This is a genomic window from Helicobacter pylori, from assembly GCF_900120335.1.
Lineage (GTDB): Bacteria > Campylobacterota > Campylobacteria > Campylobacterales > Helicobacteraceae > Helicobacter > Helicobacter pylori_BU.
The window spans coordinates 634,387-1,557,132 of sequence record NZ_LT635477.1 but is presented as its reverse complement, the minus strand read 5'-3'; the positions used below and the strand labels follow the sequence as shown (position 1 = coordinate 1,557,132).

General features: G+C 39.4%; 796 protein-coding genes, 20 tRNA genes, 4 rRNA genes, 1 other RNA gene, 58 pseudogenes and 1 riboswitch (2 of these 880 cut by a window edge). Of the genes and pseudogenes, 472 read left to right on the top strand and 407 right to left on the bottom strand.

The annotated features are described in order from the left end of the window. The 9 genes in view from CS889_RS07690 to cheW are tightly spaced (at most 57 nt apart) and all read left to right on the top strand, a layout consistent with a single transcriptional unit that may run on beyond the window. Positions 1–38 carry the final stretch of a 30S ribosomal protein S1 gene (locus CS889_RS07690; RefSeq protein WP_089087312.1) on the top strand. The gene continues 1,621 nt to the left of window position 1, outside the view, so 38 of the gene's 1,659 nt are visible here — the last part of the coding sequence; the start codon falls outside the window, past its left edge; the stop codon is at positions 36–38. A gap of 28 nt (positions 39–66) precedes the next feature. Next, positions 67–600: a hypothetical protein gene (locus CS889_RS07685; protein ID WP_089087311.1), complete on the top strand. Its 534-nt coding sequence runs from the start codon at positions 67–69 to the stop codon at positions 598–600. A gap of 15 nt (positions 601–615) precedes the next feature. Further along, positions 616–2,190: a phosphoglycerate dehydrogenase gene (gene serA, locus CS889_RS07680; protein WP_000285083.1), complete on the top strand. Its 1,575-nt coding sequence runs from the start codon at positions 616–618 to the stop codon at positions 2,188–2,190. Between the two features lie 9 nt (positions 2,191–2,199). Then, on the top strand, positions 2,200–4,050 hold the full coding sequence (locus tag CS889_RS07675; protein ID WP_089087310.1) for a menaquinone biosynthesis decarboxylase: 1,851 nt from the start codon (positions 2,200–2,202) through the stop codon (positions 4,048–4,050). Positions 4,051–4,072: 22 nt separating this feature from the next. Beyond that, positions 4,073–4,741: a YggS family pyridoxal phosphate-dependent enzyme gene (locus CS889_RS07670; RefSeq protein ID WP_000133247.1), complete on the top strand. Its 669-nt coding sequence runs from the start codon at positions 4,073–4,075 to the stop codon at positions 4,739–4,741. 1 nt (position 4,742) lies between these two features. Beyond that, the gene (locus tag CS889_RS07665) at positions 4,743–5,501 is read left to right on the top strand and encodes a UDP-2,3-diacylglucosamine diphosphatase (RefSeq protein ID WP_089087309.1); all 759 of its coding nucleotides are present in this window, start codon (positions 4,743–4,745) and stop codon (positions 5,499–5,501) included. 1 nt (position 5,502) lies between these two features. Continuing rightward, on the top strand, positions 5,503–6,441 hold the full coding sequence (gene cheV3 / locus CS889_RS07660) for a chemotaxis protein CheV3 (protein WP_089087308.1): 939 nt from the start codon (positions 5,503–5,505) through the stop codon (positions 6,439–6,441). A gap of 57 nt (positions 6,442–6,498) precedes the next feature. Further along, positions 6,499–8,961, top strand: a complete 2,463-nt coding sequence (gene cheAY2 / locus CS889_RS07655) for a chemotaxis histidine kinase/response regulator CheAY2 (protein WP_089087307.1) — start codon at positions 6,499–6,501, stop codon at positions 8,959–8,961. Continuing rightward, positions 8,958–9,455: a chemotaxis protein CheW gene (cheW, locus tag CS889_RS07650; protein ID WP_000070766.1), complete on the top strand. Its 498-nt coding sequence runs from the start codon at positions 8,958–8,960 to the stop codon at positions 9,453–9,455. Before cheAY2 ends, cheW begins: the two co-directional genes overlap by 4 nt. Positions 9,456–9,713: 258 nt before the next feature. On the opposite strand, the gene tpx is transcribed toward cheW, so the two are convergent. Further along, positions 9,714–10,214, bottom strand: coding sequence for a thiol peroxidase (gene tpx / locus CS889_RS07645; protein WP_001174640.1), 501 nt, complete (start codon positions 10,212–10,214; stop codon positions 9,714–9,716). Between the two features lie 222 nt (positions 10,215–10,436). On the opposite strand from tpx, the gene sodB reads away from it, so the two are divergent. Beyond that, on the top strand, positions 10,437–11,078 hold the full coding sequence (gene sodB / locus CS889_RS07640; RefSeq protein ID WP_000494604.1) for a superoxide dismutase [Fe]: 642 nt from the start codon (positions 10,437–10,439) through the stop codon (positions 11,076–11,078). Positions 11,079–11,129: 51 nt separating this feature from the next. Next, complete coding sequence (gene cmoA / locus CS889_RS07635) at positions 11,130–11,861, top strand: carboxy-S-adenosyl-L-methionine synthase CmoA (RefSeq protein WP_089087306.1); 732 nt, start codon at positions 11,130–11,132, stop codon at positions 11,859–11,861. A gap of 33 nt (positions 11,862–11,894) precedes the next feature. Here the strand turns inward: cmoA and CS889_RS07630 are convergent, their stop codons facing one another. The 3 genes from CS889_RS07630 to CS889_RS07620 are packed head-to-tail and all read right to left on the bottom strand — an operon-like array spanning position 11,895 to position 14,215. After that, on the bottom strand, positions 11,895–13,754 hold the full coding sequence (locus CS889_RS07630; protein ID WP_089087305.1) for a primosomal protein N': 1,860 nt from the start codon (positions 13,752–13,754) through the stop codon (positions 11,895–11,897). After that, positions 13,739–13,975, bottom strand: coding sequence for a hypothetical protein (locus CS889_RS07625; RefSeq protein ID WP_000051172.1), 237 nt, complete (start codon positions 13,973–13,975; stop codon positions 13,739–13,741). The genes CS889_RS07630 and CS889_RS07625 overlap by 16 nt, the downstream gene beginning before the upstream one ends. Before the next feature lie 12 nt (positions 13,976–13,987). After that, positions 13,988–14,215, bottom strand: a complete 228-nt coding sequence (locus CS889_RS07620; protein ID WP_001191194.1) for a hypothetical protein — start codon at positions 14,213–14,215, stop codon at positions 13,988–13,990. Positions 14,216–14,414: 199 nt separating this feature from the next. Here CS889_RS07620 and CS889_RS07615 point away from each other — a divergent pair, with 199 nt between their 5' ends. Further along, positions 14,415–15,161: an SPOR domain-containing protein gene (locus CS889_RS07615; RefSeq protein WP_089087304.1), complete on the top strand. Its 747-nt coding sequence runs from the start codon at positions 14,415–14,417 to the stop codon at positions 15,159–15,161. A 277-nt stretch (positions 15,162–15,438) separates the two neighbouring features. Here the strand turns inward: CS889_RS07615 and CS889_RS07610 are convergent, their stop codons facing one another. Continuing rightward, on the bottom strand, positions 15,439–15,963 hold the full coding sequence (locus CS889_RS07610; RefSeq protein WP_089087399.1) for a hypothetical protein: 525 nt from the start codon (positions 15,961–15,963) through the stop codon (positions 15,439–15,441). 175 nt (positions 15,964–16,138) lie between these two features. On the opposite strand from CS889_RS07610, the gene CS889_RS07605 reads away from it, so the two are divergent. From CS889_RS07605 to gdhA, 3 genes are all read left to right on the top strand, one after another. Further along, positions 16,139–17,362, top strand: a complete 1,224-nt coding sequence (locus CS889_RS07605; protein ID WP_089087303.1) for a M48 family metallopeptidase — start codon at positions 16,139–16,141, stop codon at positions 17,360–17,362. After that, complete coding sequence (locus CS889_RS07600) at positions 17,359–18,189, top strand: peptide chain release factor N(5)-glutamine methyltransferase (RefSeq protein ID WP_089087302.1); 831 nt, start codon at positions 17,359–17,361, stop codon at positions 18,187–18,189. The genes CS889_RS07605 and CS889_RS07600 overlap by 4 nt, the downstream gene beginning before the upstream one ends. Before the next feature lie 66 nt (positions 18,190–18,255). After that, complete coding sequence (gene gdhA / locus CS889_RS07595) at positions 18,256–19,602, top strand: NADP-specific glutamate dehydrogenase (RefSeq protein ID WP_000289193.1); 1,347 nt, start codon at positions 18,256–18,258, stop codon at positions 19,600–19,602. 12 nt (positions 19,603–19,614) lie between these two features. On the opposite strand, the gene CS889_RS07590 is transcribed toward gdhA, so the two are convergent. The 4 genes from CS889_RS07590 to hemH form a co-directional block, all read right to left on the bottom strand. Beyond that, complete coding sequence (locus tag CS889_RS07590) at positions 19,615–20,919, bottom strand: glycosyltransferase family 10 domain-containing protein (RefSeq protein ID WP_089087301.1); 1,305 nt, start codon at positions 20,917–20,919, stop codon at positions 19,615–19,617. Between the two features lie 9 nt (positions 20,920–20,928). Further along, on the bottom strand, positions 20,929–23,739 hold the full coding sequence (locus tag CS889_RS07585) for a cytochrome c biogenesis protein (protein WP_089087300.1): 2,811 nt from the start codon (positions 23,737–23,739) through the stop codon (positions 20,929–20,931). 9 nt (positions 23,740–23,748) lie between these two features. Next, positions 23,749–24,420: a SoxW family protein gene (locus CS889_RS07580; protein WP_000492189.1), complete on the bottom strand. Its 672-nt coding sequence runs from the start codon at positions 24,418–24,420 to the stop codon at positions 23,749–23,751. Between the two features lie 73 nt (positions 24,421–24,493). After that, positions 24,494–25,501: a ferrochelatase gene (gene hemH, locus CS889_RS07575; RefSeq protein ID WP_089087299.1), complete on the bottom strand. Its 1,008-nt coding sequence runs from the start codon at positions 25,499–25,501 to the stop codon at positions 24,494–24,496. Between the two features lie 55 nt (positions 25,502–25,556). Here hemH and CS889_RS07570 point away from each other — a divergent pair, with 55 nt between their 5' ends. Continuing rightward, complete coding sequence (locus tag CS889_RS07570; protein ID WP_000892115.1) at positions 25,557–25,988, top strand: hypothetical protein; 432 nt, start codon at positions 25,557–25,559, stop codon at positions 25,986–25,988. Continuing rightward, the gene (locus CS889_RS07565) at positions 25,989–26,669 is read left to right on the top strand and encodes a 16S rRNA (uracil(1498)-N(3))-methyltransferase (protein WP_089087298.1); all 681 of its coding nucleotides are present in this window, start codon (positions 25,989–25,991) and stop codon (positions 26,667–26,669) included. An 83-nt stretch (positions 26,670–26,752) separates the two neighbouring features. On the opposite strand, the gene CS889_RS07560 is transcribed toward CS889_RS07565, so the two are convergent. Both CS889_RS07560 and dcd read right to left on the bottom strand, forming a co-directional pair. Further along, positions 26,753–28,870 carry a porin family protein gene (locus tag CS889_RS07560; protein ID WP_089087297.1) on the bottom strand — a complete coding sequence of 706 codons (2,118 nt, stop codon included), beginning with the start codon at positions 28,868–28,870 and terminating at the stop codon, positions 26,753–26,755. Between the two features lie 168 nt (positions 28,871–29,038). Continuing rightward, a complete protein-coding gene (gene dcd, locus CS889_RS07555) occupies positions 29,039–29,605 on the bottom strand; it encodes a dCTP deaminase (protein ID WP_000523105.1) in 567 nt (188 codons plus the stop codon). 129 nt (positions 29,606–29,734) lie between these two features. Here dcd and accB point away from each other — a divergent pair, with 129 nt between their 5' ends. The 6 genes and pseudogenes from accB (at position 29,735) to pseC (ending at position 35,003) form a co-directional block, all read left to right on the top strand. Next, positions 29,735–30,217, top strand: coding sequence for an acetyl-CoA carboxylase biotin carboxyl carrier protein (gene accB, locus CS889_RS07550; protein ID WP_001053775.1), 483 nt, complete (start codon positions 29,735–29,737; stop codon positions 30,215–30,217). Positions 30,218–30,222: 5 nt separating this feature from the next. Then, complete coding sequence (locus CS889_RS07545; RefSeq protein WP_089087296.1) at positions 30,223–31,590, top strand: acetyl-CoA carboxylase biotin carboxylase subunit; 1,368 nt, start codon at positions 30,223–30,225, stop codon at positions 31,588–31,590. 92 nt (positions 31,591–31,682) lie between these two features. Further along, positions 31,683–32,645: an SAM-dependent methyltransferase gene (locus CS889_RS07540; RefSeq protein WP_089087295.1), complete on the top strand. Its 963-nt coding sequence runs from the start codon at positions 31,683–31,685 to the stop codon at positions 32,643–32,645. After that, positions 32,645–33,178, top strand: a pseudogene (locus CS889_RS08570) (restriction endonuclease). The gene CS889_RS07540 and the pseudogene CS889_RS08570 overlap by 1 nt, the downstream one beginning before the upstream one ends. Before the next feature lie 92 nt (positions 33,179–33,270). Further along, positions 33,271–33,870, top strand: a complete 600-nt coding sequence (locus CS889_RS07530; protein WP_078244912.1) for a Laminin subunit alpha-2 precursor — start codon at positions 33,271–33,273, stop codon at positions 33,868–33,870. Next, the gene (gene pseC / locus CS889_RS07525) at positions 33,867–35,003 is read left to right on the top strand and encodes a UDP-4-amino-4,6-dideoxy-N-acetyl-beta-L-altrosamine transaminase (RefSeq protein ID WP_089087294.1); all 1,137 of its coding nucleotides are present in this window, start codon (positions 33,867–33,869) and stop codon (positions 35,001–35,003) included. The genes CS889_RS07530 and pseC overlap by 4 nt, the downstream gene beginning before the upstream one ends. A gap of 108 nt (positions 35,004–35,111) precedes the next feature. Here the strand turns inward: pseC and CS889_RS07520 are convergent. Continuing rightward, positions 35,112–35,196, bottom strand: a tRNA-Leu gene (locus CS889_RS07520). Positions 35,197–35,389: 193 nt separating this feature from the next. Between CS889_RS07520 and CS889_RS07515 the strand changes: the two genes are divergently transcribed. From CS889_RS07515 to truA, 4 genes are read left to right on the top strand one after another with little or no spacing between them, the layout of a single operon-like run. Further along, positions 35,390–36,415, top strand: coding sequence for a ribonucleotide-diphosphate reductase subunit beta (locus CS889_RS07515; protein ID WP_000453998.1), 1,026 nt, complete (start codon positions 35,390–35,392; stop codon positions 36,413–36,415). A gap of 9 nt (positions 36,416–36,424) precedes the next feature. Continuing rightward, positions 36,425–37,054: a protein-L-isoaspartate O-methyltransferase gene (gene pcm / locus CS889_RS07510; RefSeq protein ID WP_001084556.1), complete on the top strand. Its 630-nt coding sequence runs from the start codon at positions 36,425–36,427 to the stop codon at positions 37,052–37,054. A gap of 21 nt (positions 37,055–37,075) precedes the next feature. Continuing rightward, complete coding sequence (locus CS889_RS07505; protein ID WP_089087293.1) at positions 37,076–38,113, top strand: LptF/LptG family permease; 1,038 nt, start codon at positions 37,076–37,078, stop codon at positions 38,111–38,113. Next, on the top strand, positions 38,114–38,842 hold the full coding sequence (truA, locus tag CS889_RS07500; RefSeq protein WP_089087292.1) for a tRNA pseudouridine(38-40) synthase TruA: 729 nt from the start codon (positions 38,114–38,116) through the stop codon (positions 38,840–38,842). It abuts the gene before it with no gap. On the opposite strand, the gene galE is transcribed toward truA, so the two are convergent. After that, entirely contained in the window at positions 38,836–39,870 is a 1,035-nt protein-coding gene (gene galE, locus CS889_RS07495) for a UDP-glucose 4-epimerase GalE (protein ID WP_089087291.1), read from the bottom strand. The genes truA and galE overlap by 7 nt on opposite strands. 114 nt (positions 39,871–39,984) lie before the next feature. Here galE and CS889_RS07490 point away from each other — a divergent pair. Continuing rightward, positions 39,985–40,061, top strand: a tRNA-Ile gene (locus CS889_RS07490). A gap of 17 nt (positions 40,062–40,078) precedes the next feature. Beyond that, positions 40,079–40,154 (top strand) — tRNA-Ala (locus tag CS889_RS07485). A gap of 169 nt (positions 40,155–40,323) precedes the next feature. On the opposite strand, the gene CS889_RS07480 is transcribed toward CS889_RS07485, so the two are convergent. Beyond that, positions 40,324–40,527, bottom strand: coding sequence for a DUF3519 domain-containing protein (locus CS889_RS07480; protein WP_231899379.1), 204 nt, complete (start codon positions 40,525–40,527; stop codon positions 40,324–40,326). 254 nt (positions 40,528–40,781) lie between these two features. Between CS889_RS07480 and CS889_RS07475 the strand changes: the two genes are divergently transcribed. After that, a complete protein-coding gene (locus CS889_RS07475; RefSeq protein WP_089087290.1) occupies positions 40,782–42,317 on the top strand; it encodes a hypothetical protein in 1,536 nt (511 codons plus the stop codon). A gap of 17 nt (positions 42,318–42,334) precedes the next feature. Next, complete coding sequence (locus CS889_RS07470) at positions 42,335–43,087, top strand: SDR family oxidoreductase (RefSeq protein WP_089087289.1); 753 nt, start codon at positions 42,335–42,337, stop codon at positions 43,085–43,087. Positions 43,088–43,402: 315 nt separating this feature from the next. Here the strand turns inward: CS889_RS07470 and CS889_RS07465 are convergent. The 4 genes and pseudogenes from CS889_RS07465 to edd all read right to left on the bottom strand — a co-directional run bounded on the left by CS889_RS07465 (position 43,403) and on the right by edd (position 47,477). After that, positions 43,403–43,943: pseudogene (locus CS889_RS07465) on the bottom strand (tetratricopeptide repeat protein). Between the two features lie 128 nt (positions 43,944–44,071). Then, positions 44,072–44,944 (bottom strand): Sel1-like repeat protein HcpC, encoded by an 873-nt coding sequence (hcpC, locus tag CS889_RS07460; RefSeq protein WP_089087287.1) that lies wholly within the window; start codon positions 44,942–44,944, stop codon positions 44,072–44,074. Between the two features lie 69 nt (positions 44,945–45,013). Then, a complete protein-coding gene (locus CS889_RS07455; protein ID WP_089087286.1) occupies positions 45,014–45,640 on the bottom strand; it encodes a bifunctional 4-hydroxy-2-oxoglutarate aldolase/2-dehydro-3-deoxy-phosphogluconate aldolase in 627 nt (208 codons plus the stop codon). Positions 45,641–45,650: 10 nt separating this feature from the next. Then, positions 45,651–47,477, bottom strand: coding sequence for a phosphogluconate dehydratase (gene edd / locus CS889_RS07450; protein WP_089087285.1), 1,827 nt, complete (start codon positions 47,475–47,477; stop codon positions 45,651–45,653). A gap of 65 nt (positions 47,478–47,542) precedes the next feature. Here edd and CS889_RS07445 point away from each other — a divergent pair, with 65 nt between their 5' ends. From CS889_RS07445 to CS889_RS07430, 4 genes are all read left to right on the top strand, one after another. After that, positions 47,543–48,820: a glucose-6-phosphate dehydrogenase gene (locus CS889_RS07445; protein ID WP_089087284.1), complete on the top strand. Its 1,278-nt coding sequence runs from the start codon at positions 47,543–47,545 to the stop codon at positions 48,818–48,820. A 9-nt stretch (positions 48,821–48,829) separates the two neighbouring features. Next, complete coding sequence (pgl, locus tag CS889_RS07440; protein ID WP_089087283.1) at positions 48,830–49,513, top strand: 6-phosphogluconolactonase; 684 nt, start codon at positions 48,830–48,832, stop codon at positions 49,511–49,513. After that, positions 49,500–50,510: a glucokinase gene (locus CS889_RS07435; protein WP_001126928.1), complete on the top strand. Its 1,011-nt coding sequence runs from the start codon at positions 49,500–49,502 to the stop codon at positions 50,508–50,510. Before pgl ends, CS889_RS07435 begins: the two co-directional genes overlap by 14 nt. A gap of 169 nt (positions 50,511–50,679) precedes the next feature. Then, positions 50,680–51,732 carry an NAD(P)-dependent alcohol dehydrogenase gene (locus tag CS889_RS07430; protein WP_077645091.1) on the top strand — a complete coding sequence of 351 codons (1,053 nt, stop codon included), beginning with the start codon at positions 50,680–50,682 and terminating at the stop codon, positions 51,730–51,732. 12 nt (positions 51,733–51,744) lie between these two features. On the opposite strand, the gene CS889_RS07425 is transcribed toward CS889_RS07430, so the two are convergent. After that, positions 51,745–52,911 carry a glycosyltransferase gene (locus CS889_RS07425; protein WP_089087282.1) on the bottom strand — a complete coding sequence of 389 codons (1,167 nt, stop codon included), beginning with the start codon at positions 52,909–52,911 and terminating at the stop codon, positions 51,745–51,747. Between the two features lie 132 nt (positions 52,912–53,043). Beyond that, positions 53,044–54,240 carry a glycosyltransferase family 8 protein gene (locus tag CS889_RS07420; RefSeq protein WP_089087281.1) on the bottom strand — a complete coding sequence of 399 codons (1,197 nt, stop codon included), beginning with the start codon at positions 54,238–54,240 and terminating at the stop codon, positions 53,044–53,046. A 183-nt stretch (positions 54,241–54,423) separates the two neighbouring features. On the opposite strand from CS889_RS07420, the gene CS889_RS07415 reads away from it, so the two are divergent. Continuing rightward, positions 54,424–55,731, top strand: a complete 1,308-nt coding sequence (locus CS889_RS07415; protein WP_089087280.1) for a hypothetical protein — start codon at positions 54,424–54,426, stop codon at positions 55,729–55,731. A 6-nt stretch (positions 55,732–55,737) separates the two neighbouring features. Here the strand turns inward: CS889_RS07415 and CS889_RS07410 are convergent, their stop codons facing one another. Further along, complete coding sequence (locus CS889_RS07410; protein ID WP_079339650.1) at positions 55,738–56,400, bottom strand: outer membrane protein; 663 nt, start codon at positions 56,398–56,400, stop codon at positions 55,738–55,740. 289 nt (positions 56,401–56,689) lie between these two features. Between CS889_RS07410 and CS889_RS07405 the strand changes: the two genes are divergently transcribed. The 6 genes from CS889_RS07405 to CS889_RS07380 all read left to right on the top strand — a co-directional run bounded on the left by CS889_RS07405 (position 56,690) and on the right by CS889_RS07380 (position 62,413). Continuing rightward, complete coding sequence (locus tag CS889_RS07405) at positions 56,690–57,250, top strand: pyruvate flavodoxin oxidoreductase subunit gamma (protein WP_000486466.1); 561 nt, start codon at positions 56,690–56,692, stop codon at positions 57,248–57,250. 15 nt (positions 57,251–57,265) lie between these two features. Next, positions 57,266–57,658 carry a 4Fe-4S dicluster-binding protein gene (locus CS889_RS07400; protein ID WP_000656179.1) on the top strand — a complete coding sequence of 131 codons (393 nt, stop codon included), beginning with the start codon at positions 57,266–57,268 and terminating at the stop codon, positions 57,656–57,658. A gap of 9 nt (positions 57,659–57,667) precedes the next feature. Further along, positions 57,668–58,891 (top strand): 2-oxoacid:ferredoxin oxidoreductase subunit alpha, encoded by a 1,224-nt coding sequence (locus CS889_RS07395; protein WP_000124341.1) that lies wholly within the window; start codon positions 57,668–57,670, stop codon positions 58,889–58,891. A gap of 12 nt (positions 58,892–58,903) precedes the next feature. Beyond that, positions 58,904–59,848, top strand: coding sequence for a thiamine pyrophosphate-dependent enzyme (locus CS889_RS07390; protein ID WP_000238175.1), 945 nt, complete (start codon positions 58,904–58,906; stop codon positions 59,846–59,848). Positions 59,849–59,959: 111 nt separating this feature from the next. Continuing rightward, positions 59,960–61,282 (top strand): adenylosuccinate lyase, encoded by a 1,323-nt coding sequence (gene purB, locus CS889_RS07385; protein WP_089087279.1) that lies wholly within the window; start codon positions 59,960–59,962, stop codon positions 61,280–61,282. 297 nt (positions 61,283–61,579) lie between these two features. Beyond that, positions 61,580–62,413 carry an outer membrane protein gene (locus CS889_RS07380; RefSeq protein WP_089087278.1) on the top strand — a complete coding sequence of 278 codons (834 nt, stop codon included), beginning with the start codon at positions 61,580–61,582 and terminating at the stop codon, positions 62,411–62,413. 24 nt (positions 62,414–62,437) lie between these two features. Here the strand turns inward: CS889_RS07380 and uvrB are convergent, their stop codons facing one another. The 4 genes and pseudogenes from uvrB to CS889_RS07360 form a co-directional block, all read right to left on the bottom strand. Next, complete coding sequence (gene uvrB / locus CS889_RS07375) at positions 62,438–64,414, bottom strand: excinuclease ABC subunit UvrB (RefSeq protein ID WP_089087398.1); 1,977 nt, start codon at positions 64,412–64,414, stop codon at positions 62,438–62,440. Positions 64,415–64,507: 93 nt separating this feature from the next. Further along, positions 64,508–65,101 (bottom strand): annotated as a pseudogene (locus CS889_RS07370) (ATP synthase subunit B family protein); the annotation flags it as partial. After that, positions 65,098–65,519, bottom strand: a pseudogene (locus CS889_RS07365) (RipA family octameric membrane protein). The pseudogenes CS889_RS07365 and CS889_RS07370, both read right to left, overlap by 4 nt. Positions 65,520–65,528: 9 nt before the next feature. Continuing rightward, on the bottom strand, positions 65,529–67,907 hold the full coding sequence (locus CS889_RS07360) for a DUF3519 domain-containing protein (RefSeq protein WP_231899382.1): 2,379 nt from the start codon (positions 67,905–67,907) through the stop codon (positions 65,529–65,531). Here CS889_RS07360 and CS889_RS08355 point away from each other — a divergent pair. Then, entirely contained in the window at positions 67,876–68,076 is a 201-nt protein-coding gene (locus CS889_RS08355; RefSeq protein WP_089086754.1) for a hypothetical protein, read from the top strand. The genes CS889_RS07360 and CS889_RS08355 overlap by 32 nt on opposite strands. A 241-nt stretch (positions 68,077–68,317) precedes the next feature. Here CS889_RS08355 and CS889_RS07345 read toward each other — a convergent pair. The 27 genes and pseudogenes from CS889_RS07345 to CS889_RS07210 all read right to left on the bottom strand — a co-directional run bounded on the left by CS889_RS07345 (position 68,318) and on the right by CS889_RS07210 (position 93,506). Beyond that, positions 68,318–69,088: pseudogene (locus CS889_RS07345) on the bottom strand (tetratricopeptide repeat protein). Between the two features lie 241 nt (positions 69,089–69,329). Continuing rightward, a complete protein-coding gene (gene ggt, locus CS889_RS07335) occupies positions 69,330–71,033 on the bottom strand; it encodes a gamma-glutamyltransferase (RefSeq protein WP_001254566.1) in 1,704 nt (567 codons plus the stop codon). Between the two features lie 187 nt (positions 71,034–71,220). Next, a complete protein-coding gene (flgK, locus tag CS889_RS07330; RefSeq protein ID WP_089087275.1) occupies positions 71,221–73,041 on the bottom strand; it encodes a flagellar hook-associated protein FlgK in 1,821 nt (606 codons plus the stop codon). A 1-nt stretch (position 73,042) separates the two neighbouring features. Beyond that, positions 73,043–73,477: a hypothetical protein gene (locus tag CS889_RS07325; RefSeq protein ID WP_000260916.1), complete on the bottom strand. Its 435-nt coding sequence runs from the start codon at positions 73,475–73,477 to the stop codon at positions 73,043–73,045. Positions 73,478–73,620: 143 nt separating this feature from the next. Then, positions 73,621–74,559: a DNA cytosine methyltransferase gene (gene dcm / locus CS889_RS07320; RefSeq protein ID WP_089087397.1), complete on the bottom strand. Its 939-nt coding sequence runs from the start codon at positions 74,557–74,559 to the stop codon at positions 73,621–73,623. A 162-nt stretch (positions 74,560–74,721) separates the two neighbouring features. Next, the gene (locus tag CS889_RS07315) at positions 74,722–74,925 is read right to left on the bottom strand and encodes a flagellar biosynthesis anti-sigma factor FlgM (protein ID WP_172825139.1); all 204 of its coding nucleotides are present in this window, start codon (positions 74,923–74,925) and stop codon (positions 74,722–74,724) included. A 68-nt stretch (positions 74,926–74,993) separates the two neighbouring features. Beyond that, entirely contained in the window at positions 74,994–75,200 is a 207-nt protein-coding gene (locus CS889_RS07310) for a hypothetical protein (RefSeq protein ID WP_001088953.1), read from the bottom strand. Between the two features lie 31 nt (positions 75,201–75,231). After that, positions 75,232–75,789, bottom strand: a complete 558-nt coding sequence (locus CS889_RS07305) for an FKBP-type peptidyl-prolyl cis-trans isomerase (RefSeq protein ID WP_001179343.1) — start codon at positions 75,787–75,789, stop codon at positions 75,232–75,234. Beyond that, positions 75,776–76,771: a tetratricopeptide repeat protein gene (locus tag CS889_RS07300; protein ID WP_000825219.1), complete on the bottom strand. Its 996-nt coding sequence runs from the start codon at positions 76,769–76,771 to the stop codon at positions 75,776–75,778. The genes CS889_RS07305 and CS889_RS07300 overlap by 14 nt, the downstream gene beginning before the upstream one ends. Before the next feature lie 7 nt (positions 76,772–76,778). After that, entirely contained in the window at positions 76,779–77,318 is a 540-nt protein-coding gene (locus CS889_RS07295) for an outer membrane protein Omp18 (protein ID WP_000831151.1), read from the bottom strand. A 66-nt stretch (positions 77,319–77,384) separates the two neighbouring features. Next, positions 77,385–78,638 carry a Tol-Pal system protein TolB gene (gene tolB / locus CS889_RS07290; RefSeq protein ID WP_089087273.1) on the bottom strand — a complete coding sequence of 418 codons (1,254 nt, stop codon included), beginning with the start codon at positions 78,636–78,638 and terminating at the stop codon, positions 77,385–77,387. Next, on the bottom strand, positions 78,635–79,429 hold the full coding sequence (locus tag CS889_RS07285) for an energy transducer TonB (protein WP_089087272.1): 795 nt from the start codon (positions 79,427–79,429) through the stop codon (positions 78,635–78,637). Before CS889_RS07285 ends, tolB begins: the two co-directional genes overlap by 4 nt. A gap of 18 nt (positions 79,430–79,447) precedes the next feature. Beyond that, on the bottom strand, positions 79,448–79,849 hold the full coding sequence (locus CS889_RS07280) for an ExbD/TolR family protein (protein WP_001105112.1): 402 nt from the start codon (positions 79,847–79,849) through the stop codon (positions 79,448–79,450). 43 nt (positions 79,850–79,892) lie between these two features. Then, complete coding sequence (locus CS889_RS07275; protein WP_089087271.1) at positions 79,893–80,471, bottom strand: MotA/TolQ/ExbB proton channel family protein; 579 nt, start codon at positions 80,469–80,471, stop codon at positions 79,893–79,895. Between the two features lie 10 nt (positions 80,472–80,481). Further along, entirely contained in the window at positions 80,482–80,853 is a 372-nt protein-coding gene (gene atpC, locus CS889_RS07270) for an ATP synthase F1 subunit epsilon (RefSeq protein ID WP_001196331.1), read from the bottom strand. Positions 80,854–80,863: 10 nt separating this feature from the next. Further along, positions 80,864–82,264, bottom strand: a complete 1,401-nt coding sequence (atpD, locus tag CS889_RS07265) for a F0F1 ATP synthase subunit beta (protein WP_001881791.1) — start codon at positions 82,262–82,264, stop codon at positions 80,864–80,866. Positions 82,265–82,294: 30 nt separating this feature from the next. Continuing rightward, complete coding sequence (gene atpG, locus CS889_RS07260; protein WP_089087270.1) at positions 82,295–83,200, bottom strand: ATP synthase F1 subunit gamma; 906 nt, start codon at positions 83,198–83,200, stop codon at positions 82,295–82,297. Between the two features lie 14 nt (positions 83,201–83,214). Continuing rightward, positions 83,215–84,726, bottom strand: coding sequence for a F0F1 ATP synthase subunit alpha (gene atpA / locus CS889_RS07255; RefSeq protein WP_089087269.1), 1,512 nt, complete (start codon positions 84,724–84,726; stop codon positions 83,215–83,217). A 22-nt stretch (positions 84,727–84,748) separates the two neighbouring features. Next, the gene (locus CS889_RS07250; RefSeq protein WP_089087268.1) at positions 84,749–85,291 is read right to left on the bottom strand and encodes a F0F1 ATP synthase subunit delta; all 543 of its coding nucleotides are present in this window, start codon (positions 85,289–85,291) and stop codon (positions 84,749–84,751) included. Then, the gene (locus tag CS889_RS07245) at positions 85,292–85,807 is read right to left on the bottom strand and encodes a F0F1 ATP synthase subunit B (protein WP_000480458.1); all 516 of its coding nucleotides are present in this window, start codon (positions 85,805–85,807) and stop codon (positions 85,292–85,294) included. It abuts the gene before it with no gap. 3 nt (positions 85,808–85,810) lie between these two features. Beyond that, positions 85,811–86,245, bottom strand: coding sequence for a FoF1 ATP synthase subunit B' (locus tag CS889_RS07240; protein ID WP_001027631.1), 435 nt, complete (start codon positions 86,243–86,245; stop codon positions 85,811–85,813). 104 nt (positions 86,246–86,349) lie between these two features. Next, positions 86,350–87,222 (bottom strand): ParB/RepB/Spo0J family partition protein, encoded by an 873-nt coding sequence (locus CS889_RS07235; protein ID WP_089087267.1) that lies wholly within the window; start codon positions 87,220–87,222, stop codon positions 86,350–86,352. 3 nt (positions 87,223–87,225) lie between these two features. Continuing rightward, on the bottom strand, positions 87,226–88,017 hold the full coding sequence (gene soj, locus CS889_RS07230) for a chromosome partitioning ATPase Soj (RefSeq protein WP_231899389.1): 792 nt from the start codon (positions 88,015–88,017) through the stop codon (positions 87,226–87,228). A 5-nt stretch (positions 88,018–88,022) separates the two neighbouring features. Next, positions 88,023–88,661, bottom strand: a complete 639-nt coding sequence (locus CS889_RS07225; RefSeq protein ID WP_089087265.1) for a biotin--[acetyl-CoA-carboxylase] ligase — start codon at positions 88,659–88,661, stop codon at positions 88,023–88,025. Then, positions 88,658–89,575 carry a methionyl-tRNA formyltransferase gene (gene fmt, locus CS889_RS07220; protein WP_089087264.1) on the bottom strand — a complete coding sequence of 306 codons (918 nt, stop codon included), beginning with the start codon at positions 89,573–89,575 and terminating at the stop codon, positions 88,658–88,660. Before fmt ends, CS889_RS07225 begins: the two co-directional genes overlap by 4 nt. 11 nt (positions 89,576–89,586) lie before the next feature. Continuing rightward, positions 89,587–92,170: pseudogene (locus CS889_RS07215) on the bottom strand (TrlF family AAA-like ATPase). A 43-nt stretch (positions 92,171–92,213) separates the two neighbouring features. Then, positions 92,214–93,506 (bottom strand): DUF2130 domain-containing protein, encoded by a 1,293-nt coding sequence (locus CS889_RS07210; protein ID WP_089087263.1) that lies wholly within the window; start codon positions 93,504–93,506, stop codon positions 92,214–92,216. 200 nt (positions 93,507–93,706) lie between these two features. On the opposite strand from CS889_RS07210, the gene CS889_RS07205 reads away from it, so the two are divergent. After that, a complete protein-coding gene (locus CS889_RS07205; protein WP_089087262.1) occupies positions 93,707–93,997 on the top strand; it encodes a hypothetical protein in 291 nt (96 codons plus the stop codon). Between the two features lie 633 nt (positions 93,998–94,630). Here the strand turns inward: CS889_RS07205 and CS889_RS07200 are convergent. Beyond that, positions 94,631–96,133, bottom strand: a 16S ribosomal RNA gene (locus CS889_RS07200). A 492-nt stretch (positions 96,134–96,625) separates the two neighbouring features. Further along, positions 96,626–97,405, bottom strand: coding sequence for a hypothetical protein (locus tag CS889_RS07190; protein WP_089087261.1), 780 nt, complete (start codon positions 97,403–97,405; stop codon positions 96,626–96,628). Between the two features lie 123 nt (positions 97,406–97,528). Between CS889_RS07190 and CS889_RS07185 the strand changes: the two genes are divergently transcribed. The 13 genes from CS889_RS07185 to CS889_RS07125 all read left to right on the top strand — a co-directional run bounded on the left by CS889_RS07185 (position 97,529) and on the right by CS889_RS07125 (position 107,612). Further along, on the top strand, positions 97,529–98,017 hold the full coding sequence (locus CS889_RS07185) for a peptidylprolyl isomerase (protein ID WP_172825138.1): 489 nt from the start codon (positions 97,529–97,531) through the stop codon (positions 98,015–98,017). A gap of 18 nt (positions 98,018–98,035) precedes the next feature. Then, entirely contained in the window at positions 98,036–98,266 is a 231-nt protein-coding gene (locus CS889_RS07180) for a carbon storage regulator (RefSeq protein WP_089087259.1), read from the top strand. After that, positions 98,263–99,087 (top strand): 4-(cytidine 5'-diphospho)-2-C-methyl-D-erythritol kinase, encoded by an 825-nt coding sequence (locus CS889_RS07175; protein ID WP_089087258.1) that lies wholly within the window; start codon positions 98,263–98,265, stop codon positions 99,085–99,087. The genes CS889_RS07180 and CS889_RS07175 overlap by 4 nt, the downstream gene beginning before the upstream one ends. Next, positions 99,065–99,523: an SsrA-binding protein gene (gene smpB, locus CS889_RS07170; protein ID WP_000766484.1), complete on the top strand. Its 459-nt coding sequence runs from the start codon at positions 99,065–99,067 to the stop codon at positions 99,521–99,523. The genes CS889_RS07175 and smpB overlap by 23 nt, the downstream gene beginning before the upstream one ends. A gap of 2 nt (positions 99,524–99,525) precedes the next feature. Next, positions 99,526–99,978 (top strand): TonB-system energizer ExbB, encoded by a 453-nt coding sequence (gene exbB / locus CS889_RS07165; RefSeq protein ID WP_000661842.1) that lies wholly within the window; start codon positions 99,526–99,528, stop codon positions 99,976–99,978. A 10-nt stretch (positions 99,979–99,988) separates the two neighbouring features. Continuing rightward, positions 99,989–100,390 (top strand): ExbD/TolR family protein, encoded by a 402-nt coding sequence (locus tag CS889_RS07160; protein ID WP_000755082.1) that lies wholly within the window; start codon positions 99,989–99,991, stop codon positions 100,388–100,390. A 71-nt stretch (positions 100,391–100,461) separates the two neighbouring features. Continuing rightward, complete coding sequence (gene rpmH, locus CS889_RS07155) at positions 100,462–100,596, top strand: 50S ribosomal protein L34 (RefSeq protein ID WP_001847286.1); 135 nt, start codon at positions 100,462–100,464, stop codon at positions 100,594–100,596. Further along, positions 100,556–101,041: a ribonuclease P protein component gene (gene rnpA, locus CS889_RS07150; protein WP_001112495.1), complete on the top strand. Its 486-nt coding sequence runs from the start codon at positions 100,556–100,558 to the stop codon at positions 101,039–101,041. The genes rpmH and rnpA overlap by 41 nt, the downstream gene beginning before the upstream one ends. Continuing rightward, positions 101,028–101,381, top strand: a complete 354-nt coding sequence (yidD, locus tag CS889_RS07145) for a membrane protein insertion efficiency factor YidD (RefSeq protein ID WP_001245534.1) — start codon at positions 101,028–101,030, stop codon at positions 101,379–101,381. The genes rnpA and yidD overlap by 14 nt, the downstream gene beginning before the upstream one ends. 5 nt (positions 101,382–101,386) lie before the next feature. Next, positions 101,387–103,024: a membrane protein insertase YidC gene (gene yidC, locus CS889_RS07140; RefSeq protein WP_089087257.1), complete on the top strand. Its 1,638-nt coding sequence runs from the start codon at positions 101,387–101,389 to the stop codon at positions 103,022–103,024. 13 nt (positions 103,025–103,037) lie between these two features. Beyond that, on the top strand, positions 103,038–103,832 hold the full coding sequence (locus CS889_RS07135) for a Jag N-terminal domain-containing protein (RefSeq protein WP_089087256.1): 795 nt from the start codon (positions 103,038–103,040) through the stop codon (positions 103,830–103,832). Beyond that, positions 103,825–105,177, top strand: coding sequence for a tRNA uridine-5-carboxymethylaminomethyl(34) synthesis GTPase MnmE (gene mnmE, locus CS889_RS07130; protein WP_172825137.1), 1,353 nt, complete (start codon positions 103,825–103,827; stop codon positions 105,175–105,177). The genes CS889_RS07135 and mnmE overlap by 8 nt, the downstream gene beginning before the upstream one ends. A 200-nt stretch (positions 105,178–105,377) precedes the next feature. Beyond that, positions 105,378–107,612, top strand: coding sequence for an outer membrane beta-barrel protein (locus tag CS889_RS07125; RefSeq protein WP_089087254.1), 2,235 nt, complete (start codon positions 105,378–105,380; stop codon positions 107,610–107,612). 24 nt (positions 107,613–107,636) lie between these two features. Here the strand turns inward: CS889_RS07125 and CS889_RS08260 are convergent, their stop codons facing one another. The 8 genes from CS889_RS08260 to dnaE form a co-directional block, all read right to left on the bottom strand. Continuing rightward, the gene (locus tag CS889_RS08260; protein WP_157694402.1) at positions 107,637–107,774 is read right to left on the bottom strand and encodes a hypothetical protein; all 138 of its coding nucleotides are present in this window, start codon (positions 107,772–107,774) and stop codon (positions 107,637–107,639) included. 401 nt (positions 107,775–108,175) lie between these two features. After that, positions 108,176–109,087: an LPP20 family lipoprotein gene (locus CS889_RS07115; RefSeq protein WP_000720444.1), complete on the bottom strand. Its 912-nt coding sequence runs from the start codon at positions 109,085–109,087 to the stop codon at positions 108,176–108,178. 9 nt (positions 109,088–109,096) lie between these two features. Continuing rightward, entirely contained in the window at positions 109,097–109,438 is a 342-nt protein-coding gene (locus CS889_RS07110) for a hypothetical protein (RefSeq protein WP_089087252.1), read from the bottom strand. A 7-nt stretch (positions 109,439–109,445) separates the two neighbouring features. Then, positions 109,446–109,973 carry an LPP20 family lipoprotein gene (locus CS889_RS07105; RefSeq protein ID WP_000795968.1) on the bottom strand — a complete coding sequence of 176 codons (528 nt, stop codon included), beginning with the start codon at positions 109,971–109,973 and terminating at the stop codon, positions 109,446–109,448. Between the two features lie 23 nt (positions 109,974–109,996). Next, on the bottom strand, positions 109,997–110,629 hold the full coding sequence (lpoB, locus tag CS889_RS07100; RefSeq protein ID WP_000243404.1) for a penicillin-binding protein activator LpoB: 633 nt from the start codon (positions 110,627–110,629) through the stop codon (positions 109,997–109,999). A 359-nt stretch (positions 110,630–110,988) separates the two neighbouring features. Beyond that, positions 110,989–111,303: a thioredoxin family protein gene (locus CS889_RS07095; protein ID WP_000895155.1), complete on the bottom strand. Its 315-nt coding sequence runs from the start codon at positions 111,301–111,303 to the stop codon at positions 110,989–110,991. A gap of 55 nt (positions 111,304–111,358) precedes the next feature. Beyond that, positions 111,359–112,147 (bottom strand): pseudouridine synthase, encoded by a 789-nt coding sequence (locus CS889_RS07090; protein ID WP_089087251.1) that lies wholly within the window; start codon positions 112,145–112,147, stop codon positions 111,359–111,361. Then, positions 112,129–115,764 carry a DNA polymerase III subunit alpha gene (dnaE, locus tag CS889_RS07085; protein ID WP_089087250.1) on the bottom strand — a complete coding sequence of 1,212 codons (3,636 nt, stop codon included), beginning with the start codon at positions 115,762–115,764 and terminating at the stop codon, positions 112,129–112,131. The genes CS889_RS07090 and dnaE overlap by 19 nt, the downstream gene beginning before the upstream one ends. Before the next feature lie 148 nt (positions 115,765–115,912). On the opposite strand from dnaE, the gene CS889_RS07080 reads away from it, so the two are divergent. Next, positions 115,913–116,965 carry a cytochrome-c peroxidase gene (locus CS889_RS07080; protein ID WP_000748352.1) on the top strand — a complete coding sequence of 351 codons (1,053 nt, stop codon included), beginning with the start codon at positions 115,913–115,915 and terminating at the stop codon, positions 116,963–116,965. Between the two features lie 277 nt (positions 116,966–117,242). On the opposite strand, the gene CS889_RS07075 is transcribed toward CS889_RS07080, so the two are convergent. Genes CS889_RS07075 through CS889_RS07055 form a run of 5 tightly spaced genes read right to left on the bottom strand, consistent with a single transcriptional unit; the run spans position 117,243 to position 121,245 of the window. Next, positions 117,243–117,830, bottom strand: a complete 588-nt coding sequence (locus CS889_RS07075; RefSeq protein ID WP_172825136.1) for an META domain-containing protein — start codon at positions 117,828–117,830, stop codon at positions 117,243–117,245. A 16-nt stretch (positions 117,831–117,846) separates the two neighbouring features. Then, positions 117,847–118,524, bottom strand: coding sequence for a hypothetical protein (locus tag CS889_RS07070; protein ID WP_089087249.1), 678 nt, complete (start codon positions 118,522–118,524; stop codon positions 117,847–117,849). A gap of 2 nt (positions 118,525–118,526) precedes the next feature. Then, complete coding sequence (locus CS889_RS07065) at positions 118,527–119,342, bottom strand: MlaD family protein (RefSeq protein ID WP_000439510.1); 816 nt, start codon at positions 119,340–119,342, stop codon at positions 118,527–118,529. Then, entirely contained in the window at positions 119,327–120,112 is a 786-nt protein-coding gene (locus CS889_RS07060) for an ABC transporter ATP-binding protein (protein ID WP_000994580.1), read from the bottom strand. Before CS889_RS07060 ends, CS889_RS07065 begins: the two co-directional genes overlap by 16 nt. Continuing rightward, positions 120,112–121,245, bottom strand: a complete 1,134-nt coding sequence (locus tag CS889_RS07055) for an ABC transporter permease (RefSeq protein ID WP_000845800.1) — start codon at positions 121,243–121,245, stop codon at positions 120,112–120,114. The genes CS889_RS07060 and CS889_RS07055 overlap by 1 nt, the downstream gene beginning before the upstream one ends. 133 nt (positions 121,246–121,378) lie before the next feature. Here CS889_RS07055 and CS889_RS07050 point away from each other — a divergent pair, with 133 nt between their 5' ends. Next, complete coding sequence (locus CS889_RS07050) at positions 121,379–122,074, top strand: outer membrane protein (protein WP_000473453.1); 696 nt, start codon at positions 121,379–121,381, stop codon at positions 122,072–122,074. Between the two features lie 4 nt (positions 122,075–122,078). Here the strand turns inward: CS889_RS07050 and ilvE are convergent, their stop codons facing one another. From ilvE to CS889_RS06930, 24 genes and pseudogenes are all read right to left on the bottom strand, one after another. After that, the gene (gene ilvE, locus CS889_RS07045) at positions 122,079–123,101 is read right to left on the bottom strand and encodes a branched-chain-amino-acid transaminase (protein ID WP_089087248.1); all 1,023 of its coding nucleotides are present in this window, start codon (positions 123,099–123,101) and stop codon (positions 122,079–122,081) included. 53 nt (positions 123,102–123,154) lie between these two features. Further along, positions 123,155–123,901 (bottom strand): outer membrane protein, encoded by a 747-nt coding sequence (locus CS889_RS07040; protein WP_089087247.1) that lies wholly within the window; start codon positions 123,899–123,901, stop codon positions 123,155–123,157. 113 nt (positions 123,902–124,014) lie between these two features. Continuing rightward, entirely contained in the window at positions 124,015–126,690 is a 2,676-nt protein-coding gene (gene polA, locus CS889_RS07035; protein ID WP_172825135.1) for a DNA polymerase I, read from the bottom strand. Between the two features lie 70 nt (positions 126,691–126,760). Further along, the gene (locus CS889_RS07030; protein WP_089087245.1) at positions 126,761–127,942 is read right to left on the bottom strand and encodes a restriction endonuclease subunit S; all 1,182 of its coding nucleotides are present in this window, start codon (positions 127,940–127,942) and stop codon (positions 126,761–126,763) included. Further along, positions 127,939–129,975 (bottom strand): N-6 DNA methylase, encoded by a 2,037-nt coding sequence (locus CS889_RS07025; protein ID WP_089087244.1) that lies wholly within the window; start codon positions 129,973–129,975, stop codon positions 127,939–127,941. Before CS889_RS07025 ends, CS889_RS07030 begins: the two co-directional genes overlap by 4 nt. Positions 129,976–130,009: 34 nt before the next feature. Next, positions 130,010–130,585, bottom strand: a complete 576-nt coding sequence (locus CS889_RS07020; RefSeq protein ID WP_001203585.1) for a ComF family protein — start codon at positions 130,583–130,585, stop codon at positions 130,010–130,012. Further along, positions 130,573–131,148 (bottom strand): dTMP kinase, encoded by a 576-nt coding sequence (gene tmk / locus CS889_RS07015; protein ID WP_000289021.1) that lies wholly within the window; start codon positions 131,146–131,148, stop codon positions 130,573–130,575. The genes CS889_RS07020 and tmk overlap by 13 nt, the downstream gene beginning before the upstream one ends. 1 nt (position 131,149) lies before the next feature. Further along, positions 131,150–131,623 carry a pantetheine-phosphate adenylyltransferase gene (coaD, locus tag CS889_RS07010; RefSeq protein ID WP_042636077.1) on the bottom strand — a complete coding sequence of 158 codons (474 nt, stop codon included), beginning with the start codon at positions 131,621–131,623 and terminating at the stop codon, positions 131,150–131,152. Beyond that, positions 131,623–132,186, bottom strand: a complete 564-nt coding sequence (locus CS889_RS07005) for a UbiX family flavin prenyltransferase (protein ID WP_000780111.1) — start codon at positions 132,184–132,186, stop codon at positions 131,623–131,625. Before CS889_RS07005 ends, coaD begins: the two co-directional genes overlap by 1 nt. Before the next feature lie 9 nt (positions 132,187–132,195). Continuing rightward, the gene (gene flgA, locus CS889_RS07000) at positions 132,196–132,852 is read right to left on the bottom strand and encodes a flagellar basal body P-ring formation chaperone FlgA (protein ID WP_089087243.1); all 657 of its coding nucleotides are present in this window, start codon (positions 132,850–132,852) and stop codon (positions 132,196–132,198) included. Further along, complete coding sequence (gene uvrD / locus CS889_RS06995) at positions 132,849–134,894, bottom strand: DNA helicase UvrD (protein WP_172825134.1); 2,046 nt, start codon at positions 134,892–134,894, stop codon at positions 132,849–132,851. Before uvrD ends, flgA begins: the two co-directional genes overlap by 4 nt. After that, entirely contained in the window at positions 134,894–137,428 is a 2,535-nt protein-coding gene (locus CS889_RS06990; RefSeq protein ID WP_089087241.1) for a tetratricopeptide repeat protein, read from the bottom strand. Before CS889_RS06990 ends, uvrD begins: the two co-directional genes overlap by 1 nt. Positions 137,429–137,437: 9 nt before the next feature. After that, positions 137,438–138,685, bottom strand: coding sequence for a serine--tRNA ligase (gene serS / locus CS889_RS06985; RefSeq protein ID WP_089087240.1), 1,248 nt, complete (start codon positions 138,683–138,685; stop codon positions 137,438–137,440). Next, positions 138,686–139,483 (bottom strand): carbon-nitrogen hydrolase family protein, encoded by a 798-nt coding sequence (locus tag CS889_RS06980; RefSeq protein WP_089087239.1) that lies wholly within the window; start codon positions 139,481–139,483, stop codon positions 138,686–138,688. It abuts the gene before it with no gap. A 3-nt stretch (positions 139,484–139,486) separates the two neighbouring features. Continuing rightward, positions 139,487–139,747 carry an exodeoxyribonuclease VII small subunit gene (locus tag CS889_RS06975; protein ID WP_089087238.1) on the bottom strand — a complete coding sequence of 87 codons (261 nt, stop codon included), beginning with the start codon at positions 139,745–139,747 and terminating at the stop codon, positions 139,487–139,489. A 9-nt stretch (positions 139,748–139,756) separates the two neighbouring features. Beyond that, positions 139,757–140,497 carry a bifunctional demethylmenaquinone methyltransferase/2-methoxy-6-polyprenyl-1,4-benzoquinol methylase UbiE gene (ubiE, locus tag CS889_RS06970; RefSeq protein WP_089087237.1) on the bottom strand — a complete coding sequence of 247 codons (741 nt, stop codon included), beginning with the start codon at positions 140,495–140,497 and terminating at the stop codon, positions 139,757–139,759. A 9-nt stretch (positions 140,498–140,506) separates the two neighbouring features. Next, positions 140,507–140,953: a protoporphyrinogen oxidase HemJ gene (gene hemJ / locus CS889_RS06965; RefSeq protein WP_000395098.1), complete on the bottom strand. Its 447-nt coding sequence runs from the start codon at positions 140,951–140,953 to the stop codon at positions 140,507–140,509. A gap of 9 nt (positions 140,954–140,962) precedes the next feature. Then, positions 140,963–141,535, bottom strand: coding sequence for a YigZ family protein (locus CS889_RS06960; protein ID WP_089087236.1), 573 nt, complete (start codon positions 141,533–141,535; stop codon positions 140,963–140,965). Next, positions 141,522–142,652 (bottom strand): ABC transporter permease, encoded by a 1,131-nt coding sequence (locus CS889_RS06955; RefSeq protein ID WP_089087235.1) that lies wholly within the window; start codon positions 142,650–142,652, stop codon positions 141,522–141,524. The genes CS889_RS06960 and CS889_RS06955 overlap by 14 nt, the downstream gene beginning before the upstream one ends. After that, a complete protein-coding gene (locus CS889_RS06950; RefSeq protein WP_172825159.1) occupies positions 142,649–143,737 on the bottom strand; it encodes an ABC transporter permease in 1,089 nt (362 codons plus the stop codon). The genes CS889_RS06955 and CS889_RS06950 overlap by 4 nt, the downstream gene beginning before the upstream one ends. Positions 143,738–143,757: 20 nt before the next feature. Then, positions 143,758–144,747, bottom strand: coding sequence for an HlyD family secretion protein (locus CS889_RS06945; protein ID WP_000071798.1), 990 nt, complete (start codon positions 144,745–144,747; stop codon positions 143,758–143,760). 11 nt (positions 144,748–144,758) lie between these two features. Continuing rightward, a complete protein-coding gene (locus CS889_RS06940; protein WP_089087233.1) occupies positions 144,759–146,291 on the bottom strand; it encodes a TolC family protein in 1,533 nt (510 codons plus the stop codon). Next, positions 146,288–147,637, bottom strand: coding sequence for a hemolysin family protein (locus CS889_RS06935; protein ID WP_001981016.1), 1,350 nt, complete (start codon positions 147,635–147,637; stop codon positions 146,288–146,290). The genes CS889_RS06940 and CS889_RS06935 overlap by 4 nt, the downstream gene beginning before the upstream one ends. A 103-nt stretch (positions 147,638–147,740) precedes the next feature. Beyond that, positions 147,741–149,339 (bottom strand): annotated as a pseudogene (locus CS889_RS06930) (inorganic phosphate transporter). A gap of 140 nt (positions 149,340–149,479) precedes the next feature. Here CS889_RS06930 and CS889_RS06925 point away from each other — a divergent pair. The 10 genes from CS889_RS06925 to CS889_RS06880 are packed head-to-tail and all read left to right on the top strand — an operon-like array spanning position 149,480 to position 158,488. Continuing rightward, positions 149,480–149,749, top strand: coding sequence for a NifU family protein (locus CS889_RS06925; RefSeq protein ID WP_000569296.1), 270 nt, complete (start codon positions 149,480–149,482; stop codon positions 149,747–149,749). Positions 149,750–149,761: 12 nt separating this feature from the next. Beyond that, on the top strand, positions 149,762–150,373 hold the full coding sequence (locus CS889_RS06920; RefSeq protein WP_002207876.1) for a hypothetical protein: 612 nt from the start codon (positions 149,762–149,764) through the stop codon (positions 150,371–150,373). 3 nt (positions 150,374–150,376) lie between these two features. Beyond that, a complete protein-coding gene (locus CS889_RS06915; protein WP_089087232.1) occupies positions 150,377–151,720 on the top strand; it encodes a UDP-N-acetylmuramoyl-L-alanyl-D-glutamate--2,6-diaminopimelate ligase in 1,344 nt (447 codons plus the stop codon). A 2-nt stretch (positions 151,721–151,722) separates the two neighbouring features. After that, the gene (tal, locus tag CS889_RS06910) at positions 151,723–152,673 is read left to right on the top strand and encodes a transaldolase (protein ID WP_089087231.1); all 951 of its coding nucleotides are present in this window, start codon (positions 151,723–151,725) and stop codon (positions 152,671–152,673) included. A gap of 54 nt (positions 152,674–152,727) precedes the next feature. Then, entirely contained in the window at positions 152,728–153,264 is a 537-nt protein-coding gene (locus CS889_RS06905; protein ID WP_000889317.1) for a 50S ribosomal protein L25/general stress protein Ctc, read from the top strand. Positions 153,265–153,273: 9 nt separating this feature from the next. After that, positions 153,274–153,834, top strand: a complete 561-nt coding sequence (gene pth / locus CS889_RS06900; RefSeq protein ID WP_089087230.1) for an aminoacyl-tRNA hydrolase — start codon at positions 153,274–153,276, stop codon at positions 153,832–153,834. Between the two features lie 9 nt (positions 153,835–153,843). Continuing rightward, positions 153,844–154,911: an LptF/LptG family permease gene (locus tag CS889_RS06895; RefSeq protein ID WP_089087229.1), complete on the top strand. Its 1,068-nt coding sequence runs from the start codon at positions 153,844–153,846 to the stop codon at positions 154,909–154,911. A gap of 57 nt (positions 154,912–154,968) precedes the next feature. Next, the gene (locus CS889_RS06890) at positions 154,969–155,970 is read left to right on the top strand and encodes a DNA adenine methylase (RefSeq protein WP_000439378.1); all 1,002 of its coding nucleotides are present in this window, start codon (positions 154,969–154,971) and stop codon (positions 155,968–155,970) included. A 50-nt stretch (positions 155,971–156,020) separates the two neighbouring features. Continuing rightward, positions 156,021–156,875 carry a Dam family site-specific DNA-(adenine-N6)-methyltransferase gene (locus tag CS889_RS06885; protein WP_001894910.1) on the top strand — a complete coding sequence of 285 codons (855 nt, stop codon included), beginning with the start codon at positions 156,021–156,023 and terminating at the stop codon, positions 156,873–156,875. Next, positions 156,872–158,488, top strand: coding sequence for an AlwI family type II restriction endonuclease (locus CS889_RS06880; RefSeq protein ID WP_089087228.1), 1,617 nt, complete (start codon positions 156,872–156,874; stop codon positions 158,486–158,488). Before CS889_RS06885 ends, CS889_RS06880 begins: the two co-directional genes overlap by 4 nt. A 60-nt stretch (positions 158,489–158,548) precedes the next feature. Here CS889_RS06880 and CS889_RS06875 read toward each other — a convergent pair whose 3' ends face one another. Beyond that, positions 158,549–159,712 (bottom strand): outer membrane protein, encoded by a 1,164-nt coding sequence (locus CS889_RS06875; protein WP_172825158.1) that lies wholly within the window; start codon positions 159,710–159,712, stop codon positions 158,549–158,551. Between the two features lie 181 nt (positions 159,713–159,893). Here CS889_RS06875 and CS889_RS06870 point away from each other — a divergent pair, with 181 nt between their 5' ends. After that, positions 159,894–160,331: a CopD family copper resistance protein gene (locus tag CS889_RS06870; protein ID WP_000338919.1), complete on the top strand. Its 438-nt coding sequence runs from the start codon at positions 159,894–159,896 to the stop codon at positions 160,329–160,331. Here the strand turns inward: CS889_RS06870 and CS889_RS06865 are convergent. Genes CS889_RS06865 through gltS form a run of 4 tightly spaced genes read right to left on the bottom strand, consistent with a single transcriptional unit; the run spans position 160,328 to position 165,658 of the window. Further along, a complete protein-coding gene (locus CS889_RS06865; RefSeq protein WP_089087226.1) occupies positions 160,328–162,679 on the bottom strand; it encodes a heavy metal translocating P-type ATPase in 2,352 nt (783 codons plus the stop codon). The genes CS889_RS06870 and CS889_RS06865 overlap by 4 nt on opposite strands. Before the next feature lie 23 nt (positions 162,680–162,702). After that, on the bottom strand, positions 162,703–163,419 hold the full coding sequence (locus tag CS889_RS06860; RefSeq protein WP_089087225.1) for a tRNA1(Val) (adenine(37)-N6)-methyltransferase: 717 nt from the start codon (positions 163,417–163,419) through the stop codon (positions 162,703–162,705). Continuing rightward, the gene (locus CS889_RS06855; protein ID WP_089087224.1) at positions 163,401–164,435 is read right to left on the bottom strand and encodes a dihydrofolate reductase family protein; all 1,035 of its coding nucleotides are present in this window, start codon (positions 164,433–164,435) and stop codon (positions 163,401–163,403) included. Before CS889_RS06855 ends, CS889_RS06860 begins: the two co-directional genes overlap by 19 nt. Beyond that, positions 164,432–165,658, bottom strand: coding sequence for a sodium/glutamate symporter (gltS, locus tag CS889_RS06850; protein WP_001156021.1), 1,227 nt, complete (start codon positions 165,656–165,658; stop codon positions 164,432–164,434). The genes CS889_RS06855 and gltS overlap by 4 nt, the downstream gene beginning before the upstream one ends. An 86-nt stretch (positions 165,659–165,744) precedes the next feature. On the opposite strand from gltS, the gene CS889_RS06845 reads away from it, so the two are divergent. Then, positions 165,745–166,944, top strand: a complete 1,200-nt coding sequence (locus CS889_RS06845; protein WP_025445597.1) for a saccharopine dehydrogenase family protein — start codon at positions 165,745–165,747, stop codon at positions 166,942–166,944. Positions 166,945–166,953: 9 nt separating this feature from the next. Here CS889_RS06845 and ccoG read toward each other — a convergent pair whose 3' ends face one another. Continuing rightward, on the bottom strand, positions 166,954–168,330 hold the full coding sequence (gene ccoG, locus CS889_RS06840; RefSeq protein WP_089087223.1) for a cytochrome c oxidase accessory protein CcoG: 1,377 nt from the start codon (positions 168,328–168,330) through the stop codon (positions 166,954–166,956). Between the two features lie 105 nt (positions 168,331–168,435). On the opposite strand from ccoG, the gene plsY reads away from it, so the two are divergent. From plsY to CS889_RS08565, 7 genes and pseudogenes are all read left to right on the top strand, one after another. Next, positions 168,436–169,098, top strand: a complete 663-nt coding sequence (gene plsY / locus CS889_RS06835) for a glycerol-3-phosphate 1-O-acyltransferase PlsY (protein WP_025451121.1) — start codon at positions 168,436–168,438, stop codon at positions 169,096–169,098. Continuing rightward, entirely contained in the window at positions 169,095–169,448 is a 354-nt protein-coding gene (locus CS889_RS06830; RefSeq protein WP_000850909.1) for a FolB domain-containing protein, read from the top strand. Before plsY ends, CS889_RS06830 begins: the two co-directional genes overlap by 4 nt. Beyond that, positions 169,432–169,758, top strand: coding sequence for an iron-regulated protein (locus tag CS889_RS06825; protein WP_089087221.1), 327 nt, complete (start codon positions 169,432–169,434; stop codon positions 169,756–169,758). The genes CS889_RS06830 and CS889_RS06825 overlap by 17 nt, the downstream gene beginning before the upstream one ends. Positions 169,759–169,927: 169 nt before the next feature. Beyond that, a complete protein-coding gene (locus tag CS889_RS06820; RefSeq protein ID WP_089087220.1) occupies positions 169,928–172,567 on the top strand; it encodes a TonB-dependent receptor in 2,640 nt (879 codons plus the stop codon). 224 nt (positions 172,568–172,791) lie between these two features. Further along, entirely contained in the window at positions 172,792–173,952 is a 1,161-nt protein-coding gene (locus CS889_RS06815) for an aminotransferase class V-fold PLP-dependent enzyme (protein ID WP_089087219.1), read from the top strand. A 95-nt stretch (positions 173,953–174,047) separates the two neighbouring features. Then, positions 174,048–175,235, top strand: a complete 1,188-nt coding sequence (gene nusA / locus CS889_RS06810; RefSeq protein ID WP_089087218.1) for a transcription termination factor NusA — start codon at positions 174,048–174,050, stop codon at positions 175,233–175,235. 56 nt (positions 175,236–175,291) lie between these two features. Then, a pseudogene (locus tag CS889_RS08565) lies at positions 175,292–175,983 on the top strand (CAAX protease). A gap of 849 nt (positions 175,984–176,832) precedes the next feature. On the opposite strand, the gene CS889_RS06800 reads toward CS889_RS08565, so the two are convergent. The 7 genes from CS889_RS06800 to recG form a co-directional block, all read right to left on the bottom strand. Next, positions 176,833–180,372 (bottom strand): type IIG restriction enzyme/methyltransferase, encoded by a 3,540-nt coding sequence (locus CS889_RS06800; RefSeq protein WP_089087216.1) that lies wholly within the window; start codon positions 180,370–180,372, stop codon positions 176,833–176,835. Between the two features lies 1 nt (position 180,373). Next, on the bottom strand, positions 180,374–180,661 hold the full coding sequence (locus tag CS889_RS06795) for a DUF7149 domain-containing protein (protein ID WP_000617889.1): 288 nt from the start codon (positions 180,659–180,661) through the stop codon (positions 180,374–180,376). Positions 180,662–180,786: 125 nt separating this feature from the next. Then, the gene (locus CS889_RS06790) at positions 180,787–182,952 is read right to left on the bottom strand and encodes an ATP-binding protein (protein WP_089087215.1); all 2,166 of its coding nucleotides are present in this window, start codon (positions 182,950–182,952) and stop codon (positions 180,787–180,789) included. Positions 182,953–183,085: 133 nt separating this feature from the next. Further along, the gene (locus CS889_RS06785) at positions 183,086–185,995 is read right to left on the bottom strand and encodes a type III restriction-modification system endonuclease (RefSeq protein ID WP_089087214.1); all 2,910 of its coding nucleotides are present in this window, start codon (positions 185,993–185,995) and stop codon (positions 183,086–183,088) included. 2 nt (positions 185,996–185,997) lie between these two features. Then, entirely contained in the window at positions 185,998–186,585 is a 588-nt protein-coding gene (locus CS889_RS08755; RefSeq protein ID WP_414842588.1) for a site-specific DNA-methyltransferase, read from the bottom strand. Next, complete coding sequence (locus tag CS889_RS06780; RefSeq protein WP_414842587.1) at positions 186,582–188,066, bottom strand: site-specific DNA-methyltransferase; 1,485 nt, start codon at positions 188,064–188,066, stop codon at positions 186,582–186,584. The genes CS889_RS08755 and CS889_RS06780 overlap by 4 nt, the downstream gene beginning before the upstream one ends. Positions 188,067–188,119: 53 nt before the next feature. Next, entirely contained in the window at positions 188,120–189,991 is a 1,872-nt protein-coding gene (gene recG / locus CS889_RS06775; RefSeq protein WP_089087395.1) for an ATP-dependent DNA helicase RecG, read from the bottom strand. Between the two features lie 76 nt (positions 189,992–190,067). Here recG and CS889_RS06770 point away from each other — a divergent pair, with 76 nt between their 5' ends. Together CS889_RS06770 and CS889_RS06765 are read left to right on the top strand one after the other, a co-directional pair. Next, positions 190,068–190,415 carry a hypothetical protein gene (locus tag CS889_RS06770; protein ID WP_000837062.1) on the top strand — a complete coding sequence of 116 codons (348 nt, stop codon included), beginning with the start codon at positions 190,068–190,070 and terminating at the stop codon, positions 190,413–190,415. A 3-nt stretch (positions 190,416–190,418) separates the two neighbouring features. Continuing rightward, entirely contained in the window at positions 190,419–191,054 is a 636-nt protein-coding gene (locus CS889_RS06765) for an outer membrane protein (protein WP_000668058.1), read from the top strand. Here CS889_RS06765 and CS889_RS06760 read toward each other — a convergent pair. Beyond that, positions 191,051–191,803, bottom strand: coding sequence for an exodeoxyribonuclease III (locus tag CS889_RS06760; protein WP_078295316.1), 753 nt, complete (start codon positions 191,801–191,803; stop codon positions 191,051–191,053). The two genes, CS889_RS06765 and CS889_RS06760, sit on opposite strands and share 4 nt — an antisense overlap. 101 nt (positions 191,804–191,904) lie before the next feature. On the opposite strand from CS889_RS06760, the gene CS889_RS06755 reads away from it, so the two are divergent. Next, a tRNA-Phe gene (locus CS889_RS06755) sits at positions 191,905–191,980 on the top strand. A gap of 2 nt (positions 191,981–191,982) precedes the next feature. Here CS889_RS06755 and CS889_RS06750 read toward each other — a convergent pair. Together CS889_RS06750 and dnaA are read right to left on the bottom strand one after the other, a co-directional pair. Continuing rightward, positions 191,983–193,434 (bottom strand): competence protein, encoded by a 1,452-nt coding sequence (locus CS889_RS06750; RefSeq protein WP_089087212.1) that lies wholly within the window; start codon positions 193,432–193,434, stop codon positions 191,983–191,985. A 228-nt stretch (positions 193,435–193,662) separates the two neighbouring features. Beyond that, positions 193,663–195,036: a chromosomal replication initiator protein DnaA gene (gene dnaA / locus CS889_RS06745; RefSeq protein ID WP_089087211.1), complete on the bottom strand. Its 1,374-nt coding sequence runs from the start codon at positions 195,034–195,036 to the stop codon at positions 193,663–193,665. A gap of 152 nt (positions 195,037–195,188) precedes the next feature. Here dnaA and CS889_RS06740 point away from each other — a divergent pair, with 152 nt between their 5' ends. Genes CS889_RS06740 through thyX form a run of 4 tightly spaced genes read left to right on the top strand, consistent with a single transcriptional unit; the run spans position 195,189 to position 198,449 of the window. Continuing rightward, positions 195,189–195,731 carry a nucleoside phosphorylase-I family protein gene (locus tag CS889_RS06740; protein WP_089087210.1) on the top strand — a complete coding sequence of 181 codons (543 nt, stop codon included), beginning with the start codon at positions 195,189–195,191 and terminating at the stop codon, positions 195,729–195,731. Positions 195,732–195,765: 34 nt separating this feature from the next. Continuing rightward, the gene (locus CS889_RS06735; RefSeq protein WP_000461837.1) at positions 195,766–196,005 is read left to right on the top strand and encodes a DUF2443 domain-containing protein; all 240 of its coding nucleotides are present in this window, start codon (positions 195,766–195,768) and stop codon (positions 196,003–196,005) included. Next, positions 196,006–197,799, top strand: a complete 1,794-nt coding sequence (gene glmS, locus CS889_RS06730) for a glutamine--fructose-6-phosphate transaminase (isomerizing) (protein WP_089087209.1) — start codon at positions 196,006–196,008, stop codon at positions 197,797–197,799. 23 nt (positions 197,800–197,822) lie between these two features. Continuing rightward, a complete protein-coding gene (thyX, locus tag CS889_RS06725) occupies positions 197,823–198,449 on the top strand; it encodes an FAD-dependent thymidylate synthase (protein ID WP_000451962.1) in 627 nt (208 codons plus the stop codon). A 955-nt stretch (positions 198,450–199,404) separates the two neighbouring features. Here the strand turns inward: thyX and CS889_RS06705 are convergent. Then, positions 199,405–200,592 (bottom strand): restriction endonuclease subunit S, encoded by a 1,188-nt coding sequence (locus CS889_RS06705; RefSeq protein WP_089087207.1) that lies wholly within the window; start codon positions 200,590–200,592, stop codon positions 199,405–199,407. 7 nt (positions 200,593–200,599) lie between these two features. Continuing rightward, a pseudogene (locus CS889_RS06700) lies at positions 200,600–203,054 on the bottom strand (type I restriction-modification system subunit M). A gap of 69 nt (positions 203,055–203,123) precedes the next feature. Between CS889_RS06700 and CS889_RS06695 the strand changes: the two are divergent. Together CS889_RS06695 and CS889_RS06690 are read left to right on the top strand one after the other, a co-directional pair. Then, on the top strand, positions 203,124–206,099 hold the full coding sequence (locus CS889_RS06695) for a type I restriction endonuclease subunit R (protein WP_172825133.1): 2,976 nt from the start codon (positions 203,124–203,126) through the stop codon (positions 206,097–206,099). Further along, positions 206,099–206,806: a YgjP family zinc-dependent metalloprotease gene (locus tag CS889_RS06690; RefSeq protein WP_089087205.1), complete on the top strand. Its 708-nt coding sequence runs from the start codon at positions 206,099–206,101 to the stop codon at positions 206,804–206,806. The genes CS889_RS06695 and CS889_RS06690 overlap by 1 nt, the downstream gene beginning before the upstream one ends. An 85-nt stretch (positions 206,807–206,891) precedes the next feature. Here CS889_RS06690 and CS889_RS06685 read toward each other — a convergent pair whose 3' ends face one another. Both CS889_RS06685 and rocF read right to left on the bottom strand, forming a co-directional pair. Then, entirely contained in the window at positions 206,892–209,417 is a 2,526-nt protein-coding gene (locus CS889_RS06685) for a TonB-dependent receptor family protein (RefSeq protein WP_089087204.1), read from the bottom strand. A 535-nt stretch (positions 209,418–209,952) separates the two neighbouring features. Beyond that, positions 209,953–210,921, bottom strand: a complete 969-nt coding sequence (gene rocF, locus CS889_RS06680) for an arginase (RefSeq protein ID WP_089087203.1) — start codon at positions 210,919–210,921, stop codon at positions 209,953–209,955. Between the two features lie 206 nt (positions 210,922–211,127). Between rocF and CS889_RS06675 the strand changes: the two genes are divergently transcribed. The 3 genes from CS889_RS06675 (at position 211,128) to CS889_RS06665 (ending at position 215,487) form a co-directional block, all read left to right on the top strand. After that, positions 211,128–212,270 carry an alanine dehydrogenase gene (locus CS889_RS06675; RefSeq protein WP_089087202.1) on the top strand — a complete coding sequence of 381 codons (1,143 nt, stop codon included), beginning with the start codon at positions 211,128–211,130 and terminating at the stop codon, positions 212,268–212,270. 269 nt (positions 212,271–212,539) lie between these two features. Next, complete coding sequence (locus tag CS889_RS06670; RefSeq protein ID WP_089087201.1) at positions 212,540–213,637, top strand: NAD(P)-dependent alcohol dehydrogenase; 1,098 nt, start codon at positions 212,540–212,542, stop codon at positions 213,635–213,637. A 137-nt stretch (positions 213,638–213,774) separates the two neighbouring features. Further along, on the top strand, positions 213,775–215,487 hold the full coding sequence (locus CS889_RS06665) for a DUF262 domain-containing protein (protein WP_089087200.1): 1,713 nt from the start codon (positions 213,775–213,777) through the stop codon (positions 215,485–215,487). A 10-nt stretch (positions 215,488–215,497) separates the two neighbouring features. Here CS889_RS06665 and CS889_RS06660 read toward each other — a convergent pair whose 3' ends face one another. Further along, positions 215,498–216,226 (bottom strand): outer membrane protein, encoded by a 729-nt coding sequence (locus CS889_RS06660; RefSeq protein WP_089087199.1) that lies wholly within the window; start codon positions 216,224–216,226, stop codon positions 215,498–215,500. 153 nt (positions 216,227–216,379) lie between these two features. Here CS889_RS06660 and CS889_RS06655 point away from each other — a divergent pair, with 153 nt between their 5' ends. The 5 genes from CS889_RS06655 (at position 216,380) to CS889_RS06635 (ending at position 221,266) form a co-directional block, all read left to right on the top strand. Next, the gene (locus tag CS889_RS06655) at positions 216,380–217,264 is read left to right on the top strand and encodes an NAD(+)/NADH kinase (protein WP_172825132.1); all 885 of its coding nucleotides are present in this window, start codon (positions 216,380–216,382) and stop codon (positions 217,262–217,264) included. 15 nt (positions 217,265–217,279) lie between these two features. Then, the gene (locus CS889_RS06650; RefSeq protein ID WP_089087198.1) at positions 217,280–218,848 is read left to right on the top strand and encodes a DNA repair protein RecN; all 1,569 of its coding nucleotides are present in this window, start codon (positions 217,280–217,282) and stop codon (positions 218,846–218,848) included. A gap of 2 nt (positions 218,849–218,850) precedes the next feature. Next, the gene (locus CS889_RS06645) at positions 218,851–220,158 is read left to right on the top strand and encodes an NFACT family protein (RefSeq protein WP_089087197.1); all 1,308 of its coding nucleotides are present in this window, start codon (positions 218,851–218,853) and stop codon (positions 220,156–220,158) included. A 19-nt stretch (positions 220,159–220,177) separates the two neighbouring features. Further along, the gene (locus CS889_RS06640) at positions 220,178–220,474 is read left to right on the top strand and encodes a hypothetical protein (RefSeq protein ID WP_089087196.1); all 297 of its coding nucleotides are present in this window, start codon (positions 220,178–220,180) and stop codon (positions 220,472–220,474) included. A 153-nt stretch (positions 220,475–220,627) separates the two neighbouring features. Beyond that, positions 220,628–221,266 carry a tetratricopeptide repeat protein gene (locus CS889_RS06635; RefSeq protein ID WP_089087195.1) on the top strand — a complete coding sequence of 213 codons (639 nt, stop codon included), beginning with the start codon at positions 220,628–220,630 and terminating at the stop codon, positions 221,264–221,266. A 46-nt stretch (positions 221,267–221,312) separates the two neighbouring features. Here CS889_RS06635 and CS889_RS06630 read toward each other — a convergent pair whose 3' ends face one another. Together CS889_RS06630 and rpe are read right to left on the bottom strand one after the other, a co-directional pair. Then, positions 221,313–222,176: a 3'-5' exonuclease gene (locus CS889_RS06630; protein WP_089087194.1), complete on the bottom strand. Its 864-nt coding sequence runs from the start codon at positions 222,174–222,176 to the stop codon at positions 221,313–221,315. After that, complete coding sequence (gene rpe / locus CS889_RS06625; protein ID WP_000861422.1) at positions 222,154–222,807, bottom strand: ribulose-phosphate 3-epimerase; 654 nt, start codon at positions 222,805–222,807, stop codon at positions 222,154–222,156. The genes CS889_RS06630 and rpe overlap by 23 nt, the downstream gene beginning before the upstream one ends. A gap of 70 nt (positions 222,808–222,877) precedes the next feature. On the opposite strand from rpe, the gene CS889_RS06620 reads away from it, so the two are divergent. From CS889_RS06620 to CS889_RS06470, 31 genes and pseudogenes are all read left to right on the top strand, one after another. Continuing rightward, a complete protein-coding gene (locus tag CS889_RS06620; protein ID WP_089087193.1) occupies positions 222,878–223,750 on the top strand; it encodes a class 1 fructose-bisphosphatase in 873 nt (290 codons plus the stop codon). Beyond that, positions 223,750–223,953, top strand: coding sequence for a hypothetical protein (locus tag CS889_RS06615; RefSeq protein ID WP_001877116.1), 204 nt, complete (start codon positions 223,750–223,752; stop codon positions 223,951–223,953). The genes CS889_RS06620 and CS889_RS06615 overlap by 1 nt, the downstream gene beginning before the upstream one ends. A gap of 12 nt (positions 223,954–223,965) precedes the next feature. After that, entirely contained in the window at positions 223,966–224,862 is an 897-nt protein-coding gene (locus CS889_RS08345; protein WP_089087192.1) for an SAM-dependent methyltransferase, read from the top strand. Then, entirely contained in the window at positions 224,855–225,586 is a 732-nt protein-coding gene (locus CS889_RS06600) for a type II restriction endonuclease (RefSeq protein ID WP_099167491.1), read from the top strand. Before CS889_RS08345 ends, CS889_RS06600 begins: the two co-directional genes overlap by 8 nt. Before the next feature lie 52 nt (positions 225,587–225,638). Continuing rightward, positions 225,639–225,740, top strand: a pseudogene (locus CS889_RS06595) (anthranilate synthase component I); the annotation flags it as partial. A 135-nt stretch (positions 225,741–225,875) separates the two neighbouring features. After that, entirely contained in the window at positions 225,876–226,517 is a 642-nt protein-coding gene (gene crdR, locus CS889_RS06590) for a copper response regulator transcription factor CrdR (protein WP_089087191.1), read from the top strand. Then, on the top strand, positions 226,483–227,685 hold the full coding sequence (crdS, locus tag CS889_RS06585; RefSeq protein ID WP_089087190.1) for a copper-sensing histidine kinase CrdS: 1,203 nt from the start codon (positions 226,483–226,485) through the stop codon (positions 227,683–227,685). Before crdR ends, crdS begins: the two co-directional genes overlap by 35 nt. A gap of 2 nt (positions 227,686–227,687) precedes the next feature. Continuing rightward, on the top strand, positions 227,688–229,082 hold the full coding sequence (locus tag CS889_RS06580) for an NAD(P)H-hydrate dehydratase (protein ID WP_089087189.1): 1,395 nt from the start codon (positions 227,688–227,690) through the stop codon (positions 229,080–229,082). A gap of 10 nt (positions 229,083–229,092) precedes the next feature. Beyond that, positions 229,093–230,553: a replicative DNA helicase gene (locus tag CS889_RS06575; protein ID WP_089087188.1), complete on the top strand. Its 1,461-nt coding sequence runs from the start codon at positions 229,093–229,095 to the stop codon at positions 230,551–230,553. Continuing rightward, positions 230,550–231,863 carry a ComEC/Rec2 family competence protein gene (locus tag CS889_RS06570; protein ID WP_172825131.1) on the top strand — a complete coding sequence of 438 codons (1,314 nt, stop codon included), beginning with the start codon at positions 230,550–230,552 and terminating at the stop codon, positions 231,861–231,863. The genes CS889_RS06575 and CS889_RS06570 overlap by 4 nt, the downstream gene beginning before the upstream one ends. Positions 231,864–231,933: 70 nt before the next feature. Further along, positions 231,934–232,776, top strand: a complete 843-nt coding sequence (gene mqnP, locus CS889_RS06565; RefSeq protein ID WP_231899378.1) for a menaquinone biosynthesis prenyltransferase MqnP — start codon at positions 231,934–231,936, stop codon at positions 232,774–232,776. Then, positions 232,769–233,263 (top strand): hypothetical protein, encoded by a 495-nt coding sequence (locus CS889_RS06560; RefSeq protein WP_172825130.1) that lies wholly within the window; start codon positions 232,769–232,771, stop codon positions 233,261–233,263. Before mqnP ends, CS889_RS06560 begins: the two co-directional genes overlap by 8 nt. Positions 233,264–233,275: 12 nt before the next feature. Beyond that, positions 233,276–233,782, top strand: coding sequence for a DUF6115 domain-containing protein (locus CS889_RS06555; protein ID WP_000953090.1), 507 nt, complete (start codon positions 233,276–233,278; stop codon positions 233,780–233,782). Further along, on the top strand, positions 233,776–234,579 hold the full coding sequence (locus tag CS889_RS06550) for a phosphatidylserine decarboxylase (RefSeq protein WP_089087185.1): 804 nt from the start codon (positions 233,776–233,778) through the stop codon (positions 234,577–234,579). Before CS889_RS06555 ends, CS889_RS06550 begins: the two co-directional genes overlap by 7 nt. After that, positions 234,569–235,579: a quinolinate synthase NadA gene (gene nadA, locus CS889_RS06545; protein WP_001141844.1), complete on the top strand. Its 1,011-nt coding sequence runs from the start codon at positions 234,569–234,571 to the stop codon at positions 235,577–235,579. Before CS889_RS06550 ends, nadA begins: the two co-directional genes overlap by 11 nt. Then, a complete protein-coding gene (gene nadC, locus CS889_RS06540) occupies positions 235,579–236,400 on the top strand; it encodes a carboxylating nicotinate-nucleotide diphosphorylase (protein ID WP_001918844.1) in 822 nt (273 codons plus the stop codon). Before nadA ends, nadC begins: the two co-directional genes overlap by 1 nt. Before the next feature lie 23 nt (positions 236,401–236,423). After that, positions 236,424–238,925, top strand: a complete 2,502-nt coding sequence (locus tag CS889_RS06535) for a type ISP restriction/modification enzyme (protein ID WP_099169095.1) — start codon at positions 236,424–236,426, stop codon at positions 238,923–238,925. Beyond that, positions 238,903–239,885 (top strand): annotated as a pseudogene (locus CS889_RS08555) (type ISP restriction/modification enzyme); the annotation flags it as partial. The gene CS889_RS06535 and the pseudogene CS889_RS08555, both read left to right, overlap by 23 nt. A gap of 257 nt (positions 239,886–240,142) precedes the next feature. Beyond that, positions 240,143–240,595, top strand: a pseudogene (locus CS889_RS06525) (DNA-methyltransferase); the annotation flags it as partial. A gap of 1 nt (position 240,596) precedes the next feature. Further along, complete coding sequence (locus tag CS889_RS08335; RefSeq protein ID WP_001892495.1) at positions 240,597–240,767, top strand: hypothetical protein; 171 nt, start codon at positions 240,597–240,599, stop codon at positions 240,765–240,767. Continuing rightward, positions 240,768–241,505, top strand: coding sequence for a hypothetical protein (locus CS889_RS06520; protein ID WP_000169633.1), 738 nt, complete (start codon positions 240,768–240,770; stop codon positions 241,503–241,505). It abuts the gene before it with no gap. 8 nt (positions 241,506–241,513) lie between these two features. Further along, positions 241,514–241,956: pseudogene (locus CS889_RS06515) on the top strand (HpyAIV family type II restriction enzyme); the annotation flags it as partial. Further along, positions 241,946–242,071 (top strand): annotated as a pseudogene (locus CS889_RS08685) (DNA methyltransferase); the annotation flags it as partial. The pseudogenes CS889_RS06515 and CS889_RS08685, both read left to right, overlap by 11 nt. Positions 242,072–242,180: 109 nt before the next feature. Next, positions 242,181–243,545 (top strand): S41 family peptidase, encoded by a 1,365-nt coding sequence (locus CS889_RS06510; RefSeq protein WP_001889330.1) that lies wholly within the window; start codon positions 242,181–242,183, stop codon positions 243,543–243,545. Between the two features lie 6 nt (positions 243,546–243,551). Further along, positions 243,552–244,715 carry an SH3 domain-containing protein gene (locus CS889_RS06505; protein WP_089087182.1) on the top strand — a complete coding sequence of 388 codons (1,164 nt, stop codon included), beginning with the start codon at positions 243,552–243,554 and terminating at the stop codon, positions 244,713–244,715. Beyond that, positions 244,702–245,415, top strand: a complete 714-nt coding sequence (locus tag CS889_RS06500) for a 1-acyl-sn-glycerol-3-phosphate acyltransferase (protein ID WP_089087181.1) — start codon at positions 244,702–244,704, stop codon at positions 245,413–245,415. The genes CS889_RS06505 and CS889_RS06500 overlap by 14 nt, the downstream gene beginning before the upstream one ends. Continuing rightward, positions 245,412–246,113, top strand: a complete 702-nt coding sequence (gene ung, locus CS889_RS06495; protein ID WP_089087180.1) for a uracil-DNA glycosylase — start codon at positions 245,412–245,414, stop codon at positions 246,111–246,113. The genes CS889_RS06500 and ung overlap by 4 nt, the downstream gene beginning before the upstream one ends. 88 nt (positions 246,114–246,201) lie before the next feature. Further along, complete coding sequence (gene gap, locus CS889_RS06485) at positions 246,202–247,194, top strand: type I glyceraldehyde-3-phosphate dehydrogenase (RefSeq protein WP_089087179.1); 993 nt, start codon at positions 246,202–246,204, stop codon at positions 247,192–247,194. 15 nt (positions 247,195–247,209) lie between these two features. Then, a complete protein-coding gene (locus CS889_RS06480; RefSeq protein WP_000879972.1) occupies positions 247,210–248,418 on the top strand; it encodes a phosphoglycerate kinase in 1,209 nt (402 codons plus the stop codon). A gap of 15 nt (positions 248,419–248,433) precedes the next feature. Further along, a complete protein-coding gene (gene corA, locus CS889_RS06475) occupies positions 248,434–249,390 on the top strand; it encodes a magnesium/cobalt transporter CorA (protein ID WP_000248510.1) in 957 nt (318 codons plus the stop codon). Between the two features lie 6 nt (positions 249,391–249,396). Next, a complete protein-coding gene (locus CS889_RS06470; protein ID WP_089087178.1) occupies positions 249,397–250,125 on the top strand; it encodes a TerC family protein in 729 nt (242 codons plus the stop codon). 118 nt (positions 250,126–250,243) lie between these two features. Here CS889_RS06470 and CS889_RS06465 read toward each other — a convergent pair whose 3' ends face one another. The 4 genes from CS889_RS06465 to exbB (CS889_RS06450) all read right to left on the bottom strand — a co-directional run bounded on the left by CS889_RS06465 (position 250,244) and on the right by exbB (CS889_RS06450) (position 254,152). Next, a complete protein-coding gene (locus tag CS889_RS06465) occupies positions 250,244–252,331 on the bottom strand; it encodes an outer membrane protein (protein ID WP_089087177.1) in 2,088 nt (695 codons plus the stop codon). Positions 252,332–252,520: 189 nt separating this feature from the next. Continuing rightward, positions 252,521–253,363 (bottom strand): energy transducer TonB family protein, encoded by an 843-nt coding sequence (locus CS889_RS06460; protein ID WP_089087176.1) that lies wholly within the window; start codon positions 253,361–253,363, stop codon positions 252,521–252,523. Further along, the gene (exbD, locus tag CS889_RS06455) at positions 253,329–253,718 is read right to left on the bottom strand and encodes a TonB system transport protein ExbD (protein WP_000836356.1); all 390 of its coding nucleotides are present in this window, start codon (positions 253,716–253,718) and stop codon (positions 253,329–253,331) included. The genes CS889_RS06460 and exbD overlap by 35 nt, the downstream gene beginning before the upstream one ends. Beyond that, the gene (gene exbB / locus CS889_RS06450) at positions 253,715–254,152 is read right to left on the bottom strand and encodes a TonB-system energizer ExbB (RefSeq protein ID WP_000508552.1); all 438 of its coding nucleotides are present in this window, start codon (positions 254,150–254,152) and stop codon (positions 253,715–253,717) included. The genes exbD and exbB (CS889_RS06450) overlap by 4 nt, the downstream gene beginning before the upstream one ends. Positions 254,153–254,474: 322 nt before the next feature. Here exbB (CS889_RS06450) and nikR point away from each other — a divergent pair, with 322 nt between their 5' ends. Both nikR and nadD read left to right on the top strand, forming a co-directional pair. After that, positions 254,475–254,921: a nickel-responsive transcriptional regulator NikR gene (gene nikR, locus CS889_RS06445; RefSeq protein WP_089087175.1), complete on the top strand. Its 447-nt coding sequence runs from the start codon at positions 254,475–254,477 to the stop codon at positions 254,919–254,921. Continuing rightward, positions 254,914–255,429 (top strand): nicotinate (nicotinamide) nucleotide adenylyltransferase, encoded by a 516-nt coding sequence (gene nadD / locus CS889_RS06440; protein WP_172825157.1) that lies wholly within the window; start codon positions 254,914–254,916, stop codon positions 255,427–255,429. The genes nikR and nadD overlap by 8 nt, the downstream gene beginning before the upstream one ends. Here nadD and CS889_RS06435 read toward each other — a convergent pair. Further along, on the bottom strand, positions 255,426–256,187 hold the full coding sequence (locus CS889_RS06435) for a J domain-containing protein (protein ID WP_089087173.1): 762 nt from the start codon (positions 256,185–256,187) through the stop codon (positions 255,426–255,428). The two genes, nadD and CS889_RS06435, sit on opposite strands and share 4 nt — an antisense overlap. Positions 256,188–256,327: 140 nt before the next feature. Between CS889_RS06435 and mnmA the strand changes: the two genes are divergently transcribed. After that, a complete protein-coding gene (gene mnmA, locus CS889_RS06430) occupies positions 256,328–257,356 on the top strand; it encodes a tRNA 2-thiouridine(34) synthase MnmA (protein WP_089087172.1) in 1,029 nt (342 codons plus the stop codon). 40 nt (positions 257,357–257,396) lie between these two features. Here mnmA and CS889_RS06425 read toward each other — a convergent pair whose 3' ends face one another. Then, positions 257,397–258,479, bottom strand: coding sequence for a hypothetical protein (locus CS889_RS06425; protein ID WP_172825129.1), 1,083 nt, complete (start codon positions 258,477–258,479; stop codon positions 257,397–257,399). A gap of 178 nt (positions 258,480–258,657) precedes the next feature. On the opposite strand from CS889_RS06425, the gene dnaJ reads away from it, so the two are divergent. Genes dnaJ through CS889_RS06410 form a run of 3 tightly spaced genes read left to right on the top strand, consistent with a single transcriptional unit; the run spans position 258,658 to position 260,814 of the window. After that, on the top strand, positions 258,658–259,767 hold the full coding sequence (dnaJ, locus tag CS889_RS06420) for a molecular chaperone DnaJ (RefSeq protein WP_089087170.1): 1,110 nt from the start codon (positions 258,658–258,660) through the stop codon (positions 259,765–259,767). A gap of 10 nt (positions 259,768–259,777) precedes the next feature. Beyond that, positions 259,778–260,464: an azaleucine resistance protein AzlC gene (gene azlC, locus CS889_RS06415; protein WP_089087169.1), complete on the top strand. Its 687-nt coding sequence runs from the start codon at positions 259,778–259,780 to the stop codon at positions 260,462–260,464. Then, on the top strand, positions 260,458–260,814 hold the full coding sequence (locus CS889_RS06410) for a branched-chain amino acid transporter permease (protein WP_000928589.1): 357 nt from the start codon (positions 260,458–260,460) through the stop codon (positions 260,812–260,814). Before azlC ends, CS889_RS06410 begins: the two co-directional genes overlap by 7 nt. Here CS889_RS06410 and CS889_RS06405 read toward each other — a convergent pair. Genes CS889_RS06405 through crdA form a run of 4 tightly spaced genes read right to left on the bottom strand, consistent with a single transcriptional unit; the run spans position 260,795 to position 266,545 of the window. Further along, complete coding sequence (locus CS889_RS06405; RefSeq protein WP_089087168.1) at positions 260,795–263,902, bottom strand: efflux RND transporter permease subunit; 3,108 nt, start codon at positions 263,900–263,902, stop codon at positions 260,795–260,797. The genes CS889_RS06410 and CS889_RS06405 overlap by 20 nt on opposite strands. Then, positions 263,903–264,928 (bottom strand): efflux RND transporter periplasmic adaptor subunit, encoded by a 1,026-nt coding sequence (locus CS889_RS06400; RefSeq protein ID WP_089087167.1) that lies wholly within the window; start codon positions 264,926–264,928, stop codon positions 263,903–263,905. Next, positions 264,925–266,163 (bottom strand): copper resistance outer membrane protein CrdB, encoded by a 1,239-nt coding sequence (gene crdB / locus CS889_RS06395; protein ID WP_089087166.1) that lies wholly within the window; start codon positions 266,161–266,163, stop codon positions 264,925–264,927. Before crdB ends, CS889_RS06400 begins: the two co-directional genes overlap by 4 nt. 4 nt (positions 266,164–266,167) lie before the next feature. Beyond that, positions 266,168–266,545, bottom strand: a complete 378-nt coding sequence (crdA, locus tag CS889_RS06390) for a copper resistance determinant CrdA (RefSeq protein WP_089087165.1) — start codon at positions 266,543–266,545, stop codon at positions 266,168–266,170. Between the two features lie 174 nt (positions 266,546–266,719). Between crdA and fumC the strand changes: the two genes are divergently transcribed. From fumC to CS889_RS06370, 3 genes are read left to right on the top strand one after another with little or no spacing between them, the layout of a single operon-like run. After that, complete coding sequence (fumC, locus tag CS889_RS06380) at positions 266,720–268,111, top strand: class II fumarate hydratase (RefSeq protein ID WP_089087164.1); 1,392 nt, start codon at positions 266,720–266,722, stop codon at positions 268,109–268,111. 21 nt (positions 268,112–268,132) lie between these two features. Beyond that, positions 268,133–268,384 (top strand): hypothetical protein, encoded by a 252-nt coding sequence (locus CS889_RS06375; protein ID WP_089087163.1) that lies wholly within the window; start codon positions 268,133–268,135, stop codon positions 268,382–268,384. Between the two features lie 30 nt (positions 268,385–268,414). Further along, complete coding sequence (locus tag CS889_RS06370; protein WP_089087162.1) at positions 268,415–269,020, top strand: ribonuclease HII; 606 nt, start codon at positions 268,415–268,417, stop codon at positions 269,018–269,020. Here the strand turns inward: CS889_RS06370 and CS889_RS06365 are convergent. Both CS889_RS06365 and CS889_RS06360 read right to left on the bottom strand, forming a co-directional pair. Further along, positions 269,006–269,584 (bottom strand): hypothetical protein, encoded by a 579-nt coding sequence (locus CS889_RS06365; protein ID WP_089087161.1) that lies wholly within the window; start codon positions 269,582–269,584, stop codon positions 269,006–269,008. The two genes, CS889_RS06370 and CS889_RS06365, sit on opposite strands and share 15 nt — an antisense overlap. A gap of 213 nt (positions 269,585–269,797) precedes the next feature. Next, the gene (locus CS889_RS06360) at positions 269,798–270,886 is read right to left on the bottom strand and encodes an AAA family ATPase (RefSeq protein ID WP_089087160.1); all 1,089 of its coding nucleotides are present in this window, start codon (positions 270,884–270,886) and stop codon (positions 269,798–269,800) included. Positions 270,887–271,090: 204 nt separating this feature from the next. Between CS889_RS06360 and rpsJ the strand changes: the two genes are divergently transcribed. From rpsJ to rplQ, 29 genes are all read left to right on the top strand, one after another. Next, entirely contained in the window at positions 271,091–271,405 is a 315-nt protein-coding gene (gene rpsJ / locus CS889_RS06355; protein WP_000411561.1) for a 30S ribosomal protein S10, read from the top strand. 37 nt (positions 271,406–271,442) lie between these two features. After that, the gene (gene rplC / locus CS889_RS06350; RefSeq protein ID WP_000395323.1) at positions 271,443–272,018 is read left to right on the top strand and encodes a 50S ribosomal protein L3; all 576 of its coding nucleotides are present in this window, start codon (positions 271,443–271,445) and stop codon (positions 272,016–272,018) included. 34 nt (positions 272,019–272,052) lie between these two features. After that, a complete protein-coding gene (gene rplD, locus CS889_RS06345) occupies positions 272,053–272,700 on the top strand; it encodes a 50S ribosomal protein L4 (protein ID WP_000030144.1) in 648 nt (215 codons plus the stop codon). A 3-nt stretch (positions 272,701–272,703) separates the two neighbouring features. Next, on the top strand, positions 272,704–272,985 hold the full coding sequence (locus tag CS889_RS06340; RefSeq protein WP_000763613.1) for a 50S ribosomal protein L23: 282 nt from the start codon (positions 272,704–272,706) through the stop codon (positions 272,983–272,985). 15 nt (positions 272,986–273,000) lie between these two features. Next, complete coding sequence (rplB, locus tag CS889_RS06335; protein ID WP_000985811.1) at positions 273,001–273,831, top strand: 50S ribosomal protein L2; 831 nt, start codon at positions 273,001–273,003, stop codon at positions 273,829–273,831. Positions 273,832–273,842: 11 nt separating this feature from the next. Beyond that, on the top strand, positions 273,843–274,124 hold the full coding sequence (gene rpsS, locus CS889_RS06330) for a 30S ribosomal protein S19 (protein WP_000091385.1): 282 nt from the start codon (positions 273,843–273,845) through the stop codon (positions 274,122–274,124). A 9-nt stretch (positions 274,125–274,133) separates the two neighbouring features. Beyond that, positions 274,134–274,502 carry a 50S ribosomal protein L22 gene (gene rplV / locus CS889_RS06325; RefSeq protein ID WP_000030375.1) on the top strand — a complete coding sequence of 123 codons (369 nt, stop codon included), beginning with the start codon at positions 274,134–274,136 and terminating at the stop codon, positions 274,500–274,502. Positions 274,503–274,505: 3 nt separating this feature from the next. Continuing rightward, entirely contained in the window at positions 274,506–275,210 is a 705-nt protein-coding gene (rpsC, locus tag CS889_RS06320) for a 30S ribosomal protein S3 (RefSeq protein WP_000529997.1), read from the top strand. A gap of 2 nt (positions 275,211–275,212) precedes the next feature. Next, on the top strand, positions 275,213–275,638 hold the full coding sequence (gene rplP / locus CS889_RS06315) for a 50S ribosomal protein L16 (RefSeq protein WP_000928961.1): 426 nt from the start codon (positions 275,213–275,215) through the stop codon (positions 275,636–275,638). Further along, positions 275,625–275,825, top strand: coding sequence for a 50S ribosomal protein L29 (gene rpmC / locus CS889_RS06310; RefSeq protein ID WP_000877895.1), 201 nt, complete (start codon positions 275,625–275,627; stop codon positions 275,823–275,825). Before rplP ends, rpmC begins: the two co-directional genes overlap by 14 nt. A 14-nt stretch (positions 275,826–275,839) precedes the next feature. Further along, positions 275,840–276,100 carry a 30S ribosomal protein S17 gene (gene rpsQ / locus CS889_RS06305; protein ID WP_001092746.1) on the top strand — a complete coding sequence of 87 codons (261 nt, stop codon included), beginning with the start codon at positions 275,840–275,842 and terminating at the stop codon, positions 276,098–276,100. 2 nt (positions 276,101–276,102) lie between these two features. Continuing rightward, positions 276,103–276,471 carry a 50S ribosomal protein L14 gene (gene rplN / locus CS889_RS06300; protein WP_000616110.1) on the top strand — a complete coding sequence of 123 codons (369 nt, stop codon included), beginning with the start codon at positions 276,103–276,105 and terminating at the stop codon, positions 276,469–276,471. After that, positions 276,471–276,692: a 50S ribosomal protein L24 gene (rplX, locus tag CS889_RS06295; protein WP_000834240.1), complete on the top strand. Its 222-nt coding sequence runs from the start codon at positions 276,471–276,473 to the stop codon at positions 276,690–276,692. The genes rplN and rplX overlap by 1 nt, the downstream gene beginning before the upstream one ends. Before the next feature lie 13 nt (positions 276,693–276,705). Further along, positions 276,706–277,251, top strand: coding sequence for a 50S ribosomal protein L5 (gene rplE, locus CS889_RS06290; RefSeq protein WP_089087159.1), 546 nt, complete (start codon positions 276,706–276,708; stop codon positions 277,249–277,251). A gap of 9 nt (positions 277,252–277,260) precedes the next feature. Beyond that, positions 277,261–277,446: a type Z 30S ribosomal protein S14 gene (locus CS889_RS06285; RefSeq protein WP_001085694.1), complete on the top strand. Its 186-nt coding sequence runs from the start codon at positions 277,261–277,263 to the stop codon at positions 277,444–277,446. Positions 277,447–277,455: 9 nt separating this feature from the next. Then, positions 277,456–277,851, top strand: a complete 396-nt coding sequence (rpsH, locus tag CS889_RS06280; RefSeq protein ID WP_000245805.1) for a 30S ribosomal protein S8 — start codon at positions 277,456–277,458, stop codon at positions 277,849–277,851. Positions 277,852–277,861: 10 nt separating this feature from the next. Beyond that, positions 277,862–278,398: a 50S ribosomal protein L6 gene (rplF, locus tag CS889_RS06275; RefSeq protein ID WP_000086582.1), complete on the top strand. Its 537-nt coding sequence runs from the start codon at positions 277,862–277,864 to the stop codon at positions 278,396–278,398. Positions 278,399–278,411: 13 nt separating this feature from the next. Continuing rightward, a complete protein-coding gene (gene rplR / locus CS889_RS06270; RefSeq protein ID WP_000991853.1) occupies positions 278,412–278,768 on the top strand; it encodes a 50S ribosomal protein L18 in 357 nt (118 codons plus the stop codon). 14 nt (positions 278,769–278,782) lie between these two features. Beyond that, positions 278,783–279,226, top strand: a complete 444-nt coding sequence (rpsE, locus tag CS889_RS06265; protein WP_001860543.1) for a 30S ribosomal protein S5 — start codon at positions 278,783–278,785, stop codon at positions 279,224–279,226. A 17-nt stretch (positions 279,227–279,243) separates the two neighbouring features. Next, complete coding sequence (rplO, locus tag CS889_RS06260; RefSeq protein WP_000522167.1) at positions 279,244–279,645, top strand: 50S ribosomal protein L15; 402 nt, start codon at positions 279,244–279,246, stop codon at positions 279,643–279,645. A 39-nt stretch (positions 279,646–279,684) separates the two neighbouring features. After that, entirely contained in the window at positions 279,685–280,947 is a 1,263-nt protein-coding gene (gene secY, locus CS889_RS06255; protein WP_001030180.1) for a preprotein translocase subunit SecY, read from the top strand. Continuing rightward, positions 280,947–281,708: a type I methionyl aminopeptidase gene (gene map / locus CS889_RS06250; RefSeq protein ID WP_001924638.1), complete on the top strand. Its 762-nt coding sequence runs from the start codon at positions 280,947–280,949 to the stop codon at positions 281,706–281,708. Before secY ends, map begins: the two co-directional genes overlap by 1 nt. Then, positions 281,708–281,926: a translation initiation factor IF-1 gene (gene infA, locus CS889_RS06245; protein ID WP_000090248.1), complete on the top strand. Its 219-nt coding sequence runs from the start codon at positions 281,708–281,710 to the stop codon at positions 281,924–281,926. Before map ends, infA begins: the two co-directional genes overlap by 1 nt. Positions 281,927–282,004: 78 nt before the next feature. Next, positions 282,005–282,118 carry a 50S ribosomal protein L36 gene (gene rpmJ, locus CS889_RS06240; protein WP_000868339.1) on the top strand — a complete coding sequence of 38 codons (114 nt, stop codon included), beginning with the start codon at positions 282,005–282,007 and terminating at the stop codon, positions 282,116–282,118. 3 nt (positions 282,119–282,121) lie between these two features. Further along, positions 282,122–282,484 (top strand): 30S ribosomal protein S13, encoded by a 363-nt coding sequence (gene rpsM / locus CS889_RS06235; RefSeq protein ID WP_000090809.1) that lies wholly within the window; start codon positions 282,122–282,124, stop codon positions 282,482–282,484. Positions 282,485–282,506: 22 nt separating this feature from the next. Further along, the gene (rpsK, locus tag CS889_RS06230) at positions 282,507–282,902 is read left to right on the top strand and encodes a 30S ribosomal protein S11 (RefSeq protein ID WP_001129297.1); all 396 of its coding nucleotides are present in this window, start codon (positions 282,507–282,509) and stop codon (positions 282,900–282,902) included. A 9-nt stretch (positions 282,903–282,911) separates the two neighbouring features. After that, positions 282,912–283,538, top strand: coding sequence for a 30S ribosomal protein S4 (rpsD, locus tag CS889_RS06225; protein WP_089087158.1), 627 nt, complete (start codon positions 282,912–282,914; stop codon positions 283,536–283,538). An 11-nt stretch (positions 283,539–283,549) separates the two neighbouring features. After that, on the top strand, positions 283,550–284,584 hold the full coding sequence (locus CS889_RS06220; protein WP_089087157.1) for a DNA-directed RNA polymerase subunit alpha: 1,035 nt from the start codon (positions 283,550–283,552) through the stop codon (positions 284,582–284,584). Continuing rightward, positions 284,584–284,934, top strand: coding sequence for a 50S ribosomal protein L17 (rplQ, locus tag CS889_RS06215; RefSeq protein ID WP_001216119.1), 351 nt, complete (start codon positions 284,584–284,586; stop codon positions 284,932–284,934). The genes CS889_RS06220 and rplQ overlap by 1 nt, the downstream gene beginning before the upstream one ends. 747 nt (positions 284,935–285,681) lie before the next feature. Here rplQ and CS889_RS06205 read toward each other — a convergent pair. The 4 genes and pseudogenes from CS889_RS06205 to CS889_RS08550 all read right to left on the bottom strand — a co-directional run bounded on the left by CS889_RS06205 (position 285,682) and on the right by CS889_RS08550 (position 288,055). Then, positions 285,682–286,296 carry a thiamine diphosphokinase gene (locus CS889_RS06205; RefSeq protein ID WP_001149217.1) on the bottom strand — a complete coding sequence of 205 codons (615 nt, stop codon included), beginning with the start codon at positions 286,294–286,296 and terminating at the stop codon, positions 285,682–285,684. After that, positions 286,284–286,946 (bottom strand): nicotinamide riboside transporter PnuC, encoded by a 663-nt coding sequence (pnuC, locus tag CS889_RS06200; protein ID WP_001964614.1) that lies wholly within the window; start codon positions 286,944–286,946, stop codon positions 286,284–286,286. Before pnuC ends, CS889_RS06205 begins: the two co-directional genes overlap by 13 nt. Continuing rightward, a riboswitch (TPP riboswitch) is annotated at positions 286,934–287,044 on the bottom strand. It overlaps the preceding gene by 13 nt. 76 nt (positions 287,045–287,120) lie before the next feature. After that, positions 287,121–287,624 (bottom strand): hypothetical protein, encoded by a 504-nt coding sequence (locus CS889_RS06195; protein ID WP_025448326.1) that lies wholly within the window; start codon positions 287,622–287,624, stop codon positions 287,121–287,123. 36 nt (positions 287,625–287,660) lie between these two features. Next, positions 287,661–288,055, bottom strand: a pseudogene (locus tag CS889_RS08550) (pantothenate kinase). Positions 288,056–288,776: 721 nt separating this feature from the next. Here CS889_RS08550 and tenA point away from each other — a divergent pair. Then, positions 288,777–289,430, top strand: a complete 654-nt coding sequence (gene tenA / locus CS889_RS06185; protein ID WP_089087156.1) for a thiaminase II — start codon at positions 288,777–288,779, stop codon at positions 289,428–289,430. A gap of 63 nt (positions 289,431–289,493) precedes the next feature. Here tenA and CS889_RS06180 read toward each other — a convergent pair whose 3' ends face one another. Further along, positions 289,494–290,042: a YceI family protein gene (locus CS889_RS06180; protein WP_089087155.1), complete on the bottom strand. Its 549-nt coding sequence runs from the start codon at positions 290,040–290,042 to the stop codon at positions 289,494–289,496. A 123-nt stretch (positions 290,043–290,165) separates the two neighbouring features. On the opposite strand from CS889_RS06180, the gene CS889_RS06175 reads away from it, so the two are divergent. From CS889_RS06175 to CS889_RS08750, 9 genes and pseudogenes are all read left to right on the top strand, one after another. Next, complete coding sequence (locus tag CS889_RS06175; protein ID WP_001964620.1) at positions 290,166–290,903, top strand: 5'-nucleotidase, lipoprotein e(P4) family; 738 nt, start codon at positions 290,166–290,168, stop codon at positions 290,901–290,903. Positions 290,904–290,970: 67 nt separating this feature from the next. Beyond that, positions 290,971–292,029, top strand: coding sequence for a glycosyltransferase family 9 protein (locus tag CS889_RS06170; protein ID WP_089087154.1), 1,059 nt, complete (start codon positions 290,971–290,973; stop codon positions 292,027–292,029). A 231-nt stretch (positions 292,030–292,260) separates the two neighbouring features. Then, positions 292,261–293,763, top strand: coding sequence for an anthranilate synthase component I (gene trpE / locus CS889_RS06165; protein ID WP_089087153.1), 1,503 nt, complete (start codon positions 292,261–292,263; stop codon positions 293,761–293,763). Next, positions 293,760–294,341, top strand: coding sequence for an aminodeoxychorismate/anthranilate synthase component II (locus tag CS889_RS06160; protein WP_089087152.1), 582 nt, complete (start codon positions 293,760–293,762; stop codon positions 294,339–294,341). The genes trpE and CS889_RS06160 overlap by 4 nt, the downstream gene beginning before the upstream one ends. Next, positions 294,341–295,348: an anthranilate phosphoribosyltransferase gene (trpD, locus tag CS889_RS06155; RefSeq protein WP_089087151.1), complete on the top strand. Its 1,008-nt coding sequence runs from the start codon at positions 294,341–294,343 to the stop codon at positions 295,346–295,348. Before CS889_RS06160 ends, trpD begins: the two co-directional genes overlap by 1 nt. Further along, entirely contained in the window at positions 295,341–296,699 is a 1,359-nt protein-coding gene (gene trpCF, locus CS889_RS06150; protein ID WP_089087150.1) for a bifunctional indole-3-glycerol-phosphate synthase TrpC/phosphoribosylanthranilate isomerase TrpF, read from the top strand. Before trpD ends, trpCF begins: the two co-directional genes overlap by 8 nt. Position 296,700: 1 nt before the next feature. Continuing rightward, positions 296,701–297,882, top strand: a complete 1,182-nt coding sequence (trpB, locus tag CS889_RS06145) for a tryptophan synthase subunit beta (protein WP_089087149.1) — start codon at positions 296,701–296,703, stop codon at positions 297,880–297,882. Further along, positions 297,879–298,667 carry a tryptophan synthase subunit alpha gene (gene trpA / locus CS889_RS06140; protein ID WP_089087148.1) on the top strand — a complete coding sequence of 263 codons (789 nt, stop codon included), beginning with the start codon at positions 297,879–297,881 and terminating at the stop codon, positions 298,665–298,667. Before trpB ends, trpA begins: the two co-directional genes overlap by 4 nt. Positions 298,668–298,903: 236 nt before the next feature. Next, a pseudogene (locus tag CS889_RS08750) lies at positions 298,904–298,987 on the top strand (thiamine pyrophosphokinase); the annotation flags it as partial. A 49-nt stretch (positions 298,988–299,036) separates the two neighbouring features. On the opposite strand, the gene CS889_RS06135 reads toward CS889_RS08750, so the two are convergent. The 23 genes from CS889_RS06135 to secG all read right to left on the bottom strand — a co-directional run bounded on the left by CS889_RS06135 (position 299,037) and on the right by secG (position 321,161). Further along, a complete protein-coding gene (locus CS889_RS06135; protein ID WP_089087147.1) occupies positions 299,037–299,723 on the bottom strand; it encodes a hypothetical protein in 687 nt (228 codons plus the stop codon). Beyond that, positions 299,698–299,850 carry a hypothetical protein gene (locus CS889_RS08540; protein WP_164501606.1) on the bottom strand — a complete coding sequence of 51 codons (153 nt, stop codon included), beginning with the start codon at positions 299,848–299,850 and terminating at the stop codon, positions 299,698–299,700. Before CS889_RS08540 ends, CS889_RS06135 begins: the two co-directional genes overlap by 26 nt. 496 nt (positions 299,851–300,346) lie before the next feature. Then, on the bottom strand, positions 300,347–301,726 hold the full coding sequence (locus CS889_RS06130; RefSeq protein WP_089087146.1) for a phosphomannomutase/phosphoglucomutase: 1,380 nt from the start codon (positions 301,724–301,726) through the stop codon (positions 300,347–300,349). After that, complete coding sequence (locus tag CS889_RS06125) at positions 301,727–304,132, bottom strand: DUF7494 domain-containing protein (protein ID WP_089087145.1); 2,406 nt, start codon at positions 304,130–304,132, stop codon at positions 301,727–301,729. Next, positions 304,122–305,600 carry an NADH-quinone oxidoreductase subunit NuoN gene (nuoN, locus tag CS889_RS06120; protein WP_089087144.1) on the bottom strand — a complete coding sequence of 493 codons (1,479 nt, stop codon included), beginning with the start codon at positions 305,598–305,600 and terminating at the stop codon, positions 304,122–304,124. Before nuoN ends, CS889_RS06125 begins: the two co-directional genes overlap by 11 nt. Continuing rightward, positions 305,587–307,125, bottom strand: a complete 1,539-nt coding sequence (locus CS889_RS06115) for an NADH-quinone oxidoreductase subunit M (RefSeq protein WP_089087143.1) — start codon at positions 307,123–307,125, stop codon at positions 305,587–305,589. Before CS889_RS06115 ends, nuoN begins: the two co-directional genes overlap by 14 nt. A 3-nt stretch (positions 307,126–307,128) precedes the next feature. Beyond that, positions 307,129–308,967 carry an NADH-quinone oxidoreductase subunit L gene (nuoL, locus tag CS889_RS06110; protein ID WP_089087142.1) on the bottom strand — a complete coding sequence of 613 codons (1,839 nt, stop codon included), beginning with the start codon at positions 308,965–308,967 and terminating at the stop codon, positions 307,129–307,131. A gap of 2 nt (positions 308,968–308,969) precedes the next feature. Then, positions 308,970–309,272: an NADH-quinone oxidoreductase subunit NuoK gene (gene nuoK / locus CS889_RS06105; protein WP_000579769.1), complete on the bottom strand. Its 303-nt coding sequence runs from the start codon at positions 309,270–309,272 to the stop codon at positions 308,970–308,972. After that, positions 309,269–309,817: an NADH-quinone oxidoreductase subunit J gene (locus tag CS889_RS06100; RefSeq protein WP_000464225.1), complete on the bottom strand. Its 549-nt coding sequence runs from the start codon at positions 309,815–309,817 to the stop codon at positions 309,269–309,271. Before CS889_RS06100 ends, nuoK begins: the two co-directional genes overlap by 4 nt. Beyond that, the gene (gene nuoI, locus CS889_RS06095; protein WP_001118513.1) at positions 309,810–310,472 is read right to left on the bottom strand and encodes an NADH-quinone oxidoreductase subunit NuoI; all 663 of its coding nucleotides are present in this window, start codon (positions 310,470–310,472) and stop codon (positions 309,810–309,812) included. Before nuoI ends, CS889_RS06100 begins: the two co-directional genes overlap by 8 nt. A 10-nt stretch (positions 310,473–310,482) precedes the next feature. Then, the gene (nuoH, locus tag CS889_RS06090) at positions 310,483–311,472 is read right to left on the bottom strand and encodes an NADH-quinone oxidoreductase subunit NuoH (RefSeq protein ID WP_001277309.1); all 990 of its coding nucleotides are present in this window, start codon (positions 311,470–311,472) and stop codon (positions 310,483–310,485) included. Then, positions 311,469–314,000: an NADH-quinone oxidoreductase subunit G gene (locus CS889_RS06085; protein ID WP_089087141.1), complete on the bottom strand. Its 2,532-nt coding sequence runs from the start codon at positions 313,998–314,000 to the stop codon at positions 311,469–311,471. Before CS889_RS06085 ends, nuoH begins: the two co-directional genes overlap by 4 nt. Beyond that, positions 313,997–314,977 (bottom strand): hypothetical protein, encoded by a 981-nt coding sequence (locus CS889_RS06080; protein ID WP_089087140.1) that lies wholly within the window; start codon positions 314,975–314,977, stop codon positions 313,997–313,999. The genes CS889_RS06085 and CS889_RS06080 overlap by 4 nt, the downstream gene beginning before the upstream one ends. 2 nt (positions 314,978–314,979) lie before the next feature. Beyond that, positions 314,980–315,210, bottom strand: coding sequence for an NADH-ubiquinone oxidoreductase subunit E family protein (locus CS889_RS06075; RefSeq protein WP_000819164.1), 231 nt, complete (start codon positions 315,208–315,210; stop codon positions 314,980–314,982). Then, entirely contained in the window at positions 315,207–316,436 is a 1,230-nt protein-coding gene (gene nuoD, locus CS889_RS06070) for an NADH dehydrogenase (quinone) subunit D (RefSeq protein ID WP_000068229.1), read from the bottom strand. The genes CS889_RS06075 and nuoD overlap by 4 nt, the downstream gene beginning before the upstream one ends. 1 nt (position 316,437) lies before the next feature. Next, positions 316,438–317,235, bottom strand: a complete 798-nt coding sequence (locus CS889_RS06065; protein ID WP_001873976.1) for an NADH-quinone oxidoreductase subunit C — start codon at positions 317,233–317,235, stop codon at positions 316,438–316,440. Beyond that, positions 317,235–317,714: a NuoB/complex I 20 kDa subunit family protein gene (locus CS889_RS06060; RefSeq protein WP_001183502.1), complete on the bottom strand. Its 480-nt coding sequence runs from the start codon at positions 317,712–317,714 to the stop codon at positions 317,235–317,237. The genes CS889_RS06065 and CS889_RS06060 overlap by 1 nt, the downstream gene beginning before the upstream one ends. Next, positions 317,714–318,115, bottom strand: a complete 402-nt coding sequence (locus CS889_RS06055) for an NAD(P)H-quinone oxidoreductase subunit 3 (protein WP_001183385.1) — start codon at positions 318,113–318,115, stop codon at positions 317,714–317,716. The genes CS889_RS06060 and CS889_RS06055 overlap by 1 nt, the downstream gene beginning before the upstream one ends. 107 nt (positions 318,116–318,222) lie before the next feature. After that, positions 318,223–318,912: an SIR2 family NAD-dependent protein deacylase gene (locus CS889_RS06050; RefSeq protein ID WP_089087139.1), complete on the bottom strand. Its 690-nt coding sequence runs from the start codon at positions 318,910–318,912 to the stop codon at positions 318,223–318,225. Next, the gene (locus tag CS889_RS06045; RefSeq protein ID WP_089087138.1) at positions 318,909–319,373 is read right to left on the bottom strand and encodes an RDD family protein; all 465 of its coding nucleotides are present in this window, start codon (positions 319,371–319,373) and stop codon (positions 318,909–318,911) included. The genes CS889_RS06050 and CS889_RS06045 overlap by 4 nt, the downstream gene beginning before the upstream one ends. Beyond that, entirely contained in the window at positions 319,363–319,968 is a 606-nt protein-coding gene (gene pyrE, locus CS889_RS06040; protein ID WP_089087137.1) for an orotate phosphoribosyltransferase, read from the bottom strand. Before pyrE ends, CS889_RS06045 begins: the two co-directional genes overlap by 11 nt. Before the next feature lie 3 nt (positions 319,969–319,971). Continuing rightward, positions 319,972–320,529: a ribosome recycling factor gene (gene frr / locus CS889_RS06035; RefSeq protein ID WP_000938386.1), complete on the bottom strand. Its 558-nt coding sequence runs from the start codon at positions 320,527–320,529 to the stop codon at positions 319,972–319,974. After that, the gene (gene secG / locus CS889_RS06030; RefSeq protein WP_172825128.1) at positions 320,529–321,161 is read right to left on the bottom strand and encodes a preprotein translocase subunit SecG; all 633 of its coding nucleotides are present in this window, start codon (positions 321,159–321,161) and stop codon (positions 320,529–320,531) included. The genes frr and secG overlap by 1 nt, the downstream gene beginning before the upstream one ends. Positions 321,162–321,277: 116 nt before the next feature. Here secG and CS889_RS06025 point away from each other — a divergent pair, with 116 nt between their 5' ends. From CS889_RS06025 to babB, 12 genes and pseudogenes are all read left to right on the top strand, one after another. Then, the gene (locus tag CS889_RS06025) at positions 321,278–322,006 is read left to right on the top strand and encodes a methyltransferase domain-containing protein (protein ID WP_172825127.1); all 729 of its coding nucleotides are present in this window, start codon (positions 321,278–321,280) and stop codon (positions 322,004–322,006) included. Between the two features lie 71 nt (positions 322,007–322,077). Next, positions 322,078–323,058, top strand: coding sequence for a tryptophan--tRNA ligase (gene trpS / locus CS889_RS06020; protein ID WP_089087134.1), 981 nt, complete (start codon positions 322,078–322,080; stop codon positions 323,056–323,058). After that, positions 323,059–324,846: an extracellular solute-binding protein gene (locus tag CS889_RS06015; RefSeq protein WP_089087133.1), complete on the top strand. Its 1,788-nt coding sequence runs from the start codon at positions 323,059–323,061 to the stop codon at positions 324,844–324,846. Then, on the top strand, positions 324,843–325,889 hold the full coding sequence (locus CS889_RS06010) for a microcin C ABC transporter permease YejB (RefSeq protein WP_078287021.1): 1,047 nt from the start codon (positions 324,843–324,845) through the stop codon (positions 325,887–325,889). Before CS889_RS06015 ends, CS889_RS06010 begins: the two co-directional genes overlap by 4 nt. 8 nt (positions 325,890–325,897) lie before the next feature. Next, complete coding sequence (locus CS889_RS06005) at positions 325,898–326,485, top strand: SH3 domain-containing protein (protein WP_089087132.1); 588 nt, start codon at positions 325,898–325,900, stop codon at positions 326,483–326,485. Positions 326,486–326,492: 7 nt separating this feature from the next. After that, positions 326,493–327,284: a shikimate dehydrogenase gene (locus CS889_RS06000; RefSeq protein WP_089087131.1), complete on the top strand. Its 792-nt coding sequence runs from the start codon at positions 326,493–326,495 to the stop codon at positions 327,282–327,284. Continuing rightward, positions 327,284–329,218 (top strand): RNB domain-containing ribonuclease, encoded by a 1,935-nt coding sequence (locus tag CS889_RS05995; protein WP_089087130.1) that lies wholly within the window; start codon positions 327,284–327,286, stop codon positions 329,216–329,218. The genes CS889_RS06000 and CS889_RS05995 overlap by 1 nt, the downstream gene beginning before the upstream one ends. Then, entirely contained in the window at positions 329,208–330,230 is a 1,023-nt protein-coding gene (gene holA / locus CS889_RS05990) for a DNA polymerase III subunit delta (RefSeq protein WP_089087129.1), read from the top strand. The genes CS889_RS05995 and holA overlap by 11 nt, the downstream gene beginning before the upstream one ends. A 346-nt stretch (positions 330,231–330,576) precedes the next feature. After that, positions 330,577–331,005, top strand: a complete 429-nt coding sequence (gene rpsF, locus CS889_RS05980) for a 30S ribosomal protein S6 (protein ID WP_001216729.1) — start codon at positions 330,577–330,579, stop codon at positions 331,003–331,005. A 9-nt stretch (positions 331,006–331,014) separates the two neighbouring features. Next, a complete protein-coding gene (locus tag CS889_RS05975) occupies positions 331,015–331,560 on the top strand; it encodes a single-stranded DNA-binding protein (protein WP_089087127.1) in 546 nt (181 codons plus the stop codon). Between the two features lie 22 nt (positions 331,561–331,582). Beyond that, positions 331,583–331,840, top strand: a complete 258-nt coding sequence (rpsR, locus tag CS889_RS05970; RefSeq protein ID WP_000440196.1) for a 30S ribosomal protein S18 — start codon at positions 331,583–331,585, stop codon at positions 331,838–331,840. Between the two features lie 391 nt (positions 331,841–332,231). Next, positions 332,232–334,354 (top strand): annotated as a pseudogene (babB, locus tag CS889_RS05965) (Hop family adhesin BabB). A 1,190-nt stretch (positions 334,355–335,544) separates the two neighbouring features. On the opposite strand, the gene CS889_RS05950 reads toward babB, so the two are convergent. Continuing rightward, complete coding sequence (locus CS889_RS05950; protein ID WP_000468328.1) at positions 335,545–335,775, bottom strand: YdcH family protein; 231 nt, start codon at positions 335,773–335,775, stop codon at positions 335,545–335,547. 118 nt (positions 335,776–335,893) lie between these two features. On the opposite strand from CS889_RS05950, the gene alaS reads away from it, so the two are divergent. The 4 genes from alaS to CS889_RS05930 all read left to right on the top strand — a co-directional run bounded on the left by alaS (position 335,894) and on the right by CS889_RS05930 (position 340,007). Then, on the top strand, positions 335,894–338,437 hold the full coding sequence (gene alaS / locus CS889_RS05945; RefSeq protein ID WP_089087123.1) for an alanine--tRNA ligase: 2,544 nt from the start codon (positions 335,894–335,896) through the stop codon (positions 338,435–338,437). A gap of 1 nt (position 338,438) precedes the next feature. Next, positions 338,439–339,011, top strand: a complete 573-nt coding sequence (gene maf, locus CS889_RS05940; protein ID WP_089087122.1) for a septum formation inhibitor Maf — start codon at positions 338,439–338,441, stop codon at positions 339,009–339,011. A 115-nt stretch (positions 339,012–339,126) separates the two neighbouring features. Next, complete coding sequence (locus CS889_RS05935; protein WP_089087121.1) at positions 339,127–339,603, top strand: hypothetical protein; 477 nt, start codon at positions 339,127–339,129, stop codon at positions 339,601–339,603. A gap of 146 nt (positions 339,604–339,749) precedes the next feature. Continuing rightward, positions 339,750–340,007, top strand: a complete 258-nt coding sequence (locus tag CS889_RS05930) for a hypothetical protein (RefSeq protein WP_089087120.1) — start codon at positions 339,750–339,752, stop codon at positions 340,005–340,007. Positions 340,008–340,086: 79 nt separating this feature from the next. Here CS889_RS05930 and CS889_RS05925 read toward each other — a convergent pair. The 6 genes and pseudogenes from CS889_RS05925 to CS889_RS08680 form a co-directional block, all read right to left on the bottom strand. After that, a pseudogene (locus CS889_RS05925) lies at positions 340,087–341,089 on the bottom strand (formamidase). Positions 341,090–341,254: 165 nt separating this feature from the next. Beyond that, positions 341,255–342,382: a glutamine-hydrolyzing carbamoyl-phosphate synthase small subunit gene (gene carA, locus CS889_RS05920; RefSeq protein ID WP_089087119.1), complete on the bottom strand. Its 1,128-nt coding sequence runs from the start codon at positions 342,380–342,382 to the stop codon at positions 341,255–341,257. Then, on the bottom strand, positions 342,382–342,933 hold the full coding sequence (locus CS889_RS05915) for a DUF507 family protein (protein WP_001237418.1): 552 nt from the start codon (positions 342,931–342,933) through the stop codon (positions 342,382–342,384). Before CS889_RS05915 ends, carA begins: the two co-directional genes overlap by 1 nt. 78 nt (positions 342,934–343,011) lie before the next feature. After that, complete coding sequence (locus tag CS889_RS05910; RefSeq protein WP_089087118.1) at positions 343,012–344,259, bottom strand: glycosyltransferase family 39 protein; 1,248 nt, start codon at positions 344,257–344,259, stop codon at positions 343,012–343,014. A gap of 3 nt (positions 344,260–344,262) precedes the next feature. Next, positions 344,263–345,159 (bottom strand): DMT family transporter, encoded by an 897-nt coding sequence (locus CS889_RS05905; RefSeq protein ID WP_089087117.1) that lies wholly within the window; start codon positions 345,157–345,159, stop codon positions 344,263–344,265. 54 nt (positions 345,160–345,213) lie between these two features. After that, positions 345,214–345,410, bottom strand: a pseudogene (locus tag CS889_RS08680) (hypothetical protein). Between the two features lie 99 nt (positions 345,411–345,509). Here CS889_RS08680 and CS889_RS05895 point away from each other — a divergent pair. Further along, positions 345,510–345,971 carry a hypothetical protein gene (locus CS889_RS05895; RefSeq protein WP_000301300.1) on the top strand — a complete coding sequence of 154 codons (462 nt, stop codon included), beginning with the start codon at positions 345,510–345,512 and terminating at the stop codon, positions 345,969–345,971. Between the two features lie 87 nt (positions 345,972–346,058). Here the strand turns inward: CS889_RS05895 and folP are convergent, their stop codons facing one another. The 6 genes from folP to CS889_RS05865 form a co-directional block, all read right to left on the bottom strand. Beyond that, positions 346,059–347,201 (bottom strand): dihydropteroate synthase, encoded by a 1,143-nt coding sequence (gene folP / locus CS889_RS05890; protein ID WP_089087116.1) that lies wholly within the window; start codon positions 347,199–347,201, stop codon positions 346,059–346,061. Continuing rightward, entirely contained in the window at positions 347,198–347,854 is a 657-nt protein-coding gene (locus tag CS889_RS05885; RefSeq protein WP_089087115.1) for a DNA polymerase III subunit delta', read from the bottom strand. The genes folP and CS889_RS05885 overlap by 4 nt, the downstream gene beginning before the upstream one ends. Beyond that, positions 347,851–348,393 (bottom strand): HobA family DNA replication regulator, encoded by a 543-nt coding sequence (locus CS889_RS05880; RefSeq protein WP_089087114.1) that lies wholly within the window; start codon positions 348,391–348,393, stop codon positions 347,851–347,853. Before CS889_RS05880 ends, CS889_RS05885 begins: the two co-directional genes overlap by 4 nt. Continuing rightward, complete coding sequence (locus CS889_RS05875) at positions 348,390–349,607, bottom strand: aspartate kinase (RefSeq protein ID WP_089087113.1); 1,218 nt, start codon at positions 349,605–349,607, stop codon at positions 348,390–348,392. The genes CS889_RS05880 and CS889_RS05875 overlap by 4 nt, the downstream gene beginning before the upstream one ends. Beyond that, complete coding sequence (locus CS889_RS05870; RefSeq protein ID WP_000902603.1) at positions 349,601–350,074, bottom strand: RNA pyrophosphohydrolase; 474 nt, start codon at positions 350,072–350,074, stop codon at positions 349,601–349,603. The genes CS889_RS05875 and CS889_RS05870 overlap by 7 nt, the downstream gene beginning before the upstream one ends. Before the next feature lie 161 nt (positions 350,075–350,235). Next, a complete protein-coding gene (locus CS889_RS05865; protein WP_000756028.1) occupies positions 350,236–350,526 on the bottom strand; it encodes a c-type cytochrome in 291 nt (96 codons plus the stop codon). Positions 350,527–350,621: 95 nt separating this feature from the next. On the opposite strand from CS889_RS05865, the gene hemW reads away from it, so the two are divergent. Next, on the top strand, positions 350,622–351,659 hold the full coding sequence (hemW, locus tag CS889_RS05860) for a radical SAM family heme chaperone HemW (RefSeq protein ID WP_172825126.1): 1,038 nt from the start codon (positions 350,622–350,624) through the stop codon (positions 351,657–351,659). A gap of 50 nt (positions 351,660–351,709) precedes the next feature. Here hemW and crcB read toward each other — a convergent pair whose 3' ends face one another. Genes crcB through CS889_RS05845 form a run of 3 tightly spaced genes read right to left on the bottom strand, consistent with a single transcriptional unit; the run spans position 351,710 to position 353,165 of the window. Further along, a complete protein-coding gene (gene crcB / locus CS889_RS05855; RefSeq protein ID WP_001054940.1) occupies positions 351,710–352,102 on the bottom strand; it encodes a fluoride efflux transporter CrcB in 393 nt (130 codons plus the stop codon). A 56-nt stretch (positions 352,103–352,158) separates the two neighbouring features. After that, positions 352,159–352,830: a uroporphyrinogen-III synthase gene (locus tag CS889_RS05850; protein ID WP_089087111.1), complete on the bottom strand. Its 672-nt coding sequence runs from the start codon at positions 352,828–352,830 to the stop codon at positions 352,159–352,161. 2 nt (positions 352,831–352,832) lie between these two features. After that, the gene (locus CS889_RS05845; RefSeq protein ID WP_000888794.1) at positions 352,833–353,165 is read right to left on the bottom strand and encodes a rhodanese-like domain-containing protein; all 333 of its coding nucleotides are present in this window, start codon (positions 353,163–353,165) and stop codon (positions 352,833–352,835) included. 71 nt (positions 353,166–353,236) lie between these two features. On the opposite strand from CS889_RS05845, the gene CS889_RS05840 reads away from it, so the two are divergent. The 15 genes and pseudogenes from CS889_RS05840 (at position 353,237) to CS889_RS05765 (ending at position 368,795) form a co-directional block, all read left to right on the top strand. Continuing rightward, a complete protein-coding gene (locus tag CS889_RS05840) occupies positions 353,237–356,077 on the top strand; it encodes an FAD-binding and (Fe-S)-binding domain-containing protein (RefSeq protein ID WP_172825125.1) in 2,841 nt (946 codons plus the stop codon). Positions 356,078–356,116: 39 nt separating this feature from the next. Then, positions 356,117–356,821 carry a di-trans,poly-cis-decaprenylcistransferase gene (locus tag CS889_RS05835; protein WP_089087109.1) on the top strand — a complete coding sequence of 235 codons (705 nt, stop codon included), beginning with the start codon at positions 356,117–356,119 and terminating at the stop codon, positions 356,819–356,821. Further along, positions 356,815–357,501 (top strand): ABC transporter ATP-binding protein, encoded by a 687-nt coding sequence (locus tag CS889_RS05830; RefSeq protein ID WP_000959635.1) that lies wholly within the window; start codon positions 356,815–356,817, stop codon positions 357,499–357,501. The genes CS889_RS05835 and CS889_RS05830 overlap by 7 nt, the downstream gene beginning before the upstream one ends. Positions 357,502–357,814: 313 nt before the next feature. Then, positions 357,815–359,088 (top strand): annotated as a pseudogene (gene purD / locus CS889_RS05820) (phosphoribosylamine--glycine ligase). 49 nt (positions 359,089–359,137) lie between these two features. Beyond that, on the top strand, positions 359,138–359,617 hold the full coding sequence (locus CS889_RS05815) for an RDD family protein (protein ID WP_001257455.1): 480 nt from the start codon (positions 359,138–359,140) through the stop codon (positions 359,615–359,617). A gap of 2 nt (positions 359,618–359,619) precedes the next feature. Beyond that, a complete protein-coding gene (locus tag CS889_RS05810; protein WP_000641087.1) occupies positions 359,620–361,881 on the top strand; it encodes an LPS-assembly protein LptD in 2,262 nt (753 codons plus the stop codon). 13 nt (positions 361,882–361,894) lie between these two features. Further along, a complete protein-coding gene (locus tag CS889_RS05805) occupies positions 361,895–362,599 on the top strand; it encodes a phosphoribosyltransferase (protein ID WP_172825124.1) in 705 nt (234 codons plus the stop codon). Between the two features lie 2 nt (positions 362,600–362,601). Then, positions 362,602–364,668, top strand: a complete 2,067-nt coding sequence (locus CS889_RS05800) for a polyribonucleotide nucleotidyltransferase (protein ID WP_089087107.1) — start codon at positions 362,602–362,604, stop codon at positions 364,666–364,668. 131 nt (positions 364,669–364,799) lie between these two features. After that, positions 364,800–365,117, top strand: a complete 318-nt coding sequence (locus tag CS889_RS05795; RefSeq protein ID WP_000669961.1) for a F0F1 ATP synthase subunit C — start codon at positions 364,800–364,802, stop codon at positions 365,115–365,117. A gap of 74 nt (positions 365,118–365,191) precedes the next feature. Continuing rightward, positions 365,192–365,278, top strand: a tRNA-Leu gene (locus CS889_RS05790). A 53-nt stretch (positions 365,279–365,331) separates the two neighbouring features. Continuing rightward, a tRNA-Leu gene (locus tag CS889_RS05785) sits at positions 365,332–365,418 on the top strand. A gap of 282 nt (positions 365,419–365,700) precedes the next feature. Beyond that, on the top strand, positions 365,701–366,216 hold the full coding sequence (cysE, locus tag CS889_RS05780) for a serine O-acetyltransferase (protein WP_000886348.1): 516 nt from the start codon (positions 365,701–365,703) through the stop codon (positions 366,214–366,216). Positions 366,217–366,443: 227 nt separating this feature from the next. Then, a pseudogene (locus CS889_RS05775) lies at positions 366,444–366,620 on the top strand (IceA2 protein); the annotation flags it as partial. 329 nt (positions 366,621–366,949) lie between these two features. Continuing rightward, positions 366,950–367,939 (top strand): DNA adenine methylase, encoded by a 990-nt coding sequence (locus tag CS889_RS05770; protein WP_089087106.1) that lies wholly within the window; start codon positions 366,950–366,952, stop codon positions 367,937–367,939. 187 nt (positions 367,940–368,126) lie between these two features. Then, the gene (locus CS889_RS05765) at positions 368,127–368,795 is read left to right on the top strand and encodes an HAD family hydrolase (RefSeq protein WP_089087105.1); all 669 of its coding nucleotides are present in this window, start codon (positions 368,127–368,129) and stop codon (positions 368,793–368,795) included. A gap of 8 nt (positions 368,796–368,803) precedes the next feature. Here CS889_RS05765 and CS889_RS05760 read toward each other — a convergent pair whose 3' ends face one another. Further along, entirely contained in the window at positions 368,804–370,540 is a 1,737-nt protein-coding gene (locus CS889_RS05760; RefSeq protein WP_089087104.1) for an ABC transporter ATP-binding protein/permease, read from the bottom strand. Between the two features lie 190 nt (positions 370,541–370,730). On the opposite strand from CS889_RS05760, the gene CS889_RS05755 reads away from it, so the two are divergent. The 18 genes from CS889_RS05755 (at position 370,731) to CS889_RS08530 (ending at position 388,922) form a co-directional block, all read left to right on the top strand. Then, positions 370,731–370,806 (top strand) — tRNA-Thr (locus CS889_RS05755). A gap of 27 nt (positions 370,807–370,833) precedes the next feature. Continuing rightward, positions 370,834–370,918 (top strand) — tRNA-Tyr (locus CS889_RS05750). A 16-nt stretch (positions 370,919–370,934) separates the two neighbouring features. Continuing rightward, positions 370,935–371,011 (top strand) — tRNA-Gly (locus CS889_RS05745). Between the two features lie 30 nt (positions 371,012–371,041). Then, positions 371,042–371,116: transfer RNA gene (locus CS889_RS05740), tRNA-Thr, on the top strand. Positions 371,117–371,242: 126 nt separating this feature from the next. Next, the gene (tuf, locus tag CS889_RS05735; RefSeq protein WP_001040582.1) at positions 371,243–372,442 is read left to right on the top strand and encodes an elongation factor Tu; all 1,200 of its coding nucleotides are present in this window, start codon (positions 371,243–371,245) and stop codon (positions 372,440–372,442) included. A gap of 55 nt (positions 372,443–372,497) precedes the next feature. Continuing rightward, positions 372,498–372,656 (top strand): 50S ribosomal protein L33, encoded by a 159-nt coding sequence (gene rpmG, locus CS889_RS05730; RefSeq protein ID WP_000865159.1) that lies wholly within the window; start codon positions 372,498–372,500, stop codon positions 372,654–372,656. 39 nt (positions 372,657–372,695) lie between these two features. Continuing rightward, positions 372,696–372,771 (top strand) — tRNA-Trp (locus CS889_RS05725). 138 nt (positions 372,772–372,909) lie between these two features. Beyond that, on the top strand, positions 372,910–373,089 hold the full coding sequence (gene secE, locus CS889_RS05720) for a preprotein translocase subunit SecE (RefSeq protein WP_001045903.1): 180 nt from the start codon (positions 372,910–372,912) through the stop codon (positions 373,087–373,089). Positions 373,090–373,118: 29 nt separating this feature from the next. Further along, a complete protein-coding gene (gene nusG, locus CS889_RS05715; protein WP_000384125.1) occupies positions 373,119–373,646 on the top strand; it encodes a transcription termination/antitermination protein NusG in 528 nt (175 codons plus the stop codon). Between the two features lie 17 nt (positions 373,647–373,663). Next, entirely contained in the window at positions 373,664–374,089 is a 426-nt protein-coding gene (gene rplK / locus CS889_RS05710; protein ID WP_024422275.1) for a 50S ribosomal protein L11, read from the top strand. Between the two features lie 51 nt (positions 374,090–374,140). Beyond that, positions 374,141–374,845, top strand: a complete 705-nt coding sequence (rplA, locus tag CS889_RS05705) for a 50S ribosomal protein L1 (protein ID WP_001085846.1) — start codon at positions 374,141–374,143, stop codon at positions 374,843–374,845. Positions 374,846–374,953: 108 nt separating this feature from the next. Next, positions 374,954–375,448, top strand: a complete 495-nt coding sequence (gene rplJ, locus CS889_RS05700) for a 50S ribosomal protein L10 (RefSeq protein ID WP_001171746.1) — start codon at positions 374,954–374,956, stop codon at positions 375,446–375,448. 42 nt (positions 375,449–375,490) lie between these two features. Beyond that, positions 375,491–375,868 (top strand): 50S ribosomal protein L7/L12, encoded by a 378-nt coding sequence (gene rplL / locus CS889_RS05695; RefSeq protein ID WP_001018233.1) that lies wholly within the window; start codon positions 375,491–375,493, stop codon positions 375,866–375,868. A 220-nt stretch (positions 375,869–376,088) separates the two neighbouring features. Continuing rightward, positions 376,089–384,761 carry a DNA-directed RNA polymerase subunit beta/beta' gene (locus CS889_RS05685; protein ID WP_089087103.1) on the top strand — a complete coding sequence of 2,891 codons (8,673 nt, stop codon included), beginning with the start codon at positions 376,089–376,091 and terminating at the stop codon, positions 384,759–384,761. Positions 384,762–384,849: 88 nt separating this feature from the next. Further along, positions 384,850–385,257 (top strand): 30S ribosomal protein S12, encoded by a 408-nt coding sequence (gene rpsL / locus CS889_RS05680; protein ID WP_001142321.1) that lies wholly within the window; start codon positions 384,850–384,852, stop codon positions 385,255–385,257. 15 nt (positions 385,258–385,272) lie between these two features. Next, positions 385,273–385,740 carry a 30S ribosomal protein S7 gene (gene rpsG, locus CS889_RS05675; RefSeq protein ID WP_001254355.1) on the top strand — a complete coding sequence of 156 codons (468 nt, stop codon included), beginning with the start codon at positions 385,273–385,275 and terminating at the stop codon, positions 385,738–385,740. Between the two features lie 11 nt (positions 385,741–385,751). Further along, the gene (gene fusA, locus CS889_RS05670) at positions 385,752–387,830 is read left to right on the top strand and encodes an elongation factor G (RefSeq protein WP_089087102.1); all 2,079 of its coding nucleotides are present in this window, start codon (positions 385,752–385,754) and stop codon (positions 387,828–387,830) included. An 822-nt stretch (positions 387,831–388,652) separates the two neighbouring features. Further along, the gene (locus tag CS889_RS08530; protein WP_000940560.1) at positions 388,653–388,922 is read left to right on the top strand and encodes a hypothetical protein; all 270 of its coding nucleotides are present in this window, start codon (positions 388,653–388,655) and stop codon (positions 388,920–388,922) included. A 132-nt stretch (positions 388,923–389,054) separates the two neighbouring features. On the opposite strand, the gene waaF is transcribed toward CS889_RS08530, so the two are convergent. Further along, positions 389,055–390,104, bottom strand: a complete 1,050-nt coding sequence (gene waaF / locus CS889_RS05655; protein ID WP_089087100.1) for a lipopolysaccharide heptosyltransferase II — start codon at positions 390,102–390,104, stop codon at positions 389,055–389,057. Between the two features lie 61 nt (positions 390,105–390,165). Between waaF and hisS the strand changes: the two genes are divergently transcribed. The 3 genes from hisS to CS889_RS05640 all read left to right on the top strand — a co-directional run bounded on the left by hisS (position 390,166) and on the right by CS889_RS05640 (position 393,962). Next, the gene (gene hisS, locus CS889_RS05650) at positions 390,166–391,494 is read left to right on the top strand and encodes a histidine--tRNA ligase (RefSeq protein WP_089087099.1); all 1,329 of its coding nucleotides are present in this window, start codon (positions 390,166–390,168) and stop codon (positions 391,492–391,494) included. Continuing rightward, positions 391,481–392,521, top strand: a complete 1,041-nt coding sequence (gene asd / locus CS889_RS05645; protein WP_089087098.1) for an aspartate-semialdehyde dehydrogenase — start codon at positions 391,481–391,483, stop codon at positions 392,519–392,521. Before hisS ends, asd begins: the two co-directional genes overlap by 14 nt. Positions 392,522–392,933: 412 nt before the next feature. Beyond that, the gene (locus CS889_RS05640; protein ID WP_089087097.1) at positions 392,934–393,962 is read left to right on the top strand and encodes a DUF874 family protein; all 1,029 of its coding nucleotides are present in this window, start codon (positions 392,934–392,936) and stop codon (positions 393,960–393,962) included. Between the two features lie 237 nt (positions 393,963–394,199). Here CS889_RS05640 and CS889_RS05635 read toward each other — a convergent pair whose 3' ends face one another. Beyond that, on the bottom strand, positions 394,200–394,943 hold the full coding sequence (locus CS889_RS05635) for a carbonic anhydrase (RefSeq protein WP_001948800.1): 744 nt from the start codon (positions 394,941–394,943) through the stop codon (positions 394,200–394,202). Positions 394,944–395,223: 280 nt separating this feature from the next. Here CS889_RS05635 and CS889_RS05630 point away from each other — a divergent pair, with 280 nt between their 5' ends. The 3 genes from CS889_RS05630 (at position 395,224) to CS889_RS05620 (ending at position 399,124) form a co-directional block, all read left to right on the top strand. Further along, positions 395,224–396,399 (top strand): sugar transporter, encoded by a 1,176-nt coding sequence (locus tag CS889_RS05630; protein ID WP_089087096.1) that lies wholly within the window; start codon positions 395,224–395,226, stop codon positions 396,397–396,399. A 168-nt stretch (positions 396,400–396,567) separates the two neighbouring features. Beyond that, positions 396,568–397,947 carry an HP1184 family multidrug efflux MATE transporter gene (locus CS889_RS05625; RefSeq protein WP_089087095.1) on the top strand — a complete coding sequence of 460 codons (1,380 nt, stop codon included), beginning with the start codon at positions 396,568–396,570 and terminating at the stop codon, positions 397,945–397,947. Positions 397,948–397,972: 25 nt separating this feature from the next. After that, positions 397,973–399,124 carry a cation:proton antiporter gene (locus tag CS889_RS05620; RefSeq protein WP_000542846.1) on the top strand — a complete coding sequence of 384 codons (1,152 nt, stop codon included), beginning with the start codon at positions 397,973–397,975 and terminating at the stop codon, positions 399,122–399,124. A 9-nt stretch (positions 399,125–399,133) separates the two neighbouring features. Here CS889_RS05620 and CS889_RS05615 read toward each other — a convergent pair whose 3' ends face one another. Both CS889_RS05615 and CS889_RS05610 read right to left on the bottom strand, forming a co-directional pair. After that, positions 399,134–399,895, bottom strand: coding sequence for a tRNA 2-thiocytidine biosynthesis TtcA family protein (locus CS889_RS05615; RefSeq protein WP_089087094.1), 762 nt, complete (start codon positions 399,893–399,895; stop codon positions 399,134–399,136). 15 nt (positions 399,896–399,910) lie between these two features. Then, positions 399,911–401,203 carry an MFS transporter gene (locus tag CS889_RS05610; RefSeq protein WP_331712909.1) on the bottom strand — a complete coding sequence of 431 codons (1,293 nt, stop codon included), beginning with the start codon at positions 401,201–401,203 and terminating at the stop codon, positions 399,911–399,913. Positions 401,204–401,385: 182 nt separating this feature from the next. Between CS889_RS05610 and CS889_RS05605 the strand changes: the two genes are divergently transcribed. The 8 genes from CS889_RS05605 (at position 401,386) to CS889_RS05570 (ending at position 410,273) form a co-directional block, all read left to right on the top strand. Then, positions 401,386–401,463, top strand: a tRNA-Met gene (locus CS889_RS05605). Positions 401,464–401,568: 105 nt separating this feature from the next. Next, a complete protein-coding gene (locus tag CS889_RS05600; RefSeq protein ID WP_001935541.1) occupies positions 401,569–402,825 on the top strand; it encodes a NupC/NupG family nucleoside CNT transporter in 1,257 nt (418 codons plus the stop codon). Between the two features lie 11 nt (positions 402,826–402,836). Next, positions 402,837–404,078, top strand: coding sequence for a phosphopentomutase (locus tag CS889_RS05595; RefSeq protein ID WP_089087092.1), 1,242 nt, complete (start codon positions 402,837–402,839; stop codon positions 404,076–404,078). Beyond that, on the top strand, positions 404,075–404,776 hold the full coding sequence (gene deoD / locus CS889_RS05590) for a purine-nucleoside phosphorylase (RefSeq protein WP_089087091.1): 702 nt from the start codon (positions 404,075–404,077) through the stop codon (positions 404,774–404,776). The genes CS889_RS05595 and deoD overlap by 4 nt, the downstream gene beginning before the upstream one ends. 76 nt (positions 404,777–404,852) lie before the next feature. Continuing rightward, complete coding sequence (locus tag CS889_RS08670) at positions 404,853–405,065, top strand: hypothetical protein (RefSeq protein WP_089087090.1); 213 nt, start codon at positions 404,853–404,855, stop codon at positions 405,063–405,065. Positions 405,066–405,247: 182 nt separating this feature from the next. Then, a complete protein-coding gene (hopQ, locus tag CS889_RS05580) occupies positions 405,248–407,170 on the top strand; it encodes a Hop family adhesin HopQ (RefSeq protein ID WP_089087089.1) in 1,923 nt (640 codons plus the stop codon). 443 nt (positions 407,171–407,613) lie between these two features. Further along, entirely contained in the window at positions 407,614–408,921 is a 1,308-nt protein-coding gene (locus CS889_RS05575; protein WP_000505467.1) for an NCS2 family permease, read from the top strand. Between the two features lie 128 nt (positions 408,922–409,049). Then, the gene (locus tag CS889_RS05570) at positions 409,050–410,273 is read left to right on the top strand and encodes a sugar MFS transporter (RefSeq protein ID WP_089087088.1); all 1,224 of its coding nucleotides are present in this window, start codon (positions 409,050–409,052) and stop codon (positions 410,271–410,273) included. Between the two features lie 266 nt (positions 410,274–410,539). On the opposite strand, the gene CS889_RS05565 is transcribed toward CS889_RS05570, so the two are convergent. The 5 genes from CS889_RS05565 to CS889_RS05545 all read right to left on the bottom strand — a co-directional run bounded on the left by CS889_RS05565 (position 410,540) and on the right by CS889_RS05545 (position 414,175). Further along, on the bottom strand, positions 410,540–411,097 hold the full coding sequence (locus CS889_RS05565; protein ID WP_089087087.1) for a hypothetical protein: 558 nt from the start codon (positions 411,095–411,097) through the stop codon (positions 410,540–410,542). Between the two features lie 122 nt (positions 411,098–411,219). Continuing rightward, the gene (locus CS889_RS05560) at positions 411,220–412,053 is read right to left on the bottom strand and encodes a transporter substrate-binding domain-containing protein (RefSeq protein ID WP_089087086.1); all 834 of its coding nucleotides are present in this window, start codon (positions 412,051–412,053) and stop codon (positions 411,220–411,222) included. Between the two features lie 47 nt (positions 412,054–412,100). Continuing rightward, a complete protein-coding gene (locus CS889_RS05555; RefSeq protein WP_089087085.1) occupies positions 412,101–412,847 on the bottom strand; it encodes an amino acid ABC transporter ATP-binding protein in 747 nt (248 codons plus the stop codon). Between the two features lies 1 nt (position 412,848). Beyond that, the gene (locus CS889_RS05550) at positions 412,849–413,520 is read right to left on the bottom strand and encodes an amino acid ABC transporter permease (RefSeq protein WP_000538532.1); all 672 of its coding nucleotides are present in this window, start codon (positions 413,518–413,520) and stop codon (positions 412,849–412,851) included. Position 413,521: 1 nt separating this feature from the next. Continuing rightward, positions 413,522–414,175, bottom strand: a complete 654-nt coding sequence (locus tag CS889_RS05545) for an amino acid ABC transporter permease (RefSeq protein ID WP_089087084.1) — start codon at positions 414,173–414,175, stop codon at positions 413,522–413,524. Positions 414,176–414,353: 178 nt separating this feature from the next. Here CS889_RS05545 and CS889_RS05540 point away from each other — a divergent pair, with 178 nt between their 5' ends. After that, positions 414,354–416,447: a carbon starvation CstA family protein gene (locus tag CS889_RS05540; RefSeq protein WP_172825123.1), complete on the top strand. Its 2,094-nt coding sequence runs from the start codon at positions 414,354–414,356 to the stop codon at positions 416,445–416,447. Positions 416,448–416,773: 326 nt separating this feature from the next. Here the strand turns inward: CS889_RS05540 and hofH are convergent, their stop codons facing one another. Both hofH and pgi read right to left on the bottom strand, forming a co-directional pair. Then, a complete protein-coding gene (hofH, locus tag CS889_RS05535) occupies positions 416,774–418,189 on the bottom strand; it encodes an outer membrane beta-barrel protein HofH (protein WP_089087082.1) in 1,416 nt (471 codons plus the stop codon). Between the two features lie 303 nt (positions 418,190–418,492). Next, complete coding sequence (pgi, locus tag CS889_RS05530) at positions 418,493–420,130, bottom strand: glucose-6-phosphate isomerase (protein WP_000957620.1); 1,638 nt, start codon at positions 420,128–420,130, stop codon at positions 418,493–418,495. 64 nt (positions 420,131–420,194) lie between these two features. On the opposite strand from pgi, the gene CS889_RS05525 reads away from it, so the two are divergent. After that, positions 420,195–421,355, top strand: coding sequence for an HP1165 family MFS efflux transporter (locus CS889_RS05525; RefSeq protein WP_089087081.1), 1,161 nt, complete (start codon positions 420,195–420,197; stop codon positions 421,353–421,355). Positions 421,356–421,361: 6 nt separating this feature from the next. Here CS889_RS05525 and CS889_RS05520 read toward each other — a convergent pair whose 3' ends face one another. Together CS889_RS05520 and ccoS are read right to left on the bottom strand one after the other, a co-directional pair. Then, positions 421,362–422,336: an NAD(P)-binding domain-containing protein gene (locus CS889_RS05520; protein WP_089087080.1), complete on the bottom strand. Its 975-nt coding sequence runs from the start codon at positions 422,334–422,336 to the stop codon at positions 421,362–421,364. 27 nt (positions 422,337–422,363) lie between these two features. Next, complete coding sequence (gene ccoS / locus CS889_RS05515) at positions 422,364–422,561, bottom strand: cbb3-type cytochrome oxidase assembly protein CcoS (RefSeq protein WP_001090947.1); 198 nt, start codon at positions 422,559–422,561, stop codon at positions 422,364–422,366. A 122-nt stretch (positions 422,562–422,683) separates the two neighbouring features. Between ccoS and CS889_RS05510 the strand changes: the two genes are divergently transcribed. The 3 genes from CS889_RS05510 to ybeY all read left to right on the top strand — a co-directional run bounded on the left by CS889_RS05510 (position 422,684) and on the right by ybeY (position 424,330). Continuing rightward, positions 422,684–423,265, top strand: a complete 582-nt coding sequence (locus CS889_RS05510) for a DedA family protein (protein WP_089087079.1) — start codon at positions 422,684–422,686, stop codon at positions 423,263–423,265. Positions 423,266–423,356: 91 nt separating this feature from the next. Then, positions 423,357–423,851 (top strand): flavodoxin, encoded by a 495-nt coding sequence (locus tag CS889_RS05505; protein ID WP_000516060.1) that lies wholly within the window; start codon positions 423,357–423,359, stop codon positions 423,849–423,851. 53 nt (positions 423,852–423,904) lie between these two features. Next, positions 423,905–424,330: an rRNA maturation RNase YbeY gene (gene ybeY / locus CS889_RS05500; RefSeq protein ID WP_000889513.1), complete on the top strand. Its 426-nt coding sequence runs from the start codon at positions 423,905–423,907 to the stop codon at positions 424,328–424,330. A 238-nt stretch (positions 424,331–424,568) separates the two neighbouring features. Here the strand turns inward: ybeY and fic are convergent, their stop codons facing one another. The 6 genes from fic to fliW form a co-directional block, all read right to left on the bottom strand. Further along, positions 424,569–425,102, bottom strand: coding sequence for a protein adenylyltransferase Fic (gene fic, locus CS889_RS05495; RefSeq protein ID WP_000549910.1), 534 nt, complete (start codon positions 425,100–425,102; stop codon positions 424,569–424,571). A 5-nt stretch (positions 425,103–425,107) separates the two neighbouring features. Then, a complete protein-coding gene (gene proC / locus CS889_RS05490) occupies positions 425,108–425,905 on the bottom strand; it encodes a pyrroline-5-carboxylate reductase (protein WP_089087078.1) in 798 nt (265 codons plus the stop codon). 12 nt (positions 425,906–425,917) lie between these two features. After that, positions 425,918–429,643: a Hop family outer membrane protein HopL gene (gene hopL / locus CS889_RS05485; protein WP_089087077.1), complete on the bottom strand. Its 3,726-nt coding sequence runs from the start codon at positions 429,641–429,643 to the stop codon at positions 425,918–425,920. Between the two features lie 22 nt (positions 429,644–429,665). Next, positions 429,666–431,771 (bottom strand): Hop family outer membrane protein HopI, encoded by a 2,106-nt coding sequence (hopI, locus tag CS889_RS05480; protein ID WP_089087076.1) that lies wholly within the window; start codon positions 431,769–431,771, stop codon positions 429,666–429,668. 108 nt (positions 431,772–431,879) lie between these two features. After that, positions 431,880–432,941 (bottom strand): undecaprenyldiphospho-muramoylpentapeptide beta-N-acetylglucosaminyltransferase, encoded by a 1,062-nt coding sequence (gene murG / locus CS889_RS05475; protein WP_089087075.1) that lies wholly within the window; start codon positions 432,939–432,941, stop codon positions 431,880–431,882. A gap of 10 nt (positions 432,942–432,951) precedes the next feature. After that, positions 432,952–433,359: a flagellar assembly protein FliW gene (gene fliW, locus CS889_RS05470; RefSeq protein WP_001105859.1), complete on the bottom strand. Its 408-nt coding sequence runs from the start codon at positions 433,357–433,359 to the stop codon at positions 432,952–432,954. A gap of 137 nt (positions 433,360–433,496) precedes the next feature. Between fliW and valS the strand changes: the two genes are divergently transcribed. The 9 genes from valS (at position 433,497) to CS889_RS05420 (ending at position 443,433) form a co-directional block, all read left to right on the top strand. Beyond that, a complete protein-coding gene (gene valS / locus CS889_RS05465) occupies positions 433,497–436,115 on the top strand; it encodes a valine--tRNA ligase (protein WP_172825122.1) in 2,619 nt (872 codons plus the stop codon). A gap of 14 nt (positions 436,116–436,129) precedes the next feature. Continuing rightward, positions 436,130–437,476, top strand: coding sequence for a signal recognition particle protein (gene ffh / locus CS889_RS05460; protein WP_089087073.1), 1,347 nt, complete (start codon positions 436,130–436,132; stop codon positions 437,474–437,476). 73 nt (positions 437,477–437,549) lie between these two features. After that, positions 437,550–437,780 carry a 30S ribosomal protein S16 gene (rpsP, locus tag CS889_RS05455; protein ID WP_000216134.1) on the top strand — a complete coding sequence of 77 codons (231 nt, stop codon included), beginning with the start codon at positions 437,550–437,552 and terminating at the stop codon, positions 437,778–437,780. Between the two features lie 16 nt (positions 437,781–437,796). Continuing rightward, on the top strand, positions 437,797–438,150 hold the full coding sequence (locus CS889_RS05450; RefSeq protein WP_089087072.1) for a KH domain-containing protein: 354 nt from the start codon (positions 437,797–437,799) through the stop codon (positions 438,148–438,150). Positions 438,151–438,159: 9 nt separating this feature from the next. Beyond that, positions 438,160–438,705 (top strand): ribosome maturation factor RimM, encoded by a 546-nt coding sequence (rimM, locus tag CS889_RS05445; protein ID WP_172825121.1) that lies wholly within the window; start codon positions 438,160–438,162, stop codon positions 438,703–438,705. Continuing rightward, positions 438,706–439,395 (top strand): tRNA (guanosine(37)-N1)-methyltransferase TrmD, encoded by a 690-nt coding sequence (gene trmD / locus CS889_RS05440; protein WP_089087070.1) that lies wholly within the window; start codon positions 438,706–438,708, stop codon positions 439,393–439,395. It begins immediately after the preceding gene. Positions 439,396–439,416: 21 nt separating this feature from the next. After that, the gene (rplS, locus tag CS889_RS05435; protein ID WP_089087069.1) at positions 439,417–439,773 is read left to right on the top strand and encodes a 50S ribosomal protein L19; all 357 of its coding nucleotides are present in this window, start codon (positions 439,417–439,419) and stop codon (positions 439,771–439,773) included. A 765-nt stretch (positions 439,774–440,538) separates the two neighbouring features. Next, complete coding sequence (locus CS889_RS05430; RefSeq protein WP_231899386.1) at positions 440,539–441,195, top strand: NYN domain-containing protein; 657 nt, start codon at positions 440,539–440,541, stop codon at positions 441,193–441,195. A gap of 735 nt (positions 441,196–441,930) precedes the next feature. Then, positions 441,931–443,433, top strand: a 16S ribosomal RNA gene (locus CS889_RS05420). A gap of 981 nt (positions 443,434–444,414) precedes the next feature. Here the strand turns inward: CS889_RS05420 and CS889_RS05415 are convergent. From CS889_RS05415 to CS889_RS05400, 4 genes are all read right to left on the bottom strand, one after another. Then, positions 444,415–444,840, bottom strand: coding sequence for a hypothetical protein (locus CS889_RS05415; RefSeq protein ID WP_000432302.1), 426 nt, complete (start codon positions 444,838–444,840; stop codon positions 444,415–444,417). Between the two features lie 9 nt (positions 444,841–444,849). Further along, positions 444,850–445,344, bottom strand: a complete 495-nt coding sequence (locus CS889_RS05410; protein WP_000465620.1) for a hypothetical protein — start codon at positions 445,342–445,344, stop codon at positions 444,850–444,852. Between the two features lie 8 nt (positions 445,345–445,352). Next, positions 445,353–446,033, bottom strand: coding sequence for a toll/interleukin-1 receptor domain-containing protein (locus CS889_RS05405; protein ID WP_000387187.1), 681 nt, complete (start codon positions 446,031–446,033; stop codon positions 445,353–445,355). A 241-nt stretch (positions 446,034–446,274) separates the two neighbouring features. Then, the gene (locus CS889_RS05400; protein ID WP_089087068.1) at positions 446,275–446,535 is read right to left on the bottom strand and encodes a hypothetical protein; all 261 of its coding nucleotides are present in this window, start codon (positions 446,533–446,535) and stop codon (positions 446,275–446,277) included. Between the two features lie 70 nt (positions 446,536–446,605). Here CS889_RS05400 and sppA point away from each other — a divergent pair, with 70 nt between their 5' ends. The 3 genes from sppA to CS889_RS05385 are packed head-to-tail and all read left to right on the top strand — an operon-like array spanning position 446,606 to position 450,832. Next, a complete protein-coding gene (gene sppA / locus CS889_RS05395) occupies positions 446,606–447,484 on the top strand; it encodes a signal peptide peptidase SppA (protein ID WP_089087067.1) in 879 nt (292 codons plus the stop codon). Positions 447,485–447,486: 2 nt separating this feature from the next. After that, on the top strand, positions 447,487–448,368 hold the full coding sequence (purU, locus tag CS889_RS05390) for a formyltetrahydrofolate deformylase (protein WP_089087066.1): 882 nt from the start codon (positions 447,487–447,489) through the stop codon (positions 448,366–448,368). A gap of 1 nt (position 448,369) precedes the next feature. Next, positions 448,370–450,832 (top strand): hypothetical protein, encoded by a 2,463-nt coding sequence (locus CS889_RS05385; protein WP_089087391.1) that lies wholly within the window; start codon positions 448,370–448,372, stop codon positions 450,830–450,832. Positions 450,833–451,624: 792 nt separating this feature from the next. On the opposite strand, the gene rlmN is transcribed toward CS889_RS05385, so the two are convergent. The 4 genes from rlmN to rsmA are packed head-to-tail and all read right to left on the bottom strand — an operon-like array spanning position 451,625 to position 456,612. Further along, positions 451,625–452,698, bottom strand: coding sequence for a dual-specificity RNA methyltransferase RlmN (rlmN, locus tag CS889_RS05370; RefSeq protein WP_089087064.1), 1,074 nt, complete (start codon positions 452,696–452,698; stop codon positions 451,625–451,627). Next, positions 452,695–453,684 (bottom strand): KpsF/GutQ family sugar-phosphate isomerase, encoded by a 990-nt coding sequence (locus tag CS889_RS05365; protein WP_089087063.1) that lies wholly within the window; start codon positions 453,682–453,684, stop codon positions 452,695–452,697. Before CS889_RS05365 ends, rlmN begins: the two co-directional genes overlap by 4 nt. Then, positions 453,668–455,746: a ribonuclease J gene (locus CS889_RS05360; RefSeq protein WP_089087062.1), complete on the bottom strand. Its 2,079-nt coding sequence runs from the start codon at positions 455,744–455,746 to the stop codon at positions 453,668–453,670. The genes CS889_RS05365 and CS889_RS05360 overlap by 17 nt, the downstream gene beginning before the upstream one ends. 50 nt (positions 455,747–455,796) lie before the next feature. Further along, positions 455,797–456,612 (bottom strand): 16S rRNA (adenine(1518)-N(6)/adenine(1519)-N(6))-dimethyltransferase RsmA, encoded by an 816-nt coding sequence (rsmA, locus tag CS889_RS05355; protein ID WP_089087061.1) that lies wholly within the window; start codon positions 456,610–456,612, stop codon positions 455,797–455,799. A 601-nt stretch (positions 456,613–457,213) separates the two neighbouring features. Between rsmA and CS889_RS08745 the strand changes: the two are divergent. After that, positions 457,214–457,333: pseudogene (locus tag CS889_RS08745) on the top strand (hypothetical protein); the annotation flags it as partial. 317 nt (positions 457,334–457,650) lie between these two features. Here the strand turns inward: CS889_RS08745 and CS889_RS05345 are convergent. Continuing rightward, entirely contained in the window at positions 457,651–458,271 is a 621-nt protein-coding gene (locus tag CS889_RS05345; RefSeq protein WP_089087060.1) for a hypothetical protein, read from the bottom strand. A gap of 101 nt (positions 458,272–458,372) precedes the next feature. Here CS889_RS05345 and CS889_RS05340 point away from each other — a divergent pair, with 101 nt between their 5' ends. The 8 genes and pseudogenes from CS889_RS05340 (at position 458,373) to CS889_RS05305 (ending at position 466,505) form a co-directional block, all read left to right on the top strand. Further along, positions 458,373–458,627: an RNA-binding S4 domain-containing protein gene (locus tag CS889_RS05340; protein ID WP_001217177.1), complete on the top strand. Its 255-nt coding sequence runs from the start codon at positions 458,373–458,375 to the stop codon at positions 458,625–458,627. A gap of 19 nt (positions 458,628–458,646) precedes the next feature. Next, positions 458,647–461,409, top strand: a complete 2,763-nt coding sequence (gene ileS, locus CS889_RS05335) for an isoleucine--tRNA ligase (protein ID WP_089087059.1) — start codon at positions 458,647–458,649, stop codon at positions 461,407–461,409. A gap of 16 nt (positions 461,410–461,425) precedes the next feature. Then, on the top strand, positions 461,426–462,340 hold the full coding sequence (locus CS889_RS05330) for a CpaF/VirB11 family protein (RefSeq protein ID WP_089087058.1): 915 nt from the start codon (positions 461,426–461,428) through the stop codon (positions 462,338–462,340). Further along, positions 462,341–463,645 (top strand): flagellar protein export ATPase FliI, encoded by a 1,305-nt coding sequence (fliI, locus tag CS889_RS05325; RefSeq protein ID WP_089087057.1) that lies wholly within the window; start codon positions 462,341–462,343, stop codon positions 463,643–463,645. Positions 463,646–463,655: 10 nt separating this feature from the next. Then, a complete protein-coding gene (fliQ, locus tag CS889_RS05320; RefSeq protein WP_000445741.1) occupies positions 463,656–463,922 on the top strand; it encodes a flagellar biosynthesis protein FliQ in 267 nt (88 codons plus the stop codon). Positions 463,923–463,924: 2 nt separating this feature from the next. Further along, entirely contained in the window at positions 463,925–464,704 is a 780-nt protein-coding gene (locus CS889_RS05315) for a UDP-N-acetylmuramate dehydrogenase (RefSeq protein ID WP_089087056.1), read from the top strand. A gap of 3 nt (positions 464,705–464,707) precedes the next feature. Beyond that, positions 464,708–465,562 (top strand): annotated as a pseudogene (locus CS889_RS05310) (EcoRI family type II restriction endonuclease). Then, positions 465,543–466,505 (top strand): adenine-specific methyltransferase EcoRI family protein, encoded by a 963-nt coding sequence (locus CS889_RS05305; protein ID WP_000087152.1) that lies wholly within the window; start codon positions 465,543–465,545, stop codon positions 466,503–466,505. Before CS889_RS05310 ends, CS889_RS05305 begins: the two are co-directional and overlap by 20 nt. Positions 466,506–466,515: 10 nt before the next feature. Here CS889_RS05305 and CS889_RS05300 read toward each other — a convergent pair whose 3' ends face one another. From CS889_RS05300 to rsfS, 3 genes are read right to left on the bottom strand one after another with little or no spacing between them, the layout of a single operon-like run. Continuing rightward, entirely contained in the window at positions 466,516–467,622 is a 1,107-nt protein-coding gene (locus CS889_RS05300; protein WP_089087055.1) for a glycosyltransferase family 8 protein, read from the bottom strand. Beyond that, on the bottom strand, positions 467,623–468,519 hold the full coding sequence (gene miaA / locus CS889_RS05295) for a tRNA (adenosine(37)-N6)-dimethylallyltransferase MiaA (RefSeq protein WP_089087054.1): 897 nt from the start codon (positions 468,517–468,519) through the stop codon (positions 467,623–467,625). It lies immediately after the preceding gene. Positions 468,520–468,526: 7 nt separating this feature from the next. Beyond that, entirely contained in the window at positions 468,527–468,868 is a 342-nt protein-coding gene (gene rsfS / locus CS889_RS05290) for a ribosome silencing factor (RefSeq protein WP_001076144.1), read from the bottom strand. Positions 468,869–468,926: 58 nt separating this feature from the next. Here rsfS and queF point away from each other — a divergent pair, with 58 nt between their 5' ends. After that, positions 468,927–469,373: a preQ(1) synthase gene (gene queF, locus CS889_RS05285; RefSeq protein ID WP_000187329.1), complete on the top strand. Its 447-nt coding sequence runs from the start codon at positions 468,927–468,929 to the stop codon at positions 469,371–469,373. Between the two features lie 130 nt (positions 469,374–469,503). On the opposite strand, the gene CS889_RS05280 is transcribed toward queF, so the two are convergent. The 5 genes and pseudogenes from CS889_RS05280 to CS889_RS05260 all read right to left on the bottom strand — a co-directional run bounded on the left by CS889_RS05280 (position 469,504) and on the right by CS889_RS05260 (position 476,027). Next, positions 469,504–470,409, bottom strand: a complete 906-nt coding sequence (locus tag CS889_RS05280; RefSeq protein ID WP_089087053.1) for a hypothetical protein — start codon at positions 470,407–470,409, stop codon at positions 469,504–469,506. A 71-nt stretch (positions 470,410–470,480) separates the two neighbouring features. Then, positions 470,481–472,393: pseudogene (locus CS889_RS08660) on the bottom strand (hypothetical protein). Positions 472,394–472,437: 44 nt separating this feature from the next. Beyond that, a pseudogene (locus tag CS889_RS05270) lies at positions 472,438–473,690 on the bottom strand (DHH family phosphoesterase). Between the two features lie 45 nt (positions 473,691–473,735). Next, positions 473,736–475,468, bottom strand: a pseudogene (locus CS889_RS05265) (DUF262 domain-containing protein). Further along, entirely contained in the window at positions 475,413–476,027 is a 615-nt protein-coding gene (locus CS889_RS05260) for a hypothetical protein (protein WP_099169093.1), read from the bottom strand. Before CS889_RS05260 ends, CS889_RS05265 begins: the two are co-directional and overlap by 56 nt. A 716-nt stretch (positions 476,028–476,743) precedes the next feature. Here CS889_RS05260 and CS889_RS05255 point away from each other — a divergent pair. The 7 genes from CS889_RS05255 to CS889_RS05225 all read left to right on the top strand — a co-directional run bounded on the left by CS889_RS05255 (position 476,744) and on the right by CS889_RS05225 (position 483,592). Then, positions 476,744–479,632 (top strand): 23S ribosomal RNA (locus tag CS889_RS05255). Between the two features lie 237 nt (positions 479,633–479,869). Beyond that, positions 479,870–479,987, top strand: a 5S ribosomal RNA gene (gene rrf, locus CS889_RS05250). Positions 479,988–480,246: 259 nt separating this feature from the next. Beyond that, positions 480,247–480,465: a type II toxin-antitoxin system HicB family antitoxin gene (locus CS889_RS05245; protein ID WP_000906664.1), complete on the top strand. Its 219-nt coding sequence runs from the start codon at positions 480,247–480,249 to the stop codon at positions 480,463–480,465. Then, positions 480,458–480,652 (top strand): type II toxin-antitoxin system HicA family toxin, encoded by a 195-nt coding sequence (locus tag CS889_RS05240; protein WP_001114660.1) that lies wholly within the window; start codon positions 480,458–480,460, stop codon positions 480,650–480,652. Before CS889_RS05245 ends, CS889_RS05240 begins: the two co-directional genes overlap by 8 nt. After that, complete coding sequence (locus tag CS889_RS05235) at positions 480,649–481,281, top strand: IS607 family transposase (protein WP_089086659.1); 633 nt, start codon at positions 480,649–480,651, stop codon at positions 481,279–481,281. The genes CS889_RS05240 and CS889_RS05235 overlap by 4 nt, the downstream gene beginning before the upstream one ends. After that, complete coding sequence (locus tag CS889_RS05230) at positions 481,268–482,497, top strand: RNA-guided endonuclease InsQ/TnpB family protein (RefSeq protein WP_024117745.1); 1,230 nt, start codon at positions 481,268–481,270, stop codon at positions 482,495–482,497. The genes CS889_RS05235 and CS889_RS05230 overlap by 14 nt, the downstream gene beginning before the upstream one ends. Before the next feature lie 36 nt (positions 482,498–482,533). Further along, positions 482,534–483,592 carry a tyrosine-type recombinase/integrase gene (locus CS889_RS05225; protein WP_089087050.1) on the top strand — a complete coding sequence of 353 codons (1,059 nt, stop codon included), beginning with the start codon at positions 482,534–482,536 and terminating at the stop codon, positions 483,590–483,592. Between the two features lie 80 nt (positions 483,593–483,672). On the opposite strand, the gene CS889_RS05220 is transcribed toward CS889_RS05225, so the two are convergent. The 9 genes and pseudogenes from CS889_RS05220 to CS889_RS05165 all read right to left on the bottom strand — a co-directional run. Then, complete coding sequence (locus CS889_RS05220) at positions 483,673–484,356, bottom strand: CAAX protease (protein WP_089087049.1); 684 nt, start codon at positions 484,354–484,356, stop codon at positions 483,673–483,675. A 72-nt stretch (positions 484,357–484,428) separates the two neighbouring features. After that, positions 484,429–485,691: a type IV secretion system protein gene (locus CS889_RS05215; protein ID WP_089087048.1), complete on the bottom strand. Its 1,263-nt coding sequence runs from the start codon at positions 485,689–485,691 to the stop codon at positions 484,429–484,431. 1 nt (position 485,692) lies between these two features. Then, on the bottom strand, positions 485,693–485,971 hold the full coding sequence (locus CS889_RS05210; protein WP_000477200.1) for a hypothetical protein: 279 nt from the start codon (positions 485,969–485,971) through the stop codon (positions 485,693–485,695). 51 nt (positions 485,972–486,022) lie between these two features. After that, positions 486,023–487,422: pseudogene (locus tag CS889_RS05205) on the bottom strand (hypothetical protein). Positions 487,423–487,425: 3 nt separating this feature from the next. Continuing rightward, positions 487,426–488,583, bottom strand: a pseudogene (locus tag CS889_RS05200) (hypothetical protein); the annotation flags it as partial. A 282-nt stretch (positions 488,584–488,865) separates the two neighbouring features. Continuing rightward, a pseudogene (locus CS889_RS05185) lies at positions 488,866–489,060 on the bottom strand (TrbG/VirB9 family P-type conjugative transfer protein); the annotation flags it as partial. Then, the gene (locus CS889_RS05180; RefSeq protein WP_089087044.1) at positions 489,060–490,046 is read right to left on the bottom strand and encodes a VirB8 family type IV secretion system protein; all 987 of its coding nucleotides are present in this window, start codon (positions 490,044–490,046) and stop codon (positions 489,060–489,062) included. The pseudogene CS889_RS05185 and the gene CS889_RS05180, both read right to left, overlap by 1 nt. A 129-nt stretch (positions 490,047–490,175) precedes the next feature. Next, positions 490,176–492,108: pseudogene (locus tag CS889_RS08375) on the bottom strand (type IA DNA topoisomerase). Continuing rightward, a pseudogene (locus CS889_RS05165) lies at positions 492,101–494,045 on the bottom strand (VirB4 family type IV secretion/conjugal transfer ATPase); the annotation flags it as partial. The pseudogenes CS889_RS08375 and CS889_RS05165, both read right to left, overlap by 8 nt. Before the next feature lie 145 nt (positions 494,046–494,190). Here CS889_RS05165 and CS889_RS08320 point away from each other — a divergent pair. The 3 genes and pseudogenes from CS889_RS08320 to CS889_RS05145 all read left to right on the top strand — a co-directional run bounded on the left by CS889_RS08320 (position 494,191) and on the right by CS889_RS05145 (position 496,947). Continuing rightward, positions 494,191–494,385: a hypothetical protein gene (locus CS889_RS08320; protein WP_172825156.1), complete on the top strand. Its 195-nt coding sequence runs from the start codon at positions 494,191–494,193 to the stop codon at positions 494,383–494,385. A gap of 139 nt (positions 494,386–494,524) precedes the next feature. Beyond that, positions 494,525–495,349 (top strand): small-conductance mechanosensitive channel MscS, encoded by an 825-nt coding sequence (mscS, locus tag CS889_RS05155; protein WP_000343420.1) that lies wholly within the window; start codon positions 494,525–494,527, stop codon positions 495,347–495,349. Between the two features lie 349 nt (positions 495,350–495,698). Continuing rightward, a pseudogene (locus CS889_RS05145) lies at positions 495,699–496,947 on the top strand (hypothetical protein). A gap of 268 nt (positions 496,948–497,215) precedes the next feature. On the opposite strand, the gene ftsZ reads toward CS889_RS05145, so the two are convergent. From ftsZ to CS889_RS05130, 3 genes are all read right to left on the bottom strand, one after another. Beyond that, positions 497,216–498,373 (bottom strand): cell division protein FtsZ, encoded by a 1,158-nt coding sequence (ftsZ, locus tag CS889_RS05140; protein WP_000233657.1) that lies wholly within the window; start codon positions 498,371–498,373, stop codon positions 497,216–497,218. Positions 498,374–498,500: 127 nt separating this feature from the next. Then, positions 498,501–499,982, bottom strand: a complete 1,482-nt coding sequence (gene ftsA / locus CS889_RS05135) for a cell division protein FtsA (protein WP_089087042.1) — start codon at positions 499,980–499,982, stop codon at positions 498,501–498,503. Between the two features lie 14 nt (positions 499,983–499,996). After that, positions 499,997–501,460, bottom strand: coding sequence for a peptidylprolyl isomerase (locus CS889_RS05130; RefSeq protein ID WP_089087389.1), 1,464 nt, complete (start codon positions 501,458–501,460; stop codon positions 499,997–499,999). Positions 501,461–501,589: 129 nt separating this feature from the next. Here CS889_RS05130 and CS889_RS05125 point away from each other — a divergent pair, with 129 nt between their 5' ends. Continuing rightward, entirely contained in the window at positions 501,590–502,918 is a 1,329-nt protein-coding gene (locus tag CS889_RS05125) for an adenosylmethionine--8-amino-7-oxononanoate transaminase (RefSeq protein WP_089087041.1), read from the top strand. Between the two features lie 183 nt (positions 502,919–503,101). On the opposite strand, the gene gatC is transcribed toward CS889_RS05125, so the two are convergent. Genes gatC through CS889_RS05110 form a run of 3 tightly spaced genes read right to left on the bottom strand, consistent with a single transcriptional unit; the run spans position 503,102 to position 505,962 of the window. After that, the gene (gene gatC / locus CS889_RS05120; RefSeq protein ID WP_089087040.1) at positions 503,102–503,383 is read right to left on the bottom strand and encodes an Asp-tRNA(Asn)/Glu-tRNA(Gln) amidotransferase subunit GatC; all 282 of its coding nucleotides are present in this window, start codon (positions 503,381–503,383) and stop codon (positions 503,102–503,104) included. Positions 503,384–503,397: 14 nt separating this feature from the next. Next, the gene (gene gpmI, locus CS889_RS05115; RefSeq protein WP_089087039.1) at positions 503,398–504,873 is read right to left on the bottom strand and encodes a 2,3-bisphosphoglycerate-independent phosphoglycerate mutase; all 1,476 of its coding nucleotides are present in this window, start codon (positions 504,871–504,873) and stop codon (positions 503,398–503,400) included. 12 nt (positions 504,874–504,885) lie between these two features. Continuing rightward, entirely contained in the window at positions 504,886–505,962 is a 1,077-nt protein-coding gene (locus CS889_RS05110; protein ID WP_089087038.1) for a hypothetical protein, read from the bottom strand. 116 nt (positions 505,963–506,078) lie between these two features. Here CS889_RS05110 and glyS point away from each other — a divergent pair, with 116 nt between their 5' ends. The 18 genes and pseudogenes from glyS (at position 506,079) to CS889_RS05015 (ending at position 528,145) form a co-directional block, all read left to right on the top strand. Further along, entirely contained in the window at positions 506,079–508,184 is a 2,106-nt protein-coding gene (gene glyS, locus CS889_RS05105; protein WP_089087037.1) for a glycine--tRNA ligase subunit beta, read from the top strand. Next, positions 508,174–509,457: a TolC family protein gene (locus CS889_RS05100; RefSeq protein ID WP_172825120.1), complete on the top strand. Its 1,284-nt coding sequence runs from the start codon at positions 508,174–508,176 to the stop codon at positions 509,455–509,457. The genes glyS and CS889_RS05100 overlap by 11 nt, the downstream gene beginning before the upstream one ends. Before the next feature lie 20 nt (positions 509,458–509,477). Continuing rightward, a complete protein-coding gene (locus CS889_RS05095) occupies positions 509,478–510,527 on the top strand; it encodes an efflux RND transporter periplasmic adaptor subunit (protein WP_172825155.1) in 1,050 nt (349 codons plus the stop codon). Next, on the top strand, positions 510,527–513,586 hold the full coding sequence (locus tag CS889_RS05090) for an efflux RND transporter permease subunit (protein WP_172825154.1): 3,060 nt from the start codon (positions 510,527–510,529) through the stop codon (positions 513,584–513,586). The genes CS889_RS05095 and CS889_RS05090 overlap by 1 nt, the downstream gene beginning before the upstream one ends. Before the next feature lie 15 nt (positions 513,587–513,601). Then, positions 513,602–513,883: a DUF3240 family protein gene (locus CS889_RS05085; RefSeq protein WP_000880326.1), complete on the top strand. Its 282-nt coding sequence runs from the start codon at positions 513,602–513,604 to the stop codon at positions 513,881–513,883. A 66-nt stretch (positions 513,884–513,949) separates the two neighbouring features. Next, entirely contained in the window at positions 513,950–514,237 is a 288-nt protein-coding gene (locus tag CS889_RS05080; RefSeq protein ID WP_000271461.1) for a virulence factor, read from the top strand. A gap of 320 nt (positions 514,238–514,557) precedes the next feature. After that, positions 514,558–516,134: pseudogene (locus CS889_RS08655) on the top strand (dynamin family protein). A gap of 1 nt (position 516,135) precedes the next feature. Continuing rightward, a pseudogene (locus CS889_RS08650) lies at positions 516,136–518,476 on the top strand (dynamin family protein). Between the two features lie 64 nt (positions 518,477–518,540). Then, positions 518,541–520,577, top strand: a pseudogene (gene acpP, locus CS889_RS05065) (acyl carrier protein). 131 nt (positions 520,578–520,708) lie between these two features. Further along, positions 520,709–521,647, top strand: a complete 939-nt coding sequence (locus CS889_RS05055) for an NAD(P)H-dependent glycerol-3-phosphate dehydrogenase (protein WP_000401685.1) — start codon at positions 520,709–520,711, stop codon at positions 521,645–521,647. A gap of 13 nt (positions 521,648–521,660) precedes the next feature. Beyond that, positions 521,661–522,557: a glycine--tRNA ligase subunit alpha gene (gene glyQ, locus CS889_RS05050; protein WP_001955134.1), complete on the top strand. Its 897-nt coding sequence runs from the start codon at positions 521,661–521,663 to the stop codon at positions 522,555–522,557. 1 nt (position 522,558) lies between these two features. Continuing rightward, positions 522,559–523,290, top strand: coding sequence for a GTP cyclohydrolase I (locus CS889_RS05045; protein WP_089087034.1), 732 nt, complete (start codon positions 522,559–522,561; stop codon positions 523,288–523,290). A 9-nt stretch (positions 523,291–523,299) separates the two neighbouring features. Next, entirely contained in the window at positions 523,300–524,094 is a 795-nt protein-coding gene (locus CS889_RS05040; protein ID WP_089087033.1) for a zinc ribbon domain-containing protein, read from the top strand. Beyond that, on the top strand, positions 524,095–525,276 hold the full coding sequence (waaA, locus tag CS889_RS05035) for a lipid IV(A) 3-deoxy-D-manno-octulosonic acid transferase (protein WP_089087032.1): 1,182 nt from the start codon (positions 524,095–524,097) through the stop codon (positions 525,274–525,276). Between the two features lie 17 nt (positions 525,277–525,293). Further along, complete coding sequence (locus CS889_RS05030) at positions 525,294–526,022, top strand: RluA family pseudouridine synthase (RefSeq protein ID WP_089087031.1); 729 nt, start codon at positions 525,294–525,296, stop codon at positions 526,020–526,022. 8 nt (positions 526,023–526,030) lie between these two features. Beyond that, positions 526,031–526,885, top strand: coding sequence for a prolipoprotein diacylglyceryl transferase (gene lgt, locus CS889_RS05025; RefSeq protein ID WP_089087030.1), 855 nt, complete (start codon positions 526,031–526,033; stop codon positions 526,883–526,885). After that, positions 526,882–527,514: an oxygen-insensitive NAD(P)H-dependent oxidoreductase RdxA gene (gene rdxA / locus CS889_RS05020; protein ID WP_000669987.1), complete on the top strand. Its 633-nt coding sequence runs from the start codon at positions 526,882–526,884 to the stop codon at positions 527,512–527,514. Before lgt ends, rdxA begins: the two co-directional genes overlap by 4 nt. A gap of 64 nt (positions 527,515–527,578) precedes the next feature. Next, positions 527,579–528,145, top strand: a complete 567-nt coding sequence (locus CS889_RS05015; protein ID WP_089087029.1) for a hypothetical protein — start codon at positions 527,579–527,581, stop codon at positions 528,143–528,145. 2 nt (positions 528,146–528,147) lie between these two features. Here the strand turns inward: CS889_RS05015 and CS889_RS05010 are convergent, their stop codons facing one another. Then, positions 528,148–528,804 (bottom strand): CinA family protein, encoded by a 657-nt coding sequence (locus CS889_RS05010; protein WP_089087028.1) that lies wholly within the window; start codon positions 528,802–528,804, stop codon positions 528,148–528,150. 10 nt (positions 528,805–528,814) lie between these two features. Further along, the gene (recO, locus tag CS889_RS05005) at positions 528,815–529,429 is read right to left on the bottom strand and encodes a recombination protein RecO (protein WP_172825119.1); all 615 of its coding nucleotides are present in this window, start codon (positions 529,427–529,429) and stop codon (positions 528,815–528,817) included. 80 nt (positions 529,430–529,509) lie between these two features. Between recO and accD the strand changes: the two genes are divergently transcribed. Genes accD through CS889_RS04990 form a run of 3 tightly spaced genes read left to right on the top strand, consistent with a single transcriptional unit; the run spans position 529,510 to position 531,868 of the window. Next, the gene (gene accD / locus CS889_RS05000; protein WP_000505081.1) at positions 529,510–530,379 is read left to right on the top strand and encodes an acetyl-CoA carboxylase, carboxyltransferase subunit beta; all 870 of its coding nucleotides are present in this window, start codon (positions 529,510–529,512) and stop codon (positions 530,377–530,379) included. A 13-nt stretch (positions 530,380–530,392) separates the two neighbouring features. After that, positions 530,393–530,845: a 23S rRNA (pseudouridine(1915)-N(3))-methyltransferase RlmH gene (gene rlmH / locus CS889_RS04995; protein WP_089087026.1), complete on the top strand. Its 453-nt coding sequence runs from the start codon at positions 530,393–530,395 to the stop codon at positions 530,843–530,845. A gap of 9 nt (positions 530,846–530,854) precedes the next feature. Continuing rightward, positions 530,855–531,868 (top strand): LapA family protein, encoded by a 1,014-nt coding sequence (locus tag CS889_RS04990; RefSeq protein ID WP_001213506.1) that lies wholly within the window; start codon positions 530,855–530,857, stop codon positions 531,866–531,868. A gap of 405 nt (positions 531,869–532,273) precedes the next feature. Here the strand turns inward: CS889_RS04990 and CS889_RS04985 are convergent, their stop codons facing one another. From CS889_RS04985 to CS889_RS04960, 6 genes are all read right to left on the bottom strand, one after another. After that, positions 532,274–532,636 carry a hypothetical protein gene (locus CS889_RS04985; RefSeq protein WP_001884970.1) on the bottom strand — a complete coding sequence of 121 codons (363 nt, stop codon included), beginning with the start codon at positions 532,634–532,636 and terminating at the stop codon, positions 532,274–532,276. 323 nt (positions 532,637–532,959) lie between these two features. Next, entirely contained in the window at positions 532,960–534,441 is a 1,482-nt protein-coding gene (locus CS889_RS04980) for a Na+/H+ antiporter NhaC family protein (RefSeq protein WP_089087025.1), read from the bottom strand. Between the two features lie 125 nt (positions 534,442–534,566). Continuing rightward, positions 534,567–534,654, bottom strand: a tRNA-Ser gene (locus CS889_RS04975). Positions 534,655–534,703: 49 nt separating this feature from the next. Beyond that, a tRNA-Cys gene (locus CS889_RS04970) sits at positions 534,704–534,778 on the bottom strand. Positions 534,779–534,831: 53 nt separating this feature from the next. Next, a tRNA-Leu gene (locus CS889_RS04965) sits at positions 534,832–534,918 on the bottom strand. A 41-nt stretch (positions 534,919–534,959) separates the two neighbouring features. After that, positions 534,960–535,034: transfer RNA gene (locus tag CS889_RS04960), tRNA-Gly, on the bottom strand. A 314-nt stretch (positions 535,035–535,348) separates the two neighbouring features. Here CS889_RS04960 and CS889_RS04955 point away from each other — a divergent pair. The 8 genes from CS889_RS04955 (at position 535,349) to CS889_RS04920 (ending at position 544,468) form a co-directional block, all read left to right on the top strand. After that, a complete protein-coding gene (locus CS889_RS04955; RefSeq protein WP_017282048.1) occupies positions 535,349–535,726 on the top strand; it encodes a RidA family protein in 378 nt (125 codons plus the stop codon). 22 nt (positions 535,727–535,748) lie between these two features. Continuing rightward, on the top strand, positions 535,749–536,981 hold the full coding sequence (locus CS889_RS04950; protein ID WP_089087024.1) for an NAD(P)/FAD-dependent oxidoreductase: 1,233 nt from the start codon (positions 535,749–535,751) through the stop codon (positions 536,979–536,981). 40 nt (positions 536,982–537,021) lie between these two features. Further along, positions 537,022–538,374: an alanine/glycine:cation symporter family protein gene (locus tag CS889_RS04945; RefSeq protein WP_089087023.1), complete on the top strand. Its 1,353-nt coding sequence runs from the start codon at positions 537,022–537,024 to the stop codon at positions 538,372–538,374. 6 nt (positions 538,375–538,380) lie between these two features. After that, positions 538,381–539,514, top strand: coding sequence for an alanine racemase (gene alr / locus CS889_RS04940; protein ID WP_089087022.1), 1,134 nt, complete (start codon positions 538,381–538,383; stop codon positions 539,512–539,514). A 65-nt stretch (positions 539,515–539,579) separates the two neighbouring features. Beyond that, positions 539,580–540,353: an amino acid ABC transporter substrate-binding protein gene (locus tag CS889_RS04935; RefSeq protein ID WP_089087021.1), complete on the top strand. Its 774-nt coding sequence runs from the start codon at positions 539,580–539,582 to the stop codon at positions 540,351–540,353. Continuing rightward, positions 540,337–541,050 (top strand): amino acid ABC transporter permease, encoded by a 714-nt coding sequence (locus tag CS889_RS04930; protein ID WP_001883365.1) that lies wholly within the window; start codon positions 540,337–540,339, stop codon positions 541,048–541,050. The genes CS889_RS04935 and CS889_RS04930 overlap by 17 nt, the downstream gene beginning before the upstream one ends. A 73-nt stretch (positions 541,051–541,123) precedes the next feature. Further along, positions 541,124–542,827, top strand: a complete 1,704-nt coding sequence (locus tag CS889_RS04925) for a DUF262 domain-containing protein (protein ID WP_089087020.1) — start codon at positions 541,124–541,126, stop codon at positions 542,825–542,827. Positions 542,828–543,088: 261 nt separating this feature from the next. Further along, the gene (locus CS889_RS04920) at positions 543,089–544,468 is read left to right on the top strand and encodes an MFS transporter (RefSeq protein WP_089087019.1); all 1,380 of its coding nucleotides are present in this window, start codon (positions 543,089–543,091) and stop codon (positions 544,466–544,468) included. Between the two features lie 389 nt (positions 544,469–544,857). On the opposite strand, the gene CS889_RS04915 is transcribed toward CS889_RS04920, so the two are convergent. From CS889_RS04915 to recR, 11 genes are all read right to left on the bottom strand, one after another. Next, positions 544,858–546,846 (bottom strand): porin family protein, encoded by a 1,989-nt coding sequence (locus tag CS889_RS04915; RefSeq protein WP_089087018.1) that lies wholly within the window; start codon positions 546,844–546,846, stop codon positions 544,858–544,860. 225 nt (positions 546,847–547,071) lie between these two features. Then, positions 547,072–547,557 (bottom strand): GNAT family N-acetyltransferase, encoded by a 486-nt coding sequence (locus tag CS889_RS04910; RefSeq protein ID WP_089087017.1) that lies wholly within the window; start codon positions 547,555–547,557, stop codon positions 547,072–547,074. 84 nt (positions 547,558–547,641) lie between these two features. Then, positions 547,642–548,397, bottom strand: coding sequence for a 7-carboxy-7-deazaguanine synthase QueE (locus CS889_RS04905; RefSeq protein WP_089087016.1), 756 nt, complete (start codon positions 548,395–548,397; stop codon positions 547,642–547,644). Further along, positions 548,394–548,996 carry a 6-pyruvoyl trahydropterin synthase family protein gene (locus CS889_RS04900; RefSeq protein ID WP_089087015.1) on the bottom strand — a complete coding sequence of 201 codons (603 nt, stop codon included), beginning with the start codon at positions 548,994–548,996 and terminating at the stop codon, positions 548,394–548,396. The genes CS889_RS04905 and CS889_RS04900 overlap by 4 nt, the downstream gene beginning before the upstream one ends. Before the next feature lies 1 nt (position 548,997). Beyond that, entirely contained in the window at positions 548,998–549,657 is a 660-nt protein-coding gene (locus CS889_RS04895; protein ID WP_089087014.1) for a hypothetical protein, read from the bottom strand. Then, on the bottom strand, positions 549,654–550,457 hold the full coding sequence (gene surE / locus CS889_RS04890) for a 5'/3'-nucleotidase SurE (RefSeq protein ID WP_079357891.1): 804 nt from the start codon (positions 550,455–550,457) through the stop codon (positions 549,654–549,656). Before surE ends, CS889_RS04895 begins: the two co-directional genes overlap by 4 nt. After that, positions 550,454–551,365, bottom strand: a complete 912-nt coding sequence (locus CS889_RS04885) for a polyprenyl synthetase family protein (protein WP_089087013.1) — start codon at positions 551,363–551,365, stop codon at positions 550,454–550,456. Before CS889_RS04885 ends, surE begins: the two co-directional genes overlap by 4 nt. A gap of 15 nt (positions 551,366–551,380) precedes the next feature. Further along, positions 551,381–551,923 carry a GTP cyclohydrolase I FolE gene (gene folE, locus CS889_RS04880; RefSeq protein WP_089087012.1) on the bottom strand — a complete coding sequence of 181 codons (543 nt, stop codon included), beginning with the start codon at positions 551,921–551,923 and terminating at the stop codon, positions 551,381–551,383. After that, positions 551,924–552,856 carry a zinc metalloprotease HtpX gene (gene htpX / locus CS889_RS04875; RefSeq protein ID WP_231899369.1) on the bottom strand — a complete coding sequence of 311 codons (933 nt, stop codon included), beginning with the start codon at positions 552,854–552,856 and terminating at the stop codon, positions 551,924–551,926. It abuts the gene before it with no gap. Beyond that, entirely contained in the window at positions 552,843–553,988 is a 1,146-nt protein-coding gene (gene truD / locus CS889_RS04870) for a tRNA pseudouridine(13) synthase TruD (protein WP_089087010.1), read from the bottom strand. Before truD ends, htpX begins: the two co-directional genes overlap by 14 nt. Then, the gene (recR, locus tag CS889_RS04865) at positions 553,985–554,566 is read right to left on the bottom strand and encodes a recombination mediator RecR (protein WP_001099597.1); all 582 of its coding nucleotides are present in this window, start codon (positions 554,564–554,566) and stop codon (positions 553,985–553,987) included. The genes truD and recR overlap by 4 nt, the downstream gene beginning before the upstream one ends. Before the next feature lie 161 nt (positions 554,567–554,727). Between recR and CS889_RS04860 the strand changes: the two genes are divergently transcribed. Next, on the top strand, positions 554,728–554,934 hold the full coding sequence (locus CS889_RS04860) for a 2-hydroxymuconate tautomerase family protein (RefSeq protein ID WP_001115881.1): 207 nt from the start codon (positions 554,728–554,730) through the stop codon (positions 554,932–554,934). A gap of 67 nt (positions 554,935–555,001) precedes the next feature. On the opposite strand, the gene hopJ is transcribed toward CS889_RS04860, so the two are convergent. The 3 genes from hopJ to gap (CS889_RS04845) all read right to left on the bottom strand — a co-directional run bounded on the left by hopJ (position 555,002) and on the right by gap (CS889_RS04845) (position 564,429). Beyond that, positions 555,002–556,102, bottom strand: coding sequence for a Hop family outer membrane protein HopJ/HopK (gene hopJ / locus CS889_RS04855; RefSeq protein ID WP_089087009.1), 1,101 nt, complete (start codon positions 556,100–556,102; stop codon positions 555,002–555,004). 51 nt (positions 556,103–556,153) lie between these two features. Next, positions 556,154–563,350 (bottom strand): vacuolating cytotoxin domain-containing protein, encoded by a 7,197-nt coding sequence (locus CS889_RS04850; protein WP_089087008.1) that lies wholly within the window; start codon positions 563,348–563,350, stop codon positions 556,154–556,156. 80 nt (positions 563,351–563,430) lie between these two features. Continuing rightward, positions 563,431–564,429, bottom strand: a complete 999-nt coding sequence (gene gap, locus CS889_RS04845) for a type I glyceraldehyde-3-phosphate dehydrogenase (protein ID WP_089087007.1) — start codon at positions 564,427–564,429, stop codon at positions 563,431–563,433. A 145-nt stretch (positions 564,430–564,574) separates the two neighbouring features. On the opposite strand from gap (CS889_RS04845), the gene CS889_RS04840 reads away from it, so the two are divergent. From CS889_RS04840 to hofG, 5 genes are all read left to right on the top strand, one after another. After that, positions 564,575–565,267 carry a Bax inhibitor-1/YccA family protein gene (locus tag CS889_RS04840; RefSeq protein ID WP_001240294.1) on the top strand — a complete coding sequence of 231 codons (693 nt, stop codon included), beginning with the start codon at positions 564,575–564,577 and terminating at the stop codon, positions 565,265–565,267. A 97-nt stretch (positions 565,268–565,364) separates the two neighbouring features. Further along, complete coding sequence (gene carB, locus CS889_RS04835; protein ID WP_089087006.1) at positions 565,365–568,622, top strand: carbamoyl-phosphate synthase large subunit; 3,258 nt, start codon at positions 565,365–565,367, stop codon at positions 568,620–568,622. 4 nt (positions 568,623–568,626) lie between these two features. Then, positions 568,627–569,058, top strand: coding sequence for a Sua5 YciO YrdC YwlC family protein (locus tag CS889_RS04830; RefSeq protein WP_089087005.1), 432 nt, complete (start codon positions 568,627–568,629; stop codon positions 569,056–569,058). 257 nt (positions 569,059–569,315) lie between these two features. Beyond that, positions 569,316–571,763, top strand: coding sequence for a TonB-dependent receptor domain-containing protein (locus CS889_RS04825; RefSeq protein WP_089087004.1), 2,448 nt, complete (start codon positions 569,316–569,318; stop codon positions 571,761–571,763). 328 nt (positions 571,764–572,091) lie between these two features. After that, positions 572,092–573,636, top strand: a complete 1,545-nt coding sequence (gene hofG / locus CS889_RS04820) for an outer membrane beta-barrel protein HofG (protein WP_000806979.1) — start codon at positions 572,092–572,094, stop codon at positions 573,634–573,636. 787 nt (positions 573,637–574,423) lie between these two features. Here hofG and alpB read toward each other — a convergent pair. From alpB to fliK, 8 genes are all read right to left on the bottom strand, one after another. Then, on the bottom strand, positions 574,424–576,007 hold the full coding sequence (gene alpB / locus CS889_RS04815; protein WP_089087003.1) for a Hop family adhesin AlpB: 1,584 nt from the start codon (positions 576,005–576,007) through the stop codon (positions 574,424–574,426). 21 nt (positions 576,008–576,028) lie between these two features. Next, positions 576,029–577,579: a Hop family adhesin AlpA gene (gene alpA / locus CS889_RS04810; RefSeq protein ID WP_089087002.1), complete on the bottom strand. Its 1,551-nt coding sequence runs from the start codon at positions 577,577–577,579 to the stop codon at positions 576,029–576,031. A gap of 856 nt (positions 577,580–578,435) precedes the next feature. Next, complete coding sequence (locus tag CS889_RS04805) at positions 578,436–580,472, bottom strand: ATP-dependent helicase (protein WP_089087001.1); 2,037 nt, start codon at positions 580,470–580,472, stop codon at positions 578,436–578,438. Positions 580,473–580,480: 8 nt separating this feature from the next. Beyond that, entirely contained in the window at positions 580,481–581,626 is a 1,146-nt protein-coding gene (locus CS889_RS04800) for an Eco57I restriction-modification methylase domain-containing protein (protein ID WP_172825117.1), read from the bottom strand. Beyond that, entirely contained in the window at positions 581,595–582,224 is a 630-nt protein-coding gene (locus tag CS889_RS04795; RefSeq protein WP_089087000.1) for a restriction endonuclease, read from the bottom strand. Before CS889_RS04795 ends, CS889_RS04800 begins: the two co-directional genes overlap by 32 nt. 51 nt (positions 582,225–582,275) lie before the next feature. Beyond that, positions 582,276–584,093 (bottom strand): flagellar hook protein FlgE, encoded by a 1,818-nt coding sequence (locus CS889_RS04790; RefSeq protein ID WP_089086999.1) that lies wholly within the window; start codon positions 584,091–584,093, stop codon positions 582,276–582,278. Continuing rightward, complete coding sequence (gene flgD, locus CS889_RS04785) at positions 584,090–585,127, bottom strand: flagellar hook assembly protein FlgD (RefSeq protein WP_089086998.1); 1,038 nt, start codon at positions 585,125–585,127, stop codon at positions 584,090–584,092. Before flgD ends, CS889_RS04790 begins: the two co-directional genes overlap by 4 nt. Positions 585,128–585,177: 50 nt before the next feature. After that, the gene (fliK, locus tag CS889_RS04780; RefSeq protein WP_089086997.1) at positions 585,178–586,725 is read right to left on the bottom strand and encodes a flagellar hook-length control protein FliK; all 1,548 of its coding nucleotides are present in this window, start codon (positions 586,723–586,725) and stop codon (positions 585,178–585,180) included. A 181-nt stretch (positions 586,726–586,906) separates the two neighbouring features. Here fliK and pta point away from each other — a divergent pair, with 181 nt between their 5' ends. The 7 genes from pta (at position 586,907) to hypD (ending at position 592,325) form a co-directional block, all read left to right on the top strand. Further along, positions 586,907–588,466, top strand: a complete 1,560-nt coding sequence (gene pta / locus CS889_RS04775) for a phosphate acetyltransferase (RefSeq protein ID WP_089086996.1) — start codon at positions 586,907–586,909, stop codon at positions 588,464–588,466. Further along, positions 588,463–589,683 (top strand): acetate kinase, encoded by a 1,221-nt coding sequence (locus CS889_RS04770; protein ID WP_172825116.1) that lies wholly within the window; start codon positions 588,463–588,465, stop codon positions 589,681–589,683. The genes pta and CS889_RS04770 overlap by 4 nt, the downstream gene beginning before the upstream one ends. A gap of 10 nt (positions 589,684–589,693) precedes the next feature. Further along, on the top strand, positions 589,694–589,993 hold the full coding sequence (locus CS889_RS04765; RefSeq protein ID WP_001243100.1) for a cupin domain-containing protein: 300 nt from the start codon (positions 589,694–589,696) through the stop codon (positions 589,991–589,993). 10 nt (positions 589,994–590,003) lie between these two features. Further along, a complete protein-coding gene (locus CS889_RS08620) occupies positions 590,004–590,132 on the top strand; it encodes a hypothetical protein (protein WP_000973855.1) in 129 nt (42 codons plus the stop codon). 113 nt (positions 590,133–590,245) lie between these two features. Beyond that, positions 590,246–590,974, top strand: coding sequence for a hydrogenase nickel incorporation protein HypB (hypB, locus tag CS889_RS04755; RefSeq protein ID WP_000003589.1), 729 nt, complete (start codon positions 590,246–590,248; stop codon positions 590,972–590,974). Continuing rightward, positions 590,974–591,207 (top strand): HypC/HybG/HupF family hydrogenase formation chaperone, encoded by a 234-nt coding sequence (locus CS889_RS04750; RefSeq protein WP_000335445.1) that lies wholly within the window; start codon positions 590,974–590,976, stop codon positions 591,205–591,207. Before hypB ends, CS889_RS04750 begins: the two co-directional genes overlap by 1 nt. Before the next feature lie 5 nt (positions 591,208–591,212). Further along, on the top strand, positions 591,213–592,325 hold the full coding sequence (gene hypD, locus CS889_RS04745) for a hydrogenase formation protein HypD (protein WP_089086994.1): 1,113 nt from the start codon (positions 591,213–591,215) through the stop codon (positions 592,323–592,325). A gap of 84 nt (positions 592,326–592,409) precedes the next feature. On the opposite strand, the gene CS889_RS08475 is transcribed toward hypD, so the two are convergent. Next, complete coding sequence (locus CS889_RS08475; protein ID WP_089086993.1) at positions 592,410–592,940, bottom strand: hypothetical protein; 531 nt, start codon at positions 592,938–592,940, stop codon at positions 592,410–592,412. Positions 592,941–593,008: 68 nt separating this feature from the next. Between CS889_RS08475 and CS889_RS04735 the strand changes: the two genes are divergently transcribed. The 5 genes and pseudogenes from CS889_RS04735 to CS889_RS04705 form a co-directional block, all read left to right on the top strand. Next, positions 593,009–593,083 (top strand) — tRNA-Gln (locus CS889_RS04735). 32 nt (positions 593,084–593,115) lie between these two features. Further along, positions 593,116–593,192, top strand: a tRNA-Met gene (locus CS889_RS04730). Positions 593,193–594,029: 837 nt separating this feature from the next. Then, a complete protein-coding gene (gene babA / locus CS889_RS04720; protein ID WP_089086992.1) occupies positions 594,030–596,255 on the top strand; it encodes a Hop family adhesin BabA in 2,226 nt (741 codons plus the stop codon). A gap of 930 nt (positions 596,256–597,185) precedes the next feature. Beyond that, positions 597,186–597,545: a hypothetical protein gene (locus CS889_RS04715; protein WP_089086991.1), complete on the top strand. Its 360-nt coding sequence runs from the start codon at positions 597,186–597,188 to the stop codon at positions 597,543–597,545. A gap of 579 nt (positions 597,546–598,124) precedes the next feature. Then, positions 598,125–598,322, top strand: a pseudogene (locus tag CS889_RS04705) (jhp0828 family protein); the annotation flags it as partial. A gap of 131 nt (positions 598,323–598,453) precedes the next feature. Here the strand turns inward: CS889_RS04705 and tnpA are convergent. Continuing rightward, the gene (gene tnpA / locus CS889_RS04700) at positions 598,454–598,870 is read right to left on the bottom strand and encodes an IS200/IS605 family transposase (protein ID WP_089086989.1); all 417 of its coding nucleotides are present in this window, start codon (positions 598,868–598,870) and stop codon (positions 598,454–598,456) included. Positions 598,871–598,906: 36 nt separating this feature from the next. Here tnpA and CS889_RS04695 point away from each other — a divergent pair, with 36 nt between their 5' ends. The 3 genes and pseudogenes from CS889_RS04695 to CS889_RS04685 all read left to right on the top strand — a co-directional run bounded on the left by CS889_RS04695 (position 598,907) and on the right by CS889_RS04685 (position 600,641). Further along, complete coding sequence (locus tag CS889_RS04695) at positions 598,907–600,235, top strand: RNA-guided endonuclease InsQ/TnpB family protein (protein WP_089086988.1); 1,329 nt, start codon at positions 598,907–598,909, stop codon at positions 600,233–600,235. 56 nt (positions 600,236–600,291) lie between these two features. Continuing rightward, a pseudogene (locus CS889_RS08770) lies at positions 600,292–600,375 on the top strand (jhp0828 family protein); the annotation flags it as partial. Between the two features lie 8 nt (positions 600,376–600,383). Continuing rightward, a complete protein-coding gene (locus CS889_RS04685) occupies positions 600,384–600,641 on the top strand; it encodes a type II toxin-antitoxin system YafQ family toxin (protein WP_089086986.1) in 258 nt (85 codons plus the stop codon). Between the two features lie 116 nt (positions 600,642–600,757). Here the strand turns inward: CS889_RS04685 and CS889_RS04680 are convergent, their stop codons facing one another. After that, entirely contained in the window at positions 600,758–601,282 is a 525-nt protein-coding gene (locus CS889_RS04680) for an acyl-CoA thioesterase (RefSeq protein WP_001135603.1), read from the bottom strand. A 139-nt stretch (positions 601,283–601,421) separates the two neighbouring features. On the opposite strand from CS889_RS04680, the gene CS889_RS04675 reads away from it, so the two are divergent. The 4 genes from CS889_RS04675 (at position 601,422) to CS889_RS04660 (ending at position 605,201) form a co-directional block, all read left to right on the top strand. After that, entirely contained in the window at positions 601,422–602,279 is an 858-nt protein-coding gene (locus tag CS889_RS04675; protein ID WP_099167480.1) for an SDR family oxidoreductase, read from the top strand. Continuing rightward, complete coding sequence (locus tag CS889_RS04670; protein WP_000921470.1) at positions 602,272–603,252, top strand: FecCD family ABC transporter permease; 981 nt, start codon at positions 602,272–602,274, stop codon at positions 603,250–603,252. The genes CS889_RS04675 and CS889_RS04670 overlap by 8 nt, the downstream gene beginning before the upstream one ends. Then, positions 603,252–604,019, top strand: coding sequence for an ABC transporter ATP-binding protein (locus CS889_RS04665; protein ID WP_000242348.1), 768 nt, complete (start codon positions 603,252–603,254; stop codon positions 604,017–604,019). Before CS889_RS04670 ends, CS889_RS04665 begins: the two co-directional genes overlap by 1 nt. A 63-nt stretch (positions 604,020–604,082) precedes the next feature. Beyond that, positions 604,083–605,201, top strand: a complete 1,119-nt coding sequence (locus CS889_RS04660; protein ID WP_172951935.1) for a glycosyltransferase family 8 protein — start codon at positions 604,083–604,085, stop codon at positions 605,199–605,201. A 127-nt stretch (positions 605,202–605,328) separates the two neighbouring features. On the opposite strand, the gene CS889_RS04655 is transcribed toward CS889_RS04660, so the two are convergent. The 3 genes from CS889_RS04655 to murJ form a co-directional block, all read right to left on the bottom strand. Beyond that, positions 605,329–609,195, bottom strand: coding sequence for a vacuolating cyotoxin family protein (locus CS889_RS04655; RefSeq protein ID WP_089086984.1), 3,867 nt, complete (start codon positions 609,193–609,195; stop codon positions 605,329–605,331). Between the two features lie 286 nt (positions 609,196–609,481). After that, positions 609,482–610,879 carry a cysteine--tRNA ligase gene (gene cysS, locus CS889_RS04650; protein ID WP_089086983.1) on the bottom strand — a complete coding sequence of 466 codons (1,398 nt, stop codon included), beginning with the start codon at positions 610,877–610,879 and terminating at the stop codon, positions 609,482–609,484. Beyond that, entirely contained in the window at positions 610,880–612,340 is a 1,461-nt protein-coding gene (murJ, locus tag CS889_RS04645) for a murein biosynthesis integral membrane protein MurJ (RefSeq protein WP_089086982.1), read from the bottom strand. 92 nt (positions 612,341–612,432) lie between these two features. Here murJ and CS889_RS04640 point away from each other — a divergent pair, with 92 nt between their 5' ends. The 4 genes and pseudogenes from CS889_RS04640 (at position 612,433) to CS889_RS08470 (ending at position 615,730) form a co-directional block, all read left to right on the top strand. Then, on the top strand, positions 612,433–614,277 hold the full coding sequence (locus CS889_RS04640) for a hypothetical protein (protein WP_089086981.1): 1,845 nt from the start codon (positions 612,433–612,435) through the stop codon (positions 614,275–614,277). Positions 614,278–614,301: 24 nt separating this feature from the next. After that, the gene (gene ruvA / locus CS889_RS04635; protein ID WP_089086980.1) at positions 614,302–614,853 is read left to right on the top strand and encodes a Holliday junction branch migration protein RuvA; all 552 of its coding nucleotides are present in this window, start codon (positions 614,302–614,304) and stop codon (positions 614,851–614,853) included. Positions 614,854–614,880: 27 nt separating this feature from the next. Continuing rightward, positions 614,881–615,324: pseudogene (locus tag CS889_RS04630) on the top strand (DUF3519 domain-containing protein); the annotation flags it as partial. A gap of 201 nt (positions 615,325–615,525) precedes the next feature. Continuing rightward, positions 615,526–615,730: pseudogene (locus CS889_RS08470) on the top strand (hypothetical protein). A 688-nt stretch (positions 615,731–616,418) separates the two neighbouring features. On the opposite strand, the gene CS889_RS04620 reads toward CS889_RS08470, so the two are convergent. Continuing rightward, positions 616,419–617,147: an NYN domain-containing protein gene (locus CS889_RS04620; RefSeq protein ID WP_099167478.1), complete on the bottom strand. Its 729-nt coding sequence runs from the start codon at positions 617,145–617,147 to the stop codon at positions 616,419–616,421. A 130-nt stretch (positions 617,148–617,277) separates the two neighbouring features. Here CS889_RS04620 and ruvC point away from each other — a divergent pair, with 130 nt between their 5' ends. Next, positions 617,278–617,751: a crossover junction endodeoxyribonuclease RuvC gene (ruvC, locus tag CS889_RS04615; RefSeq protein ID WP_001221155.1), complete on the top strand. Its 474-nt coding sequence runs from the start codon at positions 617,278–617,280 to the stop codon at positions 617,749–617,751. Here the strand turns inward: ruvC and CS889_RS04610 are convergent, their stop codons facing one another. Beyond that, the gene (locus CS889_RS04610; protein ID WP_089086979.1) at positions 617,752–620,127 is read right to left on the bottom strand and encodes a TonB-dependent receptor; all 2,376 of its coding nucleotides are present in this window, start codon (positions 620,125–620,127) and stop codon (positions 617,752–617,754) included. 321 nt (positions 620,128–620,448) lie between these two features. Between CS889_RS04610 and CS889_RS04605 the strand changes: the two genes are divergently transcribed. From CS889_RS04605 to CS889_RS04595, 3 genes are all read left to right on the top strand, one after another. After that, on the top strand, positions 620,449–621,966 hold the full coding sequence (locus CS889_RS04605) for a catalase (RefSeq protein ID WP_089086978.1): 1,518 nt from the start codon (positions 620,449–620,451) through the stop codon (positions 621,964–621,966). Between the two features lie 150 nt (positions 621,967–622,116). Then, positions 622,117–622,995, top strand: a complete 879-nt coding sequence (locus CS889_RS04600) for a twin-arginine translocation signal domain-containing protein (protein WP_089086977.1) — start codon at positions 622,117–622,119, stop codon at positions 622,993–622,995. Positions 622,996–623,078: 83 nt separating this feature from the next. Continuing rightward, on the top strand, positions 623,079–623,294 hold the full coding sequence (locus tag CS889_RS04595) for a hypothetical protein (protein ID WP_001206520.1): 216 nt from the start codon (positions 623,079–623,081) through the stop codon (positions 623,292–623,294). Positions 623,295–623,346: 52 nt separating this feature from the next. On the opposite strand, the gene CS889_RS04590 is transcribed toward CS889_RS04595, so the two are convergent. After that, positions 623,347–623,676 (bottom strand): zinc ribbon domain-containing protein YjdM, encoded by a 330-nt coding sequence (locus CS889_RS04590; protein ID WP_001153379.1) that lies wholly within the window; start codon positions 623,674–623,676, stop codon positions 623,347–623,349. Between the two features lie 114 nt (positions 623,677–623,790). Between CS889_RS04590 and cdh the strand changes: the two genes are divergently transcribed. The 15 genes from cdh (at position 623,791) to gmhA (ending at position 637,137) form a co-directional block, all read left to right on the top strand. Next, positions 623,791–624,687: a CDP-diacylglycerol diphosphatase gene (gene cdh, locus CS889_RS04580; protein WP_172825115.1), complete on the top strand. Its 897-nt coding sequence runs from the start codon at positions 623,791–623,793 to the stop codon at positions 624,685–624,687. 210 nt (positions 624,688–624,897) lie between these two features. Then, positions 624,898–627,054, top strand: a complete 2,157-nt coding sequence (gene flgE, locus CS889_RS04575) for a flagellar hook protein FlgE (RefSeq protein ID WP_000946429.1) — start codon at positions 624,898–624,900, stop codon at positions 627,052–627,054. A gap of 58 nt (positions 627,055–627,112) precedes the next feature. After that, positions 627,113–627,466: a hydrogenase/urease nickel incorporation protein HypA gene (gene hypA, locus CS889_RS04570; protein ID WP_000545269.1), complete on the top strand. Its 354-nt coding sequence runs from the start codon at positions 627,113–627,115 to the stop codon at positions 627,464–627,466. Positions 627,467–627,472: 6 nt separating this feature from the next. Beyond that, positions 627,473–627,934 (top strand): nickel-binding protein Mua, encoded by a 462-nt coding sequence (gene mua, locus CS889_RS04565; protein ID WP_089086975.1) that lies wholly within the window; start codon positions 627,473–627,475, stop codon positions 627,932–627,934. Beyond that, positions 627,934–629,016: a lipid-A-disaccharide synthase gene (gene lpxB, locus CS889_RS04560; protein ID WP_089086974.1), complete on the top strand. Its 1,083-nt coding sequence runs from the start codon at positions 627,934–627,936 to the stop codon at positions 629,014–629,016. The genes mua and lpxB overlap by 1 nt, the downstream gene beginning before the upstream one ends. Positions 629,017–629,056: 40 nt before the next feature. Next, positions 629,057–629,551 carry a transcription elongation factor GreA gene (gene greA, locus CS889_RS04555; RefSeq protein WP_001031332.1) on the top strand — a complete coding sequence of 165 codons (495 nt, stop codon included), beginning with the start codon at positions 629,057–629,059 and terminating at the stop codon, positions 629,549–629,551. Next, positions 629,541–629,978, top strand: a complete 438-nt coding sequence (dut, locus tag CS889_RS04550) for a dUTP diphosphatase (protein WP_089086973.1) — start codon at positions 629,541–629,543, stop codon at positions 629,976–629,978. The genes greA and dut overlap by 11 nt, the downstream gene beginning before the upstream one ends. Then, entirely contained in the window at positions 629,975–630,631 is a 657-nt protein-coding gene (locus CS889_RS04545; RefSeq protein ID WP_089086972.1) for a hypothetical protein, read from the top strand. Before dut ends, CS889_RS04545 begins: the two co-directional genes overlap by 4 nt. Before the next feature lie 4 nt (positions 630,632–630,635). Beyond that, positions 630,636–632,261 carry a plasminogen-binding protein PgbB gene (pgbB, locus tag CS889_RS04540; RefSeq protein WP_089086971.1) on the top strand — a complete coding sequence of 542 codons (1,626 nt, stop codon included), beginning with the start codon at positions 630,636–630,638 and terminating at the stop codon, positions 632,259–632,261. A gap of 4 nt (positions 632,262–632,265) precedes the next feature. After that, complete coding sequence (locus CS889_RS04535) at positions 632,266–632,937, top strand: type III pantothenate kinase (RefSeq protein WP_089086970.1); 672 nt, start codon at positions 632,266–632,268, stop codon at positions 632,935–632,937. Further along, entirely contained in the window at positions 632,928–633,668 is a 741-nt protein-coding gene (locus tag CS889_RS04530) for a sulfite exporter TauE/SafE family protein (protein ID WP_089086969.1), read from the top strand. The genes CS889_RS04535 and CS889_RS04530 overlap by 10 nt, the downstream gene beginning before the upstream one ends. Then, the gene (gene gmhB, locus CS889_RS04525; protein ID WP_089086968.1) at positions 633,658–634,179 is read left to right on the top strand and encodes a D-glycero-beta-D-manno-heptose 1,7-bisphosphate 7-phosphatase; all 522 of its coding nucleotides are present in this window, start codon (positions 633,658–633,660) and stop codon (positions 634,177–634,179) included. The genes CS889_RS04530 and gmhB overlap by 11 nt, the downstream gene beginning before the upstream one ends. Before the next feature lie 9 nt (positions 634,180–634,188). Continuing rightward, the gene (rfaD, locus tag CS889_RS04520; protein ID WP_089086967.1) at positions 634,189–635,178 is read left to right on the top strand and encodes an ADP-glyceromanno-heptose 6-epimerase; all 990 of its coding nucleotides are present in this window, start codon (positions 634,189–634,191) and stop codon (positions 635,176–635,178) included. Then, positions 635,175–636,566 (top strand): D-glycero-beta-D-manno-heptose-7-phosphate kinase, encoded by a 1,392-nt coding sequence (rfaE1, locus tag CS889_RS04515; RefSeq protein ID WP_089086966.1) that lies wholly within the window; start codon positions 635,175–635,177, stop codon positions 636,564–636,566. The genes rfaD and rfaE1 overlap by 4 nt, the downstream gene beginning before the upstream one ends. Continuing rightward, complete coding sequence (gene gmhA / locus CS889_RS04510) at positions 636,559–637,137, top strand: D-sedoheptulose 7-phosphate isomerase (protein WP_089086965.1); 579 nt, start codon at positions 636,559–636,561, stop codon at positions 637,135–637,137. The genes rfaE1 and gmhA overlap by 8 nt, the downstream gene beginning before the upstream one ends. Before the next feature lie 23 nt (positions 637,138–637,160). Here gmhA and CS889_RS04505 read toward each other — a convergent pair whose 3' ends face one another. Then, complete coding sequence (locus CS889_RS04505; protein WP_172825114.1) at positions 637,161–638,138, bottom strand: GMP reductase; 978 nt, start codon at positions 638,136–638,138, stop codon at positions 637,161–637,163. Between the two features lie 201 nt (positions 638,139–638,339). Here CS889_RS04505 and CS889_RS04500 point away from each other — a divergent pair, with 201 nt between their 5' ends. Both CS889_RS04500 and CS889_RS04495 read left to right on the top strand, forming a co-directional pair. After that, a complete protein-coding gene (locus tag CS889_RS04500; protein WP_089086963.1) occupies positions 638,340–639,941 on the top strand; it encodes an ABC-F family ATP-binding cassette domain-containing protein in 1,602 nt (533 codons plus the stop codon). Next, positions 639,938–640,880: pseudogene (locus CS889_RS04495) on the top strand (HrgA protein). Before CS889_RS04500 ends, CS889_RS04495 begins: the two are co-directional and overlap by 4 nt. Before the next feature lie 8 nt (positions 640,881–640,888). Here CS889_RS04495 and CS889_RS04490 read toward each other — a convergent pair. Next, entirely contained in the window at positions 640,889–641,575 is a 687-nt protein-coding gene (locus tag CS889_RS04490) for a phosphatase PAP2 family protein (protein ID WP_089086961.1), read from the bottom strand. A gap of 183 nt (positions 641,576–641,758) precedes the next feature. On the opposite strand from CS889_RS04490, the pseudogene CS889_RS04480 reads away from it, so the two are divergent. The 6 genes and pseudogenes from CS889_RS04480 (at position 641,759) to thiE (ending at position 649,773) form a co-directional block, all read left to right on the top strand. Further along, a pseudogene (locus CS889_RS04480) lies at positions 641,759–643,113 on the top strand (type I restriction-modification system subunit M). A 10-nt stretch (positions 643,114–643,123) separates the two neighbouring features. Continuing rightward, positions 643,124–644,323: a restriction endonuclease subunit S gene (locus CS889_RS04475; protein ID WP_089086960.1), complete on the top strand. Its 1,200-nt coding sequence runs from the start codon at positions 643,124–643,126 to the stop codon at positions 644,321–644,323. Positions 644,324–644,458: 135 nt separating this feature from the next. Further along, a complete protein-coding gene (locus tag CS889_RS04470; protein ID WP_089086958.1) occupies positions 644,459–647,449 on the top strand; it encodes an HsdR family type I site-specific deoxyribonuclease in 2,991 nt (996 codons plus the stop codon). Between the two features lie 92 nt (positions 647,450–647,541). Then, positions 647,542–648,321: a hydroxyethylthiazole kinase gene (gene thiM / locus CS889_RS04465; RefSeq protein ID WP_089086957.1), complete on the top strand. Its 780-nt coding sequence runs from the start codon at positions 647,542–647,544 to the stop codon at positions 648,319–648,321. Further along, positions 648,318–649,127, top strand: coding sequence for a bifunctional hydroxymethylpyrimidine kinase/phosphomethylpyrimidine kinase (gene thiD, locus CS889_RS04460; protein WP_172825113.1), 810 nt, complete (start codon positions 648,318–648,320; stop codon positions 649,125–649,127). Before thiM ends, thiD begins: the two co-directional genes overlap by 4 nt. Next, the gene (gene thiE, locus CS889_RS04455) at positions 649,120–649,773 is read left to right on the top strand and encodes a thiamine phosphate synthase (RefSeq protein ID WP_089086955.1); all 654 of its coding nucleotides are present in this window, start codon (positions 649,120–649,122) and stop codon (positions 649,771–649,773) included. Before thiD ends, thiE begins: the two co-directional genes overlap by 8 nt. Positions 649,774–649,880: 107 nt before the next feature. Here thiE and CS889_RS04450 read toward each other — a convergent pair whose 3' ends face one another. The 9 genes from CS889_RS04450 to der form a co-directional block, all read right to left on the bottom strand. Then, the gene (locus tag CS889_RS04450) at positions 649,881–650,618 is read right to left on the bottom strand and encodes a hypothetical protein (protein ID WP_089086954.1); all 738 of its coding nucleotides are present in this window, start codon (positions 650,616–650,618) and stop codon (positions 649,881–649,883) included. Then, on the bottom strand, positions 650,618–651,895 hold the full coding sequence (coaBC, locus tag CS889_RS04445) for a bifunctional phosphopantothenoylcysteine decarboxylase/phosphopantothenate--cysteine ligase CoaBC (RefSeq protein ID WP_089086953.1): 1,278 nt from the start codon (positions 651,893–651,895) through the stop codon (positions 650,618–650,620). The genes CS889_RS04450 and coaBC overlap by 1 nt, the downstream gene beginning before the upstream one ends. After that, positions 651,892–652,875, bottom strand: a complete 984-nt coding sequence (gene pseB, locus CS889_RS04440) for a UDP-N-acetylglucosamine 4,6-dehydratase (inverting) (RefSeq protein ID WP_172825152.1) — start codon at positions 652,873–652,875, stop codon at positions 651,892–651,894. The genes coaBC and pseB overlap by 4 nt, the downstream gene beginning before the upstream one ends. Positions 652,876–652,896: 21 nt before the next feature. Further along, a complete protein-coding gene (locus tag CS889_RS04435; protein ID WP_089086951.1) occupies positions 652,897–654,660 on the bottom strand; it encodes an OmpP1/FadL family transporter in 1,764 nt (587 codons plus the stop codon). After that, positions 654,657–655,274, bottom strand: a complete 618-nt coding sequence (locus tag CS889_RS04430) for an HP0838 family lipoprotein (RefSeq protein WP_001268721.1) — start codon at positions 655,272–655,274, stop codon at positions 654,657–654,659. The genes CS889_RS04435 and CS889_RS04430 overlap by 4 nt, the downstream gene beginning before the upstream one ends. A gap of 19 nt (positions 655,275–655,293) precedes the next feature. Then, entirely contained in the window at positions 655,294–655,899 is a 606-nt protein-coding gene (locus CS889_RS04425; RefSeq protein WP_001236611.1) for an LPP20 family lipoprotein, read from the bottom strand. A gap of 571 nt (positions 655,900–656,470) precedes the next feature. Further along, positions 656,471–656,547, bottom strand: a tRNA-Arg gene (locus tag CS889_RS04420). Positions 656,548–656,607: 60 nt separating this feature from the next. Next, positions 656,608–656,892 carry an HU family DNA-binding protein gene (locus tag CS889_RS04415; protein ID WP_001029066.1) on the bottom strand — a complete coding sequence of 95 codons (285 nt, stop codon included), beginning with the start codon at positions 656,890–656,892 and terminating at the stop codon, positions 656,608–656,610. Between the two features lie 141 nt (positions 656,893–657,033). Next, the gene (gene der / locus CS889_RS04410) at positions 657,034–658,425 is read right to left on the bottom strand and encodes a ribosome biogenesis GTPase Der (protein WP_089086950.1); all 1,392 of its coding nucleotides are present in this window, start codon (positions 658,423–658,425) and stop codon (positions 657,034–657,036) included. A gap of 76 nt (positions 658,426–658,501) precedes the next feature. Here der and CS889_RS04405 point away from each other — a divergent pair, with 76 nt between their 5' ends. From CS889_RS04405 to CS889_RS04375, 7 genes are all read left to right on the top strand, one after another. After that, positions 658,502–659,392 (top strand): hypothetical protein, encoded by an 891-nt coding sequence (locus CS889_RS04405; protein WP_089086949.1) that lies wholly within the window; start codon positions 658,502–658,504, stop codon positions 659,390–659,392. 92 nt (positions 659,393–659,484) lie between these two features. Then, positions 659,485–660,273 carry a spermidine synthase gene (locus CS889_RS04400; RefSeq protein WP_025452258.1) on the top strand — a complete coding sequence of 263 codons (789 nt, stop codon included), beginning with the start codon at positions 659,485–659,487 and terminating at the stop codon, positions 660,271–660,273. 1 nt (position 660,274) lies between these two features. Beyond that, positions 660,275–660,865, top strand: coding sequence for a dephospho-CoA kinase (gene coaE / locus CS889_RS04395; RefSeq protein WP_089086948.1), 591 nt, complete (start codon positions 660,275–660,277; stop codon positions 660,863–660,865). A gap of 58 nt (positions 660,866–660,923) precedes the next feature. Further along, positions 660,924–662,285 (top strand): Asp-tRNA(Asn)/Glu-tRNA(Gln) amidotransferase subunit GatA, encoded by a 1,362-nt coding sequence (gene gatA / locus CS889_RS04390; protein ID WP_089086947.1) that lies wholly within the window; start codon positions 660,924–660,926, stop codon positions 662,283–662,285. Positions 662,286–662,294: 9 nt separating this feature from the next. Continuing rightward, positions 662,295–663,740, top strand: a complete 1,446-nt coding sequence (gene guaB, locus CS889_RS04385) for an IMP dehydrogenase (protein ID WP_001221693.1) — start codon at positions 662,295–662,297, stop codon at positions 663,738–663,740. A gap of 121 nt (positions 663,741–663,861) precedes the next feature. Beyond that, positions 663,862–664,542 (top strand): F0F1 ATP synthase subunit A, encoded by a 681-nt coding sequence (locus tag CS889_RS04380; protein WP_000401208.1) that lies wholly within the window; start codon positions 663,862–663,864, stop codon positions 664,540–664,542. 326 nt (positions 664,543–664,868) lie between these two features. Next, entirely contained in the window at positions 664,869–665,117 is a 249-nt protein-coding gene (locus CS889_RS04375) for an RNA-binding protein (protein WP_000790555.1), read from the top strand. 217 nt (positions 665,118–665,334) lie between these two features. On the opposite strand, the gene CS889_RS04370 is transcribed toward CS889_RS04375, so the two are convergent. From CS889_RS04370 to CS889_RS04340, 7 genes are all read right to left on the bottom strand, one after another. Further along, positions 665,335–666,156 (bottom strand): glycosyltransferase family 25 protein, encoded by an 822-nt coding sequence (locus CS889_RS04370; protein WP_089086946.1) that lies wholly within the window; start codon positions 666,154–666,156, stop codon positions 665,335–665,337. 375 nt (positions 666,157–666,531) lie between these two features. Next, on the bottom strand, positions 666,532–667,467 hold the full coding sequence (trxB, locus tag CS889_RS04365; protein WP_089086945.1) for a thioredoxin-disulfide reductase: 936 nt from the start codon (positions 667,465–667,467) through the stop codon (positions 666,532–666,534). A 5-nt stretch (positions 667,468–667,472) separates the two neighbouring features. Beyond that, positions 667,473–667,793: a thioredoxin gene (gene trxA, locus CS889_RS04360; RefSeq protein WP_000020199.1), complete on the bottom strand. Its 321-nt coding sequence runs from the start codon at positions 667,791–667,793 to the stop codon at positions 667,473–667,475. Positions 667,794–667,881: 88 nt separating this feature from the next. Then, positions 667,882–668,226, bottom strand: coding sequence for a YraN family protein (locus tag CS889_RS04355; protein ID WP_001974044.1), 345 nt, complete (start codon positions 668,224–668,226; stop codon positions 667,882–667,884). Next, the gene (locus tag CS889_RS04350) at positions 668,227–669,492 is read right to left on the bottom strand and encodes a homoserine dehydrogenase (protein WP_079359326.1); all 1,266 of its coding nucleotides are present in this window, start codon (positions 669,490–669,492) and stop codon (positions 668,227–668,229) included. A gap of 10 nt (positions 669,493–669,502) precedes the next feature. Then, positions 669,503–671,287, bottom strand: a complete 1,785-nt coding sequence (uvrC, locus tag CS889_RS04345; RefSeq protein ID WP_089086944.1) for an excinuclease ABC subunit UvrC — start codon at positions 671,285–671,287, stop codon at positions 669,503–669,505. Further along, the gene (locus tag CS889_RS04340) at positions 671,288–671,749 is read right to left on the bottom strand and encodes a hypothetical protein (RefSeq protein WP_000437205.1); all 462 of its coding nucleotides are present in this window, start codon (positions 671,747–671,749) and stop codon (positions 671,288–671,290) included. Between CS889_RS04340 and CS889_RS04335 the strand changes: the two genes are divergently transcribed. Then, positions 671,741–671,920: a hypothetical protein gene (locus CS889_RS04335; protein WP_001872805.1), complete on the top strand. Its 180-nt coding sequence runs from the start codon at positions 671,741–671,743 to the stop codon at positions 671,918–671,920. The genes CS889_RS04340 and CS889_RS04335 overlap by 9 nt on opposite strands. 3 nt (positions 671,921–671,923) lie before the next feature. Here the strand turns inward: CS889_RS04335 and egtV are convergent, their stop codons facing one another. From egtV to CS889_RS04300, 7 genes are all read right to left on the bottom strand, one after another. Continuing rightward, positions 671,924–672,574 (bottom strand): ergothioneine transport ATP-binding protein EgtV, encoded by a 651-nt coding sequence (gene egtV, locus CS889_RS04330; RefSeq protein ID WP_089086943.1) that lies wholly within the window; start codon positions 672,572–672,574, stop codon positions 671,924–671,926. A 3-nt stretch (positions 672,575–672,577) separates the two neighbouring features. Next, positions 672,578–674,239: an ergothioneine transport permease/ergothioneine binding protein EgtU gene (egtU, locus tag CS889_RS04325; RefSeq protein ID WP_089086942.1), complete on the bottom strand. Its 1,662-nt coding sequence runs from the start codon at positions 674,237–674,239 to the stop codon at positions 672,578–672,580. A 113-nt stretch (positions 674,240–674,352) separates the two neighbouring features. After that, positions 674,353–674,799, bottom strand: a complete 447-nt coding sequence (locus CS889_RS04320; RefSeq protein ID WP_001081239.1) for a hypothetical protein — start codon at positions 674,797–674,799, stop codon at positions 674,353–674,355. After that, positions 674,796–675,569, bottom strand: a complete 774-nt coding sequence (gene motB / locus CS889_RS04315) for a flagellar motor protein MotB (RefSeq protein ID WP_001085350.1) — start codon at positions 675,567–675,569, stop codon at positions 674,796–674,798. The genes CS889_RS04320 and motB overlap by 4 nt, the downstream gene beginning before the upstream one ends. A 2-nt stretch (positions 675,570–675,571) precedes the next feature. Further along, positions 675,572–676,345 carry a flagellar motor stator protein MotA gene (gene motA / locus CS889_RS04310; protein ID WP_000366185.1) on the bottom strand — a complete coding sequence of 258 codons (774 nt, stop codon included), beginning with the start codon at positions 676,343–676,345 and terminating at the stop codon, positions 675,572–675,574. A 15-nt stretch (positions 676,346–676,360) separates the two neighbouring features. Next, positions 676,361–677,128 (bottom strand): HesA/MoeB/ThiF family protein, encoded by a 768-nt coding sequence (locus CS889_RS04305; protein ID WP_089086941.1) that lies wholly within the window; start codon positions 677,126–677,128, stop codon positions 676,361–676,363. Next, complete coding sequence (locus CS889_RS04300) at positions 677,129–677,746, bottom strand: MBL fold metallo-hydrolase (protein ID WP_089086940.1); 618 nt, start codon at positions 677,744–677,746, stop codon at positions 677,129–677,131. Between the two features lie 130 nt (positions 677,747–677,876). Here CS889_RS04300 and CS889_RS04295 point away from each other — a divergent pair, with 130 nt between their 5' ends. The 6 genes and pseudogenes from CS889_RS04295 to CS889_RS04270 all read left to right on the top strand — a co-directional run bounded on the left by CS889_RS04295 (position 677,877) and on the right by CS889_RS04270 (position 683,758). Next, complete coding sequence (locus tag CS889_RS04295; protein ID WP_089086939.1) at positions 677,877–678,878, top strand: SAM-dependent methyltransferase; 1,002 nt, start codon at positions 677,877–677,879, stop codon at positions 678,876–678,878. A gap of 461 nt (positions 678,879–679,339) precedes the next feature. Continuing rightward, positions 679,340–679,675 carry a dihydroneopterin aldolase gene (locus tag CS889_RS04290; protein WP_089086938.1) on the top strand — a complete coding sequence of 112 codons (336 nt, stop codon included), beginning with the start codon at positions 679,340–679,342 and terminating at the stop codon, positions 679,673–679,675. Further along, positions 679,654–680,256, top strand: a complete 603-nt coding sequence (rsmD, locus tag CS889_RS04285; protein ID WP_089086937.1) for a 16S rRNA (guanine(966)-N(2))-methyltransferase RsmD — start codon at positions 679,654–679,656, stop codon at positions 680,254–680,256. Before CS889_RS04290 ends, rsmD begins: the two co-directional genes overlap by 22 nt. A gap of 8 nt (positions 680,257–680,264) precedes the next feature. Then, positions 680,265–680,816 (top strand): flagellar basal body-associated protein FliL, encoded by a 552-nt coding sequence (fliL, locus tag CS889_RS04280; RefSeq protein WP_089086936.1) that lies wholly within the window; start codon positions 680,265–680,267, stop codon positions 680,814–680,816. A gap of 6 nt (positions 680,817–680,822) precedes the next feature. After that, on the top strand, positions 680,823–681,182 hold the full coding sequence (gene acpS, locus CS889_RS04275) for a holo-ACP synthase (RefSeq protein ID WP_089086935.1): 360 nt from the start codon (positions 680,823–680,825) through the stop codon (positions 681,180–681,182). Positions 681,183–681,380: 198 nt separating this feature from the next. Next, positions 681,381–683,758: pseudogene (locus CS889_RS04270) on the top strand (TonB-dependent receptor family protein). A 10-nt stretch (positions 683,759–683,768) separates the two neighbouring features. Here the strand turns inward: CS889_RS04270 and CS889_RS04265 are convergent. Continuing rightward, on the bottom strand, positions 683,769–684,389 hold the full coding sequence (locus CS889_RS04265; RefSeq protein WP_089086934.1) for a M48 family metallopeptidase: 621 nt from the start codon (positions 684,387–684,389) through the stop codon (positions 683,769–683,771). Between the two features lie 81 nt (positions 684,390–684,470). On the opposite strand from CS889_RS04265, the gene CS889_RS04260 reads away from it, so the two are divergent. The 22 genes and pseudogenes from CS889_RS04260 to CS889_RS08240 all read left to right on the top strand — a co-directional run bounded on the left by CS889_RS04260 (position 684,471) and on the right by CS889_RS08240 (position 702,645). After that, positions 684,471–685,322 carry a glycosyltransferase family 25 protein gene (locus CS889_RS04260; RefSeq protein WP_089086933.1) on the top strand — a complete coding sequence of 284 codons (852 nt, stop codon included), beginning with the start codon at positions 684,471–684,473 and terminating at the stop codon, positions 685,320–685,322. 209 nt (positions 685,323–685,531) lie between these two features. Next, positions 685,532–686,566: a bifunctional 3,4-dihydroxy-2-butanone 4-phosphate synthase/GTP cyclohydrolase II gene (locus CS889_RS04255; RefSeq protein ID WP_000603442.1), complete on the top strand. Its 1,035-nt coding sequence runs from the start codon at positions 685,532–685,534 to the stop codon at positions 686,564–686,566. A 179-nt stretch (positions 686,567–686,745) separates the two neighbouring features. Beyond that, positions 686,746–687,492 carry a DUF3943 domain-containing protein gene (locus CS889_RS04250; RefSeq protein WP_000227165.1) on the top strand — a complete coding sequence of 249 codons (747 nt, stop codon included), beginning with the start codon at positions 686,746–686,748 and terminating at the stop codon, positions 687,490–687,492. Between the two features lie 88 nt (positions 687,493–687,580). Next, positions 687,581–688,159, top strand: a complete 579-nt coding sequence (gene ribA / locus CS889_RS04245) for a GTP cyclohydrolase II (RefSeq protein WP_000825030.1) — start codon at positions 687,581–687,583, stop codon at positions 688,157–688,159. Positions 688,160–688,234: 75 nt separating this feature from the next. Continuing rightward, positions 688,235–688,456 carry a MoaD/ThiS family protein gene (locus tag CS889_RS04240; RefSeq protein ID WP_041051518.1) on the top strand — a complete coding sequence of 74 codons (222 nt, stop codon included), beginning with the start codon at positions 688,235–688,237 and terminating at the stop codon, positions 688,454–688,456. Then, the gene (locus CS889_RS04235) at positions 688,457–688,894 is read left to right on the top strand and encodes a molybdopterin synthase catalytic subunit (RefSeq protein WP_089086932.1); all 438 of its coding nucleotides are present in this window, start codon (positions 688,457–688,459) and stop codon (positions 688,892–688,894) included. A 12-nt stretch (positions 688,895–688,906) separates the two neighbouring features. Next, positions 688,907–689,437 (top strand): molybdopterin adenylyltransferase, encoded by a 531-nt coding sequence (gene mog, locus CS889_RS04230; protein ID WP_001193337.1) that lies wholly within the window; start codon positions 688,907–688,909, stop codon positions 689,435–689,437. A 9-nt stretch (positions 689,438–689,446) separates the two neighbouring features. Further along, positions 689,447–689,923: a cyclic pyranopterin monophosphate synthase MoaC gene (gene moaC, locus CS889_RS04225; RefSeq protein WP_089086931.1), complete on the top strand. Its 477-nt coding sequence runs from the start codon at positions 689,447–689,449 to the stop codon at positions 689,921–689,923. Between the two features lie 118 nt (positions 689,924–690,041). Continuing rightward, entirely contained in the window at positions 690,042–690,824 is a 783-nt protein-coding gene (gene hpaA, locus CS889_RS04220; RefSeq protein WP_000855942.1) for a flagellar sheath lipoprotein HpaA, read from the top strand. 21 nt (positions 690,825–690,845) lie between these two features. Further along, complete coding sequence (locus CS889_RS04215) at positions 690,846–691,682, top strand: outer membrane protein (RefSeq protein ID WP_089086930.1); 837 nt, start codon at positions 690,846–690,848, stop codon at positions 691,680–691,682. A 112-nt stretch (positions 691,683–691,794) separates the two neighbouring features. Beyond that, entirely contained in the window at positions 691,795–693,150 is a 1,356-nt protein-coding gene (gene tig, locus CS889_RS04210) for a trigger factor (RefSeq protein ID WP_099167471.1), read from the top strand. 20 nt (positions 693,151–693,170) lie between these two features. After that, positions 693,171–693,758: an ATP-dependent Clp endopeptidase proteolytic subunit ClpP gene (gene clpP, locus CS889_RS04205; protein ID WP_000540576.1), complete on the top strand. Its 588-nt coding sequence runs from the start codon at positions 693,171–693,173 to the stop codon at positions 693,756–693,758. Positions 693,759–693,762: 4 nt separating this feature from the next. After that, positions 693,763–694,287 (top strand): peptide deformylase, encoded by a 525-nt coding sequence (gene def, locus CS889_RS04200; RefSeq protein ID WP_001185851.1) that lies wholly within the window; start codon positions 693,763–693,765, stop codon positions 694,285–694,287. A 5-nt stretch (positions 694,288–694,292) separates the two neighbouring features. After that, positions 694,293–695,813, top strand: coding sequence for a YifB family Mg chelatase-like AAA ATPase (locus tag CS889_RS04195; protein ID WP_099167469.1), 1,521 nt, complete (start codon positions 694,293–694,295; stop codon positions 695,811–695,813). Between the two features lie 24 nt (positions 695,814–695,837). Next, entirely contained in the window at positions 695,838–697,898 is a 2,061-nt protein-coding gene (locus tag CS889_RS04190; RefSeq protein WP_089086929.1) for a heavy metal translocating P-type ATPase, read from the top strand. 51 nt (positions 697,899–697,949) lie between these two features. After that, positions 697,950–699,236, top strand: a complete 1,287-nt coding sequence (locus CS889_RS04185; RefSeq protein ID WP_089086928.1) for a restriction endonuclease subunit S — start codon at positions 697,950–697,952, stop codon at positions 699,234–699,236. A 174-nt stretch (positions 699,237–699,410) separates the two neighbouring features. Further along, a pseudogene (locus tag CS889_RS04180) lies at positions 699,411–699,713 on the top strand (hypothetical protein); the annotation flags it as partial. Positions 699,714–699,839: 126 nt separating this feature from the next. Then, positions 699,840–700,058: a type II toxin-antitoxin system HicB family antitoxin gene (locus tag CS889_RS04175; protein WP_000906664.1), complete on the top strand. Its 219-nt coding sequence runs from the start codon at positions 699,840–699,842 to the stop codon at positions 700,056–700,058. Further along, positions 700,051–700,245 (top strand): type II toxin-antitoxin system HicA family toxin, encoded by a 195-nt coding sequence (locus tag CS889_RS04170; RefSeq protein ID WP_001114660.1) that lies wholly within the window; start codon positions 700,051–700,053, stop codon positions 700,243–700,245. The genes CS889_RS04175 and CS889_RS04170 overlap by 8 nt, the downstream gene beginning before the upstream one ends. Then, positions 700,242–700,874 carry an IS607 family transposase gene (locus CS889_RS04165; protein WP_089086659.1) on the top strand — a complete coding sequence of 211 codons (633 nt, stop codon included), beginning with the start codon at positions 700,242–700,244 and terminating at the stop codon, positions 700,872–700,874. The genes CS889_RS04170 and CS889_RS04165 overlap by 4 nt, the downstream gene beginning before the upstream one ends. Continuing rightward, on the top strand, positions 700,861–702,090 hold the full coding sequence (locus CS889_RS04160) for an RNA-guided endonuclease InsQ/TnpB family protein (protein ID WP_024117745.1): 1,230 nt from the start codon (positions 700,861–700,863) through the stop codon (positions 702,088–702,090). Before CS889_RS04165 ends, CS889_RS04160 begins: the two co-directional genes overlap by 14 nt. 102 nt (positions 702,091–702,192) lie before the next feature. Beyond that, complete coding sequence (locus CS889_RS08240) at positions 702,193–702,645, top strand: hypothetical protein (RefSeq protein ID WP_157694394.1); 453 nt, start codon at positions 702,193–702,195, stop codon at positions 702,643–702,645. Between the two features lie 32 nt (positions 702,646–702,677). On the opposite strand, the gene CS889_RS04155 is transcribed toward CS889_RS08240, so the two are convergent. From CS889_RS04155 to secA, 7 genes are all read right to left on the bottom strand, one after another. After that, positions 702,678–703,907, bottom strand: a complete 1,230-nt coding sequence (locus tag CS889_RS04155) for an RNA-guided endonuclease InsQ/TnpB family protein (protein WP_024117745.1) — start codon at positions 703,905–703,907, stop codon at positions 702,678–702,680. Further along, complete coding sequence (locus CS889_RS04150) at positions 703,894–704,526, bottom strand: IS607 family transposase (protein WP_089086659.1); 633 nt, start codon at positions 704,524–704,526, stop codon at positions 703,894–703,896. Before CS889_RS04150 ends, CS889_RS04155 begins: the two co-directional genes overlap by 14 nt. Further along, positions 704,523–704,717 carry a type II toxin-antitoxin system HicA family toxin gene (locus tag CS889_RS04145; protein ID WP_001114660.1) on the bottom strand — a complete coding sequence of 65 codons (195 nt, stop codon included), beginning with the start codon at positions 704,715–704,717 and terminating at the stop codon, positions 704,523–704,525. Before CS889_RS04145 ends, CS889_RS04150 begins: the two co-directional genes overlap by 4 nt. Further along, on the bottom strand, positions 704,710–704,928 hold the full coding sequence (locus CS889_RS04140) for a type II toxin-antitoxin system HicB family antitoxin (RefSeq protein WP_000906664.1): 219 nt from the start codon (positions 704,926–704,928) through the stop codon (positions 704,710–704,712). The genes CS889_RS04145 and CS889_RS04140 overlap by 8 nt, the downstream gene beginning before the upstream one ends. A gap of 448 nt (positions 704,929–705,376) precedes the next feature. Continuing rightward, positions 705,377–706,876: an outer membrane beta-barrel protein HofF gene (hofF, locus tag CS889_RS04135; RefSeq protein WP_089086926.1), complete on the bottom strand. Its 1,500-nt coding sequence runs from the start codon at positions 706,874–706,876 to the stop codon at positions 705,377–705,379. A gap of 278 nt (positions 706,877–707,154) precedes the next feature. Then, positions 707,155–708,387 carry an ABC transporter permease gene (locus CS889_RS04130; protein WP_001133751.1) on the bottom strand — a complete coding sequence of 411 codons (1,233 nt, stop codon included), beginning with the start codon at positions 708,385–708,387 and terminating at the stop codon, positions 707,155–707,157. Continuing rightward, a complete protein-coding gene (gene secA / locus CS889_RS04125) occupies positions 708,377–710,974 on the bottom strand; it encodes a preprotein translocase subunit SecA (RefSeq protein WP_089086925.1) in 2,598 nt (865 codons plus the stop codon). Before secA ends, CS889_RS04130 begins: the two co-directional genes overlap by 11 nt. 146 nt (positions 710,975–711,120) lie before the next feature. Between secA and lolA the strand changes: the two genes are divergently transcribed. The 3 genes from lolA (at position 711,121) to CS889_RS04110 (ending at position 712,696) form a co-directional block, all read left to right on the top strand. Then, complete coding sequence (gene lolA / locus CS889_RS04120; RefSeq protein WP_089086924.1) at positions 711,121–711,675, top strand: LolA-like outer membrane lipoprotein chaperone; 555 nt, start codon at positions 711,121–711,123, stop codon at positions 711,673–711,675. A 65-nt stretch (positions 711,676–711,740) separates the two neighbouring features. Beyond that, positions 711,741–712,126, top strand: a transfer-messenger RNA (tmRNA) gene (ssrA, locus tag CS889_RS04115). 42 nt (positions 712,127–712,168) lie between these two features. After that, positions 712,169–712,696: a hypothetical protein gene (locus CS889_RS04110; RefSeq protein WP_089086923.1), complete on the top strand. Its 528-nt coding sequence runs from the start codon at positions 712,169–712,171 to the stop codon at positions 712,694–712,696. 6 nt (positions 712,697–712,702) lie between these two features. On the opposite strand, the gene CS889_RS04105 is transcribed toward CS889_RS04110, so the two are convergent. The 4 genes from CS889_RS04105 to acnB all read right to left on the bottom strand — a co-directional run bounded on the left by CS889_RS04105 (position 712,703) and on the right by acnB (position 718,624). Next, on the bottom strand, positions 712,703–714,070 hold the full coding sequence (locus CS889_RS04105; protein WP_089086922.1) for an outer membrane family protein: 1,368 nt from the start codon (positions 714,068–714,070) through the stop codon (positions 712,703–712,705). A gap of 86 nt (positions 714,071–714,156) precedes the next feature. Further along, entirely contained in the window at positions 714,157–715,452 is a 1,296-nt protein-coding gene (locus CS889_RS04100) for a hypothetical protein (protein WP_089086921.1), read from the bottom strand. 266 nt (positions 715,453–715,718) lie between these two features. Continuing rightward, positions 715,719–716,024: a hypothetical protein gene (locus CS889_RS04095; protein WP_172825112.1), complete on the bottom strand. Its 306-nt coding sequence runs from the start codon at positions 716,022–716,024 to the stop codon at positions 715,719–715,721. 41 nt (positions 716,025–716,065) lie between these two features. Further along, the gene (gene acnB / locus CS889_RS04090; protein ID WP_172825111.1) at positions 716,066–718,624 is read right to left on the bottom strand and encodes a bifunctional aconitate hydratase 2/2-methylisocitrate dehydratase; all 2,559 of its coding nucleotides are present in this window, start codon (positions 718,622–718,624) and stop codon (positions 716,066–716,068) included. Positions 718,625–718,754: 130 nt separating this feature from the next. Here acnB and CS889_RS04085 point away from each other — a divergent pair, with 130 nt between their 5' ends. The 8 genes from CS889_RS04085 to CS889_RS04050 all read left to right on the top strand — a co-directional run bounded on the left by CS889_RS04085 (position 718,755) and on the right by CS889_RS04050 (position 727,264). Beyond that, entirely contained in the window at positions 718,755–719,438 is a 684-nt protein-coding gene (locus CS889_RS04085) for an MqnA/MqnD/SBP family protein (RefSeq protein WP_089086919.1), read from the top strand. Positions 719,439–719,528: 90 nt separating this feature from the next. Then, entirely contained in the window at positions 719,529–720,251 is a 723-nt protein-coding gene (gene pyrH, locus CS889_RS04080; RefSeq protein WP_001148063.1) for a UMP kinase, read from the top strand. 41 nt (positions 720,252–720,292) lie between these two features. Beyond that, positions 720,293–720,517 carry a DNA-directed RNA polymerase subunit omega gene (locus CS889_RS04075; RefSeq protein ID WP_000712202.1) on the top strand — a complete coding sequence of 75 codons (225 nt, stop codon included), beginning with the start codon at positions 720,293–720,295 and terminating at the stop codon, positions 720,515–720,517. After that, entirely contained in the window at positions 720,504–722,834 is a 2,331-nt protein-coding gene (locus tag CS889_RS04070; RefSeq protein WP_089086918.1) for a RelA/SpoT family protein, read from the top strand. Before CS889_RS04075 ends, CS889_RS04070 begins: the two co-directional genes overlap by 14 nt. Positions 722,835–722,853: 19 nt before the next feature. After that, the gene (gene tyrS, locus CS889_RS04065) at positions 722,854–724,062 is read left to right on the top strand and encodes a tyrosine--tRNA ligase (RefSeq protein ID WP_089086917.1); all 1,209 of its coding nucleotides are present in this window, start codon (positions 722,854–722,856) and stop codon (positions 724,060–724,062) included. Between the two features lie 16 nt (positions 724,063–724,078). Continuing rightward, a complete protein-coding gene (gene fabX / locus CS889_RS04060) occupies positions 724,079–725,170 on the top strand; it encodes a decanoate oxidase/trans-2-decenoyl-[acyl-carrier protein] isomerase FabX (RefSeq protein WP_000255243.1) in 1,092 nt (363 codons plus the stop codon). 6 nt (positions 725,171–725,176) lie between these two features. After that, the gene (locus CS889_RS04055) at positions 725,177–726,508 is read left to right on the top strand and encodes an N-acetylmuramoyl-L-alanine amidase family protein (protein WP_089086916.1); all 1,332 of its coding nucleotides are present in this window, start codon (positions 725,177–725,179) and stop codon (positions 726,506–726,508) included. Between the two features lie 18 nt (positions 726,509–726,526). Then, positions 726,527–727,264 carry a hypothetical protein gene (locus CS889_RS04050; RefSeq protein WP_089086915.1) on the top strand — a complete coding sequence of 246 codons (738 nt, stop codon included), beginning with the start codon at positions 726,527–726,529 and terminating at the stop codon, positions 727,262–727,264. Positions 727,265–727,360: 96 nt separating this feature from the next. Here the strand turns inward: CS889_RS04050 and flhB are convergent, their stop codons facing one another. Beyond that, positions 727,361–728,440, bottom strand: a complete 1,080-nt coding sequence (gene flhB / locus CS889_RS04045) for a flagellar biosynthesis protein FlhB (protein WP_089086914.1) — start codon at positions 728,438–728,440, stop codon at positions 727,361–727,363. Further along, positions 728,433–729,038 carry a molybdenum cofactor guanylyltransferase MobA gene (gene mobA, locus CS889_RS04040; protein ID WP_089086913.1) on the bottom strand — a complete coding sequence of 202 codons (606 nt, stop codon included), beginning with the start codon at positions 729,036–729,038 and terminating at the stop codon, positions 728,433–728,435. Before mobA ends, flhB begins: the two co-directional genes overlap by 8 nt. 85 nt (positions 729,039–729,123) lie before the next feature. Between mobA and moaA the strand changes: the two genes are divergently transcribed. The 5 genes and pseudogenes from moaA to CS889_RS04010 all read left to right on the top strand — a co-directional run bounded on the left by moaA (position 729,124) and on the right by CS889_RS04010 (position 733,568). Next, complete coding sequence (moaA, locus tag CS889_RS04035; RefSeq protein ID WP_000959528.1) at positions 729,124–730,089, top strand: GTP 3',8-cyclase MoaA; 966 nt, start codon at positions 729,124–729,126, stop codon at positions 730,087–730,089. Between the two features lie 237 nt (positions 730,090–730,326). Beyond that, positions 730,327–731,876: pseudogene (locus CS889_RS04025) on the top strand (DUF456 domain-containing protein). Positions 731,877–731,886: 10 nt separating this feature from the next. After that, positions 731,887–732,189, top strand: coding sequence for a lipocalin/fatty acid-binding family protein (locus tag CS889_RS04020; protein ID WP_089086911.1), 303 nt, complete (start codon positions 731,887–731,889; stop codon positions 732,187–732,189). Between the two features lie 9 nt (positions 732,190–732,198). After that, positions 732,199–733,187, top strand: a pseudogene (locus CS889_RS04015) (sortase). A gap of 60 nt (positions 733,188–733,247) precedes the next feature. Continuing rightward, positions 733,248–733,568 (top strand): YkgJ family cysteine cluster protein, encoded by a 321-nt coding sequence (locus CS889_RS04010; RefSeq protein ID WP_089086910.1) that lies wholly within the window; start codon positions 733,248–733,250, stop codon positions 733,566–733,568. A gap of 36 nt (positions 733,569–733,604) precedes the next feature. Here the strand turns inward: CS889_RS04010 and ftsY are convergent, their stop codons facing one another. Together ftsY and CS889_RS04000 are read right to left on the bottom strand one after the other, a co-directional pair. After that, complete coding sequence (gene ftsY / locus CS889_RS04005; protein ID WP_000481582.1) at positions 733,605–734,483, bottom strand: signal recognition particle-docking protein FtsY; 879 nt, start codon at positions 734,481–734,483, stop codon at positions 733,605–733,607. Positions 734,484–734,488: 5 nt separating this feature from the next. Further along, on the bottom strand, positions 734,489–735,046 hold the full coding sequence (locus CS889_RS04000; protein ID WP_089086909.1) for a hypothetical protein: 558 nt from the start codon (positions 735,044–735,046) through the stop codon (positions 734,489–734,491). 97 nt (positions 735,047–735,143) lie between these two features. On the opposite strand from CS889_RS04000, the gene CS889_RS03995 reads away from it, so the two are divergent. Both CS889_RS03995 and rny read left to right on the top strand, forming a co-directional pair. Beyond that, positions 735,144–735,812 carry a 5-formyltetrahydrofolate cyclo-ligase gene (locus CS889_RS03995; RefSeq protein ID WP_089086908.1) on the top strand — a complete coding sequence of 223 codons (669 nt, stop codon included), beginning with the start codon at positions 735,144–735,146 and terminating at the stop codon, positions 735,810–735,812. Then, the gene (gene rny / locus CS889_RS03990) at positions 735,790–737,301 is read left to right on the top strand and encodes a ribonuclease Y (protein ID WP_001910024.1); all 1,512 of its coding nucleotides are present in this window, start codon (positions 735,790–735,792) and stop codon (positions 737,299–737,301) included. The genes CS889_RS03995 and rny overlap by 23 nt, the downstream gene beginning before the upstream one ends. On the opposite strand, the gene CS889_RS03985 is transcribed toward rny, so the two are convergent. The 15 genes from CS889_RS03985 to CS889_RS03915 all read right to left on the bottom strand — a co-directional run bounded on the left by CS889_RS03985 (position 737,302) and on the right by CS889_RS03915 (position 751,045). Continuing rightward, positions 737,302–738,618 carry an MATE family efflux transporter gene (locus CS889_RS03985; RefSeq protein WP_269456840.1) on the bottom strand — a complete coding sequence of 439 codons (1,317 nt, stop codon included), beginning with the start codon at positions 738,616–738,618 and terminating at the stop codon, positions 737,302–737,304. Continuing rightward, the gene (locus CS889_RS03980; RefSeq protein WP_089086906.1) at positions 738,618–739,931 is read right to left on the bottom strand and encodes a Na+/H+ antiporter family protein; all 1,314 of its coding nucleotides are present in this window, start codon (positions 739,929–739,931) and stop codon (positions 738,618–738,620) included. The genes CS889_RS03985 and CS889_RS03980 overlap by 1 nt, the downstream gene beginning before the upstream one ends. Positions 739,932–740,053: 122 nt before the next feature. After that, entirely contained in the window at positions 740,054–740,935 is an 882-nt protein-coding gene (locus CS889_RS03975; RefSeq protein WP_089086905.1) for a carbon-nitrogen hydrolase, read from the bottom strand. A 3-nt stretch (positions 740,936–740,938) separates the two neighbouring features. After that, positions 740,939–741,085, bottom strand: coding sequence for a hypothetical protein (locus CS889_RS03970; RefSeq protein ID WP_000656201.1), 147 nt, complete (start codon positions 741,083–741,085; stop codon positions 740,939–740,941). Further along, on the bottom strand, positions 741,051–741,758 hold the full coding sequence (locus CS889_RS03965) for a tRNA threonylcarbamoyladenosine dehydratase (protein ID WP_025452486.1): 708 nt from the start codon (positions 741,756–741,758) through the stop codon (positions 741,051–741,053). Before CS889_RS03965 ends, CS889_RS03970 begins: the two co-directional genes overlap by 35 nt. Before the next feature lie 52 nt (positions 741,759–741,810). Continuing rightward, on the bottom strand, positions 741,811–742,050 hold the full coding sequence (locus CS889_RS03960; RefSeq protein ID WP_001087797.1) for a hypothetical protein: 240 nt from the start codon (positions 742,048–742,050) through the stop codon (positions 741,811–741,813). Further along, complete coding sequence (gene fliS / locus CS889_RS03955) at positions 742,037–742,417, bottom strand: flagellar export chaperone FliS (RefSeq protein WP_001199081.1); 381 nt, start codon at positions 742,415–742,417, stop codon at positions 742,037–742,039. The genes CS889_RS03960 and fliS overlap by 14 nt, the downstream gene beginning before the upstream one ends. Positions 742,418–742,460: 43 nt before the next feature. Continuing rightward, positions 742,461–744,518 carry a flagellar filament capping protein FliD gene (fliD, locus tag CS889_RS03950; protein WP_172825110.1) on the bottom strand — a complete coding sequence of 686 codons (2,058 nt, stop codon included), beginning with the start codon at positions 744,516–744,518 and terminating at the stop codon, positions 742,461–742,463. A 16-nt stretch (positions 744,519–744,534) separates the two neighbouring features. Beyond that, positions 744,535–744,906 carry a FlaG family protein gene (locus tag CS889_RS03945; RefSeq protein ID WP_089086904.1) on the bottom strand — a complete coding sequence of 124 codons (372 nt, stop codon included), beginning with the start codon at positions 744,904–744,906 and terminating at the stop codon, positions 744,535–744,537. 97 nt (positions 744,907–745,003) lie between these two features. Further along, positions 745,004–746,206, bottom strand: a complete 1,203-nt coding sequence (locus CS889_RS03940; protein WP_089086903.1) for a murein hydrolase activator EnvC family protein — start codon at positions 746,204–746,206, stop codon at positions 745,004–745,006. Then, complete coding sequence (locus CS889_RS03935; RefSeq protein WP_001094134.1) at positions 746,199–747,005, bottom strand: FtsX-like permease family protein; 807 nt, start codon at positions 747,003–747,005, stop codon at positions 746,199–746,201. The genes CS889_RS03940 and CS889_RS03935 overlap by 8 nt, the downstream gene beginning before the upstream one ends. Beyond that, positions 746,992–747,663, bottom strand: coding sequence for an ABC transporter ATP-binding protein (locus CS889_RS03930; RefSeq protein WP_000111088.1), 672 nt, complete (start codon positions 747,661–747,663; stop codon positions 746,992–746,994). The genes CS889_RS03935 and CS889_RS03930 overlap by 14 nt, the downstream gene beginning before the upstream one ends. Further along, complete coding sequence (gene trmB / locus CS889_RS03925; protein WP_089086902.1) at positions 747,663–748,841, bottom strand: tRNA (guanosine(46)-N7)-methyltransferase TrmB; 1,179 nt, start codon at positions 748,839–748,841, stop codon at positions 747,663–747,665. The genes CS889_RS03930 and trmB overlap by 1 nt, the downstream gene beginning before the upstream one ends. Positions 748,842–748,851: 10 nt before the next feature. Beyond that, positions 748,852–750,099, bottom strand: coding sequence for a fibronectin type III domain-containing protein (locus CS889_RS03920; RefSeq protein WP_172825150.1), 1,248 nt, complete (start codon positions 750,097–750,099; stop codon positions 748,852–748,854). Beyond that, positions 750,062–751,045, bottom strand: coding sequence for an RluA family pseudouridine synthase (locus CS889_RS03915; protein ID WP_089086900.1), 984 nt, complete (start codon positions 751,043–751,045; stop codon positions 750,062–750,064). The genes CS889_RS03920 and CS889_RS03915 overlap by 38 nt, the downstream gene beginning before the upstream one ends. A 133-nt stretch (positions 751,046–751,178) precedes the next feature. On the opposite strand from CS889_RS03915, the gene CS889_RS03910 reads away from it, so the two are divergent. The 4 genes from CS889_RS03910 to CS889_RS03895 all read left to right on the top strand — a co-directional run bounded on the left by CS889_RS03910 (position 751,179) and on the right by CS889_RS03895 (position 753,573). After that, positions 751,179–751,619 carry a GTPase gene (locus CS889_RS03910; RefSeq protein ID WP_089086899.1) on the top strand — a complete coding sequence of 147 codons (441 nt, stop codon included), beginning with the start codon at positions 751,179–751,181 and terminating at the stop codon, positions 751,617–751,619. After that, positions 751,546–752,367, top strand: coding sequence for a YcjF family protein (locus CS889_RS03905; protein WP_089086898.1), 822 nt, complete (start codon positions 751,546–751,548; stop codon positions 752,365–752,367). Before CS889_RS03910 ends, CS889_RS03905 begins: the two co-directional genes overlap by 74 nt. A 22-nt stretch (positions 752,368–752,389) precedes the next feature. After that, on the top strand, positions 752,390–753,535 hold the full coding sequence (locus tag CS889_RS03900; RefSeq protein WP_089087384.1) for an FtsW/RodA/SpoVE family cell cycle protein: 1,146 nt from the start codon (positions 752,390–752,392) through the stop codon (positions 753,533–753,535). Continuing rightward, positions 753,497–753,573, top strand: a tRNA-Ile gene (locus CS889_RS03895). Before CS889_RS03900 ends, CS889_RS03895 begins: the two co-directional genes overlap by 39 nt. A 25-nt stretch (positions 753,574–753,598) precedes the next feature. Here CS889_RS03895 and CS889_RS03890 read toward each other — a convergent pair. The 6 genes from CS889_RS03890 to CS889_RS03865 all read right to left on the bottom strand — a co-directional run bounded on the left by CS889_RS03890 (position 753,599) and on the right by CS889_RS03865 (position 758,905). Continuing rightward, the gene (locus CS889_RS03890) at positions 753,599–754,555 is read right to left on the bottom strand and encodes a ribose-phosphate pyrophosphokinase (RefSeq protein ID WP_089086897.1); all 957 of its coding nucleotides are present in this window, start codon (positions 754,553–754,555) and stop codon (positions 753,599–753,601) included. A gap of 64 nt (positions 754,556–754,619) precedes the next feature. After that, a complete protein-coding gene (locus tag CS889_RS03885; protein WP_077648059.1) occupies positions 754,620–755,105 on the bottom strand; it encodes an HIT family protein in 486 nt (161 codons plus the stop codon). 9 nt (positions 755,106–755,114) lie between these two features. After that, positions 755,115–756,596 (bottom strand): Mur ligase family protein, encoded by a 1,482-nt coding sequence (locus CS889_RS03880; RefSeq protein WP_089086896.1) that lies wholly within the window; start codon positions 756,594–756,596, stop codon positions 755,115–755,117. Continuing rightward, on the bottom strand, positions 756,583–757,308 hold the full coding sequence (estV, locus tag CS889_RS03875) for a lipase EstV (protein WP_001923317.1): 726 nt from the start codon (positions 757,306–757,308) through the stop codon (positions 756,583–756,585). The genes CS889_RS03880 and estV overlap by 14 nt, the downstream gene beginning before the upstream one ends. After that, positions 757,309–758,352: a D-alanine--D-alanine ligase gene (locus tag CS889_RS03870; RefSeq protein WP_089086895.1), complete on the bottom strand. Its 1,044-nt coding sequence runs from the start codon at positions 758,350–758,352 to the stop codon at positions 757,309–757,311. It lies immediately after the preceding gene. 76 nt (positions 758,353–758,428) lie between these two features. Then, positions 758,429–758,905 carry a phosphatidylglycerophosphatase A family protein gene (locus CS889_RS03865; RefSeq protein ID WP_089086894.1) on the bottom strand — a complete coding sequence of 159 codons (477 nt, stop codon included), beginning with the start codon at positions 758,903–758,905 and terminating at the stop codon, positions 758,429–758,431. 146 nt (positions 758,906–759,051) lie between these two features. Between CS889_RS03865 and CS889_RS03860 the strand changes: the two genes are divergently transcribed. From CS889_RS03860 to sabA (CS889_RS03800), 11 genes and pseudogenes are all read left to right on the top strand, one after another. Continuing rightward, positions 759,052–760,161, top strand: coding sequence for a pyridoxal-phosphate-dependent aminotransferase family protein (locus CS889_RS03860; protein WP_089086893.1), 1,110 nt, complete (start codon positions 759,052–759,054; stop codon positions 760,159–760,161). Positions 760,162–760,169: 8 nt separating this feature from the next. Next, entirely contained in the window at positions 760,170–760,631 is a 462-nt protein-coding gene (locus CS889_RS03855; RefSeq protein ID WP_000559397.1) for a phosphoribosyltransferase, read from the top strand. Between the two features lies 1 nt (position 760,632). Next, positions 760,633–761,952: a 30S ribosomal protein S12 methylthiotransferase RimO gene (gene rimO / locus CS889_RS03850; RefSeq protein WP_089086892.1), complete on the top strand. Its 1,320-nt coding sequence runs from the start codon at positions 760,633–760,635 to the stop codon at positions 761,950–761,952. A gap of 105 nt (positions 761,953–762,057) precedes the next feature. Further along, positions 762,058–763,892 (top strand): annotated as a pseudogene (locus tag CS889_RS08465) (GTPase family protein). Beyond that, positions 763,882–765,610 (top strand): annotated as a pseudogene (locus CS889_RS08460) (LeoA/HP0731 family dynamin-like GTPase). The pseudogenes CS889_RS08465 and CS889_RS08460 overlap by 11 nt, the downstream one beginning before the upstream one ends. Before the next feature lie 145 nt (positions 765,611–765,755). After that, a complete protein-coding gene (locus CS889_RS03825) occupies positions 765,756–766,007 on the top strand; it encodes a hypothetical protein (RefSeq protein WP_231899395.1) in 252 nt (83 codons plus the stop codon). Between the two features lie 8 nt (positions 766,008–766,015). Continuing rightward, positions 766,016–767,083: an HP0729 family protein gene (locus CS889_RS03820; RefSeq protein WP_089086890.1), complete on the top strand. Its 1,068-nt coding sequence runs from the start codon at positions 766,016–766,018 to the stop codon at positions 767,081–767,083. A 35-nt stretch (positions 767,084–767,118) separates the two neighbouring features. Then, on the top strand, positions 767,119–768,135 hold the full coding sequence (gene tilS, locus CS889_RS03815) for a tRNA lysidine(34) synthetase TilS (protein WP_089086889.1): 1,017 nt from the start codon (positions 767,119–767,121) through the stop codon (positions 768,133–768,135). 87 nt (positions 768,136–768,222) lie between these two features. Then, a complete protein-coding gene (locus tag CS889_RS03810; RefSeq protein ID WP_089086888.1) occupies positions 768,223–769,209 on the top strand; it encodes a tRNA dihydrouridine synthase in 987 nt (328 codons plus the stop codon). After that, on the top strand, positions 769,179–770,096 hold the full coding sequence (locus CS889_RS03805) for an outer membrane beta-barrel protein (RefSeq protein WP_089086887.1): 918 nt from the start codon (positions 769,179–769,181) through the stop codon (positions 770,094–770,096). Before CS889_RS03810 ends, CS889_RS03805 begins: the two co-directional genes overlap by 31 nt. A gap of 221 nt (positions 770,097–770,317) precedes the next feature. Then, positions 770,318–772,246, top strand: a complete 1,929-nt coding sequence (sabA, locus tag CS889_RS03800) for a Hop family adhesin SabA/HopD (RefSeq protein WP_099169090.1) — start codon at positions 770,318–770,320, stop codon at positions 772,244–772,246. Positions 772,247–772,315: 69 nt separating this feature from the next. Here the strand turns inward: sabA (CS889_RS03800) and CS889_RS03795 are convergent, their stop codons facing one another. Next, positions 772,316–773,647 (bottom strand): anaerobic C4-dicarboxylate transporter, encoded by a 1,332-nt coding sequence (locus CS889_RS03795; RefSeq protein WP_089086885.1) that lies wholly within the window; start codon positions 773,645–773,647, stop codon positions 772,316–772,318. 75 nt (positions 773,648–773,722) lie between these two features. Between CS889_RS03795 and CS889_RS03790 the strand changes: the two genes are divergently transcribed. Further along, positions 773,723–774,775 (top strand): asparaginase, encoded by a 1,053-nt coding sequence (locus CS889_RS03790; RefSeq protein ID WP_089086884.1) that lies wholly within the window; start codon positions 773,723–773,725, stop codon positions 774,773–774,775. Positions 774,776–774,914: 139 nt separating this feature from the next. Here the strand turns inward: CS889_RS03790 and sabA (CS889_RS03785) are convergent, their stop codons facing one another. From sabA (CS889_RS03785) to CS889_RS03775, 3 genes are all read right to left on the bottom strand, one after another. Then, positions 774,915–776,870 carry a Hop family adhesin SabA/HopD gene (gene sabA / locus CS889_RS03785; RefSeq protein ID WP_099167467.1) on the bottom strand — a complete coding sequence of 652 codons (1,956 nt, stop codon included), beginning with the start codon at positions 776,868–776,870 and terminating at the stop codon, positions 774,915–774,917. Positions 776,871–777,190: 320 nt separating this feature from the next. Next, positions 777,191–777,652: a sialic acid-binding protein gene (locus tag CS889_RS03780; RefSeq protein WP_089086882.1), complete on the bottom strand. Its 462-nt coding sequence runs from the start codon at positions 777,650–777,652 to the stop codon at positions 777,191–777,193. A gap of 27 nt (positions 777,653–777,679) precedes the next feature. Continuing rightward, positions 777,680–778,102, bottom strand: coding sequence for a DUF1104 domain-containing protein (locus CS889_RS03775; RefSeq protein WP_001254627.1), 423 nt, complete (start codon positions 778,100–778,102; stop codon positions 777,680–777,682). Positions 778,103–778,365: 263 nt separating this feature from the next. Between CS889_RS03775 and CS889_RS03770 the strand changes: the two genes are divergently transcribed. From CS889_RS03770 to CS889_RS03750, 5 genes are all read left to right on the top strand, one after another. Further along, positions 778,366–778,998, top strand: coding sequence for a LysE family transporter (locus CS889_RS03770; RefSeq protein ID WP_089086881.1), 633 nt, complete (start codon positions 778,366–778,368; stop codon positions 778,996–778,998). A 68-nt stretch (positions 778,999–779,066) separates the two neighbouring features. Continuing rightward, positions 779,067–780,797, top strand: coding sequence for a DNA polymerase III subunit gamma/tau (locus CS889_RS03765; RefSeq protein WP_089086880.1), 1,731 nt, complete (start codon positions 779,067–779,069; stop codon positions 780,795–780,797). Then, the gene (gene tsaE, locus CS889_RS03760; RefSeq protein ID WP_001202503.1) at positions 780,794–781,195 is read left to right on the top strand and encodes a tRNA (adenosine(37)-N6)-threonylcarbamoyltransferase complex ATPase subunit type 1 TsaE; all 402 of its coding nucleotides are present in this window, start codon (positions 780,794–780,796) and stop codon (positions 781,193–781,195) included. Before CS889_RS03765 ends, tsaE begins: the two co-directional genes overlap by 4 nt. 12 nt (positions 781,196–781,207) lie before the next feature. Next, complete coding sequence (lptB, locus tag CS889_RS03755) at positions 781,208–781,930, top strand: LPS export ABC transporter ATP-binding protein (protein ID WP_000353244.1); 723 nt, start codon at positions 781,208–781,210, stop codon at positions 781,928–781,930. A gap of 2 nt (positions 781,931–781,932) precedes the next feature. Further along, positions 781,933–783,177: an RNA polymerase factor sigma-54 gene (locus CS889_RS03750; RefSeq protein WP_089086879.1), complete on the top strand. Its 1,245-nt coding sequence runs from the start codon at positions 781,933–781,935 to the stop codon at positions 783,175–783,177. Positions 783,178–783,188: 11 nt separating this feature from the next. Here CS889_RS03750 and CS889_RS08455 read toward each other — a convergent pair. The 7 genes and pseudogenes from CS889_RS08455 to hopE all read right to left on the bottom strand — a co-directional run bounded on the left by CS889_RS08455 (position 783,189) and on the right by hopE (position 790,957). Then, a pseudogene (locus CS889_RS08455) lies at positions 783,189–783,894 on the bottom strand (Fic family protein). Next, on the bottom strand, positions 783,894–785,114 hold the full coding sequence (locus CS889_RS03735; protein WP_089086877.1) for an HD domain-containing protein: 1,221 nt from the start codon (positions 785,112–785,114) through the stop codon (positions 783,894–783,896). The pseudogene CS889_RS08455 and the gene CS889_RS03735 overlap by 1 nt, the downstream one beginning before the upstream one ends. 191 nt (positions 785,115–785,305) lie before the next feature. Next, the gene (locus CS889_RS03730; RefSeq protein ID WP_089086876.1) at positions 785,306–787,291 is read right to left on the bottom strand and encodes a porin family protein; all 1,986 of its coding nucleotides are present in this window, start codon (positions 787,289–787,291) and stop codon (positions 785,306–785,308) included. A 235-nt stretch (positions 787,292–787,526) separates the two neighbouring features. Continuing rightward, the gene (locus CS889_RS03725; RefSeq protein WP_089086875.1) at positions 787,527–788,429 is read right to left on the bottom strand and encodes an SAM hydrolase/SAM-dependent halogenase family protein; all 903 of its coding nucleotides are present in this window, start codon (positions 788,427–788,429) and stop codon (positions 787,527–787,529) included. A gap of 242 nt (positions 788,430–788,671) precedes the next feature. Continuing rightward, positions 788,672–789,016, bottom strand: a complete 345-nt coding sequence (locus CS889_RS03720) for a hypothetical protein (RefSeq protein ID WP_003015692.1) — start codon at positions 789,014–789,016, stop codon at positions 788,672–788,674. Between the two features lie 20 nt (positions 789,017–789,036). Continuing rightward, on the bottom strand, positions 789,037–789,963 hold the full coding sequence (gene rsmH / locus CS889_RS03715) for a 16S rRNA (cytosine(1402)-N(4))-methyltransferase RsmH (RefSeq protein ID WP_089086874.1): 927 nt from the start codon (positions 789,961–789,963) through the stop codon (positions 789,037–789,039). A gap of 172 nt (positions 789,964–790,135) precedes the next feature. Continuing rightward, positions 790,136–790,957 (bottom strand): Hop family outer membrane protein HopE, encoded by an 822-nt coding sequence (gene hopE / locus CS889_RS03710; protein ID WP_000395382.1) that lies wholly within the window; start codon positions 790,955–790,957, stop codon positions 790,136–790,138. A gap of 164 nt (positions 790,958–791,121) precedes the next feature. Here hopE and uvrA point away from each other — a divergent pair, with 164 nt between their 5' ends. Both uvrA and CS889_RS08740 read left to right on the top strand, forming a co-directional pair. Further along, on the top strand, positions 791,122–793,947 hold the full coding sequence (gene uvrA, locus CS889_RS03705) for an excinuclease ABC subunit UvrA (protein WP_172825106.1): 2,826 nt from the start codon (positions 791,122–791,124) through the stop codon (positions 793,945–793,947). 688 nt (positions 793,948–794,635) lie between these two features. Next, the gene (locus CS889_RS08740) at positions 794,636–794,824 is read left to right on the top strand and encodes a hypothetical protein (RefSeq protein ID WP_089086872.1); all 189 of its coding nucleotides are present in this window, start codon (positions 794,636–794,638) and stop codon (positions 794,822–794,824) included. Between the two features lie 62 nt (positions 794,825–794,886). On the opposite strand, the gene flgR is transcribed toward CS889_RS08740, so the two are convergent. Genes flgR through CS889_RS03675 form a run of 5 tightly spaced genes read right to left on the bottom strand, consistent with a single transcriptional unit; the run spans position 794,887 to position 800,327 of the window. Next, positions 794,887–796,032 (bottom strand): transcriptional activator FlgR, encoded by a 1,146-nt coding sequence (gene flgR, locus CS889_RS03695; RefSeq protein ID WP_089086871.1) that lies wholly within the window; start codon positions 796,030–796,032, stop codon positions 794,887–794,889. Continuing rightward, entirely contained in the window at positions 796,029–796,502 is a 474-nt protein-coding gene (locus CS889_RS03690) for a hypothetical protein (protein ID WP_001908371.1), read from the bottom strand. The genes flgR and CS889_RS03690 overlap by 4 nt, the downstream gene beginning before the upstream one ends. Further along, positions 796,502–798,988, bottom strand: a complete 2,487-nt coding sequence (gyrA, locus tag CS889_RS03685) for a DNA topoisomerase (ATP-hydrolyzing) subunit A (protein ID WP_089086870.1) — start codon at positions 798,986–798,988, stop codon at positions 796,502–796,504. The genes CS889_RS03690 and gyrA overlap by 1 nt, the downstream gene beginning before the upstream one ends. A gap of 15 nt (positions 798,989–799,003) precedes the next feature. Further along, a complete protein-coding gene (locus tag CS889_RS03680) occupies positions 799,004–799,390 on the bottom strand; it encodes a diacylglycerol kinase (RefSeq protein WP_001279230.1) in 387 nt (128 codons plus the stop codon). After that, positions 799,383–800,327: a hypothetical protein gene (locus CS889_RS03675; protein ID WP_331712905.1), complete on the bottom strand. Its 945-nt coding sequence runs from the start codon at positions 800,325–800,327 to the stop codon at positions 799,383–799,385. Before CS889_RS03675 ends, CS889_RS03680 begins: the two co-directional genes overlap by 8 nt. Before the next feature lie 362 nt (positions 800,328–800,689). Between CS889_RS03675 and CS889_RS03670 the strand changes: the two genes are divergently transcribed. The 8 genes from CS889_RS03670 (at position 800,690) to CS889_RS03635 (ending at position 810,926) form a co-directional block, all read left to right on the top strand. Beyond that, entirely contained in the window at positions 800,690–801,865 is a 1,176-nt protein-coding gene (locus tag CS889_RS03670) for an acetyl-CoA C-acetyltransferase (protein WP_089086868.1), read from the top strand. A 10-nt stretch (positions 801,866–801,875) separates the two neighbouring features. Continuing rightward, complete coding sequence (locus tag CS889_RS03665; protein ID WP_001045151.1) at positions 801,876–802,574, top strand: CoA transferase subunit A; 699 nt, start codon at positions 801,876–801,878, stop codon at positions 802,572–802,574. After that, a complete protein-coding gene (locus CS889_RS03660; RefSeq protein ID WP_001206236.1) occupies positions 802,571–803,194 on the top strand; it encodes a 3-oxoacid CoA-transferase subunit B in 624 nt (207 codons plus the stop codon). The genes CS889_RS03665 and CS889_RS03660 overlap by 4 nt, the downstream gene beginning before the upstream one ends. 19 nt (positions 803,195–803,213) lie before the next feature. Further along, positions 803,214–804,578, top strand: a complete 1,365-nt coding sequence (locus CS889_RS03655; protein ID WP_089086867.1) for a TIGR00366 family protein — start codon at positions 803,214–803,216, stop codon at positions 804,576–804,578. A 129-nt stretch (positions 804,579–804,707) separates the two neighbouring features. Then, positions 804,708–805,718: a lipid A deacylase LpxR family protein gene (locus tag CS889_RS03650; protein ID WP_000465240.1), complete on the top strand. Its 1,011-nt coding sequence runs from the start codon at positions 804,708–804,710 to the stop codon at positions 805,716–805,718. 233 nt (positions 805,719–805,951) lie between these two features. Further along, positions 805,952–808,093 (top strand): hydantoinase/oxoprolinase family protein, encoded by a 2,142-nt coding sequence (locus CS889_RS03645; protein WP_077645556.1) that lies wholly within the window; start codon positions 805,952–805,954, stop codon positions 808,091–808,093. 11 nt (positions 808,094–808,104) lie between these two features. Continuing rightward, positions 808,105–810,402, top strand: coding sequence for a hydantoinase B/oxoprolinase family protein (locus tag CS889_RS03640; RefSeq protein WP_089086866.1), 2,298 nt, complete (start codon positions 808,105–808,107; stop codon positions 810,400–810,402). Between the two features lie 23 nt (positions 810,403–810,425). Beyond that, positions 810,426–810,926, top strand: a complete 501-nt coding sequence (locus CS889_RS03635) for an acetone carboxylase subunit gamma (RefSeq protein WP_033598167.1) — start codon at positions 810,426–810,428, stop codon at positions 810,924–810,926. A 174-nt stretch (positions 810,927–811,100) separates the two neighbouring features. Here CS889_RS03635 and CS889_RS03630 read toward each other — a convergent pair. From CS889_RS03630 to CS889_RS03595, 8 genes and pseudogenes are all read right to left on the bottom strand, one after another. After that, positions 811,101–811,752, bottom strand: a pseudogene (locus CS889_RS03630) (CfrBI family restriction endonuclease). A gap of 69 nt (positions 811,753–811,821) precedes the next feature. Beyond that, a complete protein-coding gene (locus CS889_RS03625; protein WP_024117745.1) occupies positions 811,822–813,051 on the bottom strand; it encodes an RNA-guided endonuclease InsQ/TnpB family protein in 1,230 nt (409 codons plus the stop codon). Next, positions 813,038–813,670, bottom strand: coding sequence for an IS607 family transposase (locus CS889_RS03620; protein WP_089086659.1), 633 nt, complete (start codon positions 813,668–813,670; stop codon positions 813,038–813,040). Before CS889_RS03620 ends, CS889_RS03625 begins: the two co-directional genes overlap by 14 nt. Then, a complete protein-coding gene (locus tag CS889_RS03615; protein WP_001114660.1) occupies positions 813,667–813,861 on the bottom strand; it encodes a type II toxin-antitoxin system HicA family toxin in 195 nt (64 codons plus the stop codon). The genes CS889_RS03620 and CS889_RS03615 overlap by 4 nt, the downstream gene beginning before the upstream one ends. Further along, positions 813,854–814,072 carry a type II toxin-antitoxin system HicB family antitoxin gene (locus CS889_RS03610; protein WP_000906664.1) on the bottom strand — a complete coding sequence of 73 codons (219 nt, stop codon included), beginning with the start codon at positions 814,070–814,072 and terminating at the stop codon, positions 813,854–813,856. The genes CS889_RS03615 and CS889_RS03610 overlap by 8 nt, the downstream gene beginning before the upstream one ends. Positions 814,073–814,147: 75 nt before the next feature. Further along, positions 814,148–814,339 (bottom strand): annotated as a pseudogene (locus CS889_RS03605) (CfrBI family restriction endonuclease); the annotation flags it as partial. Positions 814,340–814,341: 2 nt separating this feature from the next. Further along, positions 814,342–815,548: pseudogene (locus tag CS889_RS03600) on the bottom strand (DNA-methyltransferase). Positions 815,549–815,600: 52 nt separating this feature from the next. Then, positions 815,601–816,431 (bottom strand): 3'-5' exonuclease, encoded by an 831-nt coding sequence (locus tag CS889_RS03595; RefSeq protein ID WP_172825105.1) that lies wholly within the window; start codon positions 816,429–816,431, stop codon positions 815,601–815,603. Positions 816,432–816,557: 126 nt separating this feature from the next. Between CS889_RS03595 and feoB the strand changes: the two genes are divergently transcribed. Both feoB and CS889_RS03585 read left to right on the top strand, forming a co-directional pair. After that, positions 816,558–818,486: a ferrous iron transport protein B gene (gene feoB, locus CS889_RS03590; RefSeq protein ID WP_089087383.1), complete on the top strand. Its 1,929-nt coding sequence runs from the start codon at positions 816,558–816,560 to the stop codon at positions 818,484–818,486. Positions 818,487–818,737: 251 nt separating this feature from the next. Beyond that, positions 818,738–821,041 carry a TonB-dependent receptor family protein gene (locus tag CS889_RS03585; RefSeq protein WP_033746733.1) on the top strand — a complete coding sequence of 768 codons (2,304 nt, stop codon included), beginning with the start codon at positions 818,738–818,740 and terminating at the stop codon, positions 821,039–821,041. Positions 821,042–821,082: 41 nt separating this feature from the next. Here CS889_RS03585 and fliP read toward each other — a convergent pair whose 3' ends face one another. Next, on the bottom strand, positions 821,083–821,835 hold the full coding sequence (fliP, locus tag CS889_RS03580) for a flagellar type III secretion system pore protein FliP (RefSeq protein ID WP_001210308.1): 753 nt from the start codon (positions 821,833–821,835) through the stop codon (positions 821,083–821,085). 96 nt (positions 821,836–821,931) lie between these two features. Here fliP and glmU point away from each other — a divergent pair, with 96 nt between their 5' ends. The 7 genes from glmU (at position 821,932) to CS889_RS03540 (ending at position 829,276) form a co-directional block, all read left to right on the top strand. Beyond that, entirely contained in the window at positions 821,932–823,233 is a 1,302-nt protein-coding gene (gene glmU, locus CS889_RS03570; protein WP_089086864.1) for a bifunctional UDP-N-acetylglucosamine diphosphorylase/glucosamine-1-phosphate N-acetyltransferase GlmU, read from the top strand. Between the two features lie 206 nt (positions 823,234–823,439). Further along, a complete protein-coding gene (locus tag CS889_RS03565) occupies positions 823,440–823,793 on the top strand; it encodes a hypothetical protein (RefSeq protein WP_001963184.1) in 354 nt (117 codons plus the stop codon). 23 nt (positions 823,794–823,816) lie between these two features. Next, complete coding sequence (locus CS889_RS03560; RefSeq protein WP_001963181.1) at positions 823,817–824,302, top strand: hypothetical protein; 486 nt, start codon at positions 823,817–823,819, stop codon at positions 824,300–824,302. Between the two features lie 199 nt (positions 824,303–824,501). Continuing rightward, on the top strand, positions 824,502–826,868 hold the full coding sequence (locus tag CS889_RS03555; protein WP_089086862.1) for a ribonucleoside-diphosphate reductase subunit alpha: 2,367 nt from the start codon (positions 824,502–824,504) through the stop codon (positions 826,866–826,868). Between the two features lie 61 nt (positions 826,869–826,929). Beyond that, entirely contained in the window at positions 826,930–827,877 is a 948-nt protein-coding gene (locus tag CS889_RS03550) for a Gfo/Idh/MocA family protein (RefSeq protein WP_000895595.1), read from the top strand. 125 nt (positions 827,878–828,002) lie between these two features. After that, positions 828,003–828,770, top strand: a complete 768-nt coding sequence (locus CS889_RS03545) for a sulfite exporter TauE/SafE family protein (RefSeq protein ID WP_089086861.1) — start codon at positions 828,003–828,005, stop codon at positions 828,768–828,770. Continuing rightward, positions 828,770–829,276, top strand: a complete 507-nt coding sequence (locus tag CS889_RS03540) for a methylated-DNA--[protein]-cysteine S-methyltransferase (protein WP_099169102.1) — start codon at positions 828,770–828,772, stop codon at positions 829,274–829,276. The genes CS889_RS03545 and CS889_RS03540 overlap by 1 nt, the downstream gene beginning before the upstream one ends. A gap of 63 nt (positions 829,277–829,339) precedes the next feature. On the opposite strand, the gene xerH is transcribed toward CS889_RS03540, so the two are convergent. The 21 genes and pseudogenes from xerH to mqnE form a co-directional block, all read right to left on the bottom strand. Continuing rightward, a complete protein-coding gene (gene xerH / locus CS889_RS03535; protein WP_089086860.1) occupies positions 829,340–830,431 on the bottom strand; it encodes a tyrosine recombinase XerH in 1,092 nt (363 codons plus the stop codon). After that, a pseudogene (locus CS889_RS03530) lies at positions 830,428–831,688 on the bottom strand (hypothetical protein). The gene xerH and the pseudogene CS889_RS03530 overlap by 4 nt, the downstream one beginning before the upstream one ends. Positions 831,689–831,864: 176 nt before the next feature. Continuing rightward, a pseudogene (locus CS889_RS08735) lies at positions 831,865–832,314 on the bottom strand (hypothetical protein); the annotation flags it as partial. Further along, positions 832,309–833,011: pseudogene (locus CS889_RS08450) on the bottom strand (hypothetical protein); the annotation flags it as partial. The pseudogenes CS889_RS08735 and CS889_RS08450, both read right to left, overlap by 6 nt. A 166-nt stretch (positions 833,012–833,177) precedes the next feature. Beyond that, positions 833,178–834,350: a pyridoxal phosphate-dependent aminotransferase gene (locus tag CS889_RS03515; RefSeq protein WP_089086858.1), complete on the bottom strand. Its 1,173-nt coding sequence runs from the start codon at positions 834,348–834,350 to the stop codon at positions 833,178–833,180. A gap of 159 nt (positions 834,351–834,509) precedes the next feature. Beyond that, positions 834,510–835,322, bottom strand: a complete 813-nt coding sequence (locus CS889_RS03510; protein ID WP_089086857.1) for an outer membrane protein — start codon at positions 835,320–835,322, stop codon at positions 834,510–834,512. 121 nt (positions 835,323–835,443) lie between these two features. Then, complete coding sequence (locus CS889_RS03505) at positions 835,444–836,829, bottom strand: HEPN domain-containing protein (RefSeq protein WP_089086856.1); 1,386 nt, start codon at positions 836,827–836,829, stop codon at positions 835,444–835,446. Next, positions 836,826–841,669: pseudogene (locus tag CS889_RS03500) on the bottom strand (type ISP restriction/modification enzyme). The gene CS889_RS03505 and the pseudogene CS889_RS03500 overlap by 4 nt, the downstream one beginning before the upstream one ends. Before the next feature lie 262 nt (positions 841,670–841,931). Next, entirely contained in the window at positions 841,932–843,233 is a 1,302-nt protein-coding gene (locus CS889_RS03495; RefSeq protein WP_089086855.1) for a (Fe-S)-binding protein, read from the bottom strand. Next, on the bottom strand, positions 843,230–844,603 hold the full coding sequence (hemN, locus tag CS889_RS03490) for an oxygen-independent coproporphyrinogen III oxidase (protein WP_089086854.1): 1,374 nt from the start codon (positions 844,601–844,603) through the stop codon (positions 843,230–843,232). Before hemN ends, CS889_RS03495 begins: the two co-directional genes overlap by 4 nt. Further along, on the bottom strand, positions 844,603–845,118 hold the full coding sequence (locus CS889_RS03485; protein WP_000413462.1) for a DUF2603 domain-containing protein: 516 nt from the start codon (positions 845,116–845,118) through the stop codon (positions 844,603–844,605). The genes hemN and CS889_RS03485 overlap by 1 nt, the downstream gene beginning before the upstream one ends. 37 nt (positions 845,119–845,155) lie before the next feature. After that, positions 845,156–846,253, bottom strand: coding sequence for a chorismate synthase (gene aroC, locus CS889_RS03480; RefSeq protein ID WP_089086853.1), 1,098 nt, complete (start codon positions 846,251–846,253; stop codon positions 845,156–845,158). After that, entirely contained in the window at positions 846,250–846,969 is a 720-nt protein-coding gene (gene rnc / locus CS889_RS03475; RefSeq protein WP_033600335.1) for a ribonuclease III, read from the bottom strand. The genes aroC and rnc overlap by 4 nt, the downstream gene beginning before the upstream one ends. Continuing rightward, positions 846,926–847,412: pseudogene (rnhA, locus tag CS889_RS03470) on the bottom strand (ribonuclease HI). Before rnhA ends, rnc begins: the two are co-directional and overlap by 44 nt. A gap of 1 nt (position 847,413) precedes the next feature. Beyond that, a complete protein-coding gene (locus tag CS889_RS03465) occupies positions 847,414–848,421 on the bottom strand; it encodes a hypothetical protein (RefSeq protein ID WP_089086851.1) in 1,008 nt (335 codons plus the stop codon). A 9-nt stretch (positions 848,422–848,430) separates the two neighbouring features. Then, positions 848,431–849,672 carry a SurA N-terminal domain-containing protein gene (locus CS889_RS03460; protein ID WP_089086850.1) on the bottom strand — a complete coding sequence of 414 codons (1,242 nt, stop codon included), beginning with the start codon at positions 849,670–849,672 and terminating at the stop codon, positions 848,431–848,433. Further along, positions 849,672–851,096, bottom strand: a complete 1,425-nt coding sequence (gene gatB / locus CS889_RS03455) for an Asp-tRNA(Asn)/Glu-tRNA(Gln) amidotransferase subunit GatB (protein ID WP_172825104.1) — start codon at positions 851,094–851,096, stop codon at positions 849,672–849,674. Before gatB ends, CS889_RS03460 begins: the two co-directional genes overlap by 1 nt. Continuing rightward, on the bottom strand, positions 851,096–852,394 hold the full coding sequence (locus tag CS889_RS03450) for a M16 family metallopeptidase (RefSeq protein ID WP_089086848.1): 1,299 nt from the start codon (positions 852,392–852,394) through the stop codon (positions 851,096–851,098). Before CS889_RS03450 ends, gatB begins: the two co-directional genes overlap by 1 nt. Before the next feature lie 5 nt (positions 852,395–852,399). Next, positions 852,400–853,461 (bottom strand): dehypoxanthine futalosine cyclase, encoded by a 1,062-nt coding sequence (locus CS889_RS03445; protein WP_001873862.1) that lies wholly within the window; start codon positions 853,459–853,461, stop codon positions 852,400–852,402. 1 nt (position 853,462) lies between these two features. Continuing rightward, entirely contained in the window at positions 853,463–856,198 is a 2,736-nt protein-coding gene (gene bamA / locus CS889_RS03440) for an outer membrane protein assembly factor BamA (RefSeq protein WP_089086847.1), read from the bottom strand. Positions 856,199–856,280: 82 nt separating this feature from the next. Continuing rightward, entirely contained in the window at positions 856,281–857,363 is a 1,083-nt protein-coding gene (gene mqnE, locus CS889_RS03435; protein WP_001877005.1) for an aminofutalosine synthase MqnE, read from the bottom strand. Positions 857,364–857,670: 307 nt separating this feature from the next. On the opposite strand from mqnE, the gene CS889_RS03430 reads away from it, so the two are divergent. From CS889_RS03430 to CS889_RS03420, 3 genes are read left to right on the top strand one after another with little or no spacing between them, the layout of a single operon-like run. Next, complete coding sequence (locus CS889_RS03430; RefSeq protein ID WP_000949190.1) at positions 857,671–858,174, top strand: ferritin; 504 nt, start codon at positions 857,671–857,673, stop codon at positions 858,172–858,174. 14 nt (positions 858,175–858,188) lie between these two features. Then, on the top strand, positions 858,189–858,812 hold the full coding sequence (serB, locus tag CS889_RS03425; RefSeq protein WP_033600341.1) for a phosphoserine phosphatase SerB: 624 nt from the start codon (positions 858,189–858,191) through the stop codon (positions 858,810–858,812). Between the two features lie 37 nt (positions 858,813–858,849). After that, entirely contained in the window at positions 858,850–860,193 is a 1,344-nt protein-coding gene (locus CS889_RS03420; protein WP_089086846.1) for a glycosyltransferase family 10 domain-containing protein, read from the top strand. 8 nt (positions 860,194–860,201) lie between these two features. Here the strand turns inward: CS889_RS03420 and CS889_RS03415 are convergent, their stop codons facing one another. Genes CS889_RS03415 through gltX form a run of 8 tightly spaced genes read right to left on the bottom strand, consistent with a single transcriptional unit; the run spans position 860,202 to position 868,109 of the window. Next, entirely contained in the window at positions 860,202–860,792 is a 591-nt protein-coding gene (locus tag CS889_RS03415; RefSeq protein ID WP_089086845.1) for a uracil-DNA glycosylase family protein, read from the bottom strand. A gap of 44 nt (positions 860,793–860,836) precedes the next feature. Then, positions 860,837–862,243 carry an aspartate ammonia-lyase gene (gene aspA / locus CS889_RS03410; RefSeq protein WP_001217501.1) on the bottom strand — a complete coding sequence of 469 codons (1,407 nt, stop codon included), beginning with the start codon at positions 862,241–862,243 and terminating at the stop codon, positions 860,837–860,839. Between the two features lie 57 nt (positions 862,244–862,300). Further along, positions 862,301–863,569 carry a UDP-N-acetylglucosamine 1-carboxyvinyltransferase gene (gene murA, locus CS889_RS03405; RefSeq protein WP_089086844.1) on the bottom strand — a complete coding sequence of 423 codons (1,269 nt, stop codon included), beginning with the start codon at positions 863,567–863,569 and terminating at the stop codon, positions 862,301–862,303. A gap of 2 nt (positions 863,570–863,571) precedes the next feature. Next, positions 863,572–863,979 (bottom strand): hypothetical protein, encoded by a 408-nt coding sequence (locus CS889_RS03400; RefSeq protein WP_000527563.1) that lies wholly within the window; start codon positions 863,977–863,979, stop codon positions 863,572–863,574. A gap of 11 nt (positions 863,980–863,990) precedes the next feature. After that, positions 863,991–864,812, bottom strand: coding sequence for a UTP--glucose-1-phosphate uridylyltransferase GalU (gene galU, locus CS889_RS03395; RefSeq protein WP_001947702.1), 822 nt, complete (start codon positions 864,810–864,812; stop codon positions 863,991–863,993). Further along, the gene (locus CS889_RS03390) at positions 864,809–866,491 is read right to left on the bottom strand and encodes a lytic transglycosylase domain-containing protein (RefSeq protein ID WP_089086843.1); all 1,683 of its coding nucleotides are present in this window, start codon (positions 866,489–866,491) and stop codon (positions 864,809–864,811) included. The genes galU and CS889_RS03390 overlap by 4 nt, the downstream gene beginning before the upstream one ends. Positions 866,492–866,499: 8 nt before the next feature. Continuing rightward, positions 866,500–866,793, bottom strand: a complete 294-nt coding sequence (locus CS889_RS03385) for a YggT family protein (RefSeq protein ID WP_000577980.1) — start codon at positions 866,791–866,793, stop codon at positions 866,500–866,502. Then, on the bottom strand, positions 866,790–868,109 hold the full coding sequence (gene gltX / locus CS889_RS03380) for a glutamate--tRNA ligase (protein ID WP_089086842.1): 1,320 nt from the start codon (positions 868,107–868,109) through the stop codon (positions 866,790–866,792). Before gltX ends, CS889_RS03385 begins: the two co-directional genes overlap by 4 nt. Before the next feature lie 61 nt (positions 868,110–868,170). Between gltX and CS889_RS03375 the strand changes: the two genes are divergently transcribed. Continuing rightward, positions 868,171–868,380, top strand: coding sequence for a hypothetical protein (locus tag CS889_RS03375; RefSeq protein ID WP_025449175.1), 210 nt, complete (start codon positions 868,171–868,173; stop codon positions 868,378–868,380). Positions 868,381–868,436: 56 nt separating this feature from the next. Here CS889_RS03375 and frxA read toward each other — a convergent pair. The 4 genes and pseudogenes from frxA to CS889_RS03360 form a co-directional block, all read right to left on the bottom strand. Then, positions 868,437–869,089, bottom strand: a pseudogene (frxA, locus tag CS889_RS03370) (NAD(P)H-dependent flavin oxidoreductase FrxA). Position 869,090: 1 nt separating this feature from the next. Beyond that, positions 869,091–869,948: an NAD(P)-dependent oxidoreductase gene (locus CS889_RS03365; protein ID WP_089086841.1), complete on the bottom strand. Its 858-nt coding sequence runs from the start codon at positions 869,946–869,948 to the stop codon at positions 869,091–869,093. A gap of 14 nt (positions 869,949–869,962) precedes the next feature. Then, on the bottom strand, positions 869,963–870,466 hold the full coding sequence (locus tag CS889_RS08445) for an SRPBCC family protein (RefSeq protein WP_231899362.1): 504 nt from the start codon (positions 870,464–870,466) through the stop codon (positions 869,963–869,965). Positions 870,467–870,486: 20 nt separating this feature from the next. Beyond that, positions 870,487–871,695, bottom strand: coding sequence for a CCA tRNA nucleotidyltransferase (locus tag CS889_RS03360; protein ID WP_231899361.1), 1,209 nt, complete (start codon positions 871,693–871,695; stop codon positions 870,487–870,489). Between the two features lie 62 nt (positions 871,696–871,757). On the opposite strand from CS889_RS03360, the gene queC reads away from it, so the two are divergent. Beyond that, positions 871,758–872,444 (top strand): 7-cyano-7-deazaguanine synthase QueC, encoded by a 687-nt coding sequence (queC, locus tag CS889_RS03355; RefSeq protein WP_089086840.1) that lies wholly within the window; start codon positions 871,758–871,760, stop codon positions 872,442–872,444. A gap of 68 nt (positions 872,445–872,512) precedes the next feature. Here the strand turns inward: queC and oipA are convergent, their stop codons facing one another. After that, positions 872,513–873,430, bottom strand: a complete 918-nt coding sequence (gene oipA / locus CS889_RS03350) for an outer inflammatory protein OipA (protein ID WP_089086839.1) — start codon at positions 873,428–873,430, stop codon at positions 872,513–872,515. A 180-nt stretch (positions 873,431–873,610) separates the two neighbouring features. On the opposite strand from oipA, the gene CS889_RS03345 reads away from it, so the two are divergent. Continuing rightward, on the top strand, positions 873,611–874,063 hold the full coding sequence (locus CS889_RS03345) for a hypothetical protein (protein WP_000554089.1): 453 nt from the start codon (positions 873,611–873,613) through the stop codon (positions 874,061–874,063). 119 nt (positions 874,064–874,182) lie between these two features. Beyond that, entirely contained in the window at positions 874,183–874,596 is a 414-nt protein-coding gene (locus CS889_RS03340; protein ID WP_001983685.1) for a hypothetical protein, read from the top strand. Positions 874,597–874,600: 4 nt separating this feature from the next. Here CS889_RS03340 and hydE read toward each other — a convergent pair whose 3' ends face one another. The 5 genes from hydE to CS889_RS03315 are packed head-to-tail and all read right to left on the bottom strand — an operon-like array spanning position 874,601 to position 880,261. Next, entirely contained in the window at positions 874,601–876,139 is a 1,539-nt protein-coding gene (gene hydE, locus CS889_RS03335) for a hydrogenase biosynthesis protein HydE (RefSeq protein ID WP_089086838.1), read from the bottom strand. Position 876,140: 1 nt separating this feature from the next. Beyond that, on the bottom strand, positions 876,141–876,677 hold the full coding sequence (gene hydD / locus CS889_RS03330; RefSeq protein ID WP_000078659.1) for a hydrogenase biosynthesis protein HydD: 537 nt from the start codon (positions 876,675–876,677) through the stop codon (positions 876,141–876,143). Then, positions 876,674–877,348 (bottom strand): Ni/Fe-hydrogenase, b-type cytochrome subunit, encoded by a 675-nt coding sequence (gene cybH, locus CS889_RS03325; protein ID WP_089086837.1) that lies wholly within the window; start codon positions 877,346–877,348, stop codon positions 876,674–876,676. Before cybH ends, hydD begins: the two co-directional genes overlap by 4 nt. Positions 877,349–877,360: 12 nt before the next feature. Continuing rightward, entirely contained in the window at positions 877,361–879,097 is a 1,737-nt protein-coding gene (locus tag CS889_RS03320) for a nickel-dependent hydrogenase large subunit (protein WP_089086836.1), read from the bottom strand. Between the two features lie 9 nt (positions 879,098–879,106). Next, on the bottom strand, positions 879,107–880,261 hold the full coding sequence (locus CS889_RS03315; RefSeq protein ID WP_025449839.1) for a hydrogenase 1 small subunit: 1,155 nt from the start codon (positions 880,259–880,261) through the stop codon (positions 879,107–879,109). A gap of 159 nt (positions 880,262–880,420) precedes the next feature. Here CS889_RS03315 and mdaB point away from each other — a divergent pair, with 159 nt between their 5' ends. Next, entirely contained in the window at positions 880,421–881,005 is a 585-nt protein-coding gene (gene mdaB / locus CS889_RS03310; protein WP_089086835.1) for an NADPH:quinone oxidoreductase MdaB, read from the top strand. 44 nt (positions 881,006–881,049) lie between these two features. Here the strand turns inward: mdaB and CS889_RS03305 are convergent, their stop codons facing one another. From CS889_RS03305 to ispG, 4 genes are all read right to left on the bottom strand, one after another. Continuing rightward, positions 881,050–883,098 (bottom strand): DUF262 domain-containing protein, encoded by a 2,049-nt coding sequence (locus tag CS889_RS03305; RefSeq protein ID WP_089086834.1) that lies wholly within the window; start codon positions 883,096–883,098, stop codon positions 881,050–881,052. 208 nt (positions 883,099–883,306) lie between these two features. Further along, entirely contained in the window at positions 883,307–884,365 is a 1,059-nt protein-coding gene (locus CS889_RS03300) for a tetratricopeptide repeat protein (RefSeq protein WP_000914916.1), read from the bottom strand. An 11-nt stretch (positions 884,366–884,376) separates the two neighbouring features. Then, entirely contained in the window at positions 884,377–885,582 is a 1,206-nt protein-coding gene (locus CS889_RS03295; protein WP_089086833.1) for a 2,3,4,5-tetrahydropyridine-2,6-carboxylate N-succinyltransferase, read from the bottom strand. A 2-nt stretch (positions 885,583–885,584) separates the two neighbouring features. Further along, entirely contained in the window at positions 885,585–886,664 is a 1,080-nt protein-coding gene (gene ispG, locus CS889_RS03290; protein ID WP_000892501.1) for a flavodoxin-dependent (E)-4-hydroxy-3-methylbut-2-enyl-diphosphate synthase, read from the bottom strand. Positions 886,665–886,826: 162 nt separating this feature from the next. On the opposite strand from ispG, the gene CS889_RS03285 reads away from it, so the two are divergent. From CS889_RS03285 to CS889_RS03270, 4 genes are read left to right on the top strand one after another with little or no spacing between them, the layout of a single operon-like run. Beyond that, on the top strand, positions 886,827–887,954 hold the full coding sequence (locus tag CS889_RS03285) for a succinyldiaminopimelate transaminase (protein WP_089086832.1): 1,128 nt from the start codon (positions 886,827–886,829) through the stop codon (positions 887,952–887,954). Then, on the top strand, positions 887,947–889,296 hold the full coding sequence (gene murC / locus CS889_RS03280; protein WP_089086831.1) for a UDP-N-acetylmuramate--L-alanine ligase: 1,350 nt from the start codon (positions 887,947–887,949) through the stop codon (positions 889,294–889,296). Before CS889_RS03285 ends, murC begins: the two co-directional genes overlap by 8 nt. Further along, positions 889,296–889,658 (top strand): hypothetical protein, encoded by a 363-nt coding sequence (locus CS889_RS03275; RefSeq protein WP_089086830.1) that lies wholly within the window; start codon positions 889,296–889,298, stop codon positions 889,656–889,658. The genes murC and CS889_RS03275 overlap by 1 nt, the downstream gene beginning before the upstream one ends. After that, the gene (locus CS889_RS03270; protein ID WP_172825103.1) at positions 889,658–891,907 is read left to right on the top strand and encodes an endonuclease MutS2; all 2,250 of its coding nucleotides are present in this window, start codon (positions 889,658–889,660) and stop codon (positions 891,905–891,907) included. The genes CS889_RS03275 and CS889_RS03270 overlap by 1 nt, the downstream gene beginning before the upstream one ends. 142 nt (positions 891,908–892,049) lie before the next feature. Here the strand turns inward: CS889_RS03270 and ppa are convergent, their stop codons facing one another. The 7 genes from ppa to CS889_RS03230 all read right to left on the bottom strand — a co-directional run bounded on the left by ppa (position 892,050) and on the right by CS889_RS03230 (position 898,578). Then, positions 892,050–892,571, bottom strand: a complete 522-nt coding sequence (gene ppa / locus CS889_RS03265; protein WP_001047004.1) for an inorganic diphosphatase — start codon at positions 892,569–892,571, stop codon at positions 892,050–892,052. Positions 892,572–892,622: 51 nt separating this feature from the next. Continuing rightward, positions 892,623–893,918 (bottom strand): glycosyltransferase family 25 protein, encoded by a 1,296-nt coding sequence (locus CS889_RS03260; protein ID WP_231899399.1) that lies wholly within the window; start codon positions 893,916–893,918, stop codon positions 892,623–892,625. A gap of 57 nt (positions 893,919–893,975) precedes the next feature. Then, complete coding sequence (locus CS889_RS03255; RefSeq protein WP_414842564.1) at positions 893,976–894,116, bottom strand: hypothetical protein; 141 nt, start codon at positions 894,114–894,116, stop codon at positions 893,976–893,978. Between the two features lie 137 nt (positions 894,117–894,253). Then, positions 894,254–895,252, bottom strand: a complete 999-nt coding sequence (locus CS889_RS03245; RefSeq protein ID WP_089086826.1) for a glycosyltransferase family 25 protein — start codon at positions 895,250–895,252, stop codon at positions 894,254–894,256. Positions 895,253–895,276: 24 nt separating this feature from the next. Further along, complete coding sequence (locus CS889_RS03240) at positions 895,277–895,852, bottom strand: adenylate kinase (RefSeq protein ID WP_089086825.1); 576 nt, start codon at positions 895,850–895,852, stop codon at positions 895,277–895,279. A gap of 16 nt (positions 895,853–895,868) precedes the next feature. Then, a complete protein-coding gene (aspS, locus tag CS889_RS03235; protein ID WP_089086824.1) occupies positions 895,869–897,602 on the bottom strand; it encodes an aspartate--tRNA ligase in 1,734 nt (577 codons plus the stop codon). A gap of 34 nt (positions 897,603–897,636) precedes the next feature. Continuing rightward, complete coding sequence (locus CS889_RS03230) at positions 897,637–898,578, bottom strand: chemotaxis protein (protein WP_089086823.1); 942 nt, start codon at positions 898,576–898,578, stop codon at positions 897,637–897,639. Between the two features lie 71 nt (positions 898,579–898,649). Here CS889_RS03230 and ligA point away from each other — a divergent pair, with 71 nt between their 5' ends. The 3 genes and pseudogenes from ligA to CS889_RS08645 all read left to right on the top strand — a co-directional run bounded on the left by ligA (position 898,650) and on the right by CS889_RS08645 (position 901,588). After that, a complete protein-coding gene (gene ligA, locus CS889_RS03225) occupies positions 898,650–900,620 on the top strand; it encodes an NAD-dependent DNA ligase LigA (protein WP_089086822.1) in 1,971 nt (656 codons plus the stop codon). Positions 900,621–900,793: 173 nt separating this feature from the next. Beyond that, a complete protein-coding gene (locus tag CS889_RS03220) occupies positions 900,794–901,126 on the top strand; it encodes a ribbon-helix-helix domain-containing protein (protein ID WP_000399915.1) in 333 nt (110 codons plus the stop codon). A gap of 247 nt (positions 901,127–901,373) precedes the next feature. Beyond that, positions 901,374–901,588 (top strand): annotated as a pseudogene (locus CS889_RS08645) (hypothetical protein). A gap of 347 nt (positions 901,589–901,935) precedes the next feature. Here CS889_RS08645 and CS889_RS03205 read toward each other — a convergent pair. The 9 genes from CS889_RS03205 to CS889_RS03165 form a co-directional block, all read right to left on the bottom strand. Further along, a complete protein-coding gene (locus CS889_RS03205) occupies positions 901,936–911,523 on the bottom strand; it encodes a vacuolating cytotoxin domain-containing protein (RefSeq protein ID WP_089086821.1) in 9,588 nt (3,195 codons plus the stop codon). A 155-nt stretch (positions 911,524–911,678) separates the two neighbouring features. Beyond that, positions 911,679–912,248 carry an outer membrane beta-barrel protein gene (locus CS889_RS03200; RefSeq protein ID WP_099167465.1) on the bottom strand — a complete coding sequence of 190 codons (570 nt, stop codon included), beginning with the start codon at positions 912,246–912,248 and terminating at the stop codon, positions 911,679–911,681. Continuing rightward, positions 912,245–915,331, bottom strand: a complete 3,087-nt coding sequence (hefC, locus tag CS889_RS03195) for an efflux RND transporter permease subunit HefC (RefSeq protein ID WP_089086820.1) — start codon at positions 915,329–915,331, stop codon at positions 912,245–912,247. The genes CS889_RS03200 and hefC overlap by 4 nt, the downstream gene beginning before the upstream one ends. Positions 915,332–915,343: 12 nt before the next feature. Then, a complete protein-coding gene (hefB, locus tag CS889_RS03190) occupies positions 915,344–916,048 on the bottom strand; it encodes an efflux RND transporter periplasmic adaptor subunit HefB (protein WP_000619659.1) in 705 nt (234 codons plus the stop codon). Positions 916,049–916,057: 9 nt separating this feature from the next. Beyond that, complete coding sequence (gene hefA / locus CS889_RS03185) at positions 916,058–917,491, bottom strand: efflux RND transporter outer membrane subunit HefA (RefSeq protein ID WP_089086819.1); 1,434 nt, start codon at positions 917,489–917,491, stop codon at positions 916,058–916,060. A gap of 8 nt (positions 917,492–917,499) precedes the next feature. Continuing rightward, entirely contained in the window at positions 917,500–918,519 is a 1,020-nt protein-coding gene (hemE, locus tag CS889_RS03180) for a uroporphyrinogen decarboxylase (RefSeq protein WP_172825102.1), read from the bottom strand. A 69-nt stretch (positions 918,520–918,588) separates the two neighbouring features. Beyond that, the gene (locus CS889_RS03175; RefSeq protein WP_089086817.1) at positions 918,589–919,206 is read right to left on the bottom strand and encodes a hypothetical protein; all 618 of its coding nucleotides are present in this window, start codon (positions 919,204–919,206) and stop codon (positions 918,589–918,591) included. Then, positions 919,203–919,859, bottom strand: a complete 657-nt coding sequence (locus CS889_RS03170; protein WP_089086816.1) for a 3-methyladenine DNA glycosylase — start codon at positions 919,857–919,859, stop codon at positions 919,203–919,205. Before CS889_RS03170 ends, CS889_RS03175 begins: the two co-directional genes overlap by 4 nt. A 117-nt stretch (positions 919,860–919,976) precedes the next feature. Beyond that, complete coding sequence (locus CS889_RS03165) at positions 919,977–921,509, bottom strand: flagellin A (RefSeq protein WP_000885496.1); 1,533 nt, start codon at positions 921,507–921,509, stop codon at positions 919,977–919,979. A 172-nt stretch (positions 921,510–921,681) separates the two neighbouring features. On the opposite strand from CS889_RS03165, the gene CS889_RS03160 reads away from it, so the two are divergent. Further along, positions 921,682–922,746: the 5' portion of an ATP-binding cassette domain-containing protein gene (locus CS889_RS03160; RefSeq protein WP_172825101.1), read on the top strand. The gene runs 705 nt beyond the window's last position; 1,065 of the gene's 1,770 nt are visible here — the first part of the coding sequence; it begins with the start codon at positions 921,682–921,684; its stop codon lies beyond the right edge, outside the window.

Genomic DNA, 922,746 nt, shown 5'->3' with positions numbered 1-922,746 from the left:
AAATGACTTTAGGGGATATTCTTAAAGAAAAACTCTAAAGAGTGATTTTAAAAGCATGAGAATGGCATGAGATTTAAGGGTGTTGTTGCTTTTATTTCCCTAGCTGTCGCTCTTGGCGTTTTAGCCTATTTGTTTTTAAGCGTTAAAAAAGAAATGCCCGTTGCTTCTCATGCGATCCCTCAAACCAATGAAAGCCTCTCTCAAACCAATGAAAAAAGCCATGAAATCAACCTAGAAGAAAGCCCTAATAATCCTAATACCCCTAACGATGAAAAAGCCCCCCATAACGAAGAAGATCATAGTAACACCCTTTTTCAAAACCTTGATGCGCAAGAAGTCATCAATTACCCCGTTGTGGAACATCATTTTGAGATCCCTTTTGAAGAAAAGAAAAGGGAGTATTCAAAGCTTATCATTAAGGATTTAAAGGACTATCAATGGTGGTGTTTAAAAGAAATTCTCAAAAAAGAACAAATTGATTACGCTTACGATAACACCAAAAACCACTCCGGTCTCATCATCTATTTAGAGGAAAACAAAAAAGAACGCTTGCTGGCTGATTTAGACTATTATAAAATACGCTATCATGCTGTTTTTTAAATTCAAAGGATAAAAATGTATCAAGTAGCCATTTGCGACCCCATCCATGCTAAAGGCATTCAAATTTTAGAAGCCCAAAAAGACATTGTCTTGCATGACTATTCCAAATGCCCCAAAAAGGAGCTTTTAGAAAAACTCACTCCTATGGATGCGCTCATCACTCGCAGCATGACCCCTATCACAAGCGATTTTTTAAAGCCCTTAACCCACCTAAAATCCATTGTGAGAGCGGGCGTGGGAGTGGATAATATTGATTTAGAAAGCTGCTCTCAAAAAGGGATTGTGGTGATGAATATCCCTACCGCTAACACGATTGCTGCTGTGGAATTGACCATGGCGCATTTGATCAATGCGGTGCGCTCGTTCCCTTGCGCGAACGATCAAATCAAACACCAACGGCTATGGAAAAGAGAAGACTGGTATGGCACGGAATTGAAAAATAAAAAGCTAGGCATTATCGGTTTTGGGAATATTGGCTCTAGGGTGGGCATTAGGGCAAAAGCCTTTGAAATGGAAGTTTTAGCCTATGATCCTTATATCCCTTCTTCAAAAGCCACTGATTTAGGGGTCATTTACACGAAAAATTTTGAAGACATTTTGCAATGCGACATGATCACTATCCACACCCCTAAAAATAAAGAAACCATTAACATGATAGGCGCTAAAGAGATTGAACGCATGAAAAAAGGGGTTATTTTGATCAATTGCGCTAGAGGGGGGCTTTATAACGAAGACGCTCTTTATGAAGCTTTAGAAACCAAAAAAGTGCGTTGGCTTGGCATTGATGTCTTTTCTAAAGAGCCTGGCATTCATAACAAGCTTTTAGACTTGCCTAATGTGTATGCGACCCCCCATATTGGCGCGAACACTTTAGAGTCCCAAGAAGAAATTTCCAAACAAGCCGCTCAAGGGGTTATGGAATCTTTAAGGGGTTCAAGCCACCCGCATGCTCTAAATTTACCCATGCAAGCTTTTGATGCAAGCGCTAAAGCCTACTTGAATTTAGCGCAAAAACTGGGTTATTTTTCCAGTCAAATCCATAAGGGCGTGTGCCAAAAGATTGAGCTCAGTCTTTGTGGGGAGATCAACCAATTCAAAGACGCCCTTGTCGCTTTTACGCTAGTAGGGGTGTTAAAACCCGTTGTAGGGGATAAAATCAATTACATTAACGCCCCCTTTGTGGCTAAAGAAAGAGGCATTGAAATCAAGGTTAGCCTTAAAGAAAGCGCTTCACCTTATAAAAACATGCTCTCTTTAACTTTAAATGCGGCTAATGGCGCGATCAGCGTGAGCGGCACGGTGTTTGAAGAAGATATTTTAAAACTCACTGAGATCGATGGGTTTCATATTGATATAGAGCCAAAGGGTAAAATGCTTTTATTCAGGAATACGGATATTCCAGGCGTTATTGGGAGCGTGGGGAATGCGTTCGCTAGGCATGGCATTAATATCGCTGATTTTCGTTTGGGGCGCAACACGCAAAAAGAAGCCCTAGCGCTCATCATTGTAGATGAAGAAGTTTCTTTGGAAGTTTTAGAAGAGCTTAAAAACATTCCTGCATGCTTAAGCGTTCATTATGTGGTTATTTAAGGTAGTTGGATGCGAGATTTTTTAAAGCTTTTAAAAAAGCATGATGAATTAAAAATCATTGACACCCCCCTTGAAGTGGATTTAGAAATCGCTCATCTGGCGTATATAGAAGCGAAAAAACCTAATGGAGGCAAAGCCCTTTTATTCACGAAACCCATAAAAAAAGAGCATGACCAGATCAAAACCTTTGGCATGCCTGTTTTGATGAACGCTTTTGGCTCTTTCAAACGATTAGATCTTTTATTAAAAACCCCTATAGAAAATCTGCAACAACGCATGCAAGCTTTCTTGCGCTTTGACACCCCTAAAAACTTCACTGAGAGTTTGAAAGTCTTAAAAGATTTATGGGATTTAAGACACATTTTCCCTAAAAAAACCGCTCGCCCCAAAGATCTCATCACCAAGCAAGATAAAGAAGTCAATTTGTGGGATCTACCCGTTTTAAAAACTTGGGAAAAAGATGGCGGGGCTTTCATCACTATGGGGCAAGTCTATACCCAAAGCCTGGATCATAAAAAAAAGAATTTAGGCATGTACCGTTTGCAAGTTTATGATAAAAACCATTTAGGCTTGCACTGGCAAATCCATAAAGACTCCCAGCTCTTTTTCCACGAATACGCTAAGGCTAAAGTCAAAATGCCTGTCAGTATCGCTATTGGTGGGGATTTGCTCTACACATGGTGCGCGACAGCCCCCTTACCTTATGGCATTTATGAGCTCATGCTCTATGGGTTTATGAGAGGAAAAAAAGCGCGCGTGATGCCATGCTTGAGTAATCCTTTGAGCGTGCCAAGCGATTGCGATATTGTGATAGAAGGGTTTGTGGATTGCGAGAAATTAGAGCTTGAAGGGCCTTTTGGGGATCACACTGGTTATTATACCCCCATTGAGCCTTACCCTGTTTTAGAAGTCAAAACCATTAGCTATAAAAAAGATTCCATTTACTTAGCCACTGTGGTGGGTAAGCCTCCTTTAGAAGACAAATACATGGGGTATTTGACCGAACGCTTGTTCTTGCCCTTGCTTCAAACGCACGCCCCCAATCTCATAGATTATTACATGCCAGAAAATGGGGTGTTTCATAATTTGATTTTAGCCAAAATACACACGCGCTATAACGCTCATGCCAAGCAAGTCATGCATGCTTTTTGGGGCGTGGGGCAGATGAGTTTTGTCAAGCATGCGATTTTTGTCAATGAAGACGCCCCTAATCTAAGAGACACCAACGCTATCATTGAGTATATATTAGAGAATTTTTCTAAAGAAAACGCGCTCATCTCTCAAGGCGTGTGCGATGCGCTAGATCATGCAAGCCCTGAATACGCTATGGGGGGAAAACTCGGTATTGATGCGACTTCTAAAAGCAATACCCCCTACCCCACGCTTTTAAACGATAACGCCCTATTAGCGCTTTTACAAGATAAAATGCAAAATATCGTTCTTTTGAAGCAATATTACCCGCACACTCGTAACCCCATTTGCGTGATTAGCGTGGAAAAGAAAGATAAAAGCGTCATTGAATTGGCTAAAAACTTGCTCGGTTTTGAAGAGCATTTGCGCATTGTCATCTTTGTAGAGCATGTCAGCAACGATTTAAACAACCCTTACATGCTGTTATGGCGCATCGTTAATAACATTGACGCTAAGCGTGATATCCTCACCTCCAAACATTGTTTTTTTATAGACGCTACCAATAAGGGCGTTATGGATAAACATTTTAGAGAATGGCCAGTAGAAACGAATTGCTCCATGGAAGTCATAGAAAATTTGAAAAAGAAAGGGCTTTTAAAAGATTTTGAAACTTTAAATCAAAAATTCCACCTCACGCATTCTTTTAGCACGCATCAAAAAGAGCTATAAAGAAGAGCTATAAAGAAGAGTTATGACAGATTATAGCCAAAGGATTGATGCCCTCATCACCAAAATAGAAAAGGCTCGCACCGCCTATTCAAGGCACCATATTGTCAAAATCGTGGCTGTTTCAAAAAACGCTTCCCCAGAAGCTATCCAACATTACTACAACTGCTCTCAAAGGGCTTTTGGAGAAAATAGAGTTCAAGATCTAAAAATTAAAATGCATTCTTTAGAGCATTTGCCCCTTGAATGGCACATGATAGGCTCTTTACAAGAAAATAAAATCAACGCGCTTTTGAGTTTAAAACCCGCCCTTTTGCATTCTTTAGACTCTTTAAAACTCGCTTTGAAGATAGAAAAGCGTTGCGAAACACTAGGCGTAACTTTAAACGCTCTTTTACAGGTTAATAGCGCGTATGAGGAAAGTAAAAGCGGGGTGGTGCCTGAAGAAGCGCTAGAAATTTATTCTCAAATCAGTGAAACTTGCAAGCGCCTCAAGCTTAAGGGGCTTATGTGTATAGGGGCACACACCGATGATGAAAAGAAAATTGAAAAATCCTTTATCACCACCAAAAAACTTTTTGACCAAATAAAGAACGCGAGCGTTCTTTCAATGGGCATGAGTGATGATTTTGAATTAGCGATTGCTTGCGGGGCGAATCTTTTAAGGATTGGCTCTTTTTTGTTCAAAGAGTAAGATGTTAGAAACTTATGCGCTTAAAAGTGGGGCTGTTTTTATCTCTGATGCGCATTTTTTGCCCAAAAGCCCTTATTTAATCCATACGCTTAAAGAACTTTTACGCGCCAAACCCCCACAAGTCTTTTTCATGGGCGATATTTTCCATGTTCTTGTGGGCTACTTGCCCCTAGATAAAGAGCAACAAAAAATCATTGATTTAATCCATGCGTTAAGCGAAATTTCACAAGTCTTTTACTTTGAAGGCAACCATGATTTTTCCATGCGTTTGGTGTTGAGTTCTAAAGTGGTTGTTTTTGAGCGCCAAAACCAGCCCGTATTATTCCAATATGATAACAAACGCTTTTTGCTAGCCCATGGGGATTTATTCACCACTAAAGCGTATGAATTTTACATCACGCAGCTCACTTCCACTTGGGCGAGATTTTTTCTAACTTTTTTAAATTTCGCGAGCTTTAAAACCTTATACCCTTTTTTGAAAAAACGCATCTATCAAAAACCCGTCCGTCTTTGGGAATTAGAGCCAAAAGAATTAAAAGCCTTTATTGAAAAGCGCCTAAAAGCCTATCAAAACTATATTAAAGATCTCAACCTTGATAGCATTGACGGCATTATAGAGGGGCATTTTCACCTCAAAAGCGGCACAAAAATCCCCTTGAATGCGCCGATTTATTGCCCACTGCCTTCCTTTTATTACGAACAAAGCCTTTTTAAGGTATCATCAAGCCTTTTAGAACCATCTCAAAATAAGGACGCCTAACATGGCAGAAAAAACAGCTAACGATTTAAAATTGAGTGAGATAGAACTCGTGGATTTTCGTATTTATGGCATGCAAGGGGGCGTCCCTTATGAGGGGATTTATGGCATCAATGTGGCTAAAGTCCAAGAAATCATCCCCATGCCTACTCTTTTTGAATACCCCACTAATCTAGATTACATTATCGGCGTGTTTGATTTGCGCTCCACGATCATTCCGCTTATTGATTTGGCTAAATGGATAGGGATTGTCCCGGATAAAAGCAAGGAAAATGAAAGAATCGTCATCATCACTGAATTTAACAACGTTAAAATGGGCTTTTTAGTCCATTCCGCCAGGCGTATCAGGCGCATTAGCTGGAAAGATGTGGAGTCTGCATCCTTTAGCGCCTCTAATAGCATTAATAAAGAAAATATCACCGGCACCACGCGCATTGAAAACGACAAAACCCTGCTTATTTTGGATTTAGAAAGCATTTTAGACGATTTAAAGCTTAATGAAGACGCTAAAAGCACTAAGGAAGACACCCCCAAACAGCATTTTGAAGGCGAAGTGTTGTTTTTAGACGATAGCAGAACGGCGAGAAAAACCTTAAAAAACCATTTGAGCAAATTGGGTTTTAGCATCACGGAAGCTGTGGATGGGGAAGACGGGTTGAACAAATTAGAAATGTTGTTCAAAAAATATGGGGACGATTTGAGGAAACATTTGAAATTCATTATTTCAGATGTTGAAATGCCTAAAATGGATGGCTATCATTTCTTATTCAAGCTCCAAAAAGACCCCAGGTTTGCTTATATTCCTGTGATTTTTAATTCTTCTATTTGCGATAATTACAGCGCTGAAAGGGCTAAAGAAATGGGGGCTGTGGCGTATTTAGTCAAGTTTGACGCAGAAAAATTCACCGAAGAAATTTCTAAGATTTTAGACAAGAATGCGTAATTTTTATTGATAAAATTGTAAAATACTCTTATCTCAAACGCTAAAAAGGGGTTTTAAATGGATGATTTGCAAGAAATAATGGAAGACTTTTTGATTGAAGCCTTTGAAATGAATGAGCAGTTGGATCAGGATCTGGTGGAATTAGAGCATAACCCTGAAGATTTGGACTTGCTCAATCGCATTTTTAGAGTCGCTCACACCATTAAAGGCTCTAGCTCGTTTTTGAATCTTAATATTCTCACGCACCTCACGCACAACATGGAAGATGTCTTGAATCGCGCTAGAAAGGGCGAAATTAAAATCACGCCGGATATTATGGATGTCGTGTTGCGCTCCATTGATTTGATGAAAACCTTACTCGTAACGATTAGAGACACCGGATCGGATACCAATAACGGCAAGGAAAACGAGATTGAAGAAGTAGTCAAAAAGCTTCAAGCCATTACGAGCCAAAATTTAGAGGGCGCTAAAGAAACTTCAGGGACTAAAGAAACCCCAGAAAAAGAAGTAAAAAAAGAAATTAAAGAAAAAGCGAAAGAAGAAGTTAAAGCAAATAAAACCCCTACTGCAGAAAACCCTACAAGCGATAACCCGCTAGCCGATGAGCCGGATTTGGATTATGCTAACATGAGCGCTGAAGAAGTGGAAGCGGAAATTGAACGGCTGCTTAACAAACGCCAAGAGGCCGATAAAGAACGAAGGGCTCAAAAAAAGCAAGAAGATCAAGCCAAGCCTAAACAAGAAGTCGCCCCAGCAAAAGAAACTCCTAAAACAGAAACTCCTAAAACAGAAACTCCTAAAACAGAAACCCCCAAAGCCCCTAAAACCGAAACTAAAGCTAAGGCTAAAGCCGATACTGAAGAAAATAAAGCCCCCTCTATTGGTGTGGAGCAAACCGTTAGGGTGGATGTGCGCCGCTTGGATCACTTGATGAATCTAATCGGCGAACTTGTGTTAGGGAAGAATCGCTTGATCAGGATTTATAGCGATGTGGAAGAACGCTATGATGGGGAAAAGTTTTTAGAGGAATTAAACCAGGTAGTCTCTTCTATTTCAGCAGTAACGACAGACTTACAGCTTGCGGTGATGAAAACACGGATGCAACCAGTGGGCAAGGTGTTCAATAAATTCCCTCGCATGGTAAGGGATTTGAGCCGGGAATTAGGCAAGAGCATTGAATTGATTATTGAGGGCGAAGAAACCGAGCTTGATAAATCCATTGTAGAAGAGATTGGCGATCCACTCATCCACATTATCCGTAACTCATGCGATCATGGGATTGAGCCTTTAGAAGAAAGAAAAAAGCTTAACAAGCCTGAAACCGGTAAGGTGCAATTGAGCGCGTATAATGAGGGCAATCATATTGTGATTAAAATCTCTGATGATGGCAAGGGATTAGACCCTGTGATGCTTAAAGAAAAAGCAATTGAAAAAGGGGTGATTAGCGAAAGAGACGCTGAAAGCATGAGCGATAGGGAAGCGTTTAACCTCATTTTCAAGCCAGGCTTTTCTACCGCAAAAGTCGTTTCTAATGTTTCAGGCAGAGGCGTGGGCATGGATGTGGTGAAAACCAATATTGAAAAGCTTAATGGGATCATTGAAATCGATTCAGAAGTGGGGGTAGGCACGACTCAAAAGCTTAAAATCCCTCTCACTCTGGCTATCATTCAAGCTTTACTCGTGGGCGTTCAAGAAGAATATTACGCTATCCCGCTTTCTTCAGTTTTAGAAACCGTGTGCATCAGCCAGGATGAAATTTACACCGTTGATGGCAAAAGCGTGTTGCGTTTGAGAGATGAGGTGCTTTCTTTGGTGCGCCTTTCTGATATTTTTAAAGTGGATGCTATTTTGGAGTCCAACTCTGATGTGTATGTGGTTATCATTGGCTTGGCCGATCAAAAAATTGGCGTGATTGTGGATTATTTGATCGGTCAAGAAGAGGTGGTCATCAAGTCTTTAGGTTACTATCTTAAAAACACTAGAGGCATTGCTGGCGCTACGGTGAGGGGCGATGGGAAAATCACCCTCATTGTAGATGTGGGGGCGATGATGGAAATGGCAAAGAGCATTAAAGTCAATATCAATACCTTGATGAACGAATCAGAAAACACGAAAAGTAAAAATTCTCCTAGCGATTATGTTGTCTTGGCGATTGATGACAGCAGCACGGACAGAGCGATTATCCGCAAATGTTTGAAACCATTAGGCATCACGCTCTTAGAGGCGACTAACGGCTTAGAGGGCTTAGAGATGCTTAAAAATGGCGATAAGATTCCGGACGCTATTTTAGTGGATATTGAGATGCCTAAAATGGATGGTTACACTTTCGCCTCTGAAGTGCGCAAATACAATAAATTCAAAAACTTGCCCTTGATCGCCGTTACCAGTCGGGTGACTAAAACGGACAGAATGCGTGGCGTTGAATCCGGCATGACTGAATACATCACCAAACCTTATAGCGGTGAATATTTAACCACCGTAGTGAAGCGCAGTATTAAATTAGAAGGAGGCGAATCGTGAGCAATCAATTGAAAGATTTATTTGAAAGACAAAAAGAAGCTAGTGCAGGCTCTAAACAAGAAGACAATGAAGAAATTTTGCAATTCATCGGTTTTATTATTGGCGATGAAGAATACGCCATTCCTATTTTGAACATTCTAGAGATTGTCAAACCCATTGGTTACACACGAGTCCCTGAAACCCCAAACTATGTGCTTGGCGTGTTCAATTTAAGGGGTAATGTCTTCCCTTTGATCAGTTTGCGTTTAAAGTTTGGCTTGAAAGCCGAAAAACAAAACAAAGACACTCGTTATTTGGTGGTACGCCATAACGATCAGATCGCTGGGTTTTTTATTGATCGCTTGACTGAAGCTATTCGCATCAAGCAAACCGATATTGACCCGGTGCCAGAGACTTTGAGCGATAACAATAATTTAACTTATGGCATTGGGAAACAAAACGACAGACTCGTAACCATTTTAAGAGTGGAAGAAATCCTAAAAAAAGACTTTTAAAAACCTTTTTCTATCAAACCCTTATGGGGGCTTTGAAAAAGACTTATGCCATTAAAAAGCTTGATTTTAGTCAAGCGTTTCTTATAATGCACTAAAAACAGAGTCTTTTTCAATATTTTCTTTTAAAAATAGCGTGAAACTTTTTTAAGCGGATTAAAAAAACCTCTCATTTTTTAGTCTTTATCGCCAACGCTTTTTAATAAGCGAGACTTTTTGCATTGAGATTCACTAGATCGTAGTCCCCTCCTTTTAAATTTCCTATTTCAACACTTTTAAAAGCGCTTCATAATTGGGCTCTTCTAAAATGTTTTGAACGATTTCTTTATAGATAACCACTCCCTTATCATCAAGAACAAACACCGATCGAGCGAGTAAGCCTTGCAAAGAGCCTTTGCCCAACAGCACGCCGTAATTTTCCCCAAAAGCCTTATACCTAAAATCGCTTAAAATTCTTAAGTCCTTAATGCCTTCAGCGCCGCAAATTTGCCCTTGAGAAAAAGGCAAGTCCATAGAAATAACGCTAAAACTCACAGAAGGCAGTTTGCCGGCTTGCTCATTGAAGTGTTTGGCTTGGAGCAAGCAAACCGATCCGGTTAGACTAGGAAGCGCGCTAACGACTTGAAAACGCACGCCTTGCTTCAATAAATTGACTTCTTGCAAATCGCCATTGACCAATTTCACATCAGGGGCTTTATCGCCCACTTTTAAGGCTTTCCCTTCTAATTGGTATGTTTCTTCTTTAAAAGTAACTTTTTGCATGGTTAAATCCTTTCTAATGAATTGCTAATTGCGTTAGAATAGTAGTCAATTAAAATTAACTTTTAAAAAATTTAAAGAGAATTTGTTTAAAAAGTCGTTTTCATTTTAAAAAACCCCTTAAAATCTACAAAATTTGCATAACGATTTAATTTTTAAGAAAAGATTTACCAAAAAGTGTTAAAAAATGATTACAATACGGCTATCTGATCACAAGGAGAAAACATGTTTACATTACGAGAGTTGCCTTTTGCTAAAGACAGCATGGGAGATTTTTTAAGCCCTGTAGCGTTTGATTTCCACCATGGGAAACACCATCAAGCTTATGTGAATAATTTGAATAACTTAATCAAAGGCACGGATTTTGAGAAAAGTTCTTTGTTCGCTATTTTGACGAAGTCTAGCGGAGGCGTGTTTAATAACGCCGCTCAAATTTATAACCACGATTTTTATTGGGATTGCCTAAGCCCCAAAGCGACTGCTTTAAGCGATGAATTAAAAGGGGCTTTAGAAAAAGATTTCGGATCGTTGGAAAAATTTAAAGAAGACTTCATTAAGAGCGCAACCACTTTATTTGGCTCTGGTTGGAATTGGGCAGCGTATAATTTAGACACTCAAAAAATTGAAATCATTCAAACGAGCAACGCGCAAACCCCAGTTACGGATAAAAAAGTGCCGCTTTTAGTGGTGGATGTGTGGGAGCATGCTTATTACATTGATCATAAAAACGCACGCCCTGTGTATTTGGAAAAATTCTATGGGCATATCAATTGGCATTTTGTCTCTCAATGCTATGAATGGGCGAAAAAAGAAGGCTTAGGCTCAGTGGATTACTACATCAATGAGTTGGTGCATAAAAAAGCTTAAGCGTTACTGCTATTGTGGTTTAAAGGTTTTTAAACCACGCTTCTTTTTTGAATGAAAGACACTCTATTTAACAAATCCCTAAACAAACGCTTTTGCTTTGATGAGAAAGTCGCCCATGTTTTTGATGACATGCTGGAGCGTTCCATCCCCTATTATCATGAAATGTTGAATCTGGGGGCGTATTTTATCGCTCAAAATTTAAAAGAAAATATCTATCCTAAGCCCTTGTCTAAGCCCTTGATTTATGATTTGGGCTGTTCTACCGGGAACTTTTTTATCGCGCTTAACCAACAGATCCAACAGGATATTGAGCTTGTAGGGATTGACAATTCCATGCCCATGCTCAAAAAAGCGCAAGAAAAATTAAAAGATTTTAACAATGTCCGTTTTGAATGCATGGATTTTTTAGAGGTTGAGTTTAAAGAATCGAGCGCGTTTTCATTGCTTTTTGTGTTGCAATTTGTCCGCCCCATGCAAAGAGAGGTGTTGCTCAAAAAGATTTATAACAGCCTTGCGTTGAATGGGGTTTTATTGGTGGGCGAAAAGATCATGAGCGAAGATCGGATATTAGACAAGCAGATGATAGAACTATACTACCTTTATAAACAAAATCAGGGTTATAGCCACAATGAAATCGCTTTCAAAAGAGAAGCGTTAGAAAATGTGCTTGTGCCTTATAGTTTAAAAGAAAATATCGCGCTTTTAGAAAGCGTGGGGTTTAAGCATGTGGAAGCGCTGTTTAAATGGGTGAATTTCACGCTGTTAGCCGCCAGAAAAACTTAAGTTTTTTAAAATAATATATCAAACATGAGTGTTTTAAAAAATATCCACAGGATCCATGTTCACGCTGCAAGGGATATTGGGGGCGGTTTTTAAAAACGCATGCACGCTTTTGATTAGGCTTAAAGGGTTTTTGGAACGCAATAAAATAAGGTAGCGGTAAGAAGAGGCGATTTTTTCAATGGGGGCTTTGAAATTAGAGAGCGTTACGCCCTTTTCTAAACACAAAGAAAGGGTTTGAGAGGCTTTTAGGCTCAATTGTTGGGCTTTTTCTTCGTTTTTATGCTTGAATTCCAACAAACACAGCCTTGAAAAAGGCGGATAGAGTTCGCACCTTTCTTGCAATTCGTATTGTAAAAAATCTTCATAATCTTCTAAGAAATTTTTTAATAGATCCGTTTCGGTGCTTTGAATGAACACTTGGCCAGAAATTTGCCTAGCGCTCCTCCCGGCGATTTGATAAAGCAGCGACACGCCTTCTTCTAAAGCCCTGTAACTATTAGATTTAATGATATTGTCTATGCCTAAAACAACCGCTAAACTCACTTTAGCGTAATCATGCCCCTTACTTATCATCTGCGTGCCGATTAAGATATTGGTTTTTTGAGCGTTGAAATCGTTTAAAATATTGTGGAGTTTTTTTGGCGTGCTGGTGTGATCTTTATCTAAGATCGCTATTTTAGCGCCTTTCAAAAGGCCTTCTAATTCGTTCAACACTTGCATGGTGCCTATCCTTTTACCCACTAAAACTTCGCTTTGGCATGCGTTGCAAATTTTAGGGATAGGGCTTGAAAAATGGCAATAATGGCACATGAGTTTGTTGGTCTTTAAATGCAAACTCATATTCACGCTGCAAAAGGGGCATTGAACGCTTTTATAGCAATTTTGGCACAGCAAGGTTTTGAAATTAGCCCTTGTAGGCACAAAAATAATGGCTTGCTCGTTTTTGTCTATCACTTGTTGCAGCGCTTCTAGGAGTTTGGGCGTGATAAAACGCTCCGTTTTTTCAAAAATAATGTTTTTTTGCGTGGGGGTGTAGCGCCCCTTTAAGCGCACTAAAGCCTTATCTTTAAAGCGTTTGTAACTATTCAAACTTGGCGTAGCAGAGCCTAAAACCACTTGAATAGGGAATTTATGGGATAAATATAGGCATAAATCCCTAGCGTTATACATAGGGCTTTGATGAGACTTATAAGAAAAGTCATGCTCTTCATCTACAACGATTAAACCCAACTCCTTAAGTGGTAAAAACAACGCGCTTCGTGTGCCTACCACTAATTTGATTTCTTGCGAATAAAGCTTTTCTAAAAATTGTTTTTTTTGATTTTGAGAGAGTTTGCTATGCCACAAGCCTAAATTTTCTTTAAAAACCCTTTTAAGACGTTGTTGCATTTGAGGGGTGAGGGCGATTTCTGGCACTAACAATAAAGCGCTTTTTTTTTGCTCTAAAGTTTGAGCGATTGCATGCATATAAATTTCGGTTTTCCCGCTGCCCGTATCGCCAAAGAGCAAGCTTGCTGGATGTTTTTGCAATTCTTTTAAAGCGTTGGTTTGCGTTTGGCTTAATATATTAAGAACAGGCTCAATTTTTTCTAACCCCACTAGATCGCATTCTTTAAAAGGGGCAAAAAGGCTTAAGACTGAAGAAAGATTAGCCGAGTAATATTGAGCGATAAATAGAGCGAGCTCTATTTGAAAGGGGAGTAAAAAATAAGGGGTTTTTTCTAACTCTAGGCATTCAAAAGAGGGTTTTGAAACTTCTTCAAGAACGACGCCCAAAAGCGTTTTATTCCTTAAAGGGATATTGACTAACGCTCCTTTAAGGTGTCGTTCTTTAGAAAAGTAAGTTAAAGGGGGGGTTTTATTTTTTAAAGGAGCGATTAAGTGATAGAACATGATGAGATTTTTTCTAAAAGCTTTTGGAGTTCATTGTGCAAATACTCGTTCTGGCAACTTTCATGCAAATAATCCTTTAAAAGCTCTAAGGCGTTTAATTCTTGGTTATGGAAACGCTCCTTTAGGGTGCGTTTCATCTCATCGCTAAAGGTGTTATTGAGAGAGATTTTATAGCGTTTGCCCAAATAAGTGATTTCTAAGCTATCGTTTTCTAAAGACATGTTTTTAATGGTTTATGACAATAAATCAGAGATTTTGTCATAAAGACCTTGAATACCCTTATCTTTAGCGCTCAATTCATCGTATAAAATAGCGATTTGAATGTCTTTTTCTTCATTTTGCGCATTCAGGGTGGTGTTTGCTTGGCGTAAAGCGTTCAACTCTTCTTCTTGTTTTTGGATTTTTTCAATCAATTCATCAATTTTAGCGCCCAACTGGTTCAATAAACTTAAAGATTGCATCATAAGCCTTTCTATGGTTTTTAAAAGTTATTATATCAAAGCTATTAAATTATCGCAAAATACCCCTATCCCCTTAAGGTAATGACTTTTACCATAAAATCAAGCAGCTAAATCCTATTTTTAAGCAGTTCTTATGGCGGTATTTGGTATTTTTGATTACCATAAAACAACAAGATAGAGAGCTTGCAGGGAATAATAAATGCAAAAAAGTATATTCAAAATAACTCTGTTGTTGGTTTTTCTCTTTTTAAGGAATGCTGTTGGTTTAGACGATAAAAAAGCAGCTCCTAAAAGCGTTCAAAATACCCCTAAAAATTTACCCCCTATCCAATTAAGGCTCGATCAAGCCTATGAAGACCTTATCAAAATGTTAGACAATATGGGAAAAAGCACGCAGTATGAGTTCCCTAAAATTAAAGAAATCCTAGAACAAAGCGAAGAGGAATGGCTAGGAGTCGCCCATGAAGAATGCGTGGCGTTGGTCATGCTAATAAGCCCCAAAGCTTCTATTGAAAACAGCCCGATTTATAAGAATTGCTATGAAGCTTATGTGAAACAAAGAATCCATGATTTATACGATTTTTATATAGAGGGCAAAAAGGTGAAAAGAAAAATCAAGAAAGCCCATGAGCATGAAATGGTTCTCAACAAATCCCAACCCTTAAAAAAAGAACCGCCTAAAAGCGAGAATAAAAAGAGTTTAACAAAACCTAGCTTAAAAGACACAAAGATCCCTAAAGGGTATTACTTGCAAATTGGGGCTTTTTTAAATTCGCCCAGTAAGGATTTTTTGCAAACGCTCAAAAATTTCCCTTACCAAATGGAGAAAAAAGACTCCCTCACGCATTATTTGATTGGCCCTTATAAAACCAAAGAAGAAGCCCTAAAACAGCTTGAAAATGCGGCTAAAAGCTTTAAAAATAAGCCTGCGTTGGTAGAGAAGTGATTTTTTAATTCTGACTTTTTAATGGCTTTTCATGAGCGTTGATAATAGGGTTTTAAAAAGGTTCAAAGCATTTTTTAAAACAGGTAATAAAAGATCTTAACGTTCTAGTTGGGTGATAACTTCTTAAAAAAGCGCTTTTTTGGGGTTAGGGGGTTTTAGTTGGGGGTTGCATGGGGGGAATGATTTCAAAATACCCCCTATCCTCTTAAGAAAATGAGTTTTAAAAATAAAGTAAGGTTTTTAGTTGTCTGCATTCAATAAAAACAAATCCATCGTTTTATGGGATTTTATAAAGCCACATGGCTATTAGCGCAACAAACAAACTCGCGCCCAAAAACACATAGCCTATCATTTTATAAAGGGGGATAAAGGTTTTTTGAATTTCTTCTTCTGCAATAATGATTTTAGAAACCCCTAATCGGTTAGTTGGGGCGCTGTCTGTGAGGTAAAAGCCCTGTTTTTTAAGCGCAAAATAAGGGGTTTTGATCAAGGCGTCATTTTTAAAAGAGGCCACAAACGCCCCGATATTAGAAAACTTGACTTGGTTGTCTGCGTCCAACAAAACAAAGGGGGTGTTTTTGAATCGTTCTTCTAAGATTTTTAAAGGCTCTAAAGAAGAGGCATTATTTAATTCTAAAAGGCTTTTAGCGATCGCATCAGCGGTGTATTGCATGCGTATTTGGGTGTTTTCCAAAAGGTTATTTTTCGCATAAAAGAAAAACAACGCTAACAAAACCCCCACTAAAAGCAAGGTGGAAAGGGTATAAACGATTAAAAAACGCTTTTTTAAAGAATGGGGCATGACGAACCTTATATAGCAAGTTGGATAACACGGCTTTTTTATGATTGGATTAAAAACGCTCAAACGCAACCCTTTTTTCTACCATATTTATTTAATTTTATGGTAAATTTTTGAAAAATTGTTATAATTCCTACACTTTTATTGGTAAATTCATTCAAAAAAAGGAGTTTAGAATATGCTTGATATATGGATAGATATGATAATCTGTATTTTTTATTTGCTCTTTTTTACGACTCCTTACATTGTGGGCGATATTTTGCAATTGAAATTTATCCGCCAAAAGCTCTGCGAAAAACCTGTTTTACTCCCACAAAAGGATTATGAAGAAGCAGGAAATTATGCCATTAGGAAAATGCAATTATCCATTATTTCTCAAATTTTAGACGGAATCATCTTTGCTGGTTGGGTCTTTTTTGGTTTGACGCATTTAGAAGATTTGACGCATTATTTAAACCTTCCTGAAACGCTAGGTTACTTGGTTTTTGCCTTGTTGTTTTTAGCGATTCAAAGCGTTTTAGCTTTACCCATTAGCTACTACACCACCATGCATTTGGATAAGGAATTTGGCTTTTCTAAGGTGAGTTTGTCGTTGTTTTTTAAGGATTTTTTCAAAGGGTTATCGCTCACTTTAGGCGTGGGGTTGTTGTTGATTTACGCTCTCATTATGATCATTGAACATGTGGAGCATTGGGAGATTAGCTCGTTTTTTGTCATGTTTGTTTTTATGATGCTGGCTAATCTTTTTTACCCTAAAATCGCTCAGCTTTTCAACCAATTCACCCCCTTGAATAACCGGGATTTGGAAAGTCAAATTGAAAGCATGATGGATAAGGTGGGTTTTAAATCTCAAGGTATCTTTGTGATGGACGCTAGCAAGAGGGATGGGCGACTGAATGCGTATTTTGGGGGCTTGGGTAAAAACAAGCGGGTGGTGTTGTTTGACACTTTGATCTCTAAGGTTGGGACAGAAGGACTTTTAGCCATTTTAGGGCATGAGTTAGGGCATTTTAAAAATAAGGATTTGTTGAAAAGCTTAGGGATTATGGGAGGCTTGCTCGCTCTTGTTTTTGCTCTGATCGCTCATTTGCCGCCGTTGGTTTTTGAAGGCTTTAATGTCTCGCAAACGCCAGCGAGTTTGATTGCGATTTTACTCTTGTTTTTGCCGGTGTTTTCCTTTTACGCCATGCCTTTGATCGGGTTTTTTAGCCGCAAGAACGAATACAATGCGGACAAGTTTGGGGCGAGTTTAAGCTCTAAAGAGGTTTTAGCCAAAGCGTTAGTGTCCATTGTGAATGAAAATAAAGCGTTCCCCTATTCGCACCCTTTTTATGTTTTCTTGCATTTCACGCACCCGCCGCTATTAGAGCGCTTGAAAGCTTTGGATTATGAAATTGAATGACCCTTTCACAAGCCCTAAATAAAGCCAAAAAAGAATTATCGCCAAAAGGCTTTAGGGGGGGGTTAGAGTCTGAAATTTTATTAGGCTTTGTCTTGCAAAAAGAAAGGGTTTTTTTGCACACGCATGAGCATTTGGAATTAAGCCACAAAGAAGAGGCACGCTTTTTTGAATTGGTAGAAAAGCGTTTGAATGACTGCCCCATAGAGTATTTATTAGAAAGCTGTGATTTTTATGGGCGCTCTTTTTTTGTGAATGAGCATGTTTTAATCCCACGGCCTGAAACGGAGATTTTAGTCCAAAAAGCCCTTGATATTATTTCTCAATACCACTTAAAAGAAATAGGCGAAATCGGCATAGGGAGTGCTTGCGTGTCCGTGAGTTTGGCTTTAGAAAACCCTAATCTCTCTATTTATGCGAGCGATATTTCACCAAACGCTTTAGAAGTGGCGTTAAAAAATATTGAACGCTTTTGTTTAAAAGAGCGTGTTTTTTTAAAACAAACGCGCCTTTGGGATCGCATGCCAACGATAGAAATGCTTGTCTCTAACCCGCCTTATATCGCTAGAAATTATCCTTTGGAAAAATCCGTCCTCAAAGAACCGCACGAAGCCCTTTTTGGGGGGGTTAAAGGCGATGAAATCTTAAAAGAAATCGTTTTTTTAGCCGCTAAATTAAAGATCCCTTTTTTGGTTTGTGAAATGGGGTATGACCAGTTAAAAAGCTTGAAAGAATGCTTGGAGTTTTGCGGTTATGATGCAGAGTTTTACAAGGATTTGAGCGGCTTTGATAGAGGGTTTGTGGGCGTTTTAAAAAGTTTTTTAAGATAAGGTTAAAACTTAATTACCCTTTTAGTGTTACAATAAAAACACTTAAAACAATAAAGGATGCCGCTCATGTATGTTGAAAAAATTCTCCAGTCTTTACAGAAAAAATACCCCTATCAAAAAGAATTCCATCAAGCCGTCTATGAAGCTATCACTTCTTTAAAACCCCTTTTAGACAGCGATAAAAGCTATGAAAAGCATGCGATTTTAGAGCGTTTGGTTGAGCCTGAAAGGGAGATTTTTTTTAGGGTGTGTTGGCTAGATGATAACCATCAAATCCAAGTCAATCGGGGGTGTAGGGTTGAATTCAATTCGGCTATTGGCCCTTATAAAGGGGGCTTGAGATTCCACCCTAGCGTGAATGAAAGCGTGATCAAGTTTTTAGGCTTTGAGCAAGTGTTGAAAAATTCGCTCACCACTTTGGCTATGGGGGGCGCTAAGGGGGGGAGCGATTTTGACCCTAAAGGGAAGAGCGAGCATGAGATCATGCGTTTTTGCCAGGCGTTCATGAACGAATTATACCGCCACATTGGAGCCACGACTGATGTGCCAGCTGGGGATATTGGAGTGGGCGAAAGAGAGATTGGCTATCTGTTTGGGCAATATAAAAAATTAGTCAATCGTTTTGAGGGCGTATTGACCGGTAAAGGGCTCACTTATGGGGGGAGCTTGTGCAGAAAAGAAGCTACCGGTTATGGGTGCGTGTATTTTGCAGAAGAAATGCTGCAAGAAAGGAACAGCTCTTTAGAGGGCAAGGTTTGCAGCGTTTCTGGGAGCGGTAATGTCGCTATTTATACCATTGAAAAATTGCTTCAAATAGGAGCCAAACCGGTAACGGCGAGCGATTCTAATGGCATGATTTATGATAAAGACGGCATTGATTTAGAGCTTTTAAAAGAGATTAAAGAGGCGCGTCGTGGGAGGATCAAAGAATACGCTTTAGAAAAAACTAGCGCGAAATACACCCCAACAGAGAATTACCCCAAAGGGGGGAATGCGGTGTGGCATGTGCCCTGTTTTGCGGCTTTTCCTAGCGCGACTGAGAATGAATTGAGCGTTTTAGACGCTAAAACCCTCCTTTCTAATGGGTGTAAATGCGTGGCTGAAGGGGCGAACATGCCCTCAAGCAATGAAGCGATTGAATTGTTCTTACAGGCTAAGATTTCTTATGGTATAGGCAAGGCGGCTAATGCTGGGGGGGTGAGCGTGAGCGGCTTGGAAATGGCGCAAAACGCGAGCATGCACCCTTGGAGTTTTGAAGTGGTGGATGCGAAATTACACCATATTATGAAAGAGATTTATAAGAATGTTTCTCAAACCGCTAAAGAGTTTAAAGACCCTACTAATTTCGTTTTAGGGGCTAATATCGCTGGTTTTAGAAAAGTGGCGTCTGCGATGATAGCGCAAGGGGTTTGATTACCCCCAATTTTACAAACCCATTTTTTTAACCAACTTTCTTACAGCGCGCAACAAAGGTAAGGATTTTTGATAGGCTTTGCGATAGATTTTAAAAGTGGTGTTTTGAGAGAGTTCTAATAAAGGCGAGGCGTTTTGTAAAAGGCGATCATAATTAACCCTCAAATCATCATAATTAACCCTCAAATCATCATAATTAACCCTCAAATCATCGTAATTAACCCTCAAATCATCAATAGATATTAACGGCTCATTCAAATCACGATAGAAAACAAAAGGGTTATTGTGATAGATCGTGTCGTTTTCTAAAATCGTTTTAAAAAAATCCAGGATTTTTTTAAAACTCAAATCTTGGTAAAAGTAAGCTTTCCCATCAATTTCATTTAAAGGGTTTTCATAGAGCATGTCTAAATAAGCGTTTGGGTGCGTGTGCAAGTACCTCACGTAATCAATCGCTTCATCAAAATCTTTAAAATCACAAACGTTCACAAAACTTTTAGGGTTAAAGTCTTTCGCCACGCTAGGACTCCCCCAATAAATAGGAATGGTGTGGCTGAAATAAGCGTCAATGATTTTTTCAGTAACATAGCCATAGCCTTGAGTGTTTTCAAAACACAGATTGAATTTGTATTGGCTTAAAAACTCGCTTTTGTTTTTGACGTTATAGCCTAAAGTGTTTCTCACGCTCCCTCCCCCAGTAACTGGCTCAATAGAATTTAAAGCGTCATAGAAAGCGTTCCTTATAGGAGCGTTAGGGTTGCTTGCGACAAAGCTCGCAAACCCTCTTTTCAAAGGATCGCTCTCATCATTCACTACTGCGCATAAATGGGGGTGTTTTTCTTTAAAATGATGGGAGGGCTTTTTTAAAGTATAAAGGCTGTTGTCTTTGAGTTTGTAGGGCGCGGTGGTGTCATTCACGCTCTCGGCTTTGTAATGCAAGCTAGCGTAATATAAAGGCATTCTCAAATAACGATCTCTAAAATCCAATTCATCAAAGCCTATGGCGTAATCAAAGAGGTTGAAATTAGGGACTTCGTTTTCACCGGTGTAAAACACCCTTTTAGTGTTTTGATAAAAGAGAATTTTTCTGGCTGATCCAATAGGACTGCCAAAGACAAGATCGGAAAATTCGTTGGGGTTTTGGTGGAGGGTGATTTTGTAGCGTTGGCTTAAGATGAAATACAGAGCGCTCTTTTTAAATTCTTCAGCGCCTCCCCACCAATTCGCCACAGCGATTTTTAGGGGGGGAGATTTAAAGGTAATTTTTTTTTTAATTGGAGCGCTTTCTATAAAGGCGTCTAGTAAGGGTTGGAACATCTTTATCTTTTAAACCAATTTAGGCAAACTCAAATGGCGTTTGAAATACGCCAAGATCACGAGAGCGAAAGGTATCGCTACCAAAAAGTATAAAAAAGTAGGGATCGGCAAGGGATCGCCTGCGGCATAGCTGTGCAAGCCAGAAAGGTAGTAATTCACGCCAAAATAAGTCATTAAAACCGAATAAAACCCTAGCGCGCTGCTGCTCGCTAAAATAAAGGGCCAATTTTGAGAGCCTAAAAAACGCAAATGCAAGATCAAGGCATAGACGCAAATAGAAATCAACGCCCAAGTTTCTTTAGGGTCCCACCCCCAATAGCGCCCCCAAGATTCATTCGCCCACACCCCGCCTAAAAAATTCCCGGCTGTGAGCATGAACAGGCCTAAAATCATGCTCATTTCATTGATAGCGCTAATGGAAAGGATGGTTTTGTCCAAATTGAAACGCCCTTGTTTGCGCAAAATAAACAAAACCAAACTTAAAATCCCTAGCACAAAACACAAGCCCAAAAAGCCATAACTAGCGGTGATGATAGAGACATGGATATTGAGCCAATAGGATTTTAACACCGGCACTAAAGGGCCGATTTGAGGGTCCATAAAGCCTAAATGAGCCACAAAGAGCGCGATACCGGCCAAAAAGCTAGAAGCCGATAGCGCGAGTTTGGAGCGTAAAACAAACCCTGCGATAACAGAAGCCCATGCGATATAAAGCATGGATTCATAAGCGTTACTCCAAGGCGAATGCCCGCTCACATACCAACGCAAGATTAACCCCATAGAATGAGCGATCGCGCAAAGCAAGATAGCCATATAAAGGATTTTAGTGAGCCAAATATTTGGAGTCGTGTTTTTAACCAAAGAGCTGATCACAACGATAAAAAGCAACAACCCAAGAAAGATATAAGGCAAGGTCAGGCTGTTAAAAAAATTGGTGTGGTTTAAGAAAATTTCAGAATCCACTTTAGAAGAAGATAAATAGAGGTTTTTGGCATGCTCTTGCTGATAGACGCTTAAATCTTTTAGGGTTTTTCCTACTTTATCCCATTGGTTGGTTTTTAAAGCGTCATCAAACCCGCTAAAAATATTTTTTAAGAACTCCGTTGCCACGCTTGAAATTTCCTTATTGGGGCTGTTGATCGCTTCAATGGGCGAGAGCCAAGCGGTGGTTTTATCGCTAGGGAAAATGCGTAAAAATTGAGCGCTAAAAAGCGTATAGACTAAGTTGATGCGTTCATCTACTTTTAGCGCGTCTTTATCCAACTCGTTGCGCGCATTGGGGGATTTTTGATTGACTTCTTCAACCAAATTTTTTAATTTATACCCACGGCTATCAAACGCATCTCTAAAAGCGATACGGCTTTCGTCTAAAGGCGTGCCGATAAGCTTTCTTAAGGCTTTATTGGAAGCGTAAATCATCTTAACGCTACGCCAATCGTTAGGGAAAAACATGATCCCTAAAAGCACCTGCATGGCGTTTAGCCCTTGAAAATCATCTTTCCTTAAAATCTTATGAATGTATTCAATGCTGATGGTATCAAGGGGTTTGATACGCCCATCAAAATCTTGGACTTGAAGCCTTTGAAAGGCTTTTAAGTGGTCTTTGGAATACTCTCTTAAACGTTTCAAACGCTCTAAAATCGTGCTTTTAGAATCTTCTTTATTGGTGGGATTTTCTATCTTTTGTCGCTCAATTTTAGCGCTTTTGCCCCCATGCATGTCAATTTGGCCTTCATTGGCGAACGAAGAAGTAAAAGGGCTGACTAGAATTAAAGCGAATAAGAAACTAGCGATTTGTTGGGATTTTAAAAAGCGTGAAAGCTTTAAAAAACGCCCCTTTTTATCCAAAAGCAACCACAAAGCCCCCAAAATAAGCATCGCATACCCTAAATAAGTGGGGATTTTACCCGGATCTTTATTGACAGAAAGGATCGTGCCTTTTTCATCCATGTCGTAGGAAGATTGGAAAAAGCGATAGCCTTCATAATCTAAGACATGGTTCATGAAAATCCTATAAGGTTTGATTAAGGTGTTATCCAATTTCAACACTTCCACTTCTGAAGCGTAAGATGAGGGACTCATAGAGCCAGCGTAGCGCTCTAATTCAAAACGCTTCAGTTTGATTTGAAAGGGCAATTCAATATAAGCGGATCCAAAACTTAAAGAGAGCTTGTCGTCTTTAAACATCTCGCTTTCTTCTATGCCTTCATTCCTGTTGTTTTTAATGAGGTTGAATTTGTGGCTCACGCCGTTATAAGTCGCTTTCAACACTAAAATGGTAGCGTCATCTTTTTTAATGGCGTTTTGCTTGTAAATCTCTAAAGGTTCTAAAATCAAAGGCTTGTGATCTAATGTGGTATGAATGGGTTTTAATCGTTTGGAATAATAAAAGGTTAAAGGCGTTTTTAAAGAAAGTTTTTTTTCGTCATTTAGGGTGATATTAAGGTAAGTGTCCGCGCTTTCAAAAGAGCTTTGCGTGCTGTTTTCTCGCACATGCATAAGGCCTTCCACGCCAAAAAAGCGCGTGATCGCTGCCCCTAAAATGATGAAAATCAAGGAGCTGTGGAAAAAAAGGCTCGCATACCTTTTGCGCTCTAAAGCTTTAGAATTGATGAATGTGCCTATTAAAACCACCAACAAATACGCATGCAAAAAATTAAACCAAGGGGTGTTATACACGATAGCCTTACTCGCGCTCGTGCCGTAATCGTTTTCTATAAAAGTGGCTATCGCGCACGCACAAGCGTAGAGCGCGATTAAAGGGATAGCGACCCAAAAAGAAGCGAACAAAAAAGAGAGCAAGCTCTTAAGGTTTTTCATTCTCATTCTCTAGCTGGACTTGCTCTTAGAAAGGTTGGTTTTATACTTGATGTAAGCCTTTAATTTTTTAGTGAGATCCTCATCGTTTTTCGTGTCTTGATACTTCCCATCGCCGATAAATTCTAACACGGCTAAAAATTGCACAGAAGGCATATAGCCCGGCAATTCATAGATGGTTTTGCCGGTTTTATCGGATAAAACAATCGTAGGGGTGGATTGGACGGCATAAATTTGTGCTAATTCTTCGGTGGACATTTTGATTTCTTTTTCATCATTTTTATCCTTATCGCCGACTTTAAAATTATGCTCTTTAGAATAGCTGATATTGACATAGTAAGCGCTAAAATGCTCTTTAATATAGTTGCGCAATTCTTTGACATTTTTGAGATCTTTTTTAAGCCTTTCGCAATAGGAGCAACCATTGCGCCCAAAAACTAAAAGCATGTATTTATCATTAGGGCTAATGGACTTGTTGTCTAAAAAAACATCTTCTAAACCAGCGTAGCTCTTTTTGTCTATATTGTCTCGCTCATCGTTCAATTCTTTGGAGCTTTGAGAGCCGGAGCTTAAAAGATTTTCGTCTAATTTGTCTTTATTGTTGGATTTGCAAGCGCTTAAAAACAGCGAAATCAACAGCAACACGCTTAAAAATTTCTTGGAAACATAAGAAAGTGAAAACATGTAATAACCTTTATTGTTTAATAGATTTGAAAACCCGGTATTTTACTATAATAATCGCTTTTTTATGCAGATTTCACTCACTTTTAAGGTTTTTCACTAATTCAATGATAAATTTTGCAAACTCTATGGAATCGTTTAAGCATGGGCAAACCAAATATTCCTTAACCGCTAAGCGCTCTGCCATCAAGCGGTATTGCATGTCTAATTCATAAAGCGTTTCAGAATTGTCAATCGTGAAAGCTAAAGGGTAGATAATGATATTAGACTTGCGGTGCTTTTCTATCAATTCTTCAGTGCTTGGCTCTAGCCATTTCATAGGCCCTAGCTTGGATTGATAAGAGAGTAAAACCTCTTTAAAAGGGATATTTTTTTGCTGCATCAACTCTTTTAACAAACTCACATGGTGTTCGCATTCTTGCTGGTAAGTATCGCCGGCATCAACAATGCTTTTAGGCAATCCATGGACGGAAAAGATTAAGACAAAATCCTGGCTTTTGCGGTTGTTTAGGGTGCTTAAAATCGTGTTTAAAATGATTTCATTAAGCTTTTTGTCAGCATAAAAGCGTTCTATCACTCGCACCTTGGGGCGGAAAGTTTCTAAGGATTTGAGAGCGCTAAAAGCGTCATTGAAACTAGAAAGCGTGGTGGTGCTAGAATATTGCGGATACATGGAAAAAAACACCAGGCTTTCTATTTCTTTTAAGGCTAAATCTTGCAAAACCATAGACGCATAAGGGGGGGTATAACGCATCGCATAAGTGTAAAAACGAGAAGGATCCAATTCGTTCAAACGCTCTGTAAGGGCGAATGTGATAGGTGTTAAAGGGGATTTGCCTCCTAATTTTTCATAGATTTTTTTGGATTTTTCTATGCGGCTACTGACGATCATTTTACCCACCATTTTACGCATGAAATTATTTTTAATGGTAAGGATAAAGGGGTCATCAAACATGTTTTTTAAAAACACCCCCACTTCATAAAGGCTGTTAGGCCCTCCCATATTCAAAAGAACAACCGCTTCTTTGGGGGATTTTGCGGCGTTATTTTCTAAATTATTAAGCTTTTCATTGATCAAATTCATTAGTGCATGCTAAAATAAAACGATTAATAAAAAATAAATCGTTAGAAAGAAGTTAATGTTAGAGATGAGTTTGCAAGCATTAAATACACAAGATTCTTCTGTGATGGCTCAATCTTTGCTGATCCATGCCTTTTTTGCCGCCTTGCTCGCCCTAGCGTTTATGATCAATCTTTACACCCTTTTTAAAGAAAAAAATTTCATCCAATTGAACCGAAAAATCTATCTTGTCATGCCAGCGATTTACATTCTTTTAAGCATCGCTCTTTTGAGTGGGGTTTTTATTTGGGCGATGCAACAATTTGAATTTTCTTTTAGCGCTGTTGTCATGCTTTTAGGGTTATTGTTGATGCTGATAGCAGAAATCAAACGCCATAAAAGCGTGAAATTCGCTATCACCAAAAAAGAAAGGATGAAAGCCTATATCAAAAAAGCTAAAATCCTGTATTTTTTAGAAACGATTCTTATTGTTGTGTTAATGGGCATTTGAATGCGTTTTGTCTACCACCCTTTAGCCAAAGAGCCTACTTTAAAAATAGAAAGCGAGAGTTACATCCATTTATACCGTTCAAGGCGTATCAAAAGCGCGAGTCGTTTGGATTTAAGGAATTTAAAAGACGGCTTTTTATACACCTATGAGCATGCAGAAATCACTAAAAAACACGCCCTTTTAAGGCTAGTGGGTGCACAACCATTAGAGATTATGGCTAATAAAAAAACGCATTTGATTTTAAGCGTGATTGAAATCAAAAGCGTTGAAAAAATTTTGCCTTTTTTAAACCAGTTAGGCGTGAGCAAGTTGAGTTTGTTCTATGCGGATTTTAGCCAGCGTAATGAAAAAATAGACAGCGCCAAATTAGAGCGCTTCCAAAAGATTTTGATCCATTCTTGCGAGCAATGTGGCCGCAGCGTTTTAATGGAATTGGAAGCGTTTCCAAACACCAAAGAAATGTTAAACACCTACCCAAAAGCGAGCGTTTTGGATTTTAACGGCGAAACCTTACCCGCAAGCGCGAATTTTGAAAAGGGTATTATCATAGGGCCTGAAGGAGGCTTTAGCGAACAAGAAAGGGAGTATTTTAAAGAGCGTGAAATTTATCGCATCCCGTTAGATATGGTGCTAAAGTCTGAGAGCGCGTGCGTGTTTGTAGCGAGTATCGCGCAAATTTAGGGGGCATTGCAAAAGTTTTAAAAACAAATTCTAAAAACTTAATTTTTTGCTAAAAAACTTCAAGTAAAGCAAAGTTTTAAAATTTAAAAAATCCACCCGTAATTAAAAAACACCTTAAAATGACTGCCCCCTTCATTCAAAATAACAGAGTCTGCATAGATACCATTATTAGAAGCGATCTTAATACCGCTTTGGATTAAAGGAACGCTAACGCCTATGGAATATTTAGAATGCTTGTAGCGGTAATTAAACCCGGTTACTATATCTAAATTACCGCTTCCTTTGACTTGATTGAAGACATAGTAGCTATTGTATAAGCCCCTTAACCCCCCAAACACCCCAAAAGAAGAAGCAAAAACTTTTTTAGTTGGATGGTCTTGCTTTTTATTGGTGTAAGTGGTGATGAAATCAAACAGCACATCCATTCCCCCACCATAGCTTAATTGCTGGATTTTTTCATCGTTAGCTTGAGCGTAGTTGTATTTGATGATGCCGTAATAGGCTAACCCGATGTAGTCATTGAAATAATGTTGGTAGCCTATTTTAACATTAACCCCTAAAATAGGGCTTCTAAAATTTTTACTTGAAGAGTGGTAAGTGGTGGTGGAAGTGGTGGAAAAATTTTGCGTGATCGCACTGACCATAGAGGTTGCAAAATTTTGCGCATTCAACCCAGCGTTTAAATGGCTGGTTTGGCTATTTAGGTTAGCGAAATTAATGGGGAGGGCGTTTTGATTGATGAGCTGTTGCCAAACAGCGGTAGTAACCCCTATAAGCCCAGCGGGGACTTGAGCGCAATTGGTGTAGATGGAATTGGGGTAATTGCCCGCTGTATAGACTTGGTAGTTGTCCTTATAAAAAGAACATACATCATAGGTGTAACCATCCTGATCTTTCACTTCTTTACCATTTGTAAATTTTAATTCTTCTTTCCCATTGACTAATTCTTCTTTTCCACCCTCACATTCTTGTATGGCTCCGCCGTTTTCTTGACACAAGCGCACCCTTTGATAAGTCATGTTCCCATTATGCGTATAGCCTTTAGTGTGGCTAAATTCATGGATAATGTCTCTTAATTCCACAATATCAACTTTGTTCAAAGTTTTACCAAACAATTTTTCAGGATTTAAGGCAGAAGCTTCTATCCCAAGATTACCATCATTATCATCAAGTTCATACCCTAGCCCTACAAACCCTGATTTTAGGATATTCACTTCAAGATTGATCGTTCTTCTAAACGCATCTATAACGGATTGTGGGGTTAGCACGTATTTTTCATAGATGGGAGCGACACGCCCGTTATTGAAAGGATTCACGCACTTAGGAAAGTCAGAGCCGCACTCTGATGAGCTGTTAGAAAATTGGAAAGGAGCGTTTAAAACGGCTTCTTCCCAAGATTTAGAGTCAAACACCGCAATCATATCCAACATCAAATTGGTCAATTCTTCTGCGGTTTGTGGGGTGAAATCTGACACACAATCATGGCAATTACCTTTAAAATTGTTGGTATCGGCGTTTTCATAACTCATCGTTACATTGGTTGTGATTTGGCTGAGCTTTTCAAACAAACTTTGCGTGTTAGCATCAGAAAATTGTGTGGCAGTGGCTTGAAGTTGTTGGTAATTAAAGCTATCAGCTTGTTCAAACTCTGAATCATTAAACAAGCTTGCAGGCAGAATGATTTGAGAATCTTTAGGGATAGTCTCTATCACGCCTAAATTGATTACCTTGCCTTGAGCGTCTTTAAAACTAAGTTCAACATTGTTTAAATTGTAAGGCAGAAAGTTTTGTATGGTTACGCTCCCATTAACCATATTCGCATACACAGGGCTTTGAGAATAAAAAGTTAAGCCATTTTCTATATTGTCCGTAGTGAATAGTTCGGTTGCTTTTTCTAAAATGGTGCTTTGGGGTATGTAGTATCTCCCATAGACGCTTTGTGGGGTGGCTGTATCGCTTTTGTTTTGTTCTTTGGGTTGTTCTTTAGTTTGGGGGTAGGTTAGGGGGTTTTCATAGATTTTTTGAGTGTTTTGGGTGTTTTGGGTTATTGTTTCTTCTTTAGTTTGCGCGCCTTCTAATAGCCCGGTTTCAAACCCGGCTTCTATAAAAAAGCCGTCTTTTTGGTGTTTTTGAAAGGCTTCTAAAGGGTTGAACAAGCCGATTAAAGACAAACAAATCGTTTTACTAACGAGCCTTAGCATGGTAATTTCCTAAATTTCCTAAACGGTTTAGCGTTTTGTTCTCAAAGAGTCTGTAACTCAATAGAAACTGAAATTTCGTATTGTAATACATTTTTAAGAAATTGCGGTATTGTTTGTATTAAAAAATAAACAACGCCCAAAGGATAAATGCTTTTATCTTTCTTCAAATCATTTCAAAATTTTAGGCAAAGTGATGCCCACTTGCCCTTGATACTTACCGCCTCTGTCTTTATAGCTTTGCTCGCACACTTCATCGCCTTGTAAAAACACCACCTGTGCGATCCCCTCATTGGCATAGACTTTAGCCGGTAAATTAGTAGTGTTAGAAATTTCAATCGTGATGTAGCCTTCAAATTCCGGCTCAAAAGGCGTAACATTCACGATAATCCCGCACCTGGCGTAAGTGCTTTTGCCTAAACAAATCGCTAAAGTGTCTTTAGGCATTTTAAAATACTCTATCGTATGGGCTAGGGCGAACGCGTTAGCGGGCAAGATAAAAAAACCCTCTTTGCTCGCATCAATTTTAGTCGCATTGTTAGGATCAAAGTTTTTAGGGTCAATTAAAGCGTTTTTGTTATCAAAGAGCATGAACTCACTCCCCACTCTAATATCATACCCGTAACTGCTCAAACCATAGCTGATCACGTTCTTACCGACTTGTTTTTCGCAAAAAGGGCTAATCATGCCGTGCTCTAAACTCATTTTTTTAATCCAAGAATCCGCTTTTAATCCCATACGCACAAAGCCTTTAAAGTTTGTTAATAATTATGTTATTATAACAATAATTTTTTGCTAAAAACGCTTATGGTTAGTAAGATTATGTGTTTGTGGCATATTTTAAAATAATATAAGGAATAGATCGTTATGAACCTTTCTGAAATTGAAGAGTTGATCAAAGAATTTAAAGCTTCTGATTTAGGGCATTTGAAATTAAAGCATGAGCATTTTGAGTTGGTTTTGGATAAAGAATCCGCTTATGCGAAAAAAAATGCGCTAAATCCCGCTCATTCTCAAACCTCCATCCAAGCCCCCATCATGGTAGAAGCGAGCATGCCAAGCGTTCAAACCCCTGTGCCTATGGTATGCACCCCTATTGTGGATAAAAAAGAAGATTTCGTGCTTTCGCCCATGGTAGGCACTTTTTATCATGCGCCCTCCCCTGGGGCTGAGCCTTATGTCAAAGCGGGCGATACGCTTAAAAAAGGGCAAATTATTGGCATTGTGGAAGCGATGAAAATCATGAATGAAATTGAAGTGGAATACCCTTGTAAGGTGGTTTCTATTGAAGTGGGAGACGCTCAGCCGGTAGAATACGGCACAAAACTCATCAAAGTGGAAAAGCTTTAAAACCCATGAATAAAGAAAATAAAAAGGTAGAAAAAAAAGAGCTTTCACGCATTTTGATCGCTAATAGAGGCGAGATCGCTTTAAGAGCGATCCAAACCATTCAAGAAATGGGTAAAGAATCCATAGCCATTTATTCTATCGCTGACAAGGACGCCCACTACCTCAATACGGCTAGCGCAAAAGTGTGTATAGGGGGGGCAAAATCCAGCGAGAGTTACTTGAATATCCCTGCGATCATCAGCGCGGCGGAATTGTTTGAAGCCGATGCGATTTTCCCCGGGTATGGGTTTTTGAGTGAAAATCAAAACTTTGTAGAAATTTGCTCGCACCATTCTTTGGAATTTATTGGCCCAAGCGCGAAAGTCATGGCTTTAATGAGCGATAAAGCTAAAGCCAAAATCGTGATGAAAGAAGCCGGCATGCCTGTGATTGAGGGTAGTGAAGGGCTGCTTAAAAGCTATCAGGAAGCCGAAGAAATCGCTGATAAAATCGGTTATCCTGTCATCATTAAAGCGGCCGCTGGTGGGGGCGGAAGGGGAATGCGTGTCGTAGGAGATAAATCCAAGCTTAAAAACCTTTATCTAGCCGCAGAAACAGAAGCTTTGAGCGCGTTTGGCGATGGGAGCGTGTATTTAGAAAAATTCATCAACAAGCCCAAGCACATTGAAGTCCAAATTCTAGCCGACAAGCATGGCAATGTCATTCATGTGGGCGAAAGGGATTGTTCGGTGCAAAGACGCCAGCAAAAGCTCATTGAAGAAACCCCGGCGGTGGTTTTAGAAGAGGGCGTTCGTAAGCGTTTGCTAGAAACAGCGATTAAGGCCGCTAAATACATCGGCTATGTGGGGGCTGGGACTTTTGAATTTTTGCTTGATTCTAACATGAAAGATTTTTATTTCATGGAGATGAACACTCGTTTGCAAGTGGAACACACCATTAGCGAAATGGTGAGCGGGTTAAACCTCATTGAGTGGATGATTAAAATCGCTCAAGGCGAAAAATTGCCCAAACAAGAAAGCTTTTCTCTCAAAGGGCATGCGATAGAATGCCGAATCACGGCAGAAGATCCTAAAAAATTCTACCCAAGCCCGGGTAAAATCACTGAATGGATCGCCCCTGGTGGGGTGAATGTGCGCCTTGATTCGCACGCGCATGCCAATTATGTCGTGCCTACGAACTATGATTCTATGATTGGCAAGCTCATCGTGTGGGGTGAAAACAGAGAAAGAGCGATCGCTAAGATGAAAAGGGCTTTAAAGGAATTTAAAGTAGAAGGCATTAAAACGACCATTCCTTTTCATATTGAAATGCTTGAAAATGCGGATTTCAGGCAAGCAAAAATCCACACGAAGTATTTAGAAGAAAATTTTTAAGTTTTAAGGATTTTCTTAAGCATGATTTAAGGGTTTTAAGCGATCAGAAAAAGTCAGCATTAAGTTTTATAATTTTGTAGTAAAATTTTTTCATGCAAACCCTGTTTAAAGAAATTACCTCTAAACGCTATGTCAATGGCAATGAGATGAAAGAAAATTCTAGCAATGTTCTAGATCAGTATTTCACTAAACCTAGTGTGGCTTTAAAATGCTTCCAAAAAGCTTGTGAAGTTATTAAAAAATACGAAAATCCAGATGACTTTATTTTTTTAGAGCCAAGCGCAGGCGATGGGGTGTTTTATGACTTATTCCCTAAAAATAGACGCATCGGTATAGATATTGAACCTAAAAGAGATGGTTTCATTCAATGCGATTTTTTAAATTATAAATTGCCCACACATCAAAAAGTGATTTGCTTGGGCAACCCTCCTTTTGGGCATCGTGGGGTTATGGCGTTAGAATTTATCAACCATGCTAGAAATTGTGATTTTGTGTGTTTTATCCTACCCATGTTCTTTGAAAGTCAAGGAAAAGGCTCTATTAAGTATCGTGTGAAAGGTTTAAATCTGCTTTATAGCGAACGCTTAGAAAAAAATGCGTTTATAGATTTTAAAAATAAAGAAGTGGATGTGCATTGCGTGTTTCAAATTTGGAGTAAAAAGTATCAAAATAAAAAAAATGAATTTTCTTGGTATAAGAATCGCCATAAAGAACCCTTTGGCGAATATATCAAGGTTTTCACGGTTTCATTGGCTAAAAACAGAGAATGCGGTAAAGAGTGGATTTTTAATCAAAAAGCGTCTTTTTACATTTCATCAACTTTTTATAAAAGCACACAAATTGTAGAGAACTTTGAAGAAGTTAAGTATCAATCTGGTATTGCTGTGGTATTCACCAGTGCTGACAAGGTTTTAAACGCTAAATTAAAAAAACTATTCAAAGAAATTGATTGGACAAAATACGCAAGTTTAGCGACTAATTCTTGCTATCATTTAGGAAAAAGCCATATTTTTCAAGCCCTACATGATCATTTGGATAGTTTAAAGGATAATTGATGGATTTGGAACAAACTTTTTTAAAAATTATTGAAAAAAAACATAAAGAATTGAATTTAGGGCAAGATTACAACGCTATTTTTTCAAAAATTAGAGATTTTGAAGCCAACGCTATAGGGCAGATTGGCGAAGAGTTTTAACGCTATAGATGAAGTGATCAATGATGGCATTATTCATGATGAATACGATATTATGACAAAAAGCGGTGTGTCTTTTGAGGTCAAAACAGCGCAAAAAGCAGAACCAACAACACTTTTCAATTCAATGGTATAAACCCACGATACAACTATGATTTTTTGATTTGCTTAGGAGTGTGCGAAGACCAATTGCTTTATAGAATTTTTAAAAAAGATGAAATCCATTACATTCATAAAGAAAGAAAATATTGTATGAAACAAAATGAGTTTAAAAAGCAATTGGTGCCAATCAATCCTGATAATCAAGTCAATGATAAGCTCACCCTCAATCTTAAAGAACTGAAAGAAATTGCAAACCTCATCAAAGAGTTAGAGAGGATTTTAGAGTTAGATTAATATTTTTAGATAGAATTGAGTGGATCAAAATATTTTAGGAATAGAGTTTGCTTGTCTTATCTTTAAGAAAATCAAACGAAATGGAGGATAGGATGTCTAAGATTTCAAATCATTATAACCCGCCTTTAACGATGAGGGATTACCATAGTCAAAGGGTTAGTCCGCACGCAAGAAAAGAAGAAAATAAGGAAATTCAAAATCTTTCAGAGAATGATGAAAAGATCAAATTAGCCAAACAAGCCAAGCAGGATAACCTAGCCATAGGGGATTTAGAAAGCCGTCTTAAAAGCTTAAAAGGCATGGATAAAGACGCTAAAGAATTGGTAGGGATTTCTAAATCTTACGCTCATAACAATGAAAAAGATCGAAGCGATTTTGAGCGTTTTAAAAGCCGTTTGGATAAAGCGATTGATTCTTTCAACCAAAAATCAGGCAACGATAGTTTGAAACTCCCTAGCAATATTGATATTGATGACACGAAGGCTTTGGAAAAATTTTCAAAATCATTAGAAAGTGAAAAAGAAAGCATTCAAAACTCTTTGCACCAGTGGAAAAAACAGCTCGCTGAAACGAATCATTTGAACAAGGAATACAACACCTTAGATAAAACAAGATTGAACGCTCAAAAATTCCAAGATGTCCATGACACAAGCAAGATCACCCCATCTCGCTTGCAAGACTTGCTCGCTTGAAAAAGTTTGCTTATAGCGAGCCTTGTTTAGACGAAGAAGATAAAAAGGCTGTTTTAGAAGTTTTAAATTCCAAACAACTCACGCAGGGCAAATATTCTCTCTTATTTGAAGAAGCTTTATGCGAGTTTTTGGGCGTTAAGCATGCGTTAGTGTTTAATAGCGCGACTTCAGCCCTTTTAACGCTCTATAGGAATTTTAGCGATTTTAACGCTGATCGTAATGAAATAATCACCACCCCTATAAGCTTTGTAGCGACGGCTAACATGCTCTTAGAAAGCGGTTATAAACCCGTATTTGCCGAAGTTAAAAACGATGGCAATATAGATGAATTGGCCCTAGAAAAGCTTATTACTAAAAAAACCAAAGCCATGGTGAGCGTGGATTATGCCGGTAAAAGCGTGGAAATAGAAAGCATTCAAAGGCTTTGCAAAAAGCATTCTTTGAGTTTTCTTTCTGACAGCTCGCATGCTCTAGGGAGCGAGTATCAAAACAAAAAAGTAGGAGGTTTTGCGTTAGCGAGCGTGTTCAGTTTCCATGCCATTAAGCCTATCACCACGGCTGAAGGGGGAGCGGTCGTTACTAACGATAGCGAATTGCATGAAAAAATGAAATCGTTTCGCTCTCATGGCATGCTCAAAAAAGATTTTTTTGAAGGCGAAGTCAAAAGCATAGGGCATAACTTCCGCTTGAATGAAATCCAAAGCGCTTTGGGTTTGAGCCAACTTAAAAAAGCCCCCTTTTTAATGCAAAAAAGAGAAGAAATCGCTCTAACCTATGATGAGATTTTTAAAGATAACCCTTATTTCACCCCCCTACACCCCTTGTTAAAACACCAAAGCTCTAACCACCTTTATCCTATTTTAATGTGCCAAAAATTTTTTACATGCAAAAAACTCATTTTAGAAAGTTTGCACAAACTTGGCATTTTAGTTCAAGTGCATTACAAGCCCATTTACCAGTACCAATTGTATCAACAGCTCTTCAACACAGCCCCATTAAAAAGCGCAGAGGATTTTTATAACGCTGAAATTTCCTTGCCTTGTCATGCGAATTTAGATTTAGAGAGCGTGAAAAGCATCGCTCATGGCGTTTTAAAAACTTTTGAGGGTTTTAATAGAATGGGTTTCATTTAGGGCTTCAAATCTTAGTCATTCCTCTAAAATTTTATTCACCGCATGCCTTTTAATCAAACTGAGTTAGATTGTTTTGTTTAATCTTTTGCTTCCCATTCGTTGATGAAATGGTGCGGAAGAAAGGAATCGAACCTTCATGCCTTGCGGCGCTAGATCCTAAGTCTAGTGCGTCTACCAATTTCGCCACTTCCGCACACCGCACGCCATCGCATGCATAAGAGTAAAAAATAAAGAAGCAGTATTTTAGCTGTTTAATCCTTTAAAAATACTGAAAAATTGAAGTTTTTTAAAATTTGGAGTTTTTTCTGGCTTTAGGGAGTTTTAAATTCTTTTAAGGTATTCTAACGAGACTATATCAGATAGTTTTAAGGAAAACAAGGAACAGAATGGAAGTTTCACGCAAAAAGATTTATAACCCTAATTCTACAGAAAGTGTGAATGAAAGAAAGATTTTTGGGGGCAATCCTACAAGCATGTTTGATTTGAATAAGATCAAGTATCAATGGGCGGATCATTTGTGGAAAACGATGCTCGCTAACACCTGGTTTGCTGAAGAAGTGAGCATGAACGATGACAAAAGGGATTATTTGAAATTGAGCGCAGAAGAAAAGATCGGCTATGACAGAGCCTTAGCGCAACTCATTTTCATGGATAGCTTGCAAGCCAATAATTTGATTGACAATATCAATCCCTTTATCACCAGTCCTGAGATCAATTTGTGTTTGGTACGTCAAGCTTATGAAGAAGCCCTACACAGCCATGCGTATGCGGTGATGGTAGAAAGCATTAGCGCCAATACTGAAGAAATTTATGACATGTGGCGTAACGATATGCAATTAAAAAGCAAGAACGATTATATCGCACAGGTGTATATGGAATTAGCCAAAAACCCCACAGAAGAAAACATTCTCAAAGCGCTTTTTGCTAACCAAATTTTAGAGGGAATTTATTTTTATAGCGGGTTTAGTTATTTTTACACTCTGGCTAGGAGCGGTAAAATGCTAGGCTCAGCGCAAATGATTCGTTTTATCCAAAGAGATGAGGTAACGCATTTGATTTTATTCCAAAACATGATCAACGCTTTAAGGAATGAAAGAGCGGATCTATTCACGCCGCAATTGATTAATGAAGTCATAGAGATGTTTAAAAAAGCGGTAGAAATTGAAGCCTCATGGGGGGATTATATCACGCAAGGCAAGATTTTAGGGCTAACTTCAAGCTTGATTGAGCAATACATTCAGTTTTTGGCGGATAGCCGTTTGAGTAAGGTGGGTATCGCTAAAGTTTATGGCGTCCAACACCCTATTAAATGGGTAGAGAGCTTTTCAAGCTTCAATGAGCAACGCTCCAATTTCTTTGAAGCTAGGGTGAGCAATTACGCCAAAGGGAGCGTGAGTTTTGATGATTTTTAAGGGGCTTGTTTGAATAGTATCAAAAACCATTTGATGTGTGAAGAAATCCATAAGCGTTTCAATTTACACCCCAAAGTGAGAAAAGCTATGGAGAGCATTGAAAGGGAGGTTTTTGTGCCAGCCCCCTTCAAGCATTTTGCCTACACTTTAAACGCGCTTTCTATGCAAGCACAACAATACATTTCTTCGCCCCTAACCGTGGCCAAAATGACGCAATATTTAGAAATCGATCATGTGGACAGCGTGCTAGAAATTGGCTGCGGGAGCGGCTATCAAGCGGCGGTGCTGTCTCAAATTTTCAGGCGCGTTTTCAGCATTGAAAGGATTGAAAGCCTGTATATAGAAGCGCGTTTGCGCCTTAAAACTCTCGGTTTAGACAACGTTCATGTCAAATTCGCTGATGGGAATAAGGGCTGGGAGCGATACGCCCCCTATGATAGGATTTTATTCTCTGCTTGCGCTAAAAATATCCCCCAAGCGCTTATTGATCAGCTTGAAGAAGGCGGGATATTAGTTGCGCCCATTCAAGAAAACAACGAGCAAGTGATCAAACGATTTGTGAAACAAAATAACGCCTTGCGCGTCCAAAAAGTGTTAGAAAAATGCTTGTTTGTGCCTGTTGTAGATGGGGTGCAATAAAGAGTGAAAAAAGATTAAAGCATGGTTAAACACTATCTTTTCATGGCGGTTTCGCAGGTCTTTTTCTCCTTCTTTTTAGTGCTGTTTTTTATCTCTTCCATTGTGCTATTAATCAGTATTGCAAGCGTAACGCTCGTGATTAAAGTGAGCTTTTTGGATCTGGTGCAACTCTTTTTGTATTCCTTGCCAGGAACCATTTTTTTTATTTTGCCGATCACTTTTTTTGCGGCTTGCGCTTTAGGGCTTTCAAGACTTAGCTATGACCATGAATTGTTGGTGTTTTTCTCTTTAGGGGTTTCGCCTAAAAAAATGACTAAAGCGTTTGTGCCTTTAAGTTTGTTAGTGAGCGCGATTTTATTAGCGTTTTCCCTCATTTTAATCCCCACTTCTAAGAGCGCTTATTACGGGTTTTTGCGTCAAAAAAAGGACAAGATTGACATTAACATCAGAGCGGGTGAATTCGGGCAAAAATTAGGCGATTGGCTCGTGTATGTGGATAAGGCTGAGAACAATTCCTATGATAATTTGGTGCTTTTTTCTAATAAAAGCCTCTCTCAAGAAAGCTTTATTCTAGCTCAAAAAGGCAATATCAACAATCAAAACGGCGTGTTTGAATTGAATTTGTATAACGGGCATGCGTATTTCACTCAAGGCGATAAAATGCGTAAGGTTGATTTTGAAGAATTGCATTTACGCAACAAGCTCAAGTCTTTCAATTCTAATGATGCGGCTTATTTGCAAGGCACGGATTATTTGGGCTATTGGAAAAGGGCTTTTGGTAAAAACGCTAATAAAAATCAAAAACGGCGTTTTTCTCAAGCGATTTTAGTTTCCTTATTCCCTTTAGCGAGCGTGTTTTTAATCCCCTTATTTGGCATCGCCAACCCGCGATTCAAAACGAATTGGAGTTATTTTTATGTCCTTGGAGCGGTTGGGGTTTATTTTTTAATGGTGCATGTGATTTCTACGGATTTGTTTTTGATGACCTTTTTCTTCCCCTTTATTTGGGCGTTTGCCTCTTATTTGTTGTTTAGAAAATTCATTTTAAAGCGTTATTAAATGCGTTGTTTTAAGGCTACTATCGCTTATGATGGGGCGTATTTTCTAGGCTATGCCAAACAGCCTAACAAACTCGGCGTTCAGGATAAAATAGAGAGCGCTTTAAACGTGCTAGGGATTAAAAGCGTTGTGGTTGCGGCTGGGCGCACGGATAAAGGCGTGCATGCAAACAATCAAGTGTTGTCTTTTCACGCTCCAAAACACTGGAATGCCGCTAAATTATTTCATTATCTAGCCCCCAAACTCGCCCCGCATATTGTCTTAAAAAAACTAGAAGAAAAAAACTTCCATGCGCGTTTTGACGCTCAAAAAAGAGCGTATCGTTACCTTTTGACGAAGAATTTAAAAACGCCTTTTTTAGCGCCCTATATCGCTTGTGGGGATTATGGCTCACTAGATTCATTAAACACCGCTTTAAAGCAATTTATAGGTAAGCATGATTTTTCCATGTTTAAAAAAGAAGGCGGCGCTGCAACCAATCCTAATCGCATCATTTTTAACGCTTTGGCTTATAAAACCTTTATCATGGGGCATGAGTGCGTGGTGTTTAAAATCATTGGCGATGCGTTTTTACGCTCCAGCGTGCGTTTGATCATTCAAGCATGCGTTCAATATTCCTTAGAAAAAATCGCACTCGCTGAAATTCAAGCGCAAATCCATAACATTAAAGCCACCATAAGAACGCCCATAATGGCTAATGGCTTGTATTTGCACAGGGTGTATTATTGAAATCTTAAAAGGTGTTCTTCCCAATCTAGAGCGCTTTTGATAATCGTATCTAGGTTGTTATAAAGGGGTTTGAAAGGGGTGTTTTGTAGGATTTTAGAATTATTGGCAATAAGGCTTGCTGGATCGCCCTGTCGTTTGTCTAAAATTTCCACTAAAAAATCCTTATTTGAGATTTCTTTAACCTTTTCTATCACTTCTTTCACGCTATGGCCTTGATTGTAGCCGACATTATAGATCTCGCTCTTATTTTTTTCTAAAAGAGTGTGATAGCTCGCTAAATGCGCGTTAGCCAAATCATCTACATGGATATAATCCCTAATGCAAGTGCCGTCTCTCGTGGGGTAATTAGTGCCAAAAATCCCCATTTTTTTCCTTTTACCCACCGCGCATTCGCATGCGATTTTGATCAAATGCGTGGCGTTGAGCGTGCGCTGTCCTAAAGTGTAGGGGGTGGTATAATCATTGTGCATGCATGCCCCAGCCACATTGAAATAGCGCAAAATAACGCAATTGAAATCCGCTACTTTAGAAGCGTCTAACAAAATCCTTTCGCTCATCATTTTAGACGCTCCATAAGGATTAATGGGGTTTAAGGGGCTTTCTTCATTCAAGCTTGAACCAGACTCGCCATAAACCACGGCCGTGGAAGAAAAAATAAAACGCTTGATTGCATGTTTTAAGCAAAGTTTGACAAGCTCTAAAGTGTTAAGCGTGTTGTTAGTGTAGTATTCTAAAGGCAAGCGCATGGATTCTTCTACTGAGATTTTAGCCCCAAAATGCAAGACAGCTTCAATAGGATCTTTTAGCTGTTGCTTATTCAAAAAGGCGTCTAATTTGTGGGTTTCATTCAAATTCGCTTGAATAAACGCAACCCTATTAGGGTAGTAACGCTCTAACGCTTTGATATGCTCTAAAAAACCGGTGCTTAAGTCATCTATAATAATGATGTTTTCTTTGGTTTTTTCTAAAAACGCCCTTGCGGTATGTGAGCCTATATACCCGCACGCCCCTGTGAATAATAACGCCATAAAACCCCTTTTAAGATGAAAAAATAACAGCTATTATAACATTTTAATCCCATCCATCATTTAAGGATTTCTTAAGAAAATTTAATTTATAATTTCATCTTTATTGACTTTAAAGGGCTTATAGCTCAGGTGGTTAGAGCGCACCCCTGATAAGGGTGAGGTCGGAGGTTCAACTCCTCCTAAGCCCACCATTTCTTTTACAACCTTTGGGGAATTAGCTCAGCTGGGAGAGCGCCTGCTTTGCACGCAGGAGGTCAGCGGTTCGATCCCGCTATTCTCCACCATTGTATTTCTCTTTTTTGATACAACTCTTTTCATCATCGTGTTAATCATGTTTGTTTAGGAAATTCTTGAGCGATTAGATTATCCTTTTTAACACCGCAAGTCTTTTTAATTAAAATTCAAAGATCAAGTTGGATTGAGTTTTTTAGATTTTTGTTTGCCTTGTATATTTTAAAAATCTTGTTCGCTTTGTAGTTGTTCGCTTTGTAATTTCGCAAGCTTTTTGGCGTTGGCTTGCTCTAGGGGGCTTAAATGTGTAGGCTCTTTGGTCAATTCGTTTAAATTTTCTGTTCTTTTTAATAAAACCTCTTGACTTGTTAAATCTTTTTGAGATAGTATCTCTTTAAATAAGAGTGCTAGGTAGTGGCCTAGCATCTCTAAAATCTGTCAAATTCCTACCGCTATAAAAATTCTTGTTTCCGTTACCTAAATCGCCTACTGCTAAGCTTTACGCCACTATTGAGTCTTTCAATAATTTTAAGCGTGTTGTTGGAAAAATTGGGGTTTTGAGCGCTCAATTTTTTATTATCTCAATTCAAACCTTCCGTTAAGGCTTTATAAAAAATATTAGAAACCATGACAAAACAAGCTAATATATTCCATTCAATTTATTTCAAGGACAAACAAACATGAAAAAATTTCTTTATACCCTACTTGCGCTTCTTTTAATCGGCCTTTTAACAACCTATCTTATCCTTTTTACAGAATGGGGGAATAAAATCATCGCTTCGTATATAGAGAAAAAAATCAACCCGAACGAGCGTTATTTGAGCGTTAAAACCTTTAAATTGGGATTCAACTCTTTGGATTTCAAAGCTCAAGCCAACGACGATTCCACGCTCATTCTTAAGGGGGATTTTTCACTTTTAAAGCAAAGCGTAAATTTGGATTACTATATAGATATTAAAAATTTACGCTCTTTCAAGGATTTGATACCCTACCCTTTAAGGGGGGCTATTGTTACTTCTGGGAACATTAAAGGGCATAGAAAAGCCCTTGTGATTCAAGGCGTCTCTAATGCGGCTCAATCCCACACTGCCTATAACGCCCTTTTAGATGATTTCAAACTTTCTCACTTAAGTTTGAACGCAAAAGACGCCAATTTAGAAGATTTGCTTTATTTAATCAATCGCCCCGCTTATGCGAACGCAAAAGTATCCTTACAAGCGGATTTTAACTCTCTAAAGCCCTTAGAAGGGCATTTGACTCTAACAGCTAATGACGCTTTAATCAATAACGCCCTAATCAATCAAATCTTTCATTTAAACCTTAAAGACACGCTTATCTTCAACCTCTCGCACTCAAGCGATTTTAAAGAAAACAAAGCCATCAGCGATACCACCCTAACTAGCCCTTTAGTTAATTTCACAGCCCTAAAAAGCGAATATCTTTTCTCTGTTTTAAAACTCAACGCCCCCTACACTTTAGAAATATCCAACCTAGCCAAACTCCAAAACATGATCAACCACCCCTTAAAAGGGAGCTTGACTTTAAAAGGCGATATAGAGCAAAGCCCCAAACTCTTAAAAGTCAATGGCCATTCAAATTTACTAGACGGCGCGTTGGATTTCACGCTTTTAAATAAAGATTTGAAAGCCCGTTTTTCCAATATTTCCACTTTAAAAGCCCTAGACTTATTCCATTACCCTAAATTTTTCCAATCCATTGCAGACGCTAACTTGGATTATGACCTTATCTCTAAGCAAGGCGTGTTGAAAGCCAATCTCAAAAACGCAAGATTCCTCAAAAATGCATTCAGCGATTTCCTTTATTCCATTTCTCGTTTTGATATTACTAAAGAAATTTATCACGATGCCAATCTGGTAAGCCAAATCAACCAGCAACGCCTGCTCTCTGATTTGAGTTTAAAAAGCCCCAAAACCCAATTGAAAATCCATAACGGCTTGTTGGATTTAAACACCAAACAAATGGACATGCTCATGGATGCGGAAATCTTAAAATTCATTTTTAAAATGAAACTTCAAGGCAACATGCACCAGCCAAAATTTTCCCTCATTTTAAACGAAAAAACCATTCAGCAAAACCTGCAACAAGGCTTGAAAGAAATCTTGAAAAACGACACCCTTAAAAAAGGTTTAGATCATTTATTTAAAGATGATAAGCTCAAAGAAAAGCTTGAAAAAGGGCTTAAGGGGCTTTTTTAAAATTTTAAAGGACAGAAATGGCGCACATTTTAGTTAGCGGGGCGACTTCAGGGTTTGGATTAGAAATCGCTAAAGCGTTTTTACAAAAAAACCATGTGGTTTTTGGCACAGGGAGGCGAAAAGAGAATTTACAAAAATTGCAACTCGCTTACCCTAAGCGTTTCATTCCCTTGTGTTTTGATCTTAAAAACAAGCCTGAAACTAAGCGAGCGATAGAAACGATTTTTTCTATGACGGATCGCATTGACGCTCTAATCAATAACGCCGGCTTAGCGCTAGGCTTGAACAAGGCTTATGAATGCGAGTTAGACGACTGGGAAATCATGATAGACACGAACATCAAGGGGCTGTTGTATCTCACTCGTTTGATCTTGCCCTCTATGATAGAGCATGACCAAGGGACCATCATCAATCTTGGTTCTATCGCTGGCACTTACGCCTATCCTGGAGGGAATGTCTATGGAGCGAGCAAGGCGTTTGTGAAGCAATTTTCTTTAAATTTGCGAGCGGATTTGGCTGGCACTAACATTAGAGTGAGTAATGTTGAACCCGGTTTGTGCGGCGAAACCGAATTCAGCATGGTGCGTTTTAAAGGCGATAAAATCAAAGCCCAATCCGTCTATGAAAACACCCTTTATCTCAAACCACAAGATATTGCTAACATCGTGCTATGGATTTATGAACAACCCTTGCATGTCAATATCAACCGCATAGAAATCATGCCCACAAGCCAAACTTTCGCTCCCCTACCCACCCATAAAAACCCTTAAGGGGTTCAAAAATAAAGGATTTGTTTTGGTTAAATATTGATCTTAAAATCTAAAAAATACTAAAAAGCGTTTTTTAAACAAACCATAAAAGAGTTTGACGCTAGCCAAGCGATAGTTTTTTGAAGCGATTTTATAGGGGCTGTGGGGTTTTTAGTTTGCAGGAGAGAATTATTTCAAAATACCCCCTATCCCCTTTAAAAATGAGTTTTACCATAAAACAAAATTTAAAACGATAAAACAAAAAATAAAACAATAAGAAAGATTGAAATCAGCTAAACGAAAGCCGTTTAGCCTAGCTTTGTTGGGGCTAAACTTTTATTTTAAATGGTTGAGAATATCGCATATCTTTTCATCTCCTAATTTGCAACTCTTTTTAAAGTTTTCTATCGCTTGCTCTTTATCTTTTGCTATGCCTATGCCATCGTATTGCATCAATCCTAAAGCAGAACACCCATCACCATCATTCAATTCGCATGCCTTAGAATAACGAGCGAGAGCCTCTTTAAGATTCTTCGCTACGCCATCGCCACGACGATATATATTCCCCGCATTAAAGCACCCAGAACCATCATTCAATTCGCATGCTTTAAAGTAAAGCTGAGCAGCCTTTTTCAAATCCTTTCCCACTCCATGCCCATTATCATAAAGCACCCCTAAATTAAAACACCCCACACCATCTTTCAACTCGCAAGCTTTTTCAAAATATTTCTTAGCTTGAGTAAAATCTTGCTTACTGTAACTATTTCTACCCAAATCAACAAGCTCTTTAGCATTTGGCTCTGCCATTAACCCCCCCTAAACACAATGCACCCAAACATAAGACCCTAAAAAGGGCTTTTTTGACATTTTTTAGCATGACACTTCTCCTATTCAAAATTTTATTATAGCCAGAAAGATTAGCTTGTGGGGTCTATGCGTTCATCAAAATCTTAAAAAGCATAAAAACCAATCAAACGAAAGCCGTTTGATTAAGCCTTATTCAAACTAAACTTTGATTTTGAGCTGCTTGAGAATATCGCATGCCCCTTTAGCGCCTAATTTACAGCCTTTTTTAAAGTTTTCTATGGCTTGCTTTTCATTCCTTGCTATACCTTCGCCATTGTATTGCATAGCCCCTAAATTGAAACACCCTCCGCCATTTTCCAACTCGCATGCCTTAGAATAACGAGCGAGGGCCTCTTTAAAATTCTTCGCCGCGCCTTCGCCATGATGATACATATTCCCTGCGTTAAAACACCCTGGGCTGTCTTTTAAATCGCAAGCTTTGTCATACGAAGCGAGCGCCTTTTTCAAATCCTTAGGCGTGCCTCTGCCTGCATCATACAAGCTCCCTAATATCGTGCAACCATCGCCATCGTTCAAATCGCACGCTTTAGTGAAATATTCCACCGCTTTTTTAAAATCCCTAGTAACCACTTTGCCATCATGGTAGATCCCCCCTAAGCTCGCGCACCCTTCAGCGTATTTCAAATCGCACGCTTTAGAGTAGTATTGTAAGGCTTTATTGGTGTTTTGGGACACGCCTTGCCCGCTATAATATAAATTCCCTAGCAAATGACACCCATTGCTGTAATTTAAATCGCAAGCTTTAGAGTAAAATGAAGCGGCTTTTTTCAAATTCTTTTCCACCCCTTGCCCTTGATAATAAAGCACCCCTAAATTAAAACACCCGCTATTTTCTTTCAAATCGCAAGCTTTTTCAAAATATTTCTTAGCCTGAGTGAAATCCTGCTCTTTGTAGCTCTTTGCCCCCAAACCGACAAGCTCTTTAGGGTCTTGCTCTGCCATTAGCCCCCCTAAACACAACGCGCCCAAGCACAAAACCCTAAAAAGGGATTTTTTGACATTTTCTAACATGATGTATCTCCTTATTAAAAATTTTATTATAGTGTTATTAAGCAAATACAAAACGCCATGATCTCTTTGTTATCTTAAAGCTAACGCCCGCTTGCAAATTTCTGTGATTTTATCCCACTCTTTGTTTTGAACCAAGTCTTTAGGGGTAAGCCAGCTCCCCCCCACGCACACAACGTTTTCTAAAGCCAAATAAGAACGCATGTTATCCACGCTAACCCCCCCAGTGGGGCAAAATTTCACCCCTTTAAAAGGGCCGTTAAAAGCGTTTAAAAGCTTAACGCCCCCGCAATACTCTGCCGGGAAAAATTTCAAAGCGTTATAACCCAATTCTAAGGCTTGCATGACTTCACTGCTGCTAGAAACCCCAGGTATTAGGGGCATGCCTTTTTTCTTTGCGTGTTCTAAAAGCTTTATCGTAAGACCCGGGCTAATCAAAAACTCTGCCCCCCTATTTTGAGCCTGCTCTAATTGAGTGAGATTGAGTATCGTGCCAGCACCCACGCGCATTTCTGGCACATTCTTAGCGATAAGCTCTATGGCTTCTAAAGCGCAACTGGAGCGCAAAGTTACTTCTATGATTGGAATACCCCCCTCTATCAGGCTTTGCGCTAAAGGCACAGCGTCTTTTATATTTTCAACCACCACCACAGGGACAATGGGGCTGATTTGTAAAACCTCTATTATTTTATCTTGCATTTTATCTCCTTTATATTTTTATGCCAAAACTCATGCCACCCTCTTCAGCGGTATTAACATTCAATCTCAAGCTTGTAAATAATTCCCTACCCAACCCAAAAGTAGGCTTTTCTAAATTTTCTAAGGTTTCTAAAAACAAGGGGTTGATGCCTCTCTTTTCAAAATCCTTTTCAAGCACATTCAAGGCATTATTAGGAGCGTCTAATTCTATCCAATCGCCATCTTTAATCTTAATGATCGCCCCGTTTAACGCCCCCTCAGGGCTTAAATGAATCGCGCTAGGCACTTTCCCGCTCGCCCCGCTCATGCGCCCATCCGTAACGAGCGCGACCTTATAGCCCATATCCTGCAAAGCCCCTAAATTCGTGGTGAGTTTGTGCAATTCTGGCATGCCATTAGATTTAGGCCCTTGGAAAGGCAAGACAGCGACAAAATCCCTTTCTAATTCTTTATTTTTAAAGCGTTCTAAAAACTCGCTTTGGGTTTTAAAAACAATCGCTCTAGCCTTAACTTTCCTATGCTCATCTTTAATGGCTGAGATTTTAATCACGGCCCGCCCTAAATTACCTTTTAAGATTTTAAGCCCCCCATTAGCGGCAAAAGGCTCGCTCACAGGGCGTAAAATATCCGTATTCAGGCTATGATTGATGGCGTCTTTATACGCCAAGTGGTCGTTTTCTAAAAAGGGGGTTTTGGTGTAATTTTGCATGCCTTTTTGCGTTTCTGTATCCATAATGGTATGCGTGTCTTCAAATAAAAGCCCCTCTTTTAACAATTCTTTGATCACAAACGCTAAGCCCCCACAGGCTTCAAAAGCGTTCACATCCGCTGATCCGTTAGGATAGACTTTAGCTAAAAGGGGTATGAGGTTAGAAACTGCGTCAAAATCGTTCCAATTGAGGATCACCCCACAAGATCTAGCGATAGCGATCAAATGCAAAGTGTGGTTAGTAGAACCCCCTGTTGCCATCAAGCCTATAAGAGCGTTAAGAATGCTTTTTTCATCAATGAGTTTGGCTAAAGGCAGGACTTTCCCGCTCGCTAATCTTTTAGCGCTCTCTTCTACTAAAACCTTTCGTAAGGGGTTGTTAGGGTTGATAAAACTAGAATTAGCCACATGCAACCCCATAAATTCCATCATCATTTGATTAGAATTAGCCGTGCCATAAAAAGTGCAAGTGCCCACATCATGATAGCTTTGCATTTCCACTTTTAAAAGCTCTTCTCTGTTGATCTTTCCCATTGCAAAATCCTGGCGCGCTTTGGCTTTTTTATAATTTTCTATCCCGCTCACCATAGGCCCGCTTGGCACAAACACGCTCGCTAAATTCCCAAAGCTTAACGCTCCTATGAGCAAGCCTGGCACGATTTTATCGCACACGCCCAAAAAAAACGCCCCGTCAAAAACATTATGGCTTAACCCTACGGCGGTGCTTAATGCGATCACATCTCTGCTGAACAAGCTCAATTCCATGCCCTCATAACCCTGCGTGATACCATCACACATCGCTGGCACCCCACTAGCGACGCTCGCATAGGCGTTATGCTCTTGCAACTCTTTTTTAATCAGATCAGGGTAATTTTTAAAAGGTTGGTGGGCTGAAAGCATGTCGTTATAAGCGGTGATAATCGCAAAATGCTTTCTTTTATGCGAACCTAAAGGCATTTTTAAATGCTCTGGCATGCTCGCCGTAACATGGGCAATATTCGCGCAACCCAAGCTCTCAATCTTGGGCTGGTTTTTAGGGTTAAAGATATTTTCTAAATAAAGCTCTCTGGTTTTTTTGCTACGCTCTGTAATTTTTTCTTTGATTTGTTCTAAAGAATGCTTAGGCATGAACACCCCTTCAATTAAGATTTAATATATAATAATAACTTAAAAACACTCTAAAAGGGTTATTGATGCTGGATTTTGATTTGGTTCTTTTTGGCGCGACTGGGGATTTAGCCATGCGAAAGCTCTTTGTTTCGCTCTATGAAATTTATATTCATTATGGTTTTAAAAACGATTCTAAGATTATCGCATCGGGGCGTAAGGAGCTGTCTAATGAAGAATTTTTAACGCTCCTTTGTGAAAAGACACAACTGCATTCAAGAGAAAAGGGTGAGGGATTTTTAGCCCATATCAGTTATTTGCGCGTCCGTTTGGATAACCCTAAAGACTTTGAAGAATTGAGTAAAATCGCTACAAACAATAAGCCCTTGATCTTCTACTTTTCTATCTCCCCTAGTTTTTTTGCAACGACCGCTCAAAATTTAGCCCAAAACGCGCTCAATCACGCTAACACTCGTTTGATTTTAGAAAAACCTTTAGGGCATGATTTAAAGACTTGTAAAGAGATTTTTCAAAGCATTAGCGCTTTTTTTAAAGAAGAGCAAATTTTTAGAATCGATCATTATTTAGGGAAAAAGGGCGTTCAAAATATCCTTGAATTGCGCTTAAATAACCCTATCTTAAACATTTTATGGGATCAAATCAGTGCGGTTGAAATCTGCGTGTATGAGACTTTGGGGGTGGAAGAAAGGGGCGAATTTTACGATAAAATCGGGGCTTTAAGGGATATGGTTCAAAACCACCTCTTGCAAGTTTTATCCCTTATCGCTACAGATTTACCCAACGATTTAAAAGACTTAAGGCAAGAAAAAATCAAAGTTTTAAAAACCTTACAACCCCCTAAAGATTTTAAAAAACAGGTTATTCGGGCCCAATATCAAGGCTATAGGAATGAAAATAAGGTCAATAAAGAGAGCCAGACAGAGACTTTTGTCGCTATTAAAGCCTTTTTGGATACGCCTAAATTTAAAGGCGTGCCTTTCTATATTAAGCACGCTAAAAAAATGCCCCACAACCAAGCGAGCGTGAAAATCCATTTTAATGCAGTCAATACGCTGGAATTTTTCCTCTCTCAAGATAAAATCACCCTCACCCTAAAAGATCATCAAAACCCCCTTATTTTAGAAACCCACAACGAACAAGAATTTTTACAGCCCTACGCTAAATTGCTCTATGATGCGATACAAAATAACCACAATAATTTCGCCCACCAGTTGGAATTAGAAGCGTCATGGGTTTTTATTGACACGCTCATAGAGGGTTTTATCAATAACGCCACGCCCTTATATTCCTATGAAAGCCACAATCTCAACGAATCAGAATTTTTAAAACCACTCTATCAATAAAGGGATTTCATGGGCTATCAATTGTTTGAATTTGAAAGTTTAGAAGATTGCCACAAGGCTTTAATAGAGCGTTTTAAAGAATTTTTTAACGCCGCCTTAAAAAAGCATCATCAAGTTTCTGTCGCTTTTTCTGGGGGCCGTTCGCCCATTAGCTTGTTGCAAAAATTGAGCGTTTTAGATCTCAAATGGCATGAGTGTTTAGTCAGCTTGGTAGATGAACGCATTATAGACACAAGCCACAAGGATAGCAACACCAAATTATTGCATGACTACTTGTTGCAAAATAACGCCTTAAAAACTTCTTTCACTCCGCTTTTGCCTGAAAAGATTTCTGGCGATACAAACGAACTTTTAGATTTTGCTAACCAGCATTTCAAACAGCCCCATTTGGCCATTTTGGGCATGGGGACTGACGGGCATACGGCTAGCCTTTTTCCTGAAACGAGCGCTTTTTTAAACGAAGAAAAAGAAAATATCGTTTTGACTAAGCCCGCTAACGCTCCTTATGAACGCTTGAGCATGTCTATCAACGCCTTAGAAAATTGCGAAAAACTTTTCTTGAGTATTAGCGGAGCAGAAAAAAGGGAGGTTTTAGAAAAAGCTTTAAAAGAAAACGCCCCCTATTCTCTGCCGATTGCTCGGATTTTACATTCTAAAAAAGTTACCACGGAGGTGTTTTATGCCAAAAACTGAAACTTACCCAAGACTCTTAGCCGATATTGGCGGCACGAACGCGCGCTTTGGTTTGGAAGTCGCCCCACGACAGATTGAATGCGTTGAAGTCTTGAGGTGCGAAGATTTTGAAAGCTTGAGCGATGCGGTGCGATTTTACCTTTCTAAATGCAAAGAAAGCCTTAAACTGCGCCCTATTTATGGCTCTTTTGCTGTGGCTACGCCCATCATGGGGGATTTTGTCCAAATGACGAACAACCACTGGACTTTTTCTATTGAAACGACACGGCAATGTTTGACTTTACAAAAATTGCTTGTCATCAATGATTTTGTCGCGCAAGCCTATGCCATTAGCGCGATGCAAGAAAACGATCTGGCCCAAATAGGCGGGATTAAGTGTGAAATCAACGCCCCTAAAGCGATTTTAGGGCCTGGAACGGGGCTTGGGGTAAGCACTCTTATCCAAAACAGCGATGGCTCTTTGAAAGTCTTGCCCGGCGAAGGAGGGCATGTGAGCTTTGCCCCTTTTGATGATTTAGAAATTTTAGTGTGGCAATACGCCCGCTCTAAATTCAACCATGTGAGCGCGGAAAGGTTTTTGAGCGGGAGCGGCTTGGTGCTGATTTATGAAGCTTTATCCAAACGAAAAGGCTTAGAAAAAGTGGCGAAATTGAGCAAGGCTGAATTAACCCCACAAATCATTAGCGAACGCGCTTTGAATGGGGATTACCCTATATGCCGATTGACCTTGGACACTTTTTGCTCCATGCTAGGCACGCTCGCTGCTGATGTGGCTCTCACTTTGGGGGCTAGAGGGGGCGTGTATTTGTGTGGGGGGATTATCCCGCGATTCATTGATTATTTTAAAACTTCGCCCTTTAGAGCGCGTTTTGAAACGAAAGGGCGCATGGGGGCGTTTCTCGCTTCCATCCCTGTGCATGTCGTGATGAAAAAAACTCCCGGACTTGATGGGGCGGGCATTGCGTTAGAAAATTATTTACTGCATGATAGAATTTAGCAAATAGTAGCGCTTTAAGATAAAAGCGATTAGCGTAAGGGGTGCGTTTAAGCGCGCCAAGCAACGATACCATATAACCAACAGCTACAAAATTAGTTAAACCTATAGAAACATAAGCAAACCATAAAAACGATACAATAGCGGTATTTTAATGAAACAAGGAGTTTTTATGAGAGTTCCATCTAAAGGTTTTGCTATTTTTTCTAAAGACGGGCATTTCAAGCCCCATGACTTTAGTCGCCATGCTGTAGGCCCTAAAGATGTGCTGATTGACATTCTTTATGCAGGGATTTGCCATAGCGATATTCATAGCGCTTATAGCGAATGGAAAGAAGGCATTTATCCCATGGTTCCTGGGCATGAAATTGCTGGGGTGATCAAGGAAGTGGGTAAGGAAGTTAAGAAATTTAAGGTTGGCGATGTGGTGGGCGTGGGCTGTTTTGTCAATTCATGCAAAACATGTAAGCCCTGTAAAGAACACCAAGAGCAATTTTGCGCCAACCATAAAACGGTGTTCACTTACGATTGTTTGGATTATTTCCATGACAATGAACCCCACATGGGCGGATACTCTAATAATATTGTCGTGGATGAAAACTATGTGATTAGCGTGGATAAAAACGCTCCTTTAGAAAAAGTAGCCCCATTATTGTGTGCAGGCATCACCACTTATTCGCCCTTAAAATTTTCTAAGGTTACTAAAGGCACAAAAGTGGGCGTCGCTGGGTTTGGCGGGCTAGGAAGCATGGCGGTCAAATACGCTGTGGCTATGGGGGCTGAAGTGAGCGTTTTTGCAAGAAACGAACACAAAAAGCAGGACGCTTTAAATATGGGGGTTAAACATTTTTACACGGACCCTAAGCAATGCAAAGAAGAATTGGATTTTATCATTTCAACCATTCCTACCCATTATGATCTAAAAGACTACCTCAAGCTCTTAACTTATAGCGGCGAATTAGCCCTTGTGGGACTCCCTCCTGTAGAAGTCGCTCCAGCACTCAATGTTTTTGAATTTATCCATTTGGGCAATCGCAAGGTTTATGGCTCATTGATTGGGGGCATTAAAGAAACCCAAGAGATGATGGATTTTTCTATCAAACACAATATTTACCCTGAAGTGGATTTGATTTTAGGCAAGGATATTGACACCGCTTATCATAACCTAACCCATGGGAAAGCGAAATTCCGCTATGTGATTGACATGAAAAAATCGTTTGATTAAAGGCTTTTTACTCTAGCTCTTTTTTAAGAGCTTGAGTTGGGTTAGGATTTTTTTGGCTAGTGCATGGAGTTTTAGGATTTTAAGGGTTTTACTAATAAAGCTCTTGAGCGGTATTGAAATGCAGTATTTAAATAGTCTTCGCCTTGCGTTTTGGGGAATCTCATGAATGTGTAAAAAATAATGTTTTAAAAATGTCTTAAGAGCGTCATGGGCAATCTGTTCTTCTGCTTTCCATAAAGGAAAGTAGTAATGATAAGCGGCAATGCTATGGTAGTGGTACCATTTTTCTCCACCTATCTCCCCACCCCCTGTGATCAAATAAGACCAATCGCTCATAAATGGGGTTTTAGCCAAAGCGTTCAGCCATAAATCCGCTTTCAAACCAAAAGGATATGTCCAAGGCTTGATTTGAAAATAAGGATGAGAGTCATATTGTATAACGATAGGTTCTCTTAGGGCTTGTTTAATGGTGTTATGATAAATTGCATTGGCCACGCCCTTTAAATGCTCTTCAGAAAGCCTATAATAGTGTGGGAAAATGCAATACTCTATTTTTAATGGCGCGATCTTTGAACGACAAAATTCTGTCAGTTGCGGTTCTTTATCTATTTTTTGCGCGCGTATGATTTCTAATATTTTTTTACAAAATTGATTTTTTCGCTGGTAAGTTAAGTTGCAATAAAAAAAGCCTTCATACGGGTATATTTTGTCATAAACCCCATAAAAATAATTCTCATCATTTTCTTTAATGCTTAAGAAATCAGCGCTAAATTCATTACAAAAAATAACGTCCACATCGCTCCACACCATTTTAGAATATTTGGGGAATAAATCCGCTAGAAAATATTTCACTAATACCATTTTAGAAAAACGCTTGGTGAAATCCTCATCAAAAGGGTTAGGGATAGTGTCTAAAAAAGGTTCAATATCTTTTACTTCTAAAACAGCAAATTCTTTAAAAGACTCTGTGATTTGGTTAAGTTTTGCTTTATCTTCTTCATTCAAGCCTACCACTAAAGCGTGTAAGGTGTAACGGATTTTTTTATTAGCCTTAGCGATGCTCTCTAACAAGGAATAAATGCATGCACCTGCAGCAATGAGGTAATTCTTATCAAAAGCGAAAGCGATAGGAATATGAAAATCTTGTTCTTTAAAAGAATGGTTTGAAGCTGAAGTCATAAAAAATTAAACACCCTTTTTTAATGGCTATTTTATCCAAAAAAAAAAAACCGAACTTGAAAGGGTTCTGTTTTTGGTTTTTATGCTGTTTTTAAAGCAAATTGATTTAAAAAAGGTTTTAACCCCTTTACTCTAGCCCTTTCTTAAAAGCTTGAGTTGGATTAGGATTTTTTTAACAATCCCATGAAGTCCTAAAATTCTAAGGATCTTACTAACCACCCTTTTAGCTAACGCTTTAGGCATCAAAAACACAAAATAAATAAGCTTATTGAAAAATTTTTTCACTAAACCACAAATTAATGCAAAAATCCTTAAATGGATTTTCCTTTCTTTAAACACAACAAACAGATACGATTTGAAAAACAAATACGGGGTTTTGAAAAGAACTTCTTTTGAAGATTTTACTGAAGAAAAATAATGTTGCTCAGCCATTTTTGTGGTATAAAAGCTCTCATTGGTGTGCATTTTTTTAGTGTAATCGCTCATAAAGGGGGTTTTAGCCAAAGCGTTCAGCCACAAATCCGCTTTCAAACCAAAAGGGTAATCCCAAGGCTTCACCGCCCCCCACCAAGCGTCATAGTGGATAATGATAGGGTTTTCTCGCGCCTCTAAAATGGTTTTCTTGTAATTCTCGTTTAAATACGCGTTAGAAAAATCTTTAATGGTGTAATAATAAGGGAAAACGCAATATTCAATCCCTAAAGCCTTCATGTTAGGCCAACACCATTTCGTGAAATCCAACTCCCCTTTAGCCTCATTCCCCTTTAAAAGATCATGCATTCTTAAGGTGAAATTTTTCTTGCGTTGGTAATCTAAATTGCAAAACAAAAACCCTTCCATCATGTGGTGCTTTTCAACTTCTAAAACCCCATAAAAATAATTCTCATCATCTTCTTTAATGTTTAAGAAATCAGCGCTAAATTCATTGCAAAAGATAACGTCCACATCGCTCCACACCATTTTAGAATATTTGGGGAATAAATCCGCTAGAAAATATTTCACTAATACCATTTTAGAAAAACGCTTAGTAAAATCCTCATCAAAAGGGTTAGGGATAGCGTCTAAAAAAGGTTCAATATCTCTCACTTCTAAAACAGCAAATTCTTTAAAAGGCTCTGCGATTTGATTAAGCTTTGCTCTATCTTCTTCATTCAAGCCTACCACTAGAGCGTGTAAGGTGTAACGGATTTTTTTATTAGCCTTAGCGATGCTTTCTAGCAAGGAATAAAGACACGCGCCCGCAGGAATGAGGTAATTCTTATCAAAAGCGAAAGCGATAGGAATATGAAAATCTTGTTCTTTAAATGAATGGCTTGAAGCTGAAGTCATAAAAAATGAAACACCCTTTTTTAATGGCTATTTTATCCAAAAAAAAAAAAAAAAAAAAAACCGAACTTGAAAGGGTTCTGTTTTTTGGTTTTTATGCTGTTTTTAAAGCAAATTAATTTAAAATTTTATCTTATTTTTGCCACCATTTTTAAAAGGCGTTGATGAAAGGGGCTGTGTTTTAGTTTGACTTCCTTAAAAAAATCTCTTTGCGCGTTGTTATTTTCAGGTTTTTTCATACCACCCTTAATGAAAGCGGCTAGTTTTGTCTATGATTTGAAGTTCATGAGCTTTAATTTCAATCTGGCTTCCCCTCCAAATAACCCCTATTGGAATAGCCTAACCAAAATGCAAGCCCGTCTCATGCCTCAAATTGGCGTCCAATTGGACAAAAGACAGGCCTTGATGTTTGGAGCGTGGTTCATTCAAAATTTGCACACGCATTATAGCTATTTCCCTTATTCGTGGGGGGTTACCATGTATTACCAATACATAGGGAAAAATTTGAGGTTTTTTTTAGGCATTGTGCCGCGAAGCTATCAAATAGGGCATTACCCTTTAAGCGCTTTTAAAAAACTTTTTTGGTTTATAGACCCTACTTTTAGGGGAGGAGCGTTCCAATTCAAACCGGCTTACGATCCTAACCGCTGGTGGAATGGGTGGTTTGAGGGCGTTGTGGATTGGTATGGGGGGCGTAATTGGAACAACCAGCCCAAAAAGAAAAATTACGATTTTAACCAATTCTTGTATTTTGTTTCTTCAGAATTTCAGTTTCTTAAAGGGTATTTAGGTTTGGGGGGGCAGCTTGTCATTTTTCATAACGCCAGCTCTCATAGCATGGGGGATAACTACCCTTACGGTGGGAATTCCTACTTAAAACCAGGCGATGTAACCCCACAATGGCCCAATGGCTACCCCTATTTCAGTCAAAAAAATAACCCACAAGGCGGAGAAATAGGAAAATACTCTAACCCTACCGTTTTAGACAGGGTTTATTACCATGCTTATTTAAAAGCGGATTTTAAAAATCTCATGCCCTATATGGACAATATTTTCATGACCTTTGGCACGCAGTCGTCTCAAACCCATTATTGCGTGCGTTATGCTAGCGAGTGCAAAAACGCTCAATTTTATAACAGCTTTGGGGGGGAATTTTACGCTCAAGCGCAATACAAAGGCTTTGGGATTTTTAACAGATACTATTTTTCCAACAAACCCCAAATGCACTTTTACGCCACTTATGGCCAATCCCTTTATACCGGATTGCCATGGTATAGAGCCCCTAATTTTGACATGATAGGCCTTTATTATCTTTATAAAAACAAATGGATAAGCGTGCGAGCGGATGCGTTTTTTAGCTTTGTGGGTGGGGGCGATGGGTACCATTTGTATGGCAAGGGGGGCAAGTGGTTTGTGATGTATCAGCAATTTTTAACCCTAGCCATAGACACAAGAGAGTTGATTGATTTTGTCAAATCTAAAACCTCTAAATAACTATATCTAAAAATTATAGATATAATTGAAATAAGCTACCGGTAGGCGTTGCCATAAAGTGGTCGCGCTCAAGCCGTCAGTTATTTCCGTTTTTTTGTTAGGAATGACAGGGAATTTCAACCCGAAAGTGATTTCATTGTGGAAAAAGCCAAAACGAAAACCCACTTTCACAAGCAATTGGAAAAGCGAGTTTTCTTTGCCTAAATGTTGAGCGATAATCCCATGCATGGCCCCTCCTGGCATGTAAGTCGCCCCAGCGATGCCTAAACCAAACTCCAACCCTAAAAACATCTTTGGCGAATTGAAAGCGTCCCACAAACCGCTAAATTCTAAACCATAGGTAGAAATATAGGATTTGTGAGAAGAAAAGGTCTGATCATAAAACAATCCGTAACGAAAACCCACATGCTCTACAGCTTGCGTTTTAGCCACAAATTTCCCCCCTAACACCACGCCAAAGCCATTGCCGGTCATGAAATACGATTTATCTATAGAACTGGTGCTAAAAGACGTGTTGATCGCGCTAAGCTGATACCCAACCCCTAAATAAAACGTATTCCTATCCGCAAATTTAGGTTTTTTTGATTTTTCATCAAGCTCTGCCTCTGTGGCTTGAAGCGATGATAATAACGCCATGCCCATTAATATTTTAATTGTTGTTTTATTCATAACCCAATTCCTTTTGTTATCCTACCCCACACTTGCCCTATACAAACTAAAATTAAATCACGCCCTAATAATAACAAAGTTTAAAATAAATATTAGTGGTTTTTATTAAGAACGCCTATCTTTTTAGGATAAATAGCCATAAAATAGCCATAATTCTTGTGGGTATGCCCCCATTTTCCTATAAAAATTCCTAAAAAGATATTGTTATAAGACACATTAATAGTTTTTCTTGTATAATATTTGGGCTAAATTCAATTTATTTTATACGATATTAAGGAGACATATTACCATGTTTCAAATTAGATGGCATGCGCGAGCTGGTCAAGGCGCTATCACCGGTGCTAAGGGACTAGCTGATGTGATTTCAAAAACAGGCAAAGAAGTGCAAGCGTTCGCTTCCTATGGTTCAGCTAAAAGGGGGGCTGCTATGATGGCTTATAACCGCGTTGATGATGAGCCTATTTTAAACCATGAGCGTTTCATGCAACCGGATTATGTGCTGGTGATTGACCCTGGTTTGGTTTTCATTGAAAACATTTTCGCTAATGAAAAAGAAGACACGACCTATATCATCACTAGCTACCTTAACAAAGAAGAATTGTTTGAAAAAAAACCTGAATTAAAAACCCGTAAGGTGTTTTTAGTGGATTGTTTAAAAATCTCTATGGAAACCTTAAAACGCCCTATCCCTAACACGCCCATGCTAGGGGCTTTAATGAAAGTGTCTGGCATGCTTGAAATTGAGGCTTTTAAAGAAGCTTTTAAAAAAGTTTTAGGCAAAAAGCTCACGCAAGAAGTCATTGACGCTAACATGCTCGCTATCCAAAGAGCTTATGAAGAAGTTCAATAACATTAAGGATTAAAGATGAAAGATTGGAATGAATTTGAAATGGGAGCGGTGCTCTTCCCTTTTGAAAAGAACGCACAAAGCGAAATGGAAAAACACAATGATGAGCGCCATTACACCGAACAGAGTTACTTCACCACTTCAGTGGCTCATTGGCGCGTGGCTAAGCCTGTGCATAACAATACTATTTGTATCAATTGCTTTAATTGTTGGGTTTATTGCCCAGACGCTGCCATTCTTTCAAGAGAGGGCAAATTAAAAGGCGTGGATTATTCTCATTGTAAGGGCTGTGGCGTGTGCGTGGATGTCTGCCCCACTAACCCTAAATCCCTATGGATGTTTGAAGAACAAATTGAGCCTGCCACCGCTCTCACTCAATGGCCGCAAAAACAAGAAAAGAAAAAATCATAAGGAAAAAATATGGCAAGAAGTATTGAATTACAAGAGATAGAGGTGTGGGACGGCAATACCGCTAGCTCTAACGCTTTAAGACAGGCTCAAATTGATGTCATCGCAGCCTATCCTATCACCCCATCAACGCCCATTGTGCAAAATTACGGCTCGTTTAAGGATAATGGCTATGTTGATGGCGAATTCGTTTTAGTGGAATCTGAGCATGCCGCCATGAGCGCATGCGTGGGAGCTGCCGCTGCTGGTGGTAGGGTCAGCACTGCGACTAGCTCTCAAGGTTTGGCGTTGATGGTAGAGGTTTTATACCAGGCTTCTGGCATGCGTTTGCCTATCGTTTTGAATTTGGTCAATCGCGCTCTAGCAGCCCCTTTAAATATCCATGGCGATCATTCTGATATGTATTTAAGCAGGGATTCTGGCTGGATCAGTTTATGCACATGCAACCCTCAAGAAGCTTACGATTTCACTTTAATGGCGTTTAAAATCGCAGAGCACCAAAAGGTGCGCGTGCCTACTATTGTCAATCAAGATGGCTTTTTATGCTCGCACACCGTGCAAAATGTCCGCCCTTTGAGCGATGCAGTGGCTTATCAATTCGTAGGCGAATACCAAACCAAGCATTCCCTTTTGGATTTTGATAAACCGGTAAGCTATGGCGCGCAAGCTGAAGAAGAATGGCATTATGAGCATAAAGCCCAACTCCACCATGCGATCATGAGCGCGTCTTCTGTGATTGAAGAAGTGTTCAATGATTTCGCTAAACTCACAGGCAGGCAATACCATTTGACTAAAACTTTCCAGCTAGAAGACGCTGAAATCGCTATCTTTGCGTTAGGCACTACTTATGAATCCGCTATCGTAGCGGCTAAAGAAATGCGTAAAAAAGGCATTAAGGCCGGCGTGGCCACCATCCATTCCTTACGCCCCTTCCCCTATGAAAGATTGGGGCAGGATTTGAAAAACCTTAAAGCTTTAGCGATTTTAGACAAAAGCTCTCCAGCGGGCGCTATGGGGGCGATGTTTAATGAAGTAACGAGCGCGGTGTATCAAACGCAAGGGACTAAACACCCCGTGGTGTCTAACTACATTTATGGTTTAGGCGAAAGGGATATGACGATTGCGCATTTATGCGAGATTTTTGAAGAAATCAATGAAGACGCTCTTAAAGGCACGCTCACGCACCCTACCCAACAATTCGTAGGCTTGCACGGTCCTAAAATGAGCTTTTTTTAAAAAGGAAATATCATGGTAAAAGAAGTCAAAACACTCAAAGGTTTTAGCCAAAGCGCTGAGAAATTTCAAGGCTCGCACTTGCTTTGTCCCGGTTGTGGGCATGGCATCATTGTGCGCGAAGTTTTAAACGCTGTAGATGGGCCTATTGTTTTAGGCAATTCTACCGGTTGTTTAGAGGTATGCTCGGCTGTGTACCCGCACACTTCATGGGATGTGCCTTGGATTCATATCGGTTTTGAAAACGGCTCTACCGCTATTTCGGGGGTGGAAGCGATGTATAAGGCTTTAGTGAATAAGGGTCGCTATCAAGGTCAAAGACCGAAATTCGTGGCGTTTGGAGGCGATGGGGCTAGTTATGATATTGGTTTTCAATTCATCAGCGGTTGCATGGAAAGAGGGCATGACATGACTTACATCTGCTTGGATAATGAAAACTACGCCAATACAGGCGGTCAAAGAAGCGGTTCTACGCCATTAGGGGCTAGCACTTCTACCACGCCAGCGGGATCGGTTAGCTTTGGTAAAAAAGAAAAGAAAAAAGACATCGTCAATATCATGGCAAGCCATGGAGTCCCTTATGTAGCGCAACTCTCTCCTAACAAATGGAAAGACATGAATAAAAAGATTAAAACCGCGCTAGACACTGAAGGGCCTTGCTTTATCAACGCTCTTAGCCCATGCACGACTGAATGGAAATTTGATTCCAATAAGACCATTGAATTAGCGGATATGGCTGTGGATAGCTTGATGTTCCCCTTGTTTGAAGTCTTTAATGGCAGGGAATTGAAAATCACTTACCGCCCAAGAAATATCATTCCTGTAAGGGATTATTTAGGGGCTCAAAAGCGTTTCAAACACCTTTTCAAAAAAGAAAACGAACACATCATTGAAGAATTGCAAAAAGATGTGAATGAGCGTTGGGAATACTTGCAACGCAGAGAAGAAGCTAAAGTATAGCTCTTAATTTGAAATCAAAGGGCTTTCTTGTGCCTTGCGCTTCTTTATATCCCCTTGATTCTTTAAACCCCTTTAAAGTAACATAATCCCATTTTGATTTAAGGATTGTCGGTGTTAGAACGCTATGCGAATGAAGAAATGAAAGCCCTATGGAATGAGCAAACCAAATTTGAAACCTATTTAGAAGTAGAAAAAGCTGTCGTTAGGGCGTGGAACAAGCTTGGGCAAATCCAAGATAGCGATTGTGAAAAAATCTGCTTAAAAGCGGCATTCAATCTTGAGCACATCAAAGAAATTGAAAAAACCACTAAGCATGATTTAATCGCTTTCACTACTTGCGTGGCTGAAAGCTTGGGCGAAGAGTCCCGCTTCTTTCATTATGGGATCACTTCTAGCGATTGCATTGATACGGCTATGGCGTTATTGATGACCAAAAGCTTAAAACTCATTCAAAAAGGCGTTAAAAACCTCTATGAAACCCTTAAAAACAGGGCTTTAGAGCATCAAGACACGCTAATGGTAGGCAGAAGCCATGGGGTGTTTGGCGAACCCATTACTTTTGGCTTAGTGTTAGCCCTTTTTGCTGATGAAATCAAACGGCATTTAAAAGCCTTAGATTTAACGATGGAATTTATCAGCGTGGGAGCGATCAGTGGGGCTATGGGGAATTTCGCGCACGCCCCTTTAGAATTAGAAGAATTAGCGTGCGGATTTTTAGGCTTAAAAACCGCCAATATCAGCAATCAAGTCATTCAAAGAGACCGCTACGCCAGGCTTGCATGCGATCTGGCTCTTTTAGCGAGCAGTTGTGAAAAAATTGCTGTCAATATCCGCCATTTGCAACGCAGTGAAGTCTATGAAGTGGAAGAAGCTTTTTTAACAGGGCAAAAAGGAAGCTCTGCGATGCCTCACAAAAGAAACCCCATATTGAGCGAGAATATCACCGGGCTTTGCAGGGTAATTCGCTCTTTTACTACCCCCATGCTAGAAAATGTCGCCTTATGGCATGAAAGGGACATGAGCCATAGCTCTGTGGAGCGTTTTGCCTTGCCTGATCTGTTTATCACTAGCGATTTTATGCTCAGCCGCCTAAATAGCGTGATTGAAAATTTGGTGGTTTACCCTAAAAACATGCTTAAAAATTTAGCTTTGAGTGGAGGGTTAGTCTTTTCGCAACGGGTGTTATTGGAATTGCCCAAAAAAGGTTTGAGCCGAGAAGAAAGTTATTCTATCGTGCAAGAAAATGCGATGAAAATATGGGAGATTTTGCAACAAGGCGCTTTTAAAAACGCTGATGAAAATTTGTTTTTAAACGCCCTACTCAACGATGAACGCTTGAAAAAATATTTGAGCGAGGACGAAATCAAAGCATGTTTTGATTACAGCTATTACACTAAAAATGTGGGGGCGATTTTTAAAAGGGTGTTTGGATAAGGCGCGTTTTTAGCCTAAAATTTTTTTGGCTTTGTTCTTATGGATTATTGATTGCAGAATTTAAAAAAACTCAAAGCGTTTTTAGAATAAATATAATCAAAAAGCTTGATTTTAATCAAACGATAGCTTCTTAAAAAAACGCTCTTGAAAGGTTAGGGTTTTTTTGGGGGTTTTAGGGGAATTATTTCAAAATACCCCCTATCCCCTTAAGAAAATGAGTTTAAATAAAGTTTAAAACGATACAATAAAGTTTAAAACCAATTTGTAAAAAATTAAAATTTCAATCAAAGGGCTTTTTTGAAACGAGCGTTATGGTTAATTTTAGGGCTTTTTTACGCGCTTAATGCAGAGAGCTTTAAAGATGTTTTGACTAAAGGGGATTATACTTTTTTTAATAAAAAGGTGGTTTCGCCCATCAAACGCTATGCGGATAGATCGGCGTTTTATCTGGGGCTTGGGTATCAGTTAGGGAGCATTCAGCACAACTCTAGCAACTTGAATTTATCCCAACGATTTAATAAAAGTCAGATTATTTTCAGCGATAGTCTAAGCCCTGTTTTTAAAAATTCGTATGTGTCTAATGGTCTTGGCGTTCAAGTGGGCTATAAGTGGGTGGGTAAGCATGAAGAAACGAAATGGTTTGGCTTCAGGTGGGGGCTGTTTTATGATTTGAGCGCCTCTCTTTATGGCCCAAAAGAATCGCAGTCTGTTATCATTTCCACTTATGGCACTTATATGGATTTATTGCTTAACGCTTATAATGGGGATAAGTTTTTTGCCGGGTTCAATTTGGGGATCGCTTTTGCTGGAGTGTATGACAGATTGAGCGATGCGTTATTGTATCAAACTCTTCTTCAAAACACTTTTGGCGGGAAAGTGAATTCAAACGGCTTCCAGTTTTTGGTAAATTTAGGGGTTCGTTTAGGGAATGAGCATAACCAATTTGGCTTTGGGATTAAAATCCCTACTTATTATTTTAACCATTATTATTCCATGAATAACATTAGCAATAATAGTGAAAATGTCTTAAAAGTTTTACGATTTTTAGAATACGGGATCAACAGCTTGTTGTATCAAGTTGATTTCAGACGCAATTACTCGGTTTATTTCAACTACACTTATAGTTTTTAAAGTGCAGTTTTTAAGCGATAGTTTTTAAAGCGTTCTTAATTGAGTGATTTCGTCTCTCAAACGCATCGCTTCTTCAAAATCCAAATTTTTCGCGCACTCTCGCATTTTTTTATCCAATTCTTTAATGATTTTTTCCCTTTCACTTTTAGGCATCTTGTCCTTTTTTAAAGCTTTAGCGATTTTGATTTCATCGTCTCTTAATTTCAACTCCTCTTCTAAAGCGCGCGTAACGGTTTTGGGGGTGATGTTATGGATTTTATTAAACTCTTCTTGCTTGGCGCGCCTGTAACTCGTGATCTCAAAGGCTTTTTGCATGCTTTGAGTGATCTTTTTAGCGTATAATAAAACCTTACCATTAGCGTTTCTAGCGGCTCGCCCCATGGTTTGAATGAGGCTTGTTTCGCTCCTTAAAAACCCTTCTTTATCCGCATCCATGATCGCTACTAAAGAAACTTCAGGCAAATCCAACCCCTCTCTTAAAAGATTGATCCCTATTAAAACATCAAATTCCTTAAGCCTTAAAGAGCGGATAATGTGATTCCTTTCAATCGCATCAATTTCACTATGCATGTAACGCACCTTCAAGCCCCATTCAGCATAATATTTACACAATTCTTCTGCCATTTTTTTAGTGAGCGTGGTGATGAGCACCCTTTCACCTCTAGCCACCACTGACTTGATTTCATCAAATAAATCCTGGACTTGCTTATCGCTGTCTCGCACTTCAAATTTGGGGTCTAAAAGCCCTGTAGGGCGAATGATTTGCTCAGCGACATTCTTTTGAGAAAGCTCTAATTCTAGCTTATTGGGCGTAGCGGACACAAAAAGGAACTGGCAATTTTTATGGATAAATTCATCAAACTTTAAAGGGCGGTTGTCTAAAGCGCTAGGCAATCTAAAACCATATTCCACTAAAACGCTTTTCCTGCTCATATCTCCTGCATACATCCCCCCAAATTGCGGCAAACTCACATGGCTTTCATCCACAATGACTAAAAACTCCCGCTCAAATATCCCTAAATAATCAAACAAGCAAAAAGGCGTTTCGTTAGGGGCTTTACCTGTAAAATGGCGCGCGTAATTTTCAATGCCCTTACACACACCGGTCGCGCTAATCATTTCTAAATCATGCTCGGTGCGTTGTTTGAGGCGGTTGTATTCAAGCATTTTATCCTGCTCTTTAAAAAATTTCAATCTTAAAGCGAGTTCATCTTCAATGCTTTTAATGGCTAAATTCAACCTCTCACTCCCTACGGCAAACTGACTGGCCGCATAAAGCATGACAGAATCCAAACGCTTGATTTCATTTCTTTCTAAGGCGTCAAAGACAGCAATCCTTTCTATCTCATCGCCAAAAAATTCAATTCTAATAAATTCAGCGTCATTATAAGCGGGGAAAATATCCACGCATTCCCCAGTCGCTCTAAAGCTCCCCCTATCAAACACCACTTCATTACGGCTATAACCCATTTCCACTAGCTTTAATAAAAAGTTCTTGTAAGCGCGCTTCTCGCCCACTTTGATTTTTTCCATGACTTTTAGATATTCTTCAGGGTTACCCAAACCATAATTAGCCGAAACGCTCGCTATCACAATCACATCATCATAACCTAAAAGCGAAGTGGTCGCACTCAATCTCAAACGCTCCAAGTCATCGTTAATAGAGCTGTCTTTTTCAATGAATAAATCCCTCCTAGGGATATAGCTCTCAGGCTGGTAGTAATCAAAGTGGGAGATAAAATACTCCACCCTATTGTGTGGGAAAAACGCCTTAAACTCGCTATAAAGCTGCGCGCATAAGGTCTTATTATGGCTCATGATCAAAGTGGGTTTATTGGTTTGAGCGATGGTATTAGCCATCGTGTAAGTCTTACCGCTCCCTGTAACCCCCACTAGAGTTTGATAATGGTTGTTATTTTTCAAGCTTTTCGTTAAAGCTTCTATGGCTTGGGGCTGATCGCCTGCTGGTGGATAAGGGCTTTTTAAATCAAATAAAGGCATCTTTAAAACTCGCATTTTTTAGGGGTATTATAGTAGGTTTTTAACACGCCTTATTCAATCTCAAAAAAATCAATGTTTTGATAATGATCGTTTTTTAGCTTCGTTAATGTTATTGATTGCTTGCGTTTTATTCGTGCTTATTTCGTTGTTAGCGTTGTTTTTCGCTTGTGTAATCGCTTCAAGGCTTTGGGTTTTGTTTTCTGTGATTTGATGATTAGCGTTATCTCTGGCTTGGTTTAAAAAGATTTGATAGCTCGTTAAAAGCATTCTCGCCTCTTCTATCAATTGATTTTCTAGCTTTTTAATTTCGCTTTTGATGTTCTCGGTGTTAGCGTTTAAGGTGTTGGTTACTTCTTGCTCGTTAGCGTGCATGCTTGTATTGAAATCATTGAAAAAGCGCTCGTATTCTTTCATTTTTAATTTCAAGCTCTCGCCGGCGTTAGTCAGCCACTCAATGGAATTTCTCAAACTGCTATCAATCTCGTTCGCATTCTTGAAAAAATCCAAACTCAAAAGCACTTCTAAAATCCTAACGATCCCTTTAAGGCTCAGTTCCACTTGCTCAGTGAAAAGATGATTACCTTTTAAAGCGTTCTGTAATTGCTTTAAAAGCTCGTTAGTGATTTCTTTCACTCCAGGCTGCTCGGTTATTTCTAGCGCGCTATTAGGCAAATTAGGGTAATTCATTTTAACACTCCATGATTATCTATAAGAGAGAGAGTAACGCGCACCCCCACAATGAGATAACTCATTAATAAAAAAACATAAAAAGCATACATTAAAAAACATTTTTAACTTTTTATTAAGTTTTTTAATGGTATCCCATTCATCATTAGTTACTTCCATGTTCAAATCCTTTTCTAATTCGCTAACGCTGTCAAATTTCAAACTTTTAGCTTTTTGAAAATCTTTCTGTTTCTTTTGCCACTCATAAACTAAATAACAACCTACCACTAAAAACCAAAGCCACAAATGAGGCTTATTGGTAAAACTCACGCCCAAACACACCATATTAAGACCAGAAAAAAAGTAAAAGCGTTTTGATGCGTTTATCAAGTATCCTTCTCGCTTCTAAGATAATGTCAAATGGTTTCATTTCTTTCATTTTTTTAATTTACTCCTTGACTTTTTCAAGTTTTTGTTTTTTTATCCCTTTCTCGCTTTCTTTTTGCATGTCTTTAACGGCTTGAACTAAGCGGTTTAATACGGGATTGTTTTCATTCGGCTCTCTATTGACCATTAAAAGGTAATGCGTGAAGTCGTAAATGTCAATGTCCTTAAATTCCTTACTATCAGGGTTAAACATGTCTTTGGTAATATCTGCTATTTTAAACTCTTTCAAGCCTTTTTTAATGTTATCACTCTTTAACGCTTCAAATAACGCCTTAGAAGGATCATCAAACCTCGCAAATCGCGCGATCGCACCTCCTAAAATCTCGCTGATATCGCTCGCGCTTTGATCGCTCTTTTCAAACATGTCTAAAGAACTCGTTTTATAGAATTTCTCGCTCAAGTCTTTCAAGCTCTCGCTCGTGCTTGGGTAATTCTTTAAATTGGCAAAACTGCGATCCATAATATCGCTTAAATAAGCGTTTAAACTCACGTTAGGGAAGTTCATGTCGTGGATGAGATTGTGAAAGCTTCCGGCGTTATCTACAAACATTTTTTTAACCTTTTCATAGCTTTTAATGTCGTTAGAAAACTCTTTTTGCCAGCGGTTGAGTAATTCTATCCCTTGCGTTTTAGTCCTTGGCATGTTGAACATTAAAAGCGCTAAATTACTATCGCCCACATTAGGGTGGGTGGCTTTGTCAAAATTAAGGTTTTTAGCGACGATGTTTTTTAAGGAGTAGATGCTATCAGCGTCTAATTTCTTTTCTAATTCTTTCAATTTCGCTTCGTAATGGCTTAAAACCGCTATTGCATGATCGCTCTCGCTGTTAAAGCGTCCTTGATTGCTTGAAGCCGCTAAATTGTTGATCTCGGTGTTGTCTAGGCGCTTGTTTGGCACTCTTACTAACAATTCGTCCGGCGCTAAGTCTATATGATAGTATTCCTTGATCGCTTTGTTGTAAATGTATCTGCTTTTTGGCGTGAAGTTTAGCATGCCTTGGATGCGGTGGTTCCCTGCGATCACTTGCCCATCATGTAGAATGATTGGTAAATCCTCAAAACCTCCGCTCCCAAATATCTTTTTAGGATCAAAATCCTCCGCTATGCTTTTAATCTGTTCTTCGTTCATGTCCGTTCTCTTTTGTGCCCCGCCTGTGGTAAAGCTTGGTTTTAGATCTTTAGCTTTCACGATCGCATAATCCAGATCGTAAATCTCTCGTTCGTTCAACCTCACTCGGCTTTTGGGGATCTGCGCTTGGATTGATGCGGGTATATCTTCTCCTACTTCTATTTTAGTCTGGCTTTCAATATTGCCCGCATTCCCTCGCTCGTGTTCTAATTTCTTTTTTAACGCTTCTTTACGCTTTAATTCTTGCTCTTTAGCTTTTAAAAATTCCTGTTCGCTTTCTTTGGCTTCGCTTTCTAACTTCGCTAACTTTTCGGCGTTGGCTTGCTCTAGTGGGGATAAATTTGTAGGTTTTGGTGTGGTTTCGTTTGAATTTTCTGTTCTTTTTAATAAATCCTCTTGACTATTTAGCGGTTTTGGTGTAGGATTATCTGTAGCACCACCATGGGAACTCAACCCATGGGGCACCTTCGCATTAGCGTTGAGTGAGGTGCTTGAAAATTCTTTATAAACATCATTATTTTTATAACTCCCATTGTTCTTATACATCGTTTTTAAAACTAATTCATTTTTCTTATTGACCGCTTGCTCTACCACTACCGTATAGCCGTTAATTTGTTTAAACGCCGTGATAGCTTCTTGATTGTATTTGTCTATAGTCCTAAGAATGGCATCAGCGTTATTAACGATATATCTATAATTCGCTATATCCTCGTAAGTGATAGGGCTTTCTCCATTTTTAACATTGACAGAATTAACGCCATGCCTTTTGAGTATGTGAGCGATAGCATCATGATCTAAACTCGATCTTATGTTTTCAGGGTGTTTAAAGTTAGCGTCTTTTAAAAGTTCTAATTCTTTGTTAGAGGCTTTTTCTATAATCATTTTTTTGTTGTTTTTGTGCAGGAATTCAACCATTTCAGGGTTTAGGTTATTCACTCCAAAAGTGATAGCGTCTCTCCCGCTTGTAGGGATTTCTGCGTTATTTAATAGCTCTTTGATTTGCTCGTTAGTGAGTTTTTTATTAGAAAAATCAAACGCTTTTTCTTTGATTTCTTCGCTGGCTTGCTTGATTCCGTTAGTAAGCTCTTCAATGATTTTAAGCGTGTTGTTGCTAAATTTAGCGTTTTTGGCGCTCAATTCTAAATTCTTACTAAAATCGCTTATAGAGTGGCTTCTTTCTAACGCTCTTTTTAGGTGATACTTTAAGGCCGCGCCTGCGGTGGCTTCATTCAAGGCTTTGGGGAGTTTAATCCCTAAAATGCGATCGGGCGCGTTGCGGTATAAAGTCCCTAGCGTGAATTTAGTCCACTGGTATTTTAACGCTCCGCTCAAAGTGGTCGCTAACCCTTGGCTCAAGTTTTTCGTAATAGCGGGTTTTAGGCTTTCAGCGATCTTAGCGTCGTTTTTAAAAAGCTTATGAAATCCGCTCGCTATTGCTTGGAGTTTGTAAATTTAGGGGGTTTGTTAAGACAGGGGGAGTATTTAAGGCAAAAACAGAGCAAGGTTATAGCGAGCAATATTTTGGCTAAAGTTTTTGCTATAAGGCTACTCAGCCATGAAAAACGCAATACTTTTTAATCTATCGCTTCAAATCAATTGTTCAAAGACACATGCTACTTAAAATAAAACAAAAATCCTTGAATCAAGCCCAAGTTTGAGAGTTATCGGCTTGAAGTATTCCTTTTCTTACAATTTTTATCAATGTCAAAATCGCATGCTTTTTGCATGTATTCTTCAGCCTTTTTTTATCTTTTTCTACGCCTAACCCATACCTGATAAGACTCTGACAACCCTTCATAAGCACTAGAAGAACTTATATCAGCCGCCATTTTATAATAGACAACAGCCTTATCTTTGTCCGGCTCAATACCCAATTGATCATTCCCGCTATAATAAATATCCCCTAGGAGAATATAAGCTTCCACATTGCCCTTATGCATCGCTTTTCTAAAATATTCTGTCGCTTTTGCATAGTTACTTGGAACTCCCCTGCCCTCCATATACATGATGCCTAAGTTGATATAAGCGTTAGTATAACCTTTCTCTGTAGCTATTCTAAAATACTCAACCGCTTTCTTTTCATCTTTAGGAACTCCCTTACCCTCTTTATACATCACGCCCAAATTGTTATACCCTCTAGGTATATCGTTATCAACCGCTTTTTGGAAATATTCAACCGCTTTCTTGTAATCTTTAGGTACACCCCTACCATTTTCATACATGATCCCCAAAAGAACATAAGCAAGCGACTCACCATTTTTAATAGCGCTCTTATAAAAAGAAGCCGCTCGCTCATATTCCTTATTATTATAAGCCTCCTCTCCCTTATAAATATAATTCCCTTTTTGCTCAAGGTGTTCTGCACTAAGGGTGCTAAATAAACACAAACCTACCAAACAAATCTTTAAAGCTAATTTGCTTGTGTATCCCATTGCCACTCCTCTGCTATTAATAAGATCAAACATAATGCCATAGCTACCAATCTTAAAAAGAAACTGCGTGCGTCCTAGAACTAACAAACATTCTCAAACTCCATTCTGCACACACCATTTTAGATCTAATATCGTCTCTCGTAATGAGAAATTTTACACTATTTTTATAAATCCTAAAACTAAATTTAAGACTTTCTCTCTAAAAAAGTCCCCCCTCCCAAAAAATAAGGCTAAATTAGGATTAAAATTCTTTCCTTGGATCCGTTGATCCATAGAAAACGCTCCCTTTAGTTTTAGGCAAAACTTGGATCGCATTCACATCGCCCATAACCGGCTTGGTAACAATCTGATAACCCATTTTAGTGAGGTTATCTTTCACATCAGCGGGCATGCCAAACTTTTCAATCCTTAATTCATCAGGCAACCATTGCATGTGGAATCTAGGGGCTGAGACCGCTTCAGAAATATTCATATTATAATCAATGACATTAGAAATCACTTGCAACACCGTAGTGATAATCCTAGACCCTCCAGGGCTTCCCACCACCAAAAAAACCTTATTGTTTTTCAACACGATCGTAGGCGACATAGAGCTTAAAGGGCGTTTATTGGCTTCAATCGCATTCGCATCGCCCCCTACTAAACCATAGAGATTGGGATTCCCTGGCTTTATGGAAAAATCATCCATTTCATTGTTCAATAAAAATCCTGCCCCATCAATACTAGCAGCGCTCCCATAAGAGGCGTTAATGGTGTAAGTAACGCTGACCGCATTCCCCCACCTGTCCGCTACAGAATAATGCGTGGTGTTACTCCCCTCATGCAACTGCCCCATTCCTGGCTTGATTTGAGAGCTTGGCGTGACCGTATCTGGCTGGATAGCGTCAAAAATCTTTTTGGCATACGCCTTATTAATCAATTTATCCACCGGCACCGAAACAAAATCAGCGTCTCCCATATAAACCGATCGGTCCGCATAAGCTTGACGCATCGCTTCTGCAGCGATATGGATATTCTTAGAAGCCCCATACCCAAGAGCGCTTAAATCCGCATTCTCCATGACATTTAAAATCTGGATCAAATGCGTACCTCCTGAACTTGGTGGCGACATAGAAATGATCTTATACCCACGATAACTCCCTACTACGGGTTTGCGCCATTTCACATTGTAGCTGGCTAAATCTTCTTTAGTGATAATCCCCCCATTTTTTTTCATATCTTTCTCAATAAGATCAGCGACTTGCCCTTGATAAAAGCCTTTAGCGCCTAGCGTTTTGATTTGATTCAAAGTCTTGGCTAGATCTTTTTGGACAAACAAATCCCCTTCTTGATAATCAAGGTGTCCTTTTTTAAAAAAATACTTTTTGCTAGAACTGTATTTTAAAAACCGCTCCCTTGCTTCTTTTAAGGTTTCTGCTTGTCTTTGTGAAATCGCATAACCATTTTCAGCCAATTTAATGGCAGGATCAATGAGTTGCGATAGTTTTTTGGTGCCGTATTTTTTCAGCATCGCTTCCATGCCCGCCACCGTTCCAGGAACCCCAGCCGCCAAATAGCCATCTTCGCTGAGTTTAGGGACTACATTGCCTTGCTTGTCTAAAAACATGTTTTTAGTGGCTTTTAAGGGGGCTTTTTCTCTAAAATCTAAGGCAACATTTTCGCCATTAGCCAAATGGATAACCGCAAACCCCCCCCCACCAATATTGCCTGCTGCCGGATGGACGACCGCTAGAGCAAAACCAATCGCTACGGCCGCATCAATCGCATTGCCTCCCTCTTCTAAAACCTTTTGCCCGATTTCAGTGGCTAGCGGGTGGCTAGAAAGGGCTAACCCCACTTTAGTGTTTTTAATGGGCGGGTAACTCGCTGAACTCAAAGGGCTTAACAACCCCAAAGAGAGCGCTATCACGCCCAAGCCAATCGTTTTTAAAAAACTCCGTCTCATCTGTTTTCCTTTCAATCAGTTACGCTTAAAATTTCGTTGTTATTATAACACAAGCTTTACAAAACACCCTCTCGCTTACCGCTTATATAATACTATTAACCATTATCGTTAATGAGTTTTAAAATAAATAAAGCTTAAAAATAAGTTAAATAAGGCTTATTTGATAAAAACGCTACTGGTAGAAATCTTATTGTTTAATGCCCAATAGAGTGTCTATCATCCGATCAATAGCGGTAATAACCTTAGCGTTAGCGGCATAACCGCTTTGAAACTTGATCAAATTCACCATCTCTTCATCCACGCTCACTTGCGAAATAGAGAGTTGCTCTTTTTTAATGGTCTCTAGCATGCTTTGTTTGGTGTCCAAAATACGCCCTGATTTTTCAGCGTCCGTGTTGATTTTACCGGTTAAAAATTGATAAAACTCGCTGATCTTCATTGGTTTAATGTCAAACTTGTCGTTATAAAAATCCACGCTATCGTATTGCAATTGTTGCATCATGTTCGCCACATCAAAATTCCCGTTAATGGGGGCAAGCCATGGGCGGATAGCGGTAGGCTCTTTTTTGTATTCCTTATTCAAGCTGATATTGGAAGCGTCATCGCCTTGAAAAAAAGGGTTGAGTTTTAACGCTCCCATAAAATTCGTGCCGTTATCTTTCATGGAGACAAACAACCCTTGCGAAGCGTTTTTAGGCTGGATAACAAACTTTTTAGTCTCATTGTTAAAGCTCGCTGTGAAATAATCGTCAAAATCGTTTTCGGTGTTGTTGTCTTGATTGTCATCGGTGTTAGCGTTAATGGCTTGGATAATATCGTTCATGGTTGTAATGGGCGTGATAGCAATGGTTTTTCTGGCGATTTCTTTACCATCGGTGTTGTAAGCGATTAAATCAAACGAGCCGTTTTTAATATTATAGTTAGTGTCTTTAAAGGCTTCATCGCTATTAAACTCCACAGGTTCGCCTTCAATATGATGGCTCGCGCTTTGAGCGTAAATCGCGTTAGTGGATTCTATCAAGCCCCTAGCAAAAGAATCCAACAAATCAATATAATCTTGCAATTTGCCTTTTAAAGTCCCGTTAGATCCGTCATTATACACATTCAATAACGCCCCCACTTTCCCTTGATTGAGCTTGTCGGTAATATTAGTGAGCTTAAAATCATCGCTTTGAAAATAGATTTGATTCAACCCCCCTTTATTTTCGGATTCTTTAACCACTAAAGGATGGAAAATAGAGCCATCAATGATATTGAACCCATGCCCGATATTAAGGTTATAGCTCTCATCAAAATCCGCTGAGTCTTTATCTGTGAGCGAATGAGTCTTAATACTGCTTTTAAAAACATTCCCCCCTAAAAGCTCTCGCAAATGAAACTCTAATTCATCTCGCTTGTCCCTTAACTCATTCGCATGCTTTAAGCTCTTGTTATTTTCCACTTCTTTAATGCGTTTGTTAATCTCAGCGATTTGAGAACCCAAGCTATTGACTTCTTTAATAACGCTTTTTAATTCTTCGCTCGCTTTATGCTGTAAGGTCGTTAACCTTTCCCTAGTGTCATTAATGTTGTGCGTTAAAGCTTCTGTTTTTTGAGCGAGAGCCTGTTTTTGAGCGGAGTCTTTGGCGTTTTTAGACAATTCTTTCCATGAGTTAAAATAATCTTGCAAATCCGTAAAAAGGCTCGCTTCATCAATATCCGGAAAATACGCGCTCGCTTCTTTTAAATGCGAAAACTCTGTATCGTAATAAGTGTTTTCGTAATTAGCCTTCGTGTAACGAGCAAAAACAAACTCATCATGCACCCTTTCAATGGCTTCCACATCCACGCCCATATTCACGTTTTTAGTGCCATACATATAAGCCGCTTGGGGCTTTGCAATCACGCGCTGACGGCTATAAAATTCATCGCTGGCGTTAGAAATATTATTCCCGGTAACATCCACCATGCTCTGATGGGCTTGCAAGCCGGTGTAAGAAGTGTTGAGTGAAGATAAGATTCCGCCCATTTTACGCCTGCACTCTTAAAAAATGACTCCCCACATGCCTAGAGCCTTTATAATCGCAAGTGTCATGGGGAATGATTTGTTGGATGAGCGAAGAATAAAACTCAGAAACCGCAAACGCCATGCGCGAATAGATCAAGTTTTTTTCTTTCAAAACAAGCAAGGACTCTCGCATTTGGTTTAAAAAATCGCTCGTTTTTTCGTCTAATAATTCACTCATTTCTTTATTGGGGAATTGATTTTTTAAAGACAACATTTGTGCATCTATATTCGTTTTTTCTTGTTCAAAAGCTTGAATCGCTAGCTGTTTTTGATGGTTTCTTTCAAAAATTTCGGCGTGTTTAGCGAGCTTAATGTCTCTTATATCGCGCTCGGTTAAATCAATCAATTCTTTCAATTGGTTTAGCGCGTTTTCTAAATGGGAATGTAAAACGACCATAACAAATCCTTTAGCTCTTGTTTCAGTGATATTCAAGCAAATACTATGCCGTTTTATTTTGGATTTTTCGGTTTATTGTAAAACTCATTTTCTTAAGGGGATAGGGGGTATTTTGAAATCATTTTCCCCTTAAAGCTCTCTTATTAGAACGCCTTTAACATTTGTTTGGCGATAGCGGCAATCACATTCACGCTCATGGCATTCCCCGCTTGGGATAACAAATGGCTTTCTTTAAAGTTAGGGTTGTCTTTAATCTTAGCGATCAAATCTCTAGGAAATCCTTGTAAAAGCAGGCTTTCAATAGCGTTTAATCTTTTGATTTTGCCTTTTTGGGTATAAAACAAGCCATGCCGAGAAGTCCTTAAAGTAGGAAAAACATTAAAATACAACCTTAAATCAGATTGTCTTGTGTCTAAAACGGCGTTTTCTAAAGTTAAAATATTCTCTAAAGAAACCCGGTTATGGTTGTATGGGTTGCGCAAGTATCTTTGAAATGCAACGTTATTTGTATCCAAATAACATTCATTATCAGCGTCTAAAAAATCCTTAAAACAATAATCATTGGCTAAACCTAAAGGGAAATTAAATGGGCGTTTCAAGTCCTTCCTAAACCCTACGATATAAAGGCGTTCTCTCTTTTGGGCTAATTGGAAATCAGCGCTGTTTAAAATTTGATAATGAGTTGTATAGCCCGCTTCTTGCAAGGCTTTGATAATGGTTTTAAAAGTTTCTTGTTGCTTATGATGGATCAAGCCCTTAACGTTTTCAAGCAAGAAACATTGGGGCTGTTTGACTTTTAAGATACGAATAAGCCCATAAATAATAGTCCCTCTTTCATCTTCAAGCCCCTTCCTTTTGCCATTGATAGAAAAAGCCTGACAAGGAAACCCGCTAATGAGCGCATCAAAATCGGGTAAATCATTAGGGTCGATCCGCATCAAATCCCCAAAATTATGGGTATCCTTAAAAAATAGTTCATAAGTCCTAAGGGCTTCATGATTGATTTCTGCATGCCCTACGCATTTTAAATGGCACCGCTCCAAGCCCAAACGGCCTCCACCAATGCCAGAGCAAAAATCCATAAAAGTTAAAATCCCCAATCAATCATTCCTAACACACGACTAAAAACGCACCCTATTTAAAAGAGCGACAAACGCATTTCAAAATACAAAAAAACTAAACTTCAGTGAAAAACAAAACGACAGTGAGAATAGCCCCCCCTAGAAATGAAGCCCTTAAACCCCCTAGCTTATCCCCAACAAGTCCTGTGCCATTTTGTGAGAAGTTTCATGCAAATTGATCTTATACTGGTTATTTTCAATCGCTTGCTTGATTTCAGCCACCCTATCAAGAGCGACTTCACTGTTTTCAACTTTTTCATTCTTTTCCACACGCTTGTAATTCCCCAAAGATTGCACCGGAGCAAGAGAAGAAACGGCATTGATCATTGTAAAATCCTTTAATCTAATATCCAATTCATTTGATTACAGCAAGTATCGGCAAAAAAGAAAAAAAGTTAATGGATTTTTGAAATCTGTTTTTGCAATTCCTTACCAAATTTCTTGGTGGTGGTGATGGGTTTTTTTCCGGTTTCTGCCACAGAGCCAAAAGATTGCGATTGCAAGTTTTTAAACATAAAAAACATCAAAAAAATTAAAATATAACAAAATAAAAAAAAGCAAATGGTAGGGAATAACCAATTCTTGAGGTTAGAACTATTCATGACCTTGCCTTTTAAATACTCCTATACCTTACTACCCATGCGAACATGAGCAACCACAACCTCCACCTTTCTTTCTGCCATGACCCCCATGACCGCCGCAGCAACCTGTCGCACTGTCATGGTGTGAAGCTAGAATCTCTTCTTCACTCACTTCCCTAAAACCTAAAACCTTGAAACGGAACGCTAAAGTTTTCCCGGCTAACGGGTGGTTATAATCCACCATCACATGCGTGTTGCTAAAGTCTTTGATAGTGGCTTGAATGGTTTGATTGTCTTCAGTTTGCCCAAAAACGCTCATGCCTTTTTCTAATTCAATGCCTTCAAATTGATCCCTAGGGACTTCTTGCAAATAACCGCTTTCGTAAACCCCATAAGCTTCCTCTGGGGCGATAACAACCTCTTCCCACTCGCCAATTTGAGCCTTTAATACCGCCTTTTCTAACCCTACTATGATTTGATTAGCGCCTATGATAAACTCTAAAGGCTCTTTAGAAATATTACTATCTAGCACATCGCTAGAGCCTTGCTCCCTCACTTCATATTCAATCAAAGCGGCTTGTTTGACTGATTCTAAATCATGGTTTTGCATGGTAGTGTTTCTCCTTGTTTTCTAAGATTTTTTGCGCCATTTTAGCTTGTTCGCTTGAAGGATACAAGCGTTGCAAAGTGTTTAAAAATTTATAATAGTTTTGATCGTCTTTGATTTTTTTAAACGACCATGCCGTATGCCACAAAAGCACAGGCATGTAAGACGCTTTTTGATTTAAAAGAGCGCTCTCTTTGTAATATTTGATCGCTTCTCTATACCTCTTTTCCCCATAAGCCACTTCTCCAAGAACATAACGCACATAATAAAGTCTGTAACTATTGGCTTCTAACCACAACAAACGCTCTTTGGCTTCTGCATAGGATTTGTTTCTAAAAAAAGACAGAGCTTCTTGAAAGATCTCTTTTTGCTTGGACAAATCTTTATCAAACTCAATTTTTGCCTTTTCTTGGGTTTTTTTCTCTTGGCTTTTGGACGCGTCGGCTTTTGAAGGGGGGGTCTCATTGGATCGAACGCTTGATTTGAGCGGCTTTTCAGCTTTTTCCTGTTGTTCTTTGAGCGCTTTTTGGATTAAGGCGATTTGTGAAACCAAATCCTGGCTTAACTTGGTCAATAATTCACTCATCTCTTTGTTTTGCTTGTCTAACTGCTGGATAGCTTGCTGGTTAGCACGGATCTCATTCCTCAAATCCTCTAAAGTTTGCGATTGCTGCTTTAATGTGTTAGCTTGCACTTCTTGCGAGGCTTTTAAGGCTCGCAAGGATTCTTCTTGGGAAAGGATAGCGTTATTGAGATCTTTAATCTTATTAGCCTGTCCTTCATAAACGCTTCTCAAACCCTCTTGAGCTTGAGTATTAGCCTCTACTTGCGAATGGATTTTGGTTAAAATATTGGAAAAATTCTTGCTATTGACTTGCAACTGCTTGAGTTCTTTTTTGGTCGCTCCGCTTTGCAAATCAAACGCTGAAGGCTCCCCATTGAGAAAAAAGGGAGTGATAAAAGGGATAAAAAAAAGCCTTTTCATCCTAGAATTACTTCACTAATTTGACATCCACTCTTCTGTTTTCTCTGTAACATTCTCTAGTTTTTTGGACGCATTTGGGTTTGGTTTCGCCAAAACTGATGGTTTTGATCATATCTTTTTCTACCCCTTTAATGACTAAAGCGTTTTTCACGCTCAAAGTCCTTTTAACGCCAAGTGCTTGGTTGTATTCGCTAGAGCCAAATTCATCGGTATTGCCTTCCAAAAGCACTTGCATGTGGTTTTCTTTAGCTTTTTGCACGATCTCATCCAAAGTCTCTTGATCGGATTCTTTGATCTCATACTTGTCAAAATCAAAATAAATAGAAGCGATGATAGTCCCGCTTTCAATAGCCGGCTTTTCTTCAACCACTGGAGCTGGCTCTTGTTTAGGCTCTTCTTTCTCTGGAGCTGGTTCTGTAGTAACAGGCGCAGTCTGAACCGTTTTAGCGCTCACATCGCCAGCCACAGTCTTATTATCCATTTTATGACTACAGCCAGCTACCAATAAAAAAGCTACCAAGAAACTAAATACAGAAGATCTCTTCATTATAAATTCTCCAAAAATAAAATTTCAATGAATGTAAATATTAACTCACATTCGCTTAATTTAACCTTACCAATCAAAGGCTTGTATTTTCACATTCTTTAAAGGGAATAAAAAACTCTGATTATAGTCTAGCAAAATAAGCCCCATGGCGTATTCTTGGGGTGTCTTTTTGATATACATGATATTTCTCCCATCCATAGAAAACCTAGGCATCTGGTTAGAGCCATTCACGGTAAGCCTGCGGATATACTTGCTGTTTAGAGCGATCAAATTCAAATTAAACACCGTTTTGCCAAATTCATTAAGGTTTTCTCGGCTCACATACACAATACTGTCTTTATAAGCGTCAATGGATTCATTGCTTCTTCCTTCATAAAGGAGTTGCTCCGCGCTCTCTTTTAAGCCCAATTTCTTCATGTAGATGTTAGGATAGCCGGATCTATCCGAAACAAAAGCCATAGACTTGTCATCTTCTAAAAACACTCCTGAGACATCTATCCCAGGATAGCGCGTTATTTTGGTTTTAGTTTTTTTATGCGTGTCATACAAATACACATCCGGTTGGCCATCAGGGGCTAAAGACATTAAAATTTTAGAGCCATCAGAACTCACGCTAGAGACCACAGCCATTCCTTGAGAGCTAGCGATATTCTCATGAGTGGCTTTTTGAATGTTGTATTTTAAAATCATGGGCGTTCTTTCGCCATACCGCGTGTAATAAAACTCCGTTTGCTCAGCGTTCGCCCATTTAGGGAAAATATTGAGCCTATTGTTTTTGATGATTTCTTTTTGATAACGCATCGTATAATCCGCTAGTGCGATATTTGTGATTCCTGGTCCAATGTATTTAGAAAAAACAATCAGGCGCTTCATCCAAGCGATAGAAGGGGCTTTTAAATAATCATTCACCACAATGGCCATGTTGTGCGCTGCAAAAGGGTATAGATCTAAACTTACAATGGGGTAGTCAAAAGTCTTTTTGAGCGTTCCTGTATCCACATCATAAAGTTTTAATCGTGAAATTTTATTGCCGTTTTCTACCGCCACGCTCACAAGCGCTACAAGATGGACTTTTTTATCCTTGAGTTCTGCGTAATTGATAGCGCCTTGCTCTTTGTTTTGAGAAACATCAAAATGCTGGCTAGTCTTTAAATCGTTCGCTAAGACTTCATGCAATTTTAAAGCGTAATTGGCATCGTTATCTATGGAGTAGCGCACTTCAATCTTAGGAAGTTTTTGAATGGTTTTAATAATATCTAGTGTTTTATCTGTTGCGAAAAGCCCTATAGCGTATATTAAAAAAAGCCATAAATACCTCATTGTTCTTCCTTAGTCGTAAAATTAACTTTAATAGAAATCATGTTTCCTCCAGGATATGGGGGGAAATCCACTTTCTTTAAATCATCTAAAAGGGTCATCACGCTCTTGTTATAATCCTTAAAATCAGAGTAGCTAAGAATGGTATAATCAAACTCTCCATCTTTAGTGATCATAATCAGCGCGCTCACTGAAGCCTTGTGATAAAAAACGCCCCTCCAGCCTTTATATAAAATTTGATAGATTTGAGCATACCATTCCTGATAGGCTTTTTCATCAACCCCATCTTGTTTAGGGATTTGCAAATCTAAAGTCTTGTTTTTAACGCTTTCTAATTTTTGCGTGAATTGATTCAAATTTTGTTGCAAACCTTTCAACATCTCTTGGTTTTCTTGGTTTTGTTTCAAGCGTTGTTGCTCTCTTAAACGCCTTTGTTCTTCTTCTTGTTTATTTTTTTGCTCGTCTTTTTGGGCGTTTTTGTCTGTCTTTTCTTGAAAATCATTGAGTGAAGAAAAAATATCTTCAAGACTTTCTTCAGGCTCTTCTTTGGGTTCTTCTTTAGACTCTAAAAAATCGCCCTGTTTTTCCGTTACTTTTTCAATTTTTTCATTCTTTTTCTCGCTTGGCAGATCTTCTAAATTCAAGTCAATGGCTTGTTCGTCCTTTTTATTTAAATCTAAAAGGATTTTCTCTGCTTCTTTATTATGCCTTTCTAACAACAAACCATATAGTAACAAAGCATAGAGCAAGAACGCTAAAAAGCCAGAAAGAACAAAAATCGCGCTCTTACTCATGCAAATTAGCCCTACTTTTTAAGGACTTGTGATTAAAGAAACTTTCAAAAACCCCGCTTCTTTAATCGTTTTTAACAAATAGATCACTTTGTCATAGGTCAATCGCTTGTCCGCACGGATACTCACCCTAGTATCTTTATCGTATTTCTTAGAAAGCAAGTTGAAGGTATCCGGGAAAGAGTTGTATTCATAGGTTTGACTATCTATATAGATTTTTGCGTCTTTATCCATGCGTATCTCTATCACTTTATCTTGAGTGGCTCTAGCAGTTTTTGAACCAGAAGGCAAAGCAATCTCTTCTTTATAAGTGAGAGTGGGCGTCGTTACCATAAGAATAGCCAATAAAACAAGCATCACATCCACTAAGGGCGTGATATTGAGTTCTGGTTTGTCTTCATCCCAATAGTTATCATAATTCATAAAAACCTTCTAACTCCCTATTTAAGATATTTATAAAATCCCCTTAAAAGCTTTCTTTTTTAGAAGACAAAATATCCACTTGCATCTGCACATAAACCGATAAATCATACACCTTGCGTTTTAAAATCAAGTAAAAAGAATAGGCTGGAATGGCCGCTAAAATCCCTGCAGCGGTGGCAATAAGAGCCTTAGAAATAATGGGTGCGATCACCCCAAAAGAAGCTTGACCCAACGCGCCCAAATTGTTAAACGCTTCTAAAATTTCAACCACCGTTCCAAACAAGCCAATAAAGGGGGCTGTAGAAGAGATAATGCTTAATACCACTAAACCTGTCGTGCTTTGCTTAAGAACTTGATGTTTCCAAGCCTGCAACAATTCATTAGAATACCTTTTGGTTTCATCATTTCTTTTTTTATTAAACATAAAATGCTCTGGAGCGTCTTGCGCCCCATTAAGAATGTTAGACAAAGATTGCATCTCGCGCCTGAGTTCAATCTTTAACACAATGCTTTTATACAAAAAGACCCATAAAGTCATCACCAAATAAAGCGAAATCCAAACTAAAACAAGCGTGGTAACAAACCCACTCTTATTGAAAAAATAAACGATTGAATCGAACATGATTATCCCCTTAAAGAGACTCAATCTTAGCCAACACGCTAGAGACCGCTAACCTGTCAGAGCTTGCGTCCTCTAAAAGCTTTTTAGCCCTAGAGATAGCATCATCTCTGTCGTCTGATTCTTTTTTAATAAAGACCGCCCCATCGGCTAAAATATCCACCCGTTCATTAGTAACTTCTGCATAGCCCCAATTGATCGCAATGTGCTCTTTTTGGTTTTCGGTTTCAATCTCAACCACTCCCGCCTGAAGCAAGGTGATCATGTTGCTATGCCCATAAAGCACCCCAAATTCCCCTTCAACTCCTGGCAACACAACGCTTTTAACCTCTCCTGTATAAACTTCCCCCTCAGGAACTACCACACTAATTTTCAACAAAGCCATGGCAAAACCCTTAGGAATTTTTCATGTTTTTAGCTTTTTCTAAAACCTCTTGAATGCTGCCCACCATGTAAAACGCGTTTTCAGGAATATGATCGTATTTACCCTCTAAAATCCCTCCAAAGCCCTCTAAAGTCTCTTGGAGAGTCACATACTTACCGGGACTTCCCGTAAACACTTCAGCCACAAAAAACGGCTGGGATAAAAACTTCTCAATTTTTCTGGCCCTTTCAACCGTTTTTTTATCCTCTTCGCTCAATTCGTCCAATCCCAAAATCGCAATAATGTCTTGCAAATCCTTGTATTTTTGCAAAACTTGCTGGATACCGGTGGCGATTTCATAGTGCTTCTCGCCAATCATTTGAGGGCTTAAAATCCTTGAAGTGGAATCCAAAGGATCAACTGCAGGATAAATCCCTTTTTCAGCGATCTTTCTGTTCAATACCGTAGTCGCATCCAAATGCGCGAACACCGAAGCAGGAGCTGGGTCAGTTAAGTCATCGGCCGGCACATACACCGCTTGAACGGAAGTGATAGAGCCATTTTTAGTGGAAGCAATACGCTCTTGAAGTTTCCCCATTTCCCCGGCTAGCGTGGGCTGATACCCCACGGCTGAAGGGATACGGCCTAATAGCGCGCTCATTTCCGCACCGCTTTGAGCGTATCTAAAGATGTTGTCAATGAACATCAACACGTCTAATCCCTTTTCATCACGGAAATACTCCGCCATCGTCAAGCCGGTGAATGCGATGCGATTCCTAGCGCCTGGTGGCTCATTCATTTGCCCATAGCACAGCGCGACTTTGTCTAAAACGCCCCCTTCTTTCATTTCAAAATACAGATCATTCCCTTCTCTGGTACGCTCCCCCACACCTGCAAACACCGAATACCCGTTATGCTTATAAGCCACATTGTGGATAAGCTCCATAATGATCACCGTTTTCCCCACGCCAGCCCCGCCAAACAAGCCTACTTTACCGCCCTTAGAATAAGGCGCGAGCAAATCAATGACTTTGATACCGGTTTCAAACATTTCTGTCTTAGTGCTTTGTTGCTCAAAACTAGGGGCTTTCCTGTGAATGGGCCAAGTCAAGGACGGCTTAAGCGGCTCTAAATTGTCAATGCTCTCGCCTACAACATTAAAAATACGCCCCAACACTTCTTCACCCACAGGCACTTCAATCATTTTGCCACGAGCTTTGACGATCTGGTTACGCACCAAGCCTTCTGTCATATCCATAGCAATCGCTCGCACCCGATTACCGCCCAAATGGGCCGCCACCTCTAAAACTAAAGATTTTTGAACGCCATTGACTTCAAAATTAATGTCTAACGCTTCAAAAATCGCCGGTAGATAGGATTCAAATTCCACATCTACCACAGGGCCTAAAACCTGAATGATTTTGCCTTCCATCGCTTTCATCGCTCCTTATTAATGTAATTTTTATTTTAGGGCTTCTACGCCAGCATTGATTTCCACTAGCTCGGTCGTAATCGCCTCTTGTCTGGCTTTATTATAAGAAATGGTTAAAGTTTTAACCAAATCCTTAGCGTTATTCGTCGCTGTATCCATAGCCTGCATTCTAGCGCTATGCTCTGCGGCTAAAGAATCAATCAAAGCGTAGTATAAACTATACTCCACATATTTTTCTGCCAAAGAGTCTAAAATTTCATCTTCGCTCCCGCTTGGCTCACTGGTAATGGTCTCTTGCGTCTCACTAGGCTGGGGGTTTTGGTGGATGATTTTATATCCAATAGGTAAAATCGTTTTCACTCTTATTTCTTGGCTGATCATGTTTTTAAAGCCATTATGAATGATAATCACCTTATCGGTTTTCCCGCTCAAATAATCCTCTACCACTTTTTTCATGAACTCTTGCGCGCGTTCATAATTAGGCATAGAGCTTAAATTATTGATCTTGTCTAAAACCTCTATCTCATTAAAGCTAAAATACTCATTACCCTTTTTACCAATACCGCGCAAACGCACCTTAATGTCTTTAGCTTTGTATTCATTCGTGCATGCTAAAACCTTTTTAATGGTATTGGTGTTAAAACCCCCGCAAAGCCCCTTATCGGCTGTGATGAAAATAATATCCACTTTTTTGATTTCAAGTCTTTCTAATTCCCTAAAATACTTGCTTTGAATGTCTTCAATCCCTTGATTTCTCATCTTGGATAACACATCATCAAACACGGCGTCTAGTTTTAGCGCATACGCTCTGGAATTTCTTGCAACTTCTTCGGCTTTTCTTAGCTTGGAAGTGGAAACGAGTTTCATCGCATGCGTGATCTTTTGCGTGTTTTTAACGCTTCCAATTTTCTTTCTAATGTCTCTTAAATTCGCCATATTCTAGCCGTCTCCTACTCGCTATAAGTGAGCTTAAATTCCTCTAAAACTTTTTTTAGCATGGCTTCTAAATCCTTATCTAACGCTTTTTTAGTGTGGATTTCTTCTAAAACTTGGGGGTATTTTGCTTCCAAGAAAGGGTGCAGTTGTTCTTCAAAATCCACGACTTTTTTCACGCTCACGCTGTCTAAAAAGCCCTTAGCCCCAGCATAAATAATGACCACTTGCTTTTCAATCGGTAAGGGCGAATAAGGGGCTTGTTTGAGCACTTCCACCATGCGTTGCCCCCTTTCTAATTGCTTTTTACTCGCTTCATCTAAATCAGAAGCGAACTGCGTGAAGGCTTGCAACTCTCTGTATTGCGCTAAATCCAGGCGTAAAGTCCCTGAAACCTGCTTGGTCGCTTTGATTTGAGCGGCCCCTCCAACCCTTGAAACCGACAAGCCCACATTAATAGCCGGGCGGATCCCTGAATAAAACAAATCCGTTTCTAAGAAAATTTGCCCGTCTGTAATAGAAATGATATTTGTAGGGATATAAGCTGAAACATCGCCCGCTTGAGTTTCCACAATAGGGAGCGCGGTCAAAGATCCCGCACCCTTTTCATCGCAAAGTTTAGCCGCTCTTTCTAAAAGCCGTGAGTGGATATAAAACACATCTCCAGGAAAAGCCTCCCTGCCTGGGGGTCTTCTCAAAATCAAAGAAATCTCTCTGTAAGCGACAGCATGCTTACTCAAATCATCATAAACGATTAGGGCATGGCGGACATGATCTCTAAAGTATTCCCCCATAGCCACACCCGCATAAGGGGCTAAATATTGCATCGCAGCTGAATCTGAAGCCGAAGCGTTGATCACGACGCTGTATTCCATCGCTCCGTATTCTTCTAATTTGCGGACCACTTGTGCAACGGTGGATTCTTTTTGGCCAATAGCCACATAGATACAGATCACATTTTGCCCTTTTTGGTTGATGATCGCATCGATCGCTACAGTGGTTTTACCGGTTTGTTTATCCCCAATGATCAATTCCCTTTGCCCGCGCCCAATAGGCACTAACGCATCAATGGCCTTAATGCCTGTTTGCAAAGGTTCATGCACAGATTTTCTGTCCATAATGCCCGGGGCTTTTTGCTCGATGAGACTGAACTCATTCGTTTCTATCTCACCCTTGCCATCAATAGGCTCACCCAAAGCGTTCAACACGCGCCCTACAACCGCATCGCCAACAGGAACCTTCATCAAACTCTTCGTGCGTTTAACGCTAGTCCCCTCTTTAATATTGTTGCCAAAGCCAAACACAATCACGCCAACGCTATCTTCTTCTAAGTTAGCCGCAACGCCCTTATCCCCTGTTTCAAACTCCAGCACTTCATACGACATCACACCATTTAAGCCATAAACCTTAGCCACACCATCCGCATACGAAACGACTTTTCCTACTTCAGCCATATCGCAATCAAGTTCAAAATTCTTGATTTTTTCTTCAATGACCGAGCTGATTTCTTCCAATTTTAGTTGGGACATTATCTTTATCTCCTTAAATTGATTAAATAGATTGAATAACTTGTTTTTCTATTTTTTTTAAAATATCTTCTTTAGAAAAGCCTATTTCTAAATCCAGGCTTGAAACGCTCAAAGAAACCCCTTTTTTAGACCAAGTGTCTTGAGCGATTTCTACAGGGGCGTTAAAACATGCTTGCAACTTTTGTCGCACTTCTTCTAGTTCCTTATTTTCAAGCTTTTGCGGGACTAAAAGCGTGGCTTCTAAAGTCCTTTTAGAATCAAAAGACAGCTCTTCAGCGACTAATTCCAACATATCAAGCCGGTTATTTTTTAACACTATTTCCATTACAGGCTTTAAAACTGAACATGCTTTTGTGGGAGTTATTTTTTCTAAGATTTCAAATACAACCTCTTTTTTAACTTTTAAAGAAACATGGGCTAACACCTGGTTGAGTTTGTGTAATTTTATGGCTTCTGCTACATTTTTAAGCCCTACAACGATTTCTTCCAATAACGCTAGATCGCCTTTAGTGTGGTTTTTCAACGCCTTAGCGTAATGCTTAGAGATCACTTTTAAATCTTGCATTTAAAGCCTTTGTTTCAAAATATTCACGCAATCTTGTGCATTGAAAGAGACTTTTTTGCTCTCTCTTAGATCTTTAAAAACGCTTTCAACCAACTCTCTTTTGATCTTTTTAACTTCTAAATCCATCAACGCCTTAGAATTTTTGATCAAATTTTCCACATCTATTTTGGTTTGCAATTCGTATTTTTGCGTGATCGTGTAGGCTTCTTTATTCGCATCAGAAATAATCAATTCAGCTTTTTCTTTGGCTTGCTCTAATTCTTTTAAGAGTTTTTTCTTATGTTCTTTACTCACTTTGAGTTGGGCTTGAATCTCTTCTAAGCGTTTGGAGATTTCAAGGCTTTTGGAATGCAAAAATGAACGCAATCTTTTAGCCAAAAAATACCACAAAATCCCCACAAACAAGAGAAAATTTAAAGATCGCTCTATAATGTCTGTTTGTGAAATATCCAATCCAGTAGCGCACAAAGGGCTTAAAAGGATCAAAAACCCTAACACCATTTTAACTAAAAACATCCATCAACTCCCTAAACCCATAGCCACACGCTTGTTTAACTCGTCTTCAAATACCGGCATTTGCGCTTGCAATTGCTCTTTTAAGATTTGTTTTTCATTTTGTAATTGCTTTGCGAACGCTTCAAACTCTTGATTGAGTTCGTTCTCTTTTTGCTTGATCACCGCATCATAAGACTCTGTAGCTTTTTGAATCGCTTCTGCTAGCATTTCCCTGCGCTTTTCAGCGGCTTCTTTAAGAAGAGTCTCAATTTGATGGCCAATCTCCACGCTTTGGGTGTTATCCGTTTTGATTTTAGCCAAGCTGTCCTTTATCTCTGCCTGTCTGTTATCCATAAAAGCCAACAAAGGCCTATACACCCAAACGTTCATCGCCCACAACAACAACACAAACACTACAAAAACGACCGCCATTAAATAGGGGTTAACCGATATATTCATGACCTATTTCTTTCATCCTAAAAATATTTAAAACTCGCACTTGTTATAAAAACATTAACTCTATCTTAACAAAAAATCGCTTAAAAATTGAGAATATCTAAGCATTAAGACATCATTTTTTTCATAAAAGCCTCTAAAAGAGAATTTTTATAACATCGTAAAACTATTTTATTCCCTTTCAAAGCCGCTTTAAGCTTGTAACGATCCCACAAACTTTGATTAAAACGCTCTAATTCATCTTCAGCGATGAGCGTTTGGGTTTGCTTGAAACCATGTTTTTTATTGTCAAAATTTGCGTTTATTTTAAAATCACGCGCTAAATCTTCTGTCTGGCGCACGCTGAGTTTCTGCCCTATAATGGAACTTAAGATCAATTCTTGTTTTTCTTCCTCCAAGCCCACCAAGACTTTCGCATGCCCTGAAGTGATTTTTTCTTCTAAAAGAGCGTTTTGAACTTTAGAAGAAAGCGTCAATAAACGCATGATATTAGCCACATGGGCTCGGGATTTTTTAACGATTTTAGACAGCTCTTCTTGAGTCATTTGATAGCTTTCAAGCAATTCTTTATACGATCTAGCCAACTCTAGGGGATTTAAATCTTCTCGTTGGATATTTTCAATCAACGCCACTTCACGCATTTTTTCTTGCTCAATATCCACAACAATCGCTTTAATCGTAGGCATTTTAGCCAATTTGCTCGCTCTTAGGCGCCTTTCGCCTGCGATCAAATGATAACGCCCGTTCTCACTCACCACTAAAACCGGTTGCAACAAACCATGTTCTTTAATGGATTGTGCTAATTCTTCTAAGGACTCTTCGCTAAAGATTTTTCTGGGCTGGTAAGGATTGGGCATCACCTCATCAATATCAAGCTCCACAACCCGATTCGCTCTTTCATACAGCCCTTGCTCATACACTTCATTAATTTCAGGGAAAATATCCGCTAAACCCCTACCCAACACTTTATTTTTTGCCATATGCTACCCTTGAAGAATGCTTTGAGCTAATTTTTGATAAGCGATACTGCCATTAGATTTAATATCATAGAGCAAAATGGGCTTACCAAAGCTAGGCGATTCTGCTAGTTTCACGCTTTTAGGGATCATAATATACTCTCCTGTAGCTGAATCTCTAAAAAACTCTGAGTCAAAATACTTAAACAATTCCGCTAAAACCCCTTTTGTCAAATTGAGTTGAGGGACATGCATTGTGGGTAAAAAACCTCTGATTTTGAGCTTAGGGTTCGTGCTTTTTTGCAGCATTCTAATGGTGTTAAGCAACAATTTAGTGCCTTCAAGGGCAAAAAATTCGCATTGGATAGGAATGATCACCGAATGGGCTGCTGAAAGCGAATTGATCGTAAGAGGCCCAAGAGCCGGCGGGGAGTCAATAATAATATGATCATAAAGCTTTACCACGCTCCCTAAAGCGTTTTTGAGCATGAGCTCGCCTCGTTTATTCTCATCTTGGCTGTCATAAAAGGTTTTTTCAAACCCGGCTAAACCCAAATTAGAAGGCACTAAATCCAAAAAAGGCATTTGGGTTTTTAAGATCACTTGAGAAATTTGCTTACGGCCAATCAACACATGATAAATATCATAATCAATTTTATCGCGCCTAAAACCCAAGCTTGAAGTGGCGTTGGCTTGCGGGTCAAAATCAATCAACAAGATTTTTTTTTCATGCGCTGCTAAAGAAGCCGCCAAATTAACCGCTGTTGTCGTTTTGCCCACACCCCCTTTTTGATTAGCCACTGCAATGATTTCATTCATCATACTCACATCCTATCATAAATCTTACCTTTAATACAAATACGGCCGTCTTCTAACAACTTTGCATCTTTCAAACTCACCGCTTCGCCCCAATCATTATGGAAGTTAAAAGAGTTGCTTCTATGAAATTCTAACGCATACTTACTTAAAACTTCCCCCCAAAAAAAATTTTCTTCTATTTTTTTTAAAAAGCCCTCTATAATCCAATCATCGCTCGCACCAATATCCAAACATGCCCATTTTGTTGAAACCCTATTCACACCAATCCCACACACCCGCATGCCCTTATAAACATTAACCAGCACGCCCCCTATTTTTTGATCCCCTAAATACAGATCGTTAGGCCATTTAAGCCAGGTTTGAGAGCCTAATTCTTTTAAAACTTCTTTAAATAAAAACCCCAAATACAAAGCGTTCGCTTGCATGGGCAAATCTTTAGGCAAATCGCTTGCGTTTAAAGCGAGTGAAAAAGTCAAAGCGCTTTCCACGCCCTCCCAAATATTCCCCCTACTGCCTATCCCAGCGCTTTGGTTTTTAGCCACAATCAAAACAGGGGCTTTGAGTTCATTACTTTTAAGTTTTTCTAAAAGATAAATTTGCGTGGAAGGCAGGCTCTCAAAAACCCTTTTTTCACATTTTCTCATGCCAAAATACCGCCCACTTTCAAACGCTTGCCATTCAAATAATCCTTCGCTTTCAAAGGCTTCTTACCCACCGCTTGCAACCTTGCTATACGCACGCTGCCTTTCAAACAACCTACAAGAACGCCTCTTTCATCAATTGCTAAAATCTCGCCTTCCTTGTGGCTCTTTTCATTCTCCACCAACTCCACTTCTAAAAGCTTGAGGTTATTTTCTAAAAAGATTTCTGGCCAAGATTTAAACGCAAGCGATTTTAAAAACAAGCTTTTAGCGTCTTTAAAACCTACTAAACCATCAGTTTTGGTGATTTTTTTACAAAAACTAGCCTGCATGTGATCTTGAGGCTTTCTTGTGATGGAAGGGAAATTTTTGAGCGTTGAAAGAAGTAAATCCGCCCCCATGCGCGCTAATTTCAAACTTAAAGCGTCTAAATCCAAATAATCTTCTCTCAAAAAAGAAGCGCTTTCTAAAATATCCCCGCTATCCAATTCCAAATCCATAAGCATGGTGCTTATGCCATAAATCCTATCGTCATTGAGTATCATCTCATGAATGGGCGAAGCCCCCCTGTATTTGGGCAATAACGACGCATGCACATTAATGCAAGGAGCGATGGTTAAAACCTCTTTAGGCAAAATCTTACCATAAGCCACCACCACGATAAAATCAGGCTTTAAATCCTTTAAAATTTGAACTTCAGGCTCTTTCAAACTTTGTGGCTGGAAAATGGGGATATTTAAATGATTTTCTAAAATGTATGTTTTAGTCTCTGGGGCTTTCAATTCTTTTTTGCGCCCAAAAGGTTTGTCCCTTTGAGTGAATAGCCCCACCACTTCTATCTTTTTATCTTCATTTTCAACCAACGCCCTTAAGATCACTTCAGCAAAACCAGGCGTTCCCATAAATACAATGCGCATGTTACCAACCCTTAATTTTTATCTTTTGTAATACTATACTTTCTTTCTCTATTTTTAAAAGCTTCTTCGCCCCCCTCTAATTTCAATAAATCATCTCTATATCCATCGCTCTCAATCGTAAAAGATTGTGCGATTATCTTATTATTCTCATTTTTCAACTGAATAATTAGCTCTGCATCAGCGTTCAAAACAAAATTAGCGTTATGGGTGGCAAAAATAATTTGTCTTTCTTGTTTCCGCTCTTTGATTAGAGTAACCAAGTATTTAGCGATTAAAGCGCTATCCAAGTGCGCTTCTGGCTCATCAATGATGATAGGGTTATTCCCTAAAGATAAAAGGACAACCAATACAGCAGTGCATCTTTGCCCAAAGGAAGTTTCATTTAAAGCTCTTTTGTCATAACGGACTTCAAAAATTTTATATTTTTCAACATTCCTTAAATGTTTGAGAATGAGAAGCCGATAGATTTGAAAATGAATTTCTCTATTAAATACATCCATCATGGTTTCATAAAATGCCGCTTTTTTATTTTCAATTAGACTATCAAGCTTTTCTATAAATTCTGCGCATTGCACATCTATAATGTCTTTTAATTCAATTCCTTTTAAATATTCCTTGATTTTTGATTGGTGTCTTTGGATATTAAAACCCTTATCCACCAACTTATCAAAATCCTCAAAAACCCCTTCAAAAACATCTTCATTCAAACGATATTCTATGGTAATTGGTTTCACTTCCTTGTGATTTTTTGAAATTTCTTCAAAAACTGAATTGATTTTGTTTAATTCCTCATTGATTTGATTTTTAAACTCTTCAATATTTTCATCAATATCTCCATAAGAAAAACCCTCTATTTTGTTAGCGATCTCTTCTATTTCACGCTCTAAATCAACGATGTTCATTTTTTCGTTTGCCAAATGGTAATTAGCGTTTCTAATATCTCCTATATTTTCATCGCTCACGCCTTTTTCTTTAAGAAACTCCCCAATCTCTTGGCTCAACGCTTCGTGTTCTGTTTCTAGCGTCATTATATTCTCATCTTCGCTTTTAAAACACCCGTTTTTTATATTTATATCTATCTGTTCAAGTTCCTTACAAATATCTTGTTTGAGTTGGTTATAGGCCTTATCATAGCTATTTTTTCTTCCATAAGTTTTCTTTTGATTCAAAATTCACAACCCGTTTTAATTCTTTAATAAAAGTCAAAAATCCCTCTTTGGATTGTTTTAAATCAATTAGCACTTCGCGTGTTTTTGCAATTTGTCTTTTTTTGTCCAAATAGTCTTTATCTGTAAAAGTGTTTATAATATTTTGGTATTTCTTTCTTATTTTTTCGCTCTCTTTTAATTGTTTTTCTAGTTTGGTCTTTTCTTGCCAACATGCAATTTGCTCATCAAACTTTTCAATGCCTTTTGTAATTTGCTTTTCTAACTCCTTAAGTTTTCCACTTGACTTGCTGTCCATTCTGTTAAAAATAGCCTCTGTGAATTTTGAAACATTAGTTGCAAATTCTTCCACTTCATTTTGAGCTAAATACTCTACGCTATCCACTATGTCTATGTCTGGCTGTATCTCTATATATTTTTTAGTTTCAAACTCTAAGCCTTTAACAAAACTTTTATTTTTAATTGCTGATGCTATCAATTGTAACAAAGTGCTTTTACCGCTCCCTCTACCTCCTATCACGCAAGTAAAATACGGACTAAAAAATAGCGTTTCATTAAATCCTGCATAGCAAAAAGGAATCTCTCCTTTTTCATTGGTGATTTTTACCTCTCCATCAAAGTGCAATCTCACATAATCTATCTTATACAAAGGATCTTGAGGTTTATTTTCATCAATACTCACTCTTGTTTTTGGCTCATAAACAATTTGTTTTAACCCCTCAAAGGTTTTTTCTGCTTTTATCCAAGTGCATTTTTTCCCTATTTGCTCCTCTTTGTGGGCATCGCTACTCTGTAAGAGAGGTTTGTTATATTCAAGCCAAAATTCTCTATCCTTTTTAAGATTTTGCTGACCATCTGATGAGTGGATTAAAAAATGCGACTTATTAGTTATTTTTTTATCATTACTGCTACTGCGAGAATTGCCATGCCCCCTTGATAAAAACCCTAATAAATACTTTCCTCTCAATTTTAAAGACTCTTTTTCTAAACATTCCAACAATTGATCAAAATTAACTACCGCTTTATCAAAATCATCTTTTTCTAAATCTGCAAGTTTTTTCTCAGTTCCACCAACACTGGCATCTGCATTCCTTAAAAAATTGTCTATTTCTTGTTGTGTAACCTTATCTGAAAAAATAATATGGAAATCCAAACACTGATCTTCCTTATTTTGATAATCCAGCCTAACTTCTAAATTATAAAAAACCTTAATACCTCTCTTTTCTATTTTTTCTTTTAATTCAAATTCTTTCTCATTAAACTTAAAATAGTTCGTTAATCCAATACAATCAATTTGGCTATCGCATAGTTTTTGTATAAACTCCTCTTCACAACATTGATACGCCTTATTTAAATTTGTATATGGCGTATGCACATGCAAATCCCATTTATGCCAACTTGAACCTTTATTATGATCTTTATTGCCCATATTTTCTCCTAATATAATATTACCTCAAAGCGCACCACTAAAACTAATCCTCTAAATCCCCCTCATCATACCCAAGCTCTAGCGCTTTCACTTGCCCAATAGCACTACCCGCAATGCCCTTGATAGAGCCATACATGTTAATCGTGCCCTCAAACACTTTGTCAATTTGTTTTTCCCTGCTTTTCCAAATCCTAGCCATCGCGCGTTTTTCGCTTTCTAAATCCGCTCTCAATTGCTCAAACCCCTCTATAATCGCATTCACTTGCATAGAAAATTCAGAGCTTGTCAAATAATGATAGAGCAGATTCACTTTATCGCCCTTATTTTCCTGACTTTTTTTAGCCAAACTCACTTGAATAACCCCCTCTCTTAACACCGCACTCAACCCCTTAAACTCTTCAAACGAACACACCCACACCCCATCAAATAACCCCATCCTCTCCATCTCTTTAGGCAGCACTTCACTCACAATGACCCCCACATCAGCCCCAATCTCTCGCATGTCGTTTTTAAGTTTTTCCACCCAAGCTTTTTGAAATTCTTTAGTGCGTTTGCTCTCATAATAAATTTTCCCGCAATTTTGAAATTCCCTAGTATGCACCACTTGAATGCAATCGCCCCCTCTTTGCCCTTTTTTAATCTCTTCAACACTATCTAGGGGGAATTTTTGCCTTAAAAACTCTTCAATCGCTAATTCTTGCACCTCGCCTTGGAATTGCTGCGAGCTTAACTCCGCCTTTCTTTGAGCGTTTTTCAACTCGTTTCTTAACATTTCTAACTGCTCTTCTTGCTGCTTGAATTTCAATTCATTTTTTTCATGCAAGGCTTTTTCTATTTTTTCCCTTTCCAGATCCAATTTTTCATTCAATTTTTTTTCATTTTCCGCTTTCAATCGGCTCTCTGCTTCGTTATTTTCTCTTTTGAGCCTTTCAATTTCCGCTTCTTTTTGGTGCAATTCCTGGACTTGTTTGGACTTCTCGTCTAATTCTTTTTGCAACAATTCCAAGCCCTTTTGCTGCTCTAAAAAAGCGTTTTTCCTGGCTTCTTCAATGATTTTAGCCCTTTCATCTTGCAAGGCTAGTGCGCTCGCTTGTTTGACCGCCTCATCAAATTGAGTCTGTTGTTCCCTCTCTCGCTCTTTTAGGGCCTCTTCTTTTTGCTCCAAATTTTTGAAATAGCTTTGATACTGCGCTCTTTTTTCATTCACTTCTTTTTCAAACTCTTTTTGCTGGGCTAAAAACCGACTTTGATTTTCTGATTCAATCTGTTTGTATAGCGCTTCCCTCACATCAATGAGCGTTTGACACTTGGGGCATGTGATTTGATTTTCTTGCATGATTTTCCTTTAAGATTTGATTTTTTATATTTTATAACAGAATGGGATCAATTCAACTTAAGCAGGTTTTATCCAATAAGTTCAGTAAAATAGGGCTTTAATATGAAAGCAAGGACTTTTTCTTAGCGTTCCCGCAAACAACAAAAAATAAACAAGGTAAAAAATGCCTTTCGCATAAAAACTACATTATAAATGAAGAAATGGAGATCATGATCGATCAGTTGCAAGTTGTCCCAAAAGCGCAAGTTTTAAAGAACAATACGATAGGAAGAAGTCTTGCATTAGCATTACAAAAGGTATCTATCCCTAGACCCGCATCGGCGCATAGAGTGCCACTCCTCAATTATTTTTTAGAACAAGTTATTTTACAAAATATAAAAACAATTGCTTTTGGAGGTATTATCAAACTCAACCCACATAATGAAAATCCCCTATTAAAACCCTACAGCGCATTTATTACGCTCAATTCCATTATTCGGGCATGTGCCTAGTTGTCCCCTATGAAAACGATTTTACTATTTTTGAGTTATTGCATTGCATTGATTTTCAAGTGCGCAATTTTGAACGCCAACAACTTGTTCAATTAGATTCGAAAGGAATTACAACCCAAATCCTTGAACGCCTAAAACCCTAGAAATACAGGGCGTTAAAAAATCAAGAATAACCCCTACTCCCTTATATGCATTTCACAAAAAATAAAACTTAACACGCAAGAAACAAAACAAGCAAGAAATGAAGGATAAGATAAAGATAAGGCTTAAGAAAATAAAACCCAACGACCAAACCCCACTAAACCCTCTTAAAAATAACGAACCCACTAAACGTTAAGAAGCAAGAAAAACTAAAAACATGAAACCAAACATTAAAACATAAGAATTAAAACACAACAAGTAAAAAATAAGAATGGAAAAAAACAAGAAGTAAGATTTAAGAAATCCAATACAAATAAGCAAGAAATATTAAAAACAAACAAGAATTAAAAAGTTTAAGCAAAAATCAAATAAAAAACAAGATTTAAAAAAGAAAGAATAAGCTCAATCTTTCAAAACTAAGCAACAAGAAGTCCTTTTGTCAGGTAATACTCTTTGGCTTTTAACAAGCGAATGTTAAAAGCTTTTCTCTAGAAAGGAGGTGATCCAACCGCAGGTTCACCTACGGTTACCTTGTTACGACTTCACCCCAGTCGCTGTGTGTGCCGTGGGCAGTAGCTAGTTTAGCATCCTGACTTAAGGCAAACACAACTCCCATGGTGTGACGGGCGGTGAGTACAAGACCCGGGAACGTATTCACCGCAACATGGCTGATTTGCGATTACTAGCGATTCCAGCTTCATGCAGGCGAGTTGCAGCCTACAATCCGAACTGAGAGGCGTTTTGAAGATTGGCTCCACTTCGCAGTATTGCTTCTCTTTGTGCACCCCATTGTAGCACGTGTGTAGCCCTAGGCGTAAGGGCCATGATGACTTGACGTCGTCCCCACCTTCCTCCTCCTTACGGAGGCAGTATCCTTAGAGTTCTCAGCATGACCTGTTAGCAACTAAGAAAGGGGGTTGCGCTCGTTGCGGGACTTAACCCAACATCTCACGACACGAGCTGACGACAGCCGTGCAGCACCTGTTTTCAAGGTCTAGCAAGCTAGACACTCCACTATTTCTAGCGGATTCTCTCAATGTCAAGCCTAGGTAAGGTTCTTCGTGTATCTTCGAATTAAACCACATGCTCCACCGCTTGTGCGGGTCCCCGTCTATTCCTTTGAGTTTTAATCTTGCGACCGTACTCCCCAGGCGGGATGCTTAATGCGTTAGCTGCATTACTGGAGAGACTAAGCCCTCCAACAACTAGCATCCATCGTTTAGGGCGTGGACTACCAGGGTATCTAATCCTGTTTGCTCCCCACGCTTTCGCGCAATCAGCGTCAGTAATGTTCCAGCAGGTCGCCTTCGCAATGAGTATTCCTCTTGATCTCTACGGATTTTACCCCTACACCAAGAATTCCACCTACCTCTCCCACACTCTAGAATAGTAGTTTCAAATGCAGTTCTATGGTTAAGCCATAGGATTTCACACCTGACTGACTATCCCGCCTACGCGCTCTTTACGCCCAGTGATTCCGAGTAACGCTTGCACCCTCCGTATTACCGCGGCTGCTGGCACGGAGTTAGCCGGTGCTTATTCGTTAGATACCGTCATTATCTTCTCTAACAAAAGGAGTTTACAATCCTAAAACCTTCATCCTCCACGCGGCGTTGCTGCTTCAGGGTTTCCCCCATTGAGCAATATTCCCTACTGCTGCCTCCCGTAGGAGTCTGGACCGTGTCTCAGTTCCAGTGTGTCCGTTCACCCTCTCAGGCCGGATACCCGTCATAGCCTTGGTAAGCCATTACCTTACCAACAAGCTGATAGGACATAGGCTGATCTCTTAGCGATAAATCTTTCCCCCGTAGGGAGTATCTGGTATTAATCATCGTTTCCAATGGCTATCCCAAACTAAGAGGCACATGACCTATGCGTTACTCACCCGTGCGCCACTAATCCACTTCTAGCAAGCTAGAAGCTTCATCGTTCGACTTGCATGTATTAGGCACGCCGCCAGCGTTCACTCTGAGCCAGGATCAAACTCTCCATAAAAGTGTTTGTCCTAAAGCTCTTTTTGTTTTTTGATAGGCTGTTGCTATTCCTAACAACAGCTTTAGCGTATCACAAGAACTCGTTTTATACTTTATTGAATAAAACGGGTTGTGTTCTTAAGTATTACAACAACAAAACAGAAAGAAACTTTTTAAAAAGGTTTAGCCAAACGCTAACCTTAAAATACTCTCATGCCATTCAATCATCAATCATAATCATATAATCATCATAATCAATGAAATCAATTGGCAGGTTGGATAAGCATTCCTTATCAAAGAATGGGAGTTATAAAAACCCTCACTCTATTTGACAAGTCATTACTTATTGCTTTAGAATATCCCTTTAAAAAGAACTTCTATCAATTTGCTTAGTTTTCAAAGATCGTTTGCTTTAAACAGCTATCCTTGTAAGATATCAAGCGGCTTTTTAAAAGCCCTTGCTGAAACAAGGAAATGAAAGTATAGTCATATAAAGCTTAAGGTTTGCTTAAATTTATGGAATGTTTGGGAAAATATTTTGATTTTTTAGAGCGCTTAAAAATCGTGCGATCGTTTCTTTAGGGATAATCACCAAACTTTCTTGGTTTTCTAAAGTGCTGCTAGCCATTCCCATAAACTCCCCTACCTCGCTAAAATAGGGCCTCCCTCCCCACAACACGCTCCCCTTTTTAAAAGAACTATCAAGCGAAAGGAATTTTTTAGACTTTAAAAGTTCAGCCACAGAAATGTCCGTTGTCTGTATAGAAAAAGAATTCCCCTCATTCAACGCCGGGTAGTAGAGATCGGAATTGGGCGTTTTTTGATTGGTATAAGGATTTGAATGAAAAGTTTGAGCGTATTTGGCATAAATCCTCGCATGATAATAGCTCTCTTCTCTTTTATGGCAATAATCATCTCTAAAATCGGCGGTTTTTAAGAGCGAAAGCCCTTGATCCCTATCCATCGCCTCAAGGCGCAAGCTGGCTATGCAAATCAGCTCTTTAGCGCTGCTGTCTTGCATTTTGGCTAAAATCATTTTAGGATACAAGCCATTAGAATAGAGCGTTTCAGAAGAAGCGATATAACGCCCGTTTTTGAGCAAAGTCGCATAACCTTCTTTATAAGTCCCATCGCTAAAATACACTTTCAATAACGCAACAGAATAAACCCATGCAGGGAGTGTTGGATCAAGGGGCGGATCGTCTCTAACGATACTAACATTGTTAGCGTTCATTACGCATGACAATAAAACGATACAACAACCAACCGCTAATCTTTCATGCCAACGCACCATTATCCAACTTACCGCTTAAATTTCAAAAGCATCCTACGACACTATCGGCTAAAATACCAATTGTTTTAATTTGTTGCTATAATAGAACATTTGAATGACAAAAGCTTATCGCAAAGGTTTATGATGAAACCAATTAAAACTTATGATATTAAAGAAGAAGAGCTTGCAAAAACCGCTTACGCTACGATCAAAACCAATAAAGGCAATATCACTCTAGAGCTTTTTTACAAAGACGCGCCCCAAGCGGTGAGTAATTTTGTAACTTTGGCTAAAGAGGGCTTTTATAACGGGCTTAACTTCCATCGTGTGATCGCCGGCTTTGTGGCTCAAGGAGGTTGCCCTTATGGCACAGGCACAGGCGGGCCAGAGCACCGCATCAAATGCGAAGTGGCTCATAACCCCAACAAGCACCAAAGAGGCTCTATCTCTATGGCGCATGCCGGAAGAGACACAGGAGGGAGTCAGTTTTTCTTGTGTTTTGTGGATTTGCCCCATTTAGATGGCGAACACACCGTATTTGGCAAAATCACTAGCGTAGAAAGTCTTAGCGTTTTGGATAAGATCAAGCAGGGCGATATTATAGAGAGCGTTGTGTTTAGCCCTTCTCTATAAGGAACAAGAGACTCAGACATGCTCATACTCAGCCGCAAAGTTAATGAAGGGATTGTTATTGATAATAACATCCACATTAAAGTCATTTCCATAGATAGAGGGAGCGTGCGTTTGGGGTTTGAAGCGCCTGAAAGCACCCTTATTTTGCGCGCTGAACTCAAAGAGACCATTGTGAGCGAAAACCAAAAAGCTTCTGCGTCCGTAGATGAAAGCCTGTTGGAAAACATCAAAAAGGTCATTAAGCCTTGACGCATGTTTTTGAGGTTTATCCTAAAGTCAATGTTTTTTTAAAAATCCTTCACAAAGAAGGGGCTTATCATAAGATTATTTCTCGCATGTGTTTAGTCAAAAATAAGCTAAAAGACATTATCAGCGTTAAAAACGCCTTATGTTTCTCATTAAAAGGGGATTTTGACTGCCCTTTAGAAGAAAACTCGCTCTTTAAAGCCCTCCAAGTTTTAAAAAATTTTTTAAAATCAAAAAATTTTTCTCATTCTGTCATCAAATCCCTAGACACCCTAGCGATTGAAGTGGAAAAAAATATCCCCACTCAAGCCGGGTTAGGCGGTGGGAGCGCTGATGCTGGGGGGCTGTTGTATCATTTGAATCAAATGTTTGATTGTCGTTTGAGTTTAAAAGAACTTTATACTATGGGGTCTTTAGTGGGCGCGGACACCAATTTTTTCATCTCGCAATACAAAAGCGCTAACGCCACTTCTTATGGCGAAGTCATTGAAAATTTTGAAGAAGAGCCTTTAGAAGATCGCTTAGAAATCTATTCGCCAAATCATGTTTCTTGCAGCACCAAAGCCGTTTATCAAGCTTATAAGCCTGAAACTTGCTTTTCTCAAGCTAAAGAGTGGCTTAAAAAAACGAGTTTGGAATGCCTAAAGACTTATGACAGAGGCGAACTAAACGATCTTTTAAAGCCGGCTTTACGCGCTAACCCTGCCCTCAAAGATATAGAAAGCCAACTCAGTAAGGAGTGGTTTTTTAGCGGGAGCGGGAGCGCGTTTTTTAGGCTAAAAAATACTCAAAAGGGAGCGAATGAAACTCATTGCCAGCAATAAAAAAGCCTATTTTGATTATGAAATTTTGGAAACTTTAGAAGCGGGATTAGCGCTTTTAGGCTCTGAAGTGAAGGCTTTGAGGCAAACTAGGGTGAATTTAAAAGATAATTTTGTTAAAATAATCAAAGGAGAAGCTTTTTTATTTGGTGTTCATATATCATATTTAGATACAATCCATGCGTATTACAAGCCCAATGAAAGGCGAGAGCGTAAGTTGCTTTTACACAAAAAGCAGTTATTGAAATGGCAAATGGAAGCGTCTAAAGAACGCTTGAGTATCGTAGGATTGAAATTGTATTTTAACCAAAAAAATAGAGCTAAAATCCAAATTGCTTTAGTGAAAGGAAAAAGATTGCACGACAAAAGACAAAGTCTCAAAGAAAAAGCGCTTAATAAAGAAATTCTTGCTGATTTAAAACACCACTTTAAAGGATAATAATGAAAGAAATGGTAGATTATGGGATCATAGGGTTTTTGATCTTCTTATCCGTCATCGTTATAGCGATCGCAATAGAAAGGTTGTGGTTTTTTGCCACTCTTCGTGTAGATGACTACACAGACAGGCGCAAATTAGAACTAGCCTTGCACAAACGACTGACTTTAGTGGCCACGATTGGCTCAAACGCCCCTTATATCGGTCTTTTAGGAACGGTTATGGGGATCATGCTCACCTTTATGGATTTAGGCTCAGCTTCTGGCATTGACACTAAGGCGATCATGACTAATTTAGCCCTTGCTTTAAAAGCGACCGGCATGGGGTTATTGGTAGCGATCCCTGCGATTGTGATTTATAACTTGTTAGTGAGAAAAAGCGAGATTTTAGTTACCAAATGGGATATTTTCCACCATCCGGTTGATACGCAATCCCATGAGGTTTATAGCAAAGCCTAAGGATTGAGCGGTGAAAAAAGTAGAATCCATGAATGTGGTGCCTTTCATTGACATCATGCTTGTGTTGTTAGTGATCGTGCTTACAACGGCGTCTTTTGTGCAAACTTCAAAGCTTCCTATTAGCATTCCTCAAGTGGATAAGGATAGCACTGATTCTAAAGACGTGTTGGACAAGAAACAAGTTACGATCGCCATTTCTAATAAGGGTTCTTTTTATTTTGACGATAAAGAAATCAGCTTTGAAAATTTAAAACACAAGGTTTCCACTTTGGCTAAAGACACCCCTATTGTCTTGCAAGGCGATAAGAAAAGCAATTTGGATAACTTTATCAAAGTGGTGGATTTATTGCAAACGAACAATCTGAAGCAACTTTACATTCTTGTTGAAGATAAAAAGAATCAAAAAAATTAGTTTTAGTCAATTTTTAGCATTCTTTAGCTAAAATCTACGCTTATGTTTAATTTTTATCAAGGGAGTTTTAAATGAAACGCACTTACCAACCACATAACACACCAAGAAAGCGAACCCATGGCTTTCTTGTGAGAATGAAAACCAAAAACGGGCGCAAGGTGATTAATGCCAGACGAGCTAAGGGCAGAAAAAAGCTTTCCGTCTAAACCCTATGACTCTTTAAAAAACAAGAGCGAGTTTGATAGGGTTTATAGAAAAGGTTTTAAAAAACATAACCCTTTTTTTTCGCTCTTTGTTTTGGATTTGTCAAAAGAGCCACCAAAAGAAAAAGAGGGCTTTAAAGATCCGCTCTCTTGCAGGTTTAAAGACCGAAATACGCTTTGTTTGTTAGGTTTGAGCGTGTCCAAAAAAGTCGGCAACGCCGTGAAACGAAACCTCATCAAACGCCGTTTGCGATCACTGGTTACAAGGCATGCCGCTCTTTGTCAAGGGCTTGCTTTGGTGTTTGTGCCTAAAAGCGATTGTTATCATTTGGATTTTTGGGCTTTAGAAAAACATTTTTTAGAAATGCTAACTTCCATTAAAGACTATATGAACAAAGCCTTAAAAGACTTGAAAAAAGGAATGACTCATACCCATGCGAAACAATAAAACGCCTTTTTTGAGCGCAATTCTTACGGCATCAATTAGGGGTTACCAACGCTTTTTTTCGGCTTTCACTTTTTCAAGTTGCCGGTTTTACCCCACTTGCTCCAACTACGCCCTATGGTTGCTCTGTTTTGAAAACCCCCTAATCGCTATGGGTAAAATCGCTATAAGGATACTCTCATGCAACCCTTTTTGCTCTGGGGGCATTGCTTACCCTACCACTCGCTTGAAACGCCCTAGCCTACTCCAATCTCATAAAGATTTCAATCGCAATTTTAAAACCATCACTTTTTGGCTCGTTCCCACAAAAAGCCACACAACTTACTACATCATTAAGGTTTAATCACAATGGATAAAAACAACAATAATAATCTCCGCTTGATTTTAGCGATCGCTCTTTCTTTCTTGTTTATCGCTCTTTATAGCTATTTTTTCCAAAAACCAAACAAAACAACAACCGAAACCACAAAGCAAGAAACAACCAACAACCACACAACAACAAGTCCTAACGCGCCCAACGCTTTTAACGCCACTCAAACCATCCCCCAAGAGAATTTGTTAAGCACGATTTCTTTTGAGCATGCCAGAATTGAAATTGATTCTTTAGGGCGTATCAAACAGGTTTATCTCAAGGATAAAAAATACCTAACCTCCAAACAAAAGGGCTTTTTAGAGCATGTGGGCCATCTTTTTAGCTCCAAAGAAAACGCGCAACCCCCCCTAAAAGAGCTCCCCCTTTTAGCAGCCGATAAACTCAAGCCTTTAGAAGTGCGTTTTTTAGACCCCACGCTCAATAATAAAGCGTTCAACACCCCTTATAGCACTTCAAAAACCACCCTTGGGCCTAACGAACAGCTTGTTTTAACCCAAGATTTAGGCGCTCTTAGCATCATTAAAACCCTGACTTTCTATGATGATTTGCATTATGATTTAAAAATCGCATTCAAATCGCCCAATAATATTATCCCTAGCTATGTGATCACCAATGGTTACAGGCCGGTGGCTGATTTAGACAGTTACACCTTTTCAGGAGTGCTTTTAGAAAACAACGACAAAAAAATTGAAAAAATTGAAGATAAAGACGCTAAAGAAATCAAACGCTTTTCTAACACCCTCTTTTTATCCAGCGTGGATAGGTATTTCACCACCTTGCTTTTCACTAAAGATTCTCAAGGTTTTGAAGCCTTAATCGATTCAGAAATCGGCACTAAAAACCCCTTAGGGTTCATTTCCCTTAAAAATGAAGCGAATTTGCATGGCTATATTGGCCCTAAAGATTACCGCTCTTTGAAAGCGATTTCACCCATGCTCACTGATGTGATAGAGTATGGCTTAATCACCTTCTTTGCCAAAGGCGTGTTTGTTTTACTGGATTATTTGTATCAATTTGTGGGCAATTGGGGTTGGGCAATCATTCTTTTAACGATTATCGTGCGCCTAATCCTTTACCCCTTAAGCTATAAGGGCATGGTGAGCATGCAAAAGCTCAAGGAATTAGCCCCTAAAATGAAAGAACTCCAAGAAAAATACAAGGGCGAGCCCCAAAAGTTGCAAGCCCACATGATGCAGCTTTACAAAAAACATGGGGCTAACCCGCTAGGGGGCTGTCTGCCCTTAATCTTACAAATCCCGGTATTTTTTGCGATTTATAGAGTGCTTTATAACGCTGTGGAATTGAAAAGCTCAGAGTGGATCTTATGGATCCATGATTTATCCATCATGGATCCGTATTTTATTTTACCGCTTCTTATGGGAGCGTCTATGTATTGGCACCAGAGCGTTACGCCAAACACCATGACCGATCCCATGCAAGCAAAGATTTTTAAACTCTTGCCCCTATTATTCACGATCTTTCTAATCACTTTCCCTGCAGGGTTAGTCTTGTATTGGACCACAAACAACATCCTTTCGGTGTTACAGCAACTCATCATTAATAAAGTCTTAGAAAACAAAAAACGCGCGCATGCTCAAAACATAAAGGAATAATAAAGGAAAATTGATGCAAAATCCTATTGAAATCAAAGCCAAAACCTTAGAAGAAGCCCTCATTCAAGCTTCTATCGCCTTGAATTGCCCCATTATTAATTTGCAATATGAAGTCATTCAAACGCCCTCTAAAGGTTTTTTAAATATAGGTAAAAAAGAAGCCATTATTTTAGCGAGCGTTAAAGAAAGCGTTAAGGAGGTTAAAGAAGAGAGCGTTAAAGAAATTGACACGAAAGGAATCCATCAAAGTGCAGAAGAAAAAAAACAAAACTTAGAAACAGAAACACCGCAAGAAGAAAGAATTACCCCTAAACCCCCTAAAAAAAACCTTAAAGAAGAATCTCATAATGGAGACAAACTCCATGAAATTAAGCAAGAATTGAAAGACTTATTCTCCCATTTGCCTTATAAAATCAATAAAGTGGAGGTGAGTCTTTACGAACCGGGGGTTTTATTGATCGATATTGATGGCGAAGATTCCGCCCTTTTGATTGGCGAGAAAGGCTATCGTTACAAAGCCCTTTCTTACTTGCTCTTTAACTGGATCCACCCTGCTTATGGCTATAGCATCTGCTTAGAAATCTCCACTTTTTTACAAAACCAAGAAAAGGTTATGGAAGCGCAACTCCAAAGCGTGATCATGACCGTGCATGAAGTGGGTAAGGGGCAGATGAAAGCCCCTGATGGCGTTTTAACCTATATCGCTTTAAAGAAATTACGAAAAGCGTTCCCTAATAAGTATGTTTCTATCAAAACCAACTTAAACGATGAAAAATACATCGTTATCAACGACTTTAACAATGAATGACACCATCGCCGCTATCGCTACCCCTTTAGGCAAGGGAGCGATTAGCATCATTAAAATCAGCGGCCATAACGCCCTAAACATTCTCAAACAACTCACCCAAAAACAAGACTTCACCCCCAGATACGCTTACGTGTGCGATATTTTTTCTAATGGCGTTTTATTAGACAAAGCGTTAGTGATTTATTTCAAAGCCCCCTATAGTTTCACCGGTGAAGATGTGTGCGAAATCCAATGCCATGGAAGCCCCCTTTTAGCGCAAAATATCTTACAAGCTTGCTTGAATTTAGGATCTAGGCTCGCTAAAGCGGGGGAATTTAGCAAAAAAGCCTTTTTAAACCATAAAATGGATTTGAGCGAGATTGAAGCGAGCGTTCAGCTCATCCTTTGTGAAGATGAAAGCGTTTTAAACGCTCTAGCCAGGCAGCTTAAAGGGGAGTTGAAAATTTTTATTGAAGAGGCCAGGAATAATCTTTTAAAGCTTTTGGCGAGCTCAGAAGTTTTGATTGATTATAGCGAAGAAGACATCCCTAGCGATTTTTTAAAGGAAGTGTCTTTTAATTTAGAAAGACAAATCGCCTCTTTTAAGGATTTATTGGATTTTTCTAACGCGCAAAAACAAAGGAATAAGGGGCATGCCTTAAGCATTGTTGGCAAACCCAATGCCGGTAAAAGCTCCCTGTTAAACGCCATGCTTTTAGAAGAAAGGGCTTTGGTGAGCGATATTAAAGGCACGACAAGAGACACTATAGAAGAAGTCATTGAACTAAAAGGGCATAAGGTGCGCTTGATTGATACGGCTGGTATTAGAGAGAGCGCGGATGAAATAGAGCGTTTAGGGATTGAAAAAAGCCTTAAAAGTTTAGAAAATTGCGACATTATTTTAGGCGTGTTTGATCTTTCTAAACCCCTAGAAAAAGAAGATTTTAACCTTATGGACACCCTTAATCGCGCCAAAAAGCCTTGTATTGTCGTTTTGAATAAAAACGATTTAGCCCCCAAACTAGAGCTTGAAATTTTAAAATCTTATCTTAAAATCCCTTATTCTATCCTAGAGACCAACACCCTAAATTCCAAGGCTTGCTTGAAAGATTTGAGCCAAAAAATCAGTGGGTTTTTCCCCAAACTAGACACCCAAAACAAGCTCTTGCTCACTTCCCTAGCCCAAACAACCGCCCTAGAAAACGCCATTACTGAATTGCAAAACGCTAAAAGCCATTTAGACACTTTAGAGCTTTTTTCTTATCATATTTTAAGCGCGATAGAAAACTTGAACTTGCTCACCCGCCCTTATGAAACCAGCCAGATGCTTGATAGCATGTTCAGCGAATTTTGCTTAGGCAAATGAAATCGCTTAAAGCATGGATTAAAACCCCTTTAGCGCTACTTTTTAAGACTTTTTTACCCATTAGCGCCGTTTAGTATCCGTATTTGCAAAAACAATACTGCCATTTTTCAAAAAGGGGTAAAATAAGCTAGTTTAAAATATATACATACTATCAACTGCTTTTGAGTAAAAATGTTAAAAAAGACCATTAAGGAGATTTCATGTTAAAACTCGCCAGTAAAACGATTTGTTTGTCCCTAATCAGCTCATTCACCGCTATGGAAGCCTTTCAAAAACACCAAAAAGACGGCTTTTTCATAGAAGCCGGGTTTGAAACCGGGCTATTACAAGGCACACAAACTCAAGAACAAACCATCGCCACCACTCAAGAAAAACCCAAACCTAAACCCAAACCAAAACCCATTACCCCTCAAAGCACCTATGGGAAATACTACATCTCCCAAAGCACCATTTTAAAGAATGCGACTGAGTTGTTTGCAGAGGATAATATCACCAACTTAACCTTTTACTCTTCAACCCCTGTGTATGTAACCGCTTATAACCAAGAAAGCGCTGAGGAAGCAGGCTATGGTAATAACAGCTTGATTATGATACAAAACTTCCTGCCTTATAACTTGAACAACATTGAGCTGAGTTACACGGACGATCAAGGCAATGTAGTCAGTTTGGGCGTGATAGAGACTATCCCTAAACAATCTCAAATCATTCTGCCTGCAAGCTTGTTTAACGATCCGCAACTTAACGCTGATGGCTTCCAGCAACTCCAAACCAACACCACACGATTTTCTGATGCCAGCACGCAGAATCTGTTTGATAAGCTCAGTAGGGTTACAACCAATCTTCAAATGACTTATATCAATTACAACCAATTTTCTAGCGGTAACGGCAGTGGCTCTAAACCCCCATGCCCTCCATACGAAAATCAAGAAAATTGCGTGGCTAAAGTGCCGCCTTTCACCTCTCAAGACGCTAAAAATTTGACCAATTTAATGCTGAACATGATGGCGGTGTTTGATTCTAAATCTTGGGAAGACGCCGTCTTAAACGCTCCTTTCCAATTTAGCGACAACAACCTTTCAGCGCCATGTTATTCTGATTACCTTACATGCGTGAATCCTTACAACGATGGGCTTGTTGATCCTAAATTGATCGCTAAAAATAAAGGAGATGAATACAATATAGAAAACGGGCAAACAGGCTCAGTGATATTGACGCCGCAAGATGTTATCTATAGCTATAGAGTCGCTAATAATATTTATGTGAATCTCTTGCCCACAAGAGGAGGGGATTTAGGGTTAGGGTCTCAATATGGTGGCCCGAATGGCCCAGGCGATGATGGCACCAATTTTGGCGCTTTAGGGATATTGTCCCCTTTCTTGGATCCTGAAATACTGTTTGGCAAAGATTTGAATAAAGTCGCCATCATGCAATTAAGAGACATCATCCATGAATACGGGCATACTTTAGGCTATACGCATAACGGGAACATGACTTATCAAAGAGTGCGCATGTGCGAAGAAAACAATAGGCCAGAAGAGCGCTGTCAGGGCGGGAGGATAGAGCAAGTGGATGGGAAAGAAGTGCAAGTGTTTGAGAACGGGCATGAAGTGCGAGACACCGATGGTTCTACCTATGATGTGTGTTCTCGTTTTAAAGATAAGCCCTATACAGCGGGCAGCTATCCTAATTCCATCTATACCGATTGCTCTCAAGTCCCCGCCGGGCTTATAGGCGTTACCAGCGCTGTTTGGCAACAACTCATTGATCAAAACGCCCTACCGGTGGATTTTACTAATTTGAGCAGCCAAACCAACTATTTAAACGCCAGCTTGAACACGCAAGACTTTGCGACCACCATGCTTAGCGCGATCAGTCAAAGCCTTTCATCTTCTAAATCTAGCGCTACCACCTATCGCACTTCAAAAACCTCACGGCCCTTTGGAGCCCCCTTATTGGGCGTTAATCTTAAAATGGGCTATCAAAAATATTTTAATGATTATCTAGGGTTGTCTTCTTATGGCATCATCAAATACAACTACGCTCAAGCCAATAACGAAAAAATCCAGCAATTAAGCTATGGTGTGGGAATGGATGTGCTGTTTGATTTCATCACCAATTACACTAACGAAAAGAACCCTAAAAACAATCTAACCAAGAGGGTTTTCACTTCCTCTCTTGGGGTGTTTGGGGGGTTAAGGGGCTTATACAATAGCTATTATTTGCTGAACCAATACAAAGGGAGCGGTAATTTAAATGTGACCGGTGGGTTGAATTACCGCTACAAGCATTCTAAATATTCTATAGGCATTAGCGTTCCTTTAGTCCAATTGAAATCTAGGATCGTTTCTAGCGATGGCGCTTATACCAATTCTATCACCCTCAATGAAGGGGGCAGTCATTTTAAAGTGTTTTTTAATTACGGGTGGATTTTTTAGGGGTTAAAAATTGGCTTCAACTCCCTATTGGCTCCAAAACGCTCTTTTTAGGCTCTTTTGCAGGCGGTTTAACGCTGTTTTGCGAGCGAGCGTTAGTGTTCGCTCTTTTTGTTCTTGTATCGCTTGCGTGATTTCTTTAAGCTCGTTGAAGCTTTTTTGCATCTCGTTTGTTTGTTCCCTGTTTTCTTTTTCCTTTCGTATTGAAACGCCCTTTTTTAGGCGGTCGTTTGGTTTAAAAATGCGTTAGCTTTTAAAAATGTTCGTTAGATTTGGGACAAATAAGTGAGCTAGGGGGTTTGAGGATTTGAACGCCCAAAGTCATTTGGTTTTTTCAAATAAGCTCGCTTGCGTTGGCTCTTAAAAAAGATTTTAGTTTTTAGTGGGTGTGGTTTAGATGAGTTTGTGGGATAAAGAGCATTGAATAACGTTTTAGTTTATTTGGCGAGAACAAAAGCCATGAACTTTTAGGGGATTATTTTAATAGGTGCAAAAACGCCACGCTAAACAAAATAATAATGCTACAAAACTGAATGAATAAGCATAAAGCAAGATTAATACCTTGCTTATAGCCCCGTATTGCCCTGCCCTTCTTTATTAGCGTAATCTTTCAATTCTTTATAAAGCAAAGATTGCAAGCGCGTGATAGCAAAATTCTTATTCTTTTCATCCACTTCAAGGCTTCTATTCAATACGGGCGTGCCTTGACAATCGCTCGCGCTAACAACCACTCTAATGCGTGTGATGCCATTAGCACTGTCTGTGAAAACTTCATTTTTGATTTGATAGAGCTTTTCTTCATCGCTAGGGGTTAGCACTCTGGCGTAAGCGCTCATGAGAGCGTTTTTAATCTCTGCGTCGCTGTTATCATCAAAAGCGATTCGCACTTTAGGTTTGAAAGCGTTTTGATAGTAGATTTTTTCATAATTTTCTAGAGAACTCACCGGGACAGAATACGCTTTTAAAATCCTTTCCATAGGCGCCGCTTTAGCCAATAAATCCCCCATGCTCTTAGATTGCTGTAAAAAAACCCCTTTACAAACCTTAGGCATTAAGGTGGAAAACTGCCCATAAAGAGCGTTATACTTATCCCTTAAACCTTGCAAAAACAAGTTTTGGTTAATCCTTACTCTGGTGTAGTAGATCCCTTTTTGTGCTTCTTGATTGACAATTTCTACATTATTCAATTCCAAGTCATCGGTTTTTAAGTTGATCGTTTGTGAATCGCTGGATTTTAACTTATTATCCACACGACTTTTTTGAATATGGATTTGTGAATTGACCACCACGCTAATAGACGCCACTAAATCCGCTAACGCTTTTTGTTTAGAAGCCTCTTTAGAAGTGGCTGAACCACTCCCATAAAGATAGCCTTTTTGGGTGTTTGTTTTGTTATAGGCCTTGCTATACCACTTAGGCTCTGCGCTTAAATTGGCACCCACAAAAGCCACAAGGCATGCAAGAATAATCTTTTTCATTATCAATCCTCACTCATTCATTAAAGCGACATGCTTCTTAGTAATCCTTAAAAGCACATAAACTTTATCCGTATCAATAAAAGTGGCCTTTAGCTCACTAGCCTTAATCTCTATTTTATCCCCCTTGAAAGCTTCCATCACTTTCTCTAAGGCGTTTTGTCTGGCTGAGGACAAGCTATAATCCATATCTGAAAGCAATACATCGCTCATCCCACACACTAAAATTTTTTCGTCTTTGGTTTGGGTCTTTTCAATCCGCATCTCTTTTGAGCAATCTTTTGCCCACTTAGGCAAGGATTTCCCCCACACAACCCCCAACACCAAAATAAGCGCGACAGCAAGGCGTTTCATTAAAACCCTACTTTTTAACCATGCCTAACTCTTCGCGCACTTTATCCACAATTTGCTTATCCAAGCCCACTAAAACAAAAACCCTATCTTTACCGACATAGCGGGCGAGCATTTTAGAAGCGATCAATTCCTTATCCACTAATTGAGAAATTTTTTCAGTATCAGTGCCGCTGATGGACCTTTTACCAGAAGCGTCTACCGTTCTGGTTTTTTCATTTTCCAAATCTTTTTGTAAAGTGGATTTTAGATTCGCCGCTAAATTAGCCCTGGCTTTCGCTGTAGCCTGATTCGTAGAATAATCCACATCGTTATTGGTGATCAAATCTTCAGCCCTTCCTAAAAAGACCCCTGAATATTTTTCATACTTCGCCACTTTTTCCAAATCCCCTACAACCCAATCAGGAGCACCTTTAGTCGCTTCTTTGTATGCCTTATTGCTTTTACTGATACCTGATTTTGGGGCATGGCTACAACCTACGATCACCATCGCTGCTATCACACTCATCCCTAAAATTTTTTTAACTTGATTTTTCATCGCTCATCCTTTCAAATATAAATTTAAAACATACGCTTATTGCTAGCATTTTTCACAATAGGCTTAACATCGCTCCATACCTCTTCACCCGTTTTCCTATTGGTAAGGCTTAGGGTGAAGTCGTAGTCTAAGCGTTGCCTAGAACTACTAATAGAGGCTGCGATACTGGATACTTTACCACTTAAAGATAAATCAGCGGCTTTTAAAGTGCCTTTTTCTACAGTGGTGTCTTGATTATACTCTTCGCTCTCTCGTTCTTTTTCGCGCTGTTTCACCATTCTGCTGTCTGCTTCAATACCACTCCCTCCACTCGCCCTTGTGATATTGAACCTCCCATTAGATCGCAACCGCAACTGCCGCGCGATTTCGGTCGTCAAAAGATTCATGTCCAAATTGGGCTGAGTGGTGTCGTTAATCACATCTGAAACTTCAATCAAATGCTTGCCCTTGAGTTGCTCAAAATTAGGGTCGCTAAACATGGAATCTAACATGGCGTTAGCGGTTAGCAATAAATCCGTGCTATTGATACTTGCAGTCGTATTTTTAGTGGCATCATTCACATTTTGATAAGTTGCCATTTCGCTTGAGCAACCCACCCACAATAAAGTACTCAAAATCACCGAGCTTATAATTTTTAATTTTGTTTTCAATACCATAATGATAGAAACTCCCTATTCAAAATTTAAAACAGATACTTCCGTTCCTAATTTTAAACTTCTAATCTAAACACACAGTGTTTTTGCGGATTTTAGCATTTTATGTGTCTTTTTTTTCACATTTTACAAGTTTTAGCCCTACAAATTTCACACTGTAAGCATTAATACCACAAATCCGCTCATTTTTAGCTTAATTAAAGAAACTTTTTTAACAAACACCTTATTTAAAAACGATAAAAACGATTTTTTGAGATAAAGAAGTAATATAAAAGCTATTTGCAGTTAGCCCCCTATCAAAAAAGGGGCTAAAAAAGATTTTTACAAGCTCTTATTTTAACAATAAGACTCTTTAACGCCCTTTATAATAATGCTTTTAAGGCGTCTTCAATCGGTTTTTGAGAGCTAGGTTCTACAAGCCTTTCACCCACTTCTTTGGCGTTTTTGTAAAAAATCAAAGTAGGGATCTTGCGGATGCCTAAGCTCTCTTTGAGATCCTGGCTTTCATCAAAAGAAACCTTAAAAAATTCCACCTTGCCTTTGTAGGTTTTGGCTAAATTTTCCATGATCGGCTCAATCTTCCTGCAATCCGGGCACCAACTCGCCCCCACATTAACCACTACCGCTTGATGAGCGGTTTTTTCTGCGTAATTCTTTCCGTTAATCACTTCTAACATGATAATCCTTATTTTTTATTTCCCCCAACCGCTGAAGTATAGCATAACTCAAGCGCTAATCCCCTTTAGTATTAGCCCTATTAGCCATAAACGCATGCAATTGGTTGTATTCTTGGCGGTTTAAAAAACGCATTTTCCCTACCGGCAAGGCATTCAAATTCACAAAACCATAACGAACGCGCCTTAAATCCAACACCCCAGCGTTAAAAAACGCAAAAAAACGCCTCAGTTCTCTATTTTTCCCCTCATTAATAATGACTCTCAGTTTAGAGTGTTTGGCATGGTTTTTGATGATTTCATAACCAACAAAGGGGGCAAATTCCATGCTTTTAATGGGGGTTTTTTGGTGCGCTCCCTTAGTAGCGTTTTTTAATTTCAAGCCCTCTTGCATGGCGTTTTCCATCTCTCGTGTAACAAAGCCTTGAATTTTAACAAGATACTCTTTTTCTAAATTCGCATGCATTAAAGCGCTCACCACCGCCTTACTATCGCTTAAGAGTAGCACCCCCTCGCTCGCAAAATCCAAACGCCCCACCGGCGCAAAATGGGCGTATTTTTTCTCCAAGCTTTCATAAATCACGCGCCGTTTTAAGGGATCGGCTTTGCTCACTAATTCGCCCTTTGACTTATGATAGACTAGCACGCTGAATTTTTTGTTTTTTAAAGGCTTGATGAGTCGTTTGTCTAAAAACACCTTGTCGTTTTCTTTAACCACGCTAGCGAGTTTGGCATGCTCATGGTTGATTTTCACCCGCCCTTCTAAAACCAATTTTTCAGCTTCTCTTCTGGAATGCTTGGTGTAATGGGCTAAAAATTGGTTGATCCTCAAGCTAAATCCCTCCACTCTAACCCTTTAAAATCGTCCTTAATCTTTTCATTTACCATTAAATCGCTTTGGATTTTGAATTGCTTATCCTTATCTTTGATGATCAAATACAAGGGGCGTTTACCCTGGTGTTTTAGAGCGCTCTCTTTGATCTGTCTTAAAAACTCTTTTTTCACATCGTTTTCTAACACGATCGCCAAAGAGCAAGAACTGGAGGCGAGCATTTCCATGGGGGGGATTTCGCGCACGTCTTCTTTTTGCTTTTCAGGGTCTTTATAACGGGCTTTAGGGATTTTAACCTCCCTAGCGCTCTCTAAATCCAAGATTTCAAAAAGCCTTAATCGCGCCACTTCTTCTTGCTCTTCAATCTTGCATTTAAACACTAAGGGCTTATTAATATCCAACTCTTCTAAAGCGTTTAGTTGCTTTTCAAAAAGCATGAGTTCAAACTTGCCGTATCGATCCAAAATGTCCGCTGTGCCATAAGGCTTACCGCTTCGTTTGCCAATTTTCTTTTTAACCTCCATGATTTTACCCAGCAAATAAGCCTGCGAGCCAATCTCCAACTCTTCAATATCAATGCTTTTGACTAAATTTTTAAAGCCCTTAATTTCTTCTTTAAACTCGTCTAAAGGGTTGCCTGAAACATGGATTCCTAAAGTTTCATATTCGCATTCTAAAAGCGTTTTAGCGTCATGTTCGCCCAAATCAACCATATCTAAAATAACCTGCTCTTTAATTCCGCCTTCCATGGCTCCAAAAAGAGAGTTACCCCCTTGCATCATTTCATTAGCCTTGTCTTTAGCGCGCCCGGCATCGCAGATCAAATCCAAGTTAGCGAGCATGGTTTTTCTAGTGTAGCCTAAATTGTCCAAGCTCCCTGATTTCACCAATGGCTCTAAAGATTTTTTAGTGAGTTTAGAAAAATCCACCCGTGAAATAAAATCTTCCAAACTCTTATAATCCCCTTTAGCCCTTTCTTCAATGATGTTTTTAATCGGCTCACCCCCAACCCCCTTAACCGCTCCCAAACCAAACACGATTTTCTTTTCTAACTCGCCTTTTTGATTTTTAAACTCCGCCACGCTGAAATCTTGCATAGAAGAATTGATGTGCGGAGGCATCACTTCAATTTCTAAAGCCCTAACCTCATCAATATAGCGTGCCACGGATTCAATCTTATTGGATTCGCTAGTGAGCATCGCTGCCATGAACTCATGCTTGTAATAAGTCTTTAAATACGCCGTTTGGAAAGTGATCATCGCATAAGCCGCTGAATGCGATTTGTTGAAACCATAGCCGGCAAATTTAACGATCAAATCCCACAAATTAGCCGCCTTTTGGCCATCATGCCCTAAATTTTTAGCGCCTTCTACAAACTTGGCCTTATTGTCCGCCATGATCTGAGCGTCTTTTTTCCCCATAGCGCGACGGATGAGATCCGCTTCACCCAAGCTAAAACCACCGATAGTTTGCACGATTTGCATCACTTGCTCCTGATAGACGATCGTGCCGTAAGTGGGCTTTAAAATCGGCTCTAATTCTTTAAACGCATAAGCGATAGGCTCAACGCCATGCTTTCTGTTCACAAAATCATCTACCATGCCTGATTCCATGGGTCCTGGTCTGCCTAGCGCGATAATGGCGATAATGTCTTCAAAGCTTGAAGGCCTTAAGCGCTTGTTAAGCCCTTGAAACATCCCGGATTCAATCTGGAAGATCCCCACCGTATCCCCGCTTTGGATCGTTTTATACACTTTCGGATCGTCCATATCCAACGATAAAAAATCCACATCAATGTTATGTTGCGTTTTAATGATTTTAAGCGCATCATCAATCACGGTCAAGGTTTTAAGCCCCAAGAAGTCAAACTTGATCAAATCCACCGGCTCTAAATACTTCATGGAATATTGCGTAACGATACCGCCGGTTTTTTCAGAGGCAAATAAAGGGGTTTTGTGCCACAATTCTTTTTGGCTATCCACCACTAAGGCTGCGGCATGCACGCCTGCGTTGCGATTCAAATTCTCTAAATTGAGCGAATACTCCCACACTTGTTTGGCTACTTCATTGCTTTCTACCAATTCCTTGATTTTAGGCTCTAGTTCCCACGCCCCCTCTATGAACTCGCCATTTTTTTCATAGCCCTTAAGCGTGATGCCTAATCGGTTGGGTATGAGCTTGGCAAAATCATCAGCCTCCTTATAAGGCATGTCCAAAACCCTTGCGACATCTCTGATCACGCCTTTAGCCAACATTTTATTAAAGGTGATGACTTGCGCCACATTGTATTTGCCGTATTTTTCAATCATGTATTCTATGATTTCCTTACGCCGGCGCTGGCAAAAATCCGTATCAATATCAGGCATGCTGACTCGTTCAGGGTTCAAAAACCTTTCAAAGAGCAGATCGTATTTCAAAGGGTCAATATCGGTGATTTTTAGCGCAAAAGCCACCAAACTCCCGGCCGCGCTCCCCCTACCAGGTCCCACAGGAATACCCATTTCTTTAGCGTAACGGATAAAATCCCACACGATCAGCATATACCCTGGGAATTTCATGTTCGTGATGACTTCAATTTCTTTTTCTAGGCGTTCTTTGTATTGATCATGCTTTTCTTTTGGCACTAAGATCAAGCGCTCTTTCAAGCCTTCTCTGGCCTTATAAGCGAAATAAGAAGCGTCATCTTCAAAATTCAGCCCCTCTTCTTTAGCGTAAGCTTTAGTGAATTTGAAGCTTGGGGGGGTTGGGGGGTTCTTTTTATCGTCTTTTAAATCAATCTCTAAAACGCATTTATCAGCGATTTCTTGGGTGTTTTCTAAAGCTTCTGGAATATCCGCAAACAGCTTCGCCATTTCTTCAAGGGATTTAATGTAAAACTCATGCACGGAGTGTTTCAAGCGCCCCTTATCGTTTAGGGTTTTACCCATCGCTACGCACATCGCCACTTCTTGAGCCTTAGCGTCATTGGGCATGGTGTAGTGGGTGTCGTTGGTGGCAATGATTTTTAACCCTGTCTCTAAGGACATTTTAATGACTTGCTCATCAATGAATCGCTGATCTAAAATGCCATGGCGCATGATTTCTAAATAAAAATCGTCTTCAAAAATTTCCTGGTATTCGCAAGCGATTTTTTTGGCTTCATCATAGCCTTTAGCCCCATACTTGCGGTTTCTCTCATTGTTAGTATTCAAATGGTAATTGACTTCCCCTTGCAAGCACGCGCTAGAAGCGATAATGCCCTTAGAATGCTCCCTTAGAAGCTTTTTATTGATGCGCGGGAAATAATAAAACCCTTCTAAATACGCCATAGAGCTTAAAAACATCAAGTTTTCATAGCCCTCTTGGTTTTTAGCGAACAGGCACAAATGGAAGCGTTGCTTGGTTTCTTTGCTAGAGAGGTTGTCATCGTTATGGATATACGCTTCCATGCCGATAATAGGCTTGATGCCTTCTTTTTTCATGCTCGTGTAAAAATCAATCGCTCCAAACATGTTCCCATGGTCGGTTACGCTCACGCTTTTCATGCCCAATTCTTTAATGCGTTTGGCTAAGATTTTAATCTTGTTCGCCCCGTCTAAAAGCGAATATTCTGTGTGCAAGTGCAAATGCGTAAAAGCTTTATTCTCTTTCATCTTATAACCCTTATTTGGATTTAACGCCATTATACCTATCGCTCTTTAAAAAACTCTTTATCGGATCGTTTAGTGGTGAATTATTTTAAAATGGTGGTTATAATAAGAAAGTTTTGTCTTATTTTTAATACTATTTTAGGAGTTCATCATGAAAAAATCCATTTTATTGGGCGTTTGCTTGGCTTTTTCTTGCGTTTATGCTTTAAGCGATATGGATTTGATTAAAAAAGCGAAGGAAAGCCAATTAGAACCCATGCCTATGGGCAAAGCGCTCAAAGAATACCAGATCAAAAAAACCAGAGATGTGGGCATTGGCGCTAAAAACAGCGAAATCATGACCTCCGCTCAAGTGGAATTAGGCAAAATGCTCTATTTTGACCCTAGGATTTCCACTTCCTATCTTGTGTCTTGCAACACATGTCATAATCTGGGCTTAGGCGGGGTGGATCTAATCCCAAGCGCCATAGGCTCTCAATGGAAGAAAAACCCCCACCTTTTAAGCTCCCCAACGGTGTATAACTCCGTGTTTAACGATGTGCAGTTTTGGGATGGTAGGGTTACGCATTTAAACGAACAAGCGCAAGGCCCGATCCAATCTTCTTTTGAAATGGGGGCTGATCCTAAAGTCGTGGTAGAAAAAATCAATTCCATACCAGGCTATGTCAAGCTCTTTAGAAAAGCTTATGGCTCTAAAGTCAAAATTGATTTTAAATTGATCGCTGATAGTATCGCTATGTTTGAAGCCACGCTCATTACTCCAAGCCGTTACGATGATTTTTTAAGAGGCAATCCTAAAGCGCTCAGTAAAGCCGAAAAAGAGGGGCTGGATTTATTCATTTCTAAAGGCTGTGTGGCGTGTCATAATGGCATCAATCTTGGGGGGACAATGCAGCCTTTTGGGGTGGTCAAACCTTATAAATTCGCTAATGTGGGCGATTTCAAAGGCGATAAAAACGGGCTTGTGAAAGTGCCTACTTTAAGGAATATCACCGAAACGATGCCTTATTTCCATAACGGGCAATTCTGGGATGTCAAGGATGCGATTAAAGAAATGGGCTCTATCCAATTAGGCATTGAAATCAGCGATGCAGAAGCGAAAAAGATTGAAACCTTCTTTGAAGCCTTAAAGGGTAAAAAACCTAAAATAATCTACCCAGAACTCCCTGTAATGACGGACAAAACCCCTAAACCCTCTTTTTGATTTCAAAAAATCCCTTTAAGGGGGATTTGATTATGAAAACTTAAAAAATACTTTTAGCGCTTTTGCAACCAATAAATAATAGAGAGCTTGACTTTAGTCAAGCGATAATTTCTTAAAAAGCGATCTTTATGGGGTTTAGAGGGATTTAGTTGGAGGGTTGTAGGGGGAGGATTGTTTCAAAACACCCCCTATCCCCCATTCTTAAAATTTTTTTAATCCCTTTATCATTTAGAATGTTTTTTTGATTTTAGATCGTATTAAAACACAAAACATAAACTCATGGCGTTTTCAAATAAATTTTCATTTTTTGGTTGTCTAAAATAAGCGTGTCCTTGCCCTTAGTTACCATAAAATTACCCTTAAAATTCTCCATAAATTCCAATTCAAACGCCATTAAATGCTCATCTTTACACACTTTTCTTGAAATCCCGCTATCTTCAATTGCGATGTGCCTATCGCCCTGCCATGTGTAGCTGGCAAAATACCGGTTGCAATAGCCTTTCCCATAAATACGATTTTCTTTTTGATCAAACACAAACTCTCCCATAGAGCTTTTGGGCTTTGGCTTCTTTTTAAAAAGCTCATACCAGTGTTTCCTTTTTTCTTTTTGCTCTTGCTCTTTAGCTTCAATTGCTGCTTTATCTTCAGGTAAAGCGGTATTTAAAGAGGAATCTTGCTCTTCTTCATGCTCTCTAAAAGCGCTATCAGCGAGCATGGTTTCAATGTCATAGACTTGATGGTTTATTTCTACTTTTTGGATATGCCAATCGTTGCTAGAAAGTTTTTTATCAAACATTTTTAAAAAAAAACACCCCGAAAAGACACAAGCCGTTAAAACGCTTGCTCCAGCTAATCGTAAATTCAAATAGTTTCTCCTTATTTTATTTTTTTAACGGGCTTACACTTTGCGCTTCAATGGCTTTTTTAATCAAAGAAATCGCTTCTTGCATCGCTTGCGTGCTGACATGTTGGAGGGATTGTATCGCGCTTTCTTGGAAATCTTGACTGCCATTTTTACTCGTTTTGGTCGTTTTATTTTCCAAGCTAGAAATATTTTCATGCTTAATGATCACTCCAGAATACGAATCGCCTTTCACGCTAATATCATAGCCTAGCGCGAATTCCGCCCTGTAAGTAGAATTTTCTTTTTCTAAAAGAGAAAACGACAAAATCGTAAAACGAACCGCATAAGTGGGCGCACCCGCGCCATAAGGGGGCAAAGCCACGCCTAAGCATGCTTTTTGCGCTTCTTGCATGAACATGGTTTTTAGCATGTTGCGAGGCAAGTCTATCCATTTTTGGTGCTTCCCATGCGTGATCTGCCCGTCTTGCGCTTTAAACACGATCTCTTTAGTGTTGAATAAATCCGCACTCAAAATGCTAATGAGCCTTACTTCAGTCAAAGGTTTAGGGCATTGCGTCATTTCAAAAGAACTCGCATTCAAATCATAAGTTCTGATTTCTGGCAGCATTTGTTTTAAATTAATGCTCAAGCAACCCTGAAGCAATAGGGCGAGTGCTGATGAGAATGAAAAGATTTTTATCGCCGTAGCTCTCATGGTTATTTCCTTTCTCCAAAAATCGTTTTATAGGGGTTAGCGTCAAATTTATCTATCAAAGCAGAGCCTTTTTCCACAAAGTTATCAATGTTTCTTAAGCTCAACTGTGCTTGCATGATTAAGGGAGTGAACATCGCCTTAAAGTCGTATTGCCCCTGTTTGACGCGTTTATCCACATCTAAAGCCACATTATTGACATTAGAAACAAGGTTGTTAGCGTTGTTAATCAAAGAATCAAATTGAGTCTTTCTTGAATCCAAGTTAGCGATGAGATCATCCACTGAAGTGAGAATGTGCTTGAATTTTTCCACGTTTTCATCGTCTAAAATCCTATTCACATTCCTAATCGCTTTCATCACTTCTTGCACCACTTGATTAGCATCACCGCTCAAGCGATCCATAAGCCCTTCTTTAAAGATTAAAATCCGCTCCCCTTTATCGCCGCTACCATAAAATTCTTCATTGTGGCTTTGCTCTAAGGCTAAAAATTTTAACCCCATAAACCCTCTAGAAGAAACCGCCACTTTGGAGTCTTTACGGATCTTAACGCTGGATTTGATCATCAAATCCAAACGGACCACCCCCACTTTATCCTTTGCAAAACCCACCTTAATGACATTACCCACTTGAATCCCCTTGTAATTTATGGGCGAGTTGGTCGCAATGCCTCCCAAGTCTTTGTCCGTATAGACCACATATTCATAATACTTCCCGTCATCTAATCCCAAATGGCCTAGCCATAAAATAAAACCCACCATGCACACTAAGCATAAAAAGAAGAGCCCGCCGATTAAAGTGTAATTCACATGCCTTTCCAAAATTTCTCTCCTCGTGTTGAATTGAATAAATTGCCTTCATCTAGCCCTTGAGTTTGAGCCTTTTTAATAAAATCTTTTAAATCCCCGTTAAATTCTAATAGCCCGTCTTTGAGCATGATGAATCGATCCACGCAATCATGCACGGAGTCCAAATCATGCGTGATCATCACCACCGTAAGCTGTAAGCTCTCTTTGAGTGTCATGATGAGTTCGTCAAATTTGCCCGCGCTATAAGGATCCAGCCCGCTTGTTGGCTCATCTAAAAACAAGATCTCAGGGTTAGTTGCCATAGCCCTAGCTATACCCACGCGCTTTTTCATCCCCCCGCTCAATTCATAGGGGTAAAGGTGGTAAGCCCTAGGGGGCAAACCCACTCTTTCAATCCACATTTTAGAAATTTCTTCAACAATTTTTTTAGAATAAGCGCCGTATTGCTCTAGCATCACGCCCACATTTTCTAAAACCGTTAAAGAGCTATAAAGCGCCCCAAACTGGAAGCAAATGCCACAACGGTTAAAAATCTTTTGCTGCTCTGCTTCTTTGAGTTTCCATATATCTTCCCCAAAAAGCAACACTTCCCCCTTTGTAGGGCGATTGAGCAAGATCATGCACCTTAAAAGCGTGCTTTTACCGCTCCCTGACCCTCCTAAAATCGCCATCACTTCGCCCTTATGCACGCTAAAACTCACGCCCCTATGGATAATGGTGCTTCCAAAAGCGCTATGGAGATCCTTCACTTCAATTAAGACTTGGTTGTTAGTAGCGTTCATTATATGTTCAACTTAGAAAAGAGAATAGAAAAAATAGCGTCTAAGAAAATGATCCAAAACAAAGCGTTCACGACACTAATGGTGGTCAAGCGCCCAATGCTCTCGGTATCCCCCTTGACTTCAAACCCGCGCATGCACCCCACCATCGCAATCGCAAACCCCCAAAAAGGGGCTTTGACAATCCCTACCAAAAAATGATTCCAACCCACTGTGTCATGAAATCTGTCTATATAGCTTGGAAAGCCTAGATCCAATTGGTATTTAATCGCAAACATGCCCCCAAGAATGGCGAACGCATCAGCGATAAACACCAATAAAGGCAAAACAATCACTAAGGCTAACACCCTAGGCAACACTAAAAATTCAAAAGGGTTAAAGCCCATGGTTTTCATCGCATCCAATTCTTCAGTGATCTTCATCACCCCAATTTGGGCGGTAAAACTGCTCGCGCTCCTCCCGGCCACCACAAGGGTTAAAATGAAAGGACCGATCTCTCTTAAAGCGAGTTTGGCCGTCATTTCCACCGACATCAAAGGCGCGCCCAAGTCTTGTAGTTGTAAAGCCCCTTGCAAAGCAACGGCAAACCCCACGATAAACACCGTTAAAATACTCACCGGCAAAACCTTAAACCCGGATTCATTGATATGATAGAGCAAAGGAGTGATGCAAAAGCGTTTGGGGTTGAAAACGCTTTTAATGAAGTAAAATAAAATCATGCCGCAAAAATTGAATGCGTTTAAAAAGGTGTTATAAGTCTCTACAAGACTCTTACCCAATTTAGTGATCATGAGTTCGTATTTTTTGCCCGCTTTTTTAGATTCCAAATCGTCTTCTTTTTCAAGCCAGTCTTTAACCACTTTCAAAGCGCAAGCGTTATTCTCGCTCACGTTACACAATTCAATGTTTAAAGAACGCTCCTTGATGAGATCAAATAAAAACATGCCAAAAACAAAATCTATTTTTTGGCACCCTGAAAAATCCATTTTTAAAGGCCCTTGATGATCTAATAAATTTTTTTTCAACTCATCTAAACGAAACACGCTCGTTCTAAAATCCCAATCCCCTCTTAAAATCAGCACAGAGTTAGCCCCATCTTTACGCATCTCTAAAAATTTTTGTTTCTCTGTCTTCATTAAAATACATTCTCTCTTAGATTAGGTAAAATCTATTAACAAAATTTTGTTTGTTAAAACGACTATTTTAACACAATGATAAACCAAAAAGTTAAACAATACTCTATTCAATAAAGGATTAATTATTTTTAAAATGTTTAAAAAAATCATTTTTTTGTGCGTTTTTTTGATAGGGGGATTTGTCATTCCACCCCTTGAAGCCATGCCTATTTTGCGCAATAAAACCCCCAAAAAAAATTACCAAGAAGCCCATGAAAAGCTTTACAGGAGCATCATTAACCGCCAAAAGCTCACACGTAAAAAAAGCGGGTGGTATTTTTTAGGGGGGGTTGGCGCTGTAGAAGCCATTAAGGACTATCAAGGCAAGGAAATGAAAGATTGGATCGCCACGCTCAATTTAAAAACCGGCGTGCAAAGTTTTTTTAAAAAATACATCGGGATCAGGGGGGTTTTTGCATGGGATCTTGGGTCAGGAAAAGTGAATTATCAAAGCTATAAAGATCCTACCAACTCTTTTTTTACCATGCTTGCGGTGGGTTTGGATGTGATCATGGAATTTCCTCTAGGGAGTTATAAGCATTATTTAGGGGCGTTTGGGGGAGCTAGGGGGGCTTTAGTCGTTTATACAGACAAGCAAAATTTCAAGTTTTTTAAACATTCTGTGGTTTCAGGGGGATTAGCGATTAGTGGAGGGGTCATGCTCACGCTTTTTTTAAGGCACCGCATTGAATTAGGGTTTAAGATCTTGCCCACCGCCAGATTGCTTTCTAGCTCTAGTCGCTTTGAAACTTCGCCCCTATTTTATGCGGCATACAGCTATAAATTTTAACCTTTTAGCCAACTTCAAAAATCCAATCTTTGGGGGCTTCTTGTTCGCCTTGCTGGATGGATAAAAGCAAATCATAGAGTTGTTTGGTAATATTGCCCGGCGCTTCAAAAGAATAAGACTTGTCGTTATGCGCGATTTCTTTAATGGGCGTAATGATCGCAGCTGTCCCGCACGCTCCAGCTTCTTTAAACGCGCCCAACTCATCAATTAAAATCTCCCTCTCTTCTACTTTGAGTTTCAAACATTCTTTAGCCAAAACCATCAAACTTTTTCTGGTAATGCTTGGCAGAATGCTTGGCGAATGCGGGGTGATAAAGGCACTATCATGCGTGATGCCAAAAAAATTCGCCGCCCCCACTTCTTCAATCTTAGTGTGCGTGGTGGGGTCTAAATAAATGCAATCATCATAGCCTTGCTCTGTGGCTATTTTATGGGCTAACAGGCTTGCGGCATAATTCCCCCCCACTTTCACCCCACCGGTGCCTTTAGGCGCGGCTCTATCAAACGCCGTAGTGATAAACCTAGCCCCCCCTTTTTCTATGCCCCCCTTAAAATACGCCCCCACCGGCGCGCAAAACACGATAAAAAGGTATTCACTGGCCGGCTTTACCCCCAAATTATCCCCCACGCCTATGACAAAAGGGCGCAAATACAAACTCGCCCCACTTTTGTAAGGAGCGAGCCATTTTTGATTCGCTTTAATCACTTCAGCGCATGCTTTTAAAAACAGCTCTTCGCTCACTTTGGGCATGAGCAGTCTTTCGCATGAAGTTTGCAAGCGTTTGGCGTTTTCTAAAGGGCGAAAAAGAAGAGCTTTCCCCTTTTGAGAGCGGTAAGCCTTCAAGCCTTCAAAACAAGCCTGCCCATAATGCAAGACCGGTGAGCCTTCGCTGAGCTGTAACGCATTTTCGCTAACCAATTCGCCTTGCGACCACGAGCCGTTTTTATAAGCGGCGATGAAGCGAAAATCCGTTTTAATGTAGCTAAAGCCCAGATTTTTCCAGTCTAAATTTTCTAAATTTGGCATTTCACACCTTTAAATGGATAGTTTTTTCAGGTGCGATTGTATCTAAAAAGGGGTTAAAAATCCCTCAAATAACTGATTTGAAACGCATAGACTCTACGCACATCAGCCTGTAAGGTGTATCCCTTTTCGTTGGTGATGGAGAAAAGCCGGTGCGTGATCGTAGGCACTTTAATCCCTAATTCCAGGCTATTGTGTTTAGCGATATGGGTGCGGATCCCAAACTTCCATAAAAACTGGAAATTCGCCGGGCTATAGCTGGAATCGCTGTGGTGTTTTACATAACTAGCGATCTCTTTACTGATACTCGTTGCCCAACTATCCCCCGCTAATTGGATCCCCACGACAAAACCAAAAACCATGTTTTCTTTATTCACAAAATTCCACAGCGTATCTAGCCCTGCACCATAAGTGAATAAATTAATATAGTATTGCCCTTGATAGGAATCCCTTTCCGTTAAAGTCGTCCCACCAAAACTAAAGCTATTGTAAATAAACCCGCTCTCGCCCACCGGGATACCCTTTTTCATCACGCCAAAGCGGTTGTGCGCGTAGTCAAAAAACCCATAATAACGCATGCCAAACCATTTTTTCTTACCAAAAAATTGCTTATAGCCCACTTCAAAACCCGCTCCTGCATAAGGCGGGAACTTTATCAAAGGTTTTTGCAAGCCGTTGTCATTCACCATTTTAGTCTGATTTTGTATCATGCTCACCTGGTAATTGACTCCCACAAAAGCCGCGCTCTCTTCAGCGCTCGCCACAACACCCAAAGCCCCTAACAATATAATTCTTTTCAACATTCAGTCTCTTCCCTTTATTCTTTGATAATGACTTTATATTATATTAGCTTAAAATGGCTAAGTATTACTTATAAAGAAATAATAATATATTTTTTCTTAAACTCAATTAAAAACTAACCTTTTAGTTCATTCCAACGCTTAGCGATAAACGCGCTCGTTTCTAACGGCACCCTCAAAGGATACACTTCATCATTAAGAATGCGTTGGATTTCTTGCTGCAACTCTGGGGCGTTTTTTTCTTCAATTTCAAAAATCAATTCGTCATGCACTTGCAAAAGCAGCCTCACCGAAGGGTTATTTTTGAAACGCTCGCTCACTTTGAGCATGCCTAATTTCAATAAATCGCTCGCGCTCCCTTGAAAAATCGCATTCACGCCCTCTCGCAAATAATTGCCCTTGACATAATCATTCACGCCATTAAAATCAAACACCCGGTAACGCCCCAGCAAAGTAAAGGCCTTAGAAGTTTTTAAAATCTCTTCTCGCATGCCATTTAAATAATCTTTAATGCTAGGGAATCGCTTGAAATACGCTTCTATGTAACTTTTAGCCTCACTTAAAGGGATGTTTAAAGTTTCGCTCAATTTCTTACTCCCCATGCCATACACCAGCCCAAAATTAATGCTTTTAGCGATGGATCGTTTTTCTTTGGCCAGATCTTCTCCAAACAACGCTTTAGAAGTTTCTAAATGGATGTCTCGCCCCTTTAAAAACGCCTCCATTAAATCCTTATCCTGGCTGAAATGGGCTAATAAGCGCAATTCAATCTGCGAATAATCCACCCCTAGCAAACAATATTCTTTAGAGCTAGCGATAAAGCCCTTACGAATGAGTAAGCCTTTAGGCGATCGCACCGGGATATTTTGCAAATTAGGCGAATGCGAGCTTAAACGCCCGGTAGCTGTGCCGGTTTGGATGAAAGTGGTATGGATTTTATCGTCTTTGTCTTTTAAGCGCAATAAGGGAGTGGTGTAAGTGTTAAAAAGCTTATTCAATTCCCTGTATTCTAAAATCAAAGGGATGCTTGGGTGCTTGTCTAGGATTTTTAACAAATTTTTTTCATCGGTAGAATGGCTTTTATTTTTAGGAAGCCCTAATTTTTCATACAAGACTTCGCTAAGTTGCTTGGGCGAATTGAGGTTAAAATCCACGCCGATTAAATCCAAAATTTGGCGCTCTAAAACGTTTAATTCATCTTTAAACTCCTGCTCTAATCGCTTGAAATAAGGCGCATCAATCTTAAAGCCTTGAAATTCCATGCCCATTAAAACTTTCATGAACGGCGTTTCAATGTCTCTAGCCAAAATAAGCAAACCCTCTTCTAGCCCCCCTTTTTCAAAGTATTCGCACAAACGCTTTAAAGCGTTTAATTCCAAACTCAATTGCTCTAATTTTTCCGCCTTGCTTGTTGTTTTAAAATCTTTGATTTTTTCATGCGGGATTAAATCTTCTTTTAAATATTCCTTTAAAACCTCATCAAACCCCACTTTTTCCGGATTCTTTAAAAACGCTAAAATTTGAGTGTCCTGGATGCGGATGTTTTCTAAAGACACCTGATATTTGGCTTTTAAAAAGCTCAATAAAGGCTTTAAATCATGCCCAATGATTTGCGCATGCTGTAACATTTGAGAAAAAGCGTTTTGCAAAAACTCCAAAGAAAAGGGCGAAAATAACGCCTCTTCTAAAGGTAAAAAATAGCCTTGATCTTGTAATAAAAACGCTAGGGCTAGAACTTTTTTTTCTTTATCTAGCACCAAACGCATAAAAACCCTAGCGTTAGGGTTTTTTAATTTTTCTAAAAACATGCTCAAAGGCTCAGCGCTTTCTAAAACGATCATGCACGATTTTTTAGGGGCGTTTTCTAAGGCGGGGGCGCTGTCTAATATGGGGGCGTTTTCTACAATTAAAGGGGATTTTTCTAAATCCCTTAAAGTGGAAATAAAACCATATTCTTTCAGTTCGTCTTTGATTTTCAATAGGGGGTTTTCGCTAGGAAAAGCGCAACTTAAAAAATCAAATTCTTTAATGCACCCTCTTTCTAAAGTGGCTAATTCTTTGCTTAAAAACGCGCTCTCTTTGTCTTGTATAAGGGCTTGATACATTTTAGGGCTGAGTAAATTTTTCGCCAAGTCTAAATTTTCATAGATTTTTTCCAAGCTCCCTAATTGTTGTAACAATTCCTTAGCGTTCTTGCTCCCAATGCCCTTAATCCCCTTGTAATTATCGCTGCTATCCCCTACAATGCCCTGATAATCCGTGAATTGACTCGGCAAAATCCCGTATTTTTCCACGCAATCCTTCGCCAAAAACTCCGTTTTGCCATCAAAAAGCGCGATTTTATCGCTCAAAAGCTGGTTAAAATCCTTATCTTTAGAATAAATGCGCGTTTTATAAGGGCTTAGCGTGGCTAGAGTAGCGATCACGTCATCGGCTTCAAACCCGCTCATTTCCACGCAAGTAAAACCCATTTTTTGCAACCATTCTAAAGCGATAGGGATTTGTAAAAGCATCTCTTTAGGGGCGTCTTTACGATTTTGTTTGTATTCGCCCAGTTTTTCAGCTCTTTTAGTTTTAGTCTGGCTTTCTAGGGCGAACACGATAAAAGGCATGTTTTTTTTATCCTTATAAAATTTTTTAACCATGCCCACAAGCCCCGTTAAAAGCCCTGTAGGAAAGCCCTTATCGTTGGTTAAAGGTTTTGTTTTAGCGCTCATGTAATAGCTTCTAAACAAATACGCAAAAGTATCAATTAAAGCTAAAGTCCCTTCTTTAATGACTGGCTGCTCCATTATTCAACCCTCTTCAATCAAGCGAATTTTAAGTTTATTGTAACACAAGCGAGCGCGCTTAAAACCCCTTTTAAAATAACGAGTCTTTTTGAACGGGCGCTTCTTGGCTGATGATTTCTTTTGTAGCCTGGATTTGAGCGCTGCAGTATTGAACCACGCCTTGAATGGTTTGTTTCATTAGGGCGTTGATGATGGTGCGCATGAAATGGAAATCAATACCGCCATGTGGGTTGGTGGGGAGAATGATTGACATTTCACTAGCAATTTTACGATTGAATTTATTACCATAATCAAAACGCCCACAAGCTACTTTTTTAAAAGCCACAACGATATAGAGTAAGGTTTTTTCATTCCAAAACTCATGGTATTTTAAAGGGTATAGCCCTTGCACATGCGAATACCCTATAAAAGGTCTTTTTTGATAAAAAATACCCTCTGAAGTCGTGGTATCGCTATAAGTGATCTGATTGCCCTTTTCGGTGGGTTCTAAAGGAGAATAACCGCTTATCCCATTGTTCAAACTAGAATTGGTAACGACTGGATTTTTTGCGTTACTATCAAATAAATGAGGGTTTGTGAGGTTATAGGCTTTTGTGGGGCGTATTTCAAACAAATCCCCTAGTTTGAAGTGTTGCCATGTTAAGCCGCATGGGGTATTACCCCCCCCAGAATTGTTGCCATTGAAAACGTTAAGGGCGTTTTCTTCATCGCTAGAAAGGGTGGTGTTTTCTAGCCCTGTAACTTTTAAATAAGCCTCAAGTTCGGCTATGAATTTTTCCATGAAATGAAAATCAATATCCTCAAAGGTTTGAGTGTTAGCGGTGGGTTTTAGGGGTAGAATGACCTTATCGTTTTTAATTTTTACCCATGAGCACATGTTTTCATAGCCGAATTTTTTAGGGTAACCAAAAAATAGCGTGGATAAAAACAAACCGATTTTATGGTTGATTTCAAATTTGGGTTTGAGAGAAAATACCCTAGCGTGTGTTACCATTTTATAAGGAAAACTGCGATAAAACGCGCAACCAAACATGTCAATAGTGATAGTATGGCTTTCAAAAACTTTTGCTTTTATATCGCTTTGCCCTAAAACGCCATTATTGCTAAGCCCTGCGGTGATGACAAATTCGCCCTTATGATTGATATGGCGTTTTTGGATGTCAAAATCGCCGTTACTCGCTTCAAACAAATCCCCTAATCTGAACTCGCCCCACTTAATAGCGTTGAGTTGGCTACTAAGGGGGCCAATCACTTTGGGGGCGTTTGATTTTTTAAAATCAAGCCCACTTCATAAGAAAGGTAATCAGCTATCGTTCTTTTAAAATCCTCTAATTCGGGTTTGGTGTCGGTGGGTTTATTTTGGTTCCAATCGCTCCCGTTTTTGGGGTCTATGGTGTTTTCATAGTAGTCATCTTCGCTTAAAAATTTCAAACATGATTGGCCAATATGGACTAAATCCACGACTTCGTTGTAGCGCTCTTTGGCGTTATGCGTGTCTTTTAAATTGTGGCTGGCTTTGGCTTTTTTGCGATTCGCTCTAGCGTAGCCGTCGTTACTGAAATTAATAAATTTCACCTTTTGCTTAGCGTCATGCTTTTCATTGACCCTAAAAACATAGATATGGGTTTGAACGCTGCTTTTGCCGATGAATAAATCTAAAGGCATTTTAATGCTCGCTAAAAGCGTGTGTTTTTCCAAAATCCTTACATTGTATTCTTTGGCTTTGCCACTGCCGGCGCTTGATTGGATGATCACGCTCGCATAACCGCTTTGCATTTTTTCTAAAGCCTGCTCCACAAACACCATGCCATTACCGCTAGCGGAATAAGGCGGGTTTAAAACAAAAGCGTTAGCTTTAAATTCTTTATTATTGACTTTGCCATCAAAACCGCTCAAGCTGTCTTGGTTTAAGATTTGACTGCTCCCATCGCCCATTAAAATCATGTTTAACACCGCTAGAATATAGATTTTTTGTAATTTTTCTATGCCTAAAAGTTGCTTGGCTTTAATGTGGGCGATTTTTTGCTCTAATTCCTTTGGGCTAGTGATACGCTTTTTAGCGTCTTCTATCATCAAATTCATGCTTGCGACTAATAACCCAGCGCTTCCGGTAGCAAAATCCCACACGAAACTATCCTTATTGACTTTGGAGAGTCTGGCTAAAAGCGTGGCGACATAAGGAGGCGTGAGCACCACATCGTTTAATTGGTCTTGCGTGAAACCCAGCCAGCGATACATTTCATTGAACAATTTACCGGTAAAATCCGTGCTAAGACCGATTTTATAATAAATGCCCAAATTATCCACGATTTCACTAAAACAGCGCTTCAAACGGCTTTCGCCATTAATGGCTTTGTTGTCGTTTTCGTTTTTTAATAAAGGCTCTAATAAAGAAATGATGCTTTGCTTTTTTTCTTGGGGCAAATGCTTATACTCTAAAAAGGATTGGATTTTTCTGAGCATGATGTCGCCATCTCTTTGATGGACCTCATCGCTAGATTTTAAATCTTCTTTTTTTAGGGGGGCTACCAAATTAGAGATGCCTAAATTAGCGATAATGCTCGCAACCACTAAATACAAACGATCTTCTTCGCTTAAAGAAAGCTTGTCTTTTTTATAAATATCATTATTGAGACAAGTCAAGCAGTCTTCTATTTCTTGGTTTTTCTTTTCTCTAATGCGCTCTAAATCTTCATCGCTTAAAGAAAGGGTGTCTACTCGTTTAATAAAGTCGTTAAAATGCTTACGGCTTAAAAAGGATAGATCACTATAAGCTTGCTCGCCTTTTGAGACATCTATCCCCATGCCCAAATTGCTTTTATTCACATAATAAACAGCGATTTGAGAGCATATGCCGCCTTTATTGTCTTTATAGCCTGTGATGCCTATGGCGATGCATTCAGTGTAGTCCGTGTGGTGTAAAATCGCATTAGCGTAATGCAAAGCCCCATTTAGGGCGTATTCTCTAATGTTTTTATAATGAGGCTCATGGTTTTTAAAGTTTTCTACCAGTTTGTTTTTGTCTAATTTAATGAGCTTATCTTTTAATCCTTTGTATTCTATTAAAATAGGGATTCTTCTGTTAGGGTCTTGTGTGTTTAATAAAAGTTTCACATCAGGGCGGTTACCCCCTAAACCCCCACTTTTAGAAGCGTAATTTTTTAAAGCTTCATCAATTTCTGTATTCAGGCTTTCTTGCTCTAGTTTATAGTCTAGTCCATAATTTCTTAACTCGTTGTTGAACTTATCAGCGATTTGAGGCTCAATGGATGGAACTTTATTCATGGGTTTATCCTTTTTTAAAAAACAAAATTATAACTCATTCATCCGCGCTGCAAAGCGCGATCGCAAAGTGCGCTTTAATGTTTAAAGCTTTAAGGTATTTTAGGGCTTCTTTTAGGGTGGTGCCGGTGGTGATAATGTCATCTAACAAAAAATAATCTAAATTTTTATCGCCTTTGAAGGTGAAATCCCGTGGGTGGTTAGCGCGAAATTCCAGGCTTTTCCCGGCATATGAAATAGTATTTGTGGCTCTTAAAGTCCCATAAGTGGGTTTTAAATTGCCTTGACAAAAGCCTTTTAAAAGCGCGGCGGAATGCGAGTAAAAGGATTTGATTTTATCATCAATGGCGATGCCATAAAGGGGGATATTCAAGCCTTTTTCTTGTAAAATCCTTACAAATTCCGCGCCGGCTTTTTGAGAAAGCAAGGGCAAAATGCGAGAACCAATCAGCGCGTATTTGCTTTTAATGAGCTCTTCTATTTCGCTATAAGCGTAAAAACTATACACGCTCACGCCCTCTAAAACCCTCACTTTTAAGCTTAAGGGCAGATCGTTTAGGCAATTGGGGCAAAGAGGCTTAAAAGAAAGCTTCAAACAGGTTAAACAGCGCATTCTATAAAGGCGGTGATTTGTTCGTGTAAGTTTTTAACGCTTTCTTTAGCGTTTAATTCCAAAACTTCGCACCCGAATTTTTCTTTTAACGCATAAGCATGAGCTTTGAGCTTTTGCTGGATGGTGAGTAATTTCTCTGTGCCTTGGTTTTCTATTTTGTCTAAACTTTTAAGGCTTAAGCGCTGTTTTAAGCCCTCTTTATCTATGAGTAAAAGAACGATTTTTGCAGGCAAGATGCTTTGAGTGGCAAGCAGGTTTAATTCCAAGCTTGAAAACTCGCTATAAGCCATGCCAGAAATCAAACTCCTGTCGCTAATGATGAGCTTTTTTTCTTTTAAAGCCGGTTTGATCACGCTTTCTGTATGCTCAGCCCTATCGCTTAAAAATAAAAACGCTCGGGCTAATTCGCTGATATTTTCATTTAAAGCGATATATCTTAAACTTTCGCCCATTCTCGTCCCCCCTGGCTCTTTGGTAAAAAGGGCGTTTTTAAACCTGTTTTTTAATAATTCTACTTGAGTGCTTTTGCCCGCGCCATCAACGCCTTCTAACGCCACATACATTTTAAACCTTTGAAATCAAAGGATAAATTTCTTTAGGCACTAAATGGCTCGCATCGCCCTTATGCGCGATAATGGATCGCACGATAGAAGAGCTGATGAAAGCGTTTTGCAAAGTGGGCATGAAATACAAGGTTTCTAATTCGTGGTTTAAGGATTTGTTCGCATAGCCCATTTGCAATTCGTATTCAAAATCGCTCACCACCCTTAAGCCCCTAACTAACACCTTACAATGGTATTCTTTAGCCAGGTTGGCTAATAGCCCTTCAAACGCAACGCATTCTACATTTGTAAAACTTGTAGTGGCCAGTTGCATCATTTTTAAGCGCTCATCTAAACTAAACATGGGGTTTTTAGCACTTGAGTGCGCCACAGCCACAATGAGCTTTTCAAACAATTCGCTGGAGCGGTGGATGATGTCTATATGCCCGTTAGTGACCGGATCAAAAGTGCCCGGGTAAATGCCGATTTTTTGCATCAGTTCATTCCCCATCGTGGGTATAAGTCATTTTCTATTCCCAAGCTGTCAAACCACTTCCCCACTAAAAAATCTTGCATCGCTTCTAAAGTCTTGCTCTGGGTGTAGTAAGTCATCATCGGCGGTGCGATGATCGCATTAGAATGGGCGAGTTTGAGCAAATTTTCTAACATGATAGCGCTTAAAGGCATTTCTCTAGGGGCAATGAGTAAGGGGCGCTTTTCTTTAAGCATCACAGAGGCACTCCTAGAAATCAAATCCCCCCCAAAGCCATGCGCGATTTTAGCCACCATGTCCATGCTCGCCGGGATGATCGCCATTTTATGGATACCATAGCTCCCTGAAGCGATGCTCGCATGGATGTCTTGCTCGTTAAAAAAAGTCGCGCTAGGCCGTAAGTCTTTCATGGCGTTTTTAAGATTGATATTCGATTCTTCTAACGCCACGACATGCGCGTTTTTAGACGCCACGACAAAAACTTCAATTTCTTTGGGTAATTTCTCTAAAAACCGCAAGGCTAGGGGTATCCCGCTCGCCCCGCTGATGCCTAAAACTAATTTCATGAATATCCTTTATAAGATTTGCGCCTTAGAGCTGCTCAACACTTTCGCTTTTAAGATTTTATTGCTTTCTAAATTTTTCGCTTGAATGATTTGATTAAGTGCACCATTTTCTAGGGCTTTTAGGCTTATTTCTATGCTGATTTGCCCCTCTTCATACACCCCGGTGATGATGTCGTTTTTACGCACGATGATTAAAGCTTGGGTTTTATCTGTGCTTAAAAGCGTGTCAGGGGGGATAAAATGTTTCGCGCTCACTTTATCAATCGCGCCCTCTAACAAGGGGTTAGAAAGCGCGCCAAACGAAACGCGCTCTTTTTTGGTGTTGTTAGCGGTGATGTTCTCGTCTTTTTTAATCGCGCTAACGCTTTTAAAAGCCTGCATGCTGCCTATCACGCTATAACGCACCGGTAGGCGTAAATTAGGCTCATTTTCCAATTTTAAAAACACAACCCCATCTTTTTTAAGCTTGTTAGAAGCGCTCAATTCATAGCTTAAAATGGAAGCGTGAGAAAAACGCTCCGGGATTTCTAAATTAATTGTTTCAATTTCCAATTTTAAGTCTTGGTATTCTTTGAGGTAAGTTTCTTTGATCCCTGTTTTAAGCGTGTTTAAATCTAGGGCGAAGAGCGCGTTTAAACCTATCAAAAAAAGGGTTAAAATTTTCAAAACTCGTTATCCACTTTTTCTACAAATTTTTCTGAGATTTTATCATAGACATTCCCTCCGCAATTGATTTTCAAACACAAACCGCTCAAGCCCTTTTCCACGCCTAAAACCCTACCGGTGCCAAAAATCTTATGTTTGATCAAATCCCCCACTTTAATGGGCGTATCTTTTGGGTGATCCTGTTTAGGGGTTTGATCGCTTTTGAGCAACTGGGCTTCTTCTAAAAACACAGAGGGCGAGCAAGAAATTTTCCTCCCAAAATACGAACGCTCTTTGACATAAGAGAGCTGCAATCCTTCTTTAGCCCTAGTGATCGCCACGTAAGCCAAGCGCCTTTCTTCTTCCAAATCGCTTTCTTGATTGAACCCCCTATGCGGGAAAAACCCCTCTTCTAACCCAATCACAAACACATGCTTAAACTCTAACCCCTTACTCATATGCACGCTCATGCAGCTCACTTTTTGCGCGTTTTCTGTATTATGGACATCTAGCACGCTTTCATTCAAAAAATCCAGCAAAGAATGCGTGGGGTTAGTTTTAAAATGCTCTTTCACTAAACTTAAAAGCTCTTTAATAAAGCCCTCTCTTTCTTCGTAATTGTCTTCTTTTTCATAGCTTTTTAAAAGGTTAGTTTCTTCTAAAAACCGCTCGCAAAACTTCTCTACTGAAATTTCAAAAGCCTCCCTCAAACGCCCTATCATAGCGGTGAATTTATTCAAAGCGTATTCGTTTTTAGGGTTTAGTTTGTCTTTAAACGCCCCAATTTTTAGCGCTTCTTCTAAATCCAAACTCTCTTCATCTAAAAGAGAAAAAATCCATTCTTGAGTGATCTTGCCAAGGCCTCTTGGGGGCTTGTTTAAAACGCGCTTAATAAAAAAGCGATCGTCTTTTTTCGCCACCACATGCATGAGTGCCAAAGCGTCTTTAACCTCAGCTCTTTCATAGAAACTCACCGCTCCAATGAGCCTATAAGGGATATTCAAAGCGTTCAAGCTCTCTTCAATGCTGCGGCTAAGCCCGTTTAAACGATACAAAATAGCGATATTTTCTAAATTTTCGCCCTTCTTTAAAAGGGCTTTGATTTGATAAGCCACATCCAGGCTCTCTTCTTTTTGCGTTAAATATTCCTTACAAACCACGCTTTTATGCGAGCCTTTGAAACTTTGAAGCGTTTTAATGTGGCGGTGTTGGTTATGGCTGATAAGGGAATTAGCGCACGCTAAAATTTCAGCGCTGGAGCGGTAGTTGGTCTCTAATTTCACTATTTTAGCCCCTTTAAAATGCTTGGAAAAATTTAAAATGTTAGAAATATCCGCCCCCCTAAAACCATAAATGCTCTGATCGTCATCGCCCACCACGCACAAATTATGGTGCGCGCAACTCAATTGTTTTAAAAATTCTAGTTGCAGGGCGTTCGTGTCTTGGTATTCATCTACCATAATGTAATGGTAGCGTTCGCTAGTCTCTTTGGCGAGTTTTTCATTATCTTGTAAAATCTTAAGGCTCAAATAAAGCAGATCGTCAAAATCCACTAAATTGTCTTTTTTGAGCGCGTTTTGATAAAGTTCATACGCTTTATAACATTCGCTATCTTGCACGCTCAAATCCATCATGCCGTTTTTGATTTGAGAAATGCTCGCCCTGAAGTTTGAAATTTTGAGCTGCTTGCACAGCGTTTTGACTTCATCGCTATCTAACACCGAAAAATCGCACGCCCTTTTTAAAAGGCTCATGTGTTGCCTTAAAAACAGCAAACCAAAACGATGGAAAGTGCAAAGCAAGGGGGGGATAAGGGCTTGGTTTTCCAACAATTTCAAAGCCCTTTCTTGCATTTCCTTACTCGCTTTATTGGTGAAAGTGAGCGTTAAAGTGTTCTCGCTAGGCACGCCACAAGCGCCAATCAAATACGCTAAACGGCTCGTTAAAGTCTTAGTCTTACCGCTCCCAGCTCCCGCTAAAATCAATAAAGGCCCTTGAATGTGGCTTGCGGCGATTTTTTGCGCTCCGTTCAAATTGTCTAAAATGCTTTTTTCAAAACCCATTATTCTAAAAACTCGCCCTTTTCTTCTTGGTTCAAACGCTCTTTTAAAAGGTTAGTGTCAATTTCAAAATCAAAATAAGGCGACGAAAAATCAGAGGTTTTAATGGCTAAAAAATGGTTTAGCGCTGATTTCAAGTCCCCCTTTCTTTGATACAACAACCCTAAAGCGTAACGGATATTTTCATTATTCGGATCGTCTAATTTCCCAAGCTCTAGCCATAAAGCGGCGTTATTGTAATTATTCTGCGCGATATAAGTCAAACCCGCTAGGATTTTTAAACGCACCTCATTATCCTTAAGCCCATCAATTAAGTTTTGATACAACGCGCCCGCTTTTTCATACTGGCCTTGAAACAAACTCACTAGCGCTAAATTTTCCAACCAATCGTTAGGGGCTTCGCCCTCTTCTAAACTGGCGATTTTTTGCTCTAATAATCTTTCTTGATGATCTAAATCATTGACCATAAATCCCATGTAGGTGTAGAAATGACGCCCTAAAATGGGCCCTTGCATGGTTTGATCCCAGCTGATTTTATGCGAATCTAAAAGGGTGTAAATGCTTAAAGTGTGGCGGATACTCGCATCGTAATACGAGACGATTTCATAAAAAATATTAGAGATGAGATCTTTAGGGAGCATTTTTTTTAAATTCCCAAAGGATTGCACCATCAATTTTTTATCCTTGCTCTCTTTAGCGAACACCGCTTCTAGCGCGTAATAAAAAGGGAGCTTTTTAGGGGCGTTTTTGAGCCAGTCCATATCCCAATTCGTGCGGTAATTCAAATAAGCGATGAGCGAAGAGAGTAAGGCTTTTTGCGTGGGGCTAGAAAAATCATGACTATAAAAACCCTCTGTGATTTCTCTTAAAAACTCCGTGGTGTCTTCGTGGGTGAAATGTGAGGCTAAAATCGCAAAAATCGCGCTCAAATAATCCGCAGAATTCAAATGGAAAGCCCTTAAAAAATGGAAATAAGCTTTGTGGTAATTTTCCAATTGCGCATAAATCAAGCCCACATTATAATGCAGAAGCGCGTTATTGGGGCTATTTTTTAAAGACAAATCAAAAAAAGAAAGGGCTTTTTTTAACTGCTTATTTTCTAACGCTTTCAGCCCTTTGAGCGCGTTTTTATCCGCTATCGCCATCAAACGCCCCCTTTTAAAAGCAAGGCTTGCCCCCTCTAAATCCTTTTGCGTATCAGAGTCTAAAAGAAACAGCCCCTCTTCAATCACGCCTAAGGTTTCTTTAGAGTCTAAAACCTTAAAAGGGGCGTAATAAAACAGCAAGCGGTAGATAAAATCCCTTTTGCCTTCAAAATATCGCGTGTTCCAAAAACGCTCTTTGGCTCTTTCTTTGTCTAAAAACATAGGGTTTATAGTGGGCTTGATGGGGTAAAAAGAGTTGGCTAATAGCGTGTCTTCTTGTGTGTGGCTGGCTAATTTTAAGGCTTCGCTCGCTTTAAGGGTATCGCCTCTTTTCAAGCTCACCAATTCCAAAGCCATTAAAGCGTTTAAATCTTTAGGGTAGTTGTGCAAATAATGCTGCAAATGCTCCAAAGCCTGCTTGTAATGGCCCAAACGGGCCTGCAAAAGCCCTAAAGCGATCTCATCTTGGGCGTTCGCGCTTTTTTGCAATTGCTTATAGGCGTTAGCTTCATCTTTAAACATCAAAAACAATTTAGACGCTAAGCGCGCGTTAGGCTTTAAAAAGGCGTTGGAATTAGGGTGCATTAAAGGCGAAAGGGCTTCAAAATACTCTCCAGCGTAGTAGGATTTGAGCGCGTAAGCGTAGGAATAAAAAGACTTTTTGTAATCTTTATACAGAGTGTCTCTCACAATTTTTAGATAATGATAATACAAATCCTCATCTTGCAAATGATAAGCACTCACTAACGCATCAATCGCGCTCACGCTCGCGTTTTCTTTAGAAGCGATACTGGAATCAAACAAATCCAACGCCCCGTTAAAGTCCTTTTCTTTGAATTTAATCACCCCTAGATTATGGCTCGCAATCCCTTGCGAAAAAGAAGCGATCTTATCAAACAAATGCAAGGCTTCATCTTTTTGCCCTTGCTCATACAAAAGGCTCGCTTTTTGCATCATCGCATCCACTTGGCTTTCATCGTTTCTTTTCAAAGAGTCTTTGCCGATTAAATCAGGCAAGTCTAAATTTTCTATTTGCCCTTCGGCTTCTGTATTGTTGGCGTTATTGGTGTTGTTAGGCGTTTCGTTATTGGTGGTGGCGGTATTAGTTTGTAAAGAAGTTTGTTGGTTTTCTTTTTTATGCCCTAGTAACAAACTCAAAGCCACAATGAGCGCGATGAGTGAAAGCAATATCCCAAGCGCGATATAAAGCTTTTTTTTATTGCGTGAAAGCTGTTTGAAAAACTCTTTAGAGCTTTTGATTTTATTAATCGTCTGCTCCAAAGCCTGCTTCAAAGAGGGGATTTTAGAATGAATGCCCTTTAAGGGGGTTTCTTTTTCGTTTTTGTTTTCGCCCCCTTTTTCTTCTAATGAATTTTGCTCTTCATTCAGCACGAACTAGCCTTAAAGGTATTTTTCTAATGCCTTAGGAATATGGATGCTCCCATCCGCTTGCTGGTGGTTTTCCATTAAAGCGACCATCGTCCTGCCTACCGCTAAAGAAGAGCCGTTTAAGGTGTGCGCTAACTGGTTTTTTTGATTTTCTTTGAAGCGGATTTTGGCACGCCTAGCCTGAAAATCCCTCGTGTTAGACACGGAGCTGATTTCTCTGTAACAATTTTGCCCAGGCAGCCACACTTCAATATCTATCGTGTTACTCGCGCTAAAGCCTAAATCCCCACTGCACAATTGCACGAACCGGTGCGGTAATTCCAAAGCTTTTAAAATCTCGCTCGCGCTCTCTAGCATGCACTCTTGCATCGCATCGCTTTCTTTAGGGTGCGTGATAACCACAAGCTCTACTTTATCAAACTGGTGTTGTCTTATCATCCCCCTTGTATCCTTTCCAGCGCTCCCTGCTTCGCTCCTAAAACAAGGCGTGTGCGCGGTCATTTTAATGGGGAGGTTTTCAACGCTGATAATGGTGTCGTTGTATAAATTGGTGAGCGTTACCTCAGCGGTAGGGATCAGATACAAATTTTCATTTTCTATTTTGAAAACATCTTCTTTGAATTTGGGTAATTGCCCGGTCCCAAAAAGCATTTTTTCATTCACTAACGCCGGCGTATAGACGATTTCAAAGCCGTTTTTTTCATTAAAATCCAGCATTAAATGAATGAGCGCGCGATAAATTTTCGCCCCAAAACCCCTAATGACCGAAAAACGGCTTTTGGCGAGTTTCACGCCGCTTTCAAAATCAATCCAGCCGTTTTGTTGAGCGAGTTCAAAATGCTCTTTGGGTTTGAAAGTAAAATTTCTTGGGGTTAAGATTTTTTTAATTTCTATATTGTCTTCTTCATTCGCGCCTAAAGGGGTTTTTTCATCCACTAAATTAGGGATTATGGAAAGCTTTAAATCCATTTCTTGTTCTGCTTCGCCCACGCTTTTGGAAAGCTCATTCAGTTTGATTTTATTGTTTTCTAGCTCTTTTTTAAGATCGCTTGTATCCATTTTTTGAGCCATTTTGATACCAAACTCTTTAGAAACCTTGTTTTGAAAGGCCTGCAAGCCTTCTAATTCAATGAGTTGCTTTTTATAATGCGTGATGACTTCGCGCAAACGCTCCAACTCATCACCCATCGCATGGTTACGCTTTTTTAAAGAAAGAGCCACCTTGTCAAAATCTTGCAATAAAAGTTTTCTATCAATCATTCAACCCTCTTTAATCGTTCTAAAATGCCACAATTTAGCCCATTCGTCTATATCGTTTTTATCTATTTGAGCGCTCAAAGCCCCCATTTTACCCTCTAAAGAATCTTCAATAGCGCCATTAGGCAAAGCCACAAAACTATCCCCATAAAATTTCCACAAGAATTCGTTTTTTTGATCTCCTTCTACAAGGATCTGGCGATACGCCCCAATCCTATTGGCCCTAACCACCACGCAAGAAGCGCAAAAAGCGCGCATCTGGCACAAAAGCCGCCACCTTTCATTGGATTCAAAAGTGGCCACGCTGCTTAAAAGCACCACATCCACGCCCTGATTTTTAGCCTGAACCCATATTTCATCAAAATGTGCTTCAAAGCCAAACAAAGGGGCGATTCTTAAGCCGTCTCTTTCAAAGACGAGCAATTCTTTAAAAGCGCTTTTCTCATTGTCAAAAAAGCTTTCTTCATCCCAGTGAGGATAGGGGATTAGGCGTTGTTGGGTGTAATACTGGATATTTTCTTTAGAAATGAGGGCGATTTTTTTATAGATTTTAGAATCTTCTTCTAAAAGCACCGGGGCTGAAACGATCAAATCTAATTCTTCGCATTTTTGCGACAAAAACTCCATCGCTCGCGCAGACTGCGCGTTAATCTCATTCAAATCCAATCCCATGTTATGGTGGAAAAAGCGGTTGATCACATATTCAGGCAACACCACCACGCTTTTCTTGGGTATGGAGTTGAATAGGGATTGCATGAGAGTTTCTTCAAAAGACTCTAGCTGTAAGGCAAACACTCGCATGCTTTAAGCCTTTTTGTCTGGCGTTTGGAGTTTTTCATACTCTGAATAAGCGTTTTCTAAAAGCTTTTGAGCCAAAAATAATTCTTGCATGGCCGTTTTATACAAATCCATCCCGTCTTTTAAGGATAAATTAGGATCATTCAAGCGATCTATGGCTCGCTCTAGAGAATGAACATGCTCTTCAAAGTTTTTTTTAGGGGCGTTTTTAGCGTTTTTAGCGTTTTTTTGAGGGGCTTTTTCGGTTTCAAATAATTCATCTTGCATAACATTCCTTTAGCTTTTTTTAACAAGCATGGTCGTTGAAATTTGAGCGATAGAATCTTCATTCCTTAAAACCTCAAACCCTGCGTTTTTTAATTCAAATTTCAAACCCTCCAAACTCAAAAACCCCTCAATGGACTGCGGTAAATAAGAATAAGCGCCATAATTCTTACTGATAGCCCCTCCCACTAAAGGCAAAACCTTATTCGTGTAAAACCCTGAGATTTTATCCAACCATGTGGGGTTGTCTTTTTTTAAAAATTCTAAAATCACTAAAACGCCCCTGGGTTTTAACACCCTAAAAAACTCCTTTAAAGCTTCTTGTCTTTCCACGATATTACGCAAGCCATACGCAATGGAGAGGATATCCACGCTGTTATTTTCAACGCCTTTTAAATCTTTGGCTTGAGCTTGGATGAAAGAAATTTTGTTTTCAAGCTCTTCACATTTTTTAATGGCTAATTCAAGCATGTTATTAGAGGGGTCAATCCCCAAACATTCTTTAAACTCTATACCGCAATTGAGGGCGCTTTTTTGCCAAGCCACAAGCATATCCCCCGTCCCGCATGCCACATCCACAAGCCTTAACGCTTTCTTGTTTTCCAAAAACAAAAACGCATGCTCGCAAGCCCTTTCTCGCCATTTAACGTCTAAACCAAAACTCATCAAGCGGTTGGCTTGATCGTAAGAGCTGGCTATATCATCAAACATGTTGATGATTTTTTCTTGCTTGAGGCGATTTTCTTTTTTCATGATTGGTCTTTAAAAAGGCTTGACAACCACTAAGATCACAATGAGGATCATTAAAATCGTGGGTATTTCATTAAACACACGATAAAACCTTGCGTTTCTTCTTGTAGGGTCTTTTTCTAGCTCGCGCATGCATTTCTTGCAATAAAAATGATAGGCTAAAAGTAAGATCACTAAAGCCAATTTAGCATGCAACCACCCCCCACTTTTAAAAAGCGTTGGCTCTATCAATAACATCAAAATCCCTGTAATAAGCGTGAAACCCATAGCCGGCGAAGCGATAAAGGAATAGAGCTTTTTTTCTTGGATTTTAACCACGCCTACAAACTCTTTTTTATGGGCGTTTTCTGCATGATAGACAAAAAGGCGCGGCAAATAAAATAACGCCGCCATCCACGAAATGACCGCTATCACATGGAAAGCCTTAACCCATAAAAAATACCCGCTCAAAAATTCCATTCATTCTCCCTAATTTATCTTATTTTGTTGTAAAAACGCTTGCAAATTTTCTCTTTCGCCGCTGATTTCCACTTCCACGCTTTGGTTTGAAAAATTCTTTTTGCTTAATTGTAAGCTAAATTTCTTAATTTCACGCTGAAGAGCGTCTAATTCTTTGTAAGAATAATGAGCGCTTAAAGTTTCCAACTCCACAAAATCCTTCAAAGCGTTTTCTCTTTGAGCGTTTTCTACGCACAATAATGCGCTCTTAGCATAAGCTTTCATCAAGCCCCCCACCCCTAAAAGCGTGCCTCCAAAATAACGCACGCTCACTAATCCTATATTAATCAAATCTTCTCGCCTTAAAACGCTAAGCACAGGCATGCCTGAACTCCCTTTAGGCTCGCCATCATCGCTAAAACCCTCCGTGATTTTACCCTCTAAAGAATAGCGAAACGCCGTTACAAAATGCGCGGCTTTAAAATGCTCTTTTTTCAATTGCAAAAGGGTTTTTTCAAAATCATCAAAAGGCATAAGATACCCTAAAAAACGAGACGCTTTAATCTGGTGCTTGGAGGTGATGAGGTGTTTAAGCGTTTTCACAAGCTTTCTTTAAAGAGCTGAGTTTGAACACGCACCCTATAAAACTCACGATAAAAATCGCAATAAGCGCATAAAAATGGATAGAAACATCTATAAATTCCGCATGCATTTGATTCAATCGCCCGAGCAAACTGATCCCATGATAAGCAGGCACTATTTGAACGAAGATCTGTAAATAAGAGGGCAAGGATTCAAAAGGCCACACAAAACCCATCATAAAAATCAAGGGCAAAGAAGAAATCAAAACGATTTGAGTGGTGTGGGCTTCATTTTTGATCCATGCCCCTAAAAACGACCCCAAACTCAAGGCCGCAAGCATGAAAATCAAGCTATTCAAAAACACCATTAAAGCGCTCCCATGCCGTTCGATCCCATAAAAAGAAAACAGCGCCCCAAAATACCATAAAATAAAAACGCTAAACGCCCCCATGAACACCAAGAGTCTTGCGCACAGCCTTAAAGCGATTTCTTTTTTGTCTAAAAAGGCCAATTCCAAACGCCTGGAGCTAGTAAACATGCTGCTTGTAATGAGCATCACCTGGTGCAAAATGAAAATAAACACGCTAGAGAGCGCGTAATTCAAATACCCCTCACTAGGGTTATACAAAGCGATAGGTCTGATTTTAATCCCGTCTGTCCCTAATTCAGCTTCTTCTATTTGGGCGTTGCGTTTGAACCTTATTTCATCATTTAAAGCGTTGATGCTCTCCACCACCGCATTCGCTAACGCGCCATAAATCAAAAAGTAATTGGCGTTCGCATAAAAATCTATCGTTACAGGCACTTGTTTATAAATATTGGCTTCAAAATGAGAGGGAATGTGTAAGATCCCATAAATTTTTTCTTCTTTTAAAAGCTTTTTGGCTTCCAGCATAGAGGGGCTAAAGAAAGCGATTTCTAACTCGTTGGAGCTTTGCGCCATGAAGGCTAATTGCCTAGAAAGGAAGGAATTGTCTTCATCTACAAGGGCGATTTTTTGCTGCGTTACAATGTCTTTCAAATAAGGCAAGGGATAAAGCAAGCCATAGATTAAAGGAGCGCCTATAAGGATCAATAAAACGCCCTTATGAGAAACAATGGCTCTTAACTCCATTAAAAGGATTTTAAAAAAATTCATGCGCTAGCCTTGTCTTTTTTAAAAGAAAAATAAAAAACCAAAAGCCCTAAGGCTAAAAAGATTAAAAAGAACACAAGCGGCATTAACGAATTTAAAGATTCTGTAAAATCCGTCTTATAATAGGCCTCTTGTAAAAAGAATCTCATAAAATGGCTAATGGGCAAGCAATGGCTCCAAAAATCCCCAAAAATTTCCATGTTGTTTTGCGGGTAAGTCACCCCAGCAAACGCAAAGCTTGGAGCGGTATAGACCCCAATCGCGCCAGCGGTTTCAATAGCGCTTTTTGAAACGCCATAAACCAACACCACAAACCCGCTCATAATGAGCGTCATCAAGACTACCGCTAAAAAGACTAATGACAAATGCGTATAATTCCCCTCCATGCCAATGAGATTAAAATAAAACGCCATGCCCATTCCCCAAAAGCTAAACACACACGCATTCGCTACAATACTGATTAAAAGCTCTCGCATGTTAGAGGTTTTTTGAATGAAATTGAGCATGCCAATCGCAATAAAAATGAGCCACATGCAAGGCAGCATCACGCTTAAAAGGTATTGCGTGTAATTGTTTTCTTCATTGTATAGGGCATGCAATTGCAAAACAATAGGTATCGCTTGGGCTTTAGCAGAAATCAAATTGGAATCTCGCACTAAAGCTTTGGTGGCTAAGGTTTTAGCGTCTAAGGTCAAAGCGGTTTGCAAAAAGGCGTTTTTGAGCGTTTTGCCCACTAAAACGTATTCAGCGTTATAATAAAAGGGCAAATCCACTTTTCGCCCCATTTTGATTTTTTTCTCTAAATCTCTAGGCAAAATTAACGCCCCATACACTTCAGCGGAGTTTAAAAAGCGTTTGGCTTCTGAAAGGCTAGTAACCTGGTATTTGATTTGAAGCGCGCTCGTTGCGCCTAATTCAAACGCCACTTGATGGCTTGTAGTGGTCTTATCCAAATCCACCACCACGATAGGGAGCTGTCTTGGGGTCTCTTGTTTAAAGATTTGCGTGCCTAAAACCCCTAAACAAAAAGGCAATATAAAACACACGACAAACAAGAACTTGTCTTGTAAAACCCATGCGCTTATCAATCTGAACAAAACAATCCCTTTTAAGGTTTAATGGTAACCAACACGCTCATCCCCACCCTAAAGTTTTCCAACTCTTCTAAGGGTATGGCCTCCACTTCATAGCTTTTCATGTCGTAAGTGTTGGAATTATTCGTCGCTTTCCAGGTCGCAAAATCCCCCATCACGCTCAAATATTTGACCCTGAATTTCGCGCTTCTTTTCAACGCTGGGATATACCCTTCAAATTCCTTACCCACTTTAAACTCGTTCAAATACTTTTCAGGCACGCTGATTTTTAACCAACTATCCTTTAAATCTATCATGAGCACCACAGGAAAGCCCTTAGGGCTAAGCTCGCCACCGCTTAAAAGCACGTTACTCACTTCCCCATCAATAGGGGCTAGGGCTTTAACATCTTTTAAATAGGACTCCACTTCATTCACTTGCCCTAAAGCCGCGCTCTCTTTAGCCTTAGCGGCAATCTTACTTTCAGAGCTCGCTCCCCCTAAAGCCATTTTATACTTTTGGTAAGCCGCACTCTCGTTGTATTTGGTGCTTTCATAAGCCGCATAGGCTTCATCGCGCTTTTGCAAACTCGCCACGCCATTGTCATACAAATCTTGAACGCGCTTATAAGTCTCTTTAGCCAAATTCGCTTGGGATTTTGCCGCTTGCCAAATGTCCCTCGCAGAATTGATCGTTTCATCTCTTGAGCCTCTTTTCACTTCATCGCTAAGTGCTTTAGCGGCTTTATGCCCGGCTTCAGCTTGAGCGAGCTTGGCTTCTAATTCAGGGCTAGAAATGCTAAAAACCAAATCGCCCTTTTTAATGTGATCGCCTTTTTTAACAAACACCTTTTCAATGCGACCAGGGACTTTAGAGCTCACGCTGTATTCCCTAGCCTCTAAAAACCCTTGCAACACTTCAGCCTTAGGGCGATAAGCCAAATAAAAAAGCACGATTAGCCCTAATAATAAAGCCCCACCCCCTGTAAGAATCGCTTTATTTTTATCCAACATGCTGTTTGACATGATTTTTTCCTTTAATAAACAAATTCATAAAATAAATCAATGTGATCGCTTAACGCCATTAAATTCGCTAATGAAACGATGTATTTATAAGCCACGCTTTTTTGCTCCACAATGATAGAAGAAAGCGTGTTCCTCGCATCAATGACTTGAGCGTTCGTGCTTAAGCCTTGTAAAAAAGCCTGCTCTTGGAGTTTTAGATTTTCTTTGGCTAATTCCACGCTAGAAATCAAACTCTTGTATTCTTTCAAATAAGAAAGCGTCTCTTTATAAGTCTTATTCACTAACAATTCCATGTTTTTTTTAGCCTGGATTTGTTCGCTACTCACCTGTAATTCCGCTAATTTGCTCGCTTGGTATTTTTGGATACGTCCTGTGGGGGAGAGTATGGGCATGCGCCCAGCCACGCCCACAAACCAATTAGGGATCATGTCTTCAAACACCGAATTGTTTTGTTTCATGAGATAAGAGCCAAAAAAATGCACTTGGGGCAAGAATTTAGCGATCTGTAATTTCGTGTTTTCTTTAGAAATTTGAACCTGGTTTTCTAAAGTTTTTAAAGCCGGGTAGGAATTGAGCGTGGAAGAAACAAAAAAGCTCAGATCGGGCAGATTTTTCTCAGTGTGGATCTCCAATTTGCTTGAAGGCGCTAGATCGTCCTTGCTGGATAGAATAGAATTGAATGAGAGTTGCGAAACCTCTAACACGTCTTTAGCCTTAACGCTAGCGATATGAGCCTTATCATAAGCCACTTGAGCGCTCAAGGTTTCTACCCTAGCGATCTGCCCTACTTTTTGCATTTTCAAAGCGTTTTGGAAATGCTTGTAATGGCCTTTTTCCACCTCTTCTAAAGTTTCAGACACTTCAGCGTTTAACACCATGCCATAATACACGCTCACAAGCTCTTGAAAAGTGGAAAGCTTTTTCAAGCGATACACTTCGTTAGCGTCTTTTTGCATCAAATCCGCAATGCGCACCATCGTGAATCTTGCCCCGCCCATATAAAGGGGATAAATAATGCTCAAAGCCCCAAGCACCACATTTTGCTTAGAAAACAATAAGGGGGCTTCTAAAGTGCTGCTCAAAGCCCCAAAACCTTGCATCACCCCTTGCATGCCCGCTTGGATTTGAGGGGTTAATACTTGAGGGGGGATATTTTGCTGGATGTTTTGCAAGCCTTGATGGATCTGGTTGGTGGCTTTTTGCACGCCCGCTTGTTTTTGGCTGGCAAAATCCATTTTAATAGGGTTAGAAAGATACACGTAAAACGCGCTCAAATCAATTTGAGGCAAAAAAGAAAGCTTAGCCGCTAATTTCATTTTACTCGCTCGCTTAATGGCGTATTCTTGCGCATGCAAGCCTTCATGATTGGATAACACCCTAGCCCATGCGTTTTTTAAAGAGAGTTTTTGAGCGTTAGGGTGGTTCAAAGGCAGGCTATTTTCAGCCAAATTCAAAGAAGAAGGCTCGGTTTGAGAAATCCCATCAACAGCGCTTAAAGAGCTATTGAATAGTAAGCCCAATACAAAGAGGGTTGTTTTTTTCATGCTTCATTTTCTCCCTGATCTTGTTTAACCGCTTTCAAGCGTTTTATCCTAGCCCCATCCACGCTTAAGACTTCAAAAGAATACCCATGCGAAACGATTGTATCCCCCTCCATAGGCATGCGTTCTAACAAACTAAAAACATACCCCCCAAGCGTTACCTGCTCGCATTCTTTGTCAAATTGGATATGAAGCACTTCTTCTACGCTTTCTAAATCCAGCATGCCCTCTAATTCAAACACGCCCTCTTCAAGCTTGTTCACGCCCTCTTGTTTTAAATCGTATTCGTCGCTAATCTCTCCCATGATTTCTTCAATAATATCTTCCATAGTGAGCAACCCGGCCGTGCCGCCGTATTCATCAATCACCAAAGCGGTATGGATTTGCTCTTTTTTCATTTTAATAAGGATTTGAGAAATAGACGCGCTTTCAGGGACGATGATCATTTTCCTAACGATTTGCTTGAAATCATGCATTTTGGGAGTAAAAATAGAGCGAGAAAGCAAGTCCCTAATATGCACCATGCCGATAATATTATCCTTAGAACCCTTACAATAAGGGTAGCGCGTGAAGTGGCTTTTTAAAACAATGTCTATATTTTCTTCATAGCTATTTTCTTCGTCCAAACACACCATGTCTTTTCGTGGGGTCATGATTTCTTTAGCGCTCGTGTCAGAAAAATCCACCGCGTTTTTAATGATTTCGCCCTCCACCGAATCAATGATGCCCTCTCTCAAACTCTCGCCCACAATGATTTTTAACTCTTCTTCAGAATGCATGCCCTCATGCTCTTTAGGATTGACGCCCATCTTCCTTAAAAAAAAATGAGCGATCACATCAAACAAACGCACCACCGGATAAAACACCACCCAAAACACATGCAAAGGGCGTGCGGCAAAAAGGGTGGCTTTTTCAGATTTAGCGATCGCTAAAGACTTTGGCACAATCTCGCCCAACACGACATGAAAAAAAGTGATGCTCAAAAACGCTATAACCACGCTCATTGAATGGATGAAAATAGAATTATCCTTTAAATCCACAGACTCTAATAGCGCGGCTAACAGCCTTGCGATAGCAGGCTCACCCACCCAACCTAAAGCTAATGAAGAAAGGGTGATGCCTAACTGCGTCGCGCTCAAATAAGTGTCTAGTCTTTGACTCATCTCTAAAGCGAGTTTAGCGTTGGAATTACCGATTTTAACCAGCTCTTCTAAGCGGGTTTTACGCACTTTCACAAGGGCAAACTCTGAAAGCACAAAAAAAGCGTTCAACAACACCAGTAAAAAAGCAACCATCAACATCAAAATCGACTCAGACGGATCCAAATAAGCTCCTTGATTCCTCCCCATGACTTTAAACCTAAAACCTAACGATAAATATAAAATATATAAAATCTTAGAATTTTAACATAAAAGATTAAGCCTAACTTTAAAAATCAAGCCTTTAAAAACCCTAGAAATACTTTTCTATAAAACCAAGAGCCACAAAAAGAAGCGCCCCTAAAAGCGCAGAAACCGGCACGGTTACCAACCAAGCAGTAACAATCTTTTTCAAAATGGAGCGTTTGATCACTTCTTCTTTATACACTTTTTTAAGCGACTTTTTTCTTTCTTTTTCAATTCCAAAGCGATGGCGGTGTTCTTGCTTTTTTTCAAGCTCTCTAGCATGAGCGATTTTTCTTTCAAATTGGCTTTATCAAAGCGCTCTAAAAAGCCTTCAATTTCTTCTAAATCTTCCCCAAAGTGCGCCGCTACAATGTTGTCTCTGATTCTAGCAAAACGCCTTCTGGATTGCTCCCTCAAACGCTCCCTTAAAAAGCCCACCCCAAACACCGCGCCCACCACAATATGCGTAGAGCTTACCGGTAAGCCTAATTGAGAGGCTAAAAGCACGGTGATGACTGCTGAAAGCGCGATGCAAAAAGCTTGCATTTTGTCTAATTCTGTGATTTCAGACCCCACCGTTTTAATAAGCTTTGGCCCATACAAGCTCAAGCCTAAAGCGATCCCAGCTGCCCTACTACCATGATCCACAACGGCACAGAGTTTAAAGTACTCCCCATAGGGCTGCTCGCATCTTCTAAAGTTTGACTGATTGCGGCTAAAGGGCCAATAGCGTTAGCCACATCATTAGCCCCATGGGCAAAGCTTAAAAGCGCAGCAGCAAAAATCAAAGGGACATTGAAAAGCTCATTGACGCTTTCGTGGCTATTTTCTAATTGCGGGGCTTTTTTTAACACAAATCTTTTAAAAAGGATAAAAATCAAAAGCGCAAGGACACAACCGCAAGCCAGCTGGATTTCAAAACCCACCGCATAGAGGCGTTTTAAAACCTTCACGATCAAATACCAGCTAAAGGCTAAGCTCATCAACGCCACCAAATAAGGCACAACCTTTAAAGCCGCACTCTTTTTATCTTCTTTATAAGCGATAGTCTTTTTAATGAGCATTAAAAAAAACATGGCTATCAAAGCCCCATTAAAGGCGAGATTACCCAACTAGCCACAATGCCGGATAAAAAATGCCAATTGATAGCAGACATTCCAGCTGCTGCCATTCCAGCCCCCATAATCCCCCCCACTACAGAGTGTGAAGTGGAAACGGGAGCGCCTATTAAAGTCGCCACATGCAACCATAACGCCCCACTGAGCAAGCTAGCCAACATGACATTAATGAAAACATGCGCATCGTTAATAAATTCAGGCGAAACGATACGGCCCTTAATCGTAGAAACCACTTCCCCCCCAGCAATGATCGCTCCAAGCATTTCACAAACCGCAGCGATCAAAATCGCCCCACCCATGCTAATGGCTTTAGAGCCTACGGCAGGGCCGACATTATTAGACACATCGTTCGCGCCAATATTCATCGCCATATAGCCCCCAATCACAGCCGCAAAAATGAGCAACAATCCCTTAGAATTAGCCTGCCCAAAAATGAGAGCGAGCAAAGCGGCACCAATGAGGAACAAAAGAGCGAGAGCGATCTTTAAAGTGTCTTTTTGGAGTTTTTTGGAAGCTTTTTCAAACTCTTTGATGTTTTTAATTTCCATATCGTCATAAAAACCTTATCCTAATAGTGAGTCCATTCTATCCAATTAGCCCTTGAGCCACTCTTAAAAAGAGTCGTTTGATAAAAATGGCTCATTATATGGTATCTTAAAGTAAAATTTTAAAAATAAGGTTTTTAAAAATGATAGAATTTAGCGATGAAGATTTACAAAAACCGGTGCGTATTGTGATAGAAAAGATCCGCCCTTACTTGCTCAAAGATGGCGGTAATATTGAAGTGCTAGGGGTGAAAAGCATGAAAATTTATGTGGCTTTAGAGGGAGCGTGCAAGACTTGCTCTAGTAGTAAGATCACTTTAAAAAATGTCATTGAAAGGCAGCTTAAAATGGATATTCACCCCAATTTAGAAGTGGTGTGCTTAGAAAACGCTAAGGAGTTTGATAAGCTTTAAGGATGATTAGGCATGCAAAAGTTTGATTATGAATTTAAAAAGCGAGCGTTGATTAAAGATGGCTTTTTAGCGTTCAAGCAAGCCCATTACGCTGAAGCGTTGCGCCTTTTTTCTGAAGTTTTGTTTTTGGATAAAGACAACCAAAAAGCCAAAGTGGGGGCGTTATTAAGCGACATCGCTAAGGATTTCCCTAAAGAAGCCCATAGCTTTTATGAATTGTATCAAAGCCTGATCGCTATGCAAAAACGGAGTTTAAAAAACCAGGCTGAAGAGCAGATCACCGCTTTGATCGCTTCTTTTGATGAGGGGCTAAACCAAATGGCTGAAAAGATTGATGCGCAAATTTCTCAAAAAGGCGAGGAATTGAATGGCATTTTGTATGCGGATTTCAAACGCTTGAGCTTGGAGCGTGGCTTTAAGGAAGCGTTTGAAGATTTGATGTTCAGCTCTAGGGTGATTTTTGACAATAAAGAGGATTTTTATGAATTTTTGAAAGAATTGAACCATTATGGCTATTATGAATTAGCGGTAAATTACATTGAAAACATGCATGAAGATTCTTTTATTTACGATAAATTTTTGCGTTCTCTTTTAGAAGACGCCCTCAAATCCAATAAGGCTTAAAGAATGAAGCTCAAAAAAACCCTAACTTATCAAAACCACGCCTATTCTTTTTTAAGCGATAACACGCATGAAGTTTTAGAAAACCCCAAAGAAATCCTTTTTGTCAAAACGCCTTTAAACGAAAAATACTCTCCTTTAATTGCAGAAAAAAACCTGGCTATTTTGGATTTTAACGAGCTTAAAAACTACTTTGATTTTAAGATTAAGATTGTAGGGATTACAGGCACTAATGGTAAAACGACCACAGCGAGCTTGATGTATTCCTTGCTCTTAGATTTGAATAAAAAGACCGCTCTTTTAGGCACAAGAGGGTTTTTTATCAACGATGAACGCATCAAAGAAAAGGGCTTGACTACGCCTACTCTTTTAGAGCTTTATAGCGATTTAGAAGAAGCGATTCGTTTAGGGTGCGAATACTTTATCATGGAGGTGAGCTCCCATGCGATCGTCCAAAAACGCATCGCTGGGCTTGATTTCGCTCTTAAAATTCTCACCAATATCACAAGCGATCATTTAGATTTCCATCAAAATATAGAAAATTACAGGGACGCTAAAAACAGCTTTTTTAAAGATGAAGGCTTGAAAGTGATTAACAGAGATGAAACAAACGCCCTTTTTAACCCCATTAACGCGCGCACTTACGCGCTGGATAAAAAAGCGCATTTGAACGTTCAAGCCTTTTCGCTCAACCCCTCCATTAGCGCGTCTTTATGCTACCAACAAGATTTAAGGGATCCTAATGTTAAAGAAACCGCCCTGATCCATTCCCCCCTTTTAGGGCGTTACAACCTTTATAATATTTTAGCGGGCGTTTTGGGGGTTAAATTACTCACTCAATTGCCTTTAGAAACGATCACGCCGTTATTAGAAAACTTTTATGGGGTGAAAGGGCGTTTGGAAATTGTGCATCCTAAACCTTTAGTGGTCGTGGATTTTGCCCACACAACAGACGGCATGCAACAAGTTTTTGAAAGCTTTAAAAATCAAAAAATCACCGCTCTTTTTGGAGCAGGGGGCGATAGGGATAAAACCAAGCGCCCTAAAATGGGAGCGATAGCGAGTTGTTACGCGCATCAAATCATCTTAACTTCAGACAACCCTAGAAGCGAAAACGAAGAAGACATCATTAAGGATATTTTAAAAGGCATCGGCGATTCTTCTAAAGTCATTGTAGAAAAAGACCGAAAAAAAGCCATTTTAAACGCTTTAGAAAATTTAAAAGACGATGAGGTGTTGTTGATTTTAGGCAAGGGCGATGAAAACACTCAAATCTTTAAAGACAAAACGATTTTTTTTAGCGACCAGGAAGTCGTTAAAGATTATTATCTCAATTTAAAACAAGGATAAACATGCAAGAATTTAGTTTGTGGTGCGATTTTATAGAAAGGGATTTTTTAGAAAACGATTTTTTAAAGCTCATCAATAAGGGGGCTATTTGCGGGGCGACGAGTAACCCTAGTTTGTTTTGTGAAGCGATCACAAAAAGCGCGTTTTATCAAGATGAAATCGCTAAACTCAAAGGCCAAAAAGCTAAAGAAATTTATGAAACTCTGGCGCTAAAGGATATTGTACAAGCTTCTAGCGCGTTAATGCCTTTATATGAAAAAGACCCTAATAATGGCTACATTAGCCTAGAAATTGACCCTTTTTTAGAAGATGATGCCATTAAAAGCATTGATGAAGCCAAGCGGTTGTTCAAAGCATTAAACCGCCCTAATGTGATGATTAAAGTCCCGGCGAGTGAAAGCGGTCTTGAAGTGATTAGCGCTTTGACTAAAGCCTCTATCCCCATTAATGTAACTTTAGTTTTTTCGCCTAAAATTGCTAGTGAAATCGCTCAAATCTTAGCCAAAGAAGCACAAAAAAGAGCGGTCATTAGCGTGTTTGTCTCACGATTTGACAAAGAAATAGACCCACTAGTGCCAAAAAACTTGCAAGCTCAAAGCGGGATCATGAACGCTACCGAATGCTATTACCAAATCAACCAACATGCCAATAAGCTAATAAGCACCCTTTTTGCGTCCACCGGCGTTAAATCCAACGCTTTAGCTAAAGATTACTATATTAAAGCGCTGTGTTTTAAAAACTCTATCAACACAGCCCCCCTAGACGCCCTAAACGCTTATTTGCTTGACCCAAACACCGAGTGTCAAACCCCTTTAAAAATCACAGAAATTGAAGCGTTTAAAAAAGAATTAAAAACGCACAACATTGATTTAGAAAACACCGCCCAAAAACTCCTTAAAGAAGGCTTGATAGCGTTCAAACAATCCTTTGAAAAGCTTTTAAGCAGTTTTTGATTTTTAAGGGTTTTTTGGATAGAATAAGCCCTTATTTTATTTTAAAGGATTGACATGTTAGAAGGCGTTATTAGAGAGAGTATTACTAAAGCTAACGCTAAAGCTTTAAAAAAAGATGGCTATCTAATCGCAAACGTTTATGGAAAGGGTATTGAAAACGTGAATTGCGCGTTCAAATTAAACCCTTTCATTAAATACCTTAAGGAAAAAAAGCATTTGATTTTCCCGGTGAAATTAGGGGATAAGACTTTTGAAGTCGTGGTTCAAGAATACCAAAAAAACCCCGTTACTAACGAACTTATCCATGTGGATTTACTCGCTGTTACTAAGGGCGTGAAGTCCAAGTTTAAAGTCCCCGTCAAACACCAAGGCACTCCAGTGGGCTTGAAAAATAAAGGGATTTTGATGCTCTCTAAAAAGCGTATCAGCGTGGAATGCGCTCCAGAGCATCTGCCCGATCACTACTTAGTGGATGTAGCCCCTTTAGACGTGAATGAGTCTATTTTGGTGCGCGATTTAGAAAAACACGACAATGTGAAGATCTTAGATCATGATTCTATCGCTGTGATCGGTGTGATTAAAGCGAAGTGATTTGAAGTTATGACGCTTTTAGTGGGTTTAGGCAACCCTACTTTGCGTTACGCTCACACCAGACACAACGCTGGTTTTGATATTTTAGATTCGCTCGTTAGCGAGTTGGATCTTTCTTTCACTTTTTCTTCCAAACACAACGCTTATTTGTGCGTTTATAAGGATTTTATCTTACTCAAGCCCCAAACTTACATGAATTTAAGCGGCGAGAGCGTTTTAAGCGTCAAAAATTTTTACAAACCCAAAGAGCTTTTAATTGTCCATGATGACTTGGATTTACCTTTAGGCGTTGTGAAATTTAAAAAGGGTGGGGGGAATGGGGGGCATAACGGCCTAAAATCCATTGATGCCTTATGTTCTAATTCTTATTACCGCTTGAGGGTGGGGATTTCTAAAGGGATCAATATCACTGAGCATGTGCTTTCAAAATTCTACAACAACGAAGAGCCTTTAAAAAACGCTGCGTTTGAACATGCCAAAAACGCCCTAAAATTTTTTATAGAAAGCCATGATTTTAACGCCATGCAAAATCGTTTCACGCTTAAAAAACCTTTACAAATAGAAAGTTAGGAGTTTAAAGTGCGTTTGTTTAGATTTGTAGGGTGGTATTATTTCAAATACTTTTTAATCGTGCTTTTGGCTTTGGAATTGTTTTTTGTAGGCATTGACAGCCTAAAATACGCCGATAAAATGCCTGATTCTGCGAACATGATCATTTTATTTTTCACCTATGATATTTTATTCGCGCTCAATTACACCTTGCCTATTTCCTTGCTTTTGGCGATGGTTTTATTTTATATCACCTTCATTAAATCCAACCAATACACCGCCCTGCTCTCCATTGGCTTTTCCAAACGCCAGATTTTAAGCCCTATTTTTTTGATTAGCTTGTTTTTCACGGCTGTTTATGTGGGGTTGAACGCCACTCCTTTTGTGTATATGGAAGAAAAAACGCAAAATTTGATCTATAAAGACAATTCTTTGAGCGTTTCAGAGCATTTGTTAGTGAAGTACAACGATGATTACGTGTATTTTGATAAGATTAATCCCTTATTGCAAAAAGCCCAAAATATCAAGGTTTTTCGCCTAAAAGATAAGACTTTGGAATCTTATGCTGAAGCTAAAGAAGCTTTTTTTGAAGACAAGTATTGGATCTTGCATGACACTACTATCTATGAGATGCCCTTAAGTTTTGAACTGGGCGCGAACGCTTTAAACACCACGCGTTTAGAAACCTTTAAAACGCTCAAAAATTTCCGCCCTAAAGTTTTAGACACCATTTACCAAAACAAGCCTGCGGTTTCTATCACAGACGCTCTTTTTTCCTTGCATGCTCTAGTGCGCCAAAACGCCGACACGAAAAAAGTGCGCTCGTTTTTGTATGTGTTTGCGATTTTGCCCTTTTTTGTGCCGTTTTTAAGCGTTTTGATCGCTTATTTTTCGCCCAGTCTCGCCCGCTATGAAAACCTGGCTCTTTTAGGGCTAAAGTTTATCATCATCACGCTCGTTGTTTGGGGGCTATTCTTTGCTTTGGGGAAGTTCAGCATTTCAGGGATACTCATTCCTGAAATAGGCGTGCTATCGCCCTTTTTCGTATTCTTAGCCCTCAGTCTTTGGTATTTTAAAAAACTTAATAAGAGATTGTGATTTTTTTAATCTTATATGTTACTAAGTGGTTTTATTCTCTTAATTCAAAGGTAACTAGTGGAAAGATTTAATCTAAAAAACCGCCGGTATATCGGCTCAAAAACCAAGCTCATAGAGTGGGTATTTAGGAATTTAAAATTAAATAATATCAAAAGCGTGTGCGATATTTTTGCCGGAAGTGGGGTAGTGGCTGGTCAATTTGCCACTATTTCTAATGTTAAAAATATTATTATAAATGATATTTTATTTTCTAATGAAGTCATTTATCATGCTTTTTTTAGGGGGCAAGACGCTGATTTTAAGGTGCTTGAAGAACTGAAAGAATATTATACTCAAGCTTTAAAGCTAGAAGAAAATTATTTTAGCCAACATTTTAGCGGCAAATTTTTCAGCTATAAAGATTGTGTCAAAATCGGTAGCATTAGAGAGCATATAGAAAGCTTGAATTTAGATAAATTAAATAAAGATATTTTATTAACAAGCTTGATTTATTCAATGGATAAGATAGCTAACACGGTAGGGCATTATGAAGCTTATAGGAAAAAAGAGATTTTGCAAGATAGATTTATTTTTGAACTTATTAGCCCTATAAAGCATGATAAAAATATCATGATAGAGAGAAAAGACGCTAACGAATTGGCTAAAACCTTAAAAATAGACTTAGTTTTTATTGACCCTCCATACAATTCAAGGCAATACAGCCGGTTTTATCATCTCTATGAAAACCTAGTGCAGTGGAAAAAACCCAAACTCTATGGAGCAGCTTTAAAGCCATCATGCGAGAACATGAGCGAATATTGTCGCTCTAATGCCAAGAAAGAATTGAGCGATTTAATTGAAAAACTAGATTGTAAAAGGATTGCTTTAACTTATAATAATACCTATAATTCTAAGTCTAGCTCTTCGCAAAATAAAATAGACTTTAAAGATTTAGTGGGAATTTTGAGTCAAAAAGGAAAATTAAGCGTTAAAGAAAAGGCTCATAGTTTTTTTAATTCAGGAAAAACTGATTTTAAAGAGCATAAAGAATTTTTATTTATAGTGGATGTGAAGCCTTGAAAAAAAGTATTCGTTCTCCCTTTTTCTATGTAGGGGATAAATATAAACTCATGCCACAGCTCAATAAGCTATTCCCAAATAACATTAATCAATTTATTGAGCCTTTTGTGGGTGGAGGTAGCGTGTTTTTAAACACCAAAGCTAAAAGATACTTAGCTAATGATATAGATACTAATATTATCAATTTACATAAAACTTTAAGCAAGTTCAACGCTTGTGAGCTTTTTGATGAATTGTCTAAAATCATCATTCATTATGGCTTGTCTTTCTCTTTTAAGGGGATTACAGCTCCTGATGAATTAAAAAAACAATATATAAAAACTTACTATGCTAAATACAATAAAATAGCTTATGAAAAACTAAGGGCTGATTTTAACTCCAATCAAAACAACATGCTCTATTTATATTTACTTTTAATTTATGGGTTTAATCACATGATTAGATTTAATTCTAAAGGGCTTTTTAATTTACCTGTGGGTAATGTAGATTTTAACGAAAATGTTTATAATGCCCTAAAAAACTACCTAGACTTCATGCAACAAAACACCATTATTTTTCATAATAATGATTATATTGATTTTCTTAACCATACTACCTATTTAAAAGATGATTATGTTTATTTTGACCCCCCTTATTTAATCTCCAATAGTGAATACAACAAGTTATGGGATAGCGATAATGAGATAGCCCTATATGGTGTTTTAGATAGCCTAGATAAAAAGGGAGTTTTATTTGGTATAACTAATCTTATTTATCACAAGGGAGAGACCAATTCTATTTTAAAAGAATGGGCTAAAAAATATTATATTTTTAATATCAAAAGTAATTATATCAGCTATAATGACAACACCATCAAAGAAGATAGTCAAGAAATCTTTGTAACTAATTATAGGCAATTATTATGACTAAAAAACCGGCACGAAAAATTTTAAGCTTTTCAACCACTATGCGAAACCCTAAAAGAATAGGACAATTTTTAGCTGTTTTAGAAAAGTTTGAAAATCAAATCCTTAAATCTTCAACGATTATGCAAATTATCAAATCCGTTTTGGCTCATAGGCTTTATAGACCTACTTCTATCAATCAAAATAAAGAATTGAAAGAAAAATTTGACTCCAATGAATATGTCTTTAGCGATGAAGAGTTAGAACGCATTATAGAAATATCCCCACAAAATCATAAAGAGATGGGTTTTGAGCATGGATGGGAAAGTCGGTTTGACACTTGGTATAAGCTTATGTGTGAGTTTGGGTTTTGCTACTATGCAAAATATGAGAAGATACTCATCAGCGATAGCGCTAAGATGCTTATTCTTGCTTATTATGATAAAGAAAACGATGCTTTTAAAGAAAGCGTTGATGAAAGCGTAGTTGGGGCTATATTTTTAAACGCTCTGTCTAAATATGAAGTGGGAAACCCTTACAAAAAGAACTTAAATCATAACAACCCTTTCAAATTATTGCTCTCGCTTTTAAAACGGCTCAAAAATGCCAATCTGACTCCTCTCTCTGTCAAAGAAATCCCTATCTTACTTTGTTGGAAAGATGATAACGCTAATGGGCTTTATGACTACATTATTCATTTAAGACAAGAAGTCGTTACTATCAATAAAACAGAATTCAGCTACTCAGATGAATTTATCTATGAAAAATGCCTAAATCTTTTAGAAAGTGTTAATAAAACACGATTTAAAATGAGCCAAATCACTAACGAAGCCGTTGATGAATACATTAGAAAAATGCGTATTACAGGACTTATTTCATTGCGTGGTAATGGTAGGTTTATTGATATTAATACTAATGAAAATAATAAAATAGATTACATTTTACAAACCCATAAGGCTTTTAAAGGGGATTATTTAAACGACACTCAAGCTAACAAACTCGCTTTTTTTAACTACATGTCAATCGTGGATAGCTTTCTTGTTAGCGTTACTCCAATCAGCACTAATGAGAGCGTTAAATCAAGCAAATTGAATGAACTAGCAAACACTTATACTAAAGATTTTATCAAGCAAGAATTACTCATTACTTGTAACAAGCAAGAATCAAAAGATAGTTTTTTAAGACTCATTGATAAGCCTTTACGCTTAGAATTTTTAAGCGCTATTTTCTTGAAACAACATTTTGAAAATTTAAGCGTGATGCCCAATTATAAAAGCGATGATGAAGGCTTGCCCGTATACACAGCAAGCGGTAATAAACCTGATATTGTAGCTATGGACACAAAAGCCCAAAGTTATATAGAAGTGAGCTTGATTAGGGATAGAAGTCAAAGTGCCTTGGAAATGATACCTATTGCCAGACATTTAAAAGAATTGATTAAAAATAGTGCTGATATTAGAGAGAAATTTAGTGTTTTTGTGGCTCCAAATATCCATGATGACGCCAAAGAATATGCGGAATTTGCCCATTTCAAAGATAATATTAATATACGCTGCTATGCTATCAATGATTTTATCAAAAAAGTAGAAAACAGCGCAGAGTTATTGCAACTCAATGACAACCCAAAAGCTTGACAAATCAAGCTTTCATATATAAGTATAAGCTATAAGCCTTACCCAAAAACCCTACCAAACTTAAAAAGTATAAACATAACGCAAATACATAGAATACTGACGGCGTAAGGTTTGGGTTAAGCTGAAATTGGTTTCTGCTCCGGTGATAGTGGTTGGTTGGCCATTCTCTAGCGGGCCTTGTTTTTTCGCTCTTATAGTAGTAGAGCCTTTGAAAAAGTGGTTAGGGAGCGTGGGGATTTTGATACCAAACTCAATGCCATGGTGTTCAAAAATATTGGTTCTAATGCCCACATTCACTAAAAATTGGAAAATCGTGTGATTCACTTTAGCGTTTAATTTTCCTGTGGTATAGACGCTGTTAGGGTTAATCCCCACATCACAACTCGCCGGCGTCGTGTCCCCGCATGTGATCGTGCCATCAGCGTTAGTCATGTAAGCGTCAGCGTCCGTATTGACGCCATAAACATACCCGTCCTTAAAATACCCCACACGATTATTAGTCCAAGTGTTACCCGCAAAATTCACGCCCACAAAAAACCCGGCTGTGGCTTTAGGCTTGTCTATAACGTTAAAAAGCATGTCTGTGCCAAAACCATAAGTATACATGTCTGCTTTTTGATCGCTCAAATAAAAGGGCGATATGGCGTTAGCGGCCCTAGAGTTAGAGAAATTGGTATGCCCGTAATCAAAAAAGCCATAATAACGCAACCCAAACCACCTTTTTTTACCCACAAAATGCTTATACCCTGTCATCACGCCTAGCCCATACATCGGCTGGTTACGGCCAGGAATGTCCTTATTGGTGCTAAGCATGGTGCGAGAAGTCCAATTGACCACGCAATTAGCTTTAGTATAGCCTGACGTTCCTGGAGTCCCTGAAGCCGGCTGACAGCCACCGGTCTGCCCATCAGGGACTTTACCATCATCATTGGCTGAAACATCGCCAAAAGGCACTTGAAACAACTCGCCGTTTTTATAAGCGTTGGTCTTTTGATCAGCCCTACCCACTTCCAGGCTAATCCCCACAAACGCGCCATTCTTTTCATGAGCATTTAAGGGGTTTGTCAGCCATAACGAACTCAAAAGAGCGCCTAAAATTACCGAGCCTTTTTTAGAAATATCTAAAGATTGAGCTATCAAAACAGATTCCTTACGATTAAAATTTTTACAAACCATTTTGCAATCTTGCATTCTATTTTTCTTCTTTGTCATAAAATTGAGCATCACTCTCTAGGGTCTCCGCTTAAGTGTTACTTTTTTAATTATTTTATTATAGCTAATTGCAATCTTAAAAGTCAAACGAAAACCGCCCCTAAAATTCCCATAATAATGGGCTACTTGACAATAAAATCCTTTTATAGTAGATTAAAAACTCTTTAATTTTCCCATGAATAAAGGATTTTAAATGGATGCGATTTATCCTTATGTGCTAGTTGTTCATTTATTGTGTGCCATTATTTTTATTGGCTACTTGTTTTTTGATATGGTAATTTTCCCCAATGTGAAGAAAATGTTTGGCGAAGAGTTTGCCAATAAAGCGAATACAGGAATCACTCAAAGAGCGATCAAAATCATGCCCTTATGCGTTTTAGGGCTTGTTTTAACAGGGGGCATGATGCTTAGTCAATACATGGGGGGCGATAAAGGCTGGTGTGAAACCCCTTTTCAAAAGATACTCATGCTTAAAGTGATCTTAGCGTTAAGCATTTTTCTTTTGGTGCTTTTTTCTTTATTATGTAAGTTTTTGGGTAAGAAAAACCCTATTGGCAAATACATCCACCCTATCGCTCTAACTTTTGGCTTTTTAATCGCTATTTTAGCCAAGACGATGTGGTTTGTTTAAGAGCGTTTCAACCTCAAAGAATTTAAAACCACTAAGAGCGAGCTACCACTCATGCTCAAACTCGCTATTAAAGGGTTGATGTATCCTAGCATAGCGACCGGGATTAAAACAGCGTTATAAATCAAACTCAAAACAATGTTTTGCAACACCACTTGATAGACTTTTTGAGCGTTATCAAACGCTTTTTCTAGCAAACTCAAATCCTCTTCTAAAAGTAAAATATCGCATGCGCTTTTACTCAAAGCGCTTTTTTCAAACCCCAAAGAAACGCTCGCTTGTTTCAAGGCTAGCGCGTCATTATTGCCATCGCCTATCATCGCGCACACGCCCTTATAAGAGCTGATGATTTGCGCCTTATCTTCAGGGGTCAAATGGGCATGATACTTAGAGATCCCTAATTTTTTCGTGCACTCCTTAACCGAGCTTTCATTATCCCCGCTTAAAATTTCTAATTCCAAGCCTTGATTTTGTAAAGCCTGAATGACTTCTTTAGCGTTAGCTTTCAAACGCTCTTCTAAAATGAATAACGCGTATAAAGTCTTATTTTTCGCAAAGCCTACCATGATATTAGCGCTCTCTTTAGTCTTTATACCAACCCCCATGGATTTTAAAAATTTCAAACTCCCCACTAGCAGGGTTTCGTTTTGATAATTCGCTTTCAGGCCATGAGCGAAAAACTCTATCTTTTCTAAATCAACCTCATCGCTATCTAGAGTTTTAAGAATCGCGCTATGGGCTAAATGCTCCCTGGTTTTTAAAAGGCTCTTTAAAAGCCTTTCATCAAATTCTTTATGAATGATTTTTTCTTTTAAAAGGACTTCTTTTTGCGTGAGGGTGCCGGTTTTGTCTATAAAGATTTTTTTCACTTTAGCCAGAGTTTCTAAAAATAACGCTTCTTTAAACACGATCAAAGGGTTTTTAAACACCCCTATCACTAACGCAATGGGCGTAGCCAGAGCGAACGCGCAAGGGCAGCTTATGACTAACACGCTAATACACACCATTAAAGCTTTTTCAAAATTACCCCCCAAACCAAATTGCCATAATAAAAAGCTCACAAAGGCTAAAAACAACACCGCTTTAGAAAAAATATCCGCAATTTGATTCGCGCTGCTCTCAATTAAGGGCTTTTCTAAAAAACTCTTTTTTAAAGTTTCTAACAAACTAGAAAGGCGTGAGTTTTGAAAAGTCGCGCTCACTTGATAGCTAAAAGGCACGCCCACATTCACATAACCCCCTAAAATTGGATCATTAACCCCCAATTCCAAAGGCTTAAACTCCCCGCTGATCAAAGACGCATCCACGCTCGCGCTATTTAAAAGCACGCCATCTAGCGCGATTTTAGCCCCGCTTGGCACCCAAACAACCGAGCCTATCGCCACATCTTTAGGGTGTTTTTCTATCTGCTTGCCATTTTCTACAACAATCACGCTATGGATTTCATGCGATTCTAGGGCCAAACATTTTTCATTCGCAAACAGCCTGGCTTTTAATTCCAAAAACTTAGAGCCAAAAACAAGCGTTAAAATCGTGCTGCTCGCTTCAAAATAAGTCTCTTGAGACACCAACATCGCATAAAGGGAATAAACAAACGCCGACAACGCCCCAAAAGACACGCTCAAATCCATGCCCAAAACGCCATTTTTTAGCCCATAAAACGCCCCTTTAATGAAAAAACGCCCCACCACCACTAGCACCAACAAGCTTAAAAAGAGCGATACGAGATCCAAATTCCTTTGCATGAGCTTATCCATGCCACTACCATAACTCGCGCTACCGTAGCTTGCGTATTTGGCAATGGCAATAAACATCAAATTCATGGTGGCAAAAAACCCCACGCTCAAAGTGAGCAAGTAGGAGCGTTGCTCTTTTTGGGCTTTTAAGGCGTAATTTTGCACATTATAAATTTTAGCCCCATAGCCCAAACTCTCAATTTTTTGAATAATCTCTTTAGGGTCTAAGGACTTCTCAAACACGATTTGTAAATGGTGGGTGGTGAAATTCACGCTCACTTTTTTAACCCCCTTCAAGCGCTCTAAAACCTTTTGATTGAGCCACAAGCAAGCGTTACAATGCGTTTTTTCTAGTAAAAGATTGAGGATAAAATCGCCCTTATTGTTTTCTTCAAGGGCTTGTTCTAATTCCAAAGCACTCATTGAATCTTGGGGCGTTACGGGGGCTAAAGTGGAATCGTTTAACTTGTCATAAAAGCTCTCTAAATTCAAATCTAACAACAACGCATACACCCTAGCGCACCCCGTGCAGCAAAAATATAATTCTTTATGATTAATGGTCTCTTTAAAAAGCTCACTTTCTTTAAACTCCAACTGGCAATGCGAACATTTCATTTTTAATCCTTAATTTAAGGGCGCTAATTGAGAAGCGCTTTGATAGAATAAGTGTTACAAATTTGATAGATGCTTAAAACTTCTTTGGTGTTGTCGCTTTGGTTTTTGGAATTGTGCGTGATTAAAGGGGGCAGAACTTTTAGAGCACTTTTGGAATTATTCCTAGCCGCTCCAAGCATCAAATGGGCGTTTTTGTCTTTAAAACTTTGGACAAACCTTAAAGTTTCTAGCGTGAGTTTAACGCTTTTTAAGCTCTCTATTACCAAGCAAAGCGACAAGGCTTCATAGCAAAAAATAAAATACCCTTTAGGTTTCAGGCATTTTTTCACTTTAGCCGCTAAAGAAGCGAAGTCTAATTCGCTCTGGTGCCTCGCATGCCCTTTAATTTGAGATTTAATAGAGCCTAAAGCATAAAAAGGAGGGTTGCACACAATCGCATCATACAAAATCGGAGGGTTGAAGTCTAAAAAATCGCTCTCAAACGCTTGAGCGTTAGGGAATTTAAGGGCGTTTTTTTGGGAGCAAAACGCCATTTTACTATCCTTTTCCACTAAATGAACGCTCGCTAGTGGGTTGTCTCTAGCGCAGAGTAAGCCTAAAATCCCACACCCTGAGCCTATGTCTAAAATCGCGCCGCTATTTTTGATAAAAGGGCGTGAAAAATCGTATAAAAAAAGCGAATCGCTATTGTAAGAATAAGCGTTTAAGGGCTGGTATAATCTTAAGAGTTTTCTATCCATAAAAGGGCTTCATTTTCTAAGATTTGCGCATGCAACAACCGCCCCTTAAAAGGGGTTTTTAAAGCGAGCGTATTAAACGCTTCGCTAACCATAGACGCATGCGAATGCAAAAGCAACGCATCAATTTTATCCCTCAAGCTCTCAAACAATCCCCACCCCCCTTCAATGAAATTAAACCCTTTCTCTAGGGGTAAATCTTTAGGGTCATGGAAAGTGTTAACCAAACGATTGGGTACTGAAAAGACTTTTGAATTGGGGCTAATTGAGCGCTTGGATAAAATAGCGATATTGGGGTTTTTATTGTGATAAAAGCTATCGCAAAAGCGGGTGTCTAATAAGGGGTTGTCCGTTCTTATGGTTTTCCCAGAAATGATGAGAGTGTCGCATACCGCTCGCTGGTTGTGCGTGAAAATCACGCTTTTTTGCCCGGTGATCTTGCCATGATGATAATCCCCATTCATCCTTAAAGCGAGTTTGAACAAATTAAAACGCCCCCTTTGTTCCATTATCCTAAAAGGCAAGAGCAAATTTTTAGCCTTGTTTTCTAAATTGCGGCAAATCATTGTTTCAATGTGAGCCTTTTTTAGCCTTTCTAACCCCCCTTTTTTCGCTTCGTTTTCTTCTGCGGCAATGACCGCTCTTTTAGGTTTTAAAACTTCTAACAATCCGCTGCACGCCGGGGTTTTGCCATAAGAATTGCATGGCTCTAAGGTGATTAAAAAAACGCAGTCTTTAAAGGCGTTATCGTGGCGCGTTTTTAAAAAATCGCTTAAAATTTTAGGGTCTTCTAACTTTTCTAAATCGCTTTTTAAACTAGGGCGTAAAATCTTTAACGCCGATTTAGCAGCCAAGACTTCTGCATGCGGGGTTTTGGCTTTTTTATGGGTTTCTAAACTCAAGATCTCATGGTTTTTATCTAACACCATGCAAGCCACGCTTGGGTTTTCTAAGGCTAGGGTTTGATATTCCCACGCCTTATTCAAGCAAGTTTCTAATAAACTTTCATAAAGTCTCATGACGGGAAAAAAGGCAAAAGCAAAAAGCCTTTAATCGCTAAAGCGTTAATAATATCAACAAAAAACGCCCCCACTAAAGGCACGACGATAAACGCTACATGCGATGGCCCATAGTGGTTGGTGATGGTTTGCATATTCACCATAGCCGTTGGGGTCGCTCCAAGTCCAAAACCGCAATGCCCCGCGCACAACACCGCCGCATCATAATCCTTCCCGCATACCCTAAAGGTTACAAGCACCACATAAAGGATCATAAACACCACTTGAACGCTCAAAATAACCGCTAATGGCACAGCGAGTTTTAACAATTCCAATAAATTCACGCTCATTAAAGCGTAGGCTAAAAACAGACTCAAGCTCACGTTCCCTATAACTGAAACCTCTCTGTCAAACACGCTATGGATCTTAAAAAACGACAAAGCGTTTCTTAAAATAACCCCCACAAACAAGCACCACACAAAAGTCGGCAAAGTGAAACTTTTAGGCATCAGATGCGATAAAAAAGTCCCCACTAATAAAGCGATCGCAATTAAAGCTAAAGTTTCCACAAAACTGGATGCGGTGATTAGGCGCTGCTCTTTAGGGGTTTCAAAACCTTTAGACACCACGCCCTCTAAAGTGTCTTTTTCTTTAGTGTCTTTAGGCTCTAGTTTGTATTTAGAAATCAAATACTTAGCGACAGGCCCTCCAATAATCCCTCCGCTCACCAAGCCAAAAGTCGCGCACGCCATGCCCACTTCCAAGCTAGAGCTAAAATTATAAGGTGGTTGGGTGAAAAAATTAGCCCATGCCGCGCTAGTGCCATGCCCACCCACTAAAGCGATCGATCCCCCTAAAAGCCCCATTAAAGGATTGACCCCTAAAAGGCTGGCGATAGAAATCCCCACTGCATTTTGGCACACCACAAACCCCGCCACAGCCAGCAAAAAAACCGCAAGCATTTTCCCGCCTTTTTGTAAAGATTTGAAATCCGCACTCAAACCAATGGTGATAAAAAAAGTCAGCATTAAAGGATCTTTTAAAGAAGAATCAAACTGCAAGCCAAAATGATAAAATTGACGCGCTAACATGATAAAAAAAGCGACTAAAACACCGCCCACAACAGGCTCTGGAATATCATAATCTCGTAAAAACTTGACTTTAGAAATCACATAACGCCCCAAGAGTAACACTAAAACCATGCACACCAAAGTGGCATAAATATCCAACTTAATTTCTTGCAAGCCTGCATCCTTAATTAATCAAATTTATCTTATTATAATATAATACCCCCCTAAAAGAACGAGATTAGTTAGAAAGTAGGTGTTCCTTGCATACAGTATTACAAATTGGAGCTGGTGGCGTAGGCAGTGTCGTAGCACACAAAATGGGCATGAACAGGGATGTGTTTAAAAATATCATTTTGGCGAGCAGGAGCTTAGACAAATGCCATGCGATTAAAGAAAGCATGCTCAAAAAGGGTTTGGGGGAAATTGGCGTTGAACAAGTGGATGCAGACAATACGCAAGCCTTAGTTGCTTTAATCCAAAAATACAAGCCTAAAGTCGTTGTTAATGTGGCTTTACCCTATCAGGATTTAACGATCATGCAAGCATGTTTAGAGACTAAAACGCATTACATTGATACCGCCAATTACGAGCACCCGGATTTAGCGAAGTTTGAATACAAAGAGCAATGGGCGTTTGATAGGGCCTATAAAGAAGCAGGGATTTTAGGGATTTTGGGGGCTGGGTTTGATCCAGGCGTTACGAACGCTTATGTCGCTCACGCTCAAAGACACCATTTTGACACTATCCACACTTTAGATATTTTAGATTGCAACGCTGGGGATCACAAACGCCCTTTTGCCACGAATTTTAACCCTGAAATCAATTTAAGGGAAGTCAGCTCTAAAGGGCGTTATTATGAAAATGGCAAATGGATTGAAACTAAGCCTTTAGAAATCAAGCAAGTGTGGGCTTACCCGCAGATTGGCGAAATGGATTCGTATCTTTTATACCATGAAGAATTGGAATCGTTAGTCAAAAACGTTAAAGGCTTGAGGAGGGCGAGGTTTTTTATGACTTTCTCTCAAAATTATTTAACCCACATGAAATGCTTGGAAAATGTCGGCATGCTAGGCATTAAAGAAATAGAGCATCAGGGCGTAAAAATCGTGCCGATACAATTTTTAAAAACCTTACTCCCTGATCCAGCGTCCTTAGCTAAAGACACTACCGGCAAAACCAATATCGGGTGCTATATGACTGGCATTAAAAACAACCAAGACAAAACGCTCTACATTTACAATGTGTGCGATCACAAAAAATGCTATGAAGAAGTGGGTTCGCAAGCCATAAGCTACACCACCGGCGTGCCGGCGATGTGCGCGGCTAAAATGATTTGCAACGACACTTGGAGCGTGGAGCATTTTAAAGCCGGGGTGTTTAACGTAGAAGAATTAAACACCGATCCTTTCATGGAAGAATTGATCAAACAAGGCTTGCCTTATGAAGTGATTGAGCGCTAGTTTTAGGCTTCAATCTTCACTAGGTGCGATAAACACCGATTCCCTTTCTATCGTAATATTCTTATCGTCTGTGCTGTAAGCTTGTATCGTAATAGGGATTAGAATATCTTTAGTGCGTTTGTATTCTGTGGCGTTACCCTTTAGGGGTTTTCGTAAAATCACTACCGCTTTGATCTTTTGCCCGGCTTTAATGGCGATAGGGTTTAAAGGCTTTTTGATGTGGATGTCTTTTTGCCCTAAAATTTTGAAATAAAACTCATGGTCTTTATTGTCCGTGTTGTGGAATAAAAACACGTAATCGTTATCCACATACCCACTAGATCGCAATTCATACAGATCGCTGTTGCGGTTAATGTCTAAAAGCATGCGTTCTTTTTTAAACGAAGTGATGGCTAAAAGGGCTATCACAACAGCGATAACCCCCATGTAAGCGATCGTTTTTAAACGCACTAGACGCACTTTTTGGCGCGTATTAATGGCGTTAGTTGAAGACCATTGGATGAGTGAAGGGCGGTTGTATTTGGCCATGGTAATCGTGCATGCATCCACGCACTCTAAGCAATTGATGCATTCTAATTGCAAGCCCTTTCTAATATCAATATGCGTGGGGCAAACCTGCACGCAATGCAAACAATTCACGCATTCATTTTCAGCACTGCGTTTTTTGGGGGGTAAGGGAAAAAGGTGGCCCTGATTGTCATAAAGCGCTCCGCCGCGCTTTTCATCATAAATAGGGTTTAAGGTGTCATTGTCATACAACACCGATTGCACCCTAGCGTAAGGGCATAAATAGATGCAAAAACGCTCCGCAACCACCACTATATCAAACAGCACCACTAAGGCGCTAAAAAGCCAAAAACCCATAGCAATAGGGTGATCGCTAGGGTTTTTAAGATACATAAAAAAGTCTTCTGGGGCGATGAAATAAAAGAAAAACAACATCATTAGCCCCGCCACAACAGGAGCGAACAACAAAACGCTCAATGCTTTACGGATCTTATAGCTTGGGGTGTTTTTAGGGCTTTCTTGCTTGTTGCTGATCTTTTTATGGAGTTTGAAAATCTTGGTTTCAATCACATCTCTATAAAGCACCCTTAAAAAGGTTTGCGGGCAAGCCCAACCGCACCACACACGCCCAAGGCTAGTGGTGATGAAAAAAATCCCTATAAAAAGCAAAATAACCATGAAAGGCAAAATTTGCAATTCTTCAGCGCTAAAGATCTTACCTAAAAAATGCAATTGCTTATGCTCAAAAGAGATCAAAAACAAATGCGCCCCATCAATGCGAACAAATGGCGTGATCAATAGCACTAAAGAAATCAATAAAAACCCTATATAACGCTTCAAGCGAAACGATTTTAAAAAATGGCTAGAAGTTTCAAACATTCTCAATATCCTAAAATTTTTAAGCCACTATACCCTAACAACTTAACGCTTTCACTTAAAAAGCAACATGTTATAATGATCACTATTTTATTTGAAAGGGTATTTATGGAAAGCGTTTTAAATTTCCTAACCAATATCAATGTGATTTTCACCCTTTTGGGCTATTTGATTGGGGGGATTCCTTTTGGCTATGCGTTAATGAAAATCTTTTATGGCATGGATATTACTAAAATCGGATCGGGGGGTATTGGCGCGACGAATGTCTTACGCGCCTTACAAAGTAAGGGCGTGAGCAACGCCAAACAAATGGCCTTATTAGTCTTAATCTTGGATCTATTCAAAGGCATGTTCGCGGTTTTTTTAAGCAAATTGTTTGGGTTGGATTATAGTTTGCAATGGATGGTCGCTATCGCTAGTATTTTGGGGCATTGTTATTCGCCTTTTTTGAATTTCAATGGAGGCAAGGGCGTTTCTACGATCATGGGCTCTGTGGTGTTGCTCATCCCTATTGAAAGCTTGATCGGCTTGACGGTGTGGTTTTTTGTGGGTAAGGTGCTTAAAATCTCTTCACTCGCTAGCATTCTAGGGGTAGGCACAGCGACTGTTCTTATCTTTTTTGTGCCTTATATGCATATCCCAGATAGCGTCAATATCCTTAAAGAAGTCGGCACACAAACGCCGATGGTATTGATTTTTATTTTTACCCTTATCAAGCATTTGGGCAATATTTTTAATTTATTGACCGGTAAAGAAAAGAAAGTCTTATGAAAACTAAACAAGGCGTCCATATCCATAACTTGGTGTTTGAAACGATTTTAGGGATTTTAGAGTTTGAACGCTTAAAACCCCAAAAAATAAGCGTGAATGTGGATCTTTTCTACACGGAATTACCTAATAAGGCTTATTTAGACTACATGGAAATCCAAGAAATCATTCAAAACACCATGCGAGAAAAACAATACCTTCTCATTGAAGACGCCTTGAAAGATTTAAGCCATGTTTTAAAAACGCGCTACAAGGAAATCTCTGAGCTTTTTTTGAAAATCAGCAAGTTAGAAATTTCTCCCAATTCTCAAGTGGGAGCGAGCGTGAAAATTTACTATGAAACCAATCTTTAGCCTCTTTTTCCTCCTTATTACTTTAAAAGCGCACCCCATAAACCCCTTATTAGAGCCGCTATATTTCCCCAGTTACGCGCAATTTTTAAATTTAGAACCTCATTTTGTCATTAAAAAAAAGCGCGCTTATAGACCTTTTCAATGGGGGAATACCATTATCATCAAACGCCATGATTTAGAAGAGCGCCAGAGCAACCAGCCAAGCGATATTTTCCGCCAGAACGCTGAAATCAATGTGTCTTCTCAAACTTTTTTAAGAGGAATCAGCAGCGCTTCTTCACGCATAGTGATCGATTCGGTCGCTCAGTAATCAGCCGCTCAATAAAATGCTAAAACTTTTTTTAATCACATTTTTCTTCATATTTTCTTAATCCTAAAACAAATTTAAGGTATTATTAAATAGAATAATGTAATAATAACCTTAGGTTTAAAACTTGACTAAATTTTTTAGAAAAAAGTAAATAAAAAGGCTAAAAGAAATGCTTAGAAATCAATTTCGTATCGTGTTTGTCTCTTGTATTGTCGCTAGCAGTTTGCAAGCTCAAGAAAATACCCACACTTTGGGTAAGGTAACCACTAAGGGTGAAAGGACTTTTGAATACAACAATAAAATGTATATTGACAGAAAAGAGCTCCAACAACGCCAAAGCAACCAAATCCGTGATATTTTTAGGACTCGGGCGGATGTGAATGTGGCTAGTGGGGGCTTAATGGCACAAAAAATCTATGTTAGGGGGATTGAGAGCCGTCTCTTAAGGGTAACGATAGATGGCGTCGCTCAAAATGGTAACATTTTCCACCATGACGCTAACACGGTGATTGATCCTAATATGATTAAAGAAGTGGAAGTGATTAAGGGGGCAGCGAACGCTTCAGCAGGTCCAGGCGCTGTTGCGGGTAAATTGTCTTTCACCACGATTGACGCTAACGACTTTTTAAGAAAGAATCAAACTTATGGGGCTAAAGCGGAAGCAGCCTTTTACACTAACTTTGGATACCGCATGAACGCCACTGCAGCCTATCGGGGGAAAAACTGGGACATCCTAGCCTATTACAACCATCAAAATATTTTTTACTACAGAGACGGGAATAACGCTTTTAGGAGTCTCTTCCACCCCAACTACGATTTACAAGACCCAAGCAATAGCGACATGAGCGTAGGGACTCCTAGTGAAGTCAATAGCGTTTTAGCTAAAATTAATGGCTATATCAATGAAACCGATAGCATTAGCGTGAGCTACAACCTCACACGAGACAATTCTACAAGGCTTTTACGCCCTAACACCACTTCAGCACTATCTAAAGCTAACGATCCAGGAAGCCAGCCAGCGCCTTTTGTGATTGACTTTGGGAAAGAATTAGCCCATACGATCAACTTCAACCACAATTTGAGCTTGAAATACAAGCATGAAGGCGGCCCTAATTTTAACCAGCCGCGCGTTGAATCCACTGCCTTTTTAGGGGTAAGAGGAGGCGATTATAACCCTGTGGTGAATCCTTTCGCTTACAATTCTAACGAGCCGGCTAATCCGGATTACATTCCTGAAGTGAAAGAGTGGTGTAATAACCCGGATAATATCAGCCAATGCACGCAAGGGGCTATCAGGCCTTCTAATGGAGGCTATCAAATAGGTTATGGCGCGCCTAACTCTATTAATTGGCAAGGGGATAGCGATTCTGGTGGAGGGGCGCAAGCAGGGTATGGGCAGCTTAACGCTACCATGCTTTCTACAAGCGCGAATGTTTATCATGGGCTTGTCCCTAAAAACCCTGATTACGACATGACCCCCCCTAACGCTCAAAACCCTAGCGCGAACGATTGGACTTTAGGGAATGCGGACGCTGAAGGCACTTTAGCCAGAAGGATTTTCTTAATCAACTCGGGCGTTAATTTTAAAGTCACCCACCCCATTAGCGAAGATTATGGGAACGTGTTTGAATACGGCATGATTTATCAAAACCTGAGCGTTTTCTCTGGATTGGATAAAGGCAAAAACGGCTATTATAAAAACAATATTGACCCTAACGACCCTAATGGGCCGGGCTTGCCTTACCGCCATTACTACACCGATCAAAGCTCTCAATACCCCCAAAATCTAAACACGCCTAACCCGCTCTATCGTAACATGCCCCAAAATTCGCATGCGATTGGGAATATCATCGGTGGGTTCATGCAAGCGAACTACAATATTTTAAGCAATGTGATCGTGGGTGCGGGAACTCGTTATGATATTTACACCTTGCTAGATAAAAACGGCCGCACGCATGTAACTTCTGGCTTTTCGCCTTCTGCGACCGTGCTTTATAACCCCATTGAAAGCATTGGCTTGAAAGTGAGCTATGCGTATGTAACTAAGGGGGCGTTGCCTGGCGATGGCGTTTTGATGCGCGATCCCACGGTGATTTATCAAAGGAATTTACGCCCATCGATCGGTCAAAATGTGGAATTCAATGTGGATTACAACAGCAAGTATTTCAATGTGCGCGGGGCAGCGTTCTATCAAGTCATCAATAACTTCATCAACAGCTATGGGCAAGACACTTCTAAAAATGGTGGGGGTAACGCGACCGCAAAAAACATGTCAGGGAATTTGCCCGAAACCATTAACATCTATGGTTATGAAGTTTCAGGGAACGTGAGATATAAGAATTTCTTAGGGACTTTCTCAGTGGCTCGCTCTTGGCCAACGGCTAGGGGGCATTTATTAGCCGATACTTACGCTTTAGCCGCCACGACTGGGAATGTGTTTATCCTAAAAGCCGATTATGATGTTCGCAGGTGGGGGCTTACTCTCACTTGGCTCTCGCGCTTTGTCACCAACATGTATTATGAAGGCTATTCTATCTATTACCCGCAATACGGCTTGATCAAAATCCATAAACCCGGGTATGGCGTGCATAATGTCTTTATCAACTGGACTCCGCCTTCTAAAAGATGGCAGGGTTTAAGGATTTCAGCCGTGTTTAACAACATTTTAAACAAGCAATATGTGGATCAAACTTCTGTGTTTCAAGCGAGCGCGGACGCTCCAGCGAGCGATATGATCCCTAAAGGCAAGCGCATGGCGCTCCCGGCTCCTGGATTTAACGCGCGTTTTGAGGTATCCTATCAGTTCTAAAATGAAAGAAATCTTAGGATTTCTTTTTGAATTTTAAACATGGAAACAAACATGAAAAAGCCCTATAGAAACCGCCAAACTCTATGGAAAAAGTTCCGCTCGCTCAACAAACTCATTAAGACGCTCTTAAGGATTTTAAAAAAGTAGTTTTATCAAAAATTTAGCGGGTTTAGATTAAAATAACGCTTTATTTTAACTTTAAAAAGGAACCAAACGCGTTCATTATGGCTAAAGAAACGCCCCCAACAACCCCGGATCTTTTGAAAAACCCTTATCAAAAAATCATCAATGCGAGCGCGAGCGTTTTTGATGAAACTCATGGGCGATCGTTTTTTAGCCCGCAATTTTATGAAAAAATTGAACCTTATTTAAAAGAAGTTTTAACCCATCCCATTGGTTTAGAATGCGATCTCAACACCGCTAAAAAAACGAACCGCTTAACCCCCTTAAAACAGCTTTTTAAGGCGTGTTTTGGCACTGAAGAGGTTTTGATTGTGAATAACAACACCAGTGCGGTATTCCTCATCGCTAACGCTTTAGCGCAACAAAAAGAAATCATTGTTTCTTATGGCGAATTAGTGGGGGGGGATTTTAACCTTAAAGATATTTTATTGAGTAGTAGGGCTAGGCTGCATTTAGTGGGGAATACCAATCGCGCTTATTTAAGGGATTACCGCTTAGCCTTGAATGAAAACAGCAAAATGCTCTTTAAAACCCACAACCCCACTTTTAAAAAAGACACGCCTTTTAAAGATTTGCAAGCCCTGGCTAAAGAGCATGGTTTGATAGATTATTACAATTTAGGGGATGTGGATTTGTTAGACAGAACGGCTTTAGAAGAGATTTTAGCCTTAAAACCATCGCTTTTAAGCTTTAGCGCGGACAAATCCTTTAACAGCGCGCAAGCCGGCATTATTATGGGGCAAAAAGAATGGGTTGAAACCTTAAAAAACCATCCCCTTTATAGAGCCTTGAGGGTGGGTAAAATCACGCTCACCTTGCTTTTTCACAGCCTAAACGCATGGGTCAATCACCAAGAAGAAATCACCATTCATGCGTTATTAAACCAAACCAAAGACGCCTTATTGCAAAAAGCCCTCAAACTCTACGCCCTTTTAAAGCCTTTAGAATTGAACGTGAGCATAGCCTCTAGCTTTTCTAAAATAGGGAATTTGCCCAACAAAGAATTAGAATCCTTTTGCGTGAAAGTCCAGCCCAAAAACACCCGTGCTTTAAATTGCGAGAAACTTTATTTAAAGCTTTTTCAAAAAGGCGTTATTACAAGAATTTCATGCGCATTTGTGTGTTTTGAAGTCTTTAGCTTGAATGGAGAAGATTTGGAAAAAATCGCTCTGGTTTTAAAAGAAATCCTTAACAAGGCTTAAAAATTCGCTATAATAAAATTTCTTTTAAACGCGCCGCTCCCCCACAATAGAGAATGACAAAAAACGATAGAACATCAATTTAAAGGAACTCAAGAATGGAAAAAATCAGCGACCTTATAGAATGCATTGCGTATGAAAAAAATTTGCCTAAAGAGATGATTTCAAAAGTGATTCAAGGCTGTTTGTTAAAAATGGCGCAAAACGAATTGGACCCCCTAGCACGTTACTCGGTGGTTGAAGAAAACAAGCAGCTCCAGCTTATCCAGTTGGTGGAAGTTTTAGAAGACGATGATGAAAGGTTGGTTAACGATCCTTCTAAATACATCAGCCTGTCTAAAGCCAAAGAAATGGATCCAAGCGTTAAGATTAAAGACGAATTGTCCTATAGTTTGAGTTTGGAGAGCATGAAGCAAGGAGCGATCAACCGCCTTTTTAAAGATTTGCAATACCAGCTAGAAAAGGCGTTAGAAGACAGCCATTTTGAAGCGTTCCAAAAGCGCCTTAACAGCGTTTTAATGGGGCAAGTGATTTTAGTGGATAAAAATCAAAACACTTTTATTGAAATCGAGCAGCAATTCCAAGGCGTTCTTTCCATGCGCCATCGCATTAAGGGCGAGAGTTTTAAAATAGGCGATAGCATCAAGGCGGTTTTAACGCAAGTCAAACGCACGAAAAAGGGCTTACTATTAGAGCTGAGCCGCACCACCCCTAAAATGCTTGAAGCTTTGTTGGAATTAGAAGTCCCTGAAATTAAAGATAAAGAAATTGAAATCATTCATTGCGCTCGAATTCCAGGCAACAGGGCGAAAGTGAGCTTTTTTTCCCATAACTCTAGGATTGATCCCATAGGCGCGGCTGTGGGGGTTAAGGGCGTGCGCATCAATGCAATAAGTAACGAATTGAATAAGGAAAATATTGATTGCATAGAGTATTCTAATGTGCCTGAAATTTATATCACTTTAGCGCTCGCTCCAGCCAAAATTTTAAGCGTTGAAATTAAAAAAATCCCCATAGAAGAATTGAGTGCTGAAGAAAAAGAATCCGTTCAAGAGCGTTTCATTGTCAATAACCATTTGCAAAAGGCTAAAGTGCGCTTGTTAGACATTGAAAAATCTAAGGCTATCGGTAAAGGCGGGGTGAATGTGTGCTTAGCGTCCATGCTTACAGGCTATCACATAGAGTTTGAAACCATTCCTAGCGTCAAAGAAAACGCAGAAAATGAAAACGAAAAAGAAACGCAAAAAGTAGGGGTAGAAGCTTTAGAGTCTTTGTTTAAGAATTGAAATGATTTCTGTGAAACTTATTGAGTTCTTAATCAAAAGGGCTTTAAGAAAATACTATGCAAGATTTAAAACATTTTAAAAATGATATTACGCTCATTCTATCCAAAGAAAGATTAGCCGCTTATGATAGTCTAGAGCAATACAAAGAAAATTTAAAACTCATTGCTTCTATCACGCCTAAAATTTCTAATTTAGAAATTTATTTACGCAACGCTTTAGATCATTGTTTAACCCAAATTAAGGGGAGCGAATGGGTGTTTAATGAAAGCGCTTTAACAGATTTAATCAAAGAATTAAAAGAAAAGAAAAGAGAAATCACGCATTCTTTAATCTTATCTAAAATGTCTTTAGGGGCAGTGGTTAGGCTTATTTTTTGTTATAAGTTAGAGGGGATAATATTAGATTTGAGAGCGTATCGTTTGAGAGCTTATTATCACGAAAATAAAGATACTTTGCTTATTATACAATTATATTAAAGCCTATATTGCTTTAAACTTGCTATGGACGATTAGAAATCGCGCGTATCATTGGGAAAATTTACTCAAAATCCAACCGAACAAGCGCCCACAAATAACCACACCATTCAGTGGGAAAAACAGAAAATATTCCAATGGACAGAATTTTAGTGATTGGTGTTGAGCCTAATAAAATCACTCTATTTTTAGATGATTTAATTAAGAGCGTTGGGAATAAAGATTTTGAAGATTTAAGTAGTTTGCAAAAAAGTGGGCTACTGAAGCCCTTATAATGTAGAAGCATTATAACTCAAAAATCAAAATAAATCAAATTTCTTAAAAATCTAATCGCTTTTTTCATCTTTTAACAATCCTTTAGCACAAGAGCCGTTTTTTTATTTAATTCTTCCACTAACATTACCCTCTTTTTGAAAGTTTTCCTGTTGCCAATATACAGATTCAAAAGCAATTCTATGGTATTTTTTACACCGAATTTTTAAAGCGTTTGTTTTAAGCATCACAATCCCTACTATTTATGGTTTTAGTCCAAAGCCATGCGGTAGAAAAAGCTTTTTTAATCTTTAAATCGCATTTGATTGTTTTTGCTTGTTTTAAGGGTTAGGATAAAATAACGCTCACCCCCTAGTTTTTTTGCTAGAGATTAGGGGGTAAATCACCTTCAAAAGATTACTATGTCCAAAAAACATGGTAAAAAGCCCTTGTATTATACTTAAAAATACTTTTTTTAAGTATAGGGTTAAAATCGTTGTTAAAAAAACCCATTAAGCCAAAGGTTCCCCCTATTTAAGGGGTTTCCTTTAAGGTGAATCGTTTTTATTTCTTGTGAAGTTTTTTAATATGATTTTAAATCAGTGATTTATAGCTTTTATAAAAATCGTTTTTGCGAGATTAGGATAAAATAACGATCACCCCCTAATTTTTATTCCACTAGAGATTAGGGGGTAAAGTTTGTCTAGGAGACTTCTATGAGAAAAAATCATAGCAAATACTCTTGGGAAACATTATACCTAAAAATCAGTTTTTTGGGGTTTTGTTTGGAATTAAAAATCAAACGATAGTTTTTCAAGAGTCCCCCTTTTTTAAAGGGGGTGTTTCTTAGACAAAGAACAAGTGCTTTTTATTCACTGCCCGTCTTCAATGGTTTTGATTTCTTCATCGGTGAGGTGGTAGAGCTGATAGACTAAGGCGTCAATTTCCTTTTCTAATCCTTGGGTGTTGGCTTTAGGATCTTTTTCTTTTGCTTGTAGGATTTTATCCACTAAAGCGGTGATTTTATCGGCTAATTCTTGGTTTTTAGGGGTGATTTGTGGGATTGGAAGAGTTTCAAGTTCATATAAATTAACATGGTTATTAGTGCTTGTTTTTCTAAATAACCAATCAAGAAGTCTAGAATTTAGCAACCCAACAAGAAATTTTGCATGCTCTTGCTCTTTACAATATGAAAGGTTACAAGTATCCAAAAAAAGCATTTCTTGATTCTTTACTTCTATAAGATTAGCATGAATGCGATAAGGGTCTGAAGTCCCTGTAATATTTTGTGTTACGATGATATTTTGATAGTAATTTTTTTCAAAAATTTGTTGAGTGATCTGATTATCTTTTGCAAATAAATATTGCGTGTCTAAAAAATACCTATGGCAATTTGCACCCTTGTATATACGCCCATTAGTTTCTTTTTGATCTTGAATATCTTTTAAGTGTATGGTGTTAATGTTGCCTTGTAGAGATTTTTCCAATAAATCTCTAAATAAAATCTTGTCTGTTTTGATCTTTCTAACAATTTCCATTTCCCCACTTTTAATTAGCGGTATTTCATAAAGTGGGAAAAATTTTAAAATTTCATCTTGTTTGATTTGCTCATATTGGATCTGGCTCATTTGGATTTGAGTGTTATTGATAGCAATTTTAAAGGCATGTTCTTTATTAGGTCTATCTTTTAAAAATTCTAATATACATACCCCTTGAATCACATTGCTGAATAATTTTTGTTTTTTATTGAACTCCACAAAATAATGTATTTGGCAATATTTTAACAATAATTCTCTTGTAAATTGTGCGGAACAATCACACATGATTGAACTTTGTGTAATAAGAGATATTAGCCCTTTTTGTTTGGTTAGATTAAAACCAAGCTCAATAAAAACCTTGTAGGTATTTTGTTTTCCAATATCTTTTCCCTCACTAAAAGGATAAAAAATAGATGAATACAATCCTTTTTTAACTTGCATATAAGGCGGGTTACCTATAATGCAATCAAAGCCTAAAAAATTCCCCTCATCGTCTAAAACTTCAGGGAATTCAAAGCGCCATTCAAACGCATTGTGATACTCTCCACCACTTAAGGCATCATCAAGCTTTTTTCTTAAAGCTCTAATACGCCCATAAGAAGCAAAAGCCTCTTCCTCTTCCTTAGGGCTTAGTTTGGGCGTGCCAAAAAGACTTGGGATAAAGTAATTTAAACCAGTTAGCAAACTTTTATCGTCTAGGGCAAAATCATTGTAATTTGTGATGTGTTTTTCAATAGCCTTTTCAAGCTCTGCTTTGGTTTTAGGGTCTTTGAGCGTGAGGGAAAAAGTGTTTTTTAAGTCTTGGATTTTGTTGATCAGATCTTGCTTATTTAAGGGGTAGAGGGGGTTTGGGTCTTTGTATTGAGCGACTAGATCTTTGTATTCTTGGATTTTTTTCTTGATATTGGGGATCTTTTTGAGATCGTCATTCAAATTAAAGCGTGAGATCAAGCTGTTAGCGCACTTGATATTAATGTCAATGTTGGGGAGGGTTTCAAGATTGTTGGTGTTCTTGCCCTCTTCAAAAATATAATAGCTGTATTTTAAAAGCTCTATCCATAGCCTGAGCTTGGTGATTTCGCATGAATTGGGGTTAATATCCACGCCAAAAAGGCAGTTTTCAATGATGGATTTTTTAAGCTCAAAAAGTTCTTTTTGGATTTGGTGGTGGGGGTCGTTTTCGCTATGCGGTATGGTGTATTTAAAGACTTTATCCTCTGGCGTGTGAATGATGATTTCATCGTTTTCTAATTTAAGCTCGTGGCGATACAAGGAAGCAATAAGCCCTAGCTCATAAGCAATTAACACCATTTCATTGAGCGCAGAGACTAGAAAATGCCCGCTCCCCACCGCCGGATCGCAAATGCGTAAGGTTAAAAGCGTGTTTAGGTATTCTTTAGTTTTTTCATTTGATGAAAAATTTCTGTCTATTTTTTCTCGCAACGCTTTTAGATTTTTGCAGTCCCACTGATAAGTGGCGTTGAATTTATCCCGCACGATGGGCGTGATACTCTCTTTGCACATGTAGCTTGTGATGAAGCTTGGGGTATAAAAGCTCCCCTCTTTATAGCCGTTGAGTTTTTCAAAAACAAGCCCTAAAACGCTAGGGTTAATCAAACGGCTTTCGCTCTTATTTTGATTATCTTTAATGTCTTTAGGGGTGGTGGTGAAATCATAAACGTGCAAAAATTCAAAAAGGTATTTTAGCAAGGGCAAATCTTTTTGTTCTTGGTATTCTTCGTGTTTTTTGAGAACGGATTTAGGATAAATCTCTAAAGGCTCGTTATCGAGTGATCTTATTTTATACCCCTTTGATTCCAAAAGCGTTTGATCAAACAAACTGGAATTCAAATAAGGGATTTTTCCTAAAATCTTGTTTTTTTTAGTAGTGTCTTGGGAGCGATCGCTGTTTTTCTTGGCCAGGACTTCAAAAAAGAGAGTGTTTAGGGCGTTGAAATCTTTAAAATTATCTGTGGTTAAGAAAGGTTTTTCAAAATGGTTGAAAGAGATCAAAAGGCTTTCTAAAAGCCGTAAAAACAAAATGCGGTTATTCCAAGCGATGAGTAACGCCATGACTTCTTCATCGTCTAAATTTTTGTATTGCTTTTTTAGGGCATCGCTTAGGGAGTTTTGGGTGCGGCTTTGCTTGATTAAAATTTTCCCTTTGTCATTTTGCTCTTCTAACCCTAAAATGTAAAGCAATTCTTCATAAAAATCTTTGTTAAGCGTGTTAGCGTCAGAATATTTTGGAATTTTGAGCAAAAAATTAGGGCTTAGGGCTTGATAGATTAGGGCTAAATTTTCTTTTTTGAGAGAGATATGGTAGTATTTCAAAGAATGATCAAGTTCATTAAGGTGCTTTTGGCAAAAATCATAAAACGCTTTTGTGCTTGTATCGTTACCCTTTCTATCGTAGCAATCTTTAAAGGCGTTTTCAATTTCTTTATCTTTATTAAAAGCCTCAAATTCGTTCGCATCAATGATATAAAGCTCTTTAATAGTGGCTAATATAAGATGCTTAATGTTGTTATTACCTTTTCTTCTTTCTATGAGATAATAGAAAAGGCTTTCATGTAAGGCTTTAACATTCAAATCACCCTTTTTAATAAATTCGTTGGGGTTTTTAAGGGCTTTAAATTCAATGATCACTTCCACTTTGTTATTGTCATTAACAATAGCACTGTCTATTTTTTCAATAGGCTTAACCTTGTATTTAAAAACGCCTTTCAATAAATCATTAAAAGCATCGTTTTGGTGATTTTCATTTTCTTGTTGATTGGTTTCTAAAAAGGCGTCAAAAGCTGTTTTGAAAACTTCCAGTTGCTCTTTACTTGGGTAGTTTGTGTTGGGTAAATCTAATTTTTTATAATCCATGTTAATTCCTTATACCGCTTAAAAACGCATGCTTTAAAAGTTTATCGTTGTTTGAAAAAGCGTTTTTCAACACCGTGCTTTTATAAGCGTAACGCTCTTTAATGCTTGAGATTTTGCCTAAAAATTTATTGATTTCATTTTTTTGAAATTCTTCATCATCTTGTCTTGGCGCGTTTTCTAATAAGCTGTTTATTTCTTTTTCAAAATTTTCTATAGTTTCTTTTGTAGGTGTTGGAGGATTGTATTTTTTAATGAAATCCTTGAGTAAAATGCGAGTGAAACGAATCATAAAACGCCTTTAAAATTGGATAAAAACGATTATAACAAAAGTGCCATGAATTTTAAATAAAACGCTTTTCTTTGAAATTGTTCCATGTGAAACATTAGAGTAATCAGTTTGTTGATAATCCTTGTTTAATTTAAATTTTTGACTTCCTCCAAACATGCATATAAATGATCAAGGGGTGTGTCTAAAATGGGTTCGAACATGAAAGAGTTAATGTGGATATTTTCAGGAGTAATCATTAAAACCTTTTGTATAACCCTTTTTTCATCATCAGATAGTTCTTTTTTAGTGGCATCATATAACTCCCTTGTTTGATTTTTCTCCGATTTGAATTCTTGATTTAGTTTATTTAGTTTATTTAACATCCATTCTTCAGCTTTTAATCTGATCGCCATTGAAAGAATAATCTTATTTTGTAATTCAATATGATTACGATCTTTATCGTTATAAATTTCTTCTGCAATATCATAAATTGCTTGAAGGAAGTATAATTTTGAGTTATCTTTTTCAATCTTTTTATTTTTTCGCTCTTTGCCAAAAACGCTATCAAAAATCTTTGAAATATCTTGAATGGGAATAGTTTTTGTATCTTTTTTCATGTGCAAGCAATTTGTAAGTATTATATAATTGCTGTCTTTGTCTGCTTGAGAGCTTGTGTATTCAATCAAATTCCTCACAAAAGGTATCAGTGTGAAAAAGTCTTTATCTTTTTCTGAGTCTCTAATACATTTAATAAAACTCTTCAAATACCCACCATTTTCAAAAATTATTTCTCTGGCATCATTTTTACGGATCATTTTAATCTGTTCTCTAGGAATATCCAAACGGCTTGCTAGGGTGCGATAAAAATCAAAATTATGCGTCATCACAAGCAATTTAAATTGTCTGCATTCTTGCAAATCCTTAAGATACTCAATAATTGCATATTTATTTCTATAATCAAAAGAGTCTGAAATATCATCAAAAACTAAAAGTTGGACTTCGTCGCTTCTTTTTCTAGCCTCAATTTCAAACAAGATTTGTAAGATATATAACGCTCTCTTTTCTCCTCCGCTTAAATGTTTTTGCAAATCTTCTTTTTGAACATTCATATCCTGATTGTCATCAGAAAATATAAATCTAAATTGCGCGGTGTCTTTATTTAATAAAATATCTTTTTGATTTTGAAGCTCCACTTTAAAGGGAACAAGAAATCTTTGATTAAAAATTTCAATGACAGATTCCCATTCTTTCTGGTCTTTGTTAGCTTGTTTTATAATTTCTTCTATTTTAGGCTTTTTCTCTCTATAAAGATTAACCAAACTTTTAACATTTTGAATAACTTGTTTAAGATAGCTAAACAACACCTTTTCTCTAAAAGAATCATAATCTAAAAGTTCTGTCAATAATGTATTATCCTTATTGATAGCATCTTTAAAGGCTTTAAGTTCCTTATTAGCATTTATGACTTTTTCAATCTTATCAAAGCTCTCTTTAAGCTCCTCATTATTTAAAATTCTATTTTTTTCATTTTCAAAAATATCTGACAATTTTTGATAATTCGTAATTTCCTCTCTAGCAATTTTTAAACTATGGTTAGCTTTAAAAAACCTGTTATTTTCTAAAGCTTTTTTAAGATCATCAGCATGGTTTGTTCCAAAATCCCCACTATTCATATGTTTAAAAATCTCAGATTGAGACAATAACTCTTGATATTTATTAAAATATTGCTCAATCAAATCACGATGCTTATTGACAAAATCTTTTACTTTTTTTGATCTATCAAATATATCATGATATTCAAAAGAATAGTGTTTTTCGCTGTTTTCTATTTCAGTCAAATAAGTGTCTAAAATTTCATAAAAATTTTTATTTTTTTCATTTTTAATTATTTCTTCTTCACAATCAAAACCGCTTGCAATACCTCTAAGACTTTTTAAAAGTGTCTTCTTTTCTTTTTCTAATTCTGAAAAAATATTATCATATCGTTGTTTGAGATCTGATTTTGCCATAAAAGTTGTAACGCTGTCTTCAGAGCTAAATTTTTCATCATAAGAATGAAAAACAGCAACATTTTCTTTTGATATTTTCTTACCATTAAACTCAATCTTTATTTCACTTTCACGATTAGGATAAAAATTATCTTTTGGCATTTCGTTATTTATCAAATCGGTCAGGCTTTTTGCAAATGAAGTTTTAAAAACCCCATTTTGAGCATATAAAAGATAGCTATTTGATTTTGAAAAATCTAAAGATGTTTTTTGTATCTTTCCTATCCCATAACAATTCTCTATATTGATAATTTTTAACTTCATTGACTACTCCTTAGTAAATTTAATCAAACCTTATCGTATTCATTTTAATAAGATCTTTTTAAAGATTAAGTTTAAATTGATCCAAATTGAAATTGTTCCATGTGAAACATTAGGGTAATTGATCTTATTAACTCTAATCTTTGCGATTTAAAACTTCATTGATCAACGCGCTTAATTGATCATCACTCAATTTGGTTTCGTATTCAATATTCACGCCTTGCTTTTTTAAAGCTTCAAAAAATTTCTTAGCGGTTGAAATTTTTCGCTCTTCTTCAGGGCGCAATTCGCTTTTTTTATCAACCCCCTTAGTTTCTACCACTAACAACACTTTTTTATCGTTATTTTCAACCACATACCCAAAATCAGGACTATAAGTTTGATTTAACCCTATTGGGATCTTAACCCTAGGGAGCTTGCCAAAAACAATGATTTTAGTGTCGTTAGATTCTTCAATCGTGTCTTTTTCAATCTCGCTATCCACTTGCATGAAATTTTCATACAGGCATTTTTCTTGAGCGCTTGAATTTTTAATCTCATATTTATCCGCCCCCAAACTCCCGTCTAAAAACTCTCTAATCTCTCCCTTTTCATCATAAAACGCATCGTTTTTTCTGTTTTTAATGGTCGTTTCGCGCATTTGATAGGAAATTTTATCTTTAATATTTTGATAAATAGCTTCCAAAAACAGATCTTCTAAGCGCTTTAAGCCCTCTTGTTCGTTTTTTTTAATTTCATTAAACTTGTTTTCATCAATGTTTTCTAACACTTTAGCCACGCTTTTGAAACTCAATTTCACCTTATTAGACAAGGCGCTGATAAATTCATGCAGACTCCACACGCATGCGTTTTCTCGCTCAAAAGTCTCTGTAGTAGCGTTATTCCCCATCGTTTCTACTTTTTTATGCGTCGTAACCGAAATCTTTTTTGAACTAACATTAAAAGAAGCATTGATTTTTTTGACAATCTCATCAATCAAGCTCTCGCTATCAATGGCATAAGCGATCCGGGCTTGATGATTCAAACCCGCCCATAAGGTTTCAAATTTTTTAAAATTTTCTTTATTGATTTTGATTTTTTCAGTTTTTCGCTCGTTTTTGTTCCTCACTCTAAAATGGCCAACTAAACGATCTTTTAAAAAATCTTTTAATTTTTCAAAATCCAAGTATGTTTCATTTTTTAATGTTTCTAGTTCCGGCTCTTTTTTTAAAAATTCGTTTTGATTGAGGGTGAGTTTAAAGTTTTCATCATCTGTTCTTTCTCCAAAACCCAAACCCTCTAACTTTTCAAATAAAGCCCCGTAATACCCTTTTTTAATCATGCCGCTTTTTTCTAGCTCTCCCCCACTGAATGCGTGTTTGATCAAGCTGTGTTCGCTTATCTCTTGTTGGATCGCTCCCACAAAATCCCCCTCCACTTGCGGCACGATCACCACCAATTCATTGACAAAATCAAAATCAGCATGCTCTTTAGTGATGCGTTCGCCCTTATCATTCACAGCGAGCCTTAGCCCCCTACCGATTTGTTGCAATTTAGTGATATTGGAATGACTGGGGGCTAATTTGCAAATCGTCATCACGTTAGGGTTATCCCACCCCTCTTGCAACGCCCATTGCGAAAAAATAAACCTGAGATCAGAATCAAAACTCAGCAATTTTTCTTTTTCTTTTAAAATGAGTTCGATCGTTTTAGTTTCATCGCTCTCTTTCTTGCTTTTAGCGAAATACCCTCCATGCACTTTTTTAATATCTTCTCTAGCGCGCTCTAAATACGCCCTATAATTTTCATCTAAAGGCTTTTTTAAGACTTCTTCAAGCTCTTGTTGGTAAAGTTTTTCAAATAAAAGGGCTAATTTGGCCGGCTGTTCATTTTCGCTTAAATAGCTATTCACCCCGCTAATAAACACCATGCACAAGGCTTTAATCCCCTTTTTAAAAAGCCCTTCTTCTCTTTCAAAATGGCTTTTTATCGCTTCTTTCAGCATCACTTCTTGCTCGCCCTCTATAAAATAAGAAAAAGGCTCTTTTTGATCCAGCAACAAATTAACGCCATTGAGAAAACGCACCTCATTTTTAGTGATGTTTTCTACAATGTAATCTTCTAAAGCGCTGATACGAGTTAGCGCGCCCAGATTATCATGCGTTTTGACTTTGACGCTTTGAGTTTTATTTTCTAAATTCGTGTAATTGATCGTCGCTTCATTTTGTTTTTTGTTAGCCTCTTTAAGCTCTAAAAAATACTCATTACTCTCCCCCACAGACGCCACGCTAATGCTTTTCACTAGGGCGCAATCAAACGCTTTTTTGCTGTCTAGCGCGTAAATCAAATTATTGTAATCATCTTTAAAAGTCGCCCCAAACCTGAGCGTGATTAAAGCGTTTAATTGTTCCAAATATTTTTTTGTTTTATCGCCTAAAAATCGGTGCGGTTCGTCTAAGATCACGATAGGGCGGATACTGGCTAAAGCTTGCATGTAACTTTTTGCGCCATTGAATAGATTCGTGTTTTCTAAGCATGATTGATTGATAGTGTTTTTCTCTTTATTAAAAGCAGAAAAAGTCATCACCAACACACAGCATTTATGGTTGCTCGCTAGAATGAATCTTTCTACATCTTCATAGCTTTCTAAATGCGTGTTAGAATACTCGCTTTTAAAAAATTCTCTTGTGATTTCAACACTCTTTAAAACCCCTAATTTAATGGCGTTGCTCGGCACTAAAACGATAAATTTTGACAAATGGTAGTTTTTGTGCAAGGCATAAACGCATTCCAAAAAGCAAAAGGTCTTCCCGGTGCCTGTTTCCATTAAAATATCGCAGTTTAACGACTTCTCAATCCCCACGCTTCCCTGGGTTATTTTTGGCTCGGATCGTAAATCCTCAATATTTTCTAATAAAAGATTCTTGATCGCCTCTGTTTCAAAAACAGGGTTAGCAATCCTTTGAGCGTCATTTTCTGGCTCCCTCAAATCAATCCCCTTAAACACCCCTAAAATCTGATTCAAGCATTTTTCTTGATAATCCAATCGTTTGAATTTGATTTTCACCTCTACCCCCTAATCTTTAAATCGCCGCTCTCTAATTTCAAATCAAACAAATTACTGCCCAATTCCAAACACAACCTGTCGTTACTGATAGCGGGCATATACATGCTGATTTTTTCCACCCCTTTATCTTTCAAGTTTTCTAAAACTTCACTCATTTCTATATCCCCCACAATGAAAGCCGTATTTTGAGCCAGATACAAGGCGTTTTCAATCAAGCAAATTATAGGGGTGGTTAGCTCCAAACCCTCGCAGCCTAAAAGCTTGATTAAAATCGTTTGGGTTTCCATTCTATCAAGGTTAGAATAAGCGAACAAATCCTTTTGATTGGCTTGACTGAGATTTTTATCATTAGCATGCGTTTCATCATCAATGATTTCAAACGCTCTAAACCCCACATCTAAATTGGGGCAAGCTTCTTTTATTTTAGCCCCCGCTCTTTTAATCCTTTCTTCGGTGATGTCAAAAATGCTCGGCGAGGTGGAATTTAAAGTGTTCAAACAAAAATCATGCGTGCTTTTGTTGTTTTTGGGATCAATTTTTTCATCTAACTGGACGAGAATGAAGCGCCTTTCTTTAAATGCGGCGTTCAAGCCATTAAATAACCCCCCCCCCCCTCACTTAATTTTTGATAATCGCTCTTATTACTCTCTAACACGGCATGCGCGGTCGTCCCGCTCCCGGCGAAAAAGTCTAAGATGATGTCGTCTGAATTTGGCGTGGTTGAAATTTGCAATAAATATTGTAATAATTTTGTATTTTTTGGATTACTAAACACTTTATTATTCATTATTTTTTTTAATTCTTTCGTGCCTAGACTACTGCTTACAAAATCTATAAAACTTTTTGGTGGATTTTCTTTTTCTATTGTCGCATAAAATTTTCCATTAGAATCTTGTTTCACTTGTTTGGCATCTAACCATTCTTTACGAGAAATTGAAAAATTATTCCTGTTTTGTTTTATAAGAATCTTATTTTCACTTATTAAATTCTGAAATTTTTCAAAAGAAACAACCCATCTTCCTAATAACTTTTCTTTTTTTGGAGGGCGAATTGCATTATAGCCTTGATTGATTAAATTTTGATTAAAAGGTCTATAAACTTCTTTTTCATTGTTGCTTGTTTTAGCTTTTTCAATATCATAATCCATAAAAATTTGCAAGTCCATAGTTGTTGAATTATAATAAATTGTATATCCGCACAAAGCGTGATGATTGAGATCGCTATTTGCGTTTCCGCTTACAAATCCACTTCCTTCATAATAAAATTTTCCTGTTTTTTTATCTTTAAAAACTTCCACTTTTTCATTTTGTATAATTTTGATTATAGGATTAGATTCTATATTTTTAGCATAACATAAAATATACTCGTGATTTTTTTGTATGGTATCGGCATCATTTTGCGCGTTACCTTTAAGCCATATCATATTTCCACAAAAATTATCTTCCCCAAAAATCTCATCGCATAAAAGTTTGAGTTGGGCGGCTTCGTTATCGTCAATGCTGATGAAAATCACGCCGTCTTGTTTGAGCAAATCTCTAGCGAGCAGCAATCTGGGATACATGAAACTAAGCCACCCGCTATGGCTTTTTAACCCAAAAAGATTCTTGATATAATCCAATTTTTCTTTAGAATAATCCAATGTTTTTAAAACCTCTTCATTGGATTGCGAGAAATCATCGCCATAGATAAAATTGTCGTTTTTCGTGTTGTAAGGGGGGTCAATGTAAATCATTTTGATTTTTTCACTATAGCTTTGTTTTAAAATTTTGAGAGCGTCTAAATTATCGCCCTTGATGAGAATGTGCTTGCTCGTGGATTCATTTAAGGGCTTTAAAATCTTATGATTTTTCTTAAAAGCTTGATTTAAAGCGATTTTCTTACCCACAAAATCCAACCCATAGCCCTCTTCTTTTATCTCGCTAAAATCCCCTAGTAACGCTTTTAATCTTCCCACATCCAGCGTGAGTTGGTTGTCATTTTCTATACTCAAGCAACCGGGAAAATAACGATTAAATACCTCTAAATTTTTTTCATTAACGCTTTTTTCTTGATCCATTTCTTTATTTTGCATTGCTACCCTTTATTTTAAATATTCCTTTAAATTACCCAATTCTGCCTTAATTTTCAATTTTCAAATGTTCCTTGTGAAACGCTAGCGTTTTTTAAAAAATCTTGTTTCACTTCAGCGATAATGTTTTCATCTTTGGCTAAGTCAATGTATTCAAAACTATTCCCGCTCTGCTCCCCACCCTGAAGTAAATCCCCGCTTTTTCTGTATTGTAAATCCAATTCAGCGATTTTAAAGCCGTCCAATTCATCAGCAAACTTTTCTAATCGTTCGTTTTCTTCTTGGATCGTGCATAAAAAACAATAGCCTTTCAAGCCGTTACGAGACACGCGCCCCCTTAACTGGTGCAAAGTCGCTAAGCCTAACCTTTCGGGCGCTAAAATCACCATCACGCTCAATCGTGGTAAAGAAATGCCCACCTCAATGAGCGTGGTCGCTAAAAGAATGCTCCCTAACTCTCTAAATTCTTCAATCACTTCTTCTTTATTTTTATCTTGCCCTGAAGTGGTATAAACGTTTTTAAAGCGTTTTTGCCAGAAACTCGCCCCCTCACTGAGCGATAAATACGGGATTTTTTCGCTCTCATTCACCAGCGGATAAACGACAATGACTTGGTGGTTTTTAGCGATTTCTTCGCTAATTTTTTCCATCACTATTTTAAAATCTCTTTTATGCAAGACTAGGGTTTCAATTTCTTTAGGGTAAGGGATTTCTCTAATCATGGTCGTTTTCACAAACGCGCTTTTGGCTAAAGCCAGAGTGCGAGGAATGGGGGTAGCGGAAAATTGCAAGGAATGGGGCTTATTGCCCTTACTGCTTGCCATTTTTTCTAATTGGTAGCGCTGCTTGGTGCCAAATCGGTGCTGCTCATCAGTGATCACTAAAGCGAATTCATCTAAATCGCGCTTATTAAACAACAACGCTTGCGTGCCTATGACAACATGCGTGATTTTTTCAAACAAACAATGGGATCGCTTTTTATGGCTCCCGCCGAGCAGTAATTCCACTTCAAAATAAGGGGGTAAAAATTTTAAGGCTTCGTTATAAAGCTGTTTAGCGAGAATGGAAGTGGGCGCCATTAAAAGGGTTTTATTAGGGTAGGCTAATACCATGCTCGCTAAAATCACCATCGTTTTCCCGCACCCCACATCGCCTATAATCAAACGCTTGCACGCTATGGAGCTAGTGAGATCGCTTTGGATTTCTTTAATGGCGTTTTGTTGATCGCGCGTGAGCTTAAAGGGTAAAGAAGTAATAAACGATTTCAAGCGTTCGCTGTTATTAGGGCATGCGATTTTGGCGTTGAATTGCAATTTTTTGCGCTCTAAATTTTTCATATAAAAAAGCATTTCAATGTATTTTAATGCATTTAAATGTTGTGAAGGGAAATTTTTATTCGTTTCAAAATCCTTGACAAAATGCGGCGTGGGGAAAAAGATTTCTAACAACAAACATGCGATATTCTCTTTAACGCCTTCCTTTTTTAAATTTTCTAACGAAATGAGTTTTTGTAAATTTTCTTGTATTTTTTTATGATTTTTAACTTTTTTAAAAATTAAAGAAATTTTTCCAAATTCGGTAAGGATTTTAGGCGTGTTAATAATATAAGCTTGATTAAAAGAGCTTTGCTCTAATTTACCATAAATAAACAAACTCTCGCCGGTTTTAAATTGGTTGTAATAAAATGCGCTGTAATTGAAAAAAACAAGCTCTAAATTTTTATAAAATCGTTTGGAATAGGCGAAAATCTTTAAAACTTTGGCGTAGTTCCTTTTATCTAAAATACCCACTTCTAAAACGCCGCTCAAACCCGTTTCAAAACGCTCTAACAAGCTTAAATCCTTATAACCCTTAGGCGTATAAACAAGCAAGGCTTCCAAAAGCGATTTCACGTTCAATGTTTTTAATAAATGATTTATTTCTTGCAATTTGTTCTTAGTCAATCCTTAATCGTTTTTATGATAAAATAAACAAATTATACATTGACTTAAGGAAATTTAATTGATGAAATCTAAAATCACTCATTTTATCGCTATCTCTTTTGTTTTAAGCGTGTTGAGCGCATGCAAAGACGAGCCTAAAAAATCGTCCCAATCGCACCAAAACAACACTAAAACCACTCAAAACAATCAAATCAATCAACCTAATAAGGATATAAAAAAGATTGAGCATGAAGAAGAAGATGAAAAAGTCACTAAAGAGGTGAATGATCTGATCAATAACGAAAATAAAATTGATGAAATCAATAATGAAGAAAACGCTGATCCTTCGCAAAAAAGAACGAACAACGTTTTGCAACGAGCCACCAACCACCAAGACAATCTCAGCTCCCCACTCAACAGGAAGTATTAAAGTGTGAAATTTTTTTCAAAGGATTTGTTTAAAAAAGTAACCCCTTTATTTTTAAGCGTTTATTTTTTAAACCCTACCCTTACGCAAGCCAAAAGCCGTTTTTATGTGGCTTCTCAATACCAGGTGGGGAAAATGATCATGAAAAAATACAACGATCTCAAACGCACGATTGAAGGGGCGAGCTTTTCTTTAGGCTGGGAGATTAACCCCACTAATTACTGGTTTTATTCGCGCTATTACTTTTTTATGGATTACGGGAATGTCATTCTCAATAAAAGAACGGGCGCTCAAGCGAACATGTTCACTTACGGCTTTGGGGGGGATTTGATCGTGGAATACAATAAAAACCCCTTGTATGTATTTTCTCTTTTTTATGGCATGCAAGTTGCTGAAAACACATGGACGATTTCCAAACACAGCGCGAATTTCATCATTGACGACTGGCGCAGCATTCAAGGGTTTTCGCTCAAAACTTCAAATTTCAGGATGCTAGGTTTAGTGGGGTTCAAATTCCAAACCGTGCTATTCCACCATGACGCTAGTATTGAAGTGGGGATCAAATGGCCTTTCGCTTTTGAATACGACTCACCCTTTGTAAGGCTTTTTTCTGTCTTCATTTCGCACACTTTCTACCTTTAAACTAATTCTAACCCTACCGGACAATGATCGCTCCCTAAAATATCTTTATAGATCAAAGCGTCTTTTAAGCGCGTTTTTAAAGGATTAGAGCATAGAAAATAATCAATGCGCCAACCAATGTCTTTATCCCTCGCTTGTTGCATGTAACTCCACCAGGTGTAAGCCTTTTCTTTGTTAGGGTAAAAATAACGAAAAGTGTCAATGAAACCAGCGTTCAAAAGCTCGCTGAATTTTTCTCTCTCTTCATCGCTAAAGCCGGCGTTTTTTCGGTTGGTTTTAGGGTTTTCTAAATCAATTTCATTGTGGGCCACATTCAAATCCCCACACACAATGACCGGTTTTTTCAATTCTAAAGCTTTTAAAAATTTCTTAAATTCCACTTCCCAACTCATGCGATAACTGAGCCTGGATAGGGCTTGTTGGGAATTAGGGGTATAAACATTTACCAAGTAAAACGATTCAAATTCGCAAGTTACCACGCGCCCTTCTTTGTCATGCTCTTCCATATCAATGCCATAGCTCACGCTTAAAGGCTCTTTTTTAGTGAAAGTTACCACCCCAGAATAGCCCTTTTTAATCGCGCAATTCCAAAAATCAAAATACCCTTTAAATTCAAAGGTGTTTTGTTCTTGTTGCATTTTAGATTCTTGAATGCAAAAAACATCCGCATTTACGCTATTAAAAAAATCCATAAAGCCCTTAGTCATGCAAGCCCTTAACCCGTTCACATTCCATGAAATCAATTTCATTTTAATCCTTGTTTGATTTTGAGTGAATTATATCTTTTTAGTCATTTTTTTAAAAATTAAGCTTTGTTTTACCTTTTTTATGTAATAATTGTTTTTTGCTTGGCTTGATAGCTCAGTCGGTAGAGCAGAAGACTGAAAATCTTCGTGTCGGTGGTTCGATTCCGCCTCAAGCCACCATTTTAAACTTCATTGAATAAATAATTCCCCTTTTTGACACACACAACACGAGAGTTTTCAATACTCAAAGGCGTGCTTTTGGCTCGTGGTTGTTCTTCTATTTCTAAGGCCATGCACACCCCTTCTTTAAAGCGCACATGGTTTTTAACCCATTCTTTGTATTCGCTGCTCTCTTTGATTATATCGTTTAAATAATGCCCCTCATACACTTCCACAAATTCCATGAATTTTTCATTCAAATTCAATTCATTGCGCGTTATTTCGCTTTTTCGTGTGGAAGAATAAGCCAATTCGCTGGTTTCATAAAAAGTCGGCTCTATTTGGTCGTCTTGTTTGGGGCGCTCATAAATGGCTTTCACTAATTGCGTGGTGATTTCATACTCGCTCTCCCACGCTTGTTTTAAAGGCTCTTCTATCAGATAGCATTGCCTAGTCGTGCCGTCTTTTCTCGCTCTAGCCCTTTTGCATTTTTCTGTAGAGCTTCTGGCTTGGAGAATGGCGAAATTGTTTTTAGCTTCAAAAGTTTGAGGGTCTTCTAAAGGCTCTGTTTTATGAACAGAAATTTTGGTATAAGGGGTAATGATCTTACCGCTTTTATTTTCAGCGGTGCTGTAATCGCAAGGGGTAATGTCTGTTGTAACCTCTTTGTCTTTATCAACGCGTTTTAAAACGCTTGGGCGATAGGCTTGTAAATTTTCATCATCATAAACCCACTTCCCGCATGCGAATTCCTTGATATTAGGATCTCTAATCGCTTGTTTTTCCACATTATCCCTATTATTTTCATTGTTTTCATTGTTTTCATTGTTTTCACTCGCATCAGCGTTAGGGGTGTTGTTAGGGAGCGTTTTTTCAGTGGGTGGCGTTACAAAGAGGTTGTTTTCTTGATCTTCTGAAGAATGTTTTAAAGGGGGATTAGCGTCGTTTGTTGGCGTTTTAACTTCGTTAGCAGGGCTTATTTTGCTAGGAGTTACTAAAGGCTGTAAAAGGCTGTTTTTAGAGTTTTTAGAGCCTAGTTTGGATTCTGGATAGGAAAAGTTTTGAGGAGATTGTTGCGATGAGCTGGGTTTGTTTTGTGGTTTTTGCATGGGCGCGTTTAAAGAAGGTATTGGGTTTGAGTGCGGTTCTTTTAATTCCTTTGAAGAAAAAACGATTTGGGTGTTTCTGGGAATAGTAGGGCGGTTGGGGCTTAAGGTCGTTTCTAAAGAAAGTTTTTCATCAAGGGGTTGATAGACGATTGCCGTGGATATGTGGGTGATAGTGAGCGTGAGTTTTTTGTGTGGGGAGATATTATAAATGCCTAAAACCTGTTTGGGCTCTTTAGAATCAAGGACTTTAGCCTTAAAAGTGCCTTTATGCGACGAAGTTTTGATTTCTTCTAAAAGCTCGATCACAAGGGCTTGAAGAGGGTTAGAGAAAGTCAGAAAGAAAGACAAATAAAGGGATTTTTTCATGCTTATTCCTTTTTATTTTTGATTTTTGGATTATATCTTAAAAAAAGGTTTAGTAAAAGTTATAAATAAGTTATAGATAGGTAACACTTTAATTAATAATATTTAGTAACAGTAGTAGGGGCGTGAATGGATGGAATGAAAAATTAAAAAGCTTTAGGGGTGTGCGTTTTTAGGGGGGTTGTGGGATTTGAAAAAGAGTGAATGAAACGCTTTTTGATAAGCCTTTTTTCATTCACTTGAATTGAAAGCGGTTTTTTTGTCGTTCAGTTCGTTCAAGCGGTTTTTGATTTCTTCTCTAAGGCTTAAAATAAAAGGGCTTTTTTCTTCTTCAAGCATTTTTTTAACGCTAGAATACATTTTGGAAATGCTTGAATGATCCTTTAAATCCAAAAACTGAGCGAGCGAGAGCGTGGGGTTAGGGGTATAAAGCCTGGCGAAATACACGACTAATTTTCTCGCTAAAGCGACATTTTTTTGGCGCGAAGAAACTTTGATTTTGCTGGATTTGAGATTCAAGCTTTGCGCGACAGCGAGCAAGATATTTTCTAGGCTTGAGCCTTCAGCATGATCTTTTTGCAAATCTTCTAAAACGGTTTTAGCGAGGTTTAAATCAATGGTGGCGTTCATCAAGTTCGCGTTCACGCTGATTTTAATGATCGCGCCTTCCATTTGGCGGATATTGTCGCTGATGTGTTGGGCGATGTATTCCATTACTTCTTCGGGCAAAGTGATTTTATTGAGCTGGCATTTTTGTTTGACAATGGAAAGTTTGGTTTCTAAATCAGGGGGCATGACTTTAGCGGTTATCCCCCATTCAAAGCGCGATTTTAAGCGATCTTCTAAGCCGGCGATGTTTTTAGGCGATCGATCTGAAATCAACACGATCTGTTTGCTGTTGGCATGCAATTCGTTAAAGGTGTGGAAAAATTCTTCTTCTAGTTTGGGTTTTCCTTGCAAAAATTGGGCGTCATCTAACAAGAAAAAGTCGCAATGGCGGTATTTTTTTTTAAAAGAATCCATGTTTTTGTTGTCTAAATGCTTTAAAAAGTCTGTCAAAAAATCTTCTGAAGTGACTAACACGACTTTTTTATGCTTTTCTAGGGCGTGGTTACCGATAGCGTTTAAAATGTGCGTTTTGCCTAACCCTGTGCCGCCATAAAAAAGCACCGGGTTATAAGGGGGCGTATCGCTTTGGGCGACTTTTTTAGCGATTTCATAAACGGTGTTGTTGCATGAGCCTACGACAAAATTTTCAAAAGTGTAAGAGTCTTTGACGCTCGTTTTTACCGCTTTGTAATTGATATTAGATTGGGCGTTAACCTGGATTTTAGGCGCCACTTCAATACGCACATCCACGCTATGGGCTAAATGCATGCCGACTTTATTCTGGCTTAAAATTTCTTTAAGCAACGCGCCGTATTTAGCCGTAATCGTGGTGCATAAGACTTTGTTGGGGGCATAAAAAAAGGCAATATCGCTCTTGCTCGCGTTAGGGTTGTATTTGAGTTGGCTAAAGTAATTTTCATATTCTATGAGGCTAACTTTAGGATTTTGTTTGACTAGCGCCAAGATTTCTTTTTCAATATTGTTGTTGGTATCCATGGCGTTATTATAGCGTGAATAAGTGGTGAATGAAAAAGGAATGGCATGTGAATGAAATGTGAATGAAGCCTTAAAATTAAGGTGTTTCTTTTAAGGGTTTGTCTATAATGCTTGCTTTATAATAAGCTAATGGATGCAAAAAAAGGATTTTCATGCTGCTTTGCGCGGGAAGGAATGAAACTTTAAAAGGGGCGGTGCCTATTGGTGTGGGCTTGATAGAGAGCGCGATCAATTTAACGAGAATGTGTTTAAAAAACCCTGATATTAAGAGCCTTATTTTTATAGGGAGCGCGGGGAGTTATAGCCCAGAAACGGAGCTTTTGAGCGTGTTTGAAAGCATTCAAGGCTATCAAATTGAAGAGAGTTTTAGCCACTTAAACAGCTACACGCCTTTGGATAATTCCATTCACATAGAAACTAAAGAGCAGGCTCTTTTTGAAAGGGTGGGCATCAATAGCAGTAACTACATCCACACGAGCGAAATGTTTGCTAAAAAAATGGTTCAAAAGGGCGTTTTTTTAGAAAACATGGAGTTTTTTAGCGTTTTAAGCGTGGCTAAGGCGTTTTCTTTAAAGGCTAAAGGGATTTTTTGCGTGAGTAACCATGTGGGGCTTAACGCGTATAAGGAATTTAAAGAAAACCACGCCAAAGTCAAACAGATTTTAGAAAACATCATTGATAATTTAATAGTTTAGCTATCATGGAGCATTCTAAATTAAAGGCGATCACATGTTTGAAAAAATACGCAAGATTTTAGCGGATATTGAAGATTCGCAAAATGAAATTGAAATGCTTTTAAAATTAGCGAATTTGAGTTTGGGGGATTTTATTGAAATTAAAAGAGGGAGCATGGACATGCCAAAGGGCGTGAATGAAGCGTTTTTTACGCAATTAAGCGAAGAAGTGGAGCGCCTAAAGGAGCTTATCAACGCTTTGAATAAAATCAAAAAAGGGTTATTGGTGTTTTAAATGTGCGGGATTGTAGGTTATATAGGGGATAGCGAGAAAAAATCCATTCTTTTAGAGGGCTTAAAGGAATTGGAATACAGAGGTTATGACAGCGCTGGTTTAGCCGTATTGAGCGCTAATCGTTTGGAAGTGTTTAAAACTCAAGGGAAATTAGAAAACCTTAAACTAGAGCTTAAAAATAAAGAGTTTTTAAATTTTGGCGTGAGTATCGCTCATACGAGATGGGCGACGCATGGCAAGCCAAGCAGCACGAACGCCCACCCGCATTTTACAGAAAATTTAGCCTTGGTGCATAACGGCATCATTGAAAATTACGCGAGTTTGAAAAAGGAATTGGAAAATAAAGGGCATGCGTTTTTAAGCCAAACGGACACGGAAGTGATTGCGCATTTATTAGAAGAAACGCTTAAAAGCGAGGGCGATTTATTGAAAGCCTTTGAAAAAAGCATCAGCCTTTTAAAAGGGAGTTATGCGATTTTAATGCTCCATAAAAGGGCTAAAGAGAGCTTGTTTTACGCTAAATCTTCTTCGCCTTTGATCGTGGGCAAGGGCAAAGAAGGGGTGTTTTTTGCGTCCAGTTTGAGCGTGTTAGCCCCTAAAGTGGATCAATTTGTCGTTTTAGAAGAAAACAGCGTGGGGCAGATTTCTTTAGAAAATTTTAAAGATTTAAAACACATTGAAAACATGAAAGATTACGCTTTTGAAAACAAGGATTATTCTAAAGGCAATTTTAGGAATTATTTAGAAAAAGAGATTTATGAGCAGCACAGCAGTTTGTTGGAGTGTTTAGAGGGGCGCTTGGAAGCCTTGAATGTGTATTGTGAGATCGATCCTGAATTTTTAGAAAATGTGAATGAAATCACGCTGTGTTCTTGCGGGAGCAGTTACCATGCGAGTTTGGCGAGCGTGTATTTGTTTGAAAGATTAGCCAAAATAAGAGCGAGGGCCATTTTAGCGAGCGAATACCGCTACGCTAATTTTAAAAGCAACCCTAACGAGCTTTTTATAGCGATTTCTCAAAGCGGCGAAACCGCTGACACTTTGGAGGCTTTAAAATTAGCCAAAGCCCAAGGGCTTAAAACCATCAGTTTGTGTAACGCTCCTTTTAGCATGATGAGCCGCATTAGCGATCACACGCTTTTAATTAGAGCGGGGGTAGAAAGAAGCGTGGCATCCACTAAGGCGTTTTCTTCGCAAGTGATGCTTTTATGGCTTTTGAGCGTGTATCTAGGCAAACAGCTAGGGACCATCTCTAAAGAAGAAGAAAGAATCCAGGCTAAAAACATGCTCAATAGCGTGAATGCGATGAAAGTAGAGCCTAAATTGCATGAAAAGATCAAGCGCTTATCCAAACGCTACTTGCATGGGCATGGCTTTTTTTATATCGGGCGCGATGTGTTTTACCCGCTCGCTTTAGAAGGGGCGCTAAAACTTAAAGAAATCAGCTACTTGCACGCTGAGGGGTATGCGAGCGCGGAAATGAAGCATGGGCCTATTGCGTTGGTGGATTCTAACCTTTTTACCATTGCTTTATTGTCTAAGCATCTGTTATTTGATAAAACCAAAAGCAATATTGAAGAATTGAGTGCTAGGGATTCTACGATTTGCGTGTTAAGCTCTGAAATTTTAGAGATCGCTGATGATTTTATCCAATTAGAAGAGAGCGAAAGCTACATGGAGGAATTTTTCCGCATGAATTTAGCGATGCAGCTTTTAGCTTTAGAAATCGCTATGCGTTTAAATCATGATGTGGATCACCCAAGAAACTTGGCTAAAAGCGTTACCGTGGAATAAAAAGCGATATTAGGAGTCAAATAATGGAAGTGATTTGTAAGCATTACACCCCTTTAGACATTGCGAGCCAAGCGATCCGCACTTGCTGGCAGAGTTTTGAATACAGCGATAATGGAGGTTGTAAGGATAAGGATTTGATCCACAGGGTGGGGAATATTTTCAGGCATTCTTCCACTTTAGAGCATCTTTATTACAATTTTGAAATCAAGGGTTTGAGCAGGGGGGCGTTGCAAGAATTGAGCCGGCATAGAATAGCGAGCTTGAGCGTGAAATCAAGCCGTTACACTTTAAGGGAATTGAAAGAAGTGGAGAGCTTTTTGCCCCTTAATGAAACGAATTTAGAAAGAGCTAAAGAGTTTTTAGTTTTTGTAGATAATGAAAAAGTGAATGAAATGAGCGTTTTAGCTTTGGAAAATCTCAGGGTTTTATTGAGCGAGCATAACATTAAAAACGATTTAGCCAAATACGCCATGCCTGAAAGCTATAAAACGCATTTAGCTTATAGCATTAACGCTAGGAGCTTGCAAAATTTATTGACTTTAAGAAGCAGTAATAAAGCCTTAAAAGAAATGCAAGATTTAGCCAAAGCCTTATTTGACGCTTTACCTGGCGAGCATCAATACTTGTTTGAAGATTGTTTGAAGCATTAGTTTTAAACAATGCCGCTTAATAATACTCATTCTTTAAATGTTTTAAAAACGCCTTGTGTTTGATTAGATGAGATTTTAAGGGGGTTTGTTGTAGGATTTCATCACGCCCCATAGTTACGATATGGGGCAAACCACATAAAGGAGCATGTTATGCCAAAGACACATAACAAACGCTCTTGGAGATCATTATACTTTGAGTTTGCTTTTTTGGGGCTTAAAGTGATCGTTTCTGTGAAACGCTGATTTTTCTAAGAGCGTTCCCCTGAGTTGAAAAGCTTAGGGGTTTCCTTGTGAAGTGGGTTTGCCCTTGACTTTTGGGGCGTTTTATTTTTTTATCTTTTCATTCAATTTTTTAATCTTATTTTAGCGTTTGTAAAATTAAAAGTTTTAAGGGGGTTTGTTGTAGGATTTCATCACGCCCCATAGTTACGATATGGGGCAAACTACCTTGAAAGGATTTATCATGCGAAGAAGACATGATAAAAACTCTTGGCTAGTATTATACATTAAAATCTCTTTTAAGGGGTTTAAAGTGGTCTTTTCTATAGAAAAGTAATGTGTTAGCCAAAGTTCCCCTGAGTTGAAAAGCTTAGGGGTTTCCTTTAAAAAGCGGGTTTGCCCTTGACTTTTGGGGCGTTTCATTTTTCTATCTTTTCATTCAATTTTTTAATCTTGTTTTAGCGTTTGTAAAATGAGAAGTTTTAAGGGGGTTTGTTGTAGGATTTCATCACGCCCCATAAGTTCGCATTATGGGGCAGACCAACCTTGTAAGGAGCATGCCATGAAACACAAAAATGGCAAACGCTCTTGGAGATCATTATACTTTGAGTTTGCTTTTTTGGGGCTTAAAGTGATCGTTTCTGTGAAACGCTGATTTTTCTAAGAGCGTTCCCCTGAGTTTAAAAGCTTAGGGGTTTCCTTTAAGAAGCGGGTTTGCCCTTGACTTTTGGGGCGTTTATTTTTTTAAAACCCTGATTTTAGCGCTCATTAAATCGTGGTTTAAAGCTTTTTTGACGTTTTCAAATTGGCGTTTTTTGTTTTTAAGGCTAATGATTTCACTATCCAAACCGCTTAAAACGTTAGCGATAGCGGCTTGTTCGTTTAAATCTTTAGGGCAGAAAACTTCTTTATTTTTAATTAAATCTACATTTAAATTTACTTGTGAGCCTTGTTGCCCACTTTCTAGCCATTCTTTTTCTATATAACATAAAAAATAATATAAGTAATTTAAGTCTGTTTTTGGATTTTCAAAAACTACAAAACCATCATGAATACAAGTATCAATTTTAGTGATAATAGGCTTACCAATTGTCGCGCACATGCTCATAATCAAACTATTTTGTTTAACAAACCTGCTTTTTTCAATGCCTTTTTTAGAAAGTTTTTGGGCTGTTTTGTATAGAAAACGGCTATTTTTTGAAATGTCTGAAATTCTTACCCACCCTACATTAGAATTAGCACAAAACCATTTAGGATTTTCAATAGGTCTAGGCGATGCTCCCCTTTTAATCTCGGCAATATCCCCAAGCCTTACTTTTTGCCAAGCTTGATTGAAGCCTTTCAAGCGTTTTCTTTGGCTCAATAGTTCAAAGCTTAAAGCTTTTTTAACGCTTTCTTTTTTAAGAATGAGGGCGTCTAAAGAATAAAGATAACGATCCACATCGCTTAAAATATTAGCGATAGCGGCTTGTTCGTTTAGAGGGGGTAGGGGGATTAAAGTGTTTCTAAAATTATCATTATAAAGCCTTAAGATAGTTGTATGCTCTGTATTCCATTTAATATTAGAATAAGCATAAAATAAAAAATCATTTTTTACTAATGTTTCATCGTTGTCAATCCAAACAATATTTGAGTCTTGAAAATAAGCGGGTTTTCCGTCATAAATGACTGCCCTACCAATAGTTCCGGAAGCAGAAATTAAAATATCGCCTTTTTTTGGAAAAGAATATTTTGTTTTGTATTCTAAAAATAGCTTTTTTGAAATAAAGGCATCAGCAGTATTGCCAAATGTGCCTATTTTATAGAATGGAATTTCGCCATATGGTGTTGTTTGATGTTTCATAACTCTTTTACACATGCATGGTTTGCCAATATCCCCAAGTCTCACTCTTTGCCAATTTAAGGGCAGCATTAATGCGTCCATGCGTTTATCACCCCATTAACCCCAAATCTTTTAAATGCTCTAAAACTTTTGATTCGCTCTCTTTGACTTCTTTGTCTAGTTCTAACAAGCTGTTAGAATAGCTTGAAATGATTGTATTAAGGGCGCTAATAAAAGCGTTGATGCGTTTTTGGATCTTGTTTTCTAGGGCGTTTTTTAGGCTCTTAAGCCATTTGTCTTTGATGATGAGATCCTTAATTTCGCCTAGTTTTAAGTTTTTATATTGGTGGAACGCTTTTAATTCCAGCTCCTCATGGGCTTTATTTTTCATTTTTAGCGCCTTGTTTTTAGCTTCTAGCAATGCTAAAGCGGTTTTTAGGATTTTTTTATCTTCTGAATCGGTGGCGTTTTTTAGCTCTTTTTTCAAAACGCTTTCATTGATTTTCAACTCATCAAAAAGCCCCTCTTCGTTAGAATGCTCCTCTATAAATTCATCTAAAAGAGCTTCTTTTTCATTGAGGGCGTTTTCTAATTCTTCTAATTCTTTTGTTTCTTTTTCAAAAAAGCGTTGTTTGATCAAGTTTTTAGGGATTAGATCGCTTTTGTAGTAGGTTTTTTGAATGACAAAATCCGGCTCCTCTAAATAATTGGCTTTTTTGTTTTTGTCTTTTAGGGGGGTTAATTTCCTTAAATTTTTAGCGCTTATAAAGCCATTGAATGAAAGAAGAAACCAGTCGTCTTGCAAGACTTCGTTGTAGTAATCTTTAAAGAGCTGATACACGCCGTATTTGTCTAAAATTTCACCCTTTTCAAATTCTTTTAAAACCCTTGAACAAACGCTCTCTATTAGGGTTTTTGGGTTAAAACCTGGCTCTAAATCATTAAAAGTTTCAAATAAATCCAATCGGTCAAAAGCGCTTAAAACAGAAGCGTGGAAGGTTTGGTATTCTGAGCTTTGAATGATTAATTCTTTAATGTTTTCGCATTCTGTTTTTAAAGCGTAATAACCCTCTTTATCGCTCTTTTTAAACAGCGTGTTTTTAAGCTCTTTAAACACTTGAAAATAAGGGGCGTAGGCTTTTATTTCGTTTTTGGGCAAATAACTGGCCTTGTGGCTGTTAATTAATGCGAACAAGTCTTTCTCTGATTCTGGTTTGGCGGTAATGTAGCGTGGGATATTCAAGTTATAGTCGTTAGCGCTAATTTCTTCTAGGCTCACCATTTTGGAATAATGAGGGATTTCTTTTAAAGCGTTAAAAGTGTCTATCATTTTTTGGACATCTTGATCCCTCAAGCGGTTTTTATTGCCGTCTTTTTTAAAATCCTTGCTCGCATCGATCATAAAAACGCCCTTTCTGGCATGCGCGTTTTCTTTGTCTAAAACAATCACGCATGCAGGAATGGAAGTGCCATAAAAAAGATTAGGGGCTAGGCCTATCACGCCTTTAATATAGCCTTTCATTAAAAGATTTTTTCTAATTACGCTTTCAGCGTTCCCCCTAAATAGCACCCCATGAGGTAAAATCACTGCCCCTTTGCCTGTGTTTTTTAAGGATTTGATGATATGGAGCAAAAAAGCGAAATCGCCATTTTTTTCAGGGGGTGTGCCGTCTTCAAAACGATTGAAATGATCGTTAATGACTTGCTTGCTTTTAGGGTCTATGCTTAGCCCGTCAGTCCAGTTTTTCAAGCTAAAGGGAGGGTTAGCCACAACATAATCAAAGGTTTTTAGCATGCCATTTTCAGTAGTAAAAAGGGGGTTAGAAAGGGTGCTAGAACCCCCTTTAGCAATATCAGCATCAGCGCTATTGTGTAAGATCATATTCATTTTACAAAGGGCTGTTGTGGAAATGTCTTTTTCTTGACCATAGATAGTTAAGCCGTTTTTGCCGGCCAAGCTAGAAGCTTTTAGTAATAACGAACCGCTCCCGCAAGTGGGATCATAGATGCTTTTATCCTGCCTGGTGTTTTCATTAATGCCAAGCAAAAGGGATAACAAAAGCGAAACTTCGCTAGGGGTGTAAAACTGCCCTTTGGATTTACCGGATTCGCTGGCGAAATGGCGCATTAAATATTTCGTATGCATCGCCCAGTAAATCATCGTCTAAAGCCCCATGCGCGCCCAAACTCAAATCCGCAAAGATTTTAACCAGATTAGAAAGGGTGTCCATCATCGCTTTACCCTCTCCTAGCTTAGTGTTATCGTTAAAATCCACGCTGTCAATCACGCCTTTTAAGTCGTTTTGCTCTGCGATCTTGGCGATGATTTTATTGAGCTTGTCGCCTATTTCCTTATCGCCCTCTAAAGCGAGAATGTCTTCATAAAAACACCCTTGTGGCACTTCTATTTCGCTAAAGTTATTGTTTCTGGCTTTATCGCTGATGTATTTTAAAAAAAGCAGGTTCAAAACATAGTTTTTATACTCGCTCGCATCCATTCCGCCCCTCAAACTATCCGCTCCAGCCCATAAAGAGCTATACAATTCGCTTTTTTTGATCGCCATTTTAACCGCCCTATTTTGTTTTTAGGATTATAATATAAAGCGGTAAAAAGCGTTCTTAGGGGGTTTATGATGAAAACAGAAAGAGAAGTTCAAAATCAAATCATAGAAACTTTTAAAGCAATGGGCTATGCGTATTTAGGGGATTTAACAAAGAGCGATAATGAAAACATCAATAAAGAAAGCTTGAAAGCATGGCTAATTAAAAATCAAAAAATCAATGATGAAAGGTGGCAAAGAATTGAGCATAAAATCCATAGCGCTTTAAAAAACGATTTATACGAAGCGAATCAACAATTTTACGAGCTTTTAATTTATGGCGTGCAAACTAAAATAAGCCAGAATGAAAACACTCAAACGACTTATCTCATTGATTGGAAAGACATTTCTAAGAATGAATTTAGCGTGGCTGAAGAAGTGAGCGTTAAAGGGCCAAACATGAAGCGACCGGACATAGTGCTTTACGTTAATGGGATCGCTTTAGGGGTGCTAGAATTGAAAAAATCCAGCGTGAGCGTAGAAAGCGGTATTAGGCAAAATTTAGACAACCAGAAGAAAGAATTTATTAGAGATTTTTTTAAAACGATCCAATTGGTTATGGCGGGCAATGAAAGTCAAGGGCTAAGGTATGGCGTCATAGAAACTAAAGAAAAATACTACCTTTCTTGGAAAGAAGAGGGCGTTTTAAAAAATTTGTTTGAGACGATTGAATGCTTTTTAAAAAAAGAAAGGTTTTTAGAATTTATCCATGATTTTTTGATTTTTGATAAGGGGCAAAAGAAATGCGCCCGGTTCCACCAATATTTTGCAATTAAAAAAACGCAAGAATTTATCCAAAGAAAGGAAGGGGGGATTATCTGGCACACGCAAGGCAGCGGTAAGAGCTTGACTATGGTGTGGCTTGCTCAATGGCTAAAAATGAATATCCAACAGCCAAGGATTTTAATCGTTACAGACAGGAGGGAATTAGACGCTCAAATTCAAGGCGTGTTTTTGGGAATAGGCGAGGATCTTTATCGTGCCGACAGCAAAAAGGATTTGTTGAGCGTGCTGTTTGAAAATAAGGAATTTTTGGTTGGATCGCTTGTGCATAAATTTGATGACAACGACTTAGAAGACTTAAAAAAGCAACCTGTTTTAAAAGAATGGATTGTTTTAGTAGATGAATGCCACAGAACCCAAAGCGGCAAATTGCACAACGCCATGAAAAGCCTGCTCCCTAATGCGATTTTTATCGCCTTTAGCGGCACGCCTTTGTTGAAACAAGATAAAAAGACAAGTCAGGAAGTGTTTGGGGATTATATCCATTGCTATAAATTTAATGAAGCCGTTAGCGATAGGGTGGTGCTAGATTTAAACTATGAAGCCAGAAGCGTGGATCAATATGTCAGTAGCCCTGAAAAGCTGGATGAATATTTTGAATTAAAAACCCAAGGCTTGAATGAGGCGGCTAAAACAGAGCTTAAAAAGAAATGGGTTAATTTGCAAAAAGTTTTTTCCACTAAAGACAGATTAGCTCGCATTGTGCAAGATATTGTATTGGATATGGCAAAACTCCCACGATTAAGGAGTGAAAAGGGGAATGCCATGCTGGTGGCTGAAAGCGTGTATAACGCATGCCGGTATTTTGAACTCTTTTTAGAAACAGAATTAAAGGATAAGGTGGCTGTGATCACAAGCTATGAACCCAATATCGCTGATCTGAAAGATTGCGGGAGCGATGAGAGCGAAGAGAGTTACAAATACCGCACTTATTGCAAAATGCTGCAAAACTTTTTTAATGAAAAAGATGAGAAAAAAGCCCTTAATAAAATCAAAGAGTTTGAAGAAAAAGTTAAAGAGCGTTTTATTAATGAGCCTAATAGAATGAAGCTATTGATCGTGGTGGATAAGCTATTGACCGGTTTTGATGCACCAAGCCTCACTTATTTATACATGGATAAGAAAATGCAAGATCATGGGCTTTTTCAAGCGGTGTGTAGGGTGAACAGACTAGATAGCGAAGATAAGGATTTTGGTTGCATCATAGACTATAAGGATTTATTTGATAGCTTACAAGAAGCACACAGCGATTACACCAATAAAGCGTTTGAAAACTATGAAAGAGAAGACATTCAAGGGTTTATCTCTGACAAATCCCAAAAGATTAAAAAAAAATTAGAAGAAACTAGAGATCAATTAAAATCGCTTTGTGAAAGCGTGAAAGAGCCAAAAGATGAAATGGATTATATCGCTTATTTTTGTGGGAACGATTTAGAAAAAAACGCTCAAAAAAGGCGGTTGTTTTACCAGCTTGTTGGTGCGTTTTTAAGAATGTTTGTGGAATTGAACAATTTAGAAAAGCCCATTTATTCTAAAGAAGAAACGCAACAAATCAAACAAGAAGCGGAATTTTATAGGCATTTACAAAAAGTGATTGGCTTGAGTAGTGGGGATAGCGTGGATTTAAAAAGCTATAGCGAAGAGATGCGTAGGATTTTAGACGCTTACATTAAAACCACGGATAGCGAGACGCTAATCCAAATAGAAGATCAAGGGCTGTGCGAAGTTTTAGCCCAAATGAATGTTAATGATTTTAATAAGGCGCTGTCTCAAGTGTTTAAAAATGAAAGCTCTATGGCAGAAAGCATCGCTAACAACACTAAAAAACGCATTGTAGAAAAAGAAGCGAGCGACCCTAAGTATTACGAAAAATTATCTTCGCTTTTAAACGATTTGATCAACCAGTTTAGGGAAAAGAAATTAACCTATTTGGAATACTTGCAACAAATCCACGACTTAGCCAAAAAAGTTATTGATAAAGAAGATAAAAATTACCCTAAAAAGATCAACACTAACGCTTTAAAAACCCTCTATGATAATTTAGATGAAAATGAAGCCTTAGCCCTAGAAATAGACGCATGCATTAGGGGTAATAAAAAAGATGGTTGGGTGGGGCACAATCAAAAAGAAAAAAACCTTAAAATCGCTTTAAGAAAAATCATAAACGATGAGGGTTTGTTAGAAAGCGTCTTTAATTTAGCCAAACACATAGAGGAGTATCGCTAATGAACGCTTATTGTTTGACTTTAAATAATACCAACATCGCTATAGAAAAAAAGGATATTAAGCATTTGCACATTAGCGTTTGCCCGCCTGATGGCTCTGTGCATGTGTCTTGCCCCCTAGCTTTAAACGATGAGAGTCTTAGGCTTTCTTTGATTAAAAGGCTCCCTTGGATAAAAGAACAGCAACAAAATTTTTTAAACCAAAACAGACAGAGCCAAAGAGGAATGCTAGAGAGAGAAAGCCACTATCTTTTTGGGAAACGCTATTTGTTAAAGATTGAACACACTATAAAAAAACACTTCGTCCTCCAAAGCCCTAAATATTTAATCTTGCATGTCCATCAAAAGACAAGCTTAGAAAACCGCTTAAAAGTGTTAGAAAACTACTATAGACAAGTTTTAAGAGAAAAAATACAAACCTATATCAACCAATACGAAAAGATTTTAAACGAAAGCATACAAGGCTTTAAAATCCAAAAAATGAAACGGATATGGGGGAGTTGCAACACAACTAAACGCACCCTACTTTTTAACTTGGAATTGGCTAAAGCGCCTAGAAAGGGCATTGAATATGTGGTTGTGCATGAATTATTGCATTTCAAAGCGCGCCACCATAACGAATATTTTAGGGATTTGCTGAGTTTGTATTTGCCTGATTGGCAAAGGGCTAAGGCCAGCCTCAAAGAAACTTATTTGGAATATTCTTAAATGAAGACTTCACATTAGTGGAATTAGTGAAACCGCTAAAGTCTTTCACCTTAAACGCAATAATCCCCCTCCTTATTTAAAGCCTTTAGAAAGTGTAGTTCAAATACGCTGTAACCGATCTTCCAGGTGCAGGTTGCAAGCCTGCAGGGCTAGAGCCAATCCCTGTAAAATAATACTTCATGTTGAAAATATTATTGATTTGCAAGCTTCCTGTAACTCTGTGTCGTCCGTTTTCCCAAAAAATTTGGCTCACTTGGATATTCCACACCCAATACCAAGGCAAGAGCCCTTCATGCTGGGTCATACACCAAGCTTCGCATTGATAACCGCTATTAAGAACGCTTTCATAGTTGTTCCCCCCACTATAGTATTGCATCCCATAATAGCCTCCTGCTGCGCTGTTGCTAATCCCGCTATAAGCGCGGCTGTAAAAATAGCTAGAAATACCAATGGTGGTTTTACGCCAATTGTAGCGAGCGTCAAAAATGAACTGGAAAGGGCTTACAAATGGGAAATGCTTGTTATAGCTAGTCCCTTTTAGCACATCTCCGTTCAAGTCTGTTAAAGGGCCATGGCTAGTTACACGAGTGTCAATGTAGTTGAAAGCGGCATGGAATTGCAACCCTCTAATAGGCCTGTAATACAATTCCAGCTCCACGCCTTGAGAATAGCCATTAATGGGGCGCACATTACCTTTCATGGGCCCGCTCGTATAGACTGAATACTGCCCGGTGGCAAAATCGCGCGCCCAAATCCTAAAGTAGTCCGCATTAAAGCTGAACTTATCTTTATAGGTGTAGCGCGCTCCTGCTTCCACCGTGTCAAAGTGCTGGGTGAAATACTCCGCTCCTCCATAGCTCAAAACGTCTAATTGAGGCGGGACGAAAGAGCGTTGGTAGTTGAAGTAGGTAAGCACATTGTGATCGCCTTGCACAGGGATAAAGCCAATGTTGGTTGAGGGCATCCAATTGTTCATGTGCTTGATTTTTCTTAAATCCTTCTCAGGGATTTGTGCCCAATTAGCCGCATTTTCGTTGTTGTATTGCACAAAAGCGTAGCGCAAACCAGGCACGATGAAAAAGCGCCCGTCCCAAGCTTCAATGCGATCGCTTAAATAAACTGCTGTGTAATTGTTGCGCCAGTTATTCCAATTTCTATAAACGCCATGCTTGATGTGGGGTTTCCAACCGCTCATCACATTAGCGCCCTCACACAAGAATCCTGCCCCCTCACCGCTCGTTTTGGTGGCGCATTCATTGGTGTTTAAGTATTGGCGCTGTAAAAAAGTGGTGGTCATGAAACGCAAGCCCATGATAAAGGTTTGCTTGACTTTTCCGGTATTGACGATCAGATTCACTTTAGGCTCAAAAGCGTTGTTAATGGAGCGTACAGGGTTTTCTACTTCTGCCCAACCATTGTAGTTGGTGGCATAATAAGGCACAGCCAAGTTATACCCTGCCGGAAGTCCTGCCGCCCTGCATGCCGCTTCGCTAAAACAAGTAACCATGTTAGCGCTATTGTAGCTAGAGCTCACTTGAAAGTCCCTAGTCATCAACTGCCCATAGTAAGTGAAGCTAAAAGTCCCGCCCACTCTGTCTAAATCCCCGAAGCGGTTTTCATACACAGCCCCAAAGCGTTGTGAGCGCCCGCCTTTTTGGTTTAAGGGGCGCAAATTAGCGAAGCGGTTTATTTTGTAATCTTGCTCGCTGAGTGATCCCGGTTGAGCGATAGCAAAATCGTAGTATTGGTAATAGGCTTTAATCCCATTGTTTTCATTGATGTCATAGATCCCATCTAGCCAATAGTTTGAAATACTAGAGGGGCTATTGTCCCTAAAGCCTTGTCCTCTAACCCAGTTAGCTTGCGCTTGGATACCCACATGCTTATTGATCATCCCTCCGCTTCTCACATAGGTGTTATAGAGGAGGTTGTTGCCTAAAGACTTGATAAAAGAAGGATCACCGGTTTTATCAGGGGGAGCGGCAAAACCGGCGTTTCTAGCCTTAGCCCAATAAGTGATCCTTTCAGCCGCTTGGTTTTCCCATTGAGTAGGGATAGGTTTAGTGATGATATTGACAATACCCCCATAAGTGTTAGGCCCATACTGCACGCTGCCTCCACCTTTGATCACATCAATGCGATCAATGGCTTGAAAGGTAACGGGGAAAATGTCTAGCTCAATGTGAGCGTAAGGAGCCATATAAACAGGAATACCATTAACTAACATGAGCGTCGCATCGCTATGCCCTGAACCCCCAGCTCCAAAGCCACGGATTTGGATAGTAGGCATAGCCCCCACACCTGTCGCATTTCTAATTTGCAGACCCGGGACATTCTGTAAAGCTTCTTCAATGCTTTGGTTAGCTTGTTGGGTGAGCGCTTTGTTAGAGATCACCGTGCGGCTTCCTGTGTATTTTTTCACTTCTTCATCTTGCCAGCTCTTAGGCGCGGTAATCCCGCTATAACCCAAATTGACCTGCCCAGAATAATCGGATCTATCCTTTTTGCCGGCAGTAGAAACCTTGCCCAAAGTGTAGTCTTTATCCTTAGCGAACAAAGACTCTTGGCAAATCAAGCTGGCAGTTAAAGCCAACAGAACTTTTTTATGCAACGCAAACTCCTTATGTTTTGAGAGATTAAATGGTAAATTATTTAAGTTTTTTGAGTATAGTTATGCGAACGCCAATAGCAGTCGTAGGTAATAAAAACAAAAAAAACTTAATAACATGTAGGATTTTGTCATAAAATTTTTAAAATTTCATTAATCCCATGAAAATCTCTTTTTTTTTTTTTTGATTTCGCTTGGTTTTAGTAGAAAATACCTATTTTTGACACACAACGAGCCTCGCACGCCCTAAAACACAGAAGACATTCTTTTGTGTCAAATATGTATCAAATATTTGAGTGGTTTAACTTTTCAAAATACTGCCCCTTATAGAATAAAATCCATAAACCGATAATCTAGGCCTAAGCTTTAAATGACCTTAGGCGCTAACGCCCTAAATGATTATCTTTTTGTGTTTGCGTATATACCATTTTAGCCTTAAAATCCTTTGTCAAAAGGATTTTTGCGCTGATTTTTTCTTGGTGCCTCCTGTTTTTAGATCTCATTTTTCAAATTTTTTATCGTTTGGTTTGAAAAGCGATCAGCTACTCATTGCAAAAGATCGCTCCCTATCTTTAATCTTGCAGCGATTGATGATGAGATCCAAAATTTCTAAAACCTGCTTTTCTTCTTCGTTATTGTGTTTGACGCTCACCGTGGGGTTGTATTCGGTTACTTCAACCGCCCCTAATCGGTCTTTAAAACTTTCTAAAAGCAAGCCCAGTAATTGCCTTAATTCATCAAAACTCAGCCCGTTATTTTCACGCACGCCGGTAGAAGTGAAAAGCTTGCCATCCATAATGTCTAAATCCAAGCTAAGGTAAATAATATCCACCGCTTTTAACAATTCTTTGGTTTTTTGAACCACTCCTTGCATGTTTTCTCTTATCGCGCCCACGCTAAATAAAGGGATTTCTAATTCCTTAATCACATCTCTTTCGCTCTGTTCTGTGCTTCTTACCCCAAAATACACCAAACATTTAGGATCGATTTCTAACCCCCCTTTTTCCAACCCCAAAGAGCAAAGCTTTTGCCATGCCTTTTCTTCGCTCTCGCTCATGCGATTAACCCCGCTATGGACACGATTTAAAACCATGCCTAAAGGCATGCCGTGGATATGCTTTGTATCGCTGTCATAAGCCGTATGAATATCCGCATGCGCGTCTAAATACAAAATCCCTATTTTTTTGTCTTTATGAACGCTCCTAAAGGCTTGGAAAATCCCAAACATGTTCGCATGCTCTGAGCTTAAAATCAAAGGGAATTCTTTTTCTTCAAACACTTCTTGCATGCAAGGGATCAGGTTTTCTTTACAAAAAAGGTAGTAATCTTCAAAATTCTTAGCGTATCTAAACTCCTTATAAAGCACGCACCGCTCTTGAATGATCGTTTGCATGCCTTTAATCACATCGCCATGCGTTTCGCTCAAAACCTCTCTCAAACGCCTAACCCCTTTATCGGTGCCTCTTTTTGACGCTCCTAACTCCGCTTCTAATCCTACTAAAATCATTTTATAACTCCTTTTTAAATCCCCACTCATATTTTCCATTCTAAACTAAAATCAACAATCAATTATTAATAAGCAAATGGATAATAAATAGAACAATTTCATTGTGTAAAAGAGTAAAACCATTCAAGTTTTTGACAGAAAAACGCTCAAATAGTCTTATTGAGCGAATATAATCATAACTGACACTACTATTTAAAAGGATTAACATGACTATTGGGCTAGTCAAAGAAAGCATGGATTTGGAATCCCGAGTGGCTTTAGTGCCTGATGATGTGGCGCTAATCGCTCAAAAGGGCGTGGAGATTTTAGTTCAAAATAGCGCGGGCGCGAATAGCGGTTATAGTAACGAAGCGTATGAAAGCGTGGGGGCTAAAATCGTGGATTCTAAAACGGCGTGGGGGCAGGATTTGGTGGTCAAATGCAAAGAGCCTTTAGAGCATGAATACCCTTTACTAAAAGAAAAAGCGGCTCTGTTTAGTTATTTGGATTTGGCGTATCAAAAAAGCTTGTGCGAAATGTTTATAGATAAAAAAATCACTTCTATTTGCACTGAAACCATTGCCGGGCCTAAAAACGACTACCCTATTTTAGTGCCTATGAGCGTGGTGGCTGGGAGGTTGGCCGCGCATTTAGTCCAGCATTATTTACTGGCTTTAGAGCATGTTAAAGGGTTTATGGGTAAGGGGGTCATGCTAGGGGGTTTGTCGGGTGCGCAAAGGGCTAAAATCGTCGTGGTTGGAGGCGGTGTGGTTGGCATGGAGAGCGCGAAAGTCTTAAGCCAAATGGGGGCTAAAGTAACGATTTTAGAATTAGACTACGCTAAATTACAAAACCACCCTTATTATCATTTGTATGATTTAGAAGTTTTAAGCGTGAATGAAGCCAATATCATTCAAGCCTTAAATGGGGCGGTAGGGCTAGTGGGAGCGGTGCTGGTTACAGCGAGCCAAACCCCTAAAGTGATCTTAAGAAGGCATTTAAAACACATGCAAAAACAAGGGGTAGTCATTGATGTGGCTTGCGATTTAGGAGGGTGCATAGAGACCATACGCCAGACAAGCCATTCTAACCCGGTGTATGTGGAAGAGGATTTGTTGCATTATGGCGTGCCGAACATGCCAGGGATTGTCGCTAAAACGAGTTCTACGGCTTATAGCCATGCGAGCGTGCCGTATTTGTTGTATTATTTAGAGCATGGCTTGAAGGGTTTTTTAACAGCCAACACTAAAATCGTGGCGAACACGCTTGGAGGCTTGAGCGCTTATAACGGCTATATCACCCAAGAAGGCATCGCTAAAGCGTTCAATCTAGCGTTCAAATCGCCTCTAGAGATTTTAAAGGAGCTTTAAAAAAATAAGCTTTAGCAAGGGTTTTAAAGGCCGCTTTAAGGTAAGGGTTTTTCTTTAGCTTAAGAAAGCTTTAAGCATAAATCCCTTAAAATCCTTTCACATTTAGCCTTTAATAGTTTTTGTTAAATTTTTGACGGTTACAGAAACACACAAACACTCTTCTTTTGAACCTGTTTGACGGTTACAGAAACACACAAAAATCCCTTTTTTCCTTGTTGTTAAAACTACAAATAAGACTGAATGATACTTTGATGTTTTAAGGAGTTTTTATGCATAACGCTTGCAATTGTAACAGCCAACGAGTGCCTTTTAAAGGTTTTGCGATAGACAGCAAAGACGGGAAATTCCACGAATGGGAGCATAGCCGCCATGCCATGGGCGAATACGATGTTGTCATTGACACCCATTTTTCAGGAATTTGTCATACGGATATTCACTTCGCTCATAGCGATTGGTTGCCTGGAATTTATCCTATGGTACCTGGGCATGAGATTGCTGGGGTAGTTAGCGCGGTTGGCTCTAAGGTAACGAAGTTTAAAGTGGGCGATCACGCTGGAGTGGGTTGCATGGTAAATTCTTGCGGTGAGTGTCATACCTGTAAGCACGAACACCAAGAACAATGGTGCGAAAACAACAAAACCATTTACACTTACAGCTGGGAAGATTCTTTCCACAATAATGAGCCTACTTATGGCGGGTATTCTAACAATATCGTGGTGAGCGAAAACTTTGTGATTTCTATCCCTAAAGAAGCCCCATTAGACAAAGCGGCCCCCTTGCTTTGCGCGGGCATCACCGTGTATTCGCCTTTAAAATTTTCTAAAGTTACTAAAGGCTCTAAAGTGGGTATCGCTGGCTTTGGCGGGTTGGGGCATATGGCTTTAAAATACGCCGTGGCTATGGGAGCGCAAGTGAGCGTGTTCGCAAGGAACGACAAGAAAAAACAAATGGCTCAAAAACTAGGCGTGACTAACTTTTATACAAGCGTGGAAGAATGCAAAGAAAAATTTGATCTAATCGTTTCTAGCATTCCCACGCAATATGACTTGCTCGCTTACACGAAATTATTAAAATATGGCGGTGAAGTGGCGATCGTGGGTATCCCCCCAAAAGATCCGCAAAGGAATTTGGATTTTGGCGATTTGGTGCTGTTTTCAGGCAATCATAAGGTTTATGGCTCTTGGATTGGGGGTGTGAAAGAAACCCAAGAAATGATGGATTTTTCCGTCAAACATGGCATTTATCCTGAGATTGAGCTGGTTACCGGTCAAGAAATTGATGCGACTTGGGACAAACTCTTAAACGGGCAAGGGAATTTCCGCTATGTGATTGACATGAAAAAATCCATGGAAAATTTTAAGAAATAAACCCCAAAAACCCCTAAATTAGGGGTTCTTTTCTGTCTGCTCTAACAAAAACCATGCGTCTTAATGTATAGAAATATTTCAAAAAAAAAAACACTTTTTAATGTTATAATCTACCCCAAACAATATAAGGGGTTTTTATGGCAAAAATTGACAGCGATGAATGGTATCTAAAAAATACTTTAAAAGAAGAACTCTATTACCAAATCCCTATCTACCAACGCCCTTATCAATGGACAGAAGAAAACTGCGAAAAGCTTTTAGACGATTTGTTTGAATACTTTGAATACTATGAAAAGGATGGAAAAAGCGATTATTTTTGCGGCTCATTAGTCTTAGTCAAATCCGATCCCAATTCCAAAACCGAAACCTATGATATTGTGGATGGCCAGCAACGCTTAAGCACTTTCATTCTGCTGGCAAAAGTTTTAGCCGCTCTCTATTCTGAGCGTTTAACCGAAGAGAGCAAAGACTATTTGCAAGAGAGCGTGATTACTAAATATGGGAAAAAAGATCGGTTGAATTTTAACGCTATGGGGTTTAATTCTAAAAAAGATTTTCAATACGCCTTAACTTCTTTCAATGATGTTCCCATAAACAACAATAAGAATAATTACCTAAAGAATGCGATCTGTTTAAAAAACTATCTTAAAAAGAAAGAGATTGAAGACATTAACGATTTCATTGAGTGGCTGTATTTTAAGGTCGTCTTTATCACCATCACTTGCCCCGATGCAGACAAGGCGTTAAGGATTTTTAATGTTTTAAACGCTAGAGGTTTGCCCTTGCATGCGATAGATGTTTTTAAGGTGGAGTTACTAAAAAAACTCGCTAACAAAAAGGATCAAGAAGAGTTTGTGCCTCGTTGGAATGATTTAAGCCAAAAATGCTCAGACAATGATTTAAAGATAGAAACCTTATTCAGCTGGTATTTAACCTATCTCAATCCGGTAACTTCTAAAGAAAAAACGGAAAAAAGACTCGTTACTTGGTTTAAAAATCTTAATAAAACCCCCTTAGAATACCTTAAGGGCGTAGAGGATTTTTATAACGCTTATTGCGAAGTATTGGAAATGCAAGATTGGCATGCTCATTTGCTCTCGTATAAAGACGATGATCATTTGCATGTTATTTTGTGTGCTAGCATATTGCACCATTATAGCGATCAAGACATAAAGGCTTTAAAGGAATTGTTAGTCAAGTTTTATTACCAAAATTGGGTTGCAGGGCAGACAAGATCCACACGCAGCCAAACTTGTTGCAACATCATTAACGCCCTAAAAGAAAAGAAAAGCGTAAGATACATCGCTTCTATTGTTGTAAAAAAATATTTAGATGATAAAAATATCACTCAACGCTTTAGGGACAACCTACAAGACAGCAACTTATACACGAAATTCTACTACACTGGTAAAACGGCTAAAAAAAATTCATGGGTCAAGCCCATTCTCATTTTAGTCAATTACTTCATGAGCGATAACGCTAACCCCGCTTACATTAAAATGGATGACGATTTGCGTGTTGAACGCATTCTGCCCCAAAACCCCGATCCTTCAAGCCAATGGGTGAAAGACTTTAGCGAAGAAGAGAGAGGGTTATACACGCATTCTTTAGCCAACCTCACGCTTTTGGGGGGCACGAAAAACGATCAAGCTTCAAATAAAGATTTCAAAGAGAAAAAAGAAATCTACATGGGGAAAACTATCGCGCTAGACAATAAGAAAACTTTTAAGGTGATGACTTGTTATAAGATGACCATAGATGTTGCACAATACGCAGAATGGATGCCCACAAGTTTAGAAAAAAGGAAAGAAGAGTTGATTCAAAAAATTGAGAGCGTGCTAGTGCTCTAGGGACGCACCCCTAGAAAGTGAACACATAATTCACATACCATGAATACACGCGCCTAAACCCTATATCCAAATTTTTTGCAGTGATATAGGGGTTTTTCTTTAGCATGGGGAATTTCACGCCCGCTTCAATGCTGGAATGTTTTAAGATCCTTAAGCGAGCCCCCACATTGAATAAAAATTGGAAAGAAGTGGCTTTTTTGCTCACAAGGGTTTGTTCCACTAAAATGCCCTCAAAACTCGGCGTCGCCATAAGCCATGAATTGCCGGCCAATTGCACCCCACCAAAAGCCCCCAAACTCATGATGCCGTTATTAATGACATTGACCATTAAATCCATAGCCCCCCCATAAGTGAGCATGTTTGGCTCAAAGGTTTTGGGATCAGCAAGGCTCGTTAAGCGATTGATTTCTTGTTTCCCAAGAATTTGACCCGCCAATTGCGCCACTTCGCTATTATAGTTAGGGTTTTTAAGCCTAATGGAATTGGCATGAGCGTAGTCAAAAAACCCATAAAGGCGCAAGCCAAAGTGTTTTTCAAAGAAAAATTGATACCCTAAGAGCGCGTCAAAGCCTTTGATAGTAGCGTTAGTGGCTTGTTTTTGAGAATTAATATCCGCATGCATTTGGGCTTGCCCTTGCAAATAACCCGCCCCTAAAAAAACGCCATTACCATCCATGCCAGATACCGCATTCATAGAGACAATAAGGGATAACAAAGATTGAGAAAAAAATTTTTTCATGGATAATTCCTTAACATAGTGCTTAATTCTTAAAAAGAATACCCAAAAAACAATTAAAAAAGTTTAAAAAATGAAACATTGATCAAAATAAAAATTTTTAAGAGTTTCACACAAGATGATAAAAAAGCAATTAAAACCCCCTTTTTTAAAATTTTGTTTCAAGCTTTAAGCTACAATATACGCATGAAAGATTTAAACAAAACTATCGGCGTGTTTGTGCGGCCCACCCATCATCAAAACGCTCTTTTTAAAGAGCTAGAGCAGGCTAAAGAATGGGTTTTAAAGCTTTTAGAGGATGAGGGGTTTGAAAGCTTTATGATTGATAGCCTTGATGGGGCAAAAGACGAACGATTGATAGAAAAAGCTTACGCGTTTTTGTGTTTAGGGGGCGATGGCACGATTTTAGGCACCTTAAGAATGACGCATGCTTACAATAAGCCATGTTTTGGGGTGAGGATTGGGAATTTAGGGTTTTTGAGCGCGGTTGAATTGAACGGGTTGAAAGATTTCTTACAAGATCTCAAGCAAGATAGGATCAAATTAGAAGAGCATTTGGCTTTGGAGGGCCGTATTGGAAACACTTCTTTTTATGCGATTAATGAAATCGTGATCGCTAAAAAAAAAGCTTTAGGGGTTTTAGACATCAAAGCGTGCGCGGGTCATACGCCCTTTAACACTTATAAAGGCGATGGGCTTATCATTGCCACGCCCCTAGGCTCAACCGCTTATAATTTGAGTGCTCATGGACCCATTGTGCATGCTTTAAGCCAGAGTTATATTTTAACGCCCTTGTGCGATTTTTCTTTAACGCAACGCCCTTTAGTGTTAGGGGCGGAATTTTGTTTGAGTTTTTGCGCTCATGAGGACGCTCTTGTGGTTATTGATGGGCAAGCCACCTACGATTTAAAAGCTAACCAACCCCTATACATTCAAAAAAGCCCCACCACCACCAAACTCTTACAAAAAAATTCAAGGGATTATTTTAAAGTGCTTAAAGAAAAGCTATTATGGGGGGAAAGCCCTAGCAAAAAAAGATAAAAAAGGGTAAAAAACATGCGAGATTTCAATAACGCTCAAATCACACGCTTAAAAGTGCGTCAAAACGCTGTTTTTGAAAAGCTGGATCTGGAGTTTAAAGACGGCTTGAGCGCGATCAGTGGGGCTAGTGGGGTGGGCAAAAGCGTTCTTATTGCGAGCCTTTTAGGGGCGTTTGGGCTTAAAGAAAGCAACGCTTCAAACATTGAAGTGGAATTGATCGCGCCTTTTTTAGACACGGAAGAATACGGCATTTTTAGAGAAGATAACCACGAACCTTTAGTCATTAGCGTGATTAAAAAAGAAAAAACGCGCTATTTTTTAAACCAAACAAGCCTGTCTAAAAACACGCTCAAAGCGTTATTAAAGGGGCTTATTAAACGCCTATCTAACGACAGATTCAGCCAGAATGAGCTCAACGATGTTTTAATGCTCTCCTTATTAGATGGCTATATTAAAAACGAAAACAAGGCGTTTAGCCCCCTTTTAGGCGCGCTTGAAACAAAATTCACCCATTTAGAGAAGCTGGAAAAAGAAAGGCGATCGTTAGAGGATAAAAAGCGTTTTCAAAAGGATTTAGAAGAGCGTTTGAATTTTGAAAAAATGAAATTAGAGAGGCTGGATTTAAAAGAAGACGAATACGAACGCCTTTTGGAGCAAAAAAAATTGCTCTCTAGTAAGGAAAAATTGAACGACAAGATCGCCCTGGCGTTAGACGTGCTAGAAAATACCCACAAAATCACGCATGCTTTAGAGAGCGTGGGTCATAGTGCTGAATTTTTAAAAAGCGCTTTATTAGAGGCAGGCGCTTTGTTAGAAAAAGAGCAGGCTAAATTAGAAGAGTGCGAGCGTTTGGATATTGAAAAGGTGTTAGAAAAACTTGGCATGCTGAGCGGGATCATTAAGGATTACGGGAGCATTGTGCATGCTAAAGAACGATTAGGGCATGTTAAAAACGAACTGCATAACTTAAAAGAAATTGACCATCATTGCGAAACTTACCACAAAGAAATAGAGCGATTGAAAGCCGAATGCTTGAAATTGTGCGAAGAAATAGGCGGCTTTAGAAAAGAGTATTTAGCCGGTTTTAACGCTCTTTTAAGCGTTAAGGCTAAAGATTTGCTCTTAAAAAGCCCTAGTTTGATCTTAGAAGAAGCCCCCATGAGCGAAAAAGGCGCTCAAAAACTCGTTTTAAATTTGCAAAATTCCCAATTAGAAACCTTAAGCTCTGGGGAATACAGCCGTTTGAGGCTGGCGTTCATGCTTTTAGAAATGGAGTTTTTAAAGGATTTTAAAGGCGTGTTGGTGTTAGATGAGATGGATTCCAATTTGAGCGGCGAAGAGAGTTTAGCGGTCTCTAAAGCCCTTGAAACCTTGAGCAGCCATTCACAAATCTTTGCCATTTCGCACCAAGTCCATATCCCGGCCGTTGCTAAAAACCATATTTTGGTGTTTAAAGAAAACCACAAAAGCCTTGCAAAAACCCTTAATAACGAAGAAAGGGTTTTAGAAATCGCGCGCATGATAGGGGGGAGCGAAAACATAGAGAGCGCAATTTCTTTCGCTAAAGAAAAATTAAAGGTGTGATGATGAAATTTTTTCTTTTAAAGAAATTCAGCGAATTTTTAAACACTCAAACGCATTTCAACCTCAAACGCTTGAGTGCGTCTGGCTTTTTATTAGAAACTTTTTCTAAAGAAAAACACGCCTTTGTTGTGGATTTGAGCGTGCCTTATATTGGTTTGTCCAAAAAACCCCCAGAGAGCGTTTTAAAAAACGCTTTAGCGTTAGATTTTTGTTTGAATAAATTCACCAAAAACGCCAAAATTTTACAAGCAAGTATCATTGATAACGATCGGATTTTAGAAATCAAGGGCGCTAAAGATTTAGCTTATAAGAGTGAAACTTTTATTTTGCGTTTAGAAATGATCCCTAAAAAAGCCAACCTCATGATTTTAGATCAAGAAAAATGCGTGATAGAGGCTTTTCGTTTTAATGACAGGGTGGCTAAAAACGATATTTTAGGGGCATTGCCTCCTAATATTTACGAGCATCAAGAAGAGGATTTGGATTTTAAGGGATTGTTAGACCTTTTAGAAAAAGATTTTTTATCCTACCAGCATAAAGAATTGGAACACAAAAAAAATCAAATCATCAAGCGATTAAACGCCCAAAAAGAACGCTTGAAAGAAAAATTAGAAAAATTAGAAGATCCTAAAAATTTACAATTAGAAGCGAAAGAATTGCAAACTCAAGCCTCATTGTTGCTCACTTACCAGCATTTAATCAACAGGCGTGAAAATCGCGTGATTTTAAAGGATTTTGAAGATAAGGAATGCATGATTGAAATTGATAAGAGCATGCCCTTAAACGCCTTTATCAATAAAAAATTCACTCTCAGCAAAAAAAAGAAACAAAAATCGCAATTCTTGTATTTAGAAGAAGAGAATCTGAAAGAAAAAATCGCTTTTAAGGAAAGTCAAATCAACTATGTTAGAGACGCTGCAGAAGAAAGCGTTTTAGAAATGTTTATGCCGGTCAAAAATTATAAAATCAAACGCCCGATGAATGGGTATGAAGTGCTGTATTATAAGGATTTTAAAATCGGTTTAGGGAAAAACCAAAAAGAGAATATCAAGCTTTTACAAGACGCAAGAGCGAATGATTTGTGGATGCATGTGAGAGATATTCCTGGATCGCATTTGATCGTTTTTTGCCAAAAGAATACGCCTAAAGATGAGATCATTATGGAATTAGCCAAAATGTTGATTAAAATGCAAAAAGATGCGTTTAATGGTTACGAGATTGACTACACGCAACGAAAATTTGTCAAAATCATCAAAGGAGCTAATGTCATTTACTCAAAATACCGAACTATTAGTCTAAAGGACACTTAAACATTCTAAGGAGGTTAGCATGGGTGTTTCAGCTTTAGGCAATGTAACTTATATCAACCAAAACGCTCCTTTAAATTCGGCTATCCAACAGGGTGCGAGAAGTGATATGTTGGATTTAGTGCAAAGCTTTCAAAGCAAGCTTGAATTAGCCCAAGAAACAAGGGCGTTAGAAGACATGCAAGCCATTAGCGACAAAGATCCTAAAGAAGGCTCCAAAAACCGCTATCCAAACAACCAAAGGGCTAAGGCGTTTGGCTTGGAAGAAGAAGAAATTGAATTGTGGCATGAAGAGCATTTGTTGGATATTGTGGGGTAGGGTATCGCAAATAACCCCCTATTCTTTTATGAGTTTCACCATGAAACGATGAAAATAGAGCAACTAAACCCTACCTTTTAAACATTAAAGTTTTGAGTGTCAATACTAGTTATAATAGAACCTTACACTTTTTACAAAAGGGAGGAGAGTGTCATGTTGGGGAGCGTCAAAAAAGCGGTTTTTAGGGTTTTGTGTTTGGGGGCGTTGTGTTTATGCGGGGGGTTAATGGCAGAGCAAGATCCTAAAGAGCTTATATTTTCAGGTATAACTATTTACACGGATAAAAATTTCACTAGAGCTAAGGAATACTTTGAAAAAGCTTGCAAATCAAACGATGCTGAAAAATGCAAGGACTTAGCAGAGTTTTATTTTAATGCAAACGATCTTAAAAATGCTTTAGAATATTACTCTAAATCTTGTAAGTTAAATAATGTTGAAGGGTGTATGCTGTCAGCAACTTTTTATAACGATATGATAAAGGGTTTGAAAAAAGATAAAAAAGATCTAGAATATTATTCTAAAGCTTGCGAGTTAAACTATGGCGATGGCTGTGCGATTTTAGGGGATATTTATCATAATGGTGAAGGCGTAGCAAAGGATCTTAAAAAAGCTTTTCAGTATTACTCTAAAGCTTGTAAATTAAATAACGCTAAGGGGTGTTACGCTTTAGCAGCGTTTTATAATGAAGCTAAAGGCGTGGCAAGAGATGAAAAACAAATGACAGAAAGTCTTAAAAAGGCTTGCGAATTAGGGTTAAAAGAAACATGCGATATTCTCAAAGAACAAAAATGATGGAATAAATTCCACCCCTAACCAAAGCCCATTAAACAGCTTTCGTTTAACTGGTTGCTTTTACCATATTCAACAAACCCTTTGTCCTTTCAAAAAGAGGGAATGGCGATGGGATCTCTTGGTATCTGGATCTTGGGGGTCTTTTGATCAAAGTGTTAGCGCATTTGGAAAAATCAATCAAATCCATTGTCGTTTTGATGTAGCTGGGCAAGTTTAATAAGCATATTTCAAAGAGCTTGTAGCTCGCTAAAGCGTCCGCATAGGCTCTGTGACTGACTTCTATACCAAACCCTAAAAGCTCTTTTAAAAAACTCAAAGAATAACGCATGGACAAAATGGCGCGTTTGGATAAATCTAAAGTGCAAAGCTTTAAATTCAATAAAGGGCAATGCAATTTCTCTACAAAATAACGCCCTAAAAAGTTGTAATCAAAATTAGCGTTGTGGGCCACAAACACGCTATTGCCTAAAAAAAGCCGCAATTCTTGCAAAGCTTCATGCGCGCTTGGGGCGTTTAGGGTGTCTTCATAAGTGATGCCTGTAAGCTCAGCGATATAATCAGGCACGCTTTTGACTTTCACAAGGGTTTCAAAACGATTAATGATTTCCCCCCCCTTCACTTGCACGGCCCCAATTTCTAAAATCTCATGTTTTAGGGGGCAAGAGCCGGTGGTTTCTAAGTCAATAAAGGAAAAAACCTCATCTTTAAGGGGGGTTTTAAGGTTTTTGAGCGTGATTAAATTTTCGCTCGTTTCTACGAAATTAAGCCCGCACGCTTTTAAATATTCCAAATTGATTTCATCATGAATAAGGCGAGAGAGCGATTTTTCTAGCATGCCCAAGCTTAAATCCTGGTGCTTTAAGCGAGCGATTAGGGCTTGGATGTCTTTATGCAAGAGGTTGTCTGACATTCTGTAAGCCTTCAATAGCCAGCTTACGATCTTTGGATTTAAAAATATAACTCCCTGAAACCACCACATCCACGCCCGCTTGTTGGAGTTCAAAGATATTTTTATCGTTCACGCCCCCATCCACTTCTAAAAGACAGCTAGGGTTGTAGCGTTTGATCAATTCCTTGACTTTTAGGCATTTTTCTAACACCAGATCTAAAAACTTCTGCCCGCCAAAGCCCGGATTCACGCTCATTAAAAGCACTAGCCCCACGCTTTCTAGCAAGTATTTAACGCTCTCTTCATGCGTGTGGGGGTTTAGGACAACGCCTGGCGTGATGCCTAGATTTTTAATGAGTTGCAACACCCTGTGGGGGTGTTTTTCATTTTCTGCATGAATGCTAATGATTTGCGGTTTTAAAGGGGAAAATAACTCTACAAAAAAGCTCGCGTTTTCTACCATTAAATGCACATCTAAAGGCACTTGGCTCATTTGAGTAACATTCTCTAAGATCACAGGTCCCATGGTTAAATTAGGCACATAATGCCCATCCATCACATCCACATGCAAAAAATCAGCGTTACTCACGCTCTCTATCTCTTTGGCTAAATGCATAAAATCAGCGCTCAAAAGGCTCGGAGCTACTTTCAAAATACTTCCCTATTTTCAATGTTTTCAAGTAAAATATTAGCATCTTTAATCAAATCATAAAAGGGTTTTTATGGATTACAAACGTTTTAAAGGCAAGCATGCGAACATCGTTATAGAAATCATCAGTCTTTTAGAAAAAGGGGTTAAAAAAGCCCAAGAGATTTTAGAAAAGCCGGACGCTGGGAGTTACACCCAATTAGAAAACAGCAGCGGGGATACGCCCATTAAAGCGGATTTAGCCCTAGATAAGTTTTTAGAAGAAAATTTTTTGAGTTTAGAAAAGGTCAAAAGCGTTTTTAGCGAAGAAAAAGAAACGCCTGTTACTAAAGAAAACGGCTCTTATTTGATCGCTTATGACCCCCTAGATGGGAGCTCAGTCATGGAGGCGAATTTCTTAGTAGGCACGATTATAGGGGTTTATGAAAAGGATTATAAGGCGCAAAATTTAGCCGCAAGCCTTTATGTGGTTTTTGGGCATAAAGTGGAATTGGTGGTGGCTTTAGACAAGGTTTATCGTTACGCTTTTTATCAAAACAAGTTTCATTTTATAGAAACCATCGTTTTAGAAAATAAGGGTAAAATCGTCGCTAGCGGAGGCAATCAAAAGGATTTTTCTTTGGGCTTAAAAAAGGCTTTAGAAGGGTTTTTTGCAGAAAATTACCGCTTGCGATACTCAGGATCCATGGTGGCTGATGTCCATCATTTGCTCATCAAAAAAGGCGGGGTGTTTTCCTACCCGCAAAAGAAATTGCGAAAGCTTTTTGAAGTCTTTCCTTTAGCCTTGATGGTTGAAAAAGCTAAAGGGGAAGCGTTTTATTTTGATAAGGGGGTTAAAAAGCGTTTGCTAGATCAAAGCGTGGAAAGCTACCATGAAAAAAGCGAATGCTATTTAGCCAGTCCGCATGAAGCTCAAATCTTAGAAAAACATTTAAAGGGAGAATGATGCAAAATAGCGCTAAAAAATTAGAATACGAAGAGCGTTTCAATGCCGCTCTTTTGAAATTACAAGCATGCCAAGAAGAAAAACAAGTAGCGAGTTGCTTGAAATGCGAGAAGGTTTTGAATTGCAAGATCCGCAACAGCTATGTGGATGCGGCTTATGAGAGCATGAGTTTAGGCGAAGCGGGCGGGTTTGATTTCAACTAGAATGGGATTAAAATGACTAGTAATGCTACCTTGCAAAAGAATTTAGACGCTTTTTACACCCACCCCAAAATCGCGCGATTTTGCTTGGATTTACTAAAAGATCTCATCGCTCAAAATCTAGGGCTAGACTTAAACGCATTCCATTTTCTAGAGCCAAGTGCAGGGAGTGGGAGCTTTGTTGATGCATTAAAAGAATTAGGGATTGCTGATTGTCTCGCCCTTGATATTGCCCCTAAAGCTCAAGGCATTCAAAAAAAAGATTATTTGTTGGAATTGATTGAGTTTAACCAAAAGCGTGTTATTATTGGCAACCCTCCTTTTGGGCATAGAGGGAAATTAGCCCTAGATTTTTTAAACAAATCTTTAAACGAAGCGCCTATCGTAGCGTTTATTTTGCCCAATTTATTCAAACGCTATTCTATTCAAAAACACATTGATAAGCGTGCAAAATTGGTTTTAAATGCTGACTTAGAGAAAAACGCTTTTATTTTTAATGAACGACCCTATGACGTGAAATGCGTTTTTCAAATCTATATGCATAAAAATATCGCCTTAAATCTTAAAGACGAACGCATCATTGCACCCCCCAAAATCCGCCATAATGACTTTATTACTTACATCCACAACAACACGCCACACACCCTAAAATATTTTAACAAAGAAAAATACCAATGGGATTTTGCGGTGGTGAGACAAGGCTTTTATGACTACAACGAAAAGATCACCAATGCAAATTTACTGATTAAAAACCGACAATATTTTTTCATCAAAGCCCATTCTAAAGAAGCTTTAGTGATTATCCATAAAATTGATTTTAACAAACTCGCTCATAAAAACACGCAAGTTTTAGGGTTTTCTACTTATGATTTTGTGGAAGAGTATTGCAAATTAAAGGAAATGCATGCTTGAAAGAGTGTTCCAAGAAATTATCAATAAGAGAAAGTTTTTTACAAGTTCTAGCACAGGGGAGCAGTTTGAAAACAAATTTAGGAATGAATTAAAAAAACACTTTAGCGAAATTAACGGCGATTTAACAGAAGAATTAAGCCATATTGAAGAAAAGCCTAATAAGGAAATCAAAACCACTTTTAACCAACTCAAAAAGCAAGTTTTAGAAAAAAATCACCCACACACCCTTAAAAACCCTTTTTCAAACCTTACAAGCCATTTTTTATACCAACCTTTTGGCTCACAAAATTACCCTGATTTTTTGGTTTTCATTTTTGATCATGTGGTGGGGATTGAAATCAAGTTTTCTAAAAACGATAAGGGTGAAAGAAACCTTCAAACTTCTCGCCCCATGTGGAATTCAAACCTACCCAAACCCAATGCGATTTATGTGTATGGAGTCGCTAATGCAGACATCACTTTTTTTAAAGGCTCAGATATTTTGAGCTATGAAACCAGAGAAGTCTTGCTCAAGTATTTTGATACTTTAGATAAAGATGAAGAAAGTTTGAAAAACGCCTTAAAAGATTTAGAAAACCCTTTTGGGTTTGCCCCCTACATCAGAAAAGCTTATGAGCATAAAAAAGAATTTTCTAACCACCACCAGATTGAAAGCTTCTTTTCACATAATCACATTTTAAGAGAGCAAAATGTCTTGGAATTTTTGAAAACGCTCACTCATTAGCATATTTGCGCCCATTTATCTATTTCTTGTAAAATACGAGTTTATTTTTAGCGTGAAGAAATTGATGATTAGCCTGATAGAAAAAGCCCCTTATATTCCCTACCCCCTAGCTCTTTATGAAAAGTTAGAGCAACCACACACCTTGCTTTTTGAATATCATGTTGGAATACAATAAAGATTTATTGCATTCTAAAAACGGCTGATGAAATAAAGCGGTGTCTTTTTAAGGGAGCGTTTTTCATAACCGCTTTTGGTATAAAGGCTATAGAATTAGCGCTACAATACCCCCATGCGAAAAAAGATTTTTTTACTGGAAGACGATTACCTTTTAAGCGAGAGTATTAAGGAATTTTTAGAGCATTTAGGCTATGAAGTGTTTTGCGCTTTTAACGGGAAAGAGGCTTATGAAAGGCTCTCGGTTGAACGCTTTAACCTCTTGCTTTTAGACATGCAAGTGCCTGAAATGAATAGCTTGGAATTATTCAAGCGCATCAAAAACGATTTTTTAATCTCTACGCCTGTGATTTTTATCACCGCCTTACAGGATAACGCTACCTTAAAAAACGCTTTTAATTTAGGGGCGAGCGATTATTTGAAAAAGCCTTTTGATTTAGACGAATTGGAAGCGCGCATTAAAAGGTTTTTCAATGATGATCCGATAGAAATCATGCCTAACATTTTTTATCACCAACACGCTTTGAACGTTAAAGGGAAAAAGGAAATCCTAGCGCCCAAAACCGCCCAACTTTTAGAATATTTTTTAGAGCATAAGGGGCAAATCATCAGCTCTCAAGCGTTAGAAAACAACTTGTGGGAGCAAGCGATTGATGATTCCACCTTACGCACTTACATTAAAGTGTTGCGCAAGCTTTTGGGTAAAAATTGCATAGAAACGCATAAGGGGGTGGGCTATCGCTTTAACCCACTATGAAAAAAAATCCCTTAAACTCTTTTTAGGGACTTATTTAGGCTCTTCGTTTGTGTTAATGCTAGTGATTAGCGTTTTAGCGTTTAACTATGAAAAAAACGAAAAAATCAAAATGATACGCATGGACATGGACAAAATGGCTTCTAAGATCGCTAGCGAAGTGATTGCCTTGCACATGCAAACGCATGCGGATTATCACAACGCTTTAAACGCTCTCATTTCACGCTATAAAGACGCTTCCATAGCCCTTTTTGATAGTAAAAGGCGTGTTTTATATTCCAATATCCCTGAAAGCGCGGATTTGATTAAAACCCATAAAGAGGCGGGCTTTTTTAGTTTTAAGGGGGAATATTACCTGTTCAGTGATGAAACTTTCGCTCATTTAGGCGTGGCTAAAATGCTTTTTAAAAATTCTAAACCTCTTCATTTTTCTTCTTTGTATCGTAAGATGGTTTTAGTGTTTGTCATGGCGTTTTTATGCGTGATAGGGGTTTCTGTGTTTTTAGGGCGTTTGTTTTTAAAGCCCATTAGGAATGAAATCACTCGCATCGATCATTTTTTAAAAAACACCACGCATGAATTAAACACCCCCATGAGCGCTTTAGTCTTGTCTTTAAAGACCTTAGAAGACAACCAACAACACCGCCGCATTAAAATCGCTATCCAGCGCATGAGTTTTTTATACCGTTCGCTCTCTTATTTGGTGATGCAAGATATTGAGCGCGAGTCCTTTGTGCTTTTGGATTTAAAAGCCCTAATCATCAAAGAAAACACGCTTTTTAGCGAGATGATAGACTACCACAAGCTGGAATTTAAAAGCGATTTAGTAGAGGTGGTGTTTAAGGCTAAAGAGCAGGATTTCCTTTCGCTTTATAGCAATTTGCTCATGAATGCGATCAAATACAGCGTCATGCATGGGTATATCCACATAGAGCTAACGCCTGAGTTTTTGAAAGTGAAAAATTTAGGGTATGAAATCCCTAAAGATAAGATTAAAGACTTAAGCGTTCGTTACGCGCGTTTCAATTCTAGCGTGTTGGGTTATGGTATAGGGTTAGATTTAGTGAAAAAAGTGTGCGAAAAGTATAAAATGCGTTTAGAAATTCATAGCGAACCCTCTTTAAAAGGATCGTTTCATGAAAATTCGTTTTGTATTCATTTTCAAGGATAAAAATGCTTTCAGTGTATGAAAAAGTAAATGCCCTAGACAAAAGGGCGCTTGAAGAATGGCTTTTAAGCGAAGACGTTTTAATGGAAAACGCCGCTATGGCTTTAGAAAGGGCGGTTTTACAAAACGCTTCTTTAGGCGCTAAAGTCATTATCCTTTGTGGGAGTGGGGATAATGGAGGCGATGGCTATGCTCTAGCCAGGCGTTTAATGGGGCGTTTTAAAACGCTAGTCTTTGAAATGAAATTAGCCAAAAGCCCCATGTGCCAATTACAAAAAGAAAGGGCTAAAAAAGTAGGGGTAGTCATCAAAGCATGGGAAGAAAAGAATGAAGATTTAGAATGCGATGTGTTAGTAGATTGCGTGGTAGGGAGCGCTTTTAAGGGCGGATTAGAGCCGTTTTTAGACTTTGAAAGCCTTTCTCAAAAAGCGCGCTTTAAAATCGCTTGCGACATTCCTAGCGGGATAGATTCTAAAGGCAGGGTGGATAAAAGGGCGTTTAAGGCGGATACGACTATCAGCATGGGCGCTATCAAGTCATGCTTATTGAGCGATAGGGCTAAAGACTATGTGGGGGAATTGAAAGTGGGGCATTTGGGGGTTTTTAATCAAATTTATGAGATCCCAACGGACACTTTTTTACTAGAAAAAAGCGATCTCAAACTGCCCTTAAGGGATAGAAAAAACGCTCATAAGGGCGATTACGGGCATGCGCATGTGCTTTTAGGCAAGCATAGTGGGGCGGGGTTGTTGAGCGCTTTAAGCGCGTTAAGTTTTGGATCTGGGGTGGTGAGTATTCAAGCGTTAGAATGCGAGATAACTTCTAATAACAAGCCTTTAGAATTGGTTTTTTGCGAAAATTTCCCTAAAAAACTCAGCGCGTTCGCTCTTGGCATGGGTTTAGAAAATATTCCAAAGGATTTTAAGAAGTGGCTTGGATTAGCCCCATGCGTTTTAGATGCGGGCGTTTTTTATCACAAAGAAGTGTTACAAGCCTTAGAAAAAGAAGTGATCTTAACCCCTCACCCTAAAGAGTTTTTATCGTTATTGAAATCAGTGGGGATCAATATAAGCATGCTAGAATTACTAGACAATAAACTGGAAATCGCAAGGGATTTTTCTCAAAAATACCCCAAAGTGGTTTTGCTTTTAAAGGGGGCTAATACCCTAATCGCTCATCAAGGGCGGGTTTTTATCAACAATTTAGGGAGCGTGGCTTTAGCCAAAGCAGGGAGTGGCGATGTGTTAGCGGGGCTGATTGTAAGCTTGCTTGCTCAAAAATACACGCCTTTAGACGCCGCTATTAACGCAAGCCTAGCGCACGCCCTAGCGGGTTTAGAATTTAAGAATCATTACGCTTTAACGCCCCTAGATTTGATAGAAAAGATCAAACGATTATAAAAGGATAAAAATGGATCATTTAAAGCATTTGCAACAATTGCAAAACATTGAAAGGATCGTGCTTTCAGGCATTGTGTTAGCCAATCATAAGATTGAAGAGATCCATAGCGTTTTAGAGCCTAGCGATTTTTACTACCCGCCCCATGGCTTGTTTTTTGAAATCGCTTTAAAACTCCATGAAGTGAATTGCCCCATTGATGAGAATTTTATCCGCCAAAAAATGCCCAAAGACAAGCAAATCAGCGAAGATGATCTAGTCGCTATTTTTGCGGCAAGCCCGATAGACAATATTGAAGCCTATGTGGAAGAGATCAAAAACGCTTCCATTAAACGAAAGCTTTTCACTTTGGCTAACACCATTAGAGAGCAAGCCCTAGAAAGCGCGCAAAAATCCAGCGATATTTTAAACGCTGTGGAGCGAGAAGTTTATGCGTTATTGAATGGCAGCACGATTGAGGGCTTTAGGGGTATTAAAGAAGTGCTTGAAAGCGCAATGAATCTTATCACAGAAAACCAAAGAAAAGGGAGTTTAAAAGTTACTGGCATACCGACTGGCTTTGCCCAATTGGATAATTATACGAGCGGTTTTAATCAAGGGAGTTTAGTCATTCTAGGGGCAAGGCCGTCTATGGGTAAAACCAGTTTGATGATGAACATGGTCTTATCCGCGCTCAATGACGATAGGGGGGTAGCGGTTTTTAGTTTGGAAATGTCCGCAGAGCAACTCGCTTTAAGGGCGTTATCGGATCTCACTTCTATTAACATGCATGATTTAGAGAGTGCAAGGCTTGATGATGATCAATGGGAAAATTTAGCCAAATGCTTTGATCACCTTTCGCAAAAAAAACTCTTTTTTTATGATAAAAGTTACGTGAGAATGGATCAAATCCGCTTGCAATTAAGAAAGCTTAAATCCCAACACAAGGAATTGGGTATCGCTTTTATTGATTATTTGCAGCTCATGTCAGGGAACAAAGCCACTAGAGAGCGCCATGAACAGATCGCTGAAATTTCAAGGGAGCTTAAAACCTTAGCCAGAGAGTTAGAAATCCCTATCATAGCGTTAGTGCAACTCAACCGCAGCCTGGAAAATAGGGACGATAAACGGCCCATTCTTTCGGATATTAAAGACAGCGGAGGGATTGAACAGGACGCTGATATTGTTTTATTTTTGTATAGAGGCTATATCTATCAAATGAGGGCTGAAGACAACAAAATAGACAAGCTCAAAAAAGAAGGCAAAGTTGAAGAGGCGCAAGAGCTGTACAAAAAAGTCAATGAAGAAAGGCGTATCCACAAGCAAAATGGCAGTATTGAAGAGGCTGAAATCATTGTGGCTAAAAACAGGAATGGGGCTACAGGAACGGTTTATACGCGCTTTAACGCTCCTTTCACGCGCTATGAAGACATGCCCATAGATTCTCATTTAGAAGAGGGACAAGAAACTAAATTTGAAATACCCACACCTTGAAAGATAAAACTTTTCAGGGGGCGTTTGAACTTCTTGCAACCCCCAAAGAATACTCATGGTGTGGGGTTGTTTTAAGCCTTTTGTTGGTGATCAACCTTTATTTAGAATACTTGAATTACCAAAAGCTTGATTTTTCAAAACCTACAAGCCTGAACGCTCAAATCTTATTACAATACCCTAAAACTAAAGATCAAAAAACCTATTTTGTCTTAAAGCTCCAATCTAAGGGCATGATCTTTTACACCACCATTAAAGAGCCTTTAAAAAACCTCCAATACCGCCACGCGCATTTTTTTGGCAAGATCAAATCTTGCTCGTTCTTAGAGTCTCTAAAATCATGCTTTTTTCAAACTTATTCTTTTTCTTTGATGCGAAAACAAGATTTCAAATCGCATTTGCGCCATTTCATTGACAGCGCCCATTCCAACGCTTTGGTGGGTAATTTGTATCGAGCGTTATTCATAGGGGATAGCTTGAATAAAGATTTAAGAGATAGGGCTAACGCGCTAGGGATCAGCCACTTACTAGCCATTAGCGGGTTTCATTTAGGGATTTTGAGCGCGAGCGCGTATTTCCTTTTCTCTCTTTTTTATACCCCCTTACAAAAACGCTATTTCCCTTACAGGAACGCTTTTTATGATATAGGGGTTTTGGTGTGGGTTTTTTTGCTGGGATATTTATTGCTATTAGATTTTTTACCCTCTTTTTTCAGGGCGTTTTTAATGGGCTTATTAGGGTTTTTGGCATGCTTTTTTGGGGTAAGGATTTTGAGTTTTAAACTTTTGGTTTTAGCGTGCTGTATCGCAATAGCGTTACTCCCTAAATTGCTTTTTAGCGTGGGGTTTTTGCTTTCTGTTTGTGGGGTGTGGTATATCTTTTTGTTTTTAAAACACACTCAAATTTTTTTTAAAGATTCTTCTTTTTTCAAGCGATCGTTTCAAGCGATCGCTTTAAGCGTGTTAGTGTTTTTGAACATGCTCATTGTCGCGCATGCCTTTTTCCCTATGTTTTCGCCCTACCAGCTTTTTAGCATTCCTTTAGGCTTGATTTTTATCGTGTTTTTCCCTTTGAGCTTATTCTTGCATGCGGTGGGTTTAGGGTCTTTGTTGGATAGCATTCTAAGCATGCCTTTAACCATCCCCACGATTTCGGTTTCTTCGCCTTTATGGCTTTTGGGGGCGCATTTATTTTTAACGATTTTAAGCGCGCGTTTTTTTAAGGTTTATTTAAGCATGAATGTTTTAAGCACGGGCTTTTTCTTGTATTGTTGCTATCAATATATTATAATGCCTAGTTCAATTGTGGGTTAGAAAAGTCATTTTATTAGGGATCAAATAATTGCTTAAAAAAATCACGCACCAAATCAAAGCTTTAAGCGAATTGGTCGCATTAGAGCATACGATATTTTCTAGCATGTTTTTACTCATGGCTATGGTCATAAGCTCCTATCAAAAAAATCAAACGCTCTTTTTTGGGTTAGAAACCTTAATCCTTTGTTTTTTAGCCTTATTAGGGGCGAGAAACTTCGCTATGGGGTTTAACCGCTTGGTGGATAGAGACATTGATAAGGATAACCCAAGGACCAAAAACCGCCCGAGCGTGGATGGTAGGATCAGCGTTAAAGGCATGGTCATTTTTAGCACTTTAAACGCTCTTTTATTCGTGGGGGTGAGCTATTTCATTAACCCTTTAGCTTTCAAGCTTTCGTTACCTTTTTTAATCATTTTAGGGGGGTATTCGTATTTCAAGCGCTTTTCTTCTTTGGCGCATTTCATCGTGGGTTTGGCTTTGGGTTTGGCCCCTATTGCAGGAAGCGTGGCGGTTTTAGGGGATATTCCTTTATGGAATGTCTTTTTGGCTTTAGGGGTGATGTTATGGGTGGCTGGGTTTGATTTGCTCTATTCTTTACAGGATATGGAGTTTGATAAAGAAAGGGGTTTGTTTTCCATTCCTAGCCAATTAGGGGAAAAATGGTGCTTGAATCTTTCAAGGCTCTCACACCTTGTGGCGCTAATCTGCTGGCTTTGTTTCGTGAAATGCTATCATGGGGGGCTTTTTGCGTATTTGGGTTTAGGGGTTTCAGCCTTGATTTTACTCTATGAGCAGATCTTAGTGGCCAGAGATTATAAAAACATTCCTAAAGCCTTTTTTGTGAGTAATGGCTATTTGGGGGTGGTGTTTTTTATTTTTATCGTCCTTGATGTGGGGTTCAAGCATGCATGAGTTGGTTGTAAGATCCCAAGCTTTAGGGTTTGAAACGCGCTTAGTCCAATGCGATTTGTCGTTCTCTTATGAAAGGTTTATCTCTAAAAGTAAACGCTCTTTAGCGGTGTTAGAAGAATTTGATCTGTTAAATTCTGGCTTTGATTTTTCACGCTTGAACGTTGAAAATGACACTTTGGAATTGCTCAAAGCGCTGTATTCTAAGCTAGAAAAATTAGAAAGCCTGCTTTTAAAAGAAAACCTGCTTGAATTGGAGCAAAATAACCGCATCATCGCTTTAGGGCATGGGCTTATTTGCTTAAAAAAACAAAGCCTGATAGCGCCTCAAACTTACTATGGGCGTTGCGTGTTAGAAGGGAAAATCCTAGCCTTTTTTGGCGTGGCAAGGGATAAAGATTTTTTAGAAATCACTCGCATGCACGCCCTAGATACTAAGCGTTATGACGCTTTCATTGTCCATAGCGAAAGAAAAGGCTTAAAATTGTGAATGGGAGCGGTAATGTTATCTTCTAATGATTTGTTTATGGTCGTTTTAGGAGCGATCTTATTGGTGTTGGTGTGCTTGGTGGGGTATTTGTATCTTAAAGAAAAAGAGTTTTACCATAAAATGAGGCGTTTAGAAAAAACCTTAGACGAATCCTATCAAGAAAATTATATTTATTCTAAGCGTTTGAAAGAATTAGAGGGGCGTTTGGAAGGCCTTTCTTTAGAAAAGAGCGCTAAAGAGGATAGCTCATTAAAAACGACCCTTTCACACCTTTATAACCAGTTGCAAGAAATCCAAAAATCCATGGACAAAGAGCGCGATTATTTAGAAGAAAAAATCATTACTTTAGAAAACAAATTCAAAGACATGGGGCATTATGCCGCTAGCGATGAGATCAACGAAAAACAGGTTTTAAAAATGTATCAAGAGGGTTATAGCGTGGATTCTATTTCTAAAGAATTTAAAGTGAGTAAGGGCGAGGTGGAATTTATATTGAACATGGCAGGGTTAAAATGGTAGCTTTAAGCAACGCTCTTTCTAGGGTTTTTGGCTCTGTGGCTGGCTATGAATTCCCTTCTTTTATCCAAAAAGGCATCAACGCCCTTTACGTTAAGATCTTTAAAATTGATTTGAGCGAGTTTGAGCCTTTGGAAAACTACAAGAGCTTGAACGCCCTTTTCACGCGCTCCTTAAAAAAAGAACGCCCCTTTGACAAAGCCCCTAATATTTGCATCGCGCCTTGCGATGCTTTAATCACCGAATGCACTTTTTTAGACAACGATACCGCTTTACAGATTAAAGGCATGCCCTATAAAGCGCATGAATTAGTGGGCGAAATCAACCCCTTAAGGCTTTCTTTTTTCTATGTGAATTTTTACCTTTCGCCCAAAGATTACCACCACTACCATGCCCCTTGCGATTTAGAAATTTTAGAGGCTCGTTATTTTGCGGGGAAATTACTGCCAGTCAATAAGCCCTCATTACACAAAAACAACAATCTGTTTGTGGGCAATGAAAGGGTGGTGCTTGTTGCAAGAGATATTCAGGGCAATCAATTGTATTTTGTAGCGGTGGGAGCGTTAAATGTGGGTAAAATGCGTTTTAATTTTGATAAGAATATCCAAACTAACGCTAAAGCCCGTTTCACGCAAACTTACTCTTACGACCCCCCCATTAAGGTTAAAAAGGGGGATAATTTAGGGAATTTTGAAATGGGCTCTACTATCGTTTTATTCATTCAAAACACCGCTTTTAAAGATTTGAAAGAAAAAAGCGTGAAGTTTGGGGAAAGTATAGGGGAATTTCATGCCAACTGATAACGACTTAAAAACTTCTATTGTGGAATTATTGAACGATTTAGACGCGCTTTTAGTGGCTCATTTTTATCAAAAAGATGAGATTGTAGAGTTAGCCCACCACACAGGCGATAGCTTGGAATTAGCCAAAATCGCAAGCCAAAGCGATAAAAACCTCATCGTGTTTTGCGGGGTGCATTTCATGGGTGAGAGCGTGAAAGCCCTAGCCTTTGACAAACAAGTGATCATGCCCAAACTCTCATGCTGCTCTATGGCAAGAATGATAGACAGCCATTATTACGATAGGAGCGTCCATTTATTGAAAGAATACGGCGTTAAAGAATTTTACCCTATCACTTATATCAATTCTAACGCTGAAGTGAAAGCCAAAGTCGCCAAAGATGACGGCGTAGTCTGCACCAGCAGGAACGCTTCTAAAATCTTTAATCACGCCTTAAAACAAAATAAAAAAATCTTTTTTTTACCGGATAAATGCTTGGGGGAAAATCTGGCCCTAGAAAACGGCTTAAAAAGCGCGATTTTAGGCGTAAATAGCCAAGAAGAAATCAAAAACGCTGATGTGGTTTGTTACAACGGCTTTTGTTCGGTGCATCAGCTTTTCAAATTAGAAGACATTGAATTTTACCGCCAAAAATACCCGGATATTTTAATCGCTGTCCATCCAGAGTGCGAGCCTAGCGTGGTTTCTAATGCTGATTTTAGCGGATCAACGAGTCAAATCATAGAATTTGTAGAAAAGCTAAGCCCCCATCAAAAAGTCGCCATAGGCACTGAAAGCCATTTGGTTAACCGCTTGAAAGCCAAGCGTAACCATCAAAACACTTTCATTCTTTCTAGCACGCTCGCCCTTTGCCCTACCATGAATGAAACGACCTTAAAGGATTTGTTTGAAGTCTTAAAGGCTTACAAAAACCACAGGGCTTATAATGCGATTGAATTAAAAGATGAGGTGGCGCGTTTGGCCAAACTCGCCTTAACTAAAATGATGGAGTTATCCTAATGGAGATAAGAACCTTTTTAGAATGCGCTTTAAAAGAAGATTTAGGGCATGGGGATTTGTTTGAAAGGGTGTTAGAAAAGGATTTTAAAGCCACAGCCTTTGTGAGAGCCAAACAAGAGGGCGTGTTTTCAGGCGAAAAATACGCTTTAGAGTTGCTTCAAATGACCGGGATTGAATGCGCTCAAACCATTAAAGATAAAGAGCGTTTCAAGCCTAAAGACACCTTAATGGAAATTAGGGGGGATTTTAGCATGCTTTTAAAGATTGAACGCACCCTATTAAACCTTTTGCAACACAGCAGCGGGATCGCCACTTTAACGAGCCGTTTTGTAGAAGCTTTAAATTCTCATAAAGTGCGTTTGTTGGACACACGAAAAACCAGACCCCTTTTAAGGATCTTTGAAAAATATTCCGTGCTTAATGGGGGAGCGAGCAACCACCGCTTAGGGCTAGATGACGCTTTAATGCTTAAAGACACGCATTTAAAGCATGTGAAAGATCTAAAGAGCTTTTTAACGCATGCCAGAAAAAACTTGCCTTTCACGGCTAAAATTGAAATTGAATGCGAGAGCTTTGAAGAGGCCAAAAACGCCATGAATGCGGGAGCGGATATTGTGATGTGCGATAACATGAGCGTTGGAGAAACGAAAGAAATTGCCGCTTATAGAGAGGCGCATTACCCCTTTGTCTTATTGGAAGCGAGCGGGAACATTTCGCTAGAGAGCATCAACGCTTACGCCAAAAGCGGCGTGGATGCCATTAGCGTAGGGGCTTTAATCCATCAAGCCACTTTTATTGACATGCACATGAAAATGGCTTAAAAACTTTAAAAGGGGTTATTGATATGCTAAAAGAATATTTAGAAGGCATTAAAGATCTGACGCCTGAAAGTAATGAACACGCACACCGCCGTTCTTTATATACCTTGCTTAAGGGTTTAAAAGAAAATTTTAATACAGAATTTAAGATTGAACATGAGCCTAAAAGAGACAAACAAGGGGGTCAGCCTGATTTTCGCGTTTCTTATCAAGGGCTTAACATCGGCTATATAGAAAATAAAAGGGTAGGGACTAATCTTAGCCAGCTCTTAAAAAGCGATCAAATCCTTAAATATTTAGAATTAAACCCCAACCTCATGCTCACCGATTACCTTAATTTCGTGTGGGTAGGGAAAGATGAAGAGAATAAGCCTTCAATTAAAAGAGAAATTTCTATCGCTAGCCCTGAGGAACTCTCTAAACCCCTAAAACCCAACCCACAAACCGAGCGCGATCTGATTGAATTGTTTAGAGGCTTTTTCAATCACGAAGCAGCCCCTATTACTAACGCTAAAGATTTCGCAAACGCATTAAGCGCGCCCACCAGGTATTTAAAAGACGCTCTAATCCAATACCAAAAAGACATGCAAGTTTCTAGCATTTTTAACAATTTTAAAGAATATCTTTATGAAGAATTGAGTTTTGAAGACTTTAGCGATGCGTTCGCTCAAACGCTCACTTACAGCCTTTTTCTAGCCAAACTCAACCACCCTTTTGAAAAAATTAATTTGGATAATGTGAGAAGCTCTATCCCTAAAAATTTCGCTGTGATCAGAGAAATGGCGGATTTTTTAAAGAAGCTTGATGCAATCAAAGAAATCCAATGGCTTTTAAATGAAATTTTAAGCTCAATCAATCATGTTGATATGGGCTCTATCATTAAAGATTTGAATGACGATAAAGACCCTTATTTGCACTTTTATGAAACCTTTTTAAGCGCTTATGACCCTAAATTGCGAGAGAAAAAGGGCGTGTATTACACCCCAGATTCTGTGGTGAAATTCATCATTAACGCTTTGGATAGCCTGCTTAAAACGCATTTCAAAGACGCTCCCTTAGGCTTAAAAAGCGCTTTAGATAACGAAAACATCAAGCTCTTAGATTTTGCTACCGGCACCGGCACTTTTTTATTGGAAGCGTTCAGGAAAGCGCTAGAAACGAGAAAAACAAGCGATGGAGGCGCCTCCACTAAAGAGGACAAATACCAAAACCTCTTGAAGCAATTCTATGGGTTTGAATACTTGATCGCTCCTTATGCGATCGCTCATTTGAACCTCAGCCAAGCCTTTAAAGAGGAATTTAAAAAACCTCTCAAAGAAAACGATGCGCTTAAAATCATTTTAACCAACACCCTCATACAGCCTAGTGAGATCATCGCTTATCGTGGGCTAAACCCGATTTTTGAAAAAGAGCTTTCAAACGCTCAAGAAATTAAAAAAAATGAAAATATCCTTATCATCACCGGTAACCCCCCTTATAGCGGGGCGAGCGAGAATAAGGGCTTGTTTGAATGGGAAGTGAAAGCCACTTACGGCATAGAGCCTGAATTTCAAACCATAGAAATTGAAAAAAACGTTAAACTCACCGATAAAATCCAAACGCTTTTAAAGAACATTCAAAAACAAAAAGAAAGCGGCAGCAAAAACGCCCTAAAGGAACTTAAAAACCTCCACTCTAAATACAAACTGCAAAAGGAGAAAAACCCTAAATGGCTCCTAGACGATTACGTGAAATTCATGCGTTTCGCTCAAAACAAGATCGAATCGTTAGGGCATGGCCTTTTTGGCTTTATCTCTAACAACGCTTTTTTAGACAACCCTACTTTTAGGGGGTTAAGGCGCTCTCTTTTAGAATGCTACGATGAGCTTTATATCCTAAACTTGCATGGAAACGCTAGGAAAAAGGAGGAAACCCCACAAGGCGCAAAAGATGAAAACGTTTTCAATATCATGCAAGGTGTGTCCATTAACCTCTTTGTCAAGAAGGCGCAAGCCACCAAGCCAAAAATCTGTTATTATGATGTGTATGGTGAAAGGACTGAAAAATACGCCTTTTTAGCCCAAAACGATTTGGATAGGATTGAATGGCTTGAGCTTGCCCCAAGAGAGCCTTTTTACTTGCTGTTACCTCAAAAAACGCCCTTGTTAGAGGAATACGAACAAGGCTTTAGCGTTCAGGAGATGTTTCAAGTTGGAGGCACCGGTATTTGCTCTAAAAAAGACCATGTCGTTTTCCATAAAGACAAAGAAAGCTTGCTAAAGCTTTTAAAAGACTTTTCAACCTTAGAACCCAGTGAATTACGCAGAAAGTATGATATTGGCGATGATAGTAGAGACTGGCGTTTAGATAATGCTATCAAAGAAGTTAAGGCAAACGCTAACAATTTAGAAGAATACATTGTTTCGTGCCAATACCGCCCCTTTGATTATCGTTGGACTTATTATACATCTAATTCAAGGACTTTTTTAGCATATCCGGTTTATAATGTATTCAAGCACATGTTACCCCCCCCCCCCAACAAACCCTAAAACACCCAATCAAACGCGCAAAAATGTCGCGCTAATTACTTCTCGCAGATTTTGTCAATCACAAAAAAGCGGCGTAGGATTTGTTAGTAATAAAATTTCAGGTTTGCGCACTTGGACATGTCCAGGAATGGAGGGAGGCGATTATGTAAATCCACTATACCATAACCCCAACTACACCGAAAATTTTACGCCAGAGTTTAGAAGCTTCATAGACAAACACTATAGCCACCATTTTGAGCCGCTAGAGGTTTTAGGCTATATCTATGCGTTATTGTATTCCCCACATTACCGCAAGCGTTATGAAGATTTTCTCAAAGCCGATTACCCTAAAATCCTTTTCACAAACAATAAGGATTTGTTCAGGGCTTTAAGCCTTTTAGGGATTGAATTAATCGGCTTGCATGTCTTAAACCAAGAAAGCCTGAATTACAGCTTTGACAAATTAAAAGACGCCACCATAGGCGAATCTTACTACAAAGAAGCGCATGATCGTAACCCCATCATCAAAAAACCCTCTCATAACGAACCAGAACAACGGCTTTATATCAACCATAGCGCTTATTTTAGGGGGGTGAGTGAGGAAATTTATAATTACATGATAGGGGGGTATGGCGTTTTAGACAAGTATTTAAAAAGCCACAAAAACGAGCCTTGCGACTTTGATCATGTAAGTAACATCATTAAAGTCATCGCGCGCACGATTGAAATCCAAAAAACGCTTGGATTTTTAACGAGCGATTTGCCCCATTTAAAAGGGAATGACAGCAAAGCGTTAATGCAAGAAATCTTGCAAAATCCACCCCCCCCCCCCCATTTAATACCAATATCGCCCTTATCCTATCGCGCCAAGCCAAAGCCAACCTTGACTTTAATGCCGCATTCATCAGCAAAGAAGCAAGCGATCTCAACATCTGTTACGGAGGCGGAGGTTCAGCCTTCCCTTTATTCTGTATTACCTAATCTCGCTCTAGTTTGCGATAGAGGCTCTAAAGTAAGCCCCATTTCTAATGTTTTTGTAACGGGTATGCTTTGCGATTTGCATTTGAATGGATCGGGGAGTTACGCGTTTTTATTGTATCGTTTAAAATAGGTGGGGATAGGTAGCTTCTATCATTTGATGCATTTGATGAGAACAAAGCTAGAGGCTAAACATTAAGATAGCCTTAAAACGCTTGTGTTAAAATGGCCAGAGTAGCAGAATGAAAGGTTAGTCAATCATGGATTTTTTAAAAGAAAACTTAAACACTATCATAGAGGGGGATTGTTTAGAAAAATTAAAAGATTTTCCTAATAAAAGCGTTGATTTTATCTTTGCTGACCCCCCATATTTTATGCAAACAGAGGGGGAATTGAAGCGTTTTGAAGGCACAAAATTTCAAGGCGTTGAGGATCATTGGGATAAATTTGGCTCTTTTGAAGAATACGATACCTTTTGTTTGGGTTGGCTAAGAGAGTGCCAAAGGATTTTAAAAGATAATGGCAGTATTTGTGTGATAGGGAGTTTTCAAAATATTTTTAGAATTGGTTTTCATTTGCAAAATTTAGGGTTTTGGATACTCAACGATATTATTTGGTACAAGAGCAATCCGGTGCCTAATTTTGCTGGCAAGAGACTATGCAACGCCCATGAAACGCTTATTTGGTGTGCTAAAAAAATTAAGGAAAAGATAAATGGATACCATATTTTTAAAAATTAACATTAAAAAAACCGATCAACAAGCAGAAGAACTAAGAGAGCAAGGGTTATTTTTTGTAAGCATTGCAGAAGCTTTGGGGATTGGACGCTCTCAAATTGTGGAGATTGAAAACAAAAAACCAAAGGCAAAAAAAGGCAAAAGATAAATGACAAAAGTTGATGCAATTAAAAAAGTTATGGAGGATAATAAAGGGATTGTTTCTTGGACTATCCTGTATAACCAAATTGAAAAATACTATCCTAGTATTAGAGCCACTAAAGAATGGGAGGCTGGGCTTAGAGGGGTATTATACAGAGAGATTAGAAATCATAAAAATTTTAAAAAAGTAGGGTTGTCATTGTATGCCCTTTTAGACTATCAAGAAGAAGAGCTAAAAGAAATTCAAGAAAACCCCATTCGCATGCATTCTTTTATGGAAGGTGTTTGCGTAGAAATGGGTAACTTTTTAAAATTAGACACTTATAGTGCTGATCCAAAGGCTAGTTATAATAATGTGCTTTTATCAGATTTGACAACCTTACGCACTATTCCTAATTTTACCTATAAAGAAATTTTAGATACAAGTAAAAAAATTGATGTGCTTTGGTTTAATCCTAAAGGTTTTATTTTCCCTAAAAGAGCTATTGAAATTGTGGATAGCATAAGCACACTAGAACCAGCTTTGCAACGCACCTTACAATTATTGGAGTTTAATCTTGATTTCTATATTTTGCTAAAAGAAAAAGATTTGCAAAAAGCTTTTAAAAAGTTAGAAAAAGAACCATACAAGAGAATAAAAGAACGCTATAAGATTAAAAGCTACACTGCTATTTTAGATATTTATCATAACCCTATTGCTCGTATGCATGATGATTTTTTACATGTAAAAACATTTTTTAATTGAAAATTTAAAACATTCAAGGCTATTTTTATTTTATAGATGAGGGTTTGAATAAAAATCAAAATTATTATAAAGAAGAATTGCAAAAATTATCCGCTGATTATGGCGTGCCTTTGAGTTTGCGCTATGGTAAGGGGTTGTTTGAATCTCTAATATCCCGCAAGTTTGGGATGAGGTTTTAACCCATTTAGCGCGATGGCGTGAAACCTTACCCGATTTACCCGGTTTGAATTTTGATGAAAATCCTTTAGAAAGTTTTAGAGAAATCAAAGATTTAGTGCCAAGCGTTTATAGGAAGCTTTTGGATAATGATGAAATTTTCAATCTTGTGTTAATTTTATTCCCAGAACAAAAAGTTTTAAAAATATTAGTAGAGTATTTTAGACAACAGAATAAAACGATCTATCAGCAATTAGCGTCAAAGTTAGCGCAAAAGTTATTGTCTTTGCGATAGAGGCTCTAAAGTAAGCCCCATTTCTAATGTTTTTGTAACGGGCATGCTTTGCGATTTGCATTTGAACGGATCGGGGAGTTACGCGTTTTTATTATACCGATTAGGCTCAAAATGAGTGAATGAATGGGCATGTTATCTAAATTTTAGATAGAATAAACGCAAAAATTGAATAAAACCTTAAAGGTGATTCTTTCTAATCTCAAAAATGGGTGGTGCTATTAACAATGACAAAACGACTTTTTAAAGGGTTGTTAGCGATTTCTCTTGCGGTGAGTTTGCATGGTGGTGAAGTTAAGGAAAAAAAGCCGGTCAAGCCGGTCAAAGAAGATCCGCAAGAATTAGCGGCTAAAAGGGTGGAAGCGTTCAGTCGTTTCTCTAATGTGGTTACAGAAATTGAAAAAAAGTATGTGGATAAGATCAGTATTTCTGAGATCATGACTAAAGCGATTGAAGGCTTGCTCTCTAATTTGGACGCGCATTCAGCGTATTTGAATGAAAAGAAGTTTAAGGAATTTCAAGCCCAAACCGAGGGCGAATTTGGGGGGCTTGGGATCACGGTGGGCATGCGCGATGGCGTTTTGACCGTTATTGCGCCTTTAGAGGGCACTCCAGCTTACAAGGCTGGGGTTAAATCAGGCGATAGCATTTTAAAAATCAATAACGAAAGCACGCTGAGCATGAGCATTGATGATGCGGTTAATCTCATGCGCGGCAAGCCAAAAACCTCTATTCAGATCACTGTTGTTAGGAAAAATGAGCCAAAACCCTTAGTGTTTAATATCGTTAGGGATATTATCAAGATCCCCTCTGTCTATGTGAAAAAGATTAAAGACACGCCTTATTTGTACGTGAGAGTCAATTCTTTTGATAAAAATGTTACCAAATCGGTTTTAGACGGCTTGAAGGCTAACCCCAACATTAAGGGCGTTGTGTTGGATTTAAGGGGCAATCCTGGAGGGTTGTTAAACCAGGCGGTGGGCTTGTCTAACCTTTTCATTAAAGAGGGGGTTTTAGTCTCTCAAAGAGGCAAAAATAAGGAGGAAAATTTAGAATACAAGGCTAATGGCAGAGCCCCTTATACCAATTTACCTGTTGTAGTGTTAGTCAATGGCGGTTCAGCGAGCGCGAGCGAGATTGTCGCAGGGGCACTGCAAGATCACAAGCGAGCCATCATTATCGGTGAAAAAACCTTTGGTAAGGGAAGCGTGCAAGTGCTGCTCCCTGTCAATAAAGATGAAGCGATTAAGATCACGACCGCACGCTATTATTTGCCGAGCGGGCGCACCATTCAAGCTAAGGGGATCACGCCTGATATTGTGATTTATCCGGGTAAAGCGCCAGAGAATGAAAATAAATTCAGTTTGAAAGAAGCGGATTTAAAACACCATTTAGAGCAAGAGCTTAAAAAACTTGACGATAAAAACCCTAATTCTAAAGAGGCGGATAAAGACAAGAAAAGCGAAGAGGAAAAAGAGGTTACTCCTAAAATGATCAATGATGATATCCAGCTAAAAACCGCTATTGACAGCTTGAAAACCTGGTCTATCGTTGATGAGAAAATGGATGAAAAAGCGCCTAAGAAGAAATAAAAACTCATGGGGTTTTTATTTGAAAAATCGTTAATGAGTTTTTGCGCTCATTCAATCAAAATCCTTAAAACCATCAGTTTGATTTTAAGCCTTTTGGCGGCTTTTTTGGTTGCTGAGGACGCTCATGAGCCAGAAGAGATCAAGGCTAAAGTGGCTTATGTGAAAATCCCCCAATTAGAAGATTTAGAAAACACCCCAGTTTATATCGGTCAAACCATAGGCGTAACTTATGATTTATTGTTGTTTGACGCTGAGTTTTTGGAAGCCAAAATCAAAGACGGGTTGGATAAAACCCAAATTGAGCTTTTAAACAAGATGCCTAAATGGAAAAAGGTGGAACAAGAGCTTTTTAGAGCGACTTATTATTACAAGATTAAGGGCATAAGAGCGAGTGTCCCGTCCTTAGAAGTGAGCGCGTTTTCCAATAAAGACAAGTATATAGATTATTCCATAGCCCCCAAAGTTGCTTTGCAAGTAACGGATTTGTCCAAAAACCCTCGTTATGCGAATGTCATGGCCAAAGATTTACAAGTTGTGCAATACAAAACCAAAGATTATGACGATAAAAACAATATTTTGGTGATGGAATTAGCGTTCAAAGAGGCTAATTGGGAAGATTTTAACATCAAAGAAGCGATCAAACAGGGGTTTGATAACGCCTCTTTAAATCAGATCAAGGCTAAAGAAGGGAGCGTTTTTTATTATTGCGTGTTGCCTAAAACCGTTCAAAGCCTTTCTTTTGATTATTTTTCGCTTTCTAATAGGCAGTTTAAAACGCTGTCTTTTTCAGCCATTCCCACTCAAGACACTACCGGTATTCAAAGCGATCTCATCCCTAAAAACAATTTTTTAGTCTTTTCTAATGTGGCGTTGCTCGCTTTGTGCGTGTTTTTCTTGGTGCTGTTTTTCATTTTTGGGCGCAAACTCATTTTTTTAGGGCTTGGGGTTTTGTGCTTAGGGTTTGTTTTGTATAACCTTTTATTCACGCAAAAATCAGCCATTTTGCTCGCTCATAAAAAAATCCGCATCCTGCCCACGCAAAATTCCACCATTTTAGGGCTTTCTAAAGATGAAATGCCCATTAAAATCTTAGGCTCGCATGATGATTATTATAAAATCCTAACCCCGCATGAACAAATAGGATGGGTCAAAAAAGATGAAGTCAAATAAAAAGTCCAATCATTTAAGAGCGATTTATAGAGCTTTAGTGATCGCTATAGGCTTAGCCGTTATCATTGTTTTCAATTATTTCAACCGCAAAAACAATAACGCCCGCTCCAGCCGTAGGGCTTGTTCGTGTTTTTTTCCTCTCACCGGGGTTAATTTAGAAAAAATAGGTTCCTTTGACACGGGCGCTAAACTCATTGTCTTAAACCACCAAAGCCTATTAGATATTATTTATTTAGAAGCCTACCACCCCAGTAATATTTGTTGGATCGCTAAAAAAGAGCTGGGCGAAATCCCCTTTTATGGGCATGCCTTAACGGATACCGGAATGATTTTAATTGACAGAGAGGATAAAAAGGGGATTGTGAGCCTTTTAAAAGCATGTAAAGAAAAGCTAGATCAAAACCGCCCCTTAGTGATTTTCCCTGAAGGCACTAGAGGCAAAGGAGGAGAAAAATTCCTCCCTTTCAAGCAAGGGGCTAAAATCATCGCTGAAAAATTCCAGCTCAAAATCCAGCCCATGGTGTTAATCAATTCCATTAAAATCTTTAATTCCAAGCCCCTAGAAGCCTATAAAGCGCGCACCCGTTTGGTCATGCTAGAAAGCTATACGCCTGATTTTAACTCGCCCACCTGGTATGAAGAATTAGAAGAACGCATGCAAAAAGAATATTTAAAACACTACCACGAACTAAACGCATGAAGCTTTTTGACTACGCTCCTTTGAGTTTGGCTTGGCGGGAGTTTTTGCAAAGCGAATTTAAAAAGCCTTATTTTTTAGAAATAGAAAAACGCTACTTAGAAGCCCTAAAAAGCCCTAAAACCATTTTCCCTAAAAGCTCTAATCTGTTTTATGCGCTCAATCTAACGCCCCCTAGCGCGGTTAAAATCATCCTTTTAGGGCAAGACCCCTACCATTCCACCTACCTAGAAAATGAACAAGAATTGCCGGTGGCGATGGGGTTGAGCTTTAGCGTGGAAAAAAACGCCCCCATCCCTCCAAGTTTAAGGAATATTTTTAAAGAATTGCATGCGAATTTGGGCGTGCCTGTGCCTTGTTGTGGGGATTTGAGCGCATGGGCTAAAAGGGGCATGCTGTTATTGAACGCCATTTTAAGCGTGGAAAAAAACCAAGCCGCTTCGCACAAGCATATTGGTTGGGAAGCTTTTAGCGATAGGATACTGATTCGCCTTTTTGAAACGATCTCCCCTTTAATCGTGGTGTTATTAGGGAAAGTCGCCCAAAAAAAGATCGCGCTAATCCCTAAAAACAAACACATCATCATCACAGCCCCTCACCCTAGCCCATTATCTAGGGGGTTTTTAGGGAGTGGGGTTTTTACAAGCGTTCAAAAAGCTTATAGAGAGGTTTATCGCAAGGATTTTGATTTTAGTTTGTGATTGATGCTTAATGAGGCAGAACCCCTTAAGAATGCCTTGATTTAAGAGCATTTGTGATAAAATGCTAATTTTTAAATAAAGGGAAAACATGCCAATTAGAATCGCTATCAATGGGACCGGGCGCATCGGTTTGTGCGCTATAAGAGTCGCCAGTCAAAGAAAAGACGTGGAAATCGTAGCCATCAATTCTACCGCTGAATTAGAAACTCTTTTGCATTTGATACGCCATGATAGCGTGCATGGGCATTTTGAAGCCAAACTGAATGCCAATAGAACTTTAAATATCGGGCATAGTAAAAATATTTTAGTGTTGAGCGAGCGAGACATTAACAAGCTTGATTTTTCTGTCGCTAACGCAGAAATCATCATAGAATGCACGGGGAAATTCAATTCCCTAGAAGCTTCAAGTGCTCATCTTAAAAACAGCGTGAAAAAAGTCATCATCTCCGCCCCCGCGCAAAACGCCCCTACTTTTGTCTATGGGGTGAATCACACTAATTACCATAACGAAAGCGTGATTTCTAACGCCTCTTGCACGACTAACGCTACCGCTCCTTTATTAAAAATCTTAGATGAAGCCTTTAAAGTAGAAAACGCGCTTTTAACCACCATCCACAGCTACACTAACGATCAAAACCTTTTAGACACCAAGCACAAAGACATCCGCCGCGCTAGAGCGGCTGGTTTAAATCTTATCCCCACAAGCACCGGCGTGAGCAAAGCCATTTCGCTAGTCTTACCGCATTTAGGCCCTAAAGTTACAGGCCTTGCGATTAGAGTGCCTACCCCTAATGTGAGCTTGGTGGATCTGTCTTTAAGTTTTAAAAAAGTTGTGAGTAAAGCAAGCGTTCATCATGCGCTTAAAGACGCCAGTAAGCATGCCTTTAAAGGGATTGTAAGCGTTGATGAAGAAAGGCTCGTTTCAAGCGATTTTATTTCTTCGCCTTTTAGCGCGATTGTGATTGGTGATCAAATCATGACAATAGGCGAAAAAAATGCTAAAGTATTGGCATGGTATGATAATGAAATGGGTTATAGCGAGCGCTTGATAGACATGGCGCAATATATAGCGCAAAATTAAAAGAAAGGATTTTTCATGTTAGCTAAAATGTCGTTTATGCAAAACGTTAAAAACATTCAAGAGGTGGATGTCAATCATAAAAGGGTGCTTATTAGAGTGGATTTTAATGTGCCTTTAGATGAAAATTTGAATATCACTGATGACACGCGCATCAGAGAGAGCTTGCCTACCATCCAATTTTGTATTGACAATAAGGCTAAAGACATTATTTTAGTGAGCCATTTGGGCCGCCCTAAAGGGGTTGAAGAAAAATTGAGCTTGAAGCCCTTTTTAAAACGCCTTGAAAGACTCTTAAATCATGAAGTGGTTTTTTCTCAAAATATCGCACAACTCAAACAAGCCCTAAACGAAAACGCCCCCACAAGGATTTTTCTTTTAGAAAATATCCGCTTTTTAAAAGGCGAAGAAGAAAATGATGAAAATTTGGCTAAAGATTTAGCGAGCTTGTGCGATGTGTTTGTGAATGACGCTTTTGGCACGAGCCACAGAAAGCATGCCAGCACTTATGGCACCGCCAAATTCGCTCCCATAAAAGTGAGCGGGTTTTTACTCAAAAAAGAAATTGATTCGTTTTATCAAGCGTTTAACCACCCTTTACGCCCTTTATTGTTGATTGTGGGGGGGGCTAAGGTCAGCTCCAAACTCACCTTATTAAAAAACATTTTAGATCTCATTGACAAGCTCATCATTGCCGGGGCGATGAGCAACACCTTCTTAAAAGCCTTAGGCTATGATGTGCAGGATTCTTCTGTGGAAGACGCCCTAATCAATGACGCCCTAGAGTTATTGCAAAGCGCGAAAGAAAAAAAAGTCAAAGTCTATTTGCCCATAGACGCCGTAACCACTGATGATATTCTCAACCCCAAACACATTAAAATTTCACCCGTCCAAGACATTGAGCCTAAGCACAAGATCGCTGATATAGGGCCTGCGAGCCTGAAATTATTTTCTGAAGTCATAGAGAGCGCGCCCACGATCCTATGGAATGGCCCCTTAGGCGTGCATGAAAAACAAGAATTCGCCAGAGGCACAACCTTTTTAGCCCACAAAATCGCTAACACTTACGCTTTCTCGCTCGTTGGTGGGGGCGATACCATTGATGCGATCAATCGCGCGGGCGAAAAGGATAACATGAGTTTCATTTCTACCGGTGGGGGAGCGAGTTTGGAATTGTTAGAGGGCAAAATTTTACCTTGTTTTGAGGTTTTGGATAAACGCCATTAACTCTAAGGATCGCTTATGGTGAATGTGTTTTTCAAACAGCAAAAATTTGTCATTAAAAAACGCTTTAATGATTTTAATGGTTTTGATATAGAAGAAAATGAAGTTTTATGGTTTGAGTTAATCAACCCTACGCCCAATGAATTAGCCACTCTAAGCCAAGAATACGCTATCCACTACAACACGGATCATTCCCAACGAGTCTCATCAGTTACCAAATACTGGGAAGACAGCTCTAGCGTTACGATCAATGCTTTTTTCACCAACCAGGATGAAAATGAGACTTTCCACACGGAAATGGCGACCTTTATTTTGTCCAATAACATTCTTTTCACGATTTATTACGGGACTTTAGAAATCTTTGATTCTATCCAAAAAAAGGTTTTGGCTAGCCCTAAAAAATTTGAAGACGGGTTTGATATTCTAACCAAAATCTTTGAAGTGTATTTTGAAAAAGGGGTGGAATGTTTGGAGTGGATCAACAAACAAACGAGTTTGTTGCGTAAAAACATCATTTTTAAGGAAACTTCTACGCATGATGATATTTTAGTGCGCTTGTCCAATTTGCAAGAATTTAATGTGGCTTTAAGGGATTCTTTTTTTGACAAACGGCGCATTATCACCGCTTTATTAAGGAGCAATAAAGTGGATAGCGATACTAAAAATAATTTAAATATCATTTTAACCGATTTTAGCTCGTTAGTGGAGTCTACGACGGTCAATCTCAACTCGCTTGATAACATTCAAAACCTGTTCGCTTCTCAAGTGAATGTGGAGCAAAATAAAATCATCAAGCTCTTCACTGTGGCGACCATGGCGATGATGCCCCCCACTTTGATCGGCACGATTTATGGCATGAATTTTAAATTCATGCCGGAGTTAGAATGGCAATACGGGTATCTTTTCGCGCTGATTGTCATGGCGATTTCTACGATCCTCCCAGTGATTTATTTCAAAAAGAAAGGCTGGTTGTAGCCTTTTATGGAATTTTTATCCTCACTCTTAGACGCTCTTTCTACACCGCATGGCATAGTCTCCTTGGCTACGCTCACGCTTTTAGAGATCGTTTTAGGGATTGATAACATCATTTTTATCACGGTGATGGTTTATAAACTCCCCAAACACCAGCAAAATAAGGCCATGATTTTAGGCTTGGGATTAGCCATGATCGCTCGTATAGGGCTTTTAGGGAGCTTGTTTTTCATCAGCCATTTGCAAAAACCTTTATTCGTTATAGCGGGCATGAGCTTTTCATGGCGTGATGTGGTGCTGCTTTTAGGGGGGGCGTTTTTGGCTTTTAAGGCGTTAGTGGAATTAAAAGAGCAGATCTATCCTAAAGAAAAACACCAAGAAAAAGCGTTTGGCTTTTTCATCACTTTAATAGAAATCATGTTTTTAGACATTGTTTTTTCTTTGGACTCCGTGATCACGGCTATTGGGATCGCTAAACACTTAGAAGTCATGGCGCTTGCTATCGTTTTATCTGTAATCGTGATGATGTTTTTTTCCAAAATCGTTGGCGATTTTATTGAAAGGCATTATCGCATCAAGACTTTAGCCTTTGTGTTTTTGCTCGTTGTGGGCGTGATCTTGTTTTTAGAGGGCTTGCATTTGCATGTTGATAAAAATTATTTGTATGCGGGTATCGGTTTTGCCTTGCTCATAGAATGCTTGAACATTTTCATAGAAAAGAAAATGAAAAAAAATTAAAAAGCGTTTTTTAAAAGGCTTTCATGCTTTTATGAACAACTAAATTTTAATCAAAACTCATAAGCGCATAGGGGCATTTTGCAACACTCCCCAAAAAAGAGAGGTTTAAAGAGAATCTTCAATACGCAAACACATAATTGAGATACACGCTATAGAGCCTTCTGTATTTGAGTTCAGCCCCCATGAAAGAGTAATAATCTGTGTTAATGGTAGGGATTTTCACGCCCAATTCCATGCCATGCTGAGCGGCATGATCGCTGTCTTTTTTCTTAGGCCTAGCGAGGTTCATTCTCAAGCCTAAATTGAATAAAAATTGGAAATTAGCCACATTCATCTTAGCGCTATAGATATTGCCCACCATGTTCAAATTCACGAATTCAGAATTAAGCCACGAAGTCCCGGCTAGTGCGAAACCACCAAAAAGCCCCACGGAGAGTTTGTTATTCTTGCCTAAAAAGTTGGTGTTTTTATCGTTGATAAAGTTATAAAGAGCGTCCATACCCACTCCATAAGTCCACACGTCAGAAGCCGAGTTGAAAAAGCTAGATTTAATGAACGCATGGTTGTAATCAAAGAAACCATAATACCTTAACCCCCAATTCCTTTTTTTGCCAAAGAATTGCTTATAACCCGCTTGCACGCCGATCCCATTCATCGCCCCGTTATTGGTTTGAGAACTGATCATGCCAAAGCGCCTGAAAGGGTTTTTGCCTAATTCTTGCACGGTGGTTTGGAGTTGGCTGTATTTGTCTGCATTTAAAGAATAAGTGAGCAAACCTTCTGGGGAATTAGGGTTTTGAGTGGAGTGCGTCATGTTTTGAAGAGATTTAGCGTTAGGCAAATTAGAAATACCGCTATTGATTGCTGTAGAATCTTTCCCTAAAGTGTTAAGGGCTTCTTTAAAATTCAAAATGGTTTGAGATAAAGCCCTATCCTGATTGACCTGGTTGCCATAATAAGCGGTGTGTTGCTCCAAAGAGTTTAAAGTTTCTTTCACAAACGCGCAACCTGAACCATAAGTGTTGTCGTTAATCACGCCAGCTGATCCTGCGGTGCATTCTTCTAGATCTTGTTGGATAGGCCCTTGAATGCTATGGAAATTGTCCGCAACTTGCTTAGCTAAATTTAAAATCTCTGCTTGAGCGTTAGCTCTATTGAGCATTTCTTGAGCGAACCCTTTGTCTTTAGAAGTGTAGGGGTTGAAATTGTCTGGTTGCGTGATTTGGGTATTTTCATTAGCGTTGAGCTGTTTGGTTTTTTCTAAAACGGCTTGAGCGTTTTTGATCATCTCGTTAATAGCGTTAAAAGAAGGGCCAAAAATATCCATCACATTCCCGGTCTTGCCGCCAAAACCCCATGCCCCACCGCCACCATTCACATGCGGGTTTTGGGTGGTAAGGACATTGATGATAGTAGCGGCTTGCTGTAAAAGGTTTTCAGCGTCATTGACGCTGCTAATCTTTAGCTGGATTGGGAGTGGAGTCCCGCCTGAATAATAATTGCCATTCCCATCGGGGTAAGTGTATTCTGTTGTAGGGTTTCTTGTGAAAGTCTGATTGATATTGACTACCATATTTTTAGAGCCGTTCAAGGCAGGCATTCCGCCCCCTTGGTTTTGGTTTAAAGCGGTTTGAATGGTTTGATAAGCGGTATTGAGAACCTGGTATTCACTGCTAGATAGAATACCATTGGGCCCTACATTACTAGCCCCATTACAAGTGGTGGTGGTCGTTCCGCTACCGGTGTTGTAGCTGTAGTTTGGCGTGTTGTCAAACGATCGAACGCCCCCATTTTCTAAATGTTCTGGGCCAAGATTGGGGCCAGGGCCGCAGCTGATCCCAAAGGCTATGACTTGCCACATGCCCACAGCGGCGTTGAGCGCTAAAGCCACAGCTTGATAGGCGGGGGAAGTGGTGGTAGCGCTAGTGAGGTTGATCGCGCTTGAGCTTAAATTGTCAATCGCGCTTGTGATCGCACTGGGTGTGCTGGCTAGATTGACTAAGGAGTTAAGGTAATTGTATTGGTTTAAAAGGTTGCTCAAGTTATCGTATCTGTCCGCAAGATTTTGTAGTGCTCCCGTGTTTTTCACTTGTTGAACCGCTTCACCGATCTGATAGCCCACGCTCATGTAAAATCCGTCGTCTTCAGCCCTTGATAATGAAGCCATGAGAGAAAGAGAGAGTAAGAGGGATTTTTTGGTTTTCATGTTTTCTCCTTTTATTAGATTTTTCTTTGATACAAAGAAACTTCGTATTATAAGTAATAAATGGAATTTTAACTAAATTTAGTGCTAAATTTTAGAGATTTTGTTTTTTTTTTTTTTTGTAAAAATTGGGAAAAATGGGGACTTTGACCCGGCTTTTAAGGCTTGAATCGCCTTTAAAAGAAAGGCTAATCAGTCTTCTTTCAAGCTATAAGCGATAGGGATTTTTAGATGCACGGTTTCGTCTGGTTTAGGGAACAAATACGCCGCGCTCTTAATGGCCTCTAAAGCCGCATGGTTTAAAATATCTGTCGTGTTGCTTTTGACGACTTTAATGTCTGTAACGCTCCCATCAGCATTGATTGTAAAGCTCACTAACACTTCGCCCTCAATGCCCCTAATTTGCGCCATTTTGGGGTAGCGGTTCTTAGAAGAAATAGCGGTTTGGATCTTCATTAAAAATTCGTTGCTCACCCCTGGGTTATACGCTTGAGCTTCAGAAGTTGCACCCTCAGAGGTTTTGTTGGATTCTTCTTGTTTGTCTTTTTCTTTGACTATATCTTTAGTCGTTACTTGTTTAGGAGCGTTCTTTTCTTTAGCTTCCTCTTTAGCTTCTTCTTTCTTGGGTTCTTCTTTAGGCTCTTCTTTCTTAGGTTCTTCAACTTTAGGTTCAGGTTTTGGCTCTGGTTTTGGCTTGGGTTTTGGCTCAGGTTTGGGTTTAGGCTTAGGTTTGGGTTTGGGTTTGGGTTTAGGTTTAGGCTTTGTTACTTCTTTTTTTGGCTCTTCTTTCTTGGGTTTTTCTTTAGGCTCTTCTTTGGGTTTAGCGGATTCGGCATTCGTCTTCACTTTAGAATTGGTGTTAATGCTGGCTAAACTCATGGTAACCTTAGTGGTCCCAGCTTGCGCTAAAGGCTCTGGGGCGTCTTCGCGCAGTAAAAAATAGCCAAACCCTATAGCGTATAGGGCAAAAGAGATTAAAAAGCTAACACTCGTTGAAACTTTACTGAGCTTGCGTGGAGATGGAGAAATTTTCATGATTATGCTCTTTTAAAATATCCATAATGCTGATAAAAGTTTCAAAACGAGAGCTTTTGTCGCTTTTTAAATCTATAAGGGTTTTAGGGTCTGTTTGTTTGACTACAGCGCTCAAAGCTTCTAAATTCGTCGGTTTGTCATCTACGAAAATATTGTCATGCTCATCCACAGAGATGACCACCACTTTTTGATCGTTTGGCTGGGATTTTTCTGCGTTTTTAGCGTTAGGGAGACTGACTTTAATCTTACCTTGCGCGATAAAAGTAGAAATGCTTAACACAATCGCTAGCAAAACGAGCATAATATCAATGAAAGGGACAACATTCAGCCCATCGCCTCTTCTGATGCTTTTCATTTTTTCATGATCCTGAATTTTTCACTCAACACATCGGATTTTCTCAATAAGCTATTATAAGCGATCAAAGTGGGGATCGCCACAGCAAGCCCAAGAGCGGTCGCTTTTAAAGCCAAAGACAAACCTACCATGATCGTTTTAGCGTCCATCCCGCCGCTCACGCCCATGTCATAGAAAATCACCATGATCCCTAAAACCGTCCCTAATAAGCCCACATAAGGCGCGTTAGAATAAATCACATAGAGAATGGTTAGATTCTTGGTTAAATCCAAATTTAGGGCGTCTATATCATCATAAGCCTTCAAATTGACTTTGGAATAAAAAATAATCCTTTCAATCACAAACCACAAAGCTAAAAAACTCGCCACGCCAAGCACCGCAAAAACAAACACGTCCACATAATCTTTCAACATTGCCATTGAAAAACCGCCCATAAAAACTCCTTTTGTCTATAATCAAATAACTCCCCTAAAACTAAAGTAAGCCGTTCTAGGGTAACGCTCTAAGAAACACCAATTCGCATAATCCCCTAAAAATGATAAAGGAATGTTGGATTGTTGATTATATTGTTTTAATAATAATAAGTCAATGATAATTAACCTAGTAATTGTAATTAAATTCAAACGCTATAAATTAGTGTCTTATGACCAATTATTTAAATCCAGTTTGTATTATAATTGTTCATTTTAAATTAATTCAATCATACTAGCATGAGCGGCTTTTAATAGACTCATGCCAAAAAAGGATTTTTCTCAAATGGATACACACCACAAAGACGATTCAATCATCCGCTTTTCGGTTTCTTTACAACAAAATTTATTGGACGAATTAGACAACCGCATCATTAAAAACGGCTATTCTTCTCGCTCAGAATTAGTGCGCGACATGATCAGAGAAAAATTAGTAGAAGACAATTGGGCAGAAGATGATCCTAGTAATGAGATCAAGATCGCCGTGCTTGTGGTGATTTATGACCACCACCAAAGGGAATTGAACCAGCGCATGATAGACATTCAGCATGCCAGCGGGACGCATGTTTTATGCACCACGCACATTCATATGGACGAGCATAATTGTTTGGAGACGATCATTTTACAAGGCAATTCGCTTGAAATCCAACGCTTGCAATTAGAAATCGGGGGGCTTAGGGGGGTTAAATTCGCTAAATTGACTAAGGCGTCTAGCTTTGAATACAATGAATAGCGTGTTAGAATACAAAGAATTAGCGCTCTATGGAGGGAGTTTTGATCCCTTACACAAGGCTCATTTAGCTATTATTGATCAAACTTTGGAACTATTGCCATTTGTTAAGCTCATTGTCTTGCCCGCTTATCAAAACCCTTTCAAAAAGCCATGTTTTTTGGACGCAAAAACCCGTTTTAAGGAATTGGAATTAGCCTTAAAGGGAATGCCTAGGGTGTTATTGAGCGATTTTGAAATCAAGCAAGAAAGGGCTGTGCCTACGATAGAAAGCGTGATTTTTTTTCAAAAACTCTATCGCCCTAAAACGCTTTATTTAGTCATAGGAGCGGATTGTTTAAGGCATCTTTCTTCTTGGACTAACGCTAAAGAGCTTTTAAAAAGGGTGGAATTAGTGGTTTTTGAAAGGATTGGTTATGAAGAGATCCAATTTAAGGGACATTACCACCCTTTAAAGGGCATTGACGCGCCGATTTCTTCTAGCGCGATTAGGGCCAGTTTAGGGGTTTAAGCGTGTTTTTTAATGTGGCGATACGCCTCTTGAATGATAGCGAAGCGTTTGGCATAAAGAGCCTTTTTTTCTTTCAGATCGCATAAATCAGGGTGGTAGGTTTTAGCCAATTCTAAATAGCGCTTTTTGACTTCGCTGAAATTTTCATGCTTGATAAACCCTAGCGTTTTATAGCATTCTTTTAATTTGCGTTCAGCCATAGTGGTGTAGCTGTCCTTGCCAAAGCCATTAGGGTAGATGAAATCTAAGCATGCGTTATGGACGATTCTATTTTCATTGAGCGTTAAAATGAGTTCCCAAAAACGCTCTGAATCGCCTCTTATATGCAATTCATCTTGGGTTTCTAAAAACACATAGCCGCTAAATTTCTGGCGTAAAAAGCGCTTAGCGATAGGGTGTTTGGTGATAAAGAGCGCGTATTCTGCCCCAAAGGTTAAAACTTTCACTTCTATCTTTTCTAAAAGCGTGTTTTGATTGATGATTTTGATGCGTATGGGCAAGCGGCTTTTTTGTAAAATCTCTTCTAAAGAATACGGGCTAATGTCTTTTTCATGCGCGCATTCAAGGGCATGATAAACCCAGTTGAGCAAGTAGTTTTTTTTAAAACATTCCGTGTCGTTTAAAATGAGTAGCGATGAAGAGAGCATGTGGCATTGGCTGAAATGTTTTTTGGCGTAGTGTAAAACTTTTTTCAATAAAGGGTGGTTGTTAGGGAGCGCGATTTGCGTGAATTTGGCTAACAATTCAATTTTGCCCATTACCCTTATTTCTCCATGCGTTTTTAGGTGGTTTTAAAAAATATTAGGCGTATTTTAGCATGCCAATGGTTAAAAAGGGTAGTTATGAATGGTTTTTGCGCTAGACTACAAGCCACATACTAATAATGAAAGATACAAAAATGAAAATAGCGGTATTACTCAGTGGGGGGGTGGATAGCTCTTATAGCGCTTATAGCTTAAAAGAGCAAGGGCATGAATTAGTGGGGATTTATTTAAAACTCCATGCGAGTGAAAAAAAGCATGATTTATACATCAAAAACGCTCAAAAAGCGTGCGAGTTTTTAGGCATCCCTTTAGAGGTGTTGGATTTTCAAAAGGATTTTAAAAGCGCGGTTTATGATGAATTTATCAGCGCTTATGAAGAGGGGCAAACCCCTAACCCATGCGCGTTGTGCAACCCTTTAATGAAGTTTGGATTAGCTTTAGATCACGCTTTAAAATTAGGGTGTGAAAAGATCGCTACCGGGCATTATGCGAGAGTCAAAGAAATTGACAAGGTAAGCTATATTCAAGAAGCTGTGGATAAAACTAAAGATCAGAGCTATTTTTTATACGCTTTAGAGCATGAAGTCATCGCTAGATTGGTGTTCCCTTTAGGGGATTTGTTAAAAAAGGATATTAAGCCTTTAGCCTTGAATGCGATGCCTTTTTTAGGCACTCTAGAGACTTATAAGGAATCTCAAGAAATCTGCTTTGTGGAAAAAAGCTACATTGACACTTTAAAAAAGCATGTTGAAGTGGAAAAAGAGGGCGTGGTGAAGAATTTACAAGGCGAAATCATTGGCACGCATAAAGGCTATATGCAATACACGATTGGCAAACGCAAAGGCTTTAACATTAAGGGGGCGTTAGAACCGCATTTTGTGGTGGGGATTGACGCTAAAAAGAACGAGCTAGTCGTGGGCAAAAAAGAAGATTTAGCCACGCATTCGCTTAAGGCTAAAAACAAGTCTTTGATGAAAGATTTTAAAAGTGGCGAATATTTTATCAAGGCTCGTTACAGGAGCGTGCCTGCTAAAGCGTTTGTGAGCCTGAAAGATCAAATGATTGAAGTGGAGTTTAAAGAGCCTTTTTATGGCGTGGCTAAAGGGCAAGCTTTAGTGGTTTATCAAGATGACATCTTGCTTGGCGGAGGCGTGATCGTTTAGGGCTTTTTGCGCTCATAGCCTGATTGATCGCTTTTTTAACTCACTCCCGCTTAAAATTTTCAAAGCTAGGGAATCCATGCGGATCTAGGCGGATACTTTTAATGGAAGCCTTTTTATCGCTCAAATCGCCGCTCAAATTGGAAGGCTTTGGCGTTTTGGCATGCTGTTTGGCTAAAAGGGCTAAAACTTGGGCGTTTAACGCCATGGTTTCATTCAAAAACGCCATTTGCTCACTCAATTCGCTTAAAAATTCTATATTCAAGGTTTTTAAAGTGTGTTCGTAATTGGCTAAGATTAAAGCATGCTTTTCTTTGTTGTTTTTAGCGTTTTTTAATTCCTTATCTCGCTCTATTAGGGCGTTTTGGTAGCGTTGCTGTAATTGGTTAGCGCATGATTTGAGGTTTTCTTTGTCGCATAAAAAGCGCGATTTTAAAGTTTCTAGGCGTTTTTCTAGGGGTAAAAAGGTTTTTAGGGCGTCTTCTTTAGCTTGGATTTGGCTTTGAAGCTTGTTTTTAAATTTTTTCAAACGCATGGCTTTATAGGCTTGAAAATCATGGTTCATGAGGGCGTTGTATTCTAGGGTTTTGTTATGGGATTGTTGATCCTGTATTTCATTTTCTAAAACCTGATCGCATAAGGCGTTTAAAGCGCTCATCAAATCCAATTGCGAGAGCAATTGGGCGAGTTTAGGCTCTTTGAGTAAGAAAAGGGCGTTGTTTTTTTCTTGGACTTCTAAAGCGTTTGACGCTTCTTCTAAATTCTTAACGCCGCTCAAATAAGGGCAATGCTCTTGCAAAAAAAGCACTTGAGATTCTTCTATTGAGCGTTCTTGATTCATTTTCTCTTTTAAGCGTTTTTCTAAAGCTTGTAATTTTTCTAATTCCAAAGCGCTTTGTTTCAATAACGCATCAGTGTCCATAAGGCGGATCTGGCTGGCGTTAAAAAAACGCCTTTGGCTATTCAGGGTGTTGTTAGCCTTTTTGATTTCTTTAAGTTGATCCTGGTTGTTAGAAAGCACGTTTTGATAGATTCTTAAACTTTCATTGAGTTTATAGAGCATGTCAGAAAGCTGTTCGTTAGAGCGCGAAAGTTTGGCGTTAGTTTGGGAATCAAAGGTCATCATTATCTGCGCGTTTGAAAAGGTTAGAGAAAATAAGAAAAGGCAAAAAAATCTCATGGGGTTGTCTTTATTATTATGATTTCATCGTATTATTTTATCTAAGTTTTGGCATGCACCAAAACACGCAAAATTATCGCTTTTAAGATAGAATAAGCGTTTTGATGCCATTTTTGGAGCGATCGTGGAATTGAGTTATTATGAAATTTTAGAAGTGGAAAAACACAGCAACCAAGAGACCATTAAAAAGTCTTACAGAAAGCTGGCTTTAAAATACCACCCGGACCGAAACGCCGGCGATAAAGAAGCCGAAGAAAAATTCAAGCTCATCAATGAAGCCTATGGGGTGCTAAGCGATGAAAAGAAGCGGGCCTTATACGACAGGTATGGTAAAAAAGGCTTAAACCAAGCCGGCGCGAGTCAGAGCGATTTTTCTGATTTTTTTGAAGATTTAGGCTCGTTTTTTGAAGACGCTTTTGGGTTTAGCGCTAGGGGGAGTAAAAGGCAAAAAAGCTCTATCGCACCGGATTATTTGCAAACCATTGAATTGAGTTTTAAAGAGGCGGTTTTTGGCTGTAAAAAAACGATTAAAGCCCAATACCAAAGCGTTTGTGAAAGTTGCGATGGCACGGGCGCTCAAGATAAAGCCCTAGAGACTTGCAAACAATGCAGTGGGCAGGGGCAGGTGTTCATGCGTCAAGGTTTTATGAGTTTCGCTCAAACTTGTGGGGCATGTAAAGGCAAGGGCAAGATCATTAAAACCCCATGCCAAGCGTGTAAGGGTAAAACCTACATTCTTAAAGATGAAGAAATTGATGCGATAATCCCTGAGGGCATTGATGATCAAAACCGCATGGTGCTTAAAAATAAGGGCAATGAATACGAGAAAGGGAAAAGAGGGGATTTGTATTTAGAAGCGCGAGTCAAAGAAGATGAGCATTTCAAGCGCGAAGGCTGTGATTTGTTCATTGAAGCGCCGGTGTTTTTCACCACTATCGCTTTAGGGCATACGATTAAAGTGCCGTCTTTAAGAGGAGGCGAACTGGAATTAAAAATCCCTAGAAACGCCAAGGACAGACAAGCTTTTGTGTTTAGAAACGAGGGCGTGAAACACCCTGAAAGCTCTTATAGGGGGAGTTTGATCGTGGAGTTGCAAGTGATTTATCCAAAAAGTTTGAATAAAGAGCAGCAAGGGTTGTTGGAAAAATTGCATGCGAGTTTTGGCTATGAAGGCGAACCGCATAAAAACGTTTTAGAAACTTGCGTTTCTAAAATTAAAGACTGGTTTAAGTAAAAGGTTATTGGTGCGCGAGTTTCTAAAAGCTTTTAAAGACGCTTTCCCTCATACCATTTCTATTTTGTTAGGGTATTTGCTTATGGGAATGACTTTTGGAATGCTTTTAGCCCAGCAAGGTTATGATTATAAAGTCGCTTTGTTCATGTCGTTATTCATTTATGCTGGGGCGGTGCAATTCGTGGCGATCACGCTTTTAAGCGCGCAAGCGAGTTTGATGGATGTCGTTATTGTGAGCTTGTTAGTGAATGCGAGGCAGACTTGTTACGCGCTTTCTATGCTAGATCGATTTAAAAACACCAAATGGCGTTTGCCCTATTTAGCGCATGCGCTCACGGATGAAACCTTTGCGTTATTGAATTTATACGCCCCTAAAGAGGGGGTGAGCGAAAAAGACTTCATTTTTAGTATTTCCTTACTCAACCACTCTTATTGGATTTTTGGCTCGTTAGTGGGTTCGTTAGTGGGTTCGCATTTTTCCTTTGACACTCAAGGCATGGAATTTGTGATGACGGCGATTTTTATCGTGCTGTTCATGGAGCAATACAAACGCACCACGAACCACAAAAACGCATGGCTTGGGATCGTTATTGCGGTTGTTTGTTTGGCGCTCTTTGGGACTGAATACTTTTTGCTCATCGCTTTAGTTTTAATGGTGCTTGCCCTCATTTTGTTTAGAAAGCAGTTAGAATGTTAATGCATTCTATACTCATTCTTTTAGTCATTATAATAACGACTTATTTCACGCGCATTTGGCCTTTTATGGTGTTTAATTCTAAAAATCCGCCTAACGACTTTGTGCGTTATTTGGGTAGGGCTTTGTCATGTTCAGTGATAGGCATGCTCGTGGTTTATTGTTTTAAAGACATCCACGTTTTAAAACCCCCTTATGGGATCAATGAAATCACCGCTTTTTTATCCGTTATCCTTTTACACCGCATTTTTAAGGTGTTTGTTTTAAGCATCACGCTCCCTACCATTCTTTATATGGTTTTAGTCCAAAGCCATGCGTTAGAAAAGGCTTTTTTTAATATTCATGTTTCCTGATCCTAGCGTTCTTAATCACAAAATACGCCGTAGGGATAATAAAAAGCGTTAAAACAACGCTGCTTATCATGCCCCCTAGCATGGGCGCAGCGATGGATTTCATGATCTCACTACCCGTGCCATGGCTATACATGATAGGAATGAGCGAAGCTAAAATACTAAAAAAGGTCATCAGCTTGGGCCTTACCCTAAGCACCGCCCCATGCATGATAGCCTCTTTTAAGGCGGCAGTCGTTCGCTCTTTTAAAGGGGTTTTGATGAATTTTTGAAATGCGTCTTCTAAATAAATGATCATCACAATAGCCGTTTCGCTCGCCACCCCCAAAAGGGCTAAAAAGCCCACTAACGCCGCCACGCTCATGTTAAAGCCCATGAGATTCATAAAAATCAGCCCCCCCAAAAACGCAAAAGGCAGAGTGAAAAAGCACAGTAAGGAATTAGTGAAATTCTTTAACGCGAAGACAATTAAAATAAAAATGATAAACACGCTCACCGGCACGATGTATTGCAAGGTTTTAAACGCTTCTTCTAAATACTGGCTTTCGCCACTAAATTCATAATAATACCCGCTGGGCAATTGGATCTTTTCTAGCGCTTTTTGAGCCAGTTGCCTGTAAGTATCAGAGCTGATACCATTTTGTGGCACAATATAGATAAAATTCACGTTCAAGCCCTTTTCGCTTTTTAACACCGCCGGCGAATTGTCGTAATACACATGGGCTAATTCCCTTAAGGGCATGTAATTGTAAGCGGTTTTGATGTAGAGGTTTTTTAATTTTTCAATGGTATCTCTATCGGTGTCTTCTAAGCGTAAAGAAATAGGGTAGCTTTCTACGCCTTTAATCATGGTCGTGAGCGTGGCTCCGCCCAAAGCGAATTTGATCGTGTCCAACACGGCGTTTTTATTGATACCATAACGAGCCAGATTTTCATCGTTCAAATCCAGCGTGATGTAGTAGCCGTTATTGGATCGCTCGGCAAAGACGGACAAACTCTCTTTTAGGGTTTTGAGTTGTTGCTCCATAAGGATCGCTAATTCTTGTAATTTGTCCGTATCGTTACCATAGAGCTTGATGCCTAGGGGTGTTCTAATGCCGGTTAAGAGCATGTCCGTTCTGCCACGAATGGGGTAAGTCCATGAATTGGTCAGGCCTTTTAATTGTAGGGTTTTTTCCAATTTGTCCCTAACTTCTTTATAGCTGAGCTTTTCTTTCCATTCGTTTTGCGGCTTTAATTCAATGTAGGTTTCTATCATTCCTAAACCGGCGGCATCGGTGCTGGTGTTAGCGCGCCCCACTTTACCAAAAACCTGTTTGACAAAATCCAGTTGCTTGATAGTGCTATTACTTTTTTTCAAATATTCTAAAGCGGTATCAATGCCCACGCCATTAATGGTTACAGGCATATACATTATTACCCCTTCATTGATTTGGGGGATAAATTCCCAGTTGAGTTTTTTGTATGATACATACAAGCCCCCTAAACCCAGGACGCTTGCTATTAAAAAAGCGTATCTGAACTTAAGCACAACCTTCAAGCTTACGCCATAAATTTTCATGAAAAAAGCGTTAATGGGGTTTTTAGACTCTTCTAAAATCCGCCCTTTAATGAGCCATACCATTAAAATAGGGACCATGGTGATAGAAAGCAAGGCTCCTACTAGCATGGCAAAGGTTTTGGTGTAAGCTAAAGGGGCAAAAAGCTTTTCTTCTTGGCCGGTGAGTGCAAAAATAGGCAAGAAAGAAACCACAATAATCATTAAAGCAAAAAATATCGCGCCCCCCACATGCTTAACCCCTTGCATGATAGCATTAACCCTTTGAATCTCATCTTTCGTATCAATGCGTTGCAGATGCTTGTGGGCGTTCTCTACCATCACAATCGCCGCATCCACCATCGCCCCTATAGCGATCGCAATGCCCCCTAAACTCATGATACTCGCTTCAATATTGAAATAACGCATGAGCAAGAAACTGATGCACACGCTTAAAGGCAGAGTGATAATCACCACTAAAGCGCTCCTGAAATGCAATAAAAAAATCGCAATAATGATTAGCACAATGACGCTTTCTTCTATGAGCGTGTGGATTAAATTGTCAATGCCTTTTTCAATCAATTCGCTCCTGTCATACACGCTGGTGATTTTCACATCAGGGTTACTCGCTTGTAAGGTAGCGATTTTTTCTTTAATGGCTTTAAGCACCTTATAAGTGTCAGCGTGATAGCGCACCATGACAATCCCGCCCACCACTTCCTTATCGCCATTAAGGTTGGCTGCCCCTCGGCGTGGTTTGGGCGCTAGCCTAACGCTCGCTATATCTTTGATTTTTAAAGGGATAGCCCCTTCTTTTTTAACCACAATTTCTTCTAAATCCTTCAAAGATTGGATATAGCCATGCGATCTTATGATTTTTTCAAACCCGTTTTCTAAAATAACGCCCCCACCGGTATCGTTATTGGAATTTTTAATCGCGTTAGCGACTTGTTCTAAACTCAAGTTATAGCGGATTAAAGAATCGTTTTGAAGCGTTACTTCATAATCTTTCACAAAGCCCCCCACGCTCGCGACCTCACTCACCCCATCAACCCCCAAAAGCGCATAGCGGTAATAAAAATCTTGCAAGACTTTCAAATCGCTTAAATTCTTGCTATCGCTAGATAGAGCGTATTGATACGCCCAGCCAATAGAAGTGGAATCGCTCCCTATTTCCACTTTAGCGTCCTTAGGCAAATTGCCTACTCGGTTTAATTGCTCTAAAACCCTATCCCTAGCCCAATACAAATTGACGCCGTCTTTAAAAATGATGTAAATCAAGCCGCTTTCATAGCTAGAAATCCCCCTAACCGTGTCAATGTTAGCGATACTCATGAAAGTAGAAACTAGCGGGTAAGTAACCTGCTCTTGCACGATTTTAGGGCTTTGATTGGGGTAAGTGATTTGCACGACCACTTGAGCGGGGCTTAAATCCGGCAAAGCGTCTAAACGGACGCTTTTTATCGCCCACAAAGAGGCTAAAAAAATGAGTAGAGTGACTAAAGTGGTAAGGAGTTTGTTTTTAATGCTTAAATCAATGATTTTTTCTATCATTCAATAATCCCCATTGTTTTGAGCGTCAGCGTCTAGCACGAATAAAGCGTTATTAGCGACTTCTTCGCCCGCTTTTAAACCCTCTAAAATTTCATAACTCCCATCGCTCAAGCGGACGGCTTTAATTTCTAACGGGCTTAAGCCAAAATCGTCTTTTTTAAACACGATAGCTCTCCCCCCCTTAATCAAAACCGCTTCTTTAGGCAAAATCTTCATTTTTTGTGGTTTTTGAAAGATTTCCACTTGAGCGAACATGTTAGGGTAATAAAGCTGTTTAACATTAGGCACATTGAAGCGCGCTTCTAGCATTTTATCTTCTTTGTTGATGATGGGGTTGATGTTTTCAAGTGTGATTGCTTGCTTGCCTTTAACCCCCTCTACGAACAAGATCGCTTTATGCGTGTTTTTTAAAAACTCTAAATCCTCTTGATTGACTTTAACAAGCACCCACAATTGGCTTAAATCTATGATTTGAAACAACTCTTGCCCTTTTTTAATGAAGCTCCCCTCATTGAGATCCGGGCTTTTTTTAAAAATAACGCCGTTGAAACGAGAGTAAATAGTCATTTCATTTTGGACTTTATGAGTGCTGATGATTTTTTCAATGCTGGAGTTTTCTAGCCCCAATAGTTTTAGTTTTTCTTTAATCGCTCCCACTTGCTGGTTGAATTTCAATGACGATAACAATTCGCTTTGAACGCTTGCTAATTCAGGGGAATACACGCTCAATAGCCTATCACCCTTTTTAATGGGGGTATAGGTTTTATTCGCATAAAGCTTTTCCACATAGCCATCAAAACGCAGGGTTTGAGAAAAAATCAGCGCTTCATTAGGCTCTAAAATCGCATAATAGCGCCGGCTTTGAGAAAATTCTTTTTCTATGACCTTAGTGGTGGAAATGTTAAAACGGGTTTGGCTTTTAGTTTCTTTAGTTTTTTTAGTCTCTTGAGTTTCTTTAATTTCTTGAGCGTTAGCGCATGAGAGGCTAAAAAAGAGGGCCAAGGCTAACAATAAAAGCCGTTTCATTCTAATCCTTTGAGGTTTTGTAAGGACAAATAAGCGCTATTTAGAGCGCTCAAGGTTTCAAGCTGGGTGATTTGCATAGTGATTTTGTCATTCAAAGCGTTGTAATAAGCGTTGTAATCGCCATTAGTTTTCAAATCAAGCGCATAAATTTGTGCGATTTTTTCATTCTGTTTTACAATTTTATTGATCGATTCCAGGTTTTTTTGCAAGGTTTCTAATTTTTTAAGGAGTTTTAGGGCCAGGTGGCGCGTTTTATTTTTGGTGTTTTCCACTTCGCTTTTAAACACCAAGCTTTCTTTTTTCTTTTGCTCCACTAATTTGGCTTGTTTGCCATAAAGAGGCAAAGGGATAGACAAAGCGACGCTAAACATGTCGTAGTTATAGTATTGTTTGGAGCGGAAATAATACACCCCAGTAACGTTTATGTCTTCTAAAAAGCTTTTTTTAGCCAAAGTGATGTCTTTTTGCGCTTTTTCTTCATCAAGCCTGGCGATCGCAATATCATAATTAGTGGCGCTAATGTTATATAGCTCTTGCTCGTTATTGAATTCAAAATTTTTAGGGGCAATGCTTAAAATCTCGTTTTCTTTAAAAGTCAATTCACCCATGGAATAATGGCTGCTAGAGAGCGCTTCTTCTAAATTGTTTTTTTTGATTTCTAATTGCGATTTTAAAATTTCTAACTTGGCGATCGCTATTAAATCGGGCGAACTGGAATGGTTGGCTTGATAGAGGGTGTTTTCTAAATTTTTAATCGCTGTGTTTAAAAGCTCTATTTCTTGTTGGTTTTTATAGTTTTCAATGCCGTTTATCATTAAATTAATCACCAATTGTTGCTTGATTTTTTTAAGCTCTAATATCTTTTTTTGTTTTTCTAAATTGATCATTTTAGATTGCGTGAGTTTTTTACCATTTAAATCCACTTTTTGAGACAAACCCAAGCTCATGTTTTGCATTAAGGTGCTATCCAGCCTGAAAAAATCGCTCACGTTAGCGTTGTTGTAGCCTAAATACAAAATAGGGTTATCCCATTTGCTAACGACTTTTTCTTGAGAATTTAAAGCGTCAATTTGCTCTTGTAAGGCTTGTATTTTTTGATTTTTAGAAAGGTATTTAGCCACAAAAGTTTGGATCTCTAAATCTTTAGCCAAACCCAAACTAAAAAGCAGTAACAAGGCTGTTAAAAGGCGTATTGAAACACCCCTTTTATCAAACGCGCTTATAAAAGACAGCATGCACTCATAAATCCAGGCTTGTTTTAGCGCGATAAACTTTGCCTTCTTTGGATTTAATATCCACCCTAACCTGCCATGTCCCGTTCATGGAAAGATTGGTTTTAGCTTTATAAAGGCCGTTTTTTTCACTCACTTGTGCCATTTCTTTCATCGCTGGCATGCCAGGCATTTCGGGCATCATAAACTGCACCCTAACGATAGCTTTTTCTAAAGCCTTACCTTTTAAAGTGGGGCTAAGCACAAAAGTGTTATCGCCTTTAATGGGGTTGCCCACGGATTTGATTTTCACTTCCAAGTCATTGGCTTTTAGGGTTTGCTCCCATGCGTTCAAACTCATAACCCCCAACGCGCTTATTAAAAATAAAGCGGCTAACTTTTTCATCGTTTTGACCTTTAAAATAAGATAACAAGGAAGTCCTTGTTGCGAACGAATGATAACCCTCTTTTGTGTAAAAATTGTGGAAATGGTTTTTAAAAAATTAAGGTTTTTAAGTAGAAGGTATAAAAGTTTATGCTATTTTTTTAAGGTTTTAAAATCAAATTTCAAAGGATTAGCATGCAATTTAGAATCGAACATGACACGATGGGCGAAATCAAAGTAGATGATAGCCAATATTGGGGGGCTCAAACGCAACGCAGTCTTGAAAACTTTAAGATCGGCACTGAGAAAATGCCTAAAGAACTCATTGGCGCGTTTGCCAAACTCAAAAGGAGTTTAGCGGTTGTTAACCACAAGTTAGGGAAATTGAGCCTGGAAAAATCGCAAGCCATTATCAAGGCGTGCGATTGCATTTTAAAAGGCGAGTTGTGCGGCGAATTTCCCCTAGCGATATGGCAAACAGGGAGCGGGACTCAAACGAACATGAACCTCAATGAAGTCATTGCCAATAAGGCTACCGAAATTTTAGGGGGTAATTTTAGAGAGAAAAAACTCATCCACCCTAACGATGACGTGAACATGTCTCAAAGCTCCAACGACACTTTCCCTACCGCAATGCATGTTGTGAGCGCGCTAGAAATCACGCACAAACTGCTCCCTAGTTTAGAGAATCTGTTAAAAACCTTTAAAGACAAAAGCCAGCAATTTAAAGAGATTGTCAAAATCGGACGCACGCATTTACAAGACGCTACGCCTTTAACTTTGGGGCAAGAATTTAGTGGGTATGCGAGCATGTTAGAGCATTCTAAACAACAAATTTTAGAGAGTTTGGAGCATTTAAGGGAATTAGCCATAGGCGGGACTGCCGTAGGCACAGGGCTAAACGCTCATAAGGAATTGAGCGAAAAAGTGGCTGAAGAATTGAGCCAGTTTAGCGGCGTGAAATTCATCTCTGCGCCCAATAAATTCCACGCGCTCACTAGCCATGACGCTATCGCTTATGCGCATGGGGCTTTTAAGGCTTTAGCGGCGAATTTAATGAAAATCGCTAACGATATTAGATGGCTTGCGAGCGGGCCGCGCTGTGGTTTGGGCGAGCTTAATATCCCTGAAAACGAGCCGGGCAGTTCTATTATGCCTGGTAAAGTCAACCCCACGCAATGCGAAGCGATGACAATGGTGGCCGTGCAAGTGATGGGGAATGATACCGCTATTGGCATTGCGGCCAGTCAGGGTAATTTTGAATTGAATGTGTTCAAGCCGGTGATTATTTATAATTTCTTGCAAAGTTTAAGGCTATTAAGCGACAGCATGGAAAGTTTCAATATCCATTGCGCAATCGGTATTGAACCCAATAGAGAAAAAATTGATTATTACTTGCACCATTCTTTAATGCTAGTAACCGCCCTTAACCCGCATGTGGGCTATGAAAACGCCGCTAAAATCGCTAAAAACGCCCACAAAAAAGGCATTTCTTTAAAAGAAAGCGCGGTGGAATTGAAACTCTTGAGCGCTGAAGACTTTGACAAATTCGTGGTGCCTGAAAAGATGATCGGGCCTAAGGCTTGAAACCTTGGGTTGGCGTGCGAGATGAAACCTGAAGAAGCCACTCATAGCAAAGAGATTCGTAAGATCTTAAAAGAGGCGTTGCATGGCAATAAAGATTTGAACCTTTATTTGGGACTTGGAAGCAAGCATGCCAAGCTAACTGATGGGGCGTATTCTTTGACTATCCCCTCATCGCTAAGCGACAGAAAAAGCGTGAAAAACTTTGAAAAAGAATTAACAGAGTTTATTAAGAAGATAAGAGAAAATAGGATAACGCATGGAGCGCATGAGTAGGAATTTTGATACCGGTTGGGTTGCGTATAAATGACTCTAGGCATTGATGAAGCGGGTAGGGGGTGTTTGGCCGGTTCGCTTTTTGTGGCTGGGGTGGTGTGTAATGAAAAAACAGCTTTAGAATTTCTAAAAATGGGCCTTAAAGATAGCAAGAAGCTCAGCAAAAAAAAGCGCTTTTTCTTAGAAGATAAAATCAAAACGCATGATGAGGTGGGATTTTTCGTGATTAAAAAAAGCGCGAATGAAATTGATCATTTGGGATTGGGGGCGTGTTTGAAGCTCGCTATTCAAGAAATTGTAGAAAATGGTTGCCCTTTAGCTGATGAAATAAAAATAGACGGCAACACGGCGTTTGGCTTGAATAAACGATACCCCCATATACAAACCATCATCAAGGGCGATGAAACAATCGCTCAAATCGCTATGGCGTCCGTTTTGGCGAAAGCTGCTAAGGACAGGGAAATGCTAGAACTGCACGCTTTGTTTAAGGAATACGGCTGGGATAAGAATTGCGGGTATGGGACTAAACAACATATAGAAGCGATCATTAAGCTAGGGGCTACGCCTTTTCATCGGCATAGCTTCACGCTTAAAAACCGCTCATTATTTCAAACCAAACCCCTAGATGTGGAATAACGCCTTGTTTAAAAGGGCGCTGAGATTGGTAGCGCTCGCTGGAGAAAGACTGATGCGTTTGGCTTTAAAGTAAGCGATTAAGTCTTCAGGCTGAATGAAAGGGAATTGCACCATGACATACACACGATGATTGGTGGTATCCACGAACCTTTTAGCTAAAATGGATTTAGACGTTAAAAAATCAACAAGCCCGAATAAATGGCTGATAACATTATTTTTAACTTGAAGCGCTTTAACAATGCGATTGTGCATTTTAGAGAGTAAAACGCTTTCTAACGAGCCGTAAGCGTTCATTTTAGCCCTTAAAAAAGCCACTTTTTCAGCATTCTCTTCAGGGGGCAATTTGTCATCATAGGGAATATAGTTGGAATAAAAATCGTTCCTTTTACCAGAAATTGAAGCCGATCCGACATATTGATTGGGCGGGTTCTTTTCATCAAAAAGATTGATTTTAAGCCAATCAGGATAGTTAATCGTGTCTTTTAAACTCTCAGCATGCGCTGTTTGAGCGAAGAGGCCTAAGGATAACAAGGCGCAGAAACTTAATTTTTTCAATGCGTTCATTATAGCTTCCTTTCTATAAAAAATATTAAAAACACCCTACGCTTTTAGGGTAGGTGGTATTTCTCAAAAAAGCGAAATACTAGGATAGCTTATAGTGGGTTAGCTTAAGAAAAAATAAAAATATGTAATAATAACTTAAAAATGTTAGTAATAATATTAAATACATAAATACATAAATACATAAATACATAAATACATAAATACTAATAACTATTATACCAAAATAGATTGAATATCCAAAGAAAAATCAATGAAATTGAGGTGTTTGTAGGGGGGATTATTGGCTGAAATGGGGGCGTTGATAGAAACCACCACGATATTAAAAAACCCATGCTCATGGCACCAAGAAAGCTGTTTTTCTAAAAAATGGGGCGTGGGGAAAGCATGGGCGATGAGAGCGAGCTTGCTTGTAGAATGTTCGCGCAAGATAAAAATCCCGTTATCATGGGAGTAAAGCTCATAATGGGGGAATTGCTTGTAAAGCTCCAAAAAAACCATGTTTTCAAAAACGCTTAAAAGCGAGGGGCTAGGAGTCAGGCTATAAGGCAAGGCAAAATCGCACAAATACAATTTGGTTTTATGGCTTTCAAAATCAGGGACTAAAAAAAGGGTGCGTTGTTTTTCTAGCGCATGTAAAAATTTATAGAGGGTGTCTTTAGAGGTTTTCAGCTCTTTTTTGAATTGCGTATAAAGATAAAAAGCGCTCACAAACTTAGATTGATGCGTGCAGATTTTAGCCATTAAGGGGGCGTAAGCTTGAAAGGCTAGTTTGACATTTTCTTGTTTTTTTAGGATTTTTTCCTGTTCGTTTTCTATAAAAAGCGAATCTAAAGCGTTGCCGTCTCTTAAAAAGCGGTTAAACAGAGTGTTTTTAGGGGTATTGGGCTTGAAAAAACTAATGTATTCTTTAAAATCCAACCCTAACGCATAGCGCAAGCTAAAATCTTTTTCCATTATGGGGCTTAAATAATTAGGGATAAGAATAATTTTGGGAAGCTTGGGCAGGCTGAAATCCAAGCGCTCTATATTGTCTAAAATGAGCAAGTCCATTTTCTTTTCCAAATGCCATTTTAAGAGCCAAGATTTTAGGGTATTTTTGTTCAAACGCATGTCATTGTAATTGAGATACACAGGGTTTTTAAAGTTTTTCGCTAATTTGAGGGCGAAAGTGGTTTTACCGGATTTCATCGGCCCTAAAAGACAGATTTTATCGCTTGAAGGCGGGTTTGAAAGCGGGTTGTTTAAAGCCGGCTCTTTAGGGGTTTCAAAAGGCCCAAAAGGGTGCAAGCAAGAAAGGGGCATGAACTTCCTTAAAGGGGATTGGATTAAGACAATCGTAGCGCATTTTTTTATATTTCCTTATAAAAAGGAAGTAAAAATCTCTAAAAAGCCCTAAAAACAGCAAAAGTTATTGACTAAATGGCGCATTTTGAGTAGTATTTCAGTTTTTATTTTATTGTTTTATTCGTTTGACAATGGATAAAACGAGTTCTTTTAGGAGAGTTTATGGAAAAAATCAGGTTGAAGCTCAAAGCTTATGACCATAGAGTGTTGGATCGATCTGTTGTGGCTATCGTGGAAGCCGTAAAGCGTTCAGGTTCTGAAATTAGAGGGCCTATCCCTTTACCGACTAAGAATAAGCGTTACACCGTTTTACGCTCCCCGCATGTCAATAAGGATTCAAGAGAGCAGTTTGAGATTAGGGTTTATAGCCGGTTGATTGATATTATCTCGGCCACCCCAGAAACCGTGGATAGCTTGATGAAGTTGGATTTAGCTCCTGAAGTGGATGTAGAAGTAACTTCTATGGAAACGAAGTAGTCCTAACGCATTGAGATAATAAAATTAAGGGTTAGATATGGAATTTTTAGTTCAAAAGATAGGCATGAGCCGCACCATTGACGCTAACAGCACGCCTGTAACCTTGCTTAAAGTTTTGCAAGCGAAAGTGTGCCAGCTAGAAAACGGGAAAGCTTTAGTGGCCTATGCGATGCATAAAAAACACAATAAGGCGATTGAAGGCCAGCAAAAGAAATACCAGCTCAGCAAAGAGTTTAACCACTTCGCCACCTTAAAAGCTTCCCAACAACAAGAGTTGGGCGATTTGGATTTGAGCGCTTTAGAAACGCTTAAAAGGGTTAAAGCGAGTTTTAAAACGAAGGGGAGAGGCTTTGCGGGGGTGATGAAGCGTTGGAATTTCCAAGGCGGGCCTGCAGCGCATGGGAGCCGATTCCACCGCCGCCCTGGTTCTATTGGTAATAGAGAATGGCCAGGAAGAGTGCAAAAGGGTAGGAAAATGGCAGGGCATTATGGCAATGAGCTAGTTACTTGCCAAAACGAGGTGCTCTCTTTTGATAAAGAAAGTATGGTGTTAGTGCTAAAGGGTTCAGTGGCCGGCTTTTCTGGGGCTTATGGACGCATTAGAGCGGTATAAAACCATACATTGAATATAATATAAAGGGTTTGATATGAGTAAGGCCATCGTTTTAGACAGCCATTTGAAAGAAAAGGGTAGCGTGGAGTTACCTAAAAGATATGAGGGCATCAACAGCCATAACCTCTATCTTTATGTGAAACATTATTTATCTTCTGCACGCGCTAATACCGCTAAAAGTAAAAACCGCGCTGAAGTGAGCGGGGGCGGTAGGAAGCCTTGGGCGCAAAAAGGAGGCGGGAGAGCCAGAGCAGGGAGTATCACTTCGCCTGTGTTTGTCGGTGGGGGTGTCTCTCATGGGGCTACAAATAAGCGCAACTACAACCTTAAAATCAATAAAAAACAAAAGCGCTTGGCTTTAGAATACGCTTTAGAAGAAAAAGCGCAAGCGAACAAGCTTTTTGTAGTGGAAAAAATCGCTATAAAAGGCGTGGTTGAAGACAATAAAAGAAAGCATTTGACTAAAGAAGCCAACCAAATGTTTCAGGCTTTAGAGCAACGAGACACTTTGTTTGTGTGCATGAACATGGACGAATACACCGAGTTAGCCTTTAGTAACCTTAAAAAATGCCTTGTTATTGATGTGAGCGAGTTAAACGCTTATCTTTTAGCGGCGTTTAGCTCTGTGGTGATGGAAGAAGCGGCGTTTCAGCATGCGGTGCAAGATAAGACAGAGGAGTAAAAAATGGCAGACATCATGGATATAAAGTCAATTCTTTACACTGAAAAGTCATTAGGATTGCAAGAAAAAGGTGTTTTAGTGGTCCAAACGGCTCAAAATGTAACTAAAAACCAGCTCAAAGAAGTGTTTAAAACTTACTTTGGCTTTGAGCCTTTGAAAATCAATTCTTTGAAACAAGAAGGTAAGGTGAAACGCTTTAGAGGGAAGCTTGGACAAAGAAAGTCGTTTAAGAAATTTTATGTGAAAGTTCCAGAGGGCGCTAGCATTGCCGCCCTTGGCGCGTAGAAAGGAGAAAGCGTTATGGCGATTAAAACTTATAAGCCCTACACCCCAAGCAGACGCTTCATGTCGGTGTTGGACTCTAAAGACATTACCGCAAAAAGCAGTGTCAAAGGCTTACTCACTAAGCTTAAAGCAACAGCAGGGAGGAACAATAACGGGCGCATCACCAGCCGCCACAAAGAGAGAGGGGCTAAAAAACTCTATCGCATTATTGATTTCAAACGCAACAAATACAACATTGAGGGGAAAGTGGCTGCGATTGAGTATGATCCTTACAGAAACGCGCGCATCGCTCTTGTAGTCTATCCTGATGGGGACAAACGCTATATTTTACAGCCAAGCGGTTTGAAAGTGGGCGATAGCGTTATCGCTGCTGAAGGCGGTTTGGATATTAAAGTGGGCTTTGCGATGAAGTTAAAAAATATCCCCATAGGAACGGTGGTGCATAACATTGAAATGCATCCAGGGGCTGGCGGGCAATTAGCCAGAAGTGCAGGAATGAGCGCTCAAATCATGGGTAGAGAAAATAAATACACCATTCTTAGAATGCCAAGCTCTGAAATGCGCTACATTCTAAGCGAATGCATGGCGAGTGTTGGCGTGGTAGGGAATGAGGATTTTATCAATGTCTCTATCGGTAAGGCAGGGCGTAACCGCCACAGAGGCATTCGCCCACAAACTCGTGGGAGCGCGATGAACCCCGTGGATCACCCGCATGGTGGGGGTGAGGGTAAAACAGGGACAAGCGGTCATCCTGTATCGCCTTGGGGCACTCCAGCTAAGGGCTATAAAACTAGAAAGAAAAAAGCTAGCGACAAGCTCATCATCTCCAGAAAGAAACATAAATAAAGGGTTAAAGAATGTCTAGGTCAATTAAAAAGGGTCCTTTTATAGACGACCACTTGATGAAAAAAACGCTCAAGGCAAAAGAGGGCAAGGATAACCGCCCGATTAAAACATGGTCTAGAAGAAGCACCATTTTGCCTGAAATGATTGGTTTTACTTATAATGTGCATAACGGAAGGGTTTTTGTCCCTGTGTATATCACAGAAAACCATGTGGGTTATAAGTTAGGGGAATTCGCTCCTACAAGAACTTTTAAAGGGCACAAAGGCAGTGTCCAAAAAAAGATTGGCAAGTAAGGGGGTAGAATGAGCAAAGCGTTATTAAGATTTGTGCGGTTATCTCCTACTAAAGCCAGATTGATTGCAAGACAGATTCAAGGCATGAACGCTGAATTAGCGATCGCTAGTTTAGAATTTACGCCCAATAAAGCGGCTAGAGTGCTTTCAAAAGTGGTGGCTTCTGCGGTCGCTAACGGCTCATTGGACGCTAAGAGCGCTTTAATTGTTTCTTGCAGAGTGGATGCAGGCCCTGTGCTTAGGCGCTCCATTCCAAGGGCTAAAGGTAGGGCCACAGCCATTAGAAAGCCAACATCTCATGTATTCGTAGAAGTAGCAGAAGGGAAAGAAATGAAATCTTCTAAAAGCCATAAAAAAAATCAAGCAGAAGGTAAGTAGGGCATGGGACAAAAAGTTAATCCGGTAGGTTTGAGATTAGGTATTAATAGGAATTGGACTTCCAGATGGTTCCCTAGCGTTCGCACCGCTCCAAGCAATATTGATGAAGACAACAAGATTAGGAAATTCCTTAAAAAAGAGCTTTATTACGCTGGCGTGAGCGAGATTGTGATTGAAAGAGCGGCTAAAAAACTGCGCGTTACGGTCGTAGCGGCTCGCCCGGGGCTTATCATCGGTAAAAAAGGCGTGGATATTGAAAAGGTCAAAGAAGGCCTAAAAACGCTCATCAAAAAAGAAGTCTCCATTAATATTAAAGAAGTCAAACGCCCCCAAGCTGACGCCCAATTAGCCGCAGAAAATGTAGCCACCCAACTAGAAAAAAGGGTCGCTTTCCGCCGCGCGATGAAAAAGGTCATGCAAGCGGCGTTAAAATCCGGCGCTAAAGGGATTAAGGTGCGCGTTTCTGGCCGTTTAGCAGGGGCTGAAATCGCTCGCACCGAATGGTATATGGAAGGGCGCGTGCCTTTACACACCTTAAGGGCTAAAATTGATTATGGCTTTGCTGAAGCGATGACGGTATATGGTATTATTGGCGTGAAAGTGTGGATTTTCAAAGGGGAAGTTTTGCAAAAAGGCATCCAATTTGAGAAAAAAGAAGAGGCTAAAGAAGAAAGAGAGCCTAGAAGAAGCAGAAGAGGGAGGCAATAATCATGTTAATGCCAAAAAGAACAAAATACAGAAAGCAAATGAAAGGGCGCAATCGTGGGAAAGCCCATCGTGGTAACTCTATTGCGTTTGGGGATATTGCGATTAAAGCCATAGAGCATGGGAGGATTGATTCACGCCAGATTGAATCCGCAAGGGTGGCTATGACAAGGCACATTAAAAGAGCGGGTAAGGTGTGGATTAGAGTGTTTCCCGATAAGCCTTTGACCGCCAAACCTTTAGAAACGAGGATGGGTAAAGGTAAAGGTTCTGTGGAAAAATGGGTGATGAATATCAAGCCGGGCAGAATCGTTTATGAAATGCTAGGCATTGAAGAAGGACTAGCGAGAGAAGCTTTAGCGTTAGCTCAGAGCAAACTTCCTTTTAAAACCAAAATTGTAACTTGTGAGAGCGAAAATGAAATATACTGAATTGAAAGATAAAAGTATCAAGGAATTAGAAGAGTTGTTGCATGCTAAGAAAGCGGAGCTTTTTGAGTTGCGCGTTAAGTTAAAGACCATGCAATTGAGTAATCCTAACGAGATTAAGAAAGCTAGAAGAAATATCGCTCGCATTAACACGGCCATTAACGCGTATTATTCTTCTAGCGTTGAGTAAAAAAAGGGTAAGCAATGAATACGAAAGAGCCGCATAAAAGGCTGGTGCAAGGCAAGGTTATCAGCAAGTTTGCTGAAAAAAGCGCTGTGATTCTTGTGGAAAGAAAAGTGGTGCATGAAAAATACCGCAAGATTGTTAAAAAATTCAAAAAATACACCATTCATGATGAAAACAATCAAGTGAAAGTAGGGGATTTTGTGAGCGCGATTGAGTGCAGACCTCTTTCTAAAACCAAGTCCTTCACGCTTAAAGAAATTTTAGTAGTGGGAGTATAAGCATGATACAGAGTTTTACAAGATTGAATGTCGCTGACAATAGCGGCGCGAAAGAAATCATGTGCATTAAGGTGTTAGGGGGCAGTCATAAACGCTATGCGAGTGTGGGTAGCGTGATCGTGGCTTCCGTGAAAAAAGCTATCCCTAATGGTAAGGTGAAACGCGGTCAAGTGGTCAAAGCCGTTGTGGTGAGAACGAAAAAAGAAATCCAAAGGAAAAATGGTTCTTTGGTGCGTTTTGATGACAATGCAGCGGTGATTTTGGATGCTAAAAAAGATCCTGTTGGCACAAGGATTTTTGGGCCAGTGAGCCGAGAAGTGCGTTACGCTAATTTCATGAAGATTATTTCTCTAGCGCCGGAGGTTGTATAATGAAAAGCGAAATCAAAAAAAATGACATGGTGAAAGTCATTGCAGGAGACGATAAGGGCAAGGTCGCTAAGGTTTTGGCGGTGTTGCCTAAGACTTCTCAAGTGGTTGTTGAAGGGTGTAAGGTGGTGAAAAAAGCGATTAAACCTACTGATGATAACCCTAAAGGGGGCTTTATTAAAAAAGAAAAGCCCATGCACATTTCCAATGTGAAGAAAGCCTAAGGAGTTGGATATTATGTTTGGTTTGAAACAATTTTATCAAAATGAAGTGAGAACAAAACTCGCTCAAGAATTAGACATCAAAAACCCCATGCTTTTGCCCAAGCTAGAAAAAATCGTTATCAGCGTGGGCGCTGGGGCTCATGCAAAAGACATGAAAATCATGCAAAATATCGTGCAAACGATTTCTTTGATTGCAGGGCAAAAAGCGGTTATCACTAAAGCGAAAAAATCCGTTGCAGGCTTTAAGATCAGAGAAGGCATGGCGGTAGGGGCGAAAGTTACCTTAAGGAATAAACGCATGTATAATTTCTTAGAAAAGCTGATTGTGATTTCATTACCCAGAGTGAAAGACTTTAGAGGGATCTCACGGAATGGCTTTGATGGGCGTGGGAATTACACCTTTGGGATCAATGAGCAGTTGATTTTCCCGGAAGTGGTTTATGATGATATTATGGTCAGTCATGGCATGAACATCACTATGGTAACTTCTACGGACAACGATAAAGAAGCGTTCAAGTTATTAGAATTGCTTGGATTGCCTTTTGCAAAAGTGAGATAAGGGGTTAATATGGCTAAAAAATCAATGATAGCAAAGGCTCAAAGGAAACCAAAATTCCAAGTAAGGGCTTATACGAGATGCCGCATTTGTGGGAGACCTCATTCGGTTTATAGGGATTTTGGGCTTTGTAGGGTGTGCCTGAGAAAAATGGGTAGTGAGGGACTCATCCCAGGCTTGAGAAAAGCCAGTTGGTAAGGATAAGATATGGTAAATGATATAATTGCAGATTCATTAACTCGTTTGAGAAACGCTTCTATGCGCCGCTTAGAATTCACACAGCTTTATTACGCAAAGATCGTGGTTTCTATTTTAGAGATTTTTAAAGAAAAAGGTTTCATTAAAGATTTCAATGTCAAAGATAAAGACAAGAAACAATCGGTTTATGTGCAATTGGCTTATGATGAAAAAGGGCATTCAAAAATCAGCGAAGTGAAGCGCTTAAGCAAGCCCGGTCGTCGTGTGTATAAGCAAAAAAACGAGTTGAAGCGCTTTAAAAATGGCTATGGCGTGATTGTGGTAAGCACTTCTAAGGGTGTGATCACTAACGAAGAAGCTTACAGACAAAATGTCGGTGGCGAAGTGCTTTGCAGCATTTGGTAAAGGATTAAAAATGTCAAGAATCGGGAAAAGAATCATTGAAATCCCAAGCTCTGTGCAAGCGAGCGTGGAAGGGAGTAAGCTTCTTTTTAAAAACAGCAAAGAAAAGCATGAATTAGAAACTCACAACCGAGTGAAAATCACGCTTGAAAACAACCAATTGAGCTTCCAGCCTGTGGGCGAAGACGCGCAGTCTAGGGCTTATTGGGGGACTTATGGGGCTTTAGCGAATAACATTGTGATAGGATTAAGCGCCGGTTTCAGTAAGACTTTAGAAGTCAATGGCGTGGGCTATAAGGTGGCTTTGGGTCATAAAACTTTGGATTTGAGCTTGGGTTTTAGCCACCCGGTGAAATACCCCATTCCAGCAGGGATTGAAATGGTGGTGGAAAAAAACACGATCACTATCAAAGGGAGCGATAAGCAACAAGTAGGGCAAGTCGCCGCTGAAATCAGGAGCTTCAGACCCCCAGAGCCATACAAAGGCAAGGGCGTGAAATACAGCAATGAAGTCATTATTAGAAAAGCTGGTAAAACGGCTAAAAAATAAATAAGGTGAAATGATGAACGCAAAAGCATTATACAAAAAGAAAGCCTTAAGGGATCGCCGAAAATTAAGAATCAAAAGCAAGCTCTTGGGCGATGCATTAAGACCTAGGGTGAGCGTTTTTCGTTCCAACCGCTATTTTTATGCGCAAGCGATTGATGATGTTAAACAAAGCACTATAACGCATATTGATGGCAGGAAAATGGGCTTTAAAAACACGCAAGAAGACGCTAAAAAATTAGGCGCTCTCTTTGCTGAAGAATTGAAAAAAGCAGGGATTGAGCGAGCGGTTTATGACAGGAATGGTTACCTCTATCATGGCGTGGTGGCAGCGTTTGCTGAAAGCTTGAGAGAGAACGGGATCGCTCTATGACAGAAAGGAAAGGTATGGAAGAGATTAACAGAGAAGAGTTTCAAGAAGTCGTTGTGAATATTGGCCGTGTAACCAAAGTGGTTAAGGGCGGTAGGCGGTTTCGTTTTAACGCTTTAGTGGTTGTGGGCAATAAAAATGGGCTTGTGGGCTTTGGTTTGGGCAAGGCTAAAGAAGTCCCTGATGCGATTAAAAAAGCGGTAGATGATGCGTTCAAAAACTTAATCCATGTAACGATTAAAGGCACGACTATCGCTCATGACATTGAGCATAAATACAACGCAAGCCGTATTTTACTCAAACCGGCAAGTGAGGGAACGGGGGTGATTGCTGGGGGTTCAACGCGCCCTATCGTGGAATTAGCAGGCATTAAGGATATTCTAACCAAATCTTTAGGCTCTAATAACCCCTATAATGTGGTACGCGCGACTTTTGACGCTTTAGCGAAAATCAAGGCGTAGTTAAAAAGGATATTGTAATGGGATTAGAAAATTTAAAACCGGCTAAAGGTAGCGTTAAGAAAATCAAACGAGTGGGCCGTGGTCAAGGAAGCGGCATGGGAAAAACCGCTACAAGAGGCGGTAAAGGTCAAACCGCAAGGACAGGCTATAAGGCTAAAAGAGGCTTTGAAGGAGGGCAACAACCCTTACAACGCCGTTTGCCTAAAATAGGTTTTAGGACTAAAGACTCTCATATCTATTCTATCAATGTGGAAAAGAATGAAGCGATTAAAAATTTAGAAGAAATCACTTTTTCAAGCTTGCGCGCTTTGCACCATTTCCCTCTTTATATTGAAGGCGTGAAATTGATTGGTAAAGACGCTAAAAACTTGGCTTCTAAAATTAAAGATGAAAGAATCAAAACAAGCGGGCAGAAATAATGCCTCTGTTGTGTCAGCTTGATTTAAGAGGAATAAGTTATGAATAAAGCCATTGCTAGCAAGATACTCATCACTTTAGGTTTTTTATTTCTCTACAGAGTCTTAGCTTATATCCCCATTCCCGGCGTAGATTTAGCAGCGATCAAGGCTTTTTTTGACAGCAATTCCAACAACGCTTTGGGGTTGTTTAACATGTTTAGCGGGAATGCGGTTTCTCGCTTGAGCATCATCTCTTTGGGTATCATGCCCTATATCACTTCTTCAATCATCATGGAGCTTTTGAGCGCGACTTTCCCTAACCTGGCTAAAATGAAAAAAGAGCGAGACGGCATGCAAAAATACATGCAAATCGTGCGCTATTTGACCATTTTAATCACCCTAATCCAAGCGGTGAGCGTTTCAGTGGGCTTAAGGAGCATTAGCGGAGGAGCCAATGGGGCGATCATGATTGATATGCAAGTCTTTATGATCGTTTCAGCGTTTTCTATGCTTACAGGGACAATGCTGCTCATGTGGATAGGGGAGCAAATCACGCAAAGGGGCGTGGGGAATGGGATCAGCCTTATTATTTTTGCTGGGATTGTTTCAGGGATCCCATCAGCCATTTCAGGCACATTCAATCTGGTCAATACGGGCGTGATCAATATCTTAATGCTCATTGGTATTGTGCTGATTGTTTTAGCGACTATTTTTGCGATCATCTATGTGGAATTAGCCGAGCGCAGGATCCCTATTTCTTATGCGCGTAAAGTGGTGATGCAAAACCAAAACAAGCGCATCATGAATTACATTCCCATTAAGTTGAATTTAAGCGGGGTGATCCCCCCTATTTTCGCTTCAGCTTTGCTCGTGTTCCCTTCTACGATTTTACAGCAAGCCACAAGCAACAAAACCTTGCAAGCGATTGCGGATTTTTTAAGCCCGCAAGGGTATGCGTATAATATTTTGATGTTCTTGCTCATCATCTTTTTTGCTTACTTTTATTCTTCTATCGTGTTCAATTCTAAGGATATTGCGGATAATTTGAGGCGTAATGGCGGGTATATTCCAGGGCTTAGGCCTGGAGAGGGGACTTCATCGTTTTTGAACGCTGTAGCGAGCAAACTCACTTTGTGGGGTTCGTTGTACTTGGCGCTCATTTCTACTGTGCCTTGGATTTTGGTTAAGGCTATGGGCGTGCCTTTTTACTTTGGAGGCACGGCGGTGCTGATTGTGGTTCAAGTCGCTATTGATACCATGAAAAAGATTGAAGCGCAAATTTATATGAGCAAGTATAAAACTTTAAGCGCGGTAGGCTTTTAATGGCAATTTCTATCAAAAGCCCAAAAGAAATCAAAGCTCTAAGAAAAGCCGGGGAATTGACCGCTCAAGCGTTAGCCCTTTTAGAGCGAGAAGTAAGGCCTGGGGTTTCACTTTTAGAGCTGGATAAAATGGCTGAAGATTTTATCAAATCCTCTCATGCTAGGCCTGCTTTTAAGGGGCTTTATGGTTTCCCTAACTCTGTGTGCATGTCCTTAAATGAGGTGGTCATTCATGGCATTCCTACGGATTATGTTTTACAAGAAGGGGATATTATAGGCTTGGATTTGGGGGTGGAGGTGGATGGCTATTATGGCGATTCAGCCCTCACGCTTCCCATAGGTGCGATAAGCCCTCAAGATGAAAAATTGCTCGCTTGCTCTCAAGAGAGCTTGATGCATGCCATTAGCTCAATTAGAGTGGGCATGCATTTTAAAGAGTTGAGTCAGATTTTAGAGAGTGCTATTGTAGAAAGAGGCTTTGTGCCTTTGAAGGGGTTTTGCGGGCATGGCATTGGTAAAAAACCCCATGAAGAGCCAGAAATCCCCAACTACCTAGAAAAAGGCGTCAAACCTAATAGCGGCCCTAAAATCAAAGAGGGCATGGTATTTTGTTTAGAGCCTATGGTGTGTCAAAAACAAGGCGAGCCTAAAATACTAGCGGATAAGTGGAGCGTGGTTTCAGTGGATGGGCTTAACACAAGCCACCATGAGCATACTATCGCCATAGTTGGCAATAAAGCAGTGATTCTTACGGAGCGTTAATGGCAAGAGATGATGTTATAGAAGTGGATGGGAAAGTGATTGAGGCGTTGCCTAACGCCACTTTTAAGGTGGAGTTAGACAACAAACATGTGGTGTTGTGCCGTATTTCTGGAAAGATGCGCATGCACTACATTAGGATTGCTTTAGGCGATAGGGTCAAGCTAGAGCTTACGCCCTATAGTTTAGACAAGGGGCGGATAACTTTTAGATATAAATGAATTTAAGGGTTATTTCAATGAAAATATGTTAGTATAAAAGTTTTTAGTAGTGCCTAATTTTTTCAAAGGAGAAAAATCATGAAAGTCAGGCCATCAGTGAAAAAGATGTGCGATAAGTGCAAAATCATTAAAAGAAGGGGCGTTATTAGAGTGATCTGTGCTACCCCTAAACACAAACAAAGACAAGGATAAAGCATGGCAAGGATTGCTGGTGTGGATTTACCAAAAAAGAAGAGAGTAGAGTATGCCCTTACCTATATTTATGGGATTGGGCTTAAGAGTTCTAGAGAGATTTTAGAAGCGGTGGGCATTTCTTTTGACAAACGCGTGCATGAATTGAGCGAAGATGAAGTGTCTAGTATCGCTAAAAAAATCCAGCAAAGCTACTTAGTAGAGGGCGATTTGCGTAAAAAAGTTCAAATGGATATTAAATCCTTAATGGACTTAGGGAATTATCGTGGGATCAGGCATCGTAAGGGTCTTCCTGTGAGAGGCCAAACCACTAAAAATAACGCTAGGACTCGTAAGGGTAAGAAAAAAACCGTGGGTAGCAAGTAGCGGATAAGGAGATGATGATTTAATGGCTAAGAGAAATGTAGTGGCTAAAAAGAAAGTAGTCAAAAAGAATATTGCTAGAGGGGTTGTTTATATTTCAGCGACCTTTAACAACACCAACATCACTATCACTGATGAAATGGGTAATGTGATTTGCTGGAGCACGGCGGGCGGTTTAGGGTTTAAAGGCTCTAAAAAATCCACCCCTTATGCGGCCCAACAAGCTGTAGAAAGCGCTCTAAGCAAGGCTAAAGAACATGGCGTTAAAGAAGTGGGCATTAAGGTTCAAGGGCCAGGTAGTGGGCGTGAAACCGCTATTAAGAGCGTGGGCGCGACAGAGGGCGTTAAAGTGCTTTGGATTAAAGACATCACCCCGCTCCCTCATAATGGTTGCAGACCCCCTAAAAGAAGAAGAGTGTAAGGAGGCTTTATGGCAAGGTATAGAGGTGCAGTAGAGAGACTAGAAAGGCGTTTTGGGGTTTCTTTAGCTTTAAAAGGTGAAAGGCGATTGAGCGGGAAGAGCGCGCTAGATAAAAGGGCTTATGGGCCAGGCCAGCATGGGCAAAGGCGCGCTAAGACTTCTGATTACGGGTTGCAGTTGAAAGAAAAGCAAAAAGCCAAAATGATGTATGGCATTTCTGAAAAGCAATTCAGGAGTATTTTTGTGGAAGCCAATCGCTTGGACGGCAATACGGGTGAAAACCTTATCCGCTTGATTGAAAGAAGATTGGACAATGTCGTCTATCGCATGGGCTTTGCGACCACTAGAAGCTCCGCTAGGCAATTGGTAACGCATGGGCATGTGCTCGTGGATGGCAAGCGTTTGGATATTCCCTCTTATTTCGTGCGTTCAGGGCAAAAAATTGAGATCAAAGAAAAAACCAAGAGCAACCCTCAAGTGGTGCGCGCGATGGAATTGACGACTCAAACAGGGATTGTGCCATGGATTGATGTGGAAAAAGATAAAAAATACGGCATCTTCACCCGCTACCCTGAAAGAGAAGAAGTGGTTGTCCCTATTGAAGAAAGACTCATTGTAGAATTGTATTCTAAGTAAGGGGTTAGAGCATGAAAGTTATCAAAACAGCACCTTTGATCCCATCAGAAATTAAGGTGCTAGAGAAAGAGGGCAATCGGGTTAAGATTTCTCTGGCTCCATTTGAGTTTGGTTACGCTGTTACGCTCGCTCACCCTATTAGAAGGCTCTTGCTTTTAAGCTCTGTGGGGTATGCTCCTGTAGGTTTAAAGATTGAAGGCGTCCATCATGAGTTTGACTCTTTAAGAGGGGTTACTGAAGACGTGTCGCTTTTTATCATGAATTTAAAGAATATCCGTTTCATAGCCAAGGCGTTAGTGGGGCAGGATAGTTCTTTAGAAAACCAATCGGTTGTGGTGGATTATTCTTTTAAAGGGCCTATGGAGCTTAGGGCTAGGGATTTGAATTCTGAGCAGATAGAAATCGTCAATCCTGAAATGCCCCTAGCCACGATCAACGAAGACGCTCAATTGAATTTTTCGCTCATCATTTATAAGGGAATGGGGTATGTCCCAAGCGAAAACACAAGGGAATTGATGCCTGAAGGTTACATGCCGCTAGACGGCTCTTTCACGCCGATTAAAAATGTCGTTTATGAGATTGAAAATGTTTTGGTTGAGGGCGATCCTAACTATGAAAAAATCATTTTTGATATTGAAACGGACGGGCAGATTGACCCTTATAAAGCGTTTTTATCAGCGGTGAAAGTGATGAGCAAGCAACTGGGCGTTTTTGGCGAAAGACCCATTGCTAACACGGAGTATTCAGGCGATTACGCCCAAAGAGATGACGCTAAAGATTTGAGCACTAAGATTGAAAGCATGAATTTGAGCGCTAGGTGTTTTAATTGCTTGGATAAAGTCGGCATCAAGTATGTGGGCGAACTCGTGTTGATGAGCGAAGAAGAGCTTAAGGGCGTGAGGAACATGGGTAAAAAATCCTATGATGAAATCGCTGAAAAATTGAATGATTTGGGCTATCCGGTAGGCACAGAATTAAGCCATGAACAAAGAGAGAGTTTAAAGAAAAGATTAGAAAAATTAGAAGATAAAGGAGGTAACGACTGATGAGACACAAACACGGATACCGCAAGCTTGGGAGAACCAGCTCGCACAGAAAGGCGTTATTAAAGAATTTAGCGATCGCTTTGATTGAGCATAACAAAATTGAAACAGGGATTTATAAAGCTAAGGAATTGCGCAGTTACATTGAGAAATTAACGACAGCGGCTCGTGTGGGCGATTTTAACGCGCACCGCCATGTTTTTGCATATTTGCAAAACAAAGAAGCCACCCACAAGCTTGTAACTGAAATCGCGCCCAAATACGCACAAAGGAATGGCGGATACACTAGGATCCAACGCACCACTTTTAGAAGAGGGGACGCTTCCACTCTGGCCACCATTGAATTTGTGTGAAATTTGACGGGTTGCTAGCCAAGATTTTAGTCTTGGTTGGTAATATCGCTTTGATTTTATCTTTTTAAAAGAAGCACTTAAAAGCTTTGGCTTTGCTCCCATTGAGTATTAGTGATAAAATTAAAACGCTAAAAAGCGTTTTCTGTAATCAAAAAATATAAAAGAGCTTGGCGTTAATCAAGCGGCAATTTCTGCAATGCGCTCTTAAGGGTTTAAGGGGGGGTTGCAAAGGGAAATTATTTTAAAATATCTTTCCTTATGAGTTTTACTATTAAATAAAACTTAAAACTATAAAAATAAAGTGACTGAAACCCCATTTTTTAAAAAACCAAAATAAACTCAAAACTCGCGCTGGCTTCTATTTCACCCTTTAATTGAGTGGCGTTTTTACATCTTTGTTAAGGATTCTAATTGGTTGGATGATTTTAAGAAATCCAACTGCTGGAAATTGAGCCAGATGGATTCAAGCGTATTTTTAGACGCACTAGATATTGGCTATTCCTTTAATGCTAAATTAGGGTGATGAGGTTGATTCAGTCTCGCTTTGTAGTGGTTTTGTTAAAAAAATTATGAACACAAACTCCTACCTTGTGAAGGCCACACAAGACATACTAATCTCCATACTAAAACCTACCACCTTTACCACACAAAGCAAGACTGAATCAATCTTTCTATACTTGCTAACTCAAATGCTCCTTAACTTGACACAACATGCAGACATTAAAGACTTATAAGAATAAAACCCGCTCATGAGAATTTTTGATACACTAGCACCACCGATTTAGGTTCAGAGCTAAGGCTAAAACAATGATTAGTGGCTTCATTGAGCGAGCCAGAAAAGAGCGTTTTTAAACGCAAGTCTTTTAAGGGGTATTTGAGGTTTTTAGAAGTGAATCGGGCTTTAAGATCCAAGCTAAAAAGCGAGATTTGCTCCCCCTTAAAACTGGGCAAAGTAAAAGGGGTTTCTAGTACCCTAAAAAGACCATAATCGCTTATGGCTTGGATTTTTTTGCAAAATTTAAAATACTCCAACAATAAAAAAGTGTTCGCTAGGGCATGATCTTCTCGCTTTCCATTCAACCCTAAAAAAATAAAATCATCACAGCCCCTATTCAAGGCATAAAAAAAGGCTTTGGACAAATCGTTGCTGTCTTGTTCGCTCACGCATATAGGGTTATACAAGTCTTTCAAATGCGAATCAATGCTATCCAAATCGCCTATAACAACGCTGGGTTTGAATTGAAGCGCATGCAATGATATAACAGCCCCATCGCATGCGATTAAAAAGGGAGCGTTTTTTAAAATGTCTAAGCATTTTTGGGATTTAGGAAATTCCCCATTCGCTAAAATCACTGCTTGCATGATTGGTTCCAGCGGTTAAAATAATACAAGCCAATAAAAAGGTATAGGATCGTTGTGAAGAGCTGCACCAAACTCTCTGTAGAAATTTGAAAAATACAAAACCACACGATAATAGATACGATATTCCCTAAAGTTACTAGCACATAATTTTCTATATAGCGCAAAACCTGTAAAATAAAAGCGATGATAAAGATGACGAAATTAAAACTCTCTGCCCATAAAAAATTCGTTTTAATCTCTTTAAAAAACAAAGCACTCGCATAAGTTAAAACCCCTATGCCTAAAACGAGCGCAAAACGCCAATTTTTGGGAAGTTTTTGAGCCTTGATAGCGCCCTCATGCTGCTCCGTTTTTTTCCATGCGAATAGCCCATAAATCGTTACCGGCATATACAAAAAAAGGCATAAAATCACATCAGCGTTTAATTTCCATTGATAAGCGACATAAGCGTAACTCAAATTATAAACAAGACCAAATATAAAGCAAATCGTTTGCCTTTCTCCGGCAAAAAACGCATACAAAACCCCGCTAAGCCCTGCTAGTAGGTTGATAAACGAGCCTTTGACAAGGATGTTAGTGATGGTTAAAAACACGCAAGCGAGAATGAGCGTGGCATAAAATCGTTTGGATAATTGGGTGGTTATTAACATGTTATTCCTTACGCAAGAATTACCTTGACAAGTTCTACGGGTTTGATCTCAGCCTTTTAAAAACTTGAGCGTTTTAAAAAGCACCCCTTAAATGCTCCTTATTGTAACACAAATCCATGAGAATGCGCTTTAAAGTTTTTATGTCTCCCTCCATTTAATGCTATTTGGGTTAAATCACCACCCCCATTTAGCACAAAGCTTAAGAAAACCTTGAAACCCTACAATGACCAAACCCTCTACAAGAAAGTTGCTAGGATGCCCACAATACGCCGAAATTTCATGCATAGCGATACCAAAAGGTATCGTTAAAAGCACCATATAGAAATCCCTTAGTCTTGCTCCTAACACAGCGTCATAAAACGCGCCAAAAAACCTAGCCTTAAAAATGGCTTTAAAAAACTTGGGGAATCCTTGCCAAGTTTCAATAATGAAATAACCTACCGACCTGCCTTTTGGGTTGAACAAGAGGTTAGACAATAAAGCCGCTATTAGAGTCGTTAGCCACACATAGTAACTATCTTTAGGGTCAAAAATCGGATCACCAACATCTGAGCGATAAAGAGCTGTTCTAAACATTATGGAGTAACAAATTATAATAACTAAAACCACTGCCACACTGTATTCAGTATAATTCAAACGCTCTTTTGAGCCATTCAAGTTCTCTTTTGCAGTATCCATGTTATTTCCTTTCCCATCACCTTGGCTCATTTAAGATCACCAAGCATGCCCAAAACTATAGCCGTAATCATAAAAATCACGGATAGGTTCTCTTGGGGCTTGTGGTTCTTTAGTTTGCGGCTCTCTGTCTATGAAATCACGGATAAGATCTTCTACCCTATCGCCTATTTCCCGACCAAATTCTCTCCCTACCCACCACCAAAAGTTCCACCAATGCGACCACCCCAAGTGCTACCAGCAGGACCAAGAACGGCTCCACCTACTGCACCTCCGACAGCTACTCCCATTGCACCACCCACTGCACCCCCAACAGCTCCTCCTAAAAATCTGCCTAATTCACCCCTTGCCTCTATTTTAGGACTAGCTACAGCCGTATTAACCATTGCACCGCATAAAACCACTACACAACTAAATGTTCTTAATCCACTCATAACAAATCCTTTCATAAAATTGAGATTCAAAGCATGTTTGGCACACCTTGATAAGAATATTTATACCACAACCCTATTAAAAGCGTTGTTACAAATCAGCCAAATACCACAAAAATCTCAATAAGTGTTTTGTTTATTCACAAATTAAAGGATTAAAATAAATAATTGGTTTTTAGCATTTTTTAAGCGTTTTGGAATGTCAAGTTTCAGGCATCAAAGCCTTTGATAGCGTTTTTACACCAACCGCTTAAAAATTGAACGCCTATTTTGAATATATTAGACGCTTTTTTATTTTTATGCTAAACTATTTTAAGTTTCAGCCGATATGACTTCATACAGAGTTTAAACCAACCATAAATAGTAGGGTTAATTCCATCTCGCTCTGTAATAGGTTTGAAACCATGCATCTAAGATTGACTCCTATCTTGTAAGTGCCATACTACAAGTTCCCATAATAAAAACTTCTAAAAATAAAAACCTACAGAGTGAGATGGAATTAACCTTTTTATGATTACAAAGGATAGCCAGTCTTAAATAACACAAAGGCAATACAAGCCTTGTAATATCATTAATCGCTATTCAAAATCACAGATATTTTGACATATCGTTCAATTTTTAGATAGCAGGGCTTACTCACAAATCTTTTAAAAACAAATTTTTATACCATATTTGTGAGCTTTCGTGTTAGAATGCGTGTTGAATTGATTTTAGGAGTGTAAAAATGCAGGTTTCACAATATCTGTATGAAAACGTGCGATCTATTTGGGGTGGTTGTATTTCCCATCCGTTTGTTCAAGGCATTGGGCATGGGACTTTAGGAAGAGATAAATTCCGTTTTTATATCATTCAAGATTATTTGTTCCTTTTAGAATACGCTAAGGTGTTTGCTCTAGGCGTAATTAAGGCTTGTGATGAAGCGGTGATGAGAGAGTTTTCTAACGCTATACAAGATATTTTAAATAACGAGATGAGTATCCATAACCATTACATTAGAGAACTTCAAATCACTCAAAAAGAATTGCAAAACGCGCGCCCCACTCCAGCTAACCAATCCTATACAAGCTACATGCTCACTGAAGGGTTTAAGGGCTCTATCAAAGAAGTTGCGGCGGCTGTTCTATCTTGTGGTTGGAGCTATTTAGTGATCGCGCAAAATTTAAGCCAAATCCCAAACGCTTTAGAGCATGCCTTTTATGGGCATTGGATTAAGGGCTATAGTTCCAAAGAATTTCAAGCGTGCGTAAATTGGAATATTAATTTGCTTGATTCTCTCACCCTCGCTTCTTCAAAACAAGAAATTGAAAAATTAAAGGATATTTTTATCGCTACAAGCGAATACGAATACCAATTTTGGGATATGGCGTATCAAAGTTAAATAAAGGTTTTTGTGCCGTTAGAAAAACGCAAGAGACGAAAATATCTATCTCTTGCAAAACGATTATTGAGCGTAAGCTTCTAGTTTGATCTCAATCTTTACCTCATCTCCAACGACAGCATTGCTAAAGGTTTTGCCGATACCAAAATCCTTGCGGTTGATTTTGCCTTCAGCTTGTAGCACCATGAATTCTTTTTTATTCATGGGGTTTTGTAAGGGGGCTTGGATTTTGGCTTCCAATACGACAGGTTTGGTTACGCCACGAAGAGTCAAATCCCCATGGATTTTACCATCTTCGTATTTGGTCATTTTAAAGCTCCCTTTGGGGTATTTCACCACATCAAAAAAATCCGCTGTTTTCAAATGGTTATCTCTTTTTCTATCCCTAGTATTGATGCTTTTCACATCAATATTGCCTTCAAAAACGCTGAGCACTTTAGTGTTAGGCTCTAGATCAATTTTGCCATCAAAATTATCAAACGCGCCTCTTGTTTCATTGAACGTGAAGTGCTTTACCTCAAACCACACGCTAGAGTTTGCCTTATCAATCGTATAAGGTTTTGCAAACGCCAAACTAACGCCCAAAAGGGTGAACATTAACGCTTTTTTCATTGTTTCCTCGCTTCATTTTGAATTAAAAACGCCAACTATACAACAAATTGGTTAATGGTAAAATACTCCTAATCGTCTGTTTTAAGGTATAATACAAAAAATCCCCATTAGGTAGGTGTTGTTATGATAAAAAAGACCCTTGCATCAGTTTTATTAGGATTGAGTTTGATGAGTGTGTTAGACGCTAAAGAGTGCGTTTCGCCGATAACAAGAAGCGTTAAGTATCATCAGCAAAGCGCTGAAATTAGAGCCTTGCAATTGCAAAGTTACAAAATGGCGAAAATGGCGCTAGACAATAACCTTAAGCTCGTTAAAGACAAAAAGCCAGCCGTCATCTTGGATTTAGATGAAACCGTTTTGAACACTTTTGATTATGCGGGCTATTTAGTCAAAAACTGCATTAAATACACCCCAGAAACTTGGGATAAATTTGAAAAAGAAGGCTCTCTTTCGCTCATTCCTGGAGCGCTAGACTTTTTAGAATACGCTAATTCTAAGGGCGTTAAGATTTTTTACATTTCTAACCGCACCCAAAAAAATAAGGCATTCACTTTAAAAACGCTCAAAAGCTTTAAGCTCCCCCAAGTGAGTGAAGAATCCGTTTTGTTAAAGGAAAAAGGCAAGCCTAAAGCCGTTAGGCGGGAGTTAGTCGCTAAGGATTATGCGATTGTTTTACAAGTGGGCGACACTTTGCATGATTTTGACGCGCTTTTTGCTAAAGACGCTAAAAACAGCCAAGAACAACAAGCCAAAGTCTTGCAAAACGCTCAAAAATTCGGCACAGAATGGATCATTTTACCTAATTCTCTCTATGGCACATGGGAAGATGGGCCTATAAAAGCATGGCAAAATAAAAAATAAAATTTATCCATCGCATAAGAACGATTTTTGCTAACATGACAAAAAATTTGATCTCTTAGGCGGAGTCATGGATTTTGTAGGGTTTGAAGATTTAAAATGTAAAGACAAAGAAAACTCTCAAAAAGTTTTTGTGATCCGTAACGACAAGTTAGGCGATTTTATTTTAGCGATTCCCGCTTTAATCGCTCTCAAGCATGCTTTTTTAGAAAAAGGCGTAGAAGTGTATTTGGGCGTGGTTGTGCCTAGCTATACCACCCCAATCGCTTTAGAATTCCCTTTCATTGATGAAGTCATCATAGAAGACAACCATTTAGCCACCACTCTCAAAAACCGCTCCATTGACGCTCTTATCTTTTTATTTTCTAATTTTAAAAACGCCAAACTCGCTTTCAGTTTGAGAAAATCCATTCCTTATATCCTAGCCCCAAAGACCAAAATCTATTCTTGGTTTTATCAAAAGAGCGTACGCCAAAATCGCTCTTTATGCTTAAAAACCGAATACGAATACAATTTGGACTTAATCCATGCGTTTTGTAAAGACTACGATCTCCCTAACGCTCAAATTAAAAAAATCGCATGGAAGCTTAAGGACAAATCCAAAGAGCGAACCATCATCGCTTCAAAACTCAACGCTAATGTTGATCTATTGTGGATCGGCGTGCATATGCATAGCGGAGGCAGTTCGCCCGTATTGCCTGCTTCGCATTTCATTGAGTTGATTACAATCTTGCATGAAAAATTAAGTTGTGAGATCATTCTTATTTGCGGGCCAGGCGAGAGAAAAGCCACAGAAGAACTCCTTAAAGAAGTCCCTTTCGCTCACCTCTATGATACGAGCCATAGTTTAGTGGATTTAGCCAAATTGTGCGCGAATTTAAGCGTCTATATCGGGAACGCTTCAGGCCCTTTGCATGTGAACGCTTTATTTGACAACCAATCTATCGGGTTTTACCCTAACGAACTCACCGCCTCTATTGCCAGATGGCGGCCTTTCAACGAACAATTTTTAGGCATCACCCCACCTAATGGCTCAAACGACATGAGTTTGATTGACATTCAAAAAGAAAGCGAAAAGATTGTGGGATTTATCACAAAAAATCTTTCTCATCATGTGCAAGAAAGATAACTGCAACAAACATTACGCAAGCGATCTTAAAACGCTCAAAAATTTAATCGGATTGAAGCGGTTTTTCGCATTCTTATTAAAATTTCTAATTTCCTCATAAATTGAGCCTTGAGGGATTCAATTTGAATTTAAGCTAGATTAGCTCTCGCACCAACTAGGCTCTAATAAGATCTAGCGCTCATTTATCTATTTCTTGTAAAATACGAATTTATTTTTAGTGTAAAGAAATTGATGATCAGTCTTATAGAAAAAGCCCCTTACATTCCCTACCCCCTAGCTCTTTATGAAAAGTTAGAGCAACGGCACACCTTGCTTTTTGAAAGCGCTGAGATTGAGAGCAAAGTACACACCAAATCCCTTTTAATGGCTAAGGCTTGTTTGAAGCTGGTTTGCAACCACAATATCGTAACCATCACTAGCCTAACGCCTAATGGCGGGGCGTTTTTGCAAAGATTGAGCGCGTTTTTTAAAACGCCTATACAAGACAACGCCCTAACCTTAATTTATACCAAAAATAAAAAAACGCAAGATGAGTTTTTAAAACTCTTTGAACCTAGCCCTTTTGACGCTTTAAGGGGGCTTTTTAAAAGCGTTAAAACAAAACCCAAACACCCTTTTACGCTCTTTAGCGCGGGTGTTTTTTCTTTTGAAATGCTCAATTTTTTTGAAGATTTGCCCCACTTAAAAGCACAAGACAACACCGCGCATGACTTTATTTTTTATGTCGCGCAAAATTTGATCATCATAGACCATAAAGAAAAAAGCGCTGAAATCTTAGGAGCGTGTTTTGATGAACGCTTTAAAACAGAGATAGCTAAAGAATTACAGGATTTAAAAGAGTTGACTAAAAACATCAAAAGCGATTTTATCCCTAAAAAAGCTAAGCAAAGCACAGAAGTTAGCGTTAGTTGTGATGATAGCGAGTTTGAAAAAAAGGTGTTATTCTTACAAGAAGAAATCAAAAAGGGCGAGATTTTTCAAGCGGTGTTGTCGCGCAGTTTTTATATGGAGTGCTTGGAGGGTTTGAGCGCGTATTATCATTTAAAGCTCTCTAATCCTAGCCCCTATATGTTCTATATCGAAGACAGCGATTTTATCCTTTTTGGGGCAAGCCCTGAGAGCGCTTTAAAATACAACGCTTTAACGAATACGGCTGAGATTTATCCCATTGCTGGCACTCGTTTAAGGGGTAAGGACAAACAAGGGAATATTGATGACGATTTAGATAGTAAAATGGAATTTGATTTGCAACACGACTATAAAGAAAGGGCTGAACACATCATGCTAGTGGATTTAGCCAGAAACGACATGGCCAGGGTTTCAAAAAAACGCTATTGCGACAAGCTTTTAAAGGTGGATAAATATTCCAATGTCATGCATTTAGTCTCAAGGGTTGTGGGGGAATTGAAAAAAGGGTGCGATAGTTTGCATGCTTATAGGAGTTTTATGAACGCCGGCACGCTCAGCGGAGCACCTAAAATCTCTGCGATCAAATTGATTTACCAACTAGAAAACCAAAGGAGAGGCTCTTATGGGGGGAGCGTGGGGTATTTAAATAGCGAGGGTTCTATGGATTCTTGCATCACTATCCGTTCATGTTTTGTTAAAAACAATAGAGCGGTGATCCAAGCAGGAGCTGGCATCGTGTTAGACAGCGTGCCGCAAAACGAAGCGAATGAAACAAGAGCCAAAGCGCAAGCCCTTATTGATGCGATCAGGAAAACAAGCTTATGAAAATCTTTTTTATAGATAATTTTGATTCTTTCTCTTATAATTTGGTGTATGAATTAGAGTGTTTGGGTTATGAAGTGGCTGTTTATCAAAACGATATTGATCCGAGTTATCTCATGGGCTTAATGAATGAAGAACCAAAAACCCCTTTATTGTTCATCTCGCCCGGGCCTGGTAACCCTAATAGTTCAGGCAATCTTTTAAAAATCATTGCAATGGCTAAAAAGAAATTCCCCATTTTAGGGGTTTGTTTAGGCTTGCAAGCCTTAGCGCAAAGCTATGGGGCTAAAATCATAAGGAGTAAAGAAATCGTGCATGGCAAAGCGACGACTATCGCGCTCAAAAAGCATGCCGTTTTTAAAGGTTTAGGGGAAAGCATGGTGGTGGGGCGTTACCATTCTTTAATGGCGAGCGGGTTGCCTAAAAATTTAGAAGTGATCGCTGAGCATGACAACATTCCTATGGCCATTATCAATGAAGAAGATAAAATTTTAGCTTACCAATTCCACCCTGAAAGCATCATGACTTTACAAGGGAGGGCGTTGTTAGAGCAAAGCGTGGGGTTTTTAAAAGAATTGTAATGAAAGACATTTTAAACGCCCTTTATCATCAAAAAGACTTGAACGATGAAGAAGTTAAAAAGTTATTCACGCTCATTATCAACGAAAAAGTAAGCCCCGCGCAACTTGGGGCGGTTTTATGTGCTTTAAAAATCAAGGGCGAGAGCTTTAAGGAGATTAGCGTCGCTGCAACCACGCTTTTAGAGCATGCCCCTAAGCCTTTTAACAGCGGCTTGGATTTAATAGACAATTGCGGCACGGGGGGCGATGGGTTAAAAACGATTAATATTAGCACGATTGCTGCGCTCATTGCCAGCTCTATGGGGTTGCCCATGGCTAAACATGGATCAAGGAGCGTGTCCAGTCATAGCGGGAGCGCGGATCTGTTGGAAAATTTGGGCGTGAATATTGAAATGAACCCCACGCAATTAGAGAATTGCTTCAAACAAACGCATTTTGGGTTTTTATTCGCGCCTTTATACCATCAAAGCTTCAGGAAATCCGCCCCTTTAAGAAAAGAGCTTTTCACTAAAACGATTTTCAATTGCTTAGGGCCTTTAATCAACCCTTTAAGGCCAAAAATCCAGCTTTTAGGCGTGTATGACAAATCCTTGTGTAAGACTATGGCGCTAGCGTTGAAGGCTTTAGGCGTTAAAAGGGCGATGGTGGTTAATGGAGGGGGGACAGATGAAATCGTGTTGCATGACATTACGCATGCGTGTGAATTGAAAAATAACGAAATTTTAGAGTATGACTTGAGCGCTAAAGATTTTGATTTGCTCCCCTATGATTTGAAAGAATTACAGATTGAAAACGCCAAAGAAAGCGTTCAAGCGTGTTTAGATATTTTAGAAAATAAAGGCAAAAATTCGCATACAATGGTGGTTGCGGCGAATGTGGCGAGTTTGTTGTATTTAAGCCATAGGGCTAAAGATTTAAAAGAGGGCGTGGGCATGACTTTAGAACATTTAAAAACCAAAGCGCCTTATGCTCATTTACAAAAAATCATAAGGTTAAGCCATGCCTAGCGTGTTAGAAAACATCCTTAAAGACAAACTCCTAGAAGTCTCTATGCTTAAAAAAAATCACACCTTGCCCGCAAACATAACCCCAAGCGATAGGGATTTTAAAAAAGCGTTATTGGAAAAAAGGACAAGCTTTATTTTAGAGTGTAAAAAAGCATCGCCCTCTAAAGGTTTGATCAGAGAAGATTTTGATCTATTAAAAATAACGAAAACTTATGAAAAATTTGCCTCTTGCGTTTCAGTTTTAGCCGATTCTAAACATTTTTTAGGCTCTTATGAAAACATTAAGATCGTTTCGCAGCATTCCACCAAGCCCATTTTGTGTAAAGATTTTATCATTGACGCTTTTCAGATCAAACTCGCTAGGGTTATGGGAGCTAATGCGGTGCTTTTAATGTTAAGCGCGTTAGATGATAAAAATTATTTAGAGCTTTTTAATCTCGCTAAATCCTTAAACATGAGCGTTTTAACTGAAGTTTCCAACCAGCAAGAAATTGAGCGCTTGCTCAAACTCCAATACGACATTATAGGCATCAATAACAGGGATTTACATACCTTAAAAACCGATATTGACCACACGCTGGAATTACGCCCCCTTTTGCCTAAAGACGCGCTCATTATCAGCGAGTCCGGTATTTATTCGCATGCGCAAATCAAAGCCCTAGCCCCTTATGTGAATGGCTTTTTAGTGGGCAGCTCTTTAATGAAAGAAAAGGATTTGAAAAAAGCGTGCGCTAAATTGATTTTAGGCGAAAATAAAGTGTGCGGGCTTACAAGGATTAAAGACGCCAAAGCCGTTTATAAAAACCATTTTATTTATGGGGGTTTGATTTTTGAAAAATCTTCGCCCCGATACATCAAGCCTAAAGAAGCCTTAAAGATCACAAAAGCGGTTAAAAAACTGGATTTTGTAGGCGTGTTTGTGAAAGATAAAATTAAAAAAATCCAAAAAATCGTTAAAAAGCTTGATTTAAAAGCGGTGCAGCTTTATAACTATTCGCCTAAAGAAATCGCTCAATTGAAAAAATCGCTCCCTAAAACTTGCGCGATCTGGCAAGTAGTGAGCGTGGCGGATTCTAAAGATTTAACGCCTAAAACTAAAGAGGCCTCTCTAATCTTATACGACACTAAGGGGGATAAAAAGGGAGGCAATGGCGTGAGTTTTGATTGGGAAATTTTAGAAAATGCCAAAACGCCTTTCATGCTAGCTGGTGGGCTTAATTTGGATAACATTCAAAAAGCCTTGAAAATTAAAGCGTTGGGTTTGGATTTCAATTCAGGTTTAGAAATAAGCCCTGGGATTAAAAATAAGGATAAAATCAAGCAATTAGCCCGAATGTTAAGAGAGTATTAAAATGAATAAAAAAGCGTATTTTGGGGAGTTTGGAGGGAGTTTTGTTTCAGAGTTGTTAGTGCCTGCATTAAGAGAGTTAGAACAGGCGTTTGATGCGTGTTTGAAAGATGAGGAATTTCAAAAAGAATATTTTCATCTTTTAAAGGATTTTGTGGGCCGTCCCAGCCCTTTAACCTTGTGTCAAAATATCGTTTCTAACCCTAAAGTCAAGCTTTATTTAAAACGAGAGGATTTAATCCATGGCGGGGCACACAAGACCAATCAAGCCTTAGGGCAAGCCCTTTTAGCGAAAAAAATGGGTAAAACAAGGATCATCGCTGAAACAGGTGCCGGTCAGCATGGCGTGGCGACGGCTATCGCTTGCGCGTTATTGGGTTTAAAATGCGTGATTTTTATGGGAGAAAAAGACATCAAGCGCCAGGAAATGAATGTTTTTAGAATGCGCTTATTAGGCGCTGAAGTGAGAGAGGTTAATTCAGGGAGCGCGACGCTTAAAGACGCTGTGAATGAAGCCTTAAGAGATTGGGCGAGCAGTTACAAGGACACGCATTATTTGCTAGGCACAGCCGCCGGGCCGCACCCTTACCCCACAATGGTTAAAACCTTTCAAAAAATGATAGGCGATGAGGTTAAAAGCCAGATTTTAGAAAAAGAAAACCGCTTGCCTGATTATGTTATCGCATGCGTTGGAGGGGGGTCTAACGCTATAGGGATATTCAGCGCGTTTTTAAACGATAAAGAAGTGAAACTCATAGGCGTAGAGCCGGCGGGTTTAGGGCTAGAAACCAATAAGCATGGGGCGACTTTGAATAAGGGGCGTGTGGGGATTTTGCATGGGAATAAAACCTATCTTTTACAAGATGATGAAGGCCAGATTACAGAAAGCCATAGCATTAGCGCCGGGCTTGATTATCCAGGAGTGGGGCCAGAACACAGCTATTTAAAAGAGAGTAAGCGTGCGGTTTATGAAAGCGCAAGCGATCTTGAAGCGCTAGAGGCCTTTAGCTTGTTGTGCCAAAAAGAAGGCATTATCCCAGCGCTAGAAAGCTCACACGCTTTAGCGTATGCTTTAAAACTCGCTCAAAAATGCGAAGAAGAAAGCATCATCGTAGTGAATTTAAGCGGTCGGGGGGATAAGGATTTAAGCACCGTTTATAACGCTTTAAAAGGAGGTTTAAAATGAGGTATCAAAACATGTTTGAAACCTTAAAAAAACAAGATAAAATGGCGTTTATCCCGTTTGTAACCTTGGGCGATCCTAATTATGAATGGAGTTTTGAAATCATTAAAACCTTAATTATTAGCGGGGTGAGCGCTTTGGAATTGGGTCTTGCTTTTTCTGATCCTGTAGCGGATGGCACCACCATACAAGCGAGCCATTTAAGAGCGTTAAAACACGCTTCTATGGCTAAAAATTTCCAGCTTTTAAAAAAGATTAGAGGTTACAACCATGATATTCCCATAGGGCTTTTAGCGTATGCGAATTTAATTTTTTCTTATGGCGTTGATGGTTTTTACGCTCAAGCTAAAGAATGCGGCGTGGATAGCGTTTTAATAGCGGACATGCCCCTAATAGAAAAAGAATTGGTCATCAAATCCGCTCAAAAACACCAAATCAAACAAATCTTTATCGCCAGCCCTAATGCGAGCAGTAAGGATTTAGAACAAACCGCTACGCATTCGCAAGGCTATATCTACACTTTAGCCAGGAGTGGGGTTACAGGGGTGAGCCATACTTTAGAAAATGACGCGAGCGCTATTATTAAAACCCTAAAAACCTTTAGCTCTACCCCAGCCTTATTGGGCTTTGGCATTTCCAAAAAAGAACACATCACAAACGCTAAAGAAATGGGCGCTGATGGCGTGATTTGCGGATCAGCGTTAGTCAAAATCATAGAAGAAAATTTAAACAATGAAGACGCCATGCTAGAAAAAATTAAGGGGTTTATAGGAGGAATGATTTCTTAAAGGGCTTTTAGGCTTTGTTGCATCAAAAGACTAAAAATTATCAAGCTTTATTATATGTGCGTTATGGTGTTAGCGTAGAAAATACCGCCATAAGTCTGACAACAAGAGATAGCCTTGCAGTGTGGTTGATAGCGGCTTAAAATCGCAGGTATTTTGATAATAAAAAAGACTGATTTTTATTAGAGGGTTCTAGTTAGGAAGCCCTTTGCTTTAGCAAGGGGCAGTTTCACACATACCAAGTCATAAGCGATTATGGTCTTTTTAGGGTGCTAGAAACCCCTTTTACTTTACCTAGTTTTAAAGGGGAGCAAATCTCGCTTTAGCTCTGCGTCTAAATCGGTGGTGTTGGTGTATCAAAAACTAGCAAGCTTATACAAGATTGCTAAACTCTATAATAATTGCTTTTATTGTCTCAAAAGATTTTTCTTGGTAGAGTAATCTGTATGGAAAATTATAAAGTAGGATATTTCTATCTAGGGGGTATTGTTGTTGGTAGGATTTGAAATAATATGCAATACTCTTTAAATTATCAAGATTATCAGAGCTTTCTTTTTCGTATTCTGGAGTAGGGAGATGATGGATAAAACGATTATGCTTGTCTAAACACCAAGACTGATGCTCGTAAGTATAGATGATAAAATTATGCCAATATTTATCTATAATTGTAGGAATCATTCCTTGATGTTTGGTATTTAGCCAACGCTCAAATTCTTGGTGTAGAATGAGAGAGTTATCCTCTAGCATCTCTATATCTTGCTTATGCAAATTATCTTTTTGCAATTCTTTTAAGGTTCTTTGAGCTATTTTTTCAATTCTATAAGTTTTTTCCCATTTATCACCCACTTTTTTTAAGAAAAATGGTGAAGAATGAGCTAGATTTTCTATCTCGCTAGCATGTTTTTTTAACATTGTGCGGTCTTTAATCACTTCTTCTAGTCTAAAGGGACTAGAAGTTCTATAATTATGAACTTGGTAGTTTAATTTTTTTAAAAAACCAAGAAACTCAGCATTCGTGGTTTGCAAAACCTTACTAACCTTTCTCGCATTCTGGTGCATCTATTTTACATGTGTCATTATCGCATGTTGGATAAAAACTTTTGCAACCGCTTGCTTCAAGAATCAATTTAACTTGATGTTTATTTTCAATGTTCTCAACTGCTTGTTTAAAATCTTCTTGTGTCATTTGAAATTTCTCCGTATGTTATGGTTTAGTATCTATTCTCTTTCGCTATTTTTAGTAAGTTGGTTAATGCCATCCACTAATGTTCGAATCGCGCTTTCTGTTTCTGTTTTACACTGAAACATAATTGTTTTTGTTTCGTAGGTATTGACAATCTCTCCATCACGACTATGACGACTTGCCCATTTGGTTTCGTTGTGCTTGAAAAACCCAAGAGTTCAAGAAGTTTTCTAAGAACTTCAATGCCATTGCATTTAATGGTGTTACTTTTTTTATCACCCATGCTAACTTCCTTTTTTTTTTTTTTTGGTTTTGCTAATCTAACCTAGATAACATGCGGTAGTATAGTCAACTTCAACTTCAACTTCAACTTAGCTTAAATAGTGCAAAAAAAATTTGAGATCTTATGATTTTATGTGTGGTTTTAAAGCAACTTATTTAATTGATCCAATATTTTTAAGAGCAAGGGATATGAAATGAGATTATCCCAAGCTCTATTTTAAAGTTTTTCTAATAACCCAAGCAACGCCCTTTTATATTCCAACGCCGTTGTTTCATCCTTGCCTTCAAAGCGGCTGACTAAATAGGGGGTGGTGTTGCTTGCGCGAATAAGCCCAAAGCCATGTTCAAAAACCACTCTCACGCCATCAATGCTGATGATTTCTTTGATTGTAGGGAAATGGCTTGGCGGGTTTTTAAGCGCTTCTTGTAAGTTATGAATGATTTCAAATTTTTCTTCTTCGCTCACGGCGATTTTTTCTTCAGGCGTGGTGTAGGAATAGGGGAGGTTTTTAATGGTGTTTTCCAAATCGCTTGGGGTTTGTTCAAGCAATAATTCTAAAGCCCTTAAGCATGCATAAAGAGCGTCATCATAGCCAAAATAGCGTTCTTTAAAAAAGATATGCCCGCTCATTTCAGCCGCAAAATGCGCGTTGATTTCTTTGAGCTTGATTTTTAAATTGCTATGCCCGGTTTTATACATGAGCGTCTTACCAAAAGTATTGATTGCGTTATACATCACTTGAGAACATTTGACTTCGCCTATCACAAAGGGGGTGATGCCTTGAGCATGCAAGCGTTTAGCGAATAAAATCGCTAATTCATCGCCCGCATAAATATGATGAGAGCTTAGCATCGCAATCCTATCCGCATCGCCATCAAAAGCAAAGCCTATTAAAATAGCGTTTTCTCGCATGTGTTTTTCTAAATCTTTTAAGTTTTTCGCTTCGCTAGGATCTGGGTGGTGGTTAGGGAAATTCCCATCAGGGTCGCTATAAAGGCTGCTAAAATCAATGTTTAAAGCCTTTAAAATCGGCTCTAACCCTAACGCTCCCACGCCATTACCAAAATCTAAGGCGATTTTGTATTTAAGATTTTTTAAATGCTGAAAATCCTTGATCAAATAGCGCTGATACGCTTCTAGGGCATTGACTTTCTCTGGTGTTTCTTTTAGGGGTTTTATTTCATGCTTTGCGTTTAAAAGCGTGTCTTTTAAAGCCTGAATGTCCTTGCCATAAAACGGGTTTTGGTTGAGCGTGATTTTAAAGCCGTTGTATTCTTTGGGGTTGTGAGAGCCAGTGATCATGATGGAATTAGGGCATTGAATGCCATTGATTTCATTAAAGGCCACAAAATACGCTACCGGTGTGGGGATTAGCCCTAAATCATACACTTTTAAGCCGCTTGATTGCAACCCCGCGCTCAAAGCTTCAAATAAAAAGCGCCCATGCACCCTTGCGTCATGCCCTACAAACACGCTTTTATCGTATTCTCGCATGATTTTCCCCAACTCCACGCCGATACTAAAAGCCGTATTTTCATCTAAAGTGGTGGGGTAAATGCCTCTAATATCGTATTCTCTAAAAATGCTAATGTCCATTCATGACTCCTTGTTTTTGAATAAATTTAAACCCTGTTCGCATAAATTCTGCCATGCGTTTGTTCGATCTTTTTGTTTTAACTGAACGCATTTTTCTAAACTGGCTTTGGATTTTGCTTTTTGATTGGTTAAATCCAATAAGCTGGATTGCAAGTATAAGGCTTTTTGGTGATCTTCTAAAGAAAGCCTGCGGTTTAAGAGTTTGTCTAGCGTTTCTAACGCTTTTGAATAGTCTTTGGTGGTTCTGTAAGCGTCAATAAGGGCAAATTCACTAAAGGGCGTGTAAGAATAGTCCTTGTAAGTGTCTTGGAGTTTGAGCAAGCTTGTGGCATAAATTTTGACGCTTTTAGGGTCTTTTTCATTCTCTAGCAATTTAAAATAAACTAACGCCATGCGTTTATCGTCTTTGAAATGCTTTTCTAAAAACGCATGCAAATTGAGGGCCAATTCTTTTTCATTACTTTGCATGTAATCTGAAAATAACACAAAAGCAATATCATAAAACTCTTTTTTATTTAAGTTTTGAGCGAGGATTAAGGCGTCTTTAGAAGCCAGAGTGGAATTTTTAAAATCCCCTAAGCGGTAGTAATTGCGCCCCAAACGATAAAGCCATGTTAATTTCTCGCTAGGGGTTTTAGCCGCTTTTAAAGCGTTTAGGGCAATAATTTGCGCTTTTTCTTTAAGCGATGCGAAATACAAGCAATCAAAGGCTTGGATTTCTTCTTTGGGGGTAAATTCAAAGGCGGTGATTTGGGATAAGTATTTTAAAGCTTCTTCGCAACGATGATCCTCTAATGGGGTTTTAGCAAGGACATTGAGCGTTTTTTGGATTAAAGGAGAATCTTTAGGCAAATTTTTTTGCATGCCTAACACTTCAGCATAGCGCTTATTGTCAAACAAGAGTTGGGCTTTCAACTCTAAAGCCTTTTGGGCTTCATTAGAATTAGGGAAATTTTGAATGATTTTATCGTAGTGGGCGATTTTTTCTTGCGTGTTCCCTTCCATTGAAAAAAGGGCTTTTTCATCGCGCGCTCTAACGACAGAAGCCCGCTCCAATTCCGCATGGTCTTGCAAATATCGCAAATTATAAAGGTGGGCGTTTTTAAAGTCCTTGATCCTTGCATACAACGCCCCTAAATCATAGAGTGCTTGCTCTTTAGCTTTCACATCATCATCTTGATTGAGGAGCAATTGAGCGATTTCAATCGCGCTTTCATTCATCTGGTTTTTTTTCAATAACTTGAGCAAGTCTAGGGCTGATTCGCTATGCATAGAAAGATAATCAGGGTTGGATTGAACCACCTTATCAATGAGGTATTTAGCGTTATTAAAGTTTTGATAGTTTATCTCTGCTTCAGCCCAATTAAGCGCGATTTCACTCGCGCTCTCTTTGTCTTTGGCGTTGGAAAAAGCTTCTTTAAAAAGCATGCTAGCGCTGCTCAAATCAGAAGCTTCAGCCGCTTCAATGGCTAAACGCATCTGGGCTAAGGGAGCGTAGCGGGAGTTTTTGTATTCTAAAAGAATGCGTTTGTAATAGCGCATGGCCTGTTTGTAATTGTTGTTTTCATCTAAAGCTTTGGCGACATAGTATAACGCTTCAGGGATATTGGGGTCAGTCGGGTAATTTTTAATCCATTGGGTGCCAATATCTATGAGTAAGGATTTTTTAATGCCTAATTTACCTAATGCGATAATTTCCAATAAATACAAGTCTTTTTTAAAAATCGTTTGAGGGTAATTTTTAAACGCACGGCTGATCGTGCGTAAGGCGTCAAAATAGGCTTGCGAATCCATTTGTTTTTTAGCCTCTAAATAGGCGTTTAAATCATAGCCCTTTGTGGTGAGTAGGGGTTTGTTATTCACATCCAGCTCTTGAATGATAGGGGTTTGAGCGTCTTTAATGGTAATGGGGAAATTCAAGCCTTTTTGAGCGTTGTCTTTTTCGCTCAAAAAAGGGATTTTTTGATCATAGCCTATGATTTGCCACATCTTGGCTTTAGCGTCGTTTTCCACAAAAAGGGGAATCGCTTTTTTATAATCCCTATCAAAAGAAAAAAGGGTGAGTCTTCGCATCACTTTGGGTTTGATGTGTAAAATGAATTGTTGCTGGCGCATAGAATAGGTGATATTGAAAAAAGCGTTTTCTAAAGGGGTAAAGCCCTCTTTAGGAATAGAATCTATCACGCATTCTATGGGGCGTTTAGCGTGTATAATAGATAAAGACGCTTCAATCCCGCTCGGCGGTTTTTCATTAATGTAAGAGCAAGAAAACGCCTTATCGTTTCGTAAGGTTAAAACCGAAAAATCTTCCCCCCCTTCTTTGCCTTGCGTGAGCGTGAGGCTTAAAGCGTTGAGTGAATGGGAGAGTAAGCCCATTAAAAGAAAGATTTTTGACTTAGGCCACAAACTCTAAAAGCCCTCGCATCATAAACACAGAGAACAAGCACGCTAACGCCATGGCAATAACGACCGCATAAATGGGCATGGTAGCGTTTTGGGTGTAAATATCGTTTTGAGCGTAGCTTTGGGTTTGTAAGGGCTTATTGAAAAACATCGCCACGAGCCAACGGAAATAATAAAACGCAGCCACTGCGCTATTAACTAACATCACCACCGCTAAAAGAATGTGATTGCTCTCTAACGCGCTTTCAACGGCTAAAAATTTCCCCCAAAACACGCTAAAAGGCGGGATCCCTGCAAGCCCAAAAACAAAAATAGCGCCCAAGATCGCCACTAAGGGGTGGGTTTTGATAAGGCCGTTGAATTTAGAATAGGGGTGATCGTAGCGTTCATCCCATGTTTTTTCCCGGCTTTTTAAGAGCCATAAAAGGCCAAAAGCCCCAATGTAAGTGAATGCGAACATGAACCAATAAACAAACATCGCTTGTTGGCTATCTTCAGTGTGGATAAACACGCACGCTAAAGCGAACCCAGAATGCGAAATAGAACTATAAGCGAGCATCCTTTTGACATCTTCTTGCCATAAAGCAATGAAATTAGGAATGGTGATGGTCATAAGAATCAAAACATAAAAAATGTCTTCTACCCAAGCGGTATGAGTGTCTATAAACGCCCCAAAAAGGCGAGTCGCTACCACAAAGCCAGCGATTTTAGGCACAATGGAAATATAGCTCGCAAAGACTGGGTTATTGCCCTCATACACATCAGGCATCCAGGTATGGAAAGGCACTAAAGAAACCTTAAAGCCAATCGCTCCAATCAAAAAAATAGCGCCCATCGCAAAGAGCATGGGGTTTGTGATGCCCTCAGTGTGTAAGTATAGGGTAATGACTTCAAGATTCAAGCTCCCTGTAAGCAAGTAAAAAGCCATCGCGCCCATAGCAAAAAACGCGCTCGCCATCGCCCCCATGGTGAAATACTTGATCCCTGCTTCTAAGCCGTAGCGTTTATCGCTCAACGCCATTAACACACAAAGGGGCAAGGACGCCGTTTCTAACCCAATAAGGATTAGCAACAAATGGTTGCTTGAAACCATGAACTGAAAGCCGGCGACAATAAACAAGTATAGGGAATAAAATTCAGCGGTCTGAAATTCGTTGAAGCGTTCTTTTGAAAGGGCTAAGAAAATGAGAAAAAAAGCTGAAATTAAGACAATGCTTTGAGAGATGAGCGAGAGAGTATCTAGGCTTAAAAACCCAAAAAAAGCGTTTTCCTGCTCTTCTAACCCTAAAACCACCAAAAAATCCAAAACCAAAAAGAGCATGCATAAAAACACATTCAAATTGCGCGAAAACCTGGAAGTGAAAGCGTTGATTAAGAGCGTGAAAATCCCCCCACACACCAACACCAGCATGGGTAAAATGCTCTCAAAATTAAAGCTATCAAAAGAGATGTGGAGACTATCTATTAACATAAGAGACCTCTTTTATCTTAGTGTCCAATGAACCTAAAAAAGGGAGCGAGCGGATTTCTATCACCTCTAAAAGCTGCTTAGAGCCTTGCTCAATCGGTTTTAAAAGGATTTTAGGATAAATCCCTAAAATCAAAATCAAAGCTAAAATCACGCTTAAAACCCCTACCTCACGAGCGTTTAAATCTTCAAACACGCTGATTTGGTTGTTCCCGGTTTTTAAGTTGCCAAAGAACACGTTTTTATATGAAGTGAGCATGTAAACCGCTGATAGAATGATGCTTGTCCCGGCAATGATAGCCAAAAGAGGGTAAGTGGCAAAAAACCCCAACAAGCTCAAAAACTCTCCTACAAAACCAATGCTTAAAGGCATGCCCACGTTCGCCATTAAAACGATCATAAAAAAGGCGGCAAAAACAGGAGCGCTTTTAGCGATCGATCCAAAGCGAGCGATTTCTAAACTGCTGGTGCGTTCTTCTAAGATGCCAGCGAGCAAGAATAGCCCCATGACGATAATACCATGCGCAAACATCATAAACACCGCCCCTGAAATCCCCTCAACATTGAAAGAAAAAACCCCAAGCACCACGACTCCCATGTGCGAGAACGAGCTATAAGCGATGAGGGTTTTTAAATCTTTTTGGGTGTAAGCTAAAAAGCCTCCATAAATGATCATGCACAGCGCCACAATGGCTATGGGGGTTAAATAAATCTCTGAAAGCTCAGGAAAAAGCGGGATCAAGAAGCGCAATAAGGCGTAAGTCCCCATTTTAGAAAGCAAGGCTGAAAGCATGACAGAGCCTAAAGTGGGGGCGTTAGAATACGCATAAGGCAGCCATGTGTGTAAGGGAAAGAGCGGGATTTTAACCGCAATCCCTATTAAGAAAGCCACAAAGAGCCAGGTTTTAATCCCGCTAGAAAAATTCAACTGATACCAGTCTAAAATATCAAAACTCATCATGCCGTAATTATTCGCATAGTCATACCCGATGTATAAAATGCCTAAAAGCATGCATAACGACGCTAAAAAGGTGTAGAGGAAAAACTTCATGCCAGAATAGATTTTGTTATTACGGCCAAAACGACCGATGAGGTATAAGACCGGCAAGAGCGAGATTTCCCAAAAAGCGTAGAAAAAGATCACATTAAGAGAAGAAAACACGCCCATCAAAATCCCCTCTAGCAATAAAAGACAAATCGCAAAGTCTTTACGACGCTCTTTGACATAAATCACGGACAATAACACCACAATAGCGTTTAAAAGCAACAAAAAGAGCGCGATGCCATCAACGCCCACATGGTAATTCACGCCAATTTGATAAGCTAATTCTTTCGTTTCTTCAAACTGCATGCCTGCGGTTTGAACATCAAACCCATGCCATAACAACAAGACCAATAACAATTCAATCAAGGCGATGACGATCGCATACGCCCTACTCGCTTGATCGCTCATAAAGAACGCTAATAGCGCGCTCAGCATGGGGAAAAAGATCACCACACTTAAAAGATGCGCATGTAAAAACTGCATTTCTTATCTCCCAAAAAAAGCTACAAACGCTAACAAGATTAAAACCCCAGCCACCATGAAGCGCAGCATGGAGGTTAAATTCCCATCTTGGCTAGCCCTAAACACACGCCCTATAACAAAAACGCTTCTTCCTATGGTATCCACTATCGTATCAATGATCCTTAATTCCACGACCTGGTGCAAGAATGAAGCGATAGTGCTAAAAACTTTTGCAATCCCTTGATAGAGCTGTGGGATATAGTATTGGTTGAGCAAGAGCTTGTATAAAAAGCCCCCCTCTTTTTTGGAAGTGATACCATTTTTATATTTAAATATGGCGTAGGCGATACTCAACAACACCACTATGGTGGTGATACTGATTAAAAGAGTGAGCGGGACTGGATACTCTCCAACGCTAGGGATCACTTGAGAGATGAAATGAAAAAACGGCTCTTCAAAAAACCCGGCAATGACCGCTAAAATCCCTAACGGCAGCATGCTTAAAAGCATGAAATTTTGAGCCTCATGGGGGTGGTTGATTTCGTGCTGTTTGGGCGCAAAAAACACCAGCATGATGAGCCTGAAGCTATAAAAAGCGGTAAAGATCGCCCCAATCAAAAGAACAAACCATAAAATGTGGTGGTGCATCCCAAAAGCCACTTCTAAAATCTTGTCTTTGGAGAAATAGCCTGCAAAGGGGTAGATCCCACACAAAGCCACTGACCCTATAATCATAAAGATCGCTGTGATTTTCATGGGCTTGTATAAAGCGCCCATTTTGGTAATATCCAAATTGTCTTCCATCGCATGCATGATATTGCCTGAGCCTAAGAAAAGGAGCGATTTGAAAAACGCATGCGTGAAGAGGTGGAAAAGCGCGATCGCATAAGCCCCAAGACCGGCCGCTACAAACATATAGCCTAATTGAGAAAGCGTGGAATAAGCCACGATGCGCTTTAGATCCTTATTGACTAAAGCCATGCTCGCCCCAAAAAGAGCCACAAACGCCCCTAAGCATGCGATGAAATAGCCCACTTCAAACACCGCGCTATACAAAGGGTTGGCTCTAATGACCAGATACACCCCAGCAGTTACCATTGTCGCTGCATGGATGAGGGCGGATACGGGGGTTGGCCCCTCCATAGCGTTGGCTAACCATGTGTGCATGGGGAATTGCGCACTCTTCCCCATAGCGCCAATGAAAAGAAACACGCTGATGTAAAAGAGCATGGAATAATCGGCGTTATTGAGCATGCTAAAGACTTCTTTATACTGGAGGGTGCCAAAATTCCAAAAGATCAAAATAATCCCCATGAGCATGCCTAAATCCGTGATCCGATTCATCACAAAAGCTTCAATGGAAGCGTCATTCGCGCTTTTTTTATGATACCAAAAGCCAATGAGCAAGTAAGAGCATAGCCCCACCCCTTCCCAACCAATGAAAAGCCCTAAAAAATTATCGCTCAACACCAAAATCAGCATGGAAAACACAAAGCCGCTGAGGTAGGAAAAATAGCGGTTAAACCCTGTATCATGCTCCATATAGCCTATGGAATACACATGCACTAAGAAAGAAACTAAAGTGACCACAACAATCATGACCGCATTGACATTATCCAGCATGAGAGAAAAGCCGACTTTAAAATTCCCTATCACGATCCAATCAAACAAATATTTTTCATAGCTTTGATGATGCCATGCTTGAATGAAAAGAACTACTGCGCCAATTAAAGAAACCAGCACGCACAAAGAATTGAAAACGCCCACATGCAACGCTTTAGCTTTAGCCCCAAACAGCCCCGCATAAATCGCACCGATTAAAGGCAAAAACAACACCACTGACAGCAAAGAAGAATATTGCATGCTTAACCTTTCATAGCGTTTAAAGAATCAATATCTAAGCTCTTGTATTTCTTAAACCACAAAATCACCAAGCCCAAACCAATAGCCACCTCACTAGCGGCAATAGCGATAATAAAGAGCGCGAACATCTGCCCGTCTAAATTGTGCGTGTATCTAGAGATCGCTACAAAACCGATATTGATCGCATTGAGCATGATTTCTGTGGAAAAAAAGAGCAATAGAATGTTTTTGCGTTTCAGCATGCCCGCTAAACCAATGCAAAAGAGCAACCCTGAAACAATCAAATAGTGGTTTAACCCTATCATAGAGATTCCTTTATAAAATGCGTGTGATTTTTCCCATGGATTTTTTGAATCCCTGTAGCGATGCCTCCAACCATAGCGACTAAAAGCATTAAAGCCGCCGCTTCAAAGGGAATGAGGTAATTGGTGAAAAGCACATAGCCAATCGCTTTAATGTTAGGGATTTGCGCATCAATAGCGTTGGAATTGACTTGCTTAGAAAGGTTTTCGCCAATGCTAGGAGCGCTTAAAATCAAGGTGAGCAACAGCGCCACGCCAAATGAAAGAACGCACAAGATTTTAGGGCTTTGCTTGCGTTCAACCACTTCTGCAGCGGAGTTGAAAAACATCATGCCAAACGCATACATCACAATGACCGCGCCCACATACACCGTGATTTGCACCACGCCCAAAAACTCAGCGTCCAGTAAAAAGAAAAAAGCAGAGATAAAAACCATGCTGCTAGCGAGAGCGGTGATGGCATAGAGGATATTCGTGGTGGTGATCACCACTAACGCCATGCTTAAAGTAAGGATCGCAAAGAAATAAAAGGCAATGGTTTCAAACATTTTCATCTCCCTTATTACTTTCTGGGCTTGCTAGAGACTCTTCTTTGGATTCTTCTTTTGAAGGCTCTTGGACATAATCTAAAGGGGTGGCTTGCATGCGTTCGTTATAATTAGGGCTTACCGCACCAAAGCCTAAAAATTCGGCATGCGAGCAGTTTTTAGCGTCTTGTTCGCTCGTTAGAAACTCGCTTTTAGAGCCGTATTGGGAGCGTTGGGTGCTGGCGTTTTCAAACCGATTCCCCATAACGATCGCCAATTCTGGGCAAACTTCCGCGCACAACCCGCAATAAATGCAACGCCCCAAATTGATCGTGTAAGAATCGATCTTTTTGCGGTTGTCTTCGCCCTTATGCGTGATGATCCTTATGCAATTGCTCGTGCAAATCTTTTCGCACAGCCCACAACCAATACACCTTTCAGAGCCTGAGTCTAAAAGCCGTTGCAGATTATGCACCGCGCGATAGCGTGGGCTTAAGGGGAGTTGCTCCATAGGGTAATGGATGGTTACGCTTGGGCTAAAAAATTCCTTGATCGTAAGCCCTAACCCTTTGAATAGATCCAAACCCAAGCTCGTTTTAATGGTGTCTTTAAACTGCTCGGTCGCGCTATGGATTTCGGCTCGTTTAGGAAGTTGCTTGTATTCTTGTTTGGCCATAAAACCTCCTTTAAATTAAAATGATAATGCCTGTTAGCACGATGTTCAATAACGCTAAAGGCAGCATGATTTTCCAACACATGTTCATCAACTGATCGGGTCTTACATGCGGATAAGTCGCTCTAACCCACATGGATAAAAAGACAAAAAAGCCCGCTTTGATTAAAATCGCTATGCCCCCAGGGATAAAGCCCCATGCGTTAAACCCACCAAAAAACACAATAGAAATCACAAAAGAAAAAGCGAATAAATGCGCGTATTCCGCTAAAAAGAACATGCCCCATTTCAAGCCGCTGTATTCGGTGCAATACCCCGCCACGATCTCGGCTTCATGCTCTAACAAGTCAAAGGGGGTTCGATTCAATTCAGCGTAGCTTGCGATCAAAAACAAAACAAACGCTAGAGGCTGCTTAAACACAAGCCAGTCTAAAAACCCACCGCTTTGGTAATGATTGATTTCCACCAAAGAGAGCGATCCTACCACCATTAAGGGGGCTAGAATGGTTAAGGTGCTGACCACTTCAAAGCTGAGCAGTTGGATCGTCGCTCTCGCTGAGCCAATTAAGGAGTATTTGTTATTGGAGGCAAGCCCGGCTAAAATGGGTGCATAAATCCCTGCTGAACCCACGGCCAAGAAAAACAAAAAGCCAATGTTGATGTCAGAAATAAGGGGCTTGATCTCATAGCCAAACAGAGTGAAATTAGGGAAAAAGGGGATAGGCGCCATGGACACAAACGCGCTCACCATCGCAATAATGGGCGCTAGCGTGAAAATGAATTTGTTCGCGCCTTGGGGGATAATGTCTTCTTTAGTGAAAAGCTTAATGCCGTCTGCTGCGACTTGCAAAAGCCCAAAAGGCCCCACATAACAAGGCCCTAAACGGCGTTGGAAATAGGCTAACACTTTCCTTTCAATATAAGTGGCAAAGCCTCCTAAAGCCGAAAAAACAGCGACTAAAATCAAAATTTTAATCAAGGTTTCAATGATATAAGCGCTCATGCTTGCTCCTTTAAATCCACGCTATCAAACACGCCCTCTCTAAAAAAGCTAGAATGGTTTGTCAAAAGAGAAGGCGAAATGACAAACACCTCCTGATCCAAGCTCTCATCAAGATACAAAACGCCTGTTAATTCCTCTTCTTCTTTAGTTAAAGTGATGTTTTGCCCCACTTCTTTATTCAATTTTTTTAAGAAGGCTTTAGACACATAGACACCGGCTTTTAATTGCAGATTCTCGCTTTTATTGGTGGCGTTATTGAATTGCGTTTCTGGGTATTTTAAATAAGCGTTGAAAACGATTTTTTCTTTTAAAGGCTTGATAGGCTCGCATTCTGTGGTTTCGCATTCTTTAGCGCTGTTTTCAAAATGGCTTGTTCCTAATAAATAGCCTCTGTGATTAGCCCTGTCGTTAGTGAAATAATTGGTTAGATGATCAAACTCTAAGGCTTTAAAGCCCGCTTCTGTAGGGAGTTTGTGGGTGCATTCTGTGAGGTTTTCTTCCACAAAGCCAAAACCTTGCATGATATCGCTCAAGTCATAGCCTTCAAACCTTAAAGCCGGTTTTAAGGGCAACACACGCCCTTCAACATTAGTGATCGTGCCTTCTAGCTGGTTGAGACTGGGCAAAATAAAATCCACTTTACTGACAGCGTCTTTCCCAAAAACCCTATCGTCGCTATTGATAGTGAAATCCCCTTGAGCGCGAATGCCTACGATTTTTTCATGTTCAAAAACTTCTTCGCTCAATTCACAAATGGAAGCGATGCCTAAAGCGTTCGCGCTCGGGGGGATAAGAATGATCTTAATAGCGCTTTTTTGGGCTAATAAACGCAACATCTTAGCGATATTGTGGGCTTGTTTATGGCTATAAATTTCTTCGCCAACCACTAGCAGGGTGTTATTTGATTTTTGCAAAAGAGCGAGAATTTTTTCATAAGTTTCTAAATTGATGCCCGCTTCTTCAAGCAACAAGTAAGTGGTTTTGGTAGGGACTTCAATCCTTTCTTCTTCAACCTCTGTCTTGTTTTCTGTTTGATTTTCTTTTGGGGCAGCTGCTTCTGTTTTATTCTCTTCTTGATTTTCTTCTTTATTTTCTCCAATACTGCACCCTTGCTCGGCTTGTTCTAAAGCCTTTTTCCGCTCTTCTTCTAAGGCTTTAAGAGCCGCTTCATCCACAATGCTTTGTTTGGAATCTTCTAAGCTTTTTAGAGCCGCGCTTTCAATGTTAAGCATTTTTAAAAGCATGCCTAAAAGGATTTCTTCAGCCCCCACTTCATGGGTGATGCAAAAAGAGCTTCGGCACAAATTCGCTAACGCGTTATCTTTGATAGGGTGCATAGCGATCAAAGAGGCTTTATTGAGTTTGAGAGCGTTATTAATAGCATAGCGCACTAAAGGGTTTTCCGTTTTGATAGAAGAGCCAATCGTAATGACTAAATGAGAAGTTTTAATCTCTTCAATATTGGGGCGTTTAATTTCACCCAATACTTTTAAGAATTGTTGGAAAGGGTATAAATCTTTGTTGTAGATTTTAAAATTCAATTCTTTCCTCAAACGCTCTATCAAAAACGCTTCTTCATTCGTAATGTCCCCACCTATTCGCACCGCTTCGCATTCTTTGAGGGCGTTTTGCGCTTCTTTAAGATTGGCGCTGCCTTTAGGGCTAGAGCTCACGTCAAAAGCAAACCGACCCGCCCCACAAATAGGGTTATGGTAAAAATCATTAAGTACCCTAAAAATCTTAGACTCTTCGCCTAGAGTATCAAAATGGCGCACATCATAAGAAATCAAGCACCCGGCTGAGCAATGCGAACAGGTAGAATGGATCTTTTTTAGTTCCCATGCGTTAGCCGTGTAAGCGAAATCTTTATAGCTCAAAGCGCCCACAGGGCATACCGCAATGCATTCCCCACAATCATAGCAAGGCACGCTGCCCACAAAAGAAATAATGCCTTTTTGCTTGCGACTCCACACGCTAAAAGCGTCTTTGGACATGCTGTCTTTAAATTTATCCGGAGCATGCAAATCGGCTTTAGTGGCTTTGAGGTTGTTTTCGCCCACATTGTCCTTGCAAGTGGTTACGCACCTTTCGCACATGATGCACAAATTAGGGTCATACAAGGCTTTTGCCCATGAATCTAGCGCTTTAAAATCATCAGCCACCGCATAGGGTTGGTGCTCCACGCCAGTTAAATGCGTCATGTCTTGCAATTCGCACTCCCCGCTCTTATCGCACACGCCACACTCTAGGGGGTGGTTGACATCATAAGTTTGCATGATGCTTTTTCTTTCATCCATGAGCGTGGGGGTGTTAGTGAGGATAACGGCGTTATTTTTGGCTTTCGTGTTGCAGCTATAAATGCGTTTGCCATCCATTTCAACCATGCACATTTTGCATGCGACTGTGGGCGAGCAACCGCTTAAATAGCAAATGGTAGGGATGTAGATCCCAGCGCTCCTAGCGGCCTCTAAAACGCTTTGTCCCTCTTGGCATTCAATCGTTTTGCCATTGATATTCATTGTGATCATGAAATTCCTTGAGAGTGGGATAAAATAGGGATATAAGGGTAGGTGTCAAAAAACGCCCCTTCTAAAATCGCAATCAAGCCCTTCAAATTAGGGCTTTCTTCTAACTCGCATTCTAGCGTTTGATTGGAGATTTGAAACTTTGCTTTAGAATGCTGGATCTTGTTAGCGATCTTGAATTGCTTGGAAAAAGACAATTTAGGGGTTTTAAGGCTCTTATAAGAAACATAGACAAACGAGCCGTTAGCCTCACTGATTTGTTCTAAAGACTCTAAATCTTTAAGCTCTGATTCAAAAGGCAAAACGCCCTCTTTTAGGGCTGTTTCTAGCAACCATTCTTGATCTTTAGAATCATAAAAAGCGGTCGTTGCGCTTGAATCATTGCAAGGGATGTGTAAAATTTCTAGGTAGTTTTGCAACCCGCTTAAAAGGGTGTATAAAAAAGCGCTATGAGCATGCTTAGTGATTTCTCTGTTTAAAACAAGTGCCCTTTTTTTTGCTTTAACAATAAGCGCGATAAGTTCTTGCAATTCCTCTTCGCTCATGTTCGCTTCAGAGCTTAAATACCCCACATCTATTTTTTCTAAAACATGCCCTTTTAATGATGAGGTTTTTTCTAAAATGCCCCTTAAAATCAAAGCCAAAATCGCCGCTTCCGTGTGGATTTCATATGATGCAAAAAGGCAATTTTCTTGCAAGTCTCTTGTATCTTGTAAGGGTCTTAATAGGGCGTAGGGGCGTTTTGATTGGTTAATGCTTTCTAAAATCCATCGTTCGTTTTCATTCAAACAAGCGTTTGAAAAACCCCCAAACAAAACGCACAAATCGCTTTTTTCTAAAAGGTTTAAGCTATCTTCGCTCAATTTGTAATTGATCTTAAACCCTTTTTGAAGAGATAATTTTTCTAAATAATAAGCTTCTTTCAAACTAATTGAAGAGCTTGTGCTTAAAGGGGAATTTAAGGGGTTAAAGCCGCTCAAAATCAAGCCTTTTTTCTCACGACAATCGTCCAATCCGCTTGATTGAAACGCAAAGAATTGAGGAGCTCATGCCCTTTAGATTGGATAAATTCAGCGCTCTTAGGGATATTAGAAAAATCCCCCACTTCAAACATGAAAATAGCGACTTCATTAGGTTGCATTTCTTTTTCAATCAATTCTTCTAAGCGTTCAAAAATATCTGCTTTTAAGGGGCGTAAATCAAAGCGTTTCATCTATCCACCTCGCCAAACACCGCATTGGTTGAGCCAATCACGGTTACTGCATCCGCTAAATATTGCCCCACTAAAATATCGCTTAAAGCCCCGATGTGATAAAAGCTAGGGGCTCTGATTTTTAATCTGTGAGGGTAAGGCTCGCCCTCTGAATGGATAAAAAACCCTAATTCCCCTTTAGGGCTTTCTGTGGGGGCATACACTTCCCCAACGGGCGGGCGCATGCCTTGAGCCACTAAAACAAAATGCTGCATCAAGGCGTAGTTTTGCGTCATTATATCTTCTTTTGGGGCGGAAATGTAATGCGGGTTTTGGGCCATGATGGGCGTATCGGTTTTAGCATACATGGGAATGAGTTGCTCAATGATGCGAATGCTTTCATCAATTTCTAACATATACAAACAATACCGATCATAACTATCGCCATAATTGCCCACCGGCACATCAAAATCAAGCTCTTTATAAAGCTCATAAGGTTCTTCTTTTCTAATGTCATAAGCGATCCCAGTCCCTCTTAACATGATACCGCTCATGCCCCAACTTTGCGCCATTTTTGGCGTTACAACGCCCACATTTTCCAAGCGCATCCGCCAAATGCGATTCTTATCCAATAAGCCTTGAATGAGTTTTTTGCATTCCCTCATTTCGCCTAAAAACTTTTTTAAGCCCTCTAACCAATTCGGGGGCAAATCCAAAGGCACGCCCCCAATCCTTATAGCGTTATGCGTGAGCCTGGCTCCGCAATAATCCTCCATCAAATCCAGCCCGTATTCCCTCGTTTTAAACGCATACAAAAACACGCTCATCGCCCCCACATCTAAAGCATGCACGCTGATAAAAAAGATGTGTGAAATCATGCGGTTAAGCTCTAGTAAAATCGTGCGGATCACTTGCGCTCGGCGCGGGATTTCTAAATTGAGCAAGGTCTCTACCGCATAAGCGTAAGCGTAATTATTGCTGGTAGAAGAAGTGTAATCCAACCTGTCAGTAGTGGGCATGTATTCGTTATAGGTCATGTTTTCGCCTAACTTTTCACAGCCTCTATGCAAGTAGCCAATTTCAGGGGTAGCCTTAATGATTTTTTCACCCTCCAATTCCAAAATCAAGCGCAATTGCCCATGGCTACTGGGGTGTTGGGGGCCAAAGTTTAAAATCATTTGGTTGTCGTCATGTTCAAAAATGATGTTTTCAAACTGGGGGTTGAGTTTCGTGAAATTTTGAGCCATTTTATAGCCTCTTTTTTAAGATAGTGGGGGCGATTTTGTGCAAATCTTTGACAAAAGGGATTTTCTTAAACGCATGCTTTTCTTCTGTTTCTTTTAATTCTTCGCCCTTGCCCTGCTCATAGCCGATTTTTGCAAAATTGAAAGTGTCTTTTTCATCCACTCTCGCGCTGTCTCTCTGCTCTTTACCCACCACTTCTCGGTATTCTTTGCCAAAAATTTTATCCACTTCATACCATTGGGCGAATTCATCGCCTTTGAGCGGGTAAGAGCGCAATAAAGGGTGGCCTACCCAATCATGCGGCATGATAAGGCGCTTCAAATAGGGGTGTTTGTCAAACACAATACCAAGCATGTCATACGCTTCCCTCTCGCTCCAATTAGCCGATCGGTATAAAAAACTCAAAGAATCCACGCTCTCATTAGGCAACAAAACGCATTTCACGCGCACCCTACGGCGGTTCTTACAGCTATCGCTAAAACCCACGAATTGATAAAACAATTCAAAATGCCCTTTTTTAGCGCACAAATCTATCGCACTCATTTCGCTCAAACACTCATAGCCCAAATGCCTTAAAATCGTAGCGACAGAAAAAATATCGTCTTTTTTGATCCAAAACACAGCCGTGTTAGTCTCTATGTATTTGTCTAAAATCTCATGCTTGTAAGAAAGGTGGTTGTAAATGACCTCATAAGCACTGCCCTCTAAGTATTTTTTAGGGGTGGGTTCTATGATTTTATAGGGGTCATGCTGGCGCGATTGTTTTTGCACATCTTCATAAGGGGATTGTTTTCTTACCATCACACTAACCTTTTAGGAGCGTCTTGTTTGATCGCTTTAGAGCGTCTGATCTTATCTTGCAAAACCATAAGAGCGTATTGTAAAGTCTCTGGGCGCGGTGCGCAACCGGGTAAATAAATATCCACAGGAACGATCCTATCCGCTCCTTGAACGGTCGCATAAGTGTTAAACATCCCGCCCGTGTTAGCACAACTCCCCATAGAAATCACCCATTTAGGCTCAGGCATTTGATCATAGAGCCTGCGCATAAACTCGGCATGTTTTTTAGTGAGCGTGCCAGCGATGATCATCACATCAGATTGCCTAGGACTCGCTCTAAAAATCGTGCCAAATCTGTCAAAATCAAACCTTGAACCCCCTGTCGCCATCATCTCAATCGCGCAACACGCCAAGCCATAAGTTAAGGGCCAGAGCGAATTAGAACGCCCCCAATTCAATAATTTATCCAAAGTGCTTAGAATAACTGGTGCTTGTTGCATTATTTCACCTCTAATTTTTGCCAACTCAAAGCGTTTCGCTTCAAAGCGTAAATAAAACCGATTGCCAAAAAGAAGACAAAGCCTAGCATTTCAACGAGCCCAAACAAGCCTAACTTTTTAAAATCAATCGCCCAAGGGAACATGAAAACGATTTCTACATCAAATAAAATAAAAAGCATGGCCATGATATAAAAATGATGGGACACCCTATTAGGCTGCTTGAGAGCCACAGGCCCACATTCATAGGGAGCGAGCTTGAGCTTTTCGCCCTTTTTTTGAGCCATTTTACGGCTTAAAAACCTTTGAATCCTTAAGGTTAAGTTAAACACCCAAAAGGTGAACACCAACAAAACAAAAACGCCAAAATAGGGGTGATTCAATGCTTCTGCGGCTTGTTGCATCAGGCTCTCAAACTCCTTTAATCATTACTTTTAGCAAACGATGGAAGCAATTAAACCATGTTTTTGCTAATCGTTAGCTGAAAAAATAAAAATTATTTCAACATCTCTTAAGAGGCCATTTCTATGAGTTTGGGCATTAAATCTTGCATGGCATGCACCGCGCTTTCATTAATGCATTGGACATTCTGGGGCAAACGGGCGTTTTTAGCTTTAGGGTCAATGTAATAAATGAGGGCGTCTTTATGCGCATGCGTATAGAGGCTAGCGGCGGGATAGACTTGCAAAGAAGTGCCAATGATGATTAAAAGGTGTGCTTGTTTGACTAAAGAAACCGCTTCTTTAAGCAAAGGCACCTCTTCGCCAAACCACACAATATCAGGGCGTAATTGCGATTTGTCCTTGGCCAAGTCGCCTAAATTCAAGTCCTTTTCCCATCTATAGACTAAATTAGGATTTTTCTCGCTGCGAACGCTCAATAATTCCCCATGCAAGTGCAAAATGCGAGAAGAACCCGCCCTTTCATGCAAATCATCTACATTTTGGGTGATGATATTAACTTGATAGTGTTTTTCCAATTCCGCTAAAGCCTTGTGGGCTTTGTTAGGATAAACTTCAAAAAGCTGTCGGCGCCTTTGGTTGTAAAAATCCAACACCTTTTGCGGGTTCTTTTTCCAGCCATAAGGCGAGGCGACTTCCATGATGTCATGCCCTTCCCACAAACCGCCAGCGTCTCTAAAGGTTTTAATCCCGCTCTCTGCTGAAATGCCAGCCCCACTTAAGATCACTAAATTTTTCATATTTCCTCCTTGATGATTTCAATATGAGTGCCGCTGAATTTGTCATGCAAAAAAAACTTAAAAATAAAAGGCGCAACAAACCCTATAAGTAACCCCATGCTCAACACCCACAAGACAAAGCGCCACAACGCCAAAAAAAAGCCCACTTCTTTACCATTATTTTTGACCAATTTAAACTGAGCGTAACGCATTCCAGGGCTTTGGGATTTAAAAGCGATAAAAAAGCTGTGCGTTAGGGCGTAAAAAAGCAGGCATAAAAAAATCGCGTTCTGGTTTTCCCTAAAATCCTTCGCGCTCCCTAAAATCGCATAAGTCATTATATAAAGCATGGGGGTATAAATCATAAAAATATCAGTGATGAAAGCCTTTAAGCGCAAAGAAAGATACAGCCCTTTTAAAGGGCTTTCTAAAACATGCTTTTTTTCTGGGGTTTTATTTTTTTTGGTTTTCTTAGTTGCCACGACTTCCCGGTTTGATAGCAACGCTAGTAGCGCATAAAGGACAAGAGCTAGGCTTGTGCATGTCAAAAACAAAATCTTCTAAAGCAAACAGGGGCAAATGGCTAGGCAAACACGCGCCCTCTTGAGCTTTTAAATGAGAATGAGCGCGTTTGCAAATGCCCCGATTAGCTAGAGCGCCAAAAGCCACGATTTGAGCACCCTTTTCTTCTAAAACTTTAGCGCATTCCATGGCGGATTTCCCCGTAGTGATGATGTCCTCACACACTAAAATTTTTTCGTTTTTTTTGACTTCAAAACCACGCCTTAATGTCATGATATTATCCACCCTTTCAGTGAAGATAAAACGCACGCCCAAAGCCCTTGCAAGCTCATACCCAGCCAAGATCCCCCCAATCGCAGGCGAGCAAACGCATTCAATATTCAAATGAGCTTCTTGGATTTGTTTGGCTAATTCTAGCGCTAATTGTTCGGCTAGTTTGGGATCTTCTAAGACTTTAGCGGATTGCAAATAATAATTGGAATGGAACCCGCTGCTGAGCAAGAAATGCCCCTCTAATAGCGCTTGAGCGTTTTGATAACATGCCTTAATATCCATGGTTTAGACCTTTAAAATAGCGTCTTCTTTGTTTTTCACGCTTTCATCAATTTTTTTAATGGCGTCATCGGTGATTTTTTGGATCTGCTCTTGGGCTTTCTTGCTTTCATCTTCGCTGATCTCTTTGTCTTTTTCTAATTTTTTCACCTGGTTGTTAGCGTCTTGGCGGATATTCCTCACAGCCACTTTAGCCTTTTCGCCCATCGCTTTGGCGTCTTTTGCGATGAGTTTCCTTTGCTCGGTTGTCATGGGTGGGAAAAAAAGCTTGATCGTTTCGCCATCGTTATTAGGATTGACGCCGATATTGGCTTCTTGAATGGATCGTTCAATTTCTTTGAGCAGGTTTTTTTCCCATGGGCTGATTTGAAGGGTGGTCGCATCCAAGCTCATCACGGAGCCGACTTGGTTTAAAGGGGTGGGCGTGCCGTAATAATCCACTTTGATGTGATCTAAAATATTGACTGAAACTTTCGCGCTCCTTAGAGTGGAAAAATCCCTGTTTAAAGCTTGAACGCTTTTTTGCATCAAATCTTTGGTTTCGTTATAAATGGCTTGTAACATTATTTTTCATCCTTTTTTTGGTTTGTGTGGGCGTTGGTTTGCGCATGCGTTTTAGGCTTTTGGTGGGTGGTTGGGGGCGTTTTGGCGTTCTCTTTGGTTTTTTCAACACCCTTTATACCATTTTCTTTGGCATCATTTTTTTCATTCTTTTCATTCTTTTCATTTTTTTCATTCTTTTCATTCTTTTCATTCTGTTTGGGGCTTTCAACAAAAGGCGTTTTGGCTGGCTCTTTAGGGAGTTCGTTAGGCGTTTGTGTAGGCATTAAAGGATTAGTTGGGGCTTGCTCTAAAGGGTTGAGCGTTGGGTTGAGTGTGGGATTAAGCGTAGGGTTGAGCGTGCCGGTGGCAGGGACTAAGGGCGAAAGCTCTTTGTTGGTTTTAGTTTCATCTAAAACGCTCTTGCCGTATTCTTTGTTGTAAAAATAGCCCAAAGCGATGGTGTTGATGACAAACAATAAGCCTAAAAACATGGTCAATTTCGCCATAAAGCTTGCGGGCCCTTTAGCGCCAAATAAAGAATCGTTGCTCCCGCTATAAGCCCCTAAGCCGATGCTAGAACTTTTTTGCAACAAAACCACCACCACAATCAATACCGCTAAAACAATTTGTAAGCCTAACAGAGCGCTTGTCATAAACACTGATTCCTTAAATCCCTAAAATTTAGAAAAAATTAGGCTTAATCTTATCTAAAATTTGCTAAGAATACACTAAAATTTAGTTTTAATTTTCAAGGTAGTGCGTTAAGGCGGTGGTGTTGGACTCTTTTTATTCATTTAATCAGCATGCATTCAATAAGCATGCCAAAACTTACCATCTCTTTGCCCATATCCAGCAGCAAATCGCTATTTATCTTGTCCAATTTTTAAAACAAAAACATTACGCTAAAGTTTTGGATCTCGGATCAGGGAGTGGGGCTGTTTTTAACGCTTTAGAGCAACAAAATATTTTGATTGAAAATTTTATCGCTTTGGATAATTCCATGAACATGCTCAAATTGCACCCCACGCATTCTCTTAACATTCAAAAAATCTCTTTAGAGCATGCAAATTTTGAAGAACATGTTTTTTGCGATTACGATCTGGTTGTGTCTTCTTCATCTTTACAATGGGCTAGGGATTTAAAAAGCGTTTTAGAAAAAATCGCTCTTTTTAGTAAGGAGGCCGCTTTAGCTATCCATACGGATTTTAGTTTGCATGAAGTGCATGAGTTTTTAGGCACGCCTTCGCCTTTAAGGGATCTCAAAACGCTCAAATCCTTGATTAAAAACGCCTTTAAACATTTTCAAATAGAATTAGAAAACAAGCGCTTCGCCCTTTATTTCAACTGCAAACAAGATTGCTTGAATTACCTTAAAAAATGCGGTCTTTTGGGGGGTTCAACGCTGAGTTTCAAGCAAAAAAAACATTTTTTCCAAAACATGGCGTTTGAAAAATTGAGCTATGAAGTGTTACTCTTTTCTGGGATCAGGCGCTCTTAAAAACCAAGATAAATTAAAATATTAAAATTAGGTGGTTACAATAACACTAACTAAAACCAACGAGAAACAACATGCACAAAAAACGAGTCTTTTCAGGCATCCAACCGACCGGGCAAATCCATTTGGGCAACTATCTAGGAGCGATCAAGCATTGGGTAGAATTGCAAGATGAGTATGAAAACCTTTTTTGTATCGTCAATTCGCATGCGATCACCCTCCCCATAGAGCCTATATTTTTAAAATCCCAAACCTATGAGCTGGTTAAACTGCTTTTAGCTTGCGGGATTGATCCTAATCAATCGGGGTTATTCATTCAAAGTGAAGTGGATGAGCACCCGGCTTTAGCGTGGCTACTAGATTGCCAGGTTTCTATGGGGGAAATGCAACGAATGACGCAATTCAAAGACAAGTCTTTAAAAAACCCTAAAAGCGTGAATGTGGGGCTTTTCAATTACCCTATTTTAATGGCGTCAGACATTTTATTATACCAAAGCGATTTAGTGCCAGTGGGCGAAGATCAAAAACAGCATTTAGAGCTCACGAGAAACGTTGCAGAAAAATTTAACAGGGATTTTGGGAACTGCTTTAAAGTGCCAGAGCCTTTGATCGCTAAAGTGGGGGCAAGGGTTATGGGGCTAGACGATCCAAAAGTGAAGATGAGTAAATCGCATAAAGGGGCTAACCATGCGATTTTCCTTTTAGACGAGCCAGATGTTATTGTGAAAAAAATCAAAAAAGCGGCCACGGATTCTATGGGCGTTATTGAATTTGATGAAAAAAGAGAGGGCGTTTTTAACCTTTTGAATATCTACATGCTTTTAAGCGATGAAAGCCCAGAAAAGATAGAGGAGCGTTTCAAAAATAAGGGCTATGGGGATTTTAAAAAGGAATTAGCTGAAGTAGTGATCCAATCTTTAAAGCCTATCCAAGAAAGATACAGAGAAATCAGCGATGATGAGGTGAAAGCCGTTTTAAATTGCGGCGTAGAAAAAGCCAGGCCTTTAGCGAGAGCGACTTACCAAAAGGCTAAAGAATTGATGGGGTTAATTTGAGTGGTCTTTAAAATTTTAGGTTTATGGTTAGGGGTGTTTTGTTTCCTTAAAGCTACGCCTTATTTATACTTGGGCGAAGAGCCTAAATATAAAGACAATTTCACGCATTTTGAATACGCTAACCCTAACGCTAGAAAAGGCGGTGTTTTAAGGAATGACGCCATAGGGACTTTTGATAGCCTTAACCCTTTCGCGCTTAAAGGCACTAAAGCTGAAGGTTTGGATCTCATTTATGACACTTTAATGGTGCAAAGTTTAGACGAACCTTTTGCGGAATACCCCTTAATCGCTAAAGACGCAGAAGTGGCTAAGGATAACAGCTATGTGATTTTTACGATAGATAAAAGAGCGAGATTCAGCAATAACGCTCCCATTTTAGCGAGCGACGTGAAGTTTAGTTTTGATACGATCATGAAATTAGGATCGCCCCTTTATAGGCAGTATTACCAAGATGTTAAAAAGGCGGTTATCTTAGACAAACACCATGTTAAATTCATTTTCAAAACCACTGAAAATAAAGAGTTGCCCCTTATTTTAGGGCAGTTGCAAATCTTTTCCAAAAAAGCGTTTCAAAAGGATTATTTTGAAAAAAACCCTTTACTCATTCCTGTTTCTAGCGGCCCTTATGTGATCGCTTCTTTTGATGTGGGCAAGAAAATCACCTACCAAAGAAACCCTAACTATTGGGCGAAAAATTTGCCTAGCAGAAAGGGGCAATTCAATTTTGATCAAGTCAAATTTGAGTATTACAAAGATGAAACCGTTGCCTTACAGGCTTTTTTAAGCGGGGCGTATGATTGGCGCCTTGAAAGCACGGCTAAGGTTTGGGCTAGGGGCTATGTGGGGAAAGCTATGGATAATAAAAAAATCACTAAATACCTCATAGCCCACAAAATGCCAAGCGGCATGCAAGGGTTTTTCTTCAACACGCGCCGAGAAATTTTCAAGGATAAAAGGGTGCGTGAAGCCTTATTTTATGCGTTTGATTTTGAATGGGCGAATAAAAATTTGTTTTTTTCGCAATACAAGCGCACCACCAGTTTTTTCAGTAACTCTATCTACGCGTCCCCTCCCCTCCCAAGCCCTGAAGAAAAAGCCCTGCTAGCCCCTTATGAAAAGAGTTTGGATGAAAGGGTTTTTAAAGAGCCTTATATCGTGCCTAGAACCGATGGGCCTGATGTTTTAGGCTATAATTTGAGGGAAAATTTAAAATACGCCCAAAAGCTTTTAGAGAGCGCGGGCTTTTCTTACAAAAACATGCGTTTGGTGGATAAGAATAACAAGCCTTTCAGTTTCACTTTGCTTTTAAACAGCCCGGCATTTGAAAGACTGGCCCTAGCTTTTGCTAAAAACTTAAGGGTGTTAGGGATTGAAATGAAAATCCAAAGAGTGGATTTAAGCCAGTATGTCAATCGGATCAAAAGCTATGATTTTGACATGATCGTAGGGGTGATTGGCCAATCGTCTTTCCCGGGTAATGAGCAACGCTTTTATTTTGGCTCTTTGAGCGCGAAAGAAAAAGGCACAAGGAATTATGCGGGAATCTCTAGTAAAGCGGTAGATGATTTGATTGAAAAAATCATTAACGCTAAAGATTATAAGGAGCAATTGGCCGCCATTCAAGCGATGGATAGGGTGTTGTTGTGGGGGTTTTATGTGATACCGCATTTTTATTTGCCTAATTACAGGATCGCAGCGTATAATTACATTGGCATGCCTGAAATCAGCCCTAGCTATGGATTTTCGCCGTATTTATGGTGGATAAAAAAAGAAAGGGGTCTTCAATGATCGCTTACATTCTTAAACGCTTGCTTTTAATTATCCCTACTTTATTGGCCATCATGACGATTAATTTTTTTCTGATCCAATCCGCCCCAGGAGGGCCTATTGAGCAGATGATGGCTAAAATCAATAACACGCAGTCCAAAGAGATTCAAGGCGTTGTTAAAGAGCGTTCGTATAGGGCGTCTCAAGGGTTGGAGAGCGATTTGTTAGAGAATTTAAAAAAACTCTATGGTTTTGACAAGCCTATAGGGGAGCGCTACCTCCTCATGCTCAAAAAATATCTGCAATTTGATTTTGGGGAGAGTTTTTACCGCCAGATTAAGGTGATAGATTTGATTAAGGAAAAATTACCGGTATCCATTTCGTTAGGGCTTTTTAGCACGCTTTTGATTTATCTTATCTCTATCCCTTTAGGGATTTTCAAGGCCAAACGCAATAACGAGCCTTTAGACGTGTTAAGCAGCGTGGTGATCATTGTCGCTAACGCTATCCCGGCCTTTTTGTTTGCGGTGGTGTTGATCGTGTTTTTTGCCGGAGGGAATTATTGGCATTGGTTCCCTTTAAAAGGGCTAGTGAGCGATAATTTTGAAAGTTTGAGCGCGTTAGGTAAAATCAAGGATTATTTATGGCATATCACTTTGCCCGTTCTTTGCATTTCTTTAGGGGGTTTTGCAAGCCTCACGCTTTTAGTGAAAAACTCTTTTTTAGATGAAATGGGCAAACTTTATGTACTGAGCGCTAAGGCTAAGGGCTGTTCAGTGGGGCGTATTTTTTATGCGCATGTGTTTCGTAATGCGATTTTATTGGTGGTAGCGGGTTTCCCGCAGGCTTTTTTGGGCATGTTTTTTAGCTCAAGTTTGTTGATAGAGATTGTTTTCAGTTTAGACGGGTTAGGGCTTTTAGGGTATGAAAGCATTGTGAGTAGGGATTATCCTGTTGTGTTTGGTTCGCTTTATATTTTCACGCTTTTAGGTTTGGTGGCGAGTTTGATAAGCGATTTGCTCTGCGTGGCGATTGATCCTAGGATTGATTTTGAAAAGCGTTGAGGGTAGGAATGAAAACTGAGATGAAATCTTCTTTAAAACTTTTTATGTGGCCATCATTAGTGGTTTTAGCGTTCATGTTGTTGTATGCTTTAGTGCATGCTGTGCTTGGTTTTTACGTGAAAAAAGACAGTGCTCCAATAAACCAAAATGTAGAAAAAACCGAGACAGAGCGTCAAAACAGCGCGCTTTCGCCTAAAGAAGAAGCCAACGCAACCACAACCGCTACAGAACAAAACCCCACCAAAGACACAGCACCACCTTTAGAAACGACTGCGCAAGAAAAAGAAACCAAACAAGAAACTAAACAAGAGCAAGAAAAAGAAAACGACTCTAAACAAGACAGCGTCTCACCCGTTCAAAACAACCAAAAAACCTCCATAACCCCCACAATGGGAAAAAAACCTTTAGAGTATAAAGTCGCAGTCAGTGGCGTGAATGTGCGTGCTTTTCCTAGCACAAAAGGTAAAATCATTGGCTCGCTTTTAAAAAATAAAAGCGTGAAGGTTTTAGAAATCCAAAACGATTGGGCTGAAATTGAATTTTCTCACGAAACAAAGGGCTATGTGTTTTTAAAACTTTTAAAAAAGGCTGAATGAAAGAATAATGAAATTAAAATCTTTTGGGGTTTTTGGAAACCCCATTAAGCATTCCAAATCGCCCTTAATCCATAACGCTTGTTTTTTAACTTTTCAAAAAGAATTAGGGTTTTTAGGGCATTACCACCCCATATTACTCCCTTTAGAAAGCCGTATCAAAAACGAGTTTTTGTATTTGGGATTGAGTGGGGCTAATGTAACCCTACCCTTTAAAGAAAGGGCGTTTCAAGTTTGCGATAAAATCAAAGGTATCGCGCTTGAATGCACTTCAGTCAATACGCTTGTTGTAGAAAATGATGAGCTTGTGGGTTACAATACCGACGCTTTAGGGTTTTATCTTTCTTTAAAGCAAAAAAACTATCAAAACGCTTTGATTTTAGGAGCTGGGGGGAGCGCTAAAGCCCTAGCGTGCGAATTGAAAAAACAAGGCTTACAAGTGAGCGTGTTAAACCGCTCTTCTAGGGGTTTGGATTTTTTCCAACGCTTGGGCTGTGATTGTTTTATGGAACCTCCTAAAAGCGCTTTTGATTTGATTATTAACGCCACTTCAGCGAGTTTGAATCACGAATTGCCTTTGAATAAAGAGGTTTTGAAAGGGTATTTTAAAGAGGGCAAGCTCGCTTATGATTTGGCGTATGGGTTTTTAACGCCCTTTTTATCTCTAGCCAAAGAGTTAGAAATCCCCTTTCAAGACGGGAAAGACATGCTCATCTATCAAGCTGCTTTAAGTTTTGAAAAATTCAGCGCTTCTCAAATCCCTTATTCAAAGGCGTTTGAAGTCATGCGAAGTGTTTTTTGATGCAAGGGTTTTTAAGAAGCCTGTTTTTTGGGGTTAAAAAGATCCCTAAGCGATTCGCCCCCCTAATAGAAAAGGGCGTTTTAAAAGAAGCGCTTCGATCAAACAAGGATCGCTATCTTTTAAAAGAAGGCTTTGATATAGGCAAAATTGAAAGGGTAAAAAATAAGGCGTTTTTCGTTTCTTTAGCGAAAAATTACCCTAAAGACCCTTTAATCAAAAACTTACCCCCATCTTTTAAAACAGACGCTTTGATTTTATGCCAAATAGAATGTTCTAAAAAACGCCCCATAGCCTTTTTTAAAGCCGCTCTTTTTGATACACAAGACACGATGATAGCCTACTTGGCTAAAGAAAAAAACCAGATTGTGGCTATCCCTTTTAAAGAGCCTTTTAAAAAACCTGTTTCTTTAAAGCACAGCCAAAGATCCTTATTGGAATTGCCCAAGCATTGCGTGGTGAAGATCGATCTTAAAAAGCGTGAAATCAGCGAAATTTTAGGGGCTTTAGAAGACCCTTTAATAGATGAAAACCTTTCTTTGAGCCTTTTTGACAGGATTAAGGATTTTTCAAAAGATTGCTTAAATTTAGCGCAATATTACGCGCAACTCAAAGCGAGCGATTTTAAAGATAGGATCAATTACTCTCATATCCCTTTTATCACCATTGACCCCAAAGACGCTAAAGATTTTGACGATGCGATTTTTTATGATCAAGAAAAAAGGGTTTTGTTTGTGGCGGTCGCTGACGTGAGCGAATTTGTGCCGAAACATTCCAGTTTGGATAAAGAAGCTAGGATTAGGGGCTTTAGCGTGTATTTCCCTAACAGCGTCTATCCCATGCTGCCTTTGAGTTTGTCTCAAGGGGCATGCTCATTAAAAGCGTTTGAAAAACGCCTGGCTTTAGTGTATGAAATCCCTTTAGACGATTTGAAAAACGCCCGATTATCTCAAGGCGTTATTGAAGTTAGGGCTAATTGCGCTTATGAAGAAATCAATCATTTTTTAATCGCTAATCAAAGCTCTTTAGATAAAGATTTGCAACAAAGCCTTTTGGGGTTTTTAGAGGTGGCTTTAAAATTAAAAAAGGAGCGTTTAAAAAAGGGGTTTAATTTCAATTCCCTTGAAAACAAGCTGTATTTGAATGAAGAAGGGCGTATAGAAAAAATTGAAACAGAAAAAGAAAGCGGTGCGCACACCCTTATAGAAGAAGCCATGCTCTTAGCCAACCAGTCTAGCGCGAGGTTATTAGATGAGTATTTTCACCATAGGGGGATATACCGCACCCACAAAGAGCCGAGTTTGGAGCAGCAAAAACGCCTCTACGACAAGCTTTTTGATTATGAGATTGTGCGCCCTAAGAACATGGGTTTTTTTCCTTTTTTAGAGCATACCTTAAAGATAGCCAAAGAAAAGAGTATAGAAAGAGAAGTTTCACGCTTAATCATCAAGTCTCAAAATTTAGCCCTTTATAGCCCCATGCAAGAAAGCCATTTTGGTTTGGGGTTTGCTAGCTATACGCATTTCACTTCGCCTATTAGACGATACAGCGATCTAGCCTTGCACAGGCTTTTAAAAGAATTATTGTTCCATCAAGCTAAAGGCTGCTCGTATTTGTTAGAAGAAACGCCTGAATTATGCTCTGAATTGAACGCTTTACAAAAAAAGACCGCTTTGATTGAAAGGGATTTTATCAAACGCAAATTCGCCCGCTTGGCTTTAGAGTGTTTAGAAAAAGAGTTTTTGGGCGTGGTTTTGGAGGTTAAAGATTGGGTGGTGGTGGGGCTAAAAGAATTTATAGGGCTTAAAGTTTTGATCAAAACGAACAGGGTTTTTAAGCCGTTAGAAAAGGTGCGCGTTAAAATCACGCATGCGGATTTGATTTTAGGGCAAGTTAGAGGCGAAATCACAGAAAGGATTAAAGAGCATGTATCGTAAAGATTTGGACCATTATTTAAAACAACGCCTCCCTAAAGCGGTGTTTTTGTATGGGGAGTTTGATTTTTTTATTCATTATTATATTCAAACGATTAGCGCGCTTTTTAAACGCGATAACCCTGACACAGAAACTTCGCTTTTTTATGCAAGCGATTATGAAAAAAATCAGATTGCGACCCTTTTAGAGCAGGATTCTTTATTTGGAGGGAGCAGTCTAGTCATTTTAAAACTGGATTTTGCGCTGCATAAGAAATTTAAGGAAAACGATATCAATCTTTTTTTAAAAGCTTTAGAGCGGCCTAGCCATAACAGGCTTATCATAGGGCTTTATAATTCTAAAAGCGACACCACCAAATACAAATACACTAGCGATGCTATCGTTAAATTTTTCCAAAAAAGCCCCTTGAAAGATGAAGCGATCTGCGCACGTTTTTTTACCCCTAAAACTTGGGAGAGTTTGAAATTCTTGCAAGAACGGGCTAATGTTTTAAATTTAGACATCAGCAGCCATCTTTTAAACGCTCTTTTTGAAACCAATAACGAAGATTTAGGCGTTTCGTTTAACGATCTAGACAAGCTAGCGGTTTTAAACGTGCCCATCACTTTAGAAGACATTCAAGAATTAAGCTCCAATGCGGGGGATATGGATTTGCAAAAGCTCATTTTAGGGCTTTTTTTGAAAAAAAGCGTGCTTGATATTTATGATTATTTGTTAAAAGAGGGCAAAAAGGATGCGGATATTTTAAGGGGGTTAGAGCGGTATTTTTACCAGCTTTTTTTATTTTTCGCCCACATTAAAACGACCGGTTTAGTGGACGCTAAAGAGGTTTTAGGCTACGCTCCTCCTAAAGAAATTGTTGAAAATTACGCTAAAAACGCCTTGCGTTTGAAAGAAGCCGGCTATAAGAGGGTTTTTGAAATTTTTAGGTTATGGCACCTTCAAAGCATGCAAGGGCAAAAGGAATTGGGCTTTTTGTATTTGACGCAAATTCAAAAAATCATTAACCCTTGAAAAATGTTGAAAGGTGTTTTTTATAATCTAACAATAAAAGAGCTTGCGTCAAGCGAGCGATAACTTTACTAAAAAAGCGGTCTTCTTGGGTTAGGGGGATTTTAAGGGGGTTAAGGGGGAGAGTTATTTCAAAATACCCCCCTATCCCCTTAAGAGAATGAGTTTTGTTATAAAAATTGAAGTTAAAAACCCCATTTTTTAAAAAATTAAGAATAAAGTTTTGAGTTTCAATATTTGATGAGAAACATTTAATCCAAAAACAAGCGAAAGCAAGGTATAATTGAAAGTTTTTTAGACCTTGCTCTTTTTTAGTAAAAAAAGGGCTATACAACCACAAGGAGAATGGATGAGGCATTATGAAACGATGTTTATTCTCAAACCTACTTTAGTAGAAGAAGAGATTAAATCCAAAATTGAGTTTTATAGAGAAGTGATCACTAAGCACCATGGCGTGATTGAAACGAGCCTAGATATGGGCATGCGTAATTTAGCCTATGAAATCAAAAAACACAAAAGAGGCTATTATTATGTGGCGTATTTCAAAGCAGATCCGTCCATGATTTTAGAACTTGAACGATTGTATCGCATCAATGAAGATGTGTTGCGTTTCATTGTGATCAAATACGAAAGTAAGAAGGAAGTAGAAGCGTGGCATGCGTTAGTGGATAGGGCTAATAAAAAGCCATCACACGCTAAAGAAAAACACGAAAAAACCGAACACGCGCATTCTCACCACGCAGAGGAAGCAAAAAGCGCAGAATCTCATAGCGAATAAGGGCTTATCATGTTCAATAAGGTGATTATGGTAGGGCGTTTGACTAGGAATGTGGAGTTGAAATATTTGCCTAGCGGTTCGGCTGCGGCTACAATAGGTTTAGCCACAAGCAGGCGTTTTAAAAAGCAAGACGGCACGCTAGGCGAAGAAGTGTGCTTCATAGACGCTCGTTTGTTCGGGCGAACGGCCGAAATCGCTAACCAGTATTTGAGTAAGGGGTCAAGCGTTTTGATAGAAGGCCGTTTGACTTATGAGAGCTGGATGGATCAAACGGGCAAAAAAAATTCCCGCCACACCATCACAGCGGACTCGTTGCAATTTATGGATAAAAAGTCAGACAATCCCCAAGCGAACGCCATGCAAGATAGCATGACGCATGAGAGTTTCAACAACGCTTATCCTGCTAATTACAACGCTCCTAGTCAGGATCCTTTCAGCCAAGCCCAAAGTTATCCACAAAACGCTTACGCTAAAGACAATTCACAAGCACAGCCGTCCAAGTATCAAAACAGCGTGCCTGAAATCAATATTGATGAAGAAGAAATCCCCTTTTAAGGGTTAAAATTAAGGAGACATTATGGAAAGAAAACGCTATTCAAAACGCTATTGCAAATACACTGAAGCTAAAATCAGCTTTATTGACTATAAAGATTTAGACATGCTCAAGCACACGCTATCAGAGCGCTATAAAATCATGCCAAGGAGGTTGACAGGCAATAGCAAAAAGTGGCAAGAAAGGGTGGAAGTGGCGATCAAAAGAGCCCGCCACATGGCTTTAATCCCCTACATTGTGGACAGGAAAAAGGTCGTGGATAGCCCTTTTAAACAGCATTAAGTTTTTGATTAGGGCTAATGGGGGGCATGCCCTTTTAATCTTGTTTAATCTTGTTTAATCTTGTTTAATCTTGTTTAATCTTGTTTAATCTTGTTTAATCTTGTTTAATCTTGTTTAATCTTGTTTAATCTTGTTTAATCTTGTTTAATCTTGTTTAATCTTGTTTAATCTTGTTTAATCTTCGTTCTATTTTTATTAAACATCGGTTGTAAAAGCGTTAAAAGCGTTTTTAAGATCCAATAAAAGCGTTCAAAAGTAACGCAAAAAAACAAAAAAAAGCAAAAAAATGACACAATTTTTTCAAAATTACAAAAAAAAAAAAAAACGCTTTCATGCTATAATACGCCCCATGCTTAATGCATCAAAATACTAATTTAAAAAGGAGAATGTGATGAAAAAAACCCTTTTACTCTCTCTCTCTCTCTCTCGTTTTTGCTCCACGCTGAAGACGACGGCTTTTACATGAGCGCAGGCTATCAAATCGGTGAAGCCGCTCAAATGGTGAAAAACACCAAAGGCATTCAACAGCTTTCAGAGAATTATGAAAAGTTGAACAATTTTTTAAATAATTACAACACCCTAAACACCCTTGTAAAGCTATCCTCTGATCCGAGCGCTGTCAACGACGCAAGGGATAATCTAGGCTCAAGCGCTAGGAATTTGCTAGATGTCAAAGCCAATTCCCCCGCTTATCAAGCCGTGCTTTTAGCATTGAACGCTGCAGTAGGGTTGTGGCAAGTTACAAGCTATGCCTTTACTGCTTGTGGTCCTGGTAGCAATGAGAGCGCAAATGGAGGTATCCAAACCTTTAATAATGTGCCAGGACAAAATACGACGACCATCACTTGTAATTCGTATTATGAGCCAGGACATGGCGGGCCTATATCCACTGAAAATTATGCGATCATCAACAAGGCTTATCAAATCATTCAAAAGGCTTTGACAGCTAATGGATCCAATGGAGAAGGGATCCCCGTTTTAAGCAACACTAATACAAAACTTGATTTCACTATCAATGGAGACAAAAGAACGGGTGGCGAACCAAATGAGAAATTAGTGTATCCATGGAGTCATGGGAAAACTATTTCAACCTCGTGGAATGGAGGAACAACAGCATCAACCACAGAACAGATCAATACAACCAATAACGCTCAAGAGCTTTTAAAACAAGCGAGCATCATTATCACTACCCTAAATGAGGCATGCCCAAACTTCCAAAATGATGGTAAAGGTTATTGGCAAGGGATAAGCGGCAATGGGACAATGTGTGGGATGTTTAAGAATGAAATCAGCGCGATCCAAGGCATGATCGCTAACGCGCAAGAAGCTGTCGCACAAAGTAAAATCGTTAGTGAAAACACGCAAAATCAGAGCAACCTAGACACTGGAAAACCATTCAACCCTTATACAGACGCTAGCTTTGCGCAAAGCATGCTCAAAAACGCTCAAGCCCAAGCAGAGATTTTAAACCAAGCCGAACAAGTGGTGAAAAACTTTGAAAAAATCCCTAAAAATTTTGTATCAGACTCTTTAGGGGTGTGTTATGAAGTGCAAGGGAGTGAGCGTAGGGGCACCAATCCAGGTCAGGTAACTTCTAACACTTGGGGGGCAGGCTGTGCGTATGTGGAACAAACGATAACGAACTTGAACAATGACATCGCCCATTTTGGCACTCGAGCGCAGCAAATCCAACAAGCCGCAGACATCGCTGACACTTTGGTGAATTTCAAATCCCGATACAATGAATTAGGGAATACTTACAACAGCATCACCACCGCGCTCTCCAAAGTCCCTAACGCGCAAAGCTTGCAAAATGTGGTGAGTAAAAAGAATAACCCCTATAGCCCGCAAGGCATAGAAACCAACTACTACCTTAACCAAAACACTTACAACCAAATCCAAACGATTAACCAAGAGTTAGGGCGTAACCCCTTTAGGAAAGTGGGGATTGTTAGTTCTCAAACCAACAACGGCGCGATGAATGGGATCGGTATCCAGGTGGGTTACAAACAATTCTTTGGGCAAAAAAGGAAATGGGGCGCTAGGTATTACGGCTTTTTTGATTACAACCATGCGTTCATCAAATCCAGCTTTTTCAACTCGGCTTCTGATGTGTGGACTTATGGCTTTGGAGCGGACGCGCTTTATAACTTCATCAACGATAAAGCCACCAATTTCTTAGGCAAAAACAACAAGCTTTCTGTGGGGCTTTTTGGTGGCATTGCGTTAGCGGGCACTTCTTGGCTTAACTCTGAATACGTGAATTTAGCCACCGTGAATAACGTCTATAACGCTAAAATGAACGTGGCGAATTTCCAATTCTTATTCAACATGGGCTTGAGGATGAATCTTGCTAGACCTAAGAAAAAAGGCAGCGATCATGTGGCCCAGCATGGGATCGAACTAGGGCTTAAAATCCCTACCATCAACACGAACTACTATTCCTTCATGGGGGCTGAACTCAAATACCGCAGACTCTATAGCGTGTATTTGAATTACGTGTTCGCTTATTGATGTTTAGCCCTTTGTGGAACCCCCTTTTTTAACCCTCTTTTTGGGGGGGTTTGTTTTTTGAACTCCTTTTTTGTTTTAAACCCTTTGTTTTTTTGAACTCCTTTTGTTTTAAATTTTTGAACCCTTTTTTTTGAACTCCTTTTGTTTTAAATTTTTAAACCCTTTTTTTTTAACCCTTTGTTTTAACCCTCTTTTTGGGGGGTTTCATTTTTTGTTTTTTTAAACCCTTTGTTTTAAACTCCTTTTTTAGGGGAGAACCCTTTGTTTTTAAACTTCCTTTTTGGGGGGTTTGTTTTTTGAACTCCTTTTTTGTTTTAAACCCTTTGTTTTTTTGAACTCCTTTTGTTTTAAATTTTTGAACCCTTTTTTTTGAACTCCTTTTGTTTTAAATTTTTAAACCCTTTTTTTTTAACCCTTTGTTTTAACCCTCTTTTTGGGGGGTTTCATTTTTTGTTTTTTTAAACCCTTTGTTTTAAACTCCTTTTTTAGGGGAGAACCCTTTGTTTTTAAACTTCCTTTTTGGGGGGTTTGTTTTTTGAACTCCTTTTTTGTTTTAAACCCTTTGTTTTTTTGAACTCTCTTTCTTAAATTCTTTGTTTTTAAATTCTTTGTTTTTAAATTCTTTGTTTTTTTGGGGGGATTTGATGAAAAATCTTTTTTCTTTTGAACCTCCTCTCTTAAATCCTCTTTTTTTTGGGAGGGTTGATGAAAAATCCTTTTTAGCGTTTTTTATAACCAATGATAAAAGAGCTTGCCAAAAGCAAGCGATAATTTTAAAAATGAAAAAATCTTTTTTAGCGTTTTTGATGATTGTTTAGTGGGAAACTTAGCGTTAATTCAAGCGATAGTTTTTAAAAAAGCGCTTCTTTAGGGGGGGGTTTAGTGGGTTAAAAGGGGGGATAGTTATTCCAAAATACTTCCTATATTCTCAAGAAAATAAAACAAAACTCAATAAAATGAATTTTACAACAAAATGAGATCTAAAACGATAAAACAAAAACCCATTTTTTAAAAATGTAAAGAACATTAAAATATTAATAAAGCTTATGGTGGGAATAAAGCTGAAAGCAACCTAACGCTTTAACCTAAAATCAAGGCATCAAGTCTAACTAATAAGTCTAACCAAGCGACAAGCCAAAACCCCCCTTTTAAAAAGCGTTTTAGCGTGTTTTTACAAAGATGATTAAACCTTAAACATGATCGGATTTTTGCTTTTCTCTATATTCTATGATCATGCTGTGGATCTCATCTTTTAATTTTAATTTTTGTTTTTTCATGTGGCTGACTTCAGCGTCGCTAGCGTTTTGTTGCTCGGCGGTTTTGATGTCGTCATCAAGCTGGTTGTGTTTCTCAAAAATCTTATCAAAATGCGGATTATTCGCTTTTAACACGCTGATTTCGTCTCTAAATTCATGGAACATGGTTTTCTCCTTTATTTTGGATGTTTAAAGTATAATAAACTATCTTTTTAAAAAAACAACTTAAAAGAGCTATAAAACAGCTTTAAAGCGCGCGATAAAACGACAAAAAGGAATACCCATGGACATTCGCAACGAATTTTTACAATTTTTTAAAAATAAAGGGCATGAGATTTATCCCAGCATGCCTTTAGTGCCTAATGACGCCACCTTGCTTTTTACCAATGCCGGCATGGTGCAATTTAAAGATATTTTTACCGGTATAGTGCCGCGTCCTAGCATCCCTAGAGCGACAAGCTCGCAATTGTGCATGCGCGCAGGAGGCAAGCATAACGATTTAGAAAATGTCGGTTATACCGCAAGACACCACACGCTTTTTGAAATGCTAGGGAATTTCTCTTTTGGGGATTATTTCAAAGAAGAAGCGATTTTGTTTGCGTGGGAATTTGTAACCAAAAATTTAGGGTTTAAGCCTAAAGATTTATACATCAGCGTGCATGAAAAAGACGATGAAGCCGTTAAATTATGGGAAAAGTTTGTGCCTGTTGACAGGATTAAAAAAATGGGCGATAAAGATAATTTCTGGCAAATGGGCGATAGCGGGCCTTGCGGGCCTTGCAGTGAAATCTACATTGATCAAGGCGAAAAACACTTTAAGGGGAGCGAGGATTATTTTGGGGGCGAGGGCGATAGGTTTTTAGAAATTTGGAATCTGGTGTTCATGCAATACGAACGCTCTAATGATGGCGTTTTATCCCCCTTGCCAAAGCCTAGCATTGATACGGGCATGGGCTTAGAAAGGGTGCAAGCGCTATTAGAACATAAGCTCAATAATTTTGATTCTTCATTATTTGCGCCCTTAATGGAAAAAATCAGCGAGCTTACAAGTTTGGATTATACGAGAGAATTTCAGCCAAGCTTTAGGGTAGTGGCCGATCACGCCAGGGCGGTGGCGTTTTTGCTCGCTCAAGGGGTGCATTTCAATAAAGAAGGCCGTGGCTATGTTTTAAGGCGTATTTTAAGGCGCGCTTTAAGGCATGGGTATTTAATGGGCTTGAAAGAAGCGTTTTTATACAAAGTCGTGGGCGTGGTGTGCGAGCAATTTTCTAACACGCATGCGTATTTGAAAGAGTCTAAAGAAATGGTGATGAAAGAGTGCTTTGAAGAAGAAGAGCGCTTTTTAGAGACTTTGGAATCTGGCATGGAATTGTTTAACTTGTCTTTAAAGCATTTGAATGAAAATAAAATCTTTGATGGCAAGATCGCTTTCAAGCTTTATGACACTTTTGGTTTTCCTTTGGATTTAACAAACGACATGCTAAGAAGTCATGGGGCGTGTGTGGACATGCAAGGCTTTGAACATTGCATGCAAGAGCAAGTGAAACGCTCTAAAGCTTCATGGAAAGGCAAGCAAAACAACGCCGATTTTAGTGCTATTTTAAACGCTTATGCGCCTAATGTTTTTGTGGGGTATGAAACGACAGAATGTCCTGCTAAAGTTTTAGGGTTTTTTGATAGCGATTTTAAAGAAATAGCAGAGGCAAACCCTAACCAAGAAGTCTGGGTGTTGCTAGAAAAAACCCCTTTTTACGCAGAAGGTGGGGGGGCTATAGGCGATAAGGGCGCGCTTTTAAAAGATGATGAAGAAGCGGCTCTAGTGCTAGATACAAAAAACTTTTTTGGGCTTAATTTTTCGCTCCTTGAAATCAAAAAAGCGCTAAAAAAAGGCGATCAAGTGATCGCGCAAGTGAGCGATGAACGCTTTGAGATCGCCAAACACCATAGCGCAACGCATTTATTACAGAGCGCTTTAAGAGAAGTTTTAGGCTCGCATGTGAGTCAAGCGGGGAGTTTAGTGGAATCCAAACGATTGCGTTTTGACTTTTCGCATGCTAAAGCGCTCAATGATGAAGAGTTGGAAAAAGTAGAAGATCTAGTCAACGCTCAAATTTTCAAGCATTTGACAAGCCATGTGGAGCATATGCCCTTAAATCAAGCTAAAGATAAGGGAGCGTTAGCGTTATTTAGCGAAAAATACGCTGAAAATGTGCGCGTGGTGAGCTTTAAAGAAGCGTCCATTGAATTGTGTGGAGGCATTCATGTGGAAAATACCGGGCTTATTGGGGGGTTTAGGATACTTAAAGAAAGCGGGGTGAGTAGTGGGGTCAGACGCATTGAAGCGGTGTGCGGGAAAGCCTTTTACCAACTGGCCAAAGAAGAAAATAAAGAGCTTAAAAACGCTAAGATTTTATTGAAAAATAACGATGTGATAGCCGGCATCAACAAGCTTAAAGAGAGCGTGAAAAACAGCCAAAAAGCTCCCGTTTCTATGGATTTACCGGTTGAAAAAATCCATGGCGTGAGTTTGGTGGTGGGCGTAGTGGAAAATGGCGACATTAAAGAAATGATTGACCGATTGAAAAGTAAGCATGAAAGATTGCTCGCTATGGTGTTTAAAAAAGAAAATGAGTGCATAGCTCTCGCATGCGGGGTGAAAAACGCGCCCATAAAAGCGAATGCATGGGCTAATGAAGTGGCGCAAATTTTAGGGGGCAAAGGGGGCGGGAGAGACGATTTTGCGAGCGCTGGGGGCAAGGATATTGAAAATTTACCAACCGCGCTCAATTTAGCGAAAAATACTGCCCTTAAAGCTTTAGAGGGATAGCATGGAGTTGGTTTTAGGTTCTCAATCTAGTGCTAGGGCGAATCTTTTAAAAGAGCATGGGATTGAGTTTAAACAAAAAGCGTTGGACTTTGATGAAGAAAGCCTAAAAACCACAGACCCTAGGGAGTTTGTTTATTTGGCGTGCAAGGGGAAATTAGAAAAAGCTAAAAAATTGCTCACAAACAACTGCGCTATCGTGGTTGCTGATAGCGTGGTGAGCGTGGGTTGTCACATGCAACGAAAAGCTCAAAACAAGCGAGAAGCCCTTGAATTTTTAAAACGCCAAAATGGCAATGAAATAGAGGTTTTAACCTGCTCGGCATTGATTTCTCCTAAACTAGAATGGCTGGATCTATCGGTTTTTAGAGCGCGTTTAAGGGCGTTTGATTGCAGCGAAATAGAAAAATACTTAGAGAGCGGTTTATGGCAAGGAAGTGCGGGCTGTGTGCGTTTAGAGGATTTTCATAAGCCTTATATTAAAAGCTCAAGCAAGAATTTAAGCGTGGGGTTGGGGCTGAATGTGGAAGGCTTGTTAGGGGCGCTACAATTAGGGGCTAAACTTTCATCGTTATAAACGCTATCCTTTTATTTTAAAACACTCAATAATACTACTTTTTAGCCAGCCCCCCTTGACAAACAAAAAAAAAAAACGATACACTCCAACATTTGATGTTTAAAGGGTTTGTCGCATGGCGCATTTTATTTTTTCTGTTGCGGTGGTGCTTTTATGGTTGGTTGCGTGGGGCATATATCTCTTTTCTGGGAAGAGCTTAAAAAGAGAGATGGAAGAGATAGAAAATTCTGATCCCAACCAAAACAATCCTTTCATTACTGCTGCTATGGGTATTGGAACAGCGGCTATTAGTATTTTTTTCCCAGATGCCAAACCAATCGTTGATGGCGTCAAGCCGTTGGCTGAGAAAGGTTTGCAAGAGGCGTTTAGAAAAGACAAGCTCGCAGAGGGGCAAAAATTTTTAATCTCTAGCTTAAGATTCTTGTCGTTATTTTGCATTGTTGTTGCAGCCATGACAGGCGTGTGTCTCATTTGGAGTTTCAACGGGTCGTCTTTTTGGAAAGTAACAGGTTCGTTTCTTCTTTATGTGGTTGTTTGTTCCGCTCCAACATTACCAAATATATTTATTGCTAATATATTAGATGACCGATAATTGGTTCATGATAAAAAACAATGTTTCTTAGTCTTATCCCTAAAAGATAAACGTTAAAAACACTCTATCTAACTGATAAACCCCCTTGACAAACAAAAAAAACGATATACTCTAGCATTTGATGTTTAAGGAGTTGTCATGGGGTCTTGGTCTCGTATTCTTTTATCAATCTTGGTGGTGGTTTTGGGATTAGCGCTTACTACCATGCTCTTAAATTGGCATGTTTAGCGGGAATGATCTATTTGGGCTATGGCATTATTATGGATTTTAGCACTCTATCATCTACAATGTGGTGGTGGTCTTTATCAAAAATAACATGGTTTTGTGTGGGCTATATCGCTTTATGGGGGCTTACGCTTATTATGGGTTTTTTTACATGTTCTACAATAGAAGACTATTCGTAAAAATTGATTGAAAAAATTAAAATAGGGGGAACGCTAGAACCTTTAAAAACAGGTTCTAGCAAAAATACAAGGTTAGGGATTATTTCCCAAAACGCCCACCGGTGGTAGGGTAGCCATAAATAGAGCCATCTTTGATTTTCATGTGATCTTCCCAAGGCAATTTGTATTTACCAGCGGCTAAGTCTTTGATGTAGGTTAAGCCTGCGTCATGTTCTCCGCCCGGTTTAGCCACATACCCTCTATGGCCTAGGTTGTAAATGTTGTTTTCTAAGCCCCAGCTTAAGCGAGCGTTGTCTGCCATTTTAGGATAGATTTCCCCGGTTACAATCTCCCAAGGGTTGCGGTGCCCTTGAACAAGAGTCGTGCCATCAAAGTTGCAGATTTGCCCCTCACCAAAGTAGTAAAAGACATTGTCATAGCCGGCTAAATTCACGCTCACGGTATACATCAAATTGTGCCATGCGTTGGAGCGGTTGGTCAAAATCCACTGATCATTGACTTGAGTGCTATAGCCTGAAATACGGATATACACATTGCACCCTTTATAGGCTGCTTCTCTAGCGAGTTCTGGAATCATGCCGTCATGGCAAATGCACACGGCTAATTTTGATCCGCCCGGACCCTCGCACACAGGCATTCCTAAATCCCCAGGATACCATGGTTCAATGGGATTCCATGGGAATAGCTTGCGGTATTTTAAAATGATTTTACCTTGCGGATTAATGATAATGGCGGTGTTGTAGGGGTTTTTGTTAGAATCAGGATTGCGTTCCATGATTGAAAAAACACCATAAACTTCCGCCTCTTTACACGCTTTGGCGTATAACTCTGTCTCTTTACCCGGGACATCTAGTAAAAACTCTTCGCTAAGCCACTTAGCGGTATTCAAACCTTGCGTGCTATACTCAGGGAAAATGATAAGCTCCACTCCCGGATACCCCGCTTTAGTCGCATGCAAGGTTCTGATAATGCTCAATATTGTGATCAATATCCTTACGGCTGTTGACAATTGGCACAGGAAACTGAATGGCTGCCACTAAAAACCCTTCAATAGGTTTGCCCATACTACCGATACTTCCCATAATAACTCCTTCTAAAAGTTTTGTCGCAATAACAATAACAATTATTGCGAGAGAATGCTATTGCAAGAGAACTAATTTAGAGTAAACGTGAGATTTTTTGATAAAAAGATTTAAATCTATTTTTAAAGCGCTTTTTCAACCTTTATGGGTGCTGTTTTAAAACCCCTAAAAACCCTTTAACAATTCCACAAATTCCTTAAAAATATAATGGCTCTCTTTGGGACCGGGGCTGCTTTCTGGGTGGTGCTGGACAGAGATAATGGGAGCGTTTTTATAACGCACGCCCTCAATGGTGTTGTCAAAAAGATTGCGGTGCGTGATAATGGCGATTTCTTCAATTTCTTCAGGGACGCAATAGTTGTGGTTTTGTGCGGTGATTTCAACGGCGTTTGTTTTTAGGTTTTTAACGGGGTGGTTGCTCCCATGATGGCCGAATTTGAGCTTGTAAGTAGGGTAGCCTTGCGCGATAGAGAGCAATTGATGCCCTAAGCAAATGCCAAACATGGGGATTTTAGCGTCAATGAGTCGTTTGATTTCGCCAATTTCTTGCTGCAAGCTTAAAGGATCGCCAGGCCCGTTAGAGAGGAAAATCCCGCTAATTTCTTTTTTTTCATAGGCTTTAATCAGCTCGCTAGCTTTAGTGTGGTGCGGGTAAATAAGGGCTTTTAACCCCACATTTTGAAGCTCGTTTAAGATATTGCCCTTAGCCCCAAAATCTAACACCGCGATAATTTTATGAGAGGTTTTTTCATCAAAAGGCTTGTAATCTAGGGTTTTGAAATCAAAAGTAGCACGTTGGTGCGTGGTTATTTTTGGCGTGGAAACGCTAGACACTAAGGGGGAGTGAGAAATTCTAGGGGCGTTTTTTAAAATTTTTTCAAGCTTGTTTTTGTCATGCTCTATCGTGGAAGCGACCATCATCAAGCACCCATGATGGCGTAAGGTTTTAATCAAACTCCTGGTATCAACGCCACAAATCCCTAAAACGCCACGCTCTTTCAAATAAGCGCTCAAGCTAGAATCCGCCCTTGAGTTAGAAAAAAATTCGTTGTAATGGCGCGCTAAAACCCCTGCGCATGAAAAAAAGGATTCATCATCTTTAGAATTAGCGCCCACAACCCCAATTTCAGGCATGCTAAAAACCACAAATTGCCCCTTATAGCTAGGGTCGCTAATGACTTCTTGATAGCCGCTCATAGAAGTGTTAAAAACAAGCTCGCCCACTTGCGTGCCGCTAGCCCCAAAACTTTGCGCTTTTAAAAAAAGCCCGTTTTCTAAATAGAGAGAGACCATTATAAAAAGCCTTTACGCCTTAATTCTTCTTCATAGAGCCTTTCAAACACGAGCTCGTATTCATCGCTCCCTACGGGCAGTTTGCGTTTGTAATGCTTGATTTTTTCATGCACTTCATTTTCAATGCTTTCATACGCTTTAGAATAGGTGTCAATGGATTTGTAAATCAAGTTTCTTATCAAATTTTCAGACACGCTAAACATGATCAAATCTTCATCTAGGATTTTATTCAAAATCTGGTGCGACAAATCGTTGCACCTTTCTTCCCAAAACAAATGAAAGCCCTCTTTTTGAGCGATCTGTCTTTTAATCATCCAAAAAAGCTGCCTTTCATCCATCCGCATGAATTCTATCTCATCGGTGTTTTCTTCTAAAAGCTCTCTGGCTTGCTCATCTATGGCGTTTTCTTTTTTAACGCTTTTTTCCAAAATCCCTTCTATCAATTCACACAATAATTCTCTAGGGGCTTTTAATTCTAATAGTTTTGAATGGATAAAGTCATTGGCAATCTTATGGCTTATATGGTTTATATGGGTTAGTTTGAGTCTCATGATTTTTCTCGCGTATTTTATTTATTTTTAGAGTGTATTTTATCGTTTTTTAGATAAAATGCTTTTTAAAGAATGGGTTTAATGGCGCACTAAACTATAGGATTGTAGAATTTTATCAGCGTAGATGATTGTAATATCAGGGCGTTTTTTAGAAATCTTAGTGTTGATCAGTCTTAACCTCCCCCCCTCTTTAATGCCATAGAATTGGAGCCTTAAAGCGAGTTGCTTATCGTTAGTGCGGATTTGATGGATGCCCCTTAATTGCAAGGCTGTAGCGACTTCTTTGGCTAAGAAATGCCGGTTTAATAATTTTTCATTAGCGCCAGAAATCTTACTCCCCCATAAAAAAAGCGTTTCAGTGAGCATTAAAAGATACAAACTGAAAACGCGCAAATAATACTGCCCCCTAAATTCCTTCAAACGCACCCTAAGGCTATTTAAAACGCTTTTAACAAACAAAGGCAAACCGATTAAGGCTAAGGGGGCGAAAGTTCTTAAATCTATCTCTTGGCGCATGCTCAAAAGCAAAGGGAAAAGCCAACCGCTTGCGCTCATAAAGGCTAGTAACGATGGCTTTTTATCAAAAAGGGCTTTATAGAGCGTATAAGGGTAGTAGAGGAAGAATAAGGGCGAATACAAAAGCATGAGTTCTAAGCATGTGTCTATAAAATACCCACTAGGCAAGCCCTTATTGAAACTCCCGCTAAAAAGAGCGGTATTCACAATTAAAACCACCAAAGCAAAGATCGCGCTCTTAAAATAGCGTATTCTTAAAGCGTAGGTAAAAACCCCTAGTAAAAGCGGGATAAACGCGCCGTCTAAAAACGCGCAAGCGCTAAGGGTTAAATAAGGGATTTTTTGGGTTTTGATATATAAATAGCTAATCAAAAGCCCAAGGCTTAACACCAGCACGCTTTTAGCCAATAAAATCGCAAAGAGATTCACCCCAGGCAATAAAGCGTAAGTCAATACCACATAAAGGGCGTCTTTAGGCTTTTTTAAGATCTTTCGCCCTATCAAATAAAATAAAAACATGTTAATGAGATGAGCGATCAAGAAAGGCAATCTTAAAGCCAAATCGTTTTGACCTAAAATAGCGGTGCTTTTTTGAGCGATTTGAACAAACCATGCGCTGCTATAAAAAAAATCCTTCGCTTCATTGTAGCTGATAGAAATTTCTTCACTCATCAACAGCCCCAAAGCCAGGACTAAAAAAACCATGACAATAAAAATTAAATCGCTTAAATCAAAGCTTCTTGTTTTTTTCTCTGGATAAATAAAATAGCGGAAATATAACAGAGCGCTTTGTAAGGGGCTTAGTTGCATGACTTAAATTTTTTTTAATTCTTTTAAAAGAGCGGGCAAGGCAATGAGTAAGCCTGAACATAAGATCAAAGCCACCCCTAAAGAGCTTTTAAGATCCAAGAATTTATCGCCCAAATACAGCCCAAACAACAGCCCCCAAACAATGCGGGTGTATTCAATCGGGGCAATGATCCCAGCAGGTGCATTCATGTAAGCATAGGTTAAGAAATACTGCCCTAAAGTCCCGCTAATCCCTATTAAAGAAATCCACAAAATGTCTTCTTTTCTGGGAATATGAATGCCTGTGGATAAAAAAGGAATATCAATGAACATGCCTATTAACCCAAGAAGGCTCATGCCAAAGGCGAACGCTAAAATCACGGTCTGCTTGTCGTAATATTCCCTCAAATCCCTTAAAGTGATATACGCTAAAGACACAAAGATCCCGCTCAATATTCCCATAATGATTTCAACTAGTCCTACATTTTCCACGCTAGGATCGGAGATCAACACCACCCCCACTAGCCCAATGCATGCGGAAATTAACGCGCTTCTTTTGAGCTTTTCTTTCAAAAGAAAAGGGGAAAGAAGCACCGTATAAATGGGCGCGCATTGCGAGAAAGCCGTCGCTGTGGCGAGCGAAATTTTTTCAATATTATAAAAAAACGCCAGCATGGCTAAGCCCCCCACAACGACCCTAAAGGCGAGCTTTTTAAAACCGCCTTGTTTGTAACTCTTCAAGCGGTAGGGTTTGAAAGGGTAAATAAGTAAGAGTAAAAGCGTCATGGTAATGGAGCGGTAAAACACATTTTCCATAGGGGAAAAATAATCCGCTGTGATTTTAACAAACGCGCTCATGATCCCAAAGCATAAATTCGCCAAGAGTATCATTGAAACGCCAAATAAAATGGTATTACGCATGCTTTTTACCCATAGATTAAAGATTTTTAGGGTAGTTTAACCTAAAATCTCTAATTAAGACTTAAAGTTTTTAAGCTCTAAACGCATAAAAGTTGCATTGATTGATAAAATCATGGTATAACAATGCTCTAGGAGTTTTACCTTTTGTTTATCCATTTTAAGCTCCTTATAGAAATATGAAAACACAAAAACACGAATCCTTTTTGAAAATAAACTCCTAGACCCTTTTTAAAGGGTTTGAATGCCACCATTAGAAAAACTTTTAATCCATCGCCTTTTAAATTTTTTAGTCTCATTATGGAATGAATTTTGCTTAACATTAGCGTAAAATCCAATTTTAGGAAATTCACATGGCTGTTTCTTCTATCAATCAATTTGATTCTAACCTCTATGGGCTTTTAAACGCTAAAAGCGCTCCTAAAGAAGACCTAGCTCCTATTGAAAGCGCAGAAAAAGTAGAGCGAGAAAAAAAGGACGCTCCAACAGAAAACCTCCCCTTTAACCCTGACAAGCGAGAGACTTACGGCTTTTTGGTGTTAGAATTGATGAGCGATAGAGAGTATGAGGCTTTTTTAAGGGCTACGGCCGGAATGGATGAGAGCCAAAAACGCCTTGCCGCTCAGTCGCTTTATAGTTTGACGGATTTTTATAACGGGAAATTCTCTAAAGAAGTGGAAAACGCCCCCAAGCAACCGGTGAATGGCTTGCACAAAAAAGCCCTACAAACCTTTAACGCTACCAACCATAACGCTTTTTTGCAACGCTATCAAAACGCTTATAACAACCCTTCAACGATGGATGTGATCCTTTAAAGATTAATCAAGGATTGATCATCAAAAACGCTTTTGAGCGTTTTGATGATAGCCAACGCCCAGCGGGATCAAAGCTAAAATTTCGGTTCAATCCGTTTCTTCCAAACTCTTAAACACTTTGATTAAATCTATATGCTCATCAATGTCATGTGCTCTTAAAATACTCGCTCCATTTTGCAGCGCCATTAAATGCAAACTCAAAGTGCCAGCGAGCCGGTTTTGAACTTCACGCCCGGTGATAAGCCCGATCGTGTTTTTACGGCTCGCTCCCACCAATAAGGGTTTTTTGAACTTAAGAAAATGGCTTAAATGCTTGATTAAGGCTAAATTATGCTCTTTTAATTTAGCGAATCCAAACCCAATATCTAAAATAATATCTTGAAGCGCGTATTTTTCTAAAACCTCTAGTTTTTCCTTAAAGAAGCGATCCATTTCATCAAATAAATTGCGGTAAAAAACATTTTCTTGCATGTCTTTGGGGGTTTTTTGAGTATGCATTAAAACGCAAGTGGGTTTGTAATCTCTTGCGACTTCTAGCATTTCAATGTTATTAAAACCGCTCACATCATTAAGGATGGAAAAATGATGCTCCAAAGCCATTTGCGCGGTTGTGGCATGGTAGGTGTCTATGCTGAATTGAGCGCATTGGTAGAGTTTTTGGGATTTGATCTCTAATAGAACTTCTTTCAAGCGATCTTGCTCTGTTTTTGGATCAATGATTTCACTCTGTGGCCTTGAACTGGCCGCGCCTATATCAATGAATTTGATACCCTTTTCTAGTAATTGATAGATTTCTTCAAGCGCTTTTTTGCTATCAAACCGGCTCTTTTCATAGAAACTATCCGGCGTGAGATTCAAGATTGCCATGATCTGTGGGGCGTTAGGCTTAGGGGCTTTGAGATGGCTTTTTAGTTCTTGCGCTAAATGTTTAAGCCCAAAGGGTTGGGAATGGCACTTAACAATAAGGCGTTCTAATTGCTTAGCGCTCGCAATCAGCACCCCATCATAAAAAGGCTCTTTGGCTAAAATACAATCTCTTGGCGTGGCAAAATCGCCCCCAACGCTTATGGCCTCTTGCTTTAAAATGAGTGCAGCGCTTAAGGGCAGGTGTTGGATTTCAAAAACAAAACTAACGCCTTTTTGGCGCATGCGATCTTGCGCAATCTTTTCTGGGCCTATTTTTTGCAGAGCGCTTTTGAGCGCATCAGGGTTAAGGCGTTTTACAATCATGGCGTTTTCTTTTTAGATAAAAGGCTTAAAAGCAGGGGCAAAAGATTATAGCTGAGCTTGTAATAAGAGCTGTTAGCCTTGATCGCTAAATCAAAGGCTTGCAATTCTTGCTCGTTTAAACAGATTTGGTGTCTGTGGATACTCTCTAACAGGCTTTCAATCCTTTCCCTCTGATTTTCTCTGGAATCAAAATTTTCTTTGTCTAAATTTTTTAAAAACGCATAAATGTCTTTCAGATCCAACCTAGATAAATCCAAATCCAAAGGTTCTAGAGGAATTTTTTGGCGTTTGTCTTCTTTGATTAGGCGGGATTTAATGGTGGCTAAAACATGGTTTGGGCTTTTAGCGAACATGATAAAACAAACATTATTCGGGGGTTCTTCTAAGATTTTTAAAAGCGCGTTTTGGGCTTCTATACCATAGCTGGGCGCAGCGATTAAAAAGGCGTTCAGTTCGCTGTGTTTGAGATGGGCCTTTGAAATCACTTCTTTGGCATGCTCTATTTTAAAATCCTTGTTAAAAGTTTTGATCACCTTTTTGTCTTTTTCAATAATCTCCGTGTAGAATTTAATGTGGTGTTTGAAAAGGCTTGCAGTCTCTTCTAGGCTCTCTTCAAGATTGTCCGTATAAATAAGGCGGTTGGAGTTTTTCACAAAGCAACCTTATTGTATAGCGCGCTAAAAAGCGCGTTTTCAAAGAGTTTGAAGAGTTGCAATAATTTATAATCTAGCAAACTATCATGCTCTTTTAAAAGCAAGCAATCTTCTTTAAGCTCTTCAAAAAGCCATAAAAAACTAGGGATTTTACTCAATAGTAAGGTTTTCAACCCTTCACTTTCAACCCTCCCAACATGCCAAAACATGGGGTTTTGATAAGTCATCTCTATGGTGGCTAGAGAGAGATTCGCATCGTTTTTAGGGTAGAAAGAAGAAGCGTTAAAATCAATGACGGACAATAAGGGGCGCTCTTTTAAATCTTTAGGGTTGAGATTAGAAAGAATGTAGTTTAAAAACCAGCGCCTAGAAGAATCCGCGCTCACTAACAACGATCCGCCATTAAGCACATGCGAGATGGTTTGCGCGATGAGTTTGGCGTAGCTTGATCGTTCTAATTCCAACCACCCGCTTTGTTGGGCGATAAATTCCCCCTGATCGCGCACAAATTCCTTGATCCAGTCGTAGAAATTTTTCATTGATCTAATTGATACACTGCATGCAAGGTTCTAACCGCTAATTCAGCGTATTTAATGTCAATCAAAACCGAAATTTTAATCTCGCTTGTGGAAATCATCATGATATTAATATTGTCTTTGGCTAGGGCTTTAAAAGCGATGCTCGCCACCCCAGAATGCGACTTCATGCCCACGCCCACTATGGAAACTTTAGCGATATTTTCATCATAATCAATGGAATCCATTTGCGCTAAAAAAGGCTTTAAGGCCTGCTTGGTTTCTTCTATTTGGGTTTTGACGATCGTAAAATCCAAATCGGTTTTGCCGTCTCTGCCGATCGTTTGGACTATCATATCCACGTTAATGCGATACTCCGCTAAAGCACCAAAGATTTCAGCGGCAATGCCAGGCCGATCTTCCACGCCCTCCATGCTCACACGAGCCTGATTCTTATCCAATGCGATCCCACTCACTATAGGGGTTTCCATGCGTTCTCCTTTAAAGTCTTTTTCAGCGACAATGAGCGTGCCTTCGCTATGGTTAAACGAATTGCGAGTCACTAATTTCACGCTGAGCTTTTTGGCTAATTCCACTGATCGGTTTAATAAAACTTTAGCCCCCATAGAAGCCAATTCAAGCATTTCATCATAGCTGATTTGCGCGATTTTTTGAGCCTTTTCTTCAATGCGCGGATCGGTGGTATAAACGCCATCCACATCCGTATAGATTTCGCACAGATCCGCTTTTAAAGCCCCAGCCAAAGCGACCGCGCTCAAATCGCTCCCCCCACGCCCTAAAGTCGTTGTTTCGCCTTGAATATCAGCACCTTGAAACCCAGCGATCACCACAATGTAGTTTTTTTCTAAAAGCCCTGTGATGCGTTGGGTGTCAATGGATTGGATCACGGCGTTTTGAAAATGCGAGCTGGTTAAAATGCCCGCTTCTTTCCCGCTCAAGGAAATGGCTCTATGCCCATACCTCTCTAACGCCATGCTCAAAGCCGCGCTTGAAATCCATTCCCCCGTGCTGACGATCCTATCCATTTCTCGCTTGTTAGGGTTATGGCTAAAATTCTTGCCAAATTCTAAAAGCCGATCCGTTTCGCCGCTCATCGCAGAAACCACCACCACGACTTGATGCCCTAATTTAACGCTTTCTAAAACCCTTTGGGCGACATTGTGGATCCTTTCTATGCTGCCCATGCTCGTGCCGCCGTATTTTTGAACGATTAACACCCCAAATACCCCTCTTTTCTAAAATAAGCGATGACTTGGCGGTACACTTGGCGTTTGAAGGGAACGATTTTTTTAAGCAAATCCTTAAGATGGATGAATTGATAGGATCTAAATTCTGGCGTGTGTTTGTTCAAATCAATGTTGTTCGCATGCTTTAGGCGCACTAAAAAATAACGCTGCTTTTGCCCATCAAACGAATAGAATTTATGCTCCATGTTGCTTGGGAAATCATAGGCGATCCATCTGGGGTATTGCGCCAAAATCTCTATTTCATTCGTGCCAATTTCTTCTAGTAATTCCCTATAGAGCGCTTCTAAAGGGGTTTCTCCCTCATCAATGCCCCCTTGGGGGAACTGCCACGCCCCTTCAATATCTATGCGCTCGGCGATAAAAACTTCGCATGTGTTAGGGTAGTCTGGCGACATGATAATGGCCGCAACATTAGGACGATATTTTTTATGTAGCATAGGTCTTTATTTTAGCTCTTTCTTAATGTGATTAAGATGGTATTATAGTGTATGCTGGCTTTAAGTAGGGTTAAGAATGCCATTAAAATCAAAAATTAAGAAAAAAGGGTTTGAAACTCATTTTAATAGCGCCCAAATAGCGCTACTAAAATTGAGGGAGTTTATTTGAGAGTGGGGATGTATTTGGCTAAAGCTTTGATGTCTTCATCGCTTAATTTTTTAGCTTGTGCGGTCATGACAGGATTCTTGTTAGCACCGTTTTTAAAAGCCATAAGATCCTCTTCAATCTCTTTTTCGCTCATCATGTTAACGATTTTGCTTTTGCCTAAAGCTTTCTTTTCAAACTTAACCCCATGGCAAGCGGCACAACCTTTTACAAGAGCCTTAACATCGGTTGCCATTAAAGCGTTTGCGAACGCCAAAACGCCTAAAGCCACAATAACCTTTTTCATCGTCTGTCTCCTTGATTACCAAAATAATCATAAAATGATACAATTACAAGTTTAAGTTTTGCTTAAAAAATGAAATGAAAATGGGAGAAATAAATATGATATTATACATTCATATCCCCTTTTGTGAAAATAAATGCGGTTATTGCGCTTTCAATTCCTATGAAAACAAGCATGGGTTAAAAGAAGAATACACTCAAGCGTTATGCCTGGATTTAAAGCATGCGTTAAGCCAAACCCATGAAAAAATTGAAAGTATTTTTATTGGCGGCGGCACGCCTAACACTTTAAGCGTGGAGTCTTTTGAAAGGATTTTTGAAAGCATTTATCGCAATGCGCGCTTGAGCTTGGATTGTGAGATCACCACTGAAGCTAACCCTGAATTGATTTCTAAAGCTTGGTGTCAAGGCTTAAAAGATTTAGGGATCAACCGCTTGAGTTTAGGGGTGCAAAGTTTTAGGGAGGATAAATTATTGTTTTTAGAGCGCCAACATTCCAAAAATATCGCTCCTGTGATAGAAACTATTTTAAAAAGCGGGATTGAAAATGTCAGCATTGATTTGATTTATAACACCCCATTAGATAATGAAACCTCCTTAAAAGAAGAATTGAAACTCGCTAAAGAACTCCCTATCAACCACTTGAGCGCTTACGCTTTGAGTATTGAAAAAAACACGAATTTAGAAAAAAACGCCAAAAAACCCTCAAGCGTGGATTTTGACAATGTGGTGAGAGAGGTTTTAGAGGGCTTTTCTTTCAAGCAATACGAAGTGTCTAATTACGCTAGAAATTATCAAGTCAAACACAATCTGGCTTACTGGGGGGCTAAAGATTATTTAGGGTGTGGGGCTGGGGCTGTGGGCTGCGTGGCGAATGAGCGCTTTTATGCGAAAAAACTCATAGAAAATTACATTAAAGACCCCCTAAAACGCCAAGTTGAGACGCTTAATAAACAAGACAAGCGCTTAGAAAGATTGTTTTTAGGCTTAAGGTGTGAATTGGGGGTTGAGCTTAGCTTGTTAGATGAAAATAAAGTAAAGCTTTTAATTGAAGAAAACAAGGCTTTCATTAAAAATAACCGATTGATAGCGAGCGATTTTTTCATGGCCGATGAAATGGCTTTGTGGCTGTTATGATTTTAGGCTCTGCTTCAATCAAGCGTTAAGGAAATGCTAGAAAGCGTTTTTTAATTAACGCCTATAAAATTTTTAGCCAAAAACCACCCAATGGCCACCCCAATAAGCCCTAAAAGGTTAGTGCCTAAAACATAAGAAATGGCTTCAAGGTATTGGGATTTTTGCAAGAGTTTTAAAGTGTCTAACCCATAAGAAGAAAAGGTCGTAAAACCCCCTAAAACCCCGGTTACAAAGAAAATCCCAAAATCATCGCCAAAAACTTTTTTAGCGGCCAAATGCCCCATAAAGCCGATGACAAAACACCCTATGAGATTCACGCTAAAAGTCCCTAAAGGGAAACTTTCAAACATTAAAAATTTACTGGGCATCATTTTGCCCACAAAATACCTTAACGAACTCCCTATAGCCCCTCCTAAAGCGGCCCATAAAAAGACAAGATTCATGCATCATCCTTTAAAAAACCATTGAGAGCATTATAATAAGATATTTTTAACATTCCTTAACTTTTCAAATTTAAAGCCAGTTCTAAACACGCTTCTAAGGAGGGCTTTTGAGCTATATAGCTTTGAATGCCTTTCTCTTGTAAATAATGAGCGGTCGTGTTGCCAATGCTTATAGCGGTGTAACTTTTTAAAAATTCAAAATAGTGTAAAAAGGCTTTTGCATGGCTTATAGCGGTAAAAATGAGAACGCTCTTTTCTTTGGGTTTTAGGGCGTTTTGTTCGCTTAAAGTCAAATGTCTGAGCTTGTTTTCATAAACAACGGCTTGTTGAAGATTAATGCCATGCTCTAAAAGAATGGTATCTAAAGAAGAGGCAATTTCTTTTGCCCTGAGATACAAAACGCTTTTTTTTTCTAATAAAGGAAGGATTTCTTTGGCGAACTCTTTACCATGGGCTTTTTCCCCTATAAAGGCGACTTTAAAATGGTAATCTTGTAAAGTTTTGGCGGTGGGTTCGCTCAAAGCGTAAGCAGGAATGTTTTGTAACGTTTTGAGTTTGGGGCTGTTGTTTAGGGTTTCTAACAAGGAAAACACCGCATTTTTAGAAGTGAAAATCAGGGCGTTAAAAGGGGTTGGATCTAATTCTAAAGGATAGTAGCAAAATTCATTTAAAATGAGAGTCTTATAAGGGGCGATTCTTTGAGAATGCACCCATACAATCTCCCTCATGCCTAGTTTTTTTTAGCACAAGTGTCATCATAGACCATTCTAAAGCCGTATTTTTCAAAATCATAGACATTGCCCTCTAAATAATAGGGCGTATAGCCTAATTCATGCATGCTTTTAGCCGCATCTAAAGCCCTGCGGCCAGCCCTGCAATGGAGCAACACTTTTTGATCTTTGTGTTGGGCTAAAAAATCAGCGAGCTTTTCTTGGTCATTGACGCTAATGAGCGTAGCGTTAGGCAAATGCAATTCCTCATATTCGTCCAATTCGCGCACATCTACGACGATAAAATCATTGAAATTGACTTCTTCTAAACTGATTGCATAATCTTCAAGCATGTTTATCCTTAATTGTTAAAGTAAGGTTATGTTACAATGATTTGATAAATAGGAATGTTTAAGGAGTGTGCGTGGAAGAAAATTATCATGCTTTTTTTACCGAAGCGAGCGGGTTTTTAAACGAGCGGATCTTTAAGGATTATTTACGCCGTTTGGCTTATGGCATTGATGCGTCATGTTATCGTTATATCCCTAAAATAGTCGCTTGGGTGAAAAATGAAGAAGAAGTCCAAAAGCTTTGTGTTTTAGCCAAAAAGCATGGCGTTACATTGACTTTTAGAGCGGCTGGGAGTTCCTTATCAGGGCAAGCGAGTTGCGATGGGGTGCTAGTTATGGTTACGCATTTTTTCAAAGCCGCTCACATTTTAGACAACGCTCAAAGCATTCAGCTTTCATGCGGAGTCATAGGAAGCCATGCGAACGATTTATTAAAACCTTACCATAAAAAAATAGGCCCGGATCCCGCTACGATAAACACCGCTATGATAGGGGGGATTGTCGCTAATAACGCTAGCGGGATGTGTTGCGGGGTGGAGCAAAACAGCTACAAAACCCTAAAATCCTTAAGAGTCATTTTAGCTGATGGCACTCTTTTAGACACGGCCAATCAAGAGAGTATTGAGGGTTTCAAAAACGCGCGCAAGGATTTGATTGAAGGGGTTTTGAATTTAAGAGAAGAGATCTTAAAAGACAAAGAATTGCATGCTCTAATTAAGAAAAAATACGAGATCAAAAACACCACCGGCTATAGCTTAAACGCTCTCATTGATTTTACAGATCCGATTGAAATCATCAGTCATTTATTCATAGGCTCTGAGGGGACTTTAGGCTTTATTTCAAGCGTGGGATTAGAATGCGTGAAAGACTACGCTTATAAAACTTGTGCGTTATTGTTTTATGAAAATTTAGAGCAATGCGCCAAAGTCGCTCAAATCTTAGCCGCTTTAAAAGCCAAACAGCCTGAAATGATTTCTTCAGCAGAGCTTATGGATTATGCGTCTTTAAAGAGCGTGAAAGGTTTAGAGGGCATGCCTAGCGTGATTTTAGAAATCAAAGAGCCTAACGCATGCTTACTCATTCAAAGCGAAAGCGATGATCCTTTAGTTTTAGAAAACAACATGCAAACGATTTTAAACGCTTTGAATGCGGTACCGGTCGTTTTAGATTCTCAAATCAGCAGTGATCCTAATATTTATCAATCGTGGTGGAAGATCAGAAAAGGCATTTTCCCTATCGCAGCATCAAAAAGAAAAAGCCAAAGCTCTGTGATCATTGAAGACGTGTGCTTCAGCAAAGAGGATTTTGTAGAAGGGGCAAAAGCGATTGAAGGGCTTTTAAAAAAACATGGCTTTAAGGATAATGGTATTATTTTTGGGCATGCGTTAAGCGGGAATTTGCATTTTGTCGTTACGCCGATTTTAGAAAATGAAACCGAAAGAAAGGCGTTTGAAAATTTAGTTTTTGAGATGTTTTTAATGGTGAGCAAAAGCTCTGGCTCTATTAAAGCCGAACATGGCACAGGCAGGATGGTAGCCCCTTTTGTGGAAATGGAGTGGGGAGAAAAAGCTTATAAGATCCACAAACAAATCAAGGAATTGTTTGATCCTAATGGCCTTTTAAACCCTGATGTGATCATCACAAACGATAAAGAAATCCACACTAAAAATTTAAAGAGCATTTACCCTATTGAAGAGCATTTGGACATGTGCATGGAATGTGGGTTTTGTGAAAGGATCTGCCCCAGTAAAGATTTATCCTTAACGCCACGACAACGCATCGTTATCCACAGAGAGGTAGAGCGCTTAAAAGAAAGGGTCAGTCAAGGTCATGATGAAGATCAGGTTTTATTAGATGAGCTTTTAAAAGAGTCTGAATATTTAGTGCACGCCACTTGCGCGGTGTGCCATATGTGTTCTACCCTATGCCCTTTAGAAATTGATACCGGAAAGATCGCTTTAAATCATTATCAAAAAAACCCTAAAGGCGAAAAGATCGCTTCAAAGATCCTAAATCACATGCAAACGACCACAAGCGCGGCTCGTTTTTCTTTAAAAAGCGCTTTCGTGGTTCAAAAACTCATAGGCCCTCACAACTTGGTGAACCTAACCAAAGGGATTAAAAAATTCATCAAACCTTTCCCCAAAGCCTTTCATTACATGCCCAAAAACAACGCCTATCCTTTAGAAAATAAAACGCACAAAAGCGGAGAAAAAGTCATTTATTTCAGCACCTGCATCAACCGCTCGTTCGCTCCATCAACCAAAATGGCGGATAAAAGATGCATTCAAGAAGTGTTTGAATCTTTATGCCAAAAAGCCAAGGTTTCTGTGGTGTATCCTAACGGATTAAACGCGCTTTGTTGCGGGAAAGCCTTTATCCATTACACTGACTTAACCAAACAAAACAATGAAAAAAACCATGCGATTTTTTTACAATTAAGCGATAACGGCAAGATACCAATTGTTTTAGACCATAGCGCATGTTCGACGCACTTTATCAAACAAATGAAAGCTTATAAGGATTTGAAAGTCTATGATTTGAGCGTCTATATTGAAGAAGTTTTAAGCCCAAAATTAAAATTCAACCCCATTAACGAAGACATAGGGTTATACACGATGTGCGCTTTAAAGTTAGAAAATAAAGAAGAGCTGTTATTGAATTTGGCTAAAAAATGCACTTTGGGCGAGATTGTTATCCACAAAGAGACGGGTTGTTGCGGTTTTGCGGGGAATAAGGGCTTTTTCACCCCTGAATTGAACGAGAGCGCTTTAAACGGCTTTCAAGCGTTTTACCAATCCTATGATCTTAAAAGGGGCTTTTCCACTTCTAGTACTTGTGAAATCGGGTTGAGTGAAAAAACCCAATTCGCTTGGCAGCATATCGCTTATTTAGTGGATGCTTGCACGCTTTAATGGTGTATAATTAAGGACTTTCTTTAAAGGGTAAAGGCATTGGATAGCACTCTCAAACATCTTGCCATTATTATGGATGGTAATGGCAGGTGGGCTAAATTAAAGAATAAAGCTAGGGCTTATGGGCATAAAAAGGGCGTAAAAACCCTTAAAGACATTACGATCTGGTGCGCTAACCATAAGTTAGAATGCTTGACTTTATACGCTTTTTCTACGGAAAATTGGAAACGCCCCAAAAGTGAAGTGGATTTTTTAATGAAAATGCTTAAAAAATACCTTAAAGATGAGCGATCCACTTACTTGGATAATAACATACGCTTCAGGGCGATAGGGGATTTAGAGGGCTTTTCTAAAGAACTAAGGGATACGATTTTGCGGCTTGAAAGTGATACCAGGCATTTTAAGGATTTTACGCAAGTTTTAGCCCTTAATTACGGATCTAAAAACGAGCTTTCAAGGGCGTTTAAAAGCTTGCTAGAAAGCCCGCCTAGCCATATCAATAATATAGAAAGCCTAGAAAATGAAATTTCTTATCGTTTAGACACGCATGATTTACCGGAAGTGGATCTATTGTTACGGACAGGGGGGGAAATGCGCCTATCCAATTTTTTATTGTGGCAGTCCAGCTATGCGGAATTGTTTTTCACGCCGATTTTATGGCCTGATTTCACCCCTAAAGATTTAGAAAACATCATTAGCGATTTTTACAAAAGAGTGCGCAAATTTGGGGAATTAAAATGCTAGTAGAAATAGAGAATTTGACTAAAACCTATGGGAGTTTAAAAGCGTTAGACAATATCAGTTTAAAACTACCCAAACAGCAATTCATAGGGCTTTTAGGGCCTAATGGGGCGGGTAAAACCACTCTGTTAAAAATTTTAGCCGGGTTGAATTTGAACTATCAAGGGGAAGTGAAAATTTTAAACCAAAAGATCGGTATAGAGACGAAAAAAAGCGTGGCGTTTTTAAGCGATGGCGATTTTTTAGATCCCAAATTAACGCCTTTAAAAGCGATCGCTTTTTATAAGGATTTTTTTAGCGATTTTGATGAATCAAAAGCCCTAAATTTGTTAAAACGCTTCAGCGTGCCTTTAAAAAGAGAGTTCAAAGCCCTTTCAAAAGGCATGAGGGAAAAATTGCAGCTGATTTTAACCCTGTCACGAAACGCTTCTTTGTATCTTTTTGATGAGCCGGTGGCTGGGATTGACCCTATTGCAAGAGAAGAGATTTTTGAATTAATCGCTAAGGAGTTTAGCCAAAACGCAAGCTTGTTAGTCTCTACGCATTTGGTGGTGGATGTGGAAAAGTATTTAGACAGCGCGATTTTTTTAAAAGAAGCTAAAGTGGTGGCTTTTGGGGATGTGGGGGAATTAAAAAAAGGGTATAGCAGTTTGGAAAGAGCGTATAAAGAAAGGTTGAAATAAATCAGTCAGTTTCTCTTAAAGCGCCTAAACGCTAATCAAAACTATCACGGATCGCTTGAATATTTTTGCATGGAATTTCTTTAAAATTTAAGTATAATTGTAAGCATCGCCTGGGTGATTTGCGTTTCTTATTTGATGGCAAGTTCGTTGAAAAAATAAGTTAGGCTAAGGTAGTGGTTTTTGTGTGATGGCATTTTTTAAATCTGCCCCTAAGAAGATCCTCCTAGCCTTAATAGTGTAGGTTTGTTGAACTTATGCGCATGTAAAAGTAGCGGTCATCTGGGTTTAAAAACAACCACATTTTAGGGAAGACATGAAAGATAACAATAACTATAATGTTTTAATTGTGGGGAATAAGGGGCGAGAGTATGCTTTGGCTCAAAGGCTTCAGCAAGATGAGCGAGTGAATGCTTTGTATTTTTGTTTGGGTAATGGTGGCACTCAAGATTTAGGCGAGAATCTGGAATGCGAACATTACGAGCATATCGTGGAATTGGCCCTTAAAAAACAGATCCATTTAGCCATCATTTCAGAAGAAGAGCCTTTGATTTTAGGGCTTACAGAGAGGTTAGAAAAAGCGGGTATTTTAGTGTTTGGGGCTTCTAAAGAAGCGGCGAAGTTAGAGGCTTCCAAAAGCTACATGAAAGCTTTTGTTAAAGAGTGCGGTATCAAAAGCGCGTCTTACTTTGAAACAAACGACTTAAAAGAAGCCCTCAATTACATTCAAAACGCTTCTTTCCCCTTAGTGATTAAGGCGTTGAATAAAAACACAAGCATTGTCCATCATCAAGAAGAAGCGCTAAAAATCCTTGAAGACGCTTTCAAGCAAAGCAATGAGCCTGTGATCATAGAGCCTTTTTTAGAGGGATTTGAGCTTTCAGTTACAGCGCTCATAGCCAATGATGATTTTATCTTGTTGCCCTTTTGCCAAAACTACAAACGCTTATTAGAGGGGGATAATGGGGTCAATACAGGAGGTATGGGGGCCATCGCTCCTGCAAACTTTTTCTCTAATGAATTAGAAGAGAAAATAAAAAATCATATCTTTAAACCCACTTTAGAGAAACTTCAAGCTGACAACACGCTTTTTAAAGGGGTTTTACTCGCTGAAATTGTAATCATAGAAGAAAAGGGCGTTTTAGAGCCGTATTTATTGGATTTTAGCGTGCGTTTTAAAGACATTGAATGTCAGACGATTTTACCCCTTGTAGAAAATCCGCTATTAGATTTGTTTTTAGCCACAGCCAAAGGGGAATTGCATTCTCTTGAATTGGTGTTTTCTAAAGAATTTGTGATGAGTGTGGCGCTTGTTTCTAGGAATTACCCCACTAGCTCTTCGCCCAAACAAACCCTTTATATTGATCCGGTTGATGAAAAAAAGGGCCATTTGATTTTAGGGGAGGTGGAGCAGGATAATGGCGTGTTTGAAAGCAGTGGGGGAGGGTGATCTTTGCCATTGGCAGAGGAAAATCGTTATTAGAGGCTAGAAACCATGCTTACGAAATCGCTCAAAAGGTGCATTTTGAAGGCATGTTTTATCGCAAGGACATTGGTTTTAAGGTGTTGGATTTGAAAGAATATTCTTAAAGGTTAAAGTTTAAGACAAATGAAGGGGGTTTGTCTTGTTTGTTTTTGAATGCGCTCTCCAAATTTAGAAAAAGAAGAAACTGAAATCATAGAAACACTCCTTGTGCGTGAAAAAATGCGTTTATGCCCCTTGTATTGGCGCATCTTAGCGTTTTTAACCGATAGTTTATTGGTGGCGTTTTTATTGAGCGATCTTTTAAGGGCATGCGCTTTTTTACATTCTTTATATTGGCTGACTAACCCCATTTATTACAGCGCGTTTGTTGTGATGGGTTTTATCATCTTGTATGGCGTTTATGAAATCTTTTTTGTGTGTTTGTGCAAGATGAGTTTAGCTAAACTGGTTTTTAGGATTAAGATCATTGATATTTATTTAGCGGATTGCCCCAGTAGGGCTATTTTATTGAAGCGTTTAGGGTTAAAAATCGTGGTTTTTCTGTGCCCCTTTTTATGGTTTGTGGTGTTTAAAAACCCCTATCATAGGGCGTGGCATGAAGAAAAAAGCAAAAGTCTTTTGGTGTTGTTTTAATCATGATTTATTGGTTGTATTTGGCGGTCTTTTTTTTGTTGAGCGCATCAGACGCTAAAGAAATCGCTATGCAACGATTTGACAAACAAAACCATAAGATTTTTGAAATCCTTGCGGATAAAGTGAGCGCTAAAGACAATGTGATAACCGCCTCAGGGAATGCGATCTTATTGAATTATGACGTGTATATTCTAGCGGACAAGGTGCGTTATGACACCAAGACTAAAGAAGCGTTATTAGAAGGCAATATCAAGGTTTATAGGGGCGAGGGTTTGCTCGTTAAAACCGATTATGTGAAATTGAGTTTGAACGAAAAATATGAAATCATTTTCCCCTTTTATGTCCAAGACAGTGTGAGCGGGATTTGGGTGAGCGCGGATATTGCTAGCGGGAAGGATCAAAAATATAAGATTAAAAACATGAGCGCTTCAGGGTGCAGCATTGACAACCCTATTTGGCATGTCAATGCGACTTCAGGCTCATTTAATATGCAAAAATCGCATTTGTCAATGTGGAATCCTAAGATTTATGTCGGCGATATTCCTGTATTGTATTTGCCTTATATTTTCATGTCCACGAGCAACAAGCGCACCACCGGGTTTTTATACCCTGAGTTTGGCACTTCCAACTTAGACGGCTTTATTTATTTGCAACCCTTTTATTTAGCCCCCAAAAACTCATGGGATATGACCTTTACCCCACAAATCCGCTATAAAAGGGGGTTTGGCTTGAATTTTGAAGCGCGCTACATCAACTCTAAAGACGACAGGTTTTTATTCAACGCGCGCTATTTTAGGAATTACACCCAATACGTCAAACGCTATGATTTGAGGAATCAAAATATCTATGGTTTTGAATTTTTAAGCTCCAGTAGGGACACTTTACAAAAATACTTCCATCTTAAATCCAATATTGACAATGGGCATTACATTGACTTTTTATACATGAACGATTTGGACTATGTGCGTTTTGAAAAGGTCAATAAGCGTATCACAGACGCCACGCACATGTCTAGGGCGAATTACTATTTGCAAACAGAAAACAATTATTACGGCTTGAATATCAAGTATTTTTTAAACCTGAATAAAATCAATAACAACCGCACTTTCCAATCTGTCCCTAATTTGCAATACCATAAATATTTAAATTCTTTGTATTTCAGGAATTTATTGTATTCAGTGGATTATCAGTTTAGAAACACCGCGAGAGAGATTGGCTATGGCTATGTGCAAAACGCTTTGAATGTGCCGGTGGGTTTGCAATTTTCTTTGTTTAAAAAGTATTTGTCTTTAGGGCTTTGGAATGATCTCCAATTGTCTAATGTGGCTTTAATGCAATCTAAAAATTCCTTCGTGCCTACGATCCCTAATGAATCAAGAGAATTTGGAAACTTTGTGTCTTCGAATTTTTCCATGTATGTGAATACGGATTTAGCCAGAGAATACAACAAGCTTTTCCACACGATCCAACTGGAAGCGATTTTCAACATCCCTTATTACACCTTTAAGAATGGCTTATTTTCTCAAAACATGTATGCTTTAAGCGCGCAAGCTTTAAACAGCTACACTTCGCCTTTATTGAGGGATTACGATTATCAAGGGCGTTTGTATGACTCCGTGTGGAATCCTAATAGCATTTTACCTAGCGATGCGAGCAATAAGACGGTGAATTTAACCCTAACGCAATACCTTTATGGCTTAGGGGGGCAAGAGTTGTTGTATTTTAAAATATCGCAACTCATCAATCTTGACGATAAAGTTTCGCCCTTTAAAATGCCCCTAGAAAGCAAGATCGGGTTTTCGCCCTTAACGGGATTAAACATCTTTGGGAATGTTTTTTATTCGTTTTATCAAAACCGCTTAGAAGAAATCTCTGTGAACGCCAATTACCAACGCAAATTTTTAAGCTTTAACCTCTCTTATTTTTTAAGGAACAATTTTAGCAGTGGGATTAATAGCATTGTAGAAAATCCTGCGGATTATTTAAAGGCGGGTTTTAGCAACGATTTTGGGTATTTTTCCATGAGCGCGGATGTGGGTTATGATATTAGAAACAACGTGGTTTTGAATTGGAATGTGGGGATTTATAAAAAAATCCGTTGTTTTGGGATTGGCTTTCAATTCGTCAACCAAAGACGCCCTATCCTCACCGGCGATCCCAACCAACCTATAAGAGTGTTTGAAAATAACTATGTTAAGCTAGAATTAGACTTTTCACCGATCACTAAAACCAATGTAACTTACCGCTCTTTGCAGCGTAAGTAAAAAAGGAATAGATTTGAATACGGACTTTAGCCATATCACCGATATTGAGGGCATGCGTTTTATCAATGAAGAAGACGCTTTAAACAAATTGATTAATGAAATCCACACGCGCCACATTGATTTAAAAGATTCCATCATGCTCGCTTTGAGTTTTAACGCCTTGTATTTAGCTAACGCTTTAGCGCAAAAATTTGGGGCGACTTATGATATACTTTTTTTAGAACCTATCTTAGCCCCTTTAAACTCAAAGTGTGAAATCGCTTTAGTGAGTGAAAGCATGGATATAGTGATGAATGAAAGTTTAATCAATTCCTTTGACATCACTTTAGACTATGTTTATGGGGAAGCCAAGCGAGCTTATGAAGAAGACATTCTGTCTCACATCTATCAGTATCGCAAAGGCAATGCGATTAAAAGCTTGAAAGATAAAAATATTTTTATCGTAGATAGGGGGATTGAAACTGGGTTTAGAGCAGGGTTAGGCGTGCAAACTTGTTTGAAAAAAGAATGCCAAGACATTTATATTTTAACCCCCATTGTCGCACAAAATGTCGCTCAAGGCTTAGAAAGCTTGTGCGATGGGGTGATTAGCGTGTATCGCCCTGAATGTTTTGTCTCGGTGGAACACCATTATAAAGAACTCAAGCGATTAAGCAATGAAGAAATTGAAAAATACTTGGGTGCTAACAACACACCTAATTTAAAAAAGGAACATTAAATATGGATTTTATCACCATCAACTCTGGTAACAGAACCGAAGAGTTCGCTCTCAAACAAGTGGCCAAACAAGCCACTAGCTCTTTAATGTATCGCTTAGGAAAAACCCTTATTTTAGCGAGCGTGTGCACAGAAAGAGAGCCTGTGAGTGAAGATTTTTTGCCTTTAGTGGTGCAGTTTTTAGAAAAATCTTATGCAGCCGGTAAAATCCCGGGCGGTTTTGTTAAAAGAGAAGGCAGAGCGCAAGATTTTGAAATCTTAACCTCTAGGCTCATAGACAGGACTTTACGCCCTTTATTCCCTAAAGGTTACCGCTACCCTACCCAAATCACTTTAATGGTTTTAAGCCATGATATTGAAAACGATTTGCAAGTTTCTGCTTTAAACGCCGCTTCAGCCGCCCTCTTTTTAGCCCATATCGCTCCTATTAAAAGCGTGGGCGCTTGCAGGATCGCTAGGATGGATAACGAATTTGTCATTAACCCTAGCGCAAGCCTTTTGAATCAATCCAGTTTGGATCTGTTCGTGTCCGGCACCAAAGAAAGTTTGAACATGATAGAAATGCGCTCTTTGGGGCAAAAATTAAACGCTTTAGAAGAGCCTTTAATGCTAAAAGCTTTAGAGTTGGCTCAAAAAAGTTTGAAAGAAACCTGCACGCTTTATGAAGAGGCTTTCACGCCCTATCAAAACGAGCTGCTTTTCAAAGAAAGCCAAGGAATAATATTCAATGAAAGGCTGTTAGATTTATTAACAAATCAGTATTTTGATGAAATCATCAAAGGCATTGAAAGTTCTGCTTTGAGCGAGCGAGAAAATGTTTTCAAAGAAGTGGCTAGAAAAATCAGTGAAGCCCACTCAGAATTCAATTTAGAAGAAATTGAATTGTCTTTAGAGAAGGTGAAAAAAACCGAGATCAGACGCATGATCATTAAGGATAAGATCCGCCCAGATAAGCGCGCGTTAGAAGAAGTGCGGCCCATTTTGATAGAGAGTGATTTGCTCCCTATGGCGCACAGCTCCATTTTATTCACTAGGGGGCAAACTCAAAGCTTAGTGGTAGGGGTTTTAGGCACGGATAATGACGCTCAAACCCATGAGAGTTTGGAGCATAAAGCCCCTATCAAAGAGCGCTTCATGTTCCATTATAATTTCCCTCCTTTTTGCGTGGGCGAAGCGAGCTCTATTGGCGCGACTTCAAGGCGCGAATTAGGGCATGGGAATTTAGCTAAAAGAGCCTTAGAAACGAGCATTAAAAATAAAGAGCAGGTGATACGATTGGTTTCTGAGATTTTAGAAAGCAATGGTTCAAGCTCAATGGCGAGCGTGTGCGCAGGGTCTTTAGCCCTTTATGCAAGCGGTGTGGAAATTCATGATTTAGTCGCTGGGGTGGCTATGGGCATGGTGAGCGAAGGGCAAGATCACGCCATTTTAAGCGATATTAGCGGTTTAGAAGACGCCGAAGGCGATATGGATTTTAAGATTGCCGGGAATGTAGAAGGCATTACGGCTATGCAAATGGATACCAAAATGAGCGGTATCCAATTAGAGGTTTTATACCAAGCCTTACTCCAAGCCAAAAGAGCGCGGAAACATATTTTAAAAATCATGCATGAAGCGAAAGAAAAGATCGTGATCAATTTTTCCCATTTGCCCACAACTGAAATTTTTAATGTCGCTCCAGATAAAATTGTAGAAATTATCGGTCAAGGGGGGCGCGTGATTAAAGAGATAGTGGAAAGGTTTGAGGTTAAGATTGATTTGAACAAACCGAGCGGTGAAGTGAAAATCATGGGGAATAAAGAGCGTGTTTTAAAAACTAAAGAATTTATTTTAAACTATTTGCATTCTTTAGATCAAGAATTGGAGCGATACGCTATTGATGAGGTGCTAGAAGCTCAAGTGAAACGAATCGTAGATTTTGGGGCGTTTTTAAGCTTGCCTAAGGGGGGCGAAGGCTTGTTAAGAAAACAAAACATGGACAGGTGTCAAGTGGTTTTAAAAGAAGGCGATAGTATCAGGTGTAGGGTGATTAGCTTCAATAAGGGTAAAATCGCTTTGGATTTGGCTTAAAATTTTAAAAAGCGTTTTTAAAAGAGATTTTAAGCAAATTTAGATTAAAATGAGTCCTTGCTTGTATTTTTGAAAGTAGAGGAACGATTCGAAATGAAAATCAAGCCCAATTTTTGAAACGGAGTGCGAAAATGAAATTTTTAGCGTTATTTTTTCTGGCTTTAGCGGGCGTTGCTTTCGCTCATGATGGTGGCATGGGTGGGATGGATATGATTAAATCTTATTCTATCTTAGGGGCGATGATCGGTCTAGGGATTGCCGCTTTTGGTGGGGCGATCGGTATGGGGAATGCAGCCGCAGCGACCATTACAGGCACAGCGAGAAACCCAGGAGTGGGCGGTAAATTGCTCACAACCATGTTCGTGGCCATGGCGATGATTGAAGCGCAAGTGATTTATACTTTAGTCTTTGCTATTATCGCTATTTATAGTAACCCATTCTTAAGTTAAGGGTTTTTGATGAGCTAAATTATTGCTTAAAAAGCATGATTTAGCTATAATATTTTCTTATTTTTGAATTTTTAGCACTGGTGGTGGAATTGGTAGACACGCCATCTTGAGGGGGTGGTGGGAGCAATCTCGTGCGAGTTCGAGTCTCGCCCAGTGCACCATTAAGTTTCTTTAAGGAATAAGTGGGTATAATCTCACTCTTTGCTCTATACACGCCGAAGTGGTGGAATTGGTAGACACGCTAGACTCAAAATCTGGTGGGAGCAATCCCGTGTCGGTTCGAGTCCGACCTTCGGCACCATTAATAGTAATCTTTTTCAATCTGCTTTTTATCTTTTTCATTTAAAATAGTTTTATTCCTGATGGATTAGCGGGTTTTTAAGCCTTTTTAAAGGGTTGTTTAAACGAATTTGAAGGGATTAAAAGAGAGAGCGTTTTACTCTATTAATTTTTTACTCCATTTAAAGGAGCGTGAGTTTGGGTATAATAGCAAGAAAAATTTGTATCAAGTTTTATTGGAATAGATGAGAAAAATCTGCTTAAGTCATGTTGATCCAAATATATTTTAACCGGAGACTCTGTCATGCTAGATCTGTCTTATAGCCTGGAGCGTGTCTTGCAAGAAGACCCGGCAGCTAGGAATAAGTGGGAGGTGCTCTTGCTTTATCCGGGCATTCATGCGCTGCTTTGTTACCGCCTAGCGCATGCGTTGCACAAGCGGAGGTTTTACTTCATCGCTCGTGCGCTTTCTCAGTTAGCGCGTTTTATCACTGGGATAGAAATCCATCCGGGCGCTAAGATTGGAAGGGGGCTTTTTATCGATCATGGCATGGGTGTGGTGATTGGCGAGACCACAGAGATTGGAGATGATGTTACCATTTATCATGGCGTAACTCTAGGGGGCACGGGCAAGTTCAAGGGCAAGCGCCACCCTACTTTAGGCAATCGTGTGGTAGTGGGGGCAGGGGCTAAGGTCTTGGGCGCGATTTGCGTGGGCGATGATGTGAGGATTGGGGCTAATGCGGTGGTGCTTTCAGATTTACCCACGGGTTCTACGGCTGTAGGCGCTAAAGCCAAAACCATCACAAAGGATCATTAATTTTAGACAAGCGGTTGGAGTTTGCGCCATGCGGGTTGTTTTGAGGGTAAATTGATTTAATGTTACAGAGAGGGATTTTATGAGAGTTAAGCGAGTTTGTTATTAAGCTATTTTTTAGGGATTTTGTGATCAAATACTCAAATTAGGTTTATTTGTTAGTTAGACTATAGACTAGACTGATAGTTTGGCGTTGGGTATATCACAATTTATATTTTAGGAGATTTATAATGGCGGTTGTAATTAAAGTCGTTAATGGCAAAATACAGGAATATGAGAATGGTAACTATAAAAGAACTTATGGTAGTAATATCGTAGCTGCAGATACTGATGGGCATATTGTTGCTGCTGTTACTGCAAAGGGTAAAGTGGAAGAATATAAGAATGGTATTCATAAAAGAACCTACTAGAAAATAGGGTAATAGCGACAAAAGTTTTGATACATTCAGCTAGTGGGGGTGTTGCTGTTTTTTTGGCAGTATTTTAATGAGCAGTTGCGATAGAAAAAGTCTTTATTGGCAATAGGGGGGTTGTCTCGTTGTTTTAATGAAGCGATTGGTAGAGCGTGCGGTATTAAAAAACGATCATCGTTTCACATAGGATTGATTAGTTGGTTTTAAGATTATTTTAATCGTGGGGTTTAAGACTTATTCATAATCAAGTTATGTTACAATACATAAAATTTAATTTTAATAATAGCCATATTTATTTTAAAGAAGCATACAAACACAGATCAATGAACTATATCGGCTCTAAATACAAGCTCATTCCCTTTATTAAGGAAAATATCCATGCGGTTGCAGGTAACGATCTCTCTGGTGCGATTTTTTGTGATCTGTTTGCTGGGACGGGCATTGTGGGGCGCGCGTTTAAAAAAGCCGTTAATAAGGTTATTTCTAATGATTTGGAATATTATAGCTTTGTTTTGAATCAAAATTATATCGGTAACATTCAAGAAATCCCTAACCAAGAAGAGCTTATTAATGGGCTTAATAGCGTTGCTTTAAAAAAGGGTTTTATTCATTCGCATTATTCTTTGGGGGGGAGTTCAAGGCAGTATTTTAGCGAAACGAACGCTCAAAAAATTGATGCGATGCGTTTAAAAATTGAAGAGCTCAAGCTTTCTCAAAACATTGATAATTGCGCGTATTATTTTTTGCTCGCATCGTTATTGGAGAGTGCGGACAAGGTGGCTAACACCGCTTCAGTTTATGGGGCTTTTTTAAAACGCCTTAAAAAAAGCGCTCAAAAAGAACTCATTTTAAAAGGCGCTCATTTTGATGTGAGTTTAAACGCTAACGAAGTGTATCAGCAAGACGCTAGCGAGTTGATCGGAAAGATTTCAGGGGATATTTTGTATTTAGACCCTCCTTACAATGCGAGGCAATACGGGGCGAATTACCATTTGTTGAACACGATTGCCACTTATACGCCCTTTGCTCCAAAAGGCAAAACCGGCTTGCCCAGTTACCAGAAATCCTCTTTTTGCTCTCGTTTTCAAATCTTAAACGCTTTTGAAAATTTAATCAAAAAAGCGCGATTCAAATATATCTTTTTAAGCTATAACAATGAAGGGCTTATGAGCGAGACAGAGATTAAAAATATCTTAAAAAAATACGGAGCTTACTCCTTAGTTACTAAAACTTACATGCGTTTTAAAGCGGACAACAAACGCGCCCATAAAGCCGTGCACACCAAAGAGTATTTGCATGTTCTTATCAAATAAGAGTCAAAATAACCCAACCTTTAAAAAGGGGCTTTAAGTTAAAAATCTAAAGAGCGTTAGAGTTTTAAATAAGGCTTTAACGGGCAGTATTTGATTAAAACCAATCCAAACACTTCAATGATGGCAAAAATGATCGCTTAAATAAGGTAAAATGAAACCAAAATAAGCCTATAAAAAAGGGGAAATCATGGCGCTTGAAGTGGTTTTATGGGATTTTGATGGCGTGATTTTTGACAGCATGCATTTAAAATATGAAGGGTTTAAGGCGTTGTTTCAAAAGCATGGCAACGATAGTAAAGAGGGTTTGAAACAATTTGAAGTTTATCACTATCAAAGTGGGGGGATTTCAAGGAATGAAAAGATCCAATATTTTTATAATGAGATTTTAAAAACCCCTATCGCTCAAGAAGAAATAGATGCATTAGCCCTAGAATTTGGCGCTATCATAGAGCAGAAGCTTTTTGATAGGGGGCATTTGAACAGCGAAGTGATGGCGTTTATTGATAAGCATTATCAAAATTATATTTTCCATATCGCTTCAGCGGCCTTGCATAGCGAATTGCAAGTGTTGTGCGAGTTTTTAGGGATTACTAAGTATTTTAAGAGCGTTGAAGGGAGTCCGCCTGATAAACCCAAGATTATCGCTAATATCATTCAAAAATACGCCTATAACCCAAGCCGCATGCTAATGATAGGCGATAGCGTCAATGATTATGAAAGCGCTAAGGCTAATAAAGTGGCGTTTTTGGGCTATAACAGCAAGGTTTTGAAAAATTTAGTGGGTCAAGATGGCTATCAAGGGGAGTATTTGGAGAGCTTTAAGGGGTTTGATTTGCAAAACTTCGCAAAAGAGTAAAGCCAGCTTTAGCCGAGATTGTCTTTGTGTTGGCTCATGTCAATGATGACTTCACAGCGTTCGATCGTGCTTAAGCGGTGGGCGATAACGATTAGGGTTTTATTTTTAGCGATTTGATAGATTTCATCCATGATTTTACTCTCGGTTTCATTGTCTAGGGCTGAGGTGGCTTCATCTAAAACCAAAATTTCAGGGTTATCGTATAAGGCTCTCGCAATGCCTATGCGTTGTTTTTGACCGCCGCTAAGCTTAGCGCCCCCTTCGCCCACTTGGGTTTTAAGGCCTTCATGCTCGCATAAAAAATCATAAATATGAGCCATTTTGCACACCTTAATCAAGCGTTTTTCATCTATAGCGCTCCCAAAAGCGATATTATCCCCCACAGTGCCATCAAAAAGGTAAATATTTTGGGGGATATAGCCTATTTTTTTACGCCATGAGCGCCTGTTTTCGTTGGTTAAAAGGGTGTTGTCAATAAAAATTTCCCCACTTTTAGGGTAGGTAAGCCCCATAATAATATCCGCCAGCGTGGATTTCCCGCACCCGCTATGGCCTATGAGAGCGATTTTTTGACCTTTTTGAATGGTGAGGTTGAAATTCTTTAGAACCGGGTGTTTTGACTTGTAAGCGAATGAAATGTTTTGGAGAGTGATTTTTTCATTAAAGTCTAAAGGGACTAAATCCTCTTCAATAATGGTCTTAGAAAGGCTTTTAAAAACAACATTGGTTGCAAGCTGGTTGTAAGCGATTTCATTATAATAGTTGATCACTCCAGTTACAGAAGGGAGTATGCGATAAAGCGCTAGGGCATACATAGAAATGGTAGGGAGCACCATTCTAGCTTCGCCGTATTTGAATAAGATGTAAGCGACCGCTAAAATCAACAAACTAAAGCCCACGGTTTCTATTGAATACCTGGGGACCACTTGCAAAGTGGAGTAAATGATCTCAGCGTCATGGGCTTTACGGCTATTTTCTCCAAAAAGTTTGTGGGCTTCTTCGTGGTTGTCTTTGAGTTTAGTGATCTTAAAATTGCTGAAAAATTTTGAAAAGACTTTAAGCGTTTGCGCTTTGGATTTAGCGGCCATCTCACCCTTTTTTTTGATAAGGACGGTGACTTTTTTGACAATAAAAAAAATTTGTAAGGCGAGGATCGTGGTAAAAACGAGCGTTATTTTCCAATTGGTCAATATGAGCGTGGAATAGAAAAAAACGATCACGGTTATTTCGGTCAATAAACTCAAAAAAGCGTTAAAGCTCATAAACATGCCCTCCGCTTTATTGTTGATAATGTCTCTTAAAGAATCCAGGTTGTGGTTGAGGTGCGATAAATAGTTGTTTTTGATGTGTTGCAAGAAGAGTTGTTGTTTGATTTGATAAGCCTTCTTGTTGGAAAAACGCCCTCTTAAATAGGTAAAAAACACCCCATAAAACATCCTGAACAAATAAATCCCCACCAAACAGAAACTAAAGAAATACATGAGACGAACGGGAGATGAAAAATGGAAAAAATCATAGACCATTTTCCAATCTTTATCGTCTAAAGCCCTGCTAGGATCGGAAGCGAGAGTGATAAAAGGCATCAGAAGAGTTAGGGACATCACTTCCACAAAAGAAGAAAAAATAGCCATCAACACAAGCAGGAAAAAAATCATTTTTTCCTTGAAAGTGATGAGCCTATAGATTTGCTTTAAAGAACGTAAAAAATATTTTAAAGTAGGAATTTTATGTTTTTTTTTCGCCATAATTTAAGTGTCCATAAATTCTTTTATATGTAATAAGTTTGAGCTGTGTTAAGCCAAATTGAGCTAGATTATAGCTAAAATTTTAACCATGCTCTGTGCCATACTAATAATTTAGCTTTCTGTCATCATTTCTTGACAAATTAAGTATAAAACTGCTATAATCCCAAGTCTTTGATTATTTAATTTAGTCGCTGGCTTAGCTCAGTTGGTAGAGCAGCTGCCTTGTAAGCAGCAGGTCGGGGGTTCAAGTCCCTTAGCCAGCTCCAGTTAAAATGTTATTTTGCAAAGTTTTTGGTGAGATACTCAAGTGGCCAACGAGGGCAGACTGTAAATCTGCTGACTATGTCTTCCGTGGTTCGAATCCACGTCTCACCACCATGTTTGTTTTATAGATGCGGGAATAGCTCAGTTGGCTAGAGCATCAGCCTTCCAAGCTGAGGGTCGCGGGTTCGAGTCCCGTTTCCCGCTCCATTTTTAGGACAACGTTTTAGTTTTTGAGACGCCTATATAGCTCAGAGGCAGAGCACTTCCTTGGTAAGGAAGAGGTCGGCGGTTCAATTCCGCTTGTAGGCTCCAGTTTATAATCTCTTGAATGGCGATAAGACAAAAATGTCTTAAATTTTGTGGTAGCATTTAGGAATACTTAGGATTTTGTTTAGTATAATTCTAAAATCCATTTCAAAAAATTAAGGAGAAATACAAATGGCAAAAGAAAAGTTTAATAGAACTAAGCCGCATGTTAATATTGGAACCATTGGGCATGTAGACCATGGTAAAACGACTTTGAGTGCAGCGATTTCAGCGGTGCTTTCTTTGAAAGGTCTTGCAGAAATGAAAGACTATGACAATATTGATAACGCCCCTGAAGAAAAAGAAAGAGGGATCACTATCGCTACTTCTCACATTGAATATGAGACTGAAAACAGACACTACGCGCATGTGGATTGCCCAGGACACGCTGACTATGTAAAAAACATGATCACCGGTGCGGCGCAAATGGACGGAGCGATTTTGGTTGTTTCTGCGGCTGATGGCCCCATGCCTCAAACCAGAGAGCATATCTTATTGTCTCGTCAAGTAGGCGTGCCTCACATTGTTGTTTTCTTAAACAAACAAGACATGGTAGATGACCAAGAATTGTTAGAGCTTGTAGAAATGGAAGTACGCGAGTTGTTGAGCGCGTATGAATTTCCTGGCGATGACACTCCTATCGTAGCGGGTTCAGCTTTAAGAGCTTTAGAAGAAGCAAAGGCTGGCAATGTGGGTGAATGGGGCGAAAAAGTGCTTAAACTCATGGCTGAAGTGGATTCCTATATCCCTACTCCAGAAAGAGACACTGAAAAAACTTTCTTGATGCCGGTTGAAGACGTGTTTTCTATCGCAGGTAGAGGGACTGTGGTTACAGGCAGGATTGAAAGAGGCGTGGTGAAAGTAGGCGATGAAGTGGAAATCGTTGGTATCAGACCTACACAAAAAACGACCGTAACCGGTGTAGAAATGTTTAGAAAAGAATTAGAAAAAGGTGAAGCCGGCGATAATGTGGGCGTGCTTTTGAGAGGAACTAAAAAAGAAGAAGTAGAGCGCGGTATGGTTCTATGCAAACCAGGTTCTATCACTCCGCACAAGAAATTTGAGGGAGAAATTTATGTCCTTTCTAAAGAAGAAGGCGGGAGACACACTCCATTCTTCACCAATTACCGCCCGCAATTCTATGTGCGCACAACTGATGTGACTGGCTCTATCACCCTTCCTGAAGGCGTAGAAATGGTTATGCCTGGCGATAATGTGAAAATCACTGTAGAGTTGATTAGCCCTGTTGCGTTAGAGTTAGGAACCAAATTTGCGATTCGTGAAGGCGGGAGAACCGTTGGTGCTGGTGTTGTGAGTAATATTATTGAATAATCTTACTCATATAGAAGTAAAAAGTTACCATAAAGGTCGCTAATAAAGGGTTATCATGAAAGTTAAAATAGGGTTGAAGTGTTCTGATTGTGAAGACATCAATTACAGCACCACTAAGAACGCCAAGACTAATACTGAAAAACTGGAGCTTAAAAAGTTCTGCCCAAGGGAAAATAAGCACACTCTTCATAAAGAAATCAAATTGAAGAGTTAGCTCTTTCTTTTGCGTTGCAATTTAAAGGGAGGGGAGGTTAGGTCAGTAGCTCCAATGGTAGAGCGTCGGTCTCCAAAACCGGTTGTTGGGGGTTCGAGTCCCTCCTGGCCTGCCATCTACTAATTTATTCTATCAAATTTTTATTTCAATTGGGTTGTTTTTTAAGTTTTTTAATTTTAATTTAAGCTATTTTGGATAGAATTGAAAGTTCATTTTAAATGCTTTATGCATTAAGTAGGGGCGAAAAGAGACGATGAATAAATGGCTCATGCAATACAGATTGGCTAGAGAAGAGCTTTCTAAAGTGATATTTCCCATTAAAGAGCAGATACGCAACGCGCTTGTTTCTGTTTTAGTGGTGGTGAGTGCTGTCACGCTATTTTTAGCTTTGTTAGATTTTTCTCTAGGGGCTTTTGTCTCTAGTGTTTTATAAGCTAGTGGCTTTAGAGAAGGAGAATAATAATGGATTGGTATGCCATACAAACTTATTCCGGGAGCGAGCAGTCCGTTAAGAAAGCGATTGAGAATTTAGCGAATGACCATGATATAAGAGATAGGATACAAGAGATCATTGTGCCTACTGAAGATATTATAGAGGTTTCTAAAAAAAGCAAGACGAAAGTAACGGAACGAAGCCTTTATCCTGGGTATGTTTTTATTAAGGTGGATTTAGATACGGTTTTGTGGCATAAGATACAATCTTTGCCAAGAGTGAGTCGTTTTATTGGAGAAAATAAAAAGCCAACCCCATTGAGTGAAGCGGATATTGGGCATATTTTAGAGAAAATGAATAACCGAGCAGCCCCCAAGCCTAAAATCTTTTTTGAGCAAGGCGAAGTGGTGCGCGTGGTAGAAGGCCCTTTTGCAAATTTTACCGCTACGGTGGAAGAGTATGATGTGGAGCATCGTAAGCTCAAGCTCAATGTTTCTATTTTTGGTAGGAACACTCCAATAGAGATTTTGCATTCGCAAGTGGAAAAAATTATATAACTTTTTAAGGAGACAACATGGCTAAAAAAGTAGTCGGAGAAATCAAACTTCAAATCCCTGCCGGTAAGGCAAACCCTTCACCTCCCGTAGGGCCAGCACTGGGTCAAAGAGGGGTTAATATCATGGAATTTTGTAAGGCTTTTAACGAAAGAACTAAAGACATGGGGAGTTTTAATATCCCGGTCATTATCACGGTTTATCAAGATAAGAGTTTCACTTTTATCACTAAAAAGCCCCCAGTAACGGATTTGATCAAAAAAGCTTCTGGGGTTGAAAAAGGTTCTGACAACCCGCTCAAAAATAAGATCGCAAAGCTCACCTACAAGCAAGTGGAAGAGATCGCACAATTGAAAATGGAAGATTTAAACACAAGCACCATGGAAGCGGCTAAAAAAATCGTTATGGGCAGCGCTAGGAGCATGGGCGTAGAGGTTGTGGATTAATCTTATTATTGGTTTTGTTGGAATTGAAAGAAATTTTTAAGGATTAGAATCGTGGCAAAAAAAGTATTTAAAAGATTGGAAAAACTTTTTTCTAAAATTCAAAACGATAAAGCGTATGGCGTAGAACAAGGCGTAGAGGTGGTTAAATCCCTCGCTTCAGCCAAATTTGATGAAACCGTGGAAGTAGCGTTAAGACTAGGGGTTGATCCAAGGCATGCGGACCAAATGGTGCGCGGTGCGGTGGTGCTTCCTCATGGAACAGGGAAAAAAGTAAGAGTGGCTGTTTTTGCAAAAGACATTAAGCAAGATGAAGCCAAAAACGCTGGGGCTGATGTTGTTGGTGGAGACGATCTGGCTGAAGAAATCAAAAACGGCCGTATTGATTTTGACATGGTGATCGCAACGCCTGATATGATGGCGGTTGTCGGTAAAGTGGGTAGGATTTTAGGCCCTAAGGGTTTGATGCCAAACCCTAAAACCGGAACCGTTACGATGGATATTGCTAAGGCGGTTACTAACGCTAAAAGCGGTCAAGTGAATTTCAGGGTGGATAAAAAGGGTAATGTTCATGCCCCTATTGGCAAGGCGAGTTTTCCTGAAGAAAAAATCAAAGAAAACATGCTTGAGTTGGTTAAAACGATCAACCGCCTAAAACCCAGTAGCGCGAAAGGCAAGTATATTAGAAACGCCGCTCTCTCGCTCACCATGTCGCCTTCAGTGAATTTGGACGCACAGGAATTGATGGACATTAAATAGCGTTAGGAGTTTTTAATCTTAGGCTGAAGATCGTAAGAGCTAAAAAGCTTAAAATTTCTTTTTTAAAAAGATAATCTTGCAGAGGTCTAGTCTAGAAAGGAGGAAAAGATGCAAAAACAACATCAAAGGCAGCATAAAGTAGAGCTAGTCGCTAACTTAAAATCGCAATTTGATAGCGCCAAAGCCCTTTTAATTTGCGATTATAAGGGTCTTAGCGTGAAAAAGTTGGAAGCTTTAAGGAATAAGGCTCGCATTCAAGGCATTAAAGTGCAAGTGATTAAAAACACGCTTGCTCATATTGCCATGAAAGAAGCGGGTTGCGCTGATTTGGATTTGAAAGAAACCAATGTGTTTTTGTGGGGCGATGATCAAATCGCTCTCTCTAAACTCGTGTTTGATTTCCAAAAAGAGCATAAAGATCACTTTGTGTTGAAAGCGGGCTTGTTTGATAAAGAAAGCGTTAGCGTAGCTCATGTGGAAGCGGTTTCAAAACTCCCGAGCAAAGAAGAGCTTATGGGAATGTTGCTTTCTGTTTGGACGGCTCCAGCACGCTATTTTGTGACCGGTTTAGACAACTTGCGTAAAGCGAAAGAAGAAAACTAAGAGCCTTACGGCTTAATTTAAAAAAATTTGAAGGATTGGATTATGGCAATTTCAAAAGAAGAAGTGTTAGAGTATATTGGTTCGTTGAGCGTTTTAGAGCTTTCTGAATTGGTTAAAATGTTTGAGGAAAAATTTGGCGTGAGCGCGACTCCAACGGTCGTAGCGGGTGCAGCTGTAGCCGGTGGTGCAACGGCTGAGAGTGAAGAAAAAACCGAATTTAATGTGATTTTGGCCGATAGCGGCGCTGAAAAAATCAAGGTGATTAAAGTGGTTCGTGAAATCACCGGGCTTGGCCTGAAAGAAGCTAAAGACGCTACCGAAAAAACCCCTCATGTGCTTAAAGAGGGCGTGAATAAAGAAGAAGCTGAAACCATCAAGAAGAAACTTGAAGAAGTAGGCGCTAAGGTTGAAGTCAAGTAAGACTTAAACAATAGAAAGGTCTTTTGCGCCTTTCTCTGCTCTAGTGTGGCAGATTTTGCTCCATGATTTTGTTTGTGAGCGTGTGGCCTAAAGTGGTTAGTATTGCAGGTGGGTTTGGTGTTTTTATCATGGTATGGTTATGAAGTTTGAAAATCCTTTTGCAATGCTTACTTGAATTAATGCATTAATGACTCAAAATTTTTGATCAAAGGCTTGAAATATGTCAAAAAAAATTCCCCTAAAAAACCGCTTGAGAGCTGATTTTACAAAAACCCCAACAGATTTAGAAGTTCCTAATTTATTATTATTGCAACGAGACAGCTACGATTCTTTCTTGTATTCCAAAGATGGTAAAGAGAGTGGGATTGAAAAGGTTTTTAAATCCATTTTCCCTATCCAAGATGAGCATAACCGCATCACTTTGGAATACGCGGGTTGCGAATTTGGCAAGTCTAAATACACTGTTAGAGAGGCGATGGAGAGAGGCATTACCTACTCTATCCCGCTCAAAATTAAAGTGCGTTTGATCTTATGGGAAAAAGACACCAAAAGTGGCGAAAAGAACGGAATCAAGGATATTAAAGAGCAAAGCATTTTCATTCGTGAGATCCCTTTAATGACAGAACGCACTTCGTTTATCATTAATGGGGTGGAGCGCGTGGTGGTCAATCAGCTCCACAGAAGCCCCGGTGTGATTTTTAAAGAAGAAGAATCTAGCACTTCTTCAAACAAGCTCATTTACACAGGGCAAATCATTCCTGATAGGGGTTCGTGGCTGTATTTTGAATACGATTCTAAAGATGTTTTGTACGCTCGTATCAACAAACGCCGTAAAGTGCCTGTTACCATTTTATTCAGGGCGATGGATTATCAAAAACAAGACATTATCAAAATGTTCTACCCGCTTGTGAAAGTGCGTTATGAAAACGATAAATATTTGATCCCGTTTGCTTCACTAGACGCCAATCAAAGAATGGAATTTGACTTGAAAGACCCGCAAGGCAAGATCATTCTTTTAGCGGGTAAAAAGCTCACTTCAAGAAAGATTAAAGAGCTTAAAGAAAACCATTTAGAATGGGTGGAATACCCTATGGATATTTTACTCAATCGTCATTTAGCTGAGCCTGTTATGGTAGGGAAAGAAGTTTTATTGGACATGCTCACGCAGTTGGATAAAAACAGACTAGAAAAAATCCACGATCTAGGCGTGCAAGAATTTGTGATCATTAACGATCTAGCGTTAGGGCATGACGCTTCCATTATCCATTCTTTCTCAGCCGATCATGAGTCTTTGAAATTGCTCAAGCAAACTGAAAAGATTGATGATGAAAACGCTCTAGCGGCGATTCGTATCCACAAGGTTATGAAACCAGGCGATCCTGTTACGACTGAAGTGGCCAAGCAATTTGTCAAGAAACTTTTCTTTGACCCTGAACGCTATGATTTGACCATGGTGGGGCGCATGAAAATGAATCACAAGTTAGGCTTACATGTGCCTGATTACATCACGACTTTAACGCATGAAGATATTATCACCACCGTTAAATACCTCATGAAGATCAAAAACAATCAGGGCAAGATTGATGACAGGGATCACTTAGGCAATCGCAGGATCAGGGCGGTAGGGGAATTACTAGCCAATGAATTGCATTCAGGCTTAGTGAAAATGCAAAAGACCATTAAAGACAAACTCACCACCATGAGCGGGGCTTTTGATTCGCTCATGCCCCATGATTTAGTCAATTCTAAAATGATCACCAGCACGATCATGGAATTTTTTATGGGCGGTCAGCTCTCGCAATTCATGGATCAAACCAACCCTTTGAGTGAGGTTACGCACAAACGACGCCTTTCAGCGCTCGGTGAAGGGGGGTTAGTGAAAGACAGGGTAGGGTTTGAAGCCAGGGATGTGCACCCCACGCATTATGGCCGAATTTGCCCCATTGAAACCCCAGAAGGTCAAAATATCGGTTTGATCAACACCCTTTCCACTTTCACAAGAGTGAATGATTTAGGCTTTATTGAAGCCCCTTATAAAAAGGTTGTGGATGGCAAGGTGGTAGGCGAGACGATTTATTTGACCGCTATTCAAGAAGACAGCCACATCATCGCTCCTGCAAGCACCCCCATTGATGAAAAGGGGAATATTTTAGGCGATTTGATTGAAACGCGCGTGGAAGGCGAGATCGTTTTAAACGAAAAGAGTAAAGTTACCTTAATGGATCTAAGCTCTAGCATGTTAGTAGGGGTAGCCGCATCGCTCATTCCTTTCTTAGAGCATGATGACGCCAACCGCGCTCTAATGGGGACTAACATGCAACGCCAAGCCGTGCCTTTGTTAAGAAGCGACGCTCCCATTGTAGGCACAGGGATTGAAAAAATTATCGCTAGGGATTCTTGGGGGGCGATCAAGGCCAATCGTGCGGGCGTTGTAGAAAAAATTGATTCTAAAAACATTTATATTTTAGGCGAAGGTAAAGAAGAAGCCTATATTGATGCGTATTCTTTGCAGAAAAACTTGCACACCAACCAAAACACCAGTTTCAATCAAGTCCCTATCGTTAAAGTGGGCGATAAAGTGGAAGCCGGGCAAATCATCGCTGATGGCCCTAGCATGGACAGAGGCGAGTTGGCGTTAGGGAAAAATGTGCGCGTGGCGTTCATGCCTTGGAATGGCTACAATTTTGAAGACGCGATCGTGGTGAGTGAGCGCATCACTAAAGACGATGTTTTCACTTCCACGCACATTTATGAAAAAGAAGTGGACGCTAGGGAGCTTAAGCATGGCGTGGAAGAATTTACCGCTGATATTCCTGATGTGAAAGAAGAAGCGCTCGCCCATCTTGATGAAAGCGGGATCGTTAAAGTCGGCACTTACGTGAGCGCTGGCATGATTTTGGTGGGCAAGACTTCTCCTAAAGGCGAGATTAAAAGCACGCCTGAAGAACGGCTCTTAAGGGCTATTTTTGGGGATAAAGCCGGGCATGTGGTCAATAAGAGTTTGTATTGCCCCCCCAGTTTGGAAGGCACGGTGATTGACGTGAAGGTCTTCACTAAAAAAGGCTATGAGAAAGACGCGCGGGTTTTGAGCGCGTATGAAGAAGAAAAAGCCAAGCTTGATATGGAGCATTTTGACCGCTTGACCATGCTCAATAGAGAAGAATTGTTGCGCGTCAGTTCGCTCCTTTCTCAAGCGATTTTAGAAGAGCCTTTCAGCCATAATGGCAAGGATTATAAAGAAGGCGATCAAATCCCTAAAGAAGAAATCGCTTCAATCAACCGCTTCACTTTGGCTAGTTTAGTCAAAAAGTATTCTAAAGAAGTGCAAAACCACTATGAAATCACTAAAAACAATTTCTTAGAGCAAAAAAAAGTTTTGGGTGAAGAGCATGAAGAAAAGCTCTCTATTTTAGAAAAAGATGATATTTTGCCTAATGGCGTGATCAAAAAAGTCAAGCTCTATATCGCTACAAAACGAAAGCTTAAAGTGGGCGATAAAATGGCAGGAAGGCATGGGAATAAAGGGATTGTGTCTAATATCGTGCCGGTTGCGGATATGCCTTACACCGCTGATGGCGAGCCTGTAGATATTGTCTTAAACCCTTTAGGCGTGCCAAGCCGCATGAACATTGGGCAGATTTTAGAAATGCATTTAGGCTTAGTGGGGAAAGAGTTTGGGAAACAAATCGCTAGCATGCTAGAGGATAAAACCAAAGATTTTGCCAAAGAATTGCGCGCTAAAATGCTAGAAATCGCTAACGCCATTAATGAAAAAGACCCCTTGACAATCCATGTTCTTGAGAATTGCTCTGATGAAGAGCTTTTGGAATACGCTAAAGATTGGAGCAAGGGCGTTAAGATGGCTATCCCTGTGTTTGAAGGCATCTCGCAAGAAAAATTTTACAAGCTGTTTGAGTTAGCCAAGATCGCTATGGATGGCAAAATGGATCTGTATGATGGGCGCACCGGCGAAAAAATGAGGGAGCGCGTGAATGTGGGCTATATGTATATGATCAAGCTCCACCACTTAGTGGATGAAAAAGTCCATGCCAGAAGCACAGGCCCTTATAGCTTAGTAACGCACCAGCCTGTGGGGGGTAAAGCGCTCTTTGGGGGTCAAAGGTTTGGGGAAATGGAAGTGTGGGCACTAGAAGCTTATGGCGCAGCGCACACTCTAAAAGAAATGCTTACCATTAAATCCGATGATATTAGAGGCAGAGAGAACGCTTATAGGGCTATCGCTAAAGGTGAGCAAGTGGGCGAGAGTGAAATCCCTGAGACTTTCTATGTCTTGACTAAAGAATTGCAATCGCTCGCTTTGGATATTAATATTTTTGGGGACGATGTGGATGAGGATGGAGCGCCTAAACCCATTATGATCAAAGAAGATGACAGGCCTAAAGACTTTAGCTCTTTCCAGCTCACTCTAGCCAGCCCTGAAAAAATCCATTCTTGGAGTTATGGGGAAGTTAAAAAGCCAGAAACGATCAATTATCGCACCCTAAAACCTGAACGAGACGGCTTGTTTTGCATGAAAATCTTTGGTCCTACTAAAGATTATGAATGCTTGTGCGGTAAATACAAAAAGCCTCGCTTCAAAGACATTGGCACATGCGAAAAATGCGGCGTGGCGATCACGCATTCTAAAGTCAGGCGTTTTAGAATGGGGCATATTGAATTGGCCACTCCTGTAGCGCATATCTGGTATGTCAATTCCTTACCTAGCCGTATCGGCACGCTTTTAGGCGTTAAGATGAAAGACTTAGAGCGCGTGTTGTATTATGAAGCTTATATCGTTAAAGAGCCAGGCGAAGCCGCTTATGACAATGAAGGCACTAAGCTTGTGATGAAATACGATATTTTGAATGAAGAGCAGTATCAAAATATCTCACGAAGATACGAAGATAGGGGCTTTGTGGCTCAAATGGGCGGCGAAGCGATCAAGGATTTGTTAGAAGAAATTGATTTGATCACCTTATTGCAGAGTTTGAAAGAAGAAGTGAAAGACACTAACTCTGATGCGAAAAAGAAAAAACTCATTAAGCGTTTGAAAGTGGTAGAAAGCTTTTTAAATTCTGGTAACAGGCCTGAATGGATGATGCTCACGGTTTTACCGGTATTGCCACCGGATTTAAGGCCTTTAGTCGCGCTAGATGGCGGGAAGTTTGCGGTCAGCGATGTGAATGAATTGTATCGTCGTGTCATCAATCGTAACCAACGCTTGAAACGCCTAATGGAGCTTGGGGCGCCAGAAATCATTGTGCGCAACGAAAAAAGGATGTTGCAAGAAGCCGTGGATGTGCTTTTTGATAACGGTCGCAGCACCAATGCGGTTAAAGGGGCTAACAAACGCCCTTTAAAATCGCTCAGCGAAATCATTAAAGGCAAGCAAGGGCGTTTCAGGCAAAACCTTTTAGGTAAGCGCGTGGATTTTTCAGGCAGAAGCGTGATTGTGGTGGGGCCTAACCTTAAAATGGATGAATGCGGGTTGCCTAAAAACATGGCGTTAGAGCTCTTCAAACCGCATCTGTTATCCAAGCTTGAAGAGAGAGGCTATGCCACCACGCTCAAACAAGCTAAACGCATGATTGAGCAAAAGAGCAATGAAGTGTGGGAGTGCTTGCAAGAAATCACAGAGGGGTATCCGGTGTTACTCAACCGCGCCCCTACCTTGCACAAGCAATCCATTCAGGCGTTCCATCCAAAGCTCATTGACGGCAAAGCGATCCAGTTGCACCCGTTAGTGTGCTCAGCGTTTAACGCCGATTTTGACGGGGATCAAATGGCGGTGCATGTGCCTTTAAGCCAGGAAGCGATCGCTGAATGCAAGGTGCTCATGCTAAGCTCTATGAATATCCTTTTACCCGCTAGCGGTAAAGCCGTAGCCATTCCTAGCCAGGATATGGTTTTAGGGCTATATTATCTTTCTTTAGAAAAGAGTGGGGTCAAGGGCGAGCATAAGCTTTTCTCTAGCGTGAATGAAATCATCACCGCTATTGACACGAAAGAATTAGACATCCACGCAAAGATCAGGGTTTTAGATCAAGGGAATATTATCGCTACGAGCGCGGGGCGCATGATCATCAAGTCCATTTTGCCTGATTTTATCCCTACGGATTTGTGGAACAGACCCATGAAGAAAAAAGATATTGGCGTGCTTGTGGATTATGTGCATAAAGTGGGCGGTATCGGCATTACCGCAACCTTTTTGGATCATTTGAAAACGCTTGGCTTTAGGTATGCGACTAAGGCTGGTATTTCTATCTCTATGGAAGATATTATCACGCCAAAAGACAAGCAAAAAATGGTGGAAAAAGCCAAAGTGGAGGTTAAAAAAATCCAACAACAATACGATCAAGGGTTACTCACTGACCAAGAGCGTTACAATAAAATCATTGACACTTGGACTGAAGTCAATGACAGAATGAGTAAAGAAATGATGAGCGCTATCGCAAAAGATAAAGAGGGCTTTAACTCTATTTATATGATGGCGGATAGCGGTGCAAGGGGGAGCGCGGCGCAAATCCGTCAGCTTTCAGCGATGAGGGGGCTTATGACAAAGCCGGATGGCAGTATCATTGAAACGCCCATTATTTCTAACTTTAAAGAGGGGTTGAATGTCTTAGAATACTTTAACTCCACGCATGGCGCTAGAAAGGGCTTAGCGGATACGGCGCTAAAAACCGCCAATGCGGGGTATTTGACAAGAAAACTCATTGACGTTTCGCAAAATGTCAAGGTGGTGTCTGATGATTGCGGCACGCATGAAGGGATTGAAATCACGGATATTGCGGTGGGGAGTGAGCTGATTGAGCCTTTAGAAGAGCGTATTTTTGGGCGCGTTTTATTAGAAGATGTGATCGATCCCATTACCAATGAAATCTTGCTTTATGCGGACACTTTGATTGATGAAGAGGGCGCTAAAAAGGTGGTTGAAGCCGGGATTAAATCCATTACGATCCGCACCCCAGTAACTTGTAAAGCGCCAAAGGGCGTGTGCGCAAAATGCTATGGCTTGAATTTAGGCGAAGGCAAGATGAGCTATCCAGGTGAAGCGGTAGGCGTGGTAGCCGCGCAATCTATCGGAGAGCCTGGAACGCAGCTCACTTTAAGGACTTTCCATGTGGGCGGGACAGCGAGCAGGAGTCAGGATGAGCGCGAAATCGTGGCGAGCGAAGAAGGTTTTGTGCGCTTCTACAACCTTAGGACTTACACGAATAAAGAGGGTAAAAACATTATCGCCAACCGCCGTAACGCTTCTATTTTAGTGGTAGAGCCTAAGATTAAAGTGCCTTTTGATGGGGAATTACGCATTGAAACGGTCTATGAAGAAATCGTTGTGAGCGTGAAAAATGGCGATCAAGAAGCTAAATTCGTTTTAAGAAGAAGCGATATTGTCAAGCCAAGTGAATTAGCCGGCGTTGGCGGTAAGATTGAGGGGAAAGTGTATTTGCCTTACGCTAACGGGCATAAGGTGCATAAAGGGGGAAGTATCGCTGATATTATCCAAGAGGGCTGGAATGTGCCTAATCGCATCCCTTATGCGAGCGAATTGCTGGTTAAAGATAATGACCCTATTGCGCAAGATGTGTATGCCAAAGAAAAAGGCGTGATCAAATACTATGTTTTAGAGGCTAACCATTTAGAGCGCACCCATGGGATCAAAAAGGGCGATATTGTGAGCGAAAAAGGCTTGTTTGCGGTGGTAGCTGATGATAATGGCAGGGAAGCCGCTCGCCATTATATCGCTAGGGGTTCTGAGATCTTGATTGATGATAATAGTGAAGTGAGCGCTAATAGCCTTATTTCTAAACCCACGACTAACACTTTCAAAACGATCGCCACATGGGATCCTTACAACACCCCTATCATTGCGGACTTTAAGGGTAAGGTGAGTTTTGTGGATATTATCGCAGGGGTTACGGTCGCTGAGAAAGAAGACGAAAATACCGGTATCACAAGCCTAGTGGTGAATGATTACATCCCAAGCGGGTACAAACCAAGCTTGTTTTTAGAGGGGGCTAATGGCGAAGAAGCGCGTTATTTCCTAGAGCCAAAAACTTCTATCGCTATTAGCGATGGCTCTAGCGTGGAGCAGGCTGAAGTGTTAGCGAAAATCCCTAAAGCGACCGTTAAATCCAGGGATATTACCGGAGGTCTCCCAAGGGTTTCTGAACTCTTTGAAGCGAGAAAGCCTAAACCTAAAGATGTGGCGATCCTTTCTGAGGTTGATGGGATTGTGAGTTTTGGTAAATCTATCCGCAATAAAGAACATATCATCGTAACTTCCAAAGATGGTCGTCTCACAGATTATTTTGTGGATAAGGGCAAGCAAATTTTAGTGCATGCCGATGAATTTGTGCATGCGGGAGAGGCGATGACGGATGGAGTAATTTCAAGCCATGATATTTTAAGGATCAGCGGCGAAAAAGAGCTTTATAAATACATTGTGAGCGAGGTCCAACAAGTGTATCGCAGGCAGGGGGTAAGCATTGCGGACAAACACATTGAAATCATTGTGTCTCAAATGTTAAGGCAAGTGCGCATCTTAGACAGTGGGGATAGCAAGTTTATTGAAGGGGATTTAGTCAGTAAAAAACTCTTCAAAGAAGAAAACGCTCGTGTGATCGCTTTAAAAGGCGAGCCAGCGATTGCTGAACCGGTGCTTTTAGGGATCACCAGAGCGGCTATTGGGAGCGATAGCATCATTTCAGCGGCCTCTTTCCAAGAAACGACTAAAGTTTTAACAGAAGCCAGTATTGCGATGAAAAAAGACTTTTTAGAAGATTTGAAAGAGAATGTGGTGTTGGGGAGGATGATCCCTGTGGGAACAGGCATGTATAAGAATAAAAAAATCGTGTTAAGAGCGCTTGAGGATAACTCTAAATTTTGATATAAAAAATCGGTTAAGATTTTTAAAAGAAAAATTAGGGTAAAATGGGGGAACTTTTAGTTTTAAATTTTTAGAATAAGGAAAAATAGTGCCTACTATCAATCAGTTGATTAGAAAAGAAAGGAAAAAGGTGGTTAAAAAAACCAAATCACCTGCATTAGTGGAATGCCCTCAAAGGAGAGGGGTTTGTACTAGGGTTTATACGACTACCCCTAAAAAGCCTAACTCGGCTTTAAGAAAGGTCGCCAAAGTTCGTTTGACCAGTAAATTTGAAGTGATCAGTTATATCCCTGGTGAAGGGCATAACTTGCAAGAACACTCTATTGTGTTAGTGCGTGGGGGTAGGGTTAAGGATTTACCCGGTGTGAAATACCACATCGTTCGTGGCGCTTTAGACACTGCAGGGGTCAATAAAAGAACGGTTTCACGCTCTAAATATGGGACTAAAAAAGCTAAAGCGACCGACAAGAAAGCAACAGACAACAAGAAAAAATAAGAGGAAAATAAAAACATGAGAAGAAGAAAAGCACCCGTTAGGGAGGTTTTGGGCGATCCTGTTTATGGGAACAAAGTGGTTACCAAGTTTATCAATAAAATGATGTTCGATGGCAAGAAAAGCGTAGCGGAAAAAATCATCTACAAAGCTTTCAATAAGATTGAAGAAAAAAGCGGTGAAAAAGGCATTGAAGTGTTTGAAAAAGCCCTAGAAAGGGTGCGTCCTTTAGTGGAAGTGCGCAGCAGAAGAGTGGGTGGGGCTACCTATCAAGTGCCGGTAGAAGTGAGGGCGAGCCGCCAGCAGTCGCTATCCATCCGTTGGATTTTAGAAGCCACTAGAAAACGCAATGAAAGGATGATGGTGGATAGATTGGCTAACGAGCTTATGGATGCGGCTAACGATAAGGGTGCGGCTTTTAAGAAAAAAGAAGATGTGCATAAAATGGCAGAGGCGAATAAAGCGTTCGCGCACTATCGCTGGTAATTGGAGTTAGAATGGCTAGAAAAACCCCATTAAACAGGATCAGAAATATCGGTATCGCCGCTCACATTGATGCCGGGAAAACCACCACTTCTGAAAGGATTTTATTCTATACAGGCGTGAGCCATAAGATTGGCGAAGTGCATGACGGCGCGGCGACAATGGACTGGATGGAGCAAGAAAAAGAAAGAGGGATCACTATCACTTCTGCGGCAACGACTTGCTTTTGGAAGGATCACCAAATCAATTTGATTGACACTCCAGGGCATGTGGATTTCACTATTGAAGTGGAGCGATCCATGCGCGTGCTAGATGGCGCGGTTTCGGTGTTTTGCTCGGTTGGGGGCGTGCAACCTCAAAGTGAGACCGTGTGGCGTCAAGCGAACAAATACGGCGTACCTAGGATTGTTTTTGTCAATAAAATGGATAGGATTGGGGCGAATTTCTATAATGTGGAAAACCAGATCAAGCAACGCTTGAAAGCTAATCCTGTGCCTATTAATATCCCTATTGGGGCTGAAGACACTTTCATTGGCGTGATTGATTTAGTCCAAATGAAAGCGATTGTTTGGAATAATGAAACCATGGGAGCCAAATACGATGTGGAAGAAATCCCTAGCGATTTGTTAGAAAAGGCTAAAGAATACCAAGAAAAGCTTGTGGAAGCCGTAGCTGAGCAAGATGAAGCCTTAATGGAAAAGTATTTAGGCGGTGAGGAATTAAGCGTTGAAGAAATCAAAAAAGGCATTAAAACAGGTTGTTTGAACATGAGTCTTGTCCCCATGCTTTGTGGTTCTTCTTTTAAAAATAAAGGCGTGCAGACTTTATTGGATGCGGTGATTGATTACTTGCCAGCGCCCACAGAGGTTGTGGATATTAGGGGGATTGATCCAAAAACCGAAGAAGAAGTTTTTGTGAAGTCCAGCGATGATGGCGAGTTTGCCGGCTTGGCGTTTAAAATCATGACGGATCCTTTTGTGGGCCAACTCACTTTTGTGCGCGTGTATCGTGGCAAGCTAGAGTCCGGTAGCTATGTGTATAACTCCACCAAAGACAAAAAAGAACGCGTGGGAAGACTGCTTAAAATGCACTCTAATAAGAGAGAAGACATTAAAGAAGTTTATGCGGGTGAGATTTGCGCGTTCGTGGGCTTGAAAGACACGCTGACTGGGGACACGCTTTGCGATGAAAAGAATGCGGTGGTTTTAGAGAGAATGGAATTTCCTGAGCCGGTCATTCACATCGCTGTGGAGCCTAAAACGAAAGCAGACCAGGAAAAAATGGGCGTAGCGTTAGGCAAGCTTGCTGAAGAAGATCCAAGCTTTAGGGTGATGACTCAAGAAGAAACCGGGCAAACCCTTATTGGCGGTATGGGTGAATTGCACCTAGAAATCATCGTGGATAGGTTGAAGAGAGAATTTAAGGTGGAAGCTGAAATCGGTCAGCCGCAAGTCGCCTTTAGAGAGACTATCCGCTCAAGCGTGAGCAAAGAGCATAAATACGCTAAGCAAAGCGGTGGTCGTGGGCAATACGGGCATGTGTTTATCAAGCTTGAGCCTAAAGAGCCTGGCAGTGGGTATGAATTTGTGAATGAAATTTCTGGGGGCGTGATCCCTAAAGAATATATCCCTGCGGTGGATAAGGGTATCCAAGAAGCGATGCAAAATGGTGTTTTGGCGGGCTATCCGGTGGTGGATTTTAAAGTTACCCTTTATGATGGGAGCTACCATGATGTGGATTCTTCGGAAATGGCGTTTAAAATCGCTGGTTCTATGGCGTTTAAAGAAGCGAGTCGCGCGGCTAACCCGGTTTTATTAGAGCCTATGATGAAAGTGGAAGTGGAAGTCCCTGAAGAATACATGGGCGATGTGATTGGCGATTTAAACAGAAGAAGAGGGCAAATCAATTCTATGGACGACAGATTAGGCTTGAAAATCGTGAATGCTTTCGTGCCGTTGGTGGAAATGTTTGGCTATTCTACGGATTTGCGATCAGCGACTCAAGGGCGTGGGACTTACTCTATGGAGTTTGACCACTATGGCGAAGTACCTAGCAATATCGCTAAGGAAATCGTGGAAAAACGCAAAGGCTGATTGATAATAACGCTCTCTTGTGAGAGGGCGTTGTTTTAAATACTATCTAAATTCTTTCTCCTTTGGGTTTAAAAAGACTTTTTGAGTGGGTTTATCCTTTTTATCCCTTTAGCTATCTTTTTTCATTTTTAGTTTGCTATAAAATTATTTTTTGGCTCTATTCTTGTCAAATAGGGGTAACTAAAACTTTTTAATTTTTAAAAAATGGGGTTTTGGTTGCTTTGTTTTATAGTAAAATTTATTTTCTTAAATTTATTTAAAACTCATTTTTTAAGAGATAGAGGGTATATTTTGAAATAACTCTTACACTATAAGAGCGCATTACAAGAAATTTTGCTTGACTAACAACAAGTTCTTTTGTATTCAGTCTTAAAAACGCTTTTGAGCGTTTTTATTTTTTAAGAAAAATGACTGATTGTTCCCATGCGCTTTTGATATAACAAAACGCAATCTAAAAATTTCTTTAGTGAAAATTTTATTGGTTTCTATTCATTTACTTTTGAGAAATATAATTCTCTCGCTTTTAAGATCATCACAAGGAGTTTTCGTATGAAAAAGCAAATCTTGACAGGTGTTTTGTTATCAGTTTTGGCAGTGAGTTCTGCATACGCTCACAAAGATAAAAAAGACGCCAAAAAACCTGAGTTAAGCCCTCAATTAGTGGCTCACAAAGATAAAAAAGACGCCAAAAAACCTGAGTTAAGCTCTCAATTAGTGGCTCACAAAGATAAAAAAGACGCCAAAAAACCTGAGTTAAGCTCTCAATTAGTGGCTCACAAAGATAAAAAAGACGCCAAAAAACCTGAGTTAAGCTCTCAATTAGTGGCTCACAAAGATAAAAAAGACGCTAAAAAACCTGAGTTAAGCTCTCAATTAGTGGCTCACAAAGATAAAAAAGACGCTAAAAAACCTGAGTTAAGCTCTCAATTAGTGGCTCACAAAGATAAAAAAGACGCTAAAAAACCTGAGTTAAGCTCTCAATTAGTGGCTCACAAAGATAAAAAAGACGCTAAAAAACCTGAGTTAAGCTCTCAATTAGTGGCTCACAAAGATAAAAAAGACGCTAAAAAACCTAAAAACTCAGTGGCTTAATAGCTTTGTCTCCAAAGAAAGCGTTTTCAAAACGCTTTCTTTAAACTGCTTTGTCAGTTCTACTTTTTGAATCTTTTATACACAGGGTGTTATCAATATCGTTGCGTTTTTAAAAAAGCACATGAAAGGCGTTTAAGGCTTTTCTAAAAGAATGTGAGCGGCTTGAAGGACTTCAAGGGGCGTGATAGATCGCATGCACAAATGGTTTTTTTCATTTTTTAAAGGGCAAACTCGTTTCTTGCAAGGCGCACAGCTTAAATGGTGGTTCAACACAATCGTTTTTTGAGCTTTATAGGGGCGAGTCTCTTTTTCGTCAGTGGGGCCAAAAAGAGCGATTAGGGGGGTTTTCGTGCTAGTGGCTACATGCATGGGACCGCTATCGTTAGTGATGAATAAATCTAAAACAGCGATGCGTTGTATCAATTCTTCAATGCTTGTTTTCCCGCACAGGTTGTAAGCGTTATGGGATAATAAGGGGTTTTTCAATAAGCTTTTAACGGATTTTAAAATCTCTTCAGAAACGATAGCGTCTTCTTTAGCCCCAAAAAAATAAATTTCATGCCCTTTTTCTAACAAAGCAACCGCAACTTCAGCGTAATAAGAAGCTGGCCATCTTTTAGCGCTCCCATAGCTTGCACTAGGGTTAAAGCCGATTTTTTTAGGGGTGTTTGGGGTGTAAGTGGGGAGATCAAAGGCCAGTTTTAAGGGTAAAACGCTTTTTTGATCCAATTCTTTTTTTAAAAATTGCGAAAATAAAAAGCAATACTTTTCCACTTGATGATACTCTTTGTGGGCAGGAGCGATCGCATGGCTGAGAAACAAAGAACGGAAAAATTGAGCAAAGCCGATGCGAATAGGCGTTTTTGTCGCATAGAGCAAAAAAGCGGAATAAAAATGGTTGTTTAATGCGATCGCTATATCGCAACGCCCTATTTTTTGAGCGAGCTTGTAAGTGGCTAGCAGCCTGAAAAAGGATTTTTTGGTGTCATCTGTAAAAACGGCTTCTATTTTTTCATCTTTTTTGAAAAGTTCGCAAGTAATGGTTGGGCCCACTAAGATAAAATGCGCGTTAGGGTAGTGGTTTTTAAGGGTGTAAAAAAGCGAGCTTGCCATCACCCCATCGCCTAGCCAATTAGGCAAACGCAATAAAATACGCATGCGTTTGGGCGCATTTACGCTCATCAATAGCCCTTTTTTAAAGATTTTAAGCTAAAATTTTAGCATACAAATACAAGGAAATGGAATGATTACCCCTAAAGTGTTGAGCGGGTTTAAAGACCGCTTGCCTAAAGATGCGATACAAAAAGCCCAGTTGCTCGCTAAAGTTTCAGTCGTGTTTCAAAGTTTTGGTTTTGTGCCGATTGAAACCCCCCATTTGGAATACGCTCAAACGTTATTGCCTGATGCGAGCAGTGATATTCAAAAAGAAATTTATCGTTTTAAAGACCATGGGGATAGGGATGTGGCTTTAAGGTTTGATTTGACCGTGCCATTAGCCCGCTTTGTTTCTTTGCACCACCAAATATTAGGCATGCCCTTTAAACGCTACGCCATAGGCAATGTTTTTAGGGGTGAAAGGGCTCAAAAAGGGCGTTACAGGGAATTTACGCAATGCGATTTTGATTTTATAGGGAGCGAGAGCTTGGTGTGCGATGCTGAGATCATTCAAGTGATTATCGCTTCTTTAAAAGCCCTGGATTTAGAAGATTTTTGCGTCTCTATCAACCACAGAAAAATTTTGAATGGCATATGCGAATATTTTGGCATTGCTCAAGTGAATGAAGTGCTGCGCATTGTGGATAAATTAGAAAAAATTGGCTTGAATGGGGTTGAAGAAGAATTAAAAAAAGAGTGCGATTTGGATTCAAACACCATTAAAGAGCTTTTAGAAATGGTTCAAATCAAACAAAACGATTTAAGCCATGCGGAATTTTTTGAAAAAATTGCTTATTTGAAAGACTATAATGAGAATCTGAAAAATGGCATACAGGATTTAGAAAGGCTATACCAATTGCTAGGGGATTTACAAATTTCTCAAAACCTGTATAAAATTGATTTTTCTATCGCTAGGGGATTAGGGTATTATACAGGGATTGTGTATGAAACCACGCTTAATGACATGAAGTCTTTAGGGAGCGTGTGTTCAGGGGGGCGTTACGATCATTTGACTAAAAATTTTTCTAAAGAAAATTTACAAGGGGTAGGGGCTTCTATTGGGATTGATAGATTGATTGTGGCTTTGAGTGAAATGCAATTATTAGACGAGCGTTCCACCCAAGCCAAAGTTTTAATCGCTTGCATGCATGAAGAGTATTTTTCTTACGCCAACCGCTTAGCGGAGTCTTTAAGGCAAAGCGGTATTTTTAGCGAAGTCTATCCAGAAGCCCAAAAAATCAAAAAACCCTTTTCTTACGCTAACCACAAAGGGCATGAGTTTGTGGCTGTCATTGGCGAAGAAGAATTTAAAAGCGAAACTTTAAGCTTGAAAAACATGCATTCAGGCATGCAATTGAATTGCTTGAGTTTTTTAAAAGCCCTTGAAATCATTGGAGAAAACGATGAAGACTTATAATGTCGCTATTGTTGGGGCTAGTGGGGCGGTAGGCCAAGAGCTGATTAAAGGTTTAGAAAATTCTTCTTTCCCGATTAAAAAATTTGTCCCGCTCGCTAGCGTTAGGAGTGCCGGTAAAAAGATTAGAGCTTTCAATAAAGACTATGAAATTTTAGAAACCACGCATGAGGTTTTTGAAAAAGAAAAAATAGACATCGCCTTTTTTAGCGCTGGGGGGAGCGTGAGCGAAGAATTTGCCACAAGCGCTTCAAAAACGGCCCTAGTGATTGATAACACGAGCTTTTTTAGATTGAATGAAAAAGTGCCTTTAGTCGTGCCTGAAATCAACGCTAAAGAAATTTTTAACGCTCCCTTAAATATCATCGCTAACCCTAATTGCTCCACCATTCAAATGACGCAAATCTTAAACCCCCTACACCTTCATTTTAAGATAAAAAGCGTGATTGTTAGCACCTATCAAGCCGTGAGTGGGGCAGGAAACAAGGGGATAGAGAGTTTGAAAAATGAGCTAAAAACCGCATTAGAATGTTTGGAAAAAGACCCCGCTATTGATTTAAACCAGGTTTTGCAAGCCGGGGCTTTCCCTTATCCGATCGCTTTCAATGCGATCGCTCATATTGATATTTTTAAGGAGAATGGCTACACGAAAGAAGAGCTAAAAATGGTGCATGAAACCCATAAAATCATGGGCGTGGATTTCCCTATTAGCGCGACTTGCGTGCGCGTGCCGGTATTAAGGAGTCATAGCGAGAGTTTGAGTATCGCTTTTGAAAAAGAATTCGATCTCAAAGAAGTCTATGAAGTTTTAAAAAACGCCCCTAGCGTGGTTGTTTGCGATGATCCTAACCATAATCTTTACCCCACGCCCCTAAAAGCGAGCCACACGGATAGCGTCTTTATAGGGCGCTTGAGGAAGGATTTGTTTGACAAAAAAACTTTGCACGGCTTTTGCGTGGCGGATCAATTAAGAGTGGGGGCAGCCACCAACGCGTTCAAAATCGCCATGCATTACATTAAGAACGCTTGAGTTTATTCAAAGATAACAAAGATGAATGCGCATGCGCTTGAATTAAGGATAAGGATCAATCTAGCCCAATCTCTCAAAAAGAGCTTTAAGTTACTAGGCTTGCGATGTTAAACAAGGGTGTAATTGAATTTCTCAAGGCTTGATTGAGAGAAATGCTAATATTTGGTAGGTCAAAAGGAATATAAAGGCTTACACTCAAATAGAGAGTGAATGCTTAACTAGCGAGTTATTGCCTATTATTCCATTTAAAAGGGTGTGAGTTTAAGGTATAAGGAAAACTTGTATCAAGTTTTGTTGGAATGGATTAGAAAAATCTGATTGGATTGACCCTTACAATTTTTCAAACCAATTGTTTAATAACGATTAAATATGGCTATATACACTACAATAATAAGATTTTGAAAGGTTGGTAATGGAATCAGTAAAAACAGGAAAAACAAATAAAGTTGGCAAAAACACAGAGACAGCTGACACAAAGGCAAATAAAGAGACTCATTTTAAACAAGCGAGTGCCATTACAAATATAATCAGATCAATTAGTGGGTTTTTTACAAAGATCGCAAAGAGAGTTAGAGAACTTGTAAAAAAACACCCCAAGAAAAGCAGGGCGGCATTAGTAGTATTGACCCATGTTGCGTGTAGGAAAGCGAAAGAATTGGACGATAAAGTCCAGGATAAATCCAAACAAGCTGAAAAAGAAAATCGAATCAATTGGTGGAAGTATTCAGGACTCACAATAGCGGCAAGTTTATTATTAGCCGCTTGTAGCGTTGGTGATACTGATAAACAGATAGAGTTAGAACAAGAACAACAAAAGACAGAACAAGAAAGACAAAAGACAGAACAAGAAAGACAAAAGACAATTAATACACAGAAAGATTTCATTAAATACGCAGAACAAAATTGCCAAGAAAATCATAATCAATTCTTTATTAAAAAAGTAGGCATTAAGGGTGGTATTGGCATAGAAGTAGAAGCTGAATGCAAAACCCCTAAACCCACAAAAACCAATCAAACCCCTATCCAGCCAAAACACCTCCCAAACTCTAAACAACCCCGCTCTCAAAGAGGATCAAAAGCGCAAGAGCTTATAGCTTATTTGCAAAAAGAGCTGGAATCTCTGCCCTATTCACAAAAAGCTATCGCTAAACAAGTGGATTTTTATAAACCAAGTTCTATCGCTTATTTAGAGCTAGATCCTAGAGATTTTAAAGCTACAGAAGAATGGCAAAAAGAAAATCTAAAAATACGCTCTAAAGCTCAAGCTAAAATGCTTGAAATGAGGAGTTTAAAACCAGACCCACAAGCCCACCTTTCAACCTCTCAAAGCCTTTTGTTCGTTCAAAAAATATTTGCTGATGTTAGTAAAGAAATAGAAGCAGTTGCTAATACCGAGAAAAAAGTAGAAAAAGCGGGTTATGGTTATAGTAAAAGGATGTAGGCATAAGAAAATAAGAATACCATAAAATCGTTTTAGCTTATTTATGGTATTTTAAAGACTCTATATTACCCAATTAGAACAGAGCCTTTTTTAAACTCCTTAGTAGGAATCCTAATCGTTTTTAGCGTTTGAGCGTTTTACAAAATACAAGCGGTTGCAATTTTTAGCGTTGTTTCATGAAGAATGATTTTTATATCCCTCTCTTTAAAAAGAGAGGGTTTTTATTTTAGTGGGTCTTTAGCGGGTCTCAGCTGAGCTTTTAATGATCACGGTGTTGTAGTCAGGCTGGACTGGGCGTTGGTTGGGCGAATTTTTCATGCGTTTTTTGATTTCAGCCAATTGTTTGGCAGAGACTTCCAAAGGTTCTTCTATGACAAACCATGCCACCCCTTCTGTGCAAGGGGGAGCGGTGAGAGAGCCGTTAAAATGGTAGTAATTGATGCTTTTAGGCAAGAAAGCGTCTAAAGCCACCTCCTTAAAACCTTGTTTCTTTTGAATGCCTTCTAAAATAGGATCAAGGTTGGGGTTTTCTTTCCCTTCTTCAAACCCAATCGCTAAGACTAATAAGCGCCCTTTAGCGTCTTTATGCACGAAATGCGCGCTCAAAGGCCTGGTTTTATTGTTGATTAAAAACTCCATAGGGGCGTGGAAATGCACATTATCCAGCACATAGTCATGCCCTCTATAATTGATGTGGTTAGTCGGCTCAAACGAAGCTTTTAAAGTATGATGAGTGAAAAAGACCGCTTTAGGTTTAGAAGCGGCGTATTTGAATTGCAAATCGGTTTTATCTTGCGTGTGGTAGTAATGCTCAATGTTGATGGGCGATTGGCTTTTACCGCTTTTGCACACTTCAAAATCTTTGTGCAATTTGTCCCAGCGGTGCGGTCCATTTTCTTTATTTTTATAATCCCATTTGGTATTTTCAGCGCCTATAAGAGAAGTTGCCAGTGCTAAAGCGATCAAAAAAGTTTTTTTCATTTTAATTATCCTTTATTTTAAAATTCTAAAATTATTAAAAAGGCAACGCCTTAATTTTAGCGCTTAATCAACAATGACCGCAGTTACAAAAAACAGATTGGTTAAAAGTTGAAAATGATTTTAAATTCTGTTTTATATGGTAACAACTCCCTTGGATTAATGCGCCTATGGAGCGGGAATATTTGTTTCAATCAGCCCCTAATTTACAAGCGGTTAAAATTTTTGTCTTATACTCTAGGTTTTCAAATTGAATAAAATTTAACCCCTTATTAAGATTTAAATGATGATGACCAAACAATCGTATCAAAGATTCGCTTTAATGCGGGTTTTTGTGTTTTCGCTTTCGGCGTTTATTTTTAACACCACGGAGTTTGTCCCTGTCGCATTGTTATCAGATATTGCGAAAAGTTTTGAAATGGAGAGCGCAACAGTAGGGCTTATGATCACTGCTTATGCATGGGTGGTGTCTCTTGGCTCATTGCCTTTGATGTTGCTTAGCGCTAAAATTGAAAGGAAACGCTTATTGCTTTTTCTTTTCGCCCTTTTTATTCTCAGCCATATCCTTTCAGCGTTAGCGTGGAATTTTTGGGTGCTACTCCTTTCTCGTATGGGTATCGCTTTTGCCCATTCTATTTTTTGGTCCATCACGGCTTCTTTAGTCATTCGTGTCGCGCCAAGAAACAAAAAACAACAGGCCTTAGGATTGTTAGCGTTAGGGAGTTCGTTAGCGATGATTTTAGGGTTGCCGCTTGGGAGGATCATTGGGCAAATTCTAGATTGGCGCTCTACTTTTGGCGTGATCGGGGGCGTTGCGACTCTTATAATGCTACTTATGTGGAAATTGCTCCCGCATCTACCGAGTAGAAACGCAGGCACGCTCGCAAGTGTCCCTATATTAATGAAACGCCCGCTTTTAATGGGGATTTATTTGCTTGTGATCATGGTTATCTCTGGACATTTCACCACTTATAGCTATATTGAGCCTTTTATCATTCAAATCAGCCAATTTTCTCCTGACATTACAACGCTAATGTTGTTTGTGTTTGGGTTAGCAGGCGTGGTGGGGAGTTTTTTGTTCGGCCGTTTGTATGCGAAAAATTCAAGAAAATTTATCGCTTTTGCGATGATTTTAGTCATTTGCCCGCAACTCTTGCTTTTTGTGTTTAAAAACTTAGAGTGGGTGGTTTTCTTGCAAATTTTCTTGTGGGGGATTGGGATCACTTCGCTTGGGATTTCCTTGCAAATGAGAGTGTTACAGCTCGCACCGGATGCCACAGATGTCGCAAGCGCGATTTTTTCGGGGAGCTATAATGTGGGGATTGGATCAGGAGCGCTGTTTGGCAGTATTGTGATCCACCAATTAGGGCTAGGGTATATTGGCTTTGTGGGTGGGGCTTTGGGGTTGTTGGCGCTATTTTGGCTTAGATTCATTACGATAAAGTTTAAAAAAACTTAAAGGGCGTTAAATGGACTACCCAATAAAGGAAAATCCCTTTCGCGTTAAAAACCATTTTTAAAATTTAGTGATACGGCTTAAATCCAATTGCACGAACGGACAGATTGCCTCTCTTTTTATGTTAAAATAGAAAAATTTGTCATAAATTTTAGGTGGTGTGTGGTTTAAATGCTCAAAAAAAAGATTGATTTGCATAAAGATTCTATTAGGAAGCTCTTTTTTTATTACTTCATCCCTTTAGTTTTTTCTATGATCTCACTTTCTACTTACTCTATGGTGGATGGCATGTTTGTGGGCAAAAAACTGGGTAAAGAAGCTATCGCTGCGGTCAATATCGCATGGCCTATTTTTCCAGGACTCATTGCGTATGAATTGCTTTTTGGTTTTGGGGCAGCGAGTATTGTGGGGTATTTTTTAGGTCAAAATAAAACCCATAGGGCTAGGCTTGTGTTTAGCAGCGTGTTTTATTTTGTCGCTCTAAGCGCCTTTATTTTGAGCATGGCGCTACTGCCTTTTAGCGAAACTATCGCGCGTTTTTTTGGGAGCAATGACGCCTTATTGAGCATGTCTAAACGCTATATTGAAATCATTTTAATGGGTGCGGTTTTTATGGTTTTGCACCCTTTGGCGGATGTTTTTGTGGTGAATGACAAACGCCCCATTTTAGCGATGGTGGCGATGTTGATTGGCTCGTTAGCGAATATCTTTTTCAATTACTTGTTTATTTTTGTGTTGGAAGTGGGGGTTCAAGGCAGCGCGATAGCCACCGTGATAGGGCATGCGATAGGGGTTTTAGTCTTAATGCAGCATTTTTGGCGCAAAAAAGGGCAGTTGTATTTCATCAAACGATTTTCTTTGTCTTCGGTCATTTCTTCAGCTAAAAGCGGTGTGCCTCAAAGCACGGCGGAATTTAGTGCTTCTATTATGATTTTATTGTTTAATACCGCTATCATGCACACGGCTGGGGAAAGGTTTGTGAGCATGTATGGGATCGTTATGTATAATGCGATTATCTTTTTTACGACTTTGTTTGCGATTTCTCAAGGCATCCAACCGATTGCGAGTTTTAGCTATGGGGCTAGAAATTTAGAACGCGTGCGAGCCGTGTTTGTCTTTGGTTTGAAAGCGGCGTTTTGTATAGGGATTTTTTTCTATGGCGCTTATTATTTCCTAGATGAATTTTTAATCAAGCTTTATTTGCAGCCAAGCGAGCAAGACGCGCTCTTTATGCAAGAGACTAAAAGGGCGATGAATATTTACTATGTTGGCTATGTTTTTTTAGGCATGAATTTGTTGTGCGCGGTGTTTTTCCAATCCATTCAACGCACTAAAAGTTCGTTTATCATCACGATTTCGCACACGCTAGGGTTTATCGTTATCCTATTGCCGATTTTAAGTCATTTCTATGGGATTAATGGCATTTGGGTAACTTACCCTATCGTGCAATTTTTAGCGTTTTTGGTAGCGTTAGGGGTAACTTATTATGAAATCAAAAAAGGGGTTTTCACCACTTATAAAGAGCAAAATCTCGTTATTTTGAAAACTTAACCAATAAATAAGGTAAAATTAAGACATGCATGCAGAATTTTTCACTTTCGCGCTCATCATGCTTTTAATCGTGATAGCCCCTTATGTGTCTAGAATCTCTCGTTTGCCTATCACGGTTGTGGAGATTTTATTTGGGTCTGTTGGGGCGTATGTGGGTTTTATTGAGCCAACTAAAGGCTTTGAAATCATGTCTGAAATTGGCTTTTTGTTTTTAATGTTTTTGTGCGGTTTGGAAGTGGAAATTTATTTGTTCAAAAAATTAGGGGTTTCTCTTTTAAAACGCATTTTTGCTTATCTGTTGATCTTATACACGCTTTCATTCATCCTTACTTTTAGCCTTAATTTAGAGCCTATTTTTATGGTGATTTTCCCTATCATTAGTTTGGGCATGATCATGACTTTAGTCAAAGATTATCGTAAAGAGATTTTGTGGCTTGATTTGGTTTTAAAAGTGGGCGTTATTGGGGAATTGTTAAGCATTTTTGGTTTGGTGGTCGTGGATGGGGTGTATTCGCATGGTTTGGGCATGGAATTGATTAAAGATTTAGGCATTCTCATTGTTTTTTTAATTTTAATTATCGTGGCGTTTCAAATCTTTAAGACTTTGTTTTGGTGGTTCCCGCATTTAAAGCTTTTTGTGATGCCTAAAAGCAGTCAGTTTAACCAAGATGTGCGTTTTTCGCTCATGCTCTTTTTTTCACTGGTTGCGATCGTGGTGTGGCTCAAAATAGAAATGGTTTTAGGGGCGTTTTTGGCGGGGTTAGTCGTTTCTACTTTTTTCCCTCATAAATCAGAGTTGATCCATAAGCTCAATGATGTGGGTTTTGGGTTTTTTGTGCCTTTGTTTTTCATCCATGTAGGCTCTACTTTAGACTTAAAATTAGTGTTTTTAAACCCGCATTTGATCCTTCAAGGGATATTGATTGTCATAGCGATGTTAAGCTTGCACTTGATCACTTCAACCTTATTGTGGCGCAAATACTTTAAAGAAGCTAAGCATTTATTTTCGTTCGCCTTAGGGGCTTCTATGCCTTTAACTTTTTTAGTAACCACCGCCGCAGTGGGTTTAAAAGCGCAAGCGATCTCGCAAAACACCTATTACGCATTGCTCATGGCGGCTATTTTTGAAGGGGTGTTATTCACGATTGCGATTAAAATGCTCAACAAAAAAGCTTGAATAAAAGCTTTAAGCGTCTAAATATTTAGCGTCGCTAAAGCTGTTCGCCTGAACGTTATCAAACGCATTCTCTAAGCTGTCAAAGAAATGAGGGTGCAAGTTTTGCATTTCTTTTAAGAAATTTTTGGTGGCTAATCGCGCGATAGGGGGTTTATCGGAAGTGGGCTGTTTGGCTGGGCAATTGCAATCAGGGGCGACGGGGATATTTTGAGAAGTGACAAAATGGATACTACTGGCTTCTCGAACCTTAATCAAAGGGCGGATCACTAATAAGCCGTTTTCAGCCCTATAAATGGGGGGCATGCTCCTCAAACTTCCGTTATAAGTAAAATTCATAAAAAAGCTCTCCACCGCATCATCTAAATGGTGCGCGATAGCGACTTTATTATAGCCTTCTTCTAAAGCCTTAGAATACAAAGTCCCTCGCCTCAAACGAGAGCAAAACGAACAAAACGAGCTTTTTTCACGGCGTTTTTCGTTGATCGTGGCAGCGATTTGGGTGTAAATGATCTCATGCTCAATGCCTTGTTCTTCGCACAAATCGCTCAACCATTTCAAATCTTCGCCCAAGCCATAATGCACGGTAACCGCTTTAAAATCAAATTTGAAAGGGGCATGTTTTTGCATCTTGGCTAAGATGCAAGCGAGCATGATAGAATCCTTGCCCCCGCTCAACCCTAACAAGATTTTATCGCCTTCTTCTATGAGTTTGTAAGTGGCGTTTGTCTTGCCTACAATGTGCAAGACTTTTTTGGAAATTTCATAGGCCATTTTTGATCCTTGATTTTATTTTCTAAACTTTCGCGCTAAGTGAATGATTTCTTCTTCGCTAATGTGATCGGAATTATATTTCACAATAATGATTTCTTCGCTAATATTGACATACCATTCAATGATTTTGTCCCCTAAAGTTTCAAATTGTTCCTCATTATAAGCGTCTAAGGGGAAATAGACATTTTTTTGCTTGGAAGGGTTATGGAGTAAAAAGAGCGATAGTCCCCAAATAAGCCCTAAAGCTACAACGATTAAGCTTGTGTTAGAAACGCCTAAATGATGGTAACTCAACCCCCCGCTCACGCCCCCAACAAAGCTCCCTAAATAGCCAAAAGTAGTGAATTGCCCTAAAACCTTGCCTTTTTCATGCACTTTAGCGAATTTAGACGCTAAAGATTGCATGATAGGCTCTAAGGTGGCAAAGCCAACAAAGAAAAACGCCACCCCAACAATAAAAAGCCATAAATACTTACCCAAAAAGCTAGAGTCCGCTAAAAACAAACACAAATAACTCACAATAAACAACAGCACGCCAGAAAGCATCACCCCTTTAGGCTTGTTGTATTTTTCAGCCATAACGCTCGCTATCCCCATGCTTAAAACCCCCAATAAGGCTCCAGGCACATACACTAAGATTAAAAAGCTTTCATCTTTATGGAATTCATTCACTAAGGCTAAAGGGATTAATACAAAAATAAGCGTCATGAACATCTTTTCAAAAAAAGAACTTATGTATAAAAGATACAAGGCTTTAGAGTTGGGTTGGTAAGCCTTTATGTTTTTGATTTGGTAAGAAATTTTAGGGGCGTCTTTGACTTTTAAAAGCATCAACAAACTCAATAAGGTTAAGATCGCCGTGAGCAAAAAGAGCCATTTTGCCCCCCCAAAAAACGCCACAATCCCAGGGCCTATCGCCATGCTTATGGTGAAGCTAATGAAAATAAACGCCCCCATGATAGCCATCGCTTTGGTGCGCTCTTCTTCTTTCACCTCATCCGCCACCATCGCGCTAACGACCCCCCCTAAAGCCCCCATGCCTTGAATGAAGCGCCCGATAACGAGCGTGATAATATCGTTCGCCACAAAGCACACTAACGAGCCAATTAAAAACAACAATAAGCACACCATAACGACCACTTTACGGCCGATTTTATCGCTAAGAATGCCCATGGGGGTTTGAAAAATGATCTGCGTGAGATACGCCCCACCCACAGCCAAACCTATAAGCAAGGGACTGCTTGAATGGAAACTATCCGCATACAAACTGATGACAGGCAAAACAATAAAAAGCCCTAAAAACCGCAACGACGACACTAACGCTAATGGAAAAATTTTCTTAAACATGCGGGTTATTTTACAAGAAAATCTCTAATTTTTATCATTAATTTAGGAAAGTAGGATTGATAATAAAAATTTAATGGATTTTTAAGAAAATTTTTTGTATAATCTTATTCTTTATTTTTTTGCTTTGTATTTTTCTTGCTTGTGTCAAGGTAGCTCAGCTGGTTTAGAGCGCTGGTCTCATAAGCCGGAGGTCGGGGGTTCAAGTCCCCCTCTTGACACCATGATTTGATTTAATCTTCATTTAATTTTCGTTTAATCTTTTTTTTAGCAAACCTAAACTACAATAGCGTTGCATCTTTTAATTTCTTAATATTAGGGATTTGACGATGATTTTTAGCTCTCTTTTAAGTGTTGTAGGGATGGCGGTGCTTTTTCTTATTGCTTGGGTGTTTTCTGGCAATAAAAGGGCTATAAATTATCGCACGATTGTCAGTGCCTTTGTGATTCAAGTGGCTTTGGGGGCGTTGGCTTTATATGTGCCTTTGGGCAGAGAAATACTGCAGGGTTTAGCTAGCGGCATACAAAGCGTGATTGGTTACGGCTATGAGGGGGTACGCTTTTTGTTTGGCAATCTCGCTCCAAACGCTAAGGGCGATCAAGGGATAGGAGGCTTTATCTTTGCGATCAACGTTTTAGCGATCATTATCTTTTTTGCTAGCTTGATTTCACTTCTATATTATTTAAAAATCATGCCTTTAGTGATCAACCTCATCGGTGGGGCGTTGCAAAAATGCTTAGGCACTTCTAAAGCAGAAAGCATGAGCGCAGCGGCTAATATTTTTGTAGCGCACACCGAAGCGCCCTTAGTCATTAAGCCTTATTTGAAAAGCATGAGCGATTCAGAGATTTTTGCGGTCATGTGCGTGGGCATGGCTAGCGTTGCGGGGCCTGTGTTAGCCGGGTATGCGAGCATGGGCATTCCTTTACCTTATTTAATCGCCGCATCGTTTATGTCCGCTCCTGGGGGGTTGTTGTTCGCTAAAATCATTTACCCGCAAAACGAAACCATTTCTAGCCATGCAGATGTTTCTGCAGAAGAGCATGTCAATATTATAGAAGCTATCGCTAATGGGGCAAGCACAGGGCTTCATTTAGCCTTGCATGTGGGGGCGATGCTTTTAGCCTTTGTGGGGATGCTCGCGCTCATTAACGGGCTTTTAGGGGTTGTAGGGGGGTTTTTAGGCATGGAGCATTTGTCTTTAGGGGTGGTTTTAGGCACGCTTTTAAAACCTTTGACCTTTATGTTAGGCATTCCTTGGAGCCAGGCTGGGATTGCCGGGGAAATCATAGGCATTAAAATCGCGCTCAATGAATTTGTGGGCTATATGCAATTATTGCCTTATTTGGGCGATAACCCTCCTTTAATCTTGAGCGAGAAAACCAAAGCGATCATCACTTTTGCGTTGTGCGGGTTCGCTAACTTAAGCTCAGTCGCCATGCTCATTGGGGGGCTTGGCAGTTTAGTGCCTAAAAAGAAAGATTTCATTGCCAGGCTTGCTTTAAAAGCGGTGCTTGTAGGCACGCTTTCTAATTTCATGAGCGCGACTATCGCCGGGTTATTCATAGGGTTAAGCGCCAATTAAAAGGATAAGGCATGCAAAAAAGAGTGGTAATTTTATTATTGGATTCTTTTGGTATAGGGGCTAGCGAAGACGCTAAGGATTTTGGCGATTTGGGGGCGAACACTTTAGGCAATATCGCTAAGGCTTGTTTCAATAACCTGGCTAATTCTAACGATCGCAATGGGGCTTTGAAACTGCCCAATTTAGAGGGTTTGGGTTTAGGCTTGAGCGCTTTAAAAGCCACAAACGAATTGCCCTTAGGCTTTCAATTGAAACCCAATCTAATAGGGGCTTACGCTTATGCGCAAGAACTTTCTAGCGCTAAAGATACGATTTCTGGGCATTGGGAGATGATGGGCGCGCCCGTTCTTTTTGAATGGGGGTATTTTAAAGACAAAAATGATTCGTTTCCTAAAGAAATTTTAGATGAAATCATGCACAAAACTAAGATTAAGGGCTATTTAGGGAATTGCCACGCATCAGGGACAGAAATCATTAAAGATTTAGGCGAAAAGCATTTAGAAACTTTATACCCCATTTTTTACACTTCAGCGGATTCGGTGTTTCAAATCGCTGCGCATGAAGAAAGGTTTGGGCTGGATAATTTATACGCCCTTTGTGAAGAAGCGTTTCAAATTCTAGAGCCTTTAAAGATCGCCAGAGTGATCGCACGCCCCTTTATTGGCACTAATAGAGAGAATTTCAAACGCACCGCCAATCGCAAAGACTATGCGATAAAGCCCCATAAAAAATTGCTTTTTGAAACATTCATTGAAGAAAAACAAGGCGAAGTCATTAGCATTGGGAAAATCGCTGATATTTACGCCCATGTGGGGATCACTCAAAAATTCAAAGCCGGTAGTTTAATGGAATTATGCGATGCGACTTTAGAGCGAGTCAAAAACGCCCCAAACAACAGCTTGATTTTTACGAATTTTGTGCATTTTGATAGCGATTATGGGCATCGGCGCGATGTTAGCGGGTACGCTAACGCTTTAGAGTATTTTGATGTGCGCTTAAGAGAGGTTTTAGACAATTTAAGGGAAAACGATTTGCTCATTCTTTGCGCCGATCATGGGTGTGATCCCAGTTTTAAAGGCACCGATCACACACGAGAATACATTCCCATTTTGTTCTACCACAAGGATTTACAACCAGCCTTTTTAGGCAAGAGCGAGACTTTTGCGGATATTGGGCAGAGTATCGCTCACTTTTTGGGATTAAGCCCCTTAGATTATGGCAAAAACTTATTAAACTTTAAAGGACAACCATGACCCCTCACATCAACGCTAAAATCGGCGATTTTTATCCTCAATGCCTTTTATGCGGCGATCCCTTAAGGGTGAGCTACATTGCGAAAAAATTCTTACAAGACGCTAAAGAGATCACGAATGTGCGTAACATGCTAGGCTTTAGCGGGAAGTATAAGGGTAAGGGGATTTCTTTAATGGGGCATGGCATGGGCATTGCGTCATGCACGATTTATGTAACGGAGCTTATTAAAACCTATCAAGTTAAAGAGCTTTTAAGGATTGGCACTTGCGGGGCGATTAGCCCAAAAGTTGGCCTGAAAGACATTGTCATGGCCACTGGAGCTTCAACGGATTCTAAAACCAATCGGGTGCGTTTTTTAAACCACGATTTGAGCGCAACGCCTGATTTTGAATTGAGTTTAAGGGCGTATCAAACAGCAAAGCGTTTGGGTATTGATTTGAAAATAGGCAATGTTTTTTCAAGCGATTTTTTCTATTCTTTTGAAACGCACACTTTTGATTTAATGGCCCAATACAACCACTTGGCTATTGAAATGGAAGCGGCAGGGTTATACGCCACGGCGATGGAATTGAACGCTAAGGCTTTATGCTTATGCTCTGTTTCGGATCACTTGATCACTAAAGAAGCCCTAAGCCCTAAAGAAAGAATAGAAAGCTTTGATAACATGATAACTCTAGCCTTAGAGATGATGGGCTAGCCTTTTTTGTTGCCCCCCATAAGTTAAGGATAAACTTTTAAGGAAAACCCTTAAAGCTAAAAGCCTTAAGGGAACTTTGGAAAAACAAAAGCTACCGTTTTACAGAAACTTCGTTTTACAAAACTATCGTTTCAATAAAACAACCACTTTACACCCCAAAAACGAAATTTCAAGGTATAATGTTTTCCAAGAGTTTTTGCCATGTTTGGTAGCCATGACAAACTCCTTTTATAGATTTATCCCCATAATCCGACTTATGGGGGCGTTTATTTTACAACAATCTTTCTAAAACCAAATCCCAATTAATCCCAATTAAATTAAAAACACTCTTAAAAGCTTGATTGAGCGCATCAAAACACCCTAAAACTTTTTTTGAAATCCAATAAATTTGTGGTAAAATTAAACTCATTGTAAATAAATTCTCATTTTGATACATTTTTTGCAATAAAACATTACTTTAAGGAACATTTTATGAAAAAAACGAAAAAAACGATTTTGCTTTCTCTAACTCTTGCGGCGTCATTGCTCCATGCTGAAGACAACGGCGTTTTTTTAAGCGTGGGCTATCAAATCGGTGAAGCGGTTCAAAAGGTGAAAAACGCCGACAAGGTACAAAAGCTTTCAGACGCTTATGAACAATTAAGCAAGCTTTTAGCCAACGATAATGGCACTAGCTCAAAAACAAGCGCGCAAGCGATCAATCAAGCGGTTAATAATTTGAATGAAAGCGCAAAAACTTTAGCTGGTGGGACAACCAATTCCCCTGCCTATCAAGCCACGCTTTTAGCACTAAGATCGGCGTTAGGGTTATGGAATAGCATGGGTTATGCGGTCGTATGCGGAGGTTATACCAAAAGTCCAGGCGAAAACAATCAAAAAAATTTCCACTACACCGATGAGAATGGCAATGGCACTACAATCAATTGCGGTGGGAGCACAAATAGTAATGGCACTCATAGTTCTAATGGCACAAATACATTAAAAGCAGACAAAAATGTTTCTCTATCTATTGAGCAATATGAAAAAATCCATGAAGCTTATCAGATTCTTTCAAAAGCTTTAAAACAAGCCGGGCTTGCTCCTTTAAATAGCAAAGGGGAAAAATTAGAAGCGCATGTAACCACATCAAAGTATCAGCAAGATAATCAAACTAAAACGACAACTTCTGTTATTGATACGACTAATGATGCGCAAAATCTTTTGACTCAAGCGCAAACGATTGTCAATACCCTTAAAGATTATTGCCCCATGTTGATAGCGAAATCTAGTAGTGGAAGTAGTGGCACAGCTACTACAAACACCCCTTCATGGCAAACAGCCGGTGGCGGCAAAAATTCGTGTGAGACTTTTGGTACGGAATTTAGTGCCACTTCAGACATGATTAATAATGCGCAAAAAATCGTTCAAGAAACCCAACAACTTAACGCCAACCAACCCAAAAATATCACCCAACCCAATAATTTCAACCTTAACTCTCCTAGCAGTCTTACGGCTTTAGCTCAAAGCATGCTCAAAAACGCTCAATCTCAAACAGAAATTTTAAAATTAGCCAATCAGGTAGCAAGCGATTTTGACAAACTTTCTTCAGGCTATCTTAAAGAATACATAGGAAAATGCGATGTGAGTGGTGTGAGTAGTTCAAATATGACACAGCAAAATATGAATACTACTTGGGGGAAAGGTTGCGCGGGCGTAGAAACCACTCTAACTTCATTAAAAAGCAGTGTTGCTGATTTTAACAACCAAACGCCTCAAATCGATCAAGTGCAAACCCTAGCCAATACCCTTATTCAAGAACTCGGCAATAACCCTTTCAAACGAGTGGGTATGATTGGCTCTCAAACCAATAACGGGGCGATGAACGGCTTTGGGGTGCAAGCGGGTTATAAACAATTCTTTGGTCAAAAAAGAAGGTGGGGGTTAAGGTATTACGGCTTTTTTGACTACAACCATACCTATATCAAATCCAGCTTTTTTAACTCGGCTTCTGACGTTTGGACTTATGGGGTGGGTAGCGATTTATTGTTTAATTTCATCAATGATAAAAACACCAATTTCTTAGGCAAGAACAATAAGATTTCCGTGGGGCTTTTTGGAGGTATCGCCTTAGCAGGGACTTCATGGCTTAATTCTCAATTCGTGAATTTAAAAACCATCAGCAATGTTTATAGCGCTAAAGTGAATACGGCTAATTTCCAATTCTTATTCAATTTAGGCTTGAGAACCAATCTCGCTAGGCCTAAGAAAAAAGACAGCGATCATTCCGCGCAACATGGCATGGAATTGGGCGTGAAGATCCCTACCATTAACACGAATTACTATTCTTACTTGGGAACTAAACTAGAATACCGAAGACTCTATAGCGTGTATCTCAATTATGTGTTTGCTTATTGAAAACCCTCTTTTTTAAAAAGGGGGGGGATTAACTCCAATAAAAAACCTCTAAAGCTAAAAATTTTCAAAAAAAACAACCGCTTTACACCCCAAAAAAGAAATTTTAAGGTATAATATATTCGCTTTCGCCATTTTTAGTTTTCATGGCAAGCTCCTTTTTGAAGATTATCCCCATAAATCCAACTTATGGGGGTCTTTGTTTTATAACAATCTCTCTTAAAACCGATACCAATCAAATTTAAAAAAACGCTTTTTCAAAAACCATTAAAGAATTTAAAATGACTTTACAAGCGGAGTTTTAAAAAAAGGATTTTTTACTCACTTCTTTTGATTGAAACAACACAATCAAGCGTCTTAAGGCAATTTAAAATAAAATAGCGCTAGCATGAACCCAAAGCCCCTTATTAAATTAATCTATACCAAATAGTAAGGAGTTATCTAACATGGGGTTTTTCAAGCTTAAAGAACACAACACTAACATTGCCACCGAGTTTAGAGCGGGTTTAACGACTTTTATCACCATGATTTACATCGTGCCACTAAACGCTCTTATCCTTTCTCAAGCCAACATGCCTTATGAAGCCCTTTTGAGCGCGACAGCTATTATCACTATCTTGTCGAGCGTGTTTAACGGGTTATGGGCAAACACCCCCATCGCTATGAGCGTGGGCTTAGGGTTGTCAGCTTATTTTAGCTTTGGATTGGTTCAGGGGCTAAAACTCCCCTGGCAAAGCGCTTTAGGCATCGTAGCGCTCTCGGGAGCGATTTTTGTGATTTTGTCTTTCACTAAATTTAGAAGTTGGGTCATGCGAAGCATTCCTAGCGATTTAAGGCGTGCGGTGAGCGCGGGGATAGGGGCTTTTATCGCATTTATTGGCCTCAAAGAAATGCATATTGTCGTTACCCATAAGGCTACGCTTGTAACCTTAGGCGATTTTGGCGATCCGCATGTGTTATTGGGGGTTGTGGGGATCATTTTGACTTTCGCGCTCTACACGCTTAAAATCAAGGGTTCTTTTATTATAGCGGTTTTAATCACTTCCATTCTCGCATGGGTTTTAAAGCTAGCCCCTTACCCTAGCGAGTTTTTTTCCATGCCCGCTAGCATTGGCCCTATCGCTTTCCAATTAGACATTAAAGGCATTTTTTTTGATGCGAGCGGGGCTTTTACTTTAGCGTTAGTGCCAGTCATCATCACTTTTTTTGTAACCGATTTGTTTGATTCTTTAGGCACGCTTGCAGGGATTGGCCACAAGACTGATTTTTTCAATGATGAAGAAAAAAACAAGGAATTAGAAAGGACTTTAGAAGCGGATGCGGTGGCTTCTTTAGGGAGTGCGGTGGTAGGCGTTTCTACCACGACCGCTTTTATAGAGAGTGCGAGTGGGGTTGAAGAGGGGGGACGCACAGGGCTTACAGCGGTTTTTACTGGGCTATTTTTTGTTTTAACGCTCTTTTGCTTGCCTCTTTTAAAAGCCATTCCTAGCAACGCGATTTATCCGGTGCTAGTGGTAGTAGGGGTTTTGATGTTTAGCGTGTTAGAGGGGGTGAATTTTAAAGACATGGCCATTAGCGTTTCCACTTTTTTAACCGTGGTGATGATGCCTTTAACCTTCTCCATTGCCGATGGCTTAGCCTTTGGCTTTTTGTCTTATAGTATCATCAAATTGGTTCAAAAAGACTTCAAAGCGCTCAATTCAGGCATCATCATTCTCTGCATCATTTCTGTTTCTGTATTTATCTTTCGTTAAGCTCTTTTTAAGGGGCTTTGCATTTTTTACCCATTTCATGCCTCTTTTTCTTTATTTAGACAGATTATTATCTTAAAATAATTGTAATATCATTATTATTATATCAACTCAATAAAAAAGGAGAAGGTATGCAAAAAACTTCTAACACTCTGGCGCTGGGGAGTTTGACGGCGCTATTCTTTCTAATGGGTTTTATCACGGTTTTAAACGACATTTTAATCCCGCATTTAAAGCCCATTTTTGACTTGACCTATTTTGAAGCTTCACTCATTCAATTTTGCTTTTTTGGGGCGTATTTCATCATGGGAGGAGTTTTTGGGAATGTGATCAGTAAAATCGGCTACCCTTTTGGCGTGGTGCTTGGTTTTGTGATCACAGCGAGCGGGTGCGCGTTGTTTTATCCGGCGGCGCATTTTGGCTCCTATGGGTTTTTTTTAGGAGCGTTGTTTATTTTAGCGAGCGGGATTGTGTGCTTACAGACTGCCGGTAATCCCTTTGTAACCTTGCTTTCTAAAGGTAAAGAAGCCAGAAACTTGGTTTTAGTCCAGGCGTTCAATTCGCTTGGCACGACTTTAGGGCCTATTTTTGGGAGCTTGTTGATTTTTAGCACGACTAAAATGGGCGATAATGCAAGTTTGATAGACAAATTAGCGGACGCTAAAAGCGTTCAAATGCCTTATTTGGGCTTGGCGGCGTTTTCGCTTCTTTTAGCGCTCATCATGTATCTTTTGAAATTGCCTGATGTGGAAAAAGAAATGCCCAAAGAAACGACGCAAAAAAGCCTGTTTTCGCACAAACACTTTGTTTTTGGGGCTTTGGGGATCTTTTTTTATGTGGGGGGAGAAGTGGCGATTGGATCATTCTTGGTGCTAAGCTTTGAAAAGCTTTTGAATTTAGACCCTCAATCAAGCGCGCATTACTTGGTGTATTATTGGGGAGGCGCGATGGTGGGCCGTTTCTTAGGCAGTGTTTTGATGAATAAAATTGCCCCTAATAAATACCTGGCTTTCAACGCTTTAAGCTCTATTGCGCTTATCGCTTTGGCTATTCTCATTGGAGGCAAGATCGCTTTATTCGCTCTGACTTTTGTGGGCTTTTTCAACTCTATCATGTTCCCTACAATCTTTTCTTTGGCTACGCTCAATTTAGGGCATCTCACTTCTAAGGCTTCTGGGGTGATTAGCATGGCGATTGTAGGAGGGGCGTTAATCCCCCCCATTCAAGGTGTGGTTACAGACATGCTCACAGCAACCGAATCGAATTTGCTCTACGCTTATGGTGTGCCGTTGTTATGCTATTTTTATATTCTCTTCTTTGCGCTTAAAGGGTATAAGCAAGAAGAAAACTCCTAAAAAAAGGGGGGGTTTCTCTCCCTACTTGTTTTCTCTCTTATTTTCTTTGGTTGTTTTAGATTGTTTTAAAAATTGAAAATGCCAAAGTTAAATAAGGTTTTATTTATCAGCGCTTGATGAGGACAGAGCTTTTTTTAACGCTTGAAGCAAAAACACAAACAGGGTTTTTAAAATTTTTAAGATGCGATCAAAAATATCCGCAACGAATAAGAAAATCCCCTAACCACAAAAGATTAAGAGATTTTAAGAATGGAGCTAAAAGAAGACTAGTAAATGGGTTTAGCGCCTTTGAATTTATATTCCGTAAGAAACCCGGTCCCATCAAAATTACCCACCAAAGAGATCTTTGCAATATCACCCACTTGGCAATCCGTCTCTAAAATAAGATAAGGCACTTCATTTTGACCGATTAAAGTGATCACTTGGCCCTTTTTCTCACGGCTTTGCTTGGGGAACTCTTTAGAATCAAGGCTTGTGGTATTATCGCCGGTTTGGAGCATTCTAAAAGCATAGCACATGCCATCATTGATTTGAGCGCTATAAATTTTGCCTTTTTTAACTTCTTTTTTAACCCCCGGTTTAACCGCAATGCGTATTTCTGAATGGATCTCAGCTTCTTGCATTTTGCCTTTATAATCTCGCACTTGCACCTTATGCACGCCATTAGGATCTCCCTTTTTAAGCAAAGAATCTTCATAGCTGAATTTTTGAATGTCTAAATCCCCATCAATAAAACTCCTAGCGTCAAGCTGAGTGCTCAAAAACCCCACACCCAGTAACCCCACTAACGAAAATTTCAAACAACGCTTATAAAAATAACTCATCAACAAATCCTTTCAATGTAAAATCAAAAAAATATATCTCAAAATTAAAAACAAAAAGATCACAAAACCGCTAATCTTAGCAACAAAAACGCATGCTTTCAGCCAAAAAAGCCTAGAAGAAATCATTCAAAAATAATTTCTTCCGGTTTGATTCCATCGCCATAAACAGGCTCTAAAGTCTCTTGATAAGCTTCTTTTAAAAAGTCGCTAGAAATGAGGGAATCAATCTCGTTATTCAACCACTCTAAAAGCTTAGGGTTGCCTTTTTTAATCGCTGGAGCGATCACATCCTTATCGCCAAGGCTTGTAATGCCTAATTTAAATTCAGGGTGTTGTTTCACCCAAGCGAGCAACAAAGTGTTATCATGGGCTAATGCGATAGCCTTATTGTTTAAAAGGGCTAAAAAAGTCTCTGTGTTTTGTTCAAATTTCAAAAGTTTGATATTGGGGTAATTTTTAGTGAAATAAAAATCCGCTGTCGTGCCTTTATTCACAATCAACTCTTTATCCTTCAACTCTTCTATATTTTTAATGACCCCATCTTTAGAAATCACCCCTAAAGCGACTTTCATATACGGATTAGCGAAATCCACGACTTTTTCTCTTTCTTTAGTGCGCGTGAAATTAGCCATGATAATATCCACTTTATTGGCTTTTAAAAATTCCACCCTAGCTGAGGCTTCTACAGGGATAAACTCTATCTTATTTTCATCGCCCAATAAATCAAGAGCCATGCGTTTAGCGATGACTACATCATAGCCTTGATAGTTCCCTTTAGAATCCACAGAGCCAAAAGGAGGCTTATCGCTAAAAACCCCCACCTTTAAAACCCCCCTTTGTTTAATGACTTCTAAAGCATCCTTCTTTTCTTTATGGCTATCAGAGCATGCATTAAAGACTAAAGCGATTAAAACTAAAAATAGCCCCCACATTTTAAAAAGCCCGTTCGTTTTCATAAAACCACCTTTTTTAAAATTAAAACTATCTTTTTAGCAAACTTTATTTAACAGCTCCCTAAAAAGTGGAAAGTTTCTAAAAATTTTTGCGCTCTTTGAGATTTCGGGTGGTTAAAAAACTCTTTGGCGCTGTTTTCTTCAGCGATCTTACCGCTATCAAAAAACACGATTTTATGAGCGATTTTTTGCGCGAATTTCATTTCATGCGTTACAATCACCATGCTCATGCCCGTTGTGGCTAGTTCTAAAATCACTTCTAAAACTTCTTTAACCATTTCAGGGTCTAAAGAGGCGGTTACTTCATCAAAAAGCATGATTTTTGGCCGCATGCACAAAGAACGCACGATCGCTACTCGCTGTTTTTGCCCGCCGCTCAATTCTTTAGGGTAAGCTTGTTGTTTATGCTCCAAACCCACTCGCTTTAAAAGCTCTGTGGCTTGAGAAATAACCTCATCTTTGGATCGTTTTTGCACCTTTAAGGGGGCGAGTAAGATATTATCTAGCACATTTAAATGCGGGAACAATTCATAATTTTGAAACACCATGCCTATTTTTTGGCGCATTTGATTCCAGTTAGTGGTTGGCGTGTTAAGGTTAGTGTTTTCAAAAAGGATTTCACCTTCATCAATCTTTTCAAGCCCGTTTAGGCATTTTAAAAAAGTGCTTTTCCCGCACCCGCTAGGCCCTAAAATCACTGCCACTTCACCCTTATTCAAAGTGAAATTGATGCCGTCTAAAACCAAATGGTTTTGATAGGTTTTTTTTAACCCTTTGGTTTCTAAAATCGCGCTCATTTTACCCTCTAATGTATTGGAATTTTTTTTCTAAATAGGAACTATACAGGCTCAAACTATAGCATAAAGCAAAGTAAAACATTAAGATAACGCCATAAACCACAAAGCTCGCATTAGGCATGCGTAAGAGGTTAAGCTCTATGATTTGCTGGCCCACTTTTAACAAATCAATCGCTCCAATGAGAGAGACTAAGGCTGTGGTTTTAATCATGCGCGTGAATAAATTAAGGCTTGAGGGCAATAAAGACAAAAAGCTTTGAGGGAAAATAATATTAAAAATCACCTTTTTTGAATCTAAGCCTAAGGCTAGAGCGCTTTCTACTTGGTGTTTGCTCACGGAGGTTAAAACCCCTCTAGTCAAATCCATCATTTCAGCGCCACCCCACAAACTAAAAACAATAACGCTCGCTAAAACCGCGCTGATATGCAAATCAAACCAGCTCGCTAACCCGAAATACACGATAAACAGCCATGCTAAAAGCGGGATGATGCGAATGCTTTCTAAATACACACGACACGCCAAAACCATTATTTTAGAGCCAAACGCCATCAAGCTCCCTAAAAGCATTCCAACAACGATTGAAACAATCGCAGAGCTAAGAGCGATTAAAAGGGTGGTTTCAAACCCTTCTAACAAACGCTTGAGATTGTCTAACTCTAATAAAACTCCCATTTTAAGCCACTTTCTTTTTAAAAGAACGCTCTAAAATCACAAACAAAGCGCTCAAAGGGAGCAAAGCGATCAAATAAGTGAGGCTTAACATCAACAGGCTTTCAGTCGTTTTGTAATAAATGCCAATAAAATCTTTCGCCACAAACATAATATCGGTTAGGGCTATCGCGCCCACCACCGAAGTTTCTTTGAGTAAAAAAATCACATTCGCTCCTATGGAAGGCATGGAAACGCTTAAGCTTTGAGGTAAAATAATGTAATACATCATTTTCAAAGGGCCAAACCCTAAACTCAAAGCGCTTTCTCTTTGAATGGAAGCCAAGCTCTTAAACCCAAGCAAAAAACTTTGACTCATATACCCCCCACCCAAAAACCCTAACGCTAAAATCGCGCACTCTAAAGCGCTCAAACCGATTTCATTCAACCCGTAATACAAAAAGAAAAGCTGGATGAGTAGGGGCGTGTTCCTAGCGATTTCGCCATAGATATAGGCAACAGGAGAGAGAAAACGCGTTTTAAAATACAAAATGATCGCGCACAAAAACCCCACCAAAAGAGAGAGCAAAATCCCAAAGAAAGAAATATAAAGCGTGAGTTCTAACCCCTTAAGAAACATAGGGATGGAGTGAAACATAAAATCCCAATCTAATGCCATAACGCTTACCTTAAAATTAATGGCGCTTAACGCACCACATTAAAAAACAGCTCTCATTTGCCCCAATTGTTAGAAGTTTGGAAAAACCAAGCCTTTAAGCGGGAAGTTTATGAGCCATTTTGCCACTATTCAAAGAAAATTTGGATTATAATAAAAAAACTGGCTGAAATTAACAACAATGATTAAACAATCATTAAATGGAGAGGACATGCAAAAAAGTTTAGTTTCTTTGGCTTGGGTTTTTGTCGCTATTTTAGGGGCGATCTGTTTAGGGGTGTTAGCCTTACACAAGGGCGAGAGCATTAACACGCTATGGCTTGTAGTAGCGAGCGCTTGCATTTATAGCATAGGCTATCGTTTTTATAGCCATTTTATCGCTTATCGGGTGTTAAAGCTAGACGATAGCAGAGCCACGCCCGCATGTATAAGGAATGACGGCAAGGATTTTGTGCCAACCGATAAAGCCATCACCTTTGGGCATCATTTCGCCGCTATTGCTGGGGCTGGCCCTTTAGTAGGCCCGATACTAGCCGCTCAAATGGGTTACTTGCCCTCTATCTTATGGATTTTGATAGGCTCGGTTTTAGGGGGTTGCGTGCATGATTTTGTGGTGCTTTTTGCTTCCATTAGGCGCGATGGCAAGTCTTTAGGCGAAATGATCAAACTTGAAATGGGTCAATTTGTAGGCATGATCGCAAGTCTTGGTATTTTAGGGATCATGCTCATTATCATTGCGATTTTAGCGATGGTGGTGGTGAAGGCTTTAGCGCATTCGCCTTGGGGCTTTTTTACGATCGCTATGACCATTCCCATTGCGATTCTTATGGGGCTTTACATGCGGTTTTTCAGGCCGCATAAGATTTTGGAAGTTTCTGTTATTGGCTTTATCCTATTGATTATAGCGATTTATGCGGGTAAATATGTTTCTTTAGATCCTAAATTAGCGTCAATATTCACCTTTGATGCCAGTTCTTTAGCGTGGATGATCATGGGTTATGGGTTTGTGGCTTCTATTTTACCGGTATGGTTTTTACTCGCTCCACGAGATTATTTAAGCACTTTTTTAAAAATTGGCGTTATAGGGGTGTTGGTTGTGGCTATTGTTTTTGTCGCTCCGCCTTTACAAATCCCTAAAATCACGCCCTTTGTAGATGGCAGTGGGCCTGTGTTTGCAGGAAGCGTGTTCCCTTTCTTGTTTATCACGGTGGCTTGCGGGACGATTAGCGGCTTTCATGCTTTAATTTCTTCAGGCACGACCCCTAAAATGCTCGCTAAAGAAAGCGACGCAAGGCTAGTGGGCTATGGCTCTATGGTGATGGAGAGCGTTGTGGCTCTTATGGCGTTGGTGTGCGCAGGGATCTTGCACCCAGGGCTTTATTTCGCTATCAATTCCCCAGAAGTGAGCATCGGTAAAGATATAGCTGATGCGGCTTCGGTGATTAGCTCATGGGGGTTTAATATCAGCGCTGAAGAAATCAGTGAGATGACCAAAAACATCGGCGAAAGCTCCATTTTGAGCCGCACCGGTGGGGCGCCCACTTTTGCGATCGGTTTAGCGATGATCGTGTATCACATTTTAGGGGATCCAAGCGTGATGGCGTTTTGGTATCATTTTGCGATCTTGTTTGAAGCTTTGTTCATTTTAACCGCTGTGGATGCTGGCACACGAACCGCTCGCTTTATGATCCAAGATTTGCTCGGTAACGTTTATAAACCTTTGGGCGATCTTAGCTCTTATAAGGCTGGGATTTTTGCCACTCTTTTGTGCGTGGCAGGGTGGGGGTATTTCTTGTATCAAGGCACGATCGATCCTAAAGGAGGGATTTATACGCTATGGCCTTTATTTGGCGTGAGCAATCAGATGTTAGCGGGCATGGCGTTGTTGTTGGTTACGGTGGTGTTGTTTAAAATGGGGCGTTTTAAGGGGGCGATGATAAGCGCCTTACCAGCAGTTTTGATTTTATCCATCACTTTTTATAGCGGTATTTTAAAGGTGGTGCCAAAGAGTAATGATAGCGTGCTGAATAATGTTTCCCATGTGGCGCAAATGCAAATCATCAAAGAAAAAATGGCTATTACTACCGATGAAAAAGCGCTAAAAACACTCCAAAAATCCTTTTTTAACCACGCTATTGATGCGATTTTGTGCGTGTTTTTCATGCTTGTGGCGCTATTAGTTTTAATAGTGAGCGTTAGGATTTGCTCAAACGCTTATTTTAAAAATCAAATTTACCCGCCGCTGGCTGAAACGCCCTATATCAAAGCCGCTTGAATAAAAAAGGGGTTTTAACCCCCCTTTAAATCCATAAAAAAAGTTTGACCCTGTTCGTGAAGTGTGCAAACACTAAAGATGCTTGGGGTTTCTGCTTAGGTTCTTAAAAGGCTATCGCTTGCTTTAAATTAAAAATGAACTTGTATTTTACTTAACGGGTATGATTTAAAAAGGGCTTTTTCTTGAAAAGAAATTTTACATATAGAGATTAGAGAGAAACAGCGTTAAAAAACGCCTATCATATCGTAGGAGACAGCATCAAAATGAAGCCTACCATAATCATAGGGTAGCATCAAAATGACGCCTACCATAATCATAGGGTAGCATCAAAATGATGCTACTAGAGCCGTGTATAACGCGCTCCTGTCAGAATAAAGGGCGGGGAAGTCTTTAGGTACAGGCCCGTTTTCACCCGGTTTAAAGCCTTTGTTAGTGTGCACGCCATAATACGCAAGATCCACGCTACCGCTCAAATATTCAGTGAATTTATAGCCTAAAGAGATCATCGCTCTCGCTTCCCAAGAGACCACTGAATTGGAATATTGCGTGGCGAATTTCCATGTGAATTTTTTGGCAAAATGAGTGCCGCCACAAGAAAGGAGAATGGTAGCGGCGTCTCTTTTAAGGGCTGTGCCTGTAAAACCCGCATAGACGCTGTTACTCCCCATGATCACACCGCTTGGATTCCCCATGTTGCCTATCCAACCATTAGCGTTTTGAAAGACTTTATAAAAAGCGATGGAAACATTGTAATTGTTGATGTCAAAGCGTTGGCGGATGATGAGATTTTGCCCGTTTTGAGTGGCTGGCGTGTCGTATTTATAGACCGGGCTTCCATTGGATTTAACGATCATCCAAGGGTAGTAAATGGGGAAAAACCCTATGATAGCTGTATCAGAGCGAAAGCCTGTGCCGCTAAAATTAGGGTTAGAGTCCCAGCCGATCTTAACGCCCGGAGCGTTAAAGATTTGAGGCGAAAGGTAATAAAAGCCTTCTATGAGGAAACGATGAGGTTTATAGGTGAGTTGCACCGCATGCGTGCCATAAAGCACCTTTCGCCCATGGCTATCATAACCTCCATTATTGTTTTTGGTAAAGCCTCCGCTATAAGTGGTTCGTGCGGCAAACCAATCCATTAAAAACGAACCATAAGCAAACGCCCTACCCCATGAGCTAAACCAAGTCAAGCGCGCATGCTTGTATTGCCCAGAAACTTGAAAGCCTTGCGTTTGACCGCTTTTATAAGGCATAGTGGAGAGATAGCGCCCGGCTTTTATTTCAAAATAATTCTTATAAGCGTATTCTAAATACGCGTCGCTAAAGACATAATTGCGGACATTTTTGTTGTGTTTCATGTTCTGCGTCTCAAGGCTATCGGTTTGTAAGATATTCGTATAGCCCCCCATAAACCCATCGTAATAACCAAAGAGGTTGTAAGCCACAGAGCCGTCTTCAAACTTCTTCGTGCCGTCATAGAAAATAGATCCGACCATGCCTCCTATTTTGCCTTTTAGAACATGATCTGAAACCTTTTTGGGTAACAGGCTAAAACCAAGCCCTAAATAGCCCGCAATCGTTGCGAATTGCTGCATAGGGTAGATGCCTCTTTCTTTATTGATTTTATGCTGGTTAAAACCGATCGTGCTGGATTGATCCACAAAGCCATTGAGCTTAGCTTCAAAACCTTGTAAAGAAGTGCTTAAAAACGCTCCAAAGAATAAAACCTGACTTGCCTTTTTCATGCATGCCTCCTAAAATGAGATTGATAAATGCAAATGCTTTTAAAGATAAATCTATTCTTTAGTTTTTATTATTCTTAGCTTTGAAGTAATTATAATATGTAAAATAATGCGTATGATGAGAAAGTCAAGCTTTTAAAAGCTAAAAACGATTAATTTGTAGAAAATTTACTCCCTTTAAACTCAAATGGCTAATATATGGCGCTAAAATCCGTTACGATTAACGGATGATTTTGAATGGATCGCTTGAGAATGGGGTTAAGCTTCGCTCCATTGTTTTTAGGTTTCACTTTGCCGCAAAAAAACCTATTGGTTATAATTCTTATACAATTCTATTAAGTGCTTAGTGGAGCTGTCAAAATAAGCGTTGCTTTTATGCCCTTCTAATTCTTGTAAAATCGGCACGGCTAACTCTTTCCCAAGCTCCACGCCCCATTGATCAAAGCTGTTAATATCCCAAATGACCCCTTGCACAAAGACCTTATGCTCATAAAGAGCCACCAACGCCCCAATATTGCTTGGTGAAATCTTTTCTAATAAAAGGATATTAGAGGGGCGGTTGCCAAAAAACACCCTGTGGTGGGCCAAGTCTTTGGCTTCATCTTTGTCTAAACCTTTAGAAAGCAATTCCCCAAGCGCTTCTTCATAGCTTTTGCCTTTCATGAAGGCTTGCGCTTGCGCTAAAACATTGCTGAATAAAATCTCATGGTGGCCTTTAGCGTTAGGTTTTTTATCCAAAGAGGCGATAAAATCAATGGGGATTAAATGCGTGCCTTGATGCAAGAGCTGGAAAAAAGCGTGCTGAGCGTTAATGCCCATATCGCCCCAAACAACAGGGCATGTGTCATAGGGGATGATTTCGCCTTTTTTGCTGATGCGTTTGCCATTGCTTTCCATATCCAATTGCTGAATGAATTTAGGGAAATGCCTTAAATACTGATCGTAAGGGGCGATCAAGTGGCTTTTGGATTGGAAAAAATTGATATACCACACGCCGATTAATCCCATTAAAACGGGTAAATTGCTTTCAAAAGGGGCGTTTCTAAAATGCTCATCCATCAAATACGCCCCTTTCAAAAGAGCGTTAAAATTTTTCTTCCCTAAATAGATCATAATGGATAAGCCAATGGCCGACCACAAGCTATAACGCCCCCCTACAAAATCCCAAAATTCAAACATGTTATGCTCGTCAATGCCAAATTGTTGCACGGCTTCTTTATTGGTGGATACCGCTACAAAGTGCTTAGCGATATGCTTTTCATCGCCACTCCTTTCTACAAACCATTTTCTAGCGGTTAGGGCGTTGGTTAAGGTTTCTTGAGTGGAAAAAGTCTTGGAAGCCACGATAAAAAGCGTGCTGGCCGGATTGATTTTTTCCAAAACGTCTAAAATCTGCGTGCCATCCACATTAGACACAAAATGCATTTTTAATCTCGGGTGGCCGTAGCGTTTTAGAGCGGTGCAAACCATTAAAGCGCCCAAATCTGACCCCCCAATACCGATATTGACAATATCAGTGATCACTTGATTGGTATAGCCTAATCTTTTACCGCTCCTCACGCTATCGCTAAAGGCTCGCATGCGTTTTAAAACGCTCCGAACACTTTTTAACACTTCCATGTTGTCTAGTAAGATTTCTGCGTCATTCAAGCTTCTTAAGGCGGTGTGTAAAACGGCCCTTTTTTCGGTGGTGTTGATTTTTTCGCCCTTAAACATCGCTTCAATCTTTTCTTTTAAAGAGCAATCGTTCGCCAATTCAAAAAGAAGCTTTAAAGTGGTATCGTTCAGGCGGTTTTTGGAATAATCCAAGCTCAAGCTTTCCAATTGCACGAAATAACGGCTCGCTCGCTCTTTGTCTTTAGAAAACCAATCGCGCATGTGCGCTTCTTTAATTTCTTCATAATGTTTGAGTAATTTTGGATAAGTTTTTAATTGGGTTAGCATCAATACCCCTTCAATTAAAAGATATAACGCTGTATTATAAGCTAGTTTTAATTATAATTTTCAAATGTTAAGAAAAAACATTTTAGCTTACTATGGGGCGAATTTTCTCTTAATCATCGCTCAAAGCTTGCCCCATGCGATTTTAACCCCCTTGTTGCTTTCTAAAGGGCTTAGTTTGAGTGAAATCTTGCTCGTGCAAACCTTTTTCAGTTTTTGCGTGCTAGTGGCTGAATACCCGAGCGGTGTTTTAGCGGATTTGATGAGCCGGAAAAACCTATTCCTGGTTTCTAATATCTTTTTAATCGCTAGTTTTTCGTTTGTGCTGTTTTTTGATAGTTTTATCCTCATGCTTTTAGCGTGGGGGTTGTATGGTTTGTATAGCGCATGCTCTAGCGGCACGATTGAAGCTTCACTCATCACGGACATTAAAGAAAATAAAAAGGATTTGTCCCGGTTTTTAGCCAAAAACAATCAAATTACTTATTTAGGCATGATTATAGGGAGTTCTTTGGGATCGTTTTTGTATCTCAAAATCCATGCGATGCTGTATATCATGGGGATTTTTCTAATCATGCTCTGCGCACTAACGATCGTGTTTTATTTTAAAGAAAAAGAAGCGGATTTTAAAAGCCAAAAAAGCCTGAAACTCCTTAAAGAGCAAGTCAAAGGTAGCCTTAAAGAACTTAAAGACAACCCCAAACTTAAAATTTTGTTAGCGGGGCATTTGATCACGCCTATCTTTTTTATGAGCCATTTCCAAATGTGGCAAGCGTATTTTTTAAAACAAGGCGTTAAAGAGCAATACCTTTTTATATTTTATATCGCTTTTCAAGTGATTTCTATCCTCATTCATTTTTTAAAAGCTTCAAATTACAGCCAAAAAATCGCCTTAAGTTCGCTTGTGGTATTGCTAGGCGTTAGCCCCTTGTTGCTTAGCAATATCCCTTATTGTTTCATAGGGGTGTATGCGCTCATGGTGGCGTTTTTCACTTACATGAGTTATTGCTTAAACTATCAATTCTCCAAATTCGTTTCTAAAAACAACATTTCCTCGCTCTCATCGCTTTCATCAAGCTGTGTGCGCGTGGTTTCTGTATTAGTTTTATCGCTTAGTAGTTTGGAACTGCGTTACTTTTCGCCCCTAACTATTATCACCATGCACTTTGCCCTAACGCTTCTAATCCTCTTTTTCTTTTTGTATAAGGCTAAGCCGTTTGATGAGTGAGCGGCTTTAAGAGTGCAACCTTTTAGCGATTTCTAAAGCGACATCATAGCCATGATTGAGCGCGGTAGCGATGCTCGCCCCTGATTTGAATAAAATATCGCCCACGATGAACAAATTAGGGATATTGTTGCTCTCTAAATTTTCCTTCACCACAGGGATATTGGTGCTAGAATCCAGCTCTAAAGAACAGCGTTTGAAAAACTCTAAGGGAGTAGAGCCACCGATCGCATACAGCAAGCGATCAAAACTCTCGCTCGTGTTATCGGTGAAATTAACCTTGATTTGAGTGTTATCTTCTTCTAGGCTTTCAATATCCACTCCAAGCTTGCTTTTAAGCGTGTTATCATCTAGGACTTCTTGCAAGTTTTTAGCGTTGTCTTCATTGATGCGGCTGAATTCTTTTTTGCGGTAATTGAGGGTGGTGGGGGTGGTTTTACACAAAGCGATGGCGTATTCCACCGCTGAGTTGCCTCCGCCGATCACAAGGGTTTTTTCATTTTCCTTGCAATCATTGATGCTAAAAACCACTTGTTTGGAGAGCGCAACAGGGATTTTATAAGCAGTGGGGCGGTTTGGCTGGCCCATTTTCCCGATCGCAACCACCACAAATTTAGCATGATAGGTTGTATTAGAAGTGGTGGTAACTTTAAACAGCTCGCCCTCTTTTTTCACGCTTTCAATATCGGTTTTATAGCTTGGCGTGATGTGATGCTCTTTTAAAAGGTTAGTGAAATTTTCTAAAGTCTCTTCTTTAAAGCTGTCTTTAAAAGGGATATGCCCCTTAAGCTCTACGACTTGCTTTTTATAATCTTTATCAATCCTTTTACCGGCTTTATAAAACTTTTCCAACATGCCTGAATGGCTTTCGGTTTTTTCGCATAAAAGCACTTTTTTAACGCCGGCTATTTCGCATTCTATCGCTGTGGCAATGCCCCCAGGCCCTGCGCCCACTATCAACACATCTAAAATTTCTTGACTCATTTTCTATCCTTTTTATTTTTATTTTTTTTAATTTTTGGGGTCTTGGCGTTTTTCTTGTAAAATCGCTTCGTTCAAATCGCTCGCGCTATCATACAACACGCTTTCAAGCATGCGTTTTTCATCGTCAAACTGACCGCTTTTAACCCCCCATAAAAACGCTATTAAGCCTACCAATCCCATAAGCACGGAGACAACTAACATGATGGTTAAAATTTCTGTATTCATCTCTTTATCTTTTAGGTTATTAGGATAACCCTATCATTATACTAAAAGATAGCGTTTAAATCACCAATAGGTTGAATAAGTTTGGATAACATGAAAATGAGAAAACTAAAAAGAGGGTTTTTATGCAAGAAGCGTTGTTGCGTTTTCAAGAGGGCTTTAAGGAGTGGGGTTATCTTATTTTGTTTTTGTATTCTTTGGGGGGTGGGTATGTGGGGATTGTCATCGCTTCCATTTTGAGCGCCACCACGCACGCTTTGGATATAAAAATAACCATTCTTGTCGCTTTTTTAGGGAATTTAATAGGGAGTGGGGCTCTTGTGGTCTTTGCCCGCTATCAAAAAAGAGAGTTTTTAAAGTATTTTCATAAGCACCGAAGAAAGCTCGCTTTAGCGAGTTTGTGGGTGAAACGCTACGCTTTTTTAATGATTTTTGTCAATAAATATTTGTATGGGGTTAAAAGCGTTGTGCCTTTGGCGGTTGGTTTTAGCAAATACCCTTTAAAAAGGTTTTTATGGCTTAATGTTTTATCCAGTTTTTTGTGGGCGTTAATCGTGGGGAGCGTTTCTTTTCAAGCGAGCGATTGGGTGAAAACGCTGTATGAAAGGCTTTCTCATTACACTTCGTTTTTTGTCATAAGTTTTGTTCTGATAGCGCTTTTAATATGGTTTTTATTGAAACGATATTCGCGTAAAATGGGTTTTTAAGCAAGATTTTTAATTAAATGCGCTAGACTACACCCACAAGCATTCGCATGAAAGCGGGTGCGTTAATATCTTAAAAATAAGGATTGAGAACATGGGAAAAATTGGTATCTTTTTTGGGACAGATAGCGGGAACGCTGAAGCCATTGCCGAAAAAATCAGCAAGGCTATTGGTAATGCCGAAGTGATTGATGTGGCTAAAGCTTCTAAAGAGCAATTCAATAGCTTTACAAAGGTTATTCTAGTCGCTCCAACAGCGGGTGCTGGTGATTTGCAAACGGATTGGGAAGACTTTTTAGGCACGCTAGAATCGAGCGACTTTGCGAATAAAACCATTGGGCTTGTGGGCTTAGGCGATCAAGACACTTACAGCGAAACTTTCGCAGAAGGCATTTTCCACATTTATGAAAAAGCGAAAGCCGGTAAAGTGGTGGGGCAAACTCCCACTGATGGTTATCATTTTGAAGCTTCTAAAGCGGTAGAAGGCGGTAAATTCGTGGGTCTAGTGATTGATGAAGACAATCAAGATGATTTGACGGACGGAAGAATTTCAAAATGGGTAGAACAAATTAAAGGTTCTTTCGCTTAATCTTTAAAAGCCCTAGAATTTAGGGCTTTTTAAAACTTCTTTTTATATTTTTAATGCTAGAAATAGACAACCAAACCCCACTAGAATTGGATTTTTTATTGTTAGAAAAAATCGCAAATTTTTTAGCCCCCACTCAAATCATTGAGCTTGTTTTGGTGAGCGATGAAACCATGCGAGAGATCAATAGGGATTTAAGGGACTGCGATTACGCCACTGATGTTTTGAGCTTCCCTTTAGAAGCGATTTCTCATACCCCTTTAGGGAGCGTGGTCATTAATGCGCCGTTAGCCCAAGAAAACGCCCTGAAATTAGGGCATAGCTTAGAAGATGAGATCGCTCTTTTATTCATTCATGGGGTGTTGCACTTGCTGGGCTATGACCATGAAAAAGATAAGGGCGAACAACGCCAAAAAGAGGGCGAACTCATTAAGGCTTTTGACTTGCCTTTGAGTTTGATTGAACGGACACAAGAGTGTTAAATCTGCTCTAATACTGACAAATAAAGCTTTTAATTTCTTTTAAAATGGGGCTTTAATTATTTTGTCTTATATTTTAAATTTTATTTTATAGTAAAGGGGGATAGGAGGTAAAACATTTCCTCCTGCAACCCCCCAACTAAATCCCACTAATCCCCTAAGATCGCATTATAAAAAACTATCTCTTGACTAGCGTCAAACTCTTTCGTATTGGATTATAAAAAATGATTTTAGTATTTTTTCAAAGCCCTTCATAGTAATACGACTGCGTGATGCCTTTAATGAAAGTTAAGGGATCGTTAATATTAGAACTCAAATGCTTTTTTAAAAGCGTTTTGATTTCCAAATCATTCACAGGGCTTCTCTCCATCGCGCTCAAATAAGCGGCTTTATCAATCCTATCCCAAAGTACGATTTTTTTCAATTCCTTTTTAAGCAACAAATCAAGCCATATCCTTGTGGCTCTGCCATTACCCTCCAAAAAAGGGTGGGCGATATTCATTTCCACATATTTTTCTATGATTTGATTGAAATTGCTTTGCGGCATGCTCTCAATTCTGGGTAAAATCAAATCCAAATACAAGCAATTAGCGAACCTGAAATTCCCTTTAGAGATATTTTTATCCCTGATTTTCCCGGCAAATTCATACAGACCTTCAAACAAAAACCGATGGATTTCTTGCAAGCCCTTGATTGTGCCTACTTCTATGGTATCAATCAGACCGCTTTGGATCAAATGCTTGGCTTTTTCTAAACTCTGCCTGTCTAAATGCATCGCGCTTATTTTTTAAGAGTGCAATTCTTTAGGGGGCGTATTTTTTTCACGCTTTCATGACATGCTTTGATGAACGCTCCCCTAACCCCCTTTTTTTCTAAAACGCTCAAGCCTTCAATCGTTGCGCCTTTAGGGGTGCAAATTTGCTCTATAATCACCTCAGGGCGTTCTTTTTCTAACAGCTTGGCAAAGCCTTTAAAACTCATTTCCACTAATTCTAAAGAATCTCTAGCGCTCAAGCCCTCTCTAATACCAGCATCTTTCAAACCGCTCGCTACCAAGCTTAAAAAAGCGAGCGCGCTCCCATTGGTCGCTATACTGGCATCCACCTGCTCTTCGTTTCCCACTCGCACGCAATTCCCAAAACTCTCAATAATACTCAAAGCTTTCTCGCTTATTGAAGGCGCAACCGATTTTTCACACACCGCCGTAGAAGAAAGGGCGAATTTGCTCGCAATATTAGGCATGCATTTTAAGTAATGTAAAGAATTAATCGCATTGCTTAAAGCTTCAAAATTTACGCCAGCTAAAGCGCTCAAAACGCTTTTAGCCTGCCCTTGATAATTAAAATCCTTAAGGTTATAAGGCTTAAACAATAAAAACACGAATTTTTGGTGTATATCAATAGCGTCTTTATAAGGCACGATTTGGGCTTGAATGTTTTTTTCTTGTAAAAAGGGAGCGATTTTTTCAGGGTTTCTTCCGGTGATTTCTAAAATAAAACGCCTGGATAAAATTTCATGAGAGCCTTCTAAAATCGCTTGAGCCATGTTCCCATAGCCGACAAACTGCAAGATTTCCATAACGCGCCCCTTTTAAAAACCCATGATGTAATTGATATAGAAAGTATAAAGCCTCCTGTAGCTCACATCAGCCCCGGCGCTACTCAAATACGCTTGATTGATGAGAGGCACTTTAATCCCAAATTCCACGCTCTTTTGACTGATAACCCCTTGATTGTGGAATTTCTTAGCGAAACGCTTGAATTCCGCAAAGTTGGTGCGCACCCCAAAATTCAGCGCCACTTGAAAATTCGTTGAATGGATGTCATTGGCGTTCCCCCAATTGTCAATGATTTGTTGCCTTAAAGAGCTAAGCCAAGTTGCGCCGCCTAGTTGGACCCCAGCAAACAACCCAAAATTCAACGCTTTAGTGTTGTAAGTCCTCCTGAACAAGTTCCATAAAAAATCCGTGCCTACCCCATAAGCAAAGATATTCGCTTTCACGCTTTGATTGGCTAGACCGATTTCACTAAAGCCGTAATCAAAGAAAAAATAATGCCTAAGGCCCAATTTCCTAGCCTTACCAAAGAAGTATTTATAGCCTATGCCAACCCCTAAGCCGTTGCTCATGCCGTGTTGGGTGCTTTTAGAGGCCGCATACTGGCTTAAAATGGGTTGAGAGCCGTAGTTATTGGCTTGATTTTGCGCGTTTTGAACCTGATTTCTGGCGTTAATCATCGCATCAATGAGTTTTTGTTGCACCATAAAGAAGGTTTTATCCCCTAAAAGCTGCCGTAAGGTTTGCGAGAATGACTGAATGGTGGTGGTGTTAGAAGTGATTTCTTGAAGCAGGGTTAAAATCGCATTAGGGCTAATATCGTTTTGTAAGGCTTGAAACCCTTGAGAAATAGCGCTCGTAATGGCTTGAAAAGCGCTTGTAAGACTAGAAGATACACTATTATCATTATTTTGGATAAACCCGGCGGTCTTAATAAATTCGGTGAGCAAATGGATTAAATTATTCGTATCGCTCACCCCATTGGTGGGGATTGCCCCTAAAAGGTTGATAAGCCCACCGGAGCAATTACTACTACCATTACTACCGCTACTACCACTACACAAATTACTGAGACTGCTACTATTACTTTTTAAGGCTTCAAAGAATTGTTTTAAGCCGTTCTCAACGCCTTTATTATTCCCAGAGCTAGCGATAATGTCGGCTATTTTTTGGGCGTCATTATAGACTTTTTGTAAATTGCTGTCGGTTGTGGTGGCGGTGTTTGCGGTAGTGGCGCTTGTGGTGCTTTGTTTGTTGGGGGTGTAGCAATTGCTCCCACTCGCCCCGTTGCTCCCATTGGTGCATGTTTGATAGCCGTTGTTACTGCCACTATTACCGCTACTATTATAAGTCCCTAATTTCCCATCACTGGCGTCTGTGAGCATCTGGTAGGCTGTGGTGATTTGACTGGTGCCATTTCCGCCTCCACTGCTTCCCCCATTATTTCCACCATTACCATTAACGCCCTTAAGATTTGTGATGATTTGATTGAGCAAACCACCGCTAGTGAGCGTGATTTGTTGGACGTTGTAGGTGGTATTGTTTATGCCATTGCCGCTTTGAGTTGTTGCGCTTGTCGTGTACCCTAAAGCGCTTTGCAACCCGCTGTAATAAGCCTTAGAATCGGACCATTGCTGATAGCACCAGTTGGTATTATTACTCCCATTCATTCCATTTGCGCATGGATTGTTATTTGTTGCCCCGCTTGTTTGTTGGGTTTGTTGGCTTTGAGCGATTAAAGCGCTCATGTCTGTAGGCACTTGCTGGTTAATGGTATTGATGAGCTGGTAGAAATTCGCTCTCAATTGGATGCGTAAATCTTGGTTATTGCTAGCAGTTAAATTTTGCGATTGACTCCCATTAGGGTTACTAGTGTTATAAAGCGCGTTCGCCCAAGCTTCAATATTGGATTTTTGATTTTGAAAAGCGCTTTGAATGTTTTGTTGGAAATTATTGACATTTTGCAATACGGTGTTTAAAGCTCCCACTACCGTGCTGCTAGGAGATTGTGTGGTCGCCCCGCTATTTTGGGCTAAATTGGCCGTTTTAACTTCTTCTTCATTATTCACAACCACCATCGCTTTCAGTTTGGGAGCGTTGCTTTTAGCTTGAGTGGTAGCACTAGTCCCATTAGTAGAGCTTAAAATGTTTTGCAATTGGGCGTTCCCGCTGATACTCAAACCCCCAGAGTTGCCGCATGAGCTTGTCCCGGATGATGATCCATTAGCGCATAATATCTTGGCGTTTTTTTGCAAATTTTCTTCTGAAGTTTTTAAAGAGTTATAAACGCTCCACACTTGAGAAACCAAGTTGAAAGAATTCACGCCGATCTGCTCTTTGCCCCCTATGGTTTGGACTTTGGAGGTAGCGACTAAAGAATTGTCAAAGCTGTTTGTAGAGCCATTTGTGGAGCTTGCAGAGCTTGTGGCTGAGCATGAAATCCCGCTAGAAGCATCGCTAGAAAGGCTTCCAGTAGCCGTCATGCAATCATAGGCGCTGATATTTTGCCCTTGAGTGTTAGTAACGGTGCCGATTTGGTAGTTGTTGGAAGTGTTTTTGAGCAGGTTTTTAGGCTCGCTAAAACTGATCCAAGAAATTTGATTTAAAGCGTTATTGTATTGTGTTATCGTGCTTTCATAGGCTTGGAAATTCAAAGCGTTGTGCAAGTTGTTTAGGTTGTAAGTGGTGTTGTTGATCGCATTGTTGTCTAAAGCGTTGATAGCGATGCTTTGAAGCTTTTGAGCAATGGCTTGGACTTGCTGGTTGGCTTGGTTGTTTGAAGTGGGGGTTACGGTTAAAGGGTTTAAATTTTGGATGAATTGCTCCAAACATTGGACTTGATTGGCGCAACCATTGGGGTTAATTTGGTTATTAGCGCTTAATGTCCCTTGTAAAGTGTTCATTAAAAGGGTGTTGTTGTATTGTTGTTGGTTGTTGCTGTTTGAAGAAGTAGAGCCTAAAATGGAATTAGCCGGATAGAATACGATTTGTCCCGGTGGGTTTAACACCACATGCGTTGTGGTTGTGGTGGGGAAAACCCCCACCCCTAAAGTGTTTAAAGCGTTAACAAGAGCGCTCACATAAGCGGTATTATTGCTAGAAGCGTTCACCGCATCGGTTAGATTGGTGAGCAAGGATTGCGCATAAGTGGTGCTAGTGGTTTTAGTGATGCTGTTTTCAATTTGTTGCAATAATTCCGCCATGGATTGCACGGTGTTTTGGAGCTGGGCTTTGACTTCTTTGGTGTTGTTGCTGGGATTAAGGCTATTGATAGAGCTAATGATGCTAGTGCTTAGCGCGATGCCCTGATCAAACGCGCTCTGGGTGTTGGAAAGGAGTTTGGCTGTGATTTGTGAAGAGTGGGCTTTTAAGGGATCAGAGTTTCCTTTAAGCCCTATGATTTGCTGGGAAATGCTAGAGATTTGACGGCTAGAATAAAAGTCTTTTCTTTTGCCAATTTGATTTAGGATATTAGAAATGCCCTCTAATTGGTTGCCCACGGTGTTACTCACGCCATAGCCTAAAGCGTCAATGACGCTTTGAGAGCTTAAAGTGATAAGGCCGGTGGTAGGCCCTGCAATATTGATCGCGTTTTGGGTTACGCTGTTGATGATATTTTGATTTTCTAAAAGTTGTTTGTTATTGATGAATTGTTGCGTGCCACCGATTTGATAGCCTACAGACATATACCAGCCATTGTCTTCAGCTAAGAGAGAGCCAATTAAAAAGAATGGTATGAATTTTCTAGCTTTTTTTATCATATTTTTCCCTTATTTTGTTTAATCAAAAGCCTATGTTGTAGCCCACATAAAAACTAAAGGCTCTTCTATACTTCGCTGTAACGCCTTCTGATTGGTAATAGGTGTGATAAAGCACCGGTATTTTAAGGCCAAATTCTATCCCTTGAGAAAAACGGGATCTTCTTTGATTTTGGATTTTGGAAAAATTAGTCCTTATGCCTAAATCAAAAAGGAATTGGAAAGAAGTGTCCTTAGGCTTAAGATGGTTGCCATCCACTTGATCTAAAAAATTCGTTTTCCAGGTTTGCCCTGCCAGTTGGATACCGGCAAAAAAACCTATATCTATCGCTTCAGTCCCTCTTTTTCTCGTGAAAACGTTATAAAGAAAGTCTGTGCCTGCTCCATAGCTAGAGAGGGTGGCTTTCACTAAAGAAGATTCTGTGCCAAATTGAGCGTAACCAAAATCATAAAAGCCATAATACCTAAGCCCAAACATGCGTTTTTTGCCAAAGAATTGCTTATAGCCTATTTTCACGCCAAAGCCGTTCATGTTATTAGAATTAGAGTTATGCTCTAAAAAATTCCTGGCAAAGCCCATTTGATAGACTTGATTCACTTTAGTTTGCATTTCATCAATCACCCCATGAATCACTTCTTTAGAGCGATAAAGCCCATAAGCCATTAAAGTTTTTGCCGTGGGGGAATAGGGGTTGGCTAAGATCTTGTCTATTTGCGCGGGGGTGGGGGCGTTTGTGGCTTGCTCTAGTTGGTTCATGATCACTTTTTGCTCTTGTTGGGCTTGTTGTGGGGTTAAAGTATTTTGTGGGGTTTGACTATTAGTGCCATTCAATTGCCCCCCATAACTAGGCAAGAAATTCAAACCTTTATTGTTTAAATCCAAATAGGGGGCGACCCAATTGGTGATGAAATCCCCATACGCTACGGTGTTATTGAGCAAGCTTTCCCCATAGTTGATCGTATCTTGCATTTGGCTATAGCTTGAAGTGCCTGTCAGTCTAGCGGCTTTGTTGGCGAAATTTTGCATGCCTGAAAAAATCATGGAAGCGGTGATTCCATTAGCGATGATGCTATCGGCTAAATAATAGACCGCCGAGCTGGGGTGGTAGGTGTATTGGCCATTGCCTGATCCTACTGTCGCTCCAGCGGGTAAGTCTTTTAGGGGCGCTTGGGTAGTGCCATTAGCGCCGTTTTTAGTGTAATAGCCCGGGCCGCTAAAGCTTTGATAGCCTTGTTGGGAATTACTGCCATTAGGGGCTTTGTTGTAAGTGAAGCCAAATTGTTTTTCATTGGCTAAGCCTCCTAAAATCCCTGCTTGCATTAAAGCTTGGAAGATGTTTTGGGCGTTTTGAGCGATAGAATTAGCCTCATTAGTAGCGGTGCATTGGTTTTGAGTGCTGCAAATGGTTTGATTATTGTTGCTTGTGGCTAACCCGTCTTGTAAAAGGTGTTGCAACACTTCGGGGCTAAAACTCACAGGACTGCCATTAGGGGTGCTAAAAGATTTATTCGTTAAGGTTTGGTTATACCAGAGCGTGGTTAAAGCGTTGGTAATATCATCGTTTAAAGCGTTCATGACATTGGCTAGACCCTCAGGTAAAGCAATAACAGTGCTTTGATTGCCAAATTTGACGTTAAAGACTTTGGCGTTAGAAAGGTTTTCAGGGTTACGGATTAAAGTCTCGCCGATGAGTTGGGTGAGCTTGTCTAAATTATTGACTAGAGATTGCATATCAAAGGTGGCATTGACATTGCCTCTTGGGGGGTTGTTGCCTGTATTGCCGTTATTATTTTGCCCGTTTTGATAGCCCCCTGCATAGAGCAAACAGCGTTTGGAAGGATCAGGGCAGAGCATTTGCATTAAAACTCTCGTTTGTTGCCCCATCGCTTCTAAATAATAGGCTAAAGGCACTGCCGCAGATTCTAAAGCGATAGCGTTTTGGCGGATATAAGTGGATGCGGCTTGACTGGCGTTAAGCCCTGAGTTATCCACCCTTTGAATGGCCAAAGAAGTTTGATAACTCACCCCCATAAAAAACCCATCATCTTCTGCCATTAAAGGGTTAAGAAAAAATAAGGGGAGTAGGCTAGAAGAGATGAGCCATTTTTTATTAAAAACAAAGTTTTGCAAGGGGTTATCCTTTTCTTTTTATAAAGATTTGAGCTATCCTAAATTTTATCTTATTTATCGCTTAAGTTTAATTGTTAGTCGCTTAATTGTTGATTAAAATGGGCTATTTTAGGCGCTTAAGATCGTTTCAATGATGGTTTTTGCGCCGTCTTTAGCGATCTTTTGTTGCAATTTAGCGCTGATAGTGGTTAGGTTTTTATTGCCTTGATCGTCTTTTTGGTTGAGTTTTCTTATCACTTCAAAGAGCTTTTTGGGTAACAATTCATTTTGCGGCGCAACATAACACAAATTTTCTTTTTCAAATTCTAAGACATTGTAATACTGGTGGTTATTGCTCGCAAAAGGGTAGGGGATAAAAATCGTGGGTAAGCCATTGGCGCACAACTCCCACACGCTGCTAGCACCCGCTCTGCTCACGCACAAATCCGCTTGGCACATGACTTCTATAATATTGGTATGGAAAGCGAACAATTCTACCTTGTCTAACAGCCCTAATTCCTGGTAAAAAAAACGCATTTTTTCATGAGCGTCTGAGCCGCAAATGTGCGTGATTTTAATCCCTTGTTTGGTGAGTTTAGGAGCGTTTAATAGGGCAAATTCGTTGATCGCTTTTGCCCCTTGCGAACCGCCTAAAAATAAGATATGTTTGATTTCAGTTCGAGTCCTAGCGAAATCAAAAAAAACGTTTTGCACGGGATAGGAGGTTAAAACATGATGGCCTTTATCTTTAAACGCGTAGCTTGAAAACACCGCCTTAGCTTTAGGGGAAAGATAGCGGTTAAGAGAGCCTTTAATCGCATTTTGCTCATGGATATAAAGGGGTATTTTATTAAGCAAGCTTGCAAAACTCGCCGGCCCTGCGCTAAAACCTCCCACGCTAATGGTGTGCGTGATCTGGTGTTTTTTTAAAATTTCTTTAGCCTTAAAAGCGGCTTTAGCTTGCAAGAATAAAGAGCCTATTTTTTTAAAAAAGCTTTTATTGACCACGCCTTGCGTGTTGAAAAAATAGCGTTCGCTAAATAGGGGGCTATTTTCAAACCATTCTCTATCTTGCCCGTAAGTGGAGCCTAAATAAATAGCCTCTATGCCTTGCTTTTCTAATTCTATGGCTAAGGCTTTAGCGATAGAGAGATGCCCCCCTGTGCCTCCCCCTGTAAGAGCGAATTTCATGCTAAAACCCTTAAGCTCGTTCTCTTTCTTTAACCACAAAGCTTTTTAAAGGATCCCTAAAGCCAAAATCCGGATAATCCATCATAGAAAGAGCCACTTGAGCGCCAAAGCCATTTTTGGAATTAAACACTAAGGGAGCTAAGAAATTAACCATAGAATCTTCTAAATTTTTTTGCAACACGACCACGCAATACACCTCAACTTTGGAATGAGAATCTAATTCTAGCAGTAATTCTATGTATTTGGGTATCACAAAGCTGTATTCTCTCAAACAATAGGGATTCACTAAAACCATATCCAACGCCATGGGCGAGTTCGTTTGACTGACCAATCGGCTGAATAAGGAATCAATTTTTTCTAAACGCACTTCATTGATATGCTCAAACCCTAAAATAGGGGCTTTTAAAAAGTAATTCACTGGACTATCCTTTTTAATTTAAATGCTTTGTTGTATAATTTTAAAAAAATACGCAACAATCAAAAGCGTAAAAGCAAAAGGCGTTCCAAAAACCAACCATTTTTGAAAGAACGCTCTATTTTAGGATAATAATAATAATGAAACAAGAACCCACCACCTACCAGCCAAAAGAAATAGAAAAAAAGATTTATGAAATTTGCTCTCACAGGGGGTATTTTGAAATTGATGGCAATGAAAAAATTCAAGAAAAAGGCAAACGATTTTGCTTGATGATGCCCCCTCCTAATGTGACCGGCATCTTACACATAGGGCATGCTTTAACTTTAAGCTTGCAAGATATTTTAGCGCGCTATAAGCGCATGGACGGGTATAAGACTTTGTATCAGCCAGGGTTGGATCACGCCGGCATTGCGACTCAAAATGTGGTAGAAAAGCAACTTCTAAATCAAGGGATTAAAAAAGAAGATTTAGGGCGTGAAGAGTTCATTAAAAAAGTGTGGGAGTGGAAAGAAAAGAGCGGGGGAGCGATTTTAGAGCAAATGAAGCATTTAGGCGTGAGCGCGGCCTTTTCTAGGACTCGTTTCACGATGGATAAGGGTTTGCAAAGAGCGGTTAAATTAGCGTTTTTGAAATGGTATGAAAAGGGCCTTATTGTTCAAGATAATTACATGGTGAATTGGTGCACTAAAGATGGGGCGCTGAGCGATATTGAAGTGGAGTATGAAGAGCGTAAGGGGGCATTGTATTATATTAGATATTATTTAGAAAATCAAAAAGATTATTTAGTGGTGGCTACCACACGCCCTGAAACTTTGTTTGGCGATAGCGCGATTATGGTCAATCCTAATGATGAGAGGTACAAGCATTTAGTGGGGCAACAAGTAATCTTGCCTTTAATCAATCGCACAATCCCTATTATCGCTGATTTGCATGTGGAAATGGAGTTTGGCACAGGGTGTGTGAAAGTTACCCCTGGGCATGATTTTAACGATTACGAAGTGGGCAAACGCCACCATTTAGAAACGATTAAAATCTTTGATGAAAAGGGGATTTTAAACGCGCGTTGCGGGGAGTTTGAAAGTTTAGAACGATTAAAAGCCAGAGATAAGGTCGTAGAAAGATTAAAAGAAAACGCCTTATTGGAAAAAATAGAAGAGCACACGCATCAAGTGGGGCATTGCTATCGTTGCCATAACGTGGTAGAGCCTTATGTGTCTAAACAATGGTTTGTCAAGCCTGAAATCGCTCAAAGTTCTATTGAAAAAATCCAACAAGGTTTAGCGCGATTTTACCCTTCTAATTGGATCAATAATTATAACGCTTGGATGAGGGAATTACGCCCTTGGTGTATCAGCAGGCAATTGTTTTGGGGGCATCAAATACCGGTATTCACTTGCGAGAATAACCACCAGTTTGTAAGCCTAGACACTCCTTTAAATTGCCCTACTTGTAAGAGTGAAAAACTGGAGCAAGATAAAGATGTGCTAGACACATGGTTTAGTTCAGGGCTATGGGCGTTCTCTACTCTAGGGTGGGGGCAAGAAAAAAGCGGTTTGTTTAATGAAAGCGATTTGAAAGATTTCTACCCTAACACCACGCTCATTACCGGGTTTGACATCCTCTTTTTTTGGGTGGCCAGAATGCTCTTTTGCAGCGAGTCGCTTTTAGGCGAATTGCCCTTTAAAGACATTTACTTGCACGCCTTGGTTAGGGATGAAAAGGGCGAAAAAATGAGCAAATCTAAAGGTAATGTGATCGATCCTTTAGAGATGATAGAAAAATACGGCGCGGATAGCTTGCGTTTCACTTTAGCCAATTTGTGCGCTACGGGTAGGGACATTAAGCTTTCTACTACGCATTTAGAAAATAACAAGAATTTCGCCAACAAGATTTTCAATGCGGCGAGTTACTTGAAGCTCAAACAAGAATCTTTCAAAGATAAAGAGCGTTTGAACGAATACCAAACGGCTTTGGGGCGTTATGCGAAATCGCGCTTGAATCTTGTTACTAAAGAGGTTCGTAACGCTTTAGATAACTATCGTTTTAATGACGCCACGACTTTGTTATACCGCTTTTTGTGGGGGGAATTTTGCGATTGGTTCATTGAATTTTCTAAAGTGGAAAATGAAGCGATAGACGAGTTAGGGAGCGTGTTAAAAGAAGCTTTAAAACTCTTGCACCCTTTCATGCCCTTTATCAGCGAATCTTTATACCACAAGCTCAGTAACACGGATCTAGAAAACGCTCATTCTATTATGGTCATGCCTTACCCTAAAGATTTGGCGCGAGATGAAAAACTAGAGCATGAATTTGAAGTGATTAAGGATTGCATCGTGTCTTTAAGGCGTTTGAAAATCATGCTAGAAACCCCACCGATTGTTTTAAAAGAAGCGAGCGTGGGATTAAGGGAAGCCATAGAGAACACAGAGCGTTTGCAAACTTACGCCCAAAAATTAGCGAGGTTGGAAAAAGTCAGCGTGATCACTTATAAGCCTTTAAAAAGCGTGAGCGATGTGGGGGAATTTTGCCAAACTTATGCGGATTTAGAAAATCTTGATTTAAGCCCGCTTGTTGCGCGTTTAAAAAAGCAGCTAGAAAAACTGGAAAAAGAAAAACTAAAACTCAATTTGCACAATGAAAATTTTGTCAAAAACGCGCCTAAAAGCGTGCTAGAAAAAGCCAAAGAGAGCTTAAAAACGCTTTTAGAAAAAGAGGGTAAGATCCAACAAGAATTGGATTTGTTAGAACAACCATAATCAAAGGATAGAAAATGTTTCAAGCGTTAAGCGATGGGTTTAAAAACGCGCTCAATAAAATCCGCTTTCAAGATGATGAAAAAGCGCTAGACAGGGCGTTAGATGAATTGAAAAAAACGCTTTTAAAAAACGATGTGCATCATAAAGTGGCTAGAGAATTGCTCAAAAAGGTGGAAAGCCAAACTAAAACGAGCGGTATTGGTAAGCAGCAATTTTTAGACGCTTTAGAAAAGAGTTTGTTAGAAATCTTAAGCGCTAAAGGGAGCAGTGGTTTCACTTTCGCTCAAACGCCCCCCACCGTGGTTTTAATGGCAGGTTTGCAAGGGAGCGGTAAGACAACCACCACCGCTAAACTCGCCCACTATCTCAAAACCAAAAATAAAAAAGTGCTTTTATGCGCATGCGATTTGCAACGCCTAGCAGCGGTGGAGCAATTAAAGGTTTTGGGCGAACAGGTGGGCGTGGAAGTTTTTCATGAAGAAAATAAAAGCGTGAAAGAAATCGCCAACAACGCTTTAAAAAGGGCTAAAGAAGCGCAATTTGATGTTTTACTCGTGGATAGCGCGGGGCGTTTAGCGATTGATAAAGAGCTTATGCAAGAATTAAAGGAAGTTAAAGAAGTCTTAAACCCCCATGAAGTGCTGTATGTCGCAGACGCGTTGAGCGGGCAAGATGGGGTCAAAAGCGCGAACACCTTTAATGAAGAAATAGGCGTGAGCGGGGTGGTGTTAAGCAAATTTGATAGCGATTCTAAAGGGGGTATCGCCTTGGGTATCACTTACCAATTGGGCCTACCCTTGCGTTTTATTGGGAGCGGGGAAAAAATCCCTGATTTAGATGTGTTTGTGCCTGAAAGGATTGTGGGGCGTTTGATGGGGGCTGGAGATATTATCTCGCTCGCTGAAAAAACCGCCAGCGTTTTAAACCCTAATGAAGCCAAAGATTTAAGCAAAAAGCTCAAAAAAGGGCAATTCACTTTCAACGATTTTTTAAACCAAATTGAAAAAGTGAAAAAATTAGGCTCTATGAGTTCTCTGATCTCTATGATTCCAGGTTTAGGGAACATGGCAAGCGCGCTAAAAGACACGGATTTAGAAAGCTCTTTAGAAGTGAAAAAAATTAAGGCCATGGTCAATTCCATGACCAAAAAAGAGCGAGAAAACCCCGAGATTTTAAACGGCAGCCGAAGAAAAAGAATCGCTTTAGGGAGCGGCTTAGAAGTGTCTGAAATCAATCGCATCATCAAACGCTTTGATCAAGCGAGCAAAATGGCGAAACGCTTAACCAATAAAAAGGGTATTAGCGATTTGATGAATCTCATGAGTCAGGCTAAAAATCAAACACCCCCTAAAATGCGCTAACTTTTAAGCATGTTTTAGGCGCTTTTGTTGTATAATCTCAAATTTAATACGAATATTTTAGGAGATTTTTGTAATGACAGTCATTAGACTCACTCGCATCGGGAGAAAGAAAAAGCCTTTTTACAGGGTGGTGGTAACCGATTCTAGGAAAAGAAGGGATGGAGGCTGGATTGAATCCATTGGGTATTACAACCCTTTAAGCGAGCCTAAAGATGTTAGAATTGATAAGGAGCGCTTGAATTATTGGAAAGGCGTGGGGGCTAAAATGAGCGAGAGGGTGGAAAAACTTTCTCAAAAAGCCTAAGGTTTTGTGAGGCTAGATGCGCGAATTAGATCCTTTGAACACGCCTTTTTCTCAAGCTGATTGTAAGGACTATTCGTATTGCGTGGCAACTTTTTTAGAAAAATATTTAAAAAAGGTTGTTTCTTTTCCGCAAGCTTTGAGCGTGGAGTGCACGCTTTTAGAAGATAAAGTCAAACAAATCACTATTTATACCCACCCATCAGACATGGGGCATGTGATTGGTAAAGAGGGCAAAATGGTGAGCGCGATTAAGGCGTTCGTTTCTGGTGTGAAAGCCAAAGACGGGTTTTCTTATAAAATCGTTGTTTTTGCGAGTAATGATAAAAATGGTGATAAAAATCCCCATGCTTTAGGCGATCAAACGCCTTGAATTTTTTTCATGCTTTTAGTGGGTAGGATTGGTAAAAGCGTGGGGCTTAATGGGGGGTTAAAGCTTCATTTAGAGAGCGATTTTCCAGAGTGCTTAAAAAAAGGCGTTAAGGTGAGTGCCGCTCCAACCAACGCTTTCTCTCGCGCTTCTTCTTTTAAAGAATATACAATCCATTCTTATGAGCATGCCAAAAACCTGTTATTTTTAGAAACTATCCACACGCCCGAAAAGGCTAAAGAGCTGACTAATTTAGGGCTTTTTATGAGCGAAGCAGAGAGCAAGAAGCTCTGCGTTTTAAAAGAGGGCGAGTTTTTTTATTGCGATTTAGTAGGGCTTAGCGTGGTGGAAGGAAACGAGATTTTAGGAAAAGTCATAGAAATCCAAAGGATTTCTCAAACAGATTACTTCATGGTTGAAACCACGCTGAACTTGGTTGAAAAAGGTTTGGCTAAGATTTTTTTAATCCCTTATAGGGATTTTTATATCCAAGAAATCCTTTTGCAAGACAAAAAAATAACCACCCATAACGCTAAAACGCTTTTAGAGAATAGTTGAGTGAAATTCAGCGTTTTAACCCTTTTCCCGCAACTCGTATGGCCTTATTTTGAAGATTCTATTTTAAAAAGAGCGTTAGAAAAAAATCTTTTTGAATTAGAAGTGTTAAACCTTAGAGATTTTAGCGCTAATAAATATCAAAAAGCGGATCACACGCTCATTGGTGGGGGTGCGGGGCAAATTTTAGACCCTGAGATGATAGAAAACGCGCTCTACTCTGTTAAAAACCCTAAACACACGATTTTTTTAAGCGCGGTAGGCAAGCCTTTCAAGCAAATAGACGCGATGCGTTTGGCTCAAAAAAAGCATGTCGTTTTGGTGTGCGGGCGTTATGAGGGCTTTGATGAACGCTCTATTGAATTGGGTGCTGATGAGGTTTTTTGTATAGGCGATTTTATTTTAACAGGGGGCGAGCTTGGGGCGTTGTGCTTGATAGATAGTATCGCTCGCCACATTCAAGGGGTCTTGGGTAACGCCCAATCTTTAGAAAATGAGAGCTTTGAAAACCATTATTTGGAAGCCCCTAATTTCGCTAACGCTGTTTTTAAATCCAAAGAAATCAATAAAATCCCTGCACCTTTAGAATATTCTAAAGGAAATCATGCTAAAATCAGGCAACTAAAACTTGATTTGTCAAAATTAAGGACAAAATTTTACCGCCTTGATTTATTCAAACAGCACAAATCATGAAATTGACATTAAGGAAAACACATGAAAAACCGCTACATTCAGCAGTTTGAAGACGCTCAATTAAAAGACAAGAGCATGCCAACATTTAAAGCTGGCGATACTTTGAGATTGGGTATTACCATTAAAGAAGGCGAAAAAACACGAACCCAGTATTTTGAAGGCGTGTGCATTGCGATTAGAGGCAATGGCGTGGATAAGACTTTTTGCGTGCGTAAAATAGGGGCTAACAATATCGGCGTGGAGAAAATTTTCCCTTTTTATAGCGAAAGTTTGGCGAGCGTTGAGGTGTTGCGCTTGGGTAGGGTACGCCGTGCGAAGCTCTACTATTTGCGCGATAGGAGAGGTAAGGCAGCAAGGATTAAAGAAGTCCGCCATTAATTTTTTTAAGGCTTTTTTGTCCATCATGCTGGTGGGTGAAACGCTCTTTAGGGGTTGGAATCCGTTTTCTAACCGCTTCTCTTAAAATTAGCGTAAAACTTTTTCAGTGGATTGGATTGGCTTGAAAAAGAGTTTTTTAATCCCTTTTTAGTTTTACCACCGACTTTTTTAAAACTCTAAACTCTTTTTGGCGTTGGCGTTCGTTTTTTTAAGGCAAAGTTTTAATAACTTCTTTTCTGGCTTGCTATCTGTTAAACTGAATTTTTAGCTCTGTCTTTAATGGGGCGTTGGTTGTCAAATTTTAAAAAAGGTTAAAAGCGTTTTTTACCATCAAAATACAAAAAGCCTGACGCAAGTTGGGCGATAACTCCTTGAAAAATCGATCCTTGGGAGGTTAGGGGGATTAAAGGATTGATGAGAATATTAAATGCGAAATATCCCCCTATGTTCTCAAGAAAGTTTTACTATAAAGTTTTTAAAAAATTAAAGAAAGTTAAATAAGGCTTTGAGTGTCTGTTTGATGAGAACAGAACTTTAACAGAACTTTTATTTTTTTAAGAAACAAGGCATGTTTAAATCCCCATGCTATACTCAACCCTTATGGCAAAATTCATATTTTGGGAGAAAGCATGGAAAAAAACTGAAACCACGATTTTTGTGGATTGGGAAAATCTCCTCGCCGATTTGAAGGCAATCTAAGAAACGGATGAGCGTTTAAAAGAGTCTAATTTTAATTTCAACAACCCCGAGCAACTCTTAGCGCTAATCCGTTCGTTCCTAGAGCCTGAAGAGGAATTGAAGCGGATCTATTTTTATGTATCTGAGCCTTTCACAGAAGCCGAGCCTAGAATTAGGGGCAATAAAAACGAAGAACTTGAGAAGTATAAAGAGAAGAATCCTAAAGAATATGAGGAAAGAGTGAATAAATCAGGGATTATGCAATCTTTCAACCATGCGATCGCCCAACAAAATCAAGTGAAATTACGAGTCGGACGGGTAAAGTTCAAATTCGTATATAAGTTCGAAGACAAAGAAGTTTATAATGGCCTAGAAGCCGAAATTCTCATACCGCACTTAGAATTGCGTCAAAAACAAATTGATGTGCTGTTGGCGCACGATATTACCAAGCTGTATTGCACCAAACAAGGAGGGTGTATTTTGCTGTTCAGCAAGGATACCGATTTTGTGCCTGTGTTAGAAGCCGCTTGGGAGAAAGGCTTTGAAGTCTTCATTGCTAACATTCAAGAAAGCCCCAATTCTGTCCCTTCAGACTTGAAGAAGTCTTGCAATGTGAGAGAACGCAGTGTCGCTGAAATTGTAGATAACTTGCCAAAAAATCAGCACGCTCCCAAGAAAAAGAACTTTTCCTCCAACGAGCCTTTTAACAGCTCACTTAAAAACCAACTCTTTAAGAAGAACTAACGCGCTTCCCCCACTAAGGGGACAAAAAAGCACCCAATTTAAAAGGGTTAGCTTAAGCGGATTTTTTCTAAATCCATGATTTCATTTTTTGCTCTCTACTACGGAGTGATTTTTGAAAACGGAGATCCATTAGTGCTTAATAGTGGTTTTATGGGGAATGCGCGCGTGTTTTTTGGCGGTATTTAGATTTCTCAAAACCCAATTATTTTAAAATTTTAACTTACTCTGTCAAAAATTTTTATAATTTAAGCAAACCTTAAGCTTTATATGACTATACTTTCATTTCCTTGTTTCAGCAAGGGCTTTTAAAAAGCCGCTTGATATCTTACAAGGATAGCTGTTTAAAGCAAACGATCTTTGAAAACTAAGCAAATTGATAGAAGTTCTTTTTAAAGGGATATTCTAAAGCAATAAGTAATGACTTGTCAAATAGAGTGAGGGTTTTTATAACTCCCATTCTTTGATAAGGAATGCTTATCCAACCTGCCAATTGATTTCATTGATTATGATGATTATATGATTATGATTGATGATTGAATGGCATGAGAGTATTTTAAGGTTAGCGTTTGGCTAAACCTTTTTAAAAAGTTTCTTTCTGTTTTGTTGTTGTAATACTTAAGAACACAACCCGTTTTATTCAATAAAGTATAAAACGAGTTCTTGTGATACGCTAAAGCTGTTGTTAGGAATAGCAACAGCCTATCAAAAAACAAAAAGAGCTTTAGGACAAACACTTTTATGGAGAGTTTGATCCTGGCTCAGAGTGAACGCTGGCGGCGTGCCTAATACATGCAAGTCGAACGATGAAGCTTCTAGCTTGCTAGAAGTGGATTAGTGGCGCACGGGTGAGTAACGCATAGGTCATGTGCCTCTTAGTTTGGGATAGCCATTGGAAACGATGATTAATACCAGATACTCCCTACGGGGGAAAGATTTATCGCTAAGAGATCAGCCTATGTCCTATCAGCTTGTTGGTAAGGTAATGGCTTACCAAGGCTATGACGGGTATCCGGCCTGAGAGGGTGAACGGACACACTGGAACTGAGACACGGTCCAGACTCCTACGGGAGGCAGCAGTAGGGAATATTGCTCAATGGGGGAAACCCTGAAGCAGCAACGCCGCGTGGAGGATGAAGGTTTTAGGATTGTAAACTCCTTTTGTTAGAGAAGATAATGACGGTATCTAACGAATAAGCACCGGCTAACTCCGTGCCAGCAGCCGCGGTAATACGGAGGGTGCAAGCGTTACTCGGAATCACTGGGCGTAAAGAGCGCGTAGGCGGGATAGTCAGTCAGGTGTGAAATCCTATGGCTTAACCATAGAACTGCATTTGAAACTACTATTCTAGAGTGTGGGAGAGGTAGGTGGAATTCTTGGTGTAGGGGTAAAATCCGTAGAGATCAAGAGGAATACTCATTGCGAAGGCGACCTGCTGGAACATTACTGACGCTGATTGCGCGAAAGCGTGGGGAGCAAACAGGATTAGATACCCTGGTAGTCCACGCCCTAAACGATGGATGCTAGTTGTTGGAGGGCTTAGTCTCTCCAGTAATGCAGCTAACGCATTAAGCATCCCGCCTGGGGAGTACGGTCGCAAGATTAAAACTCAAAGGAATAGACGGGGACCCGCACAAGCGGTGGAGCATGTGGTTTAATTCGAAGATACACGAAGAACCTTACCTAGGCTTGACATTGAGAGAATCCGCTAGAAATAGTGGAGTGTCTAGCTTGCTAGACCTTGAAAACAGGTGCTGCACGGCTGTCGTCAGCTCGTGTCGTGAGATGTTGGGTTAAGTCCCGCAACGAGCGCAACCCCCTTTCTTAGTTGCTAACAGGTCATGCTGAGAACTCTAAGGATACTGCCTCCGTAAGGAGGAGGAAGGTGGGGACGACGTCAAGTCATCATGGCCCTTACGCCTAGGGCTACACACGTGCTACAATGGGGTGCACAAAGAGAAGCAATACTGCGAAGTGGAGCCAATCTTCAAAACGCCTCTCAGTTCGGATTGTAGGCTGCAACTCGCCTGCATGAAGCTGGAATCGCTAGTAATCGCAAATCAGCCATGTTGCGGTGAATACGTTCCCGGGTCTTGTACTCACCGCCCGTCACACCATGGGAGTTGTGTTTGCCTTAAGTCAGGATGCTAAACTAGCTACTGCCCACGGCACACACAGCGACTGGGGTGAAGTCGTAACAAGGTAACCGTAGGTGAACCTGCGGTTGGATCACCTCCTTTCTAGAGAAAAGCTTTTAACATTCGCTTGTTAAAAGCCAAAGAGTATTACCTGACAAAAGGACTTCTTGTTGCTTAGTTTTGAAAGATTGAGCTTATTCTTTCTTTTTTAAATCTTGTTTTTTATTTGATTTTTGCTTAAACTTTTTAATTCTTGTTTGTTTTTAATATTTCTTGCTTATTTGTATTGGATTTCTTAAATCTTACTTCTTGTTTTTTTCCATTCTTATTTTTTACTTGTTGTGTTTTAATTCTTATGTTTAACTTTTTGTTTTTTACGCTTTAATATTAAAGTTTTAGTTTTGGTGTTTTGCTTCTTGTTCCTTTGTGTTCTTAAGGTTTTTTACTGCTTATAATCTTAGTTTGTTGTTTCACCTTGTCTTTTGCTTGCTTGATTTTGGTTTCTTACTGCTTATGGTTTTTGCTTCTTACTTTTTATTTAGTTTGATTTTGATTTGATTGTGTTTCGTGTTTGTGTTTTATTTTTCTTAAATCTCATTTCTTTTGTTTGAGTGTTGGTTTTAGTGTTGGACTTTCTTAATTCTTATGTTTGGACTTTTTGCTTCTTGTTCCTTTGTGTTCTTAAGGTTTTTACTGCTTATGGTTTGTGGTTGTTGTGTTGGAGTTTTACTTGTTACTTCTTGGGTTTTAATTTCTTATTCCTTACTTATTGCGTTTTAATTCTTATGTTTTAATGTTTGGTTTCATGTTTTTAGTTTTTCTTGCTTCTTAACATTTAGTGGGTTCGTTATTTTTAAGAGGGTTTAGTGGGGTTTGGTCGTTGGGTTTTATTTTCTTAAGCCTTATCTTTATCTTATCCTTCATTTCTTGCTTGTTTTGTTTCTTGCTTTTGATTTGCTTGTTTTTGATTTCTTGCTGGTGGTTGGGGTGGGTGGGTTTAATCTGATCATGATTGAATGCATTTAGTCTCATCATTTGATTAAAATCAAGCTCTTGATAACCAACGCTTCATTGAAACAAGAATTAACAATAAAAACCATAGCCCACCAAACACAAACCTAACACCCAATAAGGGAAAAGGCTAAACGAAAACATGGCGCATAAGTATAGCACGCACCGGCAAGTTTGATGAGCAGGAAGGACTTCAAACAGCCTTTCATCGGTTTTAAGTCGGTTTTTTATTAGCCATTGGTATTGCTCCCTAAACAGCCTTTCTTGCATGAGATAATAAGCGTCTAAAAGATAAAAACATGCTAACAACACCCCCAAAACGCATAGCCCATAAAGATTAGAAGTCGCTTCTATTTTGAGGGATAAAACCCCAACAACAAGAGCGAGTGTCCATTTTTTGCACTCTAAAGAATTTTGCGCCATCCTGTTGATAACGCCTTGCAAGATTTTAAGCTCTTCTATAAGGATTTTTGCTCTGTCTTTCGGGGTATTTTCCATGTTTGATATTTATCTGTTAAAATTAAAAGTCCAAGCACCTTTGTCGGTTTGTATTTCTGCTTCTATAATATCGCACCCTTGAGAAAATCCCTTTATTTTTTCCCCAAATTTAAGGGCTTGAGGCTCCATCATCACACCCTTTTGCTCTAATTGAGAAATTTTATTCTCCATGTTTGCCAACCTTTCTTTGTTGTTAAGTCCTTTATAAAAGCTTGCCATATCTTTAAAATCCTGTATAGAGATTGGAGTAACTTGACCTAAAATTAAAGCAGCTATAAATAAATCACCCTCTCCTATTGAAACAAAATTGACAGCACAATTACATCTATTAAGCTTCACGCCTTGAATAGTAACTCTATCTGCTTTGGAGTCGATTTGAAATGTACCCTCGCTATTTGCAATCATCTCAACCGGCGATTCACCGCCACCACCATTCCCACAGCCCACTAAATACAACGCCAAACAGCTTGCACTTAGTAATTTTTGATAAGTTTTAAAAAACATGCTTGTTCCTACGAATTGATTTGTTGTGATAGTTTTTTAAGGGTTATGGTCTCAAAACTTTTTAAAAATGGCGATATGTCGTGAAAGACTTGCATGCTTTCCATCATTGGAATTAGGCGACTCTCGCTAATAGCGCTAATAGAATGAGCGATTTTCAACTCTTCATAAATCCATGCGGAATAAGTGATGCGTGATAGCCCTTGATTGGAAACGCTGTTCTTGCTTTGTAAAAACACAAAATAAGGGCATTTTTCAATCATATCTTGTAAAGATTCTCTGAGAATGAGCGTGAAAGCGTCTTCAATCTTGCTTATATCATCGTATTTTGCTAATTTGTTTAAGACATCGTCTTTATAATCCCAAAAAAGCGAATCGATAAACACTTTGCGTTTTGTCTTGCTTTCCAAATAGTCTTTAACCTCTAAAGCCTTATTTCTGTCTGCATGCGAATGCGAGAGGAACACTTGAGCGTTTTTTAACTGCGGTTTGAAGGGATTAAAAAAGGCTTCCTTAATTTCATTGCGATTTAAAACGATGTCATCGTTAGAATATGGGGCGTTTTTAATGAGTTCGTGAATCTTTTTAGCCACTTCACTAACTTGATGGGCTTGGTTGCTAAAAGGGGGTGTGCTGGGTTTTAACATAATTTGATTTTCACTACTATCTAAATCAACCACAAAGGCTTCCATGATATATTTTTCTTTAATATTTTTATCAAATTCTCAAATATAAATACAATTTAAGTTTTCTTTAAAATCTTTTGATTATAGTAGACTTAGACTTAGCTTAAGAGCACTTGAATTTTGGGGTGTTGGGGGTTGTTAGAATAGCTAAAAACCACCGCTAAAAAAAGCCTTTTTGCAAACAAAAAGAGCGTAAAAACTTGCAAGCCAAATGATATTAAAAGTGCAAAAAACCAACAAAAACAATCTAAAAAACCTCTTCGCATGCCTTTTTGTCTTTATGGAGTAAGCATGCTTTTTGCAACTCCATAAAACGCTTTTTCCTTTCTTCTTCGGTCATATTGTTAGGCTTTTCAATAGGGCGTGAAAGAGGGCGTGAAGATTTTGAAATAGGGGCGTTGAATTTGGGCACATACCCTAGCTTATTGACTGAATAAAAGCCTAAAGCGGCGATTAAAATAAAAATCCAGTCTGTTTTTCTGATCTTAGGGCAAAATTTACACGCCATGATTTAATCCTTAAAACATTTGAAGTATAATACACTCTTATGGTCAAATATTAAGTTTAGGAAAAGCTGCATGTGGAGTTTCATTCAAAAAATCTTTAAGGCTTTAGTGATCGCGCCTTTAGATTTTATCACGAAGTATTTCAAGTCGTTTGTGCTGTTGTTGATTGTGTTAGTCTTTTTTAGCGCTAAAGAAAGCGCGCCAAGCGAACCGCCCAATCTCGCTAAACTCTATTTAAATGGGGCGATTTTTAGCGCCGAGGATTTTGACAAAGAAGTGGATAAAATCCTAAAAACCCCTAGCATTAAGGGCGTTTTGCTTTTGATTGATTCTCCTGGTGGGGCTGTGTCAGCGAGCGTGGAATTGAGCGAAAAAATCGCTGATTTGAAGCAAAAAATGCCCGTTTTAGCGTATGCTAGGGGGGTTATGGCGAGCGGGAGCTATTATGCGGGCATGCAAGCGAGCGAAGTTTATGCCTCTAAAGCGAGTTTGATCGGATCGATTGGGGTGATTTTTTCTAGCGCGAATGTGGAAAATTTGCTCAATAAAGTCGGCGTAGCCACTCAAGGCGTGCATGCGGGCGAATACAAAGAAATAGGCACTTTCACCAGAGCATGGAAGCCTAACGAAAAACAATTTTTGCAAAATTTAGTCAATGAGCAATACCAAATGTTTGTAAATGATGTCGCTAAAGCCAGAAAATTAAACGCTAAGGATTATAAGGATTTTGCTGAAGGGAAGGTTTTTAGCGCTCAAAAGGCTCTAAAATTAAAACTCATTGATAAAATCAGCACGATTAAGCAAGCCCAAGATCGCTTAATGGAATTGAGTAAGGTTAAAAAAGCCTATTGGCTAGAAAAAAGCCCTATGGAGCGCTTCATTGAAAAAGCCACGCAATCGGTTACAAGCATCATCACGCAAGCATTTGGTTATCAATTATTGATGAGATGAAGATGTTAGAATTTATTTTAAAAATTCAAGCTAGAGACGCTAAAGGCCTGGTGAGTGCCATTAGCACCACGATCGCTAACAAGGGCTATAACATCGTTAAAAACGATGAATTTGTTGATCCCTTAAAGCAGCGCTTTTTCATGCGGCTAAAAATCCAAAAAGAAATGAAGCCCTTGAATACTGAAATTAAAGAGCAAGAAGAACGATCCTTAAAAACCGCTCTTTTTAAAGCCTTAGAAAACTTTAACGAGCTATTGATTGAAGTCATTTTAACGCATAAAAAAAACATCATTTTACTCGCCACTAAAGAGAGCCATTGCTTGGGGGATTTGCTTTTAAGGGTGTATGGGGGGGAATTGAACGCTCAAATTTTAGGCGTTATTTCTAATCACGAGGTTTTACGCCCTTTAGTGGAAAAATTTGACATCCCTTATTTTTACGCGCCTTGTGTTGATCAAATTTTGCATGAAAAAGAGATTTTAGCAACCATTAAAGACTTGGAATTACAGCACAAAGTCAGTGCGGATCTGCTCGTTTTAGCCAAATACATGCGCATTTTAAGCCATGATTTTACGAAGCGCTATGAAAATCAGATTCTCAATATCCATCATAGTTTCTTGCCCGCATTCATTGGGGCTAACCCTTACCAGCAAGCGTTTGAAAGGGGCGTGAAAGTCATCGGAGCCACGGCGCATTTTGTGAATGAAAGCCTTGATGCCGGGCCAATTATCTTACAAGACACTCTGCCCATTAACCACAATTACAGCGTGGAAAAAATGCGCCTAGCGGGTAAGGATATAGAAAAACTGGTTTTGGCTAGGGCTTTAAAACTCGTTTTAGAAGACAGGGTGTTTGTGCATGAAAATAAAACGGTGGTGTTTTGAAATGCCTTTAGATTTCAGCAACCTTAATGAAGAACCCTTAAAAAACCAAATCAGAGCCGAGTTTTTTAAGGATAAAAAATTCCGTTATAGCGGGGATAAGATAGATTTCATGCTAAGCTATCAGCACCCTAATGCCACCTTACCCATTTTATGGGGCGAAGCTAAAAGGGGCGATTTTGACGATTTGGACAAAGCCTTCACGCAACTGCTTTTAACCATAGGCAGGCACAAGCTCTATACCCACCACACGCCACCCTATTTGTGCGCTTTTAACGCTTTTAAAATGGAATTTATCGCCTTTAATGACACGATCACAAGCTTTTTTTATAAAAGCGATATAAATTTTTCTATCCCCCCAAGCAACCACAACACAGAGGGTTTTAAACACGCTTTAGACGCGTTTAAAGCCATGTGCAAACCCCATAAATTGGTTTTTGACTTTAAAACCCAAAGCGAAGAATGCAAAGAATTTATCAAAAACTATTTAAACTCTAGCCATTTGCTCAACAAAATCCAAATTGATAAAAACAATTTCTTTACAATCTATCAAAAGTGGTTTGAAGCTGTCAAACCCACCATTGACATCAATTGGGAGGTGGCTAAAGCTAAAGGCATTTTAGATGCGGATTATTATTTAGCGGATTTGCTTAGCGATGGCGATAAAACCATTATTGAGAAATTACAAACGATTTTAAGCTCTAGCTATTATAAATTGAAAAGGGGTGTGAATGAGTTGGGTAAAATAGATTTTATGGAAGTTGGTTTCAAAGACGATCAACAAGCCCATAAAGAATTTTGGAGCGTTTATGAAAGGCCTCCTCAATTAGAGTTTCAAACTTTTATTTTAGAGCGGCGCGATTTATTAGTGCCAAGCGATGTGAGGGAAAGGAAGGGGGCGTATTTTACCCCTAAAATTTGGGTAGAAAAAAGCCAAGAATATTTAGCTAAAGCTTTGGGGCAAGATTATCAAGACGATTATATCATTTGGGATTGCGCTGGGGGGACTGGGAATTTGCTTAGGGGTTTATGGAATAAAGCGAATTTGTATCTGTCCACTTTGGATCATAACGATGTGGCGATTATTAAAGATCTGGCTAGTAAAAACCACTTAAAGCTGCTGGAAAATCAGGTTTTCCAATTTGACTTTTTAAACGATGATTTTTTCAGCGATAAGTTGCCAAAAAGCTTGCAAGAAATCTTAAAAGATGAAGAGAAACGAAAAAAGCTCATTATTTACATCAACCCGCCTTATGCGGAAGCGACTTCGGCTAAAACGCCTAGCGGCACGGGGAAAAATAAAGATTTAGTGGCTAGGGGCAATCTTATTTGCAAGAAGTATAAAGATGAATTGCATAAAGCCAATAACGAACTTTTCGCTCAATTTTTCATGCGCATTTATAAGGAATTGGATGGCTGCATCATGGCGAGTTTTTCAACGCTCAAATACCTTAATTCTAGCCATTTTAAAAAATTCAGAGAAATCTTTAAGGCTAAATTTTTAGAGGGGTTTATGGTGCCAGCGGATAGCTTTGATAACGTGACAGGGCAATTCCCCATTGGCTTTTTAGTCTGGGATACTGCTACCCCCCCCTTAAAACCAACCAACGCGTTCAATTTAGAAGTGTTTGACTCCTCTGGCGGATTTTTGGGGTATAAAACTTTTAAGCCGATAGTGGATAAAGTTAAAAATATAAACGCTTGGATAAAAAATTACGATAATAAAAAAGCTCAAGAGATTATGGGTTTTATGGAAAATCCTACGCCTGATTTCCAAAATAATAAGTTTTTGTGTGTTTTAAACCGACAAGGAACAAGGCACAACAATTATCTTGGTTTAACTCTCACAAACCTTCTAATCAGTGCGATCTATTTCTCCATCCGCCATTGCATCAAAGCAACATGGCAAAACGATAGGGATCAATTCTACGCCCCTTATGATGATACATGGCAAGACGACAGCGAGTTTAAGAACAATTGTTTGGCGTTCATGCTTTTTCACACCCAAAACCGCATCACTACCGCTCAAGGGATCAATCATTTTATCCCCTTTAGCGAGAATGAAGTCGATCCTAAAGAAAGGTATTCTAGCCACGCCTTATTAGACTTTTTAAAAGGCGAAATCAAAGAACCTAAAAAGAGCGATAGCCTCTTTTTAAACGCCAAAAAAGAAAACAAGCCCCTAAAGTTCAGCCCGAGCGCTTCAAAGGTTTTTGACGCTGGCAAAGAGATTTATCGCTATTACCACAAACAAGATTTCACCCACACCCCCTATAACGCTAACGCAAGCCTTTATGACATCAAGGAATTTTTTCAAGGCCGTAACAAGCAAGGCAGATTAAACTCACCCGCTAAAGCTAAAGATGAATATTACAAACAACTTTACGCTAATTTGAAAGACGCCCTAAAGGATCTCGCCAAAGAAATACAGCCTAAAGTCTATGAATACGGGTTTTTAAGGGAGTAGTTTTTAAGACAAATATTTAAGACAAATAATTAAAGAGCTAAAGCAAGCGGTATTTTTTAAAAGCACTCTATAAGGGGATTTAGTTTTGTAGGGAGGAGAATTATTGCTGCTCTCTTAAGAAAATGCGTTTTACAATAAAATGAAACGCCCCAAAAGTCAAGGGCAAACCCGCTTTTTAAAGGAAACCCCTAAGCTTTTAAACTTAGGGGAACGCTCTTAGAAAAATCAGCGTTTCACAGAAACGATCACTTTAAGCCCCAAAAAAGCAAACTCAAAGTATAATGATCTCCAAGAGCGTTTGCCATTTTTGTGTTTCATGGCATGCTCCTTACAAGGTTGGTCTGCCCCATAATGCGAACTTATGGGGCGTGATGAAATCCTACAACAAACCCCCTTAAAACTTCTCATTTTACAAACGCTAAAACAAGATTAAAAAATTGAATGAAAAGATAGAAAAATGAAACGCCCCAAAAGTCAAGGGCAAACCCGCTTTTTAAAGGAAACCCCTAAGTTTTTCAACTCAGGGGAACTTTGGCTAATACATTACTTTTCTATAGAAAAGACCACTTTAAACCCCTTAAAAGAGATTTTAATGTATAATACTAACCAAGAGTTTTTATCATGCTTTCTTTTCATGATAAACCCTTTTAACCGTGATTTGCCCCATATCGTAACTATGGGGCGTGATGAAATCCTACAACAAACCCCCTTAAAAACACCCCTTGAATGGCACCAAACACGCATGGCAAATGGCCTAAAGTCTATAAATACGGGTTTTTAAGGGAGTGGTTTTTAAATTTTCTGCTGGAGCTTTTTCTCCCTCAATTGCCCGCAAGCCGCTTCAATATCCAAAGCTTTAGACTCTCTAATGGTGCATAATAAGCCTTTGGCGTTTAAAAAATCCGCAAACATTCTGGCGCTCTCTAAGCTAGGGCGTTCAAACTTAGAGCCTTCATGCGGGTTGAATAAGATCAAATTCACTTTGGATTTAATGCCGTTTAAAAGTTTTAAAAGTTTTTTAGCGCAATCCAGGCTATCGTTTAGATCTTTAATTAAAAGGTATTCAAACATCACTCTTTTTCGTTGCTCTAAAGGCCATTTCCTCACTTCATTCAAAACGCATTCAATGTTGTATTTTTTATTCAAGGGCATTAAAGACGAGCGCGTTTTATCATCTACGGCGTGTAAGGATATAGCTAATTGCACGCCTAAATTTTTGCCCGCTAAAATGGGGATTTTATCGGCTACGCCGCTCGTGGAAATGGTGATCCTTTTGGGTGAAATTTGCATGCCGGTATTAAAAATTTCAATCGCCTTACACACCTCATCTAAATTGTTCAAAGGCTCGCCCATTCCCATAAAAACAATGTTGAGCGCTTTTTCAATGGGGAGGTTATTGTCCTCTTTAATGAGCAGGGCTTGCTGGATAATCTCGCTCGCTTTGAGATCCCTTACAAAACCGCCTTTTTGAGTGAAACAAAACGCGCAACCCACTTGACAGCCGATTTGACAAGACACGCACACGGTGTATTTTTCCCCCTCTAAAACGGCGTTCGTTTCTTCATCAATCTTTTTGTCTTTCATTTTCAACAACACCGCTTCAAAAGTGTGGTTGTCCCTTAAAGATTTAAAAAGGTATTTTTTAGAGCCATCAACGCTCTCCCTCACATGCGCGATTTCTATCGTGCGCAAAGTAAATTCTTGCTCCAAATAAGCGATAAAGTCTTTTGAAAAATTATTTTGCATGTCTTTAAAGCTTGTTTTATACTTCGCATAGAGCCACAAATAAAGCTGTTTAGCCCTAAAACTTGGTTTTAAAAGTTGGCTCAATTCATCTAAAGTGAAATCATAAATACTAGCTTTCATGCTTTAAGCCCTAATTCTAAAAGTTGGTGCAAGTGCAAGACCCCTAAAACCTTATTGCAATTATCCACGCACACTAAAAGCTGGATCTTATGGCGCTCTAAAAATTCTAACGCTTCTAAAAGAAGGGCGTCCAAATTCTTAAAGCTTTTAGGTTTTAAAGTGGCAAAATGCTTCACCTCACTCTCCAAACTAAGCCCTTTTAATAGCGCCCTACGGACATCGCCATCACTCAAAATCCCCACAAGTTCGTTGTTATCATTGACTAAAATCGCGCTGCCTAGGCGTTTTTCACTCATTTCTATGAGCGCATCTTTAAAACTTGTGCTAGGAGCGATTAGGGGGAGGTTCGTGGTTTGCAATAAGTCTTTAACCTTGACAAAAAGTTTTTTGCCTAAAAGCCCGCCCGGATGAAAGGAGGCAAAATCTTCTTGGCTAAAATTTTTCGCTCGCATCAAGCATGCCATTAAAACATCGCCTAACGCTAAGGTTAGGGTGGTGGAAGTCGTTGGAGCGGTGTTGATCGGGCAAGCTTCTTTTTTGATTTTCAAGCTTAAATAATAATCGCCAAGTTTAGAGATCGAACTATTAGGGCTTTTAGTGAAAGTGATGATTTTATGGCTTAAGCGTTTTAAATGGCTCACCAGATTCAATAATTCTAAAGACTCGCCCCCATAGCTAATCATTAAAATCACATCGTTTTTTTCTACCATGCCCAAATCCCCATGCATGGCTTCTGTGGGGTGTAAAAACGCGCTCCTGTTACCGGTGCTTAGCATGGAAGCAACGATTTTTTGCGCCACTAAAGCGCTCTTACCCACGCCCACAATCACAAGCTTGCCCCCCTTTTCTTGGCTCTTTAAAATGAGCTTGACAATGGCTTCTAAATCGTTAGGTTCTTGGAATTGCTTAACGCTTTCTAAAAGCGCGCTCGCTTCATCTCTTAAGACTTGTATAGCGGTAGCGTTACAATCAAAAAGAATGGGCATGACAAATGATAGCCGGGTATTTTCTAAACTTTTTAAAGAGCGCTTTTCTGATGAAATTACGAGTGTGATCTTCTAATTTTTTAGGGTTATTCAAAATTTCGGCGTTGCTGGATTTCAATAACACCTCTAAGCCCCCTTGAATTTCTTTAATCAAATGCTTTTCATCTTTAAAGCCCACAAGCCCTAAACTAGAAAATTGAGAGCTTTCTAAAAGCGCTTGTTTGTTTTTATTCACAAAAATCGTAGCCGCAAACACCCCAGCACTAGCGACTTCTTCTCTTTGTTGCACGATGCTTGTGTCAATACTCAAATTGCTTTGGTTATCCACATAGCTTTTACCGCTTTTAATCGTGCCGACTTTTTTGATGAACGCAGGGCCAACTTCCACCTGATCACCATCTTCCATTAAATAGATATTTTTTTCAGGCACCCCGCAAGCAATAGCGGTTTGTTTGTGGCGCGCGACATGGTTATATTCCCCATGCACGGGTAAGAAAAACTTGGGCTTAATGAGTCTTAGCATGAGCTTTTGCTCTTCTTGGGCGGCATGCCCGCTCACATGGATATTGTCAAATTCTTGATAAGCCACTTTGGCTTCTTTTTTGATCAAGAAATTCAACACCGCTGAAACACTCGCTTCATTGCCAGGAATGGCTTTGGCGGAAATGATGACTAAATCGTTGGGTTTGATAGAAATGTGGCGGTGTTCATCAGTCGCCATGCGATAAAGCGCGCTCATGGTTTCGCCTTGTGAGCCGGTCGTTACGATTAAGACTTCATTGTCTGGGTATTTAGCGACTTCATTGGCTTCAATAAAAGATTGATAAGGCAAATGGATATAGCCCAATTCTCTAGCGATGTCTAGGTTTTTTTCCATAGAGCGCCCGATCACAGCGATCTTGCGGTTGTATTTGATACCGTATTGTATGGCTTGATAGACCCGGTGGATATTGCTAGAGAAAGTGCTCATAATCACCCTCCCTTGCGCTTCTTTAAAAAGGGTATCAAAAGCCGGCGCTATGGTGCTTTCACTCGGCGTGGTCCCGGATTTATGGGAGTTCGTGGAATCGCTTAAAAGAAGCATCACCCCCTTTTCGCCATAGTGCGCTAAACGATACAAATCCGTGGGCAAATTATCCACTGGAGTGTGATCGATCTTAAAATCGCCGGTGTGGATGATCGTTCCAGCTTTAGTTTGGATCGCTAAAGCGCTGCTGTCAATGATAGAATGCGTGATATGGATCCATTCAATGATAAATTCGCCCACGCTAATGGGGCAACGCTTTTCTACGATTTTAAAATACGAGCGGTATTTTTTCAAACCATGTTCGTCAAACTTGCTCCCAATCAGCCCCAAACTCAAAGGTGTGCCATAAAGGGGGAATTGCAACTCTTTAAACAAATAAGGCGTGGCCCCTATGTGATCTTCATGGGCATGGGTGATGATAATGCCGGCGATTTTGTCCTTGATTTGGTGCAAATAGGAAAAATCCGGGATTAAAATATCCACGCCAAAAAGCCCCTCTTTAGGGAAGCTCATGCCCGCATCAATCACGATCGCGCTTTTTGGGGTTTCAATGACCATCATGTTCCCCCCAATCTCGCCCAAGCCCCCTAAAGGCGTGATCTTAACGCTCGCTTTAGAGTTGAGATTCATCTTATAATGCGGGTTTAAATGCTCCACTTGGATCTTGTTATTCGCTTCAACGCCCTTTTTGAGTTCCTTATGAAAACCTAAAGTCCCTCTCTCATTCACATGCAAAATTTCCGTAACGCCCTCTACTTTGTTGTTATCCAATTCTTCTTTGGCGTAATTTCGTGTTTTTTGGGGGGCATGTTTAGGTTTGTGGTGGTTGTTTGGCTTTTTGTTGGGGCGATGCTCTTTTTTATGGTACGAAGGCGCTTCATGGTTTGAAGACTCTGCGTTTTTTTGCGCGTTTTCTCTGAAACGCTTTTTGCGGTTGGTGAATCGCTCAAACGCCCCGGCTCGCACCCCATGGTGATCTTTTGAGTTTTCACTGCTGTCTTCATGGTTTTCATTATTTTGGTTGTTATCAGTCATAACGATTATTCCTTTATTTCAATTTTTATCTTTCAATTTTTAAAAAAGCATTAGCCTTTTAAAACGGATTTTAAGAGCTTGAGATAATCTTTTACCTCAGACGCCCTCACGCTTGTTGGTTGGTTTTCTAACGCTAGAAAATCTAACACCTTATCAAGCTTTTCTTTATAAGAAACGCTTTTTTTAAGATTGTTTGAAAGCGTCTTCCTAGGAGATGAGAAACAAGCTTTCAAAAAATCTTCTAATGTTTCAAACCCTTTTTGTAGGGCTTCTTCAAAAAATGGCGCTGGGGCTAATGAAGCCAACGCCTTTTCTTTCAGCGGCTCTTTGATCACTTCAAACACGCTAGAAAACACCTTTGGAGGCGGACTAAACGCGCTAGGCGGCACATCAAACAAAAGGGTAGCATTCCCTATTGTGTGAGCTAAAACGCTCAACGCATTCTGTGAATCTTTAGCACAAAATTTGAGCGCCACTTCCTTTTGCGTCATCACCAATAAGCCCCTGCATTTAGGGTCTTTGAGCGCATTTAAAACAAGCCTAGTAGCGATATAATAAGGCAAATTAGAAATCAAAAAATAAGGCTCTTCTTCTTTTAAAAAAAGAGCGTCTTTTTCTACCAATTCTAACTGAAAAGGCTTTTTTTCTGCCTTTAACCTCGCTCGCATTTTCTCGCACAAATGGCTATCTATCTCATAAGTCTTTAAAGGATAGCGATCCAACAACTTGAGAGTCAAATCCCCTAGCCCCACGCCGATTTCAATCAATTTTAACGGGTTTAAAGGGGGCAAAGCACCAACAATTCTGTCTAAAAACGACTCGTCCGTTAAAAAATGCTGTCCTAAAGACTTTTTAGCTACTACCATAAGAAGCGCTTCTAAAATTCCTCATATTATACCTTAAAAAGGGGATTTGTCTTTCCTTTTTAATGCAACTTCTTTATTATAGCTTTTTTCATTCAAAGATGTTGGTAGTTTTGACAACAGAAGCGCTTGAATTGGCGCTCGTGTTAAAAATTAGTATTAAAATCTTTTTCGTTAATAATTGGTTAGATTTTGCATTATAGAATGAAATCCTAGCCAGTGAGCTAGAATTAAATTTCAATTAAAGGAGTCATCATGGCACACCATGAACAACAACACCAAGCGCAACAACAGCAACAACAAAAAGCACAACAACAAAACCAACAATATTGATTGGGGCGTTTATGGGGCGGCCTTAGGGCTGCTTTCTAGCTTTTAATTCTTTCTTTTAAGTGCGAATTTCCTTTCAAGACCAAAAATTTTAATGGTATTGGATCTAGTATTCACTACCAAGTGTTGTTTGCTTTAGCCCTCTTTTTTCAAGTAGCAAAAATTTAAAAATTAGCGTCAAAATTTCTTCCATTAACAATTGATTAGATTTTATACTGTAAAATGAAATCCTAGCCAGTGAGCTAGAATTTAATTTTTAATCAAAGGAGTCATCATGGCACACCATGAAGAACAACACGGCGGGCACCACCACCATCACCACCACACACACCACCACCATTATCATGGCGGCGAACACCACCATCACCACCACAGCTCTCATCATGAAGAAGGTTGTTGTAGCACTAGCGATAGTCATCATCAAGAAGAAGGTTGCTGCCACGGGCATCACGAGTAATATCGGTGTGGCTAGGGGCAACTTGACTAGGGTTGTCTCTGGCTTTGACTTTAAGATATAATCATTCCATTCTAACCCATTCTGATCAAACCCATTAAATCCAATCAAACCACCGCAACACGCTTGATTTTTATTTTTACAAACGCTCATTAATACTCATCAATGCCCATAAAAAGTAAATTTTTATTTATATAGTATCGTTAAAACTTTTTAATATTTTAATACCAACGCTCCATAAAACAAGGCCTTGCGCTTTATTGCTTTAATTCCCACGCGTCTTTAAAAGAAGCGTTTTTAAGCTTTAAATTCAAGCTCCCTTCAATCCATTGGGTATTAGCCCCCTTTTCGTTATTGTCAAATAAAAACACCCCTAAAAAGCCTCTAGGGGTTTTAATCAGGCTCAATTCCACGCTAGGGAGAACGATCTTGCTGTCAGGTTTGACTTCAAAGGCTAGGAAAAAGGGGCGGTTGTTCTTAAAATCGTAGCCATTTTTGGTGTATGAATAGCCGGGGGCGCTTTGCAAGATGCCTTTTTGAGTTTCCACGCTAAAAGAATCCAAGTAATAAAACCCGGGCTCTAGCTTGAACGATTGGACTTTGGCTAAAGCGTAGCGGTTTTTCCATAAAAGCATGAAACGATTGCTCCCAAGCATGAACAAAGGCCCCCTAGGGTCTTTGAGCTTTGCTTTAGGGTTTTTCTTAAGCGTTTCATTGTGTTTGGCGACAACTCCTCTATCCACTTTGCGCCAATAAGTGCGCACGCTTTGGCCTTGATGCGCGATATACATATTCACCAAACCAGAATGATGGCCTTTAGGGGGCAAGCAAGAGGCTAATAAAAGAGCGGCTAACAAACTCACAATTTGAAACTTCAAACAAATTCCTTAAAAAGAGTGGTGGCTGAATGCTAACATGCTAAAACTAAAACCTTAATAAGTTATGGATAAAAACTTAAAGAATAGGGTAAAATAAACGCATGCGAATAGACAAATTTTTACAATCAGTGGGTTTAGTGAAGCGGCGCGTTTTAGCGACAGATATGTGCAACGTAGGGGCGGTGTGGCTCAATGGGAGTTGTGCTAAGCCCAGTAAAGAAGTGAAAACAGGCGATGTGATTAGCTTGCATTATTTAAAAGGGATAGAAGAATACACGATTTTACAAATCCCCACTTTAAAAAATGTGCCACGAAAAGACACGCACCTTTATATCGCTCCTAAAACAAAAGAATAATAAAGCAAAGGATAATATAATGAAAGAATACAAAGACACCTTAAACTTAAACGAAACCACCTTTTCTATGAAAGGGAATTTGAGCGTCAATGAGCCTAAAACTTACGCCAAATGGCAAGAACAACAAGCGTTCAAACGCATGCAAAATAGGAAAGATAACCATGGGAATTTCACTTTGCATGACGGGCCGCCTTATGCGAACGGGCATTTGCATTTAGGGCATGCCTTAAATAAGATTTTAAAAGACATTGTCGTTAAAAGGGAATATTTTAAGGGGAAGAAAATCTATTACACGCCCGGTTGGGATTGCCATGGCTTACCCATTGAGCAGCAAATTTTAGAACAATTGGAAAAAGAAAAAACGAGCCTAGAAAACCCCACGCTGTTTAGAGAAAAGTGCCGAGATCATGCGAAGAAATTTTTAGAAATCCAAAAGAATGAGTTTTTGCAATTAGGCGTTTTGGGGGATTTTGAAGATCCTTATAAAACCATGGATTTTAAATTTGAAGCGAGCATTTATAGGGCTTTAGTGGGAGTGGCTAAAAAAGGGCTTTTGAAAGAGCGCCACAAGCCTATTTATTGGAGTTATGCATGCGAGAGCGCTTTAGCGGAAGCTGAAGTGGAATACAAGATGAAAAAATCACCCTCCATTTTCGTGGCGTTTGATTTGAAAAAGGAGGGTTTAGAAAAATTAAAAGTCAAAAAAGCGAGCTTGGTGATTTGGACGACCACGCCTTGGACTTTGTATGCGAATGTGGCGATCGCTTTGAAAAAAGACGCTGTTTATGCACTCACCCAAAAAGGCTATTTAGTCGCTAAAGCCTTGCATGAAAAATTAGCCGCTTTAGGGGTGGTGGATAATGCGATCACGCATGAATTTAATTCCAATGATTTAGAATATTTAGTGGCTACAAACCCGCTCAATCAAAGGGATTCGCTGGTGGTTTTAGGGGATCATGTGAGTTTAGAAGATGGCACAGGAGCCGTGCATACCGCGCCCGGGCATGGTGAAGAGGACTACTATCTGGGCTTAAAATACCATTTAGAAGTGTTAATGTCTGTAGATGAAAAGGGTTGCTATGATGAGGGCATTATCCATAACCGATTATTAGATGAAAGCTATTTGGGCGAACACATTTTTAAGGCTCAAAAACGCATTATAGAGCAATTGGGCGATTCTTTATTGTTAGAGCGAGAGATTGAGCATTCCTACCCGCATTGCTGGAGGACGCACAAGCCTGTGATTTACAGAGCGACCACGCAATGGTTTATTTTAATGGATGAGCCTTTCATGCAAAATGATGGCTCTCAAAAAACCTTAAGAGAAGTGGCTTTGAATGCGATTGAAAAGGTGGAATTTGTGCCAAGTAGCGGGAAAAACCGCCTAAAAACCATGATAGAAAACCGCCCTGATTGGTGCTTGAGCCGGCAAAGAAAATGGGGCGTGCCACTGGCCTTTTTCATAGACAAACGCACGAATAAGCCTTGTTTTGAGAGCGAAGTTTTAGAGCATGTGGCGAATCTTTTTGAAGAGAAAGGTTGCGATGTGTGGTGGGAATATAACATAAAAGATTTATTGCCCCATAGCTATCAAGATAACGCCAAGCATTACGAAAAAGTCATGCACATTTTAGACGTGTGGTTTGATAGCGGTAGCACCTTTAAGGCGGTTTTAGAAGACTATCATGGGGAAAAAGGGCAAAGCCCTAGCGATGTGGTTTTAGAAGGGAGCGATCAGCATAGGGGGTGGTTTCAAAGCTCGCTTTTAATCGGTTGTGTTTTAAATAATCAAGCCCCTTTTAAAAAGGTCATTACGCATGGCTTTATCGTCGATGAAAAGGGCGAAAAAATGAGTAAATCTAAGGGCAATGTGGTGTCTTTGGATAATTTACTCAAAAAGCATGGGAGCGATGTGGTGCGCTTGTGGGTGGCGTTTAATGACTATCAAAACGATTTGAGAGTCTCTCAAACCTTTTTCATTCAAACAGAACAGCATTATAAAAAATTCCGTAACACCCTTAAATTCTTACTCGCTAATTTTAGCGATATGGATCTCAAGAATTTAGAACGCCCCCATGACTTTAGTCCTTTAGATCATTTTATATTAGAGGCTTTAGAAACGATAAGCGCTGGAGTCAATAGCGCGTTTGAAGAGCATGATTTGGTGAAGGGCTTGAATATTTTAATGGCGTTTGTTACCAATGAATTGAGCGGGATTTATTTAGACGCTTGTAAGGATAGCTTGTATTGCGATAGCAAAAATAATGAAAAACGCCAAGCCATTCAAATGGTCTTACTCGCTGTGGCTAGTCAATTGTGCTACTTTTTAGCCCCGATTTTAACGCACACGATTGAAGAAGTTTTAGAGCATAGCCAAGTGTTGCGCGCGTTTTTACAAGCCAAAGATGTGTTTGATTTAAAAGGCATTAGCGTTTTAGAAAAACTCCACCTTAAAGAGTTTAAAAAACCAGAAAATTTTGAAGCCGTTTTGGCCTTGCGCTCTGCCTTTAATGAAGAGTTAGACCGATTGAAAAAAGAAGGCGTGGTTAAAAATTCGTTAGAATGCGCTATTGAGGTGGAAGAAAAAGCGTTGCGTGAAAATTTGATAGAAGAATTGCTGATGGTGAGCTTTGTGGGGGTTGCAAAAGAAAAATTGAGCGAGACGCCAGCATTCACGCTCTTTAAAGCCCCCTTTTATAAATGCCCCAGGTGTTGGCGTTTTAAAAGCGAGTTAGAAAACACCCCTTGCAAGCGCTGCGAAGAGGTTTTGAAAGAGCGATGATAAAAGGATAGGGCTTTTGGAAACTTTACAAACTCATAGAGTTTTACAAGCCCTAATCGGCCATTTCACCCCATTTTTAGAAAGCGGGATCACAGAGCTTATCATCAATACCGAGCAAGAGCTTTGGCTTTATAAAGTCAATAACACACGAGAAAAAAGAGGGCATGCGCTTTTTAATAAGGCGTTTTTACTCAGATTTTGCGAGCAATTGGCCAGTTTTAGGGGGTTGTTTTTTGATGAAGAGCACCCCACTTTAAATTGCTCTATCCCTTTCACGCGCTATAGGGTGAGCGCGAATCATTTTAGCATCACTGCGAACAATCAAATCACGCTCAATATCCGTGTGCCTAGGCTTAAGCCCTTAAGTTTAGACGATTTCACTTTCAAAGCAAGCAATCCAGAAAGTTTGAAAAATTTAGCCCTAAAAGGGCATAACATTCTCATTAGTGGGGAGACTTCAAGCGGTAAAACAAGCTTATTAAACGCTCTTTTAGATTGCGTCAATAAAGATGAAAGGGTGGTGAGCGTTGAAGACAGCCAAGAACTGGATTTAAAGGCGTTCAGCAATTGCGTGGGGCTTTTAGTGGGCAAGCAAGAGAACACGCGCTTTAATTATGAAGACGCTCTCAATATGGCCATGCGCTTAAACCCGGACAGGCTCATTGTGGGCGAGATTGACACCAGGAATGCGGCGCTCTTTTTGCGTTTAGGAAACACCGGGCATAAGGGCATGCTCTCAACCATTCATGCTAATAGTGCTCAAAACACTTTAGAAGCCCTTTCATTGAATTTGAGCATGCGTTATACGCATTCTTTGGATAAGGATTTGATGCGCGCATATTTTAAGAGCGCGATTGATGTGATCGTGCATGTGAATAGAATCAATGATGAGCGCCAGATCGCTGAAGTCTTATGGACTAAAGAGCTTTAAATGCCCCTAAAATCCTTAAAAAACCGCTTGAATCAGCATTTTGATCTATCGCCTCGCTATGGGAGCGTGAAAAAAATCATGCCCAATATCGTTTATGCGGATGGTTTTAACCCGTCTGTGGGCGATGTGGTGAAGATTGAAAAAAGCGATGGCAGCGAATGCGTGGGGATGGTGGTGGTGGCAGAAAAAGAGCAGTTTGGTTTCACGCCCTTTAACTTTATAGAGGGGGCTAGGGCTGGCGATAAGGTGCTGTTTTTAAAAGAGGGGTTGAATTTCCCTGTGGGCCGTAATCTTTTAGGGAGGGTGCTTAACCCTTTAGGGCAAGTCATTGACAATAAGGGGGCGCTAGATTATGAACGATTAGCGCCTGTGATCACAACGCCTATAGCCCCTTTAAAAAGAGGTTTGATTGATGAGGTTTTTAGCGTGGGGGTGAAGAGCATTGATGGGCTTTTGACTTGCGGTAAGGGGCAAAAACTGGGCATTTTTGCCGGCTCTGGGGTGGGTAAATCCACGCTAATGGGCATGATCACTAGGGGTTGCTTAGCGTCCATTAAAGTGATCGCTTTGATTGGGGAAAGGGGCAGAGAAATCCCTGAATTTATAGAGAAAAACTTAAAAGGGGATTTAAGCTCTTGCGTGTTGGTGGTCGCCACGAGCGATGATAGCCCTTTGATGCGGAAATACGGGGCCTTTTGCGCGATGAGCGTGGCGGAGTATTTTAAAAACCAAGGGCTAGATGTGTTGTTTATCATGGATTCAGTGACTCGTTTCGCTATGGCTCAAAGAGAAATCGGTTTGGCCTTAGGCGAACCGCCCACTTCCAAAGGCTACCCCCCATCCGCGCTTTCTTTATTGCCTCAATTAATGGAGAGAGCGGGCAAGGAAGAAAATAAGGGGAGCATCACGGCTTTTTTTAGCGTGCTAGTAGAGGGCGATGATTTGAGCGATCCCATAGCCGATCAGGCCAGGAGTATTTTAGACGGGCATATTGTTTTGAGTAGGGAATTGACCGATTATGGGATCTACCCGCCTATTAATATTTTAAACTCCGCATCAAGGGTGGCTAAAGACATCATCAGCGAGTCTCAAAACCTTTGCGCGAGAAAATTCCGCCGTTTGTATGCGTTATTGAAAGAAAACGAAATGCTCATTCGCATCGGCTCTTATCAAATGGGGAATGATAAAGAGCTTGATGAAGCGATTAAGAAAAAGGCTTTAATGGAGCAATTTTTAGCGCAAGATGAAAACGCTTTGCAGCCTTTTGAACAAAGCTTTCAGCAATTAGAAGAAATCTTAAGATAAAAGGAATGTTATGGAATCACAACTCATGAAACTCGCCATTGAGACTTATAAAATCACTTTGATGATTTCTTTACCGGTATTGCTAGCGGGCTTAGTGGTGGGGCTATTAGTCAGTATTTTTCAAGCGACCACTCAAATCAATGAAATGACCTTGTCTTTTGTGCCTAAGATTTTAGCCGTGATTGGGGTGCTGATTTTAACCATGCCGTGGATGACTAACATGCTTTTAGATTACACTAAAACCTTAATCAAGCTCATTCCTAAAATCATAGGCTAAAAATGCTAGAAACTATCATTGATTTTTCTCGTTATAGCAGCGTGAAAATCGGTGCGCCTTTAAAAGTGAGCGTTTTAGAAAACGATGATGAAATTTCTCAAGAACACCAGATCATCGGTTTAGCGAACAACCTTTTAATCGCTCCTAGCGCGAAAAATCTCGCCCTTTTAGGCAAAAACTACGATTATATTTGCGATCATGGCGGATGCGTTGAAATAGGGGGGGCGGCCAACTCGTCTAAAATTTTTAATTATTTTAGGGCACATGATTTAGGGGGTTTGGAGTTTTTAGGGCAATTGCCTGGCACTTTAGGGGCGTTAGTTAAAATGAATGCCGGCATGAAAGAATTTGAAATCAAAAATGTTTTAGAAAGCGCTTGTATTAATGATGAATGGCTAGGGAGTGAAGCTTTGGGGTTGAGTTATCGCAATAGCAAATTCAATGGCGTTGTCTTAAGGGCGAGGTTTAAAAAAACGCATGGCTTTAGACAAGAAGTTTTAAAAGCGTGTCAAAGCATGCGCAAAAGCCACCCCAAATTGCCTAATTTTGGGAGCTGTTTCAAAAACCCGCCTAACGATCATGCGGGCAGGCTTTTAGAGGGCGTGGGCTTAAGGGGTTATTGTCTAAAAAGAGTGGGATTTGCTAAAGAGCATGCGAATTTTTTGGTGAATTTGGGGGGCGCAGGATTTGAAGAAGCCCTGGATTTGATAGAACTCGCCAAAACCAGAGTGTTACAAGAATACGGCATCCATTTAGAAGAAGAAGTGAAGATTTTAAGGTAGAAAATGGCTAAGAACAATCAATCTCAAAGATTGAGTAAACAACATAAAGAGTCTTTAGGTGTTGCGAATATTTTTACTGACGAGGCTAGATTGCACGATATGGGTGTGAGCAGTATCTCTAAACTTGTTATGCAAAAACTTGAAGATGAATTTAAGAGCTTGTCATTTAGACACAGAGCAAGCATAACCAAGGAAGAAATTAATTCTGTACTGCAAGGACTTGATGATGAACTTGGAAGAACCTTGTTTATTTAAAGTTCTAAAATAAAACCTGATGGAGGTATCATTGAGGTTAAAGATGATGATGGGAATTGGAGAGTTATATTAATAACAGAAGCTAAATATCAGGGAAAAGATATAGAAAATATTCAAAAAGGAATATTAGTGGGTAAATATAGCAATCAAGATTTAATGCAAGCTGGGAATGCCATAGAAAGAGCGTATAAAAATATTGCTGAAATGGCTAATTTTATGCTCAAAGAATTACATTTCCCTTACATTTTATTTTTAGAAGGTTCTAATTTTTTAACTCAAACCATATCAGTAAAAAGACCTGATGGGAGGGTAGTAACTCTTGAGTATAATTCTGGAGTTCTTAATAGATTGGATAAATTAACGGCAGCTAATTACGGAATGCCCATCAATCAAAATTTATGTCAAAACAAGTTCGTTCAATATAGAGATAGAATCATTATGTTGCAGGCTATTTCTATTTATACACAAGGAGATGGACAAAAATGGAATTTAAATAAAATGTTTGAAATCATGCTTGAAGTAGCTAGAACTTCTCTTAAAGTCTTAGGTAGTTCACTTTTTAATCAAATTATTGGTAAAAACAATGTCAAGAAAAGCGACTAATCAAATATTGCAAAAAGCTAAGAAACTAAAAAGCGATGAATTTTATACACAATTGGTAGATATAGAAAACGAGTTACAATACTATAAACAACATTTTAAGAATAAGGTTGTTTTTTGCAATTGTGATGACGCAAGGGTAAGTAATTTTTTTAAATACTTTTTTGTTCATTTTCAAGAACTAGGGCTTAAAAAATTGATTTCTGCTTGTTATGTGGAATCAAAAATATTTAGCACTAGCAACCAAAACTCAAAAGGATTTTATTGCGAATATGAAGGGAAAAAGGATTGGCAAACAACCATTAATGAGTTGAATTTTTTCAAAGGAGATGGTGATTTTCGCAGTAAGGAGAGCATTCAATTGCTAAAAGAAGCAGATATTGTAGTAACTAATCCACCTTTTTCGCTTTTTAGAGAGTTTGTAACGCAATTGATCGAACACAGCAAGAAGTTTTTGATTATTGGAAACATCAATGCAATTACATACAAAAATATTTTTAATCTAATTAAAAATAATAAAGTATGGTTAGGCATGCATCTTGGTCGAGGAATTTCAAGTTTTATTGTTCCAAGACATTATGAACTTTATGGCACAGAAACTAAAATTGATAGCTTAGGTAATCGCTTAATCTCTCCTAATAATTGCTTATGGCTCACAAATTTGGATTATAAAAAAAGGCATGAGATATTGCCACTCACAAAAAAATACAATAAAAATAAGTATGAGTTGTATGATAATTTTGATGGAATTAATGTGAATAGAACCACAGATATACCTTTGGACTATAGGGGTTCTATGGGAGTACCTATAACTTTTTTACACAAGTTTAATCCTGAGCAGTTTGAGATTATTGGTTTTAGGAAAGGAAATGATGGCAAGGATTTGTCCGTGAATGGTAAATGCCCCTATTTTAGAGTTTTAATTAGACATAAAAAAGATTACTAAAGGTGTATTCTTAATGTTTAGTCTTACAAAAGGACTTCAAAATATTTTTTATCCTAAAATAAAAATAATCCCTAATCGTTTTTGATCTTATGTGGGTTTTAAAAGATTGCATTTGTTGGTCTTTAGCCATTTCAAGGCGTTCTTTAAAAAAATCGTTTTTAAAAGGGGTGCAAAAAAGGTTGGCGAGCCAAAAACTCGCTTCAGCTTCATAGCAAATCAAACGCCCGTTTAAAGAACTCACAGAACGCCAGGGCTTGTATTTGATGAAATGGAGCATGACGATGTTTTTAGGGTAGTGCTCTTTGAAAGAATCAGAATAGCAATTATAATAAATAGGCAATTCTAAAACGCGTTTCCAAAACACCATATTGATTAAACACTGCTCAGGGTAAAAAAGGTCTTTCCCTCTATTTTTCAAAAACTCCAAAGCGATTTTTTCAAACCCATTTTCGCGCCACAAATCCAAATTCGCCACCAAAAAGCCCATGTTAAAGCCTTGATGGATGCGTTTTAATTCGTTTTGGCTAAAGCGCGAAAGATCAATTTTAAAATTCTTGCATGTTCGCTCAATAAAACGACAAAAAGCTTCAAAAGGAAGGTGGGAAAAAGTGTCTCTCACCATGCCAAGCAATTTAGTGGGTTCGTTATCCAGCGCAAAATAAGCGCTTGCAACATCGCCTAAAAACACCGTATCCACATCTATGGAAATGATTTTAGAATAATTAGGGAATAATGAAGCGAGCAAGAGCCGGCACAAAACAAGAAGCCCGCCATAACGCTTGGAGCAAGACTCATTGAGATAGCTTTCTATGGAATGATCGAGCGAATTGATATTGATAAACTCTAATGAAGCGAATTTTTTAAAAGGCTCAATGGTTTTTAAAAGCTTGTTTTGCTGCTCTAAAGTTACCCCTTTAACCAAACAATGGATTTTATACACGATGTTAGCGCCTAAAAGTTTGTTGTTTTGATTGAGAGGGCTAAAATCTATCGTGCTCGTGTGCCTGCTCGCATGGGAGAGTAACGAATAAAGGCTCACGCCTGCCCCTAGCACGTAATTTTTATCAAAACTCATAAAAATAGGGATAATTTGATCGGGTAAGTTTTGCGTATCCATTTATCGCTCCCTTGTATCGCTTTTTGAGTGTTTTAAAATCGCATGCCTAACTTCTTCAACGCCCCCCATATAAAGGTTATTGAATTGGGTTTTATTGAAAGTGTTTTGGCGCTTGGCTAATTTCATGGTGTTAGAAACAATCGCTTCTTCTAGCTCCTTTAAAGTGAGTCGTTTTTCTAAATAAAGAACGCTCTCTTTAACGCCTATGGCTTTAAAAGGCTGCGAATCTTTAGGGTATTGGGTATAGAGGGCTTTGATTTCTTCAATAAGGCCGCAATCAAGCATGTTCTTGGTGCGCTGTTTGATGTTGTTATGGAGTGCGGTTTTTTCAATAGACAGAGCGAATAAGGAGATGGCATGCTCAAAGGGTTTTTTAGGGTTAGCCTTGAAATACTCGCTTGGGGGCGTGTGGGTGGCATAAAAGATTTCTAAAGCCTTATGGATGCGGTAAGTGTCGTTTGGATGGATTTTAAAAGCCATGTTAGGGTCAATGGATTTTAAAAATATATAAGGGTCAGCTAGGGCGCTGATTTCTCGCTCTATTTTTACAACCTCTTCATCGCTCAGTTTTGGCATGCTACTCAAACCTTCTAAAATGGATTTGAGGTAAAAACTGCTCCCTCCCACAATGAGTAAAATTTCTTTTTGGGATACTTTAATGGCGTCCTCTAAAAGGGTTTTAAAAAGGGGGGCGTTATTTTTTTCATCAATGTTAAGGTAGTCTAGGGCGTAATGTTTGATATTTTTTCGCTCTTTTAAACTCGGTTTAGCCGAAGCGATATTAATGTCTTTATAAATACTCAAAGAATCCAAAGAAAAGATTTCAGCATCTAATTCTTGGGCTAATTCAATGGAAAGAGAGCTTTTGCCGCTCCCGCTAGGCCCTAAAAGCGCGATGAGTTTCTTAGGCGTTTTGATAAGGAAGCCCTCTTTTATAAGCGTTCAAAAACCCTTCTAAATCAAATTTTTTACGGCATTCTTCGGTGAAAAGATGGATCATCAAATCCCCTAAATCCAAAATGATCCACTCTTCATTAGACTCATCTATTTGGTAAAAGACTTCGCCTAACGGCTTAAGGGTGTTTTTAAGCACATCTAATAAAGAAAGGGCATGCTTATTCGCTAGCGTGGTGGCGATAATGACATCTTCTACCAAATAGGGGGTTTTGGATAAATCAATGTGCGTAATATCAAAAGCCTTTTTTTCATCTAATAAAGCCGTAATCATTTCTATGCGTTGGTTCATGAGTTTCCTAAAAAATGGGTTAAAATAACCTTATTATAACTCAAATCAAGGAAGATTAATGACCCCTGAATCAAACCTCAAATCCTTAGGCGCTAAAACGCCCTATATTTTTGAATACAACAGCGATTTACTAGAGGCTTTCCCTAACCCAAACCCCAATTTAGACCCCCTAATCACCCTAGAATGCAAGGAATTTACAAGCCTTTGTCCGATCACTTCCCAGCCGGATTTTGGCGTGATTTTTATCCGCTACATCCCTAAAGATAAAATGGTAGAAAGCAAGTCTCTAAAACTCTACTTGTTCAGTTACAGAAACCATGGGAGTTTTCATGAGAGCTGTATCAATACGATTTTATTAGATTTAGTCCAATTGCTAGAGCCAAAGTATTTGGAAGTGTATGGGGATTTTGTTTCTAGAGGGGGGATTGCGATCAAGCCCTTTGTGAATTATGCGATCAAAGAATACCAGGACTTTAAAGAAAAACGCCTTTTGGATGCGAAATAACGCGCAAGAGAGGGTTTTAAGATCAAAGCCGTTCCAAGTTAAATGGACAGGTTAGAGAGAGAATGAAAAAAGAAAAATAAAAGAATAAAAGAGAGATTAAAAAAGGAGAGCCACCCCACAGGGGGGGAGTTTATTCCCCCTCTTTAAAGGTGGTGTTTTCAGCCTCGCTCTCGTTTTCATCAGCTAAAATCTCATCAATCTCATCTCTAGTCGCTAAACCGAGATTTAATTCAATGTCTTTTAGCAAATTTTCGGTAAGACCCGCACAGCTTAAGCCATACTTATTGATACCGCCATCGCATAAGAGTTGTGCTACAAAATACGCCTCTTTTTGATTTTTAGGTAACATTACCGCCCATAGTTTAGTAAGATTTAAAATTTCCTCTTGTCCTTGAGCGTAAGCCCCTAGAATATCACAGAATAACCTTAAATCGGTATTGTCCATATGGTCAAAAGTTTCAAGCCAACACTCATCAACATTGCGATTTTCAAGCATTTTAGCCCACTCGTGGTCGTTATGGTGCTTTAATTGAGAAGCAAACGATAACGCCCACATAATCACTAAAGAAGCGTGAAAACCATTACCACGATACACTAAAGGTGTCATAAGTTGTCCTAACCTACCTTTACGCTCTGACAATACAGAGCCCTCCGCAATTGCCATAAAGTTAGTCTTAACATCACCGAAATCAAACATCAACTTAAACCTGTCCTCTTTTTCTTTAGGCTCTTTAGGAGTAGTAGTCCTGTCCTTAACACTCGGTCCGCTAGTTACCACTTTAACGTCTTTTAGCAAATCCTCTCCGCTTTTTTCATTTTCAGCGTGAAGTCTCATATGCTCGGTCAATGGAACTTTATTGAACCACTTTAAGAACTTGTCGCTATTGAAAACATAAGAGGCTTCGTTGCCTTTTTCGCTCCTTAAGGTTACACGATTGAACCCAACGCTAATGACTTTAGCCTCCACCACTTTGTTATTGATTGTGGCTTTGACTGACGCCCTTACTTTTAATTTATTTTCGTTTTGAAAACCCATAAAATACTTCTTGATAAAAAATTTGTTTTAAATTCCGCTATAATTGTCTGTCCAATGTTTTTCAATGTTTTTTATCTTTTTGGCATGGCTTGTTCCTCCTTGTTGTGGGGTGAATTTTGCTTAAAATTTTCATGTCTATCGCCCTTTCTTAAGATCGTTTTGAAGGCGGTAAGCGCCATTAAAAATGGCATCGGTCAATATTTCTTCAATTTGCGATAATTCCGCATTTTTTAGTGCTTCTCTAGGCGTTTCAATGATCAGTTTAGCTTGCGATAATCGCACCCACTCTAACGCTTGCTCTCTAGATTTAAAACTCTCCAATTCCCCAATATGGTTGAGAAACTGCTCGCTCATGGGTCTATCCATGTCAATCACAAGATTAAAGGTAACATAAAGCGACTGAACGCTCAAAGAATCCCCAACAATAAAGGTAAAATCAAGCGTGTCATCAAGCGTGTTATGCTGGATATTGTCTATTAACGCATAGTTAAGCTCTAATTTTTCTACTTGCTTTATCGCTATTACGATGTCTTTAGAAAGAGAAGCGCTAATCGTTTCTAATTGTTTTAACAAATCTTTAGGCGGGATAAAACCACGCTCTGCATCAGCGTCTATCACGCTTAAAATCGTTCTTTTATCCACTATCTTATCACGCTTTAAATCGTTAGCGATTTTGTTGATTTGAAGGTTTTGTTTATAGCTTTGTTTTGACGCTCTCTCTTTTTCTCGCCATTCAATGACTTCCCTCTCTTCTTGTTCTATGTCTGCAACATCAAAGATTCTAGGAAAACCATAACGATTTTTTTTCGCTCTGATAAAACTTTTAACGCTATCTTCAAGATGCTTGCGAAAATCATCAAAACCATCGCTAGATTGTGGCAGATAAAACGCTTTTATTTGAGTTTTAACGATTTCATTAAACTCTATACCATTGTTTTTATCAGGGTGTTTTGAAAAGAATGCGGCTAGCTTGTTTTTAAGAGCGTTGAGAGATTGTTCTAATTGATTGGGTGTTGAAAATTTGATGTCTGAGAATCTGTCTTGTGTTTTGTTAAAGTCCTTACCCGGTGAAGCGTTGATCAATTCTATCTATAGGGTATTTGCTCTCACAATAACAGATCGCTTGTTGGTTAAATATTTGCGCTAACACCAATAAATAGTCCCTTAAATTAAATATGATAGTAGGCTCATTAGCGAACACCAAAAAGCTCGTTTCTTCATTGGGTAAAAAAGGATCTTGCGGGCTGTCTTTTAAAGAGTTAAGCGTTTGAACAAACCCTATAAAATCACGCTTACTCTCTAAATACGATTGCAGCTTTTTCGCTCTTTCTGTATTTTGCTTGGGGGTGTATCGGTATTTATTGACAAATTCCTTACTGGATATAAAGTCTTTCACGCTCGCCTTAGCGTTATTCTTTAAAAATCTGTCCATAAAATGCTTCCCCAATAAAAAACACAACCTCCTATAAAGGTAATTATTGCCTTTAAAGAAGTCCTTAATCCAAATGGGTTTATCCCAATCCACTTTAACAGATTTGTCCTGCCAATAGAGTAAGCGCGTTTTTAACTGAGCCAATTTATCAGCGTCAGATTGAATGCAACCGCTTTTAGCTGCCCCTATCAGTAATTTTTGCTCATTATGATTGAAATCTCTGTAAAAAGCGTCTTTAAAGGGTTTAAAGGCTGAGATGATCCCAAAAAGTAGTCCGCTTTTGATTTTCTCACACACCTTTTTAAGATCACAACTTCCAATCGTTTCGCTCCCAATAGCAGAAGCTTTTGTGTTAGAAACTTTAATGGCGCTGTTTTTAGTTTTAGAGACTTTCTCTCTCCCAATGATTTCCTTAACGAATTGCCTCGCTCTATTTTGAGCCACTTCACTAGCCACAAAATCCTTTTCAAAATCTTGTAACAAATAGTAGTATCTGGTTGGCTTCCCACTCTCATCATTCAATAACAATAAAAAATCATAATCCAACAACATGTCAAGTCCTCTTTTTTAACATTCAGCCTTAGCGTTATTTGACTTTATAAGGCTTGTAAGCTTTTGATTACTTTTTTAAAATCCTCTTTTACAAAGCTCAACCCAAAAGCTTCCTCATGCCCGCCAGCTTGTATTAAGGGAATGGTTTTAATCTGGCTTAAAAAAGTCCCACCACCCCTAGCGCTACCGCTATACCCATCTTTATTATCTTTATAGATACAAAGGGAATGATTGAAAGGGTATTTTTTTAAAAAGTTATTAGCCACTAAACCGCTGACACCCACTTTAATAGAACAGCTTTCATCTAAAATAGCCACTAATATTTTGTTACAAGAAAAAATTTGAGCGTTTTCTTCGCTTTCTTTCACCATTTTCTTTTTAATGTCGTTGTATCTTTTGAATTCCTTAACGTTAAAGACGCTTAAGCGCGGATCGCTTATGGGGTTGAAATGCTTTAAAACCAGATAGTGCAAATAGCTATCATAACAACCCTTAAACTCTCTAGCCCCACTCAAACGGCTTAAAGCGTTGATGCAATTGATGCAATTAAAGCCGTATAAGTTAGAAATTTCATCTAAATCGTCTTGGGCTAAAGAAAGGTCTTTATCTTTGAAAAAGCATTCAATGCGGTCATGTTTAGGTTGTGCTAAATTCAAAACCATATCCAAATTATCCCCATTATCCAAATCAATGCGATCGCTTAAAAGCGTGATAGCGATCAATTCTTCTTCTAAAGGAGTGGTTTGCGTTTGAAAGATTTGACTAAACACTAAAGCGCTTGTGAAAGCCCCGCTATAATAGTTAGCGTCTTTTTCATCATTCAGGTTAATGTAGGCGATTTTATTTTTATCAATCCAATCAACTTCAAAACTCTTATGGTGGTCTGTGATGATGCATTGTTCAAAACGCTCTAATAAGATTTCTTGCAATTTGGTGTTAGCGGCCAAATCCGCCCCAAGTCAGTGCTAAACAATAGGGGGTTTTTTTGAAATTGGTTTTTAATGTAATCTAGGCGGACTAATTGATTGGTTTTAGGGTTAAAGATACAAGGTTGAGACAATAAATCGTTTAGGGCTAAATCAGTGAAACCATAACCATGCGCATTCCTTAAAGGGCTAAAGAAAAAGAAATCTTTAATACCCAATCTGTAACACATAGACATTAAAACGCTGCCAGCCAACATGCCATCACAATCATTATCTGTATAGAAAATAATGGGGTGGTGTTGTTTGGCTTCTTCTAAGAAGTTTTTAAAAATCCTTTTCTTTGCTATCTTTAATGCTTCTTTTTTAGGCATTGATTATCCCTTTGTTGTTTTCTAGCCCTTATGGGTAATTTTCAATCATTCTAGATCAAAATCATCTTCATATTTCTCTTCTTGCCCTTCTATGTGTAAAATAGGCGTGATAATTTCATACAAAAAGTCGTATCGCTTTTGGAGAGACTTCTCGTCCCACTTCCTATAGTCGCTATACAATTCTTTAGTGATGTCATAGCAGCTAATCACTTTGCTTGGGTCTTTGCCACCATAAATTTTTCTTTTTTCATCAAAATCCCCATTTAAAGCTTTTGCGTTCTTTTTACGCTTTAAAAGGGTTAAATTTGCGATATGATTCACCCATTTTTCTCTTTTTTCTTTATCAAAATCCGCGTTCCATTGACTGCCTCTTTTGGGCGTTTGGGGTAAAATATGCTCCACTTGGGTTTCGGCATCCATAGCGATAAAATGGGGTTTCTCTTCGTCTGTCATAAAATAATTAGCTAGGGCTAAGACAGGGCGTAACCATTTGCTAGGATAAACAGAAGAACTCTCCCATAAGTTATAGTGGTATTGGTTAAAGGTGTTATAAGATTCTATGTTGTCCAGTATAAGCTCTTGAATGGTTTCAATGCCTTTATTGCTTTTAACATTTTTGATAATGTTGACACTCGTTTGCTTGATGCGCATGATCGTGCCTCCTGCAATCCAAGTTTGATAATAATAAGACACCAAAAGCTTTTTCAAAGCTCAAAATCAGGGTATTTGACATAAAGGGCTGTCGTTAAGATACTGGCCCAAAATCTGGAGGGAAGGTATCTTAATAAGTAAATGTATCGATCTGGTTTTTTTAACAAATCGGTATAAGATTTCATAAAAGCGCTCACATCATAAATGAACTCGCAAGCGTCTTTTTTGCTGTCTTTGAACACCTTTTTTAATCCCTTATCGGCTCTCTTTTTAGAAGAACTAGGATCAGCGTATTCTAAATACATGTTAAAAAAGTCTTCCAAAACAATATCTATGCCTTCAATGCTCTTGCAAGCTTCAACCAATTTGTCCCAAGTGGTTATAAAATCCTTACGCTTTTCACTATCTTGCTTGATTTCTTGCATCAAACTGGATTTTAAAATATCAATAGGGCTTAAGGGTTGGCCTCTGTCGTTTAACACTTGAAAGATTTGCATCGCGCTGTCTTGCTCAAAACAAATGATCCTAGTCAAAGCAATGTGTTCATAAAACCACTCGACAAAATCATCCATATCGCTTATTGAACCATTTTCCATGCTCTCATTCAATAGCTCTCTAAAATAATAAGCGTTACGCAAATAAGTGTTTTCATCAAACTTCTTATTCCACTCGCTCTTTTTAATGTTGTCTTCAAACTCTAAATCGTTTAACACCGTGTTTTCAAAAATGCTATTGTAATTTTGAGCGGTTAAAAACTTCAGACGCTCTTTTTCTTTATCGTATTTATCATAAATACTCCCTTCAATAAAATCTTTAGATTTTTGCCCTAACCTGTGTTTATAAAGCCTTAAAATCGTGCAAGCCAAGATAATAAAACTTGTTAGCCTCTGTTGGCCGTCCACAACATCCCATCTTTTATCTTTTGGATTTTCAGCGATCACAATAGAGCCGCAAAAATAATCATCTTCTCTGTTGTTGGTATAGCTGCCCACTAAATCATCAATCAAAGCCCCTAAATGATCCTTATCCCACACATAAGGGCGTTGGTAATCGGGAACTTGGTAAAAATATTCAGCATCCACTAAAATTTGATAGAGTTTTTTTAACTCCACGTCTACTTTTGCCATCATCTTCTCCTTGTATTGAATTTAACTCTGTAAGCCCCACTGATGATTGAAAAATGGGGCTTATGAAATCAAATGGTTGAAAAATGTTGCGTAGGGGAATGCAAGGGGGAATAAAAGAGGGAATAATAAAAAGTAGGGGATTTTTAAATAGGTTTTTGTAAAAGGATAAAAAGTTATAAAAGTATGGTAGCGTTGCTTGATTGCTTGATTGCTTGATTGCTTGATTGCTTGATTGCTTGAATGATTGAATGATAGAATGATAGAATGATAGAATGATAGAATGATAGAATGATAGAATGATAGAATGATAGAATGATAGAATGATAGAATGATAGAATGATAGAATGATAGAATGATAGAATGATAGAATGATAGAATGATAGAATGATAGAATGATAGAATGATAGAATGATAGAATGATAGAATGATAGAATGATAGAATGATAGAATGATAGAATGATAGAATGATAGAATGATAGAATGATAGAATGATAGAATGATAGAATGATAGAATGATAGAATGATAGAATGATAGAATGATAGAATGATAGAATGCCATTCCTGCCCCTTTTTTGAAAAAAAGATGACTTGGGGGTGTTCTAGCGGTATTTAATCAATGGTTAATGGTGCGTCTGATTTAATGATGTGTTTGATTTAATGATGTGTTTGATTTAATGATGTGTTTGATTTTTTTAATTTTGATTTTTTAATAAAAATGCGTTCTTGTTTAAATTTAATGATGCGTTTAATCTTAAAGCTTTATTTTAGCTCTATTTTTTAGCCCCCCATTCCAATTAGTTCCCCAATTGTTTCCAATAACTCTTATCCATTCCTTTCAAACTCTAAATTTTCTTCCAAACTCTCAAAACTTTAAGCAAACTTTAAGCATTGCATGTCTATAATTACATTTCGTTTTTAAAGACAAGCTTTAAAAAGTTCTTTAATTCAAACTCAAGCAAGTTGTAAAAGCTAAAAGCTTTAAATATAAAAATATAAAAGCCCACCAGCTGATAAAACTTGAGCGTTAAAAAAGATTAGGGATCAAGCATTGTTAGTCTTCTTTAAGGGTTTAATGCTCAAGAGCGATTATAGCGGGTTTTTGAAGAAAAACGAAGTTATTTGATTTAATATTGTTAATAGCCTATGTAAAAGTAAAGTAAAACTACAATAACTCTGTCTTATATTCATTAAGGCAGTGGTAGCGCTGAAGAATATTCGTGCAATTGTCGTTATTCATTATAAAAGGGCGGGTTTTAAAGGATATTTTAAAATTTAAAACAAGCTTTTAAGAGCAGATGGCGGATGCCTTGCCAAAGAGAGGCGATGAAGGACGTACTAGACTGCGATAAGCTATGCGGAGCTGTCAAGGAGCTTTGATGCGTAGATGTCCGAATGGGGCAACCCAACTAATAGAGATATTAGTTACTCTAATTACAGAGAGCGAACCTAGTGAAGTGAAACATCTCAGTAACTAGAGGAAAAGAAATCAACGAGATTCCCTAAGTAGTGGCGAGCGAACGGGGAAAAGGGCAAACCGAGTGCTTGCATTCGGGGTTGAGGACTGCAACATCCAAGAGAACGCTTTAGCAGAGTTACCTGGAAAGGTAAGCCATAGAAAGTGATAGCCTTGTATGCGACAAGGCGTTCTCAGGTAGCAGTATCCAGAGTAGGCCAGGACACGAGAAATCCAGGTTGAAGCCGGGGAGACCACTCTCCAACCCTAAATACTACTCTTTGAGCGATAGCGAACAAGTACCGTGAGGGAAAGGTGAAAAGAACCGCAGTGAGCGGAGTGAAATAGAACCTGAAACCATCTGCTTACAATCATTCAGAGCCCTATGATTTATCAGGGTGATGGACTGCCTTTTGCATAATGATCCTGCGAGTTGTGGTATCTGGCAAGGTTAAGCGAATGCGAAGCCGTAGCGAAAGCGAGTCTTAATAGGGCGCTTGAGTCAGATGCTGCAGACCCGAAGCTAAGTGATCTATCCATGGCCAAGTTGAAACGCGTGTAATAGCGCGTGGAGGACTGAACTCGTACCCATTGAAACGGGTTGGGATGAGCTGTGGATAGGGGTGAAAGGCCAAACAAACTTAGTGATAGCTGGTTCTCTTCGAAATATATTTAGGTATAGCCTCAAGTGATAATAAAAGGGGGTAGAGCTCTGATTGGGCTAGGGCTGCTCGCCGCGGTACCAAACCCTATCAAACTTCGAATACCTTTTATCGTATCTTGGGAGTCAGGCGGTGGGTGATAAAATCAATCGTCAAAAGGGGAACAACCCAGACTACCAAATAAGGTCCCTAAGTTCTATTCTGAGTGGAAAAAGATGTGTGGCTACTCAAACAACCAGGAGGTTGGCTTAGAAGCAGCCATCCTTTAAAGAAAGCGTAACAGCTCACTGGTCTAGTGGTCATGCGCTGAAAATATAACGGGGCTAAGATAGACACCGAATTTGTAGATTGTGTTTGACACAGTGGTAGAAGAGCGTTCATACCAGCGTTGAAGGTATACCGGTAAGGAGTGCTGGAGCGGTATGAAGTGAGCATGCAGGAATGAGTAACGATAAGATATATGAGAATTGTATCCGCCGTAAATCTAAGGTTTCCTACGCGATGGTCGTCATCGTAGGGTTAGTCGGGTCCTAAGCCGAGTCCGAAAGGGGTAGGTGATGGCAAATTGGTTAATATTCCAATACCGACTTGTGGAGCGTGATGGGGGGACGCATAGGGTTAAGCGAGCTAGCTGATGGAAGCGCTAGTCTAAGGGCGTAGATTGGAGGGAAGGCAAATCCACCTCTGTATTTGAAACCCAAACAGGCTCTTTGAGTCCTTTCAGGACAAAGGGAGAATCGCTGATACCGTCGTGCCAAGAAAAGCCTCTAAGCATATCCATAGTCGTCCGTACCGCAAACCGACACAGGTAGATGAGATGAGTATTCTAAGGCGCGTGAAAGAACTCTGGTTAAGGAACTCTGCAAACTAGCACCGTAAGTTCGCGATAAGGTGTGCCACAGCGATGTGGTCTCAGCAAAGAGTCCCTCCCGACTGTTTACCAAAAACACAGCACTTTGCCAACTCGTAAGAGGAAGTATAAGGTGTGACGCCTGCCCGGTGCTCGAAGGTTAAGAGGATGCGTCAGTCGCAAGATGAAGCGTTGAATTGAAGCCCGAGTAAACGGCGGCCGTAACTATAACGGTCCTAAGGTAGCGAAATTCCTTGTCGGTTAAATACCGACCTGCATGAATGGCGTAACGAGATGGGAGCTGTCTCAACCAGAGATTCAGTGAAATTGTAGTGGAGGTGAAAATTCCTCCTACCCGCGGCAAGACGGAAAGACCCCGTGGACCTTTACTACAACTTAGCACTGCTAATGGGAATATCATGCGCAGGATAGGTGGGAGGCTTTGAAGTAAGGGCTTTGGCTCTTATGGAGCCATCCTTGAGATACCACCCTTGATGTTTCTGTTAGCTAACTGGCCTGTGTTATCCACAGGCAGGACAATGCTTGGTGGGTAGTTTGACTGGGGCGGTCGCCTCCTAAAAAGTAACGGAGGCTTGCAAAGGTTGGCTCATTGCGGTTGGAAATCGCAAGTTGAGTGTAATGGCACAAGCCAGCCTGACTGTAAGACATACAAGTCAAGCAGAGACGAAAGTCGGTCATAGTGATCCGGTGGTTCTGTGTGGAAGGGCCATCGCTCAAAGGATAAAAGGTACCCCGGGGATAACAGGCTGATCTCCCCCAAGAGCTCACATCGACGGGGAGGTTTGGCACCTCGATGTCGGCTCATCGCATCCTGGGGCTGGAGCAGGTCCCAAGGGTATGGCTGTTCGCCATTTAAAGCGGTACGCGAGCTGGGTTCAGAACGTCGTGAGACAGTTCGGTCCCTATCTGCCGTGGGCGTAGGAAAGTTGAGGAGAGCTGTCCCTAGTACGAGAGGACCGGGATGGACGTGTCACTGGTGCACCAGTTGTTCTGCCAAGAGCATCGCTGGGTAGCTACACACGGATGTGATAACTGCTGAAAGCATCTAAGCAGGAAGCCAACTCCAAGATAAACTTTCCCTGAAGCTCGCACAAAGACTATGTGCTTGATAGGGTAGATGTGTGAGCGCAGTAATGCGTTTAGCTGACTACTACTAATAGAGCGTTTGGCTTGTTTTTTGCTTTTTGTATAAGATAACGACAATAGAGCGCGAATGAGTTACCACTGCCTTACTGAGTGTAAGAGAGTTGGAGTTTTATGAAGACTTTTATAGGATTGAACTTTAATGAGGAATGAGATACCATCCATTCTTTTTAAAGTGAAAGGCTATTAACTATCTTCTTTGTTAAAAAACAGCTCCCTATAAAGAGAAAGGGGAGTTAAGGGTAAATGCATTTTATCTTTAGCTCCCTTTTCCTTGTGCCTTTAGAGAAGAGGAACTACCCAGTTAACCATTCCGAACCTGGAAGTCAAGCTCTTCATCGCTGATAATACTGCTCTTTTCAAGAGTGGGAATGTAGGTCGGTGCAGGGATAGGGAAATGTTTTTTCAATCTTGCTTTTTATCTGATTTCATTATTGATTGCTTGTTTTTGTTTAGGGGTTTATTCTTTATTCTTAACCCTACAAGATGATTTTTATTGATTAAAAATAACTAAGGGAGAAAGATGAGTGGTTGTAAAATGAGTAGGGTTAGTAGGGAATTGTTTGATAATATTATTAAACTTTCAATTTAATTTTGTTTAAAATATATTATGTGTATAATCATAAGAAATTCACTCAAAGGTAGTGCCATGCTTATAAACGCTGTCATAGAAAAAGATGAGAATGGGTATTTTGCTTTTGTCCCCTTTCTAAAAGGCTGTGTATCACAAGGGAAAAGTTATGAAGAAGCCCTAAGAAACATTAAAGAAGCCATAGAGCTTTATTTGGGAGATTTAGAAGCCGATGAGTTAGCTTTTCTTTCTAAGAAAAATTCTGTAATAGCACCCATTGAGATAGCTTTTGCCTGAATTGCCACGACTCACAGCTAAAGAAGCAGAGAAGCTATTATTGCAGAATGGATTTGTTTTCTCTAGGCAAAAAGGCAGCCATAGAATTTATGTGAAAGATAAAATCAGGCAGGTTTTGCCTTTTCATTCTGGCGAAATCTTGCACCCTAAAATAGTGAAAGAAATCATGGAAAATATCCTTAAATGAAATCTAAAGAAGTCTTAAAGATCTTAAAAATATCCCGTGTTACTCTTTGGAAGTATGTTAAAAGTGGGAAGATACGAGTTAAACAAGAACCCAATGGTTACTATATATACAACGATTCTGATGTCTATTCTTTAGCAGGAATTGAAGATGGTAGGCTGAATGTAGTTTATGCTAGGGTAAGCACTCAAAAGCAGAAACAAGACTTGCAAAATCAAATAGAAAACTGTATCTCTTTTATAAATGCTAAAGGAATATCTGTAGATAGTATCTATTCTGATATTAAAAGCGGCATGTCTTTGGACAGAAAGGGTTTTATGGATCTTCTTAATGCGGTAATGGCGTTTAAAATTAAGGCGGTTTATATTTCCTATAAAGACCGATTAGCTAGATTGAGCTATGAGTTAGTAGAAAAGCTATTTAGCGATTATGGCACTAAAATCGTTATTATCAATCAGTGTGAATCAATCAGTTTAGAGCAAGAACTGTTTGAGGACATCATGCAAACAATCCATTCTTTTTCTATGAAGATGTATTCTAAGCGCCGCATTGCTAAAAAGTTGCTTTTAGAGAGTAAGGTTAATCCAGCCTTGCTAAAATCTCTTAATGGGGAAACAGATGACCTTGACTGAACGCCATATTATTAGACCCACGCACCCCATTTTTAAACGCATTAAGGACTTTTGCCATCTGTCTAAAAACCTTTACAACTACGCTAATTTTATTTTAAGAGAGCATTACTTTGCAGGTTTTAAGTTGCCTACAGCCTACGATTTAATCAATCGCTTTGTCAAAGAAAGCCAAAGAGATTACAAAGCTTTGCCTGCCCAAAGCGCGCAACAGGTATTAATGCTTTTATCTCAAAATTGGAAAAGCTATTTAAAAGCCCTTAAAGCTTACAAACTCAAGCCTTCTAGCTTTCTAGCGCGTCCAAAAATCCCTAAATTCAAACCAAAAGATGGCGTATCTATAGGGGTTTTAACAAACCAGCAAACTAGCTTTACGAAAGGACGCATGACAAAAATTAAATTCCCAAAAAAAGCTAATTTAAAAAGACTTATCACTAAAATAAACCCTCAAACTTCTAGGCTAAAGCAAGTGCGCTTAATCCCTAAAACCACTTGTTTTATCGTGGAAGTTGTCTATGAGCAAACCACGCACAAACTCCCACAAACTCATGGCATTGGCATTATGGGTATTGATCTAGGCTTGAACAACTTCGTAACTGCAATAGATAATCAAAGTAGTCCTTTTATTATCAAAGGCGGAGGGGTGAAGTCTGTCAATCAGTGGTTTAACAAACTCAAAGCCCATTATCAAGCCAAAGCCAAGACTTCAAATAAGCGCTTTTGGACAAAACGCTTAGGCAAATTAGCTCTATGGAGGGAGTGTAAAGTCAATGATTTTATGCACAAGGCGAGCGCCTATGTGGTGGGGCATTGCTTAAAAAAGGGCATTTCTACAATTGTCATCGGTAAAAATGATGGCTGGAAACAAGAGCTAAAGCTAGGTAAGAGAACCAATCAGAACTTTACTAATATCCCTTATGAATCCTTTATTGAAAAACTAGCCTACAAGTGTGCTTTGGTTGGGATAACTTTGCATACAACAGAAGAGAGATTTACGAGCAAGTGCGACCACTTGGCTAACGAACCCATGCAGCACCACGAGCAATATTTAGGTAAAAGAGTTAAACGAGGGCTATTTAAATCTAGCATAGGCAAATCCCTAAACGCCGATATTAACGGTGCAATTGGCATTTTAAGAAAAGTATTCCCTGATGCAGTGAAAACTCTAAGGGATAGCGGAGTAGTGTTTACTCCAGTAAAAATCTCGTTGGCGTTTTAAACACGATGGGAAAATTTACAAAAAATAACTTTTTAAATACTTTTAATAAGATTAAAGAGTTTTTTAGACATTAAGTCATTTTTGCACTATAAGCTTAAAACAATGATACGTATTCAAAGCGTGAATGATTTGGAATTGATCTTAAAATGGCAAGATAGAGTTTTAGAGTGCCAAAGTTTTATCGCATTGAAAGAGCTCAATCACAAACTTTATAATCAAGGCGTTAGGCATACGATTATGATGCAAGGCTTGTTTTTGTTCTTTGAATATTTTGATAATAGGATTAAGCTCAAGTCCTTGCACAATCTAGCAGAAGAACAAGTTATAGACTTCTTATTTGGATTAGCCAAAAACAGGAAGCCAAGCTCTATGGCTAAATATGTGATGGTTTTAAGACAATTCTTTGATTATTTAGACAGAAAAAGAAACTATAGCTTTGAATTTGAACTTAAAAATCTATCGTTTGCCAAGAAAGAAACGCATTTGCCTAAACATTTGAATAAAAATGATTTTAAGGCTTTTGTCCAAGCTCTTCTAAAATACCATCCCAAAACCAGTTTTGAAAAACGCAATCAGTGTATTTTACTGCTTATTGCATTAGGGGGGTTAAGGAAGTTTGAAGCCTTAGATTTGGAGCTAAAAAACATTGCTTTAGAAAATAACCACTACCGCCTTTTAATCAAAGGAAAAAACAACAAAGAGAGATACGCTTATATTGAAAAAGAGTTTTTGCAAATTCCTTTGAATGCATGGCTAAGCGATACTAAACGATTAAGGAGCTTTAAGGGGCGTTTTGTGTTTAAGAAAGCAAAAAATAACACCACACAAAAAACTTGCTCTTTAAAGGGTTTTATCGCTAAAATTTTTAAGCTCTCTAATATTGATGTAAAATCTTATGGATTAGGTTTGCATCTTTTTAGGCATAGTTTTGCCACTTTTATTTATGATGAAACACAGGATTTGGTTTTAACTTCAAGAGCGTTAGGGCATAGTTCTTTGCTTTCTACTAAAATCTATATCCATACCACTCAAGAACACAATAAAAAAGTGGCTCTTGTGTTAGGGGGGTTATTAAGAAATGAAAAAAGCGAGTAGGTTTTTAAAAAATTTGATTTATTTTGATTTTTGAGTTATAATGTGCTTACATTCAATGGGCTAACCGAAGCCCACCTTTTTCACAAACTGCTTAAATTTTCCAAGTCTTTATTCCCAATGCTTTTAATTAAATCATCTAAAAACAAGACGATTTTACTTGGTTCTACACTGATATTCATAGGCATTTTTGCCCTATCATTGTCTTTTAACCCAATGAAATAAGTCGTAATGCGTGGGCGATTGTTTGGTTGGATTTTGAGTAAGTTTTCCCAATGATACGCGCGATTTCTAATCGTCCATAGCAAGTTTAAAGCAATATGAACCTTTGAGGCACTAGATAATGGATTTTTTTTATTGTTGATAAATAATGCATTTTTATTATTGGGGTAATAGGATTTGAAATTGATGCGCTTTAAATCTAATATTACCCCCTCTAATTTATAGCAAAAAATAAGCTTAATCACTGCCCCTAAAGACATTTTAGATAAAATCAAAGAATGCGTGATTTCTTTTTTCTTTTCGTTTTGCTCGTTAATTAAATTTGTTAAAGAATCTTCACTAAATACCCAATCACTCCCTTTGATTTGGGTTAAACAATAATCTAAAGCGTTGCGTAAATAAATTTCTAAGTTAGAGATTTTAGGCGTGATAAAAGCAATGAGTTTTAAATTTTCTTTATATTGCTCTAGGCTGTCATAAGTATCTAATCTGTCTTTGGATAGAATGAGCGTAATATCATTCTTGAAATGTTGTAAATCTTGCATAATTTCTCTTAAGGTTTTTTGAAAAATTATCACTAAAAATAATTTTCAAAAATTGCCCTAAAATGGCCTTTATCATTTGCTAACTCTATGAGACTTGGGAAGTTCAATCGTCTCCACGCCCACTCTAACACCAGGATGTCCTGGCATGTCTCTCATGTTAGCCGTGGTGCTGTTTGTCGTAGATTTTGCGTCTTTATAAGCTTCTAGCGTTCTGCCAAACGCTGAACGACCCGCACTCTTAAGACTTCCAGCTATGGCTCCAGCTCCAGCACTAGCTATTTGCACGCCCTGATATACAAAACTTTTAGCATCCGTTAGACCACCTTGTGTGCCAAAGATAGCGTTAATCATTTCGGGGACTTTTTGAATGAATGTCAGTGAAATTCCTATTACTACAATAATGCCAAATTTAGACACTATTTCATTGCTTCCTCCCACTTTGATTGCGTATTGTAATGCAAAAGAGTTGAATAACACTAATAGCAACAATAAAGGCATGTAAAAAGTCAATGAAATAATCTTTTTCACATAAGACACTAAAAAACCTCTAGTCTGCTGAAAAAAACCTAGCGGTAACATAAAAATAACTAAAGACAAGTAAATAATTTTTTCTAAATAAGTCATAAAAACATAACAGAAAACTTTGAACAATAAAAACAATTCTAATCCTAAAATAACTAATAACAAAACAGCTGCAATAAGGGTTTTTAGCGATAGTCCATTATTAATTTTGAACTCTTCATATAGTTTATTCAATTTCATTAAAATTTGTCTGACATGGAATGAAATATTAGCGTTAGTGATACTGTGGTGTGCGTCTATATTCTTGTGTTCTCTTGCACTATTTGTTTGATATTCCTTAACCACATTAGAAATCCCAGCATTTAGCAAGTTAGCAGGCGTGTCAAAAATTTCTGTTACATGATTTTGAAAGGCAAAACTAGAGCGACCATTACCGCTACTAGAACCATCAGATTTGAAGGCGTAATGATACAAAGAAAGGTATCCCACAAATACAAAAAGCATTAAAAAGGTTTTGATTTCAAATAAATCATTGTTTTGATAGCGTTTAAAGGAATACAAAAGGATCAAAAGCACTCCTAAGACCATACCAAAAGGTTGGACAACATTGGCTAAAGGCTCGCCAATTCCCTTCAAGATCTTGTTAGAAAACGAAATAAAAAACCCAAGAATCTCGCCGTAAAGCCCATCTGCTTGCGCAACTAAAGAATCTTGCTTATTGGAATACAAGTAAGCACCCACTCCTATGACAGCTAAAGCACCAAGCACTAAAGGGTTAGAAAGAAAGGGCAGAGCAAGTAGTGGAGCGGCCATGTTATTTAATCTCTAACATCCTTCTATTTCTTTCACCAGCAGCTATTCTCATAGCAGCCGAGCAATCCACTTTATCGCCTCCTTTTTCAAAGCATTCGCTATCCTTTTTCAAGGCTTCTTCTACATGGTTTTTATAATATTCTTCCCTTTCTTTCACTTGTGATAGATAATGATCATGTTGCAAATCTTCTATTTTGTATTTTATGACATCCCAAAAAACCACCACTAAAACCCCTAAAATCCCTAACAAAATCCATGAATTTAATCTGCTTTTAAACATGCAAAATCCTTTTCAAAATATTTGACTAATTTCAACATAATAACCCTTATTTCAATACGGATTGAACGACTGGATATTATCAGAGCTTGGAGCTTCATTATTACTATTTAAATTCACGCCACTTGCCTTTCCTACACTACCATTAGGGAAACCATAAGCGTCTAATTTAGCCCTATAGACTTTCTCTATTTCTTGTTGTTTTTGTTTAAGATTTTCTTGATGCTCTTTGTCATCTTTTAGGGCGTCAGCAGGAATAATATCTTCAAAATATCCCATTTGTTGCTTGAATGTATAGCTTTGCATTTGCGCCATTAAACCTAGCGTCTTATTCATAAAACTTAAATTTTGAGCGATTTCTAAAGCAGTTTCTACGCTTAATTGCTGAAATCGGTGTTTGTAGTCATTGAACACTTTAGCGGCTGCTTCACCTTTTTTACCAGCAATATCCCTACTATAATCTAAATTAAGCTCATCAAATTGCGCTTTTAAGCGATTAACATTGAGCATGTTAGGGATGCACTCGCTTTTGCCATTTCTGTTTTCTTTCTTGCAATAACCTTTTTTAACATTCTCATCGTTGAACCCAAAAGTTTTAACGCCCAACTCATTATCCATTTGACTAAACGCTCTATCTTGGGAAGCTACAACAAGCTGTTTGATTTTCGCATACACATTTAGAGCGATTTGTCTTTGTAATTCTTCTTTTTCAGCTCTAAGTTTTTCATAAGCCGTATAGTCGTTATTGAGTAGAGCTAAAGTCATTTGGCTGTCTGATAATTGGATTTTTTTAGCCACTTCTAAATTGCCTTTTTGAATGCAAATGTATTCTAATAAGGCTCTGCCTCTAAGTCCAGCTCCTAAATCGTTCGCCGTGCTGATTTGAGTGTTACCTATGGCGTTAGCAAAATCCTTTAGAGCCTTTGTGTTAGCGCTTTCTTTCCCCTTGCTCGTGAAAAATTGGTGTAAATTTTTCTCTGTAGGGCTTGCGTCTTGACTGACATCCCAATTGAGTTCATGGCATTTTTCAGAGATGCGTTTGGCTGCAATTTGATTGCGTATATCATAGTTTTGTGCATTTTCTTTGATCTTTTCAGCATTAGCTTGAACTTGTTTGGCAAAACTTTGGATTTTTTCTACATACTGCATGGGATTGGGGATACTTAAAATACTGCCTGTTAGAAATTGATTGGTTTTGTTCAAAACATCATTCACTTTGTTGATGGAATTAAGCGTCTGATTAGCCCTGTCTAATGTGTCTTGAGCGAGCTTGATCCTTTCAGTGATAGTGGCTAAATGTTTAGCCCACTTGCTTTCATCCCATGCTCTTTTAGCACCATTCCAAGCGTTCTGCGTAGGATTATCCACAACCATAGCCACAGCGTTTAAGTGGTTAAAGCAATTACTAGTAACAGAATAAGGGATTTTTTTAAAAAAGTCTTCAACGCTTTCATGCCTTATCCTTGAAAAGGCCTGTAAATCAGTCTTTGAGCGCAAGAAATTTTATTGTCATGCCAACGATACCAATTTTTACCAATCTTTGTGTTTTCACTACAAATGCTGTATTGAGAGCAAAAGCCTTCACTTTGATTGAGGTAGTAATTAGACCAATCAATATAGCCTTGCGATTGTTTAAGATCATTATCCTTGTAATAACCTTGATGGATTTCTACATACTTCAAATAATCATTACTCAAATGCAATTCGTTTTTCAAAACGCTTTGAGTCCTGTTGATGGTGGTTTGAGTGGTGATAAGATTATAGGTTGTGGGGCTTTCATTATCTTGGGCTGGGCGTAAATAAGGTTGAGTGGTTTGAGTGGTAGTGGTTTTGTAAGTGGCGCTCCAATCGGTGATACTAGGATTAGTATGGAAATATTGCGGTTGGCAACGATTAACCCCATAAGGTTTTTGGCATTGTTCTCTCTCACCATAATTTTTCCTTTCTATCCTAAAATAATGGCTTGTAGTAATATCGCTCAAGACTTTAGAGCTAGACACGCCCACCACATAAGGGCTAACAACCGCACCGCTTTTAATCCCTGCTTCAAAATTACAGGGCGTAACTTCTACCCATTCGCCATTAAGCTTGTTATAGCTTTTTAGCATTGTAGGTCTTTTGGCTTCTAATTTAGCGTCATTGTATTCCCATTGACCGCATGCAAATTCTTGATATTGTGAGCTTAGTTGGGTGGCAATCCCACGATTTAAGATCTGTTGTTTGTTAGGGTTGCTAGGATCATTGTAATACTGATCCACTATAGGCGTTAAGGTTTGGGTTTTATCGTTTTTTTCATACCTAACAATCCTGTCTTGCACCCTTGCATAATCGCTGCAAGGCACAGCGACATGGATTAAATTATCCATCCCACGAAACACGATTTCAGTTTGAAAGGTTTGCGTTTTCCCCATGCCATAACCTTTAGCGCTTGTGGTTTGTAAAGCGCATTTGCTGTCATCTTTGTAAAGTTGCATGGCGTATTGAGCGCCTTGTAAATCCACACAACCACCGATATTTTGCGTTTTATTTTCCCTATCTACATAGTAGTATTGCGTTTGCTTGATAGCTTTACCGGCTTCAAAATCGTATCTATAAGCGCATTTAGTGTCATCTCGTGAAGTACCCAAACGCTAAAGACGATTGGGATTTCTAGGCTGATGTTGCCCGTAGGGAGAGTTTGGTTCTCACTCTGTGTCCCTATAGTAGGGATTTTACAGAGTTTGAGCTCCAACGCATCCCTACAGGTCTCACACATCATATCTCCAAAGGCGTAACTTTGCGCACTTCCTGCGCTAGATACGAATGTATGGGGATATTATACCACGAATTGGTAGCATTCATCCCAAACGCTAAAGACGATTGGGATTTCTGCTTGGGTGGTTTAAATCCATAAGCTATTTGGCTTTTTCTTTGTTTTCTTGCTCTTTGAAACTTTCTAAACTATCAGATTTTGCTGGGATAAGATTGTTGTTTTCTTTGCCATGTTCAAAAGAATTTGTAAGATCAGTTTCATTTGTGTTGTTCCTAAAAATATCCTCTTCAGCGCGAAGTAAAGCGCAGCACAAAAATAGCGATAGAGTAAATTTTTTCATTATTGTTCCTTAACATCTTTATACTGGCTCATGTGAGGGTCTTTTTTCTCGGTATGGATAATCCTAGATTTCACACCATCGTCTTTGACTTTATTTTTCTCATCTAAATCTTTTAAAATCGCAATTTCAGTTACATCATAACCTGTAACAATAAAGCCTGTAGGGTTTAAGGGAACAGATTTTGTATCAATTTCAATAGGTTCAAATTCAAAGGTCATAATTATTCTATAACGCTTTTCGCTTTCTAACCTTTCTTTATGAAAAAGTTGTGCGGATATTTCAATATTGGCTTGGGTTTTACTGATTAAAGCGATATTGATAATGCTAATTTTTCGTGTTAGATTCACATTAGTGTAAATGCTATGTTCATAAGAAACAAGTTTTTCAAAAAAATCCCATACTTCAAATGCGCTTTGCAACCTAATGGTTTTGTGAGCTATTTCGTTTTGCTCTTTTATACTTGAAATATTTTCTCTATTATTAACATAAGACGCCACCAATTGTCTCACAAGCGCTTGATTGGCGCGAATGCTCTTGTCTGCTCTTTGGACTATGGCAAAATTTTGTGTAGCGTTTGAAAAGGTTACCAAATAAGGCACTTTTTCTTTTAAGGGCAATAAGCATACAATAATAATGGCTTCTATAAGGGCTAGAGCAAAAAAGAACACCGCACTGCTAAAAATCCAATCGCCAATTTTACGCTCTGCTTGAAAAAGCACATCAGCTTCTTTGACTCCATCAAATAACATAGTGCTTTGTAACATATCACGCTTTTTTAAACCAACTTTTTTTAAAAATCCATTGAGTGTTTTTTCTCTTTGTGTCTTTTGTTGCTCTTTGGCTTTAGATTTGACTTGTTCTTCAAGATCTTCTTCGTTTATTGCTTTAGCCTTAACATGTTTTTCCCAATCATCGCCATATTTTTCTTTTAATCTTTCTTCTAAAACCTTAGGCAACTCCCATGCGCTCACGCAAACTTTTTCCATTTTATGCCTTAAAGCCTTTTTGAAGATTTTCTAAGTTCGCACAAGGGCTTTTATACATTTCATATTGTTTATTGGAACAACCCATAAGAATAATGACTGCATAACAAATAGATACAAGTTTTAATACCATCACTTATCCTTTTTGGGCATTTTTTTACTATGTTCTTCTATAAACTTCATGCACGCAAACTTGTCTTTTTTTGTCATATCAGAAGCTTTTATTTGAAGAGTTTTTTCTATAGTTTCTACAAAATTAAGCTGTTTTTCAGTGGGAGGTATCGTTTCTTTTTTGTAGCAGAAGCGTTGTCATTGCTATTATTTCTATATAAGTTAGAAATTTCTGTGCCTAATTTCTTTTGGATATTTTGCATTAAATCAAGATAAGCGCTTTTACCATCTTTTATAATCACATCTAGCATTTCTTCTAATTTTTTGGTAAAACTATCATCCACTTTAGAAATAGCAATCCATTGTGTTTGGCTATCATTTAAGAAGAAATCAACGATGCTTTTACCCAAAGCTGTGGGCGTGATTTTTCTATTTTTGCCCTCTAATGTGATGTAATTTTTGTTTTTTAGGATCTCAAATACACTTGTATAAGTGCTAGGTCTTCCTATGCCATAGGTCTCCATCATTGCAATAAAAGTGCTTTCAGTATAAGGGCTAGGGGATTTAGCTTTTATTTCTTTGATATTGAAATCTAAAATAGGCATTTGAGTTTTTAATTGCAAGCTTGAAAAATCAATATCGCTTTCAACCCATTCTTCATCTTTCTTTTCTTCTTCTAAGTCTTTAATCGCTTTAAAACCTTTAGATTTGAGTTGGCTAAAACTGCATTTAAAGCTGCGCGTTTTTACCTTAAAGTGTAAAGTTGTGTTTTCATAAATAGCGTTTTTACTTTGAGAACAAATGGTGTTAAAAAAGATAAGCGTATAAACTTTTAAATCATCAATATCTGTAATATTGTGTTCCTCACACACTTTTTTAAGATCTTCATAGCAGTGAGGGTGTGTAATTCTTATAGCCTCATGCACTTCAGCTTGCGAATTTTTACCAGCCCTATATTCTCTGTATTCATACACGCTAGGATAAATACCTTCAAAAACGCTTTATGTTCTTGCAAGTATTCTTTACTTAACGCTTCGCTATCGGTGCAAATATAAGTAATCAATCCAGCTTCAAAAAGTTTTTGGGCGTGTTCTTGGATTTGCTTAACGCCCATTTCTAAAATTCTAACCCCATCTTTTAAAAGATTGGAAGTGGTGAAAGGTTTAGGTGGAGCTTTTTCTTTATCTTTTTGCTCTATTGCGTCTAAAAAAGCTAATGGGTTAAGATTGTTTTTTAAGTCATTTAAAAAGTTTTGGGCTAATTCTTTGGTCTCAAACACTTTCCTTTTATCCTCTTCTACTAAAGCAATAGAGATTTGAGAACCTAGCGCATCAATAATAGCTTCTATGCTATAACTTAATTTCTCATCATTATTTTTTTGCTCAAAGGCTTGGATTTTTTTGTCTAATTCTACTAAAATGGAAAGAGTAGGGGTTTGAACCCTACCAGCACTCACTTCAAAATTCTTAATATTTTTGCGCAAATAAGGCGTTAAAGTAAAACCTATAAATTGATCGCTTACAATCCTACCTAGCCAGCTATAATAGAGATTGAGATTGCTTTGAGAAAATAGCATAGCATTATTCAAGCCTTTTTCCACACCGCTTTTTGTGATTTCATGAAACTCCGTGCGATAAATTGTTTTAGCCAGATTTTTGATTTTTTCATAAAATTTATAGCCTATGCCATAACCTTCTCTATCAGGGTCAGTAGCAATATAGACTACTTTGTCTTTACATTGATTGATCATGTGGTTGATATGAGTGGATCTATCTTTTTTCTTATCTGTGCTTTTTTTGATTTCAAAAATAGGGTTAAATTCTTTACTCACTTCAATATTGATTAGCTCAACAAAATGCCCACCAGTCGCAAAAACAAATGAACTTCCTGTTAATTCTTTGATTTTAGCGATTTTATTAGGACTTTCTATGATAAATACGCAGTTTTTATACATATTGAACTTTCTCGCTTTCTTTTTTAATTTTTAAATACTCTTCCTTATAAGTTTCTTGGTTTGTTTTTTTAAGGTCATTGAGGATTTTTCTATTACCAGCATTGCTATCAAGGATATAAAGTAGTTCTTGCAAATCTTTTTTTAAATCAATTTCAATAAAAGCTGAAGCGTTTGTAACGATATTTTTCACTAGCACTTGTCTGGCTCTCATGTCCGTGTTGTGTAAGAAATTGATTTCGCTATCGCTTAATGGGACGCCACATTCTATTAATTCATCAGTATCTTTTGTGGGGTAGATAATCACTTGAGAAAGGTTGCCTATCAAACTCTTTGCTTTATTAATGCCTAATTCTTTGACTTGAGATATTTTTTGAAACGCCATGCAAAGTGTTCCGTTGATCTTTCTAGCTTGAGCGAGCGCGTTAGTGATATAGGCAAACATTATTAGGATGCATAATGTAGTCTTTAGTTTCATCAATGAATAGAAAAAAAGGTTTGTTGTGTTCCTTTGCTTCAAAAAACAATTTGTGGAACAAATACATAGCAATTAGCCCCATAAGTTTTTTATCATTAGCAAAAGCATCCATATTGATCACGCTTAAAGGGCTTTTAGAAAAATCCAAACAATCTTGAAATTTTTTAAAATAGACTTTTTCCCCTTGTGATTTTAAAATCTCATTAAAATCTTGTTCGCTAGATCCTAAATTTTTGGCAATTTCTAATAAGTTGATTTGATTTTTCTGGCCGCCCATGTAATTATAAGTATCTCTAATAACCTTATCTATAGACTGAGAAGCCTTATTATCTTGTTGGTTATCGCTATCAATATTGAGCATGAATTTAATCCAGTTTGCCAGAAATTGCCTATTTTCTTCTGTATTTTTTAAACTAAAAGGATTGATGTAAAAACCACCATCTGTATTAGCGGTATTGTATTGACCTTCAAAAAAGTCAGTCATAATCTCTAAACCATTCATTCTGTCAAGAGCTACCACGCTCATATCGTATTTAGTCAGTAAATTGGCGATTAAAAAACTAATAAAAGTAGATTTACCACTTCCTGTGCTACCAATTATCATGGTATGCCCTACAACATTATCATTTTTATCTTTACCCTGTTTAGCTTGAAAATTGAAAAAGTGGGCTGATCCATTTTGATTTTTAAACACGCTGACAGGACAATCTCCCCAACTATTTTCTTTAAAGCCTTCTTGGTATTTTTCAAACATGATCAAACTAGCAATATTTTGACTAGTTTGAGGTCTTAGGCGTGAATTTAAAAAATTTCTTTCAGGAAAAAATGAGAAAAATATAGGACGCATGTTGATGCTTTCTAAAACCGCTGAAAAGCCTTCTTTTTTCAAAGTGTTATATACAATAATTGATTTTTTATCTAATTCTTTTTTAGAATTAGCAAAAACCATAATTGATAAACTAACTTTTTGTATTTGCGCTCTGTCGGTAGAAACCATTTGCTCTAAATATTCTATATTTTGATAGCTAATATCTTTAGAGCGTTTTTTACGCTCTCTAATGAAAAACAAAGCTCTTTCTTTATCCATAGCTTCTATGGTAAGCAAAATGTCTAAATTAAACTTTTCACACAAAAGATTAGATAAAGCCAAAGAAGTGATATTATCCACATCATAAGCTTTCACAGCAATAAAACGCTTAAAAGTCTCTATTCCGTTATAGTCATGTATAAAGTGGTCTTTTTTAAAATATAAATGAGATTGGATATTCCCATCGCTCAATCGTCCTTGTTTGTATTTGAAATCACAATAATGACCATTACAATATTCAGCGTATAAATTCAATAGATCGTCTGAACTTAAAAATTTAGACTCAAAGTCTGTTAATACAGAACTCATCTTATTTAAAATCTCAGCTAAAAGAGTCGCTTTATCTTGCAATTCTTTATTTTCTACCCCATTCTTTGAGAAAAAGGAAGGAGCGGGTTATAAGCCTTATAAAAGAGATCAAAGGATTAAAGTAGCTAACCACACCAATATTGACCAAAATTGAGAAATCCCCAACTCCCCTAAATTCCTAAAGAATTACTCAGAGATTTTTAAACACACCATAGCTTTTATGCGAAAATCTTATAGAGCGGTATCTGTTGATAGCGTAACGATAAAATCCATTAAAGCCAAGCTAAGGGATAACCATTACCATAAAGTGAGTGGTAGCCATCAAGTTGGGGGTGTGCGTAAAGTAATCTCTAGTTTCAACACTCAAAAACCCTTTTTCATTAGACAGCATCTTAAAAGCCACTGAATTTATCGCTAACGCTGGATTGAGCGTTTGAGTTGTGGTAATAAGGTTAGTCCTAAACATGCTAACATGTCAAATTAGCTATATAAGGATAAGTTATCTTGTCTCTGTTAGCGATTTTGTGATTTGCAAGGAAAGATTTATGGATGAAATTAAAACGCTGTTAGTGGATTTTTTCCCGCAGGCAAAGCATTTTGGGATAATCTTAATCAAGGCTATTGTTGTCTTTTGTATAGGTTTTTATTTTTCGTTTTTCTTACGGAACAAAGCCATGAAACTCTTATCCAAAAAGGATGAGATTTTGGCGAATTTTGTCGCGCAGGTTACTTTTATCTTAATCCTTATCATCACTACAATCATCGCGCTCAGCACGCTAGGCGTCCAAACCACTTCTATTATCACTGTTTTAGGAACGGTGGGGATCGCGGTGGCGTTGGCTTTAAAAGATTACCTTTCAAGCATTGCTGGAGGGATAATCCTTATTATTTTACACCCTTTCAAAAAAGGAGACATCATTGAAATCTCTGGCCTAGAGGGCAAAGTAGAAGCGCTTAATTTTTTTAACACTTCTTTACGCTTGCATGACGGGCGCTTGGCGGTTTTACCCAATAGAAGTGTCGCTAATTCTAATATTATCAATAGCAATAACACTGCGTGTCGGCGCATTGAATGGGTCTGTGGGGTAGGGTATGGGAGCGATATTGAACTGGTGCATAAGACTATAAAAGATGTTATTGACGGGATGGAAAAAATTGATAAAAACATGCCCACTTTCATTGGAATCACGGATTTTGGACAAAGTTCGCTGAATTTCACTATTAGGGTTTGGGCAAAGATTGAAGACGGGATCTTTAATGTGAGGAGCGAACTCATTGAACGCATCAAAAACGCCCTGGACGCTAATCGTATTGAAATCCCTTTCAACAAGCTAGATATTTCTATCAACAAACAAGACTCTTCTAAGTGATTGGCGTGAGACGCGTTGATTATGATGGTTGATTTTAAAGGATAACCCATGTCAAGCGATTTCAAAAACATTTTCATCGGTGCGAATAATTCTAAACGCACCAAGTTTGACTTATTGGATAGCAAAAAAAGCCCCTATCAATTCCCATTCGTTGTCATCTGTCATTGATGCTAAAATCTCAAGGAATATTAAGGAAGCTAAAAAACAGCTACCTCTCTCAAAATTTCTGTCAAAATCCTAACCAATCTTTATTGGCTCAACTAAACGAGTATGATAAGAAAAGTCAGCGTTAAAGAACGGCGCAAGTAATAGAGTGGTATCATTAAACAATAACAAAAAGGAGCGAGTTATGCTATTGAACTATGATTTTTTAGAAAGAATGGAAGGCTCTAAAGTCAGAGCCATTGATGAGAAAATGAAATTTCTGCATTGTTCGAACAGCATTGACAGGTTGATTTTAAGTTATAAGATGAACCCCATTAAAGGCTCTACTATTGAGAGCGCCAATCTTTCTAGGGTGGTGAGTAAGATTAAAAGCGGACTACCCTTTGGGACTATCTCGGCGTTTAGACCTTTTAAACCTGAATTTATTACTGATTTTACTGAAGAGGAACGAGAAAAACTGATTGAAGCGTATAAGAGCGGTTATAAACATTCTAAAGCAGACCGAGTAGCCAAAAATTGGAATGACGACCCTAATTCCATAGACGCCTATTATGATGCTGACGCCTTTTTGAGAGGTAATGGAACCATCTACGCCAAACTCTGTAAGGGGTTAGGGAAACCTTTTGTTAATAAATTCTTAAATCCTAAAAGTGAAACCCCAATGAAAGGCTTTATGTCCAGTAAGGAATTTGTCAAAAGATACCGCTACACAAGCAAGGATAATATGGAAAGGACACGACAGCCGAAATCATTTTTAAACTTTAAGCGGGATTTTCTGGGTTATATTGAAATGGTAGGGTATCGGAAAGAGAGCCTAAAAGATGGCCTTTTAACTGATAAAGAAACGAGCTTTATTGGTGTTAGCTAGAGCGTTTAGTCAAGCGGCTATTTGCTATTGTCAAAACACAAGCGCTAATGAAGTGGATTTAATCAGCGCTGAACCTGGTAGTTATGGTGAAGTGTGGGATACATTCAATGGTATTGCTTTTTCAGTGCCTGCACAATTACCTCAATCTCTCACACGATTAAAAGACAAGGTTTATACCTTTTTCAAAAAACAACCTGATAGCGGTTATGGCATAGATTTTGGTGGAATCGCTAAAACGCAAATCAAAGCAGCTATCTTACCTATTGATAGGCTTAGTGAACCTTTTGAGAGCTATATTGTAGGCTCTATCAAAGGGAGACAGAATATGGCTCGTGCGTATGGATACCCTAAAGTTTTTACCATTGATGAGGTGAATGAATGGGAAAAAGAAACCATTGAAAGCCGAGACTATGAGAGGCGGAATTTGAGTAAGACTTATAGATTGAGCGCGAAACAAAACCTTGAAATCATTAAAATCTCTAACGCTCTGGCACAAGGTAAGAGCGTGAGCGTTGGCTTTATTGCGAGCGTGTTAAACAATACCAACAAGCCTAACAACAAGTAGAGAAAACCCATCTCTTATCTATGCGTTGGATAAAGATATAACCTATAACGGCTTTCTAGCGTTTCATTAACAATAGGGGGTATTTGCGATGATTTCCCTTTAAAGCGCTTTAAAATCCCCCAAACGCTTAAAGGTCAGCACACCCAAAGCTTTTTGATTTTATCCTAAATTTTTATTATTAATGATCAATGAGAGCAAACCCAACAAACCGCTTCATCATAGCCCTATATAGCCCTATAAAAATAGGGGAGGAAAGCAAGATCTGCAATCAATCTTGTTGGATCCTTATGGTTGTGGGTATGGACAGCTCTTCTTCAGTAGGGATTCTTAAATACTCGCCATTGCCCACTTTCCTTGTTGGCTTCACCACAGGTTGAGAAGGCGTAGCGATAGATTCCAAACCCGCTCCATTGCTGTTTCTTTCAGAACCGGTCGCAATGATAGTAACGCGCACATGATCAATGGGGATATTCTCGCTCGTGTGCTGTCCAAACTTAACATCAACATCTTGGTGGGCTTGATCTTGAATGAAATCGCAAGCTTGAGAATAAGCCATCATGGGATAGTCAGGGTGGTGCTCAAAAAAGACGATAATGCTCTTAGCCCCTTCAATGGAAGCGTCATCAAGAAGAGGCGATTGGATCGCGTTTTGCACCGCTAATTTAGCGGAATCTTCGCCAGTGGCTTCACCAATACCCATTAATGCAAAGCCTTTAAAACCAAGAGCGCTCTTTAAATCGGCAAAATCAACGTTGATATTACCGGGTTTGGTGATAATCGTAGAAATGCCGCTCACAGCCCTAACCAAGACATCATCAACTTCCCTATAGCATTCCGTGGTGCTAGCGTTTTTTTTCATGGTGAGAAGGATTTTATCGTTAGGGATAACCAAAATAGAATCGCTAGATTGTTCCAATTCTTTCAATCCCTCTTCAGCCCTCTTCCTTTTTTGATTCCCCTCATATTTGAAAGGCTTAGTAACGATAGCGATCGTGAGCGCTCCCACTTCTTTTGCGATTTTGACAATAGTAGGGGTGGCTCCAGTCCCAGTCCCTCCTCCAAGTCCTGTAGAGACAATGACTAATTTCGCGTCTTTAATCGCTTCCCTAATTTCATCAGCGCTTTCTTCAGCGGCTTTTTTACCAATATCAGGAACCCCTCCAGCGCCTAAACCTCCGGTAGATTCTTTGCCTAAAAGGATTTTAACTGGGGCGGGATTGTTTTTGAGGTGTTGGCCATCAGTGTTTGTTGCAATGGGGGTCACATCTTGATGCACGCCGTATTCAACCAGGTGTTTAATCATATTAGACCCTCCACCTCCAACACCAACAACGACAATCTTAGCCCCTTTGTAAGCTGGATCGCTTACTTCTTCAATGCTCGCTTGACCGATATTATAATTTTCCATCTCTGATTGATGAACCATAGCCACTTTCCCCTTGTGACGATTTTTGCAAATCTTAAACTTTGTATAGATAGTTAGGGATTATACCATGTTTTCTAGCTTTTGATAACTATCAAGCCGTTTTATCGCATAAAGAAATCGCTATATCTTAAAAGATTTTAGAAATCTTATCCAAGAGGTTTTGAAAAAAACCTTTTTGTTCAGTGGGTTTTATGGGCAAGAAGTCGTCATTTTTAGCGGTGTTTAAAGGAGCACTAGGGGTTTTTAAATCGCTTAAATTCCTCTCTGTGGGCGATGAATGGATGTGGGGGGTAGGGTTTGATTGGTGGGCTTTTCTTATATAATCATCGCTTTCATGATAGCGGATAACCCCTTTAGAATCCCTTTCATAATTGGTATGCCCCCCTGCTTTGTATAAAATCAAGCCGACCACGACTGAAAAGCGAGGATCTTTCAAGTCTTCAAACATGCCCATGATATTGTATTTTTCCACAGGGGTTGCCAAACGAACAGGGTAATTAGTGAAATGGGTTCTGGCTAATTCCTTGATCCCTTTCATTAAAGCCATGCCACCGGTTAACACAACGCCCCCACCCAAATGCTCTTCTAAACCGCTATCTTGAATGCTCCTGTGGATGATTTTAAAGGTTTCTAAAGCCCTTTCCCTCATGATAGTTTGGATTTCACTAAGCGGCACAATATGGCTTTCATTGCCATCTGAGCCGGTGGTAGGGATTTGGACACTTTGAGAGGGCGTTTCTGTGCCGCTTTCAAAAGAAAGATCCCCGTATTTGATCTTAACTTCTTCAGCGTAAGGGAATGGGGTATTGAGCATGTGCGATAAATCCGTGGTTAAATGGTGAGAGCCTACGGGTAAATATTTGTTATAGCGTATGGAATTGCCGCTATAAATCGTAAGGTTGCATGTCTCTCCGCCCATATCCACGCAAGCCACGCCCAATTCCCTTTCGTCATTAGACAAGGTGGCAATCGAGGCTGCATAAGAATTGATCACGATGTTTTCAATCTCTACCCCAGATTGGATCATGATTTTTTCTAAATTTTCAATGTTGTTTTTTTCTGTATAGACAATGTGGATAAAGACTTCTAAGCGAGTCCCGCTCATCCCTAAGGGGTCATTCACTTCCTGTTTGTCTAAAGTGAAGCGATAAGGGAGGGCATGCAAAATGTGTTTGTCGTTATCCAAGCCTGCTTTAGCGCATGCGTTATTGATAGCGCGATTGATTTCATCTATAGTAACCACATTGTCTTTAGTGCTGGCTACACCGGTAACATCTCTAATGCTTTCGGTATAAGCCCCAGAAAAAGAAACGATCGCCTTAGTTTTAGGGTGATACGATTCTCTAAAGGAGGAAATGGGGTTATTCCTGTCTTCATCAGCGTTCAAACCTGCCATTTTTTTAGCGCTATTAATCACTTCCTTAATGGCGTTAGAAGCGTGAGCAAGGCTATTGATACGCCCTCTTTTAATGGCTTTTGAATTGATTTCTTTAGAGTCTTGATGAGCCGTGCCAATGATGCGTAAAATCCCGTCTTTAAATTCAGCCACTATGGCGCAAATCTTTCTAGAGCCTATATCAACCCCTATAACGATTTCTTTATGTTCCATGATTTCCCCTTGCATTATTGAATGTATTTGACTATCTTATAGCGTTTTTTCAATTCTTCTATCAACGCTTTATCAAAAAAATCCGTTTTAGTGTTATTGACTAAACGCTGCATGTATTGGCTTTCTTCTGCGCTAAAGGGGTGGTTGAAATTTTGCTCTGTGATTTGATAAAGCACCACTTTATTACCTATGGTTACAAACCCCTTTTTTTCCTGGCGGTTAAAAAGGGTGCTGATAAACTTCGCACTCTCTTCTTGATTCAGCTCATTGATAGTGCCTCCAAAATTAGGGCTTACATAGCCCACGCTTTTCCCTTTAAAATCCTTAAGTTTTTCTTTAGCTAAAGTTTGCAACGCCATAAGGGTTTTTTCTTGAATTAAACGGGTTTTAAGAGCGCTTTTGGCTTCATCAAAATTTTGCAATTCGTCTTTAACTTGAGAGACAAGCTGCACCACGATAAAACCATCTTTGAAAGGCTCTGGTTTTAGGACTTCAAGGGGCTTGAGAGCGGTGAGTTTTTGCGTGATTTCAGCAGTATAGGGGGAGTTGTTTTCTTCAAAATCTTGCGTGGTGTAGTTTTGTGCGTTCGCTTTTTTTAGAGCGATATAACTCCTTAAGGCTTTTTCATTCGCTTTTTGCATGCTTAAATCATGCTTGACTTGCTCTTGAACGCTTTTAAAATCCTGTAATTTCCCCTCTTTGTCCAAATAAGACACCTTGTTTTTATGGTAGTATTCCTCCAACTCTTTCAAATCAGTTTTTTCTAAACTAGCGTCAAAATATAAAGAGCGTGTTTTAAAGCTTGTGGGCTTTTTAAAATCCTTTCTATGGTTTTCATAATATTTTTTCATCTCTTCTTCATTGAGAGAGATTTTAACATCATCAGGGTTTAGGATAAGAATGTCTAATTTGTCTTGCAATTTTGCCCAAAGCGATAGGCTGGATTGCTCCAAAGGGGTGGTGGTTTTGGGGAATAGAGCGCTGATTTTTTGAAGGATTAAAAGCCTTTCAACGCTTTCTTCAAAGTGTTTGGGGCGGTAATGGCTTTGTTTTAAGATATTTTTATACAATTCTTCATCAAAAACGCCATCTTTTTGAAAAACGCTCGTTTTTCTGATCTCTTTGGCCACTTCTTGCTTGGTAGCACCAAGCCCTAAATCTAAAGCGAAATTCCTCAATAAAGCTTGATTGATGAGCGAATCTAGAGCGCTTTTTTCCAAATGCATGGCTTTGATTTGATCTTCGGTGAGTTCTTTAAAATCAGGGATAGACTCAGCATAAGCGTCTTTAAGGCGGCGGTATTCTTGGGCTAATTCTTCTTGAGAAATCTTAATCTGTCCAACTTTGGCAGCACTATCGCTATCTAAAGAGAAGCTGTATTGCCCCCAGCCTATCATCCCAGCAGCAATAAAAGCGATCGTGCTTATCCATATTGTAACCACTAAATACTTTCTATGATTTTGCATCCATTCAATCATAAGAACTCTAATCCCTTTTAAAAAATCAAAAATGTGAAATTCAGGTTTAAACAACCTTATAGTAAAATCAAATAACCTTATTTTAACCAAAGGTTATTAAAATTATCCTTATTATAGAGAGTTTTTAACATGAATTTTCAAGAAAATCTGGCCGCTTTGGATTTAGAATACCTTTGGCACCCTTGTTCGCAAATGCAAGAGCATCAAAATTTCCCCGTTATCCCCATTAAAAAGGCTCAAGGGATTTACCTCTATGATTTTAACGATAACGCCTACATGGATTTAATCAGCTCATGGTGGGTGAATCTTTTTGGGCATAATAACGCCTACATCAGCCAGCAGCTTAAAAATCAAATTGATGATTTAGAGCATGTCCTTTTGGCTTCTTTTAGCCATAAACCCATCATCACGCTCTCTCAAAGGCTTTGCCAGCTCACCGGTATGGATAAATGCTTTTATGCGGATAACGGCTCATCTTGTATTGAAATCGCTTTGAAAATGAGCTATCACGCCCATTTTTTAAAAAACCAAACGCGCCCTAAAAAGCTTTTTTTATCGCTTTCTAATTCCTATCATGGCGAGACTTTGGGAGCGTTAAGCGTGGGCGATGTGAAACTTTATAAAGACACTTATACCCCCTTATTGCTCAAAAATCTCATCACGCCCGTGCCTAAAAACGACAGCGAGATAGAAAATAGCTTGAACGCTTTAAAGCGTTTGTTGGATAAGCATGGTGAAGAAATTTGCGCCTTCATTGCAGAGCCGCTTTTGCAATGCGCAGGGAATATGCATATTTATAGCGCGAAATATTTAAAACAAGCCGTTTTATGGTGCAAGCAAAAAAACATCCACATTATTTTTGATGAAATCGCTACCGGGTTTGGGCGCACAGGGAGCATGTTTGCTTATGAGCAATGCGGAATTAAGCCTGATTTTTTATGCTTGTCTAAAGGGATTAGTGGGGGGTATTTGCCTTTAAGCGCACTATTAACGCATAATGAAATCTATAACCAATTTTACGCCCCCTATGAAGAAAATAAAGCGTTTTTGCATTCGCACAGCTACACAGGAAACGCTCTAGCATGCGCATGCGCGAACGCCACGCTGGATATTTTTGAAAAAGAAAATGTTATTGAAAAAAACAAGGCTTTGAGCGAGTTTATTTTTAGCGCGCTCCAAAACGCGTTAAAAGACTTGATAGAGCAACAAGTGGTGTCTAATCTAAGGCATTTGGGCATGGTCTTTGCCTTTGAAGTTTTTCTTCAAACCAAAGAGCGTTTGAGTTTAGCGGTTTTTAAAAAAGCTCTAAAAAAAGGTCTGTTATTACGCCCTTTAAACAACACGATCTATCTCATGCCCCCTTATATTATCACGCATGAAGAAATCAAAAAGGCGATTGCAAGGTTAGTGGAAATTCTTGATGAGTTAAAAAAGGCTGAAAGTGCTTTTAAAAAATAAAATATAATAAAGCTTAATTTTAGTCAAGCGATAGCTTTTTTGTCTGTTTGATTTCAAAAATCAAGCTTTTAACCTGATATGAAACCTATTCAATCAAACCTATTCAATCAAACCTATTCAATCAAACCTATTCAATCAAACCTATTCAATCAAACCTATTCAATCAAACCTATTCAATCAAACCTATTCAATGATTTTAGGCACAACGAAGTAATGATCCTGGCTGTGTTTGTTTTGGCTTAAAATATCTTTAGCGATGTGGGGTTGGCTTTTGGGTTCGTCTTCTCTTAAAAGGGTGCTAAGATGCGTATCTGTTTTTAGATTATTAGTTTCTAAAGCGAAGATGTTTTCTACAAAGCCTAAAATCTCCGCCAAATGGCCTTTAACGCTCTCTTTATGCTCGTCTTTAATCTCTAACATGCTCAATTTTTCTAAGCGTTGCAATAATGCGTCATCAATTTGCATTCTTTTCCTTTAGTTTAAAATAAGGGTTCGTCCATCGTTGCTGGGGCTTTAAGGCCCATGAGTTTTAACACGCTGCTAGCGATATTGTTTAACGCCCCATTTTTAATGGATTTGACTCCATTCCCTAAAACAAAGCAATACACGCTACCGGCAGTGTGGTTGGTTAAGGGGTTTTGGTTTTCATCTTTCATGCGCTCGCAATTCCCATGATCGCTTGTTAAAAGCATGGCGTAATCCAATTCTTTAGCCAGTGAAAGGATCTCCCCTAAACATGCATCCACCGCTTCTACCGCTTTAACACTCGCTTCAAAATTCCCTGTATGCCCCACCATGTCGCCATTAGCAAAATTCACAATGATCAAATCCGTCCCTAATCTCATTTGCTCCAACACCGCAAGGGTCACTTCTTTAGCGCTCATTTCAGGCTTTAAGTCATAAGTGGTAACTTTTGGGCTTTGGATAAGCACCCGGTTTTCATTTTTAAAAGGCGTCTCCACTCCGCCATTGATGAAAAAGGTTACATGCGCGTATTTTTCAGTTTCAGCGATATGGCTTTGGGTCAGGTTGTGTTGAGACACCACTTCAGCGAGCGTGTTTTGAACGCTTTCTTTAGGGAATAAAACAGGGTAAGGGAAGGCGTTATCATAAGGCGTCATGGTAGCAATATGGAGGTTTTTAAAAGCTTGACGCTTGAAGCCGTTAAATTCCTTTTGGCCTAAAGCGCTCACGATTTCTCTAGCCCTATCATTCCTGAAATTGATAAAAATAAAGCTTTCATCATCTTGCATGCCGCAATAATTTTCAAAACAAGCGGGCATGATAAATTCATCGGTAATGTTTTTATCGTATTGGCTTTGGATATATTCGCTAGGGCTTAAAGGCGTGTGATTAAGCCCCATTAGGCTGTTATACGCAAGCTCAATCCTTTCAAAGCGATTATCCCTATCCATCGCATAAAAACGACCGCCTATAGTAGCGATTTGAATGTTTTCATTGCAGATACTTTGCATCTGTTTTAAATAAGTTAAAGAGCTTTTAGGGGCGACATCGCGCCCATCGGTGATTAAATGCAAACAGACTTTTTTATGGGATTTTTCACACTCTAAAGCCAGGGCGATAAAATGCTCAATGTGTGAATGCACGCCTCCATCGCTCATTAAACCCATAAGATGCACGACCTTACTTTTTTGGATCGTGTTTAAAAAAGCGGGGTTGTTTTTTAGCTCATCGTTTTGAAGGCTTAAAGAAATTTTGACTAAATCCTGATAAAGCACCCTACCAGCCCCAATGCACATATGCCCCACTTCAGAATTTCCCATTTGCCCCTTAGGCAAGCCCACGCTCAAGCCATGCGTATCAATCAGGCTATAGGGCAAGGTTTTAAACATCAAGTCATAAGTGGGTTTTTTGGCATGGAAGAAAGCGTTATGATCGCTATCTTTACGATACCCAATGCCATCAGTGATAATCAAAAGAGTTTTTTGCACCATTTTTAGGACTTTTTAAAGCTCTTGCATGAGAGTGATATGGTTAGCTAAAATCGCATTCCTTTGCCCTGGAGAGCAATTTTTGCACACTTCTTTATTTTTGGAAGCGGTTTTAGCGTTATTTTTATTATCTTTCATATTGTTTTTGGGGGAGCGTTTTGGACTCGCTTTAGCCGGTTTTTTTGGGCTTTTTTTAACGGGCGCGAAATCAGCGCTATTGATTTGAGCGAAATACATGGGTTTATCTTTTTCTTTTTCTAGCGGCTTATTAATGGCTCGCTCGCTAGCTGTCTCTTTCATTTCTTGGGATTTTTGCGTTTGATTTTCCTCTATTTGAGTTTCTTTGGTTTCTGTTTTAGCTAAAGTTTGGGGCATGGCGTTGCCAATAGGGTCTAGATCCAAATTGCTATTAGCGCTTTTTTGCAATTCTTGGTCATTACTAGACTGCGAGTCAAAGATTTTAGATTCTTTCAAACGCCTGATTTTATCTTGTATCTCTTCATAATATTTCTCAGCATCAGCGTTAGCTTTCTCGTTTTTTTCCCAACGACTGCCCTTATTGTAAGACTTGATCATGTCTTTTAGATTGTCGTGGTAGCGCGTTTTCCAATAGAGCAACTCTTTTAGAGCCACTTCAGAAGCAAACGCATCGTCTTTAATGAGCAATTCCCCCATCACGTTACGCAAAAAGGGGCTGTTATTATGCCCATAGCTTTTTAAAACGCTAGGGATATACGCATGGTAAATGCCAGCGCTCGGATCGGAAAAATTGATTTTATAAGTCCCTGCGCATGATTCTTTCCATGCGATGCCTGCCATTTCATAGCCTAAATTTTCTTTAGATCCGAATTGATAAGCGGCTTTTAAAACTTCTTTTTGCTTAGCGTTAAAGTCTTTAAGGTTATCGCAATTGGTCATCATGACTTTAGTAACAGGCGATTTGGGCTTGTTTTTAACCCCTTTAGCGGACTTAGGCTCTGTTTTAGTAGGGCTTTCTTCAGCGTTCAAATTCAAACTTAAGAACGCGCTTAAGGCTGCGCCTAGCCATAAGGCTTTAAAAGGGATATGAATGAGTGGGGCTAAATGTTTCAAAACGCTCACCTTTTGTATTAAGAAATAAATTAAACTAGGAATAAATTCAAGTATAATTCTAGCATGATTTAGCTTATTCTTAAGAGTGATTTTGTTTTTTAGGGAGGATTGAGATTTTGCATTCAGATGAATTGTTAGTAGAGGTTTTAGTTGAAGAATTGCCCGCACAAGCGTTATTGAATGAATATAAAGAAATGCCTAAAAAACTCCACGCTCTTTTTCAAAAACGCGCTTTAGAAGTGGGAAATATAGAGGTTTTTTACACCCCTAGGCGTTTGTGTTTGTTCATCAAAGACTTTCCCCTTTTAACCCAAGAAACCAAAGAGGAATTTTTTGGCCCTCCCGTTAAAATCGCATGCAATCATCAAGATAAAACGCAAGGCTTGAACGCGCTGGGTTTAGGGTTTTATCAAAAATTAGGACTAAAGGATCACCAGCATTTCCAAACGGCGTTTAAAAACAATAAAGAAGTGCTTTATCACGCTAAAATCCACGCCAAACAGCCCACAAAAGATCTGATCATGCCCATTGTGTTAGAGTTTTTAGAGGGTTTGAATTTTGGGAAGTCCATGCGTTGGGGCAATGTGGAAAAAAGCTTTATCAGGCCCATTCATAATATTTGCGTGTTGTTTAATGGGGAAAATTTTAACGATATTGAAGTTAAAGAGTATGGTTTTAAAACCAAGCAAGCCACCAAAGCGCACCGACAAGAGGGTTTTGATTTCATCCAAGTGGATAGCCCTAAAGCGTATTTTGAAGTTTTAGAAAAAAACCATGTCATTTTAGACCCTAAAAAGCGCGAAACTAAAATCTTGCAAGAAATTAAAGAGCTAGAAACAAAGCATGACATCATTGTAGAAATGGATAGGGAACTATTAGATGAGGTTGTAGCGATCACGGAATACCCCACGGCGCTTTTGGGAGAGTTTGACAAGGCGTTTTTAAAATTACCTAGTGAAATCATCACCACTTCCATGAAAGAAAACCAGCGCTATTTTGCGGTCTTTAATCAAAAAAGCCAAGAAGAAAGCCCAACATTGCATAACGGCTTTATTGTGGTGAGTAACGCTATCAATAAAGACAAGCAAAAAATCATTTTAGGCAATCAAAAGGTTTTAAAAGCCCGTTTGAGCGATGCGGTTTTCTTTTATGAAAACGATCTTAAAAAGCCCTTAGATAACGCCCCTTTAGAGAGCGTGGTTTTTGTGCAAGGTTTAGGGACTTTAAAAGATAAAATGGAGCGAGAATCAATCATCGCTCAATACTTGACGCAAAAATACGCTTCATCTTTAAACATGCCTTTAGAAAAAGCCCTTGAGTTGGTTAAAAGAGCCGTTCAAATCGCTAAAGCGGATTTACTCAGTGAAGTGGTGTATGAATTTAGCGAGCTTCAAGGGATCATGGGCTATTACTACGCTTTAGAACAAAACGAAAACGAGTTAGTCGCCTTGAGTGTGAAAGAGCAGTATTTGCCCGCAAGCGAAAACGCCCCTTTGCCCTCTAGCGTTTTTAGTTCGATCGTGGCTTTGAGCTTGAAAATAGACAGCCTGTTTTCTCTTTTTAGCGTGGGTAAAATCCCTAGCGGATCTAAAGATCCCTTTGCTTTGAGGCGCTTGAGTTTTGGGCTATTGAAAATCATCGCGCATTATGGGTTAGAATTTGATTTGAAAGCGGATTTAAAAAACCTCTTTGAAAAAGTGGGCGTTTATCAACGCTTTGATTTGGAGATTCTAGAGAAGTTTTTATTAGAACGATTTAATAATTTAATAGATTGCAACCCCTCTATTATAAGGAGCGTGTTAAACACCAATGAGCGAGATATTGTTACAATCATTCAAAAAGTCAAAGCCTTAAAACGCTTTTTAGACGATCCCAAGAACGCTCAAAAAAAAGAGTTGCTTTTTAGCGCTTTCAAACGCCTAGCCAATATCAATAAAGACAGAAACCCTAACGAGTCAAGCGAGTTTTCTACCCGTCTTTTTAAAGAGCCAAAAGAGCATGCCCTTTTTGAAGCGTTCAATGCGATCAAAACGAGCGCTTTTGAGAGTTTGGATAGCAAAATAGAGGCTTATTTCAGTTTGCATGCACCTTTAGAAGAGTATTTTAAAAGCGTGTTAGTGATGGATAAAGATATAGAAATCCAAAAAAATCGTAAAAATTTCCTATGGGATGTGTATCAAAGTTTCTTAGAAATTGGGGATATTAAAGAAATTGCGATTTAATTCTGTCAAACGCAAAATCCAGCGTTTTTTAGGGATCGTTTCTTTTATAAGCATGCTTAGTGCGAAAACCTTTACCCTACAAGAATTTTTTAAAGAAGTGGAAACCAATTCTATGGAGTTGATCGGCAAAAAAGCCGATTTTAAAAGCCGTTTGAATGAGCAACGCTCCGTGAATGCTTGGGATTTTCCCTATATTGAGAATGAAACTTCTATGGTGAAAAACTTCCAAGGCATTATAGAAGCGCAACCCAGAACCCTTTTAGTGGTAAGGCCCAAGCTCCCATGGGTGAGTTCGCTTTTATCCAAAAGTCTTTCTATTAAAACCATTCAATACGATAAAAGTTATCAATTGAGTAAAAATCTCGCTTTTATTGGCGCTAAACGCCTTTATTTGACTTATGTGATGACTAAGGAAAAGTATCAGGTGTATGTGCAACGGGAAGCGAACTTTTATTCGCAACTCAAAATCGCTAAAGAAAAAGTCAAAGCCGGCAGCATGAGCGAAAAGGATTACATCAACTTCAATAATTCTTATTTGGAATCCAAACTCGCTAAAACCAATGTGGAAACCAAACTCATAGATTTAGAAAAAATGCTAGACACGATGCTCGCTATTGTGGAGCCGGTCAAAGATGGGGCGCATTTTGACACTTATTTAGACCATTTGCATGATGTCAAGGTGATCGGTTTGGATTTTGAATACGTGCACTTAGAACCTGAAGCTTTAAAGTTTAAATTGGATCGCTCGTTGTATGTGGATATTTTGGATTTGACGGCTAAAGATTATCAGGTGAATGCGAAATTGGCTAATAGAGACGTGTTTAATGCATTTGAATTCGGGATTGGCTCTGAAAGCTATAACTCTTCAACTAATCTTTCTGTGGAAGTGCGTATCCCTTTGCCGGTAACGCCTAAAAATATCTATCAAAAGCGTAAATTCTTGGATCTGCAAAGCGGGACGCTCGCGCAAAATGAAGTGATGAAACGAAACATTAGAATCAACGCTAACTCCTACTTAAACCAGCTCAAAACCAAAGAAGCATACATTGAAACCCAAAAAGAAGCCATTGCCAATAAGAAGCGTTTGATGGAAATGGGGCGCATCGCTTATGAAGCCCAAAAAATCGGGCTTTTTGAATACTTGATCTATCAAAATTCTTACATGGACGCTCTCATCACTCTGGCGGAAGCCAAGATTGAATACATTGATATTAGCGCGCTTTTAGAAGAGACTTTAGGGGAGAGCTTGACCAGATTAGGAGAATTGCATTGAAGCGGGCGTTATGGTGGCTTATGTTAATGGGCGTTTTGGGCGTTTCTTTGGAAGCCAAAGAGTATCCAGAAATTGTTTTAGAAGAAAAAAACTTGCAACCCATGGGGTTAAAGGTGATTAAATTAGATAAAGAGATTTTCAGTAAAGGGCTTCCTTTTAACGCTTATATTGATTTTGATAGTAAAAGCTCTGTGGTGCAGAGTTTGAGTTTTGATGCGTCTGTGGTCGCTGTTTATAAAAGAGAGGGCGAACAGGTGAAGGCTGGAGATGCGATCTGTGAAGTGAGCTCTATTGATTTGAGCAATTTGTATTTTGAATTGCAAAACAACCAAAATAAATTAAAAATCGCTAAAGATATTACTAAAAAAGATTTAGAGCTTTATAGGGCCGGTGTCATTCCTAAAAGGGAGTATCAAACGAGCTTTCTAGCCAGCGAAGAAATGGGCTTAAAAGTCAATCAACTAGAATCCACTTTCAAAAGCTTTGGCGTGGATCCTAAAAACCCTAAAGGGCAGTATGGTTTTAGGATTGTGGCTAGAGATGGCGGTCTTTTAGCGTTAGCGCCTAAAAATGTGGGCGAGAAGATTTTAGCTTTCACTAGCTACGTGCGTATTTCAAAAAGCGATGATTTGATCGCTCAAATCAAATTGCCTGTAGGCGTTTCTAAATCTATTAAAAAAGATTCGCCGGTGTATAATGAAGAGGGGGAAGAAATTGGCAAGATCCAAAGCGTTTCGGTGGTGTTAGACAAAGGCTCTAACACGATTTTAGCCACCGCCTTATTAGATGAGGGCAATTACCATGTGGGGGAAATGGTAGAAATGTATATTCAAGGCTCTCAACCCAAAGACTCCGTTTTAATCCCTTCAAACGCTTTAATCAGGAATGGGAAAGATTACCTGGTGTTTGTGAGAACGCCTAAAGGTTTTAAGCCTGTGGCGGTTCAAGTTTTAGAAGAGCGCAGCAAGATTTTTATCGTGAGCACTCAAAATTTACACCCCAATGACAGCGTGGCAGTGGGTTCATTGATAGGGTTAAAAGGCATGATCAACAATTTAGGGGAAGAGTGATGCTCGCTTCTATCATTGAATTTTCCTTACGCCAACGGGTGATTGTGATTGTTGGCGCGATTCTGATTTTATTTTTTGGGACTTATAGTTTTATCCACACTCCAGTAGACGCTTTCCCGGATATTTCGCCCACTCAAGTCAAAATCATTTTAAAACTCCCCGGCTCTAGCCCTGAAGAAATGGAAAATAACATCGTGCGCCCTTTAGAATTAGAGCTTTTAGGCTTGAAAGGGCAAAAATCTTTAAGGAGCGTTTCAAAATATTCTATTTCAGACATTACGATAGATTTTGATGACAGCGTGGATATTTATTTAGCGAGAAATATTGTCAATGAGCGCTTGAGCAGCGTGATGAAAGATTTACCTGTGGGGGTTGAAGGGGGCATGGCGCCCATTGTTACGCCCTTATCAGACATCTTTATGTTCACCATTGATGGCAATATCACCGAAATAGAAAAACGACAGCTTTTAGATTTTGTGATCCGCCCGCAATTGAGAATGATTAGCGGCGTGGCGGATGTCAATTCTATTGGAGGCTTTAGCAGGGCGTTTGTGATCGTGCCGGATTTTAATGACATGGCAAGGCTTGGGGTGAGTATTTCTGATTTAGAAGCGGCTGTGAGAGTGAATTTAAGAAACAGCGGAGCGGGGCGCGTGGATAGAGATGGCGAAACCTTTTTAGTCAAAATCCAAACCGCTTCTTTGAGTTTAGAAGACATTGGCAAAATCACCGTTTCCACTAATTTAGGGCATTTGCATATTAAGGATTTTGCGAAAGTCATCAGCCAGTCTCGCACCCGATTAGGGTTTGTTACTAAAGATGGCGTGGGCGAGACCACAGAGGGCTTAGTGCTTTCTTTAAAAGAAGCCAACACGAAAGAAATCATCACTCAAGTGTATCAAAAACTAGAAGAATTAAAACCCCTTTTACCGAGCGGTGTGTCCCTTAATGTTTTTTATGATCGCTCTGAATTCACGCAAAAAGCCATTGCCACCGTTTCTAAAACCCTCATTGAAGCCGTTGTTTTAATCATCATCACGCTCTTTTTATTTTTAGGGAATTTGAGGGCGAGCGTGGCTGTGGGGGTGATTTTACCCTTAAGTTTGTCCGTGGCGTTTATTTTTATCAAGCTCAATAATTTGACTTTAAACTTGATGAGTTTGGGGGGGCTGATTATCGCTATAGGCATGCTCATTGACTCAGCCGTGGTGGTGGTGGAAAACGCTTTTGAAAAATTGAGCGCTAACACTAAAACCACTAAACTCCATGCGATCTATCGCTCATGTAAAGAAATCGCCGTTTCAGTGGTGAGCGGGGTGGTGATCATCATTGTGTTTTTTGTGCCGATTTTGACCTTACAGGGTTTAGAGGGAAAGATGTTTAGGCCTTTAGCGCAAAGCATTGTGTACGCGCTTTTAGGCACTTTAGTTCTATCTATTACGATCATTCCTGTAGTCAGCTCTCTTGTTTTAAAAGCCACGCCCCATAGCGAAACCTTTTTAACGAGGTTTTTAAATAGAATCTATGGCCCTTTATTGGAATTTTTTGTGCGTAACCCTAAAAAAGTGATTTTAGGAGCGTTTGTTTTTTTAATGGCGAGCCTTTCTTTATTCCCTTTTGTGGGGAAGAATTTCATGCCCACTTTAGATGAGGGCGATGTGGTTTTGAGCGTGGAAACCACCCCCTCTATTTCCTTAGATCAATCTAAAGATCTCATCTTAAACATTGAAAGCACGATTAAAAAGCATGTCAAAGAAGTCAAAACCATTGTCGCACGCACAGGGAGCGATGAATTGGGGCTGGATTTGGGGGGGTTGAATCAAACCGATACTTTTATTTCTTTCATCCCTAAAAAAGAATGGAGCGTGAAAACCAAAGACGAATTGTTAGAAAAAATCATGGATTCTTTAAAAGACTTTAAGGGGATTAATTTTTCTTTCACCCAACCTATTGAAATGAGGATTTCTGAAATGCTTACAGGGGTTAGGGGGGATTTAGCGGTTAAGATTTTTGGAGATGATATTAGCGCATTAAACGAGTTGAGTTTTCAAATCGCGCAAGTTTTAAAAGGGATTAAAGGCTCTAGTGAAGTTTTAACCACGCTCAATGAGGGCGTGAATTATTTGTATGTAACGCCCAATAAAGAAGCGATGGCGAATGTGGGGATCACTAGCGATGAATTTTCCAAGTTTTTAAAATCCGCTTTAGAGGGTTTGATCGTGGATGTGATCCCTACAGGGATTTCACGCACGCCGGTGATGATCCGCCAAGAGAGCGATTTTGCAAGCTCTATCACAAAGATTAAAAGCTTGGCCTTGACTTCAAAATATGGCGTTTTAGTGCCTATCACTTCTATCGCTAAGATTGAAGAAGTGGATGGCCCTGTTTCTATCGTGCGCGAAGATTCAAGGCGCATGAGCGTGGTTCGCAGTAATGTGGTGGGGCGCGATTTAAACTCTTTCGTAGAAGAGGCTAAAAAAGTGATCGCTCAAAACGTCAAACTCCCTCCTAGCTACTATATCACTTATGGGGGGCAGTTTGAAAACCAGCAACGGGCTAATAAAAGGCTTTCCACCGTTATCCCTTTAAGCATCTTAGCGATTTTTTTCATTCTTTTTTTCACTTTTAAAAGCATTCCTTTAGCCTTGCTCATTCTTTTGAATATCCCTTTTGCGGTTACCGGAGGGCTTATTGCGTTGTTTGCGGTAGGGGAATATATTTCAGTGCCAGCGAGCGTGGGCTTTATCGCTCTTTTTGGGATTGCGGTTTTAAATGGCGTGGTGATGATAGGCTATTTTAAAGAGCTTCTCTTACAAGGAAAAAGCGTAGAAGAATGCGTTTTGTTGGGCGCTAAAAGGCGTTTGAGGCCGGTTTTAATGACCGCTTGCATTGCCGGTTTGGGTTTGCTCCCTTTATTATTTTCTCATAGCGTGGGATCCGAAGTCCAAAAACCCTTAGCGATCGTGGTGCTTGGAGGTTTGGTTACCTCAAGCGCTCTAACCTTACTCTTACTGCCACCCATGTTCATGCTCATCGCTAAAAAGATTAAAATCGTTTGAATTAAAGGATTTCACATGCTAGCTTTAGAAATTTATATTGATATTTGCTTGAAAGACGCTTTAATAGATTATTTGTTTGAAAAAGGCTTTGATGATTTTTTTTATGTGGAATGCTATAAATACGCCGCTTCTTCATTGCTTTTAAGCCAAAAAGAACAGGTGAGCGGGCGTAAAGACTACGCTAAATTCAAGCTTTTTTTAAGCGAGGAAGTCGCTTTACCTCTAGCCCAAGCGTTAAAAAACCAGTTCGCTTCTAAAGAAATGAAATTGTTTTATTCTCAAACGCATGGGTTGTAAAATGCATGCATTAACCAAACGAAATTCTAAGTAAAAACATGCTATAACACCAATAAAGGAGCTAAGATGTATGCTGTAACTTTTGATCTTGACACCAATTGCTTGAATGAAAACGGAGTGAATCTGTCAAAAGTTTATTCTGATATTCGTAAATTCATGGAACAACACGGCTTTAAATGGCAACAAGGTAGCGTGTATTTTGGCGATGAGACCATCAACGCTGTTACTTGTGTCGCTACGGTGCAAATTTTAGCCAAACAAATACCATGTTTTGCGGATTGTGTTAAAGATGTCAGAATGTTAAAAATAGAAGAAAACAACGATTTAATGCCGGCTATTAAAATCGTTCTATAAGCATAGCTCTTGCGAGTTTTGACAAACAAGACAAGAGGATCTCACGCTATTTGACGCAATCAAAAATCATTCATTTTTCAATATTGATTGAGTCTAATCCGTAAAAATCAAGTATAACACCCACTATTAAATGGTGCTAGGAGTTTGTAATGATAGTTATTCTTAAAAATCCGCTTTCTCTCTCTCTCTCTCTAGTCAGCCGTTTTATCTTTTCACCCCCATATAAACCCATACCCATATAAACCCTATCCATATTTTATTTTAGGGATTTTTGCGTCTGATTTAGTTTTTAATTTTTAATTTTTAATAAAGGATTGGTAATGATTTTACGCGCGCAAACGAATTTTGTGGAGTTTTTAGAACAGGTTTTAGAAGTTTTAAAAGAAGTAGAGATCGATAAAACAGAATGCTCTACTCTTTTAGCAAGCATTCAAAAACAACAGCTTGTGATACCCGTTGTGGGGAATTTTAGCACAGGCAAAAGCACGCTATTAAACCGCTTTTTAGGCAGTAGCGTTTTGCCTACCGGTATCACGCCAGAGACTTCTTTAGCCACTGAATTGCACTATAGCGCTAATGAACGCATAGAGGCTTTTTCAAGCAATGACGAAAAAACAGAGAGTTTTGAACTGAATGAGCAAAGTTTTGAGGCGATTAAAGAGAATGCGGCGAAGTATTCCTACCTCAAGGTTTATTTGAATAATGAAGCCCTAAAAGATAGCGCGCCTTTAGTGTTTGTGGATATGCCCGGGTTTGATAGCCCCATTTTAAGCCACACCCATGCCATTTTGGAATATTTGGAAAGGGGCGTGCATTTTGTCATTCTCACAAGCGTAGAAGAGGGTAATCTTACTAAACGCATGGTTAGGGAATTGAAAAACCTTTTAGAGTTTGACAAAAGCCTTAGCTTTATTTTGAGTAAAACGAATTTAAGGACGCCTTCGCAAGTGGGAGAAATCTCTCGCTACATTCAAGAGCAAATCCAGGATCACCTTGATTTGACAACGCATCTTATCCATTCTAATAAAGACAATAACGCTCTTTTAGAGGTGGCGGATAAAATAGCCTAAAAAGCGTGATTGAAAGCTTTGATTACTCCAAAGAAAAGGCTTTAGAAGAAATACAAGCTTTGGATTTGGGCGTTAAAGACATTGAAAAAACCTATGAAAAATTAAGGGCTAATTTAGAAGAAGAATATTCTAGCGTGGCTGTAAATTCTGTGGTTAAAAAAGTCATAGAAGAGGTCAGGGATCAAAAGCCCTATTTAGCCTCTTTAATCAACAGGCCTAACGAGTTCAATAGCGAAATAGAAAGCATCATGCAACAAAGCTTGATCAAAAACGCTAAATTAGAGATTGAAAAGATCAACCTTTCTTTTTCAAAAGATTTTTGCGCGGAATTTGCAAGCTTGAACAACACGCAGCTTTCTAGCGATTTTTCTGTAAATTTAGAGCATAGCCTTGAATTAGGGATCAACGCCTTAAGCGTGATTTTAGCCAAAAACCCGGTTACAAGGCCGTTTGCGCTGATTTTGCAAGGGTTAAAACCTCTTTTAAAAGATTTACTGACATTGTTGCCTAATATCATCGCTTCATTCTTTAGAAATGAGGAAAAAGAGCGGGCGAAATTAGAAAATTGGATTGAAGCAAAAGTGATACCAGAGATTCAACACGAGCTTAAAAAAGTTTTACCGGGCTTGTTTAATGAATGCTTGGAAAATTCCCTAAAAGGTTTAAAAGATCGGTGCGAACTGGAAATCACGCATAAAAAACAAGAAATCGCGCTCGCTCAAACAGAAAAAGAAAAACACCTAAACGATCTAGAAGATCAAAAACAAATCTTAGAAAACAAGATCAACGCTTTAAGCGATTTAGAACAACAATATTTAAAGGGTTAAAATGAACGCGCAAGAACTCATTAAAAAAAGCGCTTTAATTGAAAAAACGCTAAAAGAACAAGGCTTGCAAGAAAAAGTGAAGCCTTTTATCAGCGATAACGCTGTGATTACAACCGAAGAGTTAGAGAAAACGCTAAAAGAAATGCAGGCTAAAGATAGGGATCTTAAAGTCGGCATCATCGGGCGCGTGAAAGCGGGCAAAAGCTCGCTTCTAAACGCTTTGATTTTTGAGGGTGTAGAGATTTTACCCAAAGCGGCAACGCCCATGACGGCTAGCCTTACCATTTTAAAATACGCCAATACCCTGAGCGCTGAAGTGGAGTTTTATAGCCCAAAGGATATTGCAGAGCTTAAAAACGAACATGAAAGGTATGTAAGGGAGTTTAATAGGATTGTTGAAGAAGAAGTCAAAGGGCAAAAAGAAAAACAGAGTTTGGCAAACAGGGCTAAAGAGGGATTAGCTAAGGGAGTTGGCAAACTTATTAACAGAAACAAAAACACTGAAGCAGCGCCCAAAGAGAATATTTTAAGCGATGAAGAAATAGTAGAAAGGGCTGAAAGGATCGCTAAAAACGAGCTAGAAAAGGACACAAAACTCGTTTCATCACACGATCAATACGAAAAAATAAAAAAAAGCGGTTTGCTCAACACGGAAAACTTGGATCCGCGCATTCAAGCCAACAGCTTACAAGATCTGAATCAAAAATTGCTCCAATTCGTGGGCGCAAACGGGAAGTATATGCCCTCACTAAAGCGGTGCGAATTTCTTTGAATAACCAAAACCTTAAAGATTTGGAAGTGATTGACACCCCGGGAGTGAATGATCCCATCGCTTCCAGAGAAGAGCGCACTAAAGCCTTATTGAAAGATTGCGATGTGGTGTTTATTGTAAGCCCTTCTGGTCAGTTTTTAACGGAGAGCGATATGAGTTTGTTTGACAGGGTTTCTCATAAAGAAGGCCTTCAAGAAATTTATTTCGTGGCAAGCCAAGCCGACAGCACCGTTGGCTCTATGAGTGAAGTGGAAAAATCCAACCAACACCTCCCTACAGCCTTTGAAAACGCGCAAAAATCCCTTTCATCTCAATTAAATAATATCATGGGAAAATTGATTGAAAAATACCCTAACCAACGAGAGGTTTTTGAAAAAGCAATCAAAAATGGCGTCATTTTGGCTTCAGGGGTTTGCTTTAGCATGCACAAAGATTCCAACAACCAAGCTTCTTGGGAAAGAAACCAAAAAACAAAAGAGTATCACAATGCCTTACGGAATTTAAGACATTCTTACCCTGACGCTTTTAGTAGCGATGATAAGTCTAAAGAAAGCTTACTCTTTTTAAGCAATATGGGCGCGATTGAAGAGCGTTTAAAAAAAGCCGCCCAAGAGAAAGAAAAAATCATGTCTCAAAAATTGCAAAATTATGCAGAGAGCCAAGCAAACAACCTCCATTCATTCATAACGCAGTTGTTGCAAGATTTGGAAGAAGAAAAAAGAGGGTTAAAAACGCTGATATTAGCGCTATCAAAGAGCAAATAAGGGCTTATGAAAAACTCTCTGGTAACATTGAAATGAAGTTTAGGGAAGCGTATGAAGAATTTATCTTGCATTTCATCAACAAGATTAGAGTTGGCTTGGAAGAAACGTTGAAGAAAGCTATCCAAACGGCTAGGGTTAGTGCTGAAGAAGAAGAGGGAGTAGAGTATTACACTGAAAGAGTGAAGCAAGGCGGTGCTTGGGGGAGCTTTAAAAGGAATTTTTTATTTTGGGCTGATGATGATGCGGGCTATGATGAAGTAGAACGCACAAGAGCAGTGATTAAAGCCGGAGCGGTGCTTGATTATTTGATAGAGATGCATGAAAGCTGCGAAAGGGCTTTGAATGACAGCACTAATTCTTTTAAAGTCGTTTTTAAAAAAGAACTCTACGCTGAAGTCTTTTCTAGAATGAGTGAAATCATCCGTGATAATAGTTTGATTGATAAATACGCTTTCAAAAAAAGCGTGATAGCTGTTTTAGATTCCATTGAATTTAAAAAGTTTGATTATGCTGATAAGCTTCCTGGCGAGATAAGGGGTAAAACGGGCTTTTTAAAAGGCAATGAAGCTAATGCTTTCATACAAAGCGTGGAAAATCATGCGAGAGGTTTTGAAGCTGAGGCTAAACAAGATGTGAAAGGCTACATCGGAGGTTTAAGAGAGAATTTAAAAAAGCAAAACTTCGCTAGCGATACGCTTAAAAAACTTAAAGAAAACATGCAAGACTTGCAAAGTCAAGTGCAAAACAAGGAACAATCCATCGCTCAATTAGACGCGCAAATCAAAGCTTTAAGGGGGATCCAATGATTAATTTTTTAATGGTATTTTTAATGACAATAGCAGGGCTGAAAACCACCACAATACAGAGGCGGTGGGCTTAGAGGAGTGCTACGATTTGATCGCTCGTATTTTAAACGCCAAAACAAGCAATGAAGGGCTAGAAGAATACCAGAGCATCTTAGACAACGAGTTTTTAGAGTTCGCTAGCGGCGTGGATTCGCTCAAAGAAAAGGAAATAGCGTTACTGACACTCCAAGGAATCCAAAAAGAATTGCAATTAGTGGCGAGTTACCCTAGTTTGTTCCAAAAAACCATCGTTGCGGTGGGGGGAGGGTTTAGCGCGGGCAAATCCACTTTTTTAAACAACTTGTTGGGCTTGAAATTAAAACTCCCTGAAGACATGAATCCCACCACAGCTATCCCCACTTATTGCTTAAAGGGTCAAAGAGAAGTTTTAATGGGATTTTCTCAAAATGGGGGCATGGTGGAATTGCCTAATCTCGCTTTTGATCATCAGTTTTTAAAATCCCTTGGCTTTAATTTGAAAGAAATCATGCCCTTCATGCTCTTAAGCGCTCCTAGCGTGCCTTTTGAATTTTTATGCTTCATAGACACGCCTGGTTTTAACCCCGCCAATCAAGGCTATACGGGTAGGGACAAAGAAGCCTCTAAAGAATCCCTAAAACACGCCAAACACATTTTATGGCTCGTTAGTTGCGAGCGTGGGGGTATTGAAAGCGATGATTTAGAGTTTTTGCAAGAATTATACGAAGAAGAGGGCAAGCAGGTTTTTATCGTATTGAGTAGGGCTGATATGCGCACCAAAAGCCAGTTAGAAGAAGTCGCTAAACAAATTAAAGAGACTTTAAGAGATCATGGCATTGAGTTTAAAGGGATTTGCGCTTATAGCGCTACAAGGTATCAAGAATATAAAGAGTTCAGCGAAAAAAGCAAAGTTTTTAACTTGCTTGAGAAATTTTTAAAAAAATTAAATCAAAGGAGCGAGAAACAAAACGAAATTTTAGGATATTTATACGAGGTGCATTCCATGTATGAAAAGGCTATTAAGCAAGACGCTAGCCGATTCAAACGCTACCAAAGCGAATTGCGTTCTGTTGGATTGGATTTGATGCAAATTTGCCGAGCAAGAGAAAACCAAAAGAGAGAATTTAGCACGATTGAACGAAGTGATTGATTTGTTTAAAGAAAGCATTGATAAAGTCTTTGATCGCGTGAGCGCTTTCACTTGGGAAAAATACAAAGCAGAAAACGAAGACGAAGAGGATGATGAAGAAAACTACAGGGAATTTGAAGAAATCAAAAAAATGGTGCTGTATTTTAGGGATCGCAGTTTGTTTTATTTGGATTGGTATGAATTGAGCCAAGAAAAAATCCAAGAAGAATATAGAGATTGTATAGATTATGATAATAAACTGCTCCAACTGCATTATTCTTTAGAAAACCTACAAAGGCTTAGAGAATTTAAAGAAGAGGAGGACAACGACTATCAAGGGCTTTTAAACGACGAGGAGCTCCAAAATAATTTGCGGGAGTGGAGGGATTTAAAAACACACCGGTAGAAGCAAACAAAAGAGAATTTGAAGAAATCAAAAAAATGGTATTGTTTTACAAGGAACTCAACATGTATGCAGAATCTTGGGATTTGAGCCAAGAAGAGATCCAAGAATACAGAGAGGAAATAGAATCTTACAACGAGCTACTCGAATTGGAGTTTTCTTTGAGGAATTTGCTAATACTTAAGGGCTTTAAAGAAGCAAGTGAGAGAGATTATCAAGAGAATTGGTTAAATAATAGTGATTTTCAAAACAATTTGCGGGAGTGGAGGAGAACAAAAAATCAACAAAATAACAATAAAACTTTCAATACGAATGATACGAATTTATTTGAAACTATTCGGGCAGTTATTGCTGAGCAGTTGGGAATAGATGTATCACGAGTTACGCCAGAAGCGAAATTTGTGAAGGATTTAGGTGTGGACTCTTTAGATATCGTGGAATTAATCATGGCGTTAGAAGAAAGGTTTGGCATTGAGATTTCTGATGAGCAAGCGGAAAAAATCGTCAATGTGGGCGATGTAATGAGATATATTGAGAAACAACTAATTTAACGCTTTTTAATTTTAAAATATTATTTAATATGTATATATTTTAATCAAAGACAGCGTTTTGAATGTAAGGGCTATTTTAAACTTATTATTGTAAAATGGTGAGTTTTACAATCAATGAGATTAGGAATTTAATGGAAATTGCAGTATTTGGTGGCGGGGCGTGGGGGAGGGCTTTAGCCTTTGCTTTTGGAGAAAAGAATGAAGTGAAAATCATTTCAAGGCGGGATTTAAACGAGCCGCTAAAAAAGCTCAATGACGCTTTAATCTCTAAAGGTTCTGCCCCCATAGAGCAAGTGGATTTAGAAAGAGGCTTAAAAGCGGCACTCTATGTGATCGCTATTAGCGTGCAGCACTTAAGAGAATGGTTTCAAAACGCTTCTTTACCCAAAAACGCTAAGGTTTTAATCGCCTCTAAAGGGATAGAGGTTTTAAATAAGGCGTTTGTGAGCGAGATCGCAAAGGATTTTATCGATCCTAACGCTTTGTGTTTTTTAGCCGGCCCGAGTTTTGCGGCTGAAATCATTCAAGGCTTGCCTTGCGCGTTAGTCATCCATTCTAATAATCAAGCTTTAGCACTAGAATTTGCCAATAAAACCCCCTCTTTTATCAGAGCCTACGCCCAACAAGACATCATAGGGGGTGAAATCGCCGGGGCGTATAAAAACGTGATAGCCATTGCTGGGGGGGTTTGTGATGGCTTGAAATTAGGCAATAGCGCTAAAGCGAGTTTATTGTCTAGGGGTTTGGTGGAAATGCAACGCTTTGGGGCGTTCTTTGGGGGCAAGACAGAGACTTTTTTAGGACTTTCTGGGGCTGGGGATTTGTTTTTAACCGCTAATTCCATTTTATCCAGGAATTATCGTGTGGGTTTGGGGCTAGCCCAAAACAAGCCTTTAGAGGTGGTTTTAGAAGAATTGGGCGAAGTGGCTGAAGGGGTGAAAACGACCAACGCCATTGTGGAAATCGCTAAAAAATATGGCATTTACACGCCCATTGCGAGCGAATTAGCCTTGCTTTTAAAGGGTAAGAGTGTGCTAGAGAGCATGAACGATTTGATCAGACGCGCTTAAAAGGAAAGAGAGCATGCAAGATTTTTCAAGTTTATTATTAAAATTACAAGAGTATTGGAAAGATCAAGGCTGTTTGGTGATCCAGCCTTATGATATTCCTGCAGGAGCTGGGACATTCCACCCCGCCACGCTTTTAAGGAGTTTGGATAAAAAGCCGTGGAACGTGGCGTATGTCGCGCCCTCTAGAAGGCCTACTGATGGGCGCTATGGGGAAAACCCTAACCGCTTGGGGAGTTATTACCAATTCCAAGTAGTCATCAAGCCAAGCCCTTCTAATATCCAAGAAATGTATTTAAAAAGCTTGGAAGTGTTAGGGATAAACCTTAATGAGCATGACATACGATTTGTAGAAGACAATTGGGAGAGTCCGACTTTGGGGGCATGGGGGCTTGGCTGGGAAGTGTGGCTTGATGGCATGGAGGTTACGCAATTCACTTATTTCCAGCAAGTGGGGGGCATTCCTTGCAGCCCTATCCCTGTGGAAATCACTTACGGCTTAGAAAGATTGGCGATGTATGTCCAAAAAGTGGAAAATATCCTAGAGATTGAATGGGCGAAAAAGGATAATGAAAGCGTTCGTTACGCGCAAGTGCATTTGGAAAGCGAATACGAATTCAGCAAGTATCATTTTGAAGTGGCGAGCGTAACAAGGCTGTTAGGAATGTTTAAAAACGCCCAAGCCGAAGCCTTGCATTGTTTGGAAAACAAGCTCCCGCTGCCGGCTTATGATTTGGTGATGCTATGCTCGCATTTTTTCAATATTTTAGACGCTAGAAAGGCGATTTCGGTGGCTGAAAGGCAAAATTATATTTTACAGATTAGGGATTTAGCCAAAGGGTGCGCCGTTCTTTATAAAGAGCAAGAAGAAGAAAGAGAAGAGCGCCTAAAAAACGCTCTAACAAAGGCTTAAAATGGCGTTAGTTAAGGAAGTGTTAGAAGTTTTGAATCGCCTTTCGCCTTTTGAACTCCAAGAATCATGGGATAATAGCGGGTTGAATGTGGGGAGTGGAAATAGTGAGTTTAGCCACATTATCGCATGCTTAGAAATCACGCCTAAAATCGCTCTAAACGCCCCACAAAACGCCCTAATCATCACGCACCACCCTTTAATTTTCAAGCCCTTAAAAACGCTAAATTATGAGGTGTATCCGGGGAATATTTTAAAAATCTTAATCCAAAAAAACATTTCAGTCATCAGCATGCACACGAATTTTGACAAAACGCATTTAAACAAGCATTTCGCGCGCGCGCTTTTAGGGTTTGATGGTTTGATAGAAAAAGGCCTTATGTTAGTGAAAGAAAACGCCAATATAGAATTTGATGCGCTGTTAGAAAAAATCAAATCTTCTTTAGGGGTGGGAAAATTAGCGTGCGTCAAAAGTTCTCAAATGATTAAAGATTTAGCGTTTGTGTGCGGATCGGGGGCGTCCATGTTTTCTTCTTTAAAAGCGCAAAGCTGTTTGATTACAGGCGATGTGAAATACCATGACGCTATGATCGCTCAATCTTTAGGGATAAGTTTGATTGACGCCACGCATTATTATAGCGAAAGGGGTTTTGCGCTGATTGTGGCTGAAATTTTGCATTCTTTTGATTATTTGGTTACAATAGAGAATTTTAAAAACCCCTTGCAAATCATTTAAAGGAAAGCGATGAACACCCACCTCAAACAATTGATTGAAATTTCGCATTTGGATAAAGAAATTGACTCCTTAGAGCCGTTGATCAGAGAAAAACGGAAAGACTTGGATAAAGCCTTGAATGATAAAGAAGCTAAAAATAAAGCGATTTTGAATCTAGAAGAAGAAAAATTAGCCCTAAAATTACAGGTTTCTAAAAACGAGCAAACCTTACAAGACACGAACGCTAAAATCGCCAGTATCCAAAAGAAAATGAGCGAGATCAAATCCGAAAGGGAGTTGCGCTCTTTAAACATTGAAGAAGATATTGCTAAAGAACGATCCAGTCAAGCCAACAGAGAAATTGAAAACCTGCAAAATGAAATCAAGCACAAAAGCGAAAAACAAGAAGTTTTGAAAAAGGAAATGCTAGAGCTTGAAAAATTAGCGTTGGAATTGGAAAACTTAGTGGAAAACGAAGTCAAAAACATCAAAGAAACCCAACAGATCATCTTTAAAAAGAAAGAAGAACTCGTGGAAAAAACCGAGCCTAAAATCTATAGCTTTTATGAAAGGATTAGAAGATGGGCGAAAAACACGAGCATCGTAACGATCAAAAAACAGGCTTGTGGGGGTTGCTTTATTCGGTTGAACGATAAGATTTATGCCGAAGTGCTAACGAGTGGGGACATGATCACTTGCCCGTATTGCGGGCGTATTTTATACGCTGAGGGCGCGTATGAAAGTAACGCTCAACCTCCAAAAGAAAGCCAACCAAAAGAAAGCCAACCAAAAGAAAGCCAAGAAGAAAGCCAAGAATCCGTTTGATTGTTTAAGTTTTTCTACCTTTTATGTTTGACTTTGGGGCATCTTTTGGGTGCGCCTTTCATCTTGATTTGGAGTTTTAAGGAAAAATACCGCCATTCTTTAAAGGCTCGTTTTTTTCTCAAAGACAATCTTTTAAAAAGCGAGCCGATTTTTTGGTTTCATGCATGTTCTTATGGGGAGGTCAAATCTTTAGAGCCGATCGTTCAAGCTTTAAAAGAGCCGATTTTAATCAGCGTTACCACCCATACCGGCTTTGAATTAGCCGCTCAAACTTACCAGCATTCTCAACACATAGAAGTGCGTTACCTGCCTTTTGAAACCCTATTGTTTGCATGGGAAAAAAACTTAAAACGCTTGAAAACTTTGGTGGTTACAGAAGCGGAATTGTGGTTTAATGTGTTTGATACGGCTCAAAAATTAGGGGCAAAAACCATGCTCATTAACGCTAGGATCAGCACCCGTTCTTACCCCAAGTACCAGCGTTTTTCTTTTTTTTATGCGCTTTTATTCAAACGCATTGATTTGATTTTAGCGCAAAGCAAGGACGATCAAAAGCGTTTGTTGAATCTAGGGGCTAAAAAAGTGGTGGATTTTTTGAATATCAAGCGTTTTTCAAAGCCTGTGATCACTTCGTTTTACCCTAAAAACCCAAGCGCTTTAAACATTGTTTTAGCCAGCACGCATGAGGGCGAAGAGGAGTTGGGGTTAAAAGCGTTTTTAGAATTGAAAAAGACTTTTAAAAACGCAAGGCTCTTTATCGTGCCGCGCCACCCCGAGCGTTTTAAAAGCGTGCAAGATTTATTGCAAAATACCTTAAAAACGACGCCTTTTAGTTTGGAGTGTTTTTCTTCAAAGGGTTTTGTGGAATGCGATATTTTGTTAGTGGATAGGTTGGGGGAATTGAATAACTTCTATGCGATCGCAGACATTGTCATTTTAGGGGGTTCGTTTGTCAAAATGGGGGGGCATAACCCTTTAGAGCCGGCGTTTTTTAATGCGCGCTTAATCACAGGGGAGTATCTTTTCAACCAGGTGGCGTTGTTTGAATTAATCAAGCCTTATAAAATCGTTCCAAAAGAGGATCTGTTAGGCGCTCTTTTAGATTACAAAAATTTAGGCGTGGCGCGTTTTTTAGAAAACGGGCATGATTTAAACGAATTGCTCGCATTCATTAAACATTAGAAAAATAAAGGATAAACATGGAAAAAGCTTACAAATTATTGAGCGTTCAAGAAAACATTTCGCATAAAAAAGCTAAAGCTTTGATTGATTCAGGGTTAGTGAGCATAGGGGGGAAGAAATTGAGTGTTGCTAGAAAGGAATTACCCCAAAACACGCGCTTTAGCGTCCAAAAGGTTGAAAAACCCAGCGTGATTTTTGAAGATGAAAACATTCTAGCCCTTTTTAAACCCCCTTTTATAGAGAGCTATGATTTAGCCTCTTTTTTCAAGGATTGGGCGTTGTTGCACCGCTTGGATAAAGAAACAAGCGGGGTGATTTTATTGGTGAAAGAAAATTCAGAATTCCATTTAAAAGCTAAAAAGGCTTTTAAAGACAGGGCGGTTAAAAAAGAGTATTTAGCGATCGTTCAAGGCATCATAGAAGAAGAGCGAGAAATCAACGCCCCCATTCTTACCATTAAAACCACTAAAGCTTTCAGTAAAATCTCTAAAAAAGGGCAAGAAGCGATCACAATCATCATGCCCTTAAAAATCATCAATAAAAAAACCCTTTTAAAAGTGGGGATCAAAACCGGAAGAACCCACCAGATCAGAGTCCATTTAAAGCACATCAACCACCCCATTATAGGCGATACGCTCTATAATAATGAGCCAGGTTCAGCCAAACGCTTGATGCTCCATGCGCATAAAATCGCGCTGTTAGGGTATGAATTTGAAGCGATCCCCCCTAAAGAATTTGAAATTTAAGGATGAGCATGAACGCTTGGAATACGATTTATGAACGATTTAACCCCATCGCTTTTAGTCTTGGCGGTATTGAAGTGCATTGGTATGGTTTGGCGTATGCGTGCGCGATTGTTGTCGCTTTTTATATGGCGTTAAGAATGATCCAAAAAGATCCCAAGCGATTCCCCATTGAAAGGAAGGAATTTGAAAGCTATTTTTTATGGGCGGAGCTTGGCATTGTGCTAGGGGCAAGGATAGGATACGTTCTTATTTATGAGCCTAATTCCAGCTATTATTTGACGCATTTTTGGCAAATCTTTAACCCTTTTGATAGCCATGGGAATTTTATAGGCATTCGTGGGATGAGCTATCATGGGGGGTTAGTGGGGTTTTTGATCGCTTCGTATCTTTATAGCCGTAAGGATCTAAAAAAGCTTTTGATTTATTTGGATTTGATTGCGATCAGCCTGCCTTTAGGGTATGTTTTTGGGAGGATTGGGAATTTTTTAAACCAGGAGCTTTTTGGGAGGATTGTCCCCAAAGACAGCCATTTAGGGCAGATCATAGGCATTATGGTGGATAACGAGTTGCGCTATCCCAGCCAGTTGATTGAAGCGTTTTTAGAGGGGGTTGTCGTGTTTTTTATGGTGATGTGGGCTAAAAAACACACCAAAACGCATGGGTTGCTCATCGTGGTTTATGGCTTGGGGTATTCCTTGATGCGCTTTATTGCAGAGTTTTACAGAGAGCCAGACAGCCAATTAGGGGTTTATTTTTTGAATTTGAGCATGGGACAGATTTTAAGCTTACTTATGGTAATTGTTTCGTTAGGGATTTTATTGTATGCTATAAGGCATTCTAAAAAAATAAAGGAAAATCAATGAAATTTTTGGATCACGAAAAAAGAAGACAATTACTGAACGAGCGCCATTCTTGCAAGATGTTTGATAGCCATTATGAGTTTTCTAGCGAAGAATTAGAAGAAATCGCTGAAATCGCCAGGCTATCGCCAAGCTCTTACAACACGCAACCATGGCATTTTGTGATGGTTACTAATAAGGATTTAAAAAAACAAATTGCAGCGCACAGCTATTTTAATGAAGAGATGATTAAAAGCGCTTCAGCGTTAATGGTGGTATGCTCTTTAAAACCTAGCGAGTTGTTACCGCATAGCCACTACATGCAAAATCTCTATCCGGAGTCTTATAAAGTCAGAGTGATCCCGTCTTTTGCTCAAATGCTTGGCGTGAGATTCAACCACAGCATGCAAAAATTAGAAAGCTATATTTTAGAGCAATGCTATATTGCGGTGGGGCAAATTTGCATGGGCGTGAGCTTAATGGGATTGGATAGTTGCATTATTGGAGGCTTTGATCCTTTAAAAGTGGGCGAGATTTTAGAACAGCGTATCAATAAGCCTAAAATCGTGTGTTTGATCGCTTTGGGTAAGAGAGTGGCAGAAGCGAGCAAAAAATCAAGAAAATCAAAGATTGATGCAATTACTTGGTTGTGATTAAACGAAATCAAAAACTTTTTAACTATAATCAAACCTAAATTAAAGTTTAAGGAGTGGTATTTTGTTTAAAAGAATGGTTTTAATCGCTCTTTTAGGGGTGTTTTCAAGCGTTTCATTAAGTGCTAAGAGTATTTTAAGAGATGATGGGATTTTAGTCTCTGATTTAAAGGGCATGAAATCAGAATTGTCTGATGCTCCTGCTTGGGTTTTTGAAGACGCTAAAGTCCCCTATGAAGAAATGGGCGTGGCGTATATTCCTGTTAATAATAAATATTTAGGGATTGAGCAAGCGACTTTGAACGCTAAATTGAGCTTGATCGTGGTTTTTCATGAAATCATGTTGAAGTATAAAAAACGCTTCATGGAGCAATTCCATGAGTCCGAGCAAACGGCTACGAATATCAGCTACGCTGTCTATAATTATTTATCAACTAAGATCCAGGTATCCAACACCTATACGAATTTAAAATCTGAGGTGGCTGTGGTGAAAATCAAGCTAGAGGGTTGCCAGATTGAGCAAATCAAAAGGTATTTAAAAGCGAGCGTTGAAGACCTTAACGATAACGAAATCGCCTACATCGCTAAGGTCGCTCAAAAAGAATTCGGTAGCGTTTGCGCGTTAAGGTAGTTTTATAGCATTCTAGCGAGCATGTTTAGGGCATGCTCTACGCTTTTATTTTGAACGCTTTCTCTGTCCCCTTTAAAAAAACAACGATCAATGAAGGCTTGAGATCCTAATCTTTGTGCACCAATATAAATCGTGCCTACAGGATTAGCTTTACTCCCTCCATTAGGGCCAGCCACCCCGCTAATCGCCAGTGCTAGATTCACTTTAAAATTTAAAAACACGCCTAATAGCATTTCTTTCACGCATTCTTCGCTATAAACCCCAAAGACTTTTAAAGTCGTGGCATTGACTTTCAACAATTCGCGCTTAACCTCTTCACTATAACACACAACACCCCCCATAAAAACCGCTGAAGCCCCACTAATGGAAGTGAATGCATGCGATAATAACCCCCCAGAGCAGCTTTCAGCCACCGCCATTTTTAAACCTAAAGATTTCAAGCGCTCTATTACAGCGTTTGCGCTTTTTTTGTTGTCGTCTAATTCCACAATATTGGAGTTAAAAAGCGTTTGAAGATAAATTCTCGCTTGTTCTGTGTTTTCGCCTTTTAATTCAATGCCATCCTCTTTGACTTGAGCGGTGATTTTCAATCGCTCCAATTCTTTTTCAATCAAAATAAAACCGCTCTCATTATCCATATTCAAAAATTTAAATTTCATCTTTAACCTTTCAAAACCCTAAATTCAGCGTGCGCCATAATTCTTCCACTTCTTCTAATTCTAAATCAATCGTGCTTTGAGTGCAGAAAAAAGCCTGGATTTTTTCTAAATCCAAGCTTTTAGCTTTCAAGCAAGAGGGGTGCGCTAGAATAAACCCTTGCGCTAAAGCGACAGAACGCTCTAATTTTGCATCGCATAAAAAACAAGAATTGTAACTTTGCAAGCGCCCTTCAAAATTCAAAAGGACTGCATACATTTCTAAAATCACTCTTAAGGGGTGCTGTTTGGAGAGTTTGCTAGCCCCATCATCTAAAGTGTCAAAATAGATGCTATCCAAAGAATGCACGCCCTCTAAATGTTTGAACAAAAGAGCGCAAAAGCGTTGCCAAAAAAACAAGCGTTCCATTTCTCTTTCCCAAATATAGCCTAAATGCAAAATATTCCTTAACTTGGGTAAAAATTTATCATCGTTTTCTTCTTCAAAATCAATTTTACGCCCCACATTCAGCACGCTGTGGCGTTTGCCATAGAAACGATAGAGGGTTTTGAGCTGGTTTTTGGTTAAAACGTGCACGATCAAATCTTCATCTCTTATGCTTTGTGTTTGTAAAAGAAACCCTTGCATCACTACTCTTAAACTAATTTGGTTTATTATAAGCAAAACTTGGATACAATCCTAATAAAACTGCAAAATTAAGGAAAAACATGGGATTTGCAGATTTCTTTAAAAATTTTAAGATCAATAAATTGCGGACAACACCAAGTAAGGAAGAACAGCCAAGCCATTGGGTGAAATGCCCTAAATGTTATGCGTTAATGTATTATAAAGAAGTGTTTGGCAAATACAGCGTGTGCTTGAAATGCCATTACCATTTCCGCATGAACGCGACTGAAAGGATTGAATTTTTATGCGATGTGGGGAGTTTTGAAGAGTTTGACAAGCACTTACGGCCTAATGATCCTTTGAATTTCGTGGATAAAGAGAGCTATAAGCAACGCATTAAAAAATACGAAAAAAGGACTAACCGCCCAAGCTCAGTGATCAGCGGTGAGGCTAAAATCAACCGCATGCCTTTGCAGATCGTGGTGTTTGATTTTAGCTTTATGGGGGGGAGTTTAGGCTCTGTGGAAGGCGAAAAGATCGTAAGAGCGATCAATCGCGCGGTCGCCAAAAAAGAAGCGTTGTTGATCGTTTCAGCGAGTGGGGGGGCTAGGATGCAAGAATCCACTTATTCGCTCATGCAAATGGCTAAAACGAGCGCGGCTTTGAACCGATTGAGTGAGGCCAAACTCCCTTTCATTTCGCTCTTAAGCGATCCCACTTATGGGGGCGTTAGCGCGTCTTTTGCTTTTTTAGGGGATCTCATTATCGCAGAGCCAGGGGCGATGATAGGTTTTGCAGGGCCTAGGGTGATTAAACAAACCATAGGGGCGGATTTGCCTGAGGGCTTTCAAACAGCGGAATTTTTATTGGAGCATGGCTTGATTGATATGATTGTGCATAGGAAGGATTTGAAGAAGACTTTGAGCGATCTCATCGCTATGATGACGCATAAGACTTCAAAGATTTTTTAAAGTTTTAAGATTGATGCGTTGCGTGGTGTATTCTATCGCTAAAAATTCGCCCCTAGATTTGGTGAAAAGTTATCAAAAGCAATGCAAGCGATTTGATTGCGAGTTGGAATTAGTGGATTTATTCCCTAAAAATACCGCCAACGCTCAAAAAGTTTCTAAAGAACTGGTTCAAAAAAGCTACTCTCTAGCCTTTGAGCCGTATTTAAACCCTAAGGCAAAAAATATTGCCTTACACCCTAAAGCTCAAAGGGGCGACAGCTTTGCGTTTAGTAAAATGTTAGAAAATCATCTTAATATTAATTTTTTTATCGCTGGAGCGTATGGGTTTGAAGAAAAGTTTTTAAAGGATTGTCAAGCTTGGAGTTTGAGCGAGATGACTTTTAGCCATGAAGTGGCTAAAATTGTCTTATGCGAGCAAATTTATAGGGCTTTGAGCATTATTTTTAAGCATCCATACCATAAATAGGAGGCGTGCATGCGTTTTTACATTATCTTTACATTTTTGTTTATTGTGGGTTTTGGCGTGTTTGTTTATAGTATTGATCCGCAAGCTTACGCTTTCAATTTAGGGAGCTATAGCTTTAACCTCCCCATTGCGGTATGGCTTATGGGCGTTTTGGGCATGTTCGCTTTTTTTTCATGGGTTTTTTTATTCAAGCACAATCTCAGCTATAAAATCCGCTTATACCATGAAAAAAAGGATTTTGACAAATTGCTCAAACAAATCCTATCCCAAGATACCCAAAAGACTTTTTTAAAAACAAAATTTAAAAGCGATCTCGCTAAAAATCTCTCTCAAATCTTAGCCCGCTATGATTTGAAAGCTGATTTAAACACGCCAAATAGCGGGTGCGAAAAAGTGGATAACCTTTTTAAACATTACCACAATATAGAAAATAACACCCTTGAGCCTAAAGATCACGCTAAACATTCCCTAGCTTATGAGCATGCTTATTTTTCTAAACGCTTGAAAGCTTTCATTCATAACGATTTGAAAAACGCCTTTGAAGTTTTAACAAACGCGCAAATCCCTTTGGAATTACGCCGCTACGCTTTTATAGAAATCGCCCAAAAAGGCAGCAAAAAAGAGGTTTTAAAGGCTGTGAATGCGATGCAAGAGGATTTGGATAAAGAGTGCGTGAAAGCTTTTTTAAAAGCCTTTTTTGAAAAATCTTTAAACACAGACACTTTAAAAATTTCAGAGCTTTGCAAAAAGGTGGGTTATGACAAAGACGATTATTTAAAGCTCGCGCAAAAAGCGCAAAAATTTCTTGTTCCCGATCAATGGTTCCAATTTTTTGAGATTTTAAGCCAAGAAGACGATAAGGCGCAAAAAGCCTTTTTATTCGTGTTGTTAGAATTAGAAATGAATGATCTCGCTAAAGAGCATCTAGCGGTTTTATCTTTTGAAGAATACATGCTTTTAAACGCCTACATGGATTTGAAACAAGAGCATAAAAAAGCCTATAAGTTGGAAGCGTTTTTGTAGAGGGTTTGTTTTGTTTCATGTTTTTAGGGCAGATAAAAATAGATGGTTGCAAAAAATTCAAGGAATGGGCTAATTAAATCGCTTTTAGCGCCAAATGATAAGAGGAAAGAGATTAATCCTTTAACCCTGATGGGATTAATCCTTTAAAAAGAAACAACTAAAGCCAAAAATACGCTATAACCACCATAAAAGGTTTTAGTAACCCATTTTGATGAAAACAGAACCTTTTTAAGTTTATAAATTTTCTATGGATTTTATCCATGTTTTGAAAATACTTTGCTCAATCAACACGATGAAAAGAGTTTTAAGAAGATTTAAAAAATGGCTAAAGGAACAAATTTGCGTCTTTTAAAAGATGATATTTTAAAAGACAAAAGGGTATTAAAGAATACCCCAAATAACGCTTTAAAAACGCATCACCATAGTCGCCATGTATGAGCCTGATTGGAAGTTGCTAGGAGCGCCCTCAGGTAATTTGATATGGACATATTTTTGACAACCATTAACCGCTTTTTCATAATTTTTAGCGAAAGAATGGTGGTGGCGGTTTTCTAAAGGCTCTTTCATGTGTTTGCTCATCAACGCAGAATGCTTCAATTTGACAAACAAAAGCAAGTTTTCACCAAACAACGACTTCATCGTGAAAGCGAACGCTCGTTTATAGAATGTCCGTTTGTCAATATCAATCCCAATAATCCCACTTCCAGCCGAATAGACCAAAGGTTTTGAATACAATCTCAGATCATCGCCATTCAAAACGCTTAACAAAATCCCTAAACTTATTAGTGTCCTAACCCCATTTTCTTTCCTTAGATATAACATTATCCGTGTGTTTAACAGATAAAGAAATTTAACTTAAAACACCTTAATGGTTGATTAAAAAATTAAAAAAAATGTATTTTTTTAAAAAGCGTTACGATTTAGAGGTTTGTGAAGATTTTTATAATTGATAGTTATTTTTGAATAACTTTTTTTAATTGATTGATAATGAAATAAGACTCTTTTTTAATCCAACATGGATCGCTAAAACCTTATTTTAATTTTAAAAAATGGGATTTTTAAATTTTTAGGTCAATGTCCAATTTAAGTTTTTAGTTTTCACCATAAAACCTTTTTAAAAGATAAAACACCCCCACAAGTAAAGCTATACCGACTAAAAGAGCGAGCGGGCGCGAATGCATAAAGCTTGCCACCCCTAAACTCACCGCACTGCAAAGCATCGCAATAGTCGCATAAGGGAGTTGCGTGATGAAATGGCTTTGCACCGAACACCCTGCCCCCGTAGCTGATAATATAGTCGTGTCAGAAATGGGGCTTGTGTGATCCCCATAAACCGCCCCAGAAAGGATCGCTGAGACAATCAAAATAATATCGCTTTCATTGGCCATGCCCGCTCCAATGGGCAACATGATCGCAAACGCCCCCCAGCTTGTGCCGGTAGAAAAGGCGATAAACCCAGAAATTAAAAAAAAGATTAAAGGCATGTACACGCCCCCCCCACTATTTAAAAATCCCTTGCTCACTTGCGCCAAATAAAGCCCCGTTTGAGCGTCGTCTCTGATCACAGGCCCAATAGCCCAAGCGAGCGTTAAAACCAGTATCGCTGGCCCCACACTTTTAAAGCCTTCAATAATGAGTTTTAAAAAACTCCCTTTTTCTAAAAATGGATAAGCCAAAAGATAAGTGACAATGAGCGAAAACAGCCCTCCATAAAAGAGCGAAAAACTCGCATCGGTGTTTTTTAAGATCGCTCCAGTATAAAAAATCAATGATGAAATGGACACGATCAATAATAAAATGGAAAGGGGTAACAAGCTTAAGGGGGCTAGCTTTGAAGAGTCCTCTTCTTGCTCGCTATAAAAATCCTTCACGCCTATGTTTTGATACTTCCTCATGCTAGGGAGGTTGATTTGCCATAAAATAGTGAGAAAAACCGCAATGAGTGCAAAAATCGCATAATAATTACTGCTCAAGCTTTGGACAAGCACCGAAAAACTATCTTTTAATAGGGGCGAGTTGTCGTTATTCATGATCCCCATGATATATGCCCCCCAGCTAGAAATAGGGACCAATAAACACACCGGCGCTGAAGTGGAGTCTATAATATAGGCCAAGCGCTCTCGTGTGGAGTTATGAGCGTCGTTTAAAGACTTTGAGATTTGCCCCACGGTTAAGGCGTTAAAATAATCATCTACAAAAATAATGATGCCTGAAAAAAAGGCGATAAATTCAGGGGTTTTAGCGTTTTTAGAGTATTTTTTGGCTTTTTTGACAAAGTTCTGCACGCTACCGGATTTTAGAATCACTTGGCTTAAGATGCCTAAAAAGATTAAAAACCCAAAAACATAGAGGTTGGAAAGATTGAAATTAAGCCCCTTTTCTGGCTCATAAGTGTAAAAAACGGAAGTGATTTTATGATAAATATATTCTACGAGTTGGGAAAGGTGCAACGAATGCATTAAAACAGCGCTCGCTAAAATGCCTGTAAATAACGAGAGCGCGACTCTTTTAGTGAAAACCACCATTAAAATAACGATAAGAGGAACAATAAGGCTTGATGCTGACAATCCCACCGAATAAAATCCTTTAAATCAATCTTTAAATTTCAATTAAAAGAGACAATCAATATTCACAAAATTCTTTGTTAAAAGAAGAGATGAATTTGCCAAAACCAATCGCTTAAAAGATTTCAATCAAGTGGCCGGGAGAGAGGGATTCGAACCCCCGGAGGTATGACCCTCAACGGTTTTCAAGACCGCCGCTTTCAACCACTCAGCCATCTCCCGCTATTTTCATAAAAGTCCCTTGCAAAAGTCCCTAAATGACTACAATAAATGGAGGCGACACCCGGATTCGAACCGGGGGATCAAAGTTTTGCAGACTCATGCCTTACCACTTGGCTATGTCGCCTTAAATTTTAACACTAGCGTATTCAAAAAATAAAATCAAATCGCACTCAAAAATGGTGCCCAAAGCCGGACTTGAACCGGCACGGTATTGCTACCGAGGGATTTTAAGTCCCTTGTGTCTACCAATTCCACCACCTGGGCAAACTAAATAGAAACCATGCTCTAGAAGTTAAATCAAAATATGGAGCGGGAAACGGGGATCGAACCCGCGGCCCCGACCTTGGCAAGGTCGTGCTCTACCACTGAGCTATTCCCGCGCTCTTTATTCAAAAAGACGATTGTTATTGTATCTAAACTCAATAATAAAAGTCAAGGGCTTATGAAAAATTTCAAAACTGATTTTAAAATCAATCAAAACAGCCAAAATCCCTTTTATTTAAAAAATGAACAATAATGTTTTGAGTTTCCATTCAAACAAAACCCGTTCAAGAGTTTCTAAATATGGGTAAAAAATATACAATACCTTATAATAAGATGAAAATTCATGGCGTTTTGCGTTCGTTTTTTATTTCTTTTTAATTTGATTGCATAATAATAGCTGACATAACACATAATCATAGGAGTTTCAATCATGAAAGAAGTCATCCATTCAACGCTAGCCCCAAAGGCTATAGGCCCTTACTCTCAAGCTATCGCCACTAACGATCTTGTTTTTGTCTCTGGGCAATTAGGCATTGACGCGAGCACCGGCGAATTTAAAGGCACGGACATTCATTCTCAAACCACGCAGTCAATGGAAAATATCAAAGCGATTTTAAAAGAAGCAGGGTTAGGGATGGATAGTGTGGTTAAAACGACTATTTTATTGAAAAGTTTAGACGATTTTGCTGTGGTGAATGGAATTTATGGGAGTTATTTTAAAGAGCCTTATCCGGCTAGAGCGACTTTTCAAGTGGCCAAACTGCCTAAAGACGCTTTAGTAGAAATTGAAGCGATAGCCATTAAGTGATCTTATTAAAGGGACTATCAGCATGAAAAAAGAAGTCGTGGTAATCGGCGGTGGGATTGTAGGGCTTTCTTGTGCGTATTCTATGCACAAGTTAGGGCATAAGGTTTGCGTGATTGAAAAAAGCGATGGCGCAAACGGCACTTCTTTTGGGAATGCCGGGCTTATTTCTGCGTTTAAAAAAGCCCCGCTCTCATGCCCGGGTGTGGTGTTAGACACCCTAAAGCTCATGCTCAAAAACCAAGCCCCTTTAAAATTCCACTTTGGGCTTAATTTAAAGCTCTATCAATGGATTTTAAAGTTTATGACAAGCGCGAACGCTAAGTCCACGCACCGCACCATGGCGTTGTTTGAACGCTACGGGTGGCTGAGTATTGATATGTATCATCAAATGCTAGAAGACGGCATGGATTTTTGGTATAAAGAAGATGGGTTGTTGATGATCTACACCTTAAAAGAAAATTTTGAAAAAAAGCTTAAAACTTGCGATAACAGCGGCGCTTATAAGATTTTAAATGTGAAAGAAACCAAAGAATACATGCCTATCGCTAATGACAATATCTGCGGGAGCGTGCTTTTAACTGAAAACGCGCATGTGGATCCGGGCGAAGTGGTGCGCTCTTTACAAGAATATCTACAAAATGTGGGCGTGGAGTTCCTCTATAATGAAGAAGTGGTTGATTTTGAGTTTAAAAACAACCTTATCGAGGGCGTTATCACGCATAAGGAAAAAATCCAAGCAGAAACAATCATTCTAACCACTGGGGCTAACCCCACTCTCATTAAAAAAACCAAGAACGATTTTTTAATGATGGGGGCTAAAGGCTATAGCATCACCTTTAAAATGCCTGAAGAATTGAAGCCCAAAACCTCTTCCTTATTTGCGGATATTTTCATGGCAATGACCCCACGAAGAGACACTGTAAGGATCACTTCTAAATTAGAATTAAACACCAACAACGCTCTCATTGACAAAGAGCAAATCGCTAACATGAAAAAGAATTTAGCCGCTTTCACGCAGCCTTTTGAAATGAAAGACGCCACAGAATGGTGCGGTTTCAGGCCCTTAACCCCTAATGATATTCCTTATTTGGGCTATGACAAACGCTATAAAAACTTAATCCATGCGACAGGATTGGGGTGGCTTGGCATCACTTTTGGCCCGGCCATTGGTAAAATCATCGCCAATTTGAGCCAAGATGGAGCGAATGAAAAAAATGCCGATATTATGCTTTTTTCTGCATTTTTTAGGGATTAAGGAATTTCTTTTTTAAACCCTAGTTTATTGAGGAGTTTTTATGGAGACGATTGATTCGGTGGTGCGTTTATTATCTAATTTGGTGTGGGGGATTCCCATGCAAATTTTATTAGTAGGCACCGGCTTGTTTTTAACCTTCTATCTTAGGGGTCTGCAATTCAGTAAAATCTTTTATGCGATCAAAATCCTTTTTGATAAAGAGTCCCAATCTAAGGGCGATATTTCGCAATTTTCCGCTCTCATGCTTTCTTTAGGAGCGACTGTAGGCATTGGGAGTATCGTAGGCGTAGCGACCGCTATCAGCATCGCAGGGCCAGGAGCGGTGTTTTGGATGTGGGTTACTGGGCTTGTTGGCATGGCGACTAAGTATTCTGAGGGGATTTTAGCGGTGAAATACAGGGAAAAAGGGGCGTTTGGATACAACGGAGGGCCCATGTATTACATCAAAAACGGCCTTAACATGCCCAAACTCGCCATGGCGTTTGCGATTTTTACGATTATTGCGAGCATTGGCACCGGTAACATGACGCAATCTAATGCGGTTTCTTCCATTTTAAGCGAACAAGCGAACTTGCCCACTTGGGTTTCAGGCTTATTGCTCACCCTTTTAACCGCTGTTATTGTCATAGGGGGGATCAAATCCATTGGTAAATTCACTTCTTACTTAGCTCCTGTCATGGTGCTTTTATATTTGATCGCTATTATTTATATTATTGTTAGCCATTTTGATTTAGCCGTTCAAGCGATCAAACTCATTTTTGAAGAAGCCTTTAACCCTAAACCCGTTGTGGGCGGAGCGAGCGGCGCGTTGGTAGCGACAATGATAAAAACGGGCGTGGCTAGGGGGTTGTATTCTAATGAAGCGGGGTTAGGGAGCTCAGCCATTATTGCCGCAAGCGCTCAAACACACCACCCGGTGCGCCAAGCCCTAGTGTCCATGCTCCAAACTTTTATCGTGACTTTAGTGGTGTGTTCGGCGACGGCGAGCGTGATTTTAATGGCGCCAGAATACAACACCTTGCTCCCTAATGGGGAGAAATTGAGCGCTAATTTGCTCACTCTAAAAAGCACGGAATATTTTCTAGGCTCATTAGGGACGGTGGTGATTTTTACAACCATGATCTTTTTTGCTTACTCTACGATCATTGGTTGGGCTTATTATGGGGAAAAATGCGCTGAATACGCCTTTGGTGAAAAAAAAGTGAAATATTACCGCTTGATCTTTTTAGCGAGTGTGATGGTGGGGGCTATGGCTAAAATTGATTTTGTGTGGAATTTAGCGGATCTTTCTAACGGGCTTATGACTATCCCTAATTTGATCGCGTTGATTTTGTTGCATAAGGTGGTTTCTTCGGAAACGCGCTGGTATTTTAGCAAGCATTCTAACAAGTAAGACAGCATGTTAAAAAGGGCGAGTTTTGTAGAAGTGAACACCCATTCCTTAAGGCATAATTTTCATGCAGTCAAAAGCATTGTCCCTAAAGACGCTTGTGTCATGGCGGTTGTTAAGGCGAACGCTTATGGGGCGGGGGCATTAAAAGCGAGCGAAATTTTTTTACAAGAAGGGGCTAATTATTTAGGGGTAGCGACATTAGATGAAGCTTTAGAATTGCGCTCTCATTTTTCTCAAACCCCCATTTTGATTTTAGGCTATAGCCCTAATACTAACGCTTCCATGCTGATTGATAACGATTTGAGCGCTATGGTTTTTAGCCTTGAGCAAGCGGAGGTTTTTTCTCAAGTGGCTTTAAAGTCTCAAAAACGCTTAAAAATTCATCTCAAAATTGATACTGGCATGCACCGCTTGGGTTTAGAGCCTAATTTTAAAAGCATAGAAATCATTAAAAAAATCCGCACTTTAAAAGGCTTGGAAGTGGAAGGGATATTCACGCATTTAAGCAACGCTGATTCTAACATTAAAACCCATGCTAAAAACCAGATGAAAGCCTTTAACGCTTTTTTGGAACAGCTTTTGGATCAAAAAATAGAGTTCCAATACCGCCATGCCTATAATTCCGCCGGCATCCTTTCTTTGTGTAACGGGAATGAAAATCGTTTGTTAAACCTTTATCGCCCAGGCATCATGCTCTATGGTTTTTACCCTTCTAATGAAATGAAAGAGTCGTCTCAAACGATATTAAAAAATGTTATCAGTTTAAAAGCGCGAATCGTTCAAATCAAACGAGTCAAAAAAGGCGAATTTATTGGCTATGGCGAGCATTTTTACACCAATGAAGAAACTTTAGTGGGCGTTTTAGCTCTAGGGTATGCGGACGGGTTGGTGCGCGCTTTGGGCAATCGCATTCAAGTAGCGATCAATAACCAATTAGCCCCTCTTATTGGCAAGGTGTGCATGGATCAGTGCTTTGTCAAACTCAATGATATTGAAGCCAAAGAGGGCGATGAGGTCATTTTGTTTGGGGATAAAAGCGCTAAGGCTAATGACGCAAGCGAGATTGCTACGCTTTTAAACACCATTCCTTATGAAACCATCAGCACTTTATCCAAACGCTTGGAACGCGTTTATGTGTGAAATAAAATCATGTAAAATTTTTATTTTGTGTTAGAATGCTTGAAAAAATTAGGATTGATTAAAAAATGAAAAAAATTTCATGCTTATTGTTGGTAATAAGCCTTTTTGGGGGTTTTTTGAACGCTACTAGCTTGTATGAAAAGCTTGTCAATAAAGAGACTATCAGCGTTGGCACAGAAGGCATTTACCCCCCTTTCACTTACCATGATAAAGAGGGCAAGCTCACCGGCTATGATGTGGAAGTGGCTAGGGAGTTGGCTAAAGAGCTTGGCGTGAAAATCAAATTCCACGAAACTTCATGGGATATTATGCTTACAGGCTTGAAATCAGGGCGTTTTGACATGGTCGCTAATCAAGTGAGTTTGACGACTAAAAAACGCCAAGCGGCTTTTGACAAAAGCTTGCCTTATAGCTATTCAGGTACCATTATGCTGGTTAGGAAAGATGAAAACCGCATTAAAGACATTAGGGATATTAAGGGCTTGAAGGCGGCTAACACTTTAAGCTCCACTTATGGGGAAATCGCTTTTAAATACGACGCTCAAATCGTTTCGGTGGATTCTATGGCGCAAGCCTTGTTGTTAGTAGCGCAAAAACGAGCCGATTTGACCTTAAATAGTTCTTTAGCGATCTTAAACTACCTAAACACCCATAAAAATAACCCCTTTAAAATCGCATGGGAGTCCAAAGAAAAGGATGGAGGCGCTTCCTTTGTTATTAACAAGCACCAAGAAAAAGCCTTAGATCTTATCAACCAGGCGATGCAAAGATTGATCAATAAAGGGGTTTTAAAACGCTTAGGCGAACAATTTTTTGGAAAAGATGTCAGCCAGCCCTAATCTGTCTTTGTTTTTTGAATCTTTAGATTTGAGCAAGGAGCGTTTGGAATTACTATTAGAGGCTTTCTACCCCATGCTAAAAGCCGCTTTTTGCATTTCTTTGCCTTTAGCGATAATCTCTTTTATTTTGGGCTTATTGATTGCTATTGTGGTGGCTCTCATTAAAATCGCACCCCCTAAACATTTCATGCATAAGGCTTTATTAGCGGGCGTGAATTTCTATGTCTCGCTCATTAGAGGCACGCCTTTATTGGTCCAAATCGTGGTGGTGTTTTATGGTTTGCCCGCCCTTGGGGTTTATATGGATCCAATCCCAGCAGGCATTATTGCGTTTTCTTTTAATGTGGGGGCATACGCTTCAGAGACTTTGAGGGCGAGCTTTCTTTCTGTCCCTAAAGATCAATGGGATTCAAGCTTGAGTTTGGGCTTGAATTACTTGCAAACCTTTTGGCATGTCATCTTTTTTCAAGCGCTCAAAGTCGCCACGCCAAGCCTGAGTAACACTTTCATCAGCCTTTTTAAAGAAACTTCTTTAGCGTCTGTGGTAACTATCGCAGAGGTTTTTAGAATCGCGCAGCAAAAAGCGAACGCCAGCTATGACTTTCTGCCTATTTACTTGGAAGCCGCTTTGATTTATTGGCTTTTTTGCTTGGTTTTAGAAGTGATCCAAAAGCGCGTGGAAAGAATCTTAAATTAAGTTGGCTCAATCCAATCCCTTTAATATTTGATTATAATACAGCTTAAATAAAATACAAAATAAGGAGATTCTCATGAGTATGTTTTTGGATAAGACCATTAAAGAAGTGGTAGATGAATTGAATGGGCGTTATTTTTTGCCTGACATTCAGCGTGAATACGTGTGGCTCCAAAACGCCGATGAAAAAAAGATAGAGCAACTTTTTGACTCCATTCTTAGGGGCTATCCTATTAGCTCTTTTTTATTTTGGAAATTACAAAAAGAGGATATAGCCAAGAGCGACGAACAAAATAGCGATAAACTCAATTTCCAACTCTATCAATTCATTACAAATTACGATGAGCGAAAGCCTCACAATGAAAAAATCCGTATTGAACAAATTAGGCGTGATGATTTGTATATTGTCCTAGACGGCCAACAGCGTTTAACCTCGCTTTATATCGGGCTTAAAGGCACTAGAACGCTTAAGAAAAAGTGGGGTAAATACGCTGACCCTAACGCTTATGAAGAGAAGCGTTTGTATTTGAACTTGAAGCACCAGCCAAACATGGACAGCCCAGAAGACAATTACCAGTTTGAATTTCATGCAAAAACGCCTGAAAACGATGAAAAACATTGGTGGTTTAAGGTGGGGGATATTTTGGAATTGAAAAATGTTATAACTTATGCGAGAGAACACGAATTAGATAGTGAAGAGTCAGCATTACTAGAAAATCTAAAAAATGCTTTTTGCACCGAAAAGCTCATTTCATTTTTTGAAGAAACAGAAAAAAATCTTAATAAAGTTTTAAATATCTTTATCCGTGTCAATAGCGGCGGGGTCAAGTTAAGCTATTCTGATTTATTGATGTCTATTTTGACAGCAAGCTTTTCAAGCGATATTAGAGAAAAAATGAATGAGCTAGTGGACGCTTTAAAAGACAAAGGCTTTCCAAACATGGGGCAAGACCAGGTGCTAAAAATTTGTTTGCTTCTCATTGGTAAAGACACTACTTTTGAATTAAAAAATTTTAATAAAAAGAATACCAAAGAAATTGAAGACAATTGGGAAAAAATCACAGATAGCATTTATAACGCTGCAAAACTATTAGAAAATTTTGGCTATGCCGGCTATCTGGGTTCAGCTTATATTTTATCCAGTTTAGCCTATTTTTATTTTTTAAATTCAAAAATGAATGAGAGCGATGAAGAACAAGCCCTAAAATTTGTCCGTAACGCTCAAATCACAAGTTATTTCACTCCTTCAACGGATACAAAATTAAACAACATAGCCCATAGCATGAAGGGTGCGCCAACCTTTGAATCATTCAACCACAATTTAGCTACACATGAAACAAGCCCTTTAAAAATCACTAACGATGCTATAGAAGAAATGATGTGTTCTAGTAGCCATGCTCGAGTCTTTCCTATCTTGCAAATCTTATACCCAAACCTGAAGTATAAAACCACCACTTTTCATATAGACCATATTTATCCAAAGTCCAAGTTTAATGAGAAAAATAAAAAATTGGATAAAGATTTCTATAAGTGTGGGAATTATTTATTTAATCTCCAGCTTTTAGAAGGTGCAGAGAATATTGCTAAAAAGGATAAAGACCTTGAGGTGTGGCTCAAAGAAGAATATAAAGATAATCAACAAGCCATAGAAGAGTATAAAAAAAGAAATTATATTGACCCTACCCTAAAATTAGAATGGGAAAATATCAAGGAATTTCGTGAAACAAGAGAAGAAGCTATCATTGAAAAATTAAAGGAAGTGTTATTACCCAAGTCTTAATAGGAGTGTTTTTTTGGCTGATAGAATCGGGTAAAGCGTTTTAATAAAACAAGTAAACAAAATTTAAACTCATTTAAGTGATGCTTAATGATAAAAAAGGTAGAATGATTCACTTTTTGAGTGCTAATAAATTTCATTTACTGCTTATTATCTAAAAAAGCCTTTAAGGTGTAAGGTAGCTATATAAAATTAATCTTATCAATCTTAGTTTCAAAATGACAAGTTTAAAACAGGGCGATAGCCTTAGTGAAAGGATGATCAATAAAACATTTAGGCAAAAAAGAGGTGAAAATCTTAGGGTTGTCTTCGCTTGGTGGGACTTTAGAATTTTACGATTTTATTATCTTTGTATTTTTTACGAGTATCATTGCCAAGCACTTTTTCCCAAACACGCTTAGCCCTATTTGGTCTGAAATCAACACTTATGGTATCTTTGCTGCAGGTTATCTGGCGCGCCCGCTTGGTGGCATAGTGATGGCCCACTTTGGGGATAGATTCGGTCGTAAAAACATGTTCATGCTCTCTATTTTATTAATGGTGATCCCAACCTTTGCGTTAGCTTTGATGCCAACTTTTAATCATTTGGTGGGTTTTGGCGTTGATAGCATGGGGCTTACCCCTAAAAACGCTCATTATCTTGGTTACATAGCTCCTGTTTTTTTGGTGCTTGTTAGGATTTGTCAAGGCGTTGCTGTGGGTGGTGAATTGCCTGGCGCTTGGGTTTTTGTCCATGAACATGCCCCACAAGGGCAAAAAAACACTTATATCGGTTTTTTAACCGCTTCCGTAGTTTCTGGGATTTTGCTTGGGAGTTTGGTTTATATCGGGATTTACATGGTTTTTGACAAGCCTGTTGTTGAAGCTTGGGCTTGGAGGGTTGCTTTTGGGCTTGGAGGGATTTTTGGTATCATTTCTGTGTATTTGAGGCGCTTTTTAGAAGAAACTCCCGTTTTTCAGCAAATGAAGCAAGACGATGCCTTAGTCAAATTCCCGCTTAAAGAGGTGTTTAAAAACTCTCTCTTTGGTATATCAATCTCCATGCTTATCACTTGGGTTTTAACCGCTTGTATTTTGATTTTTATCCTCTTTGTTCCCAATTTTACTCTTACGCATCCTAATTTTCATTTCACTCCGTTTGAAAAAACCTATTTTCAAATTTTAGGACTTGTTGGTATTGTAAGTTCTATTATTTTCACCGGGTTTTTGGCCGATAAAATCAAACCGCACAAAGTTTGTATGGCTTTTAGTGCGGCCTTTGCCTTTTTTGGCTTTTTATTCTTCAAAGAATTTTATTCTAACGTGCCAAGTCTAGTCAATACCATAATTTTATACTTTTTAGCTTGCTTTTGCGCAGGCATTATGAATTTTTGCCCTATTTTTATGAGCGATGTGTTTAGTGCTAGAATCCGTTTTAGCGGGATTTCCTTTGCTTATAACATAGCCTATGCTATAACCGCTGGCTTTACCCCTCAACTTTCAAGCTGGTTAAACGCAAAAGCCATAGCAGCGCCTGAAAGCTTGCAAAGTTATGGTTTGAGCTTTTATATTCTCATAGTTTCTTTAATTGCTTTTATTACATCGCTTTTAATGGCACCAATTTACCACAAATCCAGTGATACCGAAGTGTCGCCCACAGCATGAAGGATGCGCAAACCTTTGAATCATTCAATCAAGATTGAGCCGATTTTCATTAAACCATATTTTAAAAAAATCATATTGACCCTAGAATTAAAAATATAGAGAAATTTCGTGGAAAAAGAGAGAAAAAGCTAGAAAAGTAAGCGTTATTATTTAAGTTTTAATAAGGTGTTTTAGCGTTGGTGGATTTTTGGTGGTAATGAAATTCTTAACATTCAAAGATTTTTGCAAAGATTTTTGAACTTGTTGTTTTAGATTTCATTTTGTTGTAAAACTCTTAAGGGGGTGGGGGGTATAATTCCTCTCTGCAACCTCATTAAAATCCCCTAACTTTGTGCATTACAATGAGGTTATCGCTTGATAAAAATCAAGCCCTCTAATATTTTCTCACCCTAAAACACCCACCCGTAATTGAAAAACACCTTAAAATGGCTAGCCCCTTCATTAAAAACAAAAGAGTTCGTGTAATCGCTACCACTAGAAACGACGCTAGCTTTTCTTTGGATCAAAGGGATGCTAATCCCTACAGAATATTTAGAATGCTTATAACGGTAATTCAACCCAGTAGCCACATCCAAATTACCGCTCCCTTTGACTTTATTGAGTACATAATAGCTGTTATACAAGCCCCTTAACCCCCCAAAGATACCAAAAGATGATGAAAAGTTCCTTTTGGTTTGAACGCCTATAGGGCTATTTTTATTGGAGTAAGTGGTGATGAAATCCAGTAACAAATCTATCCCCCCACCATAGCTCAATTGCTGGACTTTTTGATTAAGGGCTTTAGAATAGTTGTATTTCACAATGCCATAATAAGCCAACCCTATGAAATCATTAAAGTAATTTTGATAGCCTATTTTAGCATTAACCCCTAAAATAGGGCTTCTAAAACTTTGCGAAGCGCTTGAAAAATAGTGGTTGGTAACGCTAGAAGTGACAAAGGTTTTTTGAATGGTGCTGAGCATGGAATTGGCTAAATCTTGCGTGTTCAAACTAGCGTTTAAATTGTAGTTCTTTTGAGCGCTCAAATTAGCGTAGTTGATCGGCAAAGCGTTTTGATTAATAAGCTGCTGCCAAACCGCTGCCGTTACCCCTAGAAACCCAGCGGGGACATCCGCACAATTGTGATAGATGGAATTAGGGTAGTTGCTAGGGAAAGCGGGCTGATTAGAACCCCCATAAAGCGAACACACGTTATAAGGGAGGCCATCAGAATCTTTTGGCTTGCCATTTTCATTTTGACCGGTTGGCACTCTTTGGTAAGTCATATTCCCATTATGCCCATAGCCCTTAGTGTGGCTGAATTCATGCAAAATGGTTCTTAAATCTTCTAAATTGATGGTTTTAAGGTCATTGCCAAAGAGTTTTTTAGGATCTAAAGCAGAAGCTATTACCCCTAACTGGCCATAATGCTTGCCATCATCGTTGTTGCTAGGGGTAATATCACTCCCAAGCCCTACAACCCCTGAATCCTTTAAAACAACCACATCAAGATCCGCTTTGTTTCTAAATTTATTGACAATGTCTTGCTTGTTTAACACATAACTTTTATTTTGAGAATTGACAACCCCATTTGTTCCGGGATTTACGCAATCATTCTCCTTACTCGTATCGCATTCCCCTCCTCCGCCTTTATTAGTGAATTCAAAAGGAGCGTTTAAGATCGCATCGCCCCAAGATTGGGAGTCTAAGACAGCGATCATGTTCAACATTAAATTGGTGAATTCTTCTGCGGTTTGTGGGGTGAAAGCTTCCCAATGGTTTTCGTGATCTTTAAATTTGTTTTCATTCCTATAATTTACGACCAAATCCGTCTTAATCTTATTGAGCGTTTCAAACACCCTCTGTGTGTTAGTATCAGAAATAGAAGTGCTAGTGGCTTCAAAGGTTGGGAAGAAATAGGGGTCATCTAGCTTGATTTTATCAAAAATGTTTTCAGGTAAAACGATTTTAGAATGTTTAGGGATAGTCTCTAACACGCCTAAATCAATGACTTTACCCTTATTGTCTTTAAAGAAAAGCCTGACATTATTTAGATTATAAGGCAAAAAGTTTTCCACAACCATGGTCACTTTACTCTTTGCTCCATTGGAGGGATTGGGGTTGGTAAGACCCATGTGCACGCTGACAGGGTTTTTAGTGGAAAATTTTAATTTGGTTATGTCGGTGTTAGTGAATAAATTAGTCGCCCTTTTTAAAACGGTGTCTGTGGTGTAGTAATCATAAGTCCCATAAGTGTTTTTTGTGGTGGTGTGTCTTTTTTCTTGCGTTTGCGTGCCTTCTAGTAATCCGGTTTCAAACCCGGCTTCTATGAAAAAGCCATTTTTCTCATTCGCTTCTAAAGCGCTGAATAATAAAAGTGGGATGAATAATTTTCTCATGGTTATCTCTTTTTAATTTATAGCGCCTTTATTATACAATTTAAGGGAATGGTTTGTTTATTTTTCACAATTTAAAGTTTTTACAAGGGATTAGTATTTCATATTTGAAACAAATTTTTAACAACAAGCGTTCGTTTTAGGGCCAATTTAGCATTAATTAGGCTGTGTTAATCAAAGTTTGGTAGGTAAATCATTGCTTGGGCGTGTGTCAAATGGATACGCCAATCAAGACAGAATCTTTTCCATAAAAAGAGTAGGGAAAATCAAAGCCTCTTCGCCCAACTCCACCACGCAATCCTCTTCTTTAATGCACGTAAAACCCAGCTTTTGATAGAGGTTGCATGCCTTAATCTGACTTTTGCTCACATGCAGAGAGATTTTAGTATAGCCTTTAATAAAAGCGTATCGCTCCACGCTCTCATAGAGTTTTTGACCCAGTCCTTGGGATTGATAAGCGGTATTTATGTGGAATTTACACAGCTCTGCTTCCGTTTGATTGATATGATTAAGCCCACAGATCCCAATGAGCTTTTCATTGTCTCTCATTTCAAAAAATTCCCCGCCATGCTCGCGCAATTTTTGAACGAACCCGCTAATACTAGGCAAAAGATCCAAGCGTTGGATAAACCCTAAAGGGTTGTCAGCGATGCGCTCAGCGTAAAATTCTTCTAATTCAGTGGGGTATTGGGGCAAAAAAACTTTGATGGTCATGATTTCCTAACTTTAGAGGTAAAATAATCCCTTAATGGTGTATAATAACAATTTTTAGCTTAAAATAATAACGCTATTATGAGTTTAAAACCCTTTCTTATTGTCCCACAAGCGGATATGAAGCCTATCGCTCAGCCTGAAACCATGCTTTATGGCTAGGGGGGCTAGGGTTTTTAGGTTTTTGTCCAGCTCGTTGTTATTTGTGCCTAAGGGCATTAAAAAGATTTCATTATTTTTTAAGGAGAGCTGTTTCAAAAGGCTTTGAATCTCTGCGATAGATTGAGCGGCGTTTTGACTCTCCAATACGAATTTAAAATGCGCGCTTTTAGCGTTATTTAAGATATTTTGTAAGGCTTTAAGGTTGATCCGCTTGCTTTCTTGCTCCAAAGAAAAAGAGAGTTTGACGCTTAGGGTGAAATGCAATTCTTTTAAAATAGGGCTAAATTCAAAAAAAATAGAGCCATTGCTCTCTACAAATAAAGGGATTTTTTTATGGTAAAAATGCTCTAAAACGCTCAATAAAATAGGGTTATTAAAATACAAGCTTGGCTCCCCGCCTGTAAGAATGAAATCAAAATCCTTATAACTAGGGGCTAAATTAACTAATCGTTCAATCAAGGGCTTAGGCTCATTGTAATAATCCCAAGATGTTTGGAATTTAGGATGCACCGCATACAAACTATCGCAACCTATTAGGATTTCATCATTCAATAAGGTTTTACAATTAAAGCCCTTGCATGAAAGGTTACACCCCCCTAAGCGCAAAAAAAGACTGGGCTTGCCTATCCTTTGGCCTTCACCCTGTAAGGAAAAAAAGCTCTCAACGACCGGGAGTTTCATGGGATTTGGTGTAAGGGCTTAGCGTGGAAAAAGCATTTTCCTTCATCGCTAATGATTTTATGGAAAAAGTCCTTATCATGCCACAAACTTTGAATGCCTTGCGAAAAAGAAACGCAATGATCATGCACTAAAGATTTAAAATGAGGGTTTTCTAAATCGTTTAAAAAGCTTTCAGCGTAGCCGTTTTTAGTCTCATGCACGCGCACGCTAGAGACTTTTAACTCCCCTTCATTATTAGAAAAAACGCTTTTTTGTAAAATTTTTGTCAGGTAGTATAAAAACATGAGGGCGTAACTCTCCGCGCTCAAATTAAACGAGCATTTCACGTAACGAACGCAGTTGGTTTCTATAAAACGCTGAAACTCAAGGCTTTCTTTATCCCAAAAATGATGGGCATGATCAAAGGAGTCTATAAAGGTTTGCATTTCTTGTTGCATCAACCCAAAATCTAGCACCATGTTAGCATTGTCTAGGCGGTTGGTTTCAATAAAGACTTCCACTTCATAATTATGCCCATGGATATTTTGAGCGCATTTTAAAGAAGAGCAATTGCGCACCACATGGCTAGCGCAAAATTTATACAATCGCCTGATAACCATTTCATTCCCTATAACATGGCTGATAAAGGGGCAGTCTTAAATTGTAGTAGTAGCGTTCAGGGCGGTTAAAATCAATGCGCTTGATCGTGCTTTTAATCAAATCCCTATAAAGCATTTGATAGCCGCAAGTCCTCCCGCTCACGCTCCCATCCACATATAAAACCCGTTTTTGCAGCACCACATCATACCAATCCAAAATAAAATGCGAATTAGCGCTCATCAAAATTTGCTCGCTAAAGCCATTGATAGCGTAATAATCTGTGGGGGTTTGGGAGCAATAAAACTGCCCCCCAAGAAAATAACAAGGCTTATTGACTTGATCGATCAGCTGGTAATTGTATTGATAAAACGGCACAGCCGAGATATTACGGACAATGCGCGCATAGATCACATTTTTTGCTTTATCTAGCGGGAATTCCGCTTGCGTGAAGACGTTATAAAAGCCTAATTTTTGCAATTCATAAACGATCACATTGATATAATAAGAAGTCATCGCATCGCTTCTGTCATAAGCCACCACGATAGTGGAATTATAATTGAACAAATAATCCCCTGTAACTTCTGAATAATACCCCATGTGCAAGCGGTGCTCACATGCACTAAAGAAAAAAAACACCCCAACAATTAGCCCTAAAAAAGCCAAGCGGTGCTTTTTATTCACTTTAACATTCCCTCATGCCAAGATTCCAAGCTTTTTAGATCATCATAACTGGTTAAATCTAAATTTAAAGGCGTGATAGAGGCATGGTTTGAAGCGATAGCGTCAAAATCAGAGAGTCTGTCTTCATTTTCGCGCTTTTGCCATTCTAAGGGGTGTAACCCTAGCCAAAAATAGCTTTCATTTTTGGGGTCTGTTCGTTTATGCACTTCTTTTTTATACAGCCTATAGCCCTTAGGAGTGATGCGTTCGCCTTGATATTCTTGTAAGGAGCAATTAGGGACATTCACATTCAGGAGTTTGCGCCCCTTTAAAGGGTAGCCTTTGGTGAAAACGTTTTGGACTAAATCCTGGATGATCTTTTGAGCCAAATCAAAACTTAAGGGAGTGTTTTTGTTTTTGTTAGAAAGGATTTGAGAAATCGCAATGGAAGGCACACCTTGGATCGTGCCTTCAATCGCTCCGGCCACCGTTCCTGAATAAATCGTGTCTTCGCCCATGTTAGAGCCAAGATTGATCCCTGAAATCACCAAATCAAAACAAACATGTTTAAACAACTCATTGATCGCCAGATACACACAATCGCTTGGCGTGCCATCATCAATCCTGTAATGCCGGCCTTCTTTGCCCTTAATTTTCTCCGCTCTTAAAGGCGCGGTGATAGTGATGCATTGCGAGCATGCACTTTTTTCATGCTTGGGGGCGACCACATAAATTTCTGCCATTTCTTCTAAAGCTTGTTCTAAAGCTTTAATGCCTTTTGCATGGTAGCCATCATCGTTGGTGAGTAAAATTTTTTTCATGTCTTGCCTTTAAATAGAGTGTTCAATAATGCGTTTAAATTTTCTTGCAATGAAAGATAAGTAGGTTCTAATGCATTCAAATCGTTTAAAACCTCTGTTTTTAAAGTTTGAGCGTAACCGCTTGCCTTTTCTAGCCCTAACAAATTCACGAAGCTGTTTTTAGCGCCGTCTAAATGAGTGGTTTTACCGCTTTCTTCTTCATCTTGTGTAACGTCTATAATATCATCTAGCACTTGAAAACAAAGACCCATTTTTAACCCAAAAGCCTGAAGCCATTTTAAAAGCTCTTCATCGTTAATGCCGCTCGCAACAAGCCCCATAATCAGGCTTGCACTAATCAATTTAGCGGTTTTATGCTCGTGTAAGAAAGTGAGCTGCTCTAAATTTAAGGGCGTGTTTTCAAAATAGCAATCCAAAGCCTGCCCTAAAATCATGCCCTTAATCCCCCCATTAGCGCTTAAGATTTTGACTAATTCCACAATGATACGGCTTTCTAGTAAAGAATTTGAGAGCAATTCAAAAGAGTAGGTGTTGAGCGCATCGCCGATTAAAACGGCTGTGGTTTCATCGTATTTGGCGTGTAAAGTGGGGTGGTTTCTTCTTAAAGCGGCGTTATCCATGCAAGGCAAATCGTCATGAATGAGCGAATAAGTGTGCAAGCATTCAATGCTTAAAGCGATTTTAAAATATTCTGTTTGTTGGTTAAGATAATCTTTTTTACCCACTAAAGAGCAAAGCACGGCTAAAAAAAGCTTAGGGCGGAACCTTTTGCCCCCATTAAGCACCATTTCAAAAAAGGCTTTTTCCAAATAAGGGTGGAAGCCTTCAAGGTGTAAATGATGGTTTTTTAAAAAGCTTTCAAAACGCTCGCACTCATTATAATAAAAGGACAAATTAGGGTTACTCATGCATAGAATTATAACCTAAGATTTTAAGAGTTGCATAAATTCAGCTCTGGTTTTAGGGTCTTTTTTGAAGAGGCCTCTTAACACGCTTGTTTTAATGATCGCATTTTGCTTTTGCACCCCTTGCATGCTCATGCACAAATGCTTGGCTTCACAAATCACGATCATGCCCCTTGGCTCTATGATCTCATCAAAGGTTTCTGCAATTTGAGTGGTCAGCCTTTCTTGGATTTGTAGGCGTTTGCTATAAATTTCAATGAGTTTAGCGATCGCGCTAATGCCTACAATCTTTTCCTTAGGGATATATCCCACGCTAATATTCCCCAAAAAAGGGAGCAAATGGTGCTCGCAAGTGGAGTAGAATTCAATGTTTTGAGCCACTATCATTTCATCGCAAACGCCTTGAAAATACGCGCTTTTTAAAGCCACTCTAGGATCTTCTTTATAGCCTTTATACAAGAATTTCCATAATTCTTGAACCCTTTTAGGCGTTTCTTTCAAACCCTCTCGATTCTTGTCTTCGCCGATGTTTTCAAAAAATTGGTTGAAAAAATTTTCCATTTAGATCACGCGTCTTCTTAAGGATTGGATACGATTTTTAACGCTAGGGTGGGTGCTAAACATTTCAGCGTTAAAAAGATAGGCCGCTGATCGGGTGCTATTTTTATCTATTTCTTTATAATCGTTGTTGGTGTAATCGTTGGAAATTTTTTGCAAGGCTCTAATCATGGGCTTATTGTCATGCATTAAAAACGCCGCCCCGCTATCGGCCATGTATTCTCGTGTGCGGCTCAAATACATTTGTAAAATAAGCGTTAAAAAAGGCAAAATAATCTGTAAAACCCATAAAATCATTCGGGCTAAATTCGCCCCACTATTCTTGCGATTCCCCATGAAAAAATACACGCTAAAATTAGCCACTAACAGCATGATATTGCTCAAAATCCCCACGCACATGGTCAAGCGGATGTCGTTGTGCCGTATGTGGCTGAGCTCATGAGCGATCACGGCTTTTAATTCGTCTCTATCCAACTTCTCTATTAAAGCGCTTGTAAGAGCGATAAGGGAATTAGATTCATCCCACCCGCTCGCAAAAGCGTTCATGTAAGGGGCGTTAATGATGTAAAGCTTAGGCTCAAAATGAAGCTTAGCTTCTTCTAAAAGCTCTAATAAAAGGCGATGGATTTGATTTTCTTTGGAGCTTAAAACCTTGCTTGGGTCAATAAGCTTGTATTCATCGCCGCTTAACATGATAGAGCTAAAATTTTGGATACAAACAAGAATAATGACAAAAGCCACTAAAAACATGATAATGGTAATTGTAGGAAAAATTTGAAAAGTGATGAGTTTAAAAAGGGCTATGCCTAAATCATTAGCGTTGATTCTAATAGCATCCACCAACAACCCGATAAAAGCAAAAATTACGCAATAAGTGGTTAAAACCGCGTTCGTTTTGAGCCTGTTTTGCGCGATAATCTTTTCAAAATTCGTCATTATTTTCTCCTTTCTCATGCTTGATTTCTTTGAGCAACGCGCTCGCATAACTCCCTTTAGGCAAGTAAAATCCCAATTCAAATTGCGCTTTTTCTTTGATGTATTGAGAAGTTATATTTTCTGCAAACACCCAAAAAAACCGCCTAGAGCCTAGCGTTTTAGCATGGCCACTTAAAAGGTTATGCTGGAATTCTTTTTCAATTTCAAAACTCAAATTTTTTGCATAAAGAGCTTTTTTGCCGTCCAGTAACCCCGTAGGCACAGCTTCTTTTTTCAAAAACCTTTCGCTTTCTTTTTCTAATTTTAAAGCGTCAAAAAACTTCCCATAAGGGTAATGGCGCATCACATCGCCTTCTAGGATTTTAAAGGGGTGGGCTTGGTTTTTAAGGGCTTTTAGGGTGTTTGAATGGACGCTTAAATTTTTTTGTTTAAAAAATTCTAAATTTTCTTTGACGCTAAAATCGCTAATGATTTTACTGATTTCTAATCGTTTGCTTAAAAGCGAATTAAACAAATAACTTTGATAGCTTGAAATTAAAAAAGCGTTTAGTTTTTGGTGGGCAAATTTCGTTTCATTTTGTAAGATTTTTAAACCCTCTTTATGGTTGTCATTGAACTTCCCGAAGCGTTGTGAGCCAAAATAATTAGGCATGCCAAACTGCGCGATTTGTTCTAAAACTTGTTCAATCTTTTGAGCGTTTAGGGGGGTCATTTTTTTAAAACGCATAAAAAAGCGATTCCCTTTCAAATGCCCTAATTTGATTTTATTGTGATGGTAATTCAAAGACAGGATTTTAAGGTTTCTTTCTTGAAAGTTGCTCGTATTTTTTTCTAATAAAAGGGCGTATTTTTTAGGGAGTGAGATGAATTGAGTCGTCAGCGCGTTTTTATCTTTCAGGCCCGCATAACCCAATTCAGCGATTTTTACCCCTAAAATTTGAGAAAAAATTTGAAGCATTTCTAAAGTGCTTAAACCGCTTTTTCTCACTTGAATAACGGCATGTTCGCCCGTGTTGCTAAATTCATACAAAGGCACTTCATGCACGCAAAAATCCCTAGCGCTAGAATTGAAATGAAAATCAATGCTCGCATGGTTATAGGCGTGCAATAGGGGCATAAAGTTTAAATTCATGCTTTGATCCTTGAATTAAACGCCCTTGAGAGCGAAACGGAGTCAATGTTTTCAAAATTCACTCCAGTAGGCACGCCTTGAGCGATTTTAGTGAAAGTGAGATGGAGGTGTTGTAATTTATCTTCAATGTAGAGCATTAAAGAATCGTTAGCTAAAGTGGGGGGGAAAGCAAAAATGATTTCTTTAATGTTTTCTCCAACCAGGCGTTTTTCTAGGGCGTTAAAATCCATGTCTTCTATAGAATTTAACACATAATAGCGCCCTAAAAAATCCTTTAAGTCTTCTAAAATAAACACGTCTCTTGGGTGTAAAACCATGCAAAGCTGAGAATTTTGCCGGCTCTCATCAGAGCAAATCTCACAAACCTCACTCTCACTGAGCGCGTTACAAGATGCGCATGTTTTAAGGTTTTCTAGGGCGTTCTCTAAAGCGTGCGTGATTTTTAGCGCTAGATAGGGGTTTTCCAAACCCAAATGATACGCCATTTTAAAGGCGGACTTTTTACCCACATTGGGGATTTTTTCTAAACAATCCACTAAATTTAAAAAGTGATTCAAGCTGTTTTTATAAGTATTCATTCTGTTAGTATATCAAACTTAACTTGACTTGAAAGCCACTAAAAGGGCTTTTATTGTTTTTTATTTTATTGTTTTTTAAAAGAGGGTTTAAGATGAAAAAGCACTAATGGAGCGTTTAGATAAAAGTGTTATAATACGCTATCTCAATTTTAAGGAATAACATGCCGTTTATCAATATCAAACTTGTGCCAGAAAATGGAGGGCCAACAAACGAGCAAAAACAGCAATTGATTGAAGGGGTTTCAGATTTGATGGTGAAGGTGTTAAACAAAAATAAGGCTTCTATTGTGGTTATTATAGATGAGGTCGATTCTAATAATTATGGTCTTGGGGGCGAGAGCGTCCATCATTTGAGGCAAAAAAACTAAATCTAGTTTTTAAAATTCAAAGGTTGCGGTGCACCAACATTTAAGGGGTTTCTGTTTCCCTACCCCCCTAAAAACTATAAACATAGCTCACATTAAACACCACAAGGCGTTTGAAAAAGAGGGAAGTGTTTAACCCTTTGCCATGCGTTTCATAAAAAGAATTGACTGCTAAAGGGATCTTTAAGCCCATTTCAAAGCCATTATGCCTATTAACATTCACACGAACCCCAAAATTCAAAGGGATCTGGAAAAAACTCGTGTGCATTTTAGCTTGATAACCAGTCAAATAATTGTTGATAAAATCCGTTTGGCTCACCCACATGCCTAAACCACTCCCTACCCACGAACTCCCCGCTAAAGCAAAGCCTACATAAAAACCCACGCTAGAATGTTTTTTTGCATTATCAATGAAATTATAAAGATAATCTATCCCAAGCCCATAGAGGTGGTTATTCATTTTGCCTAAACCATCAAAGCCGTTGCCCACAAAACCAAAATTAGTGTAGCCATAGTCATAGAACAAATAATAGCGAAACCCTTGATTTTTTTTCTTGGTAAAGAAATGCTTATACCCTACGCTCAAACCTACCCCATACATGCTTGAAACGTTTTTAGAATAAGAGTTAGGATCAAGCGCGTTTAAGGAATTTGAAATTTGAGCGATCTGAGAAGACAAAGAAGAAAGCATGTTGTTTTGAGATTGGGTGAATTGTAATTCTAAATTTTTTAAGTTTTCTACCAATTCTAAAGGGTTAGTAATGGGTTTTTTCATGTTTTCTAACGCTTGGGCTAATTGTGGGTTAGACGCAACGCCCCCGCTAAGCATCATTATTTTTTCAATGTTTTGAAGCGTGGATTGCAGGTAGTAGGTTTCGGCTTGCTTTTCAGTGGGGGTTAGTTTAGCATTGTTTTTTAAAGCGTTGTTGATGTAGTTAAAGGTGTTGGGCATGTTTGTGATTTCGTTTTTGACTTGATTGAGTTTATTGATTTGATTTTGAGCGTTAGAGATCGTTTGGATGCGTTCTTGATTCAAAAAGGGGTTATTGTGCTCAACGGCATGACTGATGGAATATTCAAACCCCACGCTCGCATACGCCCCATTTTCTTCAGCGATACAATAAGATAAAAATAATAAAGATAAAGAAGATAAGGTTTTTGGAAATTGCATGGGTGATCCTGCTATGAATTGGGCTTGTTAAAAATGGGTTTAATGATACCATTAAAAAGCATAGCGCATACCAATATTTCCGGTAATATTAATATCTTTATAATCAAGCCCAAACCTAGCCCCAATGCCCGCATTCACATAAAAGGTTTTGAATAACCTTATCTCCCCGCCTGTGATAATGCTGGCAAAAGTGTTGTATCTGCCACCATCTCTATAGCTTAGGGTGTTATTACCGATGAAACGCACCATTTTATCCCCCATAGAATTAATGAATAAGTCTCTGCCCACATCCGCAATCACAAAATAATAAGAGTTTTTATTGAAATAATGCCGACTTTCTAGGGCAAAATTGATCGTTAGAACGGATTTTTTATTAGGGTCAGCATTGGCTCTGAATTGGTTGTAAATAGGATCATCCATAATACCCCTTAAACCGGACAAGCCAATGTAATAATAGCTTAAGCCTACTTGGGGTTTAAAAATAACGCTTTTATCTTTAAACATGAAATCATAGCCATAATTGATTTTAGCGTCAGTCGTCCAAGTGTCGTATCTGTAAGACTGATTGATGATTGAGAGTAGGGGGTCATAGGAGTTGATGAAAGTTTTATTGTATCCCCAAGTCTCATTCAAGCTCATGGTCAATTCGCTTCTTTTGATAAACGCTCGGCTATAAACGCCTATATTGACATTGCTAGAGCCTGATTGAGTGATGTTTGCATGGAACCCGCTATACCCATAAGCGGCATAACCCCCCACAATCACGCCCTTAATGAATCGGTCATACCCTATATTGATACCATATAAAGTTCCAGTGCCTCCACTAATGAAACTAGCCCCTCCAACTCCTGTCGCCCACACATTATTTTTAACTCTATTCCTTTGAGAGTATTTTAAAATCACATCCATAGCGTTAGGGATCGCATCAGCAAACCGCTTGTTTTTAAGGGCTTCTAAGCGTTCCAAGAAATCAGAACGGGCGAAAGTTGAAGTGTCAGAGAGCTTGGCTAAACGGCTCATTTGCTGCGTGTAGGTGTTGATCTGTAAAATATTGGTGGCGTCATTTTTAAAATCAGGGTTAGCGATGACTTCTAAAGTGTTGGCAATGTCTCCAGCGATCGTGGTTAAATCTTTTGTGGAATGGCTTTCTAAATAATAGGGAGCGAATAAAGGGCTTCCCTTAGTTTCAAAGATTTTATTGAGCCAATTAATCGCTTGATTGCCTCCAGCTTGATCAATACTATTCACGCTTTGAACGCCCTGAATTTGAGCGATATATTGTTTTAAAGTGGGGGCTTGTGGGTTATTGATAGGATCATTAGAAACAGCGATTTTCACTTTATTATAAAGAATGGAAGTGTAAATGTATTGGTTTTGAGAATCCTTAAAGCCTACAACTAAACCGCCATCTTTAACGCTCACGGCTTGCCCGTTATAGGTTAAGCCGTTGTCAGTCATCACCATGTGCTTGCCATTAATATCAATGAGCGCATAAAGCTTAAGGTAATTATCCAGGCTACTGCCTCCTGTGATTTGGTTGTTATACCCGTAATAAATGGCTTTAGCGCTATCAATCAGCGTGTAAGTGCCTGTTTCTTTTGAAGAAGTATTGAATTGGATTAAAGGGTTATTGTTATTAGCCATGATCGTCGCTGCGCCTTGAGCGTTGATAATGGCATGACTAACTGAATGACTGAGGTTAAACACCAAATCGCCATAGCTATTAAAATTCCCCATGACATTCAAACCACTAGCGTTAGTGCTTAAAGTCGCTTGTTGGTTTAAGGTGAAATTACCATTAATGTTAGCCGTAGAGTTAGAGGCGTTGTCAAAAGCGTTAGTGATCGTTAAATTATTGGCTTGCAAGGTTGCGTTTTCATTGAGATTGAGCGTGCCTATAACGCTATTATTTGTTACTTGGGACAAATCAATAGCCCCATTAGAGGTGATTGCGCCTAAGAAAGTGAAGTTATTAGCGCGCACGCTTAAAGTTTCATTGGTGGGGGTTACGCTAGAATTTGCAGGAGAGCTGTTTTTGGTTGTAGGGCAATTGGCTAAATTGATACAAATTTCTCCTTTTTGAACGCTCACGTTATTCAAACCCGCATTAAGGCTTAAGCCATTCGTGGCGTTTAGGGTGGTGATATTGATATTAGAAACACCATTAGAAGCAAAAATCAATGCGCCCTGATACTTGCTAAAGTCAATCGTATTATCGCCATTAAAGATAATAGACTTGTTGGCGACAAAATTCAAACTACCCCCAGTAGCGTTGCTAAAAGAGCTGTTATTGACAAAAACATAGCCATTGCTTAAAAAGTTAAAATACCCTTTTTGCCAAAAATCATGCAAGCCTCTAGGCGATAAAAGAGCGCCTAAATCGTTTTCTTTGAGCGCGTTTTGTAAAGAGAGCGGTAACACGCTCCCTAAACCTTGATCATAAACGCCGCTCAACCCGCCTTGAGAAATAACATTATTGATGATATTACTCACTAAGCCTTGACTTTCTAGCTTTTTAACCACATCTTGTCCTAAAAACTCGTTCAATAAGTCGTTCGCCACCACACCAATGTCTTTTTGCAGGCTTGTAGGGGGGTTAGTAATATCCTTTAAAATCACGCTTAAAATAGGGCTTATCTCAGAAGCGTCTATATACCCACCGATAAAATTCAAAAGCCCTTTATCGTCTAGCATGCTTTTTAAAGACTGCTTAGCAAGGTAGTTTTCTATGATGGATGGGGTAACAAAATTGCCAAAAATGCTTAATTTTTGACTGATAATGTTTTGGATTTCATTCATGACTCCACTATTATTCAATAAATCATCTAAGTTATTTTGACCTATAAGTTGGCCTAAGGTTTCATCTTGCAAGCTAGCGGGTAATTCCTTACTCAAAGGGCTTAGAGCGTTTTCTATAAAGTTCCCTAAACCGCCGGCTTGCTTGATTTTTTCCATAGCCATTTGACTAAGAACATTCGCTAAATTCCCTTGATTAAAGATTTTATCAATCCCTTCTTGACCCAAAAGATTAAAGATATTGTCTGTGGCTTGAGCTTCTATATTAGCTTTATTCAACACTAAGTTATTAGTGCTTTGAAAGGTTACATCCGCACTCCCTCCGCTTTCAAAGGTGTTACCACTTCCAATTGTCCCGGTAATATAAATGCTTTTAGCTTTAAAATCAGCGTTAATGTAGCCTAAATAAGGGGAAGTTGAGCCTAATAATTGCCCCAAGTAAGTGTTTCTAAAAGAAGAACAAGTGGCGCTATCTAGCGCGCAAGGGCTGCTATAGCCATTGCCCCCAAACCATATAGAGCTGGTAGAGTTTGTAACATTATCTTGGGTAGCGCCTATAACGAGATTCCCGTTATTAAAGGTTTGATTGATGTTGTCAGTCAAATGGTTGATAATGTCTAGGAGCGCTTGCTTTTGCGCTTGGGTGATTTTAATCTTATCCAAGAGCTGCAACACTTCATTAATGTTAGTGATATTGTCTAATTGGTTGGATTCAATCATTTCTTTTAAGGTGGCGGAATTTTGAGAAAGGATCCCTAAAAGCGTTTTTAAATTCTCGCTAGAAAAACCCTTATTGTAGATATTCAAACTACTCAAAGGCTGGTTGAACGGGCTATAAGTGCCTGGGGCTTGAGGAGTTTGAGAGCCTTTAGGGGTGAAAAGACCTTTAATGTTGCTTGTCAAGTAATAAGTGCCTGCTTGATTGTCGCTATAATCATAGCTATAGCCGGTAGGATTTTGCTTGGAAGCTTGGTAATTATAAAGCTCAGGAGCGATATTAAAAATAGTGTTGGAAGCTGAGTTGGGGTTATTTAAAACTTCTATGGTTAAATCCCCATTTTTAATGCTCTCTTGAATGATTTGAGAATAATTGAGAGGGTTTATAAACGACCAAGTTTGAATGTTGTTATTATCGCTATAGGTAGCGTTTTGGATTTTCATGCCATAAAAAAGGATTTTTTCATAGCCATTAGCCCCACTAATGCCAGTAATCCCTTTTTGAGCGTTTAAGATGTTATAAGTTACAGATTTTGTGATGCTGTCAAAAATATTGATGTCAGATAAATTAATATCCCCATTATTCCCTAAAACAAACTGCCCGCTGACATTCATTAAAGCCTTAGTTAAAGAGGGCGCATAACCATTAAAATTTAACGCCCCATTAGCCGTAAGGTTATTAAAATTCAATGAGCTTGCGCTGTCAAAATTAAAGCTTGCTGTATTAATAGTCGTGTTGCCTCCAAAATCAGCCTGGCTTGCTCCTTGAAAATTGATATTAGCGTTTAAAGAGCTTGTGTTATTGGCTGATAAAACGCTATCGTCTAAATTAATAGTGGTGTTGTTTGAAAAACTAGCGTTAGAAGCGTTGAGTTTGCTACTAGCGTTAAGACTGAGTGTCCCGCCATTAAAAAAGAGGCTATTAAAGGTCGCTTGACTCCCATTATAAATATTGAGACTCGCTTGATTGTTAAAAGCGCTTGTGCCATTCGCATTCAAAACGCTTTGATTGTCTAAGCTTAAATTAGAATTATTATCAAGCGTTAAAGAATTTTTAAAAGCGGCTTGACTTTTATTGCCAAGCGTGATATTAGCGTTGTTTTGCAAAGTTGTATCGCCATTAAAGTTCAGCAAACTTTGAGAGCTAAGCGTAAAACTCGTGTTGCCTAAAAGCTGTGTGGTAGCGTTAAAATTGCTTGTCCCCCTAGAATACAAGACATTGAAAACCGCTTGCGTGTTATTGAAAATAAGGCTATTAGCCCACAAATTATAAACTGCTCCACCATTCAAGCGAGAATTGATAAAGCTTAAAGAATTAGAAGCGTTAGCGCTGATAACGCTTGATCCTCCAGGGTTTGTAAAGCCACTAAACGAAGCGTTAGAAAACGAAATATTCTTAGCGCTAAAACTGAATTTCCCCCAAGTCATATCGCTAAAACTAGAATTGGTCACGCTGATATTATTGGTAGCGTCAAAAGTGGTATAGGAATGCTGACTGGCCCCTGTTTGAATCATTTTAGTAACGGTTTCAGCGTTATTGTAATTCAAGCCATCCATAGTGATATTATCGCTTGCTTTAAAGGTGATGTTCGCTCCCCCACCATCTGAGTTTGAAACGCCTTCACCGGTTTTAAAATTATTGGTCAAGTAAATGTTAGCCGCATTAAAAGTCCCGGTAATATAACCAAAGCCTCCATGCCCTATCCAAATCAACCCATTACTATTCACGCCCTCTGTGTTATTCCCTATGATCAAAGTGCCATTGTTAGCATTGACGCCAAAACTTCTCCCTAACAAATTAGCTGTATAGGTGCTGAGCGTGTTGCCGCTTTGACCGCTCTGTCCTGAAAGGTTAGGATCAATATAATAAATGCCTTTGTTTGAGTAAGTTTTGTTTTGAAGCCAATAAACCCCATTCCACACGCTTTCTGCAGGTGGATTTTGAGTAGGCGTGGGCGGAACTTGACTAGGGGGAGTGTTTGGCGCTGTGTGTTTTGTAGGAGTGGGTGTGGGGCTTGGTGTCGGATTTGGTGTGGGGCTTACATGTTTAGCGTTAGCTATCGCTTGTTTCAATCCCTCTTGTTCCGTATTAAAAGCGTTTTCCTCATTCTGTAAGGTTTGTTCATCTTGTTGTTCTTGTTTTTGCGCTTGAGTGAAAGCTTGTTCGTTAAAGCCTGTGGTGGAGTTGGCTAATTGTTTGACATTTTCTAAATCTTTTTCTAACGCTTGCTCATCTTGTTGGATTTGTTGGTTGGTGTTTTCTAAACTTTGAGCGTCTTTAGCTACAGTAGCATTTTTGCTTTGAGTGTAGCTTGTATCGTTATTTGCGATCGTGTTGTCGCTAGTAACACCATTCAAAGCGTTTTGGGAATTAGCTACATCCTCTTGATAGGTTTTTTGGGCTTGTTGTTGTAAATTGTCGCCTAAAAATTGGGTAATAATAGATTGGTTGTTAAAGGTTTCTTGTAAGGTTTCATCTTGCCCGTCAATGTCAAAGGTTACATCATAAGTGTTATTACCCACTTCAACATGGCTAATAGCCTTATCGCCCTTATAATTGATTAGATCCCACAAATAGCTTTGATAAACCCCATACTGGATCGCCCCGTTTGTAGTGAGAATGTCATAGGTTTGATTATTATTAAGGGTTTGATTGAGGTTAAAGATCGCATTAGAATTAAAAGACACACTGCCTTTAAGGCTAGCAAAAGGCGAACTTGAATTTAAAGTGTTGGTACCTGAAAAACTCACCTTGCTGGTATTAAAGTGATAAGCACCTTGATTGAAGGTGTTATTATTAAAGCTTACGCTGTCATTAAAATCATAAGTCCCTTGATTGAAGGTGTTATTATTAAAGCTTACGCTGTCATTAAAATCATAAGTGCCTTGATTGAAACTACTATTATCAAAGCTTGAACTTGTGCTGTTACTAAAATTATAAGTCCCTTGATTGAAGCTGGTTTGATTGAAGGAGATGGTGCTATTATTGTTATTACCGCTGAAATTAAAGCCCCCATCAGTGTCATCTGTAAAGCTAGAGCCACTGACTTTGATGTTAGAACCTTTAAAATTCATGTAAGATTTTTGTGTCCCTGCATCGCTGTTATCAAAACTCGCTTGATTGATAGTGATATTGTTAGTCGCGTTAAAATTGAGCGTAGCCCCACCGCCATCAGCGTATGAGTTTCCGGTTGTGATATGGCTAGAATTAAAATTCATCGTTTGAGCGTCATAAGTGCCTGTGATATACCCTACATCACCTCCATTAATACCTGTGCCTCCAAAGCGGATATTCCCCCTTATATCAAGCGTGCCGTTATTGAATTTTTGCGTGAAACTAGCCCCACCAGCGCTATAAGTGGTAAGAGTGTTTAAATAATAAGTCCCAGAGTCTTGAGTACTGCTAAAAAGACAATAGGAGTTGTGCGTGGGTGAATTGGGACCGCTTTCAATATTGTCTTGATAACTCCAAGACGACCATGACCAATAACGGCATTCGTTAGCCATTAGGTGGGACAACCCCCCTAACGCTCCTATCAATAAAACCGAAGCTTTTAAAAAAGATTTGTTTTTATTAAAGGGCTTTTCAATGGATTTTGTTTTTTTATGGCGTTTTAAGGGCTTTTCACGCTTTAAGATTCGATTCAATGTGAAAAATTTCTTTGAGATCTTATTCAATTTGAAAGATCCCTTTGAAATAAACCTGGAAATCAATCTGGCCTTTTTAAACGCCATTTAAAACTCCAATCGTTTTTATTAAATCCCACATTATACAATTTGATGTTAAACAAACTCAAAAAGATTCGCAAAATGACTCAATAATGATACATGAATTGCGCCATATCCACCAAACGATTAGAATACCCCCATTCGTTATCATACCACCCCATGATTTTGACCATATTCTCTAGCGTGAAAGTCAAATCAGGCGCGATGATAACGCTATTAGGGTTAGAAATGAAATCAGAACTCACCCTTTCTTTCAAATCTATCTCCAACACGCCTTTTAAAACCCCTTTGGAAGCTTCAATCAATAAATCATTGATCGGATCTTTGAGAGCCTTTTTTTCTAAAAATAAACTCAAATCTATCATGGACACATCAAGGCTAGGCACTCTCACGCTATGCCCATGCATTTTGTTTTTGAGATTGGGTAACACTTTATGCAAGGCCAGAGCGGCTTTAGTGGTGGTGGGGATAATGTTGCTCGCAGCCGCTCTGGAGCGCCGTTTATCCAAAGGGTGGGCCAAATCAATGAGCTTTTGATCGCTCGTGTAGCTATGAATGGTCGTTAGCATGCCCTCTTTAATATTAAAAGCTTTATCTAAAATAGCGCAAATGGGCGCGATAGCGTTAGTCGTGCAAGAGGCGTTAGAAACAATGGCTTGGTTTTGATAGAGAAAATGATTGACCCCATACACTAAAGTAGGGTATTGTTTTTCATCGTATTCGCCCATAAAGGGAGCGGATAACAACACCTTTTTAGCCCCAAGCAAAAGATAATTTTCTAGCGTTTTAGGCTCTAAAAACTTCCCTGAACACTCTATGATAACACCCACGCCTTTCAAGTCTTTGATGCTATTAAAAACAGGGATTTCTAACGAGCCGATAATAAGCTTACCATTAGAGTAACGCGTCTCCTTATTGAGCAATCCATGCACGCTGTCATGCTCTAAAAGATAAGCGAGAATTTCCCAATTAGCGGGGTCATTGATGCCTATCACTTCTAGTTGAGGGTTTGTATCATTGCGCTCTAAAATCGCTCTTAAAACGCATCTCCCAATGCGGCCAAATCCATTGATAAAAATTTTCATCGTAACTATTATCCTATTTTCAGACTTCAATTTCAATTTTTAGGGGGTTTTGTTTGGTATTTTACTACATTTTGCGCTATTATATTGGACCTAGCTATAGGGTTAATTTAAATTGTTTATTGAGTTGAATTTCAAGGAGTAAAACATGGCATTGTATGACAGAGCGAATTCTCGTAACGCGTATGCAGAAGATTCTGTGTTGCATGAAAGCGAGCTGGTAAGTTTTGTTAAAACGACTTATAAGTTCTTTGCGGGCAGTTTGTTATTAGCGACTGTTGGGGCGTTATTGGGTTTAATGAATTTTCAAGCCGTAGTGCAGTATAAATGGGTGTTTTTTATCGCTGAAATTGCGGCGTTTTTTGGTTTGATGTTTTCTAAATCCAAACCCGGTTTGAATTTATTCATGCTGTTTGCTTTCACTTCATTATCAGGGGTTACTTTAGTGCCTTTGTTGGGCATGGTGATTGCAAAAGCTGGTTTAGGAGCGGTTTGGCAAGCTTTAGGCATGACAACCATTGTTTTTGGTTTGATGAGCGTGTATGCCCTTAAGACTAAAAACGATCTAGCGAATATGGGTAAAATGCTCTTTATCGCTTTGATTGTGGTGGTAGTGTGTTCGCTCATTAACTTGTTTTTGGGTAGCCCCATGTTCCAGGTTGTCATTGCGGGAGCGAGCGCGATTTTATTCAGTCTTTATATCGCTTATGACACCCAAAACATCGTTAAAGGCATGTATGATAGCCCCATTGATGCGGCGGTGAGCTTGTATTTAGACTTTTTGAATGTCTTCATTTCTATCTTGCAAATCATTGGTATTTTTTCAGACAGAGACAAATAGTTTGAAAAAATAGGGGGGGACGCCACGCAAAAACCTAATAAAAAATATTTTAAAACTAATAGCACTTCATTTTATATTCTTTCTTTAAGGATTGGTTATGCCTAAACGCACCGATATTTCCAACATTCTACTGATAGGATCAGGCCCTATTGTGATCGGACAGGCTTGTGAGTTTGACTACTCAGGGACTCAAAGTTGTAAAACCTTAAAATCTTTAGGTTATAGAGTGATCTTAATCAATTCTAACCCGGCCACCGTGATGACTGACCCTGAATTTTCTCATCAAACCTATATCCAACCCATCACCCCAGAAAATATCGCCGCTATCATTGAAAAAGAAAAGATTGACGCTATTTTACCCACAATGGGCGGGCAAACCGCTTTGAATGCGGTCATGCAAATGCACCAAAGGGGCATGTTAGAAAGCGTGGAGCTTTTGGGGGCTAAGATTGAAGCGATTAAAAAAGGCGAAGACAGGCAGGCTTTCAAAGAAGCGATGTTAAAAATCGGGATGGATTTGCCTAAAGGGCGTTACGCTTACACGGAGTTAGAAGCCCTAGAAGCCATTAATGAAATTGGTTTTCCAGCCATTATTAGAGCGAGTTTCACGCTGGCTGGGGGAGGGAGTGGGGTCGCTTATAATATTGAAGAGTTTCAAGAATTGGTTAAAAACGCCCTAGACGCTTCGCCTATCAATGAAATTTTGATTGAAGAGTCCTTATTGGGTTGGAAAGAATACGAAATGGAAGTCATACGAGACAGCAAGGATAATTGCATCATCGTGTGTTGTATTGAAAATATTGACCCCATGGGCGTTCATACCGGCGATAGCATCACGATCGCTCCAAGCCTCACCTTAACCGATAAAGAATACCAACGCATGCGCGATGCGAGCTTTGCGATTTTGAGAGAAATTGGCGTGGATACGGGCGGGAGTAACGTGCAATTTGCGATCCACCCAGAGACTTTAAGAATGGTCGTGATTGAAATGAACCCACGAGTGAGCCGCAGCTCCGCGCTAGCGTCAAAAGCGACCGGTTTTCCCATTGCAAAAGTGGCTACCATGCTTGCGGTGGGTTTTAGCTTAGATGAAATTAAAAACGATATTACCAACACCCCAGCGAGCTTTGAGCCTAGTTTGGATTATATCGTGGTGAAAATCCCTCGCTTTGCGTTTGAAAAATTTGCCGGTGTTTCTAGCACTTTAGGGACTTCTATGAAAAGCATTGGCGAAGTGATGGCGATAGGGGGGAATTTCTTAGAAGCCTTACAAAAAGCGTTATGCTCTTTGGAAAACAATTGGCTAGGGTTTGAATCGTTAAGCAAAGATTTAGAGGTGATAAAAAAGGAAATCCGCCGGCCCAATCCCAAGCGCTTGCTCTATATTGCTGATGCGTTCAGGCTCGGCGTTTCTGTAGATGAAGTTTTTGAATTGTGCCAGATTGACAGGTGGTTTTTATCTCAAATTCAAAAGCTAGTCAAAGCAGAAGAGGGCATCAATTCTAGCGTTTTAACGGACGCCAAAAAATTAAGAGGGCTTAAAAATTTAGGCTTTAGCGATGTCAGGATTGCCGCTAAAATCAAAGAAAATGAAAATTTGGAGGTCAGCCCTTTTGAAGTGGAATTAGCTAGATCTAATTTACAAATCGTGCCCAATTTTGAAGAAGTGGACACTTGCGCGGCGGAGTTTTTATCGCTCACGCCTTATTTGTATTCCACCTATGCCCCCAATCCTTTGCCCCCTGTTGGAAACAAACAAGAAAAACAAGAAAAGAAAATCCTAATCATAGGCTCTGGGCCTAACCGCATCGGTCAAGGCATTGAATTTGATTATTGTTGCGTGCATGCGAGCTTTGCTTTAAAAGATTTGAACATTAAAAGCGTCATGCTCAATTGCAATCCAGAAACGGTTAGCACGGATTATGACACGAGTGATGCGCTCTATTTTGAACCCATTCATTTTGAGTGCGTGAAAAGCATCATTCAAAGGGAGCGAGTGGATGGCATTATCGTGCATTTTGGAGGACAAACCCCTTTAAAACTCGCTAAAGATTTGGCTAAAATGCAAGCCCCCATTATTGGCACGCCTTTTAAGGTGATTGATATTGCAGAAGATAGAGAAAAATTTTCCCTCTTTTTAAAAGAGCTTGACATTAAGCAGCCTGAAAACGGCATGGCTAAAAGCGTTGATGAAGCTTATAGCATCGCTAACGTGATTGGTTTCCCTATTATCGTGCGCCCTAGTTATGTGCTAGGCGGCCAACACATGCAAATTTTAGAAAATATTGAAGAACTGCACCATTATTTAGAAAGCGTTACGCATTCTTTAGAGATTAGCCCTAAAAATCCGCTTCTCATTGACAAGTTTTTAGAAAAAGCGGTGGAATTAGATGTGGATGCCATTTGCGACAAAAAAGAGGTTTATATTGCCGGCATTTTACAGCATATTGAAGAGGCGGGTATCCATTCAGGCGATTCGGCATGCTTTATCCCTTCCACTCTAAGCCCTGAAATTTTAGATGAAATTGAGCGAGTGAGCGCGAAAATCGCTCTGCATTTAGGCGTAGTAGGGCTATTGAATATCCAATTTGCTGTTTATGAAAATTCGCTGTATTTGATTGAAGTCAATCCCAGAGCCAGTAGGACCGTGCCTTTTTTAAGCAAGGCTTTGGGCGTTCCTTTAGCGAAAGTGGCGACTAGGGTTATGGTGTTAGAAGACTTGAAAGAAGCCCTGAAGTTCTATGATAAAAAAAATATTGTAGAATATTCTAAAGGCGTTTATAAGCCTAAAATGCCTCATTTTGTGGCTTTAAAAGAAGCGGTTTTCCCTTTTAATAAGCTTTATGGATCGGATTTGATTTTAGGGCCTGAGATGAAAAGCACCGGCGAAGTGATGGGGATTGCTAAATCTTTAGGGCTTGCATTTTTTAAGGCTCAAACGGCTTGCTTTAACCCCATTAAAAACAAGGGGCTTATTTTTGCCTCTATCAAAGATAAGGATAAAGAAGAAGCGTGCGTTTTAATGAAACGATTGGTTGAATTGGGTTTTGAATTGTGTGCCACAGAAGGCACGCATAAGGCTTTGGAAAAAGCCGGGGTGAAGTCTTTAAAAGTGCTTAAAATCTCTGAAGGACGCCCCAATATCATGGATTTGATGATGAATGGGGAAATCAGCATGGCTATCAACACCAGCGATCACAAATCTCAAGATGACGCCAAACTCATACGCGCTTCTGTGCTTAAAAACCATGTGAGTTATTTCACGACTTTAAGCGCGATAGAAGTCTTACTTTTAGCGTTAGAAGAAAGCTCTCAACAAGACGAGTTGTTAGCTTTACAGGATTATTTGAAGTAATTTGATGGCGTTAGTGTATCTCGCTCAAAGCGATACCACTATTGGGCTACTCTCTAAAGACAGCGAAAAACTCAACGCCTTAAAAGGCCGCCCTAAAAACCAAAGCGTTTTAATAGAAAGCGCTGACTTTAGCACCTTAAAAAGCCTAGTACGCGCGCCCAACGCGTTTAAAAACCTCATTAGAAGAAGCGCTAAAACCACTTTTATTTACCCTAACTCTAAGGCCGTTCGTGTGGTTAAAGGCAGGCATGGGGATTTTTTAAAGCGTTTTAAAACGCTTTATAGCACCTCAGCCAACCTCACCCAATGCGCTTATGATAAAGAAATCGCTTCCAACCTCGCAGATGTCATTGTGAGCGATGAAAGGGGTTTGTTTGAAAGCTCTAGCTCTAAAATATTCAAGATTTATAAACATAAAAAAGTGAGATTAAGATAAAAAATATAAATAAAAAAGCTTGATTTTAATCAAGCGATAACCTCTTGAAAAAAGCGGTCTTCTTGGGTTAGGGGGTTTTTAAGGGGGTTAAGGGGGACATTATCGCAAAATGCCCCCCTATCCCCTTAAGGAAATGAATTTTTATATCATAAAATAAAGTAACCGAGAAAAATCTTTCTCTAAAAATAATACTTTTTTAGTTATAATAACAATCTTATTTTTCAAAAACAATAATTACTATATTTAGGATTTTAAGAATGAATGACAAGCGTTTTAGGAAGTATTGTAGTTTTTCTATTTTTTTGTCCTTGTTAGGAACATTTGAATTAGAGGCTAAAGAAGAAGAAAAAGAAGAAAAAAAGACAGAAAGGAAAAAAGATAAAGAAAAGAACGCCCAACACACTCTGGGTAAAGTTACCACTCAAGCGGCTAAAATCTTTAATTACAACAACCAGACAACCATTTCAAGTAAGGAATTAGAAAGAAGGCAAGCCAACCAAATCAGCGACATGTTTAGAAGAAACCCTAATATCAATGTGGGCGGTGGCGCGGTGATAGCGCAAAAAATTTATGTGCGCGGTATTGAAGACAGATTGGCTAGGGTTACGGTGGATGGCGTGGCGCAAATGGGCGCAAGCTATGGGCATCAAGGCAATACGATCATTGATCCTGGAATGCTTAAAAGCGTGGTGGTTACTAAGGGGGCGGCTCAAGCGAGCGCTGGGCCTATGGCTTTAATTGGCGCGATCAAAATGGAGACTAGGAGCGCGAGCGATTTTATCCCTAAAGGCAAAGACTACGCCATAAGTGGGGCTGCCACTTTTTTAACCAACTTTGGGGATAGGGAAACCATTATGGGCGCTTATCGTAACCATCATTTTGATGCGCTTTTGTATTACACGCACCAAAATATTTTTTATTATCGTGATGGGGATAACGCAATGAAAAATCTTTTTGACCCTAAAGCGGATAATAAAGTTACAGCAAGCCCTAGCGAGCAAAACAATGTGATGGCTAAGATCAATGGTTATTTGAGTGAAAGGGATACCTTAACGCTCAGTTATAACATGACTAGAGATAACGCTAATCGCCCTTTAAGAGCGAATTTTACAGGCACTTTTTTACCCTATTCTTGCGGCGATTTCAACGCTTTCCCTAACGAGAAAAACCCTAGCGATTGTTTGTTTGAAAATGACGCCAGTTTGTTTAAAACTTATAGCGTCAATTTAGTGCATAACGTGAGCTTGAATTATGAAAGGGAAGGGGGGAGTCGCTTTGGCGATCCTAAATTAAAAATCAATGGCTATACGAGCATTAGGAATGTCCAAATTGATCCGCTTTTCAGGCCTAGCGATATAGCGGCTATCATCCCTTTCACCCCAAACCCGCAACTTTCTCAAGGCGAAGAAAATCAATGCGTGGCGCAAGGGGGCATTTATGACGCTCTTAAACAAACTTGCTCCATCACTTTTAAAAGCCTTGGAGGGGGATCTGTTGTCGCTAATAAAAATTTATTCATCATCAATTCCGGGTTTAATGCGAACGTGATCCACACCATAGATCATAAAAATGACAATCTTTTGGAATACGGGTTGAATTACCAGAATTTAACCACTTTTGATAAAGCGATCCCTAATAGCGAATTAGTCAAACCCGGCGATGCCCCTGATGCATGCTTAAGGGTTACAAGCCCCAATGATCCTAACATGAACGGGCACTGCCAACGGAATGGCGCTACGGCGAATGTGGTTGGGGTGTATGCGCAAGCGAATTACACCTTGCACCCTATGGTAACTTTAGGGGCAGGGACTCGTTATGACGTTTATACTTTAGTGGATAAAGACTGGCAATTGCACGTAACTCAAGGGTTTAGCCCGAGCGTGGCTTTAAACGTCTCGCCTTTAGAAAATTTGAATTTCAGGCTTTCTTACGCGTATGTAACTAGAGGCCCTATGCCTGGAGGTTTGGTGTGGATGCGTCAAGACAATTTGCGCTATAACCGCAATTTAAAGCCAGAAATTGGGCAAAATGCGGAATTTAACACCGAATACAGCAGTCAGTATTTTGATTTCAGAGCCGCCGGTTTTGTCCAGTTGATTTCTAATTACATCAATCAATTTTCTTCAACGCTTTTTGTAACCAACTTGCCCGCACAAGATATTATTTATGTGCCGGGTTATGAAGTTTCAGGGACAGCTAAATACAAGGGCTTTTCTTTAGGCTTGAGCGTGGCGCGATCATGGCCTTCTTTAAAGGGGCGTTTGATCGCTGATGTGTATGAATTGGCGGCCACGACCGGCAATGTGTTTATTTTAACGGCAAGTTATACGATCCCACGCACCGGGCTTAGCATCACTTGGCTTTCACGCTTTGTTACTAATTTGAGTTATTGCTCTTATAGCCCTTATCGTAACGGCCCTACGGATATTGACAGACGGCCTAGTAATTGCCCTAAAACCCCCGGGATTTTTCATGTGCATAAACCCGGCTATGGGGTGAGCAGTTTTTTTATCACTTACAAGCCTACTTATAAAAAACTCAAAGGGTTGAGCCTGAACGCGGTGTTTAACAATGTTTTTAACCAACAATACATTGATCAAGCAAGCCCGGTGATGAGCCCTGATGAACCTAATCAAGACAAATACGCAAGGGGCATGGCAGAGCCTGGCTTTAACGCTAGGTTTGAAATTTCCTATAAGTTTTAAAATTTGAGCGCGTGGGGGGCTATTTTCTTTCAAGCGATTAAAAAAGTGAAGAAATAAAAACGCCCGCGCAAAAACAAAAAAGGAGGGCTAAAAGAAGCGAGAATTTCATGGGTAATGAGTCCAATCAAAAATAACGCATTCTTTAAAAGTAACAAATATATGATTTTAATCCTTTGATTTTAAACCAATTTACAATAAAAGGTTATTTTTTGTAAAATAGGGTTGCGAACTTTAATTAATATTTTAACTTCATGCTATTTTTTTTTTTTTTGATTATAATTATAATCTCAATAAGAAAAATCATACAATTAAGTCTAGGGAGAGTTTAATGAAGCAAGAAAAGTATTTTCTGACTTCTTCTTTATCGCTTTTATCGTTTTTATTGTGTCCTGTAGAAGCTTTTGATTATCGGTTTAGTGGTCGTGTGGAGAACTTTTCTAAAATTGGTTTTAACAATTCTCAAATCAATACCAAAAAAGGGATTTATCCTACCGAAAGCTTTATAGATATTGTAACTTTAGCGCAAGTCAAAGTCAATTTACTCCCTAAAGGCACTGAAAACCACAGGCTTTCTGTTTCTTTGGGTGGGGCGATTGCAGCCATTCCTTACGATAAGACCAAATATTATATTAACCAGGCTAATGGGAAGGTTTTTGGCTCAATTGTAGAGAATTTCATTGGGGGCTATCATGGATACTTTTTTAACAAGTATCTTGGCCCTGCTTATGCGGGGACTTCTCAATCAGCGAGCTATCATGCAAGGCCTTATGTGGTGGATACCGCTTTTTTACGATACGATTACAAAGATGTTTTTGGGTTTAAAGCGGGGCGCTATGAAGCGAATATTGATTTCATGAGCGGTTCGAATCAAGGGTGGGAAGTGTATTATCAGCCCTATAAGACTGAGACGCAAAGGTTAAGGTTTTGGTGGTGGAGTTCTTTTGGGAGAGGTTTGGCGTTTAACTCTTGGATTTATGAGTTTTTTGCGACAGTGCCTTATTTGAAAAAGGGAGGCAACCCCAGTAACAGCAACGATTTCATCAATTATGGCTGGCATGGGATCACCACGACTTATTCTTATAAAGGCTTAGACGCTCAATTTTTTTATTATTTTGCGCCTAAAACTTATAACGCTCCCGGTTTTAAGCTAGTCTATGACACGAATAGGAATTTTGAAAATGTGGGCTTTCGCTCTCAAAGCATGATCATGACAACTTTCCCTTTATACTATAGGGGGTGGTATAACCCAGAGACAAACACTTATAGCTTGGAAGACAGCACGCCCCATGGCTCTTTGTTAGGGAGGAATGGCGTTACTTTAAATATCCGCCAGGTTTTTTGGTGGGATAATTTCAACTGGTCCATTGGCTTTTATAACACCTTTGGCAATTCAGACGCTTTTTTAGGCTCTCACACGATGCCAAGGGGGAATAACACTTCCTATATCAGTAATGAAATCTCAGTAACGACTAGGCATGCCGGAATGATCGGCTATGATTTTTGGGATAATACGGCTTATGACGGGCTGGCTGATGCGATCACTAACGCGAACACTTTCACTTTTTACACTTCGGTTGGAGGGATCCACAAGCGTTTCGCATGGCATGTTTTTGGGCGCGTCTCTCATGCGAATAAAAATGCGTTAGGGCAAGTGGGGAGGGCTAATGAATATTCCTTGCAATTCAATGCGAGCTATGCGTTCACTGAATCGGTTCTCCTCAACTTTAGGATCACTTATTATGGGGCTAGGATCAATAAAGGGTATCAAGCAGGGTATTTTGGAGCGCCCAAGTTCAATAACCCCGATGGCGATTTTAGCGCGAATTACCAAGACAGAAGTTACATGATGACCAACCTCACGCTGAAGTTTTGATTTTCAATCAAATCGCAGCAAGTTAAAAACACTCCAAGGCATTTTTTAAAGCCTAAGTATAAAAGACTTTGCACAGCTCGTTTTTTAAAAGCGCTTCCTAGAGGTTAAGGGGATTTAGTTTTGGGTGGTTGTTCCCCTTAAAAAATGGGTTTTACCATAAAATTTAAAACGATAAAACAAAGTTTTTAAACCACAGAAACCCTAAATATCTTTAGCGTTTGATTGCTTTCACCATTAAAGCGTTCTTAGGGGTTAATCCTACTATTGGATCATTTGATAGGGTTTTTTAGGTTGTTTTTAAAGTGGGGGGTTAAAGGGTTAAATCAAAGCCTAATCGCAGAAAGTTAAAAACACTCCAAGGCTTTAAAATAAATAAAAGAGCTTGCACAAACAAATTTTTTAAGCGTTCTTAGGGGGTAATCCCAACTATTAGATGATTTGATAAGGGTTTAGGTTGTTTTTAAAGTGGGGGGTTAAAAAGAGTTCGTTCAAAGCCTAATTGCAACAAGTTAAAAACACTCCAAGACGCATTTTAAAATAAACATAATAAACATAATAAACATAATAAACATAATAAACATAATAAACATAATAAACATAATAAACATAATAAACATAATAAACATAATAAACATAATAAACATAATAAAAGAGCTTGCACAAACAAATTTTTTAAGCGTTCTTAGGGGGTAATCCCAACTATTAGATGATTTGATAAGGGTTTAGGTTGTTTTTGAAGTGGGGGTTAAAGGGTTTAATCAAAGCCTATAAAAGGCCTTGAGCTTTTTTAGAAGGCGTAGCCATAGACCCAATACACGCTATAAGGGCGGAAGTATTTCACTTCAGCACCGCCAGCTTTATAGTAAGTGTTGTAAATCGTAGGGATTTGCACACCGATTTCTATAGAATGCTGGTTATGGCTTTTTAGGTCTTTTTTCAAGATACCAAAGTTCATGCGTAAGCCCACATCAAACAAGAATTGGAATTTCGTCGCTGTAGGTCTGCTCGCAAGCTGAGGGCTGTTTCTTAGCGTGCTGATATAAGTGTCCCCTGCGAGTTGGATCCCCCCAAAGAAGCCCGCGTTAAGACTCCTACTGCCAAAAGAGCGGCTAAACACATTGTAAAGCACATCAGTCCCCACCCCATAAGTGAGCAAATTGACTTGATTGTAAGTAGGGCCGTTACCCACGCCCGCACCGTTATAGCTGAAGAAGCCGTAGTAGCGTAAGCCCACATTCTTGTTTTCTCCGAAGAATTGCTTATAACCGATTTTAGTGATAAACCCGTTAAACGCATTCACTTGAGAGCTGTTACCAGCAGCGAAATTCCCAAGCCATGGGTTAGCCTTAAGCTCGTTATTCAAAGCGGTAACTTTAGCCAAAGTGTTTGTGGTGTTGTTTAATAGTTGGGTAGAACGCGTTTGATCAATATTCCCGCCATAGCTCACTTGATAGCCTGTTGAATTGCTGATGTTAGCGTTGTTGGCTAGCGTTAAAGCGTTTTGAGAGTTACTGACGATGTTTTGCACTAAGCTAGTGAATTCCTTAGCGCTCAAATCATTCCCGGCGTTAGCCGAGTTGAAGACATGTTGGGCTAAAGCGGCGTCTAAAAACGCTCCTGCAGCCCCGCTATCACCGCTTGGCCCCATGGTGATTGAAGCTTGCTTTAAGACATAAGCGATTTGTTGGGCGGTAACCCCATTCCCATAAGCTTGATTGGTGTTATTTTGAAAGATCCCACCTGCTTGGTTGTTGGCGTTTAAGAATGAGTTCATGTAAGTCAAATAAACGCTAGCGGTGTTCAACTCACTGAGCTGGTTGGAGAGATTAGCGCTCGTGGTGTTGTTGTTGCCTTGGAAGATATTGTTGCTGATGTTTTGTCTCAAAGTTTTGATAGAGCTAACCATTTCGTTATAAAGAGACAGGTTGCCTTGGAAACAAGGGTTATTGTTAGTAGTAGCGGCAGCAGTAGCATGATTACCGCTATTAGTGCTACCACATTGGTGAAGATTATCAGTGTTCAAAGTAGGATACAAATCAATCAAATTGCCCAATTGGTTCATAAAAAGGTTGCCCAAAGTCCCGGCGACATTCCCTCCTGTGCCTGCAATATTGATATTGGTGTTGTTTGTCGTGGTAGAGTTTAACAGACCTGCTAATTCTTCGGCTTTGATTTTACCCGGGTTTTTCACTTGTTGGACCACCTGACCTAATTCATACCCAAAGGTCATAAAGCCCCCATCTTCTTCAGCGCCCACTGGATTGAAACTCAAGCTTAACGCTAGGCTCAAAGGGGCTAAGAATCTTACTTTTTGAGATTGTGTCATTAAATTTTCCTTAATCATTTTGAATGGCTTTAAATTTTGTTTCATGTTTGTCTCTTCCCCCCTTTCTTAGAATGAATACCCATAAGACCAATAAACGCTATAAGGACGGAAATACTTCACGGTAGTCCCTGCGGATTTGTAATAAGTGTTATAAATCGTAGGCACCACCACGCCAAATTCCACCGTGTGCTGGTTGTGGCGGTTGGATTTCCCATCTAACTTACCGAAGTTCATCCTCATACCAAAGTCAAAGAGGAACTGGAAGTGCGTGTTATTGATTTTCCCATGCAATTTCACATTGGGGTCATCTCTGAGCGTGGATTGGACGGTTTCGCCGGCTAATTGGATACCGCTAAAAAAGCCCATATCCACAGAGCGGTTTTGATAGGAGCGGCTAAAGATGTTATACAACACATCAGTCCCCACCCCATAAGTGTATAACCCTACGCTGTTTTGAGTGGATCTAAAGCCCACGCTCGCCCCATTATAAGAGAAGAAGCCGTAATAGCGCAAACCGATATTCCTTTTCTTCCCAAAGAATTGCTTATAGCCTATTTTGGTGTAAAACCCGTTCATGATATTCGTTGAACGGCTGTTACCGGCTCTGAATTGGGGCAAATAAGGCATGCTCCTAACCTGATTGTTGAGCGCGTTGATCTTATTCAAAGTTACTTGCGCGTTATAAAGAGCGTTAGGGAGCTGACTGGCGCGCCCTTGCACAGCGTTAGCTTGGTTGGAATTTATCCCAGCGCTATTAACCGCGCTCCCGCTAATGGTGTTTTTAGTGAGCTCGTTATAAACCGCTTGAGATTGATCAATGATGCCTTGCACCAAACCTGTAAAAGCGGCTGAATTGAATTCCTTATTCCCAATGTTGGCGGCTACGGCAGAGTTGAAAGCTTCTAAGAGCAATTCGTCTTGCTTGAGCAAGTTCGCTGCGTTATTGAGGATATTTTGTTGGTTTTGAAGGTATTGAATGGCTTGTGTGGAGTAAGTTTGACCATCTGAACCAGTCGCACCGCTAGCAATAGTAGTTCCATTCTTAGCCTCTAAAGCCTTATTCATCGCGTTAAAAAACACGTTCCCCGCGTTCAAGTAGGTGAGCTGTTGTTGCATGTTAGGGAAATTGGTGTTCGTGCCGTAGTTAGTCTGGCTGCCGATCGTGCTTAAAATCTTGTCAGTCAAGCTAGGGAGCCAGTAATAGCCCGCAGCGGTGCAAGCGCTTTGGCTATTATCAAGAGAGCTGCTATTAGCCGTCCCTGCAGCCGCGCAAGTCCCACTGCCTACCGCACCCTGTAAAAGAGCGTTCGCAGACACATCGTTACCATTGAGTTTCGTGGGGTAAGCCCCTAAAAGCGAATAAAGGTATTGGGAGAAAGCGTTACTCAACGCCCCTGCGACATTGCCTCCGGTGTTGTTGTTTAAAATGTTGTTCGTTACATCAGCGTTAAGCTCTCTGGCGAGTTCGTCGCTTTTAGCACCGCCTGGGTTTTGGACATCTTGCATGACTTGTCCGAGCTGATAACCGACGGTGAAAAACCCTCCATCGTCTTCGGCATAACTTATGCTAGCGCAAAGGGCTAGACTAAGAAACAGCGTTCTATTCTTCTTTATCATAATTTTCCTTATCAATGGGATGCTCCTTGATTGAGATTAAATTGGGATTCAGTTACATCAGAGCTTGTAAATTTGTAAATAATGTTTAGTAATACAAATTGTCAAATGTAATTGTGATATTTTCACATAATGAAAATTAAACTAACCTTAAAAACCCCCTTAAAGACCCCTTATAAAGGAAATAAAGTTACAACAATTGAGACGCTTTTTACAAAAAAAAAAAAAACGGGATCTATAGGGGGATTAGCCTTAAATTTTGGGGTTTTTAAAAAACGCTTTTTGGCATTTTTAGGTTTTTTAAACTATAATCACGCCAACGCAAGTAGTCATTTCTAGGTTTCTCTTTTGTTGCGAAAATTTGGAGCATGTTAGGGTTTGGGATAATAGCGGGTGGTTATCCCAGAAAGGAGATAACCAACTATGAAGTTACTATTAGTGATCATAGTTTTAATGGCCATCGCAACGCCACGCCATTATACTAAAATTTTGGCTCTAGCGCAAGCTAGAGTTAAAATCTTGCTAGCGTTTTTTTTGTGTTTTTCTTGCATCTCATAAAAATCCCATTATAATACTCTAATGATATGACATGGTAGCGATTCTAGTGTTAAGCGAATTTGGAGCAATTAGTTGTTTCTGATCTAATGGGTTGGGAGATTGCAGTGGGTGGCACTCCGTTAGGAGGCACTACCATAAAATTCGTTTTTGGAAAATTGTTTTTATAGCGACAGTTTTAGTGGTTATCTTGACACTGCCACTTTATTAAAAACAAGCTCTTAAGAGTTCCTAGCTCTTAGGGGCTTAACTATCGCTATAATCATATCATTTTCTGCTTAAACAAACAATACAAAAATCAATTTTATTTTGAATCAGGTTTCAAAAGTCCCGCTTCATACAAAAACACCGAGGGCTTATGCTCTTTGGGTTTGGCGTTTTCCCTCAATTCGTTTTTCGCATAAGAAAGCCATAAATTTTCCTTAGCCCTTGTGATAGCGACATAAAAAAGCCGCCTTTCTTCTTCAATGCCCCCACCGGTATTCATGAGCTTATGGTTAGGGAAACGGCCCTCCATTAAATCTATAATATAGACGTCTTTAAACTCTAAGCCTTTAGAAGCATGCACGCTCAATAAATTCACGCCCTCGCCTTGCGTGGCTTCACTTGAGCCTATTAAAGTGCCGTTTAAAAAACGCCCTAAATTTTGGTAATTTTTCGCCAGAGAACTCAGCAAGTCCATTTTTTCATTGAAGCGTTTTTGCGCTTGGAGTTTTTTAAACTCGTTATAAGAGCCGTCCTTATTTTTGGATCGCTCTTTTAAAAGGCGTGTTTTAAAGGTTTGAAAAAACGCGCTTTCTAGAATGTGTTTGATTAAAGCGCTAGGGGAATGGGTAGGGGCTTTGGTATAGAGCATGAAAAAATCGCTCAGCGTTTTAGCCCCATTGAGTGAGATTTTAGGGTGCATCAACACCGGGTGCGAATGAAACGCCTTATCTATCACGCTGTTAAATCTTGAGCTGTTTTCTAGGGCAAAAATTTCTTCAAAAAGCCCCATGGAGGTGATTTCTTTTTTCTTCGTGTAAATTTTGGCTTCTTGGTTAGGCTGAGTTAAGGCCAATTTGAGATCGCCATTGCCTAAAAGCATTAAGGCTTCATGAATGTCTTTAGCGGTGTTAGAGCCAATATCGCTGATATAGCTTAAAATATGAATCGCTGCCATAATGTCTTTGGGGTTAAATAATAGCGCGCAAATATCTAACGCTAACGCCACTTCTTTGGATTCAAAAAAGCTCGCGCTCCCTTTTCGTTTGCTTGGCACGTTGTGGGATCTTAAAGCGGCTTCTAATTGATCCGCGCTAGCGTTATTCCTAAAAATCACCGCCACTTCTTTAAAATTTTTTCGCATGACAATGCGTTTAGCGATGTCTTGGCATTGTGCGATGTTGTCGTTGTAATTTAAAAGCGTGGGTTTATTGAATTTCCCTGATTTCACCACTTCTAAATTTTTAGGGTAAATGCGTTGGTTGTGCTGTATCACTTGATTGGCGAGATCTAAAATCTCTTTAGAAGAGCGGTAGTTTTTGGTGAGCGTGAAAACTCGGGCGTTTTTGTATTTTTGAGTGAAATTAGAAATGATAGAAATATCCGCCCCGTTAAAAGCGTAAATGCTCTGATCGTAATCGCCCACGCAAAACAAACTAGGGGGGTTGATAGCGTCTAAAATGGATTCTTGTAAGGGGTTAGTGTCTTGAAATTCATCGCAAAGCACTTCTTTATAAGGACTGGGTCTTTCTAGCATCGCCTTTTTAAAGAGCAGCAGTAAGTCGTTATAGTCAATATAATCATGCTTTTTTTTAGTGTTTTCAAACTCTTCTAAAATGTTTTCATAAAAGGCGGCGTATGGCGCGTGTTCAGGGTTTTTACTAGAAAGCCAAGCGCTAAAATCTTCTTGTTTTAGAGCGTTAGTGTAAAGCGAATAAAGGGCGTATAAATGCTGCGAAGTGTAGGGCTTTTTATCCTCATCTGTTGCGTTTAGCGCGTTTTTAGTGTCCACAATGCTTTCTAAAAGCTTTCTTAGTTCCTTAGGTTGTTTTAGGCTTAAGTTTGGGTAATGCTCCTTTAAATAGCGATACGCCACCGCATGGAAAGTGCCCGCTTCAATTTTGGAGCTTAATTTGGAGTATTTAGCCACCCTAGCGATCATTTCATTACTCGCTTTATTGGTGAAAGTCAAAAGCAAGATTTCTTCAGGCTTGATGCCGTTATTAAGCAGGTGTAAAATGCGCCCCACAATGGTAGAAGTTTTTCCCGTGCCAGCGCTCGCAATGATTAAATTATACCCTTGCAAAGCCGAAGCCGCTTTTCTTTGCTCAGGGTTTAATTGTAAGGTTTCTAACAAGTTTTATCCTAGTTTAAAAAGTCTTTAGGCAAAAGGGCGTTTTCTAAAGAGCGTTGCGAAAACAAAAAACGCCCATCACACACAAAGCCCAATTCTTGCCAATTGATAGCGTTGAGTTTGTCGCAGAGGCTTTGTAAATCCAAATTTTGGTCATAAGGGAATAGCGCTAAAATAGAGCCGTCATAATTAGGGCATTGGTGGATAAAAAAGGGGTTTTTTTGGCGCGTTTTGGCGTTGACATAAATGCGTTTTTTAGGGGATATGTGATGCATCCTCCCCCATTCAAACCAATTACTTTCATTGAATTTTTTAATCTTTCTTTGCATCAAGCTGTCTTTATGCTGGAGTAAATAGTCATTAGGCTTATTGACAAAAACCATTTTTTCTAAAACATTGGTTCTTTTGGTGATTGAGGTGACAAATTCTAAATTCCCGTATGTTTCATTTTTAAAAATCTTATCGCACCCGCTCACTGCCCCCACCTTAACCTTAAAAACCTCGCTTAATTTTTGCGTGTAAGATTGGTTGAGGAAATACAAAATGCCTTTTTTGCACACGAATTGCAAACCATCGTTGGTGATTCTACTGAAATCACCCTTACAAAAATGAAAAATCACGCAATTAGGCATGGCGTTTGGGAAAACCTTTTGATCGCCTAATTCAAAAAAATGCGTTATCGTGCCTTCTTTGTAAATCCATTCGTTTAATTTCACGCTAGAAGTGGATTTTAAAAAATCCCTTGGGGTGATGAAAATCAATTCGCCATTAGGCTTTAAATGCTTGATCGCTTTTTCTATGAAAAACAAGTATAGGTTACTCCTTTCATCAAAAAGGCTGTAATGGAGTTTTTCTTTGGTGCTTGGCGCAATATCCTTGTGTTTGACATAGGGCGGGTTACCAATAATGGTGTCAAATTGATTTTCTAAAGGGTAGTCAAAAAAGTCCATGCAAAGGGCATTTTTAGGGCAGATTTTAGGATCGATTTCAATCCCTACAGCCTTTTTTAAACGCTTTAAAAAACTCCCATCGCCCGCGCTTGGCTCTAAAACACTCCATTGATTTTGCTTGAGAGTGAGCATGAAATCCACTATATTTTTAGGGGTGAAAACCTGCCCTAAAGTTTTAATCTCTAATTGATACAAAAAATTCTCCAAAAAATTCTTTGAATGTTAAATAAATATTAGCTCGTAACTTAACGCTTTTGGCTAAAGCGCTTAAGATGAAGTTTTTACTTTCAATAAAGCTTCTTTGAACGATTTTTCTGTTGTTATCCCACTTGCATTGGAAGGGCAAGTTATTGGGTTGGAGGGTTTGAATGCCTTTTAAAGAATTGATAAAAACGTCTTTAGGATCGTTTTTGTTGATAATCAAAAAATAATAGTCTCTATTGGTGTTTGTGCCTAAGTCTTTGTGAAGTTTTTGAAAGTATTTTTCCCATGCGATTTCGTTATTAAATTCCGGCAATAAGCCGCATAACGCATAATAAATCCCTAATTTGCAATTAAGATTGTCAGCGGTTTTTGTGGTGGTGGTTTTAATATTAACAGGATAAAAAATCTTATTTTCTTCAAAACTAAAATCCCACCACTCTCTGGCTCTTGGCAGTTGGATAGGAAAATTACCCTTAATGGTATTTAAAATTTCTTCTTCATTGACAGATGGATTTAATCGCCCATCTTGTAAGGGCTGAGACAAACTATAAGGGTTTGTTTTTAAAAATTCTGCAATTTCATTAAGCTGTGTGGGTATCATTAAATATCCTTATTAAAAAGGGTATTTTACCACACTCCTTATTTTAGCCCCTTATTTTTTCAAGCTAATGGCTTCTTTAATCATGTCATCGCCCGCGCCAAAGGCTCTAGCGTTCATGGAATAGCCTCTTTGCATTAAAATGAGATTGGTTAGGGCGTTCCCGGCATTCACGTTGCTCGTTTCTAAATATTTGTGCCTGATTTTCCCAAATTTGAGCTTGCCCTCTTCGTCCCACCCTAAAATGGGGTTACCGCTTAGGGGTCTGTTTTCGCCATTAATGGTGCCTTCTTGCATTTCATAGAGGTTACCGCCGATTTTTCTTAAGCCTTGATCGTTAGTGAAAGCCAAAATACCGATGCGAGCGACCGGCTCTACCACCCCATTACTAAAGGCTAGAGAAATCACGCCATTTTCTTCAATGCGCATGTCTCTAAAAATGCCTCTAGGCTTGCCGTCTTGACTCGCTTCTAAAAGTTTAGAGTCTTGGTAAGACAAATCGCTAGAATCATGGTTTTCGCTCTTATCCAAAGAGTAGGTGAGCTTATTACCCTTAAAATCCAAAGTCATGGGGGCGGATTTCATTTTATGTGTGGCTGAATCAAAGCCGACAATTTCCCAAGTAGGATCATTGATAGGGGCTTTGTTTTTGGGATCGACGATGTAGCTTTTCACTTCCCAAGTTTGGTTTTTCCTTTTGCTCGTGGGGCTTGATGTGGGATCGTTGGAATTGGTCATGTAGTATTCGCTTTGGAGCAAGTATTTATCCCCGGCTTTATCATAAATATCCACTTCTGTGCTGTAATAAGGGATTTTGATCGCCACTGAATCCCTGCTGATGCCCTTTTTCAATTCCATTTGATTCGCGTTCAAGCCCAATTTATCCGCAATGCCCCCACTCAAGCTAAAAGTGATAGGCGTTTCGCTAGGATTAGCGATCTCTAATAAAAGAGGGGGGCTTTTGGCGTCTTTTTCGCTTTTGATGAGGTTCAAGTCTAGCCCGGTTTTTTCTTTAAGGAGTTTTTGCAAATCGCCTAAGGTTTTGAATTGGTTTTCGCCTTTTTCAGCGTCCCCATAAGTGAAAACAAAATCCTCTTTTTTGCCATCTCCTTTTTGGATACTCACATTCAATTTACGATTGGTGATCGCGTCTATTGGCTCGTTATCGTCATTCGCTAAAGCGTTAATATCCTGGTTTAAAAAACGCTCTTTAATGATTTCGCCCTTATCGTTTAAGAAAAAATCTTGCACGCCCTTTAAATGGTCTTTAGGGTTTAGATTCACGCTAATATTCACTTTCGTGCTAAGCACGGGCTGGTAAGTCAAATCCTGGGGGATTTGTAAGGGCGAAAGGGTGTTGCCATGCAATTTTTCAATGTCTTCATCTCTAGCGGTGGAATTGAGCGTGCCGTCTTTGATTTTTTTCAAATCAATACCATAAACATAATAGCCCTCAGGGGTTACCAAATAGCCATCAGCGTCCCTGGCGAAATTCCCGGCGCGCGTGAGAAAATTATCCTGTTTTTTGCTAAAGCCGTCTTTATTGATGGTCATTTCCCCGTTTTTATTGGGCCCTATCACAAACCAGCCCTTGCCTTGATACGCCATGTGGAATTCCCCCTCACTAGGCATGTATTCGCCATCTTTATTAGAAAGGACATTGCCTGAGCCTGTAACGCCGTAATTTCGGTCGTTAGCCACAACGGATTTGGCGTTCAAAGCGTCTAAATGCGAAGAAAACAAGGTCTTAAACTCCGGATCATTGGAGCGATAGCCTAAAGTATTGACATTGGCGATATTGTTTGAAAGGCTGTCAATACCAAACTGATGGGTTTTAATCCCGCTATAAGCGTTTAATAAGGTGTCGTTCATGCTGTCTCTTTAGGGGGGGTTTGGGGTTTCTGTGGTTTTTGATCCGAGAGTTTTTGATCAAGCGGTTCTTGCGGTTTTTGATCCGAGAGTTTTTGTTCAAGCGGTTCTTGCGGTTTTTGATCCGAGAGTTTTTGTTCAAGCGGCTTTTGTTCAGAGATTTTCTGTTCAAGGGCTTTTTGATTAAGTGGTTTTTGATCCGAGAGTTTTTGATCAAGCGGTTTTTGATCCGGTTTGTAAAACTCTATCGCGCTGTCTATGGGTAAAATCATTTCACCCATTCTTAACATGGGCTTGCCTTTATCAAAAATCACGCTTTCCACTTCGCCCCTACCAATGCGCGTTTGCAAATACTGCTTGCTTTGAGAGTCTAAATTGTATTCAGCCTTGATTTTGTAATTGCCTTTAGGAACTTTTTCGCCCTTTTCGTTTGTGCCGTCCCATTCAAAATTGATATACCCCTTTTGCCCGTTATAATCTTTTAAAGGAATCGTTTTGACTAATTCATTGTTTTCGTTTAGGATTTGAATCGCTGGCACTCCTTTAGAAGCGTCAATTTTTTCATCAAAAAAGAGCGAAAAAGAAAGCTTGTTATTGCCATCAAAATTCGCCCCGCTCACATCGGTTTCAGCGATCTTGCCTATCATGCTCACAGAATTGAGCGCGCTTACTTCCCTTAAAGAGTTATTAGCCTTTAGGCTATCGTCCATGCCCTTGTTCAGGTTTTCCATGGTGTCTTTTAAAGCGCCTTGAAAGTCTTTTAAAGATTCGTTAGTTTCTTTATTGGATTTCATGGCACTGGCGACTTCTTGCATGGTTTTTTTGTTTTCTTCTTGCATTTCCACTTGCGTGAGTTGCGCGGTTTGGGTGATGATTTTATCCGTTTCCATAGGAGCGGTGGGGTCTTGATTTTTCAATTGCTCTAAAAAGAGTTTCATGAAAGCGTTTTTATCCAACCCGTTAGCGATGGTGGGTTGCTCTTTTTTCCTTTCTTGCGCGGCTTTAGCTCCTGTAACTTCTGCTAAATCAATGGCCATGATCTCTTCCTTATTAAAGATGTCTTATTATAGAGCAAACTCGCTTAAAATCACGCATAAAGAGTGATTTGCATGCTCGTTTCTTGGTTTTCATGGTCTGTATTCTCTTGGTAGCTTTTTAGAACACTTTCTTTTAGGGGGGTTAATTCCTGCTCTTTGAATGGCTCTTTTGGTTGATCTTTGGGGGCTTGTTGCTCTTTAGAAGAATCTTGCGAAAAGCTCAAATCCACCCCTTCAAAGCCTAAAGCGTTCAGGCTGTTTTTAAGATCTTGTTGGTTGTCCAAAAAGGTTTGCAAGCTGTTATTGTGAGAAATCACGCTCACTTTAAGGTTTTTACCCACTTTTTGAATGGTTACTTCAACCTTGCCCAATTCCTTAGGGAATAAATCCATAGAGATCTTGCTCATGGGGGGTTTGTATTCTTGGATTTCTTGTTTTAATTGTTGGGTGAAATGCTTGATCGTCTCTTTAGGGGCGGTGCTTTTATTGTCGCTTGTCTTATCGCTAGCTTGGGTGTTTTGCGCGCTTTGAGCGTTGCTACTAGTTTCTTTAGCTTTTTCTTTATTGTCGCTTACTTCTTTAGTTTTTTCTTCTTTTTCTAGGGGCGTTGGAATATTATCGTTAGGGGGGTTAGCTCCTATTAAAGGCATTAAAGGGGGCGTTTTAAGGGCGAGTTTAGGGGCATTTTCTGGCGTTGTGGCTTGGGCTGTGGTCTGGGTTTTAGCGTGAGTAGGGGTTTTTTCTGGCTTTTTTTTAGAAAGCGTTTTATCCCTTTTAATGGCGTTCATTTGTAAAGCTTCCTTTAAAGGGGGCGTTTTTTTTTCGCTATTTTGGGGGTTTACGTGTTCTTTATTTTGCGGTTCTTTTTTTTCTAAAGATTGCAAAACGCTAGAAAGGTTGGCGGTGTTTTTAGCGTCGTTCTTTGCAAGGGTGTGGTTAGTGGGCGTTTGCGTTGCTTTTAAGGCGAGCTGATCGCTCGCATTTAAGGGGGTTTCTTTTTTTTCTAACGGAGCCGTTGCTTGAATGTTGCTGGCGTTTAGGTCATGTTTTTGGCTGAGCGTTTGAATGTCTTTAAGGGTTTTTGGATCTTTGGCGCTATGGGTTGGGGTGGTGAGGGTTTTATTAGCGTGGTTAGGGGTTATAGGGTTTTTACTAGGCAAGTTTGTTTGATGAGCGTTAGAAACAACTTCGTTAGGCTTTTTTTCATTCTTACTTAAAGTTTCGTTAGGGGTTTTGGGGTTAGTTTCATTAGCCTCATGGGTTTCATGTTGGGCCTCATGTTGGGATTTATGCGGGGCTGTTTTGTGGTTGAGCCAATCTTTTAGGGTAGGGGCTTGTTGGTTTTTGGCGAGGTTTTGAGCGTGTTGGTGGTTTAGAGTAGGGGTTTTTTCAAACGCTTTAGCGTCTTTTGGCGTGTCTTTTAACGCGCTAGGGTTTTCTTTAGAGGCGGTTTTGTCTTTAGAGATCTTTTGGTTTAAGATCTTGCTGAAATCCTTTGATGCGCTTTTAGGGGCGTTTTTGGCGTCTTTAACTTCGTTTTTCGCTCCGCTGTTTAAAGCGTTTGCGTTGGTGTGAAGGGGATTAACAGGAGATGGCATGGTTATCCTTTAAAACAACTCTTTTATTTTACATGGTGGGAGTCAAGCAAAAAGAGTTCCTTAAGATGAATGATCAAATCTAAAAAATGCTAAAAGCCTTTTTACAAAACTATGGTTTCGTTTAGGTTTAATTAAATTTTGCTACAATTAAATAAAAACGATGATTTTAAGGGAGATTGGCATGCAAAGTTTATGGATTTACCCAGAGGATACCGAAGTTTTAGGGGTTGCTTGTAAGAGCCTTTTAAAAGCATTGAAGCCTCGTTATCAAAAAATCGCCCTGTTTTCACCCATTAGTGGGGGGTGCGAGGGCTTTTGGGAGTGCGAGGGCCTAAGCTCTTTAGAGATCCATAGCGCCATAGACAAACAAAAGGCTTTAGAGCTTGTAAGCACCGCTCAAGAAGAGTTACTATTTGAAACGATTCTCAAACGCTATGATGAATTACAATCCACGCATGATTTTGTCATTAATTTGGGGTATGCGCCGAAGTTTTTCTTAAACGCTCTTTTAGACTTAAACACCATTTTAGCCAAGCATTTAAACGCTCCTGTGGTGGCTGTCGCGCAAACGAGTTTGGAATATTTGAAAGCCATGCATTCTCATATTCTTAAAAAAGAAGCCCCTTTCGCTGTAGGGTTATTTGCGGGCGAAATGCTTGAAAAACCACATTTTTTGAGCGCGTCTCTTTGCAAGCAACAATGCGAATTAGAAGCGGATCTGATAGAAAGCGTGTTGCAAACAAAAAGCGAGATTATTACCCCTTTAGCCTTTCAAAGGAGTTTGGAGAAAAAGGCTAAAAAGCAGATTAAAAAAGTCGTTTTACCCGAGAGCGAAGATGAAAGGATTTTGAAAGCCGCGCATCGTTTGAATTTAATGGGCGCGGTGGGATTGATTTTATTAGGCGATAAAGAAGTTATTAACTCCCAAGCGAAAAATTTGAACTTGAATTTAGAAAATGTAGAAATTATTGATCCCAACACCTCGCATTATAGAGAAGAATTCGCTAAAAGCTTGTATGAATTGCGAAAATCAAAGGGCTTGAGTGAGCAAGAAGCCGAGCGATTAGCGTTGGATAAAACTTATTTTGCGACCATGCTCGTGCATTTAGGCTACGCGCATGCCATGGTTTCTGGGGTCAATCACACCACGGCTGACACCATTAGACCCGCTTTACAAATCATTAAAACCAAGCCTGGCGTGAGCCTGGTTTCAAGCGTGTTTTTCATGTGTTTGGACACTCAAGTGTTCGTTTTTGGGGATTGCGCCATTATCCCTAACCCTAGCCCTAAAGAATTAGCCGAGATCGCTACCACTTCCGCGCAAACCGCTAAGCAATTCAATATCGCGCCTAAAGTGGCCCTGCTTTCTTATGCGACAGGAAATTCCGCTCAAGGCGAAATGATAGACAAAATCAACGAAGCCCTAACAATCGCGCAAAAATTAGATCCGCAATTAGAAATTGATGGCCCTTTACAATTTGACGCTTCCATTGATAAAGGCGTAGCGAAGAAAAAAATGCCTAATAGCCAAGTGGCCGGGCAAGCCAGCGTTTTTATTTTCCCGGATTTAAACGCCGGGAACATCGCTTATAAAGCGGTGCAACGGAGCGCTAAAGCCGTGGCGATAGGGCCTATCTTACAAGGTTTGAACAAGCCCATTAACGATTTGAGTAGGGGCGCTTTAGTGGAAGATATTGTTAACACCGTTTTGATTAGCGCCATTCAAGCGCAAGATTATTGATAGGAGAAATGATGGAAATTTTAGTGTTGAATCTGGGCAGTTCGTCTATCAAGTTTAAGTTGTTTGACATGAAAGAGAACAAGCCCTTAGCGAGCGGTTTAGCCGAAAAAATCGGCGAAGAAATAGGGCAGTTGAAAATCAAATCGCATTTGCACCATAACGATCAAGAATTAAAAGAAAAGCTTGTGATTAAAGATCATGCGATCGGGCTTTTAATGATTCGTGAGAATTTAACGAAAATGGGGATCATCAAAGATTTCAATCAAATTGACGCTATAGGGCATCGTGTGGTTCAAGGGGGGGATAAATTCCATGCCCCGGTGTTAGTGGATGAAAAAGTCATGCGAGAAATTGGCAATCTTTCTATTTTAGCCCCCTTACACAACCCGGCGAATTTGGCCGGTATTGAATTTGTCCAAAAAGCGCACCCCCATATCCCTCAAATCGCTGTTTTTGACACCGCATTCCATGCCAGCATGCCCAATTACGCTTACATGTATGCGTTACCTTATGAATTGTATGAAAAGTATCAAATCCGGCGCTATGGTTTCCATGGGACTTCGCACCATTATGTGGCTAAAGAAGCGGCGAAGTTTTTGAATATCGCTTATGAGGAATTTAACGCGATCAGTTTGCATTTAGGGAACGGCTCAAGCGCAGCCGCCATTCAAAATGGTAAAAGCGTGGACACTTCTATGGGGCTAACCCCACTAGAGGGCTTGATTATGGGCACAAGGTGTGGGGATATTGACCCCACTGTGGTGGAATACATCGCGCAATGCGCGAACAAGAGCTTAGAAGAAGTGATAAAGATTTTAAATCATGAAAGCGGTTTGAAAGGCATTTGTGGGGATAATGACGCCAGAAACATAGAAGCCAGAAAGGAAAAAGGCGATAAACAAGCCAAACTCGCTTTTGAAATGTGCGTTTATCGCATTAAAAAGTATATTGGGGCTTACATGGTAGTCTTAAAAAAAGTAGATGCGATCATTTTTACAGGGGGATTAGGGGAAAACTACTCGGCTTTAAGAGAGAGCGTGTGCGAGGGCTTAGAAAATTTAGGCATTGTTTTGAATAAAACCATTAATAACGAGCCAGGAAGTGGGTTGGTGGATTTAAGCCAGCCTAATACTAAAGTCCAAATTTTACGAATCCCCACTGATGAAGAGCTAGAAATCGCTTTACAAGCCAAAGAAATGGTAGAAAAATTAAAATAAAGGTTGTTTAATGAGAATGGTTCATTTTTTAGAGGGCGTTCATTTTGAAAAGCTCCACATTGAAGCGTTGAGTGAAAATTCTTCCAATAAAGAAATCCGCATTTGCATGCCCAAAGGAGCGATCATGGACAAACACAAGGCCCCGGGAGCTATCAGCGTGCAGGTTTTAGAGGGTAAAATCGTTTTTGAAGTGGGAGATGAAAAAATAGAAATGCCCAAGGGGGCGTTAATCAGCCTAGAAGCCCAAGTTTCACATCGTTTGGACGCTTTAGAAAATAGCGTTATAAGATTGTCTTTGAGTAAAAAATAAGGAAAATCAAATGATGAAAGCCGTTTTTATCAATGTTTGGTATTTGCTTTTAACCATCATTTTATTAATCATCATATGGAGGATCATTAGATTAGTGTTAAAAGATAAAAACGACAGCGGCGATAAGGGGTTAGGGTAAAGCATGTTTTTTGATCTAAAAAGATGAGCCAAAAAGATAAAAGAAGTCGTTTAATGACAGTCGTTTAATTAAGCACGCTACAATACGAAAATTTTAAAAGACAAGGAAAAGAAATGAGCGAGCAACGAAAAGAATCGTTACAAAATAACCCTAATTTGAGTAAAAAAGACGTCAAAATCGTGGAAAAGATTTTGAGCAAGAACGACATTAAAGCCGCTGAAATGAAAGAACGCTATTTAAAAGAAGGGCTGTATGTGTTGAATTTCATGAGCTCTCCTGGCAGCGGTAAAACCACGATGCTAGAAAATCTAGCGGATTTTAAAGACTTTAAGTTTTGCGTGGTAGAGGGCGATTTGCAAACCAACAGAGATGCGGACAGGTTGCGTAAAAAAGGCGTGAGCGCGCATCAGATCACCACCGGCGAAGCGTGCCATTTGGAAGCGAGCATGATTGAGGGGGCGTTTGATTTACTCAAAGATGAGGGGGCGTTAGAAAAAAGCGATTTTTTAATCATTGAAAACGTGGGGAATTTGGTTTGCCCCTCAAGCTATAATCTGGGGGCGGCGATGAATATCGTTTTACTCTCTGTCCCAGAGGGCGATGATAAGGTGCTAAAATACCCTACGATGTTCATGTGCGCGGATGCGGTCATTATCAGTAAGGCGGACATGATTGAAGTGTTTAATTTCAGGGTTTCTCAAGTCAAAGAGGACATGCAAAAATTAAAGCCTGAAGCGCCTATTTTTTTAATGAGCTCCAAAGACCCTAAAAGCTTGGAAGATTTTAAAAATTTCCTTTTAGAAAAAAAGCGTGAAAATTACCAATCCACGCATTCGTTTTAATGTGTTTAGCGATCCCCTCTAAAGTCATAGCCATTAACGATAATGTGGCTATTTTGGAGACTTTGGGCGTTCAAAGAGAAGCGAGTTTGGATTTAATGGGCGAGTCCGTTAAAGTGGGCGATTACGTGTTGCTCCACATCGGCTATGTGATGAGTAAGATTGATGAAAAAGAAGCCCTAGAGTCCATTGAGCTTTACCAAGAAATGATCGCCAAAATGAACGAAACGCAATAAAAACAATGAGCGTTGATCACCTCATTTCGCCCTTTAGAGACAAGCGGATTATTTTAGTGCTCTCTAATGAAATCAAAAAACTCGCTTCCAAACTCACTAAAAAATTAGTCATCATGGAAGTGTGCGGAGGGCATACGCATTCCATCATGAAATACGGGCTTTTAGACTTGATGCCTAAAAATTTAGAGTTTGCGCATGGGCCAGGGTGTCCGGTGTGCGTGATGCCAAGAGCGCGCCTTGATGAAGCTTACGAACTCGCTAGCATGAAAGATAGCATTGTTTTGAGTTTAGGGGATATGATGAGAGTCCCCGGGAGCTATGGGAGTTTGATACAAGCCAGAGAAAAGGGGCTAGATGCGCGTTTTTTGTATTCGCCCATGCAAGCTTTAGAGATCGCTAAAGAAAACCCGCATAAAAAAATCATCTACATTGCGATCGGATTTGAAACCACCACGCCGATGACGGCTAGCGTCTTACTCAACGCCAAAAAAGAAAAATTAAAAAATCTTTTTTTCCACATTAACCACATTTTAGTGCCTCCAAGCGTGAGCGCGATTTTAGAAGATCCAGCATGCCAGATTAACGCCCTTTTAGCCCCTAGCCATGTGAGCGTGATCAGCGGCGCTCAAATCTACGCTCCTTTAGTGGATCGCTTTAGACTCCCCATTATCGTGAGCGGTTTTGAGCCGGTGGATATATTAGAAAGCGTGCTGATGCTCACTAAACAAGCCCTAAACAAAGAAGCCAAGCTAGAAATCCAATATAAAAGAGCGGTGAGCTATGAAGGGAATACAAAAGCGCAAGAATTAGTGAATGCATGCATGGAAGTGAGAGAAAATTTTGAATGGAGAGGGTTAGGGAATATCAAACATTCCGCTCTCAAGCTTAAAGAAGCGTTCGCCTCCTATGACGCTGAAAAAGTCTTTAAAGAACACTTAAGCCACAAAACCTCTAAAGAAAACAAAGCATGCAAGTGCGGGGAGATTTTAAAAGGCATCGCTAAGCCCCCAGACTGCTCATTATTCGCCACAACTTGCACCCCGCAAAACCCGATCGGCAGTTGCATGGTCAGCTCTGAGGGGGCGTGCGCGGCGTATTATCGTTACAAGCGCGTTTGAGCTTTAAAAATTGCTTTAAGCCCCTAGATTGCTCACTATTCGCTACAACTTGCACCCCACAAAACCCGATCGGCAGTTGCATGGTCAGCTCTGAGGGGGCGTGCGCGGCGTATTATCGTTACAAGCGCGTTTGAGCTTTAAAAATTGCTTTTTGGTGAAATCGCTCAAGCCCTCGCAATTGACATCCACGCTAACCGGTTTTTTAGGGGGGTTTTCTTTTTTGACAACCGGTTTTTGATACGCCCTTTTCCTCACGCTCGCTTGGATAGTATCAAAATCAAAGGGGTAATTTAGGGCTTTTAGGATCTTTTGCGTTTCTAAAAAATGGGCTTTCAGGTGGTTGGTGTAATGGTCTTTTTCTGTTTCAAAGGCTTTCAAGAAACTCGGGTGCGTGAAATAGATTTTTAGGATTTGGTGTTCTATTTTAGCGTATCTAAACCCTTTCTTTAAATCCCCTAAAATTCCAGCCACATAACGATTGATCACCTCTCTTCGCTTGAGCTGGAGCTTTAAATTTTTAAACGCAGACATTTGAGCGATTCTTTTAAACAGCAAAAAGGTTTCTTTCTTTTTCAAATAGCGTTTATAAATGAGAGGGTTAAATCCATTTTCCATGATGAAATTATAGCGTTTTAGCTTGACTTTTTTAAAAAGCTTTTGTATAATGCTTCTTTTATTGTTGTTGGGGTGTCGCCAAGCGGTAAGGCACCAGGTTTTGGTCCTGGCATTCCGAGGTTCGAATCCTTGCACCCCAGCCATTTTTCCTTTTAGTGCGTTCTTATTAGCGTGTCGCGGAGTAGAGCAGTCCGGTAGCTCGTTGGGCTCATAACCCAAAGGTCAGTGGTTCAAATCCATTCTCCGCAACCAATCCCTTTTTTTAAATTTAACTCTGTTTAATAGAATTTATCCCACTAGCACGAAAAACTCTGTCCTTTAGGACGGAGATGTAAGTGCTTAGCCGTTAGGCTATATTTAAACTAAAAGAGGTTAAAATATCTCCAGTCTTTTTGGGGTAGGAAATATCCATGCAGACTTTAAAGAACAAAGCCTTTCGTGTTAGCATTCAATAGAATGCTTTAGTTAGGAAGCTCCTTGCTTTAGAAAGGGGCGGTTTCACAGAATTTAAAAAATGCTTTAGCGTTTTTAAGATAAATAATAAAAGAGCTACAAGCAAGCGATAACTTTACTAAAAAAGCGGTCTTCTTGGGTTAGGGGATTTAATTGGGGGTTGTAGGGGGAGAGTTATTTCAAAAACCCCCCCTATCCCCTTAAGAAAATGAGTTTTCAATTAAAAAATAAGCTTCGCATGAGACACTAACGCAAGAAAACGAGTTTCAATTAAAAAAACGATTTTCAAATGAAAAAAACGAATTTCAAATGAAGAAAACGATTTTCAAATGAAAAAAACGAATTTCAAATGAAGAAAACGAATTTCAAATGAAGAAAATGAATTTCAAATGAAGAAAACGAATTCCCCTTAAGACACCAACTTAAAAAAGCCTAACCATAGATTTCACCACCACCAAACGAAACAAAAAGCATCAAAAGTAAAAAAATCATAAAATTTTCTCAAAATGACAAAAAAAAAAAAACGCTTTATGCTATAATACTCCAAATACATTCCAATGCAAATGCATTCTAATGCAAATACATTCTAATGTATAAAATCCCCAATATTAAAATCCAATCTAAAAAGGAGAAAACATGAAAAAACACATCCTTTCATTAACTTTAGGCTCGCTTTTAGTTTCCACTTTGAGCGCTGAAGACGACGGCTTTTACATGAGCGCGGGCTATCAGATCGGTGAGGCCGCTCAAATGGTGAAAAACACCAAAGGCATTCAAGATCTTTCCGATCGTTATGAAAGTTTGAACAACCTCTTGACCCGATACAGCACCTTGAACACCCTGATCAAATTGTCCGCTGATCCGAGCGCGATCAATGGGGTGCGTAACGATTTGGGCGCGAGCGCGAAGAATTTGATCGGCGATAAAGCCAATTCCCCAGCGTATCAAGCCGTGCTTTTAGCGATCAACGCGGCGGTGGGGTTTTGGAATGTCGTGGGCTATGTGACGCAATGCGGCGGTAACGCTAATGGTCAAGAAAGCGCCTCTTCTACGACCATCTTCAACAACGAGCCAGGGTATCGATCCACTTCCATCACCTGTTCTTTGAACAGGTATGCACCTGGATACTACGGCCCTATGAGCATTAAAAATTTCAAAAAGCTTAACGAAGCCTACCAGATCCTCCAAACGGCTTTAAAAAAAGGCTTGCCCGCGCTCAAAGAAAACAACGGGACGGTCAATGTAACCTATACTTACACATGCTCAGGGGAAGGGAATAATAACTGCTCGCCAAGCGTCACAGGTGTAGGCAACCAAAATGGCGGAACTAAAACCATCATCAAAAATAGCGGAACTAAAACCATCATCAGTTCAAAAGTCGTTAATAGCGGAGCTAGTGGTAACACAACAGGGGTGTCCTATACCGAAATCACTAACAAATTAGACGGTGTGCCTGATAGCGCTCAAGCGCTCTTAGCGCAAGCCAGCACGCTCATCAACACCATCAACGAAGCATGCCCGTTTTTCCACGCGCCTAATAACCAAGCTGGTGGCCCAAAATGGGAATGGCCCTCTAACAAGCTGTGCGGCGCTTTTTCACAAGAAATCAGCACGATCCAAAAGATGATCACGGACGCGCAAGAGCTGGTCAATCAAACGAGCGCCATTACCAACAACGAACAAAGCACTCAAGTGGGCGCTAATAATAACGGCAAGCCTTTCAACCCTTTCACAGACGCTAGTTTCGCGCAAGGCATGCTCGCTAACGCGCAAGCGCAAGCCAAGATGCTCAATCTAGCCGAACAAGTGGGGCAAGCCATTAACCCTGAGAGGCTTAGTGGGACTTTTAAAAACTTTGTTACAGGCTTTTTAGCCACATGCAACAACCCCTCAACAGCTGGTACGAGTGGCACACAAGGTTCGCCTTCTGGCACGGTCACCACTCAAACTTTCGCTTCCGGTTGCGCCTATGTGGAACAAACCCTAACGAACTTGAACAATGACATCGCCCATTTTGGCACTCGAGCGCAGCAAATCCAACAAGCCGCAGACATCGCTGACACTTTGGTGAATTTCAAATCCCGATACAATGAATTAGGGAATACTTACAACAGCATCACCACCGCGCTCTCCAAAGTCCCTAACGCGCAAAGCTTGCAAAATGTGGTGAGTAAAAAGAATAACCCCTATAGCCCGCAAGGCATAGAAACCAACTACTACCTTAACCAAAACACTTACAACCAAATCCAAACGATTAACCAAGAGTTAGGGCGTAACCCCTTTAGGAAAGTGGGGATTGTTAGTTCTCAAACCAACAACGGCGCGATGAATGGGATCGGTATCCAGGTGGGTTACAAACAATTCTTTGGGCAAAAAAGGAAATGGGGCGCTAGGTATTACGGCTTTTTTGATTACAACCATGCGTTCATCAAATCCAGCTTTTTCAACTCGGCTTCTGATGTGTGGACTTATGGCTTTGGAGCGGACGCGCTTTATAACTTCATCAACGATAAAGCCACCAATTTCTTAGGCAAAAACAACAAGCTTTCTGTGGGGCTTTTTGGTGGCATTGCGTTAGCGGGCACTTCTTGGCTTAACTCTGAATACGTGAATTTAGCCACCGTGAATAACGTCTATAACGCTAAACTGAACGTGGCGAACTTCCAATTCTTATTCAACATGGGAGTGAGGATGAATTTAGCCAGATCTAAGAAAAAAGGCAGCGATCATGTGGCCCAGCATGGGATCGAACTAGGGCTTAAAATCCCTACCATTAACACGAACTATTATTCCTTCATGGGGGCTGAACTCAAATACCGCAGACTCTATAGCGTGTATTTGAATTACGTGTTCGCTTATTGATGTTTAGCCCTTTGTGGAACCCCCTTTTTTTGGGGGTTTTAAATTCTCTTTTTTAAAGCCTTTCTCTTAAACTCCCTTTTTTTAGGGGGCTTCTTTTTAAAGGATTTCTTTTTTTGAACCCTTTGTTTTTAAACTCCCTTTTAGGGGAGAACCCTTTGTTTAAGGGGTTTCTTTCTTTTGAACCCTTTTTTTTAAATTCCTTTGTTTTGAACTTCTTGTTTTTGAACCCTTTGTTTTTTTGAACCCTTTGTTTTAGGGGGCTTCTTTTGAACCTTTTTTTTTAAACCTTTGTTTTAAACCCTTTGTTTTTAAATTCTTTGTTTTTAAATTCTTTGTTTTTAAATTCTTTGTTTTTTGAACTCTTTTTTTTAGAGGGGCTTCTTATTGAGAGATTTCTTTTCTTAAACCCTTTGTTTTAAATTCCCTTTTTCTTTGAACTCCCTTTTTCTTTGAACTCCCTTTTTCTTTGAACTCTTTTTTTTAGAGGGGCTTCTTATTGAGAGATTTCTTTTCTTAAACCCTTTGTTTTAAATTCCCTTTTAGGGGAGAACTCCCTTTTTCTTTGAACTCCCTTTTTCTTTGAACTCCCTTTTTCTTTGAACTCCCTTTTTCTTTGAACTCCCTTTTTCTTTGAACTCTCTTTTTTTTGAACTCTCTTTTTTTTGAACTCTCTTTTTTTTAAACTCTCTTTTTGAGGGGTTTGATGAAAAAATCCTTTTTAGCGTTTTTATATTAGTTAGTGGGAAACTTGGCGTTAATTCAAGCGATAGTTTTTAAAAAGCGCTTCTTTAGGGGGGTTTAATCTTTTCACTGATTTTTCATTAATTTCTCCCTCCGCTTTTAAATCTTTTAGTTTTGATTTCTAGCTTTTTAATCTTGCTCTATCGCTTGCGCTATAATGAATTGGTATTTTTAATAAAAGGGATAAGCATGCCAAACACCACCGACAAAGATTACACCCAATACAGCCAAAGACAGCTTTTTAATCTCATGAATAAAAAAGAACAAGAAATAGAAAAGCTAAAAAGAGATAGGGCGTATCTTGAAAAGAAAATGGCTAAAGAGCTAGAAAAAAAAGATAAAGGTTTCACTATCAAATTAGAAGAATTGAATAAAATCTTACAAGAGATCAACAAAAGAGCTAATGATTGTTGTTTTGGGCATGAAACCCCAAATATTGAAACGCAACAAGCCATGAGAGAAGCGTTAAATGGCGAAAATTTAGAAACTATTGAAGATTTTTCTGCATGGGCCAATGAAAGAAAAAAGGAAGTGAATGCTGAAAATTAAGCACCATATCCTTTACAAAAAAGATTTTAAAAAACTTGTTAAAAAGAGGGAGTCTTGATTAGTGCCTACATTAGCGTTAAAATTTTGGTTTAGCCCTATCTTAATGTAGTTTAGCTTGCCATAGTTAGTCGTTGTCCCTATCGTGCTTGTTAGGGCTGGCTTGTTATCTTGGAATTGTTGTTGGTTGAATGGTTTGCTAAAGGATAGCTTGGGCGTGTTAGTGGGGTCTAATTACCTCTACAATTTAACTTGATCAATCAGTTAGAACTTGAGTGAGGCGTTAAATGGGGTTGATCTCACTCAAATTGATAGTTTAGATGATCTTACAAACGAGCTAAAAAAGAAATCAAATAGTAGAGGTTTGAAAAGGCATGCTTTAGCGTTTGGTTTAAAGATTGAGATTTTAAAAAGAATACAAAAGAACCTTACAAGCCCATGATGATTTAAGGCAAGAATTAGAACCATTGGGGTTTGAAAACACTCAAGGGAGCGTTTATCTAAAAGATCAATAACAAAAAAATTAGAAATGTAATTTAGATATAATGGGGTTGTCATGATTGATTGAATTAAGGAGATAAGATGTTAAAAAATGTAGAAATGGGGGCTAATTTTTATAAAGAGCTTGGAAAATTAGAAAAACAATTAGCTAAATATCAAAGTAAAGTTTTAGAAATTAAAACACAAATGAAAGAGATTAAAAAGCAATATTCTCAAGCTAAGAAAGATGAAAATTTAGCTAGTAAATATATTCCTAATGATGAGTTAAAAAAAGATTTATCCCACTAGCACGAAAAACTCCGTCCTTTAGGGCGGAGATGTAAGTGCTTAGCCGTTAGGCTATTTGAATATCGTTTCACCTAGATCCATTCGCTTTTTAGCGCATTCTATTAAAAATCAAAGTTAGCTAGTTAATGCGGTGTTTCTTGCTCTTGTATGTATTGCTTAATCAACTCTAAAGGAGCACCCCCACAACTCCCGGCAAAATAACTAGGCGACCACAAATGCTTCCCCCATAAACTAGCTTCAACGCTTTTGAAATGGTGTTTTCTAATCAAACGACTGCTCACGCCTTTTAAAGAATTGACTAGCTTGCTCACGCTCACTTTGGGTGGGTAGTTGATAAGCAAATGCGCATGATCGCTCTCCCCATCAAATTCTACCAACTCGCTCTCAAAGTCCTTACACACTTTGGCAAACACCGATCCTAAAAAATCTATCACTTCCTTGTTGAACGCTTTACGCCGGTATTTAGTAACAAACACCAAATGCGCATGCATCAAAAAAACACAATGTCTTCCGTGTCTTATGTCATCAATTCTTTTCACAGACCTATTTTAACTAAAAGAGGTTAAAATACTTCTATGAAAGTCAATAAGGGTTTTAAATTCCGCTTGTATCCCACTAAAGAACAAGAAAGCAAACTGCAACATTGTTTTTTTGTCTATAACCAAGCCTATAACATCGGCTTGAATTTGCAACAAGAGCAGTATGAAAAGAATAAAGATTTACCTCAAAAAGAAAGAAAATGGAAAAAATCAAGCGAGTTAGATCATGCGATCAAACAATGCCTAAGAGCTAGGGATTTACCCTTTAGCTCTGTGATAGCCCAACAATCACGCATGAATGTTGAAAGGGCTTTTAAAGACGCTTTTAAGGTTAAGAACAGGGGCTTTCCTAAATTCAAAAACTCCAAGTTCGCCAAACAATCTTTTTCTTGGAATAATCAAGGCTTCTCTTTCAAAGAAAGCGCTGATGAACGCTTCAAGATATTCACTCTCATGAAAATGCCCTTGCTTCTGCGCATGCACAGAGATTTCCCCCCTAACGCTAAAATCAAGCAAATTACAATCTCTTGCAGCCACAGAAAATATTTTGTTAGCTTTAGCGTGGAATACGAACAAAACATTGCTACCATCAAAAATCCTAAAGATTGTGTGGGGATAGATTTGAATGTCTTTGACATCGCTTGTTCTTGTGGTGTGAATAACCCTGAAAAACTCACTGATTTTAAGCGCTACCTTTTAGACATGGAAGAATTGCTAGGGATAAAGTTAGATGCAAAAACTCACGCAACACAGCTCATTCCCACTTATTCCAAACTGCATTCTTTAAAAAAATACTCCAAAAAATCTAAAAGATTGCAAAAAAAACAGAGCCGCAGGGTTTTAAAATCCAAACAGAACAAAACCAAATTAGGAGGTAATTTTTACCAAACGCAAAAGAGATTGAACCAAGCCTTTGACAAGTCTAGTCATCAAAAAACAGACCGATACCATAAAATCACAAGCGAACTTTCAAAGCAATTTGAATTGATAGCAGTTGAAGACTTGCAAGTAAAGAACATGACTAAAAGAGCCAAACTCAAAAACGTTAAACAAAAGAGTGGGCTTAATAAATCTATTCTCAACGCTTCATTCTATCAAATCATCTTCTTTTTAGACTACAAACAACAGCATAATGGCAAATTGTTAGTGAAAGTTCCCCCACAATACACCAGCAAAACTTGCTGTAATTGTGGGAGCATCAACCCCAAGCTCAAATTGAATCACAGGCAATATTTGTGTCCTGATTGTGGGTATAAAGAACACAGAGATATTAACGCTGCGAACAACATCTTGAATAAAGGGTTAAGTCTTTTTAGGGCAGGAAATGTCCTTGCAGACTTTAAAGAACAAAGCCTTTCGTGTTAGCATTCAATGGAATGCTTTAGTTAGGAAGCCCCTTTCTTTAGAAAGGGGTGGTTTCACTAGATATTGATAATCCTAATACGACCGAAAACTTTAAGCCTAAGAATGCTAGTGAAATTTGGCAATTCGCTCTTAATTCTTAGGGGCTTGAATGCTAGAGATTGAATTAAAAAAGAAATTCACTAAGGATTTAAAAAAGCATATTTTAAATCAAAAAATTGAGTTAGAAGTTTTTGACTTAGTGGTTGAAAATTTAAGAAATCAGATTCCATTGGACAAAAGATTTAAAGACCACGCTTTAAGTGGAACATACAAAGGCTGTAGAGAGTGCCACATTAAGCCTAATGTTTTACTTGTGTATAGAATGAAAGGCAATGTTTTAACTTTAGTCAGGCTTGGGCAGTCATAGCGAGTCGTTTTGAACCGCCCACACCACTCATAACGCTTAAATGAATCGCCCACCAACTACCCCCCTTTTTAGGGATAAAATTCAGGGTTAAAACACCGCTCATGCTTTTTTATTTTTTAAACACCCTCGTGTTTGCCGCTTTTTAAATACCCTCGTGTGCGCATTTCTTTACGCTTCAAAGCCCCTTCATAACGGCGGATTTCAACCTCTGTTTTAGGCTCGTATTTGGGCATGGGGGTGGGTTTGCCATTTTCCACAGCCACCATCGTGAAATAGCATGAATTGGTGTGCGTGATTTCACGAGTTTTAATGTCTTCGCTCAAAACCTTAATCCCCACCTCGCATGAAGTGTTCCCCACGTAATTGATGCTGGCTAAAAAAGTGAGCAAATTCCCCACAGGAATGGGGTATTTAAAAGTAACCCCATCCACGCTTAAAGTGACCGTTCCTTTAGCGCAATAACGAGTCGAACACACATAAGCCACTTTATCCAACAAATTCAACAATTCCCCCCCATGCATGACGTTGTTGAAATTAGCGGTTGTAGGCACGACTAAATAGCTCATCAATAATTTAGTGCGATCCGCTGTGTCTATAGTGAAATCAAAATGATTGGAATGCGATGATTGTATTTGAGGCATTGCTTCTCCTTAATTAAAATTGGTGTTAAAAATGTTTTTTGTAAAAAACATTCCAAGAACTATATATTAGTAAAAATTAAGTAATATTAAGTGAATATTAGAGGAATTAGAAAAATAATAAGAGGGTTAGCGTTAAATAATGGGCGTTGGAGAGAAAGAAGAGAAAAAAGAAAGCCAAAAGGTGGCGGTTATCACAGGGGCGAGTTCTGGGATTGGGTTAGAGTGCGCGTTAATGCTGTTAAATCAAGGGTATAAGGTCTATGCGCTCTCTAGGCATGCGACTTTGTGCGTAGCGTTAAACCATGCGTTATGCGAGTGCGTTGATATTGATGTGAGCGATTCTAACGCTTTAAAGGAAGTGTTTTCAAACATCAGCGCTAAAGAAGATCATTGCGACGTTTTGATCAATTCCGCCGGTTATGGGGTGTTTGGGAGCGTGGAAGACACGCCCATTGAAGAGGTTAAAAAGCAATTTAGCGTGAATTTTTTCGCCCTTTGTGAAGTGGTGCAACTTTGTTTGCCCTTATTAAAAAACAAGCCTTATTCTAAGATTTTTAACCTTTCTTCCATAGCGGGGCGAGTAAGCATGCTCTTTTTGGGCCATTACAGCGCGAGTAAGCATGCCCTAGAAGCTTATAGCGATGCCTTGCGTTTAGAGCTTAAACCCTTTAATATTCAAGTGTGTTTGATTGAGCCAGGCCCGGTGAAAAGCAATTGGGAAAAAACCGCTTTTGAAAACGATGAGCGAAAAGATAGCGTTTATGCTTTGGAAGTGAATGCGGCTAAAAGCTTTTATTCTGGCGTGTATCAAAACGCCCTAAGCCCTAAAGCCGTGGCACAAAAAATCGTTTTTCTTACTATGAGTCAAAAAATCAAGGCTCGTTATTTGATCGGCTTAAAAACCCAATTGTTGTTAGCGTTGTATCAAATCCTCCCGAGTAGCTGGTATGATTCTTTGTTCAGATTAGTTGTTCTTGGGAGGAAGCGCGATGCTTAAAACCTATCATATTGCCTTAGCTTGCGTGATTTTAGCGGTGGTGGTGTTGTTGTTTGGAGGGGAGTCCTTGAGTTTGGAAGAATGGCAAGAAGTGTACCTGAATGTGAAAAACCACTTTTTACACAATGAAGAATTGAGCTCTTTAAGTGTTATTATTTTAGAAATACGATTACCACGAGTGATTTTAGCGCTCTTAGTGGGGGCGAGTTTGTCCGGGAGTGGGGTGGTGATGCAAACGATTTTTAGAAACCCCTTAGTCGATCCCTTTTTACTAGGGATTTCTAGCGGAGCGATGCTAGGCGTGGCGATGGCGATAGCGGTAGTGGAGTCTAACATTGCGATTTTGGCGTTTTTTGGGGCGATTTTAGCCAGCCTTGCTGTTTTGGCGATGAATAGGGTTTTGGGCAATTCCGTCCTTTCGTTGGTGCTTTCAGGGGTGGTTTTGAGCGCGTTTTTAAGCGCCTTAGCCGGGGCGATCAAATTCTTTGTGATCCCCCAAAAAGCGCAAGCGATTGTCGTGTGGCTTTTAGGGAGCTTGTCTTTAAGCAGTTATAAGGATTGCTTGATCGCTTTCATAGGGCTGTCTTTGGGCTTTATCCCTCTCTTTTTGTTAAGGTGGCGCATCAATTTATTGAGCTTGAGCGATGCGCAAAGTTTGAGCTTAGGGATTAACCCGGTGTTATTGCGATCGCTTTGTTTGGTGTGCGTGAGCGTTGCGAGCGCTTTAGCGGTGAGCGTGTCCGGCACGATCGGCTGGATTGGGTTAGTCATTCCGCATGTGGCGAGGTTGTTTTTTGGGGCGAATTTACAAAAACTGCTTTTAAGCTCTTTATTAATGGGGGCGTTTTTCTTGCTTTTGGCGGATGTGGTGGCTAAAACCATTACCCCCTATGATTTACCGGTAGGCATTGCGACAAGCGTTTTAGGAGCGCCTTTTTTCCTATGGCTTTTATTCAGGACTAGGGGGGTGTGATGGTCTTAGAAGTTAAAAACCTGTCCTTTAAGTATTCTCAAAAACTCATTTTAGACAAGTTGAGTTTTAGCGTGCCAAAAAACAGCATCACAAGCATTTTAGCGCCTAATGGATCCGGTAAAACCACGCTTTTAAAATGCCTTTTAGGGCTTTTGAAGCCTTTAGAAGAAACCGAAATCAAGGCGTGTAACAAAGATATTTTACCCTTAAAGCCTTATGAAAAAGCCAAATTGATCGCTTATATCCCCCAAGTGGAATATTATGCGTTCAATTTCAGCGTGTTGGATTTTGTTTTAATGGGGAAGGCGACGCATTTGAATCTATTCGCTATGCCTAAAGCTAAGCACATTAAAGAAGCCACTAGCGTTTTAGAGCGCTTGGATTTAGAGTCTTTAAAAGATCAAGGCATTAACGATTTGTCCGGCGGTCAAAGGCAAATGGTGCTTTTAGCCAGAAGTTTGTTGCAAAGAACGCCCTTATTGTTACTAGATGAGCCTACGAGCGCGTTAGATTTAAAAAACCAAGCCCTTTTTTTTGATGCGATTAAAGATGAGATGAAAAAACGAGAATTGAGCGTTTTAGTCAATATCCATGATCCCAATTTGGTTGCCAGGCACTCCACGCATGTGGTCATGCTCAAAGATAAAAAACTTTTTTTGCAAGCTTCCACGCCAATCGCTATGACTTCACACAATTTAAGCGCGCTCTATGACACGCCCCTAGAAGCGATCTGGCATGATGATAAGCTTGTGGTGTATGCGTTGTAGGGGTTGAAAATAGGGGATTTTGAGTTATAATGTTTCGTTTATTTTTATTTTCAAGGAGTTTATGTGAAAATTAGCGCATCTGTTACCCCCCCCCCCTCATTTCAAACTATCCCTATAGTAGTCGCTTTTGACAATAATTATTGCATCCCTGCGGGTGTGAGTTTATATTCCATGCTTCTTAACGCGAAGCGAGAAAGAGATGGGGTAAAACTCTTTTATCAAATCCATTGTTTAGTGGATAGTTTGAGCGCTGAAAATGCAGAAAAATTAAAGCGGACTATAGCCCCCTTTAGCGCGTTTTCTGGTATTGAATTTTGTGATATTTCAAAGAATGACGCTTACCCTTTTACATTGGTTTCTCAACTTTTCTTAAGACTCAATCCTTTCGCTAAAAAGCGTTTTTCTAAAATGATTTTATGCCGTTTGTTGCTAGCGAGTATTTTCCCTCAATACGAAAAAATAATCATGTTTGATGTGGATACCTTGTTTGTGGGCGATATTAGTGAGGGCTTTTTTATCCCTATGGATGGAGAGTATTTTGGAGCGACCAAAGAAGACCTCTCATTGATTAACATTCATAGCGCTAATGATTTGTTTGTATCTCGGCTCAATTGGTCTAAGGGAATGGGTGTCAAACTCAATCATAAAAGCCTGAGCTTTCAAGAAGTGGGAATTCTATATGAAAACCCTTTTAATGCAGGTTTTATGCTGGTCAATTTGGCGTTGTGGAGGGAGAGTCATTTGGAAGAAAAGCTGATTGATTTTTTTAAAACAAGAGATGAAGGGCTGTTGTTGCCAGAGCAAGATTTATTTGTACTTGTTTGTCAAGGGTGTATTTTAGAAATGCCTTGCAAGTATAATGTCCATCCACGCATGGTTGGGACAAGAATGATACCTAAAAAATCTGATGTTTGCATGTTGCATTTTTATGCTGATGAAAAGCCTTGGAAGCATTTTGGCTACCCGTATTCTAAAGAATGGCACCAAGTCGCTTTTAAAACTTCTTTTGAATCTTTGGTTTTTGAGAATTTAGTGGGTAAAATTGAAACTTTTACTGAACTCAATGACCACAACAAAAAGAGTTTTTTTGAATTTTTAAACACCAAGCTGAATAAAAAATTTCTTATACAATACATTTTGTTTAAGATTTTTAAAAAGCTAGAGTCTTTTTGTTTGCGTTAAGCAGAATTTATTTGAAAGCTAACCCTTATTTGGGGTTGGTTTGCTAATACGCTCCTCCAATTATACTTTTTAAACCTATCGCACCCCATGCCAGAGCATGGGTTTAAGAGCAATACTTAGATCGGTATTAGAAACTATACCTCATTCCTAAATTGGAAGCGAAATGGCTTGCGTTGGAAATCAAATTGTGCAAATAAACCACGCCCAAATTCAAAAACACTTCTTTAGCTAATCGCAATTCCCCACCCATCATCGCTCTTGCATAGGTGCTTAAAGGACTGCGAGCGGCATTGATTTTAAAGGTGTTTAAAGACGCCACATCATTCGATCCAAAGTGAGCGAACTCTTGTAAAACTCCCGCATGCAAATAGAAGTATGAAGTGTCCCCATAATAATAACGCGCTTCCACATTAGCGTTAGCGTTGAATAAATGCTGACTGCTCGCGCCATTTTTTAAAGCCACTTGTGATTGGCTATTGCTTTTAAAGTTGGTTGAGCCTAAATGGTTATAGCTCACGCCCACGCTTGGTTTTAACACTAAAGCGTTCCTAAAAAACGCGAAGTCATAACCATAGCTCGCTCTTGTTGTGGCACTATAGGCTAAGTAATGATAGCTTTGATTCAAATCTTGCAATAGAGCGCTTTTGAAATTCAAGCTTGATTGATCACTCCCTAGCGCCCCTTGAGCTTCAAAGTCAAATTCATGCTGGTTAGCAAAAATACGGCTATACACGCCAAAATTAGTGTTATTGGCCCCAGAGTTAAGAGAGTTCGCTTGATTACTAAAAGAGCTATAACCATAGCTTCCAAACCCGCCCACAATGGCTTCCACTTCCCCATTAAGGTAAGCATCTACGCCCGCACTTGTGCCATACAATGAAGCGTTAGAGCCGCTATTCAAGCTCGCTCCCCCAATAGCGTTAGCCCAAACATTGGTGGGTTTTTCATATTTAGGGGCAAATTGATACAACACTTCTGCCGCGCTCTCTAAAGAAGCGAATCTTTGGCCTTTTAAAGCTTGTAAGCGTTGAGCGAACGAGTTAATATGGTTGGTGTGTCTCCTGGAGAGATTGACTAAACGAGAATTTAAAATCATCGCATTGCTCAAGCTCAAGGTTTGTAAGCCGCTTTGTTTATGCTCTAAACTGGCTACATTATTTAAAGCGTCAGTGGCCGCATTCAATTGCTTGGTGATTTCACCGGTGCTTGTGTTATCAATCATTTGTCTGGCATAACCCGCATCATGGCTATCAATCAATAAGGTTTGTAAGAGATCCCTACCTTTTGCGCCTGAATGAGTATAAAGCGTGTCAATATCTTTAGAGCGGTTAGCCAATTCAAACACGCTTTCAATAGTGCCAAAATCATGCTGATTGATAGCGACTAAATTAGGAGTGGCGCTGTGAGCGAAAGGAGCGTTCTTCACGAGGGCGTAGTTAGCAGAACGCGCATTATTAGTGGTGTTTGTGGGTAAGTTGGTGGTATTGCCACCATTCTCAGTAGGCGTAGAATTGCCTAAATAATACACCGAGATTTTAGAGCCGTTAGCCGTTTTACTGATGCCTATATTTTTCCATGCCTTACCGATAAGATACTTGTAATTGTCAGGGTTGTTCACCATGCTTTGATTGCCGATAGCCATACCGCATGCTTTAATGTCATCAGTATTTCGCACCACACAAGTATCCATGCGGTTATTGTTGTTATAAAGGGCTAGGCGCTCTTTGAATTGCTCTTCTAGATTAACATTACTAATGCCATTGGTACCTGTAGAAACATTACCATAACCAATGATTTTCGCTTTCACTAACACATGCTCTGTATTTTTAATGAGATCTTGAGCGCTGTTAATCTTGATGAGCGGTTTGTAAAATCCGGTCGCGCTGTCTATATCATTATTAAACATCATAGCTGCTGCATTGCCTACGCTTAAGGTTGCCACTTTCCCACCTCGGACCAGATAGTTGATAGTGCCTTGATTGTTGATAAAATCCCCCTGAATGGTTAAATTTGAAAATTGACTATAGTCCATGACCGCATTTTGACCCAGGGTTAGATTATTAAACATGAGCTTTGATGTGCCCCAAGGGTTTTCTGGGGTTGAAGAAGCGAATTTTCTGGTGATTTCAACATTTTTAACATTTCTAGCGTCAAAATAATTCCAAGGGCTATAGTAAAACTCATTGATAACCAGTTTTTCGCCGCTTTTAAATTTGACACCCCCAGAAAAGATTGACCTAGTGCCAGTTTCCAAACGCACGGTATTGATGCGCGATTGACTGCCTATATCTTCGCTAAAATGAGTGTATTCCCCCACACTTATCCCATTGGTTTTAACAATCAATTCATTAATGTTGAAGTTTTTAACGGCCACATTAGTGGAAGCTGTGATGAGCTTGTTGATATTGACTTTGTCTGTAACACCACTAAAATCCAAGGTGTTGAAACCACCATTACCCGTATCAATACCTTTAAAATTAGCTGTATGAGCATCCACCTTTAAGTTCACAAATCTTCCCAGACTAATATCGTTATTGAAAGTGGCTGTGCCGTTTTTAGTATCCACACCAGCCTTAAACTCAAAATTCGCACTTGATCCTGCCAAAGCATAGCCACCCACTTGATTATTCACCCTTAAAGGCCCATCAACGGTGATATTCCCGGTTAGATTTTCCACTAAAAGGGTGCGCCCGCTCGCTTGATTGGACAGATTGACACCGCCTTTGCCGATATTCAAATGAGCTGCATTGGTGGTAAGAGAAGCTTTAAACCCTCCCACTTTAATCGTGCCATCGGCTTTAGTGTTGATGCGATCAATATTGACAACCGTGTCTTTGCCGCCCGCAAAAGGCCCATCAATGACTTGCGTGGGTTCAGTTTCTGTTTTTTGCGTGTTATTGGGTGGGTTAATGACCTCTGTGTTGCTATTGTTATTTTGACTGATCTTTTGCTTGTCGTTTTTAGTGCCACTTTGAGAAGTGGTATTATTAGGTTTATCCTTGTAACCACCTTCTGGAGGGGCGATAATGTTTAACCCAGCGCTTTGCCACAAATCCAGTGTGCCAATATGAGTCTTATTGCTAGCGATAATGCCTGCTTGAGCGGCGTTTTGATCCCCCACAGTGAGATGGTTAAAATCCACTTCTCCTTGAACTTTTGAAGTGTTGATCGTGCTGTATGAAGGGGCCAAATACGCTCCCACGTATTGCAAACGGCCCATCCACACATTACCATTTAATTTAACGCTGTTTGAAGCCAAATTAAGCGTGGCGCCATCATAAAGAGAAATTTCCGCATTTTTACTGCTAGTAATCCCTTCTGAAGCTTGCAAAGTCAAAACTGTAGAGCTGGCTTTCCTCCCGGCTCCAGAACCCACACGATTATTGATTTCTACAAAATTTTCAATTGAGATATTTTTAGCGTTAAAATCCACTCTCGTGGTGCGATCAGCGCTATCCTTATAGCTTGTGAAAGAATTGCCATTGAATTGGCCCAAGCGTAAAGTGGCTTTTTGCATATTCACGTCTAAATCCCCACCAGTAAAGTTTCTAAGCCCTGATAGTTTATAAGTCCCTACAGCGTCTTTCATATCCACTTCAAGCTTATTCCATTGCCCGCCTTTGACCCAATAATGCCTAGCGGCGTTCCCCCAGTCCCAACCTCCATCAATCTTACTGGATAAAAGGGATTGGTATAAGTCGTATTCCTTGTTAGGGAATTCATTAAAGCCTTTTCCTGCTTGAATGCGCCAAACTTTATCGGGTTTATCTGGGGTTTTATTCGCTTCTTCGGCCTGTTTGAGTCCCCAACTAAGAAGCCCTGAGACCGTTCCTACAGCGGTGCCTGTAGCGATACCCCCAACAATGGCTGGAATGATCACGGTCGTGAAAAAGGCGGCATGACTCTCTTGCGGTATGGCGCTAATCAACGCTCCTGCTAAAACGAGAGAAACTAAAGGGCGATTCATTTTGCGGTGTGTTTGTTGTAATTCCATTTTCTTCCTTTCTTTTTGTAAAACGATTTTTGCACAAAGGGTGCGACTTTAGACTAGAAAATTTCTGTTGCATTTACGATTAAGGTTGTGAATATGTAGTATCTACAACCAATGTTAAACTTTTATCAAATTAAGGTAAATAAACATAAAACTTAACAAGATTAAAAAGCAATATTGCTAGAATTTGTGGTTAGAGTATGTAAAAAGGTAAAATTGGAGGCGTTTAAAAAACTTTTCTCATTGGAATTTGTGGTTAGAATGTGTAAATAGGTAAAATTTGAAAAGCTTAAAAAAGCTTCTCCCAAATCGTGCCTTGTGGGGTGTCCATCAAAGCGATTTTGTGGTGTAAAAGCTCTTCTCTGATGCTATCGGCTTTTAAAAAATCTTTTTGTTCTTTGGCGCGTTTTCTTTCTTCTATCTTGTTTTCAATTTCTTGTTTTTCGCTCTCGCTCACGCCCAATTGGAAATACGCGCTAGGGTCTTTAAACCCGATTCCAAGCAGTTCTTCTATGAATTTCAAATTCGCTAAAATTTCGCCCTTTAAAGCCTTGTTTTTGGGGTTTTGATCCAGTTTTTCATTCGTAGAAGAAAGCATGCTTTCTAAAACGCTCAACGCTTTGGAAACGTTTAAATCATCTTGCATGCATTCTAAAATTTCTTTTTTAAAATTTGGATTTATTCCTCCTAAAGTCCCTAAAACGCGCTGTTTCAAACGATAGATTTTATCCAAGCGTTTTTTACTCACTAACAAGTCTTCTTCATTGAAATTCAAAACAGAGCGGTAATGCACCCCCAATAAATAATTGCGCAAAATCTCGCCATCATAGTTTTTGAGAGCGTCTTTAATGAAAAAGCTATTCCCTAAACTTTTAGACATTTTTTCGTTATTGATATTCACAAAGCCATTGTGCATCCAGTATTTAGCGATCTCCACGCCAAAGGCGCAACGGGTTTGGCACGCTTCATTTTCATGGTGGGGGAATAACAAATCCGATCCGCCTGCATGGATGTCAATTTGATAAGGGGTGTTAGCGAGCGCTAAAGTTTCAAAAACCATGCTAGAGCATTCTATATGCCAGCCAGGGCGCCCTTTGCCTAAAGGGCTATCAAAGCCCACATCATTATCCCCCTTATAGCTTTTCCACAACACAAAATCCTGCTCCAATCGTTTTTCTTGCACCAAACCGATACGGCTAAATTCCACACTGCTATTATGCATGCTCAAAGAGCCGTAATCTTTATCCTTGCTCGTGTCTAAATAAATATCCCCATTAGAGACTCTATAAGCGAAATTTTTTTCTAAAAGCGTTTCAATCATGCGCACCATAGCGTCTAAATACTCGCTCGCTTTAGGCTCTAGGCTGGGTTGTTTCACGTTCAAAGCGTTCAAATCCCTCGTGTAAGATTCAATGTAAATGCTGCTTAATTCCTGAATGCTTTTGTTTTCTTTGAAGGCTTTGTTGATGATCTTATCGTCAATATCCGTGAAATTCCTTACTAGCACCACTTCATAGCCGCTCAATTCAAGCGTGCGCCTCAACAAATCAAAAGCAATCGCGCTCCTGGCATGCCCTAAATGAGCGTCATCATACACCGTAGGTCCACACACATAAATATTCGCCTTATTTTTAACTAAAGGCTCAAAAGGGACTTTTTGTTTTGATTTGGTATCATAAATAAACATTTAAAAACCTTGAAAATAATAAAATAAATATAAATGTGTAACCCACGATTTGAACGCTAAGAGTAATAAGATTTCCACGCAAGCGAGGAAAAGGATTACAAGCCATGATTTTAAATTCTTGATTATACCCAAGAATGGTTGAAAGCCAAACGCCTTTATCGTTAAAACAAATAAAAACAGCCCGCTCAAACTATTCGCTAACGCCAAGCCTAAAACCCCTAACAAAGGCATTAAACTCAAAGAAGCCACCAAACCTAAAAAAAGCGAAATTAAAGAGATTTTAGCCGCTTTTTTTTGCTCTAGTTTCGCATAAAGCCATAAAGAAAAGAGTTTAGTTAGTCCAAAAGGGAGCAAGCCTAAAAGATAGAGCGAAAAGACTTGCGAAGTGATTAAGGTGTCTTTAGGGCTAAACTGCCCCCTTTCAAATAAAAGCTCGGTGATTTCTTTGCTTAACATGATCCCCCCAATGCTGCAAAAGAGCAAAACCCCCACCAAAAAAAACCACGCCTTTTGCAAGCGCTGTAAGACTAAATCTTGCTGATTGTTTTTAAGCGCGATCGCAATGCTGGGGAAAAGGGCTGTGGAGATAGCGATAGCAAATAAGGCTAAGGGGAGTTGGAAGACTCTGTTAGCGTAATACAAATAAGACACGCTCCCGCTCGCTAAAAAAGAGGCGATCGTGGTGTCTAAAAAAGAGGCGATCTGAGCGCTAGAATTGCCTAAAACGCTAGGGAAAAACTGCTTGAAAAACCCTTTCAGATCCCTTTTAACCCTATCCAAACGATATTCTTTTTTGTTTGCGTTTTTAGTCTTAAAACCCAACAACCCTTTAGACAATAAATCCCATAAGCCTAATTCCATTAAAGGATAAAAGTGTAATAAAATTTGAGCCACGCCCCCTAAAAGCACGCCGTAGCTCAAATAATACAACGCTTCTAAATGCGTTTTTTCTTTAGAAATGAAAAGGGCTAAAATCATGCATGCATTGAGCAAGCTTGCGCTATAAGCGCTGGCAAAAAAGCTGTGTTTGTATTGTAAAAGCGCGCCTAAAAAAGTGGTGATAAACACCAATAAAAGATACCAAAAATTGATCGCTACAATAGGGGCGCATAATTTGAGCGTCTCTTCATCAAAGCCGTAAGCGAGGAGTTTGGTTAGCCATAAGGGATTGAGCGCTACTAATAAGCACCACATGAATAAAACGCTGCAAAAAATAAGCCCCACCAAACTCGCAAAGCTCCCTTTAATGGAACTTCGTATGAAGCTTGGTAAAAAACTTTGAGAAAAAGAGCCCTCCGCAAAAATACGCCTGAATAGATTAGGCAATTTGAAAGCCACAAAGAAAATATCGCTATACACCCCGGCCCCTAGGATATTAGCCATCATCAAATCCCGTAAAAAGCCAAAAATCCTAGAGCATAAAATCCCTAAGCTATTGGTTAAAAATATTTTTTTTAGCATACTAGTTGTATTTATTACCTAATTTTCAGTGTTTTTTTGTTAGCATATTCCTTTTTTCAAATTCTTATATTATACCATTTAAGGATTAAAAAATGAGCTTGGAGCGTTTTGCCCCTATAAAAGTTGAGCGTTGCAAAGACATTCAAAAGGAATTAAAAAAAGCGGCCGCTGAAAATAAATTACAAACAGAAGATCTGTGGTTTGAGATTTTAAAAACTTCTATTTTTATCAAAAACAGCGCTAAAGACGATTTTAGCGAGGCTTTTGGTGGGGAATTGCAGCAATTAGAAGAAGAGGAATACTATGAAAAAAAAGAGCTAACCCTTTATCAAACCCACGACATTAAAATCAAATCAAACGCTTACAAACGCTTTTTTGAAGTGCAAGTGGATGAAGATTTAAGCAAAATAGAAATTATTTTAGACGAGTGCTTTATTGTCCTAGACACTGAAGAGCATTACCAAGAAATGTTTGCGTATATTAAAGAGCGTTTGGCTTTTGAGGGCGTGGTGTTTAGGCATTTTTCACAAATGTATGAAAATTTAAAAACAGAGTTAAGAAAATATCAAAAAGAAGCCCAAAACAAGCGCTTTGTTTTATACGCTTCTTTAACCTTTATCCCTAATATTGAAGAACAATCCCATTTTTTACTAGAAGAAGAATACCTTCCAACGCATACCATTCCTTTAAGCGATCAAGAAGAATCTTTTGTTAAAGAGAATTATTATATCGCTAAAGAAAACCAAAAAGTCGCTTGCGTGAATTGCCCCAAACAAGGCAGAGACGGCCGTAACCTTAAAGGCCTTTATATTGAATTGCCTAAAGTTGCCCATTCGCCCACCCCCATAGGGCATGACAAAAACGCTTTTGAAGAGAGAGAAGAAAATAACGCCTTAGTGTATTACTCCAAAGCCTTACAAGGGGTTAAAATGGAAAAGGGGCGTTTGGTTTCTAAGCAAAATTTTATCTTTAAAAACGGGATCAAATCCATTGAAACGCCTAATCTTTTAGGGGGAGTGGAGAGCGGGTTAGCTTTAGAAATTCAAGCTAAAGACGAATTGAGCGATGCGATCGATTCCAACCTCATTTTAGAAGCGAGCGTAATTAACATCAAGGGCAATGTGGGCAAGAATGTGATCTTAGTGGCTAAAGAAATTATTATAGAGGGGCAAATCCACCCTGAAAGCTATGTCTATGCCAATCAAGCGCGTATCACTAACCATAAGGGGGTGTGCTACGCTAAAGAGTTTGAGTGCAAGTATTTAGAGCGCGCTAAAGTGTATGCCAATAGCGTTAAAGTGGAAGCGAGCGCGGGGAGCGTGGTCTATGCGAAAGAAATCGCTTTAGAAAAGCTCAAAAGCGACAACAAGCTGTATTTTTCCAAGCAATGTTGGATTGATGAGGTGGATGGCAATGGAAACCGCTTTATTTTTTACGCTTTTGGGGGGCGAGAAAACCAAGAAGAATTGAAAAACGCCAAACAAAAACTCAATGCCTTAGGGGTAAAATCTAAAAAAATTATCGCTCAGCACCAGTCCTTAAACCATTTGGTTAAAAACAATCAAATCATCATGGAAAAGCTTAAAAACGCCACTGAAGAAATCAAACGCTCTTTAATGCAACAAGAAAGCGTGAAAGACGCTTATAGCGAGTTTATGTTTGCTCTAAAGCGTTTGAAAATCTTAAAAGCTCAAATGCTAGAATTGCAAAAAATCAATAACGAATGTTACGCCAAACTCATCAGCATAGAAAACAGCTTCCAGCATGCAAGCATTACGACTAAAAACCCTTTCAAGCAAGAAAATATCGTGATTTATCATCGCAATTACCCTAAAGTGAGCAACTTGAGTGCCATGTTAAGCCATAATGAAAGCGTGAACGTGATCTATGAAGACCATAAAATCAAAAAAGTCCCTAAAAGCGCTATAAAAGGCTAGAGCAAGAAATAAAAAAGGGATAAAATGATAGTGGGTTTGATAGGGGTTGTGGAAAAAATCTCCGCTTTAGAAGCGCATATAGAAGTGCAAGGGGTTGTTTATGGGGTGCAAGTTTCTATGCGAACGGCCGCTTTGCTTCAAGCGGGCCAAAAAGTGCGTTTGAAAATCTTACAAGTGATCAAAGAAGACGCGCATCTTTTATACGGGTTTTTAGAAGAGAGCGAAAAAATCCTTTTTGAAAGGCTTTTGAAAATCAATGGGGTAGGGGGGCGTATCGCTTTAACCATTCTTTCAAGCTTTTCGCCGAATGAATTTGAAAACATTATCGCCACCAAAGAAGTCAAAAGACTCCAACAAGTCCCAGGTATAGGGAAAAAGCTCGCTGATAAGATCATGGTGGATTTGATTGGCTTTTTCATTCAAGATGAAAACAGACCCGTGCGCAATGAAGTTTTTTTAGCCCTAGAGAGTTTGGGCTTTAAAAGCGCTGAAATCAATCCAGTTTTAAAAACCCTAAAACCCCATCTCAGCATAGAAGCAGCGATTAAAGAAGCCTTACAACAACTGCGCTCTTAAAAAAAGGTTTTTGGATTAGCGCATGTATTAAAACGCCGAGAGAAACCATACAAAAAGTTAGGACTAACAAAAGAGCAAGCCAAAGAAGGGACTAACGAACTACTTAAGGAAATCCCTAACATTATACAAAAAGGATTAAAAGAAGAATACAGACCAGGTTATGCGGCTATTATTTTAAACAATTCAAAAGTAATTTTAAGTAAGTTTAAGGGAGATAACGAACTAAAAAATCATTATATGATTACAAGTTTTGAAGTGGATGATAAGGTTTTAAGGGAGTTAGAAACCATTGCGACACTCTCCAACGATTACAGAGATGGCATCAACTATAGCATCTCAAACCTTAATAGAGAAAATCCTACACAAAAACCGCTAACAAGTCAAGAGGATTTATTAAAAAATACAGAATTAAATAACCAAACCACACCAGAAGTTAAAAATTTAAGCCCCTTAACACAAATGCAAGCATAAAAGCATGAGCTAATGCTAAAAATAATGTATAAAGCAAGAGAAAATTATAAGGATAGTTTAATCTATAAAAGAACATTAGCAAAATCTCAAAAATAGCGATTAAACATCAGTTATGAGTTGAGTGCTAGACATACTAGACATATTTGATAAAGCTAATGCGTTGGAACTTTAACATAAAAAATTAAACACAAGGAGTAAGGAATGAAAAGCATTAAAAAACCTCACCTTGACCATACACAAGCCCTTGCGTCTTATGTGTCAGGGTCTATTGGCACACTTAAAGCGTTTTTAGTGTGGGTTAGAAAATTTCTCTAACCCATTAATTGATGTTACAACAAAAAGATCTAACAAGTCAAGGAGTGAAAATGGATTAGTTTTAAAAACAATGTATAAATTAAAGTTTTAAGGATAATACGAAAAGCGTCACAAGACACCAAACCCTCTAAGGGGCAACCATAGGTTGAGTTCCTATAGCGATGTCTGTAAGAATGCTACCATAAAAACCCCAACAAAGTCAAATAACGACCTAAATCTTTTCAAGGAGAACGCAAGGAGAATGAATGAAAACAAAAAATGATGTTAAAGCAGAGATTGACAAGGCGGACATTATCCACTCTTTCATTCCGCAGGATAGCTAAAAATACTAAAGAGCAATGAGTGGGCTACCATTGAAACTATAAAACAAAAAATTAAATAAGTCAAGGGAGTTAAGAAATGAAAACGAGCGAAAGCTATAACCAAATCCTAGAAAAAGCGAGAATAATAATGGACAAGGCGAATGATTAAAGAGTGAGTGGGTTATTACAAAGTTTGAAGCAGATAAAACAAGGAATGGGCTAATTGAGTCGCCTTTAGCACCAAATTACAAGGGGAAAGATACTAATCCCCTAAACCTTGATAACCCCAATCCTACCACAAAAAAATAAGCAAGAAGTAACGAACTACCCGAGCTTACCCAGTCAGTATGAGAAAAATAAGCCTAAAAAACCCCTTTAAAATTCTGGCTTTGTTCTGATCAAACGCCAATAATTGAGCTTTTAAAAAACGATTTTTTAAACTTCATAAAAATGAAATAACCCTTTTTAGGGTTTAGTTTAAGGCCCAAAATTGGTTTTAGTGAGGTTTTCTCTGATGGAAAAAAGCTTGTCTTTGACTTCGTTACTGCTCAATTTCCTCACTTTATCAGAATTGTATTTCAAATCCTGGCTAAGAAGAGACAGCCTGTTAGACAAATCGGCAATATCCACCCTTAGCCCCTCATCTCTGGCTAATTTGAGCGCGGGGATTAGATCCGTATCTTTTGAAAATATCAAAATCCTATCAGCTATTTTTTTAAAGGCTATTCTTTGAATGTCAAGACCCATGAGCATATCCACCTGTTTTTGTTCTAATAACGCCCTATAACTCCCATCAAACTCCACTCTTATTGCGTTTAACTTAGTCCTCCCTAACCTCAATTCCACTTGATCCAATGAAGCCAGATCGTGTTGGAAATTTTCCACATCGCTATAAATCTTCTCCCATTTAGTCGCTTCACTGCTTTGTAAGATTTCTTCAATGTCGCTACTGGTGAAGATTTTCATTTCTGTTCCCGGATTTTTTTCATTTTGGATGGTGTCGTTCCTTTTATCCCACAACGTATGTTCAAAATCAAAGGGTGGGGTGGTATAAAAGTAAATACGACTGATCCATTCATCATCTAGTAAAAAAGCTCTGATAGTAACGATCACATCTAAAGCGATATTGTAATTAACGCATTTTGTTTGTTTAATATCGCGCCTGAAATTCTCCCAATCCACTAGTATGATTGTTTTTGCTTTCATTTATTGCTCCCTTATTTATAGGCTAATCTTTTAAAAGTTTTTAATGCAATCTTGTATTTTTGCGCCAACAAGAAACATGGATATAATAATAGCATTTTTAAACCTTGCAATTAAATAATAGGAATGATTGATGCGTATTTTAGGAATAGACCCAGGCAGCAGGAAATGCGGGTATGCTATCATTTCTCACGCTTCCAACAAGCTTTCTTTAATCACGGCCGGGTTCATTAATATCACCACGACACGCTTGCAAGAACAAATCTTAGACTTGATAGAAGCCTTAGATTGCTTATTGGATCGTTACGAAGTCAATGAGGTAGCGATTGAAGATATTTTCTTTGGGTATAACCCAAAAAGCGTGATCAAGCTCGCGCAATTCAGGGGGGCGTTGTCTTTAAAGATTTTAGAAAGGATCGGTAATTTTAGCGAATACACGCCCCTACAAGTCAAAAAAGCCCTAACCGGTAACGGGAAAGCCGCTAAAGAGCAAGTGGCCTTTATGGTCAAACGCTTGCTTAATATCACAAGCGAAATCAAGCCTTTGGATATTAGCGATGCGATAGCCGTTGCTATCACGCATGCACAACGCTTAAAGCCCCGCTAACTACCATTTGTAAGCCACTTCAAAACGCGCATTAAACCCAGGCTCTGCGATCGCTCTTTTAACAGCGTCAGTGCCTGGCATATCTGGGCTCATGACATAGGGGCTTGTTTGATCCACATAGAATTTGTTGAAAACATTATTAAACACGGCTGAAAGCAACAAACCCTTCCAGCGGCTTTTGGTTTTAGGGCTCCAATTGATATAAAAATTACTCACGCCATAGCCCGGTTTATGCATATGCACTAACCCCAATTGGGATCCGCATTTGGCTAAATCGGTAGGGGTTTTGGGTTTCTCAGCCGTCCCGTAATCAGGCAAGTAAATATCAAACCCGCAATAATCTAAACCAGTAACAAAGCGGCTAAGCCAAGCAAGATTGATCCCTGTTTTTGGAATGGTGTAATCCAATTTAATGATAAAAACATTACCGGTGCTTGCGGCAAGCTCATAGCTGTCCGCCATTAAATACCCCCTAGTGGTGGGCCAAGTGCGCGAGATCCCCACATTCAAACTCACGCCCTTGTATCTGAAAGTCCCACCCACTTCATAGCCATAAATGCGAATCGCTTGACTCAAATTGGTTACAATCAAGCGTTGCGCGTATTGTGAGATGAAATTATCTAAGGCTTGATAGAACGCCGCAGCCCTCCCGCTAAAATACTGGCTTGAATAGTCAATATTAAATTCAGCGTTAGAGCCCACTTCAGGCTTGATATTTTTAGCGTATCGTAAATCGTTTTGACGCATGTACACGCCATCTCCTGGCATCACCCCCCTTGTAACTTGAGAATAAGTGATTTTTAAAGATAAAGGCTCAATGGGGCTGATCACAAGAGCCGCGCTAGGGCTAAAGCCTTGAGTGTAGCGGTGGTTCCAATCCTTATCATAAAGCGTGTATGCGTCCCACCTAACCCCGGCTCCAAAAGTGATGATTTTATGAGGCGAGTAATTCGCTTGCACGTAGCCTCCATAAATATTCCCATTGGCTTTCCCTCTTTGGCATAAAGTAGGGTCATTGGGGTTATTGTCCACAAGACTGCAAGCGATTTGTTTTTGCCCTTTATCATCAGTATAGACTTGATTAGGCCTGTATAATTCTGATTTGGGGATACGAGCGTCAAAAACGCTTAAATTTTGGTAGTTGAATCCGTATTCAAAAAGGCTGTCTGTGGCTTCATCAATCACATGCGCGACTTTAAGGTTTAAGCCGGTGTTGTTTAAAAACAGATTTCTAGGTTGTGAGCTTGGTTTATCCACATCAGAAAAGCTTGGGGTGCAATACCCGCCTTCAACGCATGGGTAATTTTCTCTTTCCCATGCGCTCGCTAAAGAAGTGGGGAATTTAGCATAAACGCCATTAGGATCAAATAGGGGATCAAACTGAGCGTTCCTGATGCTTGTATAAAGGGTAAAATCTAATCGTGGGTCGCCAAAAGAATTTCCCGCTTCCCTTTTGTATTGTAATGAAAGATTGTTAGCGCTATTAATGGAGTGATACAAATACCTTGTGAAACTATCTAGCACATTAGGACACCCTTGAGCGCCATCAGGGCTAAAGGGGGCTTCACAAGGATAGGCTAACCCTATAGCGTTACTCCTTAAAGGGCGTGTGGCGTTATCTCGTGTCATGTTCCAGCTGAAAGTGAGCGTGTCTCTGTCGCTCAAATAGCCATTCATTTTAATCAAAGCGTTGTTTTGCTCGCTAGGGGTTCCTGGCTCTTTATCGGCTTGTGTGGGTTTGAAAAGGTTTTTCATCGCTGTAGCGCCGCTCCTATAATAGAAAATATTTTGGTGCGTGTAGTAAGCGATAATATCAAAATGCGCGCTTTGATAAGCCGATCTAAAAGTCTCTCTGTCCCCAAAATTGGTATAAAAACTCACCGCCCCGCTAGCCGCATAACTTTTCCCCCTAGGGATAAAATCAGCCGCTCCTTTAGTCTCCATTTTAATCACTCCCGCAATCGCTCCTGGCCCCGCGCTCGCATTCGCCGCGCCTTTAGTCACTTCCACGCTTTTGAGCATGCCAGGGTCAATCACGGTGTTGCCTTGGTGGTGGTAGATATTGCCATTTTGCGCAGCCCCATCCACTGTAACCCTTAAAAGCCTGTCTTCAATGCCTCTCACATAGATTTTCTGCCCCATCACGCTCCCTCCGCCCACATTCACATCAGGGTTAGTCCTAAACAGGTCTTTGACTTCATTGCTTTGGCGTTGATCCAATTCTTTAGAAGTTACCTTAAATTCATTGTTATAAGTGAAAATCCTTTTGGCTTGGGTGGTAACCTTATTTAAAGTGCGTTCCTCACTATAGCAAGTCTCAGTGAGTAGGGGTAAACATAAAGCGTATCTAAGCTTTGGGTATGATCTTAAAAACATCCAACAACTCTCCTTAAATTTAAAAATTCAAAAAATAAAAATCAAAAAAAAAAAAAACAAAATCCGCTAAAACATTGAGATAGAATAGTATGATAATTATTATTAAAACTAGATTAAAAATAAAATTTTGTTTTTAATCTTTCTTATTTTTATTAATTGTTACGAATAGAAATACTTAAGGGGTTTTTTATTCTTAAAAAAAAGATTTTTTAAGGAAATTGAATCTTGTTAGTCTTTGTATAACAAATTATGTAATAATCACCACAAGTAATTGACCTAGTGTCATATTACGAAGATTTGAGATTATAATAAGGAAAAAAGATGGTTAATAAAGATGTGAAACAAACCACTGCTTTTGGCGCTCCCGTTTGGGATGACAACAATGTGATTACGGCTGGCCCTAGAGGTCCTGTTTTATTACAAAGCACTTGGTTTTTGGAAAAGTTAGCGGCGTTTGACAGAGAAAGAATCCCTGAAAGGGTCGTGCATGCTAAAGGAAGCGGGGCTTATGGCACTTTTACCGTGACTAAAGACATCACTAAATACACTAAAGCGAAAATTTTCTCTAAAGTGGGCAAAAAAACCGAATGCTTTTTCAGATTTTCCACTGTGGCTGGTGAAAAAGGCAGTGCGGATGCGGTAAGAGACCCAAGAGGTTTTGCGATGAAATATTACACTGAAGAAGGTAACTGGGATTTAGTAGGGAACAACACACCTGTTTTCTTTATCCGTGATGCGATCAAATTCCCTGATTTCATCCACACTCAAAAACGAGATCCTCAAACCAATTTGCCTAACCCTGACATGGTGTGGGATTTTTGGAGCAATGTTCCTGAAAGCTTGTATCAAGTAACATGGGTTATGAGCGATAGAGGTATCCCTAAATCTTTCCGCCACATGGATGGTTTTGGCAGCCACACTTTCAGTCTTATCAACGCTAAAGGCGAACGCTTTTGGGTGAAATTCCACTTTGAAACCATGCAAGGCGTTAAGCACTTGACTAATGAAGAAGCCGCAGAAGTTAGGAAATATGATCCGGATTCCAATCAAAGGGATTTATTCGATGCGATCGCTAGAGGGGATTTCCCAAAATGGAAAATGAGCATTCAAGTGATGCCAGAAGAGGACGCTAAGAAGTATCGATTCCATCCGTTTGATGTCACTAAAATCTGGTATCTCCAAGATTATCCATTGATGGAAGTGGGCATTGTGGAGTTGAATAAAAATCCTGAAAACTATTTTGCAGAAGTGGAACAAGCGGCATTCACTCCGGCTAATGTCGTTCCTGGAATTGGCTATAGCCCTGATAGGATGTTGCAAGGGCGCTTGTTCTCTTATGGGGACACACACCGCTACCGCTTAGGGGTTAATTATCCTCAGATACCGGTTAATAGGCCAAGATGCCCATTCCACTCTTCTAGCAGAGATGGTTACATGCAAAACGGATATTACGGCTCTTTACAAAACTATACGCCTAGCTCATTGCCTGGCTATAAAGAAGATAAGAGCGCTAGGGATCCTAAGTTCAACTTAGCTCATATTGAAAAAGAGTTTGAAGTGTGGAATTGGGATTACAGAGCTGAAGATAGCGATTACTACACCCAACCAGGTGATTACTACCGCTCATTGCCAGCTGATGAAAAAGAAAGGTTGTATGACACTATTGGAGGGTCTTTAGCTCATGTTACTCATAAGGAAATTGTGGATAAACAATTGGAGCATTTCAAGAAAGCTGACCCCAAATACGCTGAGGGAGTTAAAAAAGCTCTTGAAAAACACCAAAAAATGATGAAAGACATGCATATGAAAGATATGCATCACATGAAAAAGAAAAAGTAACCCTTTTCTTTGAGCGTTCTTATTTTTTAGGGACGCTTTGTCTTTCAAAATTTAGGTTTTTGGATACTCATCAGTCCTTTAAGGTTGGTGGTGTGTCCTACTTTTTCATTCATTCAACGAATTTAAAAATTACAATAAAGAGTTATAGTTATGAAACGAAGGGATTTTATTAAAACGACTGCTTTAGGCGCTACAGGTGCTGTTTTAGGAGCACAGATTTTGCAGGCAGAAGAAAGCCAAGGGAGTGTTGCAAAAAAATATAAAATAGAGGCTGAGTACAGCATTGATTTTGATTCTGCAGAACACACTTCACTTTTCATTCCCATGCCGAGTGTTGTAGCGAGCAATGTGCATTTACAAGGCAACCATGCTAGCTATGAAAGCATGCTCAATTTTGGAGTGCCTTATTTGCAAGTGGATTTTTTAAAAAGCGCTCAAAAAAAACGAGTCCATTTGTCTTATGAGATCGCTAGCTATCAATTGAATGAGCGTTTGTTTGAAACGAGCGATTTTGTAGCAATGGGGCGTTATGAAAGAGACGATGCGAGCGTGGCTAATATTGCCAACCAGCTCAAGGGAGCAACCCCTAAAGAAAGCGTTCGTAATTTTTATGCGTTCATCAAGCATGATATGCCTAAGAGACAAAAGGCTCTAGAGGGTAAAGAAAATCTACCTAAACGAGATAGTTTGCCTTGGTTTGCAACCATTTCAAAAGAGAGCATGTTTGTGTCCTTATGCCATGCATGCGGGATTAAAAGCGCTGAAGTGCAAGGCTTGAAATTGGCTCAAAACAGCGTGGTGAAAAACGCTTCTAGGGTAGAAGTGTATTTGAAAGATTCATTTCTAGCATTTGATTTTCAAAATAACCACAAGGAAGTCTTTATCCCGTTGAACCGCCATAAAGACATGCAATTAGATACTGCCTTGTTGGCGACTTTTGGCGATGCCTTTGCCCTTGTAGATGGTAGGGATTTGAATAACTATGAGAGCAAGTTATTTGAAAAAAGAGTAACCTATAGTGCTGTCTAAAGGCATGGGATTTAGGAATCTTCCTTAATGGTGAGCTTTCCTTTTTAGGAGGGTTTGCAAAAAGGATTTGAAAGGGTTGTTTTATGCGAGAATTTTTTAAGAAACTTGGCACAGAATACGCTTCCAAGCTGTTTTTGGTTTATTGGCTTAGATGGATGTTGAGCGCGTTGGTCATGTTACCTTTTATGGAGATTTTTTATTATTTCAATTTTCCGTTGTGGCTCAATCTTTTCTTGGGGCAAACCATTGGAGCGGTGATTTTTTTCAAGTTGGATAAGTTGATTTTTTCTAAAAAATGATTTTTACAAGTCTAAAAAGCCACTAAGTTTTTTCTTAAGCTTTTGTATTTTCCTAAGCTTTTTTGAGGAATTCAGATTTTAAAGACAGGCTCTGCCCTTCCACTTTACAATCCACATTGTGATCGCTATTGACAAGCTTGATATTTTTGATTTTAGTGCCTTTTTTAAGCACCAAAGATGAACCTTTAACCTTTAAATCTTTAATGAGAATGACCGAGTCCCCATTTTGTAAAAGATTATTATGGCAATCTTTAACGATTAATTCTTCATTACTAACTTCATTTCCATTCCATTCATACAAACAGCTAGAGCAAACGAACTGCGTGCCATCATGGTAAGTATAGGCGTCGTTGCATTTAGGGCATGGGGGTAAATCTTGCATGATAATTATCCTTATCGTGGTGTTATCGCTACCATGTTATCTAAATCAAGGTTATAAAACGCTTTAACTTGATAAGTATCAACCCCCTAAGATCGCTTTTTAAGTTTTTTGTAGTTGGTATTCAAAAAGCCCTTTTTTAAAAATAGGTTACTAAATGGAGCAAATAAGTCAAAATTCATTAAAATAACCATAATGATTAAAGATTTTAACCGCTATTGTAGAAAAATAACGAGAGGGTTTGTAAAAATTCCCACCAAAAAACAAGGAGCAAAAAAGATGAAAAAAGCGGGCTTTCTTTTTTTAGCGCTGATGGCTATCGCTGTTATGAGTTTAAACGCTAAAGATCCAAACGTGTTGCGTAAGATTGTTTTTGAGAAATGTTTGCCCAATTATGAGAAAAATCAAAATCCTTCACCATGCATAGAAGTCAAACCCGACGCCGGCTATGTGGTTTTAAAAGATATTAACGGCCCGTTGCAATATTTGTTGATGCCAACGACTCACATTAGTGGCATTGAAAACCCTTTGTTGCTTGATCCCTCTACGCCTAACTTTTTTTACTTGTCATGGCAAGCGCGCGATTTTATGAGTAAAAAATACGGAAAACCCATTCCTGATTATGCGATCTCTTTGACGATTAACTCCAGCAAAGGGCGATCGCAAAACCATTTTCACATCCATATTTCTTGCATTAGCCTTGATGCGCGCAAACAGCTGGACAATCATCTAAAAAATATCAACAGCCGTTGGTCGCCATTATCAGGTGGCTTGAACGGGCATAAATATTTGGCGCGTCGGGTAACAGAGAGCGAACTAGCGCAAAAAAGCCCGTTTGTCATGCTTGCTAAAGAAGTGCCTAACGCGCATAAACGCATGGGGGACTATGGCTTAGCGGTGGTGCAACAGAGCGATAACTCCTTTGTCTTGCTAGCGACACAATTTAACCCATTGACTTTAAATCGCGCTTCAGCCGAAGAGATTCAAGATCATGAATGCGCGATTTTGCGCTAAAGCGAGTTAGGTTCTTAAATTTGAGCGATAAGTTTTAAAAAGCGTTATTGGGGGGTGGTGTTACAAAACCCCCTATTTATTTGTGAATTTGACTGATTTTTTTGATTGATAAAACTTTAAAATCCGCAACCAATCATTCTAAAAAGCCATTTAGGAACAACTTTTGCTTTATTTTGCATAGATTGAATTTCTTTAAATTAAAGGATAACCATGCTTAGGTCTTTATGGTCTGGTGTCAATGGGATGCAAGCCCACCAAATCGCTTTGGATATTGAGAGTAACAATATTGCTAATGTGAATACCACTGGGTTTAAATATTCTAGGGCTTCTTTTGTGGATATGCTCTCTCAAGTCAAACTCATCGCTACCGCGCCCTATAAAAACGGGTTAGCAGGGCAGAATGACTTTTCCGTAGGGCTTGGGGTAGGCGTGGATGCGACGACTAAAATCTTTTCACAAGGCAATATCCAAAACACAGATGTCAAAACCGATCTAGCGATTCAAGGCGATGGCTTTTTTATCATTAGCCCTGATAGGGGGATCACGCGCAATTTTACCAGAGATGGGGAGTTTCTTTTTGACTCGCAAGGGAGTTTGGTTACCACCGGCGGGCTTGTGGTGCAAGGGTGGGTGAGAAACGGGAGCGATACCGGCAATAAAGGGAGCGATACGGACGCTTTAAAAGTGGATAACACCGGCCCTTTAGAAAACATTAGAATTGATCCTGGAATGGTGATGCCAGCCAGAGCGAGTAACCGCATTTCTATGAGAGCGAATTTAAACGCTGGAAGGCATGCGGATCAAACAGCGGCGGTATTCGCTTTGGATTCTTCAGCCAAAACCCCTTCAGATGGCATTAATCCGGTGTATGATTCAGGCACGAATCTAGCTCAAGTCGCCGAAGACATGGGATCTTTATACAATGAAGATGGCGACGCTCTTTTATTGAATGAAAACCAAGGGATTTGGGTGAGCTATAAAAGCGCGAAAATGGTCAAAGACATCCTCCCTTCTGCAGAAAACAGCACGCTTGAGTTGAATGGGGTTAAGATTTCTTTCACGAACGATTCAGCGGTGAGCAGGACTTCAAGCTTAGTGGCGGCTAAAAATGCGATCAATGCGGTCAAAAGCCAAACAGGGATTGAAGCTTATTTGGACGGCAAGCAATTGCGTTTGGAAAACACCAATGAATTAGACGGCGATGAAAAGCTTAAAAACATTGTGGTCACTCAAGCTGGGACCGGGGCGTTCGCTAACTTTTTAGACGGCGATAAAGACGTAACGGCTTTTAAATACAGTTATACGCATTCTATTAGCCCTAATGCGGATATTGGGCAGTTTAGGACCACTGAAGACTTGCGTGCCTTAATCCAGCATGACGCTAATATCGTAAAAGATCCTAGCTTAGCGGACAATTATCAAGATTCAGCCGCTTCTATAGGGGTTACAATCAACCAATACGGCATGTTTGAAATCAACAATAAAGACAATAAAAACGTCATTAAAGAAAATCTCAATATCTTTGTGAGCGGGTATTCTTCAGACAGCGTAACGAACAATGTTTTGTTTAAAAACGCCATGAAAGGGCTTAATACCGCTTCTTTGATTGAAGGAGGAGCGTCAGCGAGCAGTTCTAAATTCACCCACGCTACCCATGCGACAAGCATTGATGTGATAGACAGCTTAGGCACTAAACACGCCATGCGCATTGAGTTTTATAGGAGTGGGGGAGCGGAATGGAATTTTAGAGTGATCGTGCCTGAGCCTGGGGAATTAGTAGGGGGGTCAGCGGCTAGGCCTAATGTGTTTGAAGGGGGCCGTTTGCATTTTAATAACGACGGATCGCTTGCGGGCATGAACCCGCCTCTTTTGCAATTTGACCCTAAAAATGGTGCTGATGCCCCCCAACGCATCAATTTGGCCTTTGGTTCCTCAGGGAGCTTTGACGGATTGACAAGCGTGGATAAGATTTCTGAAACTTATGCGATTGAGCAAAACGGCTATCAAGCGGGTGATTTGATGGATGTCCGTTTTGATTCAGACGGGGTGCTTTTAGGAGCGTTCAGTAATGGCAGGACTTTAGCACTCGCTCAAGTGGCTTTAGCGAATTTCGCTAACGATGCGGGCTTACAGGCTTTAGGTGGGAATGTCTTTTCTCAAACCGGAAACTCTGGGCAAGCCTTAATCGGCGCGGCTAATACGGGGCGCAGAGGCTCTATTTCAGGATCTAAACTAGAGTCCAGTAATGTGGATTTGAGCCGGAGTTTAACGAATTTGATTGTGGTTCAAAGGGGGTTTCAAGCGAACTCTAAAGCGGTAACCACATCCGATCAAATCCTTAACACCCTATTGAATCTCAAGCAATAAACCAAAGGATTACTCTAATACAATATAATAGGGGCTAATTTAAAGATTAAGGTTTAGTATGCATGAATACTCGGTCGTTTCTTCTTTAATCGCTCTTTGCGAAGAGCATGCGAAGAAAAATAAAGCCCATAAGATTGAAAGAGTTGTGGTCGGTATTGGTGAAAGAAGTGCTATGGATAAGAGCTTGTTCGTGAGCGCGTTTGAGACTTTTAGAGAAGAATCTTTGGTGTGTAAAGACGCTATTTTAGACATCGTGGATGAAAAGGTTGAATTGGAATGCAAGGATTGTTCGCATGTCTTTAAGCCTAACGCCCTAGATTATGGGGTGTGTGAGAAATGCCACAGCAAGAATGTCATTATCACTCAAGGCAATGAAATGCGTTTGTTGTCTTTAGAAATGTTAGCGGAATAAAAACCGATGCAAGAAGAATTGAACGCTTACCAGCAAGAAATTGAAGACACTAGAGGAGTTTTAAAAAAAATCCGTTTGGAATTGAAGCAAGTCCAAGAAATCTTGCGTAAGAAAAAGAGCATTTTAAAAGGTTTGAAGCAAGAAATCTATCAAAAGAAATTAGAAAAAGAAAATTCCCGCTTAAACAAAGAAACGCAAAATACAGAAGAGGATGTGATTTTCCCTAAAGCCCTTGAAGAAGTGGAGGTTTTCACTAGTGATAATCAGGTTATCATGGCAAAACCATGTAAGCGTTTATTCAATGAAGGGCTTTACTTGCAATACCGCAGCGTTTTGCGCGAAAACAGGCTTTTAAAAAACCATCTTTCTAAAAAAGATTTTGAAAATTCGTTGCTCAAAATTGAATTGAGGGATTTGCACAAAGAAATCAAGCTCTATCAAGTCCAAAACCTTTTGAAAGACAAATAATGCCCACGATTTTAGTGAGCGCTTTAGAAGCGAGCTCTAATGTGCATTTAGAGGAATTACGGTGCAATTTACCCAAAGATTATCGTTTCATTGGGGTGTTTGAAGGGGAAGACGCGCTCTATAGCCCTAGGGAATTTTCTGTCATGGGTTTTAGAGATGTGATAGGCCGTTTGGGGTTTTTACTCAAAGCCCATAAAGAAATGGTTCAATTAGCCAAACAAGCGGACATGGTGCTTTTAATGGATTCTTCTTCTTTCAATATCCCCCTAGCCAAAAAAATCAAAAAACAAGATCCGCATAAGAAAATCATGTATTATATTTTACCGCAAGTTTGGGCATGGAAAAAATGGCGCGCTAAAAGCCTTGAAAAATACTGCGATTTTTTGGGAGCGATTTTGCCTTTTGAAGTGAGCTATTACCAAAAAAAAGCCCAATATGTGGGACACCCTTTATTAGATGAAATTAAATATTATAAAAAAGATATTAAGGGCGAAACTCTGGTGTTTATGCCAGGGAGTAGGAAAAGCGAAATCGCTAAAATGTTCCCTTTGTTTGTCAAAGCGGCTCAAATTTTAGAACAAAACGAAGGGTTTAAAAGGCGTGTGTTAGTCGTGCCGAGTTTCTTTAAGGGGTTGGATTTGAAAGCCCTTTATGGAGAAGACATCAAACTATTTGAAATTTCTTATGATGCGCACAAGAGTTTGTTTGAAGCAGAGTTTGCGTTCATTTGCAGCGGAACAGCGACTTTAGAGGCCGCTTTGATTGGCACGCCTTTTGCGTTAGCGTATAGGGCTAAAACAATGGATTTCTTGATCGCTAGAATGTTGGTCAATTTGCATTATATAGGACTCGCTAACATTTTTTATAACGCCTTAAATGATGAAACTCCAGGGCTTGGGGAAAGCCAATTGCACCCAGAATTGATCCAGCATTTTTTGAGCGTAGAGGGTTTGTTAAAAGCGTATGAAGAAATGGATAGGGAACGCTATTTTAAAGAAAGTTTGAGATTAAGGGAATATTTAAAACATGGGAGCACAAAAAAGATCGCTAACGAAATGGCTTTTTTGCTGAATTTAACTTAATTTTTACTATAATCTCTACTGAATAAGCTTAGGAGATTAAATGAATAAAGAACCTATGAGCATGCATGGATACAATAAGATTTGCGCGGAATTGAAGCAATTAAAAGAGGTGGAACGGCCTAATATCGTGAAAGAAATTGATATTGCTAGAGGGCATGGGGATTTGAAAGAAAACGCTGAATACCATGCCGCTAAAGAAAAACAACGCTTCATTGAAGCGAGGATCGTGGATTTAAGCGAGATCATTTCTAACGCTCAAGTGATTGATCCGAGCGCTTTAGCCCATAATAAAGTGAGTTTTGGCAGCACGATTAAAATTCTTAATTTAGACAACGATAAAGAGTTTTCTTACACGATAGTAGGGAGCGTGGAGAGCGATCCGGCTAAAGGGTTAATCTCTTTTGGTTCGCCGATCGCTAAGAGTTTGATAGGCAAGAGTAAGGGCGATGCGGTGAGCATTCAATTACCCAATGGCGAGAGCGATTTTGAAATTTTAGACATTTACTATAAAGAGATTTGTTTTGATGAAAATTAAAATCCAAAAAATCCACCCGAACGCCCTTATCCCTGAATACCAAACTGAAGGCTCTTCAGGCTTTGATTTGCACGCTGTAGAAGAAGTAACGATCAAACCTCATGGCGTGGGGTTGGTGAAAATAGGGATTTGTTTGTCTTTAGAAGTGGGGTATGAATTGCAGGTGCGTACCCGTAGCGGTTTGGCTTTGAACCATCAGGTGATGGTGTTAAATTCCCCTGGCACGGTGGATAATGATTATAGGGGCGAAATTAAGGTGATTTTAGCGAATTTGAGCGATAAAGATTTTAAAGTTCAGGTAGGGGATAGGATCGCTCAAGGGGTGGTTCAAAAAACTTATAAAGCCGAATTTATAGAATGCGAACAATTAGATGAAACTTCAAGGGGGAGCGGAGGTTTTGGCAGCACGGGAGTGAGCAAGGCATGAGTATTAAGGAAAATTTAGAGCAGGTTAAAAGCGAGTTCAAAAGCGATGAAAAGCTTTTAGAGGGGGCGTTTAGATTAGAAAAGTTTTTCAAACGCTACAAGTGGGTGTTGTTGTTTATTATCGTGGCTTTTATCGCTTATTTAGGGGATACAAAATTACAAGATTATAAACGCGAGCAAACTAAAGAGCGGATCACTCAAATTTATAATGAAGTTCTAGAGAGTCCTAATAATATAGCCTTGCAAAAAAGATTGAAAGAAGTCGCCCCAGAGTTGTATGACTTGTATCAATTCGCTAGAGCGGGCGAGCGTAACGATGCAGACGCGTTTAAAAAACTTTCGCAATCTTCTAATGAAATCGTTAAAACTTTTGCACAATATTCTTACGCATCGCTCTCTCAAGATAAAAACTTGCTTGAAAAAAGCCCCATTCTTAAAGAAATGAGCGCTTTACAAGAAGTGAATTTGTTGTATGGAGAAAATTCTAAAGACGCGATCAAAAAAGCGCATCAAATTTTATCCACTATCCCTCTAAGTTCTTCACTCTATGCTATAATCTCTGTTCTAAAACACTATGGAATGTTAGAATATATTCAGCAAAACCCTTCCAAACCAACTAATCTAAAGAAAGAAACTATTCAAGGAACGCATTGATTTGATGAATAAACCATTTTTAATCTCACTCATAGCCCTAATTGTCTTTAGCGGCTGTAACATGAAAAAATACTTCAAACCCGCTAAACACCAAGTTAAAGGCGAAGCGTATTTCCCTAACCATTTGCAAGAGAGTATCGTTTCGTCTAATCGTTATGGAGCCATTTTGAAAAATGGGGCGGTTATAGGCGATAAAGGTTTAACGCAGCTAAGAATCGGTAAGAATTTCAATTATGAAAGCAGTTTTTTAAATGAGAGTCAGGGGTTTTTCATCCTTGCGCAAGATTGTTTGAACAAGATTGATAAAAAAACAAGCAAAAGAAAGGTGGCTAAGACTGAAGAAACGGAATTGAAATTAAAGGGCGTTGAAGCGGAAGTCCAAGATAAAGTCTGTCATCAAGTGGAATTGATTAGCAATAACCCTAACGCCAGCCAACAATCTATCATCATTCCTTTGGAAACTTTTGCCTTGAGCGCGAGCGTTAAAGGGAATCTTTTAGCGGTGGTGTTAGCGGACAATTCAGCGAATTTATACGACATCACTTCTCAAAAATTGCTTTTTAGCGAGAAAGGTTCCCCGAGCACCACGATCAATTCTTTAATGGCGATGCCTATTTTTATGGATACGGTCGTGGTGTTCCCTATGCTAGATGGGCGCTTGTTGGTCGTGGATTATGTACATGGAAACCCCACGCCTATTAGAAACATTGTTATCAGCAGCGATAAGTTTTTCAACAACATCACTTACCTTATCGTAGATGGCAATAACATGATCGCTTCTACGGGAAAACGGATTTTATCAGTGGTGAGCGGTCAAGAGTTCAACTATGATGGGGATATTATAGACTTGCTTTATGATAAGGGGACTTTATACGTGCTCACGCTAGACGGGCAGATTTTGCAAATGGATAAGAGTTTAAGGGAATTAAACAGCGTGAAACTACCCTTTGCTTCGCTCAATACGATTGTATTGAATAACAATAAATTGTATTCTTTAGAAAAACGTGGGTATGTGATAGAGGTGGATTTGAATGATTTTGATTCGTATAATGTCTATAAAACGCCAACTATAGGCAGTTTTAAGTTTTTTTCATCCAATCGTTTGGATAAAGGGGTGTTTTATGACAAAAATCGGGTGTATTATGACCGCTATTATTTAGATTACAATGATTTTAAACCGAAACTTTACCCCCATGCCGCTGGATTCAAACCATCTCAAAAAGGCGAAAAAGGGAACGCTCCTATTTATTTGCAAGAAAGGCATAAAGCTAAAGAAAACAAACAGCCTTTAGAAGAAAATAAAGTTAAGCCAAAAAATAGCGGGTTTGAAGAAGAGGAAGTTAAAACCAGAAGGCCTGAGCCTATTAAGGATCAAAATAACGCCACCCAACAAGGCGTAAAAGAAAATCAAGAAAAACAAAACGCTCCTATTTCAAAAGAAAACGCCGCTAAAAAAGAAGCGCCAAAACCAAATTCTAAAGAAGAAAAACGCCGCTTGAAAGAAGAAAAGAAAAAAGCCAAAGCCGAACAAAGAGCGAGGGAATTTGAACAAAGAGCGAGAGAGCATCAAGAAAGAGATGAAAAAGAGCTTGAAGAAAGAAGAAAAGCTTTAGAAATGAATAAGAAGTAGGCCTATGCCAGCTAGGCAATCTTTTAAGGATTTAAAAGACTTGATTTTATGCGATATAGGCAACACGCGCATCCATTTCGTGCAAAACTACCAGCTCTTTTCAAGCGCTAAAGAAGATTTAAAGCGTTTGGGTCTTCAAAAGGAAATCTTTTACGTTAGCGTGAATGAAGAAAATGAAAAAGCCCTTTTGAATTGTTACCCTAACGCTAAAAATATCGCAGGGTTTTTTCATTTAGAAACCGACTATATAGGGCTTGGGATAGACCGGCAAATGGCGTGTTTAGCGGTGGCTAATGGGGTTATAGTGGATGCGGGGAGCGCGATTACGATAGATTTAGTCAAAGAGGGCAAGCATTTAGGAGGGTGTATTTTGCCCGGTTTAGCCCAATATATTCATGCGTATAAAAAAAGCGCTAAAATCTTGGAGCAACCTTTCAAAGCCTTAGATTCTTTAGAAGTTTTACCCAAAAACACTAGAGACGCTGTGAATTACGGCATGATTTTGAGTATCATCTCTTGTATCCAACATTTAGCTAAAGATCAAAAAATCTATCTTTGTGGGGGCGATGCGAAATATTTGAGCGCGTTTTTACCTCATTCTGTTTGCAAGGAGCGTTTGGTTTTTGACGGGATGGAAATCGCTCTTAAAAAAGCAGGGATACTAGAATGCAAATGATGCACCATTTGAGTTTTTTGGGCATGTTTTTAGCCGCTTTGAGCATGTCCTTAGGGCATTGTGTGGGCATGTGTGGGGGGATTGTGAGCGCGTTTAGTCAAATAAGGTTTTCTAAAGTTACAAGCTTTTCTTACCAGATCGCTTGCCATGCCCTCTATAATGTGGGGAGGATCAGCACCTACATGCTTTTAGGGGCTATAACGGCAGGTTTAGGGCATAGTCTTAGCGTGAGCATGGGTTTTAGGGGCGTTTTATTGATGAGCATGGGGATTGTTTTAATCCTTTTAGCGCTCTTGGGAGCTAAAGCGGAAAAATTAAGCTTTTCCATTCCTTTCATCTCTTTTTTGATGAAAAAAACCTTGCAATCTCAAAACGTTCTGGGGCTGTATTTCTTGGGCGTGTTGAACGGGTTTTTGCCTTGCATGATGGTGTATTCGTTTTTAGCGAGCGTGATTCTCAGTCATAGCGCGTTTATGGGAGCGATGCTGGGCCTTTCTTTTGGGCTTGGCACTAGCGTGCCGTTGTTTTTAATGGGGATTTTTTTAAGCAAAATTTCTACATTTTATAGGAAATTTTTCAATCTTTTGTCTAAAGGTTTAATGGGGGTTTTTGGGCTTTATGTCCTTTATATGGGGATCATGCTCATTAGCCACCAAACACCCCATGCGATGCACCATCAAAACAGCACTACTCAGCATGATCATAAAGGAGCGCATTCGCATGAACACTAACAAAGCCCTTTTTTTGGACAGAGACGGCATTATCAATATTGATAAAGGTTATGTGAGTCAAAAAGAAGATTTTGAGTTTCAAAAAGGGATTTTTGAATTGTTAAAGCATGCGAAATCTTTAGGCTACAAACTGCTTTTAATCACCAACCAATCCGGGATCAACCGGGGCTATTACACCCTTAAAGACTTTGAAAATCTCACCGAATACCTCCAAGAAAGCTTGCTCAAAGAATTAGGTTTTAATTTGGATGGCGTCTATTTTTGTAGGCACGCCCCAGAAGAAAATTGCGCTTGCAGGAAGCCAAAACCCTCTTTGATTTTACAAGCCGCTAAAGAGCATCAAATTTGTTTGGAGCGATCTTTTATGATAGGCGATAAGGAGAGCGACATGCTAGCCGGCTTGAACGCTAAAGTTAAAAATAACCTTTTGCTCACTCAAAACCCTTTAAAAACTCCTCATTCTTGGATACAATGCAAAGATCTTAAAGAGATGATTGATCGGATTAAATAAGGATAAATCATGCGTTATATTGATGATGGATTAGAAAATCAAACCATTTTAATCACCGGTGGGGCTGGCTTTGTGGGCAGTAATCTGGCCTTTTATTTTCAAGAGAACCACCCTAAGGCTAAAGTGGTAATTTTGGATAAATTCCGCAGTAACACGCTCTCTAGTAATAACCGCCCGAGTTCTTTAGGGCATTTTAAGAATTTAATCGGTTTCAAGGGCGAAGTGATTACCGCTGATATTAATAACCCCTTAGATTTAAGGCGTTTAGAAAAGTTGCATTTTGATTATTTGTTCCACCAAGCGGCTGTCTCTGATACGACCATGCTCAATCAAGAATTAGTGATGAAAACCAATTATCAGGCTTTTTTAAACCTTTTAGAAATCGCTCGATCAAAAAAAGCTAAAGTGATTTACGCTTCTTCAGCGGGCGTTTATGGCAACACCAAAGCCCCCAATATAGTAGGCTCAAACGAAAGCCCTGAAAACGTTTATGGCTTTTCCAAGCTTTGCATGGACGAATTTGTCCTTTCGCATTCAAGCGATAATGTTGTGGGCTTAAGGTATTTCAATGTCTATGGGCCTAGGGAATTTTATAAAGAAAAAACCGCTTCCATGGTTTTGCAGCTCGCTTTAAGCGCGATGGCGTTTAAGGAAGTCAAGCTTTTTGAATTTGGCGAACAATTAAGGGATTTTGTCTATATTGAAGATGTGATCCAAGCGAATGTGAAAGCGATGAAGGCTCAAAAAAGCGGGGTTTATAATGTGGGTTATTCGCAAGCCAGGAGTTATAATGAAATCGTTAGCATTTTAAAAGAGCATTTAGGGGATTTTAAAGTGAGCTATATTAAAAACCCTTATACTTTTTTCCAAAAGCACACCCAAGCGCACATTGAACCCACTATTTTAGATTTAGATTACACCCCTTTATACGATTTAGAAAGCGGTATTAAGGATTATTTGCCCCATATCCATGCGATTTTCAAAGAACAACACGCATGAAAAAAATTTTAGTCATAGGCGATCTGATCGCTGATTATTATCTGTGGGGGAAGAGCGAACGCCTTTCGCCTGAAGCCCCTGTGCCTGTTTTAGAAGTCAAAAAAGAGAGCAAGAATTTAGGCGGAGCGGCCAATGTGGCTAATAACCTTACCTCTTTAAAAGCTAAAGTCTTTTTATGTGGGGTAGTGGGCGATGATTTAGAGGGCAAGCATTTCATTAGCGCTTTAAAAGCAAGAGGGATTGACGCTTCAGGTATTTTGATAGATAAAACCCGTTGCACCACGCTTAAGATGCGCATCATCGCGCAAAACCAGCAAATCGCGCGCGTGGATAAGGAAATCAAAGACCCCTTAAACGCTGATTTAAGAAAAAAACTTTTAGATTTTTTCACAGAAAAAATCCAAGAAATAGACGGCGTGATCCTTTCAGATTACAATAAGGGCGTGTTGGATTTTGAACTCACTCAAAAAATGATCACTCTGGCCAACCAACACCACAAGCTCATTTTATGCGACCCTAAAGGGAAGGATTATAGCAAATATTCCCATGCGAGTTTGATCACGCCTAATCGCGCTGAATTAGAGCAAGCGCTCCATTTGAAATTAGACAGCCATGCGAATTTATCAAAAGCGCTCCAAATTTTAAAAGAAACTTATCAAATCGCCATGCCTTTAGTAACTTTGAGCGAACAAGGCATCGCTTTTTTAGAAAAAGGCGAGTTAGTCAATTGCCCCACTATCGCTAAAGAAGTTTATGATGTAACGGGGGCAGGCGATACGGTGATAGCGTCTTTAACGCTTTCTTTATTAGAATCAAAGAGCCTAAAAGATGCTTGCGAGTTTGCCAATGCGGCTGCGGCGGTGGTGGTGGGTAAAATGGGGAGTGCGTTAGCGAGTTTGGAAGAAATCGCTTTGATTTTGAACCAAACGCACCCTAAAATCCTCCCTTTAGAAAAGCTGTTAGAAACTTTAGAGCGCAACCAGCAAAAAATCGTTTTCACCAATGGCTGTTTTGACCTCCTCCATAAAGGGCATGCGAGCTATTTGCAAAAGGCTAAAGCTTTAGGGGATATTCTTGTTGTGGGGTTAAATAGCGATAATTCCATTAAAAGGCTTAAGGGGGATAAACGCCCCATAGTGAGCGAAAAAGACAGGGCGTTTCTTTTGGCGAGTTTGTCTTGCGTGGATTATGTTGTGGTGTTTGAAGAAGACACACCCATAAAATTGATTCAAGCCCTAAAGCCTGATATTTTAGTCAAGGGAGCGGACTACCTCAATAAGGAAGTCATAGGGAGCGAGTTGGCTAAAGAAACCCGTTTGATAGAATTTGAAGAAGGTTATTCCACAAGTGCTATCATAGAAAAAATTAAAAGGACACATAATGATTGATGGTTTGATTCAAAAAGAATTTTTAGCCCATAAGGAAGCGTTAGAAAAAAGTTTAGAAAGTTTGCAAGATGCGTTAAAGCAAAGCGTTCATCTTTTGATAGAAACTTTAGAAAATCAAGGGAAAATCCTTATTTGCGGTAACGGGGGGAGCGCGAGCGACGCGCAGCATTTTGCCGCTGAATTGACCGGGCGCTATAAACTGGAAAGGAAAGGCTTGAGCGCGATAAGTTTAAGCACGGATACCTCAGCTCTCACCGCCATTGCGAACGATTATGGCTATGAAGAAGTGTTCGCTAGACAAGTGGAAGCGCTAGGGAATAAAGAAGATGTTTTAATAGGGATTTCTACAAGCGGTAATTCCAAAAATGTCCTAAAAGCTTATGAAAAAGCCAAAGATTTAGGGATGAAAACGCTTAGCTTAGCGGGGCGTGATGGGGGGAAAATGAAGCCTTTAAGCGATATAGCGTTGATTGTCCCTAGTGGTGATACCCCACGAATCCAAGAAATGCACATTCTTATGATCCACATCTTATGCGATTGCATTGAAAGGCATTTCGCTCATAAAAATTAGCTTTATTGTTTCATTGATCTTTTTTAGATTGTGTCCCCATTGAAAATTGAATTTTTCACAATCACATAATCCACTTTTCGGATCGCTTCAAGGTCTCTCCCGCCTGCGTAGGAGATTGAAGATTGCAAATCTTGATGCATTTCAACCAGCGTGTCTTTTAACGATCCTTTATGTTGGATCCAAATTTTCTTACCTTCAACATTTTTCTTTTCACCTTTTTGGAACTCTGATGCCGAACCGAAATATTCCTTATACACGACACCATTTTCCACTTTTGTTTCTCCAGATGATTCTTCATGCCCTGCAAAAAGCGAGCCAATCATTACCATTGTCGCGCCAAAGCGTATTGATTTTGCAATATCCCCATGCGTGCGAATGCCACCATCTGCAATAATCGGCTTTCTTGCTGCTTTAGCGCACCACCTAAGAGCCGCTAGTTGCCAGCCACCCGTGCCAAAGCCTGTTTTGATTTTAGTGATACATACTTTCCCAGGCCCGATGCCAACTTTCGTAGCGTCAGCACCGGCGTTCTCTAATTCACGGACCGCTTCTGGCGTGCCCACATTCCCGGCAATCACAAAAGTTTCGGGCAAACGCGCTTTGATGCGTTGGATCATTTCAATGACAGAATTTGAATGGCCATGCGCAATATCGATCGTGATATAGTCTGGCGTTAATCCTTGTTTGGCTAACTCTTCTACAAAAAGACATTCTTCCTTTTTCACCCCAACGCTGATCGAACTAATTAATTGGCGTTCCTTCATCTTTTTGACAAACGGGATTCTTGCCGCTCCATTAAAGCGGTGCATGATATAGAAATAGCCATTTTCTGCTAGGAATTCTGCGATCGATTCGTTGATGATTGTTTGCATGTTGGCTGGGACTATGGGCATTTTAAACGCATGTTTGCCTAGAATAACGGTCGTATCGCACTCTGAACGGCTATTCACAATACATTTATTAGGAATGAGTTGGACATCTTCGTAATCAAATACTTTCAATGACTTGATCCTTTTTTGCTTTAAAACATTATTTTTACCTTAATTTGAATAAAAAATCAAGAGGAAATGATATAGGCTCGATCAAATTTTGGGCGTCAAAGGCCTTATGAATAACCATAATAAGCAAGGGTTACAATATTGCAAAGAAAACGCTACAATAAACTTTCTATAATCTAATCACAAAAATAAGGAAATCACAAGATGCTGCAAACCATCAACTTAACGCAACGCTATGCGACTAAAAAATTGTTTGAAAATGTGAATATCAAGTTGGATAAAAACAAACGCTACGGGCTGATTGGGGCTAATGGGGCAGGAAAGTCCACTTTTTTAAAGATTTTAAGCAAGAGCATTGATTGCAGCAGTGGGGAAGTCATCATCACAAGCGGCATGAAAATGGGGGTTTTAGGGCAGGATCAATACGCTTTTGAAGATTTGAGCCTTAAAGATGCGGTTTTGATAGGCAATAAGCGTTTGTATGACGCTATCAAAGAAAAAGAGCGCTTATATACCGAAGGCGATTTGAGCGATGATAAAGTGAATGCGAGACTAGGGGAGTTAGAAACCATTTGCGTGGAAGAAGATCCCATGTATGAATGCGAAGTGGCGATTGAAAAAATCCTAGAAGATTTAGGCATTCCTAGCTCTAAACACAACGATTTGATGAAAACCTTGCCAAGCAGCGATAAATTTAAAATCCTTCTCGCTCAAGTCTTATTCCCTAAACCGGATATTTTGCTGTTAGATGAGCCTACGAACAACCTGGATTTAAACGCCATTGAATGGTTAGAAAACAACCTCAAACGCCATGAAGGCACGATGGTAGTCATTAGCCATGACAGGCATTTTTTAAATGCGGTATGCACGCATATTTTGGATTTGGATTTCCACAGCGTGCGCGAATTTAGCGGGAATTATGACGATTGGTATATCGCTTCCACTCTGATCGCTAAACAGCAAGAAGCCGAACGCAATAAAAAACTCAAAGAAAAAGAAGAGCTAGAAAAATTTATCGCGCGCTTTAGCGCTAACGCTTCTAAAGCCAAGCAAGCCACCAGCCGCCAAAAACAATTGGATAAATTAGACATTCAAAGTTTAGCGGTATCTAGTAGGAGGGATCCTAGCATTATTTTTAAACCCAAACGCACCATTGGGAATGAAGCCTTAGAATGCGAAAATATCTCTAAAAGTTATGATGGGCAAATGGTTTTAAATCAAGTGAGCTTGAAAGTGATGCCTAAAGATAAAATCGCCCTCATAGGGCCAAACGGCGTGGGTAAATCCACGCTTTGTAAAATTTTAGTAGAAGAATTAAAGCCGGATAAGGGCGTGGTGAAATGGGGAGCGACCGTTTCAAAAGGCTATTTCCCTCAAAACGTGAGCGAAGAAATTAGCGGGGAAGAGACCTTGTATCAATGGCTTTTTAATTTCAATAAAAAGATTGAAAGCGCAGAGGTGAGAAACGCTTTAGGGAGGATGCTTTTTAATGGCGAAGAGCAAGAAAAATGCGTGAACGCTTTAAGCGGGGGCGAAAAACACCGAATGGTTTTATCCAAGCTCATGCTAGAGGGGGGGAATTTCTTAGTCTTAGATGAGCCAACCAACCACCTGGATTTAGAAGCCATTATCGCGCTAGGTGAAGCGCTCTTTAAATTTGATGGCGCAGTGATTTGCATAAGCCATGACAGAGAGCTTATTGATGCGTATGCTAACCGGATTATTGAATTAGTCCCAGGCCCTAAAGGCGCTTCAATCATTGATTTTAAAGGCAGTTATGAAGAGTATTTAGCGAGCAAAAAATGAAACCACGAGACATTGAAATCATTCAAAGCGTTTTAGAAATTACAGGACCTATTAAGGTTACTCTGGTTTATGATAAAGCTAAAGAGCTTTTTGAAAAAGGCAAGATTGAAAACATGTTTGATTGTGGGGGCGAAACCCCACACCAGAGCGTTAGTTCTTATATTTATACAGCCTTAAACAAGGGCGAAGAACTGCCTTTTAAAAAAACGCAAGAAAAACCAACTTTAATCGCTCTAAAAGGTGCGGCTAAAGAGCTGGGCTTAAACGCTCAAAAACCAAGCGTTCCAAGCGCTAAAATCGCGCATGAAAGGGATTTGCACCCCTTTTTAACTTACATGGCTATTAATAACGAAAATTTGAAATGCTACACAAAAACCATTTTTCATGAAGAGAGTTCAAAATCATCAAAAGGCATGGACAGGTGGCTTTATCCGGACATGGTGGGGGTTAGGTTTTTACACGCTGAATGGTCTAATGCAAATTTAATCGCTTTTTCTAAGAAATTTGACACTTTACCCGTTAAACTGGTGAGTTTTGAATTGAAAAAAGAAATCAGCGTGCATAATTGCAGGGAGTGTTATTTTCAAGCGATTTCTAACAGCTCGTGGGCTAATGAGGGGTATTTAGTGGGCCGTCATATTGATACGCATAACCCCCAACTCATGGATTTGTTGAAGCGTTTGCATGCGAGTTTTGGGATTGGCGTGATTGATTTGAGGACTGATGAGGATAAAAGCACTATTTTATTGAACGCTAAATACAAAGAAAAGATTGATTACACCGTGGCTTCAGAGCTTAGCGCAAAAAATGAAAAATTCAGCGGTTTTTTAAAGAGCGTTGTGGATTATGATCCAAACCACCCACAACGCTATAAAGATGAATTTGATGAGGTTAAAAAGAAAGAGGAGTTATACCCTTAACCCATCACTTTCTTTTTAAAAAACGCTTCAAGCGGCTTTATAAGGGCGTTTCAAAAACCCTAAATAAAGCGCTAAAGAGCAGCACGACCAAGCAATCCCTAATAAAAACCCTCCTAAAACATCGCTAGGGTAATGCACCCCTAAATAAACCCTGTCATACGCCATTAAAAAAATCCAAAAAAGCAAAACCACAGCAATAATCGTTTTAATGCGAGCATTTGCGTTAGAATAGCATAACAGCAACGCCAAAGAGCCATAAAAAAGCGCTGAAGCTAAAGCATGCCCGCTGGGGAAACTAAAGCCATGCGCGAAAACCAATTCGCCATTGGTTACAGGCCGTGGGCGCGCCACTAAAAGCTTAAGGGATTTTAAGGTGAATTCACCTAATAAGATGCTAAAGAAAAACCACACCCCCAAAGCGATGCGTTTTTGAAACCCAAACCACAAGCCAATGAGTAAGGCTATAGGGGTGGTGAGCTTGCTTTGCGCAAACCATGTGCTAAAAAACACGAAAGAAAGCCACACGCTCCCTTGAATGGGGGCAGGATTGCGGATCAAGTCTATAAAAAATAAATCCAATTGTTGCACCCACTCTTTTTGAAAAGCCACCCCGCTTATTACGATGCCAAACAAAATAAAAAAGACGATCCCAATAATCCCAAGCGTTTTAGCCGCTTTTTTTTCTCTTACGCTGATTGTTCTGTCAAATACCATTCAAACCCCTTTTAAAAAATGAATTTTAAAAAGGCGATTATATCTTATTTACCCCACAAACGCACAGAAAACGCATGGAATAAAAAAATAATATTCTTTGCTATAATGAAACCTTTAAAGGGCGCGCGCCCAACGCCAAACAAGAAACGCCAATCAAAAAAACACAAAAAAGGGGCTTATATCATGGAAAACAACCCAAACAATAACCAAGCGTCATTAGAACGCAACGAATTGCACAACACCATTTGGAAAGTGGCGAACGAATTGAGAGGCTCAGTGGATGGCTGGGATTTTAAGCAATACGTTTTAGGCATTCTTTTTTACCGCTACATTTCAGAAAACATGGCTAATCACCACAATGAATACGAGCGAAAGCTTGATCCTAACTTTGATTACGCTTCATTAAGCGATGAAGAGGCTGAAATCGTAAGAAAATCAACCATTGAAGAAAAAGGCTTTTTCATCCCGCCAAGCGCTTTATTTTGTAACGTGTTAAAAAACGCGCCCAATAACGAAGATCTCAATGTAACCCTACAAAATATTTTTAACGAAATAGAAAAATCCAGCCTTGGCACTCCATCAGAAGAAAATGTCAAAGGCTTGTTTGCGGATTTAGATGTCAATAGCAATAAATTAGGGAGCTCTCATAAAAATAGGGTGGAGAAATTGACTAAAATCCTTGAAGCCATAGGGAACATGCAATTAGGCGATTATTTAAAAAGCGGGATTGATGTTTTTGGCGACGCTTATGAATATTTAATGGCCATGTATGCGAGCAATGCCGGCAAAAGCGGAGGGGAATTTTTCACCCCCCAAGAAGTGAGCGAATTGCTCGCTAAAATCACCCTGCACGGCCAAGAGAGCGTCAATAAAGTTTATGACCCATGCTGTGGGAGCGGAAGCTTACTCTTACAATTTTCTAAAGTGTTAGGCGATAAAAATGTCTCAAAAGGGTATTTTGGGCAAGAAATCAATTTGACCACTTACAACCTTTGCCGCATCAACATGTTTTTGCATGACATCAATTACTCTAAATTCCACATCGTGCACGGGGACACGCTTTTAGACCCAAAACATGAAGACGATGAGCCTTTTGATGCGATCGTTTCCAACCCTTCAAAGAGAATGTCATTGACTGCGTGATCGCTTTACCAGACAACCTCTTTTTTGGAACGAGTATCGCTACTTGCATTTTAGTGCTTAAGAAAAACAAAAAAGACGACACCACGCTTTTTATTGATGCGAGTAAGGAATTTGTCAAAGAAGGCAAGAAAAACAAGCTCAAAGAGCGCAACCGAGAAAAGATTTTGCAAACCTATATTGAAAGAAAAGAGGTTAAGCACTTTTGCGCCCTAGCTAATATGGAGCAAATCAAAGAAAACGATTACAACCTTTCCGTGAACCGCTATGTGGAGCAAGAAGACACTAAAGAAGCCATTGACATTAAAGCGCTTAATAGTGAGATTTCTCAAATCGTAGAAAAACAAAGCGCTTTACGAAACAGCCTTGAATTTATCATCAAAGAGTTAGAAGCTTAAGGGGGGCAAAATGCATAAAATAGAGCGACTGCTCCAAACTCTAGTGCCTAAGGGGGTGGAGTTTAGGAAGTTGGGGGAGGTCATAAATATTTTTAAAGGAAAACAACTTAATAAAGAGCTTCTTTTGGATTATGGAGAATATCCTGTCATGAATGGAGGAATTCATGCTTCTGGTTATTGGAATGAATATAATACAGATTGTCCAAAGATTATCATAAGTCAGGGCGGTGCTTCTGCCGGTTATGTAAATTACATGACTTCAAAATTTTGGGCGGGTGCTCATTGTTATGCGATTGAATTAAATTCAGAAAAACTCAATTATAAATTTTTATATTATTTTTTAAAAAATTCTCAAACCATTCTTATGAAATCTCAATTTGGTGCTGGTATCCCCGCACTCAATAAAGCAGATATTGAAACTTTAACCATCCCCATCCCACCCCTAGAGATCCAACAAGAGATCGTTAAGATTTTGGACGCTTTCACAGAATTAAACACAGAATTAAACGCGCGAAAAAAGCAATACCAGTATTACCAAAACATGCTTTTAGACTTCAATGGCATTAATTCAAACCACAAAGACGCCAAAATGAGCGCCAAACCCTACCCTAAACGCTTGAAAACCTTACTCCAAACTCTAGCGCCTAAGGGGGTGGAGTTTAGGAAGTTGGGGGAGGTGTGTGATTTTCAAAAAGGAAAATCAATAACAAAAAAAGCCGTAACTTTTGGAAAAGTCCCCGTTATTTCGGGGGGAAGACAACCCGCTTATTATCACAATGAGGCAAATCGTAGCGGAGAAACAATAGCGATTTCTTCATCTGGAGTGTATGCTGGCTATGTTAGTTATTGGGATATTCCTGTTTTTCTTGCTGACTCTTTTTCTGTTTCACCAAAACAAAAAACCCTAATGCCTAAATATCTTTTTCACTACCTTACAACGCAACAAGATGCAATCCATGCAACAAAAAGCGCAGGGGGAATTCCTCATGTTTATAGCAAAGACTTACAAAATTTTTTAATCCCCATCCCACCCCTAGAGATCCAACAAGAGATCGTTAAGATTTTGGATCAATTTTCACTTTTAACCACCGATTTATTAGCCGGTATCCCCGCTGAAATAAAAGCCAGAAAAAAACAATACGAATATTACCGAGAAAAACTATTGGCCTTCAAACCCCTAACCCCACTAAATAACAAAGAGCTTGCGTAAGCAAGTGATAACTTTATTAAAAAAGCGGTCTTGGGGGGTTAGGGGGATCTTAAGGGGGTTAAGGGGGGTATTATCGCAAAATACCCCCCTATCCCCTTATAAAATGAATTTGAAATATTTTTTAAAAGGAATAACATGCATTACGAAACGATCGCAGAAAGCAATGAAAGCACGGTAGTAGCGGAATTTCATAGCAGTAATGAAAAGAAAAGCGCTTATGAGAGCGAAGCAGAGCTAGAAAGAGCGTTTATCGCGCTTTTACAAAAACAAGGCTATGAATTTAAAAAAATCCACAAAGAAGAAGAATTAAAAGACAATTTAAAAGAGCAGTTAGAAAAGCTTAATGATCATTGTTTCACGCCTAAAGAATGGGACACTCTTTATTTTCAATTCATCGCTAATAAAAACGATGACTATAAGGCTAAAACGAGAAAAATCCAAGAAGATCCGATTTTTAATCTCACGCTAGAGAACGGGAAAACCAAAAACATTAAAATCATTGATAAGAAAAATATCCATAGAAACGCCTTGCAAGTGATCCGCCAATACAGCGCTAAAGGGAAGTATGAGAACCGCTATGATGTGAGTGTCCTTGTGAATGGCTTGCCTTTAGTGCATGTGGAATTGAAAAAAAGAGGCGTGGCGATCAGAGAGGCGTTCAATCAGATCAAGCGTTATAAAAGGGATAGTTTTAGCGCTGAAGACGGGCTTTTTGAGTTTGTGCAGATTTTTGTTATCAGTAACGGCACGAGTAGTAAATATTATTCAAACACCACAAGAATAGCCCAAAAAAACCATAAAGCCGATACTTTTGAATTCACGAATTATTGGGCGGACAGCAAGAATCATAATATTGAGGATTTAATGGATTTTGCTAAGGCGTTTTTTGCAAAGCGCAGCCTTTTGAACGTTTTAACGCGCTATTGCGTTTTCACGAGCGAAGAGGTTTTATTGGTGATGCGGCCTTATCAAATCGTGGCGGCAGAAAGGATTTTAGAAAAAATCAAAGCCGCGCAAAATAGTAAAATTTATGGGAAAAGCCAGAGCGGAGGCTATATCTGGCACACGACAGGGAGCGGTAAAACCTTAACGAGCTTTAAAAGCGCAACATTGGCTAAAGAATTAGAAGGCGTTTCAAAGGTTTTGTTTGTGGTGGACAGGAAGGATTTGGACTATCAAACCATGAAAGAATACGATAAATTCCAAAAAGATTGCGCTAATTCCAACACAAGCACCAAAATTTTAAAAGAACAGCTTGAAAACCCTAACGCTAAAATCATTATCACCACGATCCAAAAATTAGACAAATTCGTTAAATCCCATAAAGGGCATGCGATTTTTAATGAAGAAGTGGTGATGATTTTTGATGAATGCCACAGGAGTCAGTTAGGCTCCATGCATCAAGCCATCACTAAAGCGTTTAAAAAATACCACCTTTTTGGCTTTACTGGCACGCCCATTTTCGCACAAAATTGCGATAAAAACAACCCATTAGGCACGACAGAGCAAAAATTTGGGACATGCCTCCACCAATACACCATTATTGATGCGATCAGGGATAAAAACGTTTTGCCCTTTAGAGTGGAATACCACAACACCATTAAAGCTAAAGAGGGTATTAAAGATAAAGAGGTTAGAGCGGTTGATGAAAAAAACGCGCTTTTAGATAGTAGGAGGATCAAAGAAATCGCTAAATGCATTTTAGAGCGTTTCCATCAAGCCACTAAAAATAAAAAATTCAATTCCATTCTGGCATGCTCTGGTATAGAAGCGCTGAAAAAATATTACCAAGCCTTTAAAGAAGAAAAACACAACCTTAAAATCGCTACCATTTTCAGTTATAGCACTAATGAAGAAATTGAAGCGCTAGAAGATGAAAACAATGAAAGCGCTAGTGGGCTAGACAAAAGCTCAAGGGATTTTTTAGAGGGCGCGATTGCGGATTATAACGGGATGTTTAAAACTTCTTTTGACACTTCGGATCAAAAATTCCAAAGCTATTATAAGGATCTTTCTCAAAAAATGAAAGAGCGTGAAATCGATCTTTTACTGGTGGCAAACATGTTCCTTACCGGGTTTGACGCTACAAGGCTTAACACCCTTTGGGTGGATAAAAACTTGAAATACCATGGGCTAATTCAGGCCTTTTCACGCACGAATCGCATTTTAGACAGCGTTAAAACGCATGGGAATATCGTGTGTTTCAGGGATTTAGAGCAGGATTTGAATGACGCGCTCATGCTTTTTGGCAAGAAGGACGCTAGGTCTATTGCGCTATTAAGAAAATATGAAGATTATTTGAAAGGCTACACAGATAACAATAAGGAATACGAGGGCTATGAGGGTTTGATTGGAAGGCTTTTAGCCGAGTTTCCCCTAAAAGAGCCGATCATTTCAGAAAGCCAGAAAAAGGATTTTATTAAGCTTTTTGGCAAGATTTTGAAATTGGAAAATATTTTAAACAGCTTTGAAAATTTTAACAAAGACGATCACATCAACCCAAGGGATTTTCAAGACTATCAAAGCAAATACCTTGATTTTTACGATGAAATGAGACCAGAAAAAGGGAGAGATAAAGAAGAGATTAACGACGATTTGATCTTTGAAATTGAACTCATCAAGCAAGTGGAAGTCAATATTGACTACATTTTGACTTTGATTGAAAAATACGCTAAAGAGCCTGATCTAGAAATTCAAGGCGTTAAAACCCAAATAGAGCCAATCCTTAACTCCAGCATAGAATTAAGGAATAAAAAAGATTTGATCATGGGTTTCATTGACAAATACAACAAAGATGAAGAAGTCCATGAATATTTTCAAAACTATATCCACCAAAAAAGAGAAGAGGAATTCCAAAATATCATAGAAGAAAACCGCTTGAATGAAGAAAAAGCCTATTCGTTCATGCAGCTTGCCTTTAGTGGGGGTGAAATTAATTTCAGTGGGACAAAATTTCCTGAAATCATTGAAGAAAAAGTCTCTAGGTTTGACAAAAATTCGCGCTATCAAGAGGTGAAAGAAAGAGTCGCTGCAAGCCTTTCTCGCTTTTTCCACCGCTTTTGTGATCTCACTAGCGCTATATTTAAGAAAAATGGGGTTAAAAAAGATGAGGTGAATGAAAAATAGTTCATTGTTGAACGCTTTTTCATTAAATTTCAAAAACAGCGCCGCTCAAGGGATTTTTTGTATAAAATAAAAAAAATTTAAGGAGGTTCGTTATGTTAAAGGAATTACGCCAAAAACGCCCCTTAGTGCATAACATCACCAATTATGTGGTGGCGCAATTTGTGGCTAATGGTTTGTTAGCCTTAGGGGCATCGCCTTTAATGAGCGATGCGATCGCTGAAATGCCCGATTTAGCAAAAATTTCTGACGCGCTCGCTATTAATATTGGCACCCTCAATGAACGCACCATTTTATGCGCTAAAGAGGCGATCAAACGTTACAAGGCTTTGGATAAACCCATCGTGTTGGATCCTGTGGGGTGTTCAGCGAGTGCTCTGCGCTATGACACAAGTTTAGAGCTTTTAGAAAGCGAAGGGGTTAGCGCGCTTAGGGGTAATGCCGCCGAATTAGGCTCTTTAGTGGGTATTTCTTGCGAAAGTAAGGGGTTAGATTCCAACATTTCCGCCACGCCTATAGAAATTGTCAAACGAGCGGCTCAAAAGTATTCTGTGATAGCCGTAATGACGGGCAAAATAGATTACGTGAGCGATGGGGAAAAAGTTTTGAGTATTACTGGGGGGAGCGAATATTTAACTGCAATTACAGGGGCTGGGTGTTTGCATGCAGCGGCATGCGCGAGTTTTTTGAGTTTGAAAAAAGACCCCTTAGATTCTATGGCGCAACTTTGCGCTTTCTATAAACAAGCCGCTTTCAGTGCGCAAAAAAAAGCGTTAGAAAATAACGGCTCCAATGGTTCGTTCTTGTTTTATTTTTTAGACGCTCTAAGCTTGCCTATAGAGTTAGAAAATAGCCTTATTAAGGAAGTATTGTGAAAGTTTATCCGCAAGTTTTAAGCATTGCTGGCAGCGATAGCGGTGGGGGCGCTGGGATACAGGCCGATTTGAAAGCGTTTCAAACTTTGGGCGTGTTTGGAACAAGCGTGATCACTTGCATCACCGCTCAAAACACACAGGGCGTGCATGGGGTGTATCCATTGAGTGTAGAGAGCGTGAAAGCGCAAATCTTAGCCATTAGAGATGATTTTTCTATCAAGGCGTTCAAAATGGGAGCGTTATGCAACGCTCAAATCATTGAATGCGTAGCAGACGCTTTAGAAACTTGTGATTTTGGGTTGTGCGTTTTAGATCCGGTCATGGTGGCAAAAAATGGGGCTTTGCTTTTAGAAGAAGATGCGATTTTAAGCTTAAAAAAACGCCTTTTACCCAAAACCAATTTATTAACCCCTAACCTCCCTGAAGTCTATGCGCTCACAGGCGTTCAAGTGCGAGACGATAAAAGCGCTTCAAAAGCGATGGGTGTTTTAAGGGATTTAGGCGTTAAAAACGCTGTGATTAAAGGGGGGCATACAGAGCATTTTCAAGGAGAATTTAGCAACGATTGGGTGTTTTTAGAAGACGCTGAATTTATCTTAAACGCCAAGCGATTCAACACCAAAAACACGCATGGCACGGGTTGCACTTTGTCTAGCTTGATTGTGGGCTTACTCGCTCAAGAGCTGGATTTAAAAAACGCTATCACAAAGGCTAAAGAGCTTTTAACTATCATTATTCAAAATCCCTTAAACATTGGGCATGGGCATGGGCCTTTGAATTTGTGGAGCATCAAAAAGCATGTTTGATGCGGATTGTTTGAAACTCATGTTTGTGGCTGGTTCGCAAGATTTCTACCATATAAAAGGCGATAGGATAAATGCGCTTTTAGACACTTTAGAATTAGCTTTACAATCTAAAATCACAGCGTTTCAATTCCGCCAAAAAGGCGATTTAGCCTTACAAGATCCTGTTGAAATCAAACGATTAGCCCTAGAGTGTCAAAAATTATGCAAAAAATACGGCGCGCCTTTTATTATTAATGATGAGGTGCGACTCGCGCTAGAATTAAAGGCTGATGGCGTGCATGTGGGGCAAGAAGACATGGCTATAGAAGAGGTAGTAACTTTATGCCAAAAGCGTCTTTTTATCGGTTTGAGCGTCAATACTTTAGAGCAAGTCCTAAAAGTGCGCCATTTAGACAGCGTATCCTATTTAGGGGTAGGCCCTATTTTCCCCACACCATCTAAAAAAGACGCTAAAGAAGTTGTAGGCGTCAATCTTTTAAAAAAAATACACGATAGCGGGGTAAAAAAACCCCTCATAGCGATTGGGGGCATCACGACAGATAACGCTTCAAAAATACAAAAATTCAGCGGTATCGCAGTCATTAGCGCGATCACACAAGCCAAAGATAAAGCCTTAGCGGTTGAAACACTTTTAAAAAAAGCGTGAGGGATTTTAAAATTCCGCATGGATTAAAGTAAAAAGAGGGTCTCGCTTTTTATTGGATTTAAAAGCGCTTAAATCCATTATAAAGGCGTTTTTAAAACGCTAAAATCCTACCCCAGCGTGTCCAATAAGCGCTCTTCAAAGGCGAAAAGCATGGGGGTTTTTTCGCACACAATTTCCACAAAAGAAAAGCCTAAAAGGGTGTTTTGAGCCTCTTTTAAAACCTCTTGAGTCCTTTGGAGGGTGGTTTTTAAAAAAAGCTGTTTTTCTTTTTCTTTCAAATAAATAACGCCGCCAATTTCGCCCAAGTTAGGATACAGAGCGTAAAAATCAACGCTTTGTTTTTTGGCTTTCATCTGTAAAAAAGCTTTTTTGCGTTCGTTTTCAATCACAAAGCTTAAAACCTGCGATTGCAAGCTTAAAAGCATGTTGGCTGTATTCAAAAACTCTTGCGAGCTTTTAGCATGGATTAATTTTTCGCTCAAAAGTTCTTTGTATTCTTTTAGGGGGGTGTTGTCTTTGGCACTCAATATCTCTTTTATTTTTTTCATTTCAAGGGCTGGCAAATCGTCTAATGCGTCTAAGATTTTTGGGGCAGGCACTAAATTTTTAAGCACAATATCGCCCAGCTGATTCCTTTGCATGATCGCAAAATAAGGCTGATTGATTTTTAATTCCTGTTCGCTTTTGGTGGGGATAATTTTATTACCCACTTGCAAAAGAAAAAGATCTTTATCTTGTTTTTCTAGCACTTTTAAAAGAATGGGTAAAGTGGCGTTAAAATGGTGCGCGGCGTTTTTGGAATGAAGGGCATTAAGCTGGTTTAGGGCATTTAGGGCTTCTAGCATTAAAGGGCGTTGTCTTTGATAAAATCAAGGATTTTAAAGCTCGCTTCTAGTTTGTTCATGGAGGGGATTTTTTGGGTTTTTTTATGGCTAAAGAGCCACAATTCATTCTCTAATGAGCCAAAAGGGCGTGAATCTTTAATGAGATTCAAAGCGGCCACAGAGCAATCCTTGCCGTTGTTTTGAGAAGGTTTTAAAAGATTTTGAGCGTTTTTAATGGCGTTTTGTTGATCGTCTTCAGCTTTAAAACCGATTTTAACGAATTGATTAGGATTGACAGAAGCCAGTAAATCCTTATTTTGAACGCATTCAACGTTTAGGGTTTCACCCAATTCGCTTTTTTTAAGCTTATGGTTAAAAGAAGTTTTAGGCAAATAATCGCTAATGGCGGCTAAATTGAAGAGCAGGGGTTTTAAGGCATGTTTTTGCAAGTTTTTAGTGGCGTTATTTAAGGCGTTTTCATAAGAAGCGGTGTCGCTAACGGGAATGCTTGTGATTTCTTTGGGCAAAGGGGTAGGGAAGTTGGATGCAATCAAAGTCACTTTCGCTCCCTTAAAATATAACGCTAGGGCTAAAGCGCTCGCTTGAATCCCGCTAGAAAGATTGCTAATAACTCTAACGCTGTCAATCTTTTCTATACTCGCGCCGCCCATGACTATGACTTCTCTGTTTTCAAAATAAGCGTCTTTTAAGAGCGTTTGGGTGGCTTTAAAAAGGATTTCTAAAGGCTCAGCCATCGCCCCATCGCCTTTAGTGTCGCATGCCAAAAGGGCGTTTTGGGTGTCTAAAATAATGTGGTTGGAATCTTTCAAGCGTTTTAAATTACTTTGAATGATAGGGGAATTGAGCATGTTAGTGTTCATGCTAGGGGCTAGGATTTTAGGGGAAGCGCAAGCTAAAAAAGTCGCGCTGATGGTATTATCCGCTAAAGCGTGAGCGATTTTAGACAGGCTGTTAGCGCTTAAAGGGGCAAAGATGAGTAAATCAGCATTAGCAGCGCATGCGATGTGGTTGTGGTGCAATTTGTTTTGGTGGTTGTAATACCATTTTTCATTACGATCATGCAAGACTTTATGATGGCTCAAGGCTTCAAAGCTTAAGGGCTTGATGAACTTTTGCGCGCCCTCACTCATCACCACTTGAATACTAGCCCCACTCTTAAACAACAAGCGCGTTAATTCTAGGGATTTATACGCCGCAATAGATCCGCTCACGAGCAATAAAACGCGCTTGTTTTCTAACAATCTTAAGGGGTAAAACAAATCTTCTAAAAAATTCATAATAATTTTAACAAATCATCAGGCTCTAGCCATTGGTTGTTAGTGTGGCTGCTATATTCAAAATCAGGGGTGACTTTTTGGCCTTTTTCATGGAGTTTGGTGAGCGTGTAATCTTTAGGCGTTTGGAAGCTTATAGTGGGCTGAATGATAAAAAAGTCTTCAAATTCTAGGGCTAAATGGCTTTCATCTTTAGGGATCATCACTTCATGGAGTTTTTCGCCCGGGCGAATCCCTATGATTTTAGTAGGGGTATTGGGGGCTAGGGCTTTAGCGAGATCGGTCATTTTCATGCTAGGGATTTTAGGCACAAAAATTTCACCCCCATGCATTCTTTTCAAGCTTTTAAGCACAAAAGAAACCCCCTCATCTAAGGTGATCCAAAATCGTGTCATGCGAATATCGGTAATGGGGATTTCATTCGCTTTGTTTTGGACTAATTTTTTAAAAAACGGCACCACGCTCCCACGACTACCCACCACATTACCATAACGCACCACGCTAAATTGCGTTTGAGAAGAGCCTTTAAAGTTATTCGCGCTCACAAAGAGCTTATCGCTGCACAATTTGGTTGCGCCGTAGAGGTTAATGGGGTTAGCGGCTTTATCGGTGCTTAGGGCGATGACCTGGCTAATCTCATTTTTTAAGCATGCGTTAATCACATTGCTCGCTCCCATGATATTGGTTTTAATGCATTCTAGGGGGTTGTATTCAGCGATAGGTACATGCTTGAGCGCGGCCGCATGGATACAAATATCCACGCCCTCTAAAGCGTAATTCAAGCGCTCTAAATCCCTGACATCGCCGATAAAAAAACGCATTCTGGGATCGTTAAATTCCATGGCCATTTCGCTTTGTTTTAATTCATCTCGGCTATAAACGATGATTTTTTTAGCGTTGGTGGTGTCTAAAACTTTACGAACAAAGCGTTTGCCAAAACTCCCAGTGCCTCCGGTGATTAAAATCGTTTGGTTATCCAACATGTTTTGATGATTTGGCATGTTTTACCAGCGATAGCCTAAGGAAGCGCTAAAGATTCTCAATTGCCCAATACTTGGGGATTGATACAAACTAGAGCGGTTGCTCTTAAAAGTGAAACTCCCCGCTACGCCTAAATCAAAGCCCCTAAAATTGTATTTAGTCCCAAAAGCTACGGTATAGCCATTAGAGTCCGGAATACCTATCGCGTCTTGGGGGCTTGGGGCTTGGTCATAATCAATAGCACCCATTAGACGAAGGCTTTTACCCATGTAAGTTACCCCTAATCTAAAGGTGTTGGTGTCCCTCCAGCCAGCCCCCATGTTCATCACGCTTTTAAAATTCGCTAAGCCTACCATTTTTTTAAGCGTTTCAGAGTCTAAGGAAGCCACCGTCCCGCTCAAGCCTTTGTAAGTGGCGTTCGCAAAATCAGGGGTGACTAAAAATTTATTCCCTTGACTCCAGAAGGTGCGCTCAAACACCCCTTCAACCCTTAGGCGATCTTTAAAAAATTGGTGGGCGTAGGCTAAGCTTAAAGTTTGGGGGAGTGAAACATTGATATTCAAGCTGCCTTTAGTCAAAACGCTCCCCAAAGAAGGGCCAAGCTCTGTGATAGCCACCAAACCGCCTTTCATGTTAAAGGTAACTGAAGAATTATACACCACAGAAAACATGCCATGATCAAACACACGCAAACTCGAACCCACTCTATACCCCCCTGATACGCCTTGCCCGTTAGACTTTTGCACGACTTGAGTCGTGCCATAAAGATTCGCGCTCGCTTTGATTAAACCGCTATAACCCATGATTTTTTTCAAGCCGTTATAAAACTCTTGACAGCTCTGATCACTCATATCCCCACCGGCTTTTTGGCAATTAAGCGCCGGTTGGTAGCCAATATTGCCTAATAAAGTCATCATATTACTTGGCACTTGATCGGCAAAAACATTGTTGGGCAAGTTTAAGATTTGCTCCGCGCTCAAAACTGAAGCGCCCTCTAAAGGCACATAAACGGTGTTATTAAAGCTCCCGGTCGCATAAAGCCCTCTTAAACCCACACCCACTGAAAAGCGTTTATTGATAGTGTAGCTCATGCTAGGGGCAAGCTCTACCATCATGATAAAAACGTCATGCAAAAATTCCCCCCCCTTACCATTCCATTTCATGCCTAGTCCACTAGGAGCGGTGAAACTCCCCCCAAAAGTGAAGCCGTTATGCGTGCGCGTTTTATAAAAGAATTTAGGTAAAACAAAATTAGTCGTGCCCGTCCAGCCATTCACGATCTGAGTGTCAGGTTTTGAAGCGAGGGTTACGACTTTTTGATTGGTTAGATTCATAAGCCCTTGAACACGATTGATTGCTTGTGATAAGCCGTTGGTAGCGGCCACATTGCCAAGCGCTTTAAGGATATTGCCAAGCCCTATAGTGTTGATGATGCCTAAAATATTTTGTTGGCTTTTATCAATTTCTAAACTCGTTACCGAATACAAGCCTTGATTGGTCGTAGGGACTTTAAAGCTAAAGGCTGGAATGTTAATCACGGTGGTGGTCATTTCAAATTCGCTTCTGTTTTCGCCCCAATCGTTAGTAAAGCCCATATTCGCCGGGTTGTAAAAGGAAGCGTCAGCGCCCCTAGCCCCAGCGACATACGCCGAGCCTAAAGCCGTGCCATTCAAGCTTTGCTCTTGGATTTTAAAGCCATTCGCATAAGAAAGCAAAGGCAGGCTCAGAGCGATTAAATGGCGTTTTTTGAGCTTTTTAAGACAATAGAGTGGGGAAAAGTTTTTCATTGAAGCTCGCTATCAGCGTTTTCATTATCTTCTAAATCTTGCAAAGAAGGCTCATAGGGTTCAATCCTAATAGCAATTTTTTGCGTCAAATTCTGGAAAGAAATCAGACCATTTTTTCTTTCATAAAGGATAATTTCCCCGCTTTTTTGAAACCTTTGGATCACGTATTCAGGGGTTAGGTGGCGTTTCCCTAAACCTTTAAAAATATCCCTCCCTAAAACAATGTCATCAAACAAATCCCCATAGCTCACCTTACCAAACAAATCCCTTGCAGCAATCCATTTGGCCGAACATTTTTGGCTAAAACAAATGCTTCGTTTAGTCATGTAAATATCGCCCACTTTTTGACTGAGCTTATAAAGGGTTACTTCAGTATTGTGGTCTTTATCGGTTTTGATCGTGCCGTAATCATAAAAGCGAAAAACCGGCGTGTTAATGTAAATGAGTCTGAATTGGCGCAAGGCATTTAAAGTCTCTTCTCTTTTTTTATTGGCTTCTTCTTGTCTGATCTGCTCCCTAGTTTTGGGGGTTTGCTTAGAAAAAGGGTGCTTGGAGCAAGAGACAAAAAAAAGCGTCATGAAAAATAATAAAAAAGCGCTTCTAAAATACCGCATGATTATAGAGTGAGAGAGTTTATCCTCTCGCTCCGCTCAAAATACGATACCAAATCCTGCCGTCTAATTTAAGCTCCATGCTCACCTGGCACAAGCCGTCTTTATAGATGGTCTCAGTGATTTCAGCGTTACGAATGAGGGCATTGACTCTGGTTTTAATCACGGAATTTTGTAAAACCATGTCTTTGACGGTGTCTTGAGCGTTCACTCTAATACCATACATTTTTTCACCCAACTGGCGGTAGCCATCAACGATAGCCGCTCGCTTGGCCAAAGCTAGGGCTTGAGAGGGCGAAATGGTGGATTCTGGAGCCACACCCATGCCCACCGCATTCAACTCAATGACATTATTAGGCGTGAGAATAGGGGTGTTAGGGATAGCATTAGTGGGATTAGAGCTAATAATGGGCTGATCGTTATTCTCAAGGCGAGGGCTTGGGAGAGGCTGAATGCTCTTTCTGGGGGTGAAATTGGTTGGGGGATAAATGGGGGCTTGCAACCCGTTAGCTGAAGGGGGGATTAGCTGAGCGTTAGTGTTACGCTTTTTAAAGAGACTGCAACCGCTTATCAAAAGAGTGGCGACAAGCAACGAATTAATACCAAAAAAGGCAGTGTGCAAACGCATGGGCATTTTCCTTAAAATGAATTCATTAAGGGGTATTATATCATTTTTGAATGGATTTGTCATGCGGATATTTTTACTAAGCTTAAGGTTAGTGAGTTTTTAATTTAATTTAAAGTCTAGGGGATTATGATTTATTTTTTGGCTTTCTCAATTTTTAATAGGGATAACTAGAATTTTTAAAAAGGGGGATTTTAATGGCTTGATTGTATCGTTTTAAGTTTTTATTTTATGATAAAACCCATTTTTTAAGTTTGATTTTTAAACTCATTTCTTAATTAGGATAGGGGGCATTTTGAAAAATCCTCCCCTACAACCCACAACTAAAAACCCCTTAAAGAGTGCTTTTATAGAGGTTATCGCTTGCTTTTTGAAAGATCTTTTTAATTGTAAAATGCTTTGAATATTTTTTAAATAAGATGAAAAAGAAAATAATTGTTTTGAGTGCTTCTTTAAAGAATAAAGTAAAAATTTTTTAAAATGATTCAAAAAGGGTTTTTAATTTCTTTATAATCACTAACCTTTTTAAAACAACGATTATTTTAAATTCTTATGATAGTGAAAATAGTGCGAATGGTGTCCTTGGCGGGATTCGAACCCACGACCTTACGATTAGGAATCATACGCTCTATCCAGCTGAGCTACAAGGACATTTTATTAAGTAAGCAAGAAACTTACCAACTGATAAGCCCCTTGCCGAGTGAATCAGACTCACTTGCCTTCTTCAACTTTTTGTTTAAGGATTTTGCCGGGTTTGAATTTAGGCACTCGTTTGTCTTCAGTTTTATAAGTTTTATCGCTTCCTGGCACTTTACCCTCTTTGCCTTTTTGCTCTGCGGTTTCAAATTTGCCAAAACCAACCAACTCCACGCTCTCACCCTTGCTTAAAGCTGTCTCTACCGCCAGAGTAAAGGCGTTGATCGCTTCTTCAGCTTCTCTTTTGCTGTTGTATTTACCCGCTTCTTTAACCAAATCAATAAATTCCGCTTTGTTCATGTGGATAACCCCTTTTCTAATGGATGCCAAAACCAAGCGATTCAACCGCTTAGCCTAGCTGATTGAGCGGTAATTATAATCAAATCCTAAAGATAAATCAAGCAAAAACGCTTTTTTAAGGGGGTTTAATGCATAAAAAATTTAATTCTGTTGAGCGCTCTTTTTATCTTTAGCGTTAAGGATTAAAGGCGTGCCTAAAAAATTAAATTCTTTCCTTAAAGTGTTGATCAAATAGCGTTTGTAACTGAAATGCAAGGCTTTAGGGCGATTCATGATAAGAGAGATTTGAGGGGGTTTGGTGGCAAATTGCGTGGCGTAATATACTTTCACTAATTTCCCGCCATCGCTTGGCAAGGGGTGTTTTTGGGTGGCTTGAAAAATCACGCTATTGAGTGAGCTTGTGGGAATGCGTCTGGAAAAACACTCATAGACTTCTATGATTTTATGCTTGATTTCATCTATATGGCGCGCTTTTAAGCAGCTGGTTGTGATCACAGGGGCGTATTCTAAAAAGCGGAATTTCCTTTTTAAGGTTGCCATGATCTCTTTATAGGGGGCGTAGCGGATGTCCCATTTGTTTAAAATAAGAATGATGCCTAAAGAGTGTTTATCCGCTAAGGAGCTGATCTTTTCGTCCAATTCCACAAAAGGAGCGCTCACGTCTAACACTAAAAGCGCGATGTGGGATTTTTCTAAGGCTTTTTGCGTGCGTTCTAGCGCGTATTTTTCAATGCCTAAGATTTTACCCCTATGCCTGATGCCAGCGGTATCCACGAAGCAAATTTTTTGATCGCCTATTAGAATGGTTTCATCTATGGGGTCAATGGTCGTGCCAGCCACGCTAGAGACAAGACTCCTTTCTTTTTTTGTGAGCGCGTTTAAAAGCGAACTTTTGCCCACATTCACCCTCCCAATGATGCCTACTTGAATGATTTCTTCTTCTTTATTTTCTTCTTTTGATGCGTTATTAGAGGCTTCTAAACTCTCTAAAATATCCGTATCCAAATCTTGCTCCATGATTTGGTTTAAATTCAATGCGTTCAATACCGCATCAATTAATGCGCTAATGCCCCTATTGTGCGAAACGGAGATATTAAAACTTTTTGGCATGCCAAAAGAAGAAAACGCATAAGCTCGCTCTTTTTCTTTGTCGTTATCAATTTTATTGATCACTAAAAAGCAGTTAGGGTTGATCTTAAAAACCTCTCTAAAAAGCTTAAGATCTTCATCGCTAGGGATAGACTTGCCATCCACAACATACAAAATCAAATCGCTCATTTGAGCGGCTTTTAAATTAAACGCTTTGATTTCTTTAGACAAAAGAGCGTCTTTAGCCATGCCTCCTGTGTCTAACAATTCCACTTCATGACCGTTCAATGCGATTTTTCGTTTGTTAATGTCTCGTGTGGTGCCTGCAAAATCTGAAGTGATAGCGATCCTTTCTCTAGCCAGGCGGTTAAATAGTGAGCTTTTCCCCACATTAGGCTGGCCTAAAATCGCAATGGTTTTTAAAGTTTTATGGGTTGTATTCATCTTTTTTATCGCTTCAATTTAATCAAAATTAGATTACAATATTATAGTTATTTAAAGCTTAAATAAGGGTCTAGCATTGTTTTTAGTCAAAAAAATAGGCGTGGTAATAATGATTTTAATATGCTTTTTAGCTTGCTCGCAAGAGAGCTTTATCAAATTACAAAAAAAAGCCCAAGAGCAAGAAAATGACGGCTCTAAACGCCCTAGCTATGTGGATTCGGATTATGAAGTCTTTAGCGAAACGATTTTTTTACAAAACATGGTGTATCAGCCTATAGAGGAAAGAAACGCTTTTTTCCAACTGACTAAAGATGAGGACAATTCTTTTAACCCTGAAAATTCTGTGATTTTATTGAATGAGCCAAGCGATAATAATGAAAAAAACCCACCCTTATACCCAAATGAGTCTGATAACAACACTAACAATGCTAATAATGATATAAAAAACCCGTTCCTTTACAAACCGAAAAGAAAAACAAAAAATCCAAAACTCATTGAATATTCCCAACAAAATTTCTACCCCCTAAAGGATGGGGATATTGTGATGAGTAAAGAAGGGGATCAATGGTTGGTAGAAATCAAATCCAAAGCCTTGAAGCGTTTTTTAAAAGATCAAAACGATAAAGATCGCCAGATCCAAACTTTCACTTTTAATGACACTAAAACGCAAATCGCGCAATTTAAGGGCAAAATTTCTTCGTATGTTTATACCACCAATGACAGCGATTTGAGTTTAAGGCCTTTTTATGAATCCTTTTTGTTAGAAAAAAAGAGCGATAATGTTTATACGATAGAGAATAAGGCTTTAGATACCATGGAGATTTCAAAGTGTCAAATGGTGTTAAAAAAACATTCAACCGATAAATTAGACAGCCAGCATAAAGCCATCAGTATTGATTTGGATTTTAAAAAAGAGCGCTTTAAGAGCGATACGGAACTTTTTTTAGAATGTCTTAAGGAAAGTTAGGGCGTTTATTACGATAATTTAGATTTTTTTGGGTAGCATGTTAGCGTTTCAAAGGCATGGATATTGTTAAAAAGCAAACTAAGGAATGTTATATGTGGATCACCCAAGAAATCACGCCGTATTTGCGTAAAGAATACACCATAGAAGCGAAATTATTAGATGTGAGAAGCGAGCATAATATCTTAGAGATTTTTAAATCTAAGGATTTTGGTGAAATTGCGATGCTCAACCGCCAATTATTGTTCAAGAATTTTTTGCACATTGAAAGCGAGTTGCTCGCTCATATGGGGGGTTGCACCAAGAAAGAGCTTAAAGAGGTTTTGATTGTGGATGGGTTTGATTTGGAATTAGCCCACCAGCTTTTTAAATACGACACGCGTATAGATTTTGTGCAAGCGGATGAAAAGATTTTGGATAGCTTTATTAGTTTTTTCCCCCATTTCCATGAAGTGAAAAATAACAAGAATTTCACGCACGCTAAACAACTTTTAGATTTAGACATTAAAAAATACGATTTGATCCTTTGCTTGCAAGAGCCGGATATTCATAAAGTGGATGGTTTAAAAAGAATGCTTAAAGAAGATGGGGTGTTTATTTCGGTAGCCAAACACCCGTTATTAGAGCATGTGAGCATGCAAAACGCCCTTAAAAACTTGGGCGACTTTTTTCCTATTGCCATGCCTTTTGTAGCGCCTTTAAGGATTTTGAGCAATAAGGGTTATATTTACGCTTCTTTTAAAACCCACCCCTTAAAAGATCTAATGACGCCAAAAATAGAAGCGCTAAAAAGCGTGAGATACTATAACGAAGACATTCATAGGGCTGCATTCGCTTTGCCTAAAAATTTACAAGAAGTCTTTAAAGACAATATCAAATCTTAAAATGATCTTAAAAAACGCTATCGCTCTCACAGGGGGGATAGGCACCGGTAAAAGCACCACCCTTAAAATATTAGAATCGCAAGGCTATGAAATTTTAGATGCGGATAAGATCGCCCACCAATTATTGCAAGAGCATCGGCTAGAGATCGCCCAACATTTTGGATCAGATATTTTAGAAAAAGATATTCTTAACAGAAAAAAACTTGGCGCGATCGTGTTTCAAAATGCTAATAAATTAAAGTGGCTAGAGGATTTTTTACACCCCTTAATCCGTGAATGCATGCTTAAAAAAGCCTGTGAATTAGAAAAGGATCATCAAGCGTATTTTTTAGACATCCCTTTGTTTTTTGAAGTGGGGGGTAAAAAACGCTATCCTGTGAGTAGGGTGGTGTTAATCTATGCGCCTAGGTCTTTACAGATTGAGCGCCTTTTAGAGCGAGACAAACTCAAAGAAGCTGAAATTTTGCAGCGCTTAGCTTGTCAAATGGATATAGAGCAAAAACGCACCATGAGCGATTACATTATAGACAACAGCTCCAGTTTGAAAGATTTAAATAAGCAAGTTGAACGCTTTTTAAAAACGCTCTTATAAGCTCGTTTTATACCTAAGCATGTTAAACTACCATTAAATTTTTTGTAAGGCTAAAAACATGATCACTTTAAAACAAGCCCTTTCTTTATCCCAAGATGAATTAGAAACCCTTAAAAACGAAATTGACGCTAAGGTTAGAGCTTCAGATTTGAACGCTTATATTAAAGCCCCTAGTCTTAATGGTGCTAGCACTAAAGGGGTGCCAATCCTTATTAAAGACAATATCAGCGTTAAGGGGTGGGAAATCACTTGTTCTAGTAAGATTTTAGAAGGCTATGTCGCCCCTTATCATGCGAGCGTAATTGAAAACTTGCACCAAAACAGCATGGCAGGGTTTGGGCTTTCTAACATGGACGAGTTTGCGATGGGAAGCACCACGGAGTCTAGTTGCTATGGGATCACTAAAAACCCACGAGACAAAAACAGAGTGCCTGGGGGGAGCAGTGGGGGGAGCGCAGCAGCGGTAGCTGGTGGCTTAGCGGTGGCGGCTTTAGGGAGTGATACGGGCGGGTCTATCAGACAGCCGGCGAGCTATTGCGGGTGCGTGGGGTTAAAACCCACTTATGGGAGGGTGAGCCGTTATGGCTTGATCGCTTATTGCTCTAGTTTTGATCAAATCGGGCCTATCACGCAAAATGTAGAAGACGCTTCTATTTTATTTGACGCTATTAGCGGGTATGATAGCAAGGACTCCACGAGCGCCAATCTCAAACCCACGCAAACCTTTAAAAACCTTAACAGAGACAAACGCTTTAAAATCGCTATCTTAAGGGATCACATTAAAGACGCGAGCAATGAAGTGCAACTCGCTTATGAAAACACTATTAAAGCCTTGAAAGAAATGGGGCATGAGATTGTGGAAAAAAAGATGTTGGATTCGCATTATCAAATCTCTATTTATTATATTATCAGCATGGCTGAAGCGAGTTCGAATCTGGCTAGATTTGATGGGGTGCGTTACGGGAGGAGGGCTCAAAATATTAAAGATTTGAAAGAATTGTATCTCAAAAGCCGCAGTGAAGGTTTTGGCGATGAGGTGAAACGGCGCATCATGTTAGGGAATTTTGTCTTAAGCAGTGGGTATTATGACGCTTATTATTTGAAAGCCCAGCAAATGCGTTTGATGATTAAAGAGCAATACAACAAGATTTTTGAAGAAGTGGATTTGATTTTCACCCCTGTAGCTCCCACGAGTGCCCACTTATTCAATTACCATGCAAGCCCTTTAGAAATGTATTTGAGCGATATTTACACGATTGGGGCGAATTTGAGCGGTTTGCCGGCCCTTTCTTTACCGGTCGCTAAAGATCCTTTAGGCTTGCCCATAGGGATGCAATTCATCGCTAAAGCTTTTGATGAGCAAAGCCTTTTAGACGTTTCTTACGCTTTAGAGCAAGAATTAGATTTAAAATTAGATTAAGGATAGAAAATGAGAATTTTACAAAGGGCTTTGACTTTTGAAGACGTGTTGATGGTGCCTAGAAAATCCAGCGTTTTACCTAAAGATGTGAGCTTAAAGTCTCGCCTAACCAAAAATATTGGTTTGAATATCCCCTTTATTAGCGCGGCTATGGATACGGTTACAGAGCATAAAACCGCTATCGCTATGGCGCGCCTTGGGGGTATTGGCATCGTGCATAAAAACATGGATATTCAAACGCAAGTCAAAGAAATCACTAAAGTTAAAAAAAGCGAGAGCGGGGTGATTAATGATCCTATTTTTATCCATGCGCACAGGACGCTAGCGGACGCTAAAGTCATAACGGATAATTACAAGATTTCAGGTGTGCCTGTGGTAGATGATAAGGGGTTGTTGATTGGGATTTTAACCAACAGGGACGTGCGCTTTGAAACCGATTTGAGTAAAAAAGTGGGCGATGTGATGACTAAAATGCCTTTAGTTACCGCTCATGTGGGCATTAGCTTGGATGAAGCGAGCGATTTGATGCACAAGCATAAGATTGAAAAATTGCCCATTGTGGATAAAGATAATGTTTTAAAAGGCTTGATCACGATCAAAGACATTCAAAAACGCATTGAATACCCTGAGGCCAATAAAGATGATTTTGGGAGGTTGAGAGTGGGGGCGGCTATTGGAGTGGGGCAGTTGGATAGGGCTGAAATGTTAGTTAAAGCGGGGGTGGATGCGTTGGTGCTAGACAGCGCGCATGGGCATTCAGCCAATATCTTACACACTTTAGAAGAGATTAAAAAAAGCTTAGTTGTGGATGTGATTGTGGGGAATGTGGTGACTAAAGAGGCCACAAGCGATTTGATTAGCGCGGGAGCGGACGCTGTTAAAGTGGGTATTGGGCCAGGGAGCATTTGCACCACTAGGATTGTGGCCGGGGTGGGAATGCCCCAAGTGAGCGCGATTGATAATTGCGTGGAAGTGGCGTCTAAATTTGATATTCCTGTGATTGCCGATGGAGGGATCCGCTATTCAGGCGATGTGGCTAAAGCTTTGGCTTTGGGGGCATCAAGCGTGATGATAGGCTCTTTACTCGCTGGCACAGAAGAATCTCCTGGGGATTTTATGATTTACCAAGGGAGGCAATATAAAAGCTATAGGGGCATGGGTAGCATTGGGGCTATGACTAAAGGGAGTTCTGATAGGTATTTTCAAGAGGGCGTGGCGAGTGAAAAATTAGTCCCAGAAGGCATTGAAGGGCGTGTGCCTTATCGTGGTAAGGTTTCGGATATGATTTTCCAATTAGTAGGGGGCGTGCGTTCTTCTATGGGGTATCAGGGGGCGAAGAATATTTTGGAATTGTATCAAAACGCTGAATTTGTAGAAATCACTAGTGCGGGGTTAAAAGAAAGCCATGTGCATGGCGTGGATATTACCAAAGAAGCCCCTAATTATTATGGGTGAATTTTAAAAGAAAACAAGACAAATCGTTAAAAAACTCGTTAAAAAGCTTGGTTTAATGAGTTTTTAAAACTTAATTGCTACAATTAAGGAAATTTTCAATAAGGCTTAGAGAAACTTTTTCATGGAACACAGAGTATTTACTATTGCTAATTTTTTTAGCTCCAATCATGATTTTATCACCGGGTTTTTTGTCGTTTTGACAGCGGTTTTGATGTTTTTTATTTCGCTTGGCGCATCGCGCAAAATGCAGATGGTGCCTATGGGTTTGCAGAATGTGTATGAGAGCATCATTAGCGCGATTTTGAGCGTGGCTAAGGATATTATAGGTGAAGAATTGGCCCGCAAATACTTCCCCCTAGCAGGCACGATCGCTTTGTATGTCTTTTTTTCTAACATGATAGGCATCATTCCTGGTTTTGAATCCCCTACGGCTAGTTGGAGTTTTACGCTGGTTTTGGCGCTGATTGTGTTTTTTTATTACCATTTTGAAGGCATTAGAGCGCAGGGCTTTTTTAAGTATTTCGCTCATTTTGCAGGCCCTGTGAAGTGGCTCGCCCCTTTCATGTTCCCTATTGAGATCATCTCGCATTTTTCTAGGATCGTGTCCTTATCGTTTCGTTTGTTTGGGAATATCAAGGGCGATGACATGTTTTTGCTCATCATGCTTTTATTAGTGCCTTGGGCGGTTCCTGTAGCGCCTTTTATGGTGTTGTTTTTTATGGGGATTTTACAAGCTTTTGTTTTTATGATCCTTACTTATGTGTATCTGGCAGGGGCTGTTTTGACCGATGAAGGACATTAAATAAAGCGTCCTTGTTTGGCTTTGATATGGTGTTTTAAACTTTGCTTCATGGTAAAGTTTTTAAAAGGATAGGGGGTGATTTTGAAACCATGCTCCCCATATCCTTTAATAACGCTTTTTAAAATTACCGCTTGCGCGTGTAAGCTCTTTCGTATTTTATTATCAATACCCAATTTTAATAGCTTTTATAATTTTTTAAGCAATCATTAGATAAAATCCACCATACTTCTGTTTTGGATGTGTTTGGGTTTTAGAAGTGTTACTTTTTTATAACTTTTTCATATTCTTATGGGTATGTTGTCATTTTTTTACCGGAGAATTTTATCTTGAAAAACATTTATGTAGGGAATTTGGTTTATAGCGCTACCAGTGAGCAAGTCAAGGAGCTTTTCAGTCAATTTGGCAAAGTGTTTAATGTCAAGCTGATTTATGACAGAGAAACGAAGAAACCTAAAGGTTTTGGCTTTGTAGAAATGCAAGAAGAGGGCGTTAGGGAAGCGATTGCTAAATTGGACAATACGGATTTTATGGGCAGAACGATTAGGGTAACCGAAGCCAATCCTAAAAAGTCTTAATCTTAAAGCATTAGAAAACTAGAAAATAATTTTCTAATGCGCTCCATTCTTTTAATGCGTCTTATTTAGATCGTGCATAGAATCTAAAAGGGGTTAAAACCCTTTTAAAATCTACTTAAAATTTTAATCCATTCTTAAAAGCGGTTAAAAATTGGTTTTGTTCCAATCAAATAGGGACAACTTTAAAACGCTCGTTAGTATTTTTTACAATTTTTATTTATACAAACTGCCACCATTTCAAAAATTTAAAATGGAGTTCTCTCATTAGAGCGATTTTAGGGCTATAGGGTTCTTCTTTTCGCGCTATCGTAGAGATTTGCTCATCATCAGCGATCACAAAAGGTTGTAACACCAGATTTTTCACGCCATGGATAAAAGTAGCGTCCATTATCGTATCCACAGGAACAACCCATTTTTGGCTGTGTTTCAAAAAAACTTTGGCAATCTTGGGCGTGATCACATAGCCTTGCGTCCCCACCCCATGGCTATAAGCTTTAATGATTCCCACGCGCTCTTGTATCTCGTGGTTTTTATGGCTCAATGGCTCACTTTTCACGCTGGCATCATACAACAAATGCATCAAACGCGCATAGCCTAATTCTTGGATGTGTTTTTCTAAAAAATCCAAACCCTCTTTAAAATCCTCTTTCAAGGTTATATCGTCTTCTAAAATACAAATGGGCTCATCTAACTCTATGCATTTTTCCCACAAGGAATAATGGCTCGCATAGCACCCGAGCTCCCCCAAGCTCATAAACTTCGCATGGTATTTTAAAGCGTAATAAAACTTAGAAACCTCACTGATGAGATTGGTTGCAATCCCCATGCCTTTGATGTTTTGCGTGATGAAATAAGGGTGTAAATGCTTTTTAACTAGGGGGTGCAACCCGCCTTCAAAAGTCTTAGAATAAATCGCATCAAAAATTTGCGCTTGGTGGTGGGTGGCGTTGATATTATTGAGTAAAGTCGTGGTGTCTCTAAAAACCAAACCAAATTTATCGCACACTTTTTGATTTAAAGAAATGATAAAAACACGCAAAGCTTAGACTCCCATAATTTTTAATAGAGTATATCGTTTTTAGGCTCTGTTTATCATAAAACTCTTAAGAGAATAAGGGGGTATTAAAAATAGTTCTCCCCCCTACAACCTCCAACTAAATCCCCACAACCCCCTAAGGAGTGCTTTTTTGATTAAACAAGTTCTTTTATTATATTGATTGTAAAAAATGTTTTGAGCGTTTTTAAATTTTGTGATTAATATTTAATTAAAACAAAGCAAGAGAACGAAATGACATTGCAGCTAAAATAAGATTAAAATAACAAGAAACCTAAAATACCTTACAAGTTTTGAAAATCCAATGAATGTTTGAAGCGAGAACCCATAACCCTAAAAATTTAGGGTTATAAGCTTGATTTAATGGTGTTCTAAATAAGAAATCACGCTTAAGGCTGCCGTAGCGCCATCGCTTGCAGCGCAAACCACTTGCTTAGGGGCAAAAATGCGAATATCCCCTGCCGCAAACAAGCCCTGAACGTTCGTTTTCATGGAAAAATCCACGACAATAGAGCCGTATTCATCGCATTCGCATAGCATAGATTCGTCTTCTTGTTTCAACACGGCGTTATTCACGTCATAACCCACAAAAATAAAAAGCCCTGGCACGACCAATTCTCTTTTTTCGTTAGTGGCTGTGTTTTTAATGCTTAAAGAAGACACGCCAGAAGCATCGCCCTTGATTTCTTCCACCACATAAGGGGTTAAAAACTCAATCTTATCATTGTTTTTAGCATGCTCTAAAGTGATAGGCGCACACCTAAAACCATCTCTTCTGTGGATGAGATAGACTTTTTTGCAGATGTTGGCTAAATAAATCGCCTCCTCTACGGCGGTATCGCCCCCACCAAGCACTGCTACTTCCTTGTTTTTGTAAAAGAAGCCATCGCATGTCGCACAAGTGCTAACGCCTTTACCCCAAAATTCTGACTCGCCCTTGATGCCTGTGCGTTTAGGGCTACCACCGGTAGCGATGATCACGCTTTTAGCTTCAAAAGTCTTGCCGTCTTCTGCCAAAATAACAAAATGAGAGCCTTTTTTAGAAACCCTTTGAATGGCGGTCATCTCATGCTTTAAGCCAAAGCGAAAGCATTGCTCTTGCCATGGTTGCATGAAATCCAACCCGCTTACCACTTCCTTAACGCCCGGATAGTTTTCAATCTCACTACTGCCGGTGATTTGCCCTCCAGGCATTCCTTTTTCAAATAAAACGGCGTTTTTAACACCGCCTCTAGTGGCATAAAGCCCCGCGCTCAAACCCGCAGGACCACCTCCAATAATCGCGCAATCTATCATGGCTACTAGCCTAGAAGTTTGTTCAATTGCTCTTTTAAAGCAACTTTAGTTTGCACGCCCACCAACTGATGGACAACTTCGCCATCTTTTGTGAATAAAAGCGTAGGGATGCTCCTAATACCAAATTTCGCACTCAATTCTTCTTGCTCATCGGTATTGACTTTACAAATCTTAGCCTTACCTTCATATTCGCTAGCTAATTCATCAATCACAGGGGATAGCATCTTGCAAGGACCACACCATGGTGCCCAAAAATCCACTAACGCAACCCCTTTTTTAATGGTGCTTTCAAAATTTTCTTCAGTTAATTCAATATAGTGACTCATTGGTTACTCCTAAATATATGATTTTGATTAACGAGAATTATATTAGCTTAAGAATGTTAATGAAAACGCATTGATTTTTGATAAAAATCTAAAAAGTGATATTTTCTAAAAGCTCAAATTTACCATTTTTCACAATAAGGGCGTCAATGCAAAAATCGCTATTGGGATCTTTTTGAGACAAATAACAGCGGATCGTTTTAATCATCTTTTTTAATTTGCTCGGCGTGATCGCATAAATGGGATCAAAATTTTCCCCGCTTTTGACTTCAATGAAATGCAAAACCCCTTTTTTCAAAGCGATAATATCAATTTCGCCAAATTGTGAAAAAAAGTTCCTCTCCACCATTTCAAAGCCCAGCGTTTTTAAAAATTCGCAAGCTTCTTCTTCAGCCTTTAAGCCTTTTTCTCTGTGTTTGTTATTCAAAAATCGCATTCAATTTTCCAAACGAATCATTTTAGGGGTATCCAACACGCTTTGTAAATTTTCAAGCTCTTTAAGAGCGTTCAGCATAGATTTTTCGTTGGTGGTGTGCGTGGAAAATAAGATTTTAGCCTTGTTGGATTGCGGGATTTCTTTTTGTAAGACATTGTTGAGCGAAATATCATTTTGGGCTAAAATCGCGCTGATTTGAGAAAAAACCCCTTTTTCATCGCTCACTAACAAGCGCGCATAGTAAGCGCATTGGATTTCTTCTTTGGGTTTTAGGGGGAGTTTTTGAGGGGTTTCAAAGCCCAGCATTAGAGAGCTTTTTTTCCTTGCGATTTCTATAATATCGCTAATGACCGCACTTGCGGTAGGCTCTCCCCCAGCCCCAGCCCCATAATACAAAGTTTCGCCCACCTTATCCCCTATAACGCTGATAGCGTTCATCACCCCATCCACTTTAGAGAGCATGCATTCGTTTTTAATCATGCTTGGATGCACCCTTAATTCAATGCAATCCTGGTGTTTTTTAGCGATGCCTAAAAGTTTGATGCTATAACCAAACTCTTTAGCAAATTCCATGTCATCTGGCTCTATCTTTTCAATGCCTTCAATCAAGATTTCTTCTAATTTCGCATCAATACCATACGCTAAAGACGCTAAAATCAACAATTTGTGTGCTGCATCAATGCCCTTAATGTCAAATTCAGGGTTCAATTCCGCATAGCCTAAATGTTGCGCGTCTTTCAAAGCGTCCTTAAAACTCGCTTGATTTTTAAACATCTGGCTTAAAATGTAATTGCTCGTGCCGTTTAAAATCCCTTTAAAAGAAAGGATATGATTAGCGCTCAAGCCGTCTTTTAAAGCCTTGATAATAGGGATACCCCCACACACGCTCGCTTCAAAGCCTATGGGGGTGTTTTTAGCGATTTGCTCTAATTCATAGCGGTGGTACGCTAACATGGCTTTATTGGCTGTAACGAAGGCTTTTTGTTTGGCTAAAGTTTTTTTAGCTAAAAGATAAGGCGCTTCCACCCCACCCATAAGCTCCACGATAATATCAATTTCTTTATCTTCTATCAAGCTTTCTAAATCATCACTGATTTCAAAAGCATAGCCTTTGTGTTTTTTCACGTCTCGCACCACCGCTTTTTTAATTTTAATTTCCACGCCGGCTCTGTCTTTGATGATTTCTTGATTTTCTTGTAAGATTTTAGCGACCGCGCTCCCCACACACCCTAAACCCACAAGCCCTATATTCAATCTTTTTTTCATGTTTTTTCCTTTATTTTCGTTTTTTTAAAACGGCGTTTTTTTCCTGTTCGCTCGCTTTTTCTATCGCTTCAAAACTCCCAAAATAATCCAACAATTTTTTCACGCTGGCTTCTCCTATGCCCTTTTCTTTTAAAAGAGCGATTTGTTTCATGTTTTTAAGTTTAGTGGATCTATGGAAGTTTATCGCATACCGGTGGCTTTCATCGCGCAATTTTTGCACCCATTGCAAGCGTTTGTCGCTAGGGAGCAATTTAAAAGTATTACTAGTCGTATGGATAATGTCTTTAGCGCCCCCTTTAGAGCGATAAGCTTTAGAATCCCTTTTTTCTTTAGAAATGGCGATCACTTCTACAAAACTCCCGCTGCTTTTTAAAATTTCTAAAGCGATGTTTAATTGCGCCCTCCCTCCATCTATCACCCACAAATTAGGCGGTGGCTCTTTAGCAAAGTCTAAAGCCCTTCTAGTGAGCAATTCGCTCATTTGATCGTATTCGTTAGAGCCTTTTAAATGGTAACGCCGATAAGAGTTTTTTTGAAAGGCGTTATTTTCATACACGACCATTCCCCCCACGCATTGGCTGTTTGAATGGTGGCTTGTGTCAAAGATTTCCACCCTATAAGGCACGCACTCTAAATTGAAAAGCGATCGCACTTCTTCTAAAATCAGATCTTCATTAGAGGTTTTTTCTTGACTAAAAATCTCTTGAGCGTTTTTCATAGCGATTTCTATTAAAGCGAGTTTATCGCGCTTTTTAGGGATATTAAGAGCGATTTTTTTAGAATATTGATGAGAGATAAATTCTTGCAATTCTTTAAGCACCTCATTAGAGCAATCGCTCAATAAGATCTGTTCAGGCATCAAAGGCAAATGCGATTGGTAATGATTGATAATGGCTTGTTTCATCGCCTCATCAGTGTCAAACCCATTAAGGGAGTGGATTTTTTCAAACGCTGAAGAAATGATTTTACCCCCACGCATGAACATTTTCACTAACACCGCCTTGTTGTTCCCACCATAAAAAGCAAAAATATCCAAATCATAGAGTTTGGCCAAATCCATGCAAGTGAAGGGGGCGATTTTTTGGATTTTAGCTATCCTATCCCTATAAATCAGAGCTTCTTCAAAACGCAAATTACTAGAAAGGCGCTCCATTTTCAATTCAAGCTCTTTGATGAGCCTGTCTTTATTTTCAATCATTTCTAAACATTCTTTAGCGATTTTTAAATACTCTTCTTTGGTGATTTTATCCTCGCATGGGGCTTTACAACGCTCTATTTGATAAAACATGCATGCCTTTTTATCCTTGATGCAATTTTTCTTTTGAACCAACGGGAGCAATTCATACAAGCTGTCCAAAATGTCCTTAGCCCCGCTCGTGAAAGGGCCAAAATATTTAACGCCAGGCTGTTTTAAGATTTTTCGTGTGATTAAAGGGATAGGGAAATCAGTGGAAAAATCCATGTAAATATAAGGGTAAGTTTTATCATCTCTTAAAAGAATGTTGTATTTAGGCTTGAGCTGCTTGATCAAAGAATTTTCCAAAATCAAAGCGTCTTGCTCGTTTTCCACTAAAATGGTTTCTAAAAAAGCGATTTGTTTGACCATCATTTGGACGCGTAAGCTTGTGCGAGGATTGGGCGTGATTTCATTATTACGGACAGAAAAATAGCTTTTGATGCGCTTTTTTAAATTTTTCGCCTTACCGATGTAGAGTAATTGGTGGTTTTTATCAAAATATTGATACACGCCACTACTACTAGAAAGGTTTTTCAAACTGGACAATAAATCAGCCATTCACTCCTCAAAAAAACTGCGTTGGTAGTGGATCAAAGCGCGCGCTTTTTCAAAACATTCATGCAAACGAGCGTCTTTAATGGGGTTATGGAACAACCCTAAAGCGCTAGGGCGATAAAATTGGGCTTGTTTTTTAATAGGGGCATAAAAATTGGCTTTTTCTAAGGAGTCTTTAGGCACATAACCTAAAATTTCTAACCCGTCTAACCCATCTAACCCATAAGCATGCCCTTGCGTGTTCAAAAAATGGCTGATTTCTTTAGCGAATCGCTGGTTAAATTCCTTAGAAGCCCAAAGATCTTTAAACGCAAAAAGCAATTTAGAGTCTTTGATGAAGATAAAAAGCAAATTTTCTTGTAAACTTAAAGGCATAAAAACCTTAAGCTTTTTGAGTTTCAAAAGAGTTTCAAGCTTTTTATAAGACTTTTTTTGAATGAGTAAGGAGAAAATATTTTGTTCCATAAACCGATCTTAACATGCTTTTTAATACTTGTAGCGATAACGATTCAAGCTTGCGGCTATAAAGCACCCCCATTCAATGAAAAACCCGCTAAAAAAACTTCAAACAGCTCTAATTCTTCTATGCAAACGCCCACCAATAACACCACGCCAGAATTTTTAAATCAGCCTTAAAAATCACTGCTCTTGTTTAAGGGCTTTGATTTCTAGGGTTTTTGTGGCCAACTTTTGCGCCTCGCTTTCATCATGCGTTACCATAATGAAAGTAGCGCAAGAATTTTGGTGTATTTCTTTGATGAGATCCTGTAAATTCTTACGATTCAAACTATCTAAAGCGCTAAAAGGCTCATCTAATAAAATGAGTTCTGGCCTGTGGATAATCCCCCTAATAATGCCCACTCTTTGAGCTTGCCCCCCACTCAATTCATTAGGGAATTTATCCATAAGACTCTCATCTAACCCCATTTTTAACGCTAAGGCTTTGGCTTCTTTTTGAGCGGCTTGTTTGTTTATGCCTTGTAAATTAAGGCAAAAGGTCATGTTTTGTAGAGCGTTTAAATGAGGGAATAAGGAATTGCCTTGAGCGATATAGCCTATTTTTTGGCGTAAAAAAGCGTTGTTTGAAAGGGTCTCATTAAAGATTTTAACGCTCCCAAGATTGGGTTTTAAAAGCCCTAAAATCAAGCCTAAAAGCGTGCTTTTGCCGCTCCCGCTCTCCCCTAAAACGCATAAAAAATCCCCTTTTTCAATGCTTAAATTAAAATCCTTAAAAACAGCGCGATTGTGGTAGTTAAAAGACACATTCTCTATTTTGACGATTTCTTTCATGCTTTATAACCCTAATCTTTCTAAAAAATCTTTAGCTACGATTTTAGGGCTTTTTTTCAACACTTCCACCTGATAGTTTAAATCTTGCATCATTTCATCGTTAATTTTTGAATCCAATTTTTCTAAGATTTCTAGTGCTTCAGGATACTTTTTTACTATTTCTTTTCTTATAACAATACCGGCCTGATAATTGGGGAAAAACCCTTTATCGTCCTTAAGCACCTTTAAATCCAGCTCTTTGATTTGAGCGTCTGTGGTGAAAACGTCTAAAGCGTTGATCTTATGGGATTCAAAACTTTTATAACGCAAATTAATATCCATTTCATGCAAACTTCTAAAATGAAAGCGGTAAGCTTTCACTAAGCCCTTAAAAGCGTCCTCTCTTTCAAAAAAGTCAAACTCCGCTCCAAAATCAAAATTCGGGCTATGAAAGGCTAAATCGCTGAAAGTTTCAATCGCGTATTTTTGAGCGTCTTCTTTAGAAATCGCTAAAGAATAGGTGTTATTAAAGCCCAAAAGCCCCACCCATAAAAGATTAAATTCCTTCTCATAACGCTTTTTAATCGTTTCAAAATCCACTTTTTGAGTCAAAGGGTTTTTGAGCGTGTTCACCCATGCGGTGCCGGTATATTCCACATACAAATCAAAATCGCCCCTAATCAATGCCGGATGGATATTCATCGTCCCCCCACCAATGCCAAACGCTCGCTTGATAGGGATATGGTGTTTTTCTAATAAAAGGCTTAAAATCTCGCCCAAAATATACTGCTCGCTGCTAGGTTTTGTCGCCACGACTAAGGGCTTTTCTTCTATGGCGTTTCTAGGAATGAGCCATAAAGCGCTCGCTAGCAATAAAAAAAGAAACACCGCTAAATTAATATAAACTCTTCTTTTTTGTTTTTGGGTGGCGTTTTGAGAAAATAGGCGTTGCAAGGCGTTTTCATGCTGAAACACGCTCACAAATTGATCCGCTAAAACGCTAAAAAGAGCGATGATGAAACTACCCGCCACTAAAAGCGTGGTATTTTGCGTGTTTAGCCCTCTAAAAATCGCCTGCCCTAAGCCCCCAGCCCCAATGAGCGCTCCGATCCCAGCCATCGCCACTAACATCACCACCGCAATCCTTAAGCCCACTAAAATTTGGGGGATAGCGAGCAAGAATCGCACCCTAAAAAACAACTCTTTGGGGTTACACCCTAGCCCAATAGCGGCCTTAATGACCTCTTCTCGCGCCTCTTTTAAAGCGTTATAAGTGCTATGGACAATGGGTAACAAGCCGTATAAGACCAACACCAAAAGCGCGTTTTTTAACCCCACCCCAATCACAGGAATGAATAACGCGAATAACGCCAGCGATGGGATGGTGTAGAGGAAATTCACCACAGGGAGCAAAAACGCCCTAGCCTTTGAATTATAAAACACAAAAACCCCAATCAAAACCCCAAACACCAGCACGATAAGACTGGAAAGCGCAACGATGATAAAATGCTGCGCGATCAAATCTATAAAGTAAATGAAGCGATCATGAAATTCTTTTATCAAATATTTTACCACGCTTATTTTTAACGCCATAGCAATTAAATGCTGCGTAATTACATCTACAGAATGGAGCAACCATTCATACAATTCTTTGATCAATTGTTTAAAAACGCCCATGTTTGGCATTATAACCAAACTTATTTGATATAAAAAGGTTTTTCTTAATTGGGTTTAAATCAAATTTTTACCATCAACAACAAGCGCAAACTTTTTTAAAACAAAGCCAAAAACCAATCAAATTAAAACTGAAAGGTGCGTTTGCCTAAATTCGTGCTAACTTCTATCCATAGCGGCTGGTTTTCGCATAAAATTTCATAGGCTACGCTTTGATTCCTCACTAAAGAAACGCTTTTAGGCGTGGGGTAGAGCGAGCAAGAACGCCCCTGATTGATGTCAATCTTTAAAATAACCACGCTCTCCACTACAGCGCTCACTTTCAAATAATACGACTCCCTAGCCCCTTGCCATTCTAAATAGGGCGTTTCTTGGGGGACAATCTCTAACGCCACTAAAGGGCTTTGAGCCAGTTTCAAGCGCGTTTTTTGCTCCTGCTCTTTTAGTTCTTGTTCTCTGTTGATCCCCTTATCAATCAAATCAAAAAGGTTTGAAGAAGCGTCCTTCTCTCTAGCAATAAGGCTCGCTAACAACAAAAAGATTAAAAGATAATTTTTATTCATGCGATTCATTCTTGCTGTTTGTGGGGATTGAATTCTTCATCTAAAATAGAATGGATCTTGCTCAAATCGTTCGCATCGGTTGAAAAAAAGATTTCCACACGATTGTTTTTCATTCTGTTTTCTAGGGAATCATTAGGCGCGATAGGGTTGGTAGAGCCATAAGAAGAAAAAGACAATTGGTTAGGATCCACGCCGTATTGTATAAGGACTTTCATCACCCTATAAGCACGATTGGCGGCTAATTCATAGTGGCTTTTAAAACGGGTTTTAATTAAAGGCGTATTATCCGTAAAACCTCTCACATTGATATGCACCCTTTTAGGGAGTTTTTGAATGATTTTAGCGATCCGTTCAATATAGAGCATCATGTCTTGATTGATAGCATCTGATGTAGCGTTTTCAAACAACAAACTAGAGGGGAGCTTTAAAACAGAGCCTTGATCAATTTGCTCTAAAACACTGCCTTCGCCTTTGCGAGCGATAGTGGCTTTTGTTTCGGTATTTTGCGAAGCCGGTTTGGAGCTTTCGCTCGCCATTTGCTCTTCTTCTTTCCCTGAATCAGGGGGGATCACTACAACCGGCTGCATCGCCTCTGGCTTGGGAGCGTAATTAAAAATCTTAATAAATTCGGTTTTTAAGGCTTCCACTTTGGATTTATTGACCGCTGAAATGGCATAAAGAGCGATAAAAAGCGCGAGCAACAACGACAAAAAGTCCGCATAAGGAACCGCCCATTTTTCACCGGCGGGGCATTCGGTGGGTTTGTTTTTCTTAGCCATGTTTATCCCTCAAATTGAGATTTTTTAGGCTCACCGGGAGCGATGTAGTTTAAGAGTTTGTTTTCTAAATCCCTTGGATTTTCCCCATTAGCGATGCCTAAAATCCCCTCTAAAAGAACAGTTTTTTCTTTAATAATGTCTTTAGACTTAGCCTTGAGCTTATGCCCAAAAGGGCCAAAAATCGCATAAGAACACATAATCCCTGTAACAGTAGCCGTAAAAGCCCCAGCGATCCCTGCTGCCATTTCAGCCGGGTTGTCTAGTTTTTGCAAGGCCAACATAAGCCCCATAACCGCCCCCACTAACCCCATAGTAGGAGCGGTCTCACCGGCAGTCTCCCAGTAATGAGCGGCGCCGTGGTAATACTCTTCCATTTCTTCAATGCTGATTTCTAAGCTTTCCTTAACGGATTTTAAATCCTTGCCATCTATGATCATAGACAAGCCGTTGCGGGTGAAATCGTCTTCAATTTGTGCCACTCGCCCCTCCAAACTCAACACCCCATCTTTTCTAGCGAGAGTGGCTAATTCCACTAAATTTTTAATGGTTTCGTTTAAATTGATTTTAGGGTTTAAAAAAACAATTTTTATTTCTTTGTAAGCGGCTTTCACGTAACGAGCATGCGTGCCTGTCATGGCGGCAAAAAGCGAAGTAGGCACGATGATAATGACTGAACTCAAATGGATAATGTGTAACGGGTTACCATCTTCTAAAATATCGCCTAACGAAATAGAAGCGACCGCCAATACCAAGCCTAGTATGGTTGATAGATCCAAAACTTACCCCTTAATCTAAATTTCATAATCTTGTAAATGCGTGATTTTATGCGTGCCACAAACCCTACAATCAGGGTTTTTGGGTGCTTGAATTTTTTTAAAATCCATCGTTTTAATATCGGCTATAAGTAAAGTATTTATAAGTAAAGTTTCAAACCCTAAAAAATATTTAAGGCATTCGCTCGCTTGGATACACCCTAAAACCCCGGGCAAGACCCCAAAAAGCCCTGAAAGAGGATTTAATCCTTTTTTAGGTGGCTTATCAAAAACACACGCTAAGCATGCGCTATTAGGTAAAACGCTCATGCTTTGCCCCCTGTATTTTAAAACCCCGGCATGCGAATAGGGTTTTTGGGCCAACACGCAAGCGTCATTGATCAAAAATTTAGCGTTAAAATTGTCCGTGGCGTCTATGATAAAATCGTAAGGCTCTATGAGAGGAAGAGCGTTATGGGCCTTAAAGCGTTCTTCAAAGGTTTCTACTTCAATACCAGCATTGAGTTGTTTTAAGCGGGCTTTCGCGCTAGAGACTTTAGGTTGGTTTAAAAAATCCTGTGAATGGATGATTTGTCGTTGCAAATTACTCATATCTACTGAATCAAAATCCACAATGCCTATTTTTCCTACCCCAGCGGCGCACAAATACATCAAAACCGCTGATCCAAGCCCCCCGGCTCCAATGACTAAAACGCTAGATTTTAAAAGCTTCAATTGGCCTTCTTCGCCCACATCTTCTAGCATGATATGGCGTAAATAACGCTCTTTGTCTAGCCGGCTTAACAATTAAGCCATCCTTGAAACCCAAATCTTAGAATGCTCTCTTTCGGCAAAAAAACTTGTTTTATCCCCATGCCCTGGATAAATCTCTATGTCTTTAGGGAAATCCAAACTTTGAAACCTTAACAGGGACTCTTTCATGTCTTTTTCATTAGAATAAGGGAAATCATAGCGACCAATGCTACGATAAAAAATAAAATCCCCGCTAAAAATCACCCCTTCAATTTCTATAATAGAACAACCGGGCGTGTGTCCGGGAAAATGCCAGTATTTAATGGTAGTGTTTGCTATCTCTAAAGTGGTGCAACCTTTATTGCAAGGCACGCTAAATGTGGGGCTAAAGACGGGCATGCCCAAATGGAAAATATCATTTTCTAGCATGAACACATCGTCTTTGGGGGCGTAAATGGGGGTGTCTTTAAGGGCTTTGGATAATTGAGCGCTATCCCATACATGATCATAATGCCCATGCGTGATTAAAATCGCCTTAGGGTTCTTGGCGTTTTCCAACACCCATTCGCTGCTAGAAAATCCGGGATCGATGATAAAATCCACCCCACCAGAAAGCTTCACAATATAAGCGTTTTCTTCCACCGCCCCACACTCTCGCCTTAAAATTTCCAAACTCTAAACTCCCTTCAAACTAGCCTAAAAAGTCATTATTATTGAATATCATAGCGCAAAAATAAGGCGATTTTGACTAGAATAGCGGTCTCTTATTGTTGGTTAAAATGAGTTTAATAAAAGGGAAATCGTGCGATCGTTTGGGAATTACATGCAAGAGTGGCTTTATGGCGAAAAAGGGTATTACAGAAAGGCGCTAATCGGTCCAAAAGGGGATTTTTACACTTCGGTGTCTTTGAGTAAGTTTTTTGGGGGCGCTATTGCGTTTTATATCATTAGGCTTTTAGAAGAAGAAAAATTATTTTTGCCTTTAAAAATTGTAGAAATTGGCTCTCATCATGGGCATTTTTTGAGCGATATAGCCAGTTTTTTAAACGCTTTGAGCGTGGGCGTAATGGAAAAATGCGAATTTGTCAGCTGTGAGCCTTTAAAGGAATTGCAAAATATCCAACGAACTATTTTCAAACAAGCCACGCAATTGGATTTAATCAGTTGCGCTTTAGAAGAGCTTGATTTTAAAGAAAAAAAAAGCGCGTTCGTTGTCTCTAACGAATTGTTTGACGCGTTCGCTTGCGAGATCATTAAAGATGATCAAATGCTTTTTATCACCCATGATCATCAAGGCGTTTGGGGTGGTATTGATGAACCCACTAAAGAACTTCTTAAAAATTTGAATTTAAAAGAAGGGTGCGCGCCGTTATTTTTGAGCGCTTTCATTAAGGATTTGTTAGAAAAATTGAATGAGGCTTCTTCTTGGGTGTTTTTGAGCTTTGATTATGGCGATGAAACAGAGCGAAAAGACATGCATTTAAGGGCTTTTAAAAACCATCAAGCACTGGATTTTAAGGATATTTTAAACCATCTGGCTTCTTTGTATCAGCAAAGCGATTTGACTTATGATGTTAATTTTTCTTTGGTGCGCTTTTTGTTTGAAAAACACGATGCGCGATTTTCATTCTTCAAATCGCAGGCTAACGCTTTGTTGGATATGGGGCTTATGGGATTGTTGGAGGTATTTTCAAAAAGCGTGAGTTATGAAAGGTATTTAAAAGAAGCGGCTAAAATCAAGCCCCTAATTAGCCCTGGGGGTTTGGGGGAGCGCTTCAAAGCGTTAGAGTTTGTGAAAAAATAAAATATAAAAAAATGATCAAAAGTATTTTTACAATTTAATAACAAAGAGCTCGCGTATTTTTGAAGAGGGAATTGGTATTTTAGATTTTTTAGAATATTAAATACTAAATATTTACTATTAAACGCTACGCTTTTGGGACTCGGTTTGTTTGAAAAGTTGGAGAGGGGCTAACTTGCTTTCTCAGTTTAAAGGTAAGAGCGTCAGGACATTTTAATGAAAAAGTTGATTAAAATGCTAAGTTATAGTAAAGAAGGAAGGAATATAATGCCCTTCGCTCTTACCTTCGCCGGCCATTATACCAAAAAAAAAAAAAGATGTTATTTGAGCTTTATTTTTAACATTCTATTTTTCTTTTTTACAAAATGAAACAATTTTTGAGTTTATTTAATATTGGTATTTAAAAGAAAGAATCGCTATAATTTGAAACAATTTAAGTCTATTGATGGGATAAAAGGGGTTTTTTGAAAATTTTTCTTTCTTGTAAGTCTTTGTTGAGCCAAAAAAGTTTGGAATTTTATTTGAGCGATTGCCTCTCTCCTATGGAAGTTTGCGACTTTGTTTTAAGCGATGATGAAACGCTAGAGATTAATAAGCCCCTATGCTTTATAGAAGAGCGTTTAAGAAAGCCTTTCACCAAACAGAGCGTGAAAGAAGATGTCAAAAATTTTTATCGCACTTTAAAAGAGAGCGAAAAACCTTGCGAAGAATGCGAAGAAATGAAAATTTCTAAAGAACAAAAGATTCAGCAATTATTAGAAGAATACACCCAAAAATTATGCCAAATCATCAGCCAGTAAAAAAATTTAAGATTATTGGGGGGGCTTGTAAGGGATTGGGCTTGAATTTGCCTAACATTTCTAGCACGCGCCCCACGAAAGCGATCGTAAGAGAGTCGTTTTTTAACACCTTGCAAGCAGAAATTATAGGAGCGCATTTTATAGAAGTGTTTTCAGGCAGCGCTTCTATGGGTTTAGAGGCTTTGAGTAGGGGGGCTAAAAGCGCGGTGTTTTTTGAGCAAAATAAAAGTGCTCATGCCACGCTTTTAGAAAATATTTCTCTCTTTAAAAACCGCCTGAAAAAGGAAATGGAAATTCAAACCTTTTTAGATGACGCTTTCAAGCTTTTACCCACGCTGCGTTTAAAAAATGGCGTTTTGAATATTATTTATTTGGATCCTCCTTTTGAAACAAGCGGGTTTTTAGGGATTTATGAAAAATGTTTTCAAGCTTTAGAAAGGTTATTAAAACGCTTTAATCCAAAAAATCTTTTAGTGGTTTTTGAGCATGAAAGCCTGCATGAGATGCCTAAAAATCTCGCAACTTTAGCTATAATCAAACAGAAAAAATTCGGGAAAACCACTTTAACTTATTTTCAATAGGAATAGGCATGGCAGAAGAACAAGAAAATACCGCGCAACAACCCCCCAAAAAAAGCAAAGCCCTTTTATTTGTCATTATTGGAAGCGTGCTAGTGATGCTTTTATTGGTGGGGGTGATTATCATGCTGCTTATGGGGAATAAGGAAGAATCCAAAGAAAACGCTTCTAAAAACATCCAAGAAGTCCAAGCTAATCCTATGGCGAACAAAAATCAAGAAGCCAAAGAAGGCTCTAATATCCAGCAATATTTGGTGCTTGGGCCTTTGTATGCGATTGATGCGCCTTTTGCGGTGAATTTGGTTTCTCAAAATGGCAGACGCTACCTTAAGGCTTCCATTTCGTTAGAATTGAGCAATGAAAAGCTTTTGAATGAAGTCAAGGTTAAGGACACAGCGATTAAGGACACGATTATAGAGATTCTATCGTCTAAAAGCGTGGAAGAAGTGGTTACTAACAAAGGCAAAAACAAGCTTAAAGATGAAATTAAGAGCCATTTGAATTCGTTTTTGATCGATGGCTTTATTAAAAATGTCTTTTTCACTGATTTCATTATTCAATAATTTTAAATGATTGGCATAGATATTGTCTCTATTGCTAGGATAGAAAAGTGCGTGAAACGCTTTGAAATGAGGTTTTTAGAGCGTTTTTTATCGCCAGGTGAGATTGTTTTATGCAAGGATAAATTTAGCAGTATCGCCGGGTTTTTCGCGCTTAAAGAGGCTTGCTCTAAAGCCCTTCAAGTGGGCATTGGTAAGGAATTGAGTTTTTTGGATATGCGTATTTCTAAAAGCCCTAAAAACGCCCCCTTAATCACCCTTTCTAAAGAAAAAATGGATTATTTTAACATCCAAAGCTTGAGCGCGAGTATCAGCCATGACGCTGGTTTTGCGATAGCAGTCGTGATGGTTTCTTCGTCAAATAGATAAATAACGCATTCTAAAACCCCCTAACATTCTGTTTTAAAAAACGCTTAGCAACTTGTTTAAAAAACACTAAAAACTTTTTTCAAATCGTTTTGATAACAAATTGTAAATCAATAGAATCAAACTTCAAAATTTAAGTTAATTATAATAATTATTTTTATAATATGCATCGGTTTGAATTAAATAAGAAAGGTTATCATAATGAATGGTTATTTGAGGGTAAAAACCCCGTATTTTTTAGCGTCGGTCGTTTTGACTTTTTTATCTTTTAATTCTTTTATGAGCGCGAAAGATAAGCACCATTTTTTAAAAAAAGTTACAACCACCGAGCAAAAATTCAATCCAAGCGCCCCGCTTTCATGGCAAAGCGAAGAGGTGCGTAATTCCACAAGCTCTCGCACGGTGATTTCCAACAAGGAACTCAAAAAAACGGGGAATTTGAATATTGAAAACGCCTTGCAAAATGTGCCAGGGATTCAAATCAGAGACGCTACAGGCACGGGCGTGCTGCCTAAAATTTCAGTGCGCGGTTTTGGTGGGGCGGTAACGGGCATAGCAACACCAACATGATTTTAGTCAATGGAATCCCCATTTATGGCGCGCCGTATTCCAATATTGAACTAGCAATTTTCCCTGTTACTTTCCAGTCAGTGGATAGGATTGATGTGATTAAGGGCGGCACAAGCGTCCAATACGGACCTAACACTTTTGGAGGCGTGGTGAATGTCATCACTAAAGAAATCCCAAAAGAGTGGGAAAATCAAGCGGCTGAAAGGATCACTTTTTGGGGGCGATCCTCTAATGGGAATTTTGTCGATCCCGAGGAAAAAGGCAAGCCCTTAGCCCAAACTTTAGGAAACCAAATGCTGTTTAACACTTATGGGAGAACGGCCGGGATGTTGGGTAAGTATATAGGCATTAGCATGCAAGGCAATTGGATTAATGGGCAAGGTTTCAGGCAAGATAGCCCTACAAAGGTGCAGAATTACTTGCTTGATGCGGTTTATAAGATTAATGCGACCAATACTTTTAAAGCCTATTACCAGTATTATCAATACAATTCTTACCATCCAGGCACTTTGAGCGCTCAAGATTACGCCTATAACCGCTTCATCAACGAGCGCCCTGACAATCAAGATGGAGGGCGAGCCAAACGCTTTGGGATCGTGTATCAAAATTATTTTGGCGATCCGGATAGGAAAGTGGGGGGCGATTTTAAATTCACTTATTTCACGCATGACATGAGCAGGGATTTTGCGTTTTCTAACCAATACCAAAGCGTGTATATGAGCAGTCAAAATAAGATTTTACCCTTTAAAGGAAAGGGGGAAATCAGCGCGACTAACCCTAATTGCGGTTTGTATTCTTATAGCGATACGAATAGCCCTTGTTGGCAATTTTTTGATCAGATCCGCCGCTTCGTGGTGAATGCCTTTGAGCCAAAACTCAACCTCGTTGTCAATACCGGTAAAGTCAAACAAACTTTTAACATGGGAATGCGGTTTTTAACCGAAGATTTATACCGCCGATCCACCACTAGGAAAAACCCTAGCATGCCTAATAATGGCAGTGGGTTTGATGCAGGAACTTCGCTCAATAATTTCAACAATTATACCGCCGTGTATGCCAGCGATGAAATCAATTTCAATAACGGCATGCTAACGATCACGCCGGGTTTGAGATACACCTTTTTAAATTATGAAAAAAAAGACGCTCCCCCTTTTAAGGCAGGCCAAACCCCAAAAACCACGAAAGAGCGTTATAACCAGTGGAATCCGGCAGTGAATGTCGGCTATAAACCCATTAAAGAATTGTTGTTTTATTTCAACTATCAAAGGAGCTACATCCCGCCCCAATTCAGCAATATCGGTAATTTTACAGGCACAAGCACGGATTATTTTCAAATCTTTAATGTCATGGAGGGCGGCTCAAGATATTATTTCAACAATCAAGTGAGTTTTAACGCGAATTATTTTGTGATTTTTGCGAATAACTATTTTACCGGGCGCTATGGGGATAACAGAGAGCCGGTCAATGCGAGATCGCAAGGCGTGGAGTTGGAATTGTATTACACGCCAATTAGAGGGCTTAATTTCCATGCGGCTTACACTTTCATAGACGCTAATATCACAAGCCACACGATGGTCACTAACCCTGCTAATCATAAAGGGCCTAAAAAAGATATTTTTGGCAAAAAACTCCCTTTTGTAAGCCCGCACCAATTCATTTTAGACGCGAGCTACACTTACGCCAAAACCACGATTGGGTTGAGCTCTTTCTTTTATAGCCGCGCTTATAGCGATGTGTTAAACACCGTGCCTTTCATTCAATACGCGCCCACGATTAAAAACGGGGCTATCACCACCAGAACAGCGGGCATGACGCCGTGGTATTGGGTGTGGAATTTGCAAATTTCTAGCACTTTGTGGGAACGCAAAAAGCAAAGCGTTCATGCGAGCTTGCAAATCAATAACATTTTTAACATGAAATATTGGTTTAGTGGGATAGGCACTAGCCCTAACGGAAAAGAAGCCGCGCCTCCTAGAAGCATCACAGCGTATGTGAGCTATAATTTTTAAGGTTTAATCTTTATGGCTGTAATGGCTTGAGCAGTTGGGTATAAAAAACAACCCTTTGTTTTAAATGATCTCTTAGAGCGCGGTAATTAGGGCAAAAGGTTTTTACGCAACGCCAGAAATTTTTGGAATGGTTTTTGTGGATCGTGTGGGCGAGCTCATGGATGATGACGTAATCAATCGCTTCTTTTTGGGCGCAAACCAATAAAAGAGCGAAACTCAAGCGGTTATGATAAGAGCAGCTCCCTAAAACTTTGGCGTTATTCCTAACACTAAAACCGGTATAGGAAGTTTGCATTTTTTGAGCGATTAAGGGGAGTTTTCGCTCCAAATAAGTTTTTAAGATTTTTTTAAGATCTGTTAGGGTGTAATCGTTGGCGTTTTTCACCTCATCAAACACAAGGATTTTATTTTGATAGGTTTCTAGGCGCGAGTGTAAAAGGGAGTGTTTTTCTTGCATCGCTAAAAGGGTTTTTTTTAGCCAAGCTTCTTGCTCTTTTAAAAAAGCGTTCGCCCTAGCTTGAGGGCAGGAATCAGGCATTTTTAGAATCACTTCTAAAGAAGGCGTGATATTCAAGCTTAGGGTTTTGATTTTTTTACTTTTTTGAATGGTAATAGGAATATCATCTAACATGGTGCGTATTTTACTAAAATTTGCGCTAGAATGTAAATCTGTTTAATATTGATTTTATTTGTATTAAGAATTAAGGCTAACATGCGTGTTTTTATTATTCATTTAAGCCCCAAAACCTGTCACAATTTTTCTTTAAAAGAAACTCATATAACCCCCCTTTTAGAGAGCCTTAAACTTCAAGGGGTCTCTTATGAAATTTTTGATGCGATCTATTCTAAAATCTCTCCCACTCAATTACACCCCTTGATTTTAGAGCATTTGCATCCTTCTTTTGTGATTGAAGATTTATTAGTTTTTTGTAAGAATGAAAAACACCCCCCTTGTGCGTTAAAAAATTTCTTTCATGCGATCAAGCATTGCGGGAAGAGGATGGGGTTTGGGGAGCTTGGGTGCTATGCGAGCCATTATTCGTTGTGGCAAAAATGCATAGAACTCAATGAAGCGATCTGTATTTTAGAAGACGATATTATTGTAAAAGAACATTTTAAAGAGAGTTTGGAATTTTGCCGCCAGCACATCAACGAATTAGGCTATATCCGCTTGATGCATTTAGAAGAAAATGTGGCTAAACAAAAGACTCCCGTTAAAGGAATTTCTCAAATCCTAAATTTTAAAGATGGCATTGGCACTCAAGGGTATGTTTTAGCCCCAAAAGCCGCGCAAAAATTATTGAAATACAGCGCGAAAGAATGGGTGATGCCTATAGATTGCGTGATGGATAGGCATTATTGGCATGGGGTCAAAAACTATGTGTTAGAAGAATTTGCGATCGCTTGCGACGGGATGAACGCTCAAAACTCCAACACAGAAAAACAAAGGCCTAAAAAATTACCTTTAAGCATCAGGATTGGCCGTTTTTTACACAAAAGCGTGGTTAAAATCTTGGATAAAGTTTTTAGATATAGCTCAAAACCAATTATTAGAAAAAACTAATTATTAGAATTTGCAAACATTAGAATAAGTCTTTGAGCATTTCTTGCATATAGGGGAAGTTTCATTCAATTGATTTAAAGACTTAAGCGGTTTGCTAAATAAAGCAATAAAGTAATAATCGTTATTAAACATGCTATATTTCTTTTTTCACAATCTCAATTAATTTTTAATTGGATGAGACTAGGGGGAATGAGACTTAGGGAGTTAGAATGATCTTAAGAAGAGTTACTGAAGCTTTAGAAGCGTATAAAAATGGCGAAATGCTCATTGTCATGGACGATGAAGACAGAGAAAATGAGGGGGATTTGGTTTTAGCTGGGATTTTTTCTACCCCTGAGAAAATCAATTTCATGGCCACGCATGCTAGGGGGTTGATTTGCGTGTCTTTAACCAAAGATTTAGCGAACAAATTTGAATTACCTCCTATGGTTAGCGTGAATGATTCTAACCATGAGACCGCTTTCACGGTTTCCATTGACGCTAAAGAAGCCAAAACCGGGATTTCTGCTTTTGAAAGGCATTTGACGATTGAATTATTGTGTAAAGACACCACTAAACCGAGCGATTTTGTGCGCCCGGGGCATATTTTCCCTTTGATCGCAAAAGATGGAGGCGTGTTAGCGCGCACGGGTCATACTGAAGCGAGCGTGGATTTGTGCAAATTAGCTGGATTAAAGCCCGTGAGCGTGATTTGTGAAATCATGAAAGAAGACGGCTCTATGGCGAGAAGGGGGGATAAATTTTTGAGCGACTTTGCCCTTAAACACAACCTTAAAACCCTCTATGTTTCTGATTTGATTAGTTATCGTTTGGAAAATGAAAGTTTGCTGAAAATGTTTTGCCAAGAAGAAAGGGAATTTTTAAAACACCAAACGCAATGCTACACTTTTTTAGACCACCAGCAAAAAAACCATTACGCTTTTAAGTTTAAAGGCGCAAAAACCCATGATTTAGCCCCTTTAGTGCGTTTCCACCCTATCAAAGAGGATTTTGATTTTTTAACGACTGATGCGTTTGAAGTGTTTTTTAAAGCGTTAGAATATTTGAAGCGCGAAGGGGGCTATTTGATCTTTATGAACACCCATTCTGAACAAAACAATATCGTTAAAGATTTTGGGATCGGGGCGTTAGTGTTAAAAAATTTGGGGGTAAAGGATTTCAGGCTCTTAAGCTCTTGTGAAGACAGGCAGTATAAGGCTTTGAGCGGGTTTGGGCTTAAGCTTGTGGAAACGATTAGCCTTTGAGGCTTGTTAAGCTTTACTGAATGTGTTGTAATGTTTTTAAGGTATAATAAACTCTTTTTAAGTCAAGCGATAAAGTTTGCAACCTGATGAGAGTAATAATAAAGTTTATGCTGATTTCATTAAAAACATTCCTAAAAATATTATTGAAAATATTCCTAAAAACCTTCCAAAAGATTTGGATGGTTTGCGTTATTATTTGGGGGTTGGGCTGTAGTTTTTTAAACGCTAATAGCGTTCAATTAGAAGAAACGCTGAGACGAAATCCTAAAAATCTTATTTGGCAACACTTTAAAAAGAAGTTTAAAAAGAGCAACACGATCCCTTATGCCCCTAATAGCCGTTGGAAATATTTAGGTGCAAGTATTGGGATTTTGGGCGTGTCTTTGGTGATAGGGATTGTGGGGTTGTATCTCATGCCAGAGAGCGTAACGAATTGGGATAAAGAAAAGTTTGGCGTCAAAAGCTGGTTTGAAAATGTCCGCATGGGGCCAAAACTAGACAATGATAGTTTTATTTTTAATGAAATCTTGCACCCTTATTTTGGGGCTATGTATTACATGCAACCGCGCATGGCTGGGTTTAGCTGGATGGCCTCAGCGTTTTTTTCTTTTATCACTTCCACGCTTTTTTGGGAATATGGCTTGGAAGCGTTTGTGGAAGTGCCTAGCTGGCAGGATTTAGTGATCACGCCTTTATTAGGCTCCATTTTAGGGGAAGGGTTTTACCAGCTCACGCGCTATATCCAACGCAACGAAGGCAAGCTGTTTGGCTCTTTATTTTTAGGGCGTTTAGCTATCGCCCTTATGGATCCTATCGGTTTTATCATTAGGGATTTAGGGCTTGGGGAAGCCTTAGGGATTTATAATAAACATGAAATCCGTTCTAGTTTAAGCCCCAATGGTTTGAATTTGACTTACAAATTTTAAGAGCTTAAAATTTAAGAAAATTATAAAGAGTTTTGATAGAATACCTTTTTTTAAAAGACGCATTTTAAAACTAATTTTAGGAGTATCCTTGAAACGATTAGAAGTTTCTAACCAAGCCAAATTACCCACTCAATTTGGGGAGTTTTGTATCCAGTGTTTTAGAGAAAAGGGTTCTAATGGCTCTAAAGATCATTTAGTCATTTTCACCCCTAATTTTTCTCAAAACCCTTTAGTGCGTTTGCATTCAGAATGCTTAACGGGTGATGCTCTAGGCTCTCAAAAATGCGATTGCGGAGGGGCGTTGCAAATGGCGTTAGAAAGGATTTCTAAAGAAGGGGGGCTAGTGATTTATTTGCGCCAAGAAGGGCGTGGGATAGGGCTATTTAACAAAGTCAATGCCTACGCTTTACAGGATAAAGGCTATGATACCATTCAAGCCAATGAAATGATAGGGTTTAAAGACGATGAAAGGGATTATAGTGTTGCGGGTGAAATTTTAGAATACTACCGTATTAAAAAAATGCGCTTACTCACAAACAACCCTAAAAAAATCGCCGCTTTAGAAAAATACGCTGAGGTAACAAGAGAGAGCTTGATCGTGTGCGCTAATGAGCACAATCAAGGGTATTTGGAAGTCAAAAAGCTCAAAATGGGGCATTTATTATGAAAACCATGAGCGCTTTAAAGAGGTTTTAAAAATATTAAAATCATGCTTTTAAAAGATTAAATATAAGGGTAAATGATGGTGGAAGTGCGATTTTTTGGACCCATAAAAGAAGAAAATTTTTTCGTCAAAGCGAGTGATTTAAAGGAATTAAGAGCGATTTTACAAGAAAAAGAGGGCTTAAAAGAGTGGTTGGGCGTTTGCGCGATAGCCCTTAATGATCACTTAATAGACAATTTAGATGCACCTTTAAAAGATGGCGATGTGATCAGTTTGTTGCCACCGGTTTGTGGGGGCTAGGTGTTAAAAATCATTCAAGGGGCATTGGATACTAGCGAGCTTTTGAAAACCTACCAAGAGGAAGCTCGCATGAAAAACTTTGGAGCGTTTTGTGTGTTTGTGGGGATTGTGAGGGAAGAGGGTAACATTCAAGGCTTGAGTTTTGATATTTATGAAGCGTTGTTAAAGACTTGGTTTGAAAAATGGCGCCATAAGGCTAAAGACTTGGGCGTGGTGTTAAAAATGGCGCACAGCGTGGGCGATGTTTTGATAGGGCAAAGCTCATTTTTATGCGTTTTAATGGGAAAGAATAGAAAAAATGCCTTAGAACTATACGAAAATTTTATTGAAGATTTCAAGCGTAACGCCCCTATTTGGAAATACGATTTGATCAATAATGAACGCATCTATGCCAAAGAAAGAAGCCACCTTTTAAAAGGGAGCGGGCTTTTAGCTTAAAAAGGAGTTAAAGTGCAAACGATTCATATAGGCGTTTTGAGCGCGAGCGATAGGGCGTCAAAAGGGGTTTATGAAGATTTAAGCGGCAAGGCGATACAAGAAGTGTTGAGCGAATATCTGCTCAATCCTTTAGAATTTCATTATGAAATCGTCGCTGATGAAAGGGACTTGATTGAAAAATCGCTCATTAAAATGTGCGATGAATACCAATGCGATCTAGTCGTTACTACAGGAGGCACAGGCCCTGCTTTAAGAGATATAACCCCAGAAGCCACAGAAAAGGTGTGCCAAAAAATGCTTCCTGGTTTTGGAGAGCTTATGCGAATGACTAGCTTAAAATATGTGCCTACAGCGATTCTATCGCGCCAGAGCGCTGGCATTAGGAATAAGAGTTTGATTATTAATCTTCCTGGGAAGCCAAAAAGCATTAGAGAGTGTTTAGAAGCGGTTTTTCCGGCGGTTCCTTATTGCGTGGATTTGATTTTAGGGAATTACATGCAAGTGAATGAAAAAAACATTCAAGCGTTTCGCCCCAAACAATAGGATAAAAAAATGCCACTCACTCATTTGAACGAAGAAAATCAGCCTAAAATGGTGGATATAGGGGATAAAGAAACCACCGAAAGAATCGCTCTCGCAAGCGGTCGTATCAGCATGAATAAAGAGGCTTATGACGCTATTATCAATCATGGCGTTAAAAAGGGTCCGGTGTTACAAACTGCTATTATTGCTGGGATCATGGCGGCTAAAAAGACAAGCGAGCTTATTCCCATGTGCCATCCAATCATGCTCAATGGGGTGGATATTGACATTTTAGAAGAAAAAGAGACTTGCAGTTTTAAACTCTATGCCAGAGTCAAAACTCAAGCTAAAACGGGCGTGGAAATGGAAGCGCTAATGAGTGTGAGCGTAGGGCTTTTAACCATTTATGACATGGTGAAATCCATTGATAAGAGCATGACAATTAGCGGTGTGATGTTAGAGCATAAGAGTGGAGGCAAAAGCGGGGATTATAACGCTAAAAAATAGAAAAAAACTAATAATCTAAAGATGTTAGGGTAAAATAACATTTTGACAACAAAAGCGTGTTGGTTGCTTCGGGTTTGTTGTTATAGAAGTCTGAAATATTACAATCAAGGATAGAACGATGAAAACAAATGGTCATTTTAAGGATTTTGCATGGAAAAAATACCTTTTAGGCGCGAGTGTGGTGGCTTTATTAGTGGGGTGTAGCCCGCATATTATTGAAACCAATGAAGTCGCTTTGAAATTGAATTACCATCCAGCTAGCGAGAAAGTTCAAGCGTTAGATGAAAAGATTTTACTTTTAAAGCCAGCTTTCCAATACAGCGATAATATTGCTAAAGAGTATGAAAATAAATTCAAGAATCAAACCACGCTTAAAGTTGAAGAGATCTTGCAAAATCAGGGCTACAAGGTTATCAATGTGGATAGCAGCGATAAAGACGATTTTTCTTTTGCGCAAAAAAAAGAAGGGTATTTGGCTGTCGCTATGAATGGCGAAATTGTTTTACGCCCCGATCCTAAAAGAACCATACAGAAAAAATCAGAACCCGGGTTATTATTCTCTACCGGTTTGGATAAAATGGAAGGGGTTTTAATCCCCGCCGGTTTTGTCAAGGTTACCATACTAGAGCCTATGAGTGGGGAATCTTTAGATTCCTTTACGATGGATTTGAGTGAGTTAGACATTCAAGAAAAGTTCTTAAAAACCACCCATTCAAGCCATAGCGGAGGGTTAGTTAGCACTATGGTTAAGGGGACGGATAATTCTAATGATGCGATCAAGAGCGCTTTGAATAAGATTTTTGCAAGTATCATGCAAGAAATGGATAAGAAACTCACTCAAAGGAATTTAGAATCTTATCAAAAAGACGCCAAGGAATTGAAAAACAAGAGAAACCGATAAAAACAAATAAGAAAAGAACGCTTGAACAAACTGCTTAAAAAGGGGTTTTTAGCGTTCTTTTTGAGCGTGTATTTAAGGGCTGATGATTTGGTTACTTATACGATCGCCAAAGAAGAAGATCTAGGGTATCAGCGGTTTTTAGCCAAGAAGTGTTTAAGGGGTAAAACCCACCCCCCATGTTTTACTGCGTCTAAAAAGCCCAAAAGAAAACCTTTTAATATAGACAAAAGCTCCCATTATTACGGCACAAGCGTGGTGCAAATGTCATGGCTACAGAGTAGGGAAAAATTTGAAAACCATTCAAAATACCGAGACATTCCTTTTGCTGAAGTCAGTTTGATTTATGGCTACAAACATTTTTTTCCTAAAAAAGAACGCTACGGGTTTCGTTATTACGCTTTTTTGGATTACGCTTATGGGTTTTTTCTTAAAAATAAAGGCGTTTTAGGCGATAGCTTGAGGGAGAGTTCGCAGATCCCTAAAAGCTATAGAGAAAAATTGCAAAGAAAAGAGACTTTTATTAACGCTATTTTTTATGGCGTGGGGGCTGACTTTTTATACAAACGCGCTTTCGGGACGCTGATTTTAGGGGTGAATCTCGTGGGAGAAACCTGGTTTTATGAAACAAAGATTTTTAAAAAGTGGGCTAAAGACTCTCTAAATACTTACCACCCTAACATGTTTCAAGTGATGCTGAATGTGGGGTATCGCTACCGCTTTTCAAGGTACAAGAATTGGGCGATAGAATTTGGCGCGCGCATCCCTTTTTTAACCAATGATTATTTTAAAACCCCTTTATACACCCTTCATTTCAAGCGTAATATTTCTGTCTATCTCACTTCAACTTATGATTTTTAGTTTTTTCAATTTTTGAAAACTAGAATTAAAACCGCTTTTTATCAACCGGAATTAAAACAAATTAAGCTATAATGACTATAAAACTTTAATTTTTTAACCATTAAGGAAAGAAATGAATCTTGAAGTGAAAAAGATTGACACCGCTAACGCCCATTTGAGCGCTAAACCTTCTGTTGAAGATTTAGAAAAGCGTTATGATAAAATCGCTCAAAAAATCGCCCAAAAAGTTAAAATTGATGGCTTTAGAAGAGGTAAAGTCCCCCTTAGTTTAGTGAAAACCCGTTATCAAGCCCAAATTGAACAAGACGCTCAAGAAGAGATGATTCAAGAGGTTTTAAAAAACGCTCTTAAAGAATTAGGGATTGAAACTAAGGATCTCATCGGTAGCCCCAATTTCACTAAATTTGAAAAAAAAGACACGCATTTTGAAATAGAAGCGGACATCGGCTTAAAACCCACGATTGTTTTAGACAAGATCAAAGAGTGTGTGCCTAGCGTGGGAGTGGAAGTTCCAAATGAAGAAAAAATTAATGAGCGTTTGAAACAGCTCGCTAAAGATTACGCGAAATTTGTGGATGCTGACGCTCAAAGAAAAGCACAAAACGACGATAAATTGACGATTGATTTTGAAGGCTTTATAGACAATGCGCCTTTTGAAGGGGGCAAGGCTGAGAATTTCAGTTTGATTTTAGGTAGTAAGCAAATGCTAGAAGATTTTGAAAAGGCTCTTTTAGGCATGCAAACGAGCGAAGAAAAAGAATTCCCTTTGACTTTCCCTAGCGGATACCACGCAGAGCATTTAGCCGGCAAAGAAGCCCTTTTTAAAGTGAAATTGCGCCAGATTCAAGCGCGTGAAGCGTTAGAAATCAATGACGAACTCGCTAAAATCGTCTTAGCCAATGAAGAGAATGCGACTTTAGAGCTTTTAAAAGAAAGGGTTAAAGGGCAGTTGTTTTTAGAAAATAAAGCCAGACTCTATAATGAAGAGCTGAAAGAAAAATTGATTGAAAATTTAGACGAAAAAATCTTTTTTGATTTGCCTAAAACGATCATAGAGCAAGAAATGGATTTGTTATTTAGGAACGCTCTTTATTCCATGCAAGCTGAGGAAGTCAAATCCTTACAAGAAAGTCAAGAAAAAGCCAAAGAAAAGCGTGAAAGTTTTAGGAATGATGCGACAAAAAGCGTGAAAATCACTTTCGTCATTGACGCTCTAGCGAAGGAAGAAAAGATTGGCGTGCATGATAATGAAGTCTTTCAAACCTTGTATTATGAAGCGATGATGACAGGGCAAAACCCAGAAAATCTCATTGAACAATACCGCAAAAATAACATGTTGGCGGCGGTGAAAATGGCGATGATTGAAGATCGGGTGCTGACTTATTTGTTGGATAAAAACCTGCCTAAAGAACAGCAAGAAATTTTGGAAAAAATGAGGCCTAACGCTCAAAAAACTCAAGTGGGTTAAACGATTAAAAGGGAAAAATGATGGGATACATTCCTTATGTAATAGAAAATACAGAGCGTGGCGAACGCAGTTATGATATTTACTCACGCCTTTTAAAGGATCGTATTGTTTTATTGAGCGGTGAAATCAATGACAGCGTGGCGTCTTCTATCGTGGCCCAACTCTTGTTTTTGGAAGCCGAAGACCCTGAAAAAGACATTGGCTTGTATATCAATTCTCCTGGTGGGGTGATAACGAGCGGTCTTAGCATTTATGACACGATGAATTTTATCCGCCCTGATGTCTCCACGATTTGCATCGGTCAAGCGGCTTCTATGGGGGCGTTTTTACTAAGCTGTGGGGCTAAGGGCAAACGCTTTTCACTGCCCCATTCAAGGATTATGATCCACCAGCCTTTAGGGGGGGCTCAAGGGCAAGCGAGCGATATTGAAATCATTTCTAACGAGATCCTTAGGCTTAAGGGTTTGATGAATTCTATTCTGGCTCAAAACTCAGGGCAGAGTTTGGAGCAAATCGCTAAAGACACGGATAGGGATTTTTACATGAGCGCTAAAGAAGCTAAAGAGTATGGCTTGATTGATAAAGTGTTACAGAAAAATGTGAAGTGATTGCATGGCGTTATTAGAGATTATCCATTACCCTTCTAAAATCTTAAGAACGATTTCTAAAGAGGTCGTTTCTTTTGATTCAAAACTCCACCAGCAATTAGACGATATGCATGAAACCATGATCGCTAGTGAGGGGATAGGCTTAGCCGCTATTCAAGTGGGCTTACCCTTAAGAATGCTCATCATCAATCTCCCGCAAGAAGACGGCGTGCAACACAAAGAGGATTGCCTAGAAATCATTAACCCTAAATGGATAGAAACGGGGGGTTCAATAATGTATAGAGAAGGGTGCTTGTCTGTGCCGGGGTTTTATGAAGAGGTGGAGCGTTTTGAAAAGGTTAAGATAGAGTATCAAAACCGCTTCGCTGAAGTGAAAATCTTAGAAGCGAGCGAACTTTTAGCGGTAGCCATTCAGCATGAGATAGATCACCTCAACGGCGTGTTATTCGTGGATAAATTATCCATTTTGAAGCGTAAGAAATTTGAAAAAGAACTCAAAGAGTTGCAAAAAAAACAAAAACACAAGTAACAACCATGATCAACACGATATTTTGCGCGACCATGCAAAGGGGGGTGGCAGAAATCGTGGCTGTGGAGGCGACTTTCACAAGGGCTTTGCCGGCGTTTGTGATTTCAGGCCTGGCTAATAACTCTATCCAAGAAGCCAAACAGCGGGTCCAATCGGCTTTACAGAATAACGATTTCACTTTCCCGCCTTTAAAAATCACCATCAACCTTTCCCCCTCAGATTTGCCTAAATCCGGGAGCCATTTTGATTTGCCTATCGCTCTTTTAATCGCTTTGCAAAAACAAGAATTGGCTTTTAAAGAGTGGTTTGCTTTTGGGGAGTTAGGGCTTGATGGCAAGATCAAACCCAATTCTAACATTTTCCCCATGCTTTTAGACATTGCCATTAAACGCCCCCATGCCAAAATCATTGCGCCTAAGGCGAATGAGGAACTTTTTTCGCTTATCCCTAATTTGCAATGCTTTTTTGTGGAGCATTTTAAAGAAGCGTTAGAAATCTTGCAAAACCCTGAAATCAAAGCAGACACCCACACGAAAAAACTACCCTTTAAAACGATAGAATTGAACGATAAAGAGTATTATTTTTCAGACGCCTATGCCTTAGATTTTAAAGAAGTTAAGGGGCAAGCTGTTGCTAAAGAAGCCGCTTTGATCGCTAGCGCGGGGTTTCATAACTTGATTTTAGAGGGAAGTCCAGGGTGTGGGAAAAGCATGATTATTAATCGCATGCGTTATATTTTACCCCCCTTAAGCTTGAATGAAATCCTAGAAGCGACAAAATTACGCATTTTAAGCGAGCAAGACAGCGCCTATTACCCTTTAAGGAGTTTTAGAAACCCCCACCAGAGCGCTTCAAAATCCAGCATTTTAGGCTCAAGCTCTTTAAGAGAGCCAAAACCCGGCGAAATCGCGCTAGCGCATAACGGCATGCTTTTTTTTGATGAATTGCCCCATTTTAAAAAGGATATTTTGGAAGCTTTAAGAGAGCCTTTAGAAAACAATAAATTGGTGATCTCACGAGTGCACAGTAAGATTGAATACGACACCTCTTTTTTATTCGTGGGGGCTCAAAACCCTTGTCTGTGCGGGAATTTACTCAGCGCTACTAAAGCATGCCGTTGCCAAGACAGAGAGATCACGCAGTATAAAAACCGCTTGAGCGAGCCTTTTTTGGACAGGATTGATTTGTTCGTGCAAATGGAAGAGGGGAATTATAAAGACACGCCATCGCATTCTTGGACTTCAAAAGAGATGCATGAATTAGTATTGTTAGCTTTCAAACAGCAAAAGTTAAGGAAACAGAGCGTTTTTAATGGTAAGCTTAATGAAGAGCAGATAGAACGATTTTGCTCTTTAAATTTTGAAGCGCAAAAGTTGTTAGAGCAGGCGGTTGAAAGGTTTAATCTGTCCATGCGTTCTGTCAATAAGGTCAAAAAAGTCGCTAGGACGATTGCGGATTTAAACGCTTGCGAGAATATAGAAAAATCTCACATGCTTAAAGCGCTGAGTTTTAGAAAGATTTCTTAAAAGGATTTTTATAAGGGAGAGAAAATGCAAGAATACCACATTCACAATTTGGATTGCCCTGATTGCGCGGCTAAATTAGAAAGGGATTTAAACAAACTGGACTATGTGAAAAAGGCTCAAATCAATTTCAGCACCAGTAAGCTGTTTTTGGATACGAGCGATTTTGAAAAGGTTAAGGCTTTCATCAAGCAAAACGAACCGCATTTGAGCCTGTCTTTTAAAGAGGCCGCAGAAAAGCCCTTGAGTTTTACCCCACTCATTAGCACGATCGCTGTCTTTTTAGGCGCGATTTTAATCTTACACCTTGAACCTAGCCCTTTGATTGAAAAAGCGGTGTTTTTCGTATTGGCTTTAGTGTATCTCATAAGCGGTAAAGATGTGATTTTAGGGGCGTTTCGTGGGCTTAGGAAAGGGCAGTTTTTTGATGAAAACGCTTTGATGCTCATTGCGACTATTGCGGCTTTTTGCGTGGGGGCTTATGAAGAGAGTGTCTCTATCATGGTGTTTTATTCAGCGGGCGAATTTTTGCAAAAACTCGCTATCGCTCGCTCTAAAAAATCCCTTAAGGCTTTGGTGGATGTCGCCCCTAATCTGGCTTATTTGAAAAAGGGCGATACGTTAGTGAGCGTCGCGCCTGAAGATTTAAGAATTAATGACATTGTGGTGGTGAAAGTCGGCGAAAAAGTGCCTGTTGATGGCGTGGTGATCAAGGGTGAAAGTTTGCTAGATGAAAGGGCGTTGAGTGGGGAGTCCATGCCTGTTAATGTCAGCGAACGCTCTAAAGTTTTAGGGGGGAGCTTGAATTTAAAGGCGGTCCTTGAAATCCAAGTAGAGAAACTTTATAAAGATTCTTCTATCGCTAAAGTGGTGGATTTAGTCCAACAAGCCACGAATGAAAAGAGCGAAACGGAGAAATTTATCACTAAATTTTCACGCTACTACACCCCAAGCGTTTTATTCATCGCTTTAATGATCGCCATATTACCGCCCTTGTTTTCTATGGGGAGCTTTGATGAGTGGATTTATAGGGGGCTTGTGGCTTTAATGGTGAGCTGTCCTTGCGCGTTAGTGATTTCTGTGCCTTTAGGGTATTTTGGGGGCGTGGGAGCGGCGAGCCGAAAGGGCATTTTAATGAAAGGCGTGCATGTTTTAGAGGTGCTTACCCAAGCTAAAAGTATCGCCTTTGATAAAACCGGCACTTTGACTAAAGGCGTTTTTAAAGTGGTGGATATTGTGCCGCAAAACGGGCATTCTAAAGAAGAAGTTTTGCATTACGCTTCTTGTTCGCAGCTTTTATCCACGCACCCGATCGCTTTATCCATTCAAAAAGCATGCGAAGAAATGTTAAAGGACGATAAGCACCAGCATGACATTAAAAATTACGAAGAATTGAGCGGGATGGGGGTTAAAGCGCAATGCCATACGGATCTAATCATCGCAGGGAATGAAAAAATGCTCGATCAATTCCATATCGCGCACAGCCCTTCCCCAGAAAACGGCACGATCGTGCATGTGGCTTTTAATCAAACTTATATCGGCTATATCGTCATTAGCGATGAGATTAAAGACGACGCCATAGAGTGCTTAAGGGATTTAAAAGCGCAAGGGATAGAAAATTTTTGCATTTTGAGCGGGGACAGAAAAAGCGCGACTGAAAGCATCGCTCAAACTCTAGGCTGTGAATATCATGCGAGCTTATTGCCTGAAGAAAAAACGAGCGTGTTTAAAACCTTTAAAGAACGCTATAGAGCCCCGGCGATTTTTGTAGGCGATGGCATCAATGACGCTCCGACTCTAGCGAGCGCTGATGTGGGGATTGGCATGGGGAAAGGCTCAGAATTGAGCAAGCAAAGCGCGGACATTGTGATCACTAATGACTCCTTAAGCTCTTTAGTCAAAGTCCTAGCGATCGCTAAAAAAACGAAAAGCATTATTTGGCAAAATATCTTGTTTGCTTTAGGGATTAAGGCGGTTTTTATCGTGCTAGGGCTTATGGGGGTAGCGAGCTTGTGGGAGGCGGTCTTTGGCGATGTGGGGGTTACGCTTTTAGCCTTAGCCAATTCCATGCGCGCGATGAGGGCTTAAGAAACAGCCTTGATCTTATTATTAAAGAGCTAGAAATTTAAAGGAAACCAAATGAATAAAATAGAGCGATTGCTCCACACTTTAGCGCCTAAGGGGGTGGAGTTTAGGAAGTTGGGGGAGGTGCTAGAATATGATCAACCCAATAAATATTGCGTAACGAGTAAAGAATTTGATAAAAGTTATCCTACTCCCGTTTTAACCGCAGGAAAAACCTTTATTTTAGGTTATACAAACGAAAAAGACAATATTTATCAAGCGAATAAAAACGCTCCGGTTATCATCTTTGACGATTTCACAACAGCGACCCAATGGGTTGATTTCCCTTTTAAAGTAAAATCAAGCGCTATGAAAATCTTACTCCCAAAAAATCCTACAATTAACATCAGATTTATCTTTTTTTATATGCAAACTATTCCCTATAATATCAGTGGGGAACATACAAGGCAGTGGATTTCTCGCTATTCACAATTAGAAGTCCCCATCCCACCCCTAGAGATCCAACAAGAGATCGTTAAGATTTTGGACGCTTTCACAGAATTAAACACAGAATTAAACACAGAATTAAACGCACGCAAAAAGCAATACCAGTATTACCAAAACATGCTTTTAGACTTCAATGACATTAATCAAAATCGCAAAGACATTGCAGAAAAATTAGCGCAAAAACCCTACCCCAAACGCTTGAAAACCTTACTCCAAACTCTAGCGCCTAAGGGGGTGGAGTTTAGGAAATTGGGGGATATTGGGGAATTTACTAGAGGTAATGGGCTTTTGAAAAGTGATTTAAAAGATAAGGGGAGACCTGTTGTTCATTATGGACAAATACACACTCAATATAATCTTTCAATTGATAAGACAATTTCGTATGTTAATGATGCTTTATTTCATAAACTAAAAAAAGCAAAACCAAACGATATTCTCATCGTTACAACTTCAGAAAATGTAAAAGATGTAGGAAAAAGTATCGCATGGCTAGGAAATGAAGAGGTTGCCTTTTCGGGTGAGATGTATAGCTATTCTACAAATGAAAACCCTAAATTTATTATTTATTACTTTCAAACTTGGTTTTTTCAAAAAGAAAAGGAAAAGAAAATAACAGGGACTAAAGTTATGCGTATCCATGAAAATGATTTAAAAAAAATAACCATCCCCATCCCACCCCTAGAAATCCAACAAGAGATCGTTAAGATTTTGGATCAATTTTCAATTTTAACCACCGATTTATTAGCCGGTATCCCCGCTGAAATCAAAGCCCGAAAAAAGCAATACGAATATTACCGAGAAAAACTACTGACTTTTAAACCCCTAACCCCCAATAAAGAAGTAAAAAAAGGCTAAGGGCGTTTTTTACAAAAATTTGGGCTATAATCTTTCTTGACAAGAAAAAGGGGGGGTTGTAATATGCACGATTTTTGATTGAGAGAAAGAATCAATGAAAATAACGCTTATGACAAGTTGCACCAAAATCAAAACAAGTTGTGCTAACTATCATTTATTAAAAAGGAGTTCAATATGCCAAATATTATTACAGATTACTCGCAATACAATGAAAAGCAACTGCACAATTTCTTAAACTCCATTGAAAAACAATTGCTTAAGGCAGAAGGGGATAAAAATAAGGCGATAAAAAAAATCCAAGAATGTGAATTACAAGAACAAATGATCAGACAGGTTTTAGCCCAAAAACATTCTCAAGAAAAAGAACCCACACCAAGTTTGTTAAATACGATCGCCTCAAAAGATGATCCAGAATATGATGTTTCTTTTGGAGACTTCAATGATTTTTTACAAATAGCGAAACAAGAAATGCTAAGAAAATACAACCCAAAAAAGCGAGCAATGGATGAGCATTTAGGCGATGATATTATTAAACTTTCAATTTAATTTTGTTTAAAATATATTATGTGTATAATCATAAGAAATTCACTCAAAGGTAGTGCCATGCTTATAAACGCTGTCATAGAAAAAGATGAGAATGGGTATTTTGCTTTTGTCCCCTTTCTAAAAGGCTGTGTATCACAAGGGAAAAGTTATGAAGAAGCCCTAAGAAACATTAAAGAAGCCATAGAGCTTTATTTGGGAGATTTAGAAGCCGATGAGTTAGCTTTTCTTTCTAAGAAAAATTCTGTAATAGCACCCATTGAGATAGCTTTTGCCTGAATTGCCACGACTCACAGCTAAAGAAGCAGAGAAGCTATTATTGCAGAATGGATTTGTTTTCTCTAGGCAAAAAGGCAGCCATAGAATTTATGTGAAAGATAAAATCAGGCAGGTTTTGCCTTTTCATTCTGGCGAAATCTTGCACCCTAAAATAGTGAAAGAAATCATGGAAAATATCCTTAAATGAAATCTAAAGAAGTCTTAAAGATCTTAAAAATATCCCGTGTTACTCTTTGGAAGTATGTTAAAAGTGGGAAGATACGAGTTAAACAAGAACCCAATGGTTACTATATATACAACGATTCTGATGTCTATTCTTTAGCAGGAATTGAAGATGGTAGGCTGAATGTAGTTTATGCTAGGGTAAGCACTCAAAAGCAGAAACAAGACTTGCAAAATCAAATAGAAAACTGTATCTCTTTTATAAATGCTAAAGGAATATCTGTAGATAGTATCTATTCTGATATTAAAAGCGGCATGTCTTTGGACAGAAAGGGTTTTATGGATCTTCTTAATGCGGTAATGGCGTTTAAAATTAAGGCGGTTTATATTTCCTATAAAGACCGATTAGCTAGATTGAGCTATGAGTTAGTAGAAAAGCTATTTAGCGATTATGGCACTAAAATCGTTATTATCAATCAGTGTGAATCAATCAGTTTAGAGCAAGAACTGTTTGAGGACATCATGCAAACAATCCATTCTTTTTCTATGAAGATGTATTCTAAGCGCCGCATTGCTAAAAAGTTGCTTTTAGAGAGTAAGGTTAATCCAGCCTTGCTAAAATCTCTTAATGGGGAAACAGATGACCTTGACTGAACGCCATATTATTAGACCCACGCACCCCATTTTTAAACGCATTAAGGACTTTTGCCATCTGTCTAAAAACCTTTACAACTACGCTAATTTTATTTTAAGAGAGCATTACTTTGCAGGTTTTAAGTTGCCTACAGCCTACGATTTAATCAATCGCTTTGTCAAAGAAAGCCAAAGAGATTACAAAGCTTTGCCTGCCCAAAGCGCGCAACAGGTATTAATGCTTTTATCTCAAAATTGGAAAAGCTATTTAAAAGCCCTTAAAGCTTACAAACTCAAGCCTTCTAGCTTTCTAGCGCGTCCAAAAATCCCTAAATTCAAACCAAAAGATGGCGTATCTATAGGGGTTTTAACAAACCAGCAAACTAGCTTTACGAAAGGACGCATGACAAAAATTAAATTCCCAAAAAAAGCTAATTTAAAAAGACTTATCACTAAAATAAACCCTCAAACTTCTAGGCTAAAGCAAGTGCGCTTAATCCCTAAAACCACTTGTTTTATCGTGGAAGTTGTCTATGAGCAAACCACGCACAAACTCCCACAAACTCATGGCATTGGCATTATGGGTATTGATCTAGGCTTGAACAACTTCGTAACTGCAATAGATAATCAAAGTAGTCCTTTTATTATCAAAGGCGGAGGGGTGAAGTCTGTCAATCAGTGGTTTAACAAACTCAAAGCCCATTATCAAGCCAAAGCCAAGACTTCAAATAAGCGCTTTTGGACAAAACGCTTAGGCAAATTAGCTCTATGGAGGGAGTGTAAAGTCAATGATTTTATGCACAAGGCGAGCGCCTATGTGGTGGGGCATTGCTTAAAAAAGGGCATTTCTACAATTGTCATCGGTAAAAATGATGGCTGGAAACAAGAGCTAAAGCTAGGTAAGAGAACCAATCAGAACTTTACTAATATCCCTTATGAATCCTTTATTGAAAAACTAGCCTACAAGTGTGCTTTGGTTGGGATAACTTTGCATACAACAGAAGAGAGATTTACGAGCAAGTGCGACCACTTGGCTAACGAACCCATGCAGCACCACGAGCAATATTTAGGTAAAAGAGTTAAACGAGGGCTATTTAAATCTAGCATAGGCAAATCCCTAAACGCCGATATTAACGGTGCAATTGGCATTTTAAGAAAAGTATTCCCTGATGCAGTGAAAACTCTAAGGGATAGCGGAGTAGTGTTTACTCCAGTAAAAATCTCGTTGGCGTTTTAAACACGATGGGAAAATTTACAAAAAATAACTTTTTAAATACTTTTAATAAGATTAAAGAGTTTTTTAGACATTGACTTCTTAATTCTAATGACTAATAGGATTATGCGTGGCGAGATTAAGTTAAGAAAAGTCAGCCAAATGTATTATGACTATAAAAGGGTAATCAAGGATATACTAGAGAATAAAGACAGCATGAATTATATCAACAAATTCATTAACGCTTTATCCAATGGCGATGAAAAAAGACAATACAATGCTTATGAGCGTTTATTTGTTAAGCTAATGAATTTAACACCCATGAGAACCAATGAGATTATTAAACTCAAATGTAGTGATTTTGTAGTTAAAGGCGATTATTGTTTAGTGGCGGATAAATATTTGTTATTCATTCCTTTATTTCTTGAAGTTAAATCTATCTCTAAAGACGAATGTTTATTAATGGATAGAATAATCAAGTATCAGTTTAACAGCGTCCGCATACCAAAAGTCCAACATGCGTCCTGTATTAATTGGAGAATGTCTAAAAAACTCTTTAATCTTATTAAAAGTATTTAAAAAGTTATTTTTTGTAAATTTTCCCATCGTGTTTAAAACGCCAACGAGATTTTTACTGGAGTAAACACTACTCCGCTATCCCTTAGAGTTTTCACTGCATCAGGGAATACTTTTCTTAAAATGCCAATTGCACCGTTAATATCGGCGTTTAGGGATTTGCCTATGCTAGATTTAAATAGCCCTCGTTTAACTCTTTTACCTAAATATTGCTCGTGGTGCTGCATGGGTTCGTTAGCCAAGTGGTCGCACTTGCTCGTAAATCTCTCTTCTGTTGTATGCAAAGTTATCCCAACCAAAGCACACTTGTAGGCTAGTTTTTCAATAAAGGATTCATAAGGGATATTAGTAAAGTTCTGATTGGTTCTCTTACCTAGCTTTAGCTCTTGTTTCCAGCCATCATTTTTACCGATGACAATTGTAGAAATGCCCTTTTTTAAGCAATGCCCCACCACATAGGCGCTCGCCTTGTGCATAAAATCATTGACTTTACACTCCCTCCATAGAGCTAATTTGCCTAAGCGTTTTGTCCAAAAGCGCTTATTTGAAGTCTTGGCTTTGGCTTGATAATGGGCTTTGAGTTTGTTAAACCACTGATTGACAGACTTCACCCCTCCGCCTTTGATAATAAAAGGACTACTTTGATTATCTATTGCAGTTACGAAGTTGTTCAAGCCTAGATCAATACCCATAATGCCAATGCCATGAGTTTGTGGGAGTTTGTGCGTGGTTTGCTCATAGACAACTTCCACGATAAAACAAGTGGTTTTAGGGATTAAGCGCACTTGCTTTAGCCTAGAAGTTTGAGGGTTTATTTTAGTGATAAGTCTTTTTAAATTAGCTTTTTTTGGGAATTTAATTTTTGTCATGCGTCCTTTCGTAAAGCTAGTTTGCTGGTTTGTTAAAACCCCTATAGATACGCCATCTTTTGGTTTGAATTTAGGGATTTTTGGACGCGCTAGAAAGCTAGAAGGCTTGAGTTTGTAAGCTTTAAGGGCTTTTAAATAGCTTTTCCAATTTTGAGATAAAAGCATTAATACCTGTTGCGCGCTTTGGGCAGGCAAAGCTTTGTAATCTCTTTGGCTTTCTTTGACAAAGCGATTGATTAAATCGTAGGCTGTAGGCAACTTAAAACCTGCAAAGTAATGCTCTCTTAAAATAAAATTAGCGTAGTTGTAAAGGTTTTTAGACAGATGGCAAAAGTCCTTAATGCGTTTAAAAATGGGGTGCGTGGGTCTAATAATATGGCGTTCAGTCAAGGTCATCTGTTTCCCCATTAAGAGATTTTAGCAAGGCTGGATTAACCTTACTCTCTAAAAGCAACTTTTTAGCAATGCGGCGCTTAGAATACATCTTCATAGAAAAAGAATGGATTGTTTGCATGATGTCCTCAAACAGTTCTTGCTCTAAACTGATTGATTCACACTGATTGATAATAACGATTTTAGTGCCATAATCGCTAAATAGCTTTTCTACTAACTCATAGCTCAATCTAGCTAATCGGTCTTTATAGGAAATATAAACCGCCTTAATTTTAAACGCCATTACCGCATTAAGAAGATCCATAAAACCCTTTCTGTCCAAAGACATGCCGCTTTTAATATCAGAATAGATACTATCTACAGATATTCCTTTAGCATTTATAAAAGAGATACAGTTTTCTATTTGATTTTGCAAGTCTTGTTTCTGCTTTTGAGTGCTTACCCTAGCATAAACTACATTCAGCCTACCATCTTCAATTCCTGCTAAAGAATAGACATCAGAATCGTTGTATATATAGTAACCATTGGGTTCTTGTTTAACTCGTATCTTCCCACTTTTAACATACTTCCAAAGAGTAACACGGGATATTTTTAAGATCTTTAAGACTTCTTTAGATTTCATTTAAGGATATTTTCCATGATTTCTTTCACTATTTTAGGGTGCAAGATTTCGCCAGAATGAAAAGGCAAAACCTGCCTGATTTTATCTTTCACATAAATTCTATGGCTGCCTTTTTGCCTAGAGAAAACAAATCCATTCTGCAATAATAGCTTCTCTGCTTCTTTAGCTGTGAGTCGTGGCAATTCAGGCAAAAGCTATCTCAATGGGTGCTATTACAGAATTTTTCTTAGAAAGAAAAGCTAACTCATCGGCTTCTAAATCTCCCAAATAAAGCTCTATGGCTTCTTTAATGTTTCTTAGGGCTTCTTCATAACTTTTCCCTTGTGATACACAGCCTTTTAGAAAGGGGACAAAAGCAAAATACCCATTCTCATCTTTTTCTATGACAGCGTTTATAAGCATGGCACTACCTTTGAGTGAATTTCTTATGATTATACACATAATATATTTTAAACAAAATTAAATTGAAAGTTTAATAATATTATTTTGTCAATTTAGGTTTAAGTGAGCTAGGCGAAGCTTTAACATGGACACAATCGGGTTATAAAATAAAAAAGCAACTAGGATTGCCATTATAACACATTATTTAGCATTGGCTTATTTGATTTATTTCATTGTTTTTACTTTACTTTTATGTAAGATTATAGTATCGTAAAGCAAAAAAGCCCATTTTTAAAAAGTTTTAGTATCACAGAGCCAAAAACACCCATAGCACAATAAAATAAGAAAGTTTAAAAATTCTAACGCTTTTTAAAAACAAGCCCTAAAATAGACGCTAAAGCGGTTTTTAATGGCTGTTTTATCGCCGGGCATTTTAACAAACCCTTAAAGGGTTGTTATTGAAGAGGGTTTAAAGCTTCCACACTATCTCGGTAAAAATGTGGCTCCTATCTTGATCGGTGGCGGGCTGGCTGTCTAATTTTGGCCCGTTCCACCCCATTTTATAGCCTTGATGCATCAACACATTATAATATTCAAATTTAATGTCGGCTGAGAAATTTTTAGTGAATTTATAGCCCAAGTTGAGCGATAGGACTTGTTCGTTAGCTCTAGGCCCATAAGTCAAACGCCCTAATAAACCCCAAAGGAGTTTCCTATGCACGCCACCGCCAAAGGCAAACACGGTAAAAGCGTTCGCGTCCATCATGTAAGACAAAGAGTTAAGGGTGTTGGCATAAACGGTGTTCGTCCAAAAGTCAAAGCCCAAGCGGTTACCATGGTAGCCTATCATCCAGTTAGCGTTCCCAAAGGATTTGTAAATCCCAAAACCAAAATTGTATTCATTCCATTCAAATTTTTGTTTGATCATCAAGCTGTGCGCGTTTTTACCGGCTGGCATGCCAAACTGGTAGGTGTCCCAAAATCTTTTAGCGTAAAAAGGATTAAGCACGGTAACATCTGTTTGAGAACGGAACCCTAATCCGGTGAAAGTGGGGTTACTATCATAGGTGATCGTGAAGTTGGGGTCGTATTCGTTAAAGGGTGAAAAATAGACAAAAGGCTGAATGCTGAAACCCTTGTAATTCCAAATGATATAAAAGGCATGCACCCCTGGGTTTATGGTTTGCCCGTTTTTAAGGGTGTAGGTTTTAGGCGAATAGAAATTATAAAGCCACTCGTTATAGGCAAAGCCACGACCAAACGAGCTAAACCACCAGAATTTGAAATTCCCTAAATTTAAGGTCATGTCCAAGCCTTGGTTGTAACCACTCATATAGTCCGCCGGGGATTCGTATCTTCCGCCCCTAATTTGAAAAATATCCTTGTAGTTGTAGCGCAAGTAAGCGTTATAAATCACATAGTTTCTCGTGTGATCGGCATAAGTTTTTGCGCAAGTGGAAGCCGCTAAAGCTTCTTGATTGGACAACTGCGTCATTTCAGCTTGAGTCATCTTATCGTATTGGCCTTGGGTCAAATTCCCTGTGGCTAACCCGCAAGTCGCCCATGGTTTTTGCCCTACAAGACCGCCCCAATAGCCCACGTAGTTCCATGTCATAGCCCCATAGGGTTTTCCTGTAACTTCGTTAATAAAATCCTTAGTGCTATCATAAATCACAGCACCCCCCCAACCCCCAAGACTCCCGTCTAAATGGTGCCCGTTAGCCGTAGCGCTTTTGGGCAAGAGCTCCGTAAAATCCACCTGCATGTAAGCCATAATCGTCATAAAGGTTTCTGTAGGGTAAATCCCTTTATTAGTGTTGATAGGTTTGTTATTGAAACCGACTTTAGAGAAACTTTCAGCACCCGCTTTGATTTTAGCGATTTTACCCAAATCAAAAGCTTCACTTTGAGAAGAGAGTAAAAAAAGAAGCGTTGCGATATTTTTAGCAGATGCAACTTTGTAGTTCATGTTTAACCTTTAGTATAAACCAAAAATTCTAATAGAGTAAGCCAACACCGTTCAAAGAAAATTTTTTCTTGCAGATCTTAAACATCTAATCAGTCTGTTCATCTTTCGTCCTTTTTTCTACGAAGTCCGACTTACAAAGTTAATTCTTAACTAAGTCGTGCGTTAATACTAGCATAATATTATTGTTTTTTTTAATTTTGAGAATAAAATTTTTCTTTGTTAGTCAAATATGGACAATCAAAGCCTTATTTCATCTCAATATTATTTAATTTTTTAATTTATTCATTCCTTAACACGCTTAAAGCGTCAATAGTAGAAGCTTTTTTAGACGGGTAATAAGAAGAAAGGGCTACGATAATCACAGAGCCTATGAGAGTGAGCGTAAAATCCATTAAAGACAAATCTAAAGGCAAAGTGTTGATGCCATAAACATCCGCTGGGAGCGAGATGATAGGGAACACGCTTAAAAGATACATGCTTATAAACGCTAAAACTACCCCAAGAATCACACCGCCCAAACCAATGATATTACCCAAATAAAAAAAGGTTTTTTGGATTTCTTTTTGGCTGCTCCCCATGCTAAAGAGTAGGGCGATTTCTTTACGCCTGTTCATCACCACCATTAAAAGCGAGCTGATGATATTCAAAGACGCCATTAAAATAATGAGCATTAGCACAATGAATAACGCTCTTTTTTCCAATTCCATCGCCGAGAAAAAATTCCCGTTTTGTTGCCACCACCCTTCAATGCCTATGCCATGGTGGTTGATTGTTTTTAAAGCGTTGCGTAAATTTTCAATATCCTTCATGGGCGTTTTAGAATAGACATGCACCCCATCATAAAGCCCTAAGGGTAACCTCCTGATCGCGCTTATAGCTTGAAGGCTAGCATACATGTAGCTCATGTCATAGGATTTTAGCCCTGAATCAAAATCGCCTTTGATAGTAAAGCGTTTCATGATAGGGGAGAGGGTTAGGCCTGTTGGCTCTAATTCGGTGAAAAACAAATCGGCTTTTTGATTGAGATCTAAATTCAAGCTGTATCTCAAGCTTTTCCCCACGATCAAATTAAAAGGGTTTTTAAAAAGATCGTTTGTATTGGTGTTTTTTAAGGCGTCGTTTAAAACCTCATTGATGCGCCTTTCTTTAGAAAAATCAACCCCAAACACCACGCCGCCATTCATGGAATGCGCGCTTTTAATCAGGCTTTGGGTTTGCAAATAGGGGCTAAAAAGCAAATTGGGGAACTTTTTTTCTAAAGCTTGAACCACTTCTTCGCTGATCCCATAAGGGCTTGTGGTATAGAGCGTTAGGGGGTAGTTCATCACAAAAAGCTTTTTTTCAAATTCCTTACTCATGCCGTTCATGATCGCCATAGCCACAATTAAAACCATCACGCCAACCGCCACGCCAAAGAAGGCTAACAAAGCGGTGATACTAATGAAAGGCTGGCTTTTATCAAAACGCAAATAACGCTTGATGAGGAAAAAGATTAAGGATCTATTTGGCAAATAAGCCCTTTTTAGGCCCGCTTTTAGCGCAACAATCTTTGTATTTTTTCCCGCTCCCGCAAGGGCAAGGCTCGTTTCTTTTAGGGGTTTTAGAAAAAGCTTTCACGGCCACATTCAAATCTTCATCTAAAGCTTCTTCATGGCGGTAAGTTACGCTCTCATGCTCTCTTTCTTCGCTAAAGTTATCCAAATAACGCTCGGCATCGCTAGAATCTTGCTCATTTTCAAACTGGATCTTAGAAAAGGTTTTGATCGCTTCTATTTTAATGTCTTCAATGAGTTCTAAGAAAAGGTTATAACTCTCTTTTTTGTATTCTACAAGGGGGTCTTTTTGGTTATAACCTCTCAAATTGATACCGGTTTTGAGATTATCCATGGTATAAAGGTGCTCTCGCCATGCGTTGTCTAAAATCTGCAAATACACGATGCGTTCGATCCGGCTTCTTTGTTCGCTATCCAAAGCTTTCATTTTGTTTTCATAATCGCTTTTGAGTTTTTCAGCCACAAACTTTTCAATAGGGGAGGCTTTTTCTAAATCTTCTAATTCAACATGAGCGTTAAAATCTTCTTTTAAGATGTTTTTAAGCCCTAAAAGTTCCTCTTTAGACAGGTTTTGATGGTCAAAGGCTTTGAGTTTAGAAAAGATTTGATTGAGCGCGTATTCTCTGTTTTCAGCGATTTTAGCGCTAATATCGTAATTGATGTCTAATAATTCATCTCTAAATTTATACACGCTTTTTCGTTGCTCATTAGCGACATCATCGTATTCTAACAAATGCTTACGGCTTTCAAAATGCAAGTTCTCCACTTTTTTTTGCGCGTTTTCCACCGCTCTTGTAACGAGCTTGGATTCAATGTGTTCGCCGTCTTTAAGCCCTAATTTTTCCATCACCCCCTTAATCCTATCGCTCCCAAAAATGCGCAACAGATTGTCTTCTAAACTCAAATAAAATTGGCTTGTTCCCGGATCGCCTTGGCGCCCGCTTCGCCCCCTTAATTGGTTGTCAATCCTGCGGCTCTCATGCCTTTCAGTGCCAATGATATACAGCCCTCCAAGCTCTTTAATTTCATCAGTGAGTTTAATATCAACGCCTCTGCCTGCCATGTTAGTCGCAATCGTAACTGCTCCTTTAAGCCCGGCGTCTTTGATGATTTCAGCTTCTTTGGTGTGCTGCTTGGCGTTTAAAACGGTGTGAGGGATGCGTTCTTTTTTGAGTAAAGCGTGCAAGGTTTCACTCTTTTCAATACTAGCCGTGCCAACTAAAACGGGCTGACCCTTATCGTGCAATTCTTTGATCTTAAGGATCACAGCGTCAAATTTTTCTTTTTCACTCTTATAAATCAAATCGTTCAAATCTTTTCGCTTGATCGCTAGATTAGTAGGGATAGACACCACTTCTAAATTATAGATTTCTAAAAATTCTGTGGCTTCGGTTTGAGCCGTGCCTGTCATGCCTGAAAGTTTAGAAAACATCCTGAAATAATTTTGGAAAGTAATATCGGCTAAGGTTTGGCTCTCTTCTTTAATGCTCACGCCCTCTTTAGCCTCTAAAGCCTGGTGCAGGCCCTCACTAAAACGCCTCCCCTCAGACAAACGGCCGGTAAATTCATCTACAATCACCACTTCATTATTGGCTACAATATAATCTTTATCAATAAAAAAGAGGTAATTCGCTTTCAAGGCTTGGTCTAAATGGTGCGATAAGGCGGCGTTTTCAATCTTGTATAAATTATCCACACCAAAGAGGTTTTCGGCTTTTTTAATCCCCTCTTCAGTGATTAAAATCGCGCGGTTTTTTTCATCTATGGTGAAATCTGTTTCCACTTGCATGCTTTTAGCGACTTCATCAGCCTTGTTGTAATTTTCCATGCGCCTATCCACAGGCCCTGAAATGATTAAAGGGGTTCTCGCTTCATCAATTAAAATGGAATCCACCTCATCAACAATAGCGAACGCATGCGATTTTTGCACCTTATGCTCTAAAGAATATTTCATGTTATCCCTTAGGTAATCAAAGCCAAATTCATTATTAGTGCCATAAACAATGTCTTTAGAATAAATTTCTAAGCGCTCATCATCATCTCGCACGCTCGCAGTGATCGTGCCTACGCTATAACCTAAGAATTGATACAACGGCTCCATTTCTTTAGAGTCCCTATGGGCTAGGTAATCATTGACCGTTACCACATACACGCTCTCGCCCTTTAAAGCGTTCAAAGCCACCGCTAAAGTAGCGACTAAAGTCTTACCCTCTCCAGTTTTCATTTCAGCGATCTTGCCATCGTTTAAGACCATGCCCCCAATGAGTTGCACATCAAAATGGCGCATCTTTAAGATCCTTTTGCTCGCTTCTCTAGTGATAGCAAAGCTTTCTGGTAAAACTTCTAAAAGGGTTTTTTCTTGCAAATCTTTTTCTACGGATCGCACACGATTTTTTAATTCTTCAAAAGCGTTTTGCAGCTCAACATCGCTCATTTTTTCATAAGTAGGCTCTAAGGCGTTGATGGCTAGGACTTTTTTTTTGTATTGTTTGATCCAGCGATCGTTTCTAGTGCCAATGATTTTTCCAATGATTGCTTTTATCATGGTAGTAGTAACCTTTTAAGAGTGCTTCAATCCCATTTATTTGATTAAAGCGTCAGTTTTTAATCCCATTTTAGCATGGATAAAATAAAAGTCTTGTAAAATAAAGGGTTTTATTAAAGATGAGAGATTATTTTAAGGTTTGATTAATGAAAGCTTTTTTAAAGATTGTAATGGTTTTGGTTTTTATGGGTGTCGCTCATGCTAAAAATCCTTCAACCCTTTCTAAAGAAGAAGAGATTTTACAAAATTTGCAAAGTTTTAGCGCGCATTTCAAGCAAGTGTTAAAAAATGAAAAACCCTTAGTTTATTATGGGATTTTAAAGGCTAAAGCCCCTAATTGGGCTTTATGGGTTTATGAAAAACCCTTAAAAAAAGAAATTTACATGAACGATAAGGAAGTGGTGGTTTATGAGCCTAATTTATTCCAAGCGACCATCACGCCCTTAAAAGACAAGACGGATTTTTTCACCATTCTCAAGCGGTTAAAAAAGCAAACTGACGGCTCTTTTCAAACGACTATCAACAAGACCACTTATCGTTTGGTTTTTAAAGACGGCAAGCCTTTTTCGTTGGAATTTAAAGATGAAATGAATAATCTTGTTACGATCACTTTTTCTCAAGCAGAAATTAACCCCACCATTGCTAATGAAATCTTTGTTTTTAAGCCTAAAGATGAAAATATTGATATTGTGCGCCAGTGATTTTTAATGATTCATTGCGTTTTGTTAGCAAAAGTTGGCTAAAATAGACAAGCTTTTAAAATTATGGGGCTGACTTGGATTTCGACAGATTTCTTGTCGCGCAGATAGCATGCCAAGCGCTGCTTGTAAAACAGCAACAAAAATAACTGTAAACAACACAGATTACGCTCCAGCTTACGCTAAAGCTGCGTGAGTTAATCTCCTTTTGGAGCTGGACTGATTAGAATTTCTAGCGTTTTAACCACTCCATAACCTTAAGCTAGACGCTTTTAAAAGGTGGTTCGCCTTTTAAACTAAGAAACAAGAACTCTTGAAACTATCTCAAGGTTTTAGAAAATTGGACCAGAGCTAGTTTTAAGGCTAAAAAACTAACCAATTTTCTAAGCATTGTAGAAGTTTGTGTTTAGGACAAGATTTTTGGACTGGGGTTCGATTCCCCACAGCTCCACCATATTAAAAAGTATCATTTTTATAGCGTATTTAAGGAAGGTAAATGCAGAAGTTTTTCTCTCGTTTTAGAAGGTGGGCGTTGCCCTTTTATTTTGTGAGCGCTTTAGCAGCGATTGATATTAATGAAGTGACAGAAGCTCAAGCTAACAGCGTGAAATTAAGCGATCAGTTAGTGAGCCTGAGCGATAAGCTTTTAGAAAAAGCGGTGGATAGGGGGCGCAATACCGATCACTTAAAAGATCTTAACGATTTGCATGAAAAAATCAAACATTTGCGCTTGATCTTAGAGCCTAAGCCTAAGGATAAAGAAAATAATCCTAACTTAAAAGATCATCAAGGCTCTGAAACGATTAAAATCGGCGAAACGATTAAAAAGGCTTTAGGCGATCCGGTATTCCCCCAAGACGCGCTAGACGCCGCTTTGCAAATTGACAAACAGCTGGATTCTTTCAAGCAAGACAATTTGATTGATGTTAAGCCCTTAAAAGATGTTTTAGCCCAACTAGAAGCCGAATTGAGAAAAGCCATTAATTTCCAAAAACAATGGCTCAATTCTACCAAACCTAATTGATAGGGTTTAAAAAAAGAACTTCACACTAACCATAAGGTTGCTCCTGTCTTGTGTGTTTGCCTTAAAGGCTTTATCAAAAGGGCTAGTGAGATCATTAACCTTATAGCCAGTGTGCATGCTGACCACATAGTATTCTAAATTCACATCAACTCTAGCAAAAGAACCCCATTTATAGCCCAAGTTCAAGTTGATGGATCTTTCGCTCGCTCTAGTGGCATAAGTGTATCTGCCTAAAATACCCCATAAAAACCCTCTATACACTCCTCCACCAAAGACATACCCAGAAACAGCGTCTGCGGTAATAGCGTTACTAAAAAACCCACCATAAACGCTGTTATTTCTGTAATTAAAAGGGACGGGGTTACCATACCAGCCAATCCTTGCGTTAGCGTTGCCAAAATTTTGGTAATAACCAAAGCCAAAGTTAAATTCGTTGTAGTCAAAGCGTTGGTGGATAAAAAGCGATGCGCCCCATTCGCCAATTTTAGAGTTACGCCAATACACATCGTATAAATCTTTAGCATAAACAGGGAAAATCACATTAATAGTGGTTTGAGCCCTTAGCCCTAAGCCTTTGAATTTCGGGTTGCTGTCAATATGGATTTTAATCCCGGGCGCTCCGTAAGTCTTAGGTAAAAAATAAGCAAAAGGCATGACTTGAACACGCTTGCTAGAAAAATAGAGTTGCGCGGCATGGATGCCATCATCAACTTCTTTTCTGCCATCTTCAGTTACAATAGGGGCATACCAATCCCGTATCCATTGCCCAAAAGCTAAAGCCCTCCCAAAAGAACTAAACCATTTTAACGCTATTTTAGAATTGATTTTATAATCCAGTTCAAAACCCTGTGTGTAGGAACTCATAAAATCCATGTTAGAGAGGTAGCGCCCTAGCTTTAGGTGGAATTTATCGCCATAAGAATAAAACAAATAGGAATTATACAGCACATAATTACGGGTGTGAGCGTCAGATTCTATGATGGAGTCTTTCCAAGGAGCGTTGCCTAAAAACCCCCACCAACGCCCTATCATGTAAAAAAGTTCTGAGCCATAGATTTGATGCGTGGCTTGGTCTATGAGCGTTTTGGTGGAATCGTAAGCGAGCGCTCCTAAAATCCCCCCAACGCCTATTTTTAAGCTGTGTTTTTCAATGTTTTTAGGGAGCAGATTGGAATCCACTTGAAGCTTGATCGTGGCGGTTACAAAGGTGGCTGTAGGGAAAATCCCTTCTTTGGAATTGAGTTTGGAATGGTTAAACCCCACTTTAGAAACAGATTCCGCTACCCCACTAAACTTATAATCAAAAGCCAACAAAGGGCTTTGATTGTAAAGAATGGAAACAAACAATAGAGGCAATTTTTGAAATTTTAACACAGAATAACCTTTGTTTAATTTTCGCTCGTATCATATTCCAATTTTATTAAAAAACCCATTAAAAATAAAAGTATTCAAATAATTATCTAAATATTATTCTTTTTTTGTTTCGCTTTCATTTTTATCGGCTCAAAAGAATACCCTAAAGCCTGATAGATTTGATTGTGGTAACGGACTTGATTGTCTTCCAAACTCTCTTGAAAAGATTTTTTAAAATGCGGATCTAGCGTGTTTAAAAACATCTCTAGCCCTATCGCGCTAGAATAATTCACCCAATCATGCCTTAAATCGCTCTCTAATAAGGAAGCGTATTCTATCAGCGTTTCATCGCTGTTTTGCAAGGCATTGACAATGAATAAATTTTTCCTGTCTTTAGGCTGGGTGAGTAAGAGTAAAGAGGGGTTGAAATTGATTTGTGTGGAAAGGATTTTAAAGGGCTTATATTCTAAAAGCCCTATTTGAGAAAGAATCAGACCGCTTTTAGTGGTAGGGGTGTTTAAAATCAAAATAGAATTTTTAAAAAACGCATCGTTTTTTCTAAAATTTTTAGAAAAACTGGTGGCTTGTTTGTAAGAAATATTTTCTTGGTGTTTGACTTCAATGCTTAAAGACTCCGTGATTTGCCTCAAGCGTTCGCCTATCAGGCCATCATCATCGTATTCAATCACGGGCGAATTAGGGTTAATGAAAGCCGTGAGCATGCCTAATTGCTCTTTATAGTCAATCCCCCCAAAATACAAGCGCTCGCTTAAAGAACGTTCAGTTTGATTTTCCAATTGCGCTCTATTCACGGTAGGCACATAAGTAGGGGTATTGATAGTCGTGTTTTGGAGCAAATTTTCCACGCCCTCTTTAGTCAATAAGGCTATCACAAAAGGGAATTTTTCTTTTTCAATTTCTTTATAGGTTTGCTCTAATTTTTCAGGACTCTCTTCATCGCTGTCAAAGACTTGGATATTGAAATCGTTGTTTCTGGTGTTCAAATACGCTAAAAGGGTGTTCATCACCGAAATGGCATAACGCCCCACCACTTTTTTAGGCAGTAAAATCGCTAATTCAATCTTAGGCTCATAGCTTTCTTTAGCTGGGGTTTGAGAAGCGATGGATACGGGGTTGAGTTTGTTTAAAATGTCCTTGTAATAAGTTTTAAGGCTCTCATCTTGGTTGTTATCATCGTATTGAGACACAAAAGAAAAGATTTGATTTTGCAGCATCAAGTCTTTCAAACATTCCAAAGAGCAAGGCTCTGTTTTAATGATTTGCTGGTGCGCTGGAGGCAGTGGGGAAAACAGATAGCTTTTAGCGCTCAAACTTATCGCGCAAAAAGTGGAAACAATCAGCGCAAGGCGTTTGAAAAATCTTTTTCTTAAGGCGTATGGCATTTTTTAATATCTTTAAACTTGAATTTCCTAAAACCTTATTATAGAACATTTAGCCCTAACAAGGGGATTAATTTTACCCCTACAAAACTTGAGAGGATTTTCTAAAGCATGCGAGAGTAAACACGCTTGGACGCTCAAACCCTGTAAAATCCCCACTACAAGGACACAAAGCGAAAACCAAACCCCCACCAACTTTAATTTCTTCAACCATTAAAGGATTGCATCAAAGGAACAAATGGCACATGCTTTCATGTTTTGATTGTCCTCTAGCGCCAATTATAGATATAAGGCCTTAAGCTAATGCAATAATCTCTAGTGCTTAATATATCCTTACGCATGTCCACTAATTGCCCAGACAACACTTCTTGCACTTTTCTTAAATTGTTGATCTCAGTGTTTTGCGCACTGATTATTTTTTTTAAATCCCTTATTTCTTTAATCAAATCCGCATTACTGATCGCTTTATTGGCTTGCACTGGATCCGCGCTTAAAAAACCTAACGCCACGCATAAACTCACAACGACTTTTTTCATCACCGCTCTCCTTTTTATCCTCTCCCAACATTCAGCCATAGCCAAATAAAAGGGATCATTCCCTTTTAATGAAAACAAAACTAGAGCCTGAAATTCTCCATTAAGTTAAAGTTCATGTAGCGATAGATCTTGTCTTTTTGGCTCTCTAGCTTTTCACTCACTAAATTCATGTATTCTTCTTTAGTGGGGATTCGCCCTAGTAAAGCGCACGTCGCCCCAAGCTCCGCGCTGCCTAAATACACTTTAGCCCCTCTGCCCATACGATTATCAAAATTCCGTGTGGAAGTAGAAAAAACGACCGCATTATCCCTAACCCTCGCTTGATTGCCCATACACAAGCTACAGCCTGGGACTTCAGTCCTTGCCCCAGCAGCCCCAAAAATCGCATAATAGCCCTCATTAATAAGCTCTTGTTCGTCCATTTTACTGGGTGGCACTACCCAAAGGCGCGCTTGACTAGGAGGAGCGTTTTTAACGATTTCGCCAAAGGCTCTAAAATGCCCGATATTCGTCATGCAAGATCCAATAAACACTTCATCAATAGCGTGCGGTCTTTTGCCGGTCGTATCCGCTAAAACTTCGCTCAAAGTAGCGACATCATCAGGGTCATTAGGGCAAGCTAAAATAGGCTCAGTGATTTCTGCCACATCAATTTCAATGACAGCGGCGTATTGGGCGTTACTATCTGGCTCTAACAATACCGGCTTATCCACCCAAGCTTGCATCGCATCTCTGCGTTTTTTCAAAGTTTCTTTGTCTTCATAACCGCTCGCAATCATCTCATCAATGAGCTTGATATTGGATTTCAAGTATTCAATCATCGGCTCTTTATTCAAACGCACCACGCAAGCTGCCGCGCTCCTTTCTGCGCTCGCATCGCTTAGTTCAAAAGCCTGCTCCATTTTAATATCAGGCAGGCCTTCAATCTCTAAAATACGCCCGTTAAAGACATTGATTTTACCTTTTTTCTCCACCGTGAGTAACCCTTTTTTAATCGCATAATAAGGGATCGCATTCACCAAGTCCCTTAAGGTGATCCCAGGATTCATTTCCCCTTTAAAACGCACTAACACGGATTCTGGCATGTTCAATGGCATCGTGCCTGTAACCGCTGCAAAAGCGACTAACCCGCTCCCTGCCGGGAAACTAATGCCTAAAGGGAAACGGGTGTGGCTATCCCCCCCTGTGCCTAAAGTGTCAGGCAATCCCATGCGGTTCAGCCATGTATGGATCACGCCATCGCCCGGATGCAACGCCACACCGCCTCTTTGAGTGATGAAGCTAGGCAAGGTTGCATGCAAGCTCACATCGCTAGGCTTTGGGTAAGCGGCGGTATGGCAAAAACTCTGTAACACAAAAGGCGCATCAAATTTCAAACTCGCTAATTCTTTAACCTCATCTCTGGTCATCGCCCCTGTGGTGTCTTGACTGCCCACGGTGGTAACCTTTGGCTCACAATAAGTCCCAGGTAAGATCCCTCTTACCCCACAAGCATGGCCTACAATTTTTTGGGCTAAAGTGTAGCCTTTAGAGTCGCTTTTAGGAGTGGCTGGTTTTTTAAACGCTTCCGATTCGCCTAGCCCTAAAAATTTACGCGCTTTATTAGTCAAGCCTCTACCGATGATTAAAGGGATACGCCCAGAAGCCCTGACTTCATCTAACAAAGTTTCAGGCTCTAGTTTAAAAGCGCTAACCACCTTATCGTTTAGCGTGATTTCGCCTTTATAAGGATAGATTTTAATCAAATCGCCCTCTTTTAAATCTTTAACATCAGCCACAATAGGTAACGCCCCGCTATCTTCACAAGTCGCAAAGAAAATCGGAGCGATCACCCCCCCAATCACAATGCCCCCACTCCTTTTATTAGGCACAAAAGGAATGTCCTTACCAAAATGCCACATGATGGAGTTAGTCGCGCTTTTTCTAGAGCTTCCTGTGCCAACCACATCGCCCACATACGCTACAGGAACGCCTTTAGTTTTAATGGCTTCAATGCGTTGTTCGTAATTTTCAATCCGGTTTTTTAGCATGGCTTTGGCGTGTAAAGGAATATCGCTTCGTGTGAAAGCATCGCTCGCTGGGCTTAAATCATCGGTATTGGTTTCGCCATCAATCTTAAACACGCACGCTTCAATGCATTCATTCAAAGGCTCTTTATTCAAAAACCATTCGGCGTTCGCCCAAGACTCTAGCACTTCTTTAGCCAGAGCGTTAGTTTTGCTCATTGCGGCGATTTTATCAAACGATCCATAGACTAAAAGGGTGGTTTTTAAAGCTTTCGCGCTCTCTTTAGCGATGTTTTTGTCTTGACTTTCTAAGCCCACAATCAAAGGCTCTACATTATACCCCCCAAGCATCGTGCCTAAAAGAGTGGTCGCTTCCAAAGCACTAATGTGCGCGCATTCTAGTTTTTTTTGAGACAATTGGGCTAAAAATTCCGCTTTGACTTTCGCCCCTTCATCAACCCCAGGGCTTACCCTATGAATGAGTAATTCTTTAGCGAAAGCAGCGTTTGTGGGATCTTTCATCAAAATCTCAACGACGGCTTCCACTTGTTTAGCGCTTAAGGGGAGTGGTGGGATACCCTCACTTTTTCTTTCTAAAACGCTTTTTTTGTAATCTTCTAAAAAATCTTTCATCATTTCTCCTCTTTAAATAGCATTATTTGCTAATGCCCTAATCATTTGCCCCATGATAACAAAACTCTTTTTACTTTTAGTTAAGTTGTAAGAAACTTTAGCTACCATGCGATACAAAAAAGGATTTTAAGTGCGTTTTGGTAAAATTGATTATTTAAACATGCTCCCTTTTGATGTGTTTATCAAATCCTACCCCACCCCTTGTTATTTCAAACAATTCTTGTGGCTTAAAAAAACCTACCCCTCCAAACTCAATGAGAGTTTTTTATTCAGGCGCATTGATGCGGGGTTTATTTCTTCTATCGCTGGCTATCCATTCGCTCTTCATTCCTATTCTCTAGGCATTGTCGCTTATAAAGAAGTTTTAAGCGTGTTGGTTGTAAATAGAGAAAACGCTTTTGACAAAGAAAGCGCTTCTTCAAACGCCCTCTCTCAAGCGTTAGGGTTAAAAGGCGAAGTTTTAATCGGCAATAAAGCGCTGCAATTTTATTATTCCAACCCTAAAAAAGATTTTATAGATTTAGCCGCTCTTTGGTATGAAAAAAAACGCTTGCCGTTTGTTTTTGGGCGTCTGTGTTATTATCAAAACAAGGATTTTTACAAGCGTTTGTCTTTAGCTTTCAAACACAAAAAAACAAAAATCCCTTACTACATCCTTAAAGAAGCCGCTTTAAAAACCAACTTGAAACGCCAAGACATTCTAAACTACTTGCAAAAAATTTACTACACTTTAGGCAAAAAAGAACAATCAGGCCTTAAAGCGTTCTATCGTGAATTGTTGTTCAAACGCATCCAAAAACCCAAGCGTTTTTAGTCATTCGCCAAGTAAAAAATTTTAGAAAGGGTGTTTTTAAGCAAGATTAGGTTACAATCAAAAGTTTTATTAATGGATTAAGAAGGGATCATGCAAGCAAAGATAAAAAACAAGCGGGTTTTGGTGAAATTTTCTGGAGAAGCGTTAGCTGGGGACAACCAGTTTGGGATTGACATCCATGTGTTAGATCACATCGCTAAAGAGATCAGAAGTTTAGTGGAAAACGATATTGAAGTGGGTATTGTGATTGGTGGAGGCAATATCATCAGGGGGGTTAGCGCGGCTCAAGGGGGGATCATTAGGCGCACCAGTGGGGATTATATGGGCATGTTAGCCACCGTGATTAATGCGGTAGCGATGCAAGAAGCTTTAGAGCATATCGGTTTAGACACAAGAGTGCAGAGCGCCATTGAAATCAAAGAGATTTGTGAAAGTTATATTTATAGGAAAGCGATCAGGCATTTAGAAAAGGGTAGGGTGGTGATTTTTGGCGCTGGCACGGGAAACCCGTTTTTCACCACCGATACTGCCGCCACTTTAAGAGCGATTGAAATTGGATCGGATCTAATCATTAAAGCGACTAAAGTGGATGGCATTTATGACAAAGACCCTAACAAATTCAAAGACGCCAAAAAATTAGACACTTTAAGTTATAACGATGCCTTGATAGGGGATATTGAAGTGATGGACGATACCGCTATTTCTTTAGCTAAAGACAATAAGCTCCCCATTGTGGTGTGTAACATGTTCAAAAAAGGGAATTTGTTGCAAGTGATTAAGCACCAACAAGGCGTGTTTTCTATGGTAAAATAAGCCCTTTAAAATTGGATAGAGTTCAAAATAAAAGGATCATTTTGAAAAAAGAGAGAACAGAGAGTTTAGTCGCTCAAGCCTTAAAAAATATTGGGAACGATCGCTACATGCTAGATAATTTGGTTTTCGCTCGTGTGAAGCAACTAAACGCTGGAGCCAAAACTTTAGTGAATATGGACCCTAAGCGTCATAAATTAGTGGATATTGCTATCAGAGAAATCGCTGAAGGGAAAATTGATATAGACAGGATAGATGAACGAAATTGACAAATCCGTTGATATCGGATTCTTACGGATTCTGGATGTTATTAAAAAAGTTACGACTCCAAAGGGTGGCATTGAAATCTTAAGGACTTTAATTGATTTCACGCCCAAAATTGAAAACGCCCTAAATTTAGCGACCAAAAGCCACAAGGGGCAATACAGAAAGAGCGGCGAGCCTTATATTGTCCATCCTATTTGCGTGGCGAGCGTGGTGGCGTTTTGTGGGGGCGATGAGGCGATGGTGTGTGCTGCGCTTTTGCATGATGTGGTAGAAGACACGCCCTGTGAGATTGAAACGATTGAGCGAGAATTTGGGCAAGATGTGGCTAATTTAGTGGATGCGCTCACTAAAATCACTGAAATCAGGAAAGAAGAATTAGGCGTGAGTTCTCAAGATCCCAGAATGGTGGTTTCAGCCCTCACTTTTAGAAAGATCCTTATTAGCGCGATACAAGATCCAAGAGCCTTAGTGGTGAAGATTAGCGACAGGTTGCACAACATGCTCACCTTAGACGCTTTGCCCCATGACAAGCAGGTGCGTATTTCTAAAGAAACTCTAGCGGTGTATGCCCCCATAGCGAGCCGATTGGGCATGTCTTCAATCAAAAATGAATTAGAAGACAAGAGCTTTTATTATATTTATCCAGAAGAGTATAAAAATATCAAGGAGTATTTGCACAAAAACAAGCAGTCTTTACTTTTAAAACTCAACGCTTTTGCGAGCAAGTTAGAAAAAAAGCTTTTTGACAGCGGGTTTAGCCATTCGGATTTCAAACTCGTTACAAGGGTGAAGCGCCCTTATTCTATTTATCTTAAGATGCAACGAAAAGGTGCGGTCAATATTGATGAAATTTTAGACTTGTTAGCCATTAGGATTTTATTGAAAAACCCGATTGATTGCTACAAGGTTTTAGGGATTATTCATTTGAATTTCAAACCCATTGTCTCTCGTTTTAAAGATTACATCGCTTTACCGAAAGAAAATGGCTACAAGACAATACACACGACCATTTTTGATGAATCTTCTGTTTATGAAGTGCAGATCCGCACCTTTGATATGCACATGGGGGCGGAGTATGGTAATTCAGCCCATTGGAAGTATAAAGCTGGGGGCGTGGATCATGAAGATCATCATGAGGGCATGCGGTGGTTGCAAAATTTTAAATACCATGACAGCGATCTAAAAAACGACCCTAAAGAATTTTACGAACTCGCTAAGAACGATTTGTATCGTGAAGATATTGTCGTTTTTTCGCCCCATGGGGACACTTACACCTTACCGGTGGGCGCGATCGCTTTAGATTTCGCTTACATGGTGCATAGCGATTTGGGCGATAAAGCCACGGACGCTTATATCAATAGTAAAAAAGCCTTACTCAATCAAGAATTAAGGAGTGGGGATGTGGTTAAAATCATTAAAGGCGATAAAGTAATACCTCGTTTCATTTGGATGGATCAGCTTAAAACTTCTAAGGCTAAAAACCATTTGCGCATCCAAAGAAGAAACCGCTTGAAAGAGATTGACACTAAGAGCATGATCAATATCTTAGCGACTTTTTTTGGGCGCTCTGTTTTTGAAGATGCGGATTTGAAAGATTATAAAAACTTTGAAGAAAAATTAACAGATTGTGGGGTGGAGACCACCTTAACAGAAGCGATGAAAAGCTTTGAAAATTTGGCCAAACTCACTGAAGAGATTGAAAATAAGGTGTTTTCCTTGAAAGAAGACGCGATTTTGGAATACCAAGAGATGAGTTTATGGACTCGAGGTTTGAGGTATTTGGGTTTTAAAACCAATGTTTTGAATTTTTTAACCCCCAACCGGCAATGGCAGTGTAAGGAATTGGAGCATTTTAGCGTTTGTTCAAGCAACGCTTTAGAAATCAAACAGGTGTTATTGAATGATTGTTGTTACCCTAAATATGGCGATGAAATCATTGCGATCGTAACGGATTTGAAAGATCCAAAGGCGATTGCACACCATAAATTTTGCAAAAAAGCGATGGTGGAAGTGGATTCTAAAGTGCCGATGGTTTATATAGAATGGCACAAGCGGGATCGAACGATTTATAAAATGATGTTTTATTTAGGAGAGAAAAAGTCGGTTTTAGCGAGTTTATTGACTTTTTTAAACAGGAATGAATGCAATATTGTGGGCGTGTCTTACTTAGGCTATAAGGACAAATATTCTAGCCATTGCGAAGTGAGTTTTGAAATAGCCACGGATAAGGCGGATTGGATGAGGGCTTTAATCAATCGCAAATATCAGGATAGGATTGTAGAATTATCCAGTCTGGATGACGCTTATGAACTACAATAAGCCTAATTAAGGGATAAACATGGAACAAAAAATCAGTGTGGCCTTAAAAGAGATCAAAAGAGGCGCTAATGAAATCATTGGATTAGAATACATTGAAAAGCTGGTGAGAAAATATTATGAAACCAATGAACGCTTTATCGTTAAGGCCGGTTTTGATCCTACCGCTCCCGATTTGCATTTAGGGCATACGGTATTGATCCAAAAATTAGCTTTATTGCAGCAATATGGGGCTAGGGTTAAGTTTTTGATTGGGGATTTTACCGCTATGATAGGCGATCCTACGGGGAAAAATGAAACGAGAAAACCCCTAAATCGGGAGCAAGTCTTAGAAAACGCTAAAACTTATGAAGAGCAAATCTATAAGATTTTAGATCAAAGACACACCGAAGTGTGCTTTAATTCCACTTGGTTGGATACTTTAGGCGCAAAGGGCATGATAGAATTGTGCGCGAAGTTTTCAGTCGCTAGAATGCTAGAAAGGGACGATTTTGCTAAACGCTACAAAGAAAACCGCCCCATTAGCATCGTGGAATTTTTATACCCTTTGCTGCAAGGCTATGATTCAGTGGCGATGGGTGCGGATATTGAGCTTGGGGGCAATGATCAAAAGTTTAATTTGCTGGTGGGGCGCTTTTTGCAACGAGCTTATGGTTTGAATAAAGAGCAATCTATCATCACCATGCCTTTATTAGAAGGGCTTGATGGGGTGCAAAAAATGAGTAAAAGCTTGGGGAATTATGTGGGGATCACTGAAGAGCCTAACGCGATGTTTGGGAAGATCATGAGCGTGAGCGATGATCTCATGTGGCGATACTACACGCTTTTGAGCGCTAAGACTTTAGAAGAAATTGAAGACTTAAAACATGGTATTTTACACCAAACCTTACACCCTAAAGCCGTTAAAGAGGATCTCGCTAGTGAAATCGTGGCTCGTTATTATGACAACGATCAAGCCCTCAAGGCTAAAGAGCAATTTTCTAAAGTGTTTAGCGCAAACCTTTTGCCTGAAATTTTATTAGAAAGCGATTTTGATGAGGGGGTGGGGGTTTTAGATGTTTTAAAACAGATTGGCTTTTGCCCATCCACTTCACAAGCCAGGCGCGATATTCAAGGGGGAGGGGTAAAGATTAATCAAGAAGTGGTAAAAGATGAGAGTTATCGTTTTGTTAAAGGAAATTATGTTATACAGCTTGGTAAGAAAAGATTTATGAAATTAAATATTAACTAATATTAAGGAAAGAGCTATGGTATCAACACTCAAACCGCTAAAAATCGGTAAGCACACCATAAAATTCCCTATTTTTCAAGGGGGCATGGGTGTGGGGATTAGCTGGGATGAACTAGCTGGAAATGTTGCCAAAGAAGGGGCTTTAGGAGTGATTTCAGCCGTAGGGACTGGTTATTATAAAAACATGCGCTTTGTAGAAAGGATTGTGGCTAAAAAACCCTTTGAAGCCTTGAATTTTTACTCCAAAAAAGCGTTGAATGAGATTTTTGCAAACGCTAGGAAAATTTGCGGGAACAACCCTTTGGGGGCGAATATTTTATACGCTATCAATGACTATGGCCGTGTTTTAAGGGACTCTTGTGAGGCGGGGGCGAATATTATTATTACAGGGGCTGGTTTGCCCACCAACATGCCTGAATTCGCTAAGGATTTTAGCGATGTGGCGCTCATCCCTATTATTTCTTCAGCGAAGGCTTTAAAAATCCTTTGTAAAAGATGGAGCGATCGCTATAAAAGAATCCCGGACGCATTCATTGTGGAAGGGCCTTTGAGTGGGGGGCATCAGGGCTTTAAATACGAAGATTGTTTCAAAGAAGAATTCCGATTAGAAAACTTAGTGCCTAAAGTTGTGGAAGCTTCTAAAGAATGGGGGAATATCCCTATCATCGCTGCTGGGGGGATTTGGGATAGGAAGGATATAGACACCATGTTAAGTCTTGGAGCGAGTGGGGTGCAAATGGCGACTCGTTTTTTAGGCACGAAAGAATGCGACGCTAAAGCGTATGCCGATCTTTTGCCCACGCTCAAAAAAGAAGATATTTTACTCATCAAATCGCCTGTAGGCTATCCGGCTAGGGCTATTAATACTGGGGTGATCAAACGCATTGAAGAGGGTAACGCGCCCAAAATCGCATGCGTGAGCAATTGTGTAGCGCCTTGTAACAGGGGTGAAGAGGCTAAAAAAGTGGGCTATTGTATCGCTGATGGCTTGGGGCGCAGTTATTTAGGGAACAGAGAAGAGGGGCTTTATTTTACCGGGGCTAATGGCTATAGAGTGGATAAGATTATCAGCGTGCATGAATTGATTAAAGAGCTTACAGAGGGTTAATTTGTAGTGCTTGTGAGGTTAGGGGTTGTTGCTTGTCTTTTTTGGCTTCATTACGCTTATGCTACAACCCTTAAAATTACTAACATTGTGCCTTTTGGATCTAGCAGTGTTAAAATGGTGTTCAATCAAGAAATTAAAAAATTCAAAGAAGTTCCGCTCAAAAATTTTAAGAGTTATTTGGAATTAGAAGCGGTTCTAACCATTCCTAAAAAGCATTACCAATTCTCCAAGCAATCTTTTATCACGATCGCACAATTCAGCCCTAAATTAGCGCGAGTGGTTATCGGCTATGCTCCTAAAATGACTTATGAAGTTAAGATTCTTAAAGACAAGCTCTATGTTTCTATTATGGAGAAAAAGCCCTTAATAAGGCATCAAATGACGCCCAAACCACCCAAACACCATGCACTCAAGCACCAGACGCCAAAACCCACCCCTAAACCCATTAAAAAAGAGGCTAAAAAGTCTAAAGAGGTTAAAGAGAAAACGCCAACTAAGCATGCGCATTCAAAGCATGCGCACTCTCCATTGAACGAAAGGAGCGCTAAAAAAGAAATCCCTAAAAAAGAAATCCCTAAAAAAGAAGCAGAAAATGAGAATAAGAACCCAATTTTTATAATAGAAAAAAATGATACTTGGATCAAAACCAAGCGCAAAAAACACAAAAAGATCGTTTTGGACGCTGGGCATGGGGGGAAAGATTGCGGGGCGATGAGCGCGAATTTGGTGTGTGAAAAGGACATTGTTTTAGAAGTGGTGAAGTTTTTGCATAAAGAGCTTAAAAAAAGAGGCTATAGCGTTTTATTGACAAGGGATAAGGACATTTACATTGATTTAGTGGCCCGAACGGAATTAGCCAATAAAAAAAGCGCGGATTTATTCATCTCAGTGCATGCCAATTCCATCCCTAAACGCTCCACCTCTAACGCCCATGGCATAGAGACTTATTTTTTATCCACCGCAAGGAGTGAAAGGGCTAGGAAAGTGGCTGAGCAAGAAAATAAAGACGATGTGAATTTAATGGATTATTTTTCTAAAAGTTTGTTTTTAAATTCATTGAACACGCAGCGATTGATCGTCTCTAACAAATTAGCGATTGACGTGCAATACGGCATGCTCCAAAGTGTCCGTAAAAATTACCCTGATGTGGTGGATGGGGGTGTTAGGGAGGGGCCTTTTTGGGTGTTAGCCGGGGCTTTAATGCCTTCAATTTTAATAGAAATTGGTTATAATTCCCATGCGATAGAATCTAAACGCATCCAAAGCAAACCGTATCAAAAAATCTTGGCTAAGGGCATTGCTGATGGCATTGATAGTTTCTTCAGCAAGAATGATTAGGCAATGATTAGGCTATAGATGAATTTTTATCAAAAGATATACACGCATAAAGTCGTTTTTTCTTCATTGTTTTTTTTGTTGTTTTTATTCAACATAGAAACTTTGTTGTTTTCGCATTTCAGCGATGATTTTTCCCAATTGTTTTTTTTGTTTGAAAACCATGTTTATGATTTCATTATCAAATTAGATTACTTGGGGCTAATAGGCGTTTCTTCAATTTATTTGCTTGCGCTTATTTTAAAGCCTTTCACCCTCACGCGCCAAAAATGCGCTTGTATAGGGATATTATGCCTTTTTTTCTACGCTTGGAATTTTCCTATTAAAAATTCTTCAATAGCGCTTTATGTTTTCTATTTCGCGCTGTTAGGGACTTTATTGTGGCGTTTTTTAGGGGCTAGCATGAAGCAATCTTTCTTGCCCTCTATGAATATTTGCGTCGTGTGGGTTTTTGCTTCTTCTTTACAGAGCTTTAGATTTTTAAGCGTGTCTGATTGCGTGGATTTTTCGCTTTTTATGCTCGCTCTTTTTTTATTGATACTGGTTTTAATCTATCACAAACGCCTTTTTGGGCTGTATGAATACGCTAACACGCTTATTTTGATCGTGGGGCTTTGTGTGGTCGTGCTATGCTCTAGCATGTTCATTCAAACTAAAGAATACTATGGCATGCGATTGGGTTTTTATTTTTTAGGCTTGTTAGGGTGGCTTTTAGAATACATCCATAACACTTTAAGGCGTTTGGAGCATAAGATTTAAAGGCTTGGCTCTCATTCAATAGGGATTGTTAAAGCTTTTTGATTGAGTGTCCTTGATTGAGTGTCTTTTTGGGGCTTAAAAGGGGTTTAAGAAATCTTAAAGAGGTTTGATGATCTTTTGTTTTTGGCGTTCTTGCTCTAATTTAGCCACTTGAGCGAAGACAATCGCTACCGCTTCAAACAATTCTTCTGGTATGGTAGCGTTTAATTTCACGTCTCTATAAAGCTCTCTAGCGAGCGTTTTATTTTCTATAATTTCTATATCATGCTCTCTAGCGATGCCCTTAATCCTAATGGCTAAATAATCCGTGCCTTTAGCCACCACCACAGGCACAGGGTGTTCTTCATCAAATTTGAGAGCGACGGCATAATGGGTAGGGTTAGTTACCACAACATTGGCTTTAGGGATTTCTTGCATCATTTTATTCGTGGCGTTTTTTACCATCATCTGGCGGATTTTGGCTTTGATTTCTGGGTTTCCTTCTTGCTGTTTGTATTCATCCTTAACTTCTTGCTTGGTCATTTTTAAAGAGTTGGTGTATTGGCGGCGCTTGATGACTAAATCTATAAAAGCCAAGACAAAAAATAAAAATAAAAGCGAAGAAATGAGCCATAACGCCTTGCTTTTAAACCATAACAATTGGCCTTGCAAATTCAAAAGAGCCGCATGGTTTAATTCCCCTAAAAACAAGGAAAAGATGAAAAACCCCAGGAAAAAAGCTAAAAAAACTTTTAAAGTGATCAAACTCCCATCAAGGAGCTTTTTTAAAGAAAAAAGGTTTTTAACGCCATTGATAGGGTTGATTTTAGAAAATTTAGGCTCAATGACTTTAGGGGCAAAGAGCCATCCAAATTGCAAGACATTAGACAAAAACGCCACCACCATTAAAATGATTAAAACAGGTAAAAGCAATAAAAAAGTGTCTTTAGCCAGCTGGTTAAACAGCTCTTGAACGCTTTCTTTGCTAAAATCTAGGGAAAAATCTTTCAACACATGGCGATACATCTCGCTAAAGCCATCCACCCACCATATAAAAAAAACAAAAATACTCATTAGCCCAGCCAATAACCCTAAAACCCCCACCACTTCCATGCTTTTAGGCACATTGCCTTCTTCTCTGGCTTTTTGGATTTTTTTCGCGCTAGGGAGTTCGGTCTTTTCTTCTTCTTCAGCCATTTGATCCCTCTTTTAAAATTTGAACGGCTAATTCATAGTCTTTTAGGGTGTTGAGGTTTAAAAACTCTTCTTCTTTATCAAAATGGATAGCGGTTGAAGAGGCGTTTTTGATAAGATCGCTCAAGCGATAATTTTGCGTTTTAAGGGCGTAATTAAGGGCGTTAAGGATACTTTGATGCCACAAAGAAATCAAATAATGTTCTTTTGTGGGGCTTTTAGCATAGACTACGCTAAAGTTTTGAATCCCACAAAGAGCCTTAATGCTTTCAAAGGACACTAAAGGCGTATCTATGGCGATAAAAAAAATATAAGGGGTTTGCAGCGTTAAAAAAGCGTTATGAATGCCAAAAAGGGGTGAAAAAAGGCCACTCTCTTTTTCTAAAAGATAGGGAGCGTTTAATGCGTAAGATTTTTTAGCGCTGATAATGACTTGTTTGAAAAGTTTTAAAAGGCGCGAGTATTGGTATTCTAAAAGGCTAGAATACGATTTTAAAGGCATGAGAGCCTTATTGATTTGAATGTTATTGATGGTAAAACGAGAGCTTTTGCCCCCAGCTAATAAAACGCAAGGAATGTTATCAATGATAGGGTTTTTCAAAAATTCTATCCATTTTGATGTTGTTAAGTTATTGTTTATTATGTTACACTAAAAGCTTAAATAAAAGGGCATAAGGGAAAAGGGAGTGTTAGTAGATAGCTTTAATAGGGTTATTGATTATATTAGGGTGTCTGTAACCAAACAATGCAATTTCAGGTGTCAGTATTGCATGCCTGCTACGCCATTAGATTTTTTTGATGATGAAGAATTGTTGCCTTTGGATAATGTTTTAGAATTTCTTAAAATCGCTATTGATGAGGGCGTTAAAAAAATTAGAATCACGGGTGGGGAGCCGCTATTACGCAAGGGTTTAGACGAGTTTATCGCTAAATTGCACGCTTACAATAAGGAAGTAGCGTTAGTTTTAAGCACTAATGGTTTTTTACTCAAAAAAATGGCTAAGGATTTAAAAAATGCCGGGTTATCACGGGTGAATGTTTCATTAGATTCTTTAAAAAGCGATAGGGTTTTAAAAATCTCTCAAAAGGACGCTCTTAAAAACACGCTAGAAGGGATTGAAGAGTCCTTAAAGGTGGGTTTAAAACTCAAATTAAACATGGTTGTGATGAAAGGCGTTAATGATGATGAAATATTAGAGCTTTTAGAATACGCAAAAAATAGGTGCATACAAATCCGCTACATTGAATTTATGGAAAACACGCATGCTAAAAGTTTGGTTAAAGGCTTGAAAGAGCGAGAAATTTTAGATTTGATCGCTCAAAAATATCAAATCATTGCGACAGAAAAACCCAAACAAGGGTCTTCTAAAATCTACACGCTAGAAAATGGCTATCAATTTGGCATTATCGCTCCGCATAGCGATGATTTTTGCCAATCTTGCAATCGTATCCGTTTGGCTTCTGATGGCAAGATTTGCCCATGTTTATACTATCAAGACGCCATAGACGCTAAAGAAGCGATCATAAATAAAGATACAAAAATGATGAAAAGGCTTTTAAAACAATCTGTCATCAATAAACCAGAAAAAAACATGTGGAATGATAAAAACAGCAAAACTCCCACAAGGGCGTTTTACTATACAGGGGGGTAGGGGAAAATATTTATTATTTTAAATCTTTTTATAAAAATAAAGCGGTTTGTTTAGGATTTTTGGCTGTAGTGGTTAGGATCAAACAATAAGGAGGTCTTCATGGAAAAAGTCCTAGCGTTTTTTATTCCCGGCTTTTTTAGTTTCCGGTCTTTCGGGGGGGGGGGTTACTTATAAGCCTACCCTAAAATCCCCAAAATCTCTCGCTTTTTTTAAATCTCTCTTTTTTGGAGTTAGGTCATGAAAAAAGATAGAGAAAAAAACAAAAATACAGCAACATTACAGACGCAACCACCATGGGTTCAACTGCTGAAGAGAGCACACTTTATGCTAGCGCCAATAGAGAGCATTTTTCTGCTTGGGATAGATTAGAAGAGATCTCAAAAAGGAAGATAAACCCCAAGTATATTAATCAAAATATCAACCAACAAGCGGGGTACTCTGCTGAAATCAAAGAGCAAGCCCGTGTTAATGCGCATAATATCCTTGCAAAAAAAGGGGAAAGGATAGTGCAATATGATGATCTTTCTAGCGAGCGAAAGGCTCAGGTTAAAAAGTTTATCCCAAACTATGCCACGCCCAAGAAGAACCACGAAATCGTGGATTATATCAGTGTGGATGAAAAGGGGAATGTCATTCCTGGCACGCTCACGCAAAGTAAATTTGTGGGCAGAAATGGTGAAGAGTGTTTTAAAAAACTCTTATCTAAAGACTATGAAAAATATTTTGAAAACGGCGCGAAGATGAAAATCGCTAGGAATCATTATTGGGATTTTCAAAGAGCGGTCAATACCAGGATCAAGAGCCTAGAATCTCAAATCGCTAAACAAAAGGGACTTGGCGATTTTCAAAAAGTCGCTCATTTAGAGGAAAAACTCCAAAAATGCAAAACAATCAAAGCCCATACAAGGCCTGCGAGCTCCACTAAAGGAGAGGCGATTGAAGCCAGATTGAATCCAAATCTCTCCACTGCCAAAGGTGTTGTCAGCGTTTCGCATCGAGCAGGAATGAACGCTGCACAAACCGGTGCGTTGATAGGTGGTGTGGTCTCACTCGCAACGAATGTTTATGAATGTGTCGCAAATGGCAAGGATCCTATAAAAGCACTCAAGCACACCCTTGTTGCTACCGCAAAGGGTGGAGCGCTTAGTTATGGTAGCGCGTTTGCAAGCTCATCTTTGGGAGGTTGGATGCAAAGCAGCGCTAATAGAATCATCCAAAGCCTTGGCAAGGGTTCATTGCCTGCGATGATTGTGGGTGCTTGTGTGACAAATGCTACGGTTTTAATTCGCTATCTTTCTGGAAAGATTGATAGAACAGAGCTTCTTAAACAGCTTGGGAAAGCTAACACCACTCTTGTAAGTAGTGGGGCTATGGCAGTTGCTGGGCAAGCGCTCATCCCCATTCCTGTGGTTGGGGCGTTGATTGGGGGCTTTGTGGGTGCAGCGTTGAGTGAAACTTTTTTTAACGCTTTTCTAAAGGCTCGAGAAGAGGTTAAATTGGCGCGCCAAAGGCGTATTGAGATTGAAAGAGAATGCCGTGAAATCATCAAGCTGTTAGAGGCGTATCAAAATCAATTTAAGGAGGTGTTTGAGCGGTATTTTCATGAAACCACCAAGTTTTTCAATCAGAATTTTGATGAGCTTGAGCGGGCGCTTTATGCAGGCGATGCGGATTTGGCCATAGGAGTCAATAATAAGATCCAAGAGAAAATAGGCCAAAAACCCTTGTTTAATAATACCCAAGAATTTTCGGAACTCATGAATAATGGTAGAAAAATAGAAATTTAAAGGAGAAAACATGGAAAAAAATGATAGATATGAGATTGTAACCAATGTGATAGAGTCGTTAGAAAATGGTGGTTCTTTCAATCAAAGAGATCGTGAGAAATTCATGCAAACCGCTAGAACGCATGGGATTGAAGATAGCGTTATTGAAGAAATTATTGATATTGGTCAAACGCTCAGCCTTATCTACCGCCGTGAAGATCTTATTGATGCAAGCGATTTGCCAAGAGAACAAAAGAAAACCATGCACGCTGAGCTTCAAAAAAGCATTGATGAAAATCTAAAAGCTTTAGAAAATATCAAAAATAACATTTAAGGAGAAAACATGCCATTACCATTTATTTTAGGAGGGCTAGCCCTAGCGACAGCAGGATATGGGTTAAAAAAAAGTTTTGATGCAAGCGACACTGCTAATACTGCTAATATAGCTATCAAAAAAGCCAACGATTTAAAAGAGGAAGCAAAAAGAAAAGCTGATAATGCGCAGTCTAGTTGCAATCAAGCTTTAGTGAGATTGGGTAAGAAAAAACTCCATGTCCAAAGTTATAGCATGTCAAGTTTTGTGAAAGAGTTCAATCAATTGAAAGGTCGTGAGTTTGTCGTCAAAGTTGCCGACATGCAAGATCTTCGCAAGCAAGTCTCAAATGCACAAAATTTATTTAGCCAACTTAATACCAATGGTATGACTGATGAGAGTATTATAGAGAAAATGCTTATAGGCTATGGTAGGTTAGGTGTTTCTAATTTTACTGCTGGTGCTATTATGGGTGGAGGGCTCGCTGCGAGCGGTCTTGCGGGTGCGGCAGTATTTGGAGGGCTTATAGCCGGACCCGCACTCGCTATTTTGGGGGCTTTGAGTGTCGCTAAAATGGAAAAAAGCTAGAAGATGCCAAAGCTTATTATTCTCAAGTTGAAGCAGCCGTTAAAAAAGCAGATGTAGTGATTGATAATCTCCAAGCCGTTAGGAAAATGGCAGATCTTTTCACCAGGCAGATCACAAAGTTTGATGCACTGTTTTTCTCGTTTGCTCAAGATGCCATCGCCACGATGAAAAAGCATAACTACGATACCTCTCGTTACAATCAAAAAGAAAAAGATCAGCTCAGCGTTACCGTTTCAACGCTCCTTAGTTTGAGCGCTTTTTTGAAAGCGCCTATCATGGACGAACACCAAAAGCTCACTGAAAAAGCACAAAAAGCCCTTAATCTCATGCGAGATCAGACGGATAGCTTAGAAAATGGGAATTATAGCTTGCGTGGTATCAGATTTAGGCAGGCACGACTTGAAGATCTAAGAGACGATAAGACTTCTTAAGACTATAGAGCTTTAAAAGAGGAAAAAAGGACACAAAATAGAGGGTATAAAGAAGCGAGCATGGAAGAATCAAAAAAGCAAACAACTCCTGATCGTTTCTCTTGCACCTCTTGTGGGCTTTGCTGTAAAAATATCGCCGGGATTATTGAGCTTATTGAGTTTGATGCTGGCAATGGGGTGTGCAAGTTTTTGGATTTAGAAACCAATCTGTGCAAGATTTATGAATCGCACCCGTTAATTTGCAGGATTGATGAAGCGCACAAAAAGCTTTATTCTCATATTCCGCTTAAGGAATTTTATGCCAAAAACGCAGAGGTTTGTAATGCTTTACAAGAAGCAAACCATATGGATATAAGTTTTAGGGTTATTCTTAATCAATAATTTAATTTTATAAAAACGCTAATAGCATTTTTTAATTTATTGTTCCACAAACACCGCATCAACCAAGTCTTCTATAAAGCGTTCTTCATCAAAAGCGATCAAATCGTCTTCTTTTTCGCCCATTCCTAAATAAAGAATGGGTAATTTCAACTCATACAGCACGCTTAAAATCGCTCCACCCTTAGAAGTGCCATCAAGCTTAGTCATGATCACGCCGTCTAACGCCAGAGTCTCATGGAAAATTTTCGCTTGCGTTAGCCCAGAACTCCCTTGCGTGCCGTCTAAAATAAGGAATTTATAAAAGGGGGCGTCTTTTAAAACTTTAGAGCAAGTGCGCGCGATTTTAGAAAGCTCGTTTTTAAGGTTGGTCTGGTTGTGCAGCCTCCCGGCGGTGTCTATAAAAACTTCATCTATATTTTTAGCGATCGCGCTTTCTATGGTGTTGTAGGCTAAAGAGCTTGGATCGCTCCCTTCTTTAGCACTAATGACTTGAACGTTAAGCTTTTCGCCCCATAGTTGGAGCTGTTTGACTGCGGCCGCTCTAAAGGTATCGCCGGCCCCTAAAAGCGCTTTTTTATGCTGTTTTAAAGAGAGTTTGGCTAATTTAGCGATCGTTGTGGTTTTACCCGCCCCATTAACCCCCACGATGAGATGCACTAAGGGTTTTGTGGTGATGGTCTTTAGGCGGGTTTTATCATAGTAACTTTCCCCACGCACAAAACGCAACAAGGCGACTTCCAATTGCTTGGGCGTAACTAAATCGCCTAAATGCTTTAACAGGCTCTCTATCAAATCGTATTGGATGTCAAAGCCAATCAAAATTTCTTCTAATTCCTCTTTAGGGATATTTTCACGCTTTTTTTCTTTCTCTTCGCCTTTAATCTTATTGACAATTTTTTTGAAAAAATTAAACATAATTTTTAATCCTTTAAGTGGGAAATATCAAATTGGAGCATTTCTGCTGGCACGATCCCTTGATACATTTTAATCAATTGGTGTTTGTCATACAAGAGCATGTTAAAAGAATGGTTTAAAGCGTCATGGTTTAAATGATCAAAAAGAGCGGTATCTTTAGGGTTTAAAATCATCAAATCAGTTTGAGAAGGCGCAATAAAGTCTTTGATTGCATCGCTTGAATAGGGTTGATTGAGTAAAATAAGCACCCTCAAACGATCTTTAAAAGTTTTTTTTAAGACGTTAAAGCTGGGGGCGTAATCTTTTAAAGAATTATCTAAAGCGCTTAAAATCAATAGGGTAGGGGTGTTAGGATCCGGGCTGATGTTTAGGGAATCTAAATCGCCCATAATCGTGTATTCTTGGTTATTCAGATCCATAGCGGTGTAGGTTTTAGGGCTATCTTGTTGGGTGGTATTGTTTTGAGAATCTTGAGATTTTTGAGAATTTTTACAAGCACTAAAACCCAACAAAACGATAAAAACCAGCGCGATAAAACGCAAAAAATAAGCCTTAATTCTCATTATAAACACATCCTTAAGAATAATAAAATGGTAACTAATAACCTAAAATTATACTATAATGTAAGTCTAAAATTTAAGGATTATAACCATTAAAACGATTTTTAGAGATTTTTGTAAAGAACGCTTGAAAAGGGCTAAAGCAAAAAATAAAGTCAGGGATAAGTTGGCTTGCAAGCTTTTGTTTTGGAAACTCAAAGATTATCAAAATATTTTATTGTATAGCCCATTAGGGCATGAGCTTGACATCAGGCCTTTGATTTTGAAGTTAAGACAAAAAAATAAGCATGTGTGGTTGCCTAAAAGCATCAAAAAAGGCGCTAATTTTTCTAAAGAGGGCTTTACTATCGCACCCTTTAGGTTGCCCTTAAGGCGTTTGGGGTGGTTTGATGAGCCGAGTTTATCGCACTGTTATAAGCGAGAATTAGATTGCATTGTCGTGCCGATCTTAGGAATGGATACAAGCTTTAGGCGCGTGGGTTTTGGGCTAGGCATGTATGATAGGAGTTTGCCCCAATTGCTCAAAAGGCAACTAAAACGCCCCTTAATCGTGTTTGTGAGTAGGGAGTTAGCGATCGCTAATGGTATCCTTACAGACGCTTATGACATTGAAGCGAATCTTTACATGAATGCTCGTATCGTTATGAAGAATGATAAAAGGAAACATTATGAGCAGCGGGTTAATTTACATTTCATTAGAAGTCTTGGTAGCGTGTTTGATCACCGCTTTAATCATGTATTATGTGATGAAAAAGATCTATTATGCTAGAGGGCAAGCCATTTTAAAAGGTGCTTCAGCCAAAGCCAAATTAATGGAATTTCAAGCGAAATCTTTCGTGGAAGCTGAAGAAATGCGCATGAAAAGCCAAGAATGCAAGTTGCAACAGCAATATGAAAATAAGAATTTGCAACTCCAAACCCATTTTGATAAAAAAGAAGCGCATTTGAAGCATTTAGAAGCACAGCACAAAGAATTTGTAAGAGATGAAAAACGCTATTTGGAAAAGGAAAAAAAAGAGCTTGAAAAAGAACGCCAAATTTTAGAACAGGAGAAGGAAAATTTTAAAAAACAGCGCGCTATTTGTAAAGAAGCTCAAGCCAAAGCGCTAGACACGATGCTCAATTACATGGCTTACACCAAAGATGAAATTAAAAGCATGATCTTAGAGCAATTAGAAGAGGAACTAGAAGCACAAAAAAGCGCCTTAATCAGGCGTTATGAAAAAGAAGCCAAAGAAGAGGGCAAGAAAAAATCGTATGCCATTTTAGCGGAAGCGACAGCCCGTTTTGCGGGTGATTATGCGACAGAGAATTTAACAAGCCGTATCGCTTTGCCTTGCTCAGATTATGTGGGTCGTGTGATAGGAAAAGACGGGAAAAACATTGAAGCGTTTAAAAAGATTAGTGGGGTGGATATAGAATTTAGCGAAGACAGCAGCGAATTGTGCTTGTCCAGTTTCAATATTTATCGGCGTGAAGTGGCGAGCGAGACGATTAAAATTTTAATAGAAGACGGCCGTATCCAGCCTAATAGGATTGAAGAGGTTTATCACAGAGTCGCACGCAACATGGAAAAAGAATTGCTTTTTGAAGGGGAGAGCGTGGTGCTAGAATTAGAGCTTGGGGCTATGGAAGATGAGCTTAAAATTTTAATAGGCAAAATGCGTTACCGCTCCAGTTTTGGGCAAAACGCTTTACAGCATTCTAAGGAAGTCGCTCTTTTAGCCGGCTTGATTGCAGAACAGCTTGGGGGGGATAAAAAGCTCGCTAGAAGAGCGGGTATTTTGCATGATATTGGTAAAGCGCTCACCCAAGAGCTTGGGAGAGACCATGTGAATTTAGGCGTTGAGGTGTGCAAGCGCCATAAAGAAGACCCGGTCGTGATCAATGCGATTTATGCCCACCATGGGCATGAAGAGATCATGAGCGTGGAGTGCGCGAGCGTGTGTGCGGCTGATGCGCTTTCAGCAGGGCGTCCGGGCGCTAGGAGAAAGAGCGATGAAGAATACGCTAAACGCATGCAAGCTTTAGAAGAGATCGCGCTAGAATTTGATGGGGTGGAAAAGGCGTATGCGATGGAGAGTGGGCGAGAATTAAGAGTGATTGTCAAATCCAACCAAGTCAGGGACAATCAAGTGCCTATTATTGCCAGAAAGATCGCTAAAAGGATAGAAGAGAGCGCTCAGTATGTGGGCGAAGTGGGCGTGCAAGTGGTGCGAGAAAATCGTTTCAAAACAACCGCTACGCTCAAGCAATAATCAAGCCTTTTTCCCGCACCTTTTCCATATGCCTTTAGAAAAAACTTTATAGTAGATGAATGAGCGCAAAAAAGTTTCTGATGCGATCACTACAAAAATAAATTCCACCTTAAAATGATAGATTAAAAGCAAGTAAATAGGCATGATCCTTAACCCCCATAAGCTTAAGGTGTTAATATACAGTGAGACTTTAGAAATGCCAGCCCCCCTAAAAACTCCATCTAGCACAAAATACCCAATTAAGGGGGCTTGAGAGAGACCCACAGCGATCAAATAAGAGCGCGCCACTTCCAAAACTTCTTCATCTTGAGAAAAAAGGCTCGCAAATTCTTTAGCGAATAAGACTAAAACAATCCCTAAAACCCCCATTAAACCCATAGAGATTTTTAAAATCAAATGCGCGTATTCTGTGGCGATCTTTGGCTTGTTCGCCCCTAAATTTTGCCCTGTTAAAACCATTGCTGCGATCATAAATCCAAATCCGGGCATGAACGAAAAGGTTTCCACCCTAATGCCTATTTGCATGCCCGCTAACACCTTATCCCCATAGCTCGCTACAAATTTGGATAAGAGTATTAAAGAAAACAAGCTCAATAAGCGCTCAAACCCGGCCGGCCAACCCACTCTAAACATGGTTTTTAAAAAAGAAAAACGAAAGGTTATTTTGAATTTTAAAGGGATTTTTTTGATTTGTATCCAAAGACTAAGTGCGAGTAATTCCCAATAAGAGACAACCACATTCGCTAAAGCAGAGCCTACAATCCCCATTTCTTTAAAACCAAAATCCCCAAAAATCAAGGCTTGATTCAAGAAAATGCATGCGATGACCATGATGATTTTGACAATAAAGGGGGTTAGGGTGTCTGAAAAGCTAGCGAGCGCTGAAACTAAAACATTTTTTAAAAAAATACTCGGTAGCGCGATAACTAAGACTTCTAAATAATCTTGCGTCAATTGGCGCGAAGGATCTTGTAATTGCATCCAATTTAAAAAAGGCTCAATCAAAAAATAAGAAACAAACAGCACGCCCAAACAAATCACAAACGCCCCTATAAAAATACTGGAAAAAGCGTGGTTGATTTGAGTAAAATCCCTAGCCCCAACAAGCCTAGAAAGAATGGCGTTAGTGCCGGTGTATAAAATCGTATTGATGCCATAAAAAAGCATTAAAAATTGCAAGCCCACCCCTAAAGCCACAATGTGATGGTGCGAAATCTTACCCACAAAAAAAACCGAGAGCGCGACCACCAGCACATCTAAAAAAGCATTGACCCCAGAGGGTAAGGCTAAAGAAAAGATTTTCTTAACTTGATAGATTAGCCTAATAGTAACGCTCCAACCACCCCAAAAACAATCAAAGGAAGGTTATAGACTAAAAAAGTCGGCACGCATGTGTCATAGATATGATTGTGTTGGCTGTCTGCGTTAAGCCCGCAAGTAGGCCCCATGGTGCTATCGCTAGCTGGTGAGCCTGCATCGCCTAAGGCTGCGGCTATACCGATGAGTAAAATCATAGATTCCGTGCTAAAACCTAATTTCGCGCATAAAGGGACATAAAACACAGCGATGATAGGAATCGTGCCAAAAGAAGTCCCTATCCCCATAGTGATAAAAAGCCCTACAACAAGCATTAAAAAAGCCCCTAAAAGCTTCCCTTGGATCACGCTTGTGATCGCATTCACTAAGCCATCTATCGCATGCACTTTTTGCAACACTTCCCCAAACCCGCTAGCCACTAACATCACAAAAGCGATAAACGCCATCATCTTCACGCTATCATCCATTAAAGAGTCTGTTTCTTTAAACTTAATGCCACGACCTAGTAAGATAATCGCTAACGCTAAAAAGGCGGCTAAGGGCATCGAATCGGTGGCTAATTGGATCACAAACGCCACGACAATCCCTATAAAAGTCAAATAGTCATGGTAGTTTAATTGAAGCGAGGCGTAATCTTCTATATTAAAAGATTTTTCCTTGTAGTGCCTGGGTTTTTTGTATAGCGTTAATACGGCGACAAATAGCCCAACGACCATCGCTAATCCTGCTATCCACATCACTCCTGTGATTTGCGCTATGGTGGTGCTAACGCCATTGGCTTTCAATTGCTCTAAAATGGTGGTTTGAAAAATCAAGCCAAACCCTACAGGAAGCACCAAGTAGGGGGCTTGCAAGCCAAAGGTTAAAGCGCAAGCGACCGCTCTTCTATCCAATTCTAGCCGGTTCATTAAATGCAAAAGAGGGGGGATTAAAATAGGGATAAAAGCGATATGCACCGGCACTAAATTTTGCGAAAAGCATGCGATGAAAGCGATCAAAAAGCAAAAAGTGGATCGCTTGTAATCCATTAAGCCTATTAATTTATTCAAAGCGACTTTAATGAGATTGCTTTTAGCGATCGCTACCGCTAAAGCCCCTAAAAGGATGTAGCTTAAAGCGATGTTTAAATTGCCTTTCATACCGTCTATCATCACGTTAAAACTCTCTGTGATTCCAAGCCCTCCCATAAGCCCTGCTATGAGAGTCGCGCTAATCATAGAAAGCATGACATTGAGCCTTAAAAGGCTAAGAACGCACATGCAAATGATGGCTACAAAGGCAGGATTGCTCCATACAGAGCTATTTTCTAGCATTTTTGCTCCTTGTTAAAATAAAGATACCGCGCAAAAATGATAGAATTTTTGCGCTTGTTTAGCGCAAAAAATTGCATCCACCATGTTTAACCCTTTCTAACTTTAAATCTTAAATTGATTGACTAATTGATATAGCGTTTCAACAAATCGTTATAAAAATCAATGCGTCTGTCTCTTAGAAACGGCCACATTCGGCGCACTTCTTCGGTGCGTTCTAAATCAATTTCCGCATACAAAATTTCTTCTTTATCGCTCGCTTTAGCCAAAAATTCGCCTAAAGCCCCCACCACAAAACTAGAGCCAAAAAAAGTAATGCCCCCCTTAATCGCCCCACTAGGATCTAACTCCACGCCCACTCTGTTAGTCGCAATCAAAGGCAAGCCATTAGCGATCGCATGCCCTCTTTGGATCGTCTCCCATGCGTTTTGCTGACGCTTTTTTTCTTCATTAGAATCTTCTTCTAAAAACCCTATCGCGCTAGGGTAGATTAAAATTTCTGCCCCTTTTAAAGCCATGATCCTTGCTGCTTCAGGATACCACTGATCCCAACACACCATAAGCCCTAATTTCCCCACGCTTGTAGCAATAGGCTCAAAGCCCAAATCCCCTGGCGTGAAATAAAATTTTTCATAAAACCCCGGATCATCAGGAATGTGCATTTTGCGATACACTCCAGCGATTGAGCCATCTTTTTCAAACACAACCGCGCTGTTGTGATACAACCCTTTAGCGCGCTTTTCAAATAAAGAAGCGATAAGCACCACTTGAAATTTTTGAGCTAAAGCGCTAAAAAAAGCCTTATCTTCTTCAAAATACTCGCCCAAATCAAAAAATTTAGGGTTCTCGCTCTGGCAAAAATAACTATAAGGGTTCAATTCTTGCAACACCACTAAATTGGTTTTAGGGTGTTTTTTTAGCGCTTGTTCAAGCAGGTTGGCTGTATGCTCTATGGTTTTTTTTCTAGAGCCGCAATAAGCATGCTGGAGGACGCTCGCGCGAATCATTTTTCACTCTTCTTCATAATCAGAGTTATAGTCTTCATAATCGTCATCATCATAGACATTCTTATAATCTCCATACTCTTCATCTTCTTCTTCAAAGCCCTCTAATTCTTCTTCTTCAAAATCTTCCAATTCGTCTTCGTAATCTTTCATTCCACTGCCTTTCATTTTTGATAATATCTTGTACGACTTCACTCGCTATTTGCAAACCAAAACTCGCCGTAACCGCATTAAAACTCCCAAGCTCTATGCAATGTGGGACTTCAGGGCTAAAAACCACCTTAAAATCCCCTTTAAAACAGCGTTTTTTTAAAAAATCCCTAAATTTACGCCCAAATTTATCGCCATAGCTTTCCCAAACGCTCCCCACTTGGATGTGTTTAGGATTCAAACGCTTCGCACTCCCCATAGAGCTGATAAACTTCCCGTAAGCGAAATTTTGACATTTTATCGCTAGGCTTGTTTTAATAGGCAAATCGTCCATGCAATCTAAAATGTAATCATAATCTCTAAAATTAAATGAATTTAAAAACGCTTCATCTATGCGATAATTCAAAGCTTGAATGCCCTTATAGAGATCTTGCAACACCAACACTTTAGATTCTCCTATCCTTTCTGAGCCAATCTGGCGGTTTTGATTGGTCACATCAAACACGTCTTTATCAATGATAGTGATTTGCCCTATCCCCACACGATACAAAGAATCTAGTGCAAAGCCCCCAACGCCCCCCACGCCACAGATTAAAACCCTTTGTTGGCGGATTTTTTCAAAATCGTTTTTAAACAACCACCTTATGCGCGTGAATCTATCTATGGGTTCAGACAATCTTTAGCCTTCAATAAAAATAGTGCTTTTATTGTATCGTAGTTTAAAAAATCTAAGACAAAAATTTTTGGATTTGCTTAGCCTTATGCATTTGCGATTGCAGTTCTTCTTTTTCTTTTTCTAATAGTTCAATGCTTTGGGCTATCATTTCCTTAAGGCTTAAAAGCGTGTCTAAATCCAAGCTTTTTATTTGCTCTAAAGAAAGGCGCTCTATCAATGAAAAGGCGAGTTTAGAATCTTTTTTAACAAGAGCGATTTTAAAGGAATCTAATAACACATCAGGCGAGTTCATCTGAATGGATTTCCCTCCATGCTTCTAACAACCCCCTAGCCACATTCAACACCAAATCAATCTTACTCGCGTCATTTTCCACATTGGCTTGCGTTAAAACTTTGATTTGATGGGTGTATAAGCCTGTAAGATACACCGCTACTTCCCCCCCTTTTTCATAGTCTAAAATATTCAACAACTCCGTGAAAATATCCGTAACCCTATTAATATAATAAATCTTTTTTTCAATGTCTTCATTTTCAATACAGCGTTTGGCTTGCGAAGAAAATCTTAAAATCCCTTCATAAAGCATTTCAATGAGTTTTGCCGGGGATTCCACACTCACTCGGTTATGCTGGTAGGCTTGATAAGCGTTAGCGTATTGCATAATGTTCCTTTATCCTTTAAAATTGATGACTCTCTGTTTTTTTTTAATTCTTTTTAGCCGCCGCTTGATCGATCATCATTTGCACGGAGTTGAATTTTTGATTGGCTTTAGAAATTTGACTATCATAAGCGGCAAAGCGCTCCGCCATGATGTTGTAGCGGGTTTTTAAAAGCTCTTGAGCGTTTTCTTTGTCTTTGGTCAGGCTTTTAGCGTCTCTGTCTAGGGAATCTTCATAAATCTTTAATTTAGCGTTCCCTCCGTCTATGAGGTTAGCGATGACTTGATTGAATTTAGAAAAAATGCCCTCTTGGTGGATTTCCCTACCCCCCATATCCTTGCTGTCGCTCCCATAAAAAAAATCTTGAGTCGCTTTAGGGTTAGAATTTAATGCACTTGATAATTTAGCTTCATCCAAACTCATCACGCCCTTATCGTCTAAACTAAGCCCGTACTTCATCAAGCTTTCTACCCCATTATCCGTATGCACGCTATAAGAAAACACGTTATTAAGAGAGGATCTAATGGCACGAATATCGCCCACGCCGTTAAAAATCCCGGCAATTTTAGTGTCAGCGTCATAGCGCGTGTCTTCATCTAGTTTAGGGATAAGCTCATTATAGGCTTTGACAAATTCTTTAAGGCTGTCTATAATGGCTTGATTGTCTCTGCTCACGCTGATAATGGCAGGTTTATTAGGCTCTGTGGTTTGCTCTAAAGTGATATTAACCCCACTGATCACATCATTGACCTCATTAGTGGGGCGCGTGATGCTCACCCCGTTATAAGTGAATTGCGAATCGCTCGCTTTTTGTAAGTTTTTAGACATAAAAAGCGTGTCTTGCGAAGCTTCATAAGATTGCACCATGCCAGCATTTAAACCCAAATCTTTCAAACTATTCTTGCCTAAAGCGTCCTCGCCCTTAATGGTGAGCATTCCGGTTTTAGAATTGATCACAAGCTTGCCTTCGGCGTTCTTAAACGCGTTCAAGCCTTCTTTAGCGTTGATCGCTTGAATGATAGCGTCTGTGTTTTCTTCGCTGGTGTTGCTCTCTTTGGTTAAGGCTTTTAAATCCAGTTTTTGGCCATTCAAGCTAATTACCCCTTCTAATTTACCCTCTTTTATCGTGCGAGAGCTTTTTAACAAATCGCTTTCTTGGGTGGCGGTTTGCAAAAACCCAAGCTCTTTAGCCTTACTCCCTTTAATTTCAATGTTTCCCCCACGCCTGTCATTAATGATTAAAGATTCCCCCCCATGAAGAGTGTCTATGGAAATATCCCCATTAGCGATCAAATCTTTAAAATTAGGGTCATTTTCTAAAGCCTGCTCTATCGCTTTTTGGATTGCGGTGTTTTTTTGTTTGATAGAAGTGCTTTCAGGGAGTTCTAGCATGATAGGGACTTCATGCATGTTCCCATCAGCCCCCTTTAAATTCAAACTCAATTCGCTTTTTCCGCTTCCATCAACCCCCAAAGAAAGGGCGTTTTTGTTAGTGAGCGTGGATTGGAGGTGTGAGCCAAAATAGACTCGGTTGTCTTCGCCGGTGTTTTTGGTATTCACCATTAATTGGTAGGGGTCATTCCCTCCTGTTTTCATCACAATGCCCATCACTTCGCCATTGGTAGCGTCCGTGATGCTTTGAGCCACATCGCCTAAAGTCATTCCTGCTTTAATATCAACGGCGTAGTCCTTGTTTTGCGTGTAAAACTTGAGCGTGGTATCCACTTGGCTAAAAATATCATCTCTTGAAGAAAATTTCGCCCCTAATTCGTTAATATCGCCTTGCGCTAAATTTTGCACATCCACCTTAATATCTTGGATAGGCACGCCAGCCCCCACGCTCGCGCTCAACGCATCGCCTGTAACATTGCTTTTTCGGCTGATATAAGTGGAATAATCTGAGAGCGTTTTAACCGGGCCTTTTAGAGATGAAAGGAGCGTTTTAATTTCCACAAGGGCTTTTTGTTTTTCAACATTTTGCTCCATTTTCTTGTCTAGGGGGGCGATTAAAGCTTTTTCATCAGCGTCCTTAAGCTTGTCAATCACATCGTAATTCAAAACCTTACTGCCAAGCCCTAATGAGCTTAATGAACCTATTGCCATGCTTTACCTCTAATTTTTAGCCTCTTTTATCAAAGATAATGCCTATCACATCGCGCATTCTTTGCATAAGCTCCACGGCTTCTTTAGAGGGTATTTCTCTTATCACCTTATCCCCATTAGCGTCTTTGACTGAAACCACTAACCCTTTGATCGTATCGTTATAACTGAAATTAATATCCGTGCCAATGCGTTTCATTTCTTCATTCAGACGCTCGCTCAATAATTCTAGCTTGGGTTTGTATTGATCAGGGTCTATCGTTGTCTTAGATTCATCTATAGTGCTTTCTATAGTGTTTATAGCGTTTGCACGACTGATCTCTTTTGTAGGGGTTGTTTGAACGCTTGCATGAGATGCGGGAATCCCAATCCCTTGAACTTCATTGACCATAAAAACCTCCAAATTTTTCCATACCTAATAAATGTAACTATTTCTTTGTTTGTTAAATTCTTTAGCTAATATCGGCAAAAAGACGATTTGTTAAATCTTAATTGCGTGCGATGAGTTCTAAGGGGTTGATGTGTTTTTCTCTCATGGTAACTTCAAAGCCCAAGCGTTGCTCAATGCGCCCTAAAACATAGCCTTTTTGGATCCGCATGCCGCTTTTAATGGTGGGGGCGATTTTATCCAGTTGAGAATAAATCGTGCGGATGCCGTTTTTATGCTCAATGATAACGACTTTTTTAAGCATGTTGATTTCTTTAGCGAACACGATTTTCCCGTCTAAAACGTTACGCACCAAAGCGTTTGGGGTTTTTGACACTAGCGTGATAGACTCGCTAAAAATTTTTAAATTATAAACCGGGTCAATATAGGGGCCAAATTTTTGCACCACTTCATAATCGTTCAAGGGAGCGATCGTTTTTGGCCCGTTATAGCTCGTGGTGTTGATATTTTGATAAGAGCTAGCCACTTGTTTGACTTCTAAGGCTTGAGAAGATTTTTTCAAACTGACCCTCTCTTCATTTTCTCTATTTTGTTTGATGATATTCAAGCGTTTTAAAAGAGCGTTTAAATTTTGGCGCTCTTTCTCTAAAAGGGTTAATCGTTGGTTATAGATCGCATAGTCTTTTTGCATGCTCAAAATGAGCTTATTTTGTTCGGTTTGCAAGGATTTTAAGGTTACTTCACGAGTTTTTTGCTCATCTATAATAGATGAGATTTTTTGAATGCTGCTTTTGACTTTTAAGGCTTGCGTATTGAGATCTTTTTCTTCTTGGCTCAATTGCGACATTTTAGACAGAGTGCTTTGGTGCAAGTTTTCAAACGCCACTTGTAAAATCACATCATTAGAAGAGGCTAAATTCTGCCCCTTTAGGGCTTGTGAGAAAAGAAAATCCTCTAAAAGCGTATCAAATACCCTCTTTTGTAAAAACGATCGCTGTTTTTGCAAATGATCTAAAGACTTGCGGTAGTTGGTTAGGACTTTTTCTTGAGCCAAACTTTCGTTACGATTTTTTTCAAGACTCTTTTTTAAGGCGACCATTTGGCGTTCAATCTCAACCTTTTGAAGCTCTTTAGAGCGGATCGCTTCGCCTAAAGAACTCAAACGGCTGTTCAGTTGGTTTTTTTCTTCATGGGTTTTTTTCAAGAGGGTTTCTTTGTGTTGGATGTCTTTAGCAATATCGCTCACTTTTTGCGTGTTAGCTGATAGTAAGGTGGCTAATAAAAATATTCCTAATTTATACATGTCTAGTCCTCCAAGCTACAAGTAAAACAGAAACAAATGAGACCACAAGGCTAAAAAGCAGTCCCCATAAAAAATGGTTTAAAACAAACGCGCCTCCTATAATACCCAAAGTATCCATCGTTTTTTCAAAACCTTTTTGCGAAGTGATATAGAGCATGAACATGGGGGCTAAAAAACTAGCGATTAGAGAATCCATTAAAGCTATTTTATACAAAAACCCGTTTTTAAAAGACACCGAAGCCCCTAGTAAATCCATGATCTCTAACCTCTCATGGTATTGATAGATCCAGATGCGGACTTGCTTGAACATCAATAAAACCGATAAAACAAAGACCACTAACGCAAAGATATAAATCGTGGCTTTAATCAAGCTTAAGAGATCATACACTTGCATGTAAGTTTTGGCAAAGACTTCAACTTTTTGAACGCCAGGGATTTTGAGCAATTTTTCTTTAATGTTTTCTAAACGCTCTTGAGTGGGGAATGTGGAAAGTTGTAAAGAATAAAAAAAGGGTAAATTTTTTTTTAATTCCTTAAGCCCGTCTGCGCCTAAAGTTTTTTGAAGAGGTTCTAAAGAATAATTAGGATCAATTTCTTTTAACGCTATGATTTCGTTAAAATTTTGACGCAACAATTCCAAGCCTAATTTTTGCGTGCTGGCTAACACGATTGAATAATCTTCAATCAATTTTTTTTCTTTTTGCGCGATCGCTTGATTGATAAATAACACACACTCCAAGCTAAACAATAACGCTACTAGGGGAATGATAAAGGCTAAATGCTTTTTAAGAGTATTCATAAACTTCCCCCTCTTCTATGTAAAATTTTCGGTGATAAGCACTAAAATTTTTAGGGAATTTGTGTGTAACCACCACGATCGTAGCGTTTAATTGCGTGTTCATGCCCCTTAACAGGCTCCAGATTTTATCGCTAGAATAATCGTCTAAATTCCCAGTAGGTTCATCGGCTAAAATGAGTTCAGGGCAGTTCGCCATAGCCCTAGCCATAGCCACTCGCTGTTGTTCGCCCCCACTGAGCTCTTTAGGGTAGCGGTTGGCCTTATGGCGTAAATCAATATGCCCTAAAAGTTTTTCTAGCTGCAAGTGGCATTCTTCTTTTTTGATTCCGCAAATGATCATCGGTAGTTTGATGTTTTGTTCAATCGTGTAATCTTGGATCAATTTATAATCTTGGAAAACCACGCCAATATTTTTACGCAAATCTAAAATCGTCGCTTTTGAAGCGTTATTCATGTTGATATTGCAAACTTCTAATTTACCGCTAAAAACCTTCAAATCCCCATAAAACGAACGCAAAAGCGTGCTTTTACCGCTCCCGCTAGGCCCTGAAATGAACACGAAGTCTTTTCGTTTGATGCGTAAATTAGCATGTTTAATGACCGGTTCGTTTTGCTGGTATTGCAAGCATAGATTATTCGCTGCGATGATCACGCTCATCAAACTCCCTTTTGGCTTAGGATATTTTGAAGCAAGAGGTGCGCTTTGTGGTTGTTTAAGGTTTTTAAGGGGCTTTTATTGAGGTAAAAAACTTGATTTTCTGCCAATAAAACAAACAAACGCACAGGCCAATCAAAATCCCCCATACTCAATTCCACTAAAAAATCCCCCTTATTCTCATAAATATTACAAACATGCGCAAAATACCCTTCCTTGATGATTTTTGGGGTTTTTAAAATCGCTCCAACGCTTTCTTTATTAATCGTTATTGTATCAAAAGAAAAATCCAATGCATGGTTTTGAGTAGGGTTTTCATCCAATCCTAAAGAATAAATTTTTAAATCATAAATATCTTTTTTGAGTTTATTCCAACGCGCTTCATACTTGCTGACCACCGGGATTTGAGCGTTTTTTTTGATTTCTATCTCGCATTGAAAGTTTTTTAGGGCTAATTTTAGGCTGTCTTCAAAATAAAGGCTATCATCGGTTCGTAATTCCAAAAACCCTCTAGGCTTTAAAACTCTTAAAGCTTCGTTTAAAAACTTTTCGCTTAGCACCCGGCGGTGTTTTTTCTCATTCCATGGCACAGGGAAATGCACAAAAATTTTCTCGCACCTGTGATTTGGCATGCTTTCTAAAACCAAACGGCCATCGCCTTGCAAGACATGCAGATTTTTTAAATCCAATAATTCAATTTGTTTTAACGCTTGCGCGATAGATGGGGTGTGAATCTCTATCCCTAAGCATGTTTTAGTGGGGTTGTTTTTGGCCAATTCTATCAAATGCCTTGCGCTCCCAAAACCAATTTCTATTAAAATAGGGGCTTGATTATTTTGGATAAAATCTTCAAAAGTCTCTAAATCAAGGGCTTTTTTTTGGCTCGCATGTTTAGAATTTTCTTGCAAATTATGCGAAATGACTTCAAAAGATTGCGAATAAATCCTCAAAGCTTGTTTTAAAATTTCTCGTTTTAAGGGCGTGGCTTTTTCGCTTTTGATCAAAAAATCACCCGCTCGCCGGATTTTTTGCAATAAAAAAACATCATTCTTAAAACTCGCATACACACAGCTTTTAGTGGGGTGTTTTAAGCTTAAAAATTCCTTATGAAAACAAAAATCCCCCCTTATTAAGGGGTATTCTAAAGGCTTGGAGTCTAGCTTGGCTAAAAAATGGGGCATTAAAACCCTTTTAGCGTTCTAAAAACAAACGCACTTCTTTGCTTGGGTGCGACTCTAAACCATCTTTATCCACGCTCACCACCTGATAGCGGTAAGCCACGCCCACTCTCATGTCCTTATCCACGAACTGGTTTTGTGTGATATTCCCAAAACGCAAAGGGGTTTTAGAATTGGCTTCAAAACGATACACCGCATAAGTGGCTATTTTAGGGCTTGGGTTATTTTCCCATTGGATCAAGGCCGAAGAGTCTTGAATAGTCCCTTTAGTGATGATAGGGGCTTCAGGCCTATCAGAGGTCTCACCCATGGCAGGCTCTTTGGGTAACGCCCCTTCAAGATGCGTTTTATCAAGGGCGACGACTTTATAGTAGCGCGTGAGGTTGTCTTTTTCTATCTTATCCACATAGGAAGTGTTGGTGGTTTGAGCGATGAATTTGTATTTGTCGTTGCGGTTATTGGAAGCGTAAATGCGATAAGCCACCACATCTTCTTCTGGGGATTTATCCCAACTCAATTCAATTTGTCGCGTGAGGTTTTGGCTCACTCTAACATTAGCGATTTCTTTGGGCAAGTCTTTGGTTTTCCCCTCCACTATGACGCTAGGCCTGGATTTATCCCCCATGAAATTTTCGGCGATGATTTGGTAGCGGTATTTTTGCCCATCTTCTAAATCTTTATCAAAAAACTCCACGAATAAGCGGTTTTTTACAGCCCCTACATTTAAAAATTTGCCGTCTTTATTTTGCCTTTGAATGATGTATTTAGAAACGCTGGGATTTGGGTGCGGGCTCCAAAAGACTTTCACGCTTTTAGGGTATTCAAGGCTTGCAAACACGCTTTCTACAGGATTGATAAAGGAGGTTTTTACTAAAATGGGTTCTGAAAGTTTGGAAATTTTATCGCCCTTGTAAGTGGCGAGTTGGTAAGTGTAGGAACTCTCTGTTTCTAACCCCTCATCATAATAGTGGGTCGCATAAGGGTTTTTAATGGTGGCGATTCTTTTAAGCTTGGAGTCTTTTTTCAAACGATACAAAATAAACCCGTCAATGTCATAAGTGTCAGCGATTTTAGGCCATTCAAAGCCTACTGAACTCACATCGTTAATCGTTTTAATGGAATGGACCACTGGGAGCTTATCGTCTGTATTTTCTTGATTACTAAGGGCTGAAAAAGTATGATTCCTGGTAGAAGAACACCCTATAAAAACCGCTAATACCACACTACTTTGCAATAAAAGCGTGAAGTATTTTTTCTTCATCCAAGACCTCATCTAAATTCTCCTTGTCAAAAACTTTTTTAAGATATTCTAACATATCCTTTAATAGGGGAACTTTAAAGCGCAGTTTTTGCTCGCTTCTAGGGTGTTTGAACTCTATCAAATAGGCATGCAGCATGATCCTTATTTCTTCTTTAGGAAGCGCCCCATTAAGCCCGTAAAGGTTATCGCCTATGATGTGTCTGTTTAAATATTCTAAATGCGCTCTGATCTGGTGCGTGCGCCCGGTGAATAGTTTAGCCCCTATCAAATCCATGCCATTTTGAGAAGTCAGCAAGCTAGTAAATTCGCTTTTAGAATAACGGCTTTTTTCTTTTTTAGCCACTTTGAGCGCTATCATTTTTAAGCGGTTATTGGGGTTTCTTGTCAAATAACATTCCACGCTCATTTTTTCTTCTTTTAAGGGCGTTGAAAGCAAGGCGATATAATAGCGCCCCATTGTTTTAGTTTTGAGTTGCTCGCTCAAACAAACATGGGTAAAATTGTTTTTAGCGATGACAATCCCTCCGCTCGTGTCCTTATCCAAACGATGCACAATCCCATAGCGCTCTTTTGAGCCAAGATTGGAAAGCTCGTAATTTTGAGATTTTAACCAATCCACTAAAGTAGGCTCTTTCACGCTTGGGGCTTTATGGACGACTAGATTAGGGGGCTTATTCAACACTAACAAGTCTTCATCTTCAAAAATGACCTCTATTTCTAAATCAAGCTCTTTTTTTAAGGGTTTGGACGCGATTTTGGGCGTTAAAAGCGTGATTTCATCGCCCTCTTTTAAGGCTAACCCCCCTTTTTTGACCTCCTTTTTTTGACAAAACACTAGCCCCTCTTTAATCAAATTCAACACTTGGTTTTTAGAAATTCGCAATTCTTTGGCTAGAAATTCATCAATGCGTTTGTAATGGGTAGGGGCAATGAAAACTTTTTGCATTCAAACTCTTTTTGCATTTTTAAAAACCATTATTCTACTCAAAACCTTAAAAAAATCCTATTTCATTATTTGAATACGCTATAATCGGTGTGCCAACATTTTGTGGCTCAAATCATTTTAAAAGGGGTTTTATATGGAACACGATAACTCTTTAGGCGGTGCGTTCAATAAAGAAACGGGCGAATTAAATACGGATAAACTTCGTGAACACTTCAAAAATCTCAAAGGCATTAAAGAGAGCAAAATGAATATTTTGCTTATGGGGTATACTGGGAGTGGTAAAAGCTCGCTCATTAACGCTCTATTTGGTAAAGAAATCGCTAAAGCAGGCGTAGGAAAGCCCATCACTCAGCATCTTGAAAAATACATTGATGAACAGAAGGGCTTGATTTTGTGGGACACTCAAGGCATTGAAGCTACAGATTACCACGACACCATGCAAAGCATTAAAAAAGAAATGGAAGATTCTTTTAAAACGCTTAGCGAAAAAGAAGCCATTGATGTGGCGTATTTGTGCGTTAAAGAGACTTCTGGTAGGGTTCAAGAGAGAGAGAGAGTTATTAAGCTTCGCTAAAAATTGGAATATCCCAACGATTGTCGTTTTCACACACACTCAAGCCGAAGCCGGCGAGGCGTTTGTCCAAGAAACTAAAGGGATCATAAACGAAGAATGGGGGTTTAAAGGTTTTGTCAGAGCTTATGTGAGGGTCAATTCCGTTGCCTTTTCATTTAGGGGGTTGAAAGTCCCTGTTGAAGGCTTAGAAGAATTGGTAGCTGAAACAAAAAAATACCTTTCAGACGCTGAAAAAAATAAGAAAAGGCATTTCTTGAGTATTCAAAAAGCTAATATCCAAAAAAGAAAACAGGCCATGATAGAGGAATGTAAAACCATTATCCATGTTGCATCAGGCCTTGCAGGAACGGCTGAGGCTAGTCCCATATCCTTTAGCGATATGCCCTTGATTGCAGGTGTTCAAAAAAGGATGATCCATGAAATGAATGACGCTTTTGAAGTGAGTTTGGGTAAATCTGTGGGCGCGAGTTTGGTCGCAGGATTGTTAGGCGTAACCGCTGTCGCGCAGGTGGGGAGGACGCTCGTTAATGGTTTCCTTAAATTCATTCCTGTTGTGGGGAGTGTTGCAGGGGGTGCAACCGCTGCCGTTATCACAGAAGGCATTGGGTTTGCGTATTTGAAAGTGCTAGAAAAGTGCTTTAATGATGAGACGGGTGAAGTCAATTTGCCTGGTGAAGTTGGCATGATCACTTCTCTCTTTAAGGAGAATTATCTCAACTTGGATACAATCAAAAAATTAAAACCATAAGATTAGGGGTTATGAAAAACGCATGGCATTAGACAAAAGTATTTGGATGCATTTTGATCTTTTGCCTTTTGTGTTTATCATCCCCTTGTTGGTGGTTTCTTTTTTGTTGATTTTTGAGAGCAGCGCGGTTTTGAGCTTGAAGCAAGGGGTTTATTATGCCATAGGGTTTCTTCTCTTTTGGGTAGTGTTTTTTATCCCTTTCAGGAAACTCGATCGGTGGCTCTTTGCGCTTTATTGGGCGTGCGTTATTTTATTAGCGTTAGTGGATTTTATGGGATCGAGCAAGCTTGGAGCGCAGCGATGGCTAGTCATTCCTTTCACTTCTATCACCTTACAGCCCAGCGAACCCGTGAAAATCGCCATTCTTTTATTATTGGCGCATTTGATCAAAATCAACCCACCCCCCTTTAAGGGCTATGATTGGGGCATGTTTTTAAAGCTTAGTTTTTACATTTGCTTACCGGCGGCTTTGATTTTGAAACAGCCTGATTTAGGCACAGCCCTTATTGTACTCATCATGGGTTTTGGGATTTTGTTGATCGTGGGCTTAAGGACTAGGGTGTGGCTCCCTCTTTTTGCCGCTCTTTTAGTGGCTTCGCCTATCGCTTATCATTTTTTGCATGATTACCAAAAAAAGCGCATCGCAGACTTCCTTTCTGAAAAGCCTAATTACCATGTCATGCAATCCGTTATCGCCATAGGATCGGGCGGTTTTTTAGGCAAATCCAAAGAAGCCTCCACCCAAACCAAATTCAAATTCTTGCCTATCGCAACGAGCGATTTTATTTTCGCCTACTTCGTGGAGCGTTTCGGGTTTCTAGGGGCTATATTGCTTTTTGCGATTTATATAGGCTTGAGTTTGCATTTGTTTTTTTATCTGTTTGAGAGCAACAGCGATTGGTTTTTAAAGATTGTAGCCCTTGGGATTTCTATTTTAATCTTTGTTTATTCCAGCGTGAATATCGCCATGACTTTAGGGTTAGCCCCTGTGGTGGGGATTCCCTTACCCTTATTCAGCTATGGGGGGAGCAGTTTTATCACTTTTATGATCCTGTTTGCAATCCTAGAAAACCTGCTTGCTTTTCGCTATATTTTTGGATACAATAGCAAACCATCCTTTGGGAATTTTGGATTCTTAGCTCAGCTGGTCAGAGCGCTCGGCTCATAACCGATTGGTCGTAGGTTCAAGTCCTACAGAATCCACCACTCCCACCTTTCTTTTATCCCCTTTTTAAGAGAAAAGCGATTGGACGCTTTCGTTATGATAAATCCTTCTGATCACTTCCGCAAATAAGGACGCTACGCTTAAGGTGGTGATTTTATCGCATTTTTGAACTAAAGGGATAGAGTTAGTTACCACCACTTCATCTAACGCGCTTTCTTTAATGCGCTTGATCGCATTCCCGCTCAAAACCGCATGCGTGCCTAACGCCATGACAGAAGTTGCCCCTTGCTCTTTTAAAGCCAAAGCGGCTTTACAGATCGTGCCTGCGGTATCAATCATGTCATCCACTAAAATCACATCGCGCTCCTTGGCTGAGCCGATAATATTCATCACTTCGCTTTCATTAGCTTTTTCACGGCGCTTATCCACGATAATCAAATCCAACCCCATTTGATTGGCGAAATACCTAGCTCTTGTAACCCCACCCACATCAGGGCTGGCGATTATAGGGTTTTTGAGCGCTTTAGAGCGGATATAATCTCTAAAAACGATAGATCCGTATAAATTATCCACCGGCACATCAAAAAAGCCTTGGATTTGCCCGGCATGCAAATCCATCGTGATGATCCTTTCAATCCCCACTTCTTGCATCAAATTAGCGACCATTTTGGCCGTGATAGGCACTCGTGGAGCCGCTTTTCTGTCCTGTCTGGCATAGCCAAAATACGGCAACACCGCTGTGATAGAATTGGCTGAACTGCGCCTTAAAGCATCTACCATGACTAACAATTCCATTAAATTGTCATTGACAGGCACGCAAGTGGGCTGGATAATAAAAATATCCTTACCGCGCACCGATTCGCTGATTTGGATATTGATTTCGCCATCGCTGAATTTCCCGATCACCGCTTTGGATAAGGGAACGCCTAAATGCTTTGACACTTCTTTGCCAAATGCAGGGTGAGCGCTCCCTGAAAAAATCTTAAAACCACGCATCTTTGTCTTAAACCCACGAGCCTTCATCGCTGACACTCCCTAAAATGAATTAAAATCAATTGTAACACACAAGAACTAAAGGCGTTTGTTTTCAATGAAGCTCCTTTTCTAATAAGTTTTTTAACGCAAGATAGGTTTCATTAAGATCCATCCCGCACACCCTGGTTTGAGCGATAACGCTCATAAAATTGCTATCCCCTAAGAATCTAGGCACTAAATGCATGTGTAAATGCTCAGGGATCCCTGCTCCGGCGTTTCTGTGTAAATTCAAACCTAAATTGATCCCTTGAGCGCCATAAGCATACAACGCTTTTAAGATTTTAGGCGCTAAAGCATTCATGTTCAGCCAAGTATTCAGATCTAAAAGTTCAACGCTCGCTTGATGCGCATGAGGGACGATCAACAAATGCCCTGGGTTATAAGGGTAGGCGTTCATCACCACAAAGAGATCGCTATTCCTATAAAGCACTCTGTTTTCTGAATCTTTTGTAGGGTTTTGAGAAATTTCACAAAAGACACAACTCTTATTTTTCTCTTTCAAATAACTTTCGCGCCAAGGGGCGTATAAATGTTGCATGTTCATTTCCTAAATGTAATTAGGGGCGTCATTAGCGAATAAAATCAAATCGCCTTGAATCGTGGTGGCTTGTAAGATATTTTCCAATTGCGCCTTATCCTTGAGTAAGATTTTTTGGGGGGTTTTCAATTGGGAAGCAATCGTTTTGGAATTCAACTCCCCTGTGATGATAGCGACATCAAAAACCTCGTCTATTTTTTGCGCTAAAGCCTCATTACTTTCTGTATTGCTTTCCACTAATCCCGGTGTTACAATAACCTTACGCCCTTGATGCAAGCTCGCTAAACGAATGCCCTCTAACATGCCCTTTAAATTCCCATTAAAGCTATCGTCTATAATGATTTTTTGATTCACTTCCAACAGTTGCAAACGATGGTTAATAGGCTTAAGCTCAAAAACAAGCCGTTTGATCCTTTCTGTCTCTAAGCCTAAATGCTTAGCGATTAAAATGGCTGAAGCGATATTGTAAGCGTTAAATTTGCCTAAAACCTTTGTTTCAAAGCTTTCCCAAACGCTATCTATCAGCGTTTCAAAAGAAGTGCCTTTTAAAGTGGATTGGATGTTTCTAACCAGGCTAGAAACGTCTGTTAAAGGGCTATCTTTAGGGGCGTAGGGCTTGATTTTTTCCACAGAATAGCAAAAGGCTTTTTCTAAGCGTTTGGAATCCAATAATTCCGCTTTAGTCTCGCAAATATTTTCTAAAGTTTTAAAATATTCTAAATGCTGTTCGCCCACTTCTGCGACCACGGCAAGGTGCGGTTCAATGAGATGGGTGATTTCTTTAATATCGCCCTTATTCCTTGCCCCGGCTTCAGCGATATAGATTTCACTCCTATCGTCTAAATTCTGGTTAATATCGTTCGCAATGCCTAAAAGGGTGTTGACGCTTTTGGGGCTTGCATGCGCGTTGAATTGGGTTTGTAAGATTTGATGCAAGAAATTTTTAGTGCTGGTTTTCCCAAAACTTCCGGTAATGGCGATGACTTTTAAATTTTTTAAAGAGGCGATTTTATCTTTAGCGGTTTGCAAATACTGCTTGGATAAGACTTTTTCAAAGATTAAAGAAGCGCTCAAAACGAGTATGAACAAGCACAAATAGCCCAGCACGAGCGAAATCCCATTCAAAGGGGCTAATTCTGTGTTTAAGATTTCATGCAAGATTAAAAAGAGTAATAAGAAAATAAAAAAGCGCTTCACCCTTGGCGTGAAAACTAGAGGCTTGTCGTTGCGTTTGGCCCAGATAATGAGCATGGGCATTTGAATAACGCCGCAAAAGAAATCAAAAACAAACGGCATTTTGAAAGCATACGATAGGATAAACACCCCTAAAGGCAATAAAAAATAAATCCCATGCCAACGCATCTTGTGGTGCTTGGTTAAGATCCTAAACACGCTGTAATGATACCATTGCAATAAAGTCATTATATAATAGCCAAGCCCCGTTATAAAGAGCCAACGAAACGCTAAATTCAGCCAACTAAGACTTTGCATGATAATGATTCTCCACTATTTTTTCAATCTCTTTTGCTTGGTTTAAAAAAAAGAAATGATCCCCTTCTAAAACGAATAATTCGCTCTTTTTCAATAAGGTTCGCATTGTTTGAGCGGAGCTTAAGGGGGTTGCTTTATCATCTTTACCCCAAAATAATAAAACTTCCTTCTCGCATCGTTTGAAATGCTCGCTAAAGTCTTCGCTAATTACTTTTTTAAAGGTTTCATACATCACTTGATTAAGCCCCATAGCGTCCTTACTCCTCAAAAACCCTAAATTCAAGCCTAATTTTTTAAAGATTTTAGCTAAAAGGATTTTACAACGCACTTTTAAGGGTTTTGGCTCTAAGATCCCCGCGCTGCTCAATAAAACCATCCGTTCGTTTTCACACAAGATCGCCACTTTCCCTCCAAAGCTATGCCCAAAAACGACATGCGCTTTTTTACCCACGCTTTTTAAGAATAAATTAATGATATTAGCATAATCTTTAGTCTCTAAGACTTTTTCATCGTTAGGGCTTTGATTGAAACCGGGTAAATCCACATACAAATGGTTATAATTTAAAAAACAGCTTTGAAACGCTTGTTGCATGATTTCTTTAGAACTCCCCCAGCCATGCAAAAACAAGGCGTTTAAAGGGCTATGGTGGTCTATAAAAGTGTAGGAAATGTCAAAAACGCTATCCAAATAAGCGATACTGCGTTTAGCCATTCATTTATTCTTTTGGATTTGCAACAAATAAGAGTTTTTAACTTGGATTTTAGGGGTTTTGGGTAACGATTGCGCTAAATGTTCTAGCGTTGTTTTAAAATCATCAAACAAATAATTCGCTAAACTGCCAGGAATGGGGTTGATCTCATTAAGATACACTTCATTTTCTATGACAAAAAAATCGCAACGGATGATCGCGCCATCAAACAAATCGTTATAGAGTTTTTTAAAATTTTCTTTTAATTGTTCTTCTAGGGCGTTAGAAAGGTTCGCTTTAGGGGCTTTGGCGCGTGAAAAATCCAAATATTTTTGTTTGAAATCTAAAAATTCCTGTTTGTTAGGCTCTTCCACATAGGAAAAACAAAAATCCGTTTTGATTTTACAGCCGGCCAAATTGTATTCTTTCACGCCCTGAATGAAAGGCTCTATTAAAACTTCTTTAGAATATTCAAATGCGCTGTCTAAAGCGTAAATCAATTCTTTTTCTTCTTTCACAACATTCACCCCTAAAGAACTCCCGGCGCTATTAGGCTTGACAATGAAAGGGAAATTAAACCCAATCAAATCCAAAGCGTTAGCGCGGTTTTTTTCATTCAAAAGAACATAATCTAAAGCCTTTATTCCTAAATCTTTAGCGTAAAGTTTGGTTAAATATTTGTTGTAACTCAGCACGCTCGCTTCAATCCTGGGGCCTATGAAAGCGATACGATAAAATTCTAACAAGCTCGCTAATTTCCCGTCTTCGCCATCGCCCCCATGCACAAGATTGATCACTAAAGGCAATTCTATTATCTTAGCACCTAAAAACGAGTTTTTAAGCAAGCCATTGTGTGTGAGGATTAGAGGGGGTAATTTTTTTTCTTTGATTTGAGCGAAGTATTTTGAATGCATGTTTAATTCTTCAATCAAGTAAAAATGATGGTTTTCATCTAAAAAAATAAAGTATTTAATCCTATCTTTTAACACCCCTTTAAGCGCGATCGCGCTCACAATGCTGATTTCATGCTCAAAACTCGCCCCACCAAATAAAACGCAAAACTCCACGATCAAACTCCCTAAAAACGATTGCAATCAAGTCTATCTATTTTACCTAAAAAAAGGCTTTTGAATTTTCTCACAATTAAAACTTAATGTTAAAAAATCCCAAAACACTGATGACTAATAATGCACTCAATCCCGCTAAAACGCCCGCTAAAGCGTCATCAGCCACAACCCCCAAGCCCCCTTTAACTTCTTTGTCTATTGTGCCAATGAGTGAGGGTTTAGTAATATCATAGATCCTAAAAAAGATAAAACTCAAGATCACACCCGCTAACGATAGCCCGCTAATCGCCATCGCAAGCCACATGCCCACTAATTCGTCTATCACAATGTAAGAGCTGTCATGCCTCTTAGTCTCTTCTTCTTCCTTATCTATTTGAGCGATAGCGATAAACCCAACAAAAATCGCCCCTAAAAACAAAGTGTTAGCCGAAAAAATTAAAACGGGCAAGCCTAATAACAACGCCACCAAACTCCCTATCGTTCCAGGAGCTTTTTTAGAATACCCGCTAAAAAAAAGGGTTAAAAAACACGCACGCCAACCAAATTTATCCAATCATTGCCTTAAATTCTTTTTAAACCATGGCATTTTAGCATTTTATTTGCATTAAAAAGCGATTTTCTTAAACAATAAGGCTTAATTTTAAGCGCGTTTTAGTATGATAACTTTTAAATTCTCTCAAAAATTAAAGGTTAATTTTAATGTTGCTTTTCACTCCAGGCCCTGTAGCCATTAATGAAGAGATGCGTTCAAGCTTTTCTCAGCCAATGCCCCACCACCGCACCAAAGATTTTGAAAAGATTTTCCAAAGCGTGCGAGAAAATTTGAAAAAAATGACCGGTTTAGAAGAAGTTTTGCTTTTAAGCAGCAGCGGGACAGGGGCTATGGAAGCGAGCGTGATTTCCTTGTGTCAAAAAGAGTTGCTTTTTGTTAATGCGGGCAAGTTTGGCGAAAGGTTTGGCAAGATCGCTAAAGCCCATTCCATCAAAGCCCATGAATTAGTCTATGAATGGGACACACCGGCTCAAGTGGATGGAATATTAAACATGCTTAAAGCCAACCCTAATATTGATGCGTTTTGCATTCAGGCATGCGAGTCTAGTGGGGGGTTACGACACCCTGTAGAAAAAATCGCTCAAGCCATTAAAGAAACTAACCCAAATGTTTTTGTGATTGTAGATGCGATCACCGCTTTAGGGGTTGAGCCTTTAGAAATAACGCATGTTGATGCGCTCATTGGAGGGAGTCAAAAAGCGTTCATGCTACCCCCTGCGATGAGCTTAATCGCATTGAGCCAGAAGGCGATTGATCGCATAGAAGAACGCAATGTGGGGTTTTATTTCAATTTAAAGAGCGAATTGAAAAACCAAAAGAACAACACCACAAGCTACACCGCTCCTATTTTGCACACTTTAGGGTTGCAACGCTATTTTGAATTGGTGCAGAATTTAGGGGGTTTTGAAGCGCTCTATCAAGAGACTAAACGAGTCGCTTTAGCCAGTCAAAAAGCCGTTTTAGCGCTCGGTTTAAAGATTTTCCCTAAAAGCCCGAGCTTGAGCATGACAACGATTGTTAGCGAGCATGCCAAAGAATTAAAAAACCTTTTGAAAGAAAAATACCAGGTGCAATTTGCGGGCGGTCAAGAGCCTTATAAAGACACGCTCATTCGCATCAACCACATGGGGATCATTCCTGTTTATAAAAGCGCTTACGCTTTAAACGCCCTAGAGTTAGCCCTAAACGATTTGAAGTTAAGGGAATTTGACGGCGCGGCGAATACAACCTTTTTGAAGCAATATTACGAAATTTAAGGATCACAATGCATTATTCTTATGAAGCCTTTTTAAAAGACAGCTTGGAGTTAGCTAAACAAGTGGAGCGAATTTGTGGTATCCCAGAAGCCCTTGTGTGCGTGATGCGAGGGGGCATGACTTTGACGCATTTTTTGAGTTTGCATTGGGATTTAAGGGAAGTTTATGGCATCAATGCGATTTCTTATGACACCACCAAGCAACAAAACGCCCTAAAAATTGAAAATACCCCCACGATTAAAGATCATTTAAAAACCATTTTGGTGGTAGATGAAATCGTAGATAGCGGTAATTCTTTAGAGGCGGTGCTTAAAGTGCTACAAGACAAACACCCTGATAAAAAGTTTTATAGCGCGAGTTTGTTCCAAAAAACAAGTGCGAAATACAAAGCCGATGCGTTTTTAAAAGACGCTCCTGAATGGATTGATTTCTTTTGGGAAGTGGATTTGAAAAACTTGAAAAGCCACTGACATGCAAGTTAAAGAAAACAAACAACTCTGCTTGATCTCATTAGGTTGCTCTAAAAATTTAGTGGATTCAGAGGTGATGCTAGGCAAGCTTTATAACTACACGCTCACTAATGACGCTAAAAAAGCCGATGTGATTTTGATCAACACTTGCGGGTTTATTGAAAGCGCTAAACAAGAGAGCATTCAAACCATTCTCAACGCCGCCAAAGACAAAAAAGAAGGAGCGATTTTGATTGCGAGCGGGTGCTTGAGCGAACGCTATAAAGATGAAATCAAAGAGTTGATCCCTGAAGTGGATATTTTTACCGGCGTGGGGGATTATGACAAAATTGATATTTTGATCGCTAAAAAACAAAACCAGTTCAGCGAGCAGGTGTTTTTAAGCGAGCATTATAACGCGCGCATCATCACGGGATCGAGCGTGCATGCTTACGTTAAAATTTCTGAGGGCTGTAACCAAAAATGCTCTTTTTGCGCTATCCCTAGCTTTAAGGGGAAATTACAAAGCAGGGAATTAGACTCCATTTTGAAAGAAGTAGAAGATCTAGCCCTTAAAGGCTATAAAGATATGACTTTTATCGCTCAAGATTCTAGCTCATTTTTATACGATAAGGGGCAAAAAGACGGCTTGATCCAGCTGATTAGTGCGATTAACAAACAACAAGCCTTAAAGAGCGCGCGTATTTTATACCTCTACCCCTCTAGCACCACTTTAGAGCTGATTGGTGCGATTGAAGACTCGCCTATTTTTCAAAATTATTTTGACATGCCCATCCAGCATATCAGCGACTCCATGCTTAAAAAAATGCGGCGCAACTCCAGCCAAGCGCACCATTTAAAGCTTTTAAACGCCATGAAGCAGGTTAAAGAAAGCTTTATAAGAAGCACGATTATTGTAGGGCATCCAGAAGAAAATGAGGGCGAATTTGAAGAATTGAGTGCGTTTTTAGACGAGTTCCAATTTGATCGATTGAATATTTTTGCTTTCAGCGCGGAAGAAAACACGCATGCCTATTCTTTAGAGAAAGTGCCTAAAAAAATCATTAACGCCCGCATTAAAGCCTTGAATAAAATCGCTTTAAAACACCAAAACCATTCTTTTAAGGCTTTGTTGAATAAGCCCATTAAGGCGTTAGTGGAACATAAAGAGGGCGAGTATTTTTACAAAGCAAGGGATTTGAGATGGGCGCCTGAAGTGGATGGGGAAATTTTAATCAATGACAGCGCCTTAACCACCCCTTTACAACCCGGGCATTACACGATTGTGCCTAGTGCCTTTAAAGACAATATTTTACTCGCTAAGGTTTTAAGCCCTTTTTAAAAGTTAGTCATAAGGCTGAAAGCGCGGTTATAGCGTGGCTGGAGCGTGGGGGTTTGCGTTTTTTTTTGTTAAAATGCGTCAGAAAAATTCGGCATGAGGGCAAAAATGAAAAACATTTATCTTGATGTGAAAGCCAGCATTGAAAATCTTCAAAATATCTTCAAAAACGCTGATGACAAAGATGAAAAACTGAAGCGATTCAACCAAGAAGCGTTGGAGTTGTTTCAAAAATTAGAATTTAAAAGTTTGAAAGAGCTTGAAAGTTTAAAAAATAATGAAGAATGGGAAAATTTTACCATTGCCTTTTATGGGGAAACCGGTGCGGGGAAATCAACCCTCATTGAATGTTTGAGGATGTTTTTTAAAGAACAAAGCAAAGTGGATTAGCAAGAACGATTCAAGCGGCTTTATTCCAATTACCAAAACAACTATCAAAATGATGAACGCAACAAACAGGCTATTTTAAACGAACTCCATTCATTGCAAGATGGAGCGATTATAGGCGATGGGGGGAGCGATTTCACTTTAAAAACACGATCTTATCCTTTCCAATACAACCATCAAAATTTTATTTTGTTGGATGTGCCAGGGATAGAAGGCAGCGAAAAAAAAGTGATCGATCAGATTTCTAACGCAACGCAAAAAGCCCATGCTATTTTTTATGTTACCAAAACGCCTAATCCTCCGCAAAAAGGAGAAGAAGGGAAAAGGGGAACGATTGAAAAAATCCAAAGATAGCTTGATTCGCAAACAGAGGTATGGGCGATTTTCAACAAACCGATTAATAACCCAAGAGCCTTAAAAGATAAGCTTATCAATGAAAGCGAAAAAGAAAGCTTAAAAAGTTTAAATAAAGAGATGAAAAACATTTTAGGCAAACACTACATGGGCTATAAAGCAGTGAGCGCCCAAGCGGCTTTTTATGGCCTTTCACAGGCTTTGATCTTAGGGTTAAAGCAGGAGAATTATTGTATCAATCCCATTTCAAACTATTAGCAAAATTTATAGCCGAAAATCTTCTTGAAAACTCGCGCGCCAAAATCATTCAATCAAACTGCAATAAAGCCTTAAAAGTGGTAGAAGAATTACAAAATACGATAAAAACCACGATTGAAAAATGGATCGATCCAGGGATCAAAGAAACACAAAAACACCAACAAGAAGCCCGCTTTAATTTGGATCGTTCTACAGAAAAATTTATATCAGATTTAAAAAATTCAGCGCTCGACGAAATCGATCAATTCAAATTTGATATTGGCGAAATAATGGAAGAGCGTATTGAAAAAGGTATTGAAGATGAGGAATGTAAAGAAATTTTTGGCAATGAACTCAAACAAAGAGAGACAAAATTGGTTGAAAACATAGAACGGCGGTTCAAAGAATGCGAGGAACAATTCCGTGGAAGTGTAGGAAAAAATATTGAACAACTTGAAGAAAGAATTAAAGATTCTTTAAAAATGTTGGAGTGCATCAGTATTGATAGCGGTAATTTTGATTTTAATTTTGATTTTAATATTGATAACGGCATTGATACAATAGGCTTGTTTAGTTCAATAGGAGGTTTGGTGTTGCTTCTATTGACGCCTGTAGTAGGTGAGTTTGCGTTAATTGCAGGAGTGGGTTTAGCATTAGTGGGGGTAGGTAAATCAATATGGGGTTTTTTTGATTCAGACTATAAAAAATCCCAACAAAGAAAAGAAGTGGATAAGAATTTACATCAAATTTGCGAAAAAATTGTGCAGGATGTGAAAAGCCGCATTGAAAGTTATAAAAATGGTGCATTGGGAATGATTGAAGAACTCAACGCCGGTTTTAACAAACTTGTTGATTATTACGAACGCATGAAAGGACAATTGAAAGAATCCCATGAAAAATTAGGATACATCTCTAATAGTATCCATCTAACAATATCAAAACAAGGAGCATGCAATGAAGAATGAGACGCTAGAACAATTTAAAAGAAATCAAAAGAGGAATCAAGAAATTCTTAAAAAATTACTTGATTTTATCCATACTGGGGAAGAATACGGCATCAAGGTTGAAGAGTCTCTCAAAGACAAGATCCATAATGCGATTAAAGATGTTTCTGGTCAAAAACTTAAAGTGGCTTTAGTGGGAGGTTTTTCTTGCGGGAAAACATCCATAGCGGCAGCTTGGATCGATCGGTTGGATAAGAGCATGAAGATAGACCATCAAGAATCCAGCGATGAAGTTAAAATCTATAACATAAACATAGATGATGAAATTGAGCTGGTTGACACACCGGGACTATTCGGGTTTAAAGTGAAAGAACACGATAGCGGCAAAATAGAACGCTATAAAGATATTACGAAAAAATATATCAGCGAAGCCCACCTCATTTTATACGCGCTCAACCCGTCAAACCCCATCAAAGAAAGCCATAAGGACGATTTGAACTGGTTGTTCAGGACGCTCAATCTTTTATCCAGGAAGATATTTGTCATCAGCCGTTTTGATGAAGAAGCGGATATTGAAGATGAAGAAGATTACAACAAAAGATTTAAGATCAAAAAAGAAAACATTCAAAACCGACTGAATGAGCTGATTTCTTTAAGCGAAGAAGAAAAAGAAAGTTTGATTATTGTCGCTGTTGCGGCAAACCCTTTTGATTTGGGGGTGGAACACTGGCTAAAGCATAAAGAAGAGTTCCAAAAACTCTCACACATCAAAGCTTTGCAAGACGCGACGCAAAAAAAGATTAAAGAAAATGGCGGGAAATTAACCATCATAGAAGAAGCCAAAAAAAAGCGTCATTCAAGATGTGGTCTATAGGCAAATGCCGCCCGCAAAACAAGCGTTGCAAGATATTAATAGAGAAATGGAATATTTGAATAAAACGCTTGAAAAAAGGCGAAAAGAAATTCAAGATTTAAATAAAGAAATTTCTCAAGCCCGCATTCATTTAAGAGAATTTATAATAAGGTATTTTAGCGATCTCATCATTCAAGTTTCTGGCACCAGCCTAGAAACCTTTAATGATTTTATTAAAAGAGAAATAGGCGATAAAGGTATCAATATAGAAACAAAAGTCCAAAATGAATTTGAAAGACAAACGCAAGGGATTTCAAATGAAATTGCTAAAATCGGAACGACTTTTAACGCTGATATGAGTTCTTTTGAAAAACATGCCGGAACATTTGGAAGGATTGGAATCAAACTTTTAGAACAAAGCAAGTTTATCAATGCGACTAACATCAAACTGGCTAGAGATGGGATAGTGGCTGTGGGAAAATTTGTGGGCATAGATTTGGCTTTGAAATTCAAACCTTGGGGCGCTGTAAACTTGGCAGGCAGCATAAACAAAGGTTTACCGCTTATCGGTCTTGCTTTTGAAGCATGGGATTCTTATAACAAATACCGAAAACAACAAGAATTTGAGAAAGCTAAAGAAGAAATGAAATCTAATTTTGACAGACAAAAACAAGAAATCTTGGATCTCATCAATGATGAAACCAGATTCAAACAAACATGTTTTCCGAGCGTGTTTGAACTAGAAAAATGCATTCAAGAATGCGAAGAAAGCGTTAAAAAAACGCAAGAGTGCGCTCAAGGATTGGAAAAATGGATTCAAACCGGCGAAGATTTTATCAAGGGCGAAGATTTTATAGAAGTTGAGCCTGAAAGAGGAATGAACTGAATTTGTGTTAAAATACCGAATGCGCCAACGCTAGAACGCTTGCTAGTTTTTGGCTAGTAAGCGGTGTTTTAAATTTTTTAAAGGAAAGGCGATGTTTTCTAAAATTTGCTCATCTCTTAAGCTTTTAAACGCGCTTAAGGGTTTTTTGTTCAAACGCATTTCAAGCCCCGTGCAGAGCGCTCGCATTGCCAATATGGTTTTGGATATAAAAAACGCTCTTGAGGGCGAAAACGATCCATCAAACAAGGCGGGCAAGACTTTGGATTTGATCGTGGGTTTTAAGAAAGAATACCCGCAAGATTTTGACGAATTGTTTGAAATTTTAAAAGAACTCATCCAAGAATACGAGCAAAATCCTGATGAGATCAAGCAAAATCTCACAGAGATTTTGAAATAAGGCAAGGCATGAACCACCTTTTAATCCTCTACAATCCTTACTACCAACAAGATGTCATCCAACAGCATTTAAGCGTTTTGCAGGAAAAATCCCAAGTGGGTTTTGGTAAAATCCGATCAAAGCTCAACGATCAAGAAAAGCAAGACTCCTTAGAAGAGATTTACAAAGCCACCAATGAAGAAAATTTTTTGCAGCTTTTTTTGACCGATTACGCTAATTTATTTGCCGCTAAGGTGATAAAGGTTTCTAAGGATATTGATGAGAGTTTGATCCCTAGCTATTATAAAGAAAAAAAATTGGAAGTGGAAAACTTTTTTATTATCAGCGATTTAAGGGAATTAGTCAGGGAAGACTTCAGCCTTTTAAGGGATCAATTTTTAGCCAATTTCATCGCGCCCAACAACCACACTTACGCCATTTATGGGAATAATTATGTCTATCCTTTGCCGGTGAGGTTGAAAGAAGAGCGTTCTTATTTTTTAGGCGATGAAAAGCATTATCTGAGCGTGTATAAAAGCAAAGAATATTTAACCATGCAAGAAAATTTCATGCGTTTTGTTTTTGGCAAAAGGCTTTTTTACCTCTTACACCCTGACAGCATCAACAACATCATTCATGCCGAATTAGAGCTTTTACAAAGCGAAAACGATCTTTTGAATGATTTTACCAGCATCATCGTCAAATACACCAAAACCTTAGAATACGAAATTTATACTTTTGCTAAACAAGTTCTTTTAAAGGCTTGCAAAAAAGATCCCAGCCTTTATGATTTAGCTTATAAAGTCCAAGGAAAATCTTTTACGCTTAAAGATTTTTTCACTAAAAAGCCTAATCTTGGGAGCATTAATTTTTTACTCAGACACGAAAAAATCCAAGACCATTTAGAAGAAAACTTAAAAAGATTCATCAATTATCCTTTTTCAAGAAGCCTAAGCCTCATTCAAAACATCCGCAACGAAGCCGTTCATGCAAAAACTCCAGGTTTGAATGAAGTGGAAAAACTCAGGAATGAAATTTTAAGCATAGAAGGCGCGAGCTTACTCAAAGGCGTTTTAACCCACAAGGAAACTTCATAAAAGCGCAACCCATTCAGCATGCGTTTAGCACCGATTTGATAGCGCGAGATTTTAAAAATTATTTAGAGTCTTTAAGGGAGGGGAAAAATTTATTGGGTTTTTCGGGTGGGTTGGATTCCACTTGCTTGTTTTTTCTTTTAGTTGGAGAAAACATCGCCTTTGACATCGCTTTAGTGGATTATAACACGCAAAAACAACGCCTTGAAATCATCCAACACGCTCAAAAACTCGCAAAAACACACCATAAAAAATGCTACATCCATTACGCCCCAAAAATCGCGCGCAATTTTGAAATGCAAGCGAGAAAGATCCGTTATGATTTTTTTGAAACCCTAATCAAAGAGCATTCTTACAAGCATTTGATTTTAGCGCACCATTTGAATGACAGGCTGGAATGGTTTTTGATGCAATTAAGTAAAGGCGCTGGATTAAACACGCTTTTAAGCTTTCAAGCCTATGAAAAAAGAGAATCTTATGCGATCGTTCGCCCCTTGCTCTACACCCCTAAAGACACCCTTAAAACGCTCGCTAAAGATCGGGAATTTTTTGAAGACGATTCTAATTCTTCTTTAAAATTCAAACGCAATTTTTTCAGGAAAAATTACGCTAACTCCTTGATGCAACATTATTCTAAGGGCATTATCCAAAGTTTTAAATTTTTGGATAAAGAAAAAGAGCGGCTTTATCCTTTGATGCCCGTTTCACAAATGCATGGGATCACTTTTTTTAAGCGTTCGCAAAACGCGCTGTTTATGGTGGATAAAATCTTAAAGCAAAAGGGGTATGTGTTGAGCTTTTCTCAAAAAGAAGAAATCAAACGCCATTTTTTTAGCTTAGAAATCGCTCAAAAATTCATTATTGAAAGCGACAAAGAGCATGTGTTTATCGCTCTTAAACCCCAAAAAACTCTAAGCATGCCAAAGGATTTTAAAGACAGAGCCAGGAGGTTGAATATCCCCAAACGCTTACGGCCTGTTTTATACGCAGAGTTTTTAAAACAACCAACGCATGATTTTTTAACCCGTTTTAAACAGAGTTTAATGGATCTGTAAAAGTTAATTTTAATCAAGCGCTAATTTTAAAGCACTTTTTAACCTTGATTGTGTCAAAATACAGCAAAAACTTTGATATGAGAGCGGATGGACTTTAAAAATAAAAAATGGCTTTTTCTGGCCCCTCTAGCAGGCTATACGGATTTGCCTTTTAGAAGCGTGGTGAAAAAATTTGGCGTGGACGTTACCACTAGCGAAATGGTGAGTTCGCATTCGTTAGTGTATGCGTTTGATAAAACTTCTAAAATGTTGGAAAAATCCCCTTTAGAAGATCATTTCATGGCGCAAATTTCAGGCTCTAAAGAGGGCGTAGTCAAAGAAGCGGTGGAGAAAATCAACGCTTTAGATCATGTGAGCGGGATTGATTTTAATTGCGGTTGTCCTGCCCCTAAAGTGGCTAATCATGGTAATGGTAGCGGGCTATTGAAGGATTTAAACCACTTGGTGAAGCTTTTAAAAGTGATTAGAGAAAACACCAATAAAAAGATCACAAGCGTGAAAGTGCGTTTAGGTTTTGAAAAGAAAATCCCTAAAGAAATCGCTCATGCCTTAAATGATGCGCCGGTGGATTATGTGGTGGTGCATGGGAGGACACGAAGCGACAAATACCAAAAAGACAAAATAGATTATGAAAGCATCGCTTTAATGAAAGGGATTTTAAAAAAGCCGGTGATAGCCAATGGCGAAATTGACAGCGTGAAAAAGGCCTTTGAAGTTTTGCAAATCACGCAGGCTGATGGGCTAATGATAGGGCGAGCAGCCTTAAGAGCCCCATGGATATTTTGGCAAATCAGAAACAACACCACCGAATTACCCGCAGTCGTGAAAAAAGATCTGGTTTTAGAACATTTTGATAAAATGGTGGAGTTTTATGGGAATAGGGGGGTGATCATGTTCAGGAAAAATTTGCATGCTTACGCTAAGGGCAAAATGCAAGCGAGCGCGTTTCGTAATTGTGTCAATACCCTTACAGAAATAAAGAGCATGCGAGAGAGCATAGAGGAATTTTTTAATCAAGAAATGTTACAAAGTGAAGTGCCATTATGGGTAGAATTGAATCAAAAAAGCGTTTGAAAGCGTTCATTTTTTTAGCCAGTTTGGGGGTTTTGTGGGGCAATGCGGCTGAAAAAACGCCTTTTTTTAAAACGAAAAACCACATTTATTTGGGTTTTAGGCTAGGCACAGGGGCTAGCACGCGCACAAGCATGTGGCAACAAGCCTATAAAGACAACCCCACTTGCCCTAGCAGCGTGTGTTATGGTGAGAAATTAGAAGCCCATTATAAGGGGGGTAAAAATTTGTCTTATACCGGGCAAATAGGCGATGAAATAGCTTTTGATAAATACCATATTTTAGGCTTAAGGGTGTGGGGGGATGTAGAATACGCTAAAGCGCAATTAGGCCAAAAAGTGGGGGGTAACACCCTTTTATCCCAAGCGAATTATAACCCAAGCGCGATTAAAACCTACGATCCTATTTCAAACGCTCAAGGCCCTTTAGTTTTACAAAAAACCCCAAACCCCCAAGATTTCCTTTTCAATAACGGGCATTTCATGGCGTTTGGTTTGAACGTGAATGTGTTTGTCAATCTCCCTATAGACACCCTTTTAAAACTCGCTTTAAAAACAGAAAAAATGCTGTTTTTTAAAATAGGCGTGTTTGGTGGGGGTGGGGTGGAATACGCAATCTTGTGGAGTCCTAGTTATCAAAATCAAAACACGCAACAAGACGATAAATTTTTTGCCGCAGGTGGGGGGTTTTTTGTGAATTTTGGAGGCTCTTTGTATATAGGCAAACACAACCGCTTCAATGTGGGGCTTAAAATCCCTTATTACAGCTTGAGCGCGCAAAATTGGAAAAACTTCGGCTTTAACAATGTGTGGCAGCAACAAACGATCCGACAAAACTTCAGCGTTTTTAGGAATAAAGAAGTTTTTGTGAGCTATGCGTTTCTGTTTTAGTGTGGCTTCGTTCTCATTAAATATTGCTTATAAAATTCAAAAGATAGTTTCATTATTACAAAAATTAACACTCCAAAGATAAATAGGTTAAAATACTCCAAAATCTTTTTTTTTTTTTTTTTTGAAATCCAATCAATTTATAGTAAAATTAGGTTCATTGTAAATATATTATCACTTCATGATATTCTTACAACAAAAACATTACTTTAAGGAACACTTTTATGAAAAAGACAATTTTACTCTCTCTCTCTCTCTCGCTTGCGGTACCATCGCTCCACGCTGAAGACAACGGCTTTTTTGTGAGCGCCGGCTATCAAATCGGCGAAGCGGTGCAAATGGTCAAAAACACCGGCGAATTGAAAAATTTGAACGACAAATACGAGCAATTGAGCCAGTATTTGAGCCAAGTGGCTTCGTTGAAGCAAAGCATTCAAAACGCCAACAACATTGAGCTGGTCAATAGCTCTTTAAACGATTTGAAAAGCTTTGCGAGTAACAACTACACAAACAAAGAAACATCGCCCATCTACAACACCACGCAAGCCGTTATCACTTCGGTATTGGCTTTTTGGAGTCTTTATGCAGGGAACGCTCTCAGTTTTTTTGTGAACGATTTGAAAGATGGATCTAATTCTCCTCTTGGAAGAATCAATCAAGATGGGAACTGCACAGGATTACAAAAATGTTTTATGAGCCGAGAAACTTATGATAAAATGAAAGCGCTTGCCGAAAACCTCCAAAAAGCTCAAGGCAATCTCTGTGCCTTATCAGAACAATGCTCTAGCAATCAATCAAGTGGAAACAAAACTTCCATAACTGCAGCTCTTGAAACCGCGCAAAAGCTTATGGACTTGATCGAACAAGCCAAGGTTTCTATGGTGTGGAAAAATATCGTCATCGCAGGTGTTTCAAACGTATCCGGTGGCGCTATCACATCCACTGGTCCTGTAACCGACTATGCGGTGTTTAACAACATCAAAGCGATGCTACCTTACTTGCAAGAAGCGCTCAAACTAACTCAGAGCAACCACACCCTATCCACTCAGTTGCAAGCTCAAGCTATGGGATCTCAAAAAAATCGTGAATTTGCTAAAGACATTTACGCTTTCGCCCAAAACCAAAAGCAAATCCTTTCTAACGCTTCAAATATCTTCAATCTCTTTAATTCCATTCCTAAAGACCAACTTAAGTATTTGGAGAACGCTTACTTGAAAGTGCCGCATTTGGGTAAAACCCCTACTAACCCTTACAGACAGAATGTGAATTTGAATAAAGAAATTAATGCGGTTCAAAACAATGTAGCTAATTATGGCAATCGGATTGATTCAGCTTTAAGCGTGGCTAGAGATGTTTATAATTTAAAATCCAATCAAGCAAACATTGTAACAGCCTATAGCAACGCTAAGAATTTGAGCCAAGAGATTTCTAAACTCCCCTATAACCAAGTCAATACAAAAGACATTATCACACTGCCTTACGATAAAAACGCTCCGGCAGCAGGCCAATACAACTACCAAATCAACCCAGAGCAGCAATCCAACCTTTCTCAAGCTTTAGCGGCGATGAGCAATAACCCCTTTAAAAAAGTGGGCATGATCAGCTCTCAAAACAATAACGGCGCTTTGAACGGGCTTGGCGTGCAAGTGGGTTATAAGCAATTCTTTGGCGAAAGCAAAAGATGGGGGTTAAGGTATTATGGATTCTTTGATTACAACCACGGCTACATCAAATCCAGCTTTTTTAACTCGTCTTCTGATGTATGGACTTATGGCGGTGGGAGCGATTTGTTAGTGAATATTATCAACGATAGCATCACAAGAAAGAACAACAAGCTTTCTGTGGGTCTTTTTGGTGGTATCCAACTAGCAGGGACTACATGGCTTAATTCTCAATACATGAATTTAACGGCGTTCAATAACCCTTATAGCGCGAAAGTCAATACTTCCAATTTCCAATTCTTGTTCAATTTGGGTTTGAGAACCAATCTCGCTACAGCTAAGAAAAAAGACAGCGAGCATTCCGCGCAACATGGCATTGAACTAGGCATTAAAATCCCCACCATTAACACGAATTACTATTCTTTTTTAGGCACTAAGCTAGAATACCGAAGGCTTTATAGCGTGTATCTCAATTATGTGTTTGCTTATTAATGGTTTAAACCCTCTTTTTTAAGTGGGGTTTAGAAAAATCGTCAAGCTTTTTATCGTTGATGATGAAAGCTACAAAACTAGTGGCGCGACAACAAACCCTAACGCCACGCTCAAAAACACGACTAAAACCCCAGGGATCAAAAACGCATGATCAAACACATAACGGCCCATTTTGGTGGTGCCGGTATGATCCATAGCGATCGCTCCCAGTAAAGTGGGGTAAGTGGGTAACACAAACAACGCCGAAACGCTCGCAAACGAAGCCACGATAATATACAAATGCTCGGTATGATTAGCGCTAATGCCTAAGGCGGTGATCACGCTTGGGATGAGCGCTTTAGAGGTGGCAGCCTGCGAATACAAAAGCATGGAAGCCAAAAAGAGCGCTACGGCTAATAAAAACGGGTAATCAGCGATCAAAAACGAAGCGTACCGCTTGATTTCATCTATATGATTGCTCACAAAAGTATCGCCTAACCACGCCACGCCTAACACGCACACGCACGCTTGCATGCCGGATTTAAACACGCTTGAATGAGCGATTTCATTAGCGTTGATCTTACAAAAAAGCGCAATGAGAGTCGCCACGCTCAACATGAAAGACACGATCGCTTGATCTCTGCCTAAAACCACCGGGCTAATCAAAGCGATATTTTTAGAAATCGCGCTCGCATAAAAAACGATCGCTACAACCCCACCGATAAAAATCCATAACGATAATTTCGCGCTTTTTGAGGTTTCTTTTTCTTTTTTCATCATAGGGGGCGAAATTTTGCCCGCTTTCAAGCGTTCTAAATAATTTGGGTCGCTGTCTAACTTTAAATTAGTGAAACTCATCACAAATGCCGTGAGCATGCATGCTAAAAAAGTCGTAGGGATCCAAACCATTAAAAGGGTGAGGTAATTTGCCCCTAAAGGCTCTAAAATACCGCTCATAAACACCACCGCCGCGCTCACCGGGCTTGCGGTAATAGCGACTTGACTAGAAACAACCGCCAAGCTTAAGGGCGCTTTAGGTTTGATGTTTTGGCTCTGACTCACTTCCACAATCACCGGGATCAAAGAAAAAACCGTATGCCCGGTGCCGGCTAGTATCGTTAAAAAATACGCCACGCTTGGCGCGAGGTAGTTGATTTGCTTGGGGTGTTTCCTTAAAATTTTTTCAGCGATTTGGACTAAACAATCTAAGCCCCCCGCCTTTTGCATCGCGCTGATAGCGCTAATGACTGCCATGATGATTAAAATCACATCAAAAGGGATTTTGCCCGGATTTAGCCCCAAAAATAAGCACAAAATAAGCACGCCCAAACCCCCCACATAGCCCACTCCCAAGCCCCCTAGCCTTGCCCCTAAAAAAAGCGAAAAAAGTAACACGATAATTTGAAAAAAGGCATCCACCATTAACCCTTTTTAAATTTATTTTAACAATGATTTACTATACTATAAAATCTTTTAAATTTCAAAAGGTAGTCTATAATGAGAGTGTTTTTGAAATTTTTGATTCTCTTATTTTGTTTGAAGGGGCAAGTCATGGCTCAAAATTTACCCACCATTGCTTTATTAGCGACAGGGGGGACGATTGCAGGGAGTGGCGTTGATGCGAGCTTGGGTAGTTATAAGAGCGGTGAGTTGGGTGTCAAAGAGCTTTTGAAGGCTATCCCCAGTCTCAACAAGATCGCTCGCATTCAAGGGGAGCAGATTTCTAACATCGGCTCACAAGACATGAATGAAGAAATATGGTTCAAGCTCGCCAAACGCGCCCAAGAGTTGCTAGACGATAGCCGCATTCAAGGCGTGGTCATCACGCATGGCACGGACACTTTAGAAGAGAGCGCGTATTTTTTAAATTTGGTTTTACGCTCCACAAAACCGGTCGTGCTAGTGGGAGCGATGCGTAACGCTTCTTCTTTGAGCGCGGATGGGGCTTTGAATTTATATAACGCTGTGAGCGTAGCGGTTAATGAAAAAAGCGCGAATAAGGGCGTGCTAGTGGTCATGGACGATACTATTTTTAGCGCTAGAGAGGTAGTTAAAACGCACACCACCCACACTTCCACCTTTAAAGCCTTAAACAGCGGCGCGATAGGGAGCGTGTATTATGGCAAAGTGCGTTATTACATGCAACCTTTAAGAAAACACACGACAGAGAGCGAATTTTCTATTTTAGAGCTAAAAACCCCCTTGCCTAAAGTGGATATTATTTACACGCATGCTGGCATGACCCCCAATTTATTCCAAGCGAGCCTGAAATCGCATGCAAAAGGCGTTGTGATAGCCGGGGTGGGTAACGGGAATGTGAGCGCTGGGTTTTTAAAAGCGATGCAAGAAGCGAGCCAAATGGGGGTGGTTATCGTTCGTTCTAGCAGGGTAGGCAGCGGTGAGGTTACTTCAGGCGAGATTGATGACAAGGCTTATGGCTTTATCACAAGCGACAATTTAAACCCTCAAAAAGCCAGAGTGCTTTTACAACTCGCTTTAACTAAAACAAACAATAAAGAAAAAATCCAAGAAATGTTTGAAGAGTATTGAACGATTCTCTTAGATCACCCAATTATTAAAGATAATTGGGTGATTTGGTTTATTTTGTTTTTGACTTTATTTTCATCAAATATTGATAACTATCAAAATAGATTTGATGAAGCTCCCCCTATTTTAAAAAGGAGATTTTTTAATAAGCAAACACATAATTGAGATACACGCTATAAAGCCTTCGGTATTCTAGCTTAGTGCCTAAAAAAGAATAGTAATTCGTGTTAATGGTGGGGATTTTAATGCCTAGTTCAATGCCATGTTGCGCGGAATGCTCGCTGTCTTTTTTCTTAGCTGTAGCGAGATTGGTTCTCAAACCCAAATTGAACAAGAATTGGAAATTGGAAGTATTGACTTTCGCGCTATAAGGGTTATTGAACGCCGTTAAATTCATGTATTGAGAATTAAGCCATGTAGTCCCTGCTAGTTGGATACCACCAAAAAGACCCACAGAAAGCTTGTTGTTCTTTCTTGTGATGCTATCGTTGATAATATTCACTAACAAATCGCTCCCACCGCCATAAGTCCATACATCAGAAGACGAGTTAAAAAAGCTGGATTTGATGTAGCCGTGGTTGTAATCAAAGAATCCATAATACCTTAACCCCCATCTTTTGCTTTCGCCAAAGAATTGCTTATAACCCACTTGCACGCCAAGCCCGTTCAAAGCGCCGTTATTGTTTTGAGAGCTGATCATGCCCACTTTTTTAAAGGGGTTATTGCTCATCGCCGCTAAAGCTTGAGAAAGGTTGGATTGCTGCTCTGGGTTGATTTGGTAGTTGTATTGGCCTGCTGCCGGAGCGTTTTTATCGTAAGGCAGTGTGATAATGTCTTTTGTATTGACTTGGTTATAGGGGAGTTTAGAAATCTCTTGGCTCAAATTCTTAGCGTTGCTATAGGCTGTTACAATGTTTGCTTGATTGGATTTTAAATTATAAACATCTCTAGCCACGCTTAAAGCTGAATCAATCCGATTGCCATAATTAGCTACATTGTTTTGAACCGCATTAATTTCTTTATTCAAATTCACATTCTGTCTGTAAGGGTTAGTAGGGGTTTTACCCAAATGCGGCACTTTCAAGTAAGCGTTCTCCAAATACTTAAGTTGGTCTTTAGGGATAGAACTAAAGAGGTTGAAAATGTCTTTGGCGTAAGAGATGATTTGCTTTTGGTTTTGAGCGAAAGTGTAAATGTCTTTAGCGAAATTAGGGTTTGTTTGAGTCCCTGTGGCTTGAGCTTGCAACTGAGTGGATAGGGTGTGGTTGCTTTGAGAAAGCGTAACCGCTTGTTGCAAGATAGGTATCATCGCCTTGATGTTGTTAAACACCGCGTATTGCGTTGGGTAATTAGTGGATGTGATAGCACCGGATGCGTTTGAAACGCCACTGATGACGATATTTTTCCACATCATAGCGGTCTTAGTGTTTGCGATCAAATCCATAAGCTTTTGCGCTAAGTTAAGAGCGTTGCTTACGGTTGAGTTTGGTGTGTTTGATGTTGAGTCTGTTGCAGCACACCCGGATAAAGCGCAAAGATTGTTGCCTTTAGTGGTAGCGTTTTGTTGGGCCGCTTGGAGGCTTTCAGCGAGCTTTTTCATCTCATTATAAGTGGTTTCACTCATCGCGCAGTTTTCAATTCCTGAGCAGTTTTTGACAATCGTTGAAAAAGGAGGGTTACCCTGGACACTAGAGGCGTGACTCCCACTACCCACAAAGAAAGTGAGGTAGTTCCCCGCATAAAGACTCCAAAAACCCAATACCGAAGTGATAACGGCTTGCACGGCGTTGAAGATGGGCGATTGGGTGGTGCTGTTGTAGTTGTTGTTGGTGAAGCTTTTCAAATCGTTTAAAGAGCTATTGACCAGCTCAATGTTGTTGGCGTTTTGAATGCTTTGCTTCAACGAAGCCACTTGGCTCAAATACTGGCTCAATTGCTCGTATTTGTCGTTCAAATTTTTCAATTCGCCGGTGTTTTTGACCATTTGCACCGCTTCGCCGATTTGATAGCCGGCGCTCACAAAAAAGCCGTTGTCTTCAGCGTGGAGCGATGGTACCGCAAGCGAGAGAGAGAGAGAGAGTAAAATTGTCTTTTTCATAAAAGTGTTCCTTAAAGTAATGTTTTTGTTGTAAGAATATCATGAAGTGATAATATATTTACAATGAACCTAATTTTACTATAAATTGATTGGATTTCAAAAAAAAAAAAAAAGATTTTGGAGTATTTTAACCTATTTATCTTTGGAGTGTTAATTTTTGTAATAATGAAACTATCTTTTGAATTTTATAAGCAATATTTAATGAGAACAGAATTTTGATAACGCTTAACAGAACGCATTTATCCCAAACGCTAAAAGCGTTTAGGATTTCTGCTTAAAGAATTTGAAGCTTTGATAGAAAAAGTGGTGTGGTTTAAGCTTTATTTCTCATTTTCGCCATGATCATCATGATCGTGGTCTTTTTTGCCTTGTTCTTTGTCATGCCCTTTGCCATGTTTGTCATGACCACCATGTTTATGGTGTTTGTGCATTTTCCCATGCTTGCATGATCTCAACCCAAAATCATCATCCATGTCTTCCATATTGCCTTTTTTAAGCGCTTCTTTAACGGCTTTTTGGCGGGCTTCAAAATCCGCCACGGTCATGCTGTCTGTGTTTTTAGTTGCATACTCATGCAATTGCTTATGGAACGCCTTCCTCTTGTCTTTAGGCATCTTTTCCATGCGCATTTTCAACTCTTTTGTGTAATCCACAATATCTTGCGGAGCGACAATGCCAGCCATTTTAGCCAAATCTTCATCGCTCGTTTTGCTAAAATCTTTAGCGTTTAACGCCACAAATAACAACGCGCTAACAGAAAGTATTTTCAACGCTTTTTTCATATTTTTCCTTTTAAATTAAATTTTATCTCACTTAGGAGAACAATGTTCGTCTTTTTTCTTAACAGCCCTACACCAAACTTTTCTCGTATCGCCACTGCAAACGCTCACATTAAGCCCTTTTGCCTTAATTTCTTCATCGCTCAAACCTTTGGTTTTTTCTTCTAATTCTTTACGCACTTCTTCACGCATTTTTTTGAAATCCTCTTCACTCATTTTGGAAAGATTCTTCCTAGCGATCCGGCTGAAATTCGCACGGAATTTCTTAGCGTCTTCAGCTTTTAAAGCTTTAAGGCGTTTAGACACTTCCATGCGATAATCGATCGCTTCATTAGAAGGCAGAGTGCCAGCTAATTCCAAAAGCTCCTTATCTTTGAGTTGCGAAAAGTCTCTAGCGCCTAAAACCTGTAATCCAAGCAAAGCTAATAGGCAAAAAGCCAAACTCCTTCTCATTCCCAATTCCTTGTTGTCTAAATTTTTGCCGCATGACGACAGCAAATTTTGGCATTCTACCATGTTAATTTTAATTTATTCTCAAACACCGCTAAGAATAGTAAAAATGGGGTTTTAATTTTATATAGCCATTGTGTCATCATTTAACTTTTAATTTATAAAGGTCGTTTTAAACCCTAAAATTTTAAAATACCATTTTGAATGATTGGTTTGTATGGCGTTAGTAGTTTTTGGCTTATTTTGAGTGAAAGGATTTAAGCAAGATGTTTGTGGTTTTTATAGAAGGTTTTGGTTTGGCGATTTCTTTGTGTGCGGCGGTGGGGGCACAATCCTTGTTTATTGTGGAAAGAGGCATGGCTAGGAACTATGTGCTTTTGATTTGCGCTTTGTGTTTTATGTGCGATATTGTGTTGATGAGCATGGGCGTGTTTGGCGTGGGGGCTTATTTCGCTAAAAACCTTTATTTGAGCTTATTCTTAAATCTATTTGGGGCGGTTTTTACCGGATTTTACGCTTTTTTAGCTTTAAAAACCCTTTTTCAAACCTTTAAAAAAAAGCAAGTCCAAACCCCTAAAAAACTATCCTTAAAAAAGACCTTATTATTCACTTTAGGCGTTACTTTACTTAACCCTCAAGTGTATCTGGAAATGGTGTTTTTAATTGGCGCGAGCGCTATGTCTTTTAATTTAGCGCAAAAATTTGTTTTTCTAGCTGGCACTTTATCGGCGGCTTTTTCTTGGCTTTTACTCCTATGCGTCATGTCCTTACGCTATGGCTCTAAACTTTTGAACAACCAAAAAATCTTTATGGGGGTGAATCTCTTTGTAACCGCTATCATGGGAACGCTCAGCGTTACTTTATTCAGGGATTTTTTAGCGTTATTGAGCAAAACCTAAAAAGGGGCTAGTTTTAAGTCATTTTGCATTACAATACCCCTAAATGAGTTTTAAGGATTACAATCAATATGCAAGTTTTAGCGTTAAAATACCGCCCCAAACATTTTAGCGAGCTAGTCGGGCAAGAGAGCGTGGCTAAAACGCTTTCTTTAGCCCTAGACAACCAGCGTTTGGCTAACGCTTATTTATTCAGCGGGTTAAGGGGTTCGGGTAAAACCAGCTCTTCTAGGATTTTTGCTAGGGCTTTAATGTGCGAAATAGGGCCAAAGGCTGTGCCTTGCGATACTTGCATCCAATGCCAGAGCGCTTTAAACAACCACCACATAGATATTATAGAAATGGATGGGGCGTCTAATAGGGGGATTGATGATGTCCGTAATCTCATAGAGCAAACGCGCTACAAACCAAGCTTTGGGCGCTATAAAATCTTTATCATTGACGAAGTGCATATGTTCACTACCGAAGCGTTTAACGCGCTTTTAAAGACTTTAGAAGAACCTCCTAGCCATGTGAAATTCCTTTTAGCGACAACGGACGCCTTGAAATTGCCCGCTACCATACTCAGCCGCACCCAGCATTTCAGGTTTAAAAAAATCCCTGAAAATTCCGTTATTTCTCATTTAAAAACCATTTTAGAAAAAGAACAGGTGAGTTATGAAAGTAGCGCGTTAGAAAAACTCGCTCACAGCGGGCAAGGGAGTTTGAGGGATACGATCACTCTTTTAGAGCAAGCCATCAATTATTGCGATAACGCTATCACAGAAAGCAAAGTGGCTGAAATGTTAGGGGCGATTGATAGGAGCGTTTTAGAAGATTTTTTTCAAAGCCTAATCAACCAAGATGAAGCGCGATTGCAAGAGCGTTATGCCATTTTAGAAAATTATGAAACCGAGGGCGTTTTAGAAGAAATGATGCTTTTTTTGAAAGCGAAATTGTTAAGCCCTGATACTTATTCCATTCTTTTGATAGAGCGCTTTTTTAAAATCATTATGAGCAGTCTCAGCCTTTTAAAAGAAGGGGCAAATGCTAGTTTTGTGCTGTTGTTATTGAAAATGAAATTCAAAGAAGCTTTAAAACTCAAAGCCCTAGACGATGCGATTGTAGAATTAGAGCAAGCCCCTTTCAATCAAAGCCCTAGCATAAGTTATAACGCCCCTAAACAAGAATTTAAAGGCACAGAAAGAATAGAACAAGCAGAAAGAATAGAGAGAACAGAAAAAAGAGAGAACACAGAAACCCCGCAAACTCCCATGCTTTCAGCTAAAGATCGCATTTTTCACAACCTCTTCAAACAAGTTCAAACATTGGTTTATGAGCGCAACTACGAGTTAGGGGCGGTGTTTGAAAAAAATATCCGTTTCATTGATTTTGACAGCCAGACTAAAACCTTGACTTGGGAGTCTTTAGCCGCTGATAAGGATAAAGAGCTTTTAAGAGAACGATTTAAAATCGTGAAAGGTATCGTTGATGGGGTTTTTGGCAAGGGCGAAAATATCAAAATCGCTTTAAAAAATCATTTGGAAAATAAAAGTGCTCCAGAAGAAACTAAAGAGGTTAAAGAGTTTAAATTCCCCCCTTTAAAGCCTAAACCAACCACCGAAACGACGGCTGAAACGAAAGAAAATGAAAAAGAAGCGGTTGGAAAAGCGCTTCAAACGAAAGAAAACGACACTAAAGAGACTAAAGAAACCCAACCCAAAGAAGCCCCAACAGCGTTGCAAGAATTTATGGCTAACCACTCTGAGCTGATTGAAGAAATTAAGAGCGAGTTTGAAATCAAAAGCGTGGAATTGTTATGAGGGCGAATTTAGACGAATTAGACAAAGTGGCGGCTGCAATTTTAAAAGATGATTTTAAGGGGGTGGTGCTTTTAAAGGGCGTTGTGGGGAGCGGTAAAACGACCTTAGTTCAAGCGTGCTTGAAACATTTGGGTTTAGACATTCAAGCGACTTCGCCCACCTTTAGCTTGATGCATGCTTATAGCGAGAGCGTGTTCCATTACGATTTTTACATGCGCGATTTAAAGGCTTGCTTGGAGCTTGGCATGTTGGAGTGCTTGTTAGAAAAGGGGATCCATTTTGTGGAATGGGGTGATGAAAAATTAGAAAAAATTTTAAAAAAATACGATTTAGCTATTAAGGTTGTGGAAATCAAAACCGAACCAACCAGCCGTTTTTATACGATAAAGATCGCTTAAAGGGTCGCTTGAATGGATATTTTAAAAGCAGAGCATTTAAACAAACAGATTAAAAAAACCAAAATCGTTTCAGACGTTTCTTTAGAAGTGAAAAGCGGCGAAGTGGTGGGGCTTTTAGGACCTAATGGGGCGGGTAAAACCACCACCTTTTATATGATATGCGGGCTTTTAGAGCCTAGTGGGGGGAGCGTTTATTTAAACGATGTGAATTTAGCTAAATACCCCTTACACAAGCGCTCTAACTTGGGCATAGGCTACTTGCCCCAAGAATCCAGTATTTTTAAAGAATTGAGCGTGGAAGAGAATCTAGCCCTAGCAGGGGAGAGCACTTTTAAAAACTCTAAAGAGAGCGAAGAAAAAATGGAAAGCTTGCTAGACGCTTTTAATATTCAAGCCATAAGGGAGCGCAAGGGCATGAGCTTGAGTGGGGGAGAAAGAAGGCGCGTAGAAATCGCTAGGGCTTTAATGAAAAACCCTAAATTCGTGCTATTAGATGAGCCTTTTGCGGGCGTGGATCCGATTGCGGTGATTGACATTCAAAGAATCATTGAAAGCTTGATTGGATTAAACATCGGCGTGTTGATCACTGATCACAATGTGCGAGAGACTTTGAGCGTGTGCCACAGGGCGTATGTGATTAAAAGCGGTACGCTTTTAGCGAGCGGGAACGCTAATGAAATTTATGAAAACGCTTTGGTGCGCAAGTATTATTTAGGGGAAAATTTTAAGGTATAGACATGGCGATCTTACGCGCAAACCTTAGCCCTAAAAACAAATTAAACGCTACCTTAAAAGGGTGGCTACCCATTTTACAAAGCGAGCTTGAAGATTTAGAAGAAGTGTTGAAACAAAACGCTTTAGATAACCCCTTAATCAAAATTGAAAACAAACGCATCAAAAATTTTAGCGATCGCTTTAATCCTAAAAAGAGCAGCGATCATTTAGAAAATTTCGCAACCGCTTCTAAAAGCCTTTTTGAAACCTTAGAAGCTCAAATCATTCCCCCTCTCTTTCCCACTGAAACCTCTCAAAAAATCGCTATGGATATTATCAGCGGACTGGATAGTGAAGGGTATTTTGAAGAAAACATTGAAGAAAGGGCTAAAATTTTAGGGGTAGAGAGCGAAGTTTATGAAAAAGTGCGCAAGCGTTTTAGTTACCTTAATCCCGCTGGCATTGGCGCTAAAGACGTGAAAGAGAGCTTTTTATTCCAGTTAGAGGGTAGGGAATTAGACAATAACGAGCTTTATGAAGAAGTGCGAAAGATCATTTTAAATTTAGAAAAACACCATGAATTTTCTAAAGATTTTTATTATGAAAAGGCTTTAAAGATTTTAAAATCCTTTAAAAACCCCCCAGCCATTGAGTTTTTAGAAAAAGAAATAGAAGTCATTCCTGAGCTTTTTATTTTAGAAGTGGATAATGAAATCATCGTGCGTTTGAACGATGAGAGCTACCCGACGATCAGTTTAGAAGAAAATCGCTTTAAGAATAGCGATTATTTGAAAGAAAAATTGAAAGAAGCCAAAGATTTGATTGACGCGTTAAATTTGAGAAAAGCCACGATTTATAAAATCGGTCTGATGCTTTTAGAATACCAATACGATTTTTTTAAGGGTAAGGAATTACGCCCTTTAAAATTATTGGATTTAGCCAATGAGTTTAACCACTCTGTAAGCACGATTTCAAGGGCCATTTCTAATAAATATTTGGCATGCGAAAGGGGGGTTTTCCCCATTAAGCATTTCTTTAGCATCGCCTTAGACAATAGCGAGACTTCAAACGCTGTGATTAAAGACTATCTTTTAGAATTGATCAAAAATGAAGATAAAAAAGAGCCTTTGAGCGACGCTAAGATTTTAGAACTCATTGAAGAAAAATTCCATTTGAAAATGGTAAGAAGAACGATCACCAAATACCGCCAACTGCTCAACATCGCTTCTTCAAGCGAGAGGAAAAGGCTCTATTTGATGCGTGCTTGAAAAATATAATTTTAGGGCTTATTCTTATTTAATACCATTTGCCCTTGTATGCGTGTGAGTTCAAACTCTTGGGATACTTTAGCGAGTTGGTATAAGCTTTCTGTATTGTGCGTGTCTAAAGCCTTAATGTAAGCCTCTTTTTGTTCTTTGGTGATCACAAATGGTATTAAGTTTTGCTCTAAAGCGCTATAAAAGATTAGCATTCTGCCCACCCTACCATTACCATCGCTAAAAGGGTGTATCCTTTCAAATAAAATGTGTTGTTCTAAAATGGCTTTTAGTTTTTCTTCTTTATCTTGTAAGGTCTTCATCTTATAATTGAGGTTATCGCACCATTCTTTCATAGCCATAGGCGCTTGAAAATGGGGGATCGTTTCAAAACTAGCTCCTAAAATGGTATTATCAGTCGTTTTGAAAGCCCCCTCTTATTAGGGAGTAAAAAATTCATTAAAATCCCATGCAACTCCCTTATAAAAAAACTATCCATGCTTTGTCTTTTATTCAGGTTTTCTAACAGAAAGAAGAGCATGTTTTGATAGTTTTTCACTTCAAAGAAGGCTCTTTGGGGCATTTCTCTAGGAATGTATTCGGTGGTTAAAATACTTATGGTTTCAGCAAGGCTCAAAGGATTGTTTTCAATAGCGGTGTATGATGAGCCATGCGAATAGTCAAATCCATAGCGTAATCGTTAAATTCTAGTAATTCTTTATAGTCCATTACTTAAAATCCCTAAACAATTTCCCTAAATCCAAATCAAGTAATTCCGTTTGGGATCGCAATTCTAAAAGGTTTTTAGCTCCTTGGATTAAATCGTAGCTAGAAATGCCATGAGAAATAGAGATTTGAGCCTCTAAAAACGCGCTCAAATGATCGCACACCTTCAAAAGCTCCCCACAAACCCCAAAATACTCATCGCTGTTATAAAGCACGAACAATTCTTCAGCGTCTTTAGTGAAAACGATTTGATGAGACTTGTCTTTGTAGCGGTTTTTAAACTCGTTTTCGGTGAAGTATTTCAAATCTTCTTGAACGCCCAAAGACACAAAAGAATAGACTTTGTTTTGCATTTCCTTTTTTTCAATTTCTTTAATGCAATGATCAAGCCCTGCAACGCTTTGTTTGATGGGCGTGATAATGTCTCGGGTTAAAATCTCGGGTAAATCATGGAAAAGCCCGCCCAAAAAATGATTGATCCGCATGCTTTTACAAGCTTTTAAATCAAAGCTCAATAAATACCCCATAATCGCCACGCATAAGGTATGCCCTAAAACGCTGGTTTGCGGCACTCTTGGGGTCTGGCTCCAGCGCTTTTGGAAACGCAACTGCCCAAACATGCTCACCAATTTTTTCAGATCTTCTTTTTCCCCAAAAAGCCCTTCAAACAAATGCTCGTTATTGTGGAGTTGCTTATCAATTTTTTCTTTAATTTCTTTCACGCCATACATGTTGGGGTTAAAATGATAAATAATATCAAACTCCCATTTGGACGCATAAAAATGCGCGCTCTCTAAAATTTGAGTTTCTAAAATTTGGGGTCTGTGGCTTAAATACTCTTTTAATTCCTCTAAAGAAAAATACGCGCTGATCTCATCTTGCAAACTTTGCGCGACATAGGAGGCTAATTCTTGGCTGTGCGTTTGTTGGAGGGCGTAAAAAATAGGGGGTTTAATATCGGTTAAAACCAAGCGTTCCAAAAACTCAAAGCAAAAGAACTTGATTAAAAGATCTAAATCTAAATCTTTACCCCTATCTTTTAAATCTTTAGCGAGCAGATACGCAATCATCGCTTTATGGGCTTGTTTGTCTAATTCCACAAATTCCAAAGGGCATGCTTGGTCATTCCAGCGCCTAATGGACGCGCCCACAAACACACGCCTTAAAAATTGAGGTTTGAGTTTAGGGGTTTTTAGGGGTTTAACAGGATGAGCCGCATACATGACTTTCCTTTTTATACTATTTTGAATGTTTAAAACTATGAGCTTATTAAGAAGCGTTGATTTTATCGCACAAGATTAAAAAATCTTAGAGAATCACTATCAATACTAACTTAAATCTTATTATACGAAAAAAAGACAAAAATAAGGCTTTTATTTAAAAAAATGTTATTTTTATCAATTTCTTCCTCACCCTAAAACACCCACCCGTAATTGAAAAACACCTTAAAATGGCTAGCCCCTTCATTAAAAACAAAAGAGTTGGTGTAATCGCTACCACTAGAAACGACGCTAGCTTTTCTTTGGATCAAAGGGATGCTAATCCCTACAGAATATTTAGAATGCTTATAGCGGTAATTCAACCCAGTAGCCACATCCAAATTACCGCTCCCTTTGACTTTATTGAGTACATAATAGCTGTTATACAAGCCCCTTAACCCCCCAAAGATACCAAAAGATGATGAAAAGTTCCTTTTGGTTTGAACGCCTATAGGGCTATTTTTATTGGAGTAAGTGGTGATGAAATCCAGTAACAAATCTATCCCCCCACCATAGCTCAATTGCTGGACTTTTTGATTAAGGGCTTTAGAATAGTTGTATTTCACAATGCCATAATAAGCCAACCCTATGAAATCATTAAAGTAATTTTGATAGCCTATTTTAGCATTAACCCCTAAAATAGGGCTTCTAAAACTTTGCGAAGCGCTTGAAAAATAGTGGTTGGTAACGCTAGAAGTGACAAAGGTTTTTTGAATGGTGCTGAGCATGGAATTGGCTAAATCTTGCGTGTTCAAACTAGCGTTTAAATTGTAGTTCTTTTGAGCGCTCAAATTAGCGTAGTTGATCGGCAAAGCGTTTTGATTAATAAGCTGCTGCCAAACCGCTGCCGTTACCCCTAGAAACCCAGCGGGGACATCCGCGCAATTGTGATAGATGGAATTAGGGTAGTTGCTAGGGAAAGCGGGCTGATTAGAACCCCCATAAAGCGAACACACGTTATAAGGGAGGCCATCAGAATCTTTTGGCTTGCCATTTTCATTTTGACCGGTTGGCACTCTTTGGTAAGTCATATTCCCATTATGCCCATAGCCCTTAGTGTGGCTGAATTCATGCAAAATGGTTCTTAAATCTTCTAAATTGATGGTTTTAAGGTCATTGCCAAAGAGTTTTTGGGGTTCTAAGGCATAGGCTTCTACCCCTAATGTGCCATATTCACCATCATTACCATATCCATTAGCTAACCCTACAACCCCTGAATTTTTTAAAACAACCGCATCAATTTCTATTTTTTTTCTAAAATTATTAATAATACCTTGTTTGTTGAGTATATATTGTTGATCGACTTTAGTATCAACACGCCCATTTACTCCGGGATTTACGCATTTTGAAGGATCGTTATCGCAATCTGTTGAGCTGTTAGTGAATTCAAAAGGAGCGTTTAAAACCGCATCGCCCCAAGATTGGGAGTCTAAGACAGCGATCATGTTCAACATCAAATTGGTGAATTCTTCTGCGGTTTGCGGGGTGAAATTTTGCCAACAATCATTTTTTGTATTACCATTATTATTGTAAGGACAAGTGTTGAAATTGCTTGGATTTTCATTACTATATTTCATTATAAGATTTGTTTTAATGTTATTGAGCGTTTCAAACACCCTTTGCGTGTTAGCGTCAGAAATAGAAGTGCTAGTGGCTTCAAATTTTGGAAGAAAGAAAGTATAGGGACCAATTTTATCAAACGCCTCTTTTAGGCTATCAAACGCCTCCCCGGGTAAAACAATCTTAGAGTGTTTGGGGATAGTCTCTATCACCCCTAGATCGATCGCATTGCCTTGAGCGTCTGTAAAACTCAGTTTAACATTGCTTAGATTATAAGGTAGGAAGTTTTCTATAGTTAATTTACCACCAATATACAACACTTTAACAGGAGATAAAGATGAAAAGTTTAATTGTGATATGGATTTAGCGTCTGTGAATAAATTAGCCGCTCTTTTTAAAACGCTATCTGTGGGTAAATAACTATAAGTCGCGTAAGTGTTTTTTGTAGTGGTGTGTCTTTTTTCTTGCGTTTGCGTGCCTTCTAGTAATCCGGTTTCAAACCCGGCTTCTATGAAAAAGCCATTTTTCTCATTCGCTTCTAAAGCGCTGAATAATAAAAGTGGGATGAATAATTTTCTCATGGTTATCTCTTTTTAATTTATAGCGCCTTTATTATACAATTTAAGGGAATGGTTTGTTTATTTTTCACAATTTAAAGTTTTTACAAGGGATTAGTATTTCATATTTGAAACAAATTTTTAACAACAAGCGTTCGTTTTAGGGCCAATTTAGCATTAATTAGGCTGTGTTAATCAAAGTTTGGTAGGTAAAAATATCTAACCCCCCTTATAACCCCTTAATTTTCTAAAAAGCGCCTTATTTAGTGCACTTCTTTATATCAATATTCCAGTCAGCGCCAGATTTGATTTGATGTTTTTGCGCGAAATTATCCATATTCAGCGCCACGGAAACATTCAACAAGCTGTTTAAATAAACTAACGGTTGGCCTTCTAGCACATCGCCAAAGCTCGCGACATACGGCATTTTCTCTTCGTATTGTTTCTTGGAATTTTTAAAAATAGTTACACACACTGTATCGTTTCGTTTGATCCCTGCTTGATTGAGTAATTTATCGCTGATATTGCTCCAAACATTGCCATATTGAATATCCAAAATCGGGATATTGCCTTTCACTTCCCCTTTTGTGGCTTTCGCTTTTTGGTAAGGAATTTCAACGACTTTTGGGGGAAGCTCAGGCCCCACCTGCTCGAATGTGATCGCCCCAGAAGCCAAACGCGCCCCAGTGTAAGCATACACATCACGGCCATGGAAAGTATAGGATTTTTCAGAACCTTTCAAGCGGTTAGTTTTTTCATCAATTTCACGCACGCTATCAATCCCCAAAGTTTGCGCCACCAAAGTCAGCGTGCCGTTATCCGGCGAGACGAAATACTGGCCGTTTTTAGTTTTTAGCACCACCGATTTACGATTAGTGCCTACGCCCGGATCAACTACGCTTACAAATACCGATCCTTTTGGCCAATAACTAGTGGTTTGATACAAGCGGTAAGCACTCTCCCAAATGTTATACGGAGGGATTTCGTGCGTTAAATCAAAGATTTTAAGATTGGAATCAACGCTGAAAGCGACGCCTTTCATCGCCGAGACGGCCCCATCTTTTAGGCTAAAATCTGTTTGTAAAATCAAAGCGTTATCTGCATGAACAGACGATAACCCTATACACGCTGATAAAAACAACGCTGAAATCGTTTTTCTCATCTATATTATTTCCTGAATAACAAAAGTGGAGTGGATTGTTTTCTCATGGTTATCCTTTGTTGGATTAAAGTGTTTTTATTATACAATTTAAGGGGGTTGTTTGTTTGTTTTTTTGAAGTTTAAAGTTTTTATAAGGGATTAAAATTTCGTATTGAAACAAAATTTTAAAATAAGTCTTTATGTCAAAATAATTTAAAATGATTTACCATTAATTAGACTCTTTTAAGGATAGGGGGTTTTATTTAAAACGCAATATCGCCAATATTTTCACTATTCTCTATGTAGTATTTAAAACGCTCTTTTTCTAATTCGTTTTTTAGGATTTGTTGTTCTTCTAAAAGCAGGCGTTTTTGATCTTCTAGGGTGTTGATTTTACGGCTAATATAATAGATATTATTGCTTAAATAAATTTTAGGCGCTAATAAGGCTAAAAACGCGCCCCCAAAAACCAATACCCCTATTAAAGCCATTAAAGAAAGGCCATGCGGATTTTCATTTGCAGTTCCAGCGAATAATTCTTTCTTTTCGTCCTCTTCTATGCGCACAAAGCGTTCTTTTTCGTTTGAAGAATGGGTTTTGATATTCATGGCTTACTCATATAACTTACTCATGGCTTGAATTGAAACACCCTCATTTTAGCGCTCCGTGAACGCCTGTTGTTTTTAATTTCTTCTGGGCTTGGAGTGATGGGCTTTTTGGTTAAAATTTTGCCTAAAGCGTGATTATTAGAGCAAGCGCATTTGAAGCTTGAAGGATCGCAAATGCAATTTTTAGCGTAATCTTTGAAAGCGTTTTTCACCAATGCGTCTTCTAAAGAATGAAAAGAAATCACGCACAAAATCGCCCCCTTAAGGTTTCTAGCGCATTGTAAAAATTCTTTTAATTCTTCTAATTCGCTATTGACTTCTATGCGAACGGCTTGAAACACCAAAGTCGCTGGGTGGATTTTTTTATTTTTAGAAAGGGAGCTTAAAAACTCGCTCAAATCCTTAGCGTCTTTAAAGGGTTTTTTAGTGCGCCTCTCTACGATTTTGTGAGCGATTTTTTTGTATTCCTTGATTTCGCCATAGTCTCTAAAGATTTTTTCTAACGCCACTACAGGATAAGAGTTGATGACTTTTTGAGCGTTCAATTTGCTTTCCAAATCCATGCGCATATCTAGAGTGTGCGAGTGGAAATTAAACCCTCTATTGTCATCATCAAGCTGTAAGGAGCTCACCCCTAAATCCACTAAAACCCCCTTGATTCGCTCGCCATGAATTTCTAGGGCTTCTTTAAAGCGTTTGGCAAAACCCCCGCTTAAGAGATGATAACGCCCTTCAAATTCTTTCAATCGTTCTTTAGCGATTTCTTGAGCGAACTTATCTTTATCAATGCCAATGAGTTTCAGGTGCGGTTTTTGGGATAGAATCGCTTTAGAATGCCCCCCTAACCCTAAAGTGCAATCAATCAAAATCCCTTCTTCTAAAGGTGCGAACGCCTGCAAGACTTCTTGCAACAAAACGCTTTGGTGCAGATTTTCTATTTCTTGCAAACAATCCCCTTAAAACCCTTAGATGAATTTTCCAAATGCCTACTCAATGGTATTGATTTTGTTGGTTACGCTCAAAAGTTTCTTTTAATTAATCTTAGCTTTTTAAGGTGTGAAAATTCAAACTAAAACCCTTTTCATAAAGACTAAAAAGGGCTTAAAGATACCCTTTTATTTAAAAAGTGTAGTTATACCCCAAATAAAGCGAATAATCCCGTTTCAAATGGTAATAAAGATTAGTAGCGTTAGGACCCGCACTCAAAAATTTATTGATGAGTAGCGGCACTCTCACGCCAAATTCCACGCCATTATGCTTGTAGATATTGGCTCTCACCCCAAAATTCAACCATACTTGAAAAGCAACGGTCGAAGTGTTGGTGCTATAAGGGGCGTTAGGGTTACAATAAGTAGGGGTACAAACATCAGGACCTTTGGCTTCAATGATTTGCTCTTTCCAATAGTTCGCTGCGGAGCTTTTCCAAGTGTTACCGCCGATAGCGACCCCACCAAAAATACCAAAAGAAGCGTTGTCCTTATCAATAATATCAGCTAACAAATCGCTCCCCACACCCCAAGAGACCATATCCAACTGGATTTTATTAGGCGCATAAACTTGCTTACCTAAATCGGCATGCCCGTAATCAAAAAGCCCATACACTCTAAAACCAAACCACTTGCTTGTCATATCTAGCGACTTGAATTGGAAAAATTTCTTATAACCCACATTCAACCCAAAACCATTCAAAGCCCCATTAGCGTATTTGGAGTGCCAATTGATATTGGTGCCTCCTGGGTTATGCTTATTAGCGGTAAGACCTGGGGGGCAACCTACAACACTCCCTGTGCAATCCCCTGTATTATAAATATTGCTATTCAAACGGGCTTGTCCAAGCTGATAATTAGTCCCTATATAAACACCATCGCCTTCGGCTAACAACGAAGAGCTTAAAACTGCGGATAGAAGCCCTAAAGCTACAAACTTTTTCATAAATTCCATTCCTTTACATTCCTATCTTTAAAATTTTCTCATAGAATAATAGCATGTTTATCCTTAATCAAGCAAATATTTTTAACTCTTATGAATAAGAAATGATAATAAAACCATTCTTTTTTGAAGTATAATAGCTCCTTTTAATCCACTTTCTTATTTTAAGGAAACTCTTGCAACATAAAACCATTATGGATAAGATCATTATTCAAGGGGCTAGGGAAAACAATCTCAAAAATATCTTTTTAGAAATCCCTAAAAACCAGTTTGTTGTTTTTACCGGATTGAGCGGTTCGGGTAAATCCACTCTGGCGTTTGACACTTTATACGCTGAAGGCCAAAGGCGCTATTTAGAGAGTTTGTCCAGCTATGCGAGGCAATTTTTAGATAAAGTGGGTAAGCCTAATGTGGATAAGATTGAAGGCCTAACCCCAGCGATCGCTATTGATCAAAAAACCACTTCTAAAAACCCTAGATCCACTGTGGGGACGATCACTGAAATTTATGATTATTTAAGGTTGCTGTTTGCAAGGGTTGGGGAGCAATTTTGCCCCACATGTTTAGAGCCTATTAGTTCTATGAGCGCGAGCGATATCATTTCTCAAATCTGTCATTTAGAAGAAAATTCTAAAATCATTATTCTTGCTCCCATTATTAAAGATAAAAAAGGTTCGTTTAACGATAAATTAGAGAGCTTGCGTTTAAAGGGGTATGTGAGGGCTTTTGTTGATGGGGTGATGGTGCGTTTAGATGAAGAAATCCATTTGCACAAAACCAAAAAACACACCATTGAAGCGGTGGTGGATAGGGTGGTTATCAATAGCGAAAACGCTTCACGGATCGCTAGTGCAATAGAAAAAGCCCTTAAAGAAAGTTATGGGGAATTAGAAGTGGAAATCTTGCAAGACAACGCGCCAAGCATTAGGAAACATTACAGCGAGCATAAGGCATGTTTTAAGTGCAAGATGAGTTTTGAAGAATTAGAGCCTTTGAGTTTTTCCTTCAATTCGCCTAAAGGGGCGTGCGAAAGTTGTTTGGGTTTAGGGACAAAATTTAGCTTAGATATTAGTAAGATTTTAGATCCTAACACGCCTTTAAAACAAGGGGCGATTAAAGTGATTTTTGGGTATAACCGCAGTTATTACGCTCAAATGTTTGAAGGCTTTTGCGAATACAATGGCATTGACAGCACGCTTTGTTTCAACGAGTTGAATAAAGAGCAACAGGACGCTCTTTTGTATGGGAATGGCACTGAAATCAGCTTTCATTTTAAAAACAGCCCCTTGAAACGCCCCTGGAAAGGCATTATCCAAATCGCTTATGACATGTTTAAAGAGCAAAAGGATTTGAGCGATTACATGAGCGAAAAAACCTGTTCTTCGTGTAATGGGCATCGTTTGAAAGCCTCCAGTCTGAGCGTCCAAGTCGCTGGCTTGAAAATGGCGGATTTTTTAACTAAGCCCATTGAAGAAGTCTATCATTTTTTTAATGATCCCACGCATTTTAGCTATCTTAACGAGCAAGAAAAAAAGATCGCTGAACCCATTTTAAAAGAGATTTTAGAAAGGGTGTTTTTTTTATACGATGTGGGGCTAGGGTATTTGACTTTAGGGAGGGATGCGCGAACGATTAGCGGAGGGGAGAGCCAAAGGATACGAATCGCTAGTCAAATCGGGAGCGGTTTGACAGGGGTTTTGTATGTTTTAGATGAGCCTAGCATTGGCTTGCATGAAAAAGACACGCTCAAACTCATCAACACCCTTAGGAATTTACAAAAAAAAGGGAACACGCTCATTGTCGTAGAGCATGATAAAGAGACGATTAAGCATGCGGATTTTGTTGTGGATATTGGGCCAAAGGCTGGAAGGCATGGGGGTGAAGTGGTTTTTAGCGGGAGCGTGAAAGATTTATTGCAAAATAACCATTCTACCGCCTTATATCTCAACGGCACTAAAAAGATTGAGCGCCCCAAATTTGAACTCCCTAAAGAAAAGCATTTTTTAGAAATTAAAAATGTCAATATCAATAACATTAAGAATTTGAGCGTTCAAATCCCTTTAAAACAATTGGTGTGCATTACGGGGGTGAGCGGGAGCGGTAAAAGCTCGCTGATTTTACAAACCCTTTTACCCACCGCTCAAACCCTTTTAAACCATGCTAAAAAAGCTCAAAGTTTGAATGGGGTGGAGATTGTAGGGTTGGAGCATTTGGATAAAGTGATTTATTTGGATCAAGCCCCCATAGGCAAAACCCCACGGAGCAACCCTGCCACTTACACAGGGGTGATGGATGAAATCAGGATTTTATTTGCCGAGCAAAAAGAAGCTAAAATTTTAGGCTATAGTGCGAGCCGTTTTAGCTTTAATGTGAAAGGGGGGCGGTGTGAGAAGTGCCAAGGCGATGGGGACATTAAAATAGAAATGCACTTTTTGCCTGATGTATTAGTCCAATGCGATAGCTGTAAGGGCGCTAAATATAACCCCCAAACTTTAGAAATCAAGGTGAAAGGCAAATCCATTGCTGATGTGTTGAACATGAGCGTGGAAGAGGCTTATGAATTTTTTGCTAAATTCCCTAAAATCGCTGTGAAGTTAAAAACGCTTATAGATGTGGGCTTGGGCTATATCACTTTAGGGCAAAACGCTACCACTTTAAGCGGGGGGGAGGCTCAAAGGATCAAATTGGCTAAAGAATTGAGTAAAAAAGACACAGGCAAAACCCTTTATATTTTAGATGAGCCTACCACCGGTTTGCATTTTGAAGACGTGAATCACCTTTTACAGGTTTTGCACTCTTTAGTGGCGTTAGGCAATTCCATGCTAGTGATTGAGCATAATTTAGACATTATCAAAAACGCTGATTACATTATAGACATGGGGCCTGATGGGGGGGATAAGGGTGGGAGGGTCATTGCGAGCGGCACGCCTTTAGAAGTGGCACAAAATTGCGAAAAAACCCAAAGCTACACGGGAAAATTTTTAGCTTTGGAATTGAAATAGCTTGCATTTGTTTGTAGAAACGATGTAGGGCTGAAAATAACAGACAGCTAGATATTAGAGAGCAGAGGCGCTATTGCGTCATGGTTTCAAAATTATAAGGCTAGCAGCAACAATAACCATTGATTATATAAATAAAAGCTAGCAAAGAAACCATGCCTTTAAAATCCATCGCATGAGAGTTTGAGAAAAAATTAAGGGAGTTAGAGGCCATTGGGACACTCCCTAACCATCACAGAGACGGCACCAATTATAGCGTTTCAAACCTTTATAAAATAGCGAGAGTGAGCCACCGTTCCTCCTTATGGCTCAATTACAAGGGGTAGGTTTGGGAACCCCTAAACTCACCAAACCTAATCCTACACAAAAATTATTAATAGAATGAGAGCCATGAAATTAAGAAAAATGGGGGCGAAAGTTAAATCATCATCAAGTGGTTAGCAATTATAGATTATTATAGAGAAGCATGCGATTTTTTCTACTCCGCAAGCCATTACAAAAGAAAAGGCATTTAATTCTTTAAACTCTCTCTCACGCTAATTCTACTATAAATGAGTTTAACCACCCAAAGCAGAAATCCCAAATATCTTTAGCGTTTGGGATGAATGCTACCAATTCGTGGTATAATATCCCCATACATTCGTATCTAGCGTAGGAAGTGCGCAAAGTTACGCCTTTGGAGATATGATGTATGAGACCTGTAGGGAATGCGTTGGAGCTCAAACTCTGTAAAATCCCTACTATAGGGACACAGAGTGAGAACCAAACTCTCCCTACGGGCAACATCAGCCTAGGAAGCCCAATCGTCTTTAGCGGTTGGGTACTTCACAACACAATAACCGCACTAATAAAAAATGGGGTTTTAGTTGCTCCACCATGAAAACTTATTTTTAAGGAGAGGGTGTTTTGAAATAATTATCCCCCTTAAAACCCCCTAACTCCCTACCTTTCCAAAAACAAATCCTTCTCTTGGATTTCTGTTTCTTCGCTTAAAATCGCCGCTCTTTCCACGACGCCTAAAAGCTCTCGCACGTTCCCATGCCAAGAATATTCTAAAAGGCGTTTTGCGGCGTTTTTTGAAAAAGATTTTGGCCCCAAATGATACGCCTCGCACACTTCTTTAAGCTTGATTTCAGCAATGGGTAAAATCTCTTCTGTCCTCTCTCTTAAAGGAGCGATAGTTATAGGCACGATTTGCAAGCGGAAAAACAAATCTTCTCTAAATTCTTTTGAAGCGATTTTTTCTTTCATGTTAGCGTTGGTAGCAGAAATGAAACGAACATCAATTTTAACGCTCTTATTATCCCCAAGGCGCGTGATTTCTTTTTCTTGAACCACTCTTAAAAGTTTGCTTTGCAATTGAAGGGGCATTTCAGCGATTTCATCTAAAAAGATCGTGCCTTTATTAGCGCTCTCAAAAAGCCCCATTTTAGGCGCTGTGGCGTCCGTGAACGCCCCTTTTTGATACCCAAAAAGCTCGCTTTCTAATAAATGCTCTGGGATTGCGGACATGTTGATCGCTATAAAAGGGTGCTTGGAGCGCTGGGAATGCTGGTGGATAAAATGAGCAAAAACCTCCTTACCCACCCCGCTTTCGCCTAATAGCATGACATTAGCGTCCGTGCTTGCGACTTTTAAGGCCTGCCGTTTGGTTGCTTCTAAAGCTTTTGAAGTGGCTAAAAAGCTGTGTTTGGGGGCTTTTTTTAAAGGTTTTTCTAAAGGGTGTTTTTTTTGAAATTCTAAAACTTTTTTAGTGCGATAGATGGATTCTAAAAGCAATTCTGGTTTAAAAGGCTTTTGGAAAAAGTCTTTCACGCCTAAACGAATGGAATCAATGGCTTTATTCAAAGTCGCATTACCGGTAATCACAATGGATTCATACTTGCCCTCTAAAAGGCGTAAAAATTCCAAGCCGTCCATATGGGGCATGTTAATATCCGTGATGACTAAATCAAAGCTCTCATCAAGTTTCGCTAGCGCATCTTTAGGGTTTTTAAAACTCACAATTTCTAAATCGTCCTGAAGCTCAAAAAAAAGCTCCAGGCTTTTACGCATGTTAATATCATCTTCTACAATAGCGATTTTCATTCTTCTTCCTTTCTAAAAATATCTAAAGACAGCATATCTCCCTCTAAACTCGCTTTAACGCTTAAGGCTTTGAGGTTAAGAATGCTTGTGGTAGTGGTGCCGTTTTTATAGCTATGATCATAATGCGTGATAGCGACTTGGCTTTTTAAAATACAATCAATGACTCGCTCTTTTTCTTTTTTTAACGCTATTTCTAAAAGGAAGCGTTCTAGTTTGGTTTGGAGCAAGGGGTTTTTTAAATCGGGCAAGTTGCGAGTGATGATAGAGCAATGATAGTCTAAAACATAGGGGGCTGTTTTAATGCGGCTGACAATAGGCTTAGAGACAGAATACTCTTCACCCATCACTCTAGAATCAACGATTTTCAAGCGGTACGAAATCAAAAATTCTTGATTTTCTAGGGGGCTGAGGGCATGCAAAGAAACCCCTAAAAAATAAAATAAAAAATAACAGAATGAAAAGAAACGCATCACTCAAACAAATTTTGCGCTGAAGAGGTTTCTAAATTTTCTGGCTCTTCTTCTTTAGGGCAAGAATTGACATACACGACTTTATCAGCGGTGTTTATGAGTTTTACCCCACTGGCATTTCTTCCGGTTTCTCTAATATCTTTAATAGAAACTCTAATCATTTTCGCGCTCGCGGTAAGGATCATCAAATCCAGGTTCTCATCATCCACGCTGATAACGCCCACCAAATTACCGGTCTTTTGAGTGAGTTTCATGCCAATGACCCCCTTACCTCCACGAGATTGCTCTCTATACGCTTCGGCTAGAGTTTGCTTGCCAAGCCCGTTCTCGCTCACGCTCAAAAGCTTGTTGCTATCATCGCTAATGACGACCGCGCCGACAACAAAATCATTTTCATTCAGCTTAATCCCTCTAACCCCACGAGTAGTTCTTCCGATCTCGCGCACGTCTTCTAAAGGGAATTTAATGAAAATACCCAAATGCGATGCGATGAGCAAATGCTTGGCGTTTTTATCCACAACTTTTGCGCCCACTAATTCATCGCCTTCATCCAAAACAATCGCTCTGATACCGCTATAACTCCTATTACCGCCAAATTCGCTCAAATTGGTGCGCTTCACCACGCCATTTTTCGTGAAGAAAGCTAAAGAGCGTTCATCGCTAAAATCTTTAGTGCTTAGAGTTGCCATGATTTTTTCATCCGGAGCGAGCGAAATTAAATTCACAATAGCTTTACCCATAGCGATCCGGCTCGCTTCTGGGATTTTATAGACTTTCAAATGATACAATTGCCCCTTATTGGTGATAAAGAGCAAAATATCATGCGTGTTAGCCACAAAAAAGTTTTCAATGAAATCGTCTTCATAAGTGCTGCCTGAAAGCTTGCCCTTACCTCCACGATTTTGCTTTTCATAAGCTTTTAAATCCACTCTTTTCACATAGCCTTTATAGCTCATGCTCACCACCATAGGCTCATTAGCGATCAAATCTTCTGTATCAATGCTTTCGTAAGATTCTTGAATTTCAGTGCGCCTTGGAGAAGAAAACTGCTCTTTGACTTCTAAAAGCTCGGTTTTGACGACTTCATTCAAGCGATCTTCGCTCTTTAAAATGCCATTGAGATCATCAATAAGCTCTAGCAGGTTTTGGTATTCTTCTTTGATCTTATCTCTTTCAAGGCCTGTCAAGCGTTGCAAACGCATTTCTAAAATGGCTTTGCTTTGGATTTCGCTCAAACTAAAACGCTCCATTAAGGCGTTTTTAGCCGCTTCTGGGCTTGGGCTTGTTTTAATGAGTTGTACGATTTCATCAATATTGTCTAGTGCGATCAAATAACCCTCTAAAATATGCGCTCTGGCCTTAGCCTTTTCCAATTCAAAAATCGTGCGTCTTATAATAATGGTCTTTCTATGGTTTAAGAAAAGGCGCAACAACTCTAAAAGCGTGAAAATCTTAGGCTCTTTATTGTAAATAGCGAGTAAAATGATGCTAAAAGTGGTCTCCATGGTGGTGAGTTTGTAGAGGTGGTTTAAGACAATTTCACTCATCGCGTCTCTTTTTAATTCAATCACCACTCTAATGCCCTCTCTATCGCTCTCATCGCGCACTTCGCTAATGCCTTCAATTTGTTTTTCTCGTGCTAAATCGCTGATTTGTTCCACTAATTTGGCTTTATTGGTTTGAAAAGGCATTTCATCTAAAACGATGATTTCTTTATTTTTTGTTTTTTCCACATGCACTTTAGCCCGCACTTTCACACGCCCTCGCCCCGTTTTATAGGCTTCAATAATGCCAGTCTTGCCATAGATGATCCCACCAGTAGGAAAATCAGGCCCTTTGACAAATTCCAAAATTTCATCTAATTCAGCGTTAGGGTTTTCTAAGACATGCGCTAAAGCGTCTATGATTTCATCAATCCTGTGGGGGGGGATAGAAGTCGCCATCCCTACGGCGATCCCATTAGCCCCATTGACTAAAAGGTTAGGCAGACGGCTTGGTAGAATATCTGGCTCTTTTAAGGTGTCATCGTAATTAGGCACAAAATCAATGGTGTCTTTATCAATATCCCTTAAAATTTCTTCACTCGCCTTGGTCATTCTGGCTTCAGTGTAACGCATCGCTGCAGCGTTATCGCCATCAATAGAGCCAAAGTTGCCTTGCCCATCCACTAATTCCAAGCGCATGGAAAAATCTTGCGCCATTCTCACTAGCGCATCATAAACTGCGGTGTCGCCATGGGGGTGGTATTTACCAATCACATCACCCACGATCCTAGCGCTTTTTTTATAAGCGACTTTGGAAGTAAGGCCTAATTCATGCATCGCATACAAAATACGCCTATGAACAGGCTTTAAGCCGTCTCTAGCGTCCGGTAAGGCACGCCCTATGATCACGCTCATGGAATAAGCCAAATAGCTCTCTTCAATAGAAGAATCAATCCCCACTTCTACAATATTTTTTGTTTCATCAACTAAATGATCTTGCATGTGTCTCCCTAAAATTTAATTAAAATAAAGCGTTAAAAGGTAACGCCCCCAAATCAAAGCCCAAAAAATAAGCCCTATCAGTTGGGCCGAACTGGCCATGTCTTTAGCCTTTTTAGCTAAAGGGTGGAACTCGGTGCCAGTAAAATCCACAGCCTTTTCAATGGAGCTATTGATGAGTTCAATCACAACCGATAAAAAGCAAGGCAAGATCAATAGCCCCCATTCTAAAAAATCTTTAGTCAGATAGCTCGCTAGAACGATGCAAAAAAGAGCCAAGATGACAATTTGCCTGAACGCGCTCTCTTCAGCCCACGCGCATTTAAGCCCGTCTTTAGAATAAAAAAGGGCTTTAAAAAGGCGTTTAAACCCTTTAGCTTTGGGGGGGACTTTGAAATCACTCATGGCTTATTTTGTAGGATTGAAAGAAATTCACGCTAAGGCTTTCTAACAAGGCGTTAAAAGTCAGCTTGGCGTTGTCTTTAGCTTGGGCGTTAAGAGCGATCTGAGATCGTTTGTCTTTAGCCATAGAAACAAAGGCTTGCAACAATCCTTTAAAATTCTGTTGGAGCGCGCTATCGTCTTTAAAATGGGACTGGAACAAAGCCATAAAATAGTTTTCTAAAGAAGCTAACGCGCTTTCATAAGAAACGCTAGGGGTTTGAGAACGCAAGCTAAAATAAGGGGAAAAAAAGCCCAAACTCTCTTTATTTTGTTGATAAAAGGACTCTAAAACGTTTTTAAAATGGCGCGCTTGGATAGAAACGCTCAACTTTGGCGCTAAAAAACGCAGTTTGTCTTGCAACTCTTCTATGGCTTTAGCGTCTTTAGAACTCAAGGTTTTGAAAATATTTTTAAGGGATAGATTTTCTTGCACCTCCATTAAACCTTCTTGAAAAAAAGTGTAAGCAAGGATATTCTCTGCATTAGTCAAATCGCATTTTAAGTTGTCGTTTAAGGTTTTTTCATCTAAAGCGTTGAATTTTAAAGAGCAATTCAAGCGCGTGGGTTTGAATTTTTCCAATAAGGCATTCAAGTTTTTTAAGGGGATTTGGCTGATTTTTTGCTGAATATCTTGTTCTAAAATAGGGGATTGGATTTGAGAATGGATAGAAAGGGTAAGAGAGCTTTTATCTAAAGAATGGAGCTTGATCTTTAAATCTTTAAAATCCATAATAGGGGAGTTTTGAGAGTCTAAAAAACGAAGCTCCTTAGAAACGCATGCGATTTTAAAAAACCCTTCGCATTCAAAAGGAGCGCCTACAATCCCCATGCCCTTAATGTGGGGGCGTTGATCCAAATAAGCGTTAAGATAAGCGGTTAAAGATTTTTTAACCGACATGCTAGTGAAGAAGATAAACACCCCTAAAAGCACGCAAATTAAAGCCCCAATAACCACCATCCAAGACATGAATTTTTTAGTCAAAAACACCCTTTATTGAAAGCATAATGTCCCTAATTGTAGCATAATCGCGCTTAAAATTAAAGAGCGCTTGAGTGAATGCCCCCTATATTCCTAATATTAATAGAATAGACGATAAAGAATCGTGCGACAATCATTAAACGCTAAAATAATATTTTTGTGAAAAAAATAAACGGATCGCCCTTAATCCAAAACAAAACCTAAAACAGAATAAAACTTATTAGGGTTTCAATCACTTAAAAGTGATACTATGATCATCAAATCAACTTAAAGGCAAAGACATGAATGAAGTGGTTGTAGTGGCGGCAAAGCGTAGTGCTGTAGGGAGTTTTTTAGGCTCTCTGAAGAATGTGGGCGCTAGAGAAATGGGCGTTAGCGTGCTTAAAGACGCTTTGAATGCGAGCTCTCTTGAGCCTAGCGATGTGGATTCTGTCATTTTAGGCAATGTCTTAGGCGCTGGTTTGGGTCAAAATATCGCCAGGCAGATCCAACTGGATTCTGGCATCCCTAATGACAGAAACGCTTTTAGCGTCAATATGGTTTGCGGATCGTCTATGAAAGCTATCCAATTAGCGCATGACAGCATCATGCTTGGGCGCGATGAAGTGGTGGTGTGCGGTGGCGTGGAGAACATGAGCGCAGCGCCTTATCTGTCGTTTGACATGCGAGAGGGGAAAAGAATGGGGAATGCGAACATGATAGATTCTATGATACATGACGGATTATGGGACGCGTTCAATGATTACCACATGGGGATCACCGCTGATAATGTCGCTCAAGCATACCACATAAGCCGAGAAGATCAAGACGCATTCGCACTCCAATCGCAACTCAAAGCGAGAGCCGCCATTAATGCGGGGAAATTCCAAGAAGAAATCACGCCTATTGAAATAGCGAATAAAAAAGGCGTGGTGGTTTTTAAAGAAGACGAATACCCTAGAGACACGACGCTAGAATCCCTTGCAAAGCTCAAACCCGCCTTTAAAAAAGACGGATCGGTAACGGCAGGAAATTCATCAGGGATCAATGATGGCGCGAGTATTATCATTTTATGCAGCACTAAAAAAGCGCAAAAATTGGGGTTAAAAACAATGGCCACCATCAAGGGGTTTGGTTTGGGTGGTTGCAGTCCGGATATTATGGGCATATGCCCAAGCATCGCTATTAAAAACAATCTTAAAAATGTCAAAATGAATCTCAACGACATCAATCTTTTTGAACTCAATGAAGCCTTTGCCGCGCAAAGCATTGCCGTGTTAAAAGAGCTTGAATTAAACCCCAATATCGTGAATGTGAATGGAGGCGCGATAGCGATTGGCCACCCTATTGGCGCGAGCGGTGCTAGGATATTAGTGACTTTATTGCATGAAATGAAAAGGAGCGGGCATGGCGTGGGTTGCGCGTCATTGTGCGTGGGTGGCGGTCAAGGGCTATCAGTGGTAGTGGAACAAAAATAAGGAGAATGAGATGAATAAGGTTATAACCGATTTAGACAAAGCGTTGAACGGGTTAAAAGACGGAGACACTATTTTAGTGGGCGGTTTTGGGCTGTGTGGGATACCCGAATACGCCATTGATTACATTTATAAGAAAGGCATTAAGGATCTAATTGTCGTGAGCAATAATTGCGGCGTTGATGACTTTGGGTTGGGTATTCTTTTAGAAAAAAAGCAGATTAAAAAGATTATCGCTTCCTATGTGGGGGAAAATAAGATTTTTGAATCGCAAATGTTGAATGGAGAAATTGAAGTCGTTTTGACACCGCAAGGCACGCTGGCTGAAAACTTGCGCGCTGGAGGGGCTGGGATACCCGCTTATTACACCCCAACAGGGGTTGGGACTCTGATCGCTCAAGGCAAGGAATCAAGGGAGTTTAACGGCAAGGAGTATATTTTAGAAAGAGCCATAACGGGCGATTACGGGCTTATCAAAGCCTATAAAAGCGACACTCTTGGGAATTTGGTGTTTAGAAAAACGGCCCGAAATTTCAACCCCTTGTGCGCGATGGCGTCAAAAATATGCGTCGCTGAAGTGGAAGAAATTGTCCCGGCTGGGGAATTAGACCCAGATGAAATACACTTGCCAGGAATCTATGTGCAGCACATCTATAAGGGCGAGAAATTTGAAAAACGGATAGAAAAAATCACCACAAGGAGCACGAAATGAGAGAGGCTATCATTAAAAGAGCGGCAAAGGAATTGAAAGAGGGCATGTATGTGAATTTAGGGATAGGCTTGCCCACGCTGGTGGCCAATGAAGTGAGCGGCATGAATATCGTTTTCCAAAGCGAGAACGGGCTATTAGGGATTGGCGCTTACCCTTTAGAAGGGGGCGTTGATGCGGATCTTATCAATGCAGGAAAGGAAACCATAACCGTGGTGCCGGGCGCTTCGTTTTTCAATAGCGCGGATTCGTTTGCGATGATTCGTGGGGGGCATATTGATTTAGCGATTTTAGGGGGGATGGAAGTCTCACAAAATGGGGATTTGGCTAATTGGATGATCCCTAAAAAGCTCATAAAAGGCATGGGAGGGGCTATGGATTTGGTGCATGGCGCTAAAAAAGTGATCGTCATCATGGAGCATTGCAACAAATACGGGGAGTCTAAAGTGAAAAAAGAATGCTCATTGCCCTTAACGGGAAAAGGCGTGGTGCATCAATTGATAACGGATTTAGCGGTGTTTGAGTTTTCCAATAACGCCATGAAATTAGTGGAATTGCAAGAAGGGGTCAGCCTTGATCAAGTGAAAGAAAAGACAGAAGCTGAATTTGAGGTGCGCTTATAGCTTGTAAAAGGGGGTGTTTATGTTTTTGTTAAGGCATTTGACTTCAGCGTGCGTGTTTTTAGCGTCTAAATGTTTGCCGGACTCTTTTGTTTTGGTCGCTCTTTTGTCGTTTGTCGTGTTTGTTCTTGTTTATTGCTTGACAGGGCAGGACGCTTCGTCTGTCATTTCTAGTTGGGGGAATGGTGCTTGGACGCTTTTAGGCTTTTCTATGCAAATGGCTCTTATTTTGGTGCTGGGTCAGGCTTTAGCTAGCGCTAAATTAGTCCAAAAACTTTTAAAATACTTGGCGTCTTTGCCTAAGGGGTATTACACGGCTTTATGGTTGGTTACTTCTTTATCGTTAATCGCTAATTGGATCAACTGGGGTTTTGGCTTAGTGATTAGCACGATTTTTGCAAAAGAGATCGCCAAAAATGTTAAGGGGGTGGATTACAGGCTGCTCATTGCTAGCGCTTATTCGGGTTTTGTGATCTGGCATGGGGGTTTATCAGGCTCTATCCCTTTAAGCGTTGCCACCCAAAATGAAAGTCTATCCAAAATAAGCGCCGGGGTGATTGAAAAAGCTATCCCTATCAGTCAGACGATTTTTTCCTCTTATAATTTGATCATTATAGGGATCATTCTTATAGGGTTACCCTTTTTAATGGCAATGATCCACCCTAAAAAAGAAGAAATCGTTGAAATTGATTCAAAGCTTTTAAAAGACGAATACAAAGAGATTGAACTCATTGACCACCAACAAGATAAAACGATCGCGCATTTTTTGGAAAACAGCGCTTTGCTTTCTTATCTTTTGGTTTTTTTGGGTTTTGGGTATCTTGGTGTTTATTTTTTTAAAGGGGGAGGGATTGGTTTAAACATTGTCAATATGATTTTCCTTTTTTTAGGGATTTTGCTCCATAAAACCCCTTTAGCTTATGTGAAAGCGATCGATCATTCCGCTAGGAGCGTGGCTGGGATTTTACTCCAATTCCCTTTTTACGCTGGGATTATGGGGATGATGGCAAGCCATAACGTGGGGGGGCATTCTTTAGCGCAAATGCTTTCTTTAGCCTTCACGCACATCGCTAACGAAAAAACTTTCGCGCTCATGACTTTTTTGAGTGCGGGGATTGTCAATATTTTTATTCCGTCTGGTGGGGGGCAATGGGCGATTCAAGCTCCTATCATGCTCCCTGCTGGGCAAAGCTTAGGGGTGGATCCGGGCGTGGTTTCTATGGCTATCGCTTGGGGAGACGCTTGGACGAACATGATACAGCCTTTTTGGGCTTTGCCTGCGTTAGCCATTGCGGGTTTGGGCGCTAAGGATATTATGGGCTATTGCGTTTTGACTTTAATTTTTGTAGGCTTAGTGGTGTGCGGGGTGTTTTATTTTTTGGTGTGAGTTTTTCTTATGCTTAAAAACCATGCTCTTTTCAATGGGGGTAAAAGTTTTCTCTTTTTACCTCTCAAACGCCCTTGTAATTCAGTCTTATTTCGTTACAATAACCCCACAATAACCTAAGGAAGTGTTTTGTTTTTCAAATTTATTTTATGTTTATCATTAGGAATATTTGCATGGGCAAAGGAAATCATTCCAACCCCTTCAACCCCACTAACGCCCTCTAAACGCTATTCTATCAATTTGATGACTGAAAATGATGGTTATATCAATCCTTACATTGATGAGTATTATACTGCAGGCAATCAAATAGGCTTTTCTACTAAAGAGTTTGATTTTTCTAAAAATAAAGCGATGAAATGGTCTTCGTATTTAGGGTTTTTCAATAAAAGCCCTAGGGTCACTCGTTTTGGCATTTCTCTCGCCCAAGACATGTATACCCCCTCACTTGCAAACAGAAAACTGGTGCATTTGCATGACAACCACCCTTATGGGGGGTATTTGAGGGTGAATTTGAACGTGTATAACCGCCATCAAACTTTCATGGAGTTATTCACGATTTCTTTAGGCACGACAGGGCAAGATTCTTTGGCCGCTCAGACACAACGTCTCATTCATAAATGGGGTCATGATCCCCAATTTTATGGCTGGAACACGCAGCTCAAAAACGAATTTATCTTTGAATTGCACTACCAATTGCTCAAAAAAGTCCCCCTTTTAAAGACTCGTTTTTTTTCTATGGAGTTGATGCCTGGGTTTAATGTGGAACTGGGGAATGCGAGGGATTATTTCCAACTCGGCTCGCTCTTTAGGGCTGGGTATAACTTGGACGCTGATTATGGGGTCAATAAGGTTAATACCGCTTTTGATGGGGGCATGCCTTATAGCGATAAGTTTTCTATCTATTTTTTTGCAGGGGCTTTTGGGCGCTTCCAACCCCTTAACATCTTCATTCAAGGCAACAGCCCTGAGACTAGAGGGATTGCTAATTTGGAATACTTTGTTTATGCTAGTGAAATAGGAGCGGCTATGATGTGGCGTAGTTTTAGGGTGGCTTTTACGATCACTGATATTAGTAAAACCTTTCAGTCCCAGCCTAAGCACCACCAAATCGGCACCTTAGAATTGAATTTCGCCTTTTGATTTAATATAGGTTTAATGTTTTTCTGCCTATGTGATATTTATATGATATTTTTGGGCAATTTAAGATGAATATCGGTAGCGTTTTGAATGAATTTGTTACTATTTTTCACTTTATTACACCAAATTTTCTCTTATTACAAACAACTTTGAAATAAATGATTTCCATTTAAAAATCAGCCCTACAATTTGAATAGGTTGCCTTGAGCAGCACTTTAATTCAAAGGAGTCTAACAATGAAAGACGCAAAAGTTCAGGTGATGGGTATTGATGCCGGTGGCACCATGACGGACACGTTTTTTGTGAAAGAAAATGGCAGTTTCGTCGTCGGTAAAGCCCAAAGCAACCCAGAAGATGAGAGCTTAGCCATTTATAACAGCTCACAAGACGCTTTATCGCATTGGAAATCAGATGTCAGTAAGGTTTATCCAGAGTTGGTTACTTGCGTGTATTCTGGCACGGCGATGCTCAATCGGGTCGTCCAAAGGCGCGGGATGGAAGTGGGTCTGATTTGCAATAAGGGTTTTGAGCAGATGCATTCTATGGGCAGGGCGTTGCAATCCTACTTGGGGTATGCGCTAGAAGAAAGGTTGCATATCAACACGCACAAGTATGATGATCCACTGATTCCTTTAAAAAGGATTAGAGGTATTACAGAAAGAACCGATGTCAAGGGGCAAGTGGTTATCCCAGTTCGCCAAGAAGAGGTTAAAATCGCTGTTAAGGAGCTTTTAGAAGCGGGTGCGAAAGCCATTGTGATTTGCTTGTTGCAATCTCATAAAAACGCTGAAAGCGAGCGGATCGTTAGAGATATAGCGTTAAAAGAAATTGAAAAATTGGGTAAAAATATTCCTGTGTTCGCTTCTGTGGATTACTACCCTCAAAGAAAAGAAAGCCACAGAATGAACACCACTATTTTAGAAGCTTATGCGGCTGAGCCAAGCAGACAAACGCTCTCTAAAGTCAGTAACCGCTTCAAAGAGCATGGCGCTAAATTCGATCTTCGTGTGATGGCAACGCATGGAGGCACCATTAGCTGGAAAGCTAAAGAACTCGCCAGAACTATTGTGAGCGGTCCTATTGGAGGCGTGATTGGATCTAAATTGCTAGGCGAAACGCTTGGTTATGACAATATTGCATGCAGCGATATTGGCGGCACGAGCTTTGATATGGCGCTTATCGTTAAGAGCAATTTCAATATCGCTTCTGACCCTGATATGGCGCGCCTTGTTTTATCTCTACCGCTTGTGGCTATGGATTCTGTTGGCGCGGGCGCTGGGAGTTTTGTACGCATTGATCCGCACAGCCGATCGGTCAAACTAGGGCCTGACAGCGCGGGGTATAGAGTTGGCACTTGTTGGAAAGACAGCGGTTTAGACACGGTTTCGGTGACAGATTGCCACATTGTTTTGGGCTATTTGAATCCGGATAATTTCTTAGGCGGTTTAATCAAATTAGATGTGGATAGGGCTAAAAAACACATTAAAGAGCAAATCGCTGATCCGCTAGGCATTAGCGTGGAAGATGCGGCTGCGGGTGTGATTGAATTGCTTGATTTGGAGCTTAAAGAATACTTGCGATCCAATATTAGCGCTAAAGGGTATAGCCCATCTGACTTTGCGTGCTTTTCGTATGGTGGCGCGGGACCTGTGCACACCTATGGCTATACAGAAGGCTTAGGGTTTAAGGATGTGGTAGTGCCTGCGTGGGCGGCTGGGTTTAGTGCTTTTGGTTGCGCTTGCGCTGATTTTGAATACAGATACGACAAGAGCGTTGATATAGCTATTCCGCAGTATTCTTCAGACGAGTCCAAAATAGAGGCATGCAAGATCATTCAAGATGCATGGGATGAATTGACTCTCAAAGTGATTGAAGAGTTTAAGATTAATGGATTCTCTGAAAAAGATGTGATTCTAAGACCTGGATACAGGATGCAGTATATGGGGCAATTGAATGATTTAGAGATCACTTCTCCTGTATCAAAAGCCAAAAGCGTAGCCGATTGGGAAGAGATTGTCAAAGAATATGAAAAAACCTACGCTCGTGTTTATTCTGAATCAGCGTGTTCGCCAGAGCTTGGCTTTAGCGTGACTGGCGTGATCATGCGTGGTGTTGTGGCTACGCAAAAACCTGTGATTCCGGTTGAAAAAGAGCATGGCGCTACGCCCCCAAAAGAGGCCAAAGTAGGCGTTAGAAAATTCTATCGGCATAAGCAATGGGTGGATGCAGATGTGTGGCACATGGAAAAGTTACTGCCTGGAAATGAAGTCATAGGGCCTGCGATCGTGGAAGCGGATTCAACCACCTTTGTGATACCCAAAGGCTTTGCGACAAGACTAGACAAACACCGATTGTTCCACTTAAAAGAAATTAAATAAAGGAGTTCAAAATGGCAAATTTATTGAAAAACGGCAAAACTTTAAAACAAGCTAGAGATGAAATCCTAGCCAGAACAGAAAAAACAGGGCATTATAATGGCCTCAAAAAACTAGAGTTTAAAGAAAGGGATCCGATCGGCTATGAGAAGATGTTCTCTAAATTAAGAGGCGGTATCGTGCATGCCAGAGAAACAGCTAAAAGGATTGCTGCAAGCCCTATTGTTGAGCAAGAGGGGGAATTGTGCTTCACGCTTTATAACGCTGTGGGCGATAGCGTGCTGACTTCTACGGGTATCATTATCCATGTAGGCACTATGGGATCGGCTATTAAATACATGGTAGAGAATAATTGGGAAGATAACCCTGGTATCAACGATAAGGATATTTTCACCAATAACGACTGCGCGATTGGGAATGTGCACCCATGCGATATTATGACTCTTGTGCCTATTTTTCACGATGAAAAATTGATCGGGTGGGTAGGTGGCGTTACGCATGTGATTGATACGGGATCAGTTACTCCAGGATCGATGAGTACCGGACAGGTTCAAAGGTTTGGGGATGGATACATGATCACTTGCCGTAAAACAGGGGCGAATGATGAGAGCTTTAAAGATTGGTTGCATGAATCTCAAAGATCAGTAAGAACGCCTAAATATTGGATTTTGGATGAAAGGACTAGGATTGCTGGGTGCCACATGATTAGGGATTTAGTGATGGAAGTCATTAAAGAAGATGGCATTGATTCTTACATGCGATTTATTGATGAAGTGATTGAAGAAGGGAGGAGAGGCCTTATCTCTAGGATCAAATCCATGACCATACCCGGCAAGTATAGAAAGGTCGCTTTTGTGGATGTGCCTTATGCGCATAAGGATATTGGCGTGTGCTCTGAGTTTGCTAAGCTAGACACGATCATGCACTCTCCAGTGGAAATCACTATCAATAAAGACGCTACGTGGAAATTGGATTTTGATGGCGCTTCCAGGTGGGGATGGCACTCTTTCAATTGCAACCAAGTGTCCTTTACTAGCGGTATTTGGGTGATGATGACTCAAACATTGATCCCCACTTCTCGCATCAACGATGGTGCTTATTTTGCGACTCAATTCAGACTCAAAAAAGGGACTTGGATGAATCCAGACGACAGGCGCACCGGGCATGCTTATGCATGGCATTTCTTGGTATCAGGCTGGAGCGCTTTGTGGAGAGGCTTGTCTCAAGCGTATTACAGCCGAGGGTATTTAGAAGAAGTCAATTCTGGAAACGCTAACACTTCTAACTGGTTGCAAGGCGGCGGTATCAACCAAGATGGAGAAATCCATGCGGTGAATAGTTTTGAGACGAGTTCTTGTGGGACTGGAGCTTGCGCGATAAAAGACGGCTTGAATCACGCAGCGGCTATTTGGAATCCAGAAGGCGATATGGGCGATATTGAAATCTGGGAAATGGCAGAGCCTCTTCTTTATTTAGGTAGGAATGTCAAAGCCAATACCGGTGGGTATGGGAAATATCGAGGCGGTAACGGGTTTGAAACTTTAAGAATGGTGTGGGGCGCGCATGATTGGACCATGTTCTTTATGGGTAATGGCTACATGAATAGTGATTGGGGCATGATGGGTGGCTATCCAGCGGCCAGTGGTTATAGGTTTGAAGCGCATAACACCAACTTAGAAAATAGGATTAAAAATAACGCCAGCTTGCCTTTGGGAGGCGATTTTAACCCAACTGATCGAGGTTATGAAAAACACATTTCTCATGCGTCTCAAGTCAAAAGGGATAAGCAATGCATCACCACTGAGAACTGCTTTGACAATTACGACTTGTATTTGAATTACATCAAAGGCGGTCCTGGATTTGGCGATCCTATTGAAAGGGATTTGAACGCGATTTTAGAAGATCTAAACAGCAAACAGCTATTGCCAGAATACGCTTACAAGGTTTATGGCGCGATTGTGAGCCAGAATAAAGACGGCATTTGGGTAGGAGATGAAGCCAAAACGAAAGCCAGAAGAAAAGAAATTCTTGAAAACAGAAAGGCTAGATCCATCCCTGTAAAAGAATGGATGGAGCAAGAGAGAAACGCTATCCTTGAAAAAGAGGCTTCCAAACAGGTTAAGCACATGTATGCGACTAGCTTTGATCTCTCGCCTAGGTTCTTGAATGATTTTAAAACATTCTGGAACTTGCCAAAGAATTGGAATGTGGAAGAAGATGAGCTTGGCGTATTCACCTATGGATCTAAATACAGGATGGATTTGAGCAAATTGCCCGATGTGCGCACGGTTGTGTTGGTTGATGAGAAATAAGATTTTTGTGAAGGAGAATGGTTATGTCAAAATACACACAAGAACAAATTAAAAATTTGGTAGAGGGGAACTTGGATTGGAACACTGTCTTAAAGATGTTGAGCATGCCTAAAGATCATGAGAGGTTCCAAATGTATTTGAAGGTGTTGCAAGATAAGGTGGATTTTGATGACAAAATCGTCTTACCCTTGGGGCCGCATTTGTTTGTGGTGCAAGATTCTCAAAAGAAATGGGTCATTAAGTGTTCATGCGGTCATGCGTTTTGCGCTCCAGAGGAGAATTGGAAATTGCATGCAAACATCTATGTGCGCGATACAGCAGAAAAAATGGAAGAGGTGTATCCTAAACTCTTAGCCAGTGATACTAACTGGCAAGTGTATCGGGAGTATATTTGCCCGGATTGCGGCATCCTTTTGGATGTTGAAGCTCCGACTCCTTGGTATCCTGTGATCCATGATTTTGAGCCTGATATAGAGACATTCTATAAAGATTGGCTAGGCATACAGCCCCCAGAAAGACATTAAAATCGCTTAATCCTTTTTATGAAGAGGCTTTATGCCTCTTCTTATGCCAAAAATTTGGGATAGGAGTTTGTTTTTAGCGATGCGTGTCTAGTAACTTAAGGCTCATTGATGGATATTGGGTTGAATTAAAGGTAGTTTTCCTAAAACCCACAATATCTTAGATAGAACACAAATTTATCGTGCATGATTTATCAATGGTATATCCAAACGCTTACAGAGTTTTTTAAAATCTAATAGAATATTGGAATTATTTTTTAGAGCTAAATAAACAATGTTTAAATATTCAAGCTGTTGTTTATTTTGTTCGCTTAAGGTATAAGCTATAAAAATATCCGTATCTCTTGCAATGACCGCATCAGCACTTTCGGGATTGTCTTTACTCATTAATTTAACTTCTACCCTATAAACTTTACTCCTATCCTTATTATAAAGTTTAAAATCTACTTCTCTATCATACTCCAATTTTTTGTCTTTTTTAAAATTAGTTGCGTCAATATGACTTTCTGAAATACCGCAACGCTTACACAATTCTAACATTAAAGGCTTTTCAATTCTTTTACCTATCATAGAATATGCGCTTCTCCTTAAAGCAATTTTCTTGGTTGCTAAGGCATTAATAACAAGCAAGCTTTCTTTTAAGTCTAAATTAACACTAACATCCTTATAGGTAATTTTAATATTGATACCTAAATCTGTCATGTTGCCGTTTTCTAAATTCTGCAATATCTAAAACAACTTCTTTAGTAGAAGTCCCATAAGTATTAAAAATAGTTTTGATATTGGTTCCACACAAAATGGCTATATCTTTTGGATCTTTATTATCCATGTCTAAAAAACTCTTTAATCTTATTAAAAGTATTTAAAAAGTTATTTTTTGTAAATTTTCCCATCGTGTTTAAAACGCCAACGAGATTTTTACTGGAGTAAACACTACTCCGCTATCCCTTAGAGTTTTCACTGCATCAGGGAATACTTTTCTTAAAATGCCAATTGCACCGTTAATATCGGCGTTTAGGGATTTGCCTATGCTAGATTTAAATAGCCCTCGTTTAACTCTTTTACCTAAATATTGCTCGTGGTGCTGCATGGGTTCGTTAGCCAAGTGGTCGCACTTGCTCGTAAATCTCTCTTCTGTTGTATGCAAAGTTATCCCAACCAAAGCACACTTGTAGGCTAGTTTTTCAATAAAGGATTCATAAGGGATATTAGTAAAGTTCTGATTGGTTCTCTTACCTAGCTTTAGCTCTTGTTTCCAGCCATCATTTTTACCGATGACAATTGTAGAAATGCCCTTTTTTAAGCAATGCCCCACCACATAGGCGCTCGCCTTGTGCATAAAATCATTGACTTTACACTCCCTCCATAGAGCTAATTTGCCTAAGCGTTTTGTCCAAAAGCGCTTATTTGAAGTCTTGGCTTTGGCTTGATAATGGGCTTTGAGTTTGTTAAACCACTGATTGACAGACTTCACCCCTCCGCCTTTGATAATAAAAGGACTACTTTGATTATCTATTGCAGTTACGAAGTTGTTCAAGCCTAGATCAATACCCATAATGCCAATGCCATGAGTTTGTGGGAGTTTGTGCGTGGTTTGCTCATAGACAACTTCCACGATAAAACAAGTGGTTTTAGGGATTAAGCGCACTTGCTTTAGCCTAGAAGTTTGAGGGTTTATTTTAGTGATAAGTCTTTTTAAATTAGCTTTTTTTGGGAATTTAATTTTTGTCATGCGTCCTTTCGTAAAGCTAGTTTGCTGGTTTGTTAAAACCCCTATAGATACGCCATCTTTTGGTTTGAATTTAGGGATTTTTGGACGCGCTAGAAAGCTAGAAGGCTTGAGTTTGTAAGCTTTAAGGGCTTTTAAATAGCTTTTCCAATTTTGAGATAAAAGCATTAATACCTGTTGCGCGCTTTGGGCAGGCAAAGCTTTGTAATCTCTTTGGCTTTCTTTGACAAAGCGATTGATTAAATCGTAGGCTGTAGGCAACTTAAAACCTGCAAAGTAATGCTCTCTTAAAATAAAATTAGCGTAGTTGTAAAGGTTTTTAGACAGATGGCAAAAGTCCTTAATGCGTTTAAAAATGGGGTGCGTGGGTCTAATAATATGGCGTTCAGTCAAGGTCATCTGTTTCCCCATTAAGAGATTTTAGCAAGGCTGGATTAACCTTACTCTCTAAAAGCAACTTTTTAGCAATGCGGCGCTTAGAATACATCTTCATAGAAAAAGAATGGATTGTTTGCATGATGTCCTCAAACAGTTCTTGCTCTAAACTGATTGATTCACACTGATTGATAATAACGATTTTAGTGCCATAATCGCTAAATAGCTTTTCTACTAACTCATAGCTCAATCTAGCTAATCGGTCTTTATAGGAAATATAAACCGCCTTAATTTTAAACGCCATTACCGCATTAAGAAGATCCATAAAACCCTTTCTGTCCAAAGACATGCCGCTTTTAATATCAGAATAGATACTATCTACAGATATTCCTTTAGCATTTATAAAAGAGATACAGTTTTCTATTTGATTTTGCAAGTCTTGTTTCTGCTTTTGAGTGCTTACCCTAGCATAAACTACATTCAGCCTACCATCTTCAATTCCTGCTAAAGAATAGACATCAGAATCGTTGTATATATAGTAACCATTGGGTTCTTGTTTAACTCGTATCTTCCCACTTTTAACATACTTCCAAAGAGTAACACGGGATATTTTTAAGATCTTTAAGACTTCTTTAGATTTCATTTAAGGATATTTTCCATGATTTCTTTCACTATTTTAGGGTGCAAGATTTCGCCAGAATGAAAAGGCAAAACCTGCCTGATTTTATCTTTCACATAAATTCTATGGCTGCCTTTTTGCCTAGAGAAAACAAATCCATTCTGCAATAATAGCTTCTCTGCTTCTTTAGCTGTGAGTCGTGGCAATTCAGGCAAAAGCTATCTCAATGGGTGCTATTACAGAATTTTTCTTAGAAAGAAAAGCTAACTCATCGGCTTCTAAATCTCCCAAATAAAGCTCTATGGCTTCTTTAATGTTTCTTAGGGCTTCTTCATAACTTTTCCCTTGTGATACACAGCCTTTTAGAAAGGGGACAAAAGCAAAATACCCATTCTCATCTTTTTCTATGACAGCGTTTATAAGCATGGCACTACCTTTGAGTGAATTTCTTATGATTATACACATAATATATTTTAAACAAAATTAAATTGAAAGTTTAATAATAACATACTGCTGATACCAACTAAAATCTATAGATTTATCATGCATTTTTGCATAAACAATATCTTTAAAAAAAGATATAGCAAAATCTAAAAACTCTGTGTTGATAGTATTTAAAACTACTTCTCTATAATCTTTTCCTTTTAAGAGTAAATCAATCGTATGATTTAAAACTGATTCATTAAAATTCATTTTTAGATTTCCTTAAAACCAAGTTTGATTAGATTTTGAGCGTATTTTGGATGTTGTTCGCATAATAAAGGAATACGCCCCATAGATTTTGCAATCATTCCAAAAGTGCCACTACCGGCAAAAGGGTCGCATACAACTTCATTTTCAAAAGAGTAGTAATTTAGCGCTCTTTCACAAAGACTTTCAGGGAATACTGCCGGATGATCTTTACTAGACTTTGGAGTAATATACCAACAATTAGTGGTTTCTATAGGCAATTCTTTTTTCCAAATAAAGTATGATTTTGTTTAATTGGTTTTAGTCGTTTTTCAGCTATTTTAATATTTTTTTCTAGTAGAAAAGGAGCTTTTTTACGATAAACCAACAAACTTTCACTCACACAATTAGGTTTGTATCCTAAAGGTTTTTTATTTTGCAAATACCCTCCGATACGATTAGGCACACTAAAATCAGGTTTAATCCATAAGATTTCATCTACAAAGTAAAATCCATTGTCAATTAAAATTTGATGGAAATCAAAATGAATAGGATAACGCACGCTTTCAAACTCACGCCCAGCTCTCTTGGTAATTATAGGTGAAACATTAATGATAATAAAACGCCCCTCTTCTAACACTCTAAAACAAGCCTTTAAACTTTGAGACATGGCACTTAGATAATCTTTGTAATTTTTATAGTCGCTATAAATTCTAGCATTATAGTAAGGTGGTGAAGTGAAAATAAGATTGACAGAATTAGGAGCGATTTTATTGAGCGTTTGCGTATTATCCCCAACTAATAAAGAAGGTTTTTAATAACTATAATTTTTAAAGGTGGTTTTTTGGCGTGGCGGTAGTCATAGTATTGTTTCATTTTTTGCATGTTTTCATTTTGATAGTATTGCAACAAGTCATCGCATGATTTTGCGAATCGCATATCCTTAGATTTATATAAAGCAGTGCGTAAAAATTGATAAACAACTTCCATGTAATGTTCTTTAAAAGCTTCTTGCTTTAAAAAATTATAAATAATATCATCATCAAGTTGCCTACCAATAGAGCTTGCTATCTCTCTTTTTAGATCAATACTTAAATCTTGTTTAAACAATTCTAGCAATTCATTTAAATGGTCTTGGCTAGGGTGAGAACCCATATCCTTAATGCGTTTAATCGTGTAAAACTCAAGGTTTTTAATAAAACTATATGGTTTATTTTTTGATATTATGGGCATAAAAGACTCTTTGTTAAAATATCAGATATACTGTTTCTATAATCATAGAATTTTAAGCAAACTCCCTAATTTCTTTCTCTAAAGCGTTAGTAAAAACGCTTGAATAGGATTTTTCTTTAGGGAATTTGGCTAAAAAATCATTCAATAGCCCAAGGTATTGCTCCTTATTTAAAGCCCCTTTTAGCACTTCGTATTTTAAAAAAAGCCAGTAAGTGTTAAGCACATCGCTCTGGCAATAGCTGTCAATAATCTCTTTTTTCTCCTTTTGGCTTAAATTGGGGTTGTAATAAATCGCATGCACCAAATCCCCGCTCACATCAAATTTACCAGGAATATTCGTCATAGAGCAAATGCCATTCAAATTCAACCCCCTAACAGACCCATAATGGCTCAAGCTATCCATTAGATCCAAATGAAACTGCTCGCTATAGCGCGCACGGTAATTCTCCCATTTGTTTTCTTGGCTGTAAAAAGCGTCTAAGGTTAAATTGTATTTAAGGGCTTTGAGCGTGAGTAGGGGCATATCAAAACCTCTGCCATTGAAGCTTATTAAGCGCGGTTGCTTTTCGTTAAAGTATCTAAAAAAGTCTTCTAAAAGCTCTTTTTCGCTTGTAAAACCCTCTTTATTCTCGTGTTTTTGACCAAAATTCCCCACTTTGATAAATTGCCCGTAATCATCGCCAATGACCGCTGCAATAGAGACAATTTCATGCAAATAAAGGGGCAAAAACTCGCTCCCGCTTTTTTCTTTTTGCTTTTCAAAACTCCATTCACAGATTTTTAGCGCATCGTCTTCTTTTAATTGAAAATGCTCTTTACACAAGCTTATATTAGGAATGGTTTCTATATCAAACACGCACAACATCACACGCCCCTTTCGCATTTTGACATTCTTGTCTCGCTTTTATTATATAACAATTAGTCTTATAGCGCTATAGTGCTAACTTTCAATCTAAAAACGATATAACCAAAAAATTAAAAAAACTTTAATGTGGAGCATTCAAACCCAATGAAAGAAATCACTATCGCCCTTGTGGGCCAGCCTAATGTGGGGAAATCGTCCCTTATCAACGCTTTGAGTAACGCCCATTTGAAAGTGGGGAATTTTGCCGGGGTTACCGTGGATAAAATGGAAGTGAGCTTAGTCCATAAAGAGCATCAAATCACTATCATTGATTTACCAGGCACTTACGCGCTCAATGACTTCACCACTGAAGAAAAGGTTACTAAAGATTTTTTAGAAAAGGGGCAATACGATCTCATTCTCAATGTGGTGGATTCCACCAATTTAGAGCGTAATTTAGCCTTAAGCGCACAGCTATTAGACACGAATAAAAAAATGTTGCTCGCGCTCAACATGTGGGATGAGGCGCAAAAAGAGGGCATTAAAATCAATACAGAAAAGCTCTCTCAACAATTAGGGGTTGTGTGCGTGCCAACGAGCGCGAGATCCAAAGAAGATCGCTTGAACACAGAGCTTTTGTTAGATGAAATTGTCAGGCTTTATTCTCAAAACACTGCAAACAATGAAAACATCAAAGTCCCATCTCAAAGCTTTAAAGAGTCTTTAAAATACAGCCAGAGCGCTCAAAAAATCGCTAAATCAGTGATCAGTGAAAACAAACAAAATGCGAGTTTTGAACACACTTATAAGATTGATAAGATTTTAATGCACCAGCGTTATGGGATTTTCATTTTTTTAGGGTTTATGTTTATCATTTTTTCCTTGAGCTTTTTAATAGGGGGGGGAGTGCAAAAAGCGCTTGAAGAGGGGTTTAAATTTTTGAGCGATAGCATTAAGGAAAATGTGGCTAATGAAGATCTAGCGTCTTTGGTGGGCGATGGCATTATTGGGGGAGTGGGAGCGACAGTTTCATTCTTGCCCTTAATCGTGGTGTTGTATTTTGGGATTTCTTTACTAGAGACGACAGGCTATATGAGTAGGGTGGCGTTTTTATTAGATGGGATCTTGCATAAATTTGGCTTGCATGGGAAGAGCTTTATCCCTTTAATCACCGGGTTTGGCTGCTCAGTGCCCGCTTACATGGCCACAAGAACCTTACAAAACTATAACGAACGATTGATCACGCTTTTTGTGATCGGCTTTATGAGTTGCTCGGCAAGACTCCCTATTTATGTGCTGTTTGTAGGCTCGTTTTTCCCCTCTTCAAGCGCGGGGTTTGTGCTGTTTTGCATTTATATTTTGGGGGCGGTTGTGGCGTTAGTGATGGCCAAATTACTCAAATTAAGCGTGTTTAAAGGACAGACTGAATCCTTTATCATGGAAATGCCCAAATACCGCTTTCCCAGTTGGAGAATGGTCTATTTCAGTATCTATACCAAATCGCTTTCTTACCTCAAAAAAGCCGGGACTTATATTTTAGTGGGAGCGATTTTAATCTGGTTTATGTCTCAATACCCTAAAAATGATGCGGCTATGAAGACTTATAAGCAAGAAAGCTTATTAGTGAATAAGGATACCACTCTTTCAAGCGAAGCCAAAGAAGAAAAATTAAAAGAATTAAAAACCGAATTGGATAAAAAGAATTTAAAAAATAGCGTTGTAGGAAGAGGTGGGGCGTATTTAGAAAAAGTCTTTAGCCCTATGGATTTTGATTGGCGTTTGAGTGTGTCGCTTGTAACCGGATTTATGGCTAAAGAGGTGGTGGTTTCTACTTTGGGGGTGTTGTTTTCTTTAGGGGATCAAAACGAAAAATCTGACGCTTTTAGAGAAATTTTAAGAAAAGAAGTCAGCGTGCCTAGCGGGATCGCTTTTATCGTGTTTGTGATGTTTTATATCCCTTGTTTTGCAGCGACCATCACTTTTGGTAGGGAAGCTGGGGGGATAAAGTTTGTAGCGTATTTGTTCATATTCACAACCGTTGTGGCGTATGCGTTTTCCTTGATAGCTTTTTATGCGACTCAAATTTTGGTTTAAAGGCTAGCCATAAAGGGTTTAAAAACCCTTTATTTGTTTAAAATTCCCCCATTAGAAATATTAAAAAATTTTTATTTTTCTTTATATTCCAATCCTTTCCATCAACATTCGCATTAATCGGCATTTTTGATAAAAAAAGTCATTAATATTATCTAAATAATAATTTTTTAAAAATTTAAGCTAAAACTAATAATGGTTATTATAAAATCTTCCTTGTTGTAAAAAGTAACATTTTTCATAAAAGGCAGTAAATGAAAAGAATTTTAGTCTCTCTAGCTGTTTTGAGTCATAGCGCGCATGCCGTAAAGACTCATAATTTGGAAAGGGTGGAAGCTTCAGGAATAGCTAACGATAAAGAAGCGCCTTTAAGTTGGAGAAGTAAGGAGGTTAGAAACTATATGGGTTCTCGCACGGTGATTTCTAATAAACAGCTCACTAAAAGCGCCAATCAAAGCATTGAAGAAGCTTTGCAAAATGTGCCGGGCGTGCATATTAGAAACTCTACAGGTATTGGAGCTGTGCCTAGCATTTCCATTAGGGGGTTTGGTGCGGGAGGCCCAGGGCATTCTAATACGGGAATGATTCTAGTCAATGGGATTCCTATTTATGTCGCGCCCTATGTTGAAATTGGCACGGTTATTTTTCCTGTAACCTTTCAATCTGTGGATAGAATCAGCGTAACTAAGGGTGGGGAGAGCGTGCGTTATGGCCCTAACGCTTTTGGCGGTGTGATCAACATTATCACCAAAGGCATTCCTACCAATTGGGAAAGTCAGGTGAGCGAGAGGACCACTTTTTGGGGCAAGTCTGAAAATGGGGGGTTTTTCAATCAAAATTCTAAAAACATTGATAAAAGCTTAGTTAATAACATGCTTTTTAACACCTATTTAAGAACGGGGGGTATGATGAATAAGCATTTTGGAATCCAAGCTCAAGTCAATTGGCTCAAAGGGCAGGGGTTTAGATACAACAGCCCTACGGATATTCAAAACTACATGTTAGATTCGTTGTATCAAATCAATGATAGCAACAAGATCACCGCTTTTTTTCAATATTATAGTTATTTCTTGACAGACCCTGGATCTTTAGGCATAGCCGCTTACAATCAAAATCGTTTTCAAAACAACCGCCCCAATAACGATAAAAGCGGGAGAGCGAAGCGATGGGGAGCTGTGTATCAAAACTTTTTTGGGGACACGGATAGAGTCGGTGGGGATTTCACTTTCAGTTACTATGGGCATGACATGTCAAGGGATTTTAAATTTGATTCTAACTATTTAAATGTCAATACCAATCCTAAATTAGGCCCTGTTTATACGGATCAAAATTATCCAGGATTTTTTATTTTTGATCATTTAAGGCGCTATGTGATGAACGCTTTTGAGCCTAATTTGAACTTAGTTGTCAATACCAATAAAGTTAAGCAAACTTTTAATGTGGGCATGCGTTTTATGACGATGGACATGTTCATTAGATCCGATCAAAGCACATGCGAAAAATCGGATATTATCAATGGGGTGTGCCACATGCCTCCTTATGTCCTTTCTAAAACGCCTAACAATAATCAAGAAATGTTTAATAACTATACAGCGGTATGGTTGAGCGATAAAATAGAGCTTTTTGATTCTAAATTAGCGATAACTCCAGGGATTAGATACACTTTTTTGAACTATAACAACAAAGAGCCAGAAAAGCACGATTTTTCCGTATGGACCAGTAAAAAACAGCGTCAAAACGAATGGAGTCCTGCCCTTAATATTGGCTATAAACCTATGGAAAATTGGATATGGTATGCGAACTACCGCCGCAGTTTTATCCCCCCACAACACACAATGGTAGGCATTACTAGGACTAATTACAACCAAATTTTTAATGAAATTGAAGTGGGGCAACGCTATAGTTATAAAAATCTATTGAGCTTTAACACCAATTATTTTGTGATTTTTGCCAAGCGTTACTATGCGGGAGGCTATAGCCCGCAGCCTGTGGATGCCAGAAGTCAAGGGGTGGAATTGGAATTGTATTACGCGCCGATTAGGGGTTTGCAATTCCATGTGGCTTACACTTATATTGATGCGCGCATCACTTCTAACGCTGATGATATTGCTTATTATTTTACAGGCATTGTCAATAAACCCTTTGACATTAAAGGGAAGCGCTTGCCCTATGTGAGTCCTAACCAATTCATATTTGACATGATGTATACTTACAAGCACACGACTTTTGGTATCAGTAGCTATTTTTATAGCCGTGCTTATAGTTCCATGCTCAATCAAGCTAAAGATCAAACCGTGTGCCTGCCCTTAAACCCAGAATACACAGGAGGGTTAGAGTATGGTTGTAATTCAGTGGGGTTATTGCCCTTGTATTTTGTGTTGAATGTTCAAGTAAGCTCAATTTTATGGCAAAGCGGTAGGCATAAAATCACAGGGAGTTTGCAAATCAATAACCTTTTTAACATGAAGTATTATTTTAGGGGGATTGGCACAAGCCCTACAGGGAGAGAACCCGCGCCAGGGAGATCCATTACAGCGTATTTGAATTATGAGTTTTAAATTAATTTCAAGCTATCCTTTTATGGCTTGAATGTTTGATATTAAACCATTTTAAAACTCGCCACTAAATTTTCGGTCAATAAATTAAACCCATCCACCAGAATAAACACTAAAATTTTAAAAGGCAGAGAAATCATTACAGGCGGGAGCATCATCATGCCCATCGCCATTAAAATAGAGCTGATAACCATATCAATCACCAAAAAAGGCAAGTAGAGTAAAAAGCCGATTTGAAACGCTGTTTTCAACTCGCTTATCATAAACGCCGGGATTAAAACGCTCAAGCTCACATCATCAGGGGTTTTAGGGTTAGGCAAATTCCTAATCCTAAAAAAAAGCGCTAGATCCTTTTCTCGTGTGTTTTTGAGCATGAATTCCTTGAAAGGCAGAGCGCTTTTTTCAAACGCTTCGGTGTAAGAAATCTTTTTATCCATATAAGGCTTAATCCCTGTATCATAAGCCTTTTTCAAGCTAGGTTCCATGATAAAAAAAGTCAATATCAAGGAGAGCGAGACTAAAATTTGAGTGGGAGGGGTTTGTTGCGTGCCTAAAGCGGTCCTCAAAAAAGAAAACACCACAATCAAACGGGTGAAACTCGTCATCACTAAAATCAACGATGGGGCTAAAACTAAAAGCGTGAGCAGGGCGATGACATTAAGGGTGGTTACGAGCTGTTTAGGATCATTAGGAGCGTTTAAAGAGAGGTTGACGCTAGGCAAAGCGCTATCAGCACTCATTAAGGGGCATATTAAAGGGCAAATGAGAGCAAGCATTAAAAAAATGAAAAAACGCACAATTCTAGCCTTAAATCTTTAATAAAAACAAGGTCAAATTATAAGATAAGGCATGTTAAAATTCCCTAAAATAACCCCATAAATTGAAGGATTTTAATGCTTTCTGTAATCATACTAGCCGCTGGCAAAGGCACTCGCATGCGTTCTAGCCTGCCTAAGACTTTACACACCCTTTGCGGGGAGCCTATGCTGTTTTACATTTTAGAAGTGGCTTTTTCAATCAGTAATGATGTGCATCTTATCTTACACCACCAACAAGAACGCATTAAAGAAGCGGTGTCAAAGCGTTTTAAGGGCGTCATTTTTCACGCTCAAATCGTGGAAAAATATTCAGGGACGGGTGGGGCTATCATGCAAGAAGATAAAACGCCTATTCCCACTCAACATGAGCGGGTTTTGATTTTGAATGCGGACATGCCCTTAATCACTAAAGACACGCTTACCCCCTTATTAGAAAGCAAGAATAACGCCATAGGCTTACTGCATTTAGCTGACCCTAAAGGTTATGGGCGCGTTGTTTTAGAAAACCATCAGGTTAAAAAGATTGTAGAAGAAAAGGACGCTAACGCCAAAGAAAAAGGAATTAAAAGCGTGAATGCTGGCGTGTATTTTTTTGAAAGGGAGTTTTTAGAAAAATACTTGCCCAAACTCCATGACCAAAACGCCCAAAAAGAATACTATCTCACGGATTTGATCGCTTTGGGTATTAAGGGGAATGAAAAAATTGACGCTATTTTTTTAGAAGAAGAGTGTTTTTTAGGGGTGAATAGCCAAACAGAAAGAGCGAAGGCTGAAGAAATCATGTTAGAAAGACTGCGAAAAAACGCCATGGACTTGGGGGTAATGATGCAATTACCAAAGAGCATTTACTTAGAAAAAGGCGTGAGTTTTAAGGGGGAGTGCGTTTTAGAGCAAGGGGTGCGTTTGATTGGGAATTGCTTGATAGAAAACGCGCGCATTAAGGCTTATAGCGTGATAGAAGAGAGCCAAATTATTAATAGCAGCGTGGGGCCGTTTGCCCATGCGCGCCCTAAAAGCGTGATTTGTGATAGTCATGTGGGGAATTTTGTAGAGACGAAAAACGCCAAACTCCAAGGCGCTAAAGCAGGGCATTTGAGCTATTTAGGGGATTGCGAGATAGGGAAAAACACAAATGTGGGGGCTGGCGTGATCACTTGCAATTACGATGGTAAAAATAAACACCAAACAATCATCGGTGAAAATGTCTTTATAGGGAGCGATAGCCAGCTAGTCGCTCCCATAACTATCGGCTCTAATGTTTTAATCGGCAGCGGCACCACCATCACTAAAGACATTCCTAGCGGTTCGTTAAGCCTTTCACGCGCCCCTCAAACTAACATTGAAAACGGGTATTTTAAGTTTTTTAAGAAGCCTTAAGGAGCTTGAAAAGAATTGCTGTTTTAAAACTTCATTTGAGCGTATTTTTAAATAACAATTTACCTTAATCTTGTAATTTGTGAATAAACAAAACACTTATTGAGATTTTTGTGATATTTGGCTGATCTGTAACAACGCTTTTAATAGGGTTGTGGTATAAATATTCTCATCAAGGTATGCTCAAACATGCCTTGAATCTCCATTTTATGAAAGGATTTGTTATGAGTGGATTAAGAACATTCAGTTGTGTAGTGGTTTTATGCGGTGCAATGGCTAATGTGGCTATAGCTGGTCCTAAAATAGAGGCAAGGGGTGAATTTGGCAGATTTTGGGGGGGAGCTGTTGGTGGTGCAATTGGGGGTGGTGTTGGTGGTGCAATGGGGGGAGCCGTTGGTGGTCCTGCGGGTGGTTGGGCTGGCAGATTAGTTGGTGGTTCTGTGGGGAGAGAGTTTGGTCGTGAAATAGGCGATAGGGTAGAAGATTTTATCCGTGGCGTTGATAGAGAGCCGCAAGCCCCAAGAGAACCTACCTATGATCGTCATTTCGTGTATGATAGGTAGCTTTAGGCAAGAAAGGAGAGAGCATGAACATCAAAAATCGTTTGAGCGATTGGGAATATCAATGGGCAGTGGCTCTAGTCTATACGATATGTATCTCCATAAACGCTAGGATTTTTTATGACATGGATGGTTCAGCTAGCGATTCGATTTTTGACCCTAAAAATAGCTATTATATGTGGCTAGTGGGTCTAATAGCGGCTTTGTTGTCTAATCTCTTGTTTGACCCTCGAGGTAGGGATTGTTATAAATCCTTACAAGTAGGATACCCCAAGTTTTTGAAAGCCATTTTTAAGGCTAGGTTTTTTGGTGCGTTTTATAACGCTGTGTTAGGAGCAAGACTAAGGGATTTTTATGTGATGCTTTTAACGATGCCCTTTATTGCCGCTATCCATGAGATTTCGGCGTATTGTGGGCATCCTAGCAACTTCCTTATAGAGGGTTTGGTTATGCTTGGCTTTCTTGTGTGTTTTGGGATTTGTTCTAGGCTTTGCGCTAAATTAGGGTGGTGATTTAACCCAAATGATTAAAAAAGCACTCTTTTTGGGTTAGGGGGTTTTTAGCTGGGGGGCTATAAGGGGAATGATTTCAAAATACCCCCTATCCCCTTTAAGAGTTTTATTTTTAAACTTTTCTCTTTCTTAACTCTTAAGTTTTTTATTGATACAATGCCAAATTTAAAAGAAAATGATTTGATTTAAAGGAAAAATTTTGATTACGGTGGTTAAACGAAACGGGCGCATTGAGCCTTTGGACATTACCAAAATCCAAAAATACACTAAGGACGCTACGGACAATTTAGAGGGCGTGAGCCAAAGTGAGCTAGAAGTGGATGCGAGGTTGCAATTCAGGGACAAGATCACTACTGAAGAAATCCAACAAACTTTGATTAAAACCGCTGTGGATAAGATAGATATTGACACGCCTAATTGGAGTTTTGTCGCCTCAAGGCTTTTTTTGTATGATTTATACCATAAAGTGAGCGGTTTTACAGGGTATAGGCATTTGAAAGAGTATTTTGAAAACGCTGAAGAAAAGGGCCGCATCCTTAAGGGCTTTAAGGAAAAATTTGATCTAGAGTTTTTAAATAGCCAGATCAAGCCTGAAAGGGATTTCCAATTCAACTATTTGGGGATTAAAACCTTGTATGATCGCTATTTGTTAAAAGACGCTAACAATCACCCTATTGAACTGCCCCAACACATGTTTATGAGCATTGCGATGTTTTTAGCGCAAAACGAACAAGAACCTAACAAAATCGCTTTGGAATTTTATGAAGTTTTAAGCAAATTTGAAGCGATGTGCGCGACCCCCACTCTAGCGAACGCGCGCACCACCAAGCACCAATTAAGCTCATGCTATATTGGTAGCACGCCGGATAATATTGAGGGGATTTTTGACAGCTATAAGGAAATGGCGCTATTGTCCAAATACGGCGGAGGGATTGGCTGGGATTTTTCTTTGGTGCGATCTATTGGGAGCTATATTGATGGGCATAAGAATGCGAGCGCAGGCACGATCCCGTTTTTAAAAATCGCTAATGATGTGGCGATTGCGGTTGATCAATTAGGCACACGAAAGGGCGCGATTGCGGTGTATTTGGAAATCTGGCACATTGATGTGATGGAGTTCATTGATTTAAGGAAAAATAGCGGCGATGAAAGGCGAAGAGCGCATGATTTGTTCCCGGCTCTTTGGGTGTGCGATCTGTTCATGAAAAGGGTTTTAGAAGATGCGATGTGGACTTTGTTTGACCCTTATGAGTGTAAGGATTTGACTGAACTTTATGGGCAGGATTTTGAAAAACGCTATTTAGAGTATGAAAAAGATCCTAAAATCATTAAAGAATACATTAACGCTAAAGATTTATGGAAAAAAATCTTAATGAATTATTTTGAAGCCGGTTTGCCTTTCTTGGCCTTTAAAGACAACGCCAATCGGTGTAATCCAAACGCCCATGCAGGAATCATTCGATCGTCTAATTTATGCACGGAGATTTTTCAAAACACCGCGCCCAACCACTACTACATGCAAATAGAATACACCGACGGCGCGATAGAGTTTTTTGAAGAAAAAGAGTTGGTAACGACAGATAGTAACATCACTAAATGCGCTAACAAGCTCACTAGCACGGATATTCTTAAAGGCAAACCAATCTATATCGCTACTAAAGTCGCTAAAGACGGGCAAACGGCGGTGTGCAATCTAGCGAGCATCAATTTAAGCAAGATCAACACCGAAGAAGACATTAAAAGGGTCGTGCCGATCATGGTCAGGCTTTTAGACAATGTGATTGATTTGAATTTCTACCCTAACCGCAAAGTCAAAGCCACTAATTTACAAAATAGAGCCATAGGGTTAGGGGTTATGGGTGAAGCGCAAATGCTCGCAGAACACCAAATCGCCTGGGGGTCTAAAGAGCATTTAGAAAAAATTGACGCTTTAATGGAGCAAATCAGCTACCATGCGATTGACACGAGCGCGAATTTAGCGGAAGAAAAAGGGGTGTATAAGGATTTTGAAAATTCAGAATGGAGTAAGGGGATTTTCCCCATTGATAAAGCCAATAATGAAGCCTTGAAGCTCACCGAAAAAGGGCTTTTCAATCACGCTTGCGATTGGCAAGGTTTGAGGGAAAAAGTCAAGGCTAATGGCATGCGTAATGGCTATTTAATGGCGATCGCTCCTACAAGCTCCATTTCTATTTTAGTAGGCACAACCCAAACGATTGAACCCATTTATAAGAAAAAATGGTTTGAAGAAAATTTGAGCGGGCTAATTCCAGTGGTAGTGCCTAATTTGAATGTAGAAACATGGAATTTTTACACATCAGCCTATGATATTGACGCTAAAGATTTGATTAAAGCGGCAGCGGTACGCCAAAAGTGGATCGATCAAGGCCAAAGCGTTAATGTGTTTTTACGCATAGAAAACGCCAGTGGTAAAACCTTGCATGAAATCTACACGCTCGCTTGGAAATTAGGACTCAAATCCACTTACTATTTGCGCAGCGAAAGCCCTAGCATAGATGAAAAAAGCGTGTTAGATCGCTCGGTGGAGTGTTTTAATTGCCAATAATATAAGCTTAAATAAGCTAATCTTTGCTAAAATGAGATTCAAAATTATTTAAGGAAGATGAATGCTTTTTGCTATGATTGGTTCAGGGGGGTTTATCGCACCCAAGCACTTGCAAGCGATTAGAGATACGGGGCATTTTTTGGATAGCTCTTTTGATGTTCATGATAGCGTGGGGGTTTTAGATGAGTATTTCCCGCAATCAGAGTTTTTTACCAATATTGAAGATTTTGAAAAGCATTTAGAGCAATCTAAGGCTATGGGTAAAGAAATCAACTATTTGAGCGTTTGCACGCCCACGCACACGCATTTTGATCACATCCGTTTTGGGTTAAGAAACGGCATGCATGTGATTTGTGAAAAACCCTTAGTTTTAGACCCTGGCGAAATACAGGAATTAAAAGATTTAGAGGTGAAATACCAAAAAAGGGTATTCAGTCTTTTGCCCTTGCGCTTGCATTGCGACACGCTGGCTTTGAAAGAAAAAATTAAAAGCGAATTAGAAAAAAACCCTGAAAAAGTGTTTGACATCACGCTCACTTATATCAGCGTTCAGGGGAAATGGTATTTTTCTTCATGGCGAGCCGATGTGAATAGGAGTGGGGGGTTAGCCACTCAAATGGGAGTGAATATCTTTGACACTTTATTGTATTTATTTGGAGGCGTTAAAGACAAGGTTATCAATAGAGAAGAGCCTGATTGCGTGTGCGGGATACTCTTTTTAGAGCATGCCAAAATAAGATGGTTTTTTTCCATCAATCCAGAACACATGGGAGTGGCTAAAGAAAAAGTTTATCATAAAATGATCCTAGAGGGCGAAGAAGTCAATCTCACGCAAAGCTTTGATAATCTGTATATAGAAAGCTACAAACAGATTTTAGCTCAAGGGGGGTTTGGCTTGGATGACGCTGCGGCGTCTATTAAATTGGCTTATGAATTAAGAAACCTCTCTATTAGCGAACCCAATGATGATTCGCATGCTTTGTGTTGCAAAAACAAAACAGACCAATAAAAGCATGACTTTTAAAAGCGTTGTTTAGGGAGTTTGGTTATTGGTGTTTGATTAGAATAGGATTATTTTTAATTTTCTTTTAGAGGGGTTTTAATAGAGGGGGTTTTACTTTTTTAAGGGTTTTTATGGATATTTATGCGTTATACATAACGATAGGGCTTTTTACTGGCATTCTATCAGGGATTTTTGGCATTGGTGGGGGGATGATCATTGTCCCTATCATGCTCGCAACCGGGCATTCTTTTGAAGAATCCATCGGCATTTCCATTTTGCAAATGGTTCTTTCATCGTTCGTTGGCTCTGTTTTGAATTTCAAAAAAAAATCGCTTGATTTTTCTTTAGGCTTGTTGATAGGGGCAGGAGGGCTGATAGGGGCGAGTTTTAGCGGTTTCATTTTAAAAATCGTTTCCAGTAAAATTTTAATGGTTATTTTCGCGCTTTTAGTCGTGTATTCTATGATCCAATTTGTTCTAAAACCCAAAAAAAAAGATTTGATAACAGATACCAAACGCTACCATTTGCAAGGTTTGAAACTAGTTTTAATTGGCGCGCTCACAGGATTTTTTGCTATCACTTTAGGGATTGGTGGGGGGATGCTCATGGTGCCTTTGATGCATTATTTTTTAGGGTATGATTCTAAAAAATGCGTGGCGTTAGGGCTATTTTTCATCTTGTTTTCTTCCATTTCAGGAGCTTTTTCTTTAATATATCACCACATCATCAATCAAGAAGTGCTTTTAGCAGGGGCGATTGTGGGCTTAGGCTCAGTTATGGGCGTGAGTATTGGGATTAAATGGATCATGGGGCTTTTGAATGAAAAGATGCATAAAGCTTTGATTTTAGGGGTGTATGGTTTGTCGCTATTGATTGTTTTATACAAAATCTTTTTTTGATGGTTTTATACCACTACTATTTTAAGACCCCTAAGAGTTTCCCTTTAGAGTATTTGCATTTGTGCGCTAATGAGAGCCATTTATTGAGATTGGATTTTGATGCGACCAATTTTTCTCATAACACCCCTATGAATGCCCCATTAAAACTCAGCGTTCAAGCCTTAGAGCGCTATTTTTTGGGACAACTTTTTGAATTTGATGCGCCTTTAGATTTGATAGGGACTTTTTTTCAAAAACAAGTTTGGTCTGCGTTAATGACTATTCCTTATGGTAAAACAAAAAGTTACGATGAAATCGCAAAACTCATTAATAACCCTAAATCTTGCAGAGCTATTGGCAACGCTAACCGCAATAACCCTATTTCTTTGATCGTGCCTTGTCATAGAGTGGTGCGTAAAAATGGCGCTTTAGGGGGGTATAATGGGGGCATAGAAGTCAAAAAGTGGCTGTTAGAATTTGAAAGCAAAATTTTAAATGAGCGAGCTAAAAATTTTTTAATTTCTTAAAAAATGGGGGTTTTAGTTGTTTTATGGTAAAAATGATTTTCTTAAGGGAGTAGGGGGGTGTTTTTATTTTTCTTCCCAAATGCTCGCCGCTTCTTTTAAACGCTGTTTGTCAAAATGCGTGTAAATCCTGCTCGTGTTCAAGCTCGCATGCCCTAGAGCTTCTTGGACTAAAATCAAATCATGGCGTTTTTGATAAAGCAAGGTCGCAAAAGAGTGCCTTAACATGTGTGCCCCATTTTTCTCCCGCCTGAGTCCGGCAAAATTGATGATGCGCTCCACTTGCTTATACAAATAAGCTTGCGTTAAAGCACTGCCTTTTTGGTTGCAAAACAATAAATCGTTTTTAACAGGATACAATTCCCTTTCTGTGAGCCATTCTTTCAAAAGGCTCTCAATGTGGAAAGCTTTGAGCATCACCGCTCTGTATTTATCGCCCTTGCCTTTAATCAAAATCGTATAACAGCCATTTTCTAAAGTGAAATCCTTTATTTTAAGCTGTAAGGCTTCATTGGAACGCATGCCTGTAAAAACGATGATTTTAATGAGCAGGCGGTTTCGTGCGCGCACTTTAGCGGACATCTCTATTCTATCAATACTCTCTAAAAATTTTTCTAATTCTTCATTGTTTAAATGAGTAGGGAGCTTGTTGCCTGCGCTTTGATTCGCTCCGCTGATGTTTTTAAGCGTGATATTATAGATATAAGATTTTTCATTTTCATCTTGATTTTGCTTGTCTATATAGCTAAAAAGCCCTAGTAGGGCGATCCGGTAATTTTTCTTGGTGGCTAAACTCAAACCCCCGGTATAAATACTTAAAAATTCAGCCAACATGACTTCGTCTATGCTTTTGAGCGAATTAAAAGCAAGCCTTTCGGTTATCAGTCTGGCTTTGCTAAAATATTCATGAAATTTGAGTAGGGGCAATGCGTAGGTGTTGATCCCTAGTAATCCGGCATTACGGGCTTTTTTGCAAACTTTTTCCAATTGGCTTGAGCTGATGAATGCATGATTGAATTCGTTCAAGCATTCAAAAACCTTGTTTTGATCTTTCACTTGGGAATTAGACAGGCTTGTGCATTTGTAACGCAAAAAGCGCCCAATCCATAGCAAAAGATTTTCTATAGGGTCTTTTAATTCTTCTAGGGGGTGTTTCATTTAGGGGTTTTAAACTGATCTAAATCGTCATCATGCGATGTATTGCTGGGCGCTTTTTGCGTTATAAGTGCGTTCGCAATAAGTTTATGACTAACTACCTCACCTTGTTTTAAATCATCAGCAATTTGATTGATTTTAAGGTTCTGTGCCGAACCTATTTTATGTTGTTCTCTCTTCAATAACTTCTCTTTCTATGCTCTCTATCTTTTCAATATCAAAAACTTTAGGATAACCGCGCCACTGACTATGCTTAATAGATAATTTTATGTCGTCTTCAAATGCCCCAATAACAATATTAGGCATGCATGTCGCTTTTATTTGAACCTTATCAATTTCCTTAAAATTCATACCACAACTGCCACCAAGCTGTTTTGAAAAGAATGCAACTACCTTATTTTTTAAGCGTGCGAGAGATTGCGGTAATTGACTAGGCACTGAGAATGTAATATCTGAGAACTCAGCCCACACCTCATTAAAATCACCAAATAAAGCACTCACCAATTCTACCTTATAAGTGTTTTCTTTATCATGAATGGCGTTTTTACAATAACAGATCGCCTCTTGATCAAACAATCTTGCCAATAACAACAAATAATTTCTTAAATTGAATGTCTTGCTTGGCTCGTTTTGAAATACAAAAAAACTTATTCCTTTGTTAGGTAAAATATCGTTTTCTATCTCTTCTTTCCAATAACCAATCGCTTGAATATAACCAAGAAAATCACGCTTTCCATCTAAAAAAGATTTTAGGCGTTGTGTTTCTTGCGCATAGTCGCTAGTAGACATGAAATCTTTCATTGTCGCTTTGCTCTTATCTGTTGTGAATTTATCCACAAAAGCTTTATTGAACGTTTTACAATTACAGAGTTTTCTATAAATGCCATCATTTTCTCTAAGGAAATCCCTAGTTAAAGAATCGCTTTTAGCTGCTTTTATAAGCACTTTTTGCTCTTCATCAGTAAAATCCTTTGTAAAAACTCCTTTAAAAGGTCTGAACGCTGAGATAATCCCAAAAGGTAGTCCGCTCCTAATTTTCTCATACACTCCATTAAGCTTAGCACCCTCAATTGCATAAACTTCAGCGGCATAAGCTTCAGTAGGGTTGTCCTTAATATTAGAGATTTCATCGCCAAGAAAAATCTTATCGTTCTCATCGCCAATGCCAAAAAAATCTAAAATATTTACACACAACTTATCGTCTATCACTCTAACTTTTTCATCATTTTCAAATTCTAAAAAATCATAATTCAATAACATCCAACACCTCTTTTAATTTATTTGTAAAAACAAAACCCTTAAAGGCTGATTTTAGCACAAGAATTAAAACCATTCCCAAATGATGAAAAAATGATTTTAGTCGTCCTCAAAAAGCGCCCAATCCATAGCAAAAGATTTTCTACAGGGTCTTTTAACTTTTCTAGGGGGTGCTTCATTTATGGTTTATTAATAGAGTTATAAAGCTCTTGTTTATTTTCAAAAAATAGAATTTCTAATTCTTTTTCCCTATGTTTCACTTTTATATGGTTATGCTCAAAGGCTTTAAGAATTAGTGGTGTTAAACCTTTTTTTTAAATTGATTTTCTTCTTTTGGGAAATAAGATAGATTATTGTTGTATTTTATGGGAACAAATTCAATCAAATATTGTTTGTCTTCTTCATTTAAATCATATTTAAATTCAAAAACAATACGATTGTAATATTTTTTATCATCACGATCAAATTCTGTTAATTTAAAATATATATTAACACACTCGCAACCTATATGAACAGACAAATTATTATCATTACTAGTAAAAAAAGATGAAAAGCATAAGAAAAATTTTTGGGATACTACTGTCTTTGAGATAATTCTTTAGGTTAGGATTGATATTATAAGAGCTGTTTAAATCATTAGCAATTTCATTGATTTTAATGTTTTGTGCAGAGCTTTGCCTATAGTGGTCAAATGTTATATTTTTTCTATGCTCCTCTATCTCCACCGTTGTTTTCCAAGGTGCCAAAGCTGGAGTAACTACCAAATTAATTGGCGGATAGTTTGTTGGATTATTAAGAGACTCAATAGTTTTTCCATGCAAAAAAGACCCTAATTTTAAAAGAGATTGAATAAAAGTATTAGAGTTTGAAAGTTCAACACTTATAGAGTCCATTTCTTTCCCAAAATCATGACTTTTTGCACTTAGGAATTTTATCTCTTTTGTATTGGTGTTTTGTGTGTCTTGCTTGTTTCCGCAATAATAAATCGCTGTTGGATTACAATGCATTTTGGCTAACACCAACAAGTAGTTTTTTAAATTAAATGTTTGCACTCGGCTCGTTTTCATATACAAAAAACAAGCTTTCGCTAGGTCCAATAACAATTTCAACAAACCCTATAAATTCACGCTTATTTATTAAGAAAGATTTTATCCGATCTTGCTTTGTTGGTTCAGAAGAAAGGTAGCCACTCCTCATCACGTTTTTAAAATGCGATAGAATTGGTCCAATGAAAGTGATAACCCTAAAAGGCGAGCCATTATTGATCTTGTCAAAAAACATTTGACATTCTTCAGAATTATTGTTATGATCAAATATCATTGTCATTTATTATTCCTTAAAATCTATAAATCTATTTTAGTTATGAAAACTGCACTTTTCAAACTTTTAAATCAAACCGTTATACCACGCTATGCCGCTAAACTACAATACAAAATCCCAAAATAAAATCCTAAACAAGATTAAGTCCCCCTTTTTTTAAATACCAATTTTTTTACCCCTTTGATTTGACAAAGCGAGCGATGCGTTCAATCCCCTTTTCAATCTGTTCTTCTGAACATGCAAAAGACAAACGGACATAGCCTTCCAATCCAAAAGCCTTTCCAGGCACTAACGCCACGCCTTCTTTTTCTAACAACTCATGGCAAAATCGCATTGAATCCCCCCCACAAAGACTGCCAATATTAATAAACAGATAAAACGCCCCATCAGGTTTTAAAGCGTTTAGCCCTTCAATCGCATTGATTTTTTCGTGGGCTAAATGACAGCGTTTTTCAAAAGCCTGACGCATCGTTTCAATTTCTTTATCCACCAACCCTTCAAGCGCCACAATAGAAGCCATTTGCGTGATAGAATTGATATTGGAAGTGCATTGGCTTTGCAAGTTGTTCATCAATTTGACTAATTTTTTATCCTTGCTCGCCGCATAGCCCATACGCCAACCTGTCATCGCCACTGACTTGCTCAAGCCATTAATGGTAATGGTGCGTTTTTTCATCTCTTCGCTCACTGCCGCGCAAGAAACAAACTCCCCTTTAAAAACAAGCTTTTCATAAATTTCATCGCTAAGCACCCAAACTTTGGTCTCTTTTAAAACTTCGCCCAAAGCCTCTAATTCCGCCTTACTATAAAGCATGCCGGTAGGGTTTGATGGGGTGGTGAGAATGAGCATTTTTGTTTTGGGGCTTAAGGCGTCTTTAAGCTGTTTGGGAGTGATTTTAAAATGGCTTTTTTCATCGGTTTGAATGAATTGACTCACTCCTCCGCTGTATTTCACAAGCTCAGGGTAAGTTACCCAAAAAGGCACAGGGATAACCACCTCATCGCCCTCTTCTATTAAAGCTTGAATCGCATTGAACAAGCTTTGCTTAGCGCCATTGCTCACTAGAATTTCACTCGGTTCATAATCCAAGTTGTTTTCTTTTTTCAATTTAAAAGCGATCGCTTTGAGTAATTCAGGGATACCAGCCACTGGAGTGTATTTTGTAAAGCCGTCATTTAGGGCTTTTATAGCCGCATCTTTAATTGCTTGTGGGGTGTCAAAATCAGGCTCACCCGCTGAAAAACTCAAAATATCTTTTCCTTGCGATTTTAATTCTTTAGCGAGCGTGCTGATAGCGATCGTTGCGGATTCTGAAAGGGATTGGACTTTAGAAGAATAGGACATGCTTAATCCTTATTAAATTTTTGGATTATCATAACATGATCAAAAAGATTTTAATTCTAATTTTCAAAAAACTTTTAAAAATGTTTCAAAAGAAAGCGGTAGTCTATGGAGAAAACTCTAATTGAAAAACTTCAATTAGAGAAAAACAAGCGTTTTAAATCAGAAATTGTAACGATACCCTACATAAAGGCTGTATTGACGGCGGTAAGTGAAGCTCAAATTCCCATGGTTAAAGTAATAAACATTGATAGTAGGAATCTTCACGCCAAAGTCAAATTCTTGATGCCGACCAATATGGGTGCGAATCCCTAAATTAAAAAGGAACTGGAAAATCGCCGGATCAAGGCTATAAGAGGTGTGCTTATAAGGGCTTTTAGTTTCCAAAAAGGCCCCTGTCGTATTACCCCAAGAGTTACCCGCAATTTGAGCCCCAAAAAAGAACCCAAAACTCGCGTCTTCTTTATTAATGACATTGTATAAAGTGTCAATACCCACACCATAAGTGAACATGTCAGACAGATTGCCCATAGTCCCTACTTTGGTCGCACATGGCTCATTGAGTTTGCACACCCCACCATTATCTGATGTCAAAGCGTTCGCTCCAAACACGGCATGCCCATAATCCATAAAGCCGTAATAACGGGCACCAAACCATCTCTTCTGTCCGAAAAACTGCTTATAACCCACAGTAAGCCCTAAGCCTTGCATAACGGCCAGATAGTCGGTTTTACCCACAGGGAACTTAGGATAGTTAAATTCACTGCTCTTTGGGGGGTTTTTAACGCTTTGTGAAGCCTGACCGACTTGATAGCTGATCCCCAAATACCAAGCGTTTTTCTCGCCTTTCACTGCTTTATAGTCTTTTGGCTTTTCCAATTGCTTTTGCACTTCTGTGCTACCTTCTGTTGCCACAAGACTATTACCTAACACTACCGATAAACAGAGCGTTTTAAACACTACAAACTTTTTCATACAACATTTTTCCTTCTAAAAGTCTACATTTCGTATAATAATAACATAATAATCTATAAAAAACCTAAATTCTTAAGAAAAACACCCCTAAAACTTAAAATTTTAAATTTTCTAGGGGGTTTTAGCGGTTTGGCTCTGCGATTTTTTCTGTTTTTGGGGGGTTTCTTAATTTAACTTTGTTAAGAAAACCAAAATTGTTTGTAATAAAATCGCTCAATTCTATCTTACCAAAGAAATATTCAATGACAATTTGCTTGAAATCCATAAAAACATGGCTAATATCTGTAGCTTTGTTTGTATCAAGCTTTAAATCATCTCCGTGTGCTAGATTGTTGCGGCAGTCAACAATCTGTTGGATTAGATCTTCTTGACATTTATCATTAAAATAATTTTTTGTTTGATCGCATTTTGTCCTAGATAATGAAATTTTAAAAAATTCAGAGAGTTTTTTACAGAGTTTTGTTCCTTGTGGTTTCTTTAAAAAACTTTCAATAAAACTTTCAATAAAACTTTCAATCATGCTAATCAATACAAACATGTCCAAATACAAGTGAATAATTGGATCTTTTTTATTGATAATATCTAAAATACTTGCAAGTTGAAAACCTCCATTATCTTTAATATTGTCTTTAATATAAAAATAAATCCATTTTTCAAGTATTACAGAGAAGGTGTCTATCTGTTGGAAATTTATAGCAATCCCATAAGGATCTATCTCTATGGACTTTTTGTCTTTTTTGTAAGTGTTTCTTATTGCTGTAATGTTTTTATTAGAAAGTTTGAATTGGATATAGTCAATTTGGATGTCAAACTTAGAATGAGCATAAATCAAAACAAAGAAATTTTTAATCGCTTCAGCAATAAGCGCTAATTCTTCAAGGGTTTCAAAAATCATATCACATTCCAAAAACAAATCAAATTGATAAGTTAATAAACGATTCTGTCTTTTAGGAACCAAATTAGATTTTGCTTTTATCTTGTCTTTTTCATATTTTTGGGACAAAAAATCATTTTGAATATAAAATGATTGTAAAATAAAATCCTTATTTTTATCCCCATGATAACTTTCACACCCACTTTCATCTACTTTAAACAATGCATCAGGTAGCAAATGCTTCTTGGTCGTAAAAAAGCTTTCTAAATAGTTTGTTCTGCAATTAAAACGATCGCCCATAATTTTTTCTGGATCGATCCAATCATCAAACAGCCATTCATAATAGAGCGTGATTGGTGCAGAATACCCTAAAGCATGACCTAAAACAATGCGATCATAAAGCTTGTAAAGAGTGTATCTTTTTGTGTTATCCACAATATAGAGCGTTTGGTATTGCAAAGAGTGGATCTCTTTAATTTCTCCTAAAACCACAAAAGAAAAAGAAATTTTGTTTTCCTGATACGAAAACACTCCTGGAATGTATTGCTCATTTTGTGGATTAGTTTGTGGATTTTTTAAGAAAGCAAGACATTGCCTTTCAAAATATTCCACACTCCCAAGCGATGTGATCACTCAAACCTCTTCTCGCTGATCTTTTCAATCAAATCCACGCTTTTTACCGAAAGGGTGATGACCCTACAAAGGAGTTCAAAAACGTATTGGCCGCCGGCGTAATCGTTCGGGTTGTTTTCAATCAAGCTGTCTTTATCTTTAGTGATTGAATAGCGTTCGATCACCCAGTCAATCGCGCTTTTGCCATTAATTACATAGTCAAAGGCTTTTTTAGGGATTTGAGTGATGGTGATATGGTCGTTATAAATGATACTATCCCCTTTTTTATCCTTTTTCATTTGAACCACATCATAATAGCCCTCCACTTCGGCGTTCTCTAGTAGGTTATGTTTAACGCTATCGTGCATTTCCCCGCTCTCATAGTTCAGGTGCAACTCGGCTAATTCTTTGCCAAGCATAGAGAGTTCTTTAAAGTCTTCGCTCAAAGCGATTCGCGGCGCTTCTTTGGTGAGGGAATTTTTGTATTTTTCCAAATAGCCTTTATGGTGGAAAATCGCATAAATGTAGTAAAAAATCTCTTCTTCAACGATAGAGTCATCTTTATAATGCCTCCTGAAGAGGTTGAGCGCATAGCCGCTGATAGCGTTATAGCGGTTCCCCAGATCGTCGTAATAATACAAGGGGTAAGCGTTAGCATCGCCTATAAAATGCGTATCAGGGATAGCGTCCCCTATAAGTGAACAAAAATTTCTTGTGGTTGTATTAATCACCACATTGCGCGCGCTTTTGTCCGGGAAAATTTTGGGCAATTGAGATTGTTCTTCATTCCAAGTTTTATCCCAATAAAGCCATTGTTTGTTAAAAGGGCGATACAAGGCTAACCTTACGCGCTCCATGCCGCTTTCTGGCAGGTTTTCATTTTTAATAAATCCTTTTTTCAAACTACGAGTCCAAGCGATTTTCGTTTTATCGGTGGTGATTTCTCTATCGTTTAGGTGCTTGTAGCGATCGGCTGGTTTGATACCTTTATCTTTAGCCGTGCGTTGTTTGAAGGCTTCCCTGAAACGCTCATTGAAGCGCTTCAAATCAGCGTTATAAGTGTCAATGCAGTTTTGCACCGATTGCTTTAAAGTTTTTTGCGAAAAGTTATACACCCAAGGATCACGACCGCTTACCACCCCATTAGAATTGAGATCAAAAATAGTATTGAATATTTTTGATTTTTTGTCTCTTTTCAAAGGGATGAGCTTTTCAAAATCGTCATTCCTTTGGTTGATCCAATCGCCTTTATTATTCGGGGTGATTTCCTTAAAAGGCACCGAATCCAGATTTTCAAAACCCGCAAGCAAATTGAGTTTGGCTTCTCTTTTCAAATAGTCTTCCACTTCATAGTAATGAATGGCGCTGTTTTGAACGCTCTCATCTTTCACAAAGAAGACGATCGCTACCGTCGCCCTCGATCCGCTATCAAAGATTTTCCCTCCCTCTTTTCTTGACACTTCCCCTGAAGTCCGCTGATTCCCCCTCAAATTCAGCGCATAAAGGTGCGAAAATTCTTGCACCACGCATTTCCTGAACCCGTCCGCGCTTTTAGAGTCAATAAAACCCCCGTTCACCACAAAGCCTATCACCCCCCTATCTTTAACAACATCGCTCGCCTGCGTATGCTGTGGATGAGCGTGTCTCGTGTGGTTTGCCCCACACTTCTAGATGTGGAATTTTCGCCGTATTTTTCATAAACTAATCTTTCAAGCTTAGGGTGTGAGAGGTTTTGGTTGTTATCGTTTTCGCTTTTAGCGCCACTTGAATAAGGCGGGTTGCCGATGATGACTCTAATGTTTTGCTCAGTTACAGTGTTTTTGATTTCTTGGTTTTCTTTCAAATCTTCAAAGCCAGGGATTACCCCCTTATCGTTTTTCTCTTCTAAATAATCCAAGCTGTCCGTGAGCGCGATGTTTTTGAAATTTTTTAACGAGCTGTCCCTATTTTGCGCGGCTTGGGTGATATTGATTAAAGCGATATAATAAGATAAAAGCACGATGTCAAAAGCGAACAAACCTTTTTGAAATTTCTCTTTCAAGGCTTCATCGCTAATGAGATTATTTTCTTTGGAAAGCAACCGAGCGATAAAACTCCCGGTGCCCGTGAAGGGGTCAAAAATCGTGATGTTTTGATCGTTAAAATCCGTGTTGAAATGCTTTTTCAAAATGCCGTTAGTGGCCCTTAAAATGAAATCCACCACCTCTATAGGCGTATAAACGATCCCTAGTTTTTCGCTTTGCTTTCTAAAGGCTTCTTTAAAGAAAGTGTTGTAGAGGTTTTTAATGAGTTCTTGTTGGGTTTTTTGGCTTTTGGCGCGCGCCGCTTCGGTTTTCACGCTTTCATAGAGGTTTTTAAGATCTTTAGTTTCCCCTTCTAGCCCTAGATCGGAGAGTTTTAAAACCATTTTATCCAAGGCTTTTGCGATAGGGTTTTGGATATTGTCCCCAAAAATCGCATCAAAAATGGGCTTAGTGATGATGTGAGAAATGATCATGTCCAAGGCTTCCTCTTCTTTGATGCTTTGATGGATATTGCCTCTTAACGAAGTTAAAAAGTTGTCAAAAATTTCAGGGTTTTTGCCAAAAAGCTCTTTCAGGCGGTTATTCAAGGTTCTTGCGATATTGCCCGTTTTTTTAGCGAAATTTTCCCAATAATTCCTGTCCCCTAATTTAGTGGGCATGACGTTATACACGGCGTTCGCTAGATCTTGCAGCAAGATAGCGTCAAAAAGGGTTTTTTGAGCTTCTTTGGGATCGGATTGCTCGGTTTTATCTTTTTTTAACTCTTCCTCATCGTCTGGATTGCTTGCGTCATCGCTTCCAAAAATTTTGATTTTTTCTCTGAAAGTGGCTTCATCAACGAGGCTTGAATCATGGCTTCTTAAGGCTTTTAGCACTTTCCAAATGTTTTGGAAATTGGTGTTTTTGACGGCTTCATCTAGGTTTTTGATTTCACTCTCTTTTAAAGCGATAGGCAAAATGATATAGCCTCTTTTCTTGTTTTTGGCTTTTCGCATCACCCTACCCACCGCTTGGATAATATCCACCATCGCGCTTCTGCCATCAAAAAAGATAACGCTATCAAGCGCTGGGACATCCACCCCTTCGCTCAAACACCTGGCGTTGCTCAAAACCTTACAAGTGTTAGGTTCGAATTGGTTCAAGTTTTCTAATTTGTCAAGCCTCTCCTTACAATTCATGGTGCCATCAACATGATCGATTTTGATTTGTAGGTTTTTAAAACTCTTTTTCTTCAGCTCTTCATCATAGCATTCCATGATCGTTTCAAAGGAGTCTTTGATATTTTTACTCGTTTGTATGCTTTTACAAAAGCTTATGGCTCTTTGAGAAACAAAGGTGTCGGCTTTGTTTCTCAAGTCGTTGTCTTCTTTGTTTTCATCGTCTAAAGCGATCACATCCTGCTTGGCTAGCCCTTTATGCGTGCCAACGATCTTACACACAAATTCGTTATTGATGAGCTTTTTATCCAATTTAGTGCCTTTGGCTTCAAGCTGGCTGATTTTCTTATTCACGCTGTTAGTAACGCCGCTTAAATTTTCTGAACGCACCGCTAAAATGATGACTTTATAATCGGTTAAGAGATCTAAAGCGATCGCTCTTTCAAAATTGAGCGTATAAATTTCTTCGCCAAAAGTCTGCGCATCATCCATGGAATAGATAACGTTATCTTTCTCTTTGGCTTTAGCTTTAGAACTTTCGCTATAAATTTTAGGCGTGGCGGTCATATACAGGCGTTTTTTGGCTTTGATATTTTCATCGCTGTGGCAAAGCGTGAAAGCGTTTTTATCGTCCCTTTCATTCGTAGAATACATAGCCCCTACCGTTCTGTGGGCTTCATCGCAAATGATGAGATCGATTCCATTCAAACCCGCTTCTTGCGCTTCTTTAATACGCAACGCGCTTTGATAAGTTGAAAAGATAATGAAGCGCTTGTTTTCTTTTTGCGCTTTTTCATAAGTGCTTAAAATATCTTCCAAGCGAGTGGAGGCCTTTATAGGGAGCTCAGAAAATTTAATATCATCATTGTCTTCGTTCTTGCTCTTATTTTTCTTACTTTGCCCGGTTTTATCATCGCTGCACACGATAGAAGCGTAAAAGGGATCGCTTTTTTCTTGCGCGTATTCTCTAAAAGTTTGAGAAAGCAAAGCGATGCTTGGCGCTAGAAAAAGCGTGATCTTGGGATCTAAAGCTTCCATGATTTTTAAAGAAGTGTAGGTTTTGCCGGTCCCGCATGCCATAATGAGCTTGCCTCTAGCGTTTTTAGGGTCAGAAAAATACTCTTTAGTCTTTTCAATCGCTTCTGTTTGGTGAGGGCGCGGCCTTTTCTTATCGCATAAGGGGATTTCGTCTTCGGTTTTTGTGGGATCAAACTTTTCCCAATCAATGCGAGAATAAATGAAATCCTCTTCAGTGATTTCATCAATGTCAATCCCCATTCCTGTGCTTCTGATTTGCTCAATTGCTTTAAGGGCTTCAGAGGTTAAATTAGAAGTGGAGATGATGATCCCTTTTTTAAACTTGACACTCCCTACCCCGCTTAGCAATTGGGTTAAAAAAGGTGAAATGTCGTTATACGAGACGCTGTTTTGATGGAATTTGCATTGCACGGCGATGTATTCTTTTGAAGTCGTTTGAATGACTATATCAATCCCCTTATCGCGCTCCTTCCCCCTTAATTCCCAATCATACCAAAGATCAATAGACTCGTATTCGTTAGCGCTGTCATGCTCTTGTAAAAATTGCTTAGAAATTTTTTCAAACAAGCTCCCTTTATGGCGAAGGTTAGGTATGGCGTGCAGTTTTTGTTTGATGAGTTCGTAGGCGCTGATTTCTTGCATTTTTCATTCCTTATAGTGGCGTTAAAGTTCTGTATTATATAAAAAATAGGATTTTAATTAACTTGCTTTATCGTTTTAGATTTTATTTTATTGTAAAACTCTTAAGGGGATAGGGGGGTATTTTGAAATAATTCCCCCCTACAACCCCCTTTAACAACCCCCTAACCCAAGAAGACCGCTTTTTTCAATAAGCTATCGCTTGCTTTTCGCAAGCTCTTTGATATTTTAATTGTTAAAAATGCCTTTAAGCGCTTTTTAACCTCTATTCAGCGCTTTTTAAAGCTTTAGCGATGAGTTCTAAAGGGTGTGAAAAAGAGGGGGTGTTAGGGTCATCTAAAGACTTTAAGGCGTTGTTTAATTGCATGTGGCATGCCCCGCATTCTGCGCTCAAAATTCTAGCTTGAGTGTTTATGATTTCTTTAGCCCTAAGAAGCCCCACTTTTAAAGAAAACCCCGCCTTTTCGGTTTGCATCGTAATCCCCCCAAAACCGCAGCAATTGTCCGGTATTTCTTTAATTTCATAATGCGGATTGAGCAAGCTTCGCACTTCTTTGTGAGCGTTTAGGGTTTTTTTGGCATGGCAAGGGTTATGATAAGTGATAGTCTCTTTTTTCCCCTTAGGGATTTTTTCTAAAAGACTTTTTAAAGGGGTGTGTTTCTCTAAAAACACGCTCGCCAGATAGATTTTAGGCGTGATCTTTTCCAAGCGCTTCACATACAAATCCTTATCTGTTTCGCCTAAAAACACCTTGTAATAATCATTAATAAGCATGCTAGCGCATGTGGCTTCAGGCACAATGATCGCATCCACTTCATCTAAATAGCTTTCAAACCATTCTATGTTTTTTTTCACTAAAAAAAGCGTGGTGTCTTTATCGCCGGTAAAATACGCAGGGGCTGAGCAGCATTCTTGCTTAGGGATGATCGCTTGAATGTTGAGTTTTTCTAAAATATACAACAAGCTTTCCCCCACTTGCTGGTAATGGTAATTGCTCAAGCACCCTATAAAAATCGCCACTTTTTGAATGGGTTTTTCTAAAGGCTTTATTCCTGCATGCTTTTGTAAAAAACTTCTTTGATTTAAGGGAGGCAGAGCGCTTTTGTTGAAGCGTTTGAACAAGCCTTTAAACACCACCCTAGGCTCTAAACTATCCCCCACTTGCTTGAAAACGCAAGGGGCTAAAAAATGCGCTACCGAAAACACCCTATCCATTTTTTTGCGGTTTTTTAAAAGGGAAAAATAGGATTTTTTATACCAAGCGATGCCATGCTTTTGAGCGATTTTTTCTCTGGCTTTTTCTATTAAGGTGTCTATGGGCAAATGAAAGGGGCAGGTTTCAACGCAAGCGGTGCATAAAAAACAAGTTTCTAAAAGGTGTTTTAAATTTGCGTCTAATTGGAGCTTGTTTTGAGCGTTTAGGCGCATCAAATCTAAAAAGCCCCTAGGCGAAGTCGCCTCGTCTTTATGAATGCGGTATATGGTGCAACCTGGCACGCATTTAGCGCACTTAACGCAAGCGTCCCCTACTTCTTCAAAAATATTTTCATTAACATTTTCATTCATAGCGTTTTACTGAAATGTTTTTCGCCCCCACGCAAATACGCGTCAAACTCCATGGCCATGTTTCTTACGAGCATGCCCCCTGTTCTTGTCATCTCAAAGCCTTTAGGGTTGAAAGAAAGCAAGCCCGCTTCTTCATAAGGCTTTAATTTTTCTAATTCTTTTTTAAAATGCGCTTTAAAATCAATAGAAAATTTTTCTTCGATCTTAGAGTAATCCAATTTTAAATTGCTCATCATCTGCATGATCACTTCTTTTCTTAAAACATCTTCTTGACTGAGCGATACACCCCTTTCTACCGGTAAATGCCCCAAATCAAGGGCTTTTTCATAATGGTGCAAATCCTTATAATTTTGCGTGTAATAATCGCTCCCTTCGCCAATGCTCGTAACGCCAATGCCAATGGTTTGGGTGAATTTTTTCGTGGTATAGCCTTGAAAATTACGGCGCAATTCCGCTTTTTGAAGGGCTAAATACAATTCATTATCGCTTTTAGCGAAATGATCCATGCCTATCATTTGGTAGTTGGCTTTTTCTAAAAAACTAATGAGAGCTTCTAAAATCTCTAGTTTGTCTCTAGGGCTTGGCAATAAGGTTTCATCAATTTTACGCATCGTTTTTTTCACCCAAGGCACATGCGCGTAATTGAACACCGCTAATCGGTCCGGATCCAGTTTCAAAACCCATTCCAAAGTTTTTAAAAAACCCCCTTTAGTCTGATTGGGTAAGCCATAAATCAAATCAAAATTAATGGATTTGATGCCGTAATCTCTGGCGAGTTTCACGGATTCTTGAACCATTTCAAAAGGCTGGATCCGGTGAATGGCTTTTTGGACTTCCAAATCAAAATCCTGAACCCCAAAACTCAAGCGGTTAAACCCCCTATCAAACAAGGTTTGCATGTGTTCTTTAGTGAAATGCCTAGGATCAATCTCACAACTCATTTCAATATCTTGACTGAAATTGGGGAAAACTTCTTGAATGCTTTGCGTGATCTCATCTAATTGAATGGGCGAAAAAAAGGTCGGCGTGCCACCGCCATAGTGGAATTGCGCCACTTCTCGGTTGGTGTCCATCGTGTTTTTTAAAAGGGCGAGTTCTTTTTTAAGGTAACTGATATAGCGGACTTTTTTCTCTTCTAAGCTAGTATAAATGACTGAACAAGCGCAAAAATAACACGCGCTCCTGCAAAAAGGCAAATGCGTATAAAGCGATAAAGGCATGGGGTTTTTGAGGTTGTCATGGTTAAAAAATGCTGTTTTCAAGCTCTCTTCATTAAAATTTTCGTTAAACTCCACCGCTGTGGGGTAGCTGGTGTATCGTGGCCCGGGCTTGGAATATTGTGAAAATTTTTCAAAATCAATGGTTTGCATTAAAAATTTTCCTCATCGCTATTGTCAAAATTTTCAAAATTATTCTCATTAAAAGGGGGTTGTTTGAACATATTGTCAAAATTAAAAAATAAATTAGGGTGTTCTTTTTTGATTTGTTTGACAAAGTTTAAGGTGTTGATATTGGGCAAATTCCCGTCTTTTTGGCGTAAATTTTCCAATAGTTGCAAGGAAACTTCGCGCACGTCTTCAAAATCAATCGGTGCTTGGGTGATAATATCCCTTTCTAATTCCGCCCTAAGCCTGGCTTCAAAAGCCTTTCGGGCGTTTTCTGCCAAAAGAGAGATCACATTGTCCGGCACTAAAACGTAATTTTTATCTTCTTCATCAGAAATAAAGTAGGCTTCATTTTTTTTAAACGCCCCTTTTTCTAACTCTAAAAGCATTTCATTAGCGCTGATTTTTTTGAGAAAGGCTCTGTTTTTTTGGGTGGTTAGGCTATGGATAAGTTTTTGTGATTTGGTTTTAGAAACTCGTTTTTTAGGTAATTTTTCCACTTTATATCCTTTTTAAGCTGATTGTATCCAATTTCGTTTAATTCTCATTATAAATCGTTTTTAAATACTCTATTTTTGAAGTCAAATTGAGTAATACCATATCGGCTAACACCAACGAAAGCAAACTTTCGCACACCACGCTCCCTCTAATCGCAATGCAAGGATCATGCCTGCCTTTCAACAAGCATTCGCATTCATTGCCCTTAATGTCTATGGTTTGTTGAGGTTGGAAAATGCTTGGCGTGGGTTTGAAATGCACTCTAACAATGATTTCTTCCCCATTGCTCATGCCCCCTAAAACCCCCCCGCTATGATTGCTCAAAAACCCTTTTTGATTCATTAAATCGTTATACTCTGAGCCTTTTAATAAAGAGCTTTCTACCCCTTTGCCTATTTCAACCGCTTTCACCCCATTAAGCCCCATCATGACTTCAGCGATTTTAGCGTCCAATTTAGCGTATAGCCCTTGACCCAAGCCAATGGGAAGCTTTTGATTGGTTTTTATGCTCCTTGCTCTAATCAAAGCCACGCCCCCTATGCTGTCATGGTTTTTGATAGCGTTTTGAATGGCTGTTTTTTGCGCTTCTTCTTGTTCTTTGTCTAAGGCAAAAATCTCGCTTTTTAAGGCGTGATTAAAATCGTAATTTTTGGCTTCAATGCCCCCAATTTTAATAATCCCGCTTTCACAAACAACGCCAATTTCTCTTAAAAGCATTTTAGCAAACGCCCCAGCAGCCACTCTTATAGCGCTCTCTCTGGCCGAGCTCCTCCCCCCACCCCTAAAATCTCTGATGCCGTATTTATGAAAATAAGTGAAATCCGCATGGCTAGGCCTGAAAAGGTTTTTAATGTTATCGTAATCCTTGCTCCTAGCCCTTTGGTTGTGGATTAAAAACCCTATGGGCGTCCCTGTGCTAAAACCTTCAAAAACCCCGCTTGTTATTTCCACCTTATCGTCTTCTTTTCGTGGCGTAATGAAAACATTCCTCCCCCCTTGGCGGCGCTTCATTTCATTTTCTAACAAGTCATAGTCTATTTTAATCCCGCTAGGCATGCCGTCTAATACCCCCCCTATCATATCCCCATGCGATTCCCCAAAAGTCGTTAGCCTTAAAAAACGCCCCAAAGTGTTCATTTGGCTTCCTTAAGTTTTTGAAGCGCTTGATAAGCGCATTGCTGTTCGGCTTCTTTTTTACTTTTGCCTTTAGCGGTCGCATACATTTTATCTTGAATGTATAGAGCCATTTCAAATTCTTTATGGTGATCAGGCCCTTTTTCTTGGAGCAATTGGTAAGTGGGGATCACGCAAAATTGCGCTTGGGTCAATTCCTGTAAGGCGGTTTTATAGTCCATAAACAAATGCTCCAAATCCAAACGCTTGTAAGCGCGATTGAGTAAATTTTGTATAATCTTGCGCACCTTAGCTAACCCTGCTTCTAAATACACCCCAGCCATTAAAGCCTCAAAAGCGCTTGACAGGATAGAGGGTTTTTCCCTCCCCTTAGAAATTTCTTCAGAAGAAGAGACGCGCAAATAATCCTGTAAAGCAATCGCTTTCGCTAATTTCGTGAAACCATGCGCGCTCACAATAGAAGCCCTTAATTTAGAGAGTTTGCCCTCATCGTATTGATAGAATTTATGGTATAGCAACTCCCCTATCACCAAGCCCAACACCGCATCGCCCAAAAATTCCAAGCGCTCATTGTTTAAAGCGAGCTTGCATGATTTATGCGTTAAGGCTTGTTCCAATAAACGCTTGTCTTTAAAAGAATACCCTAAAGCTTTTTCTAGCGTTAGATAAGGGTTATTAGGCGTTGCATAAGGGCTGTTTTGAGAGCGTTTGTTTTTCATCATTTTTCCCTTTAAGTGGTCGTTTTGACCCGTTTTTGCGCCTCTAATTTAGCGAGGCTATCGCATCGTTCGTTTTCGGCATGCCCATTATGCCCCTTGATCCAAACAGCCATGATAGAATGCCCTTTAGAGACTTTTAAAAATTCTCTCCATAAATCCACATTTTTAACTTTAGCAAAATTCTTTTTTTGCCAGTTAGTCAGCCACACATTGATCGCTTGGCACACGTATTGCGAATCGCTATAAAGCGTGATATGGCATGGGCGTTTCAAAATTTTTAAGGCTTCATTGAGCGCTCTTAATTCCATGCGGTTATTCGTGGTGAAATTTTCGCCCCCACTGATGGTTTTTTCTTTATCTTTATAGCGTAAAATCGCCGCATAACCGCCTGGCCCAGGATTGCCTAAAGAAGAACCATCGCAAAAAATTTCAATTTCTTGCATCTTAATCCACTCCCATAGCATGCGTTTTTTTAGAGATTTTAAGCACCATATCCATAAACGCTAACTGGTAACACACAGGGCATCTATGGCTTTCAAAAGGAAAGATTTGTTTGCAATGCTTGCAACGGTATTCAAAAGTCAAGCTCGCTTTCATAGGGCTATGCAATAGAGCGCGTAAAACCTCTAATTCAAAAACTTGGCAAGGTTTGTTATCCAAAAGCAGCCCTTGAGATCGTGCGATGTCTTGCAAAAGGGCATGTTTTTCTAAAATCAAAGCAGGGATATTCATATCCCATAAAAGATCGATCACATTTTCTAGCCGTTCGGTTGTATCAACTTCTTGCCAAAAAAGCTTTTCATCATGCGATTTTAAGTAATTCAGAGCGATTTTTTTCAAATCTAACGACGCCTTTGAAACATGCAAGATTTTAGCCGCCTCTTCCTTATTTTCTATTAAATGCATTAAATAGAGGTAATTTTTAATCGTTTCAATTTCAGGCACCTCTAATTCTTCTAAACATTCCAAAGTTTCTAAAGCCTTTGAATAATCTTTTTCTAATTCATACGCATGCAAAAGCTTCAATAACGCTTCCACATTCCTTGGGGAAAAGCGCAAAATTTCTTTCACGGTGTCTTTTGTTTTTTGCAAATACCCCACGCTAAAATAATTTTTAGCCAATAAATCTAAAACAGCGATTTTTTCTTCATCTTTTAAGGGGCGATTCAAAAGCCCTTTTAAGATTTCAATGCTCATTTCCACATCCGCTTTAGAATACGCCCTGGCTAAAAACATCAAACTAGAAATTTTAGCATGCTTTAAAAGCTCGTCTAAATTCTCGCTACTCGCATAGGCGTTTTGATTTTGGGCGAATTTTTGCAAAAATCTTTTGTTTCTTTTTCGGGTGAAATACGCTCTAGCCTGTTCTAATAAAATCACAAGAGCGATAATGAAAGTGAATAAGGCGATAGAAAATAAAGAATCTTTATAGAGGAAATTGAAGTGTTGCACAATCTAAAATCACTCTCTAATCATCACAATCCTAGACTTGACGCGCAATTTTTCAAAATGCTCTTCTAAAATCTTATCCTTAGATTCTTCCACTAATTTTTGGGCGATGAATTGCTTGGCCTGACTGAAGCTCACTTCATTTTTACCCTTTTTTTCCTTGATATAAAAGGTGATGAACTGCCCCCCACCCCCATTCATAACGGGCGTGAAAGAGCCTTGCTCATGCGAAATAAAGACTTGGGCGATTTGAGGGTTTAGGGTTTTCATCTCTATTTTTTCATTGGCCTTACTCACCCCTGGGACTTCCAAATTAGGGTTAGACATCGCCCTTTCTAAATCTTCTTGATTGGTGGAAGTGTAGCGCACGGTTTCTATTTCTGTGGGGATACTGAATTGCTCCTTGTGTTTGTTGTAATATTCGCGCATTTTGGTTTCAGAGCTGGTATCCACATTGGTGAGCAAAATATTACGCAACAATTCTTGCATTTCTAAATGCTCTTTAAGCTGATCTCTATAGAGTTTATAATGCCCCTCAGCCATAAGCATTTGTTTGAAATGGTCTAAATCCATGCCTTGTTGTTGCGCCATCATCGCCATTTCTTGGTCTAGCTTGTCATCATCTACATGGATTTTCAAGCGCTCAATTTCTTGGTTTTTAATGCGCTCCGCAATCAAACGATCCCTAGCTTGAGCCTTACTCACTTTAGATTTTTCTTGCTCTTCTTGGATTTGATACAGCGTGATAGGCGAGCCATTAACAAGCAAAGAAATGCCCCCTACGACCTTATCTTCAAGGGTGTTGTTGGTAGCGTTATTAGGATTACCAAAAATAGAATTGAATTGAGAGCTAGGGCTTGTTCCCTTATTTTTTTCAGTAGCTTGAGGGGTTGTCTCTTTTTTTTCAGGTTTTGGCGCGTTGCTTTGAACGCCTTGATTTTGTGTGCCTTGATTTTGAACGCCCTTACTACTCCCTTTGATTTTAGGAGGCGTGATCTTTGGAGTGGGATTTTTAGAATCCCCATGATGGACTTCTGCTCTGGGCTTTCTTTTGGCTTTTGTTTCTTTCTTTTCTTCTTTATTTTTCAAATCCTTATTCTTTAATTCCTTACTCTTCAATTCTTGGCGGATTTTTTTATCCAAAGAAGACTCTTGCTTCCTCCCTTCTAAGGCTTCCACTTTAGAATCAGGCTCTGCATAAACCACCCCAATAAATAATAGAACCTTAGAAATATAAGAAAAAATTTTCCTCATCAACCCAATTTCTCTTTCAAAATAGCATTCACCACGCTAGGATTAGCCCCTTTTAAATTTTTCATCGCTTGCCCTACAAAAAACCCAAAAAGCTTGTCCTTACCGCTTTTATATTCAAGCACCTTGTCGGCGTTGTTTTTTAACACTTCTTCTATGACTTTAACAATCGCTTCCGTGTCATTGACTTGAGACAAGCCCATTTGTTCAATAAGGGTATCCACATCGCCCCCTTGTTCTTCTAAAAGCCTATCTAACACATCTTTAGCGCTCTTACCCGAAATCTTGCCCTCATCAATGCGTTTGGCTAAAGCGCCTAACGCATGAGCGCTAATCCCGCAATTTTCTAAAGTAACTTCGGCTTTCAAACGCCCTAATAATTCCACGCAAAGCCATGTTACGCTCGTTTTAGCCTTAACCCCAAGATTAAGCATGCTTTCAAAATACTCCGCCAATAAAGGATCGCTCACCAATAAATTCGCATCGTCTTCTTTAAGGTTAAAATCTTTCATGTAGCGGGTTTTTTTCGCGCTGGGCAATTCATTGATCTTTTGAGATTCTCTTAAAAGTTTCTCATCAATAAAAACGGGATACAAATCCGGATCTTTAAAATAGCGGTAATCCGCTGATTCTTCTTTGTTGCGCATAGAAAGGGTGATCCCTTTGGCGGTGTCAAAAAGGCGCGTTTCTTGAACCACCTCTTCATTATAACGCCCACTTTCCCACGCCGCGCTTTGGCGCTCTATCTCGTATTCAATCGCTTTGGCGATGAATCTAAAGCTATTCAAGTTTTTGATTTCTACCCTCGTGTAAAGCTTTTCATCGCCTTTGGGCCTAATGGACACATTCGCATCGCACCTGAAATTCCCCTCTTGCATGTTCGCATCAGAAATCCCTATAAAACGCACGATAGCATGGAGCTTTTTCAAATACGCTATGGCTTCTTCACTATTTTTCATGTCCGGCTTGCTGACAATTTCTAATAAAGGGGTGCAAGCGCGATTCAAATCCACCAAAGAATAACTGCCCTCATGGATATTTTTGCCGGCGTCTTCTTCCATGTGGGCTCTTTCAATACGCACGATTTTTGTGCCCTCTTGAGTGTCAATTTCTAATTTCCCATCGCTCACAATGGGGACTTCAAACTGCGAAATTTGATAAGCCTTAGGCAAATCAGGGTAAAAATAATTTTTCCTCGCAAAAATGGAGTTTTGGTTGATACGAGCTTCAATAGCTGTGCCTAACTGGATGGCTTTTTTAACCACTTCTTGATTCAATACCGGCAAAGCTCCCGGTAAGCCCAAACACACAGGGCAGGTGTTAGAATTAGGGGTTTCCCCAAAGCTTGTAGAGCAAGAGCAAAAGATTTTGGTTTTGGTGTTGAGTTGGACATGGACTTCTAGCCCGATTACAGCTTCAAATGGCATTATTTGTCCTTCTTTTTATTGCTCACAATAGCAAAGGTCAAGTCATTGATTTCGGTATGCTCTTTAATGAAATCATTGATCTCTTTCAAACTCATTTTTTGGATTTGATCCAAGAGCGTTTGGTTGAAATTTAAAGGCAAACCCAAATAAAAATAATTGTAAGTGGTGTTCAAGCGGCTTGAGATCGTCTCATTCCTTAAAGGCTCAGAGCCTAGTAAAAACTTTTTAGCGTCGTCTAATTCTTGTTGCGTCATGCCTTTTTCTATAAATTCTTTAATTATTTTTTTAACTAAGGCAACGCTTTTAGCTTGAGTGCTGAGCTTGGTTTGCAAATACCCGCTAGCAAAATGCGCCACTTTAGAAAAGTTGGAGCGGATATACACGCTATAAGCCAAGCCCTCTTGAACCCTGATTTTTTCCATCAAACGAGAGCCAAACCCCCCCCCAAGCACAAACATCATGACCTTAGATTTCGCTAAATCCTGTTTTAAATCCTTGATTTTAAAGGGCGCGCCAAAATACACGAAAGCCTGTTCAGTGTCTTTATAGAGGACTTTTTCGCTTTTTTTATCGCTCGTTTCAAAATAAGGCTCTTCATACGCTTTACCTTGTGGCAAGAAATTGAGGGCGTTATTTAAACGATTGAGCGTTTGATTGACTTTCAAATCGCCCCCAAGCACCACCACGAGTTTATTGAGTTCAAAAACCTTAGCAAATTGCTGTTTCAAATCGTCTAGCTTGATTTTTTGAAGACTCTCTTTAGTGCCTAAAGCTGCGTTAGCTAAAGGGGTGTTAGCAAAAAGCTCTTGTTTTAAAGTCAATTTAGCCAAATAATCAAAGTCGCTTTCTTTTTGTAAAAGTTGGGCTAACATTCTGGTTTTGACTTTTTCTAAAGCGTTTTGCGTGAAATTAGGGGATTTTAAAAGCTCTTTTAAGCGCGTGATGGCTTCATCTTCGTATTCTTTTAAAAATTCTAAAGTGATTTGCAAATCTTCTGCGCTGGTATCCACATTCAAACTGATCGCTTTTTGCTCTAAAAGTTGCGCAAACCCCACCGCGCCAAGCTCTTTAGTACCTTCGTTTAAAACTTGCGCGAACAATTTCGCTAAACCTAACTGGTTTTTATCGCTCAAGCTCCCACCCCCCCTAAAGGCTAAATGGATAAACCCCATGGGTAACAAATGGTTTTCTTCATAAATCACAGGGACTTTAGCTTGATTGATTTCTTGGTGTGTCAAAGCGCTCGCTTGTAACCCCATAAAAACTCCTAATAATAAAGTGATTAAAATTTTTTTCATGCTCTTTATACCTTTGCTTTAGCCGGATAACGCTTTAAGATTTCATAAGCGGTGTTTCGCTTAGCCGCCACGCTCCCAATGTCTTCAATAAGCTCTATCATTTCCGCTTCATTCATGCAAAAACTCGTCCCGGCCGCTTTCACCACATTTTCTTCCATCATCACACTCCCTAAATCATTCGCTCCAAACAATAAGGCCAACTGCCCTATCATAGAGCCTTGAGTAACCCATGAGCTTTGTATGTTTTGAATGTTATCCAAAAAAATCCTACTGCATGCCAAATAGCGTAAATACCGATTGGAACTCGCCTTTTTAATGCTAGGGATTTCTTCTTTTAAGGGGGTGTTGTTGGGCTGAAAACTCCATAAAATAAAAGCCCTAAAGCCACCGGTTTCATCTTGCAAATCGCGCACTCTTTGTAAATGCTCTATTACATCTTCTTCATTATCCACGCTCCCAAACATCATGGTAGCCGTGCTTTTAATCCCGCAAAGGTGTGCCATTCTATGCACTTCAATCCACCGATCGCTGCTTAATTTTTTAGGAGCGATCACATCGCGCACCCTATCGCTTAATATTTCTGCTCCCGCTCCTGGAATGGAGCTTAACCCGGCGTTTTTCAACCTTTCTAAAACTTCTTTTAAAGACAATTTAGAGATTTTAGAAATGTAATCAATTTCAACCGCGCTAAAACCATGAATGGTAATGGTGGGGAATTTTTGAGCGATATGGCTGACTAAATTTTCATAATAGTCTATTTTGAGCTGCGGGTGCACCCCCCCTTGAAAAAGGATCTGCGTGCCGCCAATAGCGAGCAATTCTTCAATCTTTTGATCAATTTCTTCATAGCTCAACACATAGGCGTCTTTTTCTTTTAGGGTGCGTTTGAACGCGCAAAACTTGCAATCCACAAAACAAATATTGGTGTAATTGATATTCCTATCCACAATAAAAGTCGTCAGGTTTTCAGGGTGCAAGCGTTGCTTCACTCTCAAGGCCCTTTGCCCTAATTCTTTCAAGGGCGCGTTTTTCATTAAATCCAAAATTTCTTCTCTGTTAATGCGCATTTTAAAACCTTGTTCCCATAGAAAATTCAAAATGTTGCGTGTAATCGTCCATGTTAGGGTTGAAACACAGCCCTTTACAGTTCTTGCCATTGCCATCGCCCCATTGGTTGAAAAACGCTATAGGGAAAATCAACACCAAAGGCCCCATGGGCGAAATCCATTCAATCTGTAAGCCTGTAGAAGCCCTCCAAGTCGCCCTTTCAAACCCAGCCCCTATAACGCCATAATCTTTAAAATTCGCTGTCGTGAGGGGAGCGTTATAGAAGAAACTCCCCCTAGTTGGGGTTTTAAAGGTTAGGAAACCAAAGTCAAAAAACCACGCTAAGCGCATTTTAGCCGCTTTTAACACCCCATAGCTCAATTCAGTGGAAGCGGTGAAAATCCCATCGCCTCCAAGCCACAAGCCAAACTCATCTTTAGGCGTAACTGAGCCGTTTCTAAAGCCTCTCACCGTGGTTACGCCCCCCATGTAGAAGGTGGAGTTTAAGGGCAAGTAATCATCGGTGTTATACCTAAAGATATAGCCTCCTTGCGTTTTAAAGCGAGCGATCAAATCTATCAATAAATATTTTTGCAAATGGTGGTAAGCGGCGAATTTACCATAGACTTTAGTGTTACGGACATTCCCGCCTAACCCGTTCCACGAATTGAGCGTTCCAGAGCTTGGCAAACCAGACATCGTCGCATAAGAGCTAAAGATAACCCCATTTCTAGGGAAATAATAATCATCGGTGTTGTCATAGCTCACATCAAGAGTGAAAGAGCTGGTGATAGGCGTGTGGTAATCCCTATCCCAAATACCTTTTATTTCTGGTGAAGTGGTAATCGCTCCAGGATTAGAACAGTTTTCAGGGACCAATGGAGTTCTACCGCCTGATAAGCGGTTGATAATCACCGATGCGGGCGTGGAACATTGCCTTGGAGAAACCACTTCATTAACAGAGGAATAGTAGCGGTTGTATAAAGGGCTGCTGAAACCAAGGAGCTTGGTAACATTCAAGTTATACCCTAAGCTCACATGGGTTCTGTTGCCTAACATGCGCCCGACATTCACCCCAAAGCCTCCGCCTTGTTGGATGTATTGGTAACTTATCCTATAATCCGCATAAAGATTGATCGTAGAGCTATACCAACTGTCAAAAATCCTTGGATTAGTCAAGCTCAAATTCCCCGCAAACATACGCCCCGCCCCTTTAGGCATGCCCGGATAAGATCTGCCCCCCCCTGTGGCGATGTTAGCATACAAGCTCATGCTTTGCCCTGTGCCAAAAAGATTCCTTTCGCTCACGCTCCCATTAAGCATGAGCCCTCCATAAGAGCCATAACCTAACCCAAATTGCAACTGCCCGGTGTGCCCCTCTTCTACGCTCACTAATAAATCCATAAGCGAGCTATTAACCCTTTTTTCTTCAATCTTGACTTTAGAGAAAAACCCTAAACGCCTTAAAGAATTTTCGGAATTTCTCAGTTTGGTCAAGTTGTATTTATCTTTAGGCCCTAGTAACAATTCTCTCCTAATGATCCTATCGCTCGTGCGTTGGTTCCCTGAAATGATGACATCATTGATATGCACCATATCGCCCACTTCAATACGATAAATGACTTTCACAAGCCCGTTTTTTTCATCTTTATCCAAGTCTGGCTTCACCACCGCAAACGCATAGCCCTTATCGGCGATTTCGGTTTTTAAAATTTGCGCATCCGCTCTTAAATGCTCAATATTAAAGACATCTTTCCTTTTAACTTTAAGCGCTTTTTCTAAGGTTTTTAAGGGGACTACCGGGTTGTCAATCTCTATTAAAATATCTGAAATCCTATATTGGATCCCCTCTTTGACCTTATAATGGAGCTTAGCGTCATGGGTGGAAAAATCCGTTTTCAAAAAAGGCGAAGAAATATGAGCGTCCAAATAACCCCTACGCATGTACACATCTTGGATACGCAAAGAATCGTATTCTAATTGATCTAAGCGCAATTTCCCGTCATTCAAGCCCCACATCCAGCCCATGAAATCGCGCTGCTTGTTCGCGCTCAAAGATTCAATCACACGGCGTTTCAATTTATCGCTTCCCTCATAAATGGATTGTTTGATATAAATACTATCCCCCCTATTCACATCAAACACGATCAATAACGCGCCCTCACTAACCTTTTCTGTGCGCACCTCCACCACGCTCCCATAATAACCCTGCCCCTCTAAAGCCGTTTTTAAAGCCGTTTTAGCATGCTCTAATTTTTGCTCATCAAAGGTGTCGCCCTTTTTGATCCCCATTTGGGATTTTAAGCCGTCTTTTTCCTTTTCAGTCCCATAACCCTTGATTTCTACCCCGGCAATCCTGGCTTTTTCATCAAAATGAAACTCTAAAATGCCGTTTTCAAAAGTGGCATAAACGTCTTTAAAATACCCTTGATTGAACAAAGCTAAAACGGCGGTGTCTATTTTTTTAGAATCCACCATATCGCCCACGCGAATCTTTACAATTTCATTAGCGAGCATGTCAGACATGTAAGAAAGCCCGACATAAGAAATGGACTTGACTTTCATTTCTTTAGGCGTTTGATTGGATTGGTGGGTTTCGTTTTGAGCTTCATTCTTTTGAGTCTCACTTTTTTGAGCCTCTTTTGAGGTTTCTTTTGGAGAAGCCAAATCGTTTGGTTTAGAGCCGTCATTTTCTAAAGCTTCAACGCCGGTATTGATACATGCGAAAACAAGAGAAGATAGAATAAATTTTTTAATACTGATTTCCTTAATAGATTTTAGCTCGAGTGTTGTTAGTAGCGTTATTATAACTAATCATTCTTAAAAACGCTAAAAATCATTAAAATTTTTGTATAAAATTATACAAACTATCCCTTTCTACCGCAACAAAGCCAGAATCCTTGATTTTAAATACCAAATCTTCTTTTTCTAAACCATGCCGGCTCTTCGCGCCAGCCGCGCTTTGAATGCTCTCTATTTCTATCGTGCCGTCCAAATCGTTAGCGCCAAATTCTTGAGCCACTAAAGCCAAATTCAAGCCCAAAGTCGCCCAATAAGCTTTAATGTGGGGGATATTGTTTAAAAGAATGCGGGATATGGCGATGGTTTTTAGGATTTCTATCGCGCTAGGGGATTTTCCCACTTTCAAATAATTGTTTTCTTTTTGATACAGCAAGGGAATGAATGCGTTAAAGCCCCCTTCTTTATTTTCTACTTTATTTTTAGGGCTTTGAGTTTTTTTGATCCTTAACATGTGATCGATGCGGTGGATTTTATCTTCAATATGCCCAAAAAGCATGGTAGCGTTACTCATTTTGCCTAATTTGTGCCAATAAGCATGGATTTCTAACCACCGAGAAGAGCCCACCTTACCACTACAGATTTTACGCCTAATTTCTTCATCAAAAATCTCCGCCCCCCCACCTGGCATGGAATCCACCCCGGCTTTGAGCATGTCTTCTAACACCAATTCAAAAGGTTTGTTGAATTTGGTGCTTAAAAAATGCACTTCTGCAGCGGTCATGGCCTTTAAATGCAAGTTGGGCATTTCTTGTTTGATGGTTTCAAATACCTTTAAATACCACTCATAAGAGTAGTTAGGGTTATGCGCGCTCACGATATGGACTTCTTTAATCCCCTTGTTGTAGGAATTTTTAACCTTTTCTAGGATTTCTTCTAAGCTCATTTCATAAGGGTTAGGGTTTTTTCTGTGGGCTGAAAAAGCGCAAAATTTGCAAGCGTCCGCGCAAATATTGCTAGGGTTTAAATGCCTATTGACATTAAAATACACGATTTTTTGGTGCATGTTTTGGCGCATTTGATCCGCTGCTTCCCCTAGCGTGTATAAATCATAATCATAAAGCTTCACTAACTCTTCACTTTCAGTAACCTGATTGTCTAATACTTTTTCTAAAAAGTCCATGGTTAAATTGCCTTTCATTTTAAAGATAAACATTGTAGCATTTTTAGATTGAAGAATGCTTTTTATTGATTGTATAAAAATATTCCCTTTTAACCCCTTAACCCCCCTATTGATACCAACCCCTTTTTTTGACCTAATTCTCATTAAAAGCACTTTTATGATAAAATCTAAGCTCTATTAGGGGATTAGCTGGCGTTCTTTCTCATTTTTTGCAAGTTTTTAAAAATTTTCATACTCTTGTTTACTTTTTCATTATCATTTATGCTATAATTATGGGACAACTTAAACCAACACAAAGGAGATACTTATGTTATCAAAAGACATCATTAAGTTGCTAAACGAACAAGTGAATAAGGAAATGAACTCTTCCAACTTGTATATGAGCATGAGTTCTTGGTGCTATACCCATAGCTTAGACGGTGCAGGACTTTTCTTGTTTGACCATGCGGCTGAAGAATACGAGCATGCTAAAAAGCTCATCATCTTCTTGAATGAAAACAATGTGCCTGTGCAATTGACCAGCATCAGCGCGCCTGAGCATAAGTTTGAAGGTTTGACTCAAATTTTCCAAAAAGCTTATGAACATGAGCAACACATCAGCGAGTCTATTAATAATATCGTCGATCACGCCATAAAAAGCAAAGATCATGCGACTTTCAATTTCTTGCAATGGTATGTGGCTGAACAGCATGAAGAAGAAGTGCTTTTCAAGGATATTTTGGATAAAATTGAGTTGATTGGTAATGAAAACCATGGCTTGTATTTGGCTGATCAGTATGTCAAAGGGATCGCTAAAAGCAGGAAATCTTAATTTTAGGGTATTGAGTGCAAAAACTAGCCGTTTTTGATTTTGACTCCACGCTAGTCAATGCTGAGACGATTGAGTCTTTAGCGAGAGCGTGGGGGGTGTTTGATGAAGTGAGAGAGATCACTTTGAAAGCTATGAATGGCGAGACAGATTTTCATAAAAGTCTCATTTTAAGGGTTTCTAAACTCAAAAACATGCCTTTAAAACTAGCCAAAGAAGTTTGTGAAAGTCTGCCTTTATTTGAAGGGGCGTTTGAACTCATTAGCGCCTTAAAAGAGAAAAATTACAAAGTGGTTTGCTTTAGCGGAGGCTTTGATCTAGCGACCAATCATTACAGGGATTTATTGCATTTAGATGCGGCTTTCAGTAACACGCTGATCGTGGAAAATAACGCCTTAAACGGCTTGATTACCGGGCATATGATGTTTTCACACTCTAAGGGCGAAATGCTTCTCGCCCTACAACGCTTATTAAATATCAGTAAAGATCGCACTTTAGTCGTGGGCGATGGAGCGAATGACTTGAGCATGTTCAAACATGCCCACATTAAAATCGCTTTCAACGCTAAAGAAATCCTAAAACAGCACGCCACGCATTGCATTGATGAGCCTAATTTAGCCCTAATCAAGCCTTTGATTTAAAAAAATTTTTTTGTAAAATTCCTTTAAAAGGATAATCATGTTCCAGCCCTTATTAGACGCTTATACAGACAGCACCCGTTTAGATGAAACCGATTATAAGCCCCCATTAAATATAGCCCTAGCCAATTGGTGGCCTTTGGATAAAAGAGAAAGCAAAGGGTTTAGGCGTTTTATCTTGTATTTCATCTTAAGCCAACGCTACAAAATCACCCTCCACCAAAACCCCAACGAATTTTCCGATCTTGTCTTTGGCAGTCCTATTGGATCAGCCAGAAAAATTCTCTTTTATCAAAACACTAAAAGGGTGTTTTACACCGGTGAAAACGAAGTCCCTAATTTCAACCTCTTTGATTACGCCATAGGCTTTGATGAATTGGATTTTAGAGATCGTTATTTGAGAATGCCTTTATATTACGCTAGCTTGCATTACAAAGCCGAGAGCGTGAATGACACCACCGCGCCCTACAAACTCAAAGACAACAGCCTTTATACTTTAAAAAAGCCCTCCCATCATTTTAAAGAAAAACACCCCCATTTATGCGCAGTAGTGAATGATGAGAGCGATCCTTTGAAAAGAGGGTTTGCGAGCTTTGTCGCAAGCAACCCTAACGCTCCTATAAGGAACGCTTTCTATGACGCTTTAAATTCTATTGAGCCAGTTACTGGGGGAGGGAGCGTGAGAAACACTTTAGGCTATAACGTCAAAAACAAAAGCGAGTTTTTAAGCCAATACAAATTCAATCTGTGTTTTGAAAACACTCAAGGCTATGGCTATGTTACTGAAAAAATCATTGACGCTTATTTCAGCCACACCATTCCTATTTATTGGGGGAGTCCTAGCGTGGCGAAAGACTTTAACCCTAAAAGTTTTGTGAACGTTTGTGATTTTAAAGATTTTGATGAAGCGATTGATTACGTGAGGTACTTGCACACGCACCCAAACGCTTATTTAGACATGCTCTATGAAAACCCTTTAAATGAAATTGATGGGAAAGCTTACTTTTACCAAGATTTGAGTTTTAAAAAAATCCTGGATTTTTTTAAAACGATTTTAGAAAACGACACGATCTATCACAATAACCCTTTTGTTTTCTATCGTGATTTGAATGAGCCGTTAATATCTATTGATGATTTGAGGGTTAATTACGATGATTTGAGGGTTAATTATGATGATTTGAGGGTTAATTACGATGATTTGAGGGTTAATTATGATGATTTGAGGGTTAATTATGATGATTTGAGGGTTAATTATGATCGCCTTTTACAAAACGCTTCGCCTTTATTGGAACTCTCTCAAAACACCACTTTTAAAATCTATCGCAAAGCTTATCAAAAATCCTTACCTTTGTTGCGCGCTGTAAGAAAGTTGGTTAAAAAATAAGGCGTATTTTAAGACTGATTGAGGAATTGGAGCGCTATTTTAAAATGCGCTAACGCTTCTTTTTTGAGCGTGGGGTTTTTGAGCATGTCTTTTAAAGCGTAGGTGCTTAAAAAATGTTTGGTTTTTAAAGACACGATGCGCCCAAAGGATTCTTCTTTAGAAAGGTTTAAAAGGCGTTTAGGCAAAACCTCGCCAAATACCACAATGACTTTTGAAGCGCTGTTGTCTAATTGCCATGTTAAATGAGGCAGGCATGCGTTGATTTCTTCTTCTAAATTGAGGCTGTTAGAGTCGCATTTAAGAAGCGATAAAATACTGCAATCTTTTAAGGGGTAGTTAAAAACCTTTTGGATAATGCTCTCTAACATGGCCGCTTTTAAATTGTTTAAGAAATGTAATTGGCTATCCAGCATGGGGGTGAGCGTGATGAAAGCGAGCTTGGAAGTGGGGTTAAAAAGCCCGATCACCGGTTTTGAATGTTGGTGGCGTTTGCACAGATTGCAATTTTCTATGCCCTCATGAACTTGTTTGTTAAGGGGCTTATTTTGGGGCTTGGTAAGGCTAATATCCGTATAAGTTTCGCCCAAAAGACGCTCCATATAAAGGGAGCGTAAAGTTTGAAGGCGTGAGTGTTGCAAAGCGTTCAGTCTTTATGCTTTTTGAAAGCGTGAGGGCTTAGCATGTTTTCTGGCTTGAAAATATCGTCCAGTTGCTCTTTAGTTAAGATTTTCTTTTCTAAAGCGATGTCATAAATAGAGCGATCGCTTTTTAAGGCTTCTTTAGCGATCATAGCGGATTTTTCATAGCCGATATGAGGGTTTAGTGCGGTAACAATGCCAATGCTGTTGAAGACATAATCGTGGCAAATCTTTTCATTAGCCGTGATGCCTTCCACGCATTTAGTCGTCAAAGTTTCAATCGCGCGCCCTAAAATCACAAAGGAATGGAAAAGCTTGTAAGCGATAACCGGCTCAAACACATTGAGTTGCAATTGCCCTCCTTCTGCGGCTAACGCCACGCTCAAATCGTTCCCAATCACCGCAAAGCACACCTGATTGACCACTTCAGGGATCACCGGATTGACTTTACCGGGCATGATAGAGCTGCCCGGCTGCATTTTAGGCAAATTGATTTCATTCAACCCGGCTCTAGGGCCTGAGCTGAGCAGCCTCAAATCGTTACAAACCTTAGAAAGTTTCACCGCAATACGCTTTAACACCCCGCTCACTTGCACATACGCCCCGGTGCTTTGAGTGGCTTCAATCAAGTTATTAGCCATGACAAAGGGGCGGCCCGTTACTTCTTGGATTTTCTTTTCAATCAAACTGCGATAATCCGGGTGCGAATTGATCCCTGTGCCAATAGCCGTGCCGCCTAAATTAAGCTCTCTTACCCAATTCCTAGCGTCTAAAACCTGCTCAATATCCCTATCAACCATCAAGGCATAAGTTTCAAACTCTTGCCCTAAAGTCATAGGCACAGCGTCTTGAAGCTGGGTGCGCCCCATTTTAATCACATGAGCGAATTCTTTAGCCTTTTGAGCGAAAGCGTCCCTTAAAGCTTTCATGGGGGCAACTAGATTGCTCAAGCGCTCATAAATCGCAATTTTTAACGCGCTAGGATAAGCGTCATTAGTGGATTGAGAGCGGTTGACATGGTCGTTTGGGTGGCAAAATTGATACTCGCCCTTTTGATGCCCCATGTATTCTAAAGCCAAATTAGCAATCACCTCATTCATGTTCATGTTCGTGCTTGTGCCAGCCCCCCCTTGAATCATATCCACAATGAATTGATCATGGTATTTGCCATCAACCAACAAATCGCACGCATGGCAAATCGCAATCTTAAGCTTTTCATCAATCAAGCCTAATTGCGCGTTCGCTAAAGCGGCCGCTTTTTTGACTTGAGCAAAAGATTTAATAAAAACAGGATAACTGCAAAGCTTGTCGTTGGTGATGAAAAAATTTTCACTCGCCCTTAAAGTCTGGATCCCGTAATAAACCTCGTCGCTAATTTCCATTTGCCCAATGAAATCATGCTCAATACGCATAAAAGCTCCTTATGTAATAATTGAAAAATATTCTAGCTATTGTAACCAAATCTTGGATTATTTTTCTTTTAAACGCAACACTTTTGCCCCTAAAGCGTTGATTTTATCCTCTAATCTCTCATAACCCCTATCCAAGTGGTAAATCCTATGCACCCTACTCACCCCCTTAGCCACTAAAGCGGCTAAAACGAGAGCCGAAGAAGCCCTTAAATCCGTCGCCATCATATCGCTTCCGGTAAGCTCTGTGGATCCGCTAATGGTAGCCACATTCGTTTTTAGGCTGATATTAGCCCCCAAGCGTTGCAATTCGCTTGCATGCATGAAGCGGTTTTCAAAAAGCGTTTCTTCAATGATACTAGTCCCCAAACACTGCGTGGCTAACGCCATGAATTGCGCTTGCATGTCTGTGGGAAAGCCCGGGTATTCTTTCGTAGTGATTTCAAAGGCTTGGCGTTTTTTAGCCGGATAAATTTCTATAGAATTTTCTTGAATGTCTAGCGAAAAACCAATTTCTATGAGCTTATCGGTGATCGCTTGAATGTGGTTAGGGATGATATGATTGATTTTAAGCTGGCTGTTAGTGATAGCCCCCACGCACAAATAAGTGCCTGCTTCAATCCTATCGGGTATGATTTGAATGTCTTTTAAATTCAAAGCGTCATTTTCTACCCCCCTAATCTTTAGCTCGCTGCTGCCAATGCCCTCAATTTCTACCCCCCCACTCTGTAAAAACGCGCACAATTGAGCGATCTCTGGCTCTTTAGCCGCATTAATGATGCGCGTGATCCCTTTAGCAAGACTTGCTGCCATGAGGGCGTTTTCTGTGCCTGTAACGCTGATTTTATCAAATAAAATATCATTCCCTTTCAAGCCTTTAGGGGCTTTTGCATGGATATAGCCTTGCTCAATTTTGATTTCAGCCCCTAATTGTTGCATCGCTTTTAGGTGCAAATCCACAGGCCTAGCTCCTATAGCGCACCCACCGGGCAAACTCACTAAGCATTCTTTAAAGCGCGCTAATAGTGGGCCTAAAACCAAAATGGAAGCGCGCATTTTACGCACCAAATCGTAAATGGCTTCGGTGTGGCTCAAAGATTTAGCGCTGAGTTGGAGCGTGTGGGGATTAAGCCATTCTAATTCTGCGCCTAAATTTTGCAACAATAACGCCATCGCCTTTATATCCACCACTTGGGGCAGAGATTTGATTTTGACTTCTTGTTGGCTTAAAAGCGTGGCGGCTAAAATGGGGAGCGCGGAATTTTTCGCCCCTGAAATTTCTACCCCCCCTTTTAAAGGGACTTGTCCTACAATCTCTAAAAAATCCAATTCTATCCTTTTTCTTTTTTATTCTTAAGGGCTAAGCCGGTAGCGTTAGCGATTTTTTGTCGGTAATTAGGGTTAGCGTTTTCTAATTCTTGCCCAAAATTAATAGCGTCTTCTAATTCAAAAAATTCTGAAGCGACTAAGTTTTGGATCGTTTCTAGCCACAGGGTTTCTTTGTCTTTAGGGCAGATTTTAAAACGCTCATTGAAGCGGTTTTTCAGTTTTTCTAAAGCTGGCACGCTTTGAAGGTTTTTGATTTGTTCGTTTAAATTTTCCAAAGAAAGGCTTTTATTAGGAATATTTTGCTTTAAAGGGGGGCGAGTAAGCCTCCAAACAAGCCCCACCAATAACACAGGGAGCAAGCATACAAAGAGGATCAAATACATGTAAGCGTAATAAGTCAAATTACCCATGTTGATAAGATTTATAAGCGTTTTTTATAATAAGCGTTACTCGCTTCAATATAGCCTTCCACGCTCCCGCAATCGTATCGTTTGCCTTTGAATTGGTAAGCGATGATGCGTTTTCTTTTGGCTTGAGTGAGTAAGGCGTCTGTGATTTGGATTTCATTGTTTTTACCCGGTTTGGTCTCACGCAAAATATCAAAAATATCCGGGGTTAAAATGTAGCGCCCTATCACGGCCAGGTTGCTTGGGGCGTCTTCTTGGCTTGGTTTTTCTACCATGTCTTTAATCTCATACACACCCTCTTCTAACAATTCGCCCCTAATCACGCCGTATTTTGAAACTTCTTCTAACGCCACTTCTTCAATGGCTACAATAGGGCATTGGTATTTTTGATACAATGAAGTCATTTGCTTTAACACGCTTGGATAATCATGGCTTATGCATAAGTCATCGGCTAAAATCACCGCAAAAGGCTCATTGCCTATCAGGGCTTCCCCGGTTAAAATCGCATGCCCTAAGCCTTTCATTTGCTTTTGGCGCACATAGGAAAAACAGCATTTTTCTATAATGTTACGAATGCTTTTTAAAGCGTTTTCTTTGTTGGTGCCTTGGATTTGATGCTCTATTTCATAGCTCGTGTCAAAATAATCTTCTAAGCTTCGTTTATTCCTTCCTGTAACGATCGCCATCACTTCACAACCCGCTTCCATCGCTTCTTCCACAGCGTATTGGATCAAAGGCTTATCCACAATGGGCAGCATTTCTTTAGGGATGGTTTTAGTGATCGGCAAAAAGCGCGTGCCATAGCCAGCGGCAGGAAAAAGGCATTTTTTAATCATGGTTTGTCCTTTGAGTTAAGAGTTTGTTCTAAAAACGTATCAATAGGGATGAAATTCCCAAAAATTTCTTGATAAATCAAGTAATTGAGCATGACCCTAAAGCCATACATGCGAGTCTCGCTATAAGGCATAAGCTCCATGCTAAGCCATGGCTCAAAATGATTTTTTTCTTTAAATCGTTTGGAGCTTTCTAACCACCTCCTTAAAAACCCAGGCCCAGCGTTATAAGCGTAGGCGACAAAAAGGGGGTGGTTGAATTCTTTTTTCAAATGGTTCAAGTAATAATTACCAAATTTGAGAGCGATATTGGGGTTAAACATGTCGTTTAGATCAATGTTATCCATGCCAAGGCTTTTAGCGAAAGGCCCTACATTAAAAGGCATGATCTGCATAAGCCCTAGAGCGAAGGAGCGAGAGATTAAAGCCGGGAGCAAAAAGCTTTCTTGCCTAGCGATCGCATACGCCATAGCCCTTTCATCTGTATTTTGCCACTCAATAATGCCCTCATAAGGGGATAAATAATAATAAATCTTGTCTTTATTGCGTTGGCTTAAAAGATAGGTCAATTCAGGGGCACTTTTTTCATAATACAGGCTTTTTAGCATCGCATTAAACGCGCCCTCATCTTTCAAACTCAAGGTTTTTTCCTTAAAAATTTGCCATAAAAAAGGGTCATGCGTGTTAAAAGGAGGGTCTTCTTGGCTTAAATTCTGGATGCGAGAAATGATGCGATAACTGGGCGTGGTTTGGAGTTTGCGGCTCGCATAAAGACTATAGAGGTTTAGGGCTGGACTTTGTGAAAGGCGCTCCAAAGTTTTTTTCTTTTTAGAGGCTAAATACTGCCAAAAAATCGCTCTGTCTTTTAAAAAATCATCATCTTTAACAACCGCTTCTGAGCGTTCAAAATACTTGAGCGCTTTAGAAGTTTTTTTGCGCAAGATTTCGTTAATCCCTAGAATAAAAAAGGTTTGCGCGTTGTTTTGGGTGGCGTTACTTTTAGCCAGAGCGTCTTTAAAATGATCCAATTTAGGATCTAAGATGACTTGATAGATCAAGCGGTTAAACGCTGGGTAATTTTCATCTAAAAGGCGGTTTAATTCTTTAATGGGGATATGCTCTTCAAAAATTTGAAGCTTTTTTTCATAACTCAAATGGTTAAAGAGCGCGCTAAACACTTGCGCATTAGCCTTAAACAAAGAAGCGCTCACATTCTTACTTTGCAAGATTTCTAACTCTTCATAAAGAACGGGGTAAGCCTCTTTGATTTTTTCTTGTAAGGGCTTGATGGTTTGAAAGGGGATTTTATCAAAATCTCTGATTTTTGATTTTAAAGCGATAGCGATACAACTCGCTTGGAAAGTGTCTGTTGTTTCTAACATGCTTTCTAGGGTAATTTGCTTGCAATAAATATCTTCAGGCAATTTAACATCAGGGCTTTTTTCTGAATTTTCTACGCCTTTTTCTTGCATGGCTTTTTGTAGGGTGCTGTTTTTATTTTGGGTCAATTCATAGGCTTTTTTAGCGTTTTCTAAACTCGTTTTTTTATCGCTAATATAACGCCATAAATAATAATCCCTAACGATCCCGGTGGGCTTTTTTTCTAAATCCTTTAAATCCAACTCGGTTTGAGAAAAACCAACGCCAAGCGCACCGATAAAAAATAAAATCAAAAAACGCATGATTTCTTTTAGAGGCTTTTGGCGAGCGCAAAAAGCCATTGGATGAGAGTTAAATCTAAAAATTTCAACACAATGACCACCACTAAAGGAGCGAAATCCAACCCGTTAAACACCAGCTTGAATCTAGAGCGTAAAAAATAAAACACCGGCTCGCACAAGCGAGCGAGGATTTGCATGATGGGGTTATTGGGGTTAGGCTGCACGAAGCTGATAAGCGAATAAATGATCACCACCCACATGTAAATCGTAATGAGCGAGCTTAAAATCACCGCTACTGCGTTAAGGAGAGTGGAAAAGATCATGCTTTCAGCCTTAAAACTTCTTGAGAATGGCTTTGGATATAGGGGAAGATCAACGGCAATTCAACGCCATGCGAGTTCCCGGTTAAAAGAATGCGCAAAGGTTTGAAAAAATCCTTACCCTTAAGCTGGCTCAATCGCATGGCTTCTTTTTTAAAACTTTCAAAATCCTTATACGCTTGAAAATCCATGCCTTTTAGGGCGTTAAAAAGCGCTAAACAACGCTCTTTAAAATCTTCGTTCTCGTAAGTTTTGACAATATCTTTTGGCTCTAAAAACAACGAAATTTTTTCTCTCAATTCTAAAAGCGTGCCGCATTCTTCTATAAACAATCTTAAAAGCCCTAAAAGATTTTTATCTTTTATTAAAGTGAGTTCTAATAATGTTTCATCGTCTAAAAGCTTTAAATGCTCGTGGTTTAAGTGTTTTAAATATTTTAAATTAAAATGAGCTGGGGAGCTGGAAAGGTTTTCTAAACTAAACCATTCTATCGCTTCATCAAGGCTAAAAACTTCCTTAGGCACTTTATTACCGATAGTGATGAGGTAATTCACGATCGCAACCGGCAAAAACCCTTGATTTAAAAGCCATTTCACGCTGGACGCTTCGTCTCTTTTACTCATCTTTTTACCGCTTACTTCATCTAAAATAATGGGCAAATGCGCATAAACAATCGGATCGTTTGAGCCTAAAGCTTCTTGGATTAAAATTTGTTTAGGGGTGTTGCTCACATGATCTTCACCTCTAATAATGAAACTGATTTCATAGAGCAAATCATCGCATGCGCAAGCGAAATTATAAGTCGGGCTTTTATCCTTTCTCAAAAGCACAAAAGAATCCAATTCATAAGGCTCAAATTTCACTTCTTTTTTAATCGCATCATTGAAAGACACCGCATGATTAGGGGCTTTCAAACGCACCACAGGGGCATGGTTTTTGTCTTTTTCTAAAGTGGCCCACTCGTCTAAATACCTGAAAGGGCGTTTCTCATTTTTAGCTTTTTCTTTTTCTCTTTCTAAAAACTCCGCGCTCGCATAACAATAAAACGCTTTATTTTCCTTCAGTAATTTTTCTGCCATTCCTCTGTGGTAATCTATGTTATGGCTTTGATACACGAGCTTGTCCCAGCTTATCCCCATAAGCTTTAAAATCTCTAAAATTTCTCGGTCTTTGCCTTCAATGTTGCGCTCTTTGTCCGTGTCTTCAATGCGAATGAGAAAGGGTTTATTTTGCTGTTTGGCCACAATGTAGTTAAAAATGGCTGCCCTTAAATTCCCTATGTGCATATCCCCTGTAGGCGAAGGCGCAAAACGAAGCATAAAAACCCTTTATGAAAGAAAATGATTTTTGATTATACCTAAAGAATGCTTAATTATGTTTATGGAGTGCGGCCCTGTTTTTATCAAAGATAAACGCTCAAAGCCTTACTTGATGTTCTTTATTTTCTTAAAAAACAAGATTTTGGTTATTTTGATTTTAATAAAAGATTTTAATAAGGCTCATTTTCTTAAAGGGATAGGGGGTATTTTGCGCTTTAACACCCCTACAACCCCTCAAACTAAATCCCCTAACCTCTTAAGATCGCATTAGATCACCGCTTGACTAAGCTCTTTTATGTTTTGGTTATCAAAAAGCTAGAAGCGTTTTTATTCAATCACTTCATAAATAACTTCTGTCTTCCAGCGGGTTTTAGGGGTGATTTCTTGGTTACGATAACCAAAACTAGCCATTACCGACACGCCAAATTCCGCCGTGTTCAGATAGCCTTTTTCCTTTAAATAAGCCTCCACTTTTTCTTGATCATACCCTTCAATCGGGCAAGAATCAATCCCTAACATGGCCGCTGCCATCATCATGTTCGCCATTTGGATATAAGTCTGTTTGCTAGCCCAATCAAACAAGGATCGTTCGTCAGTCAATTTCATATCATTCTCTTGGAAATTTTTGATGATTTGAGCGAACCTTGAATGAGTGTCATAATCCCTTTTTTTAACCTCATGCATCACTTTCTTAACGTAATCGCTATCATAAGTAACGCCTTTTCGCGCAAGATAAATGACAAAATGGCTCGCTCCTTCTAAACTAGAAAGCCCCCCCATGCCATCGGTTTTAAATCTTCTTTCATGCGTTCATTTTTCAATAAAAGCATTTTCCATGGTTCAAGCCCGATTGAAGAAGGGGCTAACCTCCCCACTTCAACCAAAACTTCCCAATCTTTTTCAGAAATACGGCGATTGGGATCGTATTTTTTCGTAGCGAATCGTTGGTGTTGTAAAGCAATAATTTGTTCTCTGTCCATTTTAATGTTCTCCTTTTTCTAAATAATGATAAACGGCTGCCATATCCAATCCGCCTAAACCGGATTTTTCTGCTTGAGAATAAAGCTCTTCTGCTTGAAATAAGAATGGCAACTTCATCGCCTCTCCTGCTTCATTTTTGGCTAAGCGAATGTCCTTAGCCATAAGCTTCAAACTGAAAGCGGCCGGATAATTATCTTGCAACCACATGCCTTTTTTAGCTTGAAAGAGAGGCGAATTCATGCCAGATTGGCCAATAATTTGCAAAAATGACTCTGCATCAACCCCTAAACGTTTGGCTAACAGCAAAGCTTCTGAATAAGCGACCCCCATTTGAGCCAAAAGGCTATTAATGGATAGTTTAGCTCCTGTCCCTTGACCAATCTTACCCAAATAAAAGGTTTGACTCCCCAAATGCGCCAAAACAGGTTTGAGTTTAGAGATAACTTCTTCATCACCTGCCGCTAAAATCAATAAAGCCCCGGCTTTGGCCGCGCCAACCGATCCCGAAACGGGCGCTTCAAGGTAAGTTGCTTGATGCTTTTGAGCGATTTTTTCTAAAGATAAGCTTTCCAAAGGGGCGATAGTGCTCATATTCACCACGATTTTTTTAGACATTTGTTCCCAAAATTCTGGCGATAAAACAGCATCAATCGCCGCTTTATCCGAAAGCATGATAAAAATCAGATCAACTTTAGCGGCCAAATCTATGAGACTAGTATAAACCGCTACGCCTTTTTCCTTTAAGGGGGTTGCTTTGCTCTCTGTTCGGTTATAAACCGACACTTCTAACCCCGCATCGCGCAAACGAGTCGCCATAAGAGTCCCCATAGCCCCTAATCCAATCCATCCAATTTTCATTCAATTCTCCTTAATTAGCGTGAATACGCCACTAAACCATCTAACCAAGCTTGATGGCCATTCAACATCGCATTAGGCACAGATTCCGCTAAAGCTTTAGCAGGGACTCCTGATTGGCTTTCTTGGGTTAAAATACGCACACGATCATTGTCTAATTTTTCAACTAGCCATGCGTGATACACTTCAAGATACTCATCGCCTTTAGCTTCATTCCAACCTCTCCAAGCCAAACGCAGTATAGCGTCTTTCAATTCAAACTCTTCCACTTCTGCTTCCACCAAAAAGCCAAAAGTCTCAAAACAAAAACGAGTCTTGTCTTTAAGAATGGTATTGTCTTGATTGTGCATGTGGATATTCCCTGAGTTTTTGTAATACTTTTCCCAATGAGACGCGTCTCTTAAATGCTGCACCACTTTATTAAAATCCAAACCTTTGACAATGACTTCATTGGACACGAAATTATCAGTCTCTCCTGGAATCCATTTCTTAGGCCATTGAATCGCATTCATCGTTATCATGTTTTTTCCGTTTTTAATTTTTAATTTTTTTGCCTTATTGGCGAAAGATTTATAGCATCATTAGGTAAATAATGACCCTTAACCCACTCAATCAGCCATTCTAAAGCGTTGTTTTTAGGATTTTCAATGACTGAATTTAAGCATGCGTTTAAAATTTCGCCGATTTTTTGGTGCTGATAACCCAAGCTTTGAAGCGCACCGCCCTTAAGGGCTAGGTGTTCTTTTTTAAAAGGCTCGTTAGAATCAAATATTTCTTTTAACAAGCCTTTGATTTTTAAAGCATGTTTGGGGTTTTCTAGCGCATAAAAATCTAAAGCCAGATTAAAAGGCTCTAAATCGTAGTTTTTCAATAAAAACTTCAATCCTGTTTTGCTATGAATATTAAAAAAAGCTTTATGGCATTCTTTAGCTTTGGAAAATAAAACACAAGTTTTTTTAGGGTAGCGTAAATTTTCTAAACTTTTTTGATCTTTAAAAAACCCCAATAATCTTAATTCCAGATTCAAAGGCGCGTTTTTTAAAAACCCTAAATTTTCTATTTTTTCTTGAATAACCAACTCTAAAATTTCTTGATATTCTTTAGCCACTTCATAGGCGTTTTTCCCCATAAGAAGCTTATTCAATTCGCTTTGTAAGCGCTCTTTAGAAAGGTGTTTTAACAAATCCTTACACGCAAAAACTGCTCTTTTGGTGCTTGCTGCTATCTTAAAGCCTAAAGTCGCGCTGAATCGCAGCGCTCTTAAAATCCTTAAAGCGTCTTCAAAAAACCTCAATCGCGCTCCCCCCACGCATTCAATCGTTTGATTTTCAATCGCGCTTCGCCCTTTAAAAGGATCAATAATCCCTTTTGTAGGGCTATAAGCGATCGCATTCATGCTAAAATCGCGCCGCTTTAAATCGTCTGTTAAACGCGCGCTAAAAACCAATTCTTTAGGCTTTCGGTGTTTGATATGCCCCTTTTCCATTCTAAAAGTTGTGATTTCATAGCTTTGATGGTTTTTAAGAGCCGTGATCGTGCCATGTTTGATACCGGTTTCTAGCACCCTAAAATGGCACTTTAAAAGAAGCTCTTTACTTTCACTCACTAAAGCGTTTGAGGTCAAATCGTAATCTTTAGGGGTAATGCCCATCAAACAATCGCGTACGCACCCCCCTACCAAGTAAAGCTCATAGGGGGATTTTTCATAAATGTCAAACAATTCTTTTAATCCTTCTTCCAACTCAAACACGCTTTTTACTCTTAAAATTTCTTTGTGTTATTATATCTTTTTAGAATTTTTAAGGAATTTTGATGGAACAAGAAATTTGCGTGATCGGTTTTAGCGGCGGGCAAGACAGCACCACTTTAGCCGTGTGGGCGAAAAAGCGTTTTAAAAAAGTCTGTTTAGTGGGGTTTGATTACGCGCAAAAACACTCTGTGGAATTAGAATGCGCTCAAAAAATCGCTTCTCTTTTACAACTCCCTTATGAAATCATCCCATTAGATTTTTTAGAGAATATCACTCGCTCCGCGCTTTTTAAAAACTCTAACGATTTAATGGGGCATTCGCATGCACAAAATAAAGATTTGCCCAACTCTTTTGTGCCTAATCGTAACGCCATTTTTATCACCCTTTTGCATTCTTACGCACAAAAACTAGGGGCTAGTAACATCGCTTTAGGGGTTTCGCAAGCGGATTTTAGCGGCTATCCGGATTGTAAAGAAGATTTTATTAAAAGCATCGAGCATGCCCTAAATTTAGGCTCAAACACAGCGATTAAAATTGTAACGCCTCTAATGTTTTTAAGTAAAGCACAAGAATTTCAAATGGCTAAAGATTTAGGGGTTTTAGATTTGATCATCAAAGAAACGCACACCTGCTATCAAGGAGAGCGAAAGATTTTGCATGCTTATGGCTATGGCTGCGATAAATGCCCGGCATGCCAATTGAGGAAAAAAGGCTTTGAAGAGTTTCAAGCTAAAGCTTTGTTTCAATAAAGCGTTGGTAAAAATACTCAAAAGCATTTTTTAAGACAAACAATCAAAGAGCGGTAAAAAGCGCATTTTTAATGTTTGTTTTTAAAGTTATATGTATAGTTAAGATAAACGCTCACCACTCTTTTATAATCCAATTTATCCCCATAATCATCGCTATAATAATTGACTTTAAACGCTGGCACTTTAACCCCTAATTCAACACTAGAACCCCCAAGATAGATTTCATCGCCATAGCGATCAATATCGTATTCATCACTACTAAAACGAACGCCAAATTTCCCTTGTAACTGAAAAATCGTGCGGCTCTTGACTTGATTGAAAGGGGTGAGATTGTTGCTTGCAAACCAAGTGCTAGCCCCTATATCCATGCCAATCACAAGCCCTGAAGATTTTCTGATTATATGCCTTGACGCTCTTTTTAATGTATCAGCGTCTAGCGTTCTGCCGGTCATATCTTTGTAAAATATAGAGAGCCCTTTTACCCTTCGTTCAACGTATTCTTGGGACGCTCGCTTATCGTTGGTCCAATTAATGAGCAAATCCGTATTGAAACCATAGGGTAAAAAAGCTATTAAACCGCTGCCAGGAACAGAACCAACACCACCAAGTTGGTAACCGAAAAAAAGAGAGTGCCTAAACCCTATAATCCTTTTTTTGCCCAAAAAATATTTATACCCCAAGCTGAGTTCATTGAAAATACCGCCCGACCCGCCATTTCCTGCGAATCGGTTAGCGATTTTGTTTGAATCTTTCACTGCATTTAAGGCGTTTTGTGCATCTCTTATGGCTTTTGTGTTAGGGAATAATGAATTTTTTGCGTTATTGATCGCTTGATTTAAGGCGTTTTCTGCTGAAGCTTTTTCGCCGATGCTACCTTGTCCTTGAATATAGCTTCCTTCTGCAAAATTTAAACCTAAATAAAATCCGTTCCTTTCAGCGTGGAGCCAAAACGAGAGAGAGAGAGTTAGTAAGAGGGCTTTTTTCATGGTTTTTCTTTGGTTTAAGATTTGATATTATTGCTAGGTATTTTATCATAAAATAAGGTTTTAGTATGGGGTTTTAATGAAAAACAAAGTTAAAATGAAATAACCCTAAAAACCACCGCTTAACCAACATTAAATCAAAAACATGTTAATCTTTAGTTATTTTAAAATTTAGGAAAACCCATGCATCAAAACAATAAAACTTTTTTACCCAACCAATCCGCTCATCTTTCTAAAATCGTTCTTTTTTTAAACACCGGCTTTTTAGCCTATCTGTTAAGCGCTTGTGGGGCGAATGTGCCTATAGAAGAAGTGATAGTTAAAGATCCTAAAGAAACCAAAGCTCAAGAAGTCGCCAGAGAAGAAAACGCCATCCAGCAAGAAAACGCCACTATTGATGCGCGCACCACGCCTTTAATCAATCGTTTCACTAATTATAACGCTTATGGTTCTTTAAACGGCTTTTACAATTCAGTGGATAACCTCAATTCGCCCATGCAAAACGGCATGTATGGAGGCTATTACATGCCTTATTATTACATGCCCTATGGTTTCATGCCTTATGGGTCAGGTCTTATGCCTTATGGGCCTTATGGGTATGGAGCGCCTGGATACTTCCCTTACGCTTTTTATTGATTGAGTGGCTTTAGCGTGCGTGGTGGCGTTGGTATTAAAATACGCTTGTGTTTTCTAATGGTTGTTTCTAACATGCTATGGTAGTGTGATAAAGAAAGGCTATAATAAGAGGAGATCTTATGCGTATAGTTAGAAATTTATTTCTTGTATCGTTTGTGGCGTATAGTAGCATGTTCGCAGCGGATTTAGAAACCGAAACTAAAAGCGAAAAAAAGAGCGGTAAAAAATTTTACAAACTCCATAAAAACCATGGCTCAGAAACCGAGGCTAAAAACGACAAAAAGCTTTACGATTTCACTAAAAATAGCGGATTAGAAGGCGTGGATTTAGAAAAAAGCCCTAACCTTAAAAGCCATAAAAAAAGCGACAAAAAGTTTTACAAACAACTCGCTAAAAACAATATCGCTGAAGGGGTGAGCATGCCGATTGTGAATTTCAATAAAGCCCTATCTTTTGGGCCTTATTTTGAAAGGACTAAAAGCAAAAAAACCCAATACATGGACGGCGGGCTGATGATGCACATCCGCTTTTAAGCCCTTATTCATAATCCAAAAATGCATGCGTTCTAAGAGCGAGGGTTTTAGGGAAATACCGCACAAACAAATCCAAAAACACTTTTTCGCCAAAGAAATCCCCAGCGATCGTTACTTCTTGGACGCTAAAATTTTGCGCGTTGTCCCAAATGAAATTCCCTAAAAACTCCGCTAAAGAATCCAAAATCCCCAAACTCAAAATTTCATTTTCCACGCCTGCGAGCCTGAAACTCATCGCGCTGTGCATGATCTTTGAAAAGTTTAAAGCCATTTTCAAAGAATCGTTTTTAAGGATTTTATAATCAATCCTAGGGCCTTTAGGGCGTAAGCATTCTTTAGCCAAAGAAATAACGCTATGCGAATGAAAATCCTCGCTATACCCCAAAACAAACCCCAAAATGCGAAAAAAATCCAATAAATTCGTGCCCCCTAGATTGTATTGAGAAAGCTCTGCAATGCGCGCGTAAAAATCAGGGAATTTAGTCGCGTAGTTTTGTAGCATTCTGGAGGCTTTTTCATCTTGTTTGAGGAGGTTAAATATTTGATTGAAATCAAAACCAACGCTTAAAAGCGTTTTTAAAGAACCATTAGCATGCAACAATAACCTTGTAGGGCGCTTGAAACTAAAATACAAAACGATAGAATTGGGCGTTTCTCTTAAAAACTCTAATTCATCTTTAAAGGGAAAGGTAGAAAAATTATTTTCTAGCACGAATTTTTTAGTGGGTGTGATCAAGCGCTTAGGGGTTTTAAAAAGCGCTTCATAATGCAAAAGCGCTTCACAAGAATGGCTTTCATGCGCAAAAACAAATTCTATCCCCTCATCTTGTAAAATATGGCACAATAAATTCAATATGGGGTCAAAGGGTAGCTGGGCTATGATTTCATCATTTTTGAAAGTGTCCTTAAACACGCTTTTTAATGGGGCTTTGATGGAGGGTTTTTCCAAACTGGCTAAATATTTAGCGTCTTCTAAAGGCAATTTAGTGCAGGTTAAAACGCTAGAAAGATCGCTAAAAATAACGCTTGGAGAGGGATTTTTTAAAGAAAGGGATAATGCCCCCCTAGAAGTGGAAATAGGGATAAAATCCTGCGTTTTGAGCATGCCTTTTAATTGGGTTAAACAATCTATAAGCTCTTTAGGGCTATAAATCATTTTCCCTTTAAAAGCGGTGTTTTTGACAAAACCTAACGCATTGGCATACAAAGATGCGTTTTTGTCTAAAAAATCTTGATGCTCTTTAGCGTTCATAAAAAGGGGCTTTGAAAGGCTTGTTGTTTGGAAAAGATTTTCATCTAAAGGCTCTGTGATTTCCTTTAAAGACAAAAAGCTAAAATCCAAAGAAAAGGGCAAAATCTCGCTGAGTTTTTGTGCGAATTCTAAGGTGGTTTCAGCGCTCGCTTGGAGGTAGAAAGAAGTGGTATTATCCTTATAAACGCTATAAAAACGCGCTTGCAAATGGAGCGCCATTCGCTCTAAAAGGGGCGTAAAAATCAAGCTTGTTTTTTCATTAACGCATTTAAAAAGAAAGACAAACACCAATTCAAAAACCCTTATAAGAGAGTTCAGCGATACAATCTAGGGCGATATGATCGGTGCGTTGCATTTTAACCCCCCATGCGTTGAGTCGGGTTTCTATGGCTTTTAGGGCTGTTTCTAAAGCGTTTAACATTTCGCTTGAAAGTTTGAAAGTGGTCTCGCTCCCTATCACAAAAGGCACAAGCCCCACGATAAAAGTTTTAGGCAAATCCCCTAAAAACTCCGTGAGCCTTAAAGTGTGTAGCATTTCCACTTCATGCGCGCTCCCAGCCCATGTGATTTCTTTAGGAGCGTCCTTAAAATCAAAGGCATAAACTGAGCCAATTTCAACGCCTTTAGCGCTCACGCAATCCAAAATCAAAACCTTTTCATACGAAGTGATTAAAGGAATGAGTTGCTGAGCCATAGTCCCCCCATCCACAATATCCACGCTAGGGAAAAAAGAAAAATTCCTTTTGAGGTAGTGGGCTAGATGCACCCCAATCCCTTCATCGCCAAAAAGGATATTGCCAATGCCTAAAATTAGGATTTTTTGACTCATTTTTTGGTGTAACCATAGCCATTAATCATAGAATCCGCCCCTGAACTATCATACCTGATAGAATGGAAAAACACCATATAAACATGCACAGGGACAAACAAAATAAACCCCCAAGTCGCTAAATGGTGGATAAAACGAACGTTCGCTAACCCCCCACAAAGCGCTTCAAACCACTTAAAAGCGCTTGCTAAAAACGCCCCAAGCCCCTCATGATAGACATTATAATACAGCACTATCCCGCTCAAACTCATCAACACAATCAAAACAACCAAAGTGAAATAAGCCACGAGTTGGATAGGGTTATACGCTCCTTTAGTGTGGGGTTTATCACTAATAAGAAAATACGCTTTCATCTGATCTATCCACGCTTTTGGGCTTAAAAGTTGGCTGAAACTCCTGCGTTCCATCAAGCTTTCTTTAGTGAAAAAAAGATAGGTTCTAAAAATTAACGCACTAATGAGCAAAAACCCAAACATGACATGAAAAGAGCGTACATAAGCTTGTAAAAGATACACCCCTTTATAAAAGCTGGAATTAGGCTGCAAAAAAGGGTAAGCGATGTAAAACCCCGTAGCGATTAAAGCAAAAATACTCAAAGCCCTAACCCAATGGAAAAAGCGCACAAAACCTGAATACTCTTTGTGTAAAACGACCTTATTCATTTTATCCATGCGTAACCCTTTTTAGAATTTAGCGAAATTAGGCTCTACTTTGAACTCGTTTAAAGACTGCCCTTTAAAATCCATCACATGCACTGAGCATGCGATGCATGGGTCAAAAGAATGGATAGTCCTAATGATTTCTAAAGGCTGGGTTAAATCAGCGATTTTAGTGCCAATCAAGCTCATTTCATAAGCCCCCCTTTGATTTTTGGAATCTCTAGGCCCCGCATTCCAAGTGGAAGGCACCACCGCTTGATAATTTTCCACCACGCCGTTTTTAATACGCACCCAATGGCTTAACATGCCCCTTGGCACTTGACCAATGTAGCGCCCTTTATATTCTTGATTTTTATCAATGTGATAAGGAGCGCAAGTGCTTTGATCGCTCTTTAGATTTTCCACTAACGCGTCAAACGCCAAAAGACCATTATCAGCGATAGTCTTAGCTTCAATACACCTTGCAGCTGTGCGCCCAAGCGTTGAAAACAACGCCTCTAAAGGCAGTTTCGTGTCTTTTAAAAATTTAGTAGCCACTTCAGTAACATAGGGGTTTTTCGCCGCTAAACCTACCACTACGGAACTTAAGGGGCCTACTTCCATGGGCTTACTATCGTATCTGGGGGATTTTATCCAAGAATATTTATCCTTAGTGTCAAGCACTTTAGCAGGGATTATTTTATTTTCAATCCCCACGCTCTCGCCGTCTTTTAAACCGGTATAATGCGGGTTAGTTTGCCCGTCATAAGGGTGGAGTTGCACTTCTTTAGTGTCTTCATATTGATACCAAGAATGCGTAACCTCTTCTTTAATCAAACTTTCATCAATGGGGTGTAATTTAGAAATATCCCCATCAAGCACCACCCCACTACTCAAAAGGTATTTATCCTTCCCAAGCAACACTTCTTCATAAGCGATAAAATTCCTTAAACCACAGCCTTTAATAACGGATGGTTCGTTAGCGAACATTTCGCCTGCCATCACCAAATCAGGGTAGTAAGCATGGTTGATAAAATTAGCCACCACTTCAAACTTGCTTTTCCATTCAGCCAACCTTGTCGGATCCAATATATCCATGACACTCGTAACACCCCCCACCGTTAGGCTTTGCGGGTGAGGCTGTTTGGCCCCAAAAATAGCGGTCATTTTCGCCGCTTCCCTTTGGATTTCTAAAAGCTTGAGATAGTGGCTTAAGACGATTAAATTTTGCTCTGGGTTTAAACGATAGGTTTTATGCCCATAATAGCCATTGCTAAAAGGCCCTAAAGATCCGCTTTTAGCGAAATCATTCAAGCGTTTTTGAACCGCTTTTAATTCACCGGCACCGGTATTAATGGGATAAGGGCTGTATTTGAAAGAAAGTTTTGCCGCTTGAACGGGATCGGCTTTTAAAGCGCTCATAATATCGCACCAATCAAGCCCATGCAAAGTATAGAAATGCACCACATGATCGTGAAAAAGCAACGCCATGTTCATCAAAGATCGCACCAATTGCGCGTTTAATGGGGGGGTAATGCCTAGAGCGTTTTCTACCGCAGTAACACCGGCTTTATAATGCGAATAAGTGCATACCCCACAAATCCTTTGAGCGATAAAGCCTGCATCTCGTGGGTCTCTGCCCTTAATGATCGTTTCTAGCCCCCTAAAAAGCGTGGAGGAAGAAAACGCATCGGTGATCACATTATCATCATCTACGATCACCTCAATCCTTAAATGCCCCTCAATCCTAGTGATAGGATCGACTACGATTTTTTTTGACATGTTAATCCCTTACTCTTTGTTTTTGATCGCTTTAGAAAGGAGCGCATGCGCGGCAATGCCAATAGCGGTTGCGCTGAGTAGAGTCGTGCCGACCTTATCCGCTACTTTATCAGCCCCTAAGCCATCAAAGGCGGTTTTAATGGAGCGATTCGCTAAAGGCTCTTCAAAAGGACTCATCGTATCCCAAAAATTAGGCTCAGAACACCCTATGCACCCATGCCCTGCACCTATGGGCCAAGAAGTGTGTGAATTGAAGCGGAGTTTGGAGCAATTGTTGAAAGTGTAAGGCCCTTTACAGCCCATTTTATACAAACAAAAGCCCCTTTTAGCGTTTTCATCGCCAAAATGTTCCACAAATTCGCCCGCATCAAAATGCCCTCGCCTTTCGCACAAATCATGGATCCTGTTCCCATAAGCCCAAGAGGGGCGGTTATACGCATCAAGCTTAGGGAGAGTCCCAAACATCAAGTAATAAAGCACATTACCCACGATATTTTTTTCACTAGGCGGGCAACCGGGAACATTGATCACGGGTTTATCAATGATTTTGTGTAAGGGTTGCGCGTTAGAGGGGTTAGGGTAAGCCGCTTGCACGCCCCCAAAACTTGAGCATGTGCCTATGGCAAAAATAGCGGCTGCGTATTTGGCGGCTTTCCTGCACTCTTCAGCCCCCGTTTCAGCGTTTGGGCCTTGAGTGAGGAAGTACTCCGTGCCTTGGGGGATACCGCCTTCTACCATTAAAATGTAATTGTTTTTGTGCTTTTCTATGGCGTCATGCAAACTTTTTTCAGCCTGAAAACCGCTCGCTACCATGATCGTCTCATGGTATTCTAGGTTGATATAATCAAAAATGATGCTATCAATGGTCGGGTCTGCGCTCCTTAACAAGCTCTCGCTACAGCCGGTGCATTCTGCCATGTGCAACCAAATCACAGGCAATCTGTTAGCCACCTCTACCGCCTTTAAAGTCAAGGGAGCAAAACTAGCCGGCAAGGCTAAAGTCGTGCTCATCATGCCCGCCCATTTCAATAAATCGCGCCTGGAAATGCCCGCACCCTTAAACTCGTCTTGTAAGTTTTTATGCTCGTTATGAGCGTTAAACGAACGAATTACTTCAAGGCGTTCTTCAATCCTTTGATAGGTCTTTTTTTCATCGTAGAACATGACCACTCCTTCACTAGAAATTTTCATTATCTTAACATAATAAAAATAATGTAGTGGCAATTGGTTATTTTTTAGCTTTATATTTAGATGAAAGGAATTTCTTTAACATTAAGTTTCATTTGGATAGAATACCCCCTATTTTATTAAAAAAGGAACAAAATGAAAAAAGTACTCATCATTAATGGGGCCAAAGCGTTCGGGCATTCTGGGGGGAAACTCAATGAAACCTTAACCCACCATGCAAAAAAGACTCTAGAATCTTTGGGGCTAGAAGTGGATACAACGATCGTGGATAAAGGCTATGAAAAGAGCCAAGAAGTGGAGAAATTCTTTAACGCTGATGCGACGATTTGGCAAATGCCTGGCTGGTGGATGGGCGAGCCTTGGATTGTGAAAAAATACATTGATGAAGTCTTCACTTCAGGGCATGGGAAACTTTATGCTAGCGATGGCAGAAGTTCGCAAAACCCCACTAAAAACTACGGGAAAGGGGGCTTGATGCAGGGCAAAAAATACATGTTGAGCTTGACTTGGAACGCTCCCATTGAAGCCTTTAACGATCCTAATGAATTTTTTGAAGGGGTGGGAGTGGATGTTGTGTATTTGCATTTGCATAAGGCGTTCCAGTTTTTAGGGCTTTCAGCGTTGCCCACTTTTATTTGTAACGATGTGATGAAAAACCCCCAAGTGGAGCAGTATCTTAACTCCCTAACCACGCATTTGCACCAAGCTTTTGGTAAGTGATTTTAAAATAAGGGCTTTTTAACCCCCATTTTTTGGGGGCTTGTTCATTCCACAATAAAGTCTCTGGGATTGAGATCGCAGCCTGAGATGAGATCTTTAAGATTACTGCCCGTAGTTTGATAACTCGCATTGCTTACAAAGTAAAATCCGTATTTTTCAAAAGGCACAACCAAAGTGCCATCTCTATCCCTTGCTTCAGCTTTTGCTTTACTCCAATAAATGTATTTTTGAGACTCATCGTCTGTGTAGCTTTCAAAGGCTTCCCTGGCGTTTTCCAGCAAGTAGTCTATGACAACGCTAGCTAATTCTTTAGCGTTTATTGCCATGCGCCTTTGATCATTGGGGAGCTTGACGCTTTGAAGATTATGGTTAGTTAAGTCATCATCAAGGGTTTTGTGAAGCTCTCTTGCGCGGTATTCTTTAGGCAAATCTTTAAACAATCCCACTTGACAGAATTGATCCGCTAAATATTCGCTCCTATTCCTCACTTCCTCTATCCCCCAAGAATGGGTGTTATTGATGAAATAGTCGTTTAAATGCAAGGAGCTGTATTCTTCCATAAGCTCTATTTTTGCCTCGTAAGATTTGTTGCTGAGCTTTTGATTTTGCCCTGATAGGGTTAGATTCCCAAAATTATGGAGGTAGTCTTGCTCAAAAGTGAAATAGTCCCCCACCCTATCGCGCCATTCTTGAGTGGGGGTTTTGGGGTAGAAATGTTCCACTTCTAGATTTTCTTCTCTTGGCGGTTCGGCGTTGCTTAGCTTTTCTATCTCAAGCAGAATGAATTTGCACACATAATTTGTTGCATAAGCGTTACGCACAAGAAATGCCGCTTTAATTCTATCGTCATTAGGGAACGCCGCTTGACCAACGCTCTTGCCCAGATACCGCTTCAATGCATCGGCTGAAATATCTTCTTCTAGCTGTTTATATAAAGAATAAAGAACTTTGTTAAGTGCGGCGGTAGGCTCTCCGCACACGCTTCGGCGCACATAGTAGCTGGTAAGGATTTGCAAAATTTCATGGAAGTTTTCATAATCCAATTTGCCTTCTTCAAAATCTCTGGCGCAACGCAAAATAAAGGGCTTTGCCACGCCAAATTTGATTTTCACAAGATCCTTAATACGCAGGCGTAAATTCGCTAACTGTTGCGGATCCCCACGCCCTAAAAAATAATGATCTCTGTCTAAAAAGATTTGATAGATTCTGCCATACTCACGCATATCGCTCATAAGGGCTTCTATATCAGAGATATTTTTTCTGTGATGGGTTTTTAGCGCGTAATACACTTCACGCTCTTCATCACTTAGTTTCTTTTCAAGGTAGATTCTCAAATAGGTTTTGATAAAATCATTCAAATCCTTTTCGCCAAGCCAATCTTCTAAAGGCACCCAATAGGTCTCATAAAGGTGTTTCTGTCTGTCAGAATTTTCCCCCATCATCAGGTAGTTGCGGATAAGATCCAGCCCTTCTAATTGCACGCCCGTGGCGTTAATGCTTTCAAACACCACTTGCGGATCGTCTTCGCCTAGCTCTAAGCCTATGGCTACGATTTTAAGCCGCAAAAACGCGCCATAAATCTCTTCAATGCGATACCCTTCGCTGATATAATTTTCAAGCTCTTTGGTGAAAAATTTATAATTGTCCCTAATGTGCGATCCGCCTTGCAGTTCATGCGATCGATTTTGCATGACAAGATCAAAGGCTTCTTTGTCGCTTTTAATGGGCTTTAGGCGCAACCTTTGTCCTGTAAGATTGAGTAGTCCGTCAATCTCCTTTTTTATTGCTTCATTTTGTATCTTTGTCTCTATGGCTTTAAGCAAAAGCATGGTAGTGGTAATCCTTTGCTGCCCATCAATGATGACAAATTCTTGGAGTTGTCTCAAGCTCTTTTCGTCATCAATCAAACGCAAAATATAAGTGATAGAACCCATGAAATGCGTTTTCTTATTTTGAGAAATACCGACAATATCTTGCAGTAATTTTTTACAATTCTCTTCTTTCCAAGTATAATTCCTCTGATATACAGGGATAGAAAATATCGTGCCTGTTAAGGCAAAAAAATCGTTAATGGTGCTTTGTGTCGCTTTCATCGCTTTTCCTTTTGAGTGAGATTATCATTGCACCGAGTATTAAATCAAAAAAAAAAGATAGCTTAAATTTGTGAAAAAACCGCAATTTGTGGCTGGATTTATCCCAAAAAGATAAAAGAGCTTTGCGCAAAGCAAGTAGTAATCTCTTAAAAATGCGATCTTTAGGGGGGTTTAGTTATGTGGCGGGAATGATTTCAAAATACCCCTACTAGGGTATCTCATAAGAATTGTATGGCATGAACAAGCGCCCGTAATTAGGATTCACGCGCAATAAATGCTCTTTGAAATTCCCGTAATTACGACAGCTTGACTCAAAGCCATTATCGCATGCATACGAGAATAAATCCAAAGCCCTTTGATCGTCTTGAGGCACGCCTAAGCCCTTTTGATACAGCACGCCTAAATTATTACAACTCCCCAAAATCCCCCCATCGCATGCCATTTGAAAATACTTCGCCGCATAGTGGTTATTTAACGGAGCCCCTAGATCCCCATTCGCATAAATCCAGCCTAAATTCGCACACCCCATCATGTCCCCAGCGTTACAAGCCAAATAATTCAAATCCACTTGACTGAGCTGCGCCTTATCAATGCCATAAATATTATTCACGTTAGACATCAAGCCCAAATTATAACACCCCATATCATTCCCGTTTTCGCATGAAAATTTATAATAACCCATCGCTTTGTAATAATCTTTTGGGACCCCACTCCCATTAGCAAACATCCACCCCAAATTATTGCATGCGAGCATGTCCCCCCCTTGACAAGCCACCGCATACAATTGCAAAGCGTTTTCTTTATCGTTTGAATCAGCGTTTTTTTTGTTTTCATACATTTGAGCCAGATTCGCACAAGCGGTCGCATCGCCCCCACTGCAACCCATTTCATAATAGCGAGCGGCTTTTAGTCTGTTGGTTTGGATCCCTACCCCATTAGCATACATCGCCCCTACCGCAAAACACCCAGCCGCATTACCATTATCGCACGATTGGGAAAAAAGCTTAAAAGCCCCTTGATAATCGCCCTTTTTAGCCAAATCAATACCGGCAGAAAGCTCGGTTTGAGCGTTTTCAGGCGATCCCAATTTGTCTAACAGATTGGAGTTATCGTTTTTAGGGGTGATTTGGGTGTTAGGGTTTGGCGCGCCCTTAGCGTTAGCGGGGTTTAATTCAGGGGGCGTGTTTTTTGGGGCTTGATTGTTTTCTTCAGCGCCGCTAAGCTGTAAGATTAAAAAAACAAGCCATAACAAACTTTTTTTGAGCATTCTTTTAATCCTTAATGCAGGTTTTGATTCAACTCAATTTTTTTCACGCTCCTAAAAGCGATCAGCTTGCCATTTTGGCTATTGGAACGAAAATGCACGCCATTTTTACCCGAAAGCTCCTTGCCTTTGTAAAGGTTGTTCGCATGCTTTTCTAAAGCGCTATTCACTTCTAAAAGCTTTTTAAACTCATTTTCTTCAATTTCTACCACGCTCCCGGCTAGTATCGCAACGCCTGCATCCACAATACAGCCATCGCCTAGACTAATTCCGGTAACGCTATTAGCCCCTAACAAACAATTTTTCCCAATGCTAATGGGGTTGTTATTCCCTCCGCTTAAAACGCCTAACACGCTCGCTCCCCCACCAATATCAGTGCCTGCTCCAACCACCACCGATGAAGAAATACGCCCCTCATTCATGCACGCTCCCATAGCCCCTGCGTTAAAATTCACATAACTAGCCCCGGGCATTTGAGTGTAACCTCCGGTCCCTAAATACGCCCCAAAGCGCGTTTTTGAGCTATCCAATAAGCGGATATTATCAAATTCAGGGATTAATTGCATCAAATAGCGCGGGAATTTATCTATAAAATCAATGCTAGGGAAATGGCCTCGCATTTTTAAAGCCACTTCGTTCATCCTGAGCCATTCTAATTCATAAGGCTTGTTACCGCTCCAGGCTGCATTAGAAAGCTGGTTAAAAATGCCCTCTAAATTCAAACTCCTCAAAGGGGCTTTACCTAAAGAGAGCGCTAAAAGTTTCATATACGCGCTCTCCACGCTCTCACAAGGCTTATCTTCAAACAAGATCACCAAGCGATAAAGAGACTCCCCATTATTATTTTTCAAACGATTTTCCTCTAAAGCCTTTAAAAGCTCTAAAACCACTTGGATATTCTTATGAGCCATTTTATTAGAATAGGCTTCATTCAAAAAGGGCGTGTAAAACTCTAGCGCTTTTAACACAAAACTTTCATCAATCTCAACGACGCACTCGCTCGCGCTCTCTTTTAGGACTTTTTCTTTAGAAAATGAGTTACAAAACACCGCATAAGAGCCTAGATTTTCCTCTTTCCAGTTCAAAATGGGGTAAGTGGCGCATAAAATCTTTTTGGAAATAGGGGCAATATCCACTCTGGCAATGCCAAAACCTAAAGGCTCTTTATAACTATTAGATTGCTGGTAGTTGCTCACAAAATTTTTAAATTTATTCATCATGCCTAATCCTTTAAACTTTTTTCTCTTTCTTTAGCTAAATTTTCCACTTCTATGACAAAAGTTTCAAACAAATCCTTTTCAGCCAGTTTGTGAATGACTTTACCCTCTTTAATGATCAAACCGCTGCGATTCCCAAAAGCGATCGCCATGTCTGCGTGTTTGGCTTCACCTAAAGCGTTCACCACGCAACCCATCACGCTAATGTCTAAAGGGGTTTTAATGTGGCTTAGGCGTTTTTCTACCTTGCTCGCCATATCCACTAAATTGGCTTCAATCCTCCCGCAAGTGGGGCAAGAAATCCAATTAATCCCCTCTTTCAAACGCCCGCTATGGCGTAAAATCGCTCTAGCCACTTTGATTTCATTTTCTAATTCCCCTGTGATGGATACGCGCATCGTATCCCCAATGCCTTCCATTAAAAGCCCCCCTAAAGCCATGGCGGATTTGATACTGGAGCTAAAAAGATTCCCCGCTTCAGTAACCCCCAAATGGAAAGGATAGATCACAAGGGGCCGTAGCATCCTGTAAGCTTCTATGGTACGCATCACATCGCTCGCTTTCAAAGAAATCTTAAAATTGGTAAAATCCAAATCTTCTAAAAGTTTAGCGTTATACAAAGCGCTTTCTACCATGCCTTTTGGGGTCGGCCCGTATTTTTGATCAAACTGCTTTTCTAAACTCCCGGCATTCACGCCAATTCTTATAGGAATGTTTTTTTCTTTACAAGCATCAACCACCGCTTTGATCTTGTCTTTAGAGCCGATGTTTCCGGGATTGATCCTGATCGCATCCACGCTTTGAGCGGCAATGAGAGCGAATTTATAATGGAAATGAATATCAGCGATTAAGGGCAAGGAAGACACTTTTTTCAATTCTTTTAAGGCTAGGGCGTCCTTTTCATTGCTCACCGCCACCCTCACTAAATCAGCCCCGGCGAGTTTGAGTCGGTCAATTTGATTTTTAGTGCTTTCAATATCAGCGGTTTTACTAAAGGTCATGCTTTGCGTGCTTATGGGAGCATCACCCCCTATGGCCACGCCACCGATAAAAATTTGCTTGGTCTTAACTCTATTTTCTAGCATTAAACCTCTTCATCAGTTAAATTCTTACGCACTATTATACTCTTTTATGCGCTCTCTTTCATGTTCTCTTTGGCTCTCTTTCGCTCTTTTTTAACGCTTTCAATGATAAACGCTTAAATTTTAGGTAAGATTAACCATTCCATTTTAAATTAAAGTAGCCCTATGACTTTTGAGCCATATCCTTTTGAACGATTGAGAGTCTTGTTTAAAGAGATCACCCCTAAAAAAAAGGGGCTAGATTTAGGCATCGGCGAGCCGCAATTTGAGACGCCCAAATTCATTCAAGACGCCCTCAAAAACCACACCCATTCGCTTAATATCTACCCTAAAAGCGCGTTTGAAGAGGGTTTGAGAGTGGCTCAAAGGGATTTTTTTAAACGCCGTTTCAAGATAGAATTGAAAGAAAACGAGTTAGTTTCCACGCTAGGTTCTAGGGAAGTGTTATTCAATTTCCCTAGTTTTGTTTTATTTGATTATCAAAACCCCACCATCGCCTACCCTAACCCTTTTTATCAAATCTATGAAGGGGCGGCCAAATTTATCAAAGCTAAAAGCCTTTTAATGCCTTTAGTTAAAGAAAATGATTTCACTCCAAGCTTGAATGAAAAAGAGTTGCAAGAAGTGGATTTAGTGATCTTAAATTCCCCTAACAACCCCACCGGGAGAACCCTTTCTTTAGAAGAGTTGATCGCTTGGGTCAAACTCGCTTTAAAACATGATTTTATTTTAATCAATGATGAATGTTATAGTGAAATTTATGAAAACACGCCTCCCCCTTCGCTTTTAGAAGCTTGCATGCTGGCTGGTAATGAAGCGTTCAAAAATGTTTTGGTTATCCATTCGCTCTCCAAACGATCTAGCGCTCCAGGGCTAAGGAGTGGTTTTATCGCTGGGGATAGTCGCATTCTAGAAAAATACAAAGCGTTTCGCACCTATTTAGGCTATACGAGCGCTAATGCAATCCAAAAGGCTAGTGAAGCGGCTTGGCTAGATGATGAGCATGCAGAATTTTTCCGCAATATTTATGCGAATAATTTGAAACTGGCGCGAAAAACCTTTAAAGACACGCTCATTTATCCTTATAGTTTTTATGCGTATCTGCCCGTTAAAAATGGCGAAAATTTTGCCAAAACGCTTTATCAAAACGAAGGCATCACCACCTTACCGGCCTTGTATTTAGGGCGTAATCGTATCGGCACTGACTATGTGCGTTTAGCCCTTGTCTATGACACTCCCCTTTTAGAAAAGCCTTTAGAAATCATAGAAACTTATCGAGAAAATCATGCTTGAAACCCCAAAAGTTTTACTCAAAAACTTACAAGATTGCAAGATCCATTTTATCGGTATAGGGGGGATTGGCATTTCAGGCTTAGCCAAATACCTTAAAGCGCAAGGGGCTAAGATCAGCGGCTCTGATATTGCCATAAGCCCTAGCGTTAAGTATTTGAAAGCTTTAGGCGTAGAAATTAATATCCCGCATGATCCAAAAGCGATCAACCATCAAGATGTCATTATCCATTCAGCCATTATCAAAGAAGACAATACCGAAATACAAAGGGCTAAGGAACTAGAAATCCCTATTTTGTCTCGTAAAGACGCTTTGTATTCTATCCTTAAAGACAAGCGCGTTTTTAGCGTGTGTGGGGCTCATGGAAAGAGTAGTATCACGGCCATGTTGAGCGCGATTTGCCCCGCTTTTGGAGCGATTATTGGGGCGCATTCTAAAGAGTTTGATTCCAATGTGCGAGAGAGCGCGGATATGAGCTTGGTTTTTGAAGCCGATGAAAGCGATTCAAGTTTTTTATTTTCTAACCCTTTTTGCGCGATTGTGCCTAACACAGAGCCAGAACATTTGGAGCATTATGACCACGATTTAGAGCGCTTTTTCTTCGCTTATAAATATTTTTTAGATCATGCTCAAAAAAGAGTGATTTACAAAGAAGATCCTTTTTTAAAAAACTATTCTAAAGACGCCATTGTTTTAGAAAAAAAAGACATTTATAATATCCAATACATTTTAAAAGACGGCGAGCCTTACACTTCATTTGAACTGAAAGACTTGGGGGCTTTTTTGGTGTGGGGGTTAGGCGAACATAACGCCACGAATGCGAGTTTAGCGATTTTAAGCGCTTTAGATGAATTGGATTTAGAAGAAATTAGAAATAATTTATTGAATTTCAAAGGCATTAAAAAACGCTTTGATATTTTGCAAAAAAACGCGCTCATTCTCATTGATGATTACGCCCACCACCCTACTGAAATTGGCGCCACTTTAAAAAGCGCTAGGATTTATGCCAATTTATTGAACACGCAAGAAAAAATTATTGTGATCTGGCAAGCGCACAAATACTCTCGCTTAATGGATAATTTAGAAGAGTTTAAAAAATGTTTTTTAGAGCATTGCGACAGATTAATTATCTTACCCGTTTATAGCGCGAGTGAAGTCAAAAGAGACATTGATTTGAAAGCCCATTTCAAGCATTATAACCCCACCTTTATAGACAGGGTGCGTAAAAAGGGGGATTTTTTAGAGCTGTTAGTCAATGATAATGTCATAGAAACGATTGAAAAAGGCTTTGTGATAGGCTTTGGAGCGGGGGATATTACCTATCAATTGAGAGGCGAAATGTAATGGGTGTAGCGGTTGTTTTATTTTTAACGCTAATTTTATTGTTTTTAGTTTTAAGGGATTTTGGTTTAGCTAGCCCCAAACAAAAGATTTTAGCTTTTTTAATCGTGGGGATTATAGGGGCGAGTATCAGCGTTTACACTTATAAACAAAACCAACAAAACCAACAAGAAATCACTTTGCAAAGAGCGTTTTTAAGGGGGGAAACCTTGTTGTGTAAAGGCATTAAAGTCAATAACCAAACCTTTAATTTAGTGAGCGGGACTTTGAGCTTTTTAGGCAAAAAACAAACCCCTATGAAAGACATTCTTGTGGATTTGGATTCTTGTCAGACGCTTCAAAAAGATCCCTTAATCCAACCCTAATGATGAATAATAATAATACCCTACCCAAACCCCTAGAAGAAAGCCTGGATTTAAAAGAGTTTATCGCTCTTTTTAAAACCTTTTTCGCCAAAGAAGGGGGTATTATTGCTTTAGAAAACGATCTCAAACAGGCTTTCACTTATTTAAATGAAGTGGATGCGATCGGTTTGCCTGCCCCCAAAAGCGTGAAAGAAAGCGAACTTATTCTTATCAAACTCACCAAATTAGGGACGCTCCATTTAGATGAAATCTATGAGATTGTCAAACGATTGCACTACATTGTCGTTTTACAAAACGCTTTTAAACCTTTCACGCATTTAAAATTTCATGAACGCCTTAACGCTATTGTCCTACCCCCTTTTTTTAACGATCTAATCGCTTTATTAGATGATGAAGGGAAAATCAAACAAGGGGCTAACGCTACCCTAGACGCTTTGAATGAAAGTTTGAACCGCCTTAAAAAAGAGAGCGCAAAAATCATTCACCATTACGCCCGCTCTAAAGAGCTTGCCCCTTATTTAGTGGATACGCAAAGCCACCTTAAACATGGTTATGAATGCCTTTTATTGAAAAGCGGGTTTTCTGGTGCGATTAAAGGCGTTGTGCTAGAAAGGAGCGCTAATGGCTATTTCTACCTCTTGCCTGAAAGCGTGCAAAAAATCGCGCAAAAAATCGCACAAATTAATAATGAAATAGATTGCTACATTGTTGAAATGTGTCAAACTCTAAGCCGTAGCTTGCAAAAACACCTTTTATTTTTAAAATTCCTTTTCAAAGAATTTGATTTTTTAGACAGCTTGCAAGCCAGACTCAATTTCGCTAAAGCCTACAATTTAGAATTTGTCATGCCAAGTTTTACGCAAAAAAAAATGGTTTTAGAAAACTTTTCGCACCCCATTCTAAAAGAGCCAAAGCCCTTAAATTTGAAGTTTGAAAAATCCATGCTCGCTGTTACCGGCGTGAATGCGGGCGGGAAAACCATGCTCTTAAAATCGCTTTTAAGCGCGGCGTTTTTGAGCAAGCATCTCATTCCTATGAAAATCAACGCTCATCATTCTACTATCCCCTATTTTAAAGAAATCCACGCCATTATCAACGACCCCCAAAACAGCGCGAACAATATCTCTACTTTTGCAGGCAGAATGAAGCAATTTAGCGCTCTTTTATCCAAAGAAAACATGCTTTTAGGCGTTGATGAAATTGAGCTAGGGACTGACGCTGATGAAGCGAGCAGTTTGTATAAAACCCTGTTAGAAAAATTGCTTAAGCAAAACAACCAAATCATTATCACCACGCACCACAAACGCCTGAGTGTGTTAATGGCAGAAAACAAGGAAGTGGAATTACTAGCCGCTCTTTATGACGAAGAAAAAGAACGGCCCACTTACACTTTTTTAAAAGGGGTTATTGGCAAAAGCTATGCGTTTGAAACCGCTTTACGCTATGGCGTGCCGCATTTTTTGATTGAAAAAGCGAAAGCCTTCTATGGCGAAGATAAGGAAAAATTGAATGTTTTGATTGAAAATTCCAGCGCGTTAGAAAGGGAATTGAAACAAAAAAATGAACATTTAGAGGACGCTTTAAAAGAGCAAGAAGATTTAAAAAACGCATGGCTTTTAGAAATGGAAAAACAAAAAGAAATCTTTCACCATAAAAAATTGGAATTGGAAAAATCCTACCAACAAGCCCTAAATATCTTAAAAAGCGAAGTCGCTTCAAAAGATACCAGCTCCATGCATAAAGAAATCCATAAAGCGAGCGAGATTTTAAACAAGCATAAAACAAGCCATGAGATCCCACAAATCATAACAAGCTTTCAAATTAACGAAAAAGCGCGCTATAAAAATGAAAGCGTGCTGATAGCGCAAATTTTAGACAAGGGCTATTATTTGGTAGAAACCGAGCTTGGCATGCGCTTAAAAGCGCATGGGAGTTGGTTGAAAAAAATCCAAACACCCCCTAAAAACAAATTCAAACCCCCTAAAACCATCGTTCCTAAACCTAAAGAAGCGAGCTTACGCCTTGATTTAAGGGGGCAACGCAGCGAAGAAGCCCTGGATTTACTAGACGCTTTTTTAAACGACGCGCTTTTAGGGGGCTTTGAAGAAGTGCTGATTTGCCATGGCAAAGGGAGCGGGATTTTAGAAAAGTTTGTGAAAGAATTTCTAAAAAACCACCCTAAAGTGGTGAGTTTTAGCGACGCTCCCATTAATTTAGGCGGCAGTGGGGTTAAAATCGTTAAATTGTAGTTTTTGGTGCTTTTTATGGGGAATACAAAAATCCGTTTAAACTACCCTATTTTATACCAACACCCAACAAGACAAAAGCCTTTTATATTGTGAGCGTTAAAAAGGGATTTTATAGCTTAATTGAGCCAAAACCCTTAAATCTTTAGCCTTGATAGGCTTTTATGGCTTTTTCTAAAACCTTAATCGCGCTCTCTTTGTTTTCAAACCCCTTGACTTTCACCCATTTATTAGGCTCTAAATCCTTGTAAGTTTCAAAAAAATGTTTGATTTTATCCAAAGTGTGTTTGGATAAATCATCAATATCTTTGACATAGGAATGCGTGGGATCAACCTTATCTATGGGCAGAGCGAGTAATTTTTCATCCATTCCGCTTTCATCTTCCATGTTCAAAACCCCAACCAAGCGTGCTTTCACCACGCTCCCGGCTTGAAAAGCCACATCGCTTAAAACAAGCGCATCTACAGGGTCGCCATCAGATCCTAAAGTGTTAGGCACAAAGCCGTAATTTGCGGGGTAATTTTGCGCCCCATAAAGCACCCTATCCACCATTAAAGCCCCGCTTTCTTTATCCAATTCATACTTGATATTAGAATGCTTGGATATTTCAATCACCACGCACAAAGAATCAGCGTCATGGCTCACTTCTAATTGGTCTAAATTCATTGCAATCTCCTTTGAATAAAAAGACTTATTCTAACATAAAGCCCGCTCTTTTTAAACCTCTTTAGGGGTTTTTAAAGGAGCGTATCGTTTGCTGTATTTGTGAAAGGCTTTTAAGCACTTTCTGGCGTTGAATTTATGATAAAAAAGATTATCAAAATAGGATTTTCTAGGAGGCTTTAATGAAATGTCAGGCTTTTTCGCATTTTGAATGGTGCTATTGAAAGCATGTTTGTTTAAAGAAACAGGGCAAGGCAAATAAGTCAAATTAACCACATCATGGTAAGTGGGGTTGTTCATAAACATATCCACCGGCTCTATGATTTTAAAACGCTCCGTGGCTTCTATAAAGGTTTTAGCGCCTTTTGGCGTGAGGTAGTAGCCTGCCGTAGTGGCCACATACACGCTGGTGAGGTAAAAATGCTCTAAAAAAAAGGCTTCTTTTTCATTATCAGCGCGAGATTCCCAAAAAGTCTCCTTGATGTTTGCCTCTTTTGCCAATAAGGATTCGTATTTTCCCATGAGTTCGTCGTATTTTTCCGCAATATTCTTATTGAGATCATCGTATTTTGTGGTGAGATCATCGTATTTTGTGGTGAGATCATCGTATTTTCCTGTGAGATCATCGTATTTTGATACGAGTTTCTTATACACTTCTGTCCGAGCTAAAATACTTCCAATAAAGCGGTTGAGTTTTCTTTTAATTTTTTTAAAAAACACTGGATTAAAAGAGATTTTTTGGGGCGCTATTTTGCAAGGCTCAGATAGTTCTTTAGGGTCTTGTTGCGTTTCCATAATAGAGTTTTGTTGCACATCTTGCGTGGGATTGGGGGGGGGGGGGGTGACTTCATGGTTTTCAATAGGCGTTTCTCCAACAAACGCTTCAGCCTCTTCAGCCTCTGTATAGATAGGGAGAGCGCGCAAGTTGGTTTTATGGCCTCCCCAATAATGCCCATAGAGTCTCACAAAATCAAAAGGGCTTTTCAAACAATCTTCTAAGGCTTGCATGAAATGAGACTCTAGCGTTGCATCATCTTCTAAAATAACGACCGGTTGGTTTGATTTGACGCATTCTTTCCACAAAAGATAATGGCTTAAATAGCACCCGAATTCTTGGGGCAATAATTCTTGATAACAATAATCAGAATGGAACCAATCGGATTTTAACAAACTTGAAGAATCATAAAGCTCTTGAATAAATTTTTCAAAATCTTGATGTTTAGGGCTAATAGCGTCAAAGATTTGGAAAACGCAACGGCCTTTAAATTTTTCATTGGATTCTAAAACGAGTTTTTCAGTATCCAAACGCCTTTGACTTTCTTTTAAAGAAATGATATAAACTTGTGTCAAATGAACTCCTAAATATGGTATTCTCTGGCATTCTACCATAAAGTTTTTTCATTCTTTTTAAACCTCTTTAGGGGTTTTTAAAGGAGCGTATTGTTTGCTGTATTGTTGGAAGGCTTTTAAACGCTTTTTAGCGTTAAGGCTATAATAGAAAAGATTCTTAAAAGTTGATTTTTTAGGCGGAAAGGGGTAAGATTTCAAGCTCTTTTTTTGGGGCTTTTGAATTCAGTATCCAAACGCCTTTGACTTTCTTTTAAAGAAATGATATAAACTTGTGTCAAATGAACTCCTAAATATGGTATTCTCTGGCATTCTACCATAAAGTTTTTTCATTCTTTTTAAACCTCTTTAGGGGTTTTTAAAGGAGCGTATTGTTTGCTGTATTGTTGGAAGGCTTTTAAACGCTTTTTAGCGTTAAGGCTATAATAGAAAAGATTCTTAAAAGTTGATTTTTTAGGCGGAAAGGGGTAAGATTTCAAGCTTTTTTTTTGGGGCTTTTGAATAGTGCTGTCTAAAGAATGCTCACTTAAAGAAACAGGGCAAGGCACATAAGTTAGATTCGCCACATCATGATAAGCAGAATTATCCATAAACATATCCACCGGCTCTATGATTTTAAAACGCTCCGTGGCTTCTATAAAGGTTTTAGCGCCCTTAGGGGTTAAGTAATAACCGGCTGTAGAAGCCACATACACGCTGGTGAGATAAAAATGTTCTAAAAAAAAGGCTTCTTTTTCATGCGTTGCGTAATAGCTTTTTTGTATTTTTTTGAGAATATAGTGGATGACTTTATGGGTAGAAAGATTTAAAAATCTAGAAATATCAAAAAATTTTTTAAATTTTTCTAAAATAGGGTTATTTTTAAAAGGATAATCAAAGGGAGGAAATACAAATTCTTTGGGCAAAACATGGAATTTTGTCTCGTGGTAATACCAATAGCACCCATAGAGTCTCACAAAATCAAAAGGGCTTTTCAAGCAGTCCTCTAAGGCTTGCATGAAATGAGACTCTAGCGTTACGTCATCTTCTAAAATAACGACCGGTTGATCTAATTTGACGCATTCTTTCCACAAAAGATAATGGCTTAAATAGCACCCCAATTCAGGCAAAGTCAAACCAGCGCCAACATAAGAATGATACCAATCAGATTGCAATAAACTTTGAGCGTCATAAAGCTCTTGAAGTAATTTTTCAAAATCTTGATGTTTGGGGCTAATGGCGTCAAAGATTTGGAAAACGCAACGGCCTTTAAACTTTTCATTGGATTCTAAAACGAGTTTTTCAGTATCCAAACGCCTTTGGCTTTCTTTTAAAGAAATGATATAGACACCAATCACAGATCATTCTCTTTGGAACGCATTTTAATTTGCAAAAGACAAAATATACTCTTGCATTTCATTCACGATTTCTTCAATGCTTCTTTCGCCATTGATGATTTTATGCAAACGTTTAGCCTTGTAGAAGTTTTGGATTTCAGCTAAGGGGTCTAAAAACACCCGCATGCGGTTATGAAACACCCTTTCATTATCATCAGCCCCCCTAGAGCGCCCTAAAACCCTTTCTTTAGCGGTGTTTTCACTCACTTCTACTTCAATCACGCTTTTTAAGATCACTTCGTTTTGAGCGTTCAATTCCTTATCCAGAGCCTGCATTTGTTCCACGCTCCTGGGATAGCCATCAATTAAAATGATCCCTTTGCTAGAACTTTTAATCGCTGAAAGGATCGTTTCTACCACAATTTCTAAAGGCACTAATTCGCCTTGAGAAGTGAATTTCTCAATCAATAAGCCTCGCTCAGTCTTTTTAGTGCTCTCAGCTCTCAATAAATCCCCAGTAGAAAAATGAGCGATTGTTTCGCTGTTATTCTTAGCGATAAGCTCTGCGTCAGTGGTTTTACCACTCCCTGGGGCTCCAATAATCAAAAATAGTTGTTTCATATCGTATCCTTTTAAATTATTTTCTCAAGCGAATGTGTAATTCTCTTAGTTGCTCTTCATTAATGGGGCTAGGCGCATCAGTCAATAAGCATGAAGCTTTTTGCGTTTTAGGGAAAGCGATCACGTCTCTAATGCTGCTAGATTTTGTCATTAGCATGATCAAGCGATCAAAGCCTATCGCAAAGCCCCCATGAGGAGGAGCGCCAAATTTTAGCGCTTCTAGCAAAAAGCCAAATTTCTTTTGCGCTTCTTCTTCATGGATATTGATTTTTTCAAAGACTTTTTTTTGCATTTCTTCTTTATGAATCCTAATGCTTCCCCCACCAAGCTCCACGCCATTAAGCACCACATCATACGCATGCGCTTCAATCTCTTCTATGTCTTCGCATTCTATATTTTTAGGCATCGTAAAGGGGTGGTGCGCGGCATGATAGCCGTTTTCGGTTTTTTCAAACATGGGGAAATGGACCACCCATAAGAAATGCAAAGCGTCTTTATCAATCAAATCAAGCGTTTCAGCCACTTTTAAGCGCAAGCGCCCCATGTAATCTAACACGATTTTTTTATCCCCGGCTCCAAAAAAGACAATATCCCCGACTTGCGCATCAGTTCTTTCTAAAATATTCTTAAGCCCCTTTTCGCTTAAAAATTTAACTAAAGGCCCTTTAACCTCATTTTCTTTAATTTGCAAATACGCTAAGCCTTTAGCCCCAAATTGGCGCACAAATTCTTCTAATTCTTTTAAAACGTTGCGGCTAAAAATGACATCAGCCCCTTTGACGTTCAAAGCTTTAATGCGTTTGTGTTTAGAATCTTGTGCGATATTAGAAAAAATAGCGTTTGAGCTGTCCATAAAGCAATCCCCCACTTCTATTAAAGGCAATTCAAAGCGTAAATCCGGCTTATCGCTCCCGTAATTTTCCATCGCTTCCTTATAGGGCATGCGTTTAAAAGGTTTAGAAATGGTATGTCCGATCGCTTTAAAAATCGCTTGCAACAAATCTTCCACCACGCCCATCACATCATTTTCATTACAAAAACTCATTTCCGCATCAATTTGCGTGAATTCTGGCTGCCTGTCCGCCCTCAAATCTTCATCTCTAAAGCAACGAGCGATTTGAAAATACCTATCCATTCCCCCCACCATTAAGAGCTGTTTGAATAATTGCGGGCTTTGAGGGAGCGCAAAAAATTCGCCCTCATGCACCCTGCTTGGCACTAAATAATCCCTAGCCCCCTCAGGCGTGGTTTTAGACAAAATGGGGGTTTCAATCTCTAAAAAGCCCTTTTGGGCCAGAGTGTTACGAGTAATTAAGGCCACTTCACTGCGCAATTTAAAGATTTCATAAGAATTAGGAGAGCGCAAATCCAAATAGCGGTATTTCAAGCGCAAATCCTCATTCACATGTTTGTTGCCAATTTCAATCGGTGGGGTAGCGCTTTTATTTTCAATGACTAACTCTTCTAAAACGATTTCAATTTTACCGGTCTTTAGTTTAGGGTTTTCTAGCCCAGCGCCCCTTAAACGCGCTTTCCCTTTAGCCACTAGCACAAATTCGCTCCTAACTTCTAAAGCCTTTTCATAAGCCTTAGAGCTAGGATCACAGACTAATTGCACTAAACCGCTTTTATCCCTTAAATCAATAAAAATCACGCCTCCATGGTCTCTATAAGTGTTACACCACCCGGCCACTTTGATGATTTTACCCACATCTTTTTCACTAATTTCTGTGCAGAAATGACTTCGCATGTTTTATCCCTTTAAATTAAAACAAAAATTAAATTTATGAAAGCGTTTTTTTAAGCATTTCATGGATTTCAAGAATGTTAGATTTTACCACAAAACCATCCGCTTTTAAAGATTGGGCTAATTGGCGGTTAGAATCGCTGCTCATGGACGAATTGATAATCACAGGAATACGCTCAGTCCTGTGATCAGCTTTAATGGTTTTTAGCACTTCAAACCCTGAAACGTTAGGCATTTCTAAATCCGTAATCACCACGCCGACTTGTTGGTAATGTTCTTTTTCATACAAATAATCCAACAATTCCCTCCCATTTGGAAAGGCTAAATAACGCAATTCTAAAGTTTGAACGATCTTTTCTAGGGTTTTAAGAGCGCTTAAGGAATCTTCAGCGATTAAAATGAGTTTTTGGCTTTGAATGGCTTCTATGCAACGCAAAGTCAAATCGTCTAAATCCTTCAAGCTAGGGAAAACATCGCTTATCATTTTTTCCACATCTAAGATCTGCACCACTCGTTCTTTATCAAAACGGGTGATAGCGCTAAGCTTACCCTCTTCATTAATGCCTTGTTTGTCCCCAGCGCTAATCTCATTCCAATTTTTATGAATAATCCTTTCAATTTTTAAAACCTTTAGAGCGATGGAATGGTTAGAAAAATGGCACACGATCACCAAATTATGGTCATCTTTAACGCTGCATTCTTTTAGATCACGACTCGGATCATTCGCGTTATAATGCAACCACCTTTTCACATCCACTAAAGGGATAGACTCACCCCTAACGCTAAGAAACCCGAGCATCACGCCATCGCTCCCTCCAAGAATCTCTGTAACCTCCCCGTCATAATGGATAATTTCTCGGATCTTAAAAATATTCATGCCATAAAGTTGGGCGTCTTTTTCTGCATCTAATCTAAAGCATAGAAACTGCGCTTCGTTGTTCAAGTGCAACGAAGTCGTTTTGTCAATATCTTTTACCACCTATTTTCCCCTAAGCCCTATCAAAGATTAAATGTTATAATACTACCCTAATTTAGTTTAAAAGGTTTTTAATGATAAAAAGCCAAAAAGAATATTTAGAAAGAATTGAATATTTAAACACCCTATCGCACCATTATTACAACCTTGATGAACCCATCGTAAGCGATGCGGTCTATGATGAACTTTACCAAGAATTAAAAGCTTATGAAGAAGAAAACCCTAATCGCATTCAGGCTAACTCCCCTACCCAAAAAGTGGGGGCCACTGCCACCAATGAGTTCAGTAAAAACCCCCATTTAATGCGGATGTGGAGCTTAGATGATGTGTTCAATCAAAGTGAATTGCGAGCGTGGTTGCAACGCATTTTAAAAGTTTATCCTAACGCTTCATTCGTGTGTTCGCCCAAACTTGATGGGGTTTCACTCAATCTTTTGTATCACCATGGCAAGCTAATAAGCGCGACCACTAGGGGTAATGGCTTAGAAGGGGAGCTTGTTACCAACAACGCTAAACACATCGCTAATATTCCCCATTCTATCGCTTATAATGGAGGAATAGAAATCAGGGGCGAAGTGATCATTGCTAAAGAGGATTTTGACACTTTAAATAAAGAACGCCTAGATACTAACGAACCCCTATTCGCTAACCCCAGAAACGCCGCATCAGGGAGTTTGAGGCAGCTTGATAGCAATATCACTAAAAAGCGTAAATTGCAATTCATCCCTTGGGGCGTGGGCAAGCATTCTTTAAATTTCCTAAGCTTTAAGGAGTGTTTGGATTTTATTGTCTCGTTAGGTTTTAGCGCTATTCAATACTTAAGCTTAAACAAAAACCACCAAGAAATAGAAGAAAATTACCACACCCTGATTAGAGAAAGGGAGGGCTTTTTTGCCCTTTTAGACGGCATGGTGATCGTTGTGAATGAATTGGATATTCAAAAGGAGCTAGGCTACACGCAAAAATCCCCCAAATTCGCTTGCGCTTATAAATTCCCGGCTCTAGAAAAACACACCAAAATTGTAGGAGTCATTAACCAAGTGGGGCGCAGTGGGACGATCACACCGGTCGCTCTCTTAGAGCCTGTGGAAATTGCTGGGGCTATGGTTAATAGAGCAACCTTGCACAATTATTCTGAAATTGAAAAAAAGAATATCATGCTCAATGATAGGGTCGTCGTCATTAGAAGCGGCGATGTGATCCCTAAAATCATCAAACCTTTAGAATCTTATAGAGACGGCTCGCAACAAAAAATCATGCGCCCCAAATTTTGCCCTATATGCTCGCATGAGCTTTTGTGCGAAGAGATTTTTACTTATTGTCAAAACCTTAATTGCCCGGCAAGGTTGAAAGAAAGCTTGATTCATTTTGCTTCTAAGGACGCTTTAAACATTCAAGGCTTGGGCGATAAAATCATAGAGCAACTTTTTGAAGAAAAACTCATTTTTAACGCCTTGGATCTGTATGCTTTAAAATTAGAAGATTTAATGCGGCTAGACAAGTTCAAAATCAAAAAAGCTCAAAATCTGTTAGACGCTATTCAAAAGAGCAAAAACCCTCCCTTATGGCGTTTGATTAACGCTTTAGGGATTGAGCATATCGGTAAAGGAGCGAGTAAAACGCTAGCCAAATACGGCTTAAATGTGTTAGAAAAAAGTGAAGCCGAGTTTTTGGAAATGGAAGGCTTTGGGGTGGAAATGGCGCATTCTTTAGTCAATTTTTATGCGAGCAATCAGGAATTTATCCGATCGTTATTTGATTTGTTAAATCCTAAAAGTAGCGATACGGCTGAAGAAAAGCAAAAAAGCTCTTCTGTTTTCAGCAATAAAACGATTGTTTTAACCGGCACGCTTTCTAAACCACGGCAAGAATACGCTCAAATCCTAGAAAATTTAGGGGCAAAAATTGCTTCAAGCGTGAGCGCTAAAACCGATTTTTTAATCGTTGGAGAAAACGCCGGCTCAAAACTCGCTCTGGCAAAAAAACATGGCGTGAGCGTTTTGAATGAAGAAGAATTGTTAAAACGCCTTAAGGAATTGGATTAAAAATCATCGTTTATTAAAATCAAGCTCCTTTACCATTTGTTTTAAGATTTTATGTTTAATACCCAGTCAAATTCTAAAGAAAAAATTCCAATTTTCATTCTTAATAGGATTTACCCACAAAATCCTATTTTATAGTAGAATGTAAAAAAATAAAGACACTTTAAGGAGTAATAATGGAACACCATAAAGCGCACACAACCATTCAGGCTTTACAAGCCAAACGCAAAAGGTTGCTAACCGAATTAGCCGAGTTAGAAGCAGAAATAAAAGTGGGTAGCGAACGAAAGAGCAGTTTTAATGTTTCGCTCTCGCCGAGTTTGTTAGCCGAAATAGAAGAGATAGAATACGAAGAAAAAACAAGTAAAGAGCGAAGAATCAATCACAGCGTTTTGCTTTCGCCCAGTTTTATGGCTAAAGTGGATGAATACATGAAAGAGAAAGGTTTTCCTAATCGATCGCTCCTCTTTGAAAAAGCGTTGGAGTTTTATATGCTAAAACACCCATAAGCCAATAGCGGGCAAAAAACACATTACGAGAAAGTTTTGACAATAAGGGATTAAAAGCTCCGTTTCTCTAGCTTTTTTGGGGTCTTTCTTATTTAAAGCCTTGACTTTGTCTATTTTTAGAGTTGAAATGCTTTTTAAAATCGTTCCCACTCGCTTAAATCGTGTCTGTCAGTAACGCTATCGCTTTGACAAAAAATATAATAACCCCAAATGGGATTTTAAATCATTCCTAATATAAGGGGTTTTTATGATTTCTAACATCAGCACACGCCCAAAAAACCTACCCACCTAAATTAAACGCAAACGGCCTTTTTAAATCCTACCAATTTTTTATAAAATTGATTATTATGGATGAACTAGAAACCAATTTAGAGCAAAAACGCTCTTATATCAAATCTCATAAGCTTGCGCAACACCCAACAACTTACAAGCATCATCGCCACTCCGATCCTGTTGTCTTAGATAGTTACGAATGGGTAGGAATGGTAACATTGCTTAATGCGAATATTCTTTTAACTCTATATTAATCGCTTCAAGACTAATCGTTGTGATCGCTTTTATCTTTATTGTTCTCTCTTTTTATGCGCTTTAGTATCATCGCTATTCTTCATTTTAAAGCGCTTATTTTTTGTTAGTGTTTCTTCAAGCGCATTGTTTTGTTTTTGCTTGGCAATTTTTGTAGCTAGAATTTTTCAAAACGAACAAAGCATCTTGGGATTTTGTAATACCATCAATCTCTATGTGCTAATGTCTTGTTTAGTTTCTCATCAATCGTTTAATGGCTCAAAAAAGGGGTAAGCCCCCACCTTTTAAAACGCTAAACGCATTCCAATGTTTCCTATAATATCTATCATTTTGTAATCCAATCCAAACCTAGCTCCCACCCCAGCGTTCGCATAAAAGCTTTTAAACAACCTCACTTCCCCGCCTGCAGTGATGTTCATAAAAGTGTTATAAAGATCGCCTTTCCTGTAACTCAAAGTGTTGTTACCAATAAAACGCACCAATTTATCCCCCATAGAATTAACTAACAAGTCTCTACCAACGCCGCCAATCGCATAAAAATAAGAGTTTGTGTTGAAATAATGGCGGTTCTCCAAAGCAAAATCAATCGTTAAAACGGATTTTTTAGACGGATCGGCGTTCGCTTTAAACTGGTTATAGAGCGCGTTATTCATCACCCCTTCTAAACCGCTCATACCAATATAGTAATACCTTAAACCAATTTGAGGTTTTAAAATGATGCTTTTGTTTTTAAACATGAAATCATACCCGTAATTGACTTTCGCGTTCGTCGTCCATGTGCTGTATTTATAAGACTGATTGATCATAGAAAGCAGAGTGTCGTTGGAGCTGATTTGGGTTTTATTAGCCCCCCAAGTTTCATTGACGCTAAAAGTCAGCTCGCTCTTTTTAATGAAAGCTCTCGCATACAAGCCCACATCCACATTATCGGATTTAGAATTAGTGATGCGTTCATAAAACCCGCTATACCCATAAGCCGCATACCCTCCAACAATTACCCCTCTAACAAAGCGATCATAGCCCACATTGACACCATAGAGCGTTCCTGTGCCATTTTCCACAAAGCTCACGCCCCCAACACCGGTCGCCCAAAGGTTGTTTTTCAATTTATCCCTTTGAGAGTATTTTAAAATCACATCCATCGCATTAGGAACAGCATCAGCAAATCTTTGGTTTTTGAGACTGCTCAAGCGTTCGCTAAAATCCGTTGAATCAAAAGAAGCGAAATTAGAAAGCTTGGCTAAACGGCTCATTTGTTGCGTGTAAGTGTTGAGCTGTAAAACATCAGTGGAGTTGTTTTTGAGATTGGAGTTAGAGAGCATTCCTAAAGCGCTGGTAATATCTTTCATTAAAGTAACAATGTGTTCAGTGGGATTGTCTTGCAAATAATAAGGAGCGAACAAGGGATTACCCCCCTTAGCCGCAAAAAGCTCATTCAGCCACATAATGGAATTATTGCCCGCAGATTTGATCGCATTCAAACCAGCGCTGCCTTGAATGCGTTTAACATAATACTCCAAACTAGGGGCTTGAATGCTCATGGGTTTATCAGAGACGGTAACTTGGATTTTATCATAAAGGATAGATGAATACACCATTTGCCCTTGATTGTCTTTAAAGCTTACCACAAGACCCCCATCTTTAATACTAACCGGTTGGTTGTCATAGCTTAACGAATCGCCATTCAATTGCATGCGTTTGCCGTTAAAATCAATGAGGGTGTAAAGTTTGAGGTAATCGCTCAAGCTCCCCCCAAGAATCGTTTGATTATCATAGCCATAAACCATGCGATTAGCGTTAATAAGCGTGTAAGCGCCTTGCTTGAGTTGGGTGTTAAAGTTGATTAAGGCTTGATTGTTATAAGACATGATCGTGGAAGTGCCAGTCACGCTCAGTATCGTTTTATCAGTCGGGCGCTTGAGGTTGAAAGTCAATGGCCCTTCGCTGTTAAAATTCCCCCCCACATCCAAACCATTTTCATTCGTGCTTAAAGTCGCACCCTTGGCCACATTGAAATCACCGCTGATATTGACCCTGTAATTAGAATTGTTGTTAAAGGCGTTATTCACGATCAAATTATTCGCTTTAAAAGTAGCGTTTGGCCCTAAATCCAAAGTCCCGATCGTGGTATTTTGTAAGACTTTTGAAAAATCCACCAAGCCATTCGCTTTAATGGTTCCTAAGAAAGCGAAATTATTCGCATTCACTTCTAGCGTTTCATTAGTTAGGGCTGTCGCGCTTGGAGAAGAATTAGTTTGAGTGGTTTTCCCTTTAGCGGCCATGCAATCTAAAACATTCACGCAAATTTGACCTTTTTGAACGCTAATATCGTTTCGTGGGGCGTTAAGCGTTAAGCCGTTGGTAGCGTTTAGGGTGTCTAATGAAATATTAGAAAAATCTTTAGATACAAAAGAAAGCTTGCCCTGATACTGCGTGAAATTAATGGTGTTTTTCCCATTAAAAATAATAGACTTGCCCGCTACAAAATTCAATTCCCCCCCTGTGGCGTTACTGAATGAGCTGTTATTGATAAACACATAATCTTTAGCTAAGAAATTAAAATTCCCTTTTTGCCAAAGATTGTGTAATCCCCTAGATCCTAGTAAAGATCCTAAGCCCAATTGTTTCAATTCATCTTGTAAAGGTTTAGGTAATATGGATCCCAAACCTTGATTATAAACGCCTCCAAAGCCCTTATCAGCGATGATTTTATTGATCATTTGCCCTAAAACTTGATTGCTCATGATTTTATTCACTACGCCTTCGCCTAATAAATCGTTTAACGCTTTTTCGCCTATGCTAGAAATAATGCTAGATAGCTCTTCGCTAGGGTTAGTGATACTATTTAAAGCAATATTCACTAACACGCTCAAATCCTGCGGGCCGAGCCAAGAAATGAGCTTATTGATTAAGGGGGCTTGATTGATCATTTGATTGAGAATATCCCCAAAAGTCGTTTTATCCAAGAAACTCTGTAAGTCTTTGGCATCAGAGCTAGAACCTATTTTATCTAGGGCTTGATTCAAGCCTCCAGGCACAAAATTATTGGCAAAAGAACTCAAGCTTTGCTTGCCATACCAGTTATTGATGAAATTCTCTACATTTTCAATCCCTAAAGTTTTAACGATGAATTTTTCAAACCCTGAAGTATGAGCTTGGATCTGCTCTAAAAGCATTTGATCAATTTCTTTTCTTTTTACAGGATCTAGCGCGTTTAAAAGCCCGTTTTCACCAAAAACATCGCCCACCGTTTTAGAATTTAAAATTTCCATGATCGCATTTTTAAAAGCGCTCACGCCTAAGAGGTTATTCACTTCAGTAGGGCTAAGCAAAGAGCTTAAAGTCTTAGATCCCAAATCTTTAGGGATCATGTTCGCTAAATCTTTAGGGATAGCGTTATTATTCAAGCTTTCTTCATAAATAATATTAGAAAGCACATTCCCTAAGCCCTTTTCCCCAAAAAGCTTATCAATACCCTCTTTCCCCAAGTAAGAAAAGAGCTTATCGGTCCCTTGAGCGTCAATATTGGCTTGATTAAGCACCAAATTCGTCGCGCTTTCAAAAGACACATTCGCACTCCCTCCGCTCCCCCAAGCGTTCCCGCTGCCGATGGTTCCGGTAATGTAAATGTTTTTAGCCTTAAAATTAGCGTTAATGTAGCCCAAATAAGGCGCGCTAGAATGGAGCAACTGCCCTAAATTAGTCTGCCTGAACATCTGGCAAGTGTTATCCCCAACCGCGCATGGATTTTTATACCCATCGCCTCCAAACCACACCACGCTATTCGTATTCGTTTGCCCTTCTTTGATCGCCCCCACAACGAGACTGCCTTGAGAAAAATGATAATTAGTCGTGTTAGAAAAATTATTGATGATCTTCAATAAACTCTTCCAATTCGCTTGGTTTAAAGTAATGCCATATTCTTTTAAGATACTAAAAATCGTTTCAAAGCTATCCGGGCTATTGAGATTGAGATTGTCTAAAGCCCCTGAAGCGATAAGCTTAGCCACTTTAGGCAAAAATTCCTTACCTAAATTAGCGATCACGTTTAAATCCTGCTTAGTGATAGCCTGGTTATAGATGTGTAAGGCTTGTAAGGGTTGGTTTTGCGCATTATAAGTCCCAGGTATCTCATTATTCTTACCAAAGCCTTTGATACTGCTACTCAAATAATAAGTGCCGGCTTTATCGCTCGTGTGATTATAGGAATTAGAGCTTTCATCATAAGGGTTTTTTTGGTAATCATACAAACTAGGAGCGAGATTGAACATCGCATTATTAGAAACGCCGTTTTGAGAGATCTGCACTTTCAAGCGGTTATTATGTAAGGTTTCGGTAATGGTTTCAGTCGTGTTGAGCGGGTTAGTGAAGCTCCAAGAATGAACGCCGTTATTAAACGAGTAGTCAGCCTTTTCAATCTGGATGCCATAAAAACGGATCTTCTCATAGCCGTTATCCCCCATTAAGCCGCTAATATTTTGGGCTTGCAACACATCATAAACGGAAGCTTTTTTATCCCCCCCAAATAGATTCATATAAGACAGATTCAAAATCCCTTGAGATCCAAAACTAAAATTCCCTTTAGCGTTGATCGCTAGATTGTTACCGCCATTGCCTAAAAGGTTTAGAGCGCCATTTAAAAGAACGCTTTGAAAATTCAGGGCGCTGTTGTTGCCCAAATCAAATGAAGCGTCTGCATTAAAAGTCGCTAATTTAGTGAAAGAAATTTGAGAATTATTAGCGTAGAAATTCACAGGAGCGTTAAAAACGCTGTTGCCATTGAAATTCAACAAGCTTGATCCGTTGAGGTTGAAATTCGTTTCCCCTTCCACGCTAATAGCATTAAAGCTCGCTTGAGAACTTTCAGCTAAATTCATCGTAGAATTTTGTTTAAAAGTGGAAGCCCCTTGGAAATTCAAATGGATATTTTTAGCCCTTAAATTGAGCGTGGCTTGATTAAAGTTTGTGTCCCCTTTGAAATTAATAAGGCGCACAGAGTTGCCAAAATTGGGCGTTTTACCAAATAGCGGAATGCCATAAAAGGTTACATTAGCGTTATTGAAATTCGCTTGATTGAAGCTGACTTGAGCGTTAGGGTTTAAATTCAAGTAAGACACCCCATTAAAAGCGGTCGTGCCGTTAAAATTCACTACGCTGTTGTTATAAAAAGAAAGGCTTGAAGCGTTTTCTAAAATCGTTTGGGTCTGATCCCCCCCAATATTGATAGCCGCATTGGGTTTGACTGAAAGCCTGGAATTATTGAAAGTAACATTCCCATTCAATGAAGACTGATTCACGTTTTTAGACACATCAATGACGATTTGAGAGTTATTGAAAATAATGTTATTAGCTTTCAAATCATAACGAATGCCTCCTCCTAAAATGGAATCAGTGAAAATCAAATCCGTATTCGCAACCATGTTCACATACGACGAACCGCTCTCAGTCGCCCCATTAATATTGGTCCAGCCGCTAAAAGTGGTGTTTTCAAAAGCGATACGCCCTGAATTGAACCTAAAGCCTCCCCATGTGAAATCCCTAAAGTTAGAGTTTTTAATTTCCATAGAAAACCTGGAATTAAAATTCGCCCATGAATGCTGGCTCGCACTAGTTTGTAAGCCCATAGCCACGGTTTGGAAATTCGTGTAATTCAACCCGTCAGCGCTCAAGGTTTCATCAGCGTTAAAATTAATCGTTGCCCCACCGCCAGCGTTAGGGTTGCCGACATTAAAGTTATTCGTTAAAAAGATATTAGTCGCGTTGAAATTGCCATGCAAATACAGCAAATTATTCTTACCAAACCAGATCGATCCGCCATTGTCATTGGCCTTTTCTTGGGCGCTCCCTAAAAGCAAAGTCCCTACCACTGTAGCCCCAAAATTCAGCGACCATGCAAAAGCGCTAGAGCCGATAAGGTTTTGATTTTTATAGGGCGCGATATAGCACACCCCAACGCACACCGGGGTTTTTCCAGGCACAAAATCAAATTGCTTCCTTACCTGATTCCAAATATCCTTAGAATCAGCGTCTGTGTGGAAAGGCGAAGAATGGATAGTGAAATATCTATAGGTGATAGAGCCAGGATTAAAAGTCTCTTCAAAAACAAATTTTTGGCCGTTGCTCTGCGTGAATTGCACAAAATAAGTGTTTTTCTCCGTTCTTAATAGAGTCCCTCTCTCGCCACCATAATGGATCAAATCCCACAAATTTTTTGAAAAAACATTATCCGCTAAAATTTGATTATTATATTTAATGTTATTCCCGCTTAAAAGCGTGTAAATGGTGTTGTTGGTCAAATCCCTTTCAATGTTAAAGATACTATCATTTTCAATAGAAACTGATCCTTTAAGGCGGCTGAAAGGATCGCTGTTAATGAGCGTGTTTGTGCCTTTAAAAGTAATGTTTTTAGTGTCGTTAAACGAATAGCTACCGCCATTAAACGAGTTGTTATTGAAAATAAGGTTTTGCGCTCTGGCGTTGATATTATAGGAATTGAAGGTGTTGTTTTCTAAGGTTAGGGAATTCCCAGCGCTGTTTTCGCCCCCTTTATAAATCAAAGTGCCGTTATCGTTGAAAGTCACATTTTTAATCACTGCCTTCCCGTTAAGGCTAGCGTTATCCACGCCAAAATTCCCCCCTCCATTCACAGATCCCCCATCCCAAGCAATATCACCCGCTTTAAGGTTAAAGCCTCCATGCGGGGTTTGGTTGCTAAAATTTGCGTTTGTCACATTCAAATTGCCATTATTAACAATGAAATTCATCCATGAATTTTGCAAACCGGCTTTATCGTTATTCAAACTAGCGTTAGCGATATTCAAACGCTCTTGAGCGTTAAACACTAAAGTCGCGCCCCCACCGGTTTTGGCCCCATTACCAGAACGAATCGTGCCGGTAATATCAATTTGATTGGCTTTAAAAACGCCTTGAATATAGCCCACTAGCCCCCATTCAGCCCCTGAAGTTTTCCCAAAACCCACCACGCTATTAGAAGTGGGATTCGCCCCATTAAGGAAAGGGGTGGTTTGGTTGAACACTAAAACGCTGTTAGCGCCGCTATAATCTTGCGTGAAAACGCCTGTGCCAGCAATCTTCCAAGTCGTCATGCCGTTGAGATAGAATACGGTGTTACTGGCGTTGTTATTGACATTTTTGAGATTAAACGCATCATTATGGATATTCACGCAATGCGTATAACCTAGAGTGCATAAACGAGTGAGCGTGATCCCATTATTAAAATTTTCTTTAATGTAGTAAGTCAAGCCGTTATCGGTGAATTGGACATTATAAATTCTAGCGTTGTTTGGCGCGGTTTTATTTTCATCCACTAATTTACCGCTAGGATTTTCCCCGCTAGTCCAGCGCAGCATTTGATACAAAGCGTTATTGTTATCTTTATAATCCACGCTTTTAGCGTTAAGCAATTGATAAGTCGTGCCTACGCTTAGGCTACTCAAAAGCCCTTGCATGTTGAAAACAACGCCCTTATTGAAAGTAAAATCCGTTTGAGCGCCATTTATTTTAAATTGGTTATTCACATTGAAAGTGTCATCAGTAAAACTGACTTTAGGGGTATTGTTGAAATTAAACACGCCCCCATTAAACGAGTTCCCATTAAAATCCACTTGCTTGGCGTTAAAACTAAACGATCCGCCATTAAACGAGTTGTTATTAAAAGCGTCTGTCTGCTCTGCGTGGTTGAAATTAAACGAACCGCCATTAAACTTGTTTTCATTAAAGGCGTTATTTATGCCATCAAAAGTGTAAGAAGCGTCATTTAAAACGGATTTTTCAATGGTGGTCTTGCCCTGGAATTTGAAATTCCCTACTAAAAAATTCGTGTTTTTAAAATTGTAAGAATTTTCAGCACCTTGAAATTTGTAATAAGCCTTGTTGAAATTCACGCCATCAAAAACGCCATTACCGGTAAAATCATACCCCCCACCCGTCCAGTCGTAAAAATCAGATTGAGAAACATTGATCTTACCGCTACTAGAGCCATTCCCTAAGGCGATAAAAGTCATGTAAGAGTTTTGTGAAGTGGTTTTTAGGTTTTTAAAAGTGGCTCCAGCGATATTAACTTCAGTCGCACCCACAAAATTCAAAGTCGCTCCCCCACCGGTTTGAGCACCATTCCCAGACATCATGTTACCGGTGATATAAACCCTATCGGCTGTGAAAGTGCCGGTGATATAGCCTGTTTTCCCCCAATTGACTCCCTCATACCCTCCAAAACGCACCGTGCTGTTAGATTTAGGGATACTGCCATTAGCCCAAGGAGTCGTAGCGTTAAAGACTAAAGCGCTGTTTTTCCCACCATAGGTTTGAGCGAATCTCGCATTAGTGTAATTCCAAGTGTTCAAGCCGTTGAGGTAGAAAATCGTATCGTCTCTATTGTCTTTAATGTCTTTTAAATTAAAAACATTGTCATGGATATTCACGCTATTGGTGTAATAAATATTGTTCGTGCCATAATAAACGGATTGTAAAACAATAGAATCAGGGCTAAAAATTTGCCTGAAATGATAGAGCGTGCCACCTAAATTGTAGGTTACATAGTAAGTGTGGGTGTTGTTATTTGAGCTTGTATGATTTTTATCAGCGTCTTTTGTGGCTTGCGTGTTTTTAAGCCTGATAATATTCCATAAATTATCCACATTATTATAAGCGATAGAGCCATTTTTCATGCTAAAGAGCGTGTAAGCACTCCCTATGCTAGGCGTGTAATTTTGAATATTAAAAATCGCATTAGCGTTAATATTAACCTTACCGGTCATATTGACAAAGGGCGAAGTGGGGTTATTGATCGTGGTTGCGCCTTGAAAATTAACATTAGCGTTAGATCTATCAAAAACGAACCAACCCCCATTAAAGGTCAAATTATTAAAAGTAATATTACTTGCATTAAGAATGTAGGCGTTTCCTATAGTATTAGCGTTGCCATTAGGCATGCTCCCTAGAGTGCTGTTATTAAAGGTAACGCTATTGGCGTTAAGATTGAGTTTGTAATGATTGATATTAGAGTTAGTGAAAGTGATGCTCCCTCCAATACCATTCCCACCCTTATAAGTGAGCGCGCCGTTATTGTTGAAAGTTACCCCGCTAATAGTGGTTGCGCCATTGCTATCCACGTTATCAAAGCCAAAATTCCCACCATTGATTGTTCCGCCATTATAAGTAATCTTTCGCCCCATAACATTAAAGCCCCCATTAGGGGTTTGGTTGCCAAAATCCGTGTTTGTCAAATTCACGCTGTTATTGGAAATCAAATTGATCCAAGAAGTTTGTGTCCCGGCTCTGTTATTTTGAAAATAAGCTCCGTTAGCGTTTAGTTCGTTTGAGCTTTCAAAAACCAGTATCGCCCCTCCGCCAGTTTTCCACTCATTGCCCGATCCAACAGCCCCTGTGATAAAAATGTCTTTTGCCTTAAAAACCCCTGTAATAAAACCTACATAGCCCTTTTCCCCAAACCACACAGAAGAATTGTTGGGTGTTGCGGAAGCGTTTTTTGTCCCTATGTATAACTGACTATTGTTATAATTTTGCGTAAAACTCCTATTCCCCCCAGCCCAAGTGCGTAAAGGGCTGATATAATAGGATTTGTTGTTATTGTTTTCATTCACGCTATTGAGCCAATACACCGAACTATTATAATCTTCACTTTGAGCGCTCAAAGCTGAAACAAACCCAAGCCCTAAGAAGATTTTTTTATTAATGGATAGAGAAGGATTTGAATGCGTTTTTAAGGAATAAATTATCAAAGGCGAGTTTTTGATTGTGTATTTTTTAGCGATTTTCTTTTTAATGCCCTTAAAAGAGCGATTTTTACTAAAGCGTTCCTTTAAATCTATTTTGCTATTTCTATAAGTCATATTTTGAACCCTTTCATGCAATCATGCTAATACTTGTTAATACTTTTTGGCACTATCCATTATAACAATTAAAAAAGAATGTGCGATTTCTTTGTGTGGTTATAGGGATCATATCTTATAAACGGAAGCCATCACTGGGTTATTTGGAACCTTTTTTAAAACGCATAACTATAACTCGCATGGATAAAAACGCTCTCTAAAAAATAAGAATTTTTAAAAGAATTTCTAGTCTTTGAAAAAGGGATTTTAGCCCCAAGCTCTATGCGGTGGTGGCGATCGATCGTGCTGCCAAGCCCTACATTAATTAGCCCGTTATAACCCATAAACGAACTATTTTTCATGCCTAAATGGTTGCTTTGATAAAAATACCCTATCCCAAGCCCCCCATACACCCCAAAGCTGTATTTTTTGTAAGTGTAAAAATCGCTCAACACATCCATATTTAAGCTCAATAAAGAAGTGTTAATCGTGTGCAATGCGGTGGGTTTGATCGCCATAAGGTAGGAAAATTCACCCCTTAACGCTAAGGCTTTAAAAAAAGCGAATTGATACCCTCCTTTAGCCCCCCATAAAAAAGCCGTATAAGAAGAATCGCTAGCCGGTTTTGGGGTTATTTTAATGGGGGCTAAACCCACCATAGCCCCAAAATAAATATGACTTTTTTTAGGCTCAAACGCCCCTAACAAACCCACCCATAAAGCCAAAACCGGAACGATTTTTTTCATTCTAAAGTTTTTTGGTTTTGATAAAACCGCTTGAGTTTGTCGTCTATGGGAGCGATCAAACGATAAAACACCGGCACAATCAGTAAGCTTAACACCATAGAAATCATTAAGCCCCCACTCATCGCAATCCCTATAGGGGATTTCATCGCCGCTCCATCCCCACTCGCCAACGCTAAAGGCAGCATGCCACAAACCATCGCAATGGTCGTCATTAAAATCGGTCTTAGACGGGTTTTGCCGGCAAATAAAATGGCTTCTTGGATATTCAAACCTTTTTTACGCTCTTCATTCGCCACATCAATTAAAAGCGTGGCGTTTTTACCCACCATACCAATGAGCAAGATCAAGCCTATCATAGAGAACATGCTCAAAGGCTGATGCACTAAACCTAAAGCAAAAAACGCCCCTGAAAAGCTTAAAGGCATGGTAACCATGATAATAAAAGGCTCTAAAATGGACTCATACAACGCCGCTAAAATCATATAAATCAGCACAAACGCTGTCGCTAAAGCGACTAAAAACTCCCCATTGCTCTCTTTGGCGTTATCCGCTTCTCCGGTGAATCTGTAATTCGCCCCTTCAACCAGCCATTCTTTAGTGTTTTTGCTCACTTGCGTTAAAATCTCGCCCAAAGAAACGCCCGCATTCCTATTAGGCTCAGCAAGCACCGTAACGCTGCGCTGGCGGTTATAGCGAGAAATGCTGGACGGGCTTTTAGTTTCTGTGATTTCCACTAAAGCGTCTAAAAACATCAATTTATCGTATTTGTTACGCACTTGCAAGCGTTTGATGTCTTCTACAGAAACGCGCTTGTCATCAGGCACTCTAATGATCATGTCGTATTCTTTACCATCTTCTTTGAACACGCTCGCTTGAGAAGTCCCAGAGAAAGCAGAGCTCACCACTGAGCCAATGGTTTGAGCGCTCACGCCGTATTTGTTGGCGTTTTGTCTTAAGATTTTGAGTTGCAATTGCGGTTGCGATTCGCTCGTGCTTGTATGGTAGCTTTCAACCTTGCCTTTTAATTCAGGGCTTTCTAATAAGAATTTTTTCAAATTCTCCACGCTTTTATCCACCGCTTCTTGAGAATGGGAAAACACAAAGGTTTGGAAGGGCGAACTATCCCCACCGCCCCCTATAAGAGCAACTTCAGAAAGATTAATAGTATCTAAACCTTTAGCTTCAGGCAAGCTTCTCAACTCTTTCCTTAAAACGCTCATCAACTCAAATTGCCCCAATTCACCCTCTTTTTTGCGCTCTTTTAAAGGCTTGAGTTGCACAAAAATCTTAGCCTTAAAAGGGTTTTGTGTGGTGCCATAACCCACTTGCAGGGTGGTAAATTCCACTTCAGCATGCTTTTCAATCGCTTTTTGAAAGATCTTACTCTTTTGTGTCATGTAATCTATGCTCACGCCCGGTTTAGCCTTAAGCCACACTAAAAACCTCCCCCTATCTTCTTTCAGCATGAAATCCATGCCGAGCTTAGAAGCCACAAAAAGCGAACCCACAAACACCAAAACCACCGCTATAGAGATGATGAGCTTGTGGTTTAATACCCATTGGAGCAATCTGGTATAACGAAACTCTAAAGCCTTAAAAAAAGGCTCACTCCACACATAAAAACGAGAATGCCTGGGATTGACCACGACTGAGCTTACCATGGGGATAATCGTAACGACCACCACATACGATAGAGCGATCGCTAAAGCCACCGTGATCCCAAAGCTTTGGAAAAAGCGCCCGATAATGCCTTTCATGTTCCCTATAGGCACAAAAACAGAGAGCAGCATCGCTGAAATCGCCACTAGAGCAAAGCCAATTTCCCTCACCCCCTCATAGCTCGCTTTTCGTTTGTTCATGCCCATTTCTAGCTTTTTATGGATATTTTCAATCACCACGATCGCATCATCTATGATAATCCCTATCGCTAGCGTTAAAGCCACCATGGTGAGCATGTTTAATGAAAAGCCCATCCATTGGATGAGCGCAAAAGTCCCCATGATAGAAATAGGGATAGAGATCGCTGAAACAAGGGTGATCGTGCCGTTACGCAAGAACGCAAACACCACTAAAACCGCTAAAATCGCCCCTAAGACTAGGTCAAATTTCACATCTTCAATAGAGGTGCGGATATAGCTCGTGGTGTCTAAAAAGGGTCTGATTTCATAACTAGGGCTAATGGCTTGAATGTGTTTTAACGCTTCATACACCCTATCTACGATTTCAATTTCATTCGCTCCGGCAATCTTTTGGATTTCTAAAATCACACCGGGTTTGTCTTTAAAGCTCGCAAAAGTGTTGTCTTCTTCCAAACCGATTTCAATTTTTGCAATATCGCCAAGACGCACATGATTACCCACTTGAATCTTTTCCACATCCGCTACGCTATAACTATTCGCATTAATTAAAATTGATAATTCTCTTTGGCTATTGACAATGCGCCCCCCATCAATTTCCACATTCTCCGCTTTAAGCGTGCTGAAAAGATCCGCATAAGTGAGATTGTATTTGTTCATCAAAGTGGGATCTGCATAAATCCTAATTTGGCGCTCCCTAAAGCCGTTGAGCTGCACGCCCCCTACCCCATTGATTTTTTGGAGCATGGGTTTGATGGTGTTTTTAGCGTAGTCATTAAGGGTTGTAGCCGGCACGCTTGAACTGCTCACAAATAATGAAATAATGGCTTGGCTGTCGGTATCAAATTTATTGACAGAGGGTTTTTTAATGTTAGAGTCATCAAAACGCACCGAAGAAATTTTATTCACCACATCGTTTAAGGCTTCTTCATTAGGTTTTTCTAACTCAAATTCAATGACGACGATACTCACATTTTTAGAACTCGTAGAAGTAACCTTTTTGATCCCATCAATCCCCATCACCGCTTCTTCAATCTTATCGGTTACCTTACTCTCTATGATTTCAGCGCTAGCCCCAGGATAAGTCGTAGTAACCACCACTGTAGGCAAATCAATTTTAGGGAAAAGCGCCACGCTCAATTTTTTAAAACCCATAGTCCCAAAAAAGACAATCGCCAAAGCAAACATCAAGGTCGTAATAGGACGATTAATCGCTGTTTTATACATCAAAATATCCTATTATTTCGTTTGGATAAACCCATCGCCAAAAAGCCCTACTGCCATGGGCTTAGACAAAAGGGCTTCAGCGCTCACTTTTCTGGTGTTTTCATCAACCGTGGGGTAAATCTTAGTGATTTTAATTTCATGCTGATTAGAATCCCCGTCTATAGAATAGGTGTAAGTGTCCCCCACTTTGACTGCATTAATATATTTAGAATCAAATTCAATAACTAATTTCCTTGCATGGCTGACCAGTCTCAATAACACCGTGTTATTCGCGCTCACCCCTTCGCCCACCTGAATGTTTTTACTCGCTATCACGCCATCAAAAGGGGCTCTTAAAATGGTTTTATTCAATACCGCAATAGAATAAGCGTAATCAGACTCCAAGCGCCTGTAAGTGAACTCATAACCCTCTAGAGTGTTTTTATCCACAGCGCCCCCAATTTTGCTGTATCGTTGGTATTGCTTTTTAGCGAAAATGAGTTGTTGCTCGGTGGAATCGCTTTGAGCCTGTTTGTCTTGATTATACAAAAGCAACAAAACATCGCCCTTTTTGACCACGCTCCCCTCAGTAACCTTAATGCTATCCACAATCCCTGTGCTGTCTAAGGTGAGCTTGGAATCTTGTGTCGCTTTCACATTGAAAATCGCATACACTTTTTCGCCAGCTTCCATGCTCAAAAAACTCAAAAAAAGTCCTATTAAAATTTTTCGTATCATTTTTATTCCTTAATGCACATAGTCGTCTATTTTATGCCCGCTGTTAAAAATGTAATTGGCTTTTTGCACTTCATAATTGTTGAGCGCTAAATTGTAAGCCACTTCTGCATCAAAGCGCGTGGTTAAGCCCCTTAAATAAGTGGTGAAATCCACTAAATTAGCGTCGTATTTCCTTTTAATATTGGCAAAAGAAAGATTAGCCGCATCCAAACTGGCCTTGGAAGATTCAATCTTGGCTCTGGCAATATCAAGCGACTTTCTGTAAAGCTGTTCGTCTTTTTCTTGCTCTAGCTTTTTATACGCTAAATTCTTTTCATTCGCTAATTGGCCTAGCATGATGGATTGTTTTTGCAAGCTCAACCCTATATCATCAAAAAATTTCATGCTCGCATTAACTCCAGCCGTATTTTGCTGACCGGGGAAGAAGTTCCCAAAACTCCCCAAAGCGTAAGCGGGTTTTTGGATCCAATAACTCCATGAGTCATAAACATCTATCGTAGGGTAATAATTGAGTTGCTTGTTCTGGTATTTGAGTGCAGAAATTTGCTCCCTTAAAGAAACCAAATCCTGTCTTTCTCTTAATTGCAAATTAGGTACATCAATCGTGGTCTTTTTCAAATTTTTCACACTGAGATTGGTGAGGTATTCTAAAGTCAAGCGGTTTTGCTCCAAAGCAAATTGCATGTCCAAAATATCGTATTCGCTCAAATTCCCTTGTGCCTTTAAGCTTTGCAAATCATCAATCGTGGTTAGCCCTTTGTCATAGAGTTTGGTAACCCTTTTAATGTCTGTTTTGATTTGCTCTAATTTTTTTTGCAAAGCGATCATGCGAGCGAGATTGTTAAAATACTCGTAGTATTGTTGCACCACTTGCAAATACACGCTTTGGCGGCTATACTCTAAATTAGCCACAGTGGATCGGTAAGTTGCAGACTTTTCTTTGACATTATTCACATCGCTAAAACCATTAAACACATTCAATTTGACTTGAGCTTGGAGTTGTTGCGTGTTATAATGTTTAAAGTGCGGAGTATCCCTATTTTCATTTTTAAAGTAATAATTCGCATCCAAAGTAGGCAAAAACATCGCTTTGGCGATGGTGTGGTTCTTCATCGCTTGCTTGACACTGAGTTCTTGTGCTTGCAAACTGAGATTAGTGGTAGCCCCCTTTAGCAATTCATAAAGCCCCAAAGCGGCCTTATCGCTTTTTTCATGGTATTTAGCAATCTCTTGATTGATAGTGGTCGCTGTTTCTTTGGGCGAACGCAAAAAACCCGGTGTTGCTTCTAAAGAACTTGTCGGCGGATCAATGAGCTTTAAATTCTTATGGCTATAATTGTTAAGGATTTGCTTGATTTCATCTGGGGTTTTAGAGGGGGCTTGGGCTAGAGTTAAAGCCGCACACAAGCCCCATAAACTCGCATATCTTATAATAGTGTTCATCAAGCCCCCTATCGCCTGGTTTTAGCATGCACTAATTGCACTAAATATTTTGCGTTTTCTCTAGGCAAATCCGGCAACATCCCATGCCCTAAATTGAAAATATGCCCTTGATTGCCCATGACTTTTAGAATCTTTTCAACCCCTTCTTCTAAAGCGTTTTTATCATAAAGGCGGGTGGGTTCTAAATTCCCTTGCAAAACATACTTATCGCCTAAAATCTTTTTTGCCGCTTCTAAAGGCGTACCCCAATCCACGCCAAACACATCAAATTCCCCATCTATGCTATCCAAATAAGCGCCAATCCCTTTAGGGAAAAGGATAACCGGAATATGGGGGTAGCGTTTTTTAAGCTCTTTAGAGATTTTTTTCAAATAATCCCAACTGAATTTCAAATACGCTTCTTTTTCTAAAGCGCTAGCCCATGAGTCAAAAACCATTACCGCATTGACCCCTGCTTGGATTTGAAGGCTCAAATACTCTATCAATTCAAGGCTCAATTTTTCTAAAAGCGCTTTTAAAACTTCAGGCTCGCTATAGAGCATTTTCTTGCTTTTGGCATACGATTTGCTCCCCTCGCCTTCTATCATGTAAGTCGCTAAAGTCCAAGGCGATCCGCAAAAACCGATTAACGCCTTCCCTTTAGAAAGCTTTTGGCGCGTTTGAGAAATCGTATCATAGACATAGTTTAGTCGTTTATAAGCCCCTACTTTCAGGTTTTCCACGCTTTTTAAATCCGTAATCGTCTCTAAAAAATGCGGCCCCTTTTTGGGGATAAACTCCAAATTCAAGCCCATTTCCAAAGGCACTACTAAAATATCGCTAAACAAAATAGCCGCATCCACGCCTAAAATCTCTACCGGCTGTAGGGTAACTTCTGTGGCTAGATCGCTATTTTTACACAATTCCAAGAAACTCCCCGCTTTTTTACGGCTCTTTTGGTATTCGCTAAGGTAACGCCCCGCTTGCCTCATCATCCAAATGGGCGTGTAAGGCGTTTCTTTTCTAAAACATGCATCAATGAAAATCATCATAAATCCTTGAAAATTTGTTTAGTGGTTTGTTTTTATACTCTATAGTTAGTTTTTAAAATGAATATTTTACCCTAAAAATCTAGTAAAATCATAAAAAGTGAAAGTGATGCCAATAGAATAGATGTTCAATCGTGGCGTGCCAAAGGCTTTAGAGAATTTGCTTTGGATAAAATAAAAAGGGATACCGCCCCTTGCTTCTATACTCAAGCCAAAATTTTTAGCCGCATTGAAAAACAAGCCCACACTCCCTACTGCTGATTGGATATTGAATTGATACTTATCAATCTTAGCCCCTAAAATTTGGAGCTGGTAGCCTAAGGCGATTTTAGGGATAACCCACCCCTTAAAAAGCCTAACCCCAGCGACTAGCCCAGCGCTCATGAAATACGAATCGCCCATTCCTGCATCCAAATACCCCCCTAATAAAGCCTTCTTTTTTAAAATATACCCTGCACCAAAGCCTAAAGAAGCGTCATGGTAAGTTTTATCCATTAAAATAGGAGGGCGGTTTTTGGGGCGGATGGGGGATCTTTTAGTCGTTTGGGCATGCTGATAAAGATAGCCGATTTTAAAAGAGCCAAAATATTTTTTAGTAGGCTCTAAAGGTTTGAAAAAATTTAAATCCTTTTTGGCTAACAAGACCCCTTCAAAAAGGCTTAAGATTAAGAAAAATCTAAAAATCAAAGCTTCAATTCCAATTTTTGTTTGGAAAATTCCACGATCTTTCCATGGAATCTCGCATAAAGTTGCGCTAAAGGAATGGTGTTTTCATAAAGCGCTAAGGCGGCATTTAAATTCTCTTGAACGCCTTTTTCAAAAAAATGTTGTAATTCGTCATAATCTTCTATCTCTATGCCTAATTTTTTTAAAAAAAGATAGGTGTATTTATCCACCACCATCACTTCTTTAGCGCACGCATAGCATAAAATCGCATCCGCGCTTTCTTTGCCAATGCCTTTTTGGTCTAAAAGCCACTCCCTAGTCGCTTCTTGTTTAAATTTTTCAAAACTTTGAAAGTCTTTTAAAATATTCTTACTCAAAACAATCAGTCGTTTGGCTTTTTGGTTATAAAACCCGCTAGGGCGAACACACTCTGCAAGCTTTGAAAACTCTATAGAAGCGATTTTTTTAAGATTGGTTTCATCGTCATTTTCTAAAATGCGAGCGTTTTTTAAATTTTCTAAAGATTTCAAAACGGCTTCAAATTTAGTGTTTTGCGTCAAAACCGCTCCTAATAAAGCTTCAAATTTCAAAGCGTTAGGCCACCACCAAGCGGGGGCGTTTTTCAATAAATCCAAGCTCTTTAAAGCCTTTAAAATTTCAAAACTATCCAACACAATAACCGCCTATAATAAAAAGGAATCAAAAAGAGTATTTTATTGAAAAAGAAGCAAAAATTAAAGCGAAAAGCCAACGCTTAAAGCGTTAGCCCCATACAAACACCTTTCTTAAAACTAAGTTAAAAGCCTTAAGATATTTTGTTGAACGGTGTTAGCTTGACTCATCGCATAGCTGCCTGATTGCGCCAAAATGTTGTTTTTGTTGAAATTCGCACTCTCTTCAGCGAAATCCACATCCCTAATTTGAGATTCAGCCGCTTTAACATTCACTTGAGTGATGCTGATGTTATTCACGGTGCTAATCATTTGATTTTGCACAGAACCTAAATCAGAGCGGACTTTATCCAACATTTTCATCGCTGATTCGGCAATGTCAATCACCACCATCGCACCTCTTAAGGTTGTAACCCCAGATCCCAAGCTTTGGTTACCGCTAGCGATCACGGCGTTATAGTTCGCGCCACTGGCTGATTTGACATTAGCGTTAAAATTCCCAGTAACATCGCGCAAATTCACCGTGGTTTCTGCCACTTGAGATTCCCCAAAACCAATCGCTGTGAAGCCTAAATGCTGTGAGTCAGAAGCCGAAACGACATTGATGCTCTTAGCGTCTAAGCGTGTGAGAGAAAGCCTTCCGTAGTTAGTAGAGCCTTTTGTTAAATCCTGACCGCCATTGACCATCGTTAAAGCACTAGGCCCATTACTGACGCTATCGGTTTTGATTTCAATCCCACGGCCATCTATACTGCGCAAATTCAAGCGCCCTTTTTGATCCGTATAAGCTTCCACACCGGTTTCTGAAGTGACCGCATTGATCGCTGCGACTAACCTTCCGTCTGAGTCGTTTTTCTTAATATCTGCGATATTACCCAAATGAATCCCATTTAAGGTTAAATTACTCAAACTTCCTGACTGGACCGCCACATCGCTCGTGGTGATAACGCTCGCATAAGCTTTAACCCCTGTTCGGTTAGAGTTTTTATTGATCACTTCCGCTAACACGCCAATCCCTGTGCCTGCTGAACTAGAAACTTTTACGCTCTCTAAAGTCACATCATTCACGCCATCCACTTGTTTAAAAGTCAAGCTAATATCCCCAGAAGCCGTGATTAACGCACCTGTAGCGATACGAACCTGACCGATTTTATCGGAAGTGGTAGAGCCGATAGAAGCCTTAATGCTTTGGTTAGAATAAGCCCCTACTTGGAATTCTTTGTTAGTGAATTGACCAGACAATAACGCTTGCCCGTTATAAGTAGTTGTGTTACCGATATTATCCAAACCTTGAATCAAACGAACGATGTCAGATTGAATCGCTTTACGAGATTCCGTAGTTTGCCCATCTTGAGCCGCTTGAGTCGCTTTAACCTTAACGGTGTCTAAGATCTTTAACTGCTCATCCATAGCCTTATCCGCAACCTGGATAATCCCCATGCCGTCATTCGTGTTGGCAATCGCTTGACCCAAACTGCTCGCTTGTGAACGCAAAGAATCCGCCACCGTCATGCCTGATGCGTCATCAGCCGCTTTATTAATCCTTAAACCTGAACTCAATCGCTCCAATGAAGTTTTAAGCGCGTTTTGAGTGAGTGCGGATTGCACATGCGCATTCATCGCATTGATATTTGTATTGACCTGAAAAGCCATTGTTGTAACTCCTTGTTATAAAAAACCCAAAGGCATCCTTGCTTTTGGTTGGAACTATAATCGGTTAAAGTTTGAAATTTTAAAGGGCTTTATTTTTAAAAAATAAAATTAGGGGCGGGGGCATGAAAATGGGTTATAATAAAGAAAATTTTATTATTGAATACGAACACCAATGGATACCATAAAAAACATTCCATTAAGGACTTTTGTTTTACTCTATAAAAGCTCACCAAAATATGTTGTATTGGCGTCAGTTATAGTGCTATTGATTGGTATTCTCCCATCAATAAATATTCTTGTTACAATAAGATTGATTGATGTTGTGGCAAATATATTACAAAATCATACACACTTTGAATATAGATTACTTTTATCCACTTTGCTACTGTGGGGAGCGTTATTGTTTTTTGCTCATGTATTCTTGGGAATTTTATCAAGCCTACAAACCATTATTGCCGAACAATTTTCTACAAACATCATCACACGACTTGCTATTAAACTCACAAAAGTTAAAAATCTAAATTTTTTTGAAAACAAAGATCACACTATTAAGCTTAACGCCATCCATAACGGTCTATACATCCGTCCACTAAATTATGTCAGTAATCTATTTTTTAACTTGCAACGCATTATAGGGCTTATTAGTCTATTTGGTATATTATTTTCTATTAGTATTTATCTACCCTTTATAATGATTTTTGCAACAGTTCCTTGCATGTTTATCACTAATCATATAGCAAAAAAACATAGCGCTTCCATAGATAAACTTCAAGACCAAAAAGAGAGCATGCAAAATTACCTATACTCTGGACTAGATATCCAAAAGAATAAAGACAACCTATTATTTAGTTTTGTATTCAATTTCTATCATAAATTTATTGAAAACAAAGAATTATATATCAACCATTTTGTGAAAATCGCCCAAAAAAACTTAATGCTTACCATATATACTGATATTTTAACAACCATTCTAAGTGTCGCATTATTCTTCTTAATGGTTTTTATTATCCTTTCAAAATCCATTGGTGTGGGGGCAATTGCTGGATATATCCAAGCGTTTAGCTACACTGAGCAGCAACTACAAGATTTATCGTTTTATGGAAAGTGGTTTTTTACTATCAATAAATATTTTGAAAATTATTTTTATATATTAGATTACAAAACACCAAAACCAGAATCACAAATCAGATTAGAAGAAAAAATCCATAGTATTACATTTGAAAACATTAGTTTTTCT

Bases quoted from the DNA above. Each gene is read 5' to 3' on its own strand.
- cheAY2 (WP_089087307.1), top strand. From the start codon at position 6,499: ATGGATGATTTGCAAGAAATAATGGAAGACTTTTTGATTGAAGCCTTT.
- CS889_RS06425 (WP_172825129.1), bottom strand. From the start codon at position 258,479: ATGATGACCTTTGATTCCCAAACTAACGCCAAACTTTCGCGCTCTAAC.
- CS889_RS03675 (WP_331712905.1), bottom strand. From the start codon at position 800,327: ATGTCGGTTAAAAAATCTTTAACCGCTTATCTTAACGCTTATTTGGAT.
- CS889_RS04100 (WP_089086921.1), bottom strand. From the start codon at position 715,452: ATGCCATACGCCTTAAGAAAAAGATTTTTCAAACGCCTTGCGCTGATT.
- CS889_RS04340 (WP_000437205.1), bottom strand. From the start codon at position 671,749: ATGGAACAAAATATTTTCTCCTTACTCATTCAAAAAAAGTCTTATAAA.
- CS889_RS03720 (WP_003015692.1), bottom strand. From the start codon at position 789,016: ATGAATATCAAAACCCATTCTTCAAACGAAAAAGAACGCTTTGTGCGC.
- CS889_RS05795 (WP_000669961.1), top strand. From the start codon at position 364,800: ATGAAATTTTTAGCGTTATTTTTTCTGGCTTTAGCGGGCGTTGCTTTC.
- CS889_RS05570 (WP_089087088.1), top strand. From the start codon at position 409,050: ATGCAAAAAACTTCTAACACTCTGGCGCTGGGGAGTTTGACGGCGCTA.
- CS889_RS07110 (WP_089087252.1), bottom strand. From the start codon at position 109,438: ATGAAACGCCTTGCTGTCGCGCTTATTTTGGTGTTGGGGGTTGTGTGG.
- CS889_RS06795 (WP_000617889.1), bottom strand. From the start codon at position 180,661: ATGATTCGTTTCACTCGCATTTTACTCAAGGATTTCATTAAAAAATAC.
- sppA (WP_089087067.1), top strand. From the start codon at position 446,606: ATGTGGAGTTTCATTCAAAAAATCTTTAAGGCTTTAGTGATCGCGCCT.
- CS889_RS06650 (WP_089087198.1), top strand. From the start codon at position 217,280: ATGCGAGATTTCAATAACGCTCAAATCACACGCTTAAAAGTGCGTCAA.
- xerH (WP_089086860.1), bottom strand. From the start codon at position 830,431: ATGAAACACCCCCTAGAAGAATTAAAAGACCCTATAGAAAATCTTTTG.
- CS889_RS04640 (WP_089086981.1), top strand. From the start codon at position 612,433: ATGAGCTTGGAGCGTTTTGCCCCTATAAAAGTTGAGCGTTGCAAAGAC.
- CS889_RS06580 (WP_089087189.1), top strand. From the start codon at position 227,688: ATGCTTTCAGTGTATGAAAAAGTAAATGCCCTAGACAAAAGGGCGCTT.
- CS889_RS05245 (WP_000906664.1), top strand. From the start codon at position 480,247: ATGCTTATAAACGCTGTCATAGAAAAAGATGAGAATGGGTATTTTGCT.
- CS889_RS04945 (WP_089087023.1), top strand. From the start codon at position 537,022: ATGGAGACGATTGATTCGGTGGTGCGTTTATTATCTAATTTGGTGTGG.
- CS889_RS05770 (WP_089087106.1), top strand. From the start codon at position 366,950: ATGAACTATATCGGCTCTAAATACAAGCTCATTCCCTTTATTAAGGAA.
- rplS (WP_089087069.1), top strand. From the start codon at position 439,417: ATGAAAAACCGCTACATTCAGCAGTTTGAAGACGCTCAATTAAAAGAC.
- CS889_RS06010 (WP_078287021.1), top strand. From the start codon at position 324,843: ATGATCGCTTACATTCTTAAACGCTTGCTTTTAATTATCCCTACTTTA.
- CS889_RS04600 (WP_089086977.1), top strand. From the start codon at position 622,117: ATGAAACGAAGGGATTTTATTAAAACGACTGCTTTAGGCGCTACAGGT.
- hypD (WP_089086994.1), top strand. From the start codon at position 591,213: ATGAGCGTTGATCACCTCATTTCGCCCTTTAGAGACAAGCGGATTATT.
- CS889_RS06205 (WP_001149217.1), bottom strand. From the start codon at position 286,296: ATGCAAGCAGTGATTTTAGCGAATGGGGAATTTCCTAAATCCCAAAAA.
- CS889_RS07280 (WP_001105112.1), bottom strand. From the start codon at position 79,849: ATGAATTATGATAACTATTGGGATGAAGACAAACCAGAACTCAATATC.
- nikR (WP_089087175.1), top strand. From the start codon at position 254,475: ATGGATACACACCACAAAGACGATTCAATCATCCGCTTTTCGGTTTCT.
- rpsR (WP_000440196.1), top strand. From the start codon at position 331,583: ATGGAAAGAAAACGCTATTCAAAACGCTATTGCAAATACACTGAAGCT.
- pth (WP_089087230.1), top strand. From the start codon at position 153,274: ATGACGCTTTTAGTGGGTTTAGGCAACCCTACTTTGCGTTACGCTCAC.
- lolA (WP_089086924.1), top strand. From the start codon at position 711,121: ATGAAAGCTTTTTTAAAGATTGTAATGGTTTTGGTTTTTATGGGTGTC.
- ppa (WP_001047004.1), bottom strand. From the start codon at position 892,571: ATGAATTTAGACCAATTAGAAGTGAGCCATGACGCTGATTCTTTGTGC.
- CS889_RS05595 (WP_089087092.1), top strand. From the start codon at position 402,837: ATGCAAAAAAGAGTGGTAATTTTATTATTGGATTCTTTTGGTATAGGG.
- CS889_RS07605 (WP_089087303.1), top strand. From the start codon at position 16,139: ATGCTTGATATATGGATAGATATGATAATCTGTATTTTTTATTTGCTC.
- CS889_RS03205 (WP_089086821.1), bottom strand. From the start codon at position 911,523: ATGACTTATAGAAATAGCAAAATAGATTTAAAGGAACGCTTTAGTAAA.
- CS889_RS04150 (WP_089086659.1), bottom strand. From the start codon at position 704,526: ATGAAATCTAAAGAAGTCTTAAAGATCTTAAAAATATCCCGTGTTACT.
- truD (WP_089087010.1), bottom strand. From the start codon at position 553,988: ATGAATTTAAACTTTATGCCCCTATTGCACGCCTATAACCATGCGAGC.
- CS889_RS05510 (WP_089087079.1), top strand. From the start codon at position 422,684: ATGCAAGAAGCGTTGTTGCGTTTTCAAGAGGGCTTTAAGGAGTGGGGT.
- CS889_RS05315 (WP_089087056.1), top strand. From the start codon at position 463,925: ATGCTAGAAACTATCATTGATTTTTCTCGTTATAGCAGCGTGAAAATC.
- ispG (WP_000892501.1), bottom strand. From the start codon at position 886,664: ATGCTAGAAAATAGAGTTAAGACCAAGCAAATTTTTATCGGTGGCGTG.
- CS889_RS06665 (WP_089087200.1), top strand. From the start codon at position 213,775: ATGGCAAAAATTGACAGCGATGAATGGTATCTAAAAAATACTTTAAAA.
- CS889_RS05910 (WP_089087118.1), bottom strand. From the start codon at position 344,259: ATGCAACTAAGCCCCTTACAAAGCGCTCTGTTATATTTCCGCTATTTT.
- CS889_RS05030 (WP_089087031.1), top strand. From the start codon at position 525,294: ATGGAAAAAGCTTACAAATTATTGAGCGTTCAAGAAAACATTTCGCAT.
- pgbB (WP_089086971.1), top strand. From the start codon at position 630,636: ATGAATAAACCATTTTTAATCTCACTCATAGCCCTAATTGTCTTTAGC.
- pnuC (WP_001964614.1), bottom strand. From the start codon at position 286,946: ATGTTAATAACCACCCAATTATCCAAACGATTTTATGCCACGCTCATT.
- CS889_RS04795 (WP_089087000.1), bottom strand. From the start codon at position 582,224: ATGATACCCACACAGCTTAATGAAATTGCAGAATTTTTAAAAACAAAC.
- tmk (WP_000289021.1), bottom strand. From the start codon at position 131,148: ATGTATGTGGCGTTAGAAGGCGTTGATGGCGCGGGCAAAAGCACTCAA.
- CS889_RS05615 (WP_089087094.1), bottom strand. From the start codon at position 399,895: ATGGCCTATGAAATTTCCAAAAAAGTCTTGCACATTGTAGGCAAGACA.
- CS889_RS04665 (WP_000242348.1), top strand. From the start codon at position 603,252: ATGGTCTTAGAAGTTAAAAACCTGTCCTTTAAGTATTCTCAAAAACTC.
- CS889_RS03910 (WP_089086899.1), top strand. From the start codon at position 751,179: ATGGAACACGATAACTCTTTAGGCGGTGCGTTCAATAAAGAAACGGGC.
- trmB (WP_089086902.1), bottom strand. From the start codon at position 748,841: ATGCCCCATTTTTTAGCCAAGCTAGACTCCAAGCCTTTAGAATACCCC.
- CS889_RS05085 (WP_000880326.1), top strand. From the start codon at position 513,602: ATGCTAGCTTTAGAAATTTATATTGATATTTGCTTGAAAGACGCTTTA.
- ftsZ (WP_000233657.1), bottom strand. From the start codon at position 498,373: ATGGTTCATCAATCAGAGATGGAAAATTATAATATCGGTCAAGCGAGC.
- CS889_RS06555 (WP_000953090.1), top strand. From the start codon at position 233,276: ATGTTATCTTCTAATGATTTGTTTATGGTCGTTTTAGGAGCGATCTTA.
- ligA (WP_089086822.1), top strand. From the start codon at position 898,650: ATGATAAAAAGCCAAAAAGAATATTTAGAAAGAATTGAATATTTAAAC.
- CS889_RS05850 (WP_089087111.1), bottom strand. From the start codon at position 352,830: ATGAGGGAGATTGTATGGGTGCATTCTCAAAGAATCGCCCCTTATAAG.
- CS889_RS06675 (WP_089087202.1), top strand. From the start codon at position 211,128: ATGACTATTGGGCTAGTCAAAGAAAGCATGGATTTGGAATCCCGAGTG.
- hemN (WP_089086854.1), bottom strand. From the start codon at position 844,603: ATGCAAACCATTGATTTTGAAAAATTTTCACAATATTCCAAGCCCGGG.
- CS889_RS03375 (WP_025449175.1), top strand. From the start codon at position 868,171: ATGGAGTGCGGCCCTGTTTTTATCAAAGATAAACGCTCAAAGCCTTAC.
- rplO (WP_000522167.1), top strand. From the start codon at position 279,244: ATGGGATTAGAAAATTTAAAACCGGCTAAAGGTAGCGTTAAGAAAATC.
- CS889_RS04265 (WP_089086934.1), bottom strand. From the start codon at position 684,389: ATGTTAGATGATATTCCTATTACCATTCAAAAAAGTAAAAAAATCAAA.
- CS889_RS07235 (WP_089087267.1), bottom strand. From the start codon at position 87,222: ATGGCAAAAAATAAAGTGTTGGGTAGGGGTTTAGCGGATATTTTCCCT.
- CS889_RS05305 (WP_000087152.1), top strand. From the start codon at position 465,543: ATGTCAAGAAAAGCGACTAATCAAATATTGCAAAAAGCTAAGAAACTA.
- truA (WP_089087292.1), top strand. From the start codon at position 38,114: ATGCGTTGTTTTAAGGCTACTATCGCTTATGATGGGGCGTATTTTCTA.
- CS889_RS07080 (WP_000748352.1), top strand. From the start codon at position 115,913: ATGAAAAAATCCATTTTATTGGGCGTTTGCTTGGCTTTTTCTTGCGTT.
- CS889_RS05640 (WP_089087097.1), top strand. From the start codon at position 392,934: ATGGAATCAGTAAAAACAGGAAAAACAAATAAAGTTGGCAAAAACACA.
- CS889_RS06980 (WP_089087239.1), bottom strand. From the start codon at position 139,483: ATGCGAGTGTTTGCCTTACAGCTAGAGTCTTTTGAAGAAACTCTCATG.
- alpA (WP_089087002.1), bottom strand. From the start codon at position 577,579: ATGATAAAGAAGAATAGAACGCTGTTTCTTAGTCTAGCCCTTTGCGCT.
- dcd (WP_000523105.1), bottom strand. From the start codon at position 29,605: ATGGGATTAAAAGCGGATTCTTGGATTAAAAAAATGAGTTTAGAGCAC.
- CS889_RS03320 (WP_089086836.1), bottom strand. From the start codon at position 879,097: ATGTCAAAAAAAATCGTAGTCGATCCTATCACTAGGATTGAGGGGCAT.
- CS889_RS03510 (WP_089086857.1), bottom strand. From the start codon at position 835,322: ATGAAAAAGTTTGTAGTGTTTAAAACGCTCTGTTTATCGGTAGTGTTA.
- CS889_RS04490 (WP_089086961.1), bottom strand. From the start codon at position 641,575: ATGGTATTTGACAGAACAATCAGCGTAAGAGAAAAAAAAGCGGCTAAA.
- rplV (WP_000030375.1), top strand. From the start codon at position 274,134: ATGAGCAAAGCGTTATTAAGATTTGTGCGGTTATCTCCTACTAAAGCC.
- CS889_RS06630 (WP_089087194.1), bottom strand. From the start codon at position 222,176: ATGTCAGACAACCTCTTGCATAAAGACATCCAAGCCCTAATCGCTCGC.
- CS889_RS03595 (WP_172825105.1), bottom strand. From the start codon at position 816,431: ATGCGAAAGGGGCGTGTGATGTTGTGCGTGTTTGATATAGAAACCATT.
- rpsP (WP_000216134.1), top strand. From the start codon at position 437,550: ATGACAGTCATTAGACTCACTCGCATCGGGAGAAAGAAAAAGCCTTTT.
- ruvC (WP_001221155.1), top strand. From the start codon at position 617,278: ATGCGTATTTTAGGAATAGACCCAGGCAGCAGGAAATGCGGGTATGCT.
- glyQ (WP_001955134.1), top strand. From the start codon at position 521,661: ATGCAAGATTTTTCAAGTTTATTATTAAAATTACAAGAGTATTGGAAA.
- mqnE (WP_001877005.1), bottom strand. From the start codon at position 857,363: ATGGACTTTTTAGAAAAAGTATTAGACAATCAGGTTACTGAAAGTGAA.
- CS889_RS03635 (WP_033598167.1), top strand. From the start codon at position 810,426: ATGTCAAAATACACACAAGAACAAATTAAAAATTTGGTAGAGGGGAAC.
- oipA (WP_089086839.1), bottom strand. From the start codon at position 873,430: ATGAAAAAAGCCCTCTTACTAACTCTCTCTCTCTCGTTTTGGCTCCAC.
- valS (WP_172825122.1), top strand. From the start codon at position 433,497: ATGAAACAAGAACCCACCACCTACCAGCCAAAAGAAATAGAAAAAAAG.
- CS889_RS07310 (WP_001088953.1), bottom strand. From the start codon at position 75,200: ATGAATAGTTCTAACCTCAAGAATTGGTTATTCCCTACCATTTGCTTT.
- CS889_RS06660 (WP_089087199.1), bottom strand. From the start codon at position 216,226: ATGAAAAAATTTTTTTCTCAATCTTTGTTATCCCTTATTGTCTCTATG.
- aspA (WP_001217501.1), bottom strand. From the start codon at position 862,243: ATGCGTATTGAGCATGATTTCATTGGGCAAATGGAAATTAGCGACGAG.
- trxA (WP_000020199.1), bottom strand. From the start codon at position 667,793: ATGAGTCACTATATTGAATTAACTGAAGAAAATTTTGAAAGCACCATT.
- CS889_RS05450 (WP_089087072.1), top strand. From the start codon at position 437,797: ATGCGCGAATTAGATCCTTTGAACACGCCTTTTTCTCAAGCTGATTGT.
- CS889_RS06770 (WP_000837062.1), top strand. From the start codon at position 190,068: ATGAAATCTAAAATCACTCATTTTATCGCTATCTCTTTTGTTTTAAGC.
- CS889_RS07125 (WP_089087254.1), top strand. From the start codon at position 105,378: ATGTTAAAACTCGCCAGTAAAACGATTTGTTTGTCCCTAATCAGCTCA.
- CS889_RS05545 (WP_089087084.1), bottom strand. From the start codon at position 414,175: ATGGCATTAGATTGGGATTTTATGTTTCACTCCATCCCTATGTTTCTT.
- fmt (WP_089087264.1), bottom strand. From the start codon at position 89,575: ATGCGCATTGTATTTATGGGAACGCCTGGTTTTGCTGAAGTGATCTTA.
- CS889_RS07325 (WP_000260916.1), bottom strand. From the start codon at position 73,477: ATGGTCGTTTTACATTCCCATTTAGAAAACGCGCTAAACCAATTGAAA.
- sabA (WP_099169090.1), top strand. From the start codon at position 770,318: ATGAAAAAGACAATTTTACTCTCTCTCTCTCTCTCGCTTGCGGTACCA.
- rpsE (WP_001860543.1), top strand. From the start codon at position 278,783: ATGGAAGAGATTAACAGAGAAGAGTTTCAAGAAGTCGTTGTGAATATT.
- tpx (WP_001174640.1), bottom strand. From the start codon at position 10,214: ATGCAAAAAGTTACTTTTAAAGAAGAAACATACCAATTAGAAGGGAAA.
- CS889_RS07625 (WP_000051172.1), bottom strand. From the start codon at position 13,975: ATGTCTTTAGAAAACGATAGCTTAGAAATCACTTATTTGGGCAAACGC.
- gap (WP_089087007.1), bottom strand. From the start codon at position 564,429: ATGAAAATTTTTATCAATGGATTTGGCCGCATTGGGAGATGCGTTTTA.
- CS889_RS04765 (WP_001243100.1), top strand. From the start codon at position 589,694: ATGAGAATGGTTCATTTTTTAGAGGGCGTTCATTTTGAAAAGCTCCAC.
- CS889_RS04500 (WP_089086963.1), top strand. From the start codon at position 638,340: ATGCTGCAAACCATCAACTTAACGCAACGCTATGCGACTAAAAAATTG.
- CS889_RS04590 (WP_001153379.1), bottom strand. From the start codon at position 623,676: ATGCAAGATTTACCCCCATGCCCTAAATGCAACGACGCCTATACTTAC.
- CS889_RS06075 (WP_000819164.1), bottom strand. From the start codon at position 315,210: ATGAAACGCTTTGATTTACGCCCCTTAAAAGCAGATATTTTTGAACGC.
- lpxB (WP_089086974.1), top strand. From the start codon at position 627,934: ATGCCCACGATTTTAGTGAGCGCTTTAGAAGCGAGCTCTAATGTGCAT.
- CS889_RS04470 (WP_089086958.1), top strand. From the start codon at position 644,459: ATGCATTACGAAACGATCGCAGAAAGCAATGAAAGCACGGTAGTAGCG.
- cysE (WP_000886348.1), top strand. From the start codon at position 365,701: ATGCTAGATCTGTCTTATAGCCTGGAGCGTGTCTTGCAAGAAGACCCG.
- CS889_RS03445 (WP_001873862.1), bottom strand. From the start codon at position 853,461: ATGCGCATTAACAGAGAAGAAATTTTGGATTTAATGAAAAACGCGCCC.
- rplR (WP_000991853.1), top strand. From the start codon at position 278,412: ATGAACGCAAAAGCATTATACAAAAAGAAAGCCTTAAGGGATCGCCGA.
- rplQ (WP_001216119.1), top strand. From the start codon at position 284,584: ATGAGACACAAACACGGATACCGCAAGCTTGGGAGAACCAGCTCGCAC.
- CS889_RS07675 (WP_089087310.1), top strand. From the start codon at position 2,200: ATGCGAGATTTTTTAAAGCTTTTAAAAAAGCATGATGAATTAAAAATC.
- CS889_RS07190 (WP_089087261.1), bottom strand. From the start codon at position 97,405: ATGGTGCGTTGGCATGAAAGATTAGCGGTTGGTTGTTGTATCGTTTTA.
- hopJ (WP_089087009.1), bottom strand. From the start codon at position 556,102: ATGCAATTTCCAAAAACCTTATCTTCTTTATCTTTATTATTTTTATCT.
- CS889_RS03765 (WP_089086880.1), top strand. From the start codon at position 779,067: ATGCAAGTTTTAGCGTTAAAATACCGCCCCAAACATTTTAGCGAGCTA.
- CS889_RS03390 (WP_089086843.1), bottom strand. From the start codon at position 866,491: ATGCGTTTTTTGATTTTATTTTTTATCGGTGCGCTTGGCGTTGGTTTT.
- CS889_RS07275 (WP_089087271.1), bottom strand. From the start codon at position 80,471: ATGTTCGATTCAATCGTTTATTTTTTCAATAAGAGTGGGTTTGTTACC.
- htpX (WP_231899369.1), bottom strand. From the start codon at position 552,856: ATGACGAATTTTGAAAAGATTATCGCGCAAAACAGGCTCAAAACGAAC.
- CS889_RS06370 (WP_089087162.1), top strand. From the start codon at position 268,415: ATGACTCTAGGCATTGATGAAGCGGGTAGGGGGTGTTTGGCCGGTTCG.
- fic (WP_000549910.1), bottom strand. From the start codon at position 425,102: ATGCATTTAGACAGGCAGAGTTTAGAAAAAGCCAAGCATTTGATCCAA.
- hypA (WP_000545269.1), top strand. From the start codon at position 627,113: ATGCATGAATACTCGGTCGTTTCTTCTTTAATCGCTCTTTGCGAAGAG.
- CS889_RS07105 (WP_000795968.1), bottom strand. From the start codon at position 109,973: ATGAAAAATCAAGTTAAAAAAATTTTAGGGATGAGTGTGATAGCAGCG.
- CS889_RS03545 (WP_089086861.1), top strand. From the start codon at position 828,003: ATGGATATTTATGCGTTATACATAACGATAGGGCTTTTTACTGGCATT.
- CS889_RS04530 (WP_089086969.1), top strand. From the start codon at position 632,928: ATGCAAATGATGCACCATTTGAGTTTTTTGGGCATGTTTTTAGCCGCT.
- CS889_RS06695 (WP_172825133.1), top strand. From the start codon at position 203,124: ATGAAAACAGAAAGAGAAGTTCAAAATCAAATCATAGAAACTTTTAAA.
- gatB (WP_172825104.1), bottom strand. From the start codon at position 851,096: ATGCCATTTGAAGCTGTAATCGGGCTAGAAGTCCATGTCCAACTCAAC.
- hemE (WP_172825102.1), bottom strand. From the start codon at position 918,519: ATGATTTTCATTGATGCATGTTTTAGAAAAGAAACGCCTTACACGCCC.
- egtU (WP_089086942.1), bottom strand. From the start codon at position 674,239: ATGCCAAACATGGGCGTTTTTAAACAATTGATCAAAGAATTGTATGAA.
- CS889_RS06055 (WP_001183385.1), bottom strand. From the start codon at position 318,115: ATGCAACAAGCCGCAGAAGCATTGAATCACCCCTATTTTGGCGTTTTT.
- CS889_RS03585 (WP_033746733.1), top strand. From the start codon at position 818,738: ATGAAAAGAATTTTAGTCTCTCTAGCTGTTTTGAGTCATAGCGCGCAT.
- CS889_RS04545 (WP_089086972.1), top strand. From the start codon at position 629,975: ATGAGTATTAAGGAAAATTTAGAGCAGGTTAAAAGCGAGTTCAAAAGC.
- rimO (WP_089086892.1), top strand. From the start codon at position 760,633: ATGCAAGTTAAAGAAAACAAACAACTCTGCTTGATCTCATTAGGTTGC.
- crcB (WP_001054940.1), bottom strand. From the start codon at position 352,102: ATGAATCTTGTCTTTTTATGGGCCGCTTTAGGAGGGGCTATAGGGAGT.
- CS889_RS03385 (WP_000577980.1), bottom strand. From the start codon at position 866,793: ATGATCTTTTCCACTCTCCTTAACGCAGTAGCGGTGATTTTAAGCTCG.
- alaS (WP_089087123.1), top strand. From the start codon at position 335,894: ATGGACATTCGCAACGAATTTTTACAATTTTTTAAAAATAAAGGGCAT.
- dnaE (WP_089087250.1), bottom strand. From the start codon at position 115,764: ATGAAAGAGAATAAAGCTTTTACGCATTTGCACTTGCACACAGAATAT.
- CS889_RS05685 (WP_089087103.1), top strand. From the start codon at position 376,089: ATGTCAAAAAAAATTCCCCTAAAAAACCGCTTGAGAGCTGATTTTACA.
- CS889_RS03365 (WP_089086841.1), bottom strand. From the start codon at position 869,948: ATGAAAATTGGATGGATTGGATTAGGGGCTATGGGGACTCTTATGGCG.
- pgl (WP_089087283.1), top strand. From the start codon at position 48,830: ATGGGCTATCAATTGTTTGAATTTGAAAGTTTAGAAGATTGCCACAAG.
- ybeY (WP_000889513.1), top strand. From the start codon at position 423,905: ATGCTAGAAATAGACAACCAAACCCCACTAGAATTGGATTTTTTATTG.
- ilvE (WP_089087248.1), bottom strand. From the start codon at position 123,101: ATGCCAAATTTAGAAAATTTAGACTGGAAAAATCTGGGCTTTAGCTAC.
- alr (WP_089087022.1), top strand. From the start codon at position 538,381: ATGTTAAAAAGGGCGAGTTTTGTAGAAGTGAACACCCATTCCTTAAGG.
- CS889_RS06220 (WP_089087157.1), top strand. From the start codon at position 283,550: ATGAAAGTTATCAAAACAGCACCTTTGATCCCATCAGAAATTAAGGTG.
- CS889_RS06955 (WP_089087235.1), bottom strand. From the start codon at position 142,652: ATGAATTTTTTTAAAATCCTTTTAATGGAGTTAAGAGCCATTGTTTCT.
- CS889_RS03165 (WP_000885496.1), bottom strand. From the start codon at position 921,509: ATGGCTTTTCAGGTCAATACAAATATCAATGCGATGAATGCGCATGTG.
- CS889_RS03935 (WP_001094134.1), bottom strand. From the start codon at position 747,005: ATGAATACTCTTAAAAAGCATTTAGCCTTTATCATTCCCCTAGTAGCG.
- tal (WP_089087231.1), top strand. From the start codon at position 151,723: ATGCAAGAATTTAGTTTGTGGTGCGATTTTATAGAAAGGGATTTTTTA.
- CS889_RS07315 (WP_172825139.1), bottom strand. From the start codon at position 74,925: ATGATCAATGCCGTTTCTTCTCTTGCTCCGGTGCAATCTTTGGGGAAT.
- CS889_RS04905 (WP_089087016.1), bottom strand. From the start codon at position 548,397: ATGAAACTCCCGGTCGTTGAGAGCTTTTTTTCCTTACAGGGTGAAGGC.
- CS889_RS06535 (WP_099169095.1), top strand. From the start codon at position 236,424: ATGCTAAAAGAATATTTAGAAGGCATTAAAGATCTGACGCCTGAAAGT.
- moaC (WP_089086931.1), top strand. From the start codon at position 689,447: ATGCCACTCACTCATTTGAACGAAGAAAATCAGCCTAAAATGGTGGAT.
- ruvA (WP_089086980.1), top strand. From the start codon at position 614,302: ATGATAGTGGGTTTGATAGGGGTTGTGGAAAAAATCTCCGCTTTAGAA.
- CS889_RS06560 (WP_172825130.1), top strand. From the start codon at position 232,769: ATGCATGAGTTGGTTGTAAGATCCCAAGCTTTAGGGTTTGAAACGCGC.
- deoD (WP_089087091.1), top strand. From the start codon at position 404,075: ATGACCCCTCACATCAACGCTAAAATCGGCGATTTTTATCCTCAATGC.
- coaE (WP_089086948.1), top strand. From the start codon at position 660,275: ATGATCTTAAAAAACGCTATCGCTCTCACAGGGGGGATAGGCACCGGT.
- yidC (WP_089087257.1), top strand. From the start codon at position 101,387: ATGGATAAAAACAACAATAATAATCTCCGCTTGATTTTAGCGATCGCT.
- CS889_RS07300 (WP_000825219.1), bottom strand. From the start codon at position 76,771: ATGAAAAGGCTTTTTTTTATCCCTTTTATCACTCCCTTTTTTCTCAAT.
- CS889_RS07470 (WP_089087289.1), top strand. From the start codon at position 42,335: ATGGCGCACATTTTAGTTAGCGGGGCGACTTCAGGGTTTGGATTAGAA.
- CS889_RS06360 (WP_089087160.1), bottom strand. From the start codon at position 270,886: ATGCCCCTTTCTTGCTTGCACCCTTTTGGGCCTTTTGAAACCCCTAAA.
- motB (WP_001085350.1), bottom strand. From the start codon at position 675,569: ATGGCTAAGAAAAACAAACCCACCGAATGCCCCGCCGGTGAAAAATGG.
- serA (WP_000285083.1), top strand. From the start codon at position 616: ATGTATCAAGTAGCCATTTGCGACCCCATCCATGCTAAAGGCATTCAA.
- gpmI (WP_089087039.1), bottom strand. From the start codon at position 504,873: ATGGTGCAAAAAACTCTTTTGATTATCACTGATGGCATTGGGTATCGT.
- hofH (WP_089087082.1), bottom strand. From the start codon at position 418,189: ATGAAAAAGGCAAGTCAGGTTTTATTCTTTGGAGCGTTTTTAAGCACT.
- pgi (WP_000957620.1), bottom strand. From the start codon at position 420,130: ATGCTAACCCAATTAAAAACTTATCCAAAATTACTCAAACATTATGAA.
- lpoB (WP_000243404.1), bottom strand. From the start codon at position 110,629: ATGGTATTGAAAACAAAATTAAAAATTATAAGCTCGGTGATTTTGAGT.
- CS889_RS04680 (WP_001135603.1), bottom strand. From the start codon at position 601,282: ATGCCTCAAATACAATCATCGCATTCCAATCATTTTGATTTCACTATA.
- CS889_RS04450 (WP_089086954.1), bottom strand. From the start codon at position 650,618: ATGCTAGAAGCCCTAAATGCCCTAAACCAGCTTAATGCCCTTCATTCC.
- CS889_RS06410 (WP_000928589.1), top strand. From the start codon at position 260,458: ATGTTAATGCATTCTATACTCATTCTTTTAGTCATTATAATAACGACT.
- nadD (WP_172825157.1), top strand. From the start codon at position 254,914: ATGAATAGCGTGTTAGAATACAAAGAATTAGCGCTCTATGGAGGGAGT.
- CS889_RS07480 (WP_231899379.1), bottom strand. From the start codon at position 40,527: ATGCTAGGCCACTACCTAGCACTCTTATTTAAAGAGATACTATCTCAA.
- ubiE (WP_089087237.1), bottom strand. From the start codon at position 140,497: ATGAAAAAAGAAAATCGCCTCAAGCAAGAAAAAATCATCAACATGTTT.
- CS889_RS05220 (WP_089087049.1), bottom strand. From the start codon at position 484,356: ATGCAAGATTTACAACATTTCAAGAATGATATTACGCTCATTCTATCC.
- CS889_RS03855 (WP_000559397.1), top strand. From the start codon at position 760,170: ATGCATTATTCTTATGAAGCCTTTTTAAAAGACAGCTTGGAGTTAGCT.
- queF (WP_000187329.1), top strand. From the start codon at position 468,927: ATGACCCCTGAATCAAACCTCAAATCCTTAGGCGCTAAAACGCCCTAT.
- accD (WP_000505081.1), top strand. From the start codon at position 529,510: ATGGGATTTGCAGATTTCTTTAAAAATTTTAAGATCAATAAATTGCGG.
- CS889_RS05400 (WP_089087068.1), bottom strand. From the start codon at position 446,535: ATGGCGTGTAAATTTTGCCCTAAGATCAGAAAAACAGACTGGATTTTT.
- rimM (WP_172825121.1), top strand. From the start codon at position 438,160: ATGCTTTTAGTGGGTAGGATTGGTAAAAGCGTGGGGCTTAATGGGGGG.
- exbB (WP_000508552.1), bottom strand. From the start codon at position 254,152: ATGGGCGGTTTTTCAATGGCAATGTTGAAAGATTATGTGGACGTGTTT.
- CS889_RS03240 (WP_089086825.1), bottom strand. From the start codon at position 895,852: ATGAAACAACTATTTTTGATTATTGGAGCCCCAGGGAGTGGTAAAACC.
- CS889_RS03515 (WP_089086858.1), bottom strand. From the start codon at position 834,350: ATGTCCTATTCTTCTAAAGTCCAATCCCTTTCAGAATCCGCAACGATC.
- folP (WP_089087116.1), bottom strand. From the start codon at position 347,201: ATGATTGTAAAACGCCTTAACCCTGATGCGCTCAAAAGCGCTCTGCAA.
- CS889_RS04255 (WP_000603442.1), top strand. From the start codon at position 685,532: ATGATCTTAAGAAGAGTTACTGAAGCTTTAGAAGCGTATAAAAATGGC.
- uvrB (WP_089087398.1), bottom strand. From the start codon at position 64,414: ATGCCTTTATTTGATTTAAAAAGCCCTTATCCACCAGCAGGCGATCAG.
- CS889_RS03820 (WP_089086890.1), top strand. From the start codon at position 766,016: ATGAACCACCTTTTAATCCTCTACAATCCTTACTACCAACAAGATGTC.
- hefC (WP_089086820.1), bottom strand. From the start codon at position 915,331: ATGTATAAAACAGCGATTAATCGTCCTATTACGACCTTGATGTTTGCT.
- CS889_RS05415 (WP_000432302.1), bottom strand. From the start codon at position 444,840: ATGGAAAATACCCCGAAAGACAGAGCAAAAATCCTTATAGAAGAGCTT.
- CS889_RS05950 (WP_000468328.1), bottom strand. From the start codon at position 335,775: ATGTTCCATGAATTTAGAGACGAAATCAGCGTGTTAAAAGCGAATAAT.
- CS889_RS06635 (WP_089087195.1), top strand. From the start codon at position 220,628: ATGTTGGGGAGCGTCAAAAAAGCGGTTTTTAGGGTTTTGTGTTTGGGG.
- trxB (WP_089086945.1), bottom strand. From the start codon at position 667,467: ATGATAGATTGCGCGATTATTGGAGGTGGTCCTGCGGGTTTGAGCGCG.
- rfaE1 (WP_089086966.1), top strand. From the start codon at position 635,175: ATGAAAAAAATTTTAGTCATAGGCGATCTGATCGCTGATTATTATCTG.
- CS889_RS03725 (WP_089086875.1), bottom strand. From the start codon at position 788,429: ATGAGAAAAACGATTTCAGCGTTGTTTTTATCAGCGTGTATAGGGTTA.
- rlmH (WP_089087026.1), top strand. From the start codon at position 530,393: ATGCGTTGCGTGGTGTATTCTATCGCTAAAAATTCGCCCCTAGATTTG.
- cmoA (WP_089087306.1), top strand. From the start codon at position 11,130: ATGAAAGACACTCTATTTAACAAATCCCTAAACAAACGCTTTTGCTTT.
- CS889_RS04110 (WP_089086923.1), top strand. From the start codon at position 712,169: ATGCAGAAGTTTTTCTCTCGTTTTAGAAGGTGGGCGTTGCCCTTTTAT.
- alpB (WP_089087003.1), bottom strand. From the start codon at position 576,007: ATGAAACAAAATTTAAAGCCATTCAAAATGATTAAGGAAAATTTAATG.
- CS889_RS07545 (WP_089087296.1), top strand. From the start codon at position 30,223: ATGAATAAAGAAAATAAAAAGGTAGAAAAAAAAGAGCTTTCACGCATT.
- trpCF (WP_089087150.1), top strand. From the start codon at position 295,341: ATGCCTAGCGTGTTAGAAAACATCCTTAAAGACAAACTCCTAGAAGTC.
- CS889_RS06865 (WP_089087226.1), bottom strand. From the start codon at position 162,679: ATGAAATGTTCGCATTGCCAGTTGGAGTTTAAAGAAAGTGAGCTTTTT.
- CS889_RS06790 (WP_089087215.1), bottom strand. From the start codon at position 182,952: ATGAAGTTAAAAATTATCAATATAGAGAATTGTTATGGGATAGGAAAG.
- carA (WP_089087119.1), bottom strand. From the start codon at position 342,382: ATGGTCTCTCTCTATTTAGAAAACGGGCTTTTTTTAAAAGCGCAAAGT.
- nadA (WP_001141844.1), top strand. From the start codon at position 234,569: ATGCCAACTGATAACGACTTAAAAACTTCTATTGTGGAATTATTGAAC.
- CS889_RS03805 (WP_089086887.1), top strand. From the start codon at position 769,179: ATGGGTAGAATTGAATCAAAAAAGCGTTTGAAAGCGTTCATTTTTTTA.
- rny (WP_001910024.1), top strand. From the start codon at position 735,790: ATGAAAAAGATCTATTATGCTAGAGGGCAAGCCATTTTAAAAGGTGCT.
- CS889_RS04160 (WP_024117745.1), top strand. From the start codon at position 700,861: ATGACCTTGACTGAACGCCATATTATTAGACCCACGCACCCCATTTTT.
- CS889_RS07180 (WP_089087259.1), top strand. From the start codon at position 98,036: ATGCTCATACTCAGCCGCAAAGTTAATGAAGGGATTGTTATTGATAAT.
- accB (WP_001053775.1), top strand. From the start codon at position 29,735: ATGAACCTTTCTGAAATTGAAGAGTTGATCAAAGAATTTAAAGCTTCT.
- CS889_RS03665 (WP_001045151.1), top strand. From the start codon at position 801,876: ATGAATAAGGTTATAACCGATTTAGACAAAGCGTTGAACGGGTTAAAA.
- CS889_RS05520 (WP_089087080.1), bottom strand. From the start codon at position 422,336: ATGAGTCAAGAAATTTTAGATGTGTTGATAGTGGGCGCAGGGCCTGGG.
- rpsJ (WP_000411561.1), top strand. From the start codon at position 271,091: ATGGAAAAAATCAGGTTGAAGCTCAAAGCTTATGACCATAGAGTGTTG.
- hefA (WP_089086819.1), bottom strand. From the start codon at position 917,491: ATGAACACTATTATAAGATATGCGAGTTTATGGGGCTTGTGTGCGGCT.
- CS889_RS06830 (WP_000850909.1), top strand. From the start codon at position 169,095: ATGAAAACTAAACAAGGCGTCCATATCCATAACTTGGTGTTTGAAACG.
- rfaD (WP_089086967.1), top strand. From the start codon at position 634,189: ATGCGTTATATTGATGATGGATTAGAAAATCAAACCATTTTAATCACC.
- CS889_RS06600 (WP_099167491.1), top strand. From the start codon at position 224,855: ATGCTTGAAAGAGTGTTCCAAGAAATTATCAATAAGAGAAAGTTTTTT.
- CS889_RS07285 (WP_089087272.1), bottom strand. From the start codon at position 79,429: ATGAGTAAGAGCGCGATTTTTGTTCTTTCTGGCTTTTTAGCGTTCTTG.
- rsmD (WP_089086937.1), top strand. From the start codon at position 679,654: ATGCCAAATCATCAGCCAGTAAAAAAATTTAAGATTATTGGGGGGGCT.
- hopL (WP_089087077.1), bottom strand. From the start codon at position 429,643: ATGATAAAAAAAGCTAGAAAATTCATACCATTCTTTTTAATTGGCTCT.
- CS889_RS06920 (WP_002207876.1), top strand. From the start codon at position 149,762: ATGCAAAAGTTTGATTATGAATTTAAAAAGCGAGCGTTGATTAAAGAT.
- CS889_RS06160 (WP_089087152.1), top strand. From the start codon at position 293,760: ATGAAAATCTTTTTTATAGATAATTTTGATTCTTTCTCTTATAATTTG.
- CS889_RS06130 (WP_089087146.1), bottom strand. From the start codon at position 301,726: ATGGACATTAGCATTTTTAGAGAATACGATATTAGAGGCATTTACCCC.
- thiE (WP_089086955.1), top strand. From the start codon at position 649,120: ATGTTTGATGCGGATTGTTTGAAACTCATGTTTGTGGCTGGTTCGCAA.
- CS889_RS04655 (WP_089086984.1), bottom strand. From the start codon at position 609,195: ATGGAATTACAACAAACACACCGCAAAATGAATCGCCCTTTAGTTTCT.
- CS889_RS06460 (WP_089087176.1), bottom strand. From the start codon at position 253,363: ATGAAAATTTCTCCATCTCCACGCAAGCTCAGTAAAGTTTCAACGAGT.
- CS889_RS06640 (WP_089087196.1), top strand. From the start codon at position 220,178: ATGGGTGTTTCAGCTTTAGGCAATGTAACTTATATCAACCAAAACGCT.
- CS889_RS06400 (WP_089087167.1), bottom strand. From the start codon at position 264,928: ATGAAACGGCTTTTATTGTTAGCCTTGGCCCTCTTTTTTAGCCTCTCA.
- CS889_RS05260 (WP_099169093.1), bottom strand. From the start codon at position 476,027: ATGGCATTCTATCATTCTATCATTCTATCATTCTATCATTCTATCATT.
- CS889_RS04610 (WP_089086979.1), bottom strand. From the start codon at position 620,127: ATGTTTTTAAGATCATACCCAAAGCTTAGATACGCTTTATGTTTACCC.
- dcm (WP_089087397.1), bottom strand. From the start codon at position 74,559: ATGGATTTTTGCTCTGGCATTGGTGGAGGCCGTTTGGGCTTGGAGCGG.
- CS889_RS06100 (WP_000464225.1), bottom strand. From the start codon at position 309,817: ATGTTTGAAACCATTGCCTTTTATTTCTTTGCGATCCTTACTTTAAGC.
- crdR (WP_089087191.1), top strand. From the start codon at position 225,876: ATGCGAAAAAAGATTTTTTTACTGGAAGACGATTACCTTTTAAGCGAG.
- CS889_RS05915 (WP_001237418.1), bottom strand. From the start codon at position 342,933: ATGAGACTCAAACTAACCCATATAAACCATATAAGCCATAAGATTGCC.
- hydD (WP_000078659.1), bottom strand. From the start codon at position 876,677: ATGAGTCAAAAAATCCTAATTTTAGGCATTGGCAATATCCTTTTTGGC.
- CS889_RS08240 (WP_157694394.1), top strand. From the start codon at position 702,193: ATGCGTGGCGAGATTAAGTTAAGAAAAGTCAGCCAAATGTATTATGAC.
- gmhA (WP_089086965.1), top strand. From the start codon at position 636,559: ATGATTGATGGTTTGATTCAAAAAGAATTTTTAGCCCATAAGGAAGCG.
- CS889_RS03900 (WP_089087384.1), top strand. From the start codon at position 752,390: ATGGCATTAGACAAAAGTATTTGGATGCATTTTGATCTTTTGCCTTTT.
- CS889_RS05880 (WP_089087114.1), bottom strand. From the start codon at position 348,393: ATGAAAAATTTCTACGACTGGATCAAGGAATTTGTGCGCGATCAGGGG.
- rplL (WP_001018233.1), top strand. From the start codon at position 375,491: ATGGCAATTTCAAAAGAAGAAGTGTTAGAGTATATTGGTTCGTTGAGC.
- CS889_RS05365 (WP_089087063.1), bottom strand. From the start codon at position 453,684: ATGCCCATTCTTTTTGATTGTAACGCTACCGCTATACAAGTCTTAAGA.
- pta (WP_089086996.1), top strand. From the start codon at position 586,907: ATGCAAAGTTTATGGATTTACCCAGAGGATACCGAAGTTTTAGGGGTT.
- CS889_RS03970 (WP_000656201.1), bottom strand. From the start codon at position 741,085: ATGAAAGATTACGAAGACGAATTGGAAGATTTTGAAGAAGAAGAATTA.
- crdB (WP_089087166.1), bottom strand. From the start codon at position 266,163: ATGCTGTCTTTTATAAGCGCGTTTGATAAAAGGGGTGTTTCAATACGC.
- CS889_RS06180 (WP_089087155.1), bottom strand. From the start codon at position 290,042: ATGAAAAAAGCGTTAATGTTCACCCTTTTGGGCGTTAGTTTGGCGTTT.
- yidD (WP_001245534.1), top strand. From the start codon at position 101,028: ATGCGAAACAATAAAACGCCTTTTTTGAGCGCAATTCTTACGGCATCA.
- CS889_RS03750 (WP_089086879.1), top strand. From the start codon at position 781,933: ATGGCGATCTTACGCGCAAACCTTAGCCCTAAAAACAAATTAAACGCT.
- gatA (WP_089086947.1), top strand. From the start codon at position 660,924: ATGATCACTTTAAAACAAGCCCTTTCTTTATCCCAAGATGAATTAGAA.
- CS889_RS05895 (WP_000301300.1), top strand. From the start codon at position 345,510: ATGGCTGTTTCTTCTATCAATCAATTTGATTCTAACCTCTATGGGCTT.
- CS889_RS04185 (WP_089086928.1), top strand. From the start codon at position 697,950: ATGAATAAAATAGAGCGATTGCTCCACACTTTAGCGCCTAAGGGGGTG.
- fliQ (WP_000445741.1), top strand. From the start codon at position 463,656: ATGGAATCACAACTCATGAAACTCGCCATTGAGACTTATAAAATCACT.
- surE (WP_079357891.1), bottom strand. From the start codon at position 550,457: ATGAAAAAAATTTTACTCACCAACGATGATGGCTACCATGCAAAAGGC.
- nuoL (WP_089087142.1), bottom strand. From the start codon at position 308,967: ATGCAATATTCTTCTTTGCTGTCAGTGGTGTTGTTTTTGCCTTTAATC.
- CS889_RS03670 (WP_089086868.1), top strand. From the start codon at position 800,690: ATGAATGAAGTGGTTGTAGTGGCGGCAAAGCGTAGTGCTGTAGGGAGT.
- CS889_RS05405 (WP_000387187.1), bottom strand. From the start codon at position 446,033: ATGGAAGCCTTTGTGGTTGATTTAGATAGTAGTGAAAATCAAATTATG.
- acpS (WP_089086935.1), top strand. From the start codon at position 680,823: ATGATTGGCATAGATATTGTCTCTATTGCTAGGATAGAAAAGTGCGTG.
- ffh (WP_089087073.1), top strand. From the start codon at position 436,130: ATGTTTCAAGCGTTAAGCGATGGGTTTAAAAACGCGCTCAATAAAATC.
- recR (WP_001099597.1), bottom strand. From the start codon at position 554,566: ATGAATACTTATAAAAACAGCTTGAATCACTTTTTAAATTTAGTGGAT.
- rpsD (WP_089087158.1), top strand. From the start codon at position 282,912: ATGGCAAGGTATAGAGGTGCAGTAGAGAGACTAGAAAGGCGTTTTGGG.
- CS889_RS07055 (WP_000845800.1), bottom strand. From the start codon at position 121,245: ATGAAGACAGAGAAACAAAAATTTTTAGAGATGCGTAAAGATGGGGCT.
- CS889_RS05555 (WP_089087085.1), bottom strand. From the start codon at position 412,847: ATGAGCGCGATTTTAGAAACCAAAGGGTTAAAAAAAACCTATCAAAAC.
- galU (WP_001947702.1), bottom strand. From the start codon at position 864,812: ATGATTAAAAAATGCCTTTTTCCTGCCGCTGGCTATGGCACGCGCTTT.
- secG (WP_172825128.1), bottom strand. From the start codon at position 321,161: ATGACAAGCGCTCTGTTAGGCTTACAAATTGTTTTAGCGGTATTGATT.
- atpG (WP_089087270.1), bottom strand. From the start codon at position 83,200: ATGGCGAATTTAAGAGACATTAGAAAGAAAATTGGAAGCGTTAAAAAC.
- CS889_RS07420 (WP_089087281.1), bottom strand. From the start codon at position 54,240: ATGACTTCAGCTTCAAGCCATTCATTTAAAGAACAAGATTTTCATATT.
- CS889_RS07245 (WP_000480458.1), bottom strand. From the start codon at position 85,807: ATGTTTTTAGTTAAAATGGTGTTAGGGTTTTTGATCCTTTTAAGCCCT.
- gap (WP_089087179.1), top strand. From the start codon at position 246,202: ATGCCAATTAGAATCGCTATCAATGGGACCGGGCGCATCGGTTTGTGC.
- CS889_RS05975 (WP_089087127.1), top strand. From the start codon at position 331,015: ATGTTCAATAAGGTGATTATGGTAGGGCGTTTGACTAGGAATGTGGAG.
- pyrH (WP_001148063.1), top strand. From the start codon at position 719,529: ATGCAAGCAAAGATAAAAAACAAGCGGGTTTTGGTGAAATTTTCTGGA.
- fliS (WP_001199081.1), bottom strand. From the start codon at position 742,417: ATGCAATACGCTAACGCTTATCAAGCCTACCAGCATAACCGAGTGAGT.
- gatC (WP_089087040.1), bottom strand. From the start codon at position 503,383: ATGCAAATTGATGACGCATTATTGCAACGCTTAGAAAAATTGAGCATG.
- coaD (WP_042636077.1), bottom strand. From the start codon at position 131,623: ATGCAAAAAATCGGCATTTACCCGGGCACTTTTGATCCGGTCACTAAC.
- CS889_RS03890 (WP_089086897.1), bottom strand. From the start codon at position 754,555: ATGAAGGCTCGTGGGTTTAAGACAAAGATGCGTGGTTTTAAGATTTTT.
- CS889_RS03295 (WP_089086833.1), bottom strand. From the start codon at position 885,582: ATGATGAATAAATTTAAAAATTTTGTGAGCAACTACCAGCAATCTAAT.
- CS889_RS07425 (WP_089087282.1), bottom strand. From the start codon at position 52,911: ATGACTTCAGCTTCAAACCATTCTTTTAAAGAACAAGATTTTCATATT.
- CS889_RS06285 (WP_001085694.1), top strand. From the start codon at position 277,261: ATGGCTAAAAAATCAATGATAGCAAAGGCTCAAAGGAAACCAAAATTC.
- hcpC (WP_089087287.1), bottom strand. From the start codon at position 44,944: ATGTTAGAAAATGTCAAAAAATCCCTTTTTAGGGTTTTGTGCTTGGGC.
- map (WP_001924638.1), top strand. From the start codon at position 280,947: ATGGCAATTTCTATCAAAAGCCCAAAAGAAATCAAAGCTCTAAGAAAA.
- CS889_RS03960 (WP_001087797.1), bottom strand. From the start codon at position 742,050: ATGAACTCGCCTGATGTGTTATTAGATTCCTTTAAAATCGCTCTTGTT.
- CS889_RS03920 (WP_172825150.1), bottom strand. From the start codon at position 750,099: ATGAAGAAAAAATACTTCACGCTTTTATTGCAAAGTAGTGTGGTATTA.
- flgD (WP_089086998.1), bottom strand. From the start codon at position 585,127: ATGGCCATTGATTTAGCAGAAGTTACAGGAGCTAAAGCCGCGCAAGAA.
- CS889_RS06000 (WP_089087131.1), top strand. From the start codon at position 326,493: ATGAAATTAAAATCTTTTGGGGTTTTTGGAAACCCCATTAAGCATTCC.
- CS889_RS07060 (WP_000994580.1), bottom strand. From the start codon at position 120,112: ATGAACGCTACTAACAACCAAGTCTTAATTGAAGTGAAGGATCTCCAT.
- tuf (WP_001040582.1), top strand. From the start codon at position 371,243: ATGGCAAAAGAAAAGTTTAATAGAACTAAGCCGCATGTTAATATTGGA.
- rnc (WP_033600335.1), bottom strand. From the start codon at position 846,969: ATGAAAAACAAACGCTCTCAAAACAGCCCTTATGCAACGCCTAATAAC.
- fumC (WP_089087164.1), top strand. From the start codon at position 266,720: ATGCAATTTAGAATCGAACATGACACGATGGGCGAAATCAAAGTAGAT.
- CS889_RS03770 (WP_089086881.1), top strand. From the start codon at position 778,366: ATGTTTGTGGTTTTTATAGAAGGTTTTGGTTTGGCGATTTCTTTGTGT.
- CS889_RS05340 (WP_001217177.1), top strand. From the start codon at position 458,373: ATGCGAATAGACAAATTTTTACAATCAGTGGGTTTAGTGAAGCGGCGC.
- glmS (WP_089087209.1), top strand. From the start codon at position 196,006: ATGTGCGGGATTGTAGGTTATATAGGGGATAGCGAGAAAAAATCCATT.
- CS889_RS06780 (WP_414842587.1), bottom strand. From the start codon at position 188,066: ATGCAAAATAAAGAAATGGATCAAGAAAAAAGCGTTAATGAAAAAAAT.
- glmU (WP_089086864.1), top strand. From the start codon at position 821,932: ATGCTTTCTGTAATCATACTAGCCGCTGGCAAAGGCACTCGCATGCGT.
- CS889_RS06905 (WP_000889317.1), top strand. From the start codon at position 152,728: ATGTTAGAAGGCGTTATTAGAGAGAGTATTACTAAAGCTAACGCTAAA.
- flgE (WP_000946429.1), top strand. From the start codon at position 624,898: ATGCTTAGGTCTTTATGGTCTGGTGTCAATGGGATGCAAGCCCACCAA.
- CS889_RS06945 (WP_000071798.1), bottom strand. From the start codon at position 144,747: ATGTCAAACAGCATGTTGGATAAAAATAAAGCGATTCTTACAGGGGGT.
- CS889_RS05010 (WP_089087028.1), bottom strand. From the start codon at position 528,804: ATGAAATTTAAATTTTTGAATATGGATAATGAGAGCGGTTTTATTTTG.
- CS889_RS05845 (WP_000888794.1), bottom strand. From the start codon at position 353,165: ATGCTTGAAGATTATGCAATCAGTTTAGAAGAAGTCAATTTCAATGAT.
- CS889_RS04900 (WP_089087015.1), bottom strand. From the start codon at position 548,996: ATGGTTATCAGGCGATTGTATAAATTTTGCGCTAGCCATGTGGTGCGC.
- CS889_RS03810 (WP_089086888.1), top strand. From the start codon at position 768,223: ATGGACTTTAAAAATAAAAAATGGCTTTTTCTGGCCCCTCTAGCAGGC.
- CS889_RS07025 (WP_089087244.1), bottom strand. From the start codon at position 129,975: ATGAATAAAGTTCCATCCATTGAGCCTCAAATCGCTGATAAGTTCAAC.
- CS889_RS05870 (WP_000902603.1), bottom strand. From the start codon at position 350,074: ATGCTACATAAAAAATATCGTCCTAATGTTGCGGCCATTATCATGTCG.
- CS889_RS06870 (WP_000338919.1), top strand. From the start codon at position 159,894: ATGGATGCGATTTATCCTTATGTGCTAGTTGTTCATTTATTGTGTGCC.
- frr (WP_000938386.1), bottom strand. From the start codon at position 320,529: ATGTTACAAGCCATTTATAACGAAACCAAAGATTTGATGCAAAAAAGC.
- CS889_RS07250 (WP_089087268.1), bottom strand. From the start codon at position 85,291: ATGCAAGATTTAAAAGTGATCTCTAAGCATTACGCTAAGGCGTTGAAA.
- CS889_RS06195 (WP_025448326.1), bottom strand. From the start codon at position 287,624: ATGGATACTGCAAAAGAGAACTTGAATGGCTCAAAAGAGCGTTTGAAT.
- rpsF (WP_001216729.1), top strand. From the start codon at position 330,577: ATGAGGCATTATGAAACGATGTTTATTCTCAAACCTACTTTAGTAGAA.
- CS889_RS07530 (WP_078244912.1), top strand. From the start codon at position 33,271: ATGTCTAAGATTTCAAATCATTATAACCCGCCTTTAACGATGAGGGAT.
- CS889_RS08345 (WP_089087192.1), top strand. From the start codon at position 223,966: ATGACTAGTAATGCTACCTTGCAAAAGAATTTAGACGCTTTTTACACC.
- CS889_RS06060 (WP_001183502.1), bottom strand. From the start codon at position 317,714: ATGCAACAAGCACCAGTTATTCTAAGCACTTTGGATAAATTATTGAAT.
- flhB (WP_089086914.1), bottom strand. From the start codon at position 728,440: ATGGCTGAAGAAGAAGAAAAGACCGAACTCCCTAGCGCGAAAAAAATC.
- CS889_RS05125 (WP_089087041.1), top strand. From the start codon at position 501,590: ATGAATTTTCAAGAAAATCTGGCCGCTTTGGATTTAGAATACCTTTGG.
- fusA (WP_089087102.1), top strand. From the start codon at position 385,752: ATGGCTAGAAAAACCCCATTAAACAGGATCAGAAATATCGGTATCGCC.
- CS889_RS07115 (WP_000720444.1), bottom strand. From the start codon at position 109,087: ATGAAAAAGATTATTCTTGCATGCCTTGTGGCTTTTGTGGGTGCCAAT.
- CS889_RS05760 (WP_089087104.1), bottom strand. From the start codon at position 370,540: ATGGCGAAAAAAAAACATAAAATTCCTACTTTAAAATATTTTTTACGT.
- lptB (WP_000353244.1), top strand. From the start codon at position 781,208: ATGGATATTTTAAAAGCAGAGCATTTAAACAAACAGATTAAAAAAACC.
- rpsQ (WP_001092746.1), top strand. From the start codon at position 275,840: ATGAATACGAAAGAGCCGCATAAAAGGCTGGTGCAAGGCAAGGTTATC.
- CS889_RS06820 (WP_089087220.1), top strand. From the start codon at position 169,928: ATGCTTAGAAATCAATTTCGTATCGTGTTTGTCTCTTGTATTGTCGCT.
- CS889_RS06500 (WP_089087181.1), top strand. From the start codon at position 244,702: ATGAAGTCAAATAAAAAGTCCAATCATTTAAGAGCGATTTATAGAGCT.
- CS889_RS05540 (WP_172825123.1), top strand. From the start codon at position 414,354: ATGATTAAACAATCATTAAATGGAGAGGACATGCAAAAAAGTTTAGTT.
- CS889_RS06740 (WP_089087210.1), top strand. From the start codon at position 195,189: ATGCTGCTTTGCGCGGGAAGGAATGAAACTTTAAAAGGGGCGGTGCCT.
- trpE (WP_089087153.1), top strand. From the start codon at position 292,261: ATGATCAGTCTTATAGAAAAAGCCCCTTACATTCCCTACCCCCTAGCT.
- CS889_RS07565 (WP_089087298.1), top strand. From the start codon at position 25,989: ATGCGTTTTGTCTACCACCCTTTAGCCAAAGAGCCTACTTTAAAAATA.
- CS889_RS04840 (WP_001240294.1), top strand. From the start codon at position 564,575: ATGGCATTGTATGACAGAGCGAATTCTCGTAACGCGTATGCAGAAGAT.
- CS889_RS06170 (WP_089087154.1), top strand. From the start codon at position 290,971: ATGGATTTTGTAGGGTTTGAAGATTTAAAATGTAAAGACAAAGAAAAC.
- CS889_RS07600 (WP_089087302.1), top strand. From the start codon at position 17,359: ATGACCCTTTCACAAGCCCTAAATAAAGCCAAAAAAGAATTATCGCCA.
- cysS (WP_089086983.1), bottom strand. From the start codon at position 610,879: ATGTTTATTTATGATACCAAATCAAAACAAAAAGTCCCTTTTGAGCCT.
- CS889_RS05080 (WP_000271461.1), top strand. From the start codon at position 513,950: ATGTATGCTGTAACTTTTGATCTTGACACCAATTGCTTGAATGAAAAC.
- CS889_RS07405 (WP_000486466.1), top strand. From the start codon at position 56,690: ATGTTTCAAATTAGATGGCATGCGCGAGCTGGTCAAGGCGCTATCACC.
- rdxA (WP_000669987.1), top strand. From the start codon at position 526,882: ATGAAATTTTTGGATCACGAAAAAAGAAGACAATTACTGAACGAGCGC.
- ftsY (WP_000481582.1), bottom strand. From the start codon at position 734,483: ATGTTTAATTTTTTCAAAAAAATTGTCAATAAGATTAAAGGCGAAGAG.
- CS889_RS04000 (WP_089086909.1), bottom strand. From the start codon at position 735,046: ATGAGAATTAAGGCTTATTTTTTGCGTTTTATCGCGCTGGTTTTTATC.
- CS889_RS04670 (WP_000921470.1), top strand. From the start codon at position 602,272: ATGCTTAAAACCTATCATATTGCCTTAGCTTGCGTGATTTTAGCGGTG.
- rplN (WP_000616110.1), top strand. From the start codon at position 276,103: ATGATACAGAGTTTTACAAGATTGAATGTCGCTGACAATAGCGGCGCG.
- CS889_RS04140 (WP_000906664.1), bottom strand. From the start codon at position 704,928: ATGCTTATAAACGCTGTCATAGAAAAAGATGAGAATGGGTATTTTGCT.
- CS889_RS06175 (WP_001964620.1), top strand. From the start codon at position 290,166: ATGATAAAAAAGACCCTTGCATCAGTTTTATTAGGATTGAGTTTGATG.
- sodB (WP_000494604.1), top strand. From the start codon at position 10,437: ATGTTTACATTACGAGAGTTGCCTTTTGCTAAAGACAGCATGGGAGAT.
- rplF (WP_000086582.1), top strand. From the start codon at position 277,862: ATGTCAAGAATCGGGAAAAGAATCATTGAAATCCCAAGCTCTGTGCAA.
- CS889_RS07570 (WP_000892115.1), top strand. From the start codon at position 25,557: ATGTTAGAGATGAGTTTGCAAGCATTAAATACACAAGATTCTTCTGTG.
- CS889_RS03305 (WP_089086834.1), bottom strand. From the start codon at position 883,098: ATGAAAGCGACACAAAGCACCATTAACGATTTTTTTGCCTTAACAGGC.
- ccoG (WP_089087223.1), bottom strand. From the start codon at position 168,330: ATGTTTGAAACTTCTAGCCATTTTTTAAAATCGTTTCGCTTGAAGCGT.
- cheV3 (WP_089087308.1), top strand. From the start codon at position 5,503: ATGGCAGAAAAAACAGCTAACGATTTAAAATTGAGTGAGATAGAACTC.
- uvrD (WP_172825134.1), bottom strand. From the start codon at position 134,894: ATGGGTTTTGAAAAAAGCATTTTAGACAATTTGAACGGAGCGCAAAAA.
- CS889_RS06670 (WP_089087201.1), top strand. From the start codon at position 212,540: ATGCATAACGCTTGCAATTGTAACAGCCAACGAGTGCCTTTTAAAGGT.
- CS889_RS03315 (WP_025449839.1), bottom strand. From the start codon at position 880,261: ATGTTCTACGATGAAAAAAAGACCTATCAAAGGATTGAAGAACGCCTT.
- trpD (WP_089087151.1), top strand. From the start codon at position 294,341: ATGAAAGACATTTTAAACGCCCTTTATCATCAAAAAGACTTGAACGAT.
- CS889_RS06115 (WP_089087143.1), bottom strand. From the start codon at position 307,125: ATGCAGTTTTTACATGCGCATCTTTTAAGTGTGGTGATCTTTTTCCCC.
- CS889_RS06940 (WP_089087233.1), bottom strand. From the start codon at position 146,291: ATGAAAAAAACAACCCTCTTTGTATTGGGCTTACTATTCAATAGCTCT.
- hofG (WP_000806979.1), top strand. From the start codon at position 572,092: ATGAAGCAAGAAAAGTATTTTCTGACTTCTTCTTTATCGCTTTTATCG.
- CS889_RS05620 (WP_000542846.1), top strand. From the start codon at position 397,973: ATGCATGCAGAATTTTTCACTTTCGCGCTCATCATGCTTTTAATCGTG.
- aroC (WP_089086853.1), bottom strand. From the start codon at position 846,253: ATGAACACTTTGGGGCGTTTTTTAAGGCTAACGACTTTTGGGGAATCG.
- CS889_RS04830 (WP_089087005.1), top strand. From the start codon at position 568,627: ATGGCGTTAGTGTATCTCGCTCAAAGCGATACCACTATTGGGCTACTC.
- CS889_RS07305 (WP_001179343.1), bottom strand. From the start codon at position 75,789: ATGCAAAACCATGATTTAGAATCAGTCAAACAAGCCGCTTTGATTGAA.
- feoB (WP_089087383.1), top strand. From the start codon at position 816,558: ATGAAAGAAATCACTATCGCCCTTGTGGGCCAGCCTAATGTGGGGAAA.
- smpB (WP_000766484.1), top strand. From the start codon at position 99,065: ATGAAACTCATTGCCAGCAATAAAAAAGCCTATTTTGATTATGAAATT.
- CS889_RS07590 (WP_089087301.1), bottom strand. From the start codon at position 20,919: ATGTTCCAACCCTTACTAGACGCCTTTATAGAAAGCGCTCCAATTAAA.
- proC (WP_089087078.1), bottom strand. From the start codon at position 425,905: ATGGAAATCTTGCAGTTTGTCGGCTATGGGAACATGGCTCAAGCGATT.
- CS889_RS04955 (WP_017282048.1), top strand. From the start codon at position 535,349: ATGAAAGAAGTCATCCATTCAACGCTAGCCCCAAAGGCTATAGGCCCT.
- fliK (WP_089086997.1), bottom strand. From the start codon at position 586,725: ATGCCATCTCCTGTTAATCCCCTTCACACCAACGCAAACGCTTTAAAC.
- tig (WP_099167471.1), top strand. From the start codon at position 691,795: ATGAATCTTGAAGTGAAAAAGATTGACACCGCTAACGCCCATTTGAGC.
- CS889_RS05560 (WP_089087086.1), bottom strand. From the start codon at position 412,053: ATGAAAACGAACGGGCTTTTTAAAATGTGGGGGCTATTTTTAGTTTTA.
- CS889_RS03560 (WP_001963181.1), top strand. From the start codon at position 823,817: ATGAACATCAAAAATCGTTTGAGCGATTGGGAATATCAATGGGCAGTG.
- CS889_RS05815 (WP_001257455.1), top strand. From the start codon at position 359,138: ATGCGCTCTCCAAATTTAGAAAAAGAAGAAACTGAAATCATAGAAACA.
- CS889_RS03940 (WP_089086903.1), bottom strand. From the start codon at position 746,206: ATGTATAAATTAGGAATATTTTTATTAGCCACCTTACTATCAGCTAAC.
- atpC (WP_001196331.1), bottom strand. From the start codon at position 80,853: ATGGCTTTGTTGAAAATTAGTGTGGTAGTTCCTGAGGGGGAAGTTTAT.
- babA (WP_089086992.1), top strand. From the start codon at position 594,030: ATGAAAAAACACATCCTTTCATTAACTTTAGGCTCGCTTTTAGTTTCC.
- CS889_RS04595 (WP_001206520.1), top strand. From the start codon at position 623,079: ATGCGAGAATTTTTTAAGAAACTTGGCACAGAATACGCTTCCAAGCTG.
- fabX (WP_000255243.1), top strand. From the start codon at position 724,079: ATGGTATCAACACTCAAACCGCTAAAAATCGGTAAGCACACCATAAAA.
- CS889_RS07540 (WP_089087295.1), top strand. From the start codon at position 31,683: ATGCAAACCCTGTTTAAAGAAATTACCTCTAAACGCTATGTCAATGGC.
- rpmG (WP_000865159.1), top strand. From the start codon at position 372,498: ATGAAAGTTAAAATAGGGTTGAAGTGTTCTGATTGTGAAGACATCAAT.
- hemH (WP_089087299.1), bottom strand. From the start codon at position 25,501: ATGAATTTGATCAATGAAAAGCTTAATAATTTAGAAAATAACGCCGCA.
- gltX (WP_089086842.1), bottom strand. From the start codon at position 868,109: ATGCTTCGTTTTGCGCCTTCGCCTACAGGGGATATGCACATAGGGAAT.
- fliI (WP_089087057.1), top strand. From the start codon at position 462,341: ATGCCCCTAAAATCCTTAAAAAACCGCTTGAATCAGCATTTTGATCTA.
- egtV (WP_089086943.1), bottom strand. From the start codon at position 672,574: ATGAAAGAAATCGTCAAAATAGAGAATGTGTCTTTTAACTACCACAAT.
- rplX (WP_000834240.1), top strand. From the start codon at position 276,471: ATGAAAAGCGAAATCAAAAAAAATGACATGGTGAAAGTCATTGCAGGA.
- CS889_RS05625 (WP_089087095.1), top strand. From the start codon at position 396,568: ATGCTCAAAAAAAAGATTGATTTGCATAAAGATTCTATTAGGAAGCTC.
- CS889_RS05635 (WP_001948800.1), bottom strand. From the start codon at position 394,943: ATGAAAAAAACTTTTTTGATCGCTTTAGCACTGGCAACTTCTCTTATA.
- CS889_RS06815 (WP_089087219.1), top strand. From the start codon at position 172,792: ATGGCTAAAGAAACGCCCCCAACAACCCCGGATCTTTTGAAAAACCCT.
- hofF (WP_089086926.1), bottom strand. From the start codon at position 706,876: ATGAACTACAAAGTTGCATCTGCTAAAAATATCGCAACGCTTCTTTTT.
- trpS (WP_089087134.1), top strand. From the start codon at position 322,078: ATGCACAAAAAACGAGTCTTTTCAGGCATCCAACCGACCGGGCAAATC.
- CS889_RS03495 (WP_089086855.1), bottom strand. From the start codon at position 843,233: ATGAATGAAAATGTTAATGAAAATATTTTTGAAGAAGTAGGGGACGCT.
- serS (WP_089087240.1), bottom strand. From the start codon at position 138,685: ATGATTGATAGAAAACTTTTATTGCAAGATTTTGACAAGGTGGCTCTT.
- CS889_RS03610 (WP_000906664.1), bottom strand. From the start codon at position 814,072: ATGCTTATAAACGCTGTCATAGAAAAAGATGAGAATGGGTATTTTGCT.
- cybH (WP_089086837.1), bottom strand. From the start codon at position 877,348: ATGGATAAAATGAATAAGGTCGTTTTACACAAAGAGTATTCAGGTTTT.
- gmhB (WP_089086968.1), top strand. From the start codon at position 633,658: ATGAACACTAACAAAGCCCTTTTTTTGGACAGAGACGGCATTATCAAT.
- CS889_RS04380 (WP_000401208.1), top strand. From the start codon at position 663,862: ATGGAACACAGAGTATTTACTATTGCTAATTTTTTTAGCTCCAATCAT.
- hefB (WP_000619659.1), bottom strand. From the start codon at position 916,048: ATGATACGAAAAATTTTAATAGGACTTTTTTTGAGTTTTTTGAGCATG.
- CS889_RS03885 (WP_077648059.1), bottom strand. From the start codon at position 755,105: ATGCAACATTTATACGCCCCTTGGCGCGAAAGTTATTTGAAAGAGAAA.
- CS889_RS04925 (WP_089087020.1), top strand. From the start codon at position 541,124: ATGAGTATGTTTTTGGATAAGACCATTAAAGAAGTGGTAGATGAATTG.
- CS889_RS04195 (WP_099167469.1), top strand. From the start codon at position 694,293: ATGATCAACACGATATTTTGCGCGACCATGCAAAGGGGGGTGGCAGAA.
- CS889_RS03735 (WP_089086877.1), bottom strand. From the start codon at position 785,114: ATGTATGCGGCTCATCCTGTTAAACCCCTAAAAACCCCTAAACTCAAA.
- CS889_RS05130 (WP_089087389.1), bottom strand. From the start codon at position 501,460: ATGATTGAATGGATGCAAAATCATAGAAAGTATTTAGTGGTTACAATA.
- CS889_RS06470 (WP_089087178.1), top strand. From the start codon at position 249,397: ATGGAATTTTTATCCTCACTCTTAGACGCTCTTTCTACACCGCATGGC.
- mdaB (WP_089086835.1), top strand. From the start codon at position 880,421: ATGAAAAAAGTACTCATCATTAATGGGGCCAAAGCGTTCGGGCATTCT.
- dnaA (WP_089087211.1), bottom strand. From the start codon at position 195,036: ATGGATACCAACAACAATATTGAAAAAGAAATCTTGGCGCTAGTCAAA.
- CS889_RS06975 (WP_089087238.1), bottom strand. From the start codon at position 139,747: ATGCAAGATGAATTATTTGAAACCGAAAAAGCCCCTCAAAAAAACGCT.
- CS889_RS05830 (WP_000959635.1), top strand. From the start codon at position 356,815: ATGCTAGTAGAAATAGAGAATTTGACTAAAACCTATGGGAGTTTAAAA.
- CS889_RS04535 (WP_089086970.1), top strand. From the start codon at position 632,266: ATGCCAGCTAGGCAATCTTTTAAGGATTTAAAAGACTTGATTTTATGC.
- polA (WP_172825135.1), bottom strand. From the start codon at position 126,690: ATGGAGCAGCCAGTCATTAAAGAAGGGACTTTAGCTTTAATTGATACT.
- CS889_RS05525 (WP_089087081.1), top strand. From the start codon at position 420,195: ATGTTAAGAAAAAACATTTTAGCTTACTATGGGGCGAATTTTCTCTTA.
- CS889_RS07560 (WP_089087297.1), bottom strand. From the start codon at position 28,870: ATGCTAAGGCTCGTTAGTAAAACGATTTGTTTGTCTTTAATCGGCTTG.
- atpD (WP_001881791.1), bottom strand. From the start codon at position 82,264: ATGGAAGGCAAAATCATTCAGGTTTTAGGCCCTGTGGTAGATGTGGAA.
- guaB (WP_001221693.1), top strand. From the start codon at position 662,295: ATGAGAATTTTACAAAGGGCTTTGACTTTTGAAGACGTGTTGATGGTG.
- CS889_RS06005 (WP_089087132.1), top strand. From the start codon at position 325,898: ATGAAAACTGAGATGAAATCTTCTTTAAAACTTTTTATGTGGCCATCA.
- CS889_RS03655 (WP_089086867.1), top strand. From the start codon at position 803,214: ATGTTTTTGTTAAGGCATTTGACTTCAGCGTGCGTGTTTTTAGCGTCT.
- CS889_RS07630 (WP_089087305.1), bottom strand. From the start codon at position 13,754: ATGTTCTATCACTTAATCGCTCCTTTAAAAAATAAAACCCCCCCTTTA.
- CS889_RS03775 (WP_001254627.1), bottom strand. From the start codon at position 778,102: ATGAGAAGGAGTTTGGCTTTTTGCCTATTAGCTTTGCTTGGATTACAG.
- murG (WP_089087075.1), bottom strand. From the start codon at position 432,941: ATGAAATTCGCTCTTACAGGGGGAGGCACAGGGGGGCATCTCTCTATC.
- CS889_RS07070 (WP_089087249.1), bottom strand. From the start codon at position 118,524: ATGAGAGCTACGGCGATAAAAATCTTTTCATTCTCATCAGCACTCGCC.
- CS889_RS04675 (WP_099167480.1), top strand. From the start codon at position 601,422: ATGGGCGTTGGAGAGAAAGAAGAGAAAAAAGAAAGCCAAAAGGTGGCG.
- rplB (WP_000985811.1), top strand. From the start codon at position 273,001: ATGGCGATTAAAACTTATAAGCCCTACACCCCAAGCAGACGCTTCATG.
- CS889_RS03415 (WP_089086845.1), bottom strand. From the start codon at position 860,792: ATGGAGCGTCTTTTGGGCGAAACTTATACGGATATTAGCCTTACCAAG.
- CS889_RS05180 (WP_089087044.1), bottom strand. From the start codon at position 490,046: ATGGAAAAAGTTTGCGTGAGCGCATGGGAGTTGCCTAAGGTTTTAGAA.
- fliL (WP_089086936.1), top strand. From the start codon at position 680,265: ATGGCAGAAGAACAAGAAAATACCGCGCAACAACCCCCCAAAAAAAGC.
- CS889_RS07390 (WP_000238175.1), top strand. From the start codon at position 58,904: ATGGTAAAAGAAGTCAAAACACTCAAAGGTTTTAGCCAAAGCGCTGAG.
- CS889_RS06465 (WP_089087177.1), bottom strand. From the start codon at position 252,331: ATGAAAACCAAAAAATCCCTCTTACTCTCTCTTTCTCTCATGGCTTCA.
- CS889_RS05800 (WP_089087107.1), top strand. From the start codon at position 362,602: ATGGATTTTATCACCATCAACTCTGGTAACAGAACCGAAGAGTTCGCT.
- hemJ (WP_000395098.1), bottom strand. From the start codon at position 140,953: ATGGAATTTTTGAGCGGGTATTTTTTATGGGTTAAGGCTTTCCATGTG.
- queC (WP_089086840.1), top strand. From the start codon at position 871,758: ATGGAACAAGAAATTTGCGTGATCGGTTTTAGCGGCGGGCAAGACAGC.
- CS889_RS06925 (WP_000569296.1), top strand. From the start codon at position 149,480: ATGATAGAATTTAGCGATGAAGATTTACAAAAACCGGTGCGTATTGTG.
- asd (WP_089087098.1), top strand. From the start codon at position 391,481: ATGAAGACTTATAATGTCGCTATTGTTGGGGCTAGTGGGGCGGTAGGC.
- CS889_RS06575 (WP_089087188.1), top strand. From the start codon at position 229,093: ATGGATCATTTAAAGCATTTGCAACAATTGCAAAACATTGAAAGGATC.
- CS889_RS04400 (WP_025452258.1), top strand. From the start codon at position 659,485: ATGTGGATCACCCAAGAAATCACGCCGTATTTGCGTAAAGAATACACC.
- hpaA (WP_000855942.1), top strand. From the start codon at position 690,042: ATGAAAACAAATGGTCATTTTAAGGATTTTGCATGGAAAAAATACCTT.
- CS889_RS03275 (WP_089086830.1), top strand. From the start codon at position 889,296: ATGGGTGTAGCGGTTGTTTTATTTTTAACGCTAATTTTATTGTTTTTA.
- CS889_RS04475 (WP_089086960.1), top strand. From the start codon at position 643,124: ATGCATAAAATAGAGCGACTGCTCCAAACTCTAGTGCCTAAGGGGGTG.
- CS889_RS05210 (WP_000477200.1), bottom strand. From the start codon at position 485,971: ATGTTTAAAAGCAGATTAAATTCATGGATTTTGTTAGGGATTTTAGGG.
- CS889_RS04260 (WP_089086933.1), top strand. From the start codon at position 684,471: ATGCGTGTTTTTATTATTCATTTAAGCCCCAAAACCTGTCACAATTTT.
- CS889_RS04950 (WP_089087024.1), top strand. From the start codon at position 535,749: ATGAAAAAAGAAGTCGTGGTAATCGGCGGTGGGATTGTAGGGCTTTCT.
- CS889_RS07005 (WP_000780111.1), bottom strand. From the start codon at position 132,186: ATGAAATTAGTTTTAGGCATCAGCGGGGCGAGCGGGATACCCCTAGCC.
- corA (WP_000248510.1), top strand. From the start codon at position 248,434: ATGGTGAATGTGTTTTTCAAACAGCAAAAATTTGTCATTAAAAAACGC.
- coaBC (WP_089086953.1), bottom strand. From the start codon at position 651,895: ATGAATTTTTTAGAAGATTTGTTTTACCCCTTAAGATTGTTAGAAAAC.
- CS889_RS07240 (WP_001027631.1), bottom strand. From the start codon at position 86,245: ATGAATATATCGGTTAACCCCTATTTAATGGCGGTCGTTTTTGTAGTG.
- CS889_RS06735 (WP_000461837.1), top strand. From the start codon at position 195,766: ATGTTTGAAAAAATACGCAAGATTTTAGCGGATATTGAAGATTCGCAA.
- CS889_RS05095 (WP_172825155.1), top strand. From the start codon at position 509,478: ATGTTAATGGGCGTTTTGGGCGTTTCTTTGGAAGCCAAAGAGTATCCA.
- rplC (WP_000395323.1), top strand. From the start codon at position 271,443: ATGGAATTTTTAGTTCAAAAGATAGGCATGAGCCGCACCATTGACGCT.
- purU (WP_089087066.1), top strand. From the start codon at position 447,487: ATGTTAGAATTTATTTTAAAAATTCAAGCTAGAGACGCTAAAGGCCTG.
- CS889_RS07685 (WP_089087311.1), top strand. From the start codon at position 67: ATGAGATTTAAGGGTGTTGTTGCTTTTATTTCCCTAGCTGTCGCTCTT.
- CS889_RS07435 (WP_001126928.1), top strand. From the start codon at position 49,500: ATGCCAAAAACTGAAACTTACCCAAGACTCTTAGCCGATATTGGCGGC.
- CS889_RS04990 (WP_001213506.1), top strand. From the start codon at position 530,855: ATGCGTTTTTACATTATCTTTACATTTTTGTTTATTGTGGGTTTTGGC.
- murC (WP_089086831.1), top strand. From the start codon at position 887,947: ATGCTTGAAACCCCAAAAGTTTTACTCAAAAACTTACAAGATTGCAAG.
- CS889_RS03640 (WP_089086866.1), top strand. From the start codon at position 808,105: ATGGCAAATTTATTGAAAAACGGCAAAACTTTAAAACAAGCTAGAGAT.
- CS889_RS03345 (WP_000554089.1), top strand. From the start codon at position 873,611: ATGCATCAAAACAATAAAACTTTTTTACCCAACCAATCCGCTCATCTT.
- fliD (WP_172825110.1), bottom strand. From the start codon at position 744,518: ATGGCAATAGGTTCATTAAGCTCATTAGGGCTTGGCAGTAAGGTTTTG.
- CS889_RS05235 (WP_089086659.1), top strand. From the start codon at position 480,649: ATGAAATCTAAAGAAGTCTTAAAGATCTTAAAAATATCCCGTGTTACT.
- CS889_RS06365 (WP_089087161.1), bottom strand. From the start codon at position 269,584: ATGAACGCATTGAAAAAATTAAGTTTCTGCGCCTTGTTATCCTTAGGC.
- soj (WP_231899389.1), bottom strand. From the start codon at position 88,017: ATGAATGAAATCATTGCAGTGGCTAATCAAAAAGGGGGTGTGGGCAAA.
- rpsS (WP_000091385.1), top strand. From the start codon at position 273,843: ATGTCTAGGTCAATTAAAAAGGGTCCTTTTATAGACGACCACTTGATG.
- CS889_RS06050 (WP_089087139.1), bottom strand. From the start codon at position 318,912: ATGAAAAATTTAGTGATCTTAAGTGGGGCTGGCATTTCAGCAGAGAGC.
- recO (WP_172825119.1), bottom strand. From the start codon at position 529,429: ATGCAAGGGTTTCTTTTACAAACACAAAGCATAAGAGATGAAGATTTG.
- estV (WP_001923317.1), bottom strand. From the start codon at position 757,308: ATGGCTAAACGCAGTATCGCTTATTTGGATAGCGTTTTTGACATTTCC.
- rnpA (WP_001112495.1), top strand. From the start codon at position 100,556: ATGCCAGACGAGCTAAGGGCAGAAAAAAGCTTTCCGTCTAAACCCTAT.
- rplK (WP_024422275.1), top strand. From the start codon at position 373,664: ATGGCTAAAAAAGTAGTCGGAGAAATCAAACTTCAAATCCCTGCCGGT.
- CS889_RS03795 (WP_089086885.1), bottom strand. From the start codon at position 773,647: ATGGTGGATGCCTTTTTTCAAATTATCGTGTTACTTTTTTCGCTTTTT.
- CS889_RS04070 (WP_089086918.1), top strand. From the start codon at position 720,504: ATGAACGAAATTGACAAATCCGTTGATATCGGATTCTTACGGATTCTG.
- CS889_RS03565 (WP_001963184.1), top strand. From the start codon at position 823,440: ATGAAAGGATTTGTTATGAGTGGATTAAGAACATTCAGTTGTGTAGTG.
- CS889_RS07665 (WP_089087309.1), top strand. From the start codon at position 4,743: ATGTTAGAAACTTATGCGCTTAAAAGTGGGGCTGTTTTTATCTCTGAT.
- CS889_RS06800 (WP_089087216.1), bottom strand. From the start codon at position 180,372: ATGGATTATAAAAAATTAGATTTACCCAACACAAACTACCCAAGTAAA.
- CS889_RS08335 (WP_001892495.1), top strand. From the start codon at position 240,597: ATGGATACCATATTTTTAAAAATTAACATTAAAAAAACCGATCAACAA.
- galE (WP_089087291.1), bottom strand. From the start codon at position 39,870: ATGGCGTTATTATTCACAGGGGCGTGCGGGTATATAGGCTCACATACC.
- rplD (WP_000030144.1), top strand. From the start codon at position 272,053: ATGAGTAAGGCCATCGTTTTAGACAGCCATTTGAAAGAAAAGGGTAGC.
- CS889_RS04850 (WP_089087008.1), bottom strand. From the start codon at position 563,350: ATGGCGTTTAAAAAGGCCAGATTGATTTCCAGGTTTATTTCAAAGGGA.
- edd (WP_089087285.1), bottom strand. From the start codon at position 47,477: ATGCCTAAGCATTCTTTAGAACAAATCAAAGAAAAAATTACAGAGCGT.
- CS889_RS04605 (WP_089086978.1), top strand. From the start codon at position 620,449: ATGGTTAATAAAGATGTGAAACAAACCACTGCTTTTGGCGCTCCCGTT.
- rpsH (WP_000245805.1), top strand. From the start codon at position 277,456: ATGGTAAATGATATAATTGCAGATTCATTAACTCGTTTGAGAAACGCT.
- tyrS (WP_089086917.1), top strand. From the start codon at position 722,854: ATGGAACAAAAAATCAGTGTGGCCTTAAAAGAGATCAAAAGAGGCGCT.
- CS889_RS05410 (WP_000465620.1), bottom strand. From the start codon at position 445,344: ATGTTTTTTAAAACTTATCAAAAATTACTAAGTGCAAGCTGTTTGGCG.
- rlmN (WP_089087064.1), bottom strand. From the start codon at position 452,698: ATGAAAGCTAGTATTTATGATTTCACTTTAGATGAATTGAGCCAACTT.
- CS889_RS06375 (WP_089087163.1), top strand. From the start codon at position 268,133: ATGAAACCTGAAGAAGCCACTCATAGCAAAGAGATTCGTAAGATCTTA.
- nusA (WP_089087218.1), top strand. From the start codon at position 174,048: ATGGAAAAAATCAGCGACCTTATAGAATGCATTGCGTATGAAAAAAAT.
- sabA (WP_099167467.1), bottom strand. From the start codon at position 776,870: ATGAAAAAGACAATTTTACTCTCTCTCTCTCTCTCGCTTGCGGTACCA.
- CS889_RS07210 (WP_089087263.1), bottom strand. From the start codon at position 93,506: ATGCAAGAAAATCAAATCACATGCCCCAAGTGTCAAACGCTCATTGAT.
- CS889_RS05550 (WP_000538532.1), bottom strand. From the start codon at position 413,520: ATGGGAGTTTTATTAGAGTTAGACAATCTCAAGCGTTTGTTAGAAGGG.
- CS889_RS06435 (WP_089087173.1), bottom strand. From the start codon at position 256,187: ATGGGCAAAATTGAATTGTTAGCCAAATTCACGCAAATCGCGCTCCCT.
- hypB (WP_000003589.1), top strand. From the start codon at position 590,246: ATGAGCGAGCAACGAAAAGAATCGTTACAAAATAACCCTAATTTGAGT.
- CS889_RS03300 (WP_000914916.1), bottom strand. From the start codon at position 884,365: ATGCTCAAAAAAAGTTTGTTATGGCTTGTTTTTTTAATCTTACAGCTT.
- CS889_RS03450 (WP_089086848.1), bottom strand. From the start codon at position 852,394: ATGAAAAAAATTTTAATCACTTTATTATTAGGAGTTTTTATGGGGTTA.
- CS889_RS07585 (WP_089087300.1), bottom strand. From the start codon at position 23,739: ATGAAAAACCTTAAGAGCTTGCTCTCTTTTTTGTTCGCTTCTTTTTGG.
- CS889_RS04020 (WP_089086911.1), top strand. From the start codon at position 731,887: ATGGAAAAAAATGATAGATATGAGATTGTAACCAATGTGATAGAGTCG.
- mua (WP_089086975.1), top strand. From the start codon at position 627,473: ATGCAAGAAGAATTGAACGCTTACCAGCAAGAAATTGAAGACACTAGA.
- rpsG (WP_001254355.1), top strand. From the start codon at position 385,273: ATGAGAAGAAGAAAAGCACCCGTTAGGGAGGTTTTGGGCGATCCTGTT.
- tenA (WP_089087156.1), top strand. From the start codon at position 288,777: ATGCAGGTTTCACAATATCTGTATGAAAACGTGCGATCTATTTGGGGT.
- CS889_RS08445 (WP_231899362.1), bottom strand. From the start codon at position 870,466: ATGATAACGATGAATGCGATTCAATGGCCTAAGAAATGGATTCCAGGA.
- thyX (WP_000451962.1), top strand. From the start codon at position 197,823: ATGGAAGTGATTTGTAAGCATTACACCCCTTTAGACATTGCGAGCCAA.
- rsmA (WP_089087061.1), bottom strand. From the start codon at position 456,612: ATGGTAGTAGCTAAAAAGTCTTTAGGACAGCATTTTTTAACGGACGAG.
- CS889_RS03680 (WP_001279230.1), bottom strand. From the start codon at position 799,390: ATGAGTGATTTCAAAGTCCCCCCCAAAGCTAAAGGGTTTAAACGCCTT.
- CS889_RS08620 (WP_000973855.1), top strand. From the start codon at position 590,004: ATGATGAAAGCCGTTTTTATCAATGTTTGGTATTTGCTTTTAACCATC.
- rpsK (WP_001129297.1), top strand. From the start codon at position 282,507: ATGGCTAAGAGAAATGTAGTGGCTAAAAAGAAAGTAGTCAAAAAGAAT.
- der (WP_089086950.1), bottom strand. From the start codon at position 658,425: ATGAATACAACCCATAAAACTTTAAAAACCATTGCGATTTTAGGCCAG.
- CS889_RS03905 (WP_089086898.1), top strand. From the start codon at position 751,546: ATGTGGCGTATTTGTGCGTTAAAGAGACTTCTGGTAGGGTTCAAGAGA.
- ftsA (WP_089087042.1), bottom strand. From the start codon at position 499,982: ATGGAACATAAAGAAATCGTTATAGGGGTTGATATAGGCTCTAGAAAG.
- CS889_RS07620 (WP_001191194.1), bottom strand. From the start codon at position 14,215: ATGCAATCTTTAAGTTTATTGAACCAGTTGGGCGCTAAAATTGATGAA.
- CS889_RS06935 (WP_001981016.1), bottom strand. From the start codon at position 147,637: ATGGGGAGGAATCAAGGAGCTTATTTGGATCCGTCTGAGTCGATTTTG.
- CS889_RS06875 (WP_172825158.1), bottom strand. From the start codon at position 159,712: ATGCTCAATTTTATGACAAAGAAGAAAAATAGAATGCAAGATTGCAAA.
- CS889_RS04935 (WP_089087021.1), top strand. From the start codon at position 539,580: ATGAAAAAAATTTCATGCTTATTGTTGGTAATAAGCCTTTTTGGGGGT.
- CS889_RS06705 (WP_089087207.1), bottom strand. From the start codon at position 200,592: ATGGACGCATTAATGCTGCCCTTAAATTGGCAAAGAGTGAGACTTGGG.
- secY (WP_001030180.1), top strand. From the start codon at position 279,685: ATGAATAAAGCCATTGCTAGCAAGATACTCATCACTTTAGGTTTTTTA.
- crdA (WP_089087165.1), bottom strand. From the start codon at position 266,545: ATGAAAAAGTTAGCCGCTTTATTTTTAATAAGCGCGTTGGGGGTTATG.
- uvrC (WP_089086944.1), bottom strand. From the start codon at position 671,287: ATGGCTGATTTATTGTCCAGTTTGAAAAACCTTTCTAGTAGTAGTGGC.
- gyrA (WP_089086870.1), bottom strand. From the start codon at position 798,988: ATGCAAGATCATTTAGTTGATGAAACAAAAAATATTGTAGAAGTGGGG.
- CS889_RS06915 (WP_089087232.1), top strand. From the start codon at position 150,377: ATGAAGCTCAAAAAAACCCTAACTTATCAAAACCACGCCTATTCTTTT.
- CS889_RS06620 (WP_089087193.1), top strand. From the start codon at position 222,878: ATGGATTACAAACGTTTTAAAGGCAAGCATGCGAACATCGTTATAGAA.
- CS889_RS07395 (WP_000124341.1), top strand. From the start codon at position 57,668: ATGGCAAGAAGTATTGAATTACAAGAGATAGAGGTGTGGGACGGCAAT.
- CS889_RS07400 (WP_000656179.1), top strand. From the start codon at position 57,266: ATGAAAGATTGGAATGAATTTGAAATGGGAGCGGTGCTCTTCCCTTTT.
- CS889_RS07225 (WP_089087265.1), bottom strand. From the start codon at position 88,661: ATGAGAAAATGTGAAAAAAGGGTTTTTGAGAGCCTGCCTTCCACGCAA.
- CS889_RS05230 (WP_024117745.1), top strand. From the start codon at position 481,268: ATGACCTTGACTGAACGCCATATTATTAGACCCACGCACCCCATTTTT.
- ung (WP_089087180.1), top strand. From the start codon at position 245,412: ATGAAGCTTTTTGACTACGCTCCTTTGAGTTTGGCTTGGCGGGAGTTT.
- CS889_RS04190 (WP_089086929.1), top strand. From the start codon at position 695,838: ATGCAAGAATACCACATTCACAATTTGGATTGCCCTGATTGCGCGGCT.
- CS889_RS04095 (WP_172825112.1), bottom strand. From the start codon at position 716,024: ATGGCTGAATGTTGGGAGAGGATAAAAAGGAGAGCGGTGATGAAAAAA.
- CS889_RS04415 (WP_001029066.1), bottom strand. From the start codon at position 656,892: ATGAACAAAGCGGAATTTATTGATTTGGTTAAAGAAGCGGGTAAATAC.
- CS889_RS07295 (WP_000831151.1), bottom strand. From the start codon at position 77,318: ATGAAGAGATCTTCTGTATTTAGTTTCTTGGTAGCTTTTTTATTGGTA.
- CS889_RS07185 (WP_172825138.1), top strand. From the start codon at position 97,529: ATGAAACCAATTAAAACTTATGATATTAAAGAAGAAGAGCTTGCAAAA.
- CS889_RS04620 (WP_099167478.1), bottom strand. From the start codon at position 617,147: ATGAAAGCAAAAACAATCATACTAGTGGATTGGGAGAATTTCAGGCGC.
- pseB (WP_172825152.1), bottom strand. From the start codon at position 652,875: ATGTTGGATAACCAAACGATTTTAATCACCGGAGGCACTGGGAGTTTT.
- CS889_RS03220 (WP_000399915.1), top strand. From the start codon at position 900,794: ATGGAACACCATAAAGCGCACACAACCATTCAGGCTTTACAAGCCAAA.
- nuoK (WP_000579769.1), bottom strand. From the start codon at position 309,272: ATGATAGGGTTAAACCACTATTTGATTGTTTCAGGGTTGCTCTTTTGC.
- secA (WP_089086925.1), bottom strand. From the start codon at position 710,974: ATGATAAAAGCAATCATTGGAAAAATCATTGGCACTAGAAACGATCGC.
- CS889_RS06480 (WP_000879972.1), top strand. From the start codon at position 247,210: ATGTTAGCTAAAATGTCGTTTATGCAAAACGTTAAAAACATTCAAGAG.
- CS889_RS05090 (WP_172825154.1), top strand. From the start codon at position 510,527: ATGCTCGCTTCTATCATTGAATTTTCCTTACGCCAACGGGTGATTGTG.
- CS889_RS05040 (WP_089087033.1), top strand. From the start codon at position 523,300: ATGAACACCCACCTCAAACAATTGATTGAAATTTCGCATTTGGATAAA.
- CS889_RS03400 (WP_000527563.1), bottom strand. From the start codon at position 863,979: ATGGGTAATTTGACTTATTACGCTTACATGTATTTGATCCTCTTTGTA.
- CS889_RS03660 (WP_001206236.1), top strand. From the start codon at position 802,571: ATGAGAGAGGCTATCATTAAAAGAGCGGCAAAGGAATTGAAAGAGGGC.
- CS889_RS04685 (WP_089086986.1), top strand. From the start codon at position 600,384: ATGCTAGAGATTGAATTAAAAAAGAAATTCACTAAGGATTTAAAAAAG.
- rpmC (WP_000877895.1), top strand. From the start codon at position 275,625: ATGAAATATACTGAATTGAAAGATAAAAGTATCAAGGAATTAGAAGAG.
- greA (WP_001031332.1), top strand. From the start codon at position 629,057: ATGAATAAAGAACCTATGAGCATGCATGGATACAATAAGATTTGCGCG.
- CS889_RS05865 (WP_000756028.1), bottom strand. From the start codon at position 350,526: ATGAAAAAGGTTATTGTGGCTTTAGGCGTTTTGGCGTTCGCAAACGCT.
- dut (WP_089086973.1), top strand. From the start codon at position 629,541: ATGAAAATTAAAATCCAAAAAATCCACCCGAACGCCCTTATCCCTGAA.
- rpmJ (WP_000868339.1), top strand. From the start codon at position 282,005: ATGAAAGTCAGGCCATCAGTGAAAAAGATGTGCGATAAGTGCAAAATC.
- CS889_RS06505 (WP_089087182.1), top strand. From the start codon at position 243,552: ATGGGGTTTTTATTTGAAAAATCGTTAATGAGTTTTTGCGCTCATTCA.
- holA (WP_089087129.1), top strand. From the start codon at position 329,208: ATGTATCGTAAAGATTTGGACCATTATTTAAAACAACGCCTCCCTAAA.
- CS889_RS06085 (WP_089087141.1), bottom strand. From the start codon at position 314,000: ATGATCACAATGAATATCAATGGCAAAACGATTGAATGCCAAGAGGGA.
- CS889_RS03270 (WP_172825103.1), top strand. From the start codon at position 889,658: ATGATGAATAATAATAATACCCTACCCAAACCCCTAGAAGAAAGCCTG.
- CS889_RS03430 (WP_000949190.1), top strand. From the start codon at position 857,671: ATGTTATCAAAAGACATCATTAAGTTGCTAAACGAACAAGTGAATAAG.
- tsaE (WP_001202503.1), top strand. From the start codon at position 780,794: ATGAGGGCGAATTTAGACGAATTAGACAAAGTGGCGGCTGCAATTTTA.
- CS889_RS06340 (WP_000763613.1), top strand. From the start codon at position 272,704: ATGGCAGACATCATGGATATAAAGTCAATTCTTTACACTGAAAAGTCA.
- CS889_RS05565 (WP_089087087.1), bottom strand. From the start codon at position 411,097: ATGAGTTATTTTTATAAGCGTTGTTTGAAATTTTCGTTAGTGGGGTTA.
- CS889_RS04355 (WP_001974044.1), bottom strand. From the start codon at position 668,226: ATGCGATTTTTGAATAACAAACACAGAGAAAAAGGCTTAAAGGCTGAA.
- CS889_RS05765 (WP_089087105.1), top strand. From the start codon at position 368,127: ATGGCGCTTGAAGTGGTTTTATGGGATTTTGATGGCGTGATTTTTGAC.
- CS889_RS07205 (WP_089087262.1), top strand. From the start codon at position 93,707: ATGGAGATCATGATCGATCAGTTGCAAGTTGTCCCAAAAGCGCAAGTT.
- CS889_RS06065 (WP_001873976.1), bottom strand. From the start codon at position 317,235: ATGGTAAGAAAACAATCCCCTTATGAAGATGTGCAAAAACAATCGCGC.
- pyrE (WP_089087137.1), bottom strand. From the start codon at position 319,968: ATGGATATTAAGGCATGTTATCAAAACGCTCAAGCGCTATTAGAGGGG.
- CS889_RS06135 (WP_089087147.1), bottom strand. From the start codon at position 299,723: ATGCACCAGAATGCGAGAAAGGTTAGTAAGGTTTTGCAAACCACGAAT.
- CS889_RS08260 (WP_157694402.1), bottom strand. From the start codon at position 107,774: ATGCAAAAAAGCTTCAACGAGCTTAAAGAAATCACGCAAGCGATACAA.
- CS889_RS03340 (WP_001983685.1), top strand. From the start codon at position 874,183: ATGCGTATAGTTAGAAATTTATTTCTTGTATCGTTTGTGGCGTATAGT.
- CS889_RS05935 (WP_089087121.1), top strand. From the start codon at position 339,127: ATGGCGCATTTTATTTTTTCTGTTGCGGTGGTGCTTTTATGGTTGGTT.
- CS889_RS03460 (WP_089086850.1), bottom strand. From the start codon at position 849,672: ATGAGGAAAATTTTTTCTTATATTTCTAAGGTTCTATTATTTATTGGG.
- nuoN (WP_089087144.1), bottom strand. From the start codon at position 305,600: ATGTTAATAGATAGTCTCCACATCTCTTTTGATAGCTTTAATTTTGAG.
- CS889_RS07455 (WP_089087286.1), bottom strand. From the start codon at position 45,640: ATGCAAGATAAAATAATAGAGGTTTTACAAATCAGCCCCATTGTCCCT.
- thiM (WP_089086957.1), top strand. From the start codon at position 647,542: ATGTTAAAGGAATTACGCCAAAAACGCCCCTTAGTGCATAACATCACC.
- CS889_RS06825 (WP_089087221.1), top strand. From the start codon at position 169,432: ATGAAACCAATCTTTAGCCTCTTTTTCCTCCTTATTACTTTAAAAGCG.
- CS889_RS06520 (WP_000169633.1), top strand. From the start codon at position 240,768: ATGACAAAAGTTGATGCAATTAAAAAAGTTATGGAGGATAATAAAGGG.
- rpmH (WP_001847286.1), top strand. From the start codon at position 100,462: ATGAAACGCACTTACCAACCACATAACACACCAAGAAAGCGAACCCAT.
- CS889_RS04430 (WP_001268721.1), bottom strand. From the start codon at position 655,274: ATGCGGTATTTTAGAAGCGCTTTTTTATTATTTTTCATGACGCTTTTT.
- CS889_RS07580 (WP_000492189.1), bottom strand. From the start codon at position 24,420: ATGTTTTCACTTTCTTATGTTTCCAAGAAATTTTTAAGCGTGTTGCTG.
- CS889_RS07445 (WP_089087284.1), top strand. From the start codon at position 47,543: ATGCTGGATTTTGATTTGGTTCTTTTTGGCGCGACTGGGGATTTAGCC.
- aspS (WP_089086824.1), bottom strand. From the start codon at position 897,602: ATGCGAAGTCATTTCTGCACAGAAATTAGTGAAAAAGATGTGGGTAAA.
- CS889_RS04825 (WP_089087004.1), top strand. From the start codon at position 569,316: ATGAATGACAAGCGTTTTAGGAAGTATTGTAGTTTTTCTATTTTTTTG.
- CS889_RS03285 (WP_089086832.1), top strand. From the start codon at position 886,827: ATGACTTTTGAGCCATATCCTTTTGAACGATTGAGAGTCTTGTTTAAA.
- CS889_RS04010 (WP_089086910.1), top strand. From the start codon at position 733,248: ATGGAAGAATCAAAAAAGCAAACAACTCCTGATCGTTTCTCTTGCACC.
- CS889_RS08475 (WP_089086993.1), bottom strand. From the start codon at position 592,940: ATGGAAAATGGATTTAACCCTCTCATTTATAAACGCTATTTGAAAAAG.
- infA (WP_000090248.1), top strand. From the start codon at position 281,708: ATGGCAAGAGATGATGTTATAGAAGTGGATGGGAAAGTGATTGAGGCG.
- CS889_RS07515 (WP_000453998.1), top strand. From the start codon at position 35,390: ATGGAAGTTTCACGCAAAAAGATTTATAACCCTAATTCTACAGAAAGT.
- mnmA (WP_089087172.1), top strand. From the start codon at position 256,328: ATGAAAATAGCGGTATTACTCAGTGGGGGGGTGGATAGCTCTTATAGC.
- exbB (WP_000661842.1), top strand. From the start codon at position 99,526: ATGAAAGAAATGGTAGATTATGGGATCATAGGGTTTTTGATCTTCTTA.
- flgR (WP_089086871.1), bottom strand. From the start codon at position 796,032: ATGAAAATCGCTATTGTAGAAGATGATATTAACATGCGTAAAAGCCTG.
- nuoI (WP_001118513.1), bottom strand. From the start codon at position 310,472: ATGGCCAAACAAGAATACAAGCAACTTCCTAAACGAGCCGAAATCCAT.
- rpsM (WP_000090809.1), top strand. From the start codon at position 282,122: ATGGCAAGGATTGCTGGTGTGGATTTACCAAAAAAGAAGAGAGTAGAG.
- flgK (WP_089087275.1), bottom strand. From the start codon at position 73,041: ATGGGCGGAATCTTATCTTCACTCAACACTTCTTACACCGGCTTGCAA.
- CS889_RS06615 (WP_001877116.1), top strand. From the start codon at position 223,750: ATGCAAAATAGCGCTAAAAAATTAGAATACGAAGAGCGTTTCAATGCC.
- hopQ (WP_089087089.1), top strand. From the start codon at position 405,248: ATGAAAAAAACGAAAAAAACGATTTTGCTTTCTCTAACTCTTGCGGCG.
- CS889_RS06510 (WP_001889330.1), top strand. From the start codon at position 242,181: ATGACAAAACGACTTTTTAAAGGGTTGTTAGCGATTTCTCTTGCGGTG.
- CS889_RS04715 (WP_089086991.1), top strand. From the start codon at position 597,186: ATGCCAAACACCACCGACAAAGATTACACCCAATACAGCCAAAGACAG.
- CS889_RS07095 (WP_000895155.1), bottom strand. From the start codon at position 111,303: ATGTTAGAAGTGATTAACGGAAAGAATTACGCAGAAAAAACCGCTCAT.
- CS889_RS04790 (WP_089086999.1), bottom strand. From the start codon at position 584,093: ATGAACGACACCTTATTAAACGCTTATAGCGGGATTAAAACCCATCAG.
- CS889_RS06550 (WP_089087185.1), top strand. From the start codon at position 233,776: ATGGTAGCTTTAAGCAACGCTCTTTCTAGGGTTTTTGGCTCTGTGGCT.
- CS889_RS03420 (WP_089086846.1), top strand. From the start codon at position 858,850: ATGTTCCAGCCCTTATTAGACGCTTATACAGACAGCACCCGTTTAGAT.
- CS889_RS04860 (WP_001115881.1), top strand. From the start codon at position 554,728: ATGCCGTTTATCAATATCAAACTTGTGCCAGAAAATGGAGGGCCAACA.
- maf (WP_089087122.1), top strand. From the start codon at position 338,439: ATGGAGTTGGTTTTAGGTTCTCAATCTAGTGCTAGGGCGAATCTTTTA.
- CS889_RS05575 (WP_000505467.1), top strand. From the start codon at position 407,614: ATGGGGTTTTTCAAGCTTAAAGAACACAACACTAACATTGCCACCGAG.
- CS889_RS04250 (WP_000227165.1), top strand. From the start codon at position 686,746: ATGGTTTGCGTTATTATTTGGGGGTTGGGCTGTAGTTTTTTAAACGCT.
- CS889_RS06405 (WP_089087168.1), bottom strand. From the start codon at position 263,902: ATGATAGAAAAAATCATTGATTTAAGCATTAAAAACAAACTCCTTACC.
- CS889_RS04320 (WP_001081239.1), bottom strand. From the start codon at position 674,799: ATGAATCGCATGAATAAAAATTATCTTTTAATCTTTTTGTTGTTAGCG.
- CS889_RS07020 (WP_001203585.1), bottom strand. From the start codon at position 130,585: ATGCGCTGTTTAACCTGTTTGAAGCTTTCTTTTAAGCCTCTTTGCCCC.
- CS889_RS04435 (WP_089086951.1), bottom strand. From the start codon at position 654,660: ATGAAAAACTTTTCCCCACTCTATTGTCTTAAAAAGCTCAAAAAACGC.
- secE (WP_001045903.1), top strand. From the start codon at position 372,910: ATGAATAAATGGCTCATGCAATACAGATTGGCTAGAGAAGAGCTTTCT.
- CS889_RS07430 (WP_077645091.1), top strand. From the start codon at position 50,680: ATGAGAGTTCCATCTAAAGGTTTTGCTATTTTTTCTAAAGACGGGCAT.
- CS889_RS07505 (WP_089087293.1), top strand. From the start codon at position 37,076: ATGGTTAAACACTATCTTTTCATGGCGGTTTCGCAGGTCTTTTTCTCC.
- CS889_RS03790 (WP_089086884.1), top strand. From the start codon at position 773,723: ATGAGAGTGTTTTTGAAATTTTTGATTCTCTTATTTTGTTTGAAGGGG.
- rplP (WP_000928961.1), top strand. From the start codon at position 275,213: ATGTTAATGCCAAAAAGAACAAAATACAGAAAGCAAATGAAAGGGCGC.
- CS889_RS04155 (WP_024117745.1), bottom strand. From the start codon at position 703,907: ATGACCTTGACTGAACGCCATATTATTAGACCCACGCACCCCATTTTT.
- CS889_RS03860 (WP_089086893.1), top strand. From the start codon at position 759,052: ATGTTGCTTTTCACTCCAGGCCCTGTAGCCATTAATGAAGAGATGCGT.
- atpA (WP_089087269.1), bottom strand. From the start codon at position 84,726: ATGTCCCAACTAAAATTGGAAGAAATCAGCTCGGTCATTGAAGAAAAA.
- CS889_RS05055 (WP_000401685.1), top strand. From the start codon at position 520,709: ATGGAAATTGCAGTATTTGGTGGCGGGGCGTGGGGGAGGGCTTTAGCC.
- mnmE (WP_172825137.1), top strand. From the start codon at position 103,825: ATGAATGACACCATCGCCGCTATCGCTACCCCTTTAGGCAAGGGAGCG.
- rplE (WP_089087159.1), top strand. From the start codon at position 276,706: ATGTTTGGTTTGAAACAATTTTATCAAAATGAAGTGAGAACAAAACTC.
- CS889_RS03915 (WP_089086900.1), bottom strand. From the start codon at position 751,045: ATGCAAAAAGTTTTCATTGCCCCTACCCATTACAAACGCATTGATGAA.
- CS889_RS05360 (WP_089087062.1), bottom strand. From the start codon at position 455,746: ATGACTGATAACAACCAAAATAATGAAAACCATGAAGACAGCAGTGAA.
- rsfS (WP_001076144.1), bottom strand. From the start codon at position 468,868: ATGAACCAACGCATAGAAATGATTACGGCTTTATTAGATGAAAAAAAG.
- CS889_RS05905 (WP_089087117.1), bottom strand. From the start codon at position 345,159: ATGCGTAATACCATTTTATTTGGCGTTTCAATGATACTCTTGGCGAAT.
- CS889_RS06645 (WP_089087197.1), top strand. From the start codon at position 218,851: ATGAAATTTTTTCTTTTAAAGAAATTCAGCGAATTTTTAAACACTCAA.
- CS889_RS05505 (WP_000516060.1), top strand. From the start codon at position 423,357: ATGGGAAAAATTGGTATCTTTTTTGGGACAGATAGCGGGAACGCTGAA.
- CS889_RS07040 (WP_089087247.1), bottom strand. From the start codon at position 123,901: ATGTTGAAAAGAATTATATTGTTAGGGGCTTTGGGTGTTGTGGCGAGC.
- CS889_RS03780 (WP_089086882.1), bottom strand. From the start codon at position 777,652: ATGAAAAAAGCGTTGAAAATACTTTCTGTTAGCGCGTTGTTATTTGTG.
- folE (WP_089087012.1), bottom strand. From the start codon at position 551,923: ATGGAAAATTTTTTCAACCAATTTTTTGAAAACATCGGCGAAGACAAG.
- hisS (WP_089087099.1), top strand. From the start codon at position 390,166: ATGATTACCCCTAAAGTGTTGAGCGGGTTTAAAGACCGCTTGCCTAAA.
- trpB (WP_089087149.1), top strand. From the start codon at position 296,701: ATGAATAAAAAAGCGTATTTTGGGGAGTTTGGAGGGAGTTTTGTTTCA.
- plsY (WP_025451121.1), top strand. From the start codon at position 168,436: ATGGAAAGCGTTTTAAATTTCCTAACCAATATCAATGTGATTTTCACC.
- tolB (WP_089087273.1), bottom strand. From the start codon at position 78,638: ATGAGGTATTTATGGCTTTTTTTAATATACGCTATAGGGCTTTTCGCA.
- CS889_RS03980 (WP_089086906.1), bottom strand. From the start codon at position 739,931: ATGCTAGAAAATAGCTCTGTATGGAGCAATCCTGCCTTTGTAGCCATC.
- CS889_RS04165 (WP_089086659.1), top strand. From the start codon at position 700,242: ATGAAATCTAAAGAAGTCTTAAAGATCTTAAAAATATCCCGTGTTACT.
- CS889_RS06855 (WP_089087224.1), bottom strand. From the start codon at position 164,435: ATGAGACTTTATGAAAGTTTATTAGAAACTTGCTTGAATAAGGCGTGG.
- hopE (WP_000395382.1), bottom strand. From the start codon at position 790,957: ATGGAATTTATGAAAAAGTTTGTAGCTTTAGGGCTTCTATCCGCAGTT.
- CS889_RS03880 (WP_089086896.1), bottom strand. From the start codon at position 756,596: ATGCAAAGTCTTAGTTGGCTGAATTTAGCGTTTCGTTGGCTCTTTATA.
- CS889_RS07050 (WP_000473453.1), top strand. From the start codon at position 121,379: ATGTTTAAAAAAATCATTTTTTTGTGCGTTTTTTTGATAGGGGGATTT.
- CS889_RS08740 (WP_089086872.1), top strand. From the start codon at position 794,636: ATGAGACCTGTAGGGAATGCGTTGGAGCTCAAACTCTGTAAAATCCCT.
- CS889_RS07615 (WP_089087304.1), top strand. From the start codon at position 14,415: ATGCAAAAAAGTATATTCAAAATAACTCTGTTGTTGGTTTTTCTCTTT.
- lgt (WP_089087030.1), top strand. From the start codon at position 526,031: ATGAACGCTTGGAATACGATTTATGAACGATTTAACCCCATCGCTTTT.
- CS889_RS05385 (WP_089087391.1), top strand. From the start codon at position 448,370: ATGCCTTTAGATTTCAGCAACCTTAATGAAGAACCCTTAAAAAACCAA.
- CS889_RS05045 (WP_089087034.1), top strand. From the start codon at position 522,559: ATGGCGTTAGTTAAGGAAGTGTTAGAAGTTTTGAATCGCCTTTCGCCT.
- CS889_RS07475 (WP_089087290.1), top strand. From the start codon at position 40,782: ATGAAAAAATTTCTTTATACCCTACTTGCGCTTCTTTTAATCGGCCTT.
- CS889_RS03550 (WP_000895595.1), top strand. From the start codon at position 826,930: ATGCTTTTTGCTATGATTGGTTCAGGGGGGTTTATCGCACCCAAGCAC.
- rplJ (WP_001171746.1), top strand. From the start codon at position 374,954: ATGCAAAAACAACATCAAAGGCAGCATAAAGTAGAGCTAGTCGCTAAC.
- hemW (WP_172825126.1), top strand. From the start codon at position 350,622: ATGATATTATACATTCATATCCCCTTTTGTGAAAATAAATGCGGTTAT.
- CS889_RS04910 (WP_089087017.1), bottom strand. From the start codon at position 547,557: ATGACCATCAAAGTTTTTTTGCCCCAATACCCCACTGAATTAGAAGAA.
- CS889_RS08540 (WP_164501606.1), bottom strand. From the start codon at position 299,850: ATGACACAAGAAGATTTTAAACAAGCAGTTGAGAACATTGAAAATAAA.
- rocF (WP_089087203.1), bottom strand. From the start codon at position 210,921: ATGATTTTAGTAGGATTAGAAGCGGAGTTAGGAGCGTCAAAAAGAGGC.
- def (WP_001185851.1), top strand. From the start codon at position 693,763: ATGGCGTTATTAGAGATTATCCATTACCCTTCTAAAATCTTAAGAACG.
- nadC (WP_001918844.1), top strand. From the start codon at position 235,579: ATGGAGATAAGAACCTTTTTAGAATGCGCTTTAAAAGAAGATTTAGGG.
- CS889_RS04695 (WP_089086988.1), top strand. From the start codon at position 598,907: ATGAAAGTCAATAAGGGTTTTAAATTCCGCTTGTATCCCACTAAAGAA.
- CS889_RS07670 (WP_000133247.1), top strand. From the start codon at position 4,073: ATGACAGATTATAGCCAAAGGATTGATGCCCTCATCACCAAAATAGAA.
- CS889_RS04050 (WP_089086915.1), top strand. From the start codon at position 726,527: ATGAATTTTTATCAAAAGATATACACGCATAAAGTCGTTTTTTCTTCA.
- CS889_RS06885 (WP_001894910.1), top strand. From the start codon at position 156,021: ATGCCACAGCTCAATAAGCTATTCCCAAATAACATTAATCAATTTATT.
- CS889_RS03625 (WP_024117745.1), bottom strand. From the start codon at position 813,051: ATGACCTTGACTGAACGCCATATTATTAGACCCACGCACCCCATTTTT.
- ileS (WP_089087059.1), top strand. From the start codon at position 458,647: ATGAAAGAATACAAAGACACCTTAAACTTAAACGAAACCACCTTTTCT.
- gdhA (WP_000289193.1), top strand. From the start codon at position 18,256: ATGTATGTTGAAAAAATTCTCCAGTCTTTACAGAAAAAATACCCCTAT.
- nusG (WP_000384125.1), top strand. From the start codon at position 373,119: ATGGATTGGTATGCCATACAAACTTATTCCGGGAGCGAGCAGTCCGTT.
- CS889_RS06750 (WP_089087212.1), bottom strand. From the start codon at position 193,434: ATGAAAAAATCCCTTTATTTGTCTTTCTTTCTGACTTTCTCTAACCCT.
- CS889_RS04885 (WP_089087013.1), bottom strand. From the start codon at position 551,365: ATGAGTAACCCTAATTTGTCCTTTTATTATAATGAGTGCGAGCGTTTT.
- CS889_RS05300 (WP_089087055.1), bottom strand. From the start codon at position 467,622: ATGGATACGCAAAACTTACCCGATCAAATTATCCCTATTTTTATGAGT.
- CS889_RS03690 (WP_001908371.1), bottom strand. From the start codon at position 796,502: ATGCGTTTCTTTTCATTCTGTTATTTTTTATTTTATTTTTTAGGGGTT.
- ggt (WP_001254566.1), bottom strand. From the start codon at position 71,033: ATGAGACGGAGTTTTTTAAAAACGATTGGCTTGGGCGTGATAGCGCTC.
- CS889_RS06690 (WP_089087205.1), top strand. From the start codon at position 206,099: ATGAACGCTTATTGTTTGACTTTAAATAATACCAACATCGCTATAGAA.
- CS889_RS04750 (WP_000335445.1), top strand. From the start codon at position 590,974: ATGTGTTTAGCGATCCCCTCTAAAGTCATAGCCATTAACGATAATGTG.
- CS889_RS06760 (WP_078295316.1), bottom strand. From the start codon at position 191,803: ATGAAATTGATTTCATGGAATGTGAACGGGTTAAGGGCTTGCATGACT.
- mscS (WP_000343420.1), top strand. From the start codon at position 494,525: ATGGATGAAATTAAAACGCTGTTAGTGGATTTTTTCCCGCAGGCAAAG.
- CS889_RS03200 (WP_099167465.1), bottom strand. From the start codon at position 912,248: ATGAAAAAAATCGTTCCGGTTTTGGCTTTATGGGTGGGTTTGTTAGGG.
- CS889_RS04350 (WP_079359326.1), bottom strand. From the start codon at position 669,492: ATGAAAAAAAGATTGAATATAGGGCTTGTGGGTTTAGGGTGTGTGGGG.
- ccoS (WP_001090947.1), bottom strand. From the start codon at position 422,561: ATGAATACAGAAATTTTAACCATCATGTTAGTTGTCTCCGTGCTTATG.
- CS889_RS03620 (WP_089086659.1), bottom strand. From the start codon at position 813,670: ATGAAATCTAAAGAAGTCTTAAAGATCTTAAAAATATCCCGTGTTACT.
- murJ (WP_089086982.1), bottom strand. From the start codon at position 612,340: ATGCTAAAAAAAATATTTTTAACCAATAGCTTAGGGATTTTATGCTCT.
- CS889_RS06880 (WP_089087228.1), top strand. From the start codon at position 156,872: ATGACTAAAAAACCGGCACGAAAAATTTTAAGCTTTTCAACCACTATG.
- CS889_RS05810 (WP_000641087.1), top strand. From the start codon at position 359,620: ATGATTTATTGGTTGTATTTGGCGGTCTTTTTTTTGTTGAGCGCATCA.
- CS889_RS07410 (WP_079339650.1), bottom strand. From the start codon at position 56,400: ATGAATAAAACAACAATTAAAATATTAATGGGCATGGCGTTATTATCA.
- CS889_RS03645 (WP_077645556.1), top strand. From the start codon at position 805,952: ATGAAAGACGCAAAAGTTCAGGTGATGGGTATTGATGCCGGTGGCACC.
- CS889_RS03975 (WP_089086905.1), bottom strand. From the start codon at position 740,935: ATGATTCGCGCGAGCGTCCTCCAGCATGCTTATTGCGGCTCTAGAAAA.
- CS889_RS07135 (WP_089087256.1), top strand. From the start codon at position 103,038: ATGCAAAATCCTATTGAAATCAAAGCCAAAACCTTAGAAGAAGCCCTC.
- rpsC (WP_000529997.1), top strand. From the start codon at position 274,506: ATGGGACAAAAAGTTAATCCGGTAGGTTTGAGATTAGGTATTAATAGG.
- CS889_RS05215 (WP_089087048.1), bottom strand. From the start codon at position 485,691: ATGGCCGCTCCACTACTTGCTCTGCCCTTTCTTTCTAACCCTTTAGTG.
- acnB (WP_172825111.1), bottom strand. From the start codon at position 718,624: ATGAAAGATTTTTTAGAAGATTACAAAAAAAGCGTTTTAGAAAGAAAA.
- carB (WP_089087006.1), top strand. From the start codon at position 565,365: ATGCCTAAACGCACCGATATTTCCAACATTCTACTGATAGGATCAGGC.
- CS889_RS03730 (WP_089086876.1), bottom strand. From the start codon at position 787,291: ATGAGAAAATTATTCATCCCACTTTTATTATTCAGCGCTTTAGAAGCG.
- CS889_RS04425 (WP_001236611.1), bottom strand. From the start codon at position 655,899: ATGCGTTTGCACACTGCCTTTTTTGGTATTAATTCGTTGCTTGTCGCC.
- CS889_RS03540 (WP_099169102.1), top strand. From the start codon at position 828,770: ATGGTTTTATACCACTACTATTTTAAGACCCCTAAGAGTTTCCCTTTA.
- exbD (WP_000836356.1), bottom strand. From the start codon at position 253,718: ATGAAAAGCATCAGAAGAGGCGATGGGCTGAATGTTGTCCCTTTCATT.
- nuoD (WP_000068229.1), bottom strand. From the start codon at position 316,436: ATGGCTCAAAATTTCACGAAACTCAACCCCCAGTTTGAAAACATCATT.
- CS889_RS05280 (WP_089087053.1), bottom strand. From the start codon at position 470,409: ATGGGTTTTCAAAACGAAAATAAATTAAAAGTAAGGGCGTCAGTCAAA.
- waaF (WP_089087100.1), bottom strand. From the start codon at position 390,104: ATGAGCGTAAATGCGCCCAAACGCATGCGTATTTTATTGCGTTTGCCT.
- nuoH (WP_001277309.1), bottom strand. From the start codon at position 311,472: ATGAGCGCTTATATCATTGAAACCTTGATTAAAATTTTGATTTTAGTC.
- CS889_RS05630 (WP_089087096.1), top strand. From the start codon at position 395,224: ATGATGATGACCAAACAATCGTATCAAAGATTCGCTTTAATGCGGGTT.
- CS889_RS07610 (WP_089087399.1), bottom strand. From the start codon at position 15,963: ATGCCCCATTCTTTAAAAAAGCGTTTTTTAATCGTTTATACCCTTTCC.
- CS889_RS04175 (WP_000906664.1), top strand. From the start codon at position 699,840: ATGCTTATAAACGCTGTCATAGAAAAAGATGAGAATGGGTATTTTGCT.
- CS889_RS04915 (WP_089087018.1), bottom strand. From the start codon at position 546,846: ATGAGAAAATTATTCATCCCACTTTTATTATTCAGCGCTTTAGAAGCG.
- CS889_RS05995 (WP_089087130.1), top strand. From the start codon at position 327,284: ATGCAAGGGTTTTTAAGAAGCCTGTTTTTTGGGGTTAAAAAGATCCCT.
- CS889_RS05600 (WP_001935541.1), top strand. From the start codon at position 401,569: ATGATTTTTAGCTCTCTTTTAAGTGTTGTAGGGATGGCGGTGCTTTTT.
- clpP (WP_000540576.1), top strand. From the start codon at position 693,171: ATGGGATACATTCCTTATGTAATAGAAAATACAGAGCGTGGCGAACGC.
- CS889_RS03930 (WP_000111088.1), bottom strand. From the start codon at position 747,663: ATGAGCGTGATCATCGCAGCGAATAATCTATGCTTGCAATACCAGCAA.
- trpA (WP_089087148.1), top strand. From the start codon at position 297,879: ATGAGGTATCAAAACATGTTTGAAACCTTAAAAAAACAAGATAAAATG.
- CS889_RS04930 (WP_001883365.1), top strand. From the start codon at position 540,337: ATGTCAGCCAGCCCTAATCTGTCTTTGTTTTTTGAATCTTTAGATTTG.
- CS889_RS03945 (WP_089086904.1), bottom strand. From the start codon at position 744,906: ATGGTCAATGAAGTTCAAGGGATTGGGATTCCCGCATCTCATGCAAGC.
- CS889_RS04240 (WP_041051518.1), top strand. From the start codon at position 688,235: ATGGTGGAAGTGCGATTTTTTGGACCCATAAAAGAAGAAAATTTTTTC.
- CS889_RS06860 (WP_089087225.1), bottom strand. From the start codon at position 163,419: ATGGATAGAAAACTCTTAAGATTATACCAGCCCTTAAACGCTTATTCT.